813 protein-coding genes, 4 tRNA genes, 56 pseudogenes and 2 riboswitches (2 of these 875 only partly in view) are annotated in these 922746 nt (G+C 57.4%); of the genes and pseudogenes, 424 read left to right on the top strand and 449 right to left on the bottom strand.

Annotation, left to right across the window (positions count from 1 at the left end):
* A protein-coding gene (panD, locus tag AC1MEE_RS12325) for an aspartate 1-decarboxylase (RefSeq protein ID WP_480415607.1) crosses the window boundary here: on the bottom strand, nt 1-293 show its 5' portion. Its footprint begins 85 nt before the window's first position; the window shows 293 of its 378 coding nt (coding positions 1-293); its start codon is at nt 291-293; the stop codon falls past the left edge of the window.
* A 298-nt stretch (nt 294-591) separates the two neighbouring features.
* Here panD and AC1MEE_RS12320 point away from each other — a divergent pair, with 298 nt between their 5' ends.
* The 3 genes from AC1MEE_RS12320 (at nt 592) to coaA (ending at nt 3516) form a co-directional block, all read left to right on the top strand.
* Complete coding sequence (locus AC1MEE_RS12320) at nt 592-1488, top strand: 2OG-Fe dioxygenase family protein (protein ID WP_480415606.1); 897 nt, start codon at nt 592-594, stop codon at nt 1486-1488.
* A gap of 76 nt (nt 1489-1564) precedes the next feature.
* Entirely contained in the window at nt 1565-2524 is a 960-nt protein-coding gene (locus tag AC1MEE_RS12315; RefSeq protein WP_480415605.1) for a TauD/TfdA family dioxygenase, read from the top strand.
* A gap of 38 nt (nt 2525-2562) precedes the next feature.
* Nucleotides 2563-3516: a type I pantothenate kinase gene (gene coaA / locus AC1MEE_RS12310; RefSeq protein ID WP_480415604.1), complete on the top strand. Its 954-nt coding sequence runs from the start codon at nt 2563-2565 to the stop codon at nt 3514-3516.
* A 138-nt stretch (nt 3517-3654) separates the two neighbouring features.
* Here the strand turns inward: coaA and AC1MEE_RS12305 are convergent, their stop codons facing one another.
* The 5 genes from AC1MEE_RS12305 to ribBA form a co-directional block, all read right to left on the bottom strand.
* Nucleotides 3655-4809: an ABC transporter ATP-binding protein gene (locus AC1MEE_RS12305; protein ID WP_480415603.1), complete on the bottom strand. Its 1155-nt coding sequence runs from the start codon at nt 4807-4809 to the stop codon at nt 3655-3657.
* Between the two features lie 17 nt (nt 4810-4826).
* Nucleotides 4827-5636: an ABC transporter permease gene (locus AC1MEE_RS12300; RefSeq protein ID WP_480415602.1), complete on the bottom strand. Its 810-nt coding sequence runs from the start codon at nt 5634-5636 to the stop codon at nt 4827-4829.
* Nucleotides 5637-5642: 6 nt separating this feature from the next.
* Nucleotides 5643-6587: an ABC transporter permease gene (locus AC1MEE_RS12295; RefSeq protein WP_480416220.1), complete on the bottom strand. Its 945-nt coding sequence runs from the start codon at nt 6585-6587 to the stop codon at nt 5643-5645.
* The gene (locus AC1MEE_RS12290) at nt 6584-7609 is read right to left on the bottom strand and encodes an ABC transporter substrate-binding protein (RefSeq protein WP_480415601.1); all 1026 of its coding nucleotides are present in this window, start codon (nt 7607-7609) and stop codon (nt 6584-6586) included. The genes AC1MEE_RS12295 and AC1MEE_RS12290 overlap by 4 nt, the downstream gene beginning before the upstream one ends.
* 455 nt (nt 7610-8064) lie before the next feature.
* A complete protein-coding gene (ribBA, locus tag AC1MEE_RS12285) occupies nt 8065-9177 on the bottom strand; it encodes a bifunctional 3,4-dihydroxy-2-butanone-4-phosphate synthase/GTP cyclohydrolase II (protein WP_480415600.1) in 1113 nt (370 codons plus the stop codon).
* An 86-nt stretch (nt 9178-9263) separates the two neighbouring features.
* On the opposite strand from ribBA, the gene AC1MEE_RS12280 reads away from it, so the two are divergent.
* On the top strand, nt 9264-9557 hold the full coding sequence (locus AC1MEE_RS12280; protein ID WP_480415599.1) for a DUF1330 domain-containing protein: 294 nt from the start codon (nt 9264-9266) through the stop codon (nt 9555-9557).
* Nucleotides 9558-9575: 18 nt separating this feature from the next.
* On the opposite strand, the gene AC1MEE_RS12275 is transcribed toward AC1MEE_RS12280, so the two are convergent.
* The 15 genes from AC1MEE_RS12275 to mltA form a co-directional block, all read right to left on the bottom strand.
* Nucleotides 9576-10139, bottom strand: coding sequence for an NUDIX hydrolase (locus tag AC1MEE_RS12275; protein WP_480415598.1), 564 nt, complete (start codon nt 10137-10139; stop codon nt 9576-9578).
* 2 nt (nt 10140-10141) lie between these two features.
* Nucleotides 10142-10894 carry a GntR family transcriptional regulator gene (locus AC1MEE_RS12270; protein WP_480415597.1) on the bottom strand — a complete coding sequence of 251 codons (753 nt, stop codon included), beginning with the start codon at nt 10892-10894 and terminating at the stop codon, nt 10142-10144.
* Nucleotides 10895-11019: 125 nt separating this feature from the next.
* Nucleotides 11020-12471 (bottom strand): NAD-dependent succinate-semialdehyde dehydrogenase, encoded by a 1452-nt coding sequence (locus tag AC1MEE_RS12265; RefSeq protein WP_480415596.1) that lies wholly within the window; start codon nt 12469-12471, stop codon nt 11020-11022.
* Between the two features lie 60 nt (nt 12472-12531).
* Nucleotides 12532-13017, bottom strand: coding sequence for a flavin reductase family protein (locus AC1MEE_RS12260; protein ID WP_480415595.1), 486 nt, complete (start codon nt 13015-13017; stop codon nt 12532-12534).
* A gap of 13 nt (nt 13018-13030) precedes the next feature.
* Entirely contained in the window at nt 13031-14512 is a 1482-nt protein-coding gene (locus AC1MEE_RS12255) for an aldehyde dehydrogenase (RefSeq protein ID WP_480415594.1), read from the bottom strand.
* Nucleotides 14509-15342, bottom strand: coding sequence for an alpha/beta fold hydrolase (locus AC1MEE_RS12250; protein WP_480415593.1), 834 nt, complete (start codon nt 15340-15342; stop codon nt 14509-14511). The genes AC1MEE_RS12255 and AC1MEE_RS12250 overlap by 4 nt, the downstream gene beginning before the upstream one ends.
* A gap of 35 nt (nt 15343-15377) precedes the next feature.
* On the bottom strand, nt 15378-15968 hold the full coding sequence (locus tag AC1MEE_RS12245; RefSeq protein ID WP_480415592.1) for an amino acid synthesis family protein: 591 nt from the start codon (nt 15966-15968) through the stop codon (nt 15378-15380).
* 209 nt (nt 15969-16177) lie between these two features.
* A complete protein-coding gene (locus AC1MEE_RS12240; RefSeq protein WP_480415591.1) occupies nt 16178-16960 on the bottom strand; it encodes an IclR family transcriptional regulator in 783 nt (260 codons plus the stop codon).
* Between the two features lie 150 nt (nt 16961-17110).
* Nucleotides 17111-17794 carry a sarcosine oxidase subunit gamma gene (locus AC1MEE_RS12235; protein WP_480415590.1) on the bottom strand — a complete coding sequence of 228 codons (684 nt, stop codon included), beginning with the start codon at nt 17792-17794 and terminating at the stop codon, nt 17111-17113.
* A 2-nt stretch (nt 17795-17796) separates the two neighbouring features.
* Complete coding sequence (locus AC1MEE_RS12230) at nt 17797-20721, bottom strand: 2Fe-2S iron-sulfur cluster-binding protein (protein ID WP_480415589.1); 2925 nt, start codon at nt 20719-20721, stop codon at nt 17797-17799.
* A complete protein-coding gene (locus AC1MEE_RS12225; protein ID WP_480415588.1) occupies nt 20708-21013 on the bottom strand; it encodes a sarcosine oxidase subunit delta in 306 nt (101 codons plus the stop codon). Before AC1MEE_RS12225 ends, AC1MEE_RS12230 begins: the two co-directional genes overlap by 14 nt.
* A 12-nt stretch (nt 21014-21025) precedes the next feature.
* Complete coding sequence (locus tag AC1MEE_RS12220) at nt 21026-22267, bottom strand: FAD-dependent oxidoreductase (protein ID WP_480415587.1); 1242 nt, start codon at nt 22265-22267, stop codon at nt 21026-21028.
* Nucleotides 22267-23187, bottom strand: a complete 921-nt coding sequence (folD, locus tag AC1MEE_RS12215; RefSeq protein WP_480415586.1) for a bifunctional methylenetetrahydrofolate dehydrogenase/methenyltetrahydrofolate cyclohydrolase FolD — start codon at nt 23185-23187, stop codon at nt 22267-22269. The genes AC1MEE_RS12220 and folD overlap by 1 nt, the downstream gene beginning before the upstream one ends.
* Nucleotides 23184-24050: a formyltetrahydrofolate deformylase gene (purU, locus tag AC1MEE_RS12210; protein ID WP_480415585.1), complete on the bottom strand. Its 867-nt coding sequence runs from the start codon at nt 24048-24050 to the stop codon at nt 23184-23186. Before purU (AC1MEE_RS12210) ends, folD begins: the two co-directional genes overlap by 4 nt.
* Before the next feature lie 277 nt (nt 24051-24327).
* Nucleotides 24328-25479, bottom strand: a complete 1152-nt coding sequence (gene mltA / locus AC1MEE_RS12205) for a murein transglycosylase A (RefSeq protein ID WP_480415584.1) — start codon at nt 25477-25479, stop codon at nt 24328-24330.
* Between the two features lie 163 nt (nt 25480-25642).
* Here mltA and AC1MEE_RS12200 point away from each other — a divergent pair, with 163 nt between their 5' ends.
* Nucleotides 25643-28006, top strand: a complete 2364-nt coding sequence (locus AC1MEE_RS12200; RefSeq protein WP_480416219.1) for a DNA polymerase II — start codon at nt 25643-25645, stop codon at nt 28004-28006.
* A gap of 12 nt (nt 28007-28018) precedes the next feature.
* Here AC1MEE_RS12200 and AC1MEE_RS12195 read toward each other — a convergent pair whose 3' ends face one another.
* The gene (locus AC1MEE_RS12195; RefSeq protein WP_480415583.1) at nt 28019-28459 is read right to left on the bottom strand and encodes a CBS domain-containing protein; all 441 of its coding nucleotides are present in this window, start codon (nt 28457-28459) and stop codon (nt 28019-28021) included.
* Nucleotides 28460-28788: 329 nt separating this feature from the next.
* Between AC1MEE_RS12195 and AC1MEE_RS12190 the strand changes: the two genes are divergently transcribed.
* The gene (locus AC1MEE_RS12190; protein WP_480415582.1) at nt 28789-29769 is read left to right on the top strand and encodes a pyridoxal-phosphate dependent enzyme; all 981 of its coding nucleotides are present in this window, start codon (nt 28789-28791) and stop codon (nt 29767-29769) included.
* Between the two features lie 511 nt (nt 29770-30280).
* On the opposite strand, the gene AC1MEE_RS12185 is transcribed toward AC1MEE_RS12190, so the two are convergent.
* Nucleotides 30281-31153: an undecaprenyl-diphosphate phosphatase gene (locus AC1MEE_RS12185; RefSeq protein WP_480415581.1), complete on the bottom strand. Its 873-nt coding sequence runs from the start codon at nt 31151-31153 to the stop codon at nt 30281-30283.
* Nucleotides 31154-31337: 184 nt separating this feature from the next.
* Entirely contained in the window at nt 31338-31778 is a 441-nt protein-coding gene (locus tag AC1MEE_RS12180; protein WP_480415580.1) for an Lrp/AsnC family transcriptional regulator, read from the bottom strand.
* A 123-nt stretch (nt 31779-31901) separates the two neighbouring features.
* Here AC1MEE_RS12180 and AC1MEE_RS12175 point away from each other — a divergent pair, with 123 nt between their 5' ends.
* From AC1MEE_RS12175 to AC1MEE_RS12160, 4 genes are all read left to right on the top strand, one after another.
* On the top strand, nt 31902-32435 hold the full coding sequence (locus tag AC1MEE_RS12175) for an RBBP9/YdeN family alpha/beta hydrolase (RefSeq protein ID WP_480415579.1): 534 nt from the start codon (nt 31902-31904) through the stop codon (nt 32433-32435).
* A gap of 731 nt (nt 32436-33166) precedes the next feature.
* Complete coding sequence (locus AC1MEE_RS12170; protein ID WP_480416218.1) at nt 33167-33601, top strand: DUF1801 domain-containing protein; 435 nt, start codon at nt 33167-33169, stop codon at nt 33599-33601.
* A 175-nt stretch (nt 33602-33776) separates the two neighbouring features.
* Entirely contained in the window at nt 33777-34817 is a 1041-nt protein-coding gene (locus AC1MEE_RS12165; protein ID WP_480415578.1) for a GGDEF domain-containing protein, read from the top strand.
* Nucleotides 34818-35037: 220 nt separating this feature from the next.
* Nucleotides 35038-35583 (top strand): DUF488 domain-containing protein, encoded by a 546-nt coding sequence (locus tag AC1MEE_RS12160; protein WP_480415577.1) that lies wholly within the window; start codon nt 35038-35040, stop codon nt 35581-35583.
* A gap of 49 nt (nt 35584-35632) precedes the next feature.
* Here the strand turns inward: AC1MEE_RS12160 and AC1MEE_RS12155 are convergent, their stop codons facing one another.
* Nucleotides 35633-35842: a hypothetical protein gene (locus tag AC1MEE_RS12155; RefSeq protein ID WP_480415576.1), complete on the bottom strand. Its 210-nt coding sequence runs from the start codon at nt 35840-35842 to the stop codon at nt 35633-35635.
* 336 nt (nt 35843-36178) lie between these two features.
* On the opposite strand from AC1MEE_RS12155, the gene AC1MEE_RS12150 reads away from it, so the two are divergent.
* Complete coding sequence (locus AC1MEE_RS12150) at nt 36179-36331, top strand: DUF3309 family protein (protein ID WP_480416217.1); 153 nt, start codon at nt 36179-36181, stop codon at nt 36329-36331.
* A gap of 204 nt (nt 36332-36535) precedes the next feature.
* On the opposite strand, the gene AC1MEE_RS12145 is transcribed toward AC1MEE_RS12150, so the two are convergent.
* From AC1MEE_RS12145 to AC1MEE_RS12135, 3 genes are all read right to left on the bottom strand, one after another.
* On the bottom strand, nt 36536-37231 hold the full coding sequence (locus tag AC1MEE_RS12145; protein ID WP_480415575.1) for a Crp/Fnr family transcriptional regulator: 696 nt from the start codon (nt 37229-37231) through the stop codon (nt 36536-36538).
* Nucleotides 37232-37361: 130 nt separating this feature from the next.
* Nucleotides 37362-38090 carry a Crp/Fnr family transcriptional regulator gene (locus tag AC1MEE_RS12140; RefSeq protein ID WP_480415574.1) on the bottom strand — a complete coding sequence of 243 codons (729 nt, stop codon included), beginning with the start codon at nt 38088-38090 and terminating at the stop codon, nt 37362-37364.
* Between the two features lie 432 nt (nt 38091-38522).
* Nucleotides 38523-47177, bottom strand: coding sequence for a glycoside hydrolase family 94 protein (locus tag AC1MEE_RS12135; RefSeq protein WP_480415573.1), 8655 nt, complete (start codon nt 47175-47177; stop codon nt 38523-38525).
* A 623-nt stretch (nt 47178-47800) separates the two neighbouring features.
* Here AC1MEE_RS12135 and AC1MEE_RS12130 point away from each other — a divergent pair.
* On the top strand, nt 47801-48223 hold the full coding sequence (locus AC1MEE_RS12130; RefSeq protein ID WP_480415572.1) for a PRC-barrel domain-containing protein: 423 nt from the start codon (nt 47801-47803) through the stop codon (nt 48221-48223).
* 553 nt (nt 48224-48776) lie between these two features.
* Here AC1MEE_RS12130 and AC1MEE_RS12125 read toward each other — a convergent pair.
* The 3 genes from AC1MEE_RS12125 to AC1MEE_RS12115 all read right to left on the bottom strand — a co-directional run bounded on the left by AC1MEE_RS12125 (nt 48777) and on the right by AC1MEE_RS12115 (nt 51193).
* Nucleotides 48777-49172: a hypothetical protein gene (locus tag AC1MEE_RS12125; protein ID WP_480415571.1), complete on the bottom strand. Its 396-nt coding sequence runs from the start codon at nt 49170-49172 to the stop codon at nt 48777-48779.
* A 66-nt stretch (nt 49173-49238) separates the two neighbouring features.
* Nucleotides 49239-50504, bottom strand: coding sequence for an aspartate aminotransferase type Ic (locus AC1MEE_RS12120; protein ID WP_480415570.1), 1266 nt, complete (start codon nt 50502-50504; stop codon nt 49239-49241).
* Nucleotides 50505-50560: 56 nt separating this feature from the next.
* Nucleotides 50561-51193 (bottom strand): LysE family translocator, encoded by a 633-nt coding sequence (locus tag AC1MEE_RS12115; RefSeq protein ID WP_480416216.1) that lies wholly within the window; start codon nt 51191-51193, stop codon nt 50561-50563.
* A 99-nt stretch (nt 51194-51292) separates the two neighbouring features.
* On the opposite strand from AC1MEE_RS12115, the gene AC1MEE_RS12110 reads away from it, so the two are divergent.
* Nucleotides 51293-52144: a LysR substrate-binding domain-containing protein gene (locus AC1MEE_RS12110; protein WP_480415569.1), complete on the top strand. Its 852-nt coding sequence runs from the start codon at nt 51293-51295 to the stop codon at nt 52142-52144.
* Nucleotides 52145-52183: 39 nt separating this feature from the next.
* On the opposite strand, the gene AC1MEE_RS12105 is transcribed toward AC1MEE_RS12110, so the two are convergent.
* Nucleotides 52184-53359, bottom strand: a complete 1176-nt coding sequence (locus AC1MEE_RS12105; RefSeq protein ID WP_480415568.1) for an acetylornithine/succinylornithine family transaminase — start codon at nt 53357-53359, stop codon at nt 52184-52186.
* A 100-nt stretch (nt 53360-53459) separates the two neighbouring features.
* On the opposite strand from AC1MEE_RS12105, the gene AC1MEE_RS12100 reads away from it, so the two are divergent.
* Both AC1MEE_RS12100 and AC1MEE_RS12095 read left to right on the top strand, forming a co-directional pair.
* Nucleotides 53460-54362 carry a LysR family transcriptional regulator gene (locus tag AC1MEE_RS12100; protein WP_480415567.1) on the top strand — a complete coding sequence of 301 codons (903 nt, stop codon included), beginning with the start codon at nt 53460-53462 and terminating at the stop codon, nt 54360-54362.
* A 98-nt stretch (nt 54363-54460) separates the two neighbouring features.
* Nucleotides 54461-55183 (top strand): alpha/beta hydrolase, encoded by a 723-nt coding sequence (locus tag AC1MEE_RS12095; RefSeq protein WP_480415566.1) that lies wholly within the window; start codon nt 54461-54463, stop codon nt 55181-55183.
* Between the two features lie 599 nt (nt 55184-55782).
* Here AC1MEE_RS12095 and AC1MEE_RS12090 read toward each other — a convergent pair.
* Nucleotides 55783-56145: a winged helix-turn-helix transcriptional regulator gene (locus AC1MEE_RS12090; RefSeq protein ID WP_480415565.1), complete on the bottom strand. Its 363-nt coding sequence runs from the start codon at nt 56143-56145 to the stop codon at nt 55783-55785.
* A 113-nt stretch (nt 56146-56258) separates the two neighbouring features.
* On the opposite strand from AC1MEE_RS12090, the gene AC1MEE_RS12085 reads away from it, so the two are divergent.
* From AC1MEE_RS12085 to AC1MEE_RS12070, 4 genes are all read left to right on the top strand, one after another.
* On the top strand, nt 56259-56993 hold the full coding sequence (locus tag AC1MEE_RS12085; protein WP_480415564.1) for an SDR family NAD(P)-dependent oxidoreductase: 735 nt from the start codon (nt 56259-56261) through the stop codon (nt 56991-56993).
* Between the two features lie 70 nt (nt 56994-57063).
* A complete protein-coding gene (locus tag AC1MEE_RS12080; protein WP_480415563.1) occupies nt 57064-57663 on the top strand; it encodes an NADPH-dependent F420 reductase in 600 nt (199 codons plus the stop codon).
* A gap of 358 nt (nt 57664-58021) precedes the next feature.
* Nucleotides 58022-58447, top strand: a complete 426-nt coding sequence (locus AC1MEE_RS12075) for a nuclear transport factor 2 family protein (protein ID WP_480415562.1) — start codon at nt 58022-58024, stop codon at nt 58445-58447.
* Between the two features lie 47 nt (nt 58448-58494).
* Nucleotides 58495-58911 carry a nuclear transport factor 2 family protein gene (locus tag AC1MEE_RS12070; protein WP_480415561.1) on the top strand — a complete coding sequence of 139 codons (417 nt, stop codon included), beginning with the start codon at nt 58495-58497 and terminating at the stop codon, nt 58909-58911.
* Nucleotides 58912-59078: 167 nt separating this feature from the next.
* Here the strand turns inward: AC1MEE_RS12070 and AC1MEE_RS12065 are convergent, their stop codons facing one another.
* The gene (locus AC1MEE_RS12065) at nt 59079-59531 is read right to left on the bottom strand and encodes a winged helix-turn-helix transcriptional regulator (RefSeq protein ID WP_480415560.1); all 453 of its coding nucleotides are present in this window, start codon (nt 59529-59531) and stop codon (nt 59079-59081) included.
* A gap of 160 nt (nt 59532-59691) precedes the next feature.
* Between AC1MEE_RS12065 and AC1MEE_RS12060 the strand changes: the two genes are divergently transcribed.
* The 7 genes and pseudogenes from AC1MEE_RS12060 (at nt 59692) to AC1MEE_RS12030 (ending at nt 64646) form a co-directional block, all read left to right on the top strand.
* Nucleotides 59692-60327 carry an NADPH-dependent F420 reductase gene (locus AC1MEE_RS12060; protein WP_480415559.1) on the top strand — a complete coding sequence of 212 codons (636 nt, stop codon included), beginning with the start codon at nt 59692-59694 and terminating at the stop codon, nt 60325-60327.
* A gap of 52 nt (nt 60328-60379) precedes the next feature.
* Nucleotides 60380-61318: an SDR family oxidoreductase gene (locus AC1MEE_RS12055; RefSeq protein ID WP_480415558.1), complete on the top strand. Its 939-nt coding sequence runs from the start codon at nt 60380-60382 to the stop codon at nt 61316-61318.
* Between the two features lie 203 nt (nt 61319-61521).
* Complete coding sequence (locus tag AC1MEE_RS12050) at nt 61522-62142, top strand: NADPH-dependent F420 reductase (protein WP_480415557.1); 621 nt, start codon at nt 61522-61524, stop codon at nt 62140-62142.
* Between the two features lie 90 nt (nt 62143-62232).
* Nucleotides 62233-62649: a nuclear transport factor 2 family protein gene (locus AC1MEE_RS12045; protein ID WP_480415556.1), complete on the top strand. Its 417-nt coding sequence runs from the start codon at nt 62233-62235 to the stop codon at nt 62647-62649.
* A 114-nt stretch (nt 62650-62763) separates the two neighbouring features.
* Complete coding sequence (locus AC1MEE_RS12040; RefSeq protein ID WP_480415555.1) at nt 62764-63192, top strand: ester cyclase; 429 nt, start codon at nt 62764-62766, stop codon at nt 63190-63192.
* Nucleotides 63193-63624: 432 nt separating this feature from the next.
* Nucleotides 63625-63780, top strand: a complete 156-nt coding sequence (locus tag AC1MEE_RS12035; RefSeq protein WP_480415554.1) for a hypothetical protein — start codon at nt 63625-63627, stop codon at nt 63778-63780.
* Nucleotides 63781-64026: 246 nt separating this feature from the next.
* Nucleotides 64027-64646: pseudogene (locus AC1MEE_RS12030) on the top strand (tyrosine-type recombinase/integrase).
* Nucleotides 64647-64748: 102 nt separating this feature from the next.
* Here AC1MEE_RS12030 and AC1MEE_RS12025 read toward each other — a convergent pair.
* The 5 genes from AC1MEE_RS12025 to AC1MEE_RS12005 form a co-directional block, all read right to left on the bottom strand.
* Entirely contained in the window at nt 64749-65132 is a 384-nt protein-coding gene (locus tag AC1MEE_RS12025) for a VOC family protein (RefSeq protein ID WP_480415553.1), read from the bottom strand.
* Between the two features lie 69 nt (nt 65133-65201).
* Nucleotides 65202-66320 carry an S-(hydroxymethyl)glutathione dehydrogenase/class III alcohol dehydrogenase gene (locus tag AC1MEE_RS12020; RefSeq protein ID WP_480415552.1) on the bottom strand — a complete coding sequence of 373 codons (1119 nt, stop codon included), beginning with the start codon at nt 66318-66320 and terminating at the stop codon, nt 65202-65204.
* A 59-nt stretch (nt 66321-66379) separates the two neighbouring features.
* Nucleotides 66380-67522, bottom strand: coding sequence for an FAD-binding oxidoreductase (locus AC1MEE_RS12015; protein ID WP_480415551.1), 1143 nt, complete (start codon nt 67520-67522; stop codon nt 66380-66382).
* Between the two features lies 1 nt (nt 67523).
* On the bottom strand, nt 67524-68597 hold the full coding sequence (locus AC1MEE_RS12010; RefSeq protein WP_480415550.1) for an aromatic ring-hydroxylating dioxygenase subunit alpha: 1074 nt from the start codon (nt 68595-68597) through the stop codon (nt 67524-67526).
* Nucleotides 68598-68985: 388 nt separating this feature from the next.
* Complete coding sequence (locus AC1MEE_RS12005; protein ID WP_480415549.1) at nt 68986-69756, bottom strand: ABC transporter substrate-binding protein; 771 nt, start codon at nt 69754-69756, stop codon at nt 68986-68988.
* Nucleotides 69757-69976: 220 nt separating this feature from the next.
* On the opposite strand from AC1MEE_RS12005, the gene AC1MEE_RS12000 reads away from it, so the two are divergent.
* Nucleotides 69977-70927 carry a LysR substrate-binding domain-containing protein gene (locus tag AC1MEE_RS12000; RefSeq protein WP_480415548.1) on the top strand — a complete coding sequence of 317 codons (951 nt, stop codon included), beginning with the start codon at nt 69977-69979 and terminating at the stop codon, nt 70925-70927.
* A 336-nt stretch (nt 70928-71263) separates the two neighbouring features.
* On the opposite strand, the gene AC1MEE_RS11995 is transcribed toward AC1MEE_RS12000, so the two are convergent.
* The 7 genes and pseudogenes from AC1MEE_RS11995 to AC1MEE_RS11965 form a co-directional block, all read right to left on the bottom strand.
* Complete coding sequence (locus AC1MEE_RS11995) at nt 71264-71638, bottom strand: MerR family transcriptional regulator (protein WP_480415547.1); 375 nt, start codon at nt 71636-71638, stop codon at nt 71264-71266.
* Nucleotides 71639-72956: 1318 nt separating this feature from the next.
* Entirely contained in the window at nt 72957-73394 is a 438-nt protein-coding gene (alaE, locus tag AC1MEE_RS11990) for an L-alanine exporter AlaE (protein ID WP_480415546.1), read from the bottom strand.
* Between the two features lie 165 nt (nt 73395-73559).
* Nucleotides 73560-74132 (bottom strand): tyrosine-type recombinase/integrase, encoded by a 573-nt coding sequence (locus AC1MEE_RS11985; protein ID WP_480416215.1) that lies wholly within the window; start codon nt 74130-74132, stop codon nt 73560-73562.
* Nucleotides 74133-74266: 134 nt separating this feature from the next.
* A pseudogene (blaOXA, locus tag AC1MEE_RS11980) lies at nt 74267-75078 on the bottom strand (class D beta-lactamase).
* Nucleotides 75079-75625: 547 nt separating this feature from the next.
* Complete coding sequence (locus AC1MEE_RS11975) at nt 75626-76840, bottom strand: type II toxin-antitoxin system HipA family toxin (protein WP_480415545.1); 1215 nt, start codon at nt 76838-76840, stop codon at nt 75626-75628.
* Complete coding sequence (locus AC1MEE_RS11970) at nt 76840-77163, bottom strand: helix-turn-helix domain-containing protein (RefSeq protein ID WP_480415544.1); 324 nt, start codon at nt 77161-77163, stop codon at nt 76840-76842. Before AC1MEE_RS11970 ends, AC1MEE_RS11975 begins: the two co-directional genes overlap by 1 nt.
* 102 nt (nt 77164-77265) lie before the next feature.
* Nucleotides 77266-77862, bottom strand: coding sequence for a helix-turn-helix domain-containing protein (locus AC1MEE_RS11965; protein ID WP_480416213.1), 597 nt, complete (start codon nt 77860-77862; stop codon nt 77266-77268).
* 379 nt (nt 77863-78241) lie between these two features.
* On the opposite strand from AC1MEE_RS11965, the gene glnT reads away from it, so the two are divergent.
* The 6 genes from glnT (at nt 78242) to AC1MEE_RS11935 (ending at nt 85154) form a co-directional block, all read left to right on the top strand.
* Nucleotides 78242-79576, top strand: a complete 1335-nt coding sequence (gene glnT / locus AC1MEE_RS11960; protein ID WP_480415543.1) for a type III glutamate--ammonia ligase — start codon at nt 78242-78244, stop codon at nt 79574-79576.
* 91 nt (nt 79577-79667) lie between these two features.
* Entirely contained in the window at nt 79668-80573 is a 906-nt protein-coding gene (locus AC1MEE_RS11955; RefSeq protein ID WP_480415542.1) for a class II glutamine amidotransferase, read from the top strand.
* A 10-nt stretch (nt 80574-80583) separates the two neighbouring features.
* Entirely contained in the window at nt 80584-81267 is a 684-nt protein-coding gene (locus AC1MEE_RS11950; protein ID WP_480415541.1) for a protein glxC, read from the top strand.
* 10 nt (nt 81268-81277) lie between these two features.
* Nucleotides 81278-82600: an FMN-binding glutamate synthase family protein gene (locus tag AC1MEE_RS11945; RefSeq protein WP_480415540.1), complete on the top strand. Its 1323-nt coding sequence runs from the start codon at nt 81278-81280 to the stop codon at nt 82598-82600.
* A 288-nt stretch (nt 82601-82888) separates the two neighbouring features.
* Nucleotides 82889-84220 carry an ammonium transporter gene (locus AC1MEE_RS11940; RefSeq protein ID WP_480415539.1) on the top strand — a complete coding sequence of 444 codons (1332 nt, stop codon included), beginning with the start codon at nt 82889-82891 and terminating at the stop codon, nt 84218-84220.
* Nucleotides 84221-84431: 211 nt separating this feature from the next.
* On the top strand, nt 84432-85154 hold the full coding sequence (locus tag AC1MEE_RS11935; RefSeq protein ID WP_480415538.1) for a GNAT family N-acetyltransferase: 723 nt from the start codon (nt 84432-84434) through the stop codon (nt 85152-85154).
* 35 nt (nt 85155-85189) lie between these two features.
* Here AC1MEE_RS11935 and AC1MEE_RS11930 read toward each other — a convergent pair whose 3' ends face one another.
* Entirely contained in the window at nt 85190-86041 is an 852-nt protein-coding gene (locus AC1MEE_RS11930) for a CAP domain-containing protein (RefSeq protein WP_480415537.1), read from the bottom strand.
* Between the two features lie 191 nt (nt 86042-86232).
* A pseudogene (locus tag AC1MEE_RS11925) lies at nt 86233-86835 on the bottom strand (DJ-1/PfpI family protein).
* A gap of 169 nt (nt 86836-87004) precedes the next feature.
* On the opposite strand from AC1MEE_RS11925, the pseudogene AC1MEE_RS11920 reads away from it, so the two are divergent.
* A pseudogene (locus tag AC1MEE_RS11920) lies at nt 87005-88333 on the top strand (aminotransferase-like domain-containing protein); the annotation flags it as partial.
* A 71-nt stretch (nt 88334-88404) separates the two neighbouring features.
* Here AC1MEE_RS11920 and AC1MEE_RS11915 read toward each other — a convergent pair.
* The 5 genes and pseudogenes from AC1MEE_RS11915 to AC1MEE_RS11895 form a co-directional block, all read right to left on the bottom strand.
* Nucleotides 88405-89055, bottom strand: a pseudogene (locus AC1MEE_RS11915) (MFS transporter); the annotation flags it as partial.
* Nucleotides 89056-89169: 114 nt separating this feature from the next.
* Nucleotides 89170-89883, bottom strand: a pseudogene (locus AC1MEE_RS11910) (LysR family transcriptional regulator); the annotation flags it as partial.
* 67 nt (nt 89884-89950) lie between these two features.
* Entirely contained in the window at nt 89951-90331 is a 381-nt protein-coding gene (locus AC1MEE_RS11905; protein ID WP_480415536.1) for a RidA family protein, read from the bottom strand.
* A gap of 1019 nt (nt 90332-91350) precedes the next feature.
* Nucleotides 91351-91917: an NADPH-dependent FMN reductase gene (locus AC1MEE_RS11900; protein WP_480415535.1), complete on the bottom strand. Its 567-nt coding sequence runs from the start codon at nt 91915-91917 to the stop codon at nt 91351-91353.
* Nucleotides 91918-91963: 46 nt separating this feature from the next.
* A complete protein-coding gene (locus AC1MEE_RS11895) occupies nt 91964-92386 on the bottom strand; it encodes a cupin domain-containing protein (protein WP_480415534.1) in 423 nt (140 codons plus the stop codon).
* Nucleotides 92387-92614: 228 nt separating this feature from the next.
* Between AC1MEE_RS11895 and AC1MEE_RS11890 the strand changes: the two genes are divergently transcribed.
* The 4 genes from AC1MEE_RS11890 (at nt 92615) to AC1MEE_RS11875 (ending at nt 98173) form a co-directional block, all read left to right on the top strand.
* Entirely contained in the window at nt 92615-93169 is a 555-nt protein-coding gene (locus AC1MEE_RS11890; RefSeq protein ID WP_480415533.1) for a DUF1302 family protein, read from the top strand.
* Between the two features lie 39 nt (nt 93170-93208).
* Nucleotides 93209-94561 carry a DUF1329 domain-containing protein gene (locus tag AC1MEE_RS11885; protein ID WP_480416212.1) on the top strand — a complete coding sequence of 451 codons (1353 nt, stop codon included), beginning with the start codon at nt 93209-93211 and terminating at the stop codon, nt 94559-94561.
* A gap of 88 nt (nt 94562-94649) precedes the next feature.
* Complete coding sequence (locus AC1MEE_RS11880; protein WP_480415532.1) at nt 94650-95774, top strand: WD40/YVTN/BNR-like repeat-containing protein; 1125 nt, start codon at nt 94650-94652, stop codon at nt 95772-95774.
* Nucleotides 95771-98173: an efflux RND transporter permease subunit gene (locus tag AC1MEE_RS11875; protein WP_480415531.1), complete on the top strand. Its 2403-nt coding sequence runs from the start codon at nt 95771-95773 to the stop codon at nt 98171-98173. Before AC1MEE_RS11880 ends, AC1MEE_RS11875 begins: the two co-directional genes overlap by 4 nt.
* Before the next feature lie 587 nt (nt 98174-98760).
* On the opposite strand, the gene AC1MEE_RS11870 is transcribed toward AC1MEE_RS11875, so the two are convergent.
* The 8 genes from AC1MEE_RS11870 to AC1MEE_RS11835 form a co-directional block, all read right to left on the bottom strand.
* A complete protein-coding gene (locus AC1MEE_RS11870) occupies nt 98761-100440 on the bottom strand; it encodes an APC family permease (protein WP_480415530.1) in 1680 nt (559 codons plus the stop codon).
* A 174-nt stretch (nt 100441-100614) separates the two neighbouring features.
* Nucleotides 100615-102957 carry a trimethylamine N-oxide demethylase gene (locus AC1MEE_RS11865; RefSeq protein WP_480415529.1) on the bottom strand — a complete coding sequence of 781 codons (2343 nt, stop codon included), beginning with the start codon at nt 102955-102957 and terminating at the stop codon, nt 100615-100617.
* Between the two features lie 260 nt (nt 102958-103217).
* Nucleotides 103218-104585, bottom strand: a complete 1368-nt coding sequence (locus tag AC1MEE_RS11860) for an NAD(P)-binding domain-containing protein (protein WP_480415528.1) — start codon at nt 104583-104585, stop codon at nt 103218-103220.
* Between the two features lie 51 nt (nt 104586-104636).
* Nucleotides 104637-105503 (bottom strand): formyltetrahydrofolate deformylase, encoded by an 867-nt coding sequence (gene purU / locus AC1MEE_RS11855; RefSeq protein ID WP_480415527.1) that lies wholly within the window; start codon nt 105501-105503, stop codon nt 104637-104639.
* Nucleotides 105504-105536: 33 nt separating this feature from the next.
* On the bottom strand, nt 105537-106667 hold the full coding sequence (locus tag AC1MEE_RS11850) for an aminomethyl transferase family protein (RefSeq protein WP_480415526.1): 1131 nt from the start codon (nt 106665-106667) through the stop codon (nt 105537-105539).
* Between the two features lie 50 nt (nt 106668-106717).
* A complete protein-coding gene (locus tag AC1MEE_RS11845; protein WP_480415525.1) occupies nt 106718-107734 on the bottom strand; it encodes a heme-dependent oxidative N-demethylase family protein in 1017 nt (338 codons plus the stop codon).
* 9 nt (nt 107735-107743) lie between these two features.
* Complete coding sequence (locus AC1MEE_RS11840; RefSeq protein WP_480415524.1) at nt 107744-108685, bottom strand: PDR/VanB family oxidoreductase; 942 nt, start codon at nt 108683-108685, stop codon at nt 107744-107746.
* Nucleotides 108682-109218: a dimethylamine monooxygenase subunit DmmA family protein gene (locus AC1MEE_RS11835; RefSeq protein WP_480415523.1), complete on the bottom strand. Its 537-nt coding sequence runs from the start codon at nt 109216-109218 to the stop codon at nt 108682-108684. The genes AC1MEE_RS11840 and AC1MEE_RS11835 overlap by 4 nt, the downstream gene beginning before the upstream one ends.
* 281 nt (nt 109219-109499) lie before the next feature.
* Here AC1MEE_RS11835 and AC1MEE_RS11830 point away from each other — a divergent pair, with 281 nt between their 5' ends.
* The 3 genes from AC1MEE_RS11830 to AC1MEE_RS11820 are packed head-to-tail and all read left to right on the top strand — an operon-like array spanning nt 109500 to nt 112061.
* Nucleotides 109500-110657, top strand: coding sequence for a sensor histidine kinase (locus AC1MEE_RS11830; protein ID WP_480415522.1), 1158 nt, complete (start codon nt 109500-109502; stop codon nt 110655-110657).
* Entirely contained in the window at nt 110626-111285 is a 660-nt protein-coding gene (locus AC1MEE_RS11825) for a response regulator (protein ID WP_480415521.1), read from the top strand. Before AC1MEE_RS11830 ends, AC1MEE_RS11825 begins: the two co-directional genes overlap by 32 nt.
* Before the next feature lie 2 nt (nt 111286-111287).
* On the top strand, nt 111288-112061 hold the full coding sequence (locus AC1MEE_RS11820; protein ID WP_480416211.1) for a PAS domain-containing protein: 774 nt from the start codon (nt 111288-111290) through the stop codon (nt 112059-112061).
* Here AC1MEE_RS11820 and AC1MEE_RS11815 read toward each other — a convergent pair.
* Entirely contained in the window at nt 112058-113002 is a 945-nt protein-coding gene (locus tag AC1MEE_RS11815; RefSeq protein WP_480415520.1) for a VTT domain-containing protein, read from the bottom strand. The genes AC1MEE_RS11820 and AC1MEE_RS11815 overlap by 4 nt on opposite strands.
* Nucleotides 113003-113196: 194 nt before the next feature.
* Between AC1MEE_RS11815 and AC1MEE_RS11810 the strand changes: the two genes are divergently transcribed.
* The 3 genes from AC1MEE_RS11810 (at nt 113197) to AC1MEE_RS11800 (ending at nt 116117) form a co-directional block, all read left to right on the top strand.
* Nucleotides 113197-113520 carry a transposase family protein gene (locus tag AC1MEE_RS11810; protein ID WP_480415519.1) on the top strand — a complete coding sequence of 108 codons (324 nt, stop codon included), beginning with the start codon at nt 113197-113199 and terminating at the stop codon, nt 113518-113520.
* Nucleotides 113521-113555: 35 nt separating this feature from the next.
* Entirely contained in the window at nt 113556-114980 is a 1425-nt protein-coding gene (locus tag AC1MEE_RS11805) for an IS1182 family transposase (RefSeq protein WP_480413822.1), read from the top strand.
* A 144-nt stretch (nt 114981-115124) separates the two neighbouring features.
* Nucleotides 115125-116117, top strand: coding sequence for an ISL3 family transposase (locus tag AC1MEE_RS11800; protein ID WP_480415518.1), 993 nt, complete (start codon nt 115125-115127; stop codon nt 116115-116117).
* A 459-nt stretch (nt 116118-116576) separates the two neighbouring features.
* On the opposite strand, the gene AC1MEE_RS11795 is transcribed toward AC1MEE_RS11800, so the two are convergent.
* Together AC1MEE_RS11795 and AC1MEE_RS11790 are read right to left on the bottom strand one after the other, a co-directional pair.
* Nucleotides 116577-117251: an HD domain-containing protein gene (locus AC1MEE_RS11795; protein ID WP_480415517.1), complete on the bottom strand. Its 675-nt coding sequence runs from the start codon at nt 117249-117251 to the stop codon at nt 116577-116579.
* A 91-nt stretch (nt 117252-117342) separates the two neighbouring features.
* Nucleotides 117343-118215 (bottom strand): LysR family transcriptional regulator, encoded by an 873-nt coding sequence (locus tag AC1MEE_RS11790; RefSeq protein WP_480415516.1) that lies wholly within the window; start codon nt 118213-118215, stop codon nt 117343-117345.
* Between the two features lie 124 nt (nt 118216-118339).
* Between AC1MEE_RS11790 and AC1MEE_RS11785 the strand changes: the two genes are divergently transcribed.
* The 5 genes from AC1MEE_RS11785 to AC1MEE_RS11765 all read left to right on the top strand — a co-directional run bounded on the left by AC1MEE_RS11785 (nt 118340) and on the right by AC1MEE_RS11765 (nt 122433).
* Nucleotides 118340-119512 carry a mandelate racemase/muconate lactonizing enzyme family protein gene (locus tag AC1MEE_RS11785; RefSeq protein ID WP_480415515.1) on the top strand — a complete coding sequence of 391 codons (1173 nt, stop codon included), beginning with the start codon at nt 118340-118342 and terminating at the stop codon, nt 119510-119512.
* Between the two features lie 102 nt (nt 119513-119614).
* Nucleotides 119615-120946 carry a C4-dicarboxylate transporter DctA gene (gene dctA, locus AC1MEE_RS11780; protein WP_480415514.1) on the top strand — a complete coding sequence of 444 codons (1332 nt, stop codon included), beginning with the start codon at nt 119615-119617 and terminating at the stop codon, nt 120944-120946.
* 182 nt (nt 120947-121128) lie between these two features.
* Nucleotides 121129-121371, top strand: coding sequence for a hypothetical protein (locus tag AC1MEE_RS11775; protein WP_480415513.1), 243 nt, complete (start codon nt 121129-121131; stop codon nt 121369-121371).
* Nucleotides 121372-121490: 119 nt separating this feature from the next.
* Nucleotides 121491-121817 carry an SPOR domain-containing protein gene (locus tag AC1MEE_RS11770; RefSeq protein WP_480415512.1) on the top strand — a complete coding sequence of 109 codons (327 nt, stop codon included), beginning with the start codon at nt 121491-121493 and terminating at the stop codon, nt 121815-121817.
* A 115-nt stretch (nt 121818-121932) separates the two neighbouring features.
* A complete protein-coding gene (locus AC1MEE_RS11765; protein WP_480415511.1) occupies nt 121933-122433 on the top strand; it encodes a hypothetical protein in 501 nt (166 codons plus the stop codon).
* 170 nt (nt 122434-122603) lie between these two features.
* Here the strand turns inward: AC1MEE_RS11765 and AC1MEE_RS11760 are convergent, their stop codons facing one another.
* Nucleotides 122604-122921 carry an ElaB/YgaM/YqjD family protein gene (locus AC1MEE_RS11760; RefSeq protein ID WP_480415510.1) on the bottom strand — a complete coding sequence of 106 codons (318 nt, stop codon included), beginning with the start codon at nt 122919-122921 and terminating at the stop codon, nt 122604-122606.
* A gap of 166 nt (nt 122922-123087) precedes the next feature.
* Here AC1MEE_RS11760 and AC1MEE_RS11755 point away from each other — a divergent pair, with 166 nt between their 5' ends.
* Nucleotides 123088-123342, top strand: coding sequence for a hypothetical protein (locus AC1MEE_RS11755; protein ID WP_480415509.1), 255 nt, complete (start codon nt 123088-123090; stop codon nt 123340-123342).
* An 18-nt stretch (nt 123343-123360) separates the two neighbouring features.
* On the opposite strand, the gene AC1MEE_RS11750 is transcribed toward AC1MEE_RS11755, so the two are convergent.
* Entirely contained in the window at nt 123361-124266 is a 906-nt protein-coding gene (locus tag AC1MEE_RS11750; protein ID WP_480415508.1) for a LysR family transcriptional regulator, read from the bottom strand.
* Nucleotides 124267-124351: 85 nt separating this feature from the next.
* On the opposite strand from AC1MEE_RS11750, the gene AC1MEE_RS11745 reads away from it, so the two are divergent.
* The gene (locus AC1MEE_RS11745; RefSeq protein ID WP_480415507.1) at nt 124352-125278 is read left to right on the top strand and encodes a carbon-nitrogen hydrolase family protein; all 927 of its coding nucleotides are present in this window, start codon (nt 124352-124354) and stop codon (nt 125276-125278) included.
* A 9-nt stretch (nt 125279-125287) separates the two neighbouring features.
* On the opposite strand, the gene AC1MEE_RS11740 is transcribed toward AC1MEE_RS11745, so the two are convergent.
* Nucleotides 125288-125767, bottom strand: a complete 480-nt coding sequence (locus tag AC1MEE_RS11740; protein ID WP_480415506.1) for an LEA/WHy family protein — start codon at nt 125765-125767, stop codon at nt 125288-125290.
* 215 nt (nt 125768-125982) lie between these two features.
* On the opposite strand from AC1MEE_RS11740, the gene AC1MEE_RS11735 reads away from it, so the two are divergent.
* The 5 genes from AC1MEE_RS11735 to AC1MEE_RS11715 all read left to right on the top strand — a co-directional run bounded on the left by AC1MEE_RS11735 (nt 125983) and on the right by AC1MEE_RS11715 (nt 131262).
* Entirely contained in the window at nt 125983-126993 is a 1011-nt protein-coding gene (locus AC1MEE_RS11735) for an AraC family transcriptional regulator (RefSeq protein WP_480415505.1), read from the top strand.
* 239 nt (nt 126994-127232) lie between these two features.
* Nucleotides 127233-128000, top strand: coding sequence for an SDR family NAD(P)-dependent oxidoreductase (locus tag AC1MEE_RS11730; RefSeq protein ID WP_480415504.1), 768 nt, complete (start codon nt 127233-127235; stop codon nt 127998-128000).
* A 57-nt stretch (nt 128001-128057) separates the two neighbouring features.
* A complete protein-coding gene (locus tag AC1MEE_RS11725) occupies nt 128058-129248 on the top strand; it encodes an acetyl-CoA C-acyltransferase (RefSeq protein ID WP_480415503.1) in 1191 nt (396 codons plus the stop codon).
* A gap of 21 nt (nt 129249-129269) precedes the next feature.
* The gene (locus tag AC1MEE_RS11720; RefSeq protein WP_480415502.1) at nt 129270-130397 is read left to right on the top strand and encodes an acyl-CoA dehydrogenase; all 1128 of its coding nucleotides are present in this window, start codon (nt 129270-129272) and stop codon (nt 130395-130397) included.
* Nucleotides 130398-130488: 91 nt separating this feature from the next.
* Nucleotides 130489-131262: an enoyl-CoA hydratase gene (locus tag AC1MEE_RS11715; RefSeq protein ID WP_480415501.1), complete on the top strand. Its 774-nt coding sequence runs from the start codon at nt 130489-130491 to the stop codon at nt 131260-131262.
* Between the two features lie 29 nt (nt 131263-131291).
* On the opposite strand, the gene AC1MEE_RS11710 is transcribed toward AC1MEE_RS11715, so the two are convergent.
* Entirely contained in the window at nt 131292-133178 is a 1887-nt protein-coding gene (locus AC1MEE_RS11710; protein ID WP_480415500.1) for a type VI secretion system Vgr family protein, read from the bottom strand.
* Between the two features lie 299 nt (nt 133179-133477).
* On the opposite strand from AC1MEE_RS11710, the gene AC1MEE_RS11705 reads away from it, so the two are divergent.
* Entirely contained in the window at nt 133478-134182 is a 705-nt protein-coding gene (locus AC1MEE_RS11705; RefSeq protein ID WP_480415499.1) for a YebC/PmpR family DNA-binding transcriptional regulator, read from the top strand.
* 216 nt (nt 134183-134398) lie between these two features.
* Here the strand turns inward: AC1MEE_RS11705 and AC1MEE_RS11700 are convergent, their stop codons facing one another.
* Both AC1MEE_RS11700 and AC1MEE_RS11695 read right to left on the bottom strand, forming a co-directional pair.
* A complete protein-coding gene (locus AC1MEE_RS11700) occupies nt 134399-135709 on the bottom strand; it encodes a leucine-rich repeat-containing protein kinase family protein (RefSeq protein WP_480415498.1) in 1311 nt (436 codons plus the stop codon).
* 2 nt (nt 135710-135711) lie between these two features.
* Nucleotides 135712-136269: a TetR/AcrR family transcriptional regulator gene (locus AC1MEE_RS11695; RefSeq protein WP_480415497.1), complete on the bottom strand. Its 558-nt coding sequence runs from the start codon at nt 136267-136269 to the stop codon at nt 135712-135714.
* Between the two features lie 105 nt (nt 136270-136374).
* Between AC1MEE_RS11695 and AC1MEE_RS11690 the strand changes: the two genes are divergently transcribed.
* Both AC1MEE_RS11690 and AC1MEE_RS11685 read left to right on the top strand, forming a co-directional pair.
* Nucleotides 136375-137589, top strand: a complete 1215-nt coding sequence (locus AC1MEE_RS11690; RefSeq protein WP_480415496.1) for an MFS transporter — start codon at nt 136375-136377, stop codon at nt 137587-137589.
* 106 nt (nt 137590-137695) lie between these two features.
* Complete coding sequence (locus AC1MEE_RS11685) at nt 137696-139588, top strand: propionyl-CoA synthetase (RefSeq protein ID WP_480415495.1); 1893 nt, start codon at nt 137696-137698, stop codon at nt 139586-139588.
* A 3-nt stretch (nt 139589-139591) separates the two neighbouring features.
* Here AC1MEE_RS11685 and AC1MEE_RS11680 read toward each other — a convergent pair whose 3' ends face one another.
* Together AC1MEE_RS11680 and AC1MEE_RS11675 are read right to left on the bottom strand one after the other, a co-directional pair.
* Nucleotides 139592-140350 carry an anti-sigma factor family protein gene (locus tag AC1MEE_RS11680; RefSeq protein ID WP_480415494.1) on the bottom strand — a complete coding sequence of 253 codons (759 nt, stop codon included), beginning with the start codon at nt 140348-140350 and terminating at the stop codon, nt 139592-139594.
* Nucleotides 140347-140859, bottom strand: coding sequence for a sigma-70 family RNA polymerase sigma factor (locus AC1MEE_RS11675; RefSeq protein WP_480415492.1), 513 nt, complete (start codon nt 140857-140859; stop codon nt 140347-140349). The genes AC1MEE_RS11680 and AC1MEE_RS11675 overlap by 4 nt, the downstream gene beginning before the upstream one ends.
* Before the next feature lie 177 nt (nt 140860-141036).
* Here AC1MEE_RS11675 and AC1MEE_RS11670 point away from each other — a divergent pair, with 177 nt between their 5' ends.
* A complete protein-coding gene (locus tag AC1MEE_RS11670) occupies nt 141037-142137 on the top strand; it encodes a catalase family peroxidase (RefSeq protein ID WP_480415490.1) in 1101 nt (366 codons plus the stop codon).
* Entirely contained in the window at nt 142134-142673 is a 540-nt protein-coding gene (locus AC1MEE_RS11665; protein WP_480415488.1) for a cytochrome b, read from the top strand. The genes AC1MEE_RS11670 and AC1MEE_RS11665 overlap by 4 nt, the downstream gene beginning before the upstream one ends.
* A gap of 66 nt (nt 142674-142739) precedes the next feature.
* Here AC1MEE_RS11665 and AC1MEE_RS11660 read toward each other — a convergent pair whose 3' ends face one another.
* Nucleotides 142740-143891: a M14 family metallopeptidase gene (locus tag AC1MEE_RS11660; RefSeq protein WP_480416210.1), complete on the bottom strand. Its 1152-nt coding sequence runs from the start codon at nt 143889-143891 to the stop codon at nt 142740-142742.
* 254 nt (nt 143892-144145) lie between these two features.
* Nucleotides 144146-144613 (bottom strand): Lrp/AsnC family transcriptional regulator, encoded by a 468-nt coding sequence (locus AC1MEE_RS11655; protein ID WP_480415487.1) that lies wholly within the window; start codon nt 144611-144613, stop codon nt 144146-144148.
* Nucleotides 144614-144788: 175 nt separating this feature from the next.
* Between AC1MEE_RS11655 and AC1MEE_RS11650 the strand changes: the two genes are divergently transcribed.
* Entirely contained in the window at nt 144789-145844 is a 1056-nt protein-coding gene (locus AC1MEE_RS11650; protein WP_480415485.1) for a Glu/Leu/Phe/Val dehydrogenase dimerization domain-containing protein, read from the top strand.
* 58 nt (nt 145845-145902) lie between these two features.
* Here AC1MEE_RS11650 and AC1MEE_RS11645 read toward each other — a convergent pair whose 3' ends face one another.
* The 7 genes from AC1MEE_RS11645 to AC1MEE_RS11615 all read right to left on the bottom strand — a co-directional run bounded on the left by AC1MEE_RS11645 (nt 145903) and on the right by AC1MEE_RS11615 (nt 154927).
* On the bottom strand, nt 145903-147873 hold the full coding sequence (locus tag AC1MEE_RS11645; RefSeq protein WP_480415483.1) for an acetyl/propionyl/methylcrotonyl-CoA carboxylase subunit alpha: 1971 nt from the start codon (nt 147871-147873) through the stop codon (nt 145903-145905).
* Nucleotides 147870-148721 carry a gamma-carboxygeranoyl-CoA hydratase gene (locus AC1MEE_RS11640; protein ID WP_480415482.1) on the bottom strand — a complete coding sequence of 284 codons (852 nt, stop codon included), beginning with the start codon at nt 148719-148721 and terminating at the stop codon, nt 147870-147872. Before AC1MEE_RS11640 ends, AC1MEE_RS11645 begins: the two co-directional genes overlap by 4 nt.
* Before the next feature lie 24 nt (nt 148722-148745).
* On the bottom strand, nt 148746-150353 hold the full coding sequence (locus AC1MEE_RS11635; protein WP_480415481.1) for a carboxyl transferase domain-containing protein: 1608 nt from the start codon (nt 150351-150353) through the stop codon (nt 148746-148748).
* A 26-nt stretch (nt 150354-150379) separates the two neighbouring features.
* A complete protein-coding gene (locus AC1MEE_RS11630) occupies nt 150380-151543 on the bottom strand; it encodes an isovaleryl-CoA dehydrogenase (protein WP_480415480.1) in 1164 nt (387 codons plus the stop codon).
* A 922-nt stretch (nt 151544-152465) separates the two neighbouring features.
* Entirely contained in the window at nt 152466-153365 is a 900-nt protein-coding gene (locus tag AC1MEE_RS11625; protein WP_480415479.1) for a hydroxymethylglutaryl-CoA lyase, read from the bottom strand.
* 44 nt (nt 153366-153409) lie between these two features.
* On the bottom strand, nt 153410-153811 hold the full coding sequence (locus AC1MEE_RS11620) for a MerR family transcriptional regulator (RefSeq protein WP_480415478.1): 402 nt from the start codon (nt 153809-153811) through the stop codon (nt 153410-153412).
* 168 nt (nt 153812-153979) lie between these two features.
* Entirely contained in the window at nt 153980-154927 is a 948-nt protein-coding gene (locus AC1MEE_RS11615; RefSeq protein WP_480415477.1) for a LysR family transcriptional regulator, read from the bottom strand.
* A gap of 161 nt (nt 154928-155088) precedes the next feature.
* On the opposite strand from AC1MEE_RS11615, the gene AC1MEE_RS11610 reads away from it, so the two are divergent.
* Nucleotides 155089-156321 carry an acyl-CoA dehydrogenase gene (locus AC1MEE_RS11610; protein WP_480415476.1) on the top strand — a complete coding sequence of 411 codons (1233 nt, stop codon included), beginning with the start codon at nt 155089-155091 and terminating at the stop codon, nt 156319-156321.
* Nucleotides 156322-156365: 44 nt separating this feature from the next.
* Here the strand turns inward: AC1MEE_RS11610 and AC1MEE_RS11605 are convergent, their stop codons facing one another.
* Nucleotides 156366-157739 (bottom strand): phosphate ABC transporter substrate-binding/OmpA family protein, encoded by a 1374-nt coding sequence (locus AC1MEE_RS11605; RefSeq protein ID WP_480415475.1) that lies wholly within the window; start codon nt 157737-157739, stop codon nt 156366-156368.
* 270 nt (nt 157740-158009) lie between these two features.
* Nucleotides 158010-158822, bottom strand: a complete 813-nt coding sequence (xthA, locus tag AC1MEE_RS11600) for an exodeoxyribonuclease III (protein ID WP_480415474.1) — start codon at nt 158820-158822, stop codon at nt 158010-158012.
* A 210-nt stretch (nt 158823-159032) separates the two neighbouring features.
* Between xthA and AC1MEE_RS11595 the strand changes: the two genes are divergently transcribed.
* The 3 genes from AC1MEE_RS11595 (at nt 159033) to AC1MEE_RS11585 (ending at nt 165166) form a co-directional block, all read left to right on the top strand.
* Nucleotides 159033-159683 (top strand): GNAT family N-acetyltransferase, encoded by a 651-nt coding sequence (locus AC1MEE_RS11595; protein WP_480415473.1) that lies wholly within the window; start codon nt 159033-159035, stop codon nt 159681-159683.
* Nucleotides 159684-159749: 66 nt separating this feature from the next.
* Nucleotides 159750-161495, top strand: coding sequence for an autotransporter assembly complex protein TamA (locus AC1MEE_RS11590; RefSeq protein ID WP_480415472.1), 1746 nt, complete (start codon nt 159750-159752; stop codon nt 161493-161495).
* Complete coding sequence (locus AC1MEE_RS11585) at nt 161492-165166, top strand: translocation/assembly module TamB domain-containing protein (protein ID WP_480415471.1); 3675 nt, start codon at nt 161492-161494, stop codon at nt 165164-165166. Before AC1MEE_RS11590 ends, AC1MEE_RS11585 begins: the two co-directional genes overlap by 4 nt.
* A 113-nt stretch (nt 165167-165279) precedes the next feature.
* On the opposite strand, the gene AC1MEE_RS11580 is transcribed toward AC1MEE_RS11585, so the two are convergent.
* Nucleotides 165280-166275, bottom strand: coding sequence for an aldo/keto reductase (locus tag AC1MEE_RS11580; RefSeq protein WP_480415470.1), 996 nt, complete (start codon nt 166273-166275; stop codon nt 165280-165282).
* A 142-nt stretch (nt 166276-166417) separates the two neighbouring features.
* On the opposite strand from AC1MEE_RS11580, the gene AC1MEE_RS11575 reads away from it, so the two are divergent.
* From AC1MEE_RS11575 to AC1MEE_RS11535, 9 genes are all read left to right on the top strand, one after another.
* Complete coding sequence (locus AC1MEE_RS11575; protein WP_480415469.1) at nt 166418-167341, top strand: LysR family transcriptional regulator; 924 nt, start codon at nt 166418-166420, stop codon at nt 167339-167341.
* 65 nt (nt 167342-167406) lie between these two features.
* On the top strand, nt 167407-167907 hold the full coding sequence (tpx, locus tag AC1MEE_RS11570) for a thiol peroxidase (RefSeq protein ID WP_480415468.1): 501 nt from the start codon (nt 167407-167409) through the stop codon (nt 167905-167907).
* Between the two features lie 160 nt (nt 167908-168067).
* On the top strand, nt 168068-169399 hold the full coding sequence (locus AC1MEE_RS11565) for an MdtA/MuxA family multidrug efflux RND transporter periplasmic adaptor subunit (RefSeq protein WP_480415467.1): 1332 nt from the start codon (nt 168068-168070) through the stop codon (nt 169397-169399).
* Nucleotides 169396-172506, top strand: a complete 3111-nt coding sequence (locus AC1MEE_RS11560) for an MdtB/MuxB family multidrug efflux RND transporter permease subunit (protein ID WP_480415466.1) — start codon at nt 169396-169398, stop codon at nt 172504-172506. Before AC1MEE_RS11565 ends, AC1MEE_RS11560 begins: the two co-directional genes overlap by 4 nt.
* On the top strand, nt 172503-175610 hold the full coding sequence (locus AC1MEE_RS11555; protein ID WP_480415465.1) for an efflux RND transporter permease subunit: 3108 nt from the start codon (nt 172503-172505) through the stop codon (nt 175608-175610). Before AC1MEE_RS11560 ends, AC1MEE_RS11555 begins: the two co-directional genes overlap by 4 nt.
* On the top strand, nt 175607-177076 hold the full coding sequence (locus tag AC1MEE_RS11550; protein WP_480415464.1) for an efflux transporter outer membrane subunit: 1470 nt from the start codon (nt 175607-175609) through the stop codon (nt 177074-177076). The genes AC1MEE_RS11555 and AC1MEE_RS11550 overlap by 4 nt, the downstream gene beginning before the upstream one ends.
* A 133-nt stretch (nt 177077-177209) precedes the next feature.
* Nucleotides 177210-179312, top strand: a complete 2103-nt coding sequence (locus tag AC1MEE_RS11545; protein WP_480415463.1) for a putative bifunctional diguanylate cyclase/phosphodiesterase — start codon at nt 177210-177212, stop codon at nt 179310-179312.
* A gap of 63 nt (nt 179313-179375) precedes the next feature.
* The gene (locus tag AC1MEE_RS11540) at nt 179376-179594 is read left to right on the top strand and encodes a hypothetical protein (RefSeq protein WP_480415462.1); all 219 of its coding nucleotides are present in this window, start codon (nt 179376-179378) and stop codon (nt 179592-179594) included.
* A gap of 31 nt (nt 179595-179625) precedes the next feature.
* Nucleotides 179626-180372: an SDR family oxidoreductase gene (locus AC1MEE_RS11535; protein WP_480415461.1), complete on the top strand. Its 747-nt coding sequence runs from the start codon at nt 179626-179628 to the stop codon at nt 180370-180372.
* Nucleotides 180373-180638: 266 nt separating this feature from the next.
* On the opposite strand, the gene mapR is transcribed toward AC1MEE_RS11535, so the two are convergent.
* Nucleotides 180639-182048, bottom strand: coding sequence for a GntR family transcriptional regulator MpaR (mapR, locus tag AC1MEE_RS11530; protein WP_480415460.1), 1410 nt, complete (start codon nt 182046-182048; stop codon nt 180639-180641).
* Between the two features lie 51 nt (nt 182049-182099).
* Nucleotides 182100-183512 carry a cytochrome c oxidase accessory protein CcoG gene (ccoG, locus tag AC1MEE_RS11525; RefSeq protein ID WP_480415459.1) on the bottom strand — a complete coding sequence of 471 codons (1413 nt, stop codon included), beginning with the start codon at nt 183510-183512 and terminating at the stop codon, nt 182100-182102.
* Between the two features lie 216 nt (nt 183513-183728).
* On the opposite strand from ccoG, the gene AC1MEE_RS11520 reads away from it, so the two are divergent.
* Entirely contained in the window at nt 183729-184133 is a 405-nt protein-coding gene (locus tag AC1MEE_RS11520) for a hypothetical protein (protein ID WP_480415458.1), read from the top strand.
* A gap of 68 nt (nt 184134-184201) precedes the next feature.
* On the opposite strand, the gene AC1MEE_RS11515 is transcribed toward AC1MEE_RS11520, so the two are convergent.
* Complete coding sequence (locus tag AC1MEE_RS11515) at nt 184202-184423, bottom strand: DUF3203 family protein (protein ID WP_480415457.1); 222 nt, start codon at nt 184421-184423, stop codon at nt 184202-184204.
* A gap of 20 nt (nt 184424-184443) precedes the next feature.
* The gene (locus AC1MEE_RS11510) at nt 184444-184620 is read right to left on the bottom strand and encodes a hypothetical protein (protein WP_480415456.1); all 177 of its coding nucleotides are present in this window, start codon (nt 184618-184620) and stop codon (nt 184444-184446) included.
* A 275-nt stretch (nt 184621-184895) separates the two neighbouring features.
* Between AC1MEE_RS11510 and AC1MEE_RS11505 the strand changes: the two genes are divergently transcribed.
* From AC1MEE_RS11505 to glgB, 3 genes are read left to right on the top strand one after another with little or no spacing between them, the layout of a single operon-like run.
* Nucleotides 184896-186926, top strand: a complete 2031-nt coding sequence (locus tag AC1MEE_RS11505) for an alpha-1,4-glucan--maltose-1-phosphate maltosyltransferase (protein WP_480415455.1) — start codon at nt 184896-184898, stop codon at nt 186924-186926.
* Between the two features lie 12 nt (nt 186927-186938).
* On the top strand, nt 186939-190268 hold the full coding sequence (gene treS, locus AC1MEE_RS11500) for a maltose alpha-D-glucosyltransferase (RefSeq protein WP_480415454.1): 3330 nt from the start codon (nt 186939-186941) through the stop codon (nt 190266-190268).
* Nucleotides 190265-192493, top strand: a complete 2229-nt coding sequence (glgB, locus tag AC1MEE_RS11495; RefSeq protein ID WP_480415453.1) for a 1,4-alpha-glucan branching protein GlgB — start codon at nt 190265-190267, stop codon at nt 192491-192493. Before treS ends, glgB begins: the two co-directional genes overlap by 4 nt.
* Nucleotides 192494-192548: 55 nt before the next feature.
* Here glgB and AC1MEE_RS11490 read toward each other — a convergent pair whose 3' ends face one another.
* The 4 genes from AC1MEE_RS11490 to AC1MEE_RS11475 form a co-directional block, all read right to left on the bottom strand.
* Nucleotides 192549-195305 carry an autotransporter family protein gene (locus AC1MEE_RS11490; protein WP_480415452.1) on the bottom strand — a complete coding sequence of 919 codons (2757 nt, stop codon included), beginning with the start codon at nt 195303-195305 and terminating at the stop codon, nt 192549-192551.
* 199 nt (nt 195306-195504) lie between these two features.
* Nucleotides 195505-196719, bottom strand: a complete 1215-nt coding sequence (locus AC1MEE_RS11485) for an MFS transporter (RefSeq protein ID WP_480415451.1) — start codon at nt 196717-196719, stop codon at nt 195505-195507.
* Between the two features lie 172 nt (nt 196720-196891).
* Nucleotides 196892-198481: an ABC-F family ATPase gene (locus tag AC1MEE_RS11480; protein ID WP_480415450.1), complete on the bottom strand. Its 1590-nt coding sequence runs from the start codon at nt 198479-198481 to the stop codon at nt 196892-196894.
* A gap of 72 nt (nt 198482-198553) precedes the next feature.
* Nucleotides 198554-199399 carry a tyrosine-type recombinase/integrase gene (locus AC1MEE_RS11475; protein ID WP_480415449.1) on the bottom strand — a complete coding sequence of 282 codons (846 nt, stop codon included), beginning with the start codon at nt 199397-199399 and terminating at the stop codon, nt 198554-198556.
* Nucleotides 199400-199844: 445 nt separating this feature from the next.
* Here AC1MEE_RS11475 and AC1MEE_RS11470 point away from each other — a divergent pair.
* A tRNA-Leu gene (locus AC1MEE_RS11470) sits at nt 199845-199931 on the top strand.
* 83 nt (nt 199932-200014) lie between these two features.
* On the opposite strand, the pseudogene AC1MEE_RS11465 reads toward AC1MEE_RS11470, so the two are convergent.
* From AC1MEE_RS11465 to AC1MEE_RS11455, 3 genes and pseudogenes are all read right to left on the bottom strand, one after another.
* Nucleotides 200015-200257: pseudogene (locus tag AC1MEE_RS11465) on the bottom strand (tyrosine-type recombinase/integrase); the annotation flags it as partial.
* A 443-nt stretch (nt 200258-200700) separates the two neighbouring features.
* Nucleotides 200701-201096 (bottom strand): PIN domain-containing protein, encoded by a 396-nt coding sequence (locus AC1MEE_RS11460; RefSeq protein ID WP_480415448.1) that lies wholly within the window; start codon nt 201094-201096, stop codon nt 200701-200703.
* 325 nt (nt 201097-201421) lie between these two features.
* Nucleotides 201422-202315: a phosphohydrolase gene (locus AC1MEE_RS11455; protein WP_480415447.1), complete on the bottom strand. Its 894-nt coding sequence runs from the start codon at nt 202313-202315 to the stop codon at nt 201422-201424.
* A gap of 189 nt (nt 202316-202504) precedes the next feature.
* On the opposite strand from AC1MEE_RS11455, the gene AC1MEE_RS11450 reads away from it, so the two are divergent.
* The 5 genes from AC1MEE_RS11450 to AC1MEE_RS11430 all read left to right on the top strand — a co-directional run bounded on the left by AC1MEE_RS11450 (nt 202505) and on the right by AC1MEE_RS11430 (nt 207319).
* A complete protein-coding gene (locus AC1MEE_RS11450) occupies nt 202505-203794 on the top strand; it encodes an NAD(P)/FAD-dependent oxidoreductase (protein ID WP_480415446.1) in 1290 nt (429 codons plus the stop codon).
* Nucleotides 203795-203818: 24 nt separating this feature from the next.
* Nucleotides 203819-204373, top strand: coding sequence for a helix-turn-helix domain-containing protein (locus AC1MEE_RS11445; protein WP_480415445.1), 555 nt, complete (start codon nt 203819-203821; stop codon nt 204371-204373).
* Between the two features lie 31 nt (nt 204374-204404).
* On the top strand, nt 204405-205751 hold the full coding sequence (locus AC1MEE_RS11440; RefSeq protein ID WP_480415444.1) for a glutamine synthetase family protein: 1347 nt from the start codon (nt 204405-204407) through the stop codon (nt 205749-205751).
* 186 nt (nt 205752-205937) lie between these two features.
* A complete protein-coding gene (locus AC1MEE_RS11435; protein ID WP_480415443.1) occupies nt 205938-206657 on the top strand; it encodes a type 1 glutamine amidotransferase in 720 nt (239 codons plus the stop codon).
* Nucleotides 206658-206839: 182 nt separating this feature from the next.
* A complete protein-coding gene (locus tag AC1MEE_RS11430; RefSeq protein ID WP_480415442.1) occupies nt 206840-207319 on the top strand; it encodes a cupin domain-containing protein in 480 nt (159 codons plus the stop codon).
* Between the two features lies 1 nt (nt 207320).
* Here AC1MEE_RS11430 and AC1MEE_RS11425 read toward each other — a convergent pair whose 3' ends face one another.
* From AC1MEE_RS11425 to AC1MEE_RS11395, 7 genes are all read right to left on the bottom strand, one after another.
* Entirely contained in the window at nt 207321-209993 is a 2673-nt protein-coding gene (locus tag AC1MEE_RS11425; protein WP_480415441.1) for an excinuclease ABC subunit UvrA, read from the bottom strand.
* Nucleotides 209994-210138: 145 nt separating this feature from the next.
* Nucleotides 210139-211188 (bottom strand): DNA topoisomerase IB, encoded by a 1050-nt coding sequence (locus AC1MEE_RS11420; protein ID WP_480415439.1) that lies wholly within the window; start codon nt 211186-211188, stop codon nt 210139-210141.
* Between the two features lie 74 nt (nt 211189-211262).
* On the bottom strand, nt 211263-212360 hold the full coding sequence (gene modC, locus AC1MEE_RS11415) for a molybdenum ABC transporter ATP-binding protein (protein ID WP_480415437.1): 1098 nt from the start codon (nt 212358-212360) through the stop codon (nt 211263-211265).
* Nucleotides 212361-212364: 4 nt separating this feature from the next.
* Nucleotides 212365-213045, bottom strand: a complete 681-nt coding sequence (gene modB, locus AC1MEE_RS11410; RefSeq protein WP_480415435.1) for a molybdate ABC transporter permease subunit — start codon at nt 213043-213045, stop codon at nt 212365-212367.
* Nucleotides 213046-213750: a molybdate ABC transporter substrate-binding protein gene (gene modA, locus AC1MEE_RS11405; protein ID WP_480416209.1), complete on the bottom strand. Its 705-nt coding sequence runs from the start codon at nt 213748-213750 to the stop codon at nt 213046-213048.
* Between the two features lie 240 nt (nt 213751-213990).
* A complete protein-coding gene (locus AC1MEE_RS11400) occupies nt 213991-215067 on the bottom strand; it encodes an NAD(P)H-dependent flavin oxidoreductase (protein ID WP_480415434.1) in 1077 nt (358 codons plus the stop codon).
* A gap of 135 nt (nt 215068-215202) precedes the next feature.
* A complete protein-coding gene (locus AC1MEE_RS11395; RefSeq protein WP_480415433.1) occupies nt 215203-216093 on the bottom strand; it encodes an alpha/beta fold hydrolase in 891 nt (296 codons plus the stop codon).
* Between the two features lie 174 nt (nt 216094-216267).
* On the opposite strand from AC1MEE_RS11395, the gene acuR reads away from it, so the two are divergent.
* The 3 genes from acuR to AC1MEE_RS11380 all read left to right on the top strand — a co-directional run bounded on the left by acuR (nt 216268) and on the right by AC1MEE_RS11380 (nt 218601).
* Complete coding sequence (gene acuR, locus AC1MEE_RS11390) at nt 216268-216903, top strand: acrylate utilization transcriptional regulator AcuR (RefSeq protein ID WP_480415432.1); 636 nt, start codon at nt 216268-216270, stop codon at nt 216901-216903.
* Nucleotides 216904-216948: 45 nt separating this feature from the next.
* Nucleotides 216949-217932 carry an acrylyl-CoA reductase (NADPH) gene (acuI, locus tag AC1MEE_RS11385; RefSeq protein WP_480415431.1) on the top strand — a complete coding sequence of 328 codons (984 nt, stop codon included), beginning with the start codon at nt 216949-216951 and terminating at the stop codon, nt 217930-217932.
* A gap of 75 nt (nt 217933-218007) precedes the next feature.
* Nucleotides 218008-218601 (top strand): CGNR zinc finger domain-containing protein, encoded by a 594-nt coding sequence (locus AC1MEE_RS11380; RefSeq protein WP_480415429.1) that lies wholly within the window; start codon nt 218008-218010, stop codon nt 218599-218601.
* Nucleotides 218602-218611: 10 nt separating this feature from the next.
* On the opposite strand, the gene AC1MEE_RS11375 is transcribed toward AC1MEE_RS11380, so the two are convergent.
* The 9 genes from AC1MEE_RS11375 to AC1MEE_RS11335 all read right to left on the bottom strand — a co-directional run bounded on the left by AC1MEE_RS11375 (nt 218612) and on the right by AC1MEE_RS11335 (nt 224770).
* Nucleotides 218612-219079, bottom strand: a complete 468-nt coding sequence (locus tag AC1MEE_RS11375) for an RES family NAD+ phosphorylase (protein WP_480415427.1) — start codon at nt 219077-219079, stop codon at nt 218612-218614.
* Entirely contained in the window at nt 219079-219534 is a 456-nt protein-coding gene (gene parS, locus AC1MEE_RS11370) for a type II RES/Xre toxin-antitoxin system antitoxin (RefSeq protein WP_480416208.1), read from the bottom strand. The genes AC1MEE_RS11375 and parS (AC1MEE_RS11370) overlap by 1 nt, the downstream gene beginning before the upstream one ends.
* 245 nt (nt 219535-219779) lie before the next feature.
* Entirely contained in the window at nt 219780-220865 is a 1086-nt protein-coding gene (ada, locus tag AC1MEE_RS11365; protein WP_480415426.1) for a bifunctional DNA-binding transcriptional regulator/O6-methylguanine-DNA methyltransferase Ada, read from the bottom strand.
* A 97-nt stretch (nt 220866-220962) separates the two neighbouring features.
* A complete protein-coding gene (locus AC1MEE_RS11360) occupies nt 220963-221598 on the bottom strand; it encodes a DNA-3-methyladenine glycosylase family protein (protein ID WP_480415425.1) in 636 nt (211 codons plus the stop codon).
* A gap of 89 nt (nt 221599-221687) precedes the next feature.
* Complete coding sequence (gene copD / locus AC1MEE_RS11355) at nt 221688-222563, bottom strand: copper homeostasis membrane protein CopD (RefSeq protein WP_480415424.1); 876 nt, start codon at nt 222561-222563, stop codon at nt 221688-221690.
* Nucleotides 222564-222567: 4 nt separating this feature from the next.
* The gene (locus AC1MEE_RS11350; RefSeq protein ID WP_480415423.1) at nt 222568-222705 is read right to left on the bottom strand and encodes a copper resistance protein CopC; all 138 of its coding nucleotides are present in this window, start codon (nt 222703-222705) and stop codon (nt 222568-222570) included.
* Between the two features lie 129 nt (nt 222706-222834).
* Nucleotides 222835-223620, bottom strand: coding sequence for an anti-sigma factor family protein (locus tag AC1MEE_RS11345; RefSeq protein ID WP_480415422.1), 786 nt, complete (start codon nt 223618-223620; stop codon nt 222835-222837).
* Nucleotides 223617-224144, bottom strand: coding sequence for an RNA polymerase sigma factor (locus tag AC1MEE_RS11340; protein WP_480416207.1), 528 nt, complete (start codon nt 224142-224144; stop codon nt 223617-223619). The genes AC1MEE_RS11345 and AC1MEE_RS11340 overlap by 4 nt, the downstream gene beginning before the upstream one ends.
* A 68-nt stretch (nt 224145-224212) precedes the next feature.
* Complete coding sequence (locus tag AC1MEE_RS11335; RefSeq protein WP_480415420.1) at nt 224213-224770, bottom strand: tetratricopeptide repeat protein; 558 nt, start codon at nt 224768-224770, stop codon at nt 224213-224215.
* A gap of 249 nt (nt 224771-225019) precedes the next feature.
* Here AC1MEE_RS11335 and AC1MEE_RS11330 point away from each other — a divergent pair, with 249 nt between their 5' ends.
* The 7 genes from AC1MEE_RS11330 (at nt 225020) to AC1MEE_RS11300 (ending at nt 232053) form a co-directional block, all read left to right on the top strand.
* A complete protein-coding gene (locus tag AC1MEE_RS11330) occupies nt 225020-225625 on the top strand; it encodes an NADPH-dependent F420 reductase (RefSeq protein ID WP_480415419.1) in 606 nt (201 codons plus the stop codon).
* A gap of 91 nt (nt 225626-225716) precedes the next feature.
* On the top strand, nt 225717-226634 hold the full coding sequence (locus tag AC1MEE_RS11325; protein ID WP_480415417.1) for a site-specific integrase: 918 nt from the start codon (nt 225717-225719) through the stop codon (nt 226632-226634).
* A 152-nt stretch (nt 226635-226786) separates the two neighbouring features.
* Nucleotides 226787-228793: an aminotransferase class I/II-fold pyridoxal phosphate-dependent enzyme gene (locus AC1MEE_RS11320; protein ID WP_480415416.1), complete on the top strand. Its 2007-nt coding sequence runs from the start codon at nt 226787-226789 to the stop codon at nt 228791-228793.
* A gap of 87 nt (nt 228794-228880) precedes the next feature.
* The gene (locus AC1MEE_RS11315) at nt 228881-229663 is read left to right on the top strand and encodes a transporter substrate-binding domain-containing protein (RefSeq protein WP_480415415.1); all 783 of its coding nucleotides are present in this window, start codon (nt 228881-228883) and stop codon (nt 229661-229663) included.
* A gap of 69 nt (nt 229664-229732) precedes the next feature.
* On the top strand, nt 229733-230443 hold the full coding sequence (locus AC1MEE_RS11310; protein WP_480415414.1) for an ABC transporter permease: 711 nt from the start codon (nt 229733-229735) through the stop codon (nt 230441-230443).
* A 9-nt stretch (nt 230444-230452) separates the two neighbouring features.
* Nucleotides 230453-231154, top strand: a complete 702-nt coding sequence (locus tag AC1MEE_RS11305; RefSeq protein WP_480415413.1) for an ABC transporter permease — start codon at nt 230453-230455, stop codon at nt 231152-231154.
* On the top strand, nt 231151-232053 hold the full coding sequence (locus tag AC1MEE_RS11300) for a DMT family transporter (protein WP_480415412.1): 903 nt from the start codon (nt 231151-231153) through the stop codon (nt 232051-232053). Before AC1MEE_RS11305 ends, AC1MEE_RS11300 begins: the two co-directional genes overlap by 4 nt.
* On the opposite strand, the gene AC1MEE_RS11295 is transcribed toward AC1MEE_RS11300, so the two are convergent.
* Nucleotides 232015-232650: a TetR/AcrR family transcriptional regulator gene (locus tag AC1MEE_RS11295; RefSeq protein ID WP_480415410.1), complete on the bottom strand. Its 636-nt coding sequence runs from the start codon at nt 232648-232650 to the stop codon at nt 232015-232017. The two genes, AC1MEE_RS11300 and AC1MEE_RS11295, sit on opposite strands and share 39 nt — an antisense overlap.
* Before the next feature lie 150 nt (nt 232651-232800).
* Here AC1MEE_RS11295 and AC1MEE_RS11290 point away from each other — a divergent pair, with 150 nt between their 5' ends.
* From AC1MEE_RS11290 to AC1MEE_RS11255, 8 genes are all read left to right on the top strand, one after another.
* Nucleotides 232801-233826, top strand: coding sequence for a M14 family metallopeptidase (locus AC1MEE_RS11290; RefSeq protein WP_480415409.1), 1026 nt, complete (start codon nt 232801-232803; stop codon nt 233824-233826).
* Nucleotides 233827-233972: 146 nt separating this feature from the next.
* Nucleotides 233973-234617: a TetR family transcriptional regulator C-terminal domain-containing protein gene (locus AC1MEE_RS11285; RefSeq protein WP_480415407.1), complete on the top strand. Its 645-nt coding sequence runs from the start codon at nt 233973-233975 to the stop codon at nt 234615-234617.
* Nucleotides 234618-234623: 6 nt separating this feature from the next.
* Entirely contained in the window at nt 234624-235343 is a 720-nt protein-coding gene (locus AC1MEE_RS11280) for a winged helix-turn-helix domain-containing protein (RefSeq protein WP_480415406.1), read from the top strand.
* 212 nt (nt 235344-235555) lie between these two features.
* Nucleotides 235556-236347, top strand: coding sequence for an enoyl-CoA hydratase/isomerase family protein (locus AC1MEE_RS11275; RefSeq protein WP_480415405.1), 792 nt, complete (start codon nt 235556-235558; stop codon nt 236345-236347).
* Between the two features lie 20 nt (nt 236348-236367).
* Complete coding sequence (locus AC1MEE_RS11270; RefSeq protein ID WP_480415403.1) at nt 236368-237528, top strand: acyl-CoA dehydrogenase family protein; 1161 nt, start codon at nt 236368-236370, stop codon at nt 237526-237528.
* Between the two features lie 18 nt (nt 237529-237546).
* Entirely contained in the window at nt 237547-239640 is a 2094-nt protein-coding gene (locus tag AC1MEE_RS11265) for an acetate--CoA ligase family protein (protein WP_480415402.1), read from the top strand.
* A gap of 14 nt (nt 239641-239654) precedes the next feature.
* Entirely contained in the window at nt 239655-241265 is a 1611-nt protein-coding gene (locus AC1MEE_RS11260; RefSeq protein WP_480415400.1) for a 5-guanidino-2-oxopentanoate decarboxylase, read from the top strand.
* 13 nt (nt 241266-241278) lie between these two features.
* Nucleotides 241279-241980 carry an NAD(P)H-dependent oxidoreductase gene (locus tag AC1MEE_RS11255; protein WP_480415399.1) on the top strand — a complete coding sequence of 234 codons (702 nt, stop codon included), beginning with the start codon at nt 241279-241281 and terminating at the stop codon, nt 241978-241980.
* A gap of 60 nt (nt 241981-242040) precedes the next feature.
* Here AC1MEE_RS11255 and AC1MEE_RS11250 read toward each other — a convergent pair whose 3' ends face one another.
* The 17 genes from AC1MEE_RS11250 to tssB all read right to left on the bottom strand — a co-directional run bounded on the left by AC1MEE_RS11250 (nt 242041) and on the right by tssB (nt 260354).
* Nucleotides 242041-242298, bottom strand: coding sequence for a PAAR domain-containing protein (locus tag AC1MEE_RS11250; RefSeq protein WP_480415398.1), 258 nt, complete (start codon nt 242296-242298; stop codon nt 242041-242043).
* Nucleotides 242299-242405: 107 nt separating this feature from the next.
* Nucleotides 242406-242918 carry an Hcp family type VI secretion system effector gene (locus tag AC1MEE_RS11245; RefSeq protein WP_480415396.1) on the bottom strand — a complete coding sequence of 171 codons (513 nt, stop codon included), beginning with the start codon at nt 242916-242918 and terminating at the stop codon, nt 242406-242408.
* 344 nt (nt 242919-243262) lie between these two features.
* Complete coding sequence (gene icmH, locus AC1MEE_RS11240; protein ID WP_480415395.1) at nt 243263-244093, bottom strand: type IVB secretion system protein IcmH/DotU; 831 nt, start codon at nt 244091-244093, stop codon at nt 243263-243265.
* A gap of 1 nt (nt 244094) precedes the next feature.
* On the bottom strand, nt 244095-245432 hold the full coding sequence (gene tssK / locus AC1MEE_RS11235) for a type VI secretion system baseplate subunit TssK (protein WP_480415394.1): 1338 nt from the start codon (nt 245430-245432) through the stop codon (nt 244095-244097).
* A 142-nt stretch (nt 245433-245574) separates the two neighbouring features.
* Nucleotides 245575-246522 carry a DUF6708 domain-containing protein gene (locus tag AC1MEE_RS11230; protein ID WP_480415392.1) on the bottom strand — a complete coding sequence of 316 codons (948 nt, stop codon included), beginning with the start codon at nt 246520-246522 and terminating at the stop codon, nt 245575-245577.
* Entirely contained in the window at nt 246519-246653 is a 135-nt protein-coding gene (locus tag AC1MEE_RS11225) for a hypothetical protein (protein WP_480415391.1), read from the bottom strand. The genes AC1MEE_RS11230 and AC1MEE_RS11225 overlap by 4 nt, the downstream gene beginning before the upstream one ends.
* A complete protein-coding gene (locus AC1MEE_RS11220; RefSeq protein ID WP_480415389.1) occupies nt 246646-247593 on the bottom strand; it encodes a DUF6708 domain-containing protein in 948 nt (315 codons plus the stop codon). Before AC1MEE_RS11220 ends, AC1MEE_RS11225 begins: the two co-directional genes overlap by 8 nt.
* Nucleotides 247590-250427, bottom strand: a complete 2838-nt coding sequence (locus AC1MEE_RS11215; RefSeq protein ID WP_480415388.1) for a toxin VasX — start codon at nt 250425-250427, stop codon at nt 247590-247592. The genes AC1MEE_RS11220 and AC1MEE_RS11215 overlap by 4 nt, the downstream gene beginning before the upstream one ends.
* Before the next feature lie 9 nt (nt 250428-250436).
* On the bottom strand, nt 250437-251360 hold the full coding sequence (locus AC1MEE_RS11210; RefSeq protein ID WP_480415387.1) for a DUF4123 domain-containing protein: 924 nt from the start codon (nt 251358-251360) through the stop codon (nt 250437-250439).
* On the bottom strand, nt 251357-253447 hold the full coding sequence (locus AC1MEE_RS11205; RefSeq protein ID WP_480415386.1) for a type VI secretion system Vgr family protein: 2091 nt from the start codon (nt 253445-253447) through the stop codon (nt 251357-251359). Before AC1MEE_RS11205 ends, AC1MEE_RS11210 begins: the two co-directional genes overlap by 4 nt.
* A gap of 74 nt (nt 253448-253521) precedes the next feature.
* Nucleotides 253522-254328 carry a type VI secretion system lipoprotein TssJ gene (tssJ, locus tag AC1MEE_RS11200; protein WP_480415385.1) on the bottom strand — a complete coding sequence of 269 codons (807 nt, stop codon included), beginning with the start codon at nt 254326-254328 and terminating at the stop codon, nt 253522-253524.
* On the bottom strand, nt 254325-255083 hold the full coding sequence (locus AC1MEE_RS11195) for an FHA domain-containing protein (protein ID WP_480415383.1): 759 nt from the start codon (nt 255081-255083) through the stop codon (nt 254325-254327). Before AC1MEE_RS11195 ends, tssJ begins: the two co-directional genes overlap by 4 nt.
* Nucleotides 255080-256099 carry a type VI secretion system baseplate subunit TssG gene (gene tssG / locus AC1MEE_RS11190; protein WP_480415382.1) on the bottom strand — a complete coding sequence of 340 codons (1020 nt, stop codon included), beginning with the start codon at nt 256097-256099 and terminating at the stop codon, nt 255080-255082. Before tssG ends, AC1MEE_RS11195 begins: the two co-directional genes overlap by 4 nt.
* Nucleotides 256063-257835: a type VI secretion system baseplate subunit TssF gene (gene tssF / locus AC1MEE_RS11185; protein WP_480415381.1), complete on the bottom strand. Its 1773-nt coding sequence runs from the start codon at nt 257833-257835 to the stop codon at nt 256063-256065. The genes tssG and tssF overlap by 37 nt, the downstream gene beginning before the upstream one ends.
* Nucleotides 257836-257842: 7 nt before the next feature.
* The gene (tssE, locus tag AC1MEE_RS11180; protein WP_480415380.1) at nt 257843-258271 is read right to left on the bottom strand and encodes a type VI secretion system baseplate subunit TssE; all 429 of its coding nucleotides are present in this window, start codon (nt 258269-258271) and stop codon (nt 257843-257845) included.
* A gap of 10 nt (nt 258272-258281) precedes the next feature.
* Nucleotides 258282-259769 carry a type VI secretion system contractile sheath large subunit gene (gene tssC, locus AC1MEE_RS11175; protein ID WP_480415379.1) on the bottom strand — a complete coding sequence of 496 codons (1488 nt, stop codon included), beginning with the start codon at nt 259767-259769 and terminating at the stop codon, nt 258282-258284.
* An 81-nt stretch (nt 259770-259850) separates the two neighbouring features.
* Entirely contained in the window at nt 259851-260354 is a 504-nt protein-coding gene (gene tssB / locus AC1MEE_RS11170) for a type VI secretion system contractile sheath small subunit (protein WP_480415378.1), read from the bottom strand.
* 533 nt (nt 260355-260887) lie between these two features.
* Here tssB and AC1MEE_RS11165 point away from each other — a divergent pair.
* The 12 genes from AC1MEE_RS11165 (at nt 260888) to tssM (ending at nt 278811) form a co-directional block, all read left to right on the top strand.
* The gene (locus AC1MEE_RS11165) at nt 260888-262471 is read left to right on the top strand and encodes a sigma-54 interaction domain-containing protein (protein ID WP_480415377.1); all 1584 of its coding nucleotides are present in this window, start codon (nt 260888-260890) and stop codon (nt 262469-262471) included.
* Nucleotides 262464-263123, top strand: a complete 660-nt coding sequence (vasI, locus tag AC1MEE_RS11160; RefSeq protein ID WP_480415376.1) for a type VI secretion system-associated protein VasI — start codon at nt 262464-262466, stop codon at nt 263121-263123. Before AC1MEE_RS11165 ends, vasI begins: the two co-directional genes overlap by 8 nt.
* Nucleotides 263111-264559: a type VI secretion system protein TssA gene (gene tssA / locus AC1MEE_RS11155; protein WP_480415375.1), complete on the top strand. Its 1449-nt coding sequence runs from the start codon at nt 263111-263113 to the stop codon at nt 264557-264559. The genes vasI and tssA overlap by 13 nt, the downstream gene beginning before the upstream one ends.
* Before the next feature lie 9 nt (nt 264560-264568).
* Nucleotides 264569-266662 (top strand): type VI secretion system Vgr family protein, encoded by a 2094-nt coding sequence (locus AC1MEE_RS11150; RefSeq protein WP_480415374.1) that lies wholly within the window; start codon nt 264569-264571, stop codon nt 266660-266662.
* Nucleotides 266631-267518 (top strand): DUF4123 domain-containing protein, encoded by an 888-nt coding sequence (locus tag AC1MEE_RS11145; protein WP_480415373.1) that lies wholly within the window; start codon nt 266631-266633, stop codon nt 267516-267518. Before AC1MEE_RS11150 ends, AC1MEE_RS11145 begins: the two co-directional genes overlap by 32 nt.
* Nucleotides 267515-269848, top strand: coding sequence for a hypothetical protein (locus AC1MEE_RS11140; RefSeq protein WP_480415372.1), 2334 nt, complete (start codon nt 267515-267517; stop codon nt 269846-269848). Before AC1MEE_RS11145 ends, AC1MEE_RS11140 begins: the two co-directional genes overlap by 4 nt.
* Before the next feature lie 16 nt (nt 269849-269864).
* Nucleotides 269865-270872, top strand: a complete 1008-nt coding sequence (locus tag AC1MEE_RS11135; RefSeq protein ID WP_480415371.1) for a formylglycine-generating enzyme family protein — start codon at nt 269865-269867, stop codon at nt 270870-270872.
* Complete coding sequence (locus tag AC1MEE_RS11130) at nt 270869-271873, top strand: formylglycine-generating enzyme family protein (RefSeq protein ID WP_480415370.1); 1005 nt, start codon at nt 270869-270871, stop codon at nt 271871-271873. The genes AC1MEE_RS11135 and AC1MEE_RS11130 overlap by 4 nt, the downstream gene beginning before the upstream one ends.
* Nucleotides 271870-272892: a formylglycine-generating enzyme family protein gene (locus AC1MEE_RS11125; protein WP_480415369.1), complete on the top strand. Its 1023-nt coding sequence runs from the start codon at nt 271870-271872 to the stop codon at nt 272890-272892. Before AC1MEE_RS11130 ends, AC1MEE_RS11125 begins: the two co-directional genes overlap by 4 nt.
* A gap of 150 nt (nt 272893-273042) precedes the next feature.
* The gene (locus tag AC1MEE_RS11120) at nt 273043-274194 is read left to right on the top strand and encodes a formylglycine-generating enzyme family protein (RefSeq protein ID WP_480415368.1); all 1152 of its coding nucleotides are present in this window, start codon (nt 273043-273045) and stop codon (nt 274192-274194) included.
* A 147-nt stretch (nt 274195-274341) separates the two neighbouring features.
* A complete protein-coding gene (locus tag AC1MEE_RS11115; protein WP_480415367.1) occupies nt 274342-275022 on the top strand; it encodes a DUF3592 domain-containing protein in 681 nt (226 codons plus the stop codon).
* An 81-nt stretch (nt 275023-275103) separates the two neighbouring features.
* Nucleotides 275104-278811, top strand: coding sequence for a type VI secretion system membrane subunit TssM (gene tssM, locus AC1MEE_RS11110; RefSeq protein ID WP_480415366.1), 3708 nt, complete (start codon nt 275104-275106; stop codon nt 278809-278811).
* A gap of 14 nt (nt 278812-278825) precedes the next feature.
* Here the strand turns inward: tssM and AC1MEE_RS11105 are convergent, their stop codons facing one another.
* Nucleotides 278826-279650 (bottom strand): AraC family transcriptional regulator, encoded by an 825-nt coding sequence (locus tag AC1MEE_RS11105; RefSeq protein WP_480415365.1) that lies wholly within the window; start codon nt 279648-279650, stop codon nt 278826-278828.
* Between the two features lie 138 nt (nt 279651-279788).
* Between AC1MEE_RS11105 and AC1MEE_RS11100 the strand changes: the two genes are divergently transcribed.
* Nucleotides 279789-280307 (top strand): carboxymuconolactone decarboxylase family protein, encoded by a 519-nt coding sequence (locus tag AC1MEE_RS11100; protein ID WP_480415364.1) that lies wholly within the window; start codon nt 279789-279791, stop codon nt 280305-280307.
* 79 nt (nt 280308-280386) lie between these two features.
* On the opposite strand, the gene AC1MEE_RS11095 is transcribed toward AC1MEE_RS11100, so the two are convergent.
* Genes AC1MEE_RS11095 through AC1MEE_RS11085 form a run of 3 tightly spaced genes read right to left on the bottom strand, consistent with a single transcriptional unit; the run spans nt 280387 to nt 283415 of the window.
* The gene (locus AC1MEE_RS11095) at nt 280387-281271 is read right to left on the bottom strand and encodes a LysR family transcriptional regulator (RefSeq protein WP_480415362.1); all 885 of its coding nucleotides are present in this window, start codon (nt 281269-281271) and stop codon (nt 280387-280389) included.
* A gap of 58 nt (nt 281272-281329) precedes the next feature.
* Nucleotides 281330-282082 (bottom strand): maleate cis-trans isomerase family protein, encoded by a 753-nt coding sequence (locus tag AC1MEE_RS11090; RefSeq protein ID WP_480415361.1) that lies wholly within the window; start codon nt 282080-282082, stop codon nt 281330-281332.
* 22 nt (nt 282083-282104) lie between these two features.
* Nucleotides 282105-283415: an MFS transporter gene (locus AC1MEE_RS11085; RefSeq protein ID WP_480415359.1), complete on the bottom strand. Its 1311-nt coding sequence runs from the start codon at nt 283413-283415 to the stop codon at nt 282105-282107.
* A gap of 393 nt (nt 283416-283808) precedes the next feature.
* Between AC1MEE_RS11085 and AC1MEE_RS11080 the strand changes: the two genes are divergently transcribed.
* Entirely contained in the window at nt 283809-284456 is a 648-nt protein-coding gene (locus AC1MEE_RS11080; RefSeq protein ID WP_480415358.1) for a hypothetical protein, read from the top strand.
* A 79-nt stretch (nt 284457-284535) separates the two neighbouring features.
* Here the strand turns inward: AC1MEE_RS11080 and AC1MEE_RS11075 are convergent, their stop codons facing one another.
* On the bottom strand, nt 284536-285090 hold the full coding sequence (locus AC1MEE_RS11075; RefSeq protein WP_480415356.1) for a cysteine hydrolase family protein: 555 nt from the start codon (nt 285088-285090) through the stop codon (nt 284536-284538).
* A gap of 104 nt (nt 285091-285194) precedes the next feature.
* On the opposite strand from AC1MEE_RS11075, the gene AC1MEE_RS11070 reads away from it, so the two are divergent.
* Nucleotides 285195-286193 (top strand): GlxA family transcriptional regulator, encoded by a 999-nt coding sequence (locus AC1MEE_RS11070; protein ID WP_480415354.1) that lies wholly within the window; start codon nt 285195-285197, stop codon nt 286191-286193.
* Between the two features lie 38 nt (nt 286194-286231).
* Here the strand turns inward: AC1MEE_RS11070 and AC1MEE_RS11065 are convergent, their stop codons facing one another.
* Entirely contained in the window at nt 286232-287281 is a 1050-nt protein-coding gene (locus AC1MEE_RS11065) for an ABC transporter substrate-binding protein (protein ID WP_480415353.1), read from the bottom strand.
* 180 nt (nt 287282-287461) lie between these two features.
* Here AC1MEE_RS11065 and AC1MEE_RS11060 point away from each other — a divergent pair, with 180 nt between their 5' ends.
* On the top strand, nt 287462-289423 hold the full coding sequence (locus AC1MEE_RS11060; protein ID WP_480415351.1) for an oxidoreductase: 1962 nt from the start codon (nt 287462-287464) through the stop codon (nt 289421-289423).
* Between the two features lie 130 nt (nt 289424-289553).
* Entirely contained in the window at nt 289554-290138 is a 585-nt protein-coding gene (locus AC1MEE_RS11055) for a cupin domain-containing protein (RefSeq protein ID WP_480416206.1), read from the top strand.
* 60 nt (nt 290139-290198) lie between these two features.
* Here AC1MEE_RS11055 and AC1MEE_RS11050 read toward each other — a convergent pair whose 3' ends face one another.
* Nucleotides 290199-291590, bottom strand: coding sequence for an NAD-dependent succinate-semialdehyde dehydrogenase (locus tag AC1MEE_RS11050; protein WP_480415350.1), 1392 nt, complete (start codon nt 291588-291590; stop codon nt 290199-290201).
* Nucleotides 291591-291693: 103 nt separating this feature from the next.
* Between AC1MEE_RS11050 and ptrR the strand changes: the two genes are divergently transcribed.
* On the top strand, nt 291694-292569 hold the full coding sequence (gene ptrR / locus AC1MEE_RS11045) for a putrescine utilization regulator PtrR (RefSeq protein ID WP_480415349.1): 876 nt from the start codon (nt 291694-291696) through the stop codon (nt 292567-292569).
* Between the two features lie 8 nt (nt 292570-292577).
* Here ptrR and AC1MEE_RS11040 read toward each other — a convergent pair whose 3' ends face one another.
* Nucleotides 292578-293285, bottom strand: coding sequence for a response regulator transcription factor (locus AC1MEE_RS11040; protein ID WP_480415347.1), 708 nt, complete (start codon nt 293283-293285; stop codon nt 292578-292580).
* Nucleotides 293286-293432: 147 nt separating this feature from the next.
* Between AC1MEE_RS11040 and AC1MEE_RS11035 the strand changes: the two genes are divergently transcribed.
* From AC1MEE_RS11035 to AC1MEE_RS11025, 3 genes are all read left to right on the top strand, one after another.
* Nucleotides 293433-294125: a response regulator transcription factor gene (locus AC1MEE_RS11035; protein WP_480415346.1), complete on the top strand. Its 693-nt coding sequence runs from the start codon at nt 293433-293435 to the stop codon at nt 294123-294125.
* Nucleotides 294103-295470 (top strand): sensor histidine kinase, encoded by a 1368-nt coding sequence (locus AC1MEE_RS11030; protein WP_480415345.1) that lies wholly within the window; start codon nt 294103-294105, stop codon nt 295468-295470. Before AC1MEE_RS11035 ends, AC1MEE_RS11030 begins: the two co-directional genes overlap by 23 nt.
* Before the next feature lie 224 nt (nt 295471-295694).
* Nucleotides 295695-295898 carry a co-regulatory protein PtrA N-terminal domain-containing protein gene (locus AC1MEE_RS11025; RefSeq protein ID WP_480415344.1) on the top strand — a complete coding sequence of 68 codons (204 nt, stop codon included), beginning with the start codon at nt 295695-295697 and terminating at the stop codon, nt 295896-295898.
* Between the two features lie 343 nt (nt 295899-296241).
* Here the strand turns inward: AC1MEE_RS11025 and AC1MEE_RS11020 are convergent.
* Nucleotides 296242-296946: pseudogene (locus AC1MEE_RS11020) on the bottom strand (pirin family protein); the annotation flags it as partial.
* A 216-nt stretch (nt 296947-297162) separates the two neighbouring features.
* Between AC1MEE_RS11020 and AC1MEE_RS11015 the strand changes: the two are divergent.
* The gene (locus tag AC1MEE_RS11015; protein WP_480415342.1) at nt 297163-298026 is read left to right on the top strand and encodes an MBL fold metallo-hydrolase; all 864 of its coding nucleotides are present in this window, start codon (nt 297163-297165) and stop codon (nt 298024-298026) included.
* A 90-nt stretch (nt 298027-298116) separates the two neighbouring features.
* Nucleotides 298117-298917 carry a sulfite exporter TauE/SafE family protein gene (locus tag AC1MEE_RS11010; protein WP_480415341.1) on the top strand — a complete coding sequence of 267 codons (801 nt, stop codon included), beginning with the start codon at nt 298117-298119 and terminating at the stop codon, nt 298915-298917.
* A 25-nt stretch (nt 298918-298942) separates the two neighbouring features.
* On the opposite strand, the gene AC1MEE_RS11005 is transcribed toward AC1MEE_RS11010, so the two are convergent.
* The 7 genes from AC1MEE_RS11005 to dapA form a co-directional block, all read right to left on the bottom strand.
* The gene (locus tag AC1MEE_RS11005; protein WP_480415340.1) at nt 298943-299710 is read right to left on the bottom strand and encodes a DeoR/GlpR family DNA-binding transcription regulator; all 768 of its coding nucleotides are present in this window, start codon (nt 299708-299710) and stop codon (nt 298943-298945) included.
* Between the two features lie 124 nt (nt 299711-299834).
* On the bottom strand, nt 299835-301154 hold the full coding sequence (locus tag AC1MEE_RS11000; protein ID WP_480415339.1) for an MFS transporter: 1320 nt from the start codon (nt 301152-301154) through the stop codon (nt 299835-299837).
* Nucleotides 301155-301196: 42 nt separating this feature from the next.
* The gene (locus AC1MEE_RS10995; RefSeq protein WP_480415338.1) at nt 301197-302147 is read right to left on the bottom strand and encodes a phosphoglycerate dehydrogenase; all 951 of its coding nucleotides are present in this window, start codon (nt 302145-302147) and stop codon (nt 301197-301199) included.
* Nucleotides 302148-302206: 59 nt separating this feature from the next.
* Complete coding sequence (gene pdxA, locus AC1MEE_RS10990; protein ID WP_480415337.1) at nt 302207-303220, bottom strand: 4-hydroxythreonine-4-phosphate dehydrogenase PdxA; 1014 nt, start codon at nt 303218-303220, stop codon at nt 302207-302209.
* Nucleotides 303213-304469 (bottom strand): four-carbon acid sugar kinase family protein, encoded by a 1257-nt coding sequence (locus tag AC1MEE_RS10985; RefSeq protein ID WP_480415336.1) that lies wholly within the window; start codon nt 304467-304469, stop codon nt 303213-303215. The genes pdxA and AC1MEE_RS10985 overlap by 8 nt, the downstream gene beginning before the upstream one ends.
* A gap of 11 nt (nt 304470-304480) precedes the next feature.
* Nucleotides 304481-305650: an iron-containing alcohol dehydrogenase gene (locus AC1MEE_RS10980; protein WP_480415335.1), complete on the bottom strand. Its 1170-nt coding sequence runs from the start codon at nt 305648-305650 to the stop codon at nt 304481-304483.
* A 10-nt stretch (nt 305651-305660) separates the two neighbouring features.
* Nucleotides 305661-306542, bottom strand: a complete 882-nt coding sequence (gene dapA / locus AC1MEE_RS10975) for a 4-hydroxy-tetrahydrodipicolinate synthase (protein WP_480415334.1) — start codon at nt 306540-306542, stop codon at nt 305661-305663.
* 243 nt (nt 306543-306785) lie between these two features.
* Here dapA and AC1MEE_RS10970 point away from each other — a divergent pair, with 243 nt between their 5' ends.
* Both AC1MEE_RS10970 and AC1MEE_RS10965 read left to right on the top strand, forming a co-directional pair.
* The gene (locus AC1MEE_RS10970) at nt 306786-307661 is read left to right on the top strand and encodes an alpha/beta fold hydrolase (protein WP_480415332.1); all 876 of its coding nucleotides are present in this window, start codon (nt 306786-306788) and stop codon (nt 307659-307661) included.
* A 657-nt stretch (nt 307662-308318) separates the two neighbouring features.
* Nucleotides 308319-308549, top strand: a complete 231-nt coding sequence (locus AC1MEE_RS10965) for a hypothetical protein (protein ID WP_480415331.1) — start codon at nt 308319-308321, stop codon at nt 308547-308549.
* 494 nt (nt 308550-309043) lie between these two features.
* On the opposite strand, the gene AC1MEE_RS10960 is transcribed toward AC1MEE_RS10965, so the two are convergent.
* On the bottom strand, nt 309044-309274 hold the full coding sequence (locus tag AC1MEE_RS10960; RefSeq protein ID WP_480415330.1) for a hypothetical protein: 231 nt from the start codon (nt 309272-309274) through the stop codon (nt 309044-309046).
* A gap of 161 nt (nt 309275-309435) precedes the next feature.
* On the opposite strand from AC1MEE_RS10960, the gene AC1MEE_RS10955 reads away from it, so the two are divergent.
* The gene (locus AC1MEE_RS10955) at nt 309436-311091 is read left to right on the top strand and encodes a SulP family inorganic anion transporter (RefSeq protein WP_480415329.1); all 1656 of its coding nucleotides are present in this window, start codon (nt 309436-309438) and stop codon (nt 311089-311091) included.
* A gap of 69 nt (nt 311092-311160) precedes the next feature.
* Here AC1MEE_RS10955 and AC1MEE_RS10950 read toward each other — a convergent pair whose 3' ends face one another.
* Both AC1MEE_RS10950 and AC1MEE_RS10945 read right to left on the bottom strand, forming a co-directional pair.
* Entirely contained in the window at nt 311161-311346 is a 186-nt protein-coding gene (locus AC1MEE_RS10950; protein WP_077185744.1) for a ribbon-helix-helix protein, CopG family, read from the bottom strand.
* Nucleotides 311347-311530: 184 nt separating this feature from the next.
* Nucleotides 311531-311956, bottom strand: a complete 426-nt coding sequence (locus AC1MEE_RS10945) for a potassium channel family protein (RefSeq protein WP_480415327.1) — start codon at nt 311954-311956, stop codon at nt 311531-311533.
* A gap of 375 nt (nt 311957-312331) precedes the next feature.
* Here AC1MEE_RS10945 and tnpA (AC1MEE_RS10940) point away from each other — a divergent pair, with 375 nt between their 5' ends.
* From tnpA (AC1MEE_RS10940) to AC1MEE_RS10910, 7 genes are all read left to right on the top strand, one after another.
* The gene (tnpA, locus tag AC1MEE_RS10940) at nt 312332-312649 is read left to right on the top strand and encodes an IS66-like element accessory protein TnpA (protein ID WP_480411503.1); all 318 of its coding nucleotides are present in this window, start codon (nt 312332-312334) and stop codon (nt 312647-312649) included.
* A complete protein-coding gene (gene tnpB / locus AC1MEE_RS10935) occupies nt 312646-312981 on the top strand; it encodes an IS66 family insertion sequence element accessory protein TnpB (RefSeq protein ID WP_480411502.1) in 336 nt (111 codons plus the stop codon). Before tnpA (AC1MEE_RS10940) ends, tnpB (AC1MEE_RS10935) begins: the two co-directional genes overlap by 4 nt.
* 61 nt (nt 312982-313042) lie before the next feature.
* The gene (gene tnpC / locus AC1MEE_RS10930) at nt 313043-314569 is read left to right on the top strand and encodes an IS66 family transposase (RefSeq protein WP_480411501.1); all 1527 of its coding nucleotides are present in this window, start codon (nt 313043-313045) and stop codon (nt 314567-314569) included.
* Between the two features lie 43 nt (nt 314570-314612).
* Entirely contained in the window at nt 314613-315914 is a 1302-nt protein-coding gene (locus AC1MEE_RS10925; RefSeq protein ID WP_480415325.1) for a cytochrome C, read from the top strand.
* Nucleotides 315915-315958: 44 nt separating this feature from the next.
* Nucleotides 315959-316330, top strand: coding sequence for a c-type cytochrome (locus tag AC1MEE_RS10920; protein WP_480415323.1), 372 nt, complete (start codon nt 315959-315961; stop codon nt 316328-316330).
* Nucleotides 316233-316601 (top strand): c-type cytochrome, encoded by a 369-nt coding sequence (locus AC1MEE_RS10915; RefSeq protein WP_480416205.1) that lies wholly within the window; start codon nt 316233-316235, stop codon nt 316599-316601. The genes AC1MEE_RS10920 and AC1MEE_RS10915 overlap by 98 nt, the downstream gene beginning before the upstream one ends.
* Before the next feature lie 135 nt (nt 316602-316736).
* A complete protein-coding gene (locus AC1MEE_RS10910; RefSeq protein ID WP_480415322.1) occupies nt 316737-317720 on the top strand; it encodes a zinc-dependent alcohol dehydrogenase family protein in 984 nt (327 codons plus the stop codon).
* 91 nt (nt 317721-317811) lie between these two features.
* On the opposite strand, the gene AC1MEE_RS10905 is transcribed toward AC1MEE_RS10910, so the two are convergent.
* On the bottom strand, nt 317812-318432 hold the full coding sequence (locus tag AC1MEE_RS10905; protein ID WP_480415321.1) for a LysE family translocator: 621 nt from the start codon (nt 318430-318432) through the stop codon (nt 317812-317814).
* A 199-nt stretch (nt 318433-318631) separates the two neighbouring features.
* Between AC1MEE_RS10905 and AC1MEE_RS10900 the strand changes: the two genes are divergently transcribed.
* Nucleotides 318632-319081, top strand: coding sequence for a hypothetical protein (locus tag AC1MEE_RS10900; protein ID WP_480415319.1), 450 nt, complete (start codon nt 318632-318634; stop codon nt 319079-319081).
* A gap of 131 nt (nt 319082-319212) precedes the next feature.
* Here AC1MEE_RS10900 and AC1MEE_RS10895 read toward each other — a convergent pair whose 3' ends face one another.
* The 4 genes and pseudogenes from AC1MEE_RS10895 to AC1MEE_RS10880 all read right to left on the bottom strand — a co-directional run bounded on the left by AC1MEE_RS10895 (nt 319213) and on the right by AC1MEE_RS10880 (nt 323479).
* On the bottom strand, nt 319213-320391 hold the full coding sequence (locus AC1MEE_RS10895) for a cystathionine gamma-synthase (protein WP_480415317.1): 1179 nt from the start codon (nt 320389-320391) through the stop codon (nt 319213-319215).
* Nucleotides 320388-321764 (bottom strand): pyridoxal-phosphate dependent enzyme, encoded by a 1377-nt coding sequence (locus AC1MEE_RS10890; protein WP_480415316.1) that lies wholly within the window; start codon nt 321762-321764, stop codon nt 320388-320390. Before AC1MEE_RS10890 ends, AC1MEE_RS10895 begins: the two co-directional genes overlap by 4 nt.
* 514 nt (nt 321765-322278) lie before the next feature.
* Nucleotides 322279-322467 (bottom strand): annotated as a pseudogene (locus tag AC1MEE_RS10885) (PLP-dependent transferase); the annotation flags it as partial.
* Between the two features lie 118 nt (nt 322468-322585).
* Complete coding sequence (locus AC1MEE_RS10880) at nt 322586-323479, bottom strand: universal stress protein (RefSeq protein ID WP_480415315.1); 894 nt, start codon at nt 323477-323479, stop codon at nt 322586-322588.
* A gap of 286 nt (nt 323480-323765) precedes the next feature.
* Between AC1MEE_RS10880 and AC1MEE_RS10875 the strand changes: the two are divergent.
* The 4 genes and pseudogenes from AC1MEE_RS10875 (at nt 323766) to AC1MEE_RS10860 (ending at nt 327476) form a co-directional block, all read left to right on the top strand.
* Nucleotides 323766-324825: pseudogene (locus tag AC1MEE_RS10875) on the top strand (zinc-binding dehydrogenase).
* Between the two features lie 67 nt (nt 324826-324892).
* Entirely contained in the window at nt 324893-325072 is a 180-nt protein-coding gene (locus tag AC1MEE_RS10870) for a hypothetical protein (protein WP_480415314.1), read from the top strand.
* A 102-nt stretch (nt 325073-325174) separates the two neighbouring features.
* Nucleotides 325175-326413, top strand: coding sequence for an MgtC/SapB family protein (locus AC1MEE_RS10865; RefSeq protein ID WP_480415313.1), 1239 nt, complete (start codon nt 325175-325177; stop codon nt 326411-326413).
* A gap of 139 nt (nt 326414-326552) precedes the next feature.
* Nucleotides 326553-327476 carry a universal stress protein gene (locus AC1MEE_RS10860; RefSeq protein ID WP_480415312.1) on the top strand — a complete coding sequence of 308 codons (924 nt, stop codon included), beginning with the start codon at nt 326553-326555 and terminating at the stop codon, nt 327474-327476.
* 54 nt (nt 327477-327530) lie between these two features.
* Here AC1MEE_RS10860 and AC1MEE_RS10855 read toward each other — a convergent pair whose 3' ends face one another.
* Nucleotides 327531-328094, bottom strand: coding sequence for an N-acetyltransferase family protein (locus AC1MEE_RS10855; RefSeq protein WP_480415311.1), 564 nt, complete (start codon nt 328092-328094; stop codon nt 327531-327533).
* Nucleotides 328095-328317: 223 nt separating this feature from the next.
* Here AC1MEE_RS10855 and AC1MEE_RS10850 point away from each other — a divergent pair, with 223 nt between their 5' ends.
* Nucleotides 328318-329238 carry a universal stress protein gene (locus tag AC1MEE_RS10850; RefSeq protein WP_480415310.1) on the top strand — a complete coding sequence of 307 codons (921 nt, stop codon included), beginning with the start codon at nt 328318-328320 and terminating at the stop codon, nt 329236-329238.
* Here the strand turns inward: AC1MEE_RS10850 and AC1MEE_RS10845 are convergent.
* The 4 genes from AC1MEE_RS10845 to ftsH all read right to left on the bottom strand — a co-directional run bounded on the left by AC1MEE_RS10845 (nt 329228) and on the right by ftsH (nt 333439).
* Nucleotides 329228-330211 (bottom strand): zinc-dependent alcohol dehydrogenase family protein, encoded by a 984-nt coding sequence (locus AC1MEE_RS10845; RefSeq protein ID WP_480415309.1) that lies wholly within the window; start codon nt 330209-330211, stop codon nt 329228-329230. The two genes, AC1MEE_RS10850 and AC1MEE_RS10845, sit on opposite strands and share 11 nt — an antisense overlap.
* A gap of 22 nt (nt 330212-330233) precedes the next feature.
* A complete protein-coding gene (gene fnr / locus AC1MEE_RS10840) occupies nt 330234-330986 on the bottom strand; it encodes a fumarate/nitrate reduction transcriptional regulator Fnr (protein WP_480415308.1) in 753 nt (250 codons plus the stop codon).
* A 139-nt stretch (nt 330987-331125) separates the two neighbouring features.
* On the bottom strand, nt 331126-331551 hold the full coding sequence (locus tag AC1MEE_RS10835; protein WP_480415306.1) for a potassium channel family protein: 426 nt from the start codon (nt 331549-331551) through the stop codon (nt 331126-331128).
* Nucleotides 331552-331615: 64 nt separating this feature from the next.
* Nucleotides 331616-333439 (bottom strand): ATP-dependent zinc metalloprotease FtsH, encoded by a 1824-nt coding sequence (gene ftsH, locus AC1MEE_RS10830; RefSeq protein ID WP_480415304.1) that lies wholly within the window; start codon nt 333437-333439, stop codon nt 331616-331618.
* 311 nt (nt 333440-333750) lie between these two features.
* On the opposite strand from ftsH, the gene AC1MEE_RS10825 reads away from it, so the two are divergent.
* The 7 genes and pseudogenes from AC1MEE_RS10825 (at nt 333751) to AC1MEE_RS10795 (ending at nt 340505) form a co-directional block, all read left to right on the top strand.
* The gene (locus tag AC1MEE_RS10825) at nt 333751-334662 is read left to right on the top strand and encodes a universal stress protein (protein ID WP_480416204.1); all 912 of its coding nucleotides are present in this window, start codon (nt 333751-333753) and stop codon (nt 334660-334662) included.
* Between the two features lie 75 nt (nt 334663-334737).
* Nucleotides 334738-335457, top strand: a complete 720-nt coding sequence (locus tag AC1MEE_RS10820; RefSeq protein WP_480415303.1) for an ABC transporter ATP-binding protein — start codon at nt 334738-334740, stop codon at nt 335455-335457.
* On the top strand, nt 335454-336341 hold the full coding sequence (locus tag AC1MEE_RS10815) for an efflux RND transporter periplasmic adaptor subunit (RefSeq protein ID WP_480415302.1): 888 nt from the start codon (nt 335454-335456) through the stop codon (nt 336339-336341). The genes AC1MEE_RS10820 and AC1MEE_RS10815 overlap by 4 nt, the downstream gene beginning before the upstream one ends.
* Nucleotides 336342-336587: 246 nt before the next feature.
* Nucleotides 336588-337394: pseudogene (locus tag AC1MEE_RS10810) on the top strand (efflux transporter outer membrane subunit); the annotation flags it as partial.
* Between the two features lie 131 nt (nt 337395-337525).
* A complete protein-coding gene (locus AC1MEE_RS10805) occupies nt 337526-337834 on the top strand; it encodes a TolC family protein (protein ID WP_480415301.1) in 309 nt (102 codons plus the stop codon).
* Nucleotides 337831-338973: an ABC transporter permease gene (locus AC1MEE_RS10800; RefSeq protein WP_480415300.1), complete on the top strand. Its 1143-nt coding sequence runs from the start codon at nt 337831-337833 to the stop codon at nt 338971-338973. Before AC1MEE_RS10805 ends, AC1MEE_RS10800 begins: the two co-directional genes overlap by 4 nt.
* Before the next feature lie 170 nt (nt 338974-339143).
* Nucleotides 339144-340505, top strand: coding sequence for an MBL fold metallo-hydrolase RNA specificity domain-containing protein (locus tag AC1MEE_RS10795; RefSeq protein ID WP_480415299.1), 1362 nt, complete (start codon nt 339144-339146; stop codon nt 340503-340505).
* 70 nt (nt 340506-340575) lie between these two features.
* Here the strand turns inward: AC1MEE_RS10795 and AC1MEE_RS10790 are convergent, their stop codons facing one another.
* Entirely contained in the window at nt 340576-340983 is a 408-nt protein-coding gene (locus tag AC1MEE_RS10790; RefSeq protein ID WP_480415298.1) for an Hsp20/alpha crystallin family protein, read from the bottom strand.
* Between the two features lie 369 nt (nt 340984-341352).
* Nucleotides 341353-341620 (bottom strand): annotated as a pseudogene (locus AC1MEE_RS10785) (amino acid permease); the annotation flags it as partial.
* A 931-nt stretch (nt 341621-342551) separates the two neighbouring features.
* On the opposite strand from AC1MEE_RS10785, the gene AC1MEE_RS10780 reads away from it, so the two are divergent.
* The 5 genes from AC1MEE_RS10780 to AC1MEE_RS10760 all read left to right on the top strand — a co-directional run bounded on the left by AC1MEE_RS10780 (nt 342552) and on the right by AC1MEE_RS10760 (nt 347405).
* Nucleotides 342552-343118 carry an N-acetyltransferase family protein gene (locus AC1MEE_RS10780; protein WP_480415297.1) on the top strand — a complete coding sequence of 189 codons (567 nt, stop codon included), beginning with the start codon at nt 342552-342554 and terminating at the stop codon, nt 343116-343118.
* 273 nt (nt 343119-343391) lie between these two features.
* Nucleotides 343392-344792, top strand: coding sequence for a cytochrome C (locus AC1MEE_RS10775; RefSeq protein ID WP_480415296.1), 1401 nt, complete (start codon nt 343392-343394; stop codon nt 344790-344792).
* A gap of 25 nt (nt 344793-344817) precedes the next feature.
* The gene (locus AC1MEE_RS10770) at nt 344818-345477 is read left to right on the top strand and encodes a c-type cytochrome (protein WP_480415295.1); all 660 of its coding nucleotides are present in this window, start codon (nt 344818-344820) and stop codon (nt 345475-345477) included.
* 139 nt (nt 345478-345616) lie between these two features.
* The gene (locus tag AC1MEE_RS10765; RefSeq protein ID WP_480415294.1) at nt 345617-346102 is read left to right on the top strand and encodes a helix-hairpin-helix domain-containing protein; all 486 of its coding nucleotides are present in this window, start codon (nt 345617-345619) and stop codon (nt 346100-346102) included.
* A 4-nt stretch (nt 346103-346106) separates the two neighbouring features.
* Nucleotides 346107-347405, top strand: coding sequence for a PHP domain-containing protein (locus tag AC1MEE_RS10760; RefSeq protein ID WP_480415293.1), 1299 nt, complete (start codon nt 346107-346109; stop codon nt 347403-347405).
* A gap of 119 nt (nt 347406-347524) precedes the next feature.
* On the opposite strand, the gene AC1MEE_RS10755 is transcribed toward AC1MEE_RS10760, so the two are convergent.
* The 3 genes from AC1MEE_RS10755 to AC1MEE_RS10745 form a co-directional block, all read right to left on the bottom strand.
* Nucleotides 347525-347815, bottom strand: coding sequence for a hypothetical protein (locus AC1MEE_RS10755; RefSeq protein ID WP_480415292.1), 291 nt, complete (start codon nt 347813-347815; stop codon nt 347525-347527).
* 172 nt (nt 347816-347987) lie between these two features.
* Entirely contained in the window at nt 347988-348569 is a 582-nt protein-coding gene (locus tag AC1MEE_RS10750) for a Spy/CpxP family protein refolding chaperone (RefSeq protein ID WP_480415291.1), read from the bottom strand.
* A 187-nt stretch (nt 348570-348756) separates the two neighbouring features.
* A complete protein-coding gene (locus AC1MEE_RS10745; protein WP_480415290.1) occupies nt 348757-348921 on the bottom strand; it encodes an ABC transporter permease in 165 nt (54 codons plus the stop codon).
* Nucleotides 348922-349251: 330 nt separating this feature from the next.
* Here AC1MEE_RS10745 and AC1MEE_RS10740 point away from each other — a divergent pair, with 330 nt between their 5' ends.
* Nucleotides 349252-349710: a hemerythrin domain-containing protein gene (locus AC1MEE_RS10740; RefSeq protein ID WP_480415289.1), complete on the top strand. Its 459-nt coding sequence runs from the start codon at nt 349252-349254 to the stop codon at nt 349708-349710.
* A gap of 370 nt (nt 349711-350080) precedes the next feature.
* Here AC1MEE_RS10740 and AC1MEE_RS10735 read toward each other — a convergent pair whose 3' ends face one another.
* The 4 genes from AC1MEE_RS10735 to AC1MEE_RS10720 form a co-directional block, all read right to left on the bottom strand.
* Nucleotides 350081-351334, bottom strand: a complete 1254-nt coding sequence (locus tag AC1MEE_RS10735; protein WP_480415288.1) for a hypothetical protein — start codon at nt 351332-351334, stop codon at nt 350081-350083.
* A 48-nt stretch (nt 351335-351382) separates the two neighbouring features.
* A complete protein-coding gene (locus AC1MEE_RS10730) occupies nt 351383-352681 on the bottom strand; it encodes a tyrosine-type recombinase/integrase (RefSeq protein ID WP_480415287.1) in 1299 nt (432 codons plus the stop codon).
* Nucleotides 352682-354181: 1500 nt separating this feature from the next.
* The gene (locus AC1MEE_RS10725) at nt 354182-354469 is read right to left on the bottom strand and encodes a hypothetical protein (RefSeq protein ID WP_480415286.1); all 288 of its coding nucleotides are present in this window, start codon (nt 354467-354469) and stop codon (nt 354182-354184) included.
* 124 nt (nt 354470-354593) lie between these two features.
* A complete protein-coding gene (locus AC1MEE_RS10720; RefSeq protein WP_480415285.1) occupies nt 354594-354791 on the bottom strand; it encodes a hypothetical protein in 198 nt (65 codons plus the stop codon).
* 142 nt (nt 354792-354933) lie between these two features.
* Between AC1MEE_RS10720 and AC1MEE_RS10715 the strand changes: the two genes are divergently transcribed.
* The 7 genes from AC1MEE_RS10715 to AC1MEE_RS10685 all read left to right on the top strand — a co-directional run bounded on the left by AC1MEE_RS10715 (nt 354934) and on the right by AC1MEE_RS10685 (nt 360748).
* Complete coding sequence (locus AC1MEE_RS10715; RefSeq protein ID WP_480415283.1) at nt 354934-356169, top strand: phage/plasmid replication protein, II/X family; 1236 nt, start codon at nt 354934-354936, stop codon at nt 356167-356169.
* A 265-nt stretch (nt 356170-356434) separates the two neighbouring features.
* Nucleotides 356435-356770, top strand: coding sequence for a DNA-binding protein (locus tag AC1MEE_RS10710; protein WP_480415282.1), 336 nt, complete (start codon nt 356435-356437; stop codon nt 356768-356770).
* A 174-nt stretch (nt 356771-356944) separates the two neighbouring features.
* Nucleotides 356945-357199, top strand: coding sequence for a hypothetical protein (locus AC1MEE_RS10705; RefSeq protein WP_480415281.1), 255 nt, complete (start codon nt 356945-356947; stop codon nt 357197-357199).
* Nucleotide 357200: 1 nt separating this feature from the next.
* A complete protein-coding gene (locus tag AC1MEE_RS10700; protein WP_480415280.1) occupies nt 357201-357443 on the top strand; it encodes a hypothetical protein in 243 nt (80 codons plus the stop codon).
* A gap of 113 nt (nt 357444-357556) precedes the next feature.
* Nucleotides 357557-359047 carry a hypothetical protein gene (locus AC1MEE_RS10695; RefSeq protein WP_480415279.1) on the top strand — a complete coding sequence of 497 codons (1491 nt, stop codon included), beginning with the start codon at nt 357557-357559 and terminating at the stop codon, nt 359045-359047.
* A gap of 7 nt (nt 359048-359054) precedes the next feature.
* On the top strand, nt 359055-359414 hold the full coding sequence (locus AC1MEE_RS10690) for a DUF2523 family protein (protein WP_480415278.1): 360 nt from the start codon (nt 359055-359057) through the stop codon (nt 359412-359414).
* Nucleotides 359415-359416: 2 nt separating this feature from the next.
* Nucleotides 359417-360748: a zonular occludens toxin domain-containing protein gene (locus tag AC1MEE_RS10685; protein WP_480415277.1), complete on the top strand. Its 1332-nt coding sequence runs from the start codon at nt 359417-359419 to the stop codon at nt 360746-360748.
* Between the two features lie 476 nt (nt 360749-361224).
* Here the strand turns inward: AC1MEE_RS10685 and AC1MEE_RS10680 are convergent, their stop codons facing one another.
* Nucleotides 361225-361512, bottom strand: coding sequence for a hypothetical protein (locus AC1MEE_RS10680; RefSeq protein ID WP_480415286.1), 288 nt, complete (start codon nt 361510-361512; stop codon nt 361225-361227).
* 124 nt (nt 361513-361636) lie between these two features.
* Nucleotides 361637-361834 (bottom strand): hypothetical protein, encoded by a 198-nt coding sequence (locus AC1MEE_RS10675; RefSeq protein ID WP_480415285.1) that lies wholly within the window; start codon nt 361832-361834, stop codon nt 361637-361639.
* Between the two features lie 142 nt (nt 361835-361976).
* Here AC1MEE_RS10675 and AC1MEE_RS10670 point away from each other — a divergent pair, with 142 nt between their 5' ends.
* From AC1MEE_RS10670 to AC1MEE_RS10635, 8 genes are all read left to right on the top strand, one after another.
* Nucleotides 361977-363212, top strand: a complete 1236-nt coding sequence (locus AC1MEE_RS10670; protein ID WP_480415283.1) for a phage/plasmid replication protein, II/X family — start codon at nt 361977-361979, stop codon at nt 363210-363212.
* A 265-nt stretch (nt 363213-363477) separates the two neighbouring features.
* Complete coding sequence (locus tag AC1MEE_RS10665) at nt 363478-363813, top strand: DNA-binding protein (protein ID WP_480415282.1); 336 nt, start codon at nt 363478-363480, stop codon at nt 363811-363813.
* 174 nt (nt 363814-363987) lie between these two features.
* On the top strand, nt 363988-364242 hold the full coding sequence (locus AC1MEE_RS10660; RefSeq protein ID WP_480415281.1) for a hypothetical protein: 255 nt from the start codon (nt 363988-363990) through the stop codon (nt 364240-364242).
* 1 nt (nt 364243) lies between these two features.
* Nucleotides 364244-364486 carry a hypothetical protein gene (locus AC1MEE_RS10655; RefSeq protein ID WP_480415280.1) on the top strand — a complete coding sequence of 81 codons (243 nt, stop codon included), beginning with the start codon at nt 364244-364246 and terminating at the stop codon, nt 364484-364486.
* Between the two features lie 113 nt (nt 364487-364599).
* A complete protein-coding gene (locus AC1MEE_RS10650; RefSeq protein ID WP_480415279.1) occupies nt 364600-366090 on the top strand; it encodes a hypothetical protein in 1491 nt (496 codons plus the stop codon).
* A 7-nt stretch (nt 366091-366097) separates the two neighbouring features.
* Nucleotides 366098-366457 (top strand): DUF2523 family protein, encoded by a 360-nt coding sequence (locus tag AC1MEE_RS10645; protein ID WP_480415278.1) that lies wholly within the window; start codon nt 366098-366100, stop codon nt 366455-366457.
* 2 nt (nt 366458-366459) lie between these two features.
* A complete protein-coding gene (locus tag AC1MEE_RS10640) occupies nt 366460-367791 on the top strand; it encodes a zonular occludens toxin domain-containing protein (RefSeq protein ID WP_480415277.1) in 1332 nt (443 codons plus the stop codon).
* 681 nt (nt 367792-368472) lie between these two features.
* Nucleotides 368473-369645, top strand: coding sequence for a hypothetical protein (locus tag AC1MEE_RS10635; RefSeq protein ID WP_480415276.1), 1173 nt, complete (start codon nt 368473-368475; stop codon nt 369643-369645).
* Here the strand turns inward: AC1MEE_RS10635 and tnpC (AC1MEE_RS10630) are convergent.
* The 8 genes from tnpC (AC1MEE_RS10630) to AC1MEE_RS10595 form a co-directional block, all read right to left on the bottom strand.
* The gene (tnpC, locus tag AC1MEE_RS10630; RefSeq protein WP_480411501.1) at nt 369575-371101 is read right to left on the bottom strand and encodes an IS66 family transposase; all 1527 of its coding nucleotides are present in this window, start codon (nt 371099-371101) and stop codon (nt 369575-369577) included. The two genes, AC1MEE_RS10635 and tnpC (AC1MEE_RS10630), sit on opposite strands and share 71 nt — an antisense overlap.
* Before the next feature lie 61 nt (nt 371102-371162).
* Nucleotides 371163-371498, bottom strand: coding sequence for an IS66 family insertion sequence element accessory protein TnpB (gene tnpB, locus AC1MEE_RS10625; protein WP_480411502.1), 336 nt, complete (start codon nt 371496-371498; stop codon nt 371163-371165).
* Nucleotides 371495-371812 carry an IS66-like element accessory protein TnpA gene (gene tnpA, locus AC1MEE_RS10620; RefSeq protein WP_480411503.1) on the bottom strand — a complete coding sequence of 106 codons (318 nt, stop codon included), beginning with the start codon at nt 371810-371812 and terminating at the stop codon, nt 371495-371497. Before tnpA (AC1MEE_RS10620) ends, tnpB (AC1MEE_RS10625) begins: the two co-directional genes overlap by 4 nt.
* 478 nt (nt 371813-372290) lie before the next feature.
* Nucleotides 372291-373835, bottom strand: coding sequence for an IS66 family transposase (gene tnpC, locus AC1MEE_RS10615; protein ID WP_480411498.1), 1545 nt, complete (start codon nt 373833-373835; stop codon nt 372291-372293).
* Between the two features lie 16 nt (nt 373836-373851).
* A complete protein-coding gene (gene tnpB / locus AC1MEE_RS10610) occupies nt 373852-374211 on the bottom strand; it encodes an IS66 family insertion sequence element accessory protein TnpB (RefSeq protein WP_480411499.1) in 360 nt (119 codons plus the stop codon).
* A gap of 718 nt (nt 374212-374929) precedes the next feature.
* Nucleotides 374930-375307, bottom strand: coding sequence for a histone-like nucleoid-structuring protein, MvaT/MvaU family (locus AC1MEE_RS10605; RefSeq protein ID WP_480415275.1), 378 nt, complete (start codon nt 375305-375307; stop codon nt 374930-374932).
* 40 nt (nt 375308-375347) lie between these two features.
* Nucleotides 375348-375683 (bottom strand): hypothetical protein, encoded by a 336-nt coding sequence (locus AC1MEE_RS10600; protein WP_480415274.1) that lies wholly within the window; start codon nt 375681-375683, stop codon nt 375348-375350.
* Nucleotides 375684-375937: 254 nt separating this feature from the next.
* Nucleotides 375938-377176 carry an ISL3 family transposase gene (locus AC1MEE_RS10595; protein ID WP_480410596.1) on the bottom strand — a complete coding sequence of 413 codons (1239 nt, stop codon included), beginning with the start codon at nt 377174-377176 and terminating at the stop codon, nt 375938-375940.
* 777 nt (nt 377177-377953) lie between these two features.
* Here AC1MEE_RS10595 and AC1MEE_RS10590 point away from each other — a divergent pair.
* Complete coding sequence (locus tag AC1MEE_RS10590; RefSeq protein WP_480415273.1) at nt 377954-378109, top strand: DUF7693 family protein; 156 nt, start codon at nt 377954-377956, stop codon at nt 378107-378109.
* Nucleotides 378110-378208: 99 nt separating this feature from the next.
* Here the strand turns inward: AC1MEE_RS10590 and AC1MEE_RS10585 are convergent, their stop codons facing one another.
* The 4 genes from AC1MEE_RS10585 to AC1MEE_RS10570 form a co-directional block, all read right to left on the bottom strand.
* The gene (locus tag AC1MEE_RS10585; RefSeq protein WP_480415272.1) at nt 378209-380230 is read right to left on the bottom strand and encodes a UvrD-helicase domain-containing protein; all 2022 of its coding nucleotides are present in this window, start codon (nt 380228-380230) and stop codon (nt 378209-378211) included.
* Nucleotides 380227-382251, bottom strand: a complete 2025-nt coding sequence (locus tag AC1MEE_RS10580; RefSeq protein ID WP_480415271.1) for an ATP-dependent nuclease — start codon at nt 382249-382251, stop codon at nt 380227-380229. Before AC1MEE_RS10580 ends, AC1MEE_RS10585 begins: the two co-directional genes overlap by 4 nt.
* A gap of 327 nt (nt 382252-382578) precedes the next feature.
* Nucleotides 382579-383187 carry a hypothetical protein gene (locus AC1MEE_RS10575; RefSeq protein ID WP_480415270.1) on the bottom strand — a complete coding sequence of 203 codons (609 nt, stop codon included), beginning with the start codon at nt 383185-383187 and terminating at the stop codon, nt 382579-382581.
* 98 nt (nt 383188-383285) lie between these two features.
* On the bottom strand, nt 383286-383510 hold the full coding sequence (locus AC1MEE_RS10570) for a hypothetical protein (RefSeq protein ID WP_480415269.1): 225 nt from the start codon (nt 383508-383510) through the stop codon (nt 383286-383288).
* Between the two features lie 873 nt (nt 383511-384383).
* Between AC1MEE_RS10570 and AC1MEE_RS10565 the strand changes: the two genes are divergently transcribed.
* Nucleotides 384384-387392, top strand: a complete 3009-nt coding sequence (locus tag AC1MEE_RS10565; RefSeq protein ID WP_480415268.1) for an NACHT domain-containing protein — start codon at nt 384384-384386, stop codon at nt 387390-387392.
* The gene (locus tag AC1MEE_RS10560) at nt 387373-388740 is read left to right on the top strand and encodes a hypothetical protein (RefSeq protein ID WP_480415267.1); all 1368 of its coding nucleotides are present in this window, start codon (nt 387373-387375) and stop codon (nt 388738-388740) included. Before AC1MEE_RS10565 ends, AC1MEE_RS10560 begins: the two co-directional genes overlap by 20 nt.
* A 400-nt stretch (nt 388741-389140) precedes the next feature.
* Here the strand turns inward: AC1MEE_RS10560 and AC1MEE_RS10555 are convergent, their stop codons facing one another.
* Nucleotides 389141-390109 carry a DNA-binding protein gene (locus tag AC1MEE_RS10555; RefSeq protein WP_480415266.1) on the bottom strand — a complete coding sequence of 323 codons (969 nt, stop codon included), beginning with the start codon at nt 390107-390109 and terminating at the stop codon, nt 389141-389143.
* A 180-nt stretch (nt 390110-390289) separates the two neighbouring features.
* Here AC1MEE_RS10555 and AC1MEE_RS10550 point away from each other — a divergent pair, with 180 nt between their 5' ends.
* From AC1MEE_RS10550 to AC1MEE_RS10540, 3 genes are all read left to right on the top strand, one after another.
* Nucleotides 390290-391237 carry a site-specific integrase gene (locus AC1MEE_RS10550; RefSeq protein ID WP_480415265.1) on the top strand — a complete coding sequence of 316 codons (948 nt, stop codon included), beginning with the start codon at nt 390290-390292 and terminating at the stop codon, nt 391235-391237.
* A gap of 123 nt (nt 391238-391360) precedes the next feature.
* Nucleotides 391361-391561, top strand: a complete 201-nt coding sequence (locus AC1MEE_RS10545) for an antitoxin Xre/MbcA/ParS toxin-binding domain-containing protein (RefSeq protein WP_480415264.1) — start codon at nt 391361-391363, stop codon at nt 391559-391561.
* Nucleotides 391562-391910: 349 nt separating this feature from the next.
* Complete coding sequence (locus AC1MEE_RS10540) at nt 391911-392270, top strand: hypothetical protein (protein ID WP_480415262.1); 360 nt, start codon at nt 391911-391913, stop codon at nt 392268-392270.
* Between the two features lie 62 nt (nt 392271-392332).
* Here the strand turns inward: AC1MEE_RS10540 and parS (AC1MEE_RS10535) are convergent, their stop codons facing one another.
* Nucleotides 392333-392788: a type II RES/Xre toxin-antitoxin system antitoxin gene (gene parS / locus AC1MEE_RS10535; protein ID WP_480415261.1), complete on the bottom strand. Its 456-nt coding sequence runs from the start codon at nt 392786-392788 to the stop codon at nt 392333-392335.
* Here parS (AC1MEE_RS10535) and AC1MEE_RS10530 point away from each other — a divergent pair.
* Complete coding sequence (locus AC1MEE_RS10530; RefSeq protein WP_480415260.1) at nt 392773-392886, top strand: DUF7693 family protein; 114 nt, start codon at nt 392773-392775, stop codon at nt 392884-392886. The two genes, parS (AC1MEE_RS10535) and AC1MEE_RS10530, sit on opposite strands and share 16 nt — an antisense overlap.
* 48 nt (nt 392887-392934) lie before the next feature.
* Here the strand turns inward: AC1MEE_RS10530 and AC1MEE_RS10525 are convergent, their stop codons facing one another.
* Together AC1MEE_RS10525 and AC1MEE_RS10520 are read right to left on the bottom strand one after the other, a co-directional pair.
* The gene (locus tag AC1MEE_RS10525) at nt 392935-394275 is read right to left on the bottom strand and encodes an ATP-binding protein (RefSeq protein WP_480415259.1); all 1341 of its coding nucleotides are present in this window, start codon (nt 394273-394275) and stop codon (nt 392935-392937) included.
* Nucleotides 394272-394934, bottom strand: a complete 663-nt coding sequence (locus AC1MEE_RS10520) for a response regulator (RefSeq protein ID WP_480415258.1) — start codon at nt 394932-394934, stop codon at nt 394272-394274. Before AC1MEE_RS10520 ends, AC1MEE_RS10525 begins: the two co-directional genes overlap by 4 nt.
* Nucleotides 394935-395230: 296 nt before the next feature.
* Here AC1MEE_RS10520 and AC1MEE_RS10515 point away from each other — a divergent pair, with 296 nt between their 5' ends.
* The 12 genes and pseudogenes from AC1MEE_RS10515 to AC1MEE_RS10460 form a co-directional block, all read left to right on the top strand.
* Nucleotides 395231-396601 (top strand): TolC family protein, encoded by a 1371-nt coding sequence (locus AC1MEE_RS10515; RefSeq protein WP_480415257.1) that lies wholly within the window; start codon nt 395231-395233, stop codon nt 396599-396601.
* Nucleotides 396598-397665, top strand: coding sequence for an efflux RND transporter periplasmic adaptor subunit (locus AC1MEE_RS10510; RefSeq protein ID WP_480415256.1), 1068 nt, complete (start codon nt 396598-396600; stop codon nt 397663-397665). The genes AC1MEE_RS10515 and AC1MEE_RS10510 overlap by 4 nt, the downstream gene beginning before the upstream one ends.
* A gap of 21 nt (nt 397666-397686) precedes the next feature.
* On the top strand, nt 397687-400806 hold the full coding sequence (locus tag AC1MEE_RS10505) for an efflux RND transporter permease subunit (protein ID WP_480415255.1): 3120 nt from the start codon (nt 397687-397689) through the stop codon (nt 400804-400806).
* Between the two features lie 72 nt (nt 400807-400878).
* On the top strand, nt 400879-402930 hold the full coding sequence (locus AC1MEE_RS10500) for a bifunctional DedA family/phosphatase PAP2 family protein (RefSeq protein ID WP_480415254.1): 2052 nt from the start codon (nt 400879-400881) through the stop codon (nt 402928-402930).
* A 31-nt stretch (nt 402931-402961) separates the two neighbouring features.
* Nucleotides 402962-403075 (top strand): annotated as a pseudogene (locus AC1MEE_RS10495) (DNA primase); the annotation flags it as partial.
* A gap of 297 nt (nt 403076-403372) precedes the next feature.
* Complete coding sequence (locus AC1MEE_RS10490; protein WP_480415253.1) at nt 403373-403768, top strand: hypothetical protein; 396 nt, start codon at nt 403373-403375, stop codon at nt 403766-403768.
* Nucleotides 403769-403868: 100 nt separating this feature from the next.
* Nucleotides 403869-404261, top strand: a complete 393-nt coding sequence (locus AC1MEE_RS10485) for a hypothetical protein (RefSeq protein WP_480415252.1) — start codon at nt 403869-403871, stop codon at nt 404259-404261.
* Nucleotides 404262-404373: 112 nt separating this feature from the next.
* Nucleotides 404374-404625: a DUF2933 domain-containing protein gene (locus tag AC1MEE_RS10480; RefSeq protein ID WP_480415251.1), complete on the top strand. Its 252-nt coding sequence runs from the start codon at nt 404374-404376 to the stop codon at nt 404623-404625.
* 90 nt (nt 404626-404715) lie between these two features.
* Nucleotides 404716-406977 carry a heavy metal translocating P-type ATPase gene (locus AC1MEE_RS10475; protein ID WP_480416203.1) on the top strand — a complete coding sequence of 754 codons (2262 nt, stop codon included), beginning with the start codon at nt 404716-404718 and terminating at the stop codon, nt 406975-406977.
* A 114-nt stretch (nt 406978-407091) separates the two neighbouring features.
* Nucleotides 407092-407364 carry a heavy-metal-associated domain-containing protein gene (locus tag AC1MEE_RS10470; protein WP_480415250.1) on the top strand — a complete coding sequence of 91 codons (273 nt, stop codon included), beginning with the start codon at nt 407092-407094 and terminating at the stop codon, nt 407362-407364.
* A gap of 28 nt (nt 407365-407392) precedes the next feature.
* Complete coding sequence (locus tag AC1MEE_RS10465; protein WP_480416202.1) at nt 407393-407833, top strand: DUF411 domain-containing protein; 441 nt, start codon at nt 407393-407395, stop codon at nt 407831-407833.
* A 222-nt stretch (nt 407834-408055) separates the two neighbouring features.
* A pseudogene (locus AC1MEE_RS10460) lies at nt 408056-408408 on the top strand (winged helix-turn-helix domain-containing protein); the annotation flags it as partial.
* A 236-nt stretch (nt 408409-408644) separates the two neighbouring features.
* On the opposite strand, the gene AC1MEE_RS10455 reads toward AC1MEE_RS10460, so the two are convergent.
* From AC1MEE_RS10455 to AC1MEE_RS10435, 5 genes are all read right to left on the bottom strand, one after another.
* On the bottom strand, nt 408645-409142 hold the full coding sequence (locus AC1MEE_RS10455; protein ID WP_480415249.1) for a TPM domain-containing protein: 498 nt from the start codon (nt 409140-409142) through the stop codon (nt 408645-408647).
* Nucleotides 409143-409144: 2 nt separating this feature from the next.
* Nucleotides 409145-409945, bottom strand: a complete 801-nt coding sequence (locus tag AC1MEE_RS10450; protein ID WP_480416201.1) for a TPM domain-containing protein — start codon at nt 409943-409945, stop codon at nt 409145-409147.
* Between the two features lie 45 nt (nt 409946-409990).
* The gene (locus tag AC1MEE_RS10445; protein ID WP_480415248.1) at nt 409991-410620 is read right to left on the bottom strand and encodes a LemA family protein; all 630 of its coding nucleotides are present in this window, start codon (nt 410618-410620) and stop codon (nt 409991-409993) included.
* 504 nt (nt 410621-411124) lie between these two features.
* Nucleotides 411125-411481 carry a hypothetical protein gene (locus AC1MEE_RS10440; RefSeq protein ID WP_480415247.1) on the bottom strand — a complete coding sequence of 119 codons (357 nt, stop codon included), beginning with the start codon at nt 411479-411481 and terminating at the stop codon, nt 411125-411127.
* A 596-nt stretch (nt 411482-412077) separates the two neighbouring features.
* Nucleotides 412078-412914 carry an alpha/beta fold hydrolase gene (locus tag AC1MEE_RS10435; RefSeq protein ID WP_480415246.1) on the bottom strand — a complete coding sequence of 279 codons (837 nt, stop codon included), beginning with the start codon at nt 412912-412914 and terminating at the stop codon, nt 412078-412080.
* A 78-nt stretch (nt 412915-412992) separates the two neighbouring features.
* Between AC1MEE_RS10435 and AC1MEE_RS10430 the strand changes: the two genes are divergently transcribed.
* Nucleotides 412993-413640 (top strand): CGNR zinc finger domain-containing protein, encoded by a 648-nt coding sequence (locus tag AC1MEE_RS10430; RefSeq protein ID WP_480415245.1) that lies wholly within the window; start codon nt 412993-412995, stop codon nt 413638-413640.
* Between the two features lie 79 nt (nt 413641-413719).
* Here AC1MEE_RS10430 and AC1MEE_RS10425 read toward each other — a convergent pair whose 3' ends face one another.
* The 5 genes from AC1MEE_RS10425 to AC1MEE_RS10405 all read right to left on the bottom strand — a co-directional run bounded on the left by AC1MEE_RS10425 (nt 413720) and on the right by AC1MEE_RS10405 (nt 417357).
* The gene (locus AC1MEE_RS10425) at nt 413720-414043 is read right to left on the bottom strand and encodes a hypothetical protein (protein WP_480415244.1); all 324 of its coding nucleotides are present in this window, start codon (nt 414041-414043) and stop codon (nt 413720-413722) included.
* Nucleotides 414044-414070: 27 nt separating this feature from the next.
* Nucleotides 414071-414292, bottom strand: coding sequence for a hypothetical protein (locus AC1MEE_RS10420; RefSeq protein WP_480415243.1), 222 nt, complete (start codon nt 414290-414292; stop codon nt 414071-414073).
* 569 nt (nt 414293-414861) lie between these two features.
* Nucleotides 414862-415221, bottom strand: coding sequence for a hypothetical protein (locus AC1MEE_RS10415; RefSeq protein ID WP_480415242.1), 360 nt, complete (start codon nt 415219-415221; stop codon nt 414862-414864).
* A gap of 520 nt (nt 415222-415741) precedes the next feature.
* Nucleotides 415742-416047, bottom strand: a complete 306-nt coding sequence (locus AC1MEE_RS10410; protein ID WP_480415241.1) for a DUF4124 domain-containing protein — start codon at nt 416045-416047, stop codon at nt 415742-415744.
* 383 nt (nt 416048-416430) lie between these two features.
* Nucleotides 416431-417357: a LysR family transcriptional regulator gene (locus AC1MEE_RS10405; protein ID WP_480415240.1), complete on the bottom strand. Its 927-nt coding sequence runs from the start codon at nt 417355-417357 to the stop codon at nt 416431-416433.
* 154 nt (nt 417358-417511) lie between these two features.
* On the opposite strand from AC1MEE_RS10405, the gene AC1MEE_RS10400 reads away from it, so the two are divergent.
* Both AC1MEE_RS10400 and AC1MEE_RS10395 read left to right on the top strand, forming a co-directional pair.
* Complete coding sequence (locus AC1MEE_RS10400) at nt 417512-420295, top strand: 2-oxoglutarate dehydrogenase E1 component (protein ID WP_480415239.1); 2784 nt, start codon at nt 417512-417514, stop codon at nt 420293-420295.
* A 196-nt stretch (nt 420296-420491) separates the two neighbouring features.
* Nucleotides 420492-420782, top strand: coding sequence for a hypothetical protein (locus AC1MEE_RS10395; RefSeq protein WP_480415238.1), 291 nt, complete (start codon nt 420492-420494; stop codon nt 420780-420782).
* A 482-nt stretch (nt 420783-421264) separates the two neighbouring features.
* On the opposite strand, the gene AC1MEE_RS10390 is transcribed toward AC1MEE_RS10395, so the two are convergent.
* Nucleotides 421265-422905 carry a methyl-accepting chemotaxis protein gene (locus tag AC1MEE_RS10390; protein WP_480415237.1) on the bottom strand — a complete coding sequence of 547 codons (1641 nt, stop codon included), beginning with the start codon at nt 422903-422905 and terminating at the stop codon, nt 421265-421267.
* 220 nt (nt 422906-423125) lie between these two features.
* On the opposite strand from AC1MEE_RS10390, the pseudogene AC1MEE_RS10385 reads away from it, so the two are divergent.
* Nucleotides 423126-423347 (top strand): annotated as a pseudogene (locus AC1MEE_RS10385) (transposase); the annotation flags it as partial.
* 248 nt (nt 423348-423595) lie between these two features.
* Nucleotides 423596-423913, top strand: a complete 318-nt coding sequence (locus tag AC1MEE_RS10380) for a DUF6966 domain-containing protein (RefSeq protein ID WP_480415236.1) — start codon at nt 423596-423598, stop codon at nt 423911-423913.
* 132 nt (nt 423914-424045) lie between these two features.
* Here AC1MEE_RS10380 and AC1MEE_RS10375 read toward each other — a convergent pair whose 3' ends face one another.
* The 7 genes from AC1MEE_RS10375 to AC1MEE_RS10345 all read right to left on the bottom strand — a co-directional run bounded on the left by AC1MEE_RS10375 (nt 424046) and on the right by AC1MEE_RS10345 (nt 428151).
* Entirely contained in the window at nt 424046-424441 is a 396-nt protein-coding gene (locus AC1MEE_RS10375; protein WP_480415235.1) for an AbrB/MazE/SpoVT family DNA-binding domain-containing protein, read from the bottom strand.
* 82 nt (nt 424442-424523) lie between these two features.
* Nucleotides 424524-424904 carry a hypothetical protein gene (locus tag AC1MEE_RS10370; RefSeq protein ID WP_480415234.1) on the bottom strand — a complete coding sequence of 127 codons (381 nt, stop codon included), beginning with the start codon at nt 424902-424904 and terminating at the stop codon, nt 424524-424526.
* Between the two features lie 477 nt (nt 424905-425381).
* Nucleotides 425382-425813 (bottom strand): DUF6957 family protein, encoded by a 432-nt coding sequence (locus tag AC1MEE_RS10365; RefSeq protein WP_480415233.1) that lies wholly within the window; start codon nt 425811-425813, stop codon nt 425382-425384.
* Between the two features lie 85 nt (nt 425814-425898).
* Nucleotides 425899-426300 carry a DUF6957 family protein gene (locus AC1MEE_RS10360; RefSeq protein WP_480415231.1) on the bottom strand — a complete coding sequence of 134 codons (402 nt, stop codon included), beginning with the start codon at nt 426298-426300 and terminating at the stop codon, nt 425899-425901.
* Nucleotides 426297-426629 carry a hypothetical protein gene (locus AC1MEE_RS10355; RefSeq protein WP_480415230.1) on the bottom strand — a complete coding sequence of 111 codons (333 nt, stop codon included), beginning with the start codon at nt 426627-426629 and terminating at the stop codon, nt 426297-426299. The genes AC1MEE_RS10360 and AC1MEE_RS10355 overlap by 4 nt, the downstream gene beginning before the upstream one ends.
* 416 nt (nt 426630-427045) lie before the next feature.
* Complete coding sequence (locus tag AC1MEE_RS10350; protein WP_480415229.1) at nt 427046-427423, bottom strand: hypothetical protein; 378 nt, start codon at nt 427421-427423, stop codon at nt 427046-427048.
* Entirely contained in the window at nt 427423-428151 is a 729-nt protein-coding gene (locus tag AC1MEE_RS10345) for a metallophosphoesterase (RefSeq protein ID WP_480415228.1), read from the bottom strand. The genes AC1MEE_RS10350 and AC1MEE_RS10345 overlap by 1 nt, the downstream gene beginning before the upstream one ends.
* Before the next feature lie 310 nt (nt 428152-428461).
* On the opposite strand from AC1MEE_RS10345, the gene AC1MEE_RS10340 reads away from it, so the two are divergent.
* Nucleotides 428462-428917 carry a helix-turn-helix domain-containing protein gene (locus AC1MEE_RS10340; protein ID WP_480415227.1) on the top strand — a complete coding sequence of 152 codons (456 nt, stop codon included), beginning with the start codon at nt 428462-428464 and terminating at the stop codon, nt 428915-428917.
* A gap of 99 nt (nt 428918-429016) precedes the next feature.
* Here the strand turns inward: AC1MEE_RS10340 and AC1MEE_RS10335 are convergent, their stop codons facing one another.
* On the bottom strand, nt 429017-429505 hold the full coding sequence (locus AC1MEE_RS10335; RefSeq protein WP_480415226.1) for a hypothetical protein: 489 nt from the start codon (nt 429503-429505) through the stop codon (nt 429017-429019).
* 125 nt (nt 429506-429630) lie between these two features.
* Between AC1MEE_RS10335 and AC1MEE_RS10330 the strand changes: the two genes are divergently transcribed.
* From AC1MEE_RS10330 to AC1MEE_RS10320, 3 genes and pseudogenes are all read left to right on the top strand, one after another.
* Nucleotides 429631-429936: a helix-turn-helix domain-containing protein gene (locus AC1MEE_RS10330; protein ID WP_480415225.1), complete on the top strand. Its 306-nt coding sequence runs from the start codon at nt 429631-429633 to the stop codon at nt 429934-429936.
* Between the two features lie 99 nt (nt 429937-430035).
* Nucleotides 430036-431046 (top strand): annotated as a pseudogene (locus AC1MEE_RS10325) (IS5 family transposase).
* Between the two features lie 367 nt (nt 431047-431413).
* The gene (locus AC1MEE_RS10320) at nt 431414-431887 is read left to right on the top strand and encodes a hypothetical protein (protein ID WP_480415224.1); all 474 of its coding nucleotides are present in this window, start codon (nt 431414-431416) and stop codon (nt 431885-431887) included.
* A gap of 136 nt (nt 431888-432023) precedes the next feature.
* Here the strand turns inward: AC1MEE_RS10320 and AC1MEE_RS10315 are convergent, their stop codons facing one another.
* Nucleotides 432024-432596, bottom strand: a complete 573-nt coding sequence (locus tag AC1MEE_RS10315) for a DUF3841 domain-containing protein (protein ID WP_480415223.1) — start codon at nt 432594-432596, stop codon at nt 432024-432026.
* Between the two features lie 31 nt (nt 432597-432627).
* Between AC1MEE_RS10315 and AC1MEE_RS10310 the strand changes: the two are divergent.
* Together AC1MEE_RS10310 and AC1MEE_RS10305 are read left to right on the top strand one after the other, a co-directional pair.
* Nucleotides 432628-432912, top strand: a pseudogene (locus tag AC1MEE_RS10310) (transposase); the annotation flags it as partial.
* 159 nt (nt 432913-433071) lie between these two features.
* Nucleotides 433072-434655, top strand: a complete 1584-nt coding sequence (locus AC1MEE_RS10305) for a class I SAM-dependent methyltransferase (RefSeq protein ID WP_480415222.1) — start codon at nt 433072-433074, stop codon at nt 434653-434655.
* Here AC1MEE_RS10305 and tnpC (AC1MEE_RS10300) read toward each other — a convergent pair.
* The 4 genes and pseudogenes from tnpC (AC1MEE_RS10300) to AC1MEE_RS10285 form a co-directional block, all read right to left on the bottom strand.
* Nucleotides 434652-435242, bottom strand: a pseudogene (gene tnpC, locus AC1MEE_RS10300) (IS66 family transposase); the annotation flags it as partial. The gene AC1MEE_RS10305 and the pseudogene tnpC (AC1MEE_RS10300) sit on opposite strands and share 4 nt — an antisense overlap.
* A gap of 115 nt (nt 435243-435357) precedes the next feature.
* Nucleotides 435358-436311 carry a tyrosine-type recombinase/integrase gene (locus AC1MEE_RS10295; RefSeq protein ID WP_480415221.1) on the bottom strand — a complete coding sequence of 318 codons (954 nt, stop codon included), beginning with the start codon at nt 436309-436311 and terminating at the stop codon, nt 435358-435360.
* Nucleotides 436304-436768, bottom strand: coding sequence for a tyrosine-type recombinase/integrase (locus AC1MEE_RS10290; protein WP_480416200.1), 465 nt, complete (start codon nt 436766-436768; stop codon nt 436304-436306). The genes AC1MEE_RS10295 and AC1MEE_RS10290 overlap by 8 nt, the downstream gene beginning before the upstream one ends.
* A gap of 476 nt (nt 436769-437244) precedes the next feature.
* The gene (locus tag AC1MEE_RS10285) at nt 437245-438468 is read right to left on the bottom strand and encodes a tyrosine-type recombinase/integrase (protein ID WP_480415220.1); all 1224 of its coding nucleotides are present in this window, start codon (nt 438466-438468) and stop codon (nt 437245-437247) included.
* 156 nt (nt 438469-438624) lie between these two features.
* On the opposite strand from AC1MEE_RS10285, the pseudogene AC1MEE_RS10280 reads away from it, so the two are divergent.
* The 8 genes and pseudogenes from AC1MEE_RS10280 to AC1MEE_RS10245 all read left to right on the top strand — a co-directional run.
* A pseudogene (locus tag AC1MEE_RS10280) lies at nt 438625-438993 on the top strand (IS66 family transposase); the annotation flags it as partial.
* Between the two features lie 578 nt (nt 438994-439571).
* On the top strand, nt 439572-440156 hold the full coding sequence (locus AC1MEE_RS10275; RefSeq protein WP_480415219.1) for a reverse transcriptase N-terminal domain-containing protein: 585 nt from the start codon (nt 439572-439574) through the stop codon (nt 440154-440156).
* A gap of 22 nt (nt 440157-440178) precedes the next feature.
* Nucleotides 440179-441246: a group II intron reverse transcriptase gene (locus AC1MEE_RS10270; RefSeq protein ID WP_480415218.1), complete on the top strand. Its 1068-nt coding sequence runs from the start codon at nt 440179-440181 to the stop codon at nt 441244-441246.
* Nucleotides 441247-441896: 650 nt separating this feature from the next.
* Nucleotides 441897-442523 carry a reverse transcriptase domain-containing protein gene (locus tag AC1MEE_RS10265; protein WP_480415217.1) on the top strand — a complete coding sequence of 209 codons (627 nt, stop codon included), beginning with the start codon at nt 441897-441899 and terminating at the stop codon, nt 442521-442523.
* A complete protein-coding gene (locus AC1MEE_RS10260) occupies nt 442477-443127 on the top strand; it encodes a reverse transcriptase domain-containing protein (RefSeq protein ID WP_480415216.1) in 651 nt (216 codons plus the stop codon). The genes AC1MEE_RS10265 and AC1MEE_RS10260 overlap by 47 nt, the downstream gene beginning before the upstream one ends.
* An 82-nt stretch (nt 443128-443209) precedes the next feature.
* Nucleotides 443210-443392 (top strand): annotated as a pseudogene (locus AC1MEE_RS10255) (transposase domain-containing protein); the annotation flags it as partial.
* Nucleotides 443393-443406: 14 nt separating this feature from the next.
* A pseudogene (locus tag AC1MEE_RS10250) lies at nt 443407-443529 on the top strand (IS5/IS1182 family transposase); the annotation flags it as partial.
* A gap of 361 nt (nt 443530-443890) precedes the next feature.
* Nucleotides 443891-444075 (top strand): annotated as a pseudogene (locus tag AC1MEE_RS10245) (CopG family transcriptional regulator).
* Between the two features lie 69 nt (nt 444076-444144).
* On the opposite strand, the gene AC1MEE_RS10240 reads toward AC1MEE_RS10245, so the two are convergent.
* On the bottom strand, nt 444145-445800 hold the full coding sequence (locus AC1MEE_RS10240; RefSeq protein WP_480415215.1) for a SulP family inorganic anion transporter: 1656 nt from the start codon (nt 445798-445800) through the stop codon (nt 444145-444147).
* Between the two features lie 165 nt (nt 445801-445965).
* On the opposite strand from AC1MEE_RS10240, the gene AC1MEE_RS10235 reads away from it, so the two are divergent.
* The 4 genes and pseudogenes from AC1MEE_RS10235 (at nt 445966) to AC1MEE_RS10220 (ending at nt 449944) form a co-directional block, all read left to right on the top strand.
* Nucleotides 445966-446196: a hypothetical protein gene (locus tag AC1MEE_RS10235; protein ID WP_480415214.1), complete on the top strand. Its 231-nt coding sequence runs from the start codon at nt 445966-445968 to the stop codon at nt 446194-446196.
* Nucleotides 446197-446688: 492 nt separating this feature from the next.
* Nucleotides 446689-447405, top strand: a pseudogene (locus AC1MEE_RS10230) (YoaK family protein); the annotation flags it as partial.
* Nucleotides 447406-447728: 323 nt separating this feature from the next.
* Nucleotides 447729-448559, top strand: a complete 831-nt coding sequence (locus AC1MEE_RS10225) for a universal stress protein (RefSeq protein ID WP_480415213.1) — start codon at nt 447729-447731, stop codon at nt 448557-448559.
* 371 nt (nt 448560-448930) lie between these two features.
* The gene (locus AC1MEE_RS10220) at nt 448931-449944 is read left to right on the top strand and encodes an isocitrate dehydrogenase (protein WP_480415212.1); all 1014 of its coding nucleotides are present in this window, start codon (nt 448931-448933) and stop codon (nt 449942-449944) included.
* A gap of 242 nt (nt 449945-450186) precedes the next feature.
* On the opposite strand, the pseudogene AC1MEE_RS10215 reads toward AC1MEE_RS10220, so the two are convergent.
* Nucleotides 450187-450843 (bottom strand): annotated as a pseudogene (locus AC1MEE_RS10215) (type I methionyl aminopeptidase).
* Nucleotides 450844-450920: 77 nt separating this feature from the next.
* Nucleotides 450921-451556: pseudogene (locus tag AC1MEE_RS10210) on the bottom strand (Csu type fimbrial protein); the annotation flags it as partial.
* Between the two features lie 62 nt (nt 451557-451618).
* Between AC1MEE_RS10210 and AC1MEE_RS10205 the strand changes: the two are divergent.
* A pseudogene (locus AC1MEE_RS10205) lies at nt 451619-452470 on the top strand (alpha/beta fold hydrolase); the annotation flags it as partial.
* Nucleotides 452471-452938: 468 nt separating this feature from the next.
* Here the strand turns inward: AC1MEE_RS10205 and AC1MEE_RS10200 are convergent.
* The gene (locus tag AC1MEE_RS10200) at nt 452939-454363 is read right to left on the bottom strand and encodes an IS1182 family transposase (RefSeq protein ID WP_480415211.1); all 1425 of its coding nucleotides are present in this window, start codon (nt 454361-454363) and stop codon (nt 452939-452941) included.
* Nucleotides 454364-455577: 1214 nt separating this feature from the next.
* On the opposite strand from AC1MEE_RS10200, the gene AC1MEE_RS10195 reads away from it, so the two are divergent.
* The gene (locus AC1MEE_RS10195; RefSeq protein WP_480415210.1) at nt 455578-456816 is read left to right on the top strand and encodes an ISL3 family transposase; all 1239 of its coding nucleotides are present in this window, start codon (nt 455578-455580) and stop codon (nt 456814-456816) included.
* 264 nt (nt 456817-457080) lie between these two features.
* Here the strand turns inward: AC1MEE_RS10195 and AC1MEE_RS10190 are convergent, their stop codons facing one another.
* A complete protein-coding gene (locus tag AC1MEE_RS10190) occupies nt 457081-458655 on the bottom strand; it encodes a carbohydrate porin (protein WP_480415209.1) in 1575 nt (524 codons plus the stop codon).
* Nucleotides 458656-458812: 157 nt separating this feature from the next.
* Here AC1MEE_RS10190 and AC1MEE_RS10185 point away from each other — a divergent pair, with 157 nt between their 5' ends.
* The 8 genes and pseudogenes from AC1MEE_RS10185 to AC1MEE_RS10150 all read left to right on the top strand — a co-directional run.
* Complete coding sequence (locus AC1MEE_RS10185; RefSeq protein WP_480415208.1) at nt 458813-460087, top strand: ABC transporter substrate-binding protein; 1275 nt, start codon at nt 458813-458815, stop codon at nt 460085-460087.
* A gap of 21 nt (nt 460088-460108) precedes the next feature.
* Complete coding sequence (locus AC1MEE_RS10180; protein WP_480415206.1) at nt 460109-461071, top strand: carbohydrate ABC transporter permease; 963 nt, start codon at nt 460109-460111, stop codon at nt 461069-461071.
* Nucleotides 461068-461910, top strand: coding sequence for a carbohydrate ABC transporter permease (locus AC1MEE_RS10175; protein WP_054597387.1), 843 nt, complete (start codon nt 461068-461070; stop codon nt 461908-461910). Before AC1MEE_RS10180 ends, AC1MEE_RS10175 begins: the two co-directional genes overlap by 4 nt.
* A 27-nt stretch (nt 461911-461937) precedes the next feature.
* Entirely contained in the window at nt 461938-463083 is a 1146-nt protein-coding gene (locus AC1MEE_RS10170; protein ID WP_480415205.1) for an ABC transporter ATP-binding protein, read from the top strand.
* Nucleotides 463080-464582 (top strand): glycoside hydrolase family 32 protein, encoded by a 1503-nt coding sequence (locus tag AC1MEE_RS10165; RefSeq protein ID WP_480415204.1) that lies wholly within the window; start codon nt 463080-463082, stop codon nt 464580-464582. The genes AC1MEE_RS10170 and AC1MEE_RS10165 overlap by 4 nt, the downstream gene beginning before the upstream one ends.
* Nucleotides 464583-464657: 75 nt before the next feature.
* On the top strand, nt 464658-465650 hold the full coding sequence (locus AC1MEE_RS10160; RefSeq protein WP_480415203.1) for a LacI family DNA-binding transcriptional regulator: 993 nt from the start codon (nt 464658-464660) through the stop codon (nt 465648-465650).
* Nucleotides 465651-465873: 223 nt separating this feature from the next.
* Nucleotides 465874-466344 carry an IS66 family insertion sequence element accessory protein TnpB gene (tnpB, locus tag AC1MEE_RS10155; protein ID WP_480415202.1) on the top strand — a complete coding sequence of 157 codons (471 nt, stop codon included), beginning with the start codon at nt 465874-465876 and terminating at the stop codon, nt 466342-466344.
* 81 nt (nt 466345-466425) lie between these two features.
* Nucleotides 466426-466957: pseudogene (locus AC1MEE_RS10150) on the top strand (IS66 family transposase); the annotation flags it as partial.
* Between the two features lie 17 nt (nt 466958-466974).
* Here AC1MEE_RS10150 and AC1MEE_RS10145 read toward each other — a convergent pair.
* The gene (locus AC1MEE_RS10145) at nt 466975-467604 is read right to left on the bottom strand and encodes a LysE family translocator (RefSeq protein WP_480415201.1); all 630 of its coding nucleotides are present in this window, start codon (nt 467602-467604) and stop codon (nt 466975-466977) included.
* Nucleotides 467605-467752: 148 nt separating this feature from the next.
* Between AC1MEE_RS10145 and AC1MEE_RS10140 the strand changes: the two are divergent.
* Nucleotides 467753-467998: pseudogene (locus tag AC1MEE_RS10140) on the top strand (transposase domain-containing protein); the annotation flags it as partial.
* Nucleotides 467999-468337: 339 nt separating this feature from the next.
* Here AC1MEE_RS10140 and AC1MEE_RS10135 read toward each other — a convergent pair.
* Together AC1MEE_RS10135 and AC1MEE_RS10130 are read right to left on the bottom strand one after the other, a co-directional pair.
* Nucleotides 468338-468526, bottom strand: a pseudogene (locus AC1MEE_RS10135) (histone-like nucleoid-structuring protein, MvaT/MvaU family); the annotation flags it as partial.
* 122 nt (nt 468527-468648) lie between these two features.
* The gene (locus AC1MEE_RS10130) at nt 468649-469575 is read right to left on the bottom strand and encodes a LysR family transcriptional regulator (RefSeq protein ID WP_480415200.1); all 927 of its coding nucleotides are present in this window, start codon (nt 469573-469575) and stop codon (nt 468649-468651) included.
* Nucleotides 469576-469714: 139 nt separating this feature from the next.
* Between AC1MEE_RS10130 and AC1MEE_RS10125 the strand changes: the two genes are divergently transcribed.
* From AC1MEE_RS10125 to AC1MEE_RS10110, 4 genes are all read left to right on the top strand, one after another.
* On the top strand, nt 469715-470098 hold the full coding sequence (locus AC1MEE_RS10125) for a DoxX family protein (RefSeq protein WP_480415199.1): 384 nt from the start codon (nt 469715-469717) through the stop codon (nt 470096-470098).
* Between the two features lie 45 nt (nt 470099-470143).
* Nucleotides 470144-470290 carry a hypothetical protein gene (locus AC1MEE_RS10120; RefSeq protein WP_480415198.1) on the top strand — a complete coding sequence of 49 codons (147 nt, stop codon included), beginning with the start codon at nt 470144-470146 and terminating at the stop codon, nt 470288-470290.
* The gene (locus tag AC1MEE_RS10115; RefSeq protein WP_480415197.1) at nt 470287-471126 is read left to right on the top strand and encodes a pirin family protein; all 840 of its coding nucleotides are present in this window, start codon (nt 470287-470289) and stop codon (nt 471124-471126) included. Before AC1MEE_RS10120 ends, AC1MEE_RS10115 begins: the two co-directional genes overlap by 4 nt.
* A gap of 92 nt (nt 471127-471218) precedes the next feature.
* Nucleotides 471219-472298 (top strand): alkene reductase, encoded by a 1080-nt coding sequence (locus tag AC1MEE_RS10110; protein ID WP_480415196.1) that lies wholly within the window; start codon nt 471219-471221, stop codon nt 472296-472298.
* 209 nt (nt 472299-472507) lie between these two features.
* Here the strand turns inward: AC1MEE_RS10110 and AC1MEE_RS10105 are convergent, their stop codons facing one another.
* The 3 genes and pseudogenes from AC1MEE_RS10105 to AC1MEE_RS10095 all read right to left on the bottom strand — a co-directional run.
* A complete protein-coding gene (locus AC1MEE_RS10105) occupies nt 472508-472948 on the bottom strand; it encodes an SRPBCC family protein (protein WP_480415195.1) in 441 nt (146 codons plus the stop codon).
* Nucleotides 472949-472997: 49 nt separating this feature from the next.
* Complete coding sequence (locus tag AC1MEE_RS10100) at nt 472998-473342, bottom strand: Rossmann-fold NAD(P)-binding domain-containing protein (RefSeq protein WP_480415194.1); 345 nt, start codon at nt 473340-473342, stop codon at nt 472998-473000.
* 357 nt (nt 473343-473699) lie between these two features.
* Nucleotides 473700-474152: pseudogene (locus AC1MEE_RS10095) on the bottom strand (gamma-glutamyltransferase); the annotation flags it as partial.
* Between the two features lie 283 nt (nt 474153-474435).
* Between AC1MEE_RS10095 and AC1MEE_RS10090 the strand changes: the two are divergent.
* Nucleotides 474436-475524, top strand: coding sequence for an asparaginase (locus AC1MEE_RS10090; RefSeq protein ID WP_060540686.1), 1089 nt, complete (start codon nt 474436-474438; stop codon nt 475522-475524).
* A gap of 119 nt (nt 475525-475643) precedes the next feature.
* Nucleotides 475644-475910 (top strand): hypothetical protein, encoded by a 267-nt coding sequence (locus AC1MEE_RS10085; protein WP_154980627.1) that lies wholly within the window; start codon nt 475644-475646, stop codon nt 475908-475910.
* A 147-nt stretch (nt 475911-476057) separates the two neighbouring features.
* Here the strand turns inward: AC1MEE_RS10085 and AC1MEE_RS10080 are convergent, their stop codons facing one another.
* From AC1MEE_RS10080 to AC1MEE_RS10070, 3 genes are all read right to left on the bottom strand, one after another.
* The gene (locus tag AC1MEE_RS10080; RefSeq protein ID WP_480416199.1) at nt 476058-476333 is read right to left on the bottom strand and encodes a GMC oxidoreductase; all 276 of its coding nucleotides are present in this window, start codon (nt 476331-476333) and stop codon (nt 476058-476060) included.
* 393 nt (nt 476334-476726) lie between these two features.
* A complete protein-coding gene (locus AC1MEE_RS10075) occupies nt 476727-477062 on the bottom strand; it encodes a histone-like nucleoid-structuring protein, MvaT/MvaU family (RefSeq protein WP_480415192.1) in 336 nt (111 codons plus the stop codon).
* 185 nt (nt 477063-477247) lie between these two features.
* Entirely contained in the window at nt 477248-477748 is a 501-nt protein-coding gene (locus AC1MEE_RS10070) for an Lrp/AsnC family transcriptional regulator (protein ID WP_480415191.1), read from the bottom strand.
* A gap of 119 nt (nt 477749-477867) precedes the next feature.
* On the opposite strand from AC1MEE_RS10070, the gene AC1MEE_RS10065 reads away from it, so the two are divergent.
* The 3 genes from AC1MEE_RS10065 (at nt 477868) to AC1MEE_RS10055 (ending at nt 481596) form a co-directional block, all read left to right on the top strand.
* Nucleotides 477868-478902: a histone deacetylase family protein gene (locus AC1MEE_RS10065; RefSeq protein ID WP_480415190.1), complete on the top strand. Its 1035-nt coding sequence runs from the start codon at nt 477868-477870 to the stop codon at nt 478900-478902.
* A 50-nt stretch (nt 478903-478952) separates the two neighbouring features.
* Complete coding sequence (locus tag AC1MEE_RS10060; RefSeq protein ID WP_480415189.1) at nt 478953-480008, top strand: ornithine cyclodeaminase; 1056 nt, start codon at nt 478953-478955, stop codon at nt 480006-480008.
* Between the two features lie 172 nt (nt 480009-480180).
* A complete protein-coding gene (locus AC1MEE_RS10055) occupies nt 480181-481596 on the top strand; it encodes an amino acid permease (protein ID WP_480415188.1) in 1416 nt (471 codons plus the stop codon).
* Between the two features lie 337 nt (nt 481597-481933).
* Here the strand turns inward: AC1MEE_RS10055 and AC1MEE_RS10050 are convergent, their stop codons facing one another.
* From AC1MEE_RS10050 to AC1MEE_RS10020, 7 genes are all read right to left on the bottom strand, one after another.
* On the bottom strand, nt 481934-483352 hold the full coding sequence (locus tag AC1MEE_RS10050) for an aldehyde dehydrogenase family protein (RefSeq protein WP_480415187.1): 1419 nt from the start codon (nt 483350-483352) through the stop codon (nt 481934-481936).
* 12 nt (nt 483353-483364) lie between these two features.
* On the bottom strand, nt 483365-484405 hold the full coding sequence (locus AC1MEE_RS10045) for a homoserine dehydrogenase (protein ID WP_480415186.1): 1041 nt from the start codon (nt 484403-484405) through the stop codon (nt 483365-483367).
* Between the two features lie 640 nt (nt 484406-485045).
* Nucleotides 485046-485483: an Lrp/AsnC family transcriptional regulator gene (locus AC1MEE_RS10040; protein WP_480415185.1), complete on the bottom strand. Its 438-nt coding sequence runs from the start codon at nt 485481-485483 to the stop codon at nt 485046-485048.
* A complete protein-coding gene (gene thrC / locus AC1MEE_RS10035) occupies nt 485480-486868 on the bottom strand; it encodes a threonine synthase (protein ID WP_480415184.1) in 1389 nt (462 codons plus the stop codon). Before thrC (AC1MEE_RS10035) ends, AC1MEE_RS10040 begins: the two co-directional genes overlap by 4 nt.
* 18 nt (nt 486869-486886) lie before the next feature.
* Nucleotides 486887-487777, bottom strand: a complete 891-nt coding sequence (locus AC1MEE_RS10030) for a LysR substrate-binding domain-containing protein (RefSeq protein WP_480415183.1) — start codon at nt 487775-487777, stop codon at nt 486887-486889.
* A 50-nt stretch (nt 487778-487827) separates the two neighbouring features.
* Nucleotides 487828-489267, bottom strand: coding sequence for an amino acid permease (locus AC1MEE_RS10025; RefSeq protein ID WP_480415182.1), 1440 nt, complete (start codon nt 489265-489267; stop codon nt 487828-487830).
* Nucleotides 489268-489407: 140 nt separating this feature from the next.
* Nucleotides 489408-490676: a cystathionine gamma-synthase family protein gene (locus AC1MEE_RS10020; RefSeq protein ID WP_480415181.1), complete on the bottom strand. Its 1269-nt coding sequence runs from the start codon at nt 490674-490676 to the stop codon at nt 489408-489410.
* 489 nt (nt 490677-491165) lie between these two features.
* Between AC1MEE_RS10020 and AC1MEE_RS10015 the strand changes: the two genes are divergently transcribed.
* Nucleotides 491166-491774 (top strand): trimeric intracellular cation channel family protein, encoded by a 609-nt coding sequence (locus AC1MEE_RS10015; protein WP_480415180.1) that lies wholly within the window; start codon nt 491166-491168, stop codon nt 491772-491774.
* A gap of 210 nt (nt 491775-491984) precedes the next feature.
* On the opposite strand, the gene AC1MEE_RS10010 is transcribed toward AC1MEE_RS10015, so the two are convergent.
* Nucleotides 491985-492758 carry a ParA family protein gene (locus AC1MEE_RS10010; protein ID WP_480415179.1) on the bottom strand — a complete coding sequence of 258 codons (774 nt, stop codon included), beginning with the start codon at nt 492756-492758 and terminating at the stop codon, nt 491985-491987.
* 673 nt (nt 492759-493431) lie between these two features.
* Between AC1MEE_RS10010 and AC1MEE_RS10005 the strand changes: the two genes are divergently transcribed.
* On the top strand, nt 493432-493671 hold the full coding sequence (locus AC1MEE_RS10005; protein WP_480416198.1) for a hypothetical protein: 240 nt from the start codon (nt 493432-493434) through the stop codon (nt 493669-493671).
* A gap of 97 nt (nt 493672-493768) precedes the next feature.
* Here the strand turns inward: AC1MEE_RS10005 and AC1MEE_RS10000 are convergent, their stop codons facing one another.
* Complete coding sequence (locus tag AC1MEE_RS10000; protein ID WP_480415178.1) at nt 493769-494686, bottom strand: AraC family transcriptional regulator; 918 nt, start codon at nt 494684-494686, stop codon at nt 493769-493771.
* Between the two features lie 165 nt (nt 494687-494851).
* Here AC1MEE_RS10000 and AC1MEE_RS09995 point away from each other — a divergent pair, with 165 nt between their 5' ends.
* From AC1MEE_RS09995 to AC1MEE_RS09980, 4 genes are all read left to right on the top strand, one after another.
* Nucleotides 494852-495901: an NAD(P)-dependent alcohol dehydrogenase gene (locus tag AC1MEE_RS09995; RefSeq protein WP_480415177.1), complete on the top strand. Its 1050-nt coding sequence runs from the start codon at nt 494852-494854 to the stop codon at nt 495899-495901.
* A gap of 104 nt (nt 495902-496005) precedes the next feature.
* Nucleotides 496006-496977 (top strand): alpha/beta hydrolase, encoded by a 972-nt coding sequence (locus AC1MEE_RS09990; RefSeq protein WP_480416197.1) that lies wholly within the window; start codon nt 496006-496008, stop codon nt 496975-496977.
* A gap of 84 nt (nt 496978-497061) precedes the next feature.
* Nucleotides 497062-498273: an MFS transporter gene (locus tag AC1MEE_RS09985; RefSeq protein ID WP_480415176.1), complete on the top strand. Its 1212-nt coding sequence runs from the start codon at nt 497062-497064 to the stop codon at nt 498271-498273.
* Between the two features lie 116 nt (nt 498274-498389).
* Nucleotides 498390-498599 carry a hypothetical protein gene (locus AC1MEE_RS09980; protein ID WP_480415175.1) on the top strand — a complete coding sequence of 70 codons (210 nt, stop codon included), beginning with the start codon at nt 498390-498392 and terminating at the stop codon, nt 498597-498599.
* Between the two features lie 37 nt (nt 498600-498636).
* Here AC1MEE_RS09980 and AC1MEE_RS09975 read toward each other — a convergent pair whose 3' ends face one another.
* The gene (locus AC1MEE_RS09975) at nt 498637-498879 is read right to left on the bottom strand and encodes an AbrB/MazE/SpoVT family DNA-binding domain-containing protein (RefSeq protein WP_480415174.1); all 243 of its coding nucleotides are present in this window, start codon (nt 498877-498879) and stop codon (nt 498637-498639) included.
* A 309-nt stretch (nt 498880-499188) separates the two neighbouring features.
* Between AC1MEE_RS09975 and AC1MEE_RS09970 the strand changes: the two genes are divergently transcribed.
* Nucleotides 499189-499506 (top strand): DUF7693 family protein, encoded by a 318-nt coding sequence (locus tag AC1MEE_RS09970; protein WP_480415173.1) that lies wholly within the window; start codon nt 499189-499191, stop codon nt 499504-499506.
* Between the two features lie 67 nt (nt 499507-499573).
* Here AC1MEE_RS09970 and AC1MEE_RS09965 read toward each other — a convergent pair whose 3' ends face one another.
* Nucleotides 499574-499921, bottom strand: coding sequence for a hypothetical protein (locus AC1MEE_RS09965; protein WP_480415172.1), 348 nt, complete (start codon nt 499919-499921; stop codon nt 499574-499576).
* Between the two features lie 112 nt (nt 499922-500033).
* Here AC1MEE_RS09965 and AC1MEE_RS09960 point away from each other — a divergent pair, with 112 nt between their 5' ends.
* The 7 genes and pseudogenes from AC1MEE_RS09960 to AC1MEE_RS09930 form a co-directional block, all read left to right on the top strand.
* Nucleotides 500034-501599 carry a recombinase family protein gene (locus tag AC1MEE_RS09960; RefSeq protein WP_480415171.1) on the top strand — a complete coding sequence of 522 codons (1566 nt, stop codon included), beginning with the start codon at nt 500034-500036 and terminating at the stop codon, nt 501597-501599.
* Nucleotides 501596-502507 (top strand): ParB/RepB/Spo0J family partition protein, encoded by a 912-nt coding sequence (locus AC1MEE_RS09955; RefSeq protein ID WP_480415170.1) that lies wholly within the window; start codon nt 501596-501598, stop codon nt 502505-502507. The genes AC1MEE_RS09960 and AC1MEE_RS09955 overlap by 4 nt, the downstream gene beginning before the upstream one ends.
* A pseudogene (locus AC1MEE_RS09950) lies at nt 502507-502926 on the top strand (ParB/RepB/Spo0J family partition protein); the annotation flags it as partial. The gene AC1MEE_RS09955 and the pseudogene AC1MEE_RS09950, both read left to right, overlap by 1 nt.
* 136 nt (nt 502927-503062) lie before the next feature.
* Nucleotides 503063-506077, top strand: a complete 3015-nt coding sequence (locus AC1MEE_RS09945; RefSeq protein WP_480415169.1) for a Tn3 family transposase — start codon at nt 503063-503065, stop codon at nt 506075-506077.
* A complete protein-coding gene (gene tnpC, locus AC1MEE_RS09940; protein ID WP_480415168.1) occupies nt 506077-506439 on the top strand; it encodes a Tn3 family transposase post-transcriptional regulator TnpC in 363 nt (120 codons plus the stop codon). The genes AC1MEE_RS09945 and tnpC (AC1MEE_RS09940) overlap by 1 nt, the downstream gene beginning before the upstream one ends.
* Before the next feature lie 81 nt (nt 506440-506520).
* Complete coding sequence (locus AC1MEE_RS09935; protein WP_480415167.1) at nt 506521-506769, top strand: glycosyl hydrolase family 65 domain-containing protein; 249 nt, start codon at nt 506521-506523, stop codon at nt 506767-506769.
* 507 nt (nt 506770-507276) lie between these two features.
* Nucleotides 507277-508074 (top strand): annotated as a pseudogene (locus AC1MEE_RS09930) (2-hydroxyacid dehydrogenase); the annotation flags it as partial.
* 53 nt (nt 508075-508127) lie between these two features.
* On the opposite strand, the gene AC1MEE_RS09925 reads toward AC1MEE_RS09930, so the two are convergent.
* The 5 genes and pseudogenes from AC1MEE_RS09925 to AC1MEE_RS09905 all read right to left on the bottom strand — a co-directional run bounded on the left by AC1MEE_RS09925 (nt 508128) and on the right by AC1MEE_RS09905 (nt 514007).
* On the bottom strand, nt 508128-508991 hold the full coding sequence (locus AC1MEE_RS09925; RefSeq protein ID WP_480416196.1) for a methyl-accepting chemotaxis protein: 864 nt from the start codon (nt 508989-508991) through the stop codon (nt 508128-508130).
* Nucleotides 508986-509738, bottom strand: a pseudogene (locus AC1MEE_RS09920) (MCP four helix bundle domain-containing protein); the annotation flags it as partial. The gene AC1MEE_RS09925 and the pseudogene AC1MEE_RS09920, both read right to left, overlap by 6 nt.
* A gap of 483 nt (nt 509739-510221) precedes the next feature.
* Complete coding sequence (locus tag AC1MEE_RS09915; RefSeq protein WP_480415166.1) at nt 510222-511421, bottom strand: YncE family protein; 1200 nt, start codon at nt 511419-511421, stop codon at nt 510222-510224.
* 455 nt (nt 511422-511876) lie between these two features.
* Nucleotides 511877-513247, bottom strand: coding sequence for a 2-hydroxycarboxylate transporter family protein (locus tag AC1MEE_RS09910; protein ID WP_480415165.1), 1371 nt, complete (start codon nt 513245-513247; stop codon nt 511877-511879).
* A gap of 370 nt (nt 513248-513617) precedes the next feature.
* Entirely contained in the window at nt 513618-514007 is a 390-nt protein-coding gene (locus AC1MEE_RS09905) for a hypothetical protein (RefSeq protein ID WP_480415164.1), read from the bottom strand.
* Here AC1MEE_RS09905 and AC1MEE_RS09900 point away from each other — a divergent pair.
* The 3 genes and pseudogenes from AC1MEE_RS09900 (at nt 514006) to AC1MEE_RS09890 (ending at nt 515354) form a co-directional block, all read left to right on the top strand.
* Entirely contained in the window at nt 514006-514404 is a 399-nt protein-coding gene (locus AC1MEE_RS09900) for an OprD family outer membrane porin (protein ID WP_480415163.1), read from the top strand. The genes AC1MEE_RS09905 and AC1MEE_RS09900 overlap by 2 nt on opposite strands.
* A 118-nt stretch (nt 514405-514522) precedes the next feature.
* A pseudogene (locus AC1MEE_RS09895) lies at nt 514523-514624 on the top strand (hypothetical protein); the annotation flags it as partial.
* 55 nt (nt 514625-514679) lie between these two features.
* Nucleotides 514680-515354, top strand: coding sequence for an OprD family outer membrane porin (locus AC1MEE_RS09890; RefSeq protein WP_480416195.1), 675 nt, complete (start codon nt 514680-514682; stop codon nt 515352-515354).
* 244 nt (nt 515355-515598) lie between these two features.
* Nucleotides 515599-515660, bottom strand: a riboswitch (Fluoride riboswitch).
* Between the two features lie 160 nt (nt 515661-515820).
* On the opposite strand, the gene AC1MEE_RS09885 is transcribed toward AC1MEE_RS09890, so the two are convergent.
* On the bottom strand, nt 515821-516867 hold the full coding sequence (locus AC1MEE_RS09885; RefSeq protein WP_480415162.1) for a DNA-binding protein: 1047 nt from the start codon (nt 516865-516867) through the stop codon (nt 515821-515823).
* Nucleotides 516868-517053: 186 nt separating this feature from the next.
* On the opposite strand from AC1MEE_RS09885, the gene AC1MEE_RS09880 reads away from it, so the two are divergent.
* The 3 genes from AC1MEE_RS09880 to AC1MEE_RS09870 all read left to right on the top strand — a co-directional run bounded on the left by AC1MEE_RS09880 (nt 517054) and on the right by AC1MEE_RS09870 (nt 519165).
* Entirely contained in the window at nt 517054-517533 is a 480-nt protein-coding gene (locus tag AC1MEE_RS09880; RefSeq protein ID WP_480415161.1) for a hypothetical protein, read from the top strand.
* On the top strand, nt 517478-518071 hold the full coding sequence (locus AC1MEE_RS09875) for a site-specific integrase (RefSeq protein ID WP_480415160.1): 594 nt from the start codon (nt 517478-517480) through the stop codon (nt 518069-518071). The genes AC1MEE_RS09880 and AC1MEE_RS09875 overlap by 56 nt, the downstream gene beginning before the upstream one ends.
* 170 nt (nt 518072-518241) lie before the next feature.
* Complete coding sequence (locus AC1MEE_RS09870; protein WP_480416194.1) at nt 518242-519165, top strand: LysR family transcriptional regulator; 924 nt, start codon at nt 518242-518244, stop codon at nt 519163-519165.
* A 275-nt stretch (nt 519166-519440) separates the two neighbouring features.
* On the opposite strand, the pseudogene AC1MEE_RS09865 reads toward AC1MEE_RS09870, so the two are convergent.
* A pseudogene (locus tag AC1MEE_RS09865) lies at nt 519441-519587 on the bottom strand (YciI family protein); the annotation flags it as partial.
* Between the two features lie 3 nt (nt 519588-519590).
* A pseudogene (locus AC1MEE_RS09860) lies at nt 519591-520352 on the bottom strand (dioxygenase family protein); the annotation flags it as partial.
* A 226-nt stretch (nt 520353-520578) separates the two neighbouring features.
* Here AC1MEE_RS09860 and AC1MEE_RS09855 point away from each other — a divergent pair.
* Nucleotides 520579-520944: pseudogene (locus AC1MEE_RS09855) on the top strand (acyl-CoA dehydrogenase family protein); the annotation flags it as partial.
* A 279-nt stretch (nt 520945-521223) separates the two neighbouring features.
* On the opposite strand, the gene AC1MEE_RS09850 reads toward AC1MEE_RS09855, so the two are convergent.
* The gene (locus tag AC1MEE_RS09850; RefSeq protein ID WP_480415159.1) at nt 521224-521553 is read right to left on the bottom strand and encodes a hypothetical protein; all 330 of its coding nucleotides are present in this window, start codon (nt 521551-521553) and stop codon (nt 521224-521226) included.
* On the opposite strand from AC1MEE_RS09850, the gene AC1MEE_RS09845 reads away from it, so the two are divergent.
* Nucleotides 521453-522013, top strand: coding sequence for a LysR substrate-binding domain-containing protein (locus AC1MEE_RS09845; protein WP_480415158.1), 561 nt, complete (start codon nt 521453-521455; stop codon nt 522011-522013). The genes AC1MEE_RS09850 and AC1MEE_RS09845 overlap by 101 nt on opposite strands.
* A 6-nt stretch (nt 522014-522019) precedes the next feature.
* Nucleotides 522020-522318, top strand: a pseudogene (locus AC1MEE_RS09840) (MFS transporter); the annotation flags it as partial.
* A gap of 94 nt (nt 522319-522412) precedes the next feature.
* Here the strand turns inward: AC1MEE_RS09840 and AC1MEE_RS09835 are convergent.
* From AC1MEE_RS09835 to nirD, 9 genes are all read right to left on the bottom strand, one after another.
* A complete protein-coding gene (locus tag AC1MEE_RS09835; RefSeq protein WP_480415157.1) occupies nt 522413-522745 on the bottom strand; it encodes a carboxymuconolactone decarboxylase family protein in 333 nt (110 codons plus the stop codon).
* A gap of 42 nt (nt 522746-522787) precedes the next feature.
* Nucleotides 522788-524776: a thioredoxin domain-containing protein gene (locus tag AC1MEE_RS09830; protein ID WP_480415156.1), complete on the bottom strand. Its 1989-nt coding sequence runs from the start codon at nt 524774-524776 to the stop codon at nt 522788-522790.
* A 24-nt stretch (nt 524777-524800) separates the two neighbouring features.
* The gene (gene sufT, locus AC1MEE_RS09825) at nt 524801-525649 is read right to left on the bottom strand and encodes a putative Fe-S cluster assembly protein SufT (protein WP_480415155.1); all 849 of its coding nucleotides are present in this window, start codon (nt 525647-525649) and stop codon (nt 524801-524803) included.
* 3 nt (nt 525650-525652) lie between these two features.
* Nucleotides 525653-526111 (bottom strand): Fe-S cluster assembly sulfur transfer protein SufU, encoded by a 459-nt coding sequence (gene sufU / locus AC1MEE_RS09820; RefSeq protein ID WP_480415153.1) that lies wholly within the window; start codon nt 526109-526111, stop codon nt 525653-525655.
* Entirely contained in the window at nt 526108-527382 is a 1275-nt protein-coding gene (locus AC1MEE_RS09815) for a cysteine desulfurase (RefSeq protein ID WP_480415152.1), read from the bottom strand. The genes sufU and AC1MEE_RS09815 overlap by 4 nt, the downstream gene beginning before the upstream one ends.
* Nucleotides 527379-528707 (bottom strand): Fe-S cluster assembly protein SufD, encoded by a 1329-nt coding sequence (gene sufD, locus AC1MEE_RS09810; RefSeq protein WP_480415151.1) that lies wholly within the window; start codon nt 528705-528707, stop codon nt 527379-527381. Before sufD ends, AC1MEE_RS09815 begins: the two co-directional genes overlap by 4 nt.
* On the bottom strand, nt 528704-529468 hold the full coding sequence (gene sufC, locus AC1MEE_RS09805) for a Fe-S cluster assembly ATPase SufC (RefSeq protein ID WP_480415149.1): 765 nt from the start codon (nt 529466-529468) through the stop codon (nt 528704-528706). The genes sufD and sufC overlap by 4 nt, the downstream gene beginning before the upstream one ends.
* Nucleotides 529469-529483: 15 nt before the next feature.
* Nucleotides 529484-530932: a Fe-S cluster assembly protein SufB gene (gene sufB / locus AC1MEE_RS09800; protein WP_480415148.1), complete on the bottom strand. Its 1449-nt coding sequence runs from the start codon at nt 530930-530932 to the stop codon at nt 529484-529486.
* An 88-nt stretch (nt 530933-531020) separates the two neighbouring features.
* Nucleotides 531021-531338 (bottom strand): nitrite reductase small subunit NirD, encoded by a 318-nt coding sequence (gene nirD, locus AC1MEE_RS09795; protein ID WP_480415146.1) that lies wholly within the window; start codon nt 531336-531338, stop codon nt 531021-531023.
* Between the two features lie 213 nt (nt 531339-531551).
* On the opposite strand from nirD, the gene AC1MEE_RS09790 reads away from it, so the two are divergent.
* Genes AC1MEE_RS09790 through AC1MEE_RS09780 form a run of 3 tightly spaced genes read left to right on the top strand, consistent with a single transcriptional unit; the run spans nt 531552 to nt 535502 of the window.
* Nucleotides 531552-532925 carry a glutamine synthetase family protein gene (locus AC1MEE_RS09790; protein WP_480415144.1) on the top strand — a complete coding sequence of 458 codons (1374 nt, stop codon included), beginning with the start codon at nt 531552-531554 and terminating at the stop codon, nt 532923-532925.
* Nucleotides 532926-532947: 22 nt separating this feature from the next.
* Nucleotides 532948-534339: an aldehyde dehydrogenase family protein gene (locus tag AC1MEE_RS09785; RefSeq protein WP_480415143.1), complete on the top strand. Its 1392-nt coding sequence runs from the start codon at nt 532948-532950 to the stop codon at nt 534337-534339.
* A gap of 2 nt (nt 534340-534341) precedes the next feature.
* On the top strand, nt 534342-535502 hold the full coding sequence (locus AC1MEE_RS09780) for an iron-containing alcohol dehydrogenase (RefSeq protein WP_480415142.1): 1161 nt from the start codon (nt 534342-534344) through the stop codon (nt 535500-535502).
* Between the two features lie 22 nt (nt 535503-535524).
* Here AC1MEE_RS09780 and AC1MEE_RS09775 read toward each other — a convergent pair whose 3' ends face one another.
* The 11 genes from AC1MEE_RS09775 to AC1MEE_RS09725 all read right to left on the bottom strand — a co-directional run bounded on the left by AC1MEE_RS09775 (nt 535525) and on the right by AC1MEE_RS09725 (nt 544622).
* A complete protein-coding gene (locus AC1MEE_RS09775) occupies nt 535525-535995 on the bottom strand; it encodes a YbhB/YbcL family Raf kinase inhibitor-like protein (protein ID WP_480415141.1) in 471 nt (156 codons plus the stop codon).
* 125 nt (nt 535996-536120) lie between these two features.
* A complete protein-coding gene (locus AC1MEE_RS09770) occupies nt 536121-537017 on the bottom strand; it encodes a nucleotidyl transferase AbiEii/AbiGii toxin family protein (RefSeq protein WP_480415140.1) in 897 nt (298 codons plus the stop codon).
* Entirely contained in the window at nt 537004-537573 is a 570-nt protein-coding gene (gene abiEi, locus AC1MEE_RS09765) for a type IV toxin-antitoxin system AbiEi family antitoxin (protein WP_480415139.1), read from the bottom strand. Before abiEi ends, AC1MEE_RS09770 begins: the two co-directional genes overlap by 14 nt.
* A 102-nt stretch (nt 537574-537675) precedes the next feature.
* Complete coding sequence (gene maiA, locus AC1MEE_RS09760; protein WP_480415138.1) at nt 537676-538320, bottom strand: maleylacetoacetate isomerase; 645 nt, start codon at nt 538318-538320, stop codon at nt 537676-537678.
* Between the two features lie 49 nt (nt 538321-538369).
* Entirely contained in the window at nt 538370-539713 is a 1344-nt protein-coding gene (locus AC1MEE_RS09755; RefSeq protein WP_480415137.1) for an MFS transporter, read from the bottom strand.
* A gap of 45 nt (nt 539714-539758) precedes the next feature.
* Nucleotides 539759-540073 carry a non-heme iron oxygenase ferredoxin subunit gene (locus tag AC1MEE_RS09750; protein ID WP_480415136.1) on the bottom strand — a complete coding sequence of 105 codons (315 nt, stop codon included), beginning with the start codon at nt 540071-540073 and terminating at the stop codon, nt 539759-539761.
* A gap of 8 nt (nt 540074-540081) precedes the next feature.
* Complete coding sequence (locus AC1MEE_RS09745) at nt 540082-540555, bottom strand: aromatic-ring-hydroxylating dioxygenase subunit beta (RefSeq protein WP_480415135.1); 474 nt, start codon at nt 540553-540555, stop codon at nt 540082-540084.
* A gap of 4 nt (nt 540556-540559) precedes the next feature.
* Nucleotides 540560-541831: an aromatic ring-hydroxylating dioxygenase subunit alpha gene (locus tag AC1MEE_RS09740; protein ID WP_480415134.1), complete on the bottom strand. Its 1272-nt coding sequence runs from the start codon at nt 541829-541831 to the stop codon at nt 540560-540562.
* Nucleotides 541832-541889: 58 nt separating this feature from the next.
* Nucleotides 541890-542585: a fumarylacetoacetate hydrolase family protein gene (locus AC1MEE_RS09735; protein ID WP_480415133.1), complete on the bottom strand. Its 696-nt coding sequence runs from the start codon at nt 542583-542585 to the stop codon at nt 541890-541892.
* A gap of 4 nt (nt 542586-542589) precedes the next feature.
* On the bottom strand, nt 542590-543630 hold the full coding sequence (gene gtdA, locus AC1MEE_RS09730) for a gentisate 1,2-dioxygenase (protein ID WP_480415132.1): 1041 nt from the start codon (nt 543628-543630) through the stop codon (nt 542590-542592).
* 2 nt (nt 543631-543632) lie between these two features.
* A complete protein-coding gene (locus AC1MEE_RS09725; RefSeq protein WP_480415131.1) occupies nt 543633-544622 on the bottom strand; it encodes a 2Fe-2S iron-sulfur cluster-binding protein in 990 nt (329 codons plus the stop codon).
* A 121-nt stretch (nt 544623-544743) separates the two neighbouring features.
* Here AC1MEE_RS09725 and AC1MEE_RS09720 point away from each other — a divergent pair, with 121 nt between their 5' ends.
* A complete protein-coding gene (locus AC1MEE_RS09720) occupies nt 544744-545649 on the top strand; it encodes a LysR family transcriptional regulator (RefSeq protein ID WP_480415130.1) in 906 nt (301 codons plus the stop codon).
* 257 nt (nt 545650-545906) lie between these two features.
* On the top strand, nt 545907-546845 hold the full coding sequence (locus AC1MEE_RS09715) for a SphA family protein (RefSeq protein WP_480415128.1): 939 nt from the start codon (nt 545907-545909) through the stop codon (nt 546843-546845).
* Nucleotides 546846-546938: 93 nt separating this feature from the next.
* Here AC1MEE_RS09715 and AC1MEE_RS09710 read toward each other — a convergent pair whose 3' ends face one another.
* The 5 genes from AC1MEE_RS09710 to AC1MEE_RS09690 all read right to left on the bottom strand — a co-directional run bounded on the left by AC1MEE_RS09710 (nt 546939) and on the right by AC1MEE_RS09690 (nt 553843).
* A complete protein-coding gene (locus AC1MEE_RS09710) occupies nt 546939-548549 on the bottom strand; it encodes a GMC family oxidoreductase (protein WP_480415127.1) in 1611 nt (536 codons plus the stop codon).
* A 79-nt stretch (nt 548550-548628) separates the two neighbouring features.
* Entirely contained in the window at nt 548629-549846 is a 1218-nt protein-coding gene (locus AC1MEE_RS09705; RefSeq protein WP_480415126.1) for a mandelate racemase/muconate lactonizing enzyme family protein, read from the bottom strand.
* Between the two features lies 1 nt (nt 549847).
* The gene (locus tag AC1MEE_RS09700) at nt 549848-551173 is read right to left on the bottom strand and encodes an MFS transporter (RefSeq protein WP_480415125.1); all 1326 of its coding nucleotides are present in this window, start codon (nt 551171-551173) and stop codon (nt 549848-549850) included.
* A gap of 149 nt (nt 551174-551322) precedes the next feature.
* Nucleotides 551323-552747: an aldehyde dehydrogenase gene (aldA, locus tag AC1MEE_RS09695; protein ID WP_480415124.1), complete on the bottom strand. Its 1425-nt coding sequence runs from the start codon at nt 552745-552747 to the stop codon at nt 551323-551325.
* Nucleotides 552748-552898: 151 nt separating this feature from the next.
* Entirely contained in the window at nt 552899-553843 is a 945-nt protein-coding gene (locus AC1MEE_RS09690) for a LysR substrate-binding domain-containing protein (protein WP_480415123.1), read from the bottom strand.
* A gap of 383 nt (nt 553844-554226) precedes the next feature.
* Between AC1MEE_RS09690 and AC1MEE_RS09685 the strand changes: the two genes are divergently transcribed.
* The gene (locus AC1MEE_RS09685) at nt 554227-555462 is read left to right on the top strand and encodes an MFS transporter (protein ID WP_480415122.1); all 1236 of its coding nucleotides are present in this window, start codon (nt 554227-554229) and stop codon (nt 555460-555462) included.
* On the opposite strand, the gene AC1MEE_RS09680 is transcribed toward AC1MEE_RS09685, so the two are convergent.
* Complete coding sequence (locus tag AC1MEE_RS09680) at nt 555400-556314, bottom strand: LysR substrate-binding domain-containing protein (protein WP_480415121.1); 915 nt, start codon at nt 556312-556314, stop codon at nt 555400-555402. The two genes, AC1MEE_RS09685 and AC1MEE_RS09680, sit on opposite strands and share 63 nt — an antisense overlap.
* Before the next feature lie 139 nt (nt 556315-556453).
* Between AC1MEE_RS09680 and AC1MEE_RS09675 the strand changes: the two genes are divergently transcribed.
* From AC1MEE_RS09675 to AC1MEE_RS09640, 8 genes are all read left to right on the top strand, one after another.
* On the top strand, nt 556454-557335 hold the full coding sequence (locus AC1MEE_RS09675; protein WP_480415120.1) for a HalD/BesD family halogenase: 882 nt from the start codon (nt 556454-556456) through the stop codon (nt 557333-557335).
* 53 nt (nt 557336-557388) lie between these two features.
* Nucleotides 557389-558615, top strand: a complete 1227-nt coding sequence (locus AC1MEE_RS09670; RefSeq protein ID WP_480415119.1) for a M24 family metallopeptidase — start codon at nt 557389-557391, stop codon at nt 558613-558615.
* A gap of 482 nt (nt 558616-559097) precedes the next feature.
* The gene (locus AC1MEE_RS09665; RefSeq protein ID WP_480415118.1) at nt 559098-560732 is read left to right on the top strand and encodes an ABC transporter substrate-binding protein; all 1635 of its coding nucleotides are present in this window, start codon (nt 559098-559100) and stop codon (nt 560730-560732) included.
* A 75-nt stretch (nt 560733-560807) separates the two neighbouring features.
* Nucleotides 560808-561761, top strand: coding sequence for an ABC transporter permease (locus AC1MEE_RS09660; protein ID WP_480415117.1), 954 nt, complete (start codon nt 560808-560810; stop codon nt 561759-561761).
* The gene (locus tag AC1MEE_RS09655) at nt 561758-562594 is read left to right on the top strand and encodes an ABC transporter permease (protein ID WP_480415115.1); all 837 of its coding nucleotides are present in this window, start codon (nt 561758-561760) and stop codon (nt 562592-562594) included. Before AC1MEE_RS09660 ends, AC1MEE_RS09655 begins: the two co-directional genes overlap by 4 nt.
* Nucleotides 562595-562596: 2 nt before the next feature.
* Nucleotides 562597-564237 carry a dipeptide ABC transporter ATP-binding protein gene (locus AC1MEE_RS09650; RefSeq protein WP_480415114.1) on the top strand — a complete coding sequence of 547 codons (1641 nt, stop codon included), beginning with the start codon at nt 562597-562599 and terminating at the stop codon, nt 564235-564237.
* A 93-nt stretch (nt 564238-564330) separates the two neighbouring features.
* The gene (locus AC1MEE_RS09645; RefSeq protein ID WP_480415113.1) at nt 564331-565512 is read left to right on the top strand and encodes a hypothetical protein; all 1182 of its coding nucleotides are present in this window, start codon (nt 564331-564333) and stop codon (nt 565510-565512) included.
* 87 nt (nt 565513-565599) lie between these two features.
* On the top strand, nt 565600-566475 hold the full coding sequence (locus tag AC1MEE_RS09640) for a LysR substrate-binding domain-containing protein (RefSeq protein ID WP_480415111.1): 876 nt from the start codon (nt 565600-565602) through the stop codon (nt 566473-566475).
* Nucleotides 566476-566731: 256 nt separating this feature from the next.
* Here the strand turns inward: AC1MEE_RS09640 and AC1MEE_RS09635 are convergent, their stop codons facing one another.
* The 3 genes from AC1MEE_RS09635 to fae are packed head-to-tail and all read right to left on the bottom strand — an operon-like array spanning nt 566732 to nt 569719.
* Nucleotides 566732-568165: an NAD-dependent succinate-semialdehyde dehydrogenase gene (locus AC1MEE_RS09635; protein WP_480415110.1), complete on the bottom strand. Its 1434-nt coding sequence runs from the start codon at nt 568163-568165 to the stop codon at nt 566732-566734.
* Nucleotides 568162-569196 carry an aldo/keto reductase gene (locus AC1MEE_RS09630; RefSeq protein ID WP_480415109.1) on the bottom strand — a complete coding sequence of 345 codons (1035 nt, stop codon included), beginning with the start codon at nt 569194-569196 and terminating at the stop codon, nt 568162-568164. The genes AC1MEE_RS09635 and AC1MEE_RS09630 overlap by 4 nt, the downstream gene beginning before the upstream one ends.
* Before the next feature lie 10 nt (nt 569197-569206).
* Nucleotides 569207-569719, bottom strand: coding sequence for a formaldehyde-activating enzyme (fae, locus tag AC1MEE_RS09625; protein WP_480415108.1), 513 nt, complete (start codon nt 569717-569719; stop codon nt 569207-569209).
* 378 nt (nt 569720-570097) lie between these two features.
* On the opposite strand from fae, the gene AC1MEE_RS09620 reads away from it, so the two are divergent.
* The 3 genes from AC1MEE_RS09620 to AC1MEE_RS09610 all read left to right on the top strand — a co-directional run bounded on the left by AC1MEE_RS09620 (nt 570098) and on the right by AC1MEE_RS09610 (nt 573986).
* Entirely contained in the window at nt 570098-571720 is a 1623-nt protein-coding gene (locus tag AC1MEE_RS09620) for a diguanylate cyclase domain-containing protein (protein ID WP_480415107.1), read from the top strand.
* Between the two features lie 106 nt (nt 571721-571826).
* On the top strand, nt 571827-572558 hold the full coding sequence (locus tag AC1MEE_RS09615; protein ID WP_480415106.1) for a GntR family transcriptional regulator: 732 nt from the start codon (nt 571827-571829) through the stop codon (nt 572556-572558).
* A 78-nt stretch (nt 572559-572636) separates the two neighbouring features.
* The gene (locus tag AC1MEE_RS09610) at nt 572637-573986 is read left to right on the top strand and encodes an MFS transporter (protein WP_480415105.1); all 1350 of its coding nucleotides are present in this window, start codon (nt 572637-572639) and stop codon (nt 573984-573986) included.
* A 33-nt stretch (nt 573987-574019) separates the two neighbouring features.
* On the opposite strand, the gene AC1MEE_RS09605 is transcribed toward AC1MEE_RS09610, so the two are convergent.
* The 8 genes from AC1MEE_RS09605 to AC1MEE_RS09570 form a co-directional block, all read right to left on the bottom strand.
* Nucleotides 574020-574115, bottom strand: a tRNA-Sec gene (locus tag AC1MEE_RS09605).
* 6 nt (nt 574116-574121) lie between these two features.
* Nucleotides 574122-576041: a selenocysteine-specific translation elongation factor gene (gene selB, locus AC1MEE_RS09600; protein WP_480415104.1), complete on the bottom strand. Its 1920-nt coding sequence runs from the start codon at nt 576039-576041 to the stop codon at nt 574122-574124.
* Nucleotides 576038-577468, bottom strand: coding sequence for an L-seryl-tRNA(Sec) selenium transferase (gene selA / locus AC1MEE_RS09595; RefSeq protein WP_480415103.1), 1431 nt, complete (start codon nt 577466-577468; stop codon nt 576038-576040). Before selA ends, selB begins: the two co-directional genes overlap by 4 nt.
* A 169-nt stretch (nt 577469-577637) precedes the next feature.
* Nucleotides 577638-578564, bottom strand: coding sequence for a formate dehydrogenase accessory protein FdhE (gene fdhE / locus AC1MEE_RS09590; RefSeq protein WP_480415102.1), 927 nt, complete (start codon nt 578562-578564; stop codon nt 577638-577640).
* Nucleotides 578561-579235, bottom strand: a complete 675-nt coding sequence (locus AC1MEE_RS09585; protein WP_480415101.1) for a formate dehydrogenase subunit gamma — start codon at nt 579233-579235, stop codon at nt 578561-578563. Before AC1MEE_RS09585 ends, fdhE begins: the two co-directional genes overlap by 4 nt.
* The gene (gene fdxH / locus AC1MEE_RS09580; protein WP_480415100.1) at nt 579232-580182 is read right to left on the bottom strand and encodes a formate dehydrogenase subunit beta; all 951 of its coding nucleotides are present in this window, start codon (nt 580180-580182) and stop codon (nt 579232-579234) included. Before fdxH ends, AC1MEE_RS09585 begins: the two co-directional genes overlap by 4 nt.
* Nucleotides 580183-583248 (bottom strand): formate dehydrogenase-N subunit alpha, encoded by a 3066-nt coding sequence (gene fdnG, locus AC1MEE_RS09575; protein WP_480415099.1) that lies wholly within the window; start codon nt 583246-583248, stop codon nt 580183-580185.
* A 211-nt stretch (nt 583249-583459) separates the two neighbouring features.
* Nucleotides 583460-584392, bottom strand: a complete 933-nt coding sequence (locus tag AC1MEE_RS09570) for a LysR family transcriptional regulator (protein WP_480415098.1) — start codon at nt 584390-584392, stop codon at nt 583460-583462.
* A gap of 120 nt (nt 584393-584512) precedes the next feature.
* On the opposite strand from AC1MEE_RS09570, the gene AC1MEE_RS09565 reads away from it, so the two are divergent.
* On the top strand, nt 584513-584758 hold the full coding sequence (locus AC1MEE_RS09565; protein WP_480415097.1) for a DUF2790 domain-containing protein: 246 nt from the start codon (nt 584513-584515) through the stop codon (nt 584756-584758).
* 20 nt (nt 584759-584778) lie between these two features.
* Here AC1MEE_RS09565 and AC1MEE_RS09560 read toward each other — a convergent pair.
* From AC1MEE_RS09560 to AC1MEE_RS09550, 3 genes and pseudogenes are all read right to left on the bottom strand, one after another.
* Nucleotides 584779-585186, bottom strand: a pseudogene (locus AC1MEE_RS09560) (methyl-accepting chemotaxis protein); the annotation flags it as partial.
* 607 nt (nt 585187-585793) lie between these two features.
* Nucleotides 585794-587005: a benzoate/H(+) symporter BenE family transporter gene (locus tag AC1MEE_RS09555; RefSeq protein ID WP_480415095.1), complete on the bottom strand. Its 1212-nt coding sequence runs from the start codon at nt 587003-587005 to the stop codon at nt 585794-585796.
* Nucleotides 587006-587131: 126 nt separating this feature from the next.
* Complete coding sequence (locus AC1MEE_RS09550; protein ID WP_480415094.1) at nt 587132-588475, bottom strand: aromatic acid/H+ symport family MFS transporter; 1344 nt, start codon at nt 588473-588475, stop codon at nt 587132-587134.
* Nucleotides 588476-588892: 417 nt separating this feature from the next.
* Here AC1MEE_RS09550 and AC1MEE_RS09545 point away from each other — a divergent pair.
* The 3 genes and pseudogenes from AC1MEE_RS09545 to AC1MEE_RS09535 form a co-directional block, all read left to right on the top strand.
* Nucleotides 588893-589105, top strand: a pseudogene (locus tag AC1MEE_RS09545) (spermidine/putrescine ABC transporter substrate-binding protein PotF); the annotation flags it as partial.
* A gap of 157 nt (nt 589106-589262) precedes the next feature.
* Nucleotides 589263-589346: pseudogene (locus tag AC1MEE_RS09540) on the top strand (hypothetical protein); the annotation flags it as partial.
* Between the two features lie 76 nt (nt 589347-589422).
* Nucleotides 589423-590178: a DJ-1/PfpI family protein gene (locus AC1MEE_RS09535; RefSeq protein ID WP_480415093.1), complete on the top strand. Its 756-nt coding sequence runs from the start codon at nt 589423-589425 to the stop codon at nt 590176-590178.
* Here the strand turns inward: AC1MEE_RS09535 and AC1MEE_RS09530 are convergent.
* From AC1MEE_RS09530 to AC1MEE_RS09490, 9 genes are all read right to left on the bottom strand, one after another.
* Entirely contained in the window at nt 590175-591494 is a 1320-nt protein-coding gene (locus AC1MEE_RS09530) for an OprD family porin (RefSeq protein ID WP_480415092.1), read from the bottom strand. The two genes, AC1MEE_RS09535 and AC1MEE_RS09530, sit on opposite strands and share 4 nt — an antisense overlap.
* A 180-nt stretch (nt 591495-591674) precedes the next feature.
* The gene (locus tag AC1MEE_RS09525; RefSeq protein ID WP_480415091.1) at nt 591675-592355 is read right to left on the bottom strand and encodes a helix-turn-helix domain-containing protein; all 681 of its coding nucleotides are present in this window, start codon (nt 592353-592355) and stop codon (nt 591675-591677) included.
* Nucleotides 592356-592645: 290 nt separating this feature from the next.
* Nucleotides 592646-594247, bottom strand: coding sequence for an MFS transporter (locus AC1MEE_RS09520; RefSeq protein WP_480415090.1), 1602 nt, complete (start codon nt 594245-594247; stop codon nt 592646-592648).
* Nucleotides 594248-594254: 7 nt separating this feature from the next.
* Nucleotides 594255-596093 (bottom strand): amidohydrolase, encoded by a 1839-nt coding sequence (locus tag AC1MEE_RS09515; RefSeq protein ID WP_480415089.1) that lies wholly within the window; start codon nt 596091-596093, stop codon nt 594255-594257.
* 105 nt (nt 596094-596198) lie between these two features.
* Nucleotides 596199-596798 (bottom strand): antibiotic biosynthesis monooxygenase, encoded by a 600-nt coding sequence (locus tag AC1MEE_RS09510; RefSeq protein WP_480416193.1) that lies wholly within the window; start codon nt 596796-596798, stop codon nt 596199-596201.
* Between the two features lie 67 nt (nt 596799-596865).
* Entirely contained in the window at nt 596866-597282 is a 417-nt protein-coding gene (locus tag AC1MEE_RS09505) for a DoxX family protein (protein WP_480415088.1), read from the bottom strand.
* Nucleotides 597283-597385: 103 nt separating this feature from the next.
* Entirely contained in the window at nt 597386-598039 is a 654-nt protein-coding gene (locus AC1MEE_RS09500) for a hydrolase (protein WP_480415087.1), read from the bottom strand.
* 123 nt (nt 598040-598162) lie between these two features.
* A complete protein-coding gene (locus AC1MEE_RS09495; protein ID WP_480415086.1) occupies nt 598163-599083 on the bottom strand; it encodes a LysR family transcriptional regulator in 921 nt (306 codons plus the stop codon).
* Nucleotides 599084-599212: 129 nt separating this feature from the next.
* Nucleotides 599213-599908: a helix-turn-helix domain-containing protein gene (locus tag AC1MEE_RS09490; protein WP_480415085.1), complete on the bottom strand. Its 696-nt coding sequence runs from the start codon at nt 599906-599908 to the stop codon at nt 599213-599215.
* Nucleotides 599909-600137: 229 nt separating this feature from the next.
* On the opposite strand from AC1MEE_RS09490, the gene AC1MEE_RS09485 reads away from it, so the two are divergent.
* Nucleotides 600138-600803, top strand: coding sequence for an HD domain-containing protein (locus AC1MEE_RS09485; protein ID WP_480415084.1), 666 nt, complete (start codon nt 600138-600140; stop codon nt 600801-600803).
* Nucleotides 600804-600832: 29 nt separating this feature from the next.
* Here AC1MEE_RS09485 and AC1MEE_RS09480 read toward each other — a convergent pair whose 3' ends face one another.
* The 19 genes and pseudogenes from AC1MEE_RS09480 to AC1MEE_RS09390 form a co-directional block, all read right to left on the bottom strand.
* Complete coding sequence (locus AC1MEE_RS09480; protein WP_480415083.1) at nt 600833-606421, bottom strand: AAA family ATPase; 5589 nt, start codon at nt 606419-606421, stop codon at nt 600833-600835.
* A complete protein-coding gene (locus AC1MEE_RS09475) occupies nt 606418-606792 on the bottom strand; it encodes a response regulator transcription factor (RefSeq protein ID WP_480415082.1) in 375 nt (124 codons plus the stop codon). The genes AC1MEE_RS09480 and AC1MEE_RS09475 overlap by 4 nt, the downstream gene beginning before the upstream one ends.
* Nucleotides 606793-606889: 97 nt before the next feature.
* The gene (locus AC1MEE_RS09470) at nt 606890-607504 is read right to left on the bottom strand and encodes a response regulator transcription factor (protein ID WP_480415081.1); all 615 of its coding nucleotides are present in this window, start codon (nt 607502-607504) and stop codon (nt 606890-606892) included.
* Nucleotides 607505-607529: 25 nt separating this feature from the next.
* Nucleotides 607530-609068: an ATP-binding protein gene (locus AC1MEE_RS09465; RefSeq protein WP_480415080.1), complete on the bottom strand. Its 1539-nt coding sequence runs from the start codon at nt 609066-609068 to the stop codon at nt 607530-607532.
* 249 nt (nt 609069-609317) lie between these two features.
* Nucleotides 609318-610913 carry a glycosyltransferase family 39 protein gene (locus AC1MEE_RS09460; RefSeq protein ID WP_480415079.1) on the bottom strand — a complete coding sequence of 532 codons (1596 nt, stop codon included), beginning with the start codon at nt 610911-610913 and terminating at the stop codon, nt 609318-609320.
* Between the two features lie 221 nt (nt 610914-611134).
* The gene (locus AC1MEE_RS09455; protein ID WP_480415078.1) at nt 611135-614221 is read right to left on the bottom strand and encodes an error-prone DNA polymerase; all 3087 of its coding nucleotides are present in this window, start codon (nt 614219-614221) and stop codon (nt 611135-611137) included.
* Nucleotides 614218-615633 carry a Y-family DNA polymerase gene (locus AC1MEE_RS09450; RefSeq protein ID WP_480415077.1) on the bottom strand — a complete coding sequence of 472 codons (1416 nt, stop codon included), beginning with the start codon at nt 615631-615633 and terminating at the stop codon, nt 614218-614220. The genes AC1MEE_RS09455 and AC1MEE_RS09450 overlap by 4 nt, the downstream gene beginning before the upstream one ends.
* Nucleotides 615634-615640: 7 nt before the next feature.
* Nucleotides 615641-616258 carry a translesion DNA synthesis-associated protein ImuA gene (gene imuA / locus AC1MEE_RS09445; RefSeq protein ID WP_480415076.1) on the bottom strand — a complete coding sequence of 206 codons (618 nt, stop codon included), beginning with the start codon at nt 616256-616258 and terminating at the stop codon, nt 615641-615643.
* Nucleotides 616258-616887: a transcriptional repressor LexA gene (lexA, locus tag AC1MEE_RS09440; protein WP_480415075.1), complete on the bottom strand. Its 630-nt coding sequence runs from the start codon at nt 616885-616887 to the stop codon at nt 616258-616260. Before lexA ends, imuA begins: the two co-directional genes overlap by 1 nt.
* A 304-nt stretch (nt 616888-617191) precedes the next feature.
* Nucleotides 617192-617473 (bottom strand): annotated as a pseudogene (locus tag AC1MEE_RS09435) (DUF971 domain-containing protein); the annotation flags it as partial.
* 15 nt (nt 617474-617488) lie between these two features.
* Nucleotides 617489-618451: a HEAT repeat domain-containing protein gene (locus AC1MEE_RS09430; RefSeq protein ID WP_480415074.1), complete on the bottom strand. Its 963-nt coding sequence runs from the start codon at nt 618449-618451 to the stop codon at nt 617489-617491.
* A 5-nt stretch (nt 618452-618456) separates the two neighbouring features.
* The gene (locus tag AC1MEE_RS09425) at nt 618457-619305 is read right to left on the bottom strand and encodes an ABC transporter ATP-binding protein (RefSeq protein WP_480415073.1); all 849 of its coding nucleotides are present in this window, start codon (nt 619303-619305) and stop codon (nt 618457-618459) included.
* Nucleotides 619305-620087 (bottom strand): ABC transporter permease, encoded by a 783-nt coding sequence (locus AC1MEE_RS09420; protein ID WP_480415072.1) that lies wholly within the window; start codon nt 620085-620087, stop codon nt 619305-619307. The genes AC1MEE_RS09425 and AC1MEE_RS09420 overlap by 1 nt, the downstream gene beginning before the upstream one ends.
* 168 nt (nt 620088-620255) lie before the next feature.
* Nucleotides 620256-621539, bottom strand: a complete 1284-nt coding sequence (ltrA, locus tag AC1MEE_RS09415) for a group II intron reverse transcriptase/maturase (RefSeq protein WP_480410935.1) — start codon at nt 621537-621539, stop codon at nt 620256-620258.
* A gap of 526 nt (nt 621540-622065) precedes the next feature.
* Entirely contained in the window at nt 622066-623472 is a 1407-nt protein-coding gene (locus AC1MEE_RS09410) for an ABC transporter substrate-binding protein (RefSeq protein WP_480415071.1), read from the bottom strand.
* Between the two features lie 132 nt (nt 623473-623604).
* Nucleotides 623605-623850 carry a 4Fe-4S dicluster domain-containing protein gene (locus AC1MEE_RS09405; RefSeq protein ID WP_003180418.1) on the bottom strand — a complete coding sequence of 82 codons (246 nt, stop codon included), beginning with the start codon at nt 623848-623850 and terminating at the stop codon, nt 623605-623607.
* Nucleotides 623851-623905: 55 nt separating this feature from the next.
* Nucleotides 623906-625636, bottom strand: a complete 1731-nt coding sequence (locus AC1MEE_RS09400) for a fumarate reductase/succinate dehydrogenase flavoprotein subunit (RefSeq protein WP_480416192.1) — start codon at nt 625634-625636, stop codon at nt 623906-623908.
* A gap of 11 nt (nt 625637-625647) precedes the next feature.
* On the bottom strand, nt 625648-626409 hold the full coding sequence (locus AC1MEE_RS09395) for a GntR family transcriptional regulator (protein ID WP_480415070.1): 762 nt from the start codon (nt 626407-626409) through the stop codon (nt 625648-625650).
* A 100-nt stretch (nt 626410-626509) separates the two neighbouring features.
* On the bottom strand, nt 626510-627628 hold the full coding sequence (locus AC1MEE_RS09390) for an MFS transporter (RefSeq protein WP_480415069.1): 1119 nt from the start codon (nt 627626-627628) through the stop codon (nt 626510-626512).
* 615 nt (nt 627629-628243) lie between these two features.
* On the opposite strand from AC1MEE_RS09390, the gene AC1MEE_RS09385 reads away from it, so the two are divergent.
* The 5 genes from AC1MEE_RS09385 to AC1MEE_RS09365 all read left to right on the top strand — a co-directional run bounded on the left by AC1MEE_RS09385 (nt 628244) and on the right by AC1MEE_RS09365 (nt 633478).
* Nucleotides 628244-629266 (top strand): LacI family DNA-binding transcriptional regulator, encoded by a 1023-nt coding sequence (locus AC1MEE_RS09385; protein WP_480415068.1) that lies wholly within the window; start codon nt 628244-628246, stop codon nt 629264-629266.
* An 86-nt stretch (nt 629267-629352) separates the two neighbouring features.
* Nucleotides 629353-630135: a sugar phosphate isomerase/epimerase family protein gene (locus tag AC1MEE_RS09380; RefSeq protein ID WP_480415067.1), complete on the top strand. Its 783-nt coding sequence runs from the start codon at nt 629353-629355 to the stop codon at nt 630133-630135.
* Nucleotides 630128-631093 (top strand): sugar kinase, encoded by a 966-nt coding sequence (locus AC1MEE_RS09375; RefSeq protein WP_480415066.1) that lies wholly within the window; start codon nt 630128-630130, stop codon nt 631091-631093. Before AC1MEE_RS09380 ends, AC1MEE_RS09375 begins: the two co-directional genes overlap by 8 nt.
* A 65-nt stretch (nt 631094-631158) precedes the next feature.
* Complete coding sequence (locus tag AC1MEE_RS09370) at nt 631159-632457, top strand: MFS transporter (RefSeq protein WP_480415065.1); 1299 nt, start codon at nt 631159-631161, stop codon at nt 632455-632457.
* Between the two features lie 31 nt (nt 632458-632488).
* Nucleotides 632489-633478 carry an NAD(P)-dependent oxidoreductase gene (locus AC1MEE_RS09365; RefSeq protein WP_480415064.1) on the top strand — a complete coding sequence of 330 codons (990 nt, stop codon included), beginning with the start codon at nt 632489-632491 and terminating at the stop codon, nt 633476-633478.
* A 266-nt stretch (nt 633479-633744) separates the two neighbouring features.
* Here the strand turns inward: AC1MEE_RS09365 and AC1MEE_RS09360 are convergent, their stop codons facing one another.
* A complete protein-coding gene (locus AC1MEE_RS09360) occupies nt 633745-635373 on the bottom strand; it encodes a methyl-accepting chemotaxis protein (protein ID WP_480415063.1) in 1629 nt (542 codons plus the stop codon).
* A 575-nt stretch (nt 635374-635948) separates the two neighbouring features.
* Here AC1MEE_RS09360 and AC1MEE_RS09355 point away from each other — a divergent pair.
* Entirely contained in the window at nt 635949-636227 is a 279-nt protein-coding gene (locus tag AC1MEE_RS09355; RefSeq protein WP_480415062.1) for a DUF1652 domain-containing protein, read from the top strand.
* Nucleotides 636228-636272: 45 nt separating this feature from the next.
* Here the strand turns inward: AC1MEE_RS09355 and AC1MEE_RS09350 are convergent, their stop codons facing one another.
* On the bottom strand, nt 636273-638582 hold the full coding sequence (locus tag AC1MEE_RS09350) for a UvrD-helicase domain-containing protein (RefSeq protein ID WP_480416191.1): 2310 nt from the start codon (nt 638580-638582) through the stop codon (nt 636273-636275).
* A 461-nt stretch (nt 638583-639043) separates the two neighbouring features.
* Between AC1MEE_RS09350 and AC1MEE_RS09345 the strand changes: the two genes are divergently transcribed.
* Nucleotides 639044-639739: a pirin family protein gene (locus AC1MEE_RS09345; RefSeq protein ID WP_480415061.1), complete on the top strand. Its 696-nt coding sequence runs from the start codon at nt 639044-639046 to the stop codon at nt 639737-639739.
* A 149-nt stretch (nt 639740-639888) separates the two neighbouring features.
* On the opposite strand, the gene pgm is transcribed toward AC1MEE_RS09345, so the two are convergent.
* Both pgm and AC1MEE_RS09335 read right to left on the bottom strand, forming a co-directional pair.
* On the bottom strand, nt 639889-641538 hold the full coding sequence (gene pgm / locus AC1MEE_RS09340; RefSeq protein ID WP_480415060.1) for a phosphoglucomutase (alpha-D-glucose-1,6-bisphosphate-dependent): 1650 nt from the start codon (nt 641536-641538) through the stop codon (nt 639889-639891).
* A gap of 151 nt (nt 641539-641689) precedes the next feature.
* Nucleotides 641690-643981, bottom strand: a complete 2292-nt coding sequence (locus AC1MEE_RS09335; protein WP_480415059.1) for an ATP-dependent DNA helicase — start codon at nt 643979-643981, stop codon at nt 641690-641692.
* A gap of 277 nt (nt 643982-644258) precedes the next feature.
* Between AC1MEE_RS09335 and AC1MEE_RS09330 the strand changes: the two genes are divergently transcribed.
* A complete protein-coding gene (locus tag AC1MEE_RS09330; protein ID WP_480415058.1) occupies nt 644259-644552 on the top strand; it encodes a hypothetical protein in 294 nt (97 codons plus the stop codon).
* Between the two features lie 45 nt (nt 644553-644597).
* On the opposite strand, the gene AC1MEE_RS09325 is transcribed toward AC1MEE_RS09330, so the two are convergent.
* Nucleotides 644598-644759, bottom strand: a complete 162-nt coding sequence (locus AC1MEE_RS09325; protein ID WP_480415057.1) for a hypothetical protein — start codon at nt 644757-644759, stop codon at nt 644598-644600.
* 1243 nt (nt 644760-646002) lie between these two features.
* Nucleotides 646003-647196 (bottom strand): patatin-like phospholipase family protein, encoded by a 1194-nt coding sequence (locus AC1MEE_RS09320; RefSeq protein WP_480415056.1) that lies wholly within the window; start codon nt 647194-647196, stop codon nt 646003-646005.
* Nucleotides 647197-647465: 269 nt separating this feature from the next.
* Between AC1MEE_RS09320 and trhP the strand changes: the two genes are divergently transcribed.
* From trhP to AC1MEE_RS09305, 3 genes are all read left to right on the top strand, one after another.
* Nucleotides 647466-648791: a prephenate-dependent tRNA uridine(34) hydroxylase TrhP gene (trhP, locus tag AC1MEE_RS09315; protein WP_480415055.1), complete on the top strand. Its 1326-nt coding sequence runs from the start codon at nt 647466-647468 to the stop codon at nt 648789-648791.
* A 282-nt stretch (nt 648792-649073) separates the two neighbouring features.
* A complete protein-coding gene (locus tag AC1MEE_RS09310; protein WP_480415054.1) occupies nt 649074-649238 on the top strand; it encodes a hypothetical protein in 165 nt (54 codons plus the stop codon).
* A 2-nt stretch (nt 649239-649240) separates the two neighbouring features.
* Nucleotides 649241-649597: a type II toxin-antitoxin system RelE/ParE family toxin gene (locus tag AC1MEE_RS09305; RefSeq protein WP_480415053.1), complete on the top strand. Its 357-nt coding sequence runs from the start codon at nt 649241-649243 to the stop codon at nt 649595-649597.
* A 234-nt stretch (nt 649598-649831) separates the two neighbouring features.
* Here the strand turns inward: AC1MEE_RS09305 and AC1MEE_RS09300 are convergent, their stop codons facing one another.
* The 12 genes from AC1MEE_RS09300 to nac form a co-directional block, all read right to left on the bottom strand.
* Entirely contained in the window at nt 649832-650665 is an 834-nt protein-coding gene (locus tag AC1MEE_RS09300) for an ABC transporter substrate-binding protein (RefSeq protein WP_480415052.1), read from the bottom strand.
* A 62-nt stretch (nt 650666-650727) separates the two neighbouring features.
* Nucleotides 650728-651456 carry an amino acid ABC transporter ATP-binding protein gene (locus tag AC1MEE_RS09295; RefSeq protein WP_480416190.1) on the bottom strand — a complete coding sequence of 243 codons (729 nt, stop codon included), beginning with the start codon at nt 651454-651456 and terminating at the stop codon, nt 650728-650730.
* A 23-nt stretch (nt 651457-651479) separates the two neighbouring features.
* On the bottom strand, nt 651480-652223 hold the full coding sequence (locus AC1MEE_RS09290) for an amino acid ABC transporter permease (protein ID WP_480415051.1): 744 nt from the start codon (nt 652221-652223) through the stop codon (nt 651480-651482).
* Between the two features lie 6 nt (nt 652224-652229).
* Entirely contained in the window at nt 652230-652931 is a 702-nt protein-coding gene (locus AC1MEE_RS09285; protein ID WP_480415050.1) for an amino acid ABC transporter permease, read from the bottom strand.
* Between the two features lie 138 nt (nt 652932-653069).
* A complete protein-coding gene (locus AC1MEE_RS09280) occupies nt 653070-653822 on the bottom strand; it encodes an SDR family oxidoreductase (protein WP_480415049.1) in 753 nt (250 codons plus the stop codon).
* 164 nt (nt 653823-653986) lie between these two features.
* Nucleotides 653987-654754: a LamB/YcsF family protein gene (locus AC1MEE_RS09275; RefSeq protein ID WP_480415048.1), complete on the bottom strand. Its 768-nt coding sequence runs from the start codon at nt 654752-654754 to the stop codon at nt 653987-653989.
* Nucleotides 654755-654773: 19 nt separating this feature from the next.
* Nucleotides 654774-655190, bottom strand: a complete 417-nt coding sequence (locus tag AC1MEE_RS09270) for an acetyl-CoA carboxylase biotin carboxyl carrier protein (RefSeq protein ID WP_480415047.1) — start codon at nt 655188-655190, stop codon at nt 654774-654776.
* A 12-nt stretch (nt 655191-655202) separates the two neighbouring features.
* Complete coding sequence (locus AC1MEE_RS09265) at nt 655203-656174, bottom strand: 5-oxoprolinase subunit C family protein (RefSeq protein ID WP_480415046.1); 972 nt, start codon at nt 656172-656174, stop codon at nt 655203-655205.
* The gene (gene pxpB / locus AC1MEE_RS09260) at nt 656171-656842 is read right to left on the bottom strand and encodes a 5-oxoprolinase subunit PxpB (protein WP_480415045.1); all 672 of its coding nucleotides are present in this window, start codon (nt 656840-656842) and stop codon (nt 656171-656173) included. Before pxpB ends, AC1MEE_RS09265 begins: the two co-directional genes overlap by 4 nt.
* Entirely contained in the window at nt 656839-658191 is a 1353-nt protein-coding gene (gene accC, locus AC1MEE_RS09255; protein ID WP_480415044.1) for an acetyl-CoA carboxylase biotin carboxylase subunit, read from the bottom strand. Before accC ends, pxpB begins: the two co-directional genes overlap by 4 nt.
* Before the next feature lie 31 nt (nt 658192-658222).
* Entirely contained in the window at nt 658223-658651 is a 429-nt protein-coding gene (locus tag AC1MEE_RS09250) for an acetyl-CoA carboxylase biotin carboxyl carrier protein (protein WP_480415043.1), read from the bottom strand.
* 115 nt (nt 658652-658766) lie between these two features.
* The gene (gene nac, locus AC1MEE_RS09245; protein WP_480415042.1) at nt 658767-659672 is read right to left on the bottom strand and encodes a nitrogen assimilation transcriptional regulator NAC; all 906 of its coding nucleotides are present in this window, start codon (nt 659670-659672) and stop codon (nt 658767-658769) included.
* Nucleotides 659673-659980: 308 nt separating this feature from the next.
* Between nac and AC1MEE_RS09240 the strand changes: the two genes are divergently transcribed.
* The 3 genes from AC1MEE_RS09240 to AC1MEE_RS09230 all read left to right on the top strand — a co-directional run bounded on the left by AC1MEE_RS09240 (nt 659981) and on the right by AC1MEE_RS09230 (nt 664137).
* Nucleotides 659981-661189 (top strand): aspartate transaminase, encoded by a 1209-nt coding sequence (locus AC1MEE_RS09240; RefSeq protein ID WP_480415041.1) that lies wholly within the window; start codon nt 659981-659983, stop codon nt 661187-661189.
* A 10-nt stretch (nt 661190-661199) separates the two neighbouring features.
* Nucleotides 661200-662744: an MFS transporter gene (locus tag AC1MEE_RS09235; protein ID WP_480415040.1), complete on the top strand. Its 1545-nt coding sequence runs from the start codon at nt 661200-661202 to the stop codon at nt 662742-662744.
* 64 nt (nt 662745-662808) lie between these two features.
* Nucleotides 662809-664137 carry an OprD family porin gene (locus AC1MEE_RS09230; protein WP_480415038.1) on the top strand — a complete coding sequence of 443 codons (1329 nt, stop codon included), beginning with the start codon at nt 662809-662811 and terminating at the stop codon, nt 664135-664137.
* A gap of 199 nt (nt 664138-664336) precedes the next feature.
* Here the strand turns inward: AC1MEE_RS09230 and AC1MEE_RS09225 are convergent, their stop codons facing one another.
* On the bottom strand, nt 664337-664561 hold the full coding sequence (locus tag AC1MEE_RS09225) for a hypothetical protein (protein ID WP_480415037.1): 225 nt from the start codon (nt 664559-664561) through the stop codon (nt 664337-664339).
* A 246-nt stretch (nt 664562-664807) separates the two neighbouring features.
* On the opposite strand from AC1MEE_RS09225, the gene AC1MEE_RS09220 reads away from it, so the two are divergent.
* Both AC1MEE_RS09220 and AC1MEE_RS09215 read left to right on the top strand, forming a co-directional pair.
* The gene (locus tag AC1MEE_RS09220) at nt 664808-666433 is read left to right on the top strand and encodes a methyl-accepting chemotaxis protein (RefSeq protein ID WP_480415036.1); all 1626 of its coding nucleotides are present in this window, start codon (nt 664808-664810) and stop codon (nt 666431-666433) included.
* A gap of 151 nt (nt 666434-666584) precedes the next feature.
* A complete protein-coding gene (locus AC1MEE_RS09215; protein WP_480413682.1) occupies nt 666585-667610 on the top strand; it encodes an IS110 family RNA-guided transposase in 1026 nt (341 codons plus the stop codon).
* Between the two features lie 480 nt (nt 667611-668090).
* Here the strand turns inward: AC1MEE_RS09215 and AC1MEE_RS09210 are convergent, their stop codons facing one another.
* Nucleotides 668091-669980 carry a methyl-accepting chemotaxis protein gene (locus AC1MEE_RS09210; protein WP_480415034.1) on the bottom strand — a complete coding sequence of 630 codons (1890 nt, stop codon included), beginning with the start codon at nt 669978-669980 and terminating at the stop codon, nt 668091-668093.
* A gap of 81 nt (nt 669981-670061) precedes the next feature.
* Nucleotides 670062-670313: a hypothetical protein gene (locus tag AC1MEE_RS09205; RefSeq protein ID WP_480415033.1), complete on the bottom strand. Its 252-nt coding sequence runs from the start codon at nt 670311-670313 to the stop codon at nt 670062-670064.
* Nucleotides 670314-670347: 34 nt separating this feature from the next.
* Between AC1MEE_RS09205 and alr the strand changes: the two genes are divergently transcribed.
* On the top strand, nt 670348-671586 hold the full coding sequence (alr, locus tag AC1MEE_RS09200; protein ID WP_480415032.1) for an alanine racemase: 1239 nt from the start codon (nt 670348-670350) through the stop codon (nt 671584-671586).
* A gap of 135 nt (nt 671587-671721) precedes the next feature.
* Here alr and AC1MEE_RS09195 read toward each other — a convergent pair whose 3' ends face one another.
* The 13 genes and pseudogenes from AC1MEE_RS09195 to AC1MEE_RS09135 all read right to left on the bottom strand — a co-directional run bounded on the left by AC1MEE_RS09195 (nt 671722) and on the right by AC1MEE_RS09135 (nt 683602).
* Entirely contained in the window at nt 671722-672150 is a 429-nt protein-coding gene (locus AC1MEE_RS09195) for a GntR family transcriptional regulator (protein WP_480415031.1), read from the bottom strand.
* Between the two features lie 208 nt (nt 672151-672358).
* A pseudogene (locus AC1MEE_RS09190) lies at nt 672359-672949 on the bottom strand (HAD-IIB family hydrolase); the annotation flags it as partial.
* 159 nt (nt 672950-673108) lie between these two features.
* A complete protein-coding gene (locus AC1MEE_RS09185) occupies nt 673109-673903 on the bottom strand; it encodes an ABC transporter ATP-binding protein (RefSeq protein ID WP_480415030.1) in 795 nt (264 codons plus the stop codon).
* A complete protein-coding gene (locus AC1MEE_RS09180) occupies nt 673897-674895 on the bottom strand; it encodes an ABC transporter permease (RefSeq protein ID WP_480415029.1) in 999 nt (332 codons plus the stop codon). The genes AC1MEE_RS09185 and AC1MEE_RS09180 overlap by 7 nt, the downstream gene beginning before the upstream one ends.
* Nucleotides 674882-675955, bottom strand: coding sequence for an ABC transporter substrate-binding protein (locus tag AC1MEE_RS09175; RefSeq protein WP_480415027.1), 1074 nt, complete (start codon nt 675953-675955; stop codon nt 674882-674884). The genes AC1MEE_RS09180 and AC1MEE_RS09175 overlap by 14 nt, the downstream gene beginning before the upstream one ends.
* A gap of 28 nt (nt 675956-675983) precedes the next feature.
* A complete protein-coding gene (locus AC1MEE_RS09170; protein ID WP_480415025.1) occupies nt 675984-677309 on the bottom strand; it encodes an LLM class flavin-dependent oxidoreductase in 1326 nt (441 codons plus the stop codon).
* A gap of 30 nt (nt 677310-677339) precedes the next feature.
* On the bottom strand, nt 677340-678281 hold the full coding sequence (locus tag AC1MEE_RS09165; RefSeq protein ID WP_480415024.1) for an aliphatic sulfonate ABC transporter substrate-binding protein: 942 nt from the start codon (nt 678279-678281) through the stop codon (nt 677340-677342).
* Between the two features lie 269 nt (nt 678282-678550).
* The gene (locus AC1MEE_RS09160) at nt 678551-678766 is read right to left on the bottom strand and encodes a TOBE domain-containing protein (RefSeq protein WP_480415022.1); all 216 of its coding nucleotides are present in this window, start codon (nt 678764-678766) and stop codon (nt 678551-678553) included.
* Between the two features lie 209 nt (nt 678767-678975).
* Entirely contained in the window at nt 678976-679860 is an 885-nt protein-coding gene (locus AC1MEE_RS09155; RefSeq protein WP_480415021.1) for an ABC transporter substrate-binding protein, read from the bottom strand.
* On the bottom strand, nt 679850-680629 hold the full coding sequence (locus AC1MEE_RS09150; protein ID WP_480415020.1) for an ABC transporter permease: 780 nt from the start codon (nt 680627-680629) through the stop codon (nt 679850-679852). Before AC1MEE_RS09150 ends, AC1MEE_RS09155 begins: the two co-directional genes overlap by 11 nt.
* 2 nt (nt 680630-680631) lie before the next feature.
* Nucleotides 680632-681471: an ABC transporter ATP-binding protein gene (locus AC1MEE_RS09145; protein WP_480415019.1), complete on the bottom strand. Its 840-nt coding sequence runs from the start codon at nt 681469-681471 to the stop codon at nt 680632-680634.
* Between the two features lie 44 nt (nt 681472-681515).
* Nucleotides 681516-682550, bottom strand: a complete 1035-nt coding sequence (locus AC1MEE_RS09140) for an ABC transporter substrate-binding protein (RefSeq protein WP_480415018.1) — start codon at nt 682548-682550, stop codon at nt 681516-681518.
* 71 nt (nt 682551-682621) lie between these two features.
* Nucleotides 682622-683602 (bottom strand): aldo/keto reductase, encoded by a 981-nt coding sequence (locus AC1MEE_RS09135; RefSeq protein WP_480415016.1) that lies wholly within the window; start codon nt 683600-683602, stop codon nt 682622-682624.
* A 1-nt stretch (nt 683603) separates the two neighbouring features.
* On the opposite strand from AC1MEE_RS09135, the gene tnpB (AC1MEE_RS09130) reads away from it, so the two are divergent.
* Complete coding sequence (tnpB, locus tag AC1MEE_RS09130) at nt 683604-683963, top strand: IS66 family insertion sequence element accessory protein TnpB (protein ID WP_240050551.1); 360 nt, start codon at nt 683604-683606, stop codon at nt 683961-683963.
* A 17-nt stretch (nt 683964-683980) separates the two neighbouring features.
* Entirely contained in the window at nt 683981-685537 is a 1557-nt protein-coding gene (gene tnpC / locus AC1MEE_RS09125) for an IS66 family transposase (RefSeq protein ID WP_480413559.1), read from the top strand.
* Between the two features lie 43 nt (nt 685538-685580).
* Here tnpC (AC1MEE_RS09125) and AC1MEE_RS09120 read toward each other — a convergent pair.
* Nucleotides 685581-685715, bottom strand: a pseudogene (locus tag AC1MEE_RS09120) (aldo/keto reductase); the annotation flags it as partial.
* A gap of 529 nt (nt 685716-686244) precedes the next feature.
* Here AC1MEE_RS09120 and AC1MEE_RS09115 point away from each other — a divergent pair.
* The 7 genes from AC1MEE_RS09115 (at nt 686245) to AC1MEE_RS09085 (ending at nt 695326) form a co-directional block, all read left to right on the top strand.
* Nucleotides 686245-687393, top strand: coding sequence for an LLM class flavin-dependent oxidoreductase (locus tag AC1MEE_RS09115; protein WP_480415015.1), 1149 nt, complete (start codon nt 686245-686247; stop codon nt 687391-687393).
* Between the two features lie 23 nt (nt 687394-687416).
* Nucleotides 687417-689045, top strand: coding sequence for an ABC transporter substrate-binding protein (locus tag AC1MEE_RS09110; RefSeq protein WP_480415014.1), 1629 nt, complete (start codon nt 687417-687419; stop codon nt 689043-689045).
* On the top strand, nt 689038-690024 hold the full coding sequence (locus AC1MEE_RS09105) for an ABC transporter permease (protein ID WP_480415013.1): 987 nt from the start codon (nt 689038-689040) through the stop codon (nt 690022-690024). Before AC1MEE_RS09110 ends, AC1MEE_RS09105 begins: the two co-directional genes overlap by 8 nt.
* Nucleotides 690025-690051: 27 nt before the next feature.
* Nucleotides 690052-690930: an ABC transporter permease gene (locus AC1MEE_RS09100; RefSeq protein ID WP_480415012.1), complete on the top strand. Its 879-nt coding sequence runs from the start codon at nt 690052-690054 to the stop codon at nt 690928-690930.
* A complete protein-coding gene (locus AC1MEE_RS09095) occupies nt 690927-692630 on the top strand; it encodes a dipeptide ABC transporter ATP-binding protein (protein ID WP_480415011.1) in 1704 nt (567 codons plus the stop codon). The genes AC1MEE_RS09100 and AC1MEE_RS09095 overlap by 4 nt, the downstream gene beginning before the upstream one ends.
* A gap of 15 nt (nt 692631-692645) precedes the next feature.
* The gene (locus AC1MEE_RS09090; protein ID WP_480415009.1) at nt 692646-694019 is read left to right on the top strand and encodes an LLM class flavin-dependent oxidoreductase; all 1374 of its coding nucleotides are present in this window, start codon (nt 692646-692648) and stop codon (nt 694017-694019) included.
* 83 nt (nt 694020-694102) lie between these two features.
* Complete coding sequence (locus AC1MEE_RS09085; RefSeq protein ID WP_480415007.1) at nt 694103-695326, top strand: acyl-CoA dehydrogenase family protein; 1224 nt, start codon at nt 694103-694105, stop codon at nt 695324-695326.
* Nucleotides 695327-695432: 106 nt separating this feature from the next.
* On the opposite strand, the gene AC1MEE_RS09080 is transcribed toward AC1MEE_RS09085, so the two are convergent.
* The 11 genes and pseudogenes from AC1MEE_RS09080 to parS (AC1MEE_RS09030) all read right to left on the bottom strand — a co-directional run bounded on the left by AC1MEE_RS09080 (nt 695433) and on the right by parS (AC1MEE_RS09030) (nt 710495).
* Nucleotides 695433-696203: an ABC transporter ATP-binding protein gene (locus tag AC1MEE_RS09080; protein ID WP_480415006.1), complete on the bottom strand. Its 771-nt coding sequence runs from the start codon at nt 696201-696203 to the stop codon at nt 695433-695435.
* Nucleotides 696204-696246: 43 nt separating this feature from the next.
* Nucleotides 696247-697035: an ABC transporter permease gene (locus AC1MEE_RS09075; RefSeq protein WP_480415004.1), complete on the bottom strand. Its 789-nt coding sequence runs from the start codon at nt 697033-697035 to the stop codon at nt 696247-696249.
* Complete coding sequence (locus AC1MEE_RS09070; protein WP_480415003.1) at nt 697032-697949, bottom strand: ABC transporter permease; 918 nt, start codon at nt 697947-697949, stop codon at nt 697032-697034. The genes AC1MEE_RS09075 and AC1MEE_RS09070 overlap by 4 nt, the downstream gene beginning before the upstream one ends.
* A gap of 5 nt (nt 697950-697954) precedes the next feature.
* Nucleotides 697955-699058, bottom strand: a complete 1104-nt coding sequence (locus AC1MEE_RS09065; protein WP_480415002.1) for an ABC transporter substrate-binding protein — start codon at nt 699056-699058, stop codon at nt 697955-697957.
* A gap of 32 nt (nt 699059-699090) precedes the next feature.
* The gene (locus tag AC1MEE_RS09060; RefSeq protein ID WP_480415001.1) at nt 699091-700002 is read right to left on the bottom strand and encodes a TauD/TfdA dioxygenase family protein; all 912 of its coding nucleotides are present in this window, start codon (nt 700000-700002) and stop codon (nt 699091-699093) included.
* Between the two features lie 420 nt (nt 700003-700422).
* Nucleotides 700423-700620, bottom strand: a complete 198-nt coding sequence (locus AC1MEE_RS09055) for a hypothetical protein (protein ID WP_480415000.1) — start codon at nt 700618-700620, stop codon at nt 700423-700425.
* A 216-nt stretch (nt 700621-700836) separates the two neighbouring features.
* Nucleotides 700837-701115, bottom strand: a pseudogene (locus tag AC1MEE_RS09050) (tyrosine-type recombinase/integrase); the annotation flags it as partial.
* A 357-nt stretch (nt 701116-701472) separates the two neighbouring features.
* Nucleotides 701473-708108, bottom strand: coding sequence for a DUF3320 domain-containing protein (locus AC1MEE_RS09045; RefSeq protein ID WP_480414999.1), 6636 nt, complete (start codon nt 708106-708108; stop codon nt 701473-701475).
* Nucleotides 708109-708275: 167 nt separating this feature from the next.
* The gene (locus tag AC1MEE_RS09040) at nt 708276-709253 is read right to left on the bottom strand and encodes a hypothetical protein (protein ID WP_480416189.1); all 978 of its coding nucleotides are present in this window, start codon (nt 709251-709253) and stop codon (nt 708276-708278) included.
* 277 nt (nt 709254-709530) lie between these two features.
* Nucleotides 709531-710022, bottom strand: a complete 492-nt coding sequence (locus tag AC1MEE_RS09035) for an RES family NAD+ phosphorylase (protein WP_480414998.1) — start codon at nt 710020-710022, stop codon at nt 709531-709533.
* Nucleotides 710022-710495, bottom strand: a complete 474-nt coding sequence (gene parS / locus AC1MEE_RS09030) for a type II RES/Xre toxin-antitoxin system antitoxin (protein ID WP_480414997.1) — start codon at nt 710493-710495, stop codon at nt 710022-710024. The genes AC1MEE_RS09035 and parS (AC1MEE_RS09030) overlap by 1 nt, the downstream gene beginning before the upstream one ends.
* Nucleotides 710496-711040: 545 nt before the next feature.
* Here parS (AC1MEE_RS09030) and AC1MEE_RS09025 point away from each other — a divergent pair.
* The 7 genes and pseudogenes from AC1MEE_RS09025 (at nt 711041) to AC1MEE_RS08995 (ending at nt 714098) form a co-directional block, all read left to right on the top strand.
* Nucleotides 711041-711322, top strand: coding sequence for a transposase (locus AC1MEE_RS09025; RefSeq protein WP_480414996.1), 282 nt, complete (start codon nt 711041-711043; stop codon nt 711320-711322).
* 92 nt (nt 711323-711414) lie between these two features.
* Nucleotides 711415-711576, top strand: coding sequence for an IS66 family insertion sequence element accessory protein TnpB (tnpB, locus tag AC1MEE_RS09020; RefSeq protein WP_480414995.1), 162 nt, complete (start codon nt 711415-711417; stop codon nt 711574-711576).
* Nucleotides 711515-711766, top strand: coding sequence for an IS66 family insertion sequence element accessory protein TnpB (gene tnpB, locus AC1MEE_RS09015; protein ID WP_480414994.1), 252 nt, complete (start codon nt 711515-711517; stop codon nt 711764-711766). The genes tnpB (AC1MEE_RS09020) and tnpB (AC1MEE_RS09015) overlap by 62 nt, the downstream gene beginning before the upstream one ends.
* Before the next feature lie 37 nt (nt 711767-711803).
* On the top strand, nt 711804-711947 hold the full coding sequence (locus AC1MEE_RS09010; protein WP_480416396.1) for a hypothetical protein: 144 nt from the start codon (nt 711804-711806) through the stop codon (nt 711945-711947).
* Between the two features lie 168 nt (nt 711948-712115).
* Nucleotides 712116-712355, top strand: coding sequence for a hypothetical protein (locus AC1MEE_RS09005; RefSeq protein WP_480414992.1), 240 nt, complete (start codon nt 712116-712118; stop codon nt 712353-712355).
* A 267-nt stretch (nt 712356-712622) separates the two neighbouring features.
* Nucleotides 712623-712836 (top strand): annotated as a pseudogene (locus AC1MEE_RS09000) (hypothetical protein).
* 425 nt (nt 712837-713261) lie between these two features.
* Nucleotides 713262-714098 carry a PhzF family phenazine biosynthesis protein gene (locus AC1MEE_RS08995; RefSeq protein ID WP_480414991.1) on the top strand — a complete coding sequence of 279 codons (837 nt, stop codon included), beginning with the start codon at nt 713262-713264 and terminating at the stop codon, nt 714096-714098.
* A 297-nt stretch (nt 714099-714395) separates the two neighbouring features.
* Here AC1MEE_RS08995 and AC1MEE_RS08990 read toward each other — a convergent pair whose 3' ends face one another.
* The 14 genes and pseudogenes from AC1MEE_RS08990 to thrC (AC1MEE_RS08925) form a co-directional block, all read right to left on the bottom strand.
* Nucleotides 714396-715181 (bottom strand): methyl-accepting chemotaxis protein, encoded by a 786-nt coding sequence (locus AC1MEE_RS08990; protein ID WP_480416188.1) that lies wholly within the window; start codon nt 715179-715181, stop codon nt 714396-714398.
* Nucleotides 715182-715253: 72 nt separating this feature from the next.
* A pseudogene (locus tag AC1MEE_RS08985) lies at nt 715254-716141 on the bottom strand (HAMP domain-containing protein); the annotation flags it as partial.
* Between the two features lie 299 nt (nt 716142-716440).
* A pseudogene (locus AC1MEE_RS08980) lies at nt 716441-716938 on the bottom strand (Lrp/AsnC family transcriptional regulator).
* 12 nt (nt 716939-716950) lie between these two features.
* The gene (locus tag AC1MEE_RS08975) at nt 716951-717712 is read right to left on the bottom strand and encodes an ABC transporter ATP-binding protein (protein ID WP_480414990.1); all 762 of its coding nucleotides are present in this window, start codon (nt 717710-717712) and stop codon (nt 716951-716953) included.
* A gap of 103 nt (nt 717713-717815) precedes the next feature.
* Nucleotides 717816-718526, bottom strand: a complete 711-nt coding sequence (locus tag AC1MEE_RS08970) for an ABC transporter permease (protein WP_480414989.1) — start codon at nt 718524-718526, stop codon at nt 717816-717818.
* Nucleotides 718523-719251, bottom strand: a complete 729-nt coding sequence (locus tag AC1MEE_RS08965) for an ABC transporter permease (protein WP_480414988.1) — start codon at nt 719249-719251, stop codon at nt 718523-718525. The genes AC1MEE_RS08970 and AC1MEE_RS08965 overlap by 4 nt, the downstream gene beginning before the upstream one ends.
* A gap of 57 nt (nt 719252-719308) precedes the next feature.
* A complete protein-coding gene (locus AC1MEE_RS08960; RefSeq protein WP_480414987.1) occupies nt 719309-720091 on the bottom strand; it encodes a transporter substrate-binding domain-containing protein in 783 nt (260 codons plus the stop codon).
* Between the two features lie 433 nt (nt 720092-720524).
* Nucleotides 720525-721718 (bottom strand): MFS transporter, encoded by a 1194-nt coding sequence (locus AC1MEE_RS08955; protein WP_480414985.1) that lies wholly within the window; start codon nt 721716-721718, stop codon nt 720525-720527.
* A 265-nt stretch (nt 721719-721983) separates the two neighbouring features.
* A complete protein-coding gene (locus tag AC1MEE_RS08950; protein WP_480414984.1) occupies nt 721984-722301 on the bottom strand; it encodes a DMT family transporter in 318 nt (105 codons plus the stop codon).
* 231 nt (nt 722302-722532) lie between these two features.
* Entirely contained in the window at nt 722533-723735 is a 1203-nt protein-coding gene (locus AC1MEE_RS08945) for a trans-sulfuration enzyme family protein (RefSeq protein ID WP_480414982.1), read from the bottom strand.
* 155 nt (nt 723736-723890) lie between these two features.
* Nucleotides 723891-725303, bottom strand: coding sequence for an aldehyde dehydrogenase family protein (locus tag AC1MEE_RS08940; protein WP_480414981.1), 1413 nt, complete (start codon nt 725301-725303; stop codon nt 723891-723893).
* Nucleotides 725304-725305: 2 nt separating this feature from the next.
* Nucleotides 725306-726355, bottom strand: a complete 1050-nt coding sequence (locus tag AC1MEE_RS08935) for a homoserine dehydrogenase (RefSeq protein WP_480414979.1) — start codon at nt 726353-726355, stop codon at nt 725306-725308.
* A 130-nt stretch (nt 726356-726485) separates the two neighbouring features.
* Nucleotides 726486-726923, bottom strand: coding sequence for an Lrp/AsnC family transcriptional regulator (locus AC1MEE_RS08930; protein WP_480414977.1), 438 nt, complete (start codon nt 726921-726923; stop codon nt 726486-726488).
* Nucleotides 726924-726937: 14 nt separating this feature from the next.
* Nucleotides 726938-728341 (bottom strand): threonine synthase, encoded by a 1404-nt coding sequence (gene thrC, locus AC1MEE_RS08925; RefSeq protein WP_480414976.1) that lies wholly within the window; start codon nt 728339-728341, stop codon nt 726938-726940.
* A 401-nt stretch (nt 728342-728742) separates the two neighbouring features.
* On the opposite strand from thrC (AC1MEE_RS08925), the gene AC1MEE_RS08920 reads away from it, so the two are divergent.
* Nucleotides 728743-729225 (top strand): DinB family protein, encoded by a 483-nt coding sequence (locus tag AC1MEE_RS08920; protein ID WP_480414974.1) that lies wholly within the window; start codon nt 728743-728745, stop codon nt 729223-729225.
* Between the two features lie 46 nt (nt 729226-729271).
* On the opposite strand, the gene AC1MEE_RS08915 is transcribed toward AC1MEE_RS08920, so the two are convergent.
* The 3 genes from AC1MEE_RS08915 to AC1MEE_RS08905 all read right to left on the bottom strand — a co-directional run bounded on the left by AC1MEE_RS08915 (nt 729272) and on the right by AC1MEE_RS08905 (nt 732495).
* Nucleotides 729272-730387, bottom strand: coding sequence for an MFS transporter (locus tag AC1MEE_RS08915; RefSeq protein ID WP_480414972.1), 1116 nt, complete (start codon nt 730385-730387; stop codon nt 729272-729274).
* Between the two features lie 267 nt (nt 730388-730654).
* Nucleotides 730655-731548, bottom strand: coding sequence for a dihydrodipicolinate synthase family protein (locus tag AC1MEE_RS08910; RefSeq protein ID WP_480414971.1), 894 nt, complete (start codon nt 731546-731548; stop codon nt 730655-730657).
* Nucleotides 731549-731799: 251 nt separating this feature from the next.
* Nucleotides 731800-732495 carry a B3/B4 domain-containing protein gene (locus tag AC1MEE_RS08905; protein WP_480414970.1) on the bottom strand — a complete coding sequence of 232 codons (696 nt, stop codon included), beginning with the start codon at nt 732493-732495 and terminating at the stop codon, nt 731800-731802.
* Between the two features lie 46 nt (nt 732496-732541).
* On the opposite strand from AC1MEE_RS08905, the gene AC1MEE_RS08900 reads away from it, so the two are divergent.
* Nucleotides 732542-733159, top strand: a complete 618-nt coding sequence (locus AC1MEE_RS08900) for an XRE family transcriptional regulator (RefSeq protein WP_480414968.1) — start codon at nt 732542-732544, stop codon at nt 733157-733159.
* A 357-nt stretch (nt 733160-733516) separates the two neighbouring features.
* Here the strand turns inward: AC1MEE_RS08900 and AC1MEE_RS08895 are convergent.
* A pseudogene (locus AC1MEE_RS08895) lies at nt 733517-733988 on the bottom strand (transposase); the annotation flags it as partial.
* A gap of 279 nt (nt 733989-734267) precedes the next feature.
* Between AC1MEE_RS08895 and AC1MEE_RS08890 the strand changes: the two are divergent.
* The 23 genes from AC1MEE_RS08890 (at nt 734268) to AC1MEE_RS08780 (ending at nt 753606) form a co-directional block, all read left to right on the top strand.
* Nucleotides 734268-735023, top strand: a complete 756-nt coding sequence (locus AC1MEE_RS08890) for a hypothetical protein (protein WP_480414967.1) — start codon at nt 734268-734270, stop codon at nt 735021-735023.
* A 111-nt stretch (nt 735024-735134) separates the two neighbouring features.
* Nucleotides 735135-735365 (top strand): AlpA family transcriptional regulator, encoded by a 231-nt coding sequence (locus tag AC1MEE_RS08885; RefSeq protein ID WP_480414966.1) that lies wholly within the window; start codon nt 735135-735137, stop codon nt 735363-735365.
* Nucleotides 735366-735369: 4 nt separating this feature from the next.
* Nucleotides 735370-736212 (top strand): ParA family protein, encoded by an 843-nt coding sequence (locus tag AC1MEE_RS08880; protein ID WP_480414965.1) that lies wholly within the window; start codon nt 735370-735372, stop codon nt 736210-736212.
* An 85-nt stretch (nt 736213-736297) separates the two neighbouring features.
* Nucleotides 736298-736507, top strand: coding sequence for a hypothetical protein (locus AC1MEE_RS08875; protein ID WP_480414964.1), 210 nt, complete (start codon nt 736298-736300; stop codon nt 736505-736507).
* 14 nt (nt 736508-736521) lie between these two features.
* Nucleotides 736522-738150: a ParB family protein gene (locus AC1MEE_RS08870; protein ID WP_480414963.1), complete on the top strand. Its 1629-nt coding sequence runs from the start codon at nt 736522-736524 to the stop codon at nt 738148-738150.
* Nucleotides 738147-738695: a DUF2857 domain-containing protein gene (locus tag AC1MEE_RS08865; RefSeq protein WP_480414962.1), complete on the top strand. Its 549-nt coding sequence runs from the start codon at nt 738147-738149 to the stop codon at nt 738693-738695. The genes AC1MEE_RS08870 and AC1MEE_RS08865 overlap by 4 nt, the downstream gene beginning before the upstream one ends.
* The gene (locus AC1MEE_RS08860; RefSeq protein ID WP_480414960.1) at nt 738692-739882 is read left to right on the top strand and encodes an STY4528 family pathogenicity island replication protein; all 1191 of its coding nucleotides are present in this window, start codon (nt 738692-738694) and stop codon (nt 739880-739882) included. Before AC1MEE_RS08865 ends, AC1MEE_RS08860 begins: the two co-directional genes overlap by 4 nt.
* A 242-nt stretch (nt 739883-740124) precedes the next feature.
* A complete protein-coding gene (locus tag AC1MEE_RS08855; protein WP_480414959.1) occupies nt 740125-740880 on the top strand; it encodes a PFL_4669 family integrating conjugative element protein in 756 nt (251 codons plus the stop codon).
* A complete protein-coding gene (locus tag AC1MEE_RS08850; RefSeq protein ID WP_480414958.1) occupies nt 740877-741395 on the top strand; it encodes a DUF3158 family protein in 519 nt (172 codons plus the stop codon). The genes AC1MEE_RS08855 and AC1MEE_RS08850 overlap by 4 nt, the downstream gene beginning before the upstream one ends.
* A complete protein-coding gene (locus AC1MEE_RS08845; RefSeq protein ID WP_480414957.1) occupies nt 741392-741862 on the top strand; it encodes a single-stranded DNA-binding protein in 471 nt (156 codons plus the stop codon). The genes AC1MEE_RS08850 and AC1MEE_RS08845 overlap by 4 nt, the downstream gene beginning before the upstream one ends.
* A 226-nt stretch (nt 741863-742088) precedes the next feature.
* On the top strand, nt 742089-744056 hold the full coding sequence (locus AC1MEE_RS08840; RefSeq protein ID WP_480414956.1) for a DNA topoisomerase III: 1968 nt from the start codon (nt 742089-742091) through the stop codon (nt 744054-744056).
* A gap of 932 nt (nt 744057-744988) precedes the next feature.
* Nucleotides 744989-745570: an STY4534 family ICE replication protein gene (locus AC1MEE_RS08835; RefSeq protein WP_480414954.1), complete on the top strand. Its 582-nt coding sequence runs from the start codon at nt 744989-744991 to the stop codon at nt 745568-745570.
* A 71-nt stretch (nt 745571-745641) separates the two neighbouring features.
* Nucleotides 745642-745899, top strand: coding sequence for a hypothetical protein (locus tag AC1MEE_RS08830; protein WP_480414953.1), 258 nt, complete (start codon nt 745642-745644; stop codon nt 745897-745899).
* 12 nt (nt 745900-745911) lie between these two features.
* Nucleotides 745912-746214 carry a hypothetical protein gene (locus AC1MEE_RS08825; RefSeq protein WP_449635856.1) on the top strand — a complete coding sequence of 101 codons (303 nt, stop codon included), beginning with the start codon at nt 745912-745914 and terminating at the stop codon, nt 746212-746214.
* A gap of 74 nt (nt 746215-746288) precedes the next feature.
* Nucleotides 746289-746783 carry a RadC family protein gene (gene radC, locus AC1MEE_RS08820; RefSeq protein WP_480414951.1) on the top strand — a complete coding sequence of 165 codons (495 nt, stop codon included), beginning with the start codon at nt 746289-746291 and terminating at the stop codon, nt 746781-746783.
* A 48-nt stretch (nt 746784-746831) separates the two neighbouring features.
* Nucleotides 746832-747578 carry a DUF5983 family protein gene (locus AC1MEE_RS08815; RefSeq protein ID WP_480414949.1) on the top strand — a complete coding sequence of 249 codons (747 nt, stop codon included), beginning with the start codon at nt 746832-746834 and terminating at the stop codon, nt 747576-747578.
* 109 nt (nt 747579-747687) lie between these two features.
* On the top strand, nt 747688-748230 hold the full coding sequence (gene pilL2, locus AC1MEE_RS08810) for a PFGI-1 class ICE element type IV pilus protein PilL2 (protein ID WP_480414948.1): 543 nt from the start codon (nt 747688-747690) through the stop codon (nt 748228-748230).
* Nucleotides 748227-748898, top strand: a complete 672-nt coding sequence (locus tag AC1MEE_RS08805) for a chemotaxis protein (protein WP_480414947.1) — start codon at nt 748227-748229, stop codon at nt 748896-748898. The genes pilL2 and AC1MEE_RS08805 overlap by 4 nt, the downstream gene beginning before the upstream one ends.
* Before the next feature lie 9 nt (nt 748899-748907).
* A complete protein-coding gene (locus tag AC1MEE_RS08800) occupies nt 748908-749627 on the top strand; it encodes a TIGR03759 family integrating conjugative element protein (RefSeq protein WP_480414946.1) in 720 nt (239 codons plus the stop codon).
* Nucleotides 749609-750157, top strand: coding sequence for a lysozyme family protein (locus AC1MEE_RS08795; protein WP_480414944.1), 549 nt, complete (start codon nt 749609-749611; stop codon nt 750155-750157). The genes AC1MEE_RS08800 and AC1MEE_RS08795 overlap by 19 nt, the downstream gene beginning before the upstream one ends.
* Nucleotides 750154-750669 carry an integrating conjugative element protein gene (locus tag AC1MEE_RS08790; protein WP_480414943.1) on the top strand — a complete coding sequence of 172 codons (516 nt, stop codon included), beginning with the start codon at nt 750154-750156 and terminating at the stop codon, nt 750667-750669. The genes AC1MEE_RS08795 and AC1MEE_RS08790 overlap by 4 nt, the downstream gene beginning before the upstream one ends.
* Before the next feature lie 9 nt (nt 750670-750678).
* Nucleotides 750679-752784 carry a type IV conjugative transfer system coupling protein TraD gene (traD, locus tag AC1MEE_RS08785; RefSeq protein WP_480414942.1) on the top strand — a complete coding sequence of 702 codons (2106 nt, stop codon included), beginning with the start codon at nt 750679-750681 and terminating at the stop codon, nt 752782-752784.
* A gap of 90 nt (nt 752785-752874) precedes the next feature.
* On the top strand, nt 752875-753606 hold the full coding sequence (locus AC1MEE_RS08780; RefSeq protein ID WP_480414941.1) for a TIGR03747 family integrating conjugative element membrane protein: 732 nt from the start codon (nt 752875-752877) through the stop codon (nt 753604-753606).
* Nucleotides 753607-753685: 79 nt separating this feature from the next.
* Here AC1MEE_RS08780 and AC1MEE_RS08775 read toward each other — a convergent pair whose 3' ends face one another.
* Nucleotides 753686-754174: a hypothetical protein gene (locus tag AC1MEE_RS08775; protein ID WP_480414939.1), complete on the bottom strand. Its 489-nt coding sequence runs from the start codon at nt 754172-754174 to the stop codon at nt 753686-753688.
* A gap of 600 nt (nt 754175-754774) precedes the next feature.
* Here AC1MEE_RS08775 and AC1MEE_RS08770 point away from each other — a divergent pair.
* From AC1MEE_RS08770 to AC1MEE_RS08730, 9 genes are read left to right on the top strand one after another with little or no spacing between them, the layout of a single operon-like run.
* Nucleotides 754775-755110: an integrative conjugative element protein, RAQPRD family gene (locus AC1MEE_RS08770; RefSeq protein ID WP_480414938.1), complete on the top strand. Its 336-nt coding sequence runs from the start codon at nt 754775-754777 to the stop codon at nt 755108-755110.
* A complete protein-coding gene (locus AC1MEE_RS08765) occupies nt 755107-755346 on the top strand; it encodes a TIGR03758 family integrating conjugative element protein (protein ID WP_480414937.1) in 240 nt (79 codons plus the stop codon). Before AC1MEE_RS08770 ends, AC1MEE_RS08765 begins: the two co-directional genes overlap by 4 nt.
* A 17-nt stretch (nt 755347-755363) precedes the next feature.
* Complete coding sequence (locus AC1MEE_RS08760) at nt 755364-755735, top strand: TIGR03745 family integrating conjugative element membrane protein (RefSeq protein ID WP_480414936.1); 372 nt, start codon at nt 755364-755366, stop codon at nt 755733-755735.
* A 7-nt stretch (nt 755736-755742) separates the two neighbouring features.
* Entirely contained in the window at nt 755743-756156 is a 414-nt protein-coding gene (locus tag AC1MEE_RS08755; protein WP_480414935.1) for a TIGR03750 family conjugal transfer protein, read from the top strand.
* On the top strand, nt 756153-756794 hold the full coding sequence (locus AC1MEE_RS08750) for a PFL_4703 family integrating conjugative element protein (RefSeq protein WP_480414934.1): 642 nt from the start codon (nt 756153-756155) through the stop codon (nt 756792-756794). The genes AC1MEE_RS08755 and AC1MEE_RS08750 overlap by 4 nt, the downstream gene beginning before the upstream one ends.
* The gene (locus tag AC1MEE_RS08745) at nt 756791-757606 is read left to right on the top strand and encodes a TIGR03749 family integrating conjugative element protein (protein WP_480414933.1); all 816 of its coding nucleotides are present in this window, start codon (nt 756791-756793) and stop codon (nt 757604-757606) included. The genes AC1MEE_RS08750 and AC1MEE_RS08745 overlap by 4 nt, the downstream gene beginning before the upstream one ends.
* Entirely contained in the window at nt 757596-759113 is a 1518-nt protein-coding gene (locus AC1MEE_RS08740) for a TIGR03752 family integrating conjugative element protein (RefSeq protein WP_480414932.1), read from the top strand. The genes AC1MEE_RS08745 and AC1MEE_RS08740 overlap by 11 nt, the downstream gene beginning before the upstream one ends.
* Complete coding sequence (locus tag AC1MEE_RS08735) at nt 759076-759492, top strand: TIGR03751 family conjugal transfer lipoprotein (RefSeq protein WP_480414931.1); 417 nt, start codon at nt 759076-759078, stop codon at nt 759490-759492. Before AC1MEE_RS08740 ends, AC1MEE_RS08735 begins: the two co-directional genes overlap by 38 nt.
* On the top strand, nt 759492-762245 hold the full coding sequence (locus AC1MEE_RS08730; protein ID WP_480414930.1) for a conjugative transfer ATPase: 2754 nt from the start codon (nt 759492-759494) through the stop codon (nt 762243-762245). Before AC1MEE_RS08735 ends, AC1MEE_RS08730 begins: the two co-directional genes overlap by 1 nt.
* A 37-nt stretch (nt 762246-762282) precedes the next feature.
* Here the strand turns inward: AC1MEE_RS08730 and AC1MEE_RS08725 are convergent, their stop codons facing one another.
* From AC1MEE_RS08725 to AC1MEE_RS08715, 3 genes are all read right to left on the bottom strand, one after another.
* Nucleotides 762283-763017, bottom strand: coding sequence for an ATPase (locus AC1MEE_RS08725; protein WP_480414929.1), 735 nt, complete (start codon nt 763015-763017; stop codon nt 762283-762285).
* Nucleotides 763014-763262, bottom strand: a complete 249-nt coding sequence (locus tag AC1MEE_RS08720) for a hypothetical protein (RefSeq protein ID WP_046481775.1) — start codon at nt 763260-763262, stop codon at nt 763014-763016. The genes AC1MEE_RS08725 and AC1MEE_RS08720 overlap by 4 nt, the downstream gene beginning before the upstream one ends.
* Nucleotides 763263-763642: 380 nt before the next feature.
* Nucleotides 763643-763900 carry a LasR-specific antiactivator QslA gene (locus tag AC1MEE_RS08715; RefSeq protein WP_480414928.1) on the bottom strand — a complete coding sequence of 86 codons (258 nt, stop codon included), beginning with the start codon at nt 763898-763900 and terminating at the stop codon, nt 763643-763645.
* A 169-nt stretch (nt 763901-764069) separates the two neighbouring features.
* On the opposite strand from AC1MEE_RS08715, the gene AC1MEE_RS08710 reads away from it, so the two are divergent.
* The 5 genes from AC1MEE_RS08710 to AC1MEE_RS08690 all read left to right on the top strand — a co-directional run bounded on the left by AC1MEE_RS08710 (nt 764070) and on the right by AC1MEE_RS08690 (nt 768626).
* Nucleotides 764070-764324, top strand: a complete 255-nt coding sequence (locus AC1MEE_RS08710; RefSeq protein WP_123722475.1) for a helix-turn-helix domain-containing protein — start codon at nt 764070-764072, stop codon at nt 764322-764324.
* A gap of 105 nt (nt 764325-764429) precedes the next feature.
* A complete protein-coding gene (locus AC1MEE_RS08705; protein ID WP_480414927.1) occupies nt 764430-765386 on the top strand; it encodes a TIGR03756 family integrating conjugative element protein in 957 nt (318 codons plus the stop codon).
* Nucleotides 765383-766765 (top strand): integrating conjugative element protein, encoded by a 1383-nt coding sequence (locus AC1MEE_RS08700; protein WP_480414926.1) that lies wholly within the window; start codon nt 765383-765385, stop codon nt 766763-766765. The genes AC1MEE_RS08705 and AC1MEE_RS08700 overlap by 4 nt, the downstream gene beginning before the upstream one ends.
* A gap of 3 nt (nt 766766-766768) precedes the next feature.
* Complete coding sequence (locus AC1MEE_RS08695) at nt 766769-767077, top strand: hypothetical protein (RefSeq protein WP_480414925.1); 309 nt, start codon at nt 766769-766771, stop codon at nt 767075-767077.
* A 10-nt stretch (nt 767078-767087) separates the two neighbouring features.
* A complete protein-coding gene (locus AC1MEE_RS08690) occupies nt 767088-768626 on the top strand; it encodes a conjugal transfer protein TraG N-terminal domain-containing protein (protein ID WP_480414924.1) in 1539 nt (512 codons plus the stop codon).
* Here the strand turns inward: AC1MEE_RS08690 and AC1MEE_RS08685 are convergent.
* On the bottom strand, nt 768619-769026 hold the full coding sequence (locus AC1MEE_RS08685) for a DUF3742 family protein (RefSeq protein WP_480414923.1): 408 nt from the start codon (nt 769024-769026) through the stop codon (nt 768619-768621). The two genes, AC1MEE_RS08690 and AC1MEE_RS08685, sit on opposite strands and share 8 nt — an antisense overlap.
* A gap of 455 nt (nt 769027-769481) precedes the next feature.
* Between AC1MEE_RS08685 and AC1MEE_RS08680 the strand changes: the two genes are divergently transcribed.
* Nucleotides 769482-769811 carry a hypothetical protein gene (locus AC1MEE_RS08680; RefSeq protein ID WP_480414922.1) on the top strand — a complete coding sequence of 110 codons (330 nt, stop codon included), beginning with the start codon at nt 769482-769484 and terminating at the stop codon, nt 769809-769811.
* Nucleotides 769812-769942: 131 nt separating this feature from the next.
* On the top strand, nt 769943-770905 hold the full coding sequence (locus tag AC1MEE_RS08675; protein ID WP_480414921.1) for an ArdC family protein: 963 nt from the start codon (nt 769943-769945) through the stop codon (nt 770903-770905).
* Nucleotides 770906-771037: 132 nt separating this feature from the next.
* On the opposite strand, the gene AC1MEE_RS08670 is transcribed toward AC1MEE_RS08675, so the two are convergent.
* Nucleotides 771038-771235, bottom strand: coding sequence for a DUF7740 domain-containing protein (locus tag AC1MEE_RS08670; protein ID WP_007901093.1), 198 nt, complete (start codon nt 771233-771235; stop codon nt 771038-771040).
* Nucleotides 771236-771456: 221 nt separating this feature from the next.
* Here AC1MEE_RS08670 and mobH point away from each other — a divergent pair, with 221 nt between their 5' ends.
* Both mobH and AC1MEE_RS08660 read left to right on the top strand, forming a co-directional pair.
* Nucleotides 771457-773187, top strand: a complete 1731-nt coding sequence (gene mobH, locus AC1MEE_RS08665) for a MobH family relaxase (RefSeq protein WP_480414920.1) — start codon at nt 771457-771459, stop codon at nt 773185-773187.
* Nucleotides 773188-773370: 183 nt separating this feature from the next.
* Nucleotides 773371-773733: pseudogene (locus AC1MEE_RS08660) on the top strand (DUF4113 domain-containing protein); the annotation flags it as partial.
* A 193-nt stretch (nt 773734-773926) separates the two neighbouring features.
* Here the strand turns inward: AC1MEE_RS08660 and AC1MEE_RS08655 are convergent.
* From AC1MEE_RS08655 to AC1MEE_RS08640, 4 genes and pseudogenes are all read right to left on the bottom strand, one after another.
* Nucleotides 773927-775933: a DUF3732 domain-containing protein gene (locus AC1MEE_RS08655; RefSeq protein WP_480414919.1), complete on the bottom strand. Its 2007-nt coding sequence runs from the start codon at nt 775931-775933 to the stop codon at nt 773927-773929.
* On the bottom strand, nt 775930-776391 hold the full coding sequence (locus tag AC1MEE_RS08650; protein WP_480414918.1) for a three component ABC system middle component: 462 nt from the start codon (nt 776389-776391) through the stop codon (nt 775930-775932). The genes AC1MEE_RS08655 and AC1MEE_RS08650 overlap by 4 nt, the downstream gene beginning before the upstream one ends.
* Nucleotides 776384-777610: a hypothetical protein gene (locus AC1MEE_RS08645; protein WP_480414917.1), complete on the bottom strand. Its 1227-nt coding sequence runs from the start codon at nt 777608-777610 to the stop codon at nt 776384-776386. The genes AC1MEE_RS08650 and AC1MEE_RS08645 overlap by 8 nt, the downstream gene beginning before the upstream one ends.
* Nucleotides 777611-778195: 585 nt before the next feature.
* Nucleotides 778196-778600, bottom strand: a pseudogene (locus AC1MEE_RS08640) (tyrosine-type recombinase/integrase); the annotation flags it as partial.
* A gap of 828 nt (nt 778601-779428) precedes the next feature.
* Between AC1MEE_RS08640 and AC1MEE_RS08635 the strand changes: the two are divergent.
* Together AC1MEE_RS08635 and AC1MEE_RS08630 are read left to right on the top strand one after the other, a co-directional pair.
* Nucleotides 779429-781567, top strand: coding sequence for an AAA family ATPase (locus AC1MEE_RS08635; protein WP_480414916.1), 2139 nt, complete (start codon nt 779429-779431; stop codon nt 781565-781567).
* Nucleotides 781567-783348, top strand: coding sequence for a UvrD-helicase domain-containing protein (locus AC1MEE_RS08630; RefSeq protein WP_480414915.1), 1782 nt, complete (start codon nt 781567-781569; stop codon nt 783346-783348). Before AC1MEE_RS08635 ends, AC1MEE_RS08630 begins: the two co-directional genes overlap by 1 nt.
* 316 nt (nt 783349-783664) lie before the next feature.
* Here AC1MEE_RS08630 and AC1MEE_RS08625 read toward each other — a convergent pair whose 3' ends face one another.
* The 6 genes from AC1MEE_RS08625 to AC1MEE_RS08600 form a co-directional block, all read right to left on the bottom strand.
* The gene (locus AC1MEE_RS08625) at nt 783665-785500 is read right to left on the bottom strand and encodes a tyrosine-type recombinase/integrase (protein ID WP_480414914.1); all 1836 of its coding nucleotides are present in this window, start codon (nt 785498-785500) and stop codon (nt 783665-783667) included.
* 235 nt (nt 785501-785735) lie between these two features.
* A tRNA-Gly gene (locus AC1MEE_RS08620) sits at nt 785736-785811 on the bottom strand.
* Between the two features lie 62 nt (nt 785812-785873).
* Nucleotides 785874-786434, bottom strand: a complete 561-nt coding sequence (pgsA, locus tag AC1MEE_RS08615) for a CDP-diacylglycerol--glycerol-3-phosphate 3-phosphatidyltransferase (RefSeq protein WP_480414913.1) — start codon at nt 786432-786434, stop codon at nt 785874-785876.
* 32 nt (nt 786435-786466) lie between these two features.
* Nucleotides 786467-788290, bottom strand: a complete 1824-nt coding sequence (gene uvrC, locus AC1MEE_RS08610) for an excinuclease ABC subunit UvrC (protein ID WP_480416187.1) — start codon at nt 788288-788290, stop codon at nt 786467-786469.
* A 1-nt stretch (nt 788291) separates the two neighbouring features.
* Nucleotides 788292-788936, bottom strand: coding sequence for a response regulator transcription factor GacA (gene gacA / locus AC1MEE_RS08605; RefSeq protein WP_480414912.1), 645 nt, complete (start codon nt 788934-788936; stop codon nt 788292-788294).
* Between the two features lie 197 nt (nt 788937-789133).
* Nucleotides 789134-789487, bottom strand: a complete 354-nt coding sequence (locus AC1MEE_RS08600; RefSeq protein WP_480414910.1) for a helix-turn-helix domain-containing protein — start codon at nt 789485-789487, stop codon at nt 789134-789136.
* Nucleotides 789488-789568: 81 nt separating this feature from the next.
* Here AC1MEE_RS08600 and AC1MEE_RS08595 point away from each other — a divergent pair, with 81 nt between their 5' ends.
* Entirely contained in the window at nt 789569-789802 is a 234-nt protein-coding gene (locus AC1MEE_RS08595) for a DNA-binding protein (protein WP_480414909.1), read from the top strand.
* Nucleotides 789803-789920: 118 nt separating this feature from the next.
* On the opposite strand, the gene AC1MEE_RS08590 is transcribed toward AC1MEE_RS08595, so the two are convergent.
* Complete coding sequence (locus AC1MEE_RS08590) at nt 789921-790676, bottom strand: carbon-nitrogen hydrolase family protein (protein WP_480414908.1); 756 nt, start codon at nt 790674-790676, stop codon at nt 789921-789923.
* A 689-nt stretch (nt 790677-791365) separates the two neighbouring features.
* On the opposite strand from AC1MEE_RS08590, the gene AC1MEE_RS08585 reads away from it, so the two are divergent.
* Both AC1MEE_RS08585 and AC1MEE_RS08580 read left to right on the top strand, forming a co-directional pair.
* Nucleotides 791366-792466, top strand: coding sequence for a 3-deoxy-7-phosphoheptulonate synthase (locus AC1MEE_RS08585; protein WP_480414907.1), 1101 nt, complete (start codon nt 791366-791368; stop codon nt 792464-792466).
* A 123-nt stretch (nt 792467-792589) separates the two neighbouring features.
* Nucleotides 792590-792871 carry a peptidylprolyl isomerase gene (locus AC1MEE_RS08580; RefSeq protein WP_480414906.1) on the top strand — a complete coding sequence of 94 codons (282 nt, stop codon included), beginning with the start codon at nt 792590-792592 and terminating at the stop codon, nt 792869-792871.
* Nucleotides 792872-792976: 105 nt separating this feature from the next.
* Here the strand turns inward: AC1MEE_RS08580 and AC1MEE_RS08575 are convergent, their stop codons facing one another.
* Nucleotides 792977-794311: an IS110 family RNA-guided transposase gene (locus AC1MEE_RS08575; RefSeq protein WP_480412050.1), complete on the bottom strand. Its 1335-nt coding sequence runs from the start codon at nt 794309-794311 to the stop codon at nt 792977-792979.
* 680 nt (nt 794312-794991) lie between these two features.
* Between AC1MEE_RS08575 and AC1MEE_RS08570 the strand changes: the two genes are divergently transcribed.
* The 9 genes from AC1MEE_RS08570 (at nt 794992) to AC1MEE_RS08530 (ending at nt 808185) form a co-directional block, all read left to right on the top strand.
* On the top strand, nt 794992-796860 hold the full coding sequence (locus tag AC1MEE_RS08570) for an extracellular solute-binding protein (RefSeq protein ID WP_480414905.1): 1869 nt from the start codon (nt 794992-794994) through the stop codon (nt 796858-796860).
* Entirely contained in the window at nt 796861-797937 is a 1077-nt protein-coding gene (locus tag AC1MEE_RS08565) for a microcin C ABC transporter permease YejB (protein ID WP_480414904.1), read from the top strand.
* Nucleotides 797937-798959: an ABC transporter permease gene (locus AC1MEE_RS08560; RefSeq protein WP_480414902.1), complete on the top strand. Its 1023-nt coding sequence runs from the start codon at nt 797937-797939 to the stop codon at nt 798957-798959. The genes AC1MEE_RS08565 and AC1MEE_RS08560 overlap by 1 nt, the downstream gene beginning before the upstream one ends.
* Before the next feature lies 1 nt (nt 798960).
* Nucleotides 798961-800544 (top strand): ABC transporter ATP-binding protein, encoded by a 1584-nt coding sequence (locus AC1MEE_RS08555; RefSeq protein ID WP_480414901.1) that lies wholly within the window; start codon nt 798961-798963, stop codon nt 800542-800544.
* 109 nt (nt 800545-800653) lie between these two features.
* A complete protein-coding gene (locus tag AC1MEE_RS08550; RefSeq protein WP_480410535.1) occupies nt 800654-802078 on the top strand; it encodes an IS1182 family transposase in 1425 nt (474 codons plus the stop codon).
* Nucleotides 802079-802352: 274 nt separating this feature from the next.
* Nucleotides 802353-803768 (top strand): sigma-54 interaction domain-containing protein, encoded by a 1416-nt coding sequence (locus AC1MEE_RS08545; RefSeq protein WP_480414900.1) that lies wholly within the window; start codon nt 802353-802355, stop codon nt 803766-803768.
* A gap of 264 nt (nt 803769-804032) precedes the next feature.
* Nucleotides 804033-805424 (top strand): GntP family permease, encoded by a 1392-nt coding sequence (locus AC1MEE_RS08540; protein WP_480414899.1) that lies wholly within the window; start codon nt 804033-804035, stop codon nt 805422-805424.
* A 10-nt stretch (nt 805425-805434) separates the two neighbouring features.
* On the top strand, nt 805435-806217 hold the full coding sequence (locus tag AC1MEE_RS08535; protein ID WP_480414898.1) for a 3-hydroxybutyrate dehydrogenase: 783 nt from the start codon (nt 805435-805437) through the stop codon (nt 806215-806217).
* Between the two features lie 12 nt (nt 806218-806229).
* Nucleotides 806230-808185: an acetoacetate--CoA ligase gene (locus AC1MEE_RS08530; RefSeq protein WP_480414897.1), complete on the top strand. Its 1956-nt coding sequence runs from the start codon at nt 806230-806232 to the stop codon at nt 808183-808185.
* Between the two features lie 6 nt (nt 808186-808191).
* On the opposite strand, the gene AC1MEE_RS08525 is transcribed toward AC1MEE_RS08530, so the two are convergent.
* Nucleotides 808192-809370 (bottom strand): PilT/PilU family type 4a pilus ATPase, encoded by a 1179-nt coding sequence (locus AC1MEE_RS08525; protein ID WP_480414896.1) that lies wholly within the window; start codon nt 809368-809370, stop codon nt 808192-808194.
* A 208-nt stretch (nt 809371-809578) separates the two neighbouring features.
* Here AC1MEE_RS08525 and AC1MEE_RS08520 point away from each other — a divergent pair, with 208 nt between their 5' ends.
* Nucleotides 809579-809854, top strand: a complete 276-nt coding sequence (locus AC1MEE_RS08520; protein ID WP_480414895.1) for a peptidylprolyl isomerase — start codon at nt 809579-809581, stop codon at nt 809852-809854.
* 104 nt (nt 809855-809958) lie between these two features.
* Here AC1MEE_RS08520 and kdgK read toward each other — a convergent pair whose 3' ends face one another.
* The 10 genes and pseudogenes from kdgK to AC1MEE_RS08470 all read right to left on the bottom strand — a co-directional run.
* Nucleotides 809959-810906, bottom strand: coding sequence for a 2-dehydro-3-deoxygluconokinase (gene kdgK / locus AC1MEE_RS08515; RefSeq protein WP_480414894.1), 948 nt, complete (start codon nt 810904-810906; stop codon nt 809959-809961).
* Nucleotides 810907-810926: 20 nt separating this feature from the next.
* The gene (locus AC1MEE_RS08510) at nt 810927-812132 is read right to left on the bottom strand and encodes an amino acid deaminase (RefSeq protein WP_480414893.1); all 1206 of its coding nucleotides are present in this window, start codon (nt 812130-812132) and stop codon (nt 810927-810929) included.
* Between the two features lie 33 nt (nt 812133-812165).
* Nucleotides 812166-812930, bottom strand: a complete 765-nt coding sequence (locus AC1MEE_RS08505; RefSeq protein ID WP_480414892.1) for an IclR family transcriptional regulator — start codon at nt 812928-812930, stop codon at nt 812166-812168.
* Nucleotides 812931-813032: 102 nt separating this feature from the next.
* Nucleotides 813033-813425, bottom strand: a complete 393-nt coding sequence (locus AC1MEE_RS08500; protein ID WP_480414891.1) for a RidA family protein — start codon at nt 813423-813425, stop codon at nt 813033-813035.
* An 82-nt stretch (nt 813426-813507) separates the two neighbouring features.
* On the bottom strand, nt 813508-814299 hold the full coding sequence (locus tag AC1MEE_RS08495; protein ID WP_480414890.1) for an amino acid ABC transporter ATP-binding protein: 792 nt from the start codon (nt 814297-814299) through the stop codon (nt 813508-813510).
* Nucleotides 814296-814958: an amino acid ABC transporter permease gene (locus tag AC1MEE_RS08490; protein WP_480414889.1), complete on the bottom strand. Its 663-nt coding sequence runs from the start codon at nt 814956-814958 to the stop codon at nt 814296-814298. The genes AC1MEE_RS08495 and AC1MEE_RS08490 overlap by 4 nt, the downstream gene beginning before the upstream one ends.
* Before the next feature lie 10 nt (nt 814959-814968).
* Nucleotides 814969-815631: an amino acid ABC transporter permease gene (locus tag AC1MEE_RS08485; RefSeq protein WP_480416186.1), complete on the bottom strand. Its 663-nt coding sequence runs from the start codon at nt 815629-815631 to the stop codon at nt 814969-814971.
* A gap of 53 nt (nt 815632-815684) precedes the next feature.
* Nucleotides 815685-816536, bottom strand: coding sequence for a transporter substrate-binding domain-containing protein (locus AC1MEE_RS08480; RefSeq protein WP_480414888.1), 852 nt, complete (start codon nt 816534-816536; stop codon nt 815685-815687).
* 302 nt (nt 816537-816838) lie between these two features.
* Nucleotides 816839-817045 (bottom strand): annotated as a pseudogene (locus AC1MEE_RS08475) (c-type cytochrome); the annotation flags it as partial.
* A 60-nt stretch (nt 817046-817105) separates the two neighbouring features.
* Nucleotides 817106-817669, bottom strand: a pseudogene (locus tag AC1MEE_RS08470) (xanthine dehydrogenase family protein molybdopterin-binding subunit); the annotation flags it as partial.
* A 343-nt stretch (nt 817670-818012) separates the two neighbouring features.
* Here AC1MEE_RS08470 and AC1MEE_RS08465 point away from each other — a divergent pair.
* The 4 genes and pseudogenes from AC1MEE_RS08465 to AC1MEE_RS08450 form a co-directional block, all read left to right on the top strand.
* On the top strand, nt 818013-818252 hold the full coding sequence (locus AC1MEE_RS08465) for a CopG family ribbon-helix-helix protein (protein WP_480414887.1): 240 nt from the start codon (nt 818013-818015) through the stop codon (nt 818250-818252).
* 122 nt (nt 818253-818374) lie between these two features.
* A complete protein-coding gene (locus AC1MEE_RS08460) occupies nt 818375-818623 on the top strand; it encodes a CopG family ribbon-helix-helix protein (protein WP_480414886.1) in 249 nt (82 codons plus the stop codon).
* Nucleotides 818601-818891, top strand: a complete 291-nt coding sequence (locus AC1MEE_RS08455) for a type II toxin-antitoxin system RelE/ParE family toxin (protein ID WP_480414885.1) — start codon at nt 818601-818603, stop codon at nt 818889-818891. Before AC1MEE_RS08460 ends, AC1MEE_RS08455 begins: the two co-directional genes overlap by 23 nt.
* Before the next feature lie 13 nt (nt 818892-818904).
* Nucleotides 818905-819150: pseudogene (locus AC1MEE_RS08450) on the top strand (site-specific integrase); the annotation flags it as partial.
* A gap of 244 nt (nt 819151-819394) precedes the next feature.
* On the opposite strand, the gene AC1MEE_RS08445 reads toward AC1MEE_RS08450, so the two are convergent.
* Complete coding sequence (locus AC1MEE_RS08445) at nt 819395-819613, bottom strand: hypothetical protein (protein ID WP_480414884.1); 219 nt, start codon at nt 819611-819613, stop codon at nt 819395-819397.
* Between the two features lie 257 nt (nt 819614-819870).
* Between AC1MEE_RS08445 and AC1MEE_RS08440 the strand changes: the two genes are divergently transcribed.
* Nucleotides 819871-820110: a hypothetical protein gene (locus AC1MEE_RS08440; protein ID WP_480414883.1), complete on the top strand. Its 240-nt coding sequence runs from the start codon at nt 819871-819873 to the stop codon at nt 820108-820110.
* A 251-nt stretch (nt 820111-820361) separates the two neighbouring features.
* On the top strand, nt 820362-820901 hold the full coding sequence (locus AC1MEE_RS08435; protein WP_480414882.1) for a hypothetical protein: 540 nt from the start codon (nt 820362-820364) through the stop codon (nt 820899-820901).
* A gap of 60 nt (nt 820902-820961) precedes the next feature.
* Here AC1MEE_RS08435 and AC1MEE_RS08430 read toward each other — a convergent pair whose 3' ends face one another.
* From AC1MEE_RS08430 to AC1MEE_RS08415, 4 genes are all read right to left on the bottom strand, one after another.
* A complete protein-coding gene (locus AC1MEE_RS08430; RefSeq protein WP_480414881.1) occupies nt 820962-821264 on the bottom strand; it encodes an addiction module antidote protein in 303 nt (100 codons plus the stop codon).
* On the bottom strand, nt 821261-821584 hold the full coding sequence (locus AC1MEE_RS08425; protein WP_480414880.1) for a type II toxin-antitoxin system RelE/ParE family toxin: 324 nt from the start codon (nt 821582-821584) through the stop codon (nt 821261-821263). The genes AC1MEE_RS08430 and AC1MEE_RS08425 overlap by 4 nt, the downstream gene beginning before the upstream one ends.
* Before the next feature lie 206 nt (nt 821585-821790).
* Nucleotides 821791-822312, bottom strand: a complete 522-nt coding sequence (locus AC1MEE_RS08420) for a DUF2514 domain-containing protein (protein ID WP_480414879.1) — start codon at nt 822310-822312, stop codon at nt 821791-821793.
* On the bottom strand, nt 822309-822734 hold the full coding sequence (locus tag AC1MEE_RS08415; protein ID WP_480414878.1) for a cell wall hydrolase: 426 nt from the start codon (nt 822732-822734) through the stop codon (nt 822309-822311). Before AC1MEE_RS08415 ends, AC1MEE_RS08420 begins: the two co-directional genes overlap by 4 nt.
* A gap of 147 nt (nt 822735-822881) precedes the next feature.
* On the opposite strand from AC1MEE_RS08415, the gene AC1MEE_RS08410 reads away from it, so the two are divergent.
* A complete protein-coding gene (locus AC1MEE_RS08410) occupies nt 822882-823943 on the top strand; it encodes an OB-fold protein (RefSeq protein ID WP_480414876.1) in 1062 nt (353 codons plus the stop codon).
* Between the two features lie 50 nt (nt 823944-823993).
* On the opposite strand, the gene AC1MEE_RS08405 is transcribed toward AC1MEE_RS08410, so the two are convergent.
* The 6 genes from AC1MEE_RS08405 to AC1MEE_RS08380 form a co-directional block, all read right to left on the bottom strand.
* Complete coding sequence (locus tag AC1MEE_RS08405; RefSeq protein WP_480414875.1) at nt 823994-824548, bottom strand: BrnA antitoxin family protein; 555 nt, start codon at nt 824546-824548, stop codon at nt 823994-823996.
* A gap of 354 nt (nt 824549-824902) precedes the next feature.
* A tRNA-Cys gene (locus AC1MEE_RS08400) sits at nt 824903-824976 on the bottom strand.
* A gap of 259 nt (nt 824977-825235) precedes the next feature.
* Entirely contained in the window at nt 825236-826135 is a 900-nt protein-coding gene (locus AC1MEE_RS08395; RefSeq protein WP_480414874.1) for a polysaccharide deacetylase family protein, read from the bottom strand.
* Nucleotides 826136-826294: 159 nt separating this feature from the next.
* Nucleotides 826295-827701, bottom strand: a complete 1407-nt coding sequence (locus AC1MEE_RS08390; protein ID WP_480414873.1) for an aminotransferase-like domain-containing protein — start codon at nt 827699-827701, stop codon at nt 826295-826297.
* Between the two features lie 112 nt (nt 827702-827813).
* Complete coding sequence (locus AC1MEE_RS08385) at nt 827814-829310, bottom strand: hypothetical protein (protein WP_480414872.1); 1497 nt, start codon at nt 829308-829310, stop codon at nt 827814-827816.
* A gap of 816 nt (nt 829311-830126) precedes the next feature.
* Nucleotides 830127-831149 (bottom strand): zinc-dependent alcohol dehydrogenase family protein, encoded by a 1023-nt coding sequence (locus tag AC1MEE_RS08380; RefSeq protein WP_480414871.1) that lies wholly within the window; start codon nt 831147-831149, stop codon nt 830127-830129.
* Nucleotides 831150-831600: 451 nt separating this feature from the next.
* On the opposite strand from AC1MEE_RS08380, the gene AC1MEE_RS08375 reads away from it, so the two are divergent.
* The 6 genes from AC1MEE_RS08375 to AC1MEE_RS08350 all read left to right on the top strand — a co-directional run bounded on the left by AC1MEE_RS08375 (nt 831601) and on the right by AC1MEE_RS08350 (nt 840473).
* A complete protein-coding gene (locus AC1MEE_RS08375) occupies nt 831601-832518 on the top strand; it encodes a LysR family transcriptional regulator (RefSeq protein ID WP_480414870.1) in 918 nt (305 codons plus the stop codon).
* A gap of 119 nt (nt 832519-832637) precedes the next feature.
* Nucleotides 832638-833879, top strand: a complete 1242-nt coding sequence (gene mexE, locus AC1MEE_RS08370; RefSeq protein ID WP_480414869.1) for a multidrug efflux RND transporter periplasmic adaptor subunit MexE — start codon at nt 832638-832640, stop codon at nt 833877-833879.
* A gap of 12 nt (nt 833880-833891) precedes the next feature.
* The gene (locus tag AC1MEE_RS08365; RefSeq protein ID WP_480414868.1) at nt 833892-837071 is read left to right on the top strand and encodes an efflux RND transporter permease subunit; all 3180 of its coding nucleotides are present in this window, start codon (nt 833892-833894) and stop codon (nt 837069-837071) included.
* Complete coding sequence (locus AC1MEE_RS08360) at nt 837068-838462, top strand: efflux transporter outer membrane subunit (protein WP_480414867.1); 1395 nt, start codon at nt 837068-837070, stop codon at nt 838460-838462. The genes AC1MEE_RS08365 and AC1MEE_RS08360 overlap by 4 nt, the downstream gene beginning before the upstream one ends.
* A gap of 173 nt (nt 838463-838635) precedes the next feature.
* Nucleotides 838636-839736 (top strand): tetratricopeptide repeat protein, encoded by a 1101-nt coding sequence (locus tag AC1MEE_RS08355; RefSeq protein ID WP_480414866.1) that lies wholly within the window; start codon nt 838636-838638, stop codon nt 839734-839736.
* Nucleotides 839737-840110: 374 nt separating this feature from the next.
* Nucleotides 840111-840473 (top strand): histone-like nucleoid-structuring protein, MvaT/MvaU family, encoded by a 363-nt coding sequence (locus tag AC1MEE_RS08350; protein ID WP_480414865.1) that lies wholly within the window; start codon nt 840111-840113, stop codon nt 840471-840473.
* A 546-nt stretch (nt 840474-841019) separates the two neighbouring features.
* Here AC1MEE_RS08350 and AC1MEE_RS08345 read toward each other — a convergent pair.
* Nucleotides 841020-841571, bottom strand: coding sequence for a DUF4946 domain-containing protein (locus AC1MEE_RS08345; RefSeq protein ID WP_480414864.1), 552 nt, complete (start codon nt 841569-841571; stop codon nt 841020-841022).
* 155 nt (nt 841572-841726) lie between these two features.
* Between AC1MEE_RS08345 and gloA the strand changes: the two genes are divergently transcribed.
* The gene (gloA, locus tag AC1MEE_RS08340; RefSeq protein ID WP_480414863.1) at nt 841727-842248 is read left to right on the top strand and encodes a lactoylglutathione lyase; all 522 of its coding nucleotides are present in this window, start codon (nt 841727-841729) and stop codon (nt 842246-842248) included.
* Between the two features lie 74 nt (nt 842249-842322).
* On the opposite strand, the gene ahpF is transcribed toward gloA, so the two are convergent.
* The 3 genes from ahpF to AC1MEE_RS08325 all read right to left on the bottom strand — a co-directional run bounded on the left by ahpF (nt 842323) and on the right by AC1MEE_RS08325 (nt 845636).
* Entirely contained in the window at nt 842323-843885 is a 1563-nt protein-coding gene (ahpF, locus tag AC1MEE_RS08335; RefSeq protein ID WP_480414862.1) for an alkyl hydroperoxide reductase subunit F, read from the bottom strand.
* Nucleotides 843886-844010: 125 nt separating this feature from the next.
* Nucleotides 844011-844574, bottom strand: a complete 564-nt coding sequence (ahpC, locus tag AC1MEE_RS08330; protein WP_480414860.1) for an alkyl hydroperoxide reductase subunit C — start codon at nt 844572-844574, stop codon at nt 844011-844013.
* Nucleotides 844575-844676: 102 nt separating this feature from the next.
* Complete coding sequence (locus tag AC1MEE_RS08325) at nt 844677-845636, bottom strand: site-specific integrase (RefSeq protein ID WP_480414859.1); 960 nt, start codon at nt 845634-845636, stop codon at nt 844677-844679.
* A gap of 177 nt (nt 845637-845813) precedes the next feature.
* Here AC1MEE_RS08325 and AC1MEE_RS08320 point away from each other — a divergent pair, with 177 nt between their 5' ends.
* On the top strand, nt 845814-846821 hold the full coding sequence (locus AC1MEE_RS08320) for a DNA-binding protein (RefSeq protein WP_480414858.1): 1008 nt from the start codon (nt 845814-845816) through the stop codon (nt 846819-846821).
* A gap of 21 nt (nt 846822-846842) precedes the next feature.
* Here AC1MEE_RS08320 and AC1MEE_RS08315 read toward each other — a convergent pair whose 3' ends face one another.
* From AC1MEE_RS08315 to galU, 5 genes and pseudogenes are all read right to left on the bottom strand, one after another.
* Entirely contained in the window at nt 846843-849350 is a 2508-nt protein-coding gene (locus AC1MEE_RS08315) for a PAS domain S-box protein (RefSeq protein WP_480416185.1), read from the bottom strand.
* Between the two features lie 99 nt (nt 849351-849449).
* A pseudogene (locus AC1MEE_RS08310) lies at nt 849450-849917 on the bottom strand (GAF domain-containing protein); the annotation flags it as partial.
* A gap of 311 nt (nt 849918-850228) precedes the next feature.
* Nucleotides 850229-851587 (bottom strand): glutathione-disulfide reductase, encoded by a 1359-nt coding sequence (gene gorA, locus AC1MEE_RS08305; RefSeq protein WP_480414857.1) that lies wholly within the window; start codon nt 851585-851587, stop codon nt 850229-850231.
* Nucleotides 851588-851698: 111 nt separating this feature from the next.
* On the bottom strand, nt 851699-851893 hold the full coding sequence (locus AC1MEE_RS08300) for a hypothetical protein (protein ID WP_480414856.1): 195 nt from the start codon (nt 851891-851893) through the stop codon (nt 851699-851701).
* 187 nt (nt 851894-852080) lie between these two features.
* On the bottom strand, nt 852081-852926 hold the full coding sequence (gene galU / locus AC1MEE_RS08295; protein WP_480414855.1) for a UTP--glucose-1-phosphate uridylyltransferase GalU: 846 nt from the start codon (nt 852924-852926) through the stop codon (nt 852081-852083).
* 360 nt (nt 852927-853286) lie between these two features.
* Here galU and AC1MEE_RS08290 point away from each other — a divergent pair, with 360 nt between their 5' ends.
* Together AC1MEE_RS08290 and AC1MEE_RS08285 are read left to right on the top strand one after the other, a co-directional pair.
* Nucleotides 853287-853478 (top strand): hypothetical protein, encoded by a 192-nt coding sequence (locus AC1MEE_RS08290; protein WP_480414854.1) that lies wholly within the window; start codon nt 853287-853289, stop codon nt 853476-853478.
* 102 nt (nt 853479-853580) lie between these two features.
* Nucleotides 853581-853862 (top strand): hypothetical protein, encoded by a 282-nt coding sequence (locus tag AC1MEE_RS08285; RefSeq protein ID WP_480414853.1) that lies wholly within the window; start codon nt 853581-853583, stop codon nt 853860-853862.
* Between the two features lie 49 nt (nt 853863-853911).
* Here the strand turns inward: AC1MEE_RS08285 and AC1MEE_RS08280 are convergent, their stop codons facing one another.
* The gene (locus AC1MEE_RS08280; RefSeq protein WP_480414852.1) at nt 853912-854142 is read right to left on the bottom strand and encodes a hypothetical protein; all 231 of its coding nucleotides are present in this window, start codon (nt 854140-854142) and stop codon (nt 853912-853914) included.
* A gap of 47 nt (nt 854143-854189) precedes the next feature.
* Nucleotides 854190-854543: a hypothetical protein gene (locus AC1MEE_RS08275; protein WP_480414851.1), complete on the bottom strand. Its 354-nt coding sequence runs from the start codon at nt 854541-854543 to the stop codon at nt 854190-854192.
* A 164-nt stretch (nt 854544-854707) separates the two neighbouring features.
* Here AC1MEE_RS08275 and AC1MEE_RS08270 point away from each other — a divergent pair, with 164 nt between their 5' ends.
* Genes AC1MEE_RS08270 through alkB form a run of 3 tightly spaced genes read left to right on the top strand, consistent with a single transcriptional unit; the run spans nt 854708 to nt 855931 of the window.
* Nucleotides 854708-855013 carry a DUF1883 domain-containing protein gene (locus tag AC1MEE_RS08270; protein WP_480414850.1) on the top strand — a complete coding sequence of 102 codons (306 nt, stop codon included), beginning with the start codon at nt 854708-854710 and terminating at the stop codon, nt 855011-855013.
* A gap of 24 nt (nt 855014-855037) precedes the next feature.
* Nucleotides 855038-855217 (top strand): hypothetical protein, encoded by a 180-nt coding sequence (locus AC1MEE_RS08265; protein ID WP_480414849.1) that lies wholly within the window; start codon nt 855038-855040, stop codon nt 855215-855217.
* Nucleotides 855218-855253: 36 nt separating this feature from the next.
* On the top strand, nt 855254-855931 hold the full coding sequence (alkB, locus tag AC1MEE_RS08260) for a DNA oxidative demethylase AlkB (protein ID WP_480416184.1): 678 nt from the start codon (nt 855254-855256) through the stop codon (nt 855929-855931).
* A 143-nt stretch (nt 855932-856074) separates the two neighbouring features.
* Here the strand turns inward: alkB and AC1MEE_RS08255 are convergent, their stop codons facing one another.
* The 4 genes from AC1MEE_RS08255 to gnd all read right to left on the bottom strand — a co-directional run bounded on the left by AC1MEE_RS08255 (nt 856075) and on the right by gnd (nt 861310).
* On the bottom strand, nt 856075-857889 hold the full coding sequence (locus AC1MEE_RS08255; RefSeq protein ID WP_480414848.1) for a glycoside hydrolase family 15 protein: 1815 nt from the start codon (nt 857887-857889) through the stop codon (nt 856075-856077).
* An 81-nt stretch (nt 857890-857970) separates the two neighbouring features.
* Nucleotides 857971-858789 carry an HAD family hydrolase gene (locus tag AC1MEE_RS08250; protein ID WP_480414847.1) on the bottom strand — a complete coding sequence of 273 codons (819 nt, stop codon included), beginning with the start codon at nt 858787-858789 and terminating at the stop codon, nt 857971-857973.
* Nucleotides 858786-860315: a glucose-6-phosphate dehydrogenase gene (zwf, locus tag AC1MEE_RS08245; RefSeq protein ID WP_480414846.1), complete on the bottom strand. Its 1530-nt coding sequence runs from the start codon at nt 860313-860315 to the stop codon at nt 858786-858788. The genes AC1MEE_RS08250 and zwf overlap by 4 nt, the downstream gene beginning before the upstream one ends.
* The gene (gene gnd, locus AC1MEE_RS08240; protein ID WP_480416183.1) at nt 860315-861310 is read right to left on the bottom strand and encodes a phosphogluconate dehydrogenase (NAD(+)-dependent, decarboxylating); all 996 of its coding nucleotides are present in this window, start codon (nt 861308-861310) and stop codon (nt 860315-860317) included. The genes zwf and gnd overlap by 1 nt, the downstream gene beginning before the upstream one ends.
* A gap of 635 nt (nt 861311-861945) precedes the next feature.
* On the opposite strand from gnd, the gene glgA reads away from it, so the two are divergent.
* The 7 genes from glgA to AC1MEE_RS08205 all read left to right on the top strand — a co-directional run bounded on the left by glgA (nt 861946) and on the right by AC1MEE_RS08205 (nt 873807).
* Nucleotides 861946-863532: a glycogen synthase GlgA gene (glgA, locus tag AC1MEE_RS08235; RefSeq protein ID WP_480414845.1), complete on the top strand. Its 1587-nt coding sequence runs from the start codon at nt 861946-861948 to the stop codon at nt 863530-863532.
* Between the two features lie 13 nt (nt 863533-863545).
* Nucleotides 863546-865402, top strand: coding sequence for a malto-oligosyltrehalose trehalohydrolase (gene treZ / locus AC1MEE_RS08230; protein WP_480414844.1), 1857 nt, complete (start codon nt 863546-863548; stop codon nt 865400-865402).
* On the top strand, nt 865395-867476 hold the full coding sequence (gene malQ, locus AC1MEE_RS08225) for a 4-alpha-glucanotransferase (protein ID WP_480414843.1): 2082 nt from the start codon (nt 865395-865397) through the stop codon (nt 867474-867476). Before treZ ends, malQ begins: the two co-directional genes overlap by 8 nt.
* Nucleotides 867473-870286 carry a malto-oligosyltrehalose synthase gene (locus tag AC1MEE_RS08220; RefSeq protein ID WP_480414842.1) on the top strand — a complete coding sequence of 938 codons (2814 nt, stop codon included), beginning with the start codon at nt 867473-867475 and terminating at the stop codon, nt 870284-870286. Before malQ ends, AC1MEE_RS08220 begins: the two co-directional genes overlap by 4 nt.
* Nucleotides 870287-870303: 17 nt before the next feature.
* Nucleotides 870304-870618 (top strand): DUF2934 domain-containing protein, encoded by a 315-nt coding sequence (locus tag AC1MEE_RS08215; RefSeq protein ID WP_480414841.1) that lies wholly within the window; start codon nt 870304-870306, stop codon nt 870616-870618.
* Nucleotides 870619-870771: 153 nt separating this feature from the next.
* Nucleotides 870772-872979 carry a glycogen debranching protein GlgX gene (glgX, locus tag AC1MEE_RS08210; RefSeq protein WP_480414840.1) on the top strand — a complete coding sequence of 736 codons (2208 nt, stop codon included), beginning with the start codon at nt 870772-870774 and terminating at the stop codon, nt 872977-872979.
* Between the two features lie 69 nt (nt 872980-873048).
* Nucleotides 873049-873807, top strand: a complete 759-nt coding sequence (locus AC1MEE_RS08205) for a PIG-L deacetylase family protein (RefSeq protein WP_480414839.1) — start codon at nt 873049-873051, stop codon at nt 873805-873807.
* A 51-nt stretch (nt 873808-873858) separates the two neighbouring features.
* Here AC1MEE_RS08205 and AC1MEE_RS08200 read toward each other — a convergent pair whose 3' ends face one another.
* Complete coding sequence (locus tag AC1MEE_RS08200) at nt 873859-874893, bottom strand: alpha/beta hydrolase family protein (protein WP_480416182.1); 1035 nt, start codon at nt 874891-874893, stop codon at nt 873859-873861.
* 380 nt (nt 874894-875273) lie between these two features.
* Nucleotides 875274-875885, bottom strand: a complete 612-nt coding sequence (locus AC1MEE_RS08195) for an FMN-dependent NADH-azoreductase (protein WP_480414838.1) — start codon at nt 875883-875885, stop codon at nt 875274-875276.
* Nucleotides 875886-876013: 128 nt separating this feature from the next.
* On the opposite strand from AC1MEE_RS08195, the gene AC1MEE_RS08190 reads away from it, so the two are divergent.
* Nucleotides 876014-876922, top strand: coding sequence for a LysR substrate-binding domain-containing protein (locus tag AC1MEE_RS08190; RefSeq protein ID WP_480414837.1), 909 nt, complete (start codon nt 876014-876016; stop codon nt 876920-876922).
* A gap of 27 nt (nt 876923-876949) precedes the next feature.
* Nucleotides 876950-877294: an MmcQ/YjbR family DNA-binding protein gene (locus AC1MEE_RS08185; RefSeq protein WP_480414836.1), complete on the top strand. Its 345-nt coding sequence runs from the start codon at nt 876950-876952 to the stop codon at nt 877292-877294.
* A 13-nt stretch (nt 877295-877307) separates the two neighbouring features.
* Here the strand turns inward: AC1MEE_RS08185 and AC1MEE_RS08180 are convergent, their stop codons facing one another.
* Nucleotides 877308-877691, bottom strand: a complete 384-nt coding sequence (locus tag AC1MEE_RS08180) for a DUF1294 domain-containing protein (RefSeq protein ID WP_480416181.1) — start codon at nt 877689-877691, stop codon at nt 877308-877310.
* A 104-nt stretch (nt 877692-877795) separates the two neighbouring features.
* The gene (locus AC1MEE_RS08175; protein ID WP_480414835.1) at nt 877796-878626 is read right to left on the bottom strand and encodes an undecaprenyl-diphosphate phosphatase; all 831 of its coding nucleotides are present in this window, start codon (nt 878624-878626) and stop codon (nt 877796-877798) included.
* Nucleotides 878627-878887: 261 nt separating this feature from the next.
* Between AC1MEE_RS08175 and AC1MEE_RS08170 the strand changes: the two are divergent.
* From AC1MEE_RS08170 to AC1MEE_RS08120, 11 genes and pseudogenes are all read left to right on the top strand, one after another.
* Nucleotides 878888-879664 (top strand): annotated as a pseudogene (locus AC1MEE_RS08170) (cache domain-containing protein); the annotation flags it as partial.
* Between the two features lie 6 nt (nt 879665-879670).
* A complete protein-coding gene (locus AC1MEE_RS08165; RefSeq protein WP_480416180.1) occupies nt 879671-880522 on the top strand; it encodes a methyl-accepting chemotaxis protein in 852 nt (283 codons plus the stop codon).
* 49 nt (nt 880523-880571) lie between these two features.
* A complete protein-coding gene (locus AC1MEE_RS08160) occupies nt 880572-880874 on the top strand; it encodes a type II toxin-antitoxin system HigB family toxin (RefSeq protein ID WP_480414834.1) in 303 nt (100 codons plus the stop codon).
* Nucleotides 880875-880876: 2 nt separating this feature from the next.
* Complete coding sequence (locus AC1MEE_RS08155; RefSeq protein ID WP_480414833.1) at nt 880877-881248, top strand: helix-turn-helix domain-containing protein; 372 nt, start codon at nt 880877-880879, stop codon at nt 881246-881248.
* A 129-nt stretch (nt 881249-881377) separates the two neighbouring features.
* Nucleotides 881378-881941: a nicotinamide riboside transporter PnuC gene (gene pnuC, locus AC1MEE_RS08150; protein ID WP_480414832.1), complete on the top strand. Its 564-nt coding sequence runs from the start codon at nt 881378-881380 to the stop codon at nt 881939-881941.
* A 414-nt stretch (nt 881942-882355) separates the two neighbouring features.
* The gene (locus tag AC1MEE_RS08145) at nt 882356-882802 is read left to right on the top strand and encodes a hypothetical protein (RefSeq protein ID WP_480414831.1); all 447 of its coding nucleotides are present in this window, start codon (nt 882356-882358) and stop codon (nt 882800-882802) included.
* A complete protein-coding gene (locus tag AC1MEE_RS08140; RefSeq protein WP_480414830.1) occupies nt 882799-883377 on the top strand; it encodes an adhesin in 579 nt (192 codons plus the stop codon). The genes AC1MEE_RS08145 and AC1MEE_RS08140 overlap by 4 nt, the downstream gene beginning before the upstream one ends.
* A 56-nt stretch (nt 883378-883433) precedes the next feature.
* On the top strand, nt 883434-884366 hold the full coding sequence (locus AC1MEE_RS08135; protein WP_480414829.1) for a heme utilization protein: 933 nt from the start codon (nt 883434-883436) through the stop codon (nt 884364-884366).
* 105 nt (nt 884367-884471) lie between these two features.
* Nucleotides 884472-885152 carry a C39 family peptidase gene (locus AC1MEE_RS08130; protein WP_480414828.1) on the top strand — a complete coding sequence of 227 codons (681 nt, stop codon included), beginning with the start codon at nt 884472-884474 and terminating at the stop codon, nt 885150-885152.
* Nucleotides 885153-885179: 27 nt separating this feature from the next.
* The gene (locus AC1MEE_RS08125) at nt 885180-885926 is read left to right on the top strand and encodes a hypothetical protein (RefSeq protein ID WP_480414827.1); all 747 of its coding nucleotides are present in this window, start codon (nt 885180-885182) and stop codon (nt 885924-885926) included.
* A gap of 45 nt (nt 885927-885971) precedes the next feature.
* Nucleotides 885972-887246 carry a hypothetical protein gene (locus AC1MEE_RS08120; RefSeq protein WP_480414826.1) on the top strand — a complete coding sequence of 425 codons (1275 nt, stop codon included), beginning with the start codon at nt 885972-885974 and terminating at the stop codon, nt 887244-887246.
* Between the two features lie 88 nt (nt 887247-887334).
* Here AC1MEE_RS08120 and AC1MEE_RS08115 read toward each other — a convergent pair whose 3' ends face one another.
* Nucleotides 887335-888660, bottom strand: coding sequence for a sigma-54 dependent transcriptional regulator (locus AC1MEE_RS08115; protein ID WP_480414825.1), 1326 nt, complete (start codon nt 888658-888660; stop codon nt 887335-887337).
* A 385-nt stretch (nt 888661-889045) separates the two neighbouring features.
* Between AC1MEE_RS08115 and AC1MEE_RS08110 the strand changes: the two genes are divergently transcribed.
* On the top strand, nt 889046-889312 hold the full coding sequence (locus AC1MEE_RS08110) for a hypothetical protein (RefSeq protein ID WP_480414824.1): 267 nt from the start codon (nt 889046-889048) through the stop codon (nt 889310-889312).
* A gap of 30 nt (nt 889313-889342) precedes the next feature.
* Here the strand turns inward: AC1MEE_RS08110 and AC1MEE_RS08105 are convergent, their stop codons facing one another.
* From AC1MEE_RS08105 to cobW, 4 genes are read right to left on the bottom strand one after another with little or no spacing between them, the layout of a single operon-like run.
* Complete coding sequence (locus AC1MEE_RS08105; protein ID WP_480416179.1) at nt 889343-890005, bottom strand: vWA domain-containing protein; 663 nt, start codon at nt 890003-890005, stop codon at nt 889343-889345.
* A 20-nt stretch (nt 890006-890025) separates the two neighbouring features.
* Nucleotides 890026-891066, bottom strand: coding sequence for a magnesium chelatase ATPase subunit I (locus AC1MEE_RS08100; protein ID WP_480414823.1), 1041 nt, complete (start codon nt 891064-891066; stop codon nt 890026-890028).
* A 19-nt stretch (nt 891067-891085) separates the two neighbouring features.
* A complete protein-coding gene (gene cobN, locus AC1MEE_RS08095) occupies nt 891086-894847 on the bottom strand; it encodes a cobaltochelatase subunit CobN (protein ID WP_480414822.1) in 3762 nt (1253 codons plus the stop codon).
* A gap of 3 nt (nt 894848-894850) precedes the next feature.
* Nucleotides 894851-895915, bottom strand: a complete 1065-nt coding sequence (gene cobW / locus AC1MEE_RS08090; protein ID WP_480414821.1) for a cobalamin biosynthesis protein CobW — start codon at nt 895913-895915, stop codon at nt 894851-894853.
* Nucleotides 895916-896013: 98 nt separating this feature from the next.
* A riboswitch (cobalamin riboswitch) is annotated at nt 896014-896243 on the bottom strand.
* 103 nt (nt 896244-896346) lie between these two features.
* Between cobW and AC1MEE_RS08085 the strand changes: the two genes are divergently transcribed.
* From AC1MEE_RS08085 to AC1MEE_RS08075, 3 genes are all read left to right on the top strand, one after another.
* A complete protein-coding gene (locus tag AC1MEE_RS08085) occupies nt 896347-896754 on the top strand; it encodes a cobalamin biosynthesis protein (RefSeq protein WP_480414820.1) in 408 nt (135 codons plus the stop codon).
* A gap of 55 nt (nt 896755-896809) precedes the next feature.
* On the top strand, nt 896810-897556 hold the full coding sequence (gene cobM / locus AC1MEE_RS08080; RefSeq protein ID WP_480414819.1) for a precorrin-4 C(11)-methyltransferase: 747 nt from the start codon (nt 896810-896812) through the stop codon (nt 897554-897556).
* A gap of 88 nt (nt 897557-897644) precedes the next feature.
* The gene (locus AC1MEE_RS08075) at nt 897645-897893 is read left to right on the top strand and encodes a DUF1272 domain-containing protein (protein ID WP_480414818.1); all 249 of its coding nucleotides are present in this window, start codon (nt 897645-897647) and stop codon (nt 897891-897893) included.
* A gap of 70 nt (nt 897894-897963) precedes the next feature.
* On the opposite strand, the gene nfuA is transcribed toward AC1MEE_RS08075, so the two are convergent.
* Nucleotides 897964-898557, bottom strand: a complete 594-nt coding sequence (gene nfuA, locus AC1MEE_RS08070; RefSeq protein WP_480414817.1) for a Fe-S biogenesis protein NfuA — start codon at nt 898555-898557, stop codon at nt 897964-897966.
* A 58-nt stretch (nt 898558-898615) separates the two neighbouring features.
* On the bottom strand, nt 898616-899650 hold the full coding sequence (locus AC1MEE_RS08065) for an acyltransferase family protein (RefSeq protein WP_480414816.1): 1035 nt from the start codon (nt 899648-899650) through the stop codon (nt 898616-898618).
* Nucleotides 899651-899976: 326 nt separating this feature from the next.
* Here AC1MEE_RS08065 and metH point away from each other — a divergent pair, with 326 nt between their 5' ends.
* Nucleotides 899977-903684 carry a methionine synthase gene (gene metH / locus AC1MEE_RS08060; protein ID WP_480414815.1) on the top strand — a complete coding sequence of 1236 codons (3708 nt, stop codon included), beginning with the start codon at nt 899977-899979 and terminating at the stop codon, nt 903682-903684.
* A 171-nt stretch (nt 903685-903855) separates the two neighbouring features.
* Nucleotides 903856-904074, top strand: a complete 219-nt coding sequence (locus tag AC1MEE_RS08055; RefSeq protein WP_480414814.1) for a DUF2970 domain-containing protein — start codon at nt 903856-903858, stop codon at nt 904072-904074.
* Nucleotides 904075-904099: 25 nt separating this feature from the next.
* Here the strand turns inward: AC1MEE_RS08055 and AC1MEE_RS08050 are convergent, their stop codons facing one another.
* Complete coding sequence (locus AC1MEE_RS08050) at nt 904100-905185, bottom strand: ABC transporter substrate-binding protein (RefSeq protein WP_480414813.1); 1086 nt, start codon at nt 905183-905185, stop codon at nt 904100-904102.
* A 507-nt stretch (nt 905186-905692) separates the two neighbouring features.
* Between AC1MEE_RS08050 and AC1MEE_RS08045 the strand changes: the two genes are divergently transcribed.
* Complete coding sequence (locus AC1MEE_RS08045; protein WP_480414812.1) at nt 905693-907351, top strand: nitrite/sulfite reductase; 1659 nt, start codon at nt 905693-905695, stop codon at nt 907349-907351.
* Nucleotides 907335-907829 (top strand): DUF934 domain-containing protein, encoded by a 495-nt coding sequence (locus tag AC1MEE_RS08040; RefSeq protein WP_480414810.1) that lies wholly within the window; start codon nt 907335-907337, stop codon nt 907827-907829. Before AC1MEE_RS08045 ends, AC1MEE_RS08040 begins: the two co-directional genes overlap by 17 nt.
* A gap of 98 nt (nt 907830-907927) precedes the next feature.
* Here AC1MEE_RS08040 and sohB read toward each other — a convergent pair whose 3' ends face one another.
* Complete coding sequence (gene sohB, locus AC1MEE_RS08035; protein WP_480414809.1) at nt 907928-908950, bottom strand: protease SohB; 1023 nt, start codon at nt 908948-908950, stop codon at nt 907928-907930.
* A 208-nt stretch (nt 908951-909158) separates the two neighbouring features.
* Here sohB and AC1MEE_RS08030 point away from each other — a divergent pair, with 208 nt between their 5' ends.
* The 6 genes from AC1MEE_RS08030 to AC1MEE_RS08005 all read left to right on the top strand — a co-directional run bounded on the left by AC1MEE_RS08030 (nt 909159) and on the right by AC1MEE_RS08005 (nt 914457).
* Nucleotides 909159-909869 carry a histidine phosphatase family protein gene (locus AC1MEE_RS08030; RefSeq protein ID WP_480414808.1) on the top strand — a complete coding sequence of 237 codons (711 nt, stop codon included), beginning with the start codon at nt 909159-909161 and terminating at the stop codon, nt 909867-909869.
* Nucleotides 909870-909938: 69 nt separating this feature from the next.
* Complete coding sequence (locus AC1MEE_RS08025; protein WP_480414807.1) at nt 909939-910253, top strand: SCP2 sterol-binding domain-containing protein; 315 nt, start codon at nt 909939-909941, stop codon at nt 910251-910253.
* A gap of 203 nt (nt 910254-910456) precedes the next feature.
* Nucleotides 910457-911524 carry a phosphotransferase family protein gene (locus AC1MEE_RS08020; RefSeq protein ID WP_480414806.1) on the top strand — a complete coding sequence of 356 codons (1068 nt, stop codon included), beginning with the start codon at nt 910457-910459 and terminating at the stop codon, nt 911522-911524.
* Between the two features lie 24 nt (nt 911525-911548).
* Nucleotides 911549-912316, top strand: a complete 768-nt coding sequence (locus AC1MEE_RS08015; protein ID WP_480414805.1) for an SDR family oxidoreductase — start codon at nt 911549-911551, stop codon at nt 912314-912316.
* Between the two features lie 131 nt (nt 912317-912447).
* Nucleotides 912448-913602, top strand: coding sequence for a Gfo/Idh/MocA family protein (locus AC1MEE_RS08010; protein ID WP_480414804.1), 1155 nt, complete (start codon nt 912448-912450; stop codon nt 913600-913602).
* A gap of 81 nt (nt 913603-913683) precedes the next feature.
* Entirely contained in the window at nt 913684-914457 is a 774-nt protein-coding gene (locus tag AC1MEE_RS08005) for a TSUP family transporter (RefSeq protein WP_480414803.1), read from the top strand.
* Here the strand turns inward: AC1MEE_RS08005 and nudC are convergent.
* Together nudC and AC1MEE_RS07995 are read right to left on the bottom strand one after the other, a co-directional pair.
* Entirely contained in the window at nt 914431-915267 is an 837-nt protein-coding gene (gene nudC / locus AC1MEE_RS08000; protein ID WP_480414802.1) for an NAD(+) diphosphatase, read from the bottom strand. The genes AC1MEE_RS08005 and nudC overlap by 27 nt on opposite strands.
* A gap of 77 nt (nt 915268-915344) precedes the next feature.
* Nucleotides 915345-916157 (bottom strand): crotonase/enoyl-CoA hydratase family protein, encoded by an 813-nt coding sequence (locus tag AC1MEE_RS07995; RefSeq protein ID WP_480414801.1) that lies wholly within the window; start codon nt 916155-916157, stop codon nt 915345-915347.
* A 312-nt stretch (nt 916158-916469) separates the two neighbouring features.
* Here AC1MEE_RS07995 and AC1MEE_RS07990 point away from each other — a divergent pair, with 312 nt between their 5' ends.
* Nucleotides 916470-917951 (top strand): ATPase domain-containing protein, encoded by a 1482-nt coding sequence (locus tag AC1MEE_RS07990; protein WP_480416178.1) that lies wholly within the window; start codon nt 916470-916472, stop codon nt 917949-917951.
* Entirely contained in the window at nt 917948-919978 is a 2031-nt protein-coding gene (locus AC1MEE_RS07985; RefSeq protein ID WP_480414799.1) for a response regulator, read from the top strand. The genes AC1MEE_RS07990 and AC1MEE_RS07985 overlap by 4 nt, the downstream gene beginning before the upstream one ends.
* A gap of 268 nt (nt 919979-920246) precedes the next feature.
* Here the strand turns inward: AC1MEE_RS07985 and AC1MEE_RS07980 are convergent, their stop codons facing one another.
* The 4 genes from AC1MEE_RS07980 to AC1MEE_RS07965 all read right to left on the bottom strand — a co-directional run.
* Nucleotides 920247-920624: a response regulator gene (locus AC1MEE_RS07980; protein ID WP_480414798.1), complete on the bottom strand. Its 378-nt coding sequence runs from the start codon at nt 920622-920624 to the stop codon at nt 920247-920249.
* 89 nt (nt 920625-920713) lie between these two features.
* The gene (locus AC1MEE_RS07975; RefSeq protein WP_480414797.1) at nt 920714-921895 is read right to left on the bottom strand and encodes a hybrid sensor histidine kinase/response regulator; all 1182 of its coding nucleotides are present in this window, start codon (nt 921893-921895) and stop codon (nt 920714-920716) included.
* Nucleotides 921889-922506: a chemotaxis protein CheB gene (locus AC1MEE_RS07970; RefSeq protein ID WP_480414796.1), complete on the bottom strand. Its 618-nt coding sequence runs from the start codon at nt 922504-922506 to the stop codon at nt 921889-921891. The genes AC1MEE_RS07975 and AC1MEE_RS07970 overlap by 7 nt, the downstream gene beginning before the upstream one ends.
* Nucleotides 922503-922746 carry the end of a CheR family methyltransferase gene (locus tag AC1MEE_RS07965; RefSeq protein WP_480414795.1) on the bottom strand. It continues 578 nt past the right edge of the window, so 244 of the gene's 822 nt are visible here — the last part of the coding sequence; its start codon lies off the right edge, out of view; it ends in the stop codon at nt 922503-922505. Before AC1MEE_RS07965 ends, AC1MEE_RS07970 begins: the two co-directional genes overlap by 4 nt.

Below are 922746 nucleotides of genomic sequence, written 5' to 3'. Positions count from 1 at the left end.
GCTTTAATTGGCTTGTCGCTAGTTTGAAACGCCATAATTATGATTTGCTCGCCAGCACTGATAAGGTGAGCAGCGGCCCCGTTCATACAGATGTCACCTTCTCCTCTTTCCCCTGATATAACGTAGGTTTCAACCCTGGCCCCTGAGGTATTCGAAACCACAAGCACGCGTTCGCCAGGCCAAATGTCGACTTTGTCTAGAAGATTTTGATCAATTGTAATGGAGCCGACGTAAGCAAGATTTGCTTCCGTGACATTTGCGTTATGTAGTTTTGCATGTAGAACGGTGCGCATTCTTTATATCTCCGATGATGAAAATTTTTCTTGTTTGTTACTGGTTGTTTCGTTGTGGCACTGAAGATAGTCGGTGCCAGTGTGGAGACGCTATTCTTGTATCTAGTCGGGCTTGCAATTGTTGTCTTAAGAATCGAGTAAATTTATGCCACAGCTCTCTAGACTATGACAACCTGTCCCAAAGTACAGATGATCAGATCTGAATATCGTGGCTAATGTATATCCCAATAAAATTCAGCAGAAAATCTCAGCGTCGTTAAAGGCGTAAATACTATTCTGTTTTTGGGGGATTGATTATATGAGCAACTTACCGGCACGGGTGCGTAACGGAATTATCGAGTTAAGAGATAGTTATATCAATAACCGATTTATCTTTATTGATGGAGGAACCTTACTCGACTATATTCCCTATTTCGGCGCCACGGATCTAGACATAGAGCTGTTGAAGTGCGTGAGTAATAGCTTGGAAGCTGACCCGACGCTGCCCTTCAGGGAGTCTCGAAATGGAAGATTTTTATTCGATTTTAAGAAGGCTGAAATTTGCAGACTTCAATTTCAACCTTTCGTTCTGTCGAATGAAGAAGATTTTGTTCGATTCGACTCAAATAAATTAAGACATTTTCAAGAAATCAATAATAATTTGCAATTGAACACTGCGTTTCAAGCGTTGTTGTGTATCAAGTCATTAATGATAAAAGAAATAGAAATTTGTCCGAGAAAAAATCTAGTCGCTGATAGTGACTGTAGGGTTTGTACTGTTTTTAATCTCAGGACGATAACTAGACCAGCGCTTTTGGGGGAGCCAGCGTTAGAGGGTGTCCACAGTGATGGTGTGGAACACACGATGACGACAATGTTAGGTTCTGACAATATGGCCGATGATAGCGCTATTACACATATTCACGATATGAGGGAGGTAAATGGCACTCGATGGCATAACGCTCGTGAAAAATACATTTTAGGAAAAATACAGCACCGACGGTTTCTCGATACTTTGTTAGTTGTCGATAGTGAAATGAAACATAGCCTTTCCCCTGTATATGCTTCGGAGCCTGGTAAACGGGCTACTCGTGATATGTTGATTTTTTTTACCCGTCGACCTACCACTCGTCAGCATAGTACCAATCCATTCGATTCGCTCAAATCACATCAAGGTTTACCAATGCGTATCAGAGTCTCCACATTTAACAAGTAGATAGGCGCTGAGAGGTCTGGTGCCTTATAAGTTATCCTAACGCTATTTCAAAACTATAAAAAGGTATGGAATTTTAATGCTCATTAAAGAAATTGTAGGTCCTGGCTGCTGGAATGCAGAGACATATGAAGAGCGGAAGTCATTTCTAAAGATAAAGGATTTTTGTGCAGATGGCTTTGAGCAGGAGCTTAAGTCCGTTGCCGATCGGATTATTAATAATGAGGCTCTTACGGATCTGGCAGCGCGCATTACGGATATATGCGAAAACGGGCAGGGGTTTGTTGTGTTAAAAGGCCTCAGCCCGAAAGACTATACGGAGCAGCAGTTGCTCGGTTTCTATTTAAAGTTGTGTAGAACTATCGGGCCGCTTGTATCTCAGAATCGTAGGGGCGATAAGGTCGTGTCTGTCTCAAACAAAATGTCTGGCGCATTATCTGACCGAAATGTTAGAGCATATAATACAAATCAAGGGCTGAATTTTCATAGCGACTCTGCAGATATCACAGGGCTTTTGTGTATTCATAATTCACAAGAGGGAGGTGATTCACTGGTGGTCAGTGCAGCAAATATACATAACCTAATATTGGCCAATCATAAGGAATTCCTATCTCTTTACTATCATGGCTTTCTTTATGATAGTCGTGGTGAAGAGGTGACAGGTCTCCCTCCCGCTTACCGTAGCTCAGTATTTCATCACGATAATAATCAGCTTAGCTGCAGGTTCTATCTAAGTGACTACATTCTCCCTGGAATTGAAAAAATGGGGTTGGTACCAAGTAAGACAGAAATGTTAGCGTTGGAAATTTTTTCCAAAATTTGCTCCCATCCGTCTAATTATATTTCTTTTAAGATGGCCCCAGGTGACGTAGTTTTCTATTCAAATAATACTGCTTTGCACGCGCGCACTCCCTTTGTGCATAGTCAACCTGGAGTAGTAGGAAGATTACTACATCGAACCTGGATAAACCCCTACAGACATCGGAGCTTTCCCAGCGATTTTGCCAAGTACCGCTTTGGATACGATGATCAGATCTGATACATTTTTGGTTTCGGCTGGGTGGACATTGGAAAGGTATGATTACGATATTCGACAATACGATTGTTTCAGAAGAGAAACGAAATTATTTGGAATTCAGTCGGGAAAAGTGGTCTTCGTTTCGCGCCAAAGGACCGATGAATATTTCCATGTCAACAATTGAAAGCTTGGTAAGTGCTACCCAGCCCGTTACCGTGGAGGAGGTGATGGATATATTGCTTCCTTTGTCGCATCTTCTAAGTTTGCGTTTCGCTGCAAAGAAGTCTTTCCCTCAAGTTCAAGCCGATTTTCTCGGTATGCCAGAGTTGAATCCACCTTACGTTATAGGTATCTCAGGCAGCGTAGCGGTAGGAAAAAGCAGCTTTGCCAGAATATTAGCAGCGGTTTTATCTCGGTGGCCTGGACGCCCCAATGTGCATTTAGTGACTACAGATGCGTTTCTATTCCCCATAGCAACTCTTAAGGAGCGAAGCCTCTTGCGGAAAAAAGGATTTCCAGAGTCGTACGATAAAACATCGATTTTGAATTTCTTGGTTTCTGTATGCAGGGAGAGTAAAGCTGTACATATACCAGTCTACTCTCATGAGTTGTATGACATTATTCCATCCAGAACCCAGTTGATAGAGGCTCCCGACGTTATCATTCTAGAAGGGCTCAATGTTCTGCAGCAAGACAGCGGTTCCGTGCTTAATGTTACGGATTTTATTGATTTTTCCATTTATATTGATGCCGCTGCTGAGGTTATAAAACAATGGTATCTGGATAGGTTTGTATGCTTAAAAAATACTGCTTTCCAGTCGAAAAACTCTTATTTCAATAAATTCAAGAGCCTGTCTGATGAGGCGGCGCTTTCAATGGCATCCGACACATGGGATGAAATCAACTTGAAAAATCTTATTGAAAATATTCTTCCTACACGTGATAGAGCAAGTTTGATTGTTCATAAAATATCAGATCATTCAATTGATAAGTTGATGCTACGATCTATTTAGATGCACCGGCGTCTGGTGCCATACGGCGCGCTGACCGCGACCCTTCACACTGGCCTGGACTGCCTGTTGGGGCGGCGATACGCCAGGCACAAAAAAGCCGACGTCCTGTTCGAGGCCGTCGGCTTGGCGGGGAGGGGGTCAGTGTGCGCCAGCGGCCTTGTTCAGGTCGCTTTCGGTCCATTGGGTGTAGACGCAGGCATCGGCCGCTGCCCAACGCACGCGCACAGGATCACCGGTCTTGAGAGGCATGCCGGCAGCAGACAGCGCCTTGACGGTCATTGCCGTACCGCCGGAGGTGATCACGCTGCAGGTCTGGCTTTCGCCGAGGAACAGCACTTCAGTGACCTTGGCCGCCACGTCGTTCCAGCCAGCGGCGAGGGGCTCGCGGGCGGCCTGTTCGACGCTCAGGGCTTGAGCCTTTTCCGGGCGAACCATCAACAACACATCCTGATCGGTCTTCAGCCCCGGGGTCAGGCGAATCGACAGGGGTTGACCTTCAAAGGACGCCGCCGCATTGCCTTGGGCCTTGAGCTTGAGAAAGTTCGAGTTACCGAGGAACGAGGCAACGAACGCATTCGGCGGATTCTGATACAGGTCATAGCCACTGCCCAGACCGACGATCTTGCCATGGCTGAAGATCGCGATGCGCTGCGACAGGCGCATGGCTTCCTCCTGGTCGTGGGTCACGTAGACGATGGTGATGCCCAGCCGCCGATGCAACTGACGCAGTTCATCCTGCAGGTCTTCACGCAGCTTTTTGTCCAGCGCGCCCAGCGGTTCGTCCATCAGCAGGATGCGTGGCTCGTAGACCAGCGCTCGGGCAATGGCCACACGTTGCTGCTGGCCACCGGAGAGTTGCGAAGGGCGACGATGGGCGAATTGTTCGAGCTGCACCAGCTTGAGCATGGCGTCGACTCGGCGGTCGCGCTCGGCGCTGGCGAGTTTGCGGATGGCCAGCGGGAACGCGACGTTGTCGCGCACCGACAGATGCGGGAACAACGAATAGCGCTGGAACACCATGCCGATGTCACGCTTGTGCGGCGGCACATTGACCAGCGACTGGCCATTGACCAGGATCTCCCCGGCGCTGGGTGTCTCGAAGCCGGCCAGCATCGACAGGGTGGTACTTTTACCCGAGCCGCTGGAACCGAGGAAGGTCAGGAACTCGCCGTTCTGGATATCCAGCGAAATGTTGTCCACGGCGGCAAAGTCGCCGTAGTGCTTGTTCAGATTGCACAGGCTGACCAGGGTCTTGTTGTCCTGCTGCGCAGGGTCTTTGATCACGGCACTCATGTCGTACTCCTAGGCGCTCAGGCGCTGACTTCGTTGCGCCGGCGCACAGCGGCGGCGATCACCATGACCACGACTGACAGCGCGATCAGCAACGTCGAAGCGACGGCGATCACAGGGGTCAGGTCCTGGCGCAGGGTGGTCCACATTTTTACCGGCAAGGTTTGCAGGGTCGGGCTGGCCATCATCACGCTAAGCACCACCTCATCCCACGACACCAGAAACGCAAACAGTGCGCCGGCGACCATGCCGGGACGGATCGCCGGAAAGGTCACTTTGAACACCGCTTGCAGGCGTGAAGCGCCACAAATCACCGCGGCATCCTCGATCGACTGATCGAACAGTTTCAGCGAGTTGATGATCGAGATAATGGTGAACGGCAAGGCGACGATCACATGGCTGACCACAAAGGCAAACATCGTCCCGGTGTAACCCAGCTTGAGAAACAGCGCGTACACCGCCACGGCGATGATCACCAGCGGCACGATCATCGGCAGGGTGAACAGGCCATAGAGCATTTCCCGACCCCGGAAGCGCCCGCGTACCAGAGCGAACGCGGTCGGCAACCCCAGGGCCACGGCAAAGATCGTGGTCAGGACCGCGACCTTGAGGCTGGCAAAGGCTGCATCCATCCAGTCGGCATTGGAGAAGAACTGGCTGTACCACTTCAGCGTCCAGCCGGGCGGCGGGAACACCAGCCACTGAGAAGAGCCGAACGACAACAGCACGATGAACACGATCGGCAGCAAGAGAAACAGCGCGATGGTCCCGGTGGTGAGGTACAGGCCCAAACGCATGCGCCGGCTCATGGCATTGGCGGTCAATAACATTGTGGCTTACCTCGAGTTGCTGGAGCCGACCGGGGATTCCGGTTGCAGCTTCAGGTAGAAGTAGAACAGCACCAGGGTGATCAGGATCAACAACGCTGCGCCTGCACTGGCCAGGCCCCAGTTGAGGAAGGACTGCACTTGCTGGATGATGAATTCCGGCAGCATCATGTTCTGCGCCCCACCGAGCAGCGCCGGCGTGACGTAGTAACCCAGGGACATGACAAACACCATCAGTCCGCCGGAGAACAGCCCTGGACGACACAGCGGCAGGAATACTCGGAAGAAATTGCTCCAGGGACTCGCGCCACAGATAGAGCCGGCCTGCAGCACCATCGGGTCAATCGCTTGCATGGTCGCCTGCAGCGGCAGGACGATGAACGGGATCATGATGTAGCTCATGCCGATCACCACGCCGGTCAGGTTGTGCACCATTTCCAGCGGCTGATCGATGATGCCCATGGCCATCAGGGCCTTGTTGATCACCCCGGAGGCCTGGAGCAGCACCAGCCAGGAATAGGTCCGTGCCAACAGGCTGGTCCACATCGACAGCAGGACGATGTTCAGTACCCAGCGCCCCCAGCCACGCGGGACGAGGGTGATCGCCCATGCCAGTGGAAAGCCCAGCAGCAAGCTGAACACGGTTACCAGGCCGGCCACGGAGAAGGTGTTGAACAGCACCCGGGCGTAGGCGGAGTTGGCGAACAACTCAGTGTAGTTGCCCAACCCTGGCGTGGGTTCGAGTACCCCACGCAACAACAGGCTGACCAGCGGTGCGAAGAAGAACAAGCCGAGGAACAGCAGTGCCGGGACCAGATTACTGGCGCCGCGCCAACGCTGTACCCACGGAGTGGAAGGCTTCATGGCCGCCGCCTTGCCTTGAGCCGAATCGGCGGCGCCAGAGGCGCCCCCGACCGGATTGGATTGACGGGACGCAGTGGCCGTCATTTTCATTTGAGCAGCCATTCGTTCCACCGTGTCGCGATGGTCTGACCATTCTTGGCCCAGTACGCGAAGTCGAGAGTGATCTGATCCTTAGCGTAGGCAGTCGGCAGGTTAGGTGCCAGTACTGAGTCCAGGCGTTGCACAGCGTCGGTGTTGATCGGTGCATAGGCGGTCAGGTTGGAGAAGTCCGCCTGACCTTTGGCGGAGCTGGAGTTGGCCAGGAAACGCATGGCCGCATCCTTGTTTTTCGAGCCTTTTGGGATGACCAGAAAGTCGGCCATGACCAGGTTCTGTTTCCAGCTCACACCGACCGGTGCACCATCCTCTTGCAGGGCATGGACCCGGCCGTTCCAGAACTGACCGAGACTGGCTTCACCGGAGGCCAGCAGTTGTTGGGATTGAGCGCCGCCGCCCCACCAGACAATGTCTTTCTTGATGGTGTCGAGTTTCTTGAAGGCGCGATCCAGATCCAGCGGGTAAAGCTTGTCGGCCGGGACGCCATCGGCCAGCAGGGCCAGTTCGAGCACGCCTGGGCTCGGCCACTTGTACAGCGCGCGTTTGCCCGGGAAGGTGGTGGTGTCGAACAGTGCAGTCCAGTCCTGAGGGGCTTTGCCACCCAGCTTGCTTTGGTTGTAACCGAGGACGAACGAGAAGAAGAACGAGCCGACGCCATGGTCGGAGACGAAACGCGGGTCGATCTTGTCGCGCTGGATAACCTTGAAATCCAGCGGTTCGAGCAAGCCTTCAGCTGCTGCGCGCAAGGCGAAGTCAGCCTCTACATCGACCACGTCCCATTGCACGTTGCCGCTTTCGACCATGGCCTTGAGTTTGCCGTAGTCGGTCGGGCCGTCCTGGACCACCTTGATGCCACTGGCCTTGCTGAAGGGGTCGGCCCAGGCCTGTTTCTGTGCATCCTGGGTGGAACCGCCCCAACTGACGAAGTTCACGCTTTCGGCTGCCAGGACCGCGTTGCAAGTTATTGCCAGGATGCCTGCAGCGAGCACCGCAGTTGCACGTTTATTCAACACCATTTTTTACGCCCTCATTTGTTGTGTTTTGAGCGGGCTGTTGACGCCCGCCTATCGGGAGCAGTAGGTCCATCGGGGCCTTGAACATCGACCGGGCCAGGGGCTGTTGTTGTGTGCTGTCTCTCGCGGGTGCACCTGGCAAAACCATCCGGTCTATGGAATATCATATTATGGTATTCCAAACTTTCTGCAAGGGTTTCGCGTTACCGATTGTCAGTAGATCGCGATATTTCTCCCACTGGGATACTCGATTTCCCTCGGGAAACTCTATGTTCTTGGGCAACACACAGAACTCGTGTAGGAGCTGCCGAAGGCTGCGATCGGTCGGGAACCGGTCGCTGCATTTTATTCTGGTGAAGGTCGTTCCGACCTTTTCGCAGCCTTCGGCAGCTCCTACAGGGGAATTGTGCCAGGCACACATTTTGTGGCACGCCTCAAGGTATGAAGGCGGGGTCGTGTTACACCCCCACGAACGGAATGCTTTCCACCACTTCCAGGTTGTACCCGGTCAATCCTGCGTATTTCAGCGGTGGCCCGAGGTGGCGCAGTTTGCCCACACCGAGGTCTTGCAGAATCTGTGCCCCGGTGCCTACTTCAGAATAGATCCTCGATTGTGAACGGGTGTATTGCCGAGGTGGCTGGGTCAGTTGCGGAATCCGCTCGAGCAACGCCTGCGAGGACTCGTGATTGGCCAGCACCACCACGACCCCGCGGCCTTCCTCAGCAATCTTTTGCAGCGCTGCCCACAACGTCCAGTTCGAGGGCCCGGTGTATTCGGCGCCGACCAGATCGCGCAGCGGATCGATCACATGCACTCGGACCAGGGTCGGGTCTTCACGCAGGATATCGCCCATGACCATCGCCATGTGCACGCCACCTTCGATGCGATCTTCATAGGTGACCAGGCGAAAGCTGCCGTGCACGGTCGGCAGTTCGCGCTCGCCGATGCGGGTGACGGTATGCTCGGTGCTGAGTCGATAATGGATCAGGTCGGCGATGGTGCCGATCTTGATTCCGTGCCTGGCGGCGAACACTTCCAGGTCCGGGCGTCGAGCCATGGTGCCGTCATCGTTCATCACTTCAACGATCACCGACGCCGGAGTAAAACCCGCCAGTCGCGCCAGGTCACAGCCAGCCTCGGTATGCCCGGCGCGGGTCAGCACGCCACCTTCCTTGGCGCGTAACGGAAAGATATGCCCCGGTTGCACCAGATCTTCGGCCCTGGCGTCAGCGGCGACAGCGGCTTCGACGGTGCGGGCGCGGTCGGCGGCGGAGATGCCGGTGGTGACACCGCTGGCGGCTTCGATGGACACCGTGAACGCGGTGCTGAAGACACTGCCATTGCTCGGCACCATCTGCTCCAGACCCAGGCGCTGGCAATGTTCGTCGGTCAGCGTGAGGCAGATCAGGCCGCGCGCTTCCCGGGCCATGAAACTGATCGCCTGGGCCGTGCAGCGGTCGGCGGCGAGCAGCAGGTCGCCTTCGTTTTCTCTATCCTCATCGTCGACCAACAGGACCATCTTGCCTTGACGGTAATCTTCGATGATTTCTTCGATGCTATTGAAGGCCATGCTTTCAGTTCTCAGTGTGTAAATGGTAGATACTGTATTTTTCTGGTATACCATAATACAAATCAAACCGAAATAACGAGGTCGTCATGAAGGCTTACTGGATCGCACACGTCGATGTCACCGACCCTGAGCAATACGTCCAATACACCCAGCGCGCGCCGGCTGCGTTTGCGTTGTTTGGCGGCAAGCTGCTGGCCCGAGGCGGGCGTTCCGAAGCGATGGAGGGCAGGGCGACGCCGCAACGCAGTGTGGTGATCGAATTCGAGTCTTACGAGCAAGCGCAGGCGTGCTACCGCTCCGAGCAGTATCAGCAGGCGTGCCAATACCGCCAGGGTGCGGCCAGGGCTGAAGTGATCATTGTCGAAGGGTTTGAGCCCTGAGGGTTCTGGCAGGTGGGGTCAGCGAATGAAGTGGATCTTGCCGCTGTCGTCGTTGCCCATGTAGATGCCGTAGACCCCGGCCTGGCGTTCCTCGATATAACGTTCGAGGATCTGCCGGATGGCGGGGTAGTAGATGCTGTCCCACGGAATGTCTTCGGGCGCGAAAAAGCGGTAGTCGAGGGTTTCGGGGCCGTATTGGCCGGTGATCTCCAGCGCGATGGCGCGGAAGATGATGTAGACCTCGCTGATCTGCGGCACGCTGAAGATCGAGTAGGGCGAAACGATTTCCGCGCGCACCCCGGATTCTTCCCAGACCTCGCGCAGGGCTCCCTGCTCAGTGGTTTCGCCGCTCTCCAGGAAACCTGCGGGCAGGGTCCAGGTGCCGGGACGCGGCGGGATCGCGCGCTGGCACAGCAGGTACTTGCCGTCCTGCTCGATGATGCAGCCGGCAATGATCTTCGGGTTGATGTAGTGGATGTAGCCGCAGCCCCGGCACATCAAGCGCTCATGCGTATCGCCAGGCGGAAGCTGGTGACCGAGGTCACCGCTACCGCATTGCGGGCAGAAGCGCGGACTGGGCATGTTCAGCGGCCTATGCGAGGTTCTTTGAGGACGATGGGCGAGACGATTTCACGCACTTTGCCGCTCTCGTTCTGTTTCAGCTTGAGATAGTCCAGCGCCACGTGGGCGGCGGCCCGAACATGGTCGACCGAAGCCTGATGCGCAGCCAATGGATCGCCGCTCTTGATCGCCTCGACGATGCGCTCCATTTCCTGATTGCTGACGCTACGACGGTTTTCCTGGGACACTGACGTGGCGCGCAAGTAGCTGATGCGTGCCTGTAGCTGGCGCAGCTGGGTGGCCGCGACGTGGTTGCCCGAGCCTTCGAGCAGCACGTCGTAGAAGCCTTGCACCGAGTCGAGTACTTGCTGCAACTCGCCGTCCTTGAGGGCCTTGCGGTTCTCCTCAAGGGCTTTTTCCAGGGCGCGAATGTCCTTGGCCTTGGCTCTGAGGGTAAACAACTGGACGATCAGGCCTTCGAGCACGCAGCGCAGCTCGTAGATATCGCAGGCATCTTCCAGGGTGATGATGGCGACACTCGGCCCTTTGGCGTCGGCGAATTCCACCAGGCCTTCGGATTCCAGGTGGCGCAGGGCTTCACGAACCGACGTGCGGCTGACGCCCAGGCGATCGCAGAGATCTCGCTCGACCAGACGGTCTCCCGGCAGAAGCTGGAAGTTCATGATGGCGCTTCGCAGTTTATCCAGCACGATTTCGCGCAGGGTAACGGGGTTGCGATTGACCTTGAAGCTGTCGTCAAGTGGCAGGCGTTTCATCGGGTCCGCTCTGAGTGTGGCTGTCCATGCAAAAGGAGCACCTTGATCAAAGGATCTTCAGCGCTCCGGTCATGTTCGAAATAATGGCCGAGTTTATCATGCTGCGTTCTTTAAGCGACAAGCCCTCAAAGTCCGCCCATCAGGGTGTATTTGAGTTCCAGGTAGTCTTCGATGCCGTATTTCGAACCTTCACGGCCCAGGCCTGAGGATTTGATACCGCCGAAGGGCGCGACTTCCGTGGAAATCAGTCCCTCGTTAATCCCGACCATGCCGTACTCCAGACCTTCGCTCATGCGCCATGCACGGCCCAGATCACGGGTGTAGCAATAGGCGGCGAGGCCAAACTCGGTGTCGTTGGCCATGCGCAGGGCCTCGCTTTCGCTGTCGAAGCGGAACACGGCGGCCAGCGGCCCGAAGGTTTCCTCGCTGGCGACTTTCATCTGCGGCGTCAAATCAGCGATCACAGTCGGCTGGAAGAAACCATGGCCCAGGGCATGCCGTTCGCCGCCGCAGAGCAAGCGCGCGCCTTTGGCCAAGGCGTCCTGCACATGGTCCTCGACCTTGGCCACTGCCCGTTCGTTGATCAGTGGACCCTGGCTGACGCCCGCCTCGAAACCATTGCCGACTTTCAGTTCGCGCACACGCTCGGTGAGGCGGGCGATGAAGGCGTCATGGATACCGTCCTGCACCAGGAAACGGTTGACGCAGACGCAGGTCTGTCCGGCGTTACGAAACTTGGCGATCAAGGCCCCTTCGACGGCGCGTTCCAGGTCGGCGTCGTCGAACACAATGAACGGGGCATTACCGCCCAGTTCCAGCGAGACCTTTTTCAGCGTCGGAGCGCATTGGGCCATCAGCAGCTTGCCAATGGCCGTGGAGCCGGTGAACGACAGTTTGCGCACCTCGGGACTGCCGGTCAGCTCGGCGCCAATGGCGACAGCATCGCCGGTGATGACGTTAAAAATACCGGCGGGAATTCCGGCCTGTTCCGCCAGCACGGCCATGGCCAGTGCCGAGAACGGCGTTTCCGGTGCCGGTTTGACGATGCACGGACAACCAGCCGCCAGTGCCGGGCCAGCTTTGCGGGTGATCATCGCCGCCGGGAAATTCCATGGGGTAATGGCGGCGACAACACCGATCGGCTCCTTGCTGACCACGATCCGCGCATCGCCCTTGTGACTGGGAATGGTGTCGCCATAGATGCGTTTGGCTTCTTCGGCGAACCACTCGATGAAACTGGCGGCATAGAGGATTTCACCCTTGGCTTCGGCCAACGGCTTGCCTTGTTCCAGGGTGAGAATTTCGGCGAGGGCGTCGGCGTTTTCCAGCATCAAGGCGTGCCAGCGTTTGAGCACCGTACTGCGGTCTTTAGCCGTGCGTGCGCGCCAGGCCGGCCACGCGGCATTGGCGGCAACGATGGCTTCACGCGCTTGCGCGGCGCCGAGGTTCGGCACGTGACCGATGACTTCACCCGTGGCCGGGTTGAAAATGGCTTGGCTGGTGCCGTTTTGCGCGTCACACCATTGACCATTGATAAAGGCCTGTTGGCGGAACAGTTGCGAGGCTGCTGGGGTCATGCCGGCTCCCGAAAATAAAATTGGGGCCGCAACGGTAGGGGGGCGGCCCTGAAAAATCGATCAGGCGAGGGTGGGCAACGGGCCCAGCTTGCCGCGGTGATAGATCATTGGTGTCACCGGCTGCTCGGGCAGGATCAGGTTCTTCACTGCGCCAACAATGATCGCGTGGTCACCGCCGTCGTATTCGCGCCACAGTTCGCACTCGATGATCGCGGTGGCCTGGGTCAGTAGCGGGTTACCCAGCTCGCTCAGGTGCCACTCGATGCCCTTGGCCTTGTCCTTGCCTTTACCGGCGAAGGCGTAGGCCACGGCCTGCTGATCCGCCGACAGCAAATGAATGGCGAAGCGTTTGCTGTCGCGCAGCACCGGGTAGGTGTCGGAGGCGTAGTTGGGACAGAACAGCACCAGCGCCGGGTCAATTGACAACGCACTGAAGGCGCTGGCGGTGATGCCGACGATGCCGCCGTCAGGGTCCAGGGTGGTCACCACTGTGACCCCGGAGGGGAAGGAGGCCATCACCTCTTTGTAAATGCCAGGTTCGATCATCTCAGGTCACCTCTTAACGCATGACAAAGGGGTCGGGCATCGGCGCCGACGACAGGTTGATCCACACCGTTTTCAGCTCGGTGTAAGCCAACACCGAATCGATGCCACTCTCGCGACCGTAGCCGCTGTTCTTGAAGCCGCCGATGGGGGCCATGGCCGAGACTGCGCGGTAGGTGTTGACCCAGATGATCCCGGAGCGTACATCCCGAGCCAGGCGATGGGCGCGGCCCAGGTCGCGGGTCCAGATACCGGCCGCGAGGCCGAACTGTGAGTCGTTGGCGATGGCCAGCGCTTCGGCTTCGTCCTTGAAGCGGATCACCGACGCGACCGGGCCAAAGACTTCTTCCTGCATGATCTTCATAGAGTTGCGGTCGCATTCGAACAGGGTCGGCTCGTAGTACCAGCCGTCGCTGTCCATCTGCGGTCGCTTGCCACCCAGGCGCAGACGGGCGCCTTCGGCGATGGCGTCGGCCACCAGACCTTCGACCACGGCCAGTTGCTGAGCGGTGGCCATCGGGCCCATTTCGCTGGTGTCGTCCTGCGGGTTGCCGATACGGATGCGCTTGGCCCGTTCGACCAGACGCTCGACGAACTCGTCGTAGATTTCATCCTGCACCAACAGCCGCGAGCCGGACACGCAGCTCTGCCCGGACGCAGCATAGATACCGGCGATTGCACCGTTGATGGCGCTGTCGAGGTCGGCGTCGGCAAAGATGATATTCGGCGATTTACCGCCCAATTCCAGTGATAACTTGGCAAAGTTCTCGGCGCTGCTGCGCACCACATGTCGGGCCGTGGCGGCGCCGCCGGTGAAGGCGATCTTGCGCACCAGTGGGTGGCGGGTCAGTGCAGCGCCAGTGCTTGGCCCGTAGCCAGTGACGACGTTGACCACCCCCGGTGGGATGCCAGCTTCGAGGGCCAGACGGGCCAGCTCGAGGATGGTCGCCGAGGCGTGTTCGGACGGCTTGAGCACGATGGTGTTGCCTGCCGCGAGGGCAGGCGCCAGCTTGATCGCGGTCAGGTACAGCGGGCTGTTCCAGGGGATGATCCCGGCGACCACGCCCATCGGTTCGTGCACCGTGTAGGCAAACAGATCAGGTTTGTCCAGCGGCAGGGTGCCGCCTTCGAGCTTGTCGGCGAGGCCAGCGGTGTAATGAAAGAACTCGGGCAAGTAGTTGACCTGACCACGGGTCTCGCGAATCAGCTTGCCGTTGTCGCGGCTTTCCAATTGCGCCAGGTGTTCTTTGTTTTCGGCGATCAAGTCGCCAAGACGGCGCAGCAGTTTGCCCCGGGCCGTGGCGGTCAGGCCACGCCACGCCGGGCTCTCGAAAGCCTTTTGCGCGGCCTGGACGGCGCGCTCGACATCGGCTTCGTCGGCATCGGGCAGCACCGCCCAGGCCTGGGCCAGTGCCGGGTTGAGGCTTTCGAAGGTCTTGCCGGAGAGGGCATCGACCCATTGACCGTCGATGCACATCTGGAAGCGTGCGAGTGTCATGCAACGGTCCCCTTTATCTGGTTTTGTCGGGTTTGTGCGGTGGTGAGGAAGTCCAGCAGCACCTGATTGACCAGGCGCGGCGACTCTACTGGCATCATATGCCGTTGCTCGTCGAGCACAGCAACTTGCGCGCCGGGAATCCGTTCGGCCAGTTGCCGGGCCATTTGCGGGGTCGAACCCGGGTCCAGCTCGCCGGTGGCAATCAGGGTCGGCACCTGAATGCTGCCCAGGTCCTCGGCGCGGTACATGTCCTGGGTAGCGAACAATTCATAAGTGGTCAGGTAACCCTGTGGGTCATTGCCGGCCAGGGTTTGCCGAATCGCTGCGATCTGCGCTGGATTGGCGGCCTGGTATTCGCGGCTGAACCAGCGTGACAGAGCGGCCTCGGCATTCGCATCCGGGCCATGTTCGGCGGCCTGACTGGTGCGCTCGATGACCCCGGCGCGCTGTTCGGCGCTGCGGTTGAACACGCTATTGAGCACCACCAGCCCCAGGATGTGCTGTGGGTAGTGCAGCGCGAAAGCTCGAGCCACCAGCCCGCCCATGGAGAACCCGATCACGGTGGCTTGCGGCAGTTGCAGGTGTTCAAGCAGTTCCAGTAACTGCTCGGCATAACCGAGCAGCCCGGTGCCCGATTCCGGGCGCGGGCTGGCGCCATGCCCGAGCATGTCGTAGGCAATGACGCGGTAATGCGGAGCGAGACCAACGATTTGGCCGCCCCACATCTCTTTGTTCAGACCCACGCCATGGATCAATACCACGGGTTGGCCTTGACCGGTCGCCAGATAACTGGTGCCGGCCGGGGTGCGTTCAGCGGTGAGCCGAATCATGGATCGCTCCTGCAGACCTTATTGGTTATGGGGAGTTATTGGGCGTTTTCGGCGGCCAGTTCTTCCAGATCGATGTAACGGTTGCCGATGCGCGGGTGCAGACGGCCCCCGTTGGCGCAACCGAGGACGACGACAATCTCGTCCGCGCGTGGAGCGTCTTCGATCTTCATTTCCAGGGTGATGTAGTGCGAACGCAGACCTTCGTCGTCCTTGTGCATCATCGGAATCTGAATCGAAGTGCCTGGGCCGCCGCGCTTGTTGGTGAAGCTCAAATAGCTCTTGGCCTTCACGGCTTCGCGGTAGTGGTTGCCGAAACGCAGGGTATGGATCACCGCAGAAGCGTGTTCGATCTCACCGTCGGCGCCGACCACAGCGGCCTTGCCGTAGGCTTCGATTTTTTCTGCACCGCCGATGGTGGCAATCAGGCGCTCGACCATCAGTGCACCGAGATCGGAACAGTTGGCATGGATTTCCGGCTTCAAGTCTTCGACAAAGCCGCGACCCAGCCATGGGTTCTTGATGACAACGGCCAGGCCGACCATGGTCACTGGCTTGTCAGTGGCCTTGCCGCCTTCGATGAAGGTTTCTTCCACGTAGCTGACGATCTTGCGAATTTCAAAACTCATGAGCGGCTCCAGATAAGAGGGAGATGGGGTGGCTTGCTGTATGATGGTATACCATAATATTGTGTATGCAAGCCCCGGCTGCAAGTTCATAAAAAGGGCAGGCGACAGAAGGTAGAACCCATCGCGTCGTGGATGGGTTTCGGGAGGTGAGTCAGGAGGGCAGGCGGGGCGCAGTGGAGCGAGGGGGTGGTGCGGTTAAGGCTGAGTCGTCAGGCGTTGAAACCCATCTCGGTGGAGATCGAGCGCGCACTGTCGAGCAGCATGTTCTTGAAGCGTTCGCGATTCTCCGGGTTGTCCATGATCGCATCCGGCCCGGACAGGTTGATGGCCGCGACAACCTCGCCTCGGTGATCGCGAATGCCGGTGGCGATGGCGGTGGAGTAGTCGGAGCGGTGCAGCACCCAGCCCAGTTGCCTATCCTGTTCGGCAATCTGTTGCAGCTCGGGCAAGGTCTTGGGCGCGGGCGCCGGATAATCGTCCAGACGCACGTGCTGATACAGGCTGACCAGGGTGGCTTCGCTCAAATCGCTGAGCAGCACCCGACCCATGGCGGTGCAGTGGCAGGCAATGCGCGTACCGATGGGGACGTTGACCGACAGTCGTTGGGAAGCGAAGGCGCGGTAGATATAAACGCTGTCGGTTTGTTCGCGCACGGTCAGGTGGCAGGACAGCGAGCTGCGGTCACGCAGGGTGTTGAGGTAGGGAATCGCGACGTCCACCAGATCGCGGCTGGCCAGGTAGGTGAAGCCATTGGCGATCACTTGCGGGCCGAGTTCGTAGGTGTTTTTCGCAACCTTCTTCAGGTAGCCCATGCCATTCAGCGTCTGCACGATGCGGTAGATCGAAGAGACACTGACCGTCAGGCGTTCGGCAATGTCGTTCATGCTCAGCACCCGTTCGGTGCTGCTGAACAGCTGCAGAATCCACAGCCCGCGTTGCAAGGCCGGGACGCGGTAGTCGCTGTCGAGGGTGGGTTCTTCGATGCTGTTCATAGGGTCTCCTGTCAATGCGGGCTCTCGATAACTGTAGGAGCTGCCGAAGGCTGCGATCGACCGGGAACCGGTCGCCGCGGTTGATTTTCATGAAGGCCGTTCCGGCCTTATCGCAGCCTTCGGCAGCTCCTACAGGAGATTTGCGCTCCTCTATGCCAACAACGCATCCACCCCCACCGGTTTGCCACCGAACTCCTGCATGGCATCCAGCAGCGCGCCCCACAGGTATTGCGCCGACGCCCGGTCACAGAGGATATGAAACAGCGGCAGATCCGGTTGCGAGCCGTTGATGATGATCGTGCTCATGCGCGCCACTGAGGTCTGGGCCACCGCACCCGGCGCGAACGCCTGTTGCCGCAGGTCGACCCCGCACACCTTGGCCATCACGCTACTGACGTGTTCACCGGTCAGCAGCAACCACGCGTGGCTGTCCTGACGCGGCAGCAAGTAGCAGCCTTTTTCAGACAATTGCCAATCGGCTTCGAGGGCCTGCAAACGTGCCCCCGCGTCCTGCAAACTGCCGAGCAGGAAGTATTCGGTCTGGGAAAGACGCGCGACGCTGCTGCCGTCGTTCTGAACCACGCAACGGTTGGGGACGCTCGGCAGCTCGAACTGCTGCGCATGCAGATGCGCGGCAGCATCGACGCCACGAAAGCCGACCCGCGCCAGATTGCTCAGGTCGAGCAGGGCGCAGCGGGCCAGTTGAGCGGCTTCGTCCTGATCGTCGTAACGGCTGACGATCAGGCTGTCGCCCAGGCGTGCCAGCCGGGCATTTTCCTGCAAGGCGTACAGCGGGCTGCGCTCGCGAAAATCCTTGGCGTTAAGAGTGACCATGCTTACAACTCCTGGCGTTTGCTGTCGACATCGAAGAACGGCAGTTTGACCACCGTGGCCTGTACCACTTCACCGCCTTCCACCCGAATCGGAATCTGCTGGCCGGGCACGCTTTGATCGACGGCGGCGTAGGCCAGACCGATGATCATGCCCAGCGTCGGCGAGTACTCGCAGGAGGTGACGTTGCCGCTGATGTCCGGGCCCTTGAGCACCAGATGACCTTCCAGTGGCTGGCTGCTGCCTTTGGGCAGGCTGAAACCCACCAGCTTGCGCTTGAGCGGCTGTGCTTCGAGGATGTCCACGGAGCGACGGCCGACGAAAAACGGCTTCTTGCGCGAGATGGCCCAGCCCATGTCGATTTCCGCCGGATGGGTCATGCCATCGGTGTCCTGGCTGATGATCACATGGCCTTTTTCCAGGCGCAGCAAACGCTGGGCTTCGACGCCGAACGGGCGAATGTCATGCTCGTCTCCGGCTTCCATCAGCGTGTCCCACAGGTATTCGGCATAACGCGCCGGCACATGGATTTCATAACCCAGCTCGCCGACGAAACCGACCCGCATCACCCGCGCGGCGATCCCGGCCACTGTGCCCTGACGCACACCCAGGTACGGGAAGGCGTCAGGCGACAGGTCGATATCGGCGCAGACCTTTTCCAGCACCTTGCGCGAATCGGGTCCGGCCAGGTTGACGGCGGCAATGGCGGCGGTGACGTTGGCGATATCGACGTTCAGTCGCCATTGCACGTTCCACTTGAGCATCGACTGATAGATCCGGTCGACGCCGCTGGTGGTGGCGGTGACGTAGAAATGCTGATCGGCCAGCCGCGCACAGACGCCGTCATCGATGACCACGCCGTGCTCGTTGGTCATCAACGCATAACGGGTGCGGCCGATGGGTTGTTTGGCGAAGGCGAAGGTGTACATCCGCTCCAGCAGTTCGGCGGCGTCGGGGCCACGAACGTCGAGACCACCCAGGGTCGAGACATCGATCAGGCCGACGCTTTGGCGCACGTGACGGGCTTCTTCCTGCATGCAGCGCTCGCGGCTGGCAGGCTGACCGTTTTCGTCCTTGAAGCCGTAGTAGGCCGGACGCTGCCAGTTGCCGGCGGGCATCATTTTCGCCCCGGCCTGCAGGTGACGTTGATGGATCGCGGTACGACGGATCGGGTCGAAGCTGCGCCCGGCAATGTGCGCCAGCTTTTCCGCCTCGAACGGTGGACGGGCCGTGGTAACGCCGGTTTCGCTGACAGTACGCTGGGTGCTGGCGGCCACCAGCCGTGCGGTTGGCAGCGCGGAGTGACGGCCTTGGGACGGGCCCATGCCGACTGTGGAGAAGCGTTTGACCAACTGCACGTCGCGGTACCCGTGACGGGTCGCGTTGATGATGTCGCGGATTTGCAGGTCTTCATCGAAATCGACGAACTCCTTGCCGCTCGGGTGCGGGAAGATCGGCCAGTCGAAGTTCACCCGTTGTTCCGGGCTCAGCGCCTGTTCCTGATGCTCCACTGACAGGCCCAAGGCCGCTGCCGCTTGGGCGCCGACTTTCGCGCCATCCTTGAGTACGTTTTCCAGCAGGTGACGACCGTTCACGGAACCGGCGATGGCGAGGTTTTTCGGCAGACCGGTGATCGCGAATTCCGCCACCGGGTCGGCGTACGCCAGCTTGCCACCGGCCTGACAGGCCAATTGGTAGACCGGCATATAACCCGCAGTCATGCACAGCAGGTCGCAGTCCAGTTGCAGGCTGTCCTTGGCGACTTCGCCACGGGCAGTGATGCGGCGGATATCGACACCGCTGATGTGGCGCATGCCCTTGCTGTGCAGGGCTTCATACACGGTGTGCTGCAGGTGAACGGTAATGCCCAGACGCTTGAGTTCGGCGCTCAGGCGCGCATCGTCGGCGCCAGCGCGCATATCGACCACGGCAGCGATTTCAACGCCTTGCTCCAGCAGGTCCAGCGCGGTGCGATAACCATCGTCATTGCCGGTCAGGACCACCGCGCGTTTGCCGGGCTTGACCGCGTAAAGCTTCATCAACCGTTGCGCGGCGCTGCACAGCATCACCCCGGGCAAGTCGTTGTTGCGGAAAATCACCGGTTGGTCGAACGCGCCCGAAGCGATGATGCATTGGCTGGCGCGCACCTTGTACATGCGCTTGTCCTTGATCACCGGCAGGTAGTTGTCGGTGAACCAGCCGTTGCAGGTGGCTTCGGTGAGAATCTGAATGTTGGCGTGCTGGCTGACCGCATCGACCAACGCATTGCGCACTTCATCGGCCTGCGCGCCTTGCAGGTCGAAGCGTGCATAGGTAAGCGCGCCCCCCAGCAGACGCTGTTGTTCGATCAGTAGCACCTTGGCCCCGGCATTGGCGGCGGTCAAAGCAGCCTGCAAACCGGCGGGACCGGCGCCAACCACGGCCAGATCGACGAACAGGTAGGCCTTGTCGTAGTACTCGGGTTTGAAGTCCAGGTTGAGGATGCCCAGCCCGGCTTTTTTGCGAATCAGCGGCTCCCAGATTTTCCACATGCCCTTGGGCTTGTAGAACGAGCGGTAATAAAAACCCACCGGCATGAACCGCGAGAACTTGCCCAGCAACGCGTCGCGGTCGTTGTCCAGGGTGCCGGCGTAGTTTTGCCCGCTGACTTCGACGCCGGCCTGCAAAAAACAGGTATCAGCCAGCACGTTAGGCTCGTCCGGCAGTTGCACCAGGGTGTTGGCGTCTTGCCCGGCCATGGTCAACGGACCGCGTGGGCGGTGGTATTTGAACGAGCGCGACAGCAGGTAACGACCGTTGCCCAACAGGGCGCTGGCAATGCTGTCACCGGCGAAACCGGAATAGGCCTTGCCGTCGAAGTTGAAATCCAACGGCTGCTCGCGATTGATCAGCAAGCCCATCGGCAGAGGTAAACGGCTAGGCTGGCTCATTGCTGTGCTCCGCAGGGCTGAACTCGACGCGCTGGTTGTAGATTTCCCGGGCATCGAAGGTGCGCAGGATTTCGTCGGTGACGGTATGGCGCTCGGCCAGGAACCAGTAGCTCGATGCGTTGTGCATCCACCACTCGCGGACCACGCCGGCGGCGTTCTCGCTGTTGAACACGTAATGTGCCCACTGCGCATCGCTGCAGGTGGTCGGATTGGGCATGTCCTTGAACTCGCCGCCGTAGGTGAACTCGGTGATATTGCGCGGCCCGTTCAGTGGGCAATTCATGACTTTCATAGGTTTCGCCCCTTAGTGGCTGGCCGCCGTAGCGCCCATCTCGTTGACTTGCTGGAAGGTCGAGAACCGCTCCAGGCCGAAGGGTTTGATCAAGTCCGGGACTTTGCCGCCAGAAGCGACCAGTTCGGCCATGGTCTTGCCGCAGATAGGCGTGGCCTTGAAGCCCCAGGTGCCCCAGCCCGCGTCCAGGTAATAGTTGTCGACCGGCGACAGGCCCATGATCGGGCTGTAATCGGGGGTCATGTCGGTGATCCCGGCCCACTGGCGCATCAGCTTGGCGTTGGCCAGGAACGGGAACATCTCCACGGCGGCGGAAATCAGGCTTTCTTTCAGGTCGAGGGTCGAACGGGTGTTGTACAGCGGGTAGGGGTCGGAACCGCCGCCGAACACCACTTCGCCACGGCTGGTCTGCTGCACGTAGCAATGCAATGCCGAGGAGCTCACCAACGGATCGAGGAACGGCTTGAACGGCTGGGTGACCATCGCTTGCAGGGGATAGCAGACGATGGGCATTTCGATTTTGGCTTTCTTCGCCATCAATGAACTGTGTCCGGCCACGGCCTGTACCGCACAACCGCACTGGATGGTGCCGCGATTGGTTTTCACTGCGGTGATCCGGCCATTCTCGATGATCAGGTCCTGGACTTCCGTCAGCTGATGGATTTCCACCCCACGTTTCGCCGCGCCCTTGGCGTAACCCCAGGCCACCGCGTCGTGGCGAGCGGTGCCGCCGTCGATATGCCACAGACCTGCCAACACCGGCAGATGACCGGGGTCGAGGTTGAGGCTCGGCACCAGTTCGTGAATCTGCTGACGGTCGATCATTTCCGTACGGCCGCCGAAATGCTTGTTGACCTCCGCACGCTGGCGGAAGGCGCGCACGGTGGCGTCGGTGTGGGCCAGGGTCAGTTGGCCGCGCTCGGAATACATGATGTTGAAGTCGAACTCGTTGGACAGGTCCTTGAACAACTTCACCGACTCGCTGTAGAACTTCACGCCTTCGCTGGTCAGGTAGTTGGAGCGGATCACCGCCGTGTTACGCGCGGTATTGCCGCCGCCGAGGTAGGACTTCTCCAGCACCGCGACGTTGGTGATGCCGTGGTACTTGGCCAGGTAATAGGCAATCGCCACGCCATGGCCGCCACCGCCGATAATCACCACGTCGTAGGACGACTTGAGTTCCTTGGGCGGCGGCAGGTCCATTTCTGCCGTGTACTCGGCAGAGAGGCCGTATTTCAAGAGATTGAATGGCATCACGCCTCCCGGGTCGAGGTTTGAATGGCAGCGTGTTCAGCTGCGCGCAGTAGCTGTCGGCGTGTGGCGATAACGGTGTTTTTCAGCAGGTAAGCGATGGTCATCGGCCCGACACCACCGGGAACCGGGGTAATCGCGCTGGCGACCGTGCGCGCGCTGGCGTAATCGACATCACCCACCAGACGGCTGCCCAGTTCGGTTTCGATACGATTGATACCGACATCGATCACCACCGCGCCGGGTTTCAACCAACTGGCGTCGATCATCTGCGGCTTGCCGACGGCGGCGACCACGATATCGGCCAAGCGGCACAGCGCCTTCGCATCGATGCTGCGCGAATGCACCACGCTGACCGAGCAATGGGCTTGCAGCAGCAGGGTGGCCATGGGTTTGCCGACGATGTTCGAACGGCCGATCACCACCGCATGCAGGCCGCTGAGGTCGCCGCATGTGTCGTTCAACAGGCGCATGCAGCCGCTGGGAGTGCAGGGCGTCAGCACGTCCTGACCCTGGACCAGCCCACCGACGTTTTGCCGATGGAAACCGTCGACATCCTTGGCCGGATCAATCGCCTGAATCACCGCACTTTCATCGATATGCTTCGGAACCGGCAGTTGCACCAGAATGCCATTGACGGTCGGGTCCGCATTCAGATCGGCGATCACTGCCAGCAACTGCGCCTGGCTGGTGGTCGCGGGCAGACGCTGCTCCAATGAACGAATCCCGGCCTCTTTGGCCCGCAGGATCTTGTTGCGCACGTAAACCTGACTGGCCGGGTCTTCGCCCACCAACACCACGGCCAGGGTGGGCGTGACCTGCTGTAGCCCCAGTTCACGGACTTCAGCCGCGACTTCGCTGAGCACCTGGGAGGCGATGGCTTTGCCGTCGATGTCGCGGGCGAGTTGAATAGAGCTGTTCATCGGAAGATCACCGTTTTTTCGCGATTGATGAACACCCGATGCTGCAGGTGATATTTGACCGCCTTGGACAGGGCGACGGTTTCCGTGTCGCGACCGATGCTCACCAGATCGTCGGCTTTGTAGGCGTGATCGACGCGCTGCACCTCCTGCTCGATGATCGGGCCTTCGTCCAGGTCCGAGGTCACGTAGTGCGCGGTGGCGCCAATCAGTTTCACGCCGCGCTGGTGGGCCTGATGGTAGGGCTTGGCACCCTTGAAACCGGGGAGGAACGAGTGATGGATATTGATCGCCCGGCCCGACAATTGCTTGCACAGGTCATCGGAGAGTATTTGCATGTAGCGCGCCAGCACCACCAGATCGGTCTGCGTCTCTTCAACGATTTTCAGCAGCGCGGCTTCCTGCTGGGACTTGGTGTCCTTGGTCACCGGCAGGTAGATGAAGCGAATGCCCTCGCGCTCGGCCATGTGCCGCAGTTCCAGGTGATTGGAGACAATGGCGGTGATCTGCATGTCCATCTCGCCTTTGTGGTGGCGGTACAGCAGGTCGGTCAGGCAATGGTCGAATTTGCTGACCATGATCAGCACGCGCATCGGCTCGGCCACCGCGTGCAGTTGCCACTCCATGTTCAGCGCGACAGCCACTGCATCGAAGTCCAGACGCAGCGCGTCGATGTCGCCCTTGACGCCGCTGTTGAAGCGAAAGACCGCGCGCATGAAGAACTGGCCGGTTTCCTCGTCGTCGAACTGGGCCAATTCGCTGATGTAGCAGCGGTTGTCGGCCAGAAACGAGGTCACCGCGGCGACGATACCCGACGTCGCGGGACAGCTGATCTTGAAAATGAAGTGGTCCGGATCGGTGCTCATTACGGGTCCTCGCAAGGTGACATGCACGCTAAGGGGCTGTGGAGTCGCTAAGTATTCATCAGCGGGGATTAAATTCAGGGATGAAGAAAAATTCTTCATGTGAATAAAATATTCCTGTGGCGCTTTTTATAGGTGAAATAAAAATCGCCGTCCAGCGTTGTTTTGGTTTTTTTGCGGGGGAGTGATGAGGGGTAGCGAAGGGAAGGGGGCGCAGCCAGACCTTTGGGTCTGGCTGCAGGGTGGCAAGTCTGTTGGACGATAGCGGACTGATCAGCCGTTATTGCAGTTTGGGCAACGCAATGCCTTTGGGCCACAACAGCCAGATCTGTCCCGGCTGTTTCATGTTACCTGCCAGTTCACCGGCCTCCGTACCGGTGCCCCAGAACAGGTCGGCGCGGACTTCGCCGGCGATGGCGCCGCCGGTGTCCTGGGCGGCGACTGGCCGCACCAACGCGCTGCCGTCCGGGCGTGTGGTGGAGAGCCAGAGCAGGCTGCCCAAGGGAATCACCTTGCGATCGATCGCCACGCTGTAGCCCGCCGTCAGCGGTACGTTGAGCGAGCCGCGCGGGCCTTCGTTGCTGTCGGGGCGCGGGCTGAAGAACACGTAGCTGGGGTTGCTCGCCAGCAATTCCGGAACCCGCTCCGGGTTGGCCTGGGCCCAATCGCGGATCCGCCCCATGCTTACTTCTTCCTTCTTGAGTTGACCCTGCTCGACCAGCCAGCGCCCCACCGGCTTGTAGGGATGGCCGTTCTGGTCGGCGTAACCGATGCGCAGTTGCTGGCCATTGTCCAGTTGGATGCGGCCGGAACCCTGGATCTGCAGGAATTGCAGGTCCATTGGGTCGCTCAGCCAGGCCAGCACGGGGGCGTTCACACCCTGGCGCTCGATAGTCGCTGCGTCGTCATAGGGCTTGAGTGTGTGCCCTTCCAGGCGGCCGCGCAGGCGCTTGCCCTTGAGTTCGGGGTAGAGGCTGTCCAGTGCGACCACCACCAGATCGTCGGGGACGCCGAGGACCGGCACCGTGGTTTCCGCGCTGCGCTCGAGGCTGCCCCGATAGACCGGCTCGTAATACCCAGTGACCAGGCCGTGCTCGCCGTTGTCGGCCGAGCGCAGGCCGTATACCTGCAGATTCCCTTTGAGGAAGTCGCGAATCGCCGTGGGCGTCGGTGGTAACTGGGCGGCTGCGCTGCAGGGGCTTTCCCAGACCGGATCTTTGGCCAGCCGCCCGCACGCCGAATGCCAGGCATTGAAACCGGCCACCAGGTCGCTATCGCTGACGACGGGCAGATCTTCCCAGTTGGCGCTGACATAGGTGGCCGCCGCGGGTGGTTGGGGCTTGGGGGCGCCGCCATCGCACCCAGCCAACAGGGCGATGAGGGGAGCTGCGCAAAGCAAAAGCCGGCGCCAGTGAATACGGGGGGTAATCACGCAATGTGTTCCTGGTGGACAATTCGAGGCCGGTAGCTTGGTGAAAGCAACCGTCGGCGTCAAATCCAGCAGCCAGAATTCCACGGTCCGGCGTTTAGTGCGCACCCTCAAGGAGGATGGCAAGTAGAATCGTGTAATGAAACAGGTTCTTGAGGTTGCAGCGGTGGATTTACAGCAGGGTTTTATCCTGACCCGGCATTGGCGCGATACGCCCGCAGGTACGGAGGTCGAGTTTTGGCTGGCGACCGACGACGGCCCTCGGCATATCCGCCTTCCTTACCAGCCCTCAGTCGCCTTCATTCCTGCCGAACAGCGCGAGCGGGCCGAGTCGCTGCTGCGCAGTGAGCGCGACGTCGAACTTCGCCCGCTGGGCTTGTGCGATTTCCGCCACCGCCCCGTCCTCGGTCTGTATTGCCAGCAGCACCGCCAGTTGATGAACCTCGACAAGCTGTTGAGGAAGGCGGGTGTCGATGTCTTCGAGGCCGATATCCGCCCGCCGGAACGCTACTTGATGGAACGCTTCATTACCGCGCCGGTGCAGTTTGGTGGAACGCGGGACGACAGCGGCACACTGTCCGGCACGCAGATGAAGCCCGCGTCGGACTATCGGCCCCGATTAAAGCTGGTCTCCCTGGACATCGAAACCACGGCGCAAGGCGAGCTGTATTCCATTGCGCTCGAAGGCTGTGGCCAGCGCCAGGTCTACATGCTCGGGCCTGCGAACGGCAAGGACGATGCGCTCGACTTTCAGCTTGAGTACTGTGACACCCGGGCGCAGCTGCTCGAAAAGCTGAACCAGTGGCTCGCCCGGCATGACCCCGACGCGATCATCGGCTGGAACCTTGTGCAGTTCGACCTGCGCGTGTTGCACGAGCATGCTCAGCGTCTGCAGGTACCGTTGCGGCTCGGGCGCGGCGGTGACGTGATGGGCTGGCGCAAGCACGGCACCCGCAACAATCACTACTTCGCGGCAGCCTCCGGGCGCCTGATTATCGACGGTATCGAAGCGCTGCGTTCCGCGACCTGGAGCTTTCCATCGTTCAGCCTCGAAAACGTCGCACAGACGCTGCTCGGCGAAGGCAAGTCCATCGACAACCCGTACCAGCGCATGGACGCCATCGACCGTATGTTCGCCGAGGACAAGCCCGCGCTGGCGCGCTACAACCTCAAGGACTGCGAGCTGGTGACACGGATCTTCGCCAAGACCGAGCTGCTGACATTTCTGCTGGAGCGCGCCACCGTCACGGGCCTGCCCGCCGACAGCAGCGGCGGCTCGGTCGAGGCCTTTTCGCACCTGTACATACCGCAGATGCATCGGCAGGGCTTTGTTGCACCGAACCTCGGGGAGCGGCCGCCGGAGGCCAGCCCGGGCGGCTTCGTGATGGACTCGCGGCCCGGCCTGTACGAGTCGGTGCTGGTGCTCGACTACAAGAGCCTGTACCCGTCGATCATCCGCACCTTCCTGATTGATCCAGTGGGGCTGGTGGAGGGCATGCGCCATCCCGACGACAGCGCGTCGGTGCCGGGTTTTCGCGGGGCGCGCTTCTCGCGGACCCGGCATTGCCTGCCGGCCATCGTGGCACGTGTCTCGCAAAACCGTGAAGCGGCCAAGCTTGCGCACAACGGTCCGCTCTCGCAGGCGCTGAAGATCATCATGAACGCGTTCTACGGTGTACTGGGTTCCAGTGGCTGCCGCTTCTTCGACCCACGCCTGGCCTCATCCATCACGCTGCGCGGCCACGAAATCATGCGCAAGACACGTGAGCTGGTCGAAGCCGAAGGCTATGCCGTGATCTACGGTGACACCGACTCCACCTTCGTCTGGCTAGGGCGCACACATACCGAGGAAGAGGCGGCGCGTATCGGGCGGGCGTTGGTGCAGCACGTCAACCAGTGGTGGCACGACCATCTGCTCAGTGAGTTCGGTTTGCAAAGCGCACTTGAGCTCCAGTTCGAGACGCACTTCCGGCGCTTCCTGATGCCCACCATCCGCGGTGCCGAGGAAGGCAGCAAGAAACGCTACGCCGGGCTGGTCACGCGCGCAGACGGTAGCCACGAGATGGTCTACAAGGGGTTGGAAACGGTGCGCAGCGACTGGTCGCCCCTGGCCCGACAGTTCCAGCAGGAACTCTACCTGCGCATCTTCAACCGACAACCGTACCAGGACTATGTGCGCGACTACGTGCGCCGGACGCTGGCGGGCGAGCTCGATGAACTGCTGATCTACCGAAAGCGTTTGCGCCGCCAATTGGACGACTACCAGCGCAATGTACCGCCGCATGTGCGCGCCGCGCGCCTCGCCGACGAATACAACGACCAGCAGGGCCGACCGCGTCAATACCAGAACGGCGGCTGGATTAGCTACGTCATCACGGTCACGGGTCCGGAGCCTCTGGAAACCCGGCGTGCGCCGATCGACTACGACCACTACGTCACGCGCCAGCTGCAGCCGGTGGCGGATGCCATCCTGCCGTTCGTGCATGACGATTTCGCCACGCTGATCGGCGGGCAGCTCGGCTTGTTCTGAGGCGACTCCTGACTATTCTCCGCGGATGTACTGCTCCAGTTGCCGGATCAGGTCAGCCTGCTCGGCAATGGCTTCTTTAACCAGGTCGCCAATGGACAGCAAGCCCAGCAGTTGGCCGTTTTCCACAACCGGCAAATGGCGCAGGTGGCTATCGGTCATGATGGCCATGCAGGTCTCGACGCTTTTATGGAGGTCCACCGTCACTACTGGCGCGCTCATGATCGCGCTGACGGGCGTGTCCTCCGAGGATCGTCCCCGCAACGCCACCTTGCGCGCATAGTCGCGCTCGCTGATAACGCCTACCACCTTGCCACTCTGGGTCACCGGTAGAGCACCGACATTCCTCTCAGCCATCACCCTGAGCGCTTCCAGCACCGTCTGATCCGGACCGATGGTGTGGACTTGCTGGTTTTCTTTGGACTTTAACTTCAGTAGTTGCGCAACGGTCTTCATGCGGGCCTCTCCAGTGCTGTACTTGGGGGCGGCCGCGAACCGCCCTGACGGTCTATACAGAATCGTAGAGAGAAGCCAACAGGGCAAGGACCAAAGCGGCATGCAGACGATCGAAAAACGTCATCGCGGTGCTTTTTCGGAAAACAACAAAGTCCTGCCTGGGCTCTTGCCTTAATCAAACAACGTAGCTCCCCAATCAAACAACGTAGCTTTCCAGTGAATCCGCGAGCGAATTGAACACATGTCCTATCCTGTGGATGCCCATCCGCGTCCTGGCGGCGGTAAGTGTCTGAGTTTCTATTCATCCGGTTTTTATAAGGATGCCTGTGATGCTTCATATAAGAACACCGTTGGTTTTGCATCCGGGGCTATCGACCCCGATCAGACGAATCTGGCTCAAGCTGGAAAACCTGCAGCCTGGCGGGTCATTCAAGCTGCGTGGCATGGGTCTGCTCTGTACGCTCGCTGCCGAGCAGGGCAAGAAGAAAGTCGTCTGTCCTTCCGGAGGCAATGCCGGATTGGCTACGGCGGTGGCGGCGGCCGCGCTCGGTCTGGAAGCGAGCATCATCGTGCCGCAAACAACCCCTGAAAGCACCCGGGCGCGAATCGCCAAAACGGGTGCGCAAGTGATTGTGCACGGTAAGGTGTGGGACGAAGCCAACCAGCTGGCTCTGGAACTCGCAAAAGAGCCGGATACCGAGTATGTGCCTGCGTTCGACCATCCAACGCTGTGGGAGGGGCACAGTACGATGATTGATGAAATCTTGCAGGACTGCCCCCAGGTTGACACGATTGTGGTCTCGGTTGGCGGTGGTGGCTTACTGGCCGGTGTCCTTACCGGACTGGAGCGCAATGCACGGATGGATTGCCGGATCATCGCCTGTGAAACCCAGGGCGCAGCGTCATTCGCCGCAGCCATCAAGGCCGGACATCCCGTCAGGCTTCCCGAGATCAAGACCGTTGCCAGTTCACTCGGTGCGTTGCAAGTTGCGCAGTGGCCGGTTCAGCACATCCAGGGTTTCCAGCACACCTGCGTCGTGCTGACAGATGCCGAAGCCATAATGGGTGTCGTTCGGTACGCAGATGACATGCGCCAATTAGTGGAACCTGCTTGCGGCGTTTCTCTTGCCGTCGCGTATCTGGATCATCCGGCGATTGCCAATGCCCACGATGTGGTTATCGTCGTCTGTGGAGGTGTCAACATCAGTGCACAGGTCGTTGCCGAATGGGAGAAGTCGCCCCGTCTTCGACGCTGCGCTGTCGCGCAGCAAACTGGGATCTCGATTCTGCCCGAAGGGCGTAGTAGCTGACTTGTCTGCGAAGGCCATGCGGCGTGGTGTGTCAGGCTCAGCGCAATTCTGTGGGAGATACTATGTTCCCAGGCAATACGCCGAACCCATGTAGGAGCTGCCGAAGGCTGCGATAAGGCCGGAACGGCCTTCAAAAATATCTGCATCTACGACCGGTTCCCGGTCGATCGCAGCCTTCGGCAGCTCCTACAGGGATTTGTGCCCGGCATGAATCTGTGGGAGCAGGCTTGCCTGCGAATCAATCGACCAGTATCAGATAATCCCACACGCCAGAAAGATCATCTTTGGGCGACTGGCCTCTTCGCAGGCAAGCCTGCTCCCACAGTTGATTCGGTACGTCAGAAAATAATTTTTTAAAATCAATGATTTAAAGGGTGTTTGAGGAGAGGTCTTGAAGCGACTATCGAGTTGCCGCTGTACCAATGAATGGCCAACTGATCAGTTGGACCGGTTCCTCGTCTAATGAAAAAGCCCGGCACTGGGCCGGGCTCTATTAGCGTTTGAACGTTGTTTAGCTCAGAAACCCGGTACTGACCGCGACAATCAGGAAAATACCCAGTGCCGCCCGGTAAATAACGAAGGGCCAGGTGGAAAAATTTTCCAGGAACTTCATCAGGCCCCAGATGGCGCAGAATGCCGACACGCTGGCGATCACCAGCCCGAAAACCAGGTGCGACCATGCTTCGGCCGGGATGTGTGCATGATATAGCACCCACAGCTCTTTCAGCCCGGCCAACGCGATGGCGGGCAGCCCCAGCAGGAATGAGAAGCGCGCGGCCTCTTCGCGTTTGAAGTTAAGGAAGAGCGCTGCGGTGAGTGTTGAACCTGAGCGGGAAACACCGGGTATCAGCGCGCCAACCTGTGCGATGCCGACGATCAATGCATCCCGCAGGCGCATCTCTCCGACGGTGCGTTGATGGCGGCAGCTGAGTTCGGCCGCAGCCAGCAGAACGGCCATCACCACGCATGAGATACCGATCACCATCAGGCCTCTCAAGGGTGAATCGCACGCGTTGAGCGTCGAGGACAAGGCCAGGCCTGCGATACCAATCGGGATGGTCGCGAGCACAATGGCAACTGCCAGCTTGAACGACTGGCTGCTGAAATCACGCTGTCGCACGGCGCCTATGCTGCCCGTGACGACTTCCCGTACGTCACGCCAGAAATAGCTGACGACCGCGGCCAGTGCGGCCAACTGCATGGCGGCGGAAAACGCCGAGCCGGGATCGGGCCAGCCGAGAAGGGCGGGTACGATTCGCATGTGCGCCGTGGATGAAATGGGTAATAGCTCGGTGATGCCTTGAATGATACCCAGGATGCCAATTTGCATGTAATCCAGAGATGCAAAGCCAATATCAAGGCCGCTGGAACAGATGTTTGTCAAAATTCTTTCCTTAAGAATAAGGCTTCTCCACTACCCCGAAAACACGAAGCGAAGCTCGGAAAGTCTCGGCAGTGGACAAATGATCCTGGACTGAACCGCTTTATCAGACGGTCGTTCATGGTGACTGCGCGCTGAATAATGGCCCTATTTTTAATGATTTTCTACCTTGGAAGGCAGCCTTCGCTTACGTACTCACTGGGGCCCGTTTGCGCACAGTATTAGACAAGACCAATGAAGTCGTCACAGCACCATGAACGGCCAGCCTATCGACTACTCGCTCCAGGTCGCGGGTTTCTGAAAATGCGCATCGCACAAAGAAGCAATCCTCACCGCTGATACGGTCCGCTTCCAGAACTTCGGGCATTTCTTCGAAAAGTTTGAGATAGCTCTTGATGTGCTCGTGGGTCGTCCGGACGCGGATTATCACTTGCAAGCCCAGTCCCAGTTTTTCCAGATTCACTCTGGCGCCGTAGCCCTCGATGATCCCGGCCAATTCCAGTTTACGGACGCGCTCGCTCATAGCGGGTTGTGAAAGCCCGATACGTTTGCCCAACGATGCCAGGCTTTGCCGTGCATCGTTTTGCAAAGCTTCAAGTATCTGCCGGTCTTTGTTGTCCAGTTCCATAGATCTCCTAATGACCACACCGATGAATCATCGGAATCCGCCGTCAATTTTGAATGACTTGCCATTGGCGCTTGCAACGCCGTTGGCTATCGTCGGCGCACTACACTAGTCGAGTATATAGATATGACTGACCCCATTCTCCTGTTGCCAGGTATTGGCAATTCCGGCCCAAGGCATTGGCAAACGTTATGGGAATCCACTAGCCCAGCGATGATGCGAGTCGAGGCTGCGGACTGGGATGTTGCTGTTTGCTCGGAATGGGTAGCGAACCTTGAGGCGGCGATAGAGCGCAGTGGTTCGGATACGGTGTTGGTGGCCCATAGTCTAGGCTGCTTGCAGGTCGCCCAGTGGGCAATGAGGAGCCGTAGACGGATCAAGGGAGCACTCCTTGTCGCAGTACCTGATCCCAAGAGTCCCAGGTTCCCACGCCAGGTGTCGGGATTCACGCCTCTTGCGTTGCAACGCTTTGACTTTCCGAGCGTCGTTGTAGCGAGTTCCAACGATCCGTATGCAGAGCTGTGCTATGCGCGCCATTGTGCAGAGGCGTGGGGCAGTAGGCTGGTCAATATAGGCTGCGTCGGGCATATCAACGAACTCAGTGGGTTGGATGAGTGGCCGCAAGGCAAAGCTCTGCTCGCCGAATTATCGGCGGGTTAGCCTGTGTTGGCGCAATAACGGCTCGTACGTAGACCATCACTTAGTCATTCCATAGTGTCGAACTCAATGAAATGTCTGACGAAAAATTATCAATTTTCACCGCGGAGCCAGGAATGAGTTATTCAGATACACCCGTTGTATTCATCAATGGCTTGATCGGTTCCTTAAATACACTTGATATCCACATGGAGTTACGCGGAAGGCCCTCGCTAGCGCCTGATATGTTGGGTTACGGCATGATGCGTGATGTACCGTCCAGCCAAAAAACCTTAAAGGAAGTATTTGCTTGCAGGTCAGCACTCTGTTGGGGATTGGGACATTCCTGATTGGGCAAAGGACGCTGCTGTCAGTCTGACTATCATGCCAAACGCGGGGCATCTCATGATGCTGGAAAATCCCGGCGACTTCGGCAGGATCATTGCGAGGCTAACGGATCGGTAGCCCACGGAGTTACATTCGAGACTTTTCGCTTCGACGACAGCAAAATGCCCATCGCCTATTCAATTTTTAATGGGCATTGGAGTGAATGTCCGACCCAAAGGCCACTCACTGAAGCCACCCGTTTATGCTCGGTTAACTGTCCGTGCGGTAGCACTCAAGCTTGGCCGTCTAGATCACGACATCAAGACGTAGACCCGAAGCGGTCGTTGATTGCCTGGAGGGAAACCGTCATTCAGCGATACTCAGGTGGCGGGCGAGCGACAACCACCATGAAGAAGGCGACAACCACCATGAAGAAGGAGAAGATCGGCTCAACGGAAGGAGAGGGGGGAGGCTCTGTCTCTCAGCTGATAGATGCGAGAATCAAGGAGCTGAGTGATTGGCGGGGCGAGACGCTTGCTCGTGTCCGAATGCTCATCAAGCAGGCCGACCCCGAAGTGGTCGAGGAATGGAAGTGGAGGGGGGTTCCGGTGTGGTCGCACGCCGGAATCATCTGCACCGGTGAGACGTACAAGAATGTCGTGAAGTTGACCTTCGCCAAGGGCGCCTCGTTGGAGGACCCTTCAGCTCTCTTCAACTCCAGCCTCGAAGGCAACACCAGACGTGCCATTGATTTCCATGAGGGCGACAAGATTGATGAAGAAGCGTTGAAGGCGCTCATTCGCGCCGCCGTGGTTCTCAACACGTCTGTGCGAGCGGCTGCTCGCACCAAACCGGCTGAATGAGCTGCCCTCCGAAACCCTGATTCGGTCTCGCCGACAGCCGACGGCGAGGTCGCTTTTCTGCTGATTAATCAAACGCTGGCCCAGTCTGTTGCGGGTGATGGCTGTTTGCCATGCTCATGATTATGTTTTTCTTGCTGTATATTCGCCAACAAATATAAACAACGACAGTGACGTTATGAGCCAATCAGAGAAGCGGGCGACTGCCCTGGCGCTGTATCCAGAGGATGCCCGCGAGGCTGCGGCCCTACTGAAGCAAGCTATACCACTGATGGTGCGTCACAACATTCCGCCCAACCCAGTGCACTACGCCCTCTGGTACACCTACAGCAAAGGCCTGGAACCAGAACTCAATCGCCACCTGGATAGGGTTGTCAAAGACTTCGACAGTTTCCCCCCGGAATCCGCTTCGAAGCTTTTTCGCGACTACATCATTCGCGACGAATTGGAGGACGCCCGCGCCGGGCAACAACAAGCGATCAATCTGGTTGACGACATGGAGCGCGACGTCTCGCGTAGCGTGAAGGGCAGTCTCAACTTTCAGGCCAGCCTTGGGCACTGCCTGGAAATGCTTGAGGACCCGGTCAACAAGGGGTTGCCCACCCTACTAAGCGAGCTGCAACAGAGCACCCAGCTCATGCAGGATCAGCAAGAGCTTTTCCTCTCCCAGCTGCACGCTGCTCAAAATGAGATTAAAAGCCTGCGAGACAAGCTTGAACGCACCCAGCTGGCCGCGACGCTGGATGGTCTGACACAGGTGCTCAACCGAAACACCTTCACTCGCGTGCTGGAGCAAGCGCTGAGCAACGCCCCCCAGGGTGTGGCTCTGGTCATGCTGGATATTGATCACTTCAAGCAATTCAATGACCAGTACGGTCACCCTTTAGGCGACCGTGTACTCCAACATGTCGGTCAGGTTCTACGCAACTCACTTCCACCCCACGCCATGGCGGCGCGCTATGGCGGCGAAGAGTTCTGCGTGATCCTGCAGGAGTGCACCGATCTCACCAGCGCCCATGCCTTCGCTGAGCAGCTGCGCCTAAAAATCCAGTCGTTGCGGATCAAGGCACGTGGCACCGACAAGGTGCTCAACACGATAACTGCGTCCTTTGGTGTCGCACTCGCCAAAACGGGTGACAACCTGGAAAGCCTCCTGACTCGCGCCGATGACGCGCTTTACCAAGCCAAGCGCAATGGGCGCAACCAAGTACACCGATAATCAACCCGCGGCGAATCGCTGCCTGGCCAGGTTCCTCCACGCAAGCGATTTATCTGGCTGTCGCCCCGTCTTCGACGCCGCACTGTCGCGTAGCAAACTGGGTCGCGACTGCTTCGCAGCCGATCGCAGACAAGTCAGCTCCTACATCGAAGGAGCCTGTGAATGAAGTCGATCAGCTCTTTTTCAGCGGGCCATGTTTAATACGACGGATCAAACGCTCATGTTCGAAGCTCCAGCCGTTTATACAATAGGACATTCCACCAGAACCATTCCGGAGTTCATTGAATTACTTCAGCTCGGGAAAGTCGAATGGGTCGTGGATATTCGTAGTGTACCGCGATCTCGGACTAATCCTCAGTTCAATCGGGATAGACTGCCGGAGGCGCTTGCTGCGCAGAAGATGGGTTATATGCAAATACTGGAGCTGGGTGGATTACGAAAAAAATCAAAAACAGTGGCGCCGGATGTTAACGGGTTTTGGATTAACCAAAGTTTTCACAACTATGCTGATTATGCTTTGTCCGATGATTTTGAATCAGGACTATCACAATTGTTAGCGCTCAGTCAGGACCGGCAGTGCGCGATCATGTGTTCGGAAGCCGTCTGGTGGCGTTGCCATCGTCGGATCGTTGCTGACTACCTTCTTCACCGCGGCCGGATAGTCGTTCATCTGATGGGCCGGGCCAAAGCTGAACCAGCAACATTGAGTCTGGCTGCGACCCCTGCAGGGCATTCCCTTGTCTACCCGGTGCAGACTGTCGGATGAGGCGTGCCTGATATGAAATCTCACCGTACGACCGTCAAGGTGTCACTGCTTAAGGCAGTCTTTCCCAGATTTCCGTATTGGCTAGCTCCCTATCGGTCGCGTGTTTTTGCTGGCCGCTTATAGGGTTCAGCTCATAAGCGCCGACTGCGTCATAGACTGCCAAGTAGCGTACGCCACTTAGCTTGTGGAGGTAGCGTAGCAATGGATGGCACTGTGCATTGATGCGCAGTACCAAGGCTGAATCGGTCATTGCGTTCATGGCCATACCTGCTGCAGCGAATGCTGCTCTGTTCTTGTTTTTATTATGTTCTTGAGGTTGGCAACGTTCTGTACGCCATCACACACTGTGCAACCTATGCCTTATTACTCCCGGTAGAAAGTGCTGTGATCAACCGCCCGCAGGTAAAAAGCGTTGCACAACCGAAATAACAAGTACTGCGCATCTGATCAACTAAACAATGACGATATGTGCGTTGCCGTACAGACCGTACCGGGTACTTGCGCCAATTTGGTGGCATGCAGCGCGCAGATCAGGGTCTCACTGCCCGCACATCCAATCCACTCACTTGCAGACTCAAGGAGAAAAGTCATGGGCTTGGGAATCATACTGTTGATCGTACTGATTCTGTTGCTATTTGGCGCCATTCCGGCATGGCCGCACAGCCGAAGCTGGGGTTATGGGCCTAGCGGTTTGTTGGGCGTAGTCGTTGTCGTCCTGATTGTGTTGCTGTTGCTAGGGAGACTATGACGCCTATCGACAAACAACCCAGCTCTAAAGCAAACAGGTATCCGTGTACTACCTCACAGACCCAATCCGGCCACTACGCGCAATCTGAGTGATCGGCAGATTACTGCCAGGCATCTGCATTGGCCAGATCTATGTCGGTGGTCTGTCTTGACTTGCGGTATGCCGGGTTCAACTCATAGGACCCGACGGCCTCATAGACTGCCCTCATAGAGGGGGCGAGTGGGTGTCGCTATAGCATTCGCATGACGCTGCCTCCAATCCCTTGCGGTCAAGAATAGTGATTTCACCGCGGGTGTAGCGGATCAACCCACGCTGTTGCAGCACACCGGCGGCCAGGGTCACGCCACTGCGCCGGACCCCGAGCATGTTCGCCAGGGACACGTGGGTCAGATGAAAGTGATTGGCGTGCGCACGATCGTGGGTCATCAGCAACCAGCGCGCCAGGCGCGGTTCGATCTCATGGAAATGGGTACAGGCTGCGATTTGAGAGAGCTGCATCAGCTGCACGTACAGGTATTGATTCAGCCGGCACAGCAATAACGGGCTATCGCGCAGTGCGACCTGCAGCTGTAAGCCACTCACCCTCAGACACGTGCCGGCACCTTGCACCACGGCACGCATGGGGGCGGTATTGACCCCCAGAGCAAGGGTCGCCCCCAGCATCCCTTCATTACCGATCAGGCCCACCTCAAGAGGAGGGTGGCTGTATAACGTAACCACTTGAGAGATGAACGCTGTTCGTGGGAAGTACACATGCAGGATCGGATGGCCTGGTTCACACAGGACGGTGCCAAAGGCCAACTCGACGCAATCGCACTGTTCCTCAAGCCGGCCGCAGTCAATTTTCGACAGACCCTGGAGTAGTCGGTTTTCTACTGGCCGCCCTTTTGTAATTGGCACACGGGCATCCTGCAGCACAGTGGGCCCCGGATGGGTGGGACAGGTGCCGAACCGTCTCATACTTGAAGTGTGGGCGACGCCGGCAGGACCGGTCTGTTCGCTAGAGCACGCAAGCGCGGGGCGGTGGCAGTTAGTGAGTCAGCGATAATGGAACGTAGGGCAGCAGGCGCTCGGTTTCTTTTCTGACAACGGCGTAGCACTCGCAGCTCAGTTGCTCGAGTTTGACCCTGTCCAGCACCTTGATGTGGCCACGACTGTATTCGATGACGCCCAGACGTTGCAGCTTGCCGGCGGCATCGGTCACGCCTTCGCGGCGTACGCCTAACATGTTGGCGATCAATTCCTGGGTCATGATCAGTTGATTGTCCTGCAGGCGATCGAGGGACAGCAGCAACCAGCGGCACAACTGCTGATCAATGGAGTGGTGTCGGTTGCACACCGCAGTCTGGGCCATTTGCGTGATCAACGCCTGGGTGTAGCGCAACATTAACTGGAGCATCTCCCCGTGGCGGTTGAATTCATCCTTGAGTCGCTGGCCGGGCAACCGGAAGGCATGCCCGGCACTCTGGATAATGGCCCGGCTCGGTGTGCTTTCGCCGCCCATGAATACGGCGATGCCGATTAAGCCTTCATTACCTACCACCGAAATTTCCGCCGATGCGCCGTTTTCCATCACATACAGCAGGGACACGATGGAGTCGGTGGGGAAGTAGACATGCCGCAGGGAATCTCCGGATTCGTAGAGGACCTTGCCGAGCGGCAGGGTGATCAGTTCGAGGTAGGGCAATAAGCGCTCCAGCGCTTGCGCGGGAAGGGCTGCCAGGAGATGGTTCTGTTGTGGTTTTGGAGCATCAAACATATCAGCCATCGTCCGAGGGAGGGGTTTCCGATACGTACAGGTTAGTCCAGGGCGGGCTGTGTGCTTTACCGCAGGAGCCGTCCATCGGTTTCTGGGTGCAAATTCAAGTGTGCGGGGACCTTTGACTACGTGGCGGGTGCAAGGGCTATGCGGGGCAACGCACCGAGTGGGGCGTAGTTGCAAGCCTGCTCTCATCAAACAACCTATAAGCCATTGAAAAATAAAGAATAAAAATTATGCAATTTTCAGCCAGACGCTGATCCCCCTGTAGGAGCTGCCGAAGGCTGCGATCGACCGGGAACCGGTCGCTTTCTTGAGACCGCTGAAGGTCGTGCCGACCTTTTCGCAGCCTTCGGCAGCTCCTACAGGGACCCCGTTTGCTGCGCGACAGCGCGGCGTCGAAGACGGGGCGGTAGCTCCTACCAGAACGGCCTAGTCCTCCTGGACTGCTGCTGAGGATTGGCGGCACAGGGCCGTGATCTGGTGATCGCCCCCATCATCCAGCAAGATCAACGTTGCGTCGGCGAGCGGCAGGTCGTCCAGGCTCAGTGTCAGCACTTCGCCAGCACCTTGGCGAACCTCGATGTGGTAGTGCGTGCTACCGAAACGATAGTGCAGGGTGTATCCAGGCCAGTCGGCCGGCAGCAAAGGCTGAATACGCAGGGTGTTTCCGTTGCGTTGCAGGCCCAACAAGGACTCGACGATCAGACGGTACATCCAGCCGGCCGAGCCGGTGTACCAACTCCAGCCGCCACGCCCGGCGTGTGGTGGCGCGCCGTAGACGTCCGCAGCCATCACGTAAGGTTCCACCTTGTAGGTTTCGATCAGTGTCGGGCTGCCCTGGCGGAGCGGATTGATCAGTCGCATCAGCTCCCAGGCCTTTTCGCTATCGCCCAGTTTGGCGAAGGCCATGCTTGCCCATACGGCGGCGTGGCTGTATTGGCCGCCGTTCTCGCGTACGCCCGGCACGTAGCCTTTGATGTAGCCGGGATCCAGAGTGCCCTTGTCGAATGGAGGTTCGAGCAGTTCCACGATGCCGATATCGCGCCGCACGAGGTAGCGGTCCAGCGCGGCCATAGCGCTGCGGCAGCGCGTTTGTGGAGCGGCCTGGGACAGCACCGACCAGCTCTGGGCGATGGAGTCGATGCGGCACTCCTGGTTACTCGATGACCCCAGAACCTGGCCATTGTCGAAGTAGGCGCGACGGTACCAGGCACCATCCCAACCGTGGGTTTCCAGGTTCGTGCGTAATGTGGCTGCCTGATCCGTGCAGCGCAGGGCGAAAGCACCGTCGCCCTGGCGCTGCGCGGTTCGGGCGAACTGCTGCAGCACCTCGTAGCCAAAAAAACCTAACCAGACGCTTTCGCCAAGCCCCTGTTCACCGACGCGGTTCATGCCGTCGTTCCAGTCGCCACTGCCCATCAGCGGCAGCCCATGGGTGCCGCATTTGAGACCGTGTTCGATGGCGCGCTGGCAGTGCTGGTAGAGGCTCTCCTTTAACGCTGAACGGGCGGGCAGATCATAGTAGGACTCTTCGCCGTCATTGAGCGGGCGTCCTTCGATGTAGTCTATCTGTTCGCTCAGTACGCTCAGGTCACCGGTGATCTGCACATAGCGGCTGGTCGCCAGCGGCAGCCAGAGCAAGTCGTCGGAGCAACGAGTGCGTACGCCGCGGTCCATTGGTGGATGCCACCAATGTTGCACGTCGCCTTCGAAGTATTGATGGCTGGCGCAGAGCAGCAGATGGCGTCGTGTGGTGGCTGGGTCGGCGTGGATCATCGCCATGCTGTCCTGCAACTGATCGCGAAAGCCGATAGCACCGCCGGACTGGTAGTAACCACTGCGGGCCCAGAAGCGGCAGGCAATGATCTGGTACATCAGCCAGCCGTTGACCATCATATCAATGGCCCGCTCGGGTGTTTCAATCCGGATCGCGCCGAGGGTCGTGCGCCAGTGTGCCTGTACGTTCTCCAGTTCGACGGCGGCGGCCCTGGCGCCACGATACTGTTGCACCAGGCGCGTGGCGGCCTTGGCGTTCTGCTCGGCGCCCAGGCGGAAGATGATTTCCTGGCTTTCGCCATCGCCCAACTCCAGGCTGACCTGCAAAGCTGCGCAAGGGTCGAGGCCGCCACCGATACGCCCCGACAGGCGCGTGCGGGTCAAGGCGGCGGGGGCCTGCAGGTTGCCGTTGCGACCAAGAAATTCGGCGCGATCACCGCTGATACTGCAGCTGGACGAATCGCAGTCGAGAAACGCCACGCGCCCGGAAAACTCGATGGAGTAGGCATTGCGCGCGAACAGGGCGCCGCTGAACGGATCGGCTTCGGTCACTACATGCATGGCCGATTTACTGCGCAGGTCGCCCAGGACCCATTCCACATAGTTGGTCGCCGACAACCGACGTGGCCGGCCGGAAGCATTGCGCACCTTCAGGCGCGAAAACTTGATCGGCGCATCCAGCGCGACATAAACCCAGAGTTCGGTGTGCAGGCCATCTTCGACATGCTCGAACACGCTGTAGCCGAAACCGTGACGGGTGCGATAGACACCGGTGCCCGGGCAAGGCTGCGGGGTTGGCGACCAGAAGTGGCCGGAGTCCTCGTCGCGCAGGTACAGCGCCTCGCCGCTGGGGTCGCTGACCGGATCGTTATGCCAGGGGGTCAAACGGTATTCGTGGGCGTTTTCACTCCAGGTGTAGGCGCTGCCGGACTCGGAAACGATTGTGCCGAACTGCGGGTTGGCCAGCACGTTGGCCCAGGGTGCCGGGGTCGGTTGGCCCGGGATGAGGTTCAAGACGTATTCGTTACCGTCGGCACTGAAGCCGCCGTAGGCGTTGCTCATCAACAACGTGGGATCGACCTGTGCAAACGGCTGCGCCGCGTGTTGCGGCACGCGCACCAGGCTTGGCTCAAAACGCGGCAGTAGCGGTTCGCTGCGCCGTCGATGAAGTTGTTCGGCAAGGCTGCCATGGCTGTCGCTGAGCACCATTCGCGCCACTGAAAGCATCAGCGTACGGTCCTCGCTGGAGATCTGTTGTGCCGGGCGCACGAAGATTCCGCCAGGGCGGTCGACCAGGCTGGCTTCGCTGCCAGAGATCACCAGCCCCATGATCAGATCCTGCAGTACCTGACGGTAGCCGGCCTGATCCTCGTTCCAGATCACCAGGTCCAGCGTCAGTCCTTTTTGCCGCCAGTAAGCGTGGGCCTGAACCATTTGTCGCACCAGCTCGATGTTGGCCGGGTCGCCGATTTGCACCAGCACGATAGGCAGGTCGCCTGAGATAGCCTGACCCCAGAGGCCGGACTGATTGCGCCGATTGCTCAGCAGTACCGCACTTTCGGCGCGCAGCGAGGCGTTAGCGTAAATGATCGAAGCGGCCATTTGCTCAAACAGGCGTGCATCGGCCATCGACGCGTTGAGTTGACGCAACAGCACTTGGCTGTGTGTCCAGGCCAGATCGAAGACACGATCGGCCAGATGCCGGTCGCGGTACTTGTTGATCAGGTGCACGCAATCTTCGCGACTGTTGGCCAGGCCTGTTACCAGGTCAATCGTCGCGGTTTGCCCGGCCTCAAGGTTGAGCCGGCAGCGGATCGCGACGATGGGGTCGAGCACCGGGCCTTGCGTGCAGGAGAGTTGTTCGACCTTGGCGTCCAGTGCCGCCGGCGCCATCAAGCTGCGCCCGCGTCCGATGAAGCGCGCACGGTCGGTCTCATAGGAAATGGCATCGATATCCACGCCATGAGCCGCCAGCAGGTGACACATCCACGGCACCGCTTCCTGGTTTGAGCGCGGCCGGCGGGTGCAAACGATGGCTTGCAGCGGGCGCAACAGTTCGGTTTGCACGAACAGCTTGCTGAACGCCGGGTGCATCGCATCACTAATGGCCGGGGCCAATACCACCTCGGCGTAGCTGGTCATCTCCAGGCTGCGCCGGGTGCGCGCGCGGTTGGTGATATGCAGGCGGCGAAGTTCAATGTCGTCTTCGGGGGATACAACGATCTCGGTGTGGCAATCGAAGTTGAGTTCACGGACGCGAAATTCCGCCCGGGCATCGGTGAAAATGGCTTCATGGCTTTGTGGCCGATGCAGTGTCGGCTGATGCGCGGTGGACCAGAACGCGCCGCTGGCGACATCGCGCAGATAACAGAAGATCCCCAGGTTGTCGTTGACGATATCCTCGCGCCAGCGGGTCAGCGCGATCTCGTTGCAGCGGCTATAGCCACCGCCGGCGGTGTTGACCATCACGTGGTACCGACCGTTGGACAACAGCTGTACGGCAGGGCGTCGGCGGTTCGGTTCGTTGAACACCCGCAGATTTGTTTCGTTGATCCGCGCGGCGGCGTCCGCCGCTGGGGCGTGGGCAGCGTGCAAGAATTGCGTAGCGGTTTTCGGTACGCGCTCCTGCAACAGCAACGCACACGCCTGGAATTGCGGGTCAGACTCAAAGCGTCGTTGCATCGGCCGGTCCAGCAGCACAGACGTCAGCGCCAGCAAACTCATGCCCTGGTGATGGGCCATGAACGAACGGACGATAACCGCCCGTTTCCCGGGTGGCAGCCGTGCTTCGGTGTAGTCGACCGCTTCATAGAGCCCGAAGCGCCCGCAAAGGCCTTGTTCGTCGAGGCGCTGCAGGTTCCGGCAGGCGGCCTTGGGCGCCACCATCAGGGCCAGAGCGCTGGCATAGGGGGCAACCACACTGTCTTCGCCCAGACCACGCTTGAGACCCAGGCCCGGTACGCCAAAGGCGCGGTATTGGTAATTGAAGTGGGCATCGAGGGTGTTGTAACCGGACTCCGAAACCCCCCAGGGAATGCCCAGCTGGTTGCCGTACTCGATCTGGCGCGCGACTGCCGCACGGCAAGTCTGGTCGAGCAGCGTACCTTCGTAGTTGGGCATGACGAGCATCGGCATCAGGTATTCGAACATTGAGCCTGACCAGGACAGCAACACCGACACGCCGTCGTTTCTGGTCAGCAGCCGGCCAAGGGAGAACCAGCTTTCCTGCGGTATCTGGCCTTGTGCAATCACTACGAAGTTAGTGAGGCGCACCTCCGAGGCCAACAAGTCATAAAACGCGGTATCCAGCCGGCGCTCGTCGGCGTTGTAACCAATGACGAAGAGGTCGCGCCGCGCATCGTAGAGGAAGCTGAAATCCATGTCTGCCAACGCTGCGGCGCGCTCGGCCAGACCGGTTGACATCGCAATGCGTTTAACGGCCAGGGCCTGGACGGCGCTGACCTGCGCCTGATGGACAGGCAGCCATTGGCTGGCATCGAGTTGCGCCAGTTGCCGCCAGCTATGAGGTACTGGCAGCGTTTCGTCCATGGTGATTGGCAGTTGGAAACGCAGGCATTCGGTATGCAGGTCCAGGCATTGCTCATGCAGTGCGCTGAGCCAGAAAGCGGCATCCTCGGTGGGATCCAGCTGGGGGAGGGGCGGCTGCAGGTCAATGGCGCGTTGCAGAAGGTCGAGAAGTTTCTGTGGATTGAACGCCGGTTCCGCTGCCATGTGTGTCTGCACCGCCAGGGTTTCGGTCCGCAATGCCTGTATCTCTGCGTCGGTGGCGGCGGTGGTCTTGAGTGCCTGTAGAAGCACATCCAGGGTGTCCAGCAGGCCGCCGGTCAGTCGCAGATCCAACAGCGGAGCGTCGGGGAGTGCCATCAGGCCGGGCTTGAGGGTGAGCAGCAAGCTGGCCAGATTGCCGCTGTCCACCGTTGAGACATAAAACGGCGCCAGCGGCTTGAGCGTCACGGTGTCGTACCAGTTGTAAAAGTGTCGGCGGTGTCGTTCGAGGCTGTCCATGCTGTTGAGCATCTGCTCGAGGCGCTCCAGCAACCGACCGCTGCCCAGATAGCCGAAATCATGGGCGGCCAGGTGCGAGAGCAGCGCCATGCCCATGTTGGTGGGCGAGGTCCGATGCGCGACACTGGCGTGGGGCTGCTCCTGGATATTGTCGGGAGGCAGCCAGTTGTCGGCCGGGCCCACATGCTGGTCGAAGAAGGCCCAGGTCCGGCGTGTCAGGGTGCGCAGAAAATGCAGTTCCTCTGCAGACGGATCGAATACCGCGAGGGGGGAGGGGCGACTGAGCCACCAGGCGATGGCCGGGCTGGCCAGCCATAGGGCCAGGAACGGCGCCGCCAGGGCGAGTACGGCAGGGGAGGGTAGCAGCAGGGCAACCAGGCCCAATGCAAGTGCGGGTGATACCCATAGCGTGCGATACAACCCGTGCAGATCGTTGACACTGGTGCGCTCAACCTCCCGAGATGGGCTCCATTGCAGCAGGCGACGCTTGCTGACCAGCATGCGCCAAAGCGTCCGGGCGATGGCATCCAGACTGTATTGGGTCTCGAACGGCAGCCAGGCCAGGGTCAGTCCGGCTCGGATGAAATGCAGGCCAGAGCTGCGCAAGGCGGCAACCAGGTGCTGTTCGAAGGGAACCTCGGCAGTCTTGCGCAGCAACTCCAGCAGGGCATTCAACAGAGGTTGAGTCAGCACCAGAGCGAGTACTGCAAGCGTCCAGTAAAAGGGCGCGGTCGATGCCAGCCAGCCCCATAAAAACATAGTCAGGAACGCAGCCGGTTCAAGGCTGCGGCGCAGGTTGTCGAAGATTTTCCAGCGTGCTAGCGCACTGAGGCGATTGCGTTCCAGCCCGCCGTTGGCTTTGGACGCCCACGGCATGATCCATGGCAACAGTTGCCAGTCTCCGCGTATCCAGCGGTGCCGACGCTTGACGTCGGCGCTATAGCGGGCCGGATATTCCTCGAACAGCTGTACATCGCTGAGCAGCCCCGAACGGGCGTAGCAACCCTCGATCAGGTCATGGCTGAGGATACGGTTATCGGGGAAGCAATCTTCCAGCGCATGCTCGAAGGCATCCACGGCGTAGATACCCTTGCCGATAAATGAACCGTTGTGGAACAGGTCCTGATAGACATCGGATACAGCGCGTGTATACGGGTCGACACCGGCATCACTGCCGAACAGACAGGCGTAGACCGAGCGTGCCGCGCTGGGCAGGCTGATGCCGACACGCGGCTGCAGGATGGCGTAACCGGCACTGATGTGGCCCAGGTGCGGGTCAATGCTGACGCGGTTCAGCGGGTGTTCCATGGCACCGACGAACTGCCGTGCAGCATCGCGCGGCAGCTGGGTGTCGGTATCGAGGGTAATCACATAGCGAACCGTCCCCAGCGCTTCGATATCGCCGACGATCAGTGAAAAACATTCCCGGCCGCCTCCGCGCAGCAGGGCATTGAGCTCGGCAAGCTTGCCGCGTTTGCGCTCGTGGCCCATCCATACCTGCTCTGCCGCGTTCCAGCGTCTTGGCCGATGCAGCAGGAAAAAACGTTCGGTTCCGACGGCCGGGTATTTGCGGTTCAACGCCTCGACCAGCCGGACGGCTAGCGACAGCAAAGCGTCATCCTGCTCCAGCACTTCATTCGGCGCATCCATGAAGTCGGTGAGCAGGGCGAAGTGCAAGTGGTCATCGCGATTGGCCAGAAACCGCACTTCCAGCCCTTCGACCAGTTCCTCGACATCGCCGGCATTGGCCATAAGGGTCGGGATGACGACCAGGGTGCGCGCTTGTGCGGGTATGCCATCGCTGTAGTCCAGGCGGGGCAAGATGCACGGCGCTACGCTCAGGGTGACCAACCAGTTGATCAGGCCGACGGCCAGGCGGCTGGTCATCAGTAACGTCGGTACGGCAAGCAGTACCAACATCGAAGCGGACCATCCATCCTTGTCGATGGCGTAGAGGAAAGGGCAGGCAAATGCGAGTGAAAGGAGTAGCACCGGACTCAGGAAAAAGGCCAGAGGGGCCTGGCGCAATAGACGCTGCCAGCGTTCGGTAAAGGGCACGCGGGCGGCGATTCGAAGCTCAAGTTCGGCCAAGCCGGGACCCACCAGGTAGAAACCAACATGCCCAGCTATATCGCCTTCTGGCGGTGGCCGGGCTCTGGCATTGGTCAGGTCTATGGCGACCCACGCGATGCTTTCTTCGCTTTTTGCGCAGTTCTTTGCCAGACGTTCGATTACATGTCGGTAATGATCGCGGCTGGCGAAATCCATGCTCGGGTAGACACCGGACGGATCGGTGCGCAGGATCCGTTCGATGTGACTCATGCGCTCGACGAATTCGCGCCAGTCACAGGTCGAGAGCAGGCGCAGGCTGGCGATACTGTTGCTGATGGAGACTTGATCGGCGGATTGCTGCTGGGCATCCATCTGCACCAGACGTTCGATATTAAGCCCGGACTCGGCGAGCATTTGCTCGATCCAGGTCAAGGGCTGGATCAGCATGGCGCTCTGCCCCTGCAGTCGTCGCGTGAGTTCGGCAACGAAAGCAGCGGTCATCGGTGGCTCTGAACGGGCCATATCGGCCACCACCAGCACCACATTCTTGGCGTCGTGCACGGCGGTTTCGGTAAGACGGTCGGCCCAGTCGTTGGCCAGGTTGCGGTCGCCCCAGTTGGCAATGATCCGCGAGGCCACCCGGCGCAGATTTTCGATCAGAGCCAGGCGCAGCATGATCGGGATCGCCCATAGCTCTCCCAGTGCCAGAGACGTGACGGTCTGGTAGGCCTCGACGAAGCGGCTCAGGCTTTCTTCATCGACCCAGCCATCACCGTGAGAGATGGTTTCCAGGGCGATGTCGTAGACCCTCGGCAACCCCACCGACGGACCATTGGCCAGGCGCGGCAATTGCCGGCTGTAGCCCTTGGGTAAATGGGTTTTGGCGATGCGGATGTGTTCTTCGACCAGGTAGTAATTGTCCAGCAACCATTCCGCTGCCGGTGTAACCCGACGCGTAGACGGCTGCGCGGTGACGAGCGCTGCGCAACTGCTGTTCAGGGTTGTCTCATTTTCCGCCAGACGCGCGAGCAGCGAGTCTGCGGCGGAAAGGGTGCTAAGGCGATGCTGCTGGGCCAGGAAGGTGCCATGGCCCGCCATCTGTTCTGCACTGAACAGTTCGGATCGCAGAATGGCTTCGTACTTGAATGTGCGGGGTGGGACGCTCCACAGGCGATAGAAGGTCGGCAGACGCCTTAGTGTCGAGAGTGCACGGGTCCAATTACTGTCCATTGGGTCCTTGTCATTTTTCACGCTTCTTGAAGCACAGCGTGACGGGGGAAGACGATGCGACCGCTTTGAGGAGGCGTGATGGGCACGGGGTGCGACTGATTAAAGGTCGCGCCGGGCAAGGATCAAGTGTGCCTATGCACTTGGCCGAGGTCTGTTCGCTACCGAACAGACCTGACGTGCGGTTGCACTCGATCGGGTCATGGGCAGATAGCTGGCGGGTGACGCCCGTGCCACCGTCGAAGGAACGGTGATGAGGCGGACGCCACGTCAGGGAAAATCGAACACAAACGATGAATAAAGACGGTCTTCAAACCTATCGAAGCCCGAAGAACGACAGGACAACCAGGACGATCACAACTGCCCCGACGATGTAGACGATGTTGTTCATGAAATCCACCTCTCAATCTGAATAGGATTGCGACACCAGGGTGTTGCAAATACAAGGTACGGCACCTTTGCTCGCAATTCCGTTCGACAACACACATAGCTCCTTTCCTCATTCGCAACGTGTCCTGGCGCACAGACCGCCCCCGGCTTTGCGTACAGCATGAACAAACGCAGCGCCGAAACCTTGGTTTGACGCTGCGCTCGATTGACCCCGTGGTTATTGCCAGGAGCTGAATATGAACTATGAAGAACGCGACACCTATGGCATGTACAAGGTCACCGCCGGCGTTGGTCCGGGACCCGGACCTCGGTTGATGGGTGCAGACACCCTCATCGGAAATGACGTCTACAACCAGAAGGACGAAGATCTGGGTGACATCAAGGAGATTATGCTGGACTTGCGCAGCGGTCGGGTGGCCTATGCGGTGCTGTCCTTTGGTGGCTTTCTCGGCATGGGCGAGAAGCTGTTTGCCGTGCCGTGGAGCGCATTGACGCTCGATACGGTGAATAAACGCTTCGTGCTGAGCGTCGACAAGGAGCGCCTCGCCGATGCGCCTGGATTCGACAAGGACAAGTGGCCTGATATGCAGGACCCGACCTGGAGTAAGGAAATCCATGCTTACTACGGCACGACGGCGAATGCGGATCAACGGTTTTAGGACGACCCGCTAGGGTCTGTTGACGTTTGGTGGCGAACCGCGTTGCGATGCCAACGTGTGCGAGGCAAGGCGCGGGATGCCGCTAATGGTTGTTCCCTTGGCAAATCCCGCAACGCAGCCTCGCGCACGTTGGCGCGCAACCCGAAGGGACGGGGCCCATTTGGCGCAGGGCTGCGTTGCTCGGAACTTATTTGGAACAACCAAACCGCGTTCCTCGCGCCTTGCCCTGCGCCAAATGGGCCTCCGTCGCGGTCGTCACCAAACGTCAACAGACCCTAGGCCAGAGTTCAAGTTAACTGCCAGGTTAGCTACCAATACACGCGCTTTAGAGCCTGTTCACGATCTTTTCGCATTGGGCATAATCGCCCGATGCGAAAGCGACCTTTGCTGGTCAAGTTGAATGCAAATGGTGGGTCAGCACGAATGCAATTGACTGATCAGTGGCAATGCAAATAGGTGATCAAGTGCAATGCAATTGCCCACCTACAACACCAAGGTTTGCGCGGCATCTGCCAACACAGAATGCGCCGTCAGCCCGAAAACCCTTCAGCGATCACAAAGGGGCATCAACGATCAGGGCCGGATCAAGGTTCCGGATCCTTCGCTCGACATGGTAGGCGCCACTTTCTGCATAGCGTAGAAAGCACCGCCCGCAAAAAATACATTCCCCGACGTTGCACCGATTGTAGGGAAAGTAACGCGGCGCAATCGGCGCTTCGACAGACCAGTAATGAGTACCGTCGGGGTGGTACTCATCGAGTGTCAATGCCTCTTCGTCTGCATAGATGAGGGTACCGATGTCCCGTAGTTGTTCGTCTGGCACTGCGATCGGCATGCTTTCCCAGCCCGCCAGGGATTTTTTTGTACATGAGCAGGCTTGCTTCACGGTCTGTGAACGCAGGGCCAGTTCGGTCAGTTCGGACAGGTCAAGAAGCGGAGGCATGTTCATGTGGCATCCTTGGTGGGTAAGGCGTGATGCGGCCAACATTGATTTAGCAGCATCTACGCACAAGGTCTAAGCGATGTCGGATGCTGCCAGCCGAGCACAGAGCGCGATCCCCGCAGAGGCTTTAGCAAGTGTAGTCAGATCAATGTAACTGGGTGAGATTCGAATGTTGCTGTCGCTGGGGTCGTATCCGCATGGATAAGGCGCACCGGCGGGCGTGAGGGCAATGCCGGCATGCAGCGCGAGTTCGACCGTTCTGCTGGCGCAACCAGGTCCGACATCGAGACTGATGAAGTATCCCCCTGCAGGCCGTGTCCAACGGGCTTCTCCCGTCTCACCGAAGGCCTGGGCGAAGGTTCGGTCCACACACTCAAATTTGGGTGCCAGCAGCGCTCGATGCGCGCGCATGTGCTGTGTAATGCCCTCGGGATCGCCGAAAAAATGTAAATGACGCAGCTGGTTGACCTTGTCCGGACCGATGGTGCGGTGCTTGCGTCGCTCAAGCCACCATGCAAGGTTTTCAGGTGACGCGCCGAAGAGCGCTAGTCCAGCACCCGGCAAAACAATTTTAGAGGTCGAGGCGAACAGAAAGGCGCGGTTGGGAAATCCGGCACGCAGGCTGAGCCCGCTGATGTCCTGATTCGCCGGGCTGGCCTCTGTCAGGTGATGAACCGCGTAGGCGTTGTCCCAGAACAGCCGGAAATCGGGTGCTGCGGCAGGCATCGCGGCCAGCCGTTCGATGGTTGCATCAGCGTAAGTGACGCCGCTCGGATTACTGTATTTAGGCACACACCACATCCCCTTGATGCTGGGGTCGCTGGCAACGAGTGCCTCGACGATATCCATGTCCGGTCCGCTGTCCAGCATCGGAACCGGCAGCATTTCAATACCGAACTCTTCGCACATCGAGAAGTGCCGGTCATAGCCCGGCACGGGGCAAATGAATTTGATCACCGGCTCTTGTGACCAGGGGCGATCACTGCCCGGGACGCCGCGCAGGAACGCGTAACCCAGAGCCTCGTGCATCAAGGCCAGGCTCGAATTTTCACCGATAGCCACGCAGTCGGCAGGCAGTCCCAGCAGCGACTGCGCAAACAGCTCGCGCACTTCCGGCATTCCTTGCAAGCCACCATAGTTGCGCCAGTCGACACCGTCGCGCGAGACAAAACCAGAGTCGCCGGGCAAGGAGAGAAAGCGCTTGGACAAGGTCAGTTGCTCGGGCGACGGCACGCCGCGCGTCATGTTGATCTTCAGGCCTTGAGCGCAAAGGTCCGCGTAGCGTGATTCAAGCTCGGCGCGGGATAGCTGATTTTCGATCTGAACAGCTGTATTCATCGTGGAGGTCTCAGTGAAGAGGAGGGCGCTGGGTTTATGTTCGTGCTTCGGACTGCCTATCTCGCTGCCTGGAACGCCATTTCCATGGCCATTGCCAACAACAGGATGCCCATCAGCCACCGTTGCAGCCGTAACAGGCCGGGACGATGGGCGAGGAAGGCTGCGGCCTTGCCGGATGACACCGCGACGAAGCCGTTGATCAAGGCGAACAAGACAATCAGCGATGAGCCGAGCACCAGTGATTGCTCCAGTACGCTGCCTTGCTGATGGTCGATAAATTGGGGCAACAGCGAGAGGAAGATCATCGCCAGCTTGGGATTCAAGAGACTGGTGGTCGCCCCCATGACGAACAATCGGCGCGGACGCTCTGCTGGCAAGTCTCTGATTTGCAGCGGAGAGCGGCCGCCGGGTTTCAATGCCTGCCAGGCCAGGTACGCGAGATAAGTGGCGCCCACCAGACTCAACAGGCGCGTGGCGTAGGGGACGGTCAGGAAGAAGGCAGTGATCCCAAAGGCGGCTCCAAACATGTACACCAGGTAGCCGAGCATGACCCCCGCGAGGGAAATCAGACCGGCCCTGTGCCCTTGTGCAATGGAGCGGGACATCACGTAAATCATATTGGGGCCCGGTGTTACCGCCAGCATCCCGCCGACGACCAGAAAACGATACAACGATACCGAGGCAAGCATTGCTTGAGCGTCCATGAGTGAGTTGCGCCGATTGTCGGGCAGTGACTAGTCTGAGTAAAACGCATTAAACTGAATCAATTCTTCAGGTTTTCTTATGAAATGAAAAAACTCGACCTGGACGTGCTTGCGATGCTGGTTGCTGTCGCCGACAGCGGAAGCTTTGTTCGCGGTGCCGAGCTTGTACACCGGTCCCAGTCTGCTGTGAGCATGCAGATAAAGGCCCTGGAAACATCGCTTGGCAAGCCGCTTTTTGTTAGAAATACTCGAAATCTGGCCTTGACCCCTGATGGGCAAACGCTGTTGGGTTATGCACGTCGCATGTTGATGTTGCGAGACGAGGCCTGGGCCGCCATCGTCCATCCAGAGGTGACCGGCAGGGTCACGATTGGCGTTCCCGACGACTACGCCTCAACATTATTGCCGCCGGTTCTAAGACGATTTTCTGCAACTTACCCGCGTGTCGACATTGAAGTGATTGGCCTGCCGAGCAATGCGCTCGCGCCGCTGCTGCGAGACAACACGCTCGATCTGGCCTGCATCACCAAAACCAAAGGTGTGGCGGGGGAGTTCGTGCGCTTTGAACCCATGATCTGGGCGGGGTCGCCCGCGAGCCGACAAGTGTGGAAAGAGCGTCCGCTGCCGATTGCCGTTTTTGCCAATGGCAGTGTTGCGCGAGCCCACGCGATCAGCGCCCTGCAGCGGGCAAAGATCAATTATCGAATGTCTTACGAAAGCCCCAGTTTGATGGGCCTTCTCAGCATGGTCGACGCGGGGTTGGCGGTGGCGCCGCTTGCACGGTGTGCGGTGCCCGAGCGTCTCATTCATCTGGGGCAGGCTGAGGGGTTGCCAGAGCTTGAGGAACTTGAGGTGGTGTTAGCCCGAAGTGCGCGATCCGGTCGTCCGCCCTGTGATTTTCTCGCCGAACAGATTTTGGTTGAACTGCGCAATTGACTGGAATAGTGCTGCGGGGCCTGAATGGCCCCGCACTTCTTAGGCGCTCTTCAATGTTTGGCAAACGCCTCGCACGATCGTCTCCACCTCTTGATCGTCAAGGGTCAACGGCGGCAACAAGCGAATTGTCGTGCCCCGGGTGACATTGATCAGCAAGCCATGGTCCTGTGCCGCAATGAGCATCAACTCCCGACAAGGCCGGACGAGTTCGATGCCGATCATCAAGCCCCGGCCGCGTATCGCCAGCACATTCGGATGCTCGCTCAGCTCGTCACGCAACCTTGCGAGCAATCGTTCGCCCTGGCGCGCGGCATTGTCCAGGAGCCCTTGTTCTTCGATGATCTCCAACACCGTGCAGCCCACCCGGCAGGCTAACGGATTGCCCCCAAACGTGCTGCCATGGCTGCCCGGCGTGAACAGCTGTGCCACTTTGCTACGGGCCAGGCAGGCGCCGATAGGAATGCCATTGCCCAAACCTTTGGCCAGGGTCATGACGTCCGGGACGATACCTTCGTGCTGGAAGGCGAACCATTGGCCGGTTCGACCAATACCTGTCTGAATTTCGTCGAGCATCAGTAGCCAGGCGCGCCGGTTACAGAGGTCGCGCAGAGCTTGCAGGTAGCCGGCTGGCGCTATCTGGACGCCACTTTCGCCCTGGATCGGCTCCAGCAGCACAGCGATGATGCGTTCTCCGTAGGCACGGGTGACGGTGTCCAGCGCCGCGAGATCGCCAAACGGAACCTTGAGAAATTCCCCCGGTAGCGGATGGAATCCCAGACGCACAGCGGGTCCGTCGCTGGCCGACAAGGTGCCCAGGGTACGGCCATGGAAGGCGTTTTCCATGACGACGATCAATGGCTGCTCGATACCTTTTTTCCACGCATAGAGTCGCGCCAGCTTTAACGCGGTTTCATTGGCTTCGGCACCGGAGTTGTTGAAGAACACCTGATCGAGCCCTGACAACTGCGTCAATTTTTGCGCCAGGCGCTGCTGCCAGTCGATGCTGTAGAGATTGGAGGTATGCAGCAGCAGGCCAGCCTGCTCGGTGATGGCCGCCACCACCCGCGGGTGGGAATGACCGACATTGGTCACTGCCACGCCCGCGACTGCATCCAGGTATTCACGGCCGGCCTGATCCCAGAGACGAGTGCCCAGGCCTCGGGCGAAACTCAGGGGCAGGGGTTGATAAGTAGTCATCAGGCAATCGGCGGTCATGACATCGAGCTCCATCTTCGGTTGGTTTTTGCAGTATCGTTAACAACTTGAGATGGATAAACGCTGGATACTTTCAATCAATTTAAAGCTGAGCTTGATAATGGATCTATTCCAGGCGATGACGGTTTACGTAAAGGTGGTGGAGGGCGGCAGCATGACCGCAGCCGCGCAGCAGTGCGCGATGTCCACCACCATGGTCGGCAACCACTTACGGGCGTTGGAGCAGCGCTTGGGTGTCAGCCTGCTCAATCGCACGACGCGGCGTCAGCGGTTGACCGAATTTGGCACGGCTTATTATCAGCGCTGTCTCGAAGTGCTGGGGCTGGTGGCCGACTCCGAGCGCCTGGCCGAACAGGCTCAGGACGAGCCGACAGGTACGCTACGGATTACCGCTCCCCTGACCTTTGGTGCCGAGCGCCTGGCGCCGGCGTTGAGTGGGTTTGTGCAGCGCTGTCCGGAGGTCAAGGTAGACGTGGTGTTAACCAATCAACGACTCGACCTTATCGACAACGGCTTCGATGTCTCCATTCGTTTGGGCACTCCAGAACCGTCAGGCCTTATCGCCCGACCGCTGCAGGATTACACCCTGACGATTTGCGCGTCGAAAGCGTATCTGGAGCGCCGCGGTACGCCCGCCAAACCGGAGGATCTGCAACATCACGACTGTCTGGCCTTCGCTTACCCAGCGGGTGATGAATGGAGCTCCGTTGAAAAGCAATGGCGCCTGACCGGGCCTGAAGGGGAGATTCTGGTTCCGGTGACCGGTCCCATGGTGATCAATAGTTCGTCGGGACTACACCAGGCGGCGCGAGCGGGAATGGGTGTGGTGATGTTGCCCGATGCGTTGGTGCATCAGGACCTGCTGGAGGGTAAATTGGTCGCGCTATTGCCGGGTTACCAGTTACCGAGCAGGCCGATGAATCTGGTGTATGCGCAGGATCGGTACCGGTTGCCAAAACTGAGGAGCTTTGTGGAATACGCACTGGAAATGTGGGGCAGATAGCGTTAGCTCATCGCAATCATCCTCTGTTGCGTCGCGCAGAGTGATCGTAAACGTCCAGCGATCCCGACCATTAAGGTGGGCTGTGAAAAGGTAGGAATATGATCAAGCTTCTGGCAGTACTGTTTATCCTTGCATCAACGGCGGCACACGCCGAAACCACACTGCAAACCGATCTGCCTTTGGGTTATCTGGAGCAAGCCAACTCAAGCTCGCAGGACAAGCCGCTTGTTATATTTCTTCATGGCTCCGGAAGTAATGAAGAAGACCTGTTCGATATCAAGGACCAATTGCCCACCGAGTACACTTTTCTATCGGCGCGGGCGCCGCTTGAAGTGGAGCCAGGCAGTTACCAGTGGTTTAACAAGAAGGCCGGCACCGGTGAGTACGATGGCGAGACCGATGAGCTGAAGAACAGTGAAGAAATGATCACTGACTTCATTGTCAAAGCCACCGAAAAATACCATACCCAACCCGGCAAGGTATTTCTGGTCGGTTTTAGCCAAGGGGCAATCATGTCCTATGAAGTTGCGCTGCGTCATCCCGACATCGTGCGCGGGATAGCCGCGTTGAGTGGAAAGATCTTGCCGGTCTTGAAGTCTGAATTAAAACCCACTCAAGATTTCAAGCCGCTGGAGGTTTTTATCGGCCACGGCACCGCCGACCAAAAAGTGCCTTATGTGGGGGCGACCGACGCAGACAAGCTGTTGCAGGGCCTGTCTATCCAACCGGACTTTCATGCCTATCCGGGAATCGGGCATACCATCAGCGGTACCGAAATAATGGATCTGAACAGTTGGCTGCAAAAAATCAACGACGCTTGACGGGGATATCTAGAGTGCGTTCTCAATAACTGACAGTCGCGCCGTCGCTCCGTAAAGAGCGAGGTAAGGCCATCAGATAAGGTTTTCGGGGCTAGGCCCTGCGGGTTGCGAAATTGCACTCCACTTGACCACCCGTTTGCATTCGACCTGACCAGTCATTTGCATTGCATCTGACCACCGATTGCATCGGATTTGACCATCATGCTTCGTAACCATGAACGGTAGCGAACTACACATTGCTTCCGATGGCGGCGACAGGCAGCAATCGGCCGATTCTGTTGAAAAAGTCGGCCTTGGTGTCTACGGAAAAAAAGTGCGCGTCGGAGATTGAATTCTAGAACGTTCGCAGAGGTTCTCCAGGCTGAGATTTCACGTAGAAGCGTGCTAAAAAGGCGCTTTCACCGGTCAATCTTCCCGCAGTTTTAAAAACCGACTTTTTCAACACAATCGGCCAGAAGCGGACCTTCGGCTATCGTCTAAAAAAACATGGGCCAGAGCGCCCAAACCGCGCATCCTGACGGTCTGATCGGAAGAGTTCGACCTGCCGCCCTCCCACGAATGCGGAGGGTCGTCCGACTCAGCGGTTCTTCAGCATCCTGCTAGGGCAAAGTGTCGCGCTTGGCGAAGATGCTTGTCATTTCCGCCATGTTCTCGGTTCCCCAGGTGCACAGCGGGATGATCGCGTCAGCCAAGCTGCGGCCGAGCGGGGTCAGCGCGTAGTCCACGCGCGGCGGCACCTCCTTGTAGTCGGTCCGCGCCAGCACGTGATCGACCTCCAGATCCTTCAATTGCTGGATCAGCACCTTGTCGCTGACGCCCTGGACCAAGCGCTTGAGCTCGCCGTAGCGCTTCGGGCCGTCGCGCAGGAAAAACAGGACCAGCGGTTTCCACTTGCCCGAGATGATGCGGAGCGTGGCGTTGAGCCCGCAGCCGGTATCGCAGATTTGAGAGGGCGTCGTCATTATTTGATACTTACCTAAAAGTGCATACTTGTCCTTAGGTTATCAGGAGTACACAGTGGTCCTCAAGTAAGCAGTTCCCTGCTTCCGTACAACTCCAACGAAGGATGCACGACATGACCAGACTGAATGGAAAGACCGCCGTGATCACCGGCGGCGCTACCGGCATCGGCCTCGCCGCTGCAAAGCGCTTCATCGAGGAGGGCGCCTTCGTCTTCATCTTCGGCCGCCGGCAGGAAGCGCTTGACGCCGCTGTGGCCGACCTCGGGCCCAATGCCCGCGCGGTGAAGGGCTCGGTCTCCGATCTGGCCGACCTCGACCGACTCTACGCGGCGGTGAAGGCCGAGCGCGGAACCCTCGACATCGTCTTCGCCAATGCCGGGGTGGGAAGCCAGCTTGCGCTCGGCAAGATCACCGCCGAGCACATTGACGAAACCTTCGACACCAACGTGAAGGGTACGATCTTCACGGTCCAGAAGGCGCTGCCGCTGATGGGCGAGGGCGGTTCGATCATCCTGACCGGATCGAGCGCCGGCACCACGGGCGCGCCGGGAATGAGCGCCTACAGCGCGAGCAAGGCGGCAGTGCGCAACCTTGCGCGGACCTGGGCGGAGGACCTGAAGGGCACCGGCATCCGGGTAAACGTGCTGTCGCCCGGGGCGACGGCGACCGAGCTCGCGAAGGAAGCGCTGGGCGAGGAGGGCCAGAAGGCCTACGCCGCGATGACTCCGCTTCAGCGCATGGCCGATCCGGCGGAGATCGGGGCCGTGGCCGCTTTTCTCGCGTCGCCGGACAGCAGCTTCATGACCGCCAGCGAGGTCGCCGTTGACGGCGGTCTTGCGCAACTCTGACGCGCTACTCTCAGGCGCTCCATTCGATTATTCGGAGCGCCGTAGGACTCGATAAACCTAAGGAGAATATATGAGCTACGCAATTATCGGCTTCGGCAATATCGGCCAGGCCCTGGCCAAGGCGTTTGCCCGAAGCGGCATCGAAGTATCCGTTGCAACCACGCGCGACCCGGAAAGCTTTGCATCCGCCGCGGCCGCGATCGGACCCCAGATCATTCCCAAAAAACTGGCGGAAGCCGTCAAGGCGGACGTCGTCTTTTTGGCTGTCCGTTTCGAGTCGCACCCGGATGTCGCGAAGGCGCTGCCGACCTGGAAGGGAAAGACCATCATCGATGTGACCAATGCCTACGGCGTGTCCCCTGAGGAACTGGGAGGACAGCCTTCTTCCAAGGTCGTCGCGCAGGCCTTCACTGGTGCAAGACTGGTTAGGGGCTTCAACCATTTGGTCGCTGCCGTCCTTGACCAAGATCCGGCCGTACATGGTGGCAGGAGAGTCGTGTTCCTGGCGAGCGACGATGACGCTGCCGCAGCGGAGATTGGTGCGCTTGCGGAAAATCTCGGTTTCTCGCCGATCCAACTTGGCGGGCTTTTGGAAGGTGGACTGCTTGTGCAGGCGCGCGGAAATAGCTGGGGTCAACTGATCTTTAAGGACTTGGTCAAGTTCGACTGATGAATCGTGATCGCAAATTTTGATGCGATCCTGCCTCGTGGACAAAGAGCAGCTACAGTTTGATTGAAGCGAGGGCGACGCCGGCAGTAAGGCGTTCAACACCCTCTTCGGCCACGTCCTTGCTAAGGGTGGACTCGAGAGTCTCGGGCTGCGTCCGTTGGATGTCGGCGGCCTGTACATGGCCCAGACGCTCAAGGCAACCGGCCTGATGCTCAGCGGCCTTCCAAAAACGGCGCCGGCACCTGGAACATCGCCTTGAACGTCGATATCGGCTAAGCCACTGACATCACGTCCTCACCGGCAGGTCCAAAACATATACGATTTGTTAAGTGCTTAATAATGAAGATAAGGAGCGACGATGCTTAATAATGAAAGAATAATCAGAGAACTCTGCGCCGCCGCGGAGGGGCAAGGAACGGATATCGAGAAGTTTGTCTCCATGTTCTCTGAGGAAGGATACATGTGGGATATGGCTTCCGGCATGAAGTTCCGCGGGAAGGCCATCGGAGACTCTATCGCTGGTCTGGTCATCGCGTTCCCCGATGTCCACCGTGAGTTGTTTAACATCTACGTCGCGGGAGACGTCGTCGTTGTCGAGCTCGCGATTCGGGGAACGCACAAAGGTGATCTGGCTCTTGCTTCTGGGACTCTAGCTCCCACGGGCAAGACGATAGATGTCCCGTCCTGCGATGTTTTCCACCTCGAGGGAGGGAAGATCATATCTTTCCACTGCTATAACGAGGCTTCCGCAATGCAACAACAACTTGGCCTCGTCCCCGGCTGAATTACCGACACTACGCGATCCGATGTAAGAGCAGTGGAGAGGTCTTTATGAGCATTCAAGAGAATATCCAGATTGTGAAAGACTTTTTTGCAGCAATGGGCGGTGGCGATAGGCACGGTCTGCTGGCGTTGTCTGCCGAAGATATCGAGTGGATCATTCCGGGAGAGGGCTGGCCGCTGGCCGGCACGCACCGCGGGCACGCGGGATTGGCAGACGTGCTTCAGAAGGCTTCCGCAGAGATGGAAATTTCATCCCCGGAGCCCCCCGAGTTCGTAGCGCAGGGAGACCGGGTTCTGGTAGTCGGCTTTGCTACGGGGAAAGTCAAAGCCACGAACAGGACGTTTGAGGACTATTTTGTCTTCGCCATCACTGTTCGCAATGGCAAGCTGACGAACATCCGGGAGTACGTCGACACGCAAGCACTGGCGCGGGCCTCAAAGATGGTCGCGAGCTCCAGGCCCTAAGTACCGAGACGGTCCACAAAGGGTTGATGCATTGGTCTTGGGCCTGGCGCCACTCGACGTTGCCTTGGCTGCGTTGGTGCAGAGGCTTGTCCTCCCTCAAGCGTCCTGCAGCCGGTGGTGTGTGCATCTAGTCTGTGCGACGTGACAGGGCGCGCTTGCCGTCTTGCTCATTCCTTGCTCTCAGGAAACATACATCCGCCATTGCGGACCAGCGCCTTCAGCTCTTCGCTCACCTGCGTGGGGCTTCGACTTAATCGAGTAACGAACTCCTCGAGGTCCCGTACGTACGACTTCGAATCGTGCTTCGCGCTCCAAAGGACGATGTTGAGCACGATGGGAATGAGGTCCAGGCCCTTCTCTGTCAGCGTGTAGAAATCCTTGCGCCTGTCGTCGGGGCTGGGTGCCTTCGAGAGAATTCCTTGCCCCTCAAGAAAGGCAAGGCGGGAAGCAAGGACATTAGACGCGATTCCCTCTTCCGATTTCAGGAACTGGCCATACGTCTTCTTACCAACAAAAACGATGTCGCGAATGATCAAGAGCGACCACCGGTCGCCGAAGATCTCCACGCCATAGTTCACTGCGCAATGGGACCGAACGTCTTCTTTAGATGTTGTTTTCATGGCTAGATCTTAACATCGCTTGCATGGTGCAAGTAAATTCCTGGCATTCACTTGCGTTTTGCAAGTGAAGCGACCAGCATGGCTCGTACGTTGAGCGCGGTCGCCGGATCGCGCCGGCAGTCCATGAATGATCAACCCCATATCTGTAAGGAAACTGCGCATGAGCACTATCAGCATCATCGGCTCAGGCGACATGGCGGCAGCGATCGGCGGCCTTGCCGCCAAAGCCGGACACACCGTCGAGGTGATGAGTCGTGACGCCGCCAAGGCGCGGGCGCTGGCCGAGCAGATTGGAGCCGGCGCCACGACAGGAACGTTCGGCGCAGCCCCCGCCGGGGATGTTGTCATTCTGGCGGTTCCCTACTCCGCCGTTCTCGACGTGGTGAAGCAATACGGCGAAGAACTGGCAGGCAAGCTTCTTGTCGACATCACCAACCCCGTCGCCCCCGACTTCGCAAGCTTTGTGACCCCTGAGGACAGTTTCGGCGCACAGGAGATCGCCAAAGCCGCCCCTGCCGACGCCGAAGTCATCAAGGCGTTCAACACCCTGTTCTCCCACGTCCTGGCTGCCGGTTCTGTCGAGGGTCACCCGTTGGACGTGTTCATCGCCGGGGACGACGCGCAGACGAAGGCACGCGTTTCGGCGTTCATCGAGAGCCTCGGACTGCGCCCGATGGACACCGGGCCGCTGCTCATGGCACGAACGCTGGAGCATGCCTGCCTGCTTTCGCTGGGCCTCATCGCCCACTCCGTCAAGCACACCAACTTCTCAATCGGCGTCAGCCTTCTCGGCTGAGTGCACCCGTAGCACCACTTCTCGCATCACATCACTTACAAGGAGCAGTAACATGCACGTTTTCGTTACTGGCGGGACCGGCCATATCGGTTCGTACATCATCCCCGAGCTTATCGCCTCCGGCCACGAGGTCACCAGCCTGGCTCGGTCCGACGAGTCCGCGGCTGCGGTATCCGCGCTCGGCGCCAAGGTGCGTCGCGGGGATCTTTCCGACCTCGATGGGCTCAAGGCGGCGGCGGCAGAGTTCGACGGTGTCATCCACGTCGCGCACAGGCAAGACCTGCTTCCCTCCGGCGGAATTGACGCCGTGGCGGACGCGGAGCGCCAGATCATGCTCGCGTACGGCGAGGCACTGGCCGGAACCGGAAAGCCGCTGGTCGTGTCGGGGAGCATTGGCTCGCCCGGGTGGGAAAACCTGGGCCGGCCAGCCACCGAGGAGGACCCGGCCCTTCCTGGCGGCGATAATTACAAGGGTACCTTGCGGGTTCGTAACGTCGTGGAAACCACCGTGATCGACCTCGCGGAGCGGGGCGTGCGGTCTTCGATCGTGCGGATTCCTCCCATCGCGCACAGCACGACCGATGCCGGATTCCTCCCGCTGCTGATCGGGCTCGCGAAGGAGAAGGGCGTCATCGGCTACCCCGGAGACGGCGCGAACCTATGGCCGGCCGTGCACGCCCGCGATCTCGCCTCTTTGTTCCGCCTGGCGCTGGAGAAGGGTCCCGCTGGCAAATATTGGCACGGGATTGAAGGCGAGGGCATCCGGTTCCGCGAGATCGCCGAGGCCATTAGCAGCCGCCTGGGCGTGCCGGCCGTGAGCATTCCCGCGGACGTACTGATGCTGCCGGGATACTTTGGGTTCCTCGCGAATTTGGTCACGCTGGACCTCCCGGCGTCCAACCTAATCACCCGCCAGACCCTCGGCTGGGAGCCTGCTCAGCCCGGCCTGCTCGAGGACCTAGACAACGGCCATTACTTCCCTGCCGGCTGAGTTGAGTTGAGTTGAGGAGGGAGCCGGGTCGCAACGGGCCCGGCGGACAGCAATGTCGCGATGCGTGATCCGTTCGGGTAAAGATTCTGTCGACCCGGGGATGGCATGAGGGATGACGCACGCGGCTCGGCACACACGCGATATCAATCGTGGGATGCCCGTTGAGACAACGAGCAATACTCTAATTCACGAGGAGACTGCACATGAGCACTATCAGCATCATCGGCTCAGGAGGCATGGCCGCGGCGATCGCCGGTCGTACCGCCAAAGCTGGATACACCGTTGAGGTGGTCAGCCGCGACCCCGCCAAGGCGCAGGCGCTGGCCGACAAGCTCGCAGCCGGAGCGACCACAGGGACGTACGGGGCCACTCCGGCCGGCGACATTGTCATCCTCGCCGTGCCGTACACCGGTGCGGCGTCGGTGGTGGCCGAGTACGGGGACGCGCTCGACGGCAAGGTGATCATCGACATCACCAACACGGCCTCCCCGGACCTCACGGGCCTTGTCTCTCCCGCCGGCAGTTCTGGTGCGCAGGAGATCGCCAAGATCGCCCCCGCCGGCGCGCATGTCGTGAAGGCGTTCAACACCCTCTTCGGCCACGTCCTTGCTAAGGGTGGGCGCCTCGACGCGTTCATCGCCGCCGACGATCCGGAGGCCAAGGCGCGCGTCTCGACGTTCATCGAGAGTCTCGGGCTGCGTCCGTTGGATGTCGGCGGCCTGCACATGGCCCAGACGCTCGAGGCGCTCGGCCTGATGATGATCGGCCTGGCCAAAAACGGCGCCGGCACTTGGGACATCGCCTTGAACGTCGATATCGGCTGAATCACCGACACCACGCCCCTCACCGGCAGGTCCATAACGTATCTGATTAGAGCGGACGCGATCAGATGTGAGAGAAACGGAGAGATTTCGATGAACGTACAAGAGAATGTCCAGATTGTGAAGGATGCGTTTGCAGCAATCGGCCGCGGCGATATGCAAGGTCTGCTGGCGTTGTCTGCCGAAGATATCGAGTGGATCATTCCAGGCGAGGACTGGCCGCTGGCCGGCACGCGCCGCGGGCACGCGGGATTGGCGGATTTGTTTCAGACGCAATCCGAAACGATGGAAACTTCATTCATGGAGCCCCGCGAATTCGTAGCGCAGGGAGACCGGGTTCTGGTCGTCGGCTTCGCTAGGGGGAGAATTAAAGCCACGAATAGGACGTGGGAGGACGATTGGGTCTTCGCCATTACTGTGCGAAATGGAAAACTGACGAACATCCGGGAGTATATCGATACGCAAGCACTGGCGCGGGCCTCCGAGATGGACGCGGGCTCCAGGCCCTGACCCATCGAGATCGATACCACACGAAACTATTCACAAAGTCAGCGAATACGTTTGAACAGCGGCAAAGCCTTGCCGAAGCGCCAAATAGTCGGTAACCAACTACGCGGAGGATTGATGATGCTTAACAATAAAGAAATCGTCAGAGAACTGTACGCAGCCGGGGAGGGAAGCGGGAAAGACATCGCGAAGTTTGTCTCCTTCTTCTCGGATGAAGGATATATGTGCGACATTCCTACCGGATTGAAGTTGCACGGGCAGGCTATTGGCGACGCTATCGACGCCTTCGCAAGTGCATTTCCTGATGTTCACCGTGAGCTATTCAACATCTATGTCGCGGAGAACGTCGTAGTCGTCGAACTCGCAATTCGGGGGACGCATAAAGGTGAGCTCACACTTGCCTCAGGGACTGTCGCTCCAACGGGCAAGGCAATAGATGTTCCGTGCTGCGACGTTTTTCACCTGGAGCGTGGAAAGGTCATATCCTTTAATTGCTACAACGCGGCTTCCGTAATGCAGCAACAACTTGGCCTTGCCAGCAGCTGAGGAGCGGCGCTGGGAGCCGCATCAAGCTTTGCCTCACCAATGTCGCCACCGTCATCAACACGTTGAAGGGCTTCGACAAGGAAGCGCAAGCAGCAGTCATCTGCACACTATGGAACTATGGTGAAGGACCGCAATCGGCGGCTTCATATAGCCGTAGATTCTTATTCGGTCTGGCTCGCAACGCCGTGGAGATCGCTCGCGATGTCCAGGGCAGCTCAGGCGTACTCGCCGGTGAAAGACTTACTGTGGACGATCTTCACGGTTCTTACCCTCTCTCAATCCAGGCGACGGCACAGGTAGGCCTGTGTCTGGTACGGAAATTCGATGGTCTCCCGACCGCGCAGGGCTGGGTGCGTGTGTATGTGCCCGCTTGCGTTGAAAAACCCACTTGAGCAGCTTTGTGAATGACTGGCATGGTCAGAGATCCTCTTCATGGATAAGTGGCCGGCGCATTATGAGGTAAATACAAAAAAGCAGATCATGCATTCGCAACGTTCCGGACGAATCCTGATCCACGAAATTTCTGAGTCGCACCCACCGCACGAATGGCGGCTTTTGGCCGATTCTGTTGAAAAAGTCGGTTTTTAAAAACTGCCGAAAAAATGACCGGTGAAAGTGCTTTTTAGCGCGCTTCTACGTGAATTCTCGGCCTGAAAACCTCTGCAAGTGATCTGGGATTTAATCTCCGACGCGTACTTTTTTCTCACCGCCACCAAGGCCGACTTTTTCAACAGAATCGGCCGTGAGCTGCCCTCCGCGAAGGGCAGCTGTGGGTCTACTGCTGCCCGTCTCGCACAACGGTCATCCTAAGCCTCCAACAACGGAGGCTATGACATGAACGTATCAACTACTTCCGCTTACCGGCCTTGGAATAAAGGCAAACTGGTAGGTCAAAAATCATCGCTCCGCCTGCGTGACATCTGGGGCATTAGGATCAGACTTGAGCTTCTCAAAAAGTGAGAGATCTAGCGCTTTTCGATCTAGCAATCGACAGCAAACTCCGTGCATGCGATCTGACGAAGTTACGTGTTCGAGATGTCGCTCATGGGAATCACGTGACAGCGAGGGCTATGGTAATGCAGCAAAAGACTCAACGGCCCGTACAATTCGAGATCACCGCGCAGACGCGACTGGCCGTGGAGGAATGGATACAACAGGCTGGACTCAGAAATGACGACTTCTTGTTTCCAAGTCACATACGCACCTCGGACCATCTTTCCACGCGGCAATACTCTCGCATCGTTAAAGCGTGGGTAACCTCCATTGGCCTCGATCCAGTGCCGTATGGTACCCACACCATGCGCCGGACCAAGGCCTCACTGATCTATCGCAGAACGAAAAACATCAGAGCAGTACAGATACTACTCGGCCACACGAAGCTAGAAAGTACCGTCAGATATCTCGGCATCGAGGTGGACGACGCGCTTGAGATGGCCGAACAGACAGAAGTGTGAATCGGGATCAGCGACGGGGTAGCCACTCCGTCGCTATCGGCCAAAAGCTGCCCGTTGCATCAGGCAGAAAACGGCCATTTTCTGCCGGTCGCGCGTCAGCTTTTAGGCTGGTTTGAAGCAGTATGCGGCCAGCTTGTTACCATCTAGATCTCGGGCGTAGGCGGCATAGGCGTTGGGTGCCCAGCCTCGCGGGCCTGGCGCGCCTTCGTCGATGCCACCGGAGGCCAGGGCTGCGGCGTGGAAGGCGTCGATTGCCGAACGGTCCGGTGCCTCGAAGCTGACTGTTACGCCGTTACCAACGCTTGCAGGGGCACCGTTGGCGGGTTTCAGGACGAAGAAGGAAGGGGCGTTCTCGCCCCAGATCGAACCGTTGTCGCCCAGGTCTGCGATGCGCTTGTGGCCCAGTTTACCCAGTACGTTGTCGTAGAAGCTGCGGGCTTTGTCGATATCGTTGGTGCCAATAGTGACGTGCGTGAATATAGCCATGTTTTGATTCTCTTTGGTGGGAACGAGGGGGTGGTGTTATGCCCGACAGCCATCGCCAGGTCTGCGGACTCAGCGATCGAAATGGATGACGGTGCGGATGCTTTTGCCTTCATGCATCAGGTCGAAGGCCTTGTTGATGTCCTTCAGTCCCATGGTGTGGGTAATAAAGTTGTCCAGCGGGATTTCACCCTTCTGCGCCTTCTCGACATAGCTGGGTAGTTCGCTGCGACCTTTCACTCCTCCAAAGGCCGAGCCGCGCCAAACGCGGCCGGTCACAAGTTGAAAGGGGCGGGTACTGATTTCCTGGCCGGCACCGGCGACACCGATAATCACCGACTCTCCCCAGCCCTTATGGCAGCACTCCAAGGCCGCGCGCATCAGATTGACGTTGCCAATGCACTCGAAGGAGTAGTCCACGCCGCCCTCTGTCATCTCGACTATGACGTCCTGGATCGGCTTGTTGTAATCCTTCGGGTTGATGAAGTCGGTGGCGCCCAGTTGCCTGGCAATCTCGAACTTGGCTGGATTGATATCGATCGCGATGATTCGGCCAGCCTTGGCCATGGTGGCGCCGATGATGGCTGCCAGACCAATACCGCCCAGGCCGAAGATGGCCACGCTGGCGCCTTCTTCCACCTTGGCCGTGTTGAGCACTGCGCCGATGCCAGTGGTGACGCCGCAACCGAGCAGGCAGACCTTCTCCAGCGGCGCTTCCTTAGGGATCTTGGCCAGGGAGATTTCCGGCAATATGGTGTACTCGGAAAAAGTCGAGCAGCCCATGTAGTGGTAGATCGGCTGTCCCTGGTAGGAGAAGCGCGTGGTGCCGTCCGGCATCAGGCCTTTGCCTTGGGTGGACCGAATGGCTTGGCAGAGGTTGGTTTTGCCGGAAGTGCAGAATTTGCACTCGCCGCATTCCGGGGTGTAGAGCGGTATAACGTGATCTCCCACCGCTACTGAGGTGACGCCCTCGCCAATCGCCTCGACCACACCGCCGCCCTCGTGACCGAGGATGGTCGGAAAGATACCTTCCGGGTCAGCGCCAGACAGGGTAAAGGCATCCGTATGGCAGACGCCGGTTGCGATGATGCGCACCAGCACCTCGCCGGCCTGCGGCGGCGCCACATCGACTTCGACGATTTTCAGGGGCTGGTTGGCCGCGAAGGCTACGGCGGCTCGCGATTTGATCATTATCTTGATTCCTCGGTGTAACGAATGCGGTGGGTGCTGTTGTTCGTGGTAAGGGGGTGTCACTGCCGCAGGTCCACTGTCAGTGCGGTGGTCGGGCGCGTGCAACAGAGCAGAATGTCGCCGTTTTCGGGTGCATCCAGCGGCACTTCGAAATACTCGACAGAACCTTCACGCAGGCTGACCTGACAGGTGTTGCACAGACCTGCGCGGCAATTGAATGACGGTATCAGGCCGGCCTGTTCGGCAAGATCGAGCAGCGAGTGGCAGTTCTGACTCCAGGTCACGCGGATGTCGGATGGCAGAAAGTGTACGGTCAGCGCGTTTTCAGTCTCTCCGGCCGCCGCTGTAGGTGCAGGCGTCGCGGGCGCAGGGGGCGTCGCCGCGGGCATGACTTCGTCCTCTTCGAGGACGGTCGCCGGGCCGAAGAACTCGTAATGAATGCGCTCCCCGGCGATCCCAAGGGCGCGCAGCAGACGCCAGTTCGCCTGCATAAAGGGCCGCGGGCCACACAGGTAGACGTCATAGTCGTCCAGCGGTAGCAGCCCTTGGAGGGTCTCCCGGCTTATAAGACCCTGGCTGTGATAGGCACTGTCGGCACGGTCTTCGGCGTCCGGGTTGCGGTAGCAGAAGTGCACACTGATCCCCGGACGACGGTTGGCCAGTGTCAGTACCTCATCACGGAAAGCGTGTACGGCACCGCTTTCGCAGGCGTGGATGAAGTACACCGGGCGCGCCGAACTGCTGCTCAGTTGATGCAGCATGCTCAGCATCGGGGTAAGCCCTACGCCTCCGCTAAACAGCACTACCGGCCTAAGGCTTTCTTCATCCAGGATGAACGTGCCGGCCGGCCCGGCAACCTCGAGCAGGTCGCCGACCTGCACATGGTCGTGCAGGAAGCTGGACCCTTGCCCGGGCGGCAGTTCAGGACTGTCGAAAGGTGCGGGCTCGCGTTTGACCGAAATACGTACTGTCGAGGGGTCATTTATGTCTCCAGACAGGCTGTAGTTGCGCAGCACCGTCACACCACTGCTCAATGATAAGCGAACAATGAGGAACTGCCCCGGACGAAAGGGCAGGCTTGAGGTGCCATCAGCCGCCGCCAGGACGAATGAGGTGATCACCGCACTTTCCGGTTTTTTCTCGATCACCCGAAAGGCGTTGAAACCTGGAGTGGGGAGCTGTGTTTGCGCTTGAGTGCTCATCTTATGCCTCCGTCTTTTGTTCCGCGACGTGTTGCTGGGTCAGGGGAATCAAGCGGCCAGACTGTTCTTGAGCAATTAACTTCTCCAGGTTGCGGCGAAAGCGTAGCGGTCCTGAGTCGGACGCCAGATCGATGTTGGGCGTGCGCTTGTTGGCCATACCCTGGTGTACGGCACTGAGGACGACCCGGTCTTCGGCGAAGGCGTGACGCACGTCTTCGTCGAACTGGCGTGAAACCTCTTCGTTCTCGGGGTCGAAATTACGCACCTGGAACCAGTAATAACGCGTGTTTGATTCGTCGATGGGGGTCATGAAGTTGTAGGAGTTCATCAGGAACACCTGTTCGTGCAGTTCACCTTCGTCGGAACCCGTCCCGGCTGGTGTGAACAGGGCCTTGATAATGGCCTGTGCGGGGTAGTGCACCTCGTAGTGCTGCTTGCGGTCGCAGTTACCGCTGAACTTGACGAATTTGGCATAGAAGGGCGCAACTTCGACATCGCGCATCCAGCGGGAAACGATCACGCCGACATCGGTTACCGTGGTTTCCAGTGGTTCTTGCGCGCAAGCAGCGTTACCAAAGGAAGATTGATGCACCCACGCCACATGCGAGGGATCGAGCAAGTTGTCGGTCATGTACAGGTAGTTGCAAGGGATGACCATGCTATCGCCACGATTGAGTCCCCACGCCGAATCGCCCCATTCCGGCACATGGCAGATTTTTGCTTCGTCTGCCAGCTCGACATCGCCCATCCAGATCCAGATCAAGCCGTAGCGTACTGCAAGGGGATAGCTGCGCACGTTGGCGCCTTGTGGAATGCGTTGGCTACCGGGGGCGCGGACACAGCTGCCGGAGCAGTCGAAGGTCAGACCGTGGTAACCACACTCGATGTCATCGCCCTGGCGTCGCCCCAGGGACAAAGGCAGTTTGCGGTGCGGACAGGCATCTTCGAGCGCTACTGGTGTGCCGTCGCTCTTGCGGTACAGCACGACCGACTCACTGAGCAGGGTGACGGGGTACAGATTTTCGCCCAGCTCGGCTTCGCTGGCGGCTACATACCACGCGTTTCGCAAAAACATGGTTTCTCTCCTTATTATTTTTTGTTCGGCCTTTGCAGGAGAACGATGGCTAACGACGAGGCCAGAATACGAGGGTCGAGTTAGTTGAGAATAGATGTCTTAATATGTTTGTTTATTTAGTTTTTCTAAAGTATTTGCCTTGGCTAGGCACAAGACCCGGCGCGCTCCAAGGGTTCGCGGGAAAGCACTCAAGGCCGCACAGGACAGCCTTGAGTGGGGGCATTGGTTGACCGTTTTCAGTGGCCGCGATGGGCCGCGTATTTACAGATGGGCCTGAGGTTAAAGCTGAGACACGCAGTCAGCGCCCGTTCCCGGATTTGTCGGGTGAGCTGCCAGACGAGCACTTGTCAGTCACGGTCAGCCGGGTAAGTGCCGCATTAGCGGGCTTTCAGTTATAGATATCGAAGCTGAAGTACTTCTTCTGAATCGCGTCGTAGGTTCCGTCTTTGTGCATTTCTGCCAGGGCACCGTTGATCGCCTGGATCAATTCCAGGTCATCCTTGCGCAGGCCGATCGCGATCCCTTCACCCAGTATCTTTTCGTCCTGGATAGTATCGCCAGCGAAGGCGAACCCGGTGTTTCTGGGTGTCTGCAAAAAGCCCATATCCGCTACGACAGCATCCGTCAGACTGGCATCAATACGGCCACTGACCAGGTCTGGGTACAACAGATCCTGATTTGTGTAAGACACCATGGTGACCCCGTGCGGTGCCCAGGCGGCCTTGACGTACGCTTCCTGAGTACTGCCTTGAGCGACGCCGACACGCTTGCCCTTGAGCGACTCTGTGGTGGGTAGCAGGCCGCTGTCTTTTTTCGCGATCAAGCGACTGGGCGAGTTGTAGAGTCGATCCGAAAACGCGACATTCTGTTTGCGTTTTTCGTTGACGGTCATGGCCGAAAGGACAGCATCGAATTTATTTGCCCTGAGTGCAGGGATGATGCTGTCGAAGGCGGTTTCGACCCAGACGCACTTGACCTTGAGTTGGGCGCAAATGGCATTGCCCAGATCGATGTCGAAACCCACCAGTTCACCGTTAGGTTGTTTTGATTCAAAGGGGGCGAACGTCGGGTCTACACCAAAGCGAATGACGCTCAAGTCCTTGGCAAGGGCGCCGGTAGAGGCGAGTGCAAGTACCGTGGCGAGGACAAACTTTTTCATTGTTGTTTTCCTTTGTCTGTCATGGGGTCTGCGCAGTACGCGTTGCTGACGGCAAAGACATAGCGCGCGTCCGATTCTTGTTGTGTTCACTGCATCCGGGGATGCGAGCAGTGACAGGACCAGAATACGAGAGTCTGAATATTAGAAAAGATGTTGAAAACTGTTGCTTTGTGTAGCTGAGCTAAAGTATCAAGCAGCCAGTTCCTTTCTGGAGATACTGATGAACAGCTTGCCTTCTTTGCGTGCCTTACAGGTTTTCGAAGCTGTTGGGCGCTTCGGTGGGATTGTCGAAGCCGCCAGGCGCTTGGGCATTTCGGCAGGTGCTGTCAGCCAGCAAATGAGGTTGCTGGAAGATAGCCTGGGCTTGAGCTTGACCTTCAAGGTTGGCAAACGCATCCGCTTGACCGCCGCTGGGCAGCGGTACCATGACAGCTGCGTGGCGGCGTTCGAAAGCCTGCGCATTGCTCAGGTAGAAGTCGAACGCTCGAAGAACGCCAGCAACCTGCGCATCAGTGCGTTGCCGTCGTTGTTTTCGGATTGGCTGGCACCGCTCATCTACGCCTGGCAGAACGATCACCCGGAACTCAATCTGTTTCTTGACGGCAGTCATGCGGAACCGGCACCCGATGGCTACGAAATCGATTTTCGGCTGACCTATGGGGACTATGAGTCGACTGAAAACGCCATTGAGCTGTTCCGTGATTGTGTCGTTCCGGTCTGTAGCCCACACATGTTGCGAGTCGATGCACCGCTGCGGACTTCGGCAGATTTGTTGGCTTATCCGTTGCTGTCCATTGACTGGTTACCTAAATTTGCTTCCCCACCCTCGTGGCGCGACTGGTTCAGCGCAGAACAAGTAGACTATTCGCAAATACGCGATGGTTATCGGGTCTACTCATTGTCATCGATGGCAATCCAGGCTGCGGTATCGGGGCAGGGCGTGGTGTTGGCGCAATGTTCGATGATTGCCGATGCGTTGGCGGACGGGCGTTTGATTATGCCGTTTGCTCGGGGGCTGCCATTACCCTCGTCGTATTTTTTGGTTGGTGCCAAAAATGCATTCGACAAGGCTCACTGTCGTGACTTCCATCGCTGGCTGGTAGCTCGTGGGCGAGATCAAATGGCAATTAATGAGCAGTTGTTGAGCCATTCATGGACTCAAAAAGAATAGTCGATGACGGAGCGCAATACGTATTGCAACGTCTACCCGCATGGAGCGTTGAGGTTAGTCAGGCAGTTTGCGCAATTTGCTAAGCGCTTCAGCCATCAACCAACACGCCGAATTTTCGCCCCTGATACCAGCCCATTCAAGTCAAACTCTTACACACGAGATTTGACTTGGTATCGCCAAAAATCTGAATCAACCTTGGTTTCGTAGACAACTCCAAGCCATATAACAAGGTGCTGCAACAGGTGGAACGCCTGTGATTTCTTAGGCGAAATCGACTGGCAGCTTTTGGCCGTTGCTGCCCGTCACGACCGGCAGAAATCGGCCAGCAGCGGTCATTCACGACGTGGCAATTTGCCCAACGCCCAATAAAGGACATACCTGCGTTGCTCGCTCGGCCAGCAGATTGCGCAGAGTTTGCATTTGCTTGACGCGCTCATCGAGTAAAGCGATTTTCTCAGCAAATAACTGAGCCAATAGCTCGTTAGCAACACGTTCGCTGTTCCATAGCAGTGGCAAGTTTTCGCCAATCTCGCTCAACGAAAATCCAAGCTGCTGCGCCAACTTGATGTACCCCACCAGCTGTAGCGTCTGCTCGGGATAAAGCCGATAGCCGTTGGCGGCACGTTGGGGCTTGATCAAGCCTTTCTCTTCATAAAATCGCAGGGCGTCGACTGACAGGCCTGTACGCGTTGCCACTTCTCCGATTCTCATGACTACCAATGCTCGTATTGACTCTGGACCTAACACCAGGCTTTAGGCTGCGTGTTCGAACTGTGAGGGATGGCTATGATCAGCGTAAAGAAAAATCTACAAATCGTCCGGGTCAGTGCCTTGTACGATCTAGTAGTTACAGTAGGCTTCATGACGCCCTGGACAGCGTCACTGGTTTTCGAGAACTTCGCAGTGTTATCCCGCGCTTTGGCATTGGATCGCCCAGTGCCGACATTGGACGTTACCAGCATGCTTTTCGCCAACCTGTTGGGGAGTGTGGTAGTCGTTTGGTCACTCTGGCGGCTAATGCAACCAAGCCGTAGCGTCGGTTTATATGACGCGCTAGCGAGAATACTGTTCGCTATGTGGCAACTTTTCGCGGTAGCGCACGGAGCCAGTTTTTTGATCCTTGGGTTTACGTGTTTAGAGGTAGGATTTGCCATCGCGCAGACCCTACCCTTGAACGATCTACAAAAGGGTCAAACGAGCGTGGATCGGAAGCCGACTGGTTTGGGCGCGGGGTAGACGCAGTATCTGCTTTGGGTCGATTCTGTTGAAAAAGTCGACACCAGCTTTCAGCGCAGAGAAGTACGCGTCTGAGGTTAAAATCCTGAATCCTCGCAGAGACGTACAACCTCGGATTTTGCGTAGCGGCGTCCTAAAACGCCGCTTCCATCGTCAATCTTCCAGCAGTTTGTTGGCGCTGATTGAAAACTGACCCACCCTGCCGATTGAATTTTGACCCAGGGCGGATCCGCCGCTCTTGCATCTGATGCTCCGTGTTTTCCTGCTCGAATCAGAGTGGGCGCCGCTAAATACCGGGGCAGTTTGCGGCCAGCAGAATAGCTGCAACTGGGGCAATTTTCGATCAGCGGCAACAGGCATCGTCATCTAGGCCTCCACGCGTTGAAATCGTCAGTCCAATCCAAGGCGATAAGGTTAGGTCGCCTATTTCTTAGGTCCAGTCCAGCTAACGAAGTCTCAACGGCCGTCGTTTTATCTTCAAGCCCCAGAATTGCAGATATTAGGTATCGACAGCCCAGTGGCCCACTTCCTCGGAGCGGGTTCTGTACGGCATTGGGCCGCTGCGCGGAAGCGAGCCAGCGGAACTTGACTGGAGACGGCATCAGACTGCTATCGGCCGAGGCTGTGTAAAAACGATTTGGGATGACGCTTCTGCCTGAGATCACGTGGAAAATCACGCTCCTACGTAAAATTCAGGTCTGCTGAGTAGCGGTTCTTCACCAGACTCCACGTAGGAGCGCAGACTTCGAAACCACGAGCGCGTTTTTACACACTCTGGGCCATTTGCGGTCATTCAGCTATTCAGCGACATTGGCTTATCACCACCCGGAGGCAGGCCAAAAAGCTTCCGTACCAAGTTAAGAAACGCGCCATAGGGGCGTCCGAGAAAGAGCATCATCACGGCTGCGCCGAGAATGCCGCGCAACAGGCCTCCTCCCGATGCACCGCTGAAGGCAATAATCGCCGCATAAATCGGCACCTGAAAACTGACGAGGGCAATACTGTCCCACAGCAACCTGGAAACCCGACTCCGACTTGCTCGCTTCATCAACCAATCCCGCCATATCCCGTAAGGTCTCGCGACCGGAACCATCAGGGCCGCTCCTAAAAGGCGAGCATGAAATACCTGTTCCCACGTCATGCCAGCAATGAAACGTTCATTGATGATGCCGGTCGTCGTGAAAAACAGGATCAGCGCAGTAGTGTCTGCAAAAAATGCAGTCCGGCGCATTGCCTGCTCCGAGCGTTGAAGCAAATCAGATCTCCTCTCATGGTTTGAACAAAAAGCGAGCCCCATCCAAAAGGCTGACATAAAGATACAGCGGAGTAGCAGTCTGCCTCAATGGCCGTTTCTGGCCGATAGCGATGGAGTGACTACCCCGTCGCTGATCCGGACTCACACTTCTGTCTGTTCGGCCATCTCAAGCGCGTCGTCCACTTCGATGCCAAGATATCTGACGGTACTTTCTAGCTTGGTGTGGCCGAGCAGTATCTGTACTGCTCTGATGTTTTTCGTTCTGCGATAGATCAGTGAAGCCTTGGTCCGACGCATCGTGTGAGTACCATACGGCACTGGGTCGAGGCCAATGGAGGTTACCCACGCTTTAACGATGCGTGAGTATTGTCGCGTGGAAAGGTGGTCCGAGGTGCGTATCCGACTTGGAAACAAGAAGTCCTCATTTCTGAGTCGGGCCTGTCGTACCCAGTCCTCCACGGCAAGTCGGGTCTGTGCGGTGATCTCAAATTGTACGGGCCGTTGAGTCTTCTGCTGCATTACGATGGCCCTCGCTGACACGTGATTTCCATGGGCGACATCGCGAACACGTAGCTTCGTCAGATCGCATGCACGGAGTTTGCTGTCGATTGCTAAATCGAAAAGCGCTAGATCTCTCACGTTTTGGGAAAGCTCAAGTCTGATTCTAATGCCCCAGATGTCACGTAGGCGGAGCGGTGATTTTTGACCAACCAGTTTGCCTTTATTTCAAGGCTGGTACGCGGAAGTGGTTGATATATTCATGTCATAGCCTCCATTGTTGGAGGCTTAGGATGACAGTTGTGCGAGACGGGCAGCAGTCGGCCAAAAGCGGACACCGCTGCTCAATCTCATTTTACTAGCGAGTTCGCTAGCTGAGGCCATTGCTCCATCAACGCATCGCGTACTCGTAACCCTGCGGGAACGGGTTGCGCATGCTCGTCCTGAATTAGACGGGCGAAAACCAGTGAGTGGTTATCCTTGGTCGCCCAGCCGACAAACCAGCCGTATCCGTGGGCTTCATCGCTGCTCCCGTCCTCCATTCGAGGGAAGGCCGTGCCTGTTTTGCCGTGAACATCCCAACCGTCGGGCCGTAGGGCGATTTGCGAAATCCGGTTTGTCATCTCAAAGGCATGAGGGCTCACGGGCAATTGGCGATTCACCAGCCTCTTTAAAAAGGTGATTTGCTCGTGAGGGGAAATCTTCAAAGAGGAACTGATCCAGGCACGATCAAGGCCATTGTTTTTTCGGGATCACCGGATAGGTCGGTATTCCCGTAATCGAATGCCTCGGCATATCGCTTGACCGTTGCCTCTCCAAGCGCATGAGTGACGCGTTGAGAGAACCACACAACAGAATACTGAAACCATCGAACTGCATCTGTAGGCTCCAGCCAGGCAGCGCCTCCCCAATCAGGATCACCGGGATGGTATGGCAAAGTCGGAAAATGTTCGTCTTGCAAAAAAGCCGCGTCGAAGCCCATCAGGCTTATCGCGATCTTGAATGTTGAGGCGGGAGTCACGCGACTGTAGCAATCACCCTCTTGCTTCAAAACGTCACCACTTTTTGCATCTGCCACGATGGTGCAGATAGTCCCGGCCTGTGCTGCTGAAATGCTGAATCCCAGAATCAATAAACCCAATGCAGCGCTGCGCATAAACATGCGTTCTATTCCTTTAGTAGGCGCCCCATGAGCCCTTCTCAAGAGCCTTGAGCGACCGTAGGGCAAAACTGTTCGCCTGCTCGTTGGTACGATGCAACTCATCCGTCCGAGCGAATTCTACCGGCAGGCACTGTATCAATGTCAGCTTTGGGTCCAGGCTGTGTGAAAACGTTTTAGTGCGAGTTTGGCAGTCAGAACCGCACCGAAAATCGCGTTCCTACGCAAATTCTAGGTCTGCTGACTAACCAAACGCTGGCAGATTTTCCGTAGCAACGCAGACTTCAAAGCGGTGCCTGCGTTTTCACACAGCCTGAGTCGTTCTCTGCCGGTCATGGCCACGAAGCGTGGTGGTCAAATCCGATGCAAATGGCTGGTCAGGTCGAATGCAAGCGGGTGGGCAGGTCTGTGCAATTCCCCACGGATTGATACTGAGATCGCGCCAGGCTGCGTTGCGGGACTTGAAGGGGCAATAAGCATCTCCTGCGTCCCGCGCCTTGCCTGACACAATCACAGTTCCAACGCGATCTGCCATTTATTGAGAACGCACCTAAGTCTTCATGCGCTCGACCCCGATCGCAGCGAGGGCGAGCATCAACTCGGTCCCTTTAAGCTTGCGCTCATAGTGCGCCCGCAGATCGGCTTCCCAGCCGATCACTTCAGCCAGTGTCGCAACGGCTTGATCTGCGCTAAGTGCGAAGTGTGCGCAATGACTCAGCAGGTTGGCACGACTGATGACTCGCCCACTGCGGCCCACGGCCATCGAGAGGTTAGGAGGCGAAGATCCTTCGAGCCCCGGCACCACGTCGTACATGGGTGCCAGCCGCCAGCCACCCTTCAGCCAGAGGATGGCGTGGTTCTTCGGGTGATCGTCGTCGTTGCCCACCAAGGCGTTGAAGCACATTCGCTTAAACAACTGCTGGAGGTCTTGCGCCGGCACGCCGCGTCGACTCATCTCGTTGGCAACGGCGGCGTAGACCCAGGCGCTGCGGTCGTTGGTGTGCCATTCGGCATCGAGCAAAGTAAGTGCGCTCAGCATCGGTATCCGCCCCCGCGTGCCAGCGGGCTGCGTCCGGTCGAAGCGCTCTACCAGCAAGGTCGAAGGTTCTTCTGCGTACAAGGCGGTGCGGGCAACATCCAGACCTTTTGCTGCGGCGAACGTCATGCACGCATGTTCCAGTGCGGGTACATCGCACTGATCATATCGGTCACGTGGTTTGACCAGAATCAGCACGCCACGGTCTTGCAGAGTGCGCTTGGGGCGGGCGCCACCCAGAGAGGACCTTTGCCTGCGCAGCTTGAGGGTCTGGATCGCCTCTTCATCCAGTTGATTATCAAATATGGCTTCGGTGGCTTCGATGAAAGGCGCGAGACCCTTGAGCGTAGGCAGCGGGTCTTGGCCGATGCCGGCCGGCGGATATCGCGTCTGGCCTGCCATCAGATTGCCCGCACGATCATTGTTCGGAGATTTAAGCAGGTAATCGATCGGTCCCAGTTCTGTTCGATGCAGGTCTTTCAATACCCGCTCACCCCAGCCGTCGGGCATCGAGTCGTTGATGAAACCGGGTATTCCCTTGTTTTTGGTTATCGGGCCAAAGGTTTCGCTGCGTAGCGGATAACGAACCGGGTCGGGCACCCAACCGCTGGTGGCGACGTACTCTGGATCGTAAGTGAACTCACCGTGTCCGTTGACGATGACGAGTCGACCCAGAGAGATCACCTCGCCGGTTTCAGGATGCTCCATGTAGATGTAAGCCCTGGACATCAGAAGTCATCACTCTGTGGTTTTGGCAGGCGAACCCGGTGAGGTGCATGGGGATCATTGGCTTGCAGCTGCGAGGAGGACTCGATGCCGTCGAGACTTTGAAACACCTCCTGGGTAAGTCCCAAGTGCCAGAGCACCATCATGAACGAGCGCAACTCTACGACGGGGTCGCCGCTCTCGATTTTGCGCACGGTCTGCTCGGAGATTGAAAGGGACTGAGCCAGGTCTTTCTGCCGAAGTCTGGACTGTAATCGCCTGCTTTTCACCAGAAGCCCGATTCTATAGAGGTTGTCGGCGCATTCCAGCGGAAAAAAGCTTTTCATAAGCCGCCTTTTGGCACTGCTAAAGATAGATAAGCAGCACTATAGCACGCCTAAACGTTACGGGAGAGAACTGGAAGCCTTTGTCTGGCGAGAGGAATCAGGCTATACCTCGTCGCCGTAGTTCATGATCGACAGCAGATGAATCGGGACCTTCACCAGCTGCTCGGGGCCGTGCGGGACTTCGCCATCGAAGGTCAGGCTGTCGCCGGCTTTCATGTGGTAGAGCTGGTTGCCGTGGCGGTAGACGATCTCGCCTTTCAACAGGTGCAGGAACTCGGTACCCGGATGGGAGAAGGTCGGGAACTCCTCGCTGGCGTCGTCCATGGTGACCATATAGGCCTCGAAGGTTTTCTTCGGCCCACGGGTGTGGTTGAGCAGGTGGTAGGTGTGGCCTTTCTCGGTGCCGCGACGCACCACCTGCATCCCTTCGCCTTTGCGTACCAACAGGGCGCCACTGCCTTGCTGGTCGTATTGACTGAACAGTTTTGACATCGGCATGCCGAGGGCGTCGCACAGGCGGCTCAAGGTATCGAGGCTGGTGGACACCTGGGCATTTTCGATCTTGCTGAGCATGCCTTGGCTGATGCCTGCCAGTTGCGCGACATCGGCGATCTTCAGTTCCTGCAGTTGGCGCTGTTTCTTGATTTGCATGCCCAGGTATTGCTCGAGCCTCAAGCGGGGCTCGGCCTCGGTGGAAATCACTTTGCTCATGCTTCATTTCCGGTCATGAATATAAATTTCGCACCATGAATGTGCGATGCACCCTGTTGCTGCCCGTCCTGTTTACAGCCTGAGCGGTTGCAGCATGTCTGAAGTTTTACCCGCGCGACACTCATTTCCCTGGCGAACCCTTGAAAACTCAGTGTTTCAGGGCTGAAGGCGCTGTAGAGGCGCTTTCTGACAGCAACTCTGGCAAGGCAATTGCATTCTCATTGGGAAAGTAACTTTCTTGTTGAGAATAAAAGGTTCGGCTTCAAGTCTGGTCCAAGTGGATTCTAGCACTGGGCAATCGTTAACGACTTCAGCCGACCCTCTAACCAGATCCCGCTGTTTTGCCTTGCTCGAGGAGTCCCACGTGATGTTGCCAACAGAAACACAACGAATCATCGATGAGCACAAAATCAAGTACGTGCTGGCTCAGTTCGTGGATATCCACGGTTCGGCCAAAACCAAGTCGGTACCGGTCTCCGGCTTGCAGACCGTGATCGACAGCGGCGCCGGTTTCGCAGGCTTCGCCATCTGCGGCATGGGCATGCAACCCCATGGTCCGGACTTTATGGCCAAGGGCGACCTGAGCACCTTGACCGCCGTGCCATGGCAACCGGGTTATGGCCGCATCGTGTGCGTCGGCCACGTCAATAATGAGCCGCACCCGTACGATTCGCGTTACGTCCTCATGCGCCAGGTAGAACGCCTGAATGCGCGCGGCTGGACCCTCAACACCGGTCTGGAACCTGAGTTCAGCCTGTTCCGTCGCGATGCCGAAGGCAAACTATGCAGCGTTGATGCCAGCGATAACCTGGACAAGCCCTGCTATGACTACAAAGGCCTGTCGCGCTCGCGGCAGTTTCTGGAAAACCTCACCGAAGCGCTGCAAAAAGTCGATTTCGACATCTATCAGATTGATCACGAAGACGCCAACGGCCAGTTCGAGATCAATTACACCTACAGCGACGCACTGACCTCGGCGGACCGTTTCACCTTCTTCCGCATGGCTGCCGGTGAAGTCGCCAACGACCTGGGGATGATCTGCTCGTTCATGCCCAAGCCTGACCCGAAACGCGCGGGCAACGGCATGCATTTCCACCTGTCCATCGCTGATGCGGTGAACAAGAACCTGTTCCATGACGCCAGCGACTCACGCGGCATGGGCCTGTCGAAAATGGCCTATCACTTCGCCGCCGGCCTGCTGGCCCATGGTCCGGCGTTGTGTGCCTTCGCCGCGCCAACCGTCAACTCCTACAAACGTCTGGTGGTCGGCCGTTCGCTGTCAGGTTCGACCTGGGCTCCGGCGTTCGTCGCCTACGGTTCCAACAACCGTTCGGCGATGGTTCGGGTGCCGTATGGCCGCCTCGAATTCCGCCTGCCGGACGCGGGCTGCAACCCGTATCTGGTCAGCGCCGCGATCATCGCTGCGGGGCTGGACGGTATCGACCGCAAGCTGGAAGCAGGCGAGCCGTGCAACGAAAACCTGTACTCCCTGAGCCTCGAAGCCATTGCTGGCCGTGGCATTGCCACCTTGCCGCAAAGCCTCAAGGAAGCCTGTGACGCACTGGACGCCGATCCGCTGTTCCGCGAAACCATGGGTCCGGAAATCGTCAACGAATTCATCGATCTCAAGCGCATGGAATGGGTCGAGTACAGCCGCCACGTCTCCGATTGGGAGATTCAGCGCTACACCGAGTTTTTCTAAGCGGCTCTTTTTAAAGGCATGTTTCCAACAACCCGATTTGTATCAACCCGGTTTCTTTGATCAGGAACCGGCTGCCCAGTAGGAGAAATGTATGTGCGGAATCGTAGGTCTGTACTTGAAGAACCCGGCGCTGGAGTCCCAGCTCGGCAAGCTCTTCGAACCCATGCTGCTGTCGATGACCGACCGTGGCCCGGACAGCGCCGGCTTTGCCATCTATGGCGATGAAGTGGCGGATGGCTCGGTCAAGCTGACTTTGCAAAGCACCGTGCCCGGTTTTGATTTCAAGGCCCTGATGGGCGCGCTGGAAGGCCGCCTTGCTCAGTCGTTGAACTGGTTTCAGAACGCCAGTGCAGTAGTGTTGAAAACCACGGCCAAAGAAGCCGAGGTGCGCATGGCACTGGCTGAGCTGGCGCCGGGCGTACGCATCATGAGCGCCGGGCAGAGCATCGAGATCCTCAAGGGCATGGGCTTGCCGAAAGAAATTTCCGAGCGCTTCAACCTGGCCGGCATGAAAGGCAGCCACATCATTGGCCACACCCGTATGGCCACCGAAAGCGCGGTGACCATGGAAGGCAGCCACCCATTTTCCACTGGCGCCGACCTGTGCCTGGTGCACAACGGTTCGCTGTCCAATCACTTCCGCCTGCGTCAGGAACTCAAGCGCCAAGGCATCGTGTTCCAGACCGAGAACGACACCGAAGTCGCGGCCGGTTACCTGGCCTGGCGCCTGCAACAGGGCGACTCGCTCAAAGTGGCGCTGGATCATGCTCTGGAAGACCTCGACGGCTTCTTCACCTTCGCCATCGGCACCCGCAATGGCTTCGCGGTGATTCGTGATCCGATTGCCTGCAAACCGGCGATCCTTGCCGAAACCGAGGACTACGTTGCCATGGCGTCGGAATATCAGGCGCTTTCGAGCCTGCCCGGTATCGAGAACGCCAAGGTCTGGGAACCGGCGCCATCCACCATGTACATCTGGGAACGCAAAAGCGCCTGAGGAGCCCCTTATGAAAACCATCGATCTATCTGTCAGTGAAGTACGCGAGCTCAATCAGGGGCTGCACGATCAAGCCAAAGCATTGAGTGACGCGGAGTGGGTGGTGACCCATTCCAATGGCGCACACAACATTGCGGTCGGCGTTGACCAGGAACTGTTCATCGATATCCAGGGCCACGCAGGCTACTACTGCGCCGGCATGAACAAGAAAGCCCACATCACCGTGCACGGCAACGTTGGCACCGGTGTCGCGGAAAACATGATGTCCGGCTCGGTACGGGTCAAGGGCAGCGCCTCCCAGGCCGCTGGCGCCACCGCTCATGGCGGCTTGCTGGTGATCGAAGGCGACGCCGGTGCCCGTTGCGGGATCTCGATGAAAGGCATCGACATCGTGGTCGGCGGCAGCATTGGCCACATGAGCTGTTTCATGGGCCAGGCCGGGCGTTTGGTGGTGTGCGGCGATGCCGGCGATGCGTTGGGCGACTCGTTGTACGAAACCCGGATTTACGTGCAGGGCAGCGTGCAATCGCTGGGTTCGGACTGCATCGAAAAAGAAATGCGCGACGAACATCTTAGCGAGCTGAAAGAGCTGCTGGATCAGGCTGGTTTCACCGCTGACCCGAAAGCCTTCAAGCGCTACGGTTCGGCTCGCCAGCTCTACAACTTCAAAGTCGATAACGCGTCCGCGTATTAAGGAGTCAACCATGAGCGATAAACCTGTTCCGGTCCTGCGCGAATCCGCGACCTTTGACCGCCTGAGCATTCAGGAAATCCAGCGTGCCGCCGAAACCGGCATCTACGACATTCGCGGTGGCGGCACCAAGCGCAAGCTGCCGCACTTCGATGACTTGCTGCTGCTCGGCGCCAGCGTTTCCCGCTACCCGCTGGAAGGCTACCGCGAGAAATGCGGCACCGATGTGATCCTCGGCAATCGCTTCGCCAAGAAACCGATTCACCTGAAAATTCCGGTGACCATCGCCGGCATGAGCTTCGGCGCCTTGTCGGCCAATGCCAAGGAAGCCTTGGGCCGTGGCGCAACCATCGCGGGCACCAGCACCACCACCGGCGACGGCGGCATGACCCCGGAAGAGCGCGGCCAGTCGCAACACCTGGTCTATCAGTATCTGCCGTCGCGTTACGGCATGAATCCGGATGACTTGCGCAAAGCCGATGCCATCGAAATCGTCCTGGGGCAGGGTGCCAAACCGGGTGGTGGCGGTATGCTGCTGGGCATGAAAGTCACCGAACGTGTGGCCGGTATGCGCACGCTGCCGATCGGCGTCGATCAGCGCAGCGCCTGCCGTCACCCGGACTGGACCGGTCCCGATGACTTGGCGATCAAGATTGCCGAGCTGCGTGAAATCACCGATTGGGAAAAACCGATCTACGTGAAAATCGGCGCGAGCCGCCCGTACTACGATGTCAAACTGGCGATCAAGGCCGGTGCCGACGTCATCGTGCTCGACGGCATGCAAGGCGGTACGGCGGCGACGCAGGAAGTGTTCATCGAACACGTCGGCATCCCGATTCTCGGCGCCATTCCTCCTGCGGTGCAGGCGTTGCAGGAGGAGGGCATGCATCGCAAGGTGCAGTTGATCGTCTCTGGCGGTATCCGTAACGGTGCCGACGTGGCCAAGGCCATGGCCCTCGGCGCCGATGCCGTCGCCATTGGTACTGCCGCGTTGATCGCGCTGGGCGACAACCACCCGCGTCTGGATGAAGAACTGCGCAAGCTCGGTTCGGCTGCCGGTTTCTACGATGACTGGCAAGCAGGCCGCGACCCGGCAGGCATCACCACCCAGGACCCGGAACTGTCCAAACGTCTGGATCCGGTGGAAGGCGGTCGGCGTCTGGCTAACTACTTGCGAGTGTTGGTCCTGGAGGCCCAGACCATGGCCCGTGCCTGCGGTAAATCGCACCTGCACAACCTGGACCCCGAGGACTTGGTGGCCCTGACCGTCGAAGCCGCCGCCATGGCCCGCGTACCATTGGCCGGGACCTCGTGGATTCCGGGGCAACAGTACTAAGGCGTTGAAAACGCCGCCTGCATGGGCGGCGTCTACGATCAAACATGGACTAACACCAAGGAGCTGACTTGTCTGCGAAGACCATGCACTGAGGTCTTTCAGACATACCGCGTCGTCTGGCCTTCGCAGACAAGACTGCGCGTCCCGGTCTCTCCTACGCCCTTCGGGCAGAATCTTATTTGTTTTACCCGCTAACGGACACAGATCCGTATGCACTGCGAGCCTGCCTCGCGCGCCTTCCTTCTGCCAGTGCACCCTTTGGACGTATTCCCTGCTCTGGAGCTGACGATGATCCCTGACTTTCTTTCCCGTTGTTTTTCAAGAACAACCCTGGCGCTGCTTGCCTTGAGCCTATCACCACTGGCCTCGGCGGCCGACGTCACCCTGGACACCGGCACCACCGCCTGGATGATGACTGCGGCCATGTTCGTGTTGCTGATGTGCATTCCGGGTCTGGCGCTGTTTTATGGCGGCATGGTCCGGGCCAAGAACTTTCTTTCGGTGTTCACCCAACTGTTCGCAATCGCCGGCGTCATTGGTGTGTTGTGGGTAGTTTACGGCTACAGCATCGTGGTCGACGCCACCGGCATGGTCGCCGGTGAAGTCAATCTGAACAGCTTCGTCGGCGGGCTGAGCAAGGTGTTCATGCTCGACATGACCCACGACAGCCAGGTGGGCAATATTCCCGAAGGCGTCTACAGCGTGTTTCAGATGTCGTTCGCGATCATTACCCCGGCATTGATTGCCGGTGGGTTCGCCGAACGCATGAAGTTCAGCGCGGCGGTGGCATTCATGGCGCTGTGGTTCACCTTCGTCTACGCGCCCGTCGCGCACATGATCTGGGGCGGGCCAGGGGCGTTGATGGTCAATTGGGGCGTGCTGGATTTTGCTGGCGGCACCGCGGTGCATATCAATGCGGGCGTGGCGGCACTGGCGGCGTGTCTGGTACTGGGCAAGCGCAAAGGCTACCCGAACGTTGCCATGCCACCGCATAACCTCGGCTTCACCCTGATGGGCGCCGGTTTGCTGTGGATCGGCTGGTTCGGTTTCAACATTGGCTCCGGGGCTGCGGTGAATACCGGCGCCGGGATCATCATGCTCACCACCCAGGTCGCAGCGTGCGCGGGTGTCGTCGGTTGGATGCTCACTGAAACCCTGATTCACGGTCGCCCCAGTGCACTGGGCGCGGCATCCGGCGCGTTGGCCGGTCTGGTCGGCATCACCCCGGCCTGTGCCTTCGTCGGTCCGGCGGGCGCCATCGCCATTGGCTTGATCACCGGCGCGGTATGCTTTTTCGGCGTCAGCCAGCTCAAGCAGAAACTGGGCTATGACGACTCACTGGACGTGTTCAGCCTGCACGGCATCGGCGGAATCGTCGGCGCACTCCTGACCGGGGTTTTCGCTTCCCCTTCGCTGGGCGGCTATGTCGAGAAACTGGACATCGGCACTCAGGTGCTGACCCAATTGAAAGGCGTCAGCTTCACGTTTGGCTACTGCTTTGTCGTGAGCCTGATCATCCTCAAGGCGCTGGAGTGGACCATTGGCTTGCGCACCAGTGAAGAGAGCGAAACGATGGGGCTGGACCTCGCTGAACATGATGAGCGGGCTTACGCCATTTGATCTGACGGGGGTGCTGAAACGCCTCAGGTGATGAGGCGTTTCTTTGTCTTTCACGTGTTATTGGCTGATTTCGGGGCGACCTGGCAGCGGGGGGAGGGCGATGGGCAAGGCGCGCCGTCGGTTGTTAGCGCAAAGACGCGTTATGATGACTCCGCCCAGCGCTGATCCTTGAAGTCACGGGCAAGCCTTAACCCTCGGAGTCAGAAGCTAGATGTCCACGATCACCCTTTTTCAAACCCCGCCCCCCGAGCCCATCAAAAGCCAGATCCTGCAGATGGTCGTCGACTATCTGACCGATATCAGCATGGTAGCCATCGCGCCGAGCAATCCCCTCTACAACCTGTATCAATACGGTATCGGCTACGAGGTTCATCTCTACCTGGACGCTATGGACGGTTCCAGAGGCATTCCAGTCGAATTGATCGTGGCGTCGGATGTCCAGGATCCTTCCAAGGTCGTCGGCTTCTTGCTGTACCTGCCGGTGAAGGACGATCCCGAGGCCTGCGCAGTGGCCTATATGGCTGTGCGGCAAAGCCATCGACGTCGGGGTGTCGCGCGCGCGATGTTGCAGGAAATGGTCGGTCGATACCCTCATGCCGAGCTGGCCTGCATCGTTGGCAAGGTGCCGTGTTTCGAGTCGATGGGGTTTCAGGTTTTGGGTGCACGCGGTCCTCAGGTCGTCATGAATACCCGCGACCACGGCACGGACGGCCTGTTGGCGGTGTTGGACGTAGCGCCGATCTATAGCTCTGTGGAGGTGCGGCAGATTCATACGTATCTGCTTCAGCAACACGGGAAAAAAGCGATGGTGGAAGCCGAGAAGAAGCGTGACCGGCATCTCGACCAGATGACACGCCACGCGAAGGCTTTTGTGCTGGACCGTCTTGGAGAGGCCGCCTCGCAAAACACCGGGCGCGGGCCACGCTTGCTCTAGGTCTCTGGCGAAAGTATAGAAACGCGTTCAGGCACTCACTGCGTACCGAACATAGCCGTCCAGTAAATCCCCGCATCACTCTTCGGATCCACCGCATAGGCCGCACCCAGCTCGCGAAACTGTGGGTTCATCAGGTTGGCGCAGTGACCGGGACTGGCCAGCCAGCCATCTACCACCCTGCGCGTGGTGTCCTGCCCGGCGGCGATGTTCTCGCCGATTTGCCGGCCGGCGTAGCCTGCCAGTTCAGCCCGATCACCCGGCGTGTGGCCATCGCGGTCCTTGTGATCGAAGAAGTTGTTATTGGCCATGCCGCGGGTATGGGCCTCGGCCGCTGTCGCCAGCGTGGCGTTCCAAGTCAGCGGCGTTGTGGCGGTAAAGGATTGGGCGCCGCACTGGCGCGGCTGCGTGCGGGCGGCGTTGATCATGTCGAGTAGTTGCTGTCCTTCCGCCTGCCAGCCGCCCAGGCGCCCAGCCAACAGCGGACGCGCCAGGACGATGCGCCACTCACTTCCCTCTCGGCTCACGCCGATATCGACGAATTGCGGGTCCAGCACAACCTGGCAGAAGCTCTCCTGCACCGCCGTCATGGCCGACTGCGCATCACTCGGCCCGGACAAGCTGATCGCCTGCACGCTGACCATCGGATAAGCCGCACGCGCCAGCGCCTGCTGCAGGTCCCCGCTACTATTGGCGGGCAGGACCAGGCGCGGATCGCTCGCCAGCGGCGGCAGCTCCTGAGACGCCTGGCCCGCGCAGCGTTGCGCCTGGCTGCGGTAGGCGTTGATCGACCCAGCCAACTGCGTCTCCTCGGTCGCCACGGCAGTGGCGGCGAACACCAATCCCAGCGACAACACGGCAAGACGCATAACGGATGATATGACGCGCATGGAAATCCCCCTTGAGCTGACTGCGCCCATGATGCGCGATTTAGCCCCATCCAGCGCAATGCCTTTTCACGGGGAACCAAAACTCGTTTGGCAAATACGTCCATTACCACGATGGAGCTGAACCGAGGAAAGCGTCTACCGAACCCACCTTCCTGATTTCAACGCGATCTGCCACTTATTGAGAGCGCACCCTAGTTGTGCAGATAGGGTGTGATATGCCGCATCCCACGCAACACGTAATCATCTTTCTCCCCCACCGGCGCGACGTAATGCAGCGCGCTTGCCGCTGCTTCGATACCTTCCAGACGGGCAATAATCCAGGCGGCAAGATATTGAGAGGCAAGACACCCTCCGGCGGTGGCAACATTACCTTTCGCAAAAAAAGCTTGGTTAAGCACGTCCACACCCGCTTCCTGGACCCATGGTTTCGTCGTCAAATCGGTACAGGCTGGAACACCTTCGAGCAGGCCCAGCTTCGCCAATACAAGAGTGCCAGAGCACTGTGCACCCAATAGTTGTCTCCCTGGATCAAACTGCAACTGCGCCATCAAGGCTACGTCAGCGACGACCTCACGTGTGTGCATACCGCTGCCAACAATGACCGCATCGGCTTCACTCGCGTCTTGAAGAGTTGCTTGTGATTCGATGACTACCCCATTCATAGAACGAACACGGGCAGTGGGACTGGCAATCGACACTCGCTAACCCGGCTTCTGGACGCGATTTAGCACACCCAGTGCAATGAGAGAATCGAGTTCGTTGTAACCTTCGAAGGTCAAAATAGCGATGTGCATGTTGCCGCCTTCCTGTGCAAATTTGGTTGAGGAATGAGTACAGCTATTCGCCCCTCAAGACGATGGCCCCCGGACCACCCTTGGGTGCTGGCCATGCGAATCAGTTGCGCAGGAAGATGCTAGGGCCGAGAATCATTACAATCAAATTATTGTAATGGATACATTGTCCATGGCTCGCTCCCGCTACAAAGTGTTGGTCGACGCATTTGCTGCCGATATCCAGGCAGGGCGCTTGCGGCCAGGCACCCGGCTACCTACACACCGCGAACTCGCGGCAAAAGAGGGGATGGCGCTGGTGACTGCTACCCGCGTTTACTCAGAGCTTGAGGCTATGGGACTGGTCAGCGGGGAAGCCGGGCGAGGTACCTTTGTTCGGGAAACCTCGTTACCTCTAGGGCTGGGCATCGACCAGCATGCGGTTGCTTCAGGCATCGTTGATCTCAACTTTAACTACCCATCGCTGCCTGGCCAGGCCGAGTTGCTACGAGGTGCATTGCGCCAACTCGCGATTTCCGGCGACATGGAGGCAATGCTGCGGTATCAACCTCATGCAGGGCGCAAGCATGAGCGGGCCATGGTGGCGCGCCATCTCCAATGTCGCGGGTTGGCCGTGTCCGAGGATCAAGTGTTGATCGTAAGTGGAGCACAGCATGGGCTGGCAGCCACTGTCATGGCGCTGCTTCGCCCCGGTGACGTCGTTGCGACCGACGCCTTGACCTATCCAGGATTCAAAGTGCTTGCGGAGTCACACCGCCTCGAATTGGCAGCTATTCCTTCGGCGGGCCATGAACCCGACCTGGACGCTCTGGAGCTGCTGTGCAAGAGTCGGCGAGTACGTGCTGTGTACACGATGCCAACACTGCACAACCCGCTGGGATGGGTGACAAGCATGCCGTGGCGACTAAGGATGGTAGCGATAGCCCGTGAGTACGGTCTGCTTATTATCGAGGATGCGGCCTATGCCTTTTTGGCAGAGGATCCATCCCCTCCATTGGCGACACTTGCACCAGAAACAACCGTTTACGTCTCAGGACTCTCCAAAAGTGTTGCCACCGGGATTCGCGTCGGATTTGTTGCAGCCCCCACTCAATGGGTTCCCGCGATTGAACGAATAATCAGGGCCACCACTTGGAACACCCCCAGCGTCATGACGGCTATCGCCTGTGGCTGGCTTGACGATGGCACTGTCACACGACTGGAGGAAGAGAAGCGTCGCGACGCCAGGGTTCGTCAATCAATAGCGAATGCAGCACTCTCAGGACTCCAATACATCAGCCACCACTCCTCCTATTTTGTCTGGCTACCTTTGGGGGAAGAGGTTCGAGCCGACCAAGTAGCGGCAGCGCTTATGCGCGAGCAGATTTCGGTATCGACTGCCGAACCGTTTACGACGTCCGCACATGTACCCCATGCGATCCGCTTAGCGCTAGGATCTGTATCGCTGGCCGCGCTCGAGGAAGCGCTCAAAAAGGTGAAGCGGGTTGTTGATTCATACTCGTATTCGCCAGGCGATTCAGGAAGGTGTGTTCGGCAGACACTTACGAACCCGCTAATGGCACTAAGCTGCCTTTACGGCACGCCTCGCAGCCTCGAAGTGAGCAAGCCAGGCTTGATGATCAGCGCCACGACGCAGATCAAGGCCAGCCCCAGCATCACACTGCTGCCGATGAATGCTGCCGAAATACCGGCCGCCAGGGCTTCCGGACCGACGTTTAGCGCCTCGCCATGACTGAACACCACGGTCAGGATCCCCAACCCCAATGAGCCTCCAAGCTGGTGCGCCACGTTGACCAATCCCGAGGCGGCGCCAGCGTCGCGAGGATTGATATCGGTCATGCCCGCAGTGGTCAGTGGACTGAGGCTGGCACCTTGGCCCAGCCCGATCAGTGCCATCGGCAGGGCGACACCTGTCAGATAATGGCTATCGGCCGAGACGCCGCTGAGCCAGATCATACCGATCAGCGCAACTGCCACGCCGCCAGCCAGCAGCCAACTGTTGCCAAAACGTTTGGTCAACGTGGGTACTGCCAACGCCGTGGCGAAGTTCACCAGCGTGGTCGGAAGAAACGCCATGCCTGCTTCGCTCGCACTGAACCCGAGCACCCCCTGAAGATATTGCGTGGTGAAAAACCAGAACCCGATCATCCCTCCCAAAAACAGCATCCGTGCCGCGTAGGCACCGGCGCGTATCCGGTGAGTGAACAGGCGCAGGGGCAGTATCGGCTGATTCGCTCGTGCTTCGTGGGCGACGAAAACGGCCAGCAACAAGGCGTCACCGGCTACGATGCCGATGGTCACTTCATCATTCCAGCTGACCGTTGCCGAACGGACAATCCCCGCCAATGCAGCCTTGAGCATCGGACTGCTGCTGTTGAACACCAGTTGCCCTTCCACCCGCGCTTTCACCTCGTGCCCGTCCTTCGCCAACTCCCAGGCCATCAGGCCGCCGTGGGTCGGCAGGCGCAGGTTGATGCAGGCATGCTCCGCCAGGTCTTGCGGTGTCTGCGGAGGTGTCCGGCCGGCGAGGTAGGCTGGCGAGCCCACCACCGCCATGCGTAGATCCGGCGCGATGCGTACGGCGATCATGTCCTTGGTAACCTGGTCACCCAGGCGCACCCCGAGGTCGTAGCGCTGCGCGACTATGTCGGTGAGCCTGTAGTCGATGGTGATCTCCACCTTGATGGCCGGATGCTCCAGCAGTAGTTGTTCCAGCTTGGGCCACAGGATGCTGCTGGCAGCATGTTCGGCGGCCGTGATGCGAAGGTTGCCGATGGGCTTGTCGCGAAGGTCCTTCAAAGCCGCAAGTTCGGCTTCGATCTCCTCGAAGCGCGGCGCCACGGTCAACAGCAAACGCTCGCCGGCTTCGGTCGGGGATACACTGCGTGTCGTGCGCGTCAGCAAGCGCAGACCCAGCCGGGTCTCCAACGCGCGAATGGTATGGCTCAACGCGGATTGAGAGACTCCAAGCTGCGCAGCCGCTCGGGTGAAGCTGCCCTCGCGCGCGACCGCGACGAAAGCAAGCAGATCATTGAAGTTCTCGCGGGGCATTGATCGATCCAGCTCATGACCAGGAGTGGATTATGTCATTCAGTACGAGTTACCGCACTCCGCGGACTCAGCTTTTGGCCGCCATCGCGGTGACTTCCACGCGCATACCTTCGACCGCCAGAGCGGCTACGCCGACGGCGGCGCGAACCGGCCAGGGCTTGGCGAAGAAGCGCTGGTAGACCTCGTTAAAGGCGGCGCGGTCGGCCATGTCGGTGAGGTAGATGGTCAGATGCAGGACCCGGTCCATGGAACTGCCGGCGCGCTCCAGCGCTACCTTGAGCGCCTGCAGGGTGCACTCGCTCTGCTCGAAGATGCCGCCCAGCTCCAGGCTGCCGTCGGCGCGGGTGGGGATCTGAGTGGAGACCAGCAAGCCGCCGAAACCGGCGACGTCGGAGGAGATGGATTCCGGGTCGGGGTCGGGGAGGAAGGTGAGGTCGTGATTTGCCATGGGGATCTCTTGCTTAAGGTGGTAAAGGGGCGGTCGTGTATGGGGCGGTCGGCCCGACATCGTCAGCGGGCTCGGTAAGCCAAGCCCGCAGAGGCATTCAATGAGGCAACGCCTTTTGCTCGGCCAGTTTATAGCCCCGTCGTCGGGCCGTTCGTGAATTAGCTCGAGAAAGGGCAGAGGTTCTGCGCATCGCGATAGCTGGCCAGATACAACAGCGTTACGGGATAGCGCTTGGGGCTTGGACAGGCTTGCCATCAAGCGCTGCGGAATATTGATGCCGGTACCACACTCGAACGGCCCCGGAAATGTCTGGCTGGGGATAGTATTTTTCCATCCTGCCGCTCTTCACCCTGGATGAAATCGTTCTAAAAACCCCGGTCAGCGCTTCGAACTTTTTGCTATTCTGAATTTATAGGTGAAGACGCAGACTGATGCGCAAGAGGATAGCAAGGAAACGTGGGGCGCGTTCCGAAGGGTACACGGTTAGAAAGATCTCCGCGCTGAGATCCAGCCCTTATGCCGTGTGAAGCAGAAGAGCACAAAACTGTTCTGTGAGAATCCTGATAAACCTTGTAAGCCGGAGACCAGCACCGGCCACCTATTTGATTTTCAAAGCCCGCCCTGTGCGGGCTTTTTCGTAGGCGCAAGATTGATGCCCTCCTATCAAACACCCTTTAGATAATTGAAAAACAAGATATAAATCTTAAGTCCGGCACCGATCCAATGTAGGAGAGACCGGGACGCGTAGTTTTGTCTGCGAAGGCCATTCAACGCGGTGGGTCTGACAGATCGCGCCGTATGTTCTTCGCAGACAAGACTGCGCGTCCCGGTCTCTCCTACGCCCTTTGGGCAGAAGCGGGACCGTGTTTGCTGCACGACAGCGCGGCGTCGAAGACGGGGCGGGATCTCCTGTTTCACTGGCTCGTTGCGGATAGCTTGAGGAGTATCGCCCACACAGATCAGTCTCCGTCAGTTTACGGATGAAGCGAGCGACGGCTCAGGGGCGCCGTCAACATAACTTATCTCTGGGGGACGTTACGGCGTTCAATGGCTTTCAAGAGCATGTCGACGCCCCCTAACAAAAACTTCAATACCGCATCATCGGCGAGCACCCCATTGACGATTTTTTCGTTCACTGTCCCGATCACAATTTGCGGATAGGCAACAATCTCGGCTTGAAACGCCATAAGCGTTTCGTTGAGCTGTTGATGCGCACGAACACCACCGGTAAATGCGGGGGATGCGGTAAAGCTCAGGACGGGTTTGCCGCTCAGGCTGGATCGTCTGTGAGGGCGAGAGACCCAATCCAATGCGTTTTTCATCACGCCGGACAGACCGTGGTTGTACTCGGGGGTACCAATAATCACTCCGTCGCACTCCGTCAGGATGTCCCGCAATCGTTTCACCGCCCCGGGCGTGCGCAGCCCGTCATCATCTTCGTTGTATCCCGGAAGATCGTTCAGCGGGTGGACCAGCAGTGCGATGTCGGGCGCCAGCAAACTGCCAAGTGTCTGCAAGATGGCAGAGTTGCTTGAGCCCGTGCGCAGGCTGCCAGACAGCCCGACCAAGCGAATCTGATGCGACATGAATCCTCCGGTTTTCGAATAGACAGTGATGACTGAGCTGACCCGATCAGGCGTGCGCACCAATCATCACGAAAAGTGCTTTAGCGATTTGATGACTTTTGTTGCGCCAGGCATGCCGGGTTCCGTTTTGAATAACGATGTCGCCAGACTTGACCAGGGTTTGGGTGCCGTCATCCATTTCGAGCCACAATTCGCCTTCGAGAATGACGCCGTAATCGATGGTCGGGGTTCTATGCATGCCGGGGTTGTCGGCTTCGAAGCACTCAAACAGACCTGGCAATGCGCTGCTCATCTCTTCGATCATCCGTGAACCATCGAGTGGATTCATCATTACGCTGTCAGGTGGAAAGGTGAAAGCAGCGATGCTCGTAGCGCCTGGCGCAGGTATTAGAGAGGTTTTATTGTCGGTCGGATCTTTGTGAGCAACCGGGAGTGAAGGCTCAGGTGGTGTGATCCAGAACTGTGCCATGGCATGACCAGGAATGGTTTCGAATGACACTGCTCTGGGTGTAGGCCCGTCAGACACGATAACTGAGCGACCTGTCTCATCATGGCCGGTTACGATTCGTCTCATTTGCATGTGGTGTGCTCGCTGGTTAGTCGACGCGTTGAGGCGAGGGCGCCGAAAGGCGCCGCCGCACATCAGTTGGTTCAGGGACAGATCACGTAGTTGCTGAAGCCGCCATGGCGGTTTTCGATGCCTGTGATCGCGCTGTTGACGTCTTCTAACGAGAACGCTGTGTTCTCGAAAAACGAGAGATCGAGTACACCCGACTCGACCATATCTGCCATCGCCTGTCCTTGTCCGGTTGTGAATGTCTACGGCGGGACGGCAGTGTGGGACGGCGCTTCCTTCATTGGTGAACTCGCGTTCAACCGCCGACTGAGTGTGACCCGGAATGTTGATCAGTTGGACCCCAACACCACTCGAGATGCCTTCGCACTGCGCTTCACGTTCGAACCCCAATACTTCCAGGTATTCCCCGGGATTGACGTTCAAGCCCCGATCTCTGTGGGCTACAACCCCGCAGGGCGTTCTTCCGTCACACCTCAGGCTTTTGGCCCGGAACATGGCGGGGATCTGACCCTGGGTCTCAAGGCCGATTACAAGAAGCAATGGTATGCATCGCTGAGCTACACCAACTTCTTTGGTGAAGCGGGACCGGTCATCAATTCAGCTAATTCGTTCACCTACCAACAGAATCTGAAGGATCGGGATTTCGTTGCATTTTCGATTCAGCGAACCTTTTAAGCGAAGAACAGGCGGGCTCTAACAATGATAAAAACCAAGCTGATAAAAACCAAACTGCTATTGGTCTCCACACTGTCGATGTCAATGCTTGCCGGCATGGCGTTCGCAGCGGTCAGTCCAGACGAAGCGGCGAAGCTCAAGACAACGCTGACCCCCATGGGCGCTGAAAAAGCGGGCAACGCGGATGGCTCCATTCCTGCCTGGACGGGAGGGCTGACCAAGGATGTTGCAGGGGCAAAATCTGGAGATATGCCCGCCGATCCTTTCCCTGGCGAAAAGCCGGGCGTGCAGATTACCGCCAAGAATGTCGCGCAGTACGCCGACAAATTGAGCGAAGGTACCAAAGCGCTTCTGGCGAAGTATCCGGATACCTTTCACCTCGATGTGTATCCAACCCATCGCACGGCTGCGGCGCCCGAGGACGTTTATAAAAATACGTTCGTCAACGCGACCAACTGCAAGACGATCAGCAATGGATTGTCGGTTCAGGGGTGCTATGGAGGCATTCCGTTTCCGATACCGAAAACCGGTAATGAAGTGATCTGGAATTTCCTGCTTCGGGTCGAGGCTGAGTCCATCCAGATGGGGTATGCCAACATCATCGGTAACGCTGACGGTAGCCGGACACTCGCCAGCCGAGGCGTTGAAAACTGGCAGTACCCTTATTACTACAAAGACGGTACCGCTGATAAATGGACCGGTCAGTATGCCTTGCTACGGTTTTTGACCAACGAACCACCGTTCAAGGCCGGTGAGTCATTGGTGACTCACGACAGCATCAATGCGCAAGAGCCAAGAGAGGCCTGGCAATACCTGGTGGGTCAGCGTCGTGTACGTCGTGCCCCAACGGTTGGGTATGACACACCGGACTTCGTGGCTTCCGGTGCCAACTACTTCGATGAGGTCCACGGCTTCATCGGTCATCCGGACCGCTATGACTGGAAGCTGGTCGGCAAGAAAGAGATGTACATCCCTTACAACGACAACAGGTTCAACGCCGAAAAGCGAGAGGATGCTTTCGTAGCCAATCACCTCAACCCGGACAAAGTGCGCTGGGAGCTGCATCGGGTTTGGGAGTTGGAAGCCAACGTCGCGGCGGGGAAACGCCACGCGGTGCCCAAGCGCAAATTCTACATCGATGAGGATAGCTGGACGGTTTCGCTGGTGGACGGGTACGACGCCGAAGGCAAGCTGTGGCGTGTATCGCAGGTACTGCCTTTCGTTGTGCCTTCAATCCCAGCCGTGGTGGTGAAACCGGTCGTCATCTACAACCTGCAAGCCAAGACTTACAGCGTTGTACAGAGCCTGAATGGTGAAACGTACAGCGTTGTACCTCGCAAGCCCGAGAACTTTTTCACCGGGACCGCCGTCGCGTCTGGATCGGTGCGCTGAACCTCGCAATAACCTATTCAAATCAGTGTTCCAGGGAGCGCAGTGCCTTTGGCATTGCGCACCTGCACCGCATCATCGAGGCTCAGAAATGCGTATTCAATCACCTTGGTTTTTCGGCAAAAACCCTCTAAGCGCTTTCCTGGTGTGCGCCGGGATGACTGCGATGCTTGGCAGCGGAGCAACGCTCGCACAAACAGGTGGCTTGCTGGTACAGCCCTCGATTTCCAGCGTCATGGCGCCCCGATCTGTGATGCTGAGCGTCGCCCGTGCCGGAAGCAGGCTGGTCGCCGTCGGGGAGCGAGGTTTCATCATCGTCTCCGACGACAATGGCAACACATGGAAGCAGGTCAATTCTCCGGTCAGCGTGACGTTGGTGAAAGTTCGTTTCATCGATCAGAACGATGGCTGGGCAGTCGGTCATGCCGGCGTCGTACTGCACAGCAACGATGGTGGTTTGACCTGGTCCCGACAGCTCGATGGAATCCAGGCCGCCCGGATTGAGCTTCAGGAGGTCAAGGAGGAGGTGGCCGGCTCGGACCCTGGCGCAAAAGCACAAGAGCGTCTAGCCCAGGCACAGCAACTGGTCGATGACGGTCCTGACAAGCCGTTTCTGGATCTGTTGTTCTTCAACCCCAACGATGGACTCGTCGTAGGCGCCTACGGGCTCGCCTTCGCCACCCATGACGGTGGCCTGAGCTGGCAATCGATCCGTTCACGTATCAATAACCCATCGGGACTGCATCTCTATAGCCTCGAGCAGGTTGGCGAGGATGTATTTCTTGCGGGAGAGCAGGGCACTCTTTTGCGTTCAAGCGATAGAGGGAAAAGCTTCGAATCGCTTTCGTCGCCTTATGAGGGGACGACCTTCGGTATGCAGGGATCTGGCAGCGGCTCGTTACTGGTGTTCGGGTTGCGGGGAAAAGCTTATGAGTCGGTGGACCGTGGAGATACCTGGCGCAAGCTGGATACTTTACAACCCGTTACATTGACCAGCGGCCTTAGACTCAATGATGGCTCCGTGTTGCTTGCCGATGAGTCGGGCAGGGTGCTGCGCTTCAACAACGGTGACGCGAAAGGGGCTGTTCTGCCCGTTACTCAACCCAGTTACTTCACTGGAATGGCACAAGCTGCGAATGGTGATCTGATCATCAGCAGTGCTCGCGGCATGCTGTCGTCCACTGTCGCGGTGGAAAGTCCGGAGCACAACCAATGAACAGTTTTACGCGTTCTGAAGAACATTCCATCGCTCCGAAACTGACAGAGTTCGACCCCTCCTCAGGTACTCTGGTCGAGCGAATGCTGTTCAATCACCGGAGCATTATTCTGGGCATCTGCGTGCTCCTGAGTCTTGTACTCGGCTATCAGGCACTGGGATTAAAACTCAACGCTGCTTTCGAAAAGATGATTCCTACGGATCACCCTTATGTTCAAAACTACCTGAAAAATCGTGGCCAACTGGGTGAGGGCGGCAATACCTTGCGTATCGCGGTTGAGGCCAAGCAAGGAGGCATTTTTGATGCCGCGTATCTGGACACCGTGAAAAGAATCAATGACGAGGTCTTTTTGTTTCCGGGGGTTGACCGGTCTTACATGAAGTCCTTGTGGACGCCAGCCACACGATGGATAGGTGTGACCGAGGAGGGCTTTGATGGTGGCCCCGTCATTCCCGACGACTACGACGGCTCTGCCAAAAGTCTTGATCAGGTTCGTCAGAACGTTGAGCGGTCTGGGGAGATAGGCCGACTCGTGGCCTCGAATCTCAAGTCCAGTATCGTGCTTCTGCCTCTTCAAGAAACAGCCTCCGATGACGGCAAGCCCCTCGATTACCATGCGTTGTCGGGCCAGTTGGAACAGATCAGGGCCAAGTACGAGACGGACAACATCAAGATCCACATCACCGGGTTCGCCAAGGTCGTGGGGGATTTGATTGACGGCATGCGGCAAATGCAGCTGTTCTTCGCGGCGACCCTGGTGATTTGCGGCATCGTGTTGTTCTGGTACACCCGATGCATACGCAGCACCTTGCTGGTCCTTCTGTGTTCGATCATCGCCGTGGTGTGGCTTCTGGGTTTACTGCCCACGTTAGGCTTCGATCTGGATCCCTACTCGATCCTCGTACCCTTCCTGGTGTTCGCCATCGGCCTGAGCCATGGGGCTCAAAAGATGAATGGGATCATGCAGGACATTGGGCGCGGTGCAGACAAGCTGGTCGCCGCACGATTCACGTTCCGCAGATTGTTTTTGACTGGGCTCATGGCATTGGTGGCGGATGCTGTCGGCTTTGCAGTGTTGATGATCATCAAGATTCCGGTCATTCAGGACCTTGCTGTCACCGCCACCATGGGAGTCCTCGCGCTGATTTTCACCAACCTGATTCTGCTGCCGATTCTGTTGTCCTATACCGGTGTGAGCAAAGCTGCGGCACAGCGAGAAGCAGCGGCCGACAAGTTTTCGCAGCTGGACACGCAACACACCCGGCATGTTTTTTGGGCTTTTCTGGATCGATTCACTGAGCGTAAATGGGCGAGCGGCGCAATTGTCATTGCCATCGTTCTCGGCGTGGCGGGTTTTGCCGTCAGCCTTCATGTGAAGATCGGCGATCTCAATCCAGGCGCGCCTGAGCTACGTCCGGAGTCGAGATACAACAGCGACAATCGGTTTATGGTCAGCAATTTCTCCGCCAGTAGCGACAAGTATGTGGTCATGGTTAAAACGCCTCAGTACTTCTGCGCGAACTACGAGACGCTGGTCTCCGTCGACGCACTGGAAGCACAACTGCAACAGCTACCGGGTGTCGTATCCACCACCTCTCTGGCTGCGCTGAGTCAGCAAGCTGCTGCGGGCATGAACGAAGGCAGCATGACCTGGTACGAGATACCCCGTAACCAAGGGTTGCTGAATGCGATCATTACGCGTGCTCCCCGGGAGTTGTTCAACCAAAACTGCGATCTGTTGACCCTCTACGTGTATCTCTCCGATCACAAGGCCGACACGCTCACCAGCGTGGTGCAGACCGTCGAGCAATTTGCTGCGACACATAACACGGATCAGCTCCAGTTTCTGAATGCGGCGGGTAACGCCGGTATCGAAGCGGCGACCAACATTGTCGTGAAGCGTTCGAACGTTCAGATGCTTTTCATGGTTTACGCGGCCGTGATCACCCTCTGTTTCATCACGTTTAGATCGTGGCGAGCAGTGGTGTGTACGGTTCTGCCGCTAATGCTGACGTCGATATTGTGCGAAGCGCTCATGGTCGGATTGAACATAGGCGTCAAGGTCGCCACGCTACCTGTGATCGCGCTGGGGGTGGGGATCGGGGTCGATTACGCGCTTTACATCCTCAGCGTGACCCTGGCCAATCTGCGGCGCGGTTCGAGCTTGTCCGATGCCTATTACCTGGCACTCCTGTCGACCGGGAAGGTGGTGGTCATGACTGGCATCACGCTGGGTGTCGCAGTCACGACCTGGGTGTTATCACCGATCAAGTTTCAGGCTGACATGGGCATTCTGCTGGGCTTCATGTTCATTTGGAACATGGTCGGTGCCTTGGTGTTGGTGCCGGCCCTCGGCCATTTCTTGCTCAGACCCAAGGTATTACCTGTCAACGTCTGACAAACACGGAACCGGTCCGGGAGTTTCGGATCGGTTCAGCGCCATGCCAATCGAGGTCCAGCTATCCACAACTCAGGCAATACGCCGAACCCATACATAGGAGCTGCCGAAGGCTGCGATAAGGCCGGAACGGCCTTCAAGAAATATCTGCATCTACGACCGGTTCCGTCGGACGCGACCCCGGGGTGATCGCAGCCTTCGGCAGCTCCTACAAGGATTTGTGCCCGGCATGAATCTGTGGGAGCAGGCAAGCCTGCTCCCACACAGGCTGTGTGAAAACCCCAACAGAAAACTGAACTGCATGTTCGTACGTCAATTCTGAAATAGATCGGCTGTTGGACAGACCTGAATTTCACGTAGGAACGCGATTTTCAGGTCAGTTTTTAATCAGTTAATCGGTCGCGGAGGTTTTCACACAGCCTGCACAGATTCTGGGTGAACCCGGCACCGAGTTTGCTGTGCGACAGCGCGGCGTCGAAGACGGGGCGGGGCCTCCTATCAATAAATTTGTATCAGTCATGGTCATAGGCAAAGCAAAACCCTCAGCGATCATGACGTCGCTGAGGGTTGATGCTATGGCCTGTGATTCACACCACCAACCGATGACAGAAGTACACCATCAGCACCCCGGCCACCAAGGTCACATACGGCCACACGCCCGCACGTTTGGTGCCGTCGTCCGTCTGGATATGCAAGTCACTCAACATAGCTGCCGGGAAGCTGCCCTTGTCCTGCACGTAGTGCCGATAAAAGAACACCGGGATGATCAGCAGCGCCAGTAGCACGCCAGTGAACAAGGTGCCCACACCCCAGATGTCGGCACCGAGGCCCATGCAGGCCAGGTTGACGAAGCTCAATACGCCACCCAGGACCAGCAGCACGGTCGGTGCTTTGTAGGGGCGGACCCAGTCCGGGCGGTCCATGCGGTGGATCCAGCCGGCGTTGAGGTTGAGGAAGTTGAAGATGATGTAGCTGACGTTGGACGCCGCGAGGACGAACACGTAGTCGGACATCAGCAACAACAGCAGGTTGAACGACAGGTCGGTCCACATGGCCGCCGTGGGCGCGCCGTGTTCGTTGGTGCGGCCCAGGTATTTAGGCAGCCAGCCGTCCACGGAAGCCTGATACAGGGTGCGCGAGGAGCCGGACATTGAGGTCATGATCGCCAGCAGGGTGGCGAGGATCAGCATGATCAACACGATATTGGCGACAACCTTGCCGCCACCGATGCTGTCAGCCATGGCCTGACCCACGCCCATGCCGCTGTAGATCGCCGGGGACAACAGACCACTGTAGACCGCTGGCGTGGTGATCACGCCGTTGGCATCCACCACCGCCGCGCTGACCAGTTGACCCAGACCAAGGCTGCCCTGAAACGCCATCGGTACCAGGGTGAACACCAGAATGCACAGCAGGCCTGCGTAGAAGATCGCCTTGAAGGTGTCACGTTTGGGGTCTTTGAACTCGCGGGTGTAGCACACGGCGGTCTCGAAACCGTAGGTGGACCACGCGGCCATGAACAAGCCACCGGCCATCAACGACCAACCGGAAATGTCCCAGGCGCCATCGGTGACCTGACCTGCGGCATCGTGGGCCAAGGGGTACAGCGGCAGGAAGTTAGCGTGCGTGGCATCACCAGTCAGCAACGGCACCACGCCCACCAGCAACAGTGGAATCAGCGAGGTGACCCCGAGGATCAAGGTCAGGCGTGCCGAGCGCAGGATGCCGCCATGTTGCACGGCGAACACCAAGAGCAGAATCACCGCGCCCACCACGAAGGTCGCGTTCAGGCGCAGGGACAGCCCGCTCTTGATCCAGCCCAGGTCCAGCAATGTCAGCTGCCAGGTGTTGATCAGCGCATCGGGTGCAAACAACGCGGTGAGGATGTACCCGGCCGCCAGCCCGGAGCCGATGGACAGTACCGGCGACCACGCCAGCCAGTTGCACCACACCGACACCGGGGCGATGAGTTTGCTGTAACGGACCCAAGCCACTGCACCGTAGACCGATGCGCCTCCGGATTTATGCGGAAACAGCCCGGCGATCTCGGCGTAGGTGAAGGCCTGGATAAAGCCGAACAGGATCGAAACGATCCAGACGATCCATGCTGGTTTGCCCACCGTCGCGGCAATCGCGCCAATGGAGAACAACACCAGTGCCGGTACGCCGCTGGCGACCCAGAACGCACCTCTCCAGTCAATCTTGCGCTGCAGGCCCTCGGCCGTTTGGCCGGCCTGCGGTACGGTCTCGAACGTAGTCGCTTCCATCTCTGTTATCCCATGTCTAAGTAGAATTGTCGGGGGCAGTCGGAAGGTGTCCCGACACCCCACCCTCGGTCGGCGGTGGGGTGTCGGTCAGCGAGTGTTTGCGGTCTTGTTGAAAGACTCTTGGTCTCGCTGGTTGGCAACGCAATAGCGGTGTTCAGTGACTCGTTCTACTGCTTAACTGCGAACCCGACTCTTGTCCGGGTCGTAGAAAATCGGCGCCATGACCTGGGCATCGATGCGTTTCTGCAAACCATCGACCTTGCCCACCTGCAGCGTTGTACCGATGTCGGCACAGGCGATATCCACCCGACACAGCGCGATGTTGCTGGCCAGCAACGGCGAACGGCAGGCACTGGTGATCACACCGACCTGGGCGCGACCGCTGTACACACCGTCGCCGTGATGCGCCACTTCGTTGCCGCTCAGCTTCAGGCCGACCAGCTTGTGCGTCGGATGGGCACTGCGTCGCAGCAGGGCGTCACGGCCGATGAAATCGTCGGTCTTGCTCTTGAGCGGCACGCTGAAGCCGATCCCGGCTTCGAACGGGTCGGTCTGGTCGCTGAATTCGTACCCGGCAAAAATCAGCCCGGCTTCGATGCGCAACATGTCCAGGGCTTCCAGGCCCAGCGGCACGATGCCCAGCGGTTCACCCAACTGCCAGATCCGGTCCCAGACCCGCTCGGCGTCCTGCGGCTGGCACCAGACTTCGTAACCCAGCTCGCCGGTGTAGCCGGTGCGGGAAATCATCAGCGGGCAGCCGTCGTAATTGTCCAGGCGGCCGACCAGAAAGCGGAACCAGCCTAGCGCTTCGACGGTGGGCTGAGTGGCCGGGGTCCAGACCATCTGTTTGAGCAAGTCACGGCTCAACGGTCCTTGCAGCGACAGGTTATGAATCTGCTCGCTGGCGGACTTGACCCAGACTTTCATGCCCAGTTTCTGTGCCTGTTCGCGCAGCCAGACCCCGGCGTAGTCCTCGCCACAGATCCAGCGGAAATTATCCTGTCCTAAACGCAACAAGGTGCCGTCGTCGAGCATGCCGCCATGTTCGTGGCACATGGCCGAGTAGACCACCTGGCCGATCGCCAGACGGCGCACGTCGCGAGTCAGGCAGTACTGGAGCAGGGCTTCGGCGTCGGGGCCGATGATTTCGAATTTGCGCAGGGCGGTCAGGTCCATCACCGCCACCCGTTCGCGGCAGCCGTAATATTCATCGATGGCGCCGAAACCGTCGTAGCGCAGCGGCAACCACCAGTTGCGGTAGTCAGTGAAGCTGCCGGTCAGGGCGCTGGTGCGAGAGTGAAAGCCCGATTCGCGGGTCAGCGTCGGGTCGGCATCGGCAGTTTTTCGAGTGGCCATGGCGATGGAAAAGCGCTCCTTGTCGGAATACACACGAATCTGGATATCGGTCGGATTCCAGCCGTTGGCCGGGTCAATGTCGTCCGGGCACGATGAGCTGGCGCAGACCAGATCGGTCATGGCCCGCAGCAATACGTAGTCCCCCGGCCGCGACCAGGGCTCATCCAGGGTCATTTGCTGGTGGGCATCGATCCCGGTGTTGAAGAAAAAGTTGATCGCCGGCCAACCGCTGCGGGCTTGTACCCCAAAGGGTTCTAGCGCACGGCTGATGTTGTCGCTGCAGTTGTCGTGCCCGAAATAGCCCTGGCTTTCGTAGTAGCGGGCGGCGCAGGCCAGGGCGAAGGAGTCGTGGCGCCCGACGGTGTCACGTACCACTTCGAGCATCGGCTGCATCTGCCGATCGAAAAACTTGGCGAACAGCCCCGGCGCCGGGTAGGCGTTGCCGTTGAGGGTGCGGGTGACGGTCTGGTCCAGATCCAGTTCTTGCTGACGCTCCAGGGCCCGGCGATTGAGGGCGACGAAGTCCGAGCATTGCCGTCCGGCGACGTCCAGCACTTGAATGTACTGGCCTTGGCGCACGGTGTAGCTGTGAGCAGTCCCGGCGCGGACGGTGAACTCGTCCAGCACCTCGCCCAATGGATCGGGCAGGGGTGGGACCAGGATCGGTGAAGGATTGTTTCGCTGCACGATCAGCCGCAACTCGCTGGCGGTCTGTTGCAGGTCGACGGCACTGGGCCCGCTGGGCGCGGCGATGATGATCAGCAGATCTTCGCCGGCGACGAAGCTGCGACTGTGCCCGGCCGGTGAGTCCTCACTCCACAGCTCAGCCGAGGCGGGCAGGTGATGCGGGTCAACGCCGCGCTTGCCCAGGGCCTGTGCGATGCGTCGGGTCTGCAGACCGGGTTCGGCCATGCGTTGCGCAATGAAAGTACAACGGTAGGTCGCCATCAGCCCCAGCGCGGCGAGGGTCGGCCGCCCAAGACGGTCGAACGCCAGCAACTCGCAGCTTTGCAGCCCTTCGACATCGATCACTTGCAAGGTGTCGCCCGGTTCCAGGGCGATCAGCGTCAGACCGCCACCGGCCACCCGATAGCGCTCCATGGCGGGCGCCCGGGCAAACAGCCCCGGCTCCCACGGACGCGAAACACTCGGTGCATTCATGTGCGGACTCCTATCAAGCAATGCATAAGTCATTGAAAATAAATAATAATTTTTATGAGATTTTCAGCCAAGCGCCGATCACTTGTAGGAGCTGACTTGTCTGCGATCGGCTGCGAAGCAGTCGTAAATGGGCTGGACACGATATCGCTGGAAGGTCCTTCGGCCCTTATCGCAGACAAGTCAGCTCCTACGCCCTCCGGGCAGAATCGAGCCCCAGTTTGCTGCGCGACCGCGCGGCGTCTCCTAGGGTTATCACCGGTTCAACCGACGGACTTGATGGCACTGGGCACGTCGCCCAGGTACGCGGCCATGGAATCGTCCAGCGCTTCGAGCCACGGCGTGTGATGGGGCGGTGATTGGGTGCCGGTCATCAGTGAGCGGTAGGACTTGTCGCGATAGCCCATGATGTTTTCCGCCTTGTCGTGCTTCCAGTGCAGGAAGGTGTCGTTGACCGCGGCGATGTCGAAATTCGGGTAGTCGGTGGCGTCGACCAATTGCTGGATGTAGGCGCCCTGGTATTCGAACATCTGCTGATTGGTTTCCAGCGCCTGTTCCCGGGCTTGCCATTGCAGGCTGTCGGCGACCCTTTCGGCTTGATCGGGCAGGGCAATACGTTGCAGGATCACGTCACGGGCGTACCAGGCCTGGGCGTCGAACATGTTGAACGAGTACCACTGGTCCTGCATGCCGAGGTACATCAGCTGCGGGTTGGGTTCCCAGAAAATGCCTTTGTACAGGTTCATCGGCCACAGACGGTTGTCGGTCTTGAGGCTCAGTTCGTCCGGCAGAAACGGGAAGTGATGCTTGTAGCCGGTACACAGAATCACCGCGTCGATGTGCTTGTGCGTGCCGTCGATAAAGTAGGCGCGGTTTTTCTCCAGGCGTTGCAGCAGCGGTTTTTCTTCCCAATTGGCGGGCCAGTCATAGCCCATGGGCGCGGTGCGGTAGCAACTGGTGATGCTGCGGGCACCGTACTTGTAGCACTGAGAACCGATGTCTTCGGCGGAATAGCTGCTACCAATAATCAGCAGGTCCTTGCCCTTGAATTCCAATGCCTCGCGGAAGTCATGGGCGTGCAGGATGCGCCCGCCGAAATGTTCGAAACCTGGGAAGTACGGCATCTTCGGTGTCGAAAAGTGGCCGCAGGCGTTGATGACGTAGTCGAACTCCTCTGAGGTCTGGGTATCGCTGCCGTGGTCGTGGGCGGTCACGGTGAAACGGCGATTGGCTTCGTTGTAGGTGACTTGACGCACCACGTTGTTGAAACGGATGTAATCGCGAACCCCGGCCTTTTCCACGCGACCCTTGATGTAGTCCCACAGCACTTCCCGAGGTGGATAGGAGCCGATGGGGCGTCCGAAATGCTCCTCGAAGGTGTAGTCGGCGAATTCCAGGCACTCTTTCGGGCCGTTGGACCACAAATAGCGGTACATGCTGCCGTGGACCGGCTCGCCGTTTTCATCCAGGCCAGTGCGCCAGGTGTAGTTCCACATGCCACCCCAGTCTTTCTGCTTTTCGTAGCAGACCAGTTCCGGGATTTCCGCACCTTTGTCCCTGGCGGATTGAAATGCCCGGAGTTGAGCCATGCCGCAAGGGCCGGCGCCGATGATTGCAACGCGTATCGTCATGGTCGTGTCTCATGCCTGTCGGTCGGAGTAGCGTTTGAGGCGGTGGTTCGCTCAGCGAAAGATCACCGTCTTGTCCTGGTTGATGAACACGCGGTGTTCCAGGTGGTATTTCAGCGCTTTGGAAAGCGCGACGGTTTCGGTGTCGCGGCCGATGGCGACCAGCGCATCCGGCAGGTAGGTGTGGTCCACACGCTGGATTTCCTGCTCGATGATCGGGCCTTCGTCGAGGTCGGAGGTCACGTAGTGGGCGGTGGCGCCGATCAGTTTCACGCCGCGTTCGTAGGCCTGGTGATAGGGCTTGGCGCCTTTGAAACCGGGCAGGAACGAGTGGTGAATGTTGATCGCCCGGCCGGACAGCTGCTTGCACAGGTCGTCGGACAGAATCTGCATGTAGCGCGCCAGCACCACCAGATCGGTCTCGGTTTCTTCGACGATCCGCAGCAGTTCGGCTTCCTGGCGGGCTTTGCTTTCTTTGGTCACCGGCAGGTAAATGAAGCGGATGCCTTCACGTTCGGCCATAGGCCGCAGGTCCAGGTGGTTGGAGACGATGGCGGTGATCTGCATGTCCATCTCGCCTTTGCGGTGGCGATACAGCAGGTCGGTCAGGCAGTGGTCGAACTTGCTGACCATCAGCAGCACACGGGTCGGCTGCGCGGAGCTGAACAGCTGCCACTGCATGTCGAAGCCACCGGCCAGCACGTCCAGACCCTGGCGTAGCGGGGCGATATCACCGACCACGTCCTTGTTGAAGCGAAACACCGCGCGCATGAAAAAGCGCCCGGTGAATTCATCGTCGAATTGCGACAGTTCGCTGATGTAGCAGGCTTGTTCGGCCAGCCAGGAGGTGACTGCCGCGACAATGCCTGAGGCAGCGGGGCAGCTGATCTTGAGGATGTAATGTTCGTGTGGCGTGTCCATCGAAGTCTCCCAATTGAGTGGCGTGGCGGTCGATCAGCCTTTGGCGGTGCGCTTGGTTTTTTCCGGGTCATCGAACGGCAGGGCGTGGGTCATGGCGCTGGCCTCCAGGCTGCCGCGCACGCTCAAGGCGACGCCCGGCGCGGCACTGCCGGTGTCCATGCGGGCGATGGCCATGGAGCGTTTGCTCAGGCGCGAATACATGCCGCAGGTGATCACCCCGACCTGTTTGCCGCCCTGCCACAGGGTGTCGCCAGCGTCAGCGGCACGGGCACCTTCGAGCAGCACGCCAGCGATCTTGAAGCGCTCCTGACCGCGCAAACGGAAGTGTTCATGGGCGCCGCGAAAGTCCTGTTTCTCCGGGGATACGGTGAAATCCAGTCCCAGTTCCCACAGGGTGTCGCCGGCCTTTTGATCGGCGAAGGGGTACATCTGCGAGTTGTCGTAGGGGAAGAACATCAGCGAGCTTTCCACCCGCAGCCAGTCCAGCGCGGTGAAGGCGCAGGGGATGATGCCCATGCCAGCGCCCTGTTCGAGAATCTCGTCCCACAGCTGCGGGGCGTCGGCGGCCTTGCAGAAGATTTCGTAGCCGCGTTCGCCGGTGTAGCCGGTGCGGGAAATCATCACCGGGCGGCCGAACAATTTGGTTTGCAGGTGGTGGAAGTACGGCAGCTGACGAATGCTCGGTACGTGTTCGGCGAGGAAGTCCACCGCCAGCGGTCCCTGCAACGACAGGTCATGCAGGTCGTCGTCGAACAGCACCGCGACCTGACGGCCCTGCGCCGAGCGCACCAGCATCTCGTAGCCGGTGCCCGCGCCGTGAACCACCATGAACGCGTTGGGGCCGGTGCGGTAGACGATGCAGTCGTCGATGAATTTGCCGTCGTCGTCTAGCATCGAGGCGTACACCGACTTGCCGGGGTACAGCTTGGCGATGTCCCGGGTGGTCGCCCATTGCAGCAGGCTTTCGGCGTGGGGGCCGACGTAATGGACTTTTTTCAGGCCCGAGACGTCCATCAATCCTGCGTGGGTGCGGATCGCTTGATGATGGTCAGCCAGGTCCGTGGCGTAGGTCCAGGCGGTACCCATGCCGTTCCAGTCTTCAAGGTTGGAGCCGAGCGCGCGGTGACGTTCGGCCAGTGCGGAAATGCGCCATGAATGGGCCATGTGATGATTCCTTATCGGGAAAATGGGGAGAACGGGTTCGGTTCAGCGCGTCAGGCTTGAGCGTCGAAATGGCTTAGCCACTCGATCAGCGTCTGCCGATAACGGGTCATGCCCTTGTAGTCGGCGATGGGGTCGGGCAGGTCGCGCAATACCCGATGCAGGCGGCAGCCCCAGCCGGGATGGCTGACCAGTTCGTTCATGCTGATCAAGTAGGTGCGGATACTGAACATCAGGCCGTTGCTGCGTGGCAGGCGCGCCATGAATTGCAGCTCCACGCGCAGGTGCACCAGCTGGCCAACGTTGTCGGCGGTGATGCTGCCGCGCTCGGCGCCCCATTCGTGGTAGGTCTCGGGGGAAGAATCCAGTCGCGGATTGATGGTCAGCGTCCAGTTCAAGCGGCGCACGGGTTGATCCACCTGAACGTTGAGCAGGTATTTCAGCGCCCGATCGAACACGCCCATCTGGTTGGCCAGCGGCACCGGCGAATGCCATTGCTTGAAGCTCATCCCGGCATCGAACGCCAGCGACCAATCGGCCGGGCTGGTGACCATGCCGGCGTCCATGAACAGGTCGCCGTCGCGCTGGTCGAGCAAGGCGATGTCGCCTTGCACCTGACGGGTGATGAACTCCAGCGGCTCGCAGGGCAAGGTCGAGGCATCACCGAAGATAAATGCCTGATCGATGTCCAGCGCCTTGTTGCGCCAGCGCCAGTGGTTACCGTTGCAGCTGAGTTCGAACCACTGCGGGTAGTCGGCGGACAAATGTTCCATGAACATCTGCAGGGCATCCCACGACGCTTCCTGCATGTGCGGCATCACCAGGTAGCGGCTTGGATCTTTGTCCAGCACCAGGGCGCGTTCGGCCATTTCCGAACGGTAATGCTCGTCGATATCGAACCAGTGCTCATAAACCGATCCCGGCTCCTTGGCACGCGCAGGCTCGATGTTCACCGAGTACATGTAGCTGTCTTCGGTGAACGGAAAGGGGAAGCGCTCGATGGCCGATGCACTGTTGCGAAAGCTGAAGGTGTCCCGGTAGCTTTCCAGAGGGCTGAATTGAACGGTCATGGTCGACTCCTAAAGGTCCAGCAAAACGGAAGAACCGCAGCCGCGAGAGACGCAGGGCATGAGGAATTCGCCCTGCTCGGCGGCGTTGAGAAAATGGTCGCGGTGTTCGATATCGCCCTTGAGGTGGCGCGTGACGCATTGCCCGCAGACCCCGCCACGGCACAGGTTGGGCACGTCCAGACCCGCTGATTCCAGGGCTTCGAGCAGGCTTTGCTCGGCGCTGACCTGAATCCGCCGCCCGCTGCGCGCCAGTTCCAGGCTGAACGGCAGGCCCGGTTCGGCGCCACTGAAGGCTTCCCAATGCACCCGACCCGCTGGCCAGCCGAGTGCTTTGGCCTGTTCCCGAACGCCCATCAGCAAGCGCTGAGGGCCGCAGACATAGACATGACTGCCCAGTGGCCGCGCCTTGAGAATCGTGGCCAGATCAAGGGCCACGCCGGCGCTGCCGTCATAGCGATACAGGCGTGAGCCCAGCCGTTGCTGCAGCTCATCGGCGTAGGCGTCGGTCAGGCCTTTGCGGTAGGCGTAATGCAATTCGAAGTCGGCGTTACGCTGTTCCAGCGCGTTGATATAGGCCATGAACGGCGTGATGCCGATGCCGCCGGCGATCAGGATGTGCTGGCGCCCGGCCGAATGCAGGGCGAACAGGTTGGCCGGGGGCGAGATGCGCAAGGTGTCACCGACCTGCACCTGTTGATGCAAGAAGCGCGAGCCTCCACGGGAGTCATCCTGCAAGCGCACGGCGATGCGGTAATGGCGGGTGTCGGCTGGGTCACTGATCAGCGAATAAGCATTGCGCAGGCTGCGCTCGCCCAGTGGCAGATGGACCTGCACGTGACTGCCCGAGGAAAACCCCGGCAAGCGCCCCGAGCGACTGGCAAAGGTGAACTCGCGAATCACCGGCGTCAGCATTCTTGCGTCGGCGACCTGTACTTCCAGTGCCGCGCTCATGGTTGCACCTGCGCGTCGTAGGGCTGGTCGGGGTTTTCGCAGACGCCCAGATACGCACCCAGGCGCCGGGAAAAATGCTCGCGCACGCCCAAGCGGACATGGCAATTGGTGCAGGCCACTTCTGGCTCCGGGCCGCTGTCCTGAATGCAGGCGCAGTGCACGCAAAACACCCGGCGTACCAGCGCTCCGGATTCGATCAAGTCGATTTCTTCGCTGTGCATTCCGGCAGCGCAAGCCATGCCATGGATGCGCCAGACAAAGGCTTCGTCGCCAAGGACATAAAGGTGGGTGCCGACCGCAGCGGCGTCGAGCAACGACATCAACTGACGCTCGAATCCTTCCACCGCAGCGCAGAGCACGCGAGGGATCGGTAATGCTGGCTGATCGAAGCCCTGGATCAGACGCCCAAGCGCTGGGGCTGTGGCAGATTGCGTCACCAGAATGTGATGCAGCGCGTGGGCGCTCGGCGTCGGTTCGCGGTACACCGGCACACTATGGGGACTGTACGGCGCAGCGCTTTGTGTCTCAGTCATTGCAACCCTCCTGGCTGTCCAGTGTTTCAAAGTCGGTCAAATGAGCGTCCTGATCTGGTGCGCAGCCTGGGCGTTCAGCCTCAGTCTGGTGCGCTGTTTTCCGGCGTTTGGCCGTGCACAGGATCGGCGTCGTTGTTTCTTGATGGGGAAGATAGTTTCCCAAAAGGAATTACTGCTCAATCCAGAAAAAGAGGTATCTCTTTGGGGGTAGTCCGTCGCCGACGACGAGCAAGGCATGGAAGTTGCTCGACAAACGCCACGGTTTTCCAAAAGGCAGGCGAATGTCATTGAAAGCTCGAATGCGAACCGGCCAGTGGGCGCAATGGTTGTTGCGCACGCGGCCACGTCAGGTGGACGACGTGCGTGCATTGCTCGCCAAACTGCCGCTGTGCCTGGCCGCCGCAGACGATGCCTTGCCGCATTTCCTCGATCGATTCGAAGCCCTGAACCCCGGCAGCAAGCTGGGGTTGTTGTTGACCGGCGAAGACTTTGGCCCCACGCGTCGGGCCATGGTCAGCCCCTGCGATGAGGCATCAAGCTGCCCGTGGCGCGACGGCGAGATGCCTGAGGCACCGCAGCGGTGCATGGCTTGTCAGCGCCGAGGGCGTTATCGAGTGTTGAGCGTTTTACCCGGCATCGCCTCCGGCAAGCGCGGGGTGTTGTTGCTGGACACGCCGCACCCAGCCAGCCGCGGCTTTCATCGGTTGCTGGGGGAAACGGCGCGGGTGGTGGGGGTGACGGTGCAGTTGCTGGGGTACAAACGTGAGCAGCAGCGCAAGGAGGCCACGTTCCAGCATGGTGCACTGGCCCGTGAACTTCACGACTCGGTTGCACAGCAATTGGGCTATCTGTCGTTTCAGGCCAGTCTGATGCAGGCAAAACTGCGTGAGCCCGAGCAGGCCGGCGTCTTGCTGACCGAATTGCGTGGTGGCTTGAGCCAGTTGCAGCGCCAGGTGCGCGAACTGATCACCAGCGCCCGTTTGACCATGGACGGCCGTTCGCTGCGTCAGGCATTGGCCGACTCGGTGGCCGAATTTTCCCGGCGCTGCATCATCGTGTTCGAGCTGGACAATCGTCTGGCCGAAGACGCGCTGTACCCGGAAACCGAGCTGCAGATTCTGCAAATCATCCGCGAGGCCTTGGCCAACGTGGTGCGGCACTCCCATGCCCGGCATGTGCGGATTGAACTGCGTCAAACCCAGCAAGGCGAGATTTCGGTGACCGTCGAAGATGACGGCATTGGCTTGAGCCCGGCATCGGTGGAGGAAAATCACTATGGCCTGGCGATCATTCGTGAGCGCGCCTCGACCATTGGTGCGCAGCTGTCCATCGAAACCATTCGCCCCCATGGCGCTCGCGTGCACCTGAGCCTTATCCAGAACAATGACGACCCACAGAGGCGCTTCGATGAGCAGCACGACCTTATTGTTGATCGATGACCATCCCTTGTTCCGCAAAGGCCTGGCGCAACTGTTTTCTGCCAGCGATGACTTCGATGTGGTCGGCCAGGCCGCCAGCGGCAGGGAAGGGATCAACCTCGCCCAGCGCCTGACGCCCCAGCTGGTGTTGCTGGACCTGCACATGCCGGGCTTGAGCGGTTTGCAGGTGCTCGACGAGATGAGGCAGTTGGAGCTCGATTGTCAGATCGTGGTGTTGACCGCCTCGATGGACCGCGGCGAGCTGCTGACGGCCTTGCGTCTGGGCGCCAGCGGTTATGTCCTGAAGGAGACCGAGCCGGAGGCGCTGCTGTCGTACATGCGCAATTGCAGCCGAGGCGCGATTGTCCTGGATGACTGTCTGGTCTCGCTGCTGGCCGGGCACGGCGAAGTCGGGGCACCGCTGGAAAAAATCGACGATTGCGGTCTGACCGATCGCGAAGGGCAAACCCTGGCGTTGATCGCTTCGGGCATGAGCAATAAACAGATAGGCCGCGAGTTGGGAATCAGCGACGGCACGGTCAAGATCTATGTGAAGAACCTGTTGCAGAAACTCAACCTGCGCTCGCGGCTGGAGCTGGCGGCCTGGGTGCACAAGACTGCGACAGTGAGAAAAGAGGAGCGTCATTGATGATGGAGAACAGCGGATCAATGCTTGGGTCGATCTTCACCGGACAGGCGCCGCAACCACTGGATGTGTTTCCCATCGCCTTGCTCGAACTCAAGGACAACGGCGAGATCGCCCACTTCAACACCGCCTGGGCCGACTTGATGGAGCCGCCCGGCGATGGGCGCAACATCGTCGATTACGTGCATCAGGAAGACCGTGCCCTGTGGCGGCAGGCATTGTATGAATTGCGCCACCGGCCCGATATTTCCTTCAGTCAGCGCCTGCGTTTCGTGCACCCCCAGGGCGAGCTACGCTGGTTCGACATCAGCCTCAAGCGGCGTGACGTCAGGTTCTATCTGGTGGTTAACGACATCACCCAGCACAAACGCCGCGAGATCGCCTTGCAGGCCAGCCAACGCAGCGCCCTCAGTCTGCTGGACAGCATGCCCGGCCTGATCTATCGCGGCCGCAATAACCACGACTGGACCATGGAGTTCGTCAGCGCCGGCTGTTTACAACTGACCGGTTATCCCGCTGAGCGATTGATGGACAGTCATGACTGCACCTATAACAGCCTGATCCACCCGGACGATGCCGATTACGTCTGGCGCGAGGTTCAATTCGCCTTGTCCCGTCATCAGCCCTACGAACTCCGCTACCGGATACGCTGCGCGGACAACACGCTGAAGAACGTCTGGGAAAAAGGCGTGGGCATCTATTCGGACAGCCGCGAGGTGCTGGGTATCGAGGGCGCGATTTTCGAAATTGCCAATCCGAACGGCGACCGCTGGCTTTAATTTGGCAGCGCCTGCTCCTGTTCAGTTGTCTGCACAGACGCCCCTTGCGAGGCAGTGCGCCATGCGGCCAAACCGCCGCTCAACGCGAATGTTCTCGGCGCTCCGTTGGCACAGAGACGTTCAGCCACCAACGCCGCCGAGATTTCCCGAGGGCATGAGCAATACACCACGATGTCGCGCTGAGCCGAGGCCGCAGGCAGCGCGTCGAGGGTGACGTCGTAATTCACCATCAATGCATTGGGTATCGGGTCGAGTTGACGTTCTTCAGGGCTGCGTACATCCAGAATCAAAGGCTGGCGATTCCAGCTGAGGAGTTCTTCGGCGGAGATTCTGGGAACTCGCAATACCCGTTGCAGCAGCCGGTGGCGCTGAAACAGACGCCAGCCAATGAACGCAGCAAACGCCAACAGGACCAACGCGATGCCATACGGAAGATAAGCGCCGAGCCAGTCCAGCAGGTGTTGCACCGATGTGCGAAAAATGATGCCGAGAAATAGCGCCGAGCCCGCCCACAAGGCCGAGCCTGCCAGGTCATACGCCAGGAAGCGTCGATAAGGCGTGCCCATCATCCCGGCAAGCAGAGTGGACAGCGCACCGGCGCCCGGGAGGAACTTGGCGATCAACAGGATGCGCGGGCCCACCTGGATGTAGAGGTGCTTGTTTTTGCGGATGCAACTGTCAGGCGACAGTGACACCTTGCACACGGTCCCCATCAACCAACTTCCGTAGCGGCGTCCTGCCCAATACCACGCGCTATCCGCAAGGGCACAGGCAGCCACCGCCAGACCCAAAACCGCTCCAAGCATTGCCCCGGATTCGTTGAACGACAAGGCGCCTGCGACAATCAAGACGGGAAAGGCCGGGATCGGCAAGCCGGCCTGCTCGAAGATGATGTTGAGGAAAAGCAGGATCCAGGCATGATTTTCCAGCATCGAGGTCATGGTTTCGTACCTTAAACATAATCGCTGGCTGAACTTACATTTACCCATTTCTGCACCCAAGAACAAGTCACCCGTCCCAAGCGCCGGCCCGCAACCACTAGCGTGTGGTGGATTTGACGACCATTCGCAGGCAAGCCTGCTCTCATCAATAAAGGGGCTTCACCGTTTTGAGTGGGTAATCTATTCTCCTCCCCATGAGAGATATTGATTTATATGCCCAAATTCTTGGGCTCCAGGCTCCGTGGAAAGTGGTCGCAGTTAACCTTGACCGTGCGTTGGGGCAAGTCGTTGTCGGCGTTGGAGTATCTGATGCTGCTGCGTTCACCTGTCCGCAATGTGGCCTGCACGCTTCGCGTTATGACAAACGCAAACGTCGTTGGCGGCATCTTGATACGTGTCAGTTCGTGACCATTCTAGAGGCTGAGGTGCCCAGAGTTCATTGCGCCGAGCATGGCGTGGTGACTGTCGAGGTCCCGTGCAGACTGTGTGAAAACCTGGCAATTCTTGCAACGGTCTAAGAAAATGCCTTCATCGGAAGATTGGGGGCATTTTTGTGGCATACATCCAAGGCATAGCGCGCGATCAGAGCAGTCTTTTTCCGGTGTCGCTGGAAGAATCCATTCCGGTAGACCACTTGGTCAGAGTCATTGATGCCTATGTCACCCAGCTCAATCTGCGGGAGCTGGGATTCGACAAGGCTGTCCTCAAGGGCAACGGGCGCCCGCCCTATGATCCGGCAGACCTGCTCAAACTTTATCTCTACGGCTATTTCCTCAGCATCCGTTCGTCACGCCGCCTCGAAGCCGAATGCCTGCGCAACATCGAAGTCATGTGGCTGCTCAATCAGCTCGCACCTGACTTCAAAACCATCGCCGATTTCCGCAGAGACAACGGTGCCGCATTCGCCGCCATCTGCCGACTCTTCATTCTTTTTTGCCGTGAAGTGGGGCTAATCGCCGGCAAGCTGGTTGCTATCGACGGCAGCAAATTCAAAGCCGTGGCCTCCAAGCGCCGTCATATGAGCCTCAAGCACCTTAAGCGCGATGAGGAAATACTGGACAAGAAGATTACCCAGTACCTGGCGGAGCTTGATCGGGCGGACAAAGACGACGCCGATCAGCCTGTGGATAAGCAGAAAATCAAAGCCGCCTTGGCCCGTCTGAGCAACAAACGAGACAACAACCTGACCCGTCAGCAGGTGATGAAGGCGCTGGAAGTCGAGCAGTTCATCAGCACCGAAAGCGAGGCGCGGATGATGCGGGCGCCGCAAGGCATGGCCGTGGCGTACAACGTGCAGACGGCGGTGGATGCCGAGAACGGCTTGATCCTGCACCACGAAGTGACTCAGGACGGCGACGACCGCAAACAACTCGAACCCATGGCCAAAGCGGCTAAAGAAGTACTGCAACAGTCAGAGCTGACGGTAGTGGCCGATGCCGGATATTCCCACGGCAAACAATTCCAGGCCTGTGAAGACGCGGGTATCACGGCGTATGTGCCGCTGAATCGAACGATCAACACGCGGGGCGGGGACGTAAAATTCTTTGACCGCACCCAGTTTACGTATGAGGCCCTGGACGATCAGTACCGGTGCCCGAATGGCAAGCTACTGACGCTGACGCAACTGAATCGCGGCACGCGTATTTACCACGCACTGCCCAGTGACTGCGCCCACTGCCCGCTGAAAAGTCAGTGCACCAAGACCTCCCGCCGGAAAGTAACGCGGCATGCGCATGAGGCCGCTTTTGAGCGAATGGAGCAGCGCATGCAGGCGCATCCGGAGAAGATGGTTGAACGAAGGTCCATCGTTGAACACCCCTTCGGCAACCTCAAGCAATGGATCATGGGCAATGGACGGTTCTTGCTACGCCAACTGAAAGGCGCGCGAATAGAGATGTCGCTGGCGGTGCTTGCCTATAACTTTAAAAGGGCGATCAATGTGCTGGGTGCGCGTGAAATGATGGCGAAGATGGGCTAAGCAGCCTTTTTTTGCGCCTGACAAACGTCCCAGGACTGGCCATGGAGCGCTCAAAACGCTTTGTCCCGGCGACGTGAAAACGAATAGCGATGATTTCGGGATCAAAGGCCAAAAACCAACGCCCCGACAAGTCGGGGCGTTGGTTTGAAACATGATCGTCAGGTTTTCACACAGCCTGCGTGGGCAGACGCTGGTTCAGGTTTCACCTTGATGTTTGAAGCATTGGTGATCAACTGGATCCAGGAAGCCAGTATTCAGGCGGTCTCGCGTCAACTCCAGACGAGCTGGGGCAGCATTGACCGGATCATGGCTCGCGCCGTCAGACGCGGATTGGCGCGTCGAAAACCGTTATCACCGACCCAGATATGCGTGGACGAGACTTCGTTTCAAAAGCGTCGCGAGTACGTCACCGTGGTGACCGACCCCGCAACGGGTCAGGTCTTGCATGTGGAAGACGGCAACCTTACACAGAGCCTGGAAGCGTTTTATACGAAGCTCAATAGTGACCAGAAGCAAGCAATTACAGGCGCTTCGATGGACATGTGGCCCGCCTTCATCAGCGCGACCCAACGTCATATTCCTGATGCCATGCACAAAATAGCGTTCGACAAGTTTCATGTGGCCAAGCTGTTGAGTGAGGCGCTGGACAGGGTGCGTCATATGGAGAACCGCGAGTTGCTAAAGGCAGGCTCCACGGTGCTCAAGAACACGAAATACGTCTGGCTCAAGCGGGCCGAAAACATGACCGAGCGGCAACAGGCAACCTTCGAGTCGTTGCGAGAGGGTTCGTTGCGTACAGCCAAAGCTTGGGCGATCAAGGATCTGGCCATGCAGTTGTGGCGAGGTAAGGATCGGGATGAGGTCGAACAACAGTGGAACCACTGGCTGGAATGGGCCTTGAACAGTGGGCTGCCACCGATGTGGAAAGTCGCCAAAACGATCAAGCGACGACTGTGGGGCATCGTCAACGCCATCGTGTTGAACCTGCATAACGGCCATGCAGAAAGCATGAACGCACGCATTCAACGGCTCAAGCAACGCTCTTGCGGGTTTCGAAATCGGGAGCGTTTTCGCAATGCCATTTACTTTCATTTTGGTGGTTTGGATTTATACCCGGAACGTCTCCAAAACTCATAACACCCACTTGATCCGGTGAAGCCCCTCAATAAATGTATAACTAATTGATAAATAAGTAATAAATTCTATTAAATTTTCAGCCAAACGCCAATCACCTGTAGGAGCTGACTTGTCTGCGATCGGCTGCGAAGCAGTCGTAAATGGGCTGGACGCGATATCGCTGGAAGGTCCTTCGGCCCTTATCGCAGACAAGTCAGCTCCTACGCCCTCCGGGCAGAATCGAGACCCCGTTTGCTGCGCGATAGCGCGGCGTCGACGACGGGGCGGAATCTCCTACAGGATTGCGCGTTCCCAGTGGGGGATTCATTCGCGAAGGCGGTATTGCAACCCTTAAAGAAATCCCGTCGAAATCTACGGCACGGTCGCGATGACCAGCAGTGCGACAAACAGCGCGCCGAGATACGGCCAGATGCGTTTTGCGGCTAACCCCGGGTCCACTTTGCCAGTCGGGGGTGGATGTCAATGCGTGCGCCTGAGGCCCTCTGCAGATCCGGTCTCTTCTAGAAACTCATCCATAAACCGCTTCAAACGCTGGTGCCTGATCGCCGCAATGCGTGCGCCAGCCTGCGTCTGAAAGTCATTGGCGAGGTGCAGCAACTTGGTATGGAAATGGTCGAGGGCGAAGCGTTTGTCATCGTGCTCGCGCATATGGGCCTCGGGGTCGTTTGCGTCATACATCGCACTGCCCATTCGCCCGGCGGTATAGAAGCAACGCGCGACGCCGAGCATGCCGATGGCATCCAAGCGGTCGGCATCCTGAACAATTTTCGCCTCCAGCGTGGTGGGCGTGATCGCCGCCGAAAAGCTGTGGGCTTCCACGGCATGAGCGACGGCGTCGATTTTGTCCCGTGCCCAACCCAGACCGCTCAACAGACACGAGGCTTTTTCAGCCGTAAGGCGTGAGGCGCTTGACCTTAGCGGTGAGTTTTTCTCTACCGCCACGCAGTCGTGCAGAAGGGTCGCCGCCAGCACAATCTCAAGGTCACCGCCTTCATCGCGATGGATGGCGCATGCGTTGGTCCACACCCGGTGCAGGTGAGACATATCGTGTGAGCCGTCTTCCTGGCTTTGCCTCGCCTGAGCCAGCAGGGTATCGGCCAGAGGTTGAAAGGGTGAGAACGGAACGGCGGACATGCAACTCTCCTGATGAGTCTTAATGGCTGCTTGAGTCTTTTCGACAGCGAAAGGGACGCTGGAGACAGACGTCCTTGACGCCATACAACGTCTAAAGCCTGGCCCAGAACTCCTCGGCGAAATCACTCAACGCCGCATTGGGCCGGAACAGACGGACTTCGACGGGGATGTCCCAGCGTTCGTCCAGGGCGCGCACCAGCTTGCCGTTGCTGATGTCCTGCTCCGCCAGGGTGCGCGGCAACCAGGCGATGCCTTTGCCTTCCAGCGCCATGGACAACAGCACCGCCGACAGGTGAGAACTGAAGACGGTGTTCAGCGCGGGTGGATGTTGTTCGCCCTGCAAGCGCGCAGCGACGATGCGCCCCAGACCGGATTCGGCGGTGTAGGCCAGATGCTCGAACGGACCGCTTTCGCAGGCCACTGCTTGCGCGTCGCGGGCGCGTAATGGCATCAGCATGTCGCTGCCCACGGTCTTGGAATGGAACTGATCGGCTGCCAGGCGCGGGGGAACGTCGGGATGCTGATGACAAAGCATGAACTGCGCCTCGCCATGCATCAGCATCTGCTCACAGACCATCATGCTGTCCGATAGCAGGCGGATGGCTTCGATCGGTGCGCCGCGTTCAATGCTTCTGATCCAGCCGGGGAAGAAGGTGAACGACAGCGAATGGGTGGCCGCAAAGTGCAGCGTGCGCACCTGTTTACCGGCCACTTCTCGAGCGTCCAGACGCATCTGATACAGCCGCCGAGTCATCTCTTGCGCGCTGGCCAGCATATGCCGGCCAGCCTCAGTCAAGGTCGCACCCTGGGTGGTGCGCTCGAACAGATCGACCCCGACCCAATTTTCCAGCGCGCGTATCCGCCGACTGAATGCCGGCTGAGTCACGTGTCGCAACTCGGCGGCACGGGAGAAATTCCCGCAGTCCGCGAGTGCGTTGAAATCTTCCAGCCAGACCAGTTCCATCAGCAATGCCGTTAACGCATGAAGTGCGGTGTTTTTAGCATTGGCCGCGTCGCCACGTCCAGTTCTAGAGTGGCCCCAACTTGAACATAACAACAAACATGACAACCCAGAGAGGACCCACCCCATGCGTATCGTGGACATTCGCGAGAAGACGGTTTCCATCGCATCCCCTATTGCCAACGCCTACATCGATTTCTCGAAAATGACCTGCTCGGTCGTGGCCGTCATCACCGACGTGATCCGCGATGGCAAACCGGTGATCGGCTACGGCTTCAACTCCAACGGTCGTTACGGGCAAGGCGCGTTGATGCGTGACCGCTTCCTGGCACGTGTTCTGGAAGCCGACCCGGAAAGCCTGATCGACAAAGAACACAACAACCTCGACCCGTTCGCCATCTGGAAAGCCCTGATGACCAACGAAAAGCCCGGTGGTCATGGCGAGCGTTCGGTGGCGGTCGGCACCATCGACATGGCGGTGTGGGACGCGGTGGCCAAAATCGAAGGCAAACCACTGTATCGCTTGCTGGCCGATCGTTATCGCGGCGGCGTCGCCGATGACAAGGTCTGGGTCTATGCGGCGGGCGGTTATTACTACCCCGGCAAGGACCAGTCCAAGTTGCAGGCGGAGATGCGCAGCTACCTGGACCGCGGCTACGACGTGGTGAAAATGAAAATCGGCGCGGTGCCGCTGGACGAAGACCTGCGCCGCATTGAGGCGGTGCTGGAAGTGGTGGGTGACGGTCAGCGCCTGGCAGTCGATGCCAATGGTCGTTTCGACCTGAAGACCGCCGTGGCTTATGCCGAGGCCATCAAACCGTACAACCTGTTCTGGTACGAAGAGGCGGGCGATCCGCTGGATTACGCCTTGCAGGCAGAATTGGCCAACCACTACGACCTGCCGATGGCGACCGGTGAAAACCTGTTCTCCCATCAAGATGCGCGCAATTTGCTGCGCCACGGCGGCATGCGTCCGGATCGCGATTTCTTGCAATTCGACTGCGCCTTGTCCTATGGGCTGGTGGAATACCTGCGCACCCTCGACGTCATGCAGGAGCTGGGCTGGTCGTCGCGTCGCGTCGTGCCCCACGGTGGTCACCAGATGTCGCTGAACATCGCGGCCGGCTTGCATCTGGGCGGCAATGAGTCGTACCCGGATGTGTTCCAGCCGTTCGGCGGTTTTGCCGATGGCATTCGCGTCGAACACGGTTACGTCGGACTGCCGGATATCCCGGGCGTCGGCTTCGAGGCCAAGGCCGCGCTGTATGCGGTCATGCGCGAGTTGGGTGAGGGCGCCTGATCGCGCACGCTATCTGACCTTTGCGGCTCGCCTCCTGCGTTCAGGGGCGAGTCGTGAATACCTGAATGCTTCCTCATAAAACAACAATAGTGAGGTATCCCCGTGGACAAGGCTCCGGCCCGTTGGTACGGCCAACTCTATGTGCAAGTGCTGATCGGCATCATTATTGGTGGCACGATCGGCTTTTTCATTCCTGACTTCGGTGCCAAGCTGCAACCGCTGGCCGATGGCTTCATTAAATTGATCAAGATGCTGCTGGCGCCGATCATCTTCGGCACCGTAGTGGTCGGTATCGCCAAGATGGGCAGCGTCAAGGAAATCGGGCGCATTGGCGCCAAGGCGTTGATCTATTTCGAGGTGTTGTCGACGATCGCGTTAGTGATCGGTCTCGTAGTGGTCAACATTCTCAAACCGGGTGTCGGCATGAATGTCGACATCAGTACCATCAACGGCAGCGCCATCAGCAGCTATACCCAGGCCGCCGCCGCGCAAGGTGGCATCGTTCAGTTCTTCCTCGACATTATCCCGACCACCTTGTTCGACGCTTTCGCCAAAGGCGCGATGCTTCAGGTCATTCTGGTGTCGGTGTTGATGGGGATCGCTCTGGTGCAATTGGGTGAAACCGGCAAACCGCTGGTGTCGGTCATCGATCTGCTGCTGCAAAGCCTGTTTCGCATCGTCGCCATGGTCATGCGTCTGGCACCGTTGGGCGCCGGTGCCGGCATGGCGTTTACCATCGGTAAATACGGGATCGGCACGTTGCTGTCGTTAGGACAATTGTTGATCGCGCTGTACGTCACCACGTTGATTTTCATTGTCGTGGTGCTGGGCACGGTGGCGCGCTGGTCAGGACTGCCGCTGATGCAGTTTTTGCGCTACTTCAAGGACGAAATTCTGGTGACCCTGGGCACCTGTTCGACCGAAGCGGTATTGCCGCGAATGATGATCAAGCTCGAAGCGTTGGGCTGCGAAAAATCGGTGGTGGGTCTGGTCTTGCCCACCGGTTACACCTTCAACTCCGACGGCACCTGCATTTACCTGACCATGGCCGCGATTTTCGTCGCTCAGGCCACCAACACGCCGTTGACCTTGATGGATCAGTTGGTGGTGCTTGGCGTCCTGCTGCTGACCTCCAAAGGCTCGGCCGGCGTGGCAGGGGCGGGGTTTGTCACGTTGGCGGCAACCTTGTCAGTGATCCATGCCATTCCGTTGGTGGGTCTGGTGCTGTTGTTGGGTGTCGACCGCTTCCTCAACGAGGCGCGTGCGGTGACCAACCTGATCGGTAACGGCATTGGCACCATTGCGATTGCCAAGTGGGATGGCTCGTTCGACCAGGCCAAGGCTGCGCGGGCGATTCAGGCAATGAACGACAACCGGCGCGAGCCCATATTGCCTGCTCCGATGGTCCAGACTCGGGCGGACAAAACGCCCTGAAGTTTGCCCGTCATCGAGGAAAACGATAATCGCGCCCCGACCGGCTCTGTATGAGCGGCGGGGCGTAGTCATCTTCCGGGGCATGAAAATAATGCCCCGATCATCCATAAACTGGATCCTATTGAGTAACGATTGGTCGAAAACATGGTCTGAACAGTTCAATCCAAAAGAAGAGCATTCAAATGGATATGCCTTACAGGACGTTCTCGAACGTTTACCGGGGGCAGGTGATTGATGTTTTGGTTATTTGCCCTCCGGGGGTTCAGGATACTGTTGATTTCATCATCAAGGTCACCGTGACCCTGCACAAACAGGTCGCCTCACCGACCATCAACGTCTGTGGCCGCGGTTACGAGTCATACGACGAAGCCCACCACGCCGGCATCCTCATTGGTCAAGGCGTGATCGATAGTCTTGAACATTGAACTGTTCGCTCTTTTCTTGATTGTTTCTCGCGAACAAAAAAGTGCAGTTGTTCTGATCCTGCTCGGTGCGGGCGACGGGAGTGTTAAACTCCCGGCACTTCACACGCGGGGGAATGGTTGTGCGCGGATTGTTCATAGTGGTTGCGGTGTTGATGTTGGCGGGATGTGGTGCGGGCGAGCCGGATAAGCCGGCGAAGGTACAGGTGCCAGCCGTCGCGCAAGTCGTGGTGCCTCAGTGGGACGTCCTGGTGTTGGAGCCCAAGGCTGTGAGCGACCTGACTGACAGGCTCATCGAGCACGGTTTTCCTTCTTTCGTCGCGGTCCGCGAGGGCAAGGAGCGGGTGCTGCTGGGTCCGTTCAATTCAAAAGCCGACGCCGAAGAAAAGCGAGCCCAACTCGCGCTGAAGATGAGTTATGAGTCTTCGATAGTTGACCATAAACAGTGACCTGTAGCAGGCAGCGGTGCGAATCTGCTGCCGAACGGCAGTTGCAGCGCGACACCCACGGGAGGGTGTGTTATCACCTTTGGTTTGATGCACCGGTAATCCGAGGGAGCGATTTATGGACGAAGTACAGCGGTTGGGCGAGTTGCTGAGCGCCAATCAACGCAATGAAGAACAAAAACATCAACAGTTCAAGATCGACCTGGTCCACTGGGAATCAAGCATTCTCAGCTTGTACGAGCAGATCGAGGGTTGGATGGCGCCGCTCAAAAGCAGCGGGCAGATGGTGTTCGAGTATGAGCCGCACCTTGCGCAAAGCAAGGGCTACCCGGATGAGAACTCACCGTTTCGCACGCAACGCATGACGCTGTCATTCGCCTCACGACAGGTTGTGTTCGTGCCTGATGCCATGGGTTCCAAAGGCCAGGTTTCGATTTCCGCCACCGGCCTCAGTGTTCACGCTCAGGAACAGGTCTCGTTGACCCTCGCCCCAGCGACGGAAGCCGGCGAGTGGCTGCTGAAAAAACGCATCGGCCTGAAGGAATTTGAAGCCCAGCCGTTCACGGCCGATTACTTTGCCAGGCAGTTGCAGACGTTGATCCCTCAACACCCGGCGTGATGCGTGAATAAATTCGCTGTAGGAGCTGCCGAAGGCTGCGATAAGGTCGGCACGACCTTCAGCGGTCTCAAGAAAGCGACCGGTTCCCGGTCGATCGCAGCCTTCGGCAGCTCCTACAATGTTCTGTGTTGCCTGCGAATCCCTGAGGCGCTGTGCCTGAACAATGACGCTTATTTACGCCCCAGCAACAACCCAACCACCAGCCCAAACCCCGCAGAAATAGCCACGGTCTGCCATGGGTGACCGCCAATGTAATGTTCGGTGGCATCGACCACCGGTTGGGTACGTTCGCGCACGCGGGATACCGAATCCAGGGCCTGTTTGAGTTTCAGGCTCAGTTGCGCGCGCAGGGTTTCAGCGTCTTCGCCTACTAGCGTAGCGCTGTCCTTGAGCAGTCTGTCCGATTCCTCGATCAGCGCCTGTAACTCACTGAATGCCTGATCCTTGATTTGCTCGGCGGCGTTTTGGACGGCGGTTTTACGAGCCATGGCTTGTTCCTTTCAGTTGATGACGACAGTGAGCAATGGAGTCCCCGGCGGGCGGAAAAGTTGCAGTCTTTTTTGCTTTCATTGGGTAAGCCGGCAAACAATATCGGCTCGGAAACTTCCCTCGGCAGTGTAAGATGCAGTCGATTTTCAGCCACAGGTGACCCGTATGAGCTTCAACCTGGCCAACCGGCCCATCGCTGAGCGCGCAGCGCTTGAAGATGAAAAATCCAGACTGTTCGATCTCTGGCAAAACAACCTGGGCAAGGCCAAAGGCGACGCTGCCCGGTTATTCGGCGAAAGGTCCAAGCGCAAGGGCAAATGGTCGGAATGGGTTCGTTCAGAATTGGACGGCATGTCCCCGCCCGAATACGCCAACATGGTGCGCAGTGAAGTGAACCGGTTGGTGGCGGCCGCCAAGTAAATCTCCGCCGAGCCCGTCTCAAAACAGCTCGGCAATCGCCTCCCTGACCTTGATTACCGCAGGGTCAAGCAGGGCGCTGGTGCGCCAGCCGAGCTCGATCGGATAACGCGGCATGGGCAGTGGGCAGGGCAGCACTGCCAGGCCGGCCAAGGCTGCAATGGCCTCGGCGGCATGGCTGGGCACGGTGGCCAGCGCGTTTGTGCCTTTGAGCAGATAAGGCAGCGCGGCGAAGTGGGTGGTCGAGGCGCACACCTGGCGAGTCAGACCCAGATTCGCCAGACTTTCATCGACGATCCCGATAAAACCACCCGACGAAATCAGAATCTGCTCGCGTTCCACGAACTCCTCCAGCGTCAAGTCGAGTTGCCCTGCGCGCAAGCTGGCCGGGTCGACCAGGCACAGATAGCCGCCTTCGCCCAGCACCTGACGGCTCAACAACCGATCAGCAAAACCGCCTGAGGCAATCGCCAGATCGATGCTGCGCTCCATCAGCGCGCTGGCGACGATCTGGCTGTGGGTCTGGCGGAAAATCAGGCGCAGCTTGGGTGCGCGGGTCTGAATCAGCGCCATTAGCCGCCGCCCAAGGGCAATTTCGAAATCATCGGACAGACCGATTGCGACCGAACGACCCTCGTAATGGCTCTGCGTCGGGTCGACCATCGCCAGGCTTTGCCGACACTTGTTCAGCGCATCGGTGACCACCGGTTTCAGTTGGTTGGCGCGCAGGGTCGGTGCCAGCCCGCGCCCGGTGCGGATAAACAGCTGATCGCCGTACAGGTCCCGCAGGCGACGGAGCGCGGCGCTGACCGCAGATTGCGTGACCCCCAGACGCAAGGCCGCGCGACTGGCACTGGCTTCGTCATGCAGGGCCTCGAAGACCTTGAGCAAGTTAAGGTCGATGTTGGCGATATTCATTTGGCTCATATCATTCAGCACTGAAGTGGGCTTTATTCATGATCGGTCGCGCCCTGACAATGCGCAACATCCCCATCGTCAAGGAGTCGTTGAAATGACCACGTCCATCGTCGCAGCCCTGCAAATCGGTTCGTTGCCCAGCGGCAAGGCCGACACCCTGGCGCAGATCCTTTCCTACGAAGAGGCCATCGTCGACTCGGGTGCCAGCCTGGTGGTGATGCCCGAAGCGTTGCTGGGCGGTTATCCCAAAGGTGAAACCTTCGGCACGCAGCTGGGCTATCGGTTGCCGGAAGGGCGCGAAGCCTTCGCTCGTTATTTCGCCAACGCCATCGACGTGCCAGGGGCGGAAACCGACGCGCTGGCCGGACTGTCGGCCCGTAGCGGGGCCAGCCTGGTGTTGGGCGTGATCGAGCGTGCGGGCAGCAGTCTGTTTTGCACGGTGTTGTTTTTCGAGCCTGAAGGCGGGCTGGTCGCCAAGCACCGCAAACTGATGCCCACCGGCACCGAGCGGCTGATCTGGGGCAAAGGCGACGGTTCGACGTTGCCAGTGATCGACGCCAAGGTCGGGCGCATGGGTGCAGCGGTCTGCTGGGAAAACCACATGCCGTTATTGCGCACTGCCATGTACGCCAAAGGCGTGCAGATCTGGTGTGCGCCGACCGTGGATGAGCGGGAAATCTGGCAGTGCTCGATGCGCCACATTGCTCATGAAGGCCGGTTGTTTGTGATCAGCGCTTGTCAGGTTCAGCCTTCGCCGCAGGCGCTGGGCATCGAGGTGCAGAACTGGCCCGCCGAACGTCCATTGATCAACGGCGGCAGTGTCATTGTCGGCCCGTTGGGTGACGTGCTGGCAGGGCCGATGGTGGGAGGCACAGGGCTGCTCACCGCCGAGATCGACACCGACGAACTGGTGCGCGCGCGGTATGACTTTGACGTGGTCGGCCACTACTCGCGGCCGGATGTGTTCGAACTGGTGGTGGATGAGCGCGCCAAGCCGGGGGTGCGCTTTATTCAGGACTGAAGGCGCGGGCTACCAATTGTCGTTGAGCGACTTCGGCAGGCTCAGGGTGCCGCTGTCGCTGAAACGCATCGTGCCAAACAGGCCGCCTGCCAACTTGCCGTGTATGACGTAAGGCAGGTTATCGATCCCTTGGGTGTCCGCCAGCCCCATGGCCTGGCGAAACGCGGCAAAGGCGGAAACGGTGATCGGCACCACCACCACGGCTTCGGAGAAAGCGCCGATCGTGCCTTGCTGATCGCTCACGCCCGATGCCAGCAGCCTGTCGTTGACGTCCAGATTCAGGGCGACGCCGGTGTAATCGATGGGTGTTTCATTGGGGTTTTGCAACCGCAGTTTGACCGCAAAGCGCACCTCCAGCCCCTGGCCTTGCAGCGGCTCGATGCCGACCACGCTGATGTTCAGCGGGTCGCGGTTGGGCAGCAGCGCACAGGCGCTCAAGGCAAGAATCAACAGCGAAGCGAGCAGGGCGCGGATCGGGTGTCGCAGCATCGGTGACGCTCCAGTGAGCAAGGCAAAAGACCGAGTCGTTGAACTCGGCCTTGTATTAGCCTAGTGGTTCAACTGTGCGACCGCCTGGAGCGGCAGAGGTTCGTTATCCGGCGTCTTGACTCATCGGAGACTGGCTTTTTGCCCATCGCCCCCTAAGATGGCCGGCAGCAAGGCTTAACAGATAAGAAGCGGCCAGCAGGGACAGGCAATCACTCATGTCGGAAAAAGACACCATCTCCATGCAACTGGTGCGTGAAGCGCTGTTGCAGTGTTGCGCGCCGGGTGCGGCCACCGATGAGGTGTTGAACAAGGTCGGGATTGCTCCGGCATTGTTCAGCCAGGCCGATGCACGGGTGCCGGCGACGGCGTATGCGCGGTTGTGGCGGTTGCTGGCGCGGCGTCTGGATGACGAGTTCTTCGGTATGGACCCTCGGCGCCTTAGGTCGGGCAGTCTTGAGTTTCTGTGCCGTTCGTCCATGGCTCAGTTGACGGTGGCGGCGGGGATTGAGTCGGGCTTGAGCTTCCTGTCTTTGATGCTTGAGGGTTTGCACGCTGGGTTGGTACGTCAGCAGAGCCTGGCGGAAATTGTGCTGGATGAGCGTGACGAGCCGGCGCGGCGGCCTTTTACTTATTTCACTTACTGGATGATCGTCCACGGAGTGGCCTGTTGGCTGGCGGGGCGGCGGATTCCGATTCTGGCCATCGAGTTGCGCTGTGCGGAACCGGATTTCTGTGAAGACTACAACGTGATGTTTTCCGAGAACCTGCGTTTTGACCGGCCACGGACACGGATGATTTTCGCCGCGGACTGCCTCGATCTGCCGATCAAGCGCAGTGCCGAGGAGTTGAAGCGTTTTCTGGCCCGCGCACCAGCCAATATCCTGGTCAAATACCGCGACCCGGAAAGCTTCGCCAGCCGGATCAAAAACGACTTGCGCACGCTGCCCGCCGAGCGCTGGCCGGAAACCGAGCCCCTGGCTCAGACCTTGTGCATGTCGGCCTCGACCCTGCGTCGGCGTCTGGCGGAAGAGGGGCAGACCTATCAGGCCCTCAAAGACAGCGTACGCAAGGAGCTGGCGATTGTCTGGCTGGCCGACGCCGAAGTCAGCTTCGCCGAAATCGCCGAGCGTTTGGGGTTTGCCGACACCAGTTCGTTCTACAAGGCCTTTCGCAAATGGTCCGGTTCCAATCCGGGGCACTATCGGAGTTTGATTTTGGGGATGTGATCTGATTACGGACGCTCAAGCATCTTTTAAATCATTGGTTTTAAAAAATTATTTTTGAGTGTGCCGGATCCACTGTGGGAGCAGGCTTGCAACTACGCGTCCCGCTGCGAATGGTGTGTCAGACAAACCCCATTGGCCAAACCAGTCACCCAACTTGAAAGCTTTGACCATTGCCCGCGCTTGGTCTGGAGACGACTATTTCCGCTATTCCAAAATAAAAGCGGAAGGAAGGCATTTCCATGCAGATCCAAGACAAGGTTTTTCTGGTCAGCGGCGGCGCCTCTGGCCTCGGCGCAGCCACCGCACAGATGCTGGTGGCCGCGGGTGCGAAAGTGATGCTGGTGGATGTGAACGCCGAGGCGGTGGCGGTTCAGGCTGAAAAGTTGGGCGCGCAGGCGCGTTGGGCGGTGGCCGATGTCAGCCAGGAAGCGGCGGCACAGGCTGCGGTTCAGGCCGCTGTGGAAGCGTTCGGCGGGTTGCACGGGCTGGTCAATTGCGCGGGCGTGGTGGGTGCCGAAAAAATCCTTGGCAAGAATGGTCCTCATGGCCTGGACAACTTCAGCCGGGTGATCAGCGTCAATCTCATTGGCAGCTTCAATCTGCTGCGGTTGGCGGCAGCGGCCATCGCTGAAGGTGAGGCGGGCGAGGGTGGCGAGCGCGGGGTGATCATTAACACCGCTTCGGCGGCTGCCTACGACGGCCAGATCGGCCAGGCCGCTTATGCGGCGTCCAAGGGTGCCATCGTCAGCCTGACGCTGCCTGCTGCTCGTGAGCTGGCGCGTTTCGGTATCCGTGTGATGACCATCGCGCCCGGCATTTTCGAGACGCCGATGATGGCCGGCATGACACCACAAGTGCGTGACTCCCTGGCGGCGGGTGTGCCGTTTCCGCCGCGTCTGGGAAAGCCCGAAGAGTACGCGGCGCTGGTCAGGCATATCATAGAAAACGGCATGCTTAACGGTGAGGTGATCCGTCTTGACGGTGCCTTGCGTATGGCCGCCAAGTAGGTTGGACCCGGCAGTTCAGGACACCTCATTCAGGACACCTCATTCAGGAGAAAGGTCATGTCTATTCAAGATCCGATTGTCATTGTCAGTGCCGTGCGCACGCCGATGGGTGGTTTTCAGGGCGAATTGAAAAGCCTGACCGCGCCACAACTGGGGGCTGCGGCGATTCGCGCTGCCGTGGAACGCGCCGCCGTTGCCCCGCAGGATGTCGAAGAAGTGTTGTTCGGCTGCGTGCTCTCGGCAGGGCTGGGGCAGGCGCCCGCCCGGCAAGCGGCGTTGGGCGCCGGGCTGAGCACCTCGACGCTGTGCACCACGCTGAACAAGATGTGTGGCTCAGGCATGCAGGCGACCATTCTGGCTCACGACCTGCTGCTCGCCGGCAGCGCCAAAGTGGTGATCGCGGGGGGCATGGAAAGTATGTCCAACGCGCCTTATCTGCTGGACCGGGCTCGCAGCGGTTATCGCATGGGCCATGGTCAGGTCATCGACCATATGTTTTTAGACGGCCTTGAAGATGCCTACGACAAGGGCCGCTTGATGGGCACCTACGCCGAGGACTGTGCTGAACTCAATGGCTTTAGCCGTGAAGCGCAGGACGCCTTTGCCGTGGATTCCCTCAAACGGGCGCAACAGGCGATCAGCAACGGCAGTTTCGCCGCGGAAATCGTCCCTTTGCAGGTTACGGTCGGTAAGGAACAACGGCTGGTCAGCGACGATGAGCAGCCGCCCAAGGCCCGGCTGGACAAGATCCCCACCCTGAAACCGGCATTCCGCGAGGGCGGCACGGTGACGGCGGCCAACGCCAGTTCGATCTCCGACGGTGCCGCGGCGCTGATGCTGATGCGCCGGTCCGAAGCCGAGCGGCGCGGTCTCAAGCCGCTGGCGGTGATTCATGGCCATGCGGCGTTTGCCGACAAACCGGGGTTGTTCCCGACCGCGCCAGTGGGTGCGATCAAGAAACTGATGGGCAAGACCGGCTGGTCGCTGGATGACGTCGATCTGTTCGAGGTCAACGAAGCCTTTGCGGTGGTCGCGCTGGTGACCATGAGCCAGCTTGAACTGCCCCACAGCAAAGTGAATATCCATGGCGGCGCCTGCGCTCTGGGTCATCCGATTGGTGCCTCGGGTGCGCGGATTCTGGTAACGCTGCTGTCGGCCCTGCGGCAAAAACGCCTGCACCGTGGCGTGGCGGCGGTGTGCATCGGCGGCGGTGAAGCGACGGCCATTGCGGTCGAATGCCTGTACTGAGGCCTTTATCAAGGAAAACTCATGCTACCCACAGAAGAACAACAACAGATCAGCGATGCAGCCCGTCAGTTCGCCCAGGAGCGGCTCAGGCCGTTCGCCGCGCAATGGGACCGCGAACATTCGTTCCCGCGTCAGGCCATCGGCGAAATGGCCGCACTGGGTTTCTTCGGCATGTTGGTGCCCGAGCAATGGGGCGGCTGTGACACCGGTTATTTGGCCTACGCCATGGCCCTGGAAGAGATCGCCGCCGGTGATGGTGCCTGCTCGACCATCATGAGCGTGCACAACTCAGTGGGCTGCGTGCCGATTCTCAAGTTCGGTAATGAGCAGCAGAAGCAGCGCTTTCTTCAGCCCCTGGCCAGCGGCGCCATGCTGGGAGCCTTCGCTCTGACCGAGCCCCAGGCCGGTTCCGACGCCAGCAGCCTGCGCACTCGCGCCCGGCTCGAAGGTGATCATTACGTGCTCAACGGCTGCAAACAGTTCATCACCTCCGGGCAAAACGCCGGGGTGGTGATCGTATTCGCCGTGACCGATCCCGGTGCCGGCAAGCGCGGTATCAGCGCCTTTATCGTGCCGACCGATTCGCCCGGTTATAAGGTGGCACGGGTCGAGGACAAGCTCGGCCAGCATGCGTCCGACACCTGTCAGATCCTGTTCGAAGACGTCAAAGTTCCGGTCGATCAGCGATTGGGTGAAGAGGGCGAAGGTTACAAAATCGCCTTGGCCAACCTTGAGGGCGGACGCGTCGGTATTGCCGCGCAATCGGTCGGCATGGCCCGTGCGGCGTTTGAGGTGGCGCGAGATTACGCCAAGGAGCGTGAAAGCTTCGGCAAGTCGCTGATCGAACATCAAGCTGTAGCGTTTCGCCTGGCCGATATGGCAACCTCGATCGCGGTCGCCCGGCAGATGGTGCATTACGCAGCGGCCTTGCGTGACAGCGGTAAACCGGCATTGGTCGAAGCGTCCATGGCCAAACTGTTTGCCTCGGAAATGGCCGAGAAAGTCTGCTCCAGCGCGCTGCAAACACTGGGCGGTTATGGTTATCTCAGTGATTTCCCGCTGGAACGTATTTACCGCGACGTGCGCGTCTGTCAGATTTACGAAGGCACCAGCGATATTCAGAGAATGGTGATATCGCGCAGTCTTTAGTCTTATTTATCAGTAAGTTAAAGACGTTTGTTAATGTTTTTTGTTTGATTCGGTTTTTCTCATGAATGATTAATTTAACGGATAAATTTCAATGAGTTACGAAACTATCTTGATGGAGATCCGAGGCCGGGTCGGGTTGATCACCTTGAACCGTCCACAGGCGCTGAACGCCCTCAATGCGCAGTTGATCAGCGAATTGAACCAGGCGCTGGATGTGCTGGATGCCAACCGCGACATCGGTTGTATCGTCCTGACCGGTTCGAAAAAAGCCTTCGCCGCCGGTGCCGATATCAAGGAAATGGCTGAACTGACGTACCCGCAAATCTATGTGGATGACCTGTTTTCGGACAGCGACCGGGTCGCCAATCGACGCAAACCGATGATCGCTGCAGTGGCCGGTTTTGCCTTGGGCGGTGGCTGCGAGCTGGCGCTGATGTGCGATTTCATTTTGGCGGGCGACAACGCGAAATTTGGCCAGCCGGAAATCAAACTGGGCGTGTTGCCGGGCATGGGGGGCACCCAACGCCTGACGCGTGCAGTGGGCAAAGCCAAGGCCATGGAGATGTGCCTCAGCGGGCGCCTCATCGACGCGGTGGAGGCTGAGCGTTCAGGGCTGGTGGCGCGGGTGCTGCCTGTCGATGAACTGCTGGATGAGGCACTGAAGGTGGCGGAAGAAATTGCCGCCAAATCCCTGCCTGTGGCGATGATGGTCAAGGAAAGCGTCAATCGCGCCTTCGAAGTCAGTCTGGCCGAGGGCATCCGTTTCGAGCGCCGGGTATTCCATGCGGCCTTCGCCACCCACGATCAAAAAGAAGGCATGGCGGCGTTCATCGAAAAACGTGAGGCGCGGTTTCAAGGAAATTAAGCAAAGGGAATTAAGCCAAGGGACGCTAATCATTGCCCGTCCGGTTGCGAACGGTTCAACCACTGGAACAGTGCACTCAAATCGGCGGCCGGAGACTGAGAGGGCTCGGCCACGCCAGGCTTGCTGGCGCGGCTGAGTGTTCGACGTTGCTCCGGCGGTTGCGCGTAGAGGGGTTGATCTTCGCCGCATGAGGCCCTTTCAGGGATCGGTTGACGCGGTCCATCGGTTCGATTCGATGCGCCGGGCAGGCTTTGCGGGAGCGTGATCTGAATGCTTTCGGACTGCAACTCAATGCGGGATTGAAGGGTGTTTAGTGTGAGCCCGTGACGGGCATCGGCATGCAATGTCTGGCCTGCACTTAAATGAATGTGCTCGGCCACCGGGTCCAGCGGCAGGCCGTCAATCCGGATACGTGGCCGCTGCACCTGGCTATCGGCGAGGTTGATCAAATAACCGCAGACCACCGGTCGATCCGGGTCGTTATCGAAATAGCTCACCAAAACCTGAGCGCCCGCCCTTAGCGCGTTCGGTGTCACATCGCCCTGCGCGCCCTGGATGGCCAGTGGCAGCCAGCTGCTCACGATGGCACTCCCTTGAGGTTGCTGCCAGTGAAGCTTGACCTGAACGCGACCCTGCTTATCGCGCTGAACCGGTTGATCGTCGATGCCCATCAGGGTGGCGGTCTGATAGCCGTGAATCTGCGGCTTGCCGTGCGTGAGGGGTGGGCGAAAGGGCATGGCCCAGGGAATGGCGCGGAAGTGGTTGCGATAACCGTGACTGAACGGCGCAATTTCGGCACCGGGCATGAACTCCGGATGGTGGTCCAGGGCTGGCCACCCTTTGCCGCTGTGCGGCGGATCATGGTCGAAGATCGCGGCGATATCGAGCGGGTCAAAGCCGTCCAGTAGTTGCGGCTGTTTGCCGACGTGGTGGATCTCGGTCAGTAGCCACTGGTCGTTGAACAGGTTATCGGGGTGGGCGAGCACTTGCAGAATCTGGCCGCTGACCAGCGTCGGCTGGTTGCTGTGACCCTGCACCTGCCGTCGCTCGCAGCGCAAGCGCTCCAGCGAGCGCTCGCTCAACTGCCTGATTCGGGCCTCTTCAGGGCTTTGTTGATCGAAGCGGCGGAAGGCTCCGCAGGGTTGATTGGCGGCCGGGTTGCGTGCTGGGGCGCGGCCGATGTTGTCCTGAGCCGCCATTGATTGCTGGTCGAACGGAAACCCGCCATGACTGCTATAGCTGGGGCGGGTGGAGAAGTGTTCGGCCATATGACTGATTGTTGGAGCGCGCGTGGCACGGCCATCCTGCCTATAGAACCGGGTCGGCCTTGGCTGCTCGGGAAAGCTGGCCGGGTCGTCGGCAAAGATCAGCAGGTGGCCGGTACGGCTGTGTTCGAAGCGATAGTGGATGCCTTCTTCTTCGCACAAGCGCTGCAGGAGGTGCAGATCGCTTTCATCGTACTGAGCGCAGGTCGGTCGTGGCGGATAAAGGCCCAACGTCTGCTCAAAGCGATAGCTATCATCGTCGATACCATGCTCTTCGAGCAGTTGGACGATGATCTGCGGGGCGCTTAACCCTTGGAAAATCCGTCGATGACTGCGCTGTTGCAGCGCTTGCAGCCGTGGTTCCAGACTCACCCGGTAGTGGGTCAAGCCGGCGCCGGCATGCCGTTGGCTGGCGCTGCCGATCCGCCCATGAATGCCGTCGTGCATGCCCTCGTCCAGCGCGCCGAAAGACAGAAAGGCACTGCGCGATATTAATGCTTTGTAGTCCAGGGTCGGCGTCGGGCTGATCAGGTCGATATCGAAACGATAGGGTTGGTTCAAGGCTTCGTGGCCCTTGAAACGGATGACATGCAGCTCCAATTGACTGTTGGCGATCGTCAGGGCGATCAACGTTTCCTTGTCTCGGCTCATCGGCGCATCCTCCGTCCTAGAAAATCCAGGGGAGGAGGGTACGAAATGCCGACGGCGAAAGTCATCGTTAGGCCATATTTCGGAAAAGGACTACAACTCAGGTGCTGATTTATCAGGTGAAGCGCTGATGTTTCCGGTCCGCAATCCGCCTCGTTCGATCAATGGCTCGATAGCAGGGGTTTCATCCGGCGTTATCGCGTATAAAATGCCCTTTATTTCAGCGTTTTGCCGTCGCAACCGTCAGCTTGCCTGCTGACAGAAACGGGGGCAGTGAACAGTCACGGATCAAGAGAACAAGCATGGGCGCACAGTGGAAGGTCAAGCATAAAGAAGCAGCATCCAACGCCAAAGGCCGGATTTTTGGCAAGCTGTCCAAGGAGATCATGATCGCCGCGCGTGCCGGCGCTGATCCCGACATGAACCCGCGTTTGCGGTTGGTGGTCGAGCAGGCGAAAAAGGCATCGATGCCCCGCGAAACCCTCGAACGCGCAATCAAGAAAGGCGCCGGCTTGCTGGGCGAAGGCGTGACGTTCGAGCGTCTGACCTACGAAGGTTTTGCGCCACACCGTGTTCCGGTGATCGTCGAGTGTCTGACCGACAACATCAACCGCACTGTTTCTGAAATCCGCGTGCTGTTCCGCAAGGGGCAACTGGGGGCCGCCGGTTCGGTTTCGTGGGATTTCAACCATCAGGGCATGATCGAGGCCGTTCCTGCCACTCCGGATGCCGACGCTGAGTTGGCGGCCATCGAGGCCGGTGCTCAGGATTTTGAAGCCGGTGAAGACGGCGCAACCCTGTTCCTGACCGAATTGACCGATCTGGACGCCGTCTGCAAGGCGCTGCCGGAGTTCGGCTTCATCGTGCAGTCCGCACAACTGGGTTATCGCCCAAAGAGTACCGTTGACGGCTTGAGCGACGAGGAAATGGCCGATGTCGAAGCGTTTCTCGAAGCCATCGATGGCCATGATGATGTGCAGAATGTGTATGTAGGCTTGGCGGGCTAAGCCCGATCTGACAGTTCGCTCCCACGGCTGTTACGTAAACCCTGTGGGAGCGAATTCATTCGCGAAGGGGCCGGTACATTCAACATCATCAGTGGATGACCCACCGCATTCGCGAATGAATTCGCTCCCACAGGGGGATCAAGTCCGGCACAAAAATACCCGCGCGGCCACGATCCGTAGGAGCCAACGTGTTCGCGAAGGGCTTGATACGGTCTATCAGATACTCCGCAACTCCCCGCAAACCTGCGCAAACGAAGGCCGCCCCAGTACATCAGCCTGAATACACCGACCTTGCAGTTCAATCAGCTGTGCAGTAACCGCCGAATCACATCGCTCCAGCAACTCCCCCAGCAAAACTCCGAAAGCCCTGACCTCAATCCGCTCCAGCGCCAACGCCTGATCGCTGTCGGCTGCCGGATGGAACGACGCTGCACCAAAATCCCCCAGCAGGCAATCGCCGTCCTCGTGCCACAAGATATTGTGCCCGTACAGGTCGCCATGGCTAATGCCGCAGGCGTGCAAATGCTCGGCAACCGAGGCGATGCCGCAGGCCAGGCGCAGGGCGACATCCAGCGAAAAGCGAGCGTCCGGGGCATAGATGTCGCGGGTACAGGAATTCAGGCTGGGCGGTTCTGCGAGGTTGCTGAAGCTGGGGGCGATCAACTGCATCACCAGCCCTACCTGAGCCTGGGGGTGTTCAGCGATCTGCCCTTGAACCTCGATCAAGTTCGGGTGAGCCCCGGCGGCGATGCACGCGGCCATTTCATTGAGTGGTGAACCGTCGCTGGTGATGCTGCCCTTGTAGAGCTTGACCGCCACGGGTGTGGCGGGGTGGTCCGGGGCTTGCCATACCGCCTGCTGAATCACCCCTGAAGCACCTTCGCCCAGTTGCTGCTGCACCTGCAACTGTGACCATGGGATCTCCCGGATAGGGTTGTCGGCATGGTGCGTCGCCAGCGGGTTTCCGGCGTAGGCCAGCCAGGCCAGCGCAGGCAGTTTCAGCAGCCAGTCGGGCAATTCGGTCAGGCGATTGGCGGCAATACGGATCAATTCAAGCTGATTACAGGCGGCCAGGCTCTCAGGCAACTGCTGCAAGCGATTGCCCGCCAGCATCAGTTTTTGCAAGGCACGACAGTCGCCAAGGGCTTCGGGCAGGGCTTCGACGCAGTTGTCGGTCAGGATCAACCAGCGCAGCAAGGGCGGTAAGGCCTGGGCCGGAACATGACGGATCTGGTTGGCCTTGAAGCCGACGATCTGCAATTGGCTGCATTGACCAATGCAGGCCGGCAGCTCGGTGAACTGATTGTCCGAGCAGAACAGCACGCGCAGGTTTTTCAGGCGGCCAAGGTCCTCCGGCAGGCTGTTCAGCGCATTGCCGGTCAGATTGAGCACTTCCAGCGAGTCCGCCAGGTCGAAAATTTCCGCAGGAAACTCGGTCAGCCCGCAGGACAGGTCCAGTCGCTTGATGCCCGCCAATTCGCCGGCGCGTAGCAGTGCGAGGGTGTGAACTCGATTATCGGCCGTCATCGTCAGGTATGCCGCGCGAGACAAATATCGATCAACTGATGCATGCGCTCCAGGCTCGGCGGCGCTTCAGCGTAGAGGATGCGATACACCATAGGGGCGACGATGGCGTCCATCAGTTCTTCAGCCGGAGGCGCTGTTTCGCCGCGAGCCAAGGCCCGATCGATGATGATCTGCAATTGATCGCGGACGATGGCCGAGCATTTGCCAGAGCAGGTCGCCGCGCTGCTGGCCACGACGTCACGCATCAGTTCCCGGCCCGGGGCTGAACTCATTTCGTCCAGATACTGTTCGGTCCAGGTTTGCAGGTCTTCGCGCAGGTTGCCGCAATTGACCGGAATGTCCGGACGCAAGCGCTCAACCGCGGCGTCGGCGAGCAGGGTGGTCAGGTCGCCCCAGCGCCGGTAAATGGTGGAGGGAGTAACGCCGGCGCGGTTTGCGATCAACGGGACGCTGAGTGTCGAGCGATCGTGCTCGAGCAGCAGGTCATGGATGGCCGCATGGATCGATTCCTGGACACGGGCGCTGCGGCCTCCCGTGCGAATACTTTCTTTTATAGCCATGCGGCAGACCTTAACACAAAGAATTTGCTTTAAGCGGGATCGCGTTGCACACTCATAAAAGCTAAGTAATCGCTTTAGTGGTTTGCTTTATTGGAGAGTGTACTCATGTCTCAACCTTTGCAGAACCCGACCCCGACAGTTCGCAGTCGTGGCAGTCTGGGATTTCTGGCCATCACGCTGCTGTGCTTTTTCGCCGCGTCCAGCACGCCGACCCCTCTTTATCATCTGTATCAGCAAAGCTGGGGCTTTTCGGCGGCGATGCTGACCCTTATTTTTGCAGTGTATGCACTGAGTTTGCTGGTGGCCTTGCTGGTGGTCGGCTCGTTGTCCGACTACATGGGCAGACGACCGGTGATTTTTGCCGCGCTGCTGCTTGAGATTCTGTCGATGGCCTTGTTTATCGCCGCCGTCGATGTGACCTGGCTACTGATTGCGCGGGTGCTGCAAGGCTTCGCCACGGGCATGGCCGCCAGCGCACTGGGTGCAGCCTTGCTCGACTGTGATCAAGTTCAGGGACCGCTGGTCAACAGCGTCGCGCCAATGGTGGGCATGGCGGCTGGCGCACTGGGAACCAGCGTGCTGGCAGAATTCGCGCCCTTGCCGCTGTTACTGGCCTTTATCGTGCTGTTGATCGCTTTTGTGTTGCAGGCTCTGTACTTGTGGCGTCTGCCGGAAACGGTCAGCCCGCAACCTGGCGTGTGGACTTCCCTCAAGCCAGCATTGAGCGTACCCCCCCAGGCACGACGCACACTCTGGCTGATCTTGCCGGTGGATATCGCGGCGTGGGCGTTGGGTGGGTTCTACCTGTCACTGACCCCGTCGTTGTTGACGGCGGCGACCGGTTCGACCTCGGTGCTCCATGGCGGGCTGGCCGTGGCGGCGTTGACCCTCAGCGGCATGCTGATGATGTTGAACCTGCGCAAGCGTGCGCCCAGCCTGGCCTTATTCGTGGGCGCCAGCTTTCTGGCCATGGGTGTCGCGGTGATTCTGGCCGCGGTCAACAGCGGCTGGCTCTGGCTGTTTTTCGTCGGCACGGTGATCGCCGGGTGCGGCTTTGGTGCTGGATTTCTCGGGGCCATGCGCCTATTGCTGCCGCTGGCTCATGCTCATGAGCGCGCTGGCTTGATGTCGACGTTTTATGTACTCAGTTACCTGGCGTTTTGCGTTCCGGCATTGATTGCCGGGTTATCGGCACACAGTTTCGGCCTGATCGCGACCACCAACGTCTATGGCCTGGTGGTGATCACCCTTGCATCGTTGGCCTTGCTGGGCTTATTGATCCAGCGGTCGGCCAATTCCCGTGCCCTGCAGCAGGGCTGAAACGGCCGACAAAAGTCGTAGCTGAATTTCCCTGCGCATCTGCTAGTTTCATTCATGTAAGGCCTTTTTCGCCAAGCCCTCAATAAGAACAATCACAGGGACACCGATGAGCCAGAAACAGAAGAACTATCAGCAGACCTACGACCACTCAATCGCCGATCCCGAGGCCTTCTGGGCTGAACAGGCGCGCCATGTGGCCTGGTATCAGTCGCCTCGACAGATCCTCGAAACCCTGGCCGACGGCACCCATCGCTGGTTCGCTGGCGGTCAGCTCAACAGCAGCTACCTGGCGCTCGATTATCAGATCGAGCAGGGACGCGGCGCGCAGACGGCGTTGATCTACGATTCGCCGGTCAGCTACAGCAAGGTGCGTTACAGCTATAACGAGTTGCGCGACGAAGTGGCACGACTGGCCGGGCTGTTGCGCAAGCTGGGTGTGGAGAAGGGCGACGGCGTGATCATCTACATGCCGATGGTCCCGCAGGCGGCCATGGCGATGCTGGCCTGCGCCCGCCTGGGTGCGATTCATTCGGTGGTGTTCGGCGGTTTCGCCGCCCATGAACTGGCGCTGCGTATCGACGATGCCAAACCCAAGCTGGTACTGACTGCGTCGTGCGGGCTGGAGTTCGACCGGGTCATTGAATACAAGCCGCTGGTGGACAAGGCCCTGCAACTGGCCCGTCATCAGCCGCAGCATGTGCTGGTGCTGCAACGTCCGCAAGTTCAAGCGCAGCTGCAGGCGGGTCGCGATCTGGACTGGAACGCCGCTTTGGTCGGTGTGCAACCCGCCGACCCGGTGCCCGTCGCCAGTACCGATCCGCTGTACATCATCTACACCTCGGGCACCACTGGCCGCCCCAAAGGCATCGTTCGCGAAAACGGCGGTAATGCCGTGGCGCTGATCTTCACCATGACCCGGATCTATGGCATGCAGCCGGGCGATGTCTGGTGGGGGATCTCCGATGTCGGCTGGGTGGTGGGCCACTCCCTGATTGTCTACGGACCGCTGATGTGCGGCTGCACCAGTGTGCTGTACGAGGGCAAGCCTATCCGCACACCCGACGCTGGCGCGTATTGGCGCGTGATTGAGGAATATAAGGTCAACGCCTTGTTCTGCGCCCCCACCGCCATGCGCGCGATTCGCAAGGAAGATCCCGACGGCGAGTTGATCAAGAACCGCGACCTGAGCTCGCTCCACCAGCTGTTTTTGGCCGGGGAAAAGCTCGACTCCAGCACCCATCACTGGTTGGAGCAATTGACCGGCAAGCCGGTGCTCGATCATTGGTGGCAGACCGAAACCGGTTGGCCGGTGACGGCGCCGTGCGTGGGCCTGGAAGGTCACAGCCCGGCCCCCGGTTCGAGCAATCGCGCGGTGCCGGGTTACAACGTTCAGGTCATGGATGAAGAGGGCCATCTGCTGGGGCCGGGTCAGCCAGGCTCCATTGTGATTGCCTTGCCACTGCCGCCCGGTTGCAGCCAGACCCTATGGAACGACCATCCGCGCTATCTGGAAGCCTATCTGCAGAGCTTTCCTGGCTATTACCACACTGGCGACGGGGGCTATGTGGATGAACAGGGTTTCGTTTACATCATGGGCCGTACCGACGATGTGATTAACGTCGCCGGTCATCGGTTGTCCACCGGGGAGATGGAAGACCTGGTCGGCCAGCATCCCGCCGTGGCCGAATGCGCGGTGATCGGCGTGCATGACGAGATCAAGGGCCAGGTGCCGCTGGGCATGATCGTGCTCAAGGATGGGGTCGACGAAAGTGCCGAGCAATTGCAGCGGGAAATGGTCGCTCTGGTGCGTGACAGGATCGGTGCGCTGGCGTGTCTGCAGCGTGTCGTGGTGGTAAAACGATTGCCCAAGACCCGTTCCGGCAAAATACTGCGCGCCGTGTTGCGCAAGATCGCCGACGGCGAAACCTTCACGCCCCCTTCGACCATTGATGATCCGGCAATTCTTGGGGAGATTGCCGCGGCGTTGGCCAAGCCTTGATCGTTAGATCGGCTGCCGAATCGCCTGTCTGGCAATCTGCGCCGCAGGGTCGTCGGCCTGGCTGACCATGGCGTAGTTGTAACCGCCACCGGACCAATAGTCCGCCTGTAATTCACCATCGCGGCGGCTGCCGCGTGGCAACAGGTGGTTTTGCGGTCCTGGCGGACGGATATAGAAGCTGACCTTGCGCCCGTTCGAATCTTCATACACCACCATCGCGGCGGCGCCTTGCTCGGTGCTGGTCAAGCGTCCGCTGACCGGTTTGAAACCCGCAGCCTCCAGGTTGGGCAAGCGGTTGGCCTGGGCGAAGTTGTTGTCCAGCCAGCCCTGGGCATTGTTGGGTTTATCCGCGCTCCAGTCCGACGCCATGTCGTCTTTCACCGCGAACATTCGGTACGCCTGCACGGCATCGGCCATGGGCGGAATGGCGTTGCTCAAGGTCATTTCCCGCGCCTGCCAGCCGCTCAGGCCACCCATGCTCACCGCCACCAGCAACATCGCCGCCGTGGCGTAATGCCGATAAGACGTGCGGCGCAAGCGCTGACGGATGAACGCCGGGTCCAGTTCGGGGTTGGGCGCCATGTGCAACCCACCGCTCAAGGCCGCGCGCAGGTGCTGGGCATCGAGTTGCCAGGCTGCCACCTGCTCGGCTTGTTCTGGGTGCGCGGCCAGCCAGATTTCCAGGGTCAGGCGGTCGGCCTCGCTGAGTTGATGGTCGACGTAAGCGTGCAAGTCGCGTTCGCTGGGGGGCAGAGTGATCATTTCAATATCCGCAGAGAAGGGAGCGTGATTTCGCCGTCGCTGAGCTGGCGCAGAGCCTGGCGAGCGCGGGACAAACGGGACATGACGGTGCCAATAGGGACATCGAGGATCTCGGCGATTTCTTTATAACTCAAGCCCTCGACCGAAACCCACAGCAACAGGGCGCGCTGCTCGGTGTTCAACTGGCCAAAGGCTTCAAGGGTCGATCGGGCGACCACGGTGCGTTCGACAGACGGCTCATAATGATCGTCCCTGACGCCGGTGAACAGTTCCAGCATACGTCCATAGCGCCGTGAGCGGCGGTGGGCATCGAGAAACTGTCGGTACAGAATCGAGAATAACCAGGCGCGCAGATCGCCTTCCGGGCGTTTGTCCGCCCAGCGGGACAGGGCCTTTTCCAGGCTCGATTGCACCAGGTCGTCAGCGCTGCTCGGGTCCCGGGTCAGCCAGACTGCGAAGCGCCGTATTCGCGGTAATAACTCGCGTAGTTGGTCGTCGATTTCGTTCATGGGCCTGCGGGTTCCAAGTCAGCAACTATGATCAGTTCAGATCGTGTGACCAGAGAGACGCCTGTGCACTGAGGTTATTCCCGCCCTGAAAAAATAAAACCTGCCTGATGGAATAAAGCTCCAGCGCCTGCGTCCCACAGCTCCTTCACCCTGAGGCCGACGGCCCTGGAGTTCTTCATGGTTGACCGTTTACCGCCTCAATCGCGGCAGCAAAAGCCGCCCTTGAATGCCGCGAGCACGACCTTTCGCCTGGCCGGCATTGCTCTGGTGGTGCTAGCTGCCGCTGGCCTGTTCGCTTACGTGGGCGGTTACCTGGACCCACAACGCCTGACCCCCAAGGTTCTCGTCGACACCCTTGAACACAACAACGGCACGCATCCGGGCTTTCGACGCAACCATTCGAAAGGCGTCTGCGTTGCAGGTTACTTCGAAAGCAACGGCGCCGCCGCCGAGTTTTCCAGCGCGCAAGTGCTCAGCGCGACGCGTACGCCTGTGGTCGGCCGCTTCGCCTTGCCTACAGGGAATCCGTATTCGCCTGACAGCGCGGTGCCCATCCGCAGCATGGCCCTACGCTTCAAACTGGCCAATGGTCAGCAATGGCGCACCGGGATGAACAGCATGCCGGTATTCCCGGTAGGCACTCCCGAGGCGTTCTACGGCATGCTTAAAGCCACCGCTCCGGACCCCGCGACCGGCAAACCGGACCCGAGCAAGCCGCCAGCGTTCTTTGCTTCGCACCCGGAATCCGCACCGTTTCTGGCCTGGATCAAGACCGCCAAACCCTCGGCCAGCTATACCACCGAAACCTATAACAGCATCAATGCGTTTTATCTGGTGAACGCCGCGGGCAAACGTCAGGCGGTGCGCTGGAGCATGGTCCCGGTAGACGAGGACGAACCGGAGGCGCAGGCCCCCGAGGACAAGGATTTTCTTGAGCGGGACTTGAACCAGCATCTGGCGGCCGGTCCCCTGCGCTGGGACTTGATCTTTACCCTGGCCAACGCCGGCGACCCGACCGATGACGCCAGCAAGCCCTGGCTCGATGATCACCGTACGGTCAATGCCGGAACGTTGGTGCTGGACAGTACTCAGCCGCAACTCAACGGCGACTGCCGTGACGTCAATTACGATCCACTGGTTCTACCGAGCGGTATCGAAGGCTCCGACGACCCGCTGTTGGCGGCCCGTTCAGCGGCTTACGCCGATTCTTACCTGCGCCGGACCAGTGAAGTGGACCAGTTGCCCAAGTCCGCCTCGACTCAGGAGCCAAAACAATGAATGCCCAACCCACCCATTTCGCCCCCCTGGCGCGCCTGCTGCATTGGTTGATGGCACTGATGATCTTGTCGATGCTGTTTATCGGCGCGGGGATGGTCGCTTCAGTGTCGCAACGCCATGAATGGCTGGTGAACATCCACAAGCCGCTGGGCATCGCCATTTTGCTGCTGGTCATCGTGCGCCTGGTGGTACGTTTCTCCACCCGCACGCCACCGTTGCCCGCCGATTTGCCGGGCTGGCAAGCGCTGGCGGCGAAACTGTCGCACTACCTGCTGTACGCGTTGATGTTAGTGATGCCGTTGATTGGCTGGGCGATGATCTCGGCGGCAGGTGATCCGGTGATGCTGGGCAGCTCGCTGCAACTGCCCTCCATCGTGCCGGCCAACGCCAGCACCTTTGCCTTTTTGCGCAAGGCCCACAGGTATCTGGCTTACCTGTTTTTCCTGACCATTCTGCTGCACCTGGCGGCCGCGTTATTCCATGGCTGGATCCGTCGCGACGAGGTGCTGGGCAGCATGCTGCGCGGCAAGGACTGACAGCAACAAACCAAGGCGCTGTGTCAGGCAGTCCGCATCAAGCGATTCGCGAAGAGGGCTGCAGGTTCAGCGCAAAATCGGGATCATTTCCGACACGGTGGTCAGTACATCCTTGGCCAGTTGTTTCGAGCGTTTGCCCGACCAGCCTGTCACTAGGTCTGGTGCGTCGTCGTTGTCCTTGAATGGCATTTCCAGGGTCAGGGCCAGGCATTTATAACGTTCACCAATGCTGTTGCAGGCCAGGTTCATGTTGGCTTGGCCGGCGTGAGCGCGTGGGTAGCCGTAACGGGTCTGGAAATCACGGGTGACTTCGCTCAAGCGGCGGCGGAAGTGTTCTTCCAGTTGCTGCTGGTGCGGGGTGTAGCCGGGATTGCCTTCGCAGGCGGCGGTGAAGACGTAGGGGATTTCTTCATCACCGTGGACGTCGAGGAACAGATCGACGCCGTATTTTTCCATCTGCTGCTGGACGAAAAACACTTCCGGGCTGAGTTCTGCGCTGGAATCCTGCCAGGCGCGGTTGAGGTCTTTGCCCTTGGCGTTGGTGCGCAGGTGACCGTGGAAGGAACCATCCGGGTTCATGTGCGGCACCAGATACAAGTCGGCGGCGGCCAGCAATTGGCTCATGACCGGGTCGTTTTTCTCCTGCAAACGCTCGATCAGACCTTCCATGAACCATTCAGCCATGTGCTCGCCGGGATGTTGCTGGGCAATGATCCAGATCTTGCGTTTGCCGGCAGCGCCATCACCTTTGCGCAGCAATTGAATGTCGCGACCTTCGACGCTCTTGCCGGTGGCGATCAACTCGGTGCCGGCTTTGCTCACAGCCTGCTCGATCAGCCAGTCATGGCGTTGGCGGCTGTAGGGTTCGAAGTAGGCGAAGTAGACCTGCGATTCGGTCGGTGCAAGGCTGAAATTCAGGGCGGTGCCGTCAAAGGTGGTCGGCACGCGAAACCAGTTTTCATGATCGTACGAGGCCACTGCTTGATAACCGCTCCAGGCGCGGTTGTAGCTCGACTGTCCGGCGTTGGTCAGGCTGAAGGCATGCTCGTGGCCCACTTGCAGGTTCTCGACCTTGAAGTGAAACCACTGGAAGTGCGGGCTTTGTGTGTCGGGGCGGATCGCCAGCTTTACAAGTGTGGGATTGCTGGCGTCGAGCACTTCGATGTTGCCGCTGTCGAAATCGGCGCTGATTTTGAGAGAGGTCTGAGTCACGGTTATATCCTGAGTACGGTGGTACCAACTTAGGGCGGTACTGTACACGCATCGGCAAGAAACAAAAAAAGACCCGGCAAAAAGCCGGGTCAAAACCGTGATTAGCCTGATGAGGAGATAATCCGAGAGCCGACCTAAGGCTCCCGGGTTACCGGGCTGATCTCGCGATCAGTTGTCGCAATAATAATCATTATCATTTGAAAGTCAAATGTTTTTTCCTGCCCGTTTGGAAAATAGTATTCAAGCCTATCGGCGCCGCCCTAATCCAACGGCAACTCCGTGGTCCGTTTCACTTCGCTCATGGCGATGTTCGAGTGGGCTTCCTGGACGTGGGGTTTCTGCAGCAGATGGTCGCGCAAAAACCGTTCGTAGCTGGCAATGTCCTGGACCACCACCTTCAACAGAAAATCCATATTCCCGGCCATGGTGTAGCACTCCAATACTTCGGGGTAACCGATGATGGCCTCTTCGAATTCGGCCAAATGACGCCGGCCGTGCCCGGACAACTTCACATCGACGAACACTGTCATGGTCAGCCCGAGTTTTTTCGGGTTGAGCAGGGCGACCCTGCGTTCGATCACGCCTTCTTCCTCAAGACGATGAATTCGCCGCCAACAAGGCGATTGCGATAACTCCACACGCTCGGCGATCTCTGCAGCGGACAAGTCGGCATCGTGTTGCAGCAGGCGGAGAATCTTGCGGTCAATGGGACTTAGTTTGATTTGCATGAATTGACCCGGGTTTTTGTTTTTATGGAAGCGTTCATGCCGAATCTCAGCAGATTCCCATTCATTTAGAAAGAAAAAGCCCACGCCCTACAGGCAGAATTTTGCTCTGTGACGACTGAGCATCCCGTCTCGACACCGCATTGAAAATAACAACAAGCACCTCAGAGGAACTGAAATGCCGATTTTCTCGCACCAGGAATTCGATCAACACGAGCAAGTGGTGTTCTGCCATGACAAGGCCACCGGCCTTAAAGCCATTATTGCCGTGCACAACACCCGGCTCGGTCCAGCCCTCGGTGGCTGCCGCATGTGGCCCTATGCCGATGAGCAGCAGGCGCTGAGCGATGTGTTGCGCCTGTCTCGGGGCATGACCTACAAATCCGCGCTGGCCGGTCTGCCGCTGGGTGGCGGTAAAGCGGTGATCATCGCCGACCCGCACCGCGACAAGAATGATGCGCTGCTGCACGCCATGGGGGAATTCGTCGAGCGTCTGGGCGGGCGCTACATCACTGCGGCCGACTCTGGCACTGGCGTTGCGGAAATGGCCGCCATCGGCAAACGCACGCGTCATGTGGTGGGCGCGGGCGAGCGAGAAGCAGTGGGTGGCGGGGTTCGCAGCGGCGATCCGTCGCCGTCTACCGCAAAAGGTGTGTTCATCGGTTTGAGTGAGGCGGTGTTGCAGCGTTTTGGCAGTGATCGGCTCAACGGCTTGAGGGTGGCGATTCAAGGCGTCGGGCAAGTGGGTTTCAATCTGGCGCAGCAACTGCACGCGGCCGGGGCTGAGCTGTGGGTCAGCGATATTCAGGAGCGTAACGTGCGGCGCGCCATCGACGAGTTGGGCGCCCATGGCGTGAGCCAGGAAGAAATCTATGGTCTGGATGTCGATGTGTTCGCACCTTGCGCCATGGGCGCGATCATCAATGATCAAACCCTGCAAGTCTTGCGCGCTCCGGTGATCGCCGGTGCGGCGAACAATCAACTGGCCCGCCCTGGCCACGCTGAAGAACTCTGGCGCCGTGGCTGCCTGCACGCACCGGATTACGCGATTAATGCCGGTGGCATCATCGATGTGTCCTACGAGTACAACGGTGGGACTGCCGAGCAGGTGCAACTGCATGTGGAAGGCATCGGCGAAACCTTGCGCCAGATCTTCCTGCGCGCCGAAGGAGAAGGGCGCAACACCACGGCAGTGGCCGACATGCTGGCGATGGAGCGGTTGAACGCAGCCTGATACACCGCGGTGTGCCAGGCACACCGCGTTCGCAGGCTTGCCTGCGAATGGCGGCCTCTTAGGCCTCTTCCAGCTCCACCAATACCGCCCCTTCGCTGACCATCTCGCCTTCGACGCAATACAGCGCCTTGACCACTCCAGCATGGGCTGCTCGGATGCTGTGTTCCATCTTCATGGCTTCAAGCACCACCAACTGCGCACCGAGGTCGATGGTTTGGCCGACCTCGACCAGTACCCGCACGATGCTGCCGTTCATGGGCGCGGTCAGGCCACCCTGATGGGTGTGGCTGGCTTCAACTTCGGCAATCGGATCGAGGCGCCTGACCGTCTGCAGCTCACCTTGCCAGTGCAGATACAGCGTGTCGCCACGGCGGATCGCAAGGTGCTGGCGGCGTACGCCGTCGTGTTCGATCAGCAGCTGTTCGCCGCGCAGTTCAGCCACAGACCCGCTGCTGTTGCGCAGCTGGATCACTTTTTTCTGACCACTGCAGCTCAAGTGCAGGGCGATTTCTGTCGGCAGACCGGCGCGAAAACCCCTGTTGTTGGCCCACGGGGAATGCAGGTCATCCTGACGAATATGGCTCGGCTGGCTTTGGCTGAACGCCTCACCTGCGGCCTGCCAAAACTCGGCCGACAGCTCGCTGGCCGGCGGCAGCAACTGTTCCTGATAGAGCGGAATGAATCCGGTATCCAGCTCCGCCGCCGCAAACGCCGGGTGGGCGACGATACGGCGCAGGAACGCCAGGTTGGTTTTCAGCCCGCCGATAGCGAACTCATCGAGCATCGCCAGCAGCCGCAGACGCGCCTGTTCGCGGTTTTCGCCCCAGGCGATCAGTTTTCCGAGCATCGGATCGTAGAACGGTGACACGCTGTCGCCTTCAGCCACACCGCTGTCCACACGGCGACCGGGACCGGCAGCGGACTCACGGTAGATCTCCAGGGTGCCGGTGGCTGGCAGGAAATCGTTGGCAGGGTCTTCGGCGTACAGCCGCACTTCGATGGCGTGGCCGATCAGCGGCACCTGCGCCTGGGTGATCGGCAGCGCCTCACCCTGAGCCACGCGAATCTGCCAGGCCACCAGATCCAGTCCAGTGATGGCTTCAGTGACCGGGTGTTCGACTTGCAGCCGGGTGTTCATCTCCATAAAGAAGAATTCGCCGCGTGAATCCAGCAGAAACTCCACCGTGCCTGCGCCGACGTAACCGATGGTCTGCGCGGCACGCACCGCCGCTTCGCCCATGGCGCGACGCAGCTCAGGGCTGAGACCGGGTGCCGGGGCTTCTTCGACGACTTTTTGATGGCGACGCTGGATCGAGCAGTCGCGCTCATTCAAGTACAGGCAGTTGCCATGTTGATCGGCAAACACCTGGATTTCCACGTGACGTGGCTTGAGCAGGTATTTCTCCACCAGCATCCGCGAGTCGCCGAACGATGACTTCGCTTCACGTTGGGCCGAGGCCAGGGCTTCAGCCAGTTCGCTGACCTGTTCCACCACCTTCATGCCTTTGCCGCCGCCACCCGCCGTGGCTTTGAGCAACACCGGATAACCGATGCGCTCAGCGGCGATGCGGAAGGTTTCAACGTCCTGTGCTTCGCCGTGATAACCCGGTACCAGCGGCACGCCGGCGTCTTCCATCAAGGCCTTGGCGGCGGATTTGCTGCCCATGGCGTCGATAGCCGAGGCGGGCGGGCCGAGGAAGATCAGTCCGGCGTTTTCGATGGCGCGGGCGAACCCTGCGTTTTCGGACAAAAAGCCATAACCGGGATGGATCGCCTGGGCGCCACTGGCCTTGGCGGCGGCGATCAATTTGTCGATCAGCAGGTAGCTGTCCGCCGCCTTGCTACCGCCCAGATCAACACGAATATCCGCTTCGCGGCTGTGCCGGGCGTCGCGGTCAGTGGCGCTGTGTACGGCAACGGTGGACAGCCCCAGCGCCTTGGCGGTGCGCATGATGCGGCAAGCGATTTCGCCCCGGTTGGCGACCAGAATGCGTGTCAACAGCGGAGCCGGATTCAGTGGAGCGCTCATGGGCGCGGTTCCTTCTTGTTCTTGTTTTGTTGTGCGGGCTGAGGGGCTTCGGCGCTTTCGGACTGCCAGCTGGGTGCGCGTTTCTCCAGAAAGGCACGCAAACCTTCCTGACCTTCGGGGCTGACGCGGATGCGGGCAATGGCGTTTTCGCAGTAACGGCGCAGGGCAGGGGTCAGTGCACCGTTGCCCACCTCACGCAGCAGATCTTTGCTGGCGCGCATCGCTTGCGGGCTGTTGAGCAGCAGATTGTCGATCCACTGGCTGACTTGCTGTTCGAACTCGGCAACCGGATAGCACTCGGCAAGCAGGCCGATTTCCTGCGCGCGCCGGCCAGTGAAGCGCTCGGCAGTCAAGGAATAACGACGTGCCGCGCGCTCACCGATGGCTTGCACCACGAACGGGCTGATCACTGCCGGAGCCAGACCGATGCGCACTTCCGACAGGCAAAATTGCGCATCCTCGGTGCCAATCGCCATGTCGCAGCAACTGATCAGACCCAAGGCCCCGCCGTAGGCTGCACCTTGCACCACCGCCAGGGTCGGGATCTTCAGTTTGGCGAGGTTGTACATCAGCTCGGCCAACTCGCGGGCATCGTCGAGGTTGGTGTTGTAGTCCAGATTCGCCGATTGCTGCATCCAGGCCAGATCGGCGCCGGCACTGAAGTGTTTGCCACGGCCACGGATCACCATAAAGCGCAGGCTGGCGTCGGCTTGCACATGATCCAGGGCGATGATCAGTTCACGAATCATCTGCGCATTGAAGGCGTTGTTCTTGTCCGCACGGTTTAGCCAGAGCGTGGCAAAACCCCGTGGGTCTTTATGCAGTTCGAGGGTGTGGAAATCGGTCATGTTCACTCCTTTGGCGAGGCCCGATTACATCCGGAACACGCCGAATGTGCTCGGTTCGATAGGCGCATTCAGCGATGCGGACAAGGCCAGGGCCAGGATGTCACGGGTCTGCGCGGGGTCGATGACGCCGTCGTCCCATAAGCGGGCGCTGGAGTAATAAGGATGCCCCTGATGCTCGTACTGATCGAGAATCGGCTGTTTGATCTCGGCTTCCTGCTCAGGGCTGAAGCCATGACCGCTACGCTCGGCCTGCTCGCGTTTGACCTGCACCAGCACACCTGCGGCTTGTTCGCCGCCCATCACGCCGATCCGTGCGTTGGGCCACATCCATAGAAACCGTGGGTCGTAGGCGCGACCGCACATGCCGTAGTTACCGGCACCGAAACTGCCGCCAATGATCACGGTGAACTTCGGCACCTTGGCGCAGGCCACCGCAGTGACCAGCTTGGCGCCGTGCTTGGCGATGCCGCCGGCTTCGTACTTCTGGCCGACCATGAACCCGGTGATGTTTTGCAGAAACAACAAGGGGATGCCGCGCTGGCAGGCGAGTTCGATGAAGTGCGCGCCTTTCTGCGCCGACTCAGCGAAGAGGATGCCGTTGTTGGCCAGAACGGCGATCGGGTAGCCGTGCAGATGGGCAAAACCGCAGACCAGCGTGCTGCCGAACAGCGCCTTGAACTCATCGAACACCGAACCGTCCACCAGCCGCGCAATCACCTCGCGCACATCGAACGGTTGTTTCGCGTCAGCCGGGATCACGCCGTACAACTCGTCAGGGCCATACAACGGAGCGATGGGAGCCAGGGTATTGAGCACACCCTGCTTGCGCCAGTTGAGGTTGGCGATGCTACGTCGGGCCAGGGCCAGAGCGTGTACATCGCTATCGGCGTAATGGTCGGCGACCCCGGAAATCTTGCAATGCACGTCGGCGCCACCCAGGTCTTCGGCGCTGACCACTTCACCGGTCGCGGCTTTCACCAGCGGCGGGCCGGCGAGGAAAATCGTTGCCTGCTGGCGAACCATGATCGCTTCATCGGCCATGGCGGGCACATAAGCGCCACCCGCCGTGCAGGACCCCATGACCACGGCGATCTGCGCAATGCCCACGGCGCTCATGTTCGCCTGATTGAAGAAGATCCGCCCGAAGTGCTCGCGGTCGGGGAACACTTCATCCTGACGTGGCAGGTTGGCGCCGCCGGAGTCCACCAGATAGATGCACGGCAGGCGGTTTTGCTGAGCGATGGTTTGCGCTCGCAGGTGTTTTTTCACCGTCAGCGGGTAGTACGAACCGCCTTTTACCGTGGCATCGTTGGCGACGATCATGCATTCGACGCCTTCGACCCGGCCGATGCCGACGATCAAGCCCGCTGCTGGTACGTCTTCGCCGTACACCTCGTAAGCGGTCAATTGGCCAATTTCAAGGAAGGGCGAGCCGACATCGAGCAGGCGATTGATCCGCTCGCGGGGCAGCAATTTGCCGCGCGAAGTATGACGTTCCTGGGCTTTTGGGCCGCCGCCTTGATGAACCTGGGCGAGCAACTGGCGCAGGCCCTCGACGTGTTTCAACATCGCCGCGCTGTTGACCGCGAATTCCGGCGAGCGCGTATTGAGTAGGCTGTGCAGGATGGCCATGAGGCACTCCAAAAGGTCGAATAGACTCAGCGCGTTTCGTTAAACAGCTCGCGACCGATCAGCATGCGGCGAATCTCACTGGTGCCAGCGCCGATCTCATACAGCTTGGCGTCACGCAGCAGGCGACCGGCCGGGAACTCATTGATGTAGCCATTGCCGCCCAGGATCTGGATGGTGTCCAAGGCCATTTGCGTGGCGCGTTCGGCGCTGTACAGAATCACCCCGGCGGCGTCCTTGCGCGTGGTTTCGCCGCGCTCGCAGGCTCGGGCCACGGCATACAGATACGCACGGCTGGCGTTGAGTTGGGTATACATGTCGGCGACTTTGCCCTGAATCAGCTGGAACTCGCCGATGCTCTGGCCGAACTGTTTACGGTCGTGAATGTAAGGCAGCACCACGTCCATGCAGGCTTGCATGATCCCGGTCGGGCCGCCGGAGAGCACGACACGTTCGTAATCGAGGCCGCTCATCAGCACTTTGACGCCGCCGTTCAGCGGACCGAGCAGGTTTTCTTCCGGGACCTCGACGTCATCGAAAAACAGCTCGCAGGTGTTGGAGCCGCGCATGCCGAGCTTGTCGAATTTGCTGCTGCGGGAAAATCCCTTCCAGTCGCGCTCGACGATGAAGGCGCTGATGCCCTTGGCGGCCTTCTCCAGGTCGGTTTTGGCGTAGATCACGTAGGTGTTGGCATCCGGGCCGTTGGTGATCCAAGTTTTGCTGCCATTGAGTACGTAATGATCGCCGCGCTTGTCGGCACGCAGCTTCATCGACACCACGTCGGAACCGGCATTGGGCTCGCTCATGGCCAGGGCGCCCACGTGTTCGCCGCTGATCAGTTTGGGCAGGTATTTGGCTTTCTGCTCGGGGTTGCCGTTGCGGTTGATCTGGTTGACGCACAGATTGGAGTGAGCGCCGTAGGAGAGGGCGACCGACGCTGAGCCACGGCTGATTTCTTCCATGGCCACCACATGGGCCAGATAGCCCATGCCCGCACCGCCGTATTCTTCGTCAACGGTGATGCCGAGCAAACCCATGTCACCGAATTTGCGCCACAGGTCAGCGGGGAACAGGTTGTCTTTGTCGATTTGCGCTGCGCGGGGCGAGATTTCTGCCGCGACAAAGGCCTGAACCTGGTCGCGCAGCATGTCGATGGTTTCGCCGAGGGCGAAGTTCAGGCTCGGGTAGCTCATGCTTTTTACCTTTCCTATTTATTGTTTGAGGTTGTGTATTCACCTTTACGTTAACGTAAACCTGTCGGGTAATGGCTGTCAATTGGTGGGGCGTAGTTTGAGGGTGGGAAATGTAGGAGATCCCGCGCTGTCGCGCAGCAAACTGGGACCCGATTCTGCCCGGAGGGCGTAGGAGCTGACTTGTCTGCGATAAGGGCCGAAGGACCTTCCAGCGGTGGTGAATTCACCATTTTTGCCAGCGCTTCGGTCGAGCGCGACCCCGGACGGATCGCAGACAAGTCAGCTCCTACATTAGATCGGTGCAGGACTTAAGAACTATATTTTATTTATCAATGATTTACAGGTTGTTTGATGGAAGGGCGCTTGTGATCAACGCAGAATTTATCAAACGCCAGATAGCACGAAGGGGAGCCTGGGCTCCCCTTCAAGGTTTTTGCATGCTCTTTTTTTTATTGTTCTAGGGTGGCCTGTTGTTGTTTTTGGCGACCGGTCCCTTACTACCGCGGTTTTAATCGATCCCCATCCGGGATCAAGAGCAAACGTATTTTTTTGAGCGCTGACGCTGCCTTTATCAATAGTGATCCAACCAGTTCGGGAGCTACCTGAGGTAGTTTTATTATTCTCTGCCCGGTTGCGGGATCGAAATCCCTGAAAAGCCATCCACTCCAAAAAAATCTGTTAGCTGCGTCTCTGTCCGTGTTGTTCTTGTTGTGTCAGAGCCGATACGTATTGTTTTTATTGGGTTGCTGCTTTGTTTTTTTATTTTTGTTGTACAGGAACTATAGCAGAAGCCGTGCCAGCTTTATAAAGCCCTTTAAAATCAATGTCTTGAAAAAAACTGATCGACGAGGTCGATAAAAATTATCAGAAATTGTTTCCGTGTTACCCGCTTCTGCGTGGCTTTGTGTCGGAACGGTAACACTCAACTCGCCGATCGCGCCTTCGCTACCCGCGAACCGGTGGGGCGGCCCAACACGTCACAGATTCGTTGACCGGCTGCGATCAAACGGTCCATGTCGATGCCGGTCTCGACCCCCAGGCCGTTGAGCATGTACAGCACATCTTCGGTGGCAACATTGCCGCTGGCGCCCTTGGCGTACGGGCAACCGCCGAGCCCGGCGATGGAGCTGTCGAACACCTGAATGCCTTCGAGCAGGCTGGCGTAGATGTTGGCCAGCGCCTGCCCATAGGTGTCATGGAAGTGGCCCGCCAGCTTGCCTCGGGGGATTTTCCCTGCGACCGTTTCGAACAGTGAGCGGGTTGCGCCTGGTGTGCCGGTGCCGATGGTGTCGCCGAGGGATATTTCATAGCAGCCCATGGCGAACAGCTCATTAGCAACCGAGGCGACTTGTTCCGGCGCGACCTGGCCTTCGTACGGGCAACCCAGCACACAGGACACGTAACCGCGCACACGAATGCCATGCATGCGAGCAGCTTCCATGATGGGGACGAAGCGCTCCAGGCTCTCGCTGATCGAGCAATTGATGTTGCGCTGGGAGAAGGCTTCGGACGCCGCGGCGAATACCGCGACCTCTGTAACGCCGGAGGCAAGGGCGTCTTCAAAACCTCTCAGATTGGGCGCCAGCGCAGCGTAGGTGACATCTGCCTTGCGTTGAATCCGGGCGAAGACTTCAGCGGAGCCGGCCATTTGTGGCACCCATTTGGGCGAGACAAAACTGCCGACTTCGATATAGCTCAGGCCCGCCGCTGTCAGCTCATCGACCAGTTGCACCTTATCCGCGACGCTGATGGGCTTGGCTTCATTCTGCAGACCATCACGAGGACCGACTTCCACCAGACGTACATGTTGAGGCAGGGGCATGGCATCACCTTGGAGTTGTTCGAGACCTTAGAATTATTCGAGATTTACTCGGTAACATCATGATCTTTAAGAGTTCTTTCCAGTGCGGACATGCAGCGCTCTTCGGCGGTGTCTAATTCCAGCTGCATCTGCTGGATGTCCAGAAGTTGTTGTTCCAGCTGATTGCGGCGTTCACCGATTTTGCCGAGCATGGTGTTCAACTGCTTTTGATTGTCGCCGCGCGGGTCGTACAGCTCGATCAATTCGCGGCATTCGGCCAGGGAAAAACCGATACGTTTGCCACGCAGGATCAGCTTGAGGCTGACTTTGTCGCGGGCCGAATAGATGCGTTCAAGGCCGCGCCGCTCGGGGGCGAGCAGGCCTTGTTCTTCATAGAAACGAATAGCGCGGGTGGTGATGTCGAGCTCGCGCGCGAGGTCGGAGATGCTGTAAGTCTGGCTGCTCATGAAGGCGCTCAAGGTTGAACTTGTGGTTAACCTACGGCGTGCTTGACGTATACGTCAAGCAGTCTGCCGGACCTTCATGAGTTTTCGCTGCTTCGTGGAAGGAGCAAACCGAGTGGCAGCTATTCTAGAAACAGCTTTAAGTATCAAGAATAAATAACTATTTATCAGTCACTTGAGGTTGATGTCTAAAGCTTTATCTAGCTTCTTTTCCTGCGCCGTTACCAGCTGACAAAGCTCTATCATCTGCTCGCGCATCCAGCGATTGGCCGGATCCTGATCGGTGCTTTCGTGCCAGTAAAGGTGAGTTTCCACGGAGGGTACATCGTTGACCGGCAAATTGACGTAGTGCAGGTCGTGGCGTCTGGCGAAGCGTTCCGGCACGGTCATGACCATGTCGGTCTGCTGCAGCACTTGCGAAGCCATCAGATAATGCTGCGAGCGCAGCGCGATTTTGCGCTGAATGCCCATCTTGCCCAACGCCAGATCGACATGCCCCAGGCCACTGCGGCGGCTGGAGATATGGATGTGGGTCAGTGACAGATAATCGTCGAGGCTGAATTTGTCTTTGGTTGCCAGCGGATGACCCTTGCGCATGGCGCAGACGTATTTGTCTTCCATCAGCTTGACGTGACGGACCTGGGGGTCAGTGTTGAGCGGGGCATCGACGGCGAAGTCCAGGCGGCCGGCCGCCAGTTCCTTGGTGGTCTCGCGGCGTTTGGACAGAAAGCTCTCGATAATCACGGTTGGGGCCAGCCGTCGCAGGCGCTGAAACAGCGGTGGCAGGATCACGGCTTCGGTCAGGTCAGTCATGCTGATGCGGTAGGTCTTGTTGGCCTGCAACGGGTTGAAGATCCGGCTTTCCTGCACCGAGACCCGCAGCAATGACAGGGCGTTGCGCACCGGCCCGATAATGTTCTGAGCCATGGGCGTGGGCACCATGCCTTGAGCAGTGCGCACGAAAAGCGGGTCATTGAAGGTCTCCCGCAGTCGGGCCAGAGCGTTGGAAACCGCAGGCTGGGTGATGCCGACAATTTGTCCGGCGCGGGTCAGATTGGCTTCGGTGTAGATGGCATCGAAGACAATAAAGAGGTTGAGGTCGACCTTGCTCAGATTCATTCCATTGCGCTCTCGTGCTGTTTTTGTTGTGACATTGCGTTGGCCGATCATATATCGGTTATGAATGTTTATACACGCTGAGAATAGGTTAGATAAATTTTCATCGCTGATCTAGCATCCATTTCATGACCTCACCAACCTCCTTCAGAAGGTAGCTGCTCATGGATTTCGCTTACTCCCCCAAGGTTCAGGAACTGCGTGAGCGCGTGACTGCGTTCATGGACACCTATGTCTACCCGGCAGAAGCCATATTCGAACGTCAGGTCGCCGAGGGTGATCGCTGGCAGCCGACGGCGATCATGGAAGAACTCAAACTCAAGGCCAAAGCCGAGGGCTTGTGGAACCTGTTCCTGCCGGAATCGGAACTCGGTGCAGGTCTTACCAATCTGGAATACGCACCGCTGGCCGAAATCATGGGCCGTTCGTTGCTCGGACCGGAGCCGTTCAACTGCTCCGCGCCAGACACCGGCAACATGGAAGTGCTGGTGCGCTATGCCAACGAAGAGCAGAAACAACGATGGCTTGAACCGCTGTTGCGCGGCGACATCCGTTCAGCTTTCGCCATGACCGAGCCCGACGTAGCGTCCTCCGATGCCACCAATATGGCTGCCCGCGCTGAACGTGTCGGCGACGAATGGGTGATTAACGGCCGCAAATGGTGGACCTCGGGCGCTTGCGACCCGCGTTGCAAGATCATGGTTTTCATGGGCCTGAGCAATCCGGACGGCCCGCGTCATCAGCAACACTCAATGATTCTAGTGCCGACGGATGCACCCGGCGTGAAAATCGTCCGTCCGCTACCGGTGTTCGGTTACGACGATGCGCCACACGGTCACGCCGAGGTATTGTTCGAGAACGTCCGGGTACCTTACGAGAACGTGCTGTTGGGTGAAGGTCGCGGTTTCGAGATCGCCCAAGGTCGGCTCGGGCCGGGCCGGATTCACCACTGCATGCGGTCTATCGGCATGGCGGAGCGGGCACTGGAACTGATGTGCAAACGCGCCATCAGTCGCACCGCATTCGGTCGGCCATTGGCGCGCCTGGGCGGCAACGTCGACATCATTGCCGACTCGCGGATGGAGATCGACATGGCGCGGCTGCTGACCCTCAAAGCCGCGTACATGATGGACACCGTCGGCAATAAGGTCGCGAAAAGCGAAATCGCCCAGATCAAGGTGGTTGCACCGAACGTGGCATTGTGCGTCATCGACAGGGCGATTCAGATGCACGGCGGAGCAGGGGTTTCCAACGATTTCCCGCTGGCGTACATGTACGCGATGCAGCGCACGCTACGTCTGGCCGATGGCCCGGATGAAGTGCACCGCGCTGCGATTGGCAAGTTCGAGATCGGCAAATACGTGCCCAAGGAAATGCTGCGTAGCGAGCGTCACTGATAGCCGATAGCGCATGCCCGCGTTCTGCGCGGGCATGCGCCGGTTCAATAAACCCAAACCTCCACCCGTCGATTCTTGATCCGGCCTTCGTCAGCGTTGTTGGCTGCAACCGGCATTTCCTCACCAAAACCCCGAATTTCGCGAAAGTTCACCCCGTTCCTGACCAATTCCCGCCTCACCGCCATGGCTCGCAGCTTGGACAACAACGCTGCCCGCGCCGGATCGCTCTTGGCATCGCCAAAACCTACCAACGTGACGTAATTGTTCAACTTGTCGTGAGCCTTGAGGTAATCCAGCACTCGCTTCAGATCGCGTTGTGCCTTGTTATCCAGGGTGGCGCTGCCTTGGGCGAAACGGAAGTTGACCGACAGACGCTGTGCTTGCTTGACGATCGTTTGATAGTCGGGCGGCATCTCGGCTGAGGCCTGGACCTTGATCGCCTGCACGGTCTGGGCGATGAAACCGCTATTGGCGACGATGGCCTGGCCCTTGGCGCTTTGCGCGAATTTCACTAGTGCCTCGGCCCATAGTTGATGCCCCAGGGGCGGCAGGTAGAAATACAGGCGCCGCGACAACGGATAATCTTCGGTGGCGATCAGGCTAACGGTCGGCAACATCGGTTTCGAGTCGCCGTCGACAATCGCGACCGCCTGGGCCCGTCTTACATAAGGCAGGCCAATAAAACCAATGCCTCCACGGTCCTGGCTGACCTCATCGGACAGTTGCTCGCTGGACTCGAAACGCTTGGCGTCGCGGGCCAGGGTTTTACCGTACTTGAGCAGCACCAGCTCCTTGAAGGTATCGAAGGTGCCTGACTGGTCATCACGGGCATATACGTGAATCGCACCACCGGTACCGCCGAGCTCTTCCCAGGTGTGGACTTCTCCCGAAAAAATCTGCGCCAGTTGTTCGGTATTCAACTGATGCAAGGGGTTGCCTGGATGGAGGATCACTGCCACGCCGTCGATGGCGATGACTTGTTCGGCTTTGCGGTTTCTCAGGTCACCCAGAGTGGCGAGGTCTGTCAGTTCGCTGTCTTTGATCGGGCGCGAAGAGGCGGCCAGATCGGCTTTGGCGGCTTTCAGGGCGGTGAAGCCGGTGCCCGAACCATGGGCCGCAACCTCGATCAATACCGTCCGTCCGCTATCGGTGTGGCCGACCACCCGTTGTTCGTTCTCATTGGCACCGGGTTCGATGCGCACGGCTTGCAAACCTTCGGCTTGCAGTAAACCTTCGACCAGTGCCGGACCCAGTGTGGCGTCGATGGTATTCGAACCCTGGATGCGCAACACCGGAACGCCTTCGGCAGGCAAGGGCAATGCAGCGAAAACCGAGCCGGACAGGGCGTTGCAAAGCAAGCCAAAAAGCACACATGCGGCGCGGTGGCGGGGTTTGCCGGTGAACAGAGCGCACAGCATGTGCGGCACCTTATATAGACAAGAAAGTGCCGGGAGATTAAGTCAGGATGATTGCTGAAATATGACAGCACTGCTGGGCAACTAGAAACGTGTGTATGTGTAGATCGTCTTCGACAGCCACGCTGTCGCGGTCTGTAGGAGCTGACTTGTCTGCGATAAGGGCCGGAGGACCTTCATTCGGTGGTGAATTCAGCCATTTTGCGACTGCTTCGGTCGGACGCGACCCCGGACCGATCGCAGACAAGTCAGCTCCTAAGTTATTTGTTCAGTTCAGTTCAACTCCAGCCAGATCGGCGCATGGTCCGACGGTTTTTCCATGGCGCGCAGGTCGTAATCCACACCGGCCGCTTTGATCCGCGGCTGCAGGCCATGGGACGCCATGATCAAATCGATGCGCAGACCGCGCTTGGGCTCATCTTCGAAGCCACGGCTGCGGTAATCGAACCAGCTGAAGCGGTCGACCACTTCTGGATACAGGTGACGAAAGCTGTCCACCAGGCCCCAGTTTTTCAGGCGCGCCATCCATTCGCGCTCTTCAGGCAAGAAGCTGCATTTGCCGGTTTTCAGCCAGCGCTTGGCGTTGTCCGGGCCGATGCCAATGTCGCAGTCTTCCGGGGAAATGTTCACGTCACCCATCACCACCAATGGCTGATCGTTTTGGAACTGACTTTCCAGCAGCTGTTGCAGGTCGTTGTAGAAACGTTCCTTGGCCGGGAATTTGGTCGGGTGGTCGCGGCTTTCACCCTGAGGGAAGTAGCCGTTCATGATGGTCACTGGCTGGCCATTGGCGTCGGCAAACGTGCCCCAGATAAAGCGCTTCTGTGCGTCTTCGTCATCGGTATCGAACCCCTTGTGCAGCGTCAGCGGCGCCTGACGCGAGAGCAGGGCGACTCCGTAGTGGCCTTTCTGCCCGTGGAAATGCACGTGATAGCCCAAGGCTTCGATGTCAGCCTGGGGAAATTGCTCGTCCGAGACTTTGGTTTCCTGCAGACCGATCACATCCGGCTGATGTTTTTCAATCAGTGCCGCCAACTGATGAGGTCTGGCACGCAGGCCGTTGATGTTGAATGAGACGATTTTCATGGGCGGCTATCCTGGCAGAAACAAAAAGCGATGCTAGCTGACCTGTCGGCTCACGGCCAGCGTGGCGGATTGGCCGATCGACTGCTAGGGTCGGAGAGGGGTGTCGAAGGTTACAGGCTGTGTAGGAACTGTAGCGCTTAACGGTCAGTCGAAGCCTTCGCATCACAAACGCTGTCGTTCGTGCAGCGCTGTACTAACGAGGTCAATCGAATGTCTGACACTTCAACCGCCATCGCCGAAGTCCGCATGCTTGATAGCGGTTATGCCCGCGAAGCACGTTCGCTGCTGTACCACGCCTACCGGCATGAGCCGAGTTTTGCTTATTTGTTCGAATCGGAACGGCCCGGCTACGAGCATCGGGTCCGGGCGACTGTGCGTGAACTGGTCAAGCAGCATTTTTATCAGGAGCTGCCGGCACTGGGGCTGTTCGTTGAAGATCGGCTGGTGGGTATCGCCCTGATCGCCCCACCGCAACGGCGTCTGGGGATTACCGAAAGTTGGGCCTGGCGCCTGCGCATGGTTCTCAGCGCAGGGTTTCGCTGCACCCAGCGCTATCTTGAGTACCACCAGGCGGTGCTGGCGTGCCTGCCTTCGGACGCGGTGCATGTATTACCGTTGCTGGGCGTACATCCGCAATTTCAGGGCCAGCACTTTGGCGAGCAACTGCTCGAAGCGTTGCACCAATGGTGCGCGGTCGATGAAAGCTCACAGGGTGTGGTGCTGGATACCGGAAATCCCCGTTATTTGGAGTTTTATAAACGACAGGGTTATGAGGAAATAGGCGAAGTTGCTGTAGGACCAATCCGTGAGCATGTGTTTTTCCACCCCAATCCCCAGGTTTTGCTGAAGGCCCAGGCGTAAACCACGAAACTGCTGAGGTCTGGCGCGTTTTAGTGGCATCCGCAGCCCGTGATAGCATCCGCGCCTATGAAATTTCCCGGTAGATTTACCCGCGGTTTGTTCCTGATGTTCACTGTTCAGCTCAGCAGCTTTGCGGTCTTCGCCGAGGCGCAACTGGACGTCAGAATCAAACCTTCCAATGCAGAGCTTAAAGCCAACGTCGAAGGGTATGTGGGCAGCCTCGGCGAGCGCGATGAAGAGGCGTTGCAGCGTTTCAGTCTGGGGGCCGAAGAGCAGGCACAGAAAGCAGCGCAAGCCCTCGGCTATTACCAGGCGCAGATTGACAGCGAAGTAAAAGCCGGCAAAGACAAAGACCTGCGGCTGGTGATCAACATCGTGCCCGGCGAGCCGGTGCACCTGCGCAATGTCACGATACGTGTTGAAGGCCCCGCCGCCTCGCTCAAGGCGTTTCGTGTACCGAAAAGCGACGTGCTGAAAACCGGCGCAGTGCTCAATCACGGCCATTATGAAGACGCCAAGCGCCTGATCCAGAATCAGGCGTCGCGTTACGGCTTTTTCAGTGGGCACTTCACCCGCCAGCGTCTGGCGATCGACCCGAAGGCAGGCGTCGCCGATATCGAGCTGGTCTACGAAAGTGGCCCACGTTACGCCCTGGGCAAGGTCAGCTTCAGCGGAGATGCGCCGTTCGATGACGATCTGATGCAGCGCATGGTGCCGTTCAAAGCCGATACGCCCTATGACTCGGAACTGATCGCCGAACTCAATCAAGCCCTGCAATCGAGCGGCTATTTCGAAGGCGTGCGGGTGGATGCGGCGCCAACGGCGGCGGTCGCTCAGGTGATTCCGGTGACGGTTCAGCTGCAAACCCGCAAGCCACGCACGATGGGCCTGGGTCTTGGCTTTTCCACTGACGTGGGCGTGCGCGGCAAGGCTAACTGGACGCGTCACTGGGTCAATCCTCAGGGCGATAGCTATGGCGCTGAGATGGAACTGTCCGCGCCGCGACAAAATGTCGGCCTGTGGTACGACATTCCTCTTGACCCACCACTGACCGACAAATTGCGTTTCGCCGGAGGTTATCAGTACGAAGAAATCGCTGGCACCGACAGCTTGAGCAAGCTGTTGACCCTCGGCCCTGAATGGCACAGCCGGTTGCCCAGCGGCTGGGACCGGGTGATTTCATTGAAGTGGCAGCGCGAGGAATATCGCCTGGGCGAGGACTCGGGACTCAGTACGCTGCTGATGCCGGGTATCAGCTATTCATTCTTGCGCAGCGACAACCGTATCGATCCACATAATGGCTATCGCTTGCAGTTCGATGCGCAAGTGGCCAAGGAAGGGCTGGGGTCGGACAATAACCTGGTACACGGCAACATCCTGCTCAAAGGTTTGACGACGGTGTGGGATAACCACCGCTTGCTCGCACGCGTGCAGTTCGGTGGCAGTGCAACCAATGGCTTCAAATCGATCCCGCCCTCCCTGCGGTTTTTTGCCGGTGGCGATCAAAGCGTGCGTGGTTACGACTATCAGACCCTGTCGCCGACGAACGCCGAGGGTGAGCGCGTCGGCGGGCGTTACATGATTGCCGGCAGCGTCGAATATCAATACTCGATTGCAGAAAAATGGCGCGTGGCGACTTTTATCGATCAGGGCAACTCGTTTAACTCGCTACAACTGCCCAGCTTGAAAACCGGTGTCGGTATCGGGGTGCGCTGGGTCTCGCCGGTCGGGCCATTGCGCCTCGACCTGGCCCATGCGCTGGATGATATCGGAGGGATTCGTTTGCACTTTTCCATGGGGCCAGAGCTGTGAGGCTTGCGGCAAAAACAAGCGGCCTGAGCCTGCTCGCACTGCTGGTGCTACTGGTCGTGAGTCTGTGCCTGGCCCTCGGCACACAAACCGGCAGCCGTTGGGCACTAGGCCTGGTGCCGGGTTTGCAGGTCGAGAACTTCAGCGGGCGTCTGGCCGGGGAATGGCGTGCCGATCATCTGCTCTGGGAGCAGGGCGATAGCCGCGTCGAAGTGGAGGTGCCGGTGTTTGGCTGGTCGCCGCTGTGTCTGGCGAAGATCACCTTGTGCGTCGATCAATTGCAGGCCGAGCGCGTCAGTTTGCAGTTCCCGCCTGGTGCTGAGCAGGACAGCAGGCCATTGAGCCTGCCGGATTTGAAGTTGCCGCTGGCGATCCGTTTGGGCGATGTGCGCATCGGCAGCCTGCTGTTCAATGGCCACGAGCAATTGCGCAACCTGCAACTGGCGGCTGAATGGACGGTCAACGGCTTGCAGATCAATACCGCACATGTGCAACACGATGATCTGGTGCTCGATCTTTCCGGTTTATTGCAGCCCAATGGCGACTGGCCGTTGAACGCTCAAGGTCAGTTGAAGTTGCCCGCACCGAGTGATCAACCCTGGACGCTGGCCTTGAACATTCAAGGCAATCTACTCAAGACGTTGCAGCTCAAGGTCGACAGCAGTGGTTATCTACAAGGCCAGTTGACCGGGCAGCTGCAACCGTTGGTGGAACATCTGCCAGCGCAGGTGAAAATCACTGCCGATAGTTTCAAGGCCAGTGCCGATCTGCCGGACACCCTGCAACTCAATCAGCTTGAACTGACGGCCCAAGGCGACTTGAAAACCGGTTATCAGGTCTCGGGCAAAGCCAGCCTGCCGGCCGAACAAGGCCCGGTCTCGCTGGCGCTGCAAGGTCGAGTCGACGCTCAGGGTGCGGACATCGCGGCCCTCGACCTGACGGCCAGCGCCGAGCAATCGCTGAAACTCAACGGCAAGCTGGACTGGCACCAGGGCTTTAGCGTCGACGCGAAAATCGATTGGCGGAATTTCCCGTGGCACCGGCTTTATCCTGCCATTGAAGAGCCGCAGGTGGCTGTGCGCACCTTCCAGGGCGAAGTCTCCTACAGCGATGGCAAATATCTGGGTAATTTCAGCGCTGCGCTTGATGGGCCCGCCGGGGCGTTCAGCCTGAGCAGCCCGTTCAGTGGCGATCTCAAGCAAGTCTTTCTGCCCCAGCTGGAACTGACTGCGGGGCAGGGTAAAGCCAATGGTCATCTGAATCTGCAATTCGCCGACGGCATCGGTTGGGACACGGCGCTGGACTTGAGTGCGATCAATCCGGCGTATTGGCTGGCGGAGTTGCCGGGCACTCTGGCCGGACCGCTGCGCAGCAAGGGTGAATTCAAAAACCAACAATTGAGCCTGAATGCCGACCTCGATCTCAAAGGTCGTCTAAGGGGCCAGTCGGCAGTGCTTCAGGCCAAGGCGGAGGGGACCGATAAGCAGTGGACGGTCAGCGCACTGGACGTTCGCCTCGGCGATAACCGCATTCAGGGCAGCGGCAGTTTGCAGCGACGTCTACTCGGCCAACTGGACATCAATTTGCCACGCGTGGGTCAGCTCTGGCCCGGCTTGCAGGGTCAACTCAAAGGACGTCTGGATCTGGCAGGCACGCTGCAAGCGCCACAAGGTCAGCTTGCACTGCAGGGAGCGCAACTGGCGATGGCGGACAATCGTCTGCAGAACCTGACCCTGGCAGCGAAGCTGGACAACGCCCAGCGCGCGACCCTCGATCTCAAGGGCGGCGGCATTCAGCTGGGCGATACGCAATTGGGCACACTGATCGTCAACGGCCAGGGTGATATCAAACGTCAGCAATTGAAACTCGACCTGCAGGGCCCGTTGTTGAAGCTGGCGCTAGGCCTCGATGGCAACCTGGACAAAGGTAACTGGCGTGGCAGGCTGGCCAGCGGTGAGATCCAGACCGGAGGCCAGGACTGGCGTTTGCAACAACCGGCGAAACTGGAACGACTGGCGGACGGCAAGATCAACTTCGGTGCTCATTGCTGGATGTCCGGACAGGCGAGCCTGTGTGGCGAGGACCAACGGCTGATGCCGGAACCGCGCCTGCGCTATCACCTCAAGCAATTCCCCCTCGACAGTCTGGCGCAGTGGTTACCCAGGGATTTTGCCTGGAAGGGCCTGCTGAACGCCGACGTGCAGCTCGATTTCCCTGCGTCGGGTCCTAAAGGGCAGGTTTCGGTGGACGCCAGCGGCGGCACCCTGCGCATTCTTGAGAAAGACCAGTGGCTGGATTTCCCTTACGAAAGCCTAAAACTCAGCAGCACCCTGAGCCCGAAGCGCATTGACTCCCGACTGGATTTTCGTGGCGGCAAACTCGGGACGCTGTGGGTGACGGCGCAGATAGATCCGCTGGCGAAAAACAAGCCGCTGACCGGGGATTTCAACCTCAGCGGGCTGGATATATCCATCGCTCGGCCGTTCGTGCCAATGGTGGAGAAACTGACGGGGCGTCTTAATGGCAGCGGACACTTATCTGGCGGTCTGCTGGCGCCGCAGGTGACCGGCAACGTCATCCTCAGCGACGGTGAAGTGTCCGGGGCGGAACTGCCGGTCAACCTGCATAACCTGAAAGTTCAGGCGCTGATCGCGGGCGAAAGTGTGCGTCTGGACGGTGGCTGGAGCAGTGGCGAGACAGGGCAAGGTACGCTGAACGGTCAGATCGCCTGGGGCGAAGCGCTGACAGTGGACCTCAATCTCAAGGGCAGCCACCTGCCGGTCACCGTGGAACCGTATGCCGTGCTGGACGTGGCGCCGGATCTGAAAATTGCCATGAAAGGCGATGAGCTTGCGATTTCCGGCAAAGTGCTGATCCCCAAAGGCGCGATTACCATCCGCGAACTGCCACCTTCAACGGTCAAACTGTCAGGTGATACGGTGATCATCGGCCATCAGGCGGAGGAGCCGCAGGGGTCGCCGCTGGCGATGGCCATGGATATCGACGTCGACGTGGGGCAGGAAAAACTCAGCTTCACCGGCTTTGGCCTCACTGCGAACCTGGCCGGTCATGTGCACATCGGCGACAACCTCGACACCCGGGGCGAGCTGAGCCTCAATGACGGTCGTTATCAGGCTTATGGTCAGCGCTTGACCATTCGCAAAGCGCGTCTGCTGTTTGCAGGTCCTATCGATCAGCCTTACCTCGACATCGAAGCGATTCGCCAGACCGATGACGTGATTGCCGGTATTCGCCTGACCGGCAGTGCCGAGCAGCCGACCACCGTGGTGTTTTCAGAGCCGGCCATGAGCCAGGAGCAGGCGCTGTCCTATCTGGTCCTGGGCCGTGCGCCGAGCACCACGGGCGAAGACAGCAACGTGATGGCCCAGGCAGCGTTGGCATTGGGTTTGGCCGGGAGTTCGTCGGTCACCGGCGCTCTGGCTAAAGATCTGGGGATTCAGGATTTCCAGCTGGATACGTCAGGCAGCGGCTCGACGACCAGTGTGGTCGCCAGCGGCAACATCACCGACAAGTTGAGCTTGCGCTATGGCGTCGGGGTATTCGACCCCGCCAATACCATTGCCTTGCGGTATGCATTGAGCAAAAAGCTCTATCTGGAAGCGGCCAGCGGGGTCGCCAGCTCGCTGGACCTGTTCTATAAGCGGGATTTTTGAAGTGCGCTGAAATCTGTGGGCGAATTTATTCGAAAGCGGTATGCCTGCCAGACACACCGCGTCGCCTGCTTCGCGAATAAATTCGCTCCCACACAGTCTGCACAGTTGACCTGTTATTGATTCACCAACTTCAACGAAGTCTCGGCATAACGCTGCCCGGCAATGGCCTCGACGGGGAACAGGTCCTTGAGGGCCTGCAGCTCGTTCTGACTCAGTTTGATAGCCAGTGCAGCGACGTTTTCTTCCAGGTATTTGCGTTGCTTGGTGCCCGGGATCGGCACGATGTCGTTGCCTTGGGCAAGCACCCAGGCCAAGGCCAGTTGCCCGGCGCTGACGCCTTTGTCCGCGGCCAGTTTTTGCACCTTATCCACCAGCAGCAGGTTTTTCGCGAAATTTTCACCCTGGAAGCGCGGGCTGGAGCGACGATAGTCGTCAGCGGCAAAGTCGTCCGGGCTTTTCAGGGTGCCGGTCAGGAAGCCACGGCCCAGCGGGCTGTAGGGGACGAAGGCAATGCCCAGGCGGCGACAGGCGTCCAGGCTGCCATTTTCTTCCGGGTCCCGGCTCCACAGCGAGTATTCACTTTGCAGCGCGCTGATCGGGTGCACTTTATGCGCCCGCTCCAGTGTGCTGGCCGAGGCTTCGCTCAAGCCGAGGAAGCGCACCTTGCCGATCTTGACCAGCTCAGCCATGGCGCCCACGGACTCTTCGACCGAGATTTGCGGATCGATCCGGTGCTGGTAATACAAGTCCAGGGTTTCGATGCCCAGGCGCTTGAGCGTGCCGTCGATGGCGCTGCGAATATATTCCGGGCTGCCGTTCACCCCGCGAGCGCCAGGGTCGTTGGCGTCGCGGACAAAGCCGAACTTGCTGGCGAGAAACACTTGATCGCGTTTGCCACGAATGGCCCGGCCGATCAGTTCTTCGTTGGTGTGCGGACCGTACATGTCGGCGGTGTCCAACAGATTGATGCCCAGCTCCAACGCACGGTGCAAGGTCGCAATCGCCTCTTTGGTGTCAGTACCGGTGGTATAGAAGTCGGTCATGCCCATGCAGCCAAGACCAATGGCGGAAACCTGCGGGCCGTTTGTACCGAGTTGACGGGTTTGCATTGAGGAACTCCTGCCGATTGAAGGTAGCCCCCATTGTTACGCTCGACAGAAGTGGGATAAACCGGCTAAAAACGCATTCACTATTTAGAAAATCTAAATAGTTATCCCTAGCCTAGCTAGATAGTTACCCAGGTCATAGTCCATGGATCGATTCAACGCCATGCGCGTGTTCACCCGCATCGTCGAGCTCGGCGGGTTTGCCAAAGCCGCCGACAGCCTGCACATTCCACGGGCTTCAGCGACGATTCTGATCAAGCAACTGGAGGCGCACCTAGGCGTGCAGCTGCTGCAACGCACGACCCGGCAAGTCACCCCGACCCTGGACGGCCAGGCGTATTACCAGCGCTGCGTCAGCCTGCTGGCGGATCTGGAGGACACGGAAGCGGTGTTTTCCTCGGCCCAGACCGAGCTTAAAGGCATTCTGCGCATTGATATTCCCGTGGGTTTTGGCCGCCTGATCGTGATCCCGGCGCTCCCGGCCTTCACTGCGCGTTATCCGCACATTGAGCTGGAAATCGGCATGAGTGACCGACAGGTGGATCTGATTCGCGAGGGCATCGATTGTGTGGTGCGAGGTGGGCAATCGCTGGACGAATCGCTGGTAGTCCGCCCGTTGGCGCAAATGACCCAGATGACCTGCGCCAGCCGTGACTATTTGCGACGGATGGGTATCCCGTGTTCGCTGGAAGACCTGAAAGGGCATCAGGTGATCGAGTACTTTTCGGCAAGCTCGGGCAAGCGTTATGGGCTGGAATTTCAGATGGGCGATGAGGTGCACGAGATGAGCCTGCCCAGATCACTGTCGGTCAACAGTTCCGAAGGTTATCTGGCTGCCTGCGAAGCCGGGTATGGCCTGGTGCAGACGCCTTACTACCACATCGTCGAGCAATTGCGCAGCGGTGCGCTGCTGGAAGTTCTGAGTGAGTTTCGTCCGCCAGCATTGGCCCTGATGGCGCTGTACCCGCCGCACCGGCAGATGTCGCGGCGGGTGCGAGTATTCGTCGACTGGCTGGTGGAACTGTGCACGCGGAACAATCTGTTAGACAAAATCCAGTCAACCCCATAGGTCCCTACGCGCTTTCGTGTTTAACTTCCGGCTCTTCCGAAAACCCTTCGAAAAGGACTCAGCTCATGGCTCAAGTGACTCTTAGAGGCAACCCTGTTCAAGTCAAAGGCGAACTGCCAAAAGTCGGCAGCGCGGCCCCTGCGTTTTCGCTGGTGAACAGCGACCTGGGCGACGTTACCCTGGCCACCTTTGCCGGCAAACGCAAAGTGCTGAACATTTTCCCAAGCATCGACACCCCGACCTGCGCCACGTCGGTGCGCAAGTTCAATGCCCAGGCCAACGAGCTGACCAACGCCGTGGTGCTGTGCATCTCCGCCGATCTGCCGTTCGCCCAGAAGCGTTTCTGTGGTGCCGAAGGTCTGGAAAGCGTTCAGAGCCTGTCCACCATGCGTGGCCGCGAGTTCATTGAAAATTACGGCGTGGCTATCGTTGAAGGTCCGTTGGCCGGTCTGACCGCGCGTGCCGTGGTTGTACTCGATGAGCATGACAACGTGCTGCACAGCGAGTTGGTCCCGGAAATCGGTCAAGAGCCGAATTACGAAGCCGCTCTCGCTGTTCTAAAGTAATACTTTGTAAAACATTAACGGCCTGGCCTCGTCCGGGCCGTTTTTATTTGTGCTTCAGAGTCTTATAGAAAGTAAGCATAAGTAAATTGCCGGTAAAGGCGCTTTGCTTAACACTCAACTGTGCTTATTGTTCAACCTCCCGAAGAAGCTCACGCGCACAATGGTTTATTTATTCATGCAATCGTCTGGCCCCCGTAGTTCCCGTCGCTGGCTGATTAGCCTGTTGGTCCTGTTGGTCATCATCGGCCTGTGCTGGAAGTTCTGGCCGTCTTCGGCTCTGCACAAAGGCCCTGCCGAGAAGGGCACGACTGAGGCGGCTCGTCACAAGGGTGGGGGAATGTCCAAGAGCGGTACGCCAAGGCCAGGCTTTGGCGGCGCAACCGGGCCGGTTCCGGTGCGAGTGGCGCCCGCGACACTGGGTGACTTCCCTATCTATTACAAGGCGCTGGGTACTGTCACGGCGATGAACACGATCAACGTGCGCAGCCAGGTAGCGGGGCAGTTGGTCAAGCTCAACTTCCAGGAAGGGCAGATGGTCAACGCCGGTGATTTGCTGGCTGAAATCGATCCGCGCAGTTACCAGATTGCCCTGGAACAAGCCGAAGGCACGTTGCTGACGAATCAGGCCTTGCTCAAGAATGCGCAGGTCGATCTTGAGCGCTATCGCGGTTTGTATGCCGAAGACAGTATTGCCAAGCAAATCCTGGACACTTCCGCTTCGCTGGTCAATCAGTACGTGGGCACGATCAAAACCAATCAGGCCGCCGTGGGCGTTGCCAAACTCAATCTAGACTTCACTAAAATTCGCGCGCCTATTGCCGGGCGTGTCGGCTTGCGTCAACTGGATGTAGGCAACCTGGTGGCCGCCAATGACACCACCGCGTTGGTAGTAATCACCCAGACCAAGCCGATTTCCGTGGTCTTCACCCTGCCGGAGAAAGACCTGTCGGCGGTCATTGCGCGCTACCACAGCGGTGACAAGCTGCCGGTGGAAGCCTGGGACCGTGGCGACGTGAAGCTGCAAGCCAGCGGTGTGCTGGCCAGCCTGGACAACCAGATCGACGTCACCACCGGCACCTTGAAATTCAAGGCACGTTTCGATAACCAGGACGAAGTGCTGTTTCCCAACCAGTTCGTCAACGTGCGCCTGCGTGCCGATACCCTCAAACATGCGGTGCTGGTGCCATCGGCGGCAGTCCAGTTTGGCACCAACGGTACGTTCGCCTATGTGATGGATGGCGACAAGAACGTCAAGATTCGCCAGTTGCAGGCCGGGCCTAGCGACGAAAACTCCACCGTGATCACCAGCGGCCTGACCGAAGGCGAGCGTGTCGTGCTCGAGGGCACTGACCGGCTGCGCGATGGCAGCGATGTAGAAGTGGTCAACGACAGCAAGGACGCGCCATCCGCGCCGGTGCATTTACAGGGGCCGCCTTCGGGCGAGTCCGGTGAAACGGCCAAGGCCGACAAGGCGAAAAAAGGCGGCGTATGAACATCTCCCGGCTGTTCATCCTGCGCCCGGTAGCGACCACCCTGAGTATGCTGGCCATCATTCTGGCCGGCTTGATCGCGTACACCTTGTTACCGGTTTCGGCCCTGCCGCAGGTGGACTACCCGACCATTCGCGTGTTGACGCTATACCCCGGTGCCAGCCCACAGGTGATGACCAGTGCGGTAACGGCGCCATTGGAGCGGCAGTTCGGGCAGATGCCGGGGCTGACGCAAATGGCCTCGACCAGTTCCGGTGGCGCCTCGGTGATCACCCTGCGTTTCAGCCTCGATCTCAACATGGACGTCGCCGAGCAGGAAGTGCAGGCGGCGATCAACGGCGCGACCAACCTGCTGCCCACTGATCTGCCGGCACCCCCTATTTACAACAAGGTCAACCCGGCCGATACGCCGGTGCTGACCCTGGCGATTACCTCCAAAACCATGTTGCTACCCAAACTCAACGATCTGGTCGATACGCGCATGGCGCAGAAGATCTCCCAGATCAGTGGCGTGGGTCTGGTCAGCATTGCCGGTGGCCAACGCCAGGCGGTACGGATCAAGGTTCACCCCGAAGCGCTGGCCGCCAATGGGCTGAACCTTGCCGATGTGCGCACCTTGATCGGTGCTTCCAACGTCAACCAGCCCAAGGGTAACTTCGATGGCCCGACGCGGGTGTCGATGCTCGATGCCAACGATCAATTGAAGTCACCCCAGGAATACGCTGATCTCATCCTCGCTTATAAAAATGGCGCGCCTTTGCGCCTCAAAGACGTGGCCGACATCGTCGACGGCGCGGAGAACGACCGGCTGGCGGCCTGGGCCAACGAAAATCAGGCCGTTCTGCTGAACATCCAGCGCCAGCCCGGCGCCAACGTCATCCAGGTGGTCGACCGGATCAAGGCGCTGCTGCCGAGCATCACCGACAACCTGCCGGCCGGGCTGGACGTTACGGTGCTGACCGACCGTACGCAAACCATCCGCGCGTCGGTCACTGACGTGCAGCACGAACTGCTGATCGCCATCGTATTGGTTGTCCTGGTGACCTTTCTGTTTTTGCGCCGGGTCAGTGCCACGATTATTCCGTCGGTCGCCGTACCGCTGTCGTTAATAGGCACCTTCGGTGTGATGTACCTGGCCGGCTTCTCGGTCAACAACCTGACGTTGATGGCCATGACCATCGCCACCGGTTTCGTGGTGGATGACGCCATCGTCATGCTGGAAAACATTTCGCGACATCTGGAGGAGGGCGATACGCCTCTTCAAGCGGCGCTCAAGGGGGCGCGACAGATTGGCTTTACCCTGGTCTCGCTGACCATCTCGCTGATCGCCGTATTGATTCCGTTGTTGTTCATGGCCGATGTGGTCGGTCGGCTGTTTCGCGAATTTGCCATCACGCTGGCGGTGGCGATCCTGATTTCCCTCGTGGTGTCACTGACCCTCACGCCGATGATGTGCGCAAGGCTGCTCAAGCGTGAACCCAAGCAAGAGGATCAGGGCCGTTTCTACCGCACCAGCGGCGCCTGGATCGATTGGCTGATCGCCGCTTACGGGCGCAAGCTGCGCTGGGTGCTCAAGCATCAACCGTTGACCTTGCTGGTGGCCATCGCCACCCTTGGCTTGACCGTGTTCCTGTACCTGATCGTGCCCAAGGGCTTTTTCCCGGTGCAGGACACCGGGGTGATTCAGGGGATTTCCGAGGCACCACAATCGGTGTCCTTCGCTGCCATGAGCGAGCGCCAGCAGTCGTTGGCAAAAATCATCCTGCAAGACCCTGCGGTGGCGAGCCTGTCGTCCTACATCGGCGTCGACGGCGACAACGCCACGCTCAACAGCGGGCGCATGCTGATCAACCTCAAGCCCCACAACGAACGCAGTCTGACCGCCACGCAAATCATTCAGCGCCTGCAACCGCAGCTCGACACGCTGTCGGACATCCGCTTGTTCATGCAGCCCGTGCAGGACTTGACTGTCGAAGACCGGGTCAGCCGCACCCAGTATCAATTCAGTATGTCGTCGCCGGACGCCGAGCTGTTGGCCCAGTGGAGCGGCAAACTGGTCGATGCCCTGAGAAAACGCGCGGAACTGACCGATGTCGCCAGCGACTTGCAGGACAAGGGTTTACAGGTCTACCTGCTGATCGATCGCGACGCGGCCAGTCGGGTCGGTGTCAGCGTGGCGAACATCACCGATGCGCTGTATGACGCCTTCGGTCAGCGGCAGATTTCCACCATTTACACCCAGGCCAGCCAGTACCGAGTGGTATTGCAGGCGGCGGCCGTGACCGATCTGGGGCCCAAGGCGCTGGAGCAGATTCACGTCAAGACCACCGACGGCACGCAGGTCAAACTGTCGAGTCTGGCGCGGGTCGAACAGCGTCAGGCACAGTTGGCCATCGCCCATATAGGCCAGTTCCCGGCCGTGATGATGTCGTTCAACCTGGCACCGGGTGTTGCGTTGGGCAAAGCGGTGCAGGTGATCAATCAGGTGCAGAAGGACATCGGCATGCCCCTCGGCGTGCAGACCGAGTTCCAGGGCGCGGCCCAGGCGTTCGAGGCGTCGTTGTCGAGTACGTTGCTGCTGATTCTGGCGGCGGTGGTGACGATGTATATCGTGCTGGGTGTGCTGTACGAAAGTTACATCCACCCGATCACCATCCTTTCGACCCTGCCGTCCGCTGCGGTCGGCGCACTGCTGGCGCTGCTGATCAGTGGCAATGATCTGGGGATGATCGCGATCATCGGCATCATCCTGCTCATCGGCATCGTCAAGAAGAACGCAATCATGATGATCGACTTCGCGCTGGATGCGGAGCGCAACCGGGGCATTGATCCGGAAACGGCGATTTATGAAGCGGCGTTGCTGCGCTTTCGGCCAATCCTGATGACGACCCTGTCCGCGCTGTTCGGTGCAGTGCCGTTGATGCTCGCCAGCGGTTCCGGGGCCGAACTGCGCCAGCCATTGGGTCTGGTGATGGTCGGCGGGTTGATGCTCAGTCAGGTGCTGACGCTGTTCACCACCCCGGTGATCTACCTGTATTTCGACCGTCTGGGTCGGCGTTGGGGCCGCAAACCGGATGAAGCCGCCCGTCTGGAGCAGGCTGAAACATGAACCTGTCCGGGCCTTTCATTCGTCGGCCGGTAGCGACCATGCTCCTGAGCCTGGCGATCATATTGCTGGGCGGTGTCAGCTTCGGTCTGCTGCCGGTGTCGCCGCTGCCGAACATGGACTTCCCGGTGATTGTGGTCTCGGCCAACTTGCCGGGCGCCAGCCCCGAGGTCATGGCGTCCAGCGTGGCGACACCGCTGGAGCGCTCCCTGGGCACCATCGCCGGGATCAATACCATGAGCAGCCGTTCGAGCCAGGGTTCGACGCGGGTGATTCTGCAGTTCGACCTGAATCGCGACATCAACGGCGCGGCGCGGGAAGTGCAAGCGGCGATCAATGCCTCGCGCGATTTGCTGCCCAGCGGCATGCGCAGTATGCCCACGTACAAGAAGGTCAATCCGTCCCAGGCACCGGTGATGGTGCTGTCGCTGACCTCTGATGTACTGGAAAAGGGTCAGCTGTACGACCTGGCGTCGACCATCCTCGCGCAAAGCCTGTCTCAGGTGAGCGGCGTCGGCGAAGTGCAGATCGGCGGCAGTTCGCTTCCCGCGGTACGGGTCGAGCTGGAGCCGCAGTTGCTCAATCAGTATGGGGTGTCGCTGGATGACGTGCGCACCACCATCGCCGCCGCCAACGTGCGCAAACCTAAAGGCTCGGTGGAGGATGCCGATCACAACTGGCAGATACAAGCCAATGACCAGCTGGAAAAGGCCAAGGATTACGAGCCGCTGATCATTCGTTACAAGAATGGTGCGGCCCTGCGCCTGAGCCATGTGGCGAAAGTCAGCGACGCGGTGGAAGACCGCTACAACAGCGGCTTTTTCAACGACAACCAGGCGGTATTGCTGGTCATCAACCGTCAGGCCGGTGCCAACATCATCGAGACCGTGGCGCAGATCAAGGCGCAACTGCCGGCGTTGCAGGCGGTGCTGCCGGCCAGCGTCAAGCTGGACCTGGCCATGGACCGCTCGCCGGTGATCAAGGCGACGCTGCACGAAGCTGAAATGACCCTGATGATCGCTGTGGCTCTGGTGATTCTGGTGGTGTTCTTCTTCCTCGGTAACTTCCGCGCTTCGCTGATCCCGACGTTGGCGGTGCCGGTTTCGCTGGTCGGTACCTTCGCCATCATGTACCTGAGCGGCTTCTCCCTGAACAACCTGTCGCTGATGGCGCTGATTCTCGCGACCGGTCTGGTGGTGGACGACGCCATCGTGGTGCTGGAGAACATCTCCCGGCATATCGATAAAGGCGTGCCACCGATGAAGGCGGCGTACCTGGGCGCCAAGGAAGTCGGTTTCACCTTGCTGTCGATGAACGTGTCGCTGGTGGCCGTGTTCCTCTCGATCCTGTTTATGGGCGGTATCATCGCCAGCCTGTTCCGCGAGTTTTCCATCACGTTGGCAGCGTCGATCATTGTGTCGCTGGTGGTGTCTCTGACCTTGACGCCGATGCTCTGCGCGCGGTGGCTCAAACCCCATGATCCGGGCAAGGAAAACGCCTTGCAACGCTGGAGTCGCGGCCTCAACGACCGCATGGTCACCGCCTACGACCGCAGCCTCGGTTGGGTGTTGCGTCATCGGGGGTTGACCCTGTTAAGCCTGCTGCTCACCATCGGCGTCAACATCGCGTTGTACGTGGTGGTGCCCAAGACCTTCATGCCGCAGCAGGACACCGGTCAGTTGATCGGCTACATAAGAGGTGACGATGGCCTGTCGTTCTCGGTGATGCAGCCCAAGATGGAAATCTACCGTCGTGCGGTGCTGGCTGATCCCGCGGTTGAAAGCGTTGCCGGTTTCATCGGCGGCAACGGTGGCACCAACAACGCGGTCATGATCGTGCGCCTCAAGCCGATCAAGGAGCGCAATCTTGCCGCCGATAAAGTCATCGAGCGCTTGCGCAAAAATATGCCGCCCGTCCCCGGTGGACGTTTGTTCTTGATGGCTGATCAAGACCTGCAATTCGGTGGCGGGCGTGAACAGACCACGTCGCAATACCAATACATCCTGCAAAGCGGCGATCTGGGTAGCTTGCGTCTGTGGTATCCGAAAGTGCTCGAGGCGCTCAAGTCGTTGCCGGAACTGACTGCTATCGATGGCCGGGAAGGCCGCGGCGCGCAGCAGGTCACCCTGCAAGTGGATCGCGATACCGCCAAGCGCCTGGGCGTCGACATGAACATGGTCACGGCGGTGCTGAACAACGCTTACAGCCAGCGGCAGATTTCCACCATCTATGACAGCCTCAACCAGTATGAGGTGGTGATGGAGGTCAATCCGAAATACGCTCAGGACCCGGTAACGCTCAATCAGGTTCAGGTGATCACGGCCGCTGGCCAGCGTATTCCGCTGTCGAGCATCGCCCACTACGAACGCAGCCTGGAAGATGACCGGGTGACCCATGACGGACAGTTTGCCTCCGAAGATATCTCTTTCGATCTGGCGGAAGGCGTGACCCTTGAACAAGCCACCGCCGCCGTTGAACGTGCGGTGGCCAAGGTCGGTTTGCCGACCGAAGTCATTGCCAAAATGGCCGGTACTGCCGACGCCTTTGCGGCCGCCCAGAAGACCCAGCCGTTTATGATTCTGGGAGCGCTGGTGGTGGTGTATCTGGTGCTGGGGATTCTCTATGAAAGCTACATTCATCCGCTGACCATTCTCTCGACCTTGCCTTCGGCGGGGGTCGGGGCCTTGCTGACGATTTACCTGCTGGGTGGCCAATTCAGCCTGATCTCGTTGCTCGGCTTGTTCCTGTTGATCGGGGTAGTGAAGAAAAACGCCATTCTGATGATCGACCTCGCGCTGCAACTGGAGCGCGAGTTCGGGATGACGCCGCTGGAGTCGATTCGCAGCGCCTGCCTGCAACGTCTACGGCCGATTCTGATGACTACAATGGCGGCGATTCTTGGCGCGTTGCCTTTGCTGTTGAGCAGTGCCGAAGGGGCGGAAATGCGTCGTCCGCTGGGCCTGACTATCATCGGCGGCCTGATCTTCAGCCAGGTTCTGACCCTTTACACCACTCCGGTGGTTTACCTTTATCTCGACCGTCTGCGCCATCGCTTCAACCAATGGCGTGGCGTGCGCACCGATGCGTCTCTGGAAACTCAGCTATGACCGACCGCCTGCAAATCAAACCCGTTTTACAGCGGCCTGTGCGTTGGCTTGGCATGGGGCTTTGTGCAGTGCTCTTGAGCGCCTGTGCGGTCGGCCCAGACTATAAAAAGCCGGAAATAGCCACGCCTGCGCAGTTCAAGCAAGCCGAAGGCTGGCGTCAGGCAGCGCCCAACGATGCACTGGCGCGAGGCGCCTGGTGGGAGTTGTACGGTGATACACAACTCAACGGGCTGGTGGAAAAACTCAACAGTTCGAACCAGACGGTTGCCCAGAATGAAGCCCAGTACCGACAGGCTGAGGCCTTGGTGCGCAGTGCGCGCGGCGCGCTCTTTCCGACGTTTGGTCTCAGCGCCGGTAAAACCCGCTCCAGTCAGGGCACTGGCAGCAGCAATTCGAGCCTGAGCAGTGCCAGCAGTGGTATTCGTGACACTTACAACACCCAGCTGAGCGTCAGTTGGGAGACCGATATCTGGGGCAAGCTGCGTCGTGGGTTAGAGGCCGACAAAGCCAGCGCCCAGGCCAGCCTCGCCGATCTGGCGGCGATGCGGCTGAGCCTGCAATCGCAGTTGGTGCAGAATTACTTGCAACTGCGTGTAATCGATGAGCAGAAACGCCTTCTGGAAGCCACGGTCGAGGCTTACCAGCGATCGCTGACCATGACTCAGAATCAATACCGCCACGGTGTCTCCGGCAAAGACGCCGTGGCGCAGGCGCAGGCCCAACTCAAAACCACTCAGGCCGATCTGATCGACCTGATCTGGCAGCGCGCTAAGTTTGAGAATGCTATCGCCGTGCTGATGGGCCAGGCTCCGGCGGATTTCAATCTGGCGGCCACAACCGCCATCCCGGTGCTGCCACAGATCCCGCTTGAGTTGCCATCGCAACTGCTCGAGCGTCGCCCGGACATCGCCGCGGCCGAACGCTCGGTGATGGCGGCCAACGCCAATATCGGCGTCGCAAAAGCGGCGTACTACCCTGACCTGAGCTTGAGTCTTAATGGCGGTTACAGCAGCTCCACGTTCAGCAACTGGATCAGCTTGCCGAACCGTTTCTGGTCAGTCGGGCCGCAATTGGCGACGACCCTGTTCGACGGTGGTCAGCGTTCGGCTGAAGTCGATCGTACTGAGGCGGTTTACGACCAGACAGTGGCTCAATATCGCCAGACCGTGCTGAACGGCTTCCAGGAGGTGGAGAATTTCATGGTCCAGCTCAAGGTCTATGAAGACGAGGCGGCCGTGCGCGCCGAGGCCCTGGAGGCTGCCCGTGAATCCTTGCGTTTGACGAACAACCAGTACAAAGCCGGGTTGATCGCTTACCTGAATGTGGTCACCGTGCAAACCACCGCGCTGAGCAACGAAAGAAGCGTGTTGACCCTGCTGCAAAGCCGCCTGATTGCCAGTGTGCAATTGATCGCTGCGTTGGGCGGTGGCTGGAATGCAGAAAGCGGCTTGAACATTCAGGAGTAGGGGCTGCTACAGCTCCTGCAGGTGTCATGTCGCGCTTGATAAACAACCGCGACAATTCGGCCATTTTCGGTACAATCGGCGACTTTCCCCTGGGCAAAAATACTAATAATCTGCCTCGGTCACGAGAAGTCGCATGCTTATTGGCAGTTACACACCTTCGCTGGTTCTGATTTCCATCTTCGTGGCCATGTTGGCTTCCTATACCGCGCTGGATTTGACTGGCCGGATTGCCACGGCGACGGGGCGCACGGTTTATCTGTGGATGGGCGGCGGGGCGCTGGCCATGGGTATTGGCATCTGGTCGATGCATTTCATCGGCATGCTTGCCTTCCATCTACCCATCGAACTTGGCTATGACCTGCCGATCACGTTGCTGTCGCTGCTGATCGCTATTTTGTCTTCCGGTTTTGCCTTATGGCTGGTCAGCCAGCCGAAGCTTCCGGCACTGCAACTGAGCTTCGGTGCGCTCATCATGGGTGCCGGGATCAGCGCCATGCACTACTGCGGCATGGCCGCGCTGCGCATGCAGCCAGGCATCGATTACGACCCTACGCTGTTTGCCAGCTCGCTGCTGATTGCGGTCAGCGCGTCGGCCGCGGCCTTGTGGATCGCTTTTAGTCTGCGCCGGCAAACACCTTATGTGCGTCTGACCCGAGGCGGTGCCGCGGTGGTCATGGGCATGGCGATCGTCGGTATGCATTACACCGCCATGGCGGCGGCGAGTTTTGCCGATGGCAGTTTCTGCGGTGCTGTCGGTAGCGGTTTGCGGGTCGACGGTCTGGACAAACTGGTACTGGTCACCAGCCTTGCGGTGCTGACCATCGCCTTGCTGACGTCGATTCTCGATGCACGCCTTGAGGCTCGTACCGCTGAGTTGTCCAACTCGCTGAGTGTGGCCAATCGGGAGCTGACCCATTTGGCCCTGCACGACACGCTGACCAGCCTGCCGAATCGCGTGTTGCTGGCAGACCGAATCGAGCAGGCCATGCGCAAGGTCGACGAGCAGGGCGGCTGTTTTGCGCTGATGTTCATGGACTTGGACGGCTTCAAGCCGGTCAACGATGCCTTTGGTCATCATATGGGCGACCAGCTGTTGCGTCAGGTCGGACTGCGCCTGCGGGAGAACCTGCACAGTCAGAACACCCTGGCGCGTATCGGTGGGGATGAGTTTGTCCTGTTGGTCGAACTGCACGATGTGGATGACGCCCCGGAACTCGCGGCCCGTCAGGTAGCCTTGATCGCTGAGCCCTTCACTGTCGCCGACCATAGTTTGCAGGTCTCCGCGAGCATCGGCATCGTCCTGTATCCGGGCAACGGCCAGACCCAGCATGAACTGTTGATGAATGCCGATGCCGCGATGTACCACGCCAAAGGTGCTGGAAAAAACGGTTACAGTTTTTTCGATGCTTCGATGAACACCAATGCGCGCAACCAGTTGCAACTGTTGCAAGACCTGCGCCTGGCACTCAAAAACGAGCAATTTTGCCTGTATTACCAGCCAAAATTCGATGCCGTTAGCGGCCTGCCGATAGGCGCGGAAGCCTTGCTGCGCTGGCACCATCCACAACTGGGGCTGCTGCTGCCAGACAAGTTCATCGGGGTTGCGGAAAAGACCGGGTTGATCATCCCGATCGGCGAATGGGTGCTCAATGAGGCCTGTCGACAGATGCGTGTCTGGTACGAACAGGGTTACACCCACTGGCGGATTGCGGTGAACCTCTCGGCGTTGCAGTTCTGCCACAACGGTTTGGTCACCAGCGTTGCCTCCGCCCTGGAGCTGCACTGTCTGCCGGCCAACAGCCTGACCCTGGAGATCACCGAAACCACCGCCATGAGCGACGCCGACGCCAGCATGACGGTGCTGCAACAGCTCTCGGATATGGGCGTGGATCTGTCCATCGATGACTTCGGTACCGGCTACTCCAGCCTGATGTACCTCAAACGTTTGCCCGCCAATGAGCTGAAAATCGACCGTGGCTTTGTCCGTGATCTGGAGCACGACGGCGACGACGCCGCCATCGTCTCGGCCATCGTCGCCCTGGGCCAGGCGCTGGGTCTGCGCATCGTCGCCGAGGGCGTCGAGACCAACATGCAGCAAAGCTTCCTGACCAAGCTGGGCTGCAACTCCCTGCAGGGCTTCCTCTTGGGTCATCCGTTACCGGCAGAGCGGTTTATGGCGGATATCATCACCGCTGAGCAGAAGGTCGGGGTGGAGTACTTGCAGGACGAAGCGTGATCGGTGTCGGATACCCTTCGCCATCAATTGCTGGCAGCATTGGGTTTTATAGTTAGAGACTCAATGATGGACGTTCGAAACGAAGAAGAACTGGCCCGTGCGTTGGCGCGAATAGAGCAGTTGTGGGGAGCTGAGATCGGTTCGGTACAAGGTGCGGAACTGGAATTTCTGGTGCAACGAGTGGTTGAATATGAAGCCACTGCCTTTGACCAGGCTACGTTGTCAGTAACGTCACGCACATCATCTCGGGGTTTCTCTCGCCCAAAGCCTGCGCTAGGCTGACCACCATCAGCGACTGATCGGAAGCTCACTCATGGAAAAAGTCCTTCTCATCACCGGCGGCTCTCGTGGGATCGGTGCTGCCACGGCCTTGCTTGCTGCCCGGCAGGGTTATCGGATCTGCATCAATTATCTGTCGGACCATCAAGCGGCCGAGCGGGTCTGCGCGCAAGTTCGCGAACTGGGGGCGCAGGTGATGGCGGTGCAGGCGGATGTCAGCGATGAAGACGAAATCATCGGCTTGTTCGCCCGGATCGATGCCGAGTGGGGGCCGGTGACGGCACTGGTCAATAATGCGGGCACCGTTTCGCAGGCGTCGCGGGTCGAGGACATGTCCGAGTTCCGCATGCTCCGGGTGATGAAAACCAACGTGGTCGGGCCAATGCTGTGTGCCAAGCATGCCTTGCGGCGCATGTCACCGCGGCATGGCGGCAAAGGTGGCAGCATCGTCAATGTCTCTTCGGTCGCCGCCCGACTGGGTTCACCGGGGGAATATGTCGACTACGCGGCCTCCAAAGGCGCCCTCGACACATTCACTATCGGTCTGGCGCGGGAAGTGGCGGGCGAGGGGATTCGGGTCAACGCAGTACGCCCCGGTTATATCTACACCGATTTCCATGTCCTGAGCGGCGATCCGCATCGGGTCAGCAAGCTCGAGCCCGGCATCCCCATGGGGCGTGGTGGCGTCGCCGAGGAAGTGGCCGAGGCGATCATCTGGCTGTTGTCGGAAAAGGCCAGCTACGCCACCGGGACCTTTATCGATCTGGGCGGCGGACGCTAGGGTCTGTTGACGTTTGGTGGCGAACCGCGTTGCGATGCCAACGTGTGCGAGGCAAGGCGCGGGATGCCGGTAATGGTTGTTCCCTTGGCAAATCCCGCAACGCAGCCTCGCGCACGTTGGCGCGCAACCCGAAGGGACGGGGCCCATTTGGCGCAGGGCTGCGTTGCTCGGAACTTATTTGGAACAACCAAACCGCGTTCCTCGCGCCTTGCCCTGCGCCAAATGGGCCTCCGTCGCGGTCGTCACCAAACGTCAACAGACCCTAGTCAGAACGAGCGAATGATCCGCCCCAAGGTTTCCATGGCTTTTTCCGAGGCATCATTCCACGGGCTGCCGTAGTTGAGGCGAATGCAGTTGCGAAAGCGCTGGGTCGGGGAAAAGATCGGGCCGGGGGCGATGCTGATGCCTTGGGCCAGAGCCATCTGAAACAGCTTCAATGAGTCCATTTGTTCTGGCAGTTCCAACCACAGGAAATAGCCGCCTGCCGGGTGGCTAACCCGGGTCTGCGCCGGGAAGTAGCGAGCGATGGCGCTGAGCATGGCGCTTTGTTGTTCTTCCAGGGCATAGCGCAGTTTGCGCAGATGCCGATCGTAGCCGCCGTGTTGCAGGTAGTCAGCGATAGCCGCCTGAGCGGGCATGGAGGCGCAGAGCGAGGTCATCAGCTTCAGACGCTCGATTTTCTGTGCGTAACGTCCGGCAGCGACCCAACCGATGCGATAGCCCGGTGCCAGGCTTTTGGCAAACGAGCCGCAATGCATCACCAAACCTTCCGTGTCGAAGGCCTTGGCCGGTTTTGGCGCTTGCGGGCTGTAATACAGTTCGGCATAGACGTCGTCTTCGATCAACGGCACCTGGTGCTGGCGCAGCAATTCCACCAACTCGCGTTTTTTGGCTTCGGGCATGGTGGCGCCCATCGGGTTTTGAAAACTGGTCATGCACCAGCACGCTTTGATCGGGTGCCGCTCCAGGGTGTGTGCGAGCACGCCAAGATCGATGCCATCGCGTGGATGCACCGGAATTTCTATCGCTTTGAGCTTGAGCCGTTCCAGCACTTGCAGGCAGGCATAAAACGCCGGCGCCTCGATGGCCACCAGATCGCCCGGCTCAGTGACGGCTTGCAGGCACAGGTTCAGGGCTTCCAGCGCGCCGTTGGTGATCAGCAGCTCCTCCATGGGCAACATCAAGCCGCCGACCATGTAACGCAGGGCGATCTGCCGACGCAATTGCGGATTGCCCGGCGACATATCGGTCACCACCATGCGCGGGTCCATCTCGCGGGTGGCGCTGGCCAGCGAGCGCGCCAGCCGTTGCAATGGAAACAGCGTCGGGCTCGGGAATGCCGAGCCGAAGGGCACGGTCTGCGGGTCCTTGATCGAGTCGAGAACGGAGAACACCAGTTCACTGACATCGACCTCGGTGGACTCACTGACCTGGCTGCTGATCTCGGGTTCGGAAAACTGCCGGGGCGCGTTGTTGTTGACGAAGTAACCGGAGCGCGGCCGCGCCCGGATCAGCCCGCGCCGTTCCAGCAGGTAATAGGCCTGGAACACTGTCGAAGGGCTGACTCCATAGGTCTGGCTGGCATAACGTACAGAGGGCACTCGTTGGCCGGGGCCCAGCACTCCGGAGCGGATCAGTTCAGCGATATCGTCGGCAAACTTTTCATAACGTTTCATCGGTTCTCGCTGACTGGCGGTCTGACTTTAAAAGGGTGACTACAAGAGCGATCAGCGATTGAGCGGGGCAACAAACCGGCTTTTCGCCAGGCTGCGCACACCGGAGTCACCACTGTTGATCACCTCGAAACTGATGCTTTGCGAGCTGCTGCTCGGATGTTCGGCGAGCATCGCTACCGACACCGGCACATCGATGATTTCCCCGGCGGCAAGGCTGACCTCGGTTTTGCCCTGTAACTGGAAGCCGTCGCCGTCCACAAGCGTCAGATGATACTGCTGACGTTGCTGGGTTTTGTTGATGATTTTCAGGCTGTAGATATTTTCGATCTGGCCTTGACTGTTTTCCCGGAACAGACCCCGATCCTTGCTGACATCCAGCGAGACCATCGGCCGCTCCACCAACGCCATGACTAACGCGCCGATCATCAGCAACAGTACCGCGCAGTAGCCAATCAAGCGGGGGCGCAATAGATGGGTGTGACCGCCTTGCAGCACACGCTCGGAGGTGTAACTGACCAGGCCACGCTCATAACCCATTTTGTCCATGATCGAATCACAGGCATCGATACACGCCGCGCAACCGATGCACTCCATCTGCAAGCCATCCCGAATGTCGATCCCGGTCGGGCAGACCTGCACGCACATCTGGCAATCGATGCAGTCGCCCAGACCCAGCGAAGCAGGCTCGACCTCACGTTTACGCGGCCCACGGTTTTCGCCACGCGCGGCGTCGTAGGAGACGGTGAGGGTGTCTTTGTCGAACATCACGCTTTGAAAGCGCGCATAAGGGCACATATGCATGCAGACCGCTTCACGCAGCCAGCCGGCATTGATGTAGGTCGCACCGGTGAAAAACAACACCCAGAACAGACTGACGCCACTCAGTTGCAAGGTCAGCAGTTCATTGGCCAGCGGGCGAATCGGGGTGAAATAGCCGACGAACGTCAGGCCGGTCAGCAGACTGATTGCCAGCCACAGACTGTGCTTGGCCGAGCGCCGCAGCAGCTTGTTCATACCCCAGGGGGCGGCTTGCAACTTGATCCGCTGATTGCGCTCACCCTCGGTGAGTTTCTCGCACCACATGAAAATCCAGGTCCAGGAACTCTGCGGGCAGGTGTATCCGCACCAGACGCGACCGGCGAACACCGTGATCGCGAACAAACCAAAGGCACAGATGATCAGCAACGCCGACAGCAGAATGAAATCCTGAGGCCAGAACGTCGCACCGAAAATATGGAATTTACTGTCGGCCAAATCCCAGAGCACAGCCTGACGCCCACCCCAATCCAGCCAGACGGTGCCGAAAAACAGCAGAAACAGAAAGCCTGCGCCGCTCAAACGCAAGTTGCGGAACAGCCCAGTGAAACTGCGGGTATGGATCAGATTGTCGCCGGACTTGACCTTCACTTTTGCTTTGGAAGGTTCGACGAGTTCAATGATCTGGACAGGGATTCTTTCGCTCATGGTCGGATGCTCATCAGCCTCTATCAGGCCGGTGAACTATGGGCGCTCAACTGTTTGCATAACAGGCTCAGGTATTTGAATAAAAAGCGGATCAGATGAGGTTTCTGACCTATCCCTGGCCTATCCGATCGGGAGGTTTCGAGCGTCAGGTATTGATCTGCGACTAACGGCAGGGGCTAATCGGGAGCGGAAAACGGCACGATCAGGAGTCGATTTATGAAACAGCTCATTGAAATGACGTTTTTTGTCTCCTCGGCGATGGTGATGGTGATGGTGATGGCGATGGCTGAAACGTCTGTTGTTGATCGATATGTCAGGGCGATATTCGATCATGACGGTTCATTGATTGAGAAACAGGGTGATGGGTTGCTGGGCATCGATGTCGAGCAGCGCCCTGAGCAAACCATCCTGACGCTGGTGACCAAGCCCCAAACGTTCAAAACCGCGCCGCGCTGTGTGATGGGTTGGCAGCGACCCGAGGACATGGTGATGGATTATTTTCTGGGCACTGCCGCAGCAGTGAACGGCAGCTCAGCGCCGGGCAAAATCGTCGTGAGGATGAACCTGAAGAGTCTGCGAGAGAGTCGGGCGCGTTTTCCCGTGACGGTGATCTGTTATTAGCTCTATCGCTTTCACGGACAAACCCACAGACCCAGATACGACGAACAGGGGGACATCGCAACAGCGGGTTACTCCGCAACGGTGTGATGCCGTTTGTCCTGCGCACCATAGACGGTCAGGGCGTCGGCTTCTTCTTCGGTAATGGGCACGTTTTTGCCACCGACCTGGGCTTCAGACATATGCGTGGTGTCGTTGGTGGTGATGACCACGTTGTTCACACGGCTTTGATAACGGACGTCCTCAATCAACGCGGAGCAGTGTTCATGGGTGCTATCGAATTCCAATGACATGCGTGTACTCCTTGATGAATTTATTCAGGAGGATGACCGTCAAGAATCGCCGGTGGCTCCTCGGTGGGCGGGTCGCCCTTGGGTGGCTCGGACGCCGGCGGTATGGTGGGTGGCGGGTCCTGCTCGGGCTTTGGCACGGGCAATGCCGGATCGTCAATCATTGGGTCAGGCGGTTTAGGTGGGATAGGGATACTCATCAGATTTACCTCTACATTCCATTTAGCTCATGGATTGTCCAACCCTCAACCGGTTGGACCGCCTGGCCACGCAAATGACTCCAGCCTTTGCGAAAGCACGGTCTAAGCTCACCTTCGCGATCAAACCCTTTTGAACTTTTCCCTTCTGCCCGCGCTCGGAAACTATGCGGCCCGGCGAGGAGTATCAGCGCAGGAATGGGCTCGCTCATTTTTTTCAATCGCATGGATTTTGCTGAAGAAGCGTCTCTTTATAAGGGCGTGAGGAGTGATGCACGATGAATGTGACCGCTGATCAGCCCTACGGCCCGGATTCTTTGGCCAGCGATGTTCCACACCAGACACATCCCCTGACCCTGACCCAGGCCCTGCAAATGCCGCGCATCGTGTTCGAAAACACAATGCCGGTGATTGAGGGCGGGTTGTTTGCGGTGAAGGCGATCATCGGGCAGCCGGTGAAGGTGACCAGCAAGGTGTTTGCCGACGGGCACGACAAGATGGTGGTGCTGATTCGTTGGCGTGCCGCTGATGAAGAGGATTGGCACAGTACGCCGATGCAAGAACTGGTGAATGACAGTTGGGAGGGTGAGTTCACCCCCTCGTCCGTCAGTCGCTGTGTGTTCAGGCTCGAAGCGTGGATCGATCAGTTCGCCACTTATCGTTATGAGTTGCAGAAAAAATATGTCGCTGGCGTGCCGATCGGTCTGGAGCTGGAAGAGGGCCGCATTCATCTGACGCAAGCGGTTGAACGCAACCAGGGCGAACTGCGAGAGCACCTTGCTGCTGTGATCGAGCAATTCGGGCAAAGCGATCCCGAGGCTCAGGTTGGCTTGCTGCTGAATGGTGAAACTATGGCGCTGATGGCCCAGGCCGAAAACCACGCTTACCTGAGCCGCAGTGTCGATTTTCCGCTGGATGTAGAACGTGAGTTGGCGCAGTTCGCCAGTTGGTATGAACTGTTTCCGCGTTCGGTGACTGAGGATCCGGCGCGCCACGGCACGTTCAATGATGTGCTACGCCGCCTGCCGATGATTCACGACATGGGCTTCGACGTGCTGTATTTCCCGCCGATCCACCCCATTGGTCGTGCCTATCGCAAGGGGCCGAACAATTCGCTGGAAGCAGGACCGGATGACCCGGGCAGCCCATACGCCATTGGCGGCGTCGAGGGCGGTCATGACGCGATTCACCCCCAGTTGGGCACCCGCGAGGATTTCCGCAATCTGGTGCAGGCCGCGGCTGTCTATGGCCTGGAGGTCGCGCTGGATTTTGCCATTCAGTGTTCCCAGGACCATCCGTGGCTCAAGGAGCATCCGGGCTGGTTCTCCTGGCGCCCCGACGGCAGCATTCGCTACGCGGAAAATCCGCCGAAGAAGTATCAGGACATCGTCAACGTCGACTTCTATGCTTCCGACGCAATCCCCGGTTTGTGGCTGGCGCTGCGCGATGTCGTGCTGAGCTGGATCGGCGAGGGAGTGAAGATCTTTCGCGTCGACAATCCGCACACCAAGCCGCTGCCGTTCTGGCAATGGATGATTGCCGATATTCGCAGCCAATACCCGGAAGTGATATTTCTCGCCGAAGCTTTTACCAAGCCGGCGATGATGGCGCGCCTGGGCAAGGTCGGGTATTCCCAGAGTTACACCTATTTCACCTGGCGCAACACCAAGGCCGAGCTGGCGGAGTACTTCGCGCAGTTGAATCAGTCGCCCTGGCGTGACTGCTTCCGGCCCAACTTTTTCGTGAACACACCGGACATCAATCCGTTTTTTCTGCATGAGTCGGGTCGCGCCGGGTTTTTGATCCGCGCGGCGCTGGCGACCATGGGCTCGGGCCTGTGGGGCATGTATTCCGGGTTTGAATTGTGCGAAGCAGCGCCAGTGCCGGGTAGGGAAGAGTACCTGGACTCGGAGAAGTATCAGGTGCGGCCGCGGGATTACAACGCGCCGGGCAACATCATTGCCGAGATTGCCCAGCTCAATCGCATTCGCCGGCAAAACCCGGCGTTGCAGTCGCATTTGGGGCTGCAGATCTACAACGCCTGGAACGACAACATCCTCTATTTCGGCAAGCGTAGCGCCGATGGCAGCAACTTCATTCTGGTGGCGGTCAGCCTTGACCCGTTCAACGCCCAGGAAGCGCATTTCGAACTGCCACTCTGGGAGATGGGCCTGCCCGATGACGCCGCGACTTCAGGTGAAGACCTGATGACCGGCCATCGCTGGACCTGGTATGGCAAAAATCAATGGATGCGCATCGAACCCTGGTATCAGCCTTTTGGCATCTGGCGTATTCAGACCACGAATTAAAGGGAACTGACAATGGCGAAGAAACCCAGGCTCGCGGCCTTTATCGATGATCCGCTGTGGTACAAGGACGCGGTGATTTATCAGGTTCATGTAAAGTCTTTTTTTGATTCGAATAACGATGGGATCGGCGATTTTCCCGGCCTGATCACCAAGCTCGACTACATTGCCGAGCTTGGGGTCAATACTATCTGGCTGCTGCCGTTCTACCCCTCGCCGCGTCGTGACGACGGCTATGACATCGCCGATTACCGAGGCGTGCACACCGACTACGGCACGATGAGCGATGCCAAAAAGTTCATTGCCGAGGCCCACAAGCGTGGACTGCGGGTGATCACCGAGCTGGTTATCAACCACACATCGGACCAGCATCCGTGGTTCCAAAAGGCCAGGACCGCGAAGCGTGGCTCCAAGGCGCGGGACTTTTACGTATGGTCGGACAGCGACCAGAAATACGACGGCACGCGAATCATTTTTCTCGACACCGAAAAGTCCAACTGGACCTGGGACCCGGTCGCCGGCCAGTACTTCTGGCACCGTTTTTATTCGCACCAGCCAGACCTGAACTTCGACAACCCGCTCGTGCTGGAAGCGGTGCTGCAAGTGATGCGTTACTGGTTGGACATGGGCATCGACGGCCTGCGTCTGGATGCGATTCCGTACCTGATCGAGCGCGACGGCACCAACAACGAAAACCTGCCCGAGACCCATCAGGTGCTCAAGCAGATCCGTGCCGAAATCGACGCCAACTACCCTGACCGCATGCTGCTGGCCGAAGCCAACCAATGGCCCGAAGACACACAGTTGTATTTTGGAGATACAAAAGGCAAGGACGGCGATGAATGCCACATGGCGTTCCACTTCCCGCTGATGCCGCGCATGTACATGGCCGTGGCTCAGGAAGACCGCTTTCCGATCACCGATATTCTGCGCCAGACTCCGGAAATCCCCGCGAACTGCCAGTGGGCGATTTTCCTGCGCAATCACGATGAGTTGACCCTGGAAATGGTCACCGATCGTGAACGCGATTACCTTTGGAACTATTACGCTGCCGATCGTCGGGCCCGGATCAATCTAGGCATCCGTCGGCGGCTGGCGCCGCTGGTCCAGCGTGATCGACGTCGCGTCGAGTTGCTCAACAGCATGCTGCTGTCGATGCCCGGCACACCGACCTTGTATTACGGCGATGAAATCGGCATGGGCGATAACATCTATCTGGGCGACCGCGATGGCGTGCGCACGCCGATGCAATGGTCCATCGACCGCAACGGCGGCTTCTCTCGCGCCGACCCGGCGAGCCTGGTGCTGCCGCCGATCATGGACCCGTTGTACGGGTATCAGTCGGTCAACGTTGAAACTCAACATAACGACCCGCATTCGCTGTTGAACTGGAACCGGCGCATGTTGACGGTGCGTAAACAGCAAAAGGCGTTCGGGCGTGGCACCTTGAAAATGCTGTCGCCGACCAATCGCCGGATTCTTGCCTACACCCGTGAATACACCGGGCCGGACGGCAAGACCGAGATCATTCTGTGTGTGGCCAACGTTTCCAGCGCGGCTCAGGCGGCGGAACTCGAATTGTCGTCGTATGCCGGAATGGTCCCGGTCGAGATGCTGGGTGGTAGCGCCTTCCCGCCCATTGGCCAGCTTACTTACCTGCTGACGTTGCCGCCTTATGGCTTCTATTGGTTCCTGTTGGCCGCAGAAAACCAGATGCCGAGCTGGCACATTGAACCGGCGAAAAGCATGCCGGACTTCCCGACCCTGGTCCTGAAAAAGCGTCTCGAAGAACTGCTCGATGAGCCGTTGCGCAGCACCATGGAACAGACCTCATTGGCGGTTTACCTGCCTAAACGCCGCTGGTTCGCGGGCAAAGACAAAGCCATCGATCAGGTCAAAATCGCGTATGCGGTGCGCTTCGGCGATCCGCAGCATCCGGTGTTGTTGAGCGAGCTGGAGGTTACGGCAGGTGATCATCAAGGTCGCTACCAATTGCCGTTCGGTCTGTTGGCCGAAGATGACATCAGCAGCGCGTTACCTCAGCAATTGGCACTGGCCCGTGTACGGCGTGGGCGTCAGGTAGGGTTGATCACGGATGCCTTCACCCTCGAAACCTTCATCCGGGCGGTCGTTCAGGGCATGCAGGCCGACACGTTACTGCCGTGCAGCGAAGGCGAGTTGCGCTTCGAACACACCGCCGAAATGACCCGGTTGGGACTGAACAACGAATCCGAAGTGCGTTACCTGTCGGCTGAGCAGTCCAATAGCTCGGTGGTGGTCGGTGCCAGTCTGGTGCTGAAACTGATTCGTCGTATCAGCGCAGGCACTCACCCGGAACTGGAGATGGGTGCGTACTTGACTGCTGCTGGCTTTGGGCATATTTCACCGTTGCTGGGTTCGATAGTGCGTGTCGATAAAGAAGGGCAAAGCAATCTGTTGATGATCGCTCAGGGGTATTTGAGTAATCAGGGCGATGCCTGGGAGTGGACTCAGAACAACCTGGAGCGGGCGGTACGCGATGAACTGTCCCATGGCCGTTCCGAGCAGGATCAGCATTACAACGCGTTGTTGGAGTTGTCGGATTTTTCTGCCTTGTTGGGGCAGCGTCTGGGCGAGATGCACCAAATACTGGCAGCGCCGACCGACAATCCGGATTTTTCCGCTGAACTCACCAACATCAAGGACAGCGAGCAATCGGGTAAAAGTGTGGCGGCTCAACTGGAGCGCGCCCTGCAATTGCTGGAGCAGTACAAAGGCAGTCTGGAGCCCGCTGATCAGGCCTTGGTCACTGAGCTGATGAGCAAGCGCAAGCCGGTGCTGGCCCACATTCTGATGCTCGCCAAACGCTCGGTGGGAGGATTGCGCATGCGTGTGCATGGCGATTTGCACCTGGGCCAGGTGTTGGTGGTCAAGGGCGATGCTTACTTGATTGACTTTGAGGGCGAGCCGGCGCGTTCATTGATCGAACGCCGGGCCAAGTACAGCCCGTTGAAGGATGTCAGTGGCGTGCTGCGTTCATTCGACTATGCGGCGGCCATGGCCGTGCGCAATGCGCAAAGTGTGGACAGCTCGGCTGAAGCCGTGACCGCTCGACAACGGGTGGCGCAAACCTACTTGACCCAGGCTCGCGAGGCATTTATTGAAGGTTACCGCTTGGCGACCACGGACCTGGCCCATGCCTGGAAGGACGCCAAGGGCGAAAGCGCTGCATTGGAATTGTTCACGTTGGAAAAAACCGCATATGAAGTAGTCTACGAAGCGGAGCACCGCCCCAACTGGTTGGCTGTTCCTTTGCAAGGCTTACGTGGACTGCTGACTTTGTCTGATGGAGAATCAAAAAAATGAATGCACCTAAGGAATACGGCAGGGGCACAGTGGAATTGCTGCCCGGCGCGGCCGATATGGATGCGTTGATCCGTGCTGAACATCACGACCCGTTCTCTATGCTCGGGCCCCATGTCGACGGCAAAGGCGGACAATTTATCCGCGCCTATCTCCCTGCAGCGCTGAGCGTGCAGGTGCTGTCGCGCGAGGGTGAACACGAATTGGGCACCCTGGAGATGAGCGAGGTGCCGGGATTTTTCGCCGGTCACTTTCCCAACGCACAACCCTATTTGTTGAAGATCAATTGGGCGGGCGGCGAGCAAATCACCGAAGACCCTTACAGCTTCGGCCAGTTGCTGGGCGAGATGGACCTGTATCTGTTCGCTGAAGGCAATCACCGGGACCTGAGCAGTTGCCTGGGAGCGCAGGTCACCAATGTCGATGGCATCGACGGCGTGCGTTTCGCGGTGTGGGCGCCCAATGCGCGTCGTGTGTCGGTGGTCGGTGGCTTCAATAATTGGGATGGCCGTCGTCATCCGATGCGTGTGCGTTATCCCACCGGCGTTTGGGAGTTGTTCATTCCCCGGCTCAAACCCGGCGAAGCGTACAAATACGAAATTCTTGGCGCCCATGAAATCCTGCCGCTCAAGGCCGATCCCGTGGCCCTGGCCACGCAAATGCCGCCGGAAACGGCGTCTGTGGTAGCGACGCCGCTGCAATTCGACTGGCAAGACAACGGCTGGATGCAATCGCGCGGCGAGCGCCATTCGGCAAATGCGCCGTTGTCGATCTATGAATTGCATGCCGGTTCCTGGCAGCTCGATCACAGCGATGAATTCGTCGTTCGCCAATACAACTGGCGTGAACTGGGCGACCGTCTGATTCCGTACATCAAGGAACTGGGCTTCACCCATATCGAACTGATGCCGATCATGGAGCACCCCTTCGGCGGTTCCTGGGGTTATCAACCGTTGTCGCAATTCGCGCCGACCGCTCGCTTCGGTTCGCCGCAAGACTTTGCTGCTTTCGTCAACGCCTGTCACCTGGCCGATATCGGCGTGATCCTCGATTGGGTGCCGGCGCATTTCCCGACCGATACCCACGGTCTCGCGCAGTTCGACGGCACCGCGCTGTATGAGTACGGCAACCCGCAGGAAGGCTTCCATCAGGATTGGGACACGCTGATCTACAACCTGGGCCGCACCGAAGTGCATGGCTTCATGCTCGCGTCGGCATTGCATTGGCTCAAGCATTTTCACGTTGACGGTCTGCGCGTGGATGCGGTGGCCTCGATGTTGTACCGCGACTATTCACGCAAAGCGGGAGAGTGGGTGCCCAATCGCCATGGCGGCCGTGAGAATCTGGAAGCCATCGACTTTTTGCGCCACCTCACTGACGTCGTCGCCCTGGAGGCACCCGGCGCGATGGTTATCGCCGAAGAGTCCACTGCCTGGCCCGGTGTGAGCCAAAGCACGCAACAGGGCGGGCTGGGTTTTGCCTTCAAATGGAACATGGGCTGGATGCACGACACCCTGCATTACATGGAGCAGGACCCGATCCATCGCGCCCATCACCATAACGAGCTGAGTTTCGGCCTGGTGTACGCATGGTCCGAGAAATTCATCCTGCCGATTTCTCACGATGAAGTGGTGCACGGCAAGCATTCGCTGATCGACAAGATGCCCGGTGACCGCTGGCAGAAGTTCGCCAACGTGCGCGCTTATCTGGCGTTCATGTGGACGCATCCAGGCAAGAAGCTGTTGTTCATGGGCTGTGAATTCGCTCAATGGCGCGAGTGGAACCACGACGAACAACTGGATTGGTACTTGCTGCAGTACGCCGAGCACATTGGCGTGAAGAAGCTGGTGAGCGACCTCAACCGGATTTATCGCGCTGAACCGGCGCTGCACGAACAAGATTGCGTGCCTCAGGGGTTCCAATGGCTGATCGGCGATGACGCCGCCAACAGCGTGTTCGCCTGGCTGCGCTGGAGCAAGGAGGGCGAGCCGTTGCTGGTGATTGCCAACCTCACGCCCGTGCCACGTGAGGGATATCGGATCGGCGTTCCGTACGCCGGGCTGTGGACCGAACTGTTGAACAGTGATGCGAGCACCTATGCCGGCTCCAATGTTGGCAATGGCGGCGGCGTGCAGACCGACGACAGCAAAAGCCATGGCATGCCGGTGTCGCTGGTACTCAACCTGCCGCCGTTGGCGGTGTTGATATTGAAGCCTCAGGGGGAGTGATTTCGGCTGACGCCGCGGCCTGACACGCCGCGGCGTCATCCCTGACACCCTGCATTCACCAACTCACCCGAACCCCCACATTCCCCGCCACGCTATTCAAACTGTTGCCATCCAGATTGCTGCTGTAATCGGCACTCAGATAAAGACTGACACCCGCCGCTAAAGTCGCCACCACGCCGACGCCCACGTCTGCCGTGGTCGATGCGTGTTCAGTTTTTATTGTGTCGACATGGTCGAAAATGACGGTGTCAGAACCGCCGAAGTTGCGCCACAGATTGCTGCGAACATACGGTTCGATCGGCATGCCCTGAACGATGTAACGACCCTTTAACCGAGCGCCCAGGCGACCGGAGGTGTAGGCCTGGGAATCAAATGACACATCGGAAATTCCGTCATTCTGGCTGTCGAGGTGGACGCGCTGGTTGATCAGTTGCGCCTGGGGTTCAATCACCCAATTCGGCGAAATTGGTATCGGATAACCCGTTTCCAGGGACAGGCTCAGAACATGACCATGGGTGTCGATTTTGATACCTCGGTCAGATCTGCTGGAACCGTCCAGCCGCGTGCCCATTACTACCGCGTCGATATACCAGCCGGCCGGGTCAGTCAGCGTCCAATAGGCGCCGAGGCTGTCGCCTTCGATTTTCAGCGTGCCGGTTGAGCGGTCATGAAAGCCCTCGGCAAAACCCTCGACATGGCCGTCCAGGCGGCTGTGGCCAACGAACAATCCCACCCGTTGCACGTGTCCGCCGCCGGTTTGGGAGGCGTAGAGGTCATTGCCGACCTGAAAGCCCGTGAGCGAAGCATCCAGGCTCGGATCGACCGTGCCGGACCAGCTTTGCTTGAAGTCGTTGCCATACGCTCGGCCCCAGCCTGCGGGTACGACACCGGTTTCGGTCAACAGGCTCTGTTCACCCAGGCGATCATGGAATGTGCCCAGCGCACTGAGCGTCAGCACGGCGGCGGCGGGCGGGACGACGGCGTAGTTAGGGACTTCCAGGCGATAAAGCGGAATCGGCGCAGCGCCCGCCACGGCTGCGGGCAGCGCCGGTGTGCCAATGGCTGCCACGGGGGCAACTGCAGCGGGCTGCACCGCGGATTGCGTCGGCGTGAGGGGCTCGGTGGGCGGGGAGGCCGGTGGAGTCGGCGGCGGGGTAACTGGTGGAGCGACCGGTGGAGTCGGCGGCGGGGTAATTGGTGGAGCGACCGGTGGAGTCGGCGGCGGGGTAGTTGGTGGAGCGACGGGTGGAGCCTGCGGCGGGGTAGCTGGTGGAGCGACGGGTGGAATAACCGGCGGAGCGACTGGTGGTGGTGGTGGTGGTGGTGGTGGCAGGGCAACCACCGCCGAGCGTAGATACCAGCTGTTTTCCGAACCGGCCGTAACGCCGCCCTTGAACAGGTAGTATTGATAAGCACCTGCCGACACCGAATTTTTCAGCGAGAAAGCCGAGCTATCGCTGGTCGCACCATTGGTGGCTTCCACCACCTGAATGCCGTTCTGCTGGGTAAACCCACCGACACCCCCGAGATTGCTGATGGTGATTTGCGTGGTGCCGCTCAGTGTTCCTCGGTCCACCACCAGTTTGTCGCTGGGGGAGGTGTCATCACCCACGACCGACTGCACCATTAACTGACCGTTGTTACCGACGTAGTTGCCGTGCACGGTCAGTGTGTCGTTAGCGCTGTTACTGCCGGAGGTCATGTCGAGGGTGCCGGCGTTATTGAGCGCCGCCAACTGGCCACTGGTGAAAGAGCGGATGCTGCCCGCAACTGATGTCAACGTGCTGCTTGCGTCGATATTGAACACCCCGGTACCGGTGCCGCTGTCGCCAAGGACGAATTCGCCTGCGAGGTCGAATCGTGAACCATTGTTCAGGTTGACCGTTTCCCAATTGGTGTAGCGGGATGGAGTGGATGAAGTGGTGGCGTCGAAGGTCAGCACGTCAACACCGGGACCACCGTCCACGCGAGGTGTGCTGCTGAGGATGGCTTCAGTGAGTGCGTGAAGGGTCGCGGTGTCGTTATTTTCGCCCATCAACACTGCCGACTTGATGATGCCTGCGCCGTTCCAGATGAAGGTGTCATTGCCGAAGCTGGTGCGTATTTCACCGTCCACTTCACCGCCGCTGATGGTGACGCTGTCATCACCACCACTGACACTGATGTTGCCGCCGATCGTGCCACCGGACACGATGATGGTGTCCTTGCCAAAACCGGTCACCAGATTCCCGATAATTCGGCCGCCGGACATGTTGAAGATATTATTGTCGAGCTTCATGTCCACGCGACCAATCGTACCGCCGGTCACGGTGGCCACATCGCCATCTTCAAATGCGCCGATGATAGTGCCGCCGGTCATAAGGAAAGTATCCCGCCCATCGCCCTGCGCCAGGGATTGGATTGTCCCTCCGGTCATGATGAAGCTATCTATCCCGCTGCCTTGGTGCACCGCCCCCGAGACTGTCCCCGCGTTGATTTCAAAGCTGTTGGCACCGTTACCCAGATCGACCGCGCCGACGATGCTGCCGGAGTCCATCACGATTCGATCCGCGCCAGGGCCAAAAGTGACGGCGCCATTGACAGTGCCCGTCCCCTCGATGGGAAAGGTCAAGGTATTGTTGCCTTGAAGATCGATCAGAGGGCCGCTGCTGCCACTGTCACAGGTAAAAGTGTCGTTGCCGGGGCTGGCAACCAGTGTGCACGCTGCCTGAGCTTCAGAACTCAGGAGCATCAATAACGAGGCTAAAAGGACGTGTCGGCGTGTTGGCCAATATCTCCATTCACAGCCAGTAGGCACTAACGACTTTGTCATGAACGCTCTCCCTGAGCGCGTGACTCAGGGCGGGTTCATGATTGAAGTTTTGCCCTTTGGCCACACAACAACGGCAACAAAAGACCGGTTTTTAGTACTGCAGACGGCCTTTAACTGAACTTCCATATGTCAGTTAGTGATAGCTAAGAAGGGATAACCCTTGGCGTCAAGAACCTGAGCGACCGGTGGTAGTGTCAGATCAGGCAGGAAAGCCATGCCTCGCGCGGCGAGACAGCAGCACCGTCAGTGTCAGACCGGCCAACGACAGCACCGCGGCACAGAAGAAAATCCACGCATAACCCAACCCCAGGGCGATGCTGCCCATGACCGGTCCGGCAATCGCCAACGCCAGATCGAAGAACACCGCATACGCACTCAAGCCCGCGCCGCGACTGGAGGTTGGCACCTGTTTGATTGCCTCGACGCCCAACGCCGGATAAACCAGCGACAGGCCGAAGCCGGTCAGGCCTGCGCCGATCAACGCGACCCCGGTGTCGGGCGAAATCCACAGCAATATCAGGCCAAGGGTTTCAATCGCCATGCAGGCAATGGCAGCGTTGAAGCCGCCGAATCGCTTGATAGCGTTGATGAAAATCAGCCGCGACAGGATGAAGCAGGCACCGAAGACCGTCAGGCAATACGCCGCGCCATGCCAGCCTCGGCTCAGGTAGAACAGAGTGATAAAGGTGGTCAAGGTGCCGTAGCCAATGGACGCCAGCGTCAGGCTCAGGCCGTACGGAGCGACCCGTCCGAACACCGACCAAAAGGGCAGGCGCTCGCCACTGATGATGGGCACGGACGGTTTGTTGCGAATCAGCACCAGCGCCAGCAACGAGGTCACGCACAAGGCAATCCCGAGGCTGGCAAAGCCCAGGCCGTCGACCATGACTACACCGACCGGCGCACCAATGGCAATGGCGCCATAGGACGCAATGCCGTTCCAGGAAATCGCCCGAGCGGTGTGCTCCGCACCTACCTGGCCAATGCACCAACTGATGGTCCCCACCCCAATCAGCCCCTGTGCCACCCCAAGAAACACACGGGCGACAATGAGTATCGTCAGGCTCATCACGGGCAGGCTATCGAGCAGGGTCGCCAACAAGGTCAGCACGCCACTGACGACGATCCCCGACAAACCATAAATGATCGCGCGCTTGGTGCCGATGCCGTCCGCCACACGCCCGGCCATGGGGCGGCTGAGCAGGGTCGCCAGGTATTGCGAGCCAATGGTCACACCAGCGATCACCGCACTGAACCCCAATTGATCGTGGACGTAACCCGGGATCACCGCGATCGGCAGACCGATGCACAGGAAGGCAATGAAGGTATAAAACACGATGGAGACGATCTGTAGGGTGATCGCCATGGAGCTGGGAGGAGGTATCTGGAACGGCGGAGATTGTGCGGCAGACATGAGGCTCGTTCGCTGGCAGGCGGTTGGAGAACGCCATGATGGCCTGCGCGGGGGATAAAAGAAAGCAGGCTAACTATTTTAAAGCCCTGGGAATCCCGGAATCTGGGCATTCGCTCAACAATGCAAAAAGCCCCGTCACCAGGACGGGGCTTCTTCTACAGCAGAGGCTAAATCAGAACACGACGCCCTGGCTACGCAGGTAGTCATCGTAGGTGCCGCTGAAGTCGACCACACCGCTCGGGCTCAGCTCGATGATGCGCGTGGCCAGCGACGATACGAACTCACGGTCGTGGCTGACGAAGATCAGCGTGCCGGGATAGTTTTCCAGCGCCAGGTTCAGCGCCTCGATGGATTCCATGTCCAAGTGGTTGGTCGGTTCGTCCATGATCAGCACGTTCGGCTTTTGCAGGATCAGCTTGCCGAACAACATACGACCTTGCTCACCACCGGAAATCACCTTCACCGACTTGAGGATCTCGTCGTTGGAGAACAGCATGCGACCCAGCGTGCCACGAACCAGTTGTTCGCCACCCTGAGTCCAGCGACCCATCCATTCGAAGAGATTGGCCTCATCTTCGAAGTCCGACGCGTGATCCTGAGCGTAGTAGCCCAGCTCGGCGGCGTCGGTCCATTTTATCGTGCCGGCGTCCGGGGTCAGTTCATCGACCAAGGTGCGCAGCAGGGTGGTTTTGCCGATACCGTTCGGGCCAATGATCGCTACACGCTCACCCGCTTCAACGGTGAAGCTGAAGTCTTTGAACAGCGGCTTGCCGTCGAAACCTTTGGCCATGCGCTCGACGATGACCGCCTGGCGGTGCAGCTTTTTGGTCTGCTCGAAGCGAATGAACGGGCTGACCCGACTCGAAGGCTTGACCTCGGCCAACTGGATCTTGTCGATCTGCTTGGCGCGGGAAGTGGCCTGCTTGGCTTTCGAGGCGTTGGCCGAGAAGCGGCTGACGAACGATTGCAGTTCCGAGATCTGCGCTTTCTTCTTGGCGTTGTCCGACAGCAATTGCTCGCGGGACTGGGTCGCCACGGTCATGTACTCGTCATAGTTGCCCGGGAACAGACGCAGTTCGCCGTAATCGAGGTCGGCCATGTGCGTGCAGACACTGTTCAGGAAGTGCCTATCGTGGGAGATGATGATCATCAGGCTGCTGCGCTGGGTCAGGATGTTTTCCAGCCAGCGAATGGTGTTGATGTCCAGGTGGTTGGTCGGTTCGTCGAGCAACAGCACTTCTGGATTGGAGAACAATGCCTGCGCCAGCAACACGCGCAGTTTCCAGCCCGGAGACACTTCGCTCATCGGACCGTTGTGCTGTTCGATACCGATACCCAGACCCAACAGCAACTCACCGGCGCGAGATTCGGCGGTGTAGCCGTCCATTTCGGCGAACTCGGTTTCCAGCTCGGCCACGGCCATGCCGTCAGCTTCGGTCATTTCCGGCAGCGAGTAGATGCGATCGCGCTCGGCCTTGACCTTCCACAACTCTTCGTGACCCATGATCACGGTATCGATCACGGTGAATTCTTCGTAGGCGAACTGGTCCTGGCGCAGCTTGCCCAGACGCACGTTCGGCTCAAGCATCACCTGCCCACCCGACGACTCCAGATCGCCGCCGAGGATCTTCATAAAGGTGGACTTGCCGCAACCGTTGGCACCGATAAGGCCATAACGGTTACCGCCGCCAAACTTGACCGAGACATTCTCGAACAAGGGTTTGGCGCCAAATTGCATGGTGATGTTAGCTGTGGAGATCAAAGGCTTATCCTGCGGGGCTTTCAGATGTGTATTTAGGGATGTCTGCTATCTTTGGGCCAATTTTGGGCCAATTCACAAACGAATCGGCAGCTTATCGACCTCCTTCCAGTCGGAGGCGGAGCTGAGCCATTTGGCATAGGTAGAAAGCAGCATCTCGACGCTGTGTCCAAGTTGGTTGGCGATGAACGCAGGGTTCATGCCGACCATCAGGCACATCGTCGCGTATGTGTGGCGCGTGTCGTATTGACGCCGCTTTCGAATACCAAGAGCGTCAAGCGCGGACTTGAAGTGTTTGATTGTAACACTGGTCGTCTTGATCCACATCCCGCCTTTGCTCGGCGGAAAGACGTAGAGACTCTCCGGGTAGGCTGATTTCGAAGCCATTCGGCGCAAAGTGGCCAGGCGCCGCGCCTGGTCCAGAGCATGTAATGCCCGGTCATTGAGCAGGATCGTGCGCTGGCGTTTCGTCTTGATGCGCTCGACCGACTCCTGATCAACGATGATTCGCCGAATGATTGCTGTCTTGTTGTCGTAGTCAATGTCATCCCATTGGAGCGCCATGCCTTCGCCCGGGCGCAAGCCGGTGAAGAACATGAACTCGAAGAACGCGGCGTAAATCTGCGTGTACTTGATAGTGTTTTCGTAGAGGTAGGTGATGACCTGTTCGGCCTCTTCCCTGGTGTAAGGGTCGACGACCTTCTTGTTTAGCTTGGGGTTTTCGATGGAAGCGGTAGGACTCTTGGCGATCAGTCCATTAGCCACCGCAGTCTTGAAGACGCTGGCCAGCTTGATGATTGCATTGCGCTTCACTCCGGCAGATGCCCATTCCGTCTCGCCAACGATCGTACGGACCAGGGTTGGGGTAATCAGGTCTATCCTGCGTGTGCCCAGCGGCGTGCGAGAAAAAAGGCCAGCCAACTGCCACCTGGAAGTAGGCCGACCGTACCCCGATGCCTATCCGTTGGGATATTGAATCTTAAAGGTATGCGACAAAATGTCGCATACTGGCAAAAAATTCGAGTTATTGCTCGCCCGTAAGGCACTGAAAAGCGGGGCAAAAACAGTTCCTAAACTGGAAAGGCGAACCTTGTAGAATGCGGTTTGCAGCCTGCCTAAATCGCATTGGTTTCGGAACTGAAATAGCCTTGCAGGCCCTGTTTTTGCTGGGTTTGCCTATCGGATTGTAAATCCGCCTACGCCGGTTCGATTCCGACCTCGGCCTCCATCATAAACAAGCTCCGTAGATCCATGATTTACGGAGCTTTTTTATTGGGCTCATGCGCAAGATTTTGTCGCATATGCAGGCCCAGTAAACTTGCTTCAGCGGGTAGGGGTGTATATATTCCCTGCTCTTGGCGCTACCGCCCGAATGGCGAAATTGGTAGACGCAAGGGACTTAAAATCCCTCGTTCGTAAGGACGTGCCGGTTCGACCCCGGCTTCGGGCACCATATAAAACAAGGGCTTACGACAGACGAAGCCCTTGATTTGCGAGAAAGGGATTGCCGCAATTCTCAGATGTTGCCGCAATTCCCTATTTTGTTGATGTCACCTTCTTCCCTTTCCGATTGCGAATGTACTGCTCAGTCATGCCGACAGTGGTGTGTCCAAGCTGGTCCATGGCCTGGCGAATGTTCCCCGTTGATTCCTCTTTGTCTGTTGCCGCCTTGGCTCGCAGAACGCGCATTTGAAAGTCTGATTTCGCTATTCCTGCCGCCTCCCTCGCCAGATCAAACCGTCCCCTGAGCATTGAATAGGTCAGCGGCTGAGCGCTATCGTTTTCAGTGCTGCCAGTCTTTGGGAAATTGTTATCAAACACAGCTTGGGCCGCCCGGACTTCAAAGTGGACGCACGGGTATTGCGCCTCGGGTTACTCGACCACGGTTATAGCGAGCTGCCCATCGGCAGCGAACATGCAGTCGCTATAGGTAGCCTGCCTGATATCCATAAAGATCCCTTTGACCGCATTCTGGTAGCCCAAGTGTCGTGGAATCCGCACGATCCCCGCCAGGTGCGGGGGTCGTCGTTACTGGCGTCTGAAAAATGAAACCAGCCTTCCGTATCGTCGCCGACGGCGCCGATATCACCACCCACTATTAAGGTAGGCGCAGAAAGGAGGAGATGGACCTTGTTATTTGGAGGTTGCGCAGGCGAGGCGGTCAGGAGGAGTTACCGGTTAGGCAAAAATGACGACTGGGGCTTTCGTTGCTCGGTGCAGGGTCAAGTCAGGCGGCGCATACCCGCTGTCTTGGCCGCTTTACTGTCGAAGGTGACGATGTATCCGCATCCGGCGGCGTTGGCACTACGCTCTATCAGACAATCCGCAAAGTCTGCGTTGGCCTGCGAGTAGTGACGCAATGCTTGCCAAACAATTTCGGTGTTCTCGACAGTCAGCTCCCGAGTTCGCAATAGCGTTTCGAGCACCACGATGATTTCGCTTTTGGCGGAGTCGTAGCAGGACTGGAGCACCCAGACTAACTCCACCACCGAGACCATTGTGATATAGCCTGGAGAGGCTAGCGTCAGCGACTCTATTAGCTCGGCCGCTTTTGTTGACTGTTTTACATCATCCTGAGCAATGTATCTGACCAGCACATTAGTATCTAGACCAATCATATGGCTTTAGATCCCTGCTCCGCGATAGCCTGATTCATGTCCTCAATGCTTACCTCTCTGGATGGTAAGGAATTGTGAAAATCAACTTCTGTGCTTTTGCGGATTTACTAGAGGTAGGAGAGGTACCCTCAAGCTGATCAGGGCAGGGTGATGAATAACAGGTGCGCGCCGTTCAACTCGCAAACCTCTTCGTGCGACAAAAACTGGATGCTGCTCATGAGAGGACCAACTCCTTGATGGCCCCGACAGATTTATCTGTAGCTCTGGGCAGGAGGAGTCCTTGCCCGCCGGATAACGGCAGGCTTAGTAGATTTTGAAGGGGGAGTTAAACCGCCAGAATGTGACCGAACGGTACGCTGAAGCCCGCGGCATTGCGGTGACCGCCGCCGCCATACTGTTGAGCGATTGCTGAGACGTCCTCGCCGTCGTCAGAACTGCGCAGGCTGAAGAAGCGACCGTCTGGCGTGTCCCAGTAACAGGCAGCGAACGGCTCGCCGGTGCACATCAGATGCCCAGCCTCGCTGGTCAGCGTGTAGGGCAGATTTGCCACCGGCACATCGAAGCCGCCGATCACCATCCGGCGCTTGGTCACTCTGACCAGTTCAGCGACATCCTTGAGGTGCTTGCGCTCGAGGGCAACGCCGTCCGAGCGCAGCGTGCTGAGATCGGTCTCGAACAGACTGTCCCAGACTTCAAAGTCGTAGGGGTAGCTGAAAACGCTGGCTTGAATCTCGCGGGTGCCCTCCAGTTTGAACAGCCACAAGTCCCGGTCCTCGATGTGGTTGATCAGCGCCGGGCGCGGCGTGTCCGGAAAAAAGAAGTCCCAGGCAATGCCGGCGCCGGACCGGTTCATGTCGAACAGCGCGCCGATGAGAGGAGCGTCCGCGCAACTGCATTTGTACAGGCAGTTAGCCTTGAATTGCCCGTAGGTTTGGCCGGCGGACGGCAGATCCCTAAGGTCGTCCTGCGCCGTTTTGTGATGATCCAGAATCAACACGGATGCTGCGGTTTCGCTCATGGCTATCATCGTGTCGAACGGAAATGAGAAGTCGACGATGACAACGTGTTTGCCTGAGACGTCGGGGGCTGGCTTGCCATGGGTCGCGGCGTGAAACTCGATGTCGGCGCCCAGGGCTTTACGCACAACCCAGGCGGCGCCAAAGCCGTCGGCGCAGTTGCCGTGGTAAATGCAAATAGTCGGATGCTGATTTGTGCGCATGGGTGTTCCTCGACGGCCTGTACCGGCAGCATTGATTGTAAGGGAAAGAGTCAGGCGATCGCAGTTTTGAGCTGCGACCTTTGAACTTCTTCTTGTTCGGGTAACGATATTTTCCCGGAGTGTTGTGGTCGTGAAATTTACGTGATAATTTTTCATGAAATTATAAAAACATAATTTCATGAGGTGTTCATGTTTCAGCAATCTACCCAGCATGTCGCCAGCTATTACGCCCACAGTTGCGCCGATCGTTTGTCGACTCGAGCGGCTCTGGAAGGCGAACAAAACACCGAGGTGCTGATCATCGGTGCCGGCTTCAGTGGCCTGCATACGGCCTTGCGCCTGGCCTTGGCTGGCAAGCGAGTGACGTTGCTGGAAGCCAGCCGAGTTGCCTGGGCGGCGTCGGGGCGCAATGGAGGTCAAGCGATTCTCGGGTGGTCCTGTGATATGCCGCCGTTGGAGGCTGCGCTGGGTTATGAACGAGCGCGGCGGTTGTGGGACAGCATGCGCTGGGCCGCGCAGGAGTTGCGTGAGTTACCCGCGCGCCATGACTTCGATTGCGATTACCAGGCCGGCCATCTGTGGACTTCGGTCATGCCACGGCGGGTAAGCATCCTGACCGAGTGGCAGCGCGAGGCCAGCCACAAGTGGGGGCACGATGGCTTGCGATTTATTCCGCGTGCGGAGTTGTCGCAATGGGTCGCCAGCGAGCGTTATCAGGCGGGCCTGTTCGACCCCGAAGGCGGGCATCTGAATCCGCTGAAATTCGCGCTCGGCCTGGCCGCAGCCATAGAGTGTGCTGGCGGCTGCATCCATGAACAGAGCAAAGCGTTGAGCTATCGCGAAGAAGGCCATCAGTACCTGGTGACCACTGAACGCGGGTGCATCCGGGCTGATGTGCTGGTGCTGGCGTGCAATGCCTATCTCGATCGACTTGATCCGAAGCTGGCCAGTTGCGTGTTGCCGGTGGGTACCTACCAGGTGGCCACCGCGCCGCTGACATCGGAGCAGGCCACAGCGCTGCTACCGAGTAATGTCTGCGTCACCGATAACCAGTTCGTCCTCGACTATTTCCGTCGCACACCGGATAACCGCCTGCTGTTCGGTGGTGGCTGCACCTATCTGGGAGGCATGCCGAAGGACATCGCCGCAACGACCCGGCCTTTTCTGCAACGGGTCTTCCCGCAGCTTAAGGACGTCGAGTTGGAGTTTGCCTGGGGAGGGCATATCGACCTCACTCTCAAACGCACCCCCGACATCGGCCGGCGCGGTGACCTTTACTGGCTACAGGGCTACTCCGGACACGGTGTACTTCCAACTTTGGCCGGTGCCCGTGCAGTGTCCGACGCGATTCTCGGCCAGCCGGATGAGCTGGCCTTGTACCAAGGTTTGAGCAATAGCAGGTTCCCCGGCGGCAAACACCTGGCAGCACCATTGGAGGCCATCGGCAAGGCCTGGTATCGACTGCGCGATAGCATTTGATGAGCAATTTTTTGGAGCTCTGGCATGAACAAGCAAGAAGAAATCGCCGCGTTAGCGATCCTTATTCAGGACCTGCGCAAGCACAAGAAATACACCCTGACGGAGCTGGCGGAAAAAATCGGCCGCTCGGTAGGTTTTCTTTCCCAAGTCGAGCGCGGTATATCGCGCCCCACCGTGGCGGATTTGACGGCGATCAGCGAAACCCTCGGGGTGCCGACCACCTATTTTTACAATTTGCCAAAACCTAAGGAGGTGCCTTGGGTTACCCGGCCGGATGAGCGGCGCACGCTGTATTTCGCCAACGGAATTACTGACATTCTGGTTTCGCCGAGTATGTCGGCCACCTTCTCCATGCTTGATAGCCGGCTGGAGGCGGGTGCCCACAGTGGCGAGCGGCACTTGAGCGACAGCTCCGAGCAGGGCGGCTATGTCTTCGAAGGAGAGTTGACACTGTGGCTCGATGACGATGAGCCAGTCACCTTGTATCCCGGTGACAGCTTCCAGTTGGCCAGCCGTGCCCGTTGTCGCTACGGCAACCTCACTGAACATCCTGCCCGGGTCCTCTGGGTTTACACCTGATTGCCTCTAAGAGATCAAAGGAAGAACAACAATGGATACTCACTGCTTTGACCTGCTGGCCGAGGTTCGTGCTTTTCGTCAGAGCTACCCTCAGGTGCGTTACGTCGACCTGATTTCCCTGGATATTCCCGGGCACTTTTATGGCAAGCGCTACCCAGTAGAAATGCTCGAGAAGGTGGCGGCCGGTAGCGCCCTCAAGCTGCCGCAGAACTGCGTGCTACTCGGTGTCCAGGGTGGGCTGTTCAAGATTGGTGACTACTGCTTCAACGACGGCGACCCGGATGCCCGTCGCCGTCTGGTGCCCGGCACACTCAAGCCCGTGAGCTGGGAAGCACAACCGCTGGGGCAGATGTTGATTACCTCGGATGGCACTGAGGCGCCTATCGTTTTCGAACCACGCGAAGTCTTGGCGCAGGTCCTGGATCGCCTGCGCGGCAAAGGCATTCACCCGGTGGTGGCCTTCGAGCTGGAGTTCTATCTGTTCGATAAACAGCTGCGCGATGGACAGCCACAGTTCCCCCGCGATCTGCTGACGGACGATGCGGATGATCAGCCGAATATGCACATCGAACGGCTGACGCGCTTTTCCCCAGTGCTCGATGAAATGGTCGAGGCGGCGCGAGCCCAAGGCATCGATACCACCGTGATCACTGCCGAACTCGGGCCGGGCCAATTCGAGATAAATTTTGGTCACCTCGATGACGGCCTGCGTGCCGCCGACTGGGCAGCCCTATTTTGTCGCAGCACTCGTGGTGTCGCCCTCAAGCACGGTTACCGCGCCAGCTTCATGGCCAAACCTTACTTGCAGCACCCGGGCAGCGGCATGCACGTGCATGTCAGCCTCTACAACGCGGCGGGGAATAACCTGCTGGCGGCGAATCAACAGCTGGCGTTACGCCATGCGGTGGCCGGTTGCCTGGAGCTGCTACCGCATTGCATGCCGATCTTCGCACCGAACCAGAATGCTTTTCGCCGTTTGGGCGGCACAGTGAACGCCGCGACGCGGGCCAGCTGGGGTTTTGAGGATCGCGATGCCTGTGTGCGGATTCCCGAGTCGGACCCGCAGAACTTGCGAATCGAATATCGTCTGGCCAGCGCCGATGCCAATCCTTATTTAGTCCTGGCTGCGATTCTGGTCGGTCTGGAGAACGGCCTGGCCACCGGCCATGAACCGATCGCGCCGCTCAACGAAGACCGCAGTAGCGGCATCGATTTCCCGCTGGAAATTCTGGAAGCGGTGCGTGCCATGCAGCACGAGCCATGGATACGCGAGGGGCTGGGCGCGGAGTTTGTCGATGTCTACTGCGAAAACAAGCGCCAGGACCATCTGGCCTTTATGCAAGAGATCGGTGCGCGCGAATACCGCTGGTATCTGTAAGTGGCAGCTTGCAGTTCCCGCGCGTTGGCGTAGTTGGGAACAACAAACTCTCGCCACCGCCAATGACGTTCTTGGTTGAGCCAGACGTTAGACTTTAACTCAGGCGACGAGGCAAGCGCTGCTTGCTTCGGCCATGATTGGAGAGGGCGAAATATGTTGTGGTGCAGCAATCAATAGAGGTGAACGATGTCCCTGAAGCGTATTCGAATGTGCATTCTGGAAAACGGCCTAACGCCCGACGACCTGATCGATCAATTCGGGTCTTATCCGATGATGATTGAAAAATGGCTATCGCCTTTTCTTCCGGAGGCGACGTTTACCTACCTGTCTCCAGTGTCGGGAGACCGACTGCCTTCGCCCTCGGAATTTGATGGCTACATCCTGTCCTGCTCCAAATACAGCACTTACGAACGCAGTCCCTGGATGATCGGCTTGATCGCTTTCCTTCAGCAACTGAGGCAGGAGCGCATCCCGGTTTTTGGAATCTGCTTTGGGCACCAAATCATGGCCGATGCTTATGGAGGGCTCAACGCAAAATCCGATAAAGGTTGGGGAGTAGGCTCGCAGCTTTACGGATACGACGCTCATGCCTTGCCAGCGTCCAATGCGGCCTATGTGTTCCACCAGGATCAAGTCACGGAAATCCCGCCCGAAGCGACGCGCGTAGGGGGCTCGGCCCACTGTGAGAATGGTGCTTTTGCTTATTCGTTCCCCGCCATCTCAGTCCAGTATCACCCGGAGTTCACCGCCGAGTTCACCAAAGCCCTCGCTGAGAAATTCCGAGGGGCATTGCTGCCTGATCAGATAGCTGCCAACGCGTTGGATTCAGTAAACCAACTGCCAGTCGACGCAACGCCAATAGCCAAATGGACGGCAAGCTTTTTTAAAAAGCACATTAACGGCTGATTCCACAAAGCAAAGGGGGATTTATTTTTCTATTTTTTTTGCGAGTTTGAGCTAGACCTAAGCCGGTTATTCGTAGTCCACGGGTGCATCCATGTCGGATGGGGGGCCGGGTCTCTTGATATGTCCCATCGGGTCGTGATCGTATGATCTGCACGATGAGCCCGACACAGGAGAGAAGGCGGATGTCATCAATAAAAAATCCAACAGCCATTGTCGCTGCTGACGCTGCGCAGCGGACCAAGCCGAGTAACTACCCTGAGCCATTCGCATCGCTTATGTCAGGCAGAACCAAACGTCCGCTTGGCGATGTGTTTGGCATACAGAATTTTGGCGTGAACCTAACGCGCCTGCCGCCTGGCGCCATCTCCGCACTGCATCATTGTCACTCTCGGCAGGACGAATTCATCTATGTGCTCGAGGGCGAGCCCACCTTATTGACCGATGCCGGCGAAACGCAGCTGCGTCCCGGTATGGTGGCTGGTTTTGCAGCGGGTACGACCCCGCACCATCTGCAGAACCGCACTGAACGTGACTGCGTGATTCTGGAGGTGGGCGACCGCTCGCCAGAAGACGCGGTGAGTTATCCCAATGATGATATTGAAGCGGCTCTCCAGATAGACGGGAAGTGGCAGTTCATTCACAAGGATGGCAGCCCTTACTAGGTCATATTCCCGCTAACACCTTCGCCAAAAACGGTGCCGTCCGACTCGCTTTCACCTTGGCTACGGCCTCCGGTGCACCGCAAGCCACTAGCTGGCCGCCCTGGTCTCCTGCGCCGGGGCCGATGTCCATGACCCAGTCGCTTTGCGCGACGACACGCATTTCGTGCTCGACAACGATGACGGTGTGGCCCGCATCGACCAGGCTGTTGAGTTGTTTGAGTAAGCGATCGACGTCGCAGGGGTGCAGGCCAGTGGTGGGTTCATCGAGAACGTAGAGGGTGGCGCCGCGTTGGATGCGTTGCAATTCGGTCGCCAGTTTGATCCGTTGCGCCTCGCCGCCCGAGAGTTCGGTCGCCGGCTGGCCTAACCGCAGGTAGCCAAGGCCGATGTCGCGCAGCACGAGCAGTGAGCGAAGCACGCTGGGTTGTTGGGCAAATACCGTAACGGCCTCTTCCACGGTGAGTTGCAGTACTTGGGCGATATTCAGGTCCTGCCAGGTGACCGCCAGTGTCTCCTGGTTGTAACGCGCGCCGTGGCAGGTCGGGCAGGGTGCGTAGACGCTGGGCATGAACAGCAATTCGACACTGACGAAGCCTTCGCCTTCGCACGTCGGACAACGACCTTTGGCGACGTTGAAGGAGAACTGGCCGGCGTCGTAGTGTTTTTCGCGAGCCTCGGGGGTGGCCGCGAACAGCTTGCGGACGCTATCGAACAGCCCGGTGTAGGTCGCCAGGTTTGAACGGGGAGTGCGGCCGATGGGTTTTTGGTCGACCTGCACCAGTCGCCGAATGGACTCCACGCCCGCAGTGACCTGACCAGTGCTGGCTTGCGGAGCATCATCTTCAAGACTCGGCTCCTCCTGCTCGGCACCGGTAGCAGCACGCCCTAAGTGCGTCCCGACCAACTCCAGCAACGCTTGGCTGACCAGGCTTGACTTACCCGAGCCGGAAATCCCCGTGACGGCCGTGAAGCAGCCCAAGGGAAATTGGGCCGAAAGATTGTTCAGGTTATTGCGCGTGATGCCCTCGAGGCGAAGCCAGCTCTTCGCTTCGCGCCTGGCTTGGTGATGGGGAGCCTGTTCGGCAAATAGATGCGGGCGGGTCTGGGATGCTTCGACCTGTGCAAGCCCGGCAGGCGGTCCGCTGTACAACACGCGGCCACCCTGTTCGCCAGCCGCGGGCCCGACATCAATCAGCCAGTCGGCGCGGCGCATGGTTTCCAAATCGTGCTCAACCACAAACAATGAGTTGCCGGCCGCTTTCAACCGCTGCAAGGCGCCGAACAGCGCTTCGCCGTCAGCCGGATGCAAACCGGCGGAGGGTTCGTCCAGCACATAGATGACGCCGAACAGCTGAGAGCCGAGCTGTGTCGCCAAGCGCAGACGCTGCAATTCCCCGGATGAAAGCGTCGGCGTGCTGCGCTCCAGGGCCAGATAGCCAAGACCCAGGTCGGTCAGGGTACTGACTCTCGCCAGCAGGTCTTGGGCGATGCGCTGTGCCGCCAGGCGTTTTTCCACGGACAGGTTGGGTGTGTGCCTGACGTCAGGCACAGCGTTATGCGCCGAACCGCCATGAGCGACACGTTGTTTGCGTGCGTCTTGCATCTGGCTTTTGCTCAGCACAGCTTTGTCGTCGTTATTGTCATTGTCGTCGCTATCGGCAAAGGCATTGGCCGCAACCGGACGTAACACGTCGGCCAGCCGCAGCAGCGGCATTTGCGCCAACTCCCCGATGTCGAAACCGGCGAATGTCACCGACAGCGCTTCACGTTTGAGGCGTTTGCCTGAGCATAAGGGGCACTGACTGCCGAGCATGAATTGCGCGACGCGCTTTTTCATCAGGGCACTTTGCGAGTGGGCGAAGGTGTGCAGGACATAGCGTCGAGCGCCGGTAAAGGTGCCTTGATAACTCGGTTCGAGTTTGCGCTTGAGGGCCTGTCGGGTTTCTTGCGGCGACAGCCCGGCATAAACCGGTGCGGTGGGTTGCTCGTCGGTGAACAGAATCCAGTCGCGCTGCTTTTTCGGCAGATCGCGCCAAGGGGTGTCGACGTCATAGCCCAGGGTCACCAGAATGTCGCGCAGATTCTGCCCTTGCCAGGCGGTGGGCCAGGCGGCCACGGCGCGCTGGCGAATAGTCAGCGTATCGTCCGGGACCATCGATTGTTCGGTCACCTCATAGACCCGACCCAAGCCATGGCATTGCGAGCAGGCGCCTTGGGGAGTGTTGGGCGAAAAGTCTTCGGCGTACAGCATCGGCTGCCCGGCTGGATAGCTGCCGGCACGCGAATAGAGCATTCGTATCAGGCTCGACAGGGTGGTGACACTGCCCACCGAGGAGCGGGTACTCGGTGTACCGCGTTGCTGTTGCAGAGCGACAGCCGGGGGCAGGCCTTCGATGGAGTCCACATCGGGTACGCCCACCTGATCGATCAGGCGCCGCGCATACGGCGCCACCGATTCGAAATAACGCCGCTGTGCCTCGGCGTACAACGTGGAGAACGCCAGCGAGGATTTGCCTGAGCCGGACACTCCGGTAAACACCACCAGCGCATCGCGGGGAATATCGACATCCACGTTCTGCAGGTTGTGTTCTCGGGCGCCACGCACCTTGACGAAGCCTGAGCTGTTCACCACTGAGAGGGCTTCGTTGTCAGGCATGTTGCGCTGAGAGGTCATGATCGAGCCTTCTGAAAATGTGTCAGGTACTGAAAATGCGGATGAATCTATGACGTTACGTGGGGAAAGCCAACCACCCATAGCCACGTGTTACGTCCCTGGCGCTATTTCAACCAAGCCCATTGCACTCGCGTCGGTCCTTCAATCACTGATTACTGACAACGTTCACGGTCTTTTCGGCCAGGGTTTGCAGAAAGTTCGCCAGGGCGACTTCTTCCAGACGAAGCCCCTTGCGTTGACGGGTTCGGGGCAGCCGGGCCAGTTCCCCCAGCAGAAAGCCTTCCAGCACAGCCGGATGGATGTAGCAGCGCCGGCAGACCGCCGGGGTGTTGCCCAGTTGGCGGGCGACCTCCTTGACCATCTTCACAATGTGATTTTTTGCATCGGCTTCAGGTTCCCACTGCAGTTTGCGCAGAATGCTCAGCGCCAGCGCGCTGCCGGCCCAGGTTCGATAATCCTTGGCAGTGAAATCGGCACCGGTGAGGCTGTTCAAATAGGCGTTGATATCCGATGAACTGACGGTGTGGCGTTCACCGTTGTCATCGAGGTACTGAAACAGGTTTTGTCCGGGCAGCTCCATGCAGCGTTTGATAATACGCGCCAGACGCCGATCCCTGATGCTGACCTGGTGCTCGACACCACTCTTGCCGCGAAACTGGAACAGGATCGCGCTGCCGTTGATTTCCACGTGTTTATTGCGAAAGGTAGTCAAGCCGTAAGACCGATTGTCCCGGGCATATTGGCTGTTGCCGATGCGGATCAGCGTCGCATCGAGCAGGGAAATGACGGTTGCCATCACCTTGTCGCGGCCCATGCCGGGCGCTGCCAATTGCACCTCCAACTGCTTGCGGACCTTGGGCAACGCCAGGCCGAATTCGATCATGCGTGAATATTTGTTCTCGTCGCGAATCTCGCGCCAGCGGGGGTGATAGCGGTATTGCTTGCGGCCGCGAGCATCGCGCCCCGTCGCTTGCAGATGGCCGCGCCGGTCAGCGCAGATCCACACCTCGGTGTAGGCCGGCGGGATCACCAGCGCATTGATGCGACTGATCTCTGCCTGATCGCGGATGCGTTGGCCATCGGTATCGAAATAGACGAATTTGCCCCGAAGAGTCTTTCGACTGAACCCGGCCTGAGTGTCGTCGACGTAATGCAGGTCCGACGGCAGTTGCGCGATGACGGTGGAGTCGGGCATGACAGGTGACCCTTCGAGCTGGTATCACCATTGACCGCTGGAATGCGCAGTCGTGCCAAACGTGACACGAGGGCCTAGGCCAACACCGCCACCGCCTTGATCTGCGCCCACAGATGCTGGCCCCGAAATAGGTGCAGCTGATCGCGCGAGTAACGGGTAATGCGCGCCAGCAGCGGTGTGCCGGCTGCATCGAGGCGTACCAGAACGTGCGCGGCATTGTCGGCGCCGATTTCATCGGTGACGGTCACCGGCAAGCGATTGAGGATGCTGCTTTGCCCGTCGGGTTGCAGGTTCAGGCTTACATCTCTTGCCTGCACCTTGAAACGCAAGGTTTTGCCCATCTCCATGGGCGAATGCGCGACGCGGACTTTCAAATCGCTGCCAGGCAGATGCAACGTCAACAACTGGTAATTGGCGTCGTAAGCACTGACGATGCCTTCGATCACCACGCCGGCGTCGTCGCCGCTGGCCATTGGCAAGTCGAGCCGCGCTAGGGTCTCTCCGATGGGACCGCTCGCCAAGGCCTTACCCTCGCTTAACAGCACAATATGGTCGGCCAGACGTGCGACTTCATCCTGGGAGTGGCTGACGTAGAGCATTGGAATGTCCAGCTCATCGTGCAGACGTTCCAGGTACGGCAGGATTTCGCTTTTGCGTTTGGCGTCCAGCGCCGCCAGAGGCTCGTCGAGCAACAGCAGGCGTGGGCTGGTCAGCAGGGCGCGAGCGATGCCGACGCGTTGCCGTTCGCCACCAGAAAGCTTGTCCGGGCGACGATCGAGCAGATGATCGATGCCCAGCAATTCAGTGGCTTGATCCAGTTGCACCTTGCGCTGATTGCTCGCAATGCGCCGCAAACCGAACTCCAGGTTGCCCCGTACCGACAGATGCGGAAAGAGGCTGGCCTCCTGGAACACGTAACCCACTGCACGTTTATGCGGGGCGAGGAAAATGCCCCGGCTGCTGTCCTGCCAAACGTCGCCATTGATCTGGATAAAACCCTGAGGAGCCTTCTCCAGCCCGGCGATACAACGCAGGCAGGTGGTTTTGCCAGAGCCGGAGTGTCCATACAGCGCCGTGACGCCACGTCCCGGCAATGCCAGGTCGACGTCCACGGCAAAGCTGGGGTAGGCCACTTGCAAGCGCACCTGAATCTGTGGGAACTGCGAGGTCATTGGCTCAACTCCAGCCCGCTTTGGTTTTGCCGCGGGTGTACAGCGCCAGCAGAACCAGGAAAGAAAACACCAACATGGCCCCGGCCAGCCAATGCGCTTGCAGGTATTCCATGGACTCGACGTGGTCGTAGATCTGCACGGAAACCACGCGGGTTTTTCCCGGGATGTTGCCGCCAATCATCAACACCACGCCAAACTCGCCCACGGTATGGGCAAAGCCGAGGATGGCGCCTGTGATAAAACCAGGTTTGGCCAGCGGCACCACCACGCTGAAGAAGGTGTCCCATGGATTGGCGCGCAGGGTCGCCGCGACCTCCAGCGGCCGCGTGCCGATGGCGGCGAACGCATTCTGCAGCGGCTGCACGACAAAGGGCATCGAGTAGATCACTGAGCCGATCACCAGACCGGGGAAGCTGAAAGTCAGCGTTCCAAGGCCGAGATTCTGGGTGAGCTGCCCGACAAAGCCGTTAGGCCCCATGGTCAGCAGCAGGTAGAAACCGATCACCGTTGGCGGTAGCACCAGAGGCAGGGCCACCACGGCACCCACCGGGCCCTTGAGCCACGAGCGGGTGCGTGCCAGCCATAACGCGATGGGCGTGCCGATCAGCAGCAGGATGACCGTGGTCAAGGACGCGAGTTCCAGCGTCAGCCAGATGGCCGCCAGATCGTCGCTGCTTAGCGGCATTTAAAGCTCATAACCGAAAGACTTGATCACGGCGGCCGCTTTTGGCCCTTTCAGGTAGGCCATCAGCGCCTTGGCGGCAGCATTGTCCTTGCCTTTGTTGAGGATGACCGCATCTTGCTTGATCGGGCCATGTAGGTTGGCCGGCACGATCCACGCCGAACCGCTGGTGACCTTGCCGTCTTTATAGATCTGCGACAGGGCAACGAAGCCCAGTTCAGCATTGCCGGTGGAGACGAACTGATACGCCTGGGTAATGTTTTGGCCGGTGACGATTTTTTCTTTGGTCGCTTCAGTCAGCTTGAGCTTTTCCAGCACCTGGGTCGCTGCCAGGCCGTAAGGTGCAGCTTTTGGATCGGCAATGGACAGATGTTGATAGTGGTTGTCCTTGAGCACTTTGCCGTCAGCGTCGACGTAACCTTCTTTGGCCGACCACAGGGCCAAGGTGCCCACGGCGTAGGTGAAGCGCGAGCCTGGGACGGCGTCACCTTCCTTTTCCAGCTTGGCCGGGGTGCTGTCATCGGCGGCGAGGAGTACGTCGAATGGCGCGCCATTTTTAATCTGGGTATAGAACTGGCCCGTGGCACCGTAAGCTGCGACCAGCTTATGCCCGGTGTCCTTTTCGAAGTCTTTGGCAATTGCCAGGATCGGCGCGGTGAAGTTGGCGGCAACGGCGACCTGTACTTCATCGGCGAACGCCGCGCTCATGGTCAGCGTGGCAATCACGACAGCCAGGGATTTGAGAGTGACGCGAAGTGGACCCGTTTGCATAAAGGCTTCCATAGTTTCGGGGGAGAGGTCATGAGGGGTGGCCAATTGGATACAGGCCAGGCGCTATATACCGGAATATATAGCGGCTCATCACCCCGGGGAAGCGGCGCCCTCAAGAAAAGTGCGTGAAAGCGTTATGCCGGCGCCTCAATTGTTCAACAGAAAGCCTTCGATGTTTCAGTGTCTGGACAATTTTTCCAGTGCTTGGGCGGCAAGCTGTCGAGTCAGAACACCGGCAGATAATTCATGCCCCAGTCCGACGGCCTGACCGGCCCAGAGGCTCATGAAGTCGCCGCTGCCCTGCGGTTCGGACTTGGCACGCAAGGGAATCAACGCGCCGCCAGCCAGTGGGAAAGCCGGAGCAGCATCACTGATTGGTCCCAGTTCACGCATGACCCGGTTGACGATGCCCCGTGCTGGCCTACCGCTGAAGATGTTGGTCAGCGCGGTCTGGCTGTCCTTGGCGCTTCGCAAAGCACGGTAGTAGGGCGCAGTCACCTTGGCTTCGGGGCAGAAGAGGTAGGCCGTACCCAGTTGGACTGCCGACGCCCCCAACGCGAAGGCCGCGACAATCCCGCGAGCATCGCCAATCCCCCCCGCGGCAATCACCGGTACGCTGACGGCATCCACCACCTGCGGTACCAACGCCATGGTACCGACCTGGGTGTAGAGATTCTCACTGAGGAACATCCCGCGATGGCCGCCAGCTTCATTGCCCATGGCGATGATCGCGTCACACCCGTGTTGCTCCAGCCAGACGGCCTCGTCAACGGTGGTGGCGGATGAAATGATCTTGGCACCCGTGGCTTTGACCCGATCCAGCAACGCTTGCTCCGGCAACCCGAAATGGAAGCTGACGACTTCGGGTTTCAGCTCTTCGACCAGATTGCAGGTGGCGTTATCGAACGGCGCGCGCGCAGACACCGGCGTTGGCGCCGCAAAATCAGCCCCCAACTCGGTGTAATAGTCCTTGAGTGTGTTTTTCCAGCGGGCTTCCCGCGCTGGGTCCGCTGCGGGTGGCTGATGGCAAAAGAAATTCAGGTTCAGTGGCGCGTGACTGTTTTGGCGAATCAAGGCCACTTCTTCGCGGATCTGGTCCAGGCTCAGCATTGCACAGGGCAAGGACGCCAGCCCGCCCGCATTGGCGACGGCAATGGCCATCGCCGAGCCACTCGATCCGGCCATGGGCGCTTGCAGGATGGGCAGTTCCACACCGAACAAATCAAGGATGCGAGTGTCAGGCCAAGTGGTCATTTGTCTTCTCCGTGCTGGGGTGGGGGCAGGCGTCTATTTGACGGGCATAGCAAAAATCCCGCAAGGGCGGGATTCTGGTGCAACGCAGTTTATGAAAAAGCTCCGTCACCTTCTGGCAGCGGAGCTTGATGGTTTTCAGGCAATCGCGTCGCCCAGCACCTCAACGATGCGCTGGGCAATGTAGTCCGCGTGGGTTTCCAAAGCAAAGTGCCCGGTGTCGAGCATTTCCACCACGGCGTTGGTGTTGTCGCGTGCGTAAGCCTCCGCGCCAGGCGGAATGAAGAACGGGTCATGCTTGCCCCAAATGACCAGCGCCGGAACTTGAGTCTGTTTGAAAAACGCCTGGAACGCCGGATAGAGCTTGAGGTTGTTGGCGTAGTCGAGGAACAGATCCAGTTGGATTTCATCGTTGCCCGGACGCTGCATCAGCAACACGTCAAGGGTGTAGGACTCAGGCGCAATCAATTCGGGATGGGGGATGCCATGCACGTACTGGTAGCGCACGCCCTCCAGGTTGAGTACGGCATCACGGATGACTTCGCGATTGGCAGGAGTCGGGTCCTGCCAATAGTTGCGGATCGGCTCCCAGGCATCTCCAAGACCTTCCAGATAAGCGTTGCCGTTCTGCGAGATCAGTGCCGTGACCCGTTCCGGGTGAGCGACTGCCAGACGCAAACCCACCGGCGCGCCGTAGTCGAACACATACAGTGCATAGCGGTTCAAACCCAGTGTTTCGACAAAGCTGCCGAGCGTTTTTGCCAGATTATCGAAGGTGTACTGGTAGTCACGTTCGGCCGGCACTTCGGTAAAACCAAAGCCAGGCAGGTCAGGAGCGATGACGCGGTAGCGGGTGGCCAATTGAGGGATCAGATCCCGATACATGTGCGAAGAACTCGGGAACCCATGAAGCAGCAGAATGACCGGAGCGTCCGGCTCACCGGCTTCGCGGTAGAAGACGTTCACACCGTCGGCGTCGACATGTTGATAGCGGACGGTGGTCGTGGCGTGAGCGGGGTAAGTCGTCATGGCAGTGCTCCTGAGTAACCTGATAGGTTGTGTTTTAGTGGTTAGCGCAAAATCAATTTCTGCCAATTGTTGTAACCTGTAAATTATTATTTTAGGGGTTACATATTTTGATCCCGGCGAGACTTGACCAGAAGTCGTATTGACTTAAAAGACGATCGGTCTAATATTCAGTCCATGACGATACTTTCTGCAAAACCACGCCGGCCAGGCCGACCACCCAAAGTCGATCGGGAAAATTTCGAAACCCGCGAAGCGCTGATTCGTTGTGGCACCGAGGTGCTGACCGAGCAGGGCTTCATGGCGACCGGGATTGACGGCATCCTCAAGCGTGTCGGCGTGCCCAAGGGCTCGTTCTATCACTACTTCGAGAGCAAGGAGGCGTTTGGCCGGGCCGTACTCGACAACTACGCCACCTTCTTTGCCCGCAAGCTGGATCGCTGGCTATTGGATGAATCGATGTCGCCACTGGAGCGTTTGGCCGGTTTCGCCCAGGACGCCAAAACCGGCATGGCCCGGTACGGTTACCGGCGCGGTTGTATGGTCGGCAACATGGGCCAGGAAGTCAGTGTTTTGCCGGAAGGGTTTCGGGAGATTCTTGAAGGCATTTTTCTGGATTGGCAGGGTCGACTGACGCTGTGTCTGAAGGCTGCCCAAGCCGCCAGCGAACTTTCTGCTGATGCCGATTGTGCAGAGTTGGCAGCGTTTTTCTGGATTGGCTGGGAGGGCGCGGTACTGCGCGCGCGGCTGGTTCAAAGTGATATTCCGTTGAATACCTTCATTGCCGGTTTTCTTCGCGGTTTGCCGCAATGATTTTTTGATTCATTTCTAGACGATCGGTCTATATCGGAGGCAACCATGTTCAAGGGCATTTTGATCGAGAAAGACGACGCTGGTTATCGGGCGAACCTGACCGAAATCAGCGAAGAACAACTGCCTCCGGGCGACGTCACGGTACGCGTGTCCTACAGCACGCTGAATTACAAGGATGGCCTGGCAATCACTGGCGCCGGGCCGGTGGTGCGCAAGTTTCCGATGGTGCCGGGCATCGACCTGGTCGGGACGGTGGAGCAGAGCAGCAATGCCGAGTTCAAAGTCGGCGATCAGGTGCTGCTTAACGGCTGGGGTGTGGGCGAAGGGCATTGGGGTGGTCTGGCAGAAAAAACCCGACTGGAAGGCAAATGGTTGATCCCGTTACCCAAGGCATTCACCCCGGCGCAGGCCATGGCCATTGGCACAGCTGGGTATACCGCGATGCTGGCTGTCATCGCGCTGGAAGAACACGGTTTACGTCCGGACAAGGGCGATGTGTTGGTGACGGGCGCCAATGGCGGCGTCGGCAGTTTCGCCATCGCTATTCTGGCGAAACTGGGTTATCGGGTCGTGGCCTCCACCGGACGCGTTGCCGAAAGCGCTTACCTTGAGCAGTTGGGTGCCGCCGAAATCATTGACCGCGCCACGTTGTCCGAGCCGGGTCGACCATTGACCAAAGAGCGCTGGGCTGCGGCCATCGATTCAGTAGGCAGTCACACCTTGGCCAACGTCTGCGCCGGCATGCGTTATCGCGGCACCGTAGCCGCTTGCGGTTTGGCCCAAGGCATGGAGTTTCCAGGGTCAGTGGCGCCGTTCATTCTGCGAGGCGTCACGCTGGCGGGCATCGACAGCGTCACCCGCCCACGGGCTGACCGGATACAAGCCTGGGAGCGTCTGGCGACAGACCTGGACCTATCCGTATTGTCGCTGATCAGCCGGGAAATCGGTCTCGGTGAAGTCGTCGACATCGCGCAGCAACTGATTGCCGGTAAAGTCCGGGGCCGAGTAGTGGTCGACGTCAATCGTTGAGTTGACCGTCTAATAGGTAACTGTTCAAGTGGGTTTACAGGGGTTACGATGGCCGGATCTACTCAAGGAGCTGCCATGACCACCGTCACCCCTCAAGCATTGCCGGATGAGCCCGTCCTCCTGGGCGATGACCCGGTGCTGGACATGCTCAACACCAAAGCCAATATCGACGGTGTGTCGGTCGAGTTCTGGCAAAGCGACGACAGCGTAGCGCGCTGGCTGGTGCGCACAGGATGGTTTGAGGCCGGACAGATTCCAGTGTTTGCCGACGGCACCTTATTGGCTGCCGCCCTCGAACTGCGGGAAATCATTCGTGAGTTGCTGGAGCAGCGAAAAGCGGGGGTGCAGGGTAACCCGGCAGCGCTGAATGCTTATTTGCGCAAAGCGGTGAGTCATCCGCAACTGGTCTGGAGCGCGCCGACAGAGCTGCGCCTGGAGCGCTTACGCAAACAGCAGACTGCTGAGCAGTTTCTCGCGCGGCTGGCTGAAGGTGCTGCCACGTTGTTGGTCAGCGGCGATTTTTCGCTGATTCGCACCTGCGAGCATCCAGAGTGCGTGTTGTGGTTCTACGACCGCACCAAGTCGCACAAGCGCCGTTGGTGCAGCATGGCGCAGTGCGGCAACCGGAATAAAGTCGCCGAGTTTCGCAAACGCAAATTGCAGGCCTGAGCCGGTCGACTCAAGAGCGCGGGGTGAACATCCGGCTGTCGTAAGAGAAGTCGGTCACATCAAGTATTTTGATCTGGCTGGCGGCAGCATGCTCTGGGTTGAGCATGATGTTGCGTTCAACGGTCAGCACCGACGAAGGCAGGATCAAGCCCAATTGCCGGCCTTTCTCAAGCCAGTTGGTACCGAAGTCCATGCTTGGGGTGTCGGCGGGTTTCGCATCCCAGCCATAAGGCAATTGCGCCATTGACGGTTCCCAATACAACGCGGGGTCATCCGGCAGGCTCAATTGAACGAGTTTGAGTGGGAAACGGGGAACTTCCGTCGCATGGATGAAGGTTTCCAATGCGCAGATGGCCGGTGTCATGCCGAAGTACAGCGCACGATGCTCCCTATGATTCCAGCGTCCGCCGAACAGTGCCGCACCCTGGCCTGACAAGTCAGTGGCGAATCGCGCCTTGGCGATTCTCCACACCTGCATTAAACGACCCCGCCATATTCCATGGCCGCCAAAACGCGGCGGACCTGTTTGGCACCGATTTCGGTTTCGCACAGATGAATGGGGGTTTGATCCCCCAGCGCAGCGTTGACAGTCACCATCCAGCGGCTGGCTTTTTCAGGTGACTCGAAGACGTCGACCGCTTGCGTGGCGATCATGGCGACTCGATCCAGTCGCTCGGAGGCCACGGAGTCAAGCGGTTGTTGTTGCTTTTGCCGGCGTTCGAGGGTCGAGATCGAGGCATTGAACAGTGCCTCTAGCCGGTCATTGCTGAGCTTGAACGCTTCGCGCGTGGCCCGAATCCAGTGTGGCGGAAAACCGCTCTCGATGCGGCTGAGACGCTCGCCTTCGGAGCGTCCGCGCACCTCATTGGCAATGAGCCAAAAGGAGGGTGTCGATTCGTTGAGGGGTAAATACCGTGTGGCCACAGCTTCCATGACTTTAGCTTCCTTGACTTTAACATCGTCGGTTTTCAGATCCGTGCCCGCCGGGGCGACTTTTTTCACGCGTTTGCCTGGATTGTCGGCATCATCTTTTGGGCTGATGGTTGACATGAAGGTCACCAAGTCATCTTTTGATATTAAATGTTTGTCAAAAGATGCTACTCCAAATGAACAAAGCTTCAAGTCGTAAGTTGTTACCGTCCATTGCGCCAGGGTGCGCTCTCAATAAATGGCAGACCCTAAGAATTTGCCTCACGCTCAAGCAATTGTCGTTTGCGTTCAACCCCCCAGCGATAACCCGAAAGATGGCCGTCGCTGCGCACTACCCGATGACAGGGGATCGCGACCGCCAGCCAGTTGGCCCCGCAAGCCTGAGCCACCGCGCGAAAGGAGGTCGGCGCACCAATGCGTTTGGCAATCTCGGCATAGCTGGCGGTGCTGCCCACTGGAATGTCCCGCAGGGCTCTCCATACCCGCTCCTGAAACGCTGTGCCGCGCAGATCCAGTGGCAAATCAAGGCCGATGGCTGGCATCTCGATAAAACCAACGACCTTGGCGATCAGTTGCTCGAACTCAGCATCGCCGCCAATCAAGTTGGCGTTAGCGAACTTATCCTGCAGGTCATGCACCAGCGCGTTCGGATCATCCCCCAACAGAATGGCGCAAACACCACGCGTGCTTTGCGCCACCAGAATCGAGCCCAGCGAGCATTCACCGACCGCGAAGTGAATATCGGTATTCACGCCACCTGCTCGGTAGTCGCTGGGTTTCATACCCAGCAGCGTGTCCGACGCCTCGTAAAAACGGCTATTGGAGTTGAAGCCTGCCCCGTAGAGCGCATCGGTGATTGAGCCCGCGTGGGTCAACTGCTCGCGCATTTTCCGCGCACGATGGGCCCGCGCGTAGGCGTTGGGCGTCAGGCCAGTGATCGCCTTGAATACCCGGTGAAAATGATAGGCACTCAAACCGGCGTCATCTGCTAGTTGGTTGAGGCTGGGAAGGCTGTCCGCCAGTTCGATCCGCCGACAGGTCTGCGCCACCAGCGCTGCGTGCTGTGCGGCGACGCTGCTCTGATCCGCCGCGGTGCGTTTGCTCGGGCGATAACCGGCAGCCTCGGCGTCAGCGGCATTGGCGAAAAACTCCACATTCTCCGGGCGTGGCAAGCGCGACGGACTGCTGGCCCGGCAGTACACCCCGGTGGTTTTCACCGCGTAAACGAACTGGCTGTCGGCTGTCGCATCTCGCGCCAGCACCGCGGCCCAACGCGGATCGTTTTCCGTGACCTGCCTGTGCTGTTGTGATGTACGTCGATTGGCCGTGCTCATGTGTGTGTACCCATCGTGAAGTCGATTGCTGACAAGGTTATCGCGCACGTCGGCGGGTAGCACCCCGAGGCTTGCGGTCAAATTCGCCAATGCTCGCTCAGCGCCCAGGCACTCGCCACAGGTACCAGGCCGCCACGCTGCGATAAGGGCTCCAGTCTTGTCCAATCTCAATCATCTGCTTGCGCGTGGGCTGCAGTTCCAGCCCCTTGAGACGACGATAACCTTCACGCACGCCAAAGTCGTCCGCTGGCAGGATATCGCCTCGCTCCAGCGTATAAATCAGCAACATTTCTACGGTCCAGCGGCCAACACCACGCAGCGAGGTCAAGCGTTCGATCAGTGCTTCATCGCTCATGTGCAAGGCGCTGGCGTAATCAGGCACCACACCGTTGAGGCAGGCCTGGGCGATACCGCGCAGGGTGGCGACCTTGTTGGCGGAAAAACCACAACCGCGTAACGCGTCGACTTCCAGCCCCAGGAGTTGCTCGGCGCTCGGGAATGGCTGTTCATGAGCCAGTGCAATCAACCGCCCAAGGATCGCATCCCCGGCGCGTGCGTGCAGTTGCTGGTAGGCGATGGCGCGCACCAGTGCTTCGTAGGGGTTGCGGGTCGGTTTGGGTTCAAGCCGACACGGGCCGACGAGGCTGATATGCCGCGCCCAGTCGTCGTCCACGGCAGACAGAAACTCAACGGCTTCGCGGTACAGGCGTTCGCGGTGATCCGCAGCGGACATACGTCCCTCCAGTAAAAACGCCGAAATCTACAGGGTGGCGACAGGCGCAACACCCCGAAACTTGCGGTCGAATTCCCGGCTTATGGCCGTCAAGCGATGGGCATTGGCGGCAACGTGCCCAATAACGATACCGCCGCAACGGCCGCCATGCCGAACAGGCATTCGACCGCCACGCTGGTACGCAGGACCTTGAGTCGGCCACCGTTGCCATTGAGCAGCAGTCGATTGAGCAGGGCCAACAGCAGCATGCACAGCACCAGGCAGACCTTGATCAGCAGAATCAGACCAAACCCGGAAAACGCAGGTTCAGGCCATACGGCACCACTCAATACCCGGACATTGATCAGGCCGGTGATCACGATCGCAGCCACCAGACCGTAACCGATGCCGCTAAAACGCAGGAGCAGGTGATGAGCGTTGCCAACAGACGGCGGCACCAGCAGCAATGACAGCAACAACAGCCCTCCGAGCCACGCGCCGATGCAGCACAGGTGGATCAACTGATTGAGAATCATCAGTTCGCCGCTGAGGCCGTCGAACATCGCGCCGTGGCCGACTGGTGCCAGCGTCGCCAGCAGCAACGTGGCAAGCGCCAGCCGCAGGTTGGGTGACGATAAGCGTTGGGAGACGAGGCCCACCAATAGCAGCCCGTTCAGGAGCAGATGCGCACTCCAGACCTGGCCAAAAAATGTATTGCCCAGCACCAGCGTGAGGGTTTGCGGATCAAGGCCGTCCTGCCAACTGCCGGCCATGATACCCGCGGTCAACACGAGCCAGAGCAGGCCGCTGGCGAGTGCCAATGGCACCAGCGAGCGCAGTACCCACGTGAGCTTCTTATCCAGCGGCGCTGCTTCTGCGTCGATCAGCAAGGGCCTGAATAACCAGGTCCGAAACAGGCAGGTCCCGAACAGCAACAGCACCGCCGCAAAGTGCACGAAGCGGCACAGGATCAGTGCGCTCTGCATGGCGTTACGGGCTTACCTTGAAGGTGTACGCGCCATCGCTTTTGTGGGTATCGACCGAGACTGCATGCCATTCGACTTTGTATTGGCCGGCAGCGAGTGGGGCGAACGAGGTCAAGGCTTTCTTGAAACGCTGGGCAGACATTCGAAATACCTTTTTCAGGGGAGGCGTTAAGCGACGCCCGCTAATAGACCAGAAACCCGCGACTGACTCCAGTCCGGAGACGCGAGCCAGGCATTCAAGAGCTGCGGCTAACGGTCACGGCCGATGGCGTCAGGTCGATAGCCGAGCCCGGATCAACTGCGCCATCGTTCCCAATTCATCGGGCGGGTTATGCCCGATCAGCATGAACGCATGGGTCGAATCGGACCAGAACACCACATTCATGCCCAACCGCTCCTCGCTGGCTGGCATTGTTTCGCCGCCGCTGGAATGGGTGATACACAGCGCCAGCGGGCCGTGGGTCGGATCGAGATAGATAATCTCTGCGATAGGCACGCCGTCGTATTCCAGGATCTGCGCGCGTTTGAAATCAGAACGAGGCAACGCTACCAATGACGAATCCAGGGATAAACCGAGTCTGGCGTTCACTGCCGCCAGCTGTGCGCTCTGTGAGGCGGGATCGTTTGTCAGATTGTCCAGCGTCTGCGGGGTATACAGCGCCATGTACTCGGCCACCAGCGCGCGCCAGCCGTGGGTCGAGGTCGGCGTGCGCCAGTCGAGAAACAGTCGGTCAGCGATCACGCCGGCAATCATGAAACCGGCTGCTGCTGCGATAAAACTGCGACGACTCAATGGCCGGCGTTGAGGGGAAGCCGGAGAGGGCAACGCCTCCAGCATCGCCTGCAGTTTTTGTGTCGGTGCCTGATCGAGCACGCGGTCAAACGCGCTCTGGAAAGGCAAATCGCTACGGCACAGGTAATCAAAGCGTTCAGCAACGGCCTCGTCTGTGTGGATCGCGGCTTCGATACGGGTTCGTTCGTCGGCGTCCAGCCGTCCATCGAGGTAGGCGACCAACATCTCATTGGACGGCGCGTGCTGCCGGTTATGGTCATTCATCGCCTGTCTCCTGTCGATGCGCTGGATGCGGCGCGGGGTAGGGCGGTCTCGGCCAGTTTCAGGCGCGCGGCGGCCAGACGACTCATGACCGTACCGATAGGTACGTTGAGAATGTCGGCCACTTCGCGATAGGAAAGTCCTTCGACATACGCCAGAAATACCGTCTCGCGCTGGGCTTCAGGCAGGGCGTTGACGCACTTGATGACTTGACCGGCAAGCACATGGTTTTGCGCTTGATGCTCGCCGTCGAACGACAAGGTGCTTTCGGCATCGACGAAGCCCTGACCCTGACGCACGCGCTGAGAGCGAACTTCGTTGAGCCAGATCGAATGCATGATCGACAGCAGCCAGCGATCGAGACGGGTGCCCGGCACGAATTGCCCGGCACGCTCCAGCGCCCGGACACAAGTTGCCTGCACCAGGTCATCGGCTATATGTCCCTGACGGGAAAGCACCAGACCATAACGCCACAAGCGCGCGAGGTGCTGGCCAAGCCCGGTCCTGATGTCGATATCGCTCGCTATGGCAGCCTCCGAAATGACCGGGGCAGTGATGGCCCGGATTGAACCGGGCCAGGAATGCCCGCTACCGGTCACGTCCGTGAGGAATGATCGATCGCGTGGGCCAAATCACGATATTCCTCGCAGGTCGTGCTGCACAGCGTTTTGATCGTTGCCAGCTGTTCCCGGGCGAGGTCGAGCTGTCCCTTGATGACATAGGCTTCGCCCAGGTATTCGCGTACTTGTGCGTAGTTGGGGTCCAGCGCCACGGACTTCAGGTAATAGCTGATGCCTTCGTCGGTGCGCCCCAACTTGCGTGTGGCATAACCGCGATAGTTGAGGGCCTTGGCGGTATTCGGCTCCTTGAGTGTGTCGAGCAGTGCCAGCGCCTCGTCATAGCGACCGGCCTTGGCCAGGCGGTAAGCGTAGTCAGTACGGTCGGCGTCGGGCGTCAGGCTGCTTTGCTGGCTGACACAGCCCTTGGTTTTTTTGTCAAAGACCTGGCCTTTGGGGCAGTTCGGTTTGGTCGGCGCGCCGCCGCCGCCGCCCGAAGCCAGTGCCTGACCGCTCAACAATGCGGCCGCCAGACAACCGGCAAGAAACCATACTGAATGATGGCGAACAGGGTTTGTGGCGTTGCGGATATTCATCAGCGTTGCTCCTGAGAAAGAGGCACGGGAAAAAGGCAGTGGCAATCAGATAACACCTGTGAGGGTGAACTTATTCATTGGACGTGGAGTTTTTTCGTCCGGCCATAACGTTGGATCAGTCACGCCATTGTGTTGCGCCCCGGGAGTTTCGCAAACGAACATCGATTCCACGACTATAATTTTTTCGCCAGGGCCAGAGCGGTCCATCAGTCCTTTGCACACTCCTTTGCATGGCAGTGAGGTAGATCTATGAACATCGGGATTCTCGGAGCTGCGACCGTTGGTGAAACGCTGGCCGCGGCATTCATTCAAGCCGGGCATGAGGTGTTGCTCAGTAACCGTCGTGGCCCTGGGAGCCTGACGGCACTGATCCGCAAGCTGGGGCCCAAGGCGAAGGCGGGCACGTTGGATCAGGCCGCCGCTTGTCCGCTCGTCGTACTGGCGATTCCCTGGATCAAAGTGGCTGAAGTATTACCGGTGTTGCCGAAGTGGGAAGGACGCATCCTGATCGATGTCACCAATACCTTTCTCAACTACTTCCCGGACTTTAGAATCGCCGACCTGGGAGAGGACAGCGGCAGCGAAATCGTCGCCCGTCTCGCGCCCGACGCCAAGGTGATCAAGGCGTTCAATACCTTGCCCATCGGTGGTTTTTTCACGGGGGTGCCCGACGGTTACAAGCGCGTGGCGTTCCTGGCCGGTGACGATGCTGGAGCCAAGGCATTGGTCACCGAGTTGATCAAAGCCATAGGGCTGGCCCCCATGGATCTCGGTGCGCTTGGCAAAGGCGGTCGACTGATGCAACTGGGTGGGATCTTCAGCGGTACCGAATTATTGAAGGCCAATGATCGATAGTCTCGATAAAATTGTCTTTTTCTTCAATTGGTTAGCAGCTGACGTTGTGGTGTAGAGTGGCTTTTTTAAATCACTCGAGGACAGGTTGTCCATGTCGCTGCGCGAGGTTCAGAATCCGTTGGCGCTTTATCTGGCGCGGCTGGCGCCGTCGAGCCAGTTGACGATGAAATACGTGCTGCAGGACGCCGCGGATCGTCTGGGTTTCGTCGAGATGGATATCCACGAGGTGCCTTGGCATCAACTGCAGCCTGGCCATGTCATCGCGCTGGTCGCAACGCTTCGCGAAGACGGTTACGCGCCCAACACCTCGTCGCTGTACGTCAATGCCATACGCGGCGTGACCAATGAAGCCTGGCGGCAAAGCCTGATCAGTCACGAGCAGTTGCTGAAGATGCGCTCGGTCAAGCCGATTGCCGGGACGCGGCTGCTCAAGGGTAAAAACATTCGACGAACGCTGATTCGCGAGCTGATGGACGTCTGTGCCGCAGACCCTCGGCCTCAAGGGCGACGCGATGCGGCGATCATCGCGATCCTGTATGGGTCCGGGATGCGCAAGTCCGAGTCGGTGAACCTCGACCTGGCGCAGATCGATTTCGCCGAGCGCAGCTTGCAGGTCACGGGCAAAGGCAACAAACAACTGATCAAATATGCGCCAGCGTGGGTTTTTACCGTGCTCAAGGACTGGTTGGAACTGCGCCGTTCCTGCTTGCCCGAAGGCCATGATGACGATGCCTTCCTGTTCAATCGCATCCGCCGGGGCAGCCATATCACCCGCGAGCGAATCACCAAACATGCGATCTACTTTATCGCCAAGCAGCGCGGTCGGCAGATCGGCATGGACATCATGCCCCATGACTTTCGTCGTTCATTCATCACGCGGGTGATCGAAGAGCACGATTTGTCCATTGCGCAAAAACTCGCACACCACAGCAACATCTCCACGACCGCAAGCTATGACATGCGCGACGACAATGAGCGGCGTCGGGCGATTGACCGGTTTGATCTCTGACAGCCGTGCCGCCCAAGCACCCCTCGATAAATAAATTTCGCGTGCAGTGAAAATCCCTATTGAGCGAGTGTTCAGTTTCGCTTATGTTGGCTTCTCCGAATCTCGCCGCAGTTTCGTGGCGGCCGCTTTTATTCATCATGAGAGGCTCCGGCATGCGCTTTTCCCCTTTCGTTGAACGAATTTCCGGACATGGCGTTGCCGCCTGGGATATTCACCATGCTGCCTTCGACGCGCAGCGTGATGGCGAGGATGTGATCATTCTGAGCGTCGGCGACCCGGACTTTCCGACGCCTGAGTTCATTACTGATGCGGCAGTCGAAGCATTAAGGGCTGGTGACACCCATTACACCGATATCGCCGGTCGACCTTCGTTGCGTCAAGCCATTGCCGCGCGGTACGCCGCCCGTTTGGGTCGGCCAGTGCAGGCCGAGAATGTGATCACCATGGCCGGTGCGCAGAACGCTCTGTTCGTAACCTCGCTGTGTCTGTTGCAGGCGGGCGATGAAGTGATCGTGCTGGACCCGATGTACGTGACCTACGAAGCGACGCTCAAAGCATCGGGCGCCACCCTGGTGCGCGTGAGCTGTGAGGCCGATGGCGGGTTTCGTCCGGATATCGAGCGTTTGGCAGCGGCCATTACACCGCGCACCCGCGCCATCTTTCTGTCCAACCCGAACAATCCCACCGGCGTGATGCTCAACGCCCAAGAGCTGCAGGCGATTGCCGACCTGGCGATTGCTCACGACCTTTGGGTGGTGGTGGACGAGGTCTATGAAAGCCTCTGCTACGAGCACGAACATGTCAGCCTGGCGAGCTTGCCGGGCATGGAAAGTCGCTGCGTGATCATTGGCAGCCTGTCCAAATCCCACGCCATGACAGGGTGGCGCATCGGCTGGATCATCGCTGAACCGGCGCTGGTCGGCCACGCGGAAACCCTGTTGTTGAGCATGTTGTATGGCTTGCCCGGTTTCGTCATGGAAGCGGCCCTTGCCGCGGTGTTGGCCCACGACGAAGTGACCGAGGGCATGCGCGAAATCTATCGGCGTCGGCGGGATCTGGTGGTGGATGGCTTGAGCGATTGCCCAGGCATAAACGTACTCAAACCCGAGGCCGGCATGTTCGTGCTGGTCGATGTACGGGCCACCGGCCTCAGCTCGCTGGATTTTGCCTGGCGTCTGTTTCGCGAGGCCAAGGTGTCGGTGCTCGACGCGGCGGCGTTCGGCGAGCCGGCCCAGGGCTTTGTCAGGCTGTCGTTCACCCTCGGCGAAGAACGTCTGGCCGAGGCCTGCCTGCGGATCAAGGATTTCGTCCGGAAATTGCGCGGAGAAACGCCACGTCCTGCCCCCTTGGCTGCAGTCGCAGGTCCGATCAAGGTCGAAGCGCGGGCCATGAAGAACATGATCGAGGTCGAAGGGGTGCATAAGTGCTTCGGCGACGTGAAGGTGCTCAAGGGCGTATCCCTGACAGCACGCGAAGGCGATGTGATTTCGTTGATTGGCGCCAGCGGTTCGGGCAAGAGCACGCTGTTGCGCTGCATCAATATGCTGGAGGTGCCTGATCAGGGGCGAGTATGTGTCGATGGCGAGTGCATCGATCTGGGCCGCGACCGTCATGATCAACCCAACGTCGTCGATGCCAAGCAGCTGATACGGATTCGATCGAGCCTGGGCATGGTCTTTCAGAACTTCAACTTGTGGCCGCACCGCACAGTCCTGGAAAACCTTATCGAAGCGCCGATCCAGGTGCTGCGCGAAAGCCGCGCCGAGGCGATTGAACGCGCCGAAGCCTTGCTCGATCGGGTCGGCCTCGCCGGGAAGCGCCACGAATACCCGGCCTTTTTATCCGGCGGCCAGCAGCAGCGGGTAGCGATTGCCCGGGCATTGGCCATGCGCCCCAAAGTCATGCTGTTCGATGAACCAACCTCGGCGCTGGACCCCGAGCTGGTCGGCGAAGTGCTCAAGGTCATCCGGTCGCTGGCCGAAGAAGGTCGCACGATGATTCTGGTCACCCATGAAATGGCCTTCGCGCGCGATGTGTCTTCACAGGTGGCATTCCTTCACCAGGGGTTGATCGAGGAAACCGGCAGCCCCAACGATGTATTCGTTCATCCGGACAGCGAGCGCTGCCGGCAGTTCGTCAACGCGCAATACACCCGTTAATACACGCCTCGATACAAATGGGTCACGACGACCACGGGTCTTTCAAAAACAACAACAAAAAACGATGACAACCAAATGGGGATCGGTATGAGCAATCGAAAACTCGCAAAATGGCTGGGTAGCGCAACGTTGTTACTGCTGGCCGGTACCAGCATGGCCCAGGCACAAACCCTTCACTTCGGTGTGGCAGCCGAACCCTATCCACCGTTCGCGGTGAAGCAGCCGGACGGTACGTGGCAGGGTTTTGAAATCGATTTGATCCATAAGCTCTGCACAGAGATGAAGGCTGATTGTGTCATCGACGACGTCGCTTGGGACGGGATCATTCCGTCACTGAAGGCGAAAAAAATCGATGTGATCTTCGCCTCTATGTCGATCACCGATGAGCGCAAGAAAGAGATCGCGTTCAGCGTGCCTTACTACGACACGCCAGTGGCCATCGCCGGGCCCAAAGGCACCAATGTGATGGTCAGCCCTGAGGGCTTGAAGGGCAAAGTGGTGGGGGTGCAGATCTCCACGGTCAGCGCCAATTACATGAAGCAAAAATATACGGGTATCGCCGACATCCGCTATTACGACACTCAGGACTCGGCCAACGCCGACCTGGTGGCAGGCCGTATCGACCTGATCATGGCTGATGGCACCGCAGTCTCGGATTTCGTCAAATCGCCTGACGCTAAAGGCTTGGCCAATCTGGGTATCGTGCCGCCGGATCCGATCTTCGGTGATGGTGTGGGTGCGGGGCTGCGTCCGGATGACGGCGCGCTCAAGGCACGTCTGGATACCGCGATTACCGCGTTACTGGCCAGCCCGGATTACAGCAAGATCTCCGGTAAGTACTTCGATATCAGCGTCAAACCGCATTTGTAAGCGCCAGCGGACGTTGATTTCAGAGGCATCAATCACCGCCCTGCAAAGGGCGGTCATCGGAGAGCGTGTATGACATCGGCAGTTGATTTGATCGGCCTCGGCTCGCAGGGCTGGGGCCGCGCGTTGCTACAGGGGCTATGGATGACCCTGCAGATATCAGCCGGCGCTTTTGTGGTCGGGATTGTGATCGGGCTCTTGGTCGCCTGCGGCAAACTCAGCGGTTCCGGACCGTTGGTGGCGGCGATGCGGGTGTACACCACGTTGTTTCGGGCGGTGCCCGAGCTGTTGATGATCCTGCTGTTGTATTACGTGGGTTCCATGGGGCTCAACGTCGCGCTGGACTGGGCTGGGTTTGCGCCGATGAATATCAACGGTGAACTGGTCGCGATCGTGGTGTTGGGCATGGTTCAGGGCGCTTATGCGTCGGAGATTTTCCGCGCTGCGATACTGGCGATTCCTCACGGGCAGATCGAGGCCGCCCGCGCCTTTGGCCTCTCCGGCAGCGGGTTGTTTCGTCGGGTGACGCTGCCGATGATGGCGCCGTTCGCGTTGGCGGGCATGGCCAATCTGTGGATCAACCTGATCAAGGACAGCGCACTGATCAGCGTGGTCGGCACCAACGAGCTGCTGTACACGGCAAAACAGGCGGCCGGTTCCACGCGTCAGTACCTGCTGTTTTACCTGTCGGCAGCCGCGCTTTATTACCTGGTGACGCTGCTCTCCAACTACCTGTCGGGGCGGCTTGAACGGCGCATCCGTCGCTGGATGCCCCTGGCCTGAGTGAACCCAATGATTCCTCCATGGATGCTCGACTACATCAGCCTGCTGCTACGCGGGTTGCAAACGACGATTTCGATCCTGCTGATTTCCAGCGTGCTGGGCTTTACGCTGGCGATCCTCACTGCGCTGGCCCGGTTGTCGCGCAACCGGCTGCTGGCCGCGTCAAGCCTGGCTTATACCAGTGCGATAAGGGGCACGCCGCTGCTGATCCAGATCTACATCTTCTATTACGGGCTGGGCAGCTTGTTCTCTCAATTCCCGTTGGTGCGTGGCAGCTTTCTCTGGCCGTACCTGCGTGACGGCTATTGGTACATCGTCTTCGCCCTGGTGCTGTCGGTGGGCGCCTATGTCGGTGAGGTCATACGTGGCGGCCTGATGGCGGTGCCCAAAGGTGAAATGGAAGCGGCGTCGGCCTTTGGCATGACACCGCGTCAGGCACTGTTGCGGGTGCGTCTGCCACGGGCACTGCGCTTGTTGCTGCCGACCCTGGCCGGTGAGAGCGTAATGTTGCTCAAATCCACTGCGCTGGCCTCGACCATTGCCGTCATCGATCTGTTGGGTGCAGCCAACGTGGTGCGTGCGCAGACCTTCCAGATTTACCAGCCGCTGCTGCTGGTGGCGGCAACCTACGTGTGCCTGACCTTTATTATCGAAGGCTTGTTCGCCATTGCCGAGCGACGCGGCACGCCCCTGCGCAGGTCGGTGACATGAACCGCGCGAACATCGATCGATCGCTGCAAGGGGTGCTGTTGTGCGTCCTGGCCTATGGCTTTTTGTCGCTGCAGGATGCGGCGTTCAAATGGTTGGTGGCGGATTATTCGGTGTTCGAAATTCTGTTTTGGCGCGGTCTGGTGGTGGTCATCGCCTGCCTGTTGATTGGGCGCAGGACGCTGTGGCGACAGACCTGGCTATCAGCGAGCAAGCCCTTGTTGCTCAAGCGCGGCCTGCTGTCGATTCTGGCCTGGATTTTCTACTACACCGCCGCTCGGGATTTGAGCCTGGCGGAAATGACCACGTTGTATTTTTCCGCGCCGGTGATTGTCACCGTGCTGGCCAGCCTGATCCTCAAGGAGCACGCGACTCGTTGGCAGTGGTTTGCGGTGATCCTCGGGTTTGTCGGGGTGGTGATCGCCTGTCAGCCGGGACAGATGGCCGCGCCTTTGCCGGTGGCATTGGTGTTATTGGCCGCTGTGTGCTGGGCGTTTACCTACATCCAGTTACGCCAGGTCGATGGCTCGACGTCGGTGATGGTGCAGATGTTGATCACCAACGCGGTATTTGTGGTGTGCACCGGCGTGACACTGCCCTGGACGCACAGCGTCAGCTCGGCGTCGGCGCTGCTGGGCATGATTGCCACCGCATTGGTCGGGGGCATTGGTCAGTATTTGCTGTTCAGCAGTTTCACCCGTGCCACGGCCACCTTGTTGGCGCCTTTTGAGTACACGGGGCTGATCTGGGCGTTCGTCCTGTCGAGTCTGATCTGGGACACGGTGCTTGATCTGCCGCTGATCCTCGGTGCCGGCTTGATCGCCATCAGCGGTACGTTGGCAATGCTCTGCGCGCGGAGAAACTCACGTGTCGTGGTCGGGGCTGAAGGCGCCGCGTCGTAGGCCGGTGACCCAGCGGCGGCAGATGTCCAGGGCGTTTTCGGCACCAAACGTCTTGGGGTTCAGACACCATTCCAGCCACAAGCCATCCAGCATGGCGGACAGGCCGATGGCAGCGAGGGCGGCATTGCTGATCTGGAAGTTTTCTTCGGCCGCCAGCTCGCTGAGCAGCCGTTCGAGGAGGTTGCGGTAAGCACTGTAGCCCTTTTCATGGGCGTTGCTGACGTGAGGGGAATGACGGATCAAGCTCCAGAACACGACCCACACGCTGAGCAAACTGGGGTCAAGAACGCGGGGCGAAAACGAGGCGACCAGAAAGGCATCCAGCCGCTCGGCGGCGGAGCCGGCCTGGTCCACTTCCAGTTGCAGCGCGTTGGTCATCCCCAGCGAGAGTTTTTGATAGGCGTCGGCAATCAACACGTCGATGCTGCCGAAGTGATGGTTGACCAGGCCCACGGACACCCCGGCCTCTTTGGCGATGCGTCGTATGGAAATGCCCGCATGGCCTTCTTCGGCAAGGCATTTGAGCGCGGCAGTGATCAACAGGTCGCGGCGCTCATCGGGTTCGGCGCGGCGAAATTTACGGCCATCGGGTTCCACAGTGATTCCTGTAAGCGGGGCATAAGCAGTGAGATTAATTGAGCGTTCGTTCAATTTCCACTCATCTCTGAATCGACACATGAGCGACGACACACAGCGGCGACGGCTTCAGAGCCCGCTTCGCCCGACAATTCCACAAGGAGCAAGGGTATGGCTGAAGATGTTTCTGTGACGGTGCCCAGTGACTCCGGCGAACCTTCGCGATTGGCGGCCTGGCGCTTTCAGGGCGATGGCAGTGGGCCGACGGTCTACCTGCAAGCGGGCCTGCATGCGGATGAATTAGCCGGTATGTTGGTGTTGCACCTGCTGCTTGAGCGCCTGCATCGAGCCGAGGCCGAAGGTCGTGTGAAGGGCAGCATCACCGTGGTGCCACAGGCCAATCCTTTGGGTATCGCTCAGTTTCGCTGGGGCAAGATTCTGGGACGCTTTCACGAGTCGAGCGGGCAAAACTTCAATCGGCATTTCGATCAGTCGCTGTCCCTGACCCGGTCGACGGGTAATTTTGCCCAATGGCAACGGGCGTTGGTGGGGCTGGCAGCCGACGCCGACTATGTGCTCGATCTGCACACCGACGACGAGGCCCTGCCGTATCTGTACATGCACCGCAGCTTCTGGCCGCAAGGCGCGGACCTGGCGGCGGCGTTGAACGCCGATGTCGCGATTATTTGGGACGACAGCGGCGATGGCTCTTTCGAAGAAGCGATCATCGCTCCGTGGCAGGCGCAGCGCAGCGTCGGCAAGCTGGCGGCGACCATTGAATTGCGCGGGCAGGGCGACGTCAGTGATGCATTCGCCGAGCAGGACGCTCAAGGCTTGTACGCCTGGCTGTGTCATCGCGGGGTGATCGCCGACAATGAGGCGCAGGGCGGTTTGGCGCTGGAACAATGGCAGGGCGTTGCGGTGGAGATGGGGCACATGGAGTCGATCTTCGCCCCGGTGCCGGGCGTGCTGATTTTTGAAAAAGAGCTCGGCAGTTATCTCGAAGAAGGCGAGCGTTTTGCGCGCATTCTCAAGCGGCCGGGCGACCCTGCTTCAGAAGTGGTGTTGCGTGCCGCGCAAGCCGGACGCTTCGTGACCCGTTATCGGGATCGGTTGGTGCCGCAAGGCGCTGTCGTTGCCAAGTTCACGGGCAGCAAACCATCGGACAGCTGGAGTGGTGGAGTGCTCGACCCCTGAACGGCTTGCGTCGTCATAAAAAACGTTACCAAAAGCATTTCAATTGAGCCCGGAAGACGACAACCCTCGTCGTGCTATACAGTTGTTCAATACTCGCATGGGCAGCATTCCACTCGAGGTAACTCATCTTCAGGAGATGCACCAGGATGTCCCAGGAAATACGTTTTTCTCGTCTGGAGCCAGAGTTGCGCAAGGCGAAGCTGATCGAGGCGACGTTGGTCTGCCTCAAGCGTCATGGTTTTCAGGGGGCTTCGATTCGCAAGATCTGTGCAGAGGCGGGTGTTTCGGTGGGATTGATCAATCACCATTACGCCGGCAAAGACGAACTGGTGGCCGAAGCTTATATGGCGATTACCGGGCAGGTGATGACGCTGCTGCGAGACGCAGTGGCCGACGCTGCCCCTGGCGCGCGGGCAGGTTTGTCGGCGTTTTTTCACGGATCTTTTTCCCCCGAACTGCTTGATCCGCAACTGCTGGATGCCTGGCTGGCGTTCTGGGGCGCGGTAAGAACGGCCGACTCGATCAACCGGGCGCACGAACACTCCTACAGTGAATACCGCGCCGCGATACGCAAGCTGCTGGGTGGGCTGGCGCAGGAGGAGGGCTGGGTTGATTTCGATACCGACCTCGCATCAATCAGCCTTAGCGCGTTGCTCGACGGTTTATGGCTGGAGTCGGGGATCAACCCCGGCGCATTCACGCCGCAGCAGGGCATTCAGATCTGCGAGGCCTGGGTTGATGGTTTACAGGCTGGCGGTCGGCAGCGGTTTCTCCTTCCGAGCAAGGGTTGATGAGCGATGACTTCACGGGTATTGATCGTCGACGACGATGCGCTGAATCGTGAACGACTTCAAACCTGCCTCTCGGGAGAAGGTTACGAAGTGCACTGCGCCGGCACCGCCGAGCAGGCCGAAGCGTGTCTTGCGAGTACAGCGATCGAGCTGCTGGTGTTGGCGACTTGTCTTCCGGGCAAGGACGGATTGACCCTTGCGCGTGAACTGAGGTTGCACTCGGAAATCGGCATCCTGTTGATCGCCGACCGCGATGATGAGGTCGAGCGGATCAATGGCCTTGAGTGCGGTGCGGACGACTACCTGATCAAATCCCTCAATCCTCGAGAACTGGTTTCACGGGCGAAAAATCTGCTGCGCCGGGTACGTCACGCGCGGCTTCTGCCCCCGGTCGGACAGCCCAGACAGCACGTTCAACAATTTGCCGCCTGGGCGCTGGACGTCGACCGCCGCCGCTTGATTGATCGGATCGGTGGCGAAACCTTGCTGACCCACGGCGAATATCAGTTGCTCTGCGCCTTCCTGCGCAACAGCGGGAATATCCTGAGTCGCGACCAATTAATGGATCAGCTGCGCAACCGCGAATGGCTGCCCAACGACCGTTCCATCGACGTGTTGGTGGGGCGACTACGACGCAAACTGCATGACAATCCTGCCGAGCCGCAGTTGATTATCACCATCCACGGTGCGGGTTATCTGTTCACCGCAGGCGTTGCGGCGGCCTGACAACGCTTCGCGAAGTTGTTCGAATATGTAACAACGCCGCGAGCCTTCTTTGTCCGTATCGATTTAAGTCAATATAAATCAATTGGTTAAACGATTATTTGACGCGTGTTCTGCGTCAGGGCCGAAGGATTGCCGGCTTGTTGAACAGTCGTTTAGTATGGCCGCAAGTCGCTTCCTTCCTCATGACAAAACACAATAACTCGGGGACTCACATGACTACCCAATCGTCTCTGCTCAGCAAGGTTGACGCAGGCATCGCCTGGATCACCCTCAACCGTGAGCCTCAGCGCAACGCGCTGGACATTCCGACTCTCAAAAGTCTTCTCGTCTTACTGAATCAGTACAACGCCGACCCGACCGTGCGCGTTCTGCTGCTGACCGGAAACGGTCGCAGTTTCTGCGCGGGGGCTGACCTCACGGAGTGGGCCGACGCCGAGGCGCGTGGGGCGCTGGAAAGCTATGGCTGGACACAAACCGCTCACGCCGTGATGGCGCGCTTGCACCTCCTGGAGAAACCGACTATCGCCGCCATCAACGGTACGGCTGTCGGCGCTGGCATGGATCTGACCCTGTGCTGCGATTTTCGTATCGCCGCCCAATCCGCGCGTTTCAAAGCGGGCTACACCAGCATGGCTTACTCGCCGGATGCCGGTGCGAGCTGGCATTTGCCGCGCTTGATCGGCAGTGAGCAGGCCAAGCGTCTGCTGTTCCTCGATGAACTCTGGAGTGCCGAACGTGCGCTGGCCGCAGGCCTGGTCAGTGAGGTGTGCGCCGATGAGCAACTGCTGGCGCGCGCTGGCGAGCTGGCCTTGCGTCTGGCCAGCGGTCCGACCTTTGCCTTTGCCCAGACCAAAAAACTGATCCGTGAAGGCGCGCAACGCACGCTGGCCGAGCAACTGAGCGCCGAGCTGGAGGCGGGTCTGCTGTGTGGCCGAAGTCAGGACGGCGATGAAGCGCTGCGCGCGGCAATGGAAAAACGGATTCCTCAATTCATCGGCAAATAAATCGAACAGCAGGTAGCGCTATGGATTTCCAACTGAGCCAAGAACAAGAAATGTTGGTCGACGCGGTCCGCAGTTTTGTCGCCAAGGAGTTGCTGCCCCATGAAGAAGCCGTGGACCGTGCCGATGCGGTGCCCCCGGAGCTTGCCGCGCAGATTCGCGGCAAGGCGCTCGCCGCCGGATTTTACGCGTTCAACATGCCAGAAGAGGTCGGTGGCGGTGGGCTCGACTACCTGTCGCAGGCGTTGATCGAGCGCGAGCTGTCCAAGTGCTCCTGGGCGCTGCATGTGTTCGTCGCGCGGCCCTCTAAAATCCTCATGGCCTGCAAAGGCCAGCAGATTCAGGACTACTTGTTGCCCTGTGTGCGGGGCGAAAAAATCGACTGTTTCGCCTTGACCGAACCGGGTGCCGGCTCCGACGCCAATTCGATCAAGACCCGTGCCGTGCGTGATGGCGACGACTTTGTGCTCAATGGCAGCAAGCACTTCATCAGCCACGCCGGACACGCCGATTTCGCCATTGTGTTTGCCGTCACCGATACCTACGAACAGAACGGCCGCAAGCGCAACGCAGTCACTTCGTTCCTGGTCGACAGCGAGACGTCCGGGATGACCATTCGCCGTGGTCCCAAATGCGTCAGTAACCGTGGCTATCACACCTACGAAATGTTCTTCGACGACTGCCGCGTCCCTGCCTCGAAAGTACTTGGGGAGGTGGGCAAGGGTTGGGAAGTTGCCAACGCCTGGCTCACTGCCGGGCGAGTGATGGTGGCGGCCAACTGCGTCGGTCAGGCGCAACGTGCAATGGAGCTGTCGCTGAAATGGGCCGCGGATCGCCAGCAGTTCGGCCAGCCGATCGGCAGTTTTCAGGGGACCTCGTTCAAGCTCGCCGACATGGCCACGCAAATCGCCGCCGCCGAGCTGCTGACCCTGCATGCCGCCTGGAAAATGGATCAGGGCACGATGACTGATGGCGAGGCGGGCATGGCCAAGCTGTTTGCCAGCGAAGTGCTCGGTCGCGTGGCCGATGAAGCGGTGCAGATTTTCGGCGGCATGGGCCTGATGGATGAGGGCCCGGTGGAGCGCATCTGGCGTAACGCACGGATCGAGCGGATCTGGGAGGGCACATCGGAAATTCAGCGTCACATTATTGCCCGCGAATTGTTGCGGCCGCTGTTGCGCTGATCAGGACGGAGAACTGCTATGTCCCAGCACATTCGCGACAACCTCAAACGCCTGCTCGCGCCGCGCCACTTGGCGTTCATCGGCGGTCGGAGCATGGCCCGCGCGCTCAAACGCTGCGCAGAAGGCGGGTACCAAGGCCAGATGTGGCTGGTCAATCCGCAAAACGATAGCCTCGAAGGCGTACCCTGCGTGCGCTCGGTGGCGGACTTGCCCTGCGGGCCGGACGCCGTATTCATTGCTACCAACCGTGAACTGACACTGACCTGCGTGGCCGAACTGGCCGCCAAAGGTGTCGGCGGGGCGATCTGCTACGCCTCTGGTTTCGCTGAAACGGGTGCAGAAGGCCAGGCCTTGCAGGATCAGTTGCTCCAGGCCGCAGGCGACATGGCCTTGCTCGGCCCCAACTGCTATGGCCTGCTCGACTACCTGCACAGCGCCGCGCTGTGGCCGGTAGCTCACGGCGGCAAGCCAGTGCGAACGGGCGTCGCGGTACTCACCCAGAGCGGTAACTTCGCTTACAACCTGTCCATGAGCGACCGTTCGCTGCCGGTGGCGTACATGGCGTCGGTGGGCAACCAGGCACAGCTGGGCATCGCCGAATTGATGGATGCGTTGCTCGACGAACCGCGTGTCACCGCCATCGGCCTGCACCTGGAAGGCCTGAAAAACGTACCTGGATTTGCCCGGGCGGCGCACAAGGCGCTGGAAAAAGGCATCCCGATCATCGCGTTGAAAACCGGGGTGTCGCAGATCGGTGCCGAACTGGCGCTCAGCCACACCAGTTCGCTGGCCGGTTCCGATGTGTTGTACGACAGTTTGTTCGCGCGTCTGGGGGTGATTCGCGTCAGTGGCCCGGTGAGTTTCGTCGAAACCCTCAAGGCCGCGGCGTGCGGCGATCTTCCCGCCGGCAATAGACTGATCGCGCTGGCTTGTTCAGGCGGCGATGCCGGGTTGATCGCCGACTACGCCGAACGCAATGATCTGCGCCTGCCGACACTCGATGACAGCCAGCGCGGTGAACTGGTGCAGGTGCTGCCCAGTTACGCCAATCTGGTCAACCCGCTGGACTTCACTACGGCGATCTGGGGCAACCGCGAGGCGCTCGACAGCATGCTCGACAGCGCATTGCGCACCCCGGCCGATGCTGCCTTGCTGGTGCTCGATTATCCGAGCGAAGCCACCGGCGAGCGCAAGGAATGCGACCTGCTGCTGGAGCTGTATTGCGCAGCATTGGTACGCCATGGCAAGACCGGATTCGTCGCCTCGGCATTCCCCGAACTGCTCCCGGCCAGCGCCCGCGAACGCCTGCACGCCCATGGCGTGGCGGCTTTGCAGGGCGTGGAAGATGGTCTGGCGGCGTGGGGGCGGATCGCCGGTTATCAGCAACGCCGCCATGCGCTGTTGGCCCTTGGTGAGTCGGTGTTGGTGCCCATTTGCCCGCAGGCGCGCGAAGGCGATGGTCATGTGCTGGATGAGTGGCAGTCCAAACAGGCGTTGCGGGCTTTTGGCCTACCCACTCCTCCAGGGGTTTTGAGCACGCCGAGCGAGGCGTTGGCAGCGGCGGCCAGCTTCGGGTATCCGTTGGTGCTCAAAGCGGTCAGCGCCCGGTTGCCGCACAAGACTGAAGCCGGTGCGGTAGCCCTCGACTTGCCGGATGCATCGGCCTTGCACCGTGCGCTGGAGCAGATGCGTCAGCGCATTGCCGACTACGCGCCGGATGTGCCGTTCGATCAACTGCTGCTGGAACGCATGGCGCCCGCACCCCTGGCCGAGTTGATCGTTGGCATCAAGCGCGAAACTCACTTCGGTCTGGCGCTGGTCATCGGGGCCGGCGGCATTCTCGTCGAACTGCTCAAGGACAGCCGCAGCCTGCTGCTGCCCACCAATGTCGGGGCGATTCGCGCGGCCCTGTTGAGTCTGCGCAGCGCACCCTTGCTGTTGGGCTTTCGCGGGCGCCAGGCGGCGGATCTGGATGTGTTGGTTGCGGCGATCAGTGCTGTGGCGGACTACGCCTGCGAGAACGCCGAACACCTGCTCGAACTTGATGTGAACCCATTATTGGTCGGTGCCCAAGGCACGGTTGCAGTCGATGCGTTGATTCGTCTCGGCTAAAAAAGGAGTTGTTTATGCAAGCAGTTAAAACCTTGACCGGTGGCCAGGCGTTGGTGCGTCTGCTGGCCAATTACGGTGTCGACACGGTATTCGGCATTCCCGGTGTGCACACGTTGGAGCTTTATCGCGGCTTGCCCGGCAGTGGCATCCGCCATGTGCTGACCCGCCACGAGCAGGGCGCGGGTTTCATGGCCGACGGTTATGCGCGGGTCAGTGGCAAGCCTGGCGTGTGCTTTGTCATTACCGGTCCGGGCGTGACCAACGCGGCCACGGCGATAGGGCAGGCCTATGCCGATTCGATTCCGCTGTTGGTGATTTCCAGCGTCAACCACAGCGCCAGCCTTGGCAAAGGTTGGGGTTGCTTGCATGAAACGCAGGACCAGCGGGCGATGACTGCGCCGATCACCGCGTTTTCGGCGGTGGCCTTGAGTGCGCAGGATCTGCCGGAACTGATCGCCCGGGCGTACGCCGTATTCGACAGCGAGCGGCCGCGTCCGGTGCATATTTCGGTTCCGCTGGACGTCCTGGCCGCGCCGATTACCCGCGACTGGAGCAACGAGGTGGTGCGCCGCCCAGGCCGTGGCGTACCGGCAGCCAGTGCCCTGGAGCAAGCCGCAGCCAAACTTCAGGCGGCGAAACGTCCGATGATTATCGCGGGCGGCGGCGCGCTGGATGCAGGCCAGGCGCTGCACACGTTGAGTACTCGTCTGGCGGCACCATTTTTCAGCAGTGTTGCAGGCAAGGGCTTACTGCCACCCGAGGCGCCGTTGAACGCGGGTTCGACGCTCTGCATCGAGCCCGGCTGGAGCCTGATCGAACAGGCGGATGTGGTGCTCGCCGTGGGCACCGAAATGGCCGATACCGACTATTGGCGTGAGCGTCTGCCCCTCAATGCCGAGCTGGTGCGCGTCGACATCGACTCACGCAAGTTCAATGATTTCTACCCCTGTGCTGTCGCCCTGCACGGTGATGCACGGCAAACCCTCGACGCCTTGCTGGCGCTGTTGCCAGCGCAACCGCGAGATCCGAGCAGCGCGACCCAGGCAGTCAGCACCTTGCTGGCGGCAGTCAAGGCCGGGCACGGGCCGTTGCAGTCGATCCACCAAGCGATCCTCGACCGGGTGATGGCCGTGCTGCCGGAAAACGCAGTGATCAGCAGCGACATGACGCAACTGGCCTACACCGGCAATTACGCCTTTGTCAGCCGGGCGCCGCGCAGTTGGTTGCACCCGACCGGTTACGGCACCCTCGGTTATGGCCTGCCTGCCGGAATCGGCGCCAAGTTTGGCGCGCCGCAGCGGCCCGGTCTGGTGCTGGTCGGCGATGGCGGCTTCCTCTACACCGCACAAGAACTGGCGACCGCCGTCGAGGAGTTGGACAGCCCGCTGGTGGTGCTGCTGTGGAACAACGATGCGCTGGGGCAGATCCGCGATGACATGCTCGGGCTGGATATCGAGCCCATCGGCGTGCTGCCGCGCAACCCCGATTTCGCCGGGCTTGGCCGCGCGTTCGGCTGTACGGTCAGGCAGCCGCAAAGCCTCGACGAACTGCAAGAAGACTTGCGCACCGGCTTCAGTCATCCCGGCGTGACCTTGATCGAACTCAAGCAGGCCTGCGCTCGTTAATTAAGGAAACTCCATGAATGTATTGATCGTCCATGCCCACCCGGAGCCCAAGTCCTTTACCGCGGCCCTGCGTGACCAGGCGGTGGAAACTCTGCAAGCCCAGGGGCATCAGGTGCAAGTATCGGACTTGTATGCGATGAACTGGAACCCGGTGGCCGGTGCCGATGACTTCTCGTCCAGGGAAGACCCGGATTATCTGGTCTATGCGCTGGAACAGCGCCTTGGGGTCAAAAGCCAATCGCTCGCCGCCGATATCCAGCAGGAGCTGGACAAACTGCTGTGGGCCGATCTGCTGATCCTGAACTTCCCGATTTTCTGGTTTTCGGCACCGGCCATGCTCAAGGGCTGGATCGACCGGGTACTGGTGTCCGGTGTCTGCTACGGAGGTAAGCGTTTCTACGATCAGGGCGGCCTGCGCGGCAAGAAAGCACTGGTCACGGTGACGCTGGGCGGGCGCGAGCACATGTTCGGCGAGGGCGCGATCCATGGCCCGCTGGAGGATATGTTGCGTCCGATACTGCGCGGCACGCTGGCGTATGTGGGGCTCGATGTACTGCCGCCCTTTGTCGCCTGGCATGTGCCCTACATCAGTCATGAAGCGCGCGGAGACTTTCTGAAGAGCTATCAGCAACGCCTGATACACGTCGCCGATGACCAACCCATGGAGTTTCCGCGCTTGAGTCAGTTCGACGAGGCGCTGTATCCGTTGGCCTAGGGGTTGTTGACGTTTGGTGGCGAACCGCATCACCAAACGTCAACAGACCCTAGATAGCCGTCAGTCGATTTGCCAACTGTCATCGCCTTCTTCGAGCGTGCCGCCGTGATCGGTTGTATCGCCGACCCGAGCGACGGGCTTGCCATCGATTTGCATCAAGCTCGACCCCGTATTGATAACGGCGCCGCAACTGAGGGTGTCGCCAACACAGGCAACGGCTCGACCGTTGACCTCGAAGCTTTCAGCACCGCTTTGGACGGTGACAGGGCCACACGATGGGCAGGCATGTTTGTGGCCAACTAAAACAACGGCAGGCATAGGGGATACTCCAAAGAAACGAAAGGTCGCCGGCTACATCCGCAGCGTCCAAATCATTGTTCAGAATCCGCCGCCTGACGATCCAGGCGACGGACATGAGAGTGGCTTTAGACCGGTTTGCGCCAGTCGTCGGAGGCCTCGGTGCCGGCCACTACGTGGGTCCAATCGATCTTGCGGTAGGCCATGCTGACCTTGACCAGTTGGTTGTATCCGGCGTTGTCGGCGTTTTGCGCGTGGGGTAGTACGGTGTGAATGTCGACGATGGTGGCATCTTCCAGCTTGGTGGTGAAAAAGTGCTCTTGCTTGCCATCAACGGAGGTTCGATACCATTTCACTTCCACGGTAGGCAGCATTTCACCTGTCGCCAGGGCTTGGTACAGCATCGGCGAAGCCTTGTTCAGGGCACTGGTGAATATGAAGGGCTTGTGTACACGCTGGCCTGAGGATTGGCCGCTTTGCGGATCGGTAGGTGTGGTGACGCGATGATCGATTTCCTGGACCAGGATTTCGTCTTCGTGGCCTTCGACATAACCATTACCGACGGAGTCGGCGGTGAAAGCGCCCTTGGTGATATGACCTTGAGTTTTGCCGTGAATGCTGATGTAGGCTGGGGTTGCCATGAAAGGCTCCTTAGTCTCTATAAGTGGCTGGCCATAATGGCCGTTACCATCGAAATGGGATGGTGCAGGGGGTTATGGCAAGTACAGTGCCAATCCTTTTGGCGTGCTTATAAATATTCAAATAAGCCCTTTAAAAACAGTAAGTTATATATTTTTTCAATAAGCCTCAGCGTCGAATTAAAACGCTGTTTTGAATAAAATCTGGTGGATTCATCGTCCTGTCGAGCCATTAATGGCTCGACATCCATCAACCTATTGATTTAATTGAATAAGTCACGGGCCATTTTTGACTCGATCGGGTCAAAAATGGCCTGAGCGATAGGGTGGAAGAGCTCTTGAGCGGCTCACAGCTTCAGAATGCCGTCCAGTGACTGCAAGACTTGCTGAGTGGTGGTGTTCAGGCGCACGGCGTAGATCGTGTACGCGGCCAGTAGTATCGCGGCGGCGGCACCCCACGGTGCCCACCACGGCCATTGGCCTCTCATCCTGAAGTGGCGGGGGGCGATATTGGTCATTGCGTCGGTCAGGCGCTCGGGTGGCTCACCGCGCAAATCGCGCAGGACCCGGTGCACCTTGACAATGATCTTCTGCAACTCTTGGGCGCCAGTGTTCGGAACAGAATATTTACCCTTGAGACCCAAGCACAGACACAGGTACATGAACTCCAGCACGTCGCGGTACTTCTCGGGTTCCATCAGCATCCGCGAGAGCAGGGTGAAGAACTTTTCGCCGCCCCAGGTTTCATGGTGAAACGCACTGAGCAGCGAGCGCTCGCTCCAGGCCGAGCCATTGCCCCAGGGAGTGGCCATCACGGCTTCATCAATGAACAGGCACAAGCTATAGGAGTAGGCGAGTTGAGTCGCGGTGTCGTAATCGTACTGACGCATTTCCTCAATTACCGTGCTGATCTGGTTGTGCACAGCCCTATAGAGTTCGAGGATGTCTTTGCATTCGTTGATCCTGCGCAGACGAATGACCAGACCAAACAGCGGTGCGGCAGCATCGGTCATGGGATTGCCGCTATGGCCGCGCAATTCAAAATCCGAGTCATGGCTCCGGGCAATTGGCGCTTCGTTGAAGCTCACTTCACTGACGTTCGGGGCCGGTAGAGGGGGGCTGTTACGTGGATCAACACTGCCGTGAAAATCATCGAGTGAAGGGTGGGGGGTATTCATGTCATTGACTCCTGATGGCCCAGAATTGCAGTTCCAGTTCGGGGAAATCACCAGCGATGTGGAAACCAAAACCGGCTGTGTTGTTCATCATCTGCCAGGTGGCATGATGGCGATCGAGTTCGAAATAGCTGAAGCCAGCGTGGAACGGCAGGTGACGGGGTGCGACGGGCAGCGGGCTCAGCGGAATGCCGGGCAACTGGAGGCTGACCAGTTCAGCGAGCTTCTCCATCGAGGCCACCTTGGTCTGCTGAAGAAACTGTTGTCGCAGCGTTTCCAGAGGCAGGCGGGCGCGCACCGCGAGAATGAAGTCGGCATCGCCGAACAAGCCGCGATCATTCACCGCCGCCGTGAGCACACCGTACTGTTGACGGATGATCGGCAGGGATACCGCCCGCGGTTGCAACACGGTGCTCAACGAGCGACGCAGGGTTTCTTCCAATGCCTGGAACGATTCGCGCAAGCGGTCATGCTGGTAGGGCGGGTACTCCTGGGGCAGGCGTCCTTCATCGGTAAAGGTCACCAACTCGCCACAGGCCTGACTGAACGCGATGTAGAGCTGTTCCGGATGCACATGCCGCTGCCGTGTCAGGTGCTGAAAATAGGGATGCAGGCGGTTCAACGTTTGCAGCAGGTTGAAGTCGGTGACATCGGCCACACCCGACTGGCCCGGCGAACCAATGCGTTCTGCAATGTTTTTGGCGCGCTCGCGTATCAGTCCGGAGATTTCTCCAAGAAAGCGTTTGAGGGGTGGCACCGCTTGTAGCGAAACGCTGGTCGGGTAGAACGCCTCATCCATCACCAGACTGCCGTCAGGACGCTTGTCCAGAATCCGCCCCAACGCAATCCCGGTAAACGCGCTACGGTCCTCGCGCTCCAGCGCCAGCTGCAGGTTTAACTCTGCCAGGTCGGTCTTCACGTGGTCGCCATTCTGGCTATGGGTGTCCTTGATCTCTGTGGACCGGGCCACGTAACGACTTTGGGCATAGGTGTCGGGCCAACGCACCTCCAGCCCCCCCTCTGACTTTAGCGGCAGGGTCAGGTACACGACCTGATTCACCGCCGAACTGTCGCCGATCTCCAACGGCGGCGGCGGAGCAAGGTCATTGGGAATGTCGAACACACTGCCGTCGGGCATGACCCCACGAGCGCGGACAATGTGGATCTTACCCAGGCTCAGGTGTGCCTGATTCAGCTCCAGTTCGCTGAAACCGTACAACACCTCGCTGACGCTGTTGAAGCGCTGGTGGGTGAACTGTTCGATCGAGCGCGCTTGCTGCTGGAAATGCTGCGGCTGGACGAACAGGCCTTCATGCCAGATAACCGGGTTCCTTGAGGCCATGGTGGGGCTCCTTTCAGGTTTTCAGAGTTTCAATGCATGGGAGCGGACGAAGACCGTTCTCCCATGACGGGGTGAGGGGCAGGTAGGGTGTGTACTGTGTGAGGTATCAGGCTGGAGGTCGGCCGGGGCAGGGCTCATGCACTTATTCATCGACGATCTTCCCGTTGACCCGGATAACAGGTTTGCGCTTTTCGGTGAAGCCGCAGAGCTCGTCAATTTTTTTGGGGAAAGGTGTGTAAGGGACGTTGTAAAGAATGTATTCCTCCAGGCAATTCGGCAGGATCCAGAAGAACAGCCAGAACACACGAACAGGCACCACCACGGGCGCCCATAGCTTGCCCTTAGTGGTGACGAGGCTGGTGCGCAAGGCGGCTTCCCACTCGTGGAAATGGCGCCATGTTGCTTGTCGGCGTGTCAGGTTTGAGAGTGGCGGTGGGGGCGGAGGAAGATCTTGCGGGCCGTAAGCCATAAACAGTTGCAGGTATTCCCACAGCGATTTGGCCGAACGATCGCCGACATATGCCCCCAGATTGCCGCACGCGACGCAGACTTCCCCGGGTTGCGGAAAAGCGTAATCGACTCCGATCAGATACAACGGATGCCGAGAGCCATAGCCGCTACCGGAAACGATGGGGATATAGCCGGCCAGTACTTCGAGCTGGTCCCAGTCCAGCACGTGTAGATGCGTTTTGCCTGGGAAGGTGTAATAAAGCTTGCGGGTACCACGGTGGATGCGGATGAAGGCGCCACGGTTGCGATGGGCGCCACTGAGCAAGAAAAACATGATGGCTATAGCGACGAAAATCAACCCCGACACCATAGTTTTTATGCCGTCATCCAAACTCCATGGTTTAACTGCTGTGTGCCATAAAAACACCGACATCCCGATAACAAATATTATCGACATACCAATAAAAATAGCTGCACCGCTTCGTGTTAAGTTGGCAAACGTCTCCAGTTCAACACACTGCTCGTTAATCCGTCGCACACCATCCGGTTGCGGCACTTCACCCGTGGAGTAACCGTGATGCAGGCGTGTGCCGCCAAAGCGCAGGCTTTTAGGCAGGCGCCTGATATTGGCCGCGCTCACTTTGGTGCCTCCACGGGCGCGACTTTGTTTTCATCAATGGGATCACTGAACCAACCGCCTGAAGTAAATATCAGCGGCTCCGGTGCACCCATCATGGCGATCAGAGGAAGGTAATTACTGCGCTCATTCATCGACGATCTTCCCATTCACCCGGATGATCGACTTGCGCTTTTCGGTAAAACCGCAGAGCTCGTCGATTTCTTTCGGGAACGGTGTGTAAGGCACGTTGTAGAGAATGTATTCCTCCAGGCAGTTCGGCAGGATCCAGAAGAACAGCCAGAACACACGAATAGGCACCACCACGGGCGCCCATAGCTTGCCCTTAGTGGTGACGAGGCTGGTGCGCAAGGCGGCTTCCCACTGGTGGAAATGGCGCCATGTTGCTTGTTGGCGTGTCATGTTTGAGAGTAACGGTGGAGGCGGAGGAAGATCGTGCGGGCCATGGGCCATAAACAGCTGCAGGTACTCCCACAGCGACTTGGCCGAGCGATCACCATCGTACGCACCCAGGTTGCCACAGGCGACACAGACCTCTGCGGCGGGCGAAAAGCTGTAATCGACACCGATCAAGTACAAGGGATGGCGGCTGGTGTTGATGCTGCCAGTCACTATGGGAATGTAGCCAGCCACTGCTTCCAACTGGTTCCAATCCAATATGTGCAGATGTGTTTTGCCCGGAAAGGTGTAGTAGAGCTTGCGAGTACCACGATGGATGCGGATGAAGGCGCCACGACTGCGATGGGTGCCGCTGAGTAAGAAAAACATGATCGCAATAGAAACGCATATCATCCACAAGGCAGCGATCTCTATCCAATCGCTCAGACCCCAAGCCTCAGACTCAGAGAACCACATAACGATACACCCGACTAAAGCAGTGACGGCTGACATTCCTATAAAAATGGCTGAACCACTTCGGGTTAAGTTGGCGAATGTCTCCAGCTCGATACATTGCTCGTTGACCCGTCGCACACCATCTGGTTGCGGCGCTTCCCCAGTGGAATAACCGTGATGCAGACGTGTGCCACCAAAACGCAAGCTTTTGGGTAAACGCTTGATAGTAGCGGTGCTCATTTCGGCGCTTCCACCGGCGCGACTTTGGTTTCGTCAATGGGGTCACTGAACCAGCCGCCTGAGGTAAATATCAGTGGTTCCGGTGCACCCGGTTGGCTGAGGGCTAGATCCGGTTGCTCATTGGGGTCGGGCTGATACAGATACTCCAGCGCGACGTGTGCATCCTCATGCATGGCGATAGCCCAACTGCGCATCGCGCCAAGTGTTGGACCACGTGTGATCAGGTACTGACGTCGGTAATCGATGGGATGAGTGCGCGAGGCATGCATGATCGGACCTTCGACTCCAGACAGGCGCTGCCCGTCGAGGGTGACACGCATATCCCAGGCAAAGCGTTCACCCGTCATTGAGCTGGGCAGTAAGCAACCGATGGTCAGGGTGCCAACGTCATAGCCAAAGGACTTGTCCCACTGGGCACTTAAGCGCGGGCGGTAGAGCAGGTTGTAAAAAGCCTCCAGCTCTTGTTTATGGGTGTAGTGCTTTTGATGCAGTCCCCAGGCACTGTGTTTGAGCCAGATATCGAGTGGACCATGTTTTATGTCATCAGCCTGCATACCGAGATATATCATGGAACCAAGGGCGACCAATGTAATCACCGCCCAGCCAGCAGGAGTCAGCCCTAGTACCGCAACCGCTCCGCCGCCGGCGGCCATACTGGTAATGGACGCGGCAGTCGCGGAACCGCCTGCCCATGTGGCCAGGGTCAGTGTGCCACCGGCCACGGCCGTGCCTAGGTACAGTTTCGCTTGCTCCAGGTTGAGATCATTGACTGCGTTGACGGTTCTGATCCCGTCAGCTAGAGCAGCTAACGCAACGCCGCCCGCACCGAAGATGGAGATACCTAGCTTGACACCCAATGCTTTGACGGACGTTGCCAGCATTGCATTCCCACGCTTGGCGGCAGCCAGAGCAATGCCCGCAGCGCCGATCTCGATGGTTGCGCCACCCAACGCAAATATTGCGCCGAGAACAGCCATACGATTAGCGCTGCTTCGATCTTGTTCCAGCGCGCCTTTCGCTTGAGCAACCCCAATCACCGCCAGAACCCCACCCACCCCGGTAAACAAATACCCCGCTGGCCCGCGCAATTTCTCCAGACTCCTGATCAACGGATTCCCTTCCAGCGGCATCGCCCGTTTAGGCGGCAGCTCCGGGCGGGTTGCAGGGGCTTTATCGATCACCGTGTAGTCGGTTTCCCCGACCTTGACCCATTCGTAGATCGGCACCCGGAGGCTGAAGGTCTGTTCCACGATGGGCGCGGCGGCGGGCAGGTTCCAGCGCGCGATCAGTTCCGGTCCCAGAGTTTGGTAGCCTTGCAGCTCGCGGGCGAAGTGCAGGTACTGGGCGGCGCTGACTTCGTATTGGATCAGGGTGGCGTTGAAGCGCACTTCCAGCACATGCCGCAGGCGGCGGATCATGATGTCGGCACTGTGCGAGGTCGGAACGGCTTGCAGCAGGCTGATCAGGGCATTGGTGGCCGGGGTGGCGGCGTGTTCTTCGAGGTAGTTGTTGACGACCTCAAACACCCCTTTGCTCACGGTCAGGGTGTTGTTCAGGCGTGCCAGCAGCCCCAGATTGCCCAGGGTCACGGCCCGCCAATAGTGACTGCCTTGCACCGGTGAGTCGATCAGCGCACCCAGGATGCGTCGGCCCTCTTGGGTGTGCACCAGGGCGCCGAGGCACTGGAACACCGCTTCCTCGTAGCCGCGGGCGTTGTGGATCACGTTCAGGTCGAAGCAGCGCAGGGCCAGTTCCAGCGGCTTGCCGGGGTTGCAGAGGATGACCCAGGCGATGGCGTCATCGACGGCGTTTTCGATCGGCGTGTCGAAGGTGTTGAGCTGCGCCTTGTAGAGCGCCGGAAAGCTCTGGGCGGCGCTCAACTTGACCAGCGCTTGTTGCCGGGCCAGCGTCTGGGCCTGGGCCGGGGTACTGGCCTGCTGGAAATAGCCGTTGATCAGCTGCGCGCTGCTGAGTTTGTGCGCGTTGTCGGCGGCGAATTTAGCCTTGGCCTGCACCAGTGTGGTCGCCAGATGGTTGAGTTCGCTGGTAATGCCGAAGGGGTCTTTCAGCACCACCGCCAGCGCCACCACCTCTTTGTCGTGGCGCAGGGCCAGGCGCATTTCTTGATTGATGTACCCGGCGCTCACCGAGCGCGGCTGGCTTTCGCTCCACTGAAGGGGGCTGGCGCTGGGGATCTGCAACGAGCGCTGGCGAATCATGAGCGACGGCGGAACATTCAGCTCGGGAGCGACCGCGACCAGGTGGGAGGCGGGCAAGCTGTGCTTTTGTTCGGCACCGCCTGTGGGCTTGACTGGGGTGGCCAGCAGGCTGCGCAGTTGGTAGCTGTCCTGCTCGATCTGCCACAGGGTGCAATGGCTGAGGAGGGCGTCGCTGACCATCAGCCAGACGCTGTCGGCGGTGCTGGCCACGGGCGCCGGGATATACGCAGTCGCCCCGATGACGTGCGGCTTGGCATGGCGCCCGGGGGTGACATCGTCATAGTCCTTATCGCCCCACCAGAGCGCGGCGAACAGGGCGTTTTCGGTGACCTGATAGTGCTGCGTCCACATGCGCCCGTCTTTGAAGTAGAACAGATAGACGTAGCTGCCGGGGCGCAACAGGCGCAGGCCGTAATGCTTGCCGCCCTTGAGCGCCGGATAGCCGCGGGTGCCGAGTTGGGGCAAGGCGCTGCTTTCGTACGGCACGTCGGCTATCGCATAGCGCAGCGGGTAGATCGGCACACAGCGCTGGCAGGCCGGGTCGTTGAGGAACTGACCAAACTTGGGCTCGCTGGGATGAGGCGGTTGCAAGGCTTTTTTGTGAAGGTGGCACATGGTCTGTCCTTAGGCCGAGGTGGCGGCAAGTTGTTGCAAGCGGTGTTCAGCTTCAAATAAACGCAGGCGATCATCGTGCTGACGCTGACTGAGGATGGCCCTGAGCGGTTTGTCGTGGATGAACGCGTCCTGAGGGTTGTTCAAGCGCAGCCGCACGTAGTGGCTAAAGGCGCTTTCGCGGCTCAGCCCGAGACCCTGGGCTTCTTTTACAAAGATGTTCAGTTGCCGGGCCAGTTCCTGCGGCCCCAAGGCATGGGCTCGCTCGGGTTGTTGCCGGGCAAACTGCCGGGCTGCATCACGCAAGAACCATGCATGGCTGGCCTGATTGATGGCGGCCTCGTCGTCTTCGCTCAAGGTGAAAGCAACAGTGGCGCGCAGGCCCGAAGGGGTTGCCGACGGATTGTCGACACGCAACCACGACAGGCTGTCGCCGTCACCCGCACGCCAGATCACGGCTTGAATCGGCCCCAGCAGCTCAGCCAACCGACCGGCCGACAAACCTTCAGCCATCTCTTCAAGCTGGCGGAAGGCGCCCAGGCTGAAAAATGCCAGGTTGCCGTCGGCGGCGGTGAACACGCGCAGGTTCTGCAAGTGACTGACCAAGGTGTCGCCATCGGCCGGGCCGAGCAGGATCAGTCCGTGTGCCGAGGGGGCCCAGGTGCTGAGGTAAGTCTTGAGCAGCGCGGCGTCCAACGGCACCAGCAGCGGGCCGTGACGGTAGCCGGGGTCGGTGTACTCCCAATCGGTGCCGCGCCACAGCCAGCGATGGTCAAAGCGGCGAGTGATCGCCCGCACCTCGTCTTCCAGGGTCTCGAGGCTGGCGCCGTTGAGCCAGAGCCAGGGGTGGTGGTGTTCGGACACATCGGGCCAGGCGGGTTCTGCGGTGGTCCGAATGGTTTTACGTGGCCAGGCGTCAGCGATCGTCGAGGTCATGCTTTCCCACTCCCGTGAATGCAGTGGCAGGGAATGCTAAGGCAGGTTCCGTTAGCACGGAGTCCGCAGACGCGATCCTTGGCATTGCTTGACGTCACCAGGCTTGAAAGCTCTAAGGTCTTGCCCCCACCGGCTGACACCATGTTGATGGGGCCTTTAACTTGAATCGCCACAGCGTCCAGGATGATCCCGGCATCGTTCAGGGTGATGCTGCCCGCAGGGCCTTGCAGCACAAGGCTTTGTCCGGCCTGCACCTCGTAGACGGTGGTTTTCTGCTCGATGGCTTGGCCGGCCAGCAGATGGAAGTGCCCTTGCACGCTGTGCTCGACACTCCCCCCGGTTTCGATCACGTGGTTGACAGCCGTCTTGTCCTGGCGGTTGCCGCCGACGCTTTCGCTGCGGTCCTGGTCGATCTGGATCGTCTGGGTGCGGCCGATGGTAAGAAACTCATCCTGGCCAACCTCGTGGCGGCGGTCGTGGCCGACAGTGACCTGCTCGTCATGACCGACCTTCTCGCTGCGATCGTTGCCGACAACGGTGGTCTGGTTGTTATTGATTTGGCTGTTGTGGTCTTTCTGCGCGTGAAGGTAGATTTCTTCCTGGTCCTTCTCGTCCTCGAAACGCAGCTCGTTGAAGCCCTCGCCCTTGTGGGTCTGGCTTTTGATCGTCATCCGGGTTTTGTGTTGCGGCAGCGGGTATGGCGGCAGGTTGTCGGCGCGGTAGGCACGGCCGATAACCATCGGCTGGTCGCCGTCGCCGTCGAGGTATTCGACGAGCACTTCCTGGCCGATGCGCGGGATGGCCATCGCGCCCCAGGTGGTCCCCGCCCAGCCTTGGGACACGCGGATCCAGCAGGAGCTGTGCTCATCGCGTTGGCTTGCGCGATCCCAGGGAAAACTGACCTTGATCCGGCCCCATTCGTCGCAGTAAATCTCCTCTCCCGGTGGGCCGACCACGGTGGCCATCTGCGGGCCGTCGATGCGTGGTTTGTCATGCAATTCGGCTTTCCAGTCGGTCAGGCCGGTGACCAGTGCGGCGGTCTGCTGGTAGGTGGTGCTCTGCTCGCTGCCCGCCGCTTCTTCTTCCAGGCTGGTGAGCTGGGTGCCGTGGTGTTCGATGAACACCGGGCGCCAGCGGATGTTCAGCTCTTCCCGCGGATGGCCGATCAGGTCGAACGCCAAACCGGGTTGCAGCCGGGCGTCATCGCCCTCGACCGTGGCGATGCGCGCATCGCGGCGTAAGGCGGCCAGGCGGGTTTTGGTGAAGGGTTTACCGGCTTCATCGCGCTTGTAGCGGCCGGGGTAGTCGAAGCGCTCGTAGTCGCGTTGCTGGTGCTCGTGGTCACGGCCTTCGGCGACGTGCTCTTGGGCGTAGCTCGAGTGCTTGAAGGTGTAGTCGCGCTGCACCTGACGCGCGGTGCGCACCTGTTCGGTGTAGTCGAAACGCCACAGCGCCGGCTCCGGCTGATCGCCGCCGGGGGTGGGCTGGTACAGCACCTGGCAATTTTCCTTGCGGCCGATGGCCCCGAGGTTTTGCACCTTGTCGGTGTAGATCAGGCGATGGCCATCAGCGCGATGGTCGAAGTGGTACAGCAGGCCTTCTTCGGCGGCCAGGCGGGCGAGAAACGCCAGGTCGGTTTCGCCGACCTGTACGCAATACTCACGAGGCTCGTGCGCGGCGCCAACGAATTGCTCACGGTCGGTCAGGGGCTGAGCCTTGAGCACCGCGTCGATGATCTGCGGCACGCTTTGCTGCTGGAAAATCCGCCAGTTCGAACGCAAACCGGCGCGGGCCAGGGTCGGTTCGACCACCGCTCGGTAGCGGGTCCGGCGAAGGCCGGTGTCGCCCTGATTGAACAGGCTGATCAGCCCGTGCACCCGGCGTACGGCCTGCTCGCCGCGCCAGATGGTGAACAGCGCAGGCCGGTCGAGCACCGCGCCAAAGTCCACCTTGGGGTTGTTGCTGGACAGCTGGATGTCCAGATGAAACGGCCGGGACAGGCCTTCCTTCAAGGTGAAGGCAACCACCTCGAACGCGGTGCCCGAGGCGGGTTCGAAGGTGTAACGCAGGTCGCTGTGACGGGGCATGGGGTCTCCTTACCAAACCATGGTTTTCGAGTGATTCAAGGGCGAAAATCTGAACGTGCGGGAAGAGGGGGGCATCATCCGTCTTCACCTTTCAGCTCAACGCCGGTGGGGTTGAATTGCATTAGAAGGGAGTACTTACGGCCCCGAGGTTCGATGCGAAACACCTGCTTCCACTGAGTCGAATCCAGGTCGTGGTAAGCGGCAATGACGGCGATGTAGCGGGTGTCCTCGTGGATTTCCTTGAAGTTGACGAACTTGAACTGTCCCGGTTTCAGGATGTAGTCGTCGTCGCTCAGGTAGGTGCTGCCCAAGGCTTTTTTCAGGTCCTTGATGAGCACTTCGTAACTGGTATTGAGCAACAACGTGTCGTCTTTGAGTTGCAGGATTTTGAAGGCGAGCGGGGTGGCGACGTATTGAGGTTCGGGGGCAGTGCTCGCGTCAATCTGATCGACCTCAAGCAGGGGTTCCGAGTATTGACCCAAGGCAGTGCGCGAGGCGATGGCCTGAGTGCGCGGGACCGCAGGCACTATCGTGCCGCTGTCTGGGGAATCGAGAGCAGTCGTTTGGGTTTGCTCGTTCTCGAAATGGTTAAGCAATACCTGGAGCTTATCGATCAGGTCGAGCTGATCTTCTCCACTCAGGCTGACGGTGTAGATGTCGGGCGAGGTGTTGGCATGCTCGGCAGTATCAAGGGGGACGCTGCTGGCGTTCGAATTGATGGTGGGGCTGGCATGCAGGCTCAAGGAAACTTGAGTCAGGTGGTCGCCCGGCTCGCCGACAGGAGTGGACGGGTTCACGATCACTTGACCGATCTTGCTGAGCATCGTGCAGCCACCCAGTAGCAGGCAGGCCAGCAGTAGCGTGAGAAATCGAGGCTTCATGGCGCCTCCAGGTTGGCAGGGGGTTGGGAGAAGAACGATGGCATGGCGTCATTTCCTGAGGCTGAGCGGGGTGCTCCGCTGACGGCCTCGTAGCGGGTGGCGGCAAGATCAGGTTGGGTGTGTTGGCGGGTGGAAAGGCCGTAGTGGGTCGTATCGAGCTGGATGTTTGCGTCCGGTTGCTCTGAAGCCTGGCGCGCGGCGGCCTCCAGTGCTGCTAGCGGATCGCGCTCTGCGAACAGCCCTGAGGGCGTGCTGAGTTCATGAAAGGCGGATCGGTCAATCGGCAGAGGGTCATCAATTCCATAGAACGGGAGAGCGGGCCCATCCAGGCTGCCCAATGGGGAGCTTGCATCGTTGAGCAGTTCTGCCAATGAGCGCTGACTCAGGTGGCGTATTGCGCCTGCCTGGTTGGAGTCCAGTGTGTGGGGTTGAACGACCAGTCTGTATGCGCCGACTTGCAAACAATCGCCTTCGTTGAGACGAGCGGTGGTGGTGAGGCCCAGGCCTCGGTCGTTTCCGTTCATGCGGGTCTTGCCGCAACGGTCGGTGACGCAGAACGCACCCTCGATAAGCCGAATCTCGCAATGCACTGGCTGGACGCTGTGCTGACGGTCATTGAGGGTCCAATCAGCGTTGCGGCTACCGATGGTGCCGCCCGTGTTGTCGAAGCGGTGCGTGGCTGCACACCCATGCTGCAACTGTTCTGGGTTGCTGACGACCAGGGTGATGTGCCGTGAGTTGGAAGCTGTGTTCATGAGCGCACCTTGATACGGACGACGGATTGCAGGCGTTGGGCCTTGCTGTCGAGAAAACTGGTCCAGCCAAGGTGGGTGCCCTTGCTGCGGCCAAGATTGAACGGCGGCACGTCTGCCTGCTTCAGGCCCAGCTCCAGGTCATAGGCGATGACGTCGCGCAACAAGAAATCAATCAGCTTGCACAACGACTTGAAATTCGCCCCGCTGGGCAGGAACTCGCGGAACCGTTGCTGGCTCAGTTGCGGGATGACAATGGTGAATTTGCTGCTGCGGGTTTTGGTTCGGCCACCGAGAGTAAAACTGTCGCCAAGGACCCCATTATTCCGTCCCAGAGCCAGGCGCTGGACAGATGGAATGGTGACGTAGCGCGGTTCAAACTCACGGATTTTCACGTCATTCAGATCGAAGCAATGGCCGATGATGCCCGCAACGATCGTGGGTGAGCGGCTGCGGCTGGCAATCAGGCCTGCATAGCTGAGCAGCCGGCTCCAGGGGATCGGAGTCGCGCCGCGAAGGTGCTCATCGTTGAGCCCGATGAGTGAAAAGATGTAGCGCGAAAACTGATCCGTGGCCTGTTCACGAAAGCGCACGTAATAGCGGTATTTACGCCAACTGTGATGCAGCAGGGTGAGCAATCGATGATTGAAAAAATCGAGGAACGCCGGGCGAATCCCCGAGCCTTGTGCATGTTCATAGGCGACAGTGTCGAGGTAATAACCGGGCAGGGGCGAGTCGGCTCCGTGCAGGCCAAAGAATGTGGTTTGGACCCGATAACGATCGTGTTCCTCTCCCGACATACGTTCGGCCAAGGCTACGTCTGAAGCGGGAAATCCGAGGCCGGCATGGCTTTGCAGGCGTAGGCGTTGGCGCGTCGCAATGTTCGGATGCCTGGCTTCCAGGTCATCGCCATGCAAGGCGTGCAGATGCTCAAGCAACCGAAAGAACGAGTAGTTTCTCGCGTCGGCCAGCAAGACATCGGCTAGATCACGGGTTGTCTGCCGGTCAGTAGTGGCCATGCGTAGTGCTCGTTGTTAGTGACGTTGATCACGTCCAATTGATGAAAAGAATTGATGCTGGCGTAGAGCGCAAAGAAGTGGGACAGGACCGTACCAAACAGATAAAGCTCGCCTTCGCACAAGAACCCCGATTGGTTGAGCTCCAGGCGCGTATTGAGCCCGCGTATTGGCAGCCCTTTCATCAAAATGTCGAGCGGCGTGGTGGTCGCTTTGCCGATACCATCCAGGCGCTTGCGGGTGGTACGGGCATGCTGGATATCATGCAGCGCGGCGAAATCGTAGGCGCGCACCACGGCCTTCAACGGTTCGGCTGAGAGCAGTGACAGGTAGTTCAACGACAGGTTGGAGATCAGGGTCCATTGCAGGCTGCCATCCAGTACCGGGCGATAGGGCCGCGTGGGTCGTGTGATGTTGGTATACGTGGCGAAGGTCGGGGTGGCTTGGGTTTGTACGCAGATATCCCCGGTGCCCAGGGTCAGTGGCAGATCGCGATTGGTACACGTCAGCTCGATTGAGACGGTTTCGTTTTCGCCGATATATGCACTCTCATCGCCCCGTACAAAGGCGATGCGGTGTAACAGACCCTCCTGTTGCGTGGACTCTTCCACCCGCGCGCGGTAATACAGGGCAGTGCGCCCGGAAGCTTGTTCGATTTCGTGCTGGAAGGACTCAAAGGGCTGGAATACCCGCTGCAGTTGACTCGGGTGACCCCCAGTGCCGTGTTTTGAGGCCGAGACCTGATCGATGCTGAAGATCTCGTAACAGGCCGGTCGCTGACCACTGGTTTGCAAGCGTTGATCAACAGCGCGACCACTGAGATTGATCGGCTCGGCATCGTGCCGAAACAGGTTCACGGCCGGAGCACAAAACAGGCTGATGTCTGAGGTCTTTAGCCGGATGTCGGCTGGCATGGGCCGAGAAAAATGGAATTCAAAACGTACCTGGTCCGCCGTAGCAGCGGGCCAAAGCGATAGGAGTCGCCTCAGGCTGAAAAAATAAAAGCGCTGGGGAAAGACAAAATACTCCTGGAGGATACGGTAGCCGTCGAAAACGTTTTTCGGGTAGGGCAGCAACGCTTCTTCTGGAGCGAAACCGGGGAACACGACATCCTTGATCGAGAGTTCGATAACATCATTTTGGCCAGGGATCTGGACGAGGATTTTATCAAGGTAGTTGGCCAACCATAAATACAAGGTCAAGGCCGTGGTGGCGTCACCGCTCAGGTGAAAGTCCAACTGATCGCACCCGAGCGCGTTCAGCGGCTGCTTGGATAACGTGCTCAGATCCAGGCGAACGATCGACTTCTCGCGAGTATGGGCATCACTGACTTCCTTGATGCTTAGCGGATACAGAGCGACGTCAGTACAGGTGCGGAACTCACAGGCCACGCCGTCCACCGGACGGGAAAACAGTCGCGTGCCCTTGGGCAGTACCTGGCCTTTACTGATGGCATGGCTAATCGGATCGAAGCGCACAATGGTGGCACTGGGCAATGGCCGTAGATAATTAGGCCAAAGCATCTGCAGCAACGAATGGGTCAGCTCGGGAAGGTCGTCCTCAATCTTCAACCGCAACCTGGCGGTGAGAAAGGCAAAGCCTTCGAGCAAGCGTTCGACGTCAGGGTCGTCGGCTTGTTCACCTAGAAAATGTGCCAATTGCGGGTTCTCTTGAGCAAACTCGCGTCCTTGTTCGCGCAGGTAACTCAGTTCGTCCCGGAAGTGTTCTCTCAGCGTCATGCGGTCCTCATTTCACTTGGGTGTAGCGGTCGCGGCCATTCATGACCAGATCAATCTGCACCTGCTCTTCCTTGTGGTTGACCTGCATTGCGCAATTCAGCCGGAAGTTCAATTCCAGCGGCAGATCGGGCTCCGGCTGGAAATGCACACCAAGCACCTTGATACGAGGCTCAAAGGCTTCCACGGCTCGCTGAATATCAGCGCTGATGTGCACCAATAGGTCGGCACTGCCGAGTGAGCTGTCGTTGAAGTCGTTCAACCCCAAACCAGGAGTGCTCTGCGAGCACCCCTGGCGGGCATTGAGGAGACGTTCCAGGTGCGACTTGATCGCCCCGATGCGTTGGGCGGTATGCTCCTGGCACGACAGGCTGCGATGGGGCGTAGCGCCAGGCACCAAACGCTCAAACAGGCTGCTTCGTCCTCCGACGCGTGGCATGTGGCCTCCGTTATTGGGTGTCTAACCGGCCGACCAGCGAAATTTCAAAGTTCGCTCCCATGTATTTAAAGTGCGGACGCACGGCCAGGGACACCTGATACCAGCCAGGGTTACCGGCCACGTCGTGGACTTCAATGCGAGCGGCGCGCAACGGCCGACGACTGCGGACACGGGCCACCGGACTTTCCTGGTCGGAGATGTACTGCTTGAGCCAGTGATTGAGTTCACGCTCCAGATCCTGGCGCTCTTTCCAACTGCCAATCTGTTCGCGTTGCAGCACCTTGATGTAGTGGGCCAAGCGGTTAACGATGAACAGATAGGGCAGCTGCGTGCCGAGCTTGTAGTTGGTCTGGGATTCCTGACCTTCCTTGGTCTTGGCAAAGACCTTGGGCCGTTGTACCGAGTTGGCGGAGAAGAACGCCGCATTGTCGCTGTCCTTGCGCATGGTCAGCGGAATAAAACCCTCCTCGGAGAGTTCGAACTCTTTGCGGTCGGAGATCAGTACTTCGGTGGGAATTTTCGCCTGGAGTTGCCCAAGAGATTCGTACAGATGCACGGGCAGATCATCGACCGTGCCTCCAGACAGTGGGCCGATGATGTTCGGACACCAACGATACTTGGCAAAACTGTCGGTTATCCGGCTGGCCAGCAGGTATGAAGTGTTACCCCAGAGGTAGTTGTCGTGCGAACCGTCAATGGCTTCGTTGTAAATGAAACTGCGGATCGGATTTTCCAACGGATCATAGGGCTGGCGCAGCAGGAAACGAGGCATGGTCAGGCCGAGATGGCGTGCATCTTCGGATTCACGCAGGCTGCGCCATTTGCTGAATTGCGGGCCCTCGAATACATCCTTGACCTCCTTGAGGTTGGGCAGGTCATGGAAACCTTTCAGGTTGAAAAACTCCGGGCCAGCCGCCGCCAGGAATGGGGCGTGGGCCATCGCTCCAATAGACGCCGCGTAACTCAGTAGTTTGATGTCCGGTGCGGAAGGGCCGAACGTGTAATTGCCGACGATAGTGGCCACCGGCTCACCGCCGAACTGGCCATAGCCGGCCGAATACACGTGCTTATACAGCCCACTACGAGTGATATCGCCAGCGTTGTCAAAGTCTTCGAGCAGTTCATCCTTGGTTGCATGCAGCACTTCAAGTTTGATGTTCTCGCGAAAGTCGGTGCGATCCACCAATAGTTTCAGACCGCGCCACGCCGATTCAAGCTGCTGGTAGGCAGGCTGGTGGAGGATGACATCCATCTGCTTGCCCAGGGTGCGATCAACCTCGGCGATCATCTGGTCGACCAGATGCTTGTTGACCGCCTGTTCACGGTCGTCGGACTTGAGGATTTCCGTGATAAACGCTGCGATGCCCCGTTCGGCGACGGCGTAACCTTCTTGCTGAGGCTCCATCAGCGTTTGGGCCATGATCTGGTCCAGCAAGCTCATGGTCGGCGGGGTATCTTGCTTTTCAACTGAAGTGGCAACAGTGCTTTCCGAGTGCATTCTCATTCTCTCCATGTCAACGCGGGCGTAACGTTCTAGCGGCACGACGGTATTGGGCGGCCCATTTCCCGTCTGTATTGATCAGGGTTGCGGGGCATCCAGAACCAGGTTGAGTTCGTTGGCGAGCGTGGCGCGAGCCTGCTCGTTGGACAGCAGTGCCTGAAGTTGCTTGCGGAAGGCCGGTATGTTGCCCAGCGGCCCCTTGAGTGCTACCAGTGCCTCGCGCAGCTCCAACAGCTTGTTGAGTTCAGGGACCTGTCGGGCGATGGCGTCAGGGCCAAAGTCGTTGATCGCTTTGAACCGAAGACTCACGTTCAACTCGGCTTCGCTGTCTTTGCTCAGCGCCGAGGGGACAGACATATTCAAGGTCAGCCCGGCTTTTTCCAGCACCGCATTGAAGTTGTCCTTGTCGATGCGCACGGATTGACGTTCTTCGATGGACGTCTCTTCAGTGCGACCTTTGAAATCCCCTGTGACTAACAGTTTGAGCGGCAGTTCTATCTCTGCCTGTTGATCACCGGTAGCCGGTACGTATTTGATATTGATCCGCTCTTGGGGAGCGACGGAACCAACATTTTTCGACATGAGAAACTCCTTATTGAACAGTCGAAGCACTGGATGACGTGTAGGTAGCGTTATTGAATGTAAACAGCCTTTGTTTACTGCGAGGAAGACGCCCTTGCTTAAATGTTTAAATGTTTAAACATCTGTAATTCGTTGTCGATTTTTAGCGCCGACCGTTGAAGTCTACGAAAGCTTTAAGCTTTCGGTCAATTGATACCGTTCACAAAAACAAGCTTTTATGCCTGATGAGTTATTCGCCATAACAATAAAGAAAACTCCTACGCAATGACAGGAAGTGTCTCTATTGACTTGTATTATTTGAGATATTTTTTGTGATAAATGCCCCCTTGTTTGAATAATTAAGTGCAAGTGGCCTTTGTCCGCTGTTAATGTTCCATGCGGTTTGAAGTCTCTCCGCGCCCGGCTTACGAGGATATATATATTCATGAACAGTACTCATCTGTCTGTCCTCTCTGGTCGACTCGGCTTTGCCCATAGGTCAGGGCTCATTCGATTGCCGCTATTTCCAATGATGTCGAGTTGAGTGATACGCAATGGACTCATTAAAAGCGTTGAATGCCGTGCGGACGCTAGCGGCCACTGCAGACGCTGCTGTGCTGACCTCAGGCTTTTTGCGTATGACCCAGACCGTTGACGGCCTACGCCAGGCCATCTGCTATCTCCGTGACGCTGTGGGTGACAGGTTATTTCCTTTCGCCAGCCATGCGGTGTCGGCTGCTGATTTACCCACTATTTCTATGTCTGAACTGGACAACCCGCTGCTGTACAGCCTGCACAGCGGGCAGCCATGCCTGGTCCATCAGATGGCGCGTTTGGTGGAGGTTGGGGCGGGCTTTGATGCCTTGCGCGAGGTGCTGGACAGCAGTGATGCACTGCTCGCCTTGCCGCTGTTTGATGGTCAACGGCAGGCGTTCGGTGTTCTCGTACTGAGCGGGGCTCAAGATGCTTTGCGTGCCTGGAATGACGACCCGGCCTGGGTCGCTTTACTGGATATCTATCGGTGCCTGTTTGCGTCGTTGAAGGCGCAGCAGGGTATGGCGGACGGCATGCGTCATGCGCGTAATACCCGGCAAGCACAAAAAGCTGAAGGCAGTCGTCAACGCGCAGGACGCCTGCTGGCAGCCGGTTACGTGGGTGCCAGTCGCGAGGCTCGCCAGACTCGCGACGATATGTTGATGATTGCCGACTCGTCGCTGGCCGTGCTGGTCACTGGTGAAACGGGCTCCGGCAAAGACCACGCCGCTTGGCTGATCCACCAAGTCTCGGCACGTAGCGGCAAGGCGTTTGTGCCGGTCAATTGTGCGGCCATCCCGAAGGATCTGATTGAGGCGGAGTTGTTTGGCTGCACGCGTGGCGCCTATACCGGCGCGACCCAAGCGCGTACGGGGCTGGTTGCAGCAGCCGATGGCGGCACGTTGTTTCTGGATGAAATTGGCGATATGCCGCTGAGCCTCCAAGGCACATTGCTACGCCTGCTCAATGAGAAAAAGTACCGTCCTGTCGGTGCGACTCAAGAGCGGGCTTCGGATTTTCGCCTGATCTGCGCCACGCACCAACCTTTACCGCAACGGGTGCGAGAAGGACGCTTCCGCCAAGACTTGTATTTCCGTATCTGCCAACTGGGTCTCCACCTGCCGCCATTACGCGAGCGCAACGAGGATCTCCCAGCACTGATCGCGTACCTGATCACCCAGCACAATCGTGAGTGTCAGGCCCGTGTCACTGGGATGGCGGCAGACGCAATTGCCCGGCTGCAACGTCATCCTTTCCCAGGCAATGTTCGCGAATTACGCAACTTGATCCTCGCTGCCAGTGAACGCACGGCCAATGGCGAGGCAATCAGCCTTAAGACCCTGCAAGCGCTGATGACTCGCTCAATTCAAACGGTCATCGAAAGTCCATCGGACGCGGAGCAGGCTCTGCTGCCTCTGCATGATTTGTTGCAGACCGACAACTTGCCTGAAGCCACGGAGGCTTTCGAGCGCTTGCTAATTGATGCACGCCTGCGTCAGGCCAGCGGCTCACGCAGTCGTGCTGCCGACAGTCTGGGTATCCCCAAGCGCACCCTTGCGCGCAAATGCCAAAAATGGAATCTGGAGCATTTCCTCTATGAATAAATTCGGCTGGCTGTTGCTGGTGTCCTGTGCTGGTTGGGCTCCCACAGCGATGAGTGCCGCCCTTGACCGCGATTGCACTCTCATTGCGTCTTCTCTGGAGCGCTTGGCGTGTTTTGATCGTGCGGCAGGTACGCCCGTTAACACTCCACGCTCAGCACCTGCGCTTGTCGTGCCGCTGCGCCCGGAAATCGTCGATCTGGTGCAGGCCAACGAGGCTGCACGCACCGCCGAAGACAGTCGCTTTCTGATCTCCATCGCCACTGAACGTGACAACGATGCCCAGCAGCGGGTGGTGATATCAGCGCCCGCATTGGGGGCAGTCGCGCCACGGCCTGTGCTTGCGATTAGCTGCCTCTCCAATATCTCGCGTTTGCAGTTTGTGTTGGGCCAGCCGATTGATCGCAATCTGGTGCGGGTGCGCCTGTTGCTGGACGAGCGCCCGGTGTCCGTCTACCAAACCTGGCAGGTGCTGGAGTCTGGCGTGGTCGTTGATGCGGGCCGAGGCCTGGCTGCAATCGAACAGATCAAGCGCTTGAATCACGGAAACCGGGTGCGTGTGGAGAGCGATCATCCTCAACTCAATGGTCTGTTTTTCGATGCTGAAGGCTTGACTGAGCTGATCACTCTGGAGCGCGAAGCATGTCACTGGTGACGGGCGCGGTGCCAGGCTCGGTTGAAACCCTACTGACCCCGATCGACATCAACCAGCCCGCCGGGCATTTCGATGTGGAAGATGAAACCTATCAGGCGATCGACCATGAAATGGTCAAGCTGGGCGGCCTGCATGAGCGCACCCTTGACTGGGCCTATGTTGAGGAAAGTTCGCGTCAGTACTTGAGTAAACAATGTAAACACTGGCGCATCGTCTCCCACTTTGCCACGGCCAAGCTTCGCTTCAAGAGTTGGGGCGACTGGGCAGAGGTGACCACGCTGGTCGCCGGGATGGTCGAGCAGTATTGGGAAACCAGCTACCCCAAACCGGGGCCGACGGGTTACCCGGGCAAACGCAAGCAAGTGCACGTGTTGATCACGCGCCTCGGGGAAGCTTTGGCCCAGCTTGACGCGACGAGTTTTAGCCTGGATCACCAGACAACTGCACAGCGGGCACTCGACAGCCTGCAACGTTGCTCAGACGCGGCCAAACTCGATAGCCAGTCCCTGACAGAACTGGCCAATGCCTTGCACAAATGTGCGGAACAGGCCGTTTCGCCGCAGCCGGTCATAGCGCCAGCACTGGGGCAGGGCGGTGGCGCCCTGAGCCAAGCGTTCTTCTCCAGCAAAAGCGACCTGCAACTGGGTAACGAACGCGAGAGTCGGCGTGCATTGCTCAATATGGCTGAGTTCGTCAATCAACAAGACGCCTACGACCCGACCGGCTACCAATTACGGCGTTTTGGCCTGTGGGCACATATCCACGCCGCTCCGACCGTCAAGCATGAGCAACGTACCGAGCTGACAGGTATGCCGATGGACATCGTCGACAGCTACCAGGACGCGTTAGCCAATAACGCGCTTGATCCCGTGCTGCTGCAACGCGTGGAGAAAAGTGTGGTGGCGTCGCCGTATTGGATACGCGGCAGTTTTCTCGCTGCCAGTGTTGCCATGCGCCTGGAAATGCCCGAGGTGGCGGCAGCCATTCGTCAGGCCACCGAACGCTTTGTCCGGCGGATCCCGGCCTTGCAGGAACTGTGCTTCAGCGACGGGCGCCCTTTTGTCGATGCGCAAACCCTGGGCTGGCTGTCCGGTGCGGACACGGCTGGGCCGCAGGGCAGCCCGGTGCATGAATACGCCAACCTGCGTGACGAGCTGGTGACGCAACTCAACAGCGAAGGTGTCGAGGTGGTGCTGCTCCGCCTCCAGGAATTGCACGCCGAATTCAGTGCCCCTCGCCAACGCTGCTACGCCACGGTCATCGCCGCCGATCTGTTGGCTTCACGCGGGCTTTCATGGCTCGCCAATGACCTCTACGCCAATGTCGGGCGAATCATGCAGGCCATGTCGGCCGATCAGTGGGAGCCGGATCTGTACAGCAAGCTTGCACAACACGGTGGCTGCCTGCCGGCTATCGAGAACGTTACCAAGGAGTAAGGAGACTATATGCCTCGTCACAGCGACCTGCGTTACACCTTCGAACCCGCCTCGGGCACCGCTTTCGAGGTGGTGGCCTTCACCTTGAAGGAAGGTCTGTCCCGGCCGTTTCATCTGGACATCCAACTGTCCAGCAGCAACCCCAACGTCGATTTTGGCGCGGTGCTCGACCGGCCTGCGCTGTTCACCATCTGGCGTGGCGAGCAGCCGGTGCGCCGGGTGCATGGGCTGATCAGCCTGTTTAGTCAAGGTGACACCGGCTTTCGTCGTACCCGTTATCGGGCGGTGGTTGAACCGACCCTGGCCCGCGCTGGCTTGCGCTCGAACTGGCGGATCTTCCAGCAGCAAAGCGTGCCGCAGATCATCGACGCGGTGCTCAAGGCTCAACCCCTGACCGACCGTGAGCAATTCGTTGGCGCCGCGCACGAGCCTCGCGAGTATTGCGTGCAGGTCGGCGAAACCGATCTGGCGTTTCTCGCCCGCCTGGCCGCCGAAGAAGGCCTGCTGTACCGCTTCGATCACCGCCCTGATGGCCATCGCTTGATCTACACCGACAAGGTGCAAAACCTCGGCGCCATCGGCCGCAAGGAACAGTGCCAGGTGCTGTACCAACCCACCCCCGGCGGCGATCAGCCGGAACCGGCGCTGTGGCGTTTCGACTACACCGAACAGGTACGCACCGCGCGCCAGGTCCAGCGCGACTACACCTTCAAGCACTCGAGCTACGCCCAAGAGCACGTCGCCGAAGGCCGTGACCACGAGCACCAGCAACGCGATTACGAGCGTTTCGACTACCCCGGCCGCTACAAGCGCGATGAAGCCGGTAAACCCTTCACCAAAACCCGCCTGGCCGCCTTACGCCGCGATGCGCGCATCGCCACGGTCGAGGGCGACGACCCGCGCCTGCAACCCGGTTTGGCGTTCGACCTGATCGACCATCCGCGGGAAGAGCTGAATATCCGCTGGCGCCCGGTGTTCATCGAGCACCACGGCACCCAGCACACCAGCCTGCAAGAAGACGCGGCGGGCAGCGAACAGAGCACCACCTACCGCCAGACTGCCGAGTTGGTCACCGGCCTGACCGACTGGAAAGCCGAACTGCATGACAAACCGCGCATCGACGGCCCGCACATGGCCACCGTGGTCGGCCCGCCGGGCGAGGAGATTTACTGCGACGAATGGGGCCGGATCAAGGTCAGTTTTCCCTGGGATCGCGCCAGCCAAAACAACGAACACAGCTCCTGCTGGATCCGCGTGTCCCAGGGCTGGGCCGGGACCACCTGGGGCGCGATGGCCATTCCGCGCATCGGCCAGGAAGTGATCGTCGAATACCTGGACGGCGACGGCGACCAGCCGATTGTCAGCGGCCGCGCCTACCGCGCCGACAACCTGCCGCCGTACCCGCTGCCGCAGCACAAAACTCGGATGACCATCAAAAGCCAGACCCACAAGGGCGAGGGCTTCAACGAACTGCGCTTCGAGGATGAAAAGGACCAGGAAGAGATCTACGTTCACGCGCAGAAAGACCACAACAGCCAAATCAATAACAACCAGACCACCGTCGTCGGTAACGATCGCAGCGAAAAGGTCGAGCACGACGAACGCATCGAGATTGGTAACGACCGTCAACTGTCGATCCAGGGCAATAGCCACTGTCAGGTGAGCGGTGAACAGCAACTCCGTGTGCAAGGCACGCGCAGTACCGAGGTGCGGGCAGACGACCACCTGAACATCGGCGGCAACCGCATCCTGCAGGTCGGTGGTGATCTGGGGCTTAGCAGTGGACTGCGGACCCTCGTGCAGGCCAGCCATATCATCTTCGACGCGAGCCACAGCATCACCCTGCAAATCGGTGAGCACTGCATTCAGATGGACGCCAGCGGAATTTACAGCAGCGTGCCCCTGCAACCGGGTGCCATGCCGGGCCTCATCCCCCCGATGATTAGCCCGCTGCTGACAGGCGTATCGACACCCTCAATCACGCCCCACTCCAGCCTGACCCCGGAACACTACGTACAAGCCGCGCAAAGCGCTGACTTGGTGACTGAAACCCTGTGCGAGCGAGACGCTGATGGCCACTGCCCACTTCACCCTCATCACTAACCGCCTGCCCGGCCTGCTGCTGTACCCCGCACTGCCGCCCGCCATCGAGGAGGCCGGGCAGTGCCTGCTGCTGGAGCCGGCTCAGGACAACAACTTACTGTCCACGCTGTATGCCGATCAGCGCGAGCCAGGCTGGGCAGTGGAGTCGCTCTGCACCGGTACGCCTTATCAAGCGCTGGTCAGTGTCGGGCCACACCTGGTGGCGCTGGACCTGAACCGGGCCAGTCACCGGGCCATTCTCGACCGTTTGCCCGAGACCCCGCTGGGGATCATTGCCCGTCTTGCACCGGGCGCGACCTGGGCCGAGATGGTCGAGCACTGTCGGCAACGGCTCAGCGTGGTCGGCCCGGATGGCCACACCAGCCTGTTCCGCTGGTTCGACCCGCGGCTACTGCGTGCGCTGTTGACCCAACTGACCCCGGCCCAGCGTCTGGAATTGGTCGGCCCGTGCGCCGCGCTGATCTGGCACGGCGCCGAAGGCTGGTATCAGTGGTTGCCCGTGCATGACGGGGTAGTGCCCGAGGGCAAAACGTTGCCATGGGGTCACGAGCAGCAGAAGCAGCTGAGCCAGGAACGCGTGTGGGACAGTGTCGCGACCTTCGCCAAGGCGTACGCCACGCAGCTGGAACCGGACGATCAGGGCCTGATCCAGACCTTCAATATCCTCGAAGCCGCCCGGCGTTTCGGCTACACGACCGAGGCCGATCAGGAGCGCTGGCTGCGCCTGCGCCTGCAATGCACCGAAGACTTCTGGCTTCAGTCCGAGGCTGCCGCGCAACTGGCGCGTGATGACTGTTCGCCCGTCGACACCCTCACCACCCTGGAAACCCTCTGCCTCGCAGGTATGAAGCCATGACCGAATTCACCCCGTTTTTGCGACCCTTGCCGCCGCCCATGTTCGCTGACAGCAAAGTGGACACCAAGGGCTATACCACGCCCAGCTGCCAGGCGCCCAAGGTCGACGTGGTGCACATCACCGGCGACGGTGACAACTTCTATGTGCTGACGCAGCTTGAGCAAGATGATCTGATCGAAGAGATCGAAGACGTGCAAACGCTGATGCGCGACTTCCAGCGCATCGTCAACGCGGCACCGGAACAGGCCGGGCCGTGTATCGCCTCGGAGGGTAGAGCGACAGCGGAAACCTGCGGCTGCCAGGCTTGCCAAAAACTGCTGTGGGCGCGCAAAGCCGAAGAAGCCGGACTGCTGGCCCTGAACGAGGCCCAGGCTGCTGCGCAGCCGATTCGCCTGAACACCGAGGACGACATTCAGGGCCGCATCGCCCACCTCAAGAAGCAGCGCATCCAGTTCGCCGGCCTCTGCCCCTATGTGTCCACCGCCCTGAACTGCGCCATCGGCCAGGGCCTGACAGAGATGCTGGACCGTGAAGTCACCACCTTGCAGGCCCAGCTCGCGCCGCTGGAACGCATGAGCGAGAGCACTGCCACCACGACCATGCCTGACCCCAAGTACGGAAAACGCAAGGGCACTCTCAGCGCCACCCACGCCCGAGGCAACAATCAGGTGGTGGAAGTCATCGTCTTCAGCAAGCCGGACAAGCGTTATTACATTTCCCGCGCCGCCAGCGACAAGCTGAGCCGCTCCTTTCGGATCGAAAGCAGCCGATTGCGCTCGTCCACCCCGCTGGACGCCGAGGGGCTGAAAAAACAGATTGGCGCCTTGCTCAACGACATCAAAACCGGCATCAAGAACGACCTCGGCAAACCGCTGGGCAACCTTGAAGCGCGGCTTAAAACCTGGACCGCCCCCCACGACACGGCCGCCAACGCCCTGCACAAAGAGTTCAGCTGGACCTCCGACAGCAGCGACGCGGCGCCTTACGCCCGCAGCCACGAAGCTCACATATTGCGCTTCGCCGCCCAGGCCAGCGCCGGCTTTTCCGGCTTCGACCCCGAGGCCGGCGAAGTGTCCCTCGGGGTCAAGGGCCAGGCCAGTTTTTCCCTCGCTGAAGGCAAGATGACCTTCGCCCGCTTCCTGCCCAGCCAGGGCGGGCAGAACTGCTACTTCGCCTACAAGAATGCCCAGGGCGAAACCGTCTACCACCGGTTCGGCGCATTCCGCCTCAACAGCAAACTGGAGCTGAGCTGCTTTCTCGGCGTGGTCGCCAGCGGCGATGCCACCGGCACGGTGAAATGGAAACCCGCGCCCTCCGGCGCCAGCGCCTTGCTCACCTCACCGGAACTCAGCTCCCGGGGCGGCAAAGTGCAGGTCAAAGGCAACCTGTTTGCCGGCGCCCAGTCCGGTGGCGCCTTGACCGGTGGCCTGGAATGGATGCACCCGGATGAACAAAACCGCCAGAACGCCAGTTGGGCGCCACTGCTGGAAGTCAGGACCGAAGGCAATCTGGCGTTTGGCGGCGGGGCTGCGCTGGACTTTCAGATCATGCTCGATGGCACCCGTCTGTATTTTCACCTTAAAGGGCACCTGGTGTTCGGTCCGGGAGCTGGCGGTGGTTTCGGCACCCTCGTGGACCTGGAGAAAATCGCGGATCTGGTCGGGGTGGTGTACCGCAACCTCAGCGAGGTGGATTTTCGGCATGTGCTCAGCGTGACCCCGTTAGCGTTTGAGTTCCTCTATCAAGGTGTTTCCCAGCTGTTGACCAAGCCGGGTAAAACCCTGAACGAGGTAATGATGCAGGGGACGGTCGCCTTACTTGAGTGGTGGGAGCATACCAAGGACCGGCGAGCGGAAGCTCATCATTTGGCTAAACGTATTCTTGGCAACGAGCCCCTGCAACTCGGAAGCCAGACTCTCCCACTGAGTCGTCTACCCCCCGAAGTCATGGGGCCAGCGCTGTTCATACTCAGCAAGAGCTATTTGTTCAGCTTCAACAACAAAACCGAGGAAGCCATCATCCACCTGCTGTTCCAGGTCAGCAGTTGGCGCCAGTTCTATCTGGTACTCGAACGCATGCACCCCCAGGCACAAGTGGTTTCGGCTTTCGACAGCCTCGAGCGGATTCGCAGCTACCTGCACCCCAAACAACGTCCGGACTTTGCCCGTTTCATCGACGGCCTGGCTCGGCGCGCCAATCAGGCCGTGCCCGGCAAACCCTTGTCCCAGATCCCGCCCTGGAAACCCATGCACAACAATAACAAGTACCAAACCCTGGCTGACGCCCGCAAGACCTGGACATCAATGGGAGACGATGAACGTTATGTTTAAGCACACGGAATTAAACATGCCGCGTTTAGTCGGAGTTTTCGCCGCACTGTTAGTACTGGGAGGCTGCAATGCCAGCGCGATTCCCAGTCAGTCCCTCAGTGCGAAACACGTCACCGCCATCGCTGAACGCATCGAGCAGCGCTACCCCAATCAGCCGGCGTTGGAACGTCAGGCCCTGCTGCAACAGGTGGTCACCGCCATCGACAATATGGTCTTCGTCGAGGGCGGCACTTTCGAGATGGGCGACTTCGGCTGGATCGGTGTATACGAGCCCAGCAACATGTGTGAATGGCCCTGCGGCATAGACAAGGATGAACTATGGCCGCTGGTGCCGAATGCCGATTCGCGCCCCCTGCATACCGTTCGTTTGGACAGTTTTTATATGGCCAAATACCTCACCACGATTGCCGAGGATGACCGCTTCCGTACGTTTACGGGATTGCCGTGGTATCGCATGGAGTTGACTGACAAAGAGCGTGAGCACGGGTTGACCGAGCCGTACCGAATTAGTGAGGCCAGGCTCTTTAAACCCGATTTCCCGGCCCGCAGCAAGCTCTGGCAGGAAGCCAAGGACTACTGTCTGTGGCTGGGGGAGTTGAGCAGCCTGCCGGTGGACCTGTCCACCGAGGCCCAGTACGAATATGCGGCGCGTTCTCGTGGGCGTTATGTGGTGTATGCCACTGATAATGGCAGCATCAACAAGGGACGCAATTTTAATAAGACCAGTGCCATCCAGCCGGTTGGCAGTTGGCCCCCCAATCCGTTGGGCCTATATGACATGAGCGGCAACGCGGTGTCCTGGGTCAATGACTGGTACGCAGAGGATTACTACCAGCATTCGCCGGTGGACAATCCGCAGGGGCCGGTTACTGGTGCTCAGAAAGTCCGACGTGGGAGTGATGTTCGATCGGAGCCGAGCTTTGCCATGACCATATGGCGTCGCCCTGACAACCCCGTCCTTGAGGAGTACTACTCGACCAACAGCTTCCGCTGCGCCATCCAACAAAGCGAGCCATTGAAATGAACGTGCTTAGTCTAGTGTGCTCGGCAGCAATATTACTGAGTTTGGGTGGCTGCAATCCAAGCCAATCCTTGAGCGCCAAACACGTAGCGGCTATTGCTGAAACTATTGAGCAACGCTACCCACAACAACCCACTTCGGAACGCCAAGCCCTGTTGAAACATGTAGTAACCGCCATCGACAATATGGTTTTTGTTGAAGGGGGTGTTTTTCAGATGGGGGATTTCGGCTGGATTGGTAAATTCGACCCCGAGAACATGTGTGAATGGCCCTGCGACAGGGGGAAGGGCGAGGCAAGGTTAAGGTTGGTAGATAATTGGGACTCCTATTATTTGCATACCGTACGCCTTAATAGTTTCTATATATCCAAGTACCTGACCACCATAGGCGAAGATGATAGATTTCGTAAATTCACAGGTCTACCGTTATATGCTTCCGAACTAACCGATGAGGACCGTGAATACGGGATTACAGTACCTGCGCGCCTCCGAACCCCTCAACGCTACACTTCCCAATTACCAGCCCGTAGCAAACTATGGCAAGAAGCCAAGGACTATTGCCTGTGGCTGGGAGAGTTAAGCGGTTTGCCGGTAGATCTGTCCACCGAAGCACAGTACGAATATGCCGCTCGGTCTCGCGGTCGCTATCTTGTTTACGCAACTGACAATGGTAGCGTCCAAAGAGGGCGTAACGTTCATGGTGGCATCAGGATTTATCCCGTAGGGTCATTCCCGCCCAATCCATTGGGCCTATATGATATGGGCGATAACGCGCTGTCCTGGGTCAACGACTGGTACGACTGGAATTATTACTTGAAATCGCCCGTTGATAACCCGCAGGGGCCTGCCACTGGAGCCCGTAAAGTTTTACGGGGGGGGCACAACCTGCAATCATCGACAGTTGCTATGACGACGCGCCGCCTTAATGAAGAGCCCATGTTATATGATTATGCGTACTCCCACAGTTTTCGCTGCGCCATTCAAAAAGGAGAACCGCTGAAATGAAGGTTCTTAATGGCCTATGGGTATCGGTTGTGATCGTGTGCTTGAGTGGTTGTAATGAGCGTGTCGTTCATAAGCCGCTCCTTAGTATCGAACAGCTTATCGCTATCGCTGAGCGAATTCATGATCGCTACCCACAACAGTCCGAACTGGACCGTCAGGCATTGCTGCAGCAGGTAGTTGCTACCATCGGAAGTATGGTCTTCGTCGAGGGCGGAACTTTCGAGATGGGGGACTTTGGTTGGTTTGACGACTACGATCCTGTCGAAATGTGTGAGTGGCCCTGCGGTATGAATATCGAAGACAGGGGCCTTCTTTTAGGTCGATCAGACGCTTCTCCTGTTCACACGGTGCGGTTGGACAGTTTCTATATGTCCAAATACCTCACCACCATCGGCGATGATGATCGCTTTCGTAAATTCACGGCGTTACCGCTACAGGGTATGGAGTTGACCGATGATGACCTTAAATGGGGTGAAGAAAAACCGCACCGCCTCCGTTCTCCTGTGACATACGCTCCCAATCTTCCAGCCAAAAGCAAGGTCTGGCAGGAGGCCAAGGACTATTGCTTGTGGATTGGGGGGTTGAGTGGTCTGCCAGTAGACTTACCCACCGAAGCGCAGTACGAATATGCCGCACGCTCTCGCGGTCGTTATTTGGTTTATGCAACCAATAATGGCAGCATCGAGAAGGGATACAATGTGAGTGGTGACTGGAGTGGCTACCCAGTGGGTTACTTTCCTCCAAATCCATTGGGCTTATATGATATGGGCGATAATATGTCATCCTGGGTTAATGACTGGTATGCCCCGGACTATTATCAGCACTCTCCCGTAGATAACCCACTCGGACCTACCACGGGCACTCATAAAGTCCACCGGGGTAACAGTTCCTCATCGGATCATTATCGTGCCCTGACGATTAAACGGCATCACGCCTTGCCAGTAAGCGAGTTCGACTACTTTCCCAGCGGCTTCCGCTGCGCTATCCAGCAGGGCGGTCCGTTGAATGAAGACGCTTAATAAACAACCTGCAGCGATGCTGGTTGGCTGCGACGCCTGCATCATCGGCAGTTGGCCACTTAGTATCACGCACTTCATCATCCTTCGACATTTTGCGACACCGATGCACCAAGCAATTACCAGAAACGCCGAACACCACAAGGAGAGAGCATGAACGCAAAACAGTTATGGATTATTACCGGTACGGGTGTTGCATTTTTCGCTTGCGTCGCAGTATTACAAGCTCAACCCAACCCAGCCGTTCCCGATCAACAAACGGAGCAGCGGCTGCGGCCGTGGTCACCATCGAACAACGACAACGACAGATTCAGGGTGTTTCTCACTGCGCGTGAGTCTTGGGTAGCCCATCGGGACACTGACACGCTCGCCAGCAAGTCTTTGAGCACCCAACAGATCAAGACCATCGTCGAACGTATCGATCAACGTTATTCGCAGCGGGGCACCTTGGAACGCCAAGCCCTGAAACAACAGGTGATCAGTGCTATCGACAATATGGTCTTGATCGAAGGTGGCTCGTTCGAAAGGCATGATTACGGCACGATTGAATACGAGGCCGACCATGTGTGTGAATCGCCCTGTGGCAAGGACAGCACATTTATATCGGAAGAGGATTTACCTCGGTATACGGTACGTCTCGACAGTTTCTATATGGCAAAATTTTTCACAACTATCGATGAGGACGATCGTTTTCGCACATTTACGGAGTTGCCATTGTATGGCGCGGCGCTGACTGAAAGTGATCGCCAGCACGGTTTTACCGAACCGCTTCGCTTACGCGAGCCACACCTGTATCACCCCACCTTTCACGCCCGCAGCAAGGTGTGGCAGGAAGCCAAGAATTATTGCCTTTGGTTAGGGGAGTTAAGCGGCCTGCCGGTGGACTTACCCACTGAAGCGCAGTACGAATATGCCTCTATACCTTTTGTAAGCGACATTAACATTAACGACTTCGGTCGCAATCATCCTTATTCCAGCAGCAATACCTATCCGGTCGACGCATTTCCGCCCAACCCACTGGGCCTTTACAACATGACCGCGACGGCGGTGTCTTGGGTTAACGATTGGTATGGACCGGATTACTACCGGCGTGCGCCGAAGGACAACCCGCAGGGGCCGACCAAGGGCACCGAAAAAGTTTTGCGCGGCAGTAGCGCCCTATGGGCACCTTGGGCGTCAGGGGAGTTGAAACCAAACATACGAATGTGGCGCCTCCACGACAATCCTGTGCTCGAAGATTACTACCGAACCAACAGCTTCCGTTGTGCCATTCAACAAAGCAAACCTCTGAATGAAAGCACCTGACGGCATGTTTACAACATCGTCTGGCGGCATATGGCACGCGCTTGCCAGCCAGTCACCCAACTTCACTCACTTCATCATCGTTCAGCGCCTTATCGCGCTGGCACTCCAGGCACTTGCCAGGCAATCAGGACATCACAAGGACAACACATGAAAACAAGATGGGCATGGATTACGGCAGGTGTCGGCATGGCGCTGTTGGTCTGGGCGGCGGTGGCGCAGTTTGAGCGCTATACGGAGCAGGCCAGCCAGTTGAGGACAACGGGCAAAGTCGTGGCGTTGAGCGCCGACGGTTGCGTCACCGTTGAGTTTTTGACCGCGCAAGGCCAATCGGTTCGGATCAGGGGCAGTGTGTGTTCCCGGCCCAATGACTACGAGATTGCTGGTGACGTTCCGATCGTCTATGCGCCGGAGGCTGCGCAAAAGGCCCGGATCGATACCTTTGGTGAAAACTGGTTCTTCGGTGTGCTCGTTGGGGGCATGGGGCTGCTGTTTCTGTTCATCGGCGGCGTCATGCTGGTGTTGCTGGTGCTTATGCCCAAGGTCGCGAAACGTCGTGAGGGCGAGCTGGCGCTTACCGGGCAGGCCATTTATGCGCAGGTCATGGGGACGGAACCCAATATGGCGATCTGCATCAATGGCAAGTATCCCTGGCGAGTTGTTGCGCAATGGCTGAACCCGGCGACGAACAAGCTGCACTTGTTCTACAGCCCGAGTCTCTGGTACGACCCTTCGCCTTACCTGCCCGAGAAGCAGGTGCAAGTGTGGATCGATCCGCAACGGCCCAAGCGCTACAGCATGGACACCCGCTTCTTGCCGGAGCTGGCGTAGCTGGTTGCCCGTGGGGCGGAAACATCACGGTGTCCAGCATCGGACACCGACCAAGGATTAAAGGAGTAGAGGTAAGCACGCATGGGGAATATCTGGAGTTACATGAAACGCTGGGGTCTGCCGTTGTTGCGTCAGTTCAAGACCGCTACACCGGTGTTGCTGGGGCTGGGCATGGTGTTTTTGCTGATCACGATCTGGTGGCTGGGGCCGCACTGGGTGTGGCGAGACGATCAGCGACCCCTGGCTGAGTTCGCCATGCGCGTGTCGGCGAGTGTGGTCGTGGTGGTTATCCCGCTGTTGCTCTGGGCGTGGTTCGTGCACAAGCGCAACCAGAGGCTGGAGGCCGAACGTCGGCACGAGGCGGCGCTTGAGGCCGACCCTTGCCTGCCTTTTGTGGAAGCGCAGGAGCGGGCGCTGAATGAACGGCTGCATATCTGGCGCGATAACATCGGGCGCAAGGGGCTGTACGACATCCCGTGGTATCTGATGCTGGGCCAGGAAAACACTGGCAAGAGCAGTTTTATTCAGCGGGCCAGTCAGGACTTTTCGTTAACCAGGGTCACCAGCGCCGACGAGCGAAAGTCGGTTCAGGACGAGCAACTGGCCTATAACGTGGAATGGTGGATGGGCAGCGAGGCGTTACTGATCGATCCACCCGGCGAATTCATCAGTCAGTCAAGCGTCGGGGGCAATCAACCGACGAACCAGGATGAAGAATCTGCTGAAAAGGTCGACCCCGCAACGGCCGCGCAAAGTGAGGCACCGACTGACACGCTCCCCGCAGACATCCATCCGCGTCTCTGGGGGCATTTACTGGATTGGTTGGGGCGCAATCGTAGCCGTCGGGCACTCAATGGCGTGGTGCTGATGATCGACATCAGCATTTTGATCGGTCAGGAGCCCAGCGAGCGCCAGGCAATGGCAACCCCGCTAAGGAAGCGCCTCAAGGAATTGACTCAACAATTAGGTAGCCGCTTACCCGTGTATGTGGTGTTGAGCAAGTTCGATCTGCTCGAAGGCTTTGAGGAGTTCTTCGCTGGTTTGCCACGTTCGGTGCGCGACGACATTCTCGGTTTTACTTTCACCCTGGATTCCGTCAACGATTTTGACGCCTGGCTGAAGGAGTTTTTTGGCCGCTATCACCGTTTTGTCGCTCGGTTGAATGACCATATATTCGACGCACTGAGTGCTCCCCATACGATCGAGCAGCGAGACCGCCTGTATTCGCTGGGGCGTCAGTTGGACGGTATCCGTCAGGTTCTGCCGGTTTATTTGCGCAGTATCCTGGGCAGTGATCGGCATAGCCCATCGGCCTTGGTACGCGGTGTGTACTTTTCCTCGGTGTGCCAACAGGGGTTGCTGTCCAATGCCTTTGTTGACGCAGCTGGCGAACCCTATGACCTGAGCGAGCCGCCATTGGACGTCAAACCCGCAGGCCGTTCAGTCATCTATTTCGCGCAAAAGGTGTTCCAGCAGGTCATCTACCCCGAGGCCGGTCTGGCGGGGGACAACGTCAAGGTATTGGCCAGTAAGCGCCATGCCCTGATCGCCAGTTCCACCGTCGCAGCGCTGGGCTGCCTGTTGGTGGTCGGTACCTGGCAGTATTATTTCGGCATCAACCGCGACAAGGCGGTCAGCGTCCTGGCCAAGAGCAAGGAATTCAGCGCGGGGGAGATCGATGCGCGGATCGAGGCGACCGGTCGCAACCTGTTGGCGCCGTTGAATCAGATCCGGGAGGCGGTGTCCGTCTACGGTGACTATCGAAACGCCTGGCCGCTGGTGGCGGACACCGGCCTGTACCAGGGCCGGGCGATCGGGCCTAAGGTTGACGAAGCCTATCTGCGCTTGCTGTCGCGACGCTTCCTGCCGGCCATTGCCAGTGGCGTGCTCGATGCGATCAACGCTGCGCCCGCGGGCAGCAACCAACAACTGGCGGCGCTGCGGGTGTATCGGATGATCGAGGACCGGCAGAACCGCCGGCCCGCCATCGTTGAGGACTGGATGGCCAAGCAATGGCAAGCGGCCTATCCCGCCGAGGGCCAGGTCCAGAAAGCGCTGATGGCGCATCTGGCTTATGCGATGCAGTACGCGGATGTTGACCTGCCGCACGACCGTCCGTTGATCGCCAGCGTGCAACAGGAGCTGCGCAAGATCCCCTTGCAGCAGCGTGTGTACATGACGCTGAAGCAGGACGCTCTGGAAACCCTGCATGCACCGTTGGACTTGCGTCACGAGATCGGTCCGGCGTTCGATATCGTCTATCACGCCGCCCACAGCAAGACCGATGGTGATTCGGCCACGTCGGCCGGGCCGGGCATTACCCTTGCGCCGTTGCTGACCGCCAAGGGGTTCAAGGATTATTTCGAACCGAACAGCCAGAACGTCACCGAGCTGGCGATGATTGATCAATGGGTATTGGGCGAGCGCCGCAGCCTGGATTATTCGGAGCAGGACACGAAAACCTTGGCCAAGCGTATCCGTTCGCTCTACACCGCTGATTACGTCGACAGCTGGCGGCGTGGGCTGAACCAACTGGTCGTCACCGATTTCAACGACCTTACCCAGGCCGTGACGGTACTGGAACACGTCACGGGGCCGTCGGCCCCCTTGCGCCGACTGCTGGAAACCGTGCGCGATAACACCGTGATCTACCCGCCCGTTGTGGCGATCGAAGGCCAGGCGTTGATTGAGGTCAAGCGCAAACCAGGTGAGGACGTGGGTCGAGAACAGGCGGCCAACATTCGACGCGCTTTCGTTTCCTTGACTGACTTGCTCACTGCCAAGGGCGAAAATCCTTCGTATTTCGATGAAGCCCTGCGTGCGGTCAGCGCGGTTTATGACTACACCAAAGCGGTTCAGGATAATCCTGATCGGGGTAAAGCGGCCCTTACGGCAGTGCTTAAGCGCTTTTCACTGCAAGGGCCGGACCCCATTAGCAACCTCCAGCGCGTCGCGGCAGGTTTGCCGGAGCCGCTCAATCGGCATGTGAAGACACTCGCGGACCAATCCTCACAGGTCTTGGTGATCGAAGCCTTGCGCGAACTGGAAAAACGTTGGGATGCGGATGTCTACAGCTTCTATAGCCAACGACTGGCCGGGCGCTACCCGTTCAACCCTGGCAGCAGCGCCGATGCGTCGCTGGAAGACTTCGAAGCCTTTTTCGGCCCACAGGGTCGCTTGCAGCAGTTCCATGATCAATACCTCAAGGTGTTCATCAAGGACAATCTGGACGCCCTGTACTCGGAAAGCCGTGGCGGCTACCTGGTGCGCCCCGATGTACTGACGCAGCTGGAAGCGGCTAACCGCATCCGCGAAACCTTCTTCAACAACCGTGGCGCGCTCAGCGTGCAGTTCACCGTCGAACCCTTGGGCCTGACCCCCAACCGGCTTAGCAGCGTGCTCGGCGTGGACGGTCAGTTGATCCCTTACAGCCATGGGCCGAGTAACAGTATCGGTCTGATCTGGCCCAATACCCTGGGCGAGGGCAGCGGCAGCAAAATCACCCTGGTCAACACCACCGGCAACAGCAACAGCCTTGCTTATCGCGGGCCATGGTCGCTGTTCCGCCTGCTCAGCCGTGGGTACCTCAACGGCAGCACCGTCACCAGTGTCGACCTTGGCTTCAAGATGGGTGATGGCGTCATGCGCTACCGGGTCAGTGCCGAGAAGGCCAACAACCCGTTTACCCAGCGCAGTTTCAGCGGCTTTGTGTTGCCGCGAACCTTGTTGCAGGACGCGCTGAAAACGCCGGTGGCGAAGGTGGAACCGCAGCCGTTTAGCCCGTCGTGAGGACATGCCGGTTATTACTCCGTTTGACTGCGCAACCAGTCTCGTGGGCTGGTGCCGGTCTTGCGCCGAAAGGCGCGGGCGAGGGCTGAGGGGCTTTCATAGCCGACTTCATCAGCAATCAGGGCAATGGGTTTGCCGTCGCGCAAGCGCTTTTGCGCCAGACTGATGCGCCAGCTCATCAGGTAGTCGGCCGGGGGTTGCCCGATGACTGCATGAAAGTGTGCAGCGAAACTGGCCCGTGACATGTTCGCGGCGGTGGCGAGTGCGGCCACCGTCCAGGCTTGTTGCGGGTTGGCGTGCATCAGGTTCAAGGCCCGTGACAATCGAGGGTCAGCCAGCCCGGCCAGCATACCGCTGGCCATGCTCTGGGTCGCCAGCAGGTGACGCAGCAGCTGAATCACCAGCAGCTCGAAAAGCCGGTCCATGGTCGCGTCCTTCCCGCACTCCTCGGCGGATGCCTCGTTGAACAACCAGTCCAGTGTGGTGCCCAGCGTCGACATGCCCTCAAGCGGCAACACCAGGTAATCAGGCAGCGCGGCCGAGAGCGGGTTGTTCACGCCACCGTTGAAGTTCAACGAAGCACAGACCAATTGCGTACCGTCTGCTTCGCTGGCGCTCAACCGATGGTGATAGGGGCGGGGGAAAAAGATCAGGGTTGGCTCGGTGATCAGGCGTTCGCTGTTATCGGCGAGCCTGAGCGTGATCTGCCCGGCTTGCAGCAGATGAATATGACCGCGCGGTTCTTCATCATCGAATGCGGAAATGCCGCAAAAGGCGCCGCTGTGAAAGGTCCCGGCACGTACGCCAAAGTGCGTCAGCAGGGCGGATAGACGATCCATGGATTTTCTCCGCGCGGGAACATGCTTGGACGATGGGTCGCATAATAGCGACGATTTGCATCCGAGTGTATCAGCTTCATCCCTAACATAGGCTCCGTCATCAGCGCACTTAGCGTCTGAATCTTTCGGAGAATCACCATGTCACGTATCCCGGCTCTGACCCTTGAACAAGCGCCTGCCGCTTCGCTTTCGCTGCTTGAGGGCGTGAAAAAGAGTATGGGCATCCTTCCCAATGTCTTCAAGACCCTGGCCCATGCGCCAGCCGCTCTGGGGAGTTATCTGCAATTCTCCCAAGCGTTCGGTAAGAACTCGCTGAGCGCGGTTGAACGCGAGTCTATTGCTCTCGCTACTTCCCAGGTCAACGAATGCGAATACTGCCTGGCCGCGCATACGCTGTTTGGCGGCAAGGCCGGCATGTCTGCCGAAGCTATTCGCAGCGCCCGTGATGGTGAACTGAGCGCCTATACGGTCCTGGCCCGTCAAGTCTCGTCGGCCCATGGACGTGTGAGCGATGAGCAACTTGCCGCTGCCCGTGCCGCAGGCCTGACCGACGCGAAGATCATCGAAGTCGTTATGCAGGTCGCTTTGTTGACGATCACCAATTACGTGAACAACGTAGCGGCCACCGACGTTGATTTCCCTGCTGTCGAAGTGTGAGGCGCAAGCGCCTGGGCGGCGTAATGCGTTGCCCTATTCGCAGGCAAGCCTGCTCCCACAGAGGATCGGCAGGCGGGCGTTACGCGGACGCCAGCATATGATCGAACAGCAAGCGCGCTGTAACCGATAACGCGTCGCGTGAGCGCACGCACAGCGTCAGTTCACGCGACGCCCAGGGCTCATCGAGGATGATGGTTTTTGCGTTGTGGATGCTGTAAATGTCGACGCTGCCCTGAGGCAGGATGCCGATACCGATTCCGGCCTGGACCATCAAGCACAACGCGTCGTAACTGGAAACCTCCATGCGCAGCTTGAGCGATCGTCCGACGTCGCTGGCGGCCTTGATCATCTGGAAGTTGAGATGAGTACCGCTGCGCAGCGCCACGTAGTCATGGTCGAGGGTTTCGGCAAAGGTGACCCTGTCGCGGCTGGCCAGCGGATGCCCGTCTGGCACCAACAATACCAACTGATCGGTACGAAACGGATAAACCTCGACGTCAGACCCGTGGGGCAGGCGGGTGAAGATGCCAATATCGGCACGGTTTTCGGCGATGCCCTTGGTGATCGCCAGGCTTTCCTTTTCTTCCAGGGTGATCTGGATGAGTGGGTAGAGGTCCATGAACGACTTGAGTAGCGCGGGCATGAATTGGGTGATGGCCGAGATGTTCGCCAGCACATGAATGGAGCCGCGACGACCGTGGGAGTAATCGTGCATCTGCACGACAATCTCGTTCAGGTTGTTGAGCACGCTGCGCGCCATATACAGCAGGGAAATGCCCGCCGCCGTGGGGGTGATCCCCTTGTTGGTACGCACCAACAGTTGCGAGTCGAGCAGATCTTCCAGCTCACTGAGGCGCTTGCTGACCGCCGCTGCAGCGATGTGTTCGCGTTTGGCGGCGGCCGCAATAGTGCCTTCTTCAATGACACTGACAAACAGACGCAGGGACACAGGATCGAGTTTCATAAGGGGTAGCGGGCTCAAATGCCGAGACTCCGCCGATAGTACCCCTTAAACATCGGTGTCAGAACGCGCCCGAGAGCAGATAGCCAGCATTCGGCACTTGAGCGTTCAGGCCCAGGGTCTTGAGAATCTGGTACACGGTGCTCACCGAAGCCGACAACACGGGCATGTCGAGACGATCCTGGACCACCTGAATCGCCGGCAACGAAGGCATCTGCACGCAGGCTGAAAGCACCACGCCTTCGGCTTGACCGATATTCAGGCGATCAGCGTGTGCCACCAGATTCATCGGGTCCAGGCGACCCACGGCCAGGTTGTCGGAGACTTCCAGACTGATCGAGTCCGTCACTTCAATCCCGGCGGCTTCGATGTAGTCGATGACCTGTTGGGTCAGTGGCTTCATGTACGGCGTGATGATCGCGACTTTTTTGTAGCCCAGAACGTTGAGGCTGTCGATCAGGGCACCTGCCGAGCTGAGTATCGGCGTCGGTGCGTTGTTGCTTTCGACCGTTTTGCTCAGGCGTGCCTGGGACACTTTGTGGTAACCCGCGCCTTGGCACATGATTGCGACGAGGCAGGCGTAGGCCATGACGTCTACGCGAGCGTCGCTCAGTTCCAGTGCGCAACGGTCGCTGTCCACGTCCATTCTTTTCAGCTCTTCAGAGCTGACGTTCATCATGCGCATGCGCGCCGAGTGAAAGGTGAAGTGCTCTTCAGGGAACAGCGAGTAACGCGAGGTCAGCATCGCCGGGATTTCGGTTTCCATGGTGGTGTTGGAGCTTGGAACGATTTGGCCAATACGAAAATTTTTCATGATTCAATCCTTCTATTGAAAGTCAGTTGCCGCTGGTCAATTGAACGCCCTTGGTTTCCTGAAGCGTGAACACCATGACGGCGGCAATCGCATAAGAAACAGAGGCCAGCGAAATGGTCGCGGTGAAGCCCACCAGGGGGATCAGGATGGGCACCAGTTTGATGCCGGCAATCGCACCCACGCGGCCGAAGTTGAAGCAGAAGCCTGAGGCGGTGGAGCGGATGCTGGTCGGAAACAACTCCGAGTACCACGCACCAAAACCGCTGAAATAACCGGTGAAGAAGCCGAGCAACGCCGCCAGGGAGCCGAGCGTGATCACGTTCTGGGTGGTGAACAGCAGCTTGCCGTCGGTCAGTGGCATCAAGGTCGCGGAGAAAGCGAAGACCGGAACCATGATCGCCATACCGGCGAAGAAGATCGCGAACGACAACCGACGGCCCAGGCTTTCAGCCAGGTAGCCGTAGGCCAGATAACCGATGGTGGCGCCAATGCCGATCCAGATGACGAACACTGGCGCCTGATCGATGCGCACATTCAGAATGTTCTGCAAGTAAGCGGGCATGAAGGTGCTGATGATCCAGTAGCCGTACATGCCCAGTACCGAGATGCTCAGGCCCAGCATCGTCACTTTGAGGTACTGCGGACGGAAGATCTCCAGCAACCGCCCTTTGTCGCTGTTCTGCCGCATGAATTCGCGGTTAGCCAGCCAGACCGGTGACTCCTTGACGAATAGCATGATGAACACCAGCGTGAAATAAGCCGGGATCGAGGCATAGATGAACAGAGAGCGCCATGACTCGGGATCATCTGTCTTCAGAAACGTCCAGGCGAACACCGCAGCCAGAAGACCGCCGCCCGACCAACCGGTTTGCATCACGGCAAAAGCCTTGGCACGACCGGCCGGTGGCCAGATCTCAGACACCAGCGCCGCTGCGGCGGACCACAGCCCGCCGACAGCAATACCGACGCAAAAACGGCAGAGATTGAGCTGCCACAAGCTGTCGGCATACCCACAGAGCAGGGTGCCGGTACCGTAGACGAACACCGAGAGCATCATGGTTTTCTTGCGGCCGATCCTGTCGGAGATATTGCCCAGGAAGAACCCGCCAATACCGGTCGCCAGCAAGAACCAGGCGACGGTCGATACGACATCGCCCATGCCGACGGAGAAGGTTTTGGCGATGGCCAACAGCACAAAACCGAAAATGGTCGCGTCCAGCGCATCGAACAACCAGGCGGCCCAGGAGCCGCCCAGCGTCAGGTAACGCTGGCCTTCGGTGAGACTGTTGTTGCTCGTGGTGGAAGCCGGTGCCGCAGTCGGGATCGCAGTCATGGTTTTCCTCACATTCTTTCGTCGTAGTCGACTTATTGTTTTGTGGACTCATTCAAAACCGGGCAGCGGTCTGGAATGAGTAGTCATGTGGCAGGAATACTAGAAGCGCTGATTTGGCCCGTATATCAGGCATTCACGAGCCTGCCATCGCCGAATGCGATGGCAGCGTGCGATGGCAGTGTGCGAACAGTCATGGGGTGAATGCACTCAAGTGGCGGCAACCGATTGCCGGCGACGGCAACTCCCTGCCTTTTTCTTGTAAATTTTTATTACCTCGCCAGGTTCACACCCAATAAAACCGCGGCCTCTGGCGGCAATCTGATATCTGGCACGCGCTTTGCTCCTGCGGGTTCAGATGCATTCCAACAATGCGACATTTATTGGAGTAACCGAATGACCATTATCAACAGCCTGGGCAGGCCTGATTATGTAGTTCCGGTACAACGCTCAACCTCCCAGTCAACCGACTTCCTCAGCTTGTCCGACCCGACCGCTCAAGCGACCACGGTCGGCAGTAGCAGCACCTCGACCCAGTCGAGCGCATCCAGTCAGCAGTCAGAAGCAGACCGCGAAGAAGCATTCGCGAAGATGCTGGTCAGCTTGCAGAACATGGGTGGGCAAGTGGCCCCGACGGATAGCGCCAGCAGCAGCGCTGACCTCTCGCAAACGTCTGGGGTAAGTGGCGTAAGTGCATCGTCAAGTACTAGCTCTACAAGTAGTCCGCTGCAGGAATTCAAGGACTACATGGCGCTGACGCCTGCGCAGAAAATGCGCTATAGCGACTTGAAAGGCATGGGACTCACCGAGGCGGACCTCAAAGCCCTGCCTCCTGATCAGAAGGCCAAGATAGAGGCCAAATTGGCTGACATCATCAAGAAGCAGACTGAAATGCAGGCCAACGCCAGCGCCGGCACAGGCACCAGTTCCAGTACCGGCACCAGCGCTGATGGTCAAGGACAGTCGTTCATGAACAATGCGCTGTTGCAGATGACGCAATCGGCCAATGACCTGAAAGCCAAGCTCGGTCTTTCCTCCGTCTGACTCACGGTAATAAAACTCTGCGCCTGAGATCCTGCCGGCGCAGGGCCTTCTTTTCTACGGTCACTCGGCAATGAGCGGCTCAGCGAGTTTGGGCAAGAAACTGCTCAGTCGACACGACGCTCGCGTAGCCAAAATCGAGCGCAGCCATGAACGCCGCATGCACATGCGCTGCGGGCACGGTCAGGCCGTTGAACTCCAGATCGCGAGAAGCGCAGGCGTCGTGAATTACCGTGGCCGTGTAGCCAAAGTCGGCGGCGGCGCGGGTCACGGCGTCAATACACATGTGACTCATGCTGCCGACAATGACCAGGTTCTTGATAGCGTGACGCTCAAGCAGCGCACCGAGATCGGTGTCGAGAAACGAATTGACGTGGTGCTTGAGTATCACTGGCTCATTGGGCTGGTTGAGCACCTTGGGGTGCAGGTGTGCGCCTTCAGAGCCCGGGGTGAAGAATGGGGCGTCGTCGCGGGTGAACTCGTGACGGATATACACCACCAGATCGCCCGCCGAGCGCGCGGCCGCGATGATCCGCGCAGCATTGTCGGCGGCCGCTTCGACGCCGCTCAGCGGCCATTTTCCGCCAGGGAAGTAGTCGTTTTGAATATCGACTACGATAAGCGCTTGCTTGGACATGGCGTGTTCCTTGGTTGAGTGGGTGTGTCTGTGGGATGAAGTATTGGCCCCCCAGCGCCGTCTGAGGATTGGCCGGAACGACAATATCGGGGGCTAAACTGACAATGGCAGGGCAAATAGAGGTAGCCGAGATCGGGCTACTGGTTTATCCGGGAGCGCAGATGGCTGCCGTGCATGGCTTGACCGATCTGTTCGCGGTGGCCAACCGCATGGTCCGCGAACAACCCACGGCGAACCTGCCGCTGCTGCGAATTAGTCATTGGTGCGCCACGACGCCGGGCATGCCCATCGAGCGGGGTTTCGACAGCCAACCGCAACTCACCAGCCAACCCGTCGCTGTGTTGATCCCGCCATCCCTGGCCGATCTACCGTCGGCGGAGTCGTTGCAGACGCTGGCGCAATGGATAACACGACAGCACAGTGCGGGGGCGGTTATCGGTTCGGTGTGTCTCGGTGCGTTTCTATTGGCCGAAACCGGGTTGCTTGCGGGGCGGACCGTTACCACTCACTGGACCCAAGCCAGGATACTGAGCGAACGCTTCCCCCTGCTTAAGGTGGATGCCGACAAACCCATGATCGACGATGGCGACCTCATCACCACGGCTGGTCTGATGGCCTGGGCTGAACTGGGTTTAAGGGTGGTGGAGCGCCTGCTGGGGCCGAGCATCGCCACGGCTACGGCACGTTTTCTGGTAATCGAACACAGCGACAGTGCGCAATGCGGCGGTAATTTCGCGCCCATTCTTGGCCATGGCGATGAAGCCGTACTCAAGGCGCAACACTGGTTGCAGGTCAGTGGCGCGGTGGATGTTTCACTGACTGCGATGGCCGCTCAAGCCGGTCTGGAGGAGCGAACCTTCTTGCGCCGCTTTCGTGCGGCGACCGGTCTCAAACCCACCGAATACTGTCAGCACCTGCGGGTTGGCAAGGCCCGCGAAATGCTCGAGTTCACCAACCGCACCGTCGACCATATCGCCTGGACCGTGGGCTACCAGGATCCAGGCGCGTTTCGCTCAACCTTCAAGAAAATCACCGGGCTTTCGCCGAGCGATTATCGGGGGCGCTTTGGTGTCGGCACGTCGACCAACATGACCAGGGCCTGACGACAGCGGTAGCGCCCATTACCTTGACAGTCGCAGGGTTATTTTGCCGCCCAGGCATTGAAGCGCTCTTCGAGCTCTTCACCGTGGTCCACCCAAAACCCCACATTCATCGCTAACGCTGCACTCATGTTTTGTGGCGCAGTAGGCACCCATTTCGCCAGTTTCGGGTCGAGTCGCTGGGCAGCCAGCTTATTGGTCGGACCATAGGGGATCTGTTCGACGTAGTTGACCTGAGCATCGGGTTGGTTGGCGAAGGCGATGAAGCGTTTGGCCTGATCCACATGTTGAGAGCCCTTGATGATCGCCCAGTAATCCATCCCGTACAGGCTACCCGGCCAGACCACGGCAAAAGGCTGGCCTTGTCGGGCGGCATCGGCGATACGGCCGCTGTAGGTGGACGTCATCACCACGTCGCCGGCCATCAGCCACTGCGCCGGTTGCGCACCGGCTTCCCACCACTGGATGTAAGGTTTTAGCTCGGTGAGTTTGGCGAACGCCCGGTCAACGCCTTCCGGTGTCGCCAGCACGGTATAGACGTCTTCGACCTTTACCCCGTCGGCCAACAGGGCGAACTCCAGGTTGTAGACGGCGCGTTTACGCAAGCCACGCTTGCCGGGAAACGTCTTCACGTCCCAGAAATCGGCCCAGGACGTGGGCGCTTTAGCCAGCTTATGGGTGTCGTAGGCAATCGCCACGCTCCACACCAATGCCGCCGAGCCGCAGTCTTGCGCTGCATCGGGGATCAACTGATCGGCGTGGCCGATGGCTTTCCAGTTCAGGTGTTCGTACATGCCTTCGTCGCAACCGCGTGCCAGATCCGGGCCTTCGATCTGTACCACGTCCCAATCAACGTGACCGGTGTCCACCATCACCTTGATCCGGGCCATTTCGCCGTTGTATTCGGTCTGGATCAGCGGTGTACCGTCGGCCGCGCTGAAGGGTTGAAAAAACGCCACATCCTGGGCTTTCTGTCCGGTGCCGCCATAGCCGACCACCACCATTTTGTCTGCCGCCTGGACGCTGCCAACGACCAGTGTCGCGGCCAGCAGCAATGGATAAAAACCGTTTTTAGTGCCGTGCATTCGCATGTCGATTCTCCTTTGTTGTTTTTGTGGAGTGCGCCCTGGCGATGGGCGCGAATTGAAATTACCCAGCTACAAGTAAAAAAACAAGTTGATTTTTTACTGTGGGTAAATTTCTATAGCGCTATCCATTGTCGCCGTTCTGTCCGTGACTCTCCAAAAACAACAGCATCGAGTACCGCCGCCATGTCGACCCCGAACCAGGCTTTCAAGCACCTTTTCGAACCGTTGGTGATTCGCGGCAAACGGCTCAAGAACCGCATTCTGTCCAGTGGTCACGACACGTCGATGCCGACCGACAACCTGGTCAACGAACAGTTGATTGCCTATCACCGGGCTCGGGCTGAAGGGGGTGTTGGTCTGATCATCCTGCAAGTGGCGGGGGTGCATGACAGTGCGCGCTACACCTCCCATGTGCTGATGGCGACCGACGATGTCTGTATCGAGGGCTATCGGCAATTGGCTGACAGTTGCCATGCCCATGGCACCGTCGTGCTGTCGCAGATTTTTCATCCGGGGCGAGAAATCATGGAGTCCAGCGATGGGCTTCTGGCCGTGGCTTATTCGGCGTCGGCGGTGCCCAACGAGCGTTTTCGGGTGATGCCCCGGGCGCTCGACCAATCGATGATCGACGAGATTGTTGCCGGTTACGGCGCGGCGGCGCGGCGCCTTTATCAAGCAGGTCTGGACGGGGTGGAAGTGGTCGCCAGCCATGGTTATCTGCCGGCGCAATTTCTCAATCAACGGCTTAATCAACGCAGTGACCATTACAACGGCGACTTGCAACAGCGCCTGCGCTTTGTGCGTGAAGTGATCGACGCAGTGCGTGCCAATACCGATGAGCATTTCATCATCGGCCTGCGCATCAGCGCCGATGAACGTGACCCTCAGGGGCTGACAGAAGACGAATCACTGGCGGCCGTGCAAGCGTTGCAGAGCGAGTTGGACTACGTGCATGTGGTGGCCGGTACGTCGGCGTCCCTCGGCGGTGCCATCCATATCGTGCCGCCCATGGCCATTGAGGCGGCTTACCTGGCCAAGGAGGCGGGCGTGTTCAAGGCGCGGCTGGCGATTCCGCTGTTCGTCACCGGGCGCATCAACCAGCCACAGGAAGCCGAGCAGATCATTGCCCGTGGTCAGGCCGATGTCTGCGGCATGACCCGCGCCTTGATCTGCGACCCGCAAATGCCGAACAAGGCCCAGGCCGGTCGCAGCGATGACGTGCGTGCGTGCATCGCCTGCAATCAGGCGTGCATCGGTCACTTCCACAAAGGCTTGCCCATCTCCTGCATTCAGCACCCGGAAACTGGCCGTGAGTTGCAGTATGGCCACGTGCAACTGACGAAGCGCCGCAAGCGGGTGATGATTGCTGGGGGAGGGCCGGCCGGGATGAAAGCGGCAGCCGTTGCTGCCGAGCGAGGGCACGAAGTCACGCTGTACGAGGCCAATGCGCAATTGGGCGGGCAGGTGCTGCTGGCGCAACTGCTGCCCCGGCGCAGCGAGTTCGGTGGCGCCAGCACCAACCTGCAACGGGAAATGCAATTGGCCGGGGTCAAAGTGGTGCGCAATACCCGTGTCGACAGAGCGCTGGTTGAGCGTGAACAACCCGATCTGGTGATCATCGCTACAGGGGCCGAGCCTTATTGGCCGGACTTCGAGCGCGGCGGTGAGTTACAGGTGGTGGATGCCTGGCAGGTGCTACGCAATGAGGTCAAATTGGGCAGTTCGGTGCTGGTGGCCGACTGGCGTTGCGACTGGATCGGCCCCGGTATTGCCGAGCGTCTGGTACGCGCCGGGCATCGGGTACAACTGGCGGTCAACGGCACTCACTGTGGGGAAAATCTGCCGCTGTATGTGCGCGACCAGTTGGCCGGCGAACTGCACCGGCTGAGCATCCCGATCACACCTTATGCGCGCTTGTACGGCTGCGATGACAGCGCGGTGTATATGCAGCACACGGCCAGCGGCGAGCCGATCCTGTTCGAAAACATCGACACCCTGGTGCTGTGCCAGGGTCATCAATCGGTAGATACCCTGGGCGCGGAACTGCAAGGGCTCGTAGAATTTCACCGAATTGGCGATTGCCTGGCACCGCGCACCGCCGAGGAAGCGATTTTCGAAGGGATGAAAGTCGCCTGGGGTATTTAGCCGATGCCTCTCCCTGAGTGAGGCTCGCGCTTCAGGCTGACTGCTCTACAATGGCGACACTTTGAGGACCGGAGCTGCCATGAGCCTGAGCAATAACCCACCCACTGGCCCATCCACTGTCGGCGCCGAAATGCCCGACAGCGGCACGAGCCCATCGGCGGAAACGCATTTTCTCGGCTCGCGGATTCGCGGATTGCGCAAACGCAAGGGCATGACCCTGACCACCCTTGCCGAAGCCAGCAGCCTGACCGCCGGCTATATCAGCCAGCTGGAGCGAAACCTCGCCTATCCGTCGATTCCGGCGCTGTTCAATATCGCCCGCAGTCTGGGCGTGACCATCCAATGGTTTTTCGCCAGCGAAACCATCACCGACCCGCAAGACAGCGGCTACGTGGTACGCAAAAACAGTCGGCTCAGCGTTTATTACGAAGACGGCATCGTCGATGAACTGCTCACGCCGCAACCCAATCGCCAACTGGAAATTCTTCACTCACGCTTTCCGCCCGGTACTTACAGCCAGCAGAGCTACAGCCATGAAGGCGAGGAGGCCGGTTACCTGCTGTCAGGGATTTTCGAACTGTGGGTGGGTGAGCGGCATTTTCAGCTCAAGGAAGGCGACAGCTTCAGCTTTTCCAGCCAGGAACCGCATCGTTACGGCAACCCGGGAGACGTCGATGCGCTGGTGTTATGGGTGATTACGCCGCCGACGTTTTGAGATGAACGATCTATCAGTCAATCGACCCGGAGCGCGGCGATCCGCGCTCCGGGTCATGGATCAATGACGATCAAGCCAGACGGTTTGCGCGTTCATGAACTCACGCAAGCCGAAATGTGACAGCTCGCGGCCGAACCCGCTTTTCTTCACCCCACCGATAGGCACCCGTGGATCAGATGCGGTGTAGCCATTGATGAATACGCCGCCGGTATTGATCTGCGAGGCCATACGCTTGGCGCCTTCGACGTCAGCGCTCCAGATGCTTCCGGCCAATCCAAATTCGCTGTCGTTAGCCAATTCGAGGGCGTGCTGTGCATTGCGCGCAACGATCAGCGAAGCGACCGGGCCAAATACTTCCTGGGTGAAGGACGTCATGCCTGGTTTGACGTCAGCCAGGATTGTCGGGGCGTAGAAGTTGCCGTCGCCTTCCAGTTTATGCCCACCCAACAAGACCCGTGCACCTTGGGCAATGGTTGACTGCACCTGTCCATCCACTTCGTCACGCAGGTCAAAGCGCGCCATGGGGCCGATGTAAGTGTCTTCGGCCAGCGGATCACCCACTTTCAGTGCGCTCACGGCAGCGACGAATTTTTGAGTGAATTGGTCGGCAATCGAGGCCTCGAGAATGATTCGCTTGGCAGCGACGCAGATCTGTCCAGCATTCTGGAAGCGTCCAACCGTGGCCGCTTTCACCGCGCCATCGATATCCGCATCAGCCAGGACGATGAAGGCGTCCGAACCGCCCAACTCCAGCACGCATTTCTTCAACGCAGCGCCGGCCTGGGCGGCGATAGCGCTGCCCGCACCCACGCTGCCGGTGACCGCAACGGCGGCAATGCGCGGGTCGGCGATAGCTTTGGCGGCCAACGCATTGTCGACGTTGATGACCTGGAATGCGCCTTTAGGCAAGCCTGCCGTTCGCCATGCGTCCAGCAACAGGTACGCGCAGCCCATGATGTTGGGTGCATGTTTGAGGACATAGGTGTTCCCGGCCAAGAGGATCGGAACCGCGCCGCGCATCACTTGCCACATCGGGAAGTTCCACGGCATCACCGCCAGTATCGGCCCCAGCGGCAAGTAGGAGACATAAGCCTTATCGTCTTCGACCGTGGTTTTTTCCGGGGCCAGCAACGCCGGACCGTGGTCGGCATACCACTCGCACAGCGCCGCGCACTTCTCGATTTCGGCTCGGCCTTGAACGACCGGCTTGCCCATTTCCTGGGCGATCATGCGGGCCATGGCCTCGCTGCTTGCACGCAGTGCCTCGGCCATACGCCGCAGCAAGGCGGCGCGATCAGCGATGGAGGTGGCGCGCCATGCCTTGAAGCCTGAGTCAGTGTCTTTTAGCGACTGCTCCAATTGTTTGGCCGTTTCAAAGGGGTAATGCTTGAAGGTCTGACCGGTGTGCGGATTACGCGAAAGGGCACCCGGAGTGGAAGTCGATTGATTCATGATTTTCCTTGATGACCACTGAGTAGATGGGCTCACCATAACGCTTCACATCTGTTAGAAAAAATGAATAATAGTGAATAAATCATTTTTGAAATGAGAGGGTATGAACTTTACTCAATTGGAAATTTTCAACGCCATCGTTGAGGAGGGCAGCATCACTGCAGCGGCCAAACGCCTGCATCGAGTACCCTCCAACCTGACCACCCGCCTCAAGCAATTGGAGGCGGATCTGGGCGTAGATCTGTTTATCCGTGAAAAGCTGCGCTTGCGACTGTCTGCAACCGGATGGACATTTCTTGAATACAGCCGTCGAATTCTTGACCTGGCAGAAGAGGCACGGCAAGCCGTTGCGAGCAGCGAGCCGCAAGGTGTCTTTGCCTTGGGCTCTCTGGAGAGCACCGCCGCCGTCCGTATTCCTCCACTGCTTGCTGCCTTTCACCAACGTTATCCGAAAGTCGAACTGGCCCTCACCACGGGACCCTCTGGCGACATTCTCGACGCGTTGCTCTCCGGTAAGGTGAGTGCCGGTTTTATCGACGGCCCTTCAGGTCATCCGCTACTTGAGGGGGTGCCGCTGTATGACGAAGAGATGCTGGTCATAGCGCCCAAAAGTCACGCACCCATTACCCGAGCCCAGGACGTCGCGGGGGAACCGATTTACGCGTTCCGCTCCAACTGTTCTTATCGCAGACATTTCGAAAACTGGTTCGCCGCAGATGGTGCCGCTCCAGGAAAGATCTCCGAGATGGAGTCCTATCACGGCATGCTTGCGTGCGTAACCGCAGGCGCTGGATTGGCGTTGATTCCCCGAAGCATGTTGGAAAGCATGCCTGGCAGCCGGAGTGTCGATGCTTATCCGCTTAGCGACAGCTTTCGCCAGGCTCAGACCTGGCTGGTGTGGCGCAAGCGCATGTGCTCTTCCAACGTCAGGGCGATGCTGGAGATGCTCGATGCCGGGATTCCACCAGCGGAACATTGACCTGGCCGCTATTCAACCGACGTATCGCCCGGTGTATCGTCGTCATCGGCAAGCCGATAGCCAACACCCAGAACGGTATGAATCAGGGATGAGCTGAATCCTTCATCCAGTTTGCGTCGCAAGCGATAGATGTGTTTATCGATCACGTTGTCGTTGGGATCGAAGTCATAGTCCCATGCGCTCTCCAGCAACATGGTGCGGGTGACGACCTCGCCGTAGTGAATCATGAGTTTTTCCAGGATCAAGGTTTCACGAAAGGCCAAGGCAATGGTTCGTCCCTGACGCGTCGCCCGGCGTCCGGTACAGTCCAGGTGCAGGTCGCCGACCCGCAGGCTGCGGGAAGCCCCAGGCTCTTGGTCGCGGGTGCGCAGCAAGGCCTCCAGGCGGGCCAGGACTTCAATAAAGGCGTAGGGTTTTCCCAGGTAATCGTCGCAACCTGCCTGCAAGCCTTCTACCCGCTGTTGGGTCGAGGCCAGCGCACTGAGCATCAGTATCGGCATCGACACGTGCTGGCGACGCAGCTCCCGAACCAATGCCAGACCGTCCATGCCCGGCAGTCGCCGGTCGACGATCAATGCGTCGTAGATGCCTTCCAGCGCCAACGCCAGCCCGCCTGGGCCATCTTCTGCCGCGTCGACGATGTGCCCGCTCTCACTCAGCCCACGCACCAGATAAGCCGCCGCGCGAGCGTCGTCTTCGATCACCAGAATGCGCACACGAGCCTCCGCGATGGCGAAACTAAACTTTCTTTCATGTTACCGCGACCTTTGCGTTTACCCGGGTTTGGCACACTATGCCATCAACTGGGTCGAGGCACAGCGCCGCGACCCGAACACCCTCCAACAGAGCTCTTCATAACGCCTATGACCCATGTACTGGTCGTCGAGGATGACCGTGTCACCGCTCGCGAGATCGAAGCCGCCCTTCAGGATCATGGCTTCGACGTGACCTGCGTCGATAACGGTCGCGATGGTTTGCTGCAAGCGATCAGCGACACTTTCGACGTTATCGTTCTCGACCGCATGCTTCCCGGTGCTCTGGATGGATTGGGCATGCTCACCGCTTTACGCGCCTCGGGCATCGCCACGCCAGTGCTGATCCTGAGTGCCCTCAGCGCACTGGATGAGCGCGTGCGGGGCCTGCGCGCCGGGGGCGACGACTACCTGACCAAACCCTTCGAATTCATCGAGCTGACCGCGCGCTTGGATGCGCTGAGTCGGCGGCGGGTCGCACAACCGGGGCAAGAGCGCGAGAATCGCCTGCGAGTCGGCAATCTTGACCTCGATCTGCTGCGCCGCTCAGTACGTCGGGGGGAGCGGCAGATCGACCTGTTACCTCGTGAATACGCACTGCTTGAATACCTGGCGCAACACGCCGGCCAGGTCGTGACCCGCACCATGCTGTTCGAAGCGGTGTGGAACTATAGCTACGACGAACGCACGAACGTCATCGAAGTGCACATCGGACGCCTGCGCCGCAAAATCGATGGCGAGGGCGAAGCTTCCATGCTCCATACCATTCGCGGGTCCGGTTATGTTCTCCGTTCACCTGAGTGAAATCCCGCGCACGATCAGCTTTCGCACCGCACTGATGTTTCTGGCGTTGTTCGGTTGCTCGTTCCTCGCCTTGTTCGGTTACATTTATTGGCAGACGACGGGCTACCTCATCGCCGAGGTGGATGCAGGCCTGTATCGCGTGGTGGACAGCCGAAGCCAGCAGACGCCTGTCTTGCGTCAGAAAGAAATCCGCCAGCATACCGAACTGGACCCGGACGGTCGGCTCCCGCACACGCTGATCGATGTCCAAGGCAAGGTCATCACCGGAGCGCTGCAGTCGTTACCGCCATTCAGTGACTACGACAAGCCCACTGAGTTTATCTGGGATAAATCCAAAGGCCGTGACCGACCTGTACGCTTTATTGTTCATCGCCTGGACGACGGCACAACCTTGTTGGTCGGCCAAGACATCCACGATATTCGCGAGTTCGACGAATTGTTGGTCCATGCCCTGATCTCCGGGGGCGCGCTATTGATTGTGGTAGGCCTTATAGGTGCAATCGCGCTGGGTTATTCTGCCCGGCGACGTCTGGATACGCTCAGCCGTTCCATAAAGCAGATCGTCGAAGGCGATCTCAGCCGGCGTCTGCCCACGCTTGGCAACCGCGACGACATCGACCGTATTGCCAGTGTGGTAAACGGCATGCTTGATGCCCTTGAGCGCCTGATGAACGAAGTCAAAGGCGTCTGCGATGATATTGCCCATGATTTGCGCACACCGCTCACTCGCCTGATTGCCGGGCTAGAGCGTGCGCAACGACGCAACCTGGGCGAGGGCGAGTATGCCGACGCCATTGACGCTGCGATCGAGGACGCCAAGGGATTGATGCAAACCTTCCGCGCACTGCTGCGTATTTCGGAAATCGAAGGCAGTGCACGCCGCAGTAACTTTACCTTGGTCGATCTCAATAGAATCGGCGCTGACGCCACTGAGCTTTTCGAGCCCCTGGCCGAAGAGCGCGGCATGACCCTTGAGTTTATTCCCAGTGCCAAACCGGCGAATTTGTCCGGAGACGCCCAGTTGCTGTTCGATGCGGCCTGCAACCTGCTCGACAACGCCATCAAGTTCTCGCCCGATAACGGATGCGTCCGGGTCGAGGTGATTGCTGAGGAGACCCGCAGCGGGCTGAGTGTCAGCGACAACGGCCCGGGTATCCCGGAGGCAGAGCGTGAGGCAGTATTCCGGCGCTTGTATCGTTCCGAGTCCAGCCGCCACACGGCGGGCAACGGACTCGGATTAAGCATGGTGTCGGCGGTGGCCCGCCTGCATGACATGAGCTTGATGGTGCATGACGCGCACCCCGGCTGCCGGGTCGACCTGATTGGCAAAGCGCAATCAGCCTGAGCGTTTACAGAGTCCTCGCAATACCACTCTCGCCCTCATTATTTCGTAATATAAGAAGACGCTCCTCACGTCTGCCTCCGACACTTACCGGCCCCTGACTCAATTCGAAACGTTCCTGTCAAATAATTCATCTAGAGGGGAACGGGCTGAAATGCCGCCCCCCCTACTATGGACTCAAGCCAGCAAACACCGAGCTGGTACAACCCGATGAGTGGAGAGTCCCGATGAAAACCCTTAAAGCACTTTTGATTGTCGCCCTGATGGGCGCTTCTGTGGCTGCGATGGCTGAAGGCGGCGGCGATCGTGTCATGGCCAGGATGGTAGCGTCACGAGACGCGGCAATGGCGCATCATCAGCAGTCTGAACATGCAACGGCCGTAGCGAGTGCTCAGAAAGCGTCCTCTAACGATGTCCAACGCTCGAACTGATAGTGCGTCACCTACCACGTCAACCTGGCAGCCGGACTGTTCGCCATGCGCTTAGCGTGTCATGGGATACAGCCGGACCACTGCATAGACAATGCTTGAACCGAGTCAGTGACTTGCCGTGTGGCAGTTCGACTCGCAGAACTACAGGCGGTGATAGGCCGCCTCAGGCTCGGGCTTCGGGGTACTCGGAGTGCCGGGCTATATCGGCGACAGCAAGCCCGCTGGTTGATACTGAAGGCTTATGAAAGCGGGCAGGCCGCTACTTGCGGTTCCTTTTCAATTGTCCGGGCGCGCAACGGTTTGCGGATTTACAGACCACGCGCGGGCTCGCAGACGCTGCTTTCTCACGAGGGCGAAGTTCGAATACCAGCAGTTCCGCATCGACCCCATTGGCAATGTTCAATACCTTCTCGGCTCGCACCTTCAGGCCGTCACCTTCGTTCAGGCGCATGCCGTTGACGCTGACCTTGCCACGCGCCACATGCACATAGACATGGCGGTTACCGGTCAGCGTTAGCGTGGCACTTTCCGGCCCCTGAAAGAGCCCCGAGTAAATCCGCGCATCCTGTTGGATCTGCAGCGAACCCTCTTGTCCGTTCGGTGACGCGATCAATTGTAGCCGGCCACGCTTCTGCACCTGGGTGAAACGCTTCTGCTGGTAACGCGGCCTGCTACGGGTGAGTTTTGGATTGATCCAGACTTGCAGCAAATGTACCGGCTGGGCAGGGGAGTGATTGAACTCACTGTGGGCGATGCCGGTGCCCGCGCTCATCAATTGCACATCGCCTGGCTGCATTACCGAGCCATTTCCCAGCGTGTCCTTATGCGCCAGCGCCCCCTGCATCACATAGGTCAGAATTTCCATATCACGGTGGTTGTGCTGACCGAAGCCGCGACCTCCCGCAATGCGGTCTTCATTGATGACTTGCAGGTCGGAAAAGGCTCTTTCATCCGGATCCTGATACGTGTCGAAAGAAAAGCTGTGGCGTGACTTCAGCCAGCCAAGGCTGGTGGTGCCTCGCTCACCGGCTTTACGGATTTCAAGCATAGGGTGCTCATTGGACGTTTTCGTAGGTACGGCATGATTGGCCAGTCGTGTCGATTGTGAAAGTCCAAATAGTTGGACAGATAAAACTGATAATTCGATAGATAAGCATGTTGGGCCGGACTGCTGGTTGGTATCGGCATCCGCTATGCTCTGGGTTGTACAGTGACCATGGCGTGTGTTGCATTTCCCGGCGCGCACATTGATTGGGAGGCCATCATGCGACCGCACGTTGAAGCTTTTTTTGATCCAGCCACCTTTACCTACAGTTACGTAGTCACCGACCCTTCCACCCAGCGCTGCGCCATCATCGACTCGGTGCTTGATTACGATCCTGCCGCCGGCCGTACATCGTGCAAAAACGCAGACCGGCTGATCGCCTATGTACGTATCCATGGTCTGACGGTCGACTGGCTGCTGGAAACCCATGTGCATGCCGATCACCTGTCCGCTGCGTCCTACCTCAAGCGCGAGTTGGGTGGCCAACTGGCCATCGGCGAGCTGATCACTGTGGTACAGAATACGTTCGGCAAACTGTTTAACGCCGGTAGCGAGTTCACCACCGACGGCCGTCAGTTCGATCGCTTGCTCAAGGATGGCGACAGTTTTCAAATCGGCAGCCTCACGGCCCTGGCCACCCACACGCCCGGTCATACCCCGGCGTGCATGACCTACCTGATCGGCGATGCCGCCTTCGTTGGTGACACCTTGTTCATGCCGGACTATGGCACTGCTCGCTGTGATTTCCCCGGAGGCGATGCGCGGATGCTCTACCGCTCGATCCGTAAATTGTTCCTGCTGCCGGGCGACACCCGCCTGTTCATGTGCCACGACTACAAGGCCCCGGGCCGTAACGAATTCTGCTACGAGACCACCGTGGCCGAAGAGCGCGCACACAACGTGCATCTGGACGAGGGCGTCAGTGAGGACGACTTCGTGCAGATGCGCAACGCTCGTGATGCGACCCTCAGCATGCCGGCCCTGATGCTGCCGTCGGTGCAGGTGAATATGCGCGCGGGACAGATGCCGCCAGCCGAAGACAACGGGGGCCATTATCTGAAAATCCCCCTAAATGTGCTCTGAGGGCGACACCAAGGGCTCGCTCAAGCGACCATAGCAGCTGACACCCACCCGCGTGGGCACAAAACCTCAATCTGACCTGGAAACCCGGTTATGGCACTCTCGTTCATCCTCGGCATATTTGTCGGTGCCGTGCTTGGCCTGACAGGCGCCGGTGGCGGCATACTCGCTGTGCCAGCGCTGGTCGCAGGCATGGGGTGGACCATGCAACAGGCTGCACCCGTTGCATTGATTGCTGTAGCAGGCAGCGCTCTGATCGGCGCGCTGGAGGGCTTTCGTAAAAGACTGGTGCGCTATCGAGCCGCGATTTTCATGGCTCTGGTGGGTGTGCCATTTACCTCTTTGGGGCTCAGCGTTGCGCAGGCACTTCCCCAGCGTTGGTTAATGGGGATTTTCGGCGGTGTGATGCTGATTGTGGCTGGCCGCCTGCTAATGCAGAAGCATCAATCAGTCTCCATGAGCCTCGAGTCATCGATGGGCAAATTAGGGCGAATCGATCCTGAAACCGGGCGTTTTGATTGGTCGTGGGGCACCGGCTTTATACTGGGTTGCATAGGTGCATTTACCGGTTTTATGACCGGGCTGTTAGGGGTCGGCGGAGGGTTTGTCATAGTGCCCATGCTTCGTCGGTTTACCAATGTCTCAATGCACGGAGTGGTTGCCACCTCATTGATGGTCATTGCGTTAGTCGGCGCGGGGGGGATCATGGTTGCGCTTATCCATGGCGCAGTGATGCCTGCCAGGGCCACGGCTTTTTTTGCATTGGCCACCGTCACAGGTATGGTCATTGGGCGAAGCCTGGCGTCCCATCTCTCGGAAAAAAATGTACAGCGCGGTTTCGCAGCCGTGTTGATCGTTGTGGCGCTAGGATTAGAGGCCCACGCGATTTTTTAAGCCAGGTGCTGACGGCCGTCAGCTTTCAGCTGCGGGCTATTTCAATGGTGATCATTTTGCGTGCCCGGAAAGGGGCCAGTAGCGATTCATCTGCCACTGAATCGGTAATCAGCGTCCATGGCCCCTTGAGGGGAGACCAATGCTGCTGGAGGGCGCGCCCTAATTTTGTGGCGTCAGCCAGGACGAACGTCTGTGCTGCTCGCCCGATCATGTTTTCTTTGAGGTAAGCCTGCTCGGTACTGGCTTCGCAGAGCCCCAACTCGGCAACCACGCCATCGGCGCTAAGAAAAATCTTGTCGGCACTTAAATGCTCCAATGCCGCCTGCGCAGCCGCGCCGAAGGTAGACATACTGGAAGCGCGCAGTTCCCCGCCGAGCAATGTGATCTTTGCATCCGGGAGCCGAGCCAAGGCTGGCAACGCCAGGATGTTGTTGGTGATGACATGCAACCCGCGCCTCTCTACCAATAGCTGCGCCAAGGCGCAGGTTGTGGTGCCGCCATCGAGCAACAGTGTGTCGTTGTCTCGCACGTGTGCCAGCGCTGCGCGGGCGATGGCGAGCTTTTCCTGGCTGTGTTGATAGCGTCGTTCCTCGACGGAGGTCTCCGGCTCACGCAGGCCGACATGGGCGGCACCGCCATAGGTACGCAGGATGAGGCCGTCTTCCGCCAAAGCGGTCAAGTCTCGGCGCATCGTGGCCTCGGATACGCCGAAATGGATACACAATTCATCGACGTTCGCGGTGCCTGACAGCACGAGATTCAGAATGGCTTGGCGGCGCGTGGCAACTTTCATAGATTTCCTGGAGATCTGGCCCGACCGCCTTTATACGGTTTTCAACGAGGCAGTAAAAGGTCGCCCGGGAAAGTTACCTGGCGAAACGCTCAGACACCCCGTGGGTGTCCGAGGGTTTTTCCGGTCAACGGTTCAGGGCAGGTTGAGCGATCGGGCTATCGGGTTGTTCCTTGATCGGTTCGACTTCGCCCAACAAGAACAGATAATTGAGAATGGCGACCACAATCAAACCGGCAGAAAACAGCAGGGCCGGAACGAATGAGTCGGTGGCGGCAACGATGAACCCGGTGATGATCGGGCCGACGACGCCTCCCATATTGGAAACGGTATTTTGCAGGCCGGCAAGCATCGAGGTCATGCCGCGTGGCGCGATATCGCCAGGCATGGCCCAGACCTGGGTGGCCGCGACCGTGGTTCCGGACTTGGCGATGCACAGCAGGACGATGGCGAGCCAGGACGATTCGGCGAATGCCGCAAAACCGATGCATGAGGCCATCAGCAGGCCGATGACCAGAAAGGTCTTGCGAATACGGGTCAATGACCAACGACCCTGGCGGTAGATGCGATCGGACAACCAGCCGGCGAATACTTCCACGAGCATGGCGATCAGCAACGGCAGCGCCGCTACGAAGCCCATGGAGATCAGGTCCATACCGCGTTCTTTCACCAGGTAGGTGGGCAACCAGGTGATGAAGAAGTACGAGTTGTAGTTGATGAAGAAAAAGCCCAGGCACATGGCCCACACATTGCGGTAGCGCAGTAGGTCGTACCAACGCATGGTCGGCTTGTCGCCGGTGCCTTCCTTGCGCCGCTGTCCTTCGCGGATGTAGAGCAGTTCGGCCTCGTTGACGCCGCTATGCTGTTCAGGATCGTTTTTGTAAAAAGCGAACCAGACCAGTGCCCAGACGATACCGATGGAGCCGCTCAAGGCGAACGTCATCTTCCAGCCCACCAGCGCGATCAGCCAGACAATCAATGGCATGGCGACGGCGCCACCAAATTTCGAACCGCTGTCGAAAATGCCCGCGACGGTGGCGCGCTCTCTGTCCGGAAACCAGCGCGATGCGATCCCGGCGTTACTGGGATAGGCGGCCGCTTCGCCAACGCCCAGACCGATACGTAGCGCGAACAATGATTTGAAGCCAATGGCCAGACCGGTCATTGCCGTTGCTACCGACCACCAGAGTACAGCGCCGCCAAGGGTGATCTTCTGGCCGAAGCGGTCGGCCAGCCAGCCGGCCGGCAACTGCAGCAGTGCGTAGGACCAAAAGAACGCCGACATGATCAGGCCCATTTCCGCAGTGTTCAGGGCGAATTCTTTGCTGATGATGGGGGCGGCTGCTGAAAGCACTACACGGTCAATGTAATTGATTGCAATGGCGGTCCACATCAGGCTGGCGATGAGCCAGCGTACCGAGGAAGCTTTATTATTGTTGTTCTGCATGGTTCCAACTCCGGGTTCGGATTTTTTGCGAGACCTGACGAATTAGAGGCCATTCACCACGTATTCGGGACGTGCATTGGCCTTGAGCACGGCGACTACGTTGCGCGCGCAGGTCAGGCTCAGGATGTCCAGCGCGCCCGGCGTATAGCCGGCGATATGCGGTGAGACGATCACGTTCGGCAATGCATAGAGCGGATGGTGGATGGCGGGTTCCTCTTCGAAGACATCCAGCGCCGCGCCGCCCAGGCGGCCATCTTGCAGCGCAGCAAACAAGGCGTTTTCATCGATGATGCCGCCCCGCGCGGCATTGATCAGGTGGGCTCCCGGTTTCATCAAGGCCAGACGTTCGGCACCGATAAGATGGCGGGTGGCGTCGCTCAGGCCGATATGCAACGTGACGTAATCCGCCTCGCCCAACAGCGCATTCAACTCAGCGAAGCGAATACCGTTGGCATCGGCGAATGCCTGGTCCGGGTAGGGGTCATGGGCAATCACCTGCATCGAGAATCCTGCCGCGCGCCGAGCGACCTCTTTACCAATATTGCCCAGCCCGATGATGCCCAGGGTTTTTCCGTGGACATCGGCGCCGAACAAGCGCGGCCATTCTCCGGCTTTCGTTTGTTGATCAGCCAGCGCGATCTTGCGGGCGGAGGCCAGCAGCAGGGCAAAGGTGTAATCCGCCACCGCATGCTTGTTGGAGTCAGGTACGTTGCAGACCCACACCTTGCGTTCGCGCGCGGCGGGCAGGTCAATGTTATCCACGCCGACCCCATGCTTACAGACGATGCGCAGCTCCGGCAGTGCATCGAGAACGCGGGCGTTGATCGTGTTGAAGGCGACGATCGCCGCCTGAGCACCCTTGGCCTGGGCGATGAAATCTTCTTCGCTGATGTCGGCCGGCAGGTTGACGCACTCGATCGCCTGCTCGCCCAACAGCGTGAGCGGTTCTGATGAATTCTTGGCGAAAGACGGGGAGGTGGAGACGACTTTCATGATGACCTCATATTGTTTTTATGGTTGAAGGTTCTGCTGACTCAGGCGTTTGCGCGCACTCAGGCTGCGGTGCTGATGCGCTTACGGGTCGCCAGTTCCACGGCCTGGCGCATCGCTTCGGTCAGGCTGCGTTCGTCGGCGATGCCTTTACCGGCTATATCGAAGGCGGTGCCGTGGTCAACGGAGGTGCGGATCACTGGCAGGCCGACCGTTACATTCACCCCGGCTTCGAGGCCCATGACCTTTACCGGGCCGTGGCCTTGATCGTGATACATCGCGACCACCGCATCGAAATCGCCACGCCCGGCGCGGAAGAACAGGGTGTCGGCCGGCAGCGGTCCTTCCACGCGCCAGCCGCGTGCACGTAGCTCGTCGATGGCCGGCTGGATTTTGGTGGCTTCCTCGCCGTAACCGAACAAGCCGTTCTCCCCGGCATGCGGGTTGATGCCGCATACCGCGATGAGTGGATTGTCGATTCCGGCCCGTGCGAGGGTTTCGTGGGCACGTTCAATCGTGCGTTTCACCAGGCCTGGTTCGATCTTGGCGATAGCATCGATGATGCCCATATGGGTGGTGACGTGAATCACCCGCAGCGTGGGCGTCATCAGCATCATCGAGACCTCTTCGATGCCGGTCAGATGCGCCAGCAGCTCGGTATGGCCGGGGAAAATATGGCCGCCCGCATGCAACGCCTCTTTGTTCAACGGCGCGGTGCAAATGGCGTCCAGCTCACCGGCTTCGGTCAGTTGTACGGTGCGCTCGATGTAGCGGAACGCGGCATCCCCGGCGATGGGAGAAAGCTTGCCGTAGGGCAGATCGGCGGGGATCAGGCCCAGATCGATGCAATCGACGATGCCGGGTTGAAAGCGCGCCTGGCCAGGGCGCTCAATGCTGTTCACTTTCAGGTTGCCGCCAACGATGCGGTTGGCATCTGCCAGTCGCCCGGCATCGCCGATCACCAGCGGGCGGCAGATGTCGTATAACGAGGCATGCGCCAGGCATTTCATGATAATTTCCGGACCGATGCCGGTGGCATCGCCCATGGTGATGCCGATGACGGGACGCTCAGACATAGTGGTTTTCCTTTGTTAGGTTGTGCGTGGCGGTATCCGGCAGGCTGCCGAGAAGTTGCCGCCAGGCATCGAAAAGGGTGCTCGACTGGCCGAAGCCCCCGGCTTTGGTCACGACAGTCAAATCACGCCCAAGCCAGGAGGCGCGGGAGAGCACAGCGCCGGGCGCCAAGTCGCCCTTGAGGACCAGGCGTTGAATGCCCGCGGCGCCGAGAATGGCGCGGGCGGTTTCGCCGCCGGTGGCAATCAGCGCGCCCGCCCGGTGCAGGGCCGGCTGTAGCAATTGGGCCAGTGCCGCGCTCAACTGCGCTGCTTGACCGGGATCGCGCTGGTCCTGTTGCAGACTGACCAGCACATGCCGACCTTGCTGCAGGGCGCTATCGATCGCGACGGCGACGGATTGCCATTCGGCGGCCGCAGGTCCGGCGCACAAGGTGGCGGGGGCAAGGCTGAAGCGCTGCTGATCGCTGTGCTCAGCCAGGTAGTCGGCCTGGGTCTGGGAGTGTCGGGACATACTGCCGACCACGGTCAACACCGGTCCGTTGATTGGGGCATTCACCTGAGGTAAGACCGCAGGAAATCCCAATACCTGCGGCAGATGCTGGGCCAGACCGGCGGAGCCGACCCAGAACAGTCGCTCATGCAGAGCAGCCGACGCCTGGGCGATATTCGCCAGGTCGGTATCGGTTTGCGCATCACAGACCAATGCTTGTACACCGTTGTCCAGATGCATGATCAGATCTGCGTGCAATCGGGCAGTGTCCCGGACTTCATTGAGAGACAGCGACGCACAACGCAGACCTTGCGCCATCAACAGCTCTACCAGGTTGGCCGTGCCGCTGAGATGCTCATTGCGCCAGACGTCCGTTTGATCGACCGAAATGCCGTCGACCTGTTGAACCCCGCCCACTGTCGTCCTGCCCATGGCCGGAAACGCCGGAGCAACCAAGGCCATGCCGCGAATGGCTTGCAACGCGGCGACTTCGCTCGCCACGTTGCCACGCAGGGTGGAGTCGATCTTTTTGTACAGCGGCAGGTTGCCCAGCTGCGCAATCGCCAGCACGTTCCGATTGGCCGCCGCGGCCGCTCGGGTATCGAGGCGCCGAGAGTCAAGGTCGAGGGCGATCACCTCAGCGTTGGCATCCAGCACTACTTGGTTGAGAACCACCTGGGTGAGCATCCGGCTGGCGAAACCGGCGGCACAGTCAGCCGCCCCGGAGAGGTCGTCGGCAATGATCAGGAGGCGCGGCATGGGCTTGTTACTCACGGCAGCAGACGACGATAAAGCTGCTGGATATCGTCGAGGCTGAGGGCTTTGGGATTGTTGGCCATCAAGCGAGTCACCTTGGACGCAGCCACTGCCACTTCCGCCAGATGCTCTTCTGCTACGCCAAATTCGCGCAGGTTTTGCGGGATGTTCAGGGTCGAGGTCCATTCGCTGATCTGCTCGATCAGTTTGCTGGCGGCACGCTCGTCGCTATCGCTCTCCAGGGCCACGCCACAGACACAGGCGGCGCGCTTGAGGCGGTCGGCGCAGCTGTCCATGTTGAAGGCCATGACATGCGGCAGCAGCATCGCATTGGCGACGCCATGGGTGACATGGAACTTGCCGCCCAGCGGATAGGCGAGGGCATGGACCGCAGCGGTGCCGGCACCGGTCAGTGCCAGGCCGCCATACATCGAACCCAGCAGCATATCGCCACGGGCACGCACCGAGTCGGGCTGTTGATAGGCCTCAACGATGCTGCCGGCGATCAGTCGCATGGATTCCAGGGCAAAGGTGTCACTTAGCGGATTGGCTTTGGTGGAAATGAACGATTCCAACGAATGGGTGAAGGCATCCATGCCGGTAGCGGCCGTGATCGCCGTGGGCAGGCTCAGGGTCAGCAAGGGGTCGAGGATGACCAGGGTCGGCAACAAGTGACGGCTGACGACACCGATCTTCAACTCTTCATCGGGCAGGGTGACGATGGCATTGGGCGTGACTTCGGAGCCGGTGCCCGAGGTGGTCGGAATCAGCACCATCGGCTTGCCTGGGTTGCCAACCTTATCGATCCCGAGCAGGTCCTTGAGCGGGGTGTCGTTGGTCAGCATCACCGCGAACAGTTTGGCCGCGTCGAGAACGCTGCCGCCACCCACGGCGATCAACGCGTCCGGTGCATGAGGGGCTACCTCCTCGCGAAAGACCCGCTCGATATTTTCCAGCGTCGGCTCGATCTCGACGTTATCAATCATATGCACGGCGATGCCGCGCGCCGCGAACTGCGCTTTGATCTTCGCGGTGACACCGAGGCGGTGCATGGCGTGCTGGGTGACCAGAACCACTTGCTTGAGCGGGGTATCAAGTAGATACAGTTTGTCGCCCAACTGCTCCAGGCTGCCAGGGCCGTGGATGATGTTCTTGACGGTTTGGAAGTGATAGATCGCGGACATGTCAGCTCCCTCAGGCGTTGTGACGGTAAACGGCAAGCAGGCCTTCGAGTTTCTGCAAGGTCGCCGCGTCGAGGGGTGCGACCGGGGCGCGGCAGGCGCCAACCGGCACGTTCAACAGCTCGGTGGCTTTTTTCAGCACCGAGGGCATGGTGCCCAGCGCGAAGGCATCCCGCAGCGGACGCAGCAGTTCCTGAGCGGCTTTGGCGGCTTCATGGTTACCGGCCTGAAAGTTGTTCCAAATGGACATGACCACATGCGGCACGGCGTTGGCGGTGGCGGCCACTGCACCATCGCCGCCGGCGAGCAAGTTCCAGTAGATCAAGGAGTCCGTACCGGCGAACACCGCGAAATCGTCACTGCGGTATTTGATCATCTGCACCAGGTTGTCGAAGTTGCCGGCGCTGTCCTTGATGCCTTTGATCTGTGGATGCTGGGACAATGTGGCGACGGCGCCCATGCCGATGGACATGCCAGTCTTGGCCGGAATGTTGTACATCATCACCGGTAACGAGGTGGCGTCGCCGATGGCCTCGTAGTGCTTGATCAGTTCCGTTTGGCTGACGGCATTGAAGTACGGGGTGATGACGGACAACGCGTTGGCACCCATGCCTTCGACGCGCTTGTTCATTTCGATCACTTCGCAGGTACTGAATGCCCCGGTACCGACCATGACCGGCAAACGGCCTGCTGAGGCGTCGATCGTGATGCGTGTGACTTCGAGTTTTTCTTCGTCGGACAAGGCAAAGAATTCACCATTGGTTCCCAGGACAAACAGGCCATGAACACCGGCTTCGATCAGGTTTTCGACAAGGCCGCGCAAGGCTTTTTCATCCAGGCGCTGGTCGGCAGTGAAGGGGGTGACTAAAGCTGGAACGATGCCGTGAAATTTCATGAAAATTTCTCTCGTTTTGTTGTAATTGGAATGAGAGTGATCGATTCACGCATGCTTCGCAAGTGTAATGATTGAAAAAATCACATCAATTGTTTGATTTGATCATTTTAAAGGCTTGAATGAGGGAACTGATCACGATTGTGCGCTCCAACACATTTCATGAACAAGGCCACCACGGTTTACGCCTTGCCCCCAGCGGCCAAGGGTTTCAGGATGTACGCGACAATCATGAGGAGTCGCTCAATGTTCGCCGGATTCCATAAAGACCAGCGCCGAGTCAACGGCGTGGACATCAGCTACCGCCTCGGAGGCGCGGGTCCGGGCCTGCTCCTGCTGCACGGCCACCCGCAGACCCATGTCATCTGGCACAAGGTCGCCGAACAATTGGCTGAACACTTCACCGTGGTCGCTGCCGATCTGCGGGGTTATGGCGACAGCGGCAAACCGCCGGCCAATGACGATCACACCAACTATTCAAAGCGAGAAATGGCTCGCGACGGCCTCGAGCTGATGCAAGGCCTTGGTTTCAATGAGTTCTCAGTGCTGGCCCACGACCGTGGCGCCCGCGTAGCCCATCGTATGGCCCTGGACCATCCCCAGGCCGTGCAGCGCATGGTACTGCTGGACATCGCTCCCACTCTGTCGATGTACGCCCAGACCGACGAAACTTTCGCCCGCGCCTACTGGCACTGGTTCTTCCTGATCCGCCCGGCACCATTGCCGGAAAGCCTGATCGAAGCCAACCCGGAACTCTACCTGCGCAGCGTCATGGGCAGCCGAAGTACCGGCCTCACGCCGTTCACCGACGAAGCCTTCGCTGAATACCTGCGCTGCCTGAAACTGCCGGGCGTCGCCCAGGCCATTTGTGAGGATTACCGCGCCGCCGCCGGCATCGATCTTGAACACGACCGCGCCGACATCGCGGCCGGCAATCACCTCAGGCTGCCGCTGCTGGTGATGTGGGGCGCCGAAGGCACCGTCGGCCGCTGCTTCGACCCCCTTAAGGAATGGCAGCAAGTGGCGACTGATGTACGCGGCAAGCCCCTGCCGGCCGGCCACTACATTGCCGAAGAAGTCCCCGAACTGTTGCTCAGCGAAGTCCTGACATTCCTGCGCTGAGCCACAGCACCAGACAGACCTGACTGAGCCCACCACGCAGAATGACCCTGGCGGTGTTGTTTCTGGCCCACGCCACTAGGTTGATTTCTGTTTCTGCTTTCAGAACGATGCAGGGGATATTTATTTCCCTGTCTTTAGCGTTGATACAAATGGAGCAAGCGAAGGGTCTGTCTCAGCGTTTTGCTTGTGCCGCCCGATAAAAATCCATTCATCCTCAGCCCAAAAAATTCTTGATGTCTTAGGTGACTTACAGTCGAACACAACCTGGTAGATCTTCGTTTCTCGTTGCTGGACTACAACGCATTGCTCAAGGCCCACCGTCAGCCGCTGACCTGGTTCCAAGGCTGAGAGGCTGAGCGATACGGGCATCTCAGTACCTGTTTTCCGCATGATGACTTGCGTCCTTAAAATTCAAACTAGCCATTTCGGTACCTGTACAGACAACACATTCGCTCGGGCCGGCCTGCTTCCTGTGCTTCATGGATTCCAGCCATGACTAGCCTCTGAGGGATTATATGTGCATAATATTAACATGCAGTGATAATAAAAAGGCAATCGACTCGCCCTTGCCTCAGGCATCAGCGATGCCTGCTGATCCGTTGCCGGGAAGCAAAATCATGCATGAGAACAGAAATACGTGAGCGCTCGGAGACCGGCATGAAACGTGAGGACGTAAAAACCAAACACGATGAAGGCATTCAGTTTGACACCCATTTGATTGCCAACCCGGCTAACACCCAAGAGTGGATTGTCTTCTTCAAAAAGAATGCTGGAAGAAGCTTCTTTCTGGTCAATGACAATGAAGAAATCGAGCCATTCCGGTATCTTGATGATTTGATTCATGAGCTTCGAGAGATCGGCATCAAGGTTGCTGAAATTCACTTTTGAATTCTTTTTCCTTAGAGTGTCATTATGCCAGTCAAGATCGAGCATCTGTCTAGTCAGAGTGAAGAACTATGGTCCGTGTGTGTGGGTACCAAGCGAATTCAGTTTCGCAATGAACACGGTGCCAGAAACTATGCGGCTAAGCTCAAAGAACGCATTGAAGCGCCGCATGTATACCCTCGGGTATTACCAACAGCTTACGACCGCGACCGTTGGAAATAATGAGTTTTAGCGCCCTCAACCTGAGGTCATTAAATTCTTTTATTTAAATAACAAATGTCACATACAGTTGGCCGCTGGTGGGGTCTGAGTTTGCGTCTGTGTTGACGAAAATTTTTGCGCTATGAAAGCTGGGAGTGGGTCGAGGTCCCGCTGTTGCTGTATAAAAAATCGCCAGCTCTGGTTGAGCTGGCGATACGGAAGAGACGTCAGGTATTTCACTTACTAGACAGATGCTCGAACTTTACTGACCTGATCAAACGCCAAGAGAGGAACAATCAAAAGTGAATTTCAGCAGACTTGATGCCAATGTCCCGAAGCTCATGGATCAGGTCATCCAAGTGCCCAAATGACTCAATTTCCTCGTTGTCATTGACCAGAAAGTAACTTCTTCCCGCCTCCTTTTTGAAAAGAATAATCCACTCGTTCGTGTTGGCCGGGTTAGCTATCACATGGGTGTCGAAGTGAATACCTTCACCGTGTTTGGTTTTGACGTCTTCGCGCTTCATGCGAGTCTCCGAGCGTGGGCTCATTTTTGTCCATGAGCATGATTTTGACCTCTCAGCACCGGATTTTCAGCGTCGCTGGTGCCCTGCAAGGGTAGTTCTATTGCTTTGCTATTATCACTACATGTGAATATTATGCACATGACACTAGAGAGAGGCTAGTCATGATTGCGATACAAGAAGCCTGGAAAGCGGGCCTGTTAGGGCGCGAGCACTGGCTTCGGAATCTGGTCTCTGGGGTCATCGTGGGTGTGGTGGCGCTGCCCTTGGCCATGGCGTTCGCGATCGCGTCAGGCGTCAAGCCTGAGCAAGGGATCTATACCGCCATTATCGGTGGTCTCTTGGTTTCTCTCTTCGGGGGGAGTCGTCTTCAGATAGCTGGCCCGACAGGGGCATTCATCGTCATTTTGGCTGGCGTGACCGCTAAATACGGTGTTGGCGGTTTGCAGATAGCAACGATGATGGCAGGGGCGATCTTGTTATTGCTCGGTATCACCAAGCTTGGGGCCATCATCAAGTTCATTCCCGACCCGGTGATTGCCGGATTCACTGCCGGCATTGGTGTGATCATTTGGGTGGGGCAATGGAAAGACTTTTTCGGCTTGCCGAAAATCAGCGGTGAATATTTCCATGAGCGACTCTGGCACCTGCTTCAGACACTCCCCAGTCTTCATGTGCCCACAACACTGTTAGCGCTTTTGAGTCTGGTGCTGGTGATCACGGCTCCCAAAATACCTGGCATAAGACGTGTGCCGGGGCCCTTGATAGCAATGGTCGTTGTGACGGCAACACAGTCTTATTTTCAGTTCGCGGGCGTTGCAACGATTGGAAGTGCTTTTGGTGGTATACCTCAAGGATTGCCTGCAATAAGCCTTCCTGAAATAACAATACCGCGGGTGATTGAGTTGATTGGCCCGGCGTTCGCGATCGCGATGCTGGGGGCCATCGAGTCATTACTGTCTGCTGTTGTCGCCGACGGTATGGCGGGGACCAAACATGACTCCAATCAGGAGTTGATCGGCCAAGGTATCGCTAACCTGGTCACGCCCTTGTTTGGCGGCTTTGCTGCGACAGGGGCGATCGCTCGGACAGCTACCAATATCCGTAATGGTGGGACCAGCCCAATTGCGGGTTGTGCACATGCTCTAACATTGATTGTATTGATTTCTTTCTTGGCGCCTTTGGCCTCGGATATTCCACTGTGTGCGTTGGCGGCAATCTTATTTGTGGTAGCTTACAACATGAGTGAGTTGAAGCACTTCAAACGCATGGTCAAGCGAGCCCCAAAAGCTGACGTTGCGATACTTCTAATAACCTTCAGCCTGACAGTATTCAGCGATTTAGCGATCGCTGTGAACATTGGTGTCATTCTCGCCATGCTGCAATTCATGCGTCGGATGGCGTCTTCTGTCGAGGTGCAGCAAATGGTCGATAAAGAGCTTGAGGCTGAGTTACGGATCAATGGCCGTGTTCATCTTCCGCCTGGCGTTTTAGTTTATACCATTGAGGGGCCGCTCTTCTTTGGCGCCGCAGAAACCTTTGAGCGCGTTCTGGCTCAAACACACACGGATCCAGGGACATTAATTATTCGTCTGAAGCGAGTACCGTTCATGGATATAACGGGCTTACAAACACTGCTCGAAGTCATTGAGCAATTACGTAAGCGCAGCATTGTCGTAAAACTGTGTGAAGCCAACGAGAAAGTCCTCGGCAAGCTCGACAAAGCAGGGATACTCCAAGCACTCGGTTCAGAGCATTACCATGCTGATTTCAATGCTGCACTGGGCAGTTATGTCGAACCCGACAGGTCGCCAGGCTAGAGCTGATTTGGAGCTTTGTAGAGAGTGCGATGAGCTGGCTTCCGTCTTGCCAGCCCATTCGCGATTGAATCACTTACCATTGGCCGCAATTCTGCTTTTGGTCGAATAGGACACGCCATGTGTCTCCAGGTAGTCTCGAATAAGCTGACGGACGACCTGTGAAGGGGTCAGGTCTTGAGATGCGCAGAGCTCCTCAAGGGCTTTTTTCTTGACGGGATCAATGAGCACAGTCAGTCGTGCAGTCTTATTTTCCATGGAATTACCGGTACCCTAAATCGATCGATGATAATCAAATTGTAATGGTCGGGGCTTTATTTGTCACCGTTTAGGTTCGTTACGGTTAGCTCGATTGACTGTGGTCAACGAGTGGTGATGACGTTCCTGCCAGAAACGGGTAGGCGTCGATGGAAGCAGCCAGCGTAAGGCTACAAGGTCCCCATCAACTGGCTCTCCAATATTTCTGCATCTCAATGAAGAGAAACGAGGCCGTCCAGGAGATCAGTACCAGACCCGTCAAAGCCTCCAGCCCTGTCAGGTACTTAAGGTTGCCTACAGGCTCGATATCACCGAAGCCGATGGTGGTAAAGGTCGTAAACGAGAAATACACACAGTCCATCAGACTGCCGTCGAAACGTCCTTCCAGCGCTCCCCAGTCCCCGGTTCGAATCATCAAAAAATAGGCAAGCGCAAAGCACCAGACTTCGATTGCGTGGGCAGTCAGTGCGCCAAATACACCGAAGATAATTCGCAAACGGTGCCGGACCTTAATTCGTGGCATCAGCCAGTTAAGGCGCAGGAGGAACTCGTAATGGATGATCACGGCAGCTATGACGACTAGGATGTTTGCCAAAGTGACAGGTAGCATGCTGAGACCTCGGGCAACTTGGATGCCTGGCGGAGTGTTCTGGTAAAAGCAGTTTAGGATAAGGCCGGTGTGTTCTTGGCAATCCTGTAGTTCCTAAGGCTGTACTTGTGAATCATGTGCTTTTAGCTAGGCTCAGCCCGCGGTTATGCCATTTGACAGCTTCTTTTCAGGGGCAATCGAAATGTATGCAAAGGCAGGCAGATTCCTCTGGGGGCCGGTAGCGGCGTGGTCACGTTTTTTTCGGGCACTTTGGCAACCAGGCGCAACGCTGGGTCGTAAGGGGCCGGCGAACACACCTTCCGAGCCCGGCCGATAAGGGCGATTGTGTCCGCGTATTTTTAAGCGGACGCAATTACCCTTAACGCCAGGATCGCCATGCGCCAACGTAAGTCCTACCCGAAATCCTTCAAAACCCAAGTCGTCCAAGAGTGCGAACAACCCGGTGTTTCCGTGGCGGCTATTGCGATGAGGCACGGTATCAACGCCAATGTCGTTCGCCGGTGGATACCGCTTTATCGTGATCAACAGGCAGTCGCGCTGCCAGCCTTCATTGCTTTGAAAGTCGAACCAAAACGAAAGACCGAAGCGTCGGCGATCATTGAATTACCGCTCGGTCAGCAAACGCTCACAGTGAAATGGCCAACTTGCGATCCCGAAGGGTGCGCCCGCTTCATCCGGGGGCTTGCCCTGTGATCCGCATCGATGCCATCTGGCTCGCCACCGAACCGATGGATATGCGAGCGGGTACCGAGACTGCGCTGGCCAGAGTGATCGCGGTGTTTGGTGCGGCGAAGCCGCACTGTGCTTATCTGTTCGCCAATCGCCGCGCCACTCGCATGAAAGTGCTGGTGCATGACGGCTTCGGAATCTGGCTGGCTGCTCGCCGGTTGAACCAAGGCAAGTTTCACTGGCCAGGCATTCGCCATGGCTCTGAGATGGAGTTGGATGCCGAGCAACTTCAAGCCTTGGTGCTGGGCCTGCCATGGCAACGCGTGGGTTCCGGCAGCGCGATCACACTGCTTTAAAGGCCACCATTAGCCTATCGGTCTATCGCTGTGAATTGCCCGCTCTGGCAAAATCCGCAGCATGACTTCTTCGCCCAATCTCGACCAAATGTCTCCCGACCAACTGCGTGCCTTGGCAGCGCAGTTGCTGTCGCAGGTCGACACTATGGGCAAGAAGATCAACCGCGACCAAACGGTGATCGAGAAGCTGACCCACGAGATCGCACAACTCAAGCGCTTGAAGTTTGCCAAGCGCAGCGAGCAGTTGAATCCGCAGCAGGCCAGCTTGCTCGATGACTTGATCGATACCGATATCGCGGCGATTGAAGCAGAGCTTCAGGCCTTGCAAGCAGTGCCAGCGGCGACCGAAAAAAAGCAAAAACCTAAGCGCACTGCGTTGCCGGCAGAGTTTCCACGCACGTTGATCCATCACGAGCCCGACAATACTCACTGCCCATGTGGCTGCGCACTGAAACGCATCGGTGAAGACGTCAGCGAGAAGCTGGACTACACGCCCGGCGTGTTTACCGTTGAACGCCATGTCCGTGGCAAGTGGGTGTGCGATGACTGCGAAACGCTGATCCAGGCCCCCGTTCCGGCGCAGGTCATCGACAAGGGCATCCCGACCGCCGGGTTGCTGGCCCATGTCATGATCGCCAAGTTTGCTGACCATCTGCCTCTTTACCGCCAGGAATCGATTTTCGGTCGGGCTGGCTTGGCAATTCCGCGTTCAACCTTGGCTCAATGGGTTGGCGTTACTGGCGTGCAGTTGCAGCCTCTGGTCGATGCGCTGCGCGACGTAGTGCTCGGGCAGCTGGTCATCCACGCCGATGAAACACCGGTTCAGATGCTCGCTCCGGGCTCAAAGAAAACCCATCGCTCTTATGTCTGGGCCTACGCCACCAGCCAATTCTGCGAAACAGCGGCAGTCGTTTACGACTTCAGCCCCAGCCGCGCCGGTGAGCATGCTCGCAACTTCCTGCAAGGCTGGAAGGGCAAGCTGGTCTGCGATGATTTTGGTGGTTACAAGGCCAGCTTCGAACTCGGTGTGACCGAGATCGGCTGCATGGCCCATGCGCGGCGCAAGTTCTTCGAACTGCATGCCACCAACAAGAGCATGCTCGCCGAGCAAGCCCTGCGCTACATCCAGTTGCTTTACGAAATCGAAAGTGAAGTCCGCGACCTGGAACCGGATTTACGCCGTCGAATACGGCAAGAAAAGGCTGTGCCTGTGATGGATGCACTGCATGCCTGGATGATCGCCCAGCGCGATCTCGTGCCCGAAGGTTCAGCTATCAGCAGAGCACTGGATTACAGCCTGAAACGCTGGGCAGCTCTGTCGCGCTACCTCGATGACGGGGCCGTACCCATAGACAACAATTGGGCCGAGAACCAGATCCGACCATGGGCTCTTGGACGCAAGAATTGGCTCTTCGCAGGGTCGTTACGCAGCGGCAAGCGGGCGGCAGCGATCATGAGCTTGATCCAGTCTGCGCGGCTGAATGGCCATGATCCGTATGCCTATCTGAAGGACGTTCTCACGCGACTGCCGACGCAGCGGGCGAGTGAGATTGACGAGTTGCTGCCGCATAAGTGGCAGCCGGTCTAATTACGCAAGGCGTGATGCCCGGACGCATACGCTGGGTGCGCTGTTGCTCCTGATAGTGTGTCAGTCCGCTCAGGCCCTTCCGTCCTACGCCCGTCAAACAGGGCAGAGCTGCATTGCCTGCCACGCAGGCGGACAATTTCCTGAACTGACGCCTTATGGGCGGCTGTTCAAGCTGACGGGTTACACCAATGGCACACAAACCAATCCCTTGGCAGCCATGGTGGTTGGCGACCTCACCTCTACGCGGAACAACAGCGACGGTGCGGGCGGCTCGATTTCAGCCAAAGACAAGCAATTCATCCTGGACTACGGAAGCGTGTTTTTAGGAGGGAAACTGACTGACACCATCGGTGGTTTTGCCCAGTATACCTACAGTTCGTATGACCATCAGGATGCCTCTGGCAACTGGGTGGGGCACTTGGGCTCAGACAATTTTGATCTGCGCTACGCGGATCAAAGCGTTGACGCCATGCACGATTTCATCTGGGGCATCACCCTAAATAACAACCCTACGGTTCAGGATGTCTGGAACAGCACGCCTGCTTGGGGTTATCCGTATGTCAGTTCGACACTGGGAGCGTTTGGTGGCGTTCCTGTTTCGACCATGATTGAAGGTGCATTGGCACAGCAGGTTGCCGGCATCGGTGCATATGCCTACCTGAATAAGTCGTTTTATGTAGAACTGACCTCTTATCAAACAGCAAAGGGAGATTGGTCTTTTCTGAGCCTGGGTAACAAAAAAGGGGATACCTACCATCCATTAACGTATATGGACGGCTCAAGTCCTTATCTGAGGCTGGCCTATACGCACGAGTGGGGCGCCCAGAACGTGATGCTTGGCGCATTTGCGATGAATGCCAAGATTCTTCCCCTGGACGATTCCAATAATCCTGTCTATAGCCAGGGGAGTACAGAATATAAAGATGTGGGCCTTGATGCCCAGTACCAGTACCTCCTTGATCCTCATGCATTTAGTGCCCAGATACGGTATGTCAAAGAAAAAATCAACGATGACACCCAGACGCTCTATGACGGACCGGCTTCGCTCAGATCGTTTAAATTGAAGGGCAGTTATGTGTACCGGGCCAAATATGGTGCGAGTCTGGCCTATACCAATGTTAATGGCAGCGCGGATGCCACGGCGTACCCGGACAGTGCAAATTCTTCACCCGATACGCGGATGTGGGCGCCAGAGGTTTTTTGGTTGCTGATGCAGAACATGCGGCTCGGGCTTCAATACAACTACTTCACCCGCTATTTGGGAGCCACGAACAACTACGACGGAAACGGCCGTAATGCCAGCGACAACAACACAACCTTTGTTTACCTGTGGTATGCGCTTTGATGTGTTGAGAGCCGAGACGTAGAAAAAAACCGGAGAAAGTTGACATGACGGGTGCTTTCAAGCAATCAAGCTTCATCCTTTCCCTCTGTGTTGCTGCACTCGCGGGGTGTGCAGGTGTAGAGGGTGGACAGCCCGAAAAGCATTCGACCATGTCCGGTGTAGCCATGGCAACCAAGGTCTGTGCCATGTGCCATGGGGTGACGGGAGAGTCTACCTCTCCCATGTTTCCCAAGCTGGCTGGCCAGCAAAAGGAGTACCTGAAGCTGCAGCTGACTGACTTCAAGGGCCATGCGCGCAGCGATGAGACGGGCACTCAACATGTGGGGCTTTACTCATTTGACCGACACCCAGATTGGCGAACTAGCAGACTATTTTTCGAGCCAAAGCCCCATGAAGGCCGACGCCGGTGCAGTTAACGAGCGCGGTGAATCGATCTTTCGCAAAGGTTTGCCGGAGTCAGGCGTGATTCAGTGCAATTCCTGTCACGGCCCTGATGGCCAGGGCAATGGTCAGTTTCCGCGTCTGGCGGGGCAGCATGCCGATTATCTGATCCGTCAAATCAAGGTTTTTCAGCTGACCGACCAGCGTCCCCGTGGAGCCCTGATGAAGCAGGTCACTCACTCCCTGTCTGAGTCTGATGCTGTAGCAGTCGCTAATTACATTGCGACACTTGGAGCAAATAAATAAGCGTATTAGTGGCGCCAGGCTTGCCTGTTTCGCACGCCAGATGAGATCGCCAAGGCGCATACGATGCCAGGACACTGAAAAAAACACGTGGCGCAATGCCTTGCGGCAATATGCCGCCGAACGGAGGGTAACCTCATGTACGCGATGGTTTTGAAGACGCTGGGTGCGCCGCTGGAATGGACGGAGCTCCCGGATCGGCAACCCGGTTATGGTCAGATACGGATCAAGGTGACAGCCTGCGGTGTGTGTCGCACCGATCTGCATGTTGTAGACGGTGAGTTGCCCGATCCTCACCTGCCGATCATCCCTGGTCACGAAATTATAGGGCGTGTCGATGCCATTGGGGCCGGGGTTACAACGTTGTCGAAGGGCGAGCGTGTCGGGGTGCCATGGCTGGGCCATACCTGTGGCGCGTGTCCTTATTGCATCGGGCACCGCGAGAACCTATGCGACCGTCCGCTGTTTACCGGTTACACGCTTGACGGTGGATTCGCCACCTCGGTTATCGCCGAGGCTGGCTATGTATTTCCGTTGGGAGAGGCGGGGAGTGATGAGTCGCTGGCACCCTTGCTGTGTGCGGGCTTGATCGGCTGGCGAGCATTGGTGATGGGCGGCAAGGGCGAGCGAGTCGGTTTGTATGGGTTCGGCGCGGCGGCACACATTCTGGTGCAGGTCGCCAAATGGCAGGGCCGGTCGATATATGCCTTCACTCGCCCGGGCGATACCGGCACACAGGACTTTGCCAGGCAACTAGGCGCTATATGGGTCGGTGGTTCGGATCAAGCGCCGCCGGACCCACTGGACCTTGCGATCATCTTTGCCCCGGCGGGGGAGCTTGTCCCCCTTGCCCTCAAAGCCGTTCGCAAAGGTGGGCGAGTGGTCTGTGCAGGCATTCATATGAGTAATGTCACGAGTTTTCCCTATGCACTGCTATGGGGGGAGCGGGTGCTGTTATCGGTCGCCAATTTGACCCGCCGCGACGGCCTTGACTTCCTGAGACTCGTGCCGGAAATCGGCATTGTCACCCGGACCCATCGCTATCCTTTGACTCACGCCAACCAAGCGCTGGCCGACCTACGTGCTGGCCGGTTCGAGGGGGCTGCTGTTCTGGTGCCCTGAGCCACGGCTCGCAATGCCAGGCATCGCCATGGGCATGGACCATGGTGACGCGCACAAGGAGTTATCGTCTGCCGTAGTTGGCAAGAGGCAATCATGCATTGCGATACAGGGCCAGGAATACCGCCAAGGACAACATAGTCGCACCACAACACTGGTTCAGCCGCTTCATCCCGGTTTGAGTGAGAATCCTGGCTGCTTGCACACCGCCTACTGCATAAAGCGCCATCACCATCACGTCAACGCAGGCCGAAACAATAGCCAGCGCCGCGTACTGGGGGAGGGTGGGTTGGCTCGGGTCTATGAATTGAGGCAGGAACGCGGTGAAAAACAGCAACACCTTGGGGTTGGTCATCGCCACCGAGAAGCTGCGCCAAAATACCTCGCTCATGCGTGAAGTCGTAGTGATCCCGGACTCGCCAAGGGCTTGTGGCGCGCTACGCCACAACTGGATGCCGAGCCATGCCAAATAACAGATTCCGATCCATTTCAACGCCACGAAGAGCTGTTGTGAAGCCAATAGCATGGCGCCCAACCCCAACCCGACGGCTGCGATGACCAGAATATCCGAAAGTGCCGCTCCTACCATTCCGACGGCGACCAACCGACCGTTTCTAGAGGAGCCGTTGGCCATGGCCAGCAAGGACGTCGGCCCCGGAATCAGGGCTCCGATAAAACAACTTGAAGTGTAGAGAAGCAAGGTCGTCGAGTTCATTCAGAACCGCTTAGAGGGGGCGAGTTGGGCAACCACCCATGATGCCCAATTGTTGACGCTCGATAAAGCGCTCAGCGACTTTTTGTCGGTATCACTTCCATGTACCAAAACGAAAACAAAGTGGTTACACGATACGTCTAAATATCGCTATGGCTGCGCCGATCATAAGTTCACCACTTCTCTATCTGGATGGAACGCAATGGTCAGTATCAGTAACTCCACACTCAGCTCCGTAACCTTCGCCACCACGGCTAAAACGTCGAGTACCGACAGCACCGATACCAGCAGCACCACCACGGCTGCTTCGGGCAGTGCGACGGCGACTTCCACCGCGAAAGCCGGTGCTGCCGGTGCTGCCAGCGGCGGTGGAAGCAGCAGTAGCAGTAGCAGCACGGAATCGAACACCGTCAAGCAGCTGAAAAAACAGATTGCCGAGTTGCAAAAGCAGTTGGAGGCGCAAATGCAGAAGGTTGCCGCGGCGCAAAAAAGCAAGGACTCCGCAGCCGTTAAAGCGACTGCCGTGGCACAGGCACAGTCCCAGGTGTCGAGCATCAGCGGTGAACTGTCAACGGCCACAGCAGCCTTGACTCAGGCGTTGCGAGACGAAAGTAGCAGCACGTCGGGCTCGATGGTCAGCACCACGGCGTGAGTCGGGATTAGTTGACCACTACACAGTGGATCGCAATGCCGCTCCGCTTAAGTGAACAGCCTTTTTATTCGCGAAAAGGACAACTCCGTGTCGCCTTTATCGCGAATAAATTCGCTCCTGCAAATATCTATTCAAATCCGCGCCAGCGCCTGGGCCAGGTCGGCGCGCAGGTCTTCGACATCCTCGACACCCACTGACAAACGCACCAGCGCATCGCCGATGCCGAGCTGCGCGCGGGTTTCTGCGGGGATGCTGGCGTGGGTCATGATCGCCGGGTGTTCGATCAGGCTTTCCACCCCGCCCAGGCTCTCGGCCAAGGCGAAGATCCGCACGCTCTCGAGGAAACGCTTGGCGCCGGCCAGGTCGCTGTTCAGGTCGAGGGAAATCATCCCGCCGAAACCGCGCATCTGCCGCCGCGCCAGTTCGTGCTGCGGGTGCGACGGCAGGCCCGGATAATAGACGCGCGCCACCTGCGGCTGACGCTCCAGCCATTGCGCCAGCTCCAGGGCGTTGCTGCAGTGGCGTTCCATGCGCAGCGCCAGGGTCTTCACTCCGCGCAGGGTGAGAAAAGCGTCGAACGGCCCGGCGATAGCACCCACCGAGTTCTGCAGGAAGCCCAGGCGTTCGCCCAGTTCTGCGTTCTGCCCGACCACCGCGATGCCGCCGATCACGTCGGAGTGGCCGTTCATATACTTGGTCGTCGAGTGCAGCACGATATCGAAGCCCAGCTCCAGCGGGCGCTGTATCCACGGGCTGGCGAAGGTGTTGTCGGCCACACAGATGATGCCTCGCTCGCGACAGGTGCGCGCGACGGCGGCGAGGTCGGTGAGGCTCAGCAGGGGATTGCTCGGCGTCTCGACCCAGACCATCCGCGTGTCGTCCTGCAGCGCCGATTCGAATGCCGCCAGGTCCGTCAAATCGACGAAGCTGAAGCGATGCCCGGCGCTGCGTCGGCGCACCTTGTCGAACAGTCGGAACGTACCGCCGTACAGGTCATTGCCGGAGACGATATGCGCGCCAGCGTCGAGCAGTTCGAGCACGGTGGAGATCGCCGCCAGCCCGGAGGCGAAGGCGAAGGCCTGGGTGCCACCCTCAAGGTCCGCCACGCAACGCTCCAACGCAAAGCGCGTCGGATTGTGCGAGCGCCCGTAGTCGAAGCCCTTGTGCACGCCAGGGCTCTGTTGCAAGTAGGTGGAGTTGGCGTAAATCGGCGGCATCAGCGCCCCGGTGGTAGGGTCCGGCACCTGTCCGGCATGGATCACCCGGGTGGCGAAGGCGCGTGGCGCGCCAGTTTCATCGTGCTGACTCATGCGAGGGATCTCCGCAAGTGATTGAGCATGTCGACGCGGGTAATCAGGCCGTGGAAGCCCGAGGCGTCGGCGATGATCGCCACCAGCCCACGGTCGAGCACCGCCTCCAGTTCAGCCAGACTGGCTCCGGGAGGTAGGGTTTCCAGCTTGTCGGTCATCGCGCTGGCCACGGTCATACGGAAGTGCGAAGCGTCTTCGTGCACGCCAAGCAGAATATCGGACTCGTCGATCACGCCGACCAGCCGCTGTCCGTCCACCAGCACCGGCAGCTGCGACACATCAGCTAGGCGCATGCGCTGGAAGGCGGTGAGCAGCGTGTCGTCCGGGCCCACGCTGATCACCCGGCCATCCTCGAAGCGCCGCGCGATCAGGTCGCGCAGATCGCCGTAGCGCTTGCGCTGCAGCAGGCCCTGATCGGTCATCCACTGGTCGTTGTAGACCTTCGACAGGTAGCGGGTGCCGGTGTCGCAGACGAAGCTGACCACCCGCTTCGGCTCGGTTTGCTCGCGGCAGTAGCGCAGTGCCGCCGCCAGCAATGTGCCGGTCGAAGAGCCGCCGAGAATGCCTTCGGCGCGCAGCAGTTGGCGGGCATGATCGAAGCTTTCCTCGTCGCTGATCGAATAGGCCTGGCGCACGCTGGAAAGGTCGGCAATAGACGGAATGAAGTCTTCGCCGATGCCCTCCACCGCCCAGAAACCGGGTGTACCGAGGGTGCCGCTGCGGCTGTATTCGGCGACCACCGAGCCGACCGGATCGGCCAGCACCATGACCAGGTTCGGCTGCACGCGGCGAAAGAAGCGGGTCAGCCCGGTCAGCGTGCCGGCCGAACCGACGCCGACGACGATCGCATCCAGATCATGCTGAGTCTGCGCCCAGATCTCCGGAGCGGTGCTGCACTCGTGGGCCAGCGGGTTGGCCGGGTTGTTGAACTGATCGGCGAAGAAGGCGTCGGGAATTTCCTGCGCCAGCCGCGCAGCAACATCCTGGTAGTAGTCGGGATGGCCCTTGCCGACGTCGGAGCGGGTGATGTGCACCTCGGCGCCCATCGCCTTGAGGTGCAGGACCTTCTCGGTGGACATCTTGTCCGGCACCACCAACACCACCCGGTAACCCTTGGCACGACCGACCAGGGCCAGCCCGAGGCCGGTGTTGCCGGCGGTGGCCTCGACAATGGTGCCGCCGGGTCGCAGGCGGCCATCGCGCTCGGCGGCGTCGATCATCGCCAAGCCGATGCGATCCTTGATCGAACCGCCGGGGTTCTGCGATTCGAGCTTGAGGAACAGCGTGCACGTGCCGGTATCGAAGCGGCTCACGCGCACCAGCGGCGTATTGCCTATCAGTTCGAGCACGGCGGGGCGGGAGTTGTTCGGCATGTGGTCACCTCGCTGCGGGAATCCTCACTGGATGGACAGCAACCTGCCGCGAGTCATCGCGCGCCAGTCACCGGCAATGCCTCGCTTGGAACATAGGCCGGGATTGCGCCATCCGCAACCGTCCACAGCCAGCCGGTAGCGTCGCAGCCTAAACGACAAAGGCCGTCGTTGCGTAGGATCGCGATTTTCGTTCCAGTTCTGACTGTCAAACCTGCTCTAAAATGTTTTCACACAGCCTCGAGCCATAGCGGTCGTTGATTGCCTGGAGGGAAGCCGTCAGTCAGCGATATGCAGTCTCGTTTCCCGCTCCAATTATTGCTCCATGGGGTTCCAATGAATTCCATGGGGAAAGAAAAAAGGACCTTCGGGTCCATTTTTCGTTTGTGTGGTATTCCACTGACGTCCACTGCGTTCCAGCAGCAACCTCAGAAATCATAGCAAGGGGTTCGCGAAGGTGTTTTTACACACTCTGGCCTGAAAGCAGCCGGTCACAAAGGCTCCTTTCAACCCCCCCTCAAACCCGCCCCAGCGCCTGAGCCAAATCAGCCCGCAAATCCGCCACATACTCAACCCCCACCGACAACCGCACCAACTCATCGCCAATACCCAGCTGCGCACGAGTTTCTGCCGGAGTGTTCGCATGGGTCATGATCGCCGGATGCTCGATCAGGCTTTCCACGCCACCCGGGCTCTCAGCCAAGGCGGTTGGCGCCATCCGCAACCTTGCGTCGCCTTTCGGTAGCGGTGCAACGCTATTCACTCAACGAAAAACGCCGCTTATTCCTGACCGGGACAGCGGCGTCAATGGTTAGCGTTGGACGCTATTTATAATGTTTCTCATACACGGCAACCTGCTCCGGCGTGATCAGCTGAAAGGGCACCCAGACATCCGTCTCGACCGGCTCGCCCTTGATCATTTTGATGGCCGCTTGCAGTGCGACGGTGGCTTGGGCCTTGGGGTCTTGAAAGACCGAGGCGACCAGCATCCCGCGCTTGATCGCCGCCAGTCCGTCAGGCAGGCCGTCGATGCCGACAATCGCAATTTCGCCCTTGGCTTTGCCTGAAGAGAAGAAGGTCGAAACGTTGTTGAAGTCGAATTCGTCCGCACTGATGGATGAGAGGTCATAAGCATAGACGATGTCGACCTCGGCGTTGCAGGTGCTCGCCAGTTTTACCGCTTCGTGGAGTATCCGGTCGTTGAAGCCTTGGTACTGATCATCGCGATGGAAGGGATCGACCGCTGCAACAACCTTACGAGGCAAGGCACGCGTAGCGTTACTGACGAAGTGCAGTGGTACCGGACACTCGCGCAGTAAATGCACGTCGATAGGTGTGAACATCAGCCGTGAGAGCAGTGATTCGTGCTCCAGTGATTTGATCACCAACTCTATGGGTTGTTCTTTGAGGTGGATGAGGATTTCCTGGAGCGGGCGTTCGACCCACGTCACCTCGGTGGTGACCTCCAGGCCAATATTGCGCAGGGGCCTGGCCTGTTCCTCCAGCCACAAGCGGTGACATTCGATATAACCCAGACGCATCTCTTCGCGGGCCTGGTCGTTGAGCAGGCTGGCAGTCGCCAGGCCTTCCAGGTAGTCGAAGGCCACGATGTGCAGCGCCGCACCTGCAGCCTTGGCCAGTGCCGCGGCTCTGTCGAAGGCTGGACTGTGCTGCATCAGCGGCGAGACGATCAGCATGAAACGTGATTGACCAGACATGACAAACCTCTCGTGGGTAGACACAAAGTCGGCGGTTTTCTATGGAAGTGATGAGTCGTTAGCTCATGAAACCATGGTCTGATCGTGCCGCTAGCCAGGCGCCCGAGCTTGATCTGTATCAAACGGGCGAGAGGCCGGTCCCGTCGCCCGACATACGGTCGTTTGCTACACCTCCAATCCCGTAATTATTGACCATGATCAATCTCTCGTCCGCGACCCCGGCGCAGTCTGAGGTTCGTGCGTATTTCAAGCCCTCGTACAGGGCGGGAGAGATCATCATGGCACCATGAAAGCAGCGATCTTCGTCGAGAAAAACCGGATCGTCCTCGATGACAAACCGATCCCTGAAATCGGCCCATTGGACGCGCTGGTCCGTATTACTACGACGACGATCTGCAGGACTGACGTGCACATCCTGCGTGGCGAATATCCCGTGGCCAAAGGGTTGACCGTCGGCCATGAACCGGTGGGCATTATCGAACGTCTGGGTTCCCAGGTGCGCGGCTTTGTTGAAGGACAGCGGGTCATCGCCGGGGCTATCACGCCCAGCGGCCAAAGTTATGCCTGTCTGTGTAGCTGTGCCTCACAGGATGGCCCGGATACCCGCCATGGTTTCCGGGCTACCGGTGGCTGGAAGTTCGGCAATATCATTGATGGTTGCCAGGCCTAGTACGTGCGGGTGCCGGATGCCTTGGCCAACTTGTGTCCCATCCCGGACGTCCTCAGCGATGAACAGGTGCTGATGTGCCCGGACATCATGTCCACCGGGTTTTCCGGGGCGGGGCGAGGTGAGCATCGGCGATACGGTGGCGGTGTTCGCCCTCGGTCCTATCGGGCTCTGTGCCGTGGCCGGCGCTCGCCTCAAAGGCGCGACCACCATCATCGGCGTCGACGCCGTGACCGAGCGGATGAGTGTTGCCCGACGGCTGGGGACGTCCCATGTGGTCAACTTCAAGGACGGCGATGTGGTCGCACAGATCATGGCCCTGACCGATGACCGGGGTGTCGATGTGGCCATTGAAGCACTGGGGACTCAGGGCACGTTCGAGTCCGTCCTGCGGGTACTACGTCCCGGTGGCGGCCTGTGCAGTCTGGGGGTGTACTCCAGCGACCTGCGGATTCCCCAGGATGCCTTCGCTGCGGGGTTGGGGGATTACAGCATCGTGACCACGCTGTGCCCCGGCGGCAAAAAGCGGATGCGCCGCTTGATGGCGGTGGTGGCCAGCGGTGGCGTCGATCTGTCACCGCTGGTGACCCACCGTTTCAAACTGGACGATATTGAAGCGACTTATGAGTTGTTTGCTCATCAACGTGACGGCGTGATGAAGGTCGCGATTACGTCGTGATGGAGTTTTTGGAAGCCAGGACGCACCGCCCACAGACCCGATTACGGGGCTTGAACCGAGGCTGGCTATGATCATTGAAATAACCGAACAACTGGCAAGACACCGCTGGGTCGTACACATGGATGGGTGGGAGGCGGGTTTCGACAGTCTGGATGAAGCAGAGGCGTTCGTCAGGCAACTCAAGGCGCGCATCGATGCGCCTCATGCCTGGCCAGTAACCGCCGCCACGGTACCATTGACCGGATAGGCGCCTGGGAACCAATCTGGCCCTGCTGTTGTGCAAAGGGCGCAGGCTGACCTCGCGAGATAAGTGCTGAGGTCTGGGAGGGCATGACCAGGTGCATATCCAATGAATGAAACCTTCGGCATGGCCAATGCAGCCGCTGCGCTGGGGATCGGGATGCTGGTGGGGCTTGAGCGAGAACGCCACAAGGGGCGGGGCGACAGCCGTGCCTGTGCCGGGTTACGGACGTTTGCGATCACCGCGTTGTTGGGTTATGTCGCCATGCAGGTTGGCGGCGGTCTGCTGTTGGGGATTGTTGCGATCTGCCTGGCGCTGCTGGTCACCGTGGCTTATTGGCGAAACCTCGGCAATGTTCCAGGCGTTACCAGTGAAGTGGCCTTGCTCACGGTGTTGGTACTGGGGGCGTTGTGTGGCACTGCGCCCGAGCTGGCCATTGCCATTGGCGTGGTGATGGCGGGACTGCTGACCTACCGGCAGAGGTTGCATCACTTTGCACGCAGCCAGTTGAGCGAAGCGGAAATGCGCGATGGGCTGATATTGCTGATCACCGCGCTGGTGGTGCTGCCCCTGGCGCCCGATCGCTTCATCGGGCTGTATGCCGCAATCAATTTACGTACCATTTGCACCTTGACCGTGCTGTTGATGGCGGTAGGTGCGGTGGGGCATATCGCGGTTCGCACCGTGGGGACCCGTTACGGCTATCCGATCAGTGCAATCGCTTCAGGGTTCGCTTCCAGTACCGTGACCATCGCGGCCATGGGGCATATCGCCGCCAAGGAGCCGGCGAACATCAAAGTCCTGAGCGCCGCGGCGGTGCTGTCCAATCTGGCCACAGTGATTCAGGTGGGCCTGATCCTCGGGACGGTCGATTCTGACCTGTTGCGGAGCATGTGGGGGTCGTTGTTATCCGGCGGCGTCGCCACGGCGTTGTATGGCGTGTGCTTGATGTTTCCCAAGCCGATGGGGGGCGCCAATGAGCCGATCAAGGTCGGCGGTGCGTTCAATCTCAAACTGGCCTTGATCGTGACGCTGACCATGACCGGCATTACCTTCCTGTCTTCTGTGATGCTCAGTCACTTTGGCCAGGTGGGTGTGATGCTGACTGCGGCCCTCACCGGTTTTGCCGATGCTCACTCCTCAACGGCGTCCATTGCCTCCCTGGCCAAGGCCGGCCAGCTACCCTTCGATGCCATTGCCGGCCCTACGCTGATCGCTGTCAGCAGCAATTCGCTGAGCAAATGCGTGGTGGCCTGGGTCAGCGGTGGTCGACGGTTTGCCGCTTATGTCATCCCAGGACAGGTATTGCTGACGCTGGCGATGTGGGCGGGCATCTTATTGCACTGAGGCGTTTGATGCCTCGCCGTATCCATCAAGACAAGGCGAAGCATGCATAGAGCTGATAAAGATCAAGTCGTCTGCGCCTGGAGCGTTCAACCTTGAGTCCTACTCACCGTATTGAGATGGCCGCGTGCCGAGGTGCCTTATGTCGCAGACTCAACGTTTACTATTAATTGCCCCACCAACGATGGCCCGTACTCCGGCGTTTGAGCGCGCCACGGCCTTGGCTCTGGCGATGCAATTGCCCTTGCATATCGTGGCGTTCGATTACCTCGAAGCCTTGGCCGTGGCCGGTCTATTCGCTCCTGAGCAAATCCAGCAGGCCCGTGAGGGATACCTGGAAAACCATCGGCAATGGCTCGAACAGCAAGGCGAGCTAGCGAAAAAACATGGAGTCGAAGTCACCTGTGAAGTGGTCTGGGTCCAACACCCCTACGAAGAGATTCTTCACTTTGTCAACGAGATGCCCTTGGCCCTGATCATCAAGGACGCCCAGGAGGAGTCCGCGTTGAAGCGAATCTTCTTTACTCCGCTGGACTGGCAGTTGCTGCGTGATTGTCCGGTGCCGGTGCATCTGGTCACCAACGCCCGCAATCCAAGGCCACGCAACATTCTGGCGATCGTCGATGTGTTGCGCAGTGAAGACCAGGACTTGGTGTTCAACGATCAGATCATCGAGGCGGCGGTAAAGCTGGCCGAACAGTGCGGCGCCTTGCTTGAGTTGGTCCATGTGTATGACTGGACTGCGGTGTACGCCACGGATATGGGCGTTGGCGCATTACCCCTCGCCACCGGCATCTACGAAGCGTTGGGAAAGGCTCAGCATGAGGTGTTTGCGGCCCTGGCCGAACGTCATGGCGTGCAGCCTGATCGTCGCCACTTTTTCGAGGGTGCGCCACTGCAGAGTATCTGCGAGTTTGCGACTAATCATCTGACGGACGTCATCGTCATGGGAACGGTGCAGCATAGAGGGTTGAATAAACTCTTGGGCAGCACCGCCGAACATCTCTTGCATCGGTCGCCGTGCAGTGTGCTGGCGATTAAACCGAGTAACCTGTTGCAGTCATGAGCGTGGAATCGCCCCTCGGAGCGCCGGTGTCTGGCGTTCCGAGGGGCGTTTTTTTTACAGATTGAGGCGGTGAATGACCTGCCGGGCATCGTCAGGATCGTTATGGGTCTCAAACCCTAGGGATTTTGCCAAATCACGCATGGGGGCATTGCTTGAGGCATCAATGGAATACATCTGATGAAAACCGTTCTTGCGGGCGGTCTTGATCAAATGCTCCATCAACACCGAACCGAGCCCCTGGTGCTGCCACTCATCGGCAACCGTGATCGCGCATTCGCATTCCTTTTCTGCTGTAGCGGCATAGCGACTGATACCGATTTCGATCAATTTTCCGTCTTCATGGACCAGGGCGATGTAGGCCATGCGCTGCTTGCAGTCGATATCCATCAACTGATCGAGCATGGCCGTACCCGGCTCGTTGATTTGCGCGAGAAAACGCATATGTCGGGATTCGGGGGACAAGCGCTTGATAAAGGTGTATTCGCGTTCGCGGTCTTTTTCCGTCAACGGCCGGATCAGCACATGTCGGCCGTCCCTGAGCGCTTCAATCCAGTATTTTCCGGTGACCGTTGCATAGGCAGCAGCGGCCCGTTCGTTGTGGTCTTTGACAGTGAGCATGGTGCGATCCTCCATCCAACGTAAAAGGTTCGCGTGCGGCAAGAGGCCACGCGGTTCATACCTTTTTACGCCACTGACGATAAACGAATCTGATCTGGATCAGACACTCGGTGTGGGCGTCCTCAATCGCTCGGATTTGATGTAAATCAACCTGACTGAGGGGAAATGAGCACAGTCTTGGAGCATGCCGGTGGGATGGACCGGTGCCGAGCCGAGGTGTGTGATGGGTCAATATCAACGTTTGCTGCTGATCGCCGACCGAACCCTGCATAAGTCCCCAGCCTTGCTGCGGGCCGTCGCCCTGGCCAAGGCGTGTGAGGCGGTGCTGAACGTGTGTGCCTTTATCGAACCGGTGCCGATCATCCATTTGTGGGAGGAAAAAATCGACGAGGCGGCTTATCAAGGATATCTGCGCCGCTATCGCCGGTGGCTGTCGGAAGAAATCCAGCGGCTGAGCGGCTTGGGGCTAAAGGTGACAGTCAAAGTGGTCTTCACTACCCATCCACTGCTGGACATATTGAAGTATATCGAGGAGTTCAAGCCTGACCTGCTGATCAAGGACGCCGCGTTGGAGCCGATGCTCAAACGGGTGTTCATCACGCCACTCGATTGCCACCTGCTGCGTGAATGCCCGGTGCCTGTGCACTTGGTCAATCAGGCCCGATACGGTTTGCCTCATCGGATCGTGGCGGCGGTGGACCCCTTCGACCCACAGACCCAAATCAGTGGCCTCAACGACACCATCATTCAGACCGCGAACGCCCTTGCCCTGCAGTGCGACGCACCGCTGCATTTGCTGTACGCCTATGACCTGTCGCCAGTCTTCAATGGCGATGCAACACTGGTCAACCACGGATGGGGCGTGGACGTCGTGGGCGAGCTGCGTGAGTCCTTGCACCTTGCGTTTGTGGCCCTGGCCGACCGCTATGGCGTACCACCCGAGCGTCGGCACTTCATTATGGGCCAGCCGGTTCAGGTGCTCGGTGAGTTTGTCGAGGAGTACCTGGCCGATGTGGTGGTAATGGGCACCGTGCACCGGGTCGGGTTTGATCGGTTAATCGGCGGCACCACCGAACGGGCCCTTTATTCGGTGCCGGGCAGTATTCTGGCGGTCAGGCAGCCGGGTTTGGCAGTCAGGGAGTGAGCACGATTGCGCCTTTGACCCCGCCCGCTCTCAGGCACGTCAGCGCTTGATTGGCATCGTTCAGCGCAAAACAGGTGACATCGCTGTGCACAGGCGTGCGCTGGATTTCTTCAAAAAACGCCGTGCCGTCTTCACGTGTCAGGTTCGCCACTGAGCGCACGCTGCGTTCGCCCCAGAGCAGTCGATAGGGAAAAGCGGGGATGTCGCTCATGTGGATGCCGGCGCAAATCACACAGCCACCCTTGACTGTGGCCTCCAGCGCCAACGGCACCAGCGCACCGACGGGGGCGAATATCAAGCTGGCATCGAGCAGGTGTGGCGGTTTCTGGTCCGAGGGGCCTGCCCAGTCTGCGCCCAGTGTTCGGGCATAGGCCTGGCCCTCGCTGTCGCCCGGTCGGGTGAAGGCATACACCTGCTGGCCTCGCCCCAGCGCCACCTGGATCGCCAGATGCGCCGCGGCGCCGAACCCGTAGAGGCCCAGATGGCGTGCGGTTTTCGCCATTTGCAGCGCACGAAAACCGATCAGCCCGGCGCACAGCAACGGCGCGGCTTCAGTTGCCGAGAGAGTGTCTGGAATGGGAAAGCAGAAGCGCACGTCGGCAACGGTGTAGTCGGCGTACCCGCCGTCCAGATGACAACCGGTGAACTGTGCCTGATCACAGAGATTCTCCCGGCCCGAGCGGCAGAACTCACACTGGCCGCAGGTCCATCCGAGCCAGGGTACGCCGACCCGCTGGCCGATCCAGTCGGCCGCAACGTTGGCTCCCACCGCCGTCACTTCCCCGACGATTTCATGTCCTGGCACTCGCGGTAGCACCGCTTGTGGTAGCTCACCGTCAACCAGATGAAGGTCGGTGCGGCACACACCACAGGCCAGGACTTTTATTAACAGTTGCTGCGCATCGGGTGTCGGGAGAGTGCGCTCTTCCCGTTGCAGTGGCTGGCCGGGAGTGTGCAGAACCATGGCGTGCATGACGGTTCTCCAGAAGAAGGCATCACAGAGGCGCGTCCCGGTGACAGCCGGCGACCAGATGCTTGAGCCCATCCATATCGAGGATTTTGACGTTACGGCCAGAGATTTCGACCAGTGCCTGGTCTCGCAGATGGGCAATGCCTCGGCAGATGGTTTCCAGACGCAGCCCGAGGTAGGAGCCGATCTCTTCGCGACGCATTTTCAGTACAAACTCCCTGGACGAGTAACCTCGCATATTAAGCCGCTGCGACAGGTTCAGCAGAAAGGCCGCCAGGCGTTCGTCCGAGTTCATATTGCCCATTAACATCAGCATGTCGTGATCACGCACTATTTCCCTGCTCAGGAGTTTGTTCAGGTTGTGCTGCAGCGAAGGCAACTCTCGTGCGAGCCTCTCCAGCTGGGCGTAAGGGATGGGGCACACTTCGCTGTCCTCAAGAGCGAAAGCGTTGCAGGTGTGCCGCTCTTCGCTAATGGCTTCCAGGCCAAGCATCTCACCGGGTATTTGAAAGCCGGTAACCTGCTCGCGACCGTCAAGAGACAGCACAGTGGTCTTGAAGGAGCCTATGCGCACCGCGTAAAGCGAGCGCAATGGATCGCCTGTGCGATACAACGCTGTACCTTTTTTGACTTTCACGCGCTGGATGATCAGGGTGTTCAGTCGCTCTACTTCCTGGTCGGTCAGGCCAATCGGCAGGCACAACTCCAGCACGCTGCAGTTGGAACAGGCAACCTTTAGGTAATGATCCTGACGGGGTTGGACCTCAAACGGTGACATGACGCCCCCCTCTATGGATGTATCAAGCATAGATGTTGAGAACCCAGGCAAGCCCTTAATGTGTAAACCGGGAGGAGGGTGTACGACGGACGGAGATGGGGCCTTAGGCCCCGTGGAAGCGGTCGTCCACCCGAAGCCGCTATTTGCTCTTCCAGTATTTCTGCATCTCGAGAAACAAAAACGATGCCGTCCAGGAGATGAGTACCAGACCGGTCAGTGCCTGCAACCCGGTCAGGTACTTGAGCTTGCCCATGGGCGATATATCGCCGAAACCGATGGTGGTAAAGGTGGTGAAGGAAAAGTACACGCAGTCCATGAACGAGCCGTCAAAGTTGCCCTTCAGACCTCCCCACTCGCCGGAGCGTGTCATCAGGTAATAGACCAGCGCGAAGCACCAGACTTCCAGTGCATGGGCCACGAGCGCGCCAAATACCCCGACGACGATCCGGAAGCGACTCCAAAGCTTGAGCCTGGGTAGCCAGTCGTTCAGGCGTAACAGACATTCGTAGTGGATAACCACAGCCACGACTACCACCAGCGTATTGATCAGCGTTACCGCAAGCATGGCGAACCTCAAAAGTTCGGGTTCCTGTGCCGATCCAGGCACTGGCGATGGCAAGGTTTGATCCTTATGGGGGCGCCAGTGTCGGTTGCGGCGACGTCAAGGAGGATTTGAGGGGCATCAATGGAGGGAACTCTTCGGGAGTCAGTGTTTCCCTTTCCAGTAGCAGGCTGGCGCCGGCATCCAGGTCGGCCCGACGACTGTCGAGCAGCGTTTTGGCACGGTTATAGGCTTCTTCGAGCAAGGCGCGGATGCCCAGGTCAATTTCCCGCGCGGTTTGCTCTGAATAGTCCTTCTGGCCAAATCCGGCCATGTGCTCGCCCAAATAGGTAGGATTTTGCCGTTCCAGTACCGACTGACCGAGTTCGGCACTCATGCCGAAACGGGTGATCAACTGCCGGGCGATGTCGGTCGCCCGGGTCAGATCGTCGGCTGCGCCTGTGGAGATCTGGCCATAGACAATGTACTCGGCAGCCCGACCGGCCATCAGTACGGCGATTCGATCCTTAAGCATCTGACAACTGATCAAGAAGTGATCCTCGGTCGGTCGCTGCAAGGTATAACCCAGCGAGCCAATGGAACGGGGGATAATCGAGACTTTGTGTACCGGGTCCATACCCGGCAAGGTGCCAGCGGCCAGGGCGTGGCCCATTTCGTGATAGGCCACCACCAGTCGCTCATCGGGCCGTAGCAGGCTGCTCTTGCGTTCGACACCCGCGACGATGCGTTCCACCGCGGCCGTGAAGTCGTCGAGGCTGACGGCCTGGCCTCCCCGGCGGGTGGCAACGATGGCGGCTTCGTTGATCAGGTTCGCCAGGTCCGCACCGGTGAAGCCCGTCGTGATTTCGGCGATACGTTCGCAGTCGATGTCGGGAGCTACGGTGATTTTTTTCAGGTGGACCTTGAGGATCGCCAGTCGGCCTTTGCGATCGGGGCGGTCGAAGCGACCGGCCCGCAACAGCGCCGGATCAAGTATCTCTGGCCGATTGGTCGCCGCCAGCAGGACCACACCTTCACGCGGGTCGAAACCGTCCAGCTCGGCCAGAAGCTGGTTAAGGGTCTGCTCTTTTTCGTCGTTGCCGCCAAATGTACCGACACCGCGCATTTTGCCCAGGGCGTCGAGTTCGTCGATGAAAATAATGCAAGGTGCCGCCTGACGTGCCTGCTCGAACAAGTCGCGCACTCGAGCGGCACCGACACCGACGAACATTTCGACGAATTCGGAACCTGAAATCGAGAAAAACGGCACGCCGGCTTCACCGGCAATCGCCTTGGCCACCAGGGTCTTGCCGGTGCCTGGCGGGCCGACCAGCAGGGTGCCCTTGGGAATATGGGCTCCCAGGCGTGCGTATTTGGCCTTGTCCTTCAGGAACGAGACGATTTCCACCAGCTCGGCCTTGGCTTCATCGATACCCGCTACATCGACGAAGGTGACGCCGGTATCACGCTCGACAAATACCTTGGCCCGCGACTTGCCGACGTTCATCAGCCCGCCAATGCCCTGTTTCTCGGCCATGCCGCGGAACAGGAAATGCCAGAGCACCATGATCATGGCAAAGGGCAGCAACCACCCCAGCAGCCCGTTCAGCAGTGTGTTTTCGCTGACTCCGGAAAAGCCGACACCCGATTGAGCCAGTTCAGCCGCCAGCGTGGGATCGACCCGCACGGTGGTGAACTGGTCGTGGCCGTCGATGGCCTCTTGCAACTTGCCGCTGATCTGGTCCTTCTCGACCCGCAACTCGCTGACCCTATGTTCGCCCAACAGTTGCAGGAACTGACTGTAGGGGATGCTCTGCACAGCATGGCGGTCAACAAAAAAAAGCTGAGCGAACGCAAGAATAAGAAAGGTGATAGCGAAGTAGGAAAGGTTCCACTGGTGATTCTTCTTCATGGCCTTGGCTCAGGGATGAAAGACAGGCTTGAGCGGCACAATGCGTATCGGCTCAATTGCCCAACGCTGAGGCTCAAGCCTTATTGGGCATCTGAATACGATTCTAGACGCCAGCAGCTCGAGCGCACTTTTTAGTCTTAAGCACACAACGGCTGTTTTTTGTGATCTTTATCAACCTCGTCCAACGTCTGCCGCTCACTATTGATATTCATCAGCGATGTTATTTCGTCAATCCGTTTGCTGATGGAAAGCCAGCACAGAGTGCTGTTCATCAGGCTCAACTGACAAAGCGTCTGCCGACGAGGTGTGTGATGTTCGAAATTCGCCGTTTACTGCTGATCACTCCGAGCGAAATGTCCCGGACTCCCGCGTTTGATCGAGCAGAGTCCCTGGCAAGAGCGACAGGTGCAATGTTGCACATCGTTGCATTTGATTATGTCGAAGCGCTGGCTGTCGCTGGCCTGTTTGACCATGAGGCCATGGCGCAGGCGCGCGAGGGGTACTTGCAGGAGCACCGTCACTGGCTTGAGCAGCAAGCCCGGTTTGGGCAATGCAAAGGCCTGCAAGTGACCACTGAAGTGGTCTGGGCAAAACCGAGTATCGAGGAGATGCTTGAGTACGTGAATGACTTTCGGGCGGACATCGTGATCAAGGATGTACAACGTGTATCGGCATTTAAACGGATTTTCTACAGACCCCTGGACTGGCTATTGCTGCGCGACTGCCCGGCCCCCTTGCACCTGGTCACCGATGCAAGAAACCCGTTGCCCATGAAAATACTGGCGGCTATCGACCTTTCCCATCTTGAAGAGCTGACGCAGGGTCTTAATGACCGGATCCTCGACATTGCGTCGAAGCTGGCCTTGTCCTGTGGAGCGAAGTTGCACCTGCTCAATGTCAGCGGCTGGATGGTGGCGGGCGACTCCGGAGTGAACCTGCAAAACCTGACCATGGAAGAAAGCTTAAGAGACGCCGTCAGCGACGCCCAGGTTGAAGCTTTTGATACGCTCGCCGAACGCTATGGGGTTCCAGAGGCGAAACGGCATCTGCTGACTGGGGTTCCCCATAAGATGATCGAGCGTTTCGCGGCGAGTAATACCTTCGACATGATTGTTCTGGGAACCGTGCACTATCGGGGAATTAACATATTCATCGGCAGTACCGCCGAGAACACCCTGAACCGGGCTCCCTGCAGTTTGATGATCGTCAAGCCGCTGTCTTAGTGGCGTATAGCGGTGTCGGGGGCTGACAACTGCCAGTGCCCTTGGGTAACAGGCCGATCGGGAGCAGCAGCGTTCATGAATACAGATCAAACGGCTCCTGTCGATCATCCGGCGATTGTTTCGAGCGGCCTGACCAAATGGTTCGGGGAAGGGGACGCACGAATGAAGGCTGTCGATCAGGTCGCACTGGTCGCACAGTTTGGCGAAATGGTGTTCATCGTCGGTCCTTCAGGGAGCGGCAAGACCACACTGCTGAGCATGATCTCCGGCATCCTGCGGCCTGATTCCGGTACGGTGAAGATCAACGGAAATGACATCTGGAGCTTGAGCACCGATCAGCTGGCAGAGTTGCGCCTCAATAGCATTGGCTTTGTGTTTCAGGACTATCACCTGTTTGCGCGGTTGACCGCTGCCGAGAACGTCGCGATTCCCTTGATACTCAAGCATTGTGACTGGGACAACGCCATTGCGCAGGCGAACCAGAGCCTGGAAGTGGTAGGCCTCAAGGATCGCGGCGACATTCTGCCGGTCAAGCTGTCCGGCGGCGAACAACAGCGGGTGGCGATTGCCCGGGCGATCATCGGCAGCCCGCAGATATTGATTCTCGATGAGCCTACCGCCTCCCTTGATGGTGACACCGGGAAGATGATCATTGCCTTCGTGAAGTCGAAGATACTCAACAAGCAGCGTTGCATTCTGATCGTCACTCACGATGCGCGGATCAATGAATACGCGGACCGCATCATCCACATGGAAGACGGCCGGATTACCGAACCCGATCGGACCTCGCCATGAAGAACCGAGTGCTGTTTGTTCTGGCGGTCATCGGGGTACTGGCCGGGTTGGTCGCCGCCTACCTGCTCGGGCGCATGCCCCACGCATTACCGCCGGCCTTCGCCCCGGCGAGTAGCCCTTATGAAACCGCCATTTATGCTAATGGCATTATCGAAAGCGAGCAGTCCGGCGGTTCCAACATCGTGATCTATCCGCAGGTTGCCGGGTCGGTTACTCAAGTACTGGTGCAAGAAGGGCAGGTGGTCACCCGCGGTATGCCTCTGGTGACCATCGATGACGCCCTGCCCAGGGCGAACTTCGAATTGGCGCAAGCCAATCTGAAAACCGCTCAGGACCAATACATCAAGCGCCTGGCTTCCTACGGGATTGACCCCAAGTCCATCAGCAAGGACACCCTGGACACCGCAAAAGATACCGCGGCCCAGGCACAGGCCGCTCTCAAAGCGGCGAATGCCTCGCTTGCGCAATACGCAATCAGGGCCCCGGTGGATGGCGTGGTCCTGGCCATCAATACCACCGTGGGCAGTTATGTGTCGCCGCAGGGCGCTTATGACGCGTATATCCAGCAATTCAGCCCGTTGCTGGTGATGAGTGCTGAACAGACCCATCTAGCGGTACGCTGCTATGTGGACGAGATCCTGATTGCCCGCTTGCCAGCGCCCGAACATATTCGTGCACAGATGTTGATTCATGGCTCGGATATCAAGGTGCCGCTGGAGTTCGTTCGCGTGCAGCCGTACGTGTCGCCGAAAATCGAGTTGTCCAATCAGCGTCAGGAGAAAGTCGACCTCAGGGTGTTGCCGGTGGTTTTCCGGTTCGAGAAAAAAGACCTCCCGATGGTGTATCCGGGGCAGTTGGTGGATGTCTTCATAGGGCAGAAATGATGTGCCAGTCCAGCGTCCATCGACCTCTGCGACCCTATGTCCGGGTGCTGTCCGCCATTATCCTGATGGTGATGAGCGCCTGCACGGTAGGCCCGGATTTTTCGCGTCCGGCAGCGCCGTCGCAGAGCGGCTACACCCGCACTCCGGTGACGACCACCGCCCCGGCGCAGGGCCACGCACAGCATTTTTTGCCGGGTGCTGAAGTTGCGCCCGACTGGTGGCGGCTATTCAGGTCCCCCTCTCTGGATGCGGTGGTCCGCCAGGCGACTGCCAATAACCAGACCTTGCAGGGCTGCCGAGGCCAGCCTGCGGCAAAGCCAGGACACACTCATGGCCGGTTACGGGGTTTTCTATCCGCACCTGGATATTCATGCGGGTGCGACCCGCGAACGCAATGCTCCGCTCCAGCAAGGGCTGACGACGGCGGGGTCGATCTTCAACGTAGTGACCCTGAGTGGAACGATCAGTTACACGCTCGATGTCTTTGGGGGAGAGCGTCGAACGGTGGAAGGCCTGCAAGCCGAGGTCGACTATCAAACCTGGCTGACCCATGCGGCTTACCTCACCCTGACCGCCAATGTCGTGAACGCCGCCATCGCCCGTGCAGGCTATGCCGCACAAATGCGCGCAACCGAGCAGTTGATTGCGCTGCAAAAGCAACAGTTTCAGACCACAGAGGTACAGGTACGCAGCGGTACGGCGCCTTATTCGGCCATCCTCAGTCTGCGTAGTCTGATTGCCACCAATGAGGCCTTGTTGCCGGCACTGGAGCAGAAAATCAGCCAGGCCGAGCATTTGCTGGCCACTCTCGAAGGCGTAGCACCCACCGATGCCAGACTCCCTGACATCGAGCTGACAGGTCTTTCACTGCCCGCCGATTTGCCGGTCAGCCTGCCCTCCATGTTAGTCCGGCAGCGGCCAGATATTTTGTCCGCAGAAGCACAGCTATACCGGGCCAGTGCCAACATCGGCGTGGCAACGGCGGCGATGTTTCCCAGTTTCAGTCTGACCGAAACCTATGGTGCGGCAGGATCGAACCTGGGCTCACTATTCGCGAGTGCCGGGCGGTTCTGGAGCGTTGGGCCATCGATCGACATCCCGCTGTTTCAAGGCGCAGCCTGTGGTTTGGTCGTAAAGCCGCGATCGATGCCTATCAGCAGGCGGCGGCGAGTTATCGGCAAACCGTGCTCGAGTCTTTCGCGCAGGTCGCCGATGCCCTCAAGGCTCTGGAGTTCGATGCACAGGCCCTGCAAAAGCAGACCGAGGCACAGACTACCGCTGAAGAGGCGCTACGTTTGCTGCAAGCCAACTACCGATCAGGCCTGGTGACCTATCTGGATCTGCTGGCGGCCGATGTGCAGCTTCATCAGGTCAACATTGCCTATCTGCAAGCACTTGCCCAACGTCATCAGGACACCGTCGGGCTGTTCGTCGCGCTGGGGGGCGGCTGGTGGAACACTCCACCCCCTGCGGGTAGCAGGCCGGCGCCATGAAATACTCGGGCATCCTGCGAATCGGCTTCAAGCTGCTGGTCAATGACAGGGCCAAGTTTTCGGCGTTGTTGGTGGGGATTACCTTCTCGGTGTTCCTGATGATGCAGATGACCGCACTGTTTGCCGGCATCCTCAACCGTGCCTACTCGACAGTGACCAATATCGGCGCGGCGATGTGGATCATGGACCCGGCCGTGAACACACCGACCAGCGTCATCCCTCTGCCGGATTATCTGCTCGATGCTGTACGCAGCATGCCGGAGGTCACTTATGCGGTGCCTATCTTTATTGGCAGTGCTCAGGTCAAGCTGGCCAGTGGCACCTATCAATCGGTCAGTGTGATAGGCCTCGACGACACCAGCCTGTTCGGTCGCCCTGAGCTTGAACAGGGCTCTATCGAAGACATCTACGCAGACAACGCGTTCATCATGGTCCACGATGCCGAATATTCGAAACTGGAGAATCCCGGGATAGGCACCTCCTTCGAACTCAATGACCACCGCGGCACCATCGTCGCCATCGCCAAGGTATTGACCAGCGGATTGACCGGCGTACCGACGCTCTACACCACCTACCGGCGAGCCATCGAATACATCCCGACCACCCGCTTCACGGTGTCTTACATTCTGCTGGAACCCAGGAGCAAGGCCGCAGAGGTCGCGATCAAACAGCAGGTTGCGCAGTTGGGCTATGTCGCCTTGACCAAGGGGGAGTTCAACCAGCGTATTACCGATTACTACATCTATCAGACCGGGGTAGGCACCAACATACTGACGATGACGGTTATCAGTTTCCTGGTTGGGTTATCCATCTCCGGACAAACGTTCTACACCTTCATTCTGGAAAACCTGGACAAGTTCGCGGCACTCAAGGCCATCGGGGCCAAAGGTCGTGAGCTGATCTACATGATCCTCTTCATGGCGACGTTCACAGCCTTGACGGGTTACGGGCTGGGTGTCGGTCTGGTCACGTTGATGATTTTCACGGTGCGCACCTATCTGCCCAATTATGCAGCGATCATCACTTTCTGGAACCTGGGGCTGGCCTTCGGTCTGGTGCTTTTGATTGCCGGGGTTTCCAGTTATGTGGGAGTACGCAAGGTGCTCAGAATCGAGCCATTCGACATTTTCAGGGGCTGAGCGAGCGGCTGTGTCCGCCAGGCTGGGCCTGTCCGTGTCGCGACTCGTCGAGACCGGGGTCTTGATGATGGGGAGCCAACCCGGCTGCAGTTGATAAAAATCAAGTGCATCGAGCCGTAGAGGGGCGATCAATAGAGCACCTATTCGTGTTCAAGGAAGCGGGCACGCGGATGACATTTCTCGGTGCGGCTGGCACGGTTACGGGCAGCAAGTACCTGCTGGAACATAACGACAAACATGTGTTGATCGATTGCGGCCTGTTCCAGGGCTACAAACAGTTGCGCTTACACAACTGGGACCGTTTTCAGCTACCGGTTCGCGACCTGGAGGCCATCGTTCTGACCCATGCTCATCTGGATCACAGCGGCTACCTGCCGGTGTTGGTGCGCAACGGCTATCGCGGCCCGGTCTATGCCACGGCCGCGACCTGTGAGCTGGTCAAAATTCTGTTGCTCGACAGTGGCCGCTTGCAGGAAGAGGAGGCCGAATACGCCAATCGCCATAGCTTCTCCAAGCACGATCCGGCCTTGCCGCTGTACACCGAACAGGACGCAGAGAGGGCACTGAAGCTGTTGCGGTCAGTGGAGTTGCACCATCGGGTCGGCATTGCCCCCGGGATCAGCATCCAGTTGCGCTGTGCCGGGCATATCCTAGGTGCAGCCACAGTGGAGGTGGTTACAGAAGGCATTACCCTGGTGTTTTCTGGGGACGTGGGGCGGCCGAATGATCCGTTGATGTTTGCGCCGGAAACCATCGAACAGGCTGACTATTTACTGGTGGAGTCGACCTACGGTGACCGCCAGCACCCCGTCGAGCCCCCGGAGGAGCAACTGACCGAAGTCATCACCCGCACGGCACTGCACCACGGCATTACCCTGGTGCCATCGTTCGCGGCCGGGCGTGCGCAACTGCTGATGTATCACCTGTATCGCCTGAAACAAAAGCGGGCGATTCCAGACCTGCCGATCTACCTCAACAGTCCTATGGCGACCGATGTCACTCGCTTGTACCAGCGCTTTCGCAGCGAGCACCGGCTGTCCCAGGAGGAGTGTGAAGGCATGTGCCACACGGCGCATTTCGTGCGTTCGGCCAGAGACTCCATGGGTCTTGACCAGCAGCGTACTCCCGCGGTGATCATCGCCGCCAGCGGCATGGCCACCGGAGGGCGGGTGCTTTACCACCTCAAGTCTCTGGCGCCCAACCCGCTCAATACGCTGCTGGTTCCCGGTTTCCAGGCAGGGGGTACTCGCGGTGCACAGATTGTCGCCGGGGCTCCATCGGTGCGAATCCATGGTAAGGACGTGCCGATTCGGGCCGAAGTGGTGCCAATGGGGACCTTATCCGCTCATGCCGACGGGGATGAAATCATTCAGTGGCTAAAGGGCTTCAAGTGGCCACCGAAACACACCTATGTCGTGCACGGGGAGCCCAATGCATCGGATGTGCTGCGGCGACGGATCAGTCTGGAGCTGGGGTGGTCGGTCTCGGTGCCGGAGTACCGTGACAGCGTTGAGCTGACCGGTACTCCTTAGTTCCACCTAAAATCGCAACGACAAAAAGCCCCTTATCAGTTTTCCTGTAAGGGGCAAGGCTATCACCGGCTTAGTCGGTTTTGATCGGCACGATTTTTTCCGGTTTCATGGCATCAGGCTTCTTCGGCAGCGATATGCTCAGTACACCTTTGCTGAAACTCGCTTCGATCTTCTCGGCATCGACCCCTTTGGGCAGGTTGAACACCCGCTCGAAGGATCCATAGTGACGCTCTGACAGGTGATAGCCCTTTCTTTTATCTTGCTCGGTAATATCCACAGCGGGCATGCCGTGACCGATCAACTCCCGATGCCAGAACGGCTCGATATCAAACAACCTACGGCTGAACGGCGACAATCCTGAACTTCGGTTAAAGTCCTCGAACAGGTGGTCGACTTGTTGCCGTAGTTTTTCCAGGGGGCGCCAAAGGTCTGTAGCCAATGGGTGCTGACTGGATTTATCTTCTGTATGGACTGGCATTTTTTTACGGAGTTGGACATTTTCATTTCTCCTCTTGGGTCATGTCGGGATGGGCTGCGAACGTTCGGGACGCCTATCCACCTCGAGAAAACAAGATCGACTCACCAGCCTTTGCAGAGCCAGTTTCCTCGACCACAACATCCAGCCGGCGAATGCCGCCGCCGCCCAGATAACGATCAAAAGTCCCCACTCAAAGCCATTGAACGCTTGTCCCTGGCGAGCCCGCTTGGTGGCCAGAATCAGTGAGCCGGGGGCATAGAGCAGAGCACTGAGCAGTATGTATTTGGGCCCGGCGGCGAACAGCAGCCAGAGGCAATACAGGGTTGCGACTCAATGCCGCGAACAACGTCACCAGGTAACTGACGTTGCGTTGCCGATCCAGGCACTAATCCAATAGCCCCAGGCCGAGTTGAAACCGAGGAATTCACTGCCAAATACGCGTGCATAAGAAAACACGCCGTTGTCCAGTTCTGGTTGGCGGTTGGCGGTTGGCGGTTGGCGGTTGGCGGTTGGACAAGATTTGATAGACCAGCGCCAACGCAAGCATGACGACGCCAGTGATCAGCCAGCCAATCAGGATCGCATTGGCGCTGGCAGCCATGTTCTGGGACCGGCTGAAAATACCGCTGCCGATCATTGAACCGATCACCAGGGCGATCAATAGACTTAACGACAGGCCTTTGGGCTTCAGCTTTCGCAAGCTTCCTGCGAGCGGATGAGGTGAAGCTGTCGGGACAATCGGTTGGGTGCCCTGCAGGTGCGTAGCCATGGGAAGCCTCCACGAAACGAGAGGTTCTGCGCTCACCACAAATACAATGGTGCGAATGCTGATTCTCAATCTATAGGTGAACGGCCCGCCGGAAATTGATTTAGATCAGAAGTAAGGCAGTCAGCCGAATGGACACAAGTGCGATCCACTTGGGCTTGTCCGCCTCACGACATCTTCGGTATCCAAGGATTGCTTGAGGCGATTAAAGCGTGAAGCAACCCGCCAAATTGGCAGCCTGTGGTTGACCGGAGCCCCTGAGTCGACCCCGGCAGCCACACACGAGTCTGAACAGTCTGCATGGATCAAATCGGGTACTTCTTTGCCGATTACCATCAGCCAGCATTTTTGCCAACCAAGGAATGCCACCAGCGGGAGGTAGGGTTGAACGCAGGTGGAATTTAGACTGGGTCAAACATACGCAGCGAACCTTGGATGATATCAAAGGCAAGCTGAATCTAACCGCGGAGTAAATGCCAGTGTGGGATACATGGTCTACCGGCGTGCGGGTTCGTGGTTCTTCTCGCGCCAGCGTCATTTTGCGTATCGGGTTGAAAGTGGACGTGCGCGTGGTTGAGTCATCATTCCATGGCTTAGCCTTGGTGTATTTCACCGGCAGCAAAGCGCATAGCGCTGGCCAACCTTCGCGTTGGCCGGTTCGAGGGGGCTGCTGTTCTGGCGCCCTGAGCCACGGCTCGCAATCTATCCCGCGTGAACTTGATGCAGATCAGAGTCGAAATTTCCTGAAGTATTACAACATTCTCAGGGCCGCCTTTTCCCCATTTCCGGCCGGGAGAAATACATGTTCATCAATCAACCTGACGCAGCCACTTTCAAACGTTTGTGCATAGGCTCTCCTGGCGAGCACTGGATCGAGTCCCTGGGCGATGGCACACATGTCCTGATTCGTCCGCTGGCAGCAAAAGACCGAGAGCGTGAGTTTCAGTTCATCAAACACCTTTCTGCACAGTCCTGCCGGTTTCGGTTTCTGGGGCGTTTAACTGAGACGGGCGCGTCGCTAATGGATCCGTTGATGGACCTGGATTACCACGATCGAATGTCTTATGTGGCCTTGGCCCACGAAGACGATCAATTGCATGAAGTCGGAGTCAGCCGCTATGCCGCCCGACATGGGTACAAACAGTGCGAATGTGCTGTCGCGGTTGCCGATCAATGGCAGAGAAGGGGCTTGGGGCGCTTGTTGATGAAGCATTTGATTGATGCCGCTCGCCGTAATGGTTTCGAGGAAATGACCTCGACCAATTTGTCGACCAATTACGCCATCCACCGCCTGCTGAAAAAACTCGATTTTGAGAGCTACTACCCGACCGCGGATTTCACCGAAATCGTCCATAAGCTTCATCTTTGACTTTGAATAAAACGCTGTTGGTGAGTAACAGCGACAGCACAAGCGTGGCGTAAATGAGATCGGTCAAGCTGGTTCATGCGTTGTGTTGACGCCCATTCCTGTGATCATTCCTACGTTTTGATACGGACGATTAATTGAGCTACGTCAACATAAGTGTGCGTGATTCGCGTTGTGTGCTTAAAAAACGTCAATTCCAAGGCCGGATTTTAGAATCGAGCTAGGCTCCATCCCGGGTGATGTCACTTGACAGCCTCTTTTTCAGAGGGAATTAAAATGTACCTAAAGGAAGGCGGAGTTGGCGAAAAGAGGGCTGTGGTGTGGTCATTTTTTTTGCAGTCACTTGGGCGGCGAGGAGCGATGGTTGGAGTGCTATTGCTCCTGGTGTTCTGTCAGTCGGTCCAGGCCCTGCCTTCCTTTGCACGTCAAACAGGGCAAAGCTGCGTTGCCTGCCATGCGGGTGGGCAATTTCCTGAACTGACACCTTATGGGCGGCTGTTCAAGCTGACGGGGTACACCAATGGCACACAAACCAACCCCCTGGCAGCCATGATCGTTGGCGACTTCACCTCAACGCGGAATAACAGCGACGGGGCGGGCGGCTCGATTTCACCCAAAGACAAGCAATTCATACTCGATTACGGAAGCGTGTTTCTGGGCGGAAAGATCACTGACGTCATTGGCGGCTTTGCCCAATTCACCTACAGCTCGTATGACCACCAGGACGCCTCGGGTAATTGGGTAAGTCACCTGGGCTCGGACAACTTTGATCTACGTTATGCGGACCGCCAGGTGGATGTCTCGCGTGATGTCATCTGGGGTGTCACATTGAATAACAACCCCACGGTTCAGGATGTCTGGAACAGCACGCCTGCCTGGGGCTATCCCTATGTCAGTTCAACATTGGGCGCATTTGGCGGGGTTCCTGCCTCGACGCTGATTGAAGGGGGTTTGGCTCAACAGGTGGCGGGTATCGGTGCCTATGTTTATTTGAACAAGTCGTTGTATTTGGAGCTGACCTCCTACCAAACAGCCAAAGAAACGTGGTCCTTCCTAAGCCTGGGCAATAAGAAGGGCGACACCTACCATCCGCTGACGTACATGGATGGCTCAAGCCCTTATGCGAGGCTGGCATATACCTACGAGTGGGGGGCCCAAAACGTGATGGTGGGTGCCTTTGCGATGAATGCCAAAATTCTTCCTCTGGATGATTCCAACAATCCGGTCTATGGCCAGGGCAGCACTGAGTACCGGGATGTAGGCTTCGACGGCCAGTATCAGTACCTCCTTGAACCACATGCTTTCACTGCACAGATACGGTATGTAAAGGAAGAAATCAGAGATGACACCCAGACTCTCTACAATGGACCGGCGTCCCTTAGGTCGCTCAAATTGAAGGGCAGTTATGTGTACCGTGACAAATACGGCGCGAGCCTGGCCTATACCAATGTCAATGGCAGTTCGGATAGCACGGCTTATCCGGACAGTGCCAATTTTTCACCCGATACGCAGATGTGGACGCCAGAAGTTTTCTGGTTACCGATGCAGAACCTGAGGGTCGGGCTCCAATACAACTATTTCACCCGCTATTTGGGCGCAACGAACAACTACGACGGCAATGGCCGTGATGCCAGTGAAAACGACACCACGTATCTTTATATGTGGTACGCGTTTTGATCAGTTGAACGTAGGGGCGTAGACCATGGAAGCAATTGGCATGAAGAGTACTTTCAACCGATCACATTTTATTCTTGCTCTCTGCGTGATTGCGCTCACGGGCTGCACAGGTACGAACGAGGAGACATCGCAAAAACCGTCGCCCGTGTCCGGTATCGCCATGGCGGACAAGGTTTGCTCCATGTGCCATGGGCTGACGGGGGAGTCCATCTCGCCGATGATTCCCAAGTTGGCCGGCCAGCAAAAGGAGTATCTGAAGTTGCAGCTGGCTGACTTCAAGGGCCATGCACGCAGCGATGAAACCGGGACTCAGTACATGTGGGGGTTTACCCATTTGACAGAGACCCAGATCAGCGAACTGGCAGACTATTTTTCAAGCCAGAGCCCCATGAAGGCCGACGCCGATACGCCTGATGCGCGCGGTGAATTAATCTTTCGCAAGGGCTTGCCGGAGTCTGGCGTTGTTCAATGCAACTCCTGCCACGGTGCTGACGGCCAGGGCAATGGTCAGTTTCCGCGCCTGGCGGGTCAACATGCCTACTATATGATCCGTCAGATCAAGGTTTTTCAACAGACCGACCAGCGTCCCCATGGCGCCCTGATGAAGCAGGTCACTCATTCACTCTCTGATGCAGACGCCGAATCCGTCGCTCATTACATTGCGACACTTGGGGCAAAAAAATAAGGAGCTTTGTGGCGACAGTGATGAGCCTGACGGTAAGTCGCCGGTCCTGGCCTTCAGGAACTGTCTGATTTATATCAATGACAAGGCGGCAGGGTCGGCAATGCTGACTTCATGAGTTCCGCTGAGTCAGGATTACGCCATGAAGCTCACTGCCGTGCCTCTTCAGGAGCCGTTGCCAGCCTTGCCATCTTCATCGGCCAACGTCAGGCAGGTGATCGGCAATGATCAGATCGCCACGATTTTTGACGATATAGCCGATCTGTTGGAAATCGAGGACGCCAACCCCTTCCGTATCCGGGCATACCGCAACGCGGCGCGGACGCTAAGGGCTTTGACCTTTGAGGTGGCGAAGTTGATCGCGCGGGGTGAACCACTGCCCAAGCTCAGCGGTATCGGGGTCGATCTTGCAGGCAAGATCAATGAAATCGTCGCCACGGGCGATTGCGCACTGCGCCAACGGCTGCGCACGACATTACCCTCGGGGCTGGTCGAACTGCTTTCCATCGCCGGACTGGGACCCAAGCGCGTCAAACACCTCTATCACGATCTGGGCATCGAAACCGTGCAGCAACTGTGTCAGGCCGCCAAACAGGGGGCACATTCGCCATGTGCCTGGCTTCGGTGAAAAGATGGAGGCCCGACTGTTGCGCGCCGCGCAGAAGGGGATCGGCAGGGACCGCCGTTTGCCGTTGGCCTTTGTTGCTCCGGTGGCCCATCGGCTGACCGAGTACCTGCAACAGCTTCCCGGCGTTGAGAAGGCCACGGTTGCCGGAAGCTTGCGACGAATGCGCGACACCGTTGGCGATATCGATATCCTGGTTGCCGCTGCGCCGTCGGTGAACGTGACTGCACACTTTATCAAACATCCGGACATTTCTACCGTGCTGGTGCATGGGCGTGCTCGTACCAGCGTGATGCTGAGCACCGGCATGCAAGTGGATCTGCGCGTCGTCGAGCCGGCAGTCTATGGCGCAGCCCTGGTGTATTTCACCGGCAGCAAAGCGCATAACATCGCGATTCGCCAAGGGGCTCAGAAGCAAGGTCTTAAACTCAGTGAATACGGCGTATTCAGGGCGAAAAAATGCTTGGCCAGCACCTCCGAAGATTCTGTTTACCAGGCGTTGGGACTGGAGTGGATTACACCGGAACTGCGCGAGGACCGCGGCGAGATTGCAGTGGCACAAGCTGGTCGTTTGCCCACGCTGATTGAGTTGAGTGACCTCAAAGGCGACTTACATGCTCACACCCGCGCCTCGGATGGGAGCAGCAGCCTGGAAGAGATGGCATTTGCGGCGCAGGAGGCCGGGCTGGAGTATCTGGCGATTACCGAGCATTCGCGGTCTCTCAGAGTTGCCCATGGTCTGGATGTCGACAGGGTGTTGAAGCAAATCGACCAGATCGATGCGCTCAATGCACGCTTGCAGGGCATGACCTTGCTCAAGGGAATCGAGGTGGACATTCTTGAAGACGGTAGCCTGGACCTGCCGGACGATATTCTGGGGCGCTTGGATTTGGTTGTCGGTGCCGTACACAGTCATTTTGGCCTGACGCTACGTCAACAAACCCAACGTTTGCTAAGAGCCATGGATCATCGCTATTTCACGATTCTGGCGCACCCGCTGTGCCGACTGATCAATGAGCGTGACCCTCTGAACGTGGATCTTCCGACAATCATCAAGGCTGCCCGGCAGCGTGGTTGCTGTCTGGAACTCAATGCGCAGCCGCAACGCATGGACCTGTTCGACCTCCAGTGCAGATACGCCAAGGATGAAGGTGTGCTCATCAGCATTAACCCGGATGCACATCGCACCGCTGACTTTGCCTATTTGCACTATGGGGTCGCTCGGCTGGAAAAACACAGCGTTCTCAACACCCGTTCACTGACGGAACTCAAGGGGTTCCTGACCTCATGTTCCGCCCGGGGATGAGTCGCTGTTGGTGGAGGATTGAAACGGTCCATTCTTTTTGCCACCAGTGGCGCACACATGAAAATTCATCCAGCGTCTACCAACGTGCCAGATGACGTCTGGGAAATCAGCTCCGCCTATCAGCGTATGGAACCGGATGGTGTTCCCGGAACCATGCGCCACGCTTCAGGGCACTCGCGCACATAGGGGTAGTAGCCATTGGCTGAAGGACAGTAATACCAGTTTGGCGCAGACTGAGTGTTGGGGGGCGCTTCCACCGTTGCATGCTCTGAGGGCACCACCACCGGGGGTGATTCGATCATCACCGCAGGCGGGCTGGCCGGGTAGTAATAACCAGGGGCAGGGTAGTAGTAAACCGGATAGGAAGGGTAGTAATACGGACCGCGAATATGCTCGGCCTCCCAACCCAACCCAACCCAACCCTAAGCCAAGACCTATGCCCCACCAAAACGGAGCGCCGCCATGTGGCTCGGCGTTGGCCGGTAATGCAAGGCTTGTGGCGATCAAGATCGCCCCTATAAGCGCGCAACGTTTTACGGACTCGATGTTCATGATGTCTACCAATGGAACAGCTAGTACCGTTTATTGTTTGCTTTTTTCGTCCTGGTCTTCTTCCGGCCGGGGTCTGAACATGTGCATAGGCATCTGCCAACCGTCTTGGCCAGAGACTCTGTGATGCATCACCGTCCAGAACAGGTCGAAAATGGTTTTTTGCTCAGAATCCAAGGCGTCGTAGAAGGTTTTGGTGCGCACCTGAGCAGCGTCCAGGCGAGTCAATTGCGCTTGCATCCAGTTTGTTTGTGCGCGCAAACGCTCTATCCCTTTGGCCATTCTTTCCGGTGTCGTTTCATCAATCAGCGCTTTCGTCGTGCTCGTCCCTTCATCGGGTCCGGGCTTGTCCTTTTCCAATTGCTGATTGGCATCCGTTATCACCCCCGCGGCCCATGTATCCCAGGCTGGCATTTGCTCCGGCTTAAGGTTCAGCTTGCTCTTGAGATCATCCAGGGTCTGCTGCGTATGTTTGACCCAGTCGAAATCCGCGTGGTGACTGAACATGCCGCCTGGTGATGACATTGGCGGGGAAGCAAAGACACTGGTTGATGGCAACAGTAATACGCTTACCGCCATCAACATGCATTGGCCAATCAAGCCTGATTTTTTCATCTTCAGCTCCTTTCAATACGGTGGGGGTCAATTCGAGAATAGGAGTCGGTCTGCGGGAGAATCTGATCCACATCAGAAAACAGGCATACAAACGGGCAAGCGGATAGACGGGCAAGCCATGCAGGGGAGGTGAGTGATCAGTATGGGTTGGTTCTGCTTACGGCATAACTGCTTTTGCCACCGACAATCATGGCCCGCGCAACGCGTCCACCCAATAGGTCAGCGGGTTGCATACCGCAATTGCCTTTAACCAACCGGGTATCAGTTCCAATGGGTAAAATCCGCCACATCCGCCAGGAAGCGATCCCGGCGAGTCTGGTTTTTCTTGCCGGTGTGAGACGGTCTTCTGCATGGCGCGTAACAAGGCTCACGGAGAGGGTGGCTGGTTGGAGGTGCTCGGTGTGCCAAGGGGACGGTTGGCCATTTTTGCAGCGTCTCCTTAAGTAGATCAAATAGCGCATATGAACACTCACTTGATATTTCAAATTTATCCAAGGGTGGCAAATTTCTTGGGGCGAGAGTTTTTCGCCCGGCTATACTTTTAAAAATTAAACACGCGCTGGTGAGTGCTTTTGGGTGGAGGTATTAGAAGTTATGGAGATTGACAGATGTGGCTTTTCTTGGAGGTGGGTCGTTAATAATAGTTTTTCTGTGATGACTTGATGTGTGGTGAGGAGTTGATATGAACGTCTTGTTGAATGAACTGCACGCCTATCATCATGAGGTGGCTATCAATATTACTCAGATCAAAGGATTGTTGGGGAGGGTGAGGCATGAATCCGCTGGTGCCGATGACTGCAGGCGGGTGTTTAAGATGCTGGAAGCCTTGCATGGTGATGCAGAGCGACACCACCATGAAAATGAAGAGCTCATTCGGCGGGCCTTGCTAGCGACTGAGGCACCGATCCACCAGCGGGTCAAGGATATCGAGCGAGATCATCTGGCATTTGAGCGCATTGCTGGACAGCTCAAGATGTTGGAGGACTCAACTCAGGAGGCGAGAGTCATCGCTGACACCATCGATGACTTCATCAAGAAATATTACGATCATATGGATGCTGAGGAGAGCATTTTCTTTCCGATGGCAGATAAGTGGCTGTCAGACATCCAGTGGCAGGAAATAAAGCGTCAGTGGCATTAATCGGAGCTCTCACCGTCTTCCTTCAATATTGGGCTGCGACGTAATACTTGATTTCACAAAGTAGTTGCGTGGATGCCAGGTGAATCACCCCGCGCTATGCAACCCAGCGAGTCGATGCTGGAGCTTAAGAATGGCCTCGTAAGGCCGCGCCTCATTCACTCTTCTATTTTCCGACCACAGAATCTCACTGTTAAGTGATGTTGCATCTGATAGAAATTGACTACATGGAGTAGGGTGCTCGTCACCCGAACCTCTATCGGATGAATAGTTAACTCAACTAAATGACTATTTAGTTGAGTTAACTATCATGACCTGATTCTTGGAGTGAAGGGGAAGGCTGATTCCGTACAATTGAAGGCCTCAAATAGCATTATCGGCTTGAATGCACGTCGTTATTCTTCATCTTGCCTTTGTAATACCGATCCTCGGTTGCCTGAATATTCACAATACGCAGATCTGCATTTAGATCTAAAACCGATCGTTGTTCCGCACTCAAATTTGCTGAGGTGTGTCGCAGCCACTTGATCGAGCCAGCCCTTAGGTTTTGAAGCTCATTTTCAGTATGCCCGTCAGCTTGCATAGCTGATACAGCTTCCATTAGCACCGTTTGAAAAAGGCCGTTCACGTATCGAGTGGCCAAGCCCGGTCGTCCAGCGTGGGTTGCAAAAAGGGGGGATGAATCGAGAGCAAGTGGAATCGAGTCCACCCCAAGATAACGACGATACCGCTGCAGGTGGATTGACAGGTATTCCTCTGGAACTCGAATGTTCTGGTAGTCACCAGCATTTCCAAGGGCAAGCCAAGTGGAGCCTTGATCGTCAGGGAAAAAATCAGAAATTCTCAACGCTCGGCTGTATCTACTGAAATCGCCAGGCTTCAGGTAGAGATGATAGATGGACATAACAATGAACAGCGTACGTTCATGGGAGCGGTCGTGGGCAATCAAGCTATTCATCGCCTTCACGATATACCGCCATTCAACAGATGAAAATACGCTCTGCTGCGGGTAGTCCGTTTGAGAATGAGCATACAGCCCACTGACGTCGACTTCCCGCATCGGGTTCGCTGTCATAAGATCTTCTGCTTGTAAAAATAAGAAAAATGACCGACATACCGATACTAGCATAGTGGTCGAGGCTTTAGCGTATTGATGAACTTTGGTTTCGAACAGTCCATTATCTTCGTCTGTGGAGACCTCGATGGCCGACACAAAAGGTCGCCAGTCACGATTAATGACATAGGTAGCATCCGTATTGCGTTTACCACCATTAGTTCGAATGAATCGCTTTTCTGTCACCGAGCCAATCCAGTGGCAAGGCGGGTCGTTACAGAACTCCAAAAACTCATGGACATCATTCATATCCAGATGGGTGATGTCCTTTCTTGCGATGCAAATTACCCAGCTCAAGAGCTTCTCAATGTGAGTACGATATCCCTGATAGGTAGACGCAGAAAGCCCAGACAGGAAGAGGCGCACAGCCTTATAGGATTTGACGGCGATTGCTGCGTCATCATGACCGATAAGAAAGTCGCGAACCTCTGATTGCTCTTTATCCAGAGTGTCTAGAGCAAGTTTACTGAACCTGGAGTGCGTTTCAAAAAAAGGGATCGGCAGATCGCTCATAGTGCAACCTTACTTTGTCATTTGAAAGAGTGTTAGGTCTAAGTCTGCTTAGACTCGGTCTTTCAGGCCAAGTCGTTTAACCGAATATGCGCGTTTCTCATCGTGGGAGTTGTAATAAACGTCTTGCGTCGTAGCGAGACTGCTGTGCCGCATATCGGTCTGCAAGTCCTTAGCGTCACGGAATGGCGCATCGAAGGTGGCCGCGGTATGACGTAGCCAATGGGTCGACGCCGAGCGCAGGTTATCGACGTCAAGATCATCCCATTTCTCCTCAATCATTCGACCGAGCGAACGATCGAAAACGCTCTGCATCAGTGCTCGCACGTGACGATCAGACAGGCCAGCTCGACCTCCGAGCGAGGTGAGAACGGGGGTGGTTTCGCCAGGTGCGGGAAGGGATGGCAATTTCAAATGCATTCGATACCGCATCAAGTATTGTTGAACGTATTCATCTCGAACGCTGATCTTGGCCGACTTGTTACCTTTCCCTACGACATGAAACCACCAGTTCCCGTGGGCGTCCTTGCGGAAATCACCCATGCAAGGCTTCCAGTTGGGACGTCCCACCAGGTCAGACACCCTCAGGTACATCGAGAACAGCGTTGCAGTGATAAACAGGGTGCGTTCATGACGCTCTGGTTCTTCACTGGCCATCATCTCTGCCGTTTCGAGGACATAGTCCCATTGCAACGGAGTAAGGGCTTTGCTGGTTGGCTCGGCGACCGGTCGCTGCCGATAGCGCGATTTTTGCCGAATAGCTCGTAACGGATTGAGGACGCTCAGACCTTCCGCAATGGTGAATTCATAGAAGCTGCTGCAGCAGGAAAAAGTCTGAGCAATCGATCCCTGCGACATGCCATAGGTAGGCATTGGTGGTTTGAGGCCGGCTTCATCGGCTGTCTTACGATGACGTTTGGGCACAGAGACGCAAAACGGTCGCCAGTTAGGATTCACTGAGTCGCACGAGGGTACCCGAGGTTGATCGGTCGCTAGCTTGAATCTACCCCGAACGACCGGCCCAATCCAGGAACGTGGTGGATTCAAACAAAATTCCATATAGGCTTCGGCATCGGCCCGCTGCAGCTCCAGAACCGGCCGCTCTCGAACGATCAAGCTCCATAGCAAAAGGCGCTCCACGTGTGTCCTGTAGGAGTTGAAGGTGGCTTCGTTTCCCGAATACGACCTGAGGAAAGCCCGTGCCGCTTGATAACCGTCGTAAGCCTGCAAGCCAGGGGCGAAGCATGCCAGATATTCGCGCACGATGACGCGCTCTTCACTGAGGCTGCTGAAGTCGAGTGCTAGAAAATTAGGGTAGGTGTCGAACAGGGGTTGCGGTTTGATTTCCATGAAAGGCCTGCTCGTTATCGAATCAGCTTAAATATGGTGAATCTAAGACTTCCGATTTTGGGAGTTATCGGAAGTCCGAGGGGTGACAGCCTTCGCGGCCAATGCGATTGAAGGCGTCTACCGTGCTAGATTTCGCATCTATATAAGGAAGCAAAGATGCAAACCGAGAGTCTTAGTTTGTTCATTTTTTTTGATCAAGGGGTCTGTCTCAGCTAAAGCTTCGAAGAAGCTTTATAGAAGGCGGCGATCCTGTCAAGCACTTTTGCGGCACTTCCCGCAACTCTTACACCACCTGGCCTATGCAACTAGCGGTTTAGGCTTATATTGAATTCGGCCTTACACAAAGCCCGGGATCTCGCACACTATCATCTATAAATGAAATGTCGCCCACCAGGCATTGATCTAGCTGAAAGCCCCGTGCCAGAAGGCTTTCACGGAATGGACGGACATATATACGTTGTCGTCGACTTGATGGGATCTTTCATTTATCAATGAGACTTTAGGGCGAAAGTCTCATAGTTAACAGAAAAAAGCAGCCGCGGGGCCTAGATTATCTAGCACCTCGCGTCGCCACTCTCGTTTTTAAATGACATTGAAGAATGCGTTTACTCTCATGTTCAAAAGACGCAAGAATTGTATCTATCACAAACTCCTCAGAACCCTTGGCTTACAGGGGGACTATGCAATCCATGTGAAATCGAACGGACGAGTCTCCTTGTAGGTACTCTCATCGATAGCTGCAAAGGCATGGAAAAGTCTCATCTATAATTGATGGAATGGGCTGCAGGGCTTGACCAGATTGGGTTCTTCCGCCGGAGTGCTCCTGATGTTTCGATGGAAGCTTCAGAGGGATCTCTCATATTCAAGAAACTAAGCTTTTTGTCGAGCAAGGCTAACGCGCTGGTCGGAGGTAAATATGCTCTGACTCTCGCGTTGGGATGACATTTGACCGGAGCCGCGCACCGAATCAGGGCAAGGTGAACCGTCAGATTTAGTGAAAGCGCCGTAAACGCCTGATTTTGCTGCTCTCATATATTACTGACATTTGCTCTCAGAATTTAAGGGCAGTCACACGATTCCTGTCAGCAAGTGACGCCGTGAGAGAACCTAGAGGTTCGCATAATATCTAGACGTTATGGTAGTTTACCGGCGTAATCGACGAATTTAGCACCGGGATAATCGCGAAGCCCCGGTGCTGAATTTAGCCATAGCGTCCATTATGCGAAGCTATTTACAGAGAGGAATTTTGATGCAGGATATTCAGATTTTTTTACTTCGGCTGTTTCAGCTGGGCATGTTGGCTTGGATAATAATCTTCATGACCGTTGGGCTTATTCATTTGTCCCTGTCGATAATCCCCTCTGTGCCGTAACGCGAACAGCCTTTTCATACTGTCCAACCGCTTTTGCTTCGTGCGCGGTGTTCCTGGGTAACTCGGTCCCGTGACACCTAGCAACATCGTAGGTCAGGTCCCGGCAGGTCCAATTTTTTAGCGCCGTTTCACAGGCCTTTCATGCACTTTCTAACGTCATCGTCGATAACGTTTCCGGGTTTTATGCAGTCCTTGAGGCTTTTTTCATCCTGCATTTCCTCGAATTCTGCCTTTGCCCGGTTACTACACTGCTTGTTCATTGCCTTTCCCAGTGGTGTCCTGTCGCCCTTGTAGGACTCGCACACGCTTGCATTTGCCGTTCTCTGTATCTGCATGGCAAGTGGCATTGCTATCGGGTCTGCAGCCCACACCTGCGCGCTTGTAGTCACCATCAAAACTGCCCACATCCATTTCATAGATCTTCCTTGGTTTTTGGAGCGAAGGCGGAGAGGTTTTTGATTCAGACCGGCGCAGCCGGGTCCACTATCTCTAATGGTGGACTCTTGTCTCATGGTGAGAATTTTGGCGTGGTTTCTCGCCTCAGGCTTTCGGTTCTAGCGTCAATGCCCCATCGCTGCCGACTTCAACGTAAACCACTGATTTTTCTATCAAAAAGTGCGCTAGTTCGCTGTCTTTAATCGGTTGGGCACCCTGTTTTATCAGTAACTTGTTGATATCTATACATTTTTTACGCAAAAGCTCTTGTTCTGCGTTTGACAGCCTCAGTGTTGCTGGCATGGTGCCACTACCTATCATCAGAAAACCTCCAAAAGTGTACGTGCATGCATGTGACTTGTGTTGACGTATGCATGCGCGCACGTATACATTCCGCATCAATGTGATTTGCATGCATGCATGCAATGGGATGTGGAAGCCAGCCATGCTCGACAAGATCCATATGTTTATCCCGTTTCGCTCGGATGCGATCACTATCGTAGGTGACGTTGATCGTCACTATTCCTTGACTGTAGACCTTGCCACGCTCGGCATACCAATGCGGGCAACGTCCGTTTTTTCGGACGGGCAGGGCGGTTACGTAGTGGAAGATCTGAGTCACGCTTGGGAGTCTTTGCCCACCAGTTTTACCCCCATGGCAGTTAAGGTTTTTCATCAATCCCTGGGTAAACGTATGACGCCCGGCGTTGAACTGAAAGCCAGCCCCGCGAAGTTGCTTCAAGGCCATAATGTTTTTGGCCCTACGTCTATTCGGTTGGGTGCTGAGGTTATGCTCAAGTGGCTGGCCGGTTCTTACCCGGAGTTGTTTCAAAAACTGGATATTCCCAATATCCAAGTTTATTGCTTGGACTGCACTTATTCGTCGAGGGTTCCTGATGAGCGTACAGCGCTTCAACTTATGCAGGCTTTACGTGGCGTTAGTAATGGCCAAACTCGAAATCGAGGTGACGATTACGAGACCACTGCCTATTGGGGCAGCAAAGAAACTCGTCTTCGTAAGCTGAAGGCTTACCTTAAGAGTCCTGAGTTTCGCAATGAGCTTGAAAAAACCCTCAAGGCGGCGAGGGGAGGCAACCTTTCTGCAAAGCGTGTTCTGACTGTTTTACAGAATCCTGAACTACAAACGTGGGCCGAAAACCTAGTTCGTCTTGAAGCGACTGTTATGCATCGGTGGCTTGATCGTAAAGGCATACCTTCAACCCTTATCGAGTTATGTGAATATCAAGAGCAATTAGAGTCTCAAGGCACTTGTTTTATACAATGGTGCTGGCAACAGGTTACAAAAGAATTGTTTGCGGCCTTTGAAGGTATCTCCATGAGAGTAATTAATGATGACAAAGTGCTGGCCGCACTTAAAGCGCGCTTTACCAAATTTGGTAAGGAGGGCAAAGCCAACGAAACTATTCCTCTTAACCTGTTCCGTACTTATCGTAGTTTGAAAGATTATGGTTGGCAGGAAACCATGGACTCAATGGCGAGGCCGACTTTTTATCGGCATGTTTCACAAATTTGTGAGTGTGGTTTAAGCAAAGCAGCGTTGCAGAAACTAAAAGTCGATGACCATAAAAATAACGTGGTCCCAATCCTACGTTTCCTGCAAGTCGACTTCAGCATGCAACGACCAACTTGGTACGTTGAGCCACGATTGGAAGCTGCATGATGAACAAGTCTTCTCACCAGATTTTGCGCTGGACTCTCGAAGGGATCATTCGCGATGCAATGTCACATAATTGTTCAGATAGCCTGTCTGAGCTTACAGATCGGGCTGTTATTGCATGCGTTAATTCAGAATCGCAAGAGCAACAAAATTCTCGCCAAGTTAAAAGGCAATTCCTGACCTTCAGGCGAAATCCTGACGCAATTCCCCCTGTATGGGCGTTTCGACAACCCGGTAATAACCCTAAATTAAACCCTGTGAGGTAATTATGTCTCTTTTGCTTGTTGGTCTTTGCCATGGCTTCCATACTGACACACGTACTGTTGGTCAGAACTCGTTTACTGAAAATCTGATCCTGCTGGAAGTTCAAGATATAAATCAGTTCGGCATTACTGAAAACAAAACAGTTAAGGTTAAGCTGTCGAAGAAGAATATGGAGCAGGGGCTCAATAACCTGTGGCGTGACCTTAAAGGTAGTCCCGTTTCTGTTCCCGTATTTGTTGCAGCGTGGGCCTCGAAAGCAGGTAATGCTGGATTTGACTTTTACTTGTCTGGTGATGGCCGTCCAGTTCCACTTCAGCTCAAGTCAGAAAAGGCTGCTTAAGTCATGTTGCTGATCGATCGCGTGGTTTGTGACTTTTGTTACTGCGTAGTTGGTCAGCTGTTTTGCATGAACGCAATTCGGCCGAATGCAATTGATGATATGGGTGTTCCTCCCTTTTTCTGCGTTTGTCCTGATTGCTACGACTCTTCCGAAATTGTTATCGGAGACGAATAAGTGTCTACCCAGTCTGTTTTAACCTGTTCTCAGTTCACGCAAACTTCTGACGGGGTGACAACGTGTGCTGCGCAAGGTTGGATAGACACCTATGTAGTAACACCTGACGAACAGGCTCAACTTGATCTTGTTATTCACGGTGGCTTTGACAGCAGTTCTTTTTCACTGTTCTTTGGTGCAACGCTGCTGATGTTTGCAACTGGTTTTGCCGTCGGCATTATCATTTCTCAATTGCGGAAAATCCGCAGGGGTTAACATGAAACAAGCAATCTTGAAATTCCGTGCTGTTCCGTCGTCTCGTCGCGTCTTCGTTGGTTTGACGGGTGCTGCTGCCGTCCTGGCTGCTGGCAGTTCCTTTGCTGATGACATGTCTGCTGGTGCCATTACCGCGATCACCTCTGCTCAAACGCAGGGTACGGCTGTCGGTGGCACTGTGGTGGCCTGTGTGGCTGCTCTCTGCGTTGTAGGTGTGATCATCTCCCTCGTCCGAAAGGTCTGACACGGCGTGATCTGGTCTGCGTTGGCCGGCATCATCATGGCCAGCGCACTGGTTTCAGGAATCCGGTGCGCTGAGTATCTCTGACACCCAGCCCCCGGAAACGGGGGTTTTTTATGCGTGCCGTTTTACTTGTTCTTCTCTTATTTGTTAGTTCGGCATCATTCGCCACAGATTTTTATTGGACTGCGGGTTCTGATGTTCAATACAGCTCTGCCAGTGCGGCGTGTGCTGGGCTTGCTGCTGCTTATTCAGTTCCAGATGCTGTTATAAATGTTAGTTTTTCTTCTGTTAGTTCTGCTAATTGTCTGATCAGTACGACTGATAATGCGTGGCAAACCGTATCCGGCGCACTGACTCGTTCCGGTGATTCCTGTGCGTCGGGGTCCACTTATAACACCTCAACTGGTGCGTGCGTTTTTCCTGTTGCTGCTGTTGGTTCGCTTTGTGATGATCAAACTGGTGCAGCTCCGAAAAACCCTATGATTCATTCGTTATCAGGCACTTGTGAGCCTTATCTCTCATCAGAACCTACCGCGGCCTGTAGCTATCTTGCCTCTGTCAGTTCAGGTGGAACAATGAAAGTCAGAGGCACTATTGATGCTTCTGGCAACGGTGTGGCTCCGGCCAGAGTGAGTATTGGCGGTATATGTGAAGGCACGGTGGGTTCGGCGGATTGTGTGGTGGCGGCGGCAAAATGCACCAAAGGGCTGTGTACCGGTCCCTCCAGCTCTAGCTGTACGGTTTCCTACACCTTTGATGGTCGGCCTGTGGTGCCTATACCTCCTGATAATGGTCTAGCCGGTAAGGATCAGGTGTGTTTACCAGGTGTTGACTGCAACCTGCCTGAGCCTCAGACGGTTAACGATGACCAACCGTGCACTAAAGTGACCGATGCAGAAGGGCGTCAAGGTTGTTCCAGCTTTGATTACACCGCTACAGACGGTACGGTTAATTGTGGATCGTTTAATGGGAAATTTGGTTGTAGCGGTAAACTACCTTCTTCTAATGGCATTGAGATAGTGTCCAATACAGTGACTCAGGCCAATATTGACGGTACTAGTACAGCCACTACGACCGATACAGCGACTCAGTCCATCTGCAATGGTGTCGGTACTGGTAGTTGCACCTCCAGTGTGACGAACTCTCAAAGCACCACGGTTATAAACTCTGCAGGTAAGGCTACAGGCACCACCACGACGTGTTCCGGCAACTTGTGTGCGAGTGCTTCTAATCCCGGTACGACCGGCACGGGTCTCGGTGATTGCACAAAAAACTGTACACCTCCTACGTCTACCCCTGCGACAAATGATCTTGTGGCCCCAGCGGCTGGAAGTTTTGACGGTGAGGATGATAAATGGCAAGCAAAGATTGATCAGGCGAAAGTCGATTTTAAAACGGGACTTGATAAGTTATCGGGTCTCTTTAAGCCGATTTCAAATATTAACCTTGGAGGAGGAGGGCAGTTGTATTGTCCAGAACCTGTTTCAGTATTGGGTCAAAGTATTAGTTTTTGCCTTGATAAATATGCGGTTTCTCTATCGTGGATTTCTGATGTAATTTTGCTGGTTTGCACAGTCTCTGCGTTGTTCATAATCTTTTTATAGGTGATCTATGGATCTTTCGTTTATTGCTCATTGGTTTTCCAACGTTGATATGTTTTTTCAAGCCGCGTGGACATTTATATCTAGTGGCATTTATGATTTTGTTAAGTCAGTTCTTGAATTACTCACTAAAGCGTTAATTTACTCGTTTTTTGAGTTTAAGATTTATATGCTCGATATTGCTTTCACCGTTGTGCAGGAGATCATGCAGGAAACCGGTGTTACACAATTGGTGACGTCAGCGTGGTCATCGATTCCGGCCAATATTCAGTCAACCTTGGCGTTTTTCAACATCCCTCAGGGGCTGACTCTTATATTTTCCGCAATACCGACTCGCTGGGCAATGAAGTTTATTCCGGGGCTTGGTTAATCATGGCTATCAAAATTCACCATGGCCCGAATGGGTCTTATAAGACGTCCGGTGCTGTGTGGGACGATGCTGTCCCTGCGGCCAAGGCTGGGCGGCTGATTATTACCAACGTACGAGGTATGAGCAGTGAGAAGTTCCACGCTTTATTTCCTGATTTGCCTGATACTTTTGACGTTATGTATATCAACCACGAGCTCCAGGACGGCATGGACCGGATTAGAACTTGGTTTCAATGGGCTCCAAGAGACGCCTTTCTAATCTTTGACGAAGCACAAACACTGTTTCCTAAAAAATGGAGCAACAAGGACCTCGATCAGTACGATTTCCCAGGTGGTATGGATGCCGCAAAAGCCGCTGACAAACCGATGAACTTTCTGGATGGTTGGACGCGTCACCGCCACTGGAACTGGGATGTCATCCTCACCACACCCAATATCAAATATGTCCACCCGGAGATTCGTGACACCTCTGAAGCAGCGTACCAGCACTCCAATTTGAAGTTATTGGGTGCGGTACTCAAGTTCGTGACTCAGAAGGATTACAAAGAAGCGATGCATCTTGCATCCGAAAATAGGGCACCTACCGATGGATCAAACATCGTTGCACTCCGAAAAATTGATAAGCGAGTCTTCAAACTCTACGACTCCACAGCCACCGGCGCCCATCGCGACACCATGGCGGGCAAAAACGCCTTCACGTCGCCTCGGGTTCTTCTACTCGTCGGTGTTTTGGTTGGTGTTATCAGCTACGTGCTTTCGTCTAGTGGTCTTGACGGTATTCTGCATCCGTTGGCTAGCAAAGCTCGCCCTGCATCTGTTGAAGCTGTTAAAAGTCCTGTTTCTCAAGGTACTAAGCAAGATTCTGACGTGGTTGCTGGTCGCGTTCCTGCTAAGCAAGCTGTGCCGGTTTCTAGCGATGTAGTCCATCACGATCCATTTGCTTTGCACGAGATCACGATCAAGGGCAGCATTTGGAACGAGGAAAAAGGCGTGTTCTATGTGTTTAGCCTGTCAAAGGATCAACACAGTTTCACCATGCTCAGCAAAGACATATTGGCCGCTGGTTATCAAATTCATGCACGCGGATCCTGTGCTGCAGAACTGACCTATAACGGCGAAACTCGTACCGTTGCTTGTTTGGGCTCTATGACCACTGGCGGCGGTGAGGAGCGGCTCGGTTCAGAGCGACGAACCACCGCCGGTGGTTCGTCATCTTCTTCCTCTCAGGGACTTCAAGTCGCCGATCGGGGAAGACCAGGTGCACAGGAATCCAATCGTGGCTCTATGTTCACGACTGTTCCTGACTCTGGTAGAACCGTGCGCATGGTGAAATAGGTATAACTAAACTAAACAGTCATTTAGTTGAGTTAGACGATTAAGTGCTGAAAAGCAGCCTACACATCCCCCACAAGAGAAACCCATGGGTTCGCATAATATCTAGACGTTATGGTAGTTTACCGGCGTAATCGACGAATTTAGCACCGGGATAATCGCGAAGCCCCGGTGCTGAATTTAGCCATAGCGTCCATTATGCGAAGCTATTTACAGAGAGGAATTTTGATGCAGGATATTCAGATTTTTTTACTTCGGCTGTTTCAGCTGGGCATGTTGGCTTGGATAATAATCTTCATGACCGTTGGGCTTATTCATTTGTCCCTGTCGATAATCCCCTCTGTGCCGTAACGCGAACAGCCTTTTCATACTGTCCAACCGCTTTTGCTTCGTGCGCGGTGTTCCTGGGTAACTCGGTCCCGTGACACCTAGCAACATCGTAGGTCAGGTCCCGGCAGGTCCAATTTTTTAGCGCCGTTTCACAGGCCTTTCATGCACTTTCTAACGTCATCGTCGATAACGTTTCCGGGTTTTATGCAGTCCTTGAGGCTTTTTTCATCCTGCATTTCCTCGAATTCTGCCTTTGCCCGGTTACTACACTGCTTGTTCATTGCCTTTCCCAGTGGTGTCCTGTCGCCCTTGTAGGACTCGCACACGCTTGCATTTGCCGTTCTCTGTATCTGCATGGCAAGTGGCATTGCTATCGGGTCTGCAGCCCACACCTGCGCGCTTGTAGTCACCATCAAAACTGCCCACATCCATTTCATAGATCTTCCTTGGTTTTTGGAGCGAAGGCGGAGAGGTTTTTGATTCAGACCGGCGCAGCCGGGTCCACTATCTCTAATGGTGGACTCTTGTCTCATGGTGAGAATTTTGGCGTGGTTTCTCGCCTCAGGCTTTCGGTTCTAGCGTCAATGCCCCATCGCTGCCGACTTCAACGTAAACCACTGATTTTTCTATCAAAAAGTGCGCTAGTTCGCTGTCTTTAATCGGTTGGGCACCCTGTTTTATCAGTAACTTGTTGATATCTATACATTTTTTACGCAAAAGCTCTTGTTCTGCGTTTGACAGCCTCAGTGTTGCTGGCATGGTGCCACTACCTATCATCAGAAAACCTCCAAAAGTGTACGTGCATGCATGTGACTTGTGTTGACGTATGCATGCGCGCACGTATACATTCCGCATCAATGTGATTTGCATGCATGCATGCAATGGGATGTGGAAGCCAGCCATGCTCGACAAGATCCATATGTTTATCCCGTTTCGCTCGGATGCGATCACTATCGTAGGTGACGTTGATCGTCACTATTCCTTGACTGTAGACCTTGCCACGCTCGGCATACCAATGCGGGCAACGTCCGTTTTTTCGGACGGGCAGGGCGGTTACGTAGTGGAAGATCTGAGTCACGCTTGGGAGTCTTTGCCCACCAGTTTTACCCCCATGGCAGTTAAGGTTTTTCATCAATCCCTGGGTAAACGTATGACGCCCGGCGTTGAACTGAAAGCCAGCCCCGCGAAGTTGCTTCAAGGCCATAATGTTTTTGGCCCTACGTCTATTCGGTTGGGTGCTGAGGTTATGCTCAAGTGGCTGGCCGGTTCTTACCCGGAGTTGTTTCAAAAACTGGATATTCCCAATATCCAAGTTTATTGCTTGGACTGCACTTATTCGTCGAGGGTTCCTGATGAGCGTACAGCGCTTCAACTTATGCAGGCTTTACGTGGCGTTAGTAATGGCCAAACTCGAAATCGAGGTGACGATTACGAGACCACTGCCTATTGGGGCAGCAAAGAAACTCGTCTTCGTAAGCTGAAGGCTTACCTTAAGAGTCCTGAGTTTCGCAATGAGCTTGAAAAAACCCTCAAGGCGGCGAGGGGAGGCAACCTTTCTGCAAAGCGTGTTCTGACTGTTTTACAGAATCCTGAACTACAAACGTGGGCCGAAAACCTAGTTCGTCTTGAAGCGACTGTTATGCATCGGTGGCTTGATCGTAAAGGCATACCTTCAACCCTTATCGAGTTATGTGAATATCAAGAGCAATTAGAGTCTCAAGGCACTTGTTTTATACAATGGTGCTGGCAACAGGTTACAAAAGAATTGTTTGCGGCCTTTGAAGGTATCTCCATGAGAGTAATTAATGATGACAAAGTGCTGGCCGCACTTAAAGCGCGCTTTACCAAATTTGGTAAGGAGGGCAAAGCCAACGAAACTATTCCTCTTAACCTGTTCCGTACTTATCGTAGTTTGAAAGATTATGGTTGGCAGGAAACCATGGACTCAATGGCGAGGCCGACTTTTTATCGGCATGTTTCACAAATTTGTGAGTGTGGTTTAAGCAAAGCAGCGTTGCAGAAACTAAAAGTCGATGACCATAAAAATAACGTGGTCCCAATCCTACGTTTCCTGCAAGTCGACTTCAGCATGCAACGACCAACTTGGTACGTTGAGCCACGATTGGAAGCTGCATGATGAACAAGTCTTCTCACCAGATTTTGCGCTGGACTCTCGAAGGGATCATTCGCGATGCAATGTCACATAATTGTTCAGATAGCCTGTCTGAGCTTACAGATCGGGCTGTTATTGCATGCGTTAATTCAGAATCGCAAGAGCAACAAAATTCTCGCCAAGTTAAAAGGCAATTCCTGACCTTCAGGCGAAATCCTGACGCAATTCCCCCTGTATGGGCGTTTCGACAACCCGGTAATAACCCTAAATTAAACCCTGTGAGGTAATTATGTCTCTTTTGCTTGTTGGTCTTTGCCATGGCTTCCATACTGACACACGTACTGTTGGTCAGAACTCGTTTACTGAAAATCTGATCCTGCTGGAAGTTCAAGATATAAATCAGTTCGGCATTACTGAAAACAAAACAGTTAAGGTTAAGCTGTCGAAGAAGAATATGGAGCAGGGGCTCAATAACCTGTGGCGTGACCTTAAAGGTAGTCCCGTTTCTGTTCCCGTATTTGTTGCAGCGTGGGCCTCGAAAGCAGGTAATGCTGGATTTGACTTTTACTTGTCTGGTGATGGCCGTCCAGTTCCACTTCAGCTCAAGTCAGAAAAGGCTGCTTAAGTCATGTTGCTGATCGATCGCGTGGTTTGTGACTTTTGTTACTGCGTAGTTGGTCAGCTGTTTTGCATGAACGCAATTCGGCCGAATGCAATTGATGATATGGGTGTTCCTCCCTTTTTCTGCGTTTGTCCTGATTGCTACGACTCTTCCGAAATTGTTATCGGAGACGAATAAGTGTCTACCCAGTCTGTTTTAACCTGTTCTCAGTTCACGCAAACTTCTGACGGGGTGACAACGTGTGCTGCGCAAGGTTGGATAGACACCTATGTAGTAACACCTGACGAACAGGCTCAACTTGATCTTGTTATTCACGGTGGCTTTGACAGCAGTTCTTTTTCACTGTTCTTTGGTGCAACGCTGCTGATGTTTGCAACTGGTTTTGCCGTCGGCATTATCATTTCTCAATTGCGGAAAATCCGCAGGGGTTAACATGAAACAAGCAATCTTGAAATTCCGTGCTGTTCCGTCGTCTCGTCGCGTCTTCGTTGGTTTGACGGGTGCTGCTGCCGTCCTGGCTGCTGGCAGTTCCTTTGCTGATGACATGTCTGCTGGTGCCATTACCGCGATCACCTCTGCTCAAACGCAGGGTACGGCTGTCGGTGGCACTGTGGTGGCCTGTGTGGCTGCTCTCTGCGTTGTAGGTGTGATCATCTCCCTCGTCCGAAAGGTCTGACACGGCGTGATCTGGTCTGCGTTGGCCGGCATCATCATGGCCAGCGCACTGGTTTCAGGAATCCGGTGCGCTGAGTATCTCTGACACCCAGCCCCCGGAAACGGGGGTTTTTTATGCGTGCCGTTTTACTTGTTCTTCTCTTATTTGTTAGTTCGGCATCATTCGCCACAGATTTTTATTGGACTGCGGGTTCTGATGTTCAATACAGCTCTGCCAGTGCGGCGTGTGCTGGGCTTGCTGCTGCTTATTCAGTTCCAGATGCTGTTATAAATGTTAGTTTTTCTTCTGTTAGTTCTGCTAATTGTCTGATCAGTACGACTGATAATGCGTGGCAAACCGTATCCGGCGCACTGACTCGTTCCGGTGATTCCTGTGCGTCGGGGTCCACTTATAACACCTCAACTGGTGCGTGCGTTTTTCCTGTTGCTGCTGTTGGTTCGCTTTGTGATGATCAAACTGGTGCAGCTCCGAAAAACCCTATGATTCATTCGTTATCAGGCACTTGTGAGCCTTATCTCTCATCAGAACCTACCGCGGCCTGTAGCTATCTTGCCTCTGTCAGTTCAGGTGGAACAATGAAAGTCAGAGGCACTATTGATGCTTCTGGCAACGGTGTGGCTCCGGCCAGAGTGAGTATTGGCGGTATATGTGAAGGCACGGTGGGTTCGGCGGATTGTGTGGTGGCGGCGGCAAAATGCACCAAAGGGCTGTGTACCGGTCCCTCCAGCTCTAGCTGTACGGTTTCCTACACCTTTGATGGTCGGCCTGTGGTGCCTATACCTCCTGATAATGGTCTAGCCGGTAAGGATCAGGTGTGTTTACCAGGTGTTGACTGCAACCTGCCTGAGCCTCAGACGGTTAACGATGACCAACCGTGCACTAAAGTGACCGATGCAGAAGGGCGTCAAGGTTGTTCCAGCTTTGATTACACCGCTACAGACGGTACGGTTAATTGTGGATCGTTTAATGGGAAATTTGGTTGTAGCGGTAAACTACCTTCTTCTAATGGCATTGAGATAGTGTCCAATACAGTGACTCAGGCCAATATTGACGGTACTAGTACAGCCACTACGACCGATACAGCGACTCAGTCCATCTGCAATGGTGTCGGTACTGGTAGTTGCACCTCCAGTGTGACGAACTCTCAAAGCACCACGGTTATAAACTCTGCAGGTAAGGCTACAGGCACCACCACGACGTGTTCCGGCAACTTGTGTGCGAGTGCTTCTAATCCCGGTACGACCGGCACGGGTCTCGGTGATTGCACAAAAAACTGTACACCTCCTACGTCTACCCCTGCGACAAATGATCTTGTGGCCCCAGCGGCTGGAAGTTTTGACGGTGAGGATGATAAATGGCAAGCAAAGATTGATCAGGCGAAAGTCGATTTTAAAACGGGACTTGATAAGTTATCGGGTCTCTTTAAGCCGATTTCAAATATTAACCTTGGAGGAGGAGGGCAGTTGTATTGTCCAGAACCTGTTTCAGTATTGGGTCAAAGTATTAGTTTTTGCCTTGATAAATATGCGGTTTCTCTATCGTGGATTTCTGATGTAATTTTGCTGGTTTGCACAGTCTCTGCGTTGTTCATAATCTTTTTATAGGTGATCTATGGATCTTTCGTTTATTGCTCATTGGTTTTCCAACGTTGATATGTTTTTTCAAGCCGCGTGGACATTTATATCTAGTGGCATTTATGATTTTGTTAAGTCAGTTCTTGAATTACTCACTAAAGCGTTAATTTACTCGTTTTTTGAGTTTAAGATTTATATGCTCGATATTGCTTTCACCGTTGTGCAGGAGATCATGCAGGAAACCGGTGTTACACAATTGGTGACGTCAGCGTGGTCATCGATTCCGGCCAATATTCAGTCAACCTTGGCGTTTTTCAACATCCCTCAGGGGCTGACTCTTATATTTTCCGCAATACCGACTCGCTGGGCAATGAAGTTTATTCCGGGGCTTGGTTAATCATGGCTATCAAAATTCACCATGGCCCGAATGGGTCTTATAAGACGTCCGGTGCTGTGTGGGACGATGCTGTCCCTGCGGCCAAGGCTGGGCGGCTGATTATTACCAACGTACGAGGTATGAGCAGTGAGAAGTTCCACGCTTTATTTCCTGATTTGCCTGATACTTTTGACGTTATGTATATCAACCACGAGCTCCAGGACGGCATGGACCGGATTAGAACTTGGTTTCAATGGGCTCCAAGAGACGCCTTTCTAATCTTTGACGAAGCACAAACACTGTTTCCTAAAAAATGGAGCAACAAGGACCTCGATCAGTACGATTTCCCAGGTGGTATGGATGCCGCAAAAGCCGCTGACAAACCGATGAACTTTCTGGATGGTTGGACGCGTCACCGCCACTGGAACTGGGATGTCATCCTCACCACACCCAATATCAAATATGTCCACCCGGAGATTCGTGACACCTCTGAAGCAGCGTACCAGCACTCCAATTTGAAGTTATTGGGTGCGGTACTCAAGTTCGTGACTCAGAAGGATTACAAAGAAGCGATGCATCTTGCATCCGAAAATAGGGCACCTACCGATGGATCAAACATCGTTGCACTCCGAAAAATTGATAAGCGAGTCTTCAAACTCTACGACTCCACAGCCACCGGCGCCCATCGCGACACCATGGCGGGCAAAAACGCCTTCACGTCGCCTCGGGTTCTTCTACTCGTCGGTGTTTTGGTTGGTGTTATCAGCTACGTGCTTTCGTCTAGTGGTCTTGACGGTATTCTGCATCCGTTGGCTAGCAAAGCTCGCCCTGCATCTGTTGAAGCTGTTAAAAGTCCTGTTTCTCAAGGTACTAAGCAAGATTCTGACGTGGTTGCTGGTCGCGTTCCTGCTAAGCAAGCTGTGCCGGTTTCTAGCGATGTAGTCCATCACGATCCATTTGCTTTGCACGAGATCACGATCAAGGGCAGCATTTGGAACGAGGAAAAAGGCGTGTTCTATGTGTTTAGCCTGTCAAAGGATCAACACAGTTTCACCATGCTCAGCAAAGACATATTGGCCGCTGGTTATCAAATTCATGCACGCGGATCCTGTGCTGCAGAACTGACCTATAACGGCGAAACTCGTACCGTTGCTTGTTTGGGCTCTATGACCACTGGCGGCGGTGAGGAGCGGCTCGGTTCAGAGCGACGAACCACCGCCGGTGGTTCGTCATCTTCTTCCTCTCAGGGACTTCAAGTCGCCGATCGGGGAAGACCAGGTGCACAGGAATCCAATCGTGGCTCTATGTTCACGACTGTTCCTGACTCTGGTAGAACCGTGCGCATGGTGAAATAGGTATAACTAAACTAAACAGTCATTTAGTTGAGTTAGACGATTAAGTGCTGAAAAGCAGCCTACACATCCCCCACAAGAGAAACCCATGGGTTCGCATAATGTATATTATGTTAAATTGCGTATAAGCATATTGGACGGTTTCTTGTCACCATCCCTTAGAAGCTGGACTCCCTGCCGTAATGACCAGACTCCCTTCTAATACAAGAGACTACGTCATTGTTCGCATCCTCTGACTTAACTCTTCGCCTGCGCCTCAGCGACCGGCTTTGCTTTAATGACCGGACTGAATTCTGGCTAAGACCAAGCTGAATTCAGTCTTCGAGTTCGGACACTACGGATTATGCGCCCCTTGCTAAGCGTGTCCACACCACGGCGATGAAGCGAAATTCGTTGCTGGCCAATTTGCAGAAGCCTTGGGTTTGCGCCTATCTTCATTTCACGCGCTGCGAGATGCGAACGCTACGGCCAGCCTTAAAAGATCGGCTGTCGGAAGCTCTGCTTCGCTGAGCTCGGTATTCTGTATAGACCGTTTCTGTCGGCTGCATTTCTCCTGCCGTATTAATGGAGCGCTGCCTCATCTGGCGTAGACGATGTTGCAGCCGATTTACCGCGCCCTGTTGATGCGTGACGGCTCATTAATATGGAGCCTGAAGGCAAGATCTGAACATGGAGTAAGCATAGATGGCTGAGTATCCGATGCCGTTTCCGCTGTTTCCGCCCTACAAGGAACTGCATGGTCATGAGTATTCGGAAGCGCCTATTAATGACGCTACGCGTGCGCGCCTTGCTCAGATTGACCAATCCCTGGAACCCCTTGCCGCATGGCGCGCTGGTATCGCTTATCTCATCAAGGACAGCGGATCGTTGGGTTATACGGATGCACGTTACGGCAAAGCCGCGCGTAACCTTGAGTGCATGCTCCATTGGAGCTGGACTGTGGAGCGGATTAACGTCTTCGCCTGGGATGAGTCCGTTGCCCTACGTTACTTCAGATTCATCCAATTGCCGCCGGCGGATTGGAATACTCCACAGCCGTATCCTCGGTACGGTGACCGAGGAAATCGGTCGTTTGCGAAACGAAGTATCTGCCCAGATTGGCGTCCATTTCATCGAAAATTTGAAGGTGATCTTGCGCTACCACTTTCAAGGCGTAGCTTGTCCATCGCGATAGCTCTCGCCACAGATTTCTTTTCATTTTGTGCGACGTCAAATGGGGCTGCATCAAATGGTTCTGTATCAAACGTGGAAGATTCGGAAATTCGACGCCCGGGAAGCCTGACGGCCAGAGACGATGTCTCAGGCACAACGAAAAATCCCTTGGCGATGCTTGATCGGATGCAGTTCATGGATGTGTCCAAAAAACGGGTACAGCCCTCCATCCCAATCGAACACGTTGAGTGGCTGCTATCCGAAGTCACTTGGATTGCTGATCGTAACAACGAGCGCAAGTATGAGTTAGCTCTGTTTCTAATGGCTATCGCAATGTTCAGTACCGTCCCTATGGCTTCATTGGGATGGAACTTGTGGGGGGCAGCAACTGCGGACAATTTTATCCCCCATGGTTCGCTGAGGCTGCAATTTGAAGATTCAACTGGAGCTCGCTACCCGATGAATGGTAACCGCTCCATTAACCCCACATCCAACGCCGACAGCTTAGGCTGGAGCGAGAACTGTGTTCCAGCATCATCAGCCGAGCCATCCACCGTACCGAGATTTGCTACTCATGACTTAGCTAGTAGCCAGTGGACTGCCAGTATGCGTCCGGGCATCACGCCTTGCGTAATTAGACCGGCTGCCACTTATGCGGCAGCAACTCGTCAATCTCACTCGCCCGCTGCGTCGGCAGTCGCGTGAGAACGTCCTTCAGATAGGCATACGGATCATGGCCATTCAGCCGCGCAGACTGGATCAAGCTCATGATCGCTGCCGCCCGCTTGCCGCTGCGTAACGACCCTGCGAAGAGCCAATTCTTGCGTCCAAGAGCCCATGGTCGGATCTGGTTCTCGGCCCAATTGTTGTCTATGGGTACGGCCCCGTCATCGAGGTAGCGCGACAGAGCTGCCCAGCGTTTCAGGCTGTAATCCAGTGCTCTGCTGATAGCTGAACCTTCGGGCACGAGATCGCGCTGGGCGATCATCCAGGCATGCAGTGCATCCATCACAGGCACAGCCTTTTCTTGCCGTATTCGACGGCGTAAATCCGGTTCCAGGTCGCGGACTTCACTTTCGATTTCGTAAAGCAACTGGATGTAGCGCAGGGCTTGCTCGGCGAGCATGCTCTTGTTGGTGGCATGCAGTTCGAAGAACTTGCGCCGCGCATGGGCCATGCAGCCGATCTCGGTCACACCGAGTTCGAAGCTGGCCTTGTAACCACCAAAATCATCGCAGACCAGCTTGCCCTTCCAGCCTTGCAGGAAGTTGCGAGCATGCTCACCGGCGCGGCTGGGGCTGAAGTCGTAAACGACTGCCGCTGTTTCGCAGAATTGGCTGGTGGCGTAGGCCCAGACATAAGAGCGATGGGTTTTCTTTGAGCCCGGAGCGAGCATCTGAACCGGTGTTTCATCGGCGTGGATGACCAGCTGCCCGAGCACTACGTCGCGCAGCGCATCGACCAGAGGCTGCAACTGCACGCCAGTAACGCCAACCCATTGAGCCAAGGTTGAACGCGGAATTGCCAAGCCAGCCCGACCGAAAATCGATTCCTGGCGGTAAAGAGGCAGATGGTCAGCAAACTTGGCGATCATGACATGGGCCAGCAACCCGGCGGTCGGGATGCCCTTGTCGATGACCTGCGCCGGAACGGGGGCCTGGATCAGCGTTTCGCAGTCATCGCACACCCACTTGCCACGGACATGGCGTTCAACGGTAAACACGCCGGGCGTGTAGTCCAGCTTCTCGCTGACGTCTTCACCGATGCGTTTCAGTGCGCAGCCACATGGGCAGTGAGTATTGTCGGGCTCGTGATGGATCAACGTGCGTGGAAACTCTGCCGGCAACGCAGTGCGCTTAGGTTTTTGCTTTTTTTCGGTCGCCGCTGGCACTGCTTGCAAGGCCTGAAGCTCTGCTTCAATCGCCGCGATATCGGTATCGATCAAGTCATCGAGCAAGCTGGCCTGCTGCGGATTCAACTGCTCGCTGCGCTTGGCAAACTTCAAGCGCTTGAGTTGTGCGATCTCGTGGGTCAGCTTCTCGATCACCGTTTGGTCGCGGTTGATCTTCTTGCCCATAGTGTCGACCTGCGACAGCAACTGCGCTGCCAAGGCACGCAGTTGGTCGGGAGACATTTGGTCGAGATTGGGCGAAGAAGTCATGCTGCGGATTTTGCCAGAGCGGGCAATTCACAGCGATAGACCGATAGGCTAATGGTGGCCTTTAAAGCAGTGTGATCGCGCTGCCGGAACCCACGCGTTGCCATGGCAGGCCCAGCACCAAGGCTTGAAGTTGCTCGGCATCCAACTCCATCTCAGAGCCATGGCGAATGCCTGGCCAGTGAAACTTGCCTTGGTTCAACCGGCGAGCAGCCAGCCAGATTCCGAAGCCGTCATGCACCAGCACTTTCATGCGAGTGGCGCGGCGATTGGCGAACAGATAAGCACAGTGCGGCTTCGCCGCACCAAACACCGCGATCACTCTGGCCAGCGCAGTCTCGGTACCCGCTCGCATATCCATCGGTTCGGTGGCGAGCCAGATGGCATCGATGCGGATCACAGGGCAAGCCCCCGGATGAAGCGGGCGCACCCTTCGGGATCGCAAGTTGGCCATTTCACTGTGAGCGTTTGCTGACCGAGCGGTAATTCAATGATCGCCGACGCTTCGGTCTTTCGTTTTGGTTCGACTTTCAAAGCAATGAAGGCTGGCAGCGCGACTGCCTGTTGATCACGATAAAGCGGTATCCACCGGCGAACGACATTGGCGTTGATACCGTGCCTCATCGCAATAGCCGCCACGGAAACACCGGGTTGTTCGCACTCTTGGACGACTTGGGTTTTGAAGGATTTCGGGTAGGACTTACGTTGGCGCATGGCGATCCTGGCGTTAAGGGTAATTGCGTCCGCTTAAAAATACGCGGACACAATCGCCCTTATCGGCCGGGCTCGGAAGGTGTGTTCGCCGGCCCCTTACGACTGCCAGGCACATGTGGCACATAAATAGTCCACTTCCTATTTAGCTGGCACAAGAATGCCAAGCCCAGCTATTTCAGTGGCACAAGAATAGAGACACGGCCTATTTAGGTGACAGAAAAATAGAAAATCGGCCCATTTCTATGCCACATAAATACAGAATTGCGCCCTATCTCTGCCTATGGGAGCCACTTCAGTTCTGTACCAGCGGTAGGACGTTTCTTGTACCGGGGGTGGGACGCTCAGTTTTACCGGAGCTTGGAAGCTCTAAAAGTGTCCGCAGTCTATTACCTGTTGGTGGATTTGGCGGTACACCAAAGGATGTCGAGGCTTCCCTAGCGTACGATTCGATCCACTCACCCCACGTTAGGGTTCAGGTTTAACGTGATATCTCTGGCGAGCAGTTCCAAGGCAACAGTGCTTCATAGTCTGCCACCGACTTCGCAAGTGGCACATGCTCCAGTACATAGCGTAGCCACGTATAAGGCTCTCGGCCGTTGACCTTGGCGGTCTCGACCAAGCTGTAGATCTGGGCACTGGCGGTAGCGCCTTTGGGTGTATCGCTGAACAGCCATGCCTTACGTCCGATCACAAACGGCTTTATCGCGCGCTCCGCCGCGTTGTTGTCGATCGGTAAAAAACCGGCCTCCACGTAACGCTCCAGCCGGCTCCAGTTGTTGGCAAGATAGTTAACCGCCTTGCCCAGCACACTTTGCGGCGTCACTTGGGACTGCGTTTTATCCAGCCAGCTTTTCAACTGGGCCAGGATCGGCAGGCTCTTTTCCTGTCTGCCGATAAATCGTTGCTCGTCACTGACGTCCTTCAGTTCACGCTCGATGCCGTACAGCTTGTTGATCATCGTCAGGGCGATATCGGCACGTCCCGCCTTGCCCTTGGGCTGTACCTTTTGAGCATCGACAAACTTGCGCCGCACATGGGCCATGCACGCCAGACGTTCCACTCCGGGCTGTAATGCCAAGGCGTTGTAACCCGCGTAATCATCGGTCATGACGTAGCCACGATAACTTTCCAGCAGGCGCAACGGCACTTCCTGCGCACGGCTGGAGGTGTAGTCAAACAGCACGACTTTTCGATCCGGCGGCCCGCTGGCTTGCACCCACATCCAGGATTGGCTGGTTGGGTCTCGATCCGGTTCTTTAAGTACCTGGACGCGGGTTTCATCACAGTGGATGACCGGGCTTTCCAGCAACCGATCCCGCATCAGATTTAATAACGGTTGCAAGTGCTCGCCGCACTGGATGACCCAGCGCGCCAAGGTTTGGCGAGGGATGTCCACACCATGCCGGGCAAGTACCGTTTCGAAACGGTGGAGCGGCAGGCCGTCGACGTATTTAGTGGTCAACAACATCGCCAAGACACTCGGACTGGCCATGCTCTTTTCGATCAACTGAGCCGGTTTGTCAGCAGTGACCGGCGCCGCTTCACAACCACGACACCCGTAGACTTTGCGGATGTGTTTGATCACGCGGATTTGCATCGGCACGATATCCAGCTGCTCGCTGGTTTCTTCGCTGACGACATGCTTGCGGCAACCACAGGCACACGTCAGTTCGTGCTCGGGAAGTTCGTGGATGACTTCGATGCGCGGCAGATCAGCAGACAGAGGCTTGCGCTTGCCACGACGTGAAGTCGGAGCAACAACTTCTTCGTCAGCGTCGCCGATTGAGGGCATCGGCTCGCTTTCGGGCTCGTTGAACAACGCCAGTTGAGGGGTATTGGGTTCAACGGTCTGCTCGGATTTGCGACCGAACAAACGGTCGCGCAGCAGCTTGATCTGTTCTTTCAGATCGACGATATGAGTCTGGTATGCCTCAGCCGTTACCTGTTGACGACTGAGTGCCTCAAGCAACATTTGCTTGAGCAGAACAGGGTCGTCAGGGAGGTCTTCGGGCATCAAATTCATGCCCGGATTATACCCGTCAGGCGACGAATCTTGGCGTTAAAACCTTGTGTGGACGGTTGCGCCAGAGATCAAATCCATCCAGTAGCCAGTTCAGTTCTTGGACGGTCAGCACGATAGCCTCGTCCACCTCATCGGGTGAAGTTTTGAAACGCTCGGACTCCAGGCGCTTGAGCCAAAGGCAGAAGCCGTTACGCTCCCAGTACAACACTTTGACCCGGTTACGGTGGCGATTCAGAAAAACAAAGAGCACGGGGTCAAACACCGCGACCTTGATATCCAGTTCGACCAGCGCAGCTAGGCCATCAATGGACTTTCGAAAATCTACCGGCTTTGGGTAGAGGTACACTTTTTCAACGCTGGCATTGGGACGCATCATGGTGATGGGCTCCTGATGGAAATCGGGAGCACAGCATCAGCCGTCAGCTATCCGCTTGGAATGTGGGGTTCATGGAGCGGATACGATGAATGACCGGTTCAAGCCGTACCTATCCAGACTTGTTACCTATCTGGCGTCTTGTGACGAGAACTGGAGTCAGCATAAGTACCTCTTTCCTGAGGTTGCTAGTGGTACAGCCTATAGCTTCGACTCCCTCGCAAGGTTCCTACCACGACTTCGACGAATCGTGTCCGAGTGCGTCCATCGCGAGCCTACTAAAGCGAGGTTAAAAGCACTGAAAAACATAGGGGACTTGAACTTCAGCGCTATCCGTCGCGCCGCTATCGCCGTGAACCTAGCCCCGCCCAGGATTCGAGCAGCGGAGTTCGAAGAAGGTTTTCAAGCATGGGTAAAACCATCGAATCCACCTAAAAAGCATCGGGCGAGAGTAAGTGCTCGCAGCAAGCCAGACGACTCCCCTGCCCCTGCCTGATTCCCCAGGCAGCCGCTCAGGCCGTTTTATCCGGGTCGGTCTGCGGCGAGCCGCCCCCTCGGCATTAACGTAGATAGACAAGAGCCCGTCTTGCAGCCCAGAGGTATCTGCATTGAGCTACTCAGCCGGCTTAAAAAGGTAGGTCGGGAAGACAGAGATTAGGTTGGCCAAGAAAGGACATCTAGGCAGAAAGCAAACTGGTACGACCTTAGATCTAGCCCAGGCTCAAGCCTCTCGCCAGCTCTCGACCGTATCGGCGCCGTGAGTGGCCTTCCATTCCTTAAGCTGCTTGTGATTGGCCCCGCGTGTTTCGATTAACTCCCCGGAGTGAGGGTTTCTGTAACGCTTGACTGTACGTCCGCGTCGCTTGAGTTTGCCACGCTCAACCGGCGGTTTAAGTTCAAGTGCAGATACATCCTGGCCTGGATCAAGTAACTGAACGACTTCACTTGGGGTGAAGTCATATTTACGTGCGAGGTTGTGCAGTTTGGCGAGGAATAGAAACTCGTTTCTGAGGGTAGGATCACGCAAAGCTTCCCTGAGCTCCTCATATTCGCTCGTGATCCGTTTTCCCGCTGACAGGATTTTGGATGCCATCCTCATGATAATAATCCTATCCTAGATTAACTTAGGTGATCCATCTCTAGGCTGAACATCTAAGGAACTCTCTTAAGTCGTCTGTACTTTCAAAGACATTCGACTTACATTCACTTTCTATTAGTCTGTTGAAAGTTGCCAACTGATTCTCGTCGCCGATGAGTTGCGCGGCTCCCGACTTAAATTTATTGAAGTCCAAGATGAGCGCGATGGCTTCCTGCGATGAGAAACCGAACTCTTCCATCAGCGCGGTAAGCTGATTCTTGAATTCTACGTCGAGCTGGAAGTCAGCTTCGCCTCTGCAGTCGTCCAGCTCTACCAACATTCTGGCCAAGGCGTATTCTGTTTTCCGGAGTTTTAGGTAAGTGTGAGGTCTGCTCATTTTTAGCTACCGGGCTGAGTAGTTTCTTGCTTGAGTGTAGCCCAAGCGAATGCCCAGATACAGCCCCACATGCGCGGGCTCAAGGCCGTGCTTTGCCCATTTCAACCATCCTGAGGTTTCACGCAGGGCTACCGGGAGGGCATAGCAGGATGGGTCGAGCAAAACGCGGCCTGCTCAACTTGTCAGGTTTTTGACATGCTGCTTTTTCAATGACTTAAAGAAAAAAAGAGGGGCTTCACCGGATCAAGTGGGTGTTATGAGTTTTGGAGACGTTCCGGGTATAAATCCAAACCACCAAAATGAAAGTAAATGGCATTGCGAAAACGCTCCCGATTTCGAAACCCGCAAGAGCGTTGCTTGAGCCGTTGAATGCGTGCGTTCATGCTTTCTGCATGACCGTTATGCAGGTTCAACACGATGGCGTTGACGATGCCCCACAGTCGTCGCTTGATCGTTTTGGCGACTTTCCACATCGGTGGCAGCCCACTGTTCAAGGCCCATTCCAGCCAGTGGTTCCACTGTTGTTCGACCTCATCCCGATCCTTACCTCGCCACAACTGCATGGCCAGATCCTTGATCGCCCACGCTTTGGCTGTACGCAACGAACCCTCTCGCAACGACTCGAAGGTTGCCTGTTGTCGCTCAGTCATGTTCTCAGCCCGCTTGAGCCAGACGTATTTCGTGTTCTTGAGCACCGTGGAGCCGGCCTTTAGCAACTCGCGGTTCTCCATATGACGCACTCTGTCCAACGCCTCACTTAACAGCTTGGCCACATGGAACTTGTCGAACGCTATTTTGTGCATGGCATCCGGAATATGACGCTGGGTCGCGCTGATAAAGGCGGGCCACATATCCATCGAAACGCCCGTAATAGCTTGCTTCTGGTCGCTATTGAGCTTCGTATAAAACGCTTCCAGGCTCTGGGTGAGATTGCCGTCTTCCACATGCAAGACCTGACCCGTTGCGGGGTCGGTCACCACGGTGACGTACTCGCGACGCTTTTGAAACGAAGTCTCGTCCACACATATCTGGGTCGGTGATAACGGTTTTCGACGCGCCAATCCGCGTCTGACGGCGCGAGCCATGATCCGGTCAATGCTGCCCCAGCTTGTCTGGAGTTGACGCGAGACCGCCTGAATACTGGCTTCCTGGATCCAGTTGATCACCAATGCTTCAAACATCAAGGTGAAACCTGAACCAGCGTCTGCCCACGGGACCTCGACAGTCACCACGCCATGCTCGGCGCAATGAACTCTGGGCACCTCAGCCTCTAGAATGGTCACGAACTGACACGTATCAAGATGCCGCCAACGACGTTTGCGTTTGTCATAACGCGAAGCGTGCAGGCCACATTGCGGACAGGTGAACGCAGCAGCATCAGATACTCCAACGCCGACAACGACTTGCCCCAACGCACGGTCAAGGTTAACTGCGACCACTTTCCACGGTGCCTGGAGCCCAAGAATTTGGGCATATAAATCAATATCTCTCATGGGGAGGAGAATAGATTACCCACTCAAAACGGTGAAGCCCCAAAAAAGAGGATTGTTTCCGCCGGGAAACAGTCACAAAGACGCATCAGGCTTTCACAAAATATGATCAGTCCGGCTTACTGGCGACCTTGGAGGCATCGTTTTCTAGAGATGTCACAAGGTCTCGATTTTACAGCATATTGGCGATGTGCAGGCCTTCCGAAATTCATTTCATCGGACGGTTTTCGCCATTTCGAAATTGCCAAAGGCTAGGTCGAAAACTGATTCTCAGGCTAGGGCCGGCCTGAATTTCGCGCTCACCAATTTATGCATAACCCTAAGCGACCAATTTCAGCTCGGGCAGAAATCTTTCGGAGGCGCCTGCTTGGTCGTGTAGCGCCTTCTCCGGAGCGTAGCCCCCAGGGCCATAGCAACGCCCTCTCCCTCGATATATTTACGCTGTCCCGTATTTAGATACAAACAGATCAATTGGCTAGGAACCGTGTTCAAAACGCATGAAGGTGCACGAAACCTCATAGCGTAAAGCGCGTTTTGTATGTCTGAGCAGCAAAAGCTTCAGACGCTCGCTCAATCAGTAGCAGTTGGACTTCCACCACTGTCTGCTCCATCGATAATCTAAATATGATTATAATAAAAGGACAGTCTTAATTTCCGATTTGTCATTCAGTACTCAGTCCAAGCAATCGCGAGCAGGTAGATTTCCATCAATCAGCTTTGTTATCGAAAAGCGAAAAATTAGGGGTTAAGTAAATTCCAATCAATAGGATTTCGTTTCCGTTGGGTAGATGCAGTTCGATCTATAACGATTGCGATGAGCTTGATTACTGCGAAGACTGCATCGCTCCAGCCGGTCGACGCTGGTCGTTCGTCAGCGGAGATCGTTTTGGAACAGACCCCGTTGCGCTGCTTTCGACCTGGGAGCGCGGACGTTAAAGCGGCTGTTAAAGAGCCTCTAAGCCGCATGCCATGACTGCACAGCACCATGATCTCGTTGCTGCTTTGATTGCCAACGGGCCAGGCCGGATAAAGGCATCACCTAACGTGCTGAACCTGCCACCCTTGCGTCGCCAGCGCGGCAAGCGTGCGATCTAGACTCTTGCCTGTTCCCAAAGATCCGTTACGGATGGCCAGGCATAACAGATGGGTCGGACGTGTCATCGCCACGTACATCTCCATCAGGCGCTTGCGCTGGGCAGCATTGTCGCACTTGGCACCATTCTGATTTTTCCCCAAAAGCCATGGCATAAGAGCGTGCAGGAAATGTGTGCGGTTGTACGTTTCCATCACCAAAGTCGCCGCATGTGTTTCGCCCTTGGCGATATGGATGGAGCCAAGCTTGATGTCGACGTGGGAACCATTGTGAACGCACCGGTAGTGGTTAAGTTTTGGAGCCGACAATCCTTCCTCCGCTTCTGGTTGGGCCTCAAAACCACTGCCAGTGCTCTGAGCAGTCCAGGCAAGGAATGGAGTCGCCTCGACCGCATGCGCGTTGCCTCCTCCGATCACCGCAGCGATTCCCCGAAGTCGCGGTATAGAACGCGCCCAGCTCCCCTCGTCGATAGGCTCACCGGTGAATAGGACGTTGGTGATGAGCCTGCGGTAGTTGTACCGCTGCTCGGAGTGAGCAGCGAGAATCTCTTCCAGATGCTGATGAAGTCGGCCACGTCCTCTGAAAGGGACTGGAGGCGTAAGCAGGTTGGCCAGGCGAACAATCCCCGCCGCGATGTGTTCCAGACCTTGGCGTGCTGTGCTGCCGACAGCGGCTGCTTGTCTCCCGTAATGGAAATGCTCGATCAAGGTGGCGGGACGGTAATTTGTCCTGCTCGCGCTCGGCACATACTGATCCCAAAAATGGGGAACGGTTTTCGGAAAGTGCTTGGCCTTCGTCTCAGCCGGGTCAATCAGTTTGTGAACCGCGCCCAAGGCCGTGACAGGCGCTTTAGAGATGAGCTTTGCAGGCAGGTGCTGGATCACTAGTTGACCGTACGCCTCCAGGACTCCGGACGTATCGTCGTCAGGGAAGACGAAAATGGTGTGCGGTGCTGCTGCCTCTCCTGCGTCGAGCAGGCGAGCACCTACCAAACCATTGGGAATGATCGGTGTGAAGGCGAATGCGCTTGCGAGCGTCGCAATTGATGCGTCAAGTCGAAAGCTGTCGGCGATTGCCGCGCATCTCGCCAAGTCAGGAAAATTGTCTGCAGCGAGCGCATCATCCTGCTCGAAGATCGCCTGATTGGGATCGCCGACACGCATGATACAGATATCGGGATTATTCCGAGGGAAGATGTCCCGCAGCATGGCGTTCTGGATCTCGGACGTGTCTTGCATCTCGTCGATCAGGACGCAAGGAAAGCGGTGCTGCAGCGCAGGAGCGACGGTTGGGAATTGGTCAAGGAGCGCCCTACCCAGAAGGAAGATTTCGTCGTAACAGAAATAGCCTTGTTTGGCCGCTTCTCTGAGCGCCAGTGTCGCATATTGGTAGGATTTGGTGTGTGGCCCGCTTGGGAACTCCTCGCCAAGGGGCTCGTCAAAATTGATGCTTTTGATGCGCAGGGACTCGAAGCTAAGGCGTTGCTGTTCCAGAAACTGCACAAGAAATGAGTAACGCCATTCTCCGAGGATCCTTCGCCTCGCATTCAGCGTGAGTTCGTTATCGATCGCGGTAAGTGGATGCCCAGCGGAAAGCAGCCATGGTTTGGCGAGAAACTTACTGACAAATCCATGGATGGTGTCGATGAAATGAGGGTAGCGCAGGAGCCGTTGACCTACGTCGGTGCCGCCAAGCCGGTGCTCAATTTCCTCCCGCGCTACGTTGGTGTGCGACAAGATACACAGTCCCTGTGTGGTACTCCTCCACTTGCGAGCGAGGATCGCAAGTTTTGCGACGACCAAGGTGGTTTTTCCACTGCCCGGGCATGCGGATATATCCAGCGTATCAAGGGACTTCAAAAAAAGCCTGCGAGGCTCATCCAGTTCTCTGAGCTTCATCAGGTCGCAGACCCAGTCGATATCTTCATCAAGGATCGGATCAACCATCTCGCGAAATGGTGTCATTCCTGGCCGCCCTCAGTTACACGGGCAGGCGCATCAGGCACTCGGGTCGTGGCAAACTCCAATGCAGCGAGGATGTAGGGTGGAAGCAAGGCCCTAAGCTGATCAACGTTCATGTTGCCTTGCTGCGCCGCGTCTTCCAGCAGCTCAGCGAGGTACTGTGCGGTGATCGCTTTCGACACGTTCCCACCGAGCATCTTGTACACCCTGGACGCCAGCTCTTCCTGAGATCGAGATTTCTCGGTGATGCTATCGAAACCGACCTTAGCCTCATGGAGCACTACTTCACGAGTCTTACGTTCCTCGTTCAAAGGGTCGTCATTCTTGGCAAGCGTTGCTGCGGTATAGACCTCCTGAGCCAGTCCGAAAAACGCGAGGTCATATTCAAGCGTCCAATTGTCCGCAATGAAGGTCGCGAGGTACTGACCGTCGCCCTCGCCCAGCTTGGCGCGCCGGGCTGCCAAGGCGGTGGCCTGATGCTGTGGAGTGGCTCCAAAGTGCTTCATGGCGTACCAGCGTCGCCATGGACTCGTCCACGCAGCGTCATTGTCGTCGGCCACGAGCCCGAGAATTTGCGGTGCACAATCAGGCATAACGTCCATATCAGCGAGGCATGCGGTAGGGATTTGTAGCTGCCCATTTTCTGGGTTTCGGCGCTGTAGAATTCTCGCGTACCGTCGCAACCCTGTCCCACCTACGTTGACGACCGAGACGCCATGTTCTGTCAGATCCAGTCCGATTAGCGAAGCAATGGTGGGCAGCAGGATAGACTCACCATCTCCTTCGACAATGAGTAGGCCGCGTGAAAAGAACAGGTTGGCTTTTGTGACATCCAGGAACCGATCCAGGAAGCGGTAATCACCTGTGCTCAGTTGGGTGTGCCCATCCGCCAGTGAGTAAGCTCGATGCCGGTGCATGAGAACCAGGTTTTTGAGCGGAATTTTGGAGCTCAGATTTGGGCTGTGGGTGGTCAAAATCACTTGGACGGGGCGCTGACTGGAGTCTTCAGGCGGCTTTGCAGCCGACTCTAGAAACTGCATCAACCTGAGCTGACGCTGAGGATGCAAGTGAGCTTCGGGCTCCTCGATCAGGAGTAACGGCAGGCCTTCCCGTTCCTTACCAAGCAGCAGCAGCTCGCAGGCCATGAACAACAGGTTATTCGAACCCAGGCCGTAGTTTCCGCGTGACGCCCCAGTATTGGTTTCCAGCAGCCCGAGTTCCAGCCGCTCCAAGATCTGGCGTAATTTGGCCGCTTCAGTGGCACCCTCGGCAAAGTTGATACGGCCATGCAGCTGTTCTCCGGTAAGTGAAAGCAGTTTTAGGTAATCGTCGTTGATAGCCGTTTGTGCACTGCTGACGCCTGGATGCCCATCGACCAGGTGACGAAGATAGTCTGACATCCCGGCGAGGTTTAGGGCGGCTGCGTCGACCAAGTTCGCTGGAAGGTTCTCTGTGTCGAGACCATTTCCCTGGGTGATGTCTGGGAAGTTGCTGAGGATTTGTGACAAGCGAGAGCCGCGCCCCGGCGACATCTCGCGTTCAGCATCCCTGAGAGGCCTCAAATATGCTGCTGCAAGCAACTGTCGAATATTGGAGTCCAGTGTAGGGCCGGTACCATCCTTGCCCGTTCGCACTGAGATATCGACCCATCGGCGAGCTGCAGCTGAGTCACTAAGACGCCTGGCGATCCAGTACACGTAGAGAGAAACCTCTTCGCCTTCGTACGTCAAGTATTCGGCGAGGGCGCCCTGCTCTGCTCGTGAAAGCTTGGAGAACTGGCACACCAGTGTGATCTCGCTTTTCTGCGCTTGATCTGGGGTGATGTGAAAGTCTTCAGGCTGCAGGCGCATGAAGTCAGCGTCACGCGTCTGCAAAACATGGCGGATGGCGTCGACGACCGCTGTCTTGCCGGCATCATTCTCCCCCACCAAGGCAGTGACTCCTTCATGGAAATGGATGGAAAACGTTGGGGAGACATCACCGAATTGGCGGAAATTCTTGATAGACAGGGCAGACAGATACATCTTGCGCTCCTTGCAGACGTAGGAAAGACGCCATATGAGGCAGCCTCTGGAAACTTGGATAGTGTAGTGCTACATCAGGACACTATCGCGTAAGCGGTCGCACACGTCGAGATGGGGCGTTCGAGGTTGGATTTTGAGGTAGTAGGTTGGATTGGATGTTGAGAGCGGGGACAGACAAGAACGTGGCAAGTGTTACGACGCGGCGGGCACCGGACTCATTGCCTTCTGCAAACTGCCGGCCTACCTATAGTACGGTAGGCCGCAGTTAATCAAGCAGACCTAATAGCTGACCCAACGGCCAAGTGGTCTCAAGAAGGTATGCCTACGTTAGCGGAAACCATTGGTTGATTGCGGCATTCCCGAAAACGGAAAGCTGTAGTGTGTTTTCCGGGCTTTTCCAGGATCGCCACCCAGTTTGGGACGATCAGTCTTGTGGTATTTGTTGATTTGGTTAATGACCCAAGACTCAAACTCCTTAATGCTCATGGGCGACTGCGGCGACTTGCCTGGTTGGTCGGAGCTCATCTCAATAGTAGTCGCAAGCTGCAGGAGGAAGCCCGCGAATCGCTCACCGTGGCATCCCCACAGGCTTGGTTTGCGATGCCGCAACTGGACGCCAAGTTTCATTGCAGCGTTGCGAACAGCCTTGTGGCGCGTCATCAAGGAGTAATCAGTCGTAATGGTGTTGAGAAAGATTGAATTCGCATTCAATGATTCGCTGGAAGGATATGCATCCACTGCTCGATTTGCGCGCTCGATTGCTTTCACTGCTGCGAGATGCCCTTGATTGTGCGATGAAAATGCGTGCGAAATAACAAAGTCGGTATCTAGGTCGATCAGGTACGCAACTTCAGGGCGCACGGCGTTGTTCTGCATGCTGACGTATATGTCGACTTTCACAATACCCAGGTACGCATTTATAGGGTGAGCGGTCATCTTAACTCTCCAGTATCTGTTACGGAGGTATGCCCTGGCCTGTCATTCGGTTCAATAAATAAGTTTGGCAGAGTCGGATTTTTATGAGGTATCTTCCCTTAGAGCTGCGGTTCAAGGGGTGGACCATCATCGGGCTTGGTTTCAGGAACTATCATTATGTCGTCCGCCCCTGGAATGCTGACGTGGACGCCAACAATAGCTCCGGTTACGTTATCCACGATCGTGGTCATTGCAGGACGCACATGCGGTGGCCCTTCCGGGCGGTCGGTCGTCAGGAAAACATCTGCGATAGTGTGGTCGATTTGGACTTGATTCTCGGTCATCGATTGGGTCTCCAATGAGCTATCTGGGCTACTGCATGGGTGATCACTCGACATGCTGGTATTGAGGCACTGCTGTATGCGAGGCTGATAATAGGTCGCGATCATGAGGTGTCAAGGATGCTAAAAGTGAGGTGGCGAATATATTAGCTACTGCATCGGGTATGGCGATCGATACCTTTTAATCATTATTGGCGGTAATGTAATCGTGAAAAAATTATTATAATTAAATATGCTGAGTATATTTAATGGGTCTACGACTTTTCAGGTCGTTGCAGATCAAGAGGTTGCGATCTTGGATTACACGTAAATTGATTGTATACTTAGTATATTTACCGTTCAGGAGAGGTATTTTTAATGCTTTTCTTTAGAGAGGTGTAGATCATGTCTCTCTATGGGCTGAAGTTATTTGATAGATTTATTTCACTAATTAAATCGTTCTTGGTCAGATGCCGAATAGTTAGTGATCAATATTTGGGCCCTTCTCCAGTTGTATACTCGATGCCAAACACCGCTGAAAATCAGCAAGACAATGCGTCAGCCTCAACGAGTCGGAGCCTAGCCCACGGCGTGAAATAAAGTACATGCGACGATGTGATTCGGATGGCTCGCTGCAGCGGACATCGCTACCTCGACAGACCGAGATCATAGGAAGGTGTTGCGTACTGAACATCATCTGTGGTGATCCTACCTCATTTGCCCGGTCGGTTCTTTTCCACTCCGCGAATCACTTTATGCGGGCCAAGCGTCGGATTCGGTTTGATGCTTCACACAATACGCCTGACCTCACTGCCCCTCAAATGACCATTCATCACAGGCATTTTTGAACAGTTTCGTGTTTACTCTGGGACGGATATCCCCAAAAACGGAATTTACATGCGCGCGCTGGTTGATGAATTTGTCCCGCTGGATCGAACATTCCGCGAACTGGAGTTTGACCGCTCCGCGAAAGATGACTCGGAGCTTACGCAGCTGTTTGCCGCCCGTGGGGCGCTTCGCTGGCTTGATCTGTTAAGTGAGCACCGGGTGATTTTGCTTTCCGAGGCAGGCTCGGGCAAAACAACGGAAATCCGAAACACCGCGCGCATCTTACGAGACCAGGGTAAGCCTGCTTTTTTTCTGCGGATCGAGCACATCTCATCAAGCATGGACATTGCCTTTGAGGTGGGTAGCCATGAGGATTTCCTCGCCTGGGCGGCAAGCGGCGAAGAAGGATGGTTATTTCTGGATTCCGTCGATGAGGCCCGCCTGAGACACCCCAAGGATTTTGAAGTAGCCATTAAAACGCTCGGTCACAAGCTTAAAAATGTCCTGCATCACGCACACATAGTGATCACCGGCCGGACAACGGCGTGGAGGGTAAAAACTGACTTGTTGCTGTGCCAAACCAGCCTTCCCTTCCAGCCAGTGATAAGCGAAGTCAGTGAGCAGCAGGAAAGTGAAGGCGATCCCATTCTATCGAGTCAAACGGGCGCTGGTAAAACGGCAGCTTCGCCATTCAGGCTGTTCGCTTTGGAAGATTTGCATGGTGATCAAGTAACTGCCTTTTTGCGCGCCATGGACGTCAAAGATCTCAGGGCATTTCAAGATCAGGTTGATCAGAAAGATGCTTTATTTCTCACTACCCGGCCACAAGATCTCATCGAGTTAATCGAGTACTGGAACGCTCACCAGCGCATAGGCTCTCGGTTCGAACTGATGCAGAGCAGTATTGAACGGCGGTTGAAAGAGCACAGTCAGGACAGATTACGCGTTCATCCTATAACCTCGGCTCAATTACGGCATGGGGCGCAATTGGTCGCAGCCGCGGCAACACTGTGTCAACAATCAGCCATCCAGACCCCTGATGGGACGTACAACGATCGAGGCCTCGCCATTGGAGATGTGCTCATAGAATGGGATGATGCAGAACGCGAAGCTCTTCTGGAACGACCAATTTTTGATAAGGGTATTTATGGAACGGTTCGCTTCCACCACCGCTCGGTGCGAGAGTATCTAACGGCCGAGTGGTTGCACGAGCTAATCAAAAGCGGCGCCTCACGCCGGCAGATAGAAGGCCTGCTTTTCCGCAATCAATATGGCATCGATGTCGTAATTCCCGCCATGCGCCCAGTGCTTTCCTGGTTGGCGATTTTCGACGAACGCATTCTTGATCGAGTCTGCAGCCTCGCTCCGGAAGTAATATTCGAGGGCGGCGACCCAAGCCGATTACCGGCGACAACTCGAAGTCATATTTTACGCCAAGCCTGCGAGCAACTGGCACAGCCTGCCCATGGTCGGACGCTCACTGACTTTTCCTCGGTCAAGCGTTTCGCAGCACCAGACCTGGCCGAAGACGTCAACGCCTTGCTTACCCAATACAGTGATGACGAGGACATTACCTGGTTCCTGCTCTCGATGATTTGGCGCGGGCAAATGATCGGAGCAACCGAACAAGCCAAGCGCTTTGCATTGAACTCCCGATCCAAATACACGCGTATCGCAGCTTTTCGCGCGTTGACGGCTATAGGGTCGGAACAAGATCGCGCTGAAATCCGAATGGCGATTTTGCAAGAAAGTGAGGAATTGGATCGGGACTGGGTCGCGGAACTTATCCCTTGGCTCTCGCCAGACGAAGAGGCAGTCACTTGGCTTGTCGACGCGATGAGGCGAGTCCGGCCTGCGGAGCGGTATCATGTAGATGCCTTGAGCCACGCGCTGTCCAGACATGTGGCCGACTGGCCTGTCACTCTGTTGGGGCTGCTGGTAACTGAGTTCAACACGCTCCTGGATACCCCTCCGTGGAAGACTGTCTATCCCAGCCGCGTGTCCAAGCGTAACCGATGGCTCACGACGCCTTCGGCTCAGATCATGCTTTCCCTCATCAGCAGGAGGCAAATGTCGGTCGTTGACGAATCGACGCTTTCGCTGTTGCGTAACATTCCGATATTTCAGCAGGCGGGCGAGTTAAATTCCGGGGATATTACTGACGAGTTGCGTGCCTGCATTGCAAATTGGGCTGAGCTGAACCATGAGTTATTTTGGAGCGACGTCGCTCTCCGGCGCGAGGACTTGTTCTCGAAAAGCCATGTTCCGCAAAAGCTTGTAAATTTCTTTCAGGTTGCCGCTATTGATCATCTTTGGTCGTTCTCTGAAGCAGATTTCGATGTGGTATGCGACTACATTGCAACCCGCGAATTGCTTGATGACAGGCAAGTGGCGCTGACGTTGGCTTTCTGGTTGTACCGGAGCGAACATAATCCTGAACGTCTGGCACGCATCACGGCGGCATGCCAATACGACGACACGCTTAAAGCGATGCTCGATCACCTGCTCAACCCGCCGGCGGACGACCAGGAATGGAAAGTGCAGCAACAGCACTGGAAGAGAAAATCTGAGCGTCACACAGCTGTAAGGGAAGGACGCAAGCGTCAATGGAAGGAGCGACTGCACACCGAGATTGAACTGCTACGTTCTCCTCCTCGCCCAGGGATAATGAGTAACAGCCAGATATACCTAATCGATCGGCTACGTGAAGTCTCGAACCAATCTTCTAACTGGAGTGAAGGAACCTGGCGGGCCCTGATCCCCGAATTTGGGGAGCCCGTCGCATCGGCGTTTCGCGATGGTGCTGTCGGCTTTTGGCGAGATTACGAGCCGCTGCTTCGTTCAGCAGGTGCTCCCGCCAATTCCACACCATACAGCGTCATATTCGGGCTGGTGGGCCTCTCCATTGAAGCCAGGGAGAATGAGCACTGGCTTGAAGGTCTTCTCCCAAGCGCAAGCCAGCCAAGCTACCCGGTACGCGTTGCACGAGCTCAATGGCTTCCCTGCATGGCTGCCCAATCTCTACAGCGCTCACCCCGAGGCGGTTGTGGAGATCATGATGAAAGAGATAGATTTTGAACTGATCGTCAGCGATCCAAAGGAAGCCAGCACCTACGTGCTATACAACATCAGCTGGAACGGTCACTGGATGTGGGATCGTATGGCGCAACGCCTGATCGATACGCTGAAGTCCACTCCCAGGAACCCTATTCAGCTACGCAACATATTGAACATCCTTCAAGGTTCCTCACTGGACAACTCCGTTCTCAAGGCGCTCGCCGCACGGAAGGCAAGATCTTCGAAAAAGGCCACCGTCGCGCCACTGTGGTTTGCAATGTGGGTAGGTGTCGATCCTAAGACCGCCATCGCAACGCTTGCTGCGCGATTGAGTTCAATAGAGATCGAGGTGGACAGAACTCGTTTTGCGATGCTTTTCATTACAGCCTTGGTAGGCAGTCGCCGTGAGCGGCGCTCAGTGCGGGATGCATACCGAACGGTTGAGCACATGAAGGCCCTGTATCTGTTGATGAACCTTTATATCCGTGAGCAGGACGACATTCAGCGTGCGAACTCAGGCGTGTACTCTCCCGAGTTACGGGATGACGCGCAGGACGCTCGCAACGCTTTACTCTCGTTCATTCGAGATACCCCTGGCAAAGAAGCATTCTTTGCCTTGATGGAGATTTCACAGGATCACCCTACTTCCAATGCTCGTCCGTGGATGGCGTTTCAGGCAAAGGAAAAAGCCACCCTTGATGCGGACATGTCTCCCTGGACACCACAGCAGGTGCGCGACTTCCATGATCGGCAGGAACGTACACCGGCAACCCATCGAGATCTTTGGGATCTTGCAGTTGAGCAGCTCTTAGATCTGAAGCATGAGCTTGAGGACGGAGATTCGAGCATTGCATCTATCCTACAGCCTAGAAGCCAGGAAACTGAAATACGGAAATACATCGGGAATTGGTGCAGGGATCGGGCACGCGGTCGATTTGTGACGCCCCAGGAGGAAGAGTTTGCCGACGCCAAGCGATCTGATCTTCGTTTTCACGGCAATGGATTTGATGCACAGGTACCGGTCGAGTTAAAGCTGGCCGATAAAGGTACCGGGGCTCGACTGTTGGAGCGTCTTGAGAATCAGCTTTGTGGCGATTACATGCGTGATAGACGTTCCAGGTATGGCGTGTTCTTGCTGGTTTATCATGGCATGAAGCCTGGGATGAGTTGGGTTCTGGGCAACGGTCGGATCGCCATTAGCTTCGAGGCTCTTGTTGAGCAATTGCAACAACACTGGACGCAGCTTGCTCCTCATTTTTCCGAAATTGAAGATATCAAGGTGATCGGAATTGACCTGACAAAACGTGGAGTGGCCGCACAGACGCCATCCAGGCGGCGGGCGGGAAAACCCAACGCGTCGGCAACATGACATATTTCGGATAGGGCTCAACCATGGGGCCAGGGCTGTGCAGGATTTTGTTGGACTCGTCCCCGCATGACCCCGCGTTCGAACGGTGTCACTTCAGCCCTTGCTGCTGCATCAGGCCGTCGAGCTCTTCGGCTTAATGGTCAGAGTATCCGCCATTACCGACCATTCTCCGGACAATGACTGGAGCCATCGGTAGACGGCCAGCCCTAACTATCTCGGCCAGCTTTCGGTGGGCGACCTGTAACATCAAATGCGCCACTTTTGAACGCGACGGGTTTTGACCACAAGAGTTTTCAATCACAGCAATCTCCATTTCTGAGTAAGCGACCATTTGAGGCGCAAGGCGCAGGTAAAGTGATCAGGGGCGTTGTGCCTCTAAGAGCTATCTAGCAGCCTCTGCCTACACCTGCCGTAGATGCGTAAGCTCTGCGTTGGATGCGTCTAGAAGAGCCTCGACCTCAGCTGACTTTCGTTCGGCCTGCGTCGATGTATCGATGAGAGACTTCGCCTCCAGTTGAAGTGCGGATATCTGTTCCTGCAGCATCTCCTTTGCCCCCTCGGCCCTGGCAACGACCGTTTTCATCTCGTTGATTTCGCCTGCCAGGCGCTGCATTGAATCGTCTTGTGTCGCGATGGCCTTGGATTGCTGTCGAGCCTCGCTCAACAATCGCTCGTTATCCCGATTCAACCGAGTCAGCTCATCCTGCTTGATGACCATTGTTTGCTGGAGCTGGCGCAGCTCAACCTGAACCTGTTGCAGTTGCCCCTCGTGCCGACGTTGCTCCTGCTCGCGTTGCTCCTTGATCGAATTCCGATAGTGCTCCAGCGCATCGCGTGCGTGGACGTGCTTTTCCTCCAGCGAGCGGATGTGCTCATCCTTCTCCTGGACGCGAAGTTCTAGATCACTGCAGTTCTGGCTTAGGCGGGCATTTCGCGTCAGTTCGGTCTGAAGACTGCTACGGCAGGTCTGCAATTCAGCAGACTCGGTCTCCAAGGCAACACGCTGAACATCAAACTCTCGCTGCAAGGTTGCCAGGGCTAGCTGGGAGACTTCCAGCTTTGCCTCCAAGGTTGACTTGTCGTGATTGAACTGGGCCTGGGCCTCGTTAACGTAGTCGCCACCCTCCTCCATCACCCGATTTAACAGCTGCGATACCAGCTCAGTGAGCTCATCACTCAGCCGTTCGCGCGAAGATTCCGGTCGCGGATCATGCGCCTCGATCTCCTTAAGATAGCGATGAATCGTAGTTTTTGAGCCTGTATTTCCCAGCTCAATCCGCACCGCATCGATGCTTGGGTTCTCGCCACGGGCCAGCAGCGCCTCGCGGGCTTTCTGCACAATTGCCTTGTTTACACCGCCGCGGGCCATTTTTGCTCCTACGATTTCGTACTGTTCTACATACTACGTGTTTACGTACCATCTTAAGTGAAAATTAAGGCTTATAAAAGACGCATTATTTGATAAAATAATAGAAGATTATCGCATCATATAACTGATTTTCGCCTTTCCCAGCACTAGGAACGGTACGTTTGTCGTGAAAGGGTCGAGATGAACAAAGCTGATCGCTACCTAAAGGCCGGCACCCGTGAAAACACTCGCAAGAGCTATCGCGCTGCGATAGAGCACTTCGAGGTGACCTGGGGCGGATTCCTGCCAACGACCGGAGACGGCATCGTGCGCTACCTTGCCGAGTACGCCGATCAGCATGCCATCAGTACCTTGAAGCAACGTCTGGCGGCTTTGGCTCAGTGGCACATCACTCAGGGTTTTCCCGATCCCACTAAGACGCCCACCGTGCGCCAGATGATCAAGGGCATCCGGACGCTGCACCCCACTCAGGAAAAACAGGCAACTCCCCTGCTCCTTAGCCACCTTGAGCAGGCAGTGGGATGGCTTGAGCGCGAGGCGGCACTCGCGGCCGAGCACAATGACTTCAAAAGCGTGATGCGGTGCCGACGTGACATCGCGCTCGTACTGATTGGGTTCTGGCGAGGCTTTCGCGGTGACGAGCTAGCGCGCATACAGGTCGAGAACACCCAGGCGGTAGCCGGAACAGGTATCACCTTCTACTTGCCGCACACCAAAGGCGATCGCCAGCACCTAGGCGCGAGCTACCAAACTCCGGCTCTCAAGAAACTGTGTCCGGTCGACGCTTACATCAACTGGATCACCGTAGCGGGTATTGCGCGGGGGCCGGTGTTCAGGAAGCTCGATCGCTGGGGCAATCTGGCCGATGAAGGCATCAACCCGAACAGCCTGATTCCGATGCTGCGGCGGATATTCAAACAGGCCGGCGTCCCGGCCGAGATGTACAGCAGCCATTCGATGCGTCGAGGCTTCGCTACCTGGGCCTCTGCGAATGGCTGGGACATCAAATCCTTGATGAGTTACGTGGGATGGAAAGATATCAAGTCGGCGATTCGATACGTTGACTCTAGCTCTTCGTTTGGAGGATTTGCTGTGCAGGCGCCCGTAGCGCGTATCGAAAATGCTTAGCAGCATGGTATGCCGAATAAATACTTGCTGAGCATGGACATTTCTTCAGCGGTAAAGGAAGCGGAGCCATGTTCGATATACGGGTTTTGATAATATTCACAGCGCAAGGGCTAGGGACTGGGGATGAATGAAATGAATTATGTTGAGCTGATCCAGCACCGAGCCGAGCAGGTTTTTGGCAACAAAGAGAAAGCAAATGCGTGGCTGAATCAGCCTAAATCAGCTCTGGGTGATCAAGCACCAGTGGAACTCGCGCACAGTGAAGCAGGATATCTGCTGGTCAGGGATGCGCTTGAGCGAATCAACAGCGGGTACTCATTCTAATGACAAGCGCTCATCTACCAGTGCACATGGTCTAATCATGATCGTTTTTGATCTCAACAGAAACGACAGCGAAGCCCTCCTCCGACACGTCGAAGAAGTCAGGCCAAAGTCAGGTGACGCTCGTGAAGACGCTCGACTGCGTGAGGCGCTGCTCGAATTGAAGGAAGCTTTGGCTCAGCACCTAAAAGATTCGGGAGCCTAGGCTACGAGACATGCCGTCGATGATTTCTCGGGTGACCAATCCTAGGTTTCAGCCAATCGCCTCACCCCAGAAATGTTATCAAAGTGGCTTGCAACCACTCACCGACGACCTGTTATTTTCCAGGGCTATCATCAATCAGGAGTTTGCATGGCGATTACGGTGCCGAGAGAAGGTGAAATCTGGAAGCTAGCGGTTGAAACATTGGGGGTGCAGCGCCTACAAGAGCTTGTAGAAGAACGTCTGAAAGGCTATGTGAATAACCGCAAAGTGGACAACCTCGGATATCTGCGACGCGAATGGCTAGGCCCTGAAGCGTTGGCGGCGCTACGTGCAGGTCAGCGCTTGGCAAGAAGGGAGCCAATGATATTCGAGGAGAATCTGAACGCTGTCGCGCTGCCCAACGGACATCGCTCTCACCTGTTGCGCGGAATTGTTCAAGCCTTGCCAGCGGGTCAATTGCCCGGAGATCTGCTGGAATGGAGGCTGCTGCTCGACCTAGGAGTGTGATATCCACGTCACTAGAGCGGGGACTCGTGCATCCACTGGTAAGCGGATGACCTCAGCGCTATTCAAGCGCACACCCCATGTTCCAACCGACCTATCAGTTCGATCACGGCTTGAGTTTCGACACGCGTGCTCATCATTTCAAGCGGTGCTCTTGAACCAAGCGCAAATGCGGGCGATTTCATCCACTCCCTGGCGGAACGAAGATCACCTTCAAACAGCTCAAGAGCAGCGTTCAAAACGCTAACCAGCGCGCACAATCGATCACTCTCAGCCATGCTCAACCGGCCCGCCGTCGCCCTCCTCGTCAGCGTTGCAGGTGACATGGACAAGTACTGGCGAAGCTCACTCTCGTACATGTCCAAGACGACCGTCAGTTGCTGATAAAAAGCAAAGGACAGCCCTCGGTGAACCATCTTGTGGAGCACAGCGCCGCGAGCCGGAAGTCCCATCCTTGCCCAAATATCTGCTTGAGCAGACTCGATAGGGTCATATTCTTTGATTGATGAGTCGATACCCACGTCTAGTGTCTTCCATTAACGGCCACATGCCTGTTGAGATCGATGGATGGATGCTCACGCTTTTCAATGACTGCGACACCCTGGGTTACTGCGAGTAATTGCAAAGCACCAGACGGTCGAGTCGGAGGTCTTGAAACCTGGCAGAGTTACCCTGAAAATTTTTCCGTTTTAGACGGAAAAATCACTAGTACCCGCAGCCCCAAGCCATTTGGTGCCGCATCCAGTACGACTTGGGCTCTGTGCTTCTCTGCAATCGTTTTAACAATTGAAAGCCCCAGTCCGCTGCCAGAGCCGGTTTGATTGTTGCTTCGATAGAATCGCTCAAGCACCCGTTCACGATCCGCTGCACTTATTCCTGGGCCGTTGTCGCAGACCTCAAGCACGACACCTTGATCGGTATCGCGTACTGCCACGTCAATCTTTGCGTGGGCACCCGCGTATCGAATCGCGTTGTCCACCAGGTTATTGAGCAAGATACGTAGCGTTTCGGGATTCCCGGTAATGCTTGACGCTATACTCTCGGCTAGCCCGAGATCAATCCCTGAGGCTTGAGCCCTACGAACCTGATCAGTGATCACCGATTTGCATAGAGCGGACAATTCGACGCTCTGCATGACTGGCGGCTGCGCATCAGGCTCCAAACGAGCCAAGGTCAACAACTGTTGTGTCAGATGAGTAAGACGTGTGACGCCCGCCTGTACCTCTGACAGCGATACCTGCCGGTCATCATCCTGAGTGGCCCGCTGTGCCAACTCCACTTGAATGCTGAGTGCTGCCACTGGGGTGCGTAGCTCGTGCGCGGCATCAGCGATGAAGTGTTTTTGCATGGTGAAGGCATTCGCCAGCCGTTCCAGCAAATCGTTGAGGGCATCGACCAGAGGTTTGACTTCGCCAGGCAATTCTTTCGAAGCAATAGGCTGCAGGCTATTCACGTTGCGCTCTGACAGTTCTGTCGCCACTGTTCGCAGTGGTTTTAGCCCGTAGCTGATACCAAACCACAAGAACAGGGCTAGCAAGGGAATCAGTGACACCACTGGCCACAGCAGGTGCACGGCTAAACCGGCGAGTTCTTCCCAGCGTTTATTTTGCGCTTGAGCCACCCGGATAAACTTGTCGCCGCGCTGGCTCACAAACGTGTGCCAGATTTGATCTCCGACCTGAACATCGCTCAGTCCAGTTTGCTGCGGTGGAGGAAGCGTGAGCGCTGAGTCAGTCGTAAAGCTCAAGACTCCTGCGCTCCAAACCTGAAGCAGCACTTCGTCAGTATTATCATCACTAAGTGGACTGGGTTTCTTGCCTGTATCCGTCAGTACGACACGCTCACCAGGATCCACATTGATGTGTTCGGCGAGGTAACGCATTTGGTCGTTGAGCAGATCATCCAGTTCAAGGACAGCCCCCCAATAGGTGCCAATACTTGCCAGCAGCCCAGCCAGAAAAGTGGCTGGCAGCAGCCATAACAGCAGACGCCGACGGAGCGAACTCATGCGTCCTCTCCAATGTGATAACCGACACCTCGAACAGTACGGATTACCTCAGCTCCGAGCTTTTTTCGAAGATTATGAATGTGAACTTCCACTGCATTGCTACCCACCTCGTCACCCCAACCATACAGGCGATCCTCTAGCTGCTCGCGGGAGATCACCGCATCCGGCTCCTTCATCAGCTCGTGTAGCAACGCATATTCTTTAGCCGATAGGCTGACAGGTTCATTGCGCAACCACAGCAGGTGTCGTACTGGATCGAGTCGCAACGGGCCACCCCGAAGTTCCGTCTGCACACGCCCGGATTGCCGACGGCTGACGGCGCGGATGCGTGCAACCAGCTCCTCGATGGCAAACGGTTTAACCAGATAATCGTCAGCGCCGTGATCAAGACCAGCAACCCGATCTGGAAGCGAGTCGCGGGCGGTGATGATGATCACTGGCAAGCTCTCGTCGTGCTGACGCAGAACCTTGAGCACCTCCATGCCATCCTGACGCGGAAGTCCCAGATCGAGCAGCAGCAACGCATAAGGGGTGGTTTCCAACGCGAGGACGGCAGCCTTGCCGTCCGTGACCCAATCCACTGTATACCCCTCCTGGCGCAAGCCTTTTTGCAAGCCGCTGCCGATCATCGGGTCATCTTCTGCAAGTAAAATTCGCATTGCCTGATCCCTCTCCTCTCCTCTCCTCACCTCAGTCAGCGCTTCGCTGGCGTACCGCGCAGTGTGCCGAAGTCTTGCCTGCGCGCATATGGTGTCCAGGTCATAGCTGCTTCTGACCCCACTCGACCTCTCGCCATTCTGAACTCAGCCCAGCAACCTCTCACGCCTACACAGACGATAAGACTGCCAGCGTCACCCTTAAGGTGGACTTAAGGAAGCAACCACTATGGTGCGGATCACTCACACCGCGATCACAACGTGGTGCGTCCGCCACTTCGGCCCCAAAGAAAATGCGAATGCACAAACATTGCTTTATCACTGTGGCAGTGCTGCTCGCCGGCTGCGCGAGTTATCAACCGCAACCACTGGTGCCCCTGAAAATGATGGCTGCCTATGAAGAGCGGACGCTGACCAACTCGCAGCTTCAGCGTTTCATAACGGCGCGCCTGCCAAAAACCACCAGCGACTGGGATCTGAGCAAATTAACACTGGCAGCCTACTACTACAGTCCTGAGCTGGACGCGGTGCGCGCCAGGTTTGCTAGCGGTGAGGCGGCAACAGAAACGGCGAATCAACGACCCAATCCGTCCTTGTCGCTGCCACTGCAGTACGCCGATCAGCCGATAAAACCGTGGACGTACGGACTGGCGCTCGACATCCCGATTGAGACTGCCGGTAAGCGTGGGTATCGAGTGGCGCAGGCGCAACAGCTCTCAGACGCTGCCCGTCTGAATATCGGTCAAACCGCCTGGCAGATCAGAAGTCATCTTCGCAGCGCGCTGCTCGACTTTTACGCCGCCAGCCAGCACCACGCGATTATCGAGCGCCAGGTCGACATCCAGCAGAACATAGTGACCATGCTGGAGAAGCAGCTTTCGTTGGGGTCGGCCTCGACGTTCGAACTGAGCCAAGAGCAGATCATTCTGGAGCGTGATCGTAGCGACTTGGCGAATAGCGAAAAACTGATGCTGGACGCCAAAGCACTGATCGCTCAGACCATTGGGATTCCTCTCAGGGCTCTTGAGCCCATCAAGCTAGACCTGAGTGAATTCGAGAGCCTGACCCCTCAGATCCCTGATAGCACCGCCCGCCGCCAAACCGTTCTGAACCGCACTGACATTCTGGGAGCACTGGCCGAATACGAAGCGAGCCAAGCTGCTCTCCAACTGGAGGTTGCACGGCAATATCCAAACCTGTCTCTCGGGCTCGGATACTCGTTCGACCAAGGGGTGAACAAGTACAGCGTTACACCGGCAGGCATCACCCTCCCCCTGTTAAACCGCAATGAAGGGCCTATCGCTGAGGCCGAAGCGCACCGCAAGGAAGCCGCCATTCACGTCGAAGCACTTCAAGACCAAGCGATCAATCAGACCGACAGCGCTCTACAGCACTATCGCCTGGCCACGCAAAACCTGGCGCTCATCGACACTCAGGGGACGACTCGAACAGTCGCCTTTCAAGCCGACCAACGTTCCTTTGAATTAGGCGCGATAGACCGACTGGCGCTATCACGGTCACGCCGTGCCGTGAATGTCGATGCAATGACCCACGTTGATGCAGTGGTTCAAGTCCAGCAAGCCATCAGTCAACTTGAAAATGCCATCCAGCAACCGCTCGATGAAATCCCATTGCACGCCCAGTCAACCGAGGCGGTCATTCGAAAATGAACACTCCCTTTCGTAGCAAAACCTCACGAATCACCCTGGCGGTGGTAGCCGTCGTCGGATTAGGCGCTTTGGGTTTTTTCGCTTATCACACCATGCCAGTCGCACCTGCAACTCCGGTCGCCCCCCTGCCGACACGGGTCACTACCGAAGGAGGTTTAACTATCGTCACACTGGATGAAACGACCCAGACAATCAGTGGTATCCAGAGTGAGCCGATCACTGCGTCCAAGCATCAAGTGGAACATCTTGCTTACGGCAGTGTGCTTGATGTGCAAGGGCTCAACGATCTAAGCACTCGTTACTCAATGGATCAAGCAGACTCAGCGGCGGCACAGTCTGCCGCTTCGGCTTCTGGCCAGGAATATGAGCGCAACGTCGCACTGTTCAAGGCTAATCAGAGCGTGTCCATGAAGGTGCTGCAAGCCTCGCAGGTCACATGGAATACAGACAAGACCAGGCTACAGACAGCGGGTGCCAACATGCAGTCGGTACGCAGTAGCGCGCTCCAACAGTTCGGTGCACCCTTGGCCGGCATGATCGGAGCACAGAGTGACCCTCTATTGCACAGGCTGTTGAGCCGAGAGGACATGCTGTTGCGCGTTGCCCTCCCCCTCGGCGTTGATTTGGCCGCGCCTGAACAGATCGCGATAGAGTCCAGCGAACATCATCGGGAAACGGCGCACCTGATTTCGGTCTCGCCTCAAGTCGACGCGTCGACAGAAGGTCGCGCATACCTTTACCGAGCGGCGGCGACCCTGCCGGTGGGTAGCAAAGTGGTTGCCTATTTGCCGTTACCCACACCCACCAGCACCAGTCTTGTCATACCTGAGGCCGCGATCCTATGGTTTGGTGGGCAGCCGTGGGCGTATGTGCAAATTGCCAAAGACCGGTTTACCCGCCGGCCTGTCGCAGAGCAAACCCCCTACAACAATGGATACCTGGTCAGCACAGGGTTTGAGTCCGGTGATCGTGTCGTGGTGCAGGGTGCGCAACTGCTGTTATCCGAAGAGCAGCGTCCGCCAATCACCGCATCGGCTTGCAAAGACCCCGAATGTGACGACTAACCAGACGGCAGCGAATACATCATGTTGAATTCAATTATCCGCTTCGCTGTCCGCTTCCGAGGTGTGGTTATCGCCCTCGCCTGTCTGCTGGCAGGTTATGGCATCTACACCCTGACTCAGGCTCGGCAAGATGTCTTCCCCGAGTTCGCTCCACCGCTGGCGGTGATTCAAACCGAGGCCCCTGGGTTATCGTCCGAACAGGTTGAAATGCTGGTCACTCAACCGGTCGAAAATGCAATGGGTGGCACTCTGGGGCTTGAGAGCATGCGATCAAAGTCGTTGCCAGGGCTGTCAATGGTGACGCTGACCTTCAAGGATGGGGCTGACATATACCGAGCCAGACAACTGGCTGCAGAGCGACTCAGTACGCTCACCGGTATTCTCCCGCACGGGGTCAAATCACCCGCGCTATTGCCACTGACGTCATCGACCAGCGTCACCCTTGTCGCGGGTATTACCTCTGACACCCGCTCGCTGATGGAGATGCGCACACTGGCGGAGTGGACGATCAAACCGCAATTGTTGCGCGTGCCCGGTGTGGCGGACGTGATCGTATTCGGTGGCGATCTAAAACAGTTTCAGATTCAGGCGGATCCCAAAAAGCTGGTGCAGTACGGTTTCTCTCTTCAAGACGTGTTGAGCGCTGCCCAGCGTGCAACGGGGGTTAGAGGCGCGGGTTTTCTGGAAACCGCTAACCAGCGCATCGTTTTGAATACCGAGGGTCAAACCGTTACACCAGCGCAGTTGGCGCAAACGGTGCTCAACTACCAGAATGGTATCGCCGTACGCTTGGGCGATGTCGCCATGGTGGCCTATGGGCCTGCTCCCGCAGTGGGTGCGGCAGCCATCGAGGGTAAGTCCGCGGTGTCGCTGATGGTGGAAAGCCAATATGGCGCCGACATGATGAGCGTTTCCAGTCATGTGGAAAGCGCCCTGGACAGCTTGAAGCCTGCGCTCGAAGCAGCACAGGTGAGCCTGCATCCAGATATCTTCCGCCCCGCCAGGTTTATCGAAACCGCGATTGGTCACTTGCAGACGGCTCTGCTATTGGGCGGCGTGTTAGTTGTCCTGGTGCTGTTTCTGTTCTTGCTCAACATCCGAACTGCAATCATCTCAGCTACGGCGATTCCGCTTTCCCTGTTAACAGCGGTGATCGTGCTCCATCACTTCGGTGTGAGTCTCAACACCATGACCTTGGGCGGTCTGGCCATTGCCTTGGGAGAGGTCGTGGACGATGCAGTGGTCGACGTGGAGAACATCTTCCGTCGACTGCGCCAAAATCAAGCGCTGGAGCATCCCGTATCACCGGCCTTGGTGGTATTACGCGCCTCATTCGAAGTCCGTAGCGCAGTGGTGTATGCCACCTTGGTTGTTGCGCTGATTTTCCTGCCCGTTCTGGCACTGTCAGGGATCGCCGGAAAACTGTTCGCGCCCTTGGGGCTCGCCTACATCCTGGCGATTTTGGCTTCCCTTGTAGTGGCCCTGACGGTCACGCCCGCGCTGGCGTTTATGCTGTTGACTGCCAAGCCACTTCAATCGGACGAGCCAAAACGGGTGCTGCGACTGAAGGCCCGCTACCTGAAATTACTCGCCAGTATCGAGTCACACTATCGCTCAATCGTCTGGATGATCGTCATTCTCTGCACGGTGGCGATCACTGCGCTGCCGTTTTTTGGCGGAAACTTCATACCGGAATTGAAGGAGGGACATTACCTGATCCATATGACATTGGCCCCCGGCTCCTCGTTGAGCGAGTCCATGCGTGTGGGCGACCGTGTAGCGCAGGAGCTGAGCACAGTCTCCGGCGTGCGACTGGTAGCGCAACGCGCAGGGCGAGCCAGTGAAGTAGTCGATCCGACCGGCGTCCACGTCAGTGAGTTTGAAGTGGATTTGAATAGCGTGTCTGCTGCCGAGGAAACCCAGGCCGTGGCGCGTATTCAACAAGTGTTGGCCAGCTTCCCGGGGCTGACGACGTCGGTGAATACGTTCCTGACTGAACGGGTGGACGAAAGCATCTCCAGCGTCACCGCTCCGGTCGTTATCAATGTCTTTGGCCCTGACCTGGATGTGCTGGATAGCAAAGCCCAGGAAATCGCCCAGGTGATCGGTCGAATCCCAGGCACCATCGGCCTGAGAGTCGAGTCCGCCCAGCATGTGCCGCAATTGACCATCAGGCTGCGGCCTGAGCAATTGGCGCATTGGGGGTTCGAGCCGGTTGATGTGATGGACGCGATCCAGGTTGCCTATGACGGAGTGACCGCGAGCCAAATCTATCAGGGGAACCAGACTTATGACGTCACCGTTTCATTAACCCCAACGGCCCACCACAGCATCGCGACTGTCGGTTCACTGCTGCTACGCAACAAAACCGGAACCACGGTGCCTCTCGATCAACTGGCCGTGATCACTCAAACCACCAGCCGTTACCAAATCATGCACAGCGGTGGCCAACGCCTGCAAACAGTCTCGACCGCCGTACATGGCCGGGCGGTGAGTGACTACGTTCAGGAGGCTCAACGGCTAATTAACAAGGAGATCACTCTACCCAAGGGAACCTACGTCTTGTTTGCTGGAGAGGAACAAGCACGTGCGCAATCGCAACAGGACTTACTGGTTTACACAGCGGCGGCCATCATTGGGATCATGCTGCTTTTGTTCCTTGCCCTCAAAAGCATGCGTGCGTTGGTCTTAGTCCTCGTGAACCTGCCCTTCGCCCTGGTCGGCGGTGTAGTGACCGTGTTGGTGTGCGGTGGAAACTTGTCATTGGGATCGCTGGTCGGGTTTGTCACCCTGTTTGGTATCACCTTGCGGAACTCCATCATGCTCGTCTCACATTACTCAAACCTGGTGGATGAAGAAGGTATGACATGGGGCCCGGAAGCGGCTCGAAGGGGCGCCGGCGAGCGACTGGTACCGATTCTGATGACTGCCGTGGTGACCGCTTTGGGACTGCTACCTTTGGCGCTCGCCAGTGGCGCAGCGGGCAATGAAATCGAAGGGCCTATGGCTATCGTTATCCTGGGGGGGTTGGTGACTTCGACAGCACTCAATCTATTGGTGTTACCCACCTTGGCTTTGCATTTTGGACGTTTTGAAAAACGCACCGAGGAGTTTCCCACTGACGTGGCCCCTGCTTCATAACGGTTGTGCGACCTCTCGGACAGAGACGCACTTTGATTGCTTCATCACCGCTACTCTTTAGGCAGCCCACGCATGATGACGTCCCTGGTCTCATCGATCATCGAGTTCCTGACGGTTCATCCGCATGTCGCCTATCTGGCGGTGTTTCTTCTGGCACTTTCCGAGTCAATCCCGATCATCGGTGCCGTCGTTCCCGGCACAGCCGTGATCCTCGCACTCAGTGCCTTGGTGCCGAGCGGCGTATTATTGCTCTGGCCGTTGCTGGTCGCCGCCACGTTAGGTGCCATCACTGGTGATGGTCTTTCGTTCTGGCTCGGGCATCGATACCACCGCGAGATTCTTGGCATCTGGCCTTTGAGCCGCCACCCTGAACTGATTCAGCGCAGCGAGGCCTTTTTCGAACGTCACGGCGCCAAGAGTGTGTTTCTCGCGCGCTTCGTACCGGGCGTCCGCGCCTTCATCCCGCTCCTCGCCGGCATGATGGGAATGGCGGTCAGTCGGTTCTATGCCGTCAATGTTGCCTCGGCACTCGCTTGGGCTCCGTCGCATATCCTGTCCGGTGTTCTCGTAGGCGCGACGTTCAGCATACTCGGCGCAACCGCAAAGCCGCTCGCGATCCTGCTGGTCGTTCTACTCGCAACGGGCTGGGCGCTCCTGCATATCGTGCGCTGGACATTACGTCGCGGCATACCCTACCTCATCGTCTCAATGGAGCGGCTACGGCGCTGGGCCGGCACCCACGACACCTGGCTGAGCCGTAGTCTCACCCGTTTGCTCGATCCTTCACGACCTGAAGCGCGGGCTCTCGCACTGCCGGCTGTCCTTCTCGTCGGTGCAGCCTGGCTTTTCTTCGGCATCCTTGAAGACGTCGTCAGCGGTGACCCGTTGCTGCTCGCAGACAGCGCGATATACCGCGCCCTCCAGGATCTTCGTACAGCACTCGGCGATGCGGTGATGATCGCCATCACAGAACTCGGCGACACCTCGGTCGTGGTAGCCGTCACCATTGCTGTGTTGCTGTGGCTCATGTGGAAGCGCGCCTGGCGTACAGACGCTTATTGGCTGGTTGCGATTGCCGGCGCTTCGGTTCTTAACACTGTCATAAAAGTTGCGCTGCATCGACCTCGACCCGGTGAGCTTCTCTACTCCGGGTGGAGCGCGTTTTCCTTCCCCAGTGGTCATAGCACGGTCAATGTCGTGCTCTACGGTTTCCTCGCTTTTCTCATCGCGCGTGAGATCCGCCCGGCATGGCGCCTTGCGGTCGCTCTCGGCGCAGCACCCCTGATATTTCTGATTGCATTCTCACGCCTCTACCTCGGTGCGCATTGGTTTTCCGACGTGCTCGGGGGGCTGGCATTCGGGTCGGCGTGGCTGGCGCTGCTCGGACTGTCCTACCTGGGGCACCAAGCCGGACGCATTGAGCCAAAGGGCCTGTTCGCCGTCGGATGTTCAGCGCTGATTCTCGCCGGAGGACTCAATATCTATCGTAGCCATGCGACCGACAGCGACCGCTATGCCATCCAGACAGGGACTCCGTCCATGGCCGCCACCGATTGGTGGGCGTCGGGTTGGGAACAACTGCCGGCACAGCGTATCGATCTGACTGGCGAGACGAATGAGCCGCTGACGTTCCAGTGGGCCGGTGGTCTGAAGGACTTGCAAGATGTCCTGCAGAACAATGGGTGGCGCACCTCGGCGGACTGGACACCGTTGAATGCCCTGAATTGGCTTTCCGTCCCGACCGACCCGGCTGCTCTTCCGGTTATTCCACTTTTCGCCAGTGGTCGCCTCCCCAGTCTGACGCTCGTTCGACCGAATAGCGGTGGCGCACTTGCCGGTTCGCGCCTCGTGCTTCGAGTATGGGTTGTCGATTTCGAGCTCACAAACGGGCGAACTGCACCGCTGTGGATGGGCTCGGTTGTCGAGGAGCGTTTCTATCATCCCCTATCCCTCATCACGTTGACGTCGACACAGCCTGGTGTGAATGCACCACGCAGCACGCTAGCTGCCGCTTTTGACGATGCGCGGCTCCTACCTCGAACCGAAGGAACGGCAGATGGAGATTGGGATGGCAAAGTCCTGCTAGCTCGCCAGGGTAAGGCACAGAAAACGATGTCCGATTGATCGCGGCGAATGCTTGGCTATCAGGTACACAGCCGAGACGGGCGTCGCTTTTTTATGCATCTACGCCGGTTGTCAGGGAAAACTTCGGCATGAGGGCTACATCGACTCTTGGCTCATCCGGCTCAAGGTAGATAGGCGTTCAATACTAAATTGCATCGACTTGGCGGTTCACGAGGCGCTCTCGGTTTCCGTCACTGTGACCACTTTGCACTCAATGCCCCCTTAATACACATGGACGATGAAAGAGTTGCGCCCCAAAAACTGATAGTAAGGAACGGCAAAGAGGGGTAAAAATCCGAAAGGTCGACGTTGACCTTACGATTTAGCCACACCACAAGAACCGACACCCGGTTGCATACATTGATGTGGATCAATCGCGGCACTTCGACGTGCTGTATATTGAAAAAGCTACAACCCGTTAACCAATTTCCGGGGAAGCGTCATGTTCTGGTTTCGCCATCGTCAACCAACGTTCATACGCCTCGCCATCGTGCTGTGGGTGTTAGCGTTTGGTCTGGCAGCGACCCAGGGATGTCTGGCACTCCCCAACCACAATCCGGCTACAACCCATGTCTCGCTCAACACCGCGCAAGATGACGAGAGCCACGATGCACATACCCTCGGTTGCCTTCAACACTGCGCCGATACGGCGATAGCCGTGAGTCCTTCGCTACATCTTCAAACGTTTGACTTGTTCAGTTGGACGTTTCTGTTGCTGATCCCTGCGTTGCTGATGTTGTATCCCGCCACCCCCTCTGCTTTTCCCTTTCTCGTATTCCAGCACCCGACTCCAGCTAGGCCGCCTGCCCGCCTGATTTTCGTCCGTTTCAACGATTAAACCGACCTTCAGCGCGCCGAATTCCGGGCGCACTGCCTGGCTGTGCCAACCTGGCGCGGCTTGGTATTACCTGCGTTGTCCTCACCCTTTGGAGATTGCCATGCATGCCTCATTGAAATTGATCCTCGCCGCCCTGCTCGTGAGCAGCCCACTCATGGCCTCGGCCGTCGATGAGCACCACCCAGAGCAGACGCCGACCGCGCCAGATCAAACAGGCGAAGTGGCCACGCCTATGCAGAACAAGGCCATGACCGAGCAAATGCAAAAGATGCAGGCGGCACACGACAAAGCGGCCGCCGCCAAGACCCCTGCCGCGCGACAGGCCGCCATGCAGGAGAACATGAAGACGATGAAAGACAGCATGGGCATGATGCAAAAAAACTGTAATGGCATGGGCATGTCCGGCAACAAAGACGGCATGGGAATGATGAACATGATGATGAAAATGATGGATCAACAGTCGAGCATGATGGCGATGCCCATGAGCAAGTGATCCTGACGATAGCGATGTAAATGCAACGGCGGTTTCGCCTTAGCCAGCATGGCCGGGGTGAAACCATCGTACATTGAACCACTAGATAGCACTCCTTCAGGAGTACAAAACCATGATGAATTCACCACATTCAGCTAACACCTCTCCAGGATTTTGGAGGAGCAAACCCGGCATAGCGCTGGGCATGCTGCTGGTGATCGCGCTGTTCTATCTGGCCAGAGAACACTACGGCCATATGTTGGGCCTACTGCCTTATATGATTTTGCTGTTGTGCCCGCTGATGCATTTTTTCGGGCACCACCACGGTGGTCACAGTCATCACGGAGAAACCTCAGACTCCACCAAGGATGAGAAGAGGAATTAGCTCATGCACAACCCTGAACCTCATCAAGAGCACAACCCAATACGGCAGCCTGAGTCCCAACCAATCGAGTGGCACGACCCGGTGTGTGGCATGGCCGTCAATACCAACAGCCAGTTCAGCACGCAATACGAGGGGCAAACCTACCGGTTCTGCAGCCAAAAATGCCAAACGACCTTCAGGGCCGAGCCTAAGCGCTATCGAATATCCGTACCTGAAATCAAACAGGTACCAACAGCACCGCTAGCAGCGGCCACTGAATACACCTGCCCCATGCATCCGGAAATCCGCCAAATCGGCCCCGGCACCTGCCCTAAGTGCGGCATGACTCTGGAGCCTGTGATTCCCGAATTAGAGGAAGAAGAGAACCCCGAACTCAAGAACTTCACCCGGCGCTTCTGGTGGACATTGCCACTGACAGTGATCGTTACCGTGCTGGCCATGGGTGGCCATGCCCTGGTGCTGTTCCACGGCCCCACGCAAAACTGGGTCGAGCTGGGATTGGCCACACCCGTCGTGCTGTGGGCTGGCTGGCCGTTTTATGTGCGCGGTGTGCGCTCGGTGATTCAGCGCAGTCCGAACATGTGGACACTGATCGGCCTCGGTACTGCGGCGGCCTTCCTTTACAGTGTCGTCGCCACCCTGGCCCCCAGCGCCTTCCCCAGCAATTTCATGATGGAGGGCCGCATCGGCGTGTACTTCGAGGCGGCGGCTGTGATCATCTCGCTGACCCTGCTCGGCCAGATGCTCGAACTCAAGGCTCGCTCGCAAACCTCGGCTGCCATCAAGTCTCTGCTTGGTCTGACACCCAAAACTGCCCGACGGATCAATGCCGATGGCACGGAAGAAGACATCCCACTGACACACGTACACAGCGGCGACACGTTACGTGTGCGACCGGGCGAAAAAGTGCCTGTCGACGGTCAGGTGCTAAAAGGCGAAAGCGCAGTGGACGAGTCGATGCTCACGGGTGAGCCGATACCGATTATGAAGAGGCCTGGCGATGCGTTGATCGGCGCGACCCTCAACACCCACGGCAGCTTGGTGATGCAGGCGCAGAAGATAGGGTCGGCCACCCTGCTCGCACAGATTGTGCAGATGGTTGTGCAGGCACAACGCTCAAAAGCGCCGATGCAACGTCTGGCAGACGTGATTGCCGGTTACTTCGTGATTGTGGTGATTACCATCGCCGCGCTGACTCTACTCGGCTGGGGGCTGTGGGGGCCCGAGCCAAGTTGGGTGTTCGGACTGATCAACGCTGTCGCAGTAATGATCATCGCCTGTCCCTGTGCCCTTGGCCTGGCGACACCGATGTCGGTCATGGTCGCCACCGGCAAGGCTGCTGGCAGCGGCGTGTTGTTTCGCGATGCCGCCGCCATCGAGAACCTGCGCAAGATAGACACCTTGATAGTCGACAAAACCGGCACCCTCACTGAAGGGCGGCCAGCGTTCCACAGCGTCGAGGCTGTACCCGGATTTACTCAGGATGAAGTGCTGCGCCTGGCCGCGAGCCTCGATCAGGGCAGCGAGCACCCGTTGGCCCACGCCATCGTCGAGCAGGCACGCACCGCTGGCCTGACACTGAGCCCACCTGAAACCTTCGAGTCAGCCTCCGGTATTGGAGTAAGCGGTCAGGTCGAGGGTCGCCGCCTGAAGCTGGGCAATACTGTGTTGATGCAGGAGGCTGGCGTCGCCACCGAGAGCTTGCAAGCGCAGGCCGAGAAGCTACGCGGCGATGGCACGAGCATCATGTACTTAGCGGTCAATGGCGCCCTGGCAGGTTTGCTGGCTGTAGCCGACCCCATCAAACCCACCTCTAAGCTGGCAGTCGAGCGTCTGCAGGCGGATGGCGTCAAGGTCATCATGGCCACTGGCGACGGCCTTACTACTGCGCGTTCGGTAGCTCTCCGGCTGGGTATCGAGGAAGTGCATGGAGAGGTCAAACCGCAAGACAAAGAACGTCTGGTCGCGTCTCTGCAACAAGCCGGACACCGCGTGGCGATGGCCGGCGACGGCATTAATGATGCCCCCGCACTGGCTCGCGCTGATGTAGGTATCGCCATGGGCACTGGCACTGACGTGGCGATGAACAGTGCTCAGGTCACCCTGATCAAAGGCGATCTGCTCGGTATCCTGCGTGCTCGCAGCCTGTCAGTAGCTACGGTGAGAAACATGCACCAGAACCTGACCTTCGCCTTCCTTTACAACGCCATGGGCATCCCGTTGGCCGCCGGTTTGCTCTACCCGCTTACCGGTCACCTGCTGTCGCCACTGATTGCCGCACTGGCTATGAGCGTGAGCTCGGCGTCGGTGGTGTTCAACGCCTTGCGCCTGCGCCAGGTTTCAATTGAATGAGCGATAAAGGCTGCTTGACCTTACCGCCATGGCATGGTCGAGGATAAAGCCAATAGCACAGAAAAGCCGCATACATCAGTCCTTCTACGATCAATTTTTAGTGAGGAGTCATCAATGAAAACCGTTGAACTGCAAGTCCAGGGCATGAGCTGCGGCTCTTGCGTCAAGCATGTAACCGAAGCGTTGCGCCCACTTGAAGGCGTCAGTGAAGTGGCAGTGGATCTACAATCCGGACGGGTGAAGGTCAGCGGTGACTCGGACAGCCATGCTCTGCTTGCAGCCCTACAAGACGCGGGCTATCCGGCACAGCTGGCGACAGCAGAAAGCGTAGCAAGTAAGAAAACCTCAGGTTGTTGCGGGAACGGTGGTGGTTGCTGCTGTCGGTAAGCGCTCTTTTTTGAACTGGCGAACTCCAATGAATACCAGATTGCGCATCGCTATGCTCACGGCCTTGCTTATGACCGGAGCGGCACAAGCCGCTGAAGTCATCGACGTTTACCGCGACCCTAACTGTGGCTGCTGCAAGGCGTGGATCAAGTATCTTGAAACCAATGGCTTCAGCGTTCGCGACCATGTCGAACCCAATATGAGTGAAGTCAAACAGCGCCTTGGCGTCGCTCCGCGCTTGGCCTCCTGTCATACCGCCGTGATTGACGGTAAAATCGTCGAAGGACATGTGCCAGCAGCACAGATCCTCGACTTGAAGAATCACCCCGACCTCGTCGGAATTGCGGTTCCAGGCATGCCTGCTGGTTCGCCTGGAATGGATGACGGCCAAACCAAACAGCCGTATCAGGTGATAGGTCAGACCCAATCAGGCTCCGATCAAGTAGTCGCCGATTATCCTAGCAATTGACGATGACACTGAGGGCTCACCAGACACGGCCTATCACAGCACGACAAACCTATGGGTGCTGCTCAATCACAGCGCAAGCTAGGTTGCCTTTGCCAACTTGACGGAAATGCAATCACTCGCGTCCCGATCATGTGGCATCTTGATTGCAAAATAGCGGCTGACACCGAATCTCTGAAGCGAATCCTGGCCGCACTGTGGCATCGGATCCGTATCTGCCTGCATTCTGACTTATTGGATAGAGTCCGGATCTTGCTGCGCAGAGCAAACCCTCCCTCCAGTCAGACCCATCTAAAAATCGGAGATCTTGAGCTTGACCTGCTCAAGCACCAGGCGCTTCGAGGAGGGAAACGGATTGACCCACGGCGAAAGAGTTTTCGTTATTGGAGTTCATGCTCCAGCTCCGTGGTGAGGTTCTTCCGAAATCCCTCATCGCGTCGCAGGTTTGGGATATAAGCTTTGAGAGTGGCACCAATGTCATCGAAGTTGCAGTGCGTAGGCTACGGGCGAAAATTGATGACGGTTTTGAACACAAATTGATTCACACCTCACGCGGTATGGGTTATATGATCGGCTGAATCCCCTCCGTTTTCTGCCCGTCACGACTACCTATATTGAGTCGAAAGCCATCATTCGTGAACGGATCGCTAGTGGACGCTCAATTAGTAACGCAAGGTGTGATGGGCGGGGGCGTCCATCCCATTGTTTACAAGCCATGTACGCTGAAAAATAAAAAAGCGCCACTAGGGCGCCCAACTAAACCACCTTCAAACCAATGAAAAACAAGGAGACTGTGTCCTTACTTCATGACGCCTCAGAGTACCACTGGCTTGTCCGGTAACTCATTCCGGTCACCGCCGGACGCAGGGAAGTGTTTCGTCAGATGCTGTGTAACCGCCTGAATACCACTAACCACGCCGTCTTCGTAATTACCGTGTTTAAAGGCAACTTCCATCTGTCGGCAAATGCTTTGCCATTCTTGAGAGCCCGTCTTCGCGTGAATCCCCCGATCAGCAACAATCTCAACGTCTCGGTCAGCGAGCAAAAGATAAATCAGCACACCGTTATTATGAGATGTGTCCCATATACGTAAGTGCGAAAATACATCGATAGCACGGTCTCTTGCAGATTGGCCTTTGAAAAGCGGCGTGCTATCCAGTGCACCCTCCACGACGAAACGGATTTCTCCGACGTGAGCGGTTTCACTGGCTTTGATCGCTTGCTCAATCGCGAACAATGTCTTGCGGGAGAATGCCCGGTTGACCTCCCAGTGGGTCATAACAAGGTGCTTCATAATGCGTTTGATATTCATCGTCACCACCTCCCCGATGCGCCGCCACCGCCAAACCCGCCACCACCGCCACCGAAACCACCACCGCTTCGACCGAATCCTCCACGATGCCCTCCCATACCGTACCCGCCCATACCGCCACCGACCAATGTGAACAAGAGGGCCATCACGCCCGCGCCCAACGCGATGAACAGCGCGCCGGCCACCAGCCAGGCGATAACAGCCACAACCCCGCCAGTGACTAACGCGCCTGGAAATCTGCCCAATACAGGGCGCAAAAATCTGCCTATCACAAGCGCAAGAATAAAAATTAACGGGCCATACTGCCGAATATCTGCAACGTCACCGATAGGTTGTGCGCTGGGTGCCGGCAACTGCTCGCCATCAATTACCCGGATCATCTGGTCAAACCCGGCAGCAATGCCACCGTAGAAATCCCCTTGCTTAAAGCGTGGCGTGACGATTTCGCTGATTATGCGTTTGCTGGTAGCGTCATTGAGTGCGCCCTCAAGCCCGTAGCCTACTTCGATGCGAAGCGCACGATCGTTCTTGGCGATGACTAGAATTGCGCCATCATCCACTTTTTTTCGTCCTAACTTCCATTGCTCCGCAACGCGCAAAGCGTATTGTTCGATCGCTTCCGGCTGGGTGGTAGGGACAATGAGAAGTGCAAGCTGACTGCCTTTTTTGGCCTCAAACGCCCGTAAAGTCTGCTCCAGACTAGCCATCTGCTCTGCGGTGAGCGTAGCGGTCTGGTCGGTTGCCCGGCTGACCAGGGGAGGCACTGCGATTTCAGCGCCCGCAAGGAAAGACCAACAAAGCATGAAGACAAACAATGCCCCTACGCTGGTCGTGCGCACAGTCGTCACTTAATATGCTCCCTGAGACCTGCTTGGGGGAACAACAGGCGCAGCCCTAAAATCTACGGCAGGAGGCTTAGCAATTTCTTTTTCGTTTTCTACCGTGAAATTAGGCTTCTCTTTATACCCGAAGACCATCGCCGTTAGATTGGAGGGAAACGAACGTACCGTGACGTTGTATTCCTGCACTGATTTGATGTAACGGTTGCGCGCCACTGCGATTCGGTTTTCGGTGCCTTCCAATTGCGCCTGCAAATCGCGAAAACCGGCGTCGGCTTTTAGCTGTGGATAATTTTCACTCACTGCCAAAAGTCGGGACAACGCTCCAGACAGCTCGCCTTGTGCAGCCTGAAATTTGGTAAAAGCGGCCGGATCATTGAGCACTTCTGGCGTCACTTGTATGGAGCTTGCCTGAGCACGCGCCTGCGTCACCTGGGTCAATACTTCTTTTTCATGTGAGGCATAACCTTTGACGGTATTGACTAGGTTAGGCACCAGATCCGTGCGCCGCTGGTATTGGTTCACGACCTCAGACCAAGCGGCTTTAATTTGCTCGTCTTGGCTCTGGAACGTGTTGTAGCCGCAACCGTTCAGGCTTAACGCAACCATTGCTGCAAAAACAACCCATAATTTACGCATTTTATTTTCCAAAGAAGAACAAGTTTAAACCTGACAACATTGTGACTACTGCCCCTATCGGCAATATTTGCGCCATGTTCCTTGTGTTTTTTTCAGTCAAAAATTAATACGTATTGTTCAGAATAGCTCGTCGCCTCATATACGGTAATGCCATACGTCGTTTTGATAACGCTGAAATCCCGTACGATCCGCCATAATGAAATAGACGCCGAACTCCATAGCAGAGTCCAGTAGTGACAATAGTATTGGCTGGCGCGTTTTTACTTGACCTTTGTCAATGACCCTTCATTGGACGAACGCTATTTTACAAATAACAGTGTCGCAAATTAACTGAAGTGTTTTCGTACGTGCAGTCTATGCGGGCAAGCTTTTCCATTACCCTGAGTCGCCCCTGTTTCCGTAGACAATTTCGAATAGGGCGAGACTGTGTAAAAACACCGGCTCGGCTCTGTACAAGCTCTTTGAGGACGGCACATCGCCCGTCGGAGTACGCACTCGCTGAAGTTAAAGGCCCAAATCTCTGCTGAGGTGATCCTCTTTCATCTCGTCCGATGCAATGCCCATTTTCACGAGATGCCACTGCAGTTGGTAACTCAGATGCGCTTTCAGACGAGACCTCAGTTCGACGTAGCCTGGAGCGTCAACAGAGGCACCAGCGTTCAAGCCACGACGCCGCAGCACATCCCGCAGCACCTGAACAGCCAACTGGCCGATGTCAGACGCATGCAGCCGCACGAGGGGATCAAGCCCCGGGGATCTCTTGAAGCAGTCGACTGACTGTTCAATCAGTCGCTGGAACGTAGCCGCATCACATGCCTGCTGCATCGATCGCCACACATTCGATTCGAGCTCACTGTCCATCACCTCTCCCAGTGCCTGCAGCGCGCTGCCCTCTCTCGCGAAAAGGTTGTCCGACGCCAGTATTTTTCAAAAAATTGGATCGTTGTTTGAAAACAAAATGAAAAAGCAGCCGCTTTCAGCGAAAGGCGACTTCTGCCCTACTCCAGGTTCAGCCGTCTAGCAGGAGCTCGACATCACAACGTAGAAGGAAGCAAAAAGCAGAAGCACGGAAGCAAAAACCAACCTCAGCTTTCACATTTCAGGAGCAATACAGGTGGTTTCAGGATCGCTGCTTTTTTGTTGTTCTCAAATATAGAGATCCGTTTTTCAAAAAAAATTTCAAGGGTAAAAGAAAAAAATATTTCGATTGAGGTTTTTTATCGTCCGTAAATCTGGGCGCGACAGACCATTTCGCCGAAAAAAGCCGACATGCCTTGTGCAGTGCAAACGTCAGAAGGCGAAGGTTGAAAAGATGATAGTCAAAGGTCTCACCGCCGATGTGCCATTCATGGGGGCATGACTACGGAATGATCGTCACCACCTCAACGTTGAGCCTTGGTGTACAGACAACGATTACGGCGCGAGGCTATCCCATCCAAGCGGTCGAGTTGGATACGCTAAGCGCTTAGGAAACTCATCAAATGAGCAACGATGGCTTCAGGTGCATCCTCTTGCATCAGATGCCCCGCACCCGGTATTCGAATGAATTTTGAGCCTGGAATTCTTCGCGCCACTTCCGCTCCTCGCTCAATCGGAATCCATCGATCCTCCTCCCCCCACAACAGCATCACTGGACACCTGATTTCCTCAAATTGGTCTTCAATCTCGTCTGTGTATTTCTGATCCATCTGCGCGATCTGTCGGTAGAACGCGGCTTGTCCAATCTCCCCTGTCCACGGCGTGACGTAGGATTGAAGATCGTCCACGCTAAACGGCCTGAACGTAGCGCCTTGGATGTAGGCACGAAGAATAGCGTCGTGGATGTAGCCGGGTAAGCCGCTGAATGCTGGTTCATGCCGGCGAACGTGCTGAACGAACGGCGACCCCCATGGCGCAATCGCGACTGGGTCGATCAGTGTAAGGCTCGCATAGCGAGAGCCGTTTAGGAGATGCGCGCGCAAGGCCGTGGCGCCGCCAAAGTCGTGAGCGACGACATGGGGATCGTCCAACCCCCAATGGTTCAACAACGCCGCGAGTAAAGAGTTTTGGATGCCTAGTGAAACGTCTTGGCCATCCCCCTTCGCCGACTGCCCATATCCGAGAAGGTCGTAATAAAAAACCTGGTGATGCAGGGCGAGCAAAGGAGCAATGCGCCGCCACACATGTGAGGAGAAAGGAGTCCCGTGAACCAAAACGACTGCGGGGCCCGACGTACCTAATCGGCCGCAGCGGATCGCGTGCCCCTCGAAATAAAAGACATCAGGTAATGCCAGCGCGAAGGGATTCTCAGACATTTTTACCTCTGCTTTCACTTTTAAGGGTTAGACAAGCTATAGTCTAGCCTAACCTGTAAAGCAAGAAATGAGGGTTATATGTTTCCGCACAAATGGCCAAAATCAGCATTCGTAGCCGGTGACCCGGTGCTCGACTTTCTTAACACCGTGGATGCCCACGGACGGTCAGCTGACCAAGATCGACTGACGAGCTACGCGTCAGTTTTAGCCTGGAGCTTGGCAGCAGGAGTGATAGACGCTGCGGAACTCCAGAACATCACCGTCGTAGCCACGAGCGTTCCAGCCCATACAGAGCCAGCATTGGTCGATCTGGTGCGGTGGCGCGAGGCGGTATACCGAGTATTCGTATCTATTGCCAGTAATGAAGACCCGCCTGCAGACGATTGGAAAACCGTCGAGACTTCGATTCAGAAAGCCATTTCTGACGCAGTCCTATCCCGAGATAAGGCTGGCTTGACCACTTGGAAAACTCCTCCCGGCATCACTGACTTCACGACCATCCCGCAGAGACTTGCGCTGGGGCTGCATGAACTGCTTGCCGGAAATTTGGTTGCAAACATCAAGCAGTGTGAGGGCTGTACGTGGCTGTTTATCGACACGTCCAAGAATCACCGGAGGCGCTGGTGCGCGATGGCTACGTGTGGGAATCGGGAGAAAGCGAAGCGGCATTATCAGGCGAAAGCAGCACCAGATATTCTGACGAGTAGATCTACCAACGTTGTCTAACCCGCCGATCATGTGTGCTGAATCGAAGGCAACTTTCAGGAAATGCGAGTGGGGCTTAGCATTAGCATTGACGACCGGACTAGATTGCCTTGATCGAGATCACATCGAAATACCTGTACTTTCTCTTCTTGGCCTCGCTTTTGGCCTCCTGCTCCGCGACAAACGTACTCAGGGTACTCGCATCGTAGGTCAAGACCTCAACAGCACCTTCAAACTCTTTGGTGACATGCAACGTGACCCGAAGCTTCGGCGAATGTGATTTCGCTATGGTTCGCGGTTTCGGTTTCAGCTCTGGCTTTGTCTCCACCGCAGGCTCTGGATGTTGTTGAGGCTCCGAGACGGATTCCGATGCTGGGCCAAAAAGCGCCAGGCGCATCTCTTCTTCGCTGAGTTCTGCTTTCATTCTGATTGTCTCGCTACTGCTGAAGTGCTAATCGATATCCATCAGTTTACCACTGCGGATGCTGCGATCAGCGATGGGAGTGCCCCCGCGATTAAGATCCCGATCAACTTGCCGCGATCGCAGGGTGAGTTCACCCAAAGGCGCCTTCGAGGTTGAGGCTGTCGAGCTTCCGCCGTCGTTGAAGAAGTCGTCCCTTTCGACCATGCCAAAATTATCCATGGGTTTGTCAGTGTCGCTTTCACTGAACATCGTGTGGACTCGCCTCTCCTGCTTAAGACTGGCAACCGCCTGGAAAAAGCAGTGCTCACAGAGGTGTATCTCATAGCGCTCACCATCGTGTGTCGACCCATATCCCCACTGCGCCTGCAACAAGCCATATTGGAGACCACCTCCCTCTGTCCGGCCAGAAGATCGTAAGAGATCACACGGAGAATGTTGGAAGTAATCGGTATCTAGAGACTGAAGGTATCGTGCCGCTGATAGGCAGGAGTATCTCCATGGCTGGCATCAACGGAGGTGGCATGCGTGTGGGAGCGTCTGACGGCTGGGTGGCCGAGAGCGTCCCCCTGAACTGGCCTTGCCATCATTTGCTTTTGGTAGAGCCGGGCTCGTGGCTGCATGGTGCCCGGTACAATCAAGCCAGCGTGTTTTACAAGTTGGCGATAGAGGCCGAGCTGAGGACTTTCGGGTTCTCCTCTACTGGCAAAACCTTGATTATCGCCACGTCTAGCAGCTTGACTGTTTACCGACGTATTACATTACCAAAGGCAGTTTCGGAACCCCAATGCGCCATAGGGTCATTGATTGCTGGGCTCGCGCTACAGACTTAAATCGCGAGCAAAAAACTCCTCTTGGATCGCTTCAGAGGCGCCTCCAACCTGCATCATCAGTTGCCATTGCAGCTGATGATGCAGGTGGTGCCTTAGCCTCGATCGCACAGCAACGTATCCATGCGGGCCATCGCGGCCTTCGGTAGCAATATCGTGCCGCTTCAACGAATCACTCAAGACGGCGATAGCGTGCTCACCAATGTCGGAAGCATGCAACCGCACCGTGAAATCAATGCCGGGCCGGCGCTTATATTCTCCAACCAGTTTGTCGATGACGCTCGTGAATTCAGGATCTCCGAGCACCTGCTGCGCGAGTGCCCACACGTGCGACTCCAGCCCTAAATCCATCCGGCCGACCTCATTTTTGCGTCCACGACGTAATCAAGGCTGATTACGTCCGACACGAGTATTTTTTCAAAATTTTCGATATGTATTTGAAGCCAAAATGAAAAGCAGCGGTCTGGCGACCGAATGCGCGACTTCCCTGTGCCCTACGGGTGTTTTCAACACCGTGTCCGCGCTGAAAATCGTCAGAAGCGAAGCAGAATCAAAGACAAAAAGCGAAGAGAGAATCGGTGGTAATGCCCAAAAAAAACGGGGCGGCTGAGTACCTCGCTTTTTCTTTGGTCTCAAATATAAGAACTCCGTCTCAAAAATTTTTTATTAAGAGGGGCGAGTGCATGTTGTCGTATATGGCATGGCCGCTGTCGTATTTGACGCCTAAATAGCCACCAAATCTGATGCCTTGGCTCTCTTTGAGCCTTCACATCCTGCTCAGGATCTGTAGAAATCTCGATTGCAGTGGGTGGCGGAAGGCAGCGTTCGGCCAAGAGCGTACCGTCCTGATACTCGTTTGCAACGAGCCTTTCTACTTTTTTTGCTCTAACGCTTCATTCAGTTTCTCGTCGTTCTCCATCAAGACTTCCACCTCTTTGATGCGCTTGGCGTAGTCAGCCGCTGCGGCTTGGAGGACGGCTTCTTGCCTTTGAGACGTATCTGAAGTTTTTTCATCAGCCAATGGGCTAAGCGAGTCAACGCTACACGGCACCTGCTGAAAAATGCTCTTGCCGTCTGGATTGGTGCATTTGTAGATAGCACCGGCGCTCGCAGTGCTTGCACCTGCCAAGAGCATTGCAAACACGACCATTGGGGAAAGGATGTTAGTTTTACTCACGCTGTACCTGTCGGTGGCATCGGGCTTTTCAAAATATCGCTGTTACTTTCATCCGTATTGTAATCCATTGCCAGCGGGTTGAATGGTCTCCGACACTGAGGCTCCATTGCATTCGACATGTGCAACATGAGTTGAATGTGAAGGTTGGTATAAGCACCTTGAGAATGGCAGTAGCGACGGGCAACAATCGGCCGATTCTGTTGAAAAAGTCGGCTTCGGTTTCCACGGCAGAAAAGTACGCGCCTGAGATTGAAATCCGTGTTTTGCGCAGAAGGCTCAGGACTCAGATTTGACGTAGCAGCGTGCAAAAAAGGCGATTTCACCGTTCAATGTATGGCTAGCCAGGCCGGGTCGACTTTTTCAACACAATCGGCCAAAAGCGGTCATTCGGCTTTTCTACCAGACGGCGTCAGACCCGCTGCAAGCACCTCCAGCAACGCCCTGATCTTTGGCAGTGCCTGACGGCTTTTTACCCAGACCAGATTGATCGCCAGACCATCCGTTGCCAAATGGGGAAGCACTTCGACTAATGTCCCTTCTTCCAGCCGACGCTTGATCAACCACGTCGGCAACTGCGCAATACCACATCCTGTCACTGCCGCCGTCACCATTCCTTCGCCATCGCCCACCATGAACCTTGCGGGCATGACCCGGCGTTCAATCTCGCCGGAGCGGCTCCCCGGAAAATGCCAAGGGTGGATCGCACCGTCACTACCGCCGTAGACCACGCAACTGTGGTGCTCCAGATCGCCCTCGGTGATCGGCTCGCCACGCTTGCTCAGGTAGTCAGGTGAAGCGCAGAAAACATGTCGCCCTGTACCCAGGTAACGGTGGCCCAAAGCAGCGGGCCAGACATCTGAACCACCGACTCGAACGACAATGTCGATGCCCTCCTCCACTGGGTCGACGAATCGATTGGAAAACGAAATGTGCGGCGACAGCATCGGGTGCTTTTCGACGAACTCAAGAATGACCGGAAGCGCGTGCAACCGCCCGTAGGACGCAGAGAGATCAATGCGAATCCTGCCACGAGGCTCGGTGTTTTCCGCATGCAAGGACAGCTCGCCTTCCTCGAGATCGGCCAGCACACCGGTGCAGGTTTTGTAGAACGCAGTCCCTGCATCGGTCAGAGACAAACGCCGTGTCGTGCGATGGAACAACCGGGTTTCAAGCCTGCTCTCCAGTCGGGCGATGCTTTTGCTGATGGCCGAGCCCGTCAGGTTCATCCGCTCGGCAGCCGCCTTGAAGCTACCGGAATCCGTGACGCAGACAAATACATCAATGCCCTTTAACCGTTCGGAGGAAAACATAAAAGCCTCTTATTCATGAATTAAGTTCAACTCACTAAATAAAAGGTATCGCAAAACGGAACATTTTTCCCCAGTAAGCTGGCGCGACACACGCTGTGGCGGTGCCGAAGATCTCGGAAAAACTGCGTCACGGCCGGTCAACCAGGGAATCAGCATGCAAAGCCAGAAAACTTCAATTCTCTATGGGGGCAACGCCTCCTATGTTGAAGAGTTGTATGAACAATTTCTCAATGACGCCTCAGCCGTTCCCGAGCAATGGCGTAGCTATTTCGAGTCACTTCAGCTGCCGGTGGAAAAAGGCCAGTTCCACGTAGACGACATCGCACATGCGCCGATCGTCGAGGAATTCATTCAATTGGCACGCGGGGTAGAACGCAGGGCATTGTCGCTCACGGCGCCAGACCTGGACGTTGCGCGTCGACAATTGGCCGCACAATCATTAATCGCGACCTATCGCATGCTTGGCGCGCGTCGGGCGAATCTTGATCCGTTGAGGTGGGCGCCGCTGCCTGCCATGCCCGAGTTGTCGCCGGCATCTCACGGATTAGACAGCGCGGACTTATCAAAAAAAATAGGACTGCCAGGTCATCATTTCTGGAAAGGCGAAGCATCGATTGCCGATCTGGTATCCGCACTGGAGACAACCTATTGCGGAAAGCTGGGCACGGAATTCATGTACCTGAGTGACCCCGTGCAACGCGACTGGTGGCAAGACCGGCTTGAGTCCACACGAGCAAAGCCGATGCTCGGCCCCGAGAAAAAGCTGCGCATTCTTGAGCGACTTTGCGCTGCCGAAGGCTTTGAAAAATATTTGCATATCCGTTACACCGGACAGAAAAGATATTCGCTGGAGGGCGGTGAATCCTTGATCGTCCTGCTCGATGAACTCATCAGCCATGGTGCAAAAAACGGTGTGCGCAATGTGGTCATGGGCATGGCCCACCGTGGTCGTTTGAATGTTCTGGTGAACACGGTTGGCAAGCTGCCAGCCGCACTATTCGACGAGTTCGAGAACAAGGCTCTCCACGCGGGGGACGTGAAGTATCACAAGGGATTTACGACCAGCATAGAAACGGAAAATGGTGCGGTGAACGTCGCCCTGGCCTTTAACCCGTCCCACCTGGAGATCGTCAACCCGGTGGTCCAGGGGATGGCTCGTGCTCAAAGCGAGCAATGCGAAGCGTCCCGAGGTGACAACGTACTGCCCGTGGAAATACATGGTGACACGGCCATTTCCGGCCAGGGTATCGTCATGGAAACCCTGAGTTTGAGTTACACCAAAGGCTATGGCACCGGCGGTACCGTGCATATTGTCGTGAACAATCAGATTGGTTTTACCACGTCTGACCCGCAAGAAACCCGGTCTTCGTTTTTTTGCACTGACATTGCAAAGCTGATCGAGGCGCCGGTCTTGCACGTGAACGCAGATGATCCTGAGGCGGTTGTCAACGCGGTACGGCTCGCGCTGGATTACCGCAAGGCATTCAGCAAAAGCGTTGTCATCGACCTGGTGTGTTTCCGCCGGCACGGCCATCAGGAACAAGACACGCCCCATATGACTCAGCCGCTGATGTACCGCTCGGTGGCTACCCATCCGGGCGTACGCCGGCTGTATGCCAACAAACTGGTCGCCTCTGGGCTGATCACCGATGAGCAGGTTTTGTCCATCATGCAGGCCTATCGCGCCGGACTGGAAAATGCTCGGCCTGTCGCCAAAAATGAAACGGCACAATCTTCATTTCAACATCCGGAGCAAAGCAATTACTCAGCTCCGCCACCGGGGCAGATCCAGGCTCTGGCTGCCCGTATTTCCGACTTGCCAGCCGATCTGAAACTGCACCCTCTTGTCTCCAAGGTGACCCAGAGTCGGCACGAAATGGCGACAGGTGCAAAACCTCTTGATTGGGGCATGGCTGAACACCTGGCGTTCGCGTCAGTGCTGTCTGTGGGTGTCGATGTACGGCTCAGTGGCGAGGATTGCGAACGCGGTACCTTCGGCCATCGGCACGCTGTTCTGAATCCGCAGAATCGGGAAGTGCGTGGACAAGGTAAATATCGACCTCTGGATCATATTGCCCCAGAGCAAGGTAATTTCACGGTCATCAACTCGGTATTGTCCGAAGCGGCAGTCCTGGCCTTTGAATACGGCTACACCATTGCGAAGCCTGAGACACTGGTGCTGTGGGAGGCTCAATTCGGCGATTTTGCCAACGGTGCGCAAGTGGTCATCGACCAGTTCATCGCCTCCGGCGCTGTCAAATGGGGACAGCACAGCGCGCTGACAATGCTGTTGCCTCATGGTCAGGAAGGTCAGGGACCCGAACATGCTTCCGCCCGACTGGAGCGCTACCTGCAACTGTGCGCGCAAGACAATATGCGTGTTTGTCAGCCTACGACGCCGGCTCAGTTCTTCCACTTGCTGCGCAGGCAGGCGTTGTACTCCGCCCCCCGGCCATTGATTGTGATGTCTCCGAAATCCTTGCTGAGGCATCCAGAAGCCGTGAGCGATCTGGAGGAATTCTCCAAAGGGTCTTTTCAAGAGATTGTGGGTGAGCGGTTTACCCTTCCCGCGCTAGACAAAGTGACCCGAGTGATCGCCTGTTCAGGAAAAATCCACTACGAATTGTTGGCGCACCGTCGTGCAGTAAAGGCTGAACATATCGCGTTTGTTCGTCTGGAACAGCTCTACCCTTTTCCTTATGGAGCATTGGCTGAAGAGCTCGGTCGTTACAAAAACCTGCAATCGGTGGTCTGGTGCCAGGAGGAGTCCCGTAATCAGGGTGCATGGAAATTCGTCGATGATTATCTGCGTGACATGATCCCCGAGGCGACCACGCTTCGTTATGCAGGCCCACCACCCGGCGCATCCACCGCACCAGGCAATATGTCGATGCACATTGAGCAACAACAACAGGTCATCGAAAGCGCGTTCTCTTGATGGGGCATGCGCCTGGATAAACAGCTTGGGTGGCCCACAACAGTCAGGACCGTGAAGCTGCCGGTGGTCGTTGCATTTCGCTTGTCGCCGGCGTTTGGCTAAGCTGAACAAATCGGGACGAACTGAAACCCAAGTGATAGCGCCCATCAGCGAATCTGGATTGGCATTCAGACGGTAACCCACAAAGGAGATTAATATGTATACGGTTATAAGAACCTACTTGGGTGCGGGAGCAAAGCAGCTTTTCGATGTTCTAGAAGAGCGCAAGACCGACGTAGAAGCTACCCTCCGGAAAGTGCCTGGCCTCGTAAGCTACACACTGCTAAATACTGGTGATGGCGGTATATCGGTGACTGTTTGCACGGACAAGGCCGGCACCGATGAGAGCTTGAAAGTTGCGCGCGACTGGATCCAGAAAAACGCCTCGAATATCCACGCGAACCCGCCGGTCGTCACGGAAGGTCCGGTCATTGTGCAGATCAATTAGCGCGCCCTTCCGATTGATCTCACGACACTACGCTGTCGCAGTCAATGCTTTTGCCGATCCTGGTCACTCTGCTGCCAGACTGCCACCGATCTGAGGTTTTGTACGCTTGCTTCGCAGAGATGTGATCGTCCACAAACCATCAGATTGGGTTCGTAAGGTCACGCTCGGAGTGTGGCCTGTATGATCTTATTGCCTGTCATGCGATTCGCCACCATAGCGAGCAGCACGGCGTCTTTTTGGGACACTGCGGACTCGGATCAGTCTCCGTCAGTTTGCGGTGGAAGCGAACGAGGGCTCAGGGTCGATTTCCGTCAGTCGCGACAGGCAGAAATCGGCCAAAAGCAGACCATGGAAGGGATCGTCGAAGGGGGTGGTCACCGTGTTCAGGAACCAGAGTATCAAGGCACTTGTTGTACCTACAGATACCCTGGTGATGTAAATGGACATGGGCCGGTGGCCGACCTGAAGCCGTCCTCAGGACCTTAAAGCTTGAACTGCGCTACCAGGGCATTGAAGGAGACGGCCAGCCGCGACAGTTCCTGGCTGGAGGCGCTGGTCTGGTTGGCACCAGCAGCGGTCTGGGTCGAGAGGTCCTGGATGTTCAGCAGATTACGGTCCACCTCACGGGCGACCTGGGCCTGTTCTTCGGAGGCCGAAGCAATCACCAGATTGCGCTCGTTGATGGTCACGACCCTGTCTGTAATCTTCTCCAGCGCCGCCCCGGCGCTCTGGGCCAGTTCCTGGGTGCTGGTGGCCAGCGACAGGCTCTTGCCCATGGCCGTGACGGCCCCATTAGCGCCCGATTGCACGGTACTGATCATGCCTTCGATTTCTACGGTCGAGGCTTGGGTGCGGTGGGCGAGCGCGCGCACTTCATCGGCCACCACCGCAAACCCGCGCCCCTGTTCGCCAGCACGGGCGGCTTCGATGGCAGCGTTGAGCGCCAGCAGGTTCGTCTGTTCGGCGATGCTGCGGATCACGTCCAGTACCTTGCTGACTTCCCGAATGTATCCGGCCAGTTCGGTCACCGTCTCGGTCGACTCGGTGATCTCTTGCACCATGGTGCTGATGCCCATGAGCGTATGGTCGACCTGACTGCGGCCATGAGCGGCGTCTTCAGTCGCGGATTTAGAGGCCTCGGAGGTCGACACGGCGTTGCGCGCCACTTCCTCGACCGCCGCAGTCATTTCATTGACAGCGGTGGCCGCCTGCTGGATTTCGTCATTCTGCCGCGTCAGGCCCCGGGTACTTTCCTCGGTCACCGCGCTCAGCTCTTCGGCGGCCGAGGCCAACTGATCCGAGGCGCTGGCGATCTGCTGAAGGGTGTGCTTCAAGCCGCCCTGCATGTCCGCCAAGGCATTGAGCAGTTGCCCCGCTTCATCGCCACGGGTAGTGGAAATGCTCTGGGTCAGATCGCCACCGGCAATGCGCTGGGCACTAGCGACCGCCACCGCCAGTGGGCGGGTGATCATACGCGCAATTAGAATGCCCAGAGCGATGGCCACCAGAAAGGCGATCACGATCCCGACCAGCAGAGTCAGCCTGGAGCTGGCTTCGACTTCCCGCCCTTCCTCGGCACGTTCTTTGATCTGCCGATTGGTCGAATCGATCATAACCCGTAGGTACTCGCGGGAATGATTGAACACGTCAAGCGACAGCACGTCCAAGCGAGTGCGTGCCTGAGCAAGATCGCCGGCGTCCATCAGCTCAATAACCTTCTGGGCACCTGCCACATAAGCGGGCCACAGTTCTTCGTACTTGTCCCCCGCCGCCTGCTCATCATCCTCCATAGGCGTGGTACGGTAGGTCGCGAAGGCCTTTTCCGCCCGAGCCAGATCCGTCGCCAGGCCCTGGCGAATACGCGTCCTGTTCTCTTCGGACACGTCGCCGGCCTGAGCGTCGAGCAACCGGTAGAGCCCGCGGTTGTGAGCGGTCAGGCTGATCAGGGTCTCGCCGGTGTTACTCGCTGAGACCAGGCTGTTGGAAAAGGTCAACGACAGCGCAGCGGACAAACGACTGATCCCCACCATTCCCAACCCACCCACGGCTAGGGTGATCAGGGCGCAGATGACGAACGAGGACAAAAGCTTGGTCGAGAATTTGGACTGATTCAGAATGTTCATGTGGCGAACTCGATGGATTGGAAGTGATGATCTCGGAGCTTAAACGATTCTTCAGGAACGAACCTGTGCAATATCAAAATAACATCACTTTATCGGCGGCGTTCGCCTATTCTGAAACTCCTTCAGATTTTCTCTTGGCAAGGGGTACCTGGGACTCTCCGAACAAGTCCTAAGATGTGCTGGAATACGCCCTTGCTGGCCGCGCCGCACCTATGTGTAGATGAGTAAGCGCAGCCTGATCTACAAGGCCAAACGGAAATTCGAGTATTGCAAAGCCCAGACGAGTGCCAAGATTGAACACCCGTTTCGGGTGATCAAACACCAGCTCGGCTATATGAAGGCGCGCTTTCGCGGACTGATAAAAAACACAGCGCAGCTGACGGCGCTATTCGCCCTATCGAACCTGTGGATGGCTCGAAAACAGATTATGGGTTTGGTGTGAAGCAAGTTGATCGGAGTTTCGGATCAGGTAGTGAGGACGTATTTCAGTACATCTGAGCACTTATTCGGAGAGTCCTTAGCCAATGTCCACAATGGGTCGATTGTAGCCCTTCGCAATACCCAGCAATTGGTGGTATGCGGCCAGTGGAGAGAGTTATTGAACAGTGCTTTGTTGAGCGAAGCTGGCGAGACGCGTTCGACAGCATCTCTCTTAACATGCCGCAATATCACGTTGGATGATACCTACAAATGGGGCCGAAAACCGAAGAGCTGATCTGCGTTCTTGACCAGCTTGCTACGATGCTTGAAAGCGATGGAGTTGCTCACTGGAGCTTGTGGGTGCGCAAGGTACGAGCACGCCTGCTCAACTCTGATTACTCTGGGATCACTTACCTATTATCAGGCTACGGCGGAATGGGCTCGTTCAACGACCTCGTTCTTGGCCAATGCCACGATGATGGCGTTTTTTCCTGGAAACCTGGCTACGTAGAGTTAAACGATAAATTCGATAAATTGCGCAGCGAGGCTGCCCAACTTGCGGATGCAATAAGGCGTTCGCAAGACTGATGGCAATTCACACCAACAGCAAACTAATACACGCGCGTTAAATTTCACATCCACTTTGACCGGGGTCGGCCTTGGGTCGGTACTGGCCCGTTGTTGCAACATCGCCAGGAGATGGATCCCTCAACGCCAGAATTATTCGCTATCCTGAGAAGTCATTTTGCTGAGCACAATCACACTATCTACGCGCTTGCGGATATTAAGTACGTCACCTTCTTGCCAACCCATTTCCTGCACCAGCTCATCAGGCAAGCTAACGATCTGATCGCCGCTGCCGTCACCGGCATCAATCAATGTTGACTGAAAGCGGCTCTCGCCCAGGGCCTGCAACAGTAGCCGCAGGCCGCCTCCGTTCGACACAAAACCACGTACACTGATCAGTCCGTATTGTTCCAGCAAATCGGCAGCAGCATCGAGCACTTCTGTCGGCACAACGTCAGTCGAGCGGATTAGCTCAGTGACATCGCTGGCGGCGTGCTGCACTGCCGGCATCGCTGAAAGCGATCTGTTCAATACGGTGTCGCAGGTCATCCATGACGCCTCCTTAGGTGCTGAAAACCGATGTGCAAGCAGTTCGAATAACAACCTTTTACGCAGTATGCCAATCTCGTGATCACTCACCTATACACCCCGCCGCCGACCAGTTCGTATGCTCATCACAACGGACACTGACCCAGCGCGTTCCTACCAATTGCCCAGGCATTCCACAGACCTCACAAACCGACAAAGACGCCTCTTGCGCGTTGTCGACCGCTGCGCGGCACCTGCCGTCACCGCCTTCATAGTAGAAACGCAATCCGCCAAATTTTTCCTTGATCTGTCGTACCATTACCGGAGGAACATCAGGGTTCTCATTGAGGTAATTCGTGAGGCTTCGACAGAGCTCATCAAGCAACTCTAACCATCCCGGATAACACGCAATTTCACGCATATGCTCGCTAGAAAACATCTCGGGATAGCGCCTTCGCAATAACGGCAGCAAATCATCTGTCATGAGCCTCCACTCCCATTGCTCGACGAATCTGTGGATCTCTCAGCGCGGCTAACTCAGGCATGCTCATAAGCTTTCTGGCACCTCGGCTGGCGAGTGTATACAGCGTGTTTTTGCTTTCAAAAAGCAGCCGTTGACCAGGTGGCGTGAGTTGGACAGCGCACACGATACCGTCGCTTTCCAATCCGCTTCCCCTCACTACCGCATACCTCGCAAATCGTCAGCGAACCCTCCATAGCTTTGTTCACTATGCCCCGGCAAACCTCATCCCCACCGCGATAATATATCCGCAGCCCGCCCCACTTTTCTTTCACCCGTATGACTGTGATCGCTGGGACATCGTGGTGCGCATCAAGGTAGCATTGGAGCGCCTGACAGACGTTATCCAACACTATCCACCACCCGGGCATGCATGCAATTTCACGTATGGCCAAGTCATCAAGAAGCAGGCGGTGTCGCACAGGCAAAACCGCCAGGAGATCACTTTCCATCGTCCACCCGGAATTCGCTGCCGCACTGCTGCGCCAGCGCAAAGACCGATGGCACTCCAGCAGACTTGCGTGCCCCCCGCCCTGCGAGTACGAAGAGCATGTCCTCGGTCTCAAAAAAACAGTCCTCGTAGCGGCTCTGGAAACCGGACAGCACACCGTGGGATAGGTCACCCGCCGCATCGCCTGCGTTAACAACAGAGTTCGCATACAGGACTGTTGGCTGCAGTCCATTCTCCTTAACCAGTCGTTCGTGTCGGTCGGTCAACATGACATCAATCAGCATCCAATTTCTGACGATGCAAAAAGCTTTGTCCCCAAATACCTCCGTTGCCGTGAAGATAAGCCCGTCGTCGTCAAGCCTTGAGCCATGAAGGATTCTGGCGGGCCCAAAAAGCAGATCCGCTAACAATTCAGTTTCCAAAAATCTGCCTCACCTTTAAAGGGGTCTTTACCCTGTACGTTTGCCGAGATTCGACTCGCGCCTGGCGTTGCTGAGGGGGCGAAGATCAACTCGTTATTGCCATTACCGCCCGAGCACTACCCCGTTTCCGACGGCCTGGCCCTATTAGCATGTAGGTGGTGTTTTTTGTCTCGAAAAAGCATCCCGTGAGCGAGCGCTGAAATGTGCTGCGCACCCAGTCGCCAGGCTGACGCTTGCCACTGCTGTGCAGAACAACGTTGGCGGCATAGAGAACGTTCGGTGCCAACCCATCTGCCGCGAGCGATGCTCGGTAGTCGTCAGAAACCTCAACTTCAACGATCGTCCAATCGCGGACGAGGCAATGAGGTCGACCAGAGAAGGACAGGATTGCCTCCACCTCAGCCGCCGTTTCGTCTCCATCAAACCCTGGCGCGGGCTCGGCTTCGCCGTAAAGCAGCTCCACGACTTCGGCCAACAGAGCAGTCACCGTGATGCCCCTACTTTACAGAGCACGTAACGCAAGTTCGTTACTGCTTGCTCGACGCCAAGGCCTTCCTGACGTGAACGCAAAAGACTGGCCGCAAGAGCTTTGGAAAACGCTTCGATGGTCATTCGATCCACTGCTTCCCAGCTGACACCCAAGGCATGGACTTGTAATTGTCGAGCGCGTACCAAGCCGCCGACGCGAGCCCGCTCTTCCAAATATCCTGGCTGAGCAAGTACTTCGCGGGGATCTATCGAGACACGCCCATCTTCTACCTTCAACGTCTTGAGAGCCTTGATCGATTCGGTGATCGCCCGCATTTCATCAGTCATTGGTTTTGATTTCCAAAAGAGCACATGCCCCCCTTCTGCTATGAAAGAAATGCCGCACACAGTTTTTCAATGAAGCACCCCGGAAAAACGGGGGCTACCGCCTTCCCGGGCCCAGTCACACACGACATACCGGCTACCACCGATAGTTTCGAACAGCATGTAATCGCCGTGCTCCGCCCACCGGATCAACGTCGAAGTGCGAATGGTTGCGCCGTCTTCAAAACGGCCACGGCTCTCACGGAAAACGACGCCTACTAGGCAATTGATGTCGTGATCGAAGAGCGCACAGCAGAGGTAACCTGTGATCGGAACTCCAAATTTTGTGCTGACGGCCCGCTGCACACTCGCCGGCATACCGACAGGTTTGGTTTCCACCGGAGACTGATGAGTCTCTAACAACTTAAAATATTTAGGCATTATTGAACCGAATAAAATGGGCCAAGGGCGCCGTTCTGATGCCACCAGTGCGCGACCACATAGAGCCCACCGCCCTGTGCCACGACTACAAGGTAACCATCGCGGTAATACCGTCGCTCGATGGGTGGCGTATGCACAGGAAGGCCTTCAGGGAATTGATGCCTATGGTCACAAAACATCAGCCCAGTCATTAGCGGTGGTCGCTCTAGCGCGCAAGCTAGAAACCCAACGATGTCGTAGTCATTGATGACCTCTCTGGCTTTCTGAATCACCGTAGGCAGACGCGAAAAACGAAAGCCGGCAAGAGTCGCTCCGAACGTTTTGATCCGGTAAGCGGCATAGCCTGGAGCCCTTTTATCGACGATAGAAAACGTCATCAGACCTCGATCTCCAAGCCTGCCCGAAACCCCGTTTGCTCAGTGGGATAACCGCGCGGATTCGAGACAACGCGACATTCGCCGAGCATGACGTCAACGAAGTAATGCGTATGCCCAAACACCCATAGACCCGCTTTCTCGATGAGCTCGGGCCAATGATTTGCGTATGCAGCACTTAGATGGCCGTCATGCTTGTCGCCGATGACAGCAGGAGTTGGGGCATGATGAGTCACGACAATCGTTGTCCCGGGGAACGGCTTTTCCAGCTCTTGGGTTAACCAGGCACGGGCCACCTTGTTTCGGGTAACGAGGTCATCCTGGCGCAAACGACGATAAGAAGCATCAGCTCTTATAACTCGAAAATCGTTCATGCATTCTCGCGCCAAAGTGCTCGCAGCGACTGTGTCGCCCGTCGTTGAAAAATCAGTCCAACCAGTCGTGCCGAGAAAACGAATTTGCTGCCAAACAAAGACGTCGTTTTCCAAGATGTGAACGTGAGGCGCTGCCGCATCACGCATTTTTTTGAGCGTACGGTCGATGTGGCCACCGTAGTATTCGTGGTTGCCAGTGACATAAATAACTGGGCAATCGAACACCTCATTTGCCCAGGTCACCCCGCGTGATTTCGTGTGGATATCGCCCGCAAGAATGATTATGTCCGCATCCGTTTTCGGTGGTTCAAAATCGCTAAATTCAAGGTGTAGATCTGAGTAAATCTGGATTTTCATCGTGCTACATCAACTCGATTTAGCGGGTTATTAGTCTGCTTCACTACGCACAGAATCATGGCTATCAGCACCGTTCGACCCACGAACCACGGCTCTCACTCGATTTAGCGATATATTGGCGAGTGGATAAATTTTCGAAAAGGCCGGCTGATGTCGCTCCGACAGCACGTGACCAGGGCGCCTACTTCGACCGCCTTCGGCAGCTCGATCATGCATGGTCAAATCCGCTTGTTCCGTACTGATGACTATAAGCATTTGTGCGGAACAACGCAATCGCGGCATACCGTTTCGTTTTACGGGAACATCTAGAATGTCGCTTCGCAATGCCTTCGCAGCCGCCCTGCAATTCGTGCGGGCACACCAAGGTTTCTCCCAGCGAGATATCTCCAGTACGATGGATCAGTCGCATGTGAGCCGATTGGAGGGGGCAACAAGATCGGTGTCGCTGGAGGTAAGCGAGGAACTGGCCGAAGCATTACAGCTTCATCCGATGTCATTGCTGACACTGGTATACGCAGCCCAGAGTGGGCAGTCGCCGCAAACCATTTTGCAACGCACCCGTGATGACCTTGAATCCTTAGCGCTTTTAAATGCTGTTGTGCCAGCAATCCCCACCAAGCCTGATCATCCACGAGTGGTCGAAGCAGCCGAATTGGGTCGCAAAGTTAGCGAGCTTTTAGCCGAGGGAAATTCGCAGGCCCAGATTGCTCGACTGCTTGGGGTGTCGAGATCGACGATCACTAGGCATGTGCAGAGAAAGACGTGAGCTGAGGTCTCAGCCAAGAGAGGATTGAATCTGATTGGCCGCTGGTGGCGACCAATCAACGACAAGGTGCCATGAGAGTGACACTTCACCCCTTTCTGCTCAGTTGCTAAATCCAAGCTGATTGAGTTGCCCTTTTAGAAAGCTTTCCGCCAAGACTTTTGGGAATGAAACCGCAAGTTTCCACATCAAATAGACGAACCCAACCGGCACGATGATGCCAAGCCATCCACCCATCAGTAGCCCAACAAAGCTCAGTGGGATGAAGAGCAACGCAAGGAAAACCGCACTCCAGCGCATCTTTTTAATCCACGTCGAAAACCCATTTTCTTCGTAGATTTTTTGTCCGTCGGCTTTCTTGATTGCAAACAAAATGTAGCCCAGCCGACCAAGCTTGACGAAGAAGAAGTCACCCTCGATGCCCGGCTTCATGTAGGACTCGATCAACTGCCCCACCCCTACCTTTTTCACCATCTTTGTACTGCCGTCTTTTTGGGCAATGCGAAGGTACGTGTACTCCGAGCCATCCGCTTTATTTTGCGAAGGGCCGATTACTTCGAGCTTACCGCTCACCACACTTACTTCTGACATCAAACGCATCCTTTGCTCACTGGAAATTTTGGCGTCAAAACGCCATCACGAGAAAAATCCTAAGTAAATCTTAGCATGGCGTCAACCCAAATCTAAGAATCTCTTAGCCTTTTAGGGCTAAGGAAATGAGCATTTTTAGCAAGCGTTTGAAGGAAGCTAGGAAAGCCGCTGGTCTGTCTCAGGAGAGGCTAGGAATTTTGGCAGGCATCGAGGAGGCATCTGCAAGCGCGCGGATGAATCAGTATGAAAAAGGCGTGCACGCGCCCGGCGAAGGCACGGTCAAGCAGATTGCTGAAGCTTGCGGGTACCCGGTCGCTTTCTTTTATTGTGAGAAGGATGATGAAGCTGAGCTGCTGGCCTTATTTCATAAATTGAAAAAGGGGCAGCGGGCGGAGGTGCTTTCTGCGGCGCATGCGCTAGCTGGGGAATAAACATATCCCACGGGAAGTATAATACCTAGGGAAACTCTGAAAAAGACTTCCAGATTTGGTGAAATACGCACCTCGCACAAACTGAACGGTTGAGCCCCGATGAAACAGATGTCCTTCGCCGATGCCGAATATGCCGGCAAACGTAAGCAGACCCGCCGCGAGCGCTTCCTGATCGAGATGGATCAGGTGGTGCCCTGAAGGGGCCTGATTGCCTTGATCGAGCCACACTATCCGAAGGGCGAAGGTGGCCGTCCGGCGTATCCGTTGATGGCTATGTTGCGGGTTCATCTGATGCAGAACTGGTTCGGCTACAGCGATCCGGCGATGGAAGAATCGCTGCATGAAACGACGATTCTGCGCCAGTTCGCGGGGTTGAGTCTGGATCGGATTCCCGATGAAACGACGATCCTCAACTTCCGGCGCCTGCTGGAAAAACATGAGTTGGCGGGCGGGATTTTGCAGGTCATCAATGGCTATCTGGATGATCGTGGTTTGATGCTGCGCCAAGGCACGGTGGTCGATGCGACGATCATTCATGCACCGAGTTCGACCAAGAACAAGGACGGCAAACGCGATCCCGAAATGCATCAGACGAAGAAAGGAAACCAATATTTCTTCGGGAGTGCGACCTGAAAGTCGCATGGATTTCTGTTCCGCAGGTTAACGCCCGACGGAACCGATTGTTCCACCACTCGTTCCCTACCCAGACAGGCGTGGCCGGTAACAGCTGGGTCTGAAGCTCTGGGGAGAATGTAACCGCCGATTTTCGGTAGGTCGAACCGCGAGGCCAGACTGAATCTGCCAGCATCAAGGCGGAGAGGTGCTAGGGATGAACGGGTACGGCTAACACACGTGAACCTCATATAAACGTCGTCAAAGTAGCCAAGCCAAAGATGCTGACAGGCTTGAACCAAAAGGTATGCGGACAGGCAGGGGGTCTTACCGATGCTCCCTCGTCCGTTTCGCGTGATCAAGCGCCAGTTCGGCTATACGAAAGTGCGTTTTCGTGGTTTGTCGAAAAACATCGCGCAGCAGACGACGTTGTTCGCGTTGTCGAATCTGTGGATGGTGCGAAAACGGTTGATGGGTATGGGCGAGGTGCGTCTGTAATGCAGGCTGATTGCTCTGAAGCAGCGCGATTAGAGGAAAGAACCATGAATTAAGGACAGGAAAGGCCTGTTTTTCGACCGACTCATGTTTTTTTGGACCTCAAGTAGCGAGGGCATGAAAAATCGGTGGGTACTTCAGACCTTCCCTAGGTAACACTGCGATAAATATACATAACCTATTGCAATAGCTTGTTCCTTTGAAGGTTGGCAGTCGCCCTCGCAGAGCCATCATATTTGTGTAGATCTCATTAGGCAGCACCCGAAATTCGTGTATAACGCAGTCTTGAAACATGTCAAGCAGAGAACATTTGCAAATACAAAAACATCACTGCTAAGATGACAGTACAACAATAAAAAGGGTACTTATCATGTCATCCTACATTATTCATATCGAATACCGAGAAGAGCAGACCCTGGCTTGGGTGGATATTAACGATCTGAGCCAAGAATCTCGCTCTGCACGGCGATGCCGCTTCCAAACAATCGGTTGGATAATGGATATCGTCGACAAGGTCAATTCAAAGGTAGATCGATATTGCCTCGCAGACGAAGACTACGCGAAAAAAGCATTGATACGATTCGCCATGATAGATGAGGAATCGGCGGATCTACTCCTCAACGCCCGGGATTTGAGGCGACGATTTGAAGCCGCCTGGTCGGTTCTGGATGACGAAGAACGTAATCATGCGCTGAACTATGATTACGATTATTGGGATAATTTTTGGCCAGGTTTTGATACCTTCAACCGTACCTTTCATGAAGAGTTCGAGGCTCTTCGTCCTGTATTGGAGGAAAAGAAGCCCTTGGCAATGTCGTTAGACTCCGTTGATTGCGGATTCTAAACGGTACCTGCGGGTTGGTGTCGGAACTGACCGGGCTTTTTAACCATCCAGCAATAAACCCATGGCGGAGCTCTACAGGCGCTCGCCATGGCATCCCCATTTTTCTTGCCACTCAGCAAAAATCGCCCAGCCGCCACTACGCTTGTTGGTAGCTATCAAGATCTGGCCGCTCTAAGACAGCAGTTACATAAGCGTGTTCAAGCGTCCAGAAGCACCCTTGAATACTTTTGGACTCGAAGGGCCCCATATCTACCAAGCGTTGGTCGAGATCAAAAATGGCGTCCCATGATCGTCGACGCCTTTCCTCAAGTGGCCCTGCTGTCTCTGAGCCATCCTCCGCAGCCTCCAAAGCGCTATCAAAATCTGCATCATCCTCATCCGACGCCGGCGCATACCAACGATTGAGGACAAAATGCCAAAGATCGAAGCAGGACAATGCGATTAGGCTGGACGGAACAGAAAGCTGGAGGACTACAGGATCTTCAACGCCTTCCAGGTCTTCGATGTAAGGCTGCGGATGATCCGACTCACGTCTGACCCAACACCACCAAGGTGTTAAGTTTTCCGCTGGCGCTCGTAAGCCAGCGTCGGCCATTGAAGTCTTCATCCAATCATAGGCCTGCCGGAACATAGGGTCATCGTCTGCTTTATCAACTGGGCATGTGAGTGTCCCCGTGCTTTGCAATCGCTCCCATGCTGAGCGCTCCATGACTGTCCAGCATTCAATGTGCCCGGCCGTGGAGAGCTTGGAACGGGACGTTATCTGGTCGATTGCAGCACGGTCAAGCAGCTATAAGCATCACGGCAAAGGCAGCGTACTGTACCAGGTCAAGCGCAAGATCGAATACGCCAAGGCGCAACTGCGTGCCAAGGTAGAGCATCCGTTCCAAGTGATTAAAGTGCGCTTCAATCATCGCGAAGTCCGTTACCGCGGACTGGAAAAGAACACGGCGCAGCTGTTCAGTCTGTTCGGATTGGCCAATCTGATGCTGGCCAAGCGGTATTTGCAACGCGCAGCGGGATAAATCCGCCTGAAGGGTGGGGCTTACCCGCTAATTAGCAAAATGGGGCCTGAAATTGGCCCCGGAAACGCAGAATAAGACCGGTAGGTTGAAAAAATCGGTTTGATCATGGCGCGCGCGTGAAAGGGGTGAATTGTTCAGCGTCTCCCTAGAGCTATAGTCATGGTGGGTAAATCAGACGTCAGCATGGATAGTGCATCGACGCAGTGTGCACGCACTGAAAACAATCACATTGTTGTGACCAATACTATCAAGACGCCTGATTTAGGTGTCCACCACAATCGCGCAAAGGATCTAATCGTGGCTCACAACGGGGAACAGAGAGATCAAGCCGCTATCGCCACCTCCGAGCTGCTTGAGCTGCTTTTCCGTACATACCGCGGTGGCCTTAACATACGGTTGTGGAACGGCACAAACATGCGACTCGGTAAAGCTACCGAACAACCGCTTCCTCCTTTTACCCTGATATTTCGTAGTCCGCAGGCAGTACTGAGCCTGGTGATTGGTAGCGCTCCTCTGCGCTGGATTGATGCCTATCTTCGTGAAGACATCGATATCGAAGGCGACCTGTTCAGCGCCCTAGGCCAGAAAGACCACCTTGGAAACCTGAGCATTCGTGGTATCGACCTGCTTGAGGCGATCACCGCGGCGCTGCGCTTGAAGCTGGCAATCATTCGGAGCAAGCCGGCCCATACGTATCACTCGCGACTCCATTCGCGTCGAGTCAACTTGCGTTCTCAGACTGAAAATCTAGACACCATCGCGTTTCACAACAACCTGTCGAGCGCTTTCTACGCACTGTGGCTAGATGAGTCGATGGTCTATTCCTGCGCCTACTTCAAGCGAATGGACGACGAGCTAGAGCAAGCGCAGCAGCAAAAGCTCCACCTCATCTGCCGCAAATTGATACTCAAGCCTGGCGATCGTCTGCTCGATATTGGTTGTGGTTGGGGTGCGCTAATCATTTACGCCGCACGTCATTTTGGTGTTCGCGCCCATGGCATAACTCTCAGCCAACAACAGATGGAGGTTGCCCGAGCAAGAATTTGCGAAGCGGGTGTACAGGATCTGGTCACCGTCGAGGTATCTGACTACCGAGCTCACCCGGGCGAAGGGATTTACGACAAGGTGACCAGCATCGGCATGTTTGAGCATGTTGGCCTGGAGAATCTGCCACTGTATTTCACGGCCGTACATCGCCTCTTGAAACCAGGAGGCCTTTTCCTCATTCAGGGGATTACTCACGATGCGCATGGCTGGAAAGAAACCTTGTCCACCCTCTTCATCGACCGCTATGTCTTCCCTGGAGGCCAACTCGACACTGTCAGCAATATCCAGCAGGCGATGGAGCATTGCCTATTCGAAATCGCAGATGTCGAAGCCCTACGCCACCATTATGCTCTGACGCTCAAGCGCTGGGTTGAGCGGCTCGAAGCTAACCAAGAGCAAGTTTTGGGATATGTCAGCAAGGCCACGTATCGCACCTGGCGTCTGTATATGACTGCATGCGCACTAGAGTTCGAAGCCGGCGGTCTGGGGGCCTACCAGATAACGTCCAGTAAACGTGCAGGTAGTTTTTTAGCTCTACCCTTAACGCGCAATCATCTACTGGAGGAGGGAAAAAAAGGCGGCCAGAGCAGCCTTAAGGATGGGGGGGGCAGAGATGACTTAGCATCGCTCGTGTTTCTTATTAGGGTGAAGCTCTGTTGGTCGTATGCGTCCGGGCATCCCGTCTTGCGTAACTAAACCGGTTGCCACCTATGCGGCAGCAGCTCCGCAATATCACTCGCCCGCTGCGTCGGCAGGCGCGTGAGGACGTCCTTCAAATATGCATACGGATCATGCCCGTTGAGCCGTGCCGATTGGATCAAGCTCATGATCGCTGCCGCCCGTTTGCCACTGCGCAGTGAACCTGCAAAGAGCCAGTTTTTGCGACCCAACGCCCAAGGCCGGATCTGGTTCTCTGCCCAATTATTGTCAATGGGTACGGCCCCGTCATCGAGATAGCGCGACAGCGCCGTCCAGCGTTTGAGGCTGTAATCCAGAGCTTTGCTTATCGCCGAGCCGTCGTGCACGATCTGGCGCTGGGCGATCATCCAGGCATGCAGAGCATCCATCACCGGTACCGCTTTTTCTTGCCGTATTCGGCGGCGTAAATCCGGTTCCAGGTCGCGGACTTCACTCTCGATTTCGTAAAGCAGCTGGATGTAGCGCAAGGCCTGTTCGGCGAGCTGGCTCTTGTTGGTGGCGTGCAATTCGAAGAACTTGCTGCGCGCATGGGCCATGCAGCCGATCTCGGTGACGCCGAGTTCAAAGCTGGCCTTGTAGCCAGCGTTATGAGTTGCAAAACATAATGGTGGTTATGTTGCGGCCTGAGTTATGTTGTGATGGCAAAAGGTGCCGCCTCCAATAGGGAGGTCGGCGCAAAAAGTGGCACATAAGTTCATGCTATAACCCTCGCATGAACGCCATGAGAGACGCTGAATTCGGTCGCAGGCGCACAGCTTCAGGCACATTTGTGACGTCCAAACATGCAAGAGCCTTGGCCTTCATTTCGAGATCGACTTCCGCGTAGATGTGGGTCGTGTCTAGGGATACATGCCCGAGCCAGGCCCGAATTGTATTGATATCGACCCCGGCTCTTAACAGGTGAACGGCAGTCGTGTGTCGAATAGTGTGCGGGCTGATGCGCTTGCCTTGCATGGAATCAACCCGCTTGCCGGCTGCTCGTCCATACACCGACACAACGCGATGTATGCCGAATCGAGTCATAGGATTCCCGGCACGACCTATGAATACGCGATCCTCTGTTCTGCGATCGACGATGAGTGGCCGCAGCGCGGCAGCTGTTACTGGCCACAGGGGGCATACGCGCCATTTGTTTCCCTTACCCAGAATGCGCACGGAGGGGTCAGCGCGGGCGCCGGTGTTATATAGGAAAAGCAAAATCGCATAGTCCCGTGCACCTTGGCTCGTAGCCCGATTAGGTGCCCGGAGCAGAGCCTCCACTTCTGGCTTGTCGAGGTAGTGGATGACTGCCTGGGTAGTTTTTTTGAACGGGATAGAACGGATCTCTGTGCACCACGCCAAATGCTCTGGCGATCGCATAGCGATGAAACGCCCTAATGAATGAATCGCGCAGAGCCGCTGGTTACGCGTGACGATGCCACAACCGCGCTCGTGTTCGACGTGTTCAAGGAATGCGCGCACGATGGCGGGCGATATGTCGAGCACCGACAAATGGTCGATTGCCACCGAGGCTCTTCGACTGACAAATGGAAGGAGAAGCGTCAGCGTGTCGCGGTAACTGATCTGAGTGTTGTGGGAAAGGTTACGCTCGGCGACCAGATAATCCAACAAGAAGCGACGTACCCATGCCCCGAGGAGATTGCGGTCATTCATGATCAATCTCCTGGCCTGAATAAATGGCAAATCGACGACTCGCTTCGTGTAACAGTTCGGGAGTCATACGCAGATAGCGCTGGGTCGACCTTATGTCGACATGCCCCAGATACGTTGCCAATTGCGGCAATAGCCGCTGTACATCCTTACCGGCGCGATACCATCCCAGTACACGATGAACGGCGGCTGTATGCCGCAGATCATGGAGGCGCGGAGGCCGTAGCTCGCCAGTTGGGCGAGCAATACCCGCCGCCAAACGAACGCGTTGGAACAGAGTTATGACGTATTGGTAGTTCAGGCGATGGCCAGTACGAGTGCACAGCAGGGCAGAGTTTTGGCCTAGTGGAAGTGCCAGTGCGCAACGTTGTCGTAGATAGACTCGCAGTTCAGATGCCAGCTTGGGCCCAATCGGCACCAGCCTTGTCTTATAAAACTTTGTGTCACGAACGGTGGTGATTCACTGCTCGAGGTCGACGTCACAGAGGTTTAGTCTGATCGCCTCTCCGACGCGCAACCCGGCACCGTAAAGGATCAGCAGGAGGGTTCTGTATGTCGCAGCTTGAAGGCGACTGAGCGAGGTACTCAGTATGACGGTGGCATCTAACAGGTGTTGTATTTCTGCGGTGGCATAGACATAGGGAGTCTGTGCCGGTGGAAGCTGTGGTGGTCGTTCCGGCATGGGCGAGATCGTTGTGTGGCCACGTGCGATTGCGAAGCGATAAAAGCTAGCAAGTAATCCTCGCTTCGTCTTCCACGTAGCGCTTAGCTCACCGTGCCCGTGCAGAAATGAGGCTACTGCCTCTGGAGTAACTTCGGGGAGCGGTAGGTTTCCAGTCTCACGTGCAAACTGACGCAGCACTCTGGCACTGCTATTCAAGCCCACGCCTTGGGCACGACGGGCAGCCACGTAGGCATTGACTACGTCCAAGGTTCTCATAGCAGGTCTCCCAGGTCGAAGTCACCGACTTCACGTAACGAGACCAGATCAACCTTGGTGTACGTCATTGTCGCCGATGTGCTGCGGTGGCCAAGGTGGTCGCCAATCTCCTTGAGGCTCAGCCCATTGGCGAGCAGCCTGGCCGCGCATGCATGTCGAAGCGCGTGCGGCCCCAAATGTGCAGCTTGTATGTTGAGCAGACGCAATTTGCCGCTGACGATGTTGTATAGACCAGCAGCGGAGATGGGGATTCGCGGCGCCCGAGTTCGGATGAATATCTCAGGGTGCAGTACCTTCGGACGCACTGTGTCGACATATTGCGCTAATGCCTCAGCCACTGTGAACGTCAATGGGTAAACCTGTGGCTGACGGCGCTTTAATCGCCAAATACGCAATTGGCCAGCAGCCCAGTCGATCTGATCCAACCGGAGTGCGGCAACTTCTCCCCTGCGTAAACCGTAGACGGCAAGAAGCATCAGGATGGCTCGATCGCGCACATCGCGTTCAGAGCTTGAATTTGTAGTTGCGAGTACTCGCTGAACATCCTCCCAGCTCAGTGCATAGGGAAGTGACTCTAGGGCGTAATGTCGCGGGGCGTGGATCGAGTCGGCCAATGTACTGCTGCATGCTCCCTGCGTTGCCGCGTAGCGCAGGAATACCCGCAACATTGTTGCGACGTGTCCTGCCGAAATTCGCGACCACCGTTGCGCACCGTAGGTGATGAAGTAGGCATCAATATCCTCGGGCCTAAGCGTCGAAAGTCTGCGGCCTGTGTTGAAGCACCAGCGCAAAAAGGTTGCCGCTCGACTGCGCCATTGACTGATGGTACATGGTGTCAAGCCGCGTTCATCCCGCATCCACGAGACGAAAAGTTCAAGATTCTCCTCGAATGGAGTTGTCTCCGTTGGCTCTTGCCACCAGCCTAGGAACTTAAACCAAGGTCTTGCGGTGTTTATCAACGTCGTAGCAGTTGCAGGAGAATTAGCCGGCAATGGCCCTTCGTGAATGATCTGGCGCAGCCGTGACGAATTGATTGCATTGATGTCGCTTGGCTGCACCCGCTCGGCAATCCAAAGCAAGCAGCACGCTTTCAAGTAAAGGGTGGCATGCGTACAGCCCTGCTCAGCACAGTGTTGTAGGTATCGCTCGCGTTCAGCAGCCAGCGATCCCGCACGATGGCGTTTACAGGCAGCGTTTGAAGAATAGATATTCTCGAACATGGCAGACACTCCAGGTGATGAAGGTCTACCAAGGCGATGCAATTTATGTTGCGTCAATCACCTATCGACAACAGAGAAACTGCCTATTCGCCCGGTCGGAATCACATAACTCAGGCCGCAACATAACCAGCGTTATGAGTTGCAAAACATAATGGCGGTTACAAGGCCAGCTTCGAACTCGGTGTGACCGAGATCGGCTGCATGGACCATGCGCGGCGCAAGTTCTTCGAACTGCATGCCACCAACAAGAGCATGCTCGCCGAGCAAGCCCTGCGCTACATCCAGTTGCTTTACGAAATCGAAAGTGAAGTCCGCGACCTGGAACCGGATTTACGCCGTCGAATACGGCAAGAAAAGGCTGTGCCTGTGATGGATGCGCTGCATGCCTGGATGATCGCCCAGCGCGATCTCGTGCCCGAAGGTTCAGCTATCAGCAGAGCACTGGATTACAGCCTGAAACGCTGGGCAGCGCTGTCGCGCTACCTCGATGACGGGGCCGTACCCATAGACAACAATTGGGCCGAGGTGCGACACGAAGTCGCTTACAGAAGTTGTTCCCACTTGGAGGGAACCACCCGTGTCACCGGGTGAATCTAGAAGGCTGAATCAAGAGCGCCTTCGACAATGTAACGAGGTACCGCAAGGTGCGGGGTACCAATCGCGAGAGGCGTACCCCTCTGGCAGCCATAGCCGGATGAGGACTAGATAGTCGGTACGGTGAACACATGTGAACCTGTGTAAAGATCGTTAAATTGAACGAGCGGAAATGGCTTATACGCTCGAACCAAAAGGGTAACGGAGGTGGGAACAGCGTCTTTCGACTACGCGTTCGTGACCCATAGGCCTCCCGGTCGATAGCAGGCACCTAACCCGACGTACTTCTGTAAGTGGAACGTGGAAATCCCGTATCGCTCCCCTCGGGGACAGCCGTTTGCAAAAACTGCCCATGGCGGTGCGGGCGAAGGAACGAGGAAAAAGCGAACGCCATCCTGTAACAGGCTGGATAGAAGTTGAAACATCACTTCACGCGAAAGCGGGCAGACGTCCTCATGGTCTCTCTTCACAAGAGAGTATGTAGAACCCTTTCAACGGAAGGAGAGCAAATGAACGCAGCAGCATTGGCGTGTGCACCTTCCGGCACGTCGTGGGACGGCATCAATTGGGCCGACGCTCAACGTCGAGTAAGAGGGCTGCAAGCGCGTATTGTGAAGGCCGTACAAGACGGCAGGCATAACAAGGCGAAAGCCCTGCAATGGCTGCTGACTCACTCGTTCAGCGGCAAAGCATTGGCCGTGAAACGCGTGTCTGAAAACAAAGGCAAAAATACCCCCGGTGTGGACAAGATCACGTGGAATACACCGGGGGCCAAGATCTGTGCGATAGCGTCATTGAGGCGGCGAGGCTACTCGCCGCTTCCGCTTCGGAGAGTGCTTATTCCGAAGAAAAACGGTAAGACGAGACCTCTCGGAATACCCGCGATGAAATGCCGGGCCATGCAGGCGCTCCATTTGCTGGCTCTGGAACCGATAGCGGAAACCACCGCCGATCCGAACTCTTATGGGTTCAGGCCGGAACGCTCAACTGCGGATGCCGCCGCCCAGTGCTTTGGTGTGCTGTCACGAAAAGCAAACGCGGAGTGGGTGCTAGAGGGCGACATTCAAGGCTGTTTCGACAAATATCAGCCATGACTGGTTGATCGCTAACATCCCTATGGATAAGGCGATTTTGCAGAAATGGCTCAAGGCCGGCTACGTCTACCAGGATGAGCTATTCCCCAGCCACGCAGGAACCCCGCAGGGAGGCATCATATCCCCGGTGTTGGCGAACATGACGCTGGATGGGTTGGAAGCGATGCTGGCGAAGAGGTTTCCCAATGCAAAGTGGACAGCCCGAAAAATGCAGATGGTGCGTTATGCAGATGATTTCATCATCACTGGCTGTTCGAAAGAGTGGCTGGAGAATGAAGTCAGGCCCGCCGTGGTTGAGTTTCTGACAGAGCGTGGACTTGTCCTCTCTCCGGAAAAAACCAAAATAACGCACATAGGGGACGGGTTCGACTTCCTCGGATGGAACTTGCGCAAGTACAACGGCAAGCTCCTGATCAAGCCATCGAAAGCGAACATCAGGGCACACCTTGCCAAGCTCCGGGAAGTGATCAAGACCAACAAGGCGATTAAACAGGTCAATTTGATAGGGCTGCTCAACCCGATTTTACGGGGATGGGCGAACTATCATAGCCACGTGGTCGCCAAGAAAGTCTTCAATCAGGTAGACAGCGAAGTCTGGACAATGCTCTGGCGCTGGGCGGTGAGACGGCATCCGCGCAAAGGAACACGGTGGGTCAAGGACAGGTATTTCAAAGTCCGAGGATCGCACCGGTGGGTGTTCTCCACCGTTGAAAAATACGCAGACGGTAAGGCAAGGGAATACACCTTACTAAAGGAATCGGACACGCCGATCGTGCGACACATCAAGATTAAGGCCGCTGCCAACCCGCATGACCCCGATTGGGATGAGTATTTCGAGTTCCGCTGGGGCAAGAAAATGCTCAAATCGACGCAGGGACGAGCGAAGATGTATCGAGTCTGGCGGCAGCAAGACGGCCTGTGCGCGGTCTGCCATAAGCCCGTTACCAAAGATACGCCGTGGCATAGCCGCCACATCGTAAAGCTGGCTCATGGCGGAACGGACGCGGCAGTCAATCTTGAAATCTATCACCTGCGTTGCCCCAGAGATCAGCAGTTCGCCAATGTTAAAGAGGTATCGCCGGGTGCTTGATAGCGCCTTTGTAGAGGCTTGAGCCGTGTGCTGGGAAACTCGCATGCACGGTTCTTAGGGGGTTGGACGCGGGTGACCGCGTCTGACTACCCGACAACCAAATCCGACCGTGGGCGTTGGGTCGCAAAAACTGGCTCTGTGTGTCACGAAGGAGACGTCATGACGACGAGATGAAAACGGCGGCATGACAATCCATGCTCCAAAGTGGATGGAGGACGGCCCTCCGGTCAGGGTGTGCAGGCGCACTGATCAAACGGCCCGAAGCTGCGAGCATGTTCAGCATGCTGGTGGTGAGCGATTCGGGAAAAGGCAGAGAAACTACTGTCACGTAAGGCTCAGGTAGTTGAACGCAAGTGAACTGACTGATGAAGCGACGAAATCTTAGCTGGTGTCAAAACGGGCTTGTATAGCCGGGCCCCGAGAAGTGCAGAGGACACCTGTCTACCGACTGCACGGCACCCGTTGTTAAGGCAGCAAGAACCTGAGCCAGGCCATTTTGGGGAACGTGAGAACCTATCCTCGGCACGTATCGAGAGGATAGGGACGGACTCACCCGTAGTAGTGACGAAGGACCTGTAATGGGGCTGGAGCGAAGGGGTGGGGATCACTTTCGTTGTGCGGGACACAACTCGAACGAGGTTGACGTTTTAGTGCAGCGAAAAGCATTCGAAATACCGAAATCGCTGGTGTGGATGGCGTATCAGGATGTACGCCGCAACCGTGGCGCGCCGGGCTGTGATGGTCAGACGCTCACGGACTTTGATCGGCAACGCGATCATAACCTCTACCGCATCTGGAACCGGCTGTGCTCAGGGTCGTATTTCCCTCCACCTGTACGGGAAAAGCGCATCCCAAAGGACAACGGCAAGGAACGCATCCTTGGCATCCCGACGGTCTCCGATCGGGTAGCCCAAGGGGCGGTGAAACGATATGTGGAGGCTGTGATCGATCCGATTTTCCATGCCGACTCGTATGGGTACAGGCCAGGAAGATCGGCCCACGACGCTCTGCGTCAATGTTCCATTCGGTGCCGACGAAAGAACTGGGTACTGGAAGTGGACATCAGTGCGTTCTTCGACCACGTTGGGCATGACCTGATCATCAAGGCTCTGGAATATCATCAGATGCCGAAATGGGTGATCTTGTACTGCCGACGCTGGCTGCAAGCGCCGATGCAGAGTGAGGCGGGGTTGCTCCAGGAGCGGGGGCGAGGAACACCTCAAGGAGTTCATGATCTCACCCTTGTTAGCCAATTTATTCCTGCATTACGCCTTTGATCGGTGGATGGATAGGACGCATCGCGGCGTGCCGTTTGAACGGTATGCCGACGATATTGTTATTCACTGCACAAGGATGAGCGAGGCTGTTCGAATCAGGGAGAGCCTGACGCGACGGATGAGTGAAGTGGGCCTGACCATCAACGAAGAAAAGTCGAAGATTGTCTACATCGACATATTCGAGCGGCACAATGTCGCTACGAGCTTCACCTTTCTCGGATATGACTTCAAGGTGCGAACCCTTAGGAATTCCAAGGGCGAACTCTTTCGCAAGTGCATGCCGGGAGCGTCGATGAAGGCGATGCGCGGGATGGTGAAGACGATCAAACACTGGCGCATCCATCGATCCACGGCGGATGACTTGGGGGATTTTTCCCGCAGGTACAACGCCGTGATCCGAGGTTGGATCGAATACTACGGTAAATTCTGGTACAGGAACTTCAGCTATCGCTTGTGGAGTGCGCTGCAATCGCGCCTTCTCAAGTGGATGAAGAGCAAGTACCGGATCTCGACGCGTCAAGCGGAGCATCGGCTGCGTCTTGTTCGAAAAGGGAACCCGGAGTTGTTCGCGCATTGGTATTTACTACGTGCATCGAATGTGTGATCAGGAGCCGTATGACGGGAGACTGTCACGTACGGTTCTGTGAGCAGCCGAGGGGTGAAATTCCCTTCGGCTGACTCGACTCGCCGGCTCACTGCGCAGCGGAAAACGCGCGGCGGCGATCATGAGTTTGATCCAGTCTGCACGGCTAAATGGCCATGATCCGTACGCTTACTTGAAGGACGTTCTCACGCGTCTGCCGACGCAACGGGCAAGTGAGATTGGAGAGTTGCTGCCGCATAACTGGGTGCCGTTGCGCAACCTGTGATGCCCAGCCGCTTACACACGAAAGTGCGCTTTCGCGGCTTGATGAAAAATACTGCGCAACTGACCACGCTGTTCGCTCTGTCGAACCTGTGGATGGCGCGAACAAGGCTACTGAAGGCAGGAGAGGTGCGTCTGTAATGCGGAAAATGCGCTTGAAAAAGGCGCTGTGCACTGAAAAGCGCGACGAAACTGCGGCGAAAGGCTCGAACCTCAGTCGCTCTTGCGTTTTTTGAAGTGATTAGCGCAAAACGCTGTAAATAGAAGGCCCTACTTCAGACCTTCCCTAAGGCAGCTATCGATTCGAGAGAAGCCAGAATTAGCTGCTCACCTCACTACTCATCGATTTATCCGTTCTTTTACCAATTTCTGGTAGGAGCGTCATCACCGCTCATTGATCACAGTCAATCGAGCTAGCCGTAACGAACCTAAACGGTGACAAATAAAGCCTCCGCCATTATAATTTGATTATCATCGATCGATTTAGAGTACCGGTAACTCCATGGAAAATAAGACTGCACGACTGACTGTGCTCATTGATCCCGTCAAGAAAAAGCCCTTGAGGAGCTCTGCGCATCTCAAGACCTGACCCCTTCACAGGTCGTCCGTCAGCTTATTCGAGACTACCTGGAGACACATGGCGTGTCCTACTCGACCAAAAGCAGAATTGCGGCCAATGGTAAGTGATTCAATCGCGAATGGGCTGGCAAGACGGGAGCCAGCTCATCGCATTCCCTACAAAGCTCCAGATCTGCTCTAGCCTGGCGACCTGTCGGGTTCGACATAACTGCCCAGTGCAGCATTGAAATCAGCATGGTAATGCTCTGAACCGAGTGCTTGGAGTATCCCTGCTTTGTCGAGCTTGCCGAGGACTTTCTCGTTGGCTTCACACAGCTTTACGACAATGCTGCGCTTACGTAAGTGCTCAATGACTTCGAGCAGCGTTTGTAAGCCAGTTATATCCATGAACGGCACTCGCTTTAGACGAATAATCAATGTCCCTGGATCCGTGTGCGTTTGAGCCAGAACGCGTTCAAAGGTTTCTGCTGCGCCAAAGAAAAGCGGCCCCTCAATGGTATAAACCAAAACGCCAGGCGGAAGTTGAACATGCCCATTGATCCGTAACTCAACCTCAAGCTCTTTTTCGACCATTTGCTGCACCTCGACTGAAGACGCCATCCGACGCATGAATTGCAGCATGGCGAGAATGACACCGATGTTCACGGCGATCGTTAAATCACTAAAAACGGTCAGGCTGAAGGTTATGAGAAGTATCGCTACGTCGGCTTTTGGGGCTCGTTCGACCATGCGTTTGAAGTGCTTCAACTCACTCATGTTGTAAGCAACGACAAATAAGATCGCCGCCAAGGTACACAGCGGAATATCCGAGGCCAGAGGCGCCAAGAAAGAAATCAATAAAACCAATGTGAGGGCATGGGCAAACCCCGCAATTGGACTGGTCCCGCCATTGCGGATGTTGGTGGCTGTTCGAGCGATTGCACCTGTCGCAGCAAAGCCACCGAACAAGGGCGTGACCAGGTTAGCGATACCTTGGCCGATCAACTCCTGATTGGAGTCATGCTTGGTACCCGCCATACCGTCGGCGACAACAGCAGACAGTAATGACTCGATGGCCCCCAGCATCGCGATCGCGAACGCCGGGGCGATCAACTCAATCACCCGCGGTATTGTTATTTCAGGAAGGTCTATTGCAGGCAATCCTTGAGGAATACCACCAAAAGCACTTCCAATCGTTGCAACGCCGGCAAACTGAAAATAAGACTGTATTGCCGTCACAACGACCATGGCGACCAAGGGCCCCGGCACACGTTTTATGCCAGGTATATTGGGGGCCGTGATCACCAGCACCAGACTCAAAAGCGCTAACAGTGTTGTGGGCACATGAAGACTGGGGAGTGTCTGGAGCAGGTGCCAGAGTCGCTCATGGAAATATTCACCGCTGATTTTCGACAAGCCAAAAAAGTCTTTCCATTGCCCCACCCAAATGATCACACCAATACCGGCAGTAAATCCAACAATCACCGGGTCGGGGATGAACTTGATGATGGCCCCAAGCTTGGTGATACCGAGCAATAACAAAATCACCCCGGCCATCATCGTTGCTATCTGCAAGCCGTCAACGCCGTACTTAGCGGTCACGCCAGCCAGAATGACGATGAATGCCCCTGTCGGGCCAGCGATCTGAAGACGGCTCCCTCCGAAGAGAGAAACCAGGAGGCCACCGATAATGGCCGTGTAAATCCCTTGCTCCGGTTTGACGCTTGAGGCGATGGCAAACGCCATGGCCAAGGGCAGCGCCACCACGCCGACGATGACCCCAGAGACGATATTTCGAAGCCAGTGCTCTGGCCTTAACAGGCCTGCTTTCCAGGCTTCTTGTATCGCAATCATGACTAGCCTCTCTCACCGTTGGCATATGCATAATATTCACATGTAGTGATAATAGTAAAGCCATTGAACTACCCTTGGCACAGCCCCCGAGCGCGCTGAAAACCCAGTGCTGAAAGGTCCCCAATCATGCTCGTGGACAGAATGAGTCCACACTCGGAGATACGCATGAAACGCGAAGACGTCAAAACCAAACACCGTGAAGGCATGCACTTCGACACGCATGTGATAGCCAGCCCGGCCAACACGAACGAGTGGATCATCCTTTTCAAAAAAGAGGCGGGAAGAAGTTACTTTCTGGTCAATGACAACGAAGAAGTCGAGACATTTTGGCACCTGGATGACCTGATCCATGAGCTTCGGGAGATTGGCATCAAGTCCGCTGAAGTTCACTTCTGATTGTTCCTCTCTTGGAGTTTGATCATGTCAGTAAAGGTTGAGCATCTGTCTAACCAAAGCGAAGAGCTTTGGTCTGTTTGCTTCGGTGGCCGGAGCGTTCAGTTGCCTCGCGAGGCTCACCCGAAATTACACATGTCCGTTAGCTGCATGACCTCTTCTGAGGTTTGCAGCTAACGCACTGGCGGACATCCTGGGTGCTGCACCTCCCGAATAGCTACACCCCTTTCGCAAAATCAGTCTCTGTTGGTTGATCGCTGAATCGAGCGATCGAAGCGGTTCAACCCGCTCCCATCGCAGGTAATCCCCGAGAGGGTTGTGGCCGCACACAAACCCGATCACCGATCAGACGGTATAACGGTCAGCTGCTCTATATCGCGCAATGAACAGCAACATCGTAAATCGCGAGGTCACTGTGATATCAGATGTGCATAATCGATTGGCTTTATCGATTGGCTTTATTGCGCCTCGTGCTCTTGAGACAAGGGTGAATGAATGCCGATCAAATATGCTAGAAGCCTCACTGGGCGACGGCGCACAACAGACGCAAACCGGCATCTTGGTTTTGCATTGGCCTTCGTAGCGGGAGCAATCAATGCCGGTGGTTTCCTAGCTGTGCATCAATACACCTCGCATATGACCGGCATTGTCTCTTCAATGGCGGACAATACCGGGTGCGTACGAGCTGGTACTGAGTGGTGCCGGTGGCTTGCTATCCTTTCTGATAGGTGCCGCCTGCTCCGCGGTATTGGTCAACTATTCCCGACGACGAAGGATGCATAGCGAATTGCGGTGCCCTTGTTACTGGAGGCCTCCCTCCTCATCTGCTTTGCCTTCCTTGGCGCTCGTTTGTCAACTGTGGAGGCTTGTTCGTATCGGTCACCGTGATGCTGCTGTGCTTCATCATGGGTCTTCAAAATGCGATTATTAGCAAGCTATCAAGCCGATATCCAAACGACTCACATCACCGGCATCGTGACGGATATTGGCATCGAGCTGGGCAAACTCGCTTACTGGAATGCGATCAAGTCATCGACGCAGCCAAAAGTCTTGGCGAACAGAGCCCGGCTCAGGGTATTGACGCTATTAGCCCTGAACTTCTTCTTTGGTGGCGTGGTGGGGGCGTTCGGATTCAAGCATGTCGGTTATATCGCGACGGTTCCGCTTGCGCTCGTCCTGGTGACGCTGGCGAAAGTTCCTGCCTTGGATGACGGATGACGTAAGGTTTTTTGTACGCCGAGTCATGCGAAAGTGAGCTGCACCTTTTGACTGCCACCGGAGCTAGACAATGGCTCCAGCTAGCTGGCATTCGGACGAAAAATCGATTGGGGTCGTCTGCCAGAGGGCTCTCTAGGCCCCGCTATACTGGAGCTTGATTAAGTTCTCATGCCCATAAGCAACGAGTCGGGTGGACAGCTACCAAACCCGCTCATAGGGATGCTGAAAGCATTGCTCTCGCCCGAGATAGGCAGTCCACCATTATCGCCCATACTTGGTGTTGCAAGAGCGTCAAGAGAGCCGAGAGAGGGGTAGAGATGACTCACATATTGGCCTGTATCGATAGCTCAAATACTTCTCCGGCCGTCTGCGACTACGCCGCGTGGGCCAGTCTCAACTTCGTCATCCCGTTGACCCTCCTGAATGTTGTAGATCGGGCCCCTTGCTTGGAAATTCGACCCGGTAGCCTCGCGCACGTATTAGACGCAATGACGCTGGACGAACAGCGCCATGATCAAGCACTGAAGCAAGGCTACCTAATGCTTCAAAACGCTCGGGAACGAGCGATCGCTGATGGCGTGATAAAACCGGAGCTCCGTCAAAGAAACGGAGAACTGCTGGGTCGTTTACTAGAGATGGAAAGTGACATGCGCTGGCTGGTGATGGGTAAACAAAGTGTGCTTCGGCCCCTCCTCAGCCAGTTAGAAAGCATCATTCACGCTTTACACAAGCCTATCCTGGTCACCCCCACTACCTTCAAGGCTCCGCGAAGCCTGATGCTCGCTTATGACGGAAGTGAAGTCACACACATGGGGGTGGAGATGTTGGCGGCGAATCCAGTATTGACAAAACTGCCAATACATCTCGTCATGGTCGCTGCTAAAACGCCTAAAACCCTGGGTCAACTCGATGCGGCGGGAGCCATTCTGAACCTTGTCGGCTGTAATGTTCAGACGGCCATCCGAGACGGAAAAGTGGAACTCGCCTTACAGGCTTATCAAACCGAGCACGATATAGATCTGTTGGTCATGGGCGCTTTTGGTCATTCGCGTGTCCGACAATTTTGGCTAGGCAGCACGACGTCAAGAATGATCCGAGCGACTACACGCCCTCTCTTATTTCTACCTAAAAGCCACATCAACATGTAACGCCCTGAAGTTAAATTGCCCTAGCTTCTACAGATGAAAAAGCACGCTTGGCACCGCATAACATTAACATTGTATGTTAATGTTATGCGCGTTCTCAATGGAGAAAAAGACAGCACGCTTGACCCGGTAGCTCGCCCCGTAATAGCAGCGGGCTTGAGTAATTCTGTGCGGTGCGAGACCTGACACCCTCTCAGGTCGCCCGTCAATTGGTCCGCGATGACCTGCGCAGTCACGGCGCGAAGGATAAAACACAGCACACTGTCGCAGCGAAAAGCGTCGAGACAGTCAAGGCTTATCAGCAGACTTGTGACAGCAGTCTCAATGACTAAATCAATACAGCAGGCTGACAAAGCGCTGTTAAGGAAGAGACCATGAGCAAAACAATCGTAATCATCAAAGGCGACGGCATCGGCCCTGAGATCATGCAAGCGACGCTACGCGTACTCGATGCCCTTGACTGCAATCTACGCTACGACTTCGTTGAGGCTGGCCTGGAGGCCTTGCAGCAGCATGGACAGCTAATGCCCCCGACATCAATCGAGACGATCGCCAAGCATGGCATCGCACTCAAAGGCCCTCTGACGACACCGATTGGCCGTGGTTTCTCATCCATCAACGTCCACCTTCGCCGCCATTTCGATCTGTACGCCAATGTCCGTCCAGCCATCAGTTTCCCTGGGACACGTTCGCGCTTCGACGACATCGATATCATTACCGTACGCGAAAATACCGAGGGCGCTTACCTGCCTGAAGGGCAAAGTATTTCCGAGGACGGCGAAGTCGCTCTGGCGAGCATTCGCGTCACCCGCACTGCGTCGCAACGCATTGTGCGCTATGCGTTCGAGCTGGCGCGCAGCAAAGGCCGCAAGAAAGTTACCGTGGTGCACAAGGCGAATATCATCAAGTCCTGCTCCGGCCTGTTTCTCGAGGTAGCGCGAGAAGTCGCGGCGGACTATCCGGAAATCGAATTCCAGGAAATGATCGTCGATAACGCCTGCATGCAACTGGTCATGAATCCCCATCAGTTCGATGTGATAGTCACCACAAATTTGTTTGGCGATATCCTCTCGGACCTGTGTGCGGGACTGGTAGGCGGACTGGGTCTGGCACCAGGCTCCAACATCGGCGCCGACGCAGCCATTTTTGAAGCGGTCCATGGCTCGGCACCTGACATCGCCGGCAAGAACATCGCCAACCCTTGCGCGCTATTGTTGGCTGCCGCGGACATGCTTGATTACATGGGCATGGTCGACAAAGGCACGCGAATCCGCGTGGCTATTCGCGCTGTTCTGGGAAGTTCGCGTAACCAGGTGACACCGGATATGGGAGGTAGCGGTACAACCGAATCCTTTGCTGATGCCTTGGTGGCCCATTTGCGTAACTAGATCGCGCCGTAAGTGAAATAGCTGACGTCTCTTGCGTATCGCCGGCTCAACCAGAGCTGGCGTTTTTTTTTACAGGAACAGCGGGACGCGGACCAACTCCCAGCTTTCATAGCGCTGAAATTGCCGTCCTTACAGACACAAATTTAACCCCGGGCAGCGACCAATCACATGTAACCCAGATGGAAAAAGAGGCACCGGGACCGATCCGTTATCCCGGCAAACAGGGTGGACGAACTGCTAACTCAGAGAATTGCCGGGTACTCCTCGGAACTATCAGGCCAAAGCGTCAAGATCTCAAAACCATCGTCAGTCACCACGACCATGTGCTCCCACTGTGCTGAGAGAGAAACATACTTGGTGATCACCGTCCAGCCATCCCCTAGCGTTCTTACATGGTGCTTTCCAGGGTTTAGCATCGGCTCAATGGTGAAGATACAGTTTGAATGGCATGGCCAATGTCACCGAGCCGTGGCACCACGGCGTACTTTACGAATTCCGGCACACATGGCCTCGTAAGTGGTGTCTACCAGCCGGCGAGCGTCAGGGCTGGGCTCACCGACGAAGTACATACGGCTTGTATCGCCGTGCCATCCATCTTTGATGACAGCAATGTCGATGTTGATGATGATGTCGCCATCCCTCAGGTTTATATCCGAAGGAATTCCATGGCACACCACATGGTTGATGGAAGTACGCACGGTTTTGGGAAAGCCGTGATAACCGACATTCGCCGGAATGACGTTCTGCACATTGACAATATAGTCATGGCACAGCTGATCGAGTTCGTCGGTGGAAACGCCTGGTTTGACAGGAGGTGCAATCATCCTCAGAACCTCGGCGGCCAGTTTGCCCGCGGCGCGTGACAGGGCAATTTCTGCCGGTTTGCGGCATTGAGGCAGGCCCTCGAACGCGAGTCTGGTCGAACTCAGCCTGACACCAGCGGCTACAACGGTCGCAATCCTTATTCAGATTCTTTCTAAAAACCCACATCCAGCATCACACTGTCCAGATAGGTGCCCGCTGGTGGGGTGCTCTGGTCGGTGTAGATTTTGGCGTTGTAGTTAAAGATTTGGCTGCCGGTGCCCAGGCCGTTGCCGGGGTTGACCTCGGCGTCGGAGCTGGCGCGGCGTGCCGCGCTGACGCTGCCCCAACGGGTGGTTCCGGCACTCTTGAAGATGTCGTAAGCCAGGTAATTGCTGCCCGAGATCATCCGCCTGTGCCCGCCCACGCTGACAGCATGCTGACCATCGTCCAGCCCTACCGTGTAGGAACTGCCCTTGGTGCAGGCCAAGTTGATGGTCTGGCCAGTGACGGTGGCGAATGCGCTGATAACCGGGGCGCTGCCAAAGCTGATGTTCGGCGCGGTGATAGTGCAGTCGTTGGCCACGGTCATATTGACGGTCAGACTGGTGGAACCGCTGTTGATGTCCCGTCCCTGGCAGCTGCCGCCCCCACCACGGTCGTAGCAATAATCCCAACTCCAGGAAATATTCAGGGTTTCAGAGTAAATCCCGGCAGCCACGTTGCTGCCGATAATCGTCTCCAGGTAGATCGGTACGGTTTTGGCCACGACAGGATTGGACAGCAGGCCGAGGTCATCGATGATCGAGTTGGGCCGACCAGTGATGTGATCAGTTACACGCTGAGCCCAACTTGTGCCAGAAGGATAACGACATGAAGCCAGAAACTGCCATCGTCGAGATTTTCAAGAAGTACAAGGTTTATACCGAACGCTACCTAAACAACGCCGCTGACAAGACCATCATTCTGGTCAATGGCTCGCTGGCAACCACCGCATCCTTTGCCCAGACGGTGCGTTACCTGCAGCCGCGGTTCAATGTGGTTCTATACGACCAGCCCTACGCCGGCCAGTCGCGGCGGCACAACCTCCATGGTCATCCAATCCGAAAAGAAGATGAGGCGCAGATACTGCTGGAATTGATCGAACACTTCTGTGCCGACCATGTGCTGTCCTTCTCCTGGGGCGGCGCAGCCACCCTGCTGGCACTGGCCCAGCGGCCGCGACGAATCGAGAAGGCGGTGATCAATTCATTCGCAGCACGGATCAATACGCCGATGCGCGATTACCTGGAGAGCGGCCTGAACTTCCTCCAGGCCTGCGATCGCCTCAATGTCGGTCGCTTGATCAACAACACTATTGGCAAGCACCTGCCATCGCTGTTCAAACGTTTTAATTACCGTCATGTCAGCAGTCTGGCCGAACACGAATACATGCAGATGCATTTCCACATCAATGAAGTGCTGACCCAGGATACCCACTGCTACGTCGCCTGTGCCGAGGCCATCGAAGTCCCGCTGCTGTTTGTCAATGGCGAATGGGATGAGTACACCTCGGTGGAAGACGCCCGCCTTTTTGCCGGCCATGCCCGCCAGTCCCAGTTCCATACAATCAAGAACACCGGGCACTTCCTCGATATGGAGCACCAGACGGCCTGGCACGATACCCAGCAGGCCTTACTCAGCTTTCTGCAGCCGGCCTCCAGCCTAGTCAAACCGACGAGCCCGCCACACCGTTGGGCAGCCGGCACCGCTGCGCAGCCAGTGGCCGTATCTTTAGTCACAGTGCGGCGCATAGCCACTTGCCCCGCTAGGGCGTGGCTCTGGGTTGACTCTTCGCGCGGCAGTTTGGCGCGCCTTGGTACAAGTCCTTTCTGTTTGGCTCTATGCCGATACGACGATGGAGTCTGGTCCATGCGAAAAAAAACAGCGGCGGGCGCCCTGCCCGAATCCGCGTCCTTTGTGAAGGCAGAACGAAGCGCAATATTCGGCCTACGTGGCCGAAGTCTGTTCCCCACCAGGCTGTGTGAAAACCTGACGATCATGTTTCAAACCAACGCCCCGACTTGTCGGGGCGTTGGTTTTTGGCCTTTGATCCCGAAATCATCGCTATTCGTTTTCACGTCGCCGGGACAAAGCGTTTTGAGCGCTCCATGGCCAGTCCTGGGACGTTTGTCAGGCGCAAAAAAAGGCTGCTTAGGCCATCTTCACTATCATTTCACGCGCACCCAGCACATTGATCGCCCTTTTAAAGTTATGGGCAAGCACCGCCAGCGACATCTCTGTTCGCGCGCCTTTCAGTTGGCGTAGCAAGAACCGTCCATTGCCCATGATCCATTGCTTGAGGTTGCCGAAGGGGTGTTCAACGATGGACCTTCGTTCAACCATCTTCTCCGGATGCGCCTGCATGCGCTGCTCCATGCGTTCGAAGGCAGCCTCATGTGCATGCCGCGTGAGGGTTCGGCGGATGGCATCGGTGCACTGACTTTTCAGCGGGCACTGGGCGCAATCGCTGGGTAGCGCGTGGTAAATACGCAAGCCGTGATTCCATTGCGTGCGTTTCAGTAACTTGTCATTGGGGCACCGGTACTGGTCTTCCTGCGCCTCGTAAATAAACCGAGTGCGATCAAAAAGTTCTACCTCACCGCCATAATTGTTGATCGTCCGATTCAGCGGGACATACGCCGTGATACCGGCATCTTCACAGGCCTGGAATTGTTTGCCGTAGGAATATCCGGCATCGGCCACTACCGTCAGCGCTGACTGCTGCAGTACTTCTTTAGCCGCTTTGGCCATGGGTTCAAGCTGTTTTCGGTCGTCGCTGTCCTGAGTCACTTCGTGGTGCAGGATCAAGCCGTTCTCGGCATCCACCGCCGTCTGCACGTTGTACGCCACGGCCATGCCTTGCGGCGCACGCATCATCCGCGCATCGCTTTCGGTGCTGATGAACTGCTCGACTTCCAGCGCCTTCATCACCTGCTGACGGGTCAGGTTGTTGTCTCGTTTGTTGCTCAGACGGGCCAAGGCGGCTTTGACTTTCTGCTTATCCACAGGCTGATCGGCGTCGTCTTTGTCCGCCCGATCAAGCTCCGCCAGGTACTGGGTAATCTTCTTGTCCAGTATTTCCTCATCGCGCTTAAGGTGCTTGAGGCTCATATGACGGCGCTTGGAGGCCACGGCTTTGAATTTGCTGCCGTCGATAGCAACCAGCTTGCCGGCGATTAGCCCCACTTCACGGCAAAAAAGAATGAAGACTCGGCAGATGGCGGCGAATGCGGCACCGTTGTCTCTGCGGAAATCGGCGATGGTTTTGAAGTCAGGTGCGAGTTGATTGAGCAGCCACATGACTTCGATGTTGCGCAGGCATTCGGCTTCGAGGCGGCGTGACGAACGGATGCTGAGGAAATAGCCATAGAGATAAAGTTTGAGCAGGTCTGCCGGATCATAGGGCGGGCGCCCGTTGCCCTTGAGGACAGCCTTGTCGAATCCCAGCTCCCGCAGATCGAGTTGGGTGACATAGGCATCAATGACTCTGACCAAGTGGTCTGCCGGAATGGATTCTTCCAGCGACACCGGAAAAAGACTGCTCTGATCGCGCGCTATGCCTTGGATGTATGCCACAAAAATGCCCCCAATCTTCCGATGAAGGCATTTTCTTAGACCGTTGCGAGAATTGCCAGGTTTTCACACAGTCTGCTTATGAGCCGGCTGCGGAACCGACACATCTTGCTGATATTTGTCTTGAGTTGTCCCCTGACGTGCTATGACCGAGTATACCGCCCACATAATGGGCGCGTTGCCTTACCTGCTGTGGGATAAGCGTTTAGCTGGTTATAGAGCCATGGGTTACCGTGTCGCTGATGCATCCAGCGCTTTGGATCTGTTCTAGAGTTGCCTGCATTGGATGAGCGGAGCAGGAAGCTGCCTGAGCCGGTGATACGCTCATCGCTCAGCAATAGGAGGTAGCTAATGGCTCGGCACCATCAAAAGCACGATCAGCACTCAGAGCAGGTAACCTCCGCTGGGTCTTCGATTGGTCTCAAGCGATACAAATTGTGTTGATCTGATACGGCAGTGCGATTTCGATGTACCTGAAGCACCTGAAATTGTGCTTTGGCGTGATGCGCCCGCCGTCGGTGCGGAGGTTGAGGCGGAAGCAGCTCGGGGTGATTGAGGCCCATCAACTCTGTCCTTCTACCCAGAGGCTTTTCGGCGAGACTGGCGTCTTCAGACGATAGGGTGGCGTCCGACGGGTTTTTACTGAAGGTCATTTATTTTGTGAACTCGATAGGTTTTTCTCATCTTTTTTGTGATTTCTGTTTTCGGAAGTCACAAAAAAGATGAATTTATCCCTGTGTTTGTGGGTGGGTGTGAATCATCTATTTTGAGAACCTACAGCCAGACTCAAGACCCTGATCGCCTCCTACCCATTCCGCCCGTACTGCACGAACACGTCGCGTAGTTGTACCAGCGCTAGGCTTTTCGTATCTGTCTGGCCGCCCTCCTTTTCCGGTCTACGCTGACCTCAGCTGACGGATCAGCGCCCCTTCGCAAATAGCCCGCCCAGTGTGCAATGCTGTTCACTTAAGCCGAAGGTCAGCAGTTTTTGACTGCTAAATCTACGGCGAAAGCCAAGAAAAACGCCGCTACCCCATGCAGGGTAAGCGGCGTTTTTTCTTAACTGAACAGCATTGCGCCCAGTGTGGGCTTTTTGTTGCCTCCTGCTCCGCTTTCTTTTTTATTGAGATTGACCCTACAGTTGTTTTTAAAAACAGTTACTTACAGAGCGAATGTGGGGCTTCACCGTTTTGAGTGGGTAATCTATTCTCCTCCCCATGAAAGATATCGATTTATACGCCCAAATTCTTGGGCTCCAGGCTCCGTGGAAAGTGGTCGCAGTTAACCTTGACCGTGCGTTGGGGCAAGTCGTTGTCGGCGTTGGAGTATCTGATGCTGCTGCGTTCACCTGTCCGCAATGTGGCCTGCACGCTTCGCGTTATGACAAACGCAAACGTCGTTGGCGGCATCTTGATACGTGTCAGTTCGTGACCATTCTAGAGGCTGAGGTGCCCAGAGTTCATTGCGCCGAGCATGGCGTGGTGACTGTCGAGGTCCCGTGGGCAGACGCTGGTTCAGGTTTCACCTTGATGTTTGAAGCATTGGTGATCAACTGGATCCAGGAAGCCAGTATTCAGGCGGTCTCGCGTCAACTCCAGACGAGCTGGGGCAGCATTGACCGGATCATGGCTCGCGCCGTCAGACGCGGATTGGCGCGTCGAAAACCGTTATCACCGACCCAGATATGTGTGGACGAGACTTCGTTTCAAAAGCGTCGCGAGTACGTCACCGTGGTGACCGACCCCGCAACGGGTCAGGTCTTGCATGTGGAAGACGGCAACCTCACCCAGAGCCTGGAAGCGTTTTATACGAAGCTCAATAGCGACCAGAAGCAAGCTATTACGGGCGTTTCGATGGATATGTGGCCCGCCTTTATCAGCGCGACCCAGCGTCATATTCCGGATGCCATGCACAAAATAGCGTTCGACAAGTTCCATGTGGCCAAGCTGTTGAGTGAGGCGCTGGACAGAGTGCGTCATATGGAGAACCGCGAGTTGTTAAAGGCCGGCTCCACGGTGCTCAAGAACACGAAATACGTCTGGCTCAAGCGGGCTGAGAACATGACTGAGCGACAACAGGCAACCTTCGAGTCGTTGCGAGAGGGTTCGTTGCGTACAGCCAAAGCGTGGGCGATCAAAGATCTGGCCATGCAGTTGTGGCGAGGTAAGGATCGGGATGAGGTCGAACAACAGTGGAACCACTGGCAGGAATGGGCCTTGAACAGTGGGCTGCCACCGATGTGGAAAGTCGCCAAAACGATCAAGCGACGACTGTGGGGCATCGTCAACGCCATCGTGTTGAACCTGCATAACGGCCATGCAGAAAGCATGAACGCACGCATTCAACGGCTCAAGCAACGCTCTTGCGGGTTTCGAAATCGGGAGCGTTTTCGCAATGCCATTTACTTTCATTTTGGTGGTTTGGACTTATACCCGGAACGTCTCCAAAACTCATAACACCCACTTGATCCGGTGAAGCCCCGCGAATGTCATAATTTTTGGCTTATCTCGGCACGCCCCCGAGGAGGCCAAAGCCTTCGAAGAAAACGCCGCCGGCTCGTTATTACGACGTAAGACATCAACCTAGCCCCAAGCCCTGCAGCCGAGTTTGCGAAAAACAGAAAAGCAATTAAGAACAGTATGTTACGGGCGAAGTGAGTGAATTTTCCCCTTATCTCGGCATAACCCCCTGAAGGCGTGTTGGCCGGATGCGTTCAAATATTAAAACCAGGTTTCCATTTGTATACCGTATTGCCATACACCTCCGGCGTTGAAGTCCGTCTTGCCGAAGGAGTCTGAGGTACTGTATCTGTCCAGATCCGAAGACCAATTCATAAAGCTTGCGAACACACGCAATTCGGGACGTGTGAGCAGATCTCCAACGTCAGGCTTGAATGTTGGGGCGACCGTGAATTTCCAAAAGTTACCGTCGACCGCATTACGTTGTAGATAGCCCTTCGGGTCGAGGTTCATGGTTTGCCAGCTCATTTCGTAGGCCATCTCGAAGTTGCTGTTGATTTTGTTAGCCAATCGCACGTTCAGGGTCAGCCAGCGGTAGTCGTCACCCTTGACGTATCTATCCTTGCTCTGTTCGGCCAGCAAGCTGGGCCCGATGCGCCAGTCAGGCGCAAGGGGTGTCTCACCGTAAAGTGCCAGACGCAGAGCGCGGGCATCGTCAATCAGTTCACCATCCGAGCCGACGTTCTTGACCTCTGCCCCCAGACCTTGCCCATAGAGCAGCGCCGTTTTGAAGAAGCCTTCTCTGCCGAAAAAGTTTTTCTGGTGATTGGCCAGCATGCTGTGCAAGCCGGAATCCGCAGGCGTCAAACCCGCTTTATTGGTACGGGTACCGAAATCGTTTTTCTTTGCGCCGATGCCATTGAACATCCACTGCCACTGACCATCCTCGAAGAACTGGTTGGAGGTCAGGATGTAGCTTGCCACATCGGCATTAATACCGCCTTGACTGAAATCCCCGTAGCTACGCCCAATCAAGGAGTAATTCGAGCGCCAATTCTTGTTCATCTGCATATCGTAGATTCCACCGCCGGTGCCGGCCAGGTAGACGACGTCCGAGTCCAGCCAGTGGATATCGAAATTATCTCTATCAAATCGCTTACCTGCCCACAGGGTGGCGTTCTCGAACACTGAATTGCCCTTGAACGCAGCGACATGGTCGAGCGCTGTGAATACCTGGCGCACGTTCAGTTTGCTTTCGTCGGCCGTCCAGTCATTGGAACTTTCCACACCGTCGGCGATGGAGACCGTGAATTTGGAACGGGTGCCGTTTTGCGCATAGATTTCTTTCGACAGGTCTATACGCATGTAGGTGTCGTCTTCGTTACCGAGTCGCCCGACTGCACCACCAACCGAACCGGCCGGAGTTGTATAAGGGCCGCCACGGCCACCACCAAGCCCCTCGTCGATCAGCAATCCAGAGCGGGCATAGCCGTTGAAGCTGAACCCATCAGCGAGGTTTGAAGTGCTGGCCTGTTTTTCCATGCTTTCCTGGCGGGCTTCGAGTTTTGCCAGTCGGGTGTCCAGAACCGGATTCGTTGCCTGGGATGCAGTGGATGCAGTGGATGCAGTGGGCTGCAAAGCGGGAGTGGCGAGTTTGATCTGCTGCAATTCCCTCGCGAGTGCCTGAGTTTGCTGTTCGGCTGCGGCCGCACGCTTTTCCGCTGCGCTTGCACGGGCTTCAAACGCGGCCATGCGTTCTTCCAGAGTAGCGGCCTGAGAGGTTGCCGCCGATGCGCTGAGCACGCCTGCGAATAGCCACCTTGATGCTTTCTGCATTTGGATTTCCTGTTTGTTTTTATTGTTTTGGCTGACCTTTTTTCGTGAGTCGTGAATCGTCCGAATCAAGAAAAAAAAAGATGCCTCATTTGAGATACGCTGCTACATTGACGATGTTAACGTTAACTTTTCTAAAAACAAAAATAAAGAGGGCTTTATGAAACAGCTGAAATCTCTCCTTCCAGCAGCGCTACTCACCTTCTGTGCCGGATTTCCATCCGTCTCGAGCGCAGCCGATTTGACGATCTCATGCGGTGCGGTGGGCGCGGAGTTACAACTCTGCAAGGAGGCTGTCGAGGCGTGGTCGAAACAGACCGGCAACAACGTCGAGGTGGTTTCCACGCCTAACTCGGCGACCGAGAGGTTGTCGTTCTACCAACAGATCCTCAGTGCGCAGTCCACCGACATCGACATCATTCAAATCGATATGGTGTGGCCGGGGATGCTGGCCAAACATCTGATGGATCTGCGCGAAGTGCTTCCAGCCAACGCTACCCAAGGCTACTTCCAGGCACAGGTAGATAACGCCACGGTAAACGGACGGCTGGTGACGATGCCGTGGTTCACCGACTCGGGCCTGCTGTATTACCGCAAGGACTTGCTAGAGAAGCACAACAAGCAGGTTCCCCAGACGTGGGAGGAAATGACCGCTACCGCCAGGGATGTTCAACAGGCCGAACGCAACGCCGGTAACCCCAATGTGTGGGGTTACATATTTCAGGGACGCGCCTACGAGGGCCTGACGTGTAATGCGCTGGAGTGGATCAGCAGCCAACCGGAAGGCGGACTGGTCAATCCACGAGGAGACATCGTGGTTAACAGTCAGGCCTCAAGAGCTGCTTTGACCCTGGCGAAAAGCTGGGTAGGAGACATCTCCCCGCGTGGCGTACTCAATTACACCGAGGAAGAAGGACGTGGCGTATTCCAGTCGGGAAATGCGCTGTTCATGCGTAACTGGCCTTATGTCTGGGCCCTGGTGCAAAGCCAGGACAGTGCCGTAAAAGACAAGGTTGGGGTCGCTCCCCTGCCCCGGGGCGGCGAGACCGGCAACCATGCATCCACCCTCGGCGGGTGGGGCCTGGCGGTATCGCGTTACAGCGCCCATCCAAAACTTGCCGCAGAGCTGGTGAGCTACCTGACCAGTGCCCAACAGCAAAAACATCGTGCTCTGATAGGCGCCTATAACCCGGTTATCGAGTCGCTGTATCAAGATCCCGAACTGCTCGCGGCAATGCCTTACTACAGTCAGCTCCACAGCATTCTCAACGACGGAGTCATGCGCCCCGCCTCAATAACCGCCGATCGCTATCCACGGGTCTCCAATGCGTTCTTCGATCGAGTGCATGGCGTGCTGGCGGGCGAGTTGCCTGTCGATCAGGCGCTGGCCGAACTGGAAAGCGAACTCACGCGCATCAAACGCCAGAACTGGTAAGCCACAAGGAAGAAAATCACCATGTCTGTCTCTACTACCCATGCCTCCTGTGACGAGCTCCTGCTCACCAGGGAAACGCCCATACAGCGTCGCCGAGTACGCGCCGCCTGGCTGTTTTTGACACCGATGTTGCTGTGTCTGGCCCTAGTGGCGGCCTGGCCGCTACTGCGGACATTCTGGTTCAGCCTGACCGACGCCAGTCTCGCGGACACCAGTGGCGGCTCCTTCGTAGGCTTGAGCAATTATCTGTTCCACGACGGTTCCAACTGGTCGGGCATCCTGGTCGATCCACAATGGTGGAACGCTGTGCGCAACACGTTGCATTTCACCGTAGTGTCGGTGGGATTGGAAGTCGTCCTGGGGCTGCTGGTGGCGTTGCTGCTGAACATCAAGTTCACCGGCCGTTCCCTGGTGCGTGCGTTGATTCTGATTCCGTGGGCGATTCCTACCATTGTCTCAGCGAAGATCTGGTCATGGATGCTTAACGACCAGTTCGGCATCATCAATCATCTGATGCTGAGCCTCGGCCTGATTGACGCTCCTCTGGCCTGGACGGCAGATGCGGATCTGTCGATGTGGGCGGTCATCATCGTCGACGTCTGGAAGACCGTACCTTTTGTCACGCTGCTGATGCTGGCTGCCTTGCAGATGTTGCCGAGCGATTGCTACGAAGCCGCCAGGGTCGATGGCATTCATCCGCTGAAAGTGTTCTGGCGTGTCACGCTTCCACTGTTGATGCCTGCATTGCTGGTAGCGGCGATCTTCCGCATCCTCGACTCCCTGCGGGTATTCGACGTTATCTATGTGCTGACCTCGAACTCTTCGAGCACCATGAGTATGTCGGTCTATGCCCGCCAGCACCTGGTGGAGTTCCAGGACGTTGGCTATGGCAGCGCGGCCTCAACTCTGCTGTTTCTGGTCGTTGCGGTGATCGCCATGCTTTATCTCTACCTCGGACGCCGTCAACTGGAGGTTCGCTCATGAGCCAGCGTCTACTCAAAAAAGCGCTGTTGCGCCTCGGGTTCTGGTGTCTGATCGGGATTTTGCTGCTGTATGCGGTCTTCCCTTTCTACTACGCCATCGTGACTTCGCTGAAGCCATCCAGCGCCTTGTTCGAGGTGAGCTATTGGATCGATAGTCCCGACTTCTCCAATTACGCGGCGGTACTCCACCAATCCTCATTCCTGAGAGCTATCGGTAACTCGCTGGTGGTTGCGCTTTGCGTGGTGACGCTGGCGCTGTTCCTCAGCCTGACCGCCGCCTATGCCTTGGGCAGGGTGAAGTTCCGTGGGCGTGGCACGGTATTGATGATGGTTCTTGGCGTCTCGATGTTTCCCCAGGTCGCTGTACTGTCGGGGCTGTTCGAAGTGATCCGCGCCTTGGGTCTGTACAACACGTCCTGGGCGTTGATCCTGAGCTACACGATTTTCACCCTGCCCTTCACCGTCTGGGTGCTGACCACGTTCATGGGGCAACTGCCCCATGAACTGGAAGAAGCGGCAATCATGGATGGCGCTTCGCCCTGGGTCACACTTACCCGTGTGCTGTTGCCGCTGCTCTGGCCCGCACTGGTCACCACTGGCTTATTGGCCTTTATCGCAGCGTGGAACGAGTTCCTGTTTGCCCTGACCTTCACCCTCACAGACACGCAACGCACGGTGCCGGTCGCCATCGCCTTGATTTCCGGCGGGAGTCCCCATGAGCTGCCTTGGGGGCTGTTGATGGCCGCTTCGGTGCTGGTCACCGTCCCACTGGTGATTCTGGTGCTGATCTTCCAGCGCCGAATCGTTTCCGGTCTCACTGCCGGCGCGTTAAAGGGTTGATGCCCAACAAATACAAGGAACAGCATCGTGATCAAATTGAAACTAGGCAACGTGAACAAACAATTGGGCGGCGTGCGGATTCTTCGCGACGTCAGCCTGGAGATCGCTGCGGGTGAATTCGTGGTGTTCGTTGGCCCTTCGGGCTGCGGAAAGTCGACTTTGCTACGACTGATCGCCGGACTGGATTCGATCTGCGCCGGCGACCTGCTGATCGACGGGCGGCGGGTCAACGACCTGGAGCCGCGCGAGCGTGGCGTCGGCATGGTGTTTCAGTCTTATGCGCTGTACCCGCATATGAGCGTCTACGACAACATCAGTTTTGGTCTCAAACTGGCCAAGATTGAAAAGAGCAGCTTGCGCGAGCGGGTGCTGAAAACTGCGCAAATCCTGCAATTGGACAAACTGCTGCAACGCAAGCCAAAAGAACTGTCTGGAGGGCAGCGTCAGCGTGTGGCCATGGGCAGAGCCATGGCGCGGGAGCCGGACATTTTGTTGTTCGATGAGCCGCTCTCCAACCTGGATGCATCCTTGCGGGTGCAGATGCGCAACGAAATCGCCCGGCTGCATGCCCGACTGGGCTCGACCATGATCTACGTCACTCACGATCAGGTGGAAGCGATGACCCTGGCCGACAAAATTGTCGTGCTCAATGGCGGTCGCGTAGAGCAGGTCGGTTCACCGCGCGAACTCTATGAACGCCCAGCGAGCCGCTTTGTCGCCGGTTTTCTCGGTTCGCCCAGAATGAATTTTCTGGCGGCGCGCCTGCATGCCCCGGGCGAAACCAGCCTGGTCGACACCCCCGTTTTGGGTATGACCTCCCTGCCCTTCGACAGCTCAAACCTGGCGGCGGACACTCTGCTGAGCCTCGGGGTTCGCCCGGAGCACGTATCGCTCAAAGCGGCTGAGGGAACCGTCGGCGTCATCGTGACCGGGGTCGAATACCTGGGTAGCGAAACGTATGTGCACCTCGAAACAGGTCAGGACGAGCCACTGATCTGTCGTTGTGAGGTCAACGCCGGATGGCAGGCGGGCGATCGGGTCGAACTGCAGCTGGACATCGACAACCTGCATCTGTTCGACGCCGACGGCACGGCCTTGAAGCGCCACCCACAAGCCATTGAAAACCTGCCGAATGACGTCTCTCTGCGCTCAGTTCGAGCACGCGCCCTATGACCTTGTCTTTGAATACCATGAGCGACCCAATGTCTTCTTCCCTTGACCTTGCGCAGCGTGCACTGAGTGACGGCCTGTCTCGCGTCATCCACGATTATCGACCCGGTTATCATATTGCTCCCCCGGCAGGCTGGATGAACGACCCTAACGGGGTGGTGTACTTTCGTGGCGAATATCACGTTTTCTATCAACATTACCCCTTCGAGGCGAAATGGGGCCCTATGTATTGGGGGCACGCCAAGAGTGCCGATCTGGTTCATTGGCAGCACCTGCCCATTGCGCTAGCACCCGGCGATGACTTCGACCGTGACGGTTGTTTTTCCGGTAGCGCGGTGGTGTGTGGAGATACCCTGGCATTGATCTACACCGGACACACCTGGCTGGGGGAAGTGGGTGACGAACGCTCTATCCGTCAAGTCCAGTGCCTGGCCACCAGTATCGACGGCATCCAGTTCGTCAAGCATGGCGCAGTCATCGAGACCGCGCCGCAAGACACTATCATGCACTTTCGTGACCCTAAGGTATGGAAGGAGGATGACTGTTGGTACCTCATTGCCGGCGCACGTCTGGGCGATAGGCCGCTGCTCCCGTTGTACCGTTCCACGGATCTGCACGTCTGGGAGTTCCTTGACTATGTGTCCAGCGGCAGCGAGGGCGATGGCTATATGTGGGAATGCCCGGATCTGTTTCGACTGAACGGACGCGATGTACTGCTGTACTCCCCCCAAGGCATGCAACCCCACGGTTACGAACGGCTGAACAAGTACCAGACTGGTTATCGAGTGGGCCGACTCGACAGCGAATGGCACTTCACTGGCGGGCCTTTTATCGAGCTGGATAACGGCCACGATTTCTATGCAGCGCAAACGCTAATGGCCGCTGATGGTCGGCGACTTTTGTGGGCGTGGCTCGACATGTGGGAAAGCCCGATGCCGAGCAAAGCCCATCACTGGTGCGGCATGCTCGGTTTGCCGCGCGAACTTGAACTGCGCGCAGATCGCCTGTGCGTGTATCCCGCACGGGAGCTCACCGCACTACGCAAGGCGCCATTGCCGGGTACGCCTTGGTGGGATGAGTCGGGAACCCGGTGGGTGCCGCAAGTGAATGGCGATATGCTCGAAATCCATGTGCATCTGGATTTGCTCGGCTGCACCGACGGGCACTTGGGAATCGCCTTGCGCTGCAGCGACGATGGCCATGAAGAAACCCTGCTCTACTACGATGCGTCGCTGCGTCGTCTGGTGCTTGACCGTAGCCGCTCGGGTGCGCAAGCCACAGGTCAGCGCAGCGTGTCGATAGACCCGAGACAAGAGCGACTCGAACTGCGCGTGTTCCTCGATCGCTCGTCCATCGAGGTGTTTGACGAAAACGGGGGCTTCAGCCTCAGCAGTCGCCTCTATCCGCAGCCCGGCAGTCTGGGTGTGAAGCTCCTTGCAAGCGGGAGTGGCGGGCGTGTCTCGATTCCCAGAGCATGGCCTCTCGCCTCGGGATGGCTATGAGCAGCATCATTCGAGTCGCGAGAAGCGCGGGCCATGTGTCATGATTCTCCGTCAACCTGACCGGTTTCGCCTCGCATGACTTCAGTGAAAGACGTTGCACAGCTGGCCGGCGTGTCCCTGATGACGGTTTCTCGAGCGCTCAACAATCCGGAAAAATTGAGCCCCGAAACCTATCAGCGGGTGCGTCGCGCCATTGACGAATTGCAATTCGTGCCGAGCCTGTCGGCGCGCAGGATTCGCGGCGACAACCTCCAGACGCGAACCATCGGTGTGTTCGCACTGGACACCGCGACCACACCGTTCGCCGTCGAGCTGCTGCTGTCCATCGAACAGACCGCGCAGCAAGCAGGCTGGAATGTATTTATCCTCAACCTGTTAAGCAACCCGCCCACCGACCAGAACATCGACCTGATGTTATCGCACCGTCCCGACGGGTTGATCTTCAGCGCCATGGGGTTGCGCGAGGTGTGCATTCCCGAGCGATTGAAGAGCACCCCCCTGGTACTCGCCAATTGCCTGGCGGATGACAGTCGCCTGGTCAGTTATGTGCCCGACGACGAAATGGGGCAGTATCGAGCCGTACATCACGCATTGAGTCAAGGCTATCGGCGCCCTCTGTTTATCAATCTTCCAAAACAGAGCCTGGCCTGGGGTCTGCGACAAAGAGGCATGCAGCGTGCCTGTCAGGCATTCGGGCTGTTGCCTGACGCACTCCTGCAATATGACCTTTCCGATCATGACGCCTATGGTGAAACCGCAGCCATCCTCGACCGGCACATCATTGATAGTCGTCCCCAGTTCGACATTCTGATCTGTGGCAACGACCGTATTGCTTTTTGTGCCTATCAGGTGTTGTTGGGCCGTGGCCTGAAAATTCCCGACGATGTCGCCGTGCTCGGCTACGACAACATGATCGGTATCGCTGAGCTGTTCATCCCGCCGCTGACCACAGTGCAACTGCCGTACTACGAGATCGGTCGCAAGGCTGCCCGGCACCTGATCGAGACCCTTGAGGTATCGGGAGCCCAGCCAGTTGATTGTCCATTGGTGGTCAGGGCATCACTATAAGAATTGTCTCTTTCCAACCAAGCATTGCGCTGCGGCTAATGGACGTAACATGACCCGACCTCTGACCTTCAGTGCCACTTGGCTTGTAGGCGTAATCGAGGAGCTCACTCGGCAAGGTATCGATCCTTCCCGGTTGGGAGCTCCTTGGGCTCGACATCTAGAGGATGTGGCGCCTACGCGCCAGCTTCAACTCGTGCAAGTGAGAAGGCTTTGGCAGCGCGCTATGCAACTCTCCCTAGATCCGCTGCTCGGCTTGAAGGTTTACATGGGTTCGAAGCAAATGCTTCCTGACCGGCTGGCACAGGCCGAAACCAGTCTGAGACTGATAGTGGTAGGAGAGCTACCTTCCAAAATGGGGATGATGCGCATTGACTCGATCTGGCTCGCCACCGAACCCATGGACATGCGCGCCGGTACTGAGACCGCACTGGCGCGGGTGGTGGCAGTGTTCGGTGCGGCGCAGCCGCACTGTGCCTACCTGTTTGCCAATCGTCGCGCCACGCGCATCAAGGTATTGGTGCACGACGGGTTGGGTATCTGGCTGGCGGCCCGCCGCCTGCATCAGGGCAAATTTTTCTGGCCGGGTTTCAGGCACGGTCATCAAATGGAATTGAATACTGAACAGTTGCGCGCGCTCGTACTGGGTTTGCCCTGGCAACGCGTCGGGCCGGGCGACGCTATTTCCATCGTGTGACGCCTGCCATGGCCAGCCTGTCCGTGCAATTGTCCGATGGGTCTATCGCCGGTGTTGGCCTGCTCTAGCAAAATCGGCGGCATGACTTCGCTTCCCAAGCTAGACCAACTGAACCCTGAACAACTGCGCGCTCTGGCTGCGCAGTTGATGCAGCATGTCGAGAGTATCGATCAAAAAATCGAGTCCATGGACAAGCAGATCCATCACCACAAAACGGTCAACGAGAAACTGGCCCACGAGATCGCGCAGCTCAAGCGCTTCAAGTTTGCCAAGCGCAGCGAACAATTAAGCCCGGATCAAGCCAGCCTTCTCGATGACTTGATCGACACCGACATCGCGGCCATCGAAGCCGAGCTTGAGGCGCTGCAACCGGCCCCCAGTTTCGACCGAGGCTCGGCAAAAATCTAAACGCACGGCTTTGCCATCACAGTTCCCGCGTACTCTGATCCACCACGAACCGGACAACACCCAGTGCACCTGCGGCTGCGCCCTCAAGCGCATTGGCGAGGATGTCAGCGAGAAACTCGACTACACACCGGGCGTGTTCACCGTCGAGCGCCATAAGCGCGGGGGCGCGCGCGAGCTTGAGTGTATTTGCCGGGCGCGTCCCCCGCTCTGTCCTGCACTGCGTCAAAGCGGGCGGTCAAGAAACAACAAGCGTGCCGCCAACGCTGCCATCACCCCAGCAAAACCATACGTCCCCAAACGCTTGGAGATCCTGCCGCTGCCCAGTTTCCCTCTTAGCTGCCCGGCACACATCCCAAGTACGGTATGGAAGATTAGCGCGATCAGCGCAAGCAGCGCTCCAAGGAACATTAATTGGAGGCTAACATCGCAGGTTGTTACGCTGACGAATTGAGGCAGGAATACCATAAAGAACAAAAGCGCCTTAGGATTCAAGAGGCTGTTGAGGGTGCCTCGGGCGAAGATTTTCCACAAGGAAGCCAACTGAGGTTGAGTGCCCTGAGTCACTGCTGGCGTTTTTAAAGCTTGCCAGGCGATCCATATGAGATAACACGCCCCGGCCACGCGTAGTACTTCGAACGCTGGTGCCCAGCTCATTACCATAGCGCCAATACCTGCGCTAACCAAAGCGGTCATCAGCAAGTCAGAGAAGGAAATACCAAGCGCGGCAGCGAAGCCCGCACGCCAACCGTGGGCCAACGCATGGCTGGTCACAAAAGCCATGTTCGGGCCAGGAACGATTAACAGGAGCATGGCGGCGACAACGAATAGATAGAGATTGGCTGCATCCGGCATGGGCATCACTCCGTAGGCTTGAGCGACGACGGTAAGCGAACTATTGATATGGCGGTAGCTACAGTCAGAGTTTATCTAATAGCAACAGTCGATTTTCAGGGAGCGTTAACTGCTGCTGTCGCAGGGATGCATAGGGCACGTGGACAGGCTGTTCTCGGGGTCGTTACGCAGCGACAAACGCGCGGCTGCGATCATGAGTTTGATCCAGTCGGCAAGGCTCGATTGGCACGATCCAAATGCTTGCCTGAAGGACGTTCTCACGCGCCTGCCGACGCAGCTGGCTCTCACATGTTCATTGGTTGCGGTCTGGGCAAAATCCAGCATTTCAGGTGTAAGCGTTGGTTTTCCTCGAATGAAATCGCTTATGCACTTCCAGGCGTTCGTATCCAGATAGATAACGTGCTTGGACGCAATTTGTTCAGTGATTTCTAACCGATTGGATTCTACGTAATCCGTGAATGTGCCTTCGGGTGAAGCCAAATGGAAATTGAGTCTTTCGTCCATCGTCGTCGTTGAGGAGATCTCATATTTATCAAATGGAGTGGCGGTTGTTGTCATGGCATCCTTCACGAGCGCATCGAGAAATGTTCGGAAATAGAGATTATGAGGGTGCCCGACCACGTGAGCAGCCCAATCAACACCGCAGGTCAGACTATTAAAAATTGGTTAAGGCTACCCAAAATCCCGGTTCAAAAAAGTCCCATCGAAGGGCCCTTTTGTACTCAAACCAAACTCACTTGGTCAGCCATGACTCGACTGTGTCAGAGCCGTGCTCAGCTTTCCATTCCTTCAATGTTTTGTGATTACCGCCTTTGGTTTCCACGACTTCGCCAGATTCCGGATTTTTGTAGACCTTCACCTGGTGTGGCTTGCGGCTGCCGGCTTTTTGTTCAGTGGCGGGTGCGCGACGACCGGTTATGGGTCTACTGACGTCAGGTTCGACAGTATGACCTGGTATATTTTTCCCTTCTCAGACGCTTTGCTTTCGATCCAGTCAGCCAGAGCCCCGCCTGTGGTATGACGGTCATAAGCCCGAATACCGTATCAAACCTGCTGAGGTAAAACCCTCGCAGGGAATGCTTGCTCTTCCAGCTTCTCCATCACCAATCCAATGAATGCTGATACCGCCAACGGCAAATGTTGCCGACTGGGATAAAGCACATGCAAGCCGTAACCCGTGCGATGGTAATTCGGTAGCACAGAGACAAGGCGCCCCGCCTGAAGATCAAATTTAGTCATGGTGGGCGGCAGCAACGCAATGCCCAACCCAGCCAACGTGGCCTTACGCAAAGCTTGAGCGGTGTTGCCATTGAAACGGCTGGTAATCTGCACGTCTTCCTCAACACCGTTTGGCCCATCAAGACGCCATGTGGTGACGCCGCTAGGATGACCGAAACTCACACAGTCGTGGTTGACCAGATCCTCCAGCGTAGCGGGCACACCTCGTTTATTGAGGTACTTGGGGCTGGCGACCAAACCTTCATTACCAGCTCCAATGAGTTGGCGACCGACGTATCCTGAGTCCTGCAAAGTGCCGCCTCGAAACGCGATGTCGATCCGATCAGCGATCAAATCGGCGCGTGCATCACTCAGTACGAAGTCAAGCTGCACCCGTGGATGCTCGGTTAGAAAATCGGCCACCCATTCCATAGGGAAGAAGTCGAAGAAATCAGCCATCGCCGCAATGCGCACGGTGCCACTCGGCTCTTGGCTTCCCGTCATTAACTGCTGTCCGGCATCGATCAGGCCTTCTACCGCGCCGGAGCAACGATCATGAAAAGCCTGACCTGAATGGGTAAGTGTGAGTTTGCGCGTGGAGCGCTGCAGCAGCCGTGTGCCGAGCTGCGCCTCGAGTTGTTGAACGCGCCTGCTTAAGGTGTTGGACGGCATTCCAAGCTGCCGCGCCGCTTCGGCAAAGCTGCCGTTGCGCACCACTTGTACAAACAAGGCTACGTCGTTCAGGTCAAGCATCTTATCGCCACCCCTTCGTTAAATGGATCAGTTCAATCCAATTATGCCATCTAATAAAGCAATTACCAGGCGCATATCCTTCAGGCATAGCTGCAGTTGACCCTCGACTGCACAACCCCAGACAAGGTCTTTGCTATCCATGACTACATCCACTTCTCTTTCCCCCGTTCACCGCCGCATCGTTTGGGGCGTTCGCGCCCTGCTGGCACTGGCGTTCGCTGCGGCTGGCATCGCAAAGCTGGCCGGCGCGCCGCAAATGGTTCAAGTGTTCGATGCCATCGGCGTAGGCCAATGGTTTCGCTATCTGACCGGTGCCATCGAGGTAATAGGCGCAGTGTTACTGCTAAAACCTGCCACAGGTTTCCTCGGTGGACTAATGCTGGCTGTGACCATGATCTGCGGTGCAGCAACGCATCTTCTCGTGATTGGCGGCAACCCTGCACCAGCGATGGTTTTGGCCGTCATGTCTGCCTTCGTGGCCTGGCAGTTGCGCCCGGTGTCCCAGTTCAGTGCAGCAAGCTAGTCATTAGCGTCTATTGCGCTCTCGCACAATCTGCTGGAACAACCTATGACCTCACCTCTCCCCCTCATCAGCATCTGGCAACAGGGAAAGCACTTCAACGATTACTCGCATCTGGCCCAGGCAGCCAAAGAGCTGCTGGACGACATTGTCTGGTGGGCCCAGGCGCTCAAAACACCGAGAGAAAACATATGACCGCCACCGTCGCAGTTCTGCAACGCGCCATTGTCCATCGCACTAAGGGCAGCACACATGGCCCTATAACGCGGCTTATGAGCCCTGGCGATCTGGGCGAGCTTTTGAAGCCTTTTATCTTCCTTGATATTTTCAGTTTAAGCGCGAGTCGCGGTAAGTCGAATTTCGGCATGCACCCGCACTCCGGGATCGCGACGGTTACCTTCATGACCAAAGGCGACATCGCCTATGAAGACACCACTGGTGCGACAGGTGTATTGCCTGCCGGTGGTGTTGAGTGGATGCGCGCCGGTAACGGGGTGTGGCACGACGCTACGCTAGCCAACGAGTCCTCAATGCAGGGATTCCAGCTCTGGGTGGCACTACCGCCGTCGCTAGAGAACGCACCCGCGCTGAGTGTCTATCTTGCACCCTCCCAAGTTCCGCAATCAGGCCCAGCGCGCGTGCTCCTGGGCCGCTACGGTGCTGCGCAGAGCCTGATTGAAGCTCCGAGTGAAATGAACTATCTCGCCGTGAATTTGAAAGACGGGGAGCGCTGGCGGTACACCCCGCCGTCCGGTCACACCGTTGCCTGGCTCGCGGTTAATGCAGGACGGCTGGACGTAGGGGGCCTGATTAATGCCGGCGAACTCGCAGTGTTCGAGGAGTCCGAGCAACACATCGACTTCGTGGCACAAGGCGATTGCTCATTCGTGATGGGCTCAGCGGTGAAGCATCCGCACGATCTGGTGATGGGTCACTACTCGGTGCACACGAGCAAGGCGGCACTGGCGCAGGGCGAAACTGAAATACAGCGGATTGGCGCACGCCTGCGGCATGAGGGGCGACTGAGCTAGCGCCCGATTTGCGCCTGTGGTCGATACGACCCTACGCGAAAATACCCTCAACGATCCCAAATCATACATCCCAAATCCAACTGAGATACATCATGACCACGAGCAATCTCGACCTCCTTTTGTCCCCGGCGCAGATCGGCACCCTCCCCCTGAAAAACCACATGGTCATGGCGCCGCTGACGCGAAGCCGGGCCGGTGAAGGCGATACTCCGACACCCACCGTGGTCGAGTATTACCGGCAACGTGCCGGTGCCGGTCTTATCATTACCGAGGGTTCTCAGGTCTCGGCACAAGGCAAAGGCTATATGAGAACGCCGGGCATCTTTACCGCCGAGCAGATCGCGGGCTGGAAACAAGTGACCGACGCTGTTCATGCAGAGGGTGGACGTATATTCCTGCAACTCTGGCATGTCGGACGACTTTCACATCCGCTGGTGCAGATCAATAACGAACTGCCAGTAGCACCTTCAGCGATCAAGGCTGATGGCGAAATTTACACGCATGAGGGACTGAAGTCTTACGAATTGCCACGGGCTCTGGGTCTCGATGAGATTCCCGGCGTGATCGCTGATTTTCGCCAAGGAGCCGAAAATGCGAAACGAGCTGGATTCGACGGCGTTGAAATCCACGGTGCAAACGGTTATTTGATCGACCAGTTCCTACGCGATGGCACCAATACTCGAACTGATACCTACGGCGGTTCTGCAGAGAATCGCGCCCGATTTCTCAAGGAGGTAGTCGAGTCCGTCATCGAGGTCTTCGGGGCCAGCCGCGTGGGTGTTCGCCTGTCGCCGATCTTCAATTACTTCTCCATGAGCGACAGCGATCCCCAAGCGACTTTCAACTACGCGGCCAAGATGCTCGGTCGCTATGGGTTGGCCTACCTTCATGTGGTGGAGTTCGGTGCAGTGCAATTCGATTTCAGAGAACTAAAGCGTCGTTTCGGTGGCACCTACATTGCCAATGGTGGCTATGACGCAGAGCGAGCTGGAACAGCGCTCAGCTTAGGTGAAGCTGATCTGGTGTCGTTTGGCACCGCGTTCCTGGCCAACCCGGATTTGGTAGAGCGATTCAAACAAGGCGAAGCCCTGAACGATGCAGACCCAACGACTTTCTACCAAGGTGAAGAGCGCGGTTATACGGACTATCCGACCATGGCCGAATCCCGATAGACACTATGAGCAAAATGCTGGATTAGAAGTCAGTCAGCGCAGTGTCTCACGGCGATCGCGAGCCATTCGCTGGCGCTTCGCCGATTTGAAGTCATGCGTCGCGTCCTAAGGCGCAGATATCCGCTAACAAAAAGGGCTCTCGCAGAGCCCTTTTGTACTCAAACCAAAGTCACTTTCTCAGACAGGATTCGACGGTGCCGAAACCGTGCTCAGAGCTTGGTAAGAAACAACTGGAGACTATTGTGGCCATCCACGATCAGTCCTCGAATGAGCTCCTGGTAGTGTTCTGCGGTATTCAGATCTTGCAGGTCGAAGCTTGCAGACCAATTGATGAACGTCTTGGACTGTCCAGTAAGAGAGGCCAATTTCACGGTGGCCACATAGTTATCCAGCGGTAACGGAGCTTCCTCGAAGCGGTAGGACAGCGTTAAATTGCGATCATCGACCGATAACAAACGCTTCCTGACAACTGCGCCATCGGCCAACGTGAGTTTGCGAATGCAGCCAACAAATCCATCAGGCTGGTTGTCCTCAATGCTGCTTTCGACAATCGAGGGATGCCATTTTTGAATCTCACCAAATTTCTTCAATACGCCCCAGGCGTGTCCTGCATCGCTGTCCAAGACAGCGGAAAACTCAACCATCGGCATCGTGTATCTCCTTTGAAATTATCTACTTTTAAAAACACCTAACCTCGGCTCAAATGCAGCGCTCGGAGGTGATGATGTGAACACCCGGTCTGCGCTCAAGGGCTGATTCGAGCAGCACCTGGGCGATCCGCGACGCGGGGTTAAGTCGCCAGCTAACAGGTAACAATCTCCCGACCAGGCCGAGCGCAAGCACCAGTGCACGCTCACCCAACCGCAGTTCTTCGCGCGTCCCTCTGATGACGCCGGGCCTCACATAGGAGAGCGATTCAAAACCAAGCCTTGCAAGAGATGTCTCCAATTCGCCCTTTACCCGATTGTAGAAAAAGCTCGAGTTCGGGTTCGCCCCTATGGCCGAATTGAGAACGTATGTTGCGGTGCCATTCACTCTGGCCAAGTGTGCTACATCCAATGGGTACGCATAATCAACACGCCGAAATAAGTCTCTCGATCCAGCGCGCGGCATCGTTGTGCCCAATGTGCAGATCACGGCATCCGCCCGCCACAAATCAGCCGTTTCCGGCAGATTGTCGAAATCGGTTAACGGTGCATGTAGCTTGGGATGGGCAGCAAGCCGACCAGTTCGTTGAGCTTCAACTCAACCTCGGCGAACTGGCGATAACGGGTCTGTGAGATCCTTTACTCCTACCCCTATTCCCGTGTTGACTCCCGTCATCAGGCGGTGATGGCTACACAAGAAAAAAACGACTGGAGACACGATGTTCCGGTCGCTTTATTTGTTTGCAGTAGCAGGCTATTTCACCAGCATTGTTACTCCCCTCCCCCTTGGGTCTGTCACTGGCTCCGGGATACCGCCATCAACCTTGATTGCCTGGATATCACCATTGAAGCCCTGGTCGACTAAGTTGTAGCCCTTGGCGTCGAGATCCCTGGCTAACTGCCCCGTGATCGGAGAGTAAGGTTCCCAAAAAATGGTATTTGCCGGCAGCAATTGATGGTGAAAGCGCATCGCGCTAACTGAATCTTTCAGCGGCAATTTGAAGTCATAGATATTGCTCACCACCTGAAAAATCGACGTAAAAATTCTAGGGCCACCCGGCGTGCCGATGACCAACGCGACTTTTCCATCCTTCAGAAAAATGGTCGGAGACATCGAGGAAAGTGGTCTCTTTCCGGGCTCAATCGCGTTGGTGTCATTACCGACAACTCCCATCTGATTGGGCACTCCGGCAAGGGCAGAGAAGTCACTCCTCCCACTTTCGTAGGGCCAAGCGGTTTTTATCGTGATTATTTTCGGACTGCCGAACACAAAGCCTCCACATCGTCGGAAAACCGGACATCGATCTGTATTGCGAAACAAAAATTTTATAAAAAATTGTTATATATCAAATAGTTACAATAATTATCCAGACAAAGTGCAGCTGGTACAGATCCTGCTCTCCTCCAAGACCCCACGGCATTCAGATCTGCCCGGGGTGTTTCTAGATGAACCTGCATCAGCATCGTCATTACAACTAGAGAGAACAATAATGAAATCTGCTTTCAATACCTTTGTTCCGGGCGCCTTGGCCCTCCTGCTGCTACTCCCTACCGCACTTCAAGCAAAAGAAGTCGAAACCAAACAAAAACTGGCTAACGTTGTGATCCTCGCTACCGGCGGGACTATCGCCGGGGCAGGCGCCAGTGCCGCCAACAGCGCCACTTATCAAGCGGCCAAAGTGGGTATCGATCAGTTGATTGCTGGCGTGCCCGAGCTGAGTCAATTGGCCAATGTGCGTGGCGAACAAGTCATGCAAATCGCGTCGGAAAGCATCACCAACGAAAACCTGCTGCAACTGGGTCGCCGCGTCGCGGAACTGGCCGACAGCAAAGACGTCGATGGCATCGTGATTACTCACGGTACCGACACCCTGGAAGAGACCGCATACTTCCTTAACCTGGTGGAAAAAACCGACAAGCCAATCGTGGTCGTTGGCTCGATGCGCCCGGGCACCGCCATGTCTGCCGACGGTATGCTGAACCTGTACAACGCCGTCGCGGTCGCCAGCAGCAAAGATGCGCATGGCAAAGGTGTACTGGTCACCATGAACGACGAGATCCAGTCGGGTCGTGATGTGAGCAAGATGATCAACATCAAGACTGAAGCCTTCAAAAGCGCCTGGGGCCCGCTGGGTATGGTGGTCGAAGGCAAATCCTATTGGTTCCGCCTGCCAGCCAAGCGTCACACCATGGACTCTGAATTCGACATCAAAACCATCAAGAGCCTGCCTGACGTCGAAATTGCTTACTCCTATGGCAATGTCAGCGACACCGCTTACAAGGCCCTGGCTCAATCTGGCGCTAAAGCCATCATCCATGCTGGCACTGGCAATGGCTCGGTCTCTTCGCGCGTCGTCCCATCCTTGCAGGCGTTGCGTAAGGACGGCGTACAGATCATTCGTTCTTCCCACGTCAATGCCGGTGGTTTTGTACTGCGTAACGCAGAGCAGCCTGATGACAAATACGACTGGGTCGTTGCCCATGACCTGAACCCGCAAAAAGCCCGCATCCTGGCGATGGTTGCTCTGACCAAGACTCAGGACAGCAAAGAACTGCAACGGATGTTCTGGGAATACTGATTCACCTCGCCCGACCTGATCAGGTCGGGCACCCCTTTGCGCATCAGTACTAATAACCAGCCGACTGGTAAGCCCAACCGACGGCACATCATTTGTTTGGGTACAAGGAGAGAAGACCCATGAGCACCCCGCTCCGCATCAACGAAGCACTTTTGATTGCCGGCCACGCATTCGAACCTTTTCAATGCGTCGCTTGGGCTCCGCAAGACGGTAATGGCGAACTGAGCCTGACCGTCATCGACCGGGCCAACACTCGTATTGGCCGCAAACAGATTCCAAGCAGTGCCTATTCCGACCCGGCGCAGCTGGAACGCGTGCTGGAAGAGGTGCGCGCCGAGTTGAGCCAGGAGGGCTACAAGCTGCAATCCTGGACAATGCCAGAGTAAGCATTCTCGCGGATCGCTACCGGTGATCCGCGTAATACTCCATTCCAAATCCGGATATACCGCCTTCGTCACGTTCGTTTTAGCGCTTGAGGGATTTTGATACTCGATGCCTGCCCTGAAGGCATTCAAAGGCTATCTGGCGCTATTTCAGGACAGTATTGCTTGAGGTTTAAGGTCAGTAGCAGCCTTTAAGTCTACAAGTGATATGTGCTCAGCCACGCGAAGAGCCTGAGCTGCAATCGTTAGTGAGGGGTTCACTGCGGCAGACGTCGGCATGAAGCTGGCATCGACGACAAACAGGTTTGGGTGGTCGTATGAACGGCAGTAGATGTCCAGCGGCGCGCTGGCAGAATCATTGCCCATTCGGATGGTTCCGCACTGATGCGAAGGCGTGCGTTTATCAAACGGGCGTGTGAGTACGATAGGAAATCCCGCTTCTTTGAGGACTTTTTTGAATGTGTTGACGAGGGTTAGGTGGGCATTCCAGTTGGTACGCTCCCAGGTAAGAACAGTGCGGTCGCCTTGAACGGTTACTCAAGAGCGCATAGGCCACGTCAGCTGAGCTGATCGGCTTCAACGAAGAGCTGATTGCTGAGATTCAAGGATTCAGGCCATGAGCAATTTTGCTTTTTTTTGGAAGTTATAGGGGTCATGACGTCATTTTTTTCTGTCAGGACTCGTAGGTGAAAATGCTCTCCTGGCATCTCAACGGCTATCTACATGTCCTACGAGGGCTTCCTACACTCAATCTCTTACACCCAGTTCGCAACCAATAAAAAAGGCCCTGTAGAGGGCCTTTTTTGTACTCAACCAGAATCACTTAGTCAGCCAAGACTCCACGGTGTCCGAGCCGTATTCCGCTTTCCATTCCTTCAGCGTTTTGTGGTTACCGCCTTTAGTTTCGACGACTTCTCCGGTGTGAGGATTTTTGTAGACCTTCACCTGGCGAGGTTTGCGCGTGCCCGATTGCGACTGGACTGCTGGAGCGCGCCGCCCTGCTTGCGGATCAAGCAAATTGACGATGTCTTTCAAGCTGTAGCCATACTTCGCAAGCAAAGCGCGCAGCTTCGTCTCAAATTCAATTTCCTGTTTATGTACACAGGGTTTCCCCCCCCTGACGACCGACGGAGCGTGTTGATTGAGCTCGACCATCAAGCGGCAGCCAACTTGATCGAGTTATACATAGGCATCCACGAGAGCTATGTTTCAGTGGCCAGCGGCTTCTCCAACGATCAATTGCTCACGATTGCCGAATTTCTTGAAAAGGTAAGCCAAGTGCCGTCGAAACAAGGCAGTCTCTAACGCGACTTTGAAAAGGTGATCTAACGCTTGCCCGCTCAGTCCTTACTCGATTTGGGTATCGCAATACGGCTACTGGTCTTGACCTCGCGTAATGCCAGGCTGGACTGGATGGATGCAATACCCACCTGACGCCTGAGTACCTGCTCGATAAAGTCACTATAGCTATCAAGATCCTCTGCCAACACTTGCAGCACGTAATCGGCATCCCCGGTGATCTTGTGACAGGACAACACTTCGGGCAATTGCGCAATCACCGCCTCGAAGGCGTCGGGAGCGTGATCGGCGTGGGTGGAAAAACGGATGTGCACGAACGCCATGATGTCCAGCCCCAGCATTCGTCGATCAAGGTTCGCCTGATAGCCCTTAATCACGCCCGCCTCCTCCATTCTCTTTCGCCGCCGCCAGCAAGGCGTAAGGCTTAACGACAGGCGCTCGCTGAGCTCGGCGTTGGAAATGCTCGCATCCTCTTGCAGCAACGTGAGTATCGCCAAGTCAGTCTCGTCGAGGCTGATGCGTTTGGATAATTTTTTCTGCATTACGCCATTCCTGAGTAAAAACGCCCGAACAATCTAGTAAACCACGAGAACAAAGCAAAGAAAGCGCATCCCGACCGGAACAGAATATTTGCACTGGCTCACATTAACGGATGCGCAGAATGTTTACAGTTTTCAGTGATTCCCACCGTTTGCACCACGGCACCGAATTGAAAGACGGCGTGCTCAAGCCGTCGTTCGAACAGCCCAGTCGGGCCGATACCGTCCATAACCGCGTCAAGCAGGTAGGCCTTGGCCAGATCATCGAACCGCGCGCATTTGACCGCACGTGCTACGTCAACGCGCACAGCGAGCGCTACGTCAGCTTTCTGGAAAGTGCTTGGACAGAATGGTGCGCGACCGGACGTACCCACGATGCCCTGCCGCTGGTATGGCCGGTGCGCGACCTGGCCAACGAGCAAGTGCCGAGCTTTATCGACGGCAAGCTTGGTTTCTATGCCATGGACGCTGGCTCCCCCATCACCGCCACCACATGGCAAGCGGTAAAAACCAGCGCTGATATCGCGCTAACCGGACTGGCGCTGATTGATGAAGGCCACGACAGTGCCTTTGCCCTGTGCCGCCCGCCCGGCCATCACGCAGCGCGCGAATACATGGGCGGCTACTGCTATCTGAACAACGCCGCCATTGCCGCACAACAGGCCGTTACCCAAGGCGCAAAACGTGTCGCGGTACTGGACGTCGACTTTCATCATGGCAACGGCACGCAGAACATCTTCTACGGGCGCAGCGACGTCATGTTTGTCTCGCTGCACGGCGAACCGGCGGTGTCCTATCCGTACTACTCAGGCTTCAGCCACGAAGTCGGCGCTGGGCACGGCGAAGGTTACAACCTGAACTATCCGATGCCGAAGAACACCACCTGGGAAGGCTACCGCATCGCCTTGCTTCACGCCTGCAAGAAACTCCAGCAATTTGCGCCTGAAGTGCTGGTTATTTCACTGGGCGTCGACACGTTCAAGGACGACCCCATCAGCCACTTCCTGCTGGAAAGTGAAGACTTCATCGGCATCGGTGAGCTGATAGCGGGCGTGGGCTGCCCCACCCTGTTCGTGATGGAAGGCGGCTACATGGTCGATGAAATCGGGATCAATGCGGTCAACGTGCTGCATGGTTACGAGAGCAAACGCGCCTGAGTCATCCCCTGAATCGCAGCGCTTCAACTATTGAATCGGAGAATAAAAACATGACTCTTTTTATAGACGTCGATCATGCCGCACGCCTGTTCGCCAAGGTGGGAATCCGCCGGGCAATCCGCGAAATGGCGGCTTACATCGAAGCTGACTATTCACGCTGGGCGCAGTTTGATAAGTCGCCCCGCACCGCCAATCATTCGGCCGACGGTGTGATCGAGTTGATGCCGACCGACGATGGCCAACAGTACTCGTTCAAATACGTGAATGGTCACCCGGACAACGGTCAAAGGGACTTGCTGACGGTCATGGCCTTCGGTGTCCTGGCCGATGTCCACAGTGGCTATCCAACCTTGCTCAGTGAACTGACGCTGACCACAGCCCTGCGCACTGCCGCGACCTCCGCCCTGGTCGCGCAGTCCCTGGCGCGCCCGGGTGCAAGCACCATGGCAATCATCGGCAATGGCGCCCAGAGCGAATTTCAGGCCCTCGCCTTCCACGAAATGCTGTCCATCAAACAAATACGCATTTTCGATATCGATCGCGACGCTTCACTTAAGTTGAAGCACAACCTTTCAGCATTCCCGGATATTGAGGTGATTCTGGCCAACTCGGTGCAGGAAGCGGTCAAGGGCGCGCACATCGTCACCACAGTCACCGCAGACAAAGCCTATGCAACGATTCTGACGCCCGAGATGATCGAGCCCGGCATGCATATCAATGCCGTCGGCGGTGACTGCCCGGGGAAAACCGAACTGCACGCCGAGATCCTGCGCAATGCCCGGGTCATCGTTGAGTTTGAACCTCAAACCCGGATTGAAGGCGATATTCAACAACTGGAGCCCGACTTTCCCGTCGTCGAGTTCTTCCGGATTGTTCTGGGCGAAGTACTGGGGCGCGAGAACGACGCACAGGTCACCGTGTTCGATTCGGTGGGCTTTGCCCTCGAAGACTTTTCGTCACTGCGCTACGTGCACGACCTGGCGCGAGAGCATGCTATCGGTGAGCGCATCCATCTGGTGCCGACGCCTGCCAACATAAAAAATCTCTACCAACTGCTTGATCAGCAGCCAGCAATCGTCCCCTCGCGCCTACGCACGGCCAGCTGATAGCCATAGGTGATGCCCCTGAGCAAAGTGCCAAGGGCCACTCACCCTGTAGTGAACGCGAAACCCTGCCAGCCGCAAACCACCACCGTCAGTAGCCGTTGCATCTCTAACAAGAACGCTAGACACCCACTTTCTGCCAAAACTCAAAAACATAAAATCAAGAGGTTTTGTAATGAAATCGACTCCGTCCGAGCGGGTTGAACAGCCCGCGCTGCAGCGCACGCTCAGCAATCGTCACATTCAATTAATGGCCATGGGAGGTGCCATCGGTACCGGTCTGTTCATGGGTTCCGGGAAGATCATTGCCCTCTCAGGCACGTCGATCATCCTCATTTATATGATCATCGGGATGTTCGTCTACTTCGTCATGCGCGCCATGGGCGAACTGTTGCTGTCCAACTTGAACTTCAAAAGCTTTGCGGATTTTGCCGGTGCTTACCTCGGCCCACGAGCGGCATTTTTCCTCGGTTGGTCGTACTGGCTGAGTTGGAGCGTCGCGGTGGTGGGCGATGCCGTGGTGGTCGGCGGATTCTTTCAGTACTGGTTCCCCGATGTACCCGCCTGGATACCGGCCATCGGTATGCTAATGACGCTGTTTGCCTTGAACGTGCTGACCGTGAGGCTTTTCGGTGAGGTGGAGTTCTGGTTCGCGATCATCAAGATCATTGCTGTCGTCACCCTGATTGGCGTCAGCATGGTGCTGATTGCCAGCTCCTTTGTCTCACCCAATGGCGTCACGGCATCCCTGAGCCACCTGCTGGATAAACAGGCAACCTTCCCTAACGGCTTGTTCGGTTTCTTCGCCGGTTTCCAGATGGCCATCTTCTCATTTGCCGGCACCGAGCTGATCGGCATCGCAGCCGCCGAAACCCGTTCCCCCGAGAAGACCCTGCCAAAAGCCATCAACTCGATTCCGCTGAGAATCATCCTGTTTTATGTGTTGGCACTGGCCTGCATTATTGCGGTGACTTCCTGGCAACAGGTTTCGCCCAACAAGAGCCCCTTCGTCGAACTGTTTCTGGTTGCAGGGTTTCCCGCAGCAGCAGGTATCGTCAACTTTGTGGTGCTGACGTCTGCCGCCTCATCGGCCAACAGTGGCGTATTTTCATCCAGTCGCATGCTGTTTGGACTGGCGAATCAGGACAATGCTCCGGGGATTTTTCGGCGCCTGTCGAGCAGTAGCGTGCCCCTGCTGAGCCTGGCGTTCACCACACTGTTGATGCTGGTGGGTGTACTGGTGCTGTTTATCGTTCCGGAAGTCATGACAGCGTTTACCATCGTCTCTACCGTGTCGGCGATCCTGGTGATTTTTACTTGGTCGACCATCCTCGCGTCGTACATTGCCTATCGCAAAAGCCGGCCCGACCTGCATGCGAAATCGGCCTACAAGATGCCTGGCGGCGTGCCGATGGCCTGGTTCTCTTTGGCGTTCCTGGGCTTTGTTCTCTGTTTGCTGGCATTAAGACCTGACACCCGTATTGCCTTAATGGTCATGCCGGGGTGGTTCATATGGTTGGCAATTGCCTATCAGCTGACCCACACCTGGAGGCCCAAACCCGCTGCTGGATCGACAAGTCAGTACAGCTGATGTTCACCTGGAGCCTTTGGGTGCCGATGCAGTGAAACGCCCTTGAGCGACGAGGCATTTTGGGGGCACCTGCGGGTCGAAAAGCTGCAAGCGAAGGCCGTCAAATGTCACTGACGGCCAACTCTTTGGATGAACGTTTCGGCTCCTGCTTCGACAACTAGAAGGAGCGAGAGCGGAAATGGCCCTGGCGGTGAATGCCTACAACCCCAAGCGAACGATAAACCACCCGCGTCATGAACAGTGCGGATCAGTCAGTGTTGAGAAAAAACATCGGGTGTCATGGGGCGAGCGACTTCACCCGATGTAAAGGTCGACGGTAATTAGTTACTTTGAAGGCTCAACTCATTTCATTGATGCAGACCACTTTGGGTTGCGTCATGTCCTCATAGGCAAATCGAACACCTTCTCGCCCCAGACTTCCGTACTTGAAGCCACCGAAAGGCATGGCATCGAAACGATAATCGGAAGAATCATTGATCATCACGCCACCGGCTTCAATTTGACGCGCTAATTTCAAGGCCTTGGAAAGATCACGTGTGAACAGTCCCGCATGCAAGCTGTACTCTGGAGCGTTGGCCAGAGCAACAGCATCATCTAGGTGGTCAAAAGACTCTAAGATGACCACCGGCGCGAAGACTTCCTGCTGCCAAATCCTACTGTTATGGCTTACACGCTCCAGCACGGTCGGTGCATAGCTTCCCACTTGGCGATGGTGTCCGCACAGAAGAAGAGCACCCTCGGCCAGCGCTTCATTCACCAATTGTTCGGTGCGACGAGCCGCCTGCTCCGTAATCATCGGGCCAACATCCGTTGCTCGCTGATCAGGATCGCCAAGTACCAATGCACGCGATTGGCTGACAAAACGCTCACGGAAATCTTCGTAGATTGAACTGTGTACGAGGATACGCTGCGTGCCGATGCAGTTCTGTCCTGCTGCCCAGAAGGCACCAGATACGCAAGACTCTACGCTCGGTTCAAGATCACAGTCTTCGAGCACGAGAACCGGTGCATTCCCCCCCAGATCCATGGCCAGCTTCTTCAAGCCTGCACTACGAGCAATGGACTCTCCAGTTGCAAAACCACCCGTGAATGAAATCATCCGCACTTCGCGCAACTCTACCAATGCTTTACCCAGATCGACGCCTCCGGTCGCCAAGGTTACCACGGACGGAGGCAGGCCCGCTTCCACCAGGCACTCAACCAGCTTGAGAGCCGACAACGGTGCGAGCTCTGAGGGTTTGAGGATCACAGCATTGCCACCGGCGATGGCCGGGCCGAGTTTATGGGCGACCAAGTTCAGCGGATCGTTGTATGGGGTGATCGCGACGATAAGCCCCAACGGTTCGCGAGTGAACCAACCTTGGCGCGATTCGGAGCCTTCATATGCCTCAAATGGAATCACTTCCCCGGCGTTACGACGAGCCTCTTCCGCCGATAGCTTCAGCGTGTTCACACAACGCTTCACTTCCTTCTCTGCTTGTCGCAGCGTCTTTCCCGCCTCTGCAACAATGAGTTTGGCAAACGATTCAGCCTCAAGCTCTACACGCCGAGCCGCTTCCTCAAGGATGCGTGCACGGAGGTGACGAGGCATTGCCGCGCTCTCACGCACGCCAATTCGCGCACGCTCCAGCAAGCAAGGAACATCGGTTGCATCGAGGCAAGGGACGCGTCCCACCAGGCGACCATCGTATGGACTGAACACATCAATCTGTTTGGCATCAACAAGCTGGATGTTGGCCATGCTGGATACGCTCATGACTACTCTCCATTATTTGCCGTGGGTGGTATGGATGGCGATGATGTCTGACAGCAACGCAAAGGCAGTCTCGATACGACCCGCTCCAGGGCCGGATACAGTGACGGCACCCAGCAGTGCAGTATTGAACGACACCGCGTTCGTGGCACCGGAAATACCTGCAAGAGGATGCGAATTCGGCAGCAGTCGAGCCTCCACACTCGCTCGAACCGAGCCATCAACTTCGCGATTTGCAGAACCAATCAGCTTCCAACTTGCACCGTTGGCACTTGCCCGAGCGATGTCTTCTGGACTGATGCTGCTAATACCCGAGCAAGCCACATCGCTGACGCGCAATCGAGCATTGAGCAGTTCGTTGGCGAGGATCACCACCTTGAGGCGGACGTCAAACCCCTCCACATCGGCAGTTGGGTCGGCCTCGGCATAGCCGAGCTGTTGAGCCTGGGCGACTGCGTCGTTAAAAGTCAGGCCGTCTTTCATGCGGGTCAGCACGTAGTTGGAAGTCCCGTTGAGGATGCCTTCAAAGCCTTGAACTTCTGCACCTGCCAGAGCCTGTCTTGCCAGGCGGATCACAGGCGTACCGCTCATAACCGAACCTTCGTACTCGAAGGCAACACCATTATGACGGGCCAATTCCTTAAGCTCAGCGCCGTGCAACGCAATTGGCCCCTTGTTGGTAGTCACAACATGGATGCCGCTTTCCAGTGCCCAGCGGCAGAACGTAGTAGCGGGCTCACCATCGACAGGGTTGGTGAAGGTGGCTTCAGCAATCATGTCAGCACCAGAATGCTTAATGATGGTTTCGTTGAGCGCCTCGGCAGTGCCTCCTGGCAGTTGAGCGAATGCTCCCTTCTCGATAGGCAGAGCGACCAACTGCTTTGCATCCAGACCATCCTTAGCAACGATGGAACCGAGAAAAAGATCAGTCACACCAACGATTTTGATACCAAAACCCAGAGATGCTTTCCACTCGGCGTTGCGATCTACAACCAGTTGAGCCAGGCCACGGTTGACGCCACCAAAACCCACCAGAGCAATTTTGTATTCAGTCATGAAAGCAGTCCTCTTAGACGTTGTTCGATAGGAACATCGTAAGAGTCGGGCTCTGGCAGTTGAATATGGCAGAGTGCTGTATTTGTTGGTCGTTTTGCCCGTGCAGAAATACTGCTCAATGGACAGAACCCAAATGAAGAGTTGTGTTGTAGCTTTGAGATATTGAGGTGAATGAGAGAAATGCACGCGGCTAAGACAAAACCGAGCGTCACCAAGTATCGCAATCCGTGATTAGTAAGCCCTGGCCTGACTGACCTCCATCTCTGACGCTAGCGCTCAATAGATTTAGCCAGCTCGACCTATGAGACCGAGGGAGCAAGCTTGAGCCCGGGCTCATCGGTATGCGCTATCGGGAGGGGGGGGGAGAAGGAGCTCGCCTATTGTTCAACCAGCGAGACTGACACAGCACGACCAGAATGAGCGGCTGCTGCTACCATGACCGGCTGCGTCACGGTGTGCATGAATACAGAGGCAACCGCTTCAGAAACTATCGGGTGCCTAGCTACAAATCGTCTGCCTCTACTCAAAGCCGTTGATTCCGGAAAATCCATCAACGGCTTGGTCGCTTTCGTCTAGGTGACTGCGCAAGGCGGGTTAAGGAGGTGTGTACAGGGACAGAAACGCCTCTGGTTTTTTGTGCTCAAAACACTGCAGAAAGGACGAATGAGGTGACGGTATTTTCCACCCCAGGCATCGCAGAGATTTCCTTCCAAACGAGGTGGACACGTTCGGGGGATGCTGCATTGACTCGAAGCATCAAATCAAATTCACCACTCAAGACTTCACACTGAACCACCTCGGGGAGCGAGCGCAGCGCGGCAAGTACCTCTTCTCCACGCATGCGGTCGTGGCGGTAGACAAAGATCACTGCACTGATCAGCGATGAAGGCCGTCGGGAATCACCGAGACGTACCGTATAACCCTGGATGGCGCCGTCTCGCTCAAGACGCTCAATGCGCTGCCGCACAGCATTGCGAGACAAGTTGACCTTGGCGCCCAGCTCAACATGGGCGATTCGAGCATTCGCTGTGAGTTCGGCAAGTATGCGCTCATCCAGCGGATCCAGAATGCGCTTCATACGTGCCTCTGCTGCGCCAACAAGAGGGCCTGGCATAGACCGTCTAGATCTCCTTTAGCCAAGTACGGTGGCTGAGCAAAAATGTCAGGAATCGTCGGCACCTCTCCCTGCCAGACACCTAACTCGGACAATAGGGCCGCAGACTTGGCCGGAGCAATTTGCCCAAAGGTCACCATCGGAGCCCCCAGACTGCGTCGATGAATTCGGCCAGCCAGTACGCCCACAGCGGTATGTGGATCGATTGCAGACCCGGTCTCACGGAACAACTTGACGACTTCGTCGCGAACCTGTGATTCGTCTACTGCATAGGAATCGAACAGAACTCGGGCTCGGAGCCACTGCTGGTTGCCGATGCTTAACTCGCCGCAGTCCTCAAAATGCTCCATTAGCGCCTTCGCTGAACTCCCATCGTGCCCATACAGCTCCCAAATGAACCGCTCCAAGTTTGAGAACAGGGAGAAATCCATTGCAGGAGACAACGTTCGGTTGCTCACTCGGGTCGAGTAGCGATTGCGATGAATGAACTGGTGAAGTGCATCATTACTGTTAGTAGAAATGATCACCTGGTTGATTGGTAATCCCATTTTCTGAGCAATGTAGCCGGCGTAGATTTCAGCTGAGCTGGCCGCTGGAACGCTGAAGCCTACAGGACGTGTCCCTCCTCCCAGCTGCAAGGCAGCGTGGAAATAAAAAACGATCTGCGCGAGAACGCCGACCCAGTTGGTGGAGTTGAAACAGATCGGTATTACCCGATCTAAGGGCCAGTCACGGAAGAGTCGAGAGACCAACGTCTGGCAGTCGTCAAAATTACCGTCTACTGGAAAAATCTGAACCCGCTCAGGGTCTGCCGCCTGCAGGGCAGAGAGTTGCTCAGACGGTAGCCCATTGCGCGGATACAGTATCGCCATGCGAGTGCCCGGGCAGTTAGCAAACGCCTCAAGCGCAGCCAGCCCAGTATCGCCATTGGTCGCACCGATGATCAGCGCCTCTCCACCGACCTCACCCAAGAAATGCTCCACCAAGCGCGATTGCAGTTGCGCAGCGAAATCTTTGGAAGAATGGGTCGGGCCATGAAACAGCTGGAGTATCCACTCGTTATGGCCAATCTGCTCAAGCGGCGTAATAGCGCGGTGGTTAAAGTTTCGATAGCTGTCGCTCAGCAAAGCACGCAGAGTGCTTTCGTCTATGGAAGAGCCAACGTAGGGAGAGACTACTCGCCAGACCAGCTCATCGAATGGTAACCACGACCAACTGGCAATCTGCTTCTCAGTGAAGACAGGCAAACTTGCTGGGACATAGAGACCGCCATCTTCGGCAAGCCCCGACAGAACCACACTGCGAAAGTCCGCCCGCACGTCACCGCCGCGTGTGCTTACGTAATGCATGATGACTCCAGATCAGAATTACAAAAGGCGGTGGGCTTGAGCCACCAACCAAGTAGAAAAAGTCGCTGCATCCGGCGAGAGTTCCTCTGCCTGCTCGCGCACTAGATAAAAAGATTCGCTGGCCTCGATTCGGTGACTGAATGGAGCAATTAGGTGTCCACTCTTGAGTAAATCTTCCACTACGGAAGACCGAGCTAAGGCAACACCCTGACCCAGTTCTGCCATGCGGATTGTGGAAATCAGTGTGTCGAACTGAAGACCACGGGAATAATCGACTTCGTCTGCTCCAACCCGCCTCAACCAGTAACCCCAACCTTCCTCGTACCCCAACACATGTAGCAAAGAATGGTTCATCAAATCGCGAGGCTCACGTATCGGTGAGCTGGCCGTAAGCTCTGGCGAGCAAACGGGCTGGAGGATGTCCCAAGTTAATCGCTGAGAGTGCAATCCCGACCACTCACCGCATCCCCAGCGAATTTCCAAGTCATCCTCTCCGTCCGGTTCTTTCACCCAAATGTTGCTGATATATCGGATGTCGATTTGGGGAAACTCTCGACAAAAATCTGCGAGCCGAGGGGCCAACCAATAGTGAAGGAACGAAAGGCTGCCACGCACCTTCACATGCCTTCGATTGTGCTGGCCAAAAATCTCGTTTGTACCCACTGCAAGACGGCTGATCGCGTCTTGTACTACCGGCAGGTACGACTGCCCCTCTTCAGTCAAGCCAAGCCCTCGGGGTAGGCGCTTGAATAGCGCCACCCCGAGGTGACCCTCTAACTGACGGATCTGCTGACTTACTGCACCTTGAGTCAGGTGCAGCTCCTCCGCTGCATGGGTGAAATTCAAGTACCGCGCCGACACTTCGAATGCCCTGAGCCAATTCAAGGGCGGTAGTGATTTTTGACTCATCGGCGCAACCTCATCGGGACTTATCTCTGTTCAATCATCGCCTGAGCTATTCACGCTGCACCAGCAGAATGATGTGCAGCCGCTGCTAATGCCAACCGCTCTTCTCGCTTCTTGCGAGTGATCCAATAAACGAAGTAGCACCACGCTATAAATGGAAGACCGAAATAAAGAGCCACTCGCTGTTCAGGATCAAAAGCAATGCCGACGCAGGCCAGCAAGCAACACAACAGAGCACCAATAGGAACCCAAGGGTAGCCGCGCACACGGAAATGCAGATCCTCAACTCGCCCGCCATTGGCGACGTATTGGCGTCGGAAGGCAATTTGGCTCGCGGCGATGCTCATCCACACGATCACGACCGCGAGACCCGAAATCGACACCAGGGCCAAGTAAACCGTATCAGGGGCAAGCACACTGCTGAGCAGCGACGCCATCGCACCCGCCATACTCAAAACGATCGCGTTAACCGGTGTGCCCCGGCGCGAAAGGCTAGCGTAGCGCTTAGGCATGTGTCCTTGATCACTCAACGTCCAAAGCATGCGCGAAGCCGCATACAGTCCCGAGTTAGCGGCGGAAATCAACGCGGTGAGAATGACGAAGTTCATAATGTCAGCTGAATATGGGATGCCAATCAGCTCGAACACCATCACGAACGGACTTTCAATGACTCCAGCCTGCTCGCGGGGCAGCAAGGTCGCGAGTACGAAAATGGTACCCACGAAGAACAGCGCCAAACGTACTACCGTCGTGCGGATCGCCTTGGGAACGCTTGTCTGAGGATCCTGTGCTTCACCTGCAGCAATCCCGATAAGCTCAGTCCCAGAAAATGCGAAGGAGACAGCTAGAAGTGTCATCGCAATGGGTAAGAAACCTGTCGGAAAAAGCCCTTCACGGGTAAAGTTGGAGAGTCCAGCGCCCTGCAAATGCTGTACTTGGAAGAGACCGCAAATAGCCCCACCACCAATCACGATAAAAGTGATAACGGTCAGAACTTTAATGAGCGAAAGCCAGAATTCAGTCTCCGCAAACAGACGAACAGATACAACGTTGCTTAAAAAGACCGCAATGGCAAAAAACGCGCTCCAAATCCAGACCGGTGTATCAGGGAACCACCGAACCATCAGGATGCCCGCAGCCGTAAATTCAGAGCCAATAGCTACTGCCCAAGTGAGCCAGTACAGCCACGCCACCGTATAGCCCGTACCTGGGCCCAAGTATCGAGTTGCGTAGGTACTGAAAGATCCGGTTTCTGGCATCTGTACCGCCAACTCACCGAGACAGACCATTACCAGATACACCATCACCGCACCGATGATGTAGGCAATTACCGCGCCGAGTGGCCCTGCCTGATTAACGGTGTAACCGGAAGTAAGGAATAATCCCGTACCGATAACACCGCCCAACGCCAACATAACAATGTGACGGGTTTGCATCTCTTTCTTAAAGTTTAACCCTGCATCGGACTGATCATTTTTTATTTGAGTGGACATAGCTATATTCTCATGAAGTGTTCGGACAAAAATTCTTGCAACCGGCTATTAAGCAGTACAATTAGATTGTCGCTAGTTGTTATTGTTTTCACCATTCATGAAAGACTGACCGATAAAAAAATCGGAAGTCTTACCCGAGTTCAGGTTCCCACCTCAGTGAAACGCTCGGTGTTACCAGTGTGGTGGCTTGCATGCCCCTGTTTACTGCGAACCAACGTGAATGCTTGTTTAAGATCAGCTAACAAATCGGCCGTATCTTCAATACCCACGGAGACCCTAACCAAGCCCTCAGAAATTCCAAGTGCCTCGCGTTCCTCCAAGGTGTTTTCCACGTGGCTGGTTGTCCGTGCCGGCCCGTAGATGGTTTCAACCGCTCCTAAGTTACCCGCCCGATGGGCATACTTAAGCAGCGGTAGCAAACGAGTCACTGTGTCCATGCCCCCTACCAGCACGAAGCTGACAATTGCGCCAAATCCGCGCATCTGCGAGCGAGCAATGACATGACCTCGATGTTGAGGCAGTCCCGGATAGTTCACAGACTCAACCAGCGGCTCGGTGCATAGGTACTCGGCCAGTGCTTGCGCGCTCACCTGTTGCTGGCGGAGACGCAAAGCCAGAGTCTTGATGCCCCGGATGATGAGATAAGCCGAGAACGGATCCAGCGAGGCCCCATTAATTTCGCGGTAATGGCGAACTTGAGACATAAGATGCTCGTTGCCGCAGACCACACCGCCAAGCACATCGCCATGACCGGACAGGAACTTGGTAGCACTGTGCACTACCACATCTACCCCGAGAGCAAGGGGATTCTGATTCAAAGGCGTCGCGAACGTATTGTCTGCTATGACCAAAGCCCCAACACGCTTCGCCGCCGCCACTAGACGTCGTATATCCAGAACCTTCAGTGTTGGGTTCGTCGGGGTTTCCAGGTAAAGGACATTGCAGCCTTTAGTGATCTCATGCTCGATAGCTTCCGTGTCGAGCGTTTTGCAAAGCGTGACCTCGACTCCCATGCGAGGGAGAAACTCTTCGAAGATCTTGTTTGTGCCACCGTAGCTGTCGCGGGTAGAAACCACACGCTGACCACAGGACAGGAAGGTATGCAGCACACCACTGATTGCAGCCATCCCGGTACTGAACGCGACAGCCGACTCTGCGCTTTCAAGCTCGCTGAGTTTGTCTTCTAAGACAGAGACAGTAGGGTTGCTCATGCGACTGTAAATGAAGCCAGGTTCTTTACCCAATGCCACGTCATACCATTTATCGATGTCATGGTAACCGTAGGCAGCGCTGACTACGATGGGAGTCTGGGTGGCGTTGTAGGGATGCTGAACTTGCTCCCCTCCCCAAACCACTCGCGTCCCCAAACCAGCACTCTGGCTCTGACCGGGTTTTATTTTGTCATCCATAAATTTATCTCGCATCGATGAAACACAAATGTGTTCCGATTGGGCTTGCGATGACTATATGGAAGGCTTGAGCGCGTGAAAAATCATGTTATCTGGGGCTAAGGGGTTCTTTTTTTAATGGATGGACGATATGAAAGAGCTATGGGCAAGAAAAGCTACAGCACGCCCCTGACGCGGTAACGACTAATGCAGCCAAGCCTGAACCAGAACGAAAACCCTACACCAGCAGGCCCACGGTTCAGGACAAGGCGTTTCACAAGGAGCTCGAACAGATGCGTGCGGATGCTGAAGCTGTAGTGATACGTAAGCCTGTGCGTGAGCCAGTGGACGATGGTGAGCCTAGCCTTGCGCTGGATGATTATCCGGGCTTATGAAGCGCGATCTCGTCTTCAAATCAGTAATAATTTTTGTAGTCGCTTCTTGATCGCCGTATGAAGGTATTAACAGAGAAGGCCAACGTTCAGGGCTAACCTGAGAAAGGAACAGTGGATGCTTTATTTTCAGGAAATGCTAGGTATTGCCGTGTTTTCCATCACCGGTGTTCTGGCGATCCAAAAAGCCGATGTCGATTTGTTCGGTGCTGTGGTGCTTGGCATCATTACCGCTATTGGTGGTGGCACGATAAGGGATCTGCTGCTGGATCTTCCGATCTTCTGGATTGCAGACTTCAATTACATTTGGGCCGCCTTAATTGCTGCACTGCTGGCGTTTTTTCTGACTAAAAAATTACAACGACGTTACCGCCTGCTCCTCTATCTCGATGGTTTGGCAGCTGCACTGTTCGGGTTAGCTGCTACGGAGAAAGTGCTGGCATTACACCTCACTGCGCCTTTGGCAGTGATGATGGGCGTGCTGACCAGCATTGGTGGCGGTATAGCACGCGATGTCCTGGCCGGCAGAGTCTCACTGTTGATGTCACGTGAGATATACGCCACGCCAATCTTGTTGGGATGCACCCTGTATGTTGTGTTGCGCAACATATTCCCGTCGGTCTGGATCGCCGGTTGGATTGCTTTGATTTTCACCTTCGGCCTGAGGTTTTTGGCCATTTACAGACATCTTCAAATGCCAGCGATTTTCTCTACCAAGCAGGGATAACTCGTCCGTGATGACAGCCGTGTCAGGTCTCTTGAAACCTGGCAGCGCTATGGCACTGAACCAGTTGAGCAATGGAGTGCCTGAGAGCATGGACAGCTAGAGCTTCTGTTAAATGTGCTCTGAGTGAGTTCAACCATCCCTCACTCGCATCGCTGACGCCGTTTTCCATATGCTGGGATGTCTTTGGGGTAGCACTCCGCAAAGTCAGCCTTAAGCGGCTCGCTCCAGGGCATCCAGCAAACCAAAAAACTCCAGCGAAAGCTTATGCCGAGGGGCTAAATGAATGATGGGCACTGAAACCTCGTGAGATTCGCGCATCTTGACGGAGCTGCTCAGGTAAATCGGTAGCACAGGTAAACCCTCGGCCAGCAGCTCATCAACGAGATTTTGGTGAAAGCCGGTTTGCCCGGTGAACTGGTTGACCACCACTCCTTCCACTTTCAGTGATTCATTGTGATCAAGACGTAGCTCGTCTACCTGTGCAATGACGCGGTACAGCGCCTGGCGAGAGAAGCTGTCGCAATCGAATGGGATAAGCAAACTGTCCGCAGCCACCAGCGCGCTGAATGTGTAGAAGTTCAGTGACGGAGGAGTATCGATATAGATGCGCTCATAATCCTCGGACAGCTCAACCAGTAACTTGCGCAGCTTATTGATCTTGTATTTGCTCTCGAGTTTTGACTGGAGGTCTGACAGGTCGGGGCTGGCAGTCACCAAGTGAAGGTTGTCGTAGGAGGTATCGGTGATGACCACTCGATTCCTTCTGCCTTCGAAGCCACCGGACAATGTTTGTTTGAAAAAATCGGCGATGCCCGCTGGGATGCATTCGTTTATCAGGCCGGTGAGATAGTGAGTTGAATTTGCCTGGGGATCGAGATCAACCAGCAGCGTGCGGTAGCCTTCGGCAGCACTCACTGCGGCAAGGTTGCAGGCAATGCTGGATTTTCCAACGCCTCCTTTCTGATTGAACACAACACGACGCATGGGACTTGCTCATCCATGAAAAAGGCCAAAGGCCGACTGAAGAAAATGTAAGAAGTCGTGTCAATTCTATGACCGAAATATTTCAGTTTTACGACGGCCTCTGACGGAAGTATTGGTTTAGAGAGGTTGCGTTCCAATACAACGTGGTAGCAATGCAAATGACGCAACCCGAATGAGGATTCATAAGAGACGCTGAAAAGGTGTTGATGCCTGTTCGGCAAAACACTCCATCGCAGCTAGCCGTCGGCAGTTGAAGAAATGAGAGCCACGACGCGCTGTCATAAATTGTCTCAGCTCAGTCCTGCATACTTGTTGAAATCATGGAGTCATACCGGTACTCCTAGAGCACTAATTCTTTTAGCAGGGAACGCACCATGCACCCAAGATTCAGGGTCATCGAGACCACCGGGCTGGAGGATGGCAGTAAGCGATATAGGGTCGTTGATCTCGTCGAGGGAGGCTCAGCTAGCAAGCATGGCGTGTTCAAGGTCAGGGCAGAGGCAGATGCTGTTTGTTCACTGCTGAATGCCGAGCATCCACGTCAGAGTGGTGTAAGTCGTATGTCCCGGAGCCTATGATCCACTCGTTTCGGCACGCCTATTGCGGATGACTATTCGGGATTGGTGAATGCCTATAGCGCAGTCATGGACTGCCCGGTCTTTAGCATCACCTCCTGCTACGCTTTTCTTTTCCATGGAGGACTTGCTATGTCGCAGACCTGCTCCCTTCCCTGCTTTTCAAGATCAACCAAAATCAACTCGCCCTTGAGGCCGCCATCATGGAGCTCACGCTTTGGATTGAGCAGCGTGGATCGGGTGACATAGCCCAGAACGTTCGGGGTTCACTGGAGGCCATCAGTAGGAACAAAGAGTTCATAAACATGACGCTAGCGGTGCTCATGACACCGGAGTGATGTTTGCCTCAGGGTGTCGGAAAGAGCGGACAGTCGACAGTTTCCCAACCAACAAACGCTCTCTCCGTTCAAATGCCGCTCATGCGCATTTATGCCGCTACCCCTGCCCTCGCAACACCGCAATATCCCGCTTGGGAGGTACGCCAAACAACCGGCTGTATTCGCGGCTGAACTGGGACGGGCTTTCATAGCCGACCTTGAAAGCCGCACTGGATACGTCCTGATGTTCATTGAGCATCAATCGCCTTGCCTCATTCAATCGCAGCCATTTCTGGTACTGCAAGGGGCTCATTGCGGTGAGTTGGCGGAAGTGGTGGTGAAAAGTCGGTGTGCTCATCTGCACTCGGGCCGCCAGTTCATCGACGCGAAGTGCCAAGGTGTAATTCAACTTCAGCCAATCGATGGCTTTGGCGATCCGGTAACCCTGGCCATCGACGGATGTGATTTGTCGTAGTCTGCCCGCCTGATCACTCTGCAAGAGACGGTAGTGAATCTCGCGTTGGATTAAGGGAGCGAGAACAGGGATGGACTCCGGCTCATCAAGCAGTGCCAATAAGCGCTCGAATGACGCCAGCATTGCCGGGGTCACTGAACCAATTCCTACACCCTTCGCAACTGATCGATCACGGGTTGGCGGCAGGTCACTTTGCGCTATCAGCTCAGCCAGCATGCGCAGATCGAGCTTCAACGTCAGCCCCAGGCATGGCCGTTCCGGGCTTGCGGTGAGCACCTCTGAATTGGCAGGCAAGTCCAATGACGTGACCAGAAATCGCGACGTGTCATATGGATAACCTTCGCCGCCTACCCACAGCTGCTTCTCGCCCTGAGCGACAAGAATGATGCTTGGCTCGACCATGCAAACGACGGGGGGAGAAGGATGTTCACGCCGATAAAAGCCCAGGCCAGCAATCGAAGTAGCGTAGTCACCGGGCTTTGAGATCCGAGCACCTATGCTATACGCGAGCGCTTTTTGGGGCGATGTGTGTGCAGCGGCGGTTTCGTGATTGTTCGTCATGTTCGTCTTGTACCTCTCCGCTGAACTCTAACTCGCCAGCTGGCGACCGTCGTGCGAAAAAACCGAGACTCATAGAATCAGGCAAGTAATCCAGCGGAATGCACTACAGGGCGCTTGGGCAGATAGGGAAAATGTACATCCGACAAAGCCATTCAGGACTTTCCCATGCTTGTACAAGCCTATGGTGCTCATGCGGGCGACAGACCTCTTGAGCCGCTGCAGATCAGTCGCCGTGCACCCGCCGCCCATGATGTTCAGATCGATATCGCCTTTTGTGGTATCTGCCATTCGGATCTGCATCAGGTGCGTGCCGAGTGGGCAGGCACGCAATTTCCCTGCGTACCTGGGCATGAAATTGTCGGCCGCGTATCGGCGGTGGGTGCGCATGTTTCGAACTTCACTGTCGGTGATCTTGTCGGTGTCGGTTGCATTGTCGACAGCTGCAAACACTGTGTTGACTGTGCCACGGGCCTGGAAAATTACTGCGACGGCATGGTCGGCACCTACAACTTCCCGACCCCGGACATACCCGGCTGGACACTCGGCGGCTACTCGCAAAATATTGTGGTGCATGAACGTTACGTACTGCGCATCCACCATCCCGAAGACCAATTGGCCGCCGTCGCACCGCTGTTGTGTGCGGGCATTACCACGTACTCCCCGCTTCGTCACTGGAACGCCGGGCCGGGCAAGAAAATCGGCGTGGTGGGCATCGGCGGCCTAGGCCACATGGGCATCAAACTGGCGCATGCGATGGGCGCCCACGTCGTAGCGTTCACTACCTCAGAGTCCAAGCGCGAGGCAGCGAAGCAATTGGGCGCCAACGAGGTTGTCGTGTCGCACAATGCTGAAGAAATGGCCGCGCATGCCAAGAGCTTTGACTTCATTCTCAACACCGTCGCAGCCCCACACGATCTCGATGCCTTCCTGGTTCTGTTCAAGCGCTATGGCGCGCTGACTCTTGTCGGTGCGCCCGCATCGCCGCATCCGTCGCCGAACGTATTCAACCTGATCATGAAGCGCCGAACGATTGCCGGTTCGATGATCGGCGGCATTCCCGAGACTCAGGAGATGCTGGATTTCTGTGCCGGGCACGGCATCGTCGCCGACATCGAGCTAGTTCGAGCCGATCAGATAAACGAGTCCTATGAGCGAATGCTCAAGGGTGACGTCAAGTATCGCTTCGTGATCGACAACGCCACGTTGGCTGACTAAACGCCTGAGTCAAAAACTCTAGCGAACAACCATTCAATCGAAAGGAATATCCAGTGAAAGGAATTTGGCTAGCCCTAGGGCTGCTTGTTATCTCTTTTTCTTCAATGGGAGCCGATATGTCGAACGGCGCGGACAACTTCTTCAAAAGCGAGAAAGTGACCGTTGAAAAGGTCACCTTCAAGAATCAATACGGTATGAAGGTCGCGGGCAACCTGTTCACCCTGAAGGGCCTCGACCCCAAAGCGAAAAATGCCACCATCATCGTCGGCCACCCCATGGGTGCGGTGAAGGAGCAGAGTGCAAACTTGTACGCCACCAAAATGGCCGAACAAGGATTTGTCACGCTGTCGCTGGATTTGTCCTTCTGGGGCGCGAGCGAAGGCACACCTCGCCAGGCAGTCTCGCCAGATATCTACGCAGAAGACTTCAGTGCCGCCGTAGATTTTCTCGGCACTCGACCAATTGTCGACCGTGAGCGTATCGGTGTCATAGGTATCTGCGGCAGTGGCAGCTTCGCCATCAGTGCGGCCAAGATCGATCCACGCCTGAAGGCAATCGCCACCGTCAGCATGTATGACATGGGTGCGGCCAACCGTAACGGACTCAAACACGCCGTGACTCTCGAACAACGCCAGCAGATCATTCGCGAAGCGTCCGAACAGCGCTATGCGGAATTCCAGGGTGGCGAAATCCGCTACACCGGCGGCACGCCGCTCAAACTGACCGGCAACGAAGTAGGCGACGAGTTCTTCGACTTCTATCGCACCCCACGAGGTGAGGTCACTCCGGCCAACGCATCGCCGCAGACAACCACCATGCCGACGCTGACCAGCAACGTGAAATTCATGAATTTCTATCCGTTCAATGACATCGAGACCATCTCCCCGCGCCCACTGTTGTTCATTGCTGGCGCCCAGGCTCACTCACGCGAGTTCAGTGAGGATGCCTACAAGCGGGCTGCCGAGCCTAAAGAGCTGCTCATTATTCCAGATGCGGGACACGTGGATCTTTACGACCGGGTCAACCTCATTCCATTCGCCAAGTTGACCACATTCTTCAAAAACAACCTGAAGTAACCTGATCGGTGCCCTGGCTTGGCACCGGTTGTCTCTGGCCTCGTTCCTGGGGCGCGACGCTTCGCGCAATATAGGATTCAATCCATGACCGACAACCTTCTCCCACCCCCTAAGAAAGCCCAGCAATCATGGGGCGCTGTTTTCGCCATGTCGCTCGCCGCCTTCGTGCTAGTGGCATCGGAGTTCATGCCCGTCAGTCTCCTGACGCCGATTGCGGTAGATCTGCATATCACTGAGGGTCAAGCCGGCCAGGGCATTTCCGTCTCGGGGTTGTTCGCCTTGTTCACCAGCCTTCTGATCGCGTCAGTGGCTGCACGGGTTGATCGCAAACCGCTGCTCCTTTCACTGACACTGTTGATGATCCTTTCCGGAACAGTGGTCGCGTTCGCGCCGAACTACTGGGTCTTCATGGCCGGCCGTGCGCTGATCGGTGTTGCAATAGGCGGCTTCTGGTCACTGTCGGCGGCAACGGCCATGCGCCTGGTACCTGATGACCAGATCACTCGCGCGATGGCGATCGTCAACGGCGGCAACGCGCTAGCAACAGTGGTTGCGGCACCACTGGGAAGCTTTCTCGGCGCCTTGATCGGCTGGCGCGGCGCATTTTTCTGTGTCATTCCGGTTGCAGTAGCGGCCTCTGTCTGGCTTTTGTTCAGCCTCCCAGCGATGAAAACGCAAAGCGGCTCAGGCGCCGGAAATGTCTTCAGGCTGATGAGAAGAATACCGGTCGCTTTAGGCATGGTAGCGGTCAGTGTCTTTTTCATGGGCCAATTCATGCTGTTCACCTATTTGCGCCCCTTCCTTGAAACGGTCACGCACGTCAGTGTTTCCATGCTGTCGCTTATGTTGCTCGTACTGGGCCTGGCAGGCTTCGCTGGTACCTTCCTGATTGAACCGTTCTTGAAAAATGGCTTACATCGAACTCTGATCGTCATCCCGATGTTGATGACAGTGATCGCATTGGCGTTAGTTTCGTTCGGTGGCTCAGCGCTGACTGTCACCGTATTGCTGGGTTTCTGGGGACTTGTCGCAACTGCAGCGCCTGTAGGCTGGTGGACATGGCTGGCGAGAACACTACCGCAAGACGCAGAAGCTGGAGGCGGACTGATGGTTGCAATCATCCAGTTCGCTATCGCGTCAGGTGCGACCGTGGGTGGCATCGTATTTGATTTGAGTGGATATCAAGCCACATTCGAATTGAGCGCAGCTTTACTTGTTGTCGCCGCTGCCCTTGCTGTATTGGCAGCGCGTGGGGCATCACAGAAGTCTCTTCTTTCCCGTAGCGCTGCAGCATGACTACGAGAGCGCATCCTTAATGTGAACGCGGACGTTCACGTTTGTCAGCAACTGGCTGTGGATTTAAACGGTCGATGCAGCACTGCTACCCTGTCTACTTCCAAGGAGGATTCGCGATGCCTAATTCAGACCTGCTCCCTTCCCTGCTATTCAAAATCAATCAAAACCAGTTAGCCCTCGAAGCCGCGATCATGGAACTTACGCTCTGGGTCGAGCAGCGCGGATCAGCGGAAGTCGCCGGCAACGTTCGGGGTGCCTTGGACACAATCAGCAGGAACGAAGAGTTCATCAACATGACGCTCGCAGTGCTCATGACGCCGGAGTGACCAGCCTCGATCTAGGAATCAGTGAACAGCAGACTATTCACTTAGCCCCATTGAGGGGTTCATCCTTTTCGTGGCATTTCCAGTACTCGACCAACTCATCAGTGCGATCAGGGATCCGTGAGGTCTTACTGAGCACGACACAGCGAGTGCTACCAACGTACTCTTCGATTAGGTGGAGAGTGTCTCCAACATCGACCCCCAACTCCTGAAGAACCTCATCGGGAATGCGAATGCAGCCATCGCCATCCCAATCTTCGATCACCACTTGCTTAGTATCCATTTCCTACCGCGCCTTTTTGAGCGATATCTTTTACTCGATTGCGTACCTCTAACATGAGGTGCTGGGGCTCTACAATCAAGCGTCGATTCCCGCCGGCAGCATGGTTTAAACCCGAAATGAATTCATCAGCGTCCTATGGCCTCTCTACCGCAGCAATCCAACAACTGGAAACTCTAGGTACGTGCCTCGAAAAGCAAGTGCTTAGCCGGGCCCAGCGGCCCGAAGGAGCGACATCCCCATTCGGGACTACCGTTTTTATCTTCACCTCAGCGGGGCTACTGGCAAGCGATGACTCGAACACAGATTGATTTGAACACAACCTCCCCTCTCACCGCCCGCGAGGTTTACCAAGTCCTGAAGGACGTCGCGCTCGGCACACGCACCATGACAAGAGCCAGCCGCCAGTCCTGGAACGAAATCTATAACGACCTCATGCCAGTTGAGATCGAAGGCTGGCGTCTCACGCTTTTCAATGACTGTGACACCCTGGATTACTGCGAGGATTGCAGGTCGCCTGACGGCTGTGTCGGGACTCTTGAAGATTGGCAGCGTTATGGCACTGATCCCGTCAACCTATTGAGTGGCTGGGAACAAGAGCAGCTTGAGCGCCTGCTGAATGAGCTCTGAGTTTTGTGGGCAAAACCGGCCTTCTACCCCGACCTACCGCTATGCCATGAAGGTGCTCCTCTTTCTCCTATGTCTCCCCAATGCAAAGATATGAGTCAATTCCCTCTATAACCGACTGAAGCTTCTGCCTGAGCAGAGGAAGCTCTGATGCAGTCAAAGCATGCGGCCTCTCTGCCATACCAAGAAACGCTGCAAGAGCCAGGTCGGAGTGTTTGATCAACGCCACCAGGTGCTCGCCTCGTGGCCCACTGCTTCCGGCCATCCAGTTCTTAACCGTCCTTTCGTTCGCGTTTGTCCAACGCATTAGTGTTTTTGTCGCCTGGTGCGTTCCTCCAAGCTCCATATGCAGAGCTCTGGCGATTCCGGCCGCGTACTGTTTTTGAGCCAGAAAAGAATTGCCCGTTTTTGTGAACATTTTTCTCTCCCCAGTCTTCTACCTTCTTTAGAGCTATTCCGAAAAACGCAGTGACTGATCACAGCTTTCGCGTTGCCCTTATCGGCCGTGGATCAGGGTGAGGACTTTGCCTATGCAAAAGCTCATTGGCGCGGGTACTAATCACAATGAATCAAGCGCGACCTTGGCTGCGGCATACGTCCGGATGTCCACTGAGCATCAACAATACTCGACCGAAAATCAGCTCGACACTATCCGTCTTTATGCAGTCACACATGCTCTCGAGATCACCAAGGTTTACACGGATGCAGGTAAAAGCGGCCTTAGTTTGGAAGGTCGTGATGCACTCAAACAGTTGTTCTCAGACGTTGAGAGCGGACATGCCGACTACTCCACAGTTCTGGTCTATGACGTAAGTCGCTGGGGTCGATTCCAAGATCCTGACGTCAGCGCCAGCTATGAGGTTCGATGCCGCCTTGCAGGCGTCTCCGTCCAATACTGCGCAGAGCAATTCACCAATGACGGTTCACCAGTCTCCAACATTGTCAAAAGCGTTAAACGTATGATGGCTGGAGAGTACAGCCGCGAACTGTCAGTGAAGGTCTTTGCTGGACAGTCACGGCTCATCGAACTGGGGTATCGCCAAGGAGGCCCAGCGGGATTTGGACTGAGGCGCCAGTTAGTCGATGGTAACGGGCTGCCCAAAAACAAATTGGGTCTGGGTGAGCACAAAAGCATTCAAACAGATCGCGTAATTTTAGTGCCCGGCCCGGCGAACGAAATCGAGATGGTGCAGCAAATCTATCGACTATTCGTGGAAGAAGGCAGAAGCGAGCGCGAAATAGCCGATTGGTTGAATGCTCAAGGAATACTCACTGACCGCGATGGGTTCTGGTCTCGGGGAACAGTGCACCAAGTGTTGATCAATGAAAAATACATTGGCAACAACGTTTGGAACCATAGCTCGTTCAAGTTGAAGCAGACGCGTACAAAGAACCGACCGGAAGAGTGGATTAGGGCGAATGGAGCGTTCCGACCAATTATCAACGTGATCCTATTCCAAGCCGCTCAGTCAATCATCCAGGCGCGCTCTTACCGCATGCCCGACGACGAAATGTTGCAGGTATTGGAGGCCATCTATCAGCGCAGAGGTTACCTGTCGAGGCTTGTGATCGACGAGTCCGAAGGTTGTCCTTCGAGTAGCGCCTATCAATACCGCTTTGGCAGCTTGCTTCGCTGTTACTCGCTGATCGGCTACACCCCTATTCGCGACTATCAGTACATCGAAGCCAATAAACGGCTTCGGCAAATGCATCCGATGTTGCTTGATCAAACGACCACGAAAATCGCTGAAGTGGGAGGTCAGGTTTCAATCGACCCAAGCACAGACCTGATGATGGTAAATCAAGAATTATCCATCTCACTCGTGCTGTGTCGCTGCCAAGTATCCATGGCGGGCTACAGGCGCTGGCACATCCGCCTCGACTCAAGCTTGAATCCTGACATTACCGTGGCCGTACGCATGAAGGAGCAGGAAGAAGCCGCGCTGGACTACTACATCCTGCCCACCATCGAAATGGAAACCCCTCAGCTGCGCCTTGCCGAAAGCAATCAGGCCAGTCTTGAAATTTACCGGTTCGACTCTTTGGATATTCTCGCAGAGCTGTCGCGGCGCTCTGATTACAGGAGGGTGGTATGACGGCGATTCCTACCCATCGCAAAGCCCTGATGCACGTCGCGGAAGAGTCGACTATTCGTCTTATTCCACTTGACGATATCCGAGTGCTCAATCCAAGGATGCGCAACAGGCAAGTCTTCGCGAGGTTAGTCGAGAACATATCGGCGTTAGGGCTCAAACGCCCCATCACGGTAACTCCCACTACTAGCGGCGGTGAGACCTTCGAGATCGTTTGCGGCCAAGGTCGCTTCGAAGCTTTTCAAGCTTTGGGGGAGCAAAAAATCCCCTGCATTGTTGTAAGTGCCAGTGAGGCGGATCGTTATCTAATCGGCTTGGTTGAGAATCTCGCACGTCGAAAGCATTCGAATCGGGAGCTTCTCTTATCGATCCAGATCCTCTCGGAACGAGGTTACACATGTCAGCAGATCGCAAACAAAACCTGCCTTGATGCAGGTTACATACAGGGAATTCTTGTGCTGTTGCGCCAAGGAGAGGAGCGATTGATTGCTGCGGTTGAGAAAGGATGGTTATCCATAAAACTAGCCATTCATATAGCCCGATCTGAGGACAGTGAAGTTCAGCAAGCAATGATTGACGCCTACGAAAATGGTGTCCTCAAAGGCGAACAGCTGATGAGGGTTCGCCGACTCATAGATAAGCGCAGGACGCTAGGCAAACGTTACGGTCAGCAACCGCATACCGAGAAGCTAACTACGCCACAGAAGCTCCTAAGCGCCTATCAATCAGAGGTTCGACGCCAGAAAGTGATGATCAAAAAGGCGGACATTAATGAGCAGCGCCTGCTCATCATCGTTACAGCGATGCGAAAATTGCTGGCCGATGATTACTTCGAAACGCTGCTCCGAAGCGAAGAAATCCCGGACATGCCGAAACCCCTCGCAGACAGAATATTTGGGGAGAAACCATGATGGCAGAGGTCAAACAGGCGTTCGAGCAACGCATTATTGCGATCCCTCTAGAACGAATCCTTCCAACCCGAAAGGTCGAACAATTACTACCGGGGAGTAAAAAATACGCCAGCATCCTGAGTTCGATAAGAGAACTTGGGATCATCGAACCGTTGGCTGTTCATCCCAAACCGGTCGTTGCGGGCGGGGTATCTTCGTACATGCTACTGGATGGCCATTTTCGTTTAGAGGCACTCAAAGCCTTGGGTGCCGTAGAAGCGCTATGTCTGATTTCTACAGATGACGAAGGCTTTACCTATAACCGGCAAATCAATCGACTGACGCCGATTCAAGAACACAAAATGATCCTTGCAGCCCTGAAAAAAGGTATTGAAGCCTCTCGCATTGCCAAAGTGCTGGGGATAAACGTGGATCGAATTCAGGGGTAGTGCCGAGATAAGGGAAAAATTCACTCACTTCACCAGTAATAGCCTGTTTTTAATGTTTTTTTAATAAATAACCACTACATCCCTGTGCTTGGGCTATCTTTTCTGACTCCCTTAGAAAGGAGGTCTTATGGCTTCAGTAGAGCGCACGGCGTACCCCGCTCTGTCAAAGGTGTATTCGAAAGCTGAGTTACAGCGAGAATTTTCCTTTTCAGATGATGAGCTTAAGTGGGTACGAAGCAAATCCAAGGCCTCCTTTCACCTCAACCTTGCAGTCTTGCTCAAGACCTTCCAGCTGCTTCGGTTTTTTCCTGACCTTACCGATGTGCCTGATCAAGTGGTGGATTTCATCCGTGGCGAATTAGGTCAGCGCAGCTCGGTAAAACTCGCAGAGTACAAGTGGGTTCAACAGTATCGACATATGAGCGCTGTCCGAACGCGTCTCGGGGTGGTCGCATTTTACGGATCAAACGCTATGGACCTCGCTGAGCGCCATGCCAAAGCAATGTCGTTCTTGCTTGACCAGCGTGCCGATATCATCAACGCTGTGATCGAGGAACTGACGCGTCAAAATTATGAACTTCCTGCCTACTCTACCCTCAATGATCTTGCCGAAAGGGTTCATGCCCAATCACTGGAGACCATATTTAATCAAGTAGTCGATAGAACCCCGATCGAGGTTATTTACCGCTTGAAAGAGCTGTTGGTGACGGATTTTGGCCGGCGTCAGAGTGATTTCAACGCCTTGAAACAGGCACCACGGAAACCTTCACGCAAACATCTAGAAGTGTTGATTGATCATCTTAGTTGGCTTGAAGAGTTCGGGGACTTGGATACCATTTTTGAAGGCGTAACTGAGCCCAAGATTCGTCATTTCTCCTCGGTGGCTGCTGCCTCAGACGTCTCCGAGCTGCAGGACTGCTCGCTTCCCAAACGCTATACGCTGATGCTTGCTCTGATCTACAAGATGAGAATTCGGGCTCGTGACCATCTCGCGGAGATGTTCATCAAGAGGATCTCGACCATCCACAAGCGGGCCAAAGATGAGCTGGAGCAAATCCAGTTGCGTCAGCGCAAAAAACTAGAGCAGCTCGTGGCCACCTTGGATGGTGTGATTCAGATTCTCAGCCAAGAACCAAGTGATCAGGAAGCTGGCAGCTTGATTCGCGAATATCTGTCCCCCGAGGGGAATCTTGATCAACTTCGCCAGGCCTGCGCCGAAGTCCAGGCCACGGGTGGCAGTAACTATCTCCCGCTACTCTGGAAGCACTTCAAGTCCCATCGATCATTGTTGTTCCGCCTGAGTCATCTGCTGCAACTGGAGCCAACGACCCAAGATCGTTCGCTTATCGAGGCTCTGCAGTTGGTCCAGGACAACGAGAACCTGCATCGGGAATGGATCGACGAGCATGTAGACCTGTCGTTTGCCTCGGATCGCTGGATCAAAGTTGTCCGTCGCGCCCCTAGCGAAGGGCCACCGACCAACCGGCGCTTCTTGGAAGTCTGCGTGTTTTCCCATCTAGCCAACGAACTTCGCTCTGGCGATATCTGTGTGCTGGGCTCGGAGTCGTTTGCTGACTATCGCAAACAGTTACTGCCTTGGGATGAGTGTCTGGCCCGTCTGCCGGAGTACTGTGAAAAGGTCGGCCTGCCGAGTACCGCCACAGAGTTTGTCGCCAGCTTGAAGGAGCAACTTGAGAGTACTGCTCAGCAGCTGGATGACAAATTCCCCAGTTGCCGTGGTGATGTGTCGATTAATGAGTCCGGTGATCCTGTGTTGCGCCGTGTGGTCGCCCGTGACATCCCGCCTTCAGCAATCTCGCTACAAACGGCTATCACACAGCGTATGCCTGCCAGGCATGTGCTCGACATCATGGCCAACATCGAACACTGGATTCAGTTCACCCGCCATTTCGGGCCGATGTCCGGCAGCGATCCCAAACTGAAGGAGCCGGCCGAACGCTACCTGATGACGATCTTCGCCATGGGCTGCAACCTAGGGCCGAACCAGGCCGCTCGCCATCTGGCGGGTAACGTGACCCCGCACATGTTGTCTTACACCAATCGTCGGCACCTGCCACTCGACAAGCTGGATAAGGCCAACCGGGAGTTGGTCGAACTTTATCTCCAGCTCGATCTGCCCAAGCTCTGGGGTGACGGTAAGGCGGTCGCGGCCGACGGGACTCAATTCGACTTCTACGATGAAAACTTGCTCGCCGGCTACCACTTCCGTTATCGGAAGATGGGCGCGGTCGCCTACCGGCATGTGGCAAATAACTACATCGCAGTCTTTCAGCACTTCATCCCTCCGGGCATCTGGGAGGCCATCTATGTCATTGAGGGCTTGCTGAAAGCGGATCATAGCGTTGAAGTCGATACGGTATATTCAGACACCCAAGGCCAGTCCGCTACAGTGTTTGCCTTCACCCATTTGCTGGGCATCAATCTAATGCCTCGCATCCGCAACTGGCGCAACCTGGTCATGTATCGGCCCGATCGCTCGGCCAAGTACAAGCACATCAACAGTCTCTTCACCGATACCGTCAACTGGAGCCAGATAGAGACCCATTGGCAGGATCTGATGCAGGTGGCACTGTCGATTCAGGCCGGCAAAATATCCTCGCCAATGCTGCTGCGCAAACTCGGCTCCTACAGCCGGCGCAACAAGCTCTACCATGCGGCGCAGGAGCTGGGCTGTGTGATTCGGACCATTTTCTTGCTCAAATGGATCGGCAACCGTGAGTTGCGCCAAGAAGTAACCGCCAATACCAACAAGATCGAGTCCTACAACGGTTTCTCGAAGTGGCTGTCCTTCGGCGGCGATGTCATCGCCGAGAACGATCCAGATGAGCAACAGAAGCGCTTGCGTTACAACGATATGATTGCTTCCTCAGTGATCTTGCAGAACACCGTCGACATGATGCGCATCCTGCAGAAGCTCGCTCGTGATGGCTGGCAGTTTACTGACGACGATGTATCGTTTCTCAGCCCCTACCTGACAAGCAACGTCAAACGCTTTGGAGAATTCAATCTCAGCCTCAAACGCGCCCCGGAGCCCTGGATCAAGGACTCCATTTTCCAGCAGGCTGCCGGTTCGATTCGTGGGCAGCAGATGCCCAATAACAACGCTGAGGAGACGAACTGATGCACATCCCACCGGCTTCGTTTCGAGTGACGCCCTATGGGGAAGTCGATGCCAAGGCACTTGACACCTTGCGAGAGGACTACGAGACCTTCCAATTGCTTAACGTGGTGGACCGGCTAGATGCCTGCCTTGCTGAAATCGGAGGGATTGCCAGCATTCGGGAAGACTTCTTACGTCTGCACGCCATGGCCATGACGGTACTGGAGGGTTTCCCCCTCACCGTGGCGACCAGTGAGGTCGACAGTATTTGGGAACAGGCGATGGCCCTTCAAGAGGAAATTTCTGCTTTATGTTCATGCTTGCAAGCGGGTTCTAAATACCTGGTTCCTTTGGCAGCACTTGCTCCTGACGATCAGGACTAGTTCATCAGCGATCATGGAAATGTGCAACGTCTGATCCCCCGCCAATCCATCAATGGGGATTAAACGCCCCAGGTAGTCTTCATGCAGCGGCCCAAGGCTATTGGTGTAGTTGCTGTACAGATAATTGTCCTCGTAACACTCAGGAGAAGAGTACACCGCCAAAACTTCGTCCTTGTGCAGCTCTTGAGCTGCATCGGCCTGGGCGTCGAAGCCGACCGGTTGCGTATGAACCCTTTTTACCCTGAGGAGTGGTCTTCGTTCGATTTGAACTATCGCTGGCGCGACACAGGGGTCAAAATCTCATCAGCGCCAACAGTTCGCTGGCTGTAGGAAATCGAGAATCAATTTTTGCTGATTACCGAACTCTCGCTCGATAACTGAGATCGCCCCAAGCTCTCGAAAAATCGCCTCAGTTTCGTCCAACTCAGCCTTAGATAGGCGTTTTTTCGGTAGGGATTGCTTCGACTTGATGTAGAAAGCGTAAAGCTTTTCGCCGCGCCAACCGAGTCAGGTTGGTCCACAGCATTCGGTGACGACTAAGCGCCTGGGCTTGTTGATTTTCGACCCAAGCCGCGTGAACAGCTGGCTCCGCCTGTAGGAGCTTGTTCACCGTTGAAATCGTGAGTTGGAACTCTGCACAAATGAAATGCTTCGACGCTCCACCGACGAGCCGCGTCAGTACCTCCATGCGAATTTCCGGCTTCAGCTTCTTAGGCCGTAGCTTTCCGGTTGGAAGGTCGCATTTTTTGATGCGAGTGCGTAGCTCGACCATCACGCGCTCGGGACCCAACAGAGGTTGCGTCATTGAGCACATATGCGCATAGGGGGGCATGCCCCCTTGACCTGGCGCCACGGCTGGAAGCCATCGCCAGTGTCTCGGTGGGGGTCGACAATTACGACATCGATTACCTGACCCGCCGACGGATCCTGCTCAGCAATACTCCGGACGTGCTCACCGAAACCACCACCGACACCGGCTTCGCCCTGATCCTGGCCAGTGCCCGACGGGTGGTGGAACTGGCGAACCTGGTGCGCAACGGACAGTGGACGCGGAATATCGGCCCGCTGCATTTCGGCACGGATGTGCATGGCAAGAAGCTCGGCATCATCGGCATGGGACGGATCGGCGAAGCCCTGGCCCAGCGCGGGCATTTCGGCTTCGGCATGCCGGTGCTCTACCACAGCCATTCACCCAAGCCTGAAGTGGAACAACGCTTCAATGCACGCTACCTGGGACTGCACGAGCTCTTGCAGGAAGCCGACTTTGTCTGCCTGACATTGCCCCTGACCCCTCAGACCGAAGGGCTGATCGGTAGCGGAGAATTGGCCCTGATGCGTCCGGAAAGCATTCTTATCAATATTTCCCGGGGCAAGGTGGTGAACGAACAGGCGCTGATCCAAGCCTTGCAGAACCGGCAGATCCGTGGCGCCGGCCTCGATGTGTTCGAGCGCGAACCCCTGGCGCCGGACTCGCCGTTGCTGAGCCTGGCCAATGTGGTGGCCACGCCGCATATCGGCTCGGCCACCCACGAGACCCGCGAAGCCATGGCGCGCTGCGCGGTGGACAATCTGCTCGCGGCCCTGGCCGGGGAGCGACCGGCGAACCTGGTCAATCCCCAGGCCTACCAGCGCTGAGACCCATGCCGTAGCGAGCGTCGCCACGGCACGGCACGGCAACGCTCGCAGCGTCAGATCACGAAGCGCGCGACCATGGTATTGAGGTCCACTGCCAGGCGCGACAACTCATGGCTGGCGGCACTGGTCTGGTTGGCACCGGCGGCCGACTGGGACGCCAGGTCGCGGATGTTCACCAGGTTGCGGTCCACTTCACGGGAGACCTGGGCCTGCTCTTCCGACGCGCTGGCTATCACCAGGTTGCGCTCGTTGATCAGGTTGATCGAGTGGGTGATCTGCTCCAGGGCGACACCGGCGGCACGGGCCATTTCCAAGGTGCTCTGGGTCCGCTGGTTGCTCTGCTGCATCGATTGCACGGCCTGGCCGGTGCCGTTCTGGATCCCGGCGACCATCTGCTCGATTTCCTTGGTCGACTGCTGGGTGCGATGGGCCAACGCCCGCACTTCATCGGCGACCACCGCAAAGCCACGGCCGGCCTCGCCCGCGCGAGCGGCCTCGATGGCAGCGTTGAGGGCCAGCAGGTTGGTCTGTTCGGCGATGGCACGGATCACATCCAGCACCTGACCGATATCCCGGCCCTGGGTCGCCAACCCTTCGATCAGCACCGAGGTGCTTTGCACGTCCAGGGTCATGGCCTGGATCGCCTCCACCGTCTGGACGACACGATCGCGTCCATCACGGGCCGCCTGATTGGACTGCTGCGAAGCTTCGGAGGTCGACACCGCATTGCGCGCCACCTCTTCGACCGCGCTGGTCATTTCGTTGACCGCCGTGGCCGCCTGCTCGATTTCGTTGTTCTGCTGCTGCAGCCCGCGGGACGACTCCTCGGTCACGGCGCTGAGCTCTTCGGCCGCCGATGCCAACTGGGTGGCCGAACCTGCGATTTGTTCGATGGTCTTGCGCAGATTGCCTTGCATCTTCGACAACGCTGTCAGCAAACGGGCCGGCTCATCCTTGCCCTCGGCGACAATGGCCTTGGTCAGGTTACCGCCGGCAATGGTTTCAGCCGCTTCGACCGCCTTGTTCAGCGGCACGACGATGCTGCGGGTCAACAGCCAAGCCAGCAGCACGGTCATCGCCGCCGCCAGAGCCGAGACCAGAAGAATGCCGAGGCTGGCGTTGCTATATTGCTCGTCAGCTGCGTTCGATGCGTCCGTGGCCCCCTTCATGTTGATATCCACCAACAGCTTGAGCTGCTCCTCCATCACATCCGAATTGGCCTTGAGCTGGTTTTTCATTAGGTTACCCAACTCCTCGACCTTGTTCTGGCGCGACAGCTCCAACGCCTGGTTCAGGCCCCCTATATAACTATCGAGCGTCGCCGCGAACTCCTTGTACTTGGCCAGCTCATCCCCATCAGCCGGTAAATCTGCGTAGGCTTTCTCGTCCTTGCGAACTTTGTCGATCAGACCAACGATGCGCGGATACTCGCTCTGCAAGGACTCGGGCTCACGGTTGATCAGAATCCGGTAGAACACAATACGCATACGTAGAATGTATTCGCCCACATTGTCCAGATATTTCACGCTGGGCAGTTGATTGGTATACATATCAACGGACGCTTGACGAATCACCGTCATACGAGTTTGGGAAAAGACCCCTAGCACAATCACCAGTAATGCAATGAATGCGAAACCGAGAAAGGCGCGAGGAGCGATTTTCATATTTCGTAGGGACATGGACTGCTCTCTTATAGATGTGAGGATACCTGCTTCCATACCGGAGACGCACCAGATAGCAACAGGCTATATCGACAGTGCCGACCCACTCCTTCCATCGATAGCAGGCTTGGACTGACTATCGGCAGGAGCTGTACATTTATTAGGGAAATTCTGAAAAAAACTTACTTACCTCACACGAACCGAACATTTAAACCCTGATGAAACAGATGTTCTTCGCCGACTCGAGTACACCGGAAAACGTAAGCAGACCCGGCGCGAGTGAGGCCATCTCGTTGCATTCCCTGCTGGAATTTATACAGGTCAGGTACATTACGAGGATGGCAATGGGAGGAAAGGCAAAAGCTATTGCGCATCAGCATTCGAGACGATACCGATCAAGCGCTTTTTCTGGATACACAGACGACCGACAGCCTTGCGCGCCGCCTGTATTGGCGACGCGCAAGGCTGGACGATCAGGATGAAAAATCAGTTACCTGGTTCGAAGACGGCAACGCAACCATCACAGCCACCACCCTTCGCGCCGAGCGGCACGAAGACGTGGTTATTCTTCTCGCTGACAGCGACCGAATGCGGGGTGCCGCCAGGCAGTTTTATGCGCTGGACGAGGCTGTTGGATTTCGCGTCGATGACGCCGAGTTCCGGGGCACCCGGCATGTTGCGCGAAGCGCTGTAATATTGATTGACTTTCGGATTGTAGGCGACCATGTCGGCTGCACCGAGACCGGGAATGACCTTGACCACCGAGCCGTCGGTTTTCATGACCACGAGCACCGGCTTCAAGCCGCCGTCCTTGCTCCCGGCGTCGCAACCCAACAGCAGATTTGCGCCAGGTCCTTTCACCAGCCCATTGGGATGGCAGTCATCCACAGGCATCAGTTTCTCGAGCTTGCCGCTGCTCGGGTCGATGACGGCGACTGCGCCCTTGGCCTTATCCTTCTTCAACTCGGGAACCGAAACATAGAACTTCTTCGTCACAGCATCGTAGATAGGCTGCTCGACTCCGTCCGTGGCATCCTCAAAAACAATCTTGGACACGACTTTATGCCCGGCCTCGGTCGAGAACAGCGTCAGGAACGGCGGCTCGTCAGCATTGTTGCCGACAATCACAACGTGGGCGTCTGGATCGTATGCCATCTCGTCAACCCGGGCCTTTCCGCCGGTCGAAAGGGTATCAGTGACTTTTTTCGTCTTGAGGTCGATGACCTTCACAGTACTGTCGCCGTCGCCGGCCCACAAATCGCCGCCAGCGACGACGATACCGTTCGGACCCGATACAGAGCTGCTCTTCAATTGCCCTACGAATCCGCCGAGCAGCCGGTCGACCATTTTGCCGCTGGTGACATCGAACACGTCGACAGACTTGTTGGATCTATCGGCCAAATAGTAAAGGTTGGTTGCCTGATCGACGTAGGTGATGTCGAAACCGTTGAGAGGTTCGCCTGGAATTTCCAATTTTCCGATCTGTTTCAGATCAGCAGCACTCACTGAAGTGGCAATTAAGCTCAAGGCCCATATTGCAGTTGCACAACCCAACAATTTCCGCTGCATATCTTGTTTTCTCCAGAGTTCTTCGGATATTTTTTTTATTCGCTTCCAGTAAGCCGCCCCTAGCCAACCGAGACGTCTAACACCTTCTACCGCCTGGTTAATTTTGGTCAAATGCATACACGATATCAACATTAGATGTGCTCACACGTGCAGATTGCGCGCCTTTAGGAAACATTATTACTTGCAGTCCCGCCATTCCGACTGCATTACAACAGCCGAATCACCCCCGATCAAAACATGCTCTGTCAAATCAACGGCGAGCCTGACGGAATCATTAATCCGAAATAGCCTTTTCATAAGCACTGACACTTTACCTCGCCCAAACACGCCACACTGAAGTCTTCAGAAAAACGCACTCCACCCCCATATCCATGAGTGTTGTTGAAACTGGATATATTCCAGACCTGGAGGGGGCTTTTGTCTGTCGTAAACAGATCGAAAAACTTGCGATGGCGGTTACAAAACCGAGGAAAAAGAGCAAGACGATGGGAGAGCAGCGACGAAGCACAGTCCCGCACTTCGTCGCTTGCACTCCATCAAACAGACCGAGTGAAACCCGGCCCGGGGTTTTCTTATGTCAACTGAGAGATGGCGATCAACGCCAATGTCACCATGATACCGCCGCCGATGCGCGTGGCGATTTGCGCAAACGGCATCATCTGCATGCGGTTGGCGGCGGTCAAGATCGCCACGTCTCCGGTGCCGCCCTGGCCACTATGGCAAGCGTTCACGATCGCGGTCTCGATCGGATACATTTTCATCCAGCGCCCGACCACAAAACCCGTCGCCATCAAGGTCACCACCGTTGCCACGATCGTGATCAGGTTGGGCAAATTGAAAGCAGCGACCAGCTTGTCCCACGGTGTCATGACGGCGCCGATCGCGAACAGCAAAGGATAAGTCACTGCCGTCGAAAAGAACTTGTAGACGACGAACGAACCTTGCTGCAATTGCGGCGACACCGCGCGCGACAGCTTAAGCACAACCGCGACAAACAACATGGCGACCGGCGCCGGAAATCCGAACAATTTGAAGGCCATCAAACCGACCATGTACAACGTGATGGCGGTGATGCCGGCCGCGGCGATATGGGAGATATCCATATGGCCCGGCAGGATTTCTTCGCTCGGCTCCATGTCATCGTGCTCGCCCGGCTGCAGACGGCCTTCGCCGGTCAGGTGCGGATGTTTCTTGCCATAGGCATTCAACAGTCCGGACAGCAGAATGGCCGTCAGACTGCCCAGCATCACCGGCGGCAGAACTTGCGCGAAAACATCACCCTGGGACACATGCTGGATGGCGGCATAACCGATCGACAACGGGATCGCGCCTTCGCCAACGCCGCCTGCCATGATCGGAACGACCAGGTAGAAGAAGGTGTGGAAGGCGCCCAAGCCCAACAAGGTGCCGACCAGGGTGCCGACGATGGCCGCCGCCACGGTGCCGGCAGCGAGCGGCACGAATATCTTCAGAAAGCCCTTGATGAGCACCGCTCTATCCATGCTGAAGATACTGCCGACAATGATCGACGCAATGAACAGATAAAGGAAATTGGACGATTTGGTAAATTCCGTCACATTCTTGAGAATCAGATCCGGCACCAGATGCTGGAAAGCCAGAAACGAGGGAATGAACGTGGCGAAAATCGCGGCGGCACCGATATTGCGGAAAAAGGGCAGGCGCTTGCCGAGTTCGCTGCAGCTATAACCGCCTATCGCCAGAATGGCGATCGACACGGAAATATCGGTTGGCACCTTGTCGGTGAAGGCGAATCCACCGAGCAATGCCAGCAGCAGCAGGTACACCGGCAGCGGTATGATACCGATGCGAATCTCTATGATCTTCCACCAGCCGTACGGCCAGAATTTAGTGGATACCTCATCCTTGTCCGGCATGGACTGCTTGGAAGAACCAACTTTCATATCTCTCTCCAGCGCTTTCATTGTTTTCATTGTTTTTATCAAACTCTCACACTGTCCGACTCAGAAAAAATCGCACTTTGTTTAGCTCCGTTACCGTGATGCCTTCTCCAGCAATATATATTGCCTCCTACGACATTGCAGATTTCAGTTATATATTAAGGATGTATGACACCCTCAATAAAATTTCTTGCCACTTGCTTCCGTGCGGCGCCTAGCGCAAACAAATCATGTGCCAAAAAGGACTCGGAAAAAACATCGCTTTTTTGAGCCGACTGTCACCGTAGCATGATTTTTCGTACGATGCACATCGAACAAGCGCCTTCACCCTACAGCAGGATACTTATACCTTCCTTCTGTCTCGCTCCGCAAAAATTTCAGAAGTGACACCCCCCTAAGACCAGAGGCACCCGCGCTGGGGTATTTGCCGCAACAGAAGAAAAAAGATTGAGCGAAAATAATGCACGTAACGCACCAAAATAGAACACAGCAATAAAGAAATACAGCAATCCAGCGCAGATGCAGATACGGATGCAAGCCATGACGCCCCATATTGAGGCGGCACTTCAAATCCGACAAAAAAATAAATCTGCAAACGGATCTCAATTGCCATAAAAATCAGCAACACACTGAAAACGCGGTTTACCCGACACACACCGACCTGATACAAAGCCGACGCAAAAATAAAAAAGAAAGAGCCGCCCAGATAAAATACCGGTGGGACGGCAGTATTCTTCCTAATAAAAACGGAGCAAATGACGATGCGCGTAATGAAGTGGAGCATGATCGCCCTGGCTGTTTCTGCGGCGGGTTCCCAACTGGCCATGGCCGAACCGTTCGTAACCGACCAGGCTGATGCCCCGGGTTTTGTTGGAGGCGCCAAGGCTGGTGTGGTTCTGGAGAACTTCTACTTCAATCGGACCAGGCAGGATCAAAAAGTTGGAAAAAGTAATAAAGACTCAATCGACTGGACCCAAGGCATCCGGGGCAAATTCAGCTCCGGCTACACTCAAGGGACTGTCGGTGTCAAGGTTGAAGGCTTTGGTGATGCTGCTTACAAACTCTATGGTCTTGACAATGAGGGTGGCTCGCTCAACCTACCCCGCAATAGCACCAATACTGGAAACGACAACAGCTACCCCCGGTGTCAGGATAGTTGTCGCCTTTGCGGATTGTCCTGAAAAGTCATATCGGGGGCGGAAAGAGATCGACCGTGGCGTATTATTCAAACGAACGAAGAGCCGCATTACTCAAGATGTTGCTACCTCCGCTTAACCTGTCGATGGCCGAGGTTTCCAACTGCAAAGCAGCGAAATCAAAGACCTCGATCTGGACGCCGGTCACTTCTACGCCAGCAGCAGCGAGGACAACACCACACTGCAAGGCAACCTCTTTAGCCAATACGGCGGTACTCCGATCAGAAGCATTGATTACGTGGGTGGTAAGTACGGTATCAATGAGATACCTGAGCGTATCCCTCTACGGTGCCAAGGCCCAAGACACGTGGAATCAGTACTACACCAACGCGAACTACACCCTTCCGTTGGCAACCGATCAGTCTCTGAACTTCGACTTCAACCTCTATCGCACCACCGACACCGGCGCGGCGAAAGCAGGCAAGATCTCCAACACCGCCTACTCGCTGGCAGCAGCCTATTCGTTCCTGAAGGCACACACCGTGACTCTGGCGTTCCAGAAGATCAACGGCAACGAGCCATTCGACTACATCGGTGCGGGTGACAAAAACCGCGGTACCGAGTCGATCTTCCTGAGCAACTCGATTGAGTACTCCGACTTCAACGCCCCGGGTGAAAGATCCCTCCAGGCTCGTTATGACATCAAAATGGCCGAGTACGGCATCCCAGGCCTGAGCTTCATGGTTCGTTATGCCCATGGCGAAGGTATCGACGGTACCCATATGAACGCTGCATATGCGCTCAATAACGGCTATGGCTCAGACGGGCATCACTTCGAAACCAACCTGGAAGCCAAGTACGTTGTACAGTCTGGTCCTCTGAAAAACCTGTCCATCCGTGCACGCCAGGCTTGGCACCGTGCCAATGCTGCCGAGAGCGAAGGCAACGTCAACGACTTCCGCCTGATCACCGACTACCCAATCAACTTCCTGTAATCAACTGATTACCTGCTGAATGATGTGACACTCGGTTAAAGAACGGCCCATCCTGGTGATGGGCCGTTTTTATTGTGCGCCAGGCATGGCGTGTAGCGCCGTGACTGGCGCTGTTCGGCTCACTGTGGTGGTGAAGTCGGACGACTTGGAGGTGAAAGTCCTCTACACACCCGGCAAGGGGAAGTGTTAGCCAGAGGCAAGGGTGTCGCGGGTGACCGCGAATCCGAAGGAAGCCCGAGGCAATGTATGGTCAGGCATCATCAGCACGAAGGCGGTTAGAGGAGGAATGCCATCTCCTTTAATCATCCTATAGCAGGGTCGCTCGAAGTTACAAGGTACTAAAGGACTTGAACTGACGTGCTTAAACCAGTACTTAGTTTTCGAAAAAACGCCATGCAATGTCGCGAAACTCCTGGGTAACGCCATAGAAATCAAAGCTGTCAGCAATATGCTCCAATGGCCATGTTCAGAGCTGGCCGCCCTTGGCCCCGAACTCCGAAAGTTGACTGGCGAGCACCGCATTGTCTTGCAGGAGAAACTGCTTCTCTGTGACCAACTCAGTCAATTGGATTTCAACCTGGGTTAAGCGTTCCACCAGCAGGCTTCGCTCCCGCTCGATCACCGCCTGGTTCGTCCGCGCCTCAGCCAAAAGCTGCTCGCCTTGACCATGACGCTGCTCCAGTGCCTGATGCGTCTGTTTTAATTCGGTGAGTTGAAGTATCAGGTGCTCCTGTGCGCTGCGGTTCTGGGTGAGCGCCTCTTGGGTTGTAAGCAGGGTACTTTGTAAATGCTCATTGCCCTGTGCCAGCTGTTGTTCCTGAGCCTTCAGTTCGCCCAGGCGAGTCTGCTGGTCGAACAAGCGTTGTCGGGTCAAAGTCAGTTCGTGTTCCAGGCGGTGCAGGCGTTGTTCAGCGCTTTGGCGCTCGTCTGCACGTTGTTGCGCGACCGACGCTTGATAATGCTCGAACTGAACCTGCGCTTGTTGCAGTTGTTGGGTCAGTGCGGCCACCTCGGTGACGCGATCAGCCAGACGTTGTTCGAACCCGCTCTTTTCACTGCCCAGGCTGGCTAGGGCAATCTCCTGACGCTGCACGGTGTCAGCCAGCCCTTGGCTGCGCGTAGCCGCAGCGGCCAGCGCCTGGGTCTGCTGCTCCTGAATGGTGAGTAAGGCGTCATGCTCGATGAGCACTTGCTGCAACTGCTTCTGCAGCGCAGCGGTAGCTACTTGATACAACTGCTCAGCCTGCTCGCATTGCACAGCGGATTCGGCCTGGACTTTTTCATACACGCCCTTCAGGGCTAGCACCAATTCGGCAGGAAGGCCGAGCTCGGCCTGGGCCAGTGTGTTGGGGTGTGCGGCTTTCCAGCGCTTTAACAAGGGGGCAATCGTGCTTTTGCTGCCGGTCCCGCCCAAGGCGGCTCGGATGCTGTCGATCGTGGGGTTGTGGCCTTCGGCCGCGAGGCGGGCCGCCGCGTTGGCGACATGCACGTAGAGGACACCTGAACGGGCCATGGACACCTCGGATTTTTTCGTACCGTATTATCGGAAACGTAATACATCGATTAAAGTACAGAATAGACCACAACGAAAAAAACGCTTTCTCACTCACGATAAGGTTACTTATCGTGGGTTAGCCGTTCACGATCGACATTTGCTTCTATAATCGGCGGTACACACGGCCTAAACAGGCGTTTCGTGATGACGACCAGTAATAACGACGACAGTGTCCCTCCAGTCCCGCTCGACGAACCGATTGCGCTGCTGCGTACCCCCGGTACGCTCGCCACGCCCGAGCAGTTGGCCCAGCAACATCAACGTTTTCTGGCAGCCGCCACTTCCGACAACACCCGGCGCACCTACCGCTCGGCCATCCGCCACTTTCTCGCCTGGGGCGGCATGCTGCCGTGCAATGAAGCCGCAGCGATTCGTTATCTATTGTTCTTCGCGGAAGTATTGAACCCGCGCACCCTGGCCCTGCGCCTGACGGCGCTGTCGCAATGGCACCGCTATCAGGGCTTTCCTGACCCAACCAACAGCGCCACGGTGCGGAAAACCTTGCGCGGGATTGAGCGAGTGCATGGGCGCCCTCGACAAAAAGCCAAGGCCTTGCTGCTGGAGGATCTTGAACGCATCGTGGCGCAACCTGGACACGCTCGAAGGGCTCGCCGCCCGGCGTGACAGCGCGCTGCTACAGGTGGGGTACTTCGGCGCGTTCCGGCGCAGAGAACTGGTCACGCTGGAGGTGGAAAATCTTCAGTGGGAGCGGGAGGGACTGCAGATCACGCTGCCGCGCTCCAAAACCGATCAGGGTGGAGAAGGACTGGATAAGGCAATCCCGTACGGCGACAGCGTCTGCTGCCCAGCGAAGGCACTACGGTGCTGGTTGGATGCTGCTCAGATCGAGCAGGGCCCACTGTTCCGGCGCATCAGCCGCTGGGGCAGCGTCGGCGAGGTGGCGTTGCACGAGGGTAGCGTTAATACCATCCTGTCGGCCCGTGCCGAAGCAGCAGGGCTGTCGTATGTGCCTGAGATGAGCAGCCACAGTCTGCGCCGTGGACTGGCCACTAGCGCCCATCGGGCTGGGGCGGACTTTCTGGAAATTAAACGGCAAGGTGGCTGGCGGCACGATGGCACCGTACACGGCTATATCGAAGAGGCTAGAGCCTTCGAAGAAAACGCCGCTGGCTCGTTATTACGACGTAAACCATCAACCTAGCCCCAAGTCCTGAAGCCGAGTTTTCGAAAAAACAGAAAGGCAATTAAAAACATAATGTTATGAGCGAAGTGAGTGAATTTTCCCCTTATCTCGGCATGCCCCCAAAGAATATCGACGAACCCTACCTTTCGAAATAGAATTGATTGCAAACCATCATTGCAGAAATGTCGATGTCAAAGATGCCAGATTTTGAAGGATTAGCGATGTTTGCAAAGGTAGCTGAGGAGCGATCCTTTGCGGCTGCTGCGAGGGTGATGGGTGTCTCCGTCGCAACGGTTTCACGAGGAGTTGGTCGCTTGGAAGAAAGGCTAGGTGCCCGTCTTTTAAATCGGACCTCCCGACAGCTCGCACTCACAGAATTTGGCCGCAGCATAGCGGAAAGCGCTAGTCGCCTGTACCGAGAGGCGGAAGAGACGGAGGGTATTGCACGCGAACTTTCGTCACAACCTAGAGGGCTCGTGCGATTGGCGATACCGATGACTTACGGCGTCCGCTGGGTTGCCCCGACTCTACCGGAATTTCTTCTCGCTTATCCCGAAGTGTCAGTCGATCTTCATTTGTCCGACGCGTCAGTCGACCTCATTGGGGAAGGCTTTGATGCTGCGATGCGGATCGCAATATTACCCGACTCATCTCTAGTAGCACGACGAATTAGCCGGGTTGCTCGGTATCTTGTGGCGTCTCCTAGATACCTTGAACAGCATGGTCACCCAAAACACCCTCATGATCTGGTAGGTCGAAATTGCTTGGGATACGCCTATCGAGCCCAGAGTGACGTCTGGCGCTTACTCAATAAATCAGGGGATGAGGTCAGCGTCTCCCCCAATGGCTCTCTGCGCGTCACAAATGTGGAAGCCTTAATCCCTGCCGTACTTGCAGGAATTGCGATAGCTGAGCTTCCAGAGTTTGTCGCCAGTGAATATCTACGCGATGGAAGACTTCAAGTGGTACTGCCAGAGTGGAGCATGCAGGAGGGAGGACTGTATTTTGTGACGCCGACCGCTCGCACCCGGCCAGCCAAAGTGGATGTGCTAGCGGATTTTCTCATAGCCAAATTATCTGATCCGGCTTGGCGTTTGACTAATCGATCCTAGGCGAATACTAGCGAATTACAGAGCGTAGCGAAATTAGGTCGATTCAAACAGCCAAAGCTATTGATTCAAAGCGCGTTGGATAACAGACGCTAGGATTTGAAGGTTATGGACGTCGGGCACACATACGAAAAGCCGAAGGTAGCTTTCGGCTTGAATCGTTATTCGATGAGATTAGTCACGCTCTTACCCATGGTGTTCACTTTCGACTTGAATGATCATCCCATCTAGACAGTGCACCTCTACTGCCTCCAATTGAGCACCTTTGCAAGGACATTTTCATCAAGAGTTGGGCCGCCGAAACGGACAATTACACGATGAGTTTCAGTCGCGCGCAGATGTTCACGATGAAGTGGTCTCAAGCGTTGACGCAAAGCCTGAGAGGCTGAGTTGTCCGTTGCGAATACTGCAAAAAACTGTCCCATGGATCACTCAGCTTCCATTACAAATTCGTAACACGCACGTTTGAACGGCAGTTGAATGTCCACATTGGCAGACAAATCGTCGTGAGTAACGCGCTGTTCATAGATGACTTTTAAAGATTGCTTAACGCCAAATACCGCATCGGATTCGAGGTACGGATCATCATGATTGAACAAATGAGTAACCAGCTTTCGATAGCCCGGTACGTCGATCATGAAGTGCAGATGAGCTGGGCGCCAAGGGTGACGATTGGCCGCATTTAGCATGCGTCCGACCGGGCCATCAGTGGGAATGGGGTAACACACCGGAACGATTGTGCGGATGGCGAAATAGCCCTCAGCATCTGTGCGATAGCGCCCGCGCAGATTACCAAAAGGCTGCGTACTATCCTGGCCTGAATACATTCCGTTCTCAGCGGTTTGCCAGACGTCCAATACTACTCCGGCAAGACCATTGCCGTGAGTATCGACCACCCTGCCCCTGACCAATGCGGTCTCTCCCGGGGTGAACGCCATATTTTCACCGAAGGACCTGTCTGGCATCCCATCGATGTAAAACGGTCCGAATACTGTGGTGTCGGTAGCGTTATCGCTGTGCCGATGATTAATCGCATCTACCAGCATGGAAACGCCGAGAGTGTCCGACAGCAAAATAAACTCTTGTCTCACTAACCCATCACATTTATGGCCCGTTTCCGTCAGAAACTGAATCCCTTCAAACCACTCTTTTTCGGTGAGTTCGACTTCGCTCACAAATGCGTGAAGGTGTAGCAGGCGCAACCTGGGGAAGTACGCATGACAGCATCCGTTCAGTGCTGGAGTTGCTCGCCACCGCAGACCCTGACCGCAAGTGGACACCGCGCGACATTATCAAACACCGCAGCATCGGTGGCCTGGGCCCCGTGTTGGTGGGCGGCCCTAAAACGGTGTCCGACGAGCTGGAGCGCTGGGTGGACGTAGGCGGTATCGACGGCTTCAACCTGGCCTATGCCAGGTCTACGCCGCCGAAGCGACTGCCCTGCGCGCCGCGCACGCCTCGCAGCGGGCGTATGTTGCGCACTTCGGCAAGGACGAGCAGGCCGAACGCGAGGCCAACATTGCCGCTGAGCTCGAGTCGGCCCAAGGGCAAGTGGCGATTTCTGAGCTGGTGCTTCGCGCCACAAGCGATCTGTTCAATGCCTTGGGCGCATCGACCCCCCGCGTCACCCTGCAACTCGACCGGCACTGGCGCAATGCCCGCACCGCGGCCTCACACAATCCGTTGATCTACAAAGAGCGGATCATTGATGACTGGGAAATCAACGGCACCGAGCCACCCTTTGTGTGGCAGATCGGCGGCGGCACTCCGCAAAACCGTTAATCACTCCCGAGACAGAAATAAGGCCAGCCTGCGTGCTGGCCTGCCCCCTGAGAATAGATCCGAACAGCGCTCTGCTGGATCAATCAAGAACAGGCGTCCGGCTATAGCCCAAAGCTTAGAAAACTGCTCTGTCTCACGGTTTGCGTCCATGACTCACCCTCGCAAAACAAAAAAGGACCCACGCAGGGCCCTTGTAATCAAAACGATCTTACTGAGTACGCTACGAGGTTTGGGCCTGCCCCGAAGCACATGGCAGAGAAACCGCCGCTGGCTCAAAGTCTACCTTCGCGCCAGCTCATGCCTGATGCACTCTTGATAGTACGTTTGCTTGACGCCGGCAGGCTTCATGCGCGAAGGACTGGAATAGGTCTGCTCCGTGATCCCCAAGGCCATCATGCGCATCCCGGGTCGAGCAAACCTGCGATCCTGAAGCTTCCTGCGTGCACCGTAGAGACTGATTCCAGAAAGCTTTGATTCCTGAGCGCCTCCAGCTATCACCGAACCCCAGTTGCACACGAACCTTTCACTCTCGCTCAGCTCCCGTGCCTGGGCCGAAATTGCGCCGAAAGCCAAAACAGTCACAGCCAGGATAAATCCCCAAATTCGCATCCTCCAAATACCTAACCTTTTGAAAGGCCGGGATTTTGACAACAATTTTGTGATCGGGGGGCCATCAATATGCCTCATGTTACGGCCGTTGTTGCAAGGTGTCAGAGCCTCGAACGGCGAATGCCTGGTGATGCGTTTCGGCATGAATATTTCGCGGGAGTGGACATTCAAGAACGAGGATGAGGAACACCGTGTCATTGTTCGCGGCAGAAGGGTCACAAACGACGGCGGCTTGGTCAGGCAGTGGTGTTTGGCCGGTTACGGAATTTGTCTGAAATCGATATGGGACGTGCGCGCGGATCTCAATGCGGGTCGACTCGTTGAACTACTGTCTGACTTCACCGTTGGTACCACCGCGCTACAGATCGTCTATCCACCCACTCGTGTTCAGCCAAGAAGGGTTCGGGCGCTGATCGACCGGATCGCCGCTGAGTTATCGCGGGTTGAAGATTTGAGGTGATGATGCAGCGTGCTACCGTCACTTGCGATAACAGTAGTATTGCTGCGCGGCGGCATTCATGGTGTTAGCGAGGCTGTGGCGACGTTGCCCAGATGGCACTTGGTGGTACCGATGTTGATGGGCGCGGCGGGTCTGCTGATCGCCGTCAACTTCGCCTCGCATCCGGCCATCGCATTCCTCGACCTGACCATCGCCACCATGGGCGCCCTCACCGGCCTGCCGACGCCGCGCTGTACCTGTTGGCCGGGGTGATCGTTGCCAGTAGCCTGCTGGCGCTACGCATGACTCATACATTGCGCGCGTGAAGCTCAAAAAGATTGCAGCCTTCTGCAGCTTTTGTATAAAAAACGCTAACTCATTGAACATAAAAACGAGTCTCGGGTTCACGCCAGGCTCGTTTTACTCAGATTTTCTTCCTCTCCCAATCACATCGTCCGCCCAGCTCATGGCCGCAACAACGGTCGGGAAACCAATCGTGCTCGTCAATGAGATCAGTGTGTGATGGATCTGTTCTGTCGTAGCGCCTGCCTCCATCGCCCGTCTGGTATGACTGTGCACTGCGCCCTCAGAACGGATGGCCGCCGCGGCACTGAGCTGGATCAGCTGGACGACTTTCTCCTCCAGCGGGCCGGCATGACGCGCAGCTGTACCCAAGGCCTCCACAGCGCCAAAGTAATCCGGGTACTGCTGTTTGAGACGTTGGTACGTGTTGTGCTCTCTATTCCTTTCCATCTTTGACTCCTCGCGTTGGAGATGCGACTCAGTTCTCGCCTTTCACTCCAGGCAGCGCTCTACGAGCTCAGCGGCACTGGTAACCGGGATTTTGCAGGTGCGGTTTCGGCACACATAGGCGCTGGTTTGCCCCGCGACCGTCTGCCGGCCCACGCCGATCGGCACATCCTCTGCGAAAGCAAGGACGCGTGCCGGCAGGTAGCGGCGCTGCAGGCTCGTCACCAAGGTGCTGGCGGCGGAGCGTTCGCCGGCGATGACGATGCTGATCGGGCCACGCTGTACAAAGTCCTGCGCCGCCAGGAGATGGGCGAAGCCGAAGGGATTTTGGGCCGCTGCGGCGCGGTACCTCGCGAACACCTGCTCGGCACGCTCACGGTAAAGCTCGCGGCCGGTTAGTTCAAAGAGTCGCAAGAAAGCGAACACACTGGTCGAGGTGCCCGACGGCCAGGCATTGTCGTGCGGTGCGCGTGGCCTGTGCACCAGTGTCTCGCCATCGCTGGGCGTGAAGTAGAGTCCGTCCTCCCAGAACTTCTCGAGGATAAGCTCGACCAGCTGTGTGGCGCGTTCGAGATAACGCTGATCGAAGTCGCACTCGTAGAGATCGATCAAGGCGTTGGCGAGGAAGGCGTAGTCATCGAGGAAGCCTGGAACCTTCGGTGTGCCCTCCCGCCAAGCCCGGTACAGGCCACCTTCGGGAGTCGAAAGTCGGTCCAGAATGAAGTCGGCGGCGCGCCTCGCGGCGTCCAGATGGGTTGCGGTTCCGGTCGCCTGATAGGCGGCGCAGAGGCCCTGGATCATTAGCGCGTTCCAGCTGGTGAGGATGTTCTCGTCGCGCCCCGGACGAATGCGCTGGGCACGCGCCACCAACAGCTTGCCGCGCAGGTCCGCCAGTTGCGCTTCCTGTGCCGCGTCCAGTGTGGCTGCGCGATGCAGCACGGTGCTGCCATGCTCGAAGTTGCCGGTGGCGGTCACACCGTAGGCCCGACAGGCCAGCGCGGCGTCCGGGGCGCCGAGTACGGCCTGCACCTGCGCGGGTGTCCACACATAGAATTTGCCTTCTTCACCCTCGCTGTCCGCGTCCTCGCTGGCGTAGAAGCCGCCCTCAGGGTGCGTCATGTCACGCAGGGTGTAGTCGATCGTCTCCTCGAACACCCGCCGCCAGGCAGGCTTGCCGGTCGCACGATAGGCGTCGGCATAGAGCTTCACGAGCTGGCCATTGTCGTAGAGCATCTTTTCGAAATGCGGTACGGCCCAGCGCTCATCCACACAGTAGCGAGCGAAGCCACCGCCCAAGTGGTCGTAGAGCCCAGCGGCGGCCATGCGATCGAGGGTCAGCTCCAGGGACTGTAGCAAGTCCGGCTGGTGCAGGCGCTGATAGAGGCGCAGGACCAGATCATGGCAGGCCACGTTGGGAAATTTCGGTGCGTTGCCCAGGCCACCGTGCACAGGGTCGGTGTTCTTGGCGAACAGCCGGGCGGCGGTGGCCGGCTGGTCTTGCTCAAGCGGCGTGTCGCCCTCCAGCATGAGCGTGTCCAGGGTGCGGTAACCCTGGAGGAACTGTTCGACGTTCTGCCGCAGTGCCACGCGATTGTTTTGCCAGGCTTCGCTCAGCCCAAGCAGGAGCTGAGTGAATCCAGGCAGGCCATGGCCCTCCTGCGGCGGGAAGTAGGTGCCGCCGAAGAACGGCTCGCGCTGCGGGGTGAGGAATACCGTCAGCGGCCAGCCACCACCCTGCCCCATCATCTGCACAACTTTTTGATAAATGTCGTCGAGGTCAGGCCGCTCCTGGCGGTCGACTTTGATGTTGATGAAGCGCTCGTTCATCAAGTGCGCAACGTCCGGATTCTCGAACGACTCGTGGGCCATCACGTGACACCAGTGGCAGGCGGCATAACCCAACGACAGGTGGATGGGCTTGTCCTCGTCGCGCGCGCGGCAGAACGCCTCCTCACCCCAGGGATACCAGTCGACGGGGTTCTCTGCATGTTGCCGCAGATAGGGCGAAGTTTCTTTGGCGAGTCGATTGCTCATCGCTGGCTCCTCACAATCGGTTCCTCACAGCAGCCCCAGCTGAAGGCGGGCCGCATCGGACATGCGGCTTTGATCCCAGGGCGGCTCCCAGACGATCTCGACCTCGACCTGGCTGACCCCGGGGATGGTCTTGACCCTGGTGCGCGCCTCCTCCTTCAGCACGTCGCCCATCCCGCAACCGGGCGCGGTCATGGACATCTTGATCTCGACTCGCTGGCCGCCATCGGCGAGCGGTCGGGTTTCGCATTGGTAGATCAGCCCGAGATCGACCACGTTGACCGGAATCTCCGGGTCGTAGACGGTCCGCAGCATGTCGAGCACCTGCTGGATGTCGAAGGCGCCGCTGGCCGCCGGCTGGCCGCTCGCCTGGGGCTGCCCTCCCTGGCGAGTATCCAGCCCCAAGGCGTCGGCGTCGCCGGCAGTGATCCGCGCCAGCCGGCCCCCGGCGATCTGAACCGTGAAGCTGCCGCCGAGCGCCTGGGTCACCACCACACGCTCGCCGCGCCTCAGTTGCAGCTGCTCTCCGCGCGGAATCAGGGTTGCCGCGCAGTCCCGCGTGAGCTCGATCGGCTGGGGACGGCCCGGCTGGTTCGGGTTGTCGAACTGGAAGCCGGCGCCGCGCAGTTCATACACGAAGTCGATGGCCAGGCCATCGGCTCGCCCTGCGCTCGCGGGATCGAGCGTCAGACTGATGCCGTCTGTTTCGACGGCGATATCGCCCTCGGCGCTGGGCTCGAAGAGCAACTCATGAGCGAAACGCTCGTCGATCTTGAGTCGTACCGAGACCCCGCTCTCATCCGCCAGGGCGGCGCGCAAGATTCGCCGCGCCGAGTCGCTGAGGCGAATGTTGGGGATGAATAGATCGGTTGCCATGGCTTACTCCGTCGAGACCTGTGAGCCGCCTCCTTCGAGGGCACTGCGCAGCGTGTGCCACGCCAGGGTGGCGCACTTGACCCGCACCGGGAACGCCCATACCCCCGAAAGCACCGCGAGTTTGCCGAGTTCAGCGGACGTCACCTGAGCGCTTGGTCCTTCGGTGAGCAGCGTATGCACACGGACAAAGAGTGCCAGCGCCTCCTCCGGCTTCTTCCCCTTGACCGCCAGGGTCATCAAGGACGCCGACGCCTGGGAGATGGCGCAGCCGCCCCCCTGGAAGGCGATGTCCTCGATCACGCCGCCCGCGAGCTTGATATAGATCCTGAGCTGATCGCCGCACAGCGGATTGAAGCCCTCTGCCGTACAGGTAGCGTCTTCGAGCTGGCGGAAATTGCGCGGCCGCTTGCCGTGGTCGATGATCACGTCCTGGTAGAGATCACGCAGTTCATCGCTACTCATCGGAACACCTCCTGGACCTTCGCCAGGCCAGCCACCAGCGCATCGATATCCTGTTCGTTGCTGTAGCAGCCGAGCGAGGCGCGGGCGGTGGCGGCCACACCGAAGCGCTTCATCAAGGGTTGTGCGCAGTGGTGCCCGGTGCGAATCGCCACCCCCTCGCGGTCGAGGATGGTACCGATATCGTGCGGATGGATGCCATCGAGGACGAACGAGAGCACGCCGACTTTCTCCGCTGCAGTGCCGATCAGCCTGAGGCCGGGCACCGCTGCAAGTGCCTTCAGTGCGTAGGCCAGCACAGTCTGCTCGTGGGCGGCAATGGCCTCTGGCCCCAGCTCGCCGAGGAAGTCGACCGCCGCGCCGAGGCCTATCGCGCCGGCCATGTTCGGCGTCCCCGCTTCGAACCTGTACGGCGGTTTGTTGTAGACGGTCTTCTCGAAAGTGACCGAGAGGATCATGTCGCCGCCTCCCTGGTAAGGCGGCATGGCTTCGAGCAGCTCGCGGCGGCCATAAAGCACGCCTATGCCGGTGGGACCATACATCTTGTGGCCTGACAGTGCGTAGAAGTCGCAGCCTAGCGCTCGCACGTCGACCTCAACGTGGGGGGCCGCCTGAGCACCGTCGACCAGCACGGGTACGCCACGGGCGTGGGCGAGTTCGACGATGCGCCGGATCGGGTTGATGGTGCCGAGCACATTTGAGACATGGGTGACGGCCACTAGCCGGGTTTTGGGCCCGATCAGCTGTTCCAGCTCGTCGAGCAGGAGTTCGCCGGCGTCGTCGATGGGGGCCACCCGCAGTCGGGCGCCGGTCTGCTCGCAGAGCATCTGCCAGGGCACGATGTTCGAGTGGTGCTCCATGGCGCTGATCAACACCTCGTCGCCTGCGCGGAGCTGAGCCTTGCCATAGGTTTGCGCCACGAGATTGATCGCTTCGGTCGTACCGCGGACGAAGACAATCTCCTCGACGTGCTCGGCATTGAGGAAGCCCTGGACCTTGGTCCGAGCCTTCTCGTACTCCTCGGTGGCGCGCACCGAGAGGTAGTGCACGCCACGGTGCACGTTGGCGTTCTCCTGCAGGAAGAAGCGCGACATCGCCTCTATGACCGCCAGCGGCTTCTGGCTGGTCGCGGCGCTGTCGAGGTAAATCAGCGGCTTGCCATAGATCCGCTGCGCGAGGATCGGGAACGCCTGGCGCACGCGTTCGACGTCGTAGCCAGCCGCAAGGTCGAGCTGTTTCGGCAGTGTGTGAAGGCTGCTTTCGAGGTCACTCATGCCGGCACCTCCAGGCCCCGCAGCTGCGCCGCGACCAGTCGCTCCATATGGGCCCGCAGCGGCTCCGGGTGAATAAGCTCCAGCATCTCGCTGACGAACGCAAAGGTCAGTAGAGATCGCGCCGCCGCCAGGGAAATCCCCCGCGAGCGCAGGTAGAAAATAGCTTGCTCATCCAGTTGGCCGACGGCGGCACCGTGAGCGCACTTGACGTCATCGGCGAAGATCTCCAGCCGTGGCTGGGTGTTGACCTGGGCCAACGTCGACAACAAAAGATTTTTGTTGGTCTGTCTGGCATCCGTCTTCATCGCCCCCGGGCGCACGATGATCCGCCCGTCGAAGACCCCGTGCCCGCGATCATCGATCACGCCCTTATAGAGTTCGCGGCTGGTGCAGCGCGGCGTCAGGTGCTCGATGGTCGTCTGGTTGTCCAGGTGCTGTTCGCCACGGGGCAGATACAGACCGTTCAGGGCGACCTCCGCGCCGGGGCCCTCGAGCACGACCCGCACCTCCTGCCGTGCCAGCGCCGCGCCTAGTGCAAAGGAGTGCGCGGCAAAATGACTGCCCTGGGCCTGGCGTACGCTGAGTAGCGCGACATGGAACGCCGCCGTGCTGTCGTTCTGCACCGTGTAGTGTTCGAGCGCAGCGTCCGCGTCGAGCACCACCTCGCTGACGGCATTGCTGAGGTAGACGTCTCCCCCGCTGCCGACGTGGCTTTCCACTAAGGTCGCGCGGCTCCCTGCCCCCACCCGCACCAAGGTGCGAGGATGCGTCACCAGCGGCGTGGCGCCCGGGTCCGAGAGGAACACCAGGTGGATTGGCTTTTCGACCGTCGTGTGGGCGGGTATCTGCACCAACGCTCCATCCTCGGCGAGGGCCGCATTGAGCGCGGTGAAGGCCTGCGGCTGCGTGCGGAATGCATGGGCGAACAGGGCTTCGAGCGCCCCGCTGTCGGAACGCAGCAGCGTCGCGAAATGGATCACCTGAGTACCAGGGGGGAGCTCCTCAAGCACCGAAAACTCAGCGGCGAAATAGCCATTGACGAAGACCAGCCGCGGACCGCCGTAGTCGCCGGCGAGCCGCTCGACGCTGGCGGCCGACAGGCGCCGGCTCGTGCCCGCCTCGGCTGGCTGGAAAGAGGTCTCCAGGATGGGCGCGACTCGCGTGTACTTCCAGGCCTCGTCCCTGGCCGTGGGAAAGCCTTGTTCGGCCACCCACTGGAACGCCGCGCGGCGCAACGCCTGCAGCCAGACTGGATGCCGGGCGTCGGCCCTGGGTTTGAGTCGGGCGAGGAACGCCGCGCTCGCTACGCTTGCAGCCGTGTTCATGGCCTGACTCCTGGCGTTGCAGGACCCTGCTCGTAGCTCGTATAGCCGTGCTTCTCGAGCTCGACGGCCAGGTCCTTGTCGCCGGACTGCACGATCCGGCCGTTGGCCATGACGTGGACGTGATCCGGGACTATGTAGTCGAGCAGTCGCTGGTAGTGCGTGATGACCAGCAGCGCGCGATCCTTGCGCCGCAGCGCGTTGACCCCGGCCGCGACTATCCGCAGCGCATCTATGTCAAGGCCCGAGTCGGTCTCGTCGAGAATCGCCAGCTTGGGTTCCAGAATCGCCATCTGGAAAATCTCGTTGCGCTTCTTCTCACCACCCGAGAAGTCCACGTTGACGGAGCGGTTCATAAAGCTCTGGTCCATCTCGACCAGCGCCATGCGCTCCTTGGCAAGCGCGAGGAAATCCAGCGCGTCGAGCTCCTCGAGCCCGCGCTGCTTGCGCACGGCGTTGAGGGCTGTACGCAGGAAGTAGAGGTTGCCGACGCCGGGGATCTCAACCGGGTACTGGAACGCGAGGAAGATGCCGGCGACCGCGCGCGCTTCTGGCGGCATGGCGAGCAGATCCTGACCCTCGTAGAGCACCTCGCCGCTGACCTCGTAGGTATCAAGGCCCGCCAGCACCTGGGCCAGCGTGCTTTTGCCAGAACCGTTCGGCCCCATGATCGCGTGCACCTCGCCGGCGTCGACCCGCAACGTGATGCCCTGCAGGATTTCACGGCCCTCGACGCTGGCGTGCAGATTCTTGATCTCGAGCATGCTCCACCCCGGGCCTCAGCCCACGCAGCCCTCCAGGCTCACGCCCAGCAGTTTCTGGGCTTCCACTGCGAACTCCATCGGCAGCTCCTTGAGTACTTCGCGGCAGAAGCCGTTGACGATCATCGGCACTGCGTCCTCCGCGCTGATGCCGCGCTGCCGGCAGTAGAAGAGCTGCTCATCGCTGATCTTCGAAGTGGAGGCCTCATGCTCGACTTGAGCGCTCGCGTTCTTCACCTCGATATAAGGGAAGGTGTGCGCGCCACACTGGCTGCCCAGCAGCAGGGAATCGCACTGTGTATGGTTGCGGGCGCCGGTCGCGGCCTTCTGGATCTTCACCAGGCCGCGGTAGGTGTTCTGCCCATGACCGGCGGAAATCCCCTTGGAGAGGATGGTGCTGCGCGTGTGCCGGCCGATGTGGATCATCTTGGTGCCCGTGTCCGCCTGCTGATGGTTGGCCGTCAGGGCGACCGAGTAAAACTCGCCGACCGAATAGTCGCCCTGGAGAATCACCCCCGGATACTTCCAGGTGATGGCAGAGCCGGTTTCGACCTGGGTCCAGGAGATCTTCGAATGCGCGCCTGCGCACTTGCCGCGCTTGGTGACGAAGTTGAAGATGCCGCCGCGTCCTTGTGCATCGCCCGGGTACCAGTTCTGCACCGTGGCGTACTTGATCTGGGCGTTATCCAGTGCGACCAGCTCGACCACCGCCGCGTGCAGCTGGTTATTGTCGCGCATCGGCGCGGTGCAGCCCTCGAGGTAGCTCACGTAGGCGCCCTCCTCTGCGACGATCAGCGTGCGCTCGAACTGGCCGGTGTCCGCGGCGTTGATGCGGAAGTAGGTCGACAGTTCCATTGGGCAACGCACGCCCTTGGGTACGTAGCAGAAGGAGCCGTCGGAAAACACCGCCGAGTTCAGTGTGGCGAAGAAGTTGTCGCTGTAGGGGACCACCGAACCCAGGTACTTGCGCACCAGTTCCGGATGGTTCTGCACGGCTTCGGAGAAGGAGCAGAAGATCACGCCGACCTCGGCGAGTTTGTGCTTGAAGGTGGTCGCCACCGAGACTGAATCGACAACGGCGTCCACCGCTACCCCTGTCAGGCGCTCCTGCTCGGCGAGCGAGATGCCGAGCTTGCCAAACATCTCGCGCAACTCGGGGTCGACCTCGTCGAGGCTATTGGGCCCCGGTGTTTTCGGCTTGGGCGCCGAGTAGTAGATGATGTCCTGGTAGTCGATGGGCTCGTAATGGACGTTCTGCCAGGTGGGCTCGCGCATCGTCAGCCAGTGGCGATACGCCTTCAGGCGCCAGTCAAGCAGCCACTGTGGTTCGTTCTTCTTCGCCGAGATCAGGCGGATGAGGTCTTCGTTGAGCCCGCGCGGTGCCGCGTCGCTCTCAAAATCAGAGACAAAGCCGTACTTGTAGGCACGGCTGCTGAGTTCGCGGATCCTGGCATTGTCGGTGCTCATCACTGACCCCTCCTGCTTTTGGCAGGACGATTGATCGTTTAACTATACTCCTTCCCTATATCTTGCGACTCAAGCGGGTCCGCAGCGTTCAAACATCCGACGATTGCCGCAGCAGGATGTCGTTGCCGTCCACCCGGACCTCGAACTGCTCGACTCGATAAGCCGGTTCTGTGAGGCATTCGCCGCTGGTGACGTCGAACTCGTAGGCGTGAATGGGACAGATCACCACGCTGTCGCAGAGTATTCCCTCTCCCAGCGGGCCGTCTTCGTGCGGGCAGGTGTTGTGGATGGCGAAATACTGGCCGTCCACATTGAACAGCGCGACAGGCGTTCCCCCCAGATTCACGGTCTTGCCGGTACCCGGTTCGATATCGCCCACGCAGGCGACCTTGACGAATTCACTCATGGTGCCACTCCCTCTTGACTGTCATTTTAGCTTCTGGAACTGCTCCTGATCCGCAAGGTTTCGATCACCGAGACTTGCGCACAGCAACTGTGGGCTACGCTTTCAGCAGCTCATTGCTCACGATGCTCGCTCCTGCAGGTTTTGGGTTTTTCTGAAGAGCGTCTGCAACAGCTATTTCAGACAGGCCCAAACATTTCACGCAGGACTGACGTGATGACCGAGCCACTCCTTAGCTTCGAAGAACTCAAACGCGCTGCGGCCGCAGGTGAGATCGATACCGTGCTGGTCTGCATGGTCGATATGCAGGGGCGACTGGTCGGCAAACGATTCCAGGTCGAGTTTTTCATCGACAGCGGCCATGAAGAAACCCACTGCTGCAATTACCTGCTGGCCGACGATATCGACATGGAGCCGGTGCCGGGTTACGCCGCTGCCAGTTGGAGCAAAGGCTATGGCGATTTTGTGCTGAAACCTGACATGGCCACGTTGCGTCGCGTGCCTTGGCTGGAGTGCACGGCGCTGGTGCTCTGCGATGTGCTCGATCATCACCATAGGCGGGACCTGCCGCACAGCCCGCGGGCGATCCTGAAAAAACAGGTCGAGCGACTGCGCGAGCGCGGCTACAGCGGCATGTTCGCCTCTGAGCTGGAGTTCTATCTATTCGACGAGAGTTACGAGGCAATCCACGAGCGGAACTACCACAAGCCAAAGACGGCCGGCCACTACATCGAGGATTACAACATCCTGCAGACCACCCGCGAGGAGCCGGTGCTCCGAGCGATACGCAAACATCTGCAGGCATCAGGCATTCCCGTGGAAAACTCCAAGGGGGAATGGGGGCCGGGCCAGGAAGAGATCAACATCCGGTATGCCGACGCCCTGACCATGGCCGACCACCACGTCATCATCAAGCACGCCTGCAAAGAGATCGCACAACTGCAGGGCAAGGCAATCACGTTCATGGCCAAGTGGCGCTATGACGCCGCTGGCTCCAGCAGCCATATACACAATTCGCTGTGGGACAAGAATGGCAAAAAGCCGCTGTTCTTCGACCCCAAGGCTGAGTTCGGCATGTCGACGCTGATGCGCTCGTGGGTGGCCGGGCAGCTCAAATACGCCAACGATATCACCTGTTTTCTTGCGCCCTACATCAATTCGTACAAGCGTTTTCAAGCCGGCACCTTCGCGCCGACACGGGCGGTGTGGAGTCGGGACAATCGCACCGCGGGCTTTCGTTTGTGCGCAGAAGGCAGCAAAGCCATCCGTATTGAATGTCGCATCGGTGGCGCCGACCTCAACCCTTATCTGGCCTTCGCCGCCTTGATCGCCGCGGGCCTGGCCGGTATCGACGAGAAGCTCAGCCTGGCGCCGCCCTTTGAGGGCGATGCCTACCTCGACGAGCACTTGCCTGAAGTGTCAAAGACCCTGCGCGATGCCTGCGCCGCGCTCCGGGCCTCGACCATGTTGCGCGAGGCGTTCGGTGATGAAGTGATCAATCACTACGTGCACACCGCCGAGTGGGAGCAGAAAGAGTACGACCGGCGGATAACCGATTGGGAACTGCAGCGCGGCTTTGAGCGCTATTGAGCAATCCATTAATGAGAAAGTCATGACCGCAATGATTCAACTCATCTCACCGGTCGACGGTCGGGTCTACGCCGAACGCCGCTGCGCCGACACGGCGCAGATCGAGCAGGCTCTGACTGCCGCCGCAGCCGCCCAGGCGCAATGGAAGCGCCGCCCACTGAGCGAGCGCGCCGCTTTATGTAGCGCCGCCGTGGACGCGATGCTGGCGATGCAGGCTGCGATCGTGCCGGAGCTGGCCTGGCAGATGGGCCGTCCGGTACGCTTTGGCGCCAGCGAGTTGCGCGGCTTCGAAGAACGTGCCCGGCACATGATCGCCATTGCGCCTGAAGCCCTGGCGGCGGTAGAGCCCGCTCCTGTCGCGGGTTTTCGGCGTCATATCAAACGCGAGCCGATGGGTACGGTACTGGTCGTCGCGCCCTGGAATTATCCCTACCTGACTGCGGTGAATTCGATTATCCCGGCGCTGATGGCCGGCAACAGTGTCATCCTCAAACACGCCACGCAAACGCTGCTGGTCGGCGAACGTTTCGCCGAGGCCTTGCGCCGCGCCAATCTGCCCGAAGGCCTGTTCCACAACCTGCTGCTCGATCATGGGCAGACCGCCGCGATCATCGCCTCGGGAAGCGTGCAGCAGGTTAACTTCACAGGTTCAGTCGACGCCGGCAAGGCAATGGAAGCCGCTGCCATGGGGCGCTTCCTCGGCATGGGGCTGGAGCTCGGCGGCAAAGACCCGGCCTACGTACGGGCAGACGCCAACCTCGAACATGCGGTGGAAAACCTGGTGGACGGCAGCTTCTTCAACTCCGGGCAGAGCTGCTGTGCCGTCGAGCGTATCTATGTCGATAAGAACATTTACCCGGTCTTTGTCGAGCGCTTCGTCGCCTTGACCGGCCAATACGTGCTGGGCAACCCACTGGACGAAGCCACCACGCTCGGCCCGCTGGTCGCACCGAGCGCCGCTGAATTCGTTCGCCGACAGATCGCCGAAGCACTGACAAAGGGGGCCAGGGCGCTGATCGATCCAAAGGCCTTCCCCGCTGACGTGCCGGGCAGCGCCTACCTCGCGCCGCAGGTATTAGTCGACGTCACCCATCAAATGTCGGTGATGCGTGAAGAAAGCTTTGGCCCGGTGGTTGGCATCATGCCGGTAACCAGCGACGACGAAGCCATCGCCTTGATGAACGACAGTGAGTTCGGGCTCAGCGCCTCCATCTGGACGCAAGATCTCGCCGCCGCCGAACGCCTCGGCGACGAGATCGCCACCGGCACGGTTTTCATGAACCGCTGCGATTATCTGGACCCGGCCCTGGCCTGGGCCGGGGTGAAGAACAGCGGGCGCGGCGTAACGCTGTCGCGCATGGGCTACGAAAACCTGACCCGAGCGAAATCCTTCCATCTGCGCCACGAGATCTGAACATGAGCCTGACCGCGAACTGGAACTACCCCACGAGCATCCGCTTCGGTGTCGGCCGCATCGCCGAGCTGGCCGAGATCTGCCGCAGTCAAGGTATCGAGCGGCCGTTGCTGGTCACCGACAGAGGCCTGGCGCGTGCGCCGATCACTACGGCGGCGCTGGACTCCTTGCGTGCCGCCGGCCTCGGTGCAGCGATGTTTTCTGACCTCAAGCCCAATCCGGTTGAAGCCAACCTGGCGGGTGGGCTCGAGGCCTGGCGTGCCGGAAAACACGATGGCGTGGTCGCTTTCGGCGGTGGCAGCGGCCTGGATATGGGCAAACTCATCGCCTTCATGAGCGGCCAGACCCGCCCGGTTTGGGATTTCGAAGACATCGGCGACTACTGGACACGCGCCGACGAAGGCAACATCGCCCCGGTCATCGCGGTGCCGACCACCGCGGGTACGGGTTCCGAGGTGGGCCGTGCGGCGGTGATCATCGACGAGCGTACGCACACCAAACGCATCATCTTCCACCCGAAGATGATGCCGCGTGTGGTCATCAGCGACCCGGCCCTCACCGTCGGCATGCCGGCAAAGGTCACCGCTGGCACCGGCATGGATGCTTTTGCGCATTGCCTGGAGTCGTACTGCGCTCTCGGTTTTCATCCCATGGCCGAAGGTATCGCGGTGGAAGGCATGCGCCTGGTGGCCAATGCCCTGGTACGGGCAGTACACACCCCCTCCGACCTCGAGGCGCGAGCGCAAATGCTGGCGGCTGCCGCGATGGGCGCCACCGCATTCCAGAAAGGTTTGGGCGCGATGCACGCGCTCGCCCATCCGGTGGGAGCCCTGTATGACACCCATCACGGTATGACCAACGCGACCTTTATGCCCTATGTACTGCAGTTCAATCGCGCGGCCATCGAGGAACGCATCACCCGCCTGGCGGCTTATCTGCGTCTGCCAACCCCGGGCTTCGACAGCTTCCTGGCCTTCGTCCTCAAGCTGCGCAAGGACATCGGAGTACCGCATACGCTAGTTGAGCTGGGGGTGGATGATCTGCAGGCCGATCTGATCGCGGACATGGCGATTGTCGACCCTTGCGCTGGCGGCAACCCGCTGCCATTGACACGGGACGGTGCGGCAAAGATTTTCGCAGCGGCTTACCACGGCCGTATTTAGAGCATCAGGGCTTCCTTAATCCTCACCTCGTTTTACGATAGGTGCCGATCAGCTCGACCTGCTCCAGTACATGACCGCGCATTGCGCTTTCGAGTTGGGCCTTGGTGGGCTGCTTCAGGTCCGGCAATACGGTGTCCAGCGCGTAAAGCTTGTGAAAATACCGATGGGTGCCGACAGGCGGACAAGGTCCACCGTAGCCGGTTTTCTGCCAGTCGTTGAGCCCTTGTAGGGTGCCGGGCGGCAGCGCATGCAGGTCTTCAGGCAGCTCGGTTGTCCCCATGGGCAAGTTATAGAGCACCCAATGGACCCAGGTCATCTTGGGGGCCGCGGGATCTGGCGCGTCCGGGTCGTCCACGATCAGCGCCAGACTCTTGGTGCCTGACGGCACACCGCTCCAGGCCAACGGTGGAGAAACATCCTTGCCCTCACAGCTATAGAGAACCGGTATCGGACCCTGGGTATGAAAAGCGGGAGATTCGAGCACGAGTGGCATGGTCGCTACCTCTTGTTGAAGTGAGTTTGACAACGGACTTGACGCCACACGGGCGGGCTCCGCTGTCCCCGACAACAAGCACTATAGTTGGGCCACGGCGAACCACGGCAGCCAGGTGCCCGATATCACATCTTGAAGCCACCGCCGGAGTCATTGCCGTTGAGTGTTTTTTCGGTCAATGCGTAGAGATCACGTATATGTCCGACCAGAAACGTCCAGAATGCCGCCTGGTTGACGGTTTGCGTAACCAACTCCACAGGCAGGAACCGGCTCATTTCTTTACGAAAATCGGCCACGACTTTTGGCTCAGAATCCAGCATCTCCGTGCGTTCCTTGAACAGAGTCAAGAAATCCTTTGGTTCGCACTGATGGTCGACAAGCTTTTTATCGATCAAATCCAGCTGCGGCGTTATCCCTTGCTGGCGCAACCAAGCCAAGTCCCAGAGGTCACGGTTCTTGATTCGATTGGGACGCAAAGCAAAGGCCACGATCTTGTCGGCATAAATTTCTTCGCGTGTTTCCGCTTGCAGGATCAGACCGCTCGTACCCATGTCGACCCCATAAGGATTAAGGAGCAGCATGGGATGTGGCTGGTAACTTGGAATGGAACACACATCGATGTTGATGCGCTGGGCTGGCAGATCCTTACGCCCAGGCCTGGTTTGGACTTTCAGCTTCCAGGTGTCCACATTACCTTCGTCACGAACAGGCTCGCTGACTTCGACTTCAAGGCCATATTTGGTCTTCAGGCTTTCAACCAGCACCTGAGCAAGCTCGGTCAGACTCTCGCGGTTGAAGTCAGCCCCGCCCGTGAAGTCGAGATCTTCGCTCAAACGATTTGATCCGTAGCAGGCTCGCAGGCACGTACCGCCGATGAATGTCAGTTTGGCGAGCATGCCGGCAGAACTCAGTGCCAGCATGATGTTGTGATGCAGCAGCTCTTTTTCTACAACAACTCGCAAGGGGGCCAAATCCTGCTTGTTTTTAAGCGCTTCATCCACCAGTTCATCAAACAAACTCATTGGCAATACTCCAATCGATCAAGTCCATGTTCCGCCTGGCAGCCTTCATGTCACGTAATGCCTGTTGGGGGGTTGCCCGCCATAGCCGGCAACGCGAGTCATAGTGAACCTGGCCAACCAGGTCTTGTGGTTTTTGGCGGGTATGCACAAACTCGATGGTTCCCCACCGACCACATGAAATCTTGCTGCTGCGCCCGGATGACATCAGCGTGATCCAATTGATTGGGATCTGCGAGATGACCCCGGAATCGCTCAATGCAGTTTCAAGGCTGATGTAATTGAACTGAGTCGCACGCAGCCTGGCCGCTGCATGAAACAGCACCAGTCCGCTGGAGGGCTTTACCGGCTCAAACAGGTAAAGCCCCCTGCATACTCGAGCCAAATCCCCTTCCGATGCCGCCCGGCTCAACAGGGTTTTGTAGGCGCCATCAGAAAGATCAGGCACAAGGGCCCTTAGGTCATCTGGCGTGAAGAGGTAGCGCTCTTGGCTGGCCAGTCTTGCCAGGTTTCGTATCAGGCGCCGCATAGGCTGCGTGGGGTTAGAGCTTGGCTGCATGCCGATAACTCAACGGAAAGTTTCAATTAATGTAACTTACTGTTGACTCTGTAACAAGGCTGGTCAGGACGAGGAAATTGATTTTCTTATCGAGTTCATCCGCTACGGCTCACTCGCATCTGGCTGATTGCCGGGCTCCGCTAGAACAAAAGCATCGAGGCCACGACATTTTTGCGCGATCGCATGGAGGGTTGGCCAGGTCTCGAGATCGCAGCCAAAACGCTCGGCGCTGAACACCTGCGGCATTAGACAAACATCAGCCAATGTGGGCTGATCGCCATGGCAAAAACCACCCGCAGGTGATTCCTTGGCCAGCAAAGTTTCCAGTGCATTGAAGCCGTCTTCAATCCAGCGCTTGCACCAGGCGTTGACTGCCGCGTCGTCCAACCCAAGGGTGTCGCGCAAATAATTGAGCACACGCAGATTGTTCAGCGGATGGATGTCGCACGCGATCAACTGCGACAGACTTCGTACGCGCGCACGTCCTGAGGCGTCGGCTGGAAGCAGCGGCATGCCGGGAAAGGTTTCGTCCAGATACTCGATGATCGCCAACGATTGGCGCAGCACTGCTTGATCAAGTACCAGGCTGGGTACCAACGCTTGAGGGTTGATTGCCAGGTAGTCCGGCGTGCGGGTCTGGCCCTTGCGTAAATGTACGAAGCGACGTTCGGCGCTCAACCCTTTGAGGTTCAGTGCGATGCGCACACGATAAGCAGCCGACGAGCGAAAAAAGTCATACAGAATCATGAAAGGCTCCGAGCGCAACGGGGGCGCTGCATTGATTGAAAAGAACAGATCAGATTTCAGCCTTGATCGGCGTCCCCTGCCGACGGGTATAGGCCAGGCAACCCACCGCAATCGCCGCCACCAGCGCAGGTAAGGCGGCAATCATTACGATCGAGTGCCCTTCCCAACCCATGGCGAGCAGCACGCCACCGGTGATCGGGCCCAGAATCGAACCCACCCGGCCGACGCCCAATGCCCAGCCGATACCGGTCGAGCGAATGGCCGTCGGGTATAGATCGGCGACCACCGCGTTGATGCCCAACTGCGCCCCAACGATGCCGAAGCCGGCGAAGAACACTGCGGTGAGCAGGCCGTACGCTGGCAAGCCCTGAATGGCGGAAATCGAGACAAACAGCGCGGCCCCTGCGTACGCCACGGCCAGCACGGCGAACGGGTTAAAGCGGTCGACCAGGCGAGCGATGATCAAACTGCCGATTACTCCGCCACCGTTGAGCAGCGCGGTGCCCAGAATGGCGGTCTTGAGTGGTAGGCCCGTGTCTTTGAGCAGGGACGGTAGCCAGTTCACCAGGAAGTACATCACCAACAGGTTCATGAAAAATGCCGCCCACACCAGCAACGTCATCGAGGCACGCCCTTGCTTGAACAGATGGCCCACGGCGAAGCCAGTCGGTTTGATCTCCGGCAAGTAAAACCGGGTGTTAGCGGCAAAATCGTTACCCGGCACCAGGCGGCGCAAGATGTTGCCAACCTTGGCGTCCTGATTGCCTTTGGCCGTCAGGAAACGGATCGATTCTGGTAACAAACACAGCAGCAATGGAAACACCACCAAAGGCAGACCGCCCCCCAGATAAAACACCGAGCGCCAACCCCAGGCCGGGATCATCTGCGCACTGGCGAAACCACCGAACATCGAACCCAAGGGGAAGCCGGCAAACATCACGGTGACCATGGTCGCGCGCAGGCGCTTGGGGGAGTATTCGGAGGTCAGGGCGATCAGGTTCGGCATGGCTCCGCCCAGACCGATACCCGTCAAAAAGCGCAGTGCCAGCAGTTGGCCGAGGGAATTGGCAGTCACTGTGAGCAAGGCAAACAGGGCGAACAGTATCGTCGAAATCAGGATGATCTTTCGTCGTCCGCAACGGTCGGCCAAGGGACCGAAAATCAACGCACCAAAGGTCAATCCCAACAGGCCAGCACCGAACACAGGGCCAAAACTGGCGGAAGACAATCTCCATTCCGCGGCGATGGCAGGCGCCACATACGCGATGGATTGGGTATCGAAGCCATCGAGCATGGCGACGATGCCGCACAACACAATGACCATAATTTGAAAGCGACTGAGGGGGTTACTGTCGATCAGTTGACTCACGTCAACGGCGGTGGAGTGGTTCATTAGACGACCTGTTTTTATTGTGGGTGTAGGTTGTTGCCGCCCAGATCAACCGAGATTGAGCAGAATCCGTTCGCCTTCGATGCGCACTGGATAAATCCGGATGTTCTCAATGAGTGGTGCGCACAAGGCTTCGCCACTCTTCACACAAAAACGTCCCTGATGCAGTGGGCACTCGATCTGCCCGTCTTCGAGAAAACCGTCGCTGAGCCGGGCGTGCCCGTGGGTACAGGCGTTGTCGGTGGCGAACACTTCACCGTCGACCTTGTACAGCGCCACATCCCGTCCTTCGGCAATCAGCCCGATGACATCGTCATCCGGCACGTCATCAAATGACGCTACGTTGATCCAGACTTCATTCATGGCGCACCTCAGAGGGGGTAGATAATCGAGTTGGGGATCATCTCGCTGTCGAACACGCACAGACGCGACTCAAAGCGCAGCCCGTCAGGTGTCCGCAGCACGGTGTCCAGATAACGGCCGACATTGAACACACTGCTCATCTGGTCCGGCTTGGTACGGAACACCGCGTAGTTGGTTTCCACGCGAATGCGCTCGCCGTCGTCACCGAGAATGCGCGGCAGGCTGACCACATGTCGCTGGTAGTACGGGTCGTGAAACAGGGTTTCGCGAATGCCATAGATGCGGTCTTTGAGCATGCCTTTGCTTTCGAAACACAGCGTCGCCAGTGGCAAGCCGCGCTCATGGTTTTCACGGGGCTGCAATTTGTAGATGCACTGTTCAGTGAAGAACTCCGGCCAGCGATCCCAGTCAGCCGAATCCAGGGCTGCGCTGTAATCAGCGTGCAGCGCGATGAGGGCGAACAATGTTGTTTGATCAGTCATCACATCAGACCTCCATAATCCGGCGCCAGTAGTGGTACATGCCCCGAATCAGGGTTTCGGTGACCATGTGATCGGTGTTCTCGCACTCGCGACCACCCAGCTCGACCAGCGTCCGGTGGTCGGGCTTCTGGTTGAAACCTTCCTGAGAAAACTCAATGACCTCGCCATCGTCCGCCGACACGAAGCCGGCTGGGCCGAACAGATTGGCCTGGCGCAGGCGGCGCTGGGTCATTTCTTCGGTGTCGTCTTCGAAACCGAAATGGGTCCACACGAAGTCAAACGAGTGCGGCCCATTGGGCTGAATGTGCCTGGTCGACAACGAGTTCACTTGCTGCTGGATGATCACGCTGGGAAACAGCGTCATCAGCACCGCAGTCGGGCCGTTCCACCAAGGCTCATAGGCCACGTCGAGAAAGCGCTCATCGTGCAGCGCCATGCTTTCCTTGAAGCTGCTGACGCCGCTGGTGACATCACTTTTCCCGCCTTCGCCGCGGGTGGAAATCATGGCCGCGTGGCGGAACTGCTCGTCCATCACCAACTGCGATTTGTTGTCCGCACGCCACAGGCCGAACGTCACGAACCAGGTGTGCAGCAGGCCCGGGTGATACGGGTCTTTGATGTTCTCCTGCATCAGCTTCCAGTTACCGGGAATCCGCTGGCGGTTGTAGCCGAGCAATTTCAGCTTGCGACCATTGAAGGTGCGGTCAAAGTAGGCGGCAATTTGCGGCCCCAGGTAATCTTCCAGCGGTTCGACGTCATGATCGAACGAGGCGAAGACCACGCCGTTGCGCACCGCGACCTTGAGCTTGGTCAGGCCGTGATCGTCAGGTTTGAAGTCTGCCGGCATCCCGCCGTTGACCTTACCGTCCTGCTTCACGCCTCGGCGAAATGGCACGCCTTGCAGCTTGCCGGTCAGGTCGTAATTCCACTGGTGATACGGACACGTGAAATCCTTGCGGTTGCCTGACTTCTCTCGGCAGAAACTCACGCCTCGGTGAGCGCAGACGTTCTCCACCACATGCACGCTGCCATCGGCGGCACGTACCAGAATCACTGAGCGTTCGCCAACCACGGTGCGTTTGAAGTCGCCGTGCTCAGGGATTTCCGCTTCGAGCCCTACGTAGGACCAATGCTTGCCGTAGAAAATACGCTCCAGCTCACGCTGGTAAATATCGTCACGGGTGTAGGCCCAGAACGGAATCCGGCTTGAGCCGTCGTCCTTCCATTGGGGCGTCTGCCCTGTAGAGGATGCGGGGTTACCGTAGATGAGGTTCATCTCAGTCTCCTTCTTATAAGTGACGTGACGGCCCGCAAACGGACCGTCGACAACAGCGTCAGGCAACGCTGACTTCGATATGGCCAAGGCCGTCGATAGCGACCCGCATCAGGTCGCCAGGGACCACTGCACCGACGCCTTCCGGGGTGCCGGTCATGATCAGGTCACCCTCGGTCAGTTCGTCGAATGCCGTCAGATGGGCGATGCATTCGGCGACCGACCAGATCAGCTTGGCGATGTCGGAGTTTTGCCTGGTCAAGCCATTGACCTGCAGGCTGATGTTGGCGTACTCGATAAAACCGATCTGGCTGACCCGATGAATCGGACCAATAGGTGCCGATTGGCTGAACGACTTGCCGAACTCCCAGGGCCGTCCCTGATCGCGAGCGGTCAACTGCACGTCTCGCCGGGTCATATCCAGGCCGACGGCATAGCCATAGACGTGCTCAAGGGCGCGTTCGACCGGAATGTTGCGACCGCCTTTGCCGATGGCCACCACTAACTCGGCTTCGTAGTGGAAGTTGTCAGTCTTGGGCGGATACGGGATCACGGCCGTGGGGTTGGCGACCACCAGCGCCGCAGCGGGTTTCATGAAAAAGAACGGCGGCTCGCGATCGGGGTCACGACCCATTTCCCGTGCATGGGCAGCGTAGTTGCGGCCGACACAGAAGATCCGGTGGACGGCGAATTCCTTCTCGGAATCAATAATCGGCAGGCTGCGCACGGCGGCAGGGGTGAACACGTAAGACGTCATCAGATTAATTCCTCTCTTCTTTCCACAAACCGAGCGCTTCCTGAACAGGGCGGTCGGAATAACTGAACAGCACGCACTCGACCGTCGCTTGCAGTTGCAACGCGGCCCAGGACGGCACGACGAAGATGTCGCTTTCGCCGAAACGAATTTCCAGATCATTCACTCGCGCGACACCGCCGCCTTCCAGGCAGCAATAGACGGTGCTGTCGGTGCTACGAATCGGCGCACTGTCGAAACCGGCGGGCAAAGCCTGGATATAGGTGCCGATGGTTGGCATCGGCGAACGGCCAGTGGCCGGATTGACGAAACGCAGCTTGTGCCCCAAGTGGCGGTCGGGTGCCCCGCGTAGCAATTGAGTCAATGCCCGCCGCGTCGCTGCATAGGGGAAGTGGCACAGTCGAGAGGGAGTTTCGGGCCGAGCCTGATAATCCACAGGCAGCAGGTTGTGACCGAAACGGGCCAGGGAATCACCTTCGGGCTTGCTGACGACTTGCATCGATTCGGCAGCTTTTTCGGCAAAACCGGCACCGAAAAAACGCACCAGCGGAATGTCCAGGCCGTCGAGCCAGACTACGGGGCCCTCGCCGTCGTGACCGTGGTCATGCCAGGTCTGCGCCGGGGTGACAATGAAGTCGCCACGGCGCATCGGGATACGCTCGCCATCGACAGCGGTATAAGCGCCCTCACCTTCCAGCACCAGACGCAGCGCGGACTGCGCATGCCGATGTGCCGGGGCGATCTCGCCGGGCAGAATCAATTGCAGGCCTGCGTACAGGCTCTGGGTGACCGCTGCCTGACCGCGCAAGCCTTCATTTTCCAGAATCAGCACCCGGCGCTCGGCTTCAGCCGCGCTGATCAGGTGTCCGGATTCCAGCAAATACGGGCGCATCTGCGCATAACGCCAGACGGTGGGTAACACGTCGGTCGTCGGTTGTGACGGGACCAACGCATGCAATGACTCCCACAATGGCGCCATGGATTGCTGGTCGAGGCGGCTGTAGAAGGCCGCGCGGGTGCTGGCCGTTGAAGTGTTCAGGGCGGACATGTTCAGACTCCACTCGGATAAAAAGCATCGGCATGGATGTGCTCGAACGGCACGCCCATCCGGGTCACTAACGCGGTCGCTGACTGCACCATCGGTGGCGGTCCGGCGAGGTAGACCTTCCAGCCATCAAGCTGCTGGAAGTGCGTTGCGACGGCATCGGTGACCCAGCCCGTCAGGTACGGATTGCCCTGGACCGTGCTCACGTCACTCAGCACGATGTGGTAGCGGAAATTGGCAAAGTCCCGCGCCAGATCTTGCAGAAACCCCAGCCCATAGACGTCACGCTCGGCACGAGCCCCGAAATACAGGTGGATCTCATTGGGCATACCGGATTCGAGGGCACCGCGAATCACCGACAACATGGGTGCCAGACCAGTCCCGCCAGCGACGCAGAGCATCGGGCCGAGGTGCTTGCGGCGCAGATACGAGGCGCCCAGCGGGCCGTTCAACTTTATCGAAGCGCCCACGCCGAGGCGTTCATCCAGCAGTGGCGTAACACGGCCATCGGGCACTACACGAATGTGAAACTCCACCTCGTCGTCGGTCATCAGCCCGGCCATCGAATACGAGCGGACGGCCTGCGGCCAAAATTGCAGCGTCACGTACTGCCCGGGCGAATAGTCCAGCGGTTTGTTGAGCTTGAGCCGCAGGCGGCGCACATCGTGCCCCAGTGCATCGAAGGCGGTGACCACACCTTTGAGCGTGCGGGCGGGATGCATCACCACTTCATCGGGTTCGGGCACCTCGATCACACAGTCAGTCTCGACCGTGCTTTGGCAGGCCAGAATGTAATCACCCTGTTGTGGCGGCTGATCTTGAGTGGTGTCCGATTGCGCCACGGACCCGTGCAAAACCTTGCAGCGGCACGTGCCACAACGACCCGACATGCAGCTATAGGAAATAGGGATTTCATGTTGAAGCAAGGCCTCCAGCAAGTTACTGCCAGCGGCGATATTGATCAGGCGATTCAGCGGTTGTACCCGGATTTCCACAGTGCCTCCTCGGAACCCAGCTTGTTGTATTTGTGTTGACCGAGACTCTAAGCAGAACTAAGTTATTGAGATATCCAATATCAAAAATAAGCAGTATTCATAAAACCAATAAGTGATCGCCATGATTCGCCTGAACGAGATCGACCTGAACCTGCTGGTGATTTTTCAGTACATGTACCGCGAGCGGAAAACCGGCGTTGTGGCTGAACAACTGGGCCTCTCGCAACCTGCGATCAGTAACGCGCTGGGCCGATTGCGCAAAGCCTTGGGGGATGAGTTGTTCGAGCGGACGGCGCGGGGCATGCGCCCGACCTCGTTTGCCGACGCGATTGCCGAGCCGATCTCCTTTGCCTTGGCGACGCTGCAAGAAACCATCAACCACAACGACCGTTTCGAACCGGCCAAAAGCAATCGGGCGTTCCGGCTGGCCATGACCGATCTGGGGGAGATTCATTTGCTCCCGGGGTTGATGACTCGCCTGTCGAGCGAAGCACCGGGCGTGCAGCTGAGCACGGTCCGCGATACCGCGATTACGCTCAAGGAGGAAATGGAAAGCGGCAACGTCGACCTGGCAATCGGCTTGCTGCCCCAGCTTGGCGCTGGTTTCTATCAGCGGCGATTGTTTAATCAGAAGTACGTGTGCCTGATGCGCCGCGGCCATCCATTGGCCAAGGGCGAGTTTGGACTTGAGCAATTCAGCGCGGCACAGCATGCCGTGGTAGTTGCCCAGGGCACGGGCCACCGGCATGTCGAGGAATTGCTGACGCGCTCCGGCATACCGCGAACCGTGAGCCTCACCCTGCCGCACTTCGTCGCCGTCCCGTACATCATCGCCGAGACCGACTTGATCGTGACGGTCACGGAGAAACTGGCCCAGCAAACCCTCAAGCGTTTCGACCTGATTACCCGCCCCCATCCTGTGGAACTGCCGACGGCACAGATCAACCTCTTCTGGCACCGACGACTGCATCAGGACGCCGGCAATATCTGGCTGCGAAATCTGTTTTTCGAGATGTTTTCTGAATGAGCGACTCAGCCTTGCATCGACGCTGGCATTGCTCCGAGCGTGCTGCGGTTTGATCAATAACCGATAGAAGCAAAACGAATAATCGTCGCCACCCCGATTCGGCTGGTCAATATTGGCCGCCGGACGCGTGCATCGCCGCCTCCTTTGATATTCAAATTTCCCCGCCTTGGACCCAAGTCCGGGCGACGGAAAAGTGCGCCTGGACGTTGGTGGCGACATCGACCTTCACACGATAAAAACAATAAGAGACTGCCTGCATGGTTAACCTGAAAAACAATGCGTCGAGGGCATTACTGATCGGCACCGGCTTGATCACACTGCCCGGTTTGACCCACGCCACCGAAGGCGGTGGCACGGTTTACCCACTGGGTGTCAACACGGTCATCTCCGGGAAAATGCCGCCAGATGGCCTGACTTCGTTTCTCTATCTTTCCGAATATCATGCAGACGCCACCAAAGACGGTGACGGGCATGACAAGGCCAATATCAAGGACTTCGACCTTCGAACCAAAGCCATGTCGGTGCGGTTGGATTACGCCTACGAGGGCGTGTCGTTCCTCGGTGCCCGCGTCGCCACCCGCCTGGCGGTGCCATTGGTGGATGGGCAAGTCAGCTTCGATGTGCAAACCCCAGGAGGGAAAGTGCATCACAGTGATTCGCAGAGTGGGCTGGGCGATATTACGGTCGTCCCAATCATGCTCAACTGGAGTTCGCCGCGTTTCTATCAAATGATCGGTACCGATATTTTCCTCCCCACCGGCGCGTACGACAAAGACCGTCTGTTCAACCCCGGTCGCAACATCTGGTCGTTCGATCCGTGGTATGCCTTTACCGCCTATCCATTCGAGAAGGTCGAAGTCAGTGGAAAGATCCTCTACTTCTTCAACCAGACCAACAGTGCCACCGACTACCACTCTGGCGATGAAATCAACATTGATTACAACATCGCTTATAACGTCACGCCTGAATGGCAAGTGGGTGTGAATGGCTACGGGTACAAACAGGTGGAAGACGATAAACAACATGGCATAAGCGTCGGGGGAAACGGCAACCGGGGACAGGTGCTGGCGGTGGGTCCTGGCGTCAAATACCAGACCAAGGCCATTGGCCTGGTGATGAAGTGGCAACATGAGACGCTGGTAAAAAACCGCAGCGAAGGCGATCGCATCTGGTTGCAGGCGGCCTATCACTTCTAGGCATTACGTTTGAGAAAACCGATATGACCCACCACTCGGTAAGGCGAGGGGTGGGTCATATTGGTATCGAAGGAGCGGTTCTTATCGACCGATTCAGGCATCCTGCAAAATCAGATCAGCGCCCTTCTCCGCCACCATCAGCACTGCGGCGTGGATATTGCCCGAGGTCACGTTAGGGAAAATCGACGCATCGACAACGCGTAGCCCGTTGATACCGTGAACCTTCAAACGCTTGTCCACTACTGACGTCTGCTGATCCGCGCCCATCGCGCAGGAGCCGCACAGGTGGTAGATCGAGCCGCTGTTTTCGCGGAAGTATTGCAGCATGTCGGCGTCACTTTCCACCACCGGGCCCGGCAGTACCTCTTCCACCGTAATGCCTTTGAGCGCCGGAGCCTGCATGATTTTGCGCATCAGGCGGCTGCCCTGAATGACCTCATCGATATCCTTCTGAGTACTCAGATAGTTCGGGTCGATCAACGCCGCATCCCGTGGGTTTTTCGAGGTGATCTCGATGTGACCGCGGCTAGTGGGACGGCACGGATTGAAGCACAGCAGGAAGCCTGAATACGGCTCGGGCTTGAGACTGGCCTTGTTGTTTTTCGGAATCTGATACGACAGCGGGTTGAAGTACAGCTGCAGGTTGGGGTGCGCCTGCGCTTCGTTGCCACGGAAGAAACCACCGGCCTGATTGACGCTCATGGCCAGCGCGCCCTTGCGGGTCAACAGGTACTGCAAACCGAGCTTGAGCTGACCGAACAGCGAGCTGAGCTCATCGTTCAGGGTCGGGATATTGGCCTTGAAGTAGTAGCTCGCGCACAGGTGATCCTGCAGGTTCTGCCCTACCGCCGGCAGGTGTTTGACCAGCGGGATATTGTGCCTGGCCAACAACGCCTGATCGGCAACGCCCGACAGCTGCAGAATCTTCGGCGTGTCCACCGCACCCGCGCAGAGGATTACTTCCTTGTTAGCCGTGAAGGTGCGCGTCACGCCGTGTTGGGTGACGGCAATCCCGTTCGCCCTTTGCTTGCCATCAAACAGCACGCGGTCCACCAGCGCGTAGTGCTCGACGGCGAGATTCGGCCGGCTGAGCGCCGGGTGCAAGTGCGCGAAACTGCTGGAGCAACGCTGGCCGTTGCGGGTGTTGACGTCATAGATCCCCGCCCCTTCGAATTTCGGCCCGTTGAAATCGTCGCTGTGCGGGTAGCCCAACTCATCGCAGCCCTTGAGGAACACATCACAGATAGGATGGGTGTGGCCCTTCATCGCGGTGATACTGATAGGACCGCTGCCCCCGTGGTACTCGCTGTCGCCCAGCGGGTGGCTTTCCAGTTTCCGGAAGTACGGCAGCACGTCCTTGAAGCCCCAGCCGTCATTACCGTTGGCCGCCCAGTCTTCGAAGTCATGGGCTTGGCCGCGCACATAGATCATCGCGTTGATCGAACCGGAGCCGCCCTGCACCTTGCCGCGCGGGGCGTAGATGGCGCGGTTGTTCAGCTGCTTTTGCGGCTCGCTGTAGTACATCCAGTTGAATGTCGGGTTGTAATACATTTTGGCGAAGCCGACCGGGATCTTGAACCACAGTGAGCTGTCCTTTCCGCCCGCCTCCAGCAGCAACACCGAGTATTGCCCCGAAGCGGACAGCCGATTGGCGAGAATGCAGCCTGCGGCGCCAGCGCCAGCAATGATGTAGTCGTATGTCATGCACGGTTACCGCGTAAGTCGTTTTGAAAGCACCCGCATGAGGTGCCATGCCCCACCCGTTGCCGGGCGGAATGGTTCATCAGCCCTTGGCTGGCGAGGTGTCTTTGACGTCGGCGGGAGTAGCCGCCATTTGCAGGTGCAGACGCTCGCCGGTGTACGGCGAATGCTTGCGCACCACGTCCATGTTGAGTTCCACCCCGAGGCCCGGTTCGCTGGAAGGAATGATGTAGCCGTCTTCCCATTGCAGCGGTTTGCTCAGGACTTCGGCATGGAAGCCGCCCCACGTCATGATGCTTTCCTGGATCAGGAAATTCGGCGTACAGGTTGCCAGCTGGAAACTCGCGGCGGCACCGATCGGGCCGTTGTAGAGGTGCGGGGCAATCTGTGCGTAATAGACCTCGGCCATGCTGGCGATTTTCTTGGCTTCCAGGAGACCGCCGCAGCGCGCAACGTTCATCTGCAGGATCGACGCACCGCCGGCCTGCAGCAGCTTGAAGAACTCGTACTTGGTGGTTAGCCGCTCACCGGTGGCAATCGGAATGCTGGTCTTGGCCGCGACCTGAGCCATGGCCTCTTCCTGCCCCGGCGGTACTGGCTCTTCGAACCACAACGGATCGTATTTCTCCAGGCGCTTGGCCAGGCGAATCGCCGAAGACGGCACCATCTGCCCGTGGGTACCGAACAGCAGGTCGCATTTATCGCCGACCGCTTCGCGGATCTTGCGGCAGAAGGTTTCGCAGCGCTCCAGCACTGCCATGGAAATCTGGTGGCCGGAGTACGCGGTGTAAGGACCCGCCGGGTCGAACTTCACCGCAGTGAAGCCGCGATTCATGTTTTCCACCGCACACTCGGCGGCCAGGTCCGGGTCGTCGTAGTCGTACTCACCCTTGCCGTTGACCGGGTACAGGTAGGTGTAGGAACGGAGTTTCTCGTGGACCTTGCCGCCCAGCAACTCATAGACCGGTTTGTTCGCCGCCTTGCCGATGATGTCCCAGCAGGCCATTTCCAGGCCGCTGACCACCCCCATCATGGTCAGGTCCGGACGTTGGGTGAAACCACTGGAATAGGCCTGCCGGAAAAAACGCTCGATGTGGTGCGGGTCGTGGTTGAGCAGGTAACGTTCAAACACGTCCTCGATGATCGGCAGCATGGCCTTGGGGCCGAAGGTCGCGGCGTAGATCTCGCCCACGCCCTCGATGCCACAATCGGTTTTGATTTTGACGAACAGCCAGTACATGCCACCGATGTGCGGCGGCGGTACGGCGACGATATGGGTTTCAAGGGAGACGATTTTCATATCAGGCACCTGCCTTGTGGTTGAGCGTTTTTCTGTTGACCAGGGAGCGCAACGTCAGGGCCGCGCAGGTCCCGAGCAGGCCGACAAACGTGATGTAGCCGAAATACAGCTTGTAGCCGAAGGCCCCGGGGAAGTGCTCGGTGATGTAGCCGTTGATCAATGGGATAAAGGCATCGGGCAAATAACCCACCACCGAGACAATCCCGATGGCCAGGCCGGTGATACGCAAAGGAATATTGCAGGTATCGAGGATCGCCCAGTACAGGCCCCGAATGGCGTAGGTCATCAGACCAATGAATATCACCGTGGCGATCAGCAGCCCCAGGGTGTTCAGGGACGGAAACACAATCAGGCCGAGCATGCCCAGGCTCGCGAGGAACAGCGCCACCACCAGCACCGAGATATTGGAGAATTTGTCCCCCAGATAACCGCCGCCAAAACCACCGATCGGACGCATCCAGAGTTTGATGGTGGTGATGGTGCCGGCCATGACCGCGGTCATGCCGCTGCCCTGCAAGTAATCGGAGAAACTGTAAGTGGCCCAGAAGATGTGATAACCGCAGAACACGATGGCGGTCACCAGCCACAGTTCAGGAATCTTCACCAACGTGGCCAGGTCGCCGAGCAGGGTGTGTTTTTCCTCGGCGACGGTGGCGGTTTTCGTCTCGATGGATTTCGGGTCCTTGAGCAGCACCAGTACGCAGCCAATGGCGATACAAGTGAAGGAGTACAGGTAGACCACGTGCTTGAAACCTTCGGCCACCGATTCGCCGCGGGTCTCGGTGGCGAACGCGAACAGCCCCAGCGCGACAGTGGCCAGCAGCGCTTCTACCAGTCCCCGACCGCCGTCCAGGATGCCAAAGAACCGCCCCTGTTCGGAATGCTCGGCGATCATCTTCACCCGCTTGAGGACTGATGCCCAGAAGGTCAGGCCGGTGGTCAGCCCCCAACAGCCGAAGATGATCATCAGGCCGGTCATCGACGGCGTGGTGGAGTACCACAGGCCGAGTGCGCCGGTGGCCACCAGCGAGAAGAAAATCAGAAACCGCGGCGCGATCCGGTCCGCGAGCCAACCGCTGGGCAAGTAGCTGAGCAGGAAGATCGTACCGAGCATCGAGTACAGATAACCCAGCTCGCTGTGGTTGATGTGGAACACGTCGAGCATGGTGGTCTGGTAGACCTGACGCAGGTACAGGATCGGGTAGATCGCACCCGCCGCCAGCACCAGCAGCATCAGTTGGAAATAGCGACTTCCCTTGTCACTCTTGCTGACCTGCAGCGGGGCGGAACCATGAACCGCGGCAGCATTGGAAGTGTGCTTGGACATGTACGTGACCTCGGGCAACCCGGCATTCCGGGCGCCCTTAATAATTGTTTTTATTAGAGAGGAGCAGTTGTAAGCGGCAAGCTTCAAGCTTCAAGCTTCAAGACAGTTTGCCGCTTGCCGCTTGCCGCTTGAAACTTGCAGCTGCTCCTTCAGTACTTCATCACCACCAGACGGGTCTGGGTGAATTCGAGCATTCCATGCTTGCCGTCATCGCCGCCCAGGCCTGAGCGTTTCCAGCCGGCATGAAAGCCCTGGTACGGATCGGCGGGTGTGCGGTTGACATACAGCTCACCGGCCTCGATAGCGTTGGCCACCTTCATCGTGGTCCGGTAGCTCTCGGTATAGAGCACCGACGACAGGCCAAACTGATGGTCGTTGGCCATGGCCAGCGCTTCGTCGATGTCGCTGTACTTAAGCACCGGCAACACCGGACCGAAGACTTCTTCCTGAATGATTTCCATGTCCTGACGGCAGCCACTCAGCAGCGTCGGCGGGTAGAAATAGCCAATACCGTGTGGAATCACGCCGCCGGTTTCCAGTACCGCACCGTCAGCGATAGCGCGCTCGACCATGGCATGAATGTTCTGCCGCGAACTCGCATTCACCAGCGGCCCCATCAGGCTTGGATCAGAGGTGCGATCACCGAACTTAACCGCGCTGATTTTGGCTTTCAGCAGCGCGAGGAATGTGTCGTAAACGCTTTCTTGCACATAGACCCGCTCCACCGCCGTGCACAGTTGCCCGCAGTGGGTAGTCTTGGAGGCGACGATGTCGGTGGCGGCTTTTTCCAGATCAGCGTCGGCTTCAATGATCGCCGGCGTTTTGCCCCCCAGCTCCAGCGACGGCTTGGCGATATTGGCCTTGCAGTAGTCAAGCACGATGCGCCCGGCGTTGACGCTGCCGGTCAAGGTGATCAGGCCAACGGCCTTGTGGGTACAGACACTGGCGGCAGTGCCGTGATCCATGGTCAGGATGTTCACCACCCCGGCTGGCAGGCCGGACTGCTGCACCGCCTTGGCGATCTCGAAGGCTGAGGTCGGGGTGTTGTTGCTCGGCCGCACCACCACCGTATTGCCGGCGATCAATGCCGGGGCAATTTTGCGCAGCAAGGTGTAGACCGGGTAGTTGAACGGGATCAGGCAGGCAACCACGCCAATCGGCTCGCGGTGCAGAAACAGGTTTTCGTTCGGGGTATCGCTGGGAATGATTTCGCCTTCGATGCGGCGCGCCCATTCAGCGTGGTAACGGGTGATCTGCGCGGCATAACGGGCTTCGTTGCTGGCATCGGCCACGCTCTTGCCGGACTCTGCCGCCAGCGCTTCGCCAATGTTTTCAGCGCACGCCTCGAGCGCGTCGGCAAAAGCTCGCAGATACTCGGCGCGTTCGATGCTGGTGAGTTTGCCCCAGACCTTTTGCGCCGCCGCAGCGGCTTCGACCGCGCCCAGCGCTTCGTCGACGGTGGCGGCGGAAACCTGGCCGATCAAGGCTTCGGTGGCGGGGTTGTACACCGCGATCAACGCCGCGCTGGCAGGTTCGATGAAGTGACCGTTAACAAAGTTTCGCTCGAGTAGCATGTGGATCGCCCATCGTTGTTTTTATCCAAGTAGTCAGCAGTCTTGTCATCCTGTCCAGGTTGAACAAACGATTTATTGCGCAGATAAACATTCGAAAAACGCAGGTTAGCCATCAGGCCCGCAAAAGTAGGACCTGTGGCGAGAGATTGATTCAGTCAGGCGACGGTGAAGCCGCGGTGGAAGGCTCCAGTTGCCGCTCGGCCAGCCAGATTTCCTCTTGCAGCCATTGGCTGAACACTTGCAATTGCGGCATCAGGGTCTGCTCCGGACGCGTCACCAGCCAATAGGACTGATGCCCTTCGACATGCACGTTGAGCACTTGGGTCAGCTGCCCGCTGGCCAGTTCCGGGGCGACCATGTGCCAGTCGGCAATGGTGATGCCCAGACCATCAATGGCTGCGTGGATAGCCAAGTCAAGCAGGTCGAATTCGTAGCCGCCCTGAGTGTCCACGCCGGTGATCCGCGCCGCGTCCAGCCAGTGCTTCCAGGTCAGGTAGCGCTGGTCTTCGCGAGCCAGCACATGCAACAGCGTCAGGCGATTGAGGTCGATGCCCCGCTCGCTCCACTCACGGGCATACAACGACGGCGCGCAGACCGCGATATGCCGTTCCTGGATCAGCAGCGAGCTGTCGAGACCGTCCCATTCGCCATCGCCAAAACGTATCGCGCAATCCAGTGTGCTGGTTTCCGCCAGGCTGTCTTGCAGGCGGGTGGTGATACTCAGTTCCAGCTCTGGATGCTTCTCCCGCAGCCGTCCCAGACGCGGCAGCAGCCAACGACTGGTGAAGGTCGGCGGCGCGTTGATGTGCAGACGGTTGGCATGGGATTTCTGCTGGATGCTGCGCACAGTCAGTTCGATCTTGTCGAACGACTGGTGCAACGCCCGCAGCAATACCCGCCCGGCGCTGGTCAGTTCGAGGTGATGGTGACGCCGCTCCAGCAAGCTTTCACCGAGCTGTTCTTCGAGCTGGCGCACCTGACGGCTGACCGCACTCTGGGTGACATTGAGCAGCTCGGCAGCACGGGTAAAGCTGCCGGTGCTACCGGCCACCTCGAAGGCTTTGAGCGCATTGAGCGCGGGCATCTTGCGTTTCATATAAGTCACTTGCGGAAGACTGACGAGGCGTCAAGCATCCCATGCCTTGTAGGAAAATTCGCGAGTAACATGCATTTTTGTGTTGTGCAGGATGATTTCATGAAGCGAAACACAGCGGGCGCCTGCCCGAAAAATGTTCGCCCGACGAACTCCGTCGTTCAGTACGTCGCTTTCGACCCATTAATTGTCGCTGACGAATAAAGAGCATGAGTATTTCGCAGCCTCTTTATGACAAATAAGCACTGGCTGTTATCCGGTTATAAAAGCTAGGCTGATCGCGTACTAACGGGTTAATCAATCGACGCACTTACCTAGGGCGCGCCACTCAACTTCGCCCTATTGTGTCGCACTTCAATAACTAACAACTGATGCCGGACCTGACCATGCACACAATTAAAGTCGCCCCAATAAGAAGTATGGGTGTACTGGCACTTATATTTACAGCCTGCAATGCAACCACCCATGGATTCAGTATTTTTCTGTATTCGGCATTATTGCCGGAGATTCGCCAGGTGTTTGCCTTGAGTTACAGCCAGGCGGCCTTTATTGCGGCGTTGTTGCAGCTTTTCTATATGGGCGCATCGATTGTCAGCGGCATCGCCGCGGCCTGGATCAGCCCGCGCAACATGGTGCGCCTGACCATCCTGCTCAGCCCGGCGCTGATGGCCCTGGCTGTCGCCACGCCTTGGGTGGCGCCCTTTGCCCTGTGCCTGGCACTGGTGTCGGCGTGCGCGGTGTCCAACTGGAACGCCATCGCAGCGCTGGCCAGCGAGGTCATTCCCTCCTCCCACCGCAGCCGTGTGCTGGGGCTGGCGTCGTCAGGCGCGGCGTTCGCCATTTGCCTCAACGGCGTATTGATTGCCACGTTGCAAGGGATCTCCTTGACCCGTTTCTGGCTGATCTGTGCGGGGCTGACCCTGATCGTGACCCTGCTGACCTTCTGGGCCCTGGCACCTCTGGCGGCGGACACTCGGCCAAGGCCCACCCGCGCGCCCTCACTGCGCAGCGTGTTGCGACAGTGGCTGCGCCTGTGCCTGGAGCAGCCGATTGCCCTACATATCCTGCTGCTCAGTGCCTTTATCGGCGGGATCAGTGGGCCCTTTCTGAATTTTCTTTCTGCCTTTGTCAGCGAACGGCTGGGGGCCACGGCGAACACCACTGGTTCACTGTGGACGCTGATCGGTGTCGGCGGCGGGCTGGGCGGCCTGTTATTGGGCTCACTGGCGGACCGCTGGGGCGCACTGCGCGTGATGATCGCCAGCATCAGCGCGTTCGGCGTGGCCTTGCTCGGCCTGCTTTGGCAACCGAGTATGGCCCTGACCTGGCTCGCTGCTGGCCTGTTCGCGCTGTTCTATTTTCCGGTATGGGGCTTGATAGCCGCCTACCTCAGTGCGCGCCTGACGCCGGTGCAAAGCTTGCAGGTGGTGAGCCTGAGCATGGTCGGTTATGGCCTGGGCAGTGCGACGGCGAACTGGCTCTGCGGGTGGCTGCTGCAAGCCAGTCAGCAATTCGCCCTGGTTCATCTCTGGATTGTCTTCTGGGTGCTGGCCAGCCTGTCATTGCTTGGTTTGATGGCCCAGCGTCAGCGCCGCGATCCCGTGCTGAGCGAGCAACGCTGAGCTGCCCAATTGCCGCCAGAGGATGTCCACCAGCACATCGACCCCCGGCTCCAGGCACTGCGCGGAACGCCAGAACATTAGCTTGGCCGGCTCGATCGGCGGGAAGCCCTCGACTTCATCCAGAATCCGCCAACCCGGCGGCACCAGCCGCCGGGCGGTAACCCCCACTGACTGCCCACCTTCAATGGCAATACTGATGCCCCGCGGGCTCTGGCTGGTGTAAACCACATGCCACGCGCGTCCGGCTTCGGCCAGCGCGCGCACGGCGTTACCGCGAAAAGCACAGCCTTCGGCGTACACCGCCAGCGGCACTGACTCCCCCTCGGCACAGGCCCAATCCTGGGCCGTGACCCACACCAACGGTTCATCGCACAGGTACTCGCCCTGTTGCAGATTCGCATGCTGGACACCCAGCACCAGGTCCAGCTCGCCGCGTTGCAGACGGCCGACCAGGGCCGTGGACATCTCACAGCAAATGTCCGGGCGGACCTGTGGAAACTGCGTCTTGAAGTCGCGCAAGACCCCGGCCAGGCAATATTGGGCGTAGTCCTCCGGCATACCAACGTGAATGCACGCCTGCTCGTTGGGCAGGTGCGCGGCATTGATCGCTTCGCTGTGCAATTTGAGGATCTGCCGCGCGTAGATCAGAAAAGTCTCGCCGCCGGGGGTCAGGCTCACCGAGCGGCTGGTGCGGTACACCAAAGGCGTACCGACGATATCTTCCAGACGTTGCAAACTCTGACTGATGGTCGATTGAGTTTTATGCAGGCGTTCGGCCGCCGCAGAAAACCCCTGACACTCGATAATTGCGACAAACACTTTAAGCAACGTTCCATCCAGTTGACCTGACATAACTATCGCGCCTGCCGATTGATTCGATCACAACTCGTAATTTCCACTTCGCGCCTCTTTAAGTAACTATCGGGTCACGCCAAACCGCTGTTAAAGCGCCGTCCGAAACATGAGTCATTTATCTCTCCAGGAGCCCTTCATGAGTCTTCAACTTGCCGACGCCGAAGTGGGCGATATCAGCGACATCATTAACACCGAGCTGTACCCCATACATGATTCGGGCCATGTCCGATTACAGGCGCTGATTGAACATGCCCGCGCCGAACTGGCCCAGGACGGCTGCTGCCTGCTGAAAAACTTTCTGCGCCCCGAGGCGCTGGATCAGGCCCGCGCCGAAGGTCAGGCCCTGTCGAGCAAGACCTTTTACTCGGTGCGCAAGGTCAACGCCTACTTCACCGAGGACGATGCCTCGCTGCCTCAGGATGACCCGCGACGCACGTTCATGGAGCGCACCAGCGGCTTTGTGACCCGCGACATGATTGCCCCGGACGCAATCATTCACCGGTTATACGTCTCGCCGATGATGAAACGCTTTATCGGCGAGTGCCTTGATGAGCCGGAGATTTTTGAATACGCCGACCCGTTTGCCGGGCTCGTGATCAATGTCATGCCCAACGGAACCGAACAGCCCTGGCACTTCGATACCAACGAATTCATCGTCAGCATGATGACCCAGAAGCCTGACGCCGGCGGCTTGTTCGAGTACGCACCGATGATCCGCTCGCGGACTCAGGAGAATCTCGGCGCGGTCGGCAAGGTGGTACGCGGTGAAGACCACAGCCGAGTCAAAGAGCTGGAACTCAACCCCGGCGACCTGCAGATTTTCAAGGGCCGCTTTTCGGTACACCGGGTGACTCGCGTTGAAGGCCCCATCGAGCGCAATACAGCGATTTTCGCTTACTCGGAAAAGCCCGGAATTATCGGCCGCGCACAACGCACCAAGCAGCTTTACGGACGCCTGTCCGAAGCCCACCTGCAAGCCGAACGCAATCTGGTGCGCAGCGACCAGTTGCTCGACTGAACCCCCTCCAAAAATAACCAACCGACCGTATTTTGCCTTGCGAGGAACACCCCATGAGTCTGTCCGGCCCCAACCGTAATCCCGCCGACTGCGAACCGACCGAAGCCGAGATCCAGCAGATCCAGCTGGACCGTCTGCAACGCGTGCGCAATGAGCTGAAGAAACGCGACTACGCCGCCTGCGTGCTGTTCGACCCCACCCACATGCGCTACGCCACCGGCTCGCGCAACATGCAGGTGTATTCGGCGCGCAACCCGGCGCGCTATGCCTTTATTCCGGCCGAAGGTCCGGTGGTGATTTTCGAATTCGGTGGCTGTCTGCACCTCGCCGAGAAGCTCAACACCGTCGACGAAGTGCGCCCGGCCAAAGCCATCTCTTACTATTTCTGCGAAAGCTTCCTCGGTAATGTCACTGCCGACTGGGCCGCCGAAATCGATGAACTGGTGCGCAAATGCGGCGGCGGCAAACGCATTGCCATCGAAAGCGCCACCTCGGCAGCAGCCTTCGAGTTGCAAAAACTCGGCTACCAGATCTTCGATGCGCAGGAACCGCTGGAACGTGCGCGCTGTATCAAGGTGCCGAACGAGCTGAAGATGATCCGCGCCAGCCTGCGCGCTACCGAAGCCGGTGTGCGCCTGATGGAAAGCAAGCTGGTGCCGGGTATCAGCGAAAACCAATTGTGGTCGCACTTGCATCAACACGTCATCGCCACCGACGGCGACTACGTGGAAACCCGTCTGCTGTCGTCCGGTCCGCGCACCAACCCGTGGTTCCAGGAGTGCAGCACCCGGCCGATCGAGGCCGGTGATCTGGTGGCACTGGACACCGACGTGGTCGGCCGTTTCGGTTACTACGCCGACTTCTCGCGAACCTTCCTCTGCGGTGAGCAGGCAGCCACCGCCAAACAACAAGAGCTGTACAAGCTGGCCTACGAGCAGGTTCAGACCAACATAGAAATGCTCAAGGCCGGGCGCAGCTTCAAGGAGTACGCGGAGCTGGCCTGGAAGATCCCCGACAACTACAAGGCCAACCGTTATTTCGCGCTGGTGCACGGGGTTGGCATGACCGGTGAATACCCCTACGTGGTACACCGCGAAGACATTGATTCATTGGGCTACGACGGCGTGTTCGAAGCGGGCATGACCATCTGCGTGGAGAGCTACATCGGTCATGACGCCGGAGGCGAAGGGGTCAAGCTCGAAGAGCAGATCTACATCCACGAAAACGGTATCGAGCTGCTCTCCGATTACCCGTTCGATCCCCGTCTGATGGCGCATTGAGACGACGTTGTGCCGGATGACAGCGTACTCCTCCTTCGCTGACATCCGTTTTTCCCCTTGTTCCTGCTCGGGACAAGGGGCCGTTTCAAACGCTCCGCTTCCACCCGGTGCCCGCGCCGCAAACGGTTGCGCTCCATAACCCAGGCCTGTCTCTCTCGGGAGGCCGCCTTGCCGAGGGTCAGTAACATGCGTTTAAAGCATTTTTGCCCGCTGAATTTATCGTTTGTCGATCTTGGCGCAGATGACAAAACTGCTGGCATCTCTAATAAAAACAACATGAGAGCCGCCCTATGCCCTATCCCATTTCCGTCCTCCTGAATGCTTCGCGCTTTGCTCTGCCGCCGACTTCCTGTCTGTCACGCCAGCACCTGACGGTGCCCGCCTGACAGCCATGTTTGTATCGAAGACCGGCAGCAGCGGCCGCTCGATCCTTTGAGCAGCCAGTACAAAAACGCACCTGTACCCCCGTTTCGGAGAGACTCATGAAAGACTTGATGACACTGGACGGCTCTGCGCCGCATCCAGCCGTAGACAACCTGTGCACACAGGTTAAAACCGGCGAAATTAACCGTCGACAGTTCCTGCGTACCGCCGCATTGCTCGGCATCACCGCCGCCAGCGCCAGCAGTTTCCTCGGACCGGCCTTGTTTTCCGACACGGTGAACGCCGCCGAAGCCTTGACCCCAAAGGCCGGCGGCAGCCTGCGGTTTGCCTGCGCCATCCAGGAAATCCAGGATCCGATGCTGATCACCTGGATCGAAGCCTCAAACCTGCTGCGCAACTCGCTGGAATACCTGAGTTGGGTCGACGCCGACAACATCACCCATCCGTATCTGGCTGAAAGCTGGAGCCCGTCGGAGGACCTCAAGGAGTGGACCTTCAACCTGCGTCAGGACGTGAAGTGGAGCAATGGCGACAGCTTCAACGTCGAGGACGTCGAGCACAACGTCCAGCGCTGGATCGCTGCCGACTCCAAGTCGGTCAACCGCACCGCATTCCAGGACATCAGCGCCTTCGAAAAGCTCGGGCCTTACCAGTTCAAGCTGGTGCTCAAACGGCCGATTCTGGCAATCCCGGAAATGCTCAACGCGTTCACCTGCGCCATCGTCCACCGCAGCTTCAAGGCCGGTGACGACTGGGCGAAGAACCCCATCGGCACCGGACCGTTCAAGCTCACCTCGTTCGCGGTGAACAAGCAGGCAACCTTCACCAAGCGCGCTGATTACTGGCGCGCACCGGCGCACCTCGATGAGCTGCGTTACATCGACATGGGCACCGATATTTCCACCCACCTCGCCGCACTGCAAGCCGGCCAAGTGGACGTACTGTACCGGGTGACCGTGGCCGAACTGGACCTGGCCAAACGCCTGCCAGGGGCGCAACTGCTGACCTGCAAATCGGCGCAGACCGTGGTCATGCGCATGGCCTGCGACCAGAAACCTTTCGATGATCTGCGCATCCGCAAAGCCGTGGTGCTGTGTGCGGACAACGCGCAGATGCTGAAGATCGCCTATCGCGGCATGGGCACACTCGGTGAGGACCATCATGTCGCGCCGTCGCACCCTGAATATTGCCCACTGCCCAAACGCGATCGCGACGTCGCCGGCGCGAAAAAACTGTTGGCCGAAGCCGGTCACCCGAACGGCATCGATATCGACCTGATCGTCGGCAACACCCAGGGCCGCTACGAACAGGACTGCGCGCAGATCCTGCAGCAGAACTGCGCTGAAGCCGGCATCCGGATCAATCTCAAAGTGATTCCGGCGACCCAGTACTGGCCAATCTGGGACAAGGCCGCGTTCAGCCTGACCTACTGGGCCCACCGCCCGCTGGGGGTGATGTCGCTAGAGTTGGCCTACCGCAGCGGTGCGGCGTGGAACGAGAGCCACTACAGCGACCCGGCCTTCGATGCCGAGCTGGACAAGGCCATGGGCATCATCGATCCGAAACAGCGCGCCCAGGCGATGGGAAAAGTCGAACGGATCCTGCAGGACGCCTGCGTCATGGTGCAGCCGTTCTGGGGTGACAAGTTCACCGCGGCCAGCAAAAAGGTCCAGGGCTTCAAGGTGCACCCATCGGACTTCTACCCAATGGATGAGGTTTGGTTGAGCGCCTGACTCAAACACCCAAAACGAGCTCGCCCACCCCGGTGCGGCGAGCCGGCATCCCTTGATTAGCCGGAGCGTGCAAGCATGGCTGAATTTCTATTGCGCAAGCTATTGGCGCTGGCAGCAACTTTGCTGTCGGTGTCGCTGATCGTTTTTTTTGCTCTCGAACTGAATATCGAGGACGTCGCCACCAATGTCCTGGGCCCCTACTCCGCCGCTGATCAGCGTGCCGCGTGGCTGCTGGAGCATGGTTACAACCAGCCTTTCGTCTGGCGTTATCTGGTCTGGCTGAAAGATTTTGTCAGCGGCGACTGGGGCACTTCGGTGCATTTTCGTGAGCCAGTGATCAATCTGTTGCTGCCCAACCTTGGGCAAACCCTGATGCTCGCCGGACTGGCGTTGCTGGTGATGGTACCGGTGGCCTTGACCCTCGGTGTGCTGGCAGGGATTCGTCAGGGCTCGGCGCTGGATCGGCTGGTGTCGTTCCTGTCGATCGTCACCACCTCGATTCCGGACTTCGCCAGCGCGGTATTTCTTTCGGCGATCTTCGTCTTCTGGCTCAACTGGCTGCCGGGCGTGAGCAACATGAGCGAAGGCTTCAACGGTGTTGAGCTGGCGTTGCCGCTGATGGTCCTGAGCCTGTTCGGTATCGGCTATCTGGCGCGGATCACCCGCGCCTCGATGGTCGAGGTGATGCAGGCACCCTACATCCGCACTGCGCGCCTCAAAGGCGCATCGACCCGCCGCGTTGTGCTCCGGCATGCCCTGCGCAACGTGCTGATCGCGCCGGTCACGGTGATCATGCTGTACATCCCCTGGCTGCTCTCCAACGTCATCGTGGTCGAAGTGTTCTTCGCCTACAAAGGCTTCGGCTCGCTGCTCTACACCGCCTCGCTGAACCATGACGTCTACCTGATCGAAGCCTGCGCAATGATCAGCGGGCTGGTGGTCGGCACGACAAAAATCTGCTCTGACCTGGCCTACACCTGGCTCAACCCGCGCATCACCTTGCGCAGCATCGGTGGAGGTGCCCAATGAATTTCCTGCAAGCCTTCAAACATCCGCTGGCAGCGCTCGGTTTGCTGCTGGTCGGCGGCTGGGTACTGCTGGCGCTGTTTGCGCCATGGCTGGCGCCCCATGATCCTCTGGAAAGCTTCACGCCGTTGCTGACCCCATTCAGTGCCGATGACAGTGGCCAGTCGTTCCTGCTGGGCACCGACATGATCGGCCGCGACATCCTTTCGCGACTGATCTGGGGCACCCGCACGGTGCTGCTCTGGTCGACCCTGGCGACCTTCACCGCGTTTGCCGTAGGCATCGCCATGGGCTTGTGCGCCGGCTACTTCAAAGGCTGGACCGACGCGCTGCTGTCGTATGTCGCCGACACTGTGATGTCGTTCCCGGTGTTGGTGCTGTACATCGTGATCATCATCGCGCTCGGTGCTTCGGCGGTGAATATTCTGATCGCGGTGACCTTCACCAGCGCCCCGGCGATCTTTCGCATCATGCGTGCCCTGACCCTCGATATTCGCTCCCGCGACTACGTGCTCAGCGCCATCACCCAGGGCGAAAGCGCGGTGCGGATCATGCTGGTGGAAATCCTGCCCAACTGCGGCGGCCCGCTGATCGTCGATTTCTGCCTGCGCATCGGTTACACCGCAATCATGATCGGTACCCTCGGTTTTCTCGGCCTCGGCCTGCCACCGCCCACCCCCGACTGGGGCGGCATGATCAACGAAGGCCGAAGCATGGCCATCGCCTTCCCACACCTGGTGATCTTTCCCTGTATTGCCATCTCCACCCTGATGCTGGGCCTGAGCCTGCTGGCCGACGGTCTGGACGAGTACGCCCAGAAAGGCGCAAGGAGTTGAGTATGAGCAGCCAACAAGTACTGCGAGTGGAAGACTTTTCCATCGAATTGCCCGAAGGCGCCGACCGCAGCCACGCGGTGCAGAACATCACGCTGGAAGTGCGTAAGGGCGAGATTCTGTGTGTGATCGGCGAGTCCGGCTCCGGAAAATCGGTGCTCTCGGGCGCGATCATGGGCGACTACGCCAAGGGCCTGCGCCACAGCGCCGGGCGCATCGACTTTCTCGGCAAAGACATCTGCCAGATGAGCGAATCGGCATTGCGTCAGCTGCGCGGCAACCGGATCTCGATGATTTTTCAGGAGCCAATGGCAGCGCTCAACCCGGCGATTCGCATTGGTCGTCAGGTCGAGGAAATCTTCGAAATCCATGCACCGCAGATGAGTAAACAAGAGCGCCGCGAACGCATGCTGGCGCTGCTGGAATCCACCCAATTGCCCGAGCCGCCACGGATTGCCAACAGCTTTCCCCATCAATTGTCCGGCGGCCAATGCCAACGAGTAGTGATCGCCATGGCCCTGGCGATGAACCCAGATCTGTTGATCGCCGACGAACCGACCACCGCCCTCGACGTCACTACCCAGGCCCAGGTGCTGAATTTGGTGCGCGAACTACGCGGCCGTGGTCAGCACGGGATCTTGTTCATCACTCACGACTTCGGTGTGGTCGCGGAAATCGCCGACCGGATCGCGGTGATGGAAGGTGGCCGGCTGGTGGAAATCGGCGAGCGCGATCAGGTGCTGCATGACCCGCAGCACCCCTACACGCGCAAGCTGATCGCAGCAGTGCCGGCGCTTTATCCCGAACTGCATGTACCCTGTGCCGACGGCGAAATGGCGTTGCGCATCGAACACCTGAACAAGACCTACAACGTCGGAGGGCGCAGCGTGCAGGCGCTCAAGGATGTCTCGCTGCAACTGCCACGGGGCAAGACCCTGGCGATTGTCGGTGAGTCCGGCTCGGGCAAAAGCACCCTGGTCAAAGCCGCGATTCGGCTGGTGGACAGCGACAGCGGGCATGTCTGGCTCGGCGATACCGACTTTCTGGCCTTGCACGGGCGAGCGCTGACCGCCAACCGACGGCGGATTCAGATGATCTTTCAGGACCCTTACGGCTCGCTCAACCCACGCCATCGCGTCGGCGACATCATCGCCCGCGCCGCGCAGTTGCGCGGTCTGTCGGCCAAGGATGCCTGGACCGAGGCTGGCGATCTGCTGGAACAGGTCGGACTCAAACGTGACGCCCTCAAGCGCCGGCCCCGGCAGTTCTCCGGCGGCCAGCGGCAGCGCATCGGCATCGCCCGGGCGCTGGCGATGCAACCGGAAGTATTGATCGCGGATGAAAGCGTGTCGGCCCTGGATGTCTCGGTGCAAAAACAGGTGCTGGAGCTGCTCGCCGAACTGCAAGGGCGACTGAACCTGAGCATTTTGTTCATCACCCACGATTTGCGGGTGGCGGCGCAGATCAGCGACTACATCGCCGTGATGCGTCAAGGCGAAGTGGTCGAGTACGGCACCGCCGAGCAGGTGTTGCTGCGTCCGCAGAACGCCTACACCCAGACGCTGCTCGCGGCAGCGCCGGGGGCCTCGGCGATACCGCCAGCGCCTGCGCTTGAACCACGGTTGAGGTTGATCCTGCCTCACTAAGACTGACCTTTAAATGATTTTCCCCAAGCCGCAGCGTTCGCTGCGGCCGGGCTTGCTGCTGCCAACAATAAATCACAACTCGGAAGTAGAGCCATGCACAACACCCCCCGTCGCGCCCTCCGTTCCATTGCGCTGATCCCTATGCTCGGTGCCATTGCGGCACCGGCCATGGCCATTCAGGTGACCGACAACCTCGACCTCGGCGGCGCCGTGCGCGCTCGCTGGGACTATGACCCGGATCGCGACATTCAGAAGTTCAACTTCGACACCGCGTTCCTCACCGCCAAGTACAGCTCCGACACCTGGATCGGTGCCGCCAAGTACCGTTTCTACGGTCGCGCCTACCCGTACCAGTACACCAACCATGTCGGCGATGTGGCCTTCGCCGAAACGGCCTGGATCGGCTACAAGTTCAACCCCGATCAGCAAATCCAGGTAGGCCTGAACCAGGTGCCGTTCGGCCTGCAACCGTATTTCGGGAGTACCTTCTACGAAACCTTGGGCAACGTCGTCGGCCTGGAAGACCTGGAAGAACTCGGCGCCAAGTACATTCAGCAAAGTGGCGACTGGAATATCCAGGCCGGCTACTACCTGCGTCCGGCCTGGGAGGGCAAAGGCACCAGCAAAGGCGACACTTACTCCAGCGTGGTTTCCGAAGCTGACAGCTACGTCACCGATGGCAGCAACAACCAGGAACGCAACACCATGGTCCTGCGTCTGGCCAAGTCGATGGAGCTGGGCAACTGGAAATCCGAGGTCGGGGTATCAGGCCTGACCTCGACACTGGAGAACAAGGACACCCACAACGACGGCCGCAGGAATGCCGTTGCCGTGCACTACATTGGCAAGAACGGACCGTGGGGCGTGCAACTGCAAGCGGCGCGCCAGCAGATGTCCCCACGCAACCCCGGCACCGACGAACTGGTGACCCTCGGCGGTTACGACGGCACCTTCAACGTCGCCAGCCGCGGCAACCTGTACGTCGCGGACCTGAGCTACGACGTGGCCGGAAAATACCTCTTCGACCAAATCAGCGGGGTCAAGCTGTATGCCAACTACAGCGCCTTCGATAAGTCGGCTGACGACTTCAAGACCTCGCAACGGATGATCCTCGGCACCTCGTTTTCGGTCAGCAAACTGTGGATCGCCACCGAGTGGCTGTTCGGCAAAAACGACCCGTACATCGGCGGCAGCAGCTACACCCAAAGCCTGGGGGCCGGCGGCAGCAATCAGTGGGAAAACCAGCTGTACATGAACATCGGTTACTACTTCTGATCCTGTCCGGCACCCCCGGTGCCGGATTATTCAGCGATCGCCCCGCGACGGTCGCTGAATAATGTCCTTCTCGCGTCAGGTGCATTCATGCGTCAACTGCCCTCACTGAACATGCTACGGGTTTTCGAGGAGGTCGCTCGGCATCGCAGTTTCAGCCAGGCGGCGCTGGGGCTGAACGTGACTCAAGGGGCCGTCAGCCGGCAGATCAAACAGCTTGAGGATTACCTCGGCGTCGCCTTGTTCGTGCGTACGCCGCGGGGCTTGTCGCTGACCGAAGCCGGCAACGCCCTCTCCCCTCATCTGGGAGAAGCCTTTGACCATATCGAAAGGGCCCTGCAGGCGGTGCGCATACCCAACCTGCGTCAACGGCTGCGGATTCTCGCGCCACCGACCTGGGCCACTCGCTGGCTGTCGGCGCACTTGCGGGCTTTCTGCCAACGCTATCCGGATATCAGCCTGAGCGTGACCAACCAGTCCAGCCACGAAAACCTCTCCGAGGTCGACTGCCATATCCGCTTTGGTCTTGAGCCGGCCAGCCATTGTGCCAGCCAGTTATTGGTGATGGAGCGACACATCGCGGTGGCCAGCCCGGAACTCTTCGAAAACGGCGAGACACCCGACCTGCGACGGTTTCCGCTACTTCACATTCTGCATGACGGCAAACGGCTCAAAGTCTGGGAAAACTGGCTGGCGGCCATGGGCCGTGACGACATCGATGCCCAGCAAGGGCTGGAGTTCAGCACCCTGGATCAAGTGATCAACACCGCTCTGGCCGGTGGCGGTCTGGCCGTCATTGATCGGCAGATGATCAAAAGGGAACTGGCCAACGGCAGCCTGCTGCCGATCACCCCGGTGGAAGTGGTCGGTCCTTATGGCTATTGGCTGGATGTGGCGAACGACAAGCAGGGGTTGTCGAAGGTGCGGCTGTTTACCGATTGGTTGAGCCTGGTGAGTAATCCGTAGCTCTGCGTTGCCTGACAGGTCGTCTTCGCGGGCAAACCCGCTCCCACAGCGGATCTGTGTCGGGCACAAATCCTTGTAGGAGCTGCCGAAGGCTGCGATCGACCGGGAACCGGTCGTAGATGCAGATATTTCTTGAAGGCCGTTCCGGCCTTATCGCAGCCTTCGGCAGCTCCTACATGGGTTCGGCGTATTGCCTGGGAACATAGAATCTCCCACAGGGTCTGTATCTACCTGTAGGAACGGGGGCACCGCTGCTTTACAGGCCGCCCATTAACAGGTATTTGATTTCCAGATAATCCTCCAGACCGTACTTCGAGCCTTCGCGGCCCAGACCGGATTCCTTGATGCCGCCAAACGGCGCGACTTCGGTGGAGATGATCCCTTCGTTGATCCCGACCATCCCGGCTTCCAGACCTTCGGCCATGCGCCAGACGCGGCCGATGTCGCGGCTGTAAAAATACGCGGAGAGTCCGAACGGCGTGTCGTTAGCCCGTTGCAGCACTTCAGCCTCATCGCTGAAACGGAAGCAGGCGGCCACCGGGCCAAAGGTTTCTTCCTGAGCGATCAGCATGTCGTCGCTGGCTTCGGTGAGGATGGTCGGCTCGAAGAAGGTCCCGCCCAGCGCATGGCGGCCACCGCCGCACAGCAGTTTGGCGCCCTTCTCCAGCGCGTCACCGACATGCTGCTCGACCTTGGTCAGGGCTGCGGCATTGATCAGCGGACCTTGTTCGGTGTCACCCTCCAACGCACTGCCGACGCGCATCGCGGCGACGGCTTCGACGAGCTTGCGGGTAAAGGCTTCGTACACGCCGTCCTGAATAAAGAAACGGTTCACGCAGACGCAGGTCTGCCCGGTGTTGCGGAATTTCGAGGCCATGGCACCTTTGACTGCGGCGTCCAGATCGGCGTCATCGAAGACAATGAACGGCGCGTTGCCGCCCAATTCCAGTGAAACCTTTTTCAGGGTGTCCGCCGCTTGGCGCATCAGCAGTTTGCCGATGCGGGTCGAACCGGTGAACGACAGTTTGCGCACCACGGACGAGGCCTGCAGCGCACCGCCAATCGCCACCGCATCACCGGAAACGACGTTGAACACACCGCCCGGAATCCCGGCCTGCTCGGCCAGCACCGCCAGAGCAAAGGCCGACAACGGGGTTTCTTCTGAAGGTTTGAGGATCATGGTGCAGCCGGCAGCCAGTGCCGGACCGACTTTGCGGGTGACCATGGCCAGCGGGAAGTTCCACGGCGTGATGGCCGCGACCACACCGATGGCTTCCTTGACGACGATGATCCGCGCATCGGCTTTATGGCTAGGGATCACGTCGCCGTAAGCGCGCTTGGCTTCTTCGGCAAACCACTCCAGAAAGCTTGCGGCGTAGACCACTTCACCCATGGCCTCGGCCAGCGGCTTGCCCTGTTCGCGGCTGAGCAGGGTTGCCAGGTCACGCTGATTGCTCAGCATCAACTCGCTCCAGCGTTTGAGACGTTGACTGCGCTCCTTGGCGGTCAACTTGCGCCAGGCTGGCAAGGCGCGGTTGGCGGCGTCGATGGCCAGGAGGGTTTCTTCGGCGCCGGCCCGCTGCACGTGGGCGATCAGCTCGCCATTGGCCGGATTCAGTACCGGATAGGTCGGGCCACCGCTGGACCATTGGCCGTCGATGAAATTGCCGTTACGGATCAGTGTGCTCATGCCACGGCCTCTGTCAGGTTGAAGCGCTCCAGCCCCGGACGGGCCGAACGCAGAATGCGTTTACCTGCGGTGTAATCGTTGATGACGTCGCACGGGGTGTAATTGCGTTCCAGTTCGTGCAGTTCCTCTGCATCGAGTTGGGTATCGAGGGCCGCCAAGGCACTGTCGAACTGCGCGGTGGTGTCGGCGCCGACCAGCATGCAGTCGGCCCCCGAATGGTTGGCGACCCAGGCTTGGGCGATCTGCGCGTTGGACACACCGCGAGCTTGAGCGACACGCTGCACCGAATGGGCGATCTGGAACGAGGCTTCGTCGCTGTACATTTGTTGGGTGAAAAAGTCGGTCTGGTTGCGGGTCGACTGCACATCACCGGTCAACAAACCACGAGCCAAAGGGCTGAACACCGAGACGCCCAAGCCCTGATCGCGGCAGAACGGGATCATCTCGCGTTGTTCTTCGCGGTAGGCGCAGTTGAGCTGCAACTGCATGTTGATCGGCTTGACCCAACCGTTGCGCTCACAGGCCATGAGGATCTTTGCCAGTTGCCCGGTGAGCATGGTCGAGACGCCGATGTAGCGCGCCTTGCCGGAACGCACGATGTCGTTCATGGCGCTCATGGTTTCTTCTACCGGCGTGTTTACATCGAAGTAATGCAGCATAAACACATCGACGTAATCCATGTTCAGACGCTGCAGCGACGCATCGATGCTGTCCATGATGTGTTTGCGCGAATGGCCACTGGCGTTGATGCCATTGCGGGTGCCGTAACCGACCTTGGTGGTGACCACAATGTCTTCGCGACGGGTCAGGCGTTTGAGGATGCGTCCCACCACTTCTTCACCCACACCGGCCGAATAGAAGTCAGCCAGGTCGATGAAATTTACCCCGTTGTCCAGTGCGTGCTTGACGATTGGCTCGCTCTTTTTCTCGTCGAAGATCCACGGTTTCCAGTCCGGGGTGCCCATGTTCATAGTGCCCAGGCACAGGCGGGAGACTTGCAGGCCGGAGTTACCCAAACGAATGTATTGCATGGCCAGGACCTCAGGCTTTCGGGGTGTAGAAAGGGTTGCTGATGTGCTCGACCACATCCGTCAACTGCGCCCGCTCGGGCTTGCCAGTGAGGGCGGCACGGATCGCGGTGCGGCAGGCGTTGTAATTGTTCAGATAGACGGCATCGAGGTCGTCGCAGGCCGGATTGACCCAGTTGGCGGTAACGATCGCCCATTCGTCTTCAGCTTCCGGCGGCAGGGTGCCGTCGAGCAGTGCTTCGAGCACCGCTTTGGCGATCCCGGCCTGGGAAGCGCCCCAGGTGGCATTCCCGTGCAGGTCACTGCCAATGGCTGCCTTGTTGACATACAGGGTCATGGGCTTGACCGGGATGTTCGGCTGGGCAATCACCATGAACGGGCAATGCCCTTGGCTCGGCGACGCCAGGCTGTTGGCGAACGCCTGCCCGGCCGGGCCGTTACGTGGGCCAAGCAAAATATTGATGTGCGCGGCGTTCACGCCAGGGCCTTCGAAACCTTCACCGATATACAGGTCGAGTTCTTTCATGATTGCAAACGCTCTTTTTTGTTATGGATAAGCTGTGTTTGCGCTTTTTATCACTGGCCGCTGGAGAGGACGTAACCATAAAAAATCATAGAGCCATGAACTGAAGTAATAACCTTCCAGTCCAATAGGCTGGATCGCCAACCGAGTCGTGATGCGCCCTTCCCGTTGCCAGGAACTAAAACCTCAGCGCACATGTCGACTACTGCGTGCCATCACAGTGATATTAAGGTGCGTTCCGGCGCCCACCAGCTACGCTTGTGTCGCATCGATGACAATGAAATCTGCAAATGCGTCCCGGTCAGTGGAAGACCTGCGAAGAAGTCCACGGGGGACTTGCCCCTGCCGCTTGCCAGCACTGATGAGGGTTGAGTGGTTCTTATGAACGACGCTCTGGGCAAGAACGAACTGTTATTAGCCGAGGCCGAACGTGAGCTTGCCCGTTTGGGCAGGCAAACCATCGAGGCGCGGGCGGCATTGGCGCTGCTGCGGGAGGATGTACTTGTGGCACAAAATCGACTGGTAGAAAGTCACCCTCCGAGCGAACTGCTCGAGGCCAACGTGCAGCTGGTGCTAGGGATGCTGCGCGCGCAAAGCGAGGCAGAAATCACCGCCAAAGCGCTAAGCGAAATTTCACGCTTTGCCAGCGTCGATGAACTGACCAACTTACCGAATCGTCGTCATCTGCTTCAATGGGTAGAGCGTACCATCGCCAATGCCTTGCACCATGAAGAGCACTTTGCCCTGCTCTTTCTTGATCTAAACAACTTCAAAAAAATCAATGACACACTTGGCCATACGGTCGGTGATTGGGTGCTTAAACACGCTGCACAATGCATGGCATTGTCGGTGCGCGAGACAGACATCGTGAGCCGCTACGGCGGCGATGAGTTCCTGATACTGCTCGGTAAAGTGTCGCGAAAGTCTGATGCCGCTGTGGTCGCCGACAAAATCATCACCGACCTCAGCGTTCCCCTGCGGGTGGGGGAACATGTGTTACACCTTGCGGTCAGCATCGGTATCAGTTTTTATCCCGAAGATGGCAAAGATACCCTTACCCTAATCAATCGCGCCGACGCAGCAATGTATCGGGCCAAGCGCTACGGAACAGGCGGTTTTCAATTTCACGACAATGTATCTCGTAGCGAACGCCCTTCTGATTCCCCGCTATTCAGCGCGTTGGCCCAACAGGAGTTGACACTTGCAGAGCACGTACAAGAGCAGATCAATCAGTTGTGCGAAGCGAATGAGCAGGTCGTCTTGGCCATGTTCACTGCTCAGCTATTGCAGTCTGGCGCAGAACAGGCACTGCTGCTGCAGAAAGATTTTCTGGCGAAGGTTGCACATGAGCTGCACAACCCCATGACTCCGCTGGGTATGACGGCAGGAATGCTTGTGCGGGAAAAGTCGGAAGAACTACCCCGGGTACAGGAGATCGTCGCGCGACAAGTTCAACATATGTCACGACTGCTGGAAGACCTACTCAATGTCTCTCGCGTCAACACGGGGAAGTTGAGTCTGGACCGAAAGACGATTGATGTAGTTGCTATCATTGATGAAGCAGTAGAAGCGTGTCGGCCGGCGATGGACTTGCGCCGGCAGCACGTCAGCGTTCACCTGCCAACCTCCGTGATTAACGTGGAGGGTGACTCATTAAGATTAGTGCAGGTTTTCTCCAATCTGCTGGGGAATGCCTCAACCTTTACCCCGGACTGCGGAGTGATAGAACTGTCGGCCTGTATCGTTGGGCAGTCATTCGAAGTCAGGGTGATAGACAGGGGAATAGGTATCTCTGTCGAAATGCTGCCCTTCATTTTCGACCCCTATATACAAGATATTCATGCGATCAGCTTCAACGGTGCCGGGCTGGGTATTGGATTGACGGTAGTTCGCGAATTGGTTCAAGCGCATGGCGGCACTGTTGTCGCTAATAGCGAGGGTCAGCGCCTCGGAAGCACATTTGTAGTGACGCTACCTTTGGCCGCACAGGCAATATCTGGTTAATCGTTAGCCCAGATGCTCCCAGGCTGAAGAAATTTGCGTTGACTTCCCGATGGGAACGGGGAATATTGAGCCATATATTCATCTATATGACTAGATAACTATAAAAATGCAGCCATTGATCACTGACGTGCGTCTTCCTCTTTACCAGCGTTTGCGCGACCAGCTAATGCGGAAAATCGCCGACAATTGCTGGCGTCCGGGGGAAGCCATACCCACCGAGGCGGCTCTCTCGGCGGACTACGGTCTGTCTACCGGGACTGTCCGAAAAGCGATCGACATGCTTGTTGCCGAGCGCGTGCTTGAGCGCCAGCAGGGCCGGGGCACGTTCGTGCGTCGAGCACAGTTCCAGTCCTCACTTTTCCGCTTTTTCAGATTTCAGACCGTGGCAGGTGAACGACCAATTCCTGACAGCAAGATACTGGCTACTGAATTGCAACCTTCGCCATCGGCTGTCGCTGAGGTCCTCGGGCTGGCCCCAGGCGAGCCAGTGATTGGTCTTTTACGCCTACGCCTTTTTGACCGGCAACCGGTGCTTGTCGAAGAAATCTGGCTTCCTCAACACATGTTTGGGCAGTTGTTGGACATCGACCTCGACCAACAAGGCCCGTTGCTTTATCCAATATACGAAGAGCTTTGTGCGCAGGTTGTTGCTTCAGCCGAGGAAACGTTGACCGCTGAACTGGTTAACGATGTTCATGCACGTCTGCTAAAAATTCCACCCTCAAGCCCAGTGATCGTCATAGAGCGAGTGGCCCGGGATTTCACCGGTCGTCCACTGGAATGGCGGCGATCAAGAGGCCACGCGAGTCACTTTCACTACACCGTGGATATTCGCTGAGCGCAGGCGCCATCAAGAAAGTGTCGTGATAAAAATACGCACCACGATTTACTGATAATTCCAATAATGAGGCGAATCATGAATTCACTGAATAACAACACGGCATCGATAGAACAGGCCACCATCCGAAAGCTTGGACGCAGGCTTATTCCATTCCTCGCGCTCTGCTATTTCATCGCCTATGTGGACAGAGTCAATATAGGATTTGCCGCGTTGACCATGAATGGCGACATAGGCATTAGTGCAACCCTTTTTGGTTTTGGTACCAGCCTGTTTTTTGTGGCTTACGTTCTGTTTGAGATGCCAAGCAACATTGCGATGGAAAAGTTCGGCGCTCGACGCTGGATCGCACGAATCATGATTACCTGGGGAGTGGTCGGCTTCCTGTCCGCTTTTGCGGTTGGTCCCCTTTCCTTTTCCGCGTCCAGATTTCTTCTGGGGGCGGCTGAAGCGGGCTTTTTCCCAGGCGTTATTCTTTATCTTACCCAATGGTTCCCCAAGGCATACCTGGCGCGTATCGTTGCGGTATTTATGGTGGCAATCCCCCTGTCGAGTTTCTTCGGCTCCCCACTTTCCGCTCTACTGCTAAAAATGGATGGGGTGCTGGGATTCAAGGGTTGGCAGTGGCTATTGATGATGGAAGCTATCCCCGCGCTCTTGTTGGGGATAGGCGCATTTTTTCTATTGCCCAGCAAACCGTCCGAAGCAAAGTGGCTGAGCCAGGAAGAAAAAACCTGGCTGACAGCGAACCTTGAAAGGGAGTTGGCCGAAAAGAAGGCCGCTGCTGCGAACGACGCGCCGGGGCACAGCAACAAAATCATCGCAGTGCTGACCAATAAGTATGTTTGGGTGCTGGCCCTTATTTATACCGGCAGCTCGGCAACAAGTAACACGTTGTCTTTATGGATGCCGCAGATTCTGAAGTCGTTTGATTTAAGCACGATGGAAGCTGGTTTGTTTAATATGATCCCCTTTGGTGTCGCTGCAGCGTTCATGATTGTATGGGGTATTCGTACCGATAAGAGCGGGGAACGTATCTGGAATACTGCGATGCCCTTGGCCTTGGTTGCACTGAGTATCGCAGCAACGCTATTGACGGGCTCGCTCACAATAACCTTGATTCTGCTGACCCTGGCGCTGATGGGTAACTACGCAGTCAAGGGACCGTTTTGGTCATTGACCTCAGAGTCCCTTTCTCCTGCGAGCCTTGCCGCCGGGATTGCCGCGATCAACACGCTCGGGCATTTAGGGACCGGTGGCATGAGCTTTGTCATTGGCTATCTGAAAGAAACCACTGGCAGCTTTCCGGTCGCCCTGTTGCCGCTCTGTGCCCTGACAGTAGTGGGTTGCCTGTTAGTGTTTGTCATGGGGCGCCGCAATGCCCGCGTCACAGCCTCAAGGGCGTTGTCTGCCCAGCACGCCCAATGATGTTTGTTGCCATTCGGCACGGGCTATTCGAAATGGCGGAAGGCAGCGGGTGTCGAACCTGCCCGGGAACGGCTGCCGTCCCCAACCGGGTTTGAAGCCCGGCCGCGCCACCGGGCGCGATTGCCTTCCTTGAAGTCAGCCGCCGGGGCTCTGCGCCAGTGCATTGTCCGGGCGGATGCGGCGCTGGTCGCCGAGCCGCCGGGTCAAGCCGATACGGTCGAAAAACTCGAGAATCTGGATGCTGCGCTTGCGGCCGATGCCCAGCGCATCGCGAAACGCCGCTGCCTGGATGATCGGGTTATCGGCGGCCAGTTTTAACAGCATAGCCGCCAGTTGGTGCACTGTGGCGTCAGTGTAGAACAGGTCGCGTACCACCTGGTGCACCTGCCCCAGCCGCGCCAGCTTGCGCAGCAGCAAGCGCACCGCGGCTTCTTCACCGCCAGTGGCACTGGCCAGGCTGCGTACCCAGGGCGGGTCGAAGCCAGCCTGTTGGAACAGCGGCTGTAGCTGTTGCCACAAGGCCTCGTCTTCTTCGCTCAGGCGCACCTGGTGTTCGGGTAAATGCAGCCAAGGCCCACTGGCTGCAATGGCGCCGCTGGCCAGCAACTCATCGAGCAGGCTGATGAATGCCGGTCGACCCAGCGGCGTGGCCGCGAACCGGCGCAAGCGATCGCGGTCCGGCCCGAGCTGGTCCGGTTCGAGTTGATGAAAACGCGTCAGTTGCTCCAGCAACGAGACTTTCATGGCCTGCCAACAGGTAGCGCTGAATAACAATGGGCCCTGACGCGTAGCAACCACGAGGACATCGGCTGGCAAGCGCCAGGTGGCGCGCAGGCGATTGAACTGACGCTCCAGACGCTGTGGGTCGAGCCCGGCGTCACTGTTGGCGAGCAGCGCAGGCAATACCTGTTCCAGACTCTCGGTGGCGGACAGGGCCTGTAGCTGTGCCAGCCGAGCCGGACTGCGGCGCTGGCGGGCCGGTGCGAACGGGTCGAGCACCCGGCCACCGCCGAGGGTGCGCTGGGCGCTCTGGTCGCGCAAGACCAGACGGTCACCCTGCACCGCCTGCAGCGGCGCGTTCACCACCAGTTGCGCGAACATTCGATGACCCGGTGCCAGGCTTTCCCCCTCCAGCAATGCGATCCGGGCGGTGACATCTTGAGTGCCCAAGTGCACGTGCACCGGGCTGAAATGGGCGAAGGCGCGTGTCTCGCTGGCCAGCAACTGCATCTCGATGTCCAGGCGCTGGGTAGGCGCATGCAACCACTCGGCCAGTAGCCAGTCGCCACGATGGATCTGTTCCAGGGCCAGGCGCTCGGCGCTCAGGTTCAACGCCACCCGCTGCCCGGCCCAACCCTCGACGGCGGCCTGGTTCTGCGCATGCAGACCGCGCACCCGCACGGGTTTGCCAGCCGAGCCCAACAGCAGCGTATCACCCACTGTCACCTGTCCGGCCAAGGCGGTACCGGTCACCACAATACCGGTCCCGGCAACGCTGAACGCGCGATCGATGGCCAAGCGGAAACCGCCGCTGGCACTGCGTTGTTGAACGTCGCGCTGTGCGTCCAGCAACGCCTGGCGCAGAGCCTCGACACCCTCCCCGGTCAGGCTCGACAGCACGATCTGCGGCGCGTCGGCATAGGGCCCGGGCGCCAGCAACGCCCCGACCTGGGCCTGTACCTCCCGCACCCGGGCCGAATCGACCCGGTCGCACTTGCTGATCGCCACCAGTGCGCGAGGGATCCCCAGCAGTTCGACGATCGCCAAATGCTCGCGGGTCTGAGGCATCACCCCGTCATCCGCCGCCACCACCAGCAACACCAGGTCAATGCCCTGGGCGCCAGCGAGCATGTTGTGGATGAAGCGCTCGTGACCGGGCACGTCGATAAAACCAATAAGCGCGGCCTCAGGTTCCAGGGTAGCGTAAAGGAAGCCCAGGTCGATGGTGATGCCACGCTCGCGTTCTTCCCGGCGGCGGTCGCCGGACTGGCCGGTCAGGGCCTGGAGCAAAGCGGTCTTGCCGTGGTCGATGTGCCCTGCAGTGCCGACGATCACCCTGCCCGGCCCTCCAGTTGTAGCTGGTCAATCTGAGCCAACCAAATCGCCTCGTCGTCCAGCTGGCGCAGGTCCAGCCACAGGGCATCGTCGTCGATGCGCCCAAGCACCGGAATGGGCAAGGCCCGCAATGCCGCCTCCAGGCCATGCAACAACCGCCCGCGCAGCCGTTTCGGCGCGTGCGGACGCAGACACAAAGCGGCGCTGGGCAGTCGGGCCACCGGTTGGCTGCCACTGCCGATCATGCCCAGCGTCGGCAGCGCGGCCACGCCCCAGCTATCGCCCAACACCTGCGCCAGTAACGGGCGCAGGCGTTCGGTCTGGGCGAGGATATCGGTCTGGGGACGGGTGAGGAGGCGCAGAGTGGGCAGTCGTTCGGCCAGTCGGTCGGGGTCGCGGTACAGACCCAATACCGCTTCGAGAGCGGCCAGGGTCAGTTTGTCCACGCGCAAGGCACGCTTGAGTGGGTTGTTCTTGATCCGCGCTATCAGGTCCTTGCGGCCTACGATCAACCCGGCCTGGGGGCCGCCCAGCAACTTGTCGCCGCTGAAGGTCACAATATCGGCCCCCTCGGTGAGGGTCTGGCGCACCGTTGGCTCGGCGGGCAGGCCCCAGCGGGTCAAGTCCAACAGACTGCCGCTGCCCAGGTCTTCGAGCAATGGCAGCCCGTGCCGGTGGGCCAGTTGCGCCAGTTCGGCGGTCGGCACCTGAGCGGTGAAGCCCTGGATGCTGTAATTGCTGGCGTGTACGCGCATCAACAGACCGCTGCGCGGGCCGATGGCGGCTTCGTAGTCACGGGCATGGGTGCGGTTGGTGGTGCCCACTTCATGCAGCTTGACCCCGGCCCTGACCATGATGTCGGGAATGCGGAAGGCGCCGCCGATTTCGATCAGCTCGCCACGGGAGATAATGCCCTCTTTACGCGCGCCCAGACTGTTGAGCGCGAGCAACACGGCAGCCGCGTTGTTGTTGACCACCGTCACCGCCTCGGCGCCGGTCAGCTCGCGAATCAGACCTTCGACCAAGTCGTCGCGGTCGCCGCGCTTGCCGCTGTGCAGGTCGAATTCCAGATTGAGCGGATAGCGGGCAGCCTGTTGCACGGCCTCAATGGCTACCTCCGGCAACAGCGCCCGACCGAGGTTGGTGTGCAGCACCGTGCCGGTGAGATTGAACACCCGCCGCACCTGGCTGCGATGCTGGTTTGCCAGGCGCTCGCCTGCCCTCCCCGCCAATACCTGAACCGTGAGTTCAACGGCGTCAAGTTGGCCCAGTTGAACCGAATCGCGCAGGTCATCGAGCAATTGCCGCAGAGTGGCGAGCAAGGCGTCGCGGCCATAGCGCTCGGCCAGCGGCTGGCAGGTGGGACTGCGCAGCAGGCTGTCGATGGAGGGCAGGCGCGAGGAGCTGGAGGCAAGATTGGATGGCATGCGGGGCTCCGGGAACGACACGGGATTTCTGATTCCACATGGTTTTTGTAGGAGCTGCCGAAGGCTGCGATAAATCTGAAGAGCAGCACTGAACTGACGATTGATCGCAGCCTTCGGCAGCTCCTACAGAGGGCTGTGCGCACAGGTAATCTGAGTGTAGCCGCTGTGCTCACTCTCCCCCGGGCGCGAGCATCAGGTTCGGCGACTGGCGCTGGTAGCCTTCCAGGTCCAGGCGCATGTCCAGCGTCAGGCTGGTCAGGTCCGCCGAGAGGGCTTCGGCTTCGGCGTCATTTTCCAGGTAGAGCAGTTTCAGGTAGCGGTTGCAGCCGGGGCAGATTTCAGCCCGCAGTGGCGCATGGTCGGCCGTGTAGCGGTCATCATCGAGGCTGACGTAGTTCAGACCCTTGCTCTGTTCGCAGTAAATGCATTTGACCCGCACCACATGCCATTCGCAGGCACACAACGAGCACACCAGGTAGCGCAACCCGTTGTACTTGCCACGGTGGCGAATCACCCCGGCCATGGCCGGCGAACCGCAGGCCGGGCATTGGCCGAGACTGTCACCCGGCTTGAGGTCCGAGGTTGGCATGCCCAGCAGCCAGTGACTCCAGGCTGCCTGCAAGGCAGCGCCGAGAAACGGCACCAGCGCTGCAGGCACCCCGTCATATTGGCCGCTGAGCAAGGCGATGGCCCAGGCCTTGCGCTGTCCGTTATTGGCACTGCGCAAGGTCGCTATCGCTTGTTGTACCGGCTGCCGGGACGGTGCCGGGTAGCGCAGCAGCAAAGCATCCAGCCAGGGTTGCCAACCGTCGTCACGCACCAGACTGTCGGCGGCCAGCGGCGGCAAGCCATGTTGCTGGCACACCAGCAGGCGTTCGGGGTCTGGGTCCGGCGCTGACGGTGGCTGGTCCAACAGGCTCTGCTGGACGTGGCACAGACCGGCGATCAGCTGCAGATATTCGGCCAGCGGGTGCCCACTGGCCACTTGCTCCAGGCGGGCGGCACGCAAGCTGAACAGATTACGCGGTGGCAGGTGCAGAAAAGGCGGCGCGCTGGCCGACGCTTCGATCTGTCCGGGCTCGAGTATCGTGCTCAAGGATTCATCCCTTTTTTGGTTATTCGGCTGTCGGGACGCTCAACGGGGCTGCCATCGCGAGTCACCTCACGGTACCAGAGCTCATGGTGTTTCTTCGCCCAGGCGCGGCTGACCCAGCCATGCAGCATGGCGCTCACGGAACCCTTGATCCAGATGCCGGCGTAGATGTGCACGATGATGCTCAACACCAGTACAAAGGCCGCCAGGGCATGCAGCAGGCTTGCCAGGCGAATGGCCGTGATGCCGAAGTAAACGCTGAAATACACCCGCCAGATCACCACGCCGCTGAGCAACAGCACCAGCATGCAGGCCAGCAAGGTCCAGAACAGCAACTTCTGTCCGGGGTTGTACTTGCCGATTGGCGGTACGCCCTCCTCTTCGTTACGCATCACCCGACCAATCCGTTTGAGCCATAGGCGGTCGTTGGCGATGAAGAAGTTAGCCCGCCAGAAACGGATAACCAGCCCCATGAACAGTAGGAACATCAGCACGCCCATGAACGGGTGCAGGATGCGTGTCCAGGTCCCGCCGCCGAACAGGTTGCTGAGCCAGAACAGCGCCGGATGGAACAAGGCCAGCCCCGACAGGGCCGACATAAAGAACAGAATCGCCACCAGCCAATGGTTGGTGCGTTGATTGGTGGTGTAACGCAGGATCGGCTTGTCGTTCATGGTCGTTCCTCGCCATGTGGCCCTGGCTGGTTCGGGTCATAGACATGCACCGCCGGGTCGACCTCGTGCACGCTGGAGTCCTTGCCCCCTGGGTGCTCGTCTTCCTCGACCCGCTGCGGGCCAATGCGCACGTAATGAAAGAATCCCGCCAGCACCGCCGCACCCATGGCCAGCAGCGCCAGCGGTTTGCTCACGCCCTTCCACAGTCCTACCAACGGACTGATGATCGGCTGGTTCGGCAGGCCGGCGTATAGCGAAGGCTGGTCGGCGTGGTGCAGCACGTACATCACGTGGGTGCCGCCGACCCCGTCGGGGTCGTACAGACCGGCGTGCTCGAAGCCCCGTGACTTGAGGTCAACGATGCGTTCGGCGGCATGCTCTTTCATGTCCTCCTTGCTGCCGAACACGATCGCTCCGGTCGGGCAGGTCTTGACGCAGGCCGGTTCCAGTCCCACGGCTACCCGATCCGAACACAGCGTGCACTTATAGGCCTTATGGTCCTTCTGCGAGATGCGTGGGATATCAAAGGGGCAGCCGGTGATGCAATAGCCGCAGCCAATGCAATGGTCCTGATTGAAGTCAACGATGCCGTTGGCCAGTTTGACGATCGCCCCCGGGCTCGGGCAGGCCTTCAGGCAGCCGGGGTCGGCGCAGTGCATGCAGCCGTCCTTGCGGATCAGCCATTCCAGATTGCCCGCGCTGTTTTCATGCTCAGTGAAGCGCATCAGGGTCCAGGTGTCGGCGCTGAGGTCCTGGGGGTTGTCGTAAGTACCGTGAGTGTGGCCGACCTCGTCGCGCAATTCGTTCCATTCCGAACAGGCGATCTGGCACGCCTTGCAACCGATGCACTTGGTGGTGTCGATCAGCTTGGCCACTTCCTCTTCTTGGCGCACCGAGGGCGGTACGGTGGTGGTGGCCGAACGGGCAATGATGTCTTGGCTGGCCATTTAGATTTTCTCCAGGTTGACCAGGAATGACTTGGATTCCGGGGTCTGGGTATTGCCGTCACCGAGGAACGGCACCAGGGTATTGGTCAGGTAGCCATGGCGGGTGAGCCCGGTAAAACCCCAGTGCAGCGGGATGCCGACATGGTGCACGGTCTGGTTGTTGACCTGCAGCGGACGGATCCGCTTGGTCACCACCGCCACCGCCTCGATATGCCCGCGCTTGGAACTGACTCGCACCCGGTCGCCAGCGACGATGCCCTTCTCTTTGGCCAGCACTTCGCCGATCTCGACGAACTGCTCGGGCTGGGAAATGGCGTTGAGCCGGCAATGCTTGGTCCAGAAGTGGAAGTGCTCGGTCAACCGGTAGCTGGTGGCGGCATAGGGGAAGTCCTTGGCCTGCCCGAGTGTCTCCCAGACAGAATCGAAGATACGTCCGGCCGGGTTACTGGTCGCCTGCTTGTTGTTGGGGTGCAGCGGGTTGATGCCGATAGGCGTCTCGAACGGTTCGTAATGCTCCGGGAACGGCCCTTCGGCCATCTTGTCGATGGCAAAGAATCGCGCCACCCCTTCGGGGTTCATGATGAAGGGGTTCATGCCCGCTTCCGGTGCCGCGTCGGCCTTGTAGTCGGGCACGTCGGTGCCAACCCAGGCCTTGCCGTTCCACCACACCAGACGCTTGTTCTCGGCCCAGGGTTTGCCCTGCGGGTCGGCCGAAGCGCGGTTGTAGAGGATGCGCCGGTTCATCGGCCAGGCCCAGGCCCAGCCCAGGTTCTGCTTCATGCCGTAGGGGTCACTGTTATCGCGACGGGCCATCAGGTTGCCCTGTTCGGTCCAGCTGCCGCAGAAGATCCAGCAGCCCGAAGCGGTACTGCCGTCATCCTTGAGCTGGGCGAAGCCGGACAGCTGCTGTCCGGCCTTGACCACCGCACCCGTGGCGTCGGTGATGTCGGCAATGGCAGAGCCGTTGAATTCCCGGGCCAGCTCTTCCGGCGTTGGCTCATCGGGCACCTTGTAAGGCCAGCTGAGCTTGAGAATCGGCTCGGCCCAGGCACCGCCGCTGGCCTGGTAACGCTTGCGCAAGCGCAGGAACAGCTCGCTCATGATTTTCACATCGGTGCGCGATTGCCCTGGACCGTCAGCGCCCTTCCAGTGCCATTGCAGCCAGCGACCGCTGTTGACCAGTGAGCCGTCTTCTTCAGCAAAGCAGGTGGTCGGCAGGCGGATGACTTCGGTCTGGATGTTGGCCGTTTCAACATCGTTGTAAGGCCCGACATTGCGCCAGAATTCCGAGGTTTCGGTCGCCAGCGGGTCCATCACCACCAGCCACTTGAGTTTGGCCAGTGCAGCCATCACCCGGTTCTTGTCGGGCAAGGCCGCGATGACGTTGAAGCCTTGGCAGATGTAGCCATTGACCTGCCCCTTGCCCATCATGTCGAACATCTTCAATACGTCGTAGCCGGGGATGTCGAGCTTGGGCAGCCAGTCGTAGCCCCAGTGGTTGTCGGCGGTGGCATTGGCCCCGTACCAGGCCTTCATCAGGCTGACGTGGAACTTGCCGTAGTTCTGCCAGTAGGACAACTGCCCGGGCCGCAACGGCTTGAGCGCACGCTTGGCGATGTAGGTGTCGTAGTCCTGCTCGGCATCGGCCGGCAGGGTCAGGTAGCCCGGCAGCAGGTTCGACAGCAGCCCAAGGTCGGTCAGGCCCTGGATGTTGGAGTGCCCGCGTAGGGCATTGACGCCCCCGCCCGGCATGCCGACGTTGCCCAGCAGCAGCTGCACCATGGCCGCGCTACGGATCATCTGCGAGCCGACCGAATGCTGGGTCCAGCCCAGGGCATAGAGAATCGTCATGGTCTTGCCCGGTTGCGAGCAGGTGGCGATCTCTGTCCAGATCTTTTGCAGGCTGTCTTGCGGCATGCCGCAGATCTGACTGACCAGCTCCAGGGTGTAACGGCTGTAGTGCTGTTTCATCAGTTGGTAGACGCAGTGCGGGTCCTGCAGGGTCGGGTCGACTTTGGCGAAGCCGTCCTCGCCGATTTCGTAGCCCCAGCTGGACTTGTCGCTGTAGGTACGCTTGGCCGCGTCGTAGCCGCTAAACAGCCCGTCCTCGAAGCCGAAGCCGGACTTGACGATGAACGACACGTCCGTATAGGCGCGTACATACTCGTGCTGGATCTTGTCTTCAGTGAGCAAGTAGTTGATCAAGCCGCCCATGAAGGCGATGTCGGTGCCGGTGCGGATCGGCGCGTAATAGTCCGCCACCGAGGCAGTACGGGTGAACCGTGGATCGACCACGATCAGCCGCGCATGGTTGTGCGCTTTGGCTTCGGTCACCCATTTGAAGCCACAGGGGTGGGCTTCGGCGGCATTACCGCCCATGACCAGGACCAGGTTCGCGTTGGCGATATCGGTCCAGTGGTTGGTCATGGCTCCACGGCCATACGTCGGGGCAAGACTTGCCACCGTCGGGCCATGTCAGACACGTGCCTGGTTATCGAACCCCAGCATGCCCAAACTGCGAATGACCTTGTGGGTCATATAACCGGCCTCGTTAGAGGACGCTGAGGCGGCGAGAAAACCCACCGTCAGCCAGCGGTTGACCGTCTGGCCCTGGGCGTTTTTCTGGATGAAGTTGGCGTCACGGTCGGCCTTCATCAGGTCGGCGACCCGATCCAGCGCTTCATCCCAGGACACCCGCGTCCACTCCTTGCTGCCCGGCTTGCGCACCTGCGGGTATTGCAGGCGGCCGGGGCTGTGAATGAAGTCCAGCAGGCCTGCGCCTTTGGGGCACAGGGTGCCGCGGTTGACCGGGTGGTCGGCGTCGCCTTCGATGTGAATGATGCTCTGGGCGACATTCTTGGCCGTATCGCCCTGGCTGTACATGATCACCCCGCAGCCCACCGAGCAGTAGGGGCAGGTGTTGCGGGTTTCATGGGTGTGGGCCAGCTTGAAATGACGCACTTGCTCGGCGAAGGCTGGCTCCGGTGCCATGCCCAACGCCGCCAGACTCGAGCCGCCCAGTCCGATGGCGGCGACCTTGAAGAACTGACGACGGTTGAGATCCATCGCGTGCTCCTGATCAGGTAGAGAACACCCGGTACGTGACCGGGGGGTCTTTTGGACGATTACGGTTGTGCCGACGGAATGGCCGCCGACACTAGATACTCTAGTCAAGATTGCAACAGGTGTGATGAATCCGGATCGTCGGCGGTGTGTTCAGCGTTCATGAGTACTGGTTATCGGGCCGCCTGCTGTCACTTCATGGACTTCACTCACATCAGGCCCAGTGATGTGGATCTTCCATGATCCCCTCATGCTCGGCGAATAGCTTAGGCAGCTCCACCTTAAGAAAGTCCACCCAGGTTCTGACCTTGGCATCGAGGAAACGCCGCGATGGGTAGACTGCGTAGACATGCCGCTCACGTAGACGATAGGCCGGCAGCAGGCGCAGTAACTTACCTTCGCTGACCGGCCGGGTCGCGGTATAGAAAGGCAGCAGACTGATGCCCATGCCCGCTTCAGAGGCCTTGACCATAGACTCGGCGATATTGGTCTGAAAGGTCTTGCCGGGCAGGACGCTATACTCGCCCCGCTCGTCATGGAATACCCATTCATCACGGTACAACGGGTCGAGCATGCGTAAGCAGCGATGTTCATTCAGATCCACTGGACCGCCTGGTACACCATGGCGTTGCAGGTAGCCTCCGGAGGCGCAAGGCACGCTGTAAATTTGCCCGATGACCTGTGCGACAAATTGCGAGTCGGCCAATTCCCGGGCAATTGAGATGACCACATCATGACCTTCTTCCAGTGGGTCCGGATTGCGCTGAGACAGAGTCAGTTCGAACACCACGTCAGGATGGAGCTCGCTATAACGGGCGATCAGCGGCGTGATCAGCACACCCAAGCCGCTCAGGCTGTGCACTCGAAGCCGACCACTGGGGTTGAGATGGGCGTCGCGGGCTTCGGCGGTGGCTTCGTCCATTTCCTCGAGTATCTGCCGGCCACGCCGCAGAAAGCGTTCACCGGCTTCGGTCAGCCGCAGACGCCGGGTGGTGCGTTGAAGCAGACGCGCCTGCACATGCTGCTCCAGATCCGCCACCAACCGCGAAACTTGCGCAGTCGATAAATCGAGCGCCTGCGCTGCTGCGGTAAAACTGCCGCTGTCTACCACGCGGACGAACACCCGCAGGCTATTGAGCAGGTCCATAAGCCCTCCAGGAGCGCCGACTGTTGCGTTTCATGTAAGGCTGCATCAAGCAAACCGCTCTTTATCCATAGCAGGCGAGGAATAGACTTTAGGCATCAGGACACCACGGAGAAAAATGAGATGAAAACGTTGATCAGTCTGTTTTTGGCAGTCATCGCCACGTCGGTCATGGCAGCCGGCAACGAGCAAGTCCCGGTGACTCAGTACAACCCCGTGCAGCAGCTCGATATCGCCAAGGTGATCTCGATAACGCCAACTGCAAGCGCCTGCGAAGTGGTGCCAGCAACCATGGTCTATGTCGATCACCAGGGTGAAACCCATCGCCTGGCTTACCAGGTAATGGGTGGCTGCTCAGGCAATCAGTGATCACACCCGAGCAGCACTACTCATGCGACAAGCCGTGCCGCGTGCAATGCCAGCTCATGCAGGCTGGTCAGCCGTTGCATGATGCGTTCGACCACTTCTACCCTGGCCACCGCACCACTGCGCAGCTCGCCCATTGAGTGCAACGCGACTTCGGCCTTCTCCAAGCCCAACCGGGTTGAACCCGTCAGGTGCTCGATGCTTTGCCGCGCTTCCTCGGCGGACTTTTCCAGGCCCGTAGCGATCTGTCTGATCTGAGCACTGGAGTCGGCGGCCTGGCGAGACAGATTGCGCACCTCGTCCGCCACCACTGCAAAACCACGACCATGACTGCCCGCTCGCGCCGCCTCGATGGCGGCATTCAACGCCAGCAGGTTGGTCTGTCGGGCGATGTCCTGAATGCTGCCGACAATGGAACCGATTCGTACCGACTGACTGCCCAGCTCGTCAAACACCTTATCGAGACGCTGCATGTAAAGGTTGAGATCGCTGAGCACGCTCGCCGAAGATTGCATGCTCTGCGCGCTGGACTTCACTCGTTCGCCTGCGGCCCGCGCCAACTGATCGGCAAAGCGCATGTCTTCCTCAGTCTGCAGCACCGCCTGGGTCAATTGCTCCAGGGTGGCCTGCACTTGCGCGCCCGGCCACACCGGTTCGGGCACCTGCGCTAACGTCTGCACAACGGCCACTGGTGTACTGAACACTGCCGGTTGCGGTTCGCGCTCCACGTCAACCTTCAGCACAACCACTGGCTGCCGGTGATAGAGCACAGCCCCAAGCAGTAACGCGAGATTTATCCCGCCGGACAGCAGCAGGCGCCCGCTATCGACCCAGACCAACACCACTGCGCCTATGCCTGCTGCAATCAACAGCAACCCAGCCAAGATTTTTTGTGCCATATGAACCTCCATGCTGATCAAAGCAGCGTCTAGGTGTAACTGATAATGGCGACCTTCACGCAACTGGCTCAGCGAATCCTCAATCGCTCCTTACGCCGCCCGCCGCCGCAAGGAACGCAGCGCGCGGCAATAATCAAAGTCAGCGCGCTACCTCCTGGCCGCGGGTTGTCTGAGCAACAGGGTCGGGGCGCCGGGTACTCAACAACAGGTGCGTGGCCATGCCGAAAATCAGCCCCCAGAAGGCAGCGGACAAACCGAACAGGGACATGCCTGATGCCGTGGTGAGAAAGGTCACCAGCGCCGCCTCGCGGTCATTGGGTACCGCCATGGCACCTGCCAGGGCGCCCCCAATCGCGGCGAACAGCGCCAGCCCGGCCAAGGCCGCAATCAGCTCTTTGGGGAAGGCGGAAAACAACGAGACCAAGGTGGCGCCGAAAATCCCCGGCAGCAGGTAACAGAGACCACCTACTACCCCGGCGACATAACGTTTGCCTGGATCTTCGTGGGCCTCACGGCCGGTGCAGATTGCGGCGGTAATGGCCGCCAGATTCAGACCGTGACAGCCGAAGGGTGCCAATAGCGCAGTACCCAACGCACTGCTGGCGATGATTGGGCTGGCCGGCGTGGCATAGCCAGAGGCACGCAGCACCGCCATGCCCGGTACGAACTGGCCGGTCAGTGCCACCATCACCAGTGGCAAGGTGATGTTCAGGGTCGCGCTCAGGCTGAAATGCGGCGTGATCCACACCGGTGTGGCCAGACCGATCACCAGCGCCTCGCGATGCAGATCGCCCGCCAGCAAGGCGATGGAGCAACCGACCAGTAGTACCACCAACACCGCGTAACGCGGTATCACGCGCTTGCACACCAGGTAGGTAGCGAACATCGCCAGCACCAGCAGTGGCTTGCCCTGCAAGGAAACGAACAACCCGGTACCGAAGCTGAACAGAATACCTGCCAGCATCGCCGCCGCGATCGCCGCGGGCAGCTTGCTGATGATGCGGTCGAAGGCACCCGATACCCCGACCAGAAAGATGATCAGACTGCTGATCAGATAGGCGCCCACGGCCTCGTGCATGGAAATACCCGGCAGGAGCGCCACCAGCAGCGCCGACCCGGGTGCCGACCAGGCGATGATCAGCGGTACGCGGTAACGCAGGCTCAGGCCTATGCCGAGCAATGCACTGCCAATGGAAATGGCCCACACCCAGGACGACAATACTTCACGGGATAGGTGGGCCGTCTCGGCCGCCTGGAAAATGATCACCAAAGGCCCGGCATAGGAAATCACCGTGGCGATAAACCCGGCGACCGCGGCGGACAGGGAAAAGTCGTGGAACAACGCTTTCATGGGACCTCGCCGCAAGGCTCATCAGGCTATCCGTGGCACGCGGCCCGGATGTTCTTGTCAGGGGAAAATCGATTGACTGCGCAGCAACTGGGGAACACGGCGAACGCCATGCCCCCTTCATCAGTCTCAGGCCTTGGCCGTTGTCAGCGCGGACGCAATGTCATTGGCGCTGCGCTGGCTACTAATGGCGAATAAGGTCATGGCGATGGCGGCGATCGCACCCGGCAGGGCAAAGGCCATGAAGTTAAGTTGCAACGGCAGGCTGATACCCAGCAGCGCGCCGCCCAACAGCGGACCGACGATGGCACCGTTGCGACCAATACCCGACGCCCATCCCAGGCCGGTGGAGCGAATGGCCATGGAGTAGAACTGCGCGGCACAGGCATACAACAGGATTTGCGAACCGATGGTGGTCGCGCCGGCGATGGCGATCAGCAGATAAAGCACCGGCGTCGGGCTCTTGAAGCCGAGCAAGGTGATCGACACCGCAGCGATGGTGAAGAACACCGCCAATACCCGTGGCAGATTGAGTTTGTCGCCCAACACCCCGCCGCCCACCGCGCCGAAGATTGCGCCGAAGTTCAGCACCAGCAGGAAAGACAGGCTCGAGCCCAGGCTGTAACCGGCGTTGGCCATCAGTTTGGGTAACCAGGAACTCAATGCGTAGACCATCAGCAGGCAGCAGAAAAACGCCACCCAGAGCATCAGCGTGCGCAGTGCACGGCCTTCGCGGAACAATTGCAGGACGGGGGTGCCGGTGCCTTTCACTTCTGTCATGTGCAAACAGTCGCTGTCTTGCGAGACATAGCCCGGATCCACGCGTTCGAGAATTTTGCGCACCTCTTCATTGCGCCCCTGACGCAGCATGAAACCCACCGACTCTGGCAGGAAGTACATGATCAGCGGCAACAGCAGCAACGGCAGAACCGCCACATAAAACACGGCCTGCCAACCAAAGCTGGGGACCAATACGATGCCCAGGCCAGCAGAGAGCATGCCGCCCACCGAGTAACCGCTGAACATGATTGCCACCAGGGTACTTCGGATTTTTTTCGGCGCGTATTCGTTCATCAGCGCCACCACGTTGGGCATCACGCCGCCAATGCCCAGACCGGCAATGAAACGGCAGATACCGAACTGCGTGGGGCTGCTGGCAAAGCCATTGAGCACGGTAAAGCCGCTAAACAAGATGACGCAGAGGGTGATGGCTTTTTTTCGCCCGATCTTGTCCGAGAGAGGTCCGAAAAACAGCGCGCCGAACATCATGCCAAACAGTGCATAACTGCCCAGCGCTCCGGCCTCCAGCGGGCTCAACCCCCACTCTTTCATCAGCATGGGCAAGACAACGCCATAGATCACCAGGTCGTAGCCATCAAAGATGATGATCAGGGCACACCAGAACAACACCATCCAGTGGAAACGGTTGAAGCGCGCGTTGTCGATAACTTCATGTACGTCGATATTTCGCATGGCGTCTGTCTCTTATTGTTGTTTTTAGAACGGCGTGGGTAAAACCTGAAAATCCGCATTTAGCCCTGATCGCCACGTCCTGCCGTGGAAGGGGCAAGAGGAAAATGAATGGTTGTCCCGATTCCCAGGGACATGCCATGGCCTCCATTCTTGTTGTTCAGGCCATGTCAGGTTATGGAAGCGAAGCAGGATGCAATATCCGCTTTGTGCAGATATCCATCCGTTTTGTGCAGAGGTGTGAAATGCCAACCCAGGGCTTACCTGCGCGGGTAAGCCCCCTTTGCGCCGACTTGCAAGCCTGTACGCGAACACACCTCTCACCTACCCGTTCGGGTTATGGCGTGATCGCAGGCGCTGCGTGAGAGTGGGGCCAGCCGCTCGGCCCGAACGCAAGAATAACTACAAGGTGGGACTGATATGCACAAAGCCCTGGTAGCAGTACTCAGCGCAGCACTGGCCGCTTTACCGGCGCTCAGCCATGGCGCGGACGCGGACGCGGACAGCAATACCCTGCGGTTATACAACTGGGCGGACTACATTGGTGAGAACACCATCGCCAACTTCGAAAAAGCCACCGGCATCAAGGTGATCTACGACACCTTCGATTCCTACGAAACCGTCCAGGGCAAGTTCACGGCGTTTTGCACGCAACCTGCCCGGCGAGTAGACTGCCGGGCATGACCGATACCCGCGGCGATGCCCCAACCACCCTTCCCCTCCAGGCTTTGCAGACCTGGCACGCAAGCTTGGCGACGGCCTTCACGGTAATGGGCGATGCCGCCTTCCTCGACTGCACCGCAAGAATCTCTACACCAAGCTGGAAATCAGCTCGCAGGCGGAACTGTTTGCGCTGTTCATCGATTGGCTGACCCCGAACCGACAGGGTTTAACGGTCAGCGGTAAATCGACCATGACCGCCACCACAACGTCAACGCGAGAAAGCTTGCATGATGCTGTTCCTACTCCCTCAAGCTGACTACGATCCCACCGAAAGCAGCGTGCCGTGGCAGGCATTGCGCCAGGCTGGCATCGACGTGCGCTTCGCCACCCCGCAAGGTTTGCCAGCCTATGCGGACCCGCGCCTGGTCGACATTGGTTTTGGCCCTCTGAGCCCGTTCCTGATGACGCGCAAAGCCGACCTCCAGCGCTACCACGCGATGATCGCGGATGATGCGTTTCGCAAACCCATGGCCTACGCCGATGTCGACCCAAGCCAATTCGAGGGGCTGATGGTTCCCGGCGGCCATGCCGTCGGCATGCGCAGCTTGCTGGAGTCGGAACAGGCGAAGCAGATCGTCTTGCACTTCTTTAAAGCGAACAAACCGATCGCCGCCATCTGCCACGGTCCGCTGTTGCTCGCCCGTACCCTCGACCCTGACAGCGGCCGTTCGGTATTGCATGGGCGCAAGGCGACCGCGCTGGTGCAAAATATGGAGCTGCTGGCCTGGTCGATTACAGCACCCTGGCTCGGTCGCTACTACCGCACCTACCCGCAGACGGTTGAGGCAGAAGTTAAAGCCGCCCTGGCCAGACCTGGCGACTTCTTGCCTGGGCCGCTAACGCCTCAGCGCGACTCGGCCGCCAAGCCACAACGCGGCTTTGTGGTCCGCGACTGCAATCTGCTAACCGCACGTTGGCCAGGCGACTGCCACCGCTTTGGCAATGAGCTGGTGGATCTCTTGCTGCAATCGCGAGCAGCCTAAAACACATTGATTGGATATTCGACGACCAGATAAAGCCGGTCAAAATCTCCACTTCCTTGCGCCGCATTCGCCCGGCTGGTGACGTGGGTCATGTGCATGCTTAAATCTTTAGCCGGGCCTGTCTGGACCGTGTATTTAACATCAATATCGCGCTCCCATTGTTTGCCGTCACGCCCCTGAATCGGCACATAAGTGTTAGTCGCCGGATTGAAGGGGTAGTACACATTGCCCACAGGGGCATGCGTCCCGTTAATACCGGAGCCGGTCACATACCTCGCGAAAAACTTCAGACCCGGTACCCCATACCCCGCCATGTCCACATCATATTTCAATTGCCAGGATTTTTCGCCGGCGCCATTGAACTTCGCAATTTTTGCTGAGTTGGCTATCCATTCCGAGTCGCCACCGATGTAATCAAAAGGCGTGTCACCCTCCACTTTCTGATAAGCAAGCGTAATGCCGTGTTGATAAAATCTATAGGTAGCAGCCAGACTATAAATAGTGTTATCTATTTTGCCCGCCAGTGCCTTACCCTGATCATCTGTATGATAGAGATTGAAATCAAACTTCAAACTCTGGGCAGATGTCAGTTCTACCGTGTGATGCAGATTTGTATAGTATTGATACCAGGTGTCGGTCAAATTCGACATGTAAAGCGAGCCGCCGGTTTGATCGGAATAGGTGTAGTCACCCCCGACAAAGTCGATCCCTCCTCCGGCAGTAGACGCTCCGTAGCCCTTGAATTCACCCCGACTGTCCGTAGAATTCTGGTTTTTAAAGCCCGTGAAGTGGCCTGCGTTGACCACAAGATCCTTGACCTCAGAACTGGTCAGCAGAAGACCACTCGCATATTCAGGCTGCAATCGAAGATCTGCCGTATCGAATACAGGCGTCGTGACAGTCATCTCACCGACACGCAAAATGGTCTTTGAGACACGAAACTTCACCCCCCCCCCGCCATCGGAATACTCGTCTGCGGCTTCGCCTTTGCTATCGACGGGCAATAGACCGGTGCCGGACCTGCCCCTCCCGCTGTCTAACTTCAGCCCCAAAAACCCATGGGCATCAACTCCCACGCCAATCAGCCCTTCGGTGAAGCCGGAGGTGAAGTTGGCAATGAAGCCTTGGGCCCATTCATTGCGGTCCTTCGCCCCAGGCGTATCCTTCTTATAATCAGTGTCTAGATAAAAATTTCTCGCCAATACATTCAAATGCGAGTCAGTGAAAAATGCGTCTTCTGCATTGGATTCACTGGCGCCCATTAGAGAAACCGACGTGAGCAGGCCCCACACAACCTTGTCATATACGTTGGGCATACCCATCGCTCCTCATCGAGATAATTAGTTGACCACTTACTTCCGACACTCCCCTTCCCGTCAAACTTTTTTGGAGGGATTGACGCCTCTCACTGTAAGTCCTTCATTCCGAGCAGAATTGAACGTATGTGCCATTTTTGAACGATTGAGCTACACAGGCAGTGTTTTATGCATTGGGCTCTAACCCTTGGCCTGTCGACGCCAGACACTGGGCGTCACGCCGATGAGCCGGGTAAAAACTCGGGTGAAATGCGGCTGATCGGCAAAACCGCATTCCTGGGCTATCTGTGAGATTCCGGTCAGGGGAGTGGTCAACAACAATGCCTTGGCGCGCTCAACGCGCATCTGCAACAACCAGGTATGCGGCGCCACGCCGGTAGTTTGCTTAAAGGCCCTTGAAAAATGACTTCGGGACAATGCGCATTCCTGGGCGATGCGCGACACCGACAAATCATCGCCCAAATGGCTGGCGATCAGCTCTTTGGCCAGACGCTCCTGAGCGGGTGAAAGCCGGGTGCAGCCCTTCTCCGAACCTGAACGAGACTGGCCGTAATGCCGGGTGGTGTGCGCGCATAGCGCCAGCAGGATATGGTCGATGAACAATGGGTTGGCGGCGGCTGGATCCTGCAGCACGGGCAGCATGGCCTGGGCCAGGTGATAGATGACCGGGTCCTGTGTGCCCTGCTCGTACTTGAAGTTGCTGACAGGTTTTCCACCCGTTTCGATTTGCAGTTCATCCAGCGTACTGCGCGGAATATTGAACCTGAGGTTGTCGTAGGCGGCCCGGTGCTGGCAGCGTAGTTCGTCGCCCAAGTAGGGCAGAGAAACACAGCCCTTGAGATACCCTCCGGCATAACTCAAGCGCCTTCCATGCCAAAGCCGGTGATCGGAAAAGTCCCTGAGCTGGATGATGACTGAGAAGGCTTCCTCACACGGAATATTGATAATCTCATTCAGGTCAGGGTGGGTGTGACTGACTCGGGTGAGGGTGAATGTTTCAGTGCGCAAACTTAGGATTGAAGGTCGGATCAAGAGAATATTCGGGCCGTTGTTCTGTGAGTTGAGTTGCTCATGTTTGACGCCGTGAGTTTTAAAAGTGTCGACTACAGTGGGTGGGATTCACCGCCCGCCGTGCCGGGCGAATTCGGTTGTCAGTCGCCCTGCCCCGCGAGCAAGTGTCGGATGCGGACCGGCACGTTGGCGGTCTGGTAGCGGCGTGCCGAGGCTTCAATCCTCAGTTCGGCCCGCGTGACACGGCGGTGGTGACGCATGTGCTCGATCCACGATTCGTCGAAAAAGAACTCCGACCAGCACCGGCTATTTTCAGTGTCCTGAACCAGCCCCCAGGAGAACGAACCATTGCGCATACGCATCTGCCGCACGTCATTCATTGCCGCCTGAAAGGCCACGCTGTGCGCAGGAGCGATGTCGTATTCCACCGTGATCATCACCGGCCCACGTTCATGCCCCATGTCGCTGTCGAGCAACGGCTGCGGCCAATGCAGTGAAGGCGCCATGTCGCCCTGAGTGGTCACGGGCAGACGCACCCGCCAGCTCACGACAATACCCAGTAACAGCAGAACGCCTGCCCCGCCAAGTGCCACTGCGATAGAGCTGCGGCTGGCGACGAATCCCCAGAGCGCCCCGCCCATGGCCATGCTGCCAAAGAACGACAGAATGTAGATGGCCAGTGCGCGAGCCCGGACCCAGGCAGGCACAGAGGTCTGGGCTGCCACCTGCAAACTCGAAAGCACGGCGATCCAGGCCACGCCACTGAGCAGCATGACCGGGATCAGTAACTGGAACTGACGCAACCACGCCAGGGCAAACAGCACCACTGCATACACCGCACTGGCCAGACGAACCAGCCCATCCGAGGTGAGGCGTTGCCGGATCCGCGGCAACAGCATGGCGCCAAGCACTGCGCCGATACCGACGCTGCCCAGCAGAACGCCGAAATCGGCGGCACCGCCCTTCAGCTCGCCACGCACAATCAAGGGCAGCAAGGACATGCCTGCGCTGGCACCGACGAAGAACGCCATGGTCCTTAGCAGAACCTTCTGCAAGGGCCGCGAGCTTCGGGCGAAACGCCAGCCCACACGAATCGCGCTGAACAATCGTTCTGCCGGCAACACTGACACCTGGGGAGCCGGTCTCCAGAAGAACAGCACGGCAATGACCCCAAAAAACGACAGCGTGTTGACCGCAAACGTCGCCCAAGGCCCTACCAGGCTGACCAATACGCCGGCAATGGCTGGTCCGATCGCCCGCGCAACGTTCATACCCACACTGCTCAGGGCAATCGCTGCGGGCAGTTCGGCACCCGGTACCAGCTCCGGGGTAAGCGCTGACCAGGCGGGCATCATCAACGCCGTACCCACACCCATGCCCAATGTCAGCGTCAGCAACAGTCCTGAAGACATTACCCCGAGGAGGCTGAGGATCGTCAGCAGTAACGCCATGCTCGCCATCCAGAGCTGGATGGCGATCAGGTAACGACGTTTGTTGACGATATCCGCCAGAGCACCCGCAGGCAGCGCCAGAAAGAACATCGGCGCGGCGCCCGCCACTTGAACCAGCGCCACACTCATGGGACTGGTCGACAGTGATGTCATCAACCATCCAGCACCGACCTCGTGCATCCAGGTACCGATGTTCGAGGCGATGCTGGCAAGCCACAGCGCACAGAAAATACGCGTACGCAACGGGCTCCATGCCGAGGTCTGTGGGGCCTCGGTTTTTGCCGGGTTCATCGACACCTCAGAAGGCAAAGCAAGAGCACCCAAACGCGCCCCAGAAGCCCTGGAAGTCGCTGACCGGCACCGTCGACATCCGCGCCCGCTCATGACCGTGGGAATGCACAACGCACGGCCCACTGCACTGGTGAACCTGAGCCAGCATCGGCGAGGTCGGACGCCAGTGGCCTGGAACCTTCACCACCGGAGACCAGTCCGGCAGCACCGGCAAGCCGGGTGGCGACAGTTTTTCAAAGTCGCCGGCGCCATACACGACCTTGCCGTTAACGACGGTCAACACCGACTCAATCCATTTGATCGACTCTTCGTTGACACTGAAGAAGTCCGCGGAGAGCGCCACCAGGTCAGCCAGTTGACCGACTTTGATCTGGCCTTTCTTACCCTGCTCCGACGAGAACCACGCGCTGCCCCGGGTGTAGAGTTCGAGCGCGGTGTCACGCGACAAGCCCTCAGGATAGAGTTCCAGCCCGCCTACGGTGCGGCCGCTGACCATCCAGTACAACGAAGTCCAAGGGTTGTAACTCGAAACGCGGGTGGCATCGGTACCTGCACCGACCGGAACGCCTTCGGCGAGCATGCGCTTGATCGGCGGCGTGTGTTCACCCGCCTTAGCCCCATAGCGCTCGACGAAATACTCACCCTGAAAGGCCATCCGATCCTGAATCGCGATACCGCCACCCAGTGCGCGGACTCGCTCGATGTTCTTTGGCGTGATGGTTTCGCAGTGATCGAAGAACCAGGGTAATCCGTTGAACGGAATGTCCCGGTTGACCTTCTCGAAAACGTCCAGCATGCGCGTGATCGATTCGTCGTAGGTGGCGTGCAGTCGGAACGGCCAGCGATGCTCGACCAGGTGTCGCACCACCGGCTCCAGATCCTGCTCCATGCCCGGCGGCAAATCCGGACGCGGCTCGAGGAAGTCCTCGAAGTCGGCGGCAGAGAAAGCCAACATTTCGCCCGCACCGTTGTGCCGCAGAAAATCATCGCCCTGGCGCAACGTCACCGAGCTGGTCCAGTTTTTGAAGTCGGTCAGTTCTTCTTTGGGCTTCTGGGTGAACAGGTTGTAAGCGATCCGGACTGTGAGCTGCTGCTCCTTGGCCAATTGCTCGATCACCGCGTAATCATCCGGATAGTTCTGGAAACCACCGCCGGCATCGATCGCACTGGTGACGCCCAGGCGATTGAGTTCGCGCATGAACTGCCGGGTCGAATTGACCTGATACTCCAACGGCAGCTTCGGTCCCTTTGCCAGCGTCGAATACAGGATCATGGCATTGGGTCTGGCGACCAGCATGCCCGTCGGATCGCCATTGGCATCACGCTGAATCTCGCCGCCCGGAGGATTGGGTGTGTTGCGGGTGTAGCCGGCGACACGCAGGGCTGCACGGTTGAGCAAGGCGCGATCATAGAGGTGCAGCACGAACACTGGCGTGTCGGGCGCCGCCTGGTTCAGCTCCTCGAGTGTCGGCATGCGCTTTTCGGCGAACTGAAATTCGGTCCAGCCACCCACGACGCGAACCCATTGTGGAGTGGGCGTGCGCGCAGCCTGGTCCTTGAGCATACGCAGCGCGTCAGCCAGGGACGGAACACCTTCCCAGCGCAACTCCAGGTTGTAGTTCAGGCCGCCCCGTATCAAATGCAGGTGGGAGTCGTTGAGCCCCGGGATCACCGTGCGCTTCTGCACATCAATAACCTGAGTGCCGCTACCCCGCAAGGCCATGACTTCTGCTTCAGTGCCGACGGCGACAAAGCGTCCGGCGCTGATGGCGACCGCACTGGCGCTCGGCTTTTCACGGTCGACAGTATGAAATTGCCCGTTGTAAAGAATCAGATCAGCTTTCATCGCAGTTCCTTCGACAGGGGATTGGAAGCGCCGGCGTTGCCGGCAAGTAACACAATAGAAAATAAAGCAGCCGCTGCACTGGGCCCTGGGACCGGACAGGTCTCGTCAGCGCTTGTCGCCAGGTGCTTCATCGGCGTTGCGCTTCTGCGCGCTCAACCATGGGGCGAACAGCCGTGTGGCAAATGGCATCAACAGATAGACCACCAACAGCACGATGGTGATCGTCACCAGAAAGGTGCTCACCACGTAATTCGCCAGCCACGGACTCAAGCCGAAGACCGGTCGCCAGACCAGCGGTACCAACAGGGTCAAGGGCAGGATCACCAGAAAGGTCACGCAGGCTTGTTTCCAGCGCGGCGGCGCTGAGTTCTCAGGTGCCGGCGAGAACCAGAATTCGCTGTGGCGATTGACTTCGATCTGGTCGCCGTCGGCCAACATTGGAATGGCCTCTTCAACCAGCCGCCCGCGCTCTTCGGAGTCCAGCCAGCTTTGCATGGCGTCTGTGGAGCAAAAACGCAGCACACAGGTGAACATCTGCAAGCCCGCGCTTTTACCTCGAACGATATCGACACCCAAGTGGCCTGGATAGCTGCTGGCGATGCTCACGATTCGCCGTAGCCACGCCTCGTATTTCGCCTCGAACCCTGCCTTGATCCGGTGCTTGACCACCAACGTCACGACCTCATTAAAAGCGGGGTTGGGCATGGACGTTGCTCCTGCATCAAGGGCGGGCTGCCGAGAAAGAGGCTCGGCGATGTCGGGTTTGACGAACTCAGGCATACCTCAGCACTCCTGCAAACCGCTGATTAAAAGCAAGGCGGCCGGGCCCTGCGATGAACAAGCTGAAAAAAATGATCAACAGCAGCCAGCCGAATTGACCCTCTTCCAGGCTCCATTGCGGATGGACAATCACCAGCGCAATCAACAGCACAAACAGCACAGGTAAACAGGCCAGACGGGTGAATACGCCTGCCGCAATGAACAGCGGGCATATCACCTCGGAAAAAATCGCCAGCATCAGGGTCACATTCGGCCCCAGGTGAAAGGGATCCTCAATGCGCTGCAGCTCAGCGGTGTAATGCAGCAACTTGGGCAGGCCGTGCACGTAGAGCAGAAACAGCGAACCGCTGATCCGCAAAAACAGCAGGCCGAAATCGCGTGCCGCTTCATCCAGGGTCATGAATTTCATTGATTCACCAGTGGAACATGAGCAGCACGTTGACGAATTCGGATGGTGACCTGGCGCAGCCATCCGCCGACTCAGGCGGATGGCTGCGCACTACCTGCAGGTCTCAATGACCTTCGGAAGCACCAAACATCGTTTTGGCGTAGATCAGGCCCAGCCCATAACCGCCACCGTGGGCAATCGAGGTCTTGACTGTCTGATCGTAAGTCTCGCCGCGAGCCCAATCGCGCTGCAGCTCCAGCAAATACTGCAAGGACGTCATAGGGCGGGCGCCGATCTGAACCATGCGTTCGACAGCGCGCTCATGCGCTTCGGTGGAGACGTCGCCACACGCATCGGCGATGAAGTAAACCTCGAAGCCCTGGTCGATCGCCGACAGCGCAGGCCCGACGATGCACACCGAAGTCCACAAGCCGGCAAGGACGATCTTCGGCTTGCCGATAGCGTTGACGCGCACGGCGATACGCGGATCCTCCCAGGTATTCATGGACGTACGATCGATCACGACTTCTTCCGGGAACACCGAAATGATTTCATCGAACATCGGCCCGGAAAAGCTTTTCTCGGCAACTGTGGTCAGGATGGTCGAAACCTTGAATTCCTTGGCCGCCTTACTGACCAAGGCTGCGTTATTGCGCAAAGCCACCGCATCGATGGACTTGGTGGCAAAGGCCATCTGCGACTGAAAGTCGATCATGATCAACGTGTGGTTGGAGGGGTCCAGCAACGTCTTTCCAGGTTGAGCGATTGCATGTGGCATAACAGGCTCCATTCGCTAAGTAGCGGCATATTCGAGCGTTGATAATGCCCTACCCTTCCCCATCAGGAATTGAACCTGCGTGCTGTCTTTAGAAAGAATGTGCCCTTGTCGAGACCGCTCGATTCACGGCGAAACGCTCAAGGTTTGAGACATGAACTGGCCGATCTTGCTGCGTAACCAACGCTCTGCCGGATCATTGTCATGAACCCCACTCCAGACCATGGAAAGCTCGGCTGCAACGATCGGAAAAGGTGGATCTTCAGCCCGCAGCGCGCACCCTTCTACCAAGGCACAGGCCGCGTAATCAGGCACGGTGGCAATCAATTCGGTCCCGGCGAGCAATGCGCGCAAACCGTTGAATTGGGGAACGCCCAGTACCACCCTGCGCGTTCGGCCAACCTTCGCCAGGTCCAGGTCGATGTTGCCGCTCAGGTCGCCAGAGAAGGACACCATCGCATGCGGTCGCTGGCAATATTCGTCCAGCGTCAGCGAGCCGGGACGCGAGTCGCCACGCAGCACCTTGCAGCCGATATCCCGCAGTTTCTTGCGCTTGGCGTTGGCTGGCAGGTCCGTGGTGTAGCTGACGCCCACCGATATTTCCCCGGATGCGAGCAAGGCCGGCATTAACAGGTAGTTGGCCCGACGCACCACCACAATGATCCCTGGCGCCTCCTCGCGCAGCTGAGTCAACAAAGGCGGAAACAACCCGAACTCAGCATCATCGGACAGGCCGATACGAAACACATCACAGCTGGACAATGGATCGAAGTCTTTAGCACGACTGACAGCGCCGGATATCGTGTCCATGGCGGGTCGTAACTCTTCGAGGATGGCCAACGCGCGTGCCGTCGGCTCCATCACTCGACCGTTTCTCAATAGCAGCGGATCATCGAACAGATTACGCAAGCGGGCCAGCGCGGCGCTGACGGCAGGCTGACCCATGAACAATTTTTCGGCGACCCGGGTCAGATTTCTCTCAAACATCAGCGCTTCGAAAATCACCAGAATATTCAGGTCGACGCGCCTTAGATCGTTTCGATTCATGATGGCAATCCGCAGTAAACAGTTGAACAGGTTTTATCAGCGTGTTTGCAGTTCAACTAAGCAGATCCCAGGCTCGATGCCTTGAACATTCGTGCTATTTAACCGGCGATTGTGTTCGATAGGTGTAGATCAACCTGTGCAGCACTCAACTGCCTGGGACCGTCGCCAGTTGAACGGGGTGACCCCCATCACTCGGGTAAACACCCGAGTGAAGTGCGACTGGTCGGCGAAACCACAGTCCAGGCTGATTTGCGAAATCGACAGACTGGAATCCGATAACAGGCATTTGGCTTTATCGAGGCGTATCTGCAGAAACCAGTCGCGCGGCGATACCCCGGTATTTTTCTTGAAAGCGCGGGAAAAGTGACTGCGTGAAAGCGAACATGAATTGGCGATTCGGGCAATAGACAGGCCCTGAGCCACATGGTTTTCCATCATTTCTTTGGCTCGCCGTTCCTGCCACGGCGAAAGCGCCACGCGGTCGTCGGATCTGGACGCTTGTACATCTTGATAGCGGTCCGACAAATATGAGCACAACGCCAACATAGCCTGGTCGACAAAATCGCGGTCGACGGTCTTTCGATTGCGCAGAACCAGCAACAAGCTACACGCCAGGCGGTAGGCCGGCCGATCGACGGTAGAAACAGTTCGGTCGACATCATCAAGGGGTTTGCTGACGTTTTCAGGATCGCCGTCTATTGACCAGCGCTCGGCCAGCAGCACATCAAGTGCCGCCGATAGATCCAATGTCGGGTCCATATTCAGCTGTTCAGAAGATCTGAACGGTTCGATCCGCTGTGCCTGCGGCGGGCTGACAGTAGCCATTCCAGACTCTCCGTATGAGGGACGGGGTAACGCAAACCCAGTCTGGATTTCAGGGGGCTTAAAGTCCTTCTTGCAAGATGAATTGTTCTGAATGACCCAAGGGCGCAAACCCGCGGGCCGCCTCGGCACCCAAGGAATTCAGAAAGTTTAAGGCCCGAACCAAGGACTTTCTTGTGGGGCATTACTTATGGTGAATTTCCACCCGACGCGCACTCACAAGGAGCAGTTGATGCCGACATTGACCACAGCAGTCGGTGACACTATGGTTCCCGACAGTGCGATGGCCCGCGCTGCCACCGAGTTGATTCGGGACGCCGAATCACAGCTGCTATTCGATCATTCGGCACGGGTTTTTCTGTTTGGCGCCTGCATCGGAGAATACCGGGACTGGGCCTTCGATACGGAGTTGTTTTATATCAGCGCGATGTTTCATGGGGTTGGCTTGACTGCGCTGCACCGCAACTCGCAGGAGCGTTTCGAGATCGATAGCGCGAACGCTGCGCGAGAATTTCTCAAGGGCTATGGCGCCCGTGCAAGTGACATCGCGGAGGTGTGGGACGCCATCGCCCTGCACACCACCCCAGGGATTCCCGAGCACAAATCGACTGTCGCGGCGCTGGTGGCCGCCGGGGTCGAAACCGATCTGTTTGGCGCTCACCTCGACGAACTCAGTGCGGGTCAACTGTCCCTGATACTTGACGCCCATCCACGCGAGCCCGGTTTCAAACTCAAGCTGATCGAGACCCTGGCCCTGAGTCTTTCCGGCCGCCCCCGACACCCCTCCGACTGCGTTATCGGGGACGTACTTGAATGGGACGTACTTGAATACTACGATCCGCGCTACAAACGCCTGAATTTCTGCCAGCGATTATTGACCTCGAAATGGCCGGACTGAATCTGCAGCACTGAACCGTCGGTCTCTCGTCACTCGGTGTACCCGGCAACGTCGGCGGTCGGTAAGGTGAATTCAAACAGGCTACCGGTTGAGCGACCCGCCACGACGTACAGCTGCCCCTTGTGTGCAGCGATAATCGACCGGCATATCGCCAGGCCCATGCCCATCCCACTGTCCTTGGTGGTGAAGAAGGCATCAAAGACATGCTCGATGTCGTGCGCTTGAATACCCTGGCCGGTGTCTTCGACACTCACTATCACCTGATCGGGATACAGCATTCGCGATGTGACGCTGAGGATCCGTTGGCGACTATCGATAGAACTCATCGCTTCGACCGCGTTCATCACCAGATTCAGGATGACTTGTTGCAGCTGTACGCAGTCGCCCATCACCGGTTTTTCTGAAGCGGCCAGCTTGACGCTCAGGACGACATGCTTCTGCTCGATTTCGCTGGTCGTCAAGGTCAACACATTCTTGATCACGTCATCGATTTCAAGTTTGCGCAAATTGGGCGCCGACTGCTTGGCCAATGCCTGCAGCGCACGCACGATGTCTGCGGCTCGCTTGCCATCGTTGACGATGTCACGCAGACCGCCCAGTGCCTCGGCGACATCGGGGGCCTGACGAGTTAGCCAGCGCACGCTGGCGCTGGCATTGGAGACGATGGAGGCCAGTGGCTGGTTGATTTCATGGGCAATCGAGGCCGCCAGCTCACCCATGGTCGTTGCCTGAGTGACCCGGGCCAGCTCCGCCCGGGCATTTCTAAGGGCCGCCTCAGTCGCACGACGTTCGGTCACATCGCTGGCCACCCCGACAAATATATTCTCCCCGTCTGGCGCGCCCAGCACTTCCAGGTGCTTCACTTTCCCATCAGGGGTATTCACCCGGAACTCATGCTGAAACGGTGTTCGCGTGCGAACCGCATGTTCGAGCATGGATTTGAATCCCTCACGGTCATCGGGATGAATGTATTGTCCCAGCTCCCGCTCCCGAGGCGGTGCTTCGGCCAACGGAAACCCCCACACCGCGAAAAGCTCGTCGGACCAGAATGCCTCGTCAATCATCGAGTTCCAGCGAAAGCTGCCTGAGTGACTTATTCGCTGGCCCAACGCGAGAACCGCCTTGCTGGTTCGCAACGCTGATTCGATTTCCCGGCGCCTGGCGTTTTCTTCGAGCAACTCGGCATACAGGCGGGCGGTTTCCAGAGAGATTGCAGCCTGGGCCGCCAAAAGCTCGAGCACGGTGGTCCGATTTGCGGTGAAGACCCCCGATGCCAGGTTGTTTTCCAGATAAAGGACGCCTATCACCTGCCCTTGCTTGACCAGTGGCAAACACAGAACCGAACGAACTTGCTGGGTCATGAAGTAGGGATCGACGCAGAACTGTGTATTACCCGTCGCGTCGTCGAGTGCGATGAGCTGACGGGTGTGCATGACGGTAAAAACCATAGACAGCGCCAGATCTGACGGCTGGGGCACTCTCTCGGTCAGATCAACCTCGATGTCGAGATCCTTCACCCAGCCGCTGGCTTCGATCCGAGGGACACCGTCTTTGACCAGGATCAACAGCCCACGCTGTGCACCGGCATGCAGCATGGTCTGGGTCAGCAGTGTTTCGATAAGACGGTCGAGGACGATTTCTTCCGACAGTGCCTGGGATGCCTTCATCACGGAGACCAGATCGAGCTTGTCCTGTGCGCCAACGATGTTGATCGAGGACCGGGAGGTCGACGGTTGTTCTCGAAGGAACGCATGCAGCATCTCCAACTGTTGCACCTTGCCCTCGGCACCCCAGCGCTGATAACAATCCCTTGCGCCCCGTGCATGACTACGGGCTGCGGTAATCAAACCGTTGGCCTCATAACAGCGCCCAGCCAGTTCATGGGCCAGCGCCTGCATATGGATGAATCCCTGCGCCGCTGCGGCGCGAACGGCTTCTTCGTAAAGCGACAGCGCGAGCAGAGTGTCATCCTTGAGACGCGCGACCTCGGCCTGCACCAGCAAGGCCTTGTCTTTGAAGGTCGACGGCGTGAGTGCCGCCCACCCGTTCAGCTTGCGCAGATGCGGCTCGATTAGCTCGACCGTCAGGTCGACGTCCTGCGTTGAGGTGCAACGGGCAGCCAGATTAAGCGCACTGAACAGATGAAAATCGAGCAACTGGATATGCGCCGGCGTCGACCATTTCAGCGTGTCGGCTCGATTCAGGCACGCACTGGCAGTGACCACATCACCGTAAAAGAAGCTCGACATGCCTTTGAGCAGCCACCACCAGAAAACCATCGGAGCCATGGCGCTCTCGAACACCTGAGCTTCGATGGCGGGGTCTGAATACGCCTGCAAAGCACCTTGGTGGTCGGTGCAGCGCATGGATTTTATGAATGAAGCCTGAGTCTGGAGGATCGCTTCGACATCGCGAAAATTTACCTGGCGAGTGAAGCAAAGGCCTCGCTCTATCTGCTCCTGGACCCGATCCAGATGCTCACCCATCACTAACATGTCCGAGACGATGTGGTTGCAGGCATAACAACTCATTGTCAGATTGCCTTCGGTGCAGCTGGCCGCGAAGGCTGCACGGGCACAATCGAGGGAATAGGTCAACGGCTGGGTCCAGGCGCTGACTTGATCAAGGGCGACCAGTGTCGCGGTGATGCCGCCGACGTATCCGCGGTGCTCAACGATTTTGCGTGCCGTATGGGCGAACTCGAAACCGTCCTCATAGCGCCCATACATGTGGGCCAGCACGATGCCAAACCAGGCAAACCCATGGGCTGAAGAGCTGGTGATGCCATGTTCGAGGGACAACTGCACCATGTGACACAGGTGCAGGAACAAAAGCTTTTCATCGATAAAAGACACCGGCCCCGTCATGCTCGAGAGCAATCCCATGGCTGACTCGATTTCCGCGCTTTGCATCTCGGGCAGGTCGACCAGCGACGCGATACTTCGCGCGCCCAGCGTCTGCTGCAACCGACTCAATGCCTGCTCGATGTCGGCGTCGCCAATCTTGAGAGGGATATCGATGGCAAACGTCTTTAGCCCCTCGATGGCGGTCTCGATCGCTGCCTGATAGCTGGATGAGAGGGACAGCAACTCGACCTTGAGCATGTAAACGGCAGCCTTCTCGACACCTGATCGTACGTGCTCGAGCAACACTGCAATCGCTCGGCTGGCAGGCTCGAACTGGCCATCCAGGAGCCAGCATTGTGCTTGCAACAACTCAACCTCGTAACTGATCGTATAGTGCTCGCTCCACCGCCGATCCCCCGCCAGTGCTTGAGCCGTTGCCAAGTAATTCAACGCAGACTGCACAGCCGCCGCCTTCTTGGAACGGCGGGCGGCCTTCAACAGAACATGGATAAACCGGCACTTTTCCGCGCACCTGACTTCGCTCGGCAACGCTCGCTGAATATGGGTAACGATCTGAAAAGTGGTGTCTTGCTGACTGTTATTGCTGAACTTGTTATTGGATAGTTCGTTGAGCATCAATCGGGCGATACGCGCATGCTCGGCCGGACGATTGGCCTCCGGAGTCAGAGAATAGGCAGCCTCTTGTATCCGGTCATGGCAAAACACGAAACCATCCCGATTCTCAATCACCAGACCGGCTTCCACAGCCGGTCTCAGGTGTCTGCGTACGGTCTTGCTGCTGGATTGATTGACACCGGCGAGCACCCCTTCATCGGCCCGCAAACCGATACAGGCAAGATGACCCAGCACTGTCCGTGTCTTCTCTGGCAAACGCGCAATACGCGCAACCATCAGATCGATGACGTTGTCGGCAGAGCGATGCTCCAGAATGCCCCTGGAGTCCCAGGTCCATACTCCGCTTTCACCGTCACGCCTGATCAACTGCTCATCGAACAGCGAACGGAGCAATTGGTCGATGAAAAATGGATTGCCCGCTGTCTTTTCATAAACCGCCCGGCCCAAGGGTTCCAGGGCGGCGGGATCGCTGTTCAGCATCTGAGCGATCAGACGCGAAACCGCATCAAGATTCAGCGGTGGTACCTCGAGTTCTGTCAGGCGGGTCGTACCGCTGCGCAGACGCCGTAGAAACGTCGAAAGAACCTTTGAGTCACGGACTTCGTTATCCCGGTAGGCACCGACCAACATCAGATGCCGGTAACCTGCCGCACTGAAGTGGGTGAAGAACGACAACGTCGCATCGTCGAGCCATTGCAAATCGTCGAAGAACAGAATCAACGGATGCTCAGATGTTGCAAACGTGCCGATCAGCCGCTGCAAAACGAAGTTGAACAGACTCTGAGCCTCTGTCGCGGGCAGATCGAGAACATCGGGCAATGGACCGGTCACCCACTCTATCTCGGGTACCAGATTGGCGATCAGCCGCCCATGGCCGCCCAATGCTTCTGCTAACTTCTCACGCCAACGATCCAGCTCTTGCGTGCTCTCGCCCAGAATACGCATCACCAACGAACGCAGGGCCTGAGCCAGTGAGGCGTACGGAATGTCTTTCTGGTACTGATCGAACTTCCCCGAGGCGAACAACACCGGCGTCAACGCAAGATCCTGATGTAACTGACGCACCAGTGCAGACTTGCCCGAGCCTGCATAGCCGGACAGCAACACGATCTCGCAGAGACCATTGTGTGTCACCCGCTCGAAGCAGGCACGTAACGTTTCAATCTCACTCGAGCGCGCAATCAGCTCCGGGGCCGCGATACTTGCACCGTTGGTCTCATGCATGGCGGGTTCGAAGAAGGCGATGTGCTGGAACTCATTCCATTGAGCAAGGCACAAGCGCAAATCGGCTTCCAGGCCTGAAGCGCTTTGGTATCGATCGGCCGGATTCTTGGCAATCAGCTTGAGGATCAAATGACCCAGTGGTTGCGGCACGGATTCACGCATCTGTGTGGGCGACGGCGGCTGACGTGCCACATGGCTGTAAACCCACTCCACAGGATCACTCGCCTCAAAGGGCAGTTGACCGGTCAGTAGCTCATACAAAGCCATGCCCAATGAATACAGATCGCTGCGCTCGTCGGCCTGACGCTCGACCCGTCGGGCCTGTTCCGGAGACATGTAGGCCAAGGTGCCGCAAATCGAATCCGCAACGGGCAGCTGCGTGTCTGAACCATGCAGTACGCTGACACCGAACCCGGTCAGTCGAACGACCCCGTCGCTGCTTTCGATCAAGTTACAAGGCTTGATGTCGCGATGGAGAATACCGCGCTTATGGGCATGACCAAGGGCTTGGGCGGCCCCCACTGCCAGGCGCAGAAAGCGACCAATCGAGAGTGTGCCATTGGCAAAATCATGCAGTGGCTGGCCGCCGAGGTCTTCGAGTATCAACAGCGGGCCTTCAGGCATTGGCACCAGCGCCACTGGGATTACGGCCCAAGCGGGCTCAAGCGCTCCGCGCAGGTCAAACTCACGTTCGATGCGCCGAACCACGCTGTCTGCGGCCAACGATGCAGATTTCGCAATAAGCCACTTGCGCGAACAAAAGGGCGAATGGACCCGATAACGTGCTATCTCGCCATCGACCACCAGCACTTGCCATGAGAGGCTTTGCAGCCATTGCTCATTGAAGCCATCGACTTCAGTGTTACGCGCGGTTCGCTCACCGATGTTCGAATCCGACACGTTAGCACTCATAAAGTCCTTTGCTTGCGATCAAGCGCCAGGTTTATCGACTCCAGGAGACACTCCTCGGAGAAAGGTTTTCGCAAAAACCGAATCGCTCCTGCCTCCATCGCGCGTTTGATCGACGCCTCATCGCCATGGGCAGACATGCACAGTACGCCGATGCTCTTGCCGTCAGCGTTCAGGCAGTGTTGCACCTCAAGCCCCTGCATACCTTTCATCTTGAGATCGAGCAGCACGCACAGCGCCTCATCGACGGCACTCGAGGCCAGAAACGCTTCCCCGGAAGCAAAACTCACCGTGCGATAACCGACCGACCTGAGCAGATTACCGAGGCTGCTTCTGACAGAGGCGTCATCGTCAACGATGCAGATCAGTATCATAAGCTGTACTTCATGACAGAAAAAGAGAGTGAACGGCAGCGTATGCCCATCAGCCCTTACCGGCGATTGACCCTATGTATAATTGTGCTGCGCTGGCTCAGGACGCCATGCCCAGAAGCTCCCACATTTTCAGCAGATCAATCAATGTCCGCGCCTGCATTTTGGTCATAATGTGCCGCTTATGAACTTTTGCAGTTATTTCACTCGTACCGATCTCATGAGCGATCTGCTTGTTCATTTTCCCAGTGATCAACAACGCCATGACCTCACGCTCGCGCGGCGTTAGTGACTCGAAGCACTGCCTGATAGCCACCAATCGGATTCTGTTGGCCAATTCCTTTTCATCCTGGGCAAGCGCCTGACGAACCGTTTCCAATAACTGGTCCGGGTCGAAGGGCTTGGTCAGAAACTCATGTGCACCCGCTTTGATTGCCTTGACCGACATCGGAATCGTTCCGTAGCCGGTCATGAAGATAATCGGAAATCGATGGCCCAGGTGCGCCAGCCCGGCTTGTAGATCGAAACCGTTCGAGCTGGCCAGATTGACGTCGAGCAGCAAGCAGGTCGGCTGCTCGGCAAAGTCTTCGAGAAGAAACGCTCGGGCGGTCGCGTACGTCTTCGCGGCAATGTCCGCTGAACGCAACAACCGTGACAACGACTGACGAATGGATACTTCATCGTCGACGATATAAACCAGAGGGCTTGTTTTCATGCAATGACTGTCCACTGATCCGTGACTACTGTCGGGCTGCCAGAACCCTTTGATGATTAGCGTGGAATTGGCTCGGTTCGGGCAGGGTCGCGCGGGACCGCAACTTTTCCAGAGTCGCCCCATCCTCAGTGCGAAGCGAGTTTTCCAGACGACCGGTTTTCTCTGGCTCAACCGATCTATAGCCGGGCGAGTCCCTGAGTTTTTCCAACGCATAAGTCCGTGTGGCGTCCAGCAAACGATAGAACCTGAGCGGACCCTGGGCAATGATCATAAGCAACGACTTGGAGGCCAGCCCCACGACACAGTCCATCACCCGCTCTCGAGACAACCCGGTGCCTGCGGTAACCTTGCACGCCAAGTCCAGGGTGAAGCGCCCGCTGAGTGTGCCGAGATGGCGCAGCACAATCCTCTCTCCAGCACTCAACAGTTGATAACTCCACTCTAGGGAGGCTTCAAGCGTCTGATGACGCTGTGGAGCGGTTCTGAGTCCGGCCGCCAACAAATGCAGGCCATCCTCCAGCTCGGTGACCAGTTCATACAACCCCAGGGTCGATGCGCGGGTGGCGCCCATTTCCAGTGCCAACGGGATGCCATCAAGCTTACGGCACACCCAACCGACAAACTCGATGCTCTGTTCATCCCGTGAAAAACTCGAGTCAAAAGCCCCTACCCGCTCCAGGAATAGCCGCGCCGAACTGCTTTGAAGAATCTGCGTGCTGTCGGCGCCAGCCTCTGGCGTATCAAGCGGCGGGACACTCATTGTGCGCTCGACACTGATGCGCAAGGGCTCGCGACTGGTCGCGAGCATTTTCACTGCAGCGCAGTGGCGAATGATGTGCTCGCAGAGTGAAGCCGCCGCCTCTATGACGTGCTCACAGTTGTCCATAACGATCAACAGCTGACGTTCGCCCAGTTGCGCCACGATCGTATCCAGGATGGATTCGCTGGCAGAGCAGTCGATATTCAGGGCGCAAGCAAAGGCTTCGAGGACCAGTTCCGAACACTTCAACTCCTCCAGCGGGACAAAAAAAACCTCCATCGCCTCGCGCGTCATGAGTTGATGGCCGACGGCGCGGGCCAACACTGTCTTGCCTATACCGCCAGTGCCTACCAGCGTCACCAGCGGCGATTCCCGCAGGGCATCGCAAACCTCAACCAGCAAGAGGTCCCGACCAATCAATTGCACGTTGCGCGTGAGCAGGTTATTCGTCGATACCGTATGGACAAGCGTTGATGCCGGCAACGAGGAATCCTGCTCTTCCAGATACGTGGCATTGTCCGGTTGTACGAGCCGATAGCCTCGCCCGGGCACGGTTCTGATCATGTCACGGTCACCGCCCAGCGCTTTGCGCAACGCGGAGATGTGGACCTGCAAATTGTTTTCTTCGACAACCGTTTCGGGCCAGACGTGATGAAGAATGTCGTCCTTGGTCACCAGTTGGCCGCGAGAGCGGATGAGCATTTCAAGGATGTCGAATGCGCGGGTACCTACGCGCGAGGCCACCCCATCCTTGTAGATTTCACGCTGTTCCAGAGAAACCTTGGCTTGGCCGAGCTTTATCATCGTATTCACTCTGTCCATAGGTAGGCCGAGAAACCTGCCGAAACGGTCGGTGCACGGGCCGCTGACAGTGACTCACAGGCATGTCGTCAAAGGCTCCTGCGAGATCCTAATTCGTTGCCCCGTGCGCCGGCTATTATCTATAGGGATACGTTGGCGGCTTTGAATTGCGCAACGCCCGCGCAGCAAAGGGCGACGCGTACGCCCTTGCTACGAAGTGAATTTGAAACGTTCCGAGATGATCTCTGTGCGTCAGATCCGACAGTTCTCTTTGTTAGCGACTGTACAGATGGAGTAAAGGCGCACTTCTGTGTCGCCAACCTTCAAGTCACTCTGTTTCTTCCAGTCGTTCGGAATCGGCGTGAAGTCATCGGGCGGTGCGCTGCTACTGACCAACCACACCCGGCCGGAACCAACAGGCAATACACCCAGGCTGTCAACGTAGATTTTATTCGCGTGCTGGTCGACTAATGTCCCGAACCCATAGGCATTTGGCCGCCCCGAGGTACCGTCGGGCAGCGGCGGCGTATAGAGCAGCGGCTGAGACCCTGTCTTGTTGTAATAGACATAACTGAAATACCAAAACAAATCGCTGACCACGATACGATCGCCAGCGACATAGTGCTGATTGACATAGTCAACCATCTCATCGAACTGCGGACCGTCCACACGGTAGTCGTTATCCAGACCGACCAGTTCCACGCCGATGCCCCCTACCAGTAAGGCGATCGCCAGGACGCGAAAACGTCGTTCAAGCTGATCAAGTGCAATCGCCAGAATAATGGGCAATCCAATAGCCGAAAACATCAGATAGCGCTCGACCAGTAGCGGCGACACGAACGAGATCAGGAAAACAACCAGCAGAGGCAGAAAGGTATACGTCACCACTAAAACATGAAACTTGTAAGGGCTTCGATCACGCAGGGCAACCACCCCGGCAACCACCGCCATCGCTATCGGCAATAAGACATAGACCGGCCACAGCAAATCCATACCATCACTGAGCATTAGAAACTGCCAAATAGCTGAAGGCAGAGAGTAGCGGGTAATCGGCGGAATCCAGCCAACGTCCCCGCCCACCTTGAGCTGGTCAAGGTGCTGCAGCTGGTCAACCAGGCTTGGAATCCAGGGTGCATACAGCAAGACAATGAGGCCGTTGGCGAGCCACCATGTGGGCCGCGTGACGAGCTTGAATTTTTCAGGTGCCTGAAAACGTAGCACTGACAGATAAAACCAGTGCGCCAGCACACAGAGGCCAGTGAAGTAATGGGTGTAGAAGCTCGCCGCCATGAGCAGAGCGTATATGACGAGATAGCGGCTACGATCTGGATTTTTTACCCAATAGACCAGCGCGATGGTCGCACCCATCAGCCAGAATCCCATCAGGGAATACATTCGTACTTCCTGGCTGAAACGCACTGCAATGGGCAGCAACGCCAGTAAAACCCCGGCCAGGACAGCCGCTCGGCGCGTTGCAATCAAACGCGTCAGCCAGATACCGAGGGCTACCGTAGCAATCCCTGGGAGCACACTCATGGCCCGGATCGAAAAAATGCCGTTCCCGAATACATTCATCCACACGTGCAACAGCAGGTAGTAAAGAGGCGGATGTACATCATGAGCGCTGTGAAACCAGGTGAGCGCTGGCGAATCCTGGCTCATCAGCAGGCTGGAGCCTTCGTCACACCAAATAGCCGACGTCGTTAAACCATAAAAACGCACCGCCGCTGCCAGTGCCAGAATCGGCAAGAGCCAAAGCTCACGAACCCACAGGGCAACGCTTCGAGCCGCCAATGCAGGCTGATGGTAGAGGGGCTCGCCCACCTCATAGTCTCTTTGCAGCTTCATCCGCTCTCCAGCCTCAGTCCATCACAAGGGTACTGTCATGCTCCCCACAGCGAGGATTCAAGGCACGGGCTCCGCAATGATAATGCGAAGCACTCTATTCCAGGTGACTTCTATTACATACCTAGAAGCGATGGTACCTGCGCGTTTATTCAAACTCCAACTGTGAATAAGTCTAATCCACTCTTTATAGAGCGCTCACAGCGACAATACCGAGCGGCTCTTTACTTAAAGTCCCGACTCCGCACATCCAGTCCGGTCAGCAGCGGCGTCAGATCCTGCAACCGCCCCGCAATCATATGCCGTACGCCGTCCTTGGTTTCCAGACGGCCAGATACCTGCAGCAGTTGCGACTCCACCAGCACCCGGCGTTGGCGCTCGGCCAGATCACGCCAGACCACCACGTTGATCATTCCAAACTCATCTTCCAGGGTGACGAAAATCACCCCGCTGGCGGTCTGCGGCCGTTGGCGACCGGTGACCAGACCTGCGACGCTGATGCTCCGTCCGTGTTCGATGCCGACCAGCTCCTTTGAGCTGCGGCAGCGTCGGGCTTTGAGTTGATGACGCAGCAACGACAACGGATGCGGGCCCAGGGTGGTGCCGACGGTGGCGTAATCGGCATACAGGTCTTCGCCCACGGTGGGCAGCGGCAGCGCCACTTGTGGTTCCTCGGTGGCCGACTGTTCAGCGAACAACGGCCGTTGCGCCTCGACACCGGCCACTTCCCAACGCGCCCGGTGGCGGTGCCCGAGCAAACCGCGCAAGGCGCCGGAGTCGGCCAGTAATTCCCGCGCCCGATTATCAAGCAGTGCCCGCTGGCTGAGGTCGCTGGCATCGACAAACGCACGCTGTGCCCTTGCCCCTTCGATACGCAGCGCGTCTTCCTCGCGAAACCCACGCACCATGCGCAGTCCCAAACGAATCGCCAGATCGTTGCCACAAGGCTCCAGCGAGCAATCCCACGCGCTGTAACGCACATCCACCGGACGAATCTCGATGTGATGACGACGAGCATCCTGCAGAAGTTGATCAGGACTGTAGAAACCCATCGGCCAGCTATTGATCAGGGCGCAGGCAAAGGCCGCCGGCTCGTGGCATTTGAGCCAGCAACTGGCATAGGTCAACAGCGCAAAACTGGCCGCATGGGATTCAGGAAAACCATAGCTGCCGAAGCCTTTGATCTGCTCGAAGATATGGTTAGCGAACTCCAGGGTGTAGCCGTTCTTGAGCATGCCTTTGGTCAACCGTTCTTGATGGGGTTCCAGCCCACCGTGGCGTTTCCAGGCCGCCATCGAACGGCGCAACTGATCCGCCTCTCCCGGTGTGTAGTCGGCAGCGACGACGGCCAATTCCATCACCTGCTCCTGAAACAGTGGCACGCCCAAGGTGCGTTTAAAGACTGCTTCCAGCGCGTCAGAGGGGTACGTCACCGGCTCTTCGCCGTTGCGCCGTCGCAGGTAGGGATGAACCATATCGCCCTGAATCGGCCCCGGACGGACGATGGCGACTTCGATCACCAGATCGTAGAAGTTCTTTGGTTTCAGGCGCGGCAGCATCGCCATCTGTGCCCGGGATTCGATCTGGAATACACCAACCGTATCGGCGCGGCTGATCATTTCGTAGGTGAGCGCGTCTTCGGCAGGCACCGTGGCCAGGGTCAGGTCGTAACCCCGGTAGCGGCGCAGCAAATCGAAGGTCCGGCGCAGTGCGCTGAGCATGCCCAGCGCGAGGATATCGACTTTTAGCAGCCCGACCAGGTCCAGATCGTCCTTGTCCCACTGGATGATGGTGCGGTCGGCCATGGCGGCGTTTTCCACCGGCACCAAGGTATCCAGCGGCTGTTCGGAGATGACGAAGCCACCTGGGTGCTGGGACAGATGCCGAGGAAAGCCGATCAGTTCGCCGGTCAGGGTCAGGACTCGACGCAGGATCGGGCTGTCTGGCTCAAAACCACATTCCCGCAGGCGTTCGGGCGGGGGCAATTTATCGCTCCAGCTGCCGAAACAATCAGCCAGGGCATTGATCTGGTCGGGCGGCAACCCCAGCACTTTGGCCACATCGCGTACCGCCCCAGCGCCGTGATAAGTACTGGCCACGGCAGTGATCGCCGCCCTGCCCCGGCCATAGCGCTGAAACACATACTGCAACACCTCTTCGCGGCGCTCATGCTCGAAGTCGACATCGATATCCGGTGGTTCGTTGCGCTCTTTGGAGATGAAGCGCTCGAACAGCATGTTCATTCGCGCCGGGTCGAGTTCGGTAATGCCCAGGGCATAACACACCGCCGAGTTGGCCGCAGAACCCCGGCCCTGGCAAAGAATGTCGCGGCTGCGGGCGAACCGGACAATGTCGTGAACCGTCAGAAAGTAACTTTCGTAACCCAGTTCGGCAATCAGCCCCAGTTCGCGCTCGATCAGATCTCGCGCCTTGTCAGGTGCACCTTTCGGCCAGCGCTGACGCACGCCCTGCTCGGTCATCTCACGTAACCAACGGGTCGCAGTTTGGCCCTTGGGCACCAATTCATGGGGGTATTCATAGCGCAGCTGACCCAGATCGAAGCTGCAACGCTGGGCGATGCGCACTGACTCAGCCAGCAACGGCGGTGGATAAAGCTCAGCCAGCATCGACAACGGCCGTAGATGACGCTCGCCGTTGGGGAATAACCGGTGCCCGGCCTCGGCCACCGTGGTGTGATGGCGGATCGCAGTCATGGTGTCTTGCAGGGCGCGCCGGCCTCGGGCATGCATGTGCACATCGCCACTGGCGACTGCCGGGATATCCAATGAGCGCGCCAATGCCTGTAGGTCTGCCAGGCGTTGTCCATCGTCAGGCCCGCGATGCAATTCGATGGCGAGCCATAGCCGATCTGGAAACAGGCCGCGCAACCAACGTCCCTGTTCCTGATGTGTCCCTGCTTCGCTCGACGACGCTGGCAGCCATAGCGCCAGCAGGCCGGTCAGTGGCTGGCAAAAATCCTCGCGCAGCAGATGGTATTCGCCTTTCTTCGCTCGGCGCCGGCCCACGGTGATCAGCCGGCACAACGCCTGATAGCCGCTGAGGTTTTCCGCCAGCAGTACGATGTTCGGGCCGTCGTCGATGCGCATCTCACTGCCGACGATCATCGGCAAACCGGTCTCGCGTGACGCCTGCCAGGCACGCACGATACCGGCCAGGGTGCATTCGTCAGTGATCGCCAGGGCTTGATATCCGTGACGTTTCGCGCGTTCGAACAATTCCCGGGCGCTGGACGCCCCGCGCTGGAAGCTGAAGTTGGACAGACAATGCAGTTCGGTGTAATCGAGGTTCATGCAAACCACCCCTGCAACAGCAGGCCACCTGCCTCCCCAACCGTTTGATAGGCCCAGGCACGCTGACCCGAGCGGGTTTCAATCAGGTAATAGTCGCGCCGCACATCGCCGCCGTCCCACCAGCCGGACTCGATGCGTTCGGGTCCTGCCAGAATGCGCACACCAGATTCGTGCAGCGCGACAGGCTGCCGCAACAACCAGCCGGGACGCGGGGACAGCTGCAATGGACTGCCGGACTTGACCTCACTGCCTGGCTGCCAGGCACATTCGGGACGGTGATCGGCGTGGGCACGCAAGCCGTTGACCGCTTCATCTCCAAGGCGCGCACGCAGACGTTCGCGCAATTGCTCCCAAGGCAGCGCTTGCTGCGGGCGTTCATCGAACAATTCCCGGTGCGCCGGCACGAAACGCGGCAAATCACGCGCCAGCAGGCGCATCGCACGCACCGGCGATGGCACTTGGATCTGCTCCAGCCGCCCGCGCGCCAGCTCGAACAACATGGCCGCATCCCGCTCGGCGCTGAGCAGACCGACCGGCACCAGGGTGTCCTTGCCTTCTATATGTTCCAGATGAATCGCGAAGCGCTGGACGCCACTGTCGCGCCCGGCCAGAAACACCGCCAGATCCGAGATCAAGCGCTTGAGCGGGAACAACAGCGCTTGATGGGATTCGACGTCGAAGTTCAACTCGATGCGGCTATCGAAATAATCAGGTGGCAAGTAGCAGTCCAAGGCCAGGGCACGCTCGCCAAGCAGGGTGTCCAGATGCTGCAACACCTGCGCCGGGAAACGCCGCGCCAGCGTATTGCGCGGCAAGGCCAGCACCTGGCGTACCGTACGCAGGCCCATGCGCGCAAAAGCGGTCGCCACCTCGCGACTCAGGCCGATACGGTCGATGGGCATCAGCGCCAATGTTTCGTGCAAGGTTTCGCGTGTGGTCACGGCCAGTCCGTCATGGGCGTTCGCCAACACCCTGGCCGCGGCCGGATTGGGCGCAACCACGATGCGATGACGAAACCCCAGCGCGGTCAATTCTTCGCGCAGTCGTGCTTCGAACACCGGCCATGGTCCGAACAGGCCCAGGCTGGACTCGATTTCCATCATCAGCACCCGTGGGTACTTCAGGCTGACCTGGGAACTGAAGCGGCAAGCCCAGGCCGCCAACAAGCGATGCCAACGCTCCACTTCGGTTGGGTCGTATTCCACCATCGCAAACTCGCGCGTCAGCGCTTGAGCTGCCGTGAGCGACTGACCGGGACGCAGACCGAGGGCGCGCGCAGTCGGGTTGACCGTCTGCAACACACGACGTTGCACGGTGCCCGTCAGCAGCGCCAACGGCTCGTCGGGATCAGCGCGATGCCGCATGACGCCATCGAGCGCCAACTGCGGCAGCAAGACACAGGCCCAGAGCATATGAACCTCAGGACCCTGTCGAAAACGGGATCGGTGACGGCGGCGCCAGACCGCCCCGGCATTTGAGTACACGCAATTGTCGGGGGCGCACGTCGATGGCGATACGCAACGCTGCCGGTGACGGATTGACTGCGGCCTGAGCGGGTCGGCAGGCGAAGGCCAGGGTCTGACCGGTTTCGGCGGCCACTTGCAGACGACGCAAGGCGCGGTCGTCCGCCTGCTGCGGCCAGCACAGCACGGCGCCGCAACTGCCGGAACGCAAACATTGCTCGGTCGCCCACAAGGCATCCCGCGCGTTCGCGTCGACCATCACCAGCCAGCGCAAGTCGATGCCCGCCGCCTGCCAGGCTTGCGGGTAGGGAACGTACGGCGGCGCGACCAGCACGATACGTTCGCCGCTGCCTGCCAAGCGCGCGAGCGTCGGCCAGAGCAGCTGCAACTCGCCACTGCCATCGGCGGGAATCAGGATTTCAGTCAGTGCCGACGCCGGCCAGCCTCCGCTAGGCAGCGCAGCGTCCAGCGCCGAATGCCCGGTGGGTTGTGCGCTGACGGGCTGCGCCGCTGGCCGACCTTTCCAGACCCGACGCTCGTCCAGCAGCGCGTCGAGACTGACGACAGCGCCCATCATCCGCGCCTGACCAGACCACAGAAGACGCCCTCGATGGCGAAGTCCTGATCCGGGGACACAATGATCGGCGCGTAGGCGGGATTGCGTGGCAGCAGTCGAAACTCGCCCGACCGGGTCTCCAGGCGCTTGATGGTGACCTCTCCGTCCAGACGCGCAACGACGATCTGCCCGTCTTTGGCTTCGGCGCTTTGGAGCACGCCCACCAGATCACCGTCGAGAATGCCGTCTTCGATCATCGAATCGCCCTGCACCCGCAGCAGGTAATCCGGCACCCGGAAGAACGTTGCGCTATCCAGTAGCAACGTGTCGTGGATACCAATATCCGGGCCAATCGGCGCACCGGCGGCGACGCGACCCAATACGGGAATTTCCAGTAACTCAGGACGCTGGCGGCTGCCATGGTACTCAGTGATCAGCCGAATGCCGCGCGCCTGATTCGGTGTGACCTCGATCAGACCTGCCTCGGTCAAGGCCAGAATGTGTTTGCGCGCCACACTGCGCGAGGCAAAACCGAAGGCCTCGGCGATTTCAGCCAGGCTCGGCGACTGACCCTGCTGCACGATGCGCTCGCGGATAAAGGTCAGGATGGCGGTACGTCGGGGGCTTAATGTGCTCATGGAGTACATTTGTACTCCTTTCGAGAATTTCTGACCAGAGCCTCTTATCAAACAGCCTGTAAGTGATTGAAATAGTAAAATTAGTTTTCAGCAATCTGTAGGAGCTGACTTGTCTGCGATCGGCTGCGAAGCAGTCGCAAAATGGCTGAATTCACCACCGAATGAAGGTCCTCCGGCCCTTATCGCAGACAAGTCAGCTCCTACAGTTTTCAAAAGTTCAGTTCCTATATTTCAATCACTTACCGGTTGATAAGAGCTGACTTGAACTGGTCAAGCAATTCTGGACACTGGTTAAGGTTTGCGCCGCCAATCCCTCGGCCATCCCTGCAAGAAAGTCCCACGGATAAATCCCCCGCTCATGGCCATCGCTGAACACCAGTTGCAGGCCATAGCCCTGCGGGTGCACTTCCAGCAATCGAATGGCGGATGACACCACCGGATTCAGACCTTGCAATCGAAATGCACGGCATTGCGAGCACGGGCACTGGCGGCGCAACTGGGCGTGGCCGATCAATTGCACACGGTCATTGGCCCAGTTCAGGCGCAGTTGCTGTTTGCTTTGCGAGTTGCCGATGGCCTGCGGTGCCTGTCTCATGCTGCTCTCCTCATCTCATTGCAACTGGCTCAAAGCAATACGCACGGCTTTGCGCACTTCGGGATCGCCGTCGTTCCGGGCTGCCTGCAACACGACCACGGCTGACTCATCACCCAATTCGCCCAACGCCAAAGCGGCTTCCTTGCGCAGATTGCTGATGCTGTGGCCAAGAGCATCGATCAGGGCTGGCAGGGCCGGCGCGTAGCGTAAGCGGCCGAGGCTGCGGGTCGCGCGCAAACGCACTTGCCAATAATCATCGCCCAGCGCAGCGATCAGTGCCGGGCCTGCGTCGTCATGGCCGACCTTGCCCAGGGTGGTCGCTGCCTCTTCGCGAACTTGCCAGGCGTCATCCTGCAAGGCCAGGCGCAAGGCGGGTAAAACCCGTGCATCGATTGCCAGCCCCAAGGCGCCGGTGGCCGCGCGACGCACGTCGGTGTCCGGGTCTTCGCTGGCGAGCCGAGCCAGCTCATCGAGCGCCTCGGTCTGCTTGAGCCAGCCGAGCACGCCGACGGCCTCACGGCGGACACTGGCCTGTTCATCGTTGAGCGCAATCACCGCCGCTTGCGCCGCAGCCGGCAAGCGCAACTCTCGCAGCGCCCGGAATGCCGCAATGCGCACACTGGCGTCGGCATGCGCGGCCCACGGCAGAATCACCTTGCCTGCCTCCTGCGTCTTCAGCAGGCTCAAACTCTGGGCCGCCGATTCACGCACCTGTTGCGTTTTATCGGTCAGCGCCTGGCACAGCGCCTGAACCACATCGACTTCCTCCCAGGCCTCCAGCAAACGCGCAGCTTCGGCACGGACCTCGGCGGCGGGATCATCGCGCAAGCGATCGACCAGCCAGAGCAAACCTTCGGGCTCTTCCAAATCAGCCAGCTCGATCAAGGCAATGCGTCGCACACCGGGGTCTTCGTCCGCAAGACGGGGTTGCAAGGCACGAATGTCGGGGTTGTCGATTTCGATCGTATTAGTAGTCATAGCGCTCATATGGCGAACCGCGGTCGGTTGTTTTCCAGGGGAAGTCCGAGAGGGTTCAGGCGCGGTAACTGCCGACCGTCTTCGTGACGCAGTAACTCGAGGCAATGACGCTTCAAGCGGGAAAATTCGGGGCTGGTGACCAGTTCGGTCAAACGCGGGCGAGCGAAGTCCAGGCGCAAGTCTTCGATAATGCGACCGGGGCGTGAACTCATCACCAGAATGCGGTCGGCCAGAAACAAGGCTTCGTCGATGTCATGGGTGACGAACACCACCGTGGTGCGGATGCGGGTCCAGATATCCAGCAGCAGTTCCTGCATCTTCAGGCGTGTCAGCGCATCCAGGGCGCCGAACGGTTCGTCCATCAGCAACAAACGCGGACGGTTGATCAGCACCCGGGCGATCTCTACACGCTGCTGCATGCCGCCGGAGAGCTGATTCGGCCAGCGACCAGCGAAGCCGTCCAGGCCCACCAGCGAAAGCATTTCATTGGCGGCGGCCTGCCGTTCGGTCTTGCCCACGCCGCTCATTTTCAGGCCGAAGGCAACGTTGTCGCGCACCGAGCGCCACGGGAACAATGTGTGTTGCTGGAACACCATGCCGCGTTGCGGTGACGGACCTTGCACCGGCGAACCATCGACTTCCAGCCGACCCTCGCGCGGTTGCAGATGGCCGGCCAACGCGCCGAGCAAGGTCGATTTGCCGCAACCTGATGGCCCGAGGATGCACACGAATTCGCCGGGTTCGATCTGGCATTCCAATGCCTGCACGGCCTCGAACGCGTCTTTCTGCTCGCCAAGGGTGATGGACAGGTTATGGATGTCGATACGACCGGCATGTTTTTGCGCAATGCTCATCACGTGTTACCTCGCGGTCGATACCAAGGGGTCAACAGCCCGCCCAGACGCGTGATCAGCCAACTGCTGCCCATGCCGAGCACGCCGATCAGCAACATGCCAACGACAATGTCGGCGTAGTTCTGCAGGGTGTAGGACTCCCAGGTGTAATAGCCGATGCCGAATTGGCCGGAGATCATTTCTGCGGTCACCAGGCAGAACCACGAGGTGCCCATACCAATGGCCAGGCCGGTGATGATGCTCGGCGCCGAGCCCGGCAGAATCACCTCCAGCAGAATCGCCCGGCGCCCTGCCCCGAGGCTTTTTGCCGAAGCGATCAGGCGCGGATCGACCCCATCTACGCCCTGCACGGTATTGAGCAGGATCGGAAACAGCGCGCCGGTGAACGTGATGAAGATCATCGACAGCTCCGACGACGGGAGCATCAGAATCGCCAACGGAATCCAGGCCACGGCCGGGATCGGGCGCAGCACTTCCAAGGGTGGCAGCAACACATCCTCGGCCCACTTCGAGCGGCCGATCGCCACACCCAAGCCGATACCGACCAGCATCGCCGCCACATAACCGGCAAACACCCGGCTCAGGCTGGCGCTCAAATGCCGGCCGAGCTTGCCTGAGTCCATCAGGCTCTGGGCCGCCTGTACCACCGCCAGTGGCGTAGGCACATTGGCGAAGGTGACCAGCCCCAGATTCCAGTGATGGCTGGCGGCCAGTTGCCAGAACAGCACACACATCAGCAGCGACGCCGTGCGCGGGATCCAGCGGATAAATGATGCGGGCATGGGTGTTTTCCTGAGAGATTCCGTGTTGTCCGGTAGATCGCCTTCGCGAATAAAATCGCTCCCACAGGGAATTGCATGTTTTCTGATCGGGTCGAGGTAACGGGACTAGCCCGTTACCCCTCCCACACCACCGGACGTGCGGTTTTCCGCATCCGGCGGTTGGACTGCTCAGCATTGTGCTGAGGCGAGATCCTGCGCGGTGATCAGGCCATATTGCTTCAAGCGTTTGTTGTTCAAGGCTTGGTGCATGGCCGGATGTGCCGCCGCTTTCCAAGCTCCGTCGTGAAAACTCACTCGCGCAAGCCCTCGTTTCGAGATGCCCATCTTCAGCAGTTGGGCCATACGACCCTTGCGGTTATGCCACCGCTGCCAAAAGCACTTGCGCATGTGGCGCCGCGTCCATTGTGAGAGCTGCGTGAAGTTTCGCTCCGTGGCCAGCCGGAAATAACCAAACCAGCCAAGAAGATAACCTCTCCATTGCTCAACCAGTTCCCGGGAGGTGAGTCCCTGTCTGGCTGACCAACATTCACGAACGCGTTTGCGGTATCGTTTGACCGTCCTGCCCGACAGGTGATTGTTGCCTTCCTCGTCGATCAGATAACCCAGAAAATCGCGTTCCCAAGGACGACCCGTGCCGCTCTTGCTGGCATTGACCTTCAGCTTCAGGTGTTTCTCGATCCACGCCACGATGCTTTCCAGTATTCGCTCTGCGCTGCGCTCGCTTTCGACAAATATCATCAGGTCGTCTGCATAGCGACAGAAGCTCAGCCCTCGAGCTTCCAGCTCCTTGTCCAGCGGGTCCAGATACAGATTGGCCAGCAGCGGACTCAGCGGACCACCTTGCGGTACGCCCGCCGTGCGTTTGTGCCGCTGGCCGTTCAGGACCATGTCCGCGCGCAGGTTCGACGCCAGATACTTGTTCAGCCGCTTGTCCCGGATGTCGCGGGTGATGCGCGTCATGAGTCGGTCGTGATTGACCTCGTCAAAGAACGCTTCAATGTCCACATCGACAACCCAGGTCTTGCCGCTGAGCACGAAGTCTTTCGCCGCCCTGATCGCGTCAAGGTTGCTGCGCCCGGGCCTGAACCCGTAGCTGTGCTCACTGAAACCACCGTCCCAAAGCTTCGTCAGTTGCTGGCTTACCGCTTGCTGGATCACTCGATCCTGCGTGTTGGGAATCCCCAGCAGCCGTTCTCCGCCTTGGGGTTTGCCGATCGTTTTACCCCTGATCGGACCGGGCTGGTAGCTCCCGGCCAGAAGCTTTTCCTTGATGCCCGGCCAATGCTTGACCAAGTGCGCTTCGAGGTCTTCAGTGCTAATACCGTCAACCCCGGGCGCACCTTTGTTGGCCCGGACTTTCTTGAACGCACGGCGCATGTTGTCAGCCTCGACAACCTGCTCCACGCTGATTTCGCTCAACACGTCTCCAGTTTCCTGTTCCGTCTGACACATCACTCGCTCTTTCCTTTCATTAGTTCTCCGGGATCCACCCGGGCATTCATGTCCGGCCAACCCGTCGGTGTCACTGCACTTTTCCGGGTTCGGTTTCAAAGAGCTCTGGCTCAATGTAAGAAGTCCATTACGGGTGTTGTTTATCCTTCGGCCCTTTGCTCCAAGCGCATTACCGCTCATCTTCGCTACTACGGCCTCTGCTGACTTCTCGCTCACTGACGTGTGCGAGATCTCCCCGGGTAAGGTGCCAAAACCATCGGCCCGTGCCGTCAGGCTCTACTGAATGCGTCTTTCGGTGACAGTCGGATTTCGTGGTTCCCAGCACACTAATCGCCCGCATCCAGCCTCGCTGCCTGTTCGTGTTCCTACGGTCGTGCCTTTGCTACGCGCTTCTTTCAGCTTGGCCTCACGGCGTCCACCTTGCGTTTCACTACAGTTGTCGTCACTTACTCTGGCCATCGCTTTCAGATGGCTGGTTTTGGCCCATGCCGGGCACACTGGGAGCGAATTCATTCGCGAATAGGCCTCAGCGACTGGCGATGACCTTGGCGCTCGCATCAGCGAAATCTAGGACTTTGCCGCCTTGGGCCTCGGCATAACGCTGCGCCTGGCCCTTGAGCAGGAAAGCGCTGAGCCGGCCTTTGGCATCACTGGCGAACCAGGCCTGATCGGCGAGCAGTTTGATCCCGCTGTCGTTAGCCTTGGCGTAGATCGCGCGAATGCTTTTACCTTGTTTTTTCAAACCGTCCAGCGCGCTGAAGGCTGATTCAGCCGACGCGTAATGGCGGACTTTCGGCTCACCTTTGACCCAGATTTCAGCCACACGCGTGAAGTCGCTAATGGGCTTCCCGCTAATCGCGTCAGTGGCCTTGAGCGGCGTCTGTGCGTAGTTGGCCAGTTGTGCGTTGTAATCCAGCCCCGAGGCTTTATACGCGGCGCGGATGTACTGATCGTCGATGAAGTTGTTCAGATCAAGCCCACGGTCGGCCTTCTTCAGCAGCTTGAGGGTATCGATGGCGGTGCCTACGGCCTGACGGTATTCAGGTTTCCAGGTCATCTCGCGAGTCTGCACACCCAGCGGGCCATGGAACAGGTAATTGACCTCGGCTTCGATGCCAGTGACTTTTTCGATCAGCTCGCTGTATTTCTCGGGTTCGGCCGCCAGCAATTGATTGGCTTCGATGCCCGCTCGCAGGTAGGCGACCACCACCTCCGGGTATTGCTTCGCGTAGCTTTCGTCGACCAGCGCGCCATGGAACGTCGGGCTATTGGACTGTGAGCCGTCATAAATCTTGCGGGCGAAACCACGATTCGGGAACAACTCGGTATAGGGCACGAAATCGGCGTGAGCGTCGATTTTCCCCGCCTGCAAGGCCGAGCCAGCGACTTCCGGGGCCTGGGCGATAATATTTACGTCCTTGAGTGGATCCCAACCCTCGGCGGCCACCGCGCGCAGCAACATGCCATGGGCGGTCGAAGCGAAGGGCACGGAAATGCTCTTGCCCTTGAGCTCGGACAGCGACTGCACCGTTGAGCCGCTGGGCACCACGATACCGTTGCCACTGCCTTTGATACTGCCGGACAGCACGCTGATGAACAGGCTGTGTTTACCCGCCGTTTCGAACGCTACGCCGTTGAACGAACCGGGGAAATCAGCCATGGCGCCGAAGTCCAGCTTGCCGGCGACCATTTCATTGGTCAGCGGTGCACCGCTGGTGAAGTTCTTCCACTCGATGTCGTACTTCGCGTCTTTGTACTGACCGTCGTGGGGCAAATATTTGTCCAACAGGCCCAGTTCGCGAATCAACAAACCGCCGGCGGCGCAATTGATGGTGGCGTCCTGGGTGCCGATGGCGATGCGGATGGTTTCCGCCTGAGCAGACAAGGTCAATGAGGCCAGTACAAAACCGGCCAGGGTTGCACGCAATAACATGGGTTTATCCCCTCGAATCATTTATTGGTTTCGTCTCCGCCGCGATAAAGCGCGGTGGGAAACGAGGGGTGTTTTTTCGGGCGTCCGGTGGCAGCCGGATGGCTTTGCTCGGTCAACAGACCAGCGACTCGTTCAACGCAGCAGGTAAGGAATCTCCACCTTCACCGCGCCGGTCGGGCAATCCTTTTCGCAGGGCATGCAGTACCAGCACTCATCGAACGCCATGTAGGCTTTCTGCGTGGCCGGATTGATCGCCAGCAGGTCCATCGGACACACGTCGACGCAAACGGTGCAGCCTTTGTGGGCGATACATTTATCCTCGTCGACGGTGACAGGAGCGTTGGAGCGAAAGAAGATTTCCTGGGGCTGGTAGGCCATTTCACGGTGTCCTCGGAGCCTTCAGCTCTCTTTGGGTAACGGGTGTTTTCGCCAATCAGGCCGCGTTGGCACCGACTCGCAGCCGGTCATAGGCCTGCATTTCGTTGGCATCGAGGGGGATCACGTACGGTTCGACGGCTTTTTTGAAACTAACCATGTTGCCGTCCTCGCCCTTTTTCAGATGGCAATGGCAGAACCAGTCGGCGTCATTGCGCTGCGGGTGATCGACCCGGTAGTGGTACAACCCCCAACGACTCTCGGCGCGGTACAGCGAAGCCCGCGCCGCCATCTCGGCGCAGTCACGGATCATGCTCACCTCCATGGCACGCATCAGTTCATGGGCGTTGCTGGCTTTCATTTGCTCCAGGTCGTGCTCGATATCGCTGAAGCGTTGCAGACCAATCTGCATTTTTTTCGTCACTTTCGGCGGTTGCAGGTAGTCGTTGACGAAGCGCCGCAGCTTGTATTCGACCTGGGCCGGCGGCAGCCCATGTTCGCGGTCCAGTGGCGCGTAAACTCGCGCCTGTTCACGTTCGACCTGTTGGGTATCGAGGGCCGTGAAGTCGCGTTCGGCCACGAAATCCGCAGCATTGGTGCCAGCGAACCAGCCATAGGTGAAGGCACCGAGCATGTAGTTATGCGGGACCGCCGCCATATCACCCGCCGAATACAGGCCCTTGACCGAGGTCTCGGCGCGCTCGTTGACCCACACGCCCGACGCCGAATGCCCGCTGCAGAAACCGATCTCGGAGATGTGCATCTCGACCATATCGCTGCGGTAATCGGTGCCGCGATTGGCGTGAAACTGGCCGCGACTGGGGCGTTCGTTGCTGTGCAGGATCTGCTCGATGTTCTGGATGGTTTCTTCGGCCAGATGATCAAGCTTGAGAAATACCGGACCGTTGCCACTTTCGAGTTCCTGGTGGAACTCCCACATCATTTGCCCACTCCAGTAATCGCACTCGATGAAGCGCTCGCCTTTGTTATTGGCGGTATAGCCACCCAATGGCCCCGTGACATAAGCGCAGGCCGGGCCGTTGTAATCCTTGATCAGCGGGTTGATCTGGAAGCATTCCAGGTTCGCCAACTCGGCTCCGGCGTGGTAGGCCATGGCGTAACCGTCGCCGGCATTGGTCGGGTTTTCATAGGTGCCCATCAGGTAACCCGAAGATGGCAGCCCCAGTCGCCCGGCGGCGCCGCAGCACAGAATCACCGCCTTGGCCTTGATCACATGAAAATCCACAGTGCGGCAATCGAAGCCCATCACCCCATTCACCGTGCCTTCAGCATCGGTCAGCAAGCGGGTGCACACCAATCGATTGGTGATGCTCACCCGTGCCCGCTTCAACTGGCGGTACAGGACTTTCTTGATGTCGTGCCCTTCCGGCATCGGCAGCACATAAGCGCCCATGTGGTGGACTTTTTTCACTGCGTAATCGCCGGTCTCGTCCTTTTCGAACTTCACGCCCCAGCGGTCCAGTTGCTCGATAGTCTCGAAACTGTGGGTCGCGTAGGCATACACCGCCGCTTGATTGACGATGCCGTCATTGGCGATGGTGATTTCCTTGGTGTACTGCTCCGGTGTCGAATGGCCGGGAATGATCGCGTTGTTGAGGCCGTCCATGCCCATGCTGATGGCACCGCTGCGCTTGACGTTGGCCTTGTCGATCAACAACACGCGCAGGTTGCGATTGCGCTCCTTGGCCTTGATCGCCGCCATGGGCCCGGCGGTGCCGCCGCCGATCACAACGATGTCGTATTCCTGCTCAAGCACTGCTCGGCTCATGTTTTCCCGGCTCATGACTGAACACCTCGGTTACGGTCGATCCGCAGTCGGTACTGGAAAGCATCGCCGCGATAATAAAGGTGCTCGAAGTCCAGTGGCTGACCATCGGCAGCATGGGTCAAGCGCTTGATGCGCATGATCGGCGAACCAGGTTCGACACCCAGCGCCTGGCTCAGGTCGCTGTCGGCCAACACCGCGTCGATGGCCAGATCGGCATGACCCAGCGACAGCCCGCAATCATTTTCCAGAATCAGGAAAATATCCCGGGTCACCAGATCAGCCTTCTCCAGACGCTCGCCGAGCGCCTGCGGCAGATAGGTCACTTCCAACGAAATCGGTTCGCGGTTGATCAGACGCACTCGCTTGATCTGCGCCACGGTGTCGCCTTCGGCCAGTTGCAGACGTTCGGCGACCAGCTTGTCGGCCTGGATGAATTTGAAACTGCGCAGACGATTGATCACCTCGTAGCCTCGGCCGGTCATCGACTCGGCGAGCCCTTGGAGGGTGCTGACGTTCTGGAAAGTCTTGGGCTTGGCGACAAAGGTGCCTTTGCCATGGATCTTGAAGATCAGCCCTTCTTTCTGCAGATCCCCCAAAGCCTGACGCACCGTGATGCGACTGACGTTGAACAGGTTACCCAGCTCGCTTTCCGAGGGCATCTGACTGTCCTGCGGGTACTCACCATCGAGAATTCGCCCACGCAGCAAATCACGCAGTTGGGTATGCAGCGGCACACTGGACAACGGAAGCAAGACCTTGGCTGTATCGTTCATTTATGTCACTTGTTATAACGAGTAATGACGTGATCATAAAGAGCATAAGGTGCGGCTGGGAAATACCGTTTGGGAATAAGGTTAGAGGCGCGAGAGTCGTCTATTTTCGCCAGGCGCAGACTATTGCACTGAGCGCGATGGCCAGCCCGGCAAGCGAGTAGACCCACGTCGCAGACGCCACTGGCAACAAAACACCCGCCAGCAACGGGCCGACGCCGGCGCCAATATCGCGCCACACCGCATTGGCCGCGATGGCTTGTACGCGACCGTGGCTGGGATTGCGCTGGGCGATGATGGTCACCACCAGCGGCAGTTGCAACGCACGCAGCACCAACACGCTGGCCGCCCCGGCGATCAGCCAATGGCTGCCGAATGCCGTCAGGGCGATGGCGCTCAAGATGGAAAACACCACCAGCATGCGCAATGCGCCGAAGTTATCGGCGGCCCGCCCGCCCAACGGGCTTAGCAGCATCTCGGACACGTAGCGCAGGGCCAGCAACACCGCAGCAATGATCACCGCGTTACCACCGAGTACCGCCTGAGCCTGAAGTGACAGACCAAAGATAAACAGCCCATCCAGCGCCACGCCCTCGACAAAGGACCACATGGCGACGTTGTCCGGCAATTTGAAGCGCCGGGTCGAGGGTGTCAGCGCGTGACCGGTGCTGGGCAAGCCGCGCGCTACCCACAGACCGACCAGCGCGGAAACCGTCGTCAGCAGAAAGATCAGGCGTGGTCCGAATTCAAAACTCAACAGTGCGCCGACCGGCAACGCGATCATCGGCCCCGCAGCGATAAACGCCCGCGAACGCCCGGCCCGTCGTGCCGCGCCGGACGATTCTGACGTAGCCAACACCTGCGTCGACAGGTTCAGCGCCCCGAAGCACAAGCCCCAGCCCAGCCGCAAAACCAGCAGCCCCCAAAACCCTGACATCAGGGCATTGCCCACACCACAGATCGCCGCAGTACCGGCGGCCAGCATTAGCGTCGAACGATCACCGTTGCGGGCGTAATAGCGCATGACGTAGCCATAACCAAAGATCCGCACCAGGCGATTGGCCGCCAACAGAATCCCCGCTTGCGCCAGGGTCACGCCGAACGCCTGCGATTCCATGGGCAGCAGCAAATACAACAGCGCATCGCAGGGCAGGCACAACGCAAGAACGATGGCGGCACGGCGGGAAGACAGATCGGCGATATGTGAAGCGGCGGCAGGCATGACCGAAAAGACTCTGAGACACAAAATGGCCGTGCAGCATGCAGGGCTGACACAACAGCTGACAACTTTTTATCGTTAGTGATTCAGCAGCGAACTCGGTCTGTAGGAGGGTCTGCCCCGTCTTCGACGCCGCACTGTCGCGCAGCAAACTCGGTCAATTGTAGGAGCGCGCTTGCCCGCGATGGACCGCGAAGCGGTCCCGAAAATGCTGAGCATCGTTCTACTACCAGAATCGAGTTCGCTGATTTTGCGACTGCTGCGGTCGAGCGCGACTCCGAAGCGATCGCGGGCAAGCGCGCTCCTACAAATTAATCTTTCTATTTCAGTTGGTTATGCATTGTTTGATAAGAGCTGACTTGTCTGCGATCGGTCCGGGGTCGCGTCCGACCGAAGCAGTCGCAAAATGGCTGGACACGATATCGCTGGAAGGTCCTCCGGGCAGAATCGAGACCCAGTTTGCTGCGCGACAGCGCGGCGTCGAAGACGGGGCGACATCTCCTACAAAGGTTTAGGTTGACGAACTCGACGCTTTGGTGTTTTCTGAAACCGTTTTCAGAGCCTCAGGCTCAACACCTGCTGATAAAACCCCCTACAAATACAATAAGGGTCCAGGTCGTGAATAGTTTCTCTACTCCCATGCGTCCGCGCGTGACGATGAATGATGTTGCCGATCTGGCGGGCGTGTCCAAAGCCAGCGTCTCGCGGTTTATTGGCGAAGACCGGCAGCTGCTTTCCGACGCCATCGCGTTGCGTATCGAACAGGCCATCGAAACCCTCGGTTATCGCCCCAATCAAATGGCGCGCGGGCTCAAGCGTGGGCGCACCCGTCTGATCGGCATGCTGGTCGCCGATATCCGCAACCCCTATTCAGTGGCCGTAATGCACGGCGTTGAAACCGCGTGCCGGCGCCATGGCTACAGCCTGGTGGTGTGTAACACCGATCGCGACGACGAGCAGGAGCGCCTGCATCTGGCGGCACTGCGTTCGTACAACATCGAAGGCCTGATCGTGAACACCCTCGGTCATCGCCTCGATGAGCTGCGCCAACTGCATCAGGAACTGCCGATGGTGCTGGTTGACCGCAAGGTCGAGCAACTGCACAGCGATCTGGTCGGGCTGAATAATGCCGACGCAGTGCGACAAGCCATCGATCATCTCGATGAATGCGGCTATCGCGACATTCTGTTGGTCAGTGAACAGCAGGACGGCACCAGTTCCCGGTTTGAGCGGGTCGCCGCGTTCAAGAGTCTGATTGCCGAGCGTGAGCATCTGCGTGGGCAGGTGCTGGAAACCAGCGAGCAGTTGGGCTCGCAGCTGCAGGCCTTTCTCGCCGCGCCCGGCCCAGGGCCCAAAGCGCTGTTCACCGGTAACGGGGTCGCGACCCTGACCTGCACGCGTTTGCTGCGTGAGTTGGGTTGCCCTCTATTCGATGACATTGGCCTGATCGCCCTCGATGAACTGGACTGGTACCCACTGGTGGGGAGCGGTATCACCTCGCTTGCCCAACCTACTCATGACATCGGCATTACCGCGTTCGAGTGCCTGCTCAACCGCTTGCGTGGCGACCAGGAGCCGGCACGACTGTTCGACTTCCCGGCAAAACTGATCGTGCGTGGTTCGACCCGACCCCGACCCTGACACGTTCCCCTTGAATGGCTAACACTACGGCCTTGATGGCCGTTCTTTTTGGATCAAAATGAAACCGGTTTCAGAGGATAACAATAATGAACCTTTACCCCGTCTCCATCAGCCTTTCCAGCTACGGCGCCGATCTGGTCCGTGAACGTGGCCAGGCCAGTTTTATACCGCTACTGGTCAGCGCCGGTGCCTCGCGCATCGAGCTGCGTGAAGAATTGTTTACCGTGCAAAACCACCAAGCGCTGTCATTGGCCATCGAGTCTCAGGGGCTGGAATGCCTGTACTCCTCGCCGCTGGAGCTGTGGGTCACCGGCCAGACCTCACCGAATGCCGAGCTGGAGGCCACGCTGCTGCGGGCCAAGGCCTGTGGTGCGAGGTGGCTGAAAGTATCCCTCGGCCATTTCAGCGAAACCTGCGACATGAGTGCGCTGGCCGAGTGCCTGGCACGGCATGCCGTGCGCGTGTTGGTCGAGAATGACCAGACCGTTCAGGGCGGCCGGATCGCGCCGCTGCGCCGGTTCTTCGCCCGTGTCGACGAACTGAACTTGCCCATGGGCCTGACGTTCGATATCGGTAATTGGCAGTGGCAGGAGCAATCGGCGATCAGCGCAGCCAAGCAACTGGGCCGTTATGTTGAATACGTGCACTGCAAAGCGGTGGCGCGCAATGCCCAGGGCAAGCTGATCGCGATACCCCCCGTGCTGAGCGATCTGCATCTGTGGGAGCAACTGTTGAACCAGATCACCCCTGGTGTGCCCCGCGCCATTGAATACCCGTTGCAGGGCGATGACCTGCTGGAACTCAGCAAGCAACACATCGACACCCTCGCCCGTCTCGGCCAGCCTCAAGAGGCCTTCAGCCATGTCTGAGTTCGATATCCTCTCGTTCGGCGAAACCATGGCCATGTTTGTCGCCGAGCAAGCTGGCGAATTGGCGCAGGTCAGCCACTTCGAAAAACGCATCGCCGGCGCCGACAGCAATGTCGCCATCGGTCTGGCGCGGCTGGGCTTCAAGGTTGCCTGGCTGAGCCGGGTCGGCGCTGACTCGCTGGGGCGTTTCGTGATCGACAGCCTGCAACGTGAAGGCGTGGACTGCCGTCATGTGGCCATCGACCCGGCGCACCCCACAGGATTTCAGCTCAAGTCCCGCGAACTCGATGGCAGCGACCCCAGCGTGGAGTATTTCCGCCGCGGTTCGGCGGCCAGCCACTTGTCTGTGGTCGACATCAGCCCTGAATTGCTGAGCGCACGGCACCTGCACGCCACCGGGATTCCGGCGGCACTGTCACAAAGCACTCGGGAATTGTCCTGGCAGCTGATGACCGCCATGCGTGAAGCTGGGCGCAGCGTGTCGTTCGACCCCAACTTGCGCCCGTCGCTCTGGTCGAATCAGGCGCAGATGATCCGCGAAATCAACCAACTGGCCGCTATCGCTCACTGGGTCATGCCGGGGCTGGCCGAAGGCGCGTTGCTCACCGGCTACGAAGACCCGGACGACATTGCCGCCTTCTACCTGGATAAAGGCGTTGAAGCGGTGGTGATCAAGCTGGGTGCCCAAGGCGCTTATTACCGCACCCAGCAGGATCAAGGCTTTATCGCCGGCGTGCCGGTGGTCAACGTAGTCGACACGGTCGGTGCCGGAGACGGTTTTGCCGTCGGAGTAATCAGCGCCCTGCTGGAAAACCAGGGGTTCGCCCAGGCGGTGACTCGCGGCAACTGGATAGGCAGCCGCGCCGTACAAAGCCGAGGCGACATGGAAGGCCTGCCGCTGCGTGCGGAACTGCTTGCGGCATTGCCAACCGATGATCAACGACGACAACTCGCCTGACCGATTGACTGTTTTGCACACCCGTTACCTGCTGCGACAAAAACAACAAGCTCAGGAGCATCGATATGGAAAAGCTACGCCTCATCAACCGTCGCTGGTTGTACATCATGCCCATCGTTTTCATCACCTACAGCCTGGCCTACCTGGACCGTGCCAACTATGGATTCGCCGCCGCCTCCGGGATGGCTGCCGACCTGAATATCACGCCCGGCCTGTCCTCGTTGCTGGGCGCCCTGTTTTTTCTCGGTTACTTTTTCTTTCAGGTACCCGGCGCGATCTATGCGCAGAAGAACAGTGTCAAAAAGCTGATTTTCGTCAGCCTGATACTCTGGGGTGGGTTGGCGACACTGACCGGGATCGTCTCCAACGCCTACATGCTGATCGCTATCCGCTTCATGCTGGGCGTGGTTGAAGCGGCAGTCATGCCCGCCATGCTGGTCTATCTGTGCCACTGGTTTACCCGTGCCGAGCGCTCTCGGGCCAATACCTTCCTGATTCTCGGCAACCCGGTGACCATGCTCTGGATGTCGGTGGTGTCCGGCTATCTGGTGGCGCATTTCAACTGGCGCTGGATGTTCATTGTCGAAGGCATGCCCGCCATCGTCTGGGCCTTTATCTGGTGGCGTCTGGCCGATGAGAAGCCGGCACAGGCGAAATGGCTGAGCGCGGACGAAAAAACCGACCTGCAAAGCGTGTTGGAGGCCGAACAGGTAGGGATCAAGCCGGTGAAGAACTACGCCGAAGCCTTCCGCTCACCCAAGGTGATCATCCTGGCGCTGCAGTACTTTTGCTGGAGCATCGGCGTGTACGGTTTCGTGCTGTGGTTGCCGTCGATCCTCAAACAAGGTGCCCATCTGGATATCGTCGAAGCCGGTTGGCTATCGGCATTGCCTTACCTGGCTGCGGTGATCGCCATGCTGGCGGTGTCCTGGGGTTCTGACCGGATCCAGCGGCGCAAACGCTTTGTCTGGCCGCCGCTGCTGGTCGCCGCCCTGGCGTTCTATGGCTCCTATGCGCTGGGCAGTGAGCATTTCTGGTGGTCCTACTCCTTGCTGGTACTCGCCGGGGCCTGCATGTATGCGCCGTACGGGCCGTTTTTTGCCATCGTTCCGGAAATCCTGCCGGCCAACGTCGCCGGCGGCGCGATGGCGTTGATCAATAGCATGGGCGCACTGGGTTCATTTTCCGGGTCATACCTGGTCGGCTACCTCAACGGCGTCACCGGCAATCCGGGCGCGTCCTATCTATTGATGAGCGGTGCGCTGCTGGTTTCGGTGGTCCTGACGCTCTTTCTCAACCCCAGCAACGACTCAAAGCCGGCGCGCACTGAACGCCCCCTGCGCCGAGTCGCGTTGCGACCTTGAGTGCTGCACCTTGATGAATGGGATAAATACGATGAAAAAACAGGTCGTTCTGTATAAAAAGCTGTCGCCAGCGTTGATGAGCCGCTTGCAGCAGCACGCCGATGTCACCCTGATCGACGAGCCGAATCGCGATGGACTGGCGCGGCTGCGCGCCGCGTTGCCCAAGGCCCATGGTTTGCTCGGGGCCAGCATCAAGCTGGATGCGTCGCTGCTGGACCTGGCGCCGCGCCTTGAAGCGGTGTCCAGCGTCTCGGTCGGTGTCGATAACTATGATCTGGATTACCTTGACCGGCGCGGCATCCTGCTGAGCAACACCCCGGATGTGCTGACCGAAACCACGGCCGATACCGGCTTTGCGCTGATCCTCGCCACCGCGCGGCGAGTGGTCGAACTGGCCAATCTGGTGCGTGCCGGGCAATGGAAATGCAACATCGGTCCGCTGCATTTTGGCAGTGATGTGCATGGCAAAACCCTGGGCATCATTGGTATGGGCCGGATTGGTGAAGCACTGGCGCAGCGCGGGCATTTTGGGTTTGGCATGCCCGTGCTGTATCACAGCCACTCGCCCAAGCCAGCGGTGGAGGCGCGTTTCAATGCGGGTTATCGGAGCCTGAATGCGCTGCTGCAGGAAGCGGACTTCATCTGCCTGACTTTGCCGCTGACGGCTGAAACCGAGGGCTTGATCGGTGCCGAGCAATTCGCCTTGATGCGCCCGCAGAGCATTTTTATCAATATCTCGCGGGGCAAGGTGATCGATGAGCCGGCCCTGATTGCTGCGCTGCAGAAGGGCCAGATTCGGGCTGCGGGGCTGGATGTGTTCGAGCGCGAGCCGCTGAGCCATGACTCACCGTTGCTGCACCTAAACAACGTCGTCGCCACCCCGCACATAGGCTCGGCAACCCACGAAACCCGCGAAGCGATGGCGCAATGCGCAGTAGACAACCTGCTCAGCGCATTGGCGGGAGAGCGACCGGTGAATTTGGTCAATCCGAAGGCTTGGGAATCGCGTCTGTCAGATTAAATGCGTTGGCCTATTCGCAGGCAAGCCTGCTCCCACAGGGTATGCGGTCATCTGTGCAGGCTGTGTGAAAACCTCCGCGACCGATTAACTGATTAAAAACTGACCTGAAAATCGCGTTCCTACGTGAAATTCAGGTCTGTCCAACAGCCGATCTATTTCAGAATTGACGTACGAACATGCAGTTCAGTTTTCTGTTGGGGTTTTCACACAGCCTGTGTGGGAGCAGGCTTGCAACTACGCGTCCCGCTGCGAAATCGGTGTTTCGGTTAAATCACAAACCGCGCCACCATCCCATTCAGGTCAACGGCCAGGCGTGACAGCTCATTGCTGGCAGCGCTGGTCTGATTGGCACCGGCGGCGGATTGGGTGGCCAGATCGCGAATGTTGATCAGGTTGCGATCCACCTCGCGTGACACTTGAGCCTGCTCTTCGGAAGCGCTGGCAATCACCAGGTTGCGTTCGTTGATTTGCGAAATTGCCACGGTGATCTGCTCCAGCGCCACACCTGCGGCGCGGGCCAGTTCGAGGGTGTTTTGCGTGCGATTGGTATTGAGCTGCATCGACTGCACCGCTTCGCCGGTACCGTTCTGGATACCGGCGACCATCTGCTCGATCTCGCTGGTCGATTGCGCAGTCCGATGGGCCAGTGCGCGCACTTCATCGGCCACCACGGCAAAGCCCCTGCCCGCTTCGCCCGCGCGCGCTGCCTCAATGGCCGCGTTCAGCGCCAGCAAGTTGGTTTGTTCGGCGATGGAACGAATCACGTCCAGTACCTTACCGATATCACGGCCCTGCACCGCCAGCCCTTCAACCAGATTCGACGTGGTCTGCACATCCTGAGTCATGGCTTGAATGGCCGAAACGGTCTCGACCACCCGATCACGCCCTTCACGAGCTGTTTGATTGGACTGCTGCGACGCTTCGGACGTGGACACCGCATTACGCGCGACCTCTTCCACGGCAGCGGTCATTTCGTTGACCGCCGTGGCGGCCTGTTCGATTTCATCATTCTGCTTCTGCAAGCCACGCGACGCTTCATCAGTGACCGCGCTCAGCTCTTCAGCGGCGGAAGCCAACTGAGTGGCCGAGCCAGAAATCTGTTCGATGGTCTTGCGCAGGTTCTGCTGCATGACCACCAGCGCTTCGAGCAGGCGGGCCGGTTCGTCCTTGCCATCGACCTGGATGTGCTTGGTCAGATTGCCACCCGCGATTTCTTCAGCCACCCGCAGCGCTTGGGTCAGTGGCGTGACAATACTGCGGGTAAGTAGCCAAGCCAGTAGGACCGTGAGCAATGCAGCACTGACTGAAACGACAATAATCATTAGATTGGCACTTTCATAATGATCCCCGGCAATCTTCGACGCCTCTATCGCGACGTGTTGATTAATCTCAATCAATCGTTTGAGCTGATCACCCATCAAGTCCGAATCAGGCTTCATACGGCTGTTGATCAAATTACGCATCTCTTCGGTTTTATTCTGGTGCGACAGCTCTAGCATCTGTGTTTGCGCGCTCAAGTAACTTTCCAGCGTGACACTGAATGCTTTATACGTCGCTTCCTCTTCTGCCGTGCTGAACGGTAGCGCGGCATAGCTGGCTTTTGCCTGTTGCAGCTTACCCACCAACTCACGAATGCGATCATCGCTGTCCTGCAACAGAGCGGGATCGCGGTTGACTATTGTGCGAAAAGACAGGATGCGCAAACGCAGGGCATTCTCGGTCACTTCCCCCAGCAGGCCAATGCTGGGGAGCATATTGGTTTCCATGTCGGTGGTGGCCTGGCGGATCAAGGTCATACGGTTCAAGGCAAAGATTCCCAGACCAATAACCAGCAGCGCAATGAACGCAAAGCCAAGAAAGGCGCGCGGGGCGATATTCATGTTTCGTAATGACATGGAGTGGCTCTCAGAAAAGAGGTAAAACCAGGAGCATCCATGCAGTGGGCATTAATGGGAATGCTTCACCAATTAATGTGAGCGTGACGCGGTGGGGCACTGAGCTCAAAACGTATATCGGCAGGACTTTAGATTTTATTCAGTAGAAATTTAAATATTTTTACATTTAAACCGATATTAATTGGATCCAAGTAACCATCGATTCAATACTAAGCACCTGCTTTAAAAAGGCAGAGAGTGGATAGCATTTACCGATAAATTGTTACGTTAGTGTGACGCTCACAGGGGGCCAGTTAATGCATAAAGCCGCCCACAAAAGATGGCGCAAGGCCACCATTCTGCAGAAGTCGTCTGGTGTCATTCCATTGTCAATATTCAGCTGTTTTAGGCGTCCAGCGCTCTGGGAAGCAAGCCACAGGAGCCAGGGAAGTGACCTATATCAAGAAAATGAAAAATTTCACCCCAAGCACAAAAAATCGCTCCTGCGGATCGCGACTCGATGCTACTTTTAATGCCTTGAAGGGTTAGTGCTACTGATCCGTCCCCTTCCTATTGGAGCTCATGGAAGTGCTCGATTGAAAGAGGTGGGCCGCATGAATAAAGTCACGTTTCCCAATGCTTGCCAGCTGATGCGCTGGCATTTTCACCCGGTCGGTTTCGAGGCCAGTATGGACGCGCCTGGCAGTATGATCGCGCGCCTGTTCGACCGCGTCAGTGGCGAAACGGTTATCGCCATCGCCGGACTCCCGTGCGCAACGGTAATGAACGCCACGGATGTCGAGCGGATCATCGAAGCGATCGAGGCAGAACTGGAGTCGTTCATTCCGCCGCGAGCGTTGTTGAATGTTTCGTAGCTGTTTGCTGTTTAATGTTTCGTAATAGGCATGGCAACGATCAAATCAGCTTTCCTGGTTGATCCCCTGCCCGCGTCTGTCTTCGAAAAACGCCTTATCTCCTGCGATCCGGTCAGAAGCTTTAGCCACGCTCGCGTTTTCGCTGCCACTGCTGTCGATGTACCAGTAGCAATGACGTACCGCCCGGGTGATGGCGACGTAGGCCAGACGCAGGACTTCGTCTTTCTGCGCAGAGTCGAACGGGTCAGCATCACCGTCCTTGCCCAAACCAGCCATCCGATACACCTGGTTTTTGTACGGTGACTGGGTCAAATGCTGGCAATCCCCAAGCAAAAACACCGCGTCGGCTTGCAGGCCTTTGGAACTATGGTAAGTCAGCTGCTTGAAGCGTCTCGATTCTACCGGCAATCCAGAATCAGCATTAACCAACGACTGTAACTGCTCGGAAAACTTAGCTTTTTCGCTACTTTTTCGATACAGCAACAAGATCGAGTCGCCGTCGTTGTAGTGCTGGATCAGGCGTTTGGTCAGTTCGTCATCGTCGCGGTCCAGCACCGTCACCGGTAACAATTCCTGTACCGCACCGCCAGCTTTGGCCTTCTTGCCGGCAATCGCGGGCGCGGCACGGACGATGTGCTCGGCGGCATCGATGATGTGCTGGTGGCTGCGAAAGTTGTCGCTGAGCATCACTTTGGTGGTGGCGGGCGACGAGAACTCTTTGGGGAATTCCATGAAGTATTTCGGCGAGCTGCCGCGCCATCCATAGATCGACTGCCAGTCATCACCGACGCACAGCAGAGAAGAACGCTGCGCGGCACGCCCTACGTGCATCGAGGGGCCGCGGCTGCGAATCTCCCGCAGGCTGGCGCGAATCCACGAAACGATTTGCGGTGAAACGTCCTGAAATTCGTCGATCATCAGGTGCGACAGCGGCCTGAGCAGTTCATCGCTGACCTGTTTCAAGTTCTCGGGTGAGGTTTCCCCGAACAGCGCAAACATCCTGTTGTAGGTCATCACCGGCGGGGACTGAGCGAGTAGATGCGCTTCGAAGGCTTTCCAGAACAAACTCAGGGCTTCGAAGAAATACCGGTCCGGGTCATTCTCGGCGAAGCTCATCTGCGCCACGGCCGCTGGCACGTCCAGCCCCAGGTTCTCGATAAAGCTGGCGGCGGTGACGAAACCGTCGAGCACAGGCGCCGCGCTCAGTTCGCCCTTCACCTTGTAATCGAACCCCGGACCGGCGACGGCTGACCCGGCGAGCGACTGCAAAACGCGCTTGGCTGCATCGTAATTTTCCAGCCAAATCACTGGCTTACGGCAGAAAGCTTGAAACAGGGTGCGCTTGATCACCCATTCGGCCCAGATCGGCAGCTTGGCTGTCGGGCGCTTCATCTGCTGATTTTCCGAAGGGTCGAAACCCAACACAACCCAGGCGTCCAGCTCGGCAATGTAGCCATGGAAATGGAAGGCAAATCCATTGATTTCAACGGTTTGCCGCATAGGCTCAATGCCCTTTATAGGCCACGCCTTGGCCCGAATCCACAGGTCTTCGACGGTATCGCACAGCTCTTCATCGCGCTTGGCCGACAGTTCGGTCACGGTGACGCGTTTTTGCACGTCGGGGTGATCGCGGTCCAGTTCTTTGAGTTGCAGGGCATGCCGATACAGCGGCGCCATGACCTCGCGAAACCGTTCGTTGCTCGCATACAGATCCCGGTAGCAGAGATTCAGTTGCTGCCGTTGCGCATCGTTGATCCGCAGATCGAAGGGATTACTGTCGGCGCCCTCTTCCAGCCCGCTCGATGCCGCCTGACTGCTGAGGTTTTCGAAGGCACGCAACTGGCTGAAACCTGGCAGGCTGCGCACCAGCGGCAAGATGCGTGAGTGAAAAGTGCGCACCAGATCGCGGCCTTCCTTCAAGCTTATGCTGTGGCCCCACAGCGCCATGATCTCGATCAGCTTATTAATGAAGTCCTTGCGCGACTCCCGGGTGAAGGTCACCACGGTCATGGAACCGAGTTCAAAGCCCAGGTAATGGCTCAGCAGCAGAATACGCAGCACCAGCGAGGTGGATTTACCCGCGCCGGCCCCGGCGATGACATAGGTAGACGGTGTGTCGCTGAAAATCATCTTCCATTGCGCGGCACTGGGTTGGGCATGGCTGGGCAGCTTCAGCGCGACGTCGGCCTTGATGCGTTTTTTCAGTTCGGCGGTAAGCGCCAGGCGCCAGTCATCGAACAGGTGGTCATCGATTCGTGGACCACGGTGCTCGGTGGGACGCGTGTCACGGATCAGCAATACCTGCCGGCCCTCCTCGACACCGTCGAGCCGCCCCTCTGCGTAGCCTTCGTTCATGCCTTCAGCGTGGCCGTTGAGGTAACCATCGGCGTGCCCCTGTGACCAGGACAGCGGGTGCTGCGAGCGCAAGCCCGTCAGGCTGCGACCGATGAGTCGGGCCAACAGGCGTTTGGGCCATGGCAGGTGTTCAGGGGGGGACAGATCGGCAGGCAGTTGATGCGGCACGCAGGCTCCAGGTGTCAGCTTGTGAGCAAAGAAGCGCCTATGGTGGCTGGATTCATCGATGAGTTCTAGTGAAATGCTTTGCCGTCAGCGCGTTAGTCGATCAACTGCATGTGCAATCGACATAAGCTCGAATCAAGTTGCCGTCAAACAAATCGAATAATTAGATTAATTTGGTGCGATTTTTACGCTTTATTCCGATAAATGATTGATGGATTATACTCGCCATCAACCACTGATTCATCGTTCAGCAGCACTGATGCGAACAGCCCGGTTCTGCTTTGGAGGCCACAACCATGCTCGAATTAAGACCCTTTAACACGTTGGGCGGCGCAAACCACGGCTGGCTGAACGCACACCATCACTTCTCGTTCGCTGAATACTACGACCCTAAACGTATGAACTGGGGCCAACTGCGGGTGTGGAACGATGACGTGATCGCAGCCGGGACCGGTTTCCCGAAACACCCGCACCGCGATATGGAAATCATCACCTACGTCCGTGAAGGCGCGATCACTCACGAAGACAATCTGGGCAACAAAGGCCGCACTGAGGCCGGTGATGTTCAGGTCATGAGCGCCGGTACCGGTATCGCCCACAGCGAATACAACATGGAATCGACGGCGACCAAGATCTTCCAGATCTGGATTGTGCCTAATGAGACCGGTTCAGCGCCTTCCTGGGGTGCCAAACCCTTCCCTAAAGGTCAGCGTGAAGGTTTCGTCACCCTGGCCAGCGGCAAGGCCGGCGATGATCAAAGCCTGCGGATTCGTGCCGATGCGCGTCTGGTAGCGGCCAATCTGAAAGCCGGTGAAACGGCCGAATACCATCTGGACGCGGGTCGCCGCGCCTATCTGGTTCCGGCGACGGGTGCGATCGAAGTCAACGGCTTGCGGGCAGCAGCACGTGATGGCGTTGCGGTAGAGAACGAGCAGGTGCTGCGCGTCACCGCTATCGAGGACAGCGAAATCGTCCTGGTGGACGTGGCGTGATTTGATACGGCAGTAACGAAAAAGGGACGGCGGATGCCGTCCCTTTTTTTGCGCTTTGTCCTGTAGGAGCGGGCTTGCCCGCGATGGCGGCTCGTCTGGCACACTGCGTCAAGCTGATCGCGGGCAAGCCCGCTCCTACAAAGTGCCGTCTATCCGCGTGGCGCGATGGCTGCGTCAACCAGCACCTGTGCTTCGGCCACCAGACGCTTGAGGTGGTCTTCGCCGATAAAGCTTTCAGCGTAGATCTTGTAGATGTCTTCGGTGCCCGAGGGGCGTGCTGCGAACCAGCCGTTTTCGGTCATGACTTTCAAACCGCCGATGGCCTGATCATTACCCGGCGCATGGCTGAGAATGCTCTGGATCGGTTCACCAGCCAGTTCAGTGGATTTCACCTGATCGGGCGACAGCTTGCCCAGTAGCGCTTTCTGAGCTGGATTAGCCTTGGCTTCCACACGGGTGGAGAACGGTTCGCCCAGTTCCTGAGTCAGCGCCTGGTAAATTTCGCTCGGGTCACGGCCTTTGCGGGCAGTGATTTCAGCGGCCAACAGGGCTGGAATCAAGCCGTCCTTGTCGGTGGTCCAGACGCTGCCGTCCTTGCGCAGGAACGAGGCACCGGCACTTTCTTCACCGCCGAAACCCAGGGAACCGTCGAACAGGCCGTCGGCGAAATACTTGAAGCCCACCGGCACTTCGTACAGGCGACGACCCAGGCGCTTGGCCACGCGATCGATCATGCCGCTGCTGACCACGGTTTTACCGATGGCGGCATCGGCGCGCCAGTCAGGACGGTTCTGGAACAGGTAGTCGATGGACACCGCCAGGTAATTGTTCGGCGCCAACAGGCCACCGCTCGGGGTCACGATGCCGTGTCGGTCGTGATCAGGGTCGCAGGCGAACGCCACTTGAAAGCGGTCTTTGAGGCCGATCAGGCCCTGCATGGCAAAGCTCGACGACGGGTCCATCCGAATGCGACCGTCCCAATCCACGCACATGAAGCGGAACGTCGGGTCGACATGCTTATTGACCACTTCCAGATTCAGGCCGTAATGCTCGCCGATCGCCGACCAGTAGTTCACCCCTGCTCCGCCCAGCGGATCAACCCCCAGACGCAGATTGGCGTCACGGATGGCGTCCATGTCGATGACGTTTTTCAGATCAGCGACATAGGTATTGAGGTAATCGTGACGGTGAGTGGTGTCGGCACGCAGGGCTTTTTCGTAGCTCATGCGGGTGACGCCCAGCACCTTCTCGGCCAACAGTTCGTTGGCCTTGGCCTCGATCCATTTGGTGATATGGGTATCGGCCGGGCCGCCATTGGGTGGGTTGTATTTGAAGCCACCACTTTCCGGCGGGTTGTGCGAGGGAGTGATGACAATGCCGTCAGCCAGCCCCGAGGTGCGGCCACGGTTGTAGCAGATGATCGCGTGGGAAATCGCCGGGGTCGGTGTGTATTCATCGTTTTCGGCAATCATGACCTGCACGCCATTGGCCGCCAGCACTTCCAGCGCGGTGGCACTGGCCGGGGTCGACAAGGCATGGGTATCGGCGCCAAGGAACAACGGACCGTTGATACCGTTGGCCTGGCGGTACAGGCAGATCGCCTGACTGATGGCCAGAACATGCCATTCGTTGAAGCTCAGTTCAAAAGAACTGCCGCGGTGACCGGAGGTGCCAAACGAAACGCGCTGGGTGGCAACCGATGCATCGGGCTGGCCGGTGTAATAGGCCGTCACCAGTCGCGGAAGATCGACCAACAATTCTACTGGCGCTGGTTTGCCCGCAAATGGACTGAGACTCATACGAAACCTCCGTGGACGAAAAAGACAAAAAAGGAGTAGGCCCTGCGCACAACATCCCGACAGCTGTAGGGTAAAGCAGGTCTATGGCACGGCAGTTTACTGGCAGTTTGACCGCGACGCTAAGCTATCTATCCGTAAGGCCTTGAACGATTTACAACTGCCACCATGCGGGCAGCAAATTCTGTACCTTGCGCTCGGCGAAACGGTCGTCGATCAGCATCACCACGCCACGATCATCCTGACCGCGAATGACACGCCCGGCGGCCTGAACGACTTTTTGCAGGCCCGGATATAAATAGGTGTAGTCGTAACCGGCACCGAATAGCGCGGCCATGCGCTGCTTGAGCTGTTCATTGACCGGATTCAACTGGGCCAGCCCCAGCGTCGCGATAAACGCGCCGATCAAGCGCGCACCCGGCAGGTCGATGCCCTCACCAAAAGCCCCGCCCAGCACCGCAAATCCGATGCCTTGGCTGCTCAAGGTGAACTGATCGAGAAACGCCTGCCGCTCGCTTTCAGCCATGCCGCGCGATTGCTGCCACAACTCGATCTGCGGATGACGTTCGCGCATCAGTTCAGCGACCTGTTGCAGATAATCGAAGCTGCTGAAAAAAGCCAGGTAGTTACCGGGACGATCCTGGAATTGCTCGGCGATCAATTCGACGATGGGCGCCAGTGACGCCAGCCTTTGGCTGAAGCGTGTGGAAATCTGGCTGATGATGCGTACGTCCAATTGCTCGCGGGAGAACGGCGATTCAACATCGACCCACGCGGTATTGGCCGGCAGACCGAGCAGGTCGGCGTAGTAATGGCGAGGACTCAAGGTCGCGGAAAACAGCACGGTGCTGCGGGCGGCACTCAGGCGTGGGCGAATGAAGCTGGCCGGCACCACATTGCGCAGGCTTAGCCGCGACACATTGCGTTTGCTGCCCAGTTCGCGCTTGCTGATATCGAACACAAAGTGTTCGTCGAACAGCTCGGCGATCCGTGCAAACTGGATCGCTTCGAAATAAAAGCTCTGCAAGGCGCCATCGACGGCATGCGGATGCTCATTGAAGTAATCGCCGATGGCGGCCACACACAGGTTCAGGCTTTGCAGAAATCGGCTGGGTATCCCGGGGTAGGCTTGATAGCCGATCGGCTGATCCTTGTGCAACGCATTCCACTCGCGATTGAGCCGTTGCAAGGACTTTTTCAGTGCCTCAGGTGCGCTGTGGCGAATGGCGTTCATGTTCTGTTGATCGAGGCTGGCGCTGTACATCTGTCGCGTGCGCTCGACCATGTTGTGCGCCTCATCCACCAGCACCGCCACACGCCATTGATTGAACTGGCTCAGGCCGAACAGCAAGGCGCTGAGGTCGAAGTAATAGTTGTAGTCCGCGATCACTACGTCCGCCCAGCGCGCCAGCTCCTGACTCAAGTAATACGGACAAACCTGATGCTGGCGGGCGACTTCACGCAAGCCGGCCTGGTCTAGCCATGGATTGACCAGCGCGGCGCTGCGGGCGGCCGGCAAGCGGTCGTAAAAGCCCTTGGCCAGTGGACAGGAATCGCCGTTGCAGGCTTTGTCCGGATGTTCGCAAGCCTTGTCGCGCGCCACCAGTTCCAGCACGCGCATCGGTAGATCCGGCGCGCTATGACGGATCACGCTCAAGGCGTCCAGCGCCAGTTTGCGCCCCGGCGTCTTGGCCGTCAGGAAGAACACTTTGTCGAGTTTTTGTGCGGGGGCCGCCTTGAGCATCGGAAACAACGTGCCCACCGTCTTGCCGATGCCGGTCGGCGCTTGCGCCATCAAACAACAGCCGGTACTGACGGCTTTATAGACCGACTCCGCCAGCGTCCGCTGCCCCGTGCGAAAGCTCGAATGAGGGAACGCCAGCACGCTCAAGGCCTGATTGCGGGCCCCGCGGTGAGCAAGCTCCTGTTGGGCCCACTGCAGGAACAACGCGCAATGCTGATTGAAAAAACTTTGCAACGAGGCTGCTGTATGACGCTCGCGAAACAGCGTTTCCTGCTCGCTGACGATATTGAAATAGACCAGCGCCAACGTGATCTCATCGAGCTTCAGCTGCTGGCAGAGCAGCCAGCCGTAAATTTTGGCTTGAGCCCAATGCAGCTGCCGGTGGTTGGCCGGCATGGCGCTTAGATCGCCACGGTAGGTTTTCACTTCGTCGAGCTGGTTGAGCGCCGGGTCGTAACCATCTGCCCTGCCCCGTACCTTGAGTTGCAGATAGTCGCCACTGACGGGCACTTCGGCTTGATAGCCCTCACCTCGTCGTGCAACCACCGCACGGTGACCGGCGATGCCTTCCAGCGCAGTGGGCGATGGGGTGAAACGCAAGTCGAGGTCGCCCACCTTGGCCGTGAATTCGCACAGGGCGCGCACGGCCACCGTATAGCTGGAATCGTCAGGGCTGGAGTCGTTGACTGAAGTGAGGGTCACTGGAAGAGCAAGGCCATGTTGTTGCAGGTACTGGATGGGCGTACAGATACCAGCTATGGCCCGACTCTGGCAAACACAATTGGATCAGTGGGCAGCGTTGAGCTGCGGCGACTCGCGCGACTAGACGGATGGATAGCTAAAGAGGCCAACTGGAAGGAGCAATCACTACTAACATAATTTAGGTATTACCAAAGAAAGTGCGGCGCCTTGCTTCCGAGGCTCGACCTGTTAGAGGGTGTGAACGCCGGCCAGAAGCCTCATAAGCAGGGAAAATGAAATGCAAAAAAAAACATCGCCAAAAAACAAGTCCCTGGTTTTTCCATCAATTCTAGCGATCAGTCTTTCGTTAATTGCAGGATGTGCACATAAACCTGCTGAGGTGCACGCTCCAATCGGGGGCTCTAACTGCTACGCGAAAGCAATACCCACTGCTGGAGAGGGTGGCCTGGCATGGGGCGCCAATCTACAGATGGCAGGGTCATCGGCAATGGATAATTGCAGGCGCTATGCAGACCGATCAGGTGGGACTCCGAATACCTGCAAGGTAGTGGAAGCTCGCTGTAATAAATAACCTTCCGCACTGTTAGTTTCGCTACTGACGGCAGGTCCAACCGCACTACGAGCTGATCTTGTCGCCATCAACCTTGCCACTGTGCGCGTCCACTCGGCCGGCACCGAAATTGACGCCTCGGGTATCGATATAGGCCGCGCCAGCACTCAGGGTCAGCTCACCTTTGAGGTCACCGTCAGTCAGGACCCACCTGATATCCAGTCGCATTCCAACCAGGTGCGCCGAATCACTGCCCTGCTTTACCGGGGATGCGGGTGTGAGTCATTGATCACCACCGCATAGCCCTTGAGACTGACCTGTTGTACATCACGCTCAAGGTTTTTGGGATCGATCAGGGGGTGTTCGGTGTAGCGTTGAAACCCGCACCGCTAGGCGGATTGATAGCTAAAGAGACCTACCGGAAGGAGCAATCCCTACTAACATAATTTAGGTATTACCAAAGAAAGTATGGCGCCTTTCTACCGAGGCTCGGCCCCTTAGATGGTGTGAACGCCAGCCAGAAGCCTCGTGAGCAGGGGAAATGGTATGCCAAACAAAACATCACTAAAAAGCAAGTCCCTGGTTTTCCCATCAATTTTAGCTATCAGTCTTTCGTTCATTGCAGGATGTGTGTTCCAGCCGACAGAGGTGTACCTTCCGACTGAGGTGAAGTTTCCAACTGAGGTGAAGGCTGCGACTGAGGTGCAGCCTCCAACTGAGGTGAAGGCTTCGACTGAGGCGAAGGCTTCGACTGAGGTGCCGGCCTCGACTGAGGCGAAGGCTTCGACTGAGGTGCAAGCTCCAACTGAGGCGAAGGCTTCGACTGAGGTACAGGCTCCAACTGAGGTACAGGCTCCAACTGAGGTGCAGGCTTCAACTGAGGTACAGGCTTCAACTGAGGCGAAGGCTTCGACTGAGGTGCAGGCTCCAACTGAGGAAAAGGCTTCGACTGAGGTGCAGGCTCCAACTGAAGCGCAGGCTTCGACTGAGGTGCAGGCTTCAACGGAGGTGCAGGCTCCAACTGAGAGCTCTAGCTGCTACGCGACAGCAATGCCCACTGTTGGAGAGGGCGGCCTGGCATGGGGCACCAATCTACCGATGGCACTCACCTCTGCAATGGATAATTGCAGGGTCTATTCAGGCCGATCAGGTGGAACTCCGAATACCTGCAAGGTAGTGAAATATGGCTGCAGTAATTAGTCTTCCGCTCTATTAGCTTCGCTGCTGACGGCAGGTCTAATGAGTCTTAGACAAGTGTTCACTGCAGCCACCAACCTCGGGACTGGGTGCAGCTGCTCGCTGTCAGCCGCCCCCTGATTTGTGTCGGCGCCAGATAGCGGGAAGTGGCCGGGTTTTGACTCAGCCCCCCCTTTCCACCAGTGTTTTGGCGCCTGATGCTGGTCTGAAAAGTGATTAAAATTTGAGTATTTTCAGAGACTGTCGCGGGAAGAGCCAAAGAGCCGGGTCTCCTTCACGCCTTCTTGCTCGGCGGCGATTTATGCCACGGATAGCCCTTCGCGCTGAGTTGAAAGGCGTAATCGAATAAACGCTTCATGTACTCACCATCGAATTTCTGATTGCGAGGAAAGTAAAAGTCGGAGCCGATGTACGCAAGATTGAAGTCCGCCCCGTCCTGCTGTGCCATACGGTAAATTCGATCCAGGTCGCTGATCCCCTGAGTTTGAATCAATGCACTGATGGCTCGACCGCCGATGCTCAATGTACGGCGCTTCGTTCCAAACCACTGCGGCTCCAGTTTCCCATTGCGAATGACATAGAAATGACGTTCGTGTCGAAGAGGTACTCCGGGGACTCTGTTGATCGCCATCACGGTGCCAGGTGGGTAAAGGAACACCTGAGTGATTACGCCTCCGTCCACGTGCATTTCCTGAAACTGTTTGCCGTCAACCTCTACATCGATCATGACGGGTGAGACTGCGCCGGGAATACTCATCGACGCGATCATGATGTTGCGAAAGAGGCCGAGCGCTCCCGGTGCTTCGCTGGAGGCAATAGTGCCCATGTTCCAAGTGACTGGTCGCCCTGAATCAAGGTCAGTTGTGCCGATTAGCAGGATTCGGCCTTTTGCGTATTCCGACGCGATCGCCGCAAGAATCTCCGCAGTGACGTATTTTGTAATGAGCCGCAAAAGTGGCTTGCTGTCCGCTATACCGTCGCTGGCAAGACGGGTTAGCACGTTGCGCGAATGGAAAACGTCTTTTGGACCGATTGCGTTGGCGATAAACCGAATGACGCCGTCGTACTCGGATCCCAGGTAAGCAAACGGGGCGACCAAGGCGCCCGCGCTAATGCCCGTGACGACCTTGAACAGGGGTCGAGTCCCATGCGTGGTCCATCCCGCAATGAGTCCCGCAGCGAATGTGCCTGCATCGCCGCCCCCCGAAACGGCCAGCATATTTGCCGGCGGCAGGATATTGATCGCCTTCCCAGCCTTGGCGAGAGCCTCGCTCTCGCGTTTGTTGGCCTGAACCGCATCCTGAATGAACGGAGTCAGGTCGTGGTCCAACCAGTAGCGAGCATTGGGAATGCCTGGGATGACAGCTTTTTCCGTTAAAGTTGGTGGAACAGCGTCACGGCGTGGCAGGCACGCTTGAAGCAACATGTCCAAAGTTGAGGCACCAGGTCTGAGCAGGAATGGTTTCAAAACGCCTCCTCCGGCCCCTGCAGTCGACAGCGAACGTCGGTGAAATATCCTTACCCACGGTGCCCGAGATGGCTACACGCCAGCTGGCTGCGACACGTCATTCGAACGTCCAGTAGCTTATCTTGCGCCCCTTTAACTGATAAACAAACTCGTTGGCCGCAATCCAGAGGCTGCCCTTTAGCAATCTGAAGATCGCCAAGCATAGATCCAGATCAATACACCCCGCGGGCAAGCCGATTACCCTCGGCGGCTTTGCGACCGACACTGCCATGACCCTCTCAACCCCGGAACTGCTCGCCCCCGCCGGCACCCTGAAAAACATGCGTTATGCCTTCGCCTACGGCGCCGATGCGGTGTACGCCGGCCAGCCGCGCTACAGCTTGCGGGTGCGCAACAACGAATTCGATCACGTCAACCTGGCCCTCGGCATCCCCGAGGCCCAGGCCCAGGGCAAGCATTTCTACGTGGTGGTGAACATCGCGCCGCACAACGCCAAGCTCAAGACCTTCCTGAAAGACCTGGAACCGGTGATTGCCATGGCCCCGGACGCGCTGATCATGTCCGACCCCGGCCTGATCATGCTGGTACGCCGACACTTCCCGCAGATGCCGATCCACCTGTCGGTGCAGGCCAACACGGTGAACTGGGCCAGTGTCGAGTTCTGGCAGCAACAGGGCTTGAGCCGGATCATTCTGTCCCGGGAACTGTCCCTGGAAGAAATCGCTGAAATCCGCCAGCAAGTGCCAGCCATGGAGCTGGAGGTGTTCGTCCACGGCGCGCTGTGCATGGCCTACTCCGGCCGTTGCTTGCTGTCGGGCTACATGAACAAGCGCGATGCCAACCAAGGTAGCTGCACCAATGCCTGCCGCTGGAAATACTCGGCCCAGGAGGCCACGGAAAATCAGCTCGGCGAGATCGTTCAGACCTTCCAGCCCGAACCGACCCTGGGCATCGGTGCGCCGACCGATCAGGTGTTCCTGTTGCAGGAAGCCAATCGACCGGACGAACTGATGCCGGCCTTCGAGGACGAGCACGGCACCTACATCATGAACGCCAAGGACCTGCGCGCCGTGCAGCATGTCGAGCGCCTGACGCAGATGGGCGTGCACTCACTGAAGATCGAAGGCCGGACCAAATCCCACTTCTATTGCGCACGGACCACTCAGGTTTACCGCCGGGCGATCGACGATGCGGTGGCCGGTCGTGCGTTCGACCGTAGCCTGATGACCGATCTGGAATCCCTGGCCCAGCGCGGCTACACCGAAGGTTTCCTGCGTCGGCATGTGCATGATGAATACCAGAACTACCAGAACGGCAGCTCGGTTTCGGAGCGACAGCAGTTTGTCGGCGAGCTGACCGGCGAACGGCGTGATCGATTGGCCGAAGTAAAGGTCAAGAATCGTTTTGGTCTGGGCGATCACATGGAACTGATGACGCCCAAGGGCAACTTCCACTTCGATCTGCATCAGTTGCAGAACATCAAAGGTGGGCCGATCGAGGTGGCGCCTGGGGATGGGCATACGGTGTATTTGCCGATACCGGATGCGGTGGATTTGCGTTTCGGGTTGTTGATGCGGGATGTGAGTGTGAGCTGAAGTCGCCAGCGGAGAGCCTGCCGCTTTCAACTCACCCTGCCCCCAAAGATCCAGACGATTGGCCCAGACCTGCATCATTGTCCGACGCTGTTCAACGTATTCCGCGTGGTTGTCCGGTCGCAGGCAAGCGGGACGGCGAGATCATTTCATTCTGTCCCTGCATGTATGACCATCCTACGTTCCAGCTCATCGGCGGCCTTTAGCAATTCATTGTTTACAGATACCCCTTGCCGGATCAATCCCCCCAGTAAGCAAAAGTCAGCGATGACGATGTGCGACTCCTTGAACCCACAAATCGGCAATTTCCCATCACTTCGTCAGGCGACCTCGGTCTATATCATGGATTTTGAGCACGAGCGCTTCGCTCAACTGAACGAAGGTGATCTGGAGCAATACCTCGAGGGGTTGAGCCTGGAAGCAACCATCCCGGCGAGGGAGAAACACTGAGCATGCCGCAATATCGTATTTCTAACGCTGCACGCTCCGACAATGTCGACATACTCAGACTCCCTCAGACACAATTCGGCGATCAAGCACGGCAGCGATACCAGGCATTGATCCTCACCGCGTTGCAAGATATCGCCGGCATGCCATACCGCATTGGAAGCAATTACCGCGATGAGATTGCGCCGGGGCTTCGGAGCTGTCACCTCATCTACTCACGTCAGCGGGCAAAACAAACAACTGGAACGGTCAAAAGCCCGCGCCATATCGTTTTCTATCGTGTGGCAAACGACGAAGTGATAGAGGTCGTCAGATTCCTTCATGACGCCATGGAGGTCCAGTTGCACTTGCCCAACGACTGATCGCAAAAATCGCCCAAAGGGTTAAATGGCGATGAAGAGCGAATGGGAGACGCAACCCTTATCTCAACCTGAGTGCCCAGTTCTATCACCCGACTCAGCGGCAAATTGAAACGGGAGGCTGTGGCACTGCCACAATATCGAGGTCTGCGGCCGGGTTGCTCTCAAGGCCCCGCGATTTGGTACTCGCCGGGGTTTATCAGGTCGCCACGTCTCGGCAATGACGATGCACTGGGCTTAAGGTAATGGATCAAACTTCAAGTTACTGAGGCTCTGCACCTTGTCTTCACGAACCATTTTGTAGTCAGTGTTCGGTCCGATCCAGCGGTCCCAGATCAGGTCGATTTCACCAGCCTTATCCATCGCCATCAGCGACTCGTTGACCTTGGCCAGAAAGGCAGGCTCATCCCTGCGCATGCCTGCCCCAATAGGTTCAAGAGCCATCGGCTCCTTGGCCAGTGCCAACTCGACACCACTCTCCTTGGCTTGATTGACCAGTTTCAGGGCAGTCATGGTGTTGGTCACCAGTCCAACGACCTTGTTCTGCTGCAAGGCCATGTAGGCCGAGCCGGTGTCCTGGAAGGTCACTGGAGTGGCACCGGCGATGCGAATGGATTGCTCGGAGGTCGACCCCTTGGTGGAGCTGATGCGTTTGTCCTTGAAGAAGCTCTTTGGCTGATCGGCATTAGCAGCGCGTACCACTAGGGTTTCCTTGGCGATGTAGTACGGGTCGCTGAACTGGATCTGTTCGGCCCGGGTTTTGGTGTAGGCCAGGTTGGCGAAGATGACATCGACGCGACCCATTTTCACCTCGGAAATACGCGCTTCGACAGACAGCGGCTTAAGCTCCAGTTCCACGCCCATGGTCTTGGCCAGTGCCTTACACAGATCGACGTCCATCCCCACCAACTCACGGGTTTTCGGATCCGGAGCGGAAAACGGCGGCACGTCGGCATACACACCGCAGCTCAAGGACTTCTTGGCCATGATGTCGCTCAATTGATCGGCCTGCGCTACCGCAACAGCCAAAGGACCTAACACCAGCGTGACAAACAGATGCTTCATACGCATGGAAAAACTCCTGGGGATTTGAAAGTCTGATGGCAGAGATAGCAAAACCAAACCGGTGCGACTCAATGGGCGCGCAGATCGGCGATAAATCGTTGCGCTCGCGGATGCGAGGGCTGATTGAAAAAGTTCTTGGGCGTGTTTTTTTCCAGAATCTGACCCGCGTCCATGAACCAGATGGTGTCTGCGACTTCACGGGCAAAATTCATCTCGTGGGTCACACACATCATGGTCATTCCATCCTTGGCCAAACCCTTCATGACACTCAGCACTTCACCGACCATTTCCGGGTCGAGTGCACTGGTGGGTTCGTCGAACAACATCACTGGCGGCTCCATCGCCAAAGCCCGGGCAATCGCCACCCTCTGCTGCTGGCCGCCGGACAACTGCGCCGGATAAGCGCCGGCCTTGTGCGCCAGCCCTACCCGATCAAGTAATTGCATCGCCTGTTGCTTCGCGGCTGAGCCTTTCAAGTTGCGGATTTTGCTGGGCGCCAGGGTGATGTTTTCCAGCACCGACAGGTGAGGAAAAAGATTGAAACTCTGGAACACGAAACCCACACGGCTGCGCAGCCGGTTGAGGTGGGCGTCAGTGCCGTGCACATCCTGGCCGTCGAACAGGATCTGGCCCTTCTGGATGTCTTCCAGGCGATTGACCGTGCGGATCAACGTCGACTTGCCGGAACCCGATGGCCCACAAAGCACCACCACTTCACCGGGTTTCACCTCAGCGGTGATGTCGGTGAGCGCGTGATAGTCGCCATACCATTTGTTGATGTTCGAAAACATGATCATTGGATGCATGGACGCAACCCTCTTCAATTATCAATGGCCAACAAGGGGTCACCAGCCACGGCCTGACCGCCGTTTCCCAGGCGCTTGCGAGCGATACGGCGCTCTACCCAGCCGGCCAGATGGGTCAGACCGAAACAGAGCAGGTAGTAAATGATCGCCAAGATGCAGAACACCTGGAATGGCTTGGTCAGTAACTGGTTGTTGACCTGGTTGGCGGCGAAGGTCACTTCCTGGACGTTGATCACATAGCCCAGGGAGGTCTCCTTGATGATCGAGATGAACTGGCTGATCAGGCTCGGCAGAGCGTTGTACAAGGCCTGCGGCAAGATCACCCAGATCGTTGTGCGCATGTACCCAAGGCCCAGGGCCCGCGACGCTTCGTATTGACCCGCCGGCAATGCCTGGATGCCGCCACGAATGATTTCGCACAGGTAGGCGCTCTGATATATCACCAGGGTGCAAAGCATCGTCACGAACCCGGTGATGTTATGGCCGATCAGCAACGGCACCAGGAAGTAGGTCCAGAAAATCACCATCAGCAACGGGATGCCTCGCAGCACATACGCCCAAACCGTGGCCGCCCAACGTAGCCCGGTCCACGGCGACACCCGCGCCAGCGCCAGCAACAACCCGAAAGGGAGCGCCAGCAACAGTGCCAGCGCCGCCAGAATCAGCGTGCTCGCCAGCCCGCCCAAAGGTCCGTGCGGGTACTGACCGATCAGAAACAGCGTCCAGTTCTGGTGCACAATCGAAAAGATATCGAACATCGTCGTCTACCTCGCCAACGCTTTGTTGAAGCGCCGCGCCAACAACGCACCGAGCCCCATCAACAGCAATGAAAAAACCAGGTAGAACACCGTGGCGACCAGATACGACTCGAACGTGCGAAAGGTGTAGTTCTCGACCTCGCGGGTAGCGTACGTCAGCTCCACCACGCCAATGGCCATGGCCAGGCTGGTGTTCTTGAACAGCAGCACCGTGTGGTTGATCAAGGACGGCAGGCAATTGCGCACACCTTGGGGCAGGATCACGTAGCGCATCGAACGCACATAACCCAACCCGAGCGCCCTGGAGGCTTCGGTCTGCCCTGCTGGAATGGCCCGCAGACCACTGCGGATGTCCTCACAGAAATACGCGGCCTGGCACAGACCCAGGGCAATCACCGAGAACAGGTATTCGGTGCTGTAGTTCGCCAGCCACAATTGCGTGGACTCGCTCAGCAAGGTCGGCACGCCGAAATACCAGAGCATCAACTGCACCAGCGTCGGCACATTGCGATGGTAGGACACATAGCCTGCCACCAGACGTCCGGCGAGCTTGTTGCCGGTCAGGCGCACAGTCACCAGTAACAGCGCCAGGGCCATTGCCAGCAGCCAGGCGAACAACGCCAACTGTAGAGTTATTTCGATGCCCTTGACGATCAGCTCGGCATACTCGCCTTGCAGAACCGCGGCCAAATCGAAGTCATGCTTCATGGTCAATCCCCATCGGCATTGGGCTAAGGGCAGAAACAAGTTGCCAGGCACAGCCGTGGCGTGGGTACTGCGATGACGGATTGATCCGTTCTTCTGTAGTGCGTCTTGCGCAGCGAGAGCTCAGCCCTGGCAAAAAGTTCAGCCCTGATAATCCTGCGGGCGGGCCGTTGAAAGACCGCCGGGCACTTGCAGGGTCGGGGTGATTTCCATGTGCCCGACGTTGACCGCAATCGGTGCAGCGATGGCAAACGCGATGGCGTCAGCGATGTCCTTGGCCTGGGGCAGTTCGAAGCCCTCGACAAAGCGTTTGTAGGTTTCTTCGGAATCGCCATGAACATGGGCGAAGATGTCGGTCGAGACCCGGCCCGGACAGATTTCGGTGACCCGAACACGCTTGCCGAAAGCATCGATGCGCAGTTGCCGCGAGAGCATGCTCACCGCCGCCTTGGTCGCGTGATAAGTCGAGTTGCCGCCGAAGTTGTAGGCAGCGGCAATAGAACTGATGTTGATGATGTGGCCACAATCGCGTTCAACCATCCCGGGCAGTGCCAGGCGTGCCAGGTGCAATACGGCGCGCAGGTTGACGTCGATCAACAGGTCGATGCCTTCGGCGTCGGCCTTGAGAATCGAACCTGGGCGGTCGACACCGGCGTTGTTCACCAGAATGTCGAACTGCTGCGTTTCGAACAGACGGGTCAGCCCGGCCAGGTTGGTAACGTCAATGGCGTGAGCGATACAACCGGTTTTTGCCGCCAGCTCTTGCAGCTTGTCGGCGCTGCGGGCCAAGGCATGCACCTGCACGCCTTCCTGGCAGAGACGCTCGACGACCGCGGCGCCGATGCCGGAAGAGGCGCCGGTGACCAGCGCGGTTTTGTAATCTAAAAATGGCATGAACCTGTCCTCGTATCACTGGGTCGACAGCGCAGAGCGCAACGACCGGTTATGTGCGGATCACTCGGGTGATCGCGATGACTTCGACTCTATCCAGCCCTGAAGCCGGGCACCAAGACGGAATGACTGTGTGGCGATAAGCCCTGCTTATGACGGTGCGACACCTACGCCAGCAGCTGCGAAATCGGCGTGACACAGCCCCCGGACTGCTCGAGTTCACGACGAATCGTTCGTGCCAGGTCCACGGCGCCCGGCGTGTCACCGTGCAACAGAATCGAGTGCGCAGGCACGGCAATCCGCTTGCCATTGAGACTGGTCACAGTGCCCTCCTCCAGCAATTGCCGAACCCGCTGCAGCACCGAAGCCGGCTCCTTGATCACCGACCCCGGCACCTTGCGCGGCACCAGCAGGCAGTCATCGTCGTAGGCGCGGTCCGCCAAAAACGTCGTGGCAACCCGCAGGCCGCATTTTTCGGCGGCGCTTTCGATGGCCCGACTGCTCGATGAGCTGATGATCAGCGTCGGGTCGAAAGCGGCCACCGCACAGATCAACGGCCCAGCCAGCGCCGCGTCGGCAGCGACCATATTGCCCAGCGCGCCATGAAAGCTCATGTGGGTCATGCGGTGGCCATTGACTGCCGCCATCCCCGCCAGGGCGCCGAGCTGATAGACCACATAGGTCGCAAGCTCCTTGAGCTCGATGTTCATCTGGCGCCTGCCGAAGCCCATCAAGTCCGGGAAGCCGACATGGGCACCCAGATCGATACCACCAGCCTTGGCCAGGCGCACGGTGTTGTCCATGATTAGCGGATCGCCGGCATGGAAACCACACGCCACGTTCGCCGATGAGATAAGGCTCATCAACGCCTCATCTTCACCCATGCGCCAAGGACCGAAGCCCTCGCCCAGATCAGCGTTCAAATCAATGTTCATCACCTCTCCCCTCGCCCGCTCATGCCGCATCCAGACGCATGAACGCCTCGCCATAGCCGACGGTCGTGCCACAGGGCACCAGCACCGCTGCAACCCGCCCTGCCCTTTGGCTGCGTACCGGCAACAGCAGGTCGCCGACTTGCAGCAGGGCAACCAGTTGTCCTTGTTCCACCCGACTGCCGACCGACGCCAGAACGTCGGTCTGTTCAGGGTGCGTCAGCAACAACCGGCCCAGGCCTGGAGTCTTCAAATGCTGTTCATCAATAGCGCTCGATGCCACTGGCACAGCGGTTTGCGCGGTTAATGCCGCAGGCGTCGCTACCTCGTCGTAACTGCGCTTGAGCAGCAGATGCAGTCCCGGGCGACGTATTTCTGCGCCAGCCAGGTGGGTCTCCTTCAGCCACACCGCCAACTGGCGGATTTCCTGATTAGTCATGCTTGAATGTCCTTAACGCGAGGCCAGCCCGTGAAGTTCGACCAAGCGGCGAACCTCCTCGAGATAGCGCTGATTGTCTTCCAGAGCCGCAACGGCTTCGGTGTAGCTGCACTCGATAAAACGCACCTTGCTACCGATCGGTGCCTGCCCCAGGCGCCAGAGGTCGGCTTCGATCACCGTGCCGAATTTCGGATAACCGCCACTGGGTTGCGCGTCGCGCATCTGGATGATGGGCTGCCCGCCGTGGGGTACCTGAATCACGCCCGGGACGATGCCGTGGGAGCGGATTTCCATGGGGGTCGAGGGCAAGATCGGCGCGCCTTCGAGCCGGTAACCGTAACGGTTGCTCTGGGTAGTGATCTTCCACTCCCCGGCCCAGAATGCCGCACAGGACTCATCCAGAAAGCGCTCGTATTCGGCCGCTGGCAGTACGCGCATGGCGGGCAGCCCATCGCGTTGCAACGGCAACGCCAGGCTCGGCGACACGACCCCGAAATCGGTGGGCAGTACAGTCTTTCCTGGACGCAGTGCCGAAAGCCGGTCGCCCTGCTGCAAGGCCCGTCCTTGCAAGCCACCGAACTCACCGCGCAATTGCGTGCTGCGCGAGCCAAGAACGGACGGAACGTCGATACCCCCGGCCAGGCACAGATAGGCGCGACTGCCGTACGTTGGATAGCCGAGACTGAGCACCTGCCCTTCCCGGGCCTGCGCCACCCAGTACGGCGGCAATGGCTGACCGTCCAGAGTCGCTTCACAGGCCGCACCGGTCACCGCGAAAGTACAGTCCTGAACAAACCGTACTTCGAACGGAAACAGTGGAATCTCGATAGCCGCTGCGTCCTCGGGATTGCCCAGCAACAGGTTGCCCAGTGCCAGTGCCAAATGGTCCATTGCGCCGGAGGTTCCCACGCCATAACCCAGGCTGCCGAAGCGGCCGAAGTCCTGCACGGTCGCCAGGGCCGTGGCCGATAGAATCTCGATCATCGAATGATCCTCTCGATGCGCAAGCGCAACATGTCACCCGGCCGCAGCATGGCCGGAGGGTTTTGGGTCGGGTCGAAAAATGACATTTCGGTCCGGCCGATGGTGTTCCAGCCGCTGGGGCCGGCCGATGCGGACACACCGGTCTGCACACCGCCGATCGACACCGAGCCGGCGGCAATGTTGAGCACCGGAACCTGGCGCCGTGGCGTGGCCAGACGCGGGTCCATGCCGCCGAGGTAGCAGTAACCCGGATGGCTGCCCAAGGCATACACCGGGTACAGCGGCTCGCAATGCAGATTGGCGATGGTCTCCATGTCGAGGCCGGTGTGCGCCACGACATCACCCATGTGCGGGCCGAACTCGCCGCCATACACCACCGGCAATTCGACGATGCGCCCTTCGAGCGGCAACGGCTGGCTCGCCTCCCACGCTTCGAGCAGTCGCTCGCAAAGACCGTTGAGGTCGCGAGGCGGCTTGACGAAGGTCAGCATCAGGTTGTTCATACCGGGAACCGCTTCGTGTATCTCGGCCCACTGCCCGGCCTGTAGCGCCAGACTCCAGATACGTTGTTGCGGCGCCAGATCCAGCTCGCCCGGGGCTTCGAACAGCAAGGCCGTGGAACCAAGCAGGCTGATATGCGGACGCTGCGATACAGAAGCAGTACTCATGTCGGACTCCGTTGTTGCAGCCAGCGCTCCAGATGGTGAATGTCCACGCCACCGGCACAGAACGCCGGGTCGTCGAGAATGTCGCGGTGCAGGGGGATGTTGGTGGAGATGCCTTCCACGCACATTTCACTCAGGGCCAGGCGCATACGGGCTATGGCCTCTTCGCGGGTCGCGCCGTGGGTGATGACCTTGGCCACCATCGAGTCGTAATAAGGCGGCACCCGATAACCGCTGGTGACATGGGAGTCGACCCGCACACCAAAGCCGCCGGGCACTTCCCAGCGCTGAATCAGCCCCGGGGTCGGCATGAAGGTGACCGGGTCTTCAGCGTTGATTCGGCATTCCAGTGAATGACCATTGAGTTGCACGTCGTGCTGGCGCAGCTCCAACACTTCGCCTCGGGCCATGCGCAGTTGTTGCTGGACGATATCGATGCCGGTGGTCATCTCGGTCACGGGATGCTCGACTTGCAGCCGCGTATTCATCTCGATGAAGAAGAACTCACCGTCCTCATACAAAAACTCGAAGGTACCGACGCCGCGATAGCCGATCTGCCGGCAAGCGGCCGCACAGCGTTCGCCGACCTTGGCGATCAACTCGGGGGCAATTCCCGGTGCCGGCGCTTCCTCCAGGACCTTCTGATGCCGACGCTGCAAGGAACAATCGCGGCAGCCGAGCCAGATCGCGTTGCCATGGGCATCGCATAACACCTGGATTTCCACATGCCGTGGATGGCCAAGAAACTTCTCGATGTAGAGTTCCGGGTTGCCGAAGGCCAGACGCGCCTCTTCGCGGGTCAGCGCGATGGAATCGAGCAGTTCGTCCTCTTCCTTCACAACCCGCATGCCGCGCCCACCGCCACCGCCCGCGGCCTTGACGATCACCGGGTAACCGATTTCACGGGCGATGGTGCGGATGCTTTCATCGTCGGTCGGCATCACCGAATCCGGCCCGGGCACGCACGGCACGCCGGCTTCACGCATCGCACGCTTGGCGGCGACCTTGTCGCCCAAAGTACGAATGCACGCGGCGCTGGGGCCGATGAAGGTCAGGCCAGCCGCTTCGATACGCTCGGCGAACCCGGCATTTTCCGAAAGAAAACCATAGCCCGGATGGATCGCCTGGGCGCCGCTGACCTTGGCCGCGAACAGCAGCGCCGCCTGGTTCAGGTAGCTCTGGCTCGGTGAGGCCGGCCCGATGCACAGGGCCTGGTGAGCGTTTTGCACATACTGGGCGTGGCGATCAGCCTCGGAGTGCACCACCACGGTCTGCAACCCGAGGCCATGGCAGGCACGCTGAATGCGCAGGGCGATTTCGCCACGGTTGGCGATCAGCACTTTGTCGAACATTGAATTCACCTGAAAGAGGATGGGCTTGGAGTCAGCCGAGATGGAACAACGACTGACCAGCTTCGACTTCGGCACCACTCTGGGCGAGGATCGCGGTGATCTTGCCAGCGGATTTGGCCTTGACCGGGTGGAACATTTTCATGGCTTCGATGACCGCCAGGGTCTGCCCCGCCTCGATCTGCTCACCGACTGTGACAAACGTCGCCTCTCCGGCGGCGGGTGTCAGATGCAGGACGCCGTACAGGCTGGCCTTGATCTCGACTGCAGCCACCGACGAGTTATCTGCCTCGGGCGAAACCGGGCGCAATACCGGCACCTGTTCACCCACCGGCTCGCTGGTCTGAACCTTCCCTTCCTGCTTGAAAAGACGAATCGTGCTGTCGCCTTCGGTCAGACTCAGTTCGAGCAGATCGGATTCGGCCAGCAAATCGATCAACCCCTTGATGCGTTCTGAATCCATGCGTGGGCCCCTGCCTGTCGAGCGTGTCTGAGTGGATGGGGATCAATGTAACGAGTCCATCAAAAGGCGGCCAAGACGCTTTGGCTTTGGGGTAATAAGCCGTCCTTATGGCTGGTTAGATGAGGCTGCCACGCATCTCGGCGACCAATTCGAGCAAGATCGCCTTGACTGCCTGGGCCGGCACGGACAGCGGCAGGTGGCCGGACAGGCACAGCGCCAGTGGCGCCTCGATCTCGGGCTCGACAATGCGACACATATGCACCGACGTGGCAGCAACCATCACCCGCGCCGAGGATTCGGGCAGGATGGTCGAACCGAAGTGCTCGGCGACTGCGGCGGTCAGGGTGATCGAAGATTCGATTTCAGCCATCACCCGTGCGCTCATGCCGATGCGCAGGAAGGCTTCGTCCACCAACCGGCGCATGACGTTGTAGGGGCGCGGCAGGAGCATGTCCATGTCCGCCAGTTCGGCCAGAGGAATGTCTTCACGATCGCTGACTGAGGGATCGGCACTGACCAGGTAGAGGTTCTCACGCAGCAGCGAGACAAAGCTCAAGCCGTGCACTTCACGCCCACCATAGAGCACGGCCATGTCCATCCGGCCGTTCATGATCAACTCGCTTAACGTGGTACCGAAGTTTTCATTGAGGTACAGCAGAATGCCCGGATGTCGTTCGCGCACTCTTCGCAACAGCGGCAAGGACAGCGTCGATGCAGCGGTGCCTGGCGCCAGGCCTACCGACACCTGACCGGACAATGCCTGCCCGGTGGCATTGACGTCACTCTGAGCCTGTTCGCATTGGCGCAGAATGATTTGCGCATGGCCGTAAAGCACCTTGCCCGCTTCGGTCGGGGTGACGCCGCGCTTGGTCCGGATCAGCAGTTGTTGCTGCAGTTCTGCTTCCAGCGTGGCCAGTTGCTGACTCAGTGCCGGCTGCGCGATATGCAACACATCGGCGGCCTGGGTCATGCTGCCGATATCGACGAGTTTCACGAAATACTTCAAACGACGCAGATTCACGGTGGCGTTGCTCTTGCTCGAAAAAGGGAGGCTGTCCACAGGCTTTAGCAAGAGCCAGGCCAGCCCCATACATCGCGCGCATTGTTAACTGCAAGGCTCAACCATAAGCCTTTGCTATGGCTCGACGCTTTGCGTGCGAATCGGTGCCCGCAACAAGCATACGGGCTTGAGCGCACCACTTTGGTGCTGCGGCTGTTCAGTTCCAGCCATAAGCACTTCCTATCAGACCAGAACGATCTCGTCTTATGAGTCCACGACAGCGGCTCGTACTGTAGTGCCTCGTCAACGTCATCAACGAGGAACGACACGTGACCGCCTCCCGCATCGCCGCCCGTGTGCAACGTATCAAACCATCGCCCAGCAGCGCCGCTTCCGACCGTGCGAACGAACTGCGTCGGCAAGGCAAGTCCATCATCAACCTGGTCGTCGGCGAGCCGGACTTTGATACCCCGGCGCATATTCGGCAGGCTGCCAGCGCCGCCATCGAACGTGGCGAAACTCGTTACACGCAAAACGCCGGTACCCCGCAGTTGCGCCAGGCGATTGTCGACAAACTGGCACGGGAAAACGGCCTGACCTACGGCGCGAATCAGGTCCTGGTAACCAGCGGCGCGAAGAGTGCGATTTTCAATGCCTTCGCCGCCACCCTTGGCGCTGGAGATGAAGTACTGATCCCCGCGCCGTACTGGGTGTCGTACCCCGACATGGTGCTGGCCTGCGAAGGTGACCCTGTCACCCTCGCCTGTCCCGAAGAAAACGCCTTCAAACTGACCCCTGCTCAATTGCGCGGTGCAATCACCGAAAGAACCCGCTGGCTGCTGCTCAACTCGCCCAGCAACCCGACTGGTGCCAGCTACAGCGCCGCCGAACTAAAAGCCCTGGCCGATGTGCTGCTCGAACATCCGCATGTATTGCTGATGACCGACGACATCTACGAACACATCCGCTACGAAGGTCTGGACAACCCGCACATCCTCGCCATCGAACCGGCGTTGACCGAGCGCACCCTGGTGGTCAACGGCGTGTCCAAAACCTACGCCATGACCGGCTGGCGCATCGGCTACGCAGCAGGCCCGACCGACTTGATCGCTGCCATGGCGACCCTGCAATCGCAATCGACCAGCAATGCCTGCTCGGTCAGCCAGGCGGCAGCCGTCGAAGCGCTCAACGGCGACCAACGCTTCGTCAAGGAAAGCGTGGCGGTCTACCAGCAACGACGTGATCGCTGCCTGGGCCTGCTCAACGCCATTGACGGCCTGAGTTGCCGCAAGCCCGACGGTGCGTTCTACCTCTATGTGAACTGCACGGGTTTGCTCGGCAAGACCACTGCCCAAGGCAAGCAACTGGACACCGACTACGACGTCGTCATGTACCTGCTGGAAAGCCAAGGTGTGGCCGTGGTGGCGGGAACCGCCTATGGCCTGGCGCCGTTCTTCCGGATGTCGATAGCCACCGACATCAAGACCCTCGACGAAGGTTGCTCGCGGATTGCCGCTGCCGTTGCGGCGCTGAGCTGAGGAACCGACCATGACTGTGGCGACCCACCCTCCGCTGAGCTTCAAGCAGGCATTGCTCGCGATGCTTGGCATTTCACTGGTGTTGATGCTCTCGGCGCTCGACCAGACGGTGATCGGCAACGCCTTGCCGAGCATCGTCGCCGAGCTCAAGGGCTTTGAGCTCTACGCCTGGGTCGCCACGGGTTACATGCTGGCATCGATCGTCACCATCCCGATCTTTGGCCGACTGGGCGATTACTATGGGCGCAAGCCATTCGTGATTGCCGCCACACTGATCTTCACCCTGGCGTCACTGGCCTGCACCCTGGCCAGCGACATGTTATTGCTGGTGATCGGCCGCGCCTTGCAGGGTGTCGGTGGCGGCATGTTGATCGGCACAGCGTTCGCCTGCATTCCGGAACTGTTTCCCGACACCCGACAACGCCTGCGCTGGCAGATGCTGCTCAGCGCCCTGTTCAGCGTGGTGAACGCCATCGGCCCCGGATTGGGTGGCTATCTGACGGGCGCATTTGGCTGGCGCTCGGTGTTCTATCTCAATCTGCCGTTGGGCTGCCTGGCGCTGTTTTTCGCCTGGCGCTATCTGCCTTACTACCGCCCGCAACAACGGGCGAAGATCAGTCTGGACTGGCCAGGCGCATTGTTGATCGCCCTGGCGCTGGGCAGCCTGCAACTGTTCGTCGAATGGTTGGGGCATTCCAGCTTGACGTTGAGTGTGGTGCTGGGATTGAGCTGTGTGGCGGCGACCGTCGCCCTGTGGTTTTGGGAGCGGCGCTGCACACACGCACTGCTGCCCTCGGCATTGCTCAGGCTGCCGAGCATGCGCCTGCTGTTTCTGTTGTCAGTGGCGGCCGGCGCGATCATGTTTTCGTTGCTGTTTTACCTGCCGTTGCTGCTGCAAGGCAGCTATGGCTATTCACCGCAGGATGCCGGACTGCTGATTACGCCGCTGGCGCTGAGCATTACCCTCGGTGCGATCATCAACGGGCGCGTCGTGACTCGCCTGCGCAATCCGAATCTGTTGCCACTGTGCGGTTTTGCAGCTCTGCTGCTGGCTTGCCTCGGCTTGGCTCTCGCCGGACGTGGGGCGTCTTTCAGTCTGTTGCTCGGCTTGATTCTGCTGGCAGGCCTTGGACTGGGATTCATCCTGCTGAACCTGACGGTCTTCACTCAAACCCTCGCCGAGCGCCAGTTCCTCGGGATTGCTACCGCGCTGACCCAATCATTGCGTCTGGTCGGCGGACTGCTGGGGACGGCCGGAATGGGAGTGCTGGTCAACCTGCTTTACAGCGCCAACCTGCGGCATCTTTTTATCGCCGAGGGACACGCTGACGGACTGGCCTTGTATGCCGATCCGCAGATCCTCCTGCGTCCCGATACAGCCCTGCTCGAACACCCGCAATGGCTGAACCTCGCCCGCGATGCGCTGGCCCAATCGGTCGGTGTCGGCCTGGTGCTCTGCGCCGGCATCGGGGTGTTGGCGCTGTTCATTCTGTACCGTTTGCCGCCCGTGAGATTGAACGTCTTGCCGGCCACCGTTGCTCCTGAAAAACAATAAAAAACTTTACTGCCGCCTTTGACTGCCTCTCACACCACTCGACAACAGCATGGGGACGACTCCGATGGAGCTTTTCAATCGCGCACCTAAAGTAGTAGCCGGAATTTGCGGCCTGATCATCGCTCAACAGGGTTATGCCGCCGGCCTGGTAGAAGACAGCAAGCTCAGCGTGCTGGCCCGCAACTTTTTCAGTAATGCCGACAACCGCAGCGGCGCGGCCGCCCCCAACTACACCCAGGAATGGGGCCAGGGTTTCATCGCCAATTTTCAGTCCGGCTTTACTCAAGGCACGGTCGGGTTCGGGATGGATGCCATCGGCATGTTCGGCATACGTCTGGACTCCGGCAAAGGGCGGCACTACAACGCTGAGGGTAAAACCTTCACCGGCAACGTTTTCCCCACGGATGATGGCCGAGCGGTCGATGAGTTCGGCAGCCTGGGCCTGACCGCCAAAGCAAAGTTCTCCAACACCGAACTGAAATACGGCACCTTGGTACCGATGCTGCCGGTGGTGATGTCCACTGACCGCTTGCTGCAACAGACTTTCAACGGCGGGCAGATCCAATCCAGGGACCTGGAGAACTTCACCTTCACCCTCGGCCAGTTGGAGCATGTCAAAGGTCGCGCTTTAACCCACCAGATGGGCATGTCCATTCCCGGCGCAAACAACGCGCTGACCGGCGAATTCGTCAACAAATTCTATTACGGCGGTGTGGACTACAAGCCGACCAAAGACCTGACCTTGCAGTACTACTACGGCAATCTTCAGGACTTCTACAAACAGAACTTTCTGGGACTCAAATACGACTGGCAGGTCGGCCCCGGCACCTTGCGTACCGACCTGCGGCACTTCGACAACCGCTCCGATGGCGCCAACGGCCATGACGCCGATTTCTACACCTTTGGCTACTACGGCGACGGCGTGACCAAAGGCAAGGTCGACAGCCGCCTGAGCAGCGCACAATTCACCTACCTGGTGAACGGCCACACCTTCGCCGCCGGCCTGCAGCAAGTCAGCGGCAACAGCGATGCGGTCTGGTTGAACCAGGGTGATGGATCGACCGCTTACTTCATGACGGAGTCGATGATCGGCAAGTTCCAGCGCGCCGGGGAAACCACCTGGCAAGTTCGCTACGGCTATGATTTTGCGCAACTCGGCGTGCCGGGGTTGAGCTTTTTGGGTATGTATGAAAACGGTTCGAACATTCGCACTCCCGGCGGCGACAAAAACGAATGGGAACGCAATCTGACCGTGAACTATGTCATCCAGCAAGGACCGCTTAAAGACCTGAGTATTGCCCTTCGTCATGCCTCATTGCGCACCGGAGTGTCCACGCAACGGGACAGCGACGAGCATCGGGTGATCATCAGCTATCCGCTGAACATTCTATAAAAGCCGACACACTGGGTGATGCGCATCGTCACCCAGCGTGCTCCTGGTGATGCTTCCAGGAGCTGCAGATGAATGTGTGTCGCCTGTGCCGCTCGGTGCACCACGCCCGCTCAAGAAACCACCCGACCCGTTTCCTGCAGTATGGCGAAAAGGTCCACCTCCTGCCTCGAGACGACATCAGCTGGAAAACGAAGACATGTTACGCCATGGTGCCGCCGAGCTCTTCCATATCCGCTCCGGGGCGATTGAGCTCGCCGCTACGGCAGCCGATTCCGCTTTTGCTGAAATGGACTCTCGTTGCTGATACCCATCCTTCGGCCACCGTGGCGATGAAATCCGAATTGGCTATGATGCTCGGCATCGCCAGCAGATACGACAGCTCCACAACCAATTCCAGCGTTGCACCTCTCCAGCGCAACGCCATCTTCTTTGCGGCAAGATCGCTTCGGGTAAATCGACGCTGGCAAATGCGCTAGCCGACAGACCAGGCTGGCATCGACGCCCGTGCGCTCTATCGAACGTCGCTGATTGGTAAATATTCGCCGGTAACGCAGCGGTTTCTTTCGTCGACACACCACATGATGTCAATATGCCCCAATCGCACAATTCAGCAACAGACGCTGACATTTCGATCGCCCATCAGGATTAGCTGATTCAGGAGTTACGGACTATGGATAGTTGGAAAATCAGGACTCATCTGACGCTGCTGACCAGCGCGTTACTGCTGGGATTGTTGTGTGTCGGCGGACTGGGACTCTTTGGAATGCAATCCGCTGTGCGCGGTCTGGAGACCGTCTATCTAGATCGCGTCGTGCCACTTCGGGACTTGAAAAAAATCGCCGACCTGTACGCCGTGGACATCGTCGATGCGACCCACAAAGCGCGCAACGGCAACTTGACCAAAGCCGAATCGCTGACCCGGATCGAACAAGCCCTGAAAGAAATCGATCCGACGTGGCAAGCCTACAAATCGACGCAACTGATTCCGGCAGAAACGCGTCTTATCGCGCAAATCAACCCGTTGATGGAAGCCGCCCGCGGGCCATTGCAAAATTTGCAGGGCATGCTGCGCCAGAATGACGACGCGGGTCTCGCACGTTTCGCGACCTATCAGTTGTATCCGCTGATTGATCCCTTGTCAGCCAAGTTTTCCGAGTTGATCGAGGTTCAACTGGTGGAAGCCAGGAACCAGTTCGAGCACAACCAGATCACCTACACCTTCAATCTCCAACTCAGCCTGCTGATTCTGGCACTGGCGCTGATCGCGGGCGCGGCCTATACGTTCTTTTTCTCCAGGCTGTTGAGCCGCCAGCTCGGTGCTGAACCCGCGGAGCTTGCCGCCATCAGTTCAAACATCGCCCAGGGAAAACTGGCCGGTACGCAGTTTGATCAGCAACAGCAGTCGACGGGCGTTCTGCACTCCGTCCAGGCGATGCGCCACAGCCTGAGCGATATGATTGGCAAGATCAGCCAGGCCTCCGAGCAGATCGAAGGTGCCACGCTGCAATTGTCTGCGTCCTCCGAACAGGGATTGAGCAGCGCCGCACTGCAAAGCGAGACAGCCTCGTCCATGGCTGCCACGGTAGAAGAGCTTTCCGTGAGCATTACTCACATCGCCGACAATGCTCGACAGGCCCAGAGCACCGCGCAGAAAGCGGGCGAAATCACCGGTGAAGGTATGGCGGTGATGCAAGAGTCCATCCAGGAAATGGGGCAGATTGCCAATCTGGTTGCACAAAGCTCATCCGATATCGATCAATTGGCGATTCAGTCGAACGACATCAGCCTGATTGTCGGTGTGATTCGGGGCATCGCCGAACAGACCAATCTCCTTGCCCTCAATGCCGCCATCGAAGCGGCACGAGCCGGCGAACAAGGCCGGGGTTTTGCCGTGGTCGCCGATGAAGTTCGCAGCCTGGCCGCCCGCACAGCAGAATCCACCACGGAAATCGTTGCCTTGGTCAATGCCATACAAAACGGCATGGTCAAAGCCAAAGACAGCATGGCCGCCGGCTGTGAGCGCGTGACCAATGGCCAGAAACTGGTCGAAAGCGCAGGCCAATCCATGAGCAGGATCAAGGGCGCACTGGACGAATCTCTTGCGGCCGTCAGTTTCATTTCGTTGTCGCTGCAGGAACAGCGCGCAGCCAGTGAACAGGTCGCCTGCAACGTCGAAAGAGTGGCGCAAAGTGTAGAAGAGAACGCTGCAGCCCAGGGTGAGATCGTGCGAACAACCCAGGAACTCAAGGCAATGTCCGACGGACTGGGCGTTATTCTGCAGCGGTTCAGCTTCTAGATTGCAGCCTGCGGCAGCGCCTTCGACGCCGTGCTGTCGCAAAGCAAACACGGTGCTGGGTTCACCTTGAATCTAATGAAATGGTTACCCCCCGTCCCGCCCGGTGAAACGCCACTAAGCTTTCATCGGGCACCTAACGGAGACCATTGCCATGAATCGTGTAGAAGTCGTGAGTGTTGATCTGGGAAAACAGTGCTTCCACGCTATTGAGTTTGATAGTCGCGAGAAGGAGATTCTTCGCAAGAAGCTCACTCGCGTGACGCTGTTGCCATTCTTTGCCAACCTCGACCCTTGCACCGTGGTGATGGAGGCCTGTGGCGGTGCCCATTTTCTAGCGCGTGAGCTGATCAAACTCGGGCATACGCCCAAGCTGATTGCCGCCAAGCACGTGAAGCCAATGCTCAAAAGCAACAAAAATGACTTTGCCGATGCCGAAGCGATTTACGAAGCACGCAAGCGTCCGAATATTCATTTTGTCTCGCCAAAAACCGAAGTCCGGCAAGCGCAGGGCCTGTTGATTACGGTGCGCGATGCTTTCGTCAGAGACCGCATAGCGACGTCAAATCGGATTCACTGCATCCTTCTGGAGATCGGTATTGCGTTGAGTGCCAGCCACAAATCAATCAGAGAGCTCCCCGTCCTGCTTGATCAAAAGAGCATCCCGCCTGCTTTCAAAGCGCTGCTGTTAGAGCTGCATAGCCACTTCAATTACCTCGAGGTGAAGATCAAGGACATGGACCGGCAAATCAAACGCCAAGCCGCTGAAGATGATCTGGCTCGCCGTTTGATGACAATTCCGGGCGTCGGCCCGATCACCTCCAGCGTCCTGGCCTCGGAGCTGGGCGATGGCAAGCAGTACAAGTGTGGTCGCGACTACTCGGCGTCGATCGGGTTGGTGCCCAAGCAGTACACGACAGGCGGCAAGCCGAGACTTTTGGGGATCAGCAAGCGCGGCGATCCCAACCAGAGAAGGTTGTTAATCCAGTGTGCGCGGGTCTATTTGATCGCTCTGGATCGACAGAAAGGCGCGTTGGCAGACTGGGTCCGCCAACTGCTGAGCCGACACCACAGCAATCATGTGGTCTGCGCCCTGGCCAACAAATTAGGCCGCATTGCCTGGGCAATCGCGGCCAATCACAGCGAATTCGATGCAGGGCCAAGCGCGATGAGCGCCTGACCCTGCTGTCACCCGAGCACCACCCACCTGGTTTTGCGATGCTGGATAACAGATGACGTGAACGGCATACCGGCCTGACGAATACCCTGGGCTCCCACACGGCTGAAAAAGCCGTCATTCTATCAAGGGTCGTCGGGCGCGATTTTCATCGAGGCGCGGGGTGCGATATTCCCCAGACGCCGGATAGATTAAAGCAAGCCAAACACGCATCAAAAACAGTATTGCAGAAAAGGGGGTAACCATAGATGTGGGAGCAGGCTTGCAACTACGCGTCCCGCTGCGAAAGCATTGGATCAGGCTCAAATATTCCGCAAGTCATGACGATCTTCTTTGCACGACTGGCCTCTTCGCAGGCAAGCCTGCTCCCACAGGTGATCCGGAATGTCCGAGAATAATTCTTTTTTTGCAACCCACTGACTTGCCCGCCATATAGAACAATCAAAACATCAACGGTGGCCCCCATAAAGTGAGGGCAACCGATCAGATCCGAAAACTACCCACCAACTGCTTCAAGCGAGCCGCCTGCTGCTCCAGATCGGAACAGGCCCGCAGGGTCGACTGGAGGTTTTCCACGCCGTCCTGATTTAGGGTGTTGATCTCTCTAATGTCCGTATTGATCGACTCGACCACGGCGGTCTGCTCTTCCGTGGCGGTGGCAACCGATTGGTTCATGCCGTCGATCTCACCGATGCGCAGGGTCACGCTAATCAAGCGCTCGCCGGCCAGGTTGGCGATTTCCATGCTTTCCAGGCTGTGGCGTTGGCTCTGACTCATGGTACTGACCGACTCGCGGGCGCCGACTTGCAGCTCTTCGATCATCGTCTGTACCTGTTGCGCCGATTCCTGGGTGCGATGGGCCAGGCTACGTACCTCATCGGCGACCACCGCAAAACCGCGCCCGGCCTCGCCAGCGCGGGCGGCTTCAATGGCGGCGTTGAGTGCAAGCAGGTTGGTTTGCTGGGAGATGCTGGTGATCACCTCCAGAATCTGCCCGATATTCACCGTTTTGCTGTTGAGGGTCTCGATGTTGCCACTGGAAGTGCTGAGCATCTCGGACAATTTGTTCATTGCCTGGATAGTTCTATCGACGACCTGCTGACCCTCTTCAGCCAGACCCCGGGCATCGCTGGCCTGATGCGAGGCTTGGGCTGCGTTGCGGGCAATTTCCTGCGCGGCTGCGCCTAGCTGGTTGATGGCGGCCGCAACGCTACTGGTCCGGCTGGATTGTTCGTCGGAGTTGAGCATCGAAGAATTGGAAGCGCTGACCACCCGCAGGGCGACTTCGTTGACGTGCTCTGTGGCCGAGGAGACTTCGCGGATCGAACCATGAACCCGCTCGACGAAGCGATTGAAAGCCGTACCGAGGATGCCAAATTCGTCCTGAGTCTGGATGGTCAGGCGCTTGGTCAAATCGCCTTCACCGTCGGCGATGTCCTGCATGGTTCTGGTCATCACCCGCAGTGGCTGCATCAGGATCCGAATCAGCATGCTGAGTAAGGCGATGATAATCAGCACGGCGATGAAGGTGGCTATCAGCGCTGAAGCACGAAATTCGCTGAGCATTGAAAAAGCCTTGTCCTTGTCTACGGACAAACCTACATACCAGTTCAGTGATTGCAAGCCTTTGATCGGAGCAAAAGTGACGATGCGGGTTTTGCCATCAGTCCGAACTTCACTGATATCGCTGCTGATGTGCGGGGTATCTTGCGGATAGACATCCTTGAGTGTCTTCATCACCAACGCTTTGTCCGGGTGGACCAGAATCTTGCCGTCGGCGCTGACCAGAAAGGCATAGCCCAGACCATTGAAGTCCAGGGCATTGATACTGTCGGCAATGGCCTGCAGGCCCAGATCACCGCCAGCGACACCCAGGGTCTGCCCGGCCTTGCTGACCGCGTCGACGACGGAGATGACCAGGTTACCGGTCGTGGCGTCGATGTAAGGCTCGGTGACGGTCGGACCGCTGCTTTTGACCGCATCCTTGTACCAGGGGCGGGCACGAGGGTCGTAGCCATCCGGCATCTTGGCGTCCGGATAAGTAATGAATTTACCTTCTTTATCCCCTACATAGGTGGCGATAAAAGTCGACGCAAGGGCTTGCTGCTTCAGCAACAGCGTTATGTTTTCCGGAGCTGGATTGATCGCCACCGACTGTGAGAGGTTTTCCATCAACAACACTCTGCCATATAGCCAGTTGGCAATATTGCTAGCGGTGACATCACCCATCTCGTGAAGATAACTATCCAGGTCTTTACGAATTGCACTGCGCTGCAGATAGTCATTGTAGGCGGTAAATAACGCGAAAACGGCGATGACAATCAGTGAGACGGCAAGCAGGATTTTGTGGCTGAATTTCAGGTTATTGCTCATGGGCTGGTAATCCAGGGAGCCTTTCGAGAAAGGGAAGCGAGTGCGGTTATTCTCCCTCCACTCAAGCGGCCGACTCGGCTGTTATCCAATTGGCTCTCGACTCAAAATGCTGAAAGCTTCACCTCGGCAGCCGATTCCGCTTTTGCTGAAAAGTACAATTTTCACCGATCCAGTGCGCAAATTAAATTTCGGTTGTTTAGCCCCTTTTAACAACGTCATCCGCTGCGTCAGGCCTATCACTCCACATAAACAAACGACGTCTTTGCATAAAAATTCCATGGCTGTTCGCTCGATGCCAACTGGACCTGGCTGATGCCAGATCCACGCGTGCATAGAGCCTTTCCTCATCTAGCATGGAAGACTCGATATGCCACGTTTTATGCTCAGCTCGCTGACGCTCGCTCTGGCTTTGACGGCAATGATGCCCGTGGTCAATGCCGCCCCTTTACTCGATCCCACGCCGGAACACCCGAGCGCCGATAGTCGATCGGCCCAGAGCAATACCTGGCTGGAGATCGATCAGGCCGCTTTCGAAGGGAATATCACCAAACTCCAGCAACGGCTGGCGGGCAAAAGCCAGATCTGCGCCGTAATGAAAGCCGACGCCTATGGAAACGGCATTGCCCTACTGCTCCCCTCCGCCATCAGGATGGGCATCACTTGTATTGGGGTGGCGAGCAATGAAGAGGCGCGTGTTGCTCGGGCAAAAGGCTTCAAGGGCCGCTTGATGCGTTTGCGCAGCGCCACCGTTGGTGAAGTGGAAGATGCACTGAGCTACAACATCGAAGAACTGGTCGGCAACCTGGAGGTTGCACGCCAGCTCAACGAACTGGCCACCCGCAAGAGCGTGAAATTGCCTGTTCACCTGGCGCTGAATTCAGCGGGCATGAGCCGCAACGGCCTGGAAATGAGCACGGCAGAGGGGCAACAACAAGCGGTGGATCTGACGCGGCTGGATCACCTGAATATCGTCGGGATCATGACCCACTTCCCGGTCGAAGAACGAGAGGATGTTCTCCGCGGACTGGCCAAATTCAAGGAACAGTCCGGCTGGCTGATCGAGCACGCCAAACTGGACCGTAGCCGGATCACCCTGCACTGCGCCAATACCTTCACCACCCTTGAGGTGCCCGAGGGTTGGCTGGATATGGTTCGTCCGGGGGCGGCGCTCTATGGCTATCCGGTAGGCGGGCATAACGAGTTTCAACGGGGCATGCAGTTCAAGTCACGGGTCGCGGCGGTGAACGCCTACCCGGCGGGCAGCACCATTAGCTACGACCGAACCTATACCCTGAGCAAAGACTCGTTGATCGCCAACATACCGGCCGGCTACTCCGACGGCTATCGACGAGCATTCTCCAACAAAGCCTCGGTGCTGATTCACGGTAAACGCGCACCGGTCATCGGCAAAGTCACCATGAATACGCTGATGGTCGACGTCAGTAGTATCAAGGGTGTGCAGGCGGGAGATGAAGTCGTTCTGTACGGCAAACAGGGTGATGAAGAGATCACCCAGACCGAGCTGGAGACCATCAACGGCGCGTTGTTGGCGGACCTCTACACGATCTGGGGCAACTCCAATCCGAAAGTCTTGAAGTCCAGGTAAGGGTGGCAGAAGAAGGTGCGCAGGCACCTTCTTTTGGCCTTGACCGGCAGATCCTGATTCAAGAATCTGAATGGCTGAATGGCTGAATGGCTGAATGGCTGAATGGCTGAATGGCTGAATGATCTGCGCACCCGATCACTTTTGCTCAAAGTGGTCTCGCAGGTATTCAGCCGCCTCATCTGACGCTTGCTTGACGTGCGTTGTCATCAACGCAACTGCCAGCTCCACGTCTTTTGCCCGGTATGCCGCGAGAATCGCACGATGCTCGTCCTGGCTATCAATCCCTGCCGAGCGCAGCTGCATGTAGATATGCGTATAGCGCTGCGCAATGGTGTGCGCGCGGGTGATCATATTTTCCAGGTGCTTCATTTGCGCAGGTGCATAAAGCGCCGTATGCAACGAGAGGTTCCATTGACTGCTCAGGATCGGATCGTGAACTTTCTCGAACTCATCGATGATGCGTTCGACAGCATCAAGTTGCTCGGGTGTCGAGAGCGGTACCGAATGGCGAACGGCCAGCGGCCTTCCTGAAAGACCTGGAGCCGGTGATTGCCATGCCCCCAAAGATCCAGACGATTGGCCCAGTCCTGCATCATTGTCCGACGCTGTTCAACGTATTCCGCGTGGTTGTCCGGTCGCAGGTAGGCAGGCGGGACGCGAGAAGTTTATCCACTGCCTCGACAAAACCAACCCCGCCAGGCCCTTCAGTGATCCAGGCTGGCGGTGTCGATAGCTGTGGCAAGTATTTGCGCACGGTACTTACACCCACTGTGTGGCGGAAGAAATCGAACATCGGTGCATCGTTGGTCGAGTCGCCGGAATACAGAACCGCATCACGGTTCTCATTGATATCCAGGCCATAAACCTCAGCCAGAATGCGTCGGGACATACTCAGCTTGTCATAGCCGCCAAGCCAACCCAGGATCCACAGATTGTTGACGGTTACATCGGCCCCCGCTTCGCCCAAAGCCTCCACTATCGCCTGCAGAGCCTCCGGGTGTTCCGGCAGGGAAAAAGCCAGACTCGTCAACCTGTACGGCTGATCGCTGGCCAGTATCGCTTCGGGCACCCGGTCTTGAACTTGTCGAGCGATGGCCTGCAGTCGACTCGACACCTTGGCCTGCTCGGCATCGGAGTGCCAGAAATGCCGACGCAGTTCATGCCCGTCGACCGAGCGTTGGAAAAACAATCCTCCATTTTCCCCAATCACCCCATCCACCGGCCACATCCGAGCCATCTGATCGCACCACCCGGCGGGTGCTGCCGTGACCGGAATAACGCGGATGCCATGCGCTTGCAAGCGCTCCAGGGCACTGTAGGTGGCGGCTGCCAAACGGCCCTGGTAAGTCAGGGTTTCATCCATGTCGGTTAGAACGAAACGAACGCTGTGGAACTCGGCATCAGAGGCGGTAAACAACGGTTGCATGGGATCCTCATTTTTTGAAAGGGTCAGAATGACTCAAGACTACAGGGCTCAACGCAGCATTGAGTGAGTCGTCGAATACAAGGCTCGCAGGATTGACTACCAGCTCTCCCCCAACCCCAACAGGCCCATGATCTGCCGTCGCAGGTCCACCAGATAGGGGTCGTCGCGATGACGCGGATAAGGCCGCTCGATGGTCAGTTGCGCCTTGATCGCTGCCGGTCGATCACTGAAAACGATCACCCGATTGGCCAGTAACAAGGCTTCTTCGACATCGTGGGTGACCAGCAGTGCGGTGTAGCCCTGGCGTTGCCACAAGTCGATCAGTTCCTTCTGCATGGTGATGCGGGTCAACGAATCCAGCTTACCCAATGGCTCGTCAAGGATCAGCAAACGCGGTTCGTTGACCAACGCTCGAGCCAACGCCACACGCTGGGCCATGCCGCCTGACAATTGGCGTGGATAAGCTCGGGCGAATTGACTGAGACCGACTTTTTCCAGCGCCGCATCGACCTTGCCGGAATGGGTTTTGAGGATGCCCTGGGCTTCCAGACCAAGGGCAACGTTGTCCCTCACTCGCCGCCACGGGTACAGGGTTGGGTCCTGGAACACCACGACCCGACTCGGATCCGGGCCGGTAATTGGCGCGCCATCGGCCAGCAAGGTGCCGGAATCCGCGGGTTCCAGTCCTGCCACCAGACGCAATAGCGTGGACTTTCCGCAGCCCGAAGGCCCGAGCAACGCTACGAATTCGCCGGGTGCCACGTCAAGGGACACCCGCTCCAGTACTGGTAACCGCTGACCGTCCAGAGCAAAACCGTGACTCAGGTTGTCAATGCGCAGCGCCAGCCCCGCTGAAACAGGGGCTGCCGATGTGTGTGCCTGCCCTACCATTTCATCGCTCCTTTTTGCCAGGCCAACAACCGATCACGGATCAGGAACAGCCCGGAAATCAGACCTGAGCAGGCCAGCGCCATGATCAACAGTGCCGCGTACATATTGGCGTAGGCCGCCCAGCCCTGAGCCCATTGCAAGTACCAACCGATGCCGGATTTGACGCCCATCATTTCCGCCACCACCAGCGTCGAAAACGAGGCGCCAAGCCCCATGAACAAACCGACGAACACATGGGGCAACGCCGCGGGAATTGCCACTTTGAAAATCAGAAAACTCTGTTTCGCGCCCAAGGTCCGCGCCACGTCGTAATAAGCTTTATCGACACTGGCAACGCCGGACCAGGTCAGCACTGTCACCGGAAACCAGGTCGCGAGGGCGATCAAGAACACACTGGCACTCCAACTGGTGGGAAACAGGAAGAAGCACAGCGGCAACAACGCCGTCGAAGGCACCGGACCGAGAATGCGCAGTATCGGATGCAGCCAGTAGCCGATACTGCTTGACCAACCGATGGCAACCCCCGCGACAAAACCGGTCGCTGCGCCAAGCGCCACGCCAGCACCCAGCAACAGTGCCGAATGCAACAAGCTGTCGGCCAGTCGAGGCCAATCTTCGACGTATACATCAAGCAGCGCTTGCGGTGGCGCGAAAAATGGCACTGGCAGAAGCCCCAGCTTGGCGGTGACCAGTTCCCATATGCCCAACAAAATCGGCAACGCGATCAGCCAGGCGCTCGCCAGACGGATACGGGTAGCGACCTTCGCCGACCAGTGACCGACGATGCCCAGCAAGACGATCAGTGCCGCCACCGCCAGGCACAAGTTCGCCAAACCCTGGGTCATCGGCCAGTTGCGCGTGGCATTGGGTACGTAGCTGATCAATAGCGCGACCGCCACCCACACCATCACCGCCACCGCGCCTTGTCGCCAGACCTCAAAGGCCCGGCGCGACAGCGGCCTGGCCAGCGTTGAAACCTCAGCTGAAGACATCGGCAGTGATCTCCTTGGCGAACTCGCTGGCGTTGGTGCTCTGGCGAATGACTTCCACGGTTTGCAGATCGCTGACGTAAGTGGTGATTTCTTTGGTCAGCACCGAGCCCACGGCATGGTGGCCGTGGGTATGGTCATGCAGGATCGCCTGAACTTCTTCGGTGGACGTGTTCAAGGCGTAGGTCTGGAAGCCCTTGGCCACGGCCTCCGGATGCTGGACCGAATAATCGTGGGCTTCGAGAATCGCCTGGGTCAGGGCTGCTGCCACACGCTTGTCCTCACGCACCAATTTGCCGGTGACACCGACCACGCAGCAGCTGAGGTTGGCGTACTCCTCGACCAAATTACTGGACAGCTCCTGCGCTTTACCCGACTTGATCAAGCGGTACATGAACGGGTCACTGCCGCTTACCGCCTGGACTTCGCCACGCTCCAGCGCCGTGCCAAGCAGGTCCGCCGAATACAGCCGCCATTCCACATCACGCACGGGATCAATGCCGTGTTTTTTCAGCAGGATTGAGAAGAAGTTGCGGTCCGGGCTGGCCATGTCGGTGACGCCGATGGCTTTGCCTTTGAGGTCTTCGAGTTTATGTACGTCGCTGTTGACCGCACTGAGCAAGCGCAGGCAACCGCCATGCGTACCGGCGGTGAGTTTGACGTCGAAGCCCTGCTCCAGCGCCTTCAGCCAGCGCAACGCCATGCCCACTCCCGCATCGGCCTTGCCGGTGGCGATGGCTTCGAGCAGGACCTCGGTGGAGTTGCCAAAGTTGACCAGCTCGACATCGAGGTTGTGCTTCTTGAAGAAGCCCTGCCCATGAGCAATGACGACAGGCGCCAGGCACACCGCGTTGAGATTGACCGCCAGCTTCAACGCACGCGGTTTGTCCAGCGCGATGAACTCGCCTGTGCCAGCGGGTTCAGCGCCGGGCTCGACAGCATGTCCGGCATGCTCATCGGCAGCCCGGCTGGTACGCGGCAAAGACATCAACAGCGGGGCCGCCAAGGCGAAGCCGGCCAGACCCAAGAGGTGTCGACGGGTCAAACGATCATAAACAGCCATTCAAGTATCCCTTTGGTCATGGAGGTGGTCAGTCTTTCAATTCGGCGAGGCCTAAATGCTCACGCAAGGTCGAACCTTCGTAAGCGCTGCGGAACAGCCCTTTGCGTTGCAGATGCGGAGTCACGCTTTCGACGAATTCGCTGAATGATCCCGGCAGATAACCCGGAGAGATCACAAAGCCATCGCAGCCTTCGCCGAGGAACAGGTCGGCCAGTTGATCGGCGATCTGCGCACCGGTACCCACCAGTTGTGGCACGCGAACGCTGCTGGCGAAAATGCGGCCCAGTTGTTCCAACGTGGTGTCGGCGCCCTGCATCAGCAGCTTTTCTGCAGCGGCGGGATGAATCAGCGGCGATTGGGCGATCTCGGCCAGGGTCGCGGACAACGGGAACGGCGACAGGTCGACATTGAGTTGCGAGGCCAGCGTGACCAGCCCCAGCTCGGGACGTGCCAGCGCGTTGTGCTGATCACGCTTGGCGCGTGCTTCGGCTTCAGTGCCGCCAATGAATGGCATGACCGCCGTCAGCACCTTGCAGTTATCCGCGTCGCGGCCCTGTTGCACCACCTGCGCACGCACGTCCTCGCGGAAAGCGCGCATTGCGTTCAAATGCGGATGAATGGTGAAGATCGCCTCGGCCCAGCGCGCACCGAAACGCCGACCGCGACCGGACGATCCTGCCTGAATCAGCACCGGTCGCCCTTGTGGCGTGCGCGGAATATTCAGCGGTCCTTCGACCTTGAACCACTCACCACTGTGCTGCACCGACTGGATTTTCGACGGATCGGCCAGCACCCCGCTTTCGCGGTCCAGCTTGAGCGCATCGGGGCCCCAACTGCGCCACAACTTCAAGGCCACTTCGACGAACTCATCGGCGCGGTCGTAACGCAGGTCGTGCTCAAGGTGCTTTTCCTTGCCGAACAGGCGCCCTTCGCTGTCGTTCATCGAGGTGACGATGTTCCACGCTGCACGGCCCTTGGACAGGTGATCGAGGGTCGCGAATTCCCGGGCGATATGCGCGGGTTCGTAGTAGGTCGTGGAACGGGTTGCACCAAGACCCAGCTTGCGGGTCTGACCGATCAAATAAGACAGGATCGGCAAGGGGTCCAGGCGTGTCGCGTCTTGCGCGCCATAGCGCAACGCCAGATCGCGGGAGCCGCCCATCTGGTCACCAACAGCCAGGCGATCGGCGAAGAACAGGAAGTCGAACAGCCCCTCCTCCACCACGTTGGCGACGCGTGCGTAGTACTCGGGATCGAGGTAATTGCCGACCGTTTCCGGGTGACGCCACACCGCGTGGCTGTGGATGACCGGTCCGGTCAGCAAAAACGCGGACAGGTGAATTTGACGAGCCATGCAGTTCTCCCAAGTGATAAACGCGGTTTGTTACTTGGCCTTTGGCGCCCAGACAGCGATGTCGGACACGTTCATTGGCTTGGGAATCAGCTTCGCCGCGTAGTAGGTGTCGGCGATGCGTTGCTGTTCGGCCAGGTCGTCGACCTTGACCGGCACGATGTCGTAACTGCGGCGGGAGTTAGCCAACTCGACCGTGGCAGGCGGGATGTTGCCCCACAGCGGCCCGAGAGTTTGTGCGGCCTCTTTCGGATGCGCTTTGACCCACTGCCCGGTCTCGCGCAGGGTATCGAAGGTAACTTGCAACACATCCGGATGCGCCTTGGCGAACTTCGTGGTTGCCAGATAGAAACGGTTGTAATCGGCCACCCCATCCTTGCCGTCCGCCAGCACACGCACGTGATGATCCAACTGTTGAGTCGCCAGGAACGGATCCCAGATGGCCCAGGCATCCACGTTGCCGCTGGCAAACGCAGCCCCGCCATCCGGCGCTTCCAGGTAACGAGGCGTGATATCGGCGAGCGTCAGTCCGGCTTTTTTCAACGCCGAAATCAACAGGTAGTTGCTGCCCGAGCCTTTTGAGACCGCCACGGTCTTGCCTTTCAGATCGGCGACGCTATGGATCGGTGAATTTTCCTGAACGATGATTGCTTGCGCGCTGGACGACGAATTCTCCCGCGCGTAGTAGGTCAGCGGTGCATCGGCAGCCTGGGTGAACAACGCGAAAGCGTCGGCCACATCGGCATGTAGATCGACACTGCCAGCGTTCAGGGAACTGAGCAGGCCGGTGCTGAATTCATGCCAGTTGACGGTGAAGCCCAAGGGTTTCAGACGCTCTTGCAGTTGGCCATTTTGCTTGAGCAGAATCCATAGCGTCGAGGAACGCTGGTAACTGATATCGATGGCTTGCTGTGCATGAGCCCCCGCAGTAGCGAATAGCAGACTGGCGGCGACGATGAGTTTTTTCAACTTCATGAAAGACCTTGGTATGGGTTAGATCGGAGAGACTGAGCGAAAAAATCGGGTCAGCAGTGCTGCGCCCGGCGAGGTTCGAAGGCCGAAAAATAAATCAGTATTTATTATATTAACGATAGAAAATTATTAAAGAATCATATAATTCTATGGTTATTCCGGTTTCAGCATGCGCTAGCAGAAATGAACGGCCTCGACATTTGCACGACCGAATGCGGGCAAAAAACGTCGAAGCCACAGGTCTTCAGGTTCAAGCCTTGAACCCGGCAATTTCAGAGCTTGGCGATCGAGACCTCGGTGGATTTGACGAACGCAATGACCTCGCTACCTACTTTCAATTCAAGATCGCGCACTGAACGGGTGGTAATTACTGAGGTAACAATTCCGGAGGCAGTTTGCACATCGATTTCGGAGACTACAGGGCCTTCCAGTATTTCCTTGACGACGCCCTTGAACTGGTTCCGGACGTTGATCGCTTTGATGGTCATGATGAGGCTTCCTGTCTGATGTTGGGCAAATCCGCACTGATGTGCAGGCGTCCAAAATGCACCTCATGAACCAATAACAAAAGGAATATATAATGATTTATTTATTCCTTAATCGAATAACAAAAACCCTTAAGCTAATTTCTGGAAATTATTTATAAATTATTTTTTAGAACAATTTGCTGATCTCCGCCCTTGCCTGAACCTGCACATTAATGACACACCAACCCATCGCTGATCTTCAAACTGTCGAGCATGATCGCGTTGCTGCGTAGGCCCCATGCCCTCGCCTGCCCGCCTCGTTCCTGCCAATCGCGCAACCCCGCTTGCACCAACTTCAGGCTTTTTCGATCTGGCTGTGCCAGGTACACCTGAGCATCGGCGCTGGCGTCGAGAGTTTCTGGCAACATCCGATAAAATCGCCAGTCGGGTTGTTGGAGCAGGCTTTTGAGCACGGTGCGCTCATCCGCGAGCAACCCGCAGTCACCGGCGATGAACGCGGTTGTCGCGCGGATGCTTGAAGGGTAGGTCTTGAGATTGGCTCCTTGACGCTGCAAAGCGGCCGCCCAAGGACTACCGAATGCAACGCATACTGCCTGGCCGCTCACCCTTGACCCAGCCGACCGCGAGTCGTTACGCAATGCCACTAACGCCCCGACGCGGTAGGAAACGGGCAGTTCGGTGAGCGCCGCGCGTTGATTGATCAGACCGGGGACCTCGAGACTACCAACGATCACCGCGTCCACTTCGCCTTTGAGCAAAAAGAGCGCGATATCCCCCGTCGGTAATGCCGTCAGATGTACCGCAATACCCAGATAACGACCCAATGAAGTTGCCAGCTCACGGTCCATTTCGTCAGGTTCGGACACCATGGCGGCGTTACTGAACGTCGGTCGCGGGTAACTACGCACGGCAATGCGTAACACCTGCTTTTGCCGGGCTTGCTCCAATACCGGCCCGGCGGGCTGCGTGGCGGGGTCAAACACCAGTAGTTCCCAGAACAGCCAGAGCAACCATACACCCGCTCCACAGGCCAGGATCGCCAATCTATAGCATGCCCAGCCTCGGGCAACTGACCGCTCGGAATCACCCCGCATGTTTGAGCCCACGACGCCAGCGCGTGAAGCGCCGCTCCAACAGCGCCAGCAGGAAATTGAGCAATAGGCCCACCACCGCCAGCAACAAGATCCCGGCGTACATGCTCGGAATCTGGAATACCTCTTGGGAGTTGAGCGTCAAAAAGCCCAGCCCCGAGTGCGCGCCAATCATCTCTGCAGCCACCAACGCGGTGATGCTATAGGCGCCCGCTAAACGGGCCCCGGTAAAAATCGAGGGCGACGCGGACGGCAAGACGATTTTCAGAAACAGAAAGCGACGATTAGCCCCCATAGACAACGCTGAATTGATCAGCAAGCTGTCCACCTGCTTGACGCCGCTAATGGTGCTCAACAGGATTGGCCAAAAGGATGCCCAGAAGATGATCGCCACCTTCGACATCTCTCCGATTCCCAGAAACAGGATAAATACTGGGAAAAGCGCCAGCGCCGAGGTTTGCCGAAAGAACTGCAATAGCGGGTCGAGCACCCGTTCCAACCGGGCGAACCAGCCCATCAGCAAACCTAGCGTGACCCCACTAATGATCGCCAAGGCCAAGCCCGCCAGGGAACGAATCAGGCTCGCCTGTAAATGCTTGAACAACACGCCGGACCTTGCCATGTCCGCAATGGCCGCCAGTACCGCCGAGGGTGGACTCAAATACCCTGGATTGACCCATCCCAAACGCGGTAACGCTTCCCATAGCGCGAGAAAAACCAGGATGCCCAGTGAGCTGTCGATCACCCTGCGCGAAGCTGTATTCCAACTCATGGTCACACCCCTATCCGGTAGCCGCCGCGCTGCGCGACCTGTTGCCAACTCTCACGCAGGGTTCGTTCATCAATGCCTTGATCATCGGCGACTGTGCTGCCCATCGCCTCTCGCAACGATGTCCACGCCCGCTGACGCAACTGCACAAACGCGTGGCTGTTGCGCAGTTCCGGCAATCGGGGGCGCTCCAGGTTGATGTCGATAATTTCCTTGACCCGCCCTGGGCGCGGGGTCATGACCGCGACCCGGTCCGAAAGGAAAATCGCCTCGTCCAGGCTGTGGGTGATAAACACAATGGTTTTCTTGTGCAGGTCCCAGATCCGCAGTAACTCGTCTTGCAGCGTCTCTCGGGTTTGCGCGTCCAGGGCCGCAAAAGGTTCGTCCATCAGCAAGACGTCCGGCTCATACGCCAGCGCACGAGCAATGGCCACTCGCTGGCGCATACCGCCCGACAGCTCATGGGGATAACGCGAAGCGAATCCTGTGAGTCCCACCAAATCCAGGTACTCGCGGGCTTTTTCCAGCCGCTCGGTTTTTGCCACCCCGCGAATTTCCAGCCCCACCGCAATGTTGTCGAGCACCGACCGCCACGGCAACAATGCATAACCCTGAAACACCACCCCTTGATTGCGGTTAATGCCCGGCAAGGTTTTGCCATCAATGTCCAGCACGCCGCCGGTTTTCTTCGCCAGCCCTGCGAGGATGTTAAGAAAAGTGGATTTTCCACAACCCGATGGTCCGAGAATGGACAGGAACTCACCTTCACGCACCTGTAAATCGAAGTCTTCCAGAACCACCACCCGCTCGCTGCGCCCGGCTTCATCCTGTGCCTGGTATTCCATGTGCACGCCCGAGGCAGCGATTTTATGTGCTGGCGCCTCCTTCATCAGACGTGACCCTTGGCAAGCGGGTTGAAGTCATTGGTGTAGACGTCCTTGACGGATATAGCGCCGCGTTGCAGCTTTCCTTCGTTCTCCAGGATGTCGATGTAGTACTGAATCGGCGGCTCGGTGATGACCAGATCGTCAACATAGGCGTAGCGCTCGACCAGTTCGAGCCGGGTGCCGATACGCTCGGACACTAGCTTGCGCGCGGGGTCGGGATTGGCATTCGCCCAGTTCGCTGCCTTGGCAATCGCCACGACGAAATCGCGGGTAGCTTCGGGGTTTTCCCGGCTGAATTTGCCGTAGACGCTGTAAGGCGACATACCACCGAGGCCTCTGTCCAGGTCGTAATCGCTCCACAGCTTACGCAGTTCAGGGTTGTGCTCCGCTCCGCCTGAGGCAGGCGGATGGATGATTGCGATATCGATGTTGCCGGTGGCCAGGGTTTGCTCCGCCTGGTTATCGGGGATCACCACCCAGTTGATTTTGTCGACGTCGACTTGGTGCTCGCGCAGGTATTTTTTGGTGACGAATTCGGCGCAGGCCCCAAAACTGTTGAAGCCTACGGTTTTGCCTTCCATGTCCTTGGGAGTGAATATCCCTGAATTGGCGCGCACGAAATACTTCATGTGTGGCGCTTCTTCCAGAGTCTTGCCACCCGCGGCAACGACTTTGAGATCCAGGCCACTGGCAATGGCGGAAATCACCAGCGGCACCATACGCGAGCCGAAATCAATCTCGCCGGTACCCACCAGAGGGATGATTTGCGGTGCCGCAATGCGCCCGATGTAATTAGGTCGCGTACGCGTCCCTTCGAAATAGCCCAGCGAATCTGCGAGGTACACCAGGTCAAACGAAGGGTTGTCTGGGTACTTGAAACTCACCACTTGGTCGGCGCGATTGTTAAGCACCGCCGGCGCGCCGGCGAGTGTTTTAGCCGGCTTGTCGCAGCCCGGCAAAATCAGCCCCGCTGCCCCTGCGACCCCTAGTAACGCGACCTGCTTGATGAACGCTCTTCGGCTGTTACGCTCTTGCATTCTGACCTTTCCTTTCGTGACAGCCGAAAAACCTGCCCAGTGATGTAGACATTACGTCGAATAATCCGGGCTCACACCCGCGATTGACGTCCAAAAAACGGATGACTCGGGTCGTTGTAACCCGGCGTCGAGGAGTGACCTGTCACCACCAGATCATTGACGAAGGCTTCGTCCTCGGCGGTGAAGCTGTACTCCAGCGCGGGCAGGTAATCGTCCCATTGCTCTTCGGTACGAGGGCCGGCGATGGTTGAGGTGATCAGGCGATTATTCAGTACCCAAGCCAACGCGAACTGGCCGCTGGTAATACCCTGTGCCTGCGCATGGTCTTTGATGCGCTGCGCCAGATTGAGCGACTCGGGTCGCCACTCGGTTTGCTGCAGACGTGCATCCTTACGACCGGCACGAGTGTTTTCCGGCACCGGCTGGTCCGGGAGGTATTTGCCGGTCAGTACGCCGCGTGCGAGTGGGCTGTAAGAGACCACACCAATCCCGTAGTAATCGGCGGCAGGCAAATGCTCGATTTCGATTTGTCGATTGGCCAGGTTGTACAGCGGTTGGCTGGCTGTGGGACGCTCAACGCCCAGTACATCAGCGGCGCGACTAAATTCAGCCAACTTCCAGCCACGATGATTCGACAGCCCGTAAGCCTGAATCTTGCCGGCACGTATCAGGTCCGACAGGGCTCGAACAGTTTCCTCCACCGGGGTGTGGGGATCTTCACGGTGCAAATAAAACAGATCGATGTAATCGGTGTTCAGGCGTTTAAGGCTGGCGTCCACCGACTGAATGACATTGAGCCGCGACGCACCATGGTTGTTGGGCCCCGCGCCACCCGGATTAGGATTGACGAATTTGGTAGCCAACACCCACTGCTGACGCCGTGCGCTTATCAAGCGCCCTACCACTTCTTCAGAAACCCCGCCGTTGTAGCCATTTGCGGTATCAATGAAGTTAATACCCTGATCAAACGTAAGGGATCCATGAACCCCACATTCAAAGCTGCCATCGGATCCCGAATGCTGTGCTCCCGATTCATCTCTGGAGCCAGCCACAATGATGCGCCCCGACGCCAAAGTCGAAAAAGTGTACCTCTACCCCAAGGCCGTGGACTTCCGAAAGTCCATCGATGGCCTCGCCGCTCTGGTCGAACTGGATATCAAGGTGGCCGTGTTCGACCCGGTGCTTTTCGTCTTTCTGAATCGCCACCGTAATCGAGTGAAAATCCTCTACTGGGAGCGCAACGGCTTCTGCCTTTGGCTCAAACGCCTGGAATCCGAACGTTTTAAAACTTCGCCCGATGCCACCGACGAGGCCATCGTATTGACCGTCCAGGAGCTGAACTGGTTACTCGACGGTTTTGACCTGTGGCGTAATCGTCCACATCAGGTTTTGACTCCAAGATTTGTCGCCTGACGGGTATAATCCAGGGCATGCCATCCATGCCCGACAACCTTCCTGATGACCCAGTGCTTCTCAAGCAGATGCTGCTTGATACGTACGAAGCGCGCGCGCGTGATCAAGAAGTCAAAGAGGCTTACGAGACTCATATCGTTGATCTGAAAGAACAGATCAAGTTGCTGCGTGACCGTATATTTGGTCGTAAGTCCGAGCAAACGGTTGAGCCCAACACACCGCAATTGGCCTTGTTCAACGAACCCGAAAGCGAGCCGATGCCTGTCTTCGATGACGCCGAGGAAGAAGAAGTCGTTGCACCGACTAAGCGCCGTGGCAAACGCAAGCCACTATCGGCTGATCTGCCGCGTATCGAAGTCATCCACGAACTGCCCGAACACGAACTGACCTGTGCCTGCGGTTGCCGCAAACACACCATTGGCGAAGAAACCAGCGAGCAGTTGGACATCGTGCCGATGCAGATCCGGGTCATCAAACACATCCGCAAAGTCTACGGCTGTCGCGGTTGTGAAACGGCTCCGGTCACCGCTGACAAACCCGCTCAGTTGATTGAAAAAAGCATGGCCAGTCCGAGCGTGTTGGCGATGCTATTGACCACCAAGTATGTCGATGGCTTGCCGCTGCATCGTTTCGAGACGGTGTTGAGTCGACACGGTATCGATATCCCGCGTCAGACCTTGGCACGCTGGATTATCCAGTGCGGCGAGCACTTGCAACCGTTGCTGAATTTGATGCGCGACCGGTTGCTGGAAAGCCCGGTCATCCACTGCGATGAAACCCGCGTCCAGGTACTTAAAGAACCGGATCGCGACCCGACCAGCCAATCCTGGATGTGGGTACAGGCCAGTGGGCCGCCGGATCGAAAAGTCGTGCTGTTCGACTACACCTCCAGCCGTGCGCAGGAAGTACCGCTGCGGCTGCTGGAAAGTTATCGCGGCTACGTGATGACCGACGATTACGCAGGTTATAACGCGTTGGCGTTGCAACCCGGTGTTGAACGGCTGGCGTGCATGGCCCATGTGCGACGTAAGTTCGTCGACGCACAAAAAGTACAGCCCAAAGGCAAGACGGGCCGCGCCGATATAGCACTGACGATGATCAACAAGCTGTACGGCATCGAGCGTGAACTCAAGGACAGCAGTGATGAGCAGTGTTTTACTGGGCGTCAGGAAAAGAGCCTACCGATCCTGGCCCAGTTGAAAGGCTGGCTGGAAAAAACGCAGTCGCAGGTGACGCCACAAAGCGTGCTGGGCAAGGCCGTGAATTATCTGGCCAACAACTGGAGCCGGCTGGAGCGCTACGTGGAGGCTGGTTTTTTACCGATCGACAACAACCCGGCGGAGCGTGCAATAAAACCGTTTGTGATCGGGCGCAAGGCTTGGTTGTTCAGCGATACGCCCAAAGGCGCGACCGCCAGTGCCCAGATCTACAGCCTGGTCGAGACCGCCAAGGTCAACGGCCAGGAGCCCTATACGTGGCTGCGCCACGTACTGGAACGACTGCCGCATGCGCAGTCGGTGGCCGACTACGAAGCGCTATTGCCATGGAACTGCTCGCCAGATATGCCACGGTAAACACAAAGCGCATCTATCGGTAGGTGTACTTTATGGATCGGATACGATCAAACGCCTTGTCGGCGATACGCTTGGCCACTTCTTCGCTGGTTTGCCCACCGAACATCATGGAGCCCAAGGTCAACGGCGACACTTTAATGCCGTGGCGACCTAAAGGACGGTATTCAATAGCGCTCATGGCAGCTCCTGTTGTTTAACGTGATTGATTTAACGTGATAAATAGAGCGCGCCAGGCTATTTAATGTAAGCACCCCTTAAACTAAACGCCGCCACCTATGTCGGAACCAGCGCAAAAAAACCATCAGGAGTACTACCCTCGCAGACGCGCCGAACAGCAGCAGGCCACGACAATAATAAACGCCGCCAAACCCAGTCAATATCAAGTTATATTATTGCTATAACATTTTCAGCTAACGCTACGCCAATGCTCGAACTAAGCATATAACCAAAAAAAACCTTCAAGGCCTCTACCACGGCCATCAGCGATGCTCGCACGCTACTTTCTCATGAGTCAGCGCCCCCATGCTCATCACTGAAGTGTTGCCTGACCAACAGTAATTACACACACTGTATTGTTGCAGTACAACACTTTCAGCGCGACAGATTAATAACGCACTGGTTTAACCCCACCCTCCCGTAACTTATTCACGACACACCATTAACGGCACATACATTGCACCTACTCTCTTACGTAATTGAACGTCGGAGTGTTCGCCTTGCCGTCCCTACCCTCGCCCCTCGATTTTCCCGACAGCCCTTTATCACGCGCGTTTTCCCAACCTCTAATGCTTGGCTTGTTTCTGCCAATCCAAGCCGGAGGATGGAGTCCTTCAGCGCTGCCTCGGGGGACGGACTGGACTTTCGACTACAACAAGCAATTAACCTTGCGCGCAGAAGCCCTCGGCTTTGATTTGGTGTTTGCGCTTGCCGAATGGCTGGGCAAGGGCGGCTATGGGGGCGACATTCGTTATCATGACGAATCCCTTGACGCGTTCATTACCCAAGCCGCACTGGCATCGGTGACCGAGCGCATCATGTTGATCTCAACGCTGCACGTGCTGTATGGCCCGTGGCATCCACTGCACCTGGCCAAATTCGGCGCCACGCTGGATCACATCAGCAAAGGTCGCTGGGGCTTAAACCTGGTGACCGGCCACCGTCACCGCGAGCACCGGCGCTTCGGCCAAGGCCCGATTGAGCATGACCAGCGCTACCAACAGGCCGACGAGTTCATTCGGGTGGTGCAGCAATTGTGGGGCAGCAACGAGAACGTAGATTTCAACGGTGATCACTACCGTCTCGAAGAAGCCTACAGCAGCGTTAAACCGCTGTTTGGCCGCCCGGTACTGGTCAATGCCACCGGATCCACGGCAGGCATCGATTTTGCGGCCAGGCACTCGGACATCGTCTTCACCACAAGCCCCGGCAGCGCTGAGATTGAAGACGCGCTGGCCAAGCTCCCCGAGCATTTGCAGCGTATCAAACAGGCCGCTCTAGGCTACGGTCGTCAAATACGTACGTTGATCAATCCGCTGGTGATTTGCCGCGACAGCGATGCCGAAGCCTGGGAGGTGCACGAAGCCATTACCGCTGCGGGCGACCCCGGTGCGCTGGCCGGACATACCCGCGAAGCCAGTGATGCCCATGCCTGGCGGGGCCATCAAGCGGCCCAGCGATACGTCGGCGGCAACATCCAGTTGGTTGGCAGCCCCCACACCGTTGTGCGCGACATTCTTCGCCTCAAGCAGGCCGGCATCGACGGCATACAGTTGAGCTTCTTCGATTTCGTCCCCGACCTCGAGCAGTTCGGAGAGCGTGTCTTACCACTGTTATATCAAGCCGGTTTGCGCCACTGATCATTTCTCAAGGATGCCCCCTCATGCCTTTCTCACGACGCCAATTGCTCGTCGGTTTGTCTGCCCTGCCACTGTTGGGCGCAAGCGTGCCGTTTTTGCCCAGCGCCCTCGCGGCAGCCAGCGCAGAAGCCGCAACAGGCCGCCGTATTTTCAACCTGCTGGTCAACCCGGAGCCGCCGTCGTTGAGCTCGTTCAACACCACGGCAGGAACGACGATTACGGCCAGCAGCAAAGTCCTGGAAGGTCTGCTTCGATACGATGAAAGCCTGACACCCCAGCCTGGGCTGGCCGTTGCCTGGAATGTTGCCGCCGATGGCCTGAGTTACCGCTTTGATTTGCGCCAAGGTGTGAAATGGCATGACGGCCAACCCTTCACCTCAGCGGACGTGGCGTTTTCTCTGGATCTGATCAAACGCTATCACCCTCGCGGCGGCAGTACCTTTGCCAACCTGCTGGCAGTCGATACGCCCGATCAATACACGGCGGTGGTGCGCCTGGCTAAACCGGCGCCCTATCTGATTCGTGGCTTTGCCGGTGGCGAAACACCGATCCTGCCCAAGCACCTTTATGAGACCGGTGATCCGCTGAGCAATCCGCACAACAACGCCCCGATTGGCACCGGCCCTTATCGTTTCAAAAGCTGGCAACGCGGAAGCTATATCGAGTTCGAGCGCAACCCCGATTACTGGGGCGTTGACCTGCCCGCCGTCGATACATTGTTCCTCAAGGTTGCACCCGATTCTGCGTCACGCCTGGCAGCGTTCGAGAATGGCAGCCTGGACGCGGGCGGCCAAAGCCCGGTGCCGCTCAGCGATCTGGCACGCATTACCCAGTCAGGAAAATTGAAATTCACCACTCGCGGCTACGCCTATAGCGTTACCCCGACGATGCTGGAGTTCAACCTCGATCACCCCTTGCTGTCACGCCACGAGGTGCGCAAGGCTATCGCCCACGCCATCGATCGCGAGGTCATCAAGAAGGTGGTTTATTACGGCTATGCCGACGTCAGCGTGTCGCCGATCCCCAAGAGTTTCCCGCAGTACCACTATACCGGTCCCGACCCTTATCCCTTCGACATCGCCAAGGCCAATGCGCTGCTGGACCAGGCCGGCTTACCCAAAAAAGGCAATGCCCGGTTCAGCCTGATTCTCGACCCCCTGCCCTATGGCGACAGTTACGCCCGCACGGCGGTGTACATTCGCTCGGCACTGGCCCGTATCGGTATTGATGTCCAACTGCGCTCGCAGGATTTTCCGACCTACACCAAACGCATCTACACCGATCGGGATTTCGACTTCGCGGTGGTGGGCTTGGGCACCATGTTTGATCCCACGGTGGGCGTGCAGCGGCTGTTCTGGTCAAAAAACTTCCGTAAAGGCGTGCCTTTCTCCAATGGCACCCACTACAACAACCCGGAGGTCGACCGCCTTCTGGAACAAGCAGCAGTGGAAACCGACGAGCAACGGCGTGGTGATCTGTTCAAGACGTTCCAGAAGATCGTTATCGAGGAACTGCCCTCAATTACCCTGGTCATGCAGCAACAAGTGACGGTCTTCAACGCCCGGGTCACAGGGTTCGAAACCGACGGCAATGGCCTGGATGGCAGCCTGTCCGACGTCCGTCTGGGCGGCGAAGCAATTGCTCATGGTTGATCGTCTGAGAGTTTTGCGCTTGGCGAAACGCACCCTATGGCAAGCCATACCGACGGTTTTTGGCATTCTGTTACTGAACTTCCTGCTGTTACGGCTGATACCCGGCGACGCCGTGGATGTGCTGGCGAGTGAGTCCGGGGGGGCGACCGAGGCGACCTTGGCCCAGTGGCGCAGTCACTTCGGGTTGGACCTGAACCTGGGACAGCAATTGCTCGCCTACCTCACGCATCTGGCGCACCTGGACCTGGGAGTTTCACCGCGTTTCAACATGCCGGTCATTCAGTTGGTGTTCGACCGTTTACCCAACACCTTGCTGCTAATGGTGGGTGCTCTAGGCCTGGCGCTGACCATCGGTATCGCGGCGGGGGTACTGATGGCGACCTGGGTTGGACGCTGGCCCGACCGTTTGCTGTCGCTAGCGGTGCTGGTGCTGTATTCGACGCCCGGTTTCTGGATCGGTCTGATGGCCGTCGTTTTGTTCTCGGTCACCTTGGGTTGGCTGCCCAGCGACGGCATTGAAACCCTGGGTCTGGATTTGCACGGTATGGCCTGGCTTACGGACCGGCTCAAGCACACCGTGCTGCCTGTGCTGACCTTGTCGACTTTTTATATCGCGCTTTATGCACGCCTGACCCGCGCCTCAATGTTGGAGGTGCAGCGACAGGATTTTGTGCGCACCGCCCGGGCCAAAGGCCTGACCCCCACGCGCATCGCCGTGCGCCACGTGTTGCGCAATGCGCTGCTGCCGGTCACCACCCTGGCCGGGTTGCACTTCGCCGCGCTGTTTGGTGGCGCCGCCGTCACTGAGACCTTGTTCGGCTGGCCGGGGCTGGGCCGCTTGACCCTCGATGCCGTGCTCTCCCGGGACTACAACCTGCTGCTCGGTATTTTGCTGCTGTCCTCAATGTTGGTGGTACTCGTCAACGTGTCCATGGACCTGTTGCAAGCCTGGCTCGACCCACGCATCCAAGTGGAATAAACCCCTTCTTTAAAGAGTGAGTTTTCGATGTCGATCATTGCTATCAAGCCGACCAGGCGCGGCCACAGTGAAAGCGTATGGGGTGCGTTACGTCGCAACCCAGCGGTCCTGACGGGGGCCGGCATCCTCATCCTGACGTTGGCAATAGCCCTGAGCGCTGACCATTTCTTCCCCGGCGACCCTACGGACATGGTCGCCGCGCCGTTGCTCTGGCCTGGCGCTGACCCGGCTTACCCCTTGGGCACCGACTCACTGGGCCGTGACGTGGCATCGAGCCTTGCCTATGGCGCGCGGGCGTCATTGTTGATTGCCTTCAGCGCGACGCTGCTCAGCGTGACCCTTGGCGTCGCTGTCGGCGCATTGGCGGGTTACCACGGTGGCCGGTTGGGCGATGTGTTGATGCGCATTACCGAGGTGTTTCAAACCGTGCCCTCGTTTTTGCTGGTGATTGTGATAGTCGCCATCGGCAACCCAACGGTTAACATCATTGCCCTGGCCATCGGTATATCGTCTTGGCCCACCGTCGCGCGGATGATTCGAGCCGAGTTTCGGACCCTGCGCGAAGCTGATTTCGTCACCGCGGCGCGCAGTCAAGGCTTCAACAATCGCACGATCATCCTGCGCGAAATTCTGCCTAACGCCCTGGCTCCTTTAGTCGTGACGGCATCGATCCTGGTGGCCTCGGCGATTTTGATTGAAGCGGGCCTGGCGTTTCTGGGAATGAGCGATCCCAATAAACCGAGTTGGGGCGGCATGATTGGCAGTGGTCGCGAGCAAATCGCCAGTGCCTGGTACCTCACCGCGCTGCCCGGCCTGGCGATTATTTTCGTGGTACTGGCACTCAATATGTTGGGGGACGGCCTCAACGACGCACTCAACCCGCGCCTTCGTCGGTACATCCCATGAGCTTGCTCGACGTACGCGGGCTTTGCGTGAGTTACGACGGTGTCGATGCTATACAAGGTCTGGATTTCACCTTGGAGGCAGGGGAAACCCTGGCGTTGGTCGGTGAGTCCGGATGCGGTAAATCGACGACCGCCCTGGCATTACTGAGACTGCTGCCACCCAACGCCCAAATGCAGGGCCAGGCACTGTTCGAAGGCCGCGACCTGCTGCAACTCTCACCGAGAAATATGCGCCAGTTACAGGGCAATGCATTGGCAATGGTCTTTCAAGACCCCCTGTCGAGCCTGAACCCGGTGCTCACCTTGGGCGAGCAACTCACCGAAACATTGCTGGCACACACTGACCTGACCCGCCGCCAGGCCTACAAGCGTGCCGAAGAATTGTTCGGTCTGGTCCAGTTGCCGCGCCCTGCCGCTCATTTGCGCGAATACCCGCAGCATCTGTCCGGGGGGCAACGACAACGGGTCATGATTGCCATGGCCATCGCATGCGAACCACGCCTGCTGATCGCCGATGAGCCGACCACCGCACTGGACGTCTGTGTTCAGGCGCAGATCCTCGCCTTGCTCGACCGTTTGCGCCGCGAGTTGCGTATGGGCCTGCTGCTGATAACCCACGATTTAGGCGTGGTCGAACAACAGGCCGACCGGGTCATCATCATGCACGACGGTCAAGCGCTGGAGCATCAGCCCACCGCCGCCTTGTTCCGCAGGCCCGAGCATCCCTACACCCGAGGTTTACTGAATGCCTCGCTGAGTCGCGACCACGGGCAACACTACCTGGATAATCGCCTGGCCGAGATTCAGGTCAAGCGCAGGTCTGGACAGCCCAACGGCTACCAGGTCAGCAGTACCGAGTACCCGCCCGGCAAGACACCGCGTCCGGCACCTCGGGACACGCCGCCGCTGTTGCGGGTCGAAGACCTGACCCTGAGCTATGGCGAGCGCAACGTTCTCAGCCAATTGTCCTTTCACATCGGCGAGCGCGAGACCGTGGGGCTGGTCGGTGAGTCAGGTTGCGGCAAGTCAACCTTGAGCAAAGCGCTGCTGAGATTACTGACGCCCCGCCGGGGGCGCATTGAGTTCGACGGCCGGGACATCGCAACGCTCACCCCTGCCGAGCAGCTGCTGTGGCGCGGCCAACTGCAGATGATCTTTCAAGATCCCTACGCCGCGCTCAATCCGCGGCACAGTGTCGAGACTATTCTGGACCGCGTGCAGCGCTTGCACGGCCAGACAGACCCCAGCCAACGGCGTCGCGCCCGGGAATCGATGCTCGATGCCGTGGGCTTGGCACATGGCAGCCTGGATCGTCTGCCCCATCAATTTTCTGGCGGCCAGCGCCAGCGCATCGGTATCGCCCGGGCGCTGATTGTCAAACCGCGCCTGGTGATTTGCGACGAGCCCGTGTCGGCCTTGGACGTATCCACCCAGGCGCAGATTCTCAACCTGCTGGTGGAGCTGCGCGAAGCCTTCGATTTGTCCTATCTGTTCATCTCCCACGACCTGTCAGTGGTGCGCTACTTCGCCGACCGAGTACTGGTCATGCATGACGCTCGCATCGTCGAACAGGCCACGGCGAAAACCCTGTGGCAAGACCCACAACACGCTTACACCCAACGTCTGTTGGCGGCGATTCCTGGTGCCCGCCAGGCGCTTCCTCCCCTGGCCAGCGGCCTGTCCTTCGCTGTCGCCTGTTAACCAAGGAGCACTCTTATGACCCAACGTACCGACACACTCAAACTCGGGCTCTTCCTGCGCGCTACCGGCCACCACCTCGCCGCCTGGCGTGATAGCGGTTCACAGGCCGATGCAGGGATTCGCCTGGATCACTATGTAGACCTGGCTCGCAAGGCAGAAGCCGCCGGGTTTGACACTTTGTTTTTAGCGGACAGCGTGTCTGTTCGCGGCATTGATTCGCCGACCTTTGACCGGGTGATCGCACCAAGCCTGAGCTTTGAGCCCTTGACGCTGCTAGCCGCCCTGGCAGTGGTAACGTCGCGCATCGGTCTGGTGGCAACCGCCAGCACCAGCTACAGCGAACCCTACAATCTGGCCCGGCAGTTCGCATCGCTGGACCAAATCAGCGGCGGCCGGATCGGCTGGAATCTGGTTACCAGCAGCGATCCCGACGCGGCGAAGAATTTCGGCACCTCCAGCCAAGCCTCTCAGGCCGCCCATGCAGACCGCTACAGCCGAGCCCGTGAATTCCATGAGGTGGTCGACAAACTATGGGACAGCTGGGAGGACGACGCATTGTTGCTGGACAAGGTCAACGGTCTGTTCGTCGACCGCGACAAGCGCCACTTCGCCAATCACCAGGGCGAGCATTTCAACGTGCGCGGTCCTTTGAACGTGTTGCGCTCCCCCCAAGGTAAACCCGTGCTGGTCCAGGCTGGCGCTTCCGAGGACGGCCGCACCCTGGCTGCGGCCTCAGCGGAAGCTATTTTCGCCGCCCACCAAAGCCTGGCCGATGCCCAAGCGTTTTACAGCGATATCAAATCCCGTGCCGCAGCATTAGGGCGCAACCCTGAGCACATTAAGATCTTGCCTGGCGTGACGATTTTCACCGCACCCACCTCGGCTCAGGCACATGCCAAGCATCAGCGCCTGCAAGACCTGGTGCACCCACAAGTGGGATTGAACCTGCTGTCTAGCCTGTTGGGGGGTATCGACCTCTCGCACCTTCCGCTGGACGGGCCGTTGCCCAAGGACCTACCGGTGACTAACGCCTCGAAAAGCCGCCAGCAACTGATTATTAAGTTAGCCGCCGAAGGTCTGAGCATCCGCGAGCTGTACCTGCGATTGGCCGGCGCGCGTGGTCACTGGACGCTGGTGGGGTCGCCGGTAGAAGTAGTCGATCAGCTACAGGCCTGGTTTGAAGGGCGTGGCGCAGATGGCTTCAACATTCTGCCGCCCACTTACCCCGAAGGGCTGGATGACTTCATCGCGCTGATCCTGCCTGAGTTACAACGTCGAGGTTTGGTGCCCATCGGCGGCCACCCGGGCAAGACCTTGCGTGAGCGCCTGGGGCTGCCTTATCCGGCTCACCCCGCGACGTTGCGGCGTGAACTGTCTATTGCCATTTGAATTTTTCGGCGACGGGATACGCCGTCGCTGATCTCTTACGAACTTCCCGCTGGCCGGGTATTACCGTCAAGGAGACAATTACCATGACACAAATAGACGCTGCTTGGGGCTCGGGACCGACCCCTGAATACGAAAAACTGGCCGAACGATTTCGTCCCTTGTTCGCCACCTTGCGCGAAGGAGCGATAGCCCGTGAGCAGGAGCGTCGCCTGCCCGTCCAAGAGTTGCAACTGCTCAAAGCGTCGGGTTTTACCGCGCTACGGGTACCCATCGCTTACGGTGGATCAGGTGTCAGCTTGCCTGAGCTCACCAACCTGTTGATCGAACTCGGTGAAGCCGATTCCAACCTCGTGCAAGCGTTGCGCGGCCATCTGGGGTTTACCGAGAATGTGCTCAACAGTAACGATGATGAGCGGCGCAAGGTCTGGCTGGAGCGATTGGGACGTGGCGAAACTGTCGGCCCGGCGACCGGCGAAGTGGGTCAAACACAGCAGTCGCAATTGGACTCGCGCCTGTATCTGGATGGCGAGCAGTGGCGCATCGACGGCACCAAGTTCTACACCACAGGTTGTTTGTACAGCGACTGGGTCGATGTCGCCGTCAGCGATTATGAAGGTAAACGCATGTCAGCCACCGTGCGCCGCGATGCAGAGGGAGTGGAGGTGGTCGATGACTGGAATGGTTTCGGCCAGACCCTTACCGCCAGTGGCACTGCACACTTCCGAGGCGTCGCGGTGGACCCACGCAACATCCAGGATAATGCCGATCGCTTCCAATACTCGCCCGCGTTTTATCAAATCATCCACCTGGCAAACCTGGCCGGTATTGGTCGCGCCTTGAGCGGTGAAGTGGCCGTGGCAGTCGCCAATCGCAACCGCAGCTTCAGCAACGGCAACGCATCACGGGTCGCCCAAGATCCACAGGTATTGCAGGTGGTTGGCAGTCTGCGAGCCGCTGCTTATAGCGCTGGTGCCATCGTACTGAAAAACGCCGAAGCGCTTCAGCGCGCGTATGACGCAAGGCTCAGCGGCGACGTAGAAGCGCTGAACAAGGCAGTGATCATCGCCGAGCTGGAAATTGCCCAGTCGCAAACCGTGGTCAGCGACCTGATCGTGGACGCGAGTTCGCGCATGTTCGATGCCCTGAGTGCCTCTGCGACCCTGCGCCCGCAAGGCCTGGATCGCTTCTGGCGCAACGCCCGGACACTGACCTCCCACAACCCACGCATCTACAAGGACCGCATAGTCGGTGATTTTGCGGTGAATGGCACACCGCCGCCGCCCCAATGGAAAATAGGTATAGCTTGATCTACTTCCCTGAGCGCTGAGGGATCATTTGGACGGGGGCATGGCCGCAGACGCGCCCCTGACGTTTGTCGCCACATCTGGCGTGCAGGGGCCGCCTTCTGTGATATCAATGCGCCGAGTCTTCGGCAAAATCACTGAGTACGTCATCACGAAGGGCGATGAAACGGGAATCACTTCGGTTGCGCGGGCGCTCAAGATCCACATCAAGGATGCGCCGGATCCGCCCCGGATTGGGCTGCATGACCACCACCCGATCACCCAGGAATACTGCTTCATCCACATCATGGGTCACCAGGATCATAGTGATTTTTTCCTTGGCCCAGATATCCTGCAACTCCCCTTGTAGCCGCGCTCGGGTCAGCGCATCAAGGGCGCCCAAAGGCTCATCGAGCAACAGAACGCTGGGACGATTGACCAGCCCGCGAGCGATCGCCACCCGCTGTGCCATCCCGCCTGATATCTGATGGGGATAGGAGTCGGTGAAGTCGGTCAACCCCACCAGCTTGATATGCTCTCGTACCGTGCTGCGCTTCTGCGCGGCAGTGAGGGGGGCATTCTTGAGCCCCACCGCGATGTTTTGTTCGACGCTGAGCCAGGGGAAAAGCCGGTGATCCTGAAACACGATACCCCGGTCCAGCCCCGTGCCGTTGATGGGTGCACCATTGAGAAGAATGCGCCCGTCAAACTCTTCATCCAGCCCGAGGATCAACCGCAACAGAGTCGATTTACCACAGCCGCTGGCGCCCACAATGCTAATGAATTCCCCCGGCGCGATGTCCAGCTGGATATCGGCCAGTACCTGCAGTTGGACGTCGCTGCCTGGCCGTGCGGGGAAACGCTTGCTGATGTTTTCTAAAGTGAGGCTATTACTGAGCATCGCAAGGTCTCTTCAATCAAGGGGTTAACAGGGCAATCATTGATTAACGCGGGGCTATGCCGTAAAGGCGCTGCATACGTCGTTCGGCCATGCGGGCCAGAGCATTGAGCGACCAGCCGGTAAGGCCGATGATCACCATGCCGAACAACACCAGGTCCATCATGAAATGCTCGCTTCCCTCGATCAGGGTATTGCCTATACCCGCCCCCGACACCAGCAGGTATTCAGCGCCGATGGTCGCCAGCCATGAGTAAACCAGCGCCAGGTAAATACCGGTAAAGATTGACGGCAAGGCGGCCGGCAACATGACGCCAATAATGACTTGCCAGCGCGTAAACTTGTACACCCGCGCCACCTCCAGCAAATTGGGCGAAACGTTGCGCAGCCCGTCGCAGGTGTTGACCACCACGGGCACCAGTGCCGCCAGGGACAAAAACACCACCTTGGCCACGTCGCCCAAGCCAAACCACACGGAGATCAGTGGGATCCAGGCAAACAACGAGATTTGTTTGAAGGTGTTGAAACTCGGGCCGACCAATCGCTCGAACAATTGCGAAAAGCCCAACAGGCAGCCCAGAACCAGACCCAGCAGCGTACCGATGAAAAATCCGATAAGGTTTCGCGTCAGACTCGCCGAGATCGCGCGCCAGAAATTCCCGGAACTGATCTGCTCCCAAGCGGTGACGGCGACTTTGCCTGGCGCTACCAATAATCCCGATTGGCTCCAACCCTGACTCGACGCGATCCACCAGACGGCGATAATCACGATGGGCAGCACCCAGCCGCGATAACGCCGACCGGTTAGCCAGCGACGTGTCACCAAGGCAGTCATGACAGACTTCTCAAGACCGGCGACCGACCCCGAATCAGGCGTTTTTCGACGAGGTCAAAACCACGATCAATCAGCAAACCAATCCCCCCGACTACCACTACCGCAGCCATCACCAAGTCCAGCTGAAATAGCTGGCGACCGTAGACAATCAGGTAACCCAAGCCCTCGCTGGAGGCCACCAGTTCGACGACCACCAAAGACAGCCACGCTTTGGTGAAACCCAGACGTAAGCCGGTGAAAAGGGTCGGCACCGCAGCAGGCAGAATGATATCGGTCACGACTTGCCGACGGGAAAAACCGAATACCCGACCCACTTCCAACAGGTTTTTGGGGGCCTGATGGAAAGCCTGGAGGCTGCACAGGGTCACCGGCACCAGCGCGGCCTTGGCGATTAGCACATACTTGAGGGGTTCGCCGATGCCAAACACCAGCAGCGCAAACGGCAGCCAGCCCAGCACCGGGATTTGTACAATGGCATTGAACGTGGGCAACAAATAATCTTCGACGGTGCGCGACAGTCCCATCGCCAAGCCCAGTAAAATCCCCACGCTTGCCCCCAGGGCGAAACCCACCAGCACCCGTTGCAAGCTGGCCGCCGTGTTGAGCCATAAATCGCCACTGGTGGCCAACTCCACCAGGGTTTGGTAAATGAATTCGGGCGGCGGCAGGACTTGTGCCGACAGCCAACCTTGTTTAGCACCCAGGTGCCACAGGCTGAACAGCGCCACGGGCAATAGCCAGGGCAGCGCCACCTTGGTCAAGCGCGTACCCCAAACCTGCGCGAGCGTAGGTTTGACCTGCACGCTACGCATCGGTTGGACCGGAACAGACGCAAGGTATTTTACGTTGTCGCTGCGCACCGGTGCTTTTTCAAGCGCCTGCGTCCCAGCCGTTGCGACTGCTGCCCGAGCCATAAGCCTTAACCTCCGTTGCCGGTTGAGGCGGTATTCACGGTTACTTGTTTGCCGTCACTGCCGTAACGGGACCAGTAACTCTCCAGCCCTTTGGCTTTCAGCGCTTTTTCCAGATAACTCGTCTCGAACCAGCCCTCGATGCTGACCGGGCGTCGAATCAGTTTTTCTTCCTTGGCTTGATCGGCGACCGCCTGGTACCGCGAGACCAGGAATTGATCCACCAACGGCGAAGCACTGTTACGTAACTTGACGTTGTTAAAATCCGCCTCGATCGAGGCCAGCGGCTCGTTGGTCTTGGCCCATTCAGCCAGCACCGCATTACGGTTGCTTTCTTCGGACTCCCAACGAGCGGCGTCTACCACGGTATCGACGACTTTCTGGACGTTTTCGGGGTGCGCTTTTTCATATTCGCCGCGCACCACCAATGCGGTCTGGCGGGTAAAGCGAGCATCGTCGGCGGAGTTATCATAAATGATGTCAATCAACCCTTGATCGCGCAGCTTGAACAACTCGCGCCCACCGAACGCCGCATCCACGCCTTTAGAAGCGAGTGCTGCCAAGCTGCTGCCGGTGTCCAGGTTAATCACCTTCAGGTCTCGCTCGGTCAGCCCATGTTCGCCCAGCAGGTTGATCGCTACTAAGTGGCCGTTAGTGCCGCGAAAAATCGCGACCGTCTTACCCTTCAGGTCTTCCAGGGTTTTGATGTCCGAGCCCTTGGGCACGGCAACATAGATCTTGGAGCGCACCCCGACTGCGGCGAGCAAGCGCGTGTCCAGTCCGTTGGAACGACCAACCACTTGCGGCAGATCCCCTTCGTAGGCGAAATCCAGCTGCTTGTTGGACAACGCTTCGTTGACCGCCGGCCCGGCACCTTTGAAGAAGAACCACTGAACCTCAGTGCCGCTGCCAGCGAAGACCTTCTCCAACAGCTGTTGATTGCGCACGATGCCCAGGCTCGAACCGCTGAACGTCACCGGATCGCCCCCACCTGCGGAGGCAACGCCTATGCGCAACACATCGGCATCGGCATGGGCCAACGTGAGAAGTGCCGCCAAAGCGATGGTGATTCGGCTTTTGTTGAAACGTGAGGGTTGCTTGTGCGCAGGCATACAGATCCATCCTTGTGATTGATAAAACTGCCTTAGGCGGCTAAATGTTTTTTGTCTGCTTCGGTCCTGGGCGAAAGAGTCTCTGGTGTCGGTTTCAAGGCCTGACTCAAGCGACCATCGACGCCCACCGGGATGTCGCCACTGATCGTGGTACGCCGCACGATACGTTCGGCATCCCCATAATCATTAATCGCAATGTGTTGGGTTGCGCGGTTATCCCAGATCACCACATCACCGGCCTGCCAGCGCCAGCGCACGGTATTGTCGACATGGGTAATTCGGTCGTGAAACAAACGAATCAGTTGTTTGGAGTCGTGACTGCTGACACCCTGAATATTCTTGACGAAGTGGCCAAGCAGTAAGTTTCGCTCACCCGTCTCTGGATGCACGTGCACCAAGGGATGTTCGGTCTCATACACTTGAGCCGTGAATTGCTCGCGATACCGCTTAATACCCGCCTCATTGGTATTGCGGGGTACGACATAGTCATAAAGATTTGTATGCAAGGTCCGTAACCCGTCGGCCAACTGTTTAAGTGGCTGGGGTAAATCGGCATAAGCAGTGGCGGTATTGGCCCATATGGTATCGCCGCCATACGGTGGGATAACCACGCCACGTAAAATCGAAACCTTAGGGTAGTTGGCTACGAACGTGACATCGGTGTGCCAGGAATTAGCGCGGGTTTCTTTGGCGTCCAGGTGCAAAATCGCTTCGCCCTGCTCCGCCGAACGTACCGTGGGATGCGGAACCTGCTCACCAAACAGACGCGAAAATTGTTCGTGCTGCTCGTCATTCAAATGCTGATCGCGAAAGAACAGGACTTTGTATTTCAACAGCGCATTATTGATAGCAAAAAACTCTGCATCCGTAATGGCAGTGGCCAACTTAACACCACTCAGTTCTGCACCAATGCGTCCAGCAACGGGTTTGATCTGTATTGCCACGGGAGAACTCCTGTATTCAGGTAAACTGTCATACAGATCTTAATGGCATAAAAGCACATCCGCCTAATCACTATTTATCATAACGATAGAGTGCGAATGATGAAGGCTTTAATTAATGGCGCCCGAAGGGGTTTTCGTTGAGTTATAACAATTGATTTTAAGCTCATAACGGAAAATCAGGACTTTTTCACTGAGTGTTTTAACGATTGCAATTAATGAGCGTGGAATAGGATTTCAAAATTAACGAGGTAAGGCGGAATATCGGGTGCGATGCCAGATATACTTCCCCTTGCCGGGTGTGTAGACGACTTTCACCTCCAAGTCACCAGCGTGGCCACCACAGCCAAACGGGGTGCGCCTGCGCGCAACGCGCCATGTCTGGCGCACTGTAAAAAGCCCAGCGCAATGGCTGGGCTCTGTTTATTTTCTATTCTCCATCATCTTGTCAGCGAGAACTTTGGCCCTCTCAACTAATAGGTTCTGTCTGTCCTCGTGATTCGATTTTGGGCCTCCGACAGTCGGTGCCGACAGATTGCTTTCCGCAATCAAAGCAGCACAAAAATACTGGTCCCAAACGGTTGTTTCTTCAGCCTGTTTGTTCATTTGGTCGGCGATCATATGCGACTCCTTTTGATGAGGTAGCACAGCTATTTTACGCCCAAACCGCAAACAACCCGCGCGACAACAGATAACCCGGATGACAACCGGCGCTCGTAAGTAGCACTCAAGCAAGCGGTGACATCCGTTGTCGCCGCTCGACGACAGCACTTCAACTTGAGCCTAGGGCACTGCACACCGGGAATGCGCTGGCCACGATTACCATTGTGCGCAACCGGGGGGGTTGGGAAGTGCTACAACATCAAGGTCCGAGGCTGGACTCTGTTCAAGCCCCTCTACCTTCACCAGCAGATCGTGACGATTGATATCGTAGACGGACCGCCCATCAAGCGATGGCAGGATGTCTTTATTGAAGACTCTCAAGATTTGCGAGAGGGTGCTCTGACGGCCTTCCTTCAAGCTCAGCCTGCGAAACTCGACCCACTGATTGAACATCGCTTCGAAGGTATGCTCTGCCGCAAAGTGAACAGCACGGCGCTGCTGCTTACGACGCTTTTCGGAATACTGGAGAGCGCTGGACTCAAGTGTTTTTCTACAACTTATGAACTTCAGTGAAGCTCACAAGCTAAATTTTGGAGCGGGAAACGAGACTCGCATCTGGCGTCCGACCCATTGAAATCTAAGGGGTTTCTTTTATTCCTGAAGCAGGAACTGACTCAATTCTGGACTTATTGTAAAGGAGCATCAAGAGCAAAAAAGGGGATGACTCCAAGCCACGCTACTACCATGCCTCGTCCGCCCCCCCTACAAGGACACATTATCTTGTGCCGGCTGAAAATGTGTGCCCATGCCGGCGAAGCTTACCCCCGGATCAGCCGTCAATATGACCGCCTCGGGGACGTTGAAAATGTTTTAGCCGGTGAGGGCAACTTCGCTGGCTTTTTCGAGCCTCAACCGACTCGATGCCGTCAATTTCTGAAGCCCCAATTCCCGAGCCATCGCATGGATCAATGCCTCTCCTGCTTTGCCTTTGGCGAGTAGTTCTCTAGTGAGCGCTGCCAGCTCAGCGATACTGATTTCATCAACCGATCGGACGCTCCCTTCATCGCTTGGCCGCCGACAGATTATGGACGAAAGATCGGGAAGATGTTTCGGCCAGTAGAACTCTCCAATGTCTTCTTCAGTTGTGCGGTGAGTCTTTTGCGCTACGCTCATCACCCTTTCACGGATCTTCGAACCGGTGCGTACCCATCCATGCGCTCGGGCGATTCGCCGAGCGAGTATTACATCAAGAATCGGGCCTTCCTCGTTGATCACATGAACAATGAGCGCTTCCAAAGTTCCTGAGTAATCTGCATCAAAGAAAGCATCAGGATCCACGCCCGGGACACTTGAGGCAGGATCAGACTCGCGGTAGTAAGCCACCTCGATCTGAGACTGAGGCAGCAAGGTCTCACCGCTCATCACGTGAGAGGCAGAGGCGACTGCCGCGTACTGCTGATTTAAAAACGCACCACGATCATCATTTGCGCCCTTCTCTGTAGGCAGATCCGTGGCTACGCCTCCGACCTCTTCGATGACCTCTATAGCATGCGTTACCGAAGCATCCGCTAACTGGCGAGTGGCCTCCTCTCGAGCCTCTTGCTCAGCGCGCTGAGTACGGCTGGTGATGAGTAGATCAGTCAGGCGCTTGTGTACAAGGTCGGCTGTGCCAACAGCATTTATCCACCAATCAGTAGACCAGATCCGCAGAATCTGCCAACCAAGCCCGCGCAGTACGTGCTCGCGCAGCTTGTCTCTGTCTCGCGCCGTCGCACTGCGATGGTAGGTAGCGCCATCGCACTCCACACCGGCCAGGTAGCGACCAGGTGCATCAGGATCGACTACTCCCAAATCAATTCTGAATGCCGAGACGCCCACCTGGGTATGCACCTGCCATCCGCGGCTTGTAAGTGCCGCCGCGACAGCTTCTTCGAAAGGACTATCGAAGCCGCCCACACTGCCTGTGACCGCCTCAGCCAATGCTCGAGGCCCACGCTGGGCAAACTCAAGGAAGTGCTTGAGATCACGAACACCAATGGATTGGGTTCGTGCCAGATCTATCTGTTCTGGCTTCAAACTGGCGAAAACACAGAGTTCATGCCTTGCCCTGGTCACGGCAACGTTCAGGCGCCGCTCACCACCCGGCCGATTGACGGGGCCAAAATTCATTGCCACGACGCCAGCGGCATCACGACCGTATGTGATCGAGAAGTAGATGATGTCGCGCTCGTCGCCTTGAACACTCTCAAGGTTCTTCACGAACAAAGGCTCAAGCTCGGTATCGGCAAAGTAAGCTTCAAGAGCAGGCTCGTTACGGCGCGCTTCGTCCAACAGATCTTCAATCAGCTTCTGTTGCTCTCCGTTGAATGTCACCACCCCAATGGTCAGCTTGCTTTCCCGGAAACCAGGCGAACGCAAGCGGGCAACCACATCGGCGACAACTGCACGTGCCTCGATCAGATTGGTTCTAGCCCCCCCCTTCGAATAGACGCCTGGAACTTCATAAAGCTTCACGGCTCGATCATTTGTCACTGGTGAGGGAAACGTTACTAGCTTCGACTCGTAATACCGTTGGTTCGAGAACGCAATCAAGCTTTCATGGCGACTGCGGTAGTGCCAGTTAAGGTGACGAGTCGGAAGATTCGCACTGATGCACTCGTCAAGAATGCTCTCAAGATCGGGTTCAACGTCCTCTTCATCGGCAGTTGATTCTGCACGATCAAAGAATGACGTTGGTGGAAGCTGTTTCGGGTCGCCAACCATCACAACCTGCCGACCACGGGCCATCGCACCCACGGCGTCCCAGACGGGAATCTGAGAGGCCTCATCGAAAATGACCAGGTCGAATGCGCTCGCGCCAGGCGCCAGGTATTGCGCAATGGATAACGGACTCATCAGCATGCACGGGGTTAGCTTCGTCAACGCTTCTGGAATCTTGGACATCAACTCACGAAGCGGCAAATGACGGCTCTTCTTGCCCATCTCATACCGCAGCACCCCCCACTCCGAGGAGCGCGTGACGCTCTCAGGATTAGGTAGATCCGCACAAAGACGTGCGCGCAGCCAGTCACGGGTCAACGCGGTGAAACGATCATCCAGCGCCCTGAAATCCCGAATACGCTGCTCATGCTCAACGCTTACAAAAGCACGAATGACCGGTTCGTTGTCCACTACTGCATTCAACCACCACCGAGCGTAGTTGGTTTCAAATGATCGGCGGATTTCGCCTGCGTTTACATGTCCAGCTTCCATCGCTTGAACAAGGCTCGACAGTCCAGCCACTGAAGCCTCTTCTCGAGCTTTACGCCATGCACACCAGGCGCGAAGTCCATGCTCAGATCTGATGATGGCTTCGCAGCGCTGCAGCAATGCATCCAAGGCCAACTGCTGGATATCGGCTTGTCCTGATTCAGTGAAGTGCCCAGCTGTAGCCAGCGCATCCACACGCTGACGCAGCGACTCAAAGCGTTGGCGTAGCTCGGTGCCGGTTTGGCAAACCATACCCTCCGGTTCCAGCAACGCATTAGCATCACCCAGCAATGCCTGGATTGGTCTTCGATACGCGGAGATCAGTTCGGGTGTTGTGGCGAGCTGAGCGAGCGCGGACGCTAGTTGTCCTTGGAACACTACCGCAGTCGCAACCTTGTCCACTTTGATTTTCAAGCCTGCCCAGAGTCCTGCAGTGGCCTCCCCCAGATCGTCAAATTCCGACAGCGCTTTCTCTACGATGCGGCGCTGTTGAAGCACGGCGAAATCCGCCTGCATCGTCTTGCCGCATCGACCCATCGCCACCAAGTCGTGGTCGTCATCAAGACCACCCTGTTCGACCACAGGACGTCGCACCGTTTGAAAGGCTATTGCCGCATTCATCGGTTCAGGCTTGGTATTAAGCCCGGCCCACAATCCCTCGGTAAGTTCACCCAGGTTATGGAGGGGCGCAAGCTCCCGGTCTAGCTGGACAACAGAGCGCATACGAGCAAGATCTGATTTCAACTGCTCGCCGCAAAGCCCTTCTGCGACCACATCAAATCCTGCATCAGTCCAAGGCTCGTTCGAAGTCAGACAAAGCATTGCTTGGCATAGCTGAATGGCAGCCTTCAAATGCGATGCGACTGACGTCGAGCCGTTCCAGACTGGGGAACAATGATCACCCAGCTCCAACGCGTTGAGCTTGTCGCGCAGATCTCGAATCTCAGTCCAGTTAATCAGGTCTTTGGCGACATCAGGTTCTGCGTCTCCAGTGGTAACCGCAGCGAGAACCCCAGTGACCTTACGAGTGCCCATCCAGGATTTTGGCCAAAACGACTGTTCAGCATTCTGCCAGTCGGCCAGCAACTCTCGGACATCCAGCTTTTCGATGGAATCGGTATAGGGCGCGGAAAGCTCTTGGGTGAGTTCAGCGATACGCTCGAGCATTTCTATCGCCTGGCTCAACGTCTCAAATGTCTGCATTGGCCAAATGGGGCTGAGCTCCGAAATCAAGACTGCGCGCCGCACCAATAGGCTCATCCCTTTTTCAACAGCGCTGACAGTCGAGGTGGCCCACACAGGTGAAAGCTGTCGGCAGAGTTCTCGATGCTTCTCCACCAGCTCACAGCCCTCGGTAAGTCGTTGTGCAATCGTGCGTCCGTCTGGACGCAACACAAACCTCCAATCATGACCAGCCGCACACGGCAACGTTGACGAGAGGAGCGAAAGGCCATTGCAGACCGAAGGCACCAAACTGGCCGCTGGCAGACTCGTGGCCGCGATGAACTTCTCTGCAGCCCTAATGGCTGCCAGCACCGCAGGTAGCACTTCTCGCGCAGCCTGTATCAGCTGTTGCTGCCATGAAGGTGACCATTCTCCTTGGCCAACCGGACCCAGCGAATGGGTCGACAGCGCGTCATACCCGATGGCTTGCGCGTTCACCTCTAGACGATCAGACAGCTCTCGAAATGCAATCAGGTTTTCACGGGAATGCGCGTGAGGCGATGACCAGGACATATTCATCGGAGCAATGTCTTCGCCACTGCAAACAACGCCTATTGCGTGAAAAATGCTGTATCCATTCGCGTACCGTTGATGCAATCGCTCTACATAGGTGTTCAAACCGTCACGTAGTGACTGCAGGCGATCTGCTTCAGCATGCCAGGTAACTGAGTCCACCACGCCCTTGGCTTCCCAGGCTGACTGCAGCTGGGCCAGAACGTCGATTTTGCGCGCCTTACTCGAATGTACTTCCAGACAGAACTCACCCAAGCCAACTTCGCGCAGCCGCCGGTAAACCACATCCAGCGCCGCAATCTTTTCAGAGACGAAAAGCACCCGCCTACCCTGCGCTATAGACTGCGCGATGAGGTTAGCAATAGTTTGGCTCTTACCTGTTCCTGGGGGGCCGATCAGTACGAAGTCCTTGCCTTTCGAAGCCGCCATGACCGCGGACAATTGAGAGGAGTCCGATGGCAACGGGCAGAAAACCTCACGTGGATTGAAGTCGATGTCCAGGCGTCGGTCTTCGGGAAATGCGATGTCGGATACGAAGCCATCTCGTGGAGTGTCCAGGAGGTGACGGACTACCGGACTCTCTCGAAGCGCCTCGGCGTTTTCCGTAAGGTCTTTCCACATCAAGTATTTCGCGAAGGAGAACATCGACAGTACGACGTCCTCGACGACCTCCCAGCCCGCAATTTCCTTTACCGCGCGCCCCACCGCTTTCCAGATAGCATCAATATCCAATCCGGAATCATCTCGAGGAAGTTCTGTTTCAAGTGCTCCGAGACTTAATTCGAAGTCCTGGCGAAGCATTTCGATTAGCGTCGGGTTAAACCGCGGCTCATCGTCATGCAGCACCATTGAAAAACCAGAGCGCGCACTCTTGCGCTCCAGCGTCACAGGGATCAGAACAAGCGGCGCGCGATACTTCTGCCCACCTTTGTCTTCGCGCTCCCAGCTTAGAAACCCCAGGGCAAGGTAAAGGGTATTGGAACCGCCCTCTTGCAAGGCGGTACGAGCTCCGCGGAAGAGCTCAGTAAGGCGGGCATCCATCTCGGCACTGGACAGGCCGACAAACACCTCGCGCCGCTTCAAGGCATCCAGAGCGTGAAGGCGACGAACATCTTCTCTTTCACGCAACTCATACAGCGCCTGATCTCGTGGATCAGCTCCATCCATCAAGTCGGGACGAGTCAGCAGCTTCAGCGATTGGCCACTCGCCAGGATGTCCTCCAGAGCAGAGGGATCTGGAGACTCCAGCTTGAGCGACTTTTTCCCTGCTTTGAAATTGAGGAGGTTATTACGAAGCGACAAGTCCAGTAGCTTGCGCTGCCACCGTCCGAGACGATCTTTCGGATCGAGCAGTCGCGCATCAATCTCCACAGGCACAGATTCATCAGGCAGATTCGGTGCATTACCGACCAACAGCTCTGACCCACCGGCAACATCATCGTCTGTTGGAAGCTTAGAGACTTGAGCTTCAGCGCTGGCCAAAGGCTTGATACGTTGAAGACGCGCCCTACGAATATCGAGCAGCAGGTGGAAATTGCCGTCCTGCCCTTCTGCAAGTAGTTGCTCGCCACGATCAGTTGCGTAAGTAAAGGACGGTACCGGGTGTTGAGTCGCGAACGTTGTCTCGAACAACATCAGCTCTTTGAGCTTGATGCGCTTGCGCACGGCCGTGATGTCGTCGACGACAGTGGTGGAAAACTCTTCGGCTTTAAGCCATACGCCGGCAAAGGCATGCCCCTTGGTAAAGACAAGGACAGGGTTGAGGCCAGCCTGTTCTATCGCCGCGCAGAAGAACAAGGCTAGATCGAAGCAGGTTGCCAGACCATGCTCGGTGACGTGGCTGGGACTGCGCACCTTCTGCCCGGATTGCTCGAAACTGGCCGGCGGAAGTGCGTAATCCAGCTTCATACGTGCTACAGCGGCCCAAATGGCAGACGTCAGCTCCCATGCGCGCTTCGCACCACCGACGTATCCATCCAGAGCCGGGTTCTTCTCGCTTTTACGCAATACGTCAGCAGTCTGCTTAAGCAACCGCTCTACTGCGAGATCATTCGGCTGCACAAAAGCCGCGGTCATATCAGGGAGATGGGAAAGACCGCCCCAGTGGTTACGAGGCAACAATTCCAATGCCAATTCCTGGCGGGCAATCTCAACTTGGCCACCTTCAACTGATAGATCCGCAGCGGTCAGGGTGTAGGTGAGTGTGGCGTTTTCTGACTCGGTGAGGCGCCCCAGTAAGGCGCCGTCCAGTGCGAGGTCATGACCAGGAATAGGCATGAACGCATCGGGAATCAGCGCGTCGATCCGCCAGGTCTTAGGTTTGAAAACTTCGGGGTAGGCCGTCAGAGTCAGTACCAAGTCGTTGTACTTGGTAGCGGTCTCGTTAACGATTCGTAGCTCCCGAATGACCGGGACGGCATTCTGGTAATCCGCGAGATTAAGCTTTGCAACGACGGTGCAATGAATGCGAACAACTTTGACGCGCTCTACCTCAACCGCGACTTCTGCAGCCTCGTCCATGTGCTTCCCCTATCCTGCCAATGGTGGCGCATATGAACGCGGAGCATCATGAGTCGGCTCAACGCGGCAAGTAAGCGCCGGAAATGATCGCCATCTTATAATGGGACCCAGAAGCGAGTCCGTTGATTTTGCCTTCGCGAAGGCCTATCGCCGGTACCGTCCATCCGTTAAGCGCGAGTGAGGAACTGCCGCGCATCGAGTGTTTGAACAGGGAGGAAACCAGACGTCTTTTTAAAGGACATGTTGTGCACGAAATTTTTCATGGAATCGGAAGGATCGATCGACTCCATATTCAATGTTTCTAACGTACGCCTGGAGACCGCGACACTGAGTATGGGCAACTCTTCAATATGTCCCGTAGCCGAATTCAGCACATCGTCGACTGCCGTCACAATGACCAGATTATCCGGGAGAATCGACAAAAGTTCTCGCCCTACCCTCAGAACGCAGCTGCACACATAGTCTTGCAGAAGCTCGTTGTACTTGCCTGCGGGCATCTTCTTTGTTGAGAGCTTTCCGCTCTGTAGCAAGGATTTTATCTCAGCGGGGATGAGGTGTACGCCATGGACGCTCAGGCTCGCTTCCACGAGGCCCGTGTGCCCTGTTGAAAACTTGATGGCCGTGCCCAGATAGGAGATGTCCGTAAAAGGGTCGAGGAGCTTGATAGCGTCCAGCTTCGGCTGTCCTTTACCGCTCAGAACGCCATGCGCAAGGTTGTATTCTTCCTGCCAGGTATCGTGCTCAGCTTGCCACTGCACAACAGCATCCTCATGCTGTCTGGTGTCCTCAAGCCGGCTCTTCTCAATGTTGGCAGCCAAGCTTTTTCGCTGACGTGCTTTGAGCTTGAGCAGTCGCGTAAAAAATCCAGGCTTATACGTTTGCTCTCGGGTCGTGGCATGCAATTCACGAGTACCAGCGAATGCAGGTTTTTTCGGTTCAGCCCGATCAATGAACGACTGCCAGTCGATCTCATCACCACATTCTTTATGCACAGACAGCAGAACATCGATCTGATTGTCGTAGACCTCTACCTCGTAGGCTGCCTGCTCGAGCGCTTCCATCTTTGCGTATTCTTTTTGACGGAGTTCAAGCTCAGGGTGCCTGCGTTGAGCATCGCGCTCGGCTCTACGTGAAGCTGCTTGCATCGAACGCAAGGTTCCCTTCCACCCCATTCCTCAGTCCCTCGAAAGTATTGGCCGCGCAGGTTCAGCCTACGTGCAGCCCTTTACAGTAATGGCATCTTAGCACCACGAACCAGCTTAGGGAGAGGATGAAGCAAACCCAGGCATCCAACATGAAAGTTGTCAGAGAATGAAAGACCCTGCCTCATAGCATCACAGCCACCGCAACGGGCGTATAGCGTGACCTAAAGGCTGCGCTCGAGGAGGGTGATTACTCATGGTTCTTGCTACAAGAACTGAGCTAGGGCGGATTGAGTCTTGTGTCCAGAGCAAAACGCTCCTGGCTGATTAGCTCAAATAGCCCTTCTGCTGCGGAAGGGTTCATAAGCACGTTCCAGCTATGACGGGATACAGCCGAAGGGATCAGAATGAAGGGGTATTGAGCAAGCAGGCTGTCACCATATTGCTGCTGGCCACGCCCAGGTGAACCGGGAAACAGCCAGTTGGGATTCGGTACCGTTTCCGGCAGCACCTGGTGCACCTGCGTGAAATCTATGACCTGCACGCATGTCAGGACGTGGGGGACGGTATCCAGTGCCTGGAATCCTTTGTGGACCGCCACCTCCAGGATAGCTGTCGAGGGATCCGCTGAGCAGTACACTGCTTTGTTGCCTTTGGAGTTCCACCGGCCGCCGGCTATTTCAGCGCCTATGCCCGACGACCAGGTGGAAGCATGCCTCTCTTGATCAAGTCGCCACAGATACAGCTCTCCATTCCCTGGCACTACCGTCATCAGGAGTACACCCCGTATTCCATGCGGGTGAGAAAGTCCTCTACCAGCTCGAAGCCCATTTGAGTCGTCAGCAGGTCAAGAGGCGCTCTACCTTCAAGGCCCATCGCTGGCGACGTCATCCAGTTCACTGCCTGCTGGCGATCACCTAGAATCTCCTCGGCTTTGCTCAGCACGGTAGCCAAGCGCCAAGTGCTGTTTGTCTGCTCAGCAGTCAATGGCTCAGGCTTTTTGATGCGCCGCTGTACCGTACGGTCGGACAAACCTATGATTTTGGCGAACACCTGATGGTCACGGAACTGACTATACGACTGGACGAATGTGATGACCAGGTCGGACGGAAAGCCCTTCTCCATCATCGAGTGGAGCTCAAACGCGCTGGTGGCCTTGAGTTTTTTGCCATCGCCGAACAGTAACTGCAGCGGCCGGGCGGGGTCGTGCGTTACTGGGTGAGGTGCTTTGCTTTCAGGAATCATGGTTTCTCTTCCTCTGCCATATGGCAAAATTATAGCGCCACTTGGCAAAAAACACTAACCCAGCCGATGACAGGCTTTTTCTATTCGTTGGCACGGCGGTTGACGACTTCACGCCATTTGTCGATGGCTCCCGACTCTGTGCTGGTACGGACAATGAGTTACGTTCCTCGAAAGTCCGCATAGGCGCGATACGAACGACCTTCCGACGCAACCCACCCTTGAATCTCTTTATCGTCGATGCGAACAAAGAAATACCTTGATGCGCTCATGGCCTGGCCTCCTATGACTGACCAGACCAGTGTGCTATCACAACCTGTCGATGGGCAAATGAGCCCCCTCGGACCAGCACGTCTCCCTCAGCACAGGAATCTCCTGAGCTGTCTCCTCACTGATGCCTTGCTTAAGGACGAGTCGAACTCGTGCATCCCGCAAACCAACTTCAGGATAGGTGCCGAGAGAGATAGTAACCGTCCGGCCAGTACCCACTCCTGAGAGCCTCCAAAATTAGCAAAAATAGTGTCCATCATTTTTTAGTGGACGCTATCTTGGATATCATTGCCCCAGCCCGTCGACCCGGTCGCCGCCCCAACTTCCCGCCAGAGTTCAAACGCAAAGTTGTCGAAGCCACGTTCCAGTCTGGCGCCTCCGTGTCGTTGATCGCTCGCGAACATGACGTCAATGCCAACCTGGTCTTTCGCTGGCGGCAGCAATATCAAGAGGGCTTGTTCGGCCCGGTCAGCCAGAGTGCAACGCTTTTGCCTGTTCAGGTAATCGAGGCGCCAATAGATTTACCGCAAGTCATTCAGTCAGCGCCAGAGTGTCATTAAGTGATCGTTGTTGAGGCGGGAAAAGCCAAGCTGCGCATCACTGGCACGCCTGACCCGCAGACCCTGCAACTCATCTTGCAGCAGTTATTGCGATGATTGCTCCACCCGCTGGAACCCGCATCTGGATCGCCGCCGGTGTCACGGACATGCGCCGTGGCTTCGACGGTTTAGCTGCACTGGTGCAGACTCAGCTTGAAGCCGATCCGTTCTCCGGTCAGATTTTCGCCTTTCGCCTTTCGCGGACGGCGCGGTGACCGGATCAAATTGCTGTGGTGGGACGGCGACGGGTTGTGCCTGTTTTGCAAACGGCTGGAACAAGGGCGCTTCGTCTGGCCGCAAGCAACCAGCGGCAGCGTGTCGCTGACGGCTGCACAGTTGTCGATGCTGTTGGAAGGCATTGATTGGCGCAGGCCAATTCGTGCAGCACCCGTCCTCGCGGTCTGACTTGCCACGCTGAAAAAATCCCAAGTAACATTCGGTCATGACTCTCGCGACCGACTCCCTGCCTAACGATCTTCAAGCCTTGAAGGCTCTGGTCTCTGCCCAGCGGGCAGAGATTGAGCGCTTGAAAATGATGATCGCCAAGCTGCGTCGGTCGACCTGCTGGGTATCGTGGTTCGATTGAGCGATGCCGGTATTGAGGATTAGGCAAAAAAGATTTTAGAGATGGTCCGGGGCCTCAACGACGCCGAAGACGCGATACGGGCGTATGCGAAAGAGATCGATATTGGCATCGTCGTCAGGGCCGGCATCCAATAGCAATCTGTGCGAAGGAGATTTATAGGAGTAAATCATGGAATTGAGCAAACCAGAACTAGACATGAAGCGCGACCTACAGGGTGTCGCCTCCGATCTGAAGTGGTCAGCCGTCGAGCTGATGCGGATCGCTGAGCGCCTTAACCTAGCCGGGAATGGGTCGGACGCTCAGGCTGTGTTTCGCATGTGCGTGATATTCATTGCAGGCGAGGAGAAGCTGAATGGGTATGCGGATGAGGTGAAGGCTGGAAGGGTTGTTCGGGGGAAGGCCGATTAGATGGCGTGGCGCACGGATTCGGAGGGATGGCGCACCGAGCTCCGTGGAAATTCTCAGTTCCGGGCAAGTTTGAGCAGATGAAAATCTGAAGCCTGGCCCAGCGCCGGGCCTTTCGTATCTACGACATCCTTTTCACGAATTACTCACAGAATTTAGCTCAGATTGAGCGGGCCAAAAGGACTTGGCACCATCGGCACAGAGCCCGCCCACACGCGGGCTTTTTGTTGTTTGCTGCTACGCTTTCCTCTTTCAATGGAGGATTAACCGATGGCAGACAAAGATCTTCTCCCTTCCCTGCTCTTCAAGCTCAACGAAAATCAGATCGCCCTAGAGGCTGCCATCATGGAGTGTTGTGCTGTGGGTTGAGCAGCGCGGATCGACAGATGTCGGCGGGAGCGTACGCGGGGCACTGAGCACCATCGAGGACAACCTGGAGTTTGTGACGCTCGGCATCTCGTTGCTTATGGGTCCGGAACGATAGGCACCTTGCTAAACGATCATCTCGACCTGCCCGCCTGTACCCCATTCAGTTATGCATTAGACATCCCTGGCTCGCGCTACTCCCTGCCCAATGTCACGCCCAGTCACCACAGCATCTCGGGATAACCTTCCGTCTGCGAAGAATCGAGCACCCCGCTTGCAGCGGTGCTCTTTTGCAAAAAAAAAGCGAGACACCCAAATTTCGCGCAATGCTGCCTCACCAAAGCGGCTGCCGGCACCGTTCCCTTTTGAGGGAGGTACTCACGCACCTACCGATGCAGCGAGCAAGCAAGATTGCCGAGTTGCTGCCGCAAAACTGGACGGCATCACGCAGTGCCTAATTCCTGATCAATTAAGTATGTGGACACGATCCTGCGATCTACTTAGGGTTACCTTTCCAATGGCAGCCCGACCTACGAGAGCTTTATGCCCAATACACTTAATTTTCACCAGGTCGATGTATTCGCTAGTAAGCCCCTGGAAGGCAATGCCCTCGCAGTCGTAAGCGACGCTGATGAACTGACCACCGAACAAATGGCCGCGTTCGCACGTTGGACAAACCTTAGCGAGACTACATTCCTGATGCGGCCCACCCGTCCTGAGGCGGATTATCGGGTACGCATCTTCACACCAACGCGTGAACTACCTTTCGCTGGTCACCCTACCTTGGGCAGCTGTTATGTGTGGCTAGAGAATAATGGTCTCCCGCCTGGCAAAGAAGTCATTCAGGAGTGCGGTGCGGGTTTAGTTCGCATTCGATGCGACGATTCTCGCCTGGCTTTTGCCGCGCCGCCCTTGCTACGCGGAGGCGCGGTTGAAGACGAAGTTTTACAACGCATCATCTCTGGGTTGGGCGTTCAGCCTGACCGCGTATTCGCGAGCCAGTGGGCAGATAATGGCCCTGGCTGGGTTGCCGTAATGCTGCGATCGCGTGAAGAAGTATTGGCGATACATCCAGACTATGCAGCGCTGGGCGGGCTAAGTGTAGGCGTCATTGCACCCTGGACCGGGCCAGATGCAAAAGCAGATATCGAAGTGCGGGCCTTCATTGGCAACAGGTCCGCGGAAGATCCTGTTACTGGCAGTCTCAATGCCAGCCTTGCCCAATGGCTAATTCCTGCCGGCCTGATGCCTAAACGGTACGTCGCCCGTCAAGGTACTGCTTTAGGACGTCGCGGACGAATTGAGGTGGAACAAATTGGCGAGAGCATCTGGGTTGGTGGTGAAGTGCAAAAATGCATTACCGGTCGAGTTTCTTTTTAACGGATGATTAAAAATTCGGTTTGGGACCACTTCTGGCCATACGATTGACAGCTCCAGTCACCGGCTCGCCGGCTGCACTACTTAGCGGGAAACCAACGGCGGCAATCAGACGATGATGAGCCGGATCCAAGCTGTTCGGCTCCATGTGTCTCCAGTGTCGATAACTGGCGGCTCAAACTGGGCTGAGAAATCTGCAAATAGTCAGCGGCATAAACTCGCTCGGTTACGTGAATGTGTCTGATTTTCCTATTGCATCTGACAAGAGCGCCAAATGACGCATCTTTCGATGCCCTCACCTCAAGTACGGAAGCTGTCCACCAGATGCTTAAGTCGACTGGCCTGTTGTTCGAGGTCGGCACAGGCGCGCAAGGTAGCCTGGACGTTCTCCACGCCTGTCTGGTTGAGGGATTTGATCTCGGTGATGTCCATATTCAGCGAGTCGATTACGGTTGTCTGCTCTTCGGTGGCAGTAGCCACTGACTGGTTTATGCCATCGATTTCGCCGATACGCTGGGTGACACTGCCGAGCCGTTCGCCAGCCTGGTTGGCGATAATCACACCATCCGTACTGTAGCGCTCGCTCTCGCTCATGGTCAGAACCGCCTCGCGGGCGCCGACCTGAAGCTCCTCGATCATCGCATGGATTTCCTGCGCTGATGTCTGAGTGCGGTATGCGAGGCTGCGTACTTCATCCGCTACCACGGCAAAGCCGCGACCGGCCTCACCGGCCCGCGCCGCCTCAATAGCTGCGTTCAGCGCCAGCAGGTTGGTCTGTTCAGAGATACCCTTGATCACTTCAAGGATCCGGCCGATGTTCACCGTCTTGCCGTTCAGCGTCTCAATGTTGCTGCAGGACGCACGAATTTTCCCAGACAGCTCGTTCATGGCATTGATCGTCTGAGCCACCACCTGGCGGCCGCCCTCAGCTTGAAGGCGCGCATCGGACGCCTGAAGGGAGGCGTCGCCGGCATTGCGGGCGATTTCCTGAGCGGCAGCACCCAACTCGTTGATCGCTGCCGCGATGCTGCTGGTTCTGTTGGCCTGTTCGTCGGAGTTTGCGATGGATGAGCTGGAGGAAAGCATCACCCGCTTTGCCACTTCATTGACTTGTTCGGTCGCTGAAGACACCTCACATATTGAGTGATGGATACGCTCCACGAAGAGATTGAAGTCCCGGGCCAATTCACCAAACTCGTCCTGCGAATGCATGTCCAAGCGTCGGGTCAGATCGCCCTCCCCCTGGGCGATGTCGCGCATGGCTTTCCCCATTAACCGTAGAGGGTGCATCAGTACGCGGATTAGCATGCCCAGTAGAAGAAGCGTGATTAGCACAGCAATCAGAGTGGCAAAAATGGCAGAAGCGCGAAAATCACCTAACGCCTCGTAGGCTTTTTTCTTGTCAATGGACAGGCCGATATACCAGTTCACCGATGGCAGGCCGTTGACCGGAGAAAACATCAGAATACTCGGCACACCGGCCTGTTCGGTCTCGCTAAAACGGGTGCTGATGGTGGGAGTGTTCTGCGGGTAGATATCGCTAAGATTCTTCATCACCAGATCTTTATCCGGGTGGGCGAGTATCTTGCCATCGGCACTGACCAAGAAGGCATAACCGATACCCCCAAGGTCGAGTGAGCTGACAATTTTCGCCAATGTATCCAGAGTCAGATCGCCACCGACCACGCCGAGCGGTTGGTTTTCATGGCGAATCGGGGTAGCGATGGTCATCATTAGTTGGCCGGTGGATGCATCCAGATATGGCTCAGTCAGCGTGGTACCACCAGCAGCCAGGGCATCCTTGTACCAAGGCCGTGTACGTGGGTCATAGTCGGCGGGCAATTCGTCTTTTGGACGCATGGCAAAACTGCCATCAGCACCGCCAAGATAGGTGAAGGTAAAAGTTGAAAGCACAGACTTCTGTTCCAGCAGGCGCACCACACTGTCCGGTGCATTGTCGTTGGCAATTGTCTGAGCAATGCTGTCTACCAGCAGAACACGTCCAGACAGCCAGGCCTGGACGCTGCTTGCCGTGATCTTGCTCATTTCCTCAAGGTGGCGTTCCAGATTGGTACGTATAGCGTTGCGCTGAAAATAATCGTTGTAGAGGGTAAACAATGAAAACGCTGTAATGACCACGAGCGATGCGGTGAACAGCACTTTGTGGCTGAACTTTAGGTTGAGCGTCATTGGCAAGTTATCCGAGAGTCAGAAATTGTTGTTATTTTCTCAGCTGAATGCTAATCGATGAAATTCAGGCCTTTATCGGCTCATCTCATAGAGCTAAGTTCATTACCCTCACTCCGAGTGGTCCTGTTTTTTTGCTCCGCCCCCCTTTTTGACAGCTAGTCGTAGTGTATGGATGAGTGTTTAACTACATCCAGCTCAAGGTAGGCAACCAACTTGTTGATATATAGTTCATCATTCTCCAACCAAGTTTACGTGAGCGCGCGGTAATGCTCCATGTCCTTGCAGCGCATGCGCAGGCTATAGTCGAATGGGCCGCTGATACATTGGCATTCGAGCACTTGCGGACAGATGCTGATGCTCGCTTCAAAGGCTTTTTGTACGGTGCGCCCGCTCTGATTGGATAAGGTGACCAACACCAGTAGCGACAATCCCGGTGAGACCTTTTTCACATCAATGAACGCGCCATAGCCGCGAATCACGCCTAGCTTTTCCAGCTTGCGTATACGCTGCTAGCAAGGCCTTACCGTTAGGTGCACCAGCGACGCAAGTTTCGCATAAGTGATCCGCCCGTTATGACGCAATATATCAATGATCGCTGTGTCGATACGCTCCAATGGCGGCGAAGCATTGGGCTTGTTTCCCTTCGCATCCATTGTCAGTTTTTCTCACTTCAGCCCATTAGACAGGAATTGTTGAAGGCGTTCGCTGTGTGGGTTTTCCAGAATTTCTGCCCCGCCCTGCTCCTCGACTCGACCTTGATGTAAAAACAGTATCTGGCTGGAAACCTGTCGCGCAAAACCCATTTCGTGCGTGACCATCAGCATGGTGCGCCCCTCCTCAGTCAGCTTTTGTATGACTTTGAGGACTTCCCCTACAAGCTCCGGATCAAGTGCCGAAGTGGGTTCGTCGAACAGGAGGATCTCCGGCTCCATGGCCAGTGCACGGGCAATCGCCACCCGCTGTTGCTGGCCGCCGGAAAGGAACGCCGGGTATTGATCCGCCACACGGGCCGGCAGGCCGACCTTGTCCAGATAACGTCGGGCGCGATCTTCTGCGTCCTTCTTGCCAACACCCAGCACCCGGCGCGGGGCCAGGGTGATGTTTTCCAGCACGGTCATGTGTCCCCACAGGTTGAAGTGCTGGAACACCATGGCCAGACGGGTGCGCAATCGTTGCAGTTCGGCGTCGTCGGCCACGCGCATACCATGGTGGTCTTTGACCATGCGAATCTGCTTGCCGTCCAGGCTCATGGCACCGTCGTTGGGTGTTTCGAGAAAGTTGATGCAGCGCAGGAAGGTACTTTTGCCCGAGCCGCTGGCACCGATCAGACTGATCACATCACCGGTTTTGGCCTTCAGAGAAACGCCCTTGAGCACTTCGTGGCTATCGTAACTCTTATGTAGTTCTTCAACAGTCAATTTGTACATGTGCGCAATCATCCTCTAAGGGAAAATGGGTCGCCGCTGCGTAGACGTCGCAACCGGCGACAAAGCCCGTGGCCTGATGAGCGGCCATATGGAGCGCTAAGTCCTAATGAGCCGGGCCAAGAAAAGCCAGCCAGCGACGTTCGGCGATGCGGAACAGACCGACCAGCGCAAAGGTGACCATCAGATAGATCAGCGCGGTAATACCAAACGATTGAAAGGTCAAAAAGGTCGCCGAGTTGGCGTCACGAGCGACTTTCAGGATGTCCGGGACGGTTGCGGTGAAGGCTACCGTGGTCGAATGCAGCATCAGGATCACTTCGTTGCTGTAGTACGGCAACGAGCGGCGCAGCGCCGACGGCATGATCACGTAGGCATAGAGCTTCCAGCCCGTTAGGCCGTAGGCCTTGGCGGCTTCGACTTCGCCGTGGGCCATGCTGCGAATCGCTCCGGCGAAAATCTCCGTGGTGTAGGCGCAGGTGTTCAAGGCAAACGCGAGGATGGTGCAGTTCATCGCATCGCGAAAGAACGCATCTAGCACCGGTTGTGCACGGACCGCAGCCAGGCTGTAGATCCCGGTGTAGCAGATCAGCAACTGGATATAGAGCGGCGTACCGCGAAATAGGTAGGTGTAGAACTGTACCGGCCAGCGCACGCAACACTTGGATGAAACCCGGGCAATGGACAGCGGGATCGACACCAGAAAACCAATGATGATCGAGGCACTGAGCAACCACAGGGTCATGGCCAGGCCGGTGATGTGGTAGCCGTCGCTATAGAGGAAAGGCTTCCAGTAATCCTGCAAGAGTTCAATCATCGTACAGCCTCCCGGGAACCTGCCGCGTAATGCCGTTCGAGCCAGCGCAGGACATAGTTCGAAGCGCTGGTAATCACCAAATAGATCAGCGCCGCCAACACCAGAAAATAGAACAGTTGATAGGTGCTTTTACCGGCGTCCTGAGCGGCCTTTACCAAGTCCGCCAGGCCGATGATCGATACCAACGCGGTGGCCTTGAGGATCACCATCCAGTTATTTCCGATGCCCGGCAGAGCGAAGCGCATCATTTGCGGGAAGACCACGTAACGAAAACGCTGAGCGCGGCTCAAGCCATAGGCAGTGGCCGCTTCCATCTGCCCACGGGGCACAGCGAGCATCGCCCCGCGAAAGGTCTCGGTGAAATAGGCACCGTAGATAAAGCCCAAGGTGATGATCCCGGCAGCGAACGGATCGATCTCAATGTATTCCCAATCCAGCGCCACGGTGATAACGGTCAGCCCGGTTTGCAGGCTGTAGAAGATCAGCAGCATCAGCACCAGGTCCGGCACCCCGCGAATCATTGTGGTGTAGATCTGAGCCGGGATCCGCAGCAGCTTGACGCTGGAGAGTTTGGCACTGGCGCCGATCAGGCCGAGCAGGACACTCAACAACAGCGACAGTATCGATAACTTGACGGTCATCCAAGTGCCTTCCAGCAACAGAGGACCGAACCCTTTCAAGCTGTACGTGGAGAGCCCGATTGTCTGTAACAGTATTTCAAACATGATTCAGGGACCTATAGCGATAAAAAAGCGCCCACCCTGAAAGCGGGCGCCAGGGCGTTATTTGCCGCTGTAGAGATTCAGATCACCGAAGTATTTCTTCTGGATCGAATCGTAGGTGCCATCTTTGTGTAACGCCTGGATGCCTTTATCCAAAAAGACCTTGAGGTCCTTGTTGCCCTTGGAGATACCGATAGCTGTTTTGGCTGGCAGCAACTCGCTGTCGACTGGCTGGCTGACTTCGTAATCGGCGCCTTGTGGCAAATTCAAAAAGCCCAGTTTGGCTTGCAGCATGTCCTGGATCGCTGCGTCGAGACGGCCGGAAGTCAGGTCGTAATACACTTGATCCTGGTTCTGATAGGCCTGGGTTTTCACGCCTGCCTTGTCCAGAACTGCTTTGGCGTAGGCTTCCTGGATGCTTCCTTGCAAGTAGCCTACGGTCTTGCCCTTCAGCAAAGTGACCTCTTCGCTCAGGCCAGAACCTTTCTTGAACACGTAAGAGGTTGGACCGGAGAACAGCTCCGCCGAAAAATCGATGACTTTCTCGCGGGCTGGGGTCACCGTCATAGAAGAGAGCACGCCGTCGAACTTGTTGGCCTTCAGGCCCGGAATCGTGCCGTCGAAATCGCTCTCGACCCATGTGCACTGGACCTTCAGCTCGGCACAGATTGCGTTGCCCAGGTCGATATCAAACCCCGTAAGGCTGCCGTCAGCCGCTTTGGACTCGAACGGTGCATAAGAGGCATCAACGCCAAACCGCAGTTCTTTGTATTCCTTGGCCAGCGCGACATTCGCGCACAGTGGGAAAAGTACGAATATGGAGAGCTTTCGAAGCGAAATCATATGAGAATCCCTAGATATTGTAGTTTGATTTAAGGGCAGTTAACGATTTAACAGCTTTGACCGTAGTATGTTTGGCAACTCTTTTAGCCAGTGACACGACGGCCACATTTTTATTAGTAATTCACCCATTCACGGGCAGCTGGCAGGCACTGTTTTAATTTTCAGTGCCGACTATTGTGTCCTATTTTTATTTAGTCACGACAAGCGCCTCGCGCTCATGTTTGGGTACTGAAATACTACGCCAATGCGGGGCCAGCCCAAATATGGCAAACCGATCAATGTTGCGAGCAAAACGCTCGCCACAGAGAGCATTTTGCTTGACTGGAAATTATTTTGTGATGTCTTTATTAACGGTTCAAGGGTCCTGGTGGCGTCATTGGATAGTGCAATGTACTCATCATCAGCAAGCCCCGGCCCCGTGATGTGTTTTTACTTACGCCTTCACTGATCGTGATATCGAAGATCCCACGCGATAGAAAAATCCGCCGACCACAATACACACACCCAGCATCACGAACATCGAAACTGGCGGTAGGCTCGACAAGACCCAGCCACACAGTACAGGCCCTAATGCGCCCCCGAGATTAGAAAGATTTTGGGCACCGTAATATATCCCTCGTAGAGCCAATGGCGAAATGCGGTCAATGAACATGTATTCCACAGGAAAGATGATGATCTCACCCAGCGTGAATACGGCCATCGCCAGTGCCCAATGCACGACCGCATTGGACATCGAAAAGCCGACGACTCCGACCAAAAAAAGAACCAGCCCAATAATGAGCCATGTATCGAGGTGCTGCTCCTCAATACGTCGACCAATCACGTACTGCAGAACCACTACCACAGTGGCATTGACCGCTAACACGGTACTGATAACTTCATAGGCAAAACCTGGGGTTTGGGTCGCGACTAAATACTGCGAGAGGTAGGCCGTAAACTGGCCGAGCACCACGGAACAAAGGACTCCACCCAGCGTAAAATAAACCAAACGACGATCATCCAGAAGCACTTTAACCACCGAAAAAAATGAGGCGGGTGTGCTTTCGGGTATGCTCCAACCCGCTGTTCGATCACCGTAGCGCCAGTAAATCAAGAAAAAACAAATACCTAACATAGCGGATGTAACAAAAGGAATTTTGAGTTCCAACTGTGCCAACCATGCCCCCGCAAATGGACCCACGGCATGGCTGATATTCGTTATCGTGTAGCGAATGGAAAATGCACGTGTTTGTTCCTGCGCAGGTAATATTCTGCCAAAAGCCGCCTTCATCGCGACATCGATCACCGAGTAGGCAAAGTTGAAAGCCACAAGAAAGATAAAAAATATGGCTATCGTGTCAGTGAGGCACATGCCAATAAAGCCCGCAATGAAAAATGCGGTATAGCTGAGAATGAGCTTGAAACCTGATAAATGATCGGTCAAGTAGCCGCCATATAGGCTTAACAGTGACCCAAGAAAGATGGCCCCTCCGACCATCAGCCCGATGTCTCCGACCCTCAACTTAAAAGCCGACGATAGATAAATAACCAGGAAGGGTAATGAGATCGCGCGTCCCAAAGACAGAAGGAAGGAACCGAGAAACAGATGTTTTACCGACAACGGATATTGCTTAAGCGCCGCGAGCATTTAAATTACTCAAAGGAAGTTTTTTTGAATAATCTTATACCGCACATGCATAAGACCACCCTCATTCATGCCCTTGATAACATACTCCCGCGACCAACTTTTATCTAGCTGATTCACGCTTGACCTAGAGAAAACCAGCGATATTTCTGCCCCTTGAGACACCGAGAGTCGGTTTACGCTTAGGAGGGGCGATCAGCAAGAACGTCGCCTTTTCAACGGCTGATCATATGCTGGAAATACGAAATTCAATCGGCCACGAAGAACCTTAAGCTGAAGCCAGCTTCATCATCACAAGACCGCTGATGATTAAAACAGCAGCGACAACACGCATAAGGCTGGCTGGCTCGCCCAACAGCATTATACCGACGGCAAACGCACCGACTGCACCAATGCCCGTCCAGATTGTATAGGCCGTGCCAAGCGGCAGGCTTTTCATCGAAAACGACAGAAGGGCAAAGCTGGCTATTACCATCACCAAGGTAACGATAGTAGGTCCTAGCTTCGTCATGCCTTCAGATTGTTTCATCGAAAAAGCCCAAACAACCTCAAGTAATCCCGCAAAAATCAAACACACCCAAGCCATGTATGGCCCTCCAATGACAAAGTCCAGCGCAGCCCGGACGGATTTAGCATTTAGCGCGTTGACCCCCCCTCTTGTGCGGATCAGATGATGTGAACCCATCAACTTCTAAAAAAAGCCCCCTGGTACGGGGGGGCAAAAGAGGGTTAACCGTAAAGACCCATGTTTCAGCGATGCGTCACACCTCAAACTGAAGCCCGCAGCTTGAGGGGTGCCTCAGCATGGGCGCTCAAATCAGTTGAATGTCTCGTCCAAGGCGATGGAAATATCTTTGATCAAGTCATCCGGATCCTCGAGCCCAACCGAAAACCGAAGGTGGCCGTAGGTGCGGAACTCTTCAGGGTACTTGTCAAAGCCGCCTCGACCTTCTGCCCCCACATGAACGATCAGAGATTCATCATGCCCTAGCGATACCGCAGACGTGATGATCCGCAGATTCGAAACAAACCGATTCTGGGTATCTGGATCGCCTTTGACAGCAAATGCCATCATGGCTCCGTAGCCGCGGCCCGCGAACTGCCGACGGGCTAACTCATGCTGTGGATGGGATGGCAGCCCAGGATAGTACACGTAGGCAATACGTTCATCGGACGCGAGAAATGCAGCCAGTTTTTCGGCTGAACTCAGATGCTGCTTCAATCGCAGAGGCAACGTGACAGAGCCACGCATGATCATCCAGGCGTTGAACGGAGAGATGATCGCACCGAGATCAACAAGAGCGTCATGCTTGATTTTAGTGATCAGCTCGGTGGAACCGATAACCACCCCGCCCATAGAGTCTCCGTGACCGTTGATGTATTTGGTCAGGGAGTGGACGACCAGGTCTGCGCCATGCTTGATGGCCTGGAAAAATGGAGGGGGGGTAAAGGTTGCATCAATGGAAGCCAGTGCCCCATGCGCATGAGCGATCTCAACGATCGCGGCGATATCGGCCACTTTTGTCGTCGGGTTTGCAATGGTCTCGGTATGGATCAATTTGGTATTAGGCCGGATCGCTTGCCGAACCGCCTCCAAATCACCCATATCGACAAATGAGGCTTCAATGCCATAACGCTCCGGAAGAAGCTCAGCAAAGAGACGCCAGACGGCCTCGTAGGTGACATCGCTGACAAGGATATGATCACCGCTTTTCAAAAAGGTGAAAAATATCGAATGGAGTGCCGCCACCCCAGTAGCAAATGCAACCGCCGCTTCACCACCTTCAAGCGCTGCAAGCTTTTTCTCCAGACACACCTGGTTATGACCCTGATTTCGTGTGTACACGAGGCCGTCTGGACTGGACCAATCCATCGTTGATGGGTCATCCGGAAGCAGATAAGAGTTGGCCATCACCAGCGGAGTACGGACCGCACCCGTAGTGGTGTCAATGACATTACCGCCATGAACAGCCAGAGTAGCCACCGATAGCGTTGCCAGATTTTTTTTGTCGGGACGCATAGCTAAATCCTCTTCAGTTACTGTGTTTTTATGTTATCAACTCTGAAGTTGAGCATGATAATTTTGACCAGGCCCTTCCAGGCAGAAGAGCCTTATCGAGGATCAGAGTTTATCCTCTGGATAACTATCTATCCCTGGTAACAGTCAAGAAACCATCAAGCAGCGCCGTTCAAGCAAATGACTTTTGGCTGCGTCATATCCTCATAAGCAAAGCGTACGCCTTCGCGGCCCATGCTTCCGTATTTGAAGCCGCCGAACGGCATCGCATCAAAACGATAGTCGGACGAGTCATTAATCATGACCCCACCCGCTTCAAGTTGCTTGGCCGCTTTCATGGCAACATTTAAATTGCTGGTAAAAATACCGGCATGCAAACTGTACTCTGGGGCATTAGCCAGCGTCAGTGCCTCATCAAGTGAATCCACACTTTGAAGAATTACGACCGGACTGAATACTTCCTCGTACCACACCTTACAGTTCTGGCTTACATTTTCCAGGACTGTCGGTGAATAAAGCGAGCCTTGGCGTACGTTGCCAATCAAGAGATTTGCCCCTTTATCAATGGCCTCATTGACCACTTCTTCGGTGCGCTTTGCTGACGTTTCAGTGATCATTGGGCCAACATCCGTTCGTTCGTCAGCCGGGTCTCCTACGACTAAAGCGCTTGTTTTCTCAACAAAGGTCTTTTTGAATTCTTCATATATCTTTGCTTCAATTAGAATTCGTTGAGTACCGATGCAGTTCTGGCCTGCGGCCCAGAACGCACCTGACACGCAAGATTCAACTGTTTCGTTCAGAGCACAGTCACCCATCACGATGACTGGGGCATTGCCGCCAAGATCCATTGCCAATTTCTTGAGGCCGGCGTTGCGAGAGATCTGCTCACCGGTAACAAAACCACCCGTGAAGGACACCATACGCACCGCACGATGGGCGACCAGCGCTTTGCCCAAGGCCGTCCCTCCAGTTGCGACGGAGACAACCTCGGTGGGCAGGCCGGCGGCATTGAGGCAACTGACCAGCTTGATGGCTGATAACGGCGCGAGTTCGGAGGGCTTGAGAACAACAGCATTGCCGCCGGCGATCGCAGGCCCCAACTTATGAGCTACCAGGTTGAGAGGGTCGTTGTACGGAGTAATCGCAACAATCACACCCAGAGGCTCACGAGTGAACCAGCCTTGGCGAGACTCGGATCCGACATAGGAGTCGAATGGGATTACTTCGCCTGCATTGCGCTTGGCTTCTTCGGCGGACAGCTTCAACGTGTTGATGCAGCGTAGAACCTCTTTCCTTGCTTGCTTAATAGTCTTCCCGGACTCTGCAACGATCAGACTGGCGAACGCATCCTTATCGCTCTCAACCAGGGCAGCCGTTTTTTCCAGGATCCGAGCACGTTCATGTCTTGGTAATCCCCTGGCTATTTGCGCACCAAGCTTCGCTGTCTCAATTATCATGGTGGCCGATGAAGCAGGGATATCGGTTACCTCACCGACCGCCGAACCGTCATAAGGGCTCAGGACTGTTATGGCTTTATAATCAGCAGCAAGCGAAAGACTCAAGCTATTCATGATCATTTACCTGTCTTGATTTTTTTCTTATGAATGCTGACGATGTCGGAGAGCAATGCAAAGGCCGTTTCATATCGACCGGCACCAGCCCCCGAAACCGTTACAGGGCCAAGAATATTGGTACTGAACGTAATCGCATTAGTGGCGCCACTCACTCCTGCCAGCGCATCGTCCAGAGGTAATAATTGAGGACTCACCGAGGCAGAAACGGAGCCATCCTTCAGCTTTTGAGCACTACCAATCAGTTTCCAGCGAGCCTTCGACTTCGCAGCCTCGGCAATATCGTCGGCAGTGATTTCCGAGATGCCTTTGCACGAGACATCACTCGGGGTCAGCTTGGCGCCGAGGAACTCGTTAGCCAGAATCACGACTTTGAGACGAACATCATGCCCTTCCACGTCTGCCGTTGGGTCAGCTTCTGCGTAACCCAGCTCTTGGGCTTTGGCGACGGCATCCGCGAAATCGAGACCCGTTTCCATGCTGGAAAGTACGAAATTCGACGTACCATTCAAGATCCCTTTGAACTCGGTGATTTCCGCGCCAGCGAGTAACTCCTGAGCCAGACGGATGACTGGGGTGCCACTCATCACTGAGCCTTCAAACTCGAAATGTGCACCGGTGCTTTCGGCCAGCTTTTTCAGACTCTCAGCATGCAGCGCCACAGGCCCTTTGTTGGTCGTGACGACGCTGATGCCTTTTTCCAGGGCCCAGCGGCAGAAGGTGGTGGCGGGCTCACCGTCCACAGGATTGGTGAAGGTTGCTTCAGCGATAATATCGGCGTCCGAGAAGCGGATCACTGTCTCATTGGCAGGTTCAGCACTCCCTGTTGGCAGAGTGCGAAAGCCGCCTTTTGTCGCAGGAACTGCAGCCAGTTCTTTGGCATTCAACCCGTTCTTGTTGATGATGGAGCCCAGGTAAAGATCACTGACACCCACAATTTTGAGCGTGAAGCCCAACTCATGAGCCCAACGCTCGTTCTTGTCTGCAATGAGTTGAGCTAAAGCACGGTTTACACCGCCAAAGCCAAGCAGAGCAATTTTATATTCAGTCACGATAAGGGCCTCATTGTTATGTTCTCGGTACCGAAATACTAAGCTGCTGCTGTGCTCATCCGAATATGGCAAACAGATCATTATTACGAGCAAAATGCTCGCACAAGAGCCATTTTGCTTTTTTAACGAGTTACTTGGTGCAAGACAAAACAAAAGACGTGACCGTATTAAGAACTCCCGGCAAAGCTGAGATATCATTCCAAACTCTATGAATACGATCCGAACTTGTTGCTTCGACTGTCAATACAATATCAAGATCTCCACTCATAACATTGCATGATATAACCTCAGGTATTGAAATAATTGAACGCACCACATCAGCACCGCGCATCCTGTCTTTACGATAAACAAAGACCAGAGCATTAATTGGCCCAGCCTCGGACGTCGGCGCTCCTTTTACTATGGTGTAGCCTTTAATATATCCATCTCGCTCTAACCGCTCAATCCTGAGTCTGACGGCATTCCTAGATAGATTTACCTTCAATGCAATGTCATTATGAGCAAGCCGTGCATTGCGAGTAAGCTCTTCTAGTATCTTTTCATCGACCTTATCTAAAACGCGCTTCATCTCTGACTCCAGGTTTATAGCGAGCGAGACATCGTGTCTTTGGATATATCCTTGATGAGCTCCATAAGGATGCCGACATCATTGGGGATTGAAATACATTCGTCATTAGATAAGGGCTGAGCACTCGCATTCCTGATTGGACACGGCACATCAGCTTCAGCAAGAGCTGAGGCAGCGGTTGCCGGATGCGTAGTCGCCAAGCAGATCATGGGGATCAGTAAGCTACGCCTGTTTACTCGAGCAGCTCGTAATCCAATCGCAGTATTAGGACTGATCAAGTATCCACTTTCAACAAATACTTCATGAATGCTACGAAACGCTTCTGCGTCCTCAACCGCAAGCGAGTCAAAAAGTTTTCGCGCTTCTAACCATTCATTTTTCTCCAATTGAATTTGGCCATCCACCTCCAGCCGCTCCATGTTCCTGGCCACTTTGTCACCGCATCTATTGAGAATGCTCCATAGCAGCCGCTCAAAATTTGAGGCTAACGACACATTCATGCAAGGAGTATTGGTACTACGAATCTCATTCCGGCTATAAAAATTGGACTGTAGGAAGTTATGCAAGCCCGCGTTGGCGTTCGTTGCTACAATCAGCTGCCTAATGGGAAGCCCCATCTCTCTAGCGATGTAACCTGCATAAAGAGCACCAAAATTTCCGGTGGGCACGCTGAAAGCAATTTCTCTTTCTGGAGCACCTAGTTGAAGCGATGAATAGAAATAGAATGTAAGATGTGCAAGTACCCTGACCCAGTTTATTGAGTTAAAGGAAATCAGTTGCTGGCCGGTTTTATTTCCACCTCTGAGGATTTTTTCGCAGAGCCGGTGACAATCCGAGTAATCACCATCAACAGAAATGTTAACGACATTCTCTTCTGCCGTGGTCAATAAGCGACGTCGATGTTCATCCGTGGTTCCTTTGGAAGGATGCAGAACAATCACTGTCACGCCTTCCATGCCATTGAAGGCTTTTATTGCTGCGGCGCCGGTGTCTCCGCCGGTGCAACCAATGACAAGTGCTTTCTTTCCAGATTTTGATAAAGAGTATTCAACTAGGCGCGACATCAATTGAAGGCCGAAGTCTTGATATACTCCCGTCGGCCCATGGAATAGTTCTAAAACCCATTCGTTGCTGGCAGTCTGGTAAAGTGGGGCAACAGCCTTACTTTTGAAACGATCAAATGTTTCCTCAAGAATTCGAGACAGCTCATCTTGAGGCATATAGTCGCCCATGAATGGCTCGATTACATGACGTGCCAGTTCGTGAAATGGCAGCCATTCAAGCTTCAGGAGATCCTCTTTTTTGAAGCGAGGAACCTTGCGGGGAACAAACAGCCCTCCATCCGGAGCATAAGCTCCCATGAGGACCTCGCTGAACTCGAATTCTTTACCAGGCGTCCGTGTGCTGACGTACTTCATGATTTAAGACACCCTCTCGCCATCTCTGAGCCTGCCATCTGTAAGGCGGTGCCCTGCTGAAATTCAGTGCTGCTGCTGTGAGCCTTTCCCGAGCAATGCTGGACCTTTATCTGAAGTGCTAAACGAGGTCATCCTCATCAGCAAATGCAGTATTGGTCGGTATCTCGCACACCGCCCGTGTCAGGCTAGTTGCCCTTAGCTCGTCTGCCCTGGCAGCTTCTGTCGCCACCCATCCAAGCTACCAGCTATTGACTAAAAAAGTCAATATAGTGACTATTCCGTTTGTCCAACTGTGCTTGGCTGTCCATCCATCGCTCCGATCCCGCGGTAAGGAGAACCCATCTGCTCTCCCGCTAGGAGGTCCAGGACAGCAAAAAATTTTAGAAATCCAGGAGTACGTCATGAGCGTCACGAACATTCTTCACTCGCTTTACAAATACAAGGCATGGTCCGAGGAGGAGCTGTTCAAGCATTTGAAAGCTCCCGCGGCAAAGGGCTTTCCAGAGGAAATGGAGAAAGCATTTTATTGGCTTGCCCATATCAACATTGTTGACCAGCTGTTCATTGCCAGGCTGCAAGGAAAGCCGGAGGAGTTTGATTCAGTCGTGACCGAACAAAGGCAAGATTTGCGTCGACTTGAAGAGGAATTTTCGAAGGCGAATCAGTGGTTTGTTAACTACACCCAATCGGTCACCGATCCAGAACTGGCCGAGCGGGTTGCGTTTACTTTCAAGGACGGGAAGCCAGGAGACATGACGAAAGAGCAAATTCTTGCTCATGTACTTTCACACGGACTGCAGCATCGAGGGAGCGTCGCGACTATCCTGCCTCACGAGATTCTGAAGGATCACAAAGACCATTTCACGACGTTTTTGAAACTCTAAGGCACTGCTTGGCACTGCCTCATGGATCGTGATGGGGCAGGGTCACCTACTGGATCGACTCAAAATCGTGGTTCAGTTTTCTTTCGCCATAAGAAAGCAGGACGCCTCCCCCTACCATGATGAGCCCTAGCATCAGCGGGATGTACACGCTGAAGCCAGTGAGTGCGCCAGCAACTGCTGTTCCAGCCGAACCAGAAGTGATTTTCATCGCGGCAACCCAGAGGAACACCTGACCTTTTCCTTTGGAGGGCGCATATTCTGTGCGAGCCGCCAGGGTGGCAGCGAAGAAGAACGCGTTCAGGGTGCCGGCAAGCCAGTACGCAGCGATTGACAACGAGAGTGATTTGCTCATCATGACCCCGCCCAAGCCTAGCAGGATGCAAAAGCCCAAGCGTGACATCAGTAGGTCAGGGCTTCCACGTAACGGTCGCACCATTACGCCGATGGATCCGGACAGATTACCTATGCCATATGCCGCGGTCATGGCAGCCGCGCTCGCTGCAGAGATGCCCAGGATCTGGGTCATATGCACTGCAGTGATAGGCAGAGATGCCATACCGAATGCCACCAGCATGGTCATGTACAGGGTGCGACGTAACCGTCCATCTCTTCCGATCAGCAGAACGGTTTGCCAAGCCCTAGGGACACTTTGCTTATCTCCCCCATGATCAGGCGAGGTATAGGGCAATAGCATGACCAGCCATGCAGCACAAAATGCTGCAGCTGCCAGGTACAGGGCGGCTTGCCCGGGAGAAAGCCAAGCAGAAACTGCAGCCACTATGGAGGGCCCAACAGTACCTCCGATGCCATAGGTTGCAACATCCCACCCTTGAGCACGTCTCTGAACGCTCTGATCCCCTCCTACGATGGCAGATAATCTGCTGCTTATTCCACCCGTTAGCAGTGGACCGCAGCAACCTGCAACAGCGAGGAGAACACCTGTGACCAGGGGATGGACATGGGTATAGCTGGTGACCGCAATTGCCAGAGCAATGGAGTAGATGACGCAAGCGGTGGATATCACTTTGCGGCCGTCATCAGCCAGGTCGATTCGCCTTGCTACAAAAGGCCCGAGCATGTGAGGGGCGGTAATGCACGCTGCTAGTAGCCCAGCCAGGCTTCCGCTGCCTCCTTGCATCGTCACCAACAAGACAATCGCCACTACAGCCCCGCCATCAGCGGTACGTGCCTGGGCTGCAGCCATCACATATCGCGCGAGCGCACTGCCAGGAGATATCCGCCTGGGGGATCGATCGATAACGACAGTGTCCTCTCTCATTGCTCCCCTCTCATGAGCTACTCGATTCGAAGCAAAGCCCTGAAGCTGGGAAGCGCACAAACTCGGCACTCCCATGTCGTCCGAGCTGCGCCATTTGCTATGGCACAGCCTGGCCACCGCGTATGCGTTAGAGGTGTTTTTCAGTTCAGTTCAGTTCAACTCGAGCTCGTCTATCACCGCGGCAATTCGCTGACGTCCTTCTCCACTTACTGTTTTGAGCGGCAACGGCAGGCTGGGGGAGTTGGTAAGTCCACGAAGCTCAGCTGCGGTTGCCACTACCCGCAAGCTACCGCCAAATTGGCTGAACAGAGCCCACAGGGGCTTCAATCGTTCGGACAGACGTGTTGCTTCTTGGGCGTCGCCTGACAGGGCCGCTTGAGTAATCGCCATTGCGGTCTTGGGGAACAAGCCTCCAATGACGGAGTACCAAGCCTCGCAACCTGCATTCAAGCCAGTAGCGGCAAACGCATCACCGCTTACCCCAATAGTTACGTGCTCCGGAATCAGCGCCCGAAGACGATCGACTCGCGCCTTGGCCTGATCTGGTGCTTCGGGAACACCTGAGATCTTGATGGAGCGCACATTAGGTAGATGGGCAATGCGTCCGTGGAGCTGATCAGTAAATTCGAAATGGGTGGTGCCAGGGTTGTCGTAGACGCACAGCGGGACGGAGATATTGGCCGTGACCGTTTCGTACAGCGAGAAAACGTCTTCAGCAGATAGCCTCTGATAGGAAACAGGCGGCAGCAACAATGCTTTGACTCCCGCCTTCTGCGCGTCTTCTGCCAGCAAAAGCACATCACGCGTGCGCAGCGACCCGATGCTGACCATGACCGGGACATCCCCCGCGGCCTCTACTGCCAGCTGCGTGACTCGAGAGCGCTCAGCACGAGAAAGATACGCATAGCTGCCTGTAGATCCGAGTGCCCCGATGGAATCCACTTTCGCAGCCACCAGTTGTTCCACAAGACGAGTAAATGCTCCTTCGTCTACACCCTGCTCATTCATTGGTGTCAAAGGAAATGCGCTAAGACCGGTAAACATAGTTCATGACTCCATTGTGTGATTCTGCAATTAGATCGTCACAGGACCGGCTGACTCCGAAGAACTGATCGCTTGAACCACTCCATGCGTTGTGCAGATTTCTTCGATTCAGCAGCAGGTTTTTTCAGGGCGGTGTGGTTGGGCGTGGTTGCCACTGCGAATGCCGCCGATAAAAAAGGCTGCGTGCGAGGCGAGATTGGACTTAACCCCATATGCATCCCCACAAGCAGCCTGTATCTCTCGCTTATTTATTAATTGGCGCCGGGGCCAATTATAGCGCTCTCAATCTGGGCGCCTGGCATCATCAGTTGCAAGCCTTCAATCAGCTTGTCACCGGCTTCAGTCAATGCTTCAAGTGGCATGGCCGGCAGACTTTCCAGAATGAACCACATGTGCTTTGCATCTGCACTCAGCCGTGTTCTTACGCCTTGGCGCCAATTCCAACGACGGCAAGTCACCCCTTTGTCGTCCCGCCAAACGACCTCGCCCGAATCAGGATACTCGTGGGCTGGGGCGCCTTCTTTCATGGTGTCAAAGGGTTCGGTGCCATCAGCAACGACGAGTCGCGGCGAGCCAACATACGCTTCGACATTCTCACCTCCGACAGGGACTGCGTACTCAATACTGATGGCATTGTAGAGGTCAACCACCGGATCGATACTAGGCAGGCTGCCGTCACGCAGGACTCGTTTGCGCAAAGCTTCAGCTGAGCAGGGAGTGCGCTGTGGCTTCGCACCGAATTTTCTGAAGAGATCCGCCCAAGCTGTCAGGTGAGCATCGGCCCAAACTGCACCTCCCGCAGTCACCGATTGGCAGGCTCGATTCAAAGCTTCCTTGCCGATGTCCGGATTGGCGATCGGTGCAGCTTCCACCACAATACTCAGCGCTCTGAACTCAGGGGCCAAATGGACAACATCTTGGTCGATTGACGGAAGTACGGACAGCATCAGAGAATCCCCTTTAACCCTAAATTTCATTACATATTAGCTACCAATGACCAAAATAGTCAATATATCGACCGAGCCTGGCGCCGACGCTCAAACCGTTAGCGCGGCCGTTGCCCGTAAGCTCAAACAAGAGCGAAAGAAGCAAAAAATCACCTTGGACGAGCTTTCCCGTCGCTCTGGGGTCAGCAAGGGCATGGTGGTTGAGATAGAGAAATGCACTGCTAACCCAAGCATCGCTATCCTTTGCAAAATCGCTGCTGCCTTAGGCCTTTCGGTTGCTGATATTGTGAATGTGGCGGACGCCCCTTCCGCACACCTTATCGAGAGCCAGGATATCCCTACCCTTTGGACCGGGAGCCTTGGAGGCTCAGCACGGCTTCTTGCTGGGACAACCGGACCAAACATGATTGAGCTATGGCGCTGGGAGATCTTTCCGGGTGAGACATTTGCCTCATCAGGACACCCTCAAGGTACTTTTGAGTTATTTCATGTAGAGAAAGGAATACTAAAATTTAAAGTGGGTGAGACAGAGCTAATAGTTACCGAAGGTTGTTCTGCGGTCGCAAAAACAGATATTCCCCACTCTTATTCCAATGGCGGTAAATCTAAGCTGACATTCACTATGTCAGTAACTGAAATTCACCAATCAGCACCAGCGATCTAGCTTTTGCTAGGTTGAGTAGCGGGTGAAGAGTTATTAATTGCTGCATATCGACTACCTCAATGATTCACATGATGGTAATCGATTGCAGCAAGCTCCGTGTATGGCTGCCGCAGCATCAATGTACACGCTGATACAATTTATTGCCGAACAATGTTTCTTTTGTTGTACTCGCCTAATGCAATGGCCAGAGTTTTTAAAATACCTATGAATTGTTTGGATATCGTCTTCATCAGAAGGTCCTTTTTAAATATACGTGGAATTCATCGAAAATCGGTATGGCTGTTCACTAATGATAATCAGGCCAGGCATCAAACGGTCTTCGATTTCCGGCGGGCGTACGTGAATACTGACCATCTAAGAGATCTGCCCGCGCCGCCCCCCCCCCGGAGCGCGGCCTGCGAGTACTTTTTCCTTGGAAAAGGCACTGAATCAGCTCTTTGCGCAATTGCCCAACAGGCAGCGCATAGATGGTGTTATAGATCGTTTCGCGGCGGACATAGGCTTCTTCAAAATTCACTTTCATAACCCGCAGCTTGCCCGCGATTTGCTTGGGAGAAAAGCGCTCTTGAAACAAGTGACTCACCCATTCAAAGCGCTCGTCGCCCATCACCAGCCTCTTGGAAGGACAACAGACTTTGCGCCACACGGGTATAGATTTGTGCAGCATGCACCACGTAGCCTGCGCTGAGGGATCGATGACAACGAAGCTTACGGCTAATCGTGGAGGGGCTACGCCCAGCATCCGAGCTATTTCGCGCTGACTGAGCTTCTGATATTGCCTGACCTGAATCGTGGCGCGTTCTTCTATGCTTAGTTCAGTATAAAACATGGCGACACCTTACCTGAGGGTATGGTGTTGCACTCAGTTTAGCGGCCGCCCTCTATGAAACTGAAGTCTATTTCGAGAAATGCGACTCGTCCGTTTGAGCTTGATTAGAGCTTTCCAATACCTCAAAGTGCTTGTAACATTTTTGAGAATCCCCACTCCTTCCCACCAAAAAATACGAAACTTCGGCGAGCATCATTGCGCAGATCCCTGCCATCCACTTGATTTATAAGAGGAAATTGGCGAACCGAACCAACAGAAAATCCTCGAGGATTTTTCTTTATGGATGAAGAAATTAACAATTACCCCCACGCTAAACTTTTTTATCGGCCCGAAGACATAGCGTTTCGGTGGTGCCACTTAATGGCATTAGAGCATCAAATTTCGAAAGAGGTTCGGCACTTACAGGGTTTTCCTAATCGAAAATTTAAAAAGTGGCCTTGCTTGGACCAAAAGCTAGAAATCCTGTGGGATGCTATTCGTAATAATGAGTTGTTGTACGGATCTCTGGGCATTACGGTGAAATCCGGCGAAACCGTCGATCCTCTCTACCTCACCATTCGTCATACAGATTTGAAGCAGTGGTTCAATCAGTACCATCCTTTGGACAAACCTGATTTTCTGTTTACCGACATAGAGAGACAAACCACCTCGGCTCTTACGATTGATATTTATCAGGCCTTATTAGTTGAACTAGAGGCGCTCAAAGTCCAACGAGACCGAAACCACCTTTTGCTAGAAGAGCTGAAGACCGAGCGAGAGAAGTTGCAGCAGGCAAATATCGCTTTGCTGTCACGCCTGCGCACCACGAGCCCTCCCAGTGAGCGAAGCGAAAAAGCTTACTTACGCCTTATTGGCGCATTTATTGACATCATGCTGGGGCACTCGCCTGGAGGTAACGCCTATTCCTCCTTCACGAGCCAAGCATCGATCATCTCTGTCCTTTTGGCCCACAATGCAGGAAAGCAGGGCTTCACGCAGCGAACCTTGGAGGATAAGTTCGCAGCGGCCAAACGCAGCGTCGCCGGATCAGAATGAAACCGAAAATTGCGAGCGATGCTGTCGCATTTTGCGGTGTGAAACCGTGCCCGATCCTTTTTAATGCCTGTCACGTCCTAACCGTACCATCAGTGCCTAGGAGTGATCCGTATGCCCATTCAATTGCCAGCTTCCGAAGCTACTACCGCCCCCCAGATTGAACGCCATATCATGCGCCGCGACGAAGTGGAAAGGAAAACTGGCTTCAAGCGCGCGCATATCTACAACATGATGAAGGAAGGCCGGTTCCCGCAGGCAAAACGTATTGGACTGCGCGCCGTTGGCTGGGACTCGCTGGAGATCGAGAAGTGGGTCACCGAACGCTTGGCGCAGCAGGACTGACGCTATGCGCGTGGTATCGGTGGTTTCCACCAAAGGTGGCGTAGGCAAGACCACGGTGGCCGCCAATCTCGGCGGTCTTCTCGCGGATGCTGGACTGCGTGTACTGTTGCTGGACTTGGATAGCCAGCCTACCCTCTCCACCTATTATGCAATGCACCATGCGGCTCCTGCGGGTGTGTACGAACTGCTCGCACTCAACCTGACAGATCCTGCACAGGTGCTTTCCACTACCGCGATCACTGGACTCGATCTGATCCTCTCCAACGATGATCAGGGTCGACTTGGCACGTTGCTGCTGCATGCCCCTGATGGACGACTGCGGCTGCGCAACCTGCTCGATACCTTCCGCCCCAGTTACGAACTGCTTTTGATCGACACCCAAGGTGCGCGCAGCGTACTGCTGGAGATGGCCATTCTGGCCTCGGATATCGCCCTCTCCCCCATCACACCGGAAATGCTCGCTGCCCGCGAACTCCACCGTGGCACCTTGAAGCTGCTCAGTGAACTTGAACCATTCCGTCACTTGGGCATTACGCCGCCACCCTTGCGACTGCTACTGAACCAGGTAAATGGCAATCGAGTGGACACCCGGATGATCATCCGCAGCCTGCGCGAGAGCTTCGCCGAGGCTACCAATATCTCGGTGCTAGAAACCGTGATTCCGGACCGGGTGGCGTATCTCAATGCCGCCTCCCTCGGCCAGCCGGTCCACCGAATCGAGACTTGTCAGTCGCTTGGGCGACGCACACCATCAGCGTTGGAAACCATGGAAGCGCTGGCCATCGAGCTGTTTCCTGAATGGCACGAAGCGATCTCGACGCTAGGCAAATGCGTGGAGGCTCGATGACAAGAATCGCCAAGCCAGCGTTTCTCGCAAATTCATTTTGTTTTATCGACCTTGATGCCAACAGCTTTTAGCAAGGAGTTTTTTGATGCTGGATCAACTTCCCATCATCATTCAACAGTCGATTCGACCAGACCCGCCACCTTGCGAGGAGTACTGCACCGTGGTCTTTCGTCTGCAAGGCGGGCGCTCGGCCATGGGTTGGTTCCTCGCCGAACTCTCCCAACATTTCGAAGGTTTGGGGACTGCCGAGATCGTCAAGTTTGAGGTCGGTGATCATTTGCGCAGCCGGCGTTAACTGAGGTTTTTCAAATGAAGAAACCCCGCCAGGAGGATATCAACAGCAAGCTGCAGCAGGACCACTTTCCTCGGGGCCCGGAGCTGGAGCGGCTGTCCGATCCACTCACCGACACGCCCATGCTGGTCACTTTGGAGCAGTTGCGGCCCTATGAGCACAACCCGCGCTTCATCCGTAATCCACTTTACGACGATATCAAGGCATCTATCCGTGAACGTGGTTTGGATCAATCGCCACCTATTACTCGCCGCCCAGGAGAAACCTATTTCATCATCCGCAACGGTGGCAATACTCGCTTGGCAATTCTCGGCGAGCTGTGGCAAGAAACCCGCGACGAACGCTTCTTTCGCATTCACTGCCTGTTCCGGCCATGGACCAATGAAATCAACGCCCTACTCGGCCATCTGGCCGAAAGCGATCTGCACGGCCAACTCACTTTCATCGAGCGTGCGCTGGCTGTGGCTAAACTCAAAGCCATGCTCGAATCGGATGGAACGATGCTCTCGCAACGCGAACTGGCAAAACGCCTCGCGGCTGGGGGGTATCCGGTTTCGCAGTCACACATCAGCCGAATGCTCGACACCCTCGAATACCTACTACCCGCCATTCCGCAAACGCTGTATGCGGGATTGGGTAAGCCCCAGATCGAGCGCCTGATCAGTCTGCGTAGACAAGCAGAGCAAACCTGGAATCGCTATCCAACCGCCGCCCTTACGTTCGCAGAGTTCTGGCTCGATACCCTAGCCTACTTCGATGCCGAACTTGAGGCCTTCAACCTTGAACATATCCAGGATGAACTGCTCGAACGAATGAGCCGGCTGCTCGGACAGTCCTACCGTATGTTGGCCTTGGATATGAGCGATACCCAACACGCCATATCGACGCCTGGCGTTGTCGTGACCACGCCTTCAGAGAACAGCCATCTGCCTAGCGATGATGAAGCCGCAACTCGACCTCCATCCTCAGAGTTCAAGACCTCGGAGCACAAACTCCATCCCTTTTCTCACGAATCCCACTTCAAATCGACTGAGCCTGGAGCCCAGGTCAGACCGATGCCAGAAGAGCTGCCCACACTACCTGAAACGAATGTCGCGTCAGCGGTCAGTCCTCTATCACGCGCACAGCAGATCCGCGAGCAGATTGATCGCGACACTGCCACTGAAGTAACACCGACCATCGAAACCTGCACGACCGACGACATATGGATCATCGCACCAACACTGGATACCCCCGAACAACTGCGTTTAGCCATTGCCGGACTGGCGCGGGAAATGGCGGCCTATGCCGGACATCCTGAGAGCGTCATCGATCAGAAGCTTGGCTTGGGCTTCGCTCTGAACATCGAGCGACTTGATCTTGCAGCGTCTAGCGCGACCGGCGTTCACCTACTTCTCTTGGCCCTGCTGCGCGCTCAAGACGAAGTGAACTGGGAGGATCGCAAGCAACTGCCCTCAGCCCTTTTCGGGCAGCTGTTACTGGGGGTCTACCAACTCCCGCTGCCAGATCGTCCGGCCATGGATGTGGGTCTGGAGCGACTGCCCGACGGTTTGATAATCAAGCTGTATCGTCTGATCCGCTTGGCCCGTCGCCTGATCGACTTAACGCTTCCCCCTGAAGACAACTCACCAAAGGAGCTGCCATGAGCCTGTCCTTCAATGTGCTCAACCAGGCCATGCTGACCCAGGTGCTCCACGAGTTGAGGCTGGGTAACCTGCAGCGCTGCAAGGCACTCGGATTGGGTGAGGACGACATCTACCTGTTGCAATCCTTACCGCCCTCCACACTGTCGCGCTTGGCCCATGCCACCGTACCCTGGGTTGAGGTCAAGATTGACTCGCCGGTGCTGCATCGGTTAATCGAGCAAGCCGAACGTGACGAGCAGAACGAGCGATTGATCAACCGAGCGCTCAAGCTGGGCGCCAGCAGCACGATCATGTACCAATTTTTCGGCTTGGCGCATTCGGAAACCGCCCTGCGCCGACGTCTGCTCAAGATAGAAACCCGTAAGGGCCGCCCTCAGCATTTGAGCGAAGCGCAGGAACATGCGCTCTGGCGCCGTTGGTGTCAGCTACGCGCTCAGGACGGCACCGAGGATCAACTCGACGCCATGATGATGCTGGCCGAAGAGCAGCAGATCAGCTTGACCATCGTTTGGCAGCAGATCGACCAGTACAGCAACGGAACATGAACACTGCTCCTTCCAGTCGCTGGCAGCGCGTCCTGCAGCAATGCACCCAGCAGTTGAGTGAACGCTGGCCCCCACGCCCTACCACTGAACAACCCTCCAACCAGGCGCTGCAGGCTGGCTTTCTGTTCAGTGGCCAATCACACAAAGTCGTGCCGCGTCGCCTACTGTTGGATAGTCGACTGACGCCGCTGGAGCGAAACGCTTGGCAGGTGTTTCGACTCATGCTGCAAGGCCAGGGCGTGGTCGCACCGCGCTATGAGGACCTGCAGCCCTACCTGTCGAGCGTGCCCTGCGGTGCATCAGCCTCCCGTGAAACCATTGCTCGCGTCTTGACCATGCTCAGATTGACGCGCTGGCTCAGCTTGGTGAGTCGTGGCCGAGACCAGCTCAGCGGGCGCCTACAAAGTTCTCTGTACGTCCTGCACGATGAGCCGTTAACCCCCGCCGAAGCCATAGAACTGGATCAGGATTACCTGGAGCTCGTCGGACATGCCCTCGGTCATGCCTCCAAGGTGGTGCGCATAGTCGCCCAGCACGTTGTGGAAGAAATTCGTCAAGACACGCATATCGATGTCGGTCGACTACCATCGCGGCTCGATAGCTGGGGGGAACACTGGACGCAGCAAGGATTGGATCTGACAACCAATGACGCTTTACACGACTCCGAACTGGGTGGTGATCACCAAGTTCGGAATCGTGCAGTCCCTCGTTCGGATTCCGAACCGGGCCTGAACACTAGGATTTCCGGCACCGTTCGGAATCCGAACGCCGCCTGTACTGTATTAAAAGAAAGTACTTGTACAGTACCGCGCGCGACCCCGGCGGTGGATAACCTGCACTGGCCCGATCCGTTGCACCTGAGTCCAAGCGAACGGCAGGCCGTCGCCGTGGCGTTGAACAAGCTCAAGCCGAAAGATCGGCAGGCGGTGCTCAACGAAGCCGGTGCACGCTGCGCGGCCGGCAGTATCCGCAAGCCAGCGGCCTATCTAATGGGCTTGGTCCAGCGCGCGCTCAAAGGCGACTTTCATCCTTGGGTTGGTCAGACAGAACCGTCACCTATTGCGGAGCCTCCCCCTCCAGCACCTTCACGCCCGGCCCAAAAACAGGGCGAACCTACATCCGCCCTCGCACAAGCGTGCCTGAATGAGCTACGCCAACTGCGCGGCAAACGCCCTGGACGTCAATAGATTTGATGCCAGTGGCATCAAATCTACTGAGTTCTAATGTGAGATCGAAAAGGTACGAACCTATGCAAGCCGAACAACATTTCCATAGCTATCCATGAAAATGATGCCGCTGGCATCACTCTTCCCCCTCCAAAGGTTGCACCGACCGAACCAAACCGAACAGACAGCATTCAGCTTTTTGACTGCCCTTGACCATTATCTGTCGCAACGTTTTCGCCCAAGCCTTATGCGAGGACAACACCGTGGCCGATCACTATCAACTCAACCTGGGTTCATTGCGCAGCAGCATCACCCTGACCCTGCACACTCACCACGCTGCCCGCATCTGGCAAGGTCGGACGGCACGCGAAGGTGTCCACTCGATCATGGGCATGGCCGGCTACATCAGCGTCACCAACCTGATCAAACAAATGGCTGCGCAAGACGACCCCTATGCCGACTGGGCCATGGTGCAACTCGAAGAAAAACTGATGCAGGCCAAGGCTGGGATGCTGGACCTGACCCAACAGCTGGATCGGATCAGACAGGACCTGCCGACACAGATCGACATGAGCGACAACCTCAACATCCACCCGGTGACCTTGCCGTTGTACATCGGCAGCCAGTTGGGTTTTCTGGCGGTCTACCTGCTGACCGACTACGACACCCTGGTGCGCCGTACCCTACTGGCCCATCACACCGCCCTGATCGGCCGCATCGACATGGAAGCCTGGATCGACGACGGCGCCCATCTGCTGCGCAGTCTGTTCGGTCAGGCACAGCGCTATCGGCATGCCGGCGTCACGCGCGATGACATGGCGGCAAACAATGCCCGTGCCTGTGCGGCAGTCGAAAAGTTCGGTGTGCCTCCGCAGGACATCCTCGCGGGTATTCGTCGCTCCCAGTTCGCACCGCCGATCATTCGTCATGGTGCTGTGCCAGTGGATGACGCTGACGCGTTGGCAGAGCAAGCGGGAGAGTCATCTGTGACTGTGGATGAGCCGGAGGACGAAGCGTGAATCCCCTGACCCCGGCTCAACCGATGCCCCTTGATGCGTTGACACCGGATGCCTATCGACAGCTCGAACACGCTGCCTCCCTAAAAGGCCTTTTAAAGCCCTTTAAGGGTAAGGGAGAGTTGGAGCACCTGGCGCAGGTGGCGAGGGAAATCGAGGCGCAGTTATGTCGCCTGATGGAGACCGTCGTGCAGCAGGTCGGACGACCACCTTACTCGCTGCTGGATATTCGGCTGGTACTACAGAACACCAGCGCTGGCAGCACCTTCCTGCGTTGGCGTACCCGTGACTTCGCCCACATGGGCGTTGCGGTCTGGGAGCGGCAGGTCTGCAACAAAGCCCTGTCACAGACCATACGCGAAGGACTGCACCGTTTTGAAGGCGACCGCATTGCACTGAATCTGCAGATGAGCGTCGTGCATTCGCTATACCGCCAGGCTACCACCTGCGCGATCAAAATGGCCAGTGCCGAACGGTTACTGCGCCAACTCACAACCGCAGTGGAGGTATTAGGATGAGCACTTTTTTCGTTGGCGAAGGCAACATCGGCAGTGCGCCAGAGTTCCAGGAGTTTCCATCAGGCAATGACGAGCCACGGCGTTTGCTGCGGCTGAATGTGTACTTCGACAACCCCGTGCCACGCGATGGTAGCTATGAAGATCGAGGCGGCTATTGGGCGCCGGTTGAGCTCTGGCACCGCGAGGCTGAACACTGGAGCACGCTGTACCAGAAAGGTATGCGTGTGTTGGTCGAAGGCCGCACAGTGCGCGACGAATGGGAGGACAGCGAAGACAATGCGAGGGTGACCTTCAAGATCGAGGCCCGTCGAGTCGGCATCCTGCCTCACCGGGTGCACAGCGTGGTCATGCGGGAACGATCCAGTGAACCGGCGACATCTGCGACACACGTCGGGCAAAGTACAGAACAGGCCAGTTCACCTACGTCGAAACCCAAAAAGCGTAGAGGGCCGCCACCTTCGGAATGACGAGCATTAGGCATAGAAAATGCGCCTTTGCGCGAAGTTGCTGGCCTGTCATTACTCGCTGCTCGTGAGGATCCACACTGTCGTCCACGCTACAACAGGGTAGCAACCTCGGATTCTTCAAGCCTGCCCTTACGGACTAATATGAGGAACCTGCAATTCAGGTTTCTCATATCTCGCAACTGCTGTTTCCAACGACTCTGCTCCGGACCCCATCCGGAGCAGTTCTATGCGCCTCTTCCTCTGCGAAAAACCTTCCCAAGGTCGAGACATCGCCAAGGTACTCGAGGCAACTAGACGTGGTGATGGTTGCCTGATCGGAACAGAGACAACCGTCACCTGGTGTATCGGCCACCTGCTGGAGACAGCACCGCCTGAAGCCTATGGCGAACAATTCAAGAGTTGGTCGTTGGGTCATCTACCGATCATTCCCGCACAGTGGCAGGTTGAGGTCAAACCCAAGACTGCGGCACAGTTCAAAGTCATCAAGCGCCTGCTCAGTGAAGCTACCACCGTCGTCATCGCCACCGACGCCGATCGCGAAGGTGAAATGATTGCCCGCGAGTTACTGGAACTCTGCAAGTATCGAGGACCCGTTCAGCGTCTCTGGTTGTCCGCACTCAACGAGGCGTCGATTCGCAGAGCACTGTCCTCGCTGAAGTCTGGTCAGGAGACCTTCTCGCTCTATCACTCAGCCCTGGCCCGCAGCCGTGCCGACTGGCTGATCGGCATGAACCTGACTCGTTTGTTTACCCTCCTCGGCCGGCGGGCGGGCTACGATGGTGTATTGTCAGTTGGACGCGTCCAGACACCCACTTTACGTCTGGTGGTCGATCGGGATCGCGCGATTGCCAGTTTCGTCCCGGTGCCCTACTGGGATGTGGATGTGCACTTGTCGTCGATGGGGCAGCGATTCATCGCGTCGTGGTTACCGCCAAGCGAGGGACGCGATGAGACGGGTCGTTGCCTGCAGCAGGCACTTGCCCGCCAGGCGGTCCAAAGAATTACTGATGGTCGCGCCGCCACGGTACTCTCGCTGCAGACTGAGCATTTCCGCGAAGCGTCGCCCCTGCCCTTCGACCTGAGCACGCTACAGGAAGTCTGCTCGCGCAAGCTGGGGCTTGGCGTTCAGGAAGTCCTGAACATAGCTCAAGCCCTGTATGAAACCCACAAAGCCACCACCTATCCGCGCAGTGATTGCCGCTATTTGCCCGAAAGTATGTTCGACGAGGTACCCGCGGCACTCGACGCCCTGCTCAAAACGGATCCGGCACTAAAGCTTGCACTCGGAAGCCTCGATCGAGGCTTGCGCTCCCGCGTCTGGAACGATACCAAGGTCACAGCGCATCACGGCATCATCCCCACCACCGAGCCGGCGAACCTCGCGCGGATGTCCGAACAAGAGCGCCAAGTCTACGAACTGATCCGTAGCCATTACCTCGTGCAATTTCTTCCGCATCATGAGTTTGATCGGACCCAGGTCGAATTGGAGTGCGGCGGACAGCGGTTGACCGCCGTTGGCAAACAGATCAGGGTCCAAGGCTGGAAAGGCCTGCTCTACGAAGCCGCCGAGGATGACGAGCCCAGTCAAAAGTCCCAGGTATTACCCACCTTACAGCAGGGCACGCAGTGCGCAGTGAGCGACGTCGAACTCAAGGCCATGCGGACCACCGCCCCCAAACCACTCACCGAGGGTGATCTGATTAAGGCCATGAAAAACGTGGCCAAGCTGGTAAACGACCCACGCCTGAAACAGAAACTGCGAGATACCACCGGCATCGGCACCGAAGCCACACGAGCCAGCATCATCAAGGGTTTGATCGACCGTGGTTATTTGCTGAAGAAAAAACGCGCGTTAATGGCGTCGGCTGCCGCCCACACCCTAATCGAGGCGGTACCTGCCGCGGTCGCAGATCCAGGCATGACCGCGATCTGGGAACAGGCCCTGGACGAAATCGAAGCAGGACGCCTGACCCTGGATGCATTCGTCGCCAAGCAGGCTGCCTGGATTGTGCAATTGGTCGAACATCGCGGGACACTCATCTTGACAGTGCCTGTCGAAACCGGCCCGGCCTGCCCGGTTTGCAACGCCTCAATGCTCAAACGTATGGGGAAATCAGGGCTGTTCTGGTCTTGTTCCCAGTACCCGGCCTGCAAGGGAACTTTGCCCGTCAGAAAAGAGACACATCGCAAATGATGCACCGTCTATAAATAATGATTGATCTTGGGGAAACTGTTGGAAGATTGGCCGCACATCTGGAGTTGTGCCGTTGGCTTGACGCTGTCACGCCCCCTCTGCTGTAGTACCTCCGGTTCATCGCCAATGGCGACCCAAGACCGATTAGCTCCGGGCAGCTCGGTCGGACTCTTAGAGTTCGGAGCCTTTTCCGCATTGGAGTAACTTTCCCACTTTGTGCGTGACCTGATCGTGGCGGCGGATGACCACTGTTGCCTCTTGCAAGCAATAGCGGTCATCCGCTTCGGCGATCGTATTCAGTCCCGGAGCCCGCCGGGGAAATACTGGGCACCCTTTGTGCGCGGATGCGTGCCAGCCTGTTCCGACCCAGGCCACGACAAGGGTCGGTTGACGAGTCGTGACGCAGCGAATCCAGTTTTGCGAGGAGCTTTTCGACTGCATAAGACTGTCAAAGGTGGCTTTTCTGTTCCTCGCCTGGCACCCCGCCAGGCCCTCTCTTCACTTTCTTCATTCCAGTGATTGCCACTGTATTCCGGCCATAAAAAATCGGGTTGCAGCGTCTTGACGCTCCCCTTTGACAGGCTTATACAAAGGGCGTGGTTCGCTGTCGTTGACAGCCCAGCCCAGGTAGCTTGAACCTTCAAGGCTACGCCACGCTCGTGGTGGTTTACCCAAGTGCGATCAGCGTTCGGAAGCTCGCACGGTTACCGATTCAGCGGTAATGAATGCTCACTACCCCATGCCTGCGGACCACTACCGCGGACTTTCTTCTGCTCTACCGCTATTCCCCCAGACGCATCGACCTGATTGTCATCGGCTTGCCGGTAGCAGGAAGTTCGTCGGTCATCTTTACCTTACCCACCCTGACGGGGACTCACCTCCCCGTCCAGGGATTGTGCGTCGCCGTTTCCCCTTGAAACAGGAGAATCACCATGGCCCACGCCAACCAACCCCAAGAAGCGTCCACCTACTTCAATCTGCGCACCGTCGGTATCGGCTACCTCAACCGTGTTCGTGAAGTACAAGTCCGCCGCGGCCAGCCGTTCATGGCCTGCGATATCGCCGCCCTGCACGGTGCCACCGATGCGGTGGAATACACCCGCTTCGACTGCAAAGTTGCGGGGGGTGAAGCTGAACGTTTGATCCGACTCTATGCGGATGCCGTCCAAGCCGAAAAAAAGGTATTGGTGTCATTTCGCATTGGGGACTTGTGGATCGATCCCTTCCTCTACACCAAAGGTGAAAAACAGGGCCAACCCGGTGCAAGCCTGAAAGGCCGTTTGCTGTTCATTGACTGGATCAAGGTCAATGGCACGTTCGAGTACAAAGCGCCCGCCAAGCAGGAAGCAACAGCACCTGCTGAGCAAGCGCCAAATAATGAGCCATCCCCAACGCCGGCTGATGCCGACGCTGAGGAGCACGAAACCCCAACAGAGGCTTGGGTCGAACCTGAAACTCAACCCACACCCCGCACGGCTCGCCGTGACGCCACCCGTACCGTTCAGTCCGTCTGAACAGTCCGCGATGTTCCTCAGCAAGGCGCTCCGTCGAGCGCCTTTTCTTCACTCAGCACAGGAGAACCCTCATGGAATCCTTCTGGCTTTGCGACGACTGCCTGTTCGCCTCGGCCTACGAGGACTACAGCACGCTGTCGCTCTACTACACGACGGAAGAGGTCGACAAACGCATCGCCACTCTTCGTGAAGGATTAGTGCGACTGATGCCCATCAGTGCTGACTTCGACGCCGAGACAGGGTTGGGCATACACAGCTTTTCCCAAACATCCTGCGACGGTTGTGACACCTGCCTGGTGGGCCAACGGCACCGATTCACTCGATTGTAAAAGGAGCCTCTCATGAACAGCGACTTTACCGATTCACCCTTCGCCAAGCATGGAGACCTTCTGCTGCAGCATGACTACAGCGTCGTCCAACGGTTGTCGCTCTGCGTCTTGAGCCTCTACAACGGTGAGGAGTGGAAATGCAGACTGGACTGGATTGCCAGCTTCGATGCCAAGCACCTGCAGATCCTCATGGACATGTTGGCGAGCTACAACCGTTACGGAGAAAACGATCCGTACTTCATGGACCTGGGACGCAAGCTCTGGGATCGATACGAGCCGACCCGGCGTAAACGCAGATCACGCAGAACGCACTGACTCAACCACTCATCCACCTTGGGGATACCACTCCCCAAGGGTGTGTACCCCGCTTTCACTATGGAGGTACCACCATGAACATCCAGCTCACGCTGATTGAAACACCACACATCGAGGCCGAACGTATTGCCCAAGAAAATCGGGTGATTGGCGAGGCCCTGACGATTCTTGATCGCAGGCTGTTCACGCGAGGGCCTGAACTCACCGCGCCTGACGCAGTGGTCGATTACCTGAAACTGCACCTTGCCCAGCAAGAGCATGAGGTATTCGCAGTGGTGTTTCTCGATGCCAAGCACCGTGTACTGCAGTTCGAAGAACTGTTCTACGGCAGCATCGATGGCGCCAGGATCTATCCAAGACAGGTCGTCAAGCGCGCACTGGCCCATAACGCCGCAGCCGTCATTCTGGCCCATAACCATCCCTCAGGTTGCCCTGAACCCAGCCAGGCGGATCGTGTCTTGACCGCACGACTAACAGAGGCCCTGGCATTGGTTGAAGTCCGCGTGCTCGACCACTTCATTGTTGGCGCCGGCCGACCTCTTTCCTTCGCCGAATACGGCTGGCTCTAACCCTCACAGGCGCTCTCGGGCGCCTTGTTTCTTTTCCGGAGAAGCGTCATGAACTCAACACTTCGAGCTCCAGCCCTGCAGCCCGACTTAAACCCATTTGTTCGCGGTTACGAACGACTGCATATCGAACGACTGTTGCTAATCACCTATGAAGATAATTGTCCGCCTTGCTACCGACCACTGCATGACTCACAAACCGACCTGTCCGACGATAAGGTGCAGTTGTTCCCCTGCCTCTTCAACGACGATTTTGCCTTGATCAACGAAGGGCACTCCGTCCCTGAGGACCTGGCGGAACACTGCCCTTGCACTGGACTGATTCGGCAGGTGATCTACGCCGTGATCGGCGAAACACTCAATGAGCGGCATCACGTCGGCGATCTGTACTCCATGGAGCAAGCCCAAGCGCTGATACAGCGCTTGAACTTCGAGACCGGACACTACAGTCGGGCGTGGGAGATCAGTACGGCACACCTCCCTGACGACGCGTTGCACTACCTGGAAAGCCGAGTTGGCAATTTCGCGTCCAGACCAACGGGGCTGCTGTTCGAACCCTTTGCCCTGCCAGACTGCAACGGCGTTGGGTGCAAGCTGATCGGCACACCCTGGACCGACGATAATCTGCTGAACATTGAGGACCGTCCTTACTCGTCCCTGAGGCAAGAACAACTCGATGCTGGCACACCCGCAGCATTGGTCGAGGTGCTGTACCTCGCGGCATTGGCGGATGTGCGATGGCTGATTTTCGATCCCGACGCCGCCGTCTTGGCTGGGCTTACGGTATTCAATGAATGACGACATGACACCATCGGTTTTAAACGACCTTTCGTGAGTCGATTTTTACACTGAAGTGCCCATCTCCTCATGCCAGATTCTGCACTGAATCTGGCATGAGGTTTTTTCCATGGATCGTCGTCTCATTTCGGTCTGCCTGCTGGGCCTGTTGACCGCCTGCACCACCCAATCACCCGGTACATCGTCCCCTTCCACGGCGATCAGCAGCACGTCGAGTCAACTCCAGACCTTCGGACCGATAGCAGAACACACTCCCCAGCCCGAGCTTCATTATGGCCGCTATACGCTGGTCAGCACCGCGCCCACCCCGGAGCAACGGGACCTTCTCGCCCAAATCATTGAAGTAAGCATCCCCTCCAACCTGAACCCCACGGTGCAGGATGCCCTGCAGTACGTTTTGCAGCGCTCGGGTTATTCGCTCTGCCCAGTAACCCCGTCGGTGAAGATTCTTTTCACTCGCCCCCTGCCGGCAGCCCATTACCGGCTTGGGCCGATCACCCTGCGCGACGCACTACAGGTGCTGGCCGGTCCCGCGTGGCAACTCACGGTTGATGAAGTCAGCCGCTCGATCTGCTTCGAACAGCAAAAAACAGCTATTGGCATCTCGCCGATCATGCCTGCCCCGGCCCACCAGTCGCAGGCGCGCCCATGAAAGCCTCGACGTTTCAAACGCTCATTGTCGGGTTGCTTTGCCTAGCGGTCGCCGGTCTCATCGGTGGTTTGTATAACCAGTATCAGCGCGTGGCCGAGCTACAGAACACGAACACCCAACACCTACAAACTCTGGACACCCTGCAACGTGACGCCAGTGCGCTCAAGGACACGCAGGAAAAACTGCAGTACGCGCTGAAAGACCTGAGGCAGATGGTCGATAGCGGTGAGCCGCAGGCCAATACCCTCGATCCGATGTTGGATCAGTGGGAGCAAGAAATACAGGAGCTGCGCGACGGTATGGCAGCCCGTGCCACTGAGGCCGACATGACGGCGCTACGCGCACGTCTTGAGCTCGTCGAGCAGCAGCTCCTGGACCTCAAGACCAAATTACCAATCCCACCACCGACGTCTTCCGCGGCCAAACCGAAACAGACGGCTCGCCCCAAACCAATCCCGCTCTCACCACCGTTCTCGGTGTTGAGTATCGAGTCCCGTGGTGGTGAGCGTTTTCTGGCGGTCGCACGTCATGACAGTCGCTCTCTCATGGATGTTCGGCTGCTGCATAACGGCGAGCAACTGGGAGCCTGGCACCTGAAAGTGCTGGAGCCGAACTCAGCCATCTTCGCGGTGGCCGATCAACCAGACCAGACCGTGCTACTCCCTTGAGAGGCGATCATGAACAGAGTGCTGCTGCCCGCCGTCTTCTGCCTCACGTCGATGTTTGCCATCGGCTCTGCGGTGGGTGATACCGCCACGGCTCAGTCACTGACCCAGGACATACAGTCAATTCCCCTGGAACGCTCCCACACGGCGCAAGCCGCGAACTGGGGGCTGACAGAGCAGGAGTGGTCACGCTTCGAGCAGATCCAAGCGGGTCCCCGTGGTTTCTGGAGCCCGAATCTCGATCCATTGACTGCACTCGGGGTCGAAGCCGAGACTGATCAGGAACGCCAGCGTTACGCCGAATTGCAGGTAGCACTGGAAGCCAAACGGGCTGAGCGCGAGTTGGCCTACCAGAGCGCCTACACCGCTGCCTGGGCCAAGCTGTTTCCCGGACTGCTCCCGATCCAGGGCATGGCGTCCCCATCTCCGGCCAGTTCAGCGGTCTCCACTCGCGCAGCCTTGTTTGTAGAGGATCACTGCCCAGCGTGTAACGCCGAAGCACAGCGTCTGCAAAGCAGCGACACGGCGTTCGATATCTACCTGGTGGGCAGCCAAGGCGAGGATGAACGCGTCCGTAACTGGGCTCGGCAAGCAGACATTGATCCGACCAAGGTTCAACGCAGGCAGATCACCCTGAACCATGACCGTGGTCGCTGGTTCAGTTTGGGCGCACCGGGGCCATTGCCCGCCACTTTCCAACAGGTGAGCGGACAATGGCAACGCCTCGACTGAGTGGCCTTGCGCTCATGCTGACAATGCTCGCCGTCCAGGCAGACGAACTTCCGCCACCTGCCTACCAACTGGCGGCGCATGACGCCGACATCCCTTCTATGGTTCTGTTCGCGATTGCCCTGCAGGAAAGTGGTATTCGCGTCCGTGGTCGACTGCTGCCCTGGCCTTGGACCCTGAACATCGCCGGCACACCCTATCGCTTCACCACTCGCCAGGGCGCCTGTCACGCCTTGCTTCAGGCGCTCGCCCAACATGACGCCACGCGGATCGATGCCGGCCTCGGACAAACCAATCTGGGCTACCACGGACAACGTTTTTCCAGCCCCTGCGAAGCCCTCGACCCCTACCGAAATCTTGCGGTCACCGCCGCGCTGCTGCATGAGCATCACGCCGCCACCGGTGATTGGGTGTCAGCTGCTGGACGCTACCACCGCCCGGCAGGAGGCGCGCCAGCCGCACGCTACCGCACCGGTTTTTCCCGGCAACTCGAACGGCTGCTGATTTCCTTCGAACAGGGCACACCACCATGAAGCGAATATCCCTTACCTGTTATTTCACCCTGCTCTTGGCACCTTTCACCCAAGCCGAACTGAGCACTGTCAAGGGGCTGGGCGGCGATTTCACCCAGCCCTACCTTCGAGTGTCGGGAGCTCAAACGAATGACAGAGCTCAGGTTAACGGGCTTATTCACGCAGACCTGTCCGTGGTTGCCGATGAGGCCTGGATACTGCCCGTCAGCAGTTCTCGGCTGAGCCCCGGCCCGGTCACGCCTCGCTCCCTGAACATGCCTGGCCTGCACCCCATCTTTCTGGTGGGTGACGATCCCCAGTCGCTGACTTGGCTGAGTCAACGCGCTGCTGAACTGCAGGAAATGGGTGCCGTCGGCCTAGCTATCGAAGTGGCCGATACCGAAGCCTTGGCCCGGATCCGAGCAGCAGCTCCGGGCGTCACCATCCTACCGGTCAACGGTAACGACATCGCCAGCCGCTTGCAGATCGAGCACTACCCCGTCTTGATCACCGCCACCTTACTGGAACAGTGAGTCCAGGCCATGGCCGAGCATGCGATGGAGTCCAAACTCCGGCCAGCAGTGGAGTTGTACACCGTAGCGATCTGCTTCGCGGCCGCAGTGTTGTGCGTGTACTCGCCCTGGGCCGTGGCCCTGTCACCCGAGATCGGACTGGTTGCAGCGCTGGCCTATGCCCTGTTCGGCTTTATCCGGCTACGACAAGCCTGGGAGGTGCTGCGCTATCGGCGCAATATCCGTCGGCTGCCCCGCTACGAACTGACCAGCCGACAGATTCCTGTCAGCCGTAAGCATTTGTTTATGGGCCTCGGCTTTCGCTGGACTCGCCTGCACACCCAGCGCCTGGTCGAGGCCCAAGATCCGGCTGTCGCACGCTATGTCGATCAACCAACCCACTACCGCTTGGCTCGTGGACTCGAACGGCGCCTGGAACATGCACCATATCCACTCTCGACACTGGCACGTGTCACTGCCTGGGACAATGCCTTCAATCCGTTGCGCCCTTTACCTCCAGTAGGCGGTTCACCACTGCTGCATGGGGTCGAGCCCGATGAAACGGAGGTCAGTCTGCCATTGGGCGAACGGGTCGGGCATACCTTGGTGCTGGGCACCACCCGTGTCGGCAAAACACGGCTCGCCGAGGTATACATCACCCAGGACATTCACCGCGTCGAGCACGAGGTAGTCATCGTCTTCGATCCTAAGGGCGATGCCGACCTGCTCAAGCGCATGTACGTCGAAGCCCGGCGAGCCGGCCGGGATAAGGAGTTCTATGTTTTCCATTTGGGTTGGCCGGAGATCTCTGCCCGCTACAACGCCGTGGGACGTTTCGGACGTATCTCGGAGGTGGCTTCACGCATCGCCGGACAACTCAGCGGTGAAGGCAACTCTGCGGCCTTCCGTGAATTCGCCTGGCGTTTCGTCAACATCATCGCCCGTGCACTGATCGAACTGGGCCGACGCCCGGACTACCTGCAGATCCAACGGCATGTGGTCAACATCGACGCACTGTTCATCGAATACGCCCAGCAGTTTTTCGCCAAGACCGACCCGAAAGCCTGGGAAGTGATCGTCCAACTCGAAGGCAAGCTCACCGAGAAGAACATTCCCCGGCATATGATCGGGCGCGAAAAGCGCGTGGTGGCCATCGAGCAATACCTGGCGGTGAAACGGGTATTCGATCCGGTACTGGATGGACTACGTTCGGCGGTGCGGTATGACCGCACCTACTTCGACAAAATCGTTGCTTCGCTGCTGCCGCTGCTGGAAAAACTCACCACCGGCAAGACCGCCCAGTTGCTGGCCCCCAACTACACCGATTTAGATGACCCGCGACCAATCTTCGACTGGATGCAAATCATCCGAAAACGCGGCATCGTCTATGTCGGCCTGGATGCACTGACCGACGCAGAAGTCGCCGCCGCCGTGGGCAACTCTATGTTCGCCGATTTGGTCTCGGTGGCTGGGCACATCTACAAGCATGGTATTGACCATGGCCTGCCCCAGCCGGGCAGCAGCAGCGACAAGCTGCCGATCAACCTGCACGCCGATGAGTTCAACGAATTGATGGGTGATGAATTCATCCCGCTGATCAATAAGGGCGGCGGTGCCGGTATCCAGGTGACGGCCTACACCCAGACCCTCAGCGATATCGAAGCGCGCATTGGCAACCGGGCCAAGGCCGGCCAGGTGATCGGCAACTTCAACACCCTGCAGATGCTCCGCGTGCGCGAAACCGCCACCGCGGAACTGCTCACCCAGCAGTTGCCCAAGGTCAACGTGCTGACCAAAACGCTGATGTCGGGTGCGACCGACACCTCCGATCCTGAAGCCAATACAGACTTCACCTCCTCCTTACAGGACCGTATCAGCAGCACCAGCGTGCCGTTGATCGAGCCTGCTCATATCGTCAGTCTGCCCAAGGGGCAAATGTTCTCTTTCCAAGCCGGCGGGCAGCTTTGGAAGGTGCGCATGCCACTACCCAAGCCGTCTCCAGACGATGCCATGCCCAAGGACCTGCAGGAACTCACTCAGCGGATGCGGGCGGCCTACAACGAGCAGGCGGGGCAATGGTGGAGCGCAAGCGGTGGCGGCCCAACAATTAACTTCGATTTAGATCAGGTGGGGTAGCCCTACCCTGACCTAGGTTTCGATTAAGCAAACACACATTCGGAAGGCGCCGTGACGGCATCAACTCTGCGGCGCGCAATGGAGTGAACGATGGCGACTTCCGCACAAAATACTCCGCCACAACCGATCCAACACCCAGGACTGATTGTCTCGACGATCAGCCTGATGCTGCGCATCATTGGCTTGCTGATCGCCTCGTTGCTGCTCTCGATCCTGATCGAATTCGCTGGTTTGCTGCTGTTCTGGGGCGATCAGGGTTGGCGACACAGTCAGGCAATGCTGACCAGTGAATTAGACTGGCTCAGCGAACACTTCAAAGCTTCACTCATCCTCCAACAACCCGGCCAAATGATTGTCCAGGTACTGGATTTCCTCAATCAGTGGATGTTGGTCAAGACCGGCTTTGCAGATTTTGCGCAGCAGGCACGGATGTCGAGCCAGGGCAACGGCTTCTGGAGCTGGATCAACCAGCTCTACCTGAACGTTGAGGACTATGTACTGGCGGCGGTGTATGTCACCTTCACCTTCGTGGTGCGCCTGACCATTCTGATCCTGGCCACACCATTGTTTCTACTGGCCATGTTCACCGGTTTTGTCGATGGTTTGATGCGCCGAGATCTACGAAAATTCGGCGCAGGGCGAGAAAGTAGCTTCGTCTATCATCGCGCCAAACGGGCATTGATGCCCCTACTAGTTGTACCTTGGATCATTTACCTGTCCCTACCCTTTTCGCTCAATCCTATGGTCGTTTTTCTACCTTGCGCCGTAACGCTTGGTCTGACCACTGCAATTACGTCGTCGACCTTTAAGAAGTATCTTTAAGATGAACATAACAACCGCCCAAAGCCAAAACACCTTCTTAGCTGCGCCCCAAAGCCATGAACAACTCATACAATGGACACTAAGCCGCATCACCCAAAACCTTTCTCAGATGCCGCCTAATAGAAATTATGGCATTGAAAGTAACTCTAACCTTATCCTCCGTCAATTTTGGAGGATAAGCTCTAATCATAGTCCCACCACGACTCACCCCAACATAATAATCACACCCATTAAGAAGAAACTCCTTCATATAACCAGATTGTTTAAACTCCTGCACCAACACAATCACTTCCCGATCAAGCACAGGAAGGTTACTCATCAAAGTAGACTCCATTAGATGAACAGCATCATCAAGCTCTCGGCAAGTATACGATGCATAGTTCCCACTAAAATCCGAACTCCAAATATTTGCCCCCTCCTGAGTTCTTTCGAAGTCAAACTTACTTATCACGCCAGCCGCATCCTTCCTATCAAGAATCACGAACGGGCTATCGTGATACTCAATAGTTCCGCCCACCTCACTGTAAACTATATTAATCGGCCTAAGTGAAATCTCTAACGCATCCATAAACCTCTTGTATGGGTACCTCGCTACCCGCTCATCAAGAATACTTTTCTGATACTCCTGCACCAAAGAAAAAACAAGTACAGCCAGCGAAGAAACAATAACAACCCAACCCGCAAATTAACTTTTCGCACCCCTACCGCACTTGAATCCCAAGCACCTCCCTTCACTCCAGCCAAGGCAATTACAAAGGCAAGTAACGACAATAAATAGCCCACAAGACTCCTCCAATTTTTCCAGCCCAGAACTTTGCACTTATCTTTTTAGGGGCTTTTCATACAAAACGGCTGTTCAGCCCCCCCACTTGGGCTTGTCCTCTAGAGTTATGCCTCATGAACACGCTCACATTTTGATACGTGGGTAGTTTCGCCAAGCCAGACAGTACAACGATAGCAAGACGCGACAACATAGCATAGCGGCAATAGCCCCCGTCAAACGTGACCAGTTACTTTCGAGGTAGAACACTAGTCGTTTCACCAACTCATGGTAGAAAGTTCAACATTGCTCCCCCTCATCAAAACGATAGCCTTCGTCTCAGTTTTTCTGCAGTTATATTGCCACCCTTCCCCGATTCTGCCCTCTAGTTCACTCAGGGCCATAATCATGCCAGCTTCTGTCATTCACTACCTGTTACTTCTCTCGCTGGCCATCCTCCATGGCAGTTGCTATGCCGCCTCCGCCCAAGAACAGGTCCAACTCAGCCTTATCCAGCGGCAACTCGACACTATAGAGACCTCCGCCCATAAGGCCGAAGCGTTCAGTATTGCTGAACCAGACGAACGCTATCACTTCGACTATCCCCGACTGATCCAGGACATCCAGCGCATCCGTCGAGGTGTGAAGGACTACCTGTCCCCCTCCCGCGCCCAACCCCAGGATCCCGGTGAAATAGCTGGCAATTACCGCCTCGACACTCCCCCCGCGGAGCCCTCGCCATGAGCATGACCGACGCTCAGAACTCAGCGTTCCAGAACGCATCCGGTTTCTCGGCACAGAGCAGTTCCACGCTGTGGTTATCCCTGGTTCTGGTCCTGGCTTTGCTCTGGTGTACCTGGGTGATGTGGACCGCTTATCGGGGTTGGGCGGCTGGCAGCGTGCGCTTCGGCGCCTTCGGTGGCAGTACCGCCCGCGTCCTGCTCGCTCTACTAGTCCTAATGTTCTTCACCCTTTCCTAATCCAGGAGATCGCCGCCATGCTCAAGTGCTTTGTCCCTCTGAAAAATAACCTACGTGATCGTGCCAACCAGCGCCTGATCGGTCTGCTGCTAGTGCTCAGTCCGAGCCTGGCCTTTGCCCAATTACCCACCATGGAAGCGCCTTCGCGTGGTGAAGGCACCGGGTTGATCGAGACGATCAAGAACTACGCCTATGATGGCGGCATCCTGCTCGGTCTGCTGATCGCCCTGCTCGCTTTCTTGGGTGTAGCCTGGCACTCGCTGACCGTGTATGCCGACGTGCAGAACCAGCGCAAGACCTGGAAAGACCTCGGCGCCGTAGTCGGCATCGGCGCTCTGTTAGTGGTGATCATCATCTGGTTCCTGACCAAGGCTGCCGCGATTCTGTGAGGTTGGGATGAACGACGCTATCGAACGTCTTGCCGACGGCACCTTGGTCTTTCTGCCGGAGCGCCTCAACCGCGATCCTGCTGTGCTGCGTGGATTGACCAACGATGAAATGTGGGTGGCGCTCGGCACCGGCGCAGTCGTTGGCCTAGTGTTAGGAGTTCCTCTGGCGATCGCCACCGCTTCTATTGCCGTGGCGCCTACCGGCATGATCGCGGGCATGACGGTGGTGTTATTTGCCGGTGGCACGCTATTGCGTAGGGCCAAACGGGCCCGCCCCGAAACCTGGTTGTACCGCAAGCTCGAATGGGTACTGGCCAGCAGTTGGCGCCTGGGTCGCGGAAGTTTGATCCTTTACTCCGGCGCCTGGACGGTTCGCCGTTCTCGTCGACTGCGCCCTGCCCTGTCCCGGTGGCAGCCATGAGTCGTTTTCGGAACAAGGTGGATGCCCAACAAGCGCATATTTTCAGCCTACGCCTGGCGGTGGCGGCCCTGACCCTGATCTGTGCCGGACTCTGGTATGGCTGGCGCTCGGCACCAACCGACCTGACCGTGCATGTCCCACCAGACCTGCGCTCGGGCAGTACCCGCAAGTGGTGGGATATCCCCTCAGAGAATGTGTATGCCTTTGCCCTGTACATCTTTGGTCAGCTCAACCGCTGGCCCTCAGATGGAGAGCAGGACTATCGCCGCGCCATCTATGGCTTGCAGTCCTACCTGACACCCTCCTGCAAGGCCTTCCTCGATGGCGACTACGAGTACCGCAAGGCCGCCGGCGAACTGCGCCAGCGAGTGCGTGGCGTCTACGAAATTCTGGGCCGAGGCTACAGCGAAGATCCGGAACTCAGGGTCAAGCAACTCGATCGCGACAGCTGGCTGGTCAAGCTCGACCTCAACGCCGATGAGTATTACGCCGCCGAACCGGTGAAACGGGTGGTGGTGCGTTATCCATTACGCGTGGTGCGTTTTGATCTTGATCCCGAGCGCAACAAGTGGGGACTGGCACTGGATTGTTACCAGGGCACACCCGAAAAACTCTCCCCGCCCGGAGGTGGGCCATGAAGCGGATTTCTGTCCTGGGACTGACCGTCGCACTGATGCTATGGGGAGCTGCAGCGCAGGCCGTCGAGCTGATGCACTGGGAACGCCTACCCCTCGCAGTCCCTCTGGTGATCAATCAGGAACGAGTGGTCTTTATCGATGAGGATGTTCGAGTCGGCGTGCCCTCAACCCTGACGGGCAAGCTGCGCGTGCAATCAACTGGCGGCACGCTGTACCTGCGCGCGTCGGAAGCCATTGCACCGACCCGACTGCAACTGCAATCAGTCACGACGGGCGAGATCATCCTTCTGGATATCGCGGCCACTCCCGGCGATCAACCGCTGGAGCCCGTGCGTATTCTCAAGAATGCTCAGGTGCAAGTTACCGAGGCTGAATCTAGCACCGTCCCTGTTCCAGAACGTACACCGATCCCGGTCGCTTTGACGCGCTACGCCGCGCAAAGCCTGTACGCGCCTCTGCGCACCGTGGAGTCCCTGCCCGGCGTACGCCGCGTCCCGCTCAAGCTGCGCACCGAACTGCCAACCCTGCTGCCGACCGAAAACGTTTCCAGCACACCCATCGCCGCCTGGCGACTCGGTGATTACTGGGTGACGGCGGTGAAGTTGCGCAATCGTGGTACAAACACGGTGCAACTGGATCCTCGTCGGTTTCAGGCCAAACTGTTTTCCACCACCTTCCAGCATGCCTTCCTCGGACCTGTCGGCAGTGCTGAAGACACTACGATTGCCTACCTTGTCACCCGCGGCGCAGGCCTCGAACAAGCGGTCCTATTGATCCCATCTGTTACGCAAGGTGGCGGCCATGAACGCTAACGCACTGCTCAAATGGCTGGTGCCGGGTGCGCTACTGGCCGTGGTACTGATCATCCTGAAAACCTGGGTCGCGGATGGCACTGGCAGCATGCCGAAAATATCAGGCGACCAGCAAAATATTGCTCTGTCTTCCGAACAGGCCAAGTCTCTAGGCATCGCGGGTGATACCCCCCGCGACACGGTCGCCACTCTGGTCGGCCAAGTGAAGGCGATGCGCAGCGATATGCTCGGCCTGAAGAAACAAAATGATTTGCTACAAACCGAGAACAACCGCCTGCGAGAACGGGAAAACAGTGTCGATTCGCGCATTCAGACCGCGCTCGGCAGCGTGACCCAACAGGTCGACGAAGGCCGTCAACAAGCCAACGAGGCCCGACTCAAAGCTGAACAAGACAGTCGTCAGGCCCATGGGCTGCTGACAAAGTTGCAGGATCAGTTGTCCGGACTGACCGGCAAGGGTCAGGATCTGCCGATCGGACTGGGGCTTCAGCCGGGCGATGGCGCTCAGTTCGAGGAGCCCCATCCTGCCGGTGACACGATGCAGTGGATTGAGCCCTCGGATACTCTACCCACCGACGCCCGAGAAAAAGCCAAGACCTCCTCCACGCTGAGTCTGCCTACCGCCTTCAACTCGCTGCAAGGCCTGAAAGACAATGCCATTGACCGCAGCCAGAAACAATTGCCTGCGGTCACCAAGGGTGAGCGTGACCTGACGCGATCCGTTGACCGTACCGAAGGCGCGAAGCCGGTCTACACCATTCCTGAAAACGCCACGCTGATGGGATCGGTCGCCATGACCGCGCTGATCGGCAGAGTCCCGGTGGACGGAACGGTCAACGACCCCTATCCCTTCAAGGTGCTGGTCGGTCCCGAGAACCTGACTGCTAACGGTATCTACCTGCCAGACGTCGCGGGGGCCGTGATGAGTGGCACGGCGTCCGGTGACTGGACCCTGTCTTGCGTGCGCGGGCAAGTGGAGTCGATCACCTTTGTATTCATAGACGGCACCATCCGCACGGTGCCTCAGCCACAGGCAATAGCCAGCCGCAATGCCTCCGCCACCCAGAGTTCGAACACCGACAAGATCCGCGGTGGACTCGGCTACCTGTCCGATCCGTATGGCATTCCTTGCATCGCTGGCGAGCGCCGGTCGAACGCCCAGCAATACCTCGGCAGCCAGAGCCTGGTCACCGCAGCCGGTGCCGGTGTCGCCTCCCTACTTGGGCATGAGCAGAACAACAGCAGCGTGATCAGTTCGGGCGGCAGTACGCTCGGGGTCACCAATAGCACTGGTAACAGTGCACTGAATTCAATCCTCAGCGGTGGGGTCAGCGACATCCGCGAGTGGGTCAACAAGCTGTATGGCGAGGCCTTTGCCGCCGTGTACGTGCCACCCGCCGCACAAGTCGCACTGCACCTCGACCATGAGATCACCATCGACTACGAGCCCAAGGGCCGGAGTGTTCGCCATGAACAAAACCACGCCTCCCTACCTAACCTGGATTAGCTTGCTCTGCTGGGTCTTGGCGGGGTGTTCCACCGACAAGGAGACGCTGCTGCCCCATGGCGAGCAAACCATGCTGGACATCTGGAACGCCGCCGGTTCGCAAGGCACTCAGCAGCAACTGCTGGATGCTCGGCAGCAGCTACGCCGTCCGCTGGCCCAGGCAAATTTCTCCGCCTCTCTCCAAGAGCCGTACACTCGCACAGCGACGAACGAGATCCACAATTTGTTCCCTCGCCTGCCCAATCCCGATCTGGTGCTGTACGTGTATCCGCACTTGAGTGGCACCGAGCAGGCGCCGGTCCCAGGTTACTCGACGGTCTTTCCGTTTTACCAACGCGTGCAGTACGCGCTGCCCGGTGAACGTCAGGAAGACTTGTAGTGCGTACCGACGATTCGGGCAACCGCACTCCTGCGTGGAAAGCCTGGCGCAACCCATTGCGCCCTCGCGCCACCTTGGCCGATGAAGCCGCACTGTACGCGCACAACCCCAGCTTCACCGATCACCTGCCTTGGGTCGAATACCTCGACACCGAGCAGTGTTTTCTGCTCGATGACAATCGTTCGGTGGGTGCGGTGTTCGAGTTACTGCCCATCGGCACCGAAGGGCGAGAGCCCGATTGGCTGATGGCAGCCCGTGATGCGCTTGAGGATGCCCTGCAGGACAGCTTTGACGAACTGGATCAAGCGCCTTGGGTGGCACAGTTTTTCTGCCAGGATGACAACGACTTCACCCCGTACCTGACACGGCTCACCGACTATCTCCGGGACAGCGCACGAGGCACGGTTTTCACCGAGGCGTATCTGCAGGTCAGCCGCAGCCATCTGCAGGCCATCGCCAAACCCGGTGGCCTGTTTGAGGACAAGGTGGTCACGCGCCTGCCCTGGCGCGGTAACAACCGCCGGGTACGCCTGGTGGTCTATCGCTGGCTCGAGTCTGACGCTGAGGAGACGGGACTCACCCCGGTGCAATCCCTGCAACAGGCTTGTGAGCGGATCGGTGCCTCGCTGCAGGCGTGCGGGGTGCAATCGGCGCGAGTCGATGGCCGAGGTCTGTATGCCTGGTTATTGCCCTGGTTCAATCCGGCACCCAGGCTCACCGACGAAGCGCCCGAGGATTTCTACCGCCGTGTGGCCTATCCGGAGTCGGGCGACGGTGAGTCGCTGGAACTGCCCTTCGATCATCACTTCGCCGAGCAGCTGTTCTTTAACGAACCGCGTTCGGATGCGCAGCACGGGCTCTGGTTTTTCGACGATCAGCCCCACCGGGTGATGGTGGTGGACAAGCTGCGCCGGGCACCACTGATTGGTCAACTCACCGGCGAAACCCGCAAGGGTGATGCGGTGAACGCCCTGTTTGACCAGTTACCTGAAGGCACGGTGATGAGCCTGACCCTGGTGGTCAAACCGCAGGATGTGCTCGAGGACCAGTTAAACCGGCTGGCACGCAAAGCCATCGGTGAAAACCTGGCCTCGACCCAGGCCCGTCAGGATGTCGAAGAAGCCCGCGCGATCATCGGCCGCCAGCACAAACTCTACCGGGGAACGCTGGCGTTCTATATACGCGGTCGTGATGTACAGCAGTTGCACCAGCGCTCGGTCAGCCTTGCTAACGCACTGTTAGGTGCGGGTCTGCAGCCGGTGCGCGAAGGCGACGAGGTCGCGGCCTGCAACAGCTACCTGCGCTGGTTGCCGATGACCTATAACCCATCTCGCGACACACGCAACTGGTACACCCGCCTGATGTTCGCCCAGCACCTGGCAAATCTGGTTCCGGTCTGGGGCCGCAGCACAGGCACCGGCCATCCGGGCATCACCCTGTTCAACCGTGGCGGTTCGCCGCTGAGCTTCGATCCGTTGTCACGACTGGACCGGGCCATGAACGGCCATCTGCTGTTGTTCGGTCCGACCGGCGCCGGTAAATCGGCCACCCTGGTCACCCTACTGATGCAGGTCATGGCGGTGTACCGCCCTCGCCTGTTTATCGTCGAAGCTGGCAATTCGTTTGGTTTGCAGGGTGACTACTTCGCGACACTGGGACTGTCGGTCAACAAGATGCAGCTAAAACCTGGCGCCTCGGTCAGTCTCGCCCCCTTCGCCGATGCCTGGCGCCTGGTCGAGCAACAGGATCAGGTGGCGAGTCTGTCGGTTGATGGGTGGGACGATGAGTCGGCAAGCAGCCGCGAAGACCATCGCGATATTCTCGGCGAACTGGAAATCACCGCACGCCTGATGATCACTGGCGGCGAGGCCAAGGAAGAAGCCCGCCTGAGCCGAGCCGATCGCAGTCTGATCCGCGAGTGCATACTCGACGCGGCACACACCTGTGTCGCGGCGGGCAGACAGGTACTGACCCACGACGTGCGCGACGCCTTGCTGAACGTCGTAACCGACCCTCACCTGCCCGAGAAACGTCGCGAGCGCGCCCAGGAAATGGGTGAGTCCATCGATCTGTTTTGCCAGGGTTTCGAGGGTGAACTGTTCGATCGCGCGGGCACGCCCTGGCCGGAAAGCGATGTAACCATTGTCGATCTCGCCACCTATGCCCGCGAAGGCTACGAAGCACAGATGTCCATCAGCTACATCAGCCTGATGAACACCGTGAACAACCTTGCCGAACGCGACCAGTACCTGGGACGTCCGATCATCATGGTCACCGACGAGGGCCATATCATCACCAAGAACCCGCTGCTGGCGCCGTTCGTGGTCAAGGGGACGAAGATGTGGCGCAAACTTGGTGCTTGGTTCTGGTTGGCGACGCAGAACCTTGCTGACTTTCCAGCTGCCGCGCAGACCATGCTCAACATGATTGAGTGGTGGATTTGCTTGAACATGCCGCCAGCGGAGATCGAGGAGATCGCCCGCTTCAAGAAGCTCACGCCGGCGCAAAAGGCCTTGTTGCTCTCCGCCAGCAAGGAGCCAGGCAAATACACCGAGGGGGTCGTGCTGTCGAAAAAACTCGAAACGTTATTCCGAGCGGTCCCACCGAGCCTCTACCTCGCCCTTGCCATGACTGAGCCCGAAGAAAAGGCAGAACGCTGGACATTGATGCAAGAGCACGACTGCTCGGAGTTGGAAGCTGCCTATCGAGTAGCTGAGCGCATTGATCAGGCCCGTGGAATAGAGCCAATATAAGGAGGAAAAGTGCCCCCGGCGTTGGCCAATCCGGCAGCTAGCCGTTGAGCACTTTTTCAACGTAGGCATCCATGAACCAGCCAGGAACCTCTTCAACCTTGAATTCAAGGTCAGTCCCATCCGTAACTTCGGCAAGCAGCACGAGGTCGGCACCGGAGTTATCGAAGATGTAGGCCCGGTTCGAAGCTGCAATAGCCGCAGGCAGCAGGCTCAGGCAACGGCCATAACGCTGGACAATTTTCTCTGTGGGAACTGGGTGCCCACCTGCCGCGACACGGTTCCTGACCCTATTGATATTGATGTCAGGGTCTTCAGTTGCCACAAAGTAGAGGTAGGTTCGGTATCCAGACTCTCTCGCCTTGAGCATAAAAGCGATTTTGTCGTCGCTGGACATCACCGTTTCAAAGGTGAAAGACAACTGGTCTTCAAGGAGCTTGTTCCGGATGAAGTCAGAGAGCACCGAGGCAAAATAGGAGTTCATCGCGACCGTCTGGAAATTCAGACCGTTGCTGCTAAAGCCTATTTTGGCCACTTCCTCATCTAGCTGGGAGGACCTGACCAGTCGATGTTCCCTAAGGAAAGCGAGGACTTCATCGCCCTCAGCTTCCAATTGAAAATCACTGAACTCCAGACGGCCGCTCTCTTTGGCAGCCTTCTCGATTTCATCCGGGTTAATGTAAATGCCGATCAAGTGTGAAGGGATGGCACTTTTCATCGTGCTCTTGCCGGAGCCGTTGGGTCCAGCAAAGACCCTCAACCGAGGAACAGTCATGAGCAGAGGCGCACCTTGATTACGCCACCCAGAGTCACTTTGTGCCTGGGTTTGGCCACCCGAATGACCTTGTGCTGACCGTCGGCAGTCGTTTCAACAAGCATGCCGTTCATGACTTCCATCACACTGCGGCCGGCAGCCAGCGCGTTGATATAGGCGGTATTGATGGCGCCTTCAGCCATGACCGGGATCTTATCCTCCAGTCGGCTCACCAGATCGTCACTCAACACTCGTTTGGCTTTCATATCGCGCTCCACGTTCTCAGAGCGTGCAGAATCTGCACTGAATCAGAATCTTAGCTACGTAAACCTGTTTGTAACAGGGCGAAAACTACTTCTGTCAGCCCCCATTCTAGAGGAATGGCGTCTGGAACCATACCTTTCAAGAGATTTTCCCGTTCGATGCGGGACCGGCTGCATTTGAGGCATGTACCGGTCTTGGCGCAACGCCCAAATAAGGGAAGCGAACTCCCCCCACCAAGCATTTCAGCCGCTGGACAAAAATGCGCCTCCTAGACGCGACAATCGGTCTAGGCCTGCAATCAGTTGGTTTGTGCGATGTGGTCAGGTTGAATGCAAGCGGGCGATCAAGTCGACGTAAACGCCCATGACCATGAGCTACAAGGTTACTGTGTCACGCCTCGAAGCCGTTGCTGAATCCTCAATAAAAAACCTGCTTCAAAAGCATCCTGGCAGTCCCCCATAGGAAAGGTCTTACGGGTTTGCGCCAGTTCCCACCACAGCGGGACCTCACTGTTTGACTCAAGCCAAGCCTGAGCGCATTGCACGCCACGCTCGATCATCGGTGCAAATTCGCTGCCCCACGGGGTCAGAATGCTTGAGCAACCGTCTGCAGCCGGGATTGAAATATAGTTTTCGTCCATACACACCCAAGATTTCTAATTTTATTGTTAGACGCTGGATCCAGCCTCGAAATCATAAAAAAACCAAATGAACGCTCGAAAACAGGCATCAGCATCAAATAACCTAGATCAACGTAAATGTAGACTATATCCCGTGGATTGAGAGTCCCTCAAGGCGCAATTTGCGCGCATGACTCAAGACTACGAACAGCTTCGCCTGCAACTGGCGGAGAACATCCGCTTGATGCGGCGCGTGAAAAACCTTACCCAAGAGCAGCTGGCGCTCATGGCAGAGGTGGATCGCACCTACGTCAGTCAAATCGAACGATGCACGGGCAATCCGTCGCTGTTGGTCCTGTGCAAACTCGCCAATATTTTCGAAATCACCGCAGATCAGCTACTTGTAGAACCAGATATCCTGCGCAGCTCCCTTCACGTCAAATAATAGTCTCACGTCTCACAAACCCGATAGATCCGCCTTCATAATTTCTACTGACAGTCTTCAGTCCGTAACCGAACCTGCCCAGGCCATACACCGAGAGCCTGGATCATGCCTGTTGCCTGCTCGTCAATCCCGCCCGCAAAGCTACGGCCCTTGGCGCTGAGCATCCTGCTGGCGTGCGGCCCAAGCGTGGCGCTGGACACCGGCAGCATCACGTCCTCCGTGCTTTCTCCAAACTGCCTCGAATACAGGGTCGTCGGCATTTGTTTCTGGCTGCTCTGTACGCCCTTCGGTTGCAAAGTCAGAACCTCGACCAAGGTTCGTCATTTCATTCCTGAACTCGTGGTCTCTAGCTATGCCACCACCGGCAACAACCCCTGGACCGAGATGGCCGCCCTCTCCTCTCCCATCAACGGCGCGGAGGGGGGCGGCAACCTGATCACGCCGAACACCCGCCGCGACAACCTGCCCCACTTCAAGAACGTTGATGGCATCGGTCATCCAGGTGGCTGGGCCGCAACGCAACTGGCCTCTCAATCCGGCTATGCCTGCGCCAGCGGCGCAATTGCGCTCATGCCCTACTACCTGAGCATCTTGGATTCACTGGCCTGGCGTCATGGCATCCCGGAAAGTTTCTACCCCGAATCCCTCATGCCGGGGATCCGTGAAATCGGTAGTCAGGCTTCCGGAAACATGTGGGGCAACGTCTACCCCCGTCAGGGTTTTCTGGTACAGCCCGATGACTTCAAAGCCGCTGCGGTGATGGCGCAACGGGCCGGCGACGTGATTACCCGTAACTGGCAGCCGCATGTGTACTTACCGCTCACGCCCGCCAAACGCGACGGCTACTGGCCGCCTGGCCCGATTGTTGAAAACGATGCCTCGACCCACAAATGGCAATTGCTCTACCCCCAGGTTCAGCCCACTTGCGCCGTCTTCCCCAGCGATGCAGTGCAAAGCACCGATGGCGGCTACGCCTGGTCACTGTGGCGCCCCTATAGCTGCTGCAAACGTGAAGGACAGACCTTCCTGTTCAGCATCGACTTCGAACGAGGTACGTCATGAGTCGGTTCCTCACGCGATCATGGTTCGGCGTGATGAGTCTGTTGCTCTGCGGACTGTTCGCCATTGCCACGTATGCCCACGCCGCCGAGGACAATTACCGTCTGGGCACCCAAGGCGACGTACTCGATGATCGGGTGATGTACACCATCGGCGGCGGTTCGGCAGTGGGCTCACCGAGCTCGCTCTACCGACCCAGCGGTCTCGGCGTCGGTGGGTCATGGCGAGCGAACATGATGTGCGGAAACATGAGTCTCACCAATACGCTACAGAACCAACTGAACGGCGTCACCGAAGGTTTCCAGCAGATCATGGGCAGCATCGTGCAAAACGCAACCCAGGCCGTGATGTCGCTACCGGCGTTGATCATCCAGCGCGCCAACCCCGGCCTCTATGAGTTGCTCAGTAACGGGGTGATGCAAGGCCGTATCGACTTCGACCGTTCCAAGCTGACCTGCCAAGCCATGGCCGATAAAATGGCGGACAAGGTCGGCCAAGCCGGCTGGGGGGCGCTGGCCAAGAACCAGGAGATGCAGGGCAATCTGGAGCAAACCGGCGGTGATGCGGTGGCTGCGGTGAAAAACACCGAGGCCCATAACGGCAATAAGGGGATGGCCTGGGTCGGCGGGCAGAACGCTGGAGGTAACGGACAAACACCTATCCGGGTGACCTCAGATGTAGTGCGAGCAGGCTACAACCTGCTGCATAACCGTACGGTGGATGACAGTGCCTCGATCAGTAGCAACGACTGCCTGGGTGGGGCTATTTGCCAGACTTGGGCCTCGCCCCAAGATGAATCAGAATGGGCCGTCCGCGTGTTGGGCGAGACCGAAGTCGCGACCTGCGACACCTGCGAAACCCTGCGTGCTACCGCCGGCAGCGGATTGACGCCACTGATCCAGGAGGCCTACAGCGAGCGGTTGAAAGCCTTGCAAGGGTTGCTGTCTGGCTCACTACAGCCTACCCGTGACAACCTGTCAAAAGCCTCCAGCCCGATGCTGCCGGTAACCCGTGGCGTAGTCGAAGCCCTGCGCGACGATCCTGATCAGGATCTGTTGGCGCGGCGCCTGGCCAGTGAGACGGCCTTGTCCAGTGTGCTCGACAAAGCGCTGCTGCTACTGCGCACGCTGCTGGCGGGCAGTCACGAACCAAACATCGCCTCCGCCGAGCCGGCCCAGACCGCCTTGACGAAAAACATCGATACCCTGGAGCGCGAAATACGCCTGCTGCAGACCGAACTGCAGGTCCGGCAGATGCTGGCCACCAATACCGCCAGCCTAGTGCTCGATCGGCATGCCGGTGGTGCCGATGCTTCGCGAACCGTCGAGCAAGGCGACCCCGAGCCCGGTCGACTCAATGACGCTGACGCCAGGCGCAAGTGATCCATGAAACGCTCACCGCTATTCACTCTGCTTTCAGGTCTGGGGATTGCCGCGGTGACGATCCTGACCGCCGCACTGGTCGCCTGGATCGGCCGAACTGCGCTGGGTAGTTTCGAGGTCTGGCAGCAGGCATTCGAATCCGCACGACCTTATCTGCGGTGGTGGCGCGCCCTGCTCTACGCCGCCCTCTTTGCGCTCTGGTGGGATCTGCTTCGGCGCTACCGACATCGACCACAGGATCGACTGCGCGTGAAACGCATCGGAGCATTAGGGCTCGTGCTCTTTACCTGCGTCGAACTCACCCGACTGTGAGGTCACCACCATGCTCATGAGCACAAACAGCTACCTGGAGTTTTACCTCTCTCTGCTGGCCTGGATCATCAACAACGGCCTCTGGAGTGTCCTGTCCGACACCGGGCTATTCGCCGCGCCCTTTGGTGCAATCATCTTGCAGGAATGGTTGTCTGCCCGTCAGCAAGGCGCGGATGAAGGCAACAAGGGACTGCTCTCGGTGCCGCGGATCGAGAACCGGTTGTGGCTGGCCTACATCGTCGTGTTGTTCGGTTGCGCGCCTGTGTTTCCGTTGAGCCTCTCGTCAATGACGTTCGATGATGCGGCGAGTCAGCGCTGCGGCGTGAGTGTGGCCAAACCGACGGAAACCGCCTGGGGGACGACCTTCAATACTATCGGCGAACGCTCTGCCAACGTGCCTATCTGGTGGTTCCTGGTGCATGCCTTGAGCAAAGGTGTGACCGCGGCGGCGACCGCCTCCATCCCCTGCGCACCGGATATCCGGCAGATGCGCATGGAGATCGACAGTTCGCGCATCGACAGCCAGGTACTGCTGCAGGAAGTCGCCGACTTCACTCGCGACTGCTATGGCTATTCCCGTTCTCGGCTGTTCACCAACCGCCCGCAGTTAGACAAAGCACAAAGTCACGACGCAGCCTGGATTGGCTCAAGCTATTTTCTCGACACGCCCGGCTACTACGATACGGATCGTTCACGCACACCGCGAGTCAGTTGGCCCTATGACGACAGTCGCGATGTGTCCTTGCCGCGGCTGGAGAATGGCGCGGGCTACCCCACCTGCAAACAGTGGTGGAGCGATAGCGGTGTCGGATTGCGCGAACGCTTGATCGAGCAGGTTGATCCCACGCTGCTGACTCAGCTGAAAGGTTGGTTAACTGGCCGTTCGAGCAACGAGATCGAGGATGCCACCCTGCGCGAACTGGTCAGTCCGCGCCAGCAATCGAGGTCGATGTCGCCCGGACAGGTGTATCAGGACTATGGCTCCAGTGCCCGCGGCGGTTCGATCAATCAGGGGCTCAACAACCTGGCCACCAACACCGGATTGGCCCTGGGTTCCTTCAGCAACTTTCCGGCAATGAATGCACTACGCGCCGCCCTACCGATGGTGCAGGCATTCCTGATCATGGGCATCATCATCAGCTTGCCGCTGATCCTGCTGGTCAGTACGTATCAGCTGAAGACCGTCATGACCGTGACGTTCGCGCTGTTCACGCTGCACATGTTGAGCTTCTGGTGGGAGTTAGCACGCTGGGTCGACTCCAGCATGCTCGACACCTTGTATAACCAGGTTTCGGAGTCCAATCAGGTGCTGTTATCGCTGCCCACATCCGGGTTTATGGATGGAACCGTCACGGCGCAGGTGATCGAGTATGTGATGGGGGCGATGTTCTTGGTGCTGCCTGGACTGTTTTTGGTCGCCATGAGCTGGGCTGGCTACTCAATCGGCAACAGCCTTGAGGGGATGTTAGGAGGTGCAAGCAAAGCCGCGCATGGAGCAGCGGGCAATGGAACAGATCAGTTGATGGGTGCTACGAGGAAAATCATCTGACGTCATCAGATGATTTGAAATGACCTATGTAGTGGCCATTGTCATCGTAGTTGCCAAGATAGGAGTTAGCACCAAGATAGTCTGGACCTGGTTCATCCCCTTCAAGATCCGAGTCAATGACAGCCTTGGACTGCAGAAGAGCAATCACAGCGATCATCACCACAACAGAAGCGACCAGCCAGAAACCGATAAAGAGCAACCCTCCAACCAACGCCAACTTGGCAGTCAGAAAACTCCCGCGAACAAGTAATTTACCTGCGGGCATACCTGCCGTCACCGCACGCTCAGCCACGCGGGACTCAATCGTTTTCAACTTACGGTAACCACGCTTAACCGACATACCGCAGGCGTACGCCCAGCGGTGGGCACGTGAATTCTGAACAGGTTGCTGAGTCGGCATGGTCTCGCCCTCTTCTGAGCGTTTTCATGATTGAAACAGGAGTAACAGCCTACTACTGAAAACCATCCATGCCTGACCGTTTATCAGTTTGACCAGCCGAAAAATCTTCACTGGAAGACAGAAGACAAGCTCCGTGAAATAGCTTCTCTGAAGTGATTGACCCAGATAAATCGTCCGGCTAAATACAAGGCACGGATCGCTATTATCGACAGCACCCTGCCCAGATAGTCAGGACCTTCAAGACTACGTCACTTCGGTGATGGTTCTCCCCAAGTGCGATTAGCGTTCGGTGGCTCGCACGGTGACCGTTTCTACGGTGATGAACGCCTACTGCTCTCCTGAGCGCCTTTCGAGCTCTGCTCGCCGGGCAAACCTTCTTGCTTTTCTGCAACCCACCGCGGGGAAACTCTTTCCCCCACGGGACAGGTTTCTTCGCGTTTCAACGGAGACATACCATGCCCGACTCACTTACGCCGGAAACACTGAACACCCTCCGGTGGCCCATTGTGTTCACTCCTGGCGCGTGGCAATGCGCAGTACTGCTCGAGCGTTCAGGTCATCCTGAGAAGCTGCAGGTCGATCGGCTGAGCCACGTATTGCGCGCAGCTTTCGAGGCTCACCTGGCCTATCCACACGAGCCCTATGTGGTGTTCGAGGTAGCCCACATCGCGCCAATGGGTCATCCACACCATGACCCGCTGCTACAACTGAGCCTCAGTCTGCTCCAAGAGCCGGACCAGCCTGACGCCTTGCTGATAGCGCTTGCAGGAGAACACCTGCTCTAAGTGCAATTGGCGGAGCCCACCTCCACATTTGGACAGCATGCAAGACCTGCATCAATCCAACCCATCACCCAACCGGGGAACCCTCCCCCGACGGGCAAGGCGTTCCTCCGTTTTCTATTGAGGAAAATGCCATGCGCGATATCTACCAAGACGTGACTGACAAGATCGTTACTGCTTTAAACCAAGGCGTTACCCTCTGGATCAAACCCTGGTCCTCAAGTGGCTCAGCTTACGTCGGTCATCATCAACCCTTCCCCATCAACGCAATCACGCGTCGTCCCTATTCGGGGATCAATTTACCGTTGCTCTGGGCCGAGGCCAGGTTGCAGGGATTCCCTCAAGATCGTTGGCTGACCTTCAACCAAGCCAAAAAAGCCGGCGGGCACATCCGTAAGGGTGAGCACAGCACCCTGGCGGTGCTCTACAAGCCGATGGAGCGCGAGGAACAGACCGAGTCAGGCCAACCCGTACTCGATGAAAACGGTCAGCCCAAGGTCGCTCACTTCGGCATTCTCAGGACGCATTTTCTGTTCAACATCGAGCAAACGGAGGGGCTCGAAATGCTCAATGAAACCCTGCTCGAGACGGAACCGAGTGATCCCTTCCAGGCCAACAGCGCTGCGGAAAATCTGCTGTTAAGTTCGGGTGCACACATCGTTCATCGATCTGCCGACGAAGCCTGTTACCACCCGATCAGGGATCTCATCCAACTGCCGACAAAAGCGCAATTTCACGATGAAGGTGGGTACTACGCTACCGCACTGCACGAGCTGACGCACTGGACCGGGCATCACGCTCGGTTGCAGCGCGAAGGTGTGACGTCCGCCTGTCCGTTCGGCTCGCCAGGCTACGCGTTTGAGGAGTTGATCGCCGAAATGGGCGCAGCTTTTTTATGTGCCTACGCCGGTATACAGGGAGAGTTGCGGCACGAGGGCTACATCGACTCCTGGCTCGGCCTGCTCAAGGCTGACAAACGCGCAATCTTTCGTGCCAGTGGCCACGCCCGAAGAGCTTTGGAGTATGTACTAAACCTGGAGCAGCAACTGGGGCAAGAAGTCTTGGATGACTCGCTGTGCATGATCGATGGAGCTTAATCGTTACCTCACCGCTGCAATCGCTTCACAGGGCCCAACGCGAGTTGAGCCCTTTTTTCTGTACCTAGAAAAATCCCCATGCCGCAGGGCTCTGACGCAAAGAATCAGGGATGGGCACACACCCGCAGCCTGTCATTCCGCATCCAGGTTCTGCGCCAGAAAATCCACCAACTCGAGCGGACTTCGGCTGTCGATCACCTTGTAGATCAGATCGCGTTTACTGCGCGGCAACTTCTTGACCACGCTCTTCGCCGAGGCCCGGACGGCTTCGTCGGTCCCATGGATACGTGCCGCGAGCAGCAGCACGAGCGTGGCGTCAGTGAGGTTCATGGTAAGGCCCAAAAAATATGCACCGCAGTGTACCGACTCTTGTCTTTGCCGTACTAGCCCCAACAAAACGATGCCTAGCAGTATCCATATTCCGATTGCCGCGCAAAGGGACACGAGCCAAAAGGACGGGTAAGGGTTGGAAGGGAATGGGCACTCAAGGGTAAGAGCTCTATCCGAAAAGGCTAAAAGGCCACTGACCCAGCGACTTCCCGGAGGTCACGATGCTCAGCCTGTTTCGCCATAAAAGGCAGAAGCCCCCTCCGCCACCGACCGTGAGCGTCGCCGAAGGTTACCTGCCCATCGAGTCGGCCCACAGCTTGTTAGCGGCGGAGCACCGCCGTCAGTTGCTCGATCGGATTTGGCAGTACACCGCCCTCTCCCACGTCCAATTCACTCAGCTCTACTTAAATCCGATCCATCGCTATGCCGAACAGGTCCAGCAACTCCCGGCCAGCGAGACACACCACCATGCGTATCTCGGCGGCATGCTCGACCATGGCCTGGAGCTGGTCGCTTGCAGTTTGAAACTGCGTCAGTCGTATCTGCTGCCCACCGGCGCCGCGCCCGAAGACCAAGCCGCCCAAACCGATGCCTGGTCGGCTGGCATCGCCTATGGCGCCCTGCTGCATGACATCGGCAAGATCGCCGTGGACCTGCTGGTCGAACGCCAGGATGGTAGTCCTTGGCACCCCTGGCAGGGGGCACTGGATCAGCCCTACCGTTTTCGTTACATCAAGGGTCGCGACTATCACTTGCATGGCGCCGCAACCGGCTTGCTCTACACCCAGATTCTCGACCGCACGATCCTGGACTGGCTCAGTGGCTTTACGCCGCTGTGGGCCAGCCTGCTGTATGTCCTGGCCGGTCAGTACGAACGTGCTGGCGTGCTCGGTGAGTTGGTGATGCAGGCCGACCGCGTCTCCACCGCGCAAAACATCGGTGGCAACCCAAGCAAGGCGCTGCAAGCGCCGATTCATTCGCCGCAACATCACTTGATCAGCGGACTGCGTCATCTGGTTCAGCACGAGCTGAAACTCAACCAGCCGGGTGCCGCGGGTTGGCTGACTCAAGACGCCTTGTGGCTAGTCAGCAAAGTGGTCACGGACAAGCTGCGAGCCTACCTGCTGTCGCAATCGATTGAGGGCATTCCCTCCTCCAACATCGCCGTGTTCGACGAGCTGCAATCGCATGGGCTGGTCGAGTCCACGCCAGAAGGCAAAGCCATCTGGACTGCGCTTGTCGCACAGGGAGACTGGCAGCAGACCTTTACCTTTCTGCGACTACAACCGGCTTTGATTTGGGGGAGCGAAGAGCGCCCCGAAGCTTTCAGCGGAACGGTGAGCATTGCAGTCGATGACCACTCGACTGACGCTCTGTTATCACCACCAGCGCCCGAGACAGTCAGTACAGGACCGCGTCAAAGCCAATCGCAACCAGATCCCATGGCGATAGAGGATGCCGACCACCTCGGCACGCTGCTGGATATGTTCGAGTTAGAGAAGCCTGAGGCCAGCGATGCACCGTCAGAAAGCGCTCTTGATACCTCAACCCTCCCTTCGGATAACCCTGGCCAGGCATTTCTGAATTGGGTCAAGGAAGGCATCCTGAGCCACAAGCTGATCTTCAATGACAGCAAGGCCAAAATCCACACGGTGAGTGGCAGCGTATTTCTGGTCACGCCTGGTCTCTTCCAACGTTATGTCCAAGAGTTTCCGGGCATTGCCAATGGTGCCGAACAAGAGATTGAAGAATGGCGTTGGGTGCAGAAGCAGTTTGAGAAACTGAAGGTCCACAGGAAGCGCGATGATGGATTGAATATCTGGACTAGCCAGGTCGAAGGTCCTCGAAATAAAGCAAGACTCAAAGGCTATTTACTAAAAGAACCAGCACTATTGTTCGAAACTGTTCCTGTGCCCTCCGACAATCCTTTTCTTAAAATCGAAAATACTTAAATTCTATAGCATCCCACTTCGATGATTGAGTAGCCAGTCCGTCGACGGGAAGCCCGCTTCAATTACTGGTAGACACCTTCGTGGATGCCGGCGCGGCTCATCTGGCGGTTTTAGATGGAGGACACTACGCTTTCCCCATCACCTGTGGCGGATGCAGCGGATATGAGGTCGTAGTAAAGGTAGTATGCGAATAGGGTGGTCGTGGAACTGCCGTCTTCGACGGATGATGTGCGGTTGCTGACGCGGTATGCGGTGGAGGCCGTTGAACAGGTTTTTTGGGTGGGGTTTAACTACAGCAAGGCGGAGGTGCTGTTGCTGGGTCTTTGCCAGCCTGGGGAATATACGGATGATCTGTTTGCGGTGTCGCAGCCTGCGGAGGCGACGCGGGTGATGTCGGTGCTGGATCAGATTAATGGGCGCAGGGGGAAAGGCACGTCGCGTTCGGCTAGCGTGCCGGACAATCCAGTTTGGGGGATGCGGCGGGAGATGATGAGTCAGAGCTATGCGACCCGGCTGGATCAGTTGTGGAAGGTCTCTTGCACGTAACCTCATGTGTGGTGCGTTATCTCTGGGACTGTGTAGAAACACAGATTTGAACTGACAGTCAGGACCGGCAACCCTGTAACTATCAGATCAAGTCTGAGCTTCTACACTTTCGAACTCGCTTTCAGATCAGACAAAGCGGCAAGCTCTGGCTGCCGATGCGTCAGCGCCTGCTCCAACCTGCTGCGTTGAAAGGTCAATCGGCGATTAGACCTCTAGTTCTCCATCGGGCGCGGACAAACTTCTCAAAGACGTATCCATCATCAAGAGTCAGCCTGTCGGCGTGATCGCAAACAATTATCTGAGGCATCACACCTGTTTGCTCAAGTGTCTCATCGCAGAACCGGGCGAGTTCTGTGAACATTTCCGAGACCGCGTTCACATCGTCGTCAAGCGTCTTTTCGGTCTTCCTGTCCCCACGAAGGTCAGCAGCCTTAAAGTCTTCAGCATCATCAGTTGATGGGAAGTACACCTGCGTGGGCTGATCCAAGAACAGAATGGGCGGAATCTTGCACTTTGCGTCATGAGCTGCAAATTGATAATGCAGCGCCATGAATAGCGTCAAATGGGAATACAACCAGTTGGCACCGCTCCCCATCGAGCGCAGGAATATTTTCTTGGGGAATCCACCGTCACCAGGCTTCTCATGCCAGAGATCAAATGTATCGATATCGAATTTCAAAGAACCTGTCCTATAGGTTTCCTCGAAATCAAACCTGCTCCCAAACAGCTTCATTTTCTTGTTGATGTCGTTTTTGAGGGCCCATAGTTTTGGCTCGACGTCGAACTTGGCCATCAGCCGTTCGAGCTCCTCAACCCGTTTCTGCCAGTGCTCCACCATTCCGGCCATCTGGGAAGGCGGCTGCTCGACACAACGTTCAATCGCCAGCTCCAATTTGAGCTTTGCCTTCTGAGCCGAGGCGTCGACGGATTTGGACTTATCCAGCCGATCGGCTTCCTCATCCAATGGTTTCAGGGCCTTCTGGACGACATCCAACTGCTGACGTAGCTCCTTGATTTTACCGTCCACCACCCGGCGCTCTTCACCAAACCCTTCGCGCGCGTATGTGGAAAGCTTCAGTTCATCATTCAACCAGTGGATGGCGGCAGAGAGCTTATTTGCCTCATCCTCGGCCACTTCGGATTGAGAGGCGCAGACAGGGCACACGGTCTCCTCCAGACTGGCAGCCTTAGGGATAGTAAGTGAAGTCAATGACTCCCCAAAACCCGATGCCTGCTCCGTGGACACCTTCAATAGATAACGCTTGTTCAAGGCTTTCTGGATGCGAGCCATGAGTTCGGCTTTCTTGACCTGGAGCTCCGCCCGTTTGGTTTCAAACGCACTTGACAGCCCATCCACCCTAACAGCTATCCCGGTCAGATGAGTCAGCGCCGCCTTTGGTTTACGCCAAATGTCATCAGGCGTCAGATCCGTTAATTTCTGACCAGCCAATGCCTCGTATTCGGCAAGGAAGCTGGCGAACTCTGCGAGGAAATCTGCTTTTATTTTGTCCTGCTTAGGTACCTGGGCAAGCGCCCTTTTCAACTCGTAGGAAGCTTCCGTGTGCTCCTTGGCGAGGTCGAAATAGTCCTCTCCGACGATTCCCATGAATATCTTAAAATGCTCGATCGCCTGATCACGCTTACGCTTTTCCTCAAATCGATAGAAAATCGCATGCTTGTTCGCCACCAGGTTTTGATGCTGCAGCATCAAGGACGAGAAGCTGCGAACTGAAGGGGTGGCGCTTTTTTTGCCGGTGATTTCTTTCAGCAACGGGTCAACGTCGATGTTTTCGAGGGTGACCTGGAAATACCGGCCCAGACTCTTGAGAAACTCATCACGGTGCTGGAAAAACGACGGGGAAAAAAACTCGCCTGCGTCCTCTATAAGCGTATGCACATCGTCAATAGCAGGCCCAGAGATTTCGCGAATGAAACAACGCTTCGTCCCTAAGAGGCGTCCAATGACTACCACAAGGGTCTGAAACCGGAGGGCCGTAAAAAAAAGCTTGGCCCGCTCGGTGATTACCCCTTCAGGTATCGTATCTTCGGAGCTGCCCATGCAGAAATCGAAGATATCAAGAATGGCACTCTTACCCTTGGAAGACTTCCCGGTAATGATATTCAGACCCGGTTCAAAAGGTACAGAATGAACCACGTCATTCTGGTCAACCACACCGATATATCTTACATAGCACTTCATAACGACTTGAGCCCTAACATCCTGTAAATAGAGACGGCGCTTTCGTCGGAAAACACCATTGCCAATTTCTTGCTATATCGCAGCAAATTTTTGTCAGCGTTCCCCGAGCGAAGCTTGTTGATTGAAAGCACCGACATTTCTGGTGTGATTTCTAGGCTCTTCTCGGCTGTCAGTATCAGCAACGCAGCATTGGTGATGGGTTTGAATTCTTGAACGCGCAGTGCTAAACCAAGCAGCCTGCCAGTCTCGGAAGTCATCGTCCTGACGGAGCTACTGCGCTTGGCAAGGTGCAGAAATGACTGCATCGGTTTGTAGGTTACCAATGGGAGTATCAGGTAGCTCAGCAGGATGTCCTTTTCCTGAGACTCCCACTCATCGTAAAAGCTCTGAATTACAGGCGCCAAAGCAAACGGTGTCCTGTGCAACGTGTAGAGGTGATCCGAGGCCAAATTACTCATTCCATAGCCTCCAGTGAAACTCCTCATCCTTATCACCAGACACATCATCGGCAAGCATGTGGTAGATACCGTTGCGAAACTCGGTCATCGTGCTTTCCAGGCCACAGAACTGTTCGACATCCGTGGCATGCTGATCCAGATAAAACTTCATGGACTGAGTCTTGAGTTGCGTCGTGCAATAGATCCCAGAGCAGTCAAGCATCGCGCTTTCCCGACCATATAGATGACGCTCTAGATGGTTGTTGAGGTATCGATCAACATCGGTCTTGAATAGCTCGCCATCTGCATAGAGGTCAGAGATGGTCGTCTCAGCAACGAGCCGGTGCAGAGCTGCCCTCTTGAGTTGATGCTCTCCGCCAATTTCCACTATTTTTCTGGCAAACAGCTTGGGTTTGATCTGCTCGATATCGATCGACTTCTTGAGCGCCGCCACATCCACGGGGGGGAAGGTGGTCGGGTGCTTCATGTGGAGTTTGGTGAGTTCGGTCAATTTGTTGGTAAAAGCTTCATAGGTGACTTTCCACCCCTTCTGCACGAGTTCGGTGCTGCTCATGAAGCCCAGGAGGTCATCAATAAACCTTTGGCACTTTGAGGGGCGAATGATCTTGAGGTTGCTTGTCACGAACTTTTCGAGGCGCAGTTCCAGTGAATCCGCGCCCGTTGTTATCCGCATCCGCTCCAGGACATCCATCAGATCAGCGCGACGCTCGGTGGCCATTACATACTGCTGCAGAGACTGAGCCTTTGAGGGTTTCGCAGCGTCAGAATCATGATCTTTAGATGTAGGTTTCGCCGCTTTCTTCGCGGCCTGCGCGGCTGCGAAAATGGTCTCCAAAACCTCAATCCTCTCGGATGGGGATTTCTCATTCCATCCCTTCAGCAAGGTCTGGGCGCCAAATTCTTGGGTAGTGAGCAATATCAGGCTCTGGTAGGACGCTCGGTCAAAATTCTCATGTAGCCAGTTTTTCAGAGTATTCCAGAGGTTGGTGTGGCTATCCGTCAACTTGTCCGTGTACAGCTTGACCTCTGTCTGACTGACACCGGGGACAGTTACATCACCAAAGACCTCAAGCCAAAGGCACTGCCCTGGTTGCAAGGCATAACAGTAGTCAACTGCGACCAATAGCTGATATTGGAGTGCTTTGAAGAGGAGTGTGGCATCGAAAGGCAGCTGGGAATCACCAGCTGCCGCTGCCGGGGCAGGTTGCGTCATATCCATACACTTTCCACGTTATGGCTTCTTCCTTGACCACCGATCCGCCTGAATTTAAGGGCGCAGCCGTAACGGAGTCTGAGCCTCAAAGTCCGCCAGGAACCTATTTGGCGTTGGCGAAGGCAAGAGCCAGTTATACCAATGCTGTATATAGATACAGCAATAATCGCTTAATCAGCTATATAGTATCAGCTTGGAAATGGTGTGATTGCAAAAAGCTATCTCACTTCAATCAACGGTGGCAGGAGAAGAACCACCTGGTCGGTGCGTCGCTGATAAACTGGGCAGTCACTGGCTCTGAACACACTATCATTAACGTGCCATGATGGATCTGCTAGCAGCTGTGGACAAACTCAGCCATCCGGGTAGCACTGGAAGAACACATTCCCCCCGGCGCTCATAGATCCACGCACAGCCTGGATGGTTTCAAAAATTAATTCAGTCCATGGACGCAATAATGGCTATAGACCGTGATATCAGGGCCCAAACATGGTTGACGCAGTTCAGCCTCGGGGATCGCGCGCTTGCCAGTAAGCTTTTGGAGGCCATGGCGTTCGTCTCGCGTGATGACTTCGTCGACCATATGCGCGCGATGCTTAGCTGTTTCTCCAGATCGAACTGATCCGGCGTAGCGTAACGCAGCTCACCGGTTCGAACGCCCGTCAGCAGGAGCAGACGCAATCCCAGTGCCGTTTGAAGCTGACCACCGTAATTGCGGATCTTAGATAGCAACTCAGGCAGTTGCTCCATCAGCAAATAAGGGTGGTTTGCCACTGGTGGCTTGGGGTGCGCCACAACGTCGAGGTCCGATGCGGGATTCAGTTCCAGCCCTTCGACTTTCACCAGGGCATAGCTGAAGAGCTGGTTGAATCAGGTGCGGCATTTTTCAGCCATGGTGAAGGCTTGGCGTTGTTCGATGGTTCTGAGGATGCCCAGCAGGTCGTGACGGGTGATACCTTTAATGGGACGCTCACCCAGTGTGGGCAGGATGCCTTTTCAGATGGCCAGCAGCTCGCGGGTGGCTGCCCTCACTGCCCGATTAATTGCGACTGGCCCAGCTAGTAAACACGCGACGCAGTGGGTGCACCGAATAACCTGCACTGTCGACGCCGCCGCGTGAGCGTCCGCCCACAATACCTACGGCGCCATCCATGACGCGACCAATAGCTACGCCCTGGCGCTGATGCCGTTGGCGGCATTTTGCACATTGGCCGGAGTCATGGTTCTGGTGATTGGCCGCAAGCATCAGCGCTAACACCGATGCAGAGCTTGTCAACCTGCATGAAGCAGACGTACGCGGCATCTGCTTCAACCTCAAGGTGTGGGCAGCTAGGCACTCGACGGCCTTAAGCGCCTGGCTGCACGGGTCGACGAACTGGGCTGGAATGTCCAGGTAGCATCCGGTCTGTTGTTAGCAGACGTGGCACCACGGCTGTTGAAACTGCCTGGAATGGTGGAGAACGATCACATGGGCCATGTGGGCGCGGGAGTAAGAAGCTCGCATGCTGATCCTGGGAGACAGCCCCACCACCCTCTACGGCTTCTAAGGCCCTTTCCGTAGAGAGGCAGTTGCTCTGACGCTGCCTCGATGCGGGTAAATGATCCCGCGTCCACCTTCTAATCACGGCAGTTCCGTTTCAGGCATCCGTGACCAGGGCGGAGCCAGTCAAAGCGATAGCCTGTCGCATTCGAACAGCCCATGCGCACTGCGGCTCGCTGGATGGTGCTGGCCCAATTCCGCGAAACGCCCCTGAATTGAGTCGGCTGGGTTACGATTGCTTCCAAATAACTAAGGCTGCTCAGGGAGCGGCGGGCCGGAGAAGAATGCATATTTCCAAATTGACCCTGGTCAACTACCGGAATTTCAAGAACACGACCCTTCGGTTTCACAAGGGGGTGAACACCATCATCGGGGAAAACGGCTCCGGCAAGTCGAACATCCTGCGAGCGATCCGGCTTCTGCTCGACGACACGATGGTGCGTGCCGCCTACCGCTTAGAGGAATCAGATTTCAGCCGTTCGCTCGGACAGTGGCAAGGTCACTGGATCATCATCAGCATGGAGTTCGAGGAGATCAGCACCGACGAATCCGTGCAGGCGCTGTTCCTACACGGCACAGCTACGCTTGAAGATACGCCGCTCCGAAAGGCTACCTATAACCTCATCTTCCGGCCCAAGAAAGAGATCCGGCTGAAGCTGGCTGCCCTTGATATCTTTGACGAAGACAAGCTTGCTGAAATCCGCAGTGCGATCACAATCGACGACTATGAAACGATTTTCACAGGACGGAGCAGCGCCGACTTCAGCGCCCCCGCCGTGTACGAATCCATCGTCGGCGACTTCGAGTCATGCGACTTCAAATCGGAGACGGAATTTCCGGAAATAGGGGCGAAAGTGCCCGGGTTCCTCTCCGTTACAAAAGAGGTCTCGCTGACATTCATTCAGGCGCTGCGCGACGTTGTAGCAGAGTTCCATAACAACCGAACGAACCCCTTGCTTACCCTGCTCAAGAGCAAAAGCGGGGAGATCAACCCCGAGACGATGCAGCCGATCACTCAGATGGTTCGCGATCTCAACACATCCATCGAGGACCTTGAAGATGTGCAGTCGGTTCGCAACCATATCCGCGAAACCATCAAGGACGCTGCTGGTGAAACCTACTCACCTGCTTCGCTATCGATCAAATCTGACTTGCCTGAGGAGGCTGAGAAACTTTTCCAGTCGCTACGTCTTTTCGTGGGCGAGTCAGAAGAAGGATACGAGGGGGCGATTCATGAGTTGAGCCTGGGTGGCGCCAACCTGATCTACCTGACACTCAAGCTTCTGGAGTTCAAGTACCAACGCGAAAAGCTTTCCATCGCCAACTTCCTCTTGATCGAGGAACCGGAAGCGCACATCCACACCCACATTCAGAAGACCCTGTTCGACCGCATCGCGTACAGCGACGCGCAGATCATCTACACCACACACTCCACTCACATCTCAGAGGTGAGTAATGTCAACAACGTCAACATTCTAGGACGGCACGGCTCATTTTGTGAGGCCTACCAGCCAGCTACGGGCCTTGAACCGTCCCAGGTCACGAGCATTCAGCGTTATCTCGATGCAGTGCGTAGCAATTTGCTCTTCGCCAAGAGCGTAATTCTTGTCGAAGGTGATGTGGAAGAGATTCTGATCCCGGTGCTCGTCAAGCAGGTGCTGGGCTTGAGCGTTGACGAGCTAGGGATCAGTGTCATCAACATCCGCAGCACGGGCTTCAAGAATGTAGCAGTCCTGTTCCACGACCTGCGCATCCGAAAGCGGTGCGCCATCGTCACCGACCTCGATCAGGCGTTCTTCGACATCACGCCATTGCCCACCGATGCCCCACCTACGGTAGCGAAAAAAGTCAAAGCGGCCGGTTCGCAGAAGTCTGGTTTAGAACGTAAAGCCGAACTGGATGTCTTCGTTGCCGAGAACCCATGGCTTGCAACGTTCTACGCCAAACATACGTTCGAGGTCGACTTCGTCGCAGCCGGGAACCATGAAGCCGTTGTTAAGACCGTCCCGAAAGTGTACAAGGACGCAGCAACGATCGAGGAGTCGATCAAAGCACTCCAATCTGGCCAACTGGCCCGAATGGGAGGCCGAACGTTGACGATGGCCCAGCAGGAGGGAAAGGGATGGTTCGCCATCCTGCTCGCCGACCAACTCACCCCTCAGGTACAGATTCCCACCTACATCCAGCAAGCCATTCATTTCGCACATGGCCCTTTCTCCCGCCCGCTGCTTTCCCGAATCCTTCAACATCGCGCCGAGTGCCGGTTCAGTTCCAATTGTTCCGCAGCCCCTCCACACGCTGCTTTCCGGCTTGAGCTGGAACGCTTTCAGCGAGAGGAAATTAGCCTGCAGACCCTCAAAGCGGCAGTCGCCTTTATGCTGCAGGGGGACGTCGTCAATGCGTTCCTGGCGGAGATGGCGTGATGTTCACCTGGGACCCGCGGGATCTTAATTGCGAGCAAGCTGCGGCCGTTGTAGAACCGTCAAGCATCTTCCTTACCGCATGCCCTGGCAGCGGCAAGACACGCACCCTGACCTACAAAATTGCCTATGAGCTGTCTCGCCGCGCAGACAAACGGATCGTTGTAGCCATTACCTATACCCATCGAGCCGCCGATGAGATTCAGGAGCGTATTGAAGACCTGGGCGTCGACACCTCCGGGCTGTGGATCGGCACAATTCACTCGTTCTGCCTGGAGTGGATCATCAAGCCCTACGGCATTTACTGCCCCGCGCTCGCGCATGGTTACCGTGTCATCGACACACATGATCGCGAACTCATGCTGGAGCGGCTATGCGCCCCTTATCGAGGCGTCACTCACTGGGATTGCGACTACTACGTTAGCGAGACCGGGTACTACCTTGGATGCCAAGACACTCGTAAGCACGATGCGATTCACAAGGTTCTGGCTGCATACTTCGAAGAGCTTTCAGCCAGTCGACAGATCGATTTCGAACTGATTCTGTGGCACGCCCATACCCTGATGCAGGACCAGGCGCATATCGCGGTTCTGCTTTCGCGGGTTTTTTCCCATGTTCTGGTAGATGAGTACCAGGACACCAAGCAGATCCAGTACAGCCTTCTGCTTACCATTCTGCGCGCAGGCCGCGGGCAGACGAAGACGTTCATTGTTGGCGATCCGAACCAGGCAATCTACGGATCGCTCGGCGGCTATGCGATACCAGTGGCTGACTTCCGCGCCCAGGCCGGCATCCCGATCAAAGAGATGGCACTCAGTCGCAATTACAGGTCTAGCAAGAGGATCATCAGCTATTTCTCAAACTTCAACGTCCACGCGATGAGCATTAAGAGCGCGGGCGAGCATGCAGCGTTTCCCAGCCTGGTGACCTACAACCAGGACGTCGCTCACACCGATGTGCACGATGAACTGGTCAGGTTGATTCAGGTGAGTCTTGCCGCCGGCAATACACCCCAAAACATCTGCGTGCTCGCTCCATGGTGGATTTTGCTGGCCTCCACGACCCGTAAACTGGTGGCGATGCTGCCCGATCAGCAGTTCGATGGTCCAGGCCTCGTTCCTTTCAGCAACGATTCGGACAATTTCTGGTTCAAGCTCTCCAAAATCTTGCTGACAGAGTCTTCACCGAGGCTCCTAGTTCGTCGAATGCGCTGGGCAAACGATGTGATCAAAGACCTCGGTGATTTCGGTGCGGACACCACGCGGCTTACGCAACGAAAGCTGCTAAGGGAGTGCAACGCACTCTCAATTGATGAGACGGATGGACTCAGGTACCTGGATCAAGCTTTCACCGATTTGTTTGAGCGGCTCAGTTTATCGCCGGAGAATTTCCCACCGCTCGCGGCGCACCGTGAGGCATTCTTTAACAGCTCAGCATCGAGAATCGAGAGACTCCAGAAAGCCGGAGCGAGCTACATCAATCAAGTGTCATTCTTCAAGAAGGTGTTTCGTGAGCGGACCGGCATAACAGTTTCCACTATTCATGGGGTCAAGGGCGCCGAGTTCGACGTTGTTATCGCATTCGGCCTGTTGGAGGGAATGGTGCCTCACTTCAACGAAGCCGACGGTCATGTTGCCGCGAGCAAGCTCCTTTATGTGTTGAGCTCCCGCGCTCGAAAACATCTTCACTTGATCTCAGAAACGGGACGATCGAGAGGACGGTACGGGGTCTATACACCGACCGAGTCACTCGCAGCTTGCCGCTTTAGCTACGACTCAGACTGAGATCACCGGAAGCCTTACCCTCCACCTATTAACTACTGAAAGCCAGCCAGTGCCATACTGGAATCTGTAAGAAATCGCCCTTCGCGATCGCTCGCGCACCAGGTGCGAGTGGGGGCAAAAGTGGGGGCATCGACAGATTCTCTCGACCTTAAACCACCGTCCTAGAGCCAATTCAAAATGTTCTTCGGATATTTTGACTTTCTGCAGTATCTCGACCGCTTCGCGCCCTCCCGCCAACGAGCACCTGGTGACAAAGGGAGCTCGCTGAACGCAATCAAATCAGTGGCAAGCCCCGTTGGCACGCGAAGATGGAACATTAGCTCGAGCCCAAGCCCCTACAGACAATACGCGCGGTAACATCGAAATTATCCATAGTGAGCCCATCGATTGGCGAATGACCTTTCAGTCGCTCATGAGGCATACAGAGAACCCGATACAGCGTCCATGCATCGACATCCGGAAACCGCGCTAACGCCGCAAGCACCAACTGGTGCCGCAATGGATCAAGTTGCCAATCGGGAATGCGCTGACCGCGATTACCCAGGCTCAGGGAGAGCAGGCGTCGGGCCTTGATATCGCGATTGATCTGATCGCGGGATTTACCTGCCAGTCTGGCGAAGACCAGCAGCGGCAAGTTACTCGAAGCCTCAAACGTGGCCAGCATTTCGACCCGTTCACGCTGGATGTCAGACGCGTGAGATTTGTGAGGTTTTCCAGTCCGCATTGGAGCGGGCACGACAGGCGATTGGTTGGGCCCAACAGGCGCCTTCTCGCTGACCAGCACCGTCGCAGGGGCTATCATCGGTAGAAAGCTGCTGCTGTACAGAACGGCATTTGCGTGCGCGTTTTCCAGTAAGGGCAGCGAAGCTGCGCCCTCCAAACGAATAGTCAGCGGCGAGCTGGCTGCTTTCGGTTTCCCCTGCCCCCACAGGTCCAATCTATTCGCCCAATCCTGCATCATGGTCCGACGCTGCTCGACGTATTCCGCGTGGTTGTAGGCCGCACTCACCTTGTCTGGATCGGCATGAGAAAGCTGCGCGTCGACCCATACCTTGGGGTAGCCAATCTCGTTAAGCGCCGTCGAAATCGTCGCCCTCATCCCATGACCGGTCAGTTGGTCGGCATACCCCATTCGACGCAACGCTCCATTCAAGGTGTTCTCGCTAATGCGTTTGCTTAGGTCACTCCGGTGCGCGAACAAGTAACGCTGCGCGGGGACAACTTGGCTCAGCATCTGGCGCACTATTTCAAGCGCCTGGACCGACAATGGCACGATGTAAGGCGGTATATTTGAGGTCTGCTTCCCCGCCTTGCGCATCCCCATCTGAAGCTGCTTTACCACTTCCGGAGGGATGATCCACAACCGCTGCTCCAGATCAAACTGGTCGGGCGTCGCCAAACGCAGCTCTCCGGTACGCACCCCCGTTAGCAGCAATAAGCGAAGACCTAGTCGTGTTTGGATTGCGCCACCGTAGCCACGAAGTGCCGCTAGCAACGCAGGCAGCTCGTCCATACGGAGAAAGGGATTGTGTGCGACAGGGGGCCTGGGAAGCGCTACCACATCAAGGTCCGACGCGGGATTCTGGTCAAGCCCCTCAACCTTCACCAGGGCGTATCGGAATAATTGCTTGAACCAGGTCCGACATTTTTCCGCTGTCGTTAACGCCTTGCGTTGTTCGATTCCGCTTAGCAAGTCCAACAAGTCGTGGCGATTGATGTCGTAGATGGATCGCCGGCCGAGCGTTGGCAGGACGTCTTTTTTGAAGATTCTCAAGATCTGCGAAAGCGTACTCTGGCGACCTTCCTTCAGGCTCAGCCTGCGGAACTCGACCCACTGATCAAACACCGCTTCAAAAGTGTGCTCTGCCGCGCTACGAACTGCGCGACGCTGCTGTTTACGATGCTCATAAGGATTGATGCCCTGAGCAACCAAGGCACGCGCCTCATCACGGCGTGCACGCGCTTCTTTGAGACTGATCTGCGGGTAACTACCCAGGGACATGCGCTTCTGCTTGCCTGCCCAGTAGTACCTGAAGCGCCAGATTTTTCCGCCGCGACTGGTTACATTGAGCGCAAGCCCATCCGTGTCGCCTAGCGTGTAGTCATTACCCGTGATTCGGGCGTGCCGAATAGACATTTCTGAGAGTGCCATAGCGAGCTCCTGAACCGAGTCAGGGCTAGATGCTCATCTCGCTATCCAAGCTGCTCCAGCAACAAACCGATTCAGTGCTTGTCCGAAATCAAGACTCTCATTCGGGACTCAATTCAGGCCTTAAAAGCACTGGATGGTGCTGGATTTCAGTGGTTCCCGCCGGAACGAAAAAAGGACCCGAAGGTCCTGATTTCAATCACTTACAGAATTCAATGGAACTCTGCAGCGCAATATTTGGAGCGGGAAACGAGACTCGAACTCGCGACCCCGACCTTGGCAAGGTCGTGCTCTACCAACTGAGCTATTCCCGCATCTTGGTGACGGCGCTATTCTATAGATTCAAATTGCCCCGTCAACCCTTTGATTCAAAAACTTATTTTTTATCTGTAGTGGTCTTCAAGTGCGGCCAGGCGGCGCGCAAGTATTGAACCATCGACCACAAAGTCAGGCCTGCGGCAATCAGCAGTAGCGTGTAGCCGAGCACCACCCAGAACGTGAATCCGGGTGGGTTGGCCAGCAGAATGACCAATGCCAGCATCTGCGCGGCGGTTTTCCATTTGCCCAGGCTGGAAACGGCGACGTGTGCCCGAGCACCTATCTCGGCCATCCACTCACGCAATGCGGAGATTACGATCTCGCGGCCAATGATGACCGCCGCTGGCAATGTCAGCCACAGGTTGGCGTGCGCTTGAACCAGCAACACCAACGCCACCGCCACCATCAGTTTGTCGGCCACCGGATCAAGAAAGGCGCCGAAGGGCGTGCTTTGTTCGAGGCGGCGTGCCAGATAGCCATCGAGCCAATCCGTTGCCGCCGCAAAAGCGAAGACCGTACTGGCTGCCATGTAGCTCCATTGGTAAGGCAGGTAAAACAGCAGAATGAAGATCGGAATCAGCAGGACACGTATTACGGTGATCAGATTAGGGATATTCATCGGCACAACTGGCTACGAGGTGAGCGGGCATTCTACTCGCTGTGCAGGTTTGCATAAATCAACTCTGCGAGCTTTTTACTGATTCCCGGTGCTTTGGCGATTTCTTCGATGCTGGCGCGGGACAATTCCTGCAATCCACCAAAATGCTTGAGCAGATCGCGGCGCCGTGTCGGGCCTACACCGGCTACACCTTCCAGGGTCGAGGTCCGTCGAGTCTTGCCACGCCGCGCGCGATGCCCGGTGATGGCGAAGCGGTGAGCTTCGTCGCGGATCTGCTGAATCAGGTGCAAGGCCGGTGAGTCGCCCTTCAGGGTGAATTCATGGGCAGCGTCGTTCAGGTACAGCGTTTCGAACCCCGCCTTGCGCGTGGCGCCTTTGGCCACGCCCAGCAGGATCAAGTCAGGCACGGCCAACTCGTTCAGTACGTCGCGGGCCATGGAGAGTTGGCCCTTGCCACCATCCACCAGCAGGATATCGGGCAACTTGCCCTCGCCATCTTTGAGCTTGCTGAAGCGACGGGTCAACGCCTGGTGCATGGCGGCGTAGTCGTCGCCTGCGGTAATGCCCTCGATGTTGTAGCGTCGATAATCCGACTTGATCGGCCCTTCGGGACCAAAGACCACACAGGAGGCAACCGTCGCCTCACCACTGGAGTGGCTGATGTCATAGCACTCAAGACGTTGCGGCGGTTCATCGAGGTTCAATACCTGAGCCAGCGCTTCAAAACGTGCCGTCACATGCTGACGGTTAGCCAAGCGTGCCGACAAGGCCTGCTCGGCGTTGGTCACGGCCAGTTGCTGCCAGCGCGCACGAGTGCCCCGCACCCGATGACTGATGATCATTTCATGCCCCCGCAACGCTTCGATCGCATCGATCAAGGTCGGGAAATCTTCATGGACCACGTTGACAATGACTTCGCTGGGCAGCTCGCGGTCATGATCGCTCAGGAAGTATTGAGCGAGGAAGGCGGCCATGACTTCACCCACCTCCTCCTCGATGCCCACCTGCGGGAAGAAACTCTTGCTGCCCAACACGCGCCCGCCGCGCACGCTGATCAAGTGGACACAGGCGCCGCCGGGGTTGACGAAAGCGGCGACCACATCCACATCACCGGTTCCGCCCTCCATGCTTTGCTGATCCTGGACACGACGCAACAGCGATATCTGATCACGCAGCTCGGCGGCGCGCTCGAACTCCAGCGCCATGGCGGCTTTTTCCATCGACGCATTCAGTTCGTCAGTCAGCGCATTGCTACGCCCCTCCAGGAACATGATCGAGTGCCGTACATCCTCGGCATACACCTCGGGTTCGACCAGGCCGACACAGGGGCCTTTGCAACGCTTGATCTGATATTGCAGACACGGCCGGGTGCGATTCTTGAAGTAGCTGTCTTCGCATTGACGAACCAGAAACGTCTTTTGCAGCAAGCTCAAGCTTTCACGAATGGCACCCGCGCTTGGATAAGGACCGAAATAGCGGCCTTTGGGCTTCTTCGCGCCACGATGGATGCTCAGCCGCGGGTAATCGCTGTCCGACAAATAGACATAGGGATAGGACTTATCATCGCGCAGGAGAATGTTGTAAGGCGGCCGCCACTCTTTAATGAGTGTCTGCTCCAACAACAGGGCTTCGGTCTCGTTGGCGGTGATGGTGGTTTCAATCTGCGCAATCTTGGCGACCAGTGCACTGGTCTTGGGCGCATGCCCCGTCTTGCGGAAATAGCTGGCCAGCCGTTTCTTGAGATTCTTGGCTTTGCCGACATACAGCAGCCGTGCCTCGGTATCGAACATGCGATACACACCAGGACGGCCACTGCAGGTTGAAAGAAAGGCGCCTGGATCGAACGGTTGGGTCATGTCAGAGACTGGCATCGACCATGCCGTGGCGTACGGCCAACAAGGCTAACTCGACATCGCTGCCGATCGAGAGCTTTTCAAAAATGCGGTAACGGTAGGTGTTCACTGTTTTGGGCGACAGGCACAACTTATCGGAAATACTCTGGACTTTCTGACAGCCGACGATCATCAGGGCAATTTGAATTTCACGTTCCGACAGCAAGTCGAACGGCGAATTGTTGCTCTGTGGCTGGAAGGATTTCAGCGCCAGTTGCTGGGCGATCTGCGGGCTGATGTAGCGTTGCCCGGCAAATACCAGCCGGATGGCCTGAACCATTTCAGCCAGACCTGCGCCTTTGGTCATGTAACCCGCCGCGCCGGCTTGTAAAAGCCGAGTCGGAAAAGGGTCTTCTTCACACACCGTCACCGCCACAACCTTGATGTCAGGATGGCTGCGCAACAGTTTGCGGGTCGCTTCCAGGCCGCCGATGCCAGGCATCTTGACATCCATCAGCACCACATCGGGTTTGAGCTCGCGCGCTTTCTTCAGGGACTCTTCACCGGAGTCCGCCTGCCCTACCACTTGCAGACCCTCGATATCGGACAACATCCGTGTGATGCCTGTTCGAACAAGATCATGGTCATCGACAACTAGCACCCTAATCAAGCGGACACCTCACAAAACGGTCATAACGGATTCTGGTCACCTTAGCAAAAACAGCGAGTCAGACCTAGCTCGAAGCTCGATATTGGTGCAAGGCCAATGCGTGAGCAGCGCTGCAGACACGCTACCACTAACGTCTTCATATATTTGAAATTTTTTACGAAAATCCCTGAGCGACACTCCGTACCTCAATTCCCCGCTCAGGTTGGTTTGCTGTTGGTTGGATATGAAGCCGATAACTCAGCCATGGTCGTCGTCAACCGCCTGATGGCATCCTGGTCTTCTTTATGCAAGGTTCTGAAACTGCCCAGTACCTTTTCTTCGGCCTGGCTGAGATTGTCGACAGGAACCGGGGTGGGTGTACCGGTTAGCACGAACAGAACATCCACACCTTTGGCCGCAACAGCGGCCAGATAATCCGCTTTGGGAGCACGATCGCCGCTTTCGTATTTACCCTGAGCGTTTGCCTCTACACCACCAATTTCACCAAAAGCGCGCTGAGACATCCCCAGGCGCTCTCTTTCTTTTCGTAATCTGGAGCCAATTCCATTCATTTGAGTGTATAACCTTGTTGACCTAACCCGTACGAAGGGTAGAATCGAGTAAAATTAAACTGATTTGAACGGTTTTGAACTATGCCCGGAATCCGTACCGCAGCACAAGCGAAGGCTTGGCTGGAGCAACAAGGTAAATCTGTGCAGGAATTTGCTCGGGAGAACAGCATCGACCCGGCCACCACCTATCAAATCCTTGCAGGGCGCAAAAAAGGTAGACGCGGCGAATCGCACAAAGTTGCGGTTCTGCTGGGCATGAAGATCGGCAGCATCCCTGCAGACAAAATATCGGACCCGGCGCAGCAAGCAGAATAAAGCCTGAAGGCCGTCTGACGGGCGTTATCGAACACGCTCAGCGAGAGGTTCAGACCTCCAGAATACGCTCCATCCAGAACAAAGCGTCCTCCTCGCCGAACCGCATAACCCTGTTACCTCAAACAGCTACAACCACTGTCTTGGTTGACCAGCCTTGCGACTCCCGACTGGCCACCAGCAACAGATCGCCAGCGCCTTTTGCCGCACCGATCAGCGTGCCATCCTCAGACCAGAACGCGCTGCGCCCGGCCGATTCCCAACCACCGGTGGCGCCACCGTGATTGGCCATCAGCACGGTCATTTGGTGTTCAGCGGCGTAACCGGCCAGCAGCCCTGTATCCGCGGCATACCCGCCCTCGGTGATCAGCACGCTGGCGGCATACATCGTGGCACCGGATTGCGCAGCGTGCCGAGCGTGGCTGGCCTGAGTGAAGTCAGCGCAAACCGCCAGGGCGATGTGATCAGCGTCGATCCGGACACCCGCTCCACCCTTACCCGGACTGAACACCAACTCTTCGCCCGCATGCAGATGCTGTTTGGTGTAAACGCCTGGTGTCAGGTCAGTCCCCAATACCAGTGCCGCAATCAGGACGTCTTCGCTGCCTGGCAACCGGATCGGTGCGCCGACCACCGTCATCATGCCGCTGTCCCGAGCCAGGTCGTGCAGCGGTTGCAGTCGAGCGTCCCGGGGATCAATCGCCAGCTCCCGGGCCAGCGTGCGCTCGTAACCGGTCAACGACAGCTCAGGGAACAGCAGGAATTCCACCCCGTGCTCAACCGCCGTCCGCATAAAACTCAGATGACGTTGGATATTGGCGTCGATATCACCGGCGATGGAAACGGATTGTGCCGCGGCAATTGTGCGTTTTCCCACAGTCATACTCCTTGATAAGCAGAATCACCCCGGCCACTTAATGGCCAAACCGGAATGACACCACGGAGTTCCTATGGCACGCAAACCCGAGATCCGGGCCTGGCATTCAACGCGCTCAATCACCTCGATGGAAATTTCTAATTGAACCCGGAGGCGCGCCTACAGTAAGCTCGGCGCATCCATCGGAGACACACCATGTTGCAATCCGTCCAATCACAGCCTCGTCACTCTGCCAGCGTCCAGCGCTCGGTAGCGGTCGTGTCTGCGCGGAACGCACAAGGCGCAGTCACTGAGCCGGTCAACTTTTATTTTGGGTATTGGTTTAGCCACTGGCGCGCCTGATACCCACACGGCGCCCACACTCAAGGGGACGCCAACCAGAGAACTCTCTACCCCCGGTCGGCAACCCGATCGGGGGTTTTGTTTTTTCAGGCCCCCAGAAACGCCTGTTTGCACTGAATTGCAACTGAACTGAATCGAGGAACACGACATGAACTACGCCACTTATTACGGCAACGACATCGATTTCGCCTGGCGATTTAGCAGCCTCCGTTCGGGACAGCCTGCCGCCTCCGACCGGTCACTTTCAGGTGGCAAGCCAACACTAAAGGCCCATACGGCCAATTGTCGAACACCCCAATAGGGCGTCGAGCGCGGTAAGACCCCGCGCCCGCCCAGGAAGCCAGAACATGAACTCATCCGTCGCCGTAAAGCCCCTGTCTGACCTGTTACCACACAGCGTGACCCTGATCGACAGCGCCCCTGCCCCACAGCGTCTGCCCAGCACCTTGCAACTCAAGCACCAGTTGCCACTCGACGTCGCCCTCAGCGACCAGGTAGCAGCCCACCGCCAGGCGGTCCGCGCAATCCTCAACGGTGAAGACTCCCGCCTGCTGCTCATCGTCGGTCCCTGCTCGATCCACGACCCGCGCTCTGCCCTCGAATACGCCGGGCGATTGGCGAAGCTGTCCGCCGAGGTCAGTGATCAATTGCTGCTAGTGATGCGTGCCTACGTCGAAAAACCGCGCACTACCGTTGGCTGGAAGGGTCTGGCCTACGACCCGCAGCTCGATGGTAGCGACGACATGGCCGGCGGCCTGACGCTGTCCCGGGGACTGATGCGCGAAATGCTGCGCCTGGGCTTGCCGGTCGCCAGCGAAATCCTGCAACCCATGGCGGCCGGCTACTTCGACGACCTGCTGAGCTGGGTGGCGATTGGCGCGCGGACCACCGAGTCGCAGATTCATCGGGAGATGGCCAGTGGTCTGGCGGTGCCCGTCGGCTTCAAGAATGGCACCGACGGCGGTGTGGCGATCGCCACGGACGCCATGCGCTCAGCGGCGCACGCCCATCGGCATTTCGGCATTGATCGGCACGGTCATCCGGCGATCATCGAAACCCAGGGCAACCCGGACACGCACATGGTCCTGCGCGGAGGTCATCGCGGGCCGAACTACGACAGCCAAAGCATTGCCAACGTACGCACCAGCCTGGAAAAAATCGGCATCCCGACGCGGATCATGGTCGATTGCAGCCACGCCAACAGCAACAAAGACCCGCTGCGTCAGCCTGAAGTATTCAACAATGTGCTTGAACAGCGCCTGCAGGGCGATCGCTCGTTGATCGGCATGATGCTGGAAAGCCATCTGTTCGAAGGGTGCCAGCCATTGAGCGAGTCGCTGCGTTACGGCGTTTCGGTCACCGATGGCTGTCTGGGCTGGGACGGCACCGAGCAACTGTTGCGTGATGCGGCGAACGCGCTGCGAGTTCAAACGAGGAGCGCACACTGAATCTATATAAAGAATGTCCGCAGGCACTGGGCCGACACCCAGAAGACCGAAGGAACTTTCACAGGAAATACCTTCCTTAATCCGGTAGGCTCTCCCTTTTTTTAAAATAGGAGTAACGTTCCCATGGCTAAAGCCACCGCCCGCCACATCCTTGTTGCCAGCGAAGAACTGTGCAACGAACTGAAAGCGCAAATCGAAGGCGGCGCTGATTTCGCCGAAGTTGCCAAGTCCAACTCCAGCTGCCCATCGAGCCGTCAAGGCGGTGATCTGGGTTCGTTCGGACCAGGCCAGATGGTCAAGGAATTCGACACCGTTGTATTCAGCGCGCCAATCAACGTCGTGCAAGGCCCGGTGAAAACCCAGTTCGGCTACCACTTGCTGGAAGTGACCAGCCGCCAGGACTGACAGTCCGCCGCTGTTCGCTGCATACGGCCCGTCAGTCTGACGGGCCGTTTTTATTTGCGCCGTCCTCTCATCAAACAAAAAATAACGCATTGTTTTTTATGCCTTTTATTTGGCCATAACTAACTGCATCCCAAGCTTGTGTGCCTTGCGTTCCAGGGCACGCAGTTGACGGTGTCGACTCTCGGCTTCATAGGCTTCCATACCTCGCTCCACGTAGGGTTGGCCTTTGGTCAACATGACGTAGATCAGGCGGGCCAGTTGATGCGCGGTGGCTTTGATGGCGCACGCGGTATCCATGCGCGCCAACCGGGCTCGATGGCTGGCGCCGATGAAGCTCTTGTCGTTGCGCGCGTTGGACGCGGCCTGCTTCAAGGCCTGCGCGGCTCGATTCGAGACCTTTGGCGGACTACCAGGCAGCTGCCTGCCGCCGGATATCCGGGTCGCAGGTGCCAGGCCGAGCCAGGAACAGAAGTGTTGTTGTGTGGGAAATCGCGATAAATCAGGCCCGATTTCGCTCGCCAGTGCCAAAGCGGTTTCGACGCCGATGGTGGGAATAGCGGTCAAATCAACGCCCATTATTTTTCCCAGCGCACGGTGCAAACGGGCTTGCTCGGCTGACGAGCGGTGCGGGCTGCGCAGTGCCTTGGCCGGCGGCAGAGGTTCATCGTTCAATACCGGCAGTCGATCAATGGCGTGAGCGATGGCCTGATCGCATTCGGCAATTTGCTGTTCCAGAAAATCATGCGTCGCCATTTCCTGAGCCAGGGCATGCAGATGCTCGGTTCGCCAGTTACCGCGCAGGCTGCGGGCAATGGTTTCATGATCGGCCTTGATGTGACCGTTTCGAAAACCGGCCAATACGTACGGATCACGCTCGCCGCCGATGATCGCGTTGAGGATTTTCTTGCCCGTCAGGCCGGTGATGTCACTGATGACAGTGGCTAGCTGGATGTTCATCTGGGTCAAGGCTTTCTGCATGCGATTGACGCTCTTGGCCTGATCGCGAACTTTCATTGCGCGCTGGCGAACCAGAGAGCGCATCGAGCAAATGTCGTCGGCGGGCCGAAAGGCGCCTCTGAGCAAGCCGTGGGTCATGAGCTGCCAAATCCACTGGCAGTCCAGCACATCGGATTTGCGCCCGGAGGTCTGGCGGGTGGCGCGGGAGTTCACCAAATACACCTCGAAGCCCCGTGCATCGAGGATTTCAAACAGCGGTATCCAGTAGACCCCGGTTGCCTCCATGGCCACGACATTGATCTTCAACGCTTCGAGCCAATCGGCTAATGCGAGCAACTCGTCGGTGAACGTTTTAAACGAGCGGACAGGGGTGTCGCTCTGGTCGGGGTTGACCCCCACCCAATGCTCGCGACTGCCAATATCGATACCCGCACAATGAGGGTGAACCACTTCAAAACGTTTCTGCTGGTTCTTGCGCGCCATGACAATTCCTCGCAGGATTGAGGGGCGCGCGGGGAGCACGGTGGCGAATGGATTCACTCTCTCATACGTGGTCACAGCTTGCTGTGCCGACAACGACTCCACGCCGATACCGTGCGGACCACTCTCCCATGCGGGTGCGTACACACCAGTGATGGCTACGGTCTTGGTCCCCGCGCGCGCTTCGATTCTACGACGTGCCCCAGTTTGCTGCGCGACAGCGCGGCGTCGAAGACGCGGCGAGGCCTCCCATCAAACAACCTATAAATCGTTGAAAAATAAAGCATAAAATTTATGAGATTTTCAGCCAAACGCTGCCCCCCCCTGTAGGAGCTGCCGAAGGCTGCGATCGACCGGGAACCGGTCGCTTTCTTGAGACCGCTGAAGGTCGTACCGACCTTTTCGCAGCCTTCGGCAGCTCCTACAGGGACCGAGGCAGCGTCGAAGACGCGGCGGATCCTCCCACTCTGCAACGCCCCGTAGCCGGTGTCATTCAAGCCATTCATGCCTCTGGGCAAAAAACCGATTGTGCAACTTCATGTGTCGGTGACATCGTTACCCCGCTGCTACCCACACTCAGCATTCCGACACAAAGCGGCCTATGATCCAGCAGGTTTCTTCACCGTCTTTTTTTTACCTTTAGCCCTGATATTCGCTTGCGGACGTCAGTCAGGATTCGAGCAATGCGTTTTGTTTTTTCATCACTGTTTTTCGCAACGCTGGCCTTGATGTCAGGCTTTCAATCCTTGGCCGCCGCCCCACAACACGCCCTGACCGTCTACGGCGAGTCGCCCAAGTATCCCGCCACGTTCACCCATTTCGACTACGTCAACCCCGACGCTCCCAAAGGCGGCGGCATGCGTCGTTCGGCGCAGGAAATCGGTCAGTTCGACCATTTATTACCCTATATCGACAAGGGCACGGGCGTCGCGCAACTCAGCGGTCTGCTTTATTCACCCCTCGCGGTGCGCTCGCTGGACGAGCCGTACACCGTTTACGGCCTGGTCGCGCAGCAAATGGAGCGCAGCAACGACGGCTTGTCTCTGCGTTTCTTCCTCAACCCCCAAGCGCGTTTTGCCGATGGCACACCGATCACGGCTGAAGATGTGCGCTACACCTACGACCTGTTGATGACTCAAGGCAGCCTGCAATACCGCACCCAGTTCGAAGATGTGAAGAACGTCGAAGTCGAGTCGCCGACACAGATTCGCTTCGATTTCAAAAACAACGAAAATCGCACCTTGCCGCTGGACTTGGCCTCGCTGCCGGTTTTCCCCGAACACTGGTGGAAAACCCGCGACTTCGCCAATGGTGGTGGCTTTGAGATCCCCTTGGGCAGCGGCCCGTATAAAGTGAGTAAGGTCGATGCCGGACGCAGCATCACCTTCGAGCGCGACCCGGATTGGTGGGGCAAGGATCTGCCGGTCAGTCGCGGCCTTTATAACTTCGATCAATTCAGCGTCGAATACTTCGGCGATACCGACGTCGCCCGCCAGGTACTGCGCGGTGGTGCTTACGATTACAACCGAGAGTATTCGGCGACCAGTTACTCCATCGGGTATGACAGTCCGGCCCTGAGCGATGGTCGCTTGCAAAAGGCGCATCTGGCCAGCGGCGCGTTACAGAGTTCACAAGGGTTTGTTTTCAACCTGCAACGGCCCATGTTTCAAGACAGGCGCGTACGCGAAGCACTGGCCATGCTCTGGGATTTCGAGTGGAGCAACCGACAAATGATGCACAACGTGTACGTGCGTCAGAGCAGCTACTTCACCAACGGACCACTGGCTGCCGACCACCCCCCCAACGCCGAAGAATTGAAGATTCTCGAGCCGCTGCGCGGACACGTCCCCGACGAAGTATTCACCACGGTATTCCAGACGCCGAAAACCGATGGCACTGGCTTCATCCGCGACAAGCAGCTACAGGCCCTCGGCCTGCTGGAAGAAGCCGGTTGGATGCCCAACGGGGACAAGCTGGTCAACGCCGCGGGCGAATCCCTGAGTTTCACCTTCCTGAATGGCCAGGCCGGCTTCGAGCGACTGCTGCTGCCGTACAAACGTAATCTGGCGCAGATCGGCATCACCCTGGACATTCGCCGCATCGACGCTGCGCAGTACCTCAATCGGGTCATGGCCCGGGATTACGACATGATCGTCACCGGTTACCCGGTATCGTCCTCACCGGGACTGGACCTCTATAACTGCTTCGGCTCCAAAGGCGCCAAAGATCCGGGCTCGAATAACTACATGGTGTTGCAGGACCCCGCGATCGATAGCCTGATCACCGGGCTGGTCAAGGCCGAGAACAAATCCACCATGATCAATTACGCTCACGCGCTGGATCGCGTGCTGCAATGGGGCTACTACTGGATTCCGAATTATTATCCGCCCGGCTCGTCCACGGTCTGGTGGAATCGTTTCGGCATCCCGGCGGTGCAGGCGAGCAACGGCGAGGCTATTGAAACCTGGTGGGAAATCAGCCCGACCCCGCTGACCAACGAGCAGTTCGCGGCCAAACGCGGTGCTTCGGCCAACCCCGCAGAGGTGCATTGAATGCTCGGTTATCTACTGCGAAGGTTGCTGCTGATTGTCCCCACGCTGTTCTTCATCCTGCTGGTCAACTTTTTCATCGTCCAGGCCGCGCCAGGCGGCCCGGTGGAGCAAGCCATTGCCCGACTGCAAGGCATCGGCGGTGCCAAAAGCAACGCCATCGGCGGCGCGCCGGCTGAGTCTGTCGGCGGCAGCAACGCCTCGCGCGCCAGCCGCGGCCTTGATCCCAAACTGATCAAGGAAATCGAACATCAGTACGGCTTCGACAAACCCTTGCATGAGCGCCTGTGGCTGATGCTCAAGAACTACGCCAGGCTGGATTTCGGCAACAGTTTCTTTCGCGGGGCCAAGGTGACCGACCTGATTCTGCAAAAGATGCCCGTATCGATTTCTCTCGGGCTGTGGGCGACGCTGATCACCTACCTGATCTCAATCCCGCTGGGCATCCGCAAGGCCGTCAAGCATGGCAGCCATTTCGATATCTGGAGCAGCACCGCGATCATCATCGGCTATGCCATGCCGGCCTTTCTGTTCGCCATGTTGTTGGTGGTGGTGTTCGCCGGTGGGACTTCATTGAACTGGTTCCCGGTGCGCGGCCTGGTCTCGGAAAACTTTCAACAACTCTCGACGGTGGGCAAAATCGCCGATTACTTCTGGCATCTGGTGCTGCCGGTTGCCTCATTGGTGATCGGTGGTTTCGCCACGCTGACCATCCTGACCAAAAACTCATTTCTCAACGAAGTGACCCGCCAGTATGTGGTCACGGCACGGGCCAAGGGTTTGAGCGAAAAGCGCGTGCTGTATGGCCACGTCTTTCGCAACGCGATGCTGCTGGTGGTGGCGGGTATTCCTCAAGCGTTCATCGGCGTGTTCTTCACCGGCTCGCTATTGATCGAGGTGATCTTCTCCCTCGATGGTCTGGGCCGCATGAGCTATGAAGCGGCCGTCTCGCGGGACTATCCGGTGGTATTCGGTTCACTGTTCATCTTTACCCTGTTCGGCCTGCTGATAAAGCTGGTCGGCGATCTCTGCTACACGCTGGTCGACCCCCGAATCGATTTCAGCGCGAGGAACGCCTGATGTTCAGACTTTCCCCATTGGGCCGCCGCCGCTTCGAACGCTTTCGTGATAATCGCCGAGGCTGGTGGTCGCTGTGGTTGTTCTTCGCGCTGTTCCTGCTGAGCCTGGGCGGCGAGTTGGTCGCCAACGACAAACCGCTGGTCCTCAGTTACCAGCATTCGTTGTATTTCCCGGTGTTCAAGCGCTACACCGAGCAGGAGTTCGGCGGTCAGCTGCCGTTCCAGCCCGATTACCGCAGCGATTATGTGCATAAATTGATCACCCAGAACGGTGGCTGGATGCTGTTCCCGCCCATTCCGTTCAGCGATGACACGCCCAATTACGACCTCAACCGACCAGCGCCCAGCCCACCGACCACGATCAATTGGCTGGGCACGGACGATCAGGCGCGCGATGTGCTGGCGCGGGTGATTTTCGGGGCGCGAGTGTCGATCCTGTTTGCGTTGGCCCTGACCTTTATCAGCGCGCTGATCGGTATCGCGGCCGGTGCCCTGCAAGGCTATTACGGTGGCTGGGTCGACTTGATCGGCCAGCGCTTGTTGGAAGTCTGGTCCGGGCTGCCGGTGCTTTATCTGCTGATCATTCTGTCGGGCTTCGTCGAGCCTAATTTCTGGTGGTTGCTGGGGATCATGGCATTGTTCTCCTGGCTGGCGCTGGTGGATGTGGTGCGTGCCGAGTTTCTGCGCGGGCGCAACCTGGAATACGTCAAGGCCGCCCGAGCGCTGGGCCTCAATGACAGCAAGGTGATCCTGCGGCATATCCTGCCCAACGCCATGAATGCGACCTTGAGCTACCTGCCGTTCATTCTGACCGGGGCGATCTCGACCCTCACCGCGCTGGACTTTCTCGGTTTCGGCATGCCGGCGGGCAGTGCCTCATTGGGTGAACTGATTGGTCAGGGCAAGCAAAACCTGCAAGCGCCGTGGCTCGGCCTGACGGCGTTCTTCACCCTGGCGCTGATTCTGTCACTCCTGGTTTTTATTGGCGAAGCGCTGCGCGATGCCTTCGACCCGAGGTCTTGAAATGTCCGACAACCTGATTGAAATTCGCGGCCTGACTGTCGCCTTCAATGGACAGACGGTGGTCAGCAACCTGAGCCTGGATATCCCTGTCGGTGAGTGCCTGGCGCTGGTGGGCGAGTCGGGCTCGGGAAAATCGGTGACGGCCCACTCGATCCTGCAATTGCTGCCCAAAGCCGGCACCCAGACCTCGGGCAGTATTCGTTATCGCGGCCAGCAATTACTCGGTGCCGATGCCAGCACCCTGCGCGACATTCGCGGCAACCGCATCGCCATGATCTTTCAGGAGCCAATGACCTCGCTGAACCCGTTGCACACACTGTCCAAGCAGATCGGCGAGACCTTGCTGGTGCACAGGGGCTTGAGCGGCAAGGCGGCCCAGCGGCGGATTATCGAACTGCTGGAACTGGTGGGTATCCAGCATCCACAAAAACGCCTCAAGGCCTACCCACATCAGTTATCCGGTGGCCAACGGCAGCGGGTGATGATTGCCATGGCGCTGGCCTGCGAGCCCGAATTGTTGATTGCCGACGAACCGACCACCGCCCTCGACGTCACGGTACAACGCAAGATTCTGCTGCTGCTCAAGGACCTGCAACAACGCCTGAACATGTCGCTGCTGCTGATCAGCCATGACCTCAATCTGGTGCACAGCATCGCACAGCGCGTTTGTGTCATGCGCGCCGGTGAAATCGTCGAACAGTCCAACTGCCAGTTGCTGTTCAAACATCCACAGCACCCGTACAGCCGCCTGTTGCTGGACGCCGAACCTGCCGGTGAGCCGCTGCCACGCGACAGCCGCGAGAAGGTGCTGCAAGTCGATAACCTGCGCGTGTGGTTTTCCATGGGCGGCGGAATTTTTCGTCAGCACCGGGAATACCTCAAGGCGGTCGACGACATCAGCCTGAGCATCGAGCGTGGCAAGACGCTGGGCATCGTCGGTGAGTCCGGCTCGGGCAAATCCACCCTGGGTCAGGCGATCCTGCGATTGGTGGAATCACGCGGCAGCATCCGTTTTCAGGGCCAGCCGCTGGACGGTTTGAATCAGAAGCAGATGCGACCGTGGCGCAAGCAGATGCAGGTGGTTTTCCAGGACCCATATGGCAGCCTGAGCCCACGCATGTCGGTTGAACAGATCATCAGCGAAGGCCTTGAAGTTCACAGCGAACTCACACCAAAGGAATGCGAAGCCGAAGTGATTCGTGTACTCGAAGAAGTCGGCCTCGACCCGCATAGCCGTCATCGCTACCCCCATGAGTTCTCCGGTGGCCAACGCCAGCGCATTGCCATCGCTCGCGCCCTGGTGCTCAAGCCCGCCCTGATCTTGCTCGACGAACCGACCTCGGCGCTTGATCGTACCGTGCAGAAACAAGTGGTTGCCCTGCTGCGCCAGCTTCAGGAAAACCACGGGCTGACTTACCTGTTCATCAGCCACGACCTGACGGTGGTCAAAGCCCTTGCCCACGACCTGATCGTGGTCAAGGACGGCAAGGTGGTGGAACGTGGCGCCAGCCATGATGTATTCGATTCGCCGCAGCATCCCTATACCAAGGAGCTGCTGGCAGCCGCACATCCGGGGTTTGCCTGATAAACCGCTATTCGCAGGCAAGCCTGCTCCCACACAGACTGTGTGAAAACCTGGCAATTCTTGCAACGGTCTAAGAAAATGCCTTCATCGGAAGATTGGGGGCATTTTTGTGGCATACATCCAAGGCATAGCGCGCGATCAGAGCAGTCTTTTTCCGGTGTCGCTGGAAGAATCCATTCCGGTAGACCACTTGGTCAGAGTCATTGATGCCTATGTCACCCAGCTCAATCTGCGGGAGCTGGGATTCGACAAGGCTGTCCTCAAGGGCAACGGGCGCCCGCCCTATGATCCGGCAGACCTGCTCAAACTTTATCTCTACGGCTATTTCCTCAGCATCCGTTCGTCACGCCGCCTCGAAGCCGAATGCCTGCGCAACATCGAAGTCATGTGGCTGCTCAATCAGCTCGCACCTGACTTCAAAACCATCGCCGATTTCCGCAGAGACAACGGTGCCGCATTCGCCGCCATCTGCCGACTCTTCATTCTTTTTTGCCGTGAAGTGGGGCTAATCGCCGGCAAGCTGGTTGCTATCGACGGCAGCAAATTCAAAGCCGTGGCCTCCAAGCGCCGTCATATGAGCCTCAAGCACCTTAAGCGCGATGAGGAAATACTGAACAAGAAGATTACCCAGTACCTGGCGGAGCTTGATCGGGCGGACAAAGACGACGCCGATCAGCCTGTGGATAAGCAGAAAGTCAAAGCCGCTTTGGCCCGTCTGAGCAACAAACGAGACAACAACCTGACCCGTCAGCAGGTGATGAAGGCGCTGGAAGTCGAGCAGTTCATCAGCACCGAAAGCGAGGCGCGGATGATGCGGGCGCCGCAAGGCATGGCCGTGGCGTACAACGTGCAGACGGCGGTGGATGCCGAGAACGGCTTGATCCTGCACCACGAAGTGACTCAGGACGGCGATGACCGCAAACAGCTTGAACCCATGGCCAAAGCGGCTAAAGAAGTACTGCAACAGTCAGAGCTGACGGTAGTGGCCGATGCCGGATATTCCCACGGCAAACAATTCCAGGCCTGTGAAGACGCGGGTATCACGGCGTATGTGCCGCTGAATCGAACGATCAACACGCGGGGCGGGGACGTAAAATTCTTTGACCGCACCCAGTTTACGTATGAGGCCCTGGACGATCAGTACCGGTGCCCGAATGGCAAGCTACTGACGCTGACGCAACTGAATCGCGGCACGCGTATTTACCACGCACTGCCCAGTGACTGCGCCCACTGCCCGCTGAAAAGTCAGTGCACCAAGACCTCCCGCCGGAAAGTAACGCGGCATGCGCATGAGGCCGCTTTTGAGCGAATGGAGCAGCGCATGCAGGCGCATCCGGAGAAGATGGTTGAACGAAGGTCCATCGTTGAACACCCCTTCGGCAACCTCAAGCAATGGATCATGGGCAATGGACGGTTCTTGCTACGCCAACTGAAAGGCGCGCGAATAGAGATGTCGCTGGCGGTGCTTGCCTATAACTTTAAAAGGGCGATCAATGTGCTGGGTGCGCGTGAAATGATGGCGAAGATGGGCTAAGCAGCCTTTTTTTGCGCCTGACAAACGTCCCAGGACTGGCCATGGAGCGCTCAAAACGCTTTGTCCCGGCGACGTGAAAACGAACAGCGATGATTTCGGGATCAAAGGCCAAAAACCAACGCCCCGACAAGTCGGGGCGTTGGTTTGAAACATGATCGTCAGGTTTTCACACAGCCTGCACAGTAGACTGAGTACCCTGTGGGAGCAGGCTTGCCTGCGAATAGCTTGACGCGCTATGCCTGAATCAACACTTTCGACATGAGGTCGGAACGCAATGAATGACAGCGACAGCCTCAAGGATTACCAGCATGTACGTCGCCTGGCGATCCGTTCGTTGTTCGAGATCATCGAGCAGTCCAGCGAAGGCACAGTGATCGTCGACAAAGAGGCGCGCATTGTCTGGATCAATGAGCGTTATGCGCGGCGTTTTGGGCTGCAAGATGCCAGCGTTGCCGTGGGTCAGCCCTGCGAAAGCGTGATCCCCGGCAGCCTGTTGCGTGAGGTGGTGAGCAACGGACGGCCGATTCTGCTGGACATGATGGACACCGCCAAAGACCCGTTGGTGGTGATGCGCTTGCCTATCAATGACGACGCCGGTGCCGTGATCGGCGCCATTGGTTTTGCCCTGTTCGATGAACTGCACGCCCTGTCGCCCTTGCTCAAGCGCTACCTGAGCATGCAGGAAGAGCTTGCTTCCACTCGTTCCTTGCTACGGGCGCGACAAGCCAAATACAGCTTCGCGCACTTTATCGGCACCAGCGTCGCAAGCCTGGAAGTCAAACGCCGGGCAAGACGCAGCGCGAGTACCGATTCGCCGGTGTTATTGTTGGGCGAAACCGGTACCGGCAAGGAGTTACTGGCCCATGCCATCCACAGCGCCTCGCCACGGGCACATAAGGCGTTCGTCAGCATCAACAGCGCGGCGATCCCGGAAACCCTGCTGGAAGCCGAGTTCTTCGGCACCGCGCCTGGCGCATTTACCGGCGCCGATCGCAGAGGTCGACCCGGCAAGCTGAAGATCGCTCAGGGAGGCACGCTGTTTCTCGATGAAATCGGCGACATGCCGTTAGCGCTGCAAAGCAAGCTGCTGAGGGTGCTGCAAGAAAAGGAATACGAACCGGTCGGCTCCAATGAAGTGATCCAAAGTGATGTGCGACTGATCGCAGCGACCTCGACCGACCTTGAAGCAGCGATCAAGCGCGGCGAGTTTCGCGCCGATCTGTATTACCGCCTGAGCGTACTGCCGATCCAGGTACCGCCTTTGCGTGATCGCCTGGACGATCTGCCGGCCCTCAGCGACGCAATCCTTGAGGAATTGCGTAGCCAGCACGAACTGGATCACGACGCCCTCGCCCTGCTCAGCCAACATACCTGGCCGGGTAACATCCGCGAACTGCGCAATGTATTGGAGCGCGCCGCGTTACTGAGCGACGACCTGGTGCTCGATGCTCGAGAGATTCGCGCAGCCATCGGCACGCTCGTTCCAGTGAGCAACCCCGCGATACCTCAAGCAGCGCCTGCTGAATTCGAAACGTTCAGTGCTGCCCGTGAGCGCTTTGATCGGCAGTTGATTGAATCGACCCTGGCGCACTGTAAGGGAAATGTCATTGAAGCGGCCAAGCGGCTTGGACTGGGACGCTCTACGCTGTACAAAAAAATGGCCGCGCTGGGGATAGTGGAGTCTCACTAGAGAGACTTTCGTCTCTGTTTGTAGAGTTGCATTGAATTGCCCGGCCTCATCGCGGGCAAGCCCGCTCCTACAGGTTATGCGCTAATTTTCTGTAGGAGCGCGCTTGCCCGCGATGTCTCTTTTAAGAGACAAAAAGGCCGTTTTTATTTTCAGCTAAAATGAAAAACCAATAAATTCATATACTTAGCGCCATGGCACGAAACTCGCTATACCCAGTGCGCGGTTCAGCCGCAGAAAAAAACAATAACAATCAGGAGACACTCAATGAGTGTAATTATCGCCTTGGCCGCCCTCGTGCTGCTGATGGTCGCTGCATACCGTGGTTATAGCGTTATCCTGTTCGCCCCCATTGCCGCCCTCGGCGCGGTGTTGCTGACCGACCCTTCGGCCGTCGCCCCTGCGTTTAGCGGGGTGTTCATGGAAAAAATGGTCGGCTTCGTCAAACTCTACTTTCCGGTCTTCCTGCTCGGCGCCGTGTTCGGCAAGGTGATCGAGCTGTCCGGTTTCTCCCGGGCCATCGTCGCCGCGGCCATTCGTTTACTCGGTACGCGACAGGCCATGCTGGTGATCGTCCTGGTCTGCGCCCTGCTCACCTACGGCGGCGTTTCGCTGTTTGTGGTGGTGTTTGCGGTGTATCCGTTTGCGGCCGAGATGTTCCGCCAGAGTGATATTCCCAAGCGGCTGATCCCTGCGACCATCGCCCTTGGCGCGTTTTCGTTCACCATGGACGCGTTGCCAGGCACGCCGCAGATCCAGAACATCATCCCCACCACCTTCTTCAACACCACTGCATGGGCTGCACCGTGGCTAGGGTTGGTCGGTGCGCTGTTCGTGTTCTGTGCAGGCATGCTTTATCTGCAACGCCAGCGCAACAAGGCCCAGCACGCTGGCGAAGGCTACGGCAGCGATTTGCGCAACGAGCCGGAGACCGCCGAGAACATCAAGCTACCCAACGCATGGGTCGCGCTGTCGCCGCTGTTGCTGGTGGGCATCATGAACCTGCTGTTTACCCACTGGATTCCACAGTGGTACGGCAAGACCCACACCCTCAGCCTGCCGGGTATGGCAACGCCGGTACAAACCGAAATCGCCAAGCTGACAGCCATCTGGGCGGTGGAAGCCGCGTTGCTGGTCGGCATTGTGACGGTGTTGGTGTTCGGCTTTGGCGCCATTCGCGGCAAGCTGGCCGAGGGCAGTAGAAGCGCCGTCGGCGGTGCATTGCTCGCCTCGATGAACACGGCGTCGGAATATGGCTTTGGCGCGGTGATCGCGTCCCTGCCGGGGTTCCTGGTGCTCGCCGATTGGCTGAAAAGCATTCCCAATCCGTTGGCCAATGAGGCCATCACCGTGACCCTGCTCGCAGGTATCACCGGCTCGGCATCGGGTGGCATGAGCATCGCGCTGGCGGCCATGTCCGATAGCTTCATCGCCGCCGCCCACGCCGCCAATATCCCGCTGGAAGTGCTGCACCGCGTGGCCGCCATGGCCAGCGGTGGCATGGACACCCTGCCGCACAACGGCGCGGTGATTACCCTGCTGGCGGTCACCGGGTTGACCCACCGCGAGGCTTACAGGGATATATTCAGCATCACGATTATCAAAACACTGGCGGTCTTCGTGGTGATCGGCACCTTCTACGCCACCGGCATCGTTTGAGGAATTGGACATGAGTCTGCAAGGTAAAACCGCACTGGTTACCGGCTCCACCAGCGGCATTGGCCTGGGCATTGCCCTGAGCCTGGCCAAGGCTGGCGCCAACTTGATTCTCAACGGCTTTGGCGATGCCACGGGCGTGCTGGCCGAGGTGGCTGCTGTTGCCGGCAAGGACGGCGGAAAAGTCGGCCACCACCCGGCGGATGTCAGCGATCCGGCACAGATCGCCGACATGGTCGCCTACGCCGAGCGTGAGTTCGGCGGCATCGATATCCTGGTCAATAACGCCGGCATTCAGTATGTGGCGCCGGTCGAAGCGTTCCCCGTGGAGCGTTGGGATTCGATCATCGCGATCAACCTGTCGTCGGTATTCCACAGCACGCGCCTGTGCCTGCCGGGCATGCGTGTCAAGGGCTGGGGGCGCATCGTCAACATCGCCTCGGTGCATGGTTTGGTCGGTTCTACCGGCAAAGCAGCCTATGTTGCCGCCAAGCATGGGGTGATCGGTTTGACCAAAGTGGTCGGGCTCGAAACTGCCGCCAGCAACATCACCTGCAACGCCATCTGCCCCGGCTGGGTGCTGACTCCACTGGTGCAGCAACAGATCGACGCCCGCGGCGCCGCGGATGGCAACCTGGAAAAGGCCAAGCATGATCTGCTGGCCGAGAAACAGCCCTCACTGGAGTTCGTCACCCCGCCGCAACTGGGCGAGTTGGTGCTGTTCCTGTGCAGTGAAGCCGGCAGCCAGGTACGCGGCGCGGCGTGGAATATCGATGGCGGCTGGTTGGCGCAATAAACGGAGCGAAGCATGACCGACGCACTTTGGACCCCGAGCGCACAGCGAATCGCTGCAACACGCATGGACGCCTTCCGGCGCTTCGTCAACCAGCGCCACGGCCTGCAGTTGAGCGATTACCCGGCGCTGCACCAGTGGAGCATCGACCAGCGCGAAAGCTTTTGGCAGGCGATTGTCGATGTCTTCGACATCGAATTCCGTGAGCCACCCAGCGCCGTACTCGTTGAAGGCCCACAGATGCCCAGCGCCCAGTGGTTCCCGGGCGCAACCCTGAACTTCGCCGAACACCTGTTGCGCCGTCGGGATGACTACCCGGCCGTGATCTCTGTCAGTGAAGACGGCCAGCGGATGCAATTGACCTACGCCGAACTGGCCGGGCATGTCGCCGGTTTGCAACAAAGCCTGCGTGATGCGGGTGTCGGCCTGGGCGATCGCGTCGCCGCCTGTATGCCCAATACCTGGCAAACACTGGTCGCCATGCTCGCCACCACCAGCCTGGGAGCGATCTGGTCCTGTTCGTCACCCGACTTCGGCACCCAAGGCGTGATCGATCGTTTCGGCCAGATCGAACCGAAAGTGCTGCTTACCTGCGCCGGCTACCGTTATGCGGGCAAGCTCATTGACCAGACCGCCAAGGTCAACGAAATCCTTGAACGGCTCCCCACTTTGCAACAGCTGATCATCGTACCCTTTGCACGACCTCAGGCCCGCGCGGAAGATTTCCAAAGTCCGGCCAACGTCGCGTTGTGGGACGACTTCTACAGCGCTGGCGGCGAACCGGACTTCGTCGCGGTGCCCTTTGCCCATCCGCTGTACATCCTCTATTCCAGCGGAACGACCGGGGTGCCTAAATGCATCATCCACAGCACCGGCGGCGTGCTGTTGCAGCACGTCAAAGAACATGGCCTGCATGCTGACCTGGGACGTGACGACTGCCTGTTCTACTACACCACCTGCGGCTGGATGATGTGGAACTGGCTGGTCTCGGGCCTGGCGCTGGGCGCGACGGTCGTGCTCTACGACGGCTCACCGTTTTACCCCAGCCCGCAACGGCTGATGGACTTGATCGACGCGGAAAACATCAGCATTTTTGGTACCAGCGCCAAATACCTCGCGGAACTGGAAAAGCACTCGATCCAGCCACGCGTGAGTCATCGCCTGACGCGACTCAAAACCCTGCTATCCACTGGCTCGCCGTTAGCGGCAAACAGTTACGATTACGTGTACCGCGAGATCAAAAGCGAGCTGTGCCTGTCATCGATTTCCGGCGGCACCGACATCGTATCTTGTTTCGCCATCGGCAACCCGGTGTTGCCCGTGCGTCGGGGCGAAATGCAATGCAAGAGCCTGGGCATGGCGGTGGAGGTCTGGGATGACCAAGGTCATCCGGTGATCGGCGAGAAAGGCGAACTGGTCTGCACCCGACACTTCCCGGCGATACCCATCGGCTTCTGGAACGATCCGCAGCAAGAAAAACTGCTCGCGACCTATTTCTCGCAATTCCCCGGCGTCTGGGCTCATGGCGATTACGCCGAAGAAACGGCACGCGGCAGCCTGATCATTCATGGGCGCTCGGACGCAGTGCTCAACCCCGGCGGCGTGCGTATCGGCACCGCAGAGATCTACCGGCAGGTGGAGAAAATCGGCGAGGTGATGGAAAGCGTCGCCATTGGCCAGCGCTGGGATGACGATGTGCGCGTGGTGCTGTTTGTGCGCTTGCACGAAGGGCTGAAACTGACAGCAGCGTTGGAGCAGCAGATCCGCCAGGTGATCCGGGCGAACACCACCCCACGCCATGTCCCGGCCAAAATCGTCGCGGTGACGGACATCCCTCGCACCATCAGCGGCAAGGTCGTCGAGCTGGCAGTGCGCAACGTGGTCCACGGGCAACCGGTAAAAAACACCGATGCCCTGGCCAATCCAGAAGCGCTGGAGCAGTTTCGGAATCGAGAAGAGTTGAATAGCTGACGTCGATCAACGTTGGCCCGGGCCGCCTTCTTCCCGTTCATCCACCAGCCCCCAGTTCGCCACATCGATTTCTCTGGCGGGCTCGGGCGCTGCCGGGGCTGAGGACATCTGTGCCGTCACCCCGCCTTCGTGGTGCAGTTTGAGGCGCAGGCGCACGTTGTTCATGGAGTCGGCATTCTTCAGCGCTTCCTCCTCGCTGATGGCGCCCTCCACCACCAGGTCGTAGAGTGCGCTGTCGAAGGTTTGCATGCCGAGGTTGACGGACTTCTCCATGACGCCCTTGAGTTCGCCCAGCTCATTGCGCTGAATGAAGTCGCGAATGGTCGGCGTGCCCAGCATGACTTCGACGGCGGCCCGTCGTTTGCCGTCCAGAGTTTTGACCAGCCGCTGTGAGACGAAGGCTTTGAGGTTGTTACCCAGATCGTGCAGCAACTGCGCACGGCGCTCTTCTGGGAAGAAGTTGATGATCCGGTCCAGCGCCTGGTTGGCGTTGTTGGCGTGCAGGGTCGAAATGGCCAGGTGGCCGGTGTCGGCAAAGGCCAGCGCGTGTTCCATGGTTTCGCGATCACGGATTTCACCGATCAGGATCACGTCCGGCGCCTGACGCAAGGTGTTCTTCAAGGCGGCGTGAAAGCTGCGGGTGTCCACGCCCACTTCACGCTGGTTGATGATCGATTTTTTGTGCCGATGGATATATTCCACCGGGTCTTCGATGGTGATGATATGGCCACTGCTGTGGCGATTCCGGTAGTCGATCAAGGCCGCCAGCGATGTCGATTTACCCGAACCCGTGGCACCGACGAACAGCACCAGACCGCGCTTTTCCATCACCACATCGAGCAGTATCGGCGGCAATTTCAGGTCTTCGAAACGCGGAATCTCCAGTTTGATGTTGCGCGCCACGATGGACACTTCGTTGCGCTGCTTGAAAATGTTGATCCGGAAACGTCCGATGCCCGAGAGCGACACCGCCAGATTCATTTCCAGCTCGCGCTCGAATTCCAGCTTTTGCTCGGCATCCATGATGCCGTCGGCGACCGCCGCTATGTCTCCGGGCTTCAAGGCTTCACTGCTCAGCGGCTTGAGCACGCCGTTGAACTTGGCGCAAGGCGGTGCTCCGGTCGACAAGTAAAGGTCCGATCCGTCCTGGCTGGCCAGAGTTTTCAACAGCGCTGGGAAATCCATGAGCAGCATCCGCACGAAATAGGGTAAATGACAACTTGCCGGCAATAGAGGCCACCGGGGTGTCCGACTAAAGCTGCTATAGATTGGATTGATAAGACTTCAGGCGCAATTCGATATTGACCTTCCGCCGAACAAGTCTGAGGAAATGATCAATCAGCGCCAAGGACAGGCATAATAGCCACCGATTTTTCCAGGACTGCCCCGCAACATGAAAGCACTCGCCCGCCATATTCTGGTGAAAACCGCCGAAGAGGCCGAACAACTCAAACAGCGTATCGCCAAGGGCGAGGCGTTCGATGTGTTGGCCAAGAAATATTCAACCTGCCCCTCCGGCAAGCGCGGCGGCGATCTGGGTGAGGTTCGCCCCGGGCAAATGGTCGGCGCCATCGATCAAGTGATCTTCAAAAAACCGCTGCGCGTGGTGCATGGGCCGGTTAAAAGCAAATTTGGCTATCACTTGGTGCAGGTGTTTTATCGGGATTGAGATGTGCGGCGCCTGATATGGCCTTTTCGCAGGCAAGCCTGCTCCCACAGAGGTGCGCGATCACCTGTGGGAGCAGGCTTGCCTGCGAAGAAATTGACGCGATGTTACTGAAATACCGGCATCACACTCCTGGGAATCAACGCCCCGGGATGCTGAATCACCAGACTCGCCAGCCGGTGCCCGGCTTCAGCCGCTTCCACCGGGCTCGCGCCTTTGAGGCGTTGAGCCAGGTAGGCAGCGCTGAATGAGTCTCCGGCCGCCGTGGTATCGACCACACGCTGTACCGCATGGGCCGGAACCTCGAAGCGTTCGCCCTGCGACTCGATCAGGCAACTGTCCGCACCACGTTTGACCACCACTTCGCTGATGCCCATCTGCCGATACGTCGCCAGCACCTGCTCGGCATCGGCGTAGCCGAACAGTGCCTCCTCGTCATCCTCGGTCAACAGCGCCAGATCGACATGCGGCAAACACGCCCAATACGCCTCGCGGGCCTGATCGACGCTGGCCCAGAGCCGCGGACGATAATTGTTGTCGAAGGCGACCCTGGCGCCGCGTGCGCGGGCCTCGACCAGCACCGACAACAAACGCGTACGACCCTGCTCGCCCAGCACCGCCAGGGTGATGCCGCTGAAATACAGCACATCGTACTCGGGCAGTGCCGCCAGAATCGGTTCGGCCGCCGGCGTGGTGAAGCAATCACGCACCGCCGCTTCATTGCGCCAGTACAGAAAGCGTCGTTCGCCATTGGCATCGGTCTGAATGCAGTACAGACCCGGCAGCCGGCCCGGCAAGCGCTGGACCCTGCTCAGGCCGATCCGCTCATCCGCCCAGACCTTGCACATGGCATCGCTGAAACTGTCGTCGCCCAGCGCCGTAACGTAATCCACCTGCGCCGCGTCACCGAGCATGCGCGCCATGTACACCGCGGTGTTCAGGGTGTCGCCGCCAAAACTCTGCTGCAGACTGCCGTTGGCATGCTGTTGCAGCTCGATCATGCATTCGCCGATCAGGGCGACACGGGGATGATTGTGACTGATCAATTCGCTCATCAGGCTTCTGGCTCCTCGGCCTAGAAACAGGTACTCAGGCTTTCAATAACCTGCAGGCTTTCATCCACCAGACAACCCGAACGCCACTTGTCGAAGGTCAGGCAGGGATGGGAGGTGCCGAAGGAAATGATGTCACCAATCTTCAGCTCGCAACCGGGAGCGATGGTCATGAACGCGTGCTGATCCATCACCGCGGTGACCGTGCAGGCGCTGACGTCATCGCCCTTCGCCGGCAGTACACCGGCGCGGTAACGCAGAAGAGGATTGGGCAGTCCGGCATCGAACGCCACATCGCGCTTGCCCATGGCGATCACGGCAAAACCCGGCTCTGGCAGCGACTGCACGTGGGCAAAGACTTCCAGCGCGGGGCGCAGGCCCTCGGTCAGTTCGGCGCGGCGATCCAGCACGCAACATTGCGCATCTTTATAGATACCGTGGTCATGCACCACGTAACTGCCCGGGCGCAAAATGCTGAGGAAGCGCTCACGCACGGCCTGGGCATCGAAGGCTTCGGCGATCAGGTCGTACCAGGCCGAACCGGACGCCGTGACGATCGGCCGATCCAGAGCAAACGCGCCTTTGTCCTGCAGTTCAACGGCCAGGCGCACCAGCGAGGCGGCGAACGCTTTGATATCAGCCACGGCCTGATCGCCATGGATCACGCCTTCGTAGCCTTCAATGCCGGTCAAGGCCAGTGCCGGCTGGGCGGCGATGGCATCGGCCAGGGCCAGCACTTCCTGCTCGGTGCGACAGCCACAACGACCGCCCTGCACGCCGTACTCGATCATCACATTCAGGCGCAAACCACGTCCGCCGAAAAACTCGCCCAGGGCCGCCACGTTGTCCGGGTGATCGACCATGCAGTGAAAATCGAACATCGAATCGGCCAGCAGATCGGCGATCAACGCCATGTTCGGCGTACCGACCAACTGATTGGCCATCAATACCCGGTGCACGCCATGGGCGTAAGCGGCGTGAGTCTGCACCGCCGTCGCCAGGGTGATGCCCCAGGCGCCTTCTTCGAGCTGACGGCTAAACAATGCCGGCACCATGCTGGTCTTGCCATGGGGCGCCAGCTCAGCACCGCTGTTGTTGACGAAGGTCTGCATCCAGCGAATGTTGTGTTCCAGCGCCTGACGGTGGATCACCAGCGCGGGCAGGCTGACGTCGCAAACCAGATTGTCACCCGGCGCGGCGGCGCCCTTTTCTACTGTTGCAATGCTCATGTTGTTCTCCTGATCAGCGCGGTGCGCGTCGTGCTATTCGTTGACTCTGCGGGCAAGTCGGTCGGCGCAGTCGATCAGCACCCGACGGTAGTCGCTGTAATTGTTCTTGGCGTCGGCACGCGGGGCGACGATGCACAGGGTAGCCACGCAGATGCCCCGCTCGTCCTTGACCGGTGCGGCGAAGCAATGAGTGAAAGTATCGGCCACGCTGTCGAAAGAAAAAAAGCCTTCTTCGCCGGCCTTGCGGATCTCCCGCAGAAACGTTTCCAGCGGCAGGCGCTCGCCGCCCGGCAGGATGTAGTCCTCGGGGTCGATCAAATCGATGATTTCCTGATCGCTCAGATGGCTGAGCAACAGGCGACCGGAGGCGGTCCATGGAATCGGTGCATTCTCGCCGATATCGGAAGAAATCCGAAAATGCCGCTCGCCTTCCTTCATCAGCGCCACCGTGTATTTGCGCCCGTTGAGCAGGCACATTTGCGCGGTTTCACGGGTCTGGCTAACGATTTCAGAGAGGGAAGCCTCGGCTTCACGGGTAAAGTCGAAATGCCGCAGGTGGGCCTGGCCCAGAAAATACAACTGCCGCCCCAGATAGACATGCCCTTCCTTGCCGACCGTCTCCAGAATCCGCCGTTCGAGCAGCGAGCTGACCAACTCGTAGACCGTCGATTTCGGGCTGCCGATGCCGCTGGCGATTTCATTGGGGCGCAGCGGCGTACCTTTCTCCTTGAGAAAGTCGAGGATATCGAACGCCCGGTCCAGGCCTCTGGCCCGGCGTTTGATGGAGTCTTCGGTCATGTTCGCACTACCCATTAAGCTATCTGGAAGAATGCCGCGCAGTTTAACGCTGTGTACCGATCGTTCCCACGTTCTGCGCAGGAACGATCACCGCGTGAGCTGTCAGGCCTTTGGCTTCTTATAAGCGACGCAATCGATCTCGACCTTGCAATCGACCATCATGTTGGCCTGCACACAGGCCCGGGCCGGCGCGTGCTCGCTGGCGAAGTATTCAGAAAACACCTTGTTGAAACTCCAGAAGTCCCGCGGGTCTTCCAGCCATACGCCTGCGCGCACTACATCTTCCAGGCCATAGCCGGCCTCAGTGAGGATGGCGATCAGGTTCTGCATGGTTTTGTGGGTCTGTTCGACGATCCCGCCGTTGATGATCTCGCCGTCTTCCATCGGTACCTGGCCGGACACATACAGCCAGCCATCGGCTTCGACTGCGCGGGCGAAAGGACGAGGTTGGCCACCGCCGGCGACGCCACCGGTGCCATAACGAGTAATGCTCATGGGTATCTCCTGTTATTTATCTGAAAAAACTGAAGCAAATGGATTGATCTAAACACGTCGCTTGATGACTGCCTCCAAATGACTAGAAGCGAATGCTTTTGAGAAACTCGCCCAAACGCGCCGACTTCGGCCGCTCGAACAGCTCCTTGGGCGGGCCTTGCTCTTCGATGCGGCCCTGGTTCATGAATACGATCTGATCGGACACTTCATAAGCAAAACGCATCTCATGGGTGACCAACAGCATGGTCATGCCCTCTTCGGCCAGGCCCTTGATCACGCTCAGCACTTCGCCAACCAGTTCCGGGTCCAGCGCGGACGTCACTTCGTCGAACAGCATCAGGCTCGGGTTCATCGCAATGGCACGGGCAATCGCCACACGCTGTTGCTGACCACCGGACAACTGCCCCGGAAAGTGATTGCGTCGGTCCAACAAACCCACCCGCTCCAGCCATTTCTCGGCCAGCGCCACGGCCTGATCCTTGGGTAGCTTTTTCACTTTCAGCAGACCCAGGGTGACGTTCTGCAAGGCGCTGAGGTGCGGAAACAGGTTGAACTGTTGGAACGCCATACCGGTCATGGCCCGATGCTGTGCGATGACTTTTTCCGGGTGGCGGACACGTTTGCCATTGATATCGCTGTAACCGATGTCCTGGCCATCGAGACGGATATGCCCGCCCTGAAACTCTTCCAGCAGATTGACGCAGCGCAGCAACGTGGTCTTGCCCGAGCCACTGGAGCCGATCAGGGTCACGACGTTGCCGCGCTGCATGCTCAGATCGACACCTTTGAGCACCTCGACGGGGCCGTATGATTTGTGCAGCCCTTCGATGCTCAGCAAAGCCGGGACGGCGGTAGCAGTTTGAGTCTGTGTCATGGCAAGGCCACCCGTTTTTCGATTTGCCGTCCAAGAAGCTCGATGGCGTAGTTGATGATGAAAAAGAGAAAACCGGCGAACAGGTAAAACTCCAGGGTCATAAAGGTCCGGGCGATCACCTGTTGCGTGCTGAGCAGCAATTCGGCCACGCCGATCACCGATAACAAGGTCGAGGCCTTGACGATTTCGGTGGAGGAATTGACCCAGGTCGGCAAAATCTGCCGCAGCGCTTGAGGTAACAGCACATAGCCCAGAGACTGCCCGAACGTCAGGCCGATGGCCTTGCTCGCTTCAAGCTGGCCACGCGGAATGGCCTGCAGGGCGCCGCGCACGATTTCCGCCACGTGCGAACCGCAAAACAGTGTCAGCCCCAGCGCGCCGGCTTGAAACGCGCTGATCTGCCAGCCCAGTGCCGGGGCCATATAAAAGCAGGCCAAGACCAGCACAAACACCGGTGTGCCGCGAATCAGGTCGACATAGACCCGAAACGGCAGACGGCCCCAGAGTTTGCCGTAGGTCAGCACCAGGCCTGCAACCATGCCGAGCAGAGTGCCGCAGATAATCGCCAGCACCGAGCACTGAATGCTGGTCAAAAATCCCGACAATAACGTTTCGCGGGCAATCCACAACTCTTGCAGCCAGCTATGGGATTCGTACATATCAAACCTCCTAGCGTCGGATCGCCAAGCGCTGCTCGAGGTGGCGCAAGAGCATGGCAATGAGATAACAGGCCGCGACATACAGCGCCGTGGTCACCAGCCAGGTTTCAATCACCCGGTAGCTTTCGACGTTGATCTTGCGGGCGTAATAGGTCAGCTCTGGCACGGCAATCGCCGCCGCCAGCGAGGTGTCCTTGAACAGCGAGATAAAGTTGTTGGACAGCGCCGGCAGCACGTTGCGCAGCATCACCGGCACGATGATGTACGCGCGCACCTGCCATTCGCTCAGGCCGATGGCCAACCCGGCTTCGCGCTGGCCCTTGGGGATACTCAACAACCCGGCACGGAACACTTCGGTCAAATACGCCCCGGCGTACAACGACAGGGTGACGATGAACGAGGGCAGCTTGTCCATGCGAATCCCCACACTGGGCAGCGCAAAGTAGATCAACAGGATCAACACCAGAATCGGCGTATTGCGAATCACGGTCACGTACACCGAGGCGATGGCCCGCAACGCACGGTGTTTCGACAGCAGCGCGAACGCCGCCATCAGGCCGATCACACACCCAATCGCGATCGAGATCAGCGCCAGCTCCAGGCCCAAACCCAAGCCCGCCAGCAAGCTGGGAAAATCACGCCAGACCGCTGCAAAATTCAACTGATAGTTCATGGTCAGCAGTACCTTGAACAGGGCAGCCACAACACTGCCCCGCTCTCACCGAGTCATTTAAATTCGACAGGGAAACCAATTTCAGGGGTCGGCAGATCTACACCGAACCATTGTTTGAACGACGCGGCATAGGTCGGGAACTCGACGCCGGTCATGGCTTCATGCAACACGGTATTGACGAAGTTCAGCCAGTCCTGATCGCCACGTTTGACCGCACAAGCATAAGTCTGCGGGCTCCAGGCGAAAGCCGGGGTGCGATAGCGGCCAGGGTTCTGCACCATCAGGTATTTCACCGAGGACTGATCGGTAGCGGCGGCATCGGCGCGGCCGGAGTTGATGGCCTGATACATCAAGTCAACGCTGTCGTACTGATCGACCTTGGCTTTTGGCAACGCCTGATGCACCAGTTCTTCGGCGTATACGTTCTGCAACACGGCCACGGTCACGCCATCGCCTGCTGCTCTCAAATCGTCGATTTCCTTGTACTTGCTGTTGGTCGGCAGCAACAGCGCCACGCCCTCGCGGTAGTACGGCAGCGTGAACGCCACTTGCTGAGCGCGGCTGGCGGTAACGGTGATGAACTGGCAGCTCATGTCGACCTTGTCGGTGAGCAGGTTGGGAATCCGCGCATCGGAAGACTGCTCCACGAACTCGACCTTGCTCGGGTCATTGAACAACCCCTTGGCGACCAGACGAGCAATGTCGATATCGAAGCCCTGCAACTTCCCGTCCGCACCCTTGAAATGCCAAGGCGCATTGGTGCTGCCCGTACCCACTACCAGATGACCACGCTTCAACACACTGTCGAGCTTGCTGGCGTCCGCCGCCTGCACCGAATTAACCAGCGTGGCCGTAGCCGCAAGAACAAACGCACAAGCTTTCAAAAAGGAAGGTCCGCGATGCATGACATGAACTCCGCCGTGATTTAAATTCCGCTATAGCGGAACAAGGTATGTAACAACGGAATAGAGAGCAGAAAGTGTGCCATAGAACCCAGCAGGAAAAAACGCGCGGGGAAAAGTGTTTGGGATCAATAAGGTAGCGCGGGAAGAATGTTTTTCGGGGGCTGAGGCCCCGAGAAAGAGCCCGCTACCGTTCGCCACAGGGCTGGGTACCAAGGCCCCAATCGAGGGCGGGCGTGCTTCAGAAGTGCGCGTTTCACTGCATATCAGTGCGCCTTGCGCTCAGCCGGAACATCGGCCTTCAATTACTCCACCTGGCTGATCGCCAACTCGCCCGGTTGACCGCCCCAGGTCTGGCGCAGGTAGTTGAGCAGATCGGCCAGTTGCTGGTTGCTGAGCTTGTCGGCGAAGCCCGGCATCGGCTGCATGCGTTCGAAACCGGCGAACTTTTGCTCGCCAATGCCATCCTCGATCACCCACAACAGGTTGCGCGGGTCTTCGAGGCGCAAGGAAACCGGCGCTATTCATTTGCGCCTTCTTCACGCTCGGTGCGCCGTCGCCATATTTGACCGCGCTGCGGGCTCGACGGACGGCGTTTTGTAGCGCTCATCGAAGACCAGCCAACCCTCTGGCGGGTTTTCCAGTTGCTGCTTCATACGATCAGCATAAAACAGGCTGCGCTCCGTCAGATTGCCATGCAGGTTGGGCTGGGCGTTCCATACCGGACGACGCTCGCGGATCATCGGGAAAAGGATTGAGTCTTTCAGGCTGGCGAACTCGTCCTCGTCTGCCGAGGTCGGGCCTGCGACCCGCACATAGCGGAAGCTACCGTAAGGGTCACGCTCGTAGTACGCCACCTTGGCACCGTAGCGGATGGCCTTGTCATTGAACTTGAGCCTCGCCTTGGCCTGACGGAAGCGCTCAAAATCGTTCCAGATCAGGATCGCGACTGGATGCCCAATGAACATCGGCACTTTGCCGGTTGGCAGCAGCGGATCGGGCGCGTGATCTGGCGGGAAGACGATACCGTCCTTGTCCAGATCTTCGGCGGTGACGATGCGATCGGGCTGTAACTCTGCACCCAACAAGGACTGGTCATACCCCTCGTAAATGCGGTCGGCACGAATGGCTTTCACTGACACCAGCAATCAACCCGCCCTGAAGGAAGGAGCGCCGGGATATATCACGGTTGGACATGGAGTGTCCTCTGGACGGTTATGTACTGGACAACCTTAGGTCATACAGAAACCCTTCCTGGCAATGCGCAGGGCAGATAGACAGAATATAGTTGACCAAAGGGTTAACTTTATAGATTTATCCGCTCTCGCAAAGTAATAGCAGACTGTCAAATACCGGGTACAGCAGGTTTTAGGCTTGGCCCCATGCAGACATCGAAATGATTCGCAACAACCTGCTAACGCATTTGAGGGTATGACATACGTAGTATGTGCAATACACAACACTACACAGGGGGTCTCGATGTCCGTTATGTCTCTGCGTCTGCCTGACGAAATGGCAGACACCCTCACCAGCCTTGCTAAAGCCACCGGGCGCACAAAGTCATTCCTCGCCATCAGTGCGTTGCAAGAGTATTTGACCCGCGAAACCTGGCAAATTGCCGACCTGCAGTGTGCCGTCGAAGAAGCCGATGCCGGGGACTTTGCCACGGATGGCGAAGTAAAAGCGGTCATGGATAAGTGGAAAGCGAATGCGAGTTGAGTGACTAAAAACTGCCAAATACTCCCCATCTATTACACCAGATGTTTGCATTATAATCAGCGCTTGGTATACATTTCACCTTATCGTATACAACGTATACGGCATCACCTGAGGAAGATATTATGGCTTCGCCTGTTTTGTCATTCCGCGTTGAGGATGTGTTGGTAGAAAAGCTTGATCAACTGGCCCTGGCTACTGATCGTGATCGTCAATATCATCTCAAACGCGCATTGGCTCGTTATGTTGAGTCTGAATCCTGGCACGTCAAAGCCATCGCCGAAGGTATGGCTGATGTCGAGGCTGGCAGGATGACTGATCTGGAAGCCGTCAAAGCCAAGTGGGTAAAGCGTGCCGCAAATCGAACTGACTGAAAAAGCACAAAGCGACCTGGAGGCGATTCATGAACACTATGCATCGCACTCAGGCAGCCGAAGAGCTGACTCTGTTATCGCGGACATTTTTGAATCCATCGAACAGCTGAAAACCTTCAAGGGAATGGGCCGCCCCTCTCAGGCGCCTGACGTCCGCGAACTGGTTTTAACCCGTCACCCCTTCATCGTCGCTTACCATGTCGCTCACGAAACGGTCTCAATTGTGCGCATTCTTCCTGAGCGCAATGAGCGTAACCGCGACTGGTAACGTTTCCTCGTAATGGGGGCCAACGCTCACCGAGCTGAAAATCCGCTAACGGCCGCCATACAACTGTCGTCACACCTATGCGACAATATGCTCAATGTCCGGCATGAATCCCGCATTCATCTCTCAGCAGCTTGGCCACAGCGTCCAAATGTTGCTGTCGACCTATGCGCGCTGGATCAACTCAAGCTCTGACTGGGACGAGCTGAACAAGCTCGATTTAGGTACTCAATGGGTACCAGAGAAATCCAGTCAATCCTAAGCTATTGAAAGGTAAGGTAATTGATCTCCACAGCTAACATCACCATGCGATTAATTTCGCAGATGGCAGCATGCTCAAGGGCCTATTTTGCTGGGCCAAACCCCTCCCCAGCTCTCTCTGGCATGCAGTAAAAAGCACCCATTGGCCCAAAAATTGGCCCAAGAAACTCCCTCTCCGGCGTCCTGCCGACCTAACATAATCCCCACTTCATGCGGTCCTCCGCACCGATCACCGAGTAGATTACTTATCTGGAAATAGTCGAGCCAATTACCTTGGCATAGGCGTTTAGCGCTTTGGCCCGTTGATCAACATCGCCGGCACAGCCGTGCATATCTCGAGCATCTTTTTCATAGCAAGCAAATACATCTGCCTCAAGCTGAGGCTCCGACTCCATCATCCGATATACAATCGGGCCAACTACAATGGGAGTCACCATTAGCAAACACAACGAAATCACCTTCATCCTTGCTCTCCTCGACAAAATTGATGGCACAATGATATTTAGACCGTATCAGAACATCGTCACGTACCCTATTCAACTCTGTCGGCACAGGAGTGCGTATTCTTGAAGCGCTCTCAGGGCTGCTTGGCCTGCAATGATGCCGGCGCGACTACCCGACCATGGCGATTTGCCTTATATTTCGGCACGCGACACGTTTTGCGAAGGCGGCGTGAGCCCCGGGGTGATCTGGCGCGGCGGGGATTTGTAGGGAGATAACTATGTCACTCACCGAACCGAATCATCAACTCAGGTGCGATCTGACGGCGGCGTCCTTTGTCCTGCACAAGTCGTCCCTTGATTTGTTCAGGGCGGCAAAGAGACTGATGAGGTCTGGCGATGAGCTTGGAGCTGAAGAGCTCATGAGAATTGCACTGAGCTACTTAGAGACCGAGGACAAGCTCAAGGCTTATTCGGATGAGGTGATGGCCGGACGCATCAGTCGGGGCGCTCCCAAATAAGTGGGACGGCTGGGATTTGTAGGTATGTACGCCGATGGCAACTGCCAAATGGCGAGCAGCGACTATTCAAAAATGGAATTACACTCGAATGACTGATAAGCCAAAAACCCCTCCGCGCCCCACCCCGCAACCTGCCCCGACTCCGAATCAAAGGCCTGCTCAAGATGGCTGGCCTACAAAGGATCACGGTCGAGGGGGTGCCATCTCGGAAAGCCGACCTATTCCGCCGCTGCCTCGTCGAGATCCTTGATATGAATGAAGCCGACAAGCAAGAAACTGAAGTCCATGAGTTAGGATTTTACGTTCAGCGCAATATTCGTTATCACATGCGAAGAGGAGCTTTTTTTCTTCGCTGGGGTAGGTTTACTGCTTTTGTTGGCGTCATTTTCGGATCGGCTGCGGTTACATCTCTAGTCGCCAGCTCAAATTCATATTTTGTAGGCGGCGCGGCTCTTGTCGTGACCTTGGCTTCGGCGATCGACCTGGTAGTTGGCACGGGTCAGCGAGCATGGCTACACAATGATCTCCGTAAGCGCTATCTGGACATTGAGGCTGAGATGCTTGCTGAGGATCAACAGACCTTGACGTCGAAGATTCGCCAATACAAAAGTCGGATACGCCGAATTGAGGCTGATGAGCCGCCGACCCTCCCTGCGTTAGAGGTACTTGCGAGGAATGATGTCATAAGGTCCACGTACCCAAAAGACCAGGCAGATCAGTATGTGAGTAAGCTCGGGTGGTTTAAGCGTACCTCTGCCCAATGGTTTGACTGGGACACTTCTAACGCCTAAACAGATTTATGCTCACCCAAGCCCGGCCCAGCGCCGGGCTTTTCGTATCCGCGCATCGCATCAGGCAATAGCAGCAAACGTCAGGCCGGTAGCATGTACGACCTGGCGCATCGTACGCAGCGTTGGGTTGCCCTTTGGAGAGAGTGCACGGTAAAGGCTTTCGCGCGACAAGCCTGCCTTCTCGGCAATCTCGGCCATGCCACCACGCGCCTCTACCACATGACGCAGAGCGCCTAGAAAGGCAACCTCGCCACCCTCCTCGTCCAGCTCCTCAAATGCTACCCGCAGATACTCCACGGCAAACTCCGGGTCGTTGCGGATCATATCGATAACGCTCTGATCGTGGCTGCGTGATCTGTTCATGGCTTTCTCCGCTGGTAGTCGCTCCAGCACTCTATGGCTTTTTCGATATCAGCTTGCTGCTGGCGCTTGTCGCCGCCCAGTAACAACAAGACCAATTGCTTGCCCGCCTGCGCGTAATAGACTCGATAGCCCGGGCCTTGATCTATGCGCAGCTCCCATACGCCATCGCCAACCGGCTTGCAATCACCAAAGGCTCCAGCTGCCATGCGGTTGATGCGCATGGTGATCCTTGCCTTTGCAGTTCTATCCTTTAGGCGATCCAGCCATTCCTGGTAAAGATCCCTGCCTGTTTCGCTCAGGTAGTGGGCAATTTCATTCATGGGCTGATTGTAGCTTTTAAGCTACTGATGCGCAACGACCTGCCTGACCTGATCCATGAGCCCGCCACTGAGCGCAATGCCGTTCACTTAAGGAATAATGCCGCTTATCCCGACATGGAGATAGCGACGTTTCCCTTGGCTTTCGCCGTAGGTTGATAGGCAAAAACTACCTGTCTAACGGGTATTGAGCCCAGCGCTGGGCTTTTTCATTCCGCCGAACCGCCCCGCAATTCATCATAAGCAGCTTCACACGCCAGCCCATTCACTCGGGCAGTATCAGCGACCGCTGCCAATTCCCGATTTCGCTGGACAGATTTGTCGAGCAAGACGGCGAGCAGATTGCCGGGGTTGCTTGCTGGCGAGCTGCATCCGGCAACTGCGGGATCGCTGCCGGCGTGACTGGCGGCGAGTAGGAGGTCTGACACTCGCTGGCGCAGCCCGTCAGCAGCAGCATTGGCAGTAGCAGCATCGCCGCGCGCTTGTTCAAGTTTTTGAGTTGCATCGCGCTGCACCTTCTCTCCGGATTGTTGGCGTTGTTGTTCCAGGGTTCGGGCGGCCGCCTCGGCATCAGTGCGAGTCTGGGCGTCATCGGCATTGCGCTTATCCCACTTCGCCTGCCACTCGGCGTTGGCCAGGGTCTCGCCGTGGTGGTAGGCGCCGAACAGTACGCCGCAGGCCAGGGTGATCAGTAGCAGGATGGAGCCTGCCTTTATATAGAGGGATTTCACTGCACATCCTTAAAGAAAATGTGATGCCCCAGCTTCAGGGTCTGCTTGGCCTTCACTGACCACGCCGGAGCCCTGGGCATGGTCGTGGCGTAGTAGTGAGTCGCACCGCCAGTTGGATCTAGAGCGCGGCCCTCGATCACTGCCGATACAGCGCGCTGAGCGATTGCGAACTCGCCGGCCGGGATCGGCTTGACGCCACTGAGAAACGGGAAGTTAGGATCCTTCTTGTTCCAACAGCTGAACTGATACGGCGCCTGACACACACCGGCATAACCTTCACCCCACCAGGACTTGTCCTTGCCGTCGTTCACCCGGTTACGGATCGTCCAAGCGACGGCAATCATTCCAGCCAGGGTTTCACCACGCGCCTCCCCCCAAAGGGTCCGGGCGAGTACGTCTTTGTCGCGGTCAGTAACGGTCATGATTTTCTCCAGACGAAAAAACCCGCGATCGGCGGGCGGCGAAAGTTCGAAGGGGATGGGTCCTGCGTGAAATCGAGTGTTTTCCTACATACAGAATGAATTGATCTTATTTACTTTGGCGGCGTCAAAAACAAACAAGGATGAAACATGAAATTATCTAGAATCGTGGGATGGGTATTTTTCTCCCTGCTTGGGCTTATAACTGTCGCAACATTTGGCACGTCCATCACAGGCAGCGTGATCATGCTGATTGGCACCGCATTGATATGCCCCGCCATGTGGGACGTAATTACGAAATTTACCGGCAAAAAAATACACGGCGGACTCTCTGGCGCTGTCGCTCTTGTGGCGTTCTATGTCGGCATCAGCACCATCGGCGGAACCTCCAAGAAAGAAGCTTCCGACGCAGGCTTTTCGAATACACAAGACCATCAAGCAGCACAATCGCTTGGGCTAAATGCCGCGCAGTACGAAGCCGTAAAGCCGAAGCCGCCCGAACCAGTCAGGCCGGAAGTATTCAATTTTGTCCGATACATGCTTGAAGAGGATTATTTGGCATCGATCCAGGGTGGTGACGCGGTTTTAAGCCGCCTGTCGGTAGTTGCTCCCATTAGCAAAATATCCAGCGCCAAGCTTGCAAAGGACTATGAGGAGAACGAATACAATGCAGATGAGTCATACAAAAATAAAAAAATCATCCTGACGGGTAAAGTCAAAAACATTCGAAAAGACTTTGCTGACGATGTAGTAATCACTCTTCCTGGAGTAAACATGTTCCTCGATGTGCAAGCTGAACTTCAGAAAAGTTCTAGAAGTTATGCAGGCTTGCTCTCAAAAGGAAAACCAGTAGAGCTCTATTGCCGAGTTAAAGGCTCAGTCGTCGGCATGGTTCATGCTGATCAGTGCGAAGCCGCCGACTTCGCGGGCGCAGCTCAAAAATTCGCACAAACCGAAACGGACAAACTTGCCAACTGGCTGCGCAACGGTGGAAAACACAACTTCAAAAACAATGAGGTTGCGAAAACGTTTTTGATGCTCTACGTAATGGGTACCAAAATGCCCGAGGGAGGATCTTGCCTTGTTGCGGGCTCAACAGTTGAATCCTGTGCCAAAGAATTAAGTAAGGCGACACCCAGCAAGGATGTAGTCAAGAACGATATGAATAATTGGATCGATTGGCTTGGCCTGCCCTCGATAGCCGACCTATAACATACTCGCCCCGCACACGCGGGGCTTTCTATTTAGGCCTTACGCTTTATTCAGCGCGGGTGCTCTGTAACATATTCTTTGAGCGCCTGATCATGCCGTGTTTGCCAGCCGCTGCCACCTGCCTTGAAGTAGTCGACCACCTCGGGCGACAGTCGTAACGAAACTCGCTCTTTAACCGGTGCCTTCTGTGGGCCGCGCTCACCACGACGGCGCACTATTGCCTGGTCGAAAAAAGCGTCTACGGCTACCGGATCATTCAGATCGTAAAGCTCATCGGCGCCATGCTTTACCGGCTTGTCGGCAGCGGCTTCGCGCTTAACGCGCTCCCAATCAGTCTTGCTGGAGGCTTGCATAGCGTTTCCTCTCCTGTTTCGATGCTCGACGTAGCGAGATAGCCCGAACGTCCTGGCCGCGCTCCACGTACACCAGCACGAGAACCACGCCCACAACCTCAGCCATCGCCACGTCCATAGTCGATCTTCATCCTGGCGAGGCGAGCAAAACGTAATCTTGTTCGGCGCGTCGTACACCAGGCCGGCATCTGCCAGGTCCAACCCATGCTTGACGAGATTGGATTGGCGCTTGGTTTCGTCATAGATGATCATGGCTTTAATCGTATGCACAAAAAATAAACAGACAAGGCTATTGACGTTCCACCTATCGGGGCTTGTCTTTCGCCCGCCGCTTCAAATTCAGCGATCGGGTTTGGTCGCCCGGATAACTAGGCGCACAGCGCCGCGAAAGCGGTTTTTTTGTGTTCGCGCTTTAGCGATGCAAGCCGTCTTCTGGGCCACTCAAAAGAGGAGATCACGGAGCGAGTCTATCGGCGAATCGGAGCGACCGCCAAACCCTCAAAATAGAAAAGCTTCGGAACTCTCGGCCAAAAGTTTCGGAACTCCCGCACTTTTCGGCGGGCAAGAAAAAACCCCGCAGACGTTAATCTGCGGGGTTTTCAATGATGGAGGCCGAGGTCGGAATCGAACCGGCGTAGGCGGATTTGCAATCCGCAGCATAACCATTTTGCTACTCGGCCCCAAACGTCCAACATCGATACAACTGACATTGAACGCGTAAAAAATGGAGCGGGAACGCAAGCAAAGCTAACGACCCAACCCTTTGATCCCACAAGCCGCTTGAACCCAAGCGCCTGAGCTGATGGGCGGCATTATGGACAAGAAGATTGACCTTGGCAACCCCCTGAATTCTAAAAGATTTAACCCGCGCGTGCGCGTGCACGACATCGAATAGGCCAATAGAGCCAATGTTTACCCTGCCGCCATACGTTTTAAACCTTAATCCGAATTGCCATTCCACAACCAGTTCCAGACCCCAGGCAAATGGACAGGCTCGGCACTATCTCTGACAGTGCGGGCCATGACGGCACGCTGCAACTCTGATCGATCGTCGTAAAAAGGCTTGGCGGCTGTTGCCAGGCCCGTCTCGCGCGCACTGTCGAGCAGGATCTGCAGGTATTCCTGCATATGCCAGGATGTGTAGCGATTGAGGTCGTGAAAAGTCACCACCACCGGAATAGCGGCATCGACCGCCGGCAGCTCTCCAGCGGCGATCCGCTCGCGTACCTCGGATAATTGCCTCAGCATGTTGGAACGTCTGCGCAGACTGAAATTGTAGCCCCATATCTTGCCGTCATTCGCGCTCAGATCGGTCAACAAAACATGCATGCCATGCTGCTGATACGCGGCGAAGGTGCGCTTATCGTAATTCCAGAATGGCGGGCGCACCAACGTCGGTGCTGCTCCTGTGATCGCCGCAATGTCCGCGCTGCCTTCGGTGAGCGACTGTTCCAGTTTTTCCGGGCTGAGAGAACGATGATTGGTATGCCCCGGCGTGGCCGTGTGGAAGCCCAGCACATGGCCTTCGTCATTTTCACGGTGCATGATTTTCCGGCCCAGTTCGCTGCCGCCCGCCCCTGTCGCACGTGTCTGTACGAAAAAGACCGCCTTGATGCCCGGTTGCACCGGGTTATGGGCAAGATCATCGAGAACGGAGAGCGTCGGATTGGCAAACCCGGACGCGCTTGGACCGTCGTCAAAGGTCAGCAGAAAACGGATCGGGGGCTGCGAGCGCAAACGCTGCGCAGTCTGCGGCGTCATTTCGATCGGCTGGCTGATACAACCGAGGAGGCCGATTGCAATAGTGAGCGCTGATAAAACGGTGACGATCGGTTTCATGTTTTTTGCTTCAGCCCAGATGATGGCAAGTACAGACCATGATGAATTCAGGCAGATTCTGTTCCAGTCCTGGGACCTTCACCAGCGCATAGCAAAATAATTGGTTGAATCTCTTCGCGAATGGACCGGAATTGCGTCCGACTGACGCGGTATGTCCAGTTACAACCGCTCATGGCGTAGCGCGTCATCGAGCGTGTCCAGTGCGCTGCCGATGTCCTGATTCCAATCAAAGGTGAAGCTGATCCACAGGTTTTGCTGATGCAGGCCTTGCAGACTGAATATCTCACCGGGAGCAATAAAAATCCGTTGCTTTAGCAGACGGTCGAACACCCGGCGCATGTCCACCGGTCGAACGCACTCGGCCCAGATCGCAGCGCCACCACTGGGCAGGTTGAAGCGCAGGCTTTCCCTCGTACGCTCGTGCAGCAGATCGGCCAATGTCAGCATGCGATCCTCCAGCAGCCGACGCAGTCCGGTAATGTGCTGATCGATGCGTCCGGAGCTGTAGAGCCGTGCGATGGCTTTCTGGCGAATGGGTGGCAGGCAGAATGAGCGCACCAGAAAATGCCGTTGCAACTCTGCACTGAAATGCTTGCACAGCAGATACCCGTAAGGCGCTTCGGGCCCGATGATCTTGTCGAAAGCAGAAAACACCAACAACCGTTCGGGATCGATCCAGTCACGCAACCGACTCGCCGACGGCTCGAAGCAGAGTTCGCCATGGCTGTCATTTTCCAGAACCCAGATTCCGCCTTGATTCAGTAGATCAGCCAGTTGTTGGCGGTTCTGCGACGGCATCAAGCTGCCCTGTGCCGCACTCACGACCGAAGGCAGGACAGCCAGGCCTATGTCCTCCTCACGCAGCGTTTGCTCGAATCGGGACAGGTCAACGCAACCGTCGTTGTCGAGCGGCATCTCGATCACGCGGATATCAAACGATTGCAGCAAGCGCAGGATCGTCCAGGAACACGGTGACTCCACCAGTACCGTGCCGCCCCGAAGCGCCAGTGCATCGAGGACTACTTTCAACACCCCGCGCAAATCCGCCCCGACATAGACGTTGTCCGGATGCCAGTAATGCTGTGTACACCGGGTGTACCGGGCGGCAAGGACAGTACGCAGCTCAAGTTCGCCAAAAGGCTGGAATCGCGGATTGGGTTGACGCGGGTAATGACGAATCAGTTCGCGCTCGAGCATCAGCAACGAACTCTCCAGCGACAACAGCATCGTCGGCTCATCATGACTAAGCACGAACATGCCGGGGCGTCGGGCATTGGCGTAGAGTGTTTCGAGCAAGTCCTCACTATTGCCGGGTATCTGGCCGCTGGGGTCTGGCAGCGGGAGACATGGCAACGTGAAATAACCTGATTTGGGTATGGAACAGACCTTGCCTTCTTTTTCCAGCAAGCAATAGGCGTACTGAACGGTCGATATGGACACTTTCAAACGCTGTGCCAAGTGCCGCAATGAAGGTAGCTTTGTCGTTGAACCGCTTTGCACTTCGTCGATCAGGCGGTTGAGATAGCGGTACACCGCCTGATACGCGAAATTGGTGGTGTCTTTCATTAGCTGTAACCCATCCATGCGTGCCGCCGGGCGTTGTTCCCGACCAGGGGAGGCTGGCCCATGACTGTTGCCGATCAATCTCCGGCAACAGTCATGGGCATGAGGATTACGCTCAGCGCCCAGATACGATTTCAGCCATGGCCTCACCCGTTGTGGGGTCGACAGTCATGATGCGGCGCTTGTCCGGATCGCTGGCACGAACCTTGGCGATCAGCGACGTCTGATCGGCGAAATCCACCCTTTTTTTGCGGTAAAGGTTTTGCAACCCGACCTTGTTCAAGCCACTGATATCGATCAGCCATTGCATGACTTGTTCGGGGACTTGCAAACCCATCAATGCCTTGTGCAGATCAGGCAGTGCAACCAGCATTCCGGGATGGCAACGGCGCAGGAACGCTTCCAGGAAGTAGCCCGAGTCCACGAACGGGGCGAATAACAGGCACACCAATTGCGCTTCGTTCAAGCCGAACGCGTCCTGGGCGTAGGCCGTCGACAGGGCGCGGCGCGCTTCGATTTTTACAGTGGTGTCGTAGGCCGCCATGGCCTGGTCGATCAGGCGTTCGGGCATTTGTTTATTACGCATCAGCGCCTTTGCGAGCACCAGATACTCGGCAATCCCTTCCTGGTAGCTACGACCGCGCACATAGTGGGCCTGCAAGCCGCGCATATGGGCCATCAACATCGGGTTGGCACAATCAGACTCGCTGAAATTGAACGCAAGGTCATCGAACTGGAAACCAAGGAATTCGGTCAGCAAGGACCAGTGATCATCCGCCTTGCAACTGACCAGATCGAAAATGGTGATCACCGCCGGGACGATGGATTTGTTCGGGTAAGCGGGGATACGACCGGCAGGCTCGACGCCCTCTTCATACAGTTCGTGATAGTAAGCATGACCGACGCCGTTCAGGGTCTTGAGCACGCCATTGAAGCTCTGATTGCGCCAGTCTGCCCCAGGGAGTTCCAAACCCTGGGCCAGGCGCATAACCCACGCTGCATAGTGTTTTTGCTCCTTGCGTGAATCGCCGCTGACCATTGCGTCGATCCCGGTCCCCCAGCACGCGGCCCGGCCAAAGAAATCGGCCAACCCCAGGTAACAGCTATTGCAAAAGGTCGACCGGCCATCGCCGGCAGTCATGTGACCGGCCAATAACATATCCGAACGATTGTGCTCGCGACCCGCCGCCGAGAACGGCAAGTCGAAGCGAAAGGGTCGGACCTGCTTCTGGTCGACCATCAATACCTCCACGCGCGGGTCGTCATAGAGAAACAGCGCCGAATAACTGCGATGGATATTGCCCATCACTGCAGAGGTCATGCCCGCATGACGCATGGTGGCGATACGCAGATTGAAGGTCGCAGGTGACCTGCCGGCAATGCTCAACTGCGCTGCACGCATGAAGGCCACGGTATAGGCACTGTCCTTGCCGCCACCGAAGGCAATCATCACCTTGTAGCTGCCGATCCGCTCAATACCGCCAGCGGCCACGATCAGACGCTGGATCAGCAGTTGCAGCGCCGTTCGTTCGGCACGCGTGAAGTAACTGAGCAACCGCTGCAATACTTGCTGATAAACATAATTCATTGCCTGCTCATGAATGGAACTCATCGCGCGGCACCTGAAGGCAGATGGATTGCAAAAGCGTTATCTATAGAGGCCGCTAAAGGCCCGTCAACCACTCTACCGACTTGAGGTCGGTTATTTGATGGAGAGCTGGAAAAGTATTGTTGTTCGACCATGACTCATTCCTTGAGCAATAATTACCGACGTATTATCAGTATCTGCGGAATGATTACAAGGTACAGATATCGAACAAAAAGCGGCGCAGTTCTATGGCGCCACAAAATAAGAAACAACCAAAAAGTGCGTTTAATATTTATACCCGATGACATTTTTTATACGAAAAGATAAACCCATCGTCCCGCCTATGGAGCAGGATATGCGCCATAGGCGGTGCAGCCAACTACCCCGCCTTGCTGCACTGCCCGGGTGAATCAGTTGCTGACAGGTCGGTCCAGCCCATTCAGTCGCACACAGTGCCTGGCCCATTGGATAGCCGACTCTTTAAAGTCCGCATCCAGATCGAATGCGCGCTCGACGCCGCAGATTCAGTTCAAGTATTTAAACACCGCCGAACGATATGCCCGTACTTTAAACGCCGCCAGGCGAAGGGTTATTTAATCCTGTAGGAGGAATAAACCAGGGGATCGATATATAATCGCCTGCCCGGTCACCCCCAAGGAGCGAGGTCACTTTAATGGTTGTTGCGCTGGCTGTGAGCGCACAGCAAAAAGTCCTCCTGAATGATCGGAAGACTTGAACAAGACCGGTGATCAGGCCGAACGCGCGATGACTGAACGGTCGAACCTGGTTCGCAGGCGCCTGCCCAATGGCGCCGAGGGGACTGAAACTGAATATCTGTGCTTAGGCGGGCTCGACTAGCAACACAGCGCGACCGCCGGTTGGGCAACTGTCCATGTAGCGGTGAGCCTGGACGACATTATCGAAGGCAAATGTGCGCGTGGCCTGCGGCAGCAGTACCCGATCAGCCGTGAGCTGATTGATATCACGCAACGCACGTTGCAACGCTACTTCGTCCTGAGTGATGCCCAGCTCCGGCTTGCCGGTAAAGTTGCCCAGGCAATGCACGAAGAACTGGATGTTTTTCTGGAACGCAGCACATGCCGGGAATGGCGTCTGATTGCCGCCTTGCAGGCCGTAGAGTACGAGGCTGCCGCGCGGAGCCAGAACATCACCGAGAATTGACATCTGCGGGCCACCCAAACCATCGAGAACCACATCGACGCCGCGGTTATCGGTGTATTTGTTGACGGCCATCAACAGGTCTTGCTCTTCAGTGACAACGACCTTGTCAGCGCCCAGAGCCAGCAGGTCATCACGCTGTTCAACGGACTTGGTCGCGGCAATGACCTTTACGCCCAGTGCCTTGCCCAATTGCACGAATGCAGGGCCAGCACAGTGGCTGGCATCAGTTACCAAAGCGATCTGACCTGGCTTGATACGGGCCAGATCGACATAAGCAAAGTAGGCCACCAGCAATGGCGTGTAATGCACGCTCGCCTGGACCGGGGTCAGTATGTCCGGATAGCGGGTCAGGGCTGAGCGTGGCAGCACGATCAGTTCGCCGTAGACAGGATGCTCATTGGGGGAAGCCGCAGGGAAGCTGGCGACCTTGTCGCCCACCGCCAGATCATGAACGCCTTCGCCCACTGCTGACACCACACCGGCCATTTCATGACCCATGCCGGCAGGCAATCGAGCCTGTGAAGGTGCCAGATTCTGCCGCCAGAGAACGTCATACCAGCTGATGCCGATCGCTTCGACGCGCACTTGCACCTCACCGGCTGCAGGCTGCGCAGCAGGAGACTCCTCAATTTTGAGGACCTCGGCTGGACCAAACTGATGAAAACGGATCGTGCGGGACATTTCGAACCTCGCCTAATGAACCTTTAATGCCATGAACTCTATCCGGGCTTTTCCCCGAACACTATCAGTGGCTATTAATAGTCGACATGCCTGTCATTGATTCTGCTGCTTCTATCTGCTGCAAATCCGTCGGCAGACAACTGCCGGATATCCGGCTATTCAGGGTCGCCATTGTTCGCATCTCGGCGCGACATTGCAACCCGCCAACACACACCGGTCGCGCGGGTACCGCTCCGTTGGGTCGCCAATAGTCTCCAGCGTACGCCTGCGGTGGTTTTTTATCGCGTCCATCATTGATGTCGATGATTTATCGATGCAGAAAGCCACTGATTCCTCGTACTATTCACGTCGGCGATTTCTTATTCGAGCAGTTGTGCTTGAGCGGATAGATCGCAAGCCCCTGTGCTGGCATGGACCATCGCATCGACAAACGGCCCGAGATCATCTTTTTATGAATCGCAACGACCTGCGTCGCGTCGACCTCAACCTGCTAATCGTCTTCGAAACATTAATGCATGAGCGAAGCGTCACTCGTGCGGCAGAAAAGCTGTTCCTTGGTCAACCGGCGATCAGTGCGGCGCTCTCACGCCTGCGCAGCTTGTTCGATGATCCTTTATTCGTGCGCACCGGCCGCAGCATGGAGCCTACCGCCCGAGCGGTGGAAATCTTCGCCCTGCTCTCCCCGGCACTTGACTCGATTTCCACCGCCGTCAGCCGAGCGTCGGAATTCGACCCTGCAACCAGTACCTCCGTGTTTCGCATCGGTTTGTCCGACGAGGTGGAGTTCGCACTGCTGCCTTCGCTGCTCAAGCGGCTGCGCTCCGAAGCCCCCGGCATCGTGCTGGTGGTACGGCGCGTCAATTACATCCTGATGCCCCCCCTGCTCGCTTCCGGCGAAATCTCCATTGGCGTCAGCTACACCAGAGATCTGCCCGCCAATGCCAAACGCAAAGTGCTGCGCCGCAGCCAAGCAAAGCTGTTGCGCGCCGACACGGTGCCTGGCCCCCTCAGCCTTGATGATTTCTGCGCGCGCCCCCATGCGCTGGTGTCGTTCGCAGGTGATTTGAGCGGCTTTCTCGACGAGTACCTGGAACAGATCGGACGCAAGCGTCACGTCGTGTTGGCGGTGCCGCAATTCAACGGCCTGGCCACGCTGCTGGCCGGCACCGATATTGTGGCTACCGTCCCGGACTACGCGGCGGATGTGCTGACTGCCGCAGGCGGCGTACGCGCCGAAGATCTGCCCATTGAAACCCGCGCCTTCGAGCTGCACATGGCCTGGCGTGGATCTCAGGACAATGACCCCGGAGAACGCTGGTTGCGCTCGCGGATCCAGATGTTCTTTGGGGATCCGGATAGCCTGAGCTAGAGCCTCATTGGCGGTCTTATATCATTCCGAATGATATTCACCTTCGGCTCATTCGATTCGTGCAATACGACCTGCCAGAACAAAATCCACCAACTCAACAATTATTGGCGGATTTTCCCATGGCACAGTCATTCAACCATTTGCGCTATCCCCTTGCCGTGCTGGCCTTGATCGTGATCAGCGCCTGTGGTCGCGCCCCGGTAGCCACTGTGGCTCCGGCAGCGGCGAAAGTCAGCGTGGCCAAGGTACTGGAACAACCTGTCAATGAATGGGACGAGTTCACCGGGCGCCTGGAAGCCCCGGAAACTGTTGAAATCCGCCCACGGGTTTCTGGCCAGATCGACCAGGTCGCCTTCACCGAAGGTGCCTTGGTCAAGAAAGGCGACGTGCTGTTCCAGATCGACCCTCGCCCTTTCCAGGCTGAAGTCCGTCGCCTCGAAGCGCAACTGCAACAAGCTCGCGCCAACTCGACTCGCAGCGGTAACGAAGCCCAGCGCGGCCAGCGCCTGCTGACCAGCAACGCCATCTCCGCAGAACTCGCTGACTCGCGCAGCAGCGCCGCTCAAGAAGCCAAGGCTGGCGTCGATGCCATTCAGGCGCAGCTTGATCTGGCCCGCTTGAACCTGAGCTTTACCCACGTCACTTCACCGATCAGCGGCCGTGTCAGCCGAGCAGACATCACCGCCGGCAACATCGTTACCGCCGATGTCACGCCGCTGACCAGCGTCGTTTCCACCGACAAGGTGTACGCCTACTTCGATGCCGATGAGCGGGTTTATCTGAAATACACCGACCTGGCGCGCAAAGGTAAACGCGGTCAGACCACACCGGTATTCCTCGGCCTGTCCAATGAAAGCGACAACCCGCATCAAGGCCAGATGAACTTCGTCGACAACCAGGTCAACCCGAAAACCGGCACCATCCGTGGTCGTGCGGTCTTCGATAACACCGATGGTCAATTCACCCCCGGCCTGTACGCCCGCCTGAAACTGGTAGGCAGCGGTACTTACTCCGCTGTGCTGATCAACGATGAAGCGGTCGGCACGGATCTGGGCAAAAAATTCGTACTGGTCATGGGTGCTGACAACAAACCGGAATATCGCAGCGTGGAGCTGGGTCCTAAATTGGAAGGTTTGCGCATCGTGCGCAGCGGCCTGAACAAGGACGACGTCATCGTGGTCAAGGGCCTGCAACGGGTACGTCCTGGGCTACCTGTAGACCCGGAAACCACCCCGATGGCCAGCGCCGAGACCCTCGCCGCCCTGACCAAGCAACGTCAAGCTCTCGAAGCCAGCAATCTGCAGCAAGTCGAGCCCAGGCTTGCACCCAAACTGGCAAGCAATGCTTCACCTCGCGGCTAAGGGATAACTCATATGAATTTTTCTCAATTCTTTATTTCGCGACCGATCTTCGCAGCGGTGCTGTCGCTGCTGATCCTGATCGCCGGCGCTATCTCACTGTTCCAGCTACCCATCAGTGAGTACCCGGAAGTGGTGCCGCCGACCGTGGTGGTACGTGCCAACTTCCCGGGCGCCAACCCCAAGGTCATCGGTGAAACCGTCGCTGCGCCGCTGGAGCAGGCCATCACCGGTGTCGAGAACATGCTGTATATGTCCTCGCAATCCACCGCTGACGGCAAGATCACCCTGACCATCACCTTTGCGCTGGGCACTGACCTGGACAACGCTCAGGTACAGGTGCAGAACCGCGTAACCCGGACCGAGCCGAAACTTCCTGAAGAAGTGACGCGCATTGGTATCACCGTGGACAAGGCCTCTCCCGACCTGACCATGGTTGTGCACTTGACCTCGCCGGACAAACGCTACGACATGCTTTACCTGTCCAACTACGCCATCCTCAATATCAAGGATGAGCTGGCGCGACTGGGTGGCGTCGGTGACGTGCAGCTGTTCGGTATGGGCGATTACTCCCTGCGCGTCTGGCTCGATCCGAACAAGGTGGCTTCACGCAACCTGACCGCGACCGATGTCGTGAACGCGATTCGTGAACAGAACCGTCAGGTCGCAGCTGGCTCGCTGGGCTCCCCTCCGGCGCCGAATGCCACCAGCTTCCAGATGTCGGTGAACACTCAAGGCCGTCTGGTGAGCGAGGAAGAGTTCGAGAACATTATCATTCGCTCGGGCGCCGATGGTGAGATCACTCGCCTCAAGGACATCGCTCGCGTCGAACTCGGCTCCAGCCAGTACGCTTTGCGTTCTCTGTTGAATAACCAGCCTGCGGTGGCGATCCCGATCTTCCAGCGTCCTGGCTCGAACGCCATCGAAATCTCCAATGAAGTTCGCGCCAAAATGGCCGAATTGAAGAAAAATTTCCCACAAGGCATGGACTACTCGATCGTCTATGACCCAACCATCTTCGTGCGCGGCTCCATCGAGGCGGTGGTTCATACCCTGTTCGAAGCGCTGATTCTGGTGGTGCTGGTGGTGATCCTGTTCCTGCAAACGTGGCGCGCTTCGATCATCCCGCTGGTAGCGGTTCCGGTGTCGTTGATCGGTACCTTTGCTGTGATGCACCTGTTTGGCTTCTCGCTCAACGCGCTGTCGCTGTTCGGCCTGGTACTGGCCATCGGTATCGTAGTGGACGACGCCATCGTGGTGGTGGAGAACGTCGAACGGAACATCGAGCTTGGATTGACACCGGTCGAAGCCACCAAACGCGCCATGCGTGAAGTCACCGGCCCGATTATCGCCACGGCGCTCGTACTCTGTGCGGTGTTCATCCCGGCAGCATTCATCTCTGGCTTGACCGGGCAGTTCTATAAACAGTTCGCCCTGACCATTGCGATTTCGACGGTGATTTCGGCCTTCAACTCCCTGACCCTGTCGCCTGCCCTGTCGGCCGTGTTGCTCAGAGCTCACGACGCACCGAAGGATGGTTTCTCCAAGGTCCTCGACAAGTTGCTGGGTAGCTGGTTGTTCCGTCCGTTCAACCGCTTCTTCGATAAGGCCAGCCATGGCTATGTCGGTACCGTAGGCCGGGTCATCCGTAGCAGCGGCATTGCTTTGTTCCTCTATGCCGGTTTGATCGTGCTGACCTGGTTCGGTTTCGCCAACACACCGACCGGTTTCGTCCCGACGCAAGACAAGCAGTACCTGGTGGCCTTCGCGCAACTGCCGGATGCGTCCAGCCTGGACCGTACTGAAGACGTGATCAAACGCATGTCTGACATCGCGCTCAAGCAGCCTGGTGTAGAAAGTGCGGTGGCCTTCCCGGGCCTGTCGATCAACGGTTTCACCAACAGCCCTAACGCTGGCATCGTCTTCGTGACCTTGAAGCCATTCGACGAGCGTAAGGACGCCAGCTTGTCGGCAGGTGCTATTGCCGGTGCCTTGAACGGCAAGTTCGGTGCAATCCAGGAAGCCTACATGGCAATCTTCCCACCACCACCTGTACAAGGGCTCGGCACCATTGGCGGCTTCCGCCTGCAGATTGAAGACCGTGGCAACCTGGGTTACGAAGCGCTGTACAAAGAAACCCAGAACATCATCACCAAGAGTCGCACTACGCCAGGACTGGCCGGGCTATTCACCAGCTACACGGTCAACGTGCCACAGGTCGATGCCGCTATCGACCGTGAAAAAGCCAAAACTCACGGCGTAGCGATTTCGGACATCTTCGATACCCTGCAGATCTACCTGGGTTCGCTGTATGCCAACGACTTCAACCGCTTTGGCCGTACCTATCAAGTCAACGTTCAGGCTGAACAGCAGTTCCGTCTGGAGGCTGACCAGATCGGTCAGTTGAAAGTACGCAATAACCTGGGCGAAATGATCCCGCTGGCGACCTTCATCAAGGTCAGCAACACCTCGGGCCCTGATCGCGTCATGCACTACAACGGCTTCATCACGGCGGAAATCAACGGCGCGGCCGCTCCGGGTTACAGCTCAGGGCAAGCTCAGATTGCCATTGAAAAGTTGCTCAAGGACGAACTGCCCAACGGTATGACCTACGAATGGACCGACCTGACCTACCAGCAGATTTTGTCCGGCAACACTGCACTGCTGGTGTTCCCGCTCTGCGTACTGCTGGCGTTCCTGGTACTGGCCGCTCTGTATGAAAGCTGGAGCCTGCCACTGGCGGTGATCCTGATTGTACCGATGACGCTGCTGTCGGCCATCGCCGGGGTGATCATTGCCGGTAGCGACAACAACATCTTTACCCAGATCGGCTTGATCGTATTGGTCGGCCTGGCCTGTAAGAACGCGATTCTGATCGTCGAATTCGCCAAGGATAAACAAGAGGAAGGCATGACCCCGCTGGCTGCGGTACTCGAAGCCTGCCGTCTGCGTCTACGCCCGATCCTGATGACCTCCTTCGCCTTCATCATGGGCGTCATCCCTCTGGTGTTGTCCAGCGGTGCGGGTGCTGAAATGCGTCATGCCATGGGCGTGGCAGTGTTCTCCGGGATGCTCGGGGTGACTTTCTTCGGTCTGCTGCTGACACCTGTGTTCTACGTGCTGATCCGTAACTATGTGGGACGCAAGCAGGCTCGCAAAGCCGACAAGGCCCTGAAGCTGGAGGAGCAACAATGAGCGTGAAATTCTTTCTGCCGAGCCTGTTGGTCATCGCGCTGGCGGCCTGCACCGTCGGCCCGGACTACAAAGCCCCGGTGACAGCGCCGGCCAAGGTCGAGTCCGCAGCCCAAGGCAACTACGATCGCAGCCAAGTTCAAACCGTGTGGTGGCAACAGTTCGATGATCCGATCCTGAATCAACTGGTTGCTCAGTCGATGACGGGTAACCGTGAGTTGCGCGTGGCTTTCGCCCGATGGAAGGCAGCACGAGCGATTCGCGATGAGACCAGCATCAAAGAAATGCCGGTGATCACCAGTCGCGCCAGCGCCGATCTGGGCAAGGGTCAGCAACCGGGTGTGACGACCCAGCGGGTCAACACTGAGCGTTATGACCTGGGGCTGGACATGGCCTGGGAAGTCGACCTGTTTGGTCGCATCCAGCGCGAAGTGGAAGCCAGCAGCGCCGATGAGGACGTGGCCGAGGCCAATCTCTACCAGCTTCAGGTCACCATGACCGCTGAGCTGGTCGATGCCTACGGGCAACTGCGTGGCGCGCAACTGCGTGAAGGCATCGCAAGGGCCAACCTGAAAAACCAGCAGGACTCACGGACCGTCACCGTGAACCTGCGTGAGGCCGGTGTCGGCAACGAACTGGACGTGGTGCGTGCCGACGCGCGTCTGGCCGCCGTTGAGGCCAGCGTGCCTCAGTTGCAGGCTGAACAAGTACGGCAGCGCAATCGCATCGCCACGCTATTGGGCGAGCGTCCGGAGAACCTGACCGTCGATTTGAGCCCGGCGAAATTGCCGGCGATTGCCAAAGCCTTGCCGATCGGTGATCCGACCGAGCTGCTGCGCCATCGTCCCGACGTGCGCAGCGCCGAGCGCCAATTGGCAGGAGCAACGGCTCGCATCGGTGTGGCCACCGCAGATCTGTTCCCTCGGGTCAGCCTCAGTGGTTTCCTCGGTTTCACCGCCGGGCGCGGCTCCCAAATCGGCTCTTCGGCAGCGCAGGCCTGGTCGCTGGGCCCAAGCATTACCTGGGCGGCCTTTGACCTGGGCAGCGTTCGGGCACGGATTCGCGGGGCCAATGCCGAAGCCGACGGTGCACTGGCCAACTACGAGCAGCAAGTACTGCTGGCCCTGGAAGAATCCGAAAACGCTTTCAGCGATTACGGCAAACGCCAACAGCGCCTGATCTCGCTGATTCGTCAAAGCGAAGCGAGCCGCAAGGCGGCGGATCTGGCGTCGATCCAGTACCGCGAAGGCACGGTGGACTTCCTCGTGCTGCTCGATGCCGAGCGTGAGCGTCTGGCGGCTGAAGATTCTCAGGCTCAGGCCGAGGTCGACACGTACCGTGGGATTGTTGCCATTTACAAAGCATTGGGTGGTGGCTGGCAGCCACAGGCCTGATGCTTCGAACCACTCATTTGGTTGACTTCCACGGTTAACCTTTTTAGCCCCGCTTCCGCGGGGCTTTTTTTGGGCCCGCGCAAAACGTTCTTTCGAGCAGGCCCAAACGATTGCCGTTTGACAGCTGCCAGTCACTCCCTGAAGCTGCAAGCCGTCATGAACTGGATATTGGTATGCCAAAACCGCCTCTGAAAGGTTCTTCCGCTGAACCAAAAGCCCGCCGTCCATGGCGTCTCGGTTATACGATCACGCTACTGGTCATCGCTTTTGGCGTCGGCCTGCTGTTGTTTCGCGGCATCTCCTCTACCCCGCCTCCCCGTGTCCCGCCGCTCAGCTATACCCACGCCCTGGAGCAAGCACATAACGGTAAGCCGGGGGCGGCTCGGGTGCTTTATCAGCAACTGGCCCGTACCGACCTGTCGGGCATCCGTCGCGCCAGCCTGCTTGTCGAGCTGGCCAACTACCCCAGCCCGCAAGCATTGAAACTGGCGGGTGCCGATCTGCACAGCGACGCACCAATAGTCCAGCAGGCGGCGATCGATGCCATCGTCAAGCTGGTTTCCGGCAGTCAGCGCAGCGTGCTGCTGGGGCCTCTGCTCGATGAGGCGGACCAGACCACTCGTTTCAACGCGGCGAAAGCGCTGCTGGGCCTCACGCCCGATGAAGTAGGGCTGTACTTCAGTTCGATGGAGCAGGTCGTCGACGAATATGAAGACGTACTGAATGCACAGTCACCAACCAGTGAGAACCAGTTGCAACTGGCCAGGCTATATCTGCACACAGGTAATCAGGATCGGGCCTTGAAGGCGCTGGAACAGGTGCTCACGCTGGAGCCCAATAATCTGGAAGCCGGATTGGCCCAGATCGAGCTGCTCGATAAGCAGGGTCAGGCCGACAAGGCCCGACAACTGCTGGGACAACAACTGGAACGCAACCCAAAATCGGCGCTGCTGCAGCACGCACTTGGCATGTGGTTGCTAAGCCACGGGCAAAACGAATACGCGCTGCTGGGATTGGCCAAGGCACTGGAGCTGGAGCCGGAGAACAATGACTACCGCTACGACCTGGCGGTGGCCCTGCATGGCCTTGATCAACTGGAGGCGGCACAGAAGCAACTCGAAGAAATCCTGCAGCGTCAGCCTGCCAATCGAGCCGCCCGGGTGCTGTTGATCCATTACTGGCAAGAAAGCGGACAGCTGCAAAAGGTGCAGGTGTTGCTCGCAGAGCTGGAGCAACAAAACCCGGACGATCCGGCGCTGCAACAAGGGCTGTAAAACACCGAAATACGCCCCTGGAGCCGACACTTCAGGTTTCCCGACGTGCGGCTAATATCGGAAATAACTTACAAACTCCGTCATCTGATATCACAGAGAATGAGGCCGACGACTAAGTGGCAATTTTCCCTTCGCTATACTCAATTGCATAAAGACTATTTTCTAACTCGAAAAAAAAGTGCATGATTTACCTGCAACTGGTGAACAACTACCCCTTTCACTTGAGCGTGACTGACAGCAGACCGTTAGTTTCGTCACAGAAAGAAAACGCTCAAGGGTCGGGTAGAGGACTGAAGGAACGAATCGGCCAGACGCTTTTGTTTATAGCTTTGTCAGGCTGGGAACAGCCAACTACACTGTCGGAGTAACTATATTTGTCCAGACTCGCCGAGTTTCGCGCAGCAGAAAAAGCCCTTCAAGAACAGCTTGCTCAGCTGGAGTCCTTGAAGAATGACGCCGGACTAAAAAAGGAGATCGAATTCGAACAGAAGCTCCAGGGCTTGATGAGCAGCTACGGCAAGAGCCTGCGCGACATCATCGCCATCCTTGACCCAAAAAGCTCGCTGCCTCAGGCCGCGCCTGCTGGTATCAAGCGCCGCAGAGCCCGTGTCGTGAAGGTCTATCAGAATCCGCACACTGGCGAGCTGATTGAAACCAAAGGCGGCAATCACCGCGGCCTGAAGTCCTGGAAATTGCAATACGGTGTCGACACCGTAGACTCATGGCTTCGTGCTTGATCGAAACTGTCGAACTAAAAAGCCCTGCATAGCAGGGCTTTTTAGTGCCTGTCAATTTTGCCGCCGCGAAGATGTGTCACTCGTTCAGCGTTCCGACAGGAAAGGAATGCCCAGTAAGCTCGACACTACGAAAAAAGCTCAACAAGGTAAAAATTCATACAATCATTTCGGACTATGCCTTCAGCTTAGTGCTTGACCGCCCCTCACTTTTTCCGCTCGTCGAGAATGTAACAAGACCGGAATTACAGGCACTTCCAGTGCTTGATACTGGATAACAGGTTATCTAGTGGCAGTTCAGTGTTGCACATTCATTGCATTCAATCCTTGCCCGGCCGGAGATACATCGGAGGCTCTATCCCCTGCGAGTTTATGGCACCCGCTCCGCGTCGCCCTTGCTCAACTAGCCAGCCAGGCTTTTTTCTTCACACATTTTTCACATCGATTCTTACAGGATGAAGGCTGCTAAAGGATTAGCGCCCCAATGCCCGCTTCGGCGGGCTTCTTTTTGCCTGTTATTTGGCGCCAGTGTTTTTAACGCTCGTGGGTTTATTGCGTAACGACCAGCTGCAGGCTGCCCCGAATGCGCTGCACCTCATCTTTAGTCGCCTCATAACCGTCGGCAGAACCTGCGTAGGAAAGTGACCAGGCCATGTCCTTGTTCGCGGCAGCTACCAGCGTCTGGGTCATCACATGCCCGCCGTTCTGAGTGATGGTGCAGGTGGTTTCCAGCGCCGGAAGATCGCTCAGCGTGCTTTGATGGACCTTGCTGCAGACACTCTGAAATCCGTCACGGACAAAATTGATCTGAACCGATTTGCGCATTTCCAGTAATACGCTTTGTACATTGACGTCATGCCCCGGCTGAAGCCGCGTTTGAGTCAGCTCCATGACCATGATCGGGTCACCATTCTGATCATTCTTCACCGCCCGCTGTCTCATCTGGACTGACGGTTGGCCATCGACTTCGGCAGCCGGTGGCAATGGCTCGACTTCCCAGCCAGCAGGCCAGGTGATCATCGCGTCGGCGGCATGGGCACTGCTCATGACGAACAGAAGGCACAGGCTTATCAACGATGATCTGCATTGCGGGTAAATCATGATAGGTACCACAGGGACAATGAGCCGGAAAGTTTGAGCCTGTCTCCACCAACGGACAAGGCTTTACCGTCTTTTTATCGTCGGCCAGGTTTGGCACTGCCCGCCTTGCCCCGTATCATTTGGCAATTACGCGAATACTTGAACTGGAGATATCCATGAGCTTGCACGAATTGAACACCTTTGCCGGCGTAACCGCCGAACCGGATGCCGCGACCCAGGGCTTTGTGTTCAACCACACCATGCTGCGGGTCAAGGATATTACCGCGGCCCTGGATTTCTACACCCGCGTGCTGGGCTTCAGCCTGGTTGAAAAGCGTGACTTTCCGGAAGCCGAATTCAGCCTGTACTTCCTTGCGCTGGTTGATCAAGCCCAGATCCCTGCTGATGACGTCGCCCGCAACCAATGGATGAAGTCCATTCCCGGGATTCTGGAGCTGACTCACAACCACGGCACGGAAAACGACCCTGCCTTCGCTTATCACAATGGCAACGCCGACCCGCGCGGCTTTGGTCATATCTGCATTTCAGTCCCGGATGTTCACCTGGCCTGCGAGCGATTCGAAAACCTGGGCGTACCCTTTCAAAAACGCTTGGCCGACGGCCGCATGAACCACCTGGCCTTCATCAAAGACCCGGATGGCTATTGGGTCGAAATCATTCAGCCAACGCCGCTCTGATCTCACTGCGCAGCAGAAAACACTGATAAAAAAATCCCCCTGCATGCAGGGGGATTTGTTGTCAGCGCGCCCAATTATTCTGGAGCGGAGGTGCGGATCAGGTGATCGAATGCACTCAGCGAAGCCTTGGCACCCTCCCCCAGCGCAATAACGATCTGTTTGAAGGGCACGGTGGTGACGTCGCCAGCAGCGAAGATCCCGTGAGCCGAGGTCTCGCCACGGGAGTCGACAACGATCTCGCCGCGCGGTGACAGCTCGACAGTACCCTTGAGCCAATCGGTGTTAGGCAGCAAGCCGATCTGCACGAAGATACCCTCCAGCTCAACGGCGATTTCTTCGCCATTCAGGCGATTCTTGTAGCGCAAACCGTTGACCTTCTGGCCGTCGCCGGTAGCCTCGGTGGTCTGTGCATTAGTGATGACCGTCACGTTCGGCAGGCTGTGCAACTTGCGCTGCAACACCGCGTCGGCACGCAACTGCACGTCGAACTCCAGCAAGGTGACATGGCTGACGATACCGGCCAGGTCGATAGCCGCTTCCACGCCAGAGTTACCGCCGCCGATCACGGCAACACGCTTGCCCTTGAACAGCGGGCCATCGCAGTGCGGGCAGTACGCCACGCCACGGTTGCGATACTGCTGCTCGCCGGGCACGTTCATTTCACGCCATCTTGCACCGGTCGCGATGATCACGGTCCTGGCTTTGAGCGAAGCACCGCTGGCGAACTTCACTTCATGCAACTCACCGGCCTTGCCCGGAATCAAATGATCCGCGCGTTGCAGGTTCATGATGTCGACTTCGTATTGCTTGACGTGTTCTTCAAGTGCCACAGCCAGCTGAGGACCTTCGGTGTGCTGGACGGAGATGAAGTTCTCAATGGCCATGGTATCGAGCACCTGGCCACCAAAGCGCTCTGCCGCGACACCGGTACGAATACCTTTGCGTGCGGCGTAGATCGCGGCAGCGGAACCTGCAGGACCACCGCCAACCACCAGCACATCAAACGTTTCTTTGGCGTTGAGCTTTTCAGCCTGACGATCACCGGCGCTGGTATCGATCTTGGCCAGAATTTCTTCCAGACCCATGCGGCCCTGGCCGAACAACTCACCGTTCAGATAAATGCTTGGCACTGACATGATCTGACGATCAGTGACTTCGGCCTGGAACAACGCACCGTCGATAGCGACGTGCTTAACGTTCGGATTGAGCACGGCCATCAGGTTCAGGGCCTGGACCACATCCGGGCAGTTCTGGCAGGACTGGGAAAAATAGGTTTCGAAATTGAATTCACCCTTGAGCGAGCGAACCTGTTCGATAACGTCCGCACTGGCTTTAGAGGGGTAGCCGCCGACTTGCAGCAGCGCCAGCACCAGCGAGGTAAATTCGTGGCCCATGGGGATGCCGGCGAAACGCAGGCTGATATCAAATCCCGGACTATTCAACGAAAAGGACGGTGTGCGCCCATCGGAGCCGTTGTCTTGCACGGTAATGAGCGGCGAAAGACTGGCGACGTCTTTGAGCAACGCGAGCATTTCTTCAGATTTCGCGCCGTCATCAAGGGACGCGACGATCTCGATCGGCCGGGTAACCCGTTCCAGGTATGACTTCAACTGGGCTTTAAGATTGGCGTCCAACATGAGGGCGATTTCCTTTTTCGTTCGGTAGAAAAAACAACGCCCAGGCGATAGTCGCCCGGGCGTTTTTGGGGGCGATGCGGTTTACGTGCTTAAGAGCTCATAGCCCCCAGCCGATTCACGGCGACTTAGATCTTGCCGACCAGGTCCAGAGACGGGGCCAGAGTGGCTTCGCCTTCTTTCCATTTGGCTGGGCAAACTTCGCCTGGGTGGGCAGCGACGTACTGAGCGGCTTTGACCTTGCGCAGCAGCTCGGAAGCATCACGGCCTACGCCACCATCGTTGAGTTCAACGATTTTGATCTGGCCTTCCGGGTTGATCACGAAGGTGCCACGGTCTGCCAGGCCCACTTCTTCGATCAGCACGTCGAAGTTGCGCGAGATCAGGTGAGTCGGGTCGCCGATCAGTGGAAATTGGATTTTGCGGATGGTGTCCGAGGTGTCATGCCAGGCTTTGTGAGCGAAATGGGTGTCAGTCGACACGCCGTAGATTTCGACGCCCAGTTTCTGAAATTCAGCGTAGTTATCAGCCAGGTCGCCCAACTCGGTTGGGCATACGAAGGTGAAGTCGGCTGGGTAGAAGAACACGACAGACCACTTGCCTTTCAAGTCGGCTTCAGAAACGTCGACGAATGCGCCGTTCTGGAAAGCAGTCGCTTTAAACGGTTTTACTTGGCTGTTGATGATAGGCATCGGTGAATCTCCTGATGGTTGGGAAAATCTTATGAGGTGGATCTTACGTATAACCGGCAACGCGGGCTCATTGGCAAACCTCATGCTGCTGATTGGTTTTCACTATGAGAGGTGTCTATTAATAGAAGAAATCTGTGGCAGTTCTGCCTCGCCATTCATCGCCGTGAACGGCGTGGCTTCAATGTAGCGCATGGCTGACTTGATATCCTTCCAGCCAACGTAGCTCATCAGCGACTTGAGATCCCAGCCACTGCGGTGTGCCCACGTAGCAAAGCCCCGGCGCAACGAGTGACTGGTGTACTGCTCGGCGGGTATGCCCGCACGCTCCAAAGCCTGACGCAACAGCGGGATGATGCTGTTGGCGTGCAGGCCCTCATCACTGAGATTGCCCCAACGATCGATGGCTCTGAACACAGGCCCGCGCACCAGGGCAGCGCAGTTGATCCATTCAATGTAGGCCTGCACCGGGCACAAGCGCTGCAGGGCCGGGGTCTGGTAGGTTTTGCCCAGATTATCCCGATCACTTTTGCTGCGCGGCAGGTAAAGGCTGATCCCGGAGCCGGCGACGGCTTGCACGTGCTCGATGTCCAGGCGGCACAGCTCGTCGCTGCGAAAACCTCGCCAGAACCCCAGCAGAATCAGCGCTGCATCGCGACGGCAACGCAACAACCCAGGTTGATCGCCGTCAGCCAAGGCTTGCACGGCCTCCTGGTCGAGCCGTGCGATGACCTGCTCCAGGTGTTGCAGCTGCAACGGCTCGGCCTGCTTCTCCTGCACGGGGTGCAACGCGCGAATGCCCTTGAATACCTTGCGCACCACGGGCGCCTTGGTCGGGTCGGCAAAGCCCTGGCTGCTGTGCCATTGAGCCAAAGCCGACAGGCGCAACTTCAAGGTATTGATCGACAGTGCGCCCGCATAGGCCACCAGGTAACGCGCCACGCTGTCGCTGGTCGCCGGCAGAAACCCGCCCCACGTCACTTCGAAATGCTCGATCGCCGCCCGATAGCTGCGCCGTGTGTTGTCGCGGGTGGCGGCTGCAAGGTAGCGATCAAGATCATTCATGCCTGGAAATTCCGTTTGTGTACCGAAAAGCAGCGTTGAAACGCGTTTTTGGCGTCTAACACGGGATAATACCAGTATATCCCGTGTGTTTAATTAGAAATAAAGCAGAGATATTTGTATTAGTATAGTATGTAATTACATGATACATACCACAGTACGAAATCGTAGGAGCAAGGCATGGCACGCGGCGGTGTAAACAAGGCGGTGGTTCAAACAGCACGTATGGCGCTGCTGGCTCGTGGCGAACACCCGAGCATCGACGCAGTACGCATCGAAATGGGCAATACCGGCTCGAAGACGACCATTCACCGCTATTTGAAGGAGTTGGACGAATCCGATAACCGCAGCAGTGCGCCGCAGGCCGAGATTGGGGATGAGCTGACTGAATTGGTGGGCCGACTGGCGCAGCGACTGAACGAGCAGGCGCAAGCCCTGATCGATCAGGCACAGGCGGCCTTCAGGAGCAAACAGGATGAGTTGCAACATGAAATGGCGACGACGCAGCAGCAACTGAGCGAGCTGCAAAAACAGTTCGCCGCCCAACGTGATGAACTCAACACGCAGAACGCTGCCCTGGAGAGCACACGCCAAATCTTGCAGGCAGAACAAACCACAACCGCCCGCCTGTTTCAGGCCCATCAGGACCTTGAACTTCGCTTGCAGGACAAGGACGGGCAAATACGCTCACTGGAAGAAAAACACCTGCACGCTCGCGATGCCCTCGAACACTATCGCAACTCGATCAAGGAACAACGCGAGCAGGAACAGCGCCGTCACGAGGGGCAACTGCAGCAGGTGCAGATGGAGCTGCGTCAGGCCCAGCAGAGCGCGATGGTGCGCCAGGACGAAATCACTCAGCTGAACCGGGACAACGAGCGTTTACTCGGCGAAACCCGCAGTACGCTGCGCGAGCTGAGCGCGCGGCAGGAGCAGCTGAGTAAAGCGGCCAGCGAGACGGCAAGCTTGGGCGAGCAGTACCGACTCATGCAGACCCACGACGCGTTGCTGCAAGAACGCCTGAATACAGCGCAGAGCGAAAGCAGCCTGCTCAAACAGATGCTGACTGAGCAGCAGCAGTCAAATCAGGTGCTTCAGCTTGACCTGATCAAGGTGCAACTGGCCTTCGAAAACCTGCGCGTCTCCACGGCAGCCATCAACCACACACCCGAGACACCCACCGCTTGACGCACCGCACGGGCGAACCGATCAGGACCGTTCGCCCTCGATTATCTCGCGCACCTTGAGCGCCAGTTCATCGATGCTGAACGGCTTGATCAGCATGTCCATGCCTTGATCGAGAAAATCAGTGCGCACTTCAGCATCGGGTGCGTGACCGGTCATGAACAGCACACGCAAATCGGGACGATACTGACGCGCAATTTCAACCAGCTGTCGACCGTTAAGCCCCGGCAGGCCAATATCACTGACCAATAGATCGATACGCACCGAGCCTTGCAGCACAGCGAGCGCGGCCTTGCTATCGCACGCCTCCAGAGTCGAGTAACCGAGCTCTCGCAACACATCAGTCACCAGCATGCGCACAGCAACTTCATCTTCAACCACCAGCACTTGCTCGCCTTTCAGCGCCCGAGGGGTGCCGGGGTTCTCAGGTTCGGCGATGTGGCGCTCGCCCTGCTCCAGATGGCAAGGCAGGTACAAGTGGATGCGCGTGCCTTGCCGCTCGACGCTGTCGATCTGCACATGGCCGCCGGTTTGCTTGATGAACCCGTAGACCATGGACAATCCCAGCCCGGTGCCCTGCCCGACCGGTTTGGTGGTAAAGAAGGGATCGAATGCGCGACCGATGACCTCGGTCGACATTCCGAAGCCATTGTCCTCAACGCTCAGCAGTATGTACTCGCCAGGCGCCAGAGCGTCCTGCTGAGCATCGATACGGGCAACCGCGGTCCTGATGGTCAACCGTCCGCCGTCAGGCATGGCGTCGCGGGCGTTGATCACCAGGTTCAACAAAGCATTTTCCAACTGATGCTCGTCGGTGTTGGCTTGCCACAGTCGGGCCTGGAGGTCGATGTTCAGTTCGATGCTTTCGCCAATGGTGCGCCGCAGCAACTCCTCCATGGACCTCACCATTCGATTGACGTCCACAGCCTGCGGGTTCAGCGACTGGCGCCGAGCGAACGCCAACAACCGATGAGTCAACGAAGCGGCGCGATTGGCCGAAGTCATCGCGGCATTGATGTAGCGGTCGATTTCCCCCACGCGCCCGGCTGCCACGCGCCGCTGAATCAACTCTAGAGCGCCGAGCACACCGGTCAGCATGTTGTTGAAGTCATGGGCGATACCGCCAGTGAGTTGACCGATGGCATCCATTTTTTGCGCGTGGCGCAGCGCTTCTTCGGCGCTCTCGCGTTCACTCATTTCGACTTGCAGCAACTCGTTGATCGTCACCATTTCACGGGTGCGTTCCGCCACCCGCCGTTCCAGGCTCTCATTGAGATCTCGCAGGGCTTCTTCGGCGTTGACCTGAGCCGTGATGTCCGTGTGCGTTCCCAACCAATGGGTGATATGCCCCAGACCATCGCGGATCGGCAAGGCGCGGGACAAAAACCAGCTGTAGTTGCCGTCTTTGCCGCGCAACGGAAAGGTGTCTTCCCAGAGCGAACCGGTCGCAAAGCAATGCTTGACCCGCGCCGTGACCCGCTGGAAATGCTCGGGATGATGCACCGAACGCCAACCCAGGGCCTGCATGGCTTCGAGCGAGGTGCCGGTGTAGTCGTACCAGCGTTTGTTGTACCAGTAGATCTTGCCCGCCGGCTCAGCCGTCCAGGCAAGCTGGCTCATGTTATCGGCCAGGGTGCGAAATTGCAGTTCGCTTGCCCGCATTACCTGCTCAACCCGTGCGCGCTCGATACGTACTTTGGCCCGTTCGTCGGCCGCTCGGGTGCGGTCCGCGACTTCGCGGACCAGCGCGACGTCTTCGCACGACCACTGACGCGGTTGCTCGGAGCTTATATAAAGCAGCGCATTAAAGTGTCCGTCATCGACAAGCGGGGCAATCAACACACTGCGTACGGAGTAATCGGCATAGCGCCGGGCTGCCTTGGCGGTTCGCGGATCGCTATCCACGTCCTCGATAATGATCATCTCGCCCTGACTAAGGCTGCCGAGCAATCCTTCGCCGTACTCACTGATGCAGTGTAAGCCGCGACTGCTGCGTGCCGGTCTTTGCAACCATTCGCTTTCGATGACCAACAGACCCTGTATGTCGAAACGGCCATAGCCGATGCGCTGGACCTCCAGGGTCGAGCCCAGGCTTGCACCCAGATTGAAGACCACATCCTCGGCGCGGACCGCATCGTGCAACCGATCACTGAGTTGCAAAAGAAAAGCCTGACGATGGTTTGCGCGTTTGCGCTCATCAATATCAACGGCCACTCCGACCCAGTGCTGCAACGTGCCGTCGGCTGCCAGCACTGGCGTCCCTCGCTCCTCGAACCAGCGATAACGCCCATCGGCGTCGGCGAACTGAATTTCGGCACAATAAGGCTCGACATTGGTTTGCGCCACCGCCCAGACGGCCTTGAAGTGCTCAAGCTGATCGGGATGCACCACCGAGGACCAATCCGGCGAAGGCAGGTTCGGATCCAGGCCGGTGTATTCATACCAATAAGGATTGAAATAAGTGACATGTCCCTGGGCATCGGCCAGCCACACCATCTGCGAGCTAAGCTCGACCAGCGCGCGATAACGCACCTGACTTTCCTGAGTGGCCAACCGTTGCTGCTGGTGACGGGTTTCGCTTTCACGCTGAGTGCACAACGCTCGCCGCAACTCCAACTGACTCACGACTTGACGCGCCAGAACTGACAGGGCTGCAACTTGACGCTCGGACAAATGCCGAGGGTGCACATCGAGTACACAGAGCGTGCCTAAGGGCAGCCCTTCGGCCGTGAGCAATACAGCGCCGGCGTAAAAACGCAGACCGGGAGCGCCGACCACCAGCGGATGAGTGGCGAAACGTGGATCGGCCTGCAGATCGTCGACGATCAACCCGTCAGGCCGACGAATCGTCTGGGCACAGAGGGAGTGCTCGAGGAGGAGATCCGGTTGCGCCAGGCCAAATTGAGCCTTGGACCGTTGGCGGTCGGCGTCGATCAGATTGATCTGCGCCATCGGCACGCCGCACAGTTGTGCCGCGAGGCCGGCAATCTCATCGAATGCCGGTTCCGGAGGAGTGTCGAGAATAGCGAAGAGTGCAAGAGCGGCAAGCCGATCCGGCTCACTCCAGGGCGTTGTCGCCCAAAGGTTGTGACTGCTCAAGAAATTGGTCCACGTCCTGAAAATTTCTTCTGCATGGCTCAAGCTTCGTCCTGAAGCTTGAGTGATGCCCTACTACCGCTAAAACAGCCTAGGGTGCGCTCTCAATAAATGGCAGATCGCGTTGGAGCTGTGATTGTGTTCAGGCAAGGCGCGGGACGCAGTAGATGCTTATTGCCTCTTCAAGTCCCGCAACGCCGCCTGGCGCGATCACAGTTTCAACCCGCAGGGCCTAGCCCCAAACACCTTATCTTACTGCCTTGCCTCGCTCTTTGCGGGGCGACGGCGCGACTGTCAGTTACTGAGAACGCACCCTAGCTGGCGACGGGTGTGCGCAACGTGACGAACTCCTCGGCAGCGGTCGGGTGTACACCAATCGTTTCATCGAAAATCTGCTTGGTCGCGCCGGCCTTCAAGGCAATGGCCAGGCCCTGGACGATTTCGCCTGCATCCGGCCCGACCATGTGGCAACCGAGTACCCGGTCCGTTTTAGCGTCGACCACCAGCTTCATCAACGTGCGCTCCTGATCATCGGTTAGCGACAGCTTCATTGGCCGGAAGCGGCTTTCGAAAATCTGAACCTCGTGACCGGCTTTTTTGGCTTCCTCCTCGGTCAGGCCCACGGTGCCGATATTCGGCAGGCTGAAAACCGCCGTCGGAATATGGGCATAATCCACCGGGCGATACTGCTCAGGCTTGAACAGACGCCGCGCGACAGCCATGCCCTCGGCCAGCGCCACAGGCGTCAGTTGTACCCCGCCGATGACGTCGCCGAGCGCCAGAATCGACGGCTCACTGGTCTGATAACGCTCGTCGACTTCGATATAGCCGCCCTTGTCGAGCTTGACCCGGGTATTTTCGAGCCCCAGGTTATCCAGCATCGGCCGGCGCCCGGTGGCATAGAACACGCAATCGGCGGTCAGTTGGCGGCCGTCCTTGAGGGACACCTCCAAGCTGCCATCGACCCGTTTGTCGATGCGTTCGATATCGGAATTGAACTGCAGGTCGATGCCGCGCTTGGTCAACTCTTGCTGCAGATGGGTCCGGACAGCGCCGTCGAAACCGCGCAGGAACAATTCGCCGCGATAGAGCTGCGTGACCTCGGCCCCCAGGCCATTGAAGATCGAGGCAAATTCGACGGCGATATAACCACCGCCGACCACCACGATGCGCTTGGGCAGTTGCTTGAGGAAGAACGCTTCGTTGGAGGTGATCGCGTGTTTGCACCCTGGGAAGTCCGGCACCTGTGGCCAGCCGCCAGTGGCAATCAAGATGTGCTCGGCGCTGTAGGTATGGCCGTTGATTTCAATCTGATGCGGGTCGCGCAGTTTGGCGTGACCTTCGAACAACGTGACGCCGCTGTTGACCAGCAGGTTGCGATAAATGTCATTGAGGCGATGAATTTCGCGGTCTTTATTACTAATCAGAGTGGGCCAATCGAATTTAGCCTCACCCGCCGACCAGCCAAAGCCTTTGGCCTGCTCGAAATCTTCGGAGTAGTGAGCCCCATAGACCAGCAATTTTTTCGGCACACAGCCGACGTTGACGCAGGTGCCGCCCAGGTACCGGCTTTCTGCAACAGCCACCCGAGCACCAAAACCAGCCGCAAAACGTGCCGCACGCACACCACCGGAACCGGCACCAATCACAAAAAGGTCGAAGTCGTAGGCCATTGCTGTCTCCTTAGCAGGACAACAGCATAACCGCTTCGGGACTTTCGGTCAGCGCTGTCGGCCAGAATCGAGCAGGAGGCAGGAGTACTTCTCCTGCTCGATCCGTTGACCCTACACTTTCGGAGGTGCTTTGAGGCTATCCAGTAGACCACTCTCCAGTAAAGCCTTGTACTTCAACGCTTCAGCTTCATCGTGATAGACACCCACAAGAACTTCACCCTGAAATACATCCCACATCCTGATTCCTACATCTTTAGCCTCATGAGACAGGTGTTGCTCATCGCGCTCTTTGACAGTAATGACCATTTTCACATCCTCAGGATTGCTCTGGGATAGTCATTTTTACTCCACTAATCTCCAAGGTTCCATACTGAAAATCATCACCTGCCGCCCTCCGCGTTCCACCTGTACGAACCCAAGCGGGTTGCGCTTGCGCGCACGAAAAAAAGCCACCCGAAGGTGGCTTTTTCTTACAAACAGGCCTGACGATGAATCAGTAAGCTTTGCCCGTTTTGTAAAAGTGTTCGAAGCAGAAGTTGGTCGCGTCGATGTAACCTTCAGCGCCGCCGCAGTCGAAACGCTGGCCTTTGAATTTGTAAGCGATGACGCGGCCTTCTTGAGCCTGCTTCATCAGGGCGTCGGTGATCTGGATTTCGCCGCCTTTGCCTGGCTCGGTTTCTTCGATCAACTTGAAGATGTCCGGGGTCAGGATGTAACGACCAATGATCGCCAGGTTGGACGGAGCATCTTCCGGCTTCGGCTTTTCAACCATGTTGGTCACGCGGTACACGCCACGCTTTTCATCGATCAAATCACCGGCGATCACACCGTACTTGTTGGTTTCCTGCGGATCGACTTCCTGGATCGCCACGATGGAGCAGCCATAGTGGTTATACAGCTTGACCATCTGGGTCAGTACACCGTCGCCTTCGAGGTTTACGCAAAGGTCATCGGCTAACACCACGGCAAACGCTTCGTTACCGATCAGCGGACGACCGCTGAGGATCGCGTGGCCCAGACCCTTCATTTCGGTCTGACGGGTGTAGGAGAAGCTGCAGTTGTCCAGAATCCGACGGATACCGACCAGGTACTTTTCTTTATCGGTGCCTTTGATCTGGTGTTCCAGCTCGTAGCTGATATCGAAGTGGTCTTCCAGTGCGCGTTTGCCACGACCTGTGACGATGGAGATTTGGTTCAAGCCTGCATCAAGTGCTTCTTCCACGCCGTACTGGATCAGTGGCTTGTTGACCACTGGCAGCATTTCCTTGGGCATGGCTTTTGTCGCTGGCAAAAAGCGCGTGCCGTAACCGGCTGCTGGGAACAAGCATTTCTTGATCATATGAGTCCTTATTAAAAAAGGCTGTGGCTGTTTGCGGCGCAGTCTAATCAGGAGGCGGCCACCTTACAATGCCCCACCACTGGCCTGCTTGTGCCTTGGTAGAGGAATACTGGCGCAGATAGTTCCATAACCGCGTGGATATTGCGCTCGCCAAAGACCAACGGCACACGCGTCGAAGCTGCACTCGCTTGAAATCCGACGAGTGAAATGGCTTCCATTCAGCCATCGGCACTCAAGCATCCATGGCATCTACGCAAGATTCCAGCGTAGCTGAGCGCTTTTGATTACGTGGGAATAATGTGCAGCCTGATGGCATGCGCTTTATCATGTGCAGCTTGAATCATTCAACGAGATAGATTGATGTCGGAAGCGAAGAGCGTTAACGGATACCTGATCAACAAATTGCAGGACGGCCAATGGTGGGTGTCGGATGCCAGCGGCGAAGCCATTGCCGGCCCGTTCGCCTCGGAAAGCGCGGCCATCGAAGTCGCCGCGGTTCTGCAGGATCAACCCAAGCCCCCCGCGCGTCGCCGCTCCGGCCCCAAATCCTGATCGAGCCCTCAGCCGTGGGCGGTGCGCAACTATTACGCCATCAGTCGGTCGAAAGCGTTGCGATTAACACCTTTCAGCCCTCATCACGAAGCATGAAAAACCATGAACAGACTTTTACTCGTTATGGCTGTATTGGGGCTCAGCGGCTGCGCGACCGCGTCTAATACCTACTTGAACGACGGCCAGCAAGGTCTGAGCATCGATTGTTCAGGCGAAGCGATGTCCTGGGCAAGCTGCTATGAGAAAGCGGATGCCTCCTGCGCAGGCACCGGCTACACCATTGTCGGGACCGATGGCACGCCGCAGCCTAAAGAGAGCGACAAAACCCTGGGGGTCGATGTTGGCAACTACAAAAGTCGCAGTGTTGTCGTGGTCTGCAAATAGTTCCGATTCCACAGTAGCCGTGCACAGCCCTGTCCCGTGACAGGGCTTTTTACAGGTGGATTTCCGCAAACTTGATGCCCAGGCCACGGATGATGACCACCAACTCATTCAATTGGCTGAAAGACTCGACTTCGTCGTTGTCATCGACCAGAAAAAAGCTTCTGCCCGCGCTTTTCTTGAAAAACACGATCCACTCACCGACAACCGCCGGGTTTTGAATGATATGCGTGGCCGAAATATGGCCTTCGGCATGCCGTTGCTTTACCAGCTCTCGCTTCATTTACCGCTCCAGTAACAGGGATTCGTCCTTCCTGAGGTCAGGCTTGATCATTCGCCCGAGATGCAGGCCGTAGCCGCATTCAGCACGTCCTTGGGACGCAGTGGATTGTTGGACATATGCTCGTAGAGCTTGATAGAACTACCATTGCTGCGGCTTTCGATCATCGCCACTGCGCCGGGGGCCGAGCTGAGTTTCTGGTCGAAAATGACGCGCAAACCATCATGATATGCCTCGATCAAGGGTGGCTTGCGGCTATCGCCGAGCTTGCCGATCAAACAATCGGCATAGTGTTGAGGGGTCTTGCCGGAGATGACGTTCAGGGTCGGCGGTGAATGCTCGATGTCTTCGAGGGTCGCGCAGCCGGTCATCGCAAGGGCCAAAACAACAACAGCCAATTTCATACAATCACTCCACTAAAAAAGCTACGACAGGCTTATGACCGATTAGATCCCTGTTTAGGCACTTTTATCGGGTATTCACGCAATAAAACCTGTGCCGACGACTAAATGCCGGCGCGCCCATGCTATCGTTTTGATTTTGCAGAAAAAGCCTTTTCGGAGACACCATGAAATTTGTACACCAGCGCGAGCATCTCAACGAAGACGATATCGTCGTCATTGAGTGTTCCCAGCTCTGCAATATCCGCTTGATGAACGACGCGAACTTCCGCAGCTTCAAGAACGGCGGCCGCCATACCTACCACGGCGGCGCTTTCGACAGGTTCCCGGCGAAGATCGTGGCACCCAGCACCGGCTTCTGGAACATCACCATTGACACCGCAGGCCGCAAAGCCGATACGGGGGGTGGTCGCAAGCCCACGTTCACGCACACCATCAAGATCGTTCGTCGGTCGACTTCGCGGTTGAGCTGATCGTTCTTTGAGAAGGAATCCCCTGTGAGCACACCTGCCGCCACCACCAAATACGCCATCAGCTACAAACTCAACGGCGAACGCCGGTTCGAATTCGCTCAACTGCAATCGGCCTCGTCTGAAGAAGCCATTGCGGCCCTTGAGAAGATGCACAGCGGCAGTGACGATAAAATTACCGACGTCAAAGTCAGCAAGGCGCTGTAGCACATTTCTACCGCCAGTGCCTAAGTAACCCCCATGATGCGACGCAAGAGCACGGAACCCGCCACCCTCGATCTGTTCGCCGACGACGCCCCTCAAGCGCCACGCACCGAACAGATCGGCCCCCGTTCGTTTGTCCTCAGAGGCTTCGCGCTGCCATTGGTCGAGCAACTGCTGCCCGCGTTACAGCACATCCTCAGCGAGTCACCCTTCAGGCACATGGTCACCCCCGGCGGCTTCACCATGTCAGTTGCCTTGAGCAATTGCGGCAGTCTCGGCTGGGTCACCGACCGCAGCGGCTATCGCTACACCCAGATCGATCCCGACACCGGTCAACCCTGGCCGGACCTGCCTGATGTATTCATGCAGCTTGCACAAGCGGCGGCGACCGAAAGCGGCTTCCCCGGCTTCACCCCGGACGCCTGCCTGATCAACCGCTACATCCCCGGCGCAAAAATGTCATTGCATCAGGACAAAAACGAACATAGCTACGACTGGCCCGTGGTTTCGGTGTCACTGGGCATTCCGGCGATGTTCTTGTTTGGTGGGCTGAAACGCAGCGACACGACCCAACGCGTCCCGCTGTTTCATGGTGACGTGGTGGTCTGGGGTGGGGAAGATCGGTTGCGTTATCACGGAGTGTTGCCGTTGAAAAACGCCGAGCACCCACTGTTGGGTGAGCAGCGGATCAACTTTACCTTTCGCAAGGCCGGATGAGTGCTCCTGGGGTAGACAAAAAATCTGTGGGAGCAGGCTTGCAACTACGCGTCCCGCTGCGAAGAGGCCACCCACAGATGATCTTTCTGGCCCGTGGGATTATCTGACACTGATCTATTGATTCGCAGGCAAGCCTGCTCCCACTATCGACTCCCCTGCCCACTCGCCCGAGCCTTGGCCGGACACTCCACGCGGTGCAGGTTCAACGCCGTATTGATAATCCCGATATGACTGAACGCCTGCGGAAAATTACCCAGCATGCGTTTCTCCCTGGGATCGTATTGCTCGGCCAATAACCCGACGTCATTGCACAGGCCACACAAGCGGTCGAACAGCACCTGCGCTTCGTCATCACGCCCCAGCAGCACGTACACATCGGCAAGCCAGAACGAACACACCAGGAACGTCCCCTCTCGACCCGAGACGCCATCCTCCGTCCGGTCACTGTCGTAGCGCAGCAGCAAGCCATCTTGCATCAGGGTTTTTTCGATGGTGGCGACGGTGCCGATCACCCTGGGGTCATTTGCCGGCAAAAAGCCGGTCAAGGCAATCTGCAGCAAACTGGCGTCTAGCGCTTGCGAACCATAGATCTGCACGAAGCTGCCGAGCTGCGGATCGAAACCATTGAGGCAAACGTCGGCATGAATCTCATCCGCCACCGCACGGTAATGGCGCGCCAATGCGTGGTCTTCTTCGGTTTCGGCGGCCTGAAGAGCGAAATGTGCGTTACGGTCGAAGGCCACCCAGGCCATGACTTTGGAGTGGGTGAAGTGCTGTGATTCGCAGCGGATTTCCCAGACGCCCTTATCCGGCTGATGCCAGACCTTCTCCAGAAACGGCATGATCACCTTGACGATGGCCGCGCTGCGCGGCAGTACTGGCAAGCCACCTTTACGGGCCTGGGTCATGGCGTCGGCAACCTCGCCATACACATCGAGCTGCACCTGGGTAGCCGCCGCGTTGCCGATCCGTACCGGGCGAGAGTTTTCGTAGCCGCTGAGCCAGGGCAGTTCGTATTCGGGCAAACGCCGCTCGCCGCCCAGGCCGTACATGATTTGTATCTGTTCCGGATTACCGGCCACTGAACGCAGCAGCCAGGCACGCCAGGCGTCGGCTTCCTCGTAATAACCCAGGTGCATGAACGCCAGCAGGGTCATGGTTGCATCCCTCAGCCAGCAATAGCGGTAATCCCAGTTCCGCTCGCCGCCCAGCCGCTCAGGCAACGAGGTGGTCACCGCTGCGACGATGCCGCCGGTGGGCTCATAGGTCAGGGCTTTGAGGGTGATCAGCGATCGTTTGACCTGAGCCGACCACCGACCTACCTCCGGGCAGCGATCGGAAAACTTCAGCCAGAACTGCTCGGTGGTCTTCAGCGCTTTTTCGCCGTCAATACCGGCATGGACTGGATGATTTGACGCTTGATGGCTGAGGGTGAATACCTTGCGTTGTCCGGTTTCCAGCAGAAAACGGCTGCCGGTGTGGTGATCCAGCGCGCGCAATGCAGTCGGCGTGCGCAGCACCAGCATTTCCGGGCCGGCCACGGCGGTCAGGGTGTGCGGATTTTTCTTTTCAACCCAAGGCACACTGCTGCCGTAATCGAAACGTATCGCCAGGTCCATATCGAATTCGATCCGCCCTTCCAGCCCGACCACGATGCGCACCACGCTGCTGGCCGTTTCCGTGGGCATGAAATCGATCAGCATGGCGCGGCCGGTCTCGGTCTCGAACAGGGTCTCGAGGATCAGCGTGCCCTCGCGGTAACGCCTTTCGCTGTGTGTGATCGGATCTTTCGGGCTGATTTTCCAGCGGCCGTTGTCGCTGTCGCCCAGCAAAGCGGCGAAACAGGCCGGCGCATCGAATCGTGGGAAACACAGCCAGTCCAGTGAACCGTCTTTGGCGACCAGCGCGGCAGTCTTGCAGTTGCCGAGCAATGCGTAGTCTTCAATCAGTGCGGTCATGGGCAGGTATCCGAAAAGGTCAGTGAGTGATTTTTCAGAAAACGGGCCCAGCTTCGTTGGGCCCTGGATCGAAGGCTCGGATCAGACCGGCAGAATGTAGCGCCTGATGGCCTTCGCCACGCCGTCCTCAAGGTTGCTGTCAGTGACGTAATCCGCCTGGCAGCGCACGTTTTCCTCACCCTGCCCCATGGCAATCGACAGCCCGGCTTTATGGAACATCGCGACATCGTTGCCGCCGTCGCCGATGGCCGCGGTGTGTGCCAGGGATATGCCCAAATACTCGGCCAATGTCACCAGTGCCGTGCCTTTATTGGCGTCCACTGCGTTGACGTCCAGGTAATACAGCTGCGACCGCGACGCCAGCGCCAATCCGTCGATCTGCGGGTTCAACTGTGCTTCGAGGCGTTTGAGCAGTTGGTGATCGGCGCTGGCCGCAACGATTTTATCGATGCGGTCCAGGTATGGCTCGAAGCTGCCGACCAGCACCGGGTCGTAACCCAGGGTGCGGCGCTCGTGATCGACATAGGCGCCATTGAGGTCGCGTAACAACCACTGATCATCGGCGAATACCCAGACCGAGCAATCCTGGTCGGCGAACATCGCCAGGCTGGCGACAGCGGCCGCCTGCGGGATGCGATGGGCCGACAGCACACGGCCATCGGGATGGGTAATTAAACCGCCGTTGAAGGCCACGGTCGGCAGATCGATGCCCAATGCTTCAATCTGCTGACGCATCGCCCGAGGCGGACGGCTGCTGGCCAGGGTGAAATGAATACCGGCGGCACGTAATTGAGCGATCGCCTCGATATTCGCCTGGCTCAAGCTGTGGTCGGGGCGCAACAACGTGCCGTCGATGTCAGACAGCAGAAACTGGATGAGGGACCGCTGCTGATTGCTCATCCGATGCTGCGCCATTCACGGCCGTCGCGGGCCAGCAATTCGTCGGCGCTGGCCGGACCATCTTCACCGGCCTTGTAATGATCCAGCTTGCAACCCTTGGCCCAGGCATCAAGAAATGGTTGCACCGCACGCCAGCCGTTTTCGATGTTGTCTGCCCGTTGAAACAAGGTCTGATCGCCAGTCAGGCAGTCGTAGATCAAGGTTTCGTAGCCCGTGGAAGGTTGCATTTCGAAGAAGTCTTTGTAGGCAAAGCCCAGTTCGATATTTTGCGTATCCAGCGTCGGGCCCGGACGCTTGGCCTGCAGGTCGAACCACATGCCTTCGTTAGGCTGAATCTGGATGTTCAAATAGTTGGGTTTGAGCTGATCCACTTCAGTGTCGCGAAACTGAGCATAAGGCGCCGGTTTGAAGCAGATGGCGATTTCGGTGTCACGCGCGCTCATGCGCTTGCCAGTACGCAGGTAGAACGGCACGCCGACCCAGCGCCAGTTGTCGATCATGACCTTGAGGGCGACATAGGTTTCCGTGCAGCTGTCCGCCGCCACGTTAGGTTCTTGCCGATAGCCGGCGATGCTCTTGTCGCCCACCGTGCTTTCGGCATATTGACCCCGCACCGAGTTGGCCAGCGCTTCGGCCTCGGACCACGGACGAATCGCGCCAATGACCTTGGCCTTCTCTCCACGCACTGCGTCAGCGCCGAAAGCGGCTGGCGGTTCCATGGCGATCATCGCCAGTAACTGGAACAGGTGATTAGGCACCATGTCTCGCAGCGCACCGGTATGTTCATAAAAACTGCCACGGGTTTCCACGCCGACGGTTTCCGCGGCGGTGATCTGTACGTGGTCAATGTAGTGGTTGTTCCAGAACGATTCGAACAACCCGTTGGAGAAACGGCTGACCAGAATGTTCTGCACCGTTTCCTTGCCCAGATAGTGGTCAATTCGGTAGATCTGTTTTTCGCTCATGACTTTGAGCAGGCAAGCGTTGAGGGCTACAGCGCTGGGAAGATCCGAGCCGAACGGCTTTTCGATCACCACACGCCGGAAACAGTCATCGGTTTCCGCCAACAGCCCCGATGACCCCAGGCGCTTGGCGACCTCGCTGAAAAAGCGTGGCGCCGTGGCCAGGTAGAACACCGCATTACCGGTGCCGGTGGTTTTGATCTTCTCGGCGATGTCGCTGTAAGTGGAATCGTCGAGGAAGTCACCCTGCACATAACTGATGCGCCCGGCGATTTGGCGCCAAAGTTCAGGGTCCAACGGCTCGGCACCGCCTTCGGCGACCTTGCCTGCGGCCTCCTGACGGATGAAGTCTTCGAGCTTTTTGGCGAAGTCGACATCACTGATTGCGTTGTGGTCCACGCCGACGATGTGCACGCCATTGCCGAGCAGCCCGTCGCGGCTCAAGTTGTACAGCGCAGGCATCAACAGGCGCTTGACCAGATCGCCATGAGCGCCGAACAGAAACAACGTAGTAGGAGGCGCAACCTCAGGCTTTTGCTTGGATTTCGTGCGCGACAGACCCATTATTTTGGTCCTTCTTTGTGTCCGCCAAAGCCGAAGCGCATGGCAGAAAGCAGTTTGTCACCGTAGGTGCTTTGCTGGCGTGAACGGAAGCGCGCAAACAGCGCACTGGAGAGCACCGGCACGGGTACCGATTGTTCCATCGCCGCATCGATGGTCCAGCGCCCTTCGCCGCTGTCGGCCACCGAGCCGGAATAGGCATTGAGTTGCGGATCGCTGGCCAATGCGTCGGCGGTCAGGTCCAGCAACCAGGAGGACACGACGCTACCGCGGCGCCAGACTTCGGCGATATCCGCCACATTCAGGTCAAAACGCTGCTCGGGCGGCAGGTTGTCCGAGTTTTTCATCTTGAGGATGTCGAAACCTTCGGCGAACGCCTGCATCATTCCGTACTCGATGCCGTTGTGGATCATTTTCACGAAATGCCCGGAACCTGCGGGGCCGGCATGGATATAACCACGCTCAGCGCGATTGTCCGCGGCATCACGGTCCTTGGTCCGTTCCACCGAGCCATAACCGGGGGCGAGGCTGTCGAACAACGGATCGAGGCGCTGCACCACGGCACTGTCGCCGCCGATCATCATGCAGTAACCACGCTCCAGGCCCCAGACACCGCCTGACGTCCCGACGTCAATGTAGTGCAGTTGCTTTTGCGTGAGGGTCTGGGCCCGGCGGATATCGTCCTTATAAAAGGTGTTGCCGCCGTCGATGATCACATCGCCAGGCTCAAGCAGTTCGCTCAGGGTTTCGATGGTGACTTCTGTCGGTGCACCGGCCGGCAGCATGACCCATACCGCACGCGGTTTTTCCAGGGTTGCTACCAGCGCGGCGAGATCTGCGACAGCGATCGAGCCCTCTTTGGCGAGGGTGGTGCGGGACGTCTCATCCCGATCGTAAACCACGGTCGAATGCCCCTTGAGCATCAACCGTCTCGCAATATTGCCGCCCATGCGGCCCAACCCAACAATCCCAAGTTGCATGTGGTGGTGCTCCTTAATACGAAGAAAGGGATGCCTCACCTTATAGCCCAGCGGTGCATAAAGGGTTAGTCCAGAGAGCCCGGACTAAGTTTCGCAAGAGGCAAGGGGCATGGGTGAGCCGGCCTGATAAAGCGCGCTTCTGCGACAGCGGCGCGTGCCCGAAAATCAGCCAGGCGTCCTCAGACGAGACGCATCGGCGCACCGAAAAATAGCGCTGGCTTTTCCTGATTGTGTCTTCAACGCGTTTGATATCGAGCGTTTTTTGTCCACAAAGTATCCAATTGGCAAAATTGTCGTACAATCCGACGAACGGTATGACGTGATTTTTGTACGTTTGCGCGCTCCATAAAAGCGCAATCTGAGTGATAAATGCCTCCTTATCTGTCACTTCTTGAGGGATCGTGCGCCGCCAATCCGCATGCCAGACACCTGTAAAAAAAAAAGTAGAAACTTTCTACTTCAGTGGTAGGTCATGATGAAAGAGAGCCTAAGCTATTGGCGTAACCCGAGCTAAGGCTCTACACCTGTCCCGCTACCACGCAACCGGTAAATGGGTACCGATATTGCGTAGTGCTTGTGTGCCCGGCCATAGGACATGGCCAATAAAAACTCGAGTGATGCACCAACACTGTATTAATGGGAGAAAGAAAAAGATGATTAGCGCCGCTGTCAAAACCCAGAAGGGAGAGAGTTTTAACCAGCCGGCCAGCGAGCTGACCCATCTGCCGGTCTTCGCGTCGACGAGCGTCCCACTGCTGCAACTGCCAACGTCTCAGCCAAGCATTACTCTGACAAACAGACGGAAGATTCTGTTCGTCACCTCAGAGTTGGCTGATCTGGTGAAAACCGGAGGTCTTGGCGATGTGTCTGCCGCACTGCCGCGAGCCATGCGCCACTTGCACGATGTACGCGTGCTGATTCCCGGTTACCCACAAGTCCTCAATAGCGGCAACCCGATCCATATCATCAGTGAGCTGAGTGGCTACGCGGCCCTGCCCCCATGCAAGATCGGCCGAATGGATATGAAAGACGGCCTGGTGATCTATGTACTGGTCTGCCCTGAACTGTACGAACGCGAAGGCACGCCTTACGGCGATAACCATGGCCGCGACTGGTCTGACAACCATATCCGCTTCGCCCGCCTGGGCCTTGCAGCTGCCGACTTCGCTGCCGGCGCGGTGAAAACCCAGTGGTGCCCGGAACTGGTTCACGCCCACGATTGGCCTGCCGGACTGGCGCCTGCGTACATGCGCTGGCGCGGGCAATCCACCCCGACCATCTTCACCATTCATAACCTGGCGTATCAAGGCACCGTCAGCACCGGCTCCAGTCGCGAATTGGGTATTCCCGATCAGGCACTGGGTGCCGACGGCATGGAGTTTTACGGCAAGCTCTCATTCATCAAGGCCGGCATGGCTTACGCCAGTCACATCACCACCGTGAGTGCGACCTACGCCAAAGAAATCACTACGCCGGCGTTTGGCTGCGGGCTCGAAGGTTTTCTGCAAAGCAAAGCCCGTCAAGGGTTGCTCAGCGGGATTCCAAACGGCATCGATGCCAGCTGGGATGCCGCCACCGATGAACACCTGATTTGCCGCTTTGCCCCTAACGAATGGCAGCGCAAGGAGATCAACGCCGATCACGTCCGCGAGCTGTTCGAACTCGAACCGTCTCAAGGCCCTTTGTTTGCCGTGGTATCGCGGCTGGTATTCCAGAAAGGTCTGGACCTGACCATCGGCGTCGCCGAGCACATCGTCAATCAGGGCGGGCAAATTGCGATCATTGGTCGTGGCGAGCCAGAGGAAGAGGACGCCATGCGCGAACTGGCCCTGCGCTTCCCAGGCCAGATCGGCGTGCGCATCGGCTTCAACGAGACCGATGCCCGGCGCATGTTTGCCGGCAGCGATTTCTTGCTGATGCCGTCGCGTTATGAACCCTGTGGCTTGAGCCAGATGTATGCCCAGCGGTTTGGTTCGTTGCCAGTTGCGCGCAAAACCGGCGGCCTGGCCGACACCATCGAAGATGGCGTGACGGGCTTTCTGTTCGAAGAGTCGAGCGTGGAAAGCTACGCCGAGGCGCTGACGCGGGCAATCAAGGTCTTCGCCAATCCAGAGCTGCTCAATGCCATGCGCTGCCGCGCCATGGCCGCTCCGTTCAATTGGCATCAGGCCGTGGAGCCGTACGCCGAGCTTTACCAGGAACTGCTGAAAAAGAATGTGGGTGCGTCTGTTCATTATTAAAAGGGGTTAACGGATGCCTCTGCGCACGGATGAAAACTGGCGCCACGGCGCCGTATTGCTGGACTCCGAGCACACCCGGTTTGCCCTCTGGGCACCGGATGCCTATTACGTCAGTGTCGAGCTCGAGGACGGGCCGTCACTGGCTATGCTGCCGCAGAACAACGGCTGGTTTGTGTTGGAGACCCGCTGTTGCGCTGGCAGTCATTACCGCTACAACATCGATGGAGAGCTGGAGGTCCCTGATCCGGCTTCCCGTGCTCAGGTAGCCGATGTGCATTCCCCAAGCGTGGTGGTCGATCCTTTGGCCTATCGCTGGCTGCACACTGGATGGATGGGGCGGCCTTGGCATGAGGCCGTCATCTATGAACTGCATGTCGGGGTGCTGGGTGGGTACGCCGAAGTCGAAAAACAGCTGCCACGACTTGCCAAACTGGGCGTCACCGCCATTGAGTTGATGCCACTGGCACAATTCCCCGGCGGTCGTAACTGGGGCTACGACGGCGTATTACCTTATGCACCGCAATCGTCTTATGGCACACCCGAGCAGCTCAAACACCTGATCGACGCCGCCCACGGTCATGGCCTGATGGTGATTCTCGACGTGGTCTACAACCACTTCGGCCCGGACGGCAATTACCTGGGTCATTACGCCAAGGCCTTTTTTCGCGACGACGTGAAGACCCCCTGGGGCTCCGCCATCGACTTCCGCCGCCGAGAGGTGCGCGACTTTTTCATTGATAACGCATTGATGTGGCTGCTTGAATATCGCTTCGATGGGCTGCGCCTGGACGCGGTGCATGCGATCAAAGATCCCACCTTTCTCCAGGAGTTTGCCCACCGGGTCCGCCAACAGATCGATCCGCCCCGGCATGTATGGCTGACGCTGGAAAACGAGTTCAACGAAGCCCACTTGCTGGAACAGGGCTTCGATGCACAGTGGAACGATGACGGTCACAACGCTCTACACGTCCTGCTGACCGGCGAAAGCGATGCTTACTACGCCGACTTCGCCCATGAGCCGACGCACAAGCTGGCCCGTTGTCTGAGCCAAGGCTTCGTTTACCAGGGCGAAAGTAATCGCCACGGTCATAACCGCGGCCAACCCAGCGGACACTTGCCACCCAGCGCGTTCGTGCTGTTCCTACAGAATCACGATCAAATCGGCAACCGCGCCTTTGGCGAACGGCTAGCGCAATTGAGCGAAGGCCCGGCGTTACGTGCGGCCACCGCCCTACTCCTGCTGTCACCGATGATTCCGCTGATGTTCATGGGCGATGAGTGGGCCGCGAGCGAGCCATTCCTGTTTTTCACCAGCCACCACGGCGAATTGGCCGATGCGGTGCGTGAAGGCCGTCGTAGCGAATTTGCCGATTTCCCGGCGTTTGCCGACGAAGAACAGCGCCAGCGCATCCCCGACCCCAATGCCCACAGCACGTTCGAGGCGTCGCGACCCGACTTCAATGCCCTGCGTCTGGAAACCGACAGCCTGAAAACCGACAGTCCGGAAACCGACAAAGGTACCGATCATCAAAGCTGGCTTGCGTTGTACCGACAACTGCTAAGTATTCGCCATCAAGAAATCATCCCGCGTCTGCCGGGAGCTCAGGCCTTGGGGACCGATATGCTGGATGAAGGCGCGATCACGGCGCGCTGGCGCATGGGTGATGGCAGTGTGTTGCGCATCGACCTGAACCTTGGCACACGTCCTCTCGATCTGCTGCCAGCCAACCGGCCTGTCATCGGCCCGGACAGAGTTCTTTTCGAAACACTGCCCAGCGCGGCAGAACTTTCCCAACAGGGCACCCTCAATCCCTATACGGCCATTGCCTACCTGATCGAGACCGATGTTCTGGAGGAACAGGATGAGTAATGAGCAACTGCACATTTTAGCTGTCCGGGCCGGCCTGGCTGTCGATTGGGTCGACGCCAACGGGCGACCACAAACCGTCAGCCCAGAGGTTTTGCGCAGGGTACTCGATGGCCTGGGTTATCCCGCTGACAGGGCGGATGACATTAGAGCCAGCCTGCAACGCCTGAACGATGCCAGTCAGCAAAGCACCGCACCGCCGCTGCTGACGGTCGATCACGGTCACACGCTGGATCTATCGACATGGTTCGCGCCAGAAACGCCTTTTGTGCTGGAACTCGAAGACGGGGCCACACTCAACGGCAGATTAACTGTCACCGCCGAACTGCCCGCGTTGGCGCCTGTGGGGTATCAGCAACTGAGCATTGCCGGCCAGTATTTGACCCTGGCCGTCGCTCCGGCGACCTGTTACAGCATGGCCATGGCCACTGAGACGAGCGTCCCACGCGTCTGGGGACTGACCGTACAACTGTATTCGCTGCGTCGCGAGGGCGATGGTGGGTTTGGCGATACTCAGGCACTGGAAGCCCTGGCCCGCTCCGCCGGTGAACGAGGCGCCGATGCCTTGGCCATCAGTCCGGTGCACGCAATGTTTGCCAGCGACACTCAACACTACAGCCCTTACTCGCCGTCCAGTCGGTTGTTTCTCAACGGGTTGTACTCCGCGCCAGGCGCCATACTCGGGGAGCGAGCGCTCAGGGTGGCTATCAGAGAAACCGGGCTTGGCGCAGAGTTTGAGCGCCTTGAAGCGTTGCCGTTGATCGACTGGCCGAATGCCGCTGCCGCCAAGTGGAAGCTGTTGCATGCGCTGTATAAGGGCTTTTGCAGCGGGGCAAACCCACTGCATGAAGATTTCAACAGCTTCCGGCACCTCGGTGGCGAAGCGCTGGACAACCATTGCCGGTTTGAAGCCTTGCAAGCCGAATGCGCCACCCGTGGCATGAGCCGGGATTGGCGAGAATGGCCGGACGACTTCAAGAATCCGCGGAGCGAGGCAATGGCCGAGTTCGCGGTCGACCATCAAGAGCAAATCCGCTTCCATGCCTTCGCCCAGTGGTTGATCGCTCGCAGCCTGGAACGGGCGCAGATTGCTGCGCGCAGTAGCGGGATGCGCGTCGGCCTGATCGCCGATCTGGCTGTGGGTGCCGACGGTGCCGGCAGTCAGGCCTGGAGCCGACAGGACGAGCTGCTTTCGGCCCTCACCGTCGGTGCGCCCCCTGATATCCTCAACCGCGCCGGGCAAAGCTGGGGCATCTCGGCGTTCTCGCCGGACGGCCTGAAGCGCCATGGTTTCCGCGCGTTTATCGAGATGCTGCGAGCCAACTTTGCTCATGCCGGCGGTTTGCGCATCGATCACGTTATGGGCCTGCAAAGGCTCTGGGTGGTACCGATGGGATCGCCGCCCAGCGAAGGCGCGTTCCTCAATTATCCGCTGGACGACATGCTGCGCTTGCTGACTCTGGAATCCTGGCGTCACAAGGCCGTTGTTCTCGGCGAAGACCTCGGCACCGTCCCGGAAGGTTTGCACGACAAATTGTCGGGCCGGGCAATTCTTGGCATGCGCGTGCTGTTATTTGAACAGGATCACAACGCTCACTTCAAACCGATTTTGCAATGGTCCGATGAAGCCCTGGCGATCACCAGCACCCATGACTTGCCGACGCTGGCCGGTTGGTTGAGCGAACTGGATATCGAATGGAACAGCCGCCTCGGCCATATCGACGAACAGACTGAACGCAATTGGCGGGAGGGCCGCCGGCGCGAACGCCAGGGCCTGCGTCACGCCTTGAGTCAGGATTGGGCCAACTTCGGCGGCGACCTCAGCGAAAGCGCACAAATCATCGATGCCAGCATTCGCTATCTGGGCCATACCCGCGCGCCGTTGGTGTTACTGCCCATGGAAGATGCGCTGGGTGTCGAGGAGCAATCCAACCTGCCCGGCACCATCGATAGCCATCCCAACTGGCGCCGACGTCTGCCCGGAGACAGCGCGAGTCTGCTCGATGACGAAACGGCCGCCCGACGTCTGGAGCTGCTGTCCCAGTCGCGCCTGCAAGCCGGGGAGCGTGACCAATGAATGCACCCCTCACGCCTTTACAGCCACTGAGGGCAACGCAGCGCCTGCAATTTCACAGGGATTTTACCCTCGACGACGCTGTGCCCTTGGTGCCCTACTTCGCCAGCCTGGGTATCAGCCATCTCTATGCCTCGCCGCTGTTCAAGGCCCGCGCCGGATCGATGCACGGCTACGACGTGGTCGATCCGCGCGTGATCAACCCGGAACTGGGCGGCGAACCGGCGCTACAACGCTTGGTCAGTGCCCTGCGTGCGCAGGGCATGGGCCTGATCCTCGACATCGTTTCCAATCACATGGCGGTCGGTGGCGCGGACAACCCATGGTGGCTCGATTTGCTGGAATGGGGCCGCAGCAGCCCCTATGCCGACTTTTTCGATATCCAGTGGCATTCGCCAGACCCGCTGTTGGAAGGCCAAATGCTGCTGCCGTTTCTCAGCAGTGATTACGGCACAGTGCTGCACGCGGGCGAGATTCCACTGCGATTCGATGCCGTGCACGGTGCTTTTCATATCGAGCATTACCAGCATCACTTTCCAATCAACCCGACGACCTACGCCCCGCTACTCAGTGCCGCCCAGCATCCGCAATTGAGCGAACTGACCCAGCGCTTCGCCGCGCTCGAACACTATCCGCAGGCCTACGAACGGGCCCGCCAGGCGCGTGCCGAACTGGTGGCACTGGCGCAGCAGCCCGACATCCAACAGGCCATCGAGCTAGGTCTGGCGCAGTTCGACTCCCGCCAGCCAGACGGCTTTGATCGTCTTCATAAATTGCTTGAACGTCAGCACTATCGCCTGGCCAGTTGGCGCACTGCGGGCGACGACATCAATTGGCGGCGTTTTTTCGATATCAACGAACTCGGTGGCCTGCGTGTCGAACGCCCTACCGTGTTCGAAGCTACCCACGGCAAGATCTTCGAACTGATCAGCGAGGGCCTGGTGGACGGCCTGCGCATCGATCACATTGATGGCCTGGCCGATCCGCGCGGGTATTGTCGCAAGCTGCGACGTCGGGTTGAGGGGTTGCTGGCCCAGCGACCGGCCGCTGCACAGTTGAGTCATTTGCCGATTTTCGTCGAGAAAATTCTCGGCCCGGATGAGCAACTGCATCAAGACTGGCGCGTCGACGGCACCACCGGCTACGAATTCATGAATCAGGTGTCGTTGTTGCAGCATGATCCCAAAGGCGAAACGCCTCTCGGCGAGCTGTGGAGTCGGCTCAGCGAGCGTACCGCCGACTTCAATCTGGAAGTGCTGGAGGCACGTAATCTGGTGCTGCATGGCACCCTGGCCGGCGATTTCGAAAGCGTCGCCCAGGCCCTGCTGCAAGTGGCCCGCAGCGACCTGATGAGCCGTGATTTGACCTACGGTGCGATTCGCCGGGCGTTATTGGCACTGGTGGTGAACTTCCCGATTTACCGCACCTATATCAGTGCGTGCGGGTGCTCGGCCGAAGACGATCGCTTCTTCCAGCAAGCGCTTGAAGGTGCCCGGCTCAACCTCAGCGAAGCCGATTGGCCAGTGCTTGATTACCTGCAACGCTGGCTCGGTGGCCAGCCGTGGCGCAAATTACCGTTGGGGCGCTTGCGCAAAATTCATCGTCACGCCTGCGTACGCTTTCAACAACTGACCTCACCGGTGGCGGCCAAGTCGGTAGAGGACACCTCGTTCTATCGCTCAGCAGTGTTGCTCTCGCGCAATGACGTGGGCTTTCATCCACAGCATTTCAGCGCAGCCACAGCCAGCTTCCATGACGCCTGTCTGCGTCGCGCCGAGACCTTTCCGGACAATCTGCTGGCAACCGCCACCCATGACCACAAGCGCGGCGAAGACAGCCGCACACGGCTGGCGGTGTTAAGCGAGTGCGCCGGCTGGTACGCAGAGCAGGTCGGGCATTGGCGGCAATTGGCGGCACCGCTCAAGGGCGAGGAGATCAGCATCGGCGCGGGTGACGAACTGATGCTCTATCAGACGTTGCTCGGCAGTTGGCCGCTGCTGCTGGGTAGCTCGCCGCAGGACCCAGAGGGCGAACAGGCCTTCAAGGATTACGCTGAGCGCCTGGTGAAGTGGCAGGAAAAAGCCCTGCGCGAAGCCAAATTGCAGAGCAGTTGGAGCGCTCCGAATGAGCCCTACGAAAACGCTTGCCGGGACTTTCTCAATCGTCTGCTATTGGCCCCAGAGGGTTTGGCACTACGCCAGTCTGTCGGTGCAACAGCGAGCCGTATCGCGACCGCCGGGGCGCTTAATAGCCTGACACAAACGTTGCTGCGCATGACCGTTCCCGGCGTGCCTGATCTGTATCAAGGCACTGAGTTCTGGGACTTCAGCCTGGTCGATCCGGACAATCGCCGCCCGGTGGATTACCCCGCTCGTGTGCGCGCCCTCGAACAAACCCTCAGCCCTGAAGCGTTGTTGGCGCACTGGCAGGATGGGCGGATCAAACAAACGCTGATCGCTCGCGTGTTGACCCTGCGTGCCGAGCACTCTCTACTGTTCAGTCGCGGGAAATATCTGCCTTTGCAGGTGGTCGGCCTGTATGCCGGGCAGGTCGTGGCGTTTGCCCGAGTGATCGACGGGCAGCACGCCATCGTTATCGCGCCGCGACTGACCACTGAACTATTGGGCACCGCACAAACTCCATTGATCAATGCGGATAGCTGGGGCGACACACGAGTTATGTTGCCCTTCGCTGATTCAGGCTATTGTTGGAAGGGACTATTTTCAGAGGTTGTAGTCACAACTGAAAAGACGCTGTTGCTCAGTGCAGCGCTCAAGGATTTTTCTGTAAACCTGATTGTTCAAACTGTGTAATACCTGGGAGTGCCGAGATGAGTGCAGACGAAAAACGTATCCGAGAATTTGCGTATCAGATCTGGGTGTCAGAGGGTCAACCTGATGGCCAGGAAGAACGCCATTGGGAGATGGCCCGCAAGCTGGCTGAAGCCGAAGCATTGGCGCCGGATAAAGCCTCTGCGCGCAAGGCGGCCAAACCCAAGATGCCAAAGGTCGACGGCGCTGGCGATGCGACGCCTGTTGTTGCCAAACCAGCCGCAAAACCGGCTTCCAAGTCGGCCTCCAAACCAGAGGCTGTTCCCGCGCCCGGCAAAAAGCCCCGCGCACCGGGCAAGTCGTCTGCGACCTGACCTTTAAGTACGGCGAAGTGTATTACCGCAGGGATCGCATTAAACCCGATCGTCCCTGCGGTCGTTCTAACAGAATAACCAACATCGGAGCTACCAAGGCTGCGATGGCGGTTTCGGCCGCTTTCCAGAAATCATCCGACGCCGGGTATGTATATGAGCACGCAGCACCCCAACACCTCGAAAGATAAGGGTAAAGAACCCCCTAAGGCTGACGCGCCCAAAACCGAGCAGCCGCAACCCGTTGTCTCGCGAATCCGTGAAGGCCTGCCCTTCCCTCTGGGTGCTAACTGGGATGGCTTGGGCGTCAACTTTGCATTGTTCTCGGCCAATGCCACCAAGGTCGAGTTGTGCCTGTTCGACGCCGCCGGCGAAGTCGAACTCGAACGCATCGAGCTTCCCGAATACACCGATGAAATTTTCCACGGTTATCTGCCCGACGCCCATCCCGGGTTGATCTACGGCTACCGTGTATACGGCCCCTACGACCCGCAGAACGGGCACCGCTTCAATCACAACAAACTGCTGATCGACCCCTACGCCAAACAACTGGTCGGAAAACTGAAATGGTCTGAATCGCTGTTCGGCTACACCATCGGCCACCCCGATGGCGACCTGAGTTTTGATGAGCGTGACAGCGCGCCCTTCGTGCCCAAAAGCAAGGTGATAGACCCCGCTTACACCTGGGGCCGCGATCAGCGGGTCAACGTGCCCTGGGACCGGACTATCCTCTACGAAACGCATGTGCGCGGCTTCACCATGCGCCATCCATCCGTACCTGAAGAGCTGCGAGGCACCGTCTCAGGGCTGATGGTCGATGACGTGATCGAGCACATTCGCAAGCTCGGCGTCTCCTCAGTGGAATTGCTGCCGATCCACGCGTTCGTCAATGACCAGCACTTGCTGCAAAAAGGCATGACCAACTACTGGGGCTATAACAGCATTGCCTTCTTTGCCCCGGACCCGCGTTACCTGGCATACGGCAAGATCGCCGAGTTCAAGGAGATGGTCGCACACCTGCACCATGCCGGCCTGGAAGTGATTCTCGACGTGGTCTACAACCACACCGCCGAAGGCAACGAGTTGGGCCCGACCCTGTCGATGCGCGGCATCGACAACGTCTCCTACTACCGCCTGATGCCTGACGACAAACGCTTCTACATCAATGATTCCGGCACCGGTAACACCCTGGATTTGAGCCACCCCTGCGTGCTACAGATGGTGACTGACTCGCTGCGTTACTGGGCGACGGAAATGCACGTCGACGGCTTCCGCTTTGACCTGGCGACCATTCTTGGCCGTTATCACGAGGGTTTCGATGAGCGCCACAGCTTCTTGGTGGCCTGCCGTCAGGACCCCGTGCTGCGTCAGGTGAAGATGATTGCCGAGCCATGGGACATTGGGCCTGGCGGCTATCAGGTCGGTGGTTTTCCGCCCGGCTGGGTGGAATGGAACGACAAATTCCGCGACACCGTGCGGGCGTTCTGGAAAGGCGACGACGGCAAACTGGCCGACATTGCCGCACGCATGACCGCCTCAGGCGAGATGTTCAACCAGCGCGGGCGCCGACCTTATGTGTCAGTCAACTTCATCACTGCCCATGACGGTTTCACTCTGCACGATCTGGTGTCGTACAACGACAAGCACAATGAAGACAACGACGAAGACAATCAGGACGGCAGCGACAACAACCTGTCCTGGAACCATGGCGTCGAAGGGCCGACGGATGACGAGGAAATCAACGCCCTGCGTTTGCGTCAGATGCGCAATTTCTTCTCCACCCTGTTATTCGCCCAAGGCACGCCCATGGTGGTGGCAGGGGATGAATTTGCCCGCACCCAGCATGGCAACAACAACGCCTATTGCCAGGACAGCGAAATCGGCTGGGTCGACTGGGACCTGGATGAGGACGGCAAGTCGCTGCTCAGGTTCGTCCGACGCTTGATCAAGCTGCGTCTGTCGTATCCGATCCTGCGGCGTGGGCGCTTCCTGGTCGGCAATTACAACGAGGAAATCGGCGTCAAGGACGTGACCTGGCTCTCGCCCGACGGCAATGAGATGGGCATCGAACAGTGGGAAGACGGCAATGGCCGCTGCCTGGGCATGTTGATGGATGGCCGCGCACAGGTCTCCGGCATCCGCCGCCCCGGTGCCGATGCCACGCTGCTGTTGGTGGTCAACGCGCATCACGAAGTAGTCAATTTCAAGCTGCCCGAAGTACCCGAGGGCATTTACTGGACCTGCCTTGTGGACACCAATCAGCCAGACAGTCATGGCAGGGAGCAGCTGCAATTTGATACGGAGTACGCCGTGACGGCTCGTTCCTTGTTGCTGTTCGAATTGCATCGAGAAGAGCAGGCATGAGTCAGAAACAAAAAACTCACTAGCAGGTGGGTCAGGTATTGACCCTCTACCGACAAGGATGTAGGCACTGTGAACGTAAATCTGATCTTGAGCAAAGGTACATCTCTTCACGCCTGGCACCATTCGAAAAGCCTGGCTCAACTGCCGGTTATCACCGCCGAGATGCTGGTGCCGGCCGGCTCCCGCGCAGTGATCATTGCCCCTCACCCCGATGACGAAGTGTTGGGCTGCGGCGGTCTGATGCGACAACTGGCGCAGTTGGGGCGATCCATGCAGCTGATTTCGGTGACCGACGGCAGCGCCAGTCACCCAGGCTCGACGAGCTGGCCGATGGAGCGTCTGAGCGTGATCCGCCCGCAGGAAAGTGCTGAAGCCCTGCGTCGTCTGGACCTGCCGCTGCACAGTTTGAAATGGATTCGTGGCGGTTTTACCGACAGTGCCGTCGCCAGACAAGAGCTAGCGCTCGCCAATTTCATCGAGCGTTACCTGCGCCCTACCGACGTGGTATTCGCCCCCTGGGATCACGACGGCCATTGCGACCACGACGCGGTCGGTCGCGCGACCGCCAGAGCGGTTGCAGCCGTTGGCGCGCAGTGCCATGAAGTGCCGATCTGGGCCTGGCACTGGGCGCAGCCGGAGGATGAGCTGATCCCCTGGCAACGTGCCCACAAGATTTTGCTGGACCCGGTGACGGTGGCGCGCAAACGGCATGCGGTCCATGCATTTGCCAGCCAGTTGCATAGCGATCCCGAGATTGGCCTGCCAGCGGTGCTGACGGCTGACGTGCTGGAGCGTCTGTTGTTGCCGTTCGAAGTGCTGTTTCTATGAGTGTTGCCTGATGATCGTTCCCGCGCTCCCGCGTGGAAACGATCATCCAACCTATTCTTGATGCGCCGTCTGCATACCCGCGCGGCTCGGCTGACTCAACGCATCACCGAAAAAACGTATGGCGTCGACGCTCAGGTTGCGGTGAATATCCACTCGGTCGACACCCTCTGCATCCGTACACAGACCCGGCGTGGTCACTTTCTGCTCTTCGGTGCAGGGCGCCAGAAATACGAAATGCCCGGCTCCGGCCAACAGTTTGAAATTCGGTGCCTGAGGCAGTTTGCGCGCCAGCGCTTCGGCATTTTTGTCCAGGGCCAACAATTGATCGCCGTCGCCGCTGTACAGCAGTACCGGCACATGCACGTCGGCCAGGCTATGGCGGCCGAACATCAGGCTCAGCGGCGCCATCAACATCAACGCCCCGACGCGCGGATCCGCTTCAGCGCGCAGATCATCCCGATCGGCAATCAACTCACCCTGAGTCTTGCAGGCGTCACGATCCAGCGGACGCTCCGTGCAATATTTACGCAAGCGTTTCAGATCGGGTTGAGCACCGGCCAGGATCAGCGCGGTTTCGCCACCGGCTGAATAGCCGATGACGCCGACTTGCTTCGCATCGACATAGGGCGACAGCAGCGGGTCGATCAGTGCAGCACTGATAGCTTCAGAAATCTGCAATGGCCGCCCATATAGATTGCTCAAACTGCCCAAACGGCTGTGATCGAGATAGTTATCACCCGGATGGATCACCGCGACCACGACAAAACCTTTGCGCGCCAGGGAGGTTGCCAGGTCATGCAGGGCCAGCGGTGTCCCGGTGTTGCCATGGGACAGCATCAGGAGCGGGAAACGGCCCATGGCAATGGCTGCGTCCTCACTGGCGTCAATCTGGTAGCCATCGATCTTGCTGACTTTTTTCGAGTCGGTCGAAGGATAGAAAGCAATCGCGCTCATCGGCTGTAAATCCAGCGGATCGAGGAACGTCAGGCGATGAAACCCTGCGCTCCAATGGGTGCCTGCTTCGACTTGCACTGAAATCAGGCTTCCAAGCAGGCATATCAATATCACTGCACAAAGACGCACCATCATTAGGCCCAACCTTTGTAGATCCAGATTAAGTCACGTATGCAGTCTGCTGCGAGTTTCCGCGCTCTTCACCGCTCCGCGCATTCGGCGCTTATAAATATAAGAGTAGCTGCCCGACGAGTAGTGCATAAGCCGGGCCAAAGGCTGAAAAAAACCTGAGGACACGCTTTTAATCGCCAAACCGCCGGTAGCGCACCGAATTAGGGCAAGCTTACTGCGATTACAGTCAAGTTGCCCGTAAGGAAGTCGTCAATAATGATGGGCTGTCGCAAATAGAGTGAGAAAGGACGCCAAACGAAAAAACTCCGTAGCCCTTTGCGTCACGACGCAGGGGCTACGGAGTTTCAGTGGGGCGGTGTTGCCCTGTGAGGCAGAGCCGATTACGCCGTGGCGAACAGTTCCTCGCTGATCTGCTTCTGAGCAGCGGTCATGGCATTGGCGCGCGGCTCGTCACCGTAGGCCAGGCCGTGGGCAAAGATGAATTGCAGGTCAGTCACGCCGATGAAACCAAACAGCACCTTGAGCAGGTCTTCGTGACCGACGCTGGTCGGTTGGCCAACGTGCAGACCACCGGCAGTGGAGACGATGATGACTTTTTTGCCGCCACACAGGCCTTCAGGACCGGTTTCGCTGTAGCGGAAGGTACGACCGGCAACCGTGACACGGTCGATCCAGGCTTTGAGTTGGCTTGGAATGGTGAAGTTGTACATCGGTGCGCCGATCACAACCACGTCGGCTGCCAGGAACTCTTGCAGGGTGGCTTCGTTCAAGTCTACTTCGGCCTGTTGTGCAGCGTCGCGAGCTTCGCTTGGCGTGCCGGCAGCAGCAAGGCTGGCAGCAGAAAAGTGGCCCAATGCATCGCTGGCCAGGTCTCGGTAGGTCACTTGGCTGTCAGTCTCGACCGCTTGCCAGGCCTGAACGACGCTACGGCTGAGTTGACGGGAAGCAGAGTGGTCGCCAAGGATGCTGGAATCGAGATGCAGAAGTTTCATAGGGCTCTCCAAGTAGGGATCGCCACCAGGCGACCAAGTGCGGATAATCCTACAGTGCAAACCAATAGCTGATTAGTCAGCGAAAATGCGATAGTTCGTCCCATGTATAGAACAGTCGGGTCATCTGCATGCAAGATCTCAACGATCTCTATTACTTTGCCAAAGTCGTCGAGGCAGGCGGCTTCGCGGCCGCCGGGCGCTTGCTGGGCATTCCCAAGTCCCGCCTGTCTCGACGCATCGCCGAGCTGGAAACCCGCCTCAACGCCAGCCTGCTACAGCGCACCACGCGCAAACTGGCGTTGACGGCGGTGGGTGAGCGTTATCTGCAACACTGCCAAGCCATGTTGCTGGAAGCGGAAATGGCCGATGAAGCGGTCGCTTCACTGTCGGCTGAACCCCGTGGTCGGCTGCGGGTGTCTTGCCCCGTCGGTCTGATCCATTGGAACCTGACCAACGTGATCAGCGACTTTCTCGGAAACTACCCACAAGTCCAGCTGGAAATGCTGTTGGTGAATCGACGTGTCGACCTGGTCAACGAGGGTATCGATGTAGCGTTGCGAGTACGCGACATCGGCGATGAGGATCCGAACCTGATCGTTCGCCAGCTGGCACCGGCCCTCGCCGCGCTGGTGGCGTCGCCGGCACTGCTGGCCGGCCGGGTCATCAGTCACCCCCAGGATTTGGCGAACCTGCCGGTATTAGGTGCCATCGAGGCTGATCGCAAGGTCCACTTTCAATTAGTCCACAACAGCGGGGAGCGTTGCGAAGTGGCAATGGAGGCGCGTCTGGCCATCGACGATTTTCCGATTCGTAAAGCAGCAGCCTTGAGCGGTCTGGGCCTGACCATGTTGCCGATGATGAATTGCCAGGAGGAGTTGGCTGACGGTCGCCTGATTCAGTTGCTGCCCGAATGGTCACTGCCTGGCGGCAACCTGCAAGCGGCTTATACCCAGCGTCGAGGTATGCTTCCAGCGGTACGGGCATGGATTGATCACATCTCTGCGGCATTCACCGCTGACCTGCGCTGTCATGACTGATGGCCATCGATCGATAAGGAGACAAGGATGAGCCCAGAACAAGTCGCACACTTTTGCCTGCAGCTGCCGGGTGCCCGTGAGGATTACAAATGGGGCGGCACCCGGGTGTTTTCAGTGGTGCAAAACAAAATGTTCGCGGTGCTTGATCTGGCGGGTGCCGGGTTGTCGTTCAAGGTCGGGGCCGAGTTGTTCTTGGGCTATGTCGACCGGCCAGGCATTCGACCCGCACCGTATCTCGCCCGTGCGTACTGGATCAGCATCGCCCCGCCCTACCCCCTGAGCGACGATGAACTGCAAGACTTGCTGACACGCTCGCACCAGTTGGTAGTGAGCAAGCTGTCCAAGATTCGACAAGTCGGTTTGAAGGTGTGACGTGAAGCCCGAATCAGTAGAGGTGCCGAGCCAGGTAATGGCTGCCCAGGAACAATCGGTCAATCCAGAACACCTGATGCAACAAGACGATCAGCCAGAACACCGCCTGATAAGAGAGTTTGCGGGTTTTGTGCCGAAAGCGTTGCTGGGCGAGCAACGCACCCGGCCAGCCGCCCAGCAACTCGGCACCGTGCAAGAATTTTTCCGGGGTGCGCCAGGTGTCATTGCGTGCCTGGCTTTTATCACGCCAATAAAGGAGGAAGGTCAGCAGGCTCATCAATACATAAACACCGGCCGGGATCGCCGAGACGCCCCTGGCCAACATCGACAACGCGCCAAACCCCGGCAACGCGCACAGTGCAAAAAAGCTCAAGAGCTTGAGCCATGGATGCTGCATCGGCTGTTTTACCCGACGGGAATCGGCACGGGGCCTGACTCCACCCAGTGTAGCTTCACGAGGCTTGCCTCGAGAGCGAACGCGTTGGTCCATCGGTCTTATCCTTAAGCGGCTACAGAGGCCCAGTCGATCCAGCCGAACTTCCAGCTCGCCAGAATCAGCAGACCGAACCCGATCCTGTACCAAGCGAACGCCGCGTAGCTGTGGCTGGCGATGAACTTGAGCAGGCCACGCACCGCGATCATCGCGAAAATGAACGAGGCGATGAAGCCGATGGCGATCACCGGAAAGTCATCAGGCTGGAACAGATGACGGTATTTATAGCCGGAGTAGAGTGCTGCCCCGACCATGGTCGGCATGGCCAGGAAGAACGAAAACTCGGTAGCGGCCTTGCGCGACAGGCCGAACAGCAGCCCACTAATGATCGTCGCGCCGGAACGCGAGGTACCGGGGATCATCGCCAGACATTGAGCGCAACCGATTTTCAGGGCATCGACCCAGGTCATTTCATCGACGGTTTCGGCATGCACCACATGCTCACGGCGTTCGGCCCAGAGCATGATCACCCCGCCGATGACCAGTGCAGTCGCCACCGTGATCGGGTTGAACAGGTACTCATGGATCAGGTCAGCGAACATGATCCCGAGCACTACGGCCGGGAGGACAGCAATGATCAGATTAGCGGTGAAACGTTGCGCTTCGCGCTGTTTAGGCAGCCCGATGACCACCTCGAGAATCTTGCGTCGAAACTCCCAGACCACGGCCAGAATCGCCCCGAGCTGGATGATGATGTTGAACGCCATTGCCCTTTCACCACCAAAGCCGATCAAGTCCGCGACAATGATCTGATGCCCTGTGCTGGAAATCGGCAAGAACTCCGTCAGCCCTTCCACGACGCCAAGTATCGTTGCCTGTGCGGCGGTCCAAAGATCCATCATTCCTCCATGAAGCGATGCTCTTGGCATGCCCCTTTAGAATTTTTTAATCGATTGCGTACGAGATACTCAACGGGCGTCACGCCGACTTGATGAGTGCGAACACCTGAAAAAGCCGCGCCTCCCTCATGTTTACTCAAACAGCGCCGAAAACCTGTCAAACATGACGAGTTAACGCTCTAGCGTGAACAGTGTGACGCATGCTTTGATGCGGTTGCATGACAGAAAATAACAAAAACATGCATAAAGGAGCGGAATGTCATGAATAGCTTGCGCAGTGTGTCGATCAGCCGTCGTTTGTGGCTGATCCTGGTGGTATCTGTGCTGATGCTGTTGACGCTTGGGATGTTGATGCTCAAGCAGATTCACACCGACCTGTATGCTGCCAAGGCCGAAAAAACCCACCAGCTTGTAGAGACCGCCAGCGGTTTCCTCACGCACTTCCACGATCAGGAAATCGCCGGCAAACTCAGTCGCGAGCAGGCCCAACAGCAAGCACTGACCGCGGTGCGCGGGTTGCGCTATGCCCGCAACGAGTACTTCTGGATCAACGACCTGCGGCCGGTGATGATCATGCACCCGGTCAATCAGAAGCTCGAAGGCCAGGACCTGTCCGCCATCAAAGACCCGGACGGCGTTGCCTTGTTCAACGAGATGGTCGCCATCGCCAAAAGCAAAGGCGCAGGCCCTCTGAACTACCGCTGGCCCAAGGCGGGCTCCAGCGAACCCGTGGAAAAAACCTCTTATGTGCAATTGTTCGAGCCTTGGGGCTGGATCCTGGGTTCAGGCGTGTACATCGATGATGTGCAGGCAGAGTTCTACGCACAGGTGTGGAAGGCTTCAATCGCGGGCCTGAGCATTGCGCTGATCATGGCGCTGCTGGTGGTGATGATTTCCAAAAGCATTGTCCGTCCGTTGCAGAATGCAGTCGATGCCATGGCCAACATCGCCAGCGGTGAAAGCGACCTGACACGCAGCCTGGATACCCATGGTCAGGACGAAGTCACGCAGCTGGCCACCCACTTCAATGCCTTCACCACGAAAATGCAGCGGGTCGTGCGCCAACTACTCGAAGCCGCAGCAGCGCTGGGCCAGGCGTCCACCGAGCTGGGCAACAACGCCAGCCAGGCTCAGGCCCACAGCCAGCAGCAGTCACAACAAATGGAGTTGGTGGCCACCGCAATCAATGAAGTGACCTACGGCGTTCAGGACGTGGCGAAGAACGCCGAACAAGCGGCCAGTGAAATGCGCGACGCTGAAGCCCAGGCCAAGCAAGGTCAGATCAATATCGACAGCAGCCTGCGCCAGATCGATCAACTGTCCAACACCATCACTCAAGCGGTGACCGTTATCCAGACCCTGGCAGCTGAAAGTACGCAAATCGGCAGTGTGCTGGAGGTGATTCGCTCCATCGCCGACCAGACCAACTTACTGGCGTTGAACGCGGCGATCGAAGCAGCCCGCGCCGGTGAACAAGGTCGTGGCTTTGCCGTGGTGGCGGATGAGGTGCGTCTATTGGCCCAACGTACGCAAAAATCGACGGCTGAAATCCAGTCGATGATCGAGCGCCTGCAAGGCCATTCCGATGCAGCGGTCAAAGTGATTGGCGACAGCAGTCACGCCTCGCAATTGACCATTGATCAGGCCAGCCAGGCCGGTGAAAGCCTGAACTCCATCGCCCAGGTCTTGCGCAATCTCAATGGCCTGAACGCCTCGATTGCCAGCGCCACCCTGCAACAGGCCCATGTGGTCGAAGATATCAACCAGAACGTCACCCAGGCCGCCGGCCTGTCGCAAAACACCGCCTATGCCGCAGAACGCTCCAGCGCCGCGAGTGTGCATCTGCGGGAACTCAGCGACCGGTTGAATGGGTTATTGACGCAGTTTCGGGTGTAAGCTTTCGATACTCTTGCGCTAGTCCCGTTTTGGGACTAGCATTCTGCGCATGAGAATAATCGCCATCAGCCAACTGAAAGCTTTTTGGGAGAAATATCCGGACTCCGAACAATCGTTCCTCGCCTGGATCGATGAAGCCAAGAAGGCCGTCTGGACAAATCCTGCTGACATCAAAAACCAGTTTCGCAATGCGAGCATTCTTAAAAGTCGAAGAGTCGTGTTCAATATCAAAGGCAATGACTATCGACTTGTGGTCGCTATCGCTTACCGTTTCGGTGCTCTCTACATTAAATTTGTCGGCACCCATAAGCAGTACGACGCTATCGACGCTGACATTGTAGAAATGGAGTAATTATGAATATTCGTCCCATTCGTACTGACCAGGATTATCGGGAAGCCCTCAAGGACGTGTCTGCTTTGTTCGACAGTGAACCCGAGCCTGGCACTCCGGAAGGTGATCGTTTTGAAGTAATGATCACACTGATCGAAGCTTACGAAGCCAAGCACTTTCCCGTTGATCTACCCAATCCGGTCGATGCCATCAAATTTCGCATGGAACAATCTGGTTTATCGGTCAGTGATCTGGTGCCGGCAATCGGCCAACTGAACCGTGTTTATGAAATTTTAAGCGGGAAACGCACGCTCACGCTTCCGATGATCTGGAAGCTTCACGCTATGTTCGGCATCCCTGCAGAAAGCCTGATCAAGCCCGTCAAGCACGCGTAAAAAACACCGATCGTTTCCCATATTCTGCGTGGGCAACGATCCGTCTCGGCCCACATCCGCTCCCCCACTACCCGCTTATCCACTTACAATCACTCCCCGATTTTCCCCGTCATACCCCAAGGAGTTGCCATGTCCGGGCTTGAACTGTTCGCTGCCGCGATGGGCGTGATCGCCGTCTGGCTGACGGTGAAACAGAACCCCTGGTGTTGGCCAATCGGCTTGGTGATGGTGCTGCTTTATACCTGGGTCTTCTTCGACGTAAAGCTGTACTCGGACATGCTTTTGCAAGTGGTATATGCCGTGCTGCAACTGTATGGCTGGCGGCAATGGACACGACACAGCCAAGTGCAGCAGGGCCGCGTGGTCACGTATCTGGCCACAGGCCCGCTGTTGCTGAGTCTGGCACTGGGTGCGATGGTCAGCGTGACCCTCGGCGCCGCGATGGCTCACTTTACTGATGCCGCGCAACCCTGGCTGGATGCGGCGCTGACGGGGTTCAGCCTGGTGGCCCAAGTGTGGATGGCGCAAAAACGCGTGCAGTGCTGGCCGCTATGGATTGTGCTGGATGTGATTTTCGTCAGCCTTTTCGTCTACAAAGAGCTGTACCTCACGGCGACACTGTATGCGTTGTTTATGCTGATAGCCGTACAAGGCTGGCGCGAATGGCGTAACGATCTGGCTGTGGTCCAATGAAAGTGTTATCAGCGGCGATTGGAACAACCGGCGCGAACGCGTATTGACAGCCGTCAGTCAGCTATTGAGTGCGCAGTAAATTGCGCAATGACAGGTTTCTGTCGCTAAAGTGTCCACTTATGAAACACCCCCCTACCGGGAAAAGGCTGAGCCAGAGAGGTTTGCTGATTTATCGCCCTATCTGTTAAGCCACTGACACAAGTGCCCGGCACGTCAATTATCTGCGTGACCGCACGTACAGCCACTCCTCCATTCAATTGACTCTGTCTCAGCATCGTTACATAGGTGTTGCAATCTTGATCGCCCGCATCCGCAACAACTTGATTCATATAGAAAAATAGAAAGCGGCACAGCTTCTGCTCTCCTTCATGCATCGCTGATTAGGGCCAGTGCATCAAATAAGGAAGAGCAGTCATGGGGAGTTTCAAAAAAGGCATATTGGGTCTTGTGATGATCGGATGCGTCAGCACCGCCTCCATCAGCCTCCCCGTACTTGCCGCTGGCGACGGTGTCATTGTCATTCAGCGAACCGTTCAGCCCCACGTCGCCACCCGCCCGTTGATGCGTCCCGACCCGAACCCCACCACCGTCAATGCCAACGTTTCCAGCCAGGTCACCGGGGCATTGAGTGGTGGCGAGTTGTCAGACGGCGACTTCGCCAGTGTCACCAGCGGCGCAACCATCAATCACTTGTTGATGCCCAGCGGCACCCTGCGCGGTCTGGATTCGGTCGACCGGGGGCTGCCAGGACTGGATGCCGCTCACTCGGGCGGTGCCACCGGCGGCATAGCCGGAACAATCACCAATAGCATCTCCCAGGGCCTGGCACCGCTGCACATGATGACGGGAGAAATGAAATGACTCGCTCACTCCTGCTATTGGCGATGTTCTGCTCCTGCGCGGCGCTGGCCGACTCCAACAGCCCGGTGGTTGATCAAGCCGTCATCGGTAGCTCCGGCCAGAATTATCAAGGCAACGTTTCCGTGAACCAGGCTGCTGGCGATCAACAACAACAAGTCAATGGTCGCGCCATTGCCATCGGTGCTGACGCTCAGGCCACTGGCCAATACCGTCAGCAACTGAATACCCGAGCCGACCCTGCACGAGACTCGCGGTCAGCCATCGAAGGCAACGCATTCAGCAATGGCAGCGGGATTCTGGGGGTCAACCAGTCATCCGGCGCCAATAACCAACAAATCAACGCAGTGCGCCTGGGCAACAGTGTCCAGCCGCAAAGCATAGACGACAGCGCCCTCTCACAGCAAAACGTGGCGCTGTTGCAAGGCTCCGGCACAACGGGACATTCCCCTGGCAATCGCCAGGTCGCTACCAGCGACCAGGCCTTCACCGGTAGTCGTGGGGTCGTTCAGTTAAACCAGAGCGCCGGGGTGGGAAACCAATCGGTCAACACCCTGAGCGTACGGGTCTCGAATTGACCCGAAGCGGTACAACGTTCCAACACTTAACTATCTAATAAGAATGGAGAAACACCATGAAACCTACAATGGCAATCAAGCCTCTGGTCTTCGCACTGGCAGCGATCATGGCTGTAGCGGCACACTCGGAAGGACGCGGTGATAAAGACCGCCACGACCATGATCCTAGCCCTGTGGTCGCTGCAGGCTCTATTGCAGCGGTAATTGATGCACAAAACAGCTACGGCAACTCGACCCTCAACCAAGGCACTCAAGACTCTGCCAAGGTCGATGCCTCGGGCTCCAACTCCAACGGCAACCTGGGGATCAACGCCGCGGCCGGCAGCGCTAACCAACAGGACAACGCTGCAGCCATCGCAACTGCCGATCAAGCTTTCATTTTCGGTAGTGCTGCCGCTGTCACCAGTGCAACCCAGAACAATAACAATAACGCGACTAACAACTGGGGCAGCCACACCACCTCCACCCTCAGCAACTCGGCCAATACCAGTTCCGGCAACATTGGTATAAACGTGACCTCTGGCGACTACAACCAACAGAAAAACAACCTGGCAATCGCGGTGTCTGGCGGTCACGTGGCCGGAGCCGGGGCTACTGCCAATCAAACCTCCAACAACACCACCGTCAACAACTATGCTGACCGTACCTACACCACCACCACCCTCAAATCCACCATTGCTGTAACCGGCAGCTACAAAGGTACAGGTACAGGTACCGTTGCTGACAATGACAACCGTGGTGATCGCGACGACCGTAATAACACTAACAAACTAGCCTTCACCGAAAGCGGCAATGTGGTGTTGAGTGGCGTAGCGACCTGGCAGGTGATGACCCCAAGTGGTTGGGCAAACCCTGTGATGAACAGCGCTACCCTCAGCAACTCCCTGAACAATGTGTCGGGCAATGTCGGCGCCAACGTTTCGGCGGGTACTGGCAACCAACAAAGCAACTCGCTGGCCATCGCCGCAGGCTGCAAAACCTGCATGTAAGTGCGACGGTAATCAGGGGCTCTCGCAAGAGAGCCCCATTTTCCAAGCCGTGTTGGAAGTATTACTTTGCTGACGTGGCCCTCAAAAGGCTAAGGCGTAAAGACCATGCGTAGTACCGCCCTGTTCTGCCTATTGTTGATTGCCGGTCTGACACAAGCCGGCCAAATGGCGATCCCCGGTTTGCCGGGCTCAAACCTGGTCTACAAGCACGTCCAGAGCATGCGCGAACGGCGCTTTAGTGACCTGGTGGAGCAAAAGACCGATTTCAGCTGTGGCGCTGCCGCGCTGGCCACCGTGTTGCGTCAGGCCTACTGGCTGGACGTCACTGAAGACCAGCTCATCGAAGGCATGCTCCTCACCGCGAACCAGGACCTTGTGCGCACACAGGGGTTCTCCATGCTCGATATGAAACGCTACGTGGAAAGCATCGGCATGCGTGCCCGAGGCTACCGCATTCCTGCGGAAAGTCTGGACCGCCTGACCATTCCGGTCGTGGTGCTGATGGAAATTCGCGGCTACAAGCATTTCGTCGTGCTGCAAAAAACCCAAAAGGATTGGGTGTACATCGGAGATCCAGTGCTCGGCCACAAACGCTACTCGCGTGAGGACTTCGTCAAAGGCTGGAACGGCATTATTTTCGCGGTGATCGGCCCAGGGTACGACAAACGCAACGCCCTGCTCGATCCGCCAGCGCCATTAACAGCCAAAGGTCGCGTCGATGCATTCAGCCCAGTCAAGGATGCAGAGCTGATGGAGTTTGGCTTTTTGCAAAGTGACTTCTTCTAATAATAAAGTGGCACCGGGAGCCCGAACATGAAAATTCATTACTGGCTAGCCGCCGCTTGCCTGGCCGCTAGTCTGCCGACGCATGCCACGTCGGTGTTCAAACCGATCGAACTCAAGGATCAAGAACTGTCCCAATTGCGCGGCCGCTATGTGATGCCGGGGGGTATCGTCTATTTCGGCATGTCCATGACAAGCACTTGGCAAAATGCCGCGGGCGATGTCCTGGGTGCAAAAACGACGCTGCAAATTCAACAGAACACGATCAAACCTCAATTCTATGTCTCGCTCATCAATCAGAAAGGCAATGGTTCGACGCCCACTAACGGCAACGGTTCAATCACCGGTGGCGCGGGCCTCAATACTGTTCAGGGGGTCACGCAAAGCACACGCACGGCCGGCGATGGCAACAGCGCCTACAACAACGTTGATATCAACGTCCAACAAAACGGCCAGGCACCTGCTCTGGCGGCCAATCAGGGTCAGGCCCTGAGCAGCGGTTCGACGATCAGCGGGTCCAACGCAGCTGGCAATCTGTCAGTCTCGTCCGTCAATGGTGGCGTGCAGTTGGCCATTCAAGCCAATAACAACCAGGGCAACGCCATGCAGCTTATTGCTTCGGGCGGAGTGATGCAGGCTGTCAACCTGATCGGTGCAGGAAATCAAGTTCAAAACTTGACACAATTGAATGTTGTGCTAAGAAACGACCTGCCCTCCGCGGGTGTGCTGAATACCAATCTGGATCAGCTAAAGAGTCTCCGATCGGTAGGATATTGATCTACGCTCTGTCTCATAACACAGCTAACACGGATGGTTCTCGATATGTCTCGATCGTTCTCGTTTCGCACAGTTCTGTGTTTTAGTGCGCTGTTGCCAACGACGCTTATTCAGGCTGCAACAGATGTTGATATCGAGACACTGAAACAAGAACTTGTGGAATTAAAACAACGCTATGAAGTGCAACAAAAAGCACTGATGGTGCTTGAACAACGGGTTCGTCAGGTCGAAGACCAGCCGGCGACGCCTCAGCCCAAACGACTGGTGCGTTCACCGGCTAGTACTGTCGCCGCCGCGAGCAACGCCGCAGGCTCGAACTCAGGCAGCTCTTACGGCCAGTCACTCAAAGATGATTCGCAACCGGCACAAAGCGTAACCAACCTGTATGACGAGGCCAGCGGATTTTTCGGCGGAGGCAAGTTCAGCCTGGAAACCGGCCTCACCTACACCCACTACGACACTCACCAGTTGATCCTCAACGGTTTTCTGGCGCTGGACTCGATTTTCCTGGGCAATATCGGCGTCGACCAGATCAAGTCCGACAACTGGACCCTGGATTTGACCGGACGCTACAACTTGAATCAGCGTTGGCAGTTTGATGTCAACGTGCCCGTTATCTACCGGGACACCACTTACTCTTCGGCCGGGGCCGGTAACTCGACGAGCGCCATCTCCGAGGTCGATGTCAAACGCGACCCGACCCTGGGCGATGTCAACTTCGGGGTCGCTTATAAATTCCTCGATGAAACCGCCAACTCACCGGATGCGATCTTTACCCTGCGACTCAAGACGCCTACCGGCAAAAACCCCTACGGTATCAAGCTGGTAAAATCCAGTCAGAACGACAATCTGTTTACGCCTGAAAGCCTGCCGACCGGCAACGGCGTATGGTCCATTACACCTGGCCTCTCACTGATCAAGACCATCGACCCTGCCGTGCTGTTCGGCAGCATCGCTTATACCTACAACATGCAAGAGTCATACAGCGATATCAGCCCTACTCAAGGCGTCACAGTCCCCGGCAAAGTCAAATTGGGCGACACGTTCCAGATCGGCGCCGGTATCGCCTTCGCCTTGAACGAGAAGATGAGTATGTCGTTTTCGGTGTCTGATCTGATCGCGATGAAAAGCAAGATCAATCAAGACGATGGCACGGGCTGGCAAACGGTCGCCAACAGCGATGCCAATGCGGGGTACTTCAACGTTGGCATGACCCTCGCCGTATCAGACAAACTGACCATCGTGCCCAACCTTTCCATTGGCCTGACCAACGATGCACCGGACTTCACCTTCAGCTTGAAATTCCCGTATTACTTCTGATTCCTCAACTCACCGTTGCCCCAAAGCAAAGCCCGCGATGATCGCGGGCTTTGCTTTGGGGCAATTAGCGTTAGCCTAAATAACCAACTTAGCGAATTTGATGCTTGTGCAGCAGCCGGTAGAAAGTCGGCCGCGACACCCCCAGTACTTTGGCGGCGACGCTCAGGTTATCACTGTGTCGATTCAACACATCAGACAACGCCTGACGCTCGGCACGGGATTTGTAGTCATCGAGGGTGCCCATGGGGGTGCTGATTTCCTGCTGACCGACCAACCCCAGGTCAACCGCTTCGATTTGCCGCCCTTCGGCCAGCACCAGGCCACGGCGTACCCGGTTAGCCAACTCGCGGACGTTACCCGGCCAGTCATGCTTGCCCATGGCAACCAGCGCATCCTGGCTGAAGTTGCGCGGACGACGACCTGTTTCCTGACTGTAAAAGTGCGCAAAGTGATTGGCCAGCATTGCCAGATCACCGTGCCGTTCACGCAATGGCGCGGTGCCTACTTGCAAGACATTCAGGCGGTAATACAGATCCTCGCGAAACCGCCCTTGACCAATGGCCGCCTCGAGGTCGACATGGGTGGCCGCCAGCACACGAACGTCGACGGCAATCAGCTCACGCCCGCCAACTCGTTCAATGTGTTTCTCCTGAAGAAACCGCAGCAGATTGGCTTGCAATTCCAGTGGCAGATCGCCGATTTCATCAAGGAACAACGTACCGCCGTTGGCGGCTTCGATCCGTCCGATCTTGCGCTGATGAGCCCCCGTGAAGGCACCTTTCTCATGGCCGAATAACTCGGACTGAATCAGATGCTCAGGAATGGCACCGCAATTGATCGCGATAAACGGCTTGCCTTTGCGCTGTGACTGCTGGTGCAACGTGCGCGCCACCAGCTCTTTGCCCGTGCCGCTCTCGCCCCGGATCAATACCGGCGATTCAGTGGGCGCCAGCTTGCTCAATAATCTGCGTAATTCGCGAATGGGTCGGCTTTCACCCAATAGCTCGTGTTCGACTTCACGGACATGGACCGTGCCCTGACCGCGCAGACGCGCCATGCCGTAAGCCCGGCCGAGAGTAACTTGCACGCGGGAAACATCGAATGGCAAGGTATGGAAGTCGAAAAACCACTCACAGACAAAATCACCAAACTTTTGCAGGCGCAAATCATCGGGGCTAAGCACCGCAATCCATTCGGTATTGCTACGGGTGATCAACTCCTTGACCGCTTCGGGGTGTTGAACGTGATAAGGCATCAGGCGAAGCAAACCGACGTCACAGGTACGTTCAGCGGCCGACTCCAGAGTGCTGCTGTCCACATCCCAACCCGCTTCGCGCAGGACGGGAATCAAGCGATGACAGTCGTCGCAAGGATCAACAACCAGCAGGCGACGTAATGGAGCCGATTCATGCATAGCGATTCCTTGGCGCCAGTTATTTAGAAGTCTTTTTAGAATTCTTTTTAGAAACAGCAAGTTGGCTAACCCGGTTGTAACATTAGCAAAAATTTGACACACCCTTGTACCGTTTAACTATAAGCGTCATGCCAAAAAGTGCTGACAGTGGCACTCGGGATTGGTTCAACGTTGCAACTTACTAATTATGCACCTTGGTTCTACTCTACGGCGTGCCCGGAGATACGGGGTTGTCAGCGATTGGCGTCGCCACAGAAAAATTATTAAATATTTTACACAGTGTTGTGACTTACCCCCCCTCTTGTGTCATCAGTACTAGTAACCAGCCGAACGGTAAGCCCCCCCGTCGGTGATTCAACTTACTTGGGCACGGAGAGGAACACCCATGAACGCCCCACTGCGCTTTAACGAAGCACTTTTGATCGTCGGCCACGCTTTTGAACCTTTTCAATGCGTCGCCTGGGCTCCGCAGGACGGTAACGGCGAACTCAGCCTGAGCGTCATCGACCGCACCAATACCCGTATCGGACACAAGCAAATCCCGAGCAGCGCTTATCGCGACCCGGCGCAGCTGGAAAGTCTGTTGGAGCAGGCCCGGGCAGAAATCAGCCGGGAAGGTTACAGCCTCAAGCCCTGGACCATGCCTGCATAAAGCCCGACACAATATGGCCTGATACGGCCGTCACCACTGACGGCCGACAGGTTTGACAGGCAACGAGTCAATATGGCAATACTCAGCCCCCAGCGCTGAAGCCAATTGCACTGCTCGCCCCAAGCGAATCGGACCCTGTTCGATATCAATCAACAAGCTTGGGCAATCAAGCTCCGCCAAGACAGGCAAATCCTTCACACGGCCATCGGTCAACAGCAGCAGACGTTGCTGTTCAGTGGGATGACGTTTTTTCCGCAAAATCAGCCAGTACATAGCTTGCTCAAGGGCTGCGAGTAACGGCGTGCCGCCACCCGCGCCCAATGCGTTTAGCCAGGGTTGCAGTGCGGCCGACGCTTTGAGGCCTTGGTGTTGCCAGCACGGTGTATGGCCGCTGGCGGTGAGCAATGCCAGGCGAACGCGCTGACGATAGGCATCATCGAACAGCTGGCTCAATAAACCTTTGGCCTGGCTCAAAGCTTGATGGCGCCGGGTCGAGGCCGATGCGTCGACAATCACCAGCCACAGCTCCTGAGGACGACTGCTGCGCGGCCTGCGGATCAGGTCTTTGCGCGCTTTCGGTCGTCCGCGCAACAGGGTCGGCAACCAACAGATGGCACCGTCGGCAACGGCCCGTGTGGCCCCGGTTCTGCCGCCACTGAGTCTGCCTGGTCGGGGCGTGGCATCCGCCCCCAGTGTCGAACGAGGGCGGATGCCTAGGGCTTTTTTGGCCAGCTCGGCACTTCTCGACGAATGCCGGAAGGCATTGCTTGCGCGGGCAATTCGCCCCAACTGCCCTGCCCGCCGTTCTGGCTCTCATGTTGTTCAGCTGCTTTTGTACTGGCTGTATTGGCGGACGGGGTCCGATCCGGAGCCTGCGGCGGCGAAGCTTCCGCGCGTGGAGTCTCGTTACGGCGACGATGGCGCAGGGCAAACTCGGCGACCGCATCGATATCCTCGGTCACGATCTCCCCAGCACCGCGCCAGGCCGCATGGGCTCGCGCGGCACGCAACCAGACCAGATCCGCACGCATGCCATCCACCCCGGCGGCAAAACAGCGCTCGGTGATTTGTCCAAGCGCCTGGTCATCCAAAGCGATGCTCGGCAGCCGCGCCCGCGCTTGTTCGCAGCGCTGTTTCAATGCTTCCTGCTGTGTCGCCCATTGCTCACAGAACGCCACGGGGTCGGCATCGAAATCCAGTCGTCGGCGAATGATTTGCCCGCGTTCGGCCGGGGCGGTTTGCCCACTCAAGACCACGTTCAAACCAAAGCGATCGAGCAGTTGCGGGCGCAACTCACCCTCTTCCGGATTCATGGTGCCAATCAACACGAAACGCGCCGGGTGCCGATGGGAGATGCCATCGCGCTCCACAACGTTGACTCCGCTGGCGGCGACATCGAGCAGCAGGTCGACCAGATGATCGGCCAATAGATTGACCTCATCGACATACAACACCCCGCCATCGGCCTTGGCCAGCACGCCAGGGGAAAATTGCGCCCGACCTTCACTCAGTGCGGCGTCCAGATCCAGTGTCCCGACCAGACGCTCTTCGGTCGCGCCCAGCGGTAACGTGACGAATTGCCCACTGGCCAGCAAATCGGCCAGACCGCGGGCGAGGGTCGATTTGGCCATGCCCCGCGGGCCTTCGATCAACACTCCGCCGATCTTCGGATCGATGGCCGTCAGGCACAGCGCCAGCTTCAGCTCATCGGCAGCCACTACCGCAGCCAACGGGAAATGCGGGATATCGCTCATGCTCGTCTCTCAACAGTCATCAATTTTCTTCTATATCCAGCAACAGGTTTTCCAGCGCCTGGCGATACTCGCCCGGTTCTTGCCAAAGCCCCCGCTGCTGAGCTTCAAGCATGCGCTCGGTCATATCGCGCAAGGCATCAGGGTTGTGCTGCTCAATGAACTCGCGAGTCGATGGATCAAGCAGATAAGCATCGGCCAGCAGCGCGTATTGATGATCATCGATCAATTGGGTGGTGGCATCGAAGGCGAACAGGAAATCCACGGTTGCAGCCATTTCGAATGCGCCTTTGTAGCCGTGGCGTTTGACCCCCTCGATCCACTTCGGGTTGGCCGCGCGCGCGCGTACGACCCGATTCAATTCTTCTTTGAGGGTACGAATTTTTGGCAAGTCCGGCTGACTGTTATCGCCATGATAGCTGGCGGCTTTGTTTCCGCTGAGGCTCTCCACGGCAGCAAGCATGCCACCCTGAAATTGGTAATAGTCGTTGGAATCGAGCAAGTCATGCTCGCGGTTGTCCTGATTCTGCAACACTGCCTGAACCTGAGTCAGCCGCTGAGCAAAACGGTCCCGCGCCGGGGTGCCTTCATCGGCCCCTCCATACGCGTAACCACCCCAGTTCAGATAGACCTCAGCCAGGTCGTCACGGCTTTGCCACAGGCGTCCATCGATCGCGCCTTGCACGCCCGCGCCATACGCACCCGGCTTGGCACCAAAGATCCGCCAGCCCGCCTGACGTGCTGCATCGTCGGCACTCAAACCATTGCGTTCAAACTGCTGACGCTCTTCACGCACCTTGGCCGCCAGCGGGTTGAGGTCATCTGGCTCATCAAGGGCGGCCACCGCTTGTACCGCCGCGTCGAACAACCGAATCAGGTTGGCGAACGCATCCCGGAAAAACCCCGAGACACGCAACGTCACATCGACCCGAGGCCGGTCGAGCAGGCTCAGGGGCAGGATTTCAAAATCATCGACCCGTTGACTGCCCGTGGCCCAGACCGGACGTACGCCCATCAGGGCCATGGCCTGGGCAATATCATCGCCACCGGTGCGCATGGTGGCAGTACCCCAGACGGACAGACCGAGTTGACGCAGGTGATCGCCATGATCCTGCAAGTGCCGCTCCAGCAGCAGGTTCGCGGATTGAAAACCGATGCGCCAAGCGGTGGTGGTCGGCAGATTGCGCACGTCCACTGAAAAGAAATTACGCCCGGTAGGCAGTACATCCAGACGACCACGACTGGGGGCTCCGCTGGGTCCTGCCGGGACGAATCGACCGTTCAAAGCGTCAAGCAAACCCTGCATTTCTGCGGGACCGCAAGCGTCCAGACGTGGCGCGACAACTTCGCTCAGACTCTGAAGAATAAGCGTTAACTCATTGTTTTCAGTCAACTCACGGATTGGAGTTTGCGCCAGGACCTGCTCGATCAACCACGCCGCATACAGTTCCAGTCGCTCGCGCGCATCGCCCGCCGTGCGCCAGGGTTCCTCACTGACGTCGAGCAATACCGTCGGACGCGGACCGCTCCAAGGGTCAGACAACACGCAATCCAAAGGATCGAAATTCAGTTCGAAGGCTTTGCTGAGGGCACGCAACAGACTCGATTGGGCGCCACGACCATCGCCCCGGGGAATCCGCAGCAGCGCAAGCAAGGTGTCGATGCGCAGACGGCCGCAGGGCGATTCGCCGAAGATATGCAGGCCATCGCGGATCTGAGATTCCTTCAGGTCACACAGGTAGGTATCCAGACGTGGCAACCAAAGCGCGGCATCACCATCGCCGAGCTGTTCGTCCAATTGCAGTTCGCGATCGATTCGGGTTTCACGCACCAGCTTGAGGATGTCCCGTTGCAGTTCGCCAGCGCGGCGCGGGTCGAGCAATTGCGCTTCGTAATATTCGTCGGCGAGCACCTCCAGATCGCGCAGCGGGCCGTAGGTCTCGGCACGGGTCAGCGGCGGCATCAGGTGGTCGATGATCACTGCCTGGGTGCGGCGCTTGGCTTGGGCGCCCTCACCCGGATCGTTGACAATAAACGGATAGATGTTCGGCATCGCGCCCAACACCGCGTCCGGCCAGCAGCTTTCCGACAAGCCGACACCTTTTCCCGGCAGCCATTCGAGGTTGCCGTGCTTGCCCACATGCACTACGGCATGGGCACCGTAGGCCTTGCGCAACCAGAAGTAGAACGCCAGATAACCATGGGGCGGCACCAGATCCGGGTCGTGATAGACCGCGCTGGCGTCCACCTGATACCCCCGTGCCGGCTGAATGCCGACGAAAGTCAGGCCAAAACGCAGCCCGGCGACCATCATCCGCCCGGAGCGAAACATCGGATCGACCTGCGGCTCGCCCCAACGCGCGATCACTGCCTCGCGATTGGTCGGCGGCAAGTCATTGAACGCGGCCAGATACTCGTCCAGCCCCATGCTTTGCTGGCACGGGCGCAGGTCGATGTTGTCCAGATCATTGGTCACCCCGCCGAGCAGCGCATGAATCAGCGCAGTGCCACTCTCGGGCAAGGGCGCCAATGGATAACCCTCGGCGTGCAAGGCCCGCAGAATATTCAGCGCAGCGGCAGGGGTATCCAGACCTACGCCGTTACCGATGCGGCCATCGCGGGTGGGGTAATTGGCGAGGATCAGCGCGACACGCTTTTGCTGATTGGGCAGGCGCGCCAGGTCGATCCAGCGTCGCGCCAGTTCGGCGACAAAGTCCATGCGCTCGGGTTGAGCGCGATAACAGACCACATCGGACTGGCTGCGCTCACTGTGCCAGGCCAGGTCCTTGAAGCTGATGGGCCTGCTGATAATGCGCCCGTCCAGTTCTGGCAAGGCGATGTGCATCGCCAGATCCCGTGGGCCCAGCCCTTGCTCGCTGGCGCGCCAGGCCGGCTCGTTATCTTGGGCGCAAATCGCCTGAATCACCGGGACATTGCGCCGGAATGGCCGCAAATGGGGCGCTTCCGGGCTGGACTGTGCAAAGCCGGTGGTATTCAGGATGAGTTCGGCCTGGACGTGATCGAGCAGGTCTTCCACCACCGTCAAACAGCCCGGTTCTTTCAGGCTGGCGACCGCGATGGGTAAAGGATTCAAACCCTGAGCCTGCAAACGGGCGCAGAACACATCAACAAAACCGGTGTTGGCCGCTTGCAGGTGGGATCGGTAGAACAACAACACCACAACAGGCTGAGTGGCCTGCCACTCAGCCTGCCAGTCATTCAGTTCGGCATTGGCCTTGTGCGGATGGTAGATCGCGGTCCTCGGCAAGGTCTGCGGCTCAGCCCAGGGATAATCGCGACCCAGCCAACGACTCGCCAGACACCGATACAACTCAAGGGCATTGTGCATGCCGCCCTGGCGCAGGAAATGCCAAAGCCGCTCGCCCTCTTCAGCCGCCACGCTGCTCAAGCCGCTCAGTTCCGGATCCGGCCGATCATCGCCCGGCACCAGAATCAGTTGCACACCACGCCCGGCCAGCTCCACCAGCCGCTCGACGCCATAACGCCAATAACCAATGCCGCCATGCAGGGAGATCAGGATCACCTTGGCATGCCGCAGCACCTGATCGACATACAGATCCACCGAAGCATGGTTCTGCACTTGCATCGGGTTGGCCAGACGCAGGCTGGGGTAATCCTCAGGCAACTGTTGCGCTGCCTCGGCCAGCAACGCCAAGTGTGAATCGCCGCTACAGAGAATCACCAACTCGGCGGGGGTTTGCCCCAAATCAGCGATGCTGTCGTCAGGTACAAAACCGCCGGGCTGCGTTCTCAGTAAGTGCATGGGTCAGCCGGCAATCGCTGCGCGCAGTTGGGCTTCAAGCAGACCGGCGTCGAGTTCCTGACCAATCAATACCAGATGGGTCGCCCGCTCTTCATCGGCACGCCAGGCGCGGTCGAAATGCTTGTCGAAACGCGTGCCCACGCCCTGGATCAGCAAACGCATTGGTTTGCCAGGGATGGCCGCGAAACCCTTGACCCGCAAAATACCGTGCTGCACCACCAATTGCGTCAGGGCGTCGAGCAGCAGGCTTTCGTCGGTCTGAGGCAGTTTGATCGAGATTGAATCGAACGCGTCATGATCATGGTCGTCATGGTCATCGCCTTCGTGATGGTCATGGTGCGTACGACGGCTGTCGATGTGCTGCTCGGACTCGGCACCCAGACCCAGCAACACGTTGATCGGCAAGCGACCGCTGCTGGCTTCGATCACTTTGACCGCAGGTGGCAACTCTTCCGAGACTTCAGCGCGGACCGCAGCCAGACCGGCGGCGTCCATCATGTCGGCTTTATTGAGGATGACCAGATCGGCGCTCGCCAATTGATCGGCAAACAGCTCGTGCAACGGTGATTCATGGTCCAGGTTCGGGTCGAGCTTGCGCTGTGCATCGACTTGATCCGGAAACGCGGCGAAGGTGCCGGCCAATACAGCCGGGCTGTCGACCACGGTAATCACCGCATCCACCGTGCAGGCGTTGCGAATTTCCGGCCACTGAAAGGCTTGCACCAAGGGTTTTGGCAGTGCCAGACCGGAGGTTTCGATCAGGATGTGATCCAGATCACCACGACGGGCGACCAATTCGCGCATCACCGGGAAGAACTCTTCCTGGACGGTGCAGCACAAACAGCCGTTGGCCAGCTCATACACGCGGCCGTTGGCTTCTTCTTCAGTGCAGCCGATGGTGCATTGCTTGAGGATCTCGCCGTCGATGCCCAGCTCGCCGAACTCGTTGACGATCACCGCAATCCGCCGCCCTTCGGCGTTGTCGAGCATGTGCCGCAGCAAGGTGGTTTTGCCCGAACCGAGGAAGCCGGTAACGATAGTGACGGGAAGTTTGGCCAGTGTTTTCATCGGATGCCCTTTGGCAAAGCGGCGGGCAAACAGGACGATAACCACGCAGCACATGTACGCGGATCAATTCGCCACCGGATCACCCCGCCCGGTTGTAGTGAGAATCTGGTTACGAGGCAGGTCTCCTGGCTTACGGTGGCGTGTCGACAGCCTATAAAGACAGTGTCCGACACACACTCATCGCGCCTTCCCGCGGCTCACAGATGGGAGCTGGCAGTGGCTGTGCAATGAACATGACCGTTTACAGTTGCGGGGGCAGCCGCGGCATCGACCGCGTTCCCTTCTTAGCTCCGGCCAATGCCGGAGAACCTCGAAAGCGCAAGGCTACGCAGTGACCCGATAGAGGTCAATGACCAGGGCGTGTTCGATTGACGCCCGGCGCTTTGCCATGGTCTCCTGTCGCCCTTTGCCGACACCAAGAGGGAACCGCCATGTCGACGATCCTCGTAGTCGGTCTCGGCTGCCAACGTGGCTGCCCTGCAAGCCTGTTGTTTGAACTGATTGAACAGAGCTTGCAGACTCACGGCCTGGCGATTGAAGCCATCACAGCCCTCGCCTCCATCGACCAAAAACGCGCTGAACCGGGCTTGCTCGCGCTGGCGGAGCAGTTGGGCCTGCCGTTGGTGTTTTTCAGTGCGGCCCAGCTAACTGCTTTCGAAACGCAACTCAGCCATCGTTCAAACATCGCATTTGCCCATACCGGCTGTTACGGCGTGGCTGAAAGCTGTGCATTGGCATTGTCGCAACAGCTGAGCAATCGTCCCGGCGAATTACTGGTCAGCCGACAGAAAAACCCACAGGCCACATTTGCCTTGGCCGGCGACGCACCGAATCGTTGATAATCCGGCGGCCCCACTTCCTTGCAAAAGCCCATCGCTAGATTCTGGAGAACCCATGACCGTCTTTTTTATCGGCGCAGGCCCCGGCGACCCCGAACTGATCACGGTCAAAGGTCAGCGCTTGATCCGCAGCTGCCCGGTGATCATCTATGCCGGCTCGCTGGTACCGGCTGCTGTGCTGGAAGGGCATCAGGCCGAACAGGTGGTCAATAGCGCCGAGTTGCACCTCGAACAAATCATTGCCTTGATGAAATCGGCTCATGAACAAGGTCAGGATGTCGCGCGGGTGCACTCCGGCGATCCCAGTCTGTACGGTGCGATTGGTGAGCAGATTCGTTACCTGCGCGAGCTGGCTATACCCTTCGAAATCATCCCCGGCGTCACCGCCACGGCCGCCTGCGCTGCGCTGTTGGGCACCGAGCTGACCCTGCCGGATATCTCCCAGAGCGTGATCCTGACCCGCTACGCCGATAAAACGTCGATGCCGGCCGGTGAGGAACTAGCCAGTCTGGCGCAACATCGGGCAACCATGGCGATTCATCTGGGGGTCAACAATCTGCACAAAATCGTCGCTGAATTAGTCCCGCATTACGGCGCCGACTGCCCGATTGCTGTGGTCCACCGCGCCAGTTGGCCGGATCAGGACTGGGTAACGGGGACCCTGGCCGACATTCAAGAGAAGGTTCAGGCCAAGGGGTTTCGCCGCACCGCGCTGATTCTGGTGGGCCGGGTATTGGCCAATGACCAGTTCACCGAGTCTTCGCTGTATCGGGCCGGACATGCGCATCTATTCCGACCCTGATTGCCAAGGACCGAGGGTGTTTGGCATTGTTGGCAACACGTGTCAGCCCCGGTCTCCCTAAAAACACCTGCAAACGAGGTCACCCCCCATGCTTGAACTTCGCCCGAACTGTGAATGCTGCGACCGCGACCTGCCTGGCGACAGCCTTGAAGCCTTGATCTGCTCCTTCGAGTGCACGTTCTGCCGCGATTGCGCGCAAAGCAAACTGAGCGGTCGCTGCCCTAACTGCTCAGGGCAACTCCTGCCGCGTCCGGCTCGCACCGGCGCTGCGCTGAGCAAGAACCCTGCTTCAAGCCATCGCGTGCTCAATCCTGCCGGGTGCGCCAAGGCCAGTTAAACCGGCCGCACCGGCAAAAAAAGCCCCGAACCAGTCGGGGCAATTTTTTATTCGTTAGATCGAAAGCGCCTTAGTAGTAAGCGTTCTCTTTTTGCGAGTGGTCGGTCACGTCACGTACACCCTTAAGCTCGGGGATACGTTCGAGCAAGGTACGCTCAATCCCTTCCTTCAAGGTCAGGTCGGCCTGACCACAACCTTGGCAACCGCCACCGAACTGCAGAACCGCAATATTTTCGTCGTTCTCTTCGACCACATCGATCAGTGTGACCTGACCGCCATGGCTGGCCAGCCCCGGATTGATCTCGGTTTGCAGGTAATAGTTGATGCGCTCGTTGATCGGGCTGTTGGCATTGACCATAGGTACTTTGGCGTTTGGCGCCTTGATGGTCAGCTGGCCGCCCATGCGATCAGTGGCGTAATCGACAACAGCATCATCCAGAAAGGCTTCGCTGAAGGAATCGATCCAGGCAGTGAAGCTTTTCAGGCCGATAGCCTTGTCTTCAGGCTTTTCTTCACCCGGCTTGCAATAAGCAATGCAGGTTTCAGCGTACTGGGTGCCAGGCTGGGTAATAAACACGCGGATGCCGATGCCCGGAGTGTTCTGCTTTTCAAGCAGATCGGCCAGATAGTCGTGGGCGGCATCGGTAATAGTAATAGCGGTCATGAAAATTCCTCGCAGACGTGGGCGCAGTTTACGCCAATCATCAGCGACGTACAAAGTCCTAGTAATTATGTCGGGAAAGAGCCACCGCCTCGCCCGCGTCCCGCCGCTTGTCCAGCCAGCCTTTAAGGTGGCGATAAAGCCCTTTTTCGATCCATTCGTAGCTGCCCCAGGCACCCAGGCCGATCAACGGCACGCAAACCGCAAACACCGCGTAAGGGTTGAGCCCATAGCGCTCGGACGCCAGCCACCCGCCATACAGCACCAATACGTGCAGCAAATATACCGAGTAGGAACAGTCGCCCAGCGCCTTGAGTAATCGGTTGCCCTCGAAATAGGGCTCCAGCGAGATGCACGCGACAACAATCACTGCACTGGGCATGCCCCAGTTCCAGAATCGATCTGAAGGCGTGAGGTGATAGAGGGTGACCAAGGCACCGGAAATCGCCAGCAGCGGCAGCCATAGCCCATGAACGATCCAGCCGCGGCGGTAGATCACGCCGATGCCGATGCCCAGCAGGAACTCATAAACGATGTCGTTGCGATAAAAATGGCTGATCAAACCGTAGCGGGTCAGCACTTCACTGACGGCAAATAGCGCGGTTGCGACAATCAACGGACGGTGGCGCTGATGAACCAGGAACACCAGCGAGAACAATAGATAGAAGAGCATCTCGTAATTCAGCGTCCAACCCACATTCAGCGTCGGATACATGCCGTAACCGCCGGGATTTTCCGAAGGAATGAACAACAGGGAAAGAATGAAATGCTGCCAGTCGATCGCAGCATGGGGCATCAGCGGTCGGGCGACGACGATCAGCAGCCCCATGGCCGCCGTGTAGACCCAATACGCCGGAACGATACGGATGATGCGATTAATCATGAAGCGACCGATCGGCATGTCTTTGTCTTGAGTCGACAGGTAAATCACCAGCCCACTGATCACGAAGAAAATGTCGACCCCTACCGCCCCCTTGTCGACGAAGAACTGCCCCACGGGGCCTTTGGCATGAAAATCAAAGAAGATCTGCATGAAGTGGTGACATACAACGACCCACGCGGCGAGTGCCCGCAGGGCTTGAACCGAAATCAACATCCGCAACTCACCTGTTTTTAAATCACAATCAAGGACCCCGAATAAATCGCTATCTCAGGACGTCTTGATACGTCGGACCGTGATAAGGGCGAAAAGGTTGCTATGGATTGATGACTGGTAGATGGCTGCGGGCCATGTTCTGTCGAGGCTTGATCGTTCCCACCCCTCCACGCGGGCACGAACTGCTATTAGATATTCTCGTACCGATTCATATCCAACACCCTCGGCAACATGAGCGATATTCATGCAAAAGCCCGACTCTCACTAAAAGCGCGCAGGTTTGCTATTATCTCGGACCTTCTGTATCAGCCTTTTCAGGTAGTCCTATGTCCGACCGCAGCGCTCGCCTTCACGCTCTCCAGCAAGCCCTCAAAGAGCGCATTCTGATTCTCGATGGCGGCATGGGTACTATGATCCAGAGCTATCGCCTGGAGGAACAGGACTACCGTGGCAAACGCTTCGCCGACTGGCCAAGCGATGTCAAAGGCAACAACGACTTGTTGATTCTCAGTCGTCCAGACGTGATTGGTGCCATCGAAAAGGCCTATCTGGATGCCGGTGCCGACATCCTCGAAACCAACACCTTCAACGCCACCCAGGTTTCCCAGGCCGATTACGGCATGGAAGAACTGGTCTACGAATTGAACGTAGAGGGCGCGCGCCTCGCCCGTAAGGTCGCCGACGCAAAAACCCTGGAAACGCCGGATAAACCACGCTTCGTGGCCGGCGTCCTCGGCCCGACCAGCCGCACCTGCTCGCTGTCGCCGGACGTGAACAACCCTGGCTACCGCAACGTGACCTTCGATCAACTGGTGGAAAACTACACCGAAGCCACACGCGGGCTGATCGAAGGCGGCGCCGATCTGATCCTGATCGAAACGATTTTCGACACCCTCAACGCCAAGGCGGCGATCTTCGCCGTGCAGGGCGTGTTCGAAGAAGTCGGCTTTGAATTGCCGATCATGATTTCCGGGACCATCACCGATGCCTCCGGACGCACGCTGTCCGGGCAGACCACGGAAGCGTTCTGGAACTCGGTGAGCCATGCCAAACCGATCTCGGTGGGTTTGAACTGCGCACTGGGTGCAGCCGATTTGCGCCCGTACCTGGAAGAGCTGTCGGACAAGGCTGGCACCTATATTTCAGCGCACCCGAACGCTGGCTTGCCCAACGCCTTTGGTGAATACGACGAAGAACCGAACCAGACCGCTGCGATCATCGAAGAATTTGCCCAGAGCGGCTTCCTTAATATCGTCGGTGGTTGCTGCGGCACTACCCCTGCGCACATCAAGGCCATCGCCAACGCGGTGAGCAAGTACCCGCCGCGGGTGATCCCGGATATTCCAAAAGCCTGCCGCCTGTCGGGCCTGGAACCCTTCACCATCGATCGCAGCTCGCTGTTCATCAACGTCGGCGAACGCACCAACATCACCGGTTCCGCGCGCTTCGCCCGGTTGATCCGTGAAGACAACTACACCGAAGCCCTCGAAGTCGCCTTGCAGCAGGTCGAAGCCGGCGCTCAGGTGATCGACATCAACATGGACGAGGGCATGCTCGATTCGAAGAAGGCCATGGTGACCTTCCTCAATCTGATTGCTGGCGAGCCGGACATCTCGCGCGTCCCGATCATGATCGACTCCTCCAAGTGGGAAGTGATCGAAGCCGGCCTCAAGTGCATTCAGGGCAAGGGCATCGTCAACTCGATCAGCATGAAGGAAGGCGTCGAGCAGTTCATCCATCACGCCAAACTGTGCAAGCGCTATGGCGCCGCCGTGGTGGTGATGGCGTTCGATGAAGACGGCCAGGCGGATACCGAAAAGCGCAAGAGAGAAATCTGCAAGCGCTCCTACGACATCCTGGTCAACGAAGTCGGCTTCCCGCCGGAAGACATCATCTTCGACCCAAACATCTTCGCCATCGCCACGGGTATCGAGGAGCACAACAACTACGCGGTCGATTTCATCAACGCCTGTGCCTATATTCGCGACCACCTGCCCCACGCCCTGACCTCGGGTGGCGTATCCAACGTGTCGTTCTCGTTCCGTGGCAACAATCCGGTGCGTGAGGCGATTCACTCGGTGTTCCTGCTGTATGCGATCCGCAACGGCTTGAGCATGGGTATCGTCAACGCAGGACAACTGGAGATCTACGACCAGATCCCGGCTGAGCTGCGCGACATCGTCGAAGACGTGGTCCTCAACCGTAACCCGCACGCCACCGATGCCTTGTTGGCCATTGCCGACAAGTACAAGGGTGACGGCAGCGTCAAGGAAGCGGAAACCGAAGAGTGGCGTGGCTGGGACGTCAACAAGCGCCTGGAACACGCGCTGGTCAAAGGCATCACTACGCATATCGTTGAAGATACTGAAGAGTCGCGGCAATCGTTCGCCCGCCCGATCGAAGTGATCGAAGGCCCGCTGATGTCCGGCATGAACATCGTCGGCGACCTGTTTGGCTCGGGGAAAATGTTCCTGCCGCAGGTGGTGAAATCGGCTCGGGTGATGAAACAGGCCGTGGCCCACTTGATCCCGTTCATCGAACTGGAGAAAGGCGACAAACCGGAAGCCAAGGGCAAAATCCTCATGGCCACGGTCAAGGGCGACGTGCATGACATCGGCAAGAATATTGTCGGCGTGGTGCTGGGTTGCAACGGTTACGACATCGTCGACCTGGGCGTCATGGTGCCGGCAGAGAAAATCCTGCAGGTCGCCAAGGAGCAGAAGTGCGACATCATCGGCCTGTCCGGGTTGATCACGCCATCACTCGATGAAATGGTGCATGTCGCCCGGGAAATGCAGCGCCAGGGCTTTAGCCTGCCGCTGATGATCGGCGGCGCGACCACCTCCAAGGCCCACACGGCGGTAAAGATCGAACCCAAGTACAGCAATGACGCGGTGATCTATGTCACCGATGCGTCCCGCGCCGTCGGCGTGGCCACACAATTGCTGTCCAAGGAACTGAAACCGGCATTCATCGAGAAAACCCGGCTCGAATACATCGAGGTGCGTGAGCGCACCGCCGCGCGCAGCTCACGCACCGAGCGGTTGAGCTACGGCGCGGCGTTGGCCAAAAAACCGCAGTTCGACTGGGCCAACTATCAACCCGTCAAACCCACCTTCACCGGCGTCAAGGTGCTGGAAAATATCGACCTGAATGTACTGGCCGAATACATCGACTGGACACCCTTCTTCATCTCCTGGGATCTGGCGGGCAAATACCCGCGCATCCTCACCGATGAAGTCGTGGGTGAAGCGGCGACCTCGCTGTTTGCCGATGCTCAGGACATCCTGCACAAGCTGATCGACGAAAAGCTGATCAGCGCCCGGGCGGTGTTTGGCTTCTGGCCTGCCAATCAGGTCGACGACGATGATCTGCAGCTCTATGGCAACGACGGTCAACCCTTGGCCAAATTGCATCATTTGCGTCAGCAGATCATCAAGACCGACGGCAAGCCGAACTTCTCCCTGGCGGACTTCGTCGCCCCCAAGGACAGCGGTGTGACCGATTACGTGGGTGGTTTCATCACCACCGCCGGCATCGGCGCTGAAGAAGTGTCCAAGGCCTATCAGGACAAAGGCGACGACTACAACGCGATCATGGTCAAAGCCCTGGCCGACCGCCTGGCCGAAGCCTGCGCCGAGTGGTTACACCAGCAGGTGCGGAAAAACTACTGGGGTTATGCCAAGGACGAACAGTTAGCCAACGAGGATTTGATCAAGGAACAATACAGCGGCATCCGTCCTGCGCCGGGTTACCCAGCCTGCCCGGATCACACCGAGAAAGGCACCTTGTTCGACTTGCTGGACCGCGCTGAAGACGGGCAATCCGGCCAGAGCGGCGTCACCCTGACCGAGCACTACGCCATGTTCCCGGCGGCATCGGTAAGTGGCTGGTATTTCGCTCACCCTCAGGCGCAATACTTTGCCGTAGGCAAGGTCGACAAGGACCAGGTCGAAAGCTATACCGCGCGCAAAGGCCAGGACCTGAGCGTGTCTGAACGCTGGCTGGGGCCGAACCTGGGTTATGACAACTGAGTATTGCCTCGACTGAGCTTTAAGGAAGCGGCCTGCCTGGGCCGTTTCGTTTTTCAGTGAATGTTGATCGGCGGCTTGAACAACTCAAAGCCAGCGCCTGGCGGCATATTCCCCTGATTTGACTATCCTCCAGTGAGTTTCTTCTACTTCGAAGCGAATTCGCGAGGGTGTATGGACGATTCATCCGACAACAAGCCGCCGACTTTCTGGCAAATGTTGCTGAGCGTAATGGCAGCGGCGTTTGGCGTGCAAAGCGGGAAAAATCGCGCACGGGATTTTACCCACGGCAAACCCAGTCATTTTGTGATTATAGGGGTGCTGTTCACGGCGGTTTTCGCTCTGACCCTGTTTGGCATCGTGCAACTGGTGCTGCACTTTGCCGTGGGTTAAACCCAGGCCAACGTTGTACCGCGACTCAAGGCAGTATGCTTTTCAGGGAGAACCGGTAATGCGTCGGCGCGGTTTTTCCAGCAAGGCTGAATGTGCGGAAATCGACGCCATAGTTATCATCGCGACTAGCCTTAAGCAGACGCTCGGCATCGTGTGGTTCGATAAGCTGCAACACGCGCAACTGGTGTTCACCAAGGTATTTCCGATCCTGTTTCTTAGTCACGTCATAGTCGTGCAGCATCACCATGGCCCAGCCACCCACTGTGAAGTGCCCGCCAACCAGAACGCTCAAACTTCCATCCAGTCGCGCCTGCAAAGCGGGCGTCGAACAATTCAACCCGCTGAATAACACGTCCTTGCCCGGCTGGCCGCCTCTTTCGCGCAGCGCAGCCATGGCACCAAACGCCATTTCATCATTGGCGGACCATACCAGGCTCGTTTGTGGATAGCGCTTGAACAACTGCCGGGCCTGCTCTTGCGCCCGCTCTCGCTCCCAACCAGCCTGCACGAGCTGACGCAGACGTACTTCAGGATGCTCAGCCAAGGCGCGGTGCAGGCCCAGTTCACGGAGCTGCGCGGCGGGTGTGGTTGTCGCGCCGGAGAACGCCAGCATGTCGATGCTCTGGCCAGCGGCAACTTTCGGGTGTTGGCGAATCAGCTCCTTGGCCATCAGATACCCGCCCTCCTCGTCATTGCTCACCAGACTCCCGATCAAGTTCGGAAAGCGGCTGCGTACATCGCCGAGCATCTTGATCTGATCAGAGGTGAGGGTATTGTTGACCGCAAACAGCTTGACCCCGATGCCTTGAGACAGACGGAGGATTTCCGGGGCGGCATACCGTTCGTTGACGAACACCAGATAGTCAGGCTTGTTTGGGCCGATCAAGGCATCGCGCGCCTGACTCAGCATGATTCGAGGATCGCGCTCGGCATAACGCACTTGCAGCGTCATGCCCAGGTCGTTGGCGGCCGCCTGCATGAACGCGGAGTAACTGACCCAGAACGTTTCAGTCGACAAGCCCGGGTTGAGGAAAACCACCGTCGCCGCCTGAGCCGCCGTTAGCCAGAAGCAGCTCAACGCCAACAAGCATCTACAAAAAGGCTTAAACATCTTTACGTGAGCCCGAAAAAAGTCAGGCAGTATACCTGCCTGACTGCTGGCTCTTTGAAACCGTTTAGCGCGTTGTCCGACAATCATGCCGGACAGGCGCAGGTTGATTGCGTTATTGGTGGCTCACCCAGAATACGGCCGTCGATACGACCAGGATGATAATGAAGAAAATGGCCCAGGCATCTACGCTGCTATCGGTTTTCGCTGCTTTGACAGGGTTGCTCATTGCATCGCCTCTTTTCAGTTTTTGTCGGTGAGTGCACATGAAGCGTGACCACTGCTCTGACATCAGATTGCCGCGATCACGCCCACAGTAAAGTCGAGCATTGCCCATTGCTCAAGTAGGGTTATCCGATCGACTCTGGCCAGTTAGTTCTTTTGGTTCTTTGCATATACTCAAACTTCACTTTTGCGCATAACTGCAAACTGGTATCTTCCTTCGGCTCCGTTGGGAGTGCGCGGCCGTGCGCGCGGATTTGCTGTAAGCAGCCTGAGAACAGGACCTATATGTACGTATACGACGAGTACGATCAGCGGATCATCGAGGACCGCGTCAAGCAGTTCCGTGATCAGACCCGACGCTATCTGGCCGGAGAGCTGAGCGAAGAAGAGTTTCGCCCGCTACGCCTGCAGAATGGCCTTTATATTCAACGCTTTGCGCCGATGTTGCGGGTGGCTGTGCCTTATGGCCAGCTGACTTCACGTCAGGTGCGCATGATGGCCAAAATCGCCCGCGATTACGACAAGGGCTATGCCCACGTCAGCACCCGTCAGAACATCCAGTTCAACTGGCCGGCGCTGGAAGACGTGCCGGACATCCTGGCTGAGCTCGCGACTGTACAGATGCACGCGATTCAGACCAGCGGTAACTGCCTGCGCAACGTCACCACCGATCAATTTGCCGGTGTTGCAGCCGACGAATTGGTCGATCCGCGCCCATGGTGCGAGATCGTTCGGCAATGGACGACGTTCCACCCCGAATTCGCCTATCTGCCACGCAAATTCAAAATCGCCATCAATGGTTCGACCAGCGACCGTGTGGCCATTGAAGTGCACGACATCGGCCTGGAGCCGGTGCGCAACGCTGCGGGCGAACTGGGCTTCCGTGTCCTGGTAGGCGGCGGCCTTGGCCGTACGCCAGTGGTCGGGGCCTTCATCAATGAGTTCCTGCCGTGGCAGGACCTGTTGAGCTATCTGGACGCCATTCTGCGGGTTTACAACCGCTACGGCCGCCGTGATAACAAATACAAGGCCCGGATCAAGATCCTGGTCAAAGCGTTGACACCAGAAGTGTTCGCCGAAAGAGTCGACGCGGAAATGGCCCACCTCCGGGGGGGCCAGACCACCTTGACCGAAGCCGAAGTACAGCGCGTCGCCAGGCATTTCGTCGACCCTGAGTACAAAACCCTCAGCGATCAACACGCCGAACTGGCTCAGCTCGATAAAGAACACCCTGGTTTCGCTCGCTGGCGCACGCGCAACGTAATGGCGCACAAGAAGCCGGGTTACGCTGCCGTTACCTTGTCGCTCAAGCCGACGGGCGTCGCACCCGGTGACATCACCGACAAACAGCTCGACGGCATGGCCGATCTGGCCGACCGCTACAGCTTCGGTGAACTGCGCACCTCCCACGAGCAGAACATCATTCTGGCCGACGTCGAGCAGAGCCAATTGTTCGCGATGTGGGGCGAGCTGCGCGAGCAGGGTTTCGCCACGCCGAACATCGGTCTGCTGACTGACATCATCTGCTGCCCCGGTGGTGACTTCTGCTCGCTGGCCAACGCCAAATCGATCCCGATCGCCGAAGCCATCCAGCGTCGTTTTGACGATTTGGACTACCTGTTCGACATCGGCGAGCTGGACCTGAACATTTCCGGTTGCATGAATGCCTGCGGCCACCACCATGTTGGCCATATCGGCATCCTGGGCGTGGATAAAAAAGGCGAAGAGTTTTATCAGGTGTCCCTCGGCGGCAGCGGCAGCCGTGACGCCAGCCTGGGTAAAATCCTCGGCCCGTCTTTCGCTCAGGACGTGATGCCCGATGTGATCGAAAAGCTGATCAACGTTTACGTGGAAAAACGTAACGAAGATGAGCGCTTCATCGACACTTTCCAGCGTATCGGCATTGACCCTTTCAAGGAGCGCGTCTATGCAGCGAATCATTAAGAACAACGAAGTCATTGACGAGACCTGGCATTTACTGCCCAAGGACGCGACGCTCGACGACCTGCCCAACTGTGACGACCTGATCGTGCCGCTGGCGCTGTGGATGGATCATGGTCACGCCCTCAAAGCGCGTGACGGCGGCCTTGGCGTGTGGCTGGACAGCGACGAAGAAGCCGAGGAAATCGGCGACGACGTCCACCAGTTCCAGGTCATCGCCCTGAACTTCCCGGCGTTCACCGATGGGCGCAGCTTCTCCAATGCACGCCTGCTGCGTGATCGGTACGGCTTCAAAGGCGAACTGCGGGCGATTGGCGATGTGCTGCGCGACCAATTGTTCTACATGCGCCGCTGTGGCTTCGACGCCTTTGCGATTCGTCCCGATAAAGACCCGTATGAAGCCCTTGAAGGCCTCAAGGATTTCTCGGTGACCTATCAAGCCGCTACCGACGAGCCGTTACCGCTGTTCCGCAGACGCTGATTGCGACTGAAAAAAAGCCCGGGCCTCTATCGAGCTCCGGGCTTTTTGCTGTCAGTTGTGTCCTCGTCACACAGAGCGTGTGACGAGGCAACTTATGCCTACCAAAAACGTTGCTGAGTCAATCGACTCCACCAGCTCAATAGCACACGATCTACCGAACTGCTGGCAGCAAGACCTACCCGCTCCTGCAAACTTTTGCGTTCGGAGTAATGCAAATGGAAGACTTCAGCGACCTTGGCGCGCTCAGACAGGTATTCGTCACTGGTCTTGAGTTCATCCACCAACTGGTTGTCCAGCGCCGCCATGCCGAGCCAGACTTCGCCGGTGGCCACTTCGTCAATGGCCAGTTGTGGGCGGTAGCGGGCCACGAAGTTCTTGAATAGCGTGTGAGTGATGTCCAGCTCTTCCTGGAACTTCTCTCGACCCTTCTCGGTGTTTTCGCCAAACACAGTCAAGGTGCGTTTGTATTCACCGGCCGTCAGCACTTCAAAATCGATGTCATGCTTTTTCAACAGGCGGTTGACGTTGGGCAACTGCGCCACCACGCCAATGGAGCCCAGAATGGCAAAGGGTGCGCTGATGATCTTGTTGCCAATACAGGCCATCATGTAGCCGCCACTGGCCGCGACTTTATCGATGCAGATGGTCAGTGGTATGCCCGCCTGACGAATACGGGCCAATTGCGAGGAAGCCAGGCCATAGCTGTGAACCATGCCCCCACCGCTTTCCAGGCGCAGGACCACTTCGTCCTTGGCCGTGGCCAGGATCAGCAGAGCGGTAATTTCATGGCGCATGCTTTCGGTCGCGGAGGCTTTGATGTCGCCGTCGAAATCCAGCACGTACACCCGAGGCTTGGGTTCGGCCAGTTTCTTCTCCTTTTTCAGACTTTTGCCTTGCTCCTTGCGCAAGGCCTTGAGCCGATCCTTATCCAGCAACGATTGCTCAAGACGCTCGCGCAGTCCTTTATAGAAATCATTGAGCTTGCTGACCTGCAACTGGCCGGCAGACTTGCGGCGACCTTTGCTCCGCAGTGAGGCGAACGCCGCCAGCACGATCAGGATGGCGACCACCAGGGTGACCGTCTTGGCCAAAAAGTTTGCGTACTCGACAAGAAACTCCACAGTTACTCCTTACAGACTTTGTGCCCCTCCAACCAAGGGGCTATGAATCACTCAAGCATACCGGCGCGCCCTGCAGACGACCAGTCTGCGCGCATGTAGCAATACATTCAGCAAACAACTATTCAAACAAGCGTATGTTTTTTCATTGACAGGCTTTGAGCATCCTCATAACCTCGCGAAACCTTCAACGTACCGGGATGACGTGGACGTGGGCAGCATCTATTTGATTCGACATGGCCAAGCCTCCTTTGGTGCAGACGACTATGACGTTTTGTCGCCCACGGGTATTCGCCAGGCCGAGATACTCGGCGCACACCTGGCACAGCTAGGTTTAAGCTTTGATCGTTGCCTGTCTGGGGACCTGCGTCGCCAACAGCATACCGCTCAGGCGGCAATGGCCCAACTCAACGCGGCCGGACAAGCCACGCCCCCGCTTGAAATCGATTCAGCCTTCAATGAATTCGATGCCGACGCAGTGATCCGTGCTCTGCTCCCGGCGATGCTCCCTGATGAACCTGAAGCCCTGCATGTTCTGCGCAATGCCGCGCAAAACCGCGCCGAGTTCCAGCGGCTGTTCGCCTTGATCATCGGCCGCTGGCTCAGTGGCAACCACGACACGCCGGGGCTGCAAAGCTGGCTCGGCTTCGTCGAGCAGGTTCAGTCGGGCTTGCACAAGGTTCTCGAGGGGGCCGGCAGCAAAGACCGGATCGCCATTTTCACCTCCGGCGGCACCATCACCGCCCTGCTCCACCTGATCACCCAACTGCCCGCACGGCAGGCGTTCGAACTTAATTGGCAAATCGTCAATACCTCGCTCAACCAGCTTAAATTCCGCGGTCGCGAGGTAACCCTGGCTTCCTTCAACAGTCATGCGCACCTGCAACTGTTGAAGGCGCCGGAGCTCATCACTTATCGCTGAGCCCGGCCCACCGCGACTTGATAGGTCGCTAGAAACCTAACCACAAGCCCCATCCAAAAGGATAAAACCATGACCTCAGTAGCCGACGCCGTTCAAGCAATGAAAGCCAAGTTCAACCCAAGTGCCGCTGTAGGTCTGGACCTGGTTTTCGGCTTCCGTATCGATGACGACAAAAACTACTCGCTGATCGTCAAAGACGGCACGTGCGAACTGCAAGAAGGCGAAAACACCAACGCCAATGTGACCCTGGTCATGGACAGCGACACCCTCAAAGGTATCGTCAGCGGCGACACCGACGGCATGCAGGCTTTCATGGGCGGCAAGCTGCGCGCTGAAGGCGACATGATGCTGGCGATGAAACTGAGCGAGCTGTTCCCGGTTTAAGAACCGACAGCGATACACACAAAACCGAGGTCTCAGGGCTTCGGTTTTTTTTCGCCTGCTCGTCGCAGGTTCGCAGCGATAAAAGCCAATGATTGGCCTGCAACACGCTCACCTATAAGGCCGTTTCCAGCTTGTGAGCGGACAGTGGCCGCATTAGATTAGTCAATAATCTCTGCACTCCATAATAAGCAGAAGGGATAAGCATGGCGCTTACTGACCAGTCCACCAAGATCCGCTCTGGCGAAGAACTCGACGCCAGCCTCATCGACCCTTACCTCAAGGCGCATATTCCCGGCCTTAGTGGCTCGCCTGAGATCAGCCAGTTTCCGGGCGGTGCCTCGAACCTGACGTACCTGATTCAATACCCGGATCAGGAGTTCGTTCTGCGCCGTCCGCCTTTTGGCCATAAAGCCAAGTCCGCCCACGACATGGGCCGCGAATACCGCATCCTGACCCAATTGAGTGAGGGCTTCCCCTACTGCCCCAAGGCGTACGTGCACTGCACGGACGAGACGGTGATTGGCTCTGAGTTCTATGTCATGGAGCGCGTCAACGGCATCATCCTGCGCTCCGACCTGCCGCCTGAGTTGAACTTCGACGCTCAGCAAACCGAAGCACTGTGCAAAAATTTTATCGACAAGTTCGTCGAGCTACACCAGGTCGACTACAAGGCCTGTGGCCTCGCGGACCTGGGCAAGCCCGAAGGTTATGTCGAGCGCCAGATCGGTGGCTGGAGTGATCGCTACGAAAAAGCCCTGACCCCCGACGCGCCGAGCTGGGAAAAGGTCAGGACCTGGCTCAAGGAAAAGATGCCGGCCGATCACCCGGTCTCCAGCATCGTGCACAACGACTATCGCTTCGATAACGTGATTCTCGACCCGACTAACCCGATGCAAATCATCGGCGTACTGGATTGGGAACTCACCACGATTGGCGACCCGCTGATGGACCTGGGCAACACCCTGGCTTACTGGATCGAAGCCGGTGATCCAGCGCCCGTGCAACTGATGCGCCGCCAGCCCAGCCATGCCCCCGGCATGCTGACCCGCCGTCAGTTCGTCGATTACTACGCCGAGCGTTCCGGAATCCAGATCGACAACTTCGACTTCTACTACACCTACGGCCTGTTCCGCCTGGCCGGCATCGTGCAGCAGATCTACTACCGCTTTTTTCATGGCCAGACCCAGGACAAACGCTTTGCGCAGTTCATTCAAATGAACAAGCTGCTGGAGCAGATGAGCCTGCAAGTGATCGATAAATCCAGCCTTTGATTGTGACGATATAAGGAAGACAACATGTCCAAGACCCAACTGTTCGACCTCGACGGCAAAATCGCTTTCGTTTCCGGCGCCAGCCGCGGTATCGGTGAAGCCATTGCCAAACTATTGGCCCAGCAAGGCGCTCACGTCATCGTCTCCAGCCGCAAGATCGATGGCTGCCAGCATGTGGCCGACGCGATCATCGCCGACGGCGGCAAGGCCACGGCGATTGCCTGCCATATTGGCGAGATGGAACAGATCAGCAGCGTGTTCGCGCAGATTCGCGAGCAGTTTGGGCGCCTGGACATCCTGGTCAATAACGCCGCGACCAACCCGCAATTCTGCAACGTGCTGGACACCGACCTGAGCGCATTCCAGAAAACCGTGGACGTGAACATTCGCGGCTACTTCTTCATGTCCGTGGAAGCCGGCAAGTTGATGCGTGAAAACGGCGGCGGCAGCATCATCAACGTGGCCTCGATCAACGGCATCTCGCCGGGCGTGTTCCAAGGCATCTATTCGGTGACCAAGGCCGCCGTGATCAACATGACCAAAGTATTTGCCAAGGAATGCGCAGCCTTCGGCATCCGTTGCAACGCCCTGCTGCCAGGCCTGACCGACACCAAATTCGCCTCGGCGCTGGTGAAGAACGACGCGATCCTGAACATGGCCCTGGCGCAGATCCCGCTCAAGCGCGTGGCTGCCCCCAGTGAGATGGCCGGCGCAGTGTTGTATCTGGCGAGTGATGCCTCCAGCTACACCACCGGTGTTTCGTTGAATGTGGACGGTGGCTTTCTTTCCTGATTGCCACACTTCAGTACACGAAAAGGCAGCCTTCGGGCTGTCTTTTTTATGGGCACAACAAAGAATATAAATTCCATAAATAACAAATAGAGAATATATTTTCCGAACAACAATTTCAAAAGGGCTTTGTCATGCGCGAATTTTTCATACCTGAACCTTCTATGCCTACGCTGGGGATTGGCCTGATCGGCACGGGCTTCATGGGACGGGCGCATGCCATGGCCTTTCGCAACGTCAGCGCCGCGTTCCGGTTACCAGTACGGATTCACCTCGCGGCGCTGGCCGATGCCGATGCCGCGCGTGCCGCGCAATGCGCTGACGACTGGGGTTTCGACCATGTCCACGGCGACTGGCAACAATTAATCGACAATCCCGATGTGCAACTGGTGGCGATCACCACACCCAATCATCTGCACTACCCCATGGCCATGGCCGCATTGGCCGCTGGCAAAGCAGTGTATTGCGAAAAACCCTTGGCAGTCAGCCTCGCCCAGGCCGATGCAATGCGTCGGGCGGCCAGCGCCGCCGGGGTGGTCACGCGCGTAGGTTACAACTACCAGCACAACCCGATCATCGGCCTGGCACGGCAGATGATCGCAGAGGGTGAACTGGGCGAAATCGTCAGTTTTCAGGGCGAGTTCAGCGAAGATTTCATGGGTGATCCGACAACACCCTGGTCATGGCGCTGCGAAGCGGCCCACGCTGGCGGCGCTCTGGCGGATCTGGGCAGCCACTTGTTGGCACTGGCCCGCCATCTGTTGGGTGATATCGACGCGGTATGTGCCGACTCTCATACTGTGCATGCCCAGCGTCCGACAGCCGCGGGCAGCAGGGAACTGCGCAACATCGCCGTGGATGATCAAACCCACGCGCTGCTGCGCTTCGCCAACGGTGCACGCGGTACGTTCAGCAGCAGTTGGCTCAAGCATGGTTACAAAAATCACCTGAGTTTCGAAATCAGTGGCACACGGGGCACTCTCGCGTTCGATCAGGAGCGACTCAACGAATTGCGGGTCTACCGCACAGGCCAGGCCGGCCTGGATGGCTTCCAGCGAATACTCGCCGGACCGGCTCTGCCCGGGTACGCCGCGTTCTCCCCGGCGCCAGGGCATCAGTTGGGCTACAACGAATTGAAGACGCTGGAAGTCCATGCCGTGATTCAGGCGGTCTGCGGCCAAGGCAATGAAGGGCCGGATTTCGAAGAAGCGTGGCAGGTCGAGCGATTGGCGGCGGCGATTCGGTTGGCGGCTCAGGAGCAGCGTTGGGTCAAGGTTGATGAGCTGTAGGCTGGCGAAGCCGGTTATGGGTAAAATGGCCGCCTTCTGGCGCAGCCATTCTGCCCAACGTCGTATAAGTCGATCCCTCCCATGCCTTTTGAACTCAGCGTTGACCTGACCACCCTCGCCATTCTCGCCGCCGTCGCTTTTGTTGCAGGTTTCATCGATGCCATCGCCGGGGGTGGCGGCTTGTTGACCACCCCTGCGCTGATGACCGCCGGGCTTCCACCGCATCTGGTCCTCGGCACCAACAAGCTCAGCTCGACCTTCGGTTCGGCGATGGCGAGCTACACCTTTTTCCGGCGCAAGCTGTTCGATCCCAGGCAATGGCTCCACGCCTTGATTGGCACGGCCGTCGGGGCGTCGATCGGCGCAGTGGTTGCGCATTATCTGCCTGCAGAATGGATCAACCAGATGCTGCCGGTGATCGTGTTCGGGTGCGGCCTGTACTTGCTGTTCGGCGGCACACCCAAGGCGCCGCTGGACAGCAACGCACCGATCAAGAAGAAGTGGCAACTGCCCCAAGGGCTGGGACTGGGTTTTTATGACGGTGTCGCCGGGCCTGGCACAGGCGCGTTCTGGACGGTCAGCAGTCTGCTGCTCTACCCACTGGATCTGGTAAAAGCCAGCGGCGTGGCGCGCAGCATGAACTTCGTCAGCAATGCCGCGGCGCTGTCGGTATTCATTTTCTCCGGCCAGGTCGACTGGCTGATCGGCCTGAGCATGGGCTCGTCACTGATGATCGGGGCCTTTTTTGGGGCTCGTACGGCCATTCAGGGCGGCGCAAAATTTATCCGCCCAGTGTTCATTATCGTGGTGCTGGGGCTGACCGTGCGCCTAGCCTGGCAACACTGGCTCAACTGATCCTGAGCGCCGGGCCAGATACAGATCGATCAGATAGCGCGCAATGGAACGGCTGGCCGGTAGCGGTGGCAAGTCGTTGATGTGAAACCAGCGCGCGTCTTCGATCTCATCAACCTGCGGGACAATCTCGCCACCCGCGTATTCGGCATGGAACCCGAGCATCATCGAATGCGGAAACGGCCAGCACTGGCTGCCCATGTATTGGATGTTCTGGACTTCTATCTGCACCTCTTCCATCACTTCGCGGCGTACGCAGTCCTCGGCAGACTCCCCCGGCTCGGCGAACCCTGCCAGGGTGCTGTAGACGCCAGCGACGAAGCGCGGCGAGCGCGCCAGCAAGATCTCATCACCCCGGGTGATCAGCACGATCATGCTCGGTGAAATACGTGGGTAGTGACGCAAATCGCACTGCGCACAGTACATCGCGCGTTCGCCCGACACTTGCAGCATCTCCTGACCACAACTGCCACAGAACCGATGTTCCCGAGCCCAAGTGCTGATCTGCGCGGCATAGCTGAGCTTCTTGTAGATGTCGAAGTCATCCTCCAGCATGAACTGGCGAAGCCCTTGCCAAGTGCAACCCTCGACTTCAACCGGGTGCTTGAGTACCAGTATATAGACCGGCTCACCATCAAAATGGCCGATACCATGTTCACTCAGCACCGGCAGATCCTGACGCTTGAGCCATTCCCGAGGGAACATCACGCCATTGCTATCAAGCAGAAAACCCTGGGCACTGTGGACCACGGCCCAACCGCCGCTGAGCTGGGTATCGAGAATGGCAGTTGTCCAACGCTTGGGGGCTGTCATGAAAAATCTCCTCTGCTTGCGCAAGTCACGTTGACCGCTTGCGGCTCAGTGCCCGGTTCGGCCTTCATTGTTGAGCTTTAATTGTCGAAGGCGGCTTTCTGTTTGCTCATGTGCGCGGTCATCGCCAGCCGCAGGTCCGCTGATTGCAACATTGCCGCGTTCCAGGTCGCTATATACTCAAGGCCGTCATCGATCCGATGGTCGCGCATGTAGCTGATCATTTCCTTGGTACCGGCGATGGCGATCGGCGACTTGCTGGCAATGTCTCGGGCAATGGCCAACACACCTTCCAGCAGGCTCGGCGTGTCGACGAACGTGCGGTTGACCAGGCCGATACTGCGCGCCTCTTCTGCACCCATAGTACGCCCGGTGTAGGCCAGTTCGCGCAACATACCGTCGCCGATGATACGCGGCAGACGCTGCAAAGTGCCGACGTCCGCCGCCATGCCCATGTCGATTTCCTTGATCGAGAATTGTGCATCTTCAGCGGCGTAACGCATATCACAGGCTGAAATCAAATCGATGGCACCACCCAGGCAGTAACCCTGAATGGCTGCCAACACCGGTTTGCGACAGTTATCCACGGCGTTGAAGGAGGCCTGCAATTGCAGAATCTTGCGGCGCAGCAAGCGTGCATTACGCCCGACATCCTTACCCAGTTCAGTGGCAACCGAGGCCAGCAGCATCAGGTCGATGCCTGACGAGAAGTGTTTGCCCGCACCACTCAAGACCACGACACGCACCTCGTCCGTTTCATCGATCCACTGGAAAATATCGATGATTTCAGTCCAGAACGCGGCGTTCATGGCGTTGACCTTTTCCGGCCGATTAATCTGCACATGGGCGATGTTGTCGTTCAGCTCGACGTGAAAGGCTTGGTAATCAGACACGGCAGTCATCCTCGAAAACTCATAATGATGGGCAATGGCAGGTTTGAATGGCGCTCAGACTATAACAAGCCTGCCCGGTCAGCCGTAAGGTTGCGGTTGTGCCATTTACAGGACGATGACAGGCATTCATTTGGTTGGAGAAGTTCTAAAAGAAACTACCACGAAAGTGTGAACGGTCAGAGTGGGCTGCGGTCCAGAGATAAGACAGTCATTGAATCGGGCCATGCTGTGTGCACCCCGCAGCCAGACTGTTCGAGCAGTCGAATCATGGTTGCACGAATACTTTCCCAGGTCGTAAGGGGGCGATTCTTGATGACATCAAAAGCGGCAACCGGCATTGTTGGTCTGGACGACATCCTCTCGGGTGGCCTTTCTCGCAGTCATGTTTTCCTTGTCGAAGGTGAACCCGGAACCGGCAAAACGACGGTAGCCCTGCAGTTTCTGCTGGCAGGCGCCAGAGCGGGTGAACGCTCGCTGTACATCACCCTTTCAGAAACCGAGCGCGAACTGCGCGAAAGTGCGCTGTCCCACGACTGGGAGTTTGATAGCAACATCGAGCTCTACGAGCTGACGCCACCGGAAAGCTTGCTCAATGCCGAGAATCAGCAAAGCCTGCTGTATTCATCCGACCTGGAGTTGGGTGAAGCGACCCGGCAAATTTTTGAAGTGGTCGAGCGCGTCAGGCCAATCCGCGTGGTTATCGACAGTCTTTCGGAAATTCGTCTGCTGGCACAAAGCTCTCTGCGCTATCGACGACAGATATTGGCGATCAAGCATTACTTCGCGCGCTATGACGCCACCGTGTTGCTGCTGGATGACCTGACTGCCGAGTCCCTGGACAAGACCGTGCACAGTGTCGCCCATGGTGTCATTCGACTTGAAGAACTGACCCCCGACTATGGCGCTGAACGGCGCCGTCTTCGGGTGGTGAAATACCGCGGGCAGAAATATCGCGGTGGTTTCCACGACTTCACCATCATGGCTGACGGTGTTCATGTGTTCCCTCGTCTTGTGGCCGCGGAACATCGTAGCCGCTACGAACGCACGCAGCTGAGTAGCAGAATTACCGAATTGGACGCATTGCTTGGCGGTGGTATCGAGGGCGGCTCCAGCACACTGATCCTTGGCCCGGCCGGTACCGGAAAAACACTGATCGCGCTGGTGTTCGCGGCCGCAGCAGTGTCTCGAGGCGAAAAGGTCGGGCTGTTTGTCTTCGACGAAGAGATGGGCCTGCTGTTCGAGCGCATGAAAAAAATGGGCATTGACCTGGATGCGCTGCAAGCCACCGGTAACTTGATGATCGAACAAGTGGACGCAGCAGAGTTGTCGCCGGGTGAGTTCTCCCATCGGGTGCGACGATGCGTCGAAGAAAAGCAGATCAAAACCGTCGTCATCGATAGCATCAACGGTTATCAGGCAGCGATGCCCGGAGAAAACGCAGTGATTCTGCATATGCATGAATTGCTGCTCTATTTGAATCGCCAAGGCGCTTCGACCTTCATGACCGTAGCCCAACATGGGCTGGTCGGTGATATGCGAGCGCCCGTGGACATTACCTACCTGGCGGACACCGTGATTCTGCTGCGCTATTTCGAAGCATTGGGCGAGGTTCGTCGGGCCATTTCCATTATCAAAAAACGCACTGGCACTCACGAGTCGACCATTCGAGAATACCGGATCGGCAGTCAGGGCTTGAAGATCGGCGCTCCACTGGATGCCTTTCAAGGCGTGTTGCGCGGGGTTCCCCACTACTACGGGGAGAGCAAACCGCTGATGCGGGATGAAAACGCGTGAGCATTCCGGGACCGTTATCCGAGCGGACGATCATCCTGGCTCCCCACGGCCGAGACAGTCAGATTGCGTTGATGCTTCTCGAAGAGGCAGGTTTCGCGGCGCTGATCGCCTCCGATTTACCACAGCTGTGCAAAGAGCTGGCGGCCGGGGCCGGACTGGCAATCATCGCTGACGAAGCCTTGCACGACACAGACATAAGCCCATTGCTGGCCCTTATGGATCAGCAGCCTGCCTGGTCGGATATGCCCATCGTGTTGCTGACCCATCACGGTGGGCCGGAGCACAACCCATCGGCCAGGCTTGGCGCTCATCTGGGCAACGTGACGTTTCTGGAGCGCCCTTTTCATCCGGCCACGCTGGTCAGTCTGGTGACGACCGCACTTCGCAGTCGTCGCCGACAATACGAAGCGCGCGTGCGGATGGAAGACATTCTGGAAAGCGAACAGCGTTTGCAGAATGCGCTGAAAGCCGGGCGTCTGGGCTCTTGGCAGCTTGAGGCCGTTGACCTGAACCTGACCTGCTCGGCGATCAGCAAGTCCCATTACGGGCGCGACGAAGAAGACACATTCACCTATGACGACTGGCTGAAGTCAGTGTTTGCCGACGATCAGTCCCGGATGCAATCGGCTCTGCAGCACAGCTTGCAGTCAGGCGATGACTACATTATCGAGTACCGTAATGTCTGGCCCGATGGTTCACTGAACTGGATCGATGTGCGTGCCCGGGCGATTCGCGGCAAGGATGGCAAAGTCAGTTCGCTGATGGGCGTGACCTCCGATATCAGCGAGCGAAAACAGGGCGAGGAGCAAATTCATCGTCTCAACGAGACCCTTGAACAACAGGTCGAAGAGCGGACTTCACAACTCAGGCACAACGAAGAAGCGCTACGCCAGTCACAAAAAATGGAAGCGGTCGGCCAGCTCACCGGCGGTATTGCTCACGACTTCAACAACATGCTGACCGGCATCATCGGCAGTCTTGAGCTGCTGCGAAGGCGCCTGGCACGTGGGCGTACCAAGGACCTGGACAGCTTGATCGATCTGGGCGTGACCTCGGCCAACCGCGCCGCAGCACTGACTCATCGCCTGCTGGCCTTTTCACGTCGGCAGTCGCTCGATTCAAAACCGGTGCAGATGAATCAACTGATCAACTCCATGGGCGAGTTGATCCATCGCAGCCTCAACGAAAGCATCCACCTGGACATGCACCTGAATGATCACTTGTGGACCGCGGAGGCCGACCCCAATCAGCTGGAAAACGCCCTGCTCAATCTGGTACTCAACGCCCGAGATGCGATGCCAGAAGGCGGCCAATTGACGATCAGCACGCTCAATCAGCGTTTGGACAAAAACTTCACTGACGACCAGGAAAATCTCCAACCGGGGGATTATGTGGTCCTCAGCGTCAGCGATAGTGGCTGCGGCATGCCACAAAGTGTGGTCAATCGGGCGTTCGACCCTTTCTTCACCACCAAACCGATTGGTCAGGGCACCGGCCTTGGCCTGTCGATGATCTACGGCTTCAGCAAGCAATCCCATGGTCACGTGTCCATCCAGAGCGAAGTGGGCGTCGGCACCACCGTTCGGCTGTATCTGCCACGCTTTCGCGGTGAGGACGGTCACGACGACCTCAGCTATCAAAGCAACGCCACCTATGCCAAAGCAGGTGAAACCGTGCTGATCGTCGAAGACGACCCGGTCGTTCGCGTGCTGGTCAGCGAAGTACTCAGCGAGCTGGGTTATGCCTTTGTCGAAGCCAGGGACGCCGGTACCGCAGTGCCGATTCTCGAGTCCGGGCAGCGCATCGACTTGATGATCAGTGACGTCGGCCTGCCTGGCATGAATGGCCGGCAATTGGCCGAAATAGGCAGGCAATTACGTCCGAACCTGAAAGTCCTGTTTATCACCGGCTATGCCGAACATGCCGCCGTGCGGGCAGGCTTTCTCGACGCAGGCATGCAGCTGATCACCAAGCCATTCGCTTTCGATCACCTGACGGCCAAAGTGCGGGAGATGATTGGGGTTTAAGACCTCAACCCACTCCTATCAAACAAGCTATAACCCATTGATAAATAAAATATAAATCTTAAGTCCGGCACCGATCGACTGTAGGAGCTGACTTGTCTGCGATCGGCTGCGAAGCAGTCGCAAATAGGCTGGACACGATATCGCTGGAAGGTCCTTCGGCCCTTTTCGCAGACAAGTCAGCTCCTACAGGGGGACCGTGTTTGCTGCGCGACAGCGCGGCGCGGAATTTCCCTACAGAGCCCGGGCGGGCACAGAATTGCAATTCCAGTCAACACAGCAGACTTTTGATTTGGGTATGCAGGCTGTCCAGGGTAAAGGGCTTGGCCAGGATGGGGGCCTTGAGGGCGATAGGGCTTCCAGACTCAATAATTTCTGCGGGATAACCACTGATGAAAATCACTTTCAATTCAGGTCGTAACTTCACGGCAGGTTCCGCAATCATCACGCCCGACACCCCACCCGGCAGGCGGTAGTCGGTGATCATTAAGTCCAGGTTTGGTTTGCTGGCCAGAATCTCGAACGCCTGTTCGCCGTTTTCCGCCTGCAGAACCCGGTAGCCCTCGCCTGCGAGATAATCGGCGAGCAGCATCAGGATCAGTGGTTCGTCTTCGACGATGAGTACGACATTTTCTGCATCAGAGCTCATGAATGTGCCTTAGATCTTTTAGTTGCTGCCATTACGACCATGGTGTGCGGCGTAGGTTGCGCTGTCCGTCGGATAAATACCGATGGGTATCAAAGAGGCAGACACACCCTGAACAACGCCCCCTTGCCCTCCTCGCTTTCTACGCTGATCGAACCACCGTGGGCGGTGACGATCTGCTCCGATATGAACAAGCCCAGCCCCAAACCTGCGATGACCTGCTTGGCCGATACTCGCTCGAATTGCTGGAAGATCCGCTTCTGGTTTTCTTCGCTGACGCCGATGCCCTGATCGAGTACATCCACCCGTGCTTGCCCGGCCTCGCAGTACACCCGCACATCGATCGGTCCACGCGCACCATAGCGCAGCGCGTTGGTCAGCAGGTTGGCAACTACCTGCTCGATACGGAACTCGTCCCAGGTACCGACGACCGGCTGCTCTGCGGTAAACGAGACCGTCGATTCGGCGGCCGAAATTTGCGCAGAGAAGTTCTCCAGCAAATTGTTGACCAACTGCGCCAGATCGAAACGGTTGGGGCGAATCGACAGTTTGCCTGTACGAATACGCGAGACATCGAGCATGTCTTCGATCAAGCGAATCAGGCTCTGAATCTGCCGCTCATCGCGGTCAACCATGGCGCGCAGCTTGTCCAGGGTAAACGCGGCGGTGTTGTCTTTGGCCAGATGCAGTTTGCGCAGCTGGGTTTCCAGAATCAGGCCGTTGAGCGGTGTGCGTACTTCATGGGAGACAATCGACATAAAGTCATCGCGCATCCGCACCGCATGCTCCAGCTCGTTCTGCGTAGCCTGGAGCTGCTTGAGCAAGGCCTCCTGCTCTTGTCGACTCTGTTCGAGGGCTTCAACTTGCTGCTTCATGGCTTTGCGTTGACGATAAAGGTCGACGAACACGTTGACCTTGCTCTTCACCGCATGGATATCCAGCGGTTTGTGCAGAAAGTCCACTGCACCGCTTTCGTAGCCCTTGAACGCGTAATTCAGTTCGCGACCGGCGGCGCTGACAAACACGATAGGAATGTTTTTGGTTTTCTCGGTGCTGCGCATCAGTTCTGCCAGCTCGAAGCCATTCAGCCCCGGCATCTGCACATCGAGAATGGCCAGAGCGAATTCATGCTGCAACAACAGCGAGAGCGCCTCGTCCGCAGACAAGGCTTTATAGACCGCGCGGTCTTCGCACTTGATCAACGCCTCAAGAGCCAACAGATTTTCTGGCAGATCATCGACGATCAGCAGTTTGGCTCGAATTTCACTTAGCATGCAGTTCTTTCCAGCTCGACAAGCAGTTGGCCGATGTCGTGTAAAGGGAGGATGTAATCCGGCGCACGCAACGCCCACGCCGCTTCCGGCATGACGGGCGCTTGAGCCTGCATGGGGTCCTGAATCACCGTCAGTCCGCCGTATTGTTTGATCAAGGACAGCCCTCGAGCACCGTCTTGATTGGCTCCGGTCAGCAATACGCCTGCCAGCCGTGGCCCATAGGCATCGGCAGCAGACTCGAAAAGAATGTCGATGCTGGGCCGTGAATAGAAAACGCGCTCTTCCTGGCTAAGGGACAGGCTAAAGTCCTTTTCTACCGACAAATGATAACCGGGGGCGGCAAAGTACAACGTGCCGGGAACAATCATCTCTTTGTCGTCGACTTCTTTGACGGGAATGGGCAGGCGTTGCTGAAAAACCTCAGCCAACCAACTACGGCGCTCGTCACGGACATGCAGGACGGCGATGATCGGCAGGCCGAAACCCGGGGTCAGCACGGAGAAAACCTTCATCAGGGCTTCCACCCCACCCGCCGATGCTCCGATGACAATCGCATCGACAATAGGCAAAGACCTGAGGGATCTGTGACTGTGTTCTTCAGTCGTTTTCATGACTTTCGGTAGATCCGCTCCTTCTTGACCAACGCCTCGAAATCTTTGCGATAGGCGGAGAAGTCGAGTGTTTCCTTGCTGCCCAGCACGAGAAAGCCCCGATGGCAGAGCGAGTCATGAAACAAGCCAAGCGCTCGATCCTGAAGTTTTTTATTAAAATAAATCAGTACGTTACGACACGATATTAATTGAGTTTCTGAAAAGACGCTGTCGGTCGCCAGGCTGTGATCAGCGAACGTT

Source organism: Pseudomonas sp. ASL3, from assembly GCF_056680425.1.
Note: the sequence above shows the minus strand (reverse complement) of the source record. Positions and strands in the feature narration are given on the sequence as shown.

What these genes read in the sequence shown, in the direction of transcription:
- AC1MEE_RS12320 (WP_480415606.1), top strand. Translation starts at nt 592, where the DNA reads ATGAGCAACTTACCGGCACGGGTGCGTAACGGAATTATCGAGTTAAGA.
- AC1MEE_RS12315 (WP_480415605.1), top strand. Translation starts at nt 1,565, where the DNA reads ATGCTCATTAAAGAAATTGTAGGTCCTGGCTGCTGGAATGCAGAGACA.
- coaA (WP_480415604.1), top strand. Translation starts at nt 2,563, where the DNA reads ATGATTACGATATTCGACAATACGATTGTTTCAGAAGAGAAACGAAAT.
- AC1MEE_RS12305 (WP_480415603.1), bottom strand. Translation starts at nt 4,809, where the DNA reads ATGAGTGCCGTGATCAAAGACCCTGCGCAGCAGGACAACAAGACCCTG.
- AC1MEE_RS12300 (WP_480415602.1), bottom strand. Translation starts at nt 5,636, where the DNA reads ATGTTATTGACCGCCAATGCCATGAGCCGGCGCATGCGTTTGGGCCTG.
- AC1MEE_RS12295 (WP_480416220.1), bottom strand. Translation starts at nt 6,587, where the DNA reads ATGAAAATGACGGCCACTGCGTCCCGTCAATCCAATCCGGTCGGGGGC.
- AC1MEE_RS12290 (WP_480415601.1), bottom strand. Translation starts at nt 7,609, where the DNA reads ATGGTGTTGAATAAACGTGCAACTGCGGTGCTCGCTGCAGGCATCCTG.
- ribBA (WP_480415600.1), bottom strand. Translation starts at nt 9,177, where the DNA reads ATGGCCTTCAATAGCATCGAAGAAATCATCGAAGATTACCGTCAAGGC.
- AC1MEE_RS12280 (WP_480415599.1), top strand. Translation starts at nt 9,264, where the DNA reads ATGAAGGCTTACTGGATCGCACACGTCGATGTCACCGACCCTGAGCAA.
- AC1MEE_RS12275 (WP_480415598.1), bottom strand. Translation starts at nt 10,139, where the DNA reads ATGCCCAGTCCGCGCTTCTGCCCGCAATGCGGTAGCGGTGACCTCGGT.
- AC1MEE_RS12270 (WP_480415597.1), bottom strand. Translation starts at nt 10,894, where the DNA reads ATGAAACGCCTGCCACTTGACGACAGCTTCAAGGTCAATCGCAACCCC.
- AC1MEE_RS12265 (WP_480415596.1), bottom strand. Translation starts at nt 12,471, where the DNA reads ATGACCCCAGCAGCCTCGCAACTGTTCCGCCAACAGGCCTTTATCAAT.
- AC1MEE_RS12260 (WP_480415595.1), bottom strand. Translation starts at nt 13,017, where the DNA reads ATGATCGAACCTGGCATTTACAAAGAGGTGATGGCCTCCTTCCCCTCC.
- AC1MEE_RS12255 (WP_480415594.1), bottom strand. Translation starts at nt 14,512, where the DNA reads ATGACACTCGCACGCTTCCAGATGTGCATCGACGGTCAATGGGTCGAT.
- AC1MEE_RS12250 (WP_480415593.1), bottom strand. Translation starts at nt 15,342, where the DNA reads ATGATTCGGCTCACCGCTGAACGCACCCCGGCCGGCACCAGTTATCTG.
- AC1MEE_RS12245 (WP_480415592.1), bottom strand. Translation starts at nt 15,968, where the DNA reads ATGAGTTTTGAAATTCGCAAGATCGTCAGCTACGTGGAAGAAACCTTC.
- AC1MEE_RS12240 (WP_480415591.1), bottom strand. Translation starts at nt 16,960, where the DNA reads ATGAACAGCATCGAAGAACCCACCCTCGACAGCGACTACCGCGTCCCG.
- AC1MEE_RS12235 (WP_480415590.1), bottom strand. Translation starts at nt 17,794, where the DNA reads ATGGTCACTCTTAACGCCAAGGATTTTCGCGAGCGCAGCCCGCTGTAC.
- AC1MEE_RS12230 (WP_480415589.1), bottom strand. Translation starts at nt 20,721, where the DNA reads ATGAGCCAGCCTAGCCGTTTACCTCTGCCGATGGGCTTGCTGATCAAT.
- AC1MEE_RS12225 (WP_480415588.1), bottom strand. Translation starts at nt 21,013, where the DNA reads ATGAAAGTCATGAATTGCCCACTGAACGGGCCGCGCAATATCACCGAG.
- AC1MEE_RS12220 (WP_480415587.1), bottom strand. Translation starts at nt 22,267, where the DNA reads ATGCCATTCAATCTCTTGAAATACGGCCTCTCTGCCGAGTACACGGCA.
- folD (WP_480415586.1), bottom strand. Translation starts at nt 23,187, where the DNA reads ATGAACAGCTCTATTCAACTCGCCCGCGACATCGACGGCAAAGCCATC.
- purU (WP_480415585.1), bottom strand. Translation starts at nt 24,050, where the DNA reads ATGAGCACCGATCCGGACCACTTCATTTTCAAGATCAGCTGTCCCGCG.
- AC1MEE_RS12195 (WP_480415583.1), bottom strand. Translation starts at nt 28,459, where the DNA reads ATGAAGACCGTTGCGCAACTACTGAAGTTAAAGTCCAAAGAAAACCAG.
- AC1MEE_RS12190 (WP_480415582.1), top strand. Translation starts at nt 28,789, where the DNA reads ATGCTTCATATAAGAACACCGTTGGTTTTGCATCCGGGGCTATCGACC.
- AC1MEE_RS12180 (WP_480415580.1), bottom strand. Translation starts at nt 31,778, where the DNA reads ATGGAACTGGACAACAAAGACCGGCAGATACTTGAAGCTTTGCAAAAC.
- AC1MEE_RS12175 (WP_480415579.1), top strand. Translation starts at nt 31,902, where the DNA reads ATGACTGACCCCATTCTCCTGTTGCCAGGTATTGGCAATTCCGGCCCA.
- AC1MEE_RS12170 (WP_480416218.1), top strand. Translation starts at nt 33,167, where the DNA reads ATGAAGAAGGAGAAGATCGGCTCAACGGAAGGAGAGGGGGGAGGCTCT.
- AC1MEE_RS12165 (WP_480415578.1), top strand. Translation starts at nt 33,777, where the DNA reads ATGAGCCAATCAGAGAAGCGGGCGACTGCCCTGGCGCTGTATCCAGAG.
- AC1MEE_RS12160 (WP_480415577.1), top strand. Translation starts at nt 35,038, where the DNA reads ATGTTCGAAGCTCCAGCCGTTTATACAATAGGACATTCCACCAGAACC.
- AC1MEE_RS12155 (WP_480415576.1), bottom strand. Translation starts at nt 35,842, where the DNA reads ATGAACGCAATGACCGATTCAGCCTTGGTACTGCGCATCAATGCACAG.
- AC1MEE_RS12140 (WP_480415574.1), bottom strand. Translation starts at nt 38,090, where the DNA reads ATGTTTGATGCTCCAAAACCACAACAGAACCATCTCCTGGCAGCCCTT.
- AC1MEE_RS12135 (WP_480415573.1), bottom strand. Translation starts at nt 47,177, where the DNA reads ATGGACAGTAATTGGACCCGTGCACTCTCGACACTAAGGCGTCTGCCG.
- AC1MEE_RS12130 (WP_480415572.1), top strand. Translation starts at nt 47,801, where the DNA reads ATGAACTATGAAGAACGCGACACCTATGGCATGTACAAGGTCACCGCC.
- AC1MEE_RS12125 (WP_480415571.1), bottom strand. Translation starts at nt 49,172, where the DNA reads ATGAACATGCCTCCGCTTCTTGACCTGTCCGAACTGACCGAACTGGCC.
- AC1MEE_RS12120 (WP_480415570.1), bottom strand. Translation starts at nt 50,504, where the DNA reads ATGAATACAGCTGTTCAGATCGAAAATCAGCTATCCCGCGCCGAGCTT.
- AC1MEE_RS12115 (WP_480416216.1), bottom strand. Translation starts at nt 51,193, where the DNA reads ATGCTTGCCTCGGTATCGTTGTATCGTTTTCTGGTCGTCGGCGGGATG.
- AC1MEE_RS12110 (WP_480415569.1), top strand. Translation starts at nt 51,293, where the DNA reads ATGAAAAAACTCGACCTGGACGTGCTTGCGATGCTGGTTGCTGTCGCC.
- AC1MEE_RS12105 (WP_480415568.1), bottom strand. Translation starts at nt 53,359, where the DNA reads ATGACCGCCGATTGCCTGATGACTACTTATCAACCCCTGCCCCTGAGT.
- AC1MEE_RS12100 (WP_480415567.1), top strand. Translation starts at nt 53,460, where the DNA reads ATGGATCTATTCCAGGCGATGACGGTTTACGTAAAGGTGGTGGAGGGC.
- AC1MEE_RS12095 (WP_480415566.1), top strand. Translation starts at nt 54,461, where the DNA reads ATGATCAAGCTTCTGGCAGTACTGTTTATCCTTGCATCAACGGCGGCA.
- AC1MEE_RS12090 (WP_480415565.1), bottom strand. Translation starts at nt 56,145, where the DNA reads ATGACGACGCCCTCTCAAATCTGCGATACCGGCTGCGGGCTCAACGCC.
- AC1MEE_RS12085 (WP_480415564.1), top strand. Translation starts at nt 56,259, where the DNA reads ATGACCAGACTGAATGGAAAGACCGCCGTGATCACCGGCGGCGCTACC.
- AC1MEE_RS12080 (WP_480415563.1), top strand. Translation starts at nt 57,064, where the DNA reads ATGAGCTACGCAATTATCGGCTTCGGCAATATCGGCCAGGCCCTGGCC.
- AC1MEE_RS12075 (WP_480415562.1), top strand. Translation starts at nt 58,022, where the DNA reads ATGCTTAATAATGAAAGAATAATCAGAGAACTCTGCGCCGCCGCGGAG.
- AC1MEE_RS12070 (WP_480415561.1), top strand. Translation starts at nt 58,495, where the DNA reads ATGAGCATTCAAGAGAATATCCAGATTGTGAAAGACTTTTTTGCAGCA.
- AC1MEE_RS12065 (WP_480415560.1), bottom strand. Translation starts at nt 59,531, where the DNA reads ATGAAAACAACATCTAAAGAAGACGTTCGGTCCCATTGCGCAGTGAAC.
- AC1MEE_RS12060 (WP_480415559.1), top strand. Translation starts at nt 59,692, where the DNA reads ATGAGCACTATCAGCATCATCGGCTCAGGCGACATGGCGGCAGCGATC.
- AC1MEE_RS12055 (WP_480415558.1), top strand. Translation starts at nt 60,380, where the DNA reads ATGCACGTTTTCGTTACTGGCGGGACCGGCCATATCGGTTCGTACATC.
- AC1MEE_RS12050 (WP_480415557.1), top strand. Translation starts at nt 61,522, where the DNA reads ATGAGCACTATCAGCATCATCGGCTCAGGAGGCATGGCCGCGGCGATC.
- AC1MEE_RS12045 (WP_480415556.1), top strand. Translation starts at nt 62,233, where the DNA reads ATGAACGTACAAGAGAATGTCCAGATTGTGAAGGATGCGTTTGCAGCA.
- AC1MEE_RS12040 (WP_480415555.1), top strand. Translation starts at nt 62,764, where the DNA reads ATGATGCTTAACAATAAAGAAATCGTCAGAGAACTGTACGCAGCCGGG.
- AC1MEE_RS12035 (WP_480415554.1), top strand. Translation starts at nt 63,625, where the DNA reads ATGGATAAGTGGCCGGCGCATTATGAGGTAAATACAAAAAAGCAGATC.
- AC1MEE_RS12025 (WP_480415553.1), bottom strand. Translation starts at nt 65,132, where the DNA reads ATGGCTATATTCACGCACGTCACTATTGGCACCAACGATATCGACAAA.
- AC1MEE_RS12020 (WP_480415552.1), bottom strand. Translation starts at nt 66,320, where the DNA reads ATGATCAAATCGCGAGCCGCCGTAGCCTTCGCGGCCAACCAGCCCCTG.
- AC1MEE_RS12015 (WP_480415551.1), bottom strand. Translation starts at nt 67,522, where the DNA reads ATGAGCACTCAAGCGCAAACACAGCTCCCCACTCCAGGTTTCAACGCC.
- AC1MEE_RS12010 (WP_480415550.1), bottom strand. Translation starts at nt 68,597, where the DNA reads ATGTTTTTGCGAAACGCGTGGTATGTAGCCGCCAGCGAAGCCGAGCTG.
- AC1MEE_RS12005 (WP_480415549.1), bottom strand. Translation starts at nt 69,756, where the DNA reads ATGAAAAAGTTTGTCCTCGCCACGGTACTTGCACTCGCCTCTACCGGC.
- AC1MEE_RS12000 (WP_480415548.1), top strand. Translation starts at nt 69,977, where the DNA reads ATGAACAGCTTGCCTTCTTTGCGTGCCTTACAGGTTTTCGAAGCTGTT.
- AC1MEE_RS11995 (WP_480415547.1), bottom strand. Translation starts at nt 71,638, where the DNA reads ATGAGAATCGGAGAAGTGGCAACGCGTACAGGCCTGTCAGTCGACGCC.
- alaE (WP_480415546.1), bottom strand. Translation starts at nt 73,394, where the DNA reads ATGCGCCGGACTGCATTTTTTGCAGACACTACTGCGCTGATCCTGTTT.
- AC1MEE_RS11975 (WP_480415545.1), bottom strand. Translation starts at nt 76,840, where the DNA reads ATGTCCAGGGCTTACATCTACATGGAGCATCCTGAAACCGGCGAGGTG.
- AC1MEE_RS11970 (WP_480415544.1), bottom strand. Translation starts at nt 77,163, where the DNA reads ATGAAAAGCTTTTTTCCGCTGGAATGCGCCGACAACCTCTATAGAATC.
- glnT (WP_480415543.1), top strand. Translation starts at nt 78,242, where the DNA reads ATGTTGCCAACAGAAACACAACGAATCATCGATGAGCACAAAATCAAG.
- AC1MEE_RS11955 (WP_480415542.1), top strand. Translation starts at nt 79,668, where the DNA reads ATGTGCGGAATCGTAGGTCTGTACTTGAAGAACCCGGCGCTGGAGTCC.
- AC1MEE_RS11950 (WP_480415541.1), top strand. Translation starts at nt 80,584, where the DNA reads ATGAAAACCATCGATCTATCTGTCAGTGAAGTACGCGAGCTCAATCAG.
- AC1MEE_RS11945 (WP_480415540.1), top strand. Translation starts at nt 81,278, where the DNA reads ATGAGCGATAAACCTGTTCCGGTCCTGCGCGAATCCGCGACCTTTGAC.
- AC1MEE_RS11940 (WP_480415539.1), top strand. Translation starts at nt 82,889, where the DNA reads ATGATCCCTGACTTTCTTTCCCGTTGTTTTTCAAGAACAACCCTGGCG.
- AC1MEE_RS11935 (WP_480415538.1), top strand. Translation starts at nt 84,432, where the DNA reads ATGTCCACGATCACCCTTTTTCAAACCCCGCCCCCCGAGCCCATCAAA.
- AC1MEE_RS11930 (WP_480415537.1), bottom strand. Translation starts at nt 86,041, where the DNA reads ATGCGCGTCATATCATCCGTTATGCGTCTTGCCGTGTTGTCGCTGGGA.
- AC1MEE_RS11905 (WP_480415536.1), bottom strand. Translation starts at nt 90,331, where the DNA reads ATGGCAAATCACGACCTCACCTTCCTCCCCGACCCCGACCCGGAATCC.
- AC1MEE_RS11900 (WP_480415535.1), bottom strand. Translation starts at nt 91,917, where the DNA reads ATGTCGCATCAGATTCGCTTGGTCGGGCTGTCTGGCAGCCTGCGCACG.
- AC1MEE_RS11895 (WP_480415534.1), bottom strand. Translation starts at nt 92,386, where the DNA reads ATGGCACAGTTCTGGATCACACCACCTGAGCCTTCACTCCCGGTTGCT.
- AC1MEE_RS11890 (WP_480415533.1), top strand. Translation starts at nt 92,615, where the DNA reads ATGCCTGTGATCGCGCTGTTGACGTCTTCTAACGAGAACGCTGTGTTC.
- AC1MEE_RS11880 (WP_480415532.1), top strand. Translation starts at nt 94,650, where the DNA reads ATGCGTATTCAATCACCTTGGTTTTTCGGCAAAAACCCTCTAAGCGCT.
- AC1MEE_RS11875 (WP_480415531.1), top strand. Translation starts at nt 95,771, where the DNA reads ATGAACAGTTTTACGCGTTCTGAAGAACATTCCATCGCTCCGAAACTG.
- AC1MEE_RS11870 (WP_480415530.1), bottom strand. Translation starts at nt 100,440, where the DNA reads ATGGAAGCGACTACGTTCGAGACCGTACCGCAGGCCGGCCAAACGGCC.
- AC1MEE_RS11865 (WP_480415529.1), bottom strand. Translation starts at nt 102,957, where the DNA reads ATGAATGCACCGAGTGTTTCGCGTCCGTGGGAGCCGGGGCTGTTTGCC.
- AC1MEE_RS11860 (WP_480415528.1), bottom strand. Translation starts at nt 104,585, where the DNA reads ATGACGATACGCGTTGCAATCATCGGCGCCGGCCCTTGCGGCATGGCT.
- purU (WP_480415527.1), bottom strand. Translation starts at nt 105,503, where the DNA reads ATGGACACGCCACACGAACATTACATCCTCAAGATCAGCTGCCCCGCT.
- AC1MEE_RS11850 (WP_480415526.1), bottom strand. Translation starts at nt 106,667, where the DNA reads ATGGCCCATTCATGGCGCATTTCCGCACTGGCCGAACGTCACCGCGCG.
- AC1MEE_RS11845 (WP_480415525.1), bottom strand. Translation starts at nt 107,734, where the DNA reads ATGACCGTTCAATTCAGCCCTCTGGAAAGCTACCGGGACACCTTCAGC.
- AC1MEE_RS11840 (WP_480415524.1), bottom strand. Translation starts at nt 108,685, where the DNA reads ATGAGCGCGGCACTGGAAGTACAGGTCGCCGACGCAAGAATGCTGACG.
- AC1MEE_RS11835 (WP_480415523.1), bottom strand. Translation starts at nt 109,218, where the DNA reads ATGACTGAGACACAAAGCGCTGCGCCGTACAGTCCCCATAGTGTGCCG.
- AC1MEE_RS11830 (WP_480415522.1), top strand. Translation starts at nt 109,500, where the DNA reads ATGTCATTGAAAGCTCGAATGCGAACCGGCCAGTGGGCGCAATGGTTG.
- AC1MEE_RS11825 (WP_480415521.1), top strand. Translation starts at nt 110,626, where the DNA reads ATGAGCAGCACGACCTTATTGTTGATCGATGACCATCCCTTGTTCCGC.
- AC1MEE_RS11820 (WP_480416211.1), top strand. Translation starts at nt 111,288, where the DNA reads ATGGAGAACAGCGGATCAATGCTTGGGTCGATCTTCACCGGACAGGCG.
- AC1MEE_RS11815 (WP_480415520.1), bottom strand. Translation starts at nt 113,002, where the DNA reads ATGACCTCGATGCTGGAAAATCATGCCTGGATCCTGCTTTTCCTCAAC.
- AC1MEE_RS11810 (WP_480415519.1), top strand. Translation starts at nt 113,197, where the DNA reads ATGAGAGATATTGATTTATATGCCCAAATTCTTGGGCTCCAGGCTCCG.
- AC1MEE_RS11795 (WP_480415517.1), bottom strand. Translation starts at nt 117,251, where the DNA reads ATGTCCGCCGTTCCGTTCTCACCCTTTCAACCTCTGGCCGATACCCTG.
- AC1MEE_RS11790 (WP_480415516.1), bottom strand. Translation starts at nt 118,215, where the DNA reads ATGGAACTGGTCTGGCTGGAAGATTTCAACGCACTCGCGGACTGCGGG.
- AC1MEE_RS11785 (WP_480415515.1), top strand. Translation starts at nt 118,340, where the DNA reads ATGCGTATCGTGGACATTCGCGAGAAGACGGTTTCCATCGCATCCCCT.
- AC1MEE_RS11775 (WP_480415513.1), top strand. Translation starts at nt 121,129, where the DNA reads ATGGATATGCCTTACAGGACGTTCTCGAACGTTTACCGGGGGCAGGTG.
- AC1MEE_RS11765 (WP_480415511.1), top strand. Translation starts at nt 121,933, where the DNA reads ATGGACGAAGTACAGCGGTTGGGCGAGTTGCTGAGCGCCAATCAACGC.
- AC1MEE_RS11760 (WP_480415510.1), bottom strand. Translation starts at nt 122,921, where the DNA reads ATGGCTCGTAAAACCGCCGTCCAAAACGCCGCCGAGCAAATCAAGGAT.
- AC1MEE_RS11755 (WP_480415509.1), top strand. Translation starts at nt 123,088, where the DNA reads ATGAGCTTCAACCTGGCCAACCGGCCCATCGCTGAGCGCGCAGCGCTT.
- AC1MEE_RS11750 (WP_480415508.1), bottom strand. Translation starts at nt 124,266, where the DNA reads ATGAGCCAAATGAATATCGCCAACATCGACCTTAACTTGCTCAAGGTC.
- AC1MEE_RS11745 (WP_480415507.1), top strand. Translation starts at nt 124,352, where the DNA reads ATGACCACGTCCATCGTCGCAGCCCTGCAAATCGGTTCGTTGCCCAGC.
- AC1MEE_RS11740 (WP_480415506.1), bottom strand. Translation starts at nt 125,767, where the DNA reads ATGCTGCGACACCCGATCCGCGCCCTGCTCGCTTCGCTGTTGATTCTT.
- AC1MEE_RS11735 (WP_480415505.1), top strand. Translation starts at nt 125,983, where the DNA reads ATGTCGGAAAAAGACACCATCTCCATGCAACTGGTGCGTGAAGCGCTG.
- AC1MEE_RS11730 (WP_480415504.1), top strand. Translation starts at nt 127,233, where the DNA reads ATGCAGATCCAAGACAAGGTTTTTCTGGTCAGCGGCGGCGCCTCTGGC.
- AC1MEE_RS11725 (WP_480415503.1), top strand. Translation starts at nt 128,058, where the DNA reads ATGTCTATTCAAGATCCGATTGTCATTGTCAGTGCCGTGCGCACGCCG.
- AC1MEE_RS11720 (WP_480415502.1), top strand. Translation starts at nt 129,270, where the DNA reads ATGCTACCCACAGAAGAACAACAACAGATCAGCGATGCAGCCCGTCAG.
- AC1MEE_RS11715 (WP_480415501.1), top strand. Translation starts at nt 130,489, where the DNA reads ATGAGTTACGAAACTATCTTGATGGAGATCCGAGGCCGGGTCGGGTTG.
- AC1MEE_RS11710 (WP_480415500.1), bottom strand. Translation starts at nt 133,178, where the DNA reads ATGAGCCGAGACAAGGAAACGTTGATCGCCCTGACGATCGCCAACAGT.
- AC1MEE_RS11705 (WP_480415499.1), top strand. Translation starts at nt 133,478, where the DNA reads ATGGGCGCACAGTGGAAGGTCAAGCATAAAGAAGCAGCATCCAACGCC.
- AC1MEE_RS11700 (WP_480415498.1), bottom strand. Translation starts at nt 135,709, where the DNA reads ATGACGGCCGATAATCGAGTTCACACCCTCGCACTGCTACGCGCCGGC.
- AC1MEE_RS11695 (WP_480415497.1), bottom strand. Translation starts at nt 136,269, where the DNA reads ATGGCTATAAAAGAAAGTATTCGCACGGGAGGCCGCAGCGCCCGTGTC.
- AC1MEE_RS11690 (WP_480415496.1), top strand. Translation starts at nt 136,375, where the DNA reads ATGTCTCAACCTTTGCAGAACCCGACCCCGACAGTTCGCAGTCGTGGC.
- AC1MEE_RS11685 (WP_480415495.1), top strand. Translation starts at nt 137,696, where the DNA reads ATGAGCCAGAAACAGAAGAACTATCAGCAGACCTACGACCACTCAATC.
- AC1MEE_RS11680 (WP_480415494.1), bottom strand. Translation starts at nt 140,350, where the DNA reads ATGATCACTCTGCCCCCCAGCGAACGCGACTTGCACGCTTACGTCGAC.
- AC1MEE_RS11675 (WP_480415492.1), bottom strand. Translation starts at nt 140,859, where the DNA reads ATGAACGAAATCGACGACCAACTACGCGAGTTATTACCGCGAATACGG.
- AC1MEE_RS11670 (WP_480415490.1), top strand. Translation starts at nt 141,037, where the DNA reads ATGGTTGACCGTTTACCGCCTCAATCGCGGCAGCAAAAGCCGCCCTTG.
- AC1MEE_RS11665 (WP_480415488.1), top strand. Translation starts at nt 142,134, where the DNA reads ATGAATGCCCAACCCACCCATTTCGCCCCCCTGGCGCGCCTGCTGCAT.
- AC1MEE_RS11655 (WP_480415487.1), bottom strand. Translation starts at nt 144,613, where the DNA reads ATGCAAATCAAACTAAGTCCCATTGACCGCAAGATTCTCCGCCTGCTG.
- AC1MEE_RS11650 (WP_480415485.1), top strand. Translation starts at nt 144,789, where the DNA reads ATGCCGATTTTCTCGCACCAGGAATTCGATCAACACGAGCAAGTGGTG.
- AC1MEE_RS11645 (WP_480415483.1), bottom strand. Translation starts at nt 147,873, where the DNA reads ATGAGCGCTCCACTGAATCCGGCTCCGCTGTTGACACGCATTCTGGTC.
- AC1MEE_RS11640 (WP_480415482.1), bottom strand. Translation starts at nt 148,721, where the DNA reads ATGACCGATTTCCACACCCTCGAACTGCATAAAGACCCACGGGGTTTT.
- AC1MEE_RS11635 (WP_480415481.1), bottom strand. Translation starts at nt 150,353, where the DNA reads ATGGCCATCCTGCACAGCCTACTCAATACGCGCTCGCCGGAATTCGCG.
- AC1MEE_RS11630 (WP_480415480.1), bottom strand. Translation starts at nt 151,543, where the DNA reads ATGAGCTACCCGAGCCTGAACTTCGCCCTCGGCGAAACCATCGACATG.
- AC1MEE_RS11625 (WP_480415479.1), bottom strand. Translation starts at nt 153,365, where the DNA reads ATGCCCCTGCCTCAACATGTACGTCTGGTGGAAGTCGGTCCTCGTGAT.
- AC1MEE_RS11620 (WP_480415478.1), bottom strand. Translation starts at nt 153,811, where the DNA reads ATGAGCAGCCAGACTTACAGCATCTCCGACCTCGCGCGCGAGCTCGAC.
- AC1MEE_RS11615 (WP_480415477.1), bottom strand. Translation starts at nt 154,927, where the DNA reads ATGAATCTGAGCAAGGTCGACCTCAACCTCTTTATTGTCTTCGATGCC.
- AC1MEE_RS11610 (WP_480415476.1), top strand. Translation starts at nt 155,089, where the DNA reads ATGGATTTCGCTTACTCCCCCAAGGTTCAGGAACTGCGTGAGCGCGTG.
- AC1MEE_RS11605 (WP_480415475.1), bottom strand. Translation starts at nt 157,739, where the DNA reads ATGCTGTGCGCTCTGTTCACCGGCAAACCCCGCCACCGCGCCGCATGT.
- xthA (WP_480415474.1), bottom strand. Translation starts at nt 158,822, where the DNA reads ATGAAAATCGTCTCATTCAACATCAACGGCCTGCGTGCCAGACCTCAT.
- AC1MEE_RS11595 (WP_480415473.1), top strand. Translation starts at nt 159,033, where the DNA reads ATGTCTGACACTTCAACCGCCATCGCCGAAGTCCGCATGCTTGATAGC.
- AC1MEE_RS11590 (WP_480415472.1), top strand. Translation starts at nt 159,750, where the DNA reads ATGAAATTTCCCGGTAGATTTACCCGCGGTTTGTTCCTGATGTTCACT.
- AC1MEE_RS11580 (WP_480415470.1), bottom strand. Translation starts at nt 166,275, where the DNA reads ATGCAAACCCGTCAACTCGGTACAAACGGCCCGCAGGTTTCCGCCATT.
- AC1MEE_RS11575 (WP_480415469.1), top strand. Translation starts at nt 166,418, where the DNA reads ATGGATCGATTCAACGCCATGCGCGTGTTCACCCGCATCGTCGAGCTC.
- tpx (WP_480415468.1), top strand. Translation starts at nt 167,407, where the DNA reads ATGGCTCAAGTGACTCTTAGAGGCAACCCTGTTCAAGTCAAAGGCGAA.
- AC1MEE_RS11565 (WP_480415467.1), top strand. Translation starts at nt 168,068, where the DNA reads ATGGTTTATTTATTCATGCAATCGTCTGGCCCCCGTAGTTCCCGTCGC.
- AC1MEE_RS11560 (WP_480415466.1), top strand. Translation starts at nt 169,396, where the DNA reads ATGAACATCTCCCGGCTGTTCATCCTGCGCCCGGTAGCGACCACCCTG.
- AC1MEE_RS11555 (WP_480415465.1), top strand. Translation starts at nt 172,503, where the DNA reads ATGAACCTGTCCGGGCCTTTCATTCGTCGGCCGGTAGCGACCATGCTC.
- AC1MEE_RS11550 (WP_480415464.1), top strand. Translation starts at nt 175,607, where the DNA reads ATGACCGACCGCCTGCAAATCAAACCCGTTTTACAGCGGCCTGTGCGT.
- AC1MEE_RS11545 (WP_480415463.1), top strand. Translation starts at nt 177,210, where the DNA reads ATGCTTATTGGCAGTTACACACCTTCGCTGGTTCTGATTTCCATCTTC.
- AC1MEE_RS11540 (WP_480415462.1), top strand. Translation starts at nt 179,376, where the DNA reads ATGATGGACGTTCGAAACGAAGAAGAACTGGCCCGTGCGTTGGCGCGA.
- AC1MEE_RS11535 (WP_480415461.1), top strand. Translation starts at nt 179,626, where the DNA reads ATGGAAAAAGTCCTTCTCATCACCGGCGGCTCTCGTGGGATCGGTGCT.
- mapR (WP_480415460.1), bottom strand. Translation starts at nt 182,048, where the DNA reads ATGAAACGTTATGAAAAGTTTGCCGACGATATCGCTGAACTGATCCGC.
- ccoG (WP_480415459.1), bottom strand. Translation starts at nt 183,512, where the DNA reads ATGAGCGAAAGAATCCCTGTCCAGATCATTGAACTCGTCGAACCTTCC.
- AC1MEE_RS11520 (WP_480415458.1), top strand. Translation starts at nt 183,729, where the DNA reads ATGAAACAGCTCATTGAAATGACGTTTTTTGTCTCCTCGGCGATGGTG.
- AC1MEE_RS11515 (WP_480415457.1), bottom strand. Translation starts at nt 184,423, where the DNA reads ATGTCATTGGAATTCGATAGCACCCATGAACACTGCTCCGCGTTGATT.
- AC1MEE_RS11510 (WP_480415456.1), bottom strand. Translation starts at nt 184,620, where the DNA reads ATGAGTATCCCTATCCCACCTAAACCGCCTGACCCAATGATTGACGAT.
- AC1MEE_RS11505 (WP_480415455.1), top strand. Translation starts at nt 184,896, where the DNA reads ATGAATGTGACCGCTGATCAGCCCTACGGCCCGGATTCTTTGGCCAGC.
- treS (WP_480415454.1), top strand. Translation starts at nt 186,939, where the DNA reads ATGGCGAAGAAACCCAGGCTCGCGGCCTTTATCGATGATCCGCTGTGG.
- glgB (WP_480415453.1), top strand. Translation starts at nt 190,265, where the DNA reads ATGAATGCACCTAAGGAATACGGCAGGGGCACAGTGGAATTGCTGCCC.
- AC1MEE_RS11490 (WP_480415452.1), bottom strand. Translation starts at nt 195,305, where the DNA reads ATGACAAAGTCGTTAGTGCCTACTGGCTGTGAATGGAGATATTGGCCA.
- AC1MEE_RS11485 (WP_480415451.1), bottom strand. Translation starts at nt 196,719, where the DNA reads ATGTCTGCCGCACAATCTCCGCCGTTCCAGATACCTCCTCCCAGCTCC.
- AC1MEE_RS11460 (WP_480415448.1), bottom strand. Translation starts at nt 201,096, where the DNA reads ATGATTGGTCTAGATACTAATGTGCTGGTCAGATACATTGCTCAGGAT.
- AC1MEE_RS11455 (WP_480415447.1), bottom strand. Translation starts at nt 202,315, where the DNA reads ATGCGCACAAATCAGCATCCGACTATTTGCATTTACCACGGCAACTGC.
- AC1MEE_RS11450 (WP_480415446.1), top strand. Translation starts at nt 202,505, where the DNA reads ATGTTTCAGCAATCTACCCAGCATGTCGCCAGCTATTACGCCCACAGT.
- AC1MEE_RS11445 (WP_480415445.1), top strand. Translation starts at nt 203,819, where the DNA reads ATGAACAAGCAAGAAGAAATCGCCGCGTTAGCGATCCTTATTCAGGAC.
- AC1MEE_RS11440 (WP_480415444.1), top strand. Translation starts at nt 204,405, where the DNA reads ATGGATACTCACTGCTTTGACCTGCTGGCCGAGGTTCGTGCTTTTCGT.
- AC1MEE_RS11435 (WP_480415443.1), top strand. Translation starts at nt 205,938, where the DNA reads ATGTCCCTGAAGCGTATTCGAATGTGCATTCTGGAAAACGGCCTAACG.
- AC1MEE_RS11430 (WP_480415442.1), top strand. Translation starts at nt 206,840, where the DNA reads ATGTCATCAATAAAAAATCCAACAGCCATTGTCGCTGCTGACGCTGCG.
- AC1MEE_RS11425 (WP_480415441.1), bottom strand. Translation starts at nt 209,993, where the DNA reads ATGACCTCTCAGCGCAACATGCCTGACAACGAAGCCCTCTCAGTGGTG.
- AC1MEE_RS11420 (WP_480415439.1), bottom strand. Translation starts at nt 211,188, where the DNA reads ATGCCCGACTCCACCGTCATCGCGCAACTGCCGTCGGACCTGCATTAC.
- modC (WP_480415437.1), bottom strand. Translation starts at nt 212,360, where the DNA reads ATGACCTCGCAGTTCCCACAGATTCAGGTGCGCTTGCAAGTGGCCTAC.
- modB (WP_480415435.1), bottom strand. Translation starts at nt 213,045, where the DNA reads ATGCCGCTAAGCAGCGACGATCTGGCGGCCATCTGGCTGACGCTGGAA.
- modA (WP_480416209.1), bottom strand. Translation starts at nt 213,750, where the DNA reads ATGAGCGCGGCGTTCGCCGATGAAGTACAGGTCGCCGTTGCCGCCAAC.
- AC1MEE_RS11400 (WP_480415434.1), bottom strand. Translation starts at nt 215,067, where the DNA reads ATGACCACTTGGCCTGACACTCGCATCCTTGATTTGTTCGGTGTGGAA.
- AC1MEE_RS11395 (WP_480415433.1), bottom strand. Translation starts at nt 216,093, where the DNA reads ATGACGACTTACCCCGCTCACGCCACGACCACCGTCCGCTATCAACAT.
- acuR (WP_480415432.1), top strand. Translation starts at nt 216,268, where the DNA reads ATGACGATACTTTCTGCAAAACCACGCCGGCCAGGCCGACCACCCAAA.
- acuI (WP_480415431.1), top strand. Translation starts at nt 216,949, where the DNA reads ATGTTCAAGGGCATTTTGATCGAGAAAGACGACGCTGGTTATCGGGCG.
- AC1MEE_RS11380 (WP_480415429.1), top strand. Translation starts at nt 218,008, where the DNA reads ATGACCACCGTCACCCCTCAAGCATTGCCGGATGAGCCCGTCCTCCTG.
- AC1MEE_RS11375 (WP_480415427.1), bottom strand. Translation starts at nt 219,079, where the DNA reads ATGCAGGTGTGGAGAATCGCCAAGGCGCGATTCGCCACTGACTTGTCA.
- parS (WP_480416208.1), bottom strand. Translation starts at nt 219,534, where the DNA reads ATGGAAGCTGTGGCCACACGGTATTTACCCCTCAACGAATCGACACCC.
- ada (WP_480415426.1), bottom strand. Translation starts at nt 220,865, where the DNA reads ATGAGCACGGCCAATCGACGTACATCACAACAGCACAGGCAGGTCACG.
- AC1MEE_RS11360 (WP_480415425.1), bottom strand. Translation starts at nt 221,598, where the DNA reads ATGTCCGCTGCGGATCACCGCGAACGCCTGTACCGCGAAGCCGTTGAG.
- copD (WP_480415424.1), bottom strand. Translation starts at nt 222,563, where the DNA reads ATGCAGAGCGCACTGATCCTGTGCCGCTTCGTGCACTTTGCGGCGGTG.
- AC1MEE_RS11350 (WP_480415423.1), bottom strand. Translation starts at nt 222,705, where the DNA reads ATGTCTGCCCAGCGTTTCAAGAAAGCCTTGACCTCGTTCGCCCCACTC.
- AC1MEE_RS11345 (WP_480415422.1), bottom strand. Translation starts at nt 223,620, where the DNA reads ATGAATGACCATAACCGGCAGCACGCGCCGTCCAATGAGATGTTGGTC.
- AC1MEE_RS11335 (WP_480415420.1), bottom strand. Translation starts at nt 224,770, where the DNA reads ATGAATATCCGCAACGCCACAAACCCTGTTCGCCATCATTCAGTATGG.
- AC1MEE_RS11330 (WP_480415419.1), top strand. Translation starts at nt 225,020, where the DNA reads ATGAACATCGGGATTCTCGGAGCTGCGACCGTTGGTGAAACGCTGGCC.
- AC1MEE_RS11325 (WP_480415417.1), top strand. Translation starts at nt 225,717, where the DNA reads ATGTCGCTGCGCGAGGTTCAGAATCCGTTGGCGCTTTATCTGGCGCGG.
- AC1MEE_RS11320 (WP_480415416.1), top strand. Translation starts at nt 226,787, where the DNA reads ATGCGCTTTTCCCCTTTCGTTGAACGAATTTCCGGACATGGCGTTGCC.
- AC1MEE_RS11315 (WP_480415415.1), top strand. Translation starts at nt 228,881, where the DNA reads ATGAGCAATCGAAAACTCGCAAAATGGCTGGGTAGCGCAACGTTGTTA.
- AC1MEE_RS11310 (WP_480415414.1), top strand. Translation starts at nt 229,733, where the DNA reads ATGACATCGGCAGTTGATTTGATCGGCCTCGGCTCGCAGGGCTGGGGC.
- AC1MEE_RS11305 (WP_480415413.1), top strand. Translation starts at nt 230,453, where the DNA reads ATGATTCCTCCATGGATGCTCGACTACATCAGCCTGCTGCTACGCGGG.
- AC1MEE_RS11300 (WP_480415412.1), top strand. Translation starts at nt 231,151, where the DNA reads ATGAACCGCGCGAACATCGATCGATCGCTGCAAGGGGTGCTGTTGTGC.
- AC1MEE_RS11290 (WP_480415409.1), top strand. Translation starts at nt 232,801, where the DNA reads ATGGCTGAAGATGTTTCTGTGACGGTGCCCAGTGACTCCGGCGAACCT.
- AC1MEE_RS11285 (WP_480415407.1), top strand. Translation starts at nt 233,973, where the DNA reads ATGTCCCAGGAAATACGTTTTTCTCGTCTGGAGCCAGAGTTGCGCAAG.
- AC1MEE_RS11280 (WP_480415406.1), top strand. Translation starts at nt 234,624, where the DNA reads ATGACTTCACGGGTATTGATCGTCGACGACGATGCGCTGAATCGTGAA.
- AC1MEE_RS11275 (WP_480415405.1), top strand. Translation starts at nt 235,556, where the DNA reads ATGACTACCCAATCGTCTCTGCTCAGCAAGGTTGACGCAGGCATCGCC.
- AC1MEE_RS11270 (WP_480415403.1), top strand. Translation starts at nt 236,368, where the DNA reads ATGGATTTCCAACTGAGCCAAGAACAAGAAATGTTGGTCGACGCGGTC.
- AC1MEE_RS11265 (WP_480415402.1), top strand. Translation starts at nt 237,547, where the DNA reads ATGTCCCAGCACATTCGCGACAACCTCAAACGCCTGCTCGCGCCGCGC.
- AC1MEE_RS11260 (WP_480415400.1), top strand. Translation starts at nt 239,655, where the DNA reads ATGCAAGCAGTTAAAACCTTGACCGGTGGCCAGGCGTTGGTGCGTCTG.
- AC1MEE_RS11255 (WP_480415399.1), top strand. Translation starts at nt 241,279, where the DNA reads ATGAATGTATTGATCGTCCATGCCCACCCGGAGCCCAAGTCCTTTACC.
- AC1MEE_RS11250 (WP_480415398.1), bottom strand. Translation starts at nt 242,298, where the DNA reads ATGCCTGCCGTTGTTTTAGTTGGCCACAAACATGCCTGCCCATCGTGT.
- AC1MEE_RS11245 (WP_480415396.1), bottom strand. Translation starts at nt 242,918, where the DNA reads ATGGCAACCCCAGCCTACATCAGCATTCACGGCAAAACTCAAGGTCAT.
- icmH (WP_480415395.1), bottom strand. Translation starts at nt 244,093, where the DNA reads ATGAATACCCCCCACCCTTCACTCGATGATTTTCACGGCAGTGTTGAT.
- tssK (WP_480415394.1), bottom strand. Translation starts at nt 245,432, where the DNA reads ATGGCCTCAAGGAACCCGGTTATCTGGCATGAAGGCCTGTTCGTCCAG.
- AC1MEE_RS11225 (WP_480415391.1), bottom strand. Translation starts at nt 246,653, where the DNA reads ATGAATGAGCGCAGTAATTACCTTCCTCTGATCGCCATGATGGGTGCA.
- AC1MEE_RS11220 (WP_480415389.1), bottom strand. Translation starts at nt 247,593, where the DNA reads ATGAGCACCGCTACTATCAAGCGTTTACCCAAAAGCTTGCGTTTTGGT.
- AC1MEE_RS11215 (WP_480415388.1), bottom strand. Translation starts at nt 250,427, where the DNA reads ATGTGCCACCTTCACAAAAAAGCCTTGCAACCGCCTCATCCCAGCGAG.
- AC1MEE_RS11210 (WP_480415387.1), bottom strand. Translation starts at nt 251,360, where the DNA reads ATGACCTCGACGATCGCTGACGCCTGGCCACGTAAAACCATTCGGACC.
- AC1MEE_RS11205 (WP_480415386.1), bottom strand. Translation starts at nt 253,447, where the DNA reads ATGCCCCGTCACAGCGACCTGCGTTACACCTTCGAACCCGCCTCGGGC.
- tssJ (WP_480415385.1), bottom strand. Translation starts at nt 254,328, where the DNA reads ATGAAGCCTCGATTTCTCACGCTACTGCTGGCCTGCCTGCTACTGGGT.
- AC1MEE_RS11195 (WP_480415383.1), bottom strand. Translation starts at nt 255,083, where the DNA reads ATGAACACAGCTTCCAACTCACGGCACATCACCCTGGTCGTCAGCAAC.
- tssG (WP_480415382.1), bottom strand. Translation starts at nt 256,099, where the DNA reads ATGGCCACTACTGACCGGCAGACAACCCGTGATCTAGCCGATGTCTTG.
- tssF (WP_480415381.1), bottom strand. Translation starts at nt 257,835, where the DNA reads ATGACGCTGAGAGAACACTTCCGGGACGAACTGAGTTACCTGCGCGAA.
- tssE (WP_480415380.1), bottom strand. Translation starts at nt 258,271, where the DNA reads ATGCCACGCGTCGGAGGACGAAGCAGCCTGTTTGAGCGTTTGGTGCCT.
- tssC (WP_480415379.1), bottom strand. Translation starts at nt 259,769, where the DNA reads ATGCACTCGGAAAGCACTGTTGCCACTTCAGTTGAAAAGCAAGATACC.
- tssB (WP_480415378.1), bottom strand. Translation starts at nt 260,354, where the DNA reads ATGTCGAAAAATGTTGGTTCCGTCGCTCCCCAAGAGCGGATCAATATC.
- AC1MEE_RS11165 (WP_480415377.1), top strand. Translation starts at nt 260,888, where the DNA reads ATGGACTCATTAAAAGCGTTGAATGCCGTGCGGACGCTAGCGGCCACT.
- vasI (WP_480415376.1), top strand. Translation starts at nt 262,464, where the DNA reads ATGAATAAATTCGGCTGGCTGTTGCTGGTGTCCTGTGCTGGTTGGGCT.
- tssA (WP_480415375.1), top strand. Translation starts at nt 263,111, where the DNA reads ATGTCACTGGTGACGGGCGCGGTGCCAGGCTCGGTTGAAACCCTACTG.
- AC1MEE_RS11150 (WP_480415374.1), top strand. Translation starts at nt 264,569, where the DNA reads ATGCCTCGTCACAGCGACCTGCGTTACACCTTCGAACCCGCCTCGGGC.
- AC1MEE_RS11145 (WP_480415373.1), top strand. Translation starts at nt 266,631, where the DNA reads ATGGCCACTGCCCACTTCACCCTCATCACTAACCGCCTGCCCGGCCTG.
- AC1MEE_RS11140 (WP_480415372.1), top strand. Translation starts at nt 267,515, where the DNA reads ATGACCGAATTCACCCCGTTTTTGCGACCCTTGCCGCCGCCCATGTTC.
- AC1MEE_RS11135 (WP_480415371.1), top strand. Translation starts at nt 269,865, where the DNA reads ATGCCGCGTTTAGTCGGAGTTTTCGCCGCACTGTTAGTACTGGGAGGC.
- AC1MEE_RS11130 (WP_480415370.1), top strand. Translation starts at nt 270,869, where the DNA reads ATGAACGTGCTTAGTCTAGTGTGCTCGGCAGCAATATTACTGAGTTTG.
- AC1MEE_RS11125 (WP_480415369.1), top strand. Translation starts at nt 271,870, where the DNA reads ATGAAGGTTCTTAATGGCCTATGGGTATCGGTTGTGATCGTGTGCTTG.
- AC1MEE_RS11120 (WP_480415368.1), top strand. Translation starts at nt 273,043, where the DNA reads ATGAACGCAAAACAGTTATGGATTATTACCGGTACGGGTGTTGCATTT.
- AC1MEE_RS11115 (WP_480415367.1), top strand. Translation starts at nt 274,342, where the DNA reads ATGAAAACAAGATGGGCATGGATTACGGCAGGTGTCGGCATGGCGCTG.
- tssM (WP_480415366.1), top strand. Translation starts at nt 275,104, where the DNA reads ATGGGGAATATCTGGAGTTACATGAAACGCTGGGGTCTGCCGTTGTTG.
- AC1MEE_RS11105 (WP_480415365.1), bottom strand. Translation starts at nt 279,650, where the DNA reads ATGGATCGTCTATCCGCCCTGCTGACGCACTTTGGCGTACGTGCCGGG.
- AC1MEE_RS11100 (WP_480415364.1), top strand. Translation starts at nt 279,789, where the DNA reads ATGTCACGTATCCCGGCTCTGACCCTTGAACAAGCGCCTGCCGCTTCG.
- AC1MEE_RS11095 (WP_480415362.1), bottom strand. Translation starts at nt 281,271, where the DNA reads ATGAAACTCGATCCTGTGTCCCTGCGTCTGTTTGTCAGTGTCATTGAA.
- AC1MEE_RS11090 (WP_480415361.1), bottom strand. Translation starts at nt 282,082, where the DNA reads ATGAAAAATTTTCGTATTGGCCAAATCGTTCCAAGCTCCAACACCACC.
- AC1MEE_RS11085 (WP_480415359.1), bottom strand. Translation starts at nt 283,415, where the DNA reads ATGACTGCGATCCCGACTGCGGCACCGGCTTCCACCACGAGCAACAAC.
- AC1MEE_RS11080 (WP_480415358.1), top strand. Translation starts at nt 283,809, where the DNA reads ATGACCATTATCAACAGCCTGGGCAGGCCTGATTATGTAGTTCCGGTA.
- AC1MEE_RS11075 (WP_480415356.1), bottom strand. Translation starts at nt 285,090, where the DNA reads ATGTCCAAGCAAGCGCTTATCGTAGTCGATATTCAAAACGACTACTTC.
- AC1MEE_RS11070 (WP_480415354.1), top strand. Translation starts at nt 285,195, where the DNA reads ATGGCAGGGCAAATAGAGGTAGCCGAGATCGGGCTACTGGTTTATCCG.
- AC1MEE_RS11065 (WP_480415353.1), bottom strand. Translation starts at nt 287,281, where the DNA reads ATGCGAATGCACGGCACTAAAAACGGTTTTTATCCATTGCTGCTGGCC.
- AC1MEE_RS11060 (WP_480415351.1), top strand. Translation starts at nt 287,462, where the DNA reads ATGTCGACCCCGAACCAGGCTTTCAAGCACCTTTTCGAACCGTTGGTG.
- AC1MEE_RS11055 (WP_480416206.1), top strand. Translation starts at nt 289,554, where the DNA reads ATGCCCGACAGCGGCACGAGCCCATCGGCGGAAACGCATTTTCTCGGC.
- AC1MEE_RS11050 (WP_480415350.1), bottom strand. Translation starts at nt 291,590, where the DNA reads ATGAATCAATCGACTTCCACTCCGGGTGCCCTTTCGCGTAATCCGCAC.
- ptrR (WP_480415349.1), top strand. Translation starts at nt 291,694, where the DNA reads ATGAACTTTACTCAATTGGAAATTTTCAACGCCATCGTTGAGGAGGGC.
- AC1MEE_RS11035 (WP_480415346.1), top strand. Translation starts at nt 293,433, where the DNA reads ATGACCCATGTACTGGTCGTCGAGGATGACCGTGTCACCGCTCGCGAG.
- AC1MEE_RS11030 (WP_480415345.1), top strand. Translation starts at nt 294,103, where the DNA reads ATGTTCTCCGTTCACCTGAGTGAAATCCCGCGCACGATCAGCTTTCGC.
- AC1MEE_RS11025 (WP_480415344.1), top strand. Translation starts at nt 295,695, where the DNA reads ATGAAAACCCTTAAAGCACTTTTGATTGTCGCCCTGATGGGCGCTTCT.
- AC1MEE_RS11015 (WP_480415342.1), top strand. Translation starts at nt 297,163, where the DNA reads ATGCGACCGCACGTTGAAGCTTTTTTTGATCCAGCCACCTTTACCTAC.
- AC1MEE_RS11010 (WP_480415341.1), top strand. Translation starts at nt 298,117, where the DNA reads ATGGCACTCTCGTTCATCCTCGGCATATTTGTCGGTGCCGTGCTTGGC.
- AC1MEE_RS11005 (WP_480415340.1), bottom strand. Translation starts at nt 299,710, where the DNA reads ATGAAAGTTGCCACGCGCCGCCAAGCCATTCTGAATCTCGTGCTGTCA.
- AC1MEE_RS11000 (WP_480415339.1), bottom strand. Translation starts at nt 301,154, where the DNA reads ATGCAGAACAACAATAATAAAGCTTCCTCGGTACGCTGGCTCATCGCC.
- AC1MEE_RS10995 (WP_480415338.1), bottom strand. Translation starts at nt 302,147, where the DNA reads ATGAAAGTCGTCTCCACCTCCCCGTCTTTCGCCAAGAATTCATCAGAA.
- pdxA (WP_480415337.1), bottom strand. Translation starts at nt 303,220, where the DNA reads ATGTCTGAGCGTCCCGTCATCGGCATCACCATGGGCGATGCCACCGGC.
- AC1MEE_RS10985 (WP_480415336.1), bottom strand. Translation starts at nt 304,469, where the DNA reads ATGCCGCGCCTCCTGATCATTGCCGACGACCTCTCCGGGGCGGCTGAC.
- AC1MEE_RS10980 (WP_480415335.1), bottom strand. Translation starts at nt 305,650, where the DNA reads ATGTCCGCGATCTATCACTTCCAAACCGTCAAGAACATCATCCACGGC.
- dapA (WP_480415334.1), bottom strand. Translation starts at nt 306,542, where the DNA reads ATGAAATTTCACGGCATCGTTCCAGCTTTAGTCACCCCCTTCACTGCC.
- AC1MEE_RS10970 (WP_480415332.1), top strand. Translation starts at nt 306,786, where the DNA reads ATGTTCGCCGGATTCCATAAAGACCAGCGCCGAGTCAACGGCGTGGAC.
- AC1MEE_RS10965 (WP_480415331.1), top strand. Translation starts at nt 308,319, where the DNA reads ATGAAACGTGAGGACGTAAAAACCAAACACGATGAAGGCATTCAGTTT.
- AC1MEE_RS10960 (WP_480415330.1), bottom strand. Translation starts at nt 309,274, where the DNA reads ATGAAGCGCGAAGACGTCAAAACCAAACACGGTGAAGGTATTCACTTC.
- AC1MEE_RS10955 (WP_480415329.1), top strand. Translation starts at nt 309,436, where the DNA reads ATGATTGCGATACAAGAAGCCTGGAAAGCGGGCCTGTTAGGGCGCGAG.
- AC1MEE_RS10950 (WP_077185744.1), bottom strand. Translation starts at nt 311,346, where the DNA reads ATGGAAAATAAGACTGCACGACTGACTGTGCTCATTGATCCCGTCAAG.
- AC1MEE_RS10945 (WP_480415327.1), bottom strand. Translation starts at nt 311,956, where the DNA reads ATGCTACCTGTCACTTTGGCAAACATCCTAGTCGTCATAGCTGCCGTG.
- tnpA (WP_480411503.1), top strand. Translation starts at nt 312,332, where the DNA reads ATGCGCCAACGTAAGTCCTACCCGAAATCCTTCAAAACCCAAGTCGTC.
- tnpC (WP_480411501.1), top strand. Translation starts at nt 313,043, where the DNA reads ATGACTTCTTCGCCCAATCTCGACCAAATGTCTCCCGACCAACTGCGT.
- AC1MEE_RS10920 (WP_480415323.1), top strand. Translation starts at nt 315,959, where the DNA reads ATGACGGGTGCTTTCAAGCAATCAAGCTTCATCCTTTCCCTCTGTGTT.
- AC1MEE_RS10915 (WP_480416205.1), top strand. Translation starts at nt 316,233, where the DNA reads ATGTGGGGCTTTACTCATTTGACCGACACCCAGATTGGCGAACTAGCA.
- AC1MEE_RS10910 (WP_480415322.1), top strand. Translation starts at nt 316,737, where the DNA reads ATGTACGCGATGGTTTTGAAGACGCTGGGTGCGCCGCTGGAATGGACG.
- AC1MEE_RS10905 (WP_480415321.1), bottom strand. Translation starts at nt 318,432, where the DNA reads ATGAACTCGACGACCTTGCTTCTCTACACTTCAAGTTGTTTTATCGGA.
- AC1MEE_RS10900 (WP_480415319.1), top strand. Translation starts at nt 318,632, where the DNA reads ATGGTCAGTATCAGTAACTCCACACTCAGCTCCGTAACCTTCGCCACC.
- AC1MEE_RS10895 (WP_480415317.1), bottom strand. Translation starts at nt 320,391, where the DNA reads ATGAGTCAGCACGATGAAACTGGCGCGCCACGCGCCTTCGCCACCCGG.
- AC1MEE_RS10890 (WP_480415316.1), bottom strand. Translation starts at nt 321,764, where the DNA reads ATGCCGAACAACTCCCGCCCCGCCGTGCTCGAACTGATAGGCAATACG.
- AC1MEE_RS10880 (WP_480415315.1), bottom strand. Translation starts at nt 323,479, where the DNA reads ATGTCTGGTCAATCACGTTTCATGCTGATCGTCTCGCCGCTGATGCAG.
- AC1MEE_RS10870 (WP_480415314.1), top strand. Translation starts at nt 324,893, where the DNA reads ATGATCATTGAAATAACCGAACAACTGGCAAGACACCGCTGGGTCGTA.
- AC1MEE_RS10865 (WP_480415313.1), top strand. Translation starts at nt 325,175, where the DNA reads ATGAATGAAACCTTCGGCATGGCCAATGCAGCCGCTGCGCTGGGGATC.
- AC1MEE_RS10860 (WP_480415312.1), top strand. Translation starts at nt 326,553, where the DNA reads ATGTCGCAGACTCAACGTTTACTATTAATTGCCCCACCAACGATGGCC.
- AC1MEE_RS10855 (WP_480415311.1), bottom strand. Translation starts at nt 328,094, where the DNA reads ATGCTCACTGTCAAAGACCACAACGAACGGGCCGCTGCTGCCTATGCA.
- AC1MEE_RS10850 (WP_480415310.1), top strand. Translation starts at nt 328,318, where the DNA reads ATGGGTCAATATCAACGTTTGCTGCTGATCGCCGACCGAACCCTGCAT.
- AC1MEE_RS10845 (WP_480415309.1), bottom strand. Translation starts at nt 330,211, where the DNA reads ATGCACGCCATGGTTCTGCACACTCCCGGCCAGCCACTGCAACGGGAA.
- fnr (WP_480415308.1), bottom strand. Translation starts at nt 330,986, where the DNA reads ATGTCACCGTTTGAGGTCCAACCCCGTCAGGATCATTACCTAAAGGTT.
- AC1MEE_RS10835 (WP_480415306.1), bottom strand. Translation starts at nt 331,551, where the DNA reads ATGCTTGCGGTAACGCTGATCAATACGCTGGTGGTAGTCGTGGCTGTG.
- ftsH (WP_480415304.1), bottom strand. Translation starts at nt 333,439, where the DNA reads ATGAAGAAGAATCACCAGTGGAACCTTTCCTACTTCGCTATCACCTTT.
- AC1MEE_RS10825 (WP_480416204.1), top strand. Translation starts at nt 333,751, where the DNA reads ATGTTCGAAATTCGCCGTTTACTGCTGATCACTCCGAGCGAAATGTCC.
- AC1MEE_RS10820 (WP_480415303.1), top strand. Translation starts at nt 334,738, where the DNA reads ATGAATACAGATCAAACGGCTCCTGTCGATCATCCGGCGATTGTTTCG.
- AC1MEE_RS10815 (WP_480415302.1), top strand. Translation starts at nt 335,454, where the DNA reads ATGAAGAACCGAGTGCTGTTTGTTCTGGCGGTCATCGGGGTACTGGCC.
- AC1MEE_RS10800 (WP_480415300.1), top strand. Translation starts at nt 337,831, where the DNA reads ATGAAATACTCGGGCATCCTGCGAATCGGCTTCAAGCTGCTGGTCAAT.
- AC1MEE_RS10795 (WP_480415299.1), top strand. Translation starts at nt 339,144, where the DNA reads ATGACATTTCTCGGTGCGGCTGGCACGGTTACGGGCAGCAAGTACCTG.
- AC1MEE_RS10790 (WP_480415298.1), bottom strand. Translation starts at nt 340,983, where the DNA reads ATGCCAGTCCATACAGAAGATAAATCCAGTCAGCACCCATTGGCTACA.
- AC1MEE_RS10780 (WP_480415297.1), top strand. Translation starts at nt 342,552, where the DNA reads ATGTTCATCAATCAACCTGACGCAGCCACTTTCAAACGTTTGTGCATA.
- AC1MEE_RS10775 (WP_480415296.1), top strand. Translation starts at nt 343,392, where the DNA reads ATGTACCTAAAGGAAGGCGGAGTTGGCGAAAAGAGGGCTGTGGTGTGG.
- AC1MEE_RS10770 (WP_480415295.1), top strand. Translation starts at nt 344,818, where the DNA reads ATGGAAGCAATTGGCATGAAGAGTACTTTCAACCGATCACATTTTATT.
- AC1MEE_RS10765 (WP_480415294.1), top strand. Translation starts at nt 345,617, where the DNA reads ATGAAGCTCACTGCCGTGCCTCTTCAGGAGCCGTTGCCAGCCTTGCCA.
- AC1MEE_RS10760 (WP_480415293.1), top strand. Translation starts at nt 346,107, where the DNA reads ATGGAGGCCCGACTGTTGCGCGCCGCGCAGAAGGGGATCGGCAGGGAC.
- AC1MEE_RS10750 (WP_480415291.1), bottom strand. Translation starts at nt 348,569, where the DNA reads ATGAAAAAATCAGGCTTGATTGGCCAATGCATGTTGATGGCGGTAAGC.
- AC1MEE_RS10745 (WP_480415290.1), bottom strand. Translation starts at nt 348,921, where the DNA reads ATGCAGAAGACCGTCTCACACCGGCAAGAAAAACCAGACTCGCCGGGA.
- AC1MEE_RS10740 (WP_480415289.1), top strand. Translation starts at nt 349,252, where the DNA reads ATGAACGTCTTGTTGAATGAACTGCACGCCTATCATCATGAGGTGGCT.
- AC1MEE_RS10735 (WP_480415288.1), bottom strand. Translation starts at nt 351,334, where the DNA reads ATGAGCGATCTGCCGATCCCTTTTTTTGAAACGCACTCCAGGTTCAGT.
- AC1MEE_RS10730 (WP_480415287.1), bottom strand. Translation starts at nt 352,681, where the DNA reads ATGGAAATCAAACCGCAACCCCTGTTCGACACCTACCCTAATTTTCTA.
- AC1MEE_RS10725 (WP_480415286.1), bottom strand. Translation starts at nt 354,469, where the DNA reads ATGAAATGGATGTGGGCAGTTTTGATGGTGACTACAAGCGCGCAGGTG.
- AC1MEE_RS10720 (WP_480415285.1), bottom strand. Translation starts at nt 354,791, where the DNA reads ATGCCAGCAACACTGAGGCTGTCAAACGCAGAACAAGAGCTTTTGCGT.
- AC1MEE_RS10715 (WP_480415283.1), top strand. Translation starts at nt 354,934, where the DNA reads ATGCTCGACAAGATCCATATGTTTATCCCGTTTCGCTCGGATGCGATC.
- AC1MEE_RS10710 (WP_480415282.1), top strand. Translation starts at nt 356,435, where the DNA reads ATGTCTCTTTTGCTTGTTGGTCTTTGCCATGGCTTCCATACTGACACA.
- AC1MEE_RS10700 (WP_480415280.1), top strand. Translation starts at nt 357,201, where the DNA reads ATGAAACAAGCAATCTTGAAATTCCGTGCTGTTCCGTCGTCTCGTCGC.
- AC1MEE_RS10695 (WP_480415279.1), top strand. Translation starts at nt 357,557, where the DNA reads ATGCGTGCCGTTTTACTTGTTCTTCTCTTATTTGTTAGTTCGGCATCA.
- AC1MEE_RS10690 (WP_480415278.1), top strand. Translation starts at nt 359,055, where the DNA reads ATGGATCTTTCGTTTATTGCTCATTGGTTTTCCAACGTTGATATGTTT.
- AC1MEE_RS10685 (WP_480415277.1), top strand. Translation starts at nt 359,417, where the DNA reads ATGGCTATCAAAATTCACCATGGCCCGAATGGGTCTTATAAGACGTCC.
- AC1MEE_RS10680 (WP_480415286.1), bottom strand. Translation starts at nt 361,512, where the DNA reads ATGAAATGGATGTGGGCAGTTTTGATGGTGACTACAAGCGCGCAGGTG.
- AC1MEE_RS10675 (WP_480415285.1), bottom strand. Translation starts at nt 361,834, where the DNA reads ATGCCAGCAACACTGAGGCTGTCAAACGCAGAACAAGAGCTTTTGCGT.
- AC1MEE_RS10670 (WP_480415283.1), top strand. Translation starts at nt 361,977, where the DNA reads ATGCTCGACAAGATCCATATGTTTATCCCGTTTCGCTCGGATGCGATC.
- AC1MEE_RS10665 (WP_480415282.1), top strand. Translation starts at nt 363,478, where the DNA reads ATGTCTCTTTTGCTTGTTGGTCTTTGCCATGGCTTCCATACTGACACA.
- AC1MEE_RS10655 (WP_480415280.1), top strand. Translation starts at nt 364,244, where the DNA reads ATGAAACAAGCAATCTTGAAATTCCGTGCTGTTCCGTCGTCTCGTCGC.
- AC1MEE_RS10650 (WP_480415279.1), top strand. Translation starts at nt 364,600, where the DNA reads ATGCGTGCCGTTTTACTTGTTCTTCTCTTATTTGTTAGTTCGGCATCA.
- AC1MEE_RS10645 (WP_480415278.1), top strand. Translation starts at nt 366,098, where the DNA reads ATGGATCTTTCGTTTATTGCTCATTGGTTTTCCAACGTTGATATGTTT.
- AC1MEE_RS10640 (WP_480415277.1), top strand. Translation starts at nt 366,460, where the DNA reads ATGGCTATCAAAATTCACCATGGCCCGAATGGGTCTTATAAGACGTCC.
- AC1MEE_RS10635 (WP_480415276.1), top strand. Translation starts at nt 368,473, where the DNA reads ATGGCTGAGTATCCGATGCCGTTTCCGCTGTTTCCGCCCTACAAGGAA.
- tnpC (WP_480411501.1), bottom strand. Translation starts at nt 371,101, where the DNA reads ATGACTTCTTCGCCCAATCTCGACCAAATGTCTCCCGACCAACTGCGT.
- tnpA (WP_480411503.1), bottom strand. Translation starts at nt 371,812, where the DNA reads ATGCGCCAACGTAAGTCCTACCCGAAATCCTTCAAAACCCAAGTCGTC.
- tnpC (WP_480411498.1), bottom strand. Translation starts at nt 373,835, where the DNA reads ATGAATTTGATGCCCGAAGACCTCCCTGACGACCCTGTTCTGCTCAAG.
- tnpB (WP_480411499.1), bottom strand. Translation starts at nt 374,211, where the DNA reads ATGATGCGTCCCAATGCCAGCGTTGAAAAAGTGTACCTCTACCCAAAG.
- AC1MEE_RS10605 (WP_480415275.1), bottom strand. Translation starts at nt 375,307, where the DNA reads ATGAGGATGGCATCCAAAATCCTGTCAGCGGGAAAACGGATCACGAGC.
- AC1MEE_RS10600 (WP_480415274.1), bottom strand. Translation starts at nt 375,683, where the DNA reads ATGAGCAGACCTCACACTTACCTAAAACTCCGGAAAACAGAATACGCC.
- AC1MEE_RS10595 (WP_480410596.1), bottom strand. Translation starts at nt 377,176, where the DNA reads ATGAGAGATATTGATTTATATGCCCAAATTCTTGGGCTCCAGGCACCG.
- AC1MEE_RS10585 (WP_480415272.1), bottom strand. Translation starts at nt 380,230, where the DNA reads ATGACACCATTTCGCGAGATGGTTGATCCGATCCTTGATGAAGATATC.
- AC1MEE_RS10580 (WP_480415271.1), bottom strand. Translation starts at nt 382,251, where the DNA reads ATGTATCTGTCTGCCCTGTCTATCAAGAATTTCCGCCAATTCGGTGAT.
- AC1MEE_RS10575 (WP_480415270.1), bottom strand. Translation starts at nt 383,187, where the DNA reads ATGACCGCTCACCCTATAAATGCGTACCTGGGTATTGTGAAAGTCGAC.
- AC1MEE_RS10570 (WP_480415269.1), bottom strand. Translation starts at nt 383,510, where the DNA reads ATGACCGAGAATCAAGTCCAAATCGACCACACTATCGCAGATGTTTTC.
- AC1MEE_RS10565 (WP_480415268.1), top strand. Translation starts at nt 384,384, where the DNA reads ATGCGCGCGCTGGTTGATGAATTTGTCCCGCTGGATCGAACATTCCGC.
- AC1MEE_RS10560 (WP_480415267.1), top strand. Translation starts at nt 387,373, where the DNA reads ATGAAAGAGATAGATTTTGAACTGATCGTCAGCGATCCAAAGGAAGCC.
- AC1MEE_RS10555 (WP_480415266.1), bottom strand. Translation starts at nt 390,109, where the DNA reads ATGGCCCGCGGCGGTGTAAACAAGGCAATTGTGCAGAAAGCCCGCGAG.
- AC1MEE_RS10550 (WP_480415265.1), top strand. Translation starts at nt 390,290, where the DNA reads ATGAACAAAGCTGATCGCTACCTAAAGGCCGGCACCCGTGAAAACACT.
- AC1MEE_RS10545 (WP_480415264.1), top strand. Translation starts at nt 391,361, where the DNA reads ATGAATGAAATGAATTATGTTGAGCTGATCCAGCACCGAGCCGAGCAG.
- AC1MEE_RS10540 (WP_480415262.1), top strand. Translation starts at nt 391,911, where the DNA reads ATGGCGATTACGGTGCCGAGAGAAGGTGAAATCTGGAAGCTAGCGGTT.
- AC1MEE_RS10530 (WP_480415260.1), top strand. Translation starts at nt 392,773, where the DNA reads ATGAGTCGATACCCACGTCTAGTGTCTTCCATTAACGGCCACATGCCT.
- AC1MEE_RS10525 (WP_480415259.1), bottom strand. Translation starts at nt 394,275, where the DNA reads ATGAGTTCGCTCCGTCGGCGTCTGCTGTTATGGCTGCTGCCAGCCACT.
- AC1MEE_RS10520 (WP_480415258.1), bottom strand. Translation starts at nt 394,934, where the DNA reads ATGCGAATTTTACTTGCAGAAGATGACCCGATGATCGGCAGCGGCTTG.
- AC1MEE_RS10515 (WP_480415257.1), top strand. Translation starts at nt 395,231, where the DNA reads ATGCACAAACATTGCTTTATCACTGTGGCAGTGCTGCTCGCCGGCTGC.
- AC1MEE_RS10510 (WP_480415256.1), top strand. Translation starts at nt 396,598, where the DNA reads ATGAACACTCCCTTTCGTAGCAAAACCTCACGAATCACCCTGGCGGTG.
- AC1MEE_RS10505 (WP_480415255.1), top strand. Translation starts at nt 397,687, where the DNA reads ATGTTGAATTCAATTATCCGCTTCGCTGTCCGCTTCCGAGGTGTGGTT.
- AC1MEE_RS10500 (WP_480415254.1), top strand. Translation starts at nt 400,879, where the DNA reads ATGATGACGTCCCTGGTCTCATCGATCATCGAGTTCCTGACGGTTCAT.
- AC1MEE_RS10490 (WP_480415253.1), top strand. Translation starts at nt 403,373, where the DNA reads ATGTTCTGGTTTCGCCATCGTCAACCAACGTTCATACGCCTCGCCATC.
- AC1MEE_RS10485 (WP_480415252.1), top strand. Translation starts at nt 403,869, where the DNA reads ATGCATGCCTCATTGAAATTGATCCTCGCCGCCCTGCTCGTGAGCAGC.
- AC1MEE_RS10480 (WP_480415251.1), top strand. Translation starts at nt 404,374, where the DNA reads ATGATGAATTCACCACATTCAGCTAACACCTCTCCAGGATTTTGGAGG.
- AC1MEE_RS10475 (WP_480416203.1), top strand. Translation starts at nt 404,716, where the DNA reads ATGGCCGTCAATACCAACAGCCAGTTCAGCACGCAATACGAGGGGCAA.
- AC1MEE_RS10470 (WP_480415250.1), top strand. Translation starts at nt 407,092, where the DNA reads ATGAAAACCGTTGAACTGCAAGTCCAGGGCATGAGCTGCGGCTCTTGC.
- AC1MEE_RS10465 (WP_480416202.1), top strand. Translation starts at nt 407,393, where the DNA reads ATGAATACCAGATTGCGCATCGCTATGCTCACGGCCTTGCTTATGACC.
- AC1MEE_RS10455 (WP_480415249.1), bottom strand. Translation starts at nt 409,142, where the DNA reads ATGAATATCAAACGCATTATGAAGCACCTTGTTATGACCCACTGGGAG.
- AC1MEE_RS10450 (WP_480416201.1), bottom strand. Translation starts at nt 409,945, where the DNA reads ATGCTTTGTTGGTCTTTCCTTGCGGGCGCTGAAATCGCAGTGCCTCCC.
- AC1MEE_RS10445 (WP_480415248.1), bottom strand. Translation starts at nt 410,620, where the DNA reads ATGCGTAAATTATGGGTTGTTTTTGCAGCAATGGTTGCGTTAAGCCTG.
- AC1MEE_RS10440 (WP_480415247.1), bottom strand. Translation starts at nt 411,481, where the DNA reads ATGGACAGTGAGCTCGAATCGAATGTGTGGCGATCGATGCAGCAGGCA.
- AC1MEE_RS10435 (WP_480415246.1), bottom strand. Translation starts at nt 412,914, where the DNA reads ATGTCTGAGAATCCCTTCGCGCTGGCATTACCTGATGTCTTTTATTTC.
- AC1MEE_RS10430 (WP_480415245.1), top strand. Translation starts at nt 412,993, where the DNA reads ATGTTTCCGCACAAATGGCCAAAATCAGCATTCGTAGCCGGTGACCCG.
- AC1MEE_RS10425 (WP_480415244.1), bottom strand. Translation starts at nt 414,043, where the DNA reads ATGAAAGCAGAACTCAGCGAAGAAGAGATGCGCCTGGCGCTTTTTGGC.
- AC1MEE_RS10420 (WP_480415243.1), bottom strand. Translation starts at nt 414,292, where the DNA reads ATGTTCAGTGAAAGCGACACTGACAAACCCATGGATAATTTTGGCATG.
- AC1MEE_RS10415 (WP_480415242.1), bottom strand. Translation starts at nt 415,221, where the DNA reads ATGGATTTAGGGCTGGAGTCGCACGTGTGGGCACTCGCGCAGCAGGTG.
- AC1MEE_RS10405 (WP_480415240.1), bottom strand. Translation starts at nt 417,357, where the DNA reads ATGTTTTCCTCCGAACGGTTAAAGGGCATTGATGTATTTGTCTGCGTC.
- AC1MEE_RS10400 (WP_480415239.1), top strand. Translation starts at nt 417,512, where the DNA reads ATGCAAAGCCAGAAAACTTCAATTCTCTATGGGGGCAACGCCTCCTAT.
- AC1MEE_RS10395 (WP_480415238.1), top strand. Translation starts at nt 420,492, where the DNA reads ATGTATACGGTTATAAGAACCTACTTGGGTGCGGGAGCAAAGCAGCTT.
- AC1MEE_RS10390 (WP_480415237.1), bottom strand. Translation starts at nt 422,905, where the DNA reads ATGAACATTCTGAATCAGTCCAAATTCTCGACCAAGCTTTTGTCCTCG.
- AC1MEE_RS10380 (WP_480415236.1), top strand. Translation starts at nt 423,596, where the DNA reads ATGGGGCCGAAAACCGAAGAGCTGATCTGCGTTCTTGACCAGCTTGCT.
- AC1MEE_RS10375 (WP_480415235.1), bottom strand. Translation starts at nt 424,441, where the DNA reads ATGACCTGCGACACCGTATTGAACAGATCGCTTTCAGCGATGCCGGCA.
- AC1MEE_RS10370 (WP_480415234.1), bottom strand. Translation starts at nt 424,904, where the DNA reads ATGACAGATGATTTGCTGCCGTTATTGCGAAGGCGCTATCCCGAGATG.
- AC1MEE_RS10355 (WP_480415230.1), bottom strand. Translation starts at nt 426,629, where the DNA reads ATGACTGATGAAATGCGGGCGATCACCGAATCGATCAAGGCTCTCAAG.
- AC1MEE_RS10350 (WP_480415229.1), bottom strand. Translation starts at nt 427,423, where the DNA reads ATGACGTTTTCTATCGTCGATAAAAGGGCTCCAGGCTATGCCGCTTAC.
- AC1MEE_RS10345 (WP_480415228.1), bottom strand. Translation starts at nt 428,151, where the DNA reads ATGAAAATCCAGATTTACTCAGATCTACACCTTGAATTTAGCGATTTT.
- AC1MEE_RS10340 (WP_480415227.1), top strand. Translation starts at nt 428,462, where the DNA reads ATGTCGCTTCGCAATGCCTTCGCAGCCGCCCTGCAATTCGTGCGGGCA.
- AC1MEE_RS10335 (WP_480415226.1), bottom strand. Translation starts at nt 429,505, where the DNA reads ATGTCAGAAGTAAGTGTGGTGAGCGGTAAGCTCGAAGTAATCGGCCCT.
- AC1MEE_RS10330 (WP_480415225.1), top strand. Translation starts at nt 429,631, where the DNA reads ATGAGCATTTTTAGCAAGCGTTTGAAGGAAGCTAGGAAAGCCGCTGGT.
- AC1MEE_RS10320 (WP_480415224.1), top strand. Translation starts at nt 431,414, where the DNA reads ATGTCATCCTACATTATTCATATCGAATACCGAGAAGAGCAGACCCTG.
- AC1MEE_RS10315 (WP_480415223.1), bottom strand. Translation starts at nt 432,596, where the DNA reads ATGGAGCGCTCAGCATGGGAGCGATTGCAAAGCACGGGGACACTCACA.
- AC1MEE_RS10305 (WP_480415222.1), top strand. Translation starts at nt 433,072, where the DNA reads ATGGTGGGTAAATCAGACGTCAGCATGGATAGTGCATCGACGCAGTGT.
- AC1MEE_RS10295 (WP_480415221.1), bottom strand. Translation starts at nt 436,311, where the DNA reads ATGAATGACCGCAATCTCCTCGGGGCATGGGTACGTCGCTTCTTGTTG.
- AC1MEE_RS10285 (WP_480415220.1), bottom strand. Translation starts at nt 438,468, where the DNA reads ATGTTCGAGAATATCTATTCTTCAAACGCTGCCTGTAAACGCCATCGT.
- AC1MEE_RS10275 (WP_480415219.1), top strand. Translation starts at nt 439,572, where the DNA reads ATGAACGCAGCAGCATTGGCGTGTGCACCTTCCGGCACGTCGTGGGAC.
- AC1MEE_RS10270 (WP_480415218.1), top strand. Translation starts at nt 440,179, where the DNA reads ATGGATAAGGCGATTTTGCAGAAATGGCTCAAGGCCGGCTACGTCTAC.
- AC1MEE_RS10260 (WP_480415216.1), top strand. Translation starts at nt 442,477, where the DNA reads ATGATCTCACCCTTGTTAGCCAATTTATTCCTGCATTACGCCTTTGAT.
- AC1MEE_RS10240 (WP_480415215.1), bottom strand. Translation starts at nt 445,800, where the DNA reads ATGATTGCGATACAAGAAGCCTGGAAAGCAGGCCTGTTAAGGCCAGAG.
- AC1MEE_RS10235 (WP_480415214.1), top strand. Translation starts at nt 445,966, where the DNA reads ATGAAACGCGAAGACGTCAAAACCAAACACCGTGAAGGCATGCACTTC.
- AC1MEE_RS10225 (WP_480415213.1), top strand. Translation starts at nt 447,729, where the DNA reads ATGACTCACATATTGGCCTGTATCGATAGCTCAAATACTTCTCCGGCC.
- AC1MEE_RS10220 (WP_480415212.1), top strand. Translation starts at nt 448,931, where the DNA reads ATGAGCAAAACAATCGTAATCATCAAAGGCGACGGCATCGGCCCTGAG.
- AC1MEE_RS10195 (WP_480415210.1), top strand. Translation starts at nt 455,578, where the DNA reads ATGAAAGATATCGATTTATACGCCCAAATTCTTGGGCTCCAGGCTCCG.
- AC1MEE_RS10190 (WP_480415209.1), bottom strand. Translation starts at nt 458,655, where the DNA reads ATGCAGAAAGCATCAAGGTGGCTATTCGCAGGCGTGCTCAGCGCATCG.
- AC1MEE_RS10185 (WP_480415208.1), top strand. Translation starts at nt 458,813, where the DNA reads ATGAAACAGCTGAAATCTCTCCTTCCAGCAGCGCTACTCACCTTCTGT.
- AC1MEE_RS10180 (WP_480415206.1), top strand. Translation starts at nt 460,109, where the DNA reads ATGTCTGTCTCTACTACCCATGCCTCCTGTGACGAGCTCCTGCTCACC.
- AC1MEE_RS10175 (WP_054597387.1), top strand. Translation starts at nt 461,068, where the DNA reads ATGAGCCAGCGTCTACTCAAAAAAGCGCTGTTGCGCCTCGGGTTCTGG.
- AC1MEE_RS10165 (WP_480415204.1), top strand. Translation starts at nt 463,080, where the DNA reads ATGACCTTGTCTTTGAATACCATGAGCGACCCAATGTCTTCTTCCCTT.
- AC1MEE_RS10160 (WP_480415203.1), top strand. Translation starts at nt 464,658, where the DNA reads ATGACTTCAGTGAAAGACGTTGCACAGCTGGCCGGCGTGTCCCTGATG.
- tnpB (WP_480415202.1), top strand. Translation starts at nt 465,874, where the DNA reads ATGCAACTCTCCCTAGATCCGCTGCTCGGCTTGAAGGTTTACATGGGT.
- AC1MEE_RS10145 (WP_480415201.1), bottom strand. Translation starts at nt 467,604, where the DNA reads ATGCCGGATGCAGCCAATCTCTATCTATTCGTTGTCGCCGCCATGCTC.
- AC1MEE_RS10130 (WP_480415200.1), bottom strand. Translation starts at nt 469,575, where the DNA reads ATGCTTGACCTGAACGACGTAGCCTTGTTTGTACAAGTGGTGCGCAAC.
- AC1MEE_RS10125 (WP_480415199.1), top strand. Translation starts at nt 469,715, where the DNA reads ATGACTACATCCACTTCTCTTTCCCCCGTTCACCGCCGCATCGTTTGG.
- AC1MEE_RS10120 (WP_480415198.1), top strand. Translation starts at nt 470,144, where the DNA reads ATGACCTCACCTCTCCCCCTCATCAGCATCTGGCAACAGGGAAAGCAC.
- AC1MEE_RS10115 (WP_480415197.1), top strand. Translation starts at nt 470,287, where the DNA reads ATGACCGCCACCGTCGCAGTTCTGCAACGCGCCATTGTCCATCGCACT.
- AC1MEE_RS10110 (WP_480415196.1), top strand. Translation starts at nt 471,219, where the DNA reads ATGACCACGAGCAATCTCGACCTCCTTTTGTCCCCGGCGCAGATCGGC.
- AC1MEE_RS10105 (WP_480415195.1), bottom strand. Translation starts at nt 472,948, where the DNA reads ATGCCGATGGTTGAGTTTTCCGCTGTCTTGGACAGCGATGCAGGACAC.
- AC1MEE_RS10090 (WP_060540686.1), top strand. Translation starts at nt 474,436, where the DNA reads ATGAAATCTGCTTTCAATACCTTTGTTCCGGGCGCCTTGGCCCTCCTG.
- AC1MEE_RS10085 (WP_154980627.1), top strand. Translation starts at nt 475,644, where the DNA reads ATGAGCACCCCGCTCCGCATCAACGAAGCACTTTTGATTGCCGGCCAC.
- AC1MEE_RS10075 (WP_480415192.1), bottom strand. Translation starts at nt 477,062, where the DNA reads ATGGTCGAGCTCAATCAACACGCTCCGTCGGTCGTCAGGGGGGGGAAA.
- AC1MEE_RS10070 (WP_480415191.1), bottom strand. Translation starts at nt 477,748, where the DNA reads ATGCAGAAAAAATTATCCAAACGCATCAGCCTCGACGAGACTGACTTG.
- AC1MEE_RS10065 (WP_480415190.1), top strand. Translation starts at nt 477,868, where the DNA reads ATGTTTACAGTTTTCAGTGATTCCCACCGTTTGCACCACGGCACCGAA.
- AC1MEE_RS10060 (WP_480415189.1), top strand. Translation starts at nt 478,953, where the DNA reads ATGACTCTTTTTATAGACGTCGATCATGCCGCACGCCTGTTCGCCAAG.
- AC1MEE_RS10055 (WP_480415188.1), top strand. Translation starts at nt 480,181, where the DNA reads ATGAAATCGACTCCGTCCGAGCGGGTTGAACAGCCCGCGCTGCAGCGC.
- AC1MEE_RS10050 (WP_480415187.1), bottom strand. Translation starts at nt 483,352, where the DNA reads ATGAGCGTATCCAGCATGGCCAACATCCAGCTTGTTGATGCCAAACAG.
- AC1MEE_RS10045 (WP_480415186.1), bottom strand. Translation starts at nt 484,405, where the DNA reads ATGACTGAATACAAAATTGCTCTGGTGGGTTTTGGTGGCGTCAACCGT.
- AC1MEE_RS10040 (WP_480415185.1), bottom strand. Translation starts at nt 485,483, where the DNA reads ATGAAGCGCATTCTGGATCCGCTGGATGAGCGCATACTTGCCGAACTC.
- thrC (WP_480415184.1), bottom strand. Translation starts at nt 486,868, where the DNA reads ATGCATTACGTAAGCACACGCGGCGGTGACGTGCGGGCGGACTTTCGC.
- AC1MEE_RS10030 (WP_480415183.1), bottom strand. Translation starts at nt 487,777, where the DNA reads ATGAGTCAAAAATCACTACCGCCCTTGAATTGGCTCAGGGCATTCGAA.
- AC1MEE_RS10025 (WP_480415182.1), bottom strand. Translation starts at nt 489,267, where the DNA reads ATGTCCACTCAAATAAAAAATGATCAGTCCGATGCAGGGTTAAACTTT.
- AC1MEE_RS10020 (WP_480415181.1), bottom strand. Translation starts at nt 490,676, where the DNA reads ATGGATGACAAAATAAAACCCGGTCAGAGCCAGAGTGCTGGTTTGGGG.
- AC1MEE_RS10015 (WP_480415180.1), top strand. Translation starts at nt 491,166, where the DNA reads ATGCTTTATTTTCAGGAAATGCTAGGTATTGCCGTGTTTTCCATCACC.
- AC1MEE_RS10010 (WP_480415179.1), bottom strand. Translation starts at nt 492,758, where the DNA reads ATGCGTCGTGTTGTGTTCAATCAGAAAGGAGGCGTTGGAAAATCCAGC.
- AC1MEE_RS10000 (WP_480415178.1), bottom strand. Translation starts at nt 494,686, where the DNA reads ATGACGAACAATCACGAAACCGCCGCTGCACACACATCGCCCCAAAAA.
- AC1MEE_RS09995 (WP_480415177.1), top strand. Translation starts at nt 494,852, where the DNA reads ATGCTTGTACAAGCCTATGGTGCTCATGCGGGCGACAGACCTCTTGAG.
- AC1MEE_RS09990 (WP_480416197.1), top strand. Translation starts at nt 496,006, where the DNA reads ATGGGAGCCGATATGTCGAACGGCGCGGACAACTTCTTCAAAAGCGAG.
- AC1MEE_RS09985 (WP_480415176.1), top strand. Translation starts at nt 497,062, where the DNA reads ATGACCGACAACCTTCTCCCACCCCCTAAGAAAGCCCAGCAATCATGG.
- AC1MEE_RS09980 (WP_480415175.1), top strand. Translation starts at nt 498,390, where the DNA reads ATGCCTAATTCAGACCTGCTCCCTTCCCTGCTATTCAAAATCAATCAA.
- AC1MEE_RS09975 (WP_480415174.1), bottom strand. Translation starts at nt 498,879, where the DNA reads ATGGATACTAAGCAAGTGGTGATCGAAGATTGGGATGGCGATGGCTGC.
- AC1MEE_RS09965 (WP_480415172.1), bottom strand. Translation starts at nt 499,921, where the DNA reads ATGTTCACAAAAACGGGCAATTCTTTTCTGGCTCAAAAACAGTACGCG.
- AC1MEE_RS09960 (WP_480415171.1), top strand. Translation starts at nt 500,034, where the DNA reads ATGCAAAAGCTCATTGGCGCGGGTACTAATCACAATGAATCAAGCGCG.
- AC1MEE_RS09955 (WP_480415170.1), top strand. Translation starts at nt 501,596, where the DNA reads ATGACGGCGATTCCTACCCATCGCAAAGCCCTGATGCACGTCGCGGAA.
- AC1MEE_RS09945 (WP_480415169.1), top strand. Translation starts at nt 503,063, where the DNA reads ATGGCTTCAGTAGAGCGCACGGCGTACCCCGCTCTGTCAAAGGTGTAT.
- tnpC (WP_480415168.1), top strand. Translation starts at nt 506,077, where the DNA reads ATGCACATCCCACCGGCTTCGTTTCGAGTGACGCCCTATGGGGAAGTC.
- AC1MEE_RS09935 (WP_480415167.1), top strand. Translation starts at nt 506,521, where the DNA reads ATGCAGCGGCCCAAGGCTATTGGTGTAGTTGCTGTACAGATAATTGTC.
- AC1MEE_RS09925 (WP_480416196.1), bottom strand. Translation starts at nt 508,991, where the DNA reads ATGCAAGGCAATCTGCGCAAGACCATCGAACAAATCGCAGGTTCGGCC.
- AC1MEE_RS09915 (WP_480415166.1), bottom strand. Translation starts at nt 511,421, where the DNA reads ATGCATTTGACCAAAATTAACCAGGCGGTAGAAGGTGTTAGACGTCTC.
- AC1MEE_RS09910 (WP_480415165.1), bottom strand. Translation starts at nt 513,247, where the DNA reads ATGAAAGCGCTGGAGAGAGATATGAAAGTTGGTTCTTCCAAGCAGTCC.
- AC1MEE_RS09900 (WP_480415163.1), top strand. Translation starts at nt 514,006, where the DNA reads ATGATCGCCCTGGCTGTTTCTGCGGCGGGTTCCCAACTGGCCATGGCC.
- AC1MEE_RS09905 (WP_480415164.1), bottom strand. Translation starts at nt 514,007, where the DNA reads ATGCTCCACTTCATTACGCGCATCGTCATTTGCTCCGTTTTTATTAGG.
- AC1MEE_RS09890 (WP_480416195.1), top strand. Translation starts at nt 514,680, where the DNA reads ATGAGATACCTGAGCGTATCCCTCTACGGTGCCAAGGCCCAAGACACG.
- AC1MEE_RS09885 (WP_480415162.1), bottom strand. Translation starts at nt 516,867, where the DNA reads ATGGCCCGTTCAGGTGTCCTCTACGTGCATGTCGCCAACGCGGCGGCC.
- AC1MEE_RS09880 (WP_480415161.1), top strand. Translation starts at nt 517,054, where the DNA reads ATGACGACCAGTAATAACGACGACAGTGTCCCTCCAGTCCCGCTCGAC.
- AC1MEE_RS09870 (WP_480416194.1), top strand. Translation starts at nt 518,242, where the DNA reads ATGTCAAAGATGCCAGATTTTGAAGGATTAGCGATGTTTGCAAAGGTA.
- AC1MEE_RS09850 (WP_480415159.1), bottom strand. Translation starts at nt 521,553, where the DNA reads ATGCGAATTTGGGGATTTATCCTGGCTGTGACTGTTTTGGCTTTCGGC.
- AC1MEE_RS09835 (WP_480415157.1), bottom strand. Translation starts at nt 522,745, where the DNA reads ATGGAAAGGAATAGAGAGCACAACACGTACCAACGTCTCAAACAGCAG.
- AC1MEE_RS09830 (WP_480415156.1), bottom strand. Translation starts at nt 524,776, where the DNA reads ATGAGCAATCGACTCGCCAAAGAAACTTCGCCCTATCTGCGGCAACAT.
- sufT (WP_480415155.1), bottom strand. Translation starts at nt 525,649, where the DNA reads ATGGCAACCGATCTATTCATCCCCAACATTCGCCTCAGCGACTCGGCG.
- sufU (WP_480415153.1), bottom strand. Translation starts at nt 526,111, where the DNA reads ATGAGTAGCGATGAACTGCGTGATCTCTACCAGGACGTGATCATCGAC.
- AC1MEE_RS09815 (WP_480415152.1), bottom strand. Translation starts at nt 527,382, where the DNA reads ATGAGTGACCTCGAAAGCAGCCTTCACACACTGCCGAAACAGCTCGAC.
- sufD (WP_480415151.1), bottom strand. Translation starts at nt 528,707, where the DNA reads ATGAACACGGCTGCAAGCGTAGCGAGCGCGGCGTTCCTCGCCCGACTC.
- sufC (WP_480415149.1), bottom strand. Translation starts at nt 529,468, where the DNA reads ATGCTCGAGATCAAGAATCTGCACGCCAGCGTCGAGGGCCGTGAAATC.
- sufB (WP_480415148.1), bottom strand. Translation starts at nt 530,932, where the DNA reads ATGAGCACCGACAATGCCAGGATCCGCGAACTCAGCAGCCGTGCCTAC.
- nirD (WP_480415146.1), bottom strand. Translation starts at nt 531,338, where the DNA reads ATGAGTGAATTCGTCAAGGTCGCCTGCGTGGGCGATATCGAACCGGGT.
- AC1MEE_RS09790 (WP_480415144.1), top strand. Translation starts at nt 531,552, where the DNA reads ATGACCGAGCCACTCCTTAGCTTCGAAGAACTCAAACGCGCTGCGGCC.
- AC1MEE_RS09785 (WP_480415143.1), top strand. Translation starts at nt 532,948, where the DNA reads ATGACCGCAATGATTCAACTCATCTCACCGGTCGACGGTCGGGTCTAC.
- AC1MEE_RS09780 (WP_480415142.1), top strand. Translation starts at nt 534,342, where the DNA reads ATGAGCCTGACCGCGAACTGGAACTACCCCACGAGCATCCGCTTCGGT.
- AC1MEE_RS09775 (WP_480415141.1), bottom strand. Translation starts at nt 535,995, where the DNA reads ATGCCACTCGTGCTCGAATCTCCCGCTTTTCATACCCAGGGTCCGATA.
- AC1MEE_RS09770 (WP_480415140.1), bottom strand. Translation starts at nt 537,017, where the DNA reads ATGAGTTTGTTTGATGAACTGGTGGATGAAGCGCTTAAAAACAAGCAG.
- abiEi (WP_480415139.1), bottom strand. Translation starts at nt 537,573, where the DNA reads ATGCAGCCAAGCTCTAACCCCACGCAGCCTATGCGGCGCCTGATACGA.
- maiA (WP_480415138.1), bottom strand. Translation starts at nt 538,320, where the DNA reads ATGATTCTGTATGACTTTTTTCGCTCGTCGGCTGCTTATCGTGTGCGC.
- AC1MEE_RS09755 (WP_480415137.1), bottom strand. Translation starts at nt 539,713, where the DNA reads ATGAACCACTCCACCGCCGTTGACGTGAGTCAACTGATCGACAGTAAC.
- AC1MEE_RS09750 (WP_480415136.1), bottom strand. Translation starts at nt 540,073, where the DNA reads ATGAATGAAGTCTGGATCAACGTAGCGTCATTTGATGACGTGCCGGAT.
- AC1MEE_RS09745 (WP_480415135.1), bottom strand. Translation starts at nt 540,555, where the DNA reads ATGACTGATCAAACAACATTGTTCGCCCTCATCGCGCTGCACGCTGAT.
- AC1MEE_RS09740 (WP_480415134.1), bottom strand. Translation starts at nt 541,831, where the DNA reads ATGAACCTCATCTACGGTAACCCCGCATCCTCTACAGGGCAGACGCCC.
- AC1MEE_RS09735 (WP_480415133.1), bottom strand. Translation starts at nt 542,585, where the DNA reads ATGACGTCTTACGTGTTCACCCCTGCCGCCGTGCGCAGCCTGCCGATT.
- gtdA (WP_480415132.1), bottom strand. Translation starts at nt 543,630, where the DNA reads ATGTCCGCCCTGAACACTTCAACGGCCAGCACCCGCGCGGCCTTCTAC.
- AC1MEE_RS09720 (WP_480415130.1), top strand. Translation starts at nt 544,744, where the DNA reads ATGATTCGCCTGAACGAGATCGACCTGAACCTGCTGGTGATTTTTCAG.
- AC1MEE_RS09715 (WP_480415128.1), top strand. Translation starts at nt 545,907, where the DNA reads ATGGTTAACCTGAAAAACAATGCGTCGAGGGCATTACTGATCGGCACC.
- AC1MEE_RS09710 (WP_480415127.1), bottom strand. Translation starts at nt 548,549, where the DNA reads ATGACATACGACTACATCATTGCTGGCGCTGGCGCCGCAGGCTGCATT.
- AC1MEE_RS09705 (WP_480415126.1), bottom strand. Translation starts at nt 549,846, where the DNA reads ATGAAAATCGTCTCCCTTGAAACCCATATCGTCGCCGTACCGCCGCCG.
- AC1MEE_RS09700 (WP_480415125.1), bottom strand. Translation starts at nt 551,173, where the DNA reads ATGTCCAAGCACACTTCCAATGCTGCCGCGGTTCATGGTTCCGCCCCG.
- aldA (WP_480415124.1), bottom strand. Translation starts at nt 552,747, where the DNA reads ATGCTACTCGAGCGAAACTTTGTTAACGGTCACTTCATCGAACCTGCC.
- AC1MEE_RS09690 (WP_480415123.1), bottom strand. Translation starts at nt 553,843, where the DNA reads ATGAAACGCAAGATGCCCGCGCTCAATGCGCTCAAAGCCTTCGAGGTG.
- AC1MEE_RS09685 (WP_480415122.1), top strand. Translation starts at nt 554,227, where the DNA reads ATGCACACAATTAAAGTCGCCCCAATAAGAAGTATGGGTGTACTGGCA.
- AC1MEE_RS09680 (WP_480415121.1), bottom strand. Translation starts at nt 556,314, where the DNA reads ATGTCAGGTCAACTGGATGGAACGTTGCTTAAAGTGTTTGTCGCAATT.
- AC1MEE_RS09675 (WP_480415120.1), top strand. Translation starts at nt 556,454, where the DNA reads ATGAGTCTTCAACTTGCCGACGCCGAAGTGGGCGATATCAGCGACATC.
- AC1MEE_RS09670 (WP_480415119.1), top strand. Translation starts at nt 557,389, where the DNA reads ATGAGTCTGTCCGGCCCCAACCGTAATCCCGCCGACTGCGAACCGACC.
- AC1MEE_RS09665 (WP_480415118.1), top strand. Translation starts at nt 559,098, where the DNA reads ATGAAAGACTTGATGACACTGGACGGCTCTGCGCCGCATCCAGCCGTA.
- AC1MEE_RS09660 (WP_480415117.1), top strand. Translation starts at nt 560,808, where the DNA reads ATGGCTGAATTTCTATTGCGCAAGCTATTGGCGCTGGCAGCAACTTTG.
- AC1MEE_RS09655 (WP_480415115.1), top strand. Translation starts at nt 561,758, where the DNA reads ATGAATTTCCTGCAAGCCTTCAAACATCCGCTGGCAGCGCTCGGTTTG.
- AC1MEE_RS09650 (WP_480415114.1), top strand. Translation starts at nt 562,597, where the DNA reads ATGAGCAGCCAACAAGTACTGCGAGTGGAAGACTTTTCCATCGAATTG.
- AC1MEE_RS09645 (WP_480415113.1), top strand. Translation starts at nt 564,331, where the DNA reads ATGCACAACACCCCCCGTCGCGCCCTCCGTTCCATTGCGCTGATCCCT.
- AC1MEE_RS09640 (WP_480415111.1), top strand. Translation starts at nt 565,600, where the DNA reads ATGCGTCAACTGCCCTCACTGAACATGCTACGGGTTTTCGAGGAGGTC.
- AC1MEE_RS09635 (WP_480415110.1), bottom strand. Translation starts at nt 568,165, where the DNA reads ATGAGCACACTGATCCGTAACGGCAATTTCATCGACGGCCAATGGTCC.
- AC1MEE_RS09630 (WP_480415109.1), bottom strand. Translation starts at nt 569,196, where the DNA reads ATGCAATACATTCGTTTGGGTAACTCCGGCCTGCAAGTCTCCCGCCTG.
- fae (WP_480415108.1), bottom strand. Translation starts at nt 569,719, where the DNA reads ATGAAAGAACTCGACCTGTATATCGGTGAAGGTTTCGAAGGCCCTGGC.
- AC1MEE_RS09620 (WP_480415107.1), top strand. Translation starts at nt 570,098, where the DNA reads ATGAACGACGCTCTGGGCAAGAACGAACTGTTATTAGCCGAGGCCGAA.
- AC1MEE_RS09615 (WP_480415106.1), top strand. Translation starts at nt 571,827, where the DNA reads ATGCAGCCATTGATCACTGACGTGCGTCTTCCTCTTTACCAGCGTTTG.
- AC1MEE_RS09610 (WP_480415105.1), top strand. Translation starts at nt 572,637, where the DNA reads ATGAATTCACTGAATAACAACACGGCATCGATAGAACAGGCCACCATC.
- selA (WP_480415103.1), bottom strand. Translation starts at nt 577,468, where the DNA reads ATGCCATCCAATCTTGCCTCCAGCTCCTCGCGCCTGCCCTCCATCGAC.
- AC1MEE_RS09585 (WP_480415101.1), bottom strand. Translation starts at nt 579,235, where the DNA reads ATGAACGACAAGCCGATCCTGCGTTACACCACCAATCAACGCACCAAC.
- fdxH (WP_480415100.1), bottom strand. Translation starts at nt 580,182, where the DNA reads ATGGCCAGCCAAGACATCATTGCCCGTTCGGCCACCACCACCGTACCG.
- AC1MEE_RS09570 (WP_480415098.1), bottom strand. Translation starts at nt 584,392, where the DNA reads ATGGACCTGCTCAATAGCCTGCGGGTGTTCGTCCGCGTGGTAGACAGC.
- AC1MEE_RS09565 (WP_480415097.1), top strand. Translation starts at nt 584,513, where the DNA reads ATGAAAACGTTGATCAGTCTGTTTTTGGCAGTCATCGCCACGTCGGTC.
- AC1MEE_RS09555 (WP_480415095.1), bottom strand. Translation starts at nt 587,005, where the DNA reads ATGAAAGCGTTGTTCCACGACTTTTCCCTGTCCGCCGCGGTCGCCGGG.
- AC1MEE_RS09550 (WP_480415094.1), bottom strand. Translation starts at nt 588,475, where the DNA reads ATGCGAAATATCGACGTACATGAAGTTATCGACAACGCGCGCTTCAAC.
- AC1MEE_RS09535 (WP_480415093.1), top strand. Translation starts at nt 589,423, where the DNA reads ATGATGCTGTTCCTACTCCCTCAAGCTGACTACGATCCCACCGAAAGC.
- AC1MEE_RS09530 (WP_480415092.1), bottom strand. Translation starts at nt 591,494, where the DNA reads ATGCCCAACGTATATGACAAGGTTGTGTGGGGCCTGCTCACGTCGGTT.
- AC1MEE_RS09520 (WP_480415090.1), bottom strand. Translation starts at nt 594,247, where the DNA reads ATGAACCCGGCAAAAACCGAGGCCCCACAGACCTCGGCATGGAGCCCG.
- AC1MEE_RS09515 (WP_480415089.1), bottom strand. Translation starts at nt 596,093, where the DNA reads ATGAAAGCTGATCTGATTCTTTACAACGGGCAATTTCATACTGTCGAC.
- AC1MEE_RS09510 (WP_480416193.1), bottom strand. Translation starts at nt 596,798, where the DNA reads ATGCCCAACCCCGCTTTTAATGAGGTCGTGACGTTGGTGGTCAAGCAC.
- AC1MEE_RS09505 (WP_480415088.1), bottom strand. Translation starts at nt 597,282, where the DNA reads ATGAAATTCATGACCCTGGATGAAGCGGCACGCGATTTCGGCCTGCTG.
- AC1MEE_RS09500 (WP_480415087.1), bottom strand. Translation starts at nt 598,039, where the DNA reads ATGCCACATGCAATCGCTCAACCTGGAAAGACGTTGCTGGACCCCTCC.
- AC1MEE_RS09495 (WP_480415086.1), bottom strand. Translation starts at nt 599,083, where the DNA reads ATGAATCGAAACGATCTAAGGCGCGTCGACCTGAATATTCTGGTGATT.
- AC1MEE_RS09490 (WP_480415085.1), bottom strand. Translation starts at nt 599,908, where the DNA reads ATGGCTACTGTCAGCCCGCCGCAGGCACAGCGGATCGAACCGTTCAGA.
- AC1MEE_RS09485 (WP_480415084.1), top strand. Translation starts at nt 600,138, where the DNA reads ATGCCGACATTGACCACAGCAGTCGGTGACACTATGGTTCCCGACAGT.
- AC1MEE_RS09480 (WP_480415083.1), bottom strand. Translation starts at nt 606,421, where the DNA reads ATGAGTGCTAACGTGTCGGATTCGAACATCGGTGAGCGAACCGCGCGT.
- AC1MEE_RS09475 (WP_480415082.1), bottom strand. Translation starts at nt 606,792, where the DNA reads ATGATACTGATCTGCATCGTTGACGATGACGCCTCTGTCAGAAGCAGC.
- AC1MEE_RS09470 (WP_480415081.1), bottom strand. Translation starts at nt 607,504, where the DNA reads ATGAAAACAAGCCCTCTGGTTTATATCGTCGACGATGAAGTATCCATT.
- AC1MEE_RS09465 (WP_480415080.1), bottom strand. Translation starts at nt 609,068, where the DNA reads ATGATAAAGCTCGGCCAAGCCAAGGTTTCTCTGGAACAGCGTGAAATC.
- AC1MEE_RS09460 (WP_480415079.1), bottom strand. Translation starts at nt 610,913, where the DNA reads ATGAAGCTGCAAAGAGACTATGAGGTGGGCGAGCCCCTCTACCATCAG.
- AC1MEE_RS09455 (WP_480415078.1), bottom strand. Translation starts at nt 614,221, where the DNA reads ATGAACCTCGATTACACCGAACTGCATTGTCTGTCCAACTTCAGCTTC.
- AC1MEE_RS09450 (WP_480415077.1), bottom strand. Translation starts at nt 615,633, where the DNA reads ATGCTCTGGGCCTGTGTCTTGCTGCCGCAGTTGGCGCTCGATGGCGTC.
- imuA (WP_480415076.1), bottom strand. Translation starts at nt 616,258, where the DNA reads ATGGGCGCTGTCGTCAGTCTCGACGCGCTGCTGGACGAGCGTCGGGTC.
- lexA (WP_480415075.1), bottom strand. Translation starts at nt 616,887, where the DNA reads ATGTACTCCATGAGCACATTAAGCCCCCGACGTACCGCCATCCTGACC.
- AC1MEE_RS09430 (WP_480415074.1), bottom strand. Translation starts at nt 618,451, where the DNA reads ATGACTACTAATACGATCGAAATCGACAACCCCGACATTCGTGCCTTG.
- AC1MEE_RS09425 (WP_480415073.1), bottom strand. Translation starts at nt 619,305, where the DNA reads ATGAGCATTGCGCAAAAACATGCCGGTCGTATCGACATCCATAACCTG.
- AC1MEE_RS09420 (WP_480415072.1), bottom strand. Translation starts at nt 620,087, where the DNA reads ATGCCCGCATCATTTATCCGCTGGATCCCGCGCACGGCGTCGCTGCTG.
- ltrA (WP_480410935.1), bottom strand. Translation starts at nt 621,539, where the DNA reads ATGTGTCAGACGGAACAGGAAACTGGAGACGTGTTGAGCGAAATCAGC.
- AC1MEE_RS09410 (WP_480415071.1), bottom strand. Translation starts at nt 623,472, where the DNA reads ATGTTATTGCGTGCAACCCTGGCCGGTTTTGTACTGGCCTCATTGACC.
- AC1MEE_RS09405 (WP_003180418.1), bottom strand. Translation starts at nt 623,850, where the DNA reads ATGGCCTACCAGCCCCAGGAAATCTTCTTTCGCTCCAACGCTCCTGTC.
- AC1MEE_RS09400 (WP_480416192.1), bottom strand. Translation starts at nt 625,636, where the DNA reads ATGAGCCGAGCAGTGCTTGAGCAGGAATACGACATCGTTGTGATCGGC.
- AC1MEE_RS09395 (WP_480415070.1), bottom strand. Translation starts at nt 626,409, where the DNA reads ATGAACGATACAGCCAAGGTCTTGCTTCCGTTGTCCAGTGTGCCGCTG.
- AC1MEE_RS09390 (WP_480415069.1), bottom strand. Translation starts at nt 627,628, where the DNA reads ATGCCTGCCGCCGCTTCACATATCGCCGATCTGTCTTCCCGCCGTGCC.
- AC1MEE_RS09380 (WP_480415067.1), top strand. Translation starts at nt 629,353, where the DNA reads ATGAACCTTTACCCCGTCTCCATCAGCCTTTCCAGCTACGGCGCCGAT.
- AC1MEE_RS09375 (WP_480415066.1), top strand. Translation starts at nt 630,128, where the DNA reads ATGTCTGAGTTCGATATCCTCTCGTTCGGCGAAACCATGGCCATGTTT.
- AC1MEE_RS09370 (WP_480415065.1), top strand. Translation starts at nt 631,159, where the DNA reads ATGGAAAAGCTACGCCTCATCAACCGTCGCTGGTTGTACATCATGCCC.
- AC1MEE_RS09365 (WP_480415064.1), top strand. Translation starts at nt 632,489, where the DNA reads ATGAAAAAACAGGTCGTTCTGTATAAAAAGCTGTCGCCAGCGTTGATG.
- AC1MEE_RS09360 (WP_480415063.1), bottom strand. Translation starts at nt 635,373, where the DNA reads ATGTCATTACGAAACATGAATATCGCCCCGCGCGCCTTTCTTGGCTTT.
- AC1MEE_RS09350 (WP_480416191.1), bottom strand. Translation starts at nt 638,582, where the DNA reads ATGAACGAAGGCTACGCAGAGGGGCGGCTCGACGGTGTCGAGGAGGGC.
- AC1MEE_RS09345 (WP_480415061.1), top strand. Translation starts at nt 639,044, where the DNA reads ATGCTCGAATTAAGACCCTTTAACACGTTGGGCGGCGCAAACCACGGC.
- pgm (WP_480415060.1), bottom strand. Translation starts at nt 641,538, where the DNA reads ATGAGTCTCAGTCCATTTGCGGGCAAACCAGCGCCAGTAGAATTGTTG.
- AC1MEE_RS09330 (WP_480415058.1), top strand. Translation starts at nt 644,259, where the DNA reads ATGCAAAAAAAAACATCGCCAAAAAACAAGTCCCTGGTTTTTCCATCA.
- AC1MEE_RS09325 (WP_480415057.1), bottom strand. Translation starts at nt 644,759, where the DNA reads ATGCGACTGGATATCAGGTGGGTCCTGACTGACGGTGACCTCAAAGGT.
- trhP (WP_480415055.1), top strand. Translation starts at nt 647,466, where the DNA reads ATGACCCTCTCAACCCCGGAACTGCTCGCCCCCGCCGGCACCCTGAAA.
- AC1MEE_RS09305 (WP_480415053.1), top strand. Translation starts at nt 649,241, where the DNA reads ATGCCGCAATATCGTATTTCTAACGCTGCACGCTCCGACAATGTCGAC.
- AC1MEE_RS09300 (WP_480415052.1), bottom strand. Translation starts at nt 650,665, where the DNA reads ATGCGTATGAAGCATCTGTTTGTCACGCTGGTGTTAGGTCCTTTGGCT.
- AC1MEE_RS09295 (WP_480416190.1), bottom strand. Translation starts at nt 651,456, where the DNA reads ATGATCATGTTTTCGAACATCAACAAATGGTATGGCGACTATCACGCG.
- AC1MEE_RS09290 (WP_480415051.1), bottom strand. Translation starts at nt 652,223, where the DNA reads ATGTTCGATATCTTTTCGATTGTGCACCAGAACTGGACGCTGTTTCTG.
- AC1MEE_RS09285 (WP_480415050.1), bottom strand. Translation starts at nt 652,931, where the DNA reads ATGAAGCATGACTTCGATTTGGCCGCGGTTCTGCAAGGCGAGTATGCC.
- AC1MEE_RS09280 (WP_480415049.1), bottom strand. Translation starts at nt 653,822, where the DNA reads ATGCCATTTTTAGATTACAAAACCGCGCTGGTCACCGGCGCCTCTTCC.
- AC1MEE_RS09275 (WP_480415048.1), bottom strand. Translation starts at nt 654,754, where the DNA reads ATGAACATTGATTTGAACGCTGATCTGGGCGAGGGCTTCGGTCCTTGG.
- AC1MEE_RS09270 (WP_480415047.1), bottom strand. Translation starts at nt 655,190, where the DNA reads ATGACTAATCAGGAAATCCGCCAGTTGGCGGTGTGGCTGAAGGAGACC.
- AC1MEE_RS09265 (WP_480415046.1), bottom strand. Translation starts at nt 656,174, where the DNA reads ATGATCGAGATTCTATCGGCCACGGCCCTGGCGACCGTGCAGGACTTC.
- pxpB (WP_480415045.1), bottom strand. Translation starts at nt 656,842, where the DNA reads ATGAGTACTGCTTCTGTATCGCAGCGTCCGCATATCAGCCTGCTTGGT.
- accC (WP_480415044.1), bottom strand. Translation starts at nt 658,191, where the DNA reads ATGTTCGACAAAGTGCTGATCGCCAACCGTGGCGAAATCGCCCTGCGC.
- AC1MEE_RS09250 (WP_480415043.1), bottom strand. Translation starts at nt 658,651, where the DNA reads ATGGATTCAGAACGCATCAAGGGGTTGATCGATTTGCTGGCCGAATCC.
- AC1MEE_RS09235 (WP_480415040.1), top strand. Translation starts at nt 661,200, where the DNA reads ATGACTGTGGCGACCCACCCTCCGCTGAGCTTCAAGCAGGCATTGCTC.
- AC1MEE_RS09230 (WP_480415038.1), top strand. Translation starts at nt 662,809, where the DNA reads ATGGAGCTTTTCAATCGCGCACCTAAAGTAGTAGCCGGAATTTGCGGC.
- AC1MEE_RS09225 (WP_480415037.1), bottom strand. Translation starts at nt 664,561, where the DNA reads ATGGCGTTGCGCTGGAGAGGTGCAACGCTGGAATTGGTTGTGGAGCTG.
- AC1MEE_RS09220 (WP_480415036.1), top strand. Translation starts at nt 664,808, where the DNA reads ATGGATAGTTGGAAAATCAGGACTCATCTGACGCTGCTGACCAGCGCG.
- AC1MEE_RS09215 (WP_480413682.1), top strand. Translation starts at nt 666,585, where the DNA reads ATGAATCGTGTAGAAGTCGTGAGTGTTGATCTGGGAAAACAGTGCTTC.
- AC1MEE_RS09210 (WP_480415034.1), bottom strand. Translation starts at nt 669,980, where the DNA reads ATGAGCAATAACCTGAAATTCAGCCACAAAATCCTGCTTGCCGTCTCA.
- AC1MEE_RS09205 (WP_480415033.1), bottom strand. Translation starts at nt 670,313, where the DNA reads ATGCACGCGTGGATCTGGCATCAGCCAGGTCCAGTTGGCATCGAGCGA.
- alr (WP_480415032.1), top strand. Translation starts at nt 670,348, where the DNA reads ATGCCACGTTTTATGCTCAGCTCGCTGACGCTCGCTCTGGCTTTGACG.
- AC1MEE_RS09185 (WP_480415030.1), bottom strand. Translation starts at nt 673,903, where the DNA reads ATGGTAGGGCAGGCACACACATCGGCAGCCCCTGTTTCAGCGGGGCTG.
- AC1MEE_RS09180 (WP_480415029.1), bottom strand. Translation starts at nt 674,895, where the DNA reads ATGTCTTCAGCTGAGGTTTCAACGCTGGCCAGGCCGCTGTCGCGCCGG.
- AC1MEE_RS09175 (WP_480415027.1), bottom strand. Translation starts at nt 675,955, where the DNA reads ATGGCTGTTTATGATCGTTTGACCCGTCGACACCTCTTGGGTCTGGCC.
- AC1MEE_RS09170 (WP_480415025.1), bottom strand. Translation starts at nt 677,309, where the DNA reads ATGGCTCGTCAAATTCACCTGTCCGCGTTTTTGCTGACCGGACCGGTC.
- AC1MEE_RS09165 (WP_480415024.1), bottom strand. Translation starts at nt 678,281, where the DNA reads ATGAAGTTGAAAAAACTCATCGTCGCCGCCAGTCTGCTATTCGCTACT.
- AC1MEE_RS09160 (WP_480415022.1), bottom strand. Translation starts at nt 678,766, where the DNA reads ATGACCATCAAAGCGATCAACGTCCGGAACCAGTTCAAGGGCGTCGTC.
- AC1MEE_RS09155 (WP_480415021.1), bottom strand. Translation starts at nt 679,860, where the DNA reads ATGCGGGGTGATTCCGAGCGGTCAGTTGCCCGAGGCTGGGCATGCTAT.
- AC1MEE_RS09150 (WP_480415020.1), bottom strand. Translation starts at nt 680,629, where the DNA reads ATGAGTTGGAATACAGCTTCGCGCAGGGTGATCGACAGCTCACTGGGC.
- AC1MEE_RS09145 (WP_480415019.1), bottom strand. Translation starts at nt 681,471, where the DNA reads ATGGAATACCAGGCACAGGATGAAGCCGGGCGCAGCGAGCGGGTGGTG.
- AC1MEE_RS09140 (WP_480415018.1), bottom strand. Translation starts at nt 682,550, where the DNA reads ATGCAAGAGCGTAACAGCCGAAGAGCGTTCATCAAGCAGGTCGCGTTA.
- tnpB (WP_240050551.1), top strand. Translation starts at nt 683,604, where the DNA reads ATGATGCGCCCCGACGCCAAAGTCGAAAAAGTGTACCTCTACCCCAAG.
- tnpC (WP_480413559.1), top strand. Translation starts at nt 683,981, where the DNA reads ATGCCATCCATGCCCGACAACCTTCCTGATGACCCAGTGCTTCTCAAG.
- AC1MEE_RS09110 (WP_480415014.1), top strand. Translation starts at nt 687,417, where the DNA reads ATGCCTTTCTCACGACGCCAATTGCTCGTCGGTTTGTCTGCCCTGCCA.
- AC1MEE_RS09105 (WP_480415013.1), top strand. Translation starts at nt 689,038, where the DNA reads ATGGTTGATCGTCTGAGAGTTTTGCGCTTGGCGAAACGCACCCTATGG.
- AC1MEE_RS09100 (WP_480415012.1), top strand. Translation starts at nt 690,052, where the DNA reads ATGTCGATCATTGCTATCAAGCCGACCAGGCGCGGCCACAGTGAAAGC.
- AC1MEE_RS09095 (WP_480415011.1), top strand. Translation starts at nt 690,927, where the DNA reads ATGAGCTTGCTCGACGTACGCGGGCTTTGCGTGAGTTACGACGGTGTC.
- AC1MEE_RS09090 (WP_480415009.1), top strand. Translation starts at nt 692,646, where the DNA reads ATGACCCAACGTACCGACACACTCAAACTCGGGCTCTTCCTGCGCGCT.
- AC1MEE_RS09085 (WP_480415007.1), top strand. Translation starts at nt 694,103, where the DNA reads ATGACACAAATAGACGCTGCTTGGGGCTCGGGACCGACCCCTGAATAC.
- AC1MEE_RS09080 (WP_480415006.1), bottom strand. Translation starts at nt 696,203, where the DNA reads ATGCTCAGTAATAGCCTCACTTTAGAAAACATCAGCAAGCGTTTCCCC.
- AC1MEE_RS09075 (WP_480415004.1), bottom strand. Translation starts at nt 697,035, where the DNA reads ATGACTGCCTTGGTGACACGTCGCTGGCTAACCGGTCGGCGTTATCGC.
- AC1MEE_RS09070 (WP_480415003.1), bottom strand. Translation starts at nt 697,949, where the DNA reads ATGGCTCGGGCAGCAGTCGCAACGGCTGGGACGCAGGCGCTTGAAAAA.
- AC1MEE_RS09065 (WP_480415002.1), bottom strand. Translation starts at nt 699,058, where the DNA reads ATGCCTGCGCACAAGCAACCCTCACGTTTCAACAAAAGCCGAATCACC.
- AC1MEE_RS09055 (WP_480415000.1), bottom strand. Translation starts at nt 700,620, where the DNA reads ATGATCGCCGACCAAATGAACAAACAGGCTGAAGAAACAACCGTTTGG.
- AC1MEE_RS09045 (WP_480414999.1), bottom strand. Translation starts at nt 708,108, where the DNA reads ATGGACGAGGCTGCAGAAGTCGCGGTTGAGGTAGAGCGCGTCAAAGTT.
- AC1MEE_RS09040 (WP_480416189.1), bottom strand. Translation starts at nt 709,253, where the DNA reads ATGCAAGCAGCTTCACGTAGAGCCGAGCGCGATGCTCAACGCAGGCAC.
- AC1MEE_RS09035 (WP_480414998.1), bottom strand. Translation starts at nt 710,022, where the DNA reads ATGACGGTAGTGCCAGGGAATGGAGAGCTGTATCTGTGGCGACTTGAT.
- parS (WP_480414997.1), bottom strand. Translation starts at nt 710,495, where the DNA reads ATGATTCCTGAAAGCAAAGCACCTCACCCAGTAACGCACGACCCCGCC.
- tnpB (WP_480414995.1), top strand. Translation starts at nt 711,415, where the DNA reads ATGATTGCTCCACCCGCTGGAACCCGCATCTGGATCGCCGCCGGTGTC.
- AC1MEE_RS09010 (WP_480416396.1), top strand. Translation starts at nt 711,804, where the DNA reads ATGACTCTCGCGACCGACTCCCTGCCTAACGATCTTCAAGCCTTGAAG.
- AC1MEE_RS09005 (WP_480414992.1), top strand. Translation starts at nt 712,116, where the DNA reads ATGGAATTGAGCAAACCAGAACTAGACATGAAGCGCGACCTACAGGGT.
- AC1MEE_RS08995 (WP_480414991.1), top strand. Translation starts at nt 713,262, where the DNA reads ATGCCCAATACACTTAATTTTCACCAGGTCGATGTATTCGCTAGTAAG.
- AC1MEE_RS08990 (WP_480416188.1), bottom strand. Translation starts at nt 715,181, where the DNA reads ATGCTTTCCTCCAGCTCATCCATCGCAAACTCCGACGAACAGGCCAAC.
- AC1MEE_RS08975 (WP_480414990.1), bottom strand. Translation starts at nt 717,712, where the DNA reads ATGTACAAATTGACTGTTGAAGAACTACATAAGAGTTACGATAGCCAC.
- AC1MEE_RS08970 (WP_480414989.1), bottom strand. Translation starts at nt 718,526, where the DNA reads ATGATTGAACTCTTGCAGGATTACTGGAAGCCTTTCCTCTATAGCGAC.
- AC1MEE_RS08965 (WP_480414988.1), bottom strand. Translation starts at nt 719,251, where the DNA reads ATGTTTGAAATACTGTTACAGACAATCGGGCTCTCCACGTACAGCTTG.
- AC1MEE_RS08960 (WP_480414987.1), bottom strand. Translation starts at nt 720,091, where the DNA reads ATGATTTCGCTTCGAAAGCTCTCCATATTCGTACTTTTCCCACTGTGC.
- AC1MEE_RS08955 (WP_480414985.1), bottom strand. Translation starts at nt 721,718, where the DNA reads ATGCTCGCGGCGCTTAAGCAATATCCGTTGTCGGTAAAACATCTGTTT.
- AC1MEE_RS08950 (WP_480414984.1), bottom strand. Translation starts at nt 722,301, where the DNA reads ATGGCTTGGGTGTGTTTGATTTTTGCGGGATTACTTGAGGTTGTTTGG.
- AC1MEE_RS08945 (WP_480414982.1), bottom strand. Translation starts at nt 723,735, where the DNA reads ATGCGTCCCGACAAAAAAAATCTGGCAACGCTATCGGTGGCTACTCTG.
- AC1MEE_RS08940 (WP_480414981.1), bottom strand. Translation starts at nt 725,303, where the DNA reads ATGAATAGCTTGAGTCTTTCGCTTGCTGCTGATTATAAAGCCATAACA.
- AC1MEE_RS08930 (WP_480414977.1), bottom strand. Translation starts at nt 726,923, where the DNA reads ATGAAGCGCGTTTTAGATAAGGTCGATGAAAAGATACTAGAAGAGCTT.
- thrC (WP_480414976.1), bottom strand. Translation starts at nt 728,341, where the DNA reads ATGAAGTACGTCAGCACACGGACGCCTGGTAAAGAATTCGAGTTCAGC.
- AC1MEE_RS08920 (WP_480414974.1), top strand. Translation starts at nt 728,743, where the DNA reads ATGAGCGTCACGAACATTCTTCACTCGCTTTACAAATACAAGGCATGG.
- AC1MEE_RS08910 (WP_480414971.1), bottom strand. Translation starts at nt 731,548, where the DNA reads ATGTTTACCGGTCTTAGCGCATTTCCTTTGACACCAATGAATGAGCAG.
- AC1MEE_RS08905 (WP_480414970.1), bottom strand. Translation starts at nt 732,495, where the DNA reads ATGCTGTCCGTACTTCCGTCAATCGACCAAGATGTTGTCCATTTGGCC.
- AC1MEE_RS08900 (WP_480414968.1), top strand. Translation starts at nt 732,542, where the DNA reads ATGACCAAAATAGTCAATATATCGACCGAGCCTGGCGCCGACGCTCAA.
- AC1MEE_RS08890 (WP_480414967.1), top strand. Translation starts at nt 734,268, where the DNA reads ATGGATGAAGAAATTAACAATTACCCCCACGCTAAACTTTTTTATCGG.
- AC1MEE_RS08885 (WP_480414966.1), top strand. Translation starts at nt 735,135, where the DNA reads ATGCCCATTCAATTGCCAGCTTCCGAAGCTACTACCGCCCCCCAGATT.
- AC1MEE_RS08880 (WP_480414965.1), top strand. Translation starts at nt 735,370, where the DNA reads ATGCGCGTGGTATCGGTGGTTTCCACCAAAGGTGGCGTAGGCAAGACC.
- AC1MEE_RS08875 (WP_480414964.1), top strand. Translation starts at nt 736,298, where the DNA reads ATGCTGGATCAACTTCCCATCATCATTCAACAGTCGATTCGACCAGAC.
- AC1MEE_RS08870 (WP_480414963.1), top strand. Translation starts at nt 736,522, where the DNA reads ATGAAGAAACCCCGCCAGGAGGATATCAACAGCAAGCTGCAGCAGGAC.
- AC1MEE_RS08865 (WP_480414962.1), top strand. Translation starts at nt 738,147, where the DNA reads ATGAGCCTGTCCTTCAATGTGCTCAACCAGGCCATGCTGACCCAGGTG.
- AC1MEE_RS08860 (WP_480414960.1), top strand. Translation starts at nt 738,692, where the DNA reads ATGAACACTGCTCCTTCCAGTCGCTGGCAGCGCGTCCTGCAGCAATGC.
- AC1MEE_RS08845 (WP_480414957.1), top strand. Translation starts at nt 741,392, where the DNA reads ATGAGCACTTTTTTCGTTGGCGAAGGCAACATCGGCAGTGCGCCAGAG.
- AC1MEE_RS08840 (WP_480414956.1), top strand. Translation starts at nt 742,089, where the DNA reads ATGCGCCTCTTCCTCTGCGAAAAACCTTCCCAAGGTCGAGACATCGCC.
- AC1MEE_RS08835 (WP_480414954.1), top strand. Translation starts at nt 744,989, where the DNA reads ATGGCCCACGCCAACCAACCCCAAGAAGCGTCCACCTACTTCAATCTG.
- AC1MEE_RS08830 (WP_480414953.1), top strand. Translation starts at nt 745,642, where the DNA reads ATGGAATCCTTCTGGCTTTGCGACGACTGCCTGTTCGCCTCGGCCTAC.
- AC1MEE_RS08825 (WP_449635856.1), top strand. Translation starts at nt 745,912, where the DNA reads ATGAACAGCGACTTTACCGATTCACCCTTCGCCAAGCATGGAGACCTT.
- radC (WP_480414951.1), top strand. Translation starts at nt 746,289, where the DNA reads ATGAACATCCAGCTCACGCTGATTGAAACACCACACATCGAGGCCGAA.
- AC1MEE_RS08815 (WP_480414949.1), top strand. Translation starts at nt 746,832, where the DNA reads ATGAACTCAACACTTCGAGCTCCAGCCCTGCAGCCCGACTTAAACCCA.
- pilL2 (WP_480414948.1), top strand. Translation starts at nt 747,688, where the DNA reads ATGGATCGTCGTCTCATTTCGGTCTGCCTGCTGGGCCTGTTGACCGCC.
- AC1MEE_RS08805 (WP_480414947.1), top strand. Translation starts at nt 748,227, where the DNA reads ATGAAAGCCTCGACGTTTCAAACGCTCATTGTCGGGTTGCTTTGCCTA.
- AC1MEE_RS08800 (WP_480414946.1), top strand. Translation starts at nt 748,908, where the DNA reads ATGAACAGAGTGCTGCTGCCCGCCGTCTTCTGCCTCACGTCGATGTTT.
- AC1MEE_RS08795 (WP_480414944.1), top strand. Translation starts at nt 749,609, where the DNA reads ATGGCAACGCCTCGACTGAGTGGCCTTGCGCTCATGCTGACAATGCTC.
- AC1MEE_RS08790 (WP_480414943.1), top strand. Translation starts at nt 750,154, where the DNA reads ATGAAGCGAATATCCCTTACCTGTTATTTCACCCTGCTCTTGGCACCT.
- traD (WP_480414942.1), top strand. Translation starts at nt 750,679, where the DNA reads ATGGCCGAGCATGCGATGGAGTCCAAACTCCGGCCAGCAGTGGAGTTG.
- AC1MEE_RS08780 (WP_480414941.1), top strand. Translation starts at nt 752,875, where the DNA reads ATGGCGACTTCCGCACAAAATACTCCGCCACAACCGATCCAACACCCA.
- AC1MEE_RS08775 (WP_480414939.1), bottom strand. Translation starts at nt 754,174, where the DNA reads ATGGATGCGTTAGAGATTTCACTTAGGCCGATTAATATAGTTTACAGT.
- AC1MEE_RS08770 (WP_480414938.1), top strand. Translation starts at nt 754,775, where the DNA reads ATGCCAGCTTCTGTCATTCACTACCTGTTACTTCTCTCGCTGGCCATC.
- AC1MEE_RS08765 (WP_480414937.1), top strand. Translation starts at nt 755,107, where the DNA reads ATGAGCATGACCGACGCTCAGAACTCAGCGTTCCAGAACGCATCCGGT.
- AC1MEE_RS08760 (WP_480414936.1), top strand. Translation starts at nt 755,364, where the DNA reads ATGCTCAAGTGCTTTGTCCCTCTGAAAAATAACCTACGTGATCGTGCC.
- AC1MEE_RS08755 (WP_480414935.1), top strand. Translation starts at nt 755,743, where the DNA reads ATGAACGACGCTATCGAACGTCTTGCCGACGGCACCTTGGTCTTTCTG.
- AC1MEE_RS08750 (WP_480414934.1), top strand. Translation starts at nt 756,153, where the DNA reads ATGAGTCGTTTTCGGAACAAGGTGGATGCCCAACAAGCGCATATTTTC.
- AC1MEE_RS08745 (WP_480414933.1), top strand. Translation starts at nt 756,791, where the DNA reads ATGAAGCGGATTTCTGTCCTGGGACTGACCGTCGCACTGATGCTATGG.
- AC1MEE_RS08740 (WP_480414932.1), top strand. Translation starts at nt 757,596, where the DNA reads ATGAACGCTAACGCACTGCTCAAATGGCTGGTGCCGGGTGCGCTACTG.
- AC1MEE_RS08735 (WP_480414931.1), top strand. Translation starts at nt 759,076, where the DNA reads ATGAACAAAACCACGCCTCCCTACCTAACCTGGATTAGCTTGCTCTGC.
- AC1MEE_RS08725 (WP_480414929.1), bottom strand. Translation starts at nt 763,017, where the DNA reads ATGACTGTTCCTCGGTTGAGGGTCTTTGCTGGACCCAACGGCTCCGGC.
- AC1MEE_RS08720 (WP_046481775.1), bottom strand. Translation starts at nt 763,262, where the DNA reads ATGAAAGCCAAACGAGTGTTGAGTGACGATCTGGTGAGCCGACTGGAG.
- AC1MEE_RS08715 (WP_480414928.1), bottom strand. Translation starts at nt 763,900, where the DNA reads ATGGACGAAAACTATATTTCAATCCCGGCTGCAGACGGTTGCTCAAGC.
- AC1MEE_RS08710 (WP_123722475.1), top strand. Translation starts at nt 764,070, where the DNA reads ATGACTCAAGACTACGAACAGCTTCGCCTGCAACTGGCGGAGAACATC.
- AC1MEE_RS08705 (WP_480414927.1), top strand. Translation starts at nt 764,430, where the DNA reads ATGCCTGTTGCCTGCTCGTCAATCCCGCCCGCAAAGCTACGGCCCTTG.
- AC1MEE_RS08700 (WP_480414926.1), top strand. Translation starts at nt 765,383, where the DNA reads ATGAGTCGGTTCCTCACGCGATCATGGTTCGGCGTGATGAGTCTGTTG.
- AC1MEE_RS08695 (WP_480414925.1), top strand. Translation starts at nt 766,769, where the DNA reads ATGAAACGCTCACCGCTATTCACTCTGCTTTCAGGTCTGGGGATTGCC.
- AC1MEE_RS08690 (WP_480414924.1), top strand. Translation starts at nt 767,088, where the DNA reads ATGCTCATGAGCACAAACAGCTACCTGGAGTTTTACCTCTCTCTGCTG.
- AC1MEE_RS08685 (WP_480414923.1), bottom strand. Translation starts at nt 769,026, where the DNA reads ATGCCGACTCAGCAACCTGTTCAGAATTCACGTGCCCACCGCTGGGCG.
- AC1MEE_RS08680 (WP_480414922.1), top strand. Translation starts at nt 769,482, where the DNA reads ATGCCCGACTCACTTACGCCGGAAACACTGAACACCCTCCGGTGGCCC.
- AC1MEE_RS08675 (WP_480414921.1), top strand. Translation starts at nt 769,943, where the DNA reads ATGCGCGATATCTACCAAGACGTGACTGACAAGATCGTTACTGCTTTA.
- AC1MEE_RS08670 (WP_007901093.1), bottom strand. Translation starts at nt 771,235, where the DNA reads ATGAACCTCACTGACGCCACGCTCGTGCTGCTGCTCGCGGCACGTATC.
- mobH (WP_480414920.1), top strand. Translation starts at nt 771,457, where the DNA reads ATGCTCAGCCTGTTTCGCCATAAAAGGCAGAAGCCCCCTCCGCCACCG.
- AC1MEE_RS08655 (WP_480414919.1), bottom strand. Translation starts at nt 775,933, where the DNA reads ATGAAGTGCTATGTAAGATATATCGGTGTGGTTGACCAGAATGACGTG.
- AC1MEE_RS08650 (WP_480414918.1), bottom strand. Translation starts at nt 776,391, where the DNA reads ATGAGTAATTTGGCCTCGGATCACCTCTACACGTTGCACAGGACACCG.
- AC1MEE_RS08645 (WP_480414917.1), bottom strand. Translation starts at nt 777,610, where the DNA reads ATGGATATGACGCAACCTGCCCCGGCAGCGGCAGCTGGTGATTCCCAG.
- AC1MEE_RS08635 (WP_480414916.1), top strand. Translation starts at nt 779,429, where the DNA reads ATGCATATTTCCAAATTGACCCTGGTCAACTACCGGAATTTCAAGAAC.
- AC1MEE_RS08630 (WP_480414915.1), top strand. Translation starts at nt 781,567, where the DNA reads ATGTTCACCTGGGACCCGCGGGATCTTAATTGCGAGCAAGCTGCGGCC.
- AC1MEE_RS08625 (WP_480414914.1), bottom strand. Translation starts at nt 785,500, where the DNA reads ATGGCACTCTCAGAAATGTCTATTCGGCACGCCCGAATCACGGGTAAT.
- pgsA (WP_480414913.1), bottom strand. Translation starts at nt 786,434, where the DNA reads ATGAATATCCCTAATCTGATCACCGTAATACGTGTCCTGCTGATTCCG.
- uvrC (WP_480416187.1), bottom strand. Translation starts at nt 788,290, where the DNA reads ATGACCCAACCGTTCGATCCAGGCGCCTTTCTTTCAACCTGCAGTGGC.
- AC1MEE_RS08600 (WP_480414910.1), bottom strand. Translation starts at nt 789,487, where the DNA reads ATGAATGGAATTGGCTCCAGATTACGAAAAGAAAGAGAGCGCCTGGGG.
- AC1MEE_RS08595 (WP_480414909.1), top strand. Translation starts at nt 789,569, where the DNA reads ATGCCCGGAATCCGTACCGCAGCACAAGCGAAGGCTTGGCTGGAGCAA.
- AC1MEE_RS08585 (WP_480414907.1), top strand. Translation starts at nt 791,366, where the DNA reads ATGAACTCATCCGTCGCCGTAAAGCCCCTGTCTGACCTGTTACCACAC.
- AC1MEE_RS08580 (WP_480414906.1), top strand. Translation starts at nt 792,590, where the DNA reads ATGGCTAAAGCCACCGCCCGCCACATCCTTGTTGCCAGCGAAGAACTG.
- AC1MEE_RS08575 (WP_480412050.1), bottom strand. Translation starts at nt 794,311, where the DNA reads ATGGCGCGCAAGAACCAGCAGAAACGTTTTGAAGTGGTTCACCCTCAT.
- AC1MEE_RS08570 (WP_480414905.1), top strand. Translation starts at nt 794,992, where the DNA reads ATGCGTTTTGTTTTTTCATCACTGTTTTTCGCAACGCTGGCCTTGATG.
- AC1MEE_RS08565 (WP_480414904.1), top strand. Translation starts at nt 796,861, where the DNA reads ATGCTCGGTTATCTACTGCGAAGGTTGCTGCTGATTGTCCCCACGCTG.
- AC1MEE_RS08560 (WP_480414902.1), top strand. Translation starts at nt 797,937, where the DNA reads ATGTTCAGACTTTCCCCATTGGGCCGCCGCCGCTTCGAACGCTTTCGT.
- AC1MEE_RS08555 (WP_480414901.1), top strand. Translation starts at nt 798,961, where the DNA reads ATGTCCGACAACCTGATTGAAATTCGCGGCCTGACTGTCGCCTTCAAT.
- AC1MEE_RS08545 (WP_480414900.1), top strand. Translation starts at nt 802,353, where the DNA reads ATGAATGACAGCGACAGCCTCAAGGATTACCAGCATGTACGTCGCCTG.
- AC1MEE_RS08540 (WP_480414899.1), top strand. Translation starts at nt 804,033, where the DNA reads ATGAGTGTAATTATCGCCTTGGCCGCCCTCGTGCTGCTGATGGTCGCT.
- AC1MEE_RS08535 (WP_480414898.1), top strand. Translation starts at nt 805,435, where the DNA reads ATGAGTCTGCAAGGTAAAACCGCACTGGTTACCGGCTCCACCAGCGGC.
- AC1MEE_RS08530 (WP_480414897.1), top strand. Translation starts at nt 806,230, where the DNA reads ATGACCGACGCACTTTGGACCCCGAGCGCACAGCGAATCGCTGCAACA.
- AC1MEE_RS08525 (WP_480414896.1), bottom strand. Translation starts at nt 809,370, where the DNA reads ATGGATTTCCCAGCGCTGTTGAAAACTCTGGCCAGCCAGGACGGATCG.
- AC1MEE_RS08520 (WP_480414895.1), top strand. Translation starts at nt 809,579, where the DNA reads ATGAAAGCACTCGCCCGCCATATTCTGGTGAAAACCGCCGAAGAGGCC.
- kdgK (WP_480414894.1), bottom strand. Translation starts at nt 810,906, where the DNA reads ATGAGCGAATTGATCAGTCACAATCATCCCCGTGTCGCCCTGATCGGC.
- AC1MEE_RS08510 (WP_480414893.1), bottom strand. Translation starts at nt 812,132, where the DNA reads ATGAGCATTGCAACAGTAGAAAAGGGCGCCGCCGCGCCGGGTGACAAT.
- AC1MEE_RS08505 (WP_480414892.1), bottom strand. Translation starts at nt 812,930, where the DNA reads ATGACCGAAGACTCCATCAAACGCCGGGCCAGAGGCCTGGACCGGGCG.
- AC1MEE_RS08500 (WP_480414891.1), bottom strand. Translation starts at nt 813,425, where the DNA reads ATGAGCATTACTCGTTATGGCACCGGTGGCGTCGCCGGCGGTGGCCAA.
- AC1MEE_RS08495 (WP_480414890.1), bottom strand. Translation starts at nt 814,299, where the DNA reads ATGACACAGACTCAAACTGCTACCGCCGTCCCGGCTTTGCTGAGCATC.
- AC1MEE_RS08490 (WP_480414889.1), bottom strand. Translation starts at nt 814,958, where the DNA reads ATGTACGAATCCCATAGCTGGCTGCAAGAGTTGTGGATTGCCCGCGAA.
- AC1MEE_RS08485 (WP_480416186.1), bottom strand. Translation starts at nt 815,631, where the DNA reads ATGAACTATCAGTTGAATTTTGCAGCGGTCTGGCGTGATTTTCCCAGC.
- AC1MEE_RS08480 (WP_480414888.1), bottom strand. Translation starts at nt 816,536, where the DNA reads ATGCATCGCGGACCTTCCTTTTTGAAAGCTTGTGCGTTTGTTCTTGCG.
- AC1MEE_RS08465 (WP_480414887.1), top strand. Translation starts at nt 818,013, where the DNA reads ATGTCCGTTATGTCTCTGCGTCTGCCTGACGAAATGGCAGACACCCTC.
- AC1MEE_RS08460 (WP_480414886.1), top strand. Translation starts at nt 818,375, where the DNA reads ATGGCTTCGCCTGTTTTGTCATTCCGCGTTGAGGATGTGTTGGTAGAA.
- AC1MEE_RS08445 (WP_480414884.1), bottom strand. Translation starts at nt 819,613, where the DNA reads ATGAAGGTGATTTCGTTGTGTTTGCTAATGGTGACTCCCATTGTAGTT.
- AC1MEE_RS08440 (WP_480414883.1), top strand. Translation starts at nt 819,871, where the DNA reads ATGTCACTCACCGAACCGAATCATCAACTCAGGTGCGATCTGACGGCG.
- AC1MEE_RS08435 (WP_480414882.1), top strand. Translation starts at nt 820,362, where the DNA reads ATGAATGAAGCCGACAAGCAAGAAACTGAAGTCCATGAGTTAGGATTT.
- AC1MEE_RS08430 (WP_480414881.1), bottom strand. Translation starts at nt 821,264, where the DNA reads ATGAACAGATCACGCAGCCACGATCAGAGCGTTATCGATATGATCCGC.
- AC1MEE_RS08425 (WP_480414880.1), bottom strand. Translation starts at nt 821,584, where the DNA reads ATGAATGAAATTGCCCACTACCTGAGCGAAACAGGCAGGGATCTTTAC.
- AC1MEE_RS08415 (WP_480414878.1), bottom strand. Translation starts at nt 822,734, where the DNA reads ATGACCGTTACTGACCGCGACAAAGACGTACTCGCCCGGACCCTTTGG.
- AC1MEE_RS08410 (WP_480414876.1), top strand. Translation starts at nt 822,882, where the DNA reads ATGAAATTATCTAGAATCGTGGGATGGGTATTTTTCTCCCTGCTTGGG.
- AC1MEE_RS08405 (WP_480414875.1), bottom strand. Translation starts at nt 824,548, where the DNA reads ATGATCATCTATGACGAAACCAAGCGCCAATCCAATCTCGTCAAGCAT.
- AC1MEE_RS08395 (WP_480414874.1), bottom strand. Translation starts at nt 826,135, where the DNA reads ATGAAACCGATCGTCACCGTTTTATCAGCGCTCACTATTGCAATCGGC.
- AC1MEE_RS08390 (WP_480414873.1), bottom strand. Translation starts at nt 827,701, where the DNA reads ATGAAAGACACCACCAATTTCGCGTATCAGGCGGTGTACCGCTATCTC.
- AC1MEE_RS08385 (WP_480414872.1), bottom strand. Translation starts at nt 829,310, where the DNA reads ATGAGTTCCATTCATGAGCAGGCAATGAATTATGTTTATCAGCAAGTA.
- AC1MEE_RS08380 (WP_480414871.1), bottom strand. Translation starts at nt 831,149, where the DNA reads ATGTCCCGCACGATCCGTTTTCATCAGTTTGGTCCAGCCGAGGTCCTC.
- AC1MEE_RS08375 (WP_480414870.1), top strand. Translation starts at nt 831,601, where the DNA reads ATGAATCGCAACGACCTGCGTCGCGTCGACCTCAACCTGCTAATCGTC.
- mexE (WP_480414869.1), top strand. Translation starts at nt 832,638, where the DNA reads ATGGCACAGTCATTCAACCATTTGCGCTATCCCCTTGCCGTGCTGGCC.
- AC1MEE_RS08365 (WP_480414868.1), top strand. Translation starts at nt 833,892, where the DNA reads ATGAATTTTTCTCAATTCTTTATTTCGCGACCGATCTTCGCAGCGGTG.
- AC1MEE_RS08360 (WP_480414867.1), top strand. Translation starts at nt 837,068, where the DNA reads ATGAGCGTGAAATTCTTTCTGCCGAGCCTGTTGGTCATCGCGCTGGCG.
- AC1MEE_RS08355 (WP_480414866.1), top strand. Translation starts at nt 838,636, where the DNA reads ATGCCAAAACCGCCTCTGAAAGGTTCTTCCGCTGAACCAAAAGCCCGC.
- AC1MEE_RS08345 (WP_480414864.1), bottom strand. Translation starts at nt 841,571, where the DNA reads ATGATTTACCCGCAATGCAGATCATCGTTGATAAGCCTGTGCCTTCTG.
- gloA (WP_480414863.1), top strand. Translation starts at nt 841,727, where the DNA reads ATGAGCTTGCACGAATTGAACACCTTTGCCGGCGTAACCGCCGAACCG.
- ahpF (WP_480414862.1), bottom strand. Translation starts at nt 843,885, where the DNA reads ATGTTGGACGCCAATCTTAAAGCCCAGTTGAAGTCATACCTGGAACGG.
- ahpC (WP_480414860.1), bottom strand. Translation starts at nt 844,574, where the DNA reads ATGCCTATCATCAACAGCCAAGTAAAACCGTTTAAAGCGACTGCTTTC.
- AC1MEE_RS08325 (WP_480414859.1), bottom strand. Translation starts at nt 845,636, where the DNA reads ATGAATGATCTTGATCGCTACCTTGCAGCCGCCACCCGCGACAACACA.
- AC1MEE_RS08320 (WP_480414858.1), top strand. Translation starts at nt 845,814, where the DNA reads ATGGCACGCGGCGGTGTAAACAAGGCGGTGGTTCAAACAGCACGTATG.
- gorA (WP_480414857.1), bottom strand. Translation starts at nt 851,587, where the DNA reads ATGGCCTACGACTTCGACCTTTTTGTGATTGGTGCCGGTTCCGGTGGT.
- AC1MEE_RS08300 (WP_480414856.1), bottom strand. Translation starts at nt 851,893, where the DNA reads ATGGTCATTACTGTCAAAGAGCGCGATGAGCAACACCTGTCTCATGAG.
- galU (WP_480414855.1), bottom strand. Translation starts at nt 852,926, where the DNA reads ATGATCAAGAAATGCTTGTTCCCAGCAGCCGGTTACGGCACGCGCTTT.
- AC1MEE_RS08290 (WP_480414854.1), top strand. Translation starts at nt 853,287, where the DNA reads ATGTCGGAAGCGAAGAGCGTTAACGGATACCTGATCAACAAATTGCAG.
- AC1MEE_RS08285 (WP_480414853.1), top strand. Translation starts at nt 853,581, where the DNA reads ATGAACAGACTTTTACTCGTTATGGCTGTATTGGGGCTCAGCGGCTGC.
- AC1MEE_RS08280 (WP_480414852.1), bottom strand. Translation starts at nt 854,142, where the DNA reads ATGAAGCGAGAGCTGGTAAAGCAACGGCATGCCGAAGGCCATATTTCG.
- AC1MEE_RS08275 (WP_480414851.1), bottom strand. Translation starts at nt 854,543, where the DNA reads ATGAAATTGGCTGTTGTTGTTTTGGCCCTTGCGATGACCGGCTGCGCG.
- AC1MEE_RS08270 (WP_480414850.1), top strand. Translation starts at nt 854,708, where the DNA reads ATGAAATTTGTACACCAGCGCGAGCATCTCAACGAAGACGATATCGTC.
- alkB (WP_480416184.1), top strand. Translation starts at nt 855,254, where the DNA reads ATGCGACGCAAGAGCACGGAACCCGCCACCCTCGATCTGTTCGCCGAC.
- AC1MEE_RS08255 (WP_480414848.1), bottom strand. Translation starts at nt 857,889, where the DNA reads ATGACCGCACTGATTGAAGACTACGCATTGCTCGGCAACTGCAAGACT.
- AC1MEE_RS08250 (WP_480414847.1), bottom strand. Translation starts at nt 858,789, where the DNA reads ATGAGCAATCAGCAGCGGTCCCTCATCCAGTTTCTGCTGTCTGACATC.
- zwf (WP_480414846.1), bottom strand. Translation starts at nt 860,315, where the DNA reads ATGGGTCTGTCGCGCACGAAATCCAAGCAAAAGCCTGAGGTTGCGCCT.
- glgA (WP_480414845.1), top strand. Translation starts at nt 861,946, where the DNA reads ATGATTAGCGCCGCTGTCAAAACCCAGAAGGGAGAGAGTTTTAACCAG.
- treZ (WP_480414844.1), top strand. Translation starts at nt 863,546, where the DNA reads ATGCCTCTGCGCACGGATGAAAACTGGCGCCACGGCGCCGTATTGCTG.
- malQ (WP_480414843.1), top strand. Translation starts at nt 865,395, where the DNA reads ATGAGTAATGAGCAACTGCACATTTTAGCTGTCCGGGCCGGCCTGGCT.
- AC1MEE_RS08220 (WP_480414842.1), top strand. Translation starts at nt 867,473, where the DNA reads ATGAATGCACCCCTCACGCCTTTACAGCCACTGAGGGCAACGCAGCGC.
- AC1MEE_RS08215 (WP_480414841.1), top strand. Translation starts at nt 870,304, where the DNA reads ATGAGTGCAGACGAAAAACGTATCCGAGAATTTGCGTATCAGATCTGG.
- glgX (WP_480414840.1), top strand. Translation starts at nt 870,772, where the DNA reads ATGAGCACGCAGCACCCCAACACCTCGAAAGATAAGGGTAAAGAACCC.
- AC1MEE_RS08200 (WP_480416182.1), bottom strand. Translation starts at nt 874,893, where the DNA reads ATGGTGCGTCTTTGTGCAGTGATATTGATATGCCTGCTTGGAAGCCTG.
- AC1MEE_RS08195 (WP_480414838.1), bottom strand. Translation starts at nt 875,885, where the DNA reads ATGAAACTTCTGCATCTCGATTCCAGCATCCTTGGCGACCACTCTGCT.
- AC1MEE_RS08190 (WP_480414837.1), top strand. Translation starts at nt 876,014, where the DNA reads ATGCAAGATCTCAACGATCTCTATTACTTTGCCAAAGTCGTCGAGGCA.
- AC1MEE_RS08185 (WP_480414836.1), top strand. Translation starts at nt 876,950, where the DNA reads ATGAGCCCAGAACAAGTCGCACACTTTTGCCTGCAGCTGCCGGGTGCC.
- AC1MEE_RS08180 (WP_480416181.1), bottom strand. Translation starts at nt 877,691, where the DNA reads ATGCAGCATCCATGGCTCAAGCTCTTGAGCTTTTTTGCACTGTGCGCG.
- AC1MEE_RS08175 (WP_480414835.1), bottom strand. Translation starts at nt 878,626, where the DNA reads ATGGATCTTTGGACCGCCGCACAGGCAACGATACTTGGCGTCGTGGAA.
- AC1MEE_RS08165 (WP_480416180.1), top strand. Translation starts at nt 879,671, where the DNA reads ATGCAGCGGGTCGTGCGCCAACTACTCGAAGCCGCAGCAGCGCTGGGC.
- AC1MEE_RS08160 (WP_480414834.1), top strand. Translation starts at nt 880,572, where the DNA reads ATGAGAATAATCGCCATCAGCCAACTGAAAGCTTTTTGGGAGAAATAT.
- AC1MEE_RS08155 (WP_480414833.1), top strand. Translation starts at nt 880,877, where the DNA reads ATGAATATTCGTCCCATTCGTACTGACCAGGATTATCGGGAAGCCCTC.
- pnuC (WP_480414832.1), top strand. Translation starts at nt 881,378, where the DNA reads ATGTCCGGGCTTGAACTGTTCGCTGCCGCGATGGGCGTGATCGCCGTC.
- AC1MEE_RS08145 (WP_480414831.1), top strand. Translation starts at nt 882,356, where the DNA reads ATGGGGAGTTTCAAAAAAGGCATATTGGGTCTTGTGATGATCGGATGC.
- AC1MEE_RS08140 (WP_480414830.1), top strand. Translation starts at nt 882,799, where the DNA reads ATGACTCGCTCACTCCTGCTATTGGCGATGTTCTGCTCCTGCGCGGCG.
- AC1MEE_RS08135 (WP_480414829.1), top strand. Translation starts at nt 883,434, where the DNA reads ATGAAACCTACAATGGCAATCAAGCCTCTGGTCTTCGCACTGGCAGCG.
- AC1MEE_RS08130 (WP_480414828.1), top strand. Translation starts at nt 884,472, where the DNA reads ATGCGTAGTACCGCCCTGTTCTGCCTATTGTTGATTGCCGGTCTGACA.
- AC1MEE_RS08125 (WP_480414827.1), top strand. Translation starts at nt 885,180, where the DNA reads ATGAAAATTCATTACTGGCTAGCCGCCGCTTGCCTGGCCGCTAGTCTG.
- AC1MEE_RS08120 (WP_480414826.1), top strand. Translation starts at nt 885,972, where the DNA reads ATGTCTCGATCGTTCTCGTTTCGCACAGTTCTGTGTTTTAGTGCGCTG.
- AC1MEE_RS08115 (WP_480414825.1), bottom strand. Translation starts at nt 888,660, where the DNA reads ATGCATGAATCGGCTCCATTACGTCGCCTGCTGGTTGTTGATCCTTGC.
- AC1MEE_RS08110 (WP_480414824.1), top strand. Translation starts at nt 889,046, where the DNA reads ATGAACGCCCCACTGCGCTTTAACGAAGCACTTTTGATCGTCGGCCAC.
- AC1MEE_RS08100 (WP_480414823.1), bottom strand. Translation starts at nt 891,066, where the DNA reads ATGAGCGATATCCCGCATTTCCCGTTGGCTGCGGTAGTGGCTGCCGAT.
- cobN (WP_480414822.1), bottom strand. Translation starts at nt 894,847, where the DNA reads ATGCACTTACTGAGAACGCAGCCCGGCGGTTTTGTACCTGACGACAGC.
- cobW (WP_480414821.1), bottom strand. Translation starts at nt 895,915, where the DNA reads ATGAAAACACTGGCCAAACTTCCCGTCACTATCGTTACCGGCTTCCTC.
- AC1MEE_RS08085 (WP_480414820.1), top strand. Translation starts at nt 896,347, where the DNA reads ATGTCGACGATCCTCGTAGTCGGTCTCGGCTGCCAACGTGGCTGCCCT.
- cobM (WP_480414819.1), top strand. Translation starts at nt 896,810, where the DNA reads ATGACCGTCTTTTTTATCGGCGCAGGCCCCGGCGACCCCGAACTGATC.
- AC1MEE_RS08075 (WP_480414818.1), top strand. Translation starts at nt 897,645, where the DNA reads ATGCTTGAACTTCGCCCGAACTGTGAATGCTGCGACCGCGACCTGCCT.
- nfuA (WP_480414817.1), bottom strand. Translation starts at nt 898,557, where the DNA reads ATGACCGCTATTACTATTACCGATGCCGCCCACGACTATCTGGCCGAT.
- AC1MEE_RS08065 (WP_480414816.1), bottom strand. Translation starts at nt 899,650, where the DNA reads ATGTTGATTTCGGTTCAAGCCCTGCGGGCACTCGCCGCGTGGGTCGTT.
- metH (WP_480414815.1), top strand. Translation starts at nt 899,977, where the DNA reads ATGTCCGACCGCAGCGCTCGCCTTCACGCTCTCCAGCAAGCCCTCAAA.
- AC1MEE_RS08055 (WP_480414814.1), top strand. Translation starts at nt 903,856, where the DNA reads ATGGACGATTCATCCGACAACAAGCCGCCGACTTTCTGGCAAATGTTG.
- AC1MEE_RS08050 (WP_480414813.1), bottom strand. Translation starts at nt 905,185, where the DNA reads ATGTTTAAGCCTTTTTGTAGATGCTTGTTGGCGTTGAGCTGCTTCTGG.
- AC1MEE_RS08045 (WP_480414812.1), top strand. Translation starts at nt 905,693, where the DNA reads ATGTACGTATACGACGAGTACGATCAGCGGATCATCGAGGACCGCGTC.
- AC1MEE_RS08040 (WP_480414810.1), top strand. Translation starts at nt 907,335, where the DNA reads ATGCAGCGAATCATTAAGAACAACGAAGTCATTGACGAGACCTGGCAT.
- AC1MEE_RS08025 (WP_480414807.1), top strand. Translation starts at nt 909,939, where the DNA reads ATGACCTCAGTAGCCGACGCCGTTCAAGCAATGAAAGCCAAGTTCAAC.
- AC1MEE_RS08020 (WP_480414806.1), top strand. Translation starts at nt 910,457, where the DNA reads ATGGCGCTTACTGACCAGTCCACCAAGATCCGCTCTGGCGAAGAACTC.
- AC1MEE_RS08015 (WP_480414805.1), top strand. Translation starts at nt 911,549, where the DNA reads ATGTCCAAGACCCAACTGTTCGACCTCGACGGCAAAATCGCTTTCGTT.
- AC1MEE_RS08010 (WP_480414804.1), top strand. Translation starts at nt 912,448, where the DNA reads ATGCGCGAATTTTTCATACCTGAACCTTCTATGCCTACGCTGGGGATT.
- AC1MEE_RS08005 (WP_480414803.1), top strand. Translation starts at nt 913,684, where the DNA reads ATGCCTTTTGAACTCAGCGTTGACCTGACCACCCTCGCCATTCTCGCC.
- nudC (WP_480414802.1), bottom strand. Translation starts at nt 915,267, where the DNA reads ATGACAGCCCCCAAGCGTTGGACAACTGCCATTCTCGATACCCAGCTC.
- AC1MEE_RS07990 (WP_480416178.1), top strand. Translation starts at nt 916,470, where the DNA reads ATGACATCAAAAGCGGCAACCGGCATTGTTGGTCTGGACGACATCCTC.
- AC1MEE_RS07980 (WP_480414798.1), bottom strand. Translation starts at nt 920,624, where the DNA reads ATGAGCTCTGATGCAGAAAATGTCGTACTCATCGTCGAAGACGAACCA.
- AC1MEE_RS07975 (WP_480414797.1), bottom strand. Translation starts at nt 921,895, where the DNA reads ATGCTAAGTGAAATTCGAGCCAAACTGCTGATCGTCGATGATCTGCCA.
- AC1MEE_RS07970 (WP_480414796.1), bottom strand. Translation starts at nt 922,506, where the DNA reads ATGAAAACGACTGAAGAACACAGTCACAGATCCCTCAGGTCTTTGCCT.